Genomic DNA, 922,746 nt, shown 5'->3' on the forward strand with positions numbered 1-922,746 from the left:
ATATTTCCCCTAGAGAAGTTCATATATCAAAAATTCAATTGTCCTCCTATGTATAAAAAATCTTTAAAAAAACTAATTTCAAAAATAAAGGAAGGTAAAGACCTCAATTTTCATATAAGTAGAAAAATCAAAAATTTGGAATTTAAGGATCGGTTGCTAAATCACTGGGGCATACATCATCTTCATATCAGTAGTAAACCAGGAAATGTTGAAGGATATAATAAACAAAAACATTCAGAGTTATTATATATTCGTTTTGTAGAAGATCAAGCGTATCTATTACAAATACTAGATCATACAGCTTTCACTGATTATGATCTTATTAAAATCATTCATAACAATTGGCCACAAACTATTGATAATCATAGAGCACATGGAATCTCTGGAGAAAAATATAGTAAAGATCAGCTCAAAGAATTTAGAACATCGAATATAAACACACTCATTACTATTGACGAAGACAATATCTATTTCTCCTTAGGCAATGGAGTTACTATGAGTGGTCATAATTTTTTTTTATTAGAGATACTGATTACTATTTAGCAAGATTAAAAGATTTTGAAAAAGTTATAAAAAGCAATACAGACGCCATCTTAGAAACAATACGAAAACAGAACTTAATATTAGATCAACCAATTCATTTTAGACTGAAGACACAGAATAATATTAATTTCTATACAACAGATGATTATTACAATCTAAAAATGGATCTAGGTTCTATTTGAAAATCGATTAAAAATCAGAAATAAGATTATTGAAAACTCTAGATAAAAATTGTTGTGAGCTTCTGATGATCTTATTTCAACATACTTAATAGTAACTTGGTTTTATATACATGATATAACTATGGAGTGTTGGGAAAGAGGTGATTACTTTGGACCTTATTACTCTGATTGAACTGATCAATTTGTTCACTGCATCTGTTACTCTCATAACAAATAAAAAAGGATTTAGTATCTGCATACATTACTTTATTACTTTTCAATTTTTCGTAATTAATCTACATAGCAAAGGAACTTGCCATACCAAACGAAAAATTAGTTCTTATTTTACTAAATCGTTGCCAAATGATACTTATATTATTCCCCAAAAGAAAAAAACCATCATATGTAATACTTATTATGGTTTATGCTATACTATTTGTAAGACATGAAATGTTTCGGTGGAGCGATCACGGTGCAGCCTTCCATAAGGAGGTGATGCCATGATCGCACTTGTTCTGATTGAATTTGTGGATGTTCTGAGAGCCATTGCAGCTTCGCTAAGTATTTCATTTAGTGTACGTAAGCTGTACAGACTCATTCGCCGCAAATTTGCAGACAAGAAAAAACCCACCGAGTAAGGTTGACGGCCTTCGGTGGGTTTTCTTGTGAGCTTCTGAATTAGATACACACCGTGGTTGCCCATTGGTCATGTCCCAGTCCTGTCGTTAGCGCGACAGGGCTTTTTTTTATCTTTTTATCATGTACGTTTAATTTAATACTGGACAGTCGACTGTCCACTTTATATTTAGTATATACCCATAAATAATATATTTCAACGGAATCAGTGGAATAAAACACAAAATTCGAGTTTTATTCCACTGATTTTGAGTTCTATTCTGCGGATTTTGAGTGCTATTCTAATAATGTTAATACATACCGTAATCCTCTTGTATATAAAAAGGCAGATCCTTTTTAGACCTGCCCCGTTCATTTTATTCAAAATTGCGCATTTAATTTCAACTTATAATTGTAGATAAATTTAAAATTGTTGAGCCTCTACGGATTTCAATAATTTGAAGAAATACCATGTACAAGTTTTGATCGGCTCCACCCAAAAATCGCATTAAATCAAATTTATGAATGCGCCTGTAAACAACTCTACCGCCGCTCGGACCAATTCTTGATAAATCCCCGAAAGACTTCCCACAATTTTAGATTCTGTGTGGTATCCGTCTTCATAACCATATTCATCTTTTCCAGTTACTGCCCACTCGCCGAAAAACCAAGATACCGGCGAATCCTGCTCATGCCAATCGATACGAGGAAATATTTCAGTAAGGGCAGCTACATAAGAACCGGCTGCATATTCACTTGACCAATTGCCTTCAAATTTCTTTTGCAAATATTCATAATTCACTTGATGTTGCTTAGATGTGAAATAGATCATGAGGTACACCTTACCTTTCGTATGATTTTGTTGAATAATTTGAGAAGACTCTTCTGCTGGAGGCGCAACCCATACAGGTTGCCAGCTCAGTGTAAAGCCCACGTTTACATCTGCCTCTGCTGCTGCCAATAGCAGCACATTTCCCATTTCTTCCTGTGCTTCCCGTGGCACAGCATTTCCGATATACTCGCGTGCTTTCTGATCACTGCACCCTTCTAACTGAAATGGTCTTCCGTCCGGAAGGAATGGCGGGAAACTTTGTAGCATAGCCAGCTCATAAGTCGTGAGTGGACGGTGCCATGTGCCATCTAGTGAGATAATCGTCCATACTCCTTGCTCTTTGTCAGCGGGTATGCGCGGATCGGCTATAGCGGAAGCTCCAACATGAACATCCATGCTACCGATGACTGTTTTCGCTGTACAATTCCAATCTTGTACCCCCATTGTGTCTGCTCGTGGCGTGCTATTGATTCGAGGATCAGATATGCTACCCGCAGACTGCATAATCCGATTGGCGGATCGAACTGTCTTGGCCGTTGTGTCCCACTCTTGCACACCGTAACTATCCGGCATCAACTTGGTGTTGACTCGCGGATCAGCAACAGCAATTGCACCGCTACCAAAACGCGTGCCGGTTACGCATGGAGCTGGCTCATCTGCTCGCACGATCTGATATACACCCGGATGTCGATTGGATCGATTCGACAAGTTAGGATCAGAGATACAACCTGCACCCTGATTGACACCAGCAGCTCCCGTTACACAAGTGGGTGCTTCATCAACAGACTGAACCCGGTACAAATTGGTCTTTCCCTCGCCAGATAATTGCAAGCGTGGATCGGATACAGCTGTTGCTCCATTACTTTGACCTGGACCAGACGAACCTGTGACCGTTCGGCTCGTTTCATTCCAATCCTCCACCGCATAAGCTCCAGCTCGTGGAGCATGTGTCACCCTGAGATTTTCCCAATCCATCTTGTTGAGATCACGCCAGTCACCACCGGCAGGAATCAATGCAAGCCGCATCCATGTTTTCCATTGAAGACGCGGCAACTTATGCAGTGGTCCTCCTACTACGGTATCGCCGGGTGCAGGAAGATTGGAAAGTACATCTCCGATCGTTCGTAGTGGCTTTCGTTCTGGATAGTAGATGAAATTAGGAAGCTGAGCTTCATGCCGAGCAAGAATTAGGAAACGTACTCGATTTTGCCCTAGCCCTCCGATCTCGCCCAAATTGTGATCTGCTCGGATACTGACGGCATACCCATATTTTTTCGGCAATTTTTTTATCTTTGATAAAAGTAGTTTTCCTCTAGTCGTGATCCGAGGTACATTCTCTAATTGGATGATAGCTGGTACAGAGCCGCCATACTCCAAGCACGCTTGTAACGACAACTCCAGTCCGTGTACAGTAAGATAATTCAGTGCTTGATACTTCTCAGACGCTGCTTTGTCACCAGGTAGAAGACCACTCAAGCCTTTACATGGTGGGCTGAGGAAGAGGAAAAAGGGAACCTGTTCCTTAAAAGCTTGCCAGATGTCCCATGCAGTGACTTCTTTCCAATCCTTCGGTGGTTGCTGACCATGCCATGCCTCATATTGCCAACGTGTAAATAAGTCCATACATATGGAAGTATTCTCACCTGTGATCAAATCATGATTACGACATGCAATCGGATCGCTATCAATAGCACACAGCACTTTGAATTTGTAGACTTTACCAGCATATTCAGCTTGACTACGCATAGCTCCAGCAGTTGCTCCACCCACTCCTGCAAACAAAAATGCTGATGTTTTATATTCAGTCGTATTTAACATGGATATTCCTCCTTAAATAGTAGAATTCATTTGTATAAAAAAGCAGCCACCGTAGAGGTAGCTGCTTTGAAATGAAGTATTTTTCACTTCTTTTTCTCTATCTACCAATCGGAATGTTGAAGGATCTGTATGGCTTGTTTCAACTGCTCCTCATCAAACCAGCCAAAATGGCATTCCTGAGTTGGAATATTCAACAATTCCGCAAGTCTTTCATAGGCATGTCTTTGAAGCCACTTCTTTTTCTGGTTCCAAATAGGATCAAACAAATCATGACATTGCTTTTTCAAATGTCTTAGTTTCCAGTTTGCCAACCGTCCTAACGGAATCCTAGTACCATTGTGAACGCCTACGTAGGCATCGCAACTTGTACATTTATAGCATTTACCATTCCCATACTCCTTACCATAAATGGCAGCATTACTGGTGTAGATTACTTTGCTGCTACAATATAAACAATGTTGAGGTATAGGGTATAAGTTGATCTTTTTTCGGTTCATCATGTTGTCATCCTTCCTAATCCTCTAAAGGTCAATTTAGATCATTCTCATTTTCCAACTCGATGCAGTTCGTTTCGAAACATTCGGGACAGCCCGGTTCATCGAGCCGATCCTTCGGATTTTCTTCAATTAAAAATATCCGCCCACATTCTTCGCATTTAAAGTTCGTCCATACTGTTTTCATTTTGCTCACCCTTTGATTTGAATTTTTGATCATACCATTCTTGAAAATCATCGTGGTCTGCATCTGACTTCCAAAACCAATGCCCGCGCTGGTTCTCAATGATCCATTCCAATATCCAAAGTTTTTTAGAATATAGCTGAAAGTCTCTTGGCACCGGCTCTTTATTTATGGTTGTCGTATTTGGACGCGTGCTTCCAAAGTGATAAGGGTTTCTTCCTGTCTCTTTGATAATGAGGTAATAGGACATAATCTCTTCTAAACGAAGATAATGATAGAGTGGGGCATACGCAATGACGTTTGCCAAAACCCAGCTTTCCGTATTGCATACATTGAGTTCCGATTCATACCATTGTGGTACAATATAATCAGTGTATAAATCGAGTTGCTCGCCCAAGTACGCGTGCTCTCCTTTACATGACAAAAGAAAGAACTGCTGGTATCACACCGCAGTCCTTTTGAAATCATAGAGTCTATTTTTATACATTCCACTTGAAAGAATCTTTATAGAGTTCCGTTACATCTTCTAGATCGACATCTCCCACATGGCGTTTCTCACCTGTAATCGTAATCGGTTCTTCTTCAGGGATCCCATTCCAATGCTCTTTTAGAAAGATAAGAAGATCTTGCACGCTTTGAAAACCATGCTCCGCATTCAAACGTTTCTCCATCTCCTGTACTTCTTGTTCATCCGCAATGGTTTTGTCGATCTCCATTTCTATCAACCGACTCACTTCGATATTTTCCTTTACTTCTAGACGAAGGATTTTTTACTCATTTCGGCACTCTCCTTCGAACGATTTCAAATCTTCCAGCATACAGTTTTTTTGTTTTAAAATAAACTGCTTACTGGCCGCGCCTTTTTGACAAAGTTGTCCATATGGACTATAGACTGTGTACCGATCAATGAGAAAAGAAGCTGCCCATTCTCCGAATCGTTCTTTTGTAATTGCACATTTTTCAGCATCTTCCACGATTTGAAATAACGTATCTACGTGTACCTTTTTCAATACTTTCCGCAGCTTGCTGTTCCATTTCCGAAATGCCGCATCCAGAAACTCCAATCGATGCTCGACTTGCTCCGTAATAGCCACCGGAACTTCATCCAGATTAGAAATAAATGCGTTCAAGGTTGCTCCGCTATAGTCGATATCTGAACCTGATATATAGGCTAAAAACTGCCAAATGAGCTTCTCATCGACATAACGGTTACGATCTGTTTTCGTAAAAGCAATCTTCTCAAAAAATAAGTGACTGCTTAGCTCTTGTACGACTTCGCAAACGTCTGGACTTAACTTTACACGCGTTTTTTCAGTGTAAGTAAGCGGCTCTGCCTGGTTGACGCGGTAGAACATTTCTTCTACTTCTTCAACCGTGCATTCGCTGAACTCGGTGACAGTAAAGTTATATGTCAGAAATTCAAACTTGGCATCGTCTGATAACTCCTCATGGTTTTTATTTGCAATCACTTCATTTTGAAAATCGGCTGTACCTTTACTCAGGCGATAATCTCCATCATGAAACATGAAGATAGATTCCCAACGTTGCTTTCCATCCACCACCCAAACATATCCGTCACTATTATTCCAAACGAGGATGTTGGGAATATATTTATCCCGAATCACGGAATCAATCAGATAAGATCTGCGATCTTTCTTCCAAACGCTATTACGCTGGAACGGCAAGTCAAAACGAATACGATCCCTCATGTTAAGCAAGCTTTTTACCGTACGCTGAATACTCGATCTCTTCATCGTCTCATCCTCTCAATCATGATTCAAATATCAACTCATCGTCTCTTGAAATGCAGTTCGTAAGATCAACATTCCATTCTAACTGCACATCATTACATCCCATTGCAGAGAGCAATTTCATCGCATCATCTTTTATGCACGCAACGGCAGCACTATTCTGAAAGTAAGATGCCCAGTAAATCAGCTATCCTACTTCCATTTCGCTCCATTCTGGATCAATACTGTGCAGTTGCCGGTCTTCATTGAACTTTTGCAGACGACCATTCCAATCCTTCGCATCCATAAATTCAATTAGCACGCTGTATTCGCCAATCCGAACCAATACTTGGTGAAATCATTCATGTGCAGCCTCCAATTGCTCGGCTAATTTATTAGGACTTAGCTTCATTCTTTTTTCCTCCAACGGTAAAGGCTTCGTGTATGGCATCGTCTTCAAATGAAGATGCTTTGACAATACGATCAGAAAAGGCTTCCACACCGGAAATAGATTCAACTCCAAGCAATAAGGAGAGAACCGAAACGTGTTTCTTCTGTCGCAAATGATTCCAATCGTTCATAAATGTTGAATCAATGTCATCAGAACTTCCATCTGTCACAAAAACGATATCCGCTTGTTTAAATTGATGGTTATTTAGAACATCAGCAGCTCGTAACAAAGGTGGTTTAAATTTTGTTCCACCTCCGACAAAAGATGTTGCTAATCGCACCATATCCTCTACCTTCATGTTCCCACGCACATAGAAGAACGTCTGCTCCGCTGTATTAGAAAAAGGAATCAGTGCAAAATCTCTTTTTTGTTTTCGAGCAATGCTCATCAGGGCTAACGTGAATCCCTTAGCTGCGGCGTCCAGTATGGACATACTACCAGATTGATCCAGACACAAAATAATGGGTCCTTTGGCAAGAGATTTGGGTCCTTGGGTATCGTATTGGAGCGTCTGACCTTCCACATATCGGCGAAGAAAATCCATTTTCGTGATGCCACTGGCGTAGTATCCTAGTTCCATAGGAAGCAACTGTGAAATATCTTGCCATTGCTTTACGCCACTCCGAGCCATACTTGCCGTATACGTAGAACGCTTCTTACGATAAGCAATTTGTTTCATACGCCCAGCCCATTTTGCAATTTCTCTCATCTTGGGATGGTGGCTCAAATGCTCGGCAAGAAATAATTTTTCTTGAAGAGGAACGCGCTGAAGTTCACCTGCTCGGTTTCCTGCTTGCAGTCCTCCCAGCAGAAGCTCTACATTCTCCTTTGTTGTCATTGCCTCTTCTGTCGCCTTTGCTAACATGTTAGACAACGCATGACCTTCGTCGTTTAGGGCTGAGGATATGGTTTTAGCTACAGCTTGAGATGCATCTGGTAAGCCTTGCGCATATTGATCACAAGCATCGAATACATCTTGACGTTCATCCATTTGCTGAGTAATCCAGCGTAATGTGGTTTCGCTGTACTTGGTTGTTCCCAAAGCGAAAGCAAAATCGTCCAGCCGAGTAAATTCTCTTAAATCGGTATAACCGCGATCCTCCATTATGTGCTGCATCAATTGCTGATTTACGCTGAGATCCGAAGGTACTTCTTCTAGCAGCCGTGGCTGCATCTTAAATAAACCTGCCCACATATCACCCATCAAGTGTGAAAACAAGGGGATGTGTTTTTCCCCTTGCTCCTTCACCGTTATCAGTTTTTCCGATATATGAAGAAGTTCGTCAAATCGTCTACGGTCATACTGATCTGTATTTAACACCGTTTGAATATGATTCATATGCTTATACGCCCAGCACATGTGTAGTGATGTGAGTTAGGGAAGCTTGAATACTTTGTAAAGCATCCCGAATATCCAAACGTGTAGGCGTTTCTATTTGTAAGACTTTAAGATCAGCAGCGATGCTCTTTATTTTTTTGATGGCTTCTAACGCAGCGTCCGTTGTATCTCCTTCTTTCTTCAGATTGTGGAGAACATCTGCTACTTCAGATAGCGCGTCTTCGACTTTTGTCTTAATCGCATCTTGCGCATGGAAGCGAATGATTTTAGCTACTTTGTCTTGTTGATCTGGCATTTCCCAAAGGGAATGCTTGAGAATGAGCATGTCTTCTGCTATAACAGACGTTCTTCCAGCTAATACTGCTTTTGCTCGAAGAATCGATAAGATCTGCTTGAAACGACAATCGGATGGTTGAATCCCTTGATCTCGTAGTTCACTTCGAATTTGGCTCAAATTGTCATACATAGCATCAGAGATAGTCACCGTATCGCTGAAAGATTGAAGCTGATACAGATCCTCCATCGTCATATTCACTGGTAAAGAGATTTGGCTTTTTAACATATCTACAAAAGCTTGATCTTCGCCAATGTAATTCACTTCAAAACGCAAAAGGAATCGATCAAACAATGCTTCGAGTCCTTCGCCTTCTTCGGTATACTCATTGGAGCTACCAACAAGCGATATTAACGGCACCTTTGTTGGTGCACTATCGTTATAAAACAATCGCTCATTGATTAGCGTTAACAGAGCATTTAGGATGGCACTATTGGCTTTAAAAATTTCATCTAAAAAGGAAGTATGCGCCTCTGGCAATTTGCCAACCGTATTGCGCTTGTATACCCCTTGCTCCAATTCTTGTAGCGAAACGGGACCGAATAACTCTTCTGGAGTGCTGAAGCGTGTAAGCAGCCATTGAAAATGCTTTGCCCCAGTCATACGTCTGATAACCTCCGTGACCAATGCACTTTTCCCTGTCCCTGGTGGTCCAATTAATAGCGCATGTTGCCGAGCAATCAAAGCAATCACTAATCCTTCAATTACTTCTTCACGTTCCGCAAATTCTGTATTCAATTGTTTGACTACATCCCAAATTTTCATGTGTATTCCTCCTGTTTTCAAATAAAAAAAAGCTGAAGCTCCCCATCGTAGGAAGTCTTCAGCTCTTTTCTTTATAGATCCTTCATTTAATTTTTGTGGTTTGGAAACGCTCCAGCATGATTCAGCATGTCCAGCAGTTTTTGCTCATGCTGGGCTGCCTTCTCGTGATCGACCGCTCGGATACCCAGTTCTTGCTTTACTTTCAAGAAGTAATCGGCTGGGATCTGCTCGTAATCGATGGTCACAGAAGCTTTAACCTCATCGGTAATGGCATCTGCGATACTTTCAACAACAGCAGCCGAATGTAGAGGGTACTGTTCCTCTCCATCTATCATTTCCACCGGGAAATTGATTGTCGCCACATTATTAATCATCATGGTCTTTGTTCCTCTCATTATCGATTTCACCGCCTAGTCTGAAGTGTTGTGTACTTTAGTATACACCAAATCCTAGGGGTGGATGCTTGATTCTTACTCAACATGTCGCCCAGATTCCGGCGCTAAGGCAGTCACAAACGTGAATTGGATACTGGAGGATCGCTTTTTGATAGCCAGACCGATTGCTACGACACGCTCTTCATAGGAACCAACCACAGTCAATACGGGATCACTATTACTCATAGGATGTGCGCCATATGGATACTTCCCGGCTTCGTGCATTTCCGTCGGTTCATGATATTATAAAATAAACTCGACCATCCGCTTGGTAATGCTACGTTCTTCCATGCGTTCCCCTGCATGTTGACTATACCTTACTTTGTCCAGCTCGATATGATGTTGCAACACTTGGCGAATCAGTGCCCAGTGTTCCATATAGGCTTGTCCTTCCATATCCAAACATCCTTTCGTTCTTTAATCCTCCGCCATATTCTGTAAAGCGGTAGCCACATTTTGTCGGATTAATAAACATAGCTCATCCATACTTTGTAGATCACCGGTGACAATACTTTCATACTGTTTATAGTCCTAAGCAATCCGTTTAGCATCGTCTAAAATCACTTTCAACTCTGACTTTTTAAGTTGATTGTCGACCCCTGTCTTACAGACGCTCAATGTTCCTTTTAAATGCTCCAGCAGCTTTCTCGTGATCATTCCGCGCATATCATTGGTGTTAATCACTGGAATGTTTTCTGCTTCGCCCTTTTCGAGCGAGCGGATAAACGCAATATATGCGTGCGGTTCTGGATCAAATTGCTTCGGAACAAAATACACACCGCCCGACTGTCGGACAGGTGTAGGCGACATACTTTTTAAAACGTTCGTCATCACGGTAAGCAGGGTCGTGCTTTCGTAATGGTTTTTGCAAATTTCAAATCGCAAGATGGCAGTTTGAGTCATCTGGCTAGCTGTAGCCGAGGTATGACTTGCATCGATCGTACCGTTGTGTTTATCCAGTATGACGACACCAGCCGTCTCATCATAGCTAAGGCGCCTACCTTTAGTGTCCGTCTGTTTGTTGGAACCCACTTCACGTAACATATAGTTTTCAAATATGCCCTCAGCGATTTCTTGCCGAAACTTGGCTGAAGTTGCTCGGCGAAACGCATCCGGCAACCGGATAGGTTTCGGCATCCAACCTTCACCTAGTCCAGAATCGATGAGCTTTTGTTTCAGCTCATCTCGTGTGATCAGCATCGCGCCCGCACCTGCCCAGGTTAAATGTCCAATGATATCCGTTGGTGCTTGACCACCAACAGCAGCCATATTGTTTAAAATGGAATTCAATTGCTTAGCCTCCTTGTATCTTAGTGCAACGATAGAAGATATTCAAGCCGATTGCAGTATTCGCACCGAATGATCTTTCCAAGCTTGTAAGCGGCGTATGCGCGCTCCATGCTATACGATACAAAACCATGAACGGTCATGCTGCATTCTCCTTTGAAATAAAATAGGACTCCAGCAGCTTATTCAGCCGTTTGGAGTCCTTCCTATATTTAGATCGAAAGCTGACGTACTTTATGAGATTCGCGGTGCACAATGGTGAGCTGACCTTCATGTTGAGCACGCACCAACCAATTCTGTGCATTCAACCTCGCAGTGGTAATTAGCTTTTTTTGTTTAAGTGTAGGTTTACGGTCATTTTTTTCATAGGACTCTTCCTCTCTGATTTGGATAATAAAACGATCCCTACTCTTGTAGGGATCGTTTTACAAGTATTTAATTATTTTTCACAAATTGCGGAACCTGCTGAGCAATCGCAAGACCTTTTTTATGATTAGCTGCAATCGAACTATCTTTGATTCGTTGCGTCAACTGATCCATACTTGAAATCAATTGATTACGTCCGACTTCACGCTGCTGAATATCTTCCAGCAAATCGTGCGCAAAATTCATGATCTCCTGTACCGATTGCCAAAAAGGTTGTCCTCGAAGTTCAAGCACAGCCAGTTCAACCCCATCTGTACTTTTCACAAAAAAATGCTGGCTGCTCATTTCAAACAGAACCGTATCACCGATGATCATTCGATCCTCTTTGTAGCCCCAGACTTCTTGTGCAGCATATGGGATAAGCCCCAGCATCATAAGTACAAATGATTCTGCTTTTTGACGACGCTCTTTTTCATCTTGGAAAAACGAATTGATCTCATTTTCCAGTGTGTTTTCTTCCTGCTTTTTCGATTGGAATAGATTTAATAACATACAAATCATCCTCTCAGTTTTTAATGCAAACGCAAAAAAGCCGATTTCGGCAGAATGAAACTCTGCTAAAATCGGCTTTGTATACGTTTATTTGCTTGTTTACATACAATCACATAACTACTTTTGGAGAGCCTTTCGGTACTCTTGATCCTTTTCTCCAGCAATGAGGGAGTATCGGACAACGACTTTTTGCCTGCTTTTACCTCACTCTTCCTTATCTTACAACAAGTCAGCAGGATTGAGGGTACAACACACATTTCCTTTGTCTCCAGCATTGAGAGTATCAGGATACAATGATGTAATTAAATACTAAATCAAATCAACTTAAAGTACAAGAATAAATTAATTATTCACAATAAATTTTCAAACAAAAAATCAACTGGAACTTTTACTAAAAACTCTTTCTTCATCTTTTATATTCATAGATATCCACTGATTTTTTAAAATAATTAAGGAGATAATAGAAGTTATCACGGTTAAAATACCAATAGCAACTATAAAGTAATTAGCTTGTATAAATTCTAATCCAGCACCAGTAATTGTTTGACCTAATGGAGTTGCGATTAGTAATATTGAATTTAAAAACCCAAAAAATCGACCTTGTTTTTCTCCAAAGGAATCATTTTTTGATATAAAGAACCAAAATAGATGTTGCTAATACCGAATGCTATACCTGATAAGAAAAATACTATAGTAAAAATAAACGCATTTTGAACTAAGCCCATCAGAACATTTAAAGATCCCATTAATCCTACATAGATAAATGCATTAGTAAACATTTTTTTATCTAGTTTTATTAATCGTGATATAAATGCACCTACAATAACTCCAAGCGGAGAAGAAACAAAAATTATACTCCACCAAATCGGACTATAATGCATTCTTATTACATATACTTGTAATGTTACAATTAAAGCCGCGCCCAAAATATTTATTATTCCAGCACTTATTAAAAGCGTTTTTAAAACATTTTGATTTAATATCGTTGTGAATCCTTCTTTTAAGTCCACCCAAAATGGCTTTCTTTTAGTTATTTTTATATCATTTGGAAATCTGATTATTAATAAAACAATCACGGAAATAAGAAAAGAGGCTGCATCGATTATGAAAATAATTTGGTAACTTACTGCTGCTACAAGAATCCCTCCTAGCAAAGGAGCAATTATTCCAACTAATTGATTCATTGTTTGTCTCCAAGCAACTGCTTCATCAATGTCTTTCTTATCTACAAATGTTAATAAGGCCGCATTAGATGCAGGAGAAAATATAGAAGTTCCAAACGATCGAATAACTATTAATATAATAAGAATGCCCAAATGCAGTTCAAAAATTATTGACAATATAGCTAGGCATATCATTACTATCATTCTTAAGATATCTGCTGATATCATAATTTTCCGCCTTGAAATCCTATCAGCTATGGTCCCAGTAAAAGGTGTAAGTAATACTACTGTTATTGTCATTACTGCATTGACTATAGATACTTTTAAAGACGAATGAGTTAATTCCATGACCCATAAAGGTAAAATAAATAAGACCAGCCTATCTCCAACTGAAGATATAAAATTAGATAGATAGACACTTATAAATATACGATTTCTCAGTAGATTTGATTTCAAGATAGCTCTCTCCTAAATAAAATTAATTTTAATTATCAATTTTTAGTTCGTGTATATTCCAAAGAAGACCCCGTGGGCTTGGTTTTAAATTTAGTATATTTTTACTTATCAGTTGAATTTCAAGTGGGCTGATTAGAAAAATCATTGGAAGTTCTTCATTAATGTGGGCTGACCACTTCTTGTATATTTCTATTTTATTTTCATTGTTTTCTGCACACTGCTCAACTAATAAGTCATTCTGTTTATCTTCCCATCCTATTAGTTGTTTTAATAAGCTATTGCACCCCAAGAAATTGGTTGGATTAGAAGATATTAGCATTCTATAATCAATTAAAAACATGTCTAACTTATTCGATTTAAAATCTTCCTGCCAAGTATAATTGTCAGTGTATTCTTTGATATATATATTAACGTTTAAGTTAAGAAGATCATTTTTTTCACAAATTCTGCAATAAATTTGTGTTCTGAATTTGTTGCATTGTAACCTAAATTGAACTGAATATCTGTTAGATTTTCATTTTGTAGCATTATTTTTCCAAGCTCTATATCGTAATGATAATCATTTAAAAGTTCCGCTTTATAGCGATTTAATATATTAGGATAATATTGCTCTATAGGATGGGCATATCCTTTATAAATTTCTGCTATTATTTTTTTCTTATGAATTGCATAAGCGATTGATTTTCTGACAGACTTATTTTTCAACATTTTGTTTCGATGATTTAATGCTATTAAAGTAATCATTGGTTTATCTAATCCGTAATATTTATAGTGATCTTGATATTCAGAAACTGAATCAATGTCGCTATAACTGATTTCGGCAAAATCAATTGATCTATTTTTCAATAAATCAATTAATTCATCATTTGATCCTGTTTCAATAGTCATATGATCAATATAAGGCGTTCCTAAATGAAAATACTCATTTTTAGAAAACAAGAATTTTGAGCTTTCTTTTTTAATTAGTTTATAAGGACCTGATCCAATATATTCATCTTTATATCGATTATTATAAAAATCTTCTACACTGACATTCTCAAATATGTGTTTTGGGATGATAGGTAATAATAATCTTTGATTGAAATAAGGATCTGGAGCTTCTAACAAGAATTGAATTCTATAATCATCTATCAACTTTATGCCTTCAATATCATTAGTGCTTTTAGTCTTATAATTTTTTGCTGAAATTATGTTTAAGAAATACTTGGATAAATGATCTGGGGCTTCAGGTTGAAGAAGCCACTGAATGGTAAATAAAATATCTTCAGTAGTTATCGAGTGACCATCATTCCATTTCAATCCCTCTTTTAATGTTAATATGTAACTTTTATAATCATTTTCACATATTAGGCTTTGGCTTAATCGACCTATTAAAACTAAATCATCATTAAACATCATAATTCCTTGATAAATGCATCCCATCAACCATAAATCAACTGAATTGTCGTATAATAAAGGATTGATTTTATTTTCTGATTTCCCTTTAATAAATAATCTTAAAGTATTATTCATATTTTTGACCACACCTCTGCATTATATTTTTCATTTCCATCATTCAACCAATATTGCTCTTTAGACGGCAAGCATTCTTCAATATATATATATTTCAAACTATTTCTGATAATTCGCTGGATTATATTCAAGTCGTAAACTGATTTAAACTGTATATACTGAGGCTTAAAGTTGGTATCTGTATAAAGAAAACATTCAAGTGGCAGCTGGTGATCATAAACCAGGCTAAACAAAAACTCCATTTTTTGATAATCGGAGTAACTTTTGTTTAAAAACTCGAAATATTCTTTTTTTAATCTAAAACGTTCTCTACTAAAAATAAGCTTGTCAATTATAATACGTGGTTGATAATCCAAATCTAGTTCTATTCTACTTTTTGCATGCCCGTTTAAAGTTGGTTTTTCCTGATGAGGTATATAATTCAATAAGTTATACAATATATCATTACCTGGTGATATTGATGATGAGTTCCATAAATTGATTGGTGTACCATCGCATAAATGTATTGAGAATTTATCATTACTTTTATTTAGCTTAATGAAAACTTCATTAATAAATATTACTTTTTCGCTTGAATGTGCATTATAGTCATATAAAAGTAACTTTTCTTCAATGAAGGGATTATCAAAACCCAAGCCATCTAAATCATTATTAATATGAATGTTAGTTTGGACCAATTTTTCTTTGTTATCAATGTGCTCAATGAGTTGCTTAAACATGACTTCTTGCGAACGCTTATCAAAGAGTTTAATAAACCGACCTGCCAATCGCCCATACATAGTTGAGTACATTTCAGGAATAAAAAAGTATGTGTCACTCTCCTTAAAAAACTGGAAAATGATCTCGTTTTCTTCCTCTAATTCAACTTTATTTTTTTTAATTTTTGAATTAGGCTTTAATTTCAAAATTTCACTAGAGTTTATAATCACTTCTTTATTACCACTTAATAGAACTTTATTTTTGATGATATACTCTATTAATCGCTTATAAAAGCTTATACCTGCTTGAGCTTTTGGAATCTCCCAAGCTCTATAATTTTTTTCAAAGTTTGCTGAATTTTTTAGCTTTTCACGATCAAAACTATATTTTAAAATTGGAATTAAATTATCATAGCCATATTTTTTTGCAAACTCTTCTTTTTGAATCTCGCTTGTACGAGATTCACTATACATCTCTTCAAAAATTGCTTTATACAAATTTCCCGCTATTTTCAAATCTTGTTTTATTTCCTTACTTAATTTTATAGTTTCCCAAGCATTTAATGTATTAACTCTAGTAGAAATCGCATCATAATTATCATTGCAATAGCTTATTTTTTTAAAATCTTCCCTAAAATTCAAATCAGGAATATTGTATTTAGTACGTAAAATACTATTTTCTTCTTCATTTTGAAATGTATACTGAAATGGATTAGAAGAACCATAAATTGGATCAGCTTTAATTCTAACAATATCAAGATTAATTAATTGTTGAATAAAATCGTTGTGATGCTCTTCTGAAATATAATTTCCCAACTCATTCTTAATGACATTTAATTTAAATATTTTATTATTATAAACTTTCAAAATATGACTTAAGATATCATTATTTTTCAGTCGGCATTTTTTTAGTGACTTATACTCTGCCTTCCAATAGTATAAATATCCTGAATCTTCAAATAATGTAGGGTTAATATAAAAAAATTCATTCATATACTCGACAAAATTCAATTTTGTATGCGTACGAACCCTATGTTTAAATTTCTTTAAATTGTATTCAAAAGTAAATTCTAAGAATTTGGAACGTTTGATACAATGCGTTAAATCATCCCATTCTGCCAGATTTACACCAGACCATAGAGATGAAGGAGTCGACATAATGGAAGATTTATAAATATATCTTAACAAAGTAGTAAATTTATTTTTATCGATTGCAATTGTCTTTTTTTGATAAATACTTTCAAAAAGGCTTCGATTGGATACACAAATAGCCGACTTAAACCATTCATTATTATTCAGCAATTCAATAACATTTTTTTCAAAAATTTCTTTTTCAAAAATTAAATTCTCAAAAATTTTGTTTTGATTATAGACAAACTTCTCTCTTACATTGTAATCGTTAATAATAAACTTCAACTCTTCGTCATTGAATAAATTTTTATTTTCTGTAAATAACTCAATTTTAAAAGGACTAATTTGGTTGTATATTTTTCTTTTCTGTTCAATAAGTTTATGACTTAAAGATTTATTAGTTATTGATGGAATTTTATGAAATAAAATATCAACTAAAGTGTTTTTATTTTGCTCTATCTCCTTTTCTAATGCTTTATTCTCAATGAATAATAAATAACTCTTAGAAGGTACCAATTCATGTATAAAATCAGCACTATTTATAGGGCTTCTTATAATAAGGAATTCATTCATTTCGTACACCTCACATCAAATTTAAGCTATAAAGGTTTATACTTATTCATGAACATTAACGCTAAAGATCCTTGTAAACCTGCTTTCAAACCAAAAATATTCCAATTGAAAATTATGATGGCAGATAAAATACTTCGTATACCTCTAGTTAAATCCCCTTTAAAATAATGATTTTTATGTTCTTCAATTAATATATCGAGATTTGGTATATACTCATTCAAAAAAAACTCTCGAAAATTTTCAGAGTAATTACTTAACAATTCGTCTACTCTCATATCACTTAGTAGTTCAAAACTTCTATAATTTTTTTCTATGATTTTTTTATACTTTTCTAAATCAAACTCCCGAAGCTGAAAAATTTTACTCCAACAGTCCCATATTTCAAAATTATCCGCATTTACTTTTTCAATTATATATTTAGAAATATAAATGACGATATAATTAAACATTTTAATCGACTCTTTGTTAACTAAATAATTAACTAACAAGTTTGATGACAAACAGAAATAATTGTGTGCTAATTCAGTCCCCCTTTCACCTCCAAATAGAAATACTTCTGGTTCATAAATAATTTTATTAAAATTAATTTTTTCTGCACTGAAGAATTGCTCTATCTCATCTGTAGATACAGTATTTTTAAATCTAAGACGTATGTGGTTATCTCCATTAAAACTTTTTCTCATAAACCAAAATTGATTATCAACACTCATACTCGTATAGGTACGTGTTAAAAAAGAATCAAAATCAACAAGATCTTTTATTATGTAACAATTCCATTCATAAGATAATTGATCAAAAGTACAAGACTTTTTTAATAGCATTGGTCTCATTCTCCTTATTTTAGACTAAAGGGCCAAACTATACATAGTTTGGCCCTGAAAGAGTAATTAATTAAATTCCTTCGTTGCAACCAAAACTAGTACTACTTGTTCCTCTTTGATCTACTTCGATTTCTTCTAGTTCTTCTAAATTAAGATCCAAAATTTGATCCATATGTATCACCTCCTTTATGGATGATGATTTCAAATATTTTACTTTGTACAATCCTTAAATTCCTTCGTTGCAACAACCAAAACTAGTACTACTTGTTCCTCTTTGATCTACTTCGATTTCTTCTAGTTCCTCTAAATTAAGATCCAAAATTTGATCCACATGTATCACCTCCTTTGTTAGCCGTAATAATTTTATTATTGGTTGGTTGATTATGATATTATTTCATCTAGAAAATCTCGTCAATATTTCACTTGCTTCAATTTTAGGTATCGCTCAAGAGAAAATTATATATTTCAAAAAAATAACTTACATAAAATTGTTTTATTTCCTAAAATATATACTTATATGGGATAATATTTTCTGTAAAAAAAATTTATATTCATTCCATTTAGGTTTATAGACTCATTTTTCTAAAAAATTTTTTTTTTGAATTTATTGCTGTATACGTAAGTTATAAAAAATAGGTATCATACTAGAATTATGTTGAAACTCTGTTATTAATTTATCAGCGATTTGCTGAGAATCCCCCCATTCTTGAGAAGCTTCTATTAGAGGAAATTAAATATAGGTACAGACATTCCTTCGATTTCAACGCTTATTCCTTCATGTTGCTCCTACTCAATAAAGAAAATATCTTTAATTGGAGCTGCACTGGCTTGTTCACCTGATCGAAGCAACAACATATCCGACCAACGTCCTCTGACTTCCCACCAGTCCCATTTAGCATTCGGATTCTCCCAATATCCCCATTTCCCTGTCTTTTGATCTTTAGCGTTATACCCTACATATTGCATCATATAATCATCAAATGTAGGGTACTTCTCTCTGTGTGGAATTTGTATACGTTTTAAGTGTGTTAGAGCTTCAAGCGTGGTCATCATCGTCTCAAAAGAAGTAACATAAAAACCAGAATCATATGGCGAGACAAGTCGTCCATCTTCCATTTGTATATATTCCGTTGACTCCGATTCATAAGATCGTTGATATTCTTCTTCTACATCAAAAAACGCCAGATACTCTTCAGGGCAATTTCCCATATTATTTTCTTGGAATGGAGCTAATAGGTCCTCTACACTGTTCAAATTAGGTGTGATAACGGCAACTGTAAAATGACTCATATTTATCTTCCTCTCTGAATATATATTTTTTATTTATCATCACTTTTCAAAACAAATCACGAAGCAATTAGGCTGATACGTATCGCCTTGATGCTCCACGTTCAATACAGCCTTCTGATAAGCAGACGGCACAAGCAGCCAACGTAAGACCTGCTGCATCCCTAAAGAGCCAGTGCCAAAGTAAAACCAGCTTAATCCGGTGAACTGGAGCTGCTCTGTTGTCGTCCGGATCGTGAGTCGATACCATTTCTGATCGCTAAAGGTTCCACGAATGGTAACAATATCACTGATACGGATGCGCCCAGATTCAATGAGCCGCCGAATGGTTCTCATGCGCTCATCCGGACATTTTTTATAATAATAGCGATATATCATGGCTGTTACACCTTATCAATCGGTTGAAGGAAGTCCATGTATTTTACCGCCTGTAGAGCATTGGAAGTAAGCTGCCGCTGCCAAGCTCCTTGACTTGGCGCCCATTTAAAACCGCGCTTTTTAAGCACATTACGCTGCTCGTCGGACGGCTTTTCATCAAATAAGATTTGTAGGCGGTTGGCTTCCATATTGCTCAATACCTTCCCACCTTCAAATTCCCATTCATCAGCAGGTTTCTGCTTCAAATCATTCAGTCGTGTCTGTACTCGTTTGATATTCTGTAGATTATTTGTTAGGGGAAACGATGGAAAAGGCACAGGAGATGTCCGCCAATCTTTTGACATGGACAGCTTGAGCTCATCTACCTGTTGATCGTTAAGCTGCGAGCAGCCATCCAGTGTCTTATGCTTACGATAATAAGCATTGACCGCCTTCATATGATCTTGATCTGCTTGCATAGCTTCACGCTTCCTCTCCAGCTTACCCATAGCGTCTGGATCGTCTGCACTGATACCGCCTTTACCAACACTACGCATTTTCTCCAATAAAGAATCTATTTCTTGATACTCTTGCATATTACGCTCTCGTGCTGCGTTCTGTTTTTCCTTTTTACGCGTGGGGAAATTACCACCACCTGTTATTAAAACAGAAGGAACACGGGCATCGATAATATTGCGCTTATTAAGGTTCTCCGCTAATTTGAGAGCGTAAGCATCAGCCAAAACATCCAATTTTTCGTGATACATTGGATCGACTGTGCTTTTGCAATGTTTTGCCACTTCGTAGGCACGATCTACCATCGCCTGATATTCAGCAGTTGCACGACGTGCGGCTTCTTCATTAATGGAATAGTATGTCATCTGTAAACCCTCCGATTCCCATAAAAAAAGGCGAACGTTTCCGTGATGGAAACTGGGGACTGACCCCTGTCTCTGAGACAGGGATCAAAACACCTTGATTTATCAGCCAGTTGCCGGTATTCAATCGGTGACTGGTTGTTTCGTTTCGCTTGAATACGAATTGCGTTATAGTAATAGATGTACTCTTGTACCGTTTGTACAACGATTGCCGTCGTTGTGCAAGTGAGATTCTCAAGGTAGAACGTTTCAGACTTTAGTGTGGAATGAAACGATTCGATCAGGGCATGATCAGCGGGTGTTCTTTTGCGGGACATGCTCATGGTAATGCCTTTTTCCTTTACAGCATCCTGGTACGCATGTTAGGTATACGCGGAGCCTTGGTCGCTATGCAACATTGCTCCGCTCACGTCAGGGAGCTGCTGCAGTGTATCCAATACAAAATGTACATCCTGTTTATCGTTAATACTGTAGGCCACAACCTCACCGTTGTATAGATCCAAAATGGTCGACAGATACATCATGCTGTGACCATAAGGGAGATACGTAATGTCGGTGACTAATTTTTGCAAGGGACGCTCAGCTGCGAATTGCCGCTGTAGTAGGTGCTCTGCTACATATGCAGGTTGTCCTGTTTGTTTGCGCTTTTTCACCTTGACGCGACATTGCCATCCGTTTTGTTGCATGATTCGTTGCACACGTTTGTGATTCACCTGCTCTTGACGCCGTAATTGAGCCGTCATTTTCCGATAGCCATAACGGAAACGGTGCCTCCGACACAATTCTCGAATGCGTAAGACAAGCTCGTTTGACTTTGCAGGTGATTCTCGCTTCCTCCAACGATAATAGGTGGAACGGGGAAGCCCGATCCATTCACAGGCTTGCTGTATGGTCACTATGCCCTTGATGCTCTCCATCCAGGGAATTACGACTTCTGGCGACAGCTCCTCTCCAACTCTTTGAACTTTTTTAGCACTTCGACCTGTTGCTTTAAAAATCGATTCTCTGCACGTAGTTTCTCTGTCTCGGTCACAGAGTCCGGACCTTTACCATAACTGTACTGCTTACCAACAGGCTGTTCTAACCGATTCAGTTCCCCTGCATGGTACCAACGTAACCATGTCTCTACTTGTGACTTATTTCGAATATTAAGTTGTTCCATGACCTCGCGTTTCGGAACACCAGCCAATCTTAATTCAATAGCTTTCATTTTGATTTCGAGTGGGTAGCTGACTCTTGTTGCCAATGCAAAAACACCTCCAAAGTTGTCCTCTACATCTTACGATGGTTAGGAATTCTTTTGAAGGTGTTTTGATTTGTCTCACACTATGGGGTCAGTCCCAAGGCTGGTCTCAGATTTTTTTTGCACAAAAGTTAGGAGTAACTAATGCTGTGTTATCTAACTATGAGCGTGATGTTAGGGACCCCGATACAGCTACTTTAAAAAAAATAGCCGAGTTACTTGAAGTTAGTGCGGATTATTTACTAGGGCTAACAGATTATAGAAACGTTGAGGATTACAAAAAAGAAAGCAAATTTGCAGTTGATTGGACGGAAGAAAAAAAAACTGCTGCCGCCGCTTTTGTAGAACAAATGCGGAAAATGCGAGGCAATATGTACAATAATTAAATTGTTCTTTATTATGGGTATAGTTATTAATGAAGAATCAGATGCAATACAAATGTGTAAGAAGCACAAACTCTAAGCTATCATGAAATCCCTAGAAGTTCCGTGCTACTTGCTACATAAGGGATTTTGGCGTTTTGATTTAGTCTAAAAATGAGGTTCGCGGAAATCGCTTGTTTTCTTCCATGTGGAGTAAGTGCTGAAAAGGCGGGTAGTCGCTTATTACGTAGGCGCACGAAAAGAAATATGTGGAGTAGAGAAAAACATAAGAAACCGTTCTTAATCTTGAACGGTTTCTTATGTTTTCTTAAGTTTATATTGATCAGCACTTACATTCTGAAAAAAACGAAAAAGCTTAATTGCATCGTCAAAACCAGTACGGTATACAGGAGCTATCTCATCTATACGCTGTATGTACATTGTTTCTAGCTTTTCAGCAGCATCTCGCAAATGGTCTGGCAGATGAGATTTTATGCTGGTTAAAATCTCATCAAATTCACTATATTCTTCCTGTAGTTTTTCTTCATTCTCCTGAATTATAATCTCAATTCTTTTCTCAATAGAGGGTTTAATAAACTCTAGCATACCGTCTACTCCTCCTCTCTACAAGTTAATTTACTGCATGTTTACAGAAGCTCAACATATTTTTAGCAATCAACTAGTAAGCTTAGATAATAATATGCACACAAATTATAACGAACAAGTGTTCTGAAAACAAGTAAAATTTGAGTTAGAAGATCCTTATTAGACTCTAAACACTAATAAAAGTGAAGCTGATTAGTATAGTTAGTTTATTACAATCTCAAAAATTTAGAAACAGGAAAACTGTCGAACTTTGTATGTATATTTATAAAATCGAGAGCATTCGATTTTTCTTGACTTTTTTGTATGGAAAAAAAGAGGCTTCATGCCTCTGATAAATTCTGTATAAGATGTTCAATCATTTGCTTTTTCGATCTGGCAACATTTGCTGTTTTATTAGTCCTATAAAAATGAGCTACAACTGCCCAGCCATTATCTGTAATGTGACTAATCTGCCCTGCATCAGCTAACGTCCCATTATCTAACTGAATAAATCCAAACGCTTTTTTACATTCAGCTAGCGTACTAATCCCTACAAACATCCCGCGACGAGTATGGTAACATGGTACACTGTGTCCACTATTATTGTAAGTATCAATTTTAAAAACTTCTTGGATATCAAAATTTTCAAAGTTCCCGGCTTTTTTACCATCAATTAACTTTACACCCAAAATGCCCATAATCACTTACCTTTCTTTAATACTTTAGGCAGCTTCTGTGCTCCAATCAACCCTTTTCTTTTAGCAGCAGACTTCTCACTATTCTTCACCAATATATTCATAATGTATCCTGCAACGCTCTTTTTCAATTAGATACCCCCTCTTCATGTTTGTTAAATAGCGGGGAAACAAGAATTGCCTGAATAAAAAAAGTAAGCGCTAGTACAGAAGAATTAAAGATCATATTACTCATTACTACAACTATACAAACTATTTTCAATTGAATATCCGACAGTTTATTGCTTTCTGTGACCTCATCTCCAGCATAGTTCGGAGCGTATTTCAAAAATATAATTGCTGACACTATATTTAATGCCCAAACGTAAGAAATTTCTATTAAAGGTATAACACTAAATATAGCAGCAGATAAGATAGTACAAACTGTAATTGATCTTAGATGCATACCACCTGAATATTTTCTAAGCACTATGAATGCCATCATTGAAATTAGAGAACCTATTACTTTTCCTGTAAACAGTCCTACTATTAAAACTAAAACAAATGTAAAAAAATAATTCAGGTATATATTGATTTGCCAGCGTAATACCTCTTCAGATGCTGGATGATCAGGATCACTCATTTTTAAATGCTTGCTTAAAAACGAGGAGATACTTTCGATTACCATTGCATATCCCCTTTTCGCGAAAAATAATAAGCTAGAGAGAAACTAAAGGCTGCCAATATTACCAAAGCAAATACATAACCATAATTAAGAAATAGGATCGCTACAAATATAGTCAGCGCGGATAACATTGTACTACCAATCATTTCTACATTCTGTCTAGTTGTATAGTCTTCCTTGTTAAAAAAATCATGAGGCGGTAATAAAATAAAAGAAAAACCCAAATTAAAACGCCATAGAACAAAACATAGTAGCAATATAGCCACTTCCGTGCTGATCTGTACTGCATATACAGCTACACCACTTATTTCTTTAACAATTGAAGTATCCAGGGCACCAGACAGATCAAAAAAGTAGTATATACCGAGCTGGATCACGAAAAAACCCAGCATTCCGGTTGCAGCTATAAAAGTAGCATAATGCATTTTAATTCTTATAATAAAACGAAGAAAAATTACAAAAATTAAATATTGTATAGGTAAATCCAGATAGGGCATATTAAACTGTACTCTGCACAAGTAAGAAGAAATAGTTATAATCAAAGCTAGAACCGATAATCTTTTCAAATACATAATTACAGGTAGTCTATAAAATTTAAAAATTAATGCTATCATGGTTGCCGCATCAAAAATGCTCAAAATAATATACATAGCTTTATCCACTTTGCAGTCCACACTCTCGCACGGAGAGTGACCAGTCCTTTATCATCCATGCTCCCCCTATTGATTCACAGTCCACGCTCCCCCAAGGAGAACGACTTATGTAACATATAATGGATACAAGATTCCCTTTTTTATCAAAATTATACGACAATCTGCATAATTCCGCTATCAGATGATACACGCTAAGTAATTAATTTATCACACCTATACATGATATAGTTAAGCCGTTAAGAGATGATCCTATGCTTACCTTTTTTATAAGTTTTAAAGTAGTTTAAAAATGAGCTACAACAGCCCAACCATTATCGTCGCTCCTTGTGCAGGAGTGTGGATTGAAATAAATACGCATTGCAGCAATTGCGAACAAAAGCGCCAAAAAGAAAAAGGTCTTCAAGCATCGGAAACGCTCGAAGACCAACAAGTAATATCACCGAGGAGCAATTATATTCCCCCTCCACCTAATACCATTATAACCAATCTTCTAAAAAAGGAGGCTAACTTTAGTATTTCTTATCCAGAAGGCGCTAAAATGCGCAATATATTACTTCAATTATAGCTCTGATCACTTTATATATCAGTCTGTACACTTTATACATTGTATTACGCAATAGAAGATCATATCTGCAAAAAATAGAAGTTGTTAGCTGATGCTGACAGCTCTTTTCACTTTCGACAATGTTGTATGAGTAAGAACATGCATACAAAACTGAAGTGATTCGTTTCTTATAGTTTATACAGGAACATTTTATTAACTTTCAAATCATTTTTCCGAATTGTCCGAAAATAGATTCGCATTAATCTCAATTAAAATGATATAATTAAGAAGAAATCCGATTTTTCCGAAAAGGGTGATCATATGAGAGCAAACTTCTTACTGAAATTAATAGAATACTACAATGAAGAGAATAATTATTTGTTTGAAAAAACTGTACTTGAACTGTCTGAGGAGGAAAGGAAAAAAGGTAATATTCAGCTAGCGAGCAAAATAAACTCAGCATTAAACTCAAAGAAAGATAAATAATGGAAATGGTAATCAAAAAGAGACTATATTTTCTCAATCTTCTGGGTTAAAAATGTATGAACCTACGAATATATATACACCAAAGGATAAAAATACAAATAATAATTTAGTTGATTGGTATTATCCAGAAGACATTGAACAAAATTCTTTGATTTTTAATCAGTCTATAAAAGAGCAACTAGACAATATAGTAAAAGAGTATAGCAACAGAGATATTTTATCAGATTTAGGATTAGATTTTGAAAATAGATTGCTTTTATGTGGTCCGCCTGGTTGTGGAAAAACATCAACTGCCTTTCTATTATCTAAATTGCTAAATTTACCTCTAGCGTATGTTAGATTAGATAGTTTAATTTCGTCTTTACTAGGGCAAACAGGAAGTAACATAAGAAAAATATTTGATTCAGTAAATAAGAAAAACGTCATACTTTTTTTAGATGAATTTGATGCAATAGCAAAAAAAAGAGATGATAATCATGAACTGGGAATTAAAAAAAAGAGTTGTAAATACACTCTTGCAAAATATTGATTTGCTATCTGATGAAGTATTTGTAATAGCTGCTACTAATCATCAAGATTTGTTAGATAAAGCTGTATGGAGAAGATTCAAAACGTCCATTTATTTTAAACTTCCTGATTTCCATATGAGGTCGCAGTATATTGAAAAAGAGTTAGCCAAATATTCTTATATAAATAAAATAGATATTCATAAAATAGCTAATTTAACTAAAGATTTTAATTTTTCTCAACTTCATGATGTATTAATAAAAGCAATAAAGACGGCTGTATTTCATGAAAAAAAACAAATTATAACAACTAATCATTTTATGAAAATTATAAAACAATATACTTTTTTATTTAATGATGCAAATTTAGAGTCCACTACTTTAAATGAATTAAAAAATAAAGGCTATACACTTAGAGAAATTAATGAACTTACTGGTATACCGAAATCTACTATTTCTGATCGTTTTTAGGAGAGATTGATAAGATTGAACAATAATGAAAATGATAAAAATAAGAACCCGAAAAAACATTTTTGGATTCATGATAATGAAGTAGAATTCGTGACTTATTCACCAACATCTCGAAATAAACCAAAAGATATTGATCATTACAATCATGGGATTTTTTTATCAAAAGGTATGAATAATATCGAAAAAACACACCTTAAAAGCTCTCATCCACTAAAAGATAAATTAATGATATTTAAAATTGAACTGCCAGAAGAAGATATCGTAGATAAAAGAGGAGATTATGAAAATTTATTTTTAAAAAATAATTTAAAAGTTAATTCTATTAAAAAGTCTAATGTGGCTGTTGTATCCACTACTCCAGCTCATTTCAAAAGTTTATCTAAAAAGTTGAATAGTTATACTAGTAGGAAAGGAGCATCCTATAACTTTTTTCAAAATATAAAATCAATTTCTTCTTTTGACTCTGATGAGAAACTATCTACGAATTTGTTAGAGAAATACTGAATCTATTCAAGATGTTCAAATAACCTTACTACCTAATTTAGAGAAAGAAGAATACACGGAATTAATCGAATATATTTATCAGAATATACTCAAAGAACATGGACAAATTATTGAAAATGTAATATTACAAAATAACACCCCTATAATTCGAGCCTTGCTTCCATCTAGCGGTCTGAAAACATTTTCTGATCAAGAAATTGTATTAGGCATTAAAAAGACTCCTTTTTTTGGAACTAAACAAGAAGGCGGTGGTCAAAATGAAATTGATCTAACAGATGTAGCCGTCCACTTCCCTGATGATCCTAAAAATTTACCAGTAATTTGTATTCTGGATGATGGAGTATTTTTACCTGAAAGTATGAAAGATTGTATTGCTGGTCGTTATGTAAGCCCTGACTTGAAATATCCCCCCACCTGTGAACATGGAACAAAGGTAGCAAGCAGAGCAATATTTGGAGATGACATTGATAAACAAGTACAGCAAAAAAAATTAATCCCGAAAGTCAGAATCATAGATGCAGCGATTAACGACGGTCGAAGTGGTGTCGGAGAATCTACGTTAATCAATAGAATAAGGTCAGCAGTAGAAAGTATAAAAGAACAAGCTCAAATATTTTGTTTGTCTATGAATGCAGAAGAGCAAATTTCAGAGGATTCTGTTGGAAACTTAGCTTATGTACTTGATTCTTTGACAAAGGAGTATGAAGAAGATAACATCCAATTTGTTGTTCCTACTGGGAACCATAAACTTTGGACGTATTATACAGAATTTGCTGACATAATCGATGATGATTCTTCGAGAATAGCAGCACCCAGCGAATCTTTCCATGCACTAACTATTGGGTCAATCTCAAGAGATGAGCATCAATATAGTATCTCTAAAAAATTAGAAATTTCGCCTTTTAGTAGAATTGGATTCGGATTTGGCGGTTGCAATAAACCTGACTTAGTTTATCCTGGAGGAAACGTTTATATAAATAATAATAAAGGATATATCTCAGCTAATTCAGCAGCATACGTTATAAATAACCAAGGGAAACTTTGTCAAGATTTTGGTACTAGTTTTGCCGCTCCGATTGGTGCTCAAGAGTTAGCTTTATTAAGAGAACAAGTTCCTTACAAAAATATACGAATTGCTAAATCATTATTACTGCACCATGCTGATACTCCTCACATTCAATTATACGAAAGTTCTAAAGAAACACGCGAACTTCATTCAAGAATGTATGGAAAAGGAATGGGGAATTATGATAGTGCTAGATCTTCTTTTAGAAGTCGAGCCACATATCTAAGAGAAGGTAAAATGTCCCGATTAACTAAACAGCGGGTAAGATTTTATATGCCTTCTACTATAGCAAGTTATTCTAATACAAAACAACCTGTTATAAAAGTCTCTATAACTTGTGTTACTTTCTCTAAAGTCGATCAAAGCAAGGGGGGTGAATACTTAAGATCATATATAGATGCATCACTTCATAAAATCAATTCAAATAACAACTCTACCACAGACAATCCTCCTGGAAAAGAAGGTAGACAACCTTGGCATCATGTTCACCATTTTAGTCAAGTAATCAGTAGTTTCAATCCCGGAGATTGGGAAATATGGTTGCATTTGTTTACTAAACCAGAGTTAAGCAATGAAGAAGAAATCCCTTATATTTTGCTAGTTTCTATAGAAGACCTAACTAACAATGATGTAGATATTCACGGTGGTATTTCATTAGAAACTGAATCTAGGTTTGAAATCTTAAACGAAGTAGAAATAGAAGCTAATGAATTGAATTTAGATAATGGAAATTATTAATTTCTAAAGGAGTGTTTAGAATGAACAATGAAGAAAAATATGTATTAATGATGCCTGTTGTAAAAACCGAAGAAAAGGAAGTAATGTTTAATCCTTCTTCTGGGATGGATACCGCTATTGATGCACTTCCGGTAGAAACTCTTGTCAATTTTGCAAAAACATTTACCGGTTTTGAGCTTGATACAATCGAAGTTCATATTCGAGGTGTAGCAAAAAGTGGTGGAATTACTCAATTAGTAGTTGGTTTAGAAGGTGAAGCTGGTGTTAAATTAACTCTTAAAAAGAATAAAAATTAAAGTAAGGAGCGCGAACCTTCCCAGATTTTATATGTGCTTGGGTTCGCGCTTCTTATATTTATAGCCGTATCTCTGTTTATCTTAGCTATACTACTACATTATTTGTTATATATTCGTAAATCTTGTGTATCATCGTACATACTTCCATAGATGGTTACGACTTTACCGGTGCATGCGATCAAACCGTTCTTTCCGCTCACATCTGTTGTGATCTTGATCGTGTATTCCCCATCTCGCGTATTCTCATTAATGTACCATTTGCGATCTACATACTTCTCTCCTGTGACAGGCGATACCGCCGTATGCTTCGGCAGCACCCAAGTCGCCTCATCTGCATTACCAGCGATTCGCTCCATCTGCACCGTATCAATCTTTTCACCGTAGGTATTATAAATATAGGCAGTAACTTTACTCGGTCCGTGGTAGCTACCACCCATTCGGCGTGCTGTACCCTCGTAGCCTTTTGGAACCTTACTCTCCCAATCGGTATCGTAGTTGGTTTTGACGGTCAACTCAAACCCATAACCGGCTCGCGTGACACTATTCGGATCTTTCCCATGATCTCGACTCCACGGAATGATTTCCCAACTGCCCCTTGACTCTCGATCACTGTCCTTTGGATGATCCGGGTCGGTGAGAATGCCTTGTTTCGTATTGACGGTTGCCGACAATGCTAAACTCTCGCGATAAGTCACCGTTTTGTATTTCCAGATTGGCTTTTTATGCTTTCTGCCCCGTCGATCTTTATCGGTGTTGTATCCTGTGATTGTCGGGTACGTTACTGTCCAATGTGCCGAGGCATGATCACCTTTGCAACTACCAGCCTTCCCGTCAGCCCCCATAACGACACAGGTTCCAATCGCTGTGTTATTACTATAGTTGATATCACTTGTCTGCTCTTTTGGATCAACGTTCACCATGATTTGATGATTCCCCTCGCCTTTACCGCTCCACTGGAAAGGCCCGACCTTGGTCACCTGATTTGCCGCAAGCGTCTTCATCGCTTCGTAAATCGTGCGTCCGTTGTCGGTAAAGCGGATTAACACATCATTTTGCGTTGTCGGCCCCACACTCTTCACCTTCGCTGTGATCTGAGCTTTATCCCCGTCTGTTATCTTATCAGGATCGACGGTAACCGATTGTGCTATCAAATCTGTGTAGTCGCGTGTCCACTCGTCCGTGATCGTATTATTATCGTATGCTTTATCCGGGTACTCAACGGCATGTTCTTCGTGTGATGGATTATTGACGGTTACACTAGCTTTGATCTTATACCTACCAGCTTGTTCCCCCACCTGCACATTGCCGAAGTAGTAGCTATATTCCTGTCCGTTTACAGTTTTCTTGGAGCTGCCGGTGTACATCCCTTGCAACGTCTGATCTTCTCCATCCGGCCCCGTAATGGTGACTTTCGCCAGCATCGGAATACCACGTTCACTAACGTAATCCGATGTTGTGTAGTCCTCACCATTGTAATGGAACTTGACCCACAATTGATTATTAGCGGTCAATGTGAGCGAGTCTGGAATAAAATCCATGTTCAGCAACTCAGCAATATTAATAGTTTTAATTGCTGTGCGACCATAGCCATCCTCCAGCATAACATCGATCTCATTGCCCAGATTTTCACGCAGTGCATTCAGATTCGTCACACTTACGCTACCGGTAGCCGTATCCTTGTCTGCGGAGATCATTTTCCCATCCGTAAGTGACATGACATGTTTCAGATCTGGAAAAGCTCCTTTCTTGGTTGCAACAATGCGGATATTTCGCTCGGTGAATCCATATGCTTTATAGCTCAACTTGAATCCCTGAAAAGTGCGTGTAAACGACAATTCAGGCCAAGCAGATGCCGTATAGATCGCTTGTCGCTCATCCTCACTGATCTTTTTGGTACGATCAAACTTATAGCCCATACGTTGTACAATTCCAGCAGTTCGCAGAAATTCAAAGCTATGCTCTACTGTATAATAGAATGGATTTTTATAAGCGAATACCTCATCATTCGCATTAGCTGCAAAAGTATCGCGATAGTAATTCCATTGCTTCGACGAAATACCACCATTATTCCCTTTTGTAAAAGCATCAAACATCTCGCTCAATGCTTCTGGACTCTTGTATACCAACCCAAACCCATTTTCTTTGTCAAAGTCGGGATCGCCATCACGAGGTTTTACATTGAAAACATCATAGTTTGGGATGATAGTCTGCTTACTATCGGGATAGTTAACAATCCCCTTCCACTGAGTGAGTTGCCATGCCCGGGTCACAGGCTCTGTATCTCCTAAAGCTGGAACTATACCAGTCAAGCGTTTATTGTTCTCTCCATAACTCCATCCTGCGTAATTTTGGAGCATCGGTGTGCTTGATGCATTGACAGAAACAGACTGAAGAAACACTGTAAAAGCTAGCGGAAGAATTAACCACTGTTTTTTCATATTTACCTCCTATAAAAAAAGAGTCCCTCATAGGGACCCATAAAAATTTGATTATAGATTTTGCGCTAATGCAACTACTTCTGGAACCGTTCCAACCTTATCTACAATTTGTTTATTGATTACAATGTCTGAAACTACAATCGCCTTGTCAGTATTCCGATTATTCTTTTTTCCAGTTCCGTCAGCATACATTGATGCATCAAGAAAAATCGAATACACTTCCGAAGTTTTTTGATCATGAATAGAAGTCTTTTTATTTGGATCAACATAACCAATCGATAGAAATCCTTTTCCTTTCCCGACATCATAAGAATAAGTCTTTCCTGGTGTCAGTTCAGTCATTGCCCCTTTATCACTGAAATAAGTACCTGTTGCACCTGCTGGAAGTGTGAAAGTCACCTTACCATCAGCTTCCTTCAGATTATTTGCAAACAGCAGCTTGCCGAGCGTTTCAAAGTTCGGGTCGAACTGGAAAGCATCTGTCGTAGCAGGGGGCTGAGGAACAGGATTGGTCTGCACCGAGCCAGTAGTGATCGCTACCAGGTTACGTGCTTGCTGCCAGTCAACCGTTGCACCCATCGCTTCGGATACAAAGCGTAGCGGCACCATCGTACGTCCTTTGATGACCTTTGCTGGCACGTCCAGCGTGACTACTTTTCCGCCGGCGGTTACCTTGCTGCTATTGATCTTGAGCGTAATAGTCTTGCTATCTTGCTGGATCGTTACGGTCTTCGTCGCGCTGTTGTATCCCACCTTGCCGCCTAACGATTGTGCAACGAACCTTGTCGGGATCAGCACACGGTTGGCATCCATCATCGGCTTTTGATCCGGGAACTGCACAGCAGCTTGATCCACCGTCACCTTAATATCTGCTGATGCAGCATAACTCGTTGTTTGCAGCCCTATCACCGTACTAAAAAGCGCAGCAACGGCTACGATTGATAATTTTTTCGTTAACATCGTATTCACCTCAATAATTTATTCTACTTTCACTTTTACACAAAAACCCAGCTATTCATTAATTGTAGTATACCTCATCCTCTCTCACTTGCTTAGTCACATTTTACAGATCGCAGCCCTCCTTGTGCCGGATATAAAATGCAAAAAAGCCGCGTTCGATCAGGGATGTCCTGTCTACGCGGCTTCGTTCTTCGATATCAAGTTGTTTATTTCAACGATTTATATAAAGCGGTAACTTCCTGTTCAGAAAGTCCAGTTGCCGTAACAACATCAGGAATCGCTAATTGCAGACGAAGCAAACGCAAGGCGGTTTGTTTCTTTTCGTGCTGAATTCCTTCTTCCATTCCTACGCGAAAGCCATACTTCTCTGCATTTTTAGCGGCTTCCATCAGCGATGCCTGATCATGCAGATATTTTTGTCTTGCTTCATACTGCATCCGTGCCTCCTGATCCTGACTCAAAAATTCCAATGTATCCATCGCTTTTTTCAACTTCGGTTCATTCATGGTCAGCACCTCCCATTGATCGGGCGTTGCGCCTTTCAGAAACAACAGCCAATTCGCGAGTCCACCTTGTTCAATCGGAATCGACTTCGCATTCAGTTTAGGTAACTCCAAAAAATGAATCTCGATATCATCCGTTAAGGCGATGCCCGTCTGATCTTCGCGTAAGTGAAACACACTATGGTACAAATCATTGCGTAACAGCTCAAAATTCAAAATGTTAATCGTAACGCATCGTTGCAACGTACTATACGACTGCCCTTGAACAAGTTGGGACGCATATAACTTACTCCAATAAAACAGCGTTCGCTTTTCCATATCATACCGATTAAACAGTTGCATTTCCACATTGATTCGTTCGCCTTCCACCGTCCGGGCGCGAATATCTAAAATGGATTGTTTATCACTCGGTGAATCTTTATCGGTATACGGGTTCAAAAGAAGAATTTCGCTCAGTGGCGGTCGCCCTGCTTCCGTGAACGTCCGGTTCAAAAATGCTAGCAACACATCTCGGTTTTCCTCACTACCAAAATACGTTTAAACAAGAAATCATTTCGAGGATCAAGCAATTCCGTCATGATACATCCTCCACTGACTACGCTTCATCTTCCTCTACAACTAAAAATAACCTCAAGATTGAGGTTATAGATCGTAAATAAGACGATAGGCACTTTTTGAGCTAACTCCATTATAACGAGGAAATCAAGAACTAGCAAGAACTTTTGTTCGTATTTCATGAAATGTTGTAGGCTGTGAGATCATTTAAAGATGGGGCTAAGGACAAGGAATCTATGAACCGCCATACCAATCCACCTACCACGTTAGCAGCATGTGCAGCCATGCCCTGGTATTATCCCTTCCCTCAGCCCCTAAGCTACAATAGCTACATTTGCATTATGGCAGTTCTAACTAAATTCATTCTCTCGCACGGGAAGTAACCATCTGTTGTACCATGTGTATACGATGTTCCATCACTTTCAATCCACACTCCCGCACGGGGAGTGACTGCCCGCCTTCTCAGCCCTTACCCTTCAAGGCAAAAACAGGCGATTTCCGCGAACCTCATTTTTAGACTACTTTATAACGGACAAAAATACAACAAAAACTCCGAAATCCCTTATGTAGCAAGCAGCGCGAACCTCCTAGGGATTTCATATATGCTTAGGGTTCTCGCTTTCATGTGTTCGTATGATCAATTATACTTCTTCATTAAACTCAGCATTGAGCTATGAAGGCTGACGATCTATCTACCGAAGCAGCAGCCTATGCAGCTATGCTCTGCTGACATCCTTTCCTTCAACCCTTGCGTTAGAACGACTTCACTTTCATTATCTAGTGATCCACACTCTGCGAAAGCTTATACAACTCATAAATCGGATAGTTTTTAAATATATCAAATTCTTCTTTGTCCATTGATTCTAAAGCCTACTCGGCTTCACCTTGAGTACCTATAAGAATATTGCAACCGAAATAAATTCCAGCATTTTCTGCAAGTGAGTAGTGATGTTTAATTTCGATAAGCTGTCTTTTTTGATCTAATGATAGTTCGCCATTTAATCGTTTATAAATTTGGCATACGTTAATATATTGAATATCTATATCCCTATTTTAGAATCATATGGATTCATGTTATATAGGTCTAGCGCAAGATAAAGGACCTCGTTTCTTTTCCCTTCGTTAAATCATATGCAGTTGTACATTTTAAGCAAAATTTATTCGCCCACTCACTAACCGCGTCATTCAGATAAGGATTAATATTATTCAATGACTGTTTGATTACTTCATAATTGATATTGCAAGCATGAGCTAATGCTATTTCAGATAATAATCCATAAGACGTATACATATATTTTGAATCCTCATCCCATCCTGCATATACGATCCGATCTGCAATAAATGTAGATATTATCTTTTGCGTGTGCTAAGATACCCAAGCCATAGTAATGCTTGCTTGTCCAATACCTAGATTAAGTATATACTAAGATCCTTTCATATCTAACAAATGATACTCTTCATCCCAAATCACTCGATTCAAACCCTCTAAACGATCATAAATCCCATCTATCTCTTCATGCATATAAGAAAAAATAATTTTGGTGTCTATGCCAAGTTTGCTCATTGTTACTTTTGCGTTGTTCAAAACTTGCAAACTATGTTTGATTTCTTACATTACGTCTTTTAAAGAGTCTGGTGTTATATTCAGAGCTATAAATGATTCTCCCTCAACTTTCACTACTTCTACTTCTAATATTTTAATTAAGAATGATAATGCTTTTATTTGATGATGTATAGAATTAAAGCGAAGAACCTGAAATGTGAACTTTTTTTATAAATTCATTGATATTTATTTTCAAAGTGTTATCGAAAATTAAATCAAAAATATTCTCTTCTATATAAGTTTCTACATGGAAGCTAAAGGTGTCTAGACCGACTAAAATCTTCCAATTCTCTTCTTCAAAAATCAATGATTTAAAAAAATAGAAGATTCAATAGGAATAATATTCCTTCCATTCTGCATGTACATATACCATTCATGATTAAGCATTTCCTTTAAACCTGCTTCTTTCTTCGGGTCATAAGTAGGAATTGTTATCAGTATTTCTCCTTCGTGACTATTAGGCAAAAACGTTTGTTCTATTAAAGATTTGCTTTTAAGATTTTTATAAGTTAAATAAAACTCACATACCTGTCGAAGTGTTTTTCCTTTTAATGGTTTCAAAGTAATAGTTTTGCCTTTTGATTAAGCAGAACTATTTTTTTCAGATCTAATAGTAACAGCATTTTATAATATATTTTAGTTTTGTTATTTGGCATTACCTTCACCAGAAAAAAGCACTCCCCATTGGTGTAGTAATTTTTATAATAATGTATCTCCAATGAAAATGAGATATTTCCATTAGAGAACTTTTTAACTTCTGTACCTTTAACATGCACATCTACTGATCCTTACCAATCACTAACCCTATGCAAGCGATCGCTGAACAGTTCAATAGTTCCATCAAACGATACTTTTGTATCACGAATAGCAATACTAGCTTCCATCATATTATTTAATTTTGTTGCTTTTGTATTTATAGCATGTACTGTAAGCATTTCAATTTCTATAGTTGATAGTTTAGCCATAACTAATCTTCTATCTATTTCGAGTTAATTTATATGTAGATATTAAGCTTATCTTTTACTTTATTTTTAATTGGATATGAATAAACTCTCAATCTATTATACGACAAAAAGCGCAAATTTCTTAAGAAGTTAATGTATTCCTAGAGTTCGCGCTTTTCATTATATACCTTTACCTTTAAATATTTTTATAATCACAAACAATGATTACAAGCTAGTAAGTTGCCAGTCGTTATTACGACGTAAATGCATGCACTTTTTAACAAAAATCCCCAAATTAATTTAAGAGAGTTTTAAATTAGTATATTTAGAATAGTTAAAATCATTTTTCAAAACAGCGTTACAATGATGTACAAGCATATGCTTAGTAAGCCTATATTCTCTCCTATCATAAAATTGATTATTGTTGTTTATACCGTCAAGCAATTGTATAGTCTTTTCTTCGTTACAGTATTTAATCAAATGGGTTAATATATGATTTTGTATATCATCTGCATATACATAAGAATAACAATTTTTAATAATATCTAATACTAAATCTATTAATTTTAATTGATCTTCATAATTACACCTTTCAAACAAATTAATAAAATTTTGATAACCTGTTATATATCTAATAGATGGAAATAGCGGTGTTATTAAACTAATATGATCATCAATATTTTCAGATAAATAAATAGCATTTATTTTTTCTTCCAAATACATATCTACAGGAGATCCGGAGTATACTTCTTGTTTATCAAATGTCCTTTTTATTATTATTTGTAATTCTTGTGATAGTGCTTTGAAATTCTCCGGAAAACGACTCAAAAATGAATGCAGTGCTTTAAATATTTCGTCATTTTTCAGCTCTTTAAAACTTTTGATTATTATTACGTATAATACCTGAGAAATGTACGCTGTTCTCTGCATATATTATACATAGAGCTTGTAGGTTAATTTGTCTATTATCATCGCATTCTTTATTAGTTTTCTCAAAAATAAATTTCCATAGATTTTGGAACAGATATTCTTTTATATTTAAACGCATATTAGAAAAATATCGTGCATTTAAAAATGCTTTCAACTGATCATCATTCATTTTGTAGTCTTTAATTTCTGCTAAATTAGTTATAAAGTCGTTAAAAATCTTCTTAGTTAGAATGGGTGACTTACAAAATACCCCCTCAAACATGTTATACATATGTGCCTGAGCATCAGCCCTAGTGGGTTTATACAATTTGTTGTTATTGTTTAATTGCGGATGGGCAGCCAAATTGCGGTGATTTTTTAAGTGATCTATATTACATTTATCACTAATTTCCAATAATTCTGTTTTGCTCATTTCATCTACAAGATATTTTTTTTCCCAATCTGAAGAAGTAGTAAGATTAGCCTTTCTTTTAGTTGCGACTTCATTTAATATTCTTTGTGCATTCTCATCCTGATGTCTCTCTCTCAATTCAGTTAACTTATATAATAAATCGCATATCAAAACTGAATACAATAAAACAATTGTTGAACGATAGCTTTCTGCATTATAAGTTTTAACAACTTCCGCGAAATATTCTTTTGTATTTGCATCGTATATCTCATCTAATCGATGATCTAGTGATAAAGATATCATTTAAATTCTCCTTTTCAATATACATTTATATTTATACTAAATTTTAATTTGCTAACTACATAGGGAGATTTCTTTCAGTATAGATAAAGAAGTCAACATTTAGTGAATTTCTTTGTTTAAATATTGACTAGCCATATTTATCTTTGAAATAGGCTTGACTGTATATACAGAGTTTTATTTTAAAAACCTCCACAATTCTTCAAACCATTTTTTATCAAAAAGTTTGACTTCTCCATTATATTTTTTTTTTGAAATTTCTTCAAGTAATTTAATTTCTCTCTTAATCTTACATAGACTACTCTTAGCAGCGTTTATTACAGTATCTTCATCTGTTTTATATTTCCCATCTGAAAATTGATTAGTATCATTGCAATACCAATAGTTACTATAGTGCTCTAAGAATTCTGCTTGAATTCCCCTTAAAGATGAAGCTGTTTCTACATCAAAATATTCTCCATATTGTGCTGGGGTCGGAAATTCAATGTTATATGCTTTTTCTAAAATAGTTTTTCTACCTTTTTGTGTTTCGCTTGGATCACCTGTAGAAATAGAATAAATAGCATTATAAATATAATGGGATTCCTTTAAATAACTAATTAAATACTGTCTTTTGATTTTCAAATCTTTTTGATACGTCTTTTTATTTTCTGCTCGAATACGGCTAAGACTTAGAAATGCTATCGCTGCACTTATTGTTGAAGCAGTAGCACTAAGTATTGGAGCCCAACTACCTTCCATATCTAACACTCCTATATAAATTTTTCAAATGAAATTATGATACATTTTAAATGTTATATAGCGCTCCCTAGTTACTCACACACTACTCCATCCCGATCCAACTTTGTACTTATATCTAGGCTCACCTTCGTACAATAGAGCTTTCCCTGCTGCACGCACTGCCGAACAATTCTTGTATATACATATTCTTCTGGTTCCTCTTCCACTACACACTCTGCCTCCACAACGTGCTCCTTCTTAGTCTCCACTTTTTTCGGAGCTTCCGCCACAACTTCGGCTTTATTCTCAGTTACTTTAATTATTTCTTCCTGCATAACCGTAAACGTACTTTCTACCTGCTTCTCTTGAACAGTACAGCCATTGTAAAGAGAATGCGTGTTCCATCTGGATAGTTACTCAGTTTATTGCCCACCCACGATCCTGCACCGCGATTGTCAGAGGATGCCACATAAGCCACATATGCACCGGCTCGATCAATCGTGCATACGGCTGGCTCCCTTTTGCGATTGCTATCATGATATGACTTGCTGTTTAAGGGTACTTTGCTGCTGGAAACTTAGCTACAGCATCGTACTTAGCATCGTCAATGACGGCTGCTGATTTAGATGCGTCTTCTTTTGTCGATGTATCTGCTAACCTGATAAAAGGTTACTTTACTTTAACTCGAGAAAATTGATCAATTTTGTATTGGAAGAAATTTATGTTGCAAAGAACAAACATTTACCCGATAGTCTTTCAATTTTTTAATTTTCAATATTCACGCTCCTCATGCTCATCTTGGGATCAAGTAGAACTGATTATCTACTTAACTCATATGTATATGCAGTCTTCAAATTCCAAATTGTCCCTTCTTAATACAACGGAATACTAAGTAGATAAGTGAATAGCGAATAATGTCGGAAGATAGGAAGTTAGCAAAGAATTCATTTTATACTTAAAAAGGTAACTACATATGTATATGCAGCTACCTTAATTGAGAAAACATTATCAAGTTATTAGAACTATAAATTTTAAGCTTGAATCATTAAACTATTTAATTTATCAATTGTAATACGAGGGAGAAAACAACGAAACTGTAGTAAAGTAAAAATTCCGTTTCTCATATTCTTGATTCTCAGGAGTTAATTCTGTCAAAAACTCTTTTGAGTTCAACATATCTTCAGTTATGACATTAGGACGCCAAAATGCAATTCCCAATTCTTGAAAAATAAAATTAAAGCCCATTTCGGATTCATCATCTTGAATATAAGCATTATGTTCACTAATTAATTTTATAATATCATCAGCTTTAGTTTTGAAAAGATCTATTCCATTATAAAGCAGTTGTAAATCGAATTCACCAAAAGGATTACTGATTTCGATATAGTTTAGTTTATTGTTAGAATCATATTCTAATCCACTAAATAATTCTTCAAAATTATTAAACGAGGATTCTTTTATTTTTTCTTTGACTTCTGTTTCATTCATCCCTAATAGTATCGAATCTATTCCCACTAGAGAATTTATTTCTATAGTTGTCATAATCGCTCTCCTTTTTAATTTTGTACTCTCTCTTTATTCCATCAGATTATCGTAATTTTAACGCAAAAAATCAGTGTTATTCTAAGTCCAATTTTATGATTATTGAAGTATTCTGTAAAGCTTTGTCTAGAAGACTCAATTATTTTATATCCCTTTTACTAAATAAAACCTAGGTCTGTATCATACAGATCTAGGTTTTATTTTTAACTCGTTTAAATCAACTAGAAGTTGGTATTTTAAAATAGGAATATGCGTATACTAAGGCATCACCCAATGCACTTGAGTATTTGTCGGCCAAACTATTGTAAACACCGCCTGGATCAGGCACATTTTTCAAATTATCGATTGAATAATGTAAAACTTGCTCATACTGTTTATTTTTTAAATACTGCAATTCTTTGGCTCGATATGCTTTAGCATCAGTACTACTTCCATAGTTTTTAGTTTGCTTATGATCTTTTAAAATCATTCTAACAGCCGGTGCAGAATACGAACTTAAACCTGCTGAAGTAAGTGAGTTAGAAGATACGATATGATGCCGTTCACCGCCTAATGCAGCCATCTTTCCGTAATGTCCACCAACAAAATTATATCTTATTTCGTTGTATTTACCTTTATTAGTGTAAGTATAATTTTGATTGTTATGTTTGATTTTAAGATCATAGATATAGGCTTCAGCTACAGCAGCAGGCGGCGTTTGCCAAGTAAAAATAGTGCCTTTAGCATTAGATTGACTAAAACCAGAAGTTGTTCCTGCTTGCCAGATAGCTTTATTCAGCGTTTGCTTTTCTACATTTCCGGTAACAGAATTAATAGAGCTTCCTTTTAGCATGGTAACAAAAATTTTAAATCCTGTAGGACTAGCAGTATAAGTGATTTGCCATGCTGCAGAAATACTTATTCCGTTTGTGCTTATCTCATTTACGGATTTTTCAACAAGATAAAATTCATCTTTAGAAATTGTTGTAGCCTCTGTATTTAGTCCATACTCTTTCATAAGCTTGATTTTAGTATCTAACTCGGCTTTATCTGCATAAGTATCCGATGTTACAGCTGAATCTGAATCCTCATTTTGTATAGTAAACGATTGGACTGATTCAGTGTCTTCATTTTGTTCTGCTTCTTTTACCAATTGTTCTAACTCGGGATAATTGCCAATATCATCTGGATTGATACCTATTAATTCTGTAGCTTGATCAGTTGGCTCGGCAAAAGCTTCATAGTTTGGAGCAAACAAAAGTGAAACAACGAGCAAAAAAGTCACTAAAATATTCATTTTTTTCTTATACACTTTTTCAATCACCCTTTTCGTTTAGAGTTGATTGATCTAAGAATATTTACAAATCAAATTTTAAAAATGTTAACTATACAATCTTATCAATAATTGATTTAGGTTGAATAATGTATGTAATTAGAATTTTTTATTTAAAAATAAAATCTATTAGGTTGCTAATTTATAAATTTAATTAATTAATTTCTTAAGAACAATACATATTATTAAACAAATTCTATCATTTGATATTTATATATCAACACTTTTAATCTTCCAGATCAATCGCAGTAAATGTTATCCTTTTTTTGAAAAAATGTCAAGAATCGATCTTGATTGAGGACATTTTATAATTTGTATTCATTGCAAATAAAATAATTAAAGATAAAACCACTTATAAAGCATAAAATATTTCGTCTTTAATTATTTTATTTGCTGAAGCGACTCCTCACTATTTTAGTCCGATGTTAAATTGATTGCCGTTATTCTCTCTGACGGAGAGTCGCTATATGATCACTCATGGATATGAAACTATGATATCGACACAAAAGGCAAAGAGTCCTTAAAATACGCATTATAGTGCTAGTCATGATTATGTTCTCCTAAATTATTCATATTTCAGCAAAGTTCAAAAGAAATCTTATGCTAAGACTGAAGGGGCTGCTGATTGAATTATTGCATTAATGCTGTCATATCTTGGTGCCATGTCTTCCCCCAGCCCCCACTCTACAATGGCTACATTTGTATTATGGCAGTTCTAGCTAGATTCATTCTCTCGCACGGAGAACGACAACAAAAATCTCTATTGATTGATTCAATCCTCAACTTTCAATCCACACTCCCGCACGGGGAGTAACTGATATGCCTATTAAATTATCTTTTGACCAATTTCTTTCAATCTACACTCCCGCACGGGGAGTGACATTTCTGGGCTGTATACTTTTGGACGGCAGCCTTATCCTTTCAATCCACACTCCCGCACGGGGAGTGACTAGGTTCGATGGTTACGTTGACGCGCGAAACATTCTTTCAATCCACACTCCCGCACGGGGAGTGACGTTGATCCCGATTTCTCTGACGCTGGCTTGCGTAACTTTCAATCCACACTCCCGCACGGGGAGTGACTCCACACAGCTTCTCAAAAAACTGCCTTCCCCATTTCTTTCAATCCACACTCCCGCACGGGGAGTGACATGTCAAAAATACGAAAAGAAATGCGTGAAATCGACTTTCAATCCACACTCCCGCACGGGGAGTGACGGTACGGATATCACCAAAGACCGCGGTTTGGATATCTTTCAATCCACACTCCCGCACGGGGAGTGACTGGCGGACTCACGAGGGAGACCAAAGAAGTTTCACTTTCAATCCACACTCCCGCACGGGGAGTGACGGGTACGCCAGCAGTCACGCCAGTTCCCGATAAGGAGCTTTCAATCCACACTCCCGCACGGGGAGTGACCGGTGCTGCTGGATCTCGGATAACGTCATGACCATCTTTCAATCCACACTCCCGCACGGGGAGTGACGGTATTTCGCCAATAGAACTTGTCGAGCGTTTAAACTTTCAATCCACACTCCCGCACGGGGAGTGACGACGACTGAGTGACTTTGGTTTGATAGCCAAGTTGTTCTTTCAATCCACACTCCCGCACGGGGAGTGACACTGGTATGATCCAGATTTTAAAAAAGATGTAACCTTTCAATCCACACTCCCGCACGGGGAGTGACTGCCCGCCTTCTCAGCCCTTACCCTTCAAGGCAAAAACAGGCGATTTCCGCGAACCTCATTTTTAGACTACTTTATAACGGACAAAAATACAACAAAAACCCCGAAATCCCTTATGTAGCAAGCAGCGCGAACCTCCTAGGGATTTTATGTGTGCTTGGGGTTCGCGCTTTTCCGCTAAAATGATGCTTATATATTGGTGACTCAATGTGATCTGTTATACGCTACAAGCTACAGCATTAATTCTCGATTCATGCTTTTTCTAAATTTCCAGTATATAGTATTCAAGTAACATTTTAGTCCATATAATAACTACATTGAATCCAATGCTTTAGCATATTCTTCAATATCCATAGCGGGAGCAGTTCCAAGCTTTTGAAGCTCTCCCACTAACCTAAAGAAGAAAGAGATTAAAGCTTCTTCTTCTGTGCTGAATTCAATTCGTGGTTCAGCATCGTAATTTACCCAGAACGAACCTTTTTGGAGTACACATGCCAAATCAAGCTGTTGCAAATTTTTTAAGTCTAATATTTTTTTTTGGCTTGTTTCGCTGAATGCTGGACTAAAATCGCTATCCAGACAAACTAAACCAGACAAAATCCGGAAATGCTCTTTTTTCCCTTTACCGCCGAGGTGATAAATATCTGCGGAAGTTCGATACAATCTTCGTACAGTCTCAAATTTCTCACCAGCATATTTTATATTTTTAGTATTGAAACTCTGCTTAACTTCAAAAACTGCATATACACTTTCCGCAGGAATGTAGGAGGTTCCTTTTGTAACGTATACAAAAGGCGTATATTGTTGATCATAGATCACAAGATCAATTTGGTCACTGATTTGATTAGTTGAATCTACGACAAAAGCTTTTCCAACTTTGTAACGCTTAGGTAAGTATGTTTCTAACCATTCGATCCAATCCAGTTCAGAAGCATCTCCTTTAGCTCCTGGATGATCTATATTTTCACGATTAGACGACAAAGTATAAATCATCTGATTTTGCAAGCCATGAAAAAGATTTTTCAAATTTGTTTTTTTCACTTTAACCATACTCCTTAGTATCTATTTAAGTCATATAACATTTTTGAAATTGGTATACATATACTAAAGCCAGTTCACTACTTAGACCGCGTAAAGCTGAAAGTAAATTTATTAACAATTTCTATTATTACTTCAACTAATATGGGACTGTTCTGCTACTCACATGCTACTCCATCACGATCCGATCCAATTTTGTGCTATAGCCTGGCTCACCTTCAAGCAATGGAGTTTTCCCGGCTGCACGTACTGCCGAACAATTCTTGTATGACACATATTCCTCCGGTTCCTCTACCACTACTGGCTCGGTCTCGACTATCGGCTCTTTCTTCGTCTCTACTTTTTTCGGAGCTTCAGTCACAACTCCGGCTTTCTTCTCAGTCACTTTATTCGTTTTTTCCTGTGCATCCGTACTTGCTGCCTACTTCTCTTCAACAGCCATAGTAAAGAGAATACGCGGTCCATCTGGATAGTCACTCAACTTATTTCCCACCCATGATCCTGCACCGCGATTGTCAGAAGACGCCACATAAGCCACATCTGCACCGGCTCGATCAATCGTGCATACGGCTGGCTTCCCTTTTGCGATAGCGGTCATGATATGACTTGCTGTTTGAGGGTACTTTGCTTCTGGGAACTTAACTACAGCATCATATTTGGCATCATCGATAACGGTTGCTGATTTAGATGCATCTTCTTTTGTCGATGTATCTGCCAATGCGGCACCCGGCTGTTTAGCTTCGGCTTGAACAACCTGAGTAGAATTAGAGCTTGGCTCCGCTGCCAATGAGTTCATTTTCGCTTGTTCAGCTTGGCCATTACTGATACCAGAGATTAAAGAAATGATTGCCCAGGTCATACCAAACCCACGCTGAATCTTATTTAATTTTCTCCATTGGAAGAAGATCATAATATAGGGAATAAACATCCACCCAATGATCTTCCATGCTTTTTTGCTTTTCAATGTCAATACTCCCTATGTTCGTGTAGGGATCAAGTAGAGCCAATTTGCTGCTTTACTCATATGTATATTTAGTCCCTTATATTCCAATTTATCCCTTATCTATATAACGACAATCTAACTGAATAAGTGAATAGCGAATAATGTCGGAAGATAAGAAGTTAGCAAAGAATTCATTTATACTTAAAAAGGTAGCTACATATATATGCAGCTACTTGAATTGAGAAAACATTATCCAATTCTTAGAGCTTATAAATTGCAATCAAAGAAGTCACTTTGATATCTTTCAATATAGTTAAGCATCAGTTTAAAATATAAGTTAACAGTATTAATATTTTATATACTTTTTTGATTAATATTTCGAATTTCTTGGATTTCATTTTGGTCATTTTCTAGTACAATGACTCCATCGATTCCAACAGAAAACTTGTTACTATTTTGAATATCAATTATTCTACCTTCTAAATTATCTAGTGTGTTGTTTATCTCTGCTGTGAATATTTCATAGATATCTTCTTCTGCAAGCACTCTAAAAACTTCGTCTTTATAACGAAGAATAACTTCATAAATATTATCTTCTAAACCAACTAAGCAATCAAATGCTGCTAAATATACAACATTGAACTTTATCTTTTTTATTTTTTTTACAAAAAAACTTTCATTATAAATAAGATCAAATAAGCAATTGTAATAATCAAAAATGATTTTATCTCCATTCACATTGAAGGTTGTGCTAGCACTTTCTTCAGGATCAATAATATGCTGTATAATTTTCTTGTCCCTATCAGGATGTGTTGCTACAATCAATTTTTTTAAATTGGAATTCATCTTACTATAGCTTGTTACTATGCCTTGATAAGTATAATTTATCTGATTAACTGATTTTAATTGACACAGTGCGTCTTTTATAGGCTTTGTAGCAAGTTTTGAATTGCACACAGTAGATCCCTTTGCTTCTACCAGATAAGATTCTCCACTTTTATGATTCAATCCCCAAAAATCTGGACTATTAGATTTCCCAGGTGCGTTAATTACTTCAATATCGTCTCTTTTCAAATGTAGTAAATATCTAATATTGTATTTTTGCTGCATATGAATTTGTGCAAATACCATACCTATAAAATAGCCAACCACGTTTTTCTCACTCTGTTCTAAAGAACTTACATGCTTAATAGTAAAAAGATTATTTGAGTCAATGAAAGTTAATATATTGGAGACCTTCCACTCCAAAACTTCTTTTTGAAAATCCTTATATTCTTTTAGGGTGACTCCCACTGTAATAGAAGCTTTGATCAAAGTAAATTTGTTAATAATTAAATTTTTAGGTTTTTTAGGTTTTTTAGCAACTTTACTTTTGATACCATAATCACTTGCATTTTTATATTTATAATATTTTATAGTCATGTTTCTCCCTCGAATCTGAATTATTAGAATTGCACTTATTGATAATAGGCTTATTTAAGATTAGTGTTTGTATTGAAAGAAGATTATAATGTACGGAAAAACATCCAACGATCTTCTACACTTTTTTCCTTTTCAGTGCCAACACCACCTATTTGCATGTTAGGATCAAATAGAGCTCATTATCCACTCAACTCATATGTATATGGAGTCCTCAAATTCCAAATTATCCCTTATTAGTATAACGGAATACTAAGTCACTAACTTTATAGCAAAATTTATCCTTAAATGTCGAAAATAAATTATTTATATCATTTTATTTTCTAACTTATATTTTTTTCTTGACCATCCTATGTAAAGATCCACCTCGTTCTTAATGAAACAAGAAAAATCCAGCTTCCTATTGATAGAAGCTGGACTTTTCTTAGTATGATGAAACAAATCGTTGAATTATTACTTTCCTATCCGATCATCATGAATTGATAAAACCGAGTGATTTCAGCATCCGACTAATCATCACTGCTGCTTCAGCACGAGTCGCTGCCGATGAAGCATGAACGTTCCCCTCTGGTGTACCGTGCATCCATCCAACTGTCGTTGTCATTTGAATGGCATCGCTTGCCCAAGTAGGTAAGTTGCTAGCATCTTGATATGGCACAGGCGTAGATATAGCAACCGGCTGCTGCCCTGTCAATTGCGCGGCTCGCTGTACCATTACAGCCATTTGCGCACGTGTAATGAAACTTTGTGCTCGCATAGTGTGATCCTCAAAGCCTTGTATCAAGCCCTTCTCAAGCGCTGTCGATAGGGTGGAAGCGTACCATTCGCTCCCGTTCATATCTTTGAACGTTATCGAAGATTTTGCAGTCAGTTCTAGTCCCAGACTGCGGACAAGCATGGCGGCAAATTCAGCTCTTGTGATCGATGCGTTTGGCGCAAACAGTTTAGAAGATTGCCCATTGATAATCCATTTGGCGTGAAGCAACTGCACATCTTGTTCCGACCAATGCCCGATCAGATCACTCCATGGTACCGTCGTCGTTTGTATCACTCCATAGATACTATTACTGCTCGATTGAATAATTGCTGTAGTCGCGCCATTGGCAGTTGAAAATACAGCAGGAACAAATGTCATTTGTCCTGTACTTGCATTTAAACGTGCAGCAGTTAATGAAGCCGGATCTAGGATACGATCCAATACGAGCGTACGCGTTACATAGGTTTTGCCAAAATCATTCATCTCATAGACTTGTCCATCCGCTTCTACCGTTACTGAGAACTGCATAGGATCAGCTATGAGAGTTGCGTGATGATCCGCAACAATGGTTTGAAGCGTTGATGTGAGCGAATCGTCGGTGTGTCCCATCGTTACGGTAAGCTCAATGTGCTGTGGATTGAGATTCCATTGAGCTGCTAACGTGTCTGGCGAAACAACGCTAGCAGGCAACTCGTAGGTCAACCCCTTGTTTTGTATAGCAATGATGCCCTGATACTGTGCCCATGCCGTAGCTGGCATTCGAATTTGAATAGACTTCGCGTCCACATCTGGCAATTTGATCCATGCTTTGCCCTGATCAGCAAGCTCTACTGCCTGTCGTAATGTATCTCCATCCAGTTTCAGTATCCCTACGTTGGATGCTCCATCAGGTGCAGGTTTCATTACAATATCTGCACGCGGAATGTCCCACTGGCTGCCTCCACGTATGGCTACAGGGGGCTGAGGCGTTGGAATATTCACCGGCGGTGTAGGGGGCGGATCTGGTACCACGACTGTTCCTCCGCCTGTATTCCCACTGCTTCCGTTCCCACCATGTCCACCGCTGGAATGATCGTCTGACTGTGTACGTACAGAGACAATCAATCGGTCTTCAGTAACAAGACCACTACGATCCATCGCTTCTACAGAAAAGGTATAGGCATGGTCTGGGAGCAGATCACGTATAGTGTAATTGTAGTATACATTTTGACGTACTGTAACATTATCATTGGTATAGGTAGATGCGGTCACCGTTCCATCTGGTACATGCAGGGTACTCTTCGTATAAGTATCATCTTGTACACGCGCGATCTGCTCGTGTCCATCATAGATACGATATTCTGAAATTCCAATGTTATCCGTCGCCGCAGGCCAAGACAATTGCGCTTCCGTCTTGCTAATATGAGTTGCTTCTAAACGAGCCGACGCGGGCCATGTTGGTGGCGACTGATCGGAAGGGTCTACTGTATGAAATTGAACTGTCAGTGCATGTGCCGTAACTCTTCGCGCCGAATCCACTGCTTCCACTGTAAATGTATACTCGGTCGCCGGCGTGAGACCAGTAACAGTATACTCATAATACGGTTCATAGTTGTTTAATTTGTAATGGGAAGCATCCCATTGCGCAATTTGTCGGTCACCTTGATAGATACGATAGCTAACGATTGCAGCATTATCTTCAGCTGCTGTCCAGTGCAGCGTCGCGCGATCTTGTCTTACGTCAGTTGCAATTCCCTTCGCCGAAGACGACCATTGGGGCAGCTCAGAATCAACAATAGGTGTTTTGCCAACTAGATCTGTAATTCGTCCAGTAGTACCAGTATTTTGTGTCGTCAATGTACCCAGCTTACGCAGATAATCAACCAAGACTTGAAAATCCGGCTCATACGGATGCTGTTCATTCCACAGCTCCACGATCCGACCTTGCTCATATGCGTTTTGGAGGACAGTGTGTCCGTCTCCTCCTTTTGCCATATATACATTTGTCGCTATCCGATAGTTTGCTTGTGTATTTAACGGAACATACCGATTGGGTCCAATCTGGACGCTGACTGAAAGCAGCCGCTGTCCCGATGGACGATTGGAGTCGTACGTAAATTTCATACCGGCTACATTGGGAAAGCCGCCAAACTCGCCGGGTCTACGAGACACTCCAATTTCAAGCGTATCCCAGATCTCTTGCCCACTCATCTCCAGTACAACCAGGTCGTTACTAAAGGGCAACATTTCCTGAGCAAGTCCTGTTGTTAAATTGCCTTTAAAAAAGTTAATCCGAACCCCGCCGCCATTTTGGATCGCCATAAGAGCTCCTGTTTGTACCTCTTTCGCTTTATCCAACATAGCATCCACGACTAGATTACCGATCGCAGTTTCTTCTTTTCGTACTAAGCGCGGAACGCCCCAACCTGAAACAGCTCCGAGTAAGTCGACTTCAGATTTGCCAATGACGGTGTTGTATTCTTCAGCAATTCCTTTTTTATACTGCTCTAATACTGTTTTCGTAGCAGCATCTTCAGGTTGCTTACTCACTTCAATCAAATTCTCCTGCCACTGAATCAGTTTACCTGTTGCATCAAATTCAACTTTCAAATTGCCGACATGAACGGACTTATCTTCGGTTTGAACAATAATTGTCGGGTTACCACCATCATGCGCAATGACAGTCGGTGTTTTGAGTAGCGTGTGACTGTGTCCACCAGCAATGATATCGATATCAGGCACCTGACGCGCGAGTTCAAGATCAAGTCCGTATCCTAAATGAGATAACACAATCACTTTATTGACTCCTTGCTGTCGAAGTTCAGCTGTTACTGCCTTGGCGCGAGCTATCGGTTCAGAAATCATGACTTTCCCAGGGGACGAAGTCAACTTGGTATCTTCCGTCGTAAGTCCAAATATACCGATGGGTTCGCCATTGATTTCTTTAATTAGATAGGGATGGATCTGCTTAGGAGTCAGTGTCGTATCATTCACTTGGAATGGACTAAGCAAGTCGTCATTTGAGAAATCAACATTTGAAGCCACAAACGGAAATTGTGCGCCTTTGATGAAATTAGCGAGCACCTCAGGCCCTCGATCAAATTCGTGATTACCAAAAGTCATCGCATCGTACTTCATTCGATTCATAAAATCCAATTCAGCCTGTCCGAGATATTTGATAAAGTACATGGTACCCGTCATCACATCTCCAGAATCCACTAAAATGGAAGGTACGTTTTCCTTTTCTGCCTGTTGTCGCGCCTGATTAACCGCCGTAACCCGCCGTGCTACATTATCAAGACTCGAATGCGTGTCGTTCGTATGTATGATCGTCAAGGGAAAGCTGTTGTTTCCCTGCTGTACTATCGCATTCTCATGTGGAATTTGAACATCCGCTGCTTGAGCAGTAGATGGAATACTGGTACTTGTTATCACTAGCGAAAAACAAAGAGCGATGTGTATCCATACCCTACTCATTTTTTGACTTCCTTGCATCTGTTTTCCACAACTCCACTTGGTTGTACTGTCCATGGTTTCTCTACTCCTTATCCTTAACTTTGATTTTATTCAAAACTGAGTGTTGAATGAAGACCAGAATTCTACTATACCTGCTAGTTGTTAAATGTTACGCATAAGTATGTTAAAGATAGTGTAATACAATCAATCTAGCTGTCTATTGACCATGATGTATCATTTTTTAGCTATCGATTTTATCACTGACACAGTAAAGTTATAAGAAATACTTGCAAAATATACAAAACAAGCAGCCGGTTATGACAACCAACTAAATGTGCAACATTAATGGATTTGACTTCATCTTTGATTAATCTAATTAAACTATTAAAGTTATTTCTTATTATGTTTAAATTGAGCTAGATATCAAGTAGAACAGCTCGTCCACTTTACTAATATGTATATTAAGTCCTCATGTTCCAAATTATCCCTTCTAAATACAACGGAATACTAAGTGGATAAGTGAATAGCGAATAATGTCGTAAAATAGAAAATCAGTATAGTTTACCTTTGATGTATAAAAAAGCAACTACGTTATAAAAACGTAGTTGCCTGCATTCATAAAGCTATATAATCCATATTCGAGATTTAATAGCCACAACGAAGATTCAAATCTCAATCTAAATCTAAAGTCAAACAAAATTAAAAGTTATCATACAAAATTGATTAACATTTTTCAAAATTTTATAATAGACTTACGATTTACCTATCAATTCTCCAATTTTATCTACAAGTGTATTCCAATCTGCTAACAATAAACTTGCTGAAACCACTCCACCGCTTATACTGTTTACAAATTTCTTAACACCATCATAGGCTTTTTTTAATCTCGTCATTTTAGGTGAAATATGATTCAATTTGTTCAGTTATTGTTTCCATGTCATCAATTAAAAATTCTTGTTCCTCGGCTGTTAGTTGAGTATTGGTAATTGTAGGGATAAGTTTTTGAATTAGTGCTTTTATATCTTCAATACTTTCACCTGCTGAATGTATGTTCATTACAGCATCCCTACCAGCAGCATTTACATTACCATAATTATGAGCTATGTTCTGCGTTATATTATTTTTCATTGGTTGCTCTCCTTCTAAAATTAGAATCGTTTTAGTAAGCGAATTCACAATAAAATCCACGAGAGGTTTAAATGCTCTTTCTAGAAACTCCCTAACAATGTCATCATATTTTCCCGTTTTAAATACAAATTTATGTGCTATGCCTTTGATTTCTCGATAATCAGAACATAAATGAGATAAAAAATCATACTGTGCTTTAAGATGAAGATCTTCTTCTACAGGAGGAACAATATAGTAACGATAACCGTCCATTTCTTTTTGAAAACAATCACGAAAATCAAAATTTACATTTGATATTTGTTTCTGAAGTACCTGTATTATAATAGGAGAATTATCTATAAAATTTTTAAACCTTTTCAGTTCAATTAACGCTATATCTGCTCTTGCAGTTAACATGTTGCTAGAAACTTTTCTGAAATCTAAACTTAAAGTTCTATATTCTGCTAAAATCACGGAAGATCAACCCCACAATATGCGCAATATACTTTTGAAATACCAGCTAGATATAAAACCTTTTCTTCTTTTCTACACGATAAGCAACATAGTTCTTTTTCAACTGTATACTTGTCTTTTAATTCTGGCAGGTTCACATTCTTTAAAGGCTGATAATCGATTTTAACCATACCTTTACCTCCAGAATTGATACTTTTAGCCATTCCCGCAAACATTTTATTCAATTCTTCATGATAATAATTGGTAATCAAAATTTCTATTTGTTTCAATATTTCTTCAGGATAAAAATCTTCTTTTTCTGAGGTTAATCCACAATAAGGACAAAAAAGATTGATTGTTGTCCCGTCATTCTGATATTCATTTGCCTGCAATTTAAAATCAGATTTACAAAAAGGACATTCAAATTTTATAAATCCCTCGCTATCACCTTGTATAAAAAAAGATATTGAATCCACTCTACTCCCCCTCTAAAAATATTTAATTTGATAAGAAAATCTTAAGCAAGAAACTCAAATGATGTTACTTTTAAATAGATTGCGTATTCCTTAAACATATTTTACTTTAACAGTATAATTGTTTTCCCAAACAAATTAGATTGTTTCCAAGTATATAGACATACACTATTTCAGTGTATATAATATATTTTCTAAAATAATTATCAAGTCTTTAATCATGCGATTTTTGTCACTAGAAAATTCTTGTTTAATCTCTTGATAACGCTTGACAATAAATAGACTTGTAACCAGTAAAACAAAAATTAAAATATTCATAGTCAGAAATATTATTGTTTCTTGACCAACAGATTGTTTATAAAATATACATCAAATATAAAGTGAAATTAGGAATGAATGCTGCTAATGTGGCACTCAGTAAAACAAAAAAAATTTTCTGGATTTTAGGGAGTCTGCCTTTCAAATTAATAATTAAACGTTCCACATTTTTGGGATCAAGTATATCTTCTTCGATTAATTTGTCTCTTACTTTATAGAATTGCCATTCTTCAAAAACTTGTCCCGACCAATTTGTTGGGTTTACTCTGAGAACTCCTTCATTTTTCAAAATTCTAGCAGCCTTGTATCTATAAATTTTTATTGTAGATAATAAACCTACAATTGCGATCACAATATATACGATTACACTAACAATTAGTAGCAAATAATTTTCAGGATTACACTGATAAAAAATCCATGCTACTATAAGAACGGCAAAAATTCCCATAAAGATAAAAATCGCCACATTAGAAAGAGCATGAATGAACTTCATTTTAGAAATAACTACACCTTTTGAAGAAACTTTTTCTTCATAAAATTCTAGTATTTTTCTTTCCATTCTATGTTGATATCCTCCTAGTAAATCAATGTAAAACTATACTATTAATCTTGTTGTTCGAAATCACAAGCCAGCATTATATTACTTTTCTATGATTACTCTAATTAATGGATAGTACAGATTTTATAGAACATCTTCATTTTCAGATAATCGAAGCTTATATAAGTGTATAGCTTCTTGAAATTGCAGAAGCTTAGCATGTGAAATCTTATAAAATGTCTCAGCGATTAGAAGGAGAATAATGCACCATATTACCATTATAGCTGCCAAGCTTATGCCCATTCATCACATCATTGTTTATGACTTTTAAATCTATTATTTTCATTATAAGATTCACATTTAAAGAAATAACGAATGAAGCCATAATCGATATATGCCATCCTCCAAGCTATATTTTTATTTTCTTCAACAGCTCGCTTCACAATAGATTCTACATAATTAATATCTAAATCCTTATGAGTTCTCAACATTTTAAAGTAAAATCCATCAAGGTTGGTACGATCCATCTTCCAGCTTGCATTATCATAAACATATGCAACAAATCGATATTCTTTGTTAATGTGTCGAAAATAGGCACTGCGCAGAATAGTCAATAGAAATGGAATCAATGGCCCAAAAGCTATAGACAGCCATGCCCAGTTGAAAGACCTTTTTTCGCTTAGCTATTGAGAATGTGTATCCGATACTCCAAATCCAAATAATGATCACAATATTTAACACATAATATGGGCTGAACAAAAAAGGCAACATATACCCACCTCTTTCATCACATAACATAATTAGTCCCAATCTACCCCTTGCATTTAAAGTGCTGAAAAATAATTCTCTCTAGTCTTCACCACACAATTTTGTAGTATATAAAATCCCTCTGCTGTCTTAATTGTTCCATCACTATACTCCAAGATCTTCCCTGTATAATCTTCTTCTTCAATATAAATCGTCACTTCAATCCCAGATCGCGCAGCACTATATAGTTGCTCATCCGTTGTTAAGGTCATCATCCGTATGTTCTGTTTCCGCATATTTTCATCCTTTTTCTTATGACTTATCCTGCTTATAAAGCATTAGATTTCCAAACCCTTTAGCGCAACTTCCAAAACTATTTCTAATGATCTAAGCCAAAAGTTATATTACCATGTTCTTTTTTAAATTTTTGTCTTTTTTTGTCGGATTAATAAAATTAATCATATTTCATGCCCATAGAAGCTTATTTTCTTACTACTTGCGTATAATCTTGTCGCATACCTAGCAATATTACTTATTAACAGATTGAGGCGTCCCTATTCTCATGCTAAAATTAAGAACAACAGTTCCCAACACTACGTTATCGTTTCACGAAGCCCCGTCTGCTTGTTACGATTTCGAAGTTTCTATATGTGTAGCACAGTATAGTGATCTATCAAAGATATAGTCGTATACACAATCACAAGCAGCTATGAAGATGAATTTAATAACACTGGGAGCCATCGGGTGATTCACATCCCCGATTATCACATCGTAAAAGGATGATGATCTATGGCGACCTTTCGAAAACTTCCGAGTGGTAAATGGCAAGCACGCGTTTCTCGTGATGGCAAAGAACAGAGTATTGGAACGTTTCGTTCTAAAAAAGAAGCAGAAATCGAAGCCCATCGGGTAGAAGAACGAATTTACTATGGACATATTCTCAATCAACGTCATCTCTTGTTTGAAGAAATCGTCGATTCATGGTTTCGCCACAAAGAAAACGAATTAAAAGACTCTAGTGCAGAGCAGCTAGAAGTCACATTGCGACTTCATATCTTACCTCGATTTGGTCACATGAAATTATTCAAAATTCGTCGATTGGATGTTAAAGAATGGATACAAGATTGTGTTGATCAAGGGTATGCCCATAAAACGTGTACTAAATACCTCAGTACGTTAAAAAGCATTTTTCATTTCTGTATTCATGAGCTGGAAATTTTAGAAAAGAATCCGGCCGATCGTCTTCGTGTTCCAATCAAAGATACCGTGGATTCCAAACCAAAAGTAAAATACTTTACCTATCATGAACTTCATCAGCTTCTAGAGTTCATGAAGCAGTATAAACCTAAACGCTTCAAAAACTATCCACTATACTATACTCTGACGTTATTTTTAAGTCGTACCGGCTTGCGAATCAGCGAAGCGCTCGCTTTGCGCTGGGATGATCTGTCTGACAATCAATTGACCATTCAGCGCCAGACGAATCGGGATAAAAACAATCAGCTAACGATTACGTCACTGAAAAGTTATTCTTCATATCGTACTATTCAACTGGACGATGACTTACTTTACTATTTAGAACAGTTTAAAGAAACCCAAAAAAAGATCGTCTTGAATCCAAATGAAGATAACTTGATTTTCCAAAATGGATGGGGTCAATATTTAATGCCATCGGTCGTTCGAGAGGCATTTGAATCTTATTGCAAACAAGCAGGCGTAGCATATAAAGGAACGCATGGCTTTAGACACACCCATGCCGTCTTGTTATTAGAATCTGGCGCAAGCTTACTTTATGTATCCCGGCGTCTGGGTCATCGAACCATCAAAACAACCGCCGATACGTACCTATCCATTACGAAAAAAATCGAAGAGAATGAACTTCAGAAATTTGCTCGTTATGTTCCTTTGATATCTTAATCGGTACGAAATCGGTATACAGGTGATATGGATTTTAGTTCATTTGTATTTCTATATATCAGTTTAATTCGCATAACATAAAGCATGCACTGTCCCTGTTCCTTGAGTACTTGGGGAGGATAAAAAACACCCTGAGAATTATTTAATCCTCAGGGTAAGTCTAATAGAGCTACTGAATAAAATTAATTTGTATGAGATATAATTTCAGACTGAGATCGACCACTTTCATATCTTCTTGGCATATTCAACGATAATAAAGCTATAGAGGTAATTAACATGCTAATCGACTATACAACCCTTCCTAACTTCAAGATACTCTACGTGCAGTTCCAATCTTTTTTAAGCTTCGGTTAAAGCTGCCGAGCGAGGGTATGATCTGCAATAACTGATATGAATTACACCTCTACAAAACATCTACATAGAACTGTTCCTTCGGTTATTTTCCACTTCACAACACTTGTAAAAAAGAGACTACAATTTATATCTGCTATACATTGATAATCTCCGCTATCGTGCTAAAATTAAGCACAATAGTTCTGAATATAGGAGGTGTCTGGCTCAATCTATCTTATTGAAAAGGAATCATTGTATCGCCAGTTAAAGCAAGGTGAACCTAACAGGATACATATCTATCGATCATTAAAACAAAATAAAATGAACTACAATGGATTATGGATCATATTTCTTTTTGATCTTGGTCGGCACGAAATCGGCACGCTGTCCAAATGAGTCCTTTTTACCACCTTAGCAAGGGGATGATCATCCATCTGTGTATCGAAGAAATCATCTGATCTTGTACCGAATGAACGATGAAAAAACCCTTATCCTATCTACGATTTCACTTACATCGGAGGAACTCACACACTATGATGCGTAACTGGTTTCCACGCTTGCAAGGCAACAGCCGCGGCTGCCTTGCCTTTGAACCGTTTTTTCTAATCCCGTATAGCATGGTCATGACGTATGCCACGCTGTATATGTACGAGCTAGGTGTAACTGAGACGGCGATTGGTTGGATTACGACGCTCAGTCTGATTGTGCAGGTGTTCTCTTCCTTCATTAGTGGATATCTAACCGACCGGATGGGGCGTAAGCGAGCGGTGTTGTATTTTGACTTACTTAGTTGGAGTATGGCGGGTGTGATCTGGGCAGTATCGCAAAATGTCTGGTTTTTCGTCGCGGCTGCGCTAGTGAATGGCTTTCAGCGGATTCCCTCCACCGCCTTTTACTGTCTGGTCGTAGAAGATACGAAGCCTGCTGATCGGACGTATGTATTTACGTTATTACAGATTATTAGCGTAATCGGTGGTCTGTTCGCTCCGCTGGGTGGTTTGTTAGTGTATGCGTACGGGTTAGTGCCGGGTACGCGAATTATGTACATATTGGTCGTTATTTTTATGACTTTTCAATTCATCGGTCGCCATCTAACGACACGTGAGACTGAGATGGGTTATCGTAAAATGAAGGAAACCCGTGATCTCGGTCTGCGGAAAAGTCTGATCGATTATACCGGAGCGATCCGTGAAATTACAGGCAGCCGTGCACTGTTGCTCATCTTCAGCGTATATGTACTATTCAATTTTCAAACAACTTTGAAAACGACGTATTTATCGCTCTACATGGCGGACTATTTACATATTGATAACGATCTAATCTCTTTTGTTCCGGCGGTATCTTCGGTCGTGATGCTGATCGTATTGTGGTTACTCACTCCTCGTGTCCCGGAGCACGGCATATTCAAAGCAATGATGGCTGGCTTTGCGCTATCCGTATTATCCAACCTGATACTCATTGTTGGACCGATTACGCATCTCGGCTGGATTGCTCTTAGTACGGTCATCTCTGCCGTCGGGATGATGATCAGCTCCCCTTATTTGGAAGCGGCGGTTGCCAATGCAATCGACGATGAGAAACGCGCCAAAATCTTCTCCATGCTATCCGTACTTATACTGCTTATCACATCCCCAGCCGGTATTATTGGTGGGTGGGCATACACATTTGATCCACGTATTCCGATCTGTCTGATGATTGGTGCCTTCGTATTGGCATATGTATTGATTGTGTTGTACCAGCGTAGACAGTTACAGCATATTTGATTGCGTAAATTAGAAAGGGGAAACACCTCTGCGCTTGTGGCGGGTGCTTCCCCTTTCACTTTCACTCTCACTCTCACTCTCACTCTCACTCTCATTCTCATTTTACTTTTACTTTTACTTTTACTTTTACTTTTACTTTTACTTTTAAATAACTACAGAAATGAGTCATATTAAAAACAATGATATGCACATTCAACGATACAATGTGTTTTTCTCATATGAATCTATACATAAATGTTATCCAAGATATCTTCTGCATGAAAATGAAGCTGTACGACTTATTTGCTATTCAGATTATTTGCCATTTAGAAAATTCAAGGCATCCTGTCCGATTCTTTCTGCTGGCGTGATACCGCGGAAACGAGTCCAGATATCGCGATCTACCATATAGACGTGGTTGTTCTTCACGGCTTTCAGGTTTTGCCATACCGGTAACGTTTTCCACTCATTGGTAATAGCTTCCGAATCATCCGTAGCGATAAAGATAATATCTGGATCGATGGACGTGATTGTTTCCAGATTCACATCTTTGTAAGGCTCTTTCTCTGTGCCTTCCACTACATTCTCAAAACCGATATCCTGCAATACTTCCCCTGCATACGAGGCGGTTGTATGAGCGTTAAAGCCGTCTTTACGAGCGACACCGATTAGCACTTTTTTATCTTTCATGTTATCGACCTGTTTTTTTAGATCAACCATTGTTTGATTATGCTGTTCAATCCGCGCTGTCGCTTCCGTTTCTTTACCAACCGCTTTGGCGATGATTTCAAAATCCTTCAAACTATCGTCATAGGAGCCTTTACGACTATTCAATACAATCGTTGGTGCAATCGCATCCAGCTGTGCTTTGATTTTGGAATGGCGATCTGTATCCGCGATGATCAGATCGGGTGCTGCCCCAGCAATTTTCTCCAGATCTGGTGTTTCGCGTGTACCAAGTGGCATATATTCAATCGGTTTGCCAGCCAATTTCTCTATCACTTTATCTTTATCATCGTCTGCGATCCCAACCGGTGTAATTCCAAGTGCAAGTAAATCGTCTACAAAAGACCATTCTAGTGCGACTACATGTTGTGCCGGTTGTTGCAATTCGGTTGTGCCCATATCGTGCTGGATGGAAATACCGTTCGTTGTAGCTGTTGTATTCGTTGCGCTGTTTGTGGAAGATTGGCTGTTACCTGCATTACCGCAGCCTGCTAACAGTGCTACGCATGCTCCTCCGATCAGTATGTGCTTTGCCCATTGTTGCCATTTCATGTTCCCGTCCCCTTTATCTCTAATACTCGCTGATAATGAGAATTATTATCAGCCTTGACAGTATAACGCGTTCAAGCGATGATGTAAACCTTCAATTTAATTGTATACAACAAGTATATAGTTTCCAGACAATACATAACGAAAAGGACAAGCCTTTGTATAACAAGTATACAGAGCTTGTCCTTTATCTATTTTGAATCAAATGAGAGAACAATTTTCACGATAAAACTCACCCCAAATCCAATCACTGAAAAGGGTAAACAATTAAAGGTGATCATTCTCCAACGTATTGTTGTGATACGCATGAATAATGCTCGACCATTTATCCAATTGCTGCTCCACATCCTGAACATGCAACGGTTTGGATACAAAATCCTGCATGCCACTTTCCAGACAGAACGCCTTTTCTTCGTCTCGTGCAAATGCAGTTACTGCTACAATAACGGGCAGTGCAGGATTATGCCCGATAGCTCGAATATGACGCGTTGCTTCCATACCGTCCAACACTGGCATATTCACATCCATAAAGATCAAATCATAATCATGCTTTGTCGCCTGCTGTACAGCTTCTTCCCCATTACGAGCAATATCTGCTTCATATCCACGACGTTTCAGAATTGTCAACAATAGCTTGCGATTAATATCATGATCTTCGGCTACTAGAATACGTAATGGACCATACTTGGCTTCATGAGAAGAGTACAGTTTGTCCGGTTCATTCATGCCCGGCTGAATCTCTGGATAATCGCTAGCATTTAGTGCAATCGTAAAGGAAAAGGTAGCGCCTGCTCCTTGTTGACTCTGTACATCAATCGCGCCGCCCATCAACTCTATGATCTTTTTACAAATGGATAGTCCAAGACCTGTTCCTCCATAATGTTGACGGGACTGATTACGAATCTGCGAGAACGGTTGGAACAGTCGTGATTGTTCTTCCTTAGCAATGCCAACACCGGTATCTCTAACTGTAAATCCGATCACGAGCTTCTCTGGATCAGGCTGGTTGATGCAGCGAGCTGCGATGTGTACACCGCCTGTTTCCGTGAATTTGACAGCATTGCCGACCAGATTAACAAGTACCTGCCGTAAGCGACTCCCATCGCTAATGATCGCTTGTGGCAGATGACGATCCAACTCCGTTACAATGCTGATACGCTTCTCAGCGGCTACCGGTTCAAATAATTCGGCTACCTGCGTCAATAGCTCGCCCAGATGTACAGCCTCGTATTCCAATTCCATCCGTCCCGCTTCGATTTTGCTAAAATCGAGCAATTCATTTACGATCTTCAGTAGTTCGTTGCTACTGTTCATAACGATACCAGCGTATTCTTTCTGTACGTCCTGTTCCAACGTTTCCGCTAACAATTCCATCATACCGATCATACCATTCATAGGTGTACGCAATTCATGACTGATAATCGCTAGAAATTCTGATTTGGCACGGTCAGCCTGCTCCGCAATTTCACGTGCCTGAATGATCCGATTTTCTTCCGTACGATCTCGGAATACAATAACCATACCGACACGTACACCATGGTCCACAATCGGTGTTACACGATAGGATGCGAGAAAACTCGTATGATCTTTGCGCCATAATACCGCTTCATCCCGCTCCAACGTGTAGCCTTCATGTAACGTCTGCCAGATCGGTGTCTCACCTGAGATGATCGGACTTCCATCTGGACCGCTTTGTTCAAATTCCAATAGCTGCTTTTGTCCTACCATTTCGCTAATATCATAACCAAGCATACGTGCCGCAGATGGATTGGCGAAGATTGTCCGTCCATCCAGATCGACACCGAAAATACCTTCTGAAACGGAGTTCAGAATAAGTTCCTGCTGATTGCTTAACTTATAGATCTGATCGATCTGTTCATTCCGCTCAGTTACATCCTGCACAATCGCATACACACCAACTAATTCTTCTTCCACATAGATCGGTACATTGGTGACATCTACATCCACCTTATGACCATCTTTGTGAATCGTCTCGATTTCATACGATTGCGGCCGTCCTTGCTTCGCCTGCTCAAACCGTTCCACCGTATAATCAAGATCATGGGGTGCGACCAAGGCGTGAAACTTGCCTTGGACCAGCTCTTCCTCTTTGTACCCAAGAATCTGCTCAAAGCTAGTATTGGCGGACAAATAAGCACCATCTAGACCAAGAGCATGAATACCAAGCGGGTTAAAATCAAACAAAGATTTGTAGCGACTTTCGCTTTCTTTTAATCGACGTTCATTTTCGCGCCGTTCACTAATATCGCGTGTAATCGCTAGTACTTCGATCGGATTGTCTTGTTGATCCAATACCAAACGGCAGACGGATTCCGCCCAGAAATACGTTCCATCCCGGCGCAAATTACGGAAGGTAAGCGTTATTGCTACATTTGGCTGCAAACCGTTACGCAGCTGATGAATCAGAACTTGCCGATCTTCAGGATGAACATAATCGAAACCGGCTGTACCGACCATCTCTTCCGCTGTGTACCCCATCAGTTTCTCACACGCAGGTGAAACTGCCGTATACGTAGACCCAGCATCCAAGCGATGATGACTAATGATATCGTCCGTGTAATTCATTATATTTTGATAACTTTGCTTGAGTCGAATGAACTCATCATATTCCTGTTTACTGATTATGATGTCTTCCATATGTGTGTAGGCTCCTTATGATTAACGGTTACACTGATTTATACATATACTATCATGGACAGCATCGTATTTCAGCCAGACCTTCTCTATATGCATCTTGTACAAGGTAACAATATACGATTCATGCTACTGTATTCTTTTCACCTGATATGCAAATAGACAAACAAAAAACAATAAAATTGACGCTGTCCATTATTATACATATTCAGGATGCAGCAATATACTTCATGATCTAAGCTTTTCTTCATTTTACATTGTTCGCGATATTCTTGTAAACAAATAATATATATATATCCTAGCTGGAATTCAAATATCTGAAATGAATAAGAAAAGGATCTCTCCATTCAATAGGAAAGATCCTTTTCTTATTCATTATTCCGTATATGATACTAACTCATCGTACAACGTTCATTCAAATTATAAGCGTGCTTCCTGATATACATCCAGATATTCACGTGCGGATGCTTGCCAGCTGTAATCGCCGCTCATAGCATTTTTCATAATTTGTTTCCAGTGCTTCGGCTGTTCATGGAAAGAGATTGCACGGCGGATCGTATACAACATGTCATGAGCATTGTAAGAGTGGAACGTAAAGCCATTGCCTTCGCCTGTCGATTCATTGTACGACTGCACGGTATCATTCAGACCCCCAGTCTCGCGTACGATGGGAATACTTCCATAACGCAGTGCCAGCAATTGACTAATACCACATGGTTCAAATTGCGATGGCATCAAGAACATATCGCTACCGGCATAGATCCGGCGGGCTACCCCTTCGCTAAACCGAATTTCCGCTGCCAACCGTTCAGGATGACGATACGCGGCTCCGCGGAACCAGTCTTCATATTGCTGTTCGCCTGTACCGAGCAGTACGAATTGTACATTATTGTAATAAAGCAGTTCATCCAGCACACGAGTGACGAGATCCAACCCTTTGGATTCGACGAGGCGCGTAACCATCGCGACAACGGGAACACTCGCGTCTACAGGTAAACCAAGTTCTTCTTGCAATGCTGCTTTATTTTGCAATCGTTTATTGGTAGCACTGCGATAATGAGCATTCAGATACGGATCGGTAGCAGGGTTATAACTTTTCGTGTCCACGCCGTTCACGATACCACGCAGACGACCGCCGAGCGAAGTCAGCAAACCGTCCAGACCATAACCGTAATACGGCATTTTGATCTCTTCGGCGTATGTAGGACTAACGGTAGTTACCCGGTCAGCGAAAACAACACCCGCTTTGAGGTAATTCACATTGCCATAATACTCGACTCCTTCTGCCTGGAAATAACGATCATCCAGTCCAAATAACGCACCCAAAATCGAATAAGGAAATACACCTTGATACAGCAAATTATGAATCGTGAATACCGTACGAATATTAGAATAAAACGGCAAAGCCTGATATTGTGCTTTGAGCAGCAATGGAATCATGCCTGTATGCCAATCATGCGTGTGAATAATATCCGGCTGGAAATCGATAACTGGCAAAATATCCAGTACAGCCCGGCTAAAGAACGCAAAACGTTCACCGTCATCATCGTATCCATAAATGCCTTCACGTCCAAAATAATATTCATTGTCCAGCAGGTAGAAAATAATCCCGTCTTGCTTAAATTGCTTGATGCCACAATATTGACTGCGCCAGCCTACTTGTACCTGCACAACATCTACCAGCGTAGCCTGATTGCGAATCGCTTCACTAATGCTGGAATATTGCGGTATGACGACGCGTACATCGCATTTTTCCTTTTTCAACGCTGCGGGCAGCGCACCGATCACGTCTGCCAACCCACCTGTTTTAATAAAAGGGTTTGCTTCTGCTGCTGCAAATAAAATATTCATGCAAAATCCTCCTTTTGGATGTAACAGTATCGCCAGCAAGCATCCATCTCATTGTTAACGATCGCTGCGCTTGACTGCTTTACCGGTATGTCGTTTCAATATAATAACGCTGAGGGGTGGAATGGTCAGCAGTACACTGTTCTCCTGACGATCCCACGGAACTTTCTCGGATCGCAGCAACGATTCGGTTCGTCCGCCTGTTCCGCCGAACCGTGGCTCATCGCTATTCCAGATTTCCCGATAAGTGCCTGCTTTTGGTACACCGATCCGGTAATTGACGCGTGGCACTGGCTGAAAGTTAATCATAATCAGCAGAGTATCAGCGGCTTTTTTGCCTTTGCGCATGTAGGTAATCAGACTGTTGGCGGCATCATCGGCATTTAACCACTCATACCCTTCCCAATCGTGATCCTTCTCCCATAACGCTGGGGATGCTGCATACAGATGATTTAGCTCACGCGTATAATCCAGCATGTTACGGTGCATTTCATAATCGAGCAGCAACCAGTCCAATTGATCCTGATCTTTCCATTCGATAAACTGACCAAATTCGCCGCCCATAAACAGCAGCTTTTTACCGGGATGGGTCATTTGATAGGCCAGCAACATACGCAAGCCTGCAAACTTCTGTTCATACGAACCGGGCATTTTATCCAGCAGCGACTTTTTACCGTGTACGACTTCATCATGAGACAGCGGTAACGTAAAGTTCTCGGAATAAGCATATACGAGTGGGAATGTTAACAGATTATGATGTGCAGGCCGCTCATCAAAGGGCGTCTCTACATAATCCAGCGTATCGTTCATCCAGCCCATACTCCATTTATAATTGAAGCCCAATCCATTCTCATGTGCTGGTCGCGTTACACCAGGCCATGCACTAGATTCCTCCGCCATCATCAACGTGTGCGGGAAATAATGAAATACCGTCTTGTTCAACTGTTGCAAGAATGAGATGGCTTCCAGATTCTCTACCCCACCATGTTGATTCGGACGCCAGCCGCCGCCTTCACGTTCAAAGTCAAGCCGGATCATACTTGTCACCGCATCCACACGCAATCCATCAAAGTGATACACGTCCAACCAGTATAGCGCACTAGAGATCAGAAATGAACGCACTTGCGGTTTGCCGAAATCGAACGATAATGTACCCCAACCATGCTTCTCTGCACGGTCTGGAGCTGAATATTCGTATAATGGCGTTCCATCGAACTGGCGCAGCCCATGCGCATCTTTTGTAAAATGACCAGGCACCCAATCCAGCAATACCCCAATATTATGCTGATGGCATTGATCGACAAAGTACATAAGATCCTGCGGAGTACCATATCGACTCGTTGGTGCAAAATAACCTGTCGCTTGATAACCCCACGACAGATCGTATGGATGCTCTGTCAGTGGCATCAGCTCTACATGTGTATAGCCCATATCCACTAGATAAGGAATCAGCAGCTCCGCCATCTCCCGATAGCTGTACAGACTGCCATCTTGCTTTTGCTTCCATGTGCCAAAGTGCATTTCATAAATATTCACCGGACGCTGATACAACGGGCGGCGTTTGCGACGCCATGCCGCGTCCTGCCATTTGTATCCGCCTAGTGATGTAACGATCGATGCTGTAGCTGGACGTACTTCCGCATGAAACGCATACGGATCTGCTTTGAAAATGGCTTCTCCATGCTGCGATGTCATATGGTATTTGTACACACTGCCTTCAGACACATCATCAAAAAATCCCGTCCAGATTCCCGTATCGTCCAGTTTATGTAGTAAATGATGTTCTCCGTTCCAGCCATTCCAATCACCAGCTACACCTACCTGTACAGCATGGGGCGCCCAAACTGTAAAACGGACTCCGCTTTTCCCGTCTTCGGAAGATAGATGTGAGCCAAACTGACGATAAGCATGATAATTGGTTCCTTCATGAAACAGATAAATGTCCTCAGAACCGGGCAAATGAGATTGCGAATGTAATTGTTTCAAAAAATCACCTCCAAAATGGATGCCAAACTGCTAGAAACACATTAGGAAAATAATTCCTTTCCGCTATATATGTTCCCCTTTTTCACAGTCATAAGATGTATTCATGAACGTCGTTCTACCTAATAATAGATTCCGCACGGTAGCGACTACCTCTACTTAACTACATGTATTACCCTTTTCCATTCAAATTGAATAGAGCAAATAAGAATTGAGACTGATTCCTTGTTCCAATAAGCATATTCCTTGCTACTATCGCATTCTACTCTATTGTATAGCGATAAAAGCAGAAATACCATGTACAGAAGTTCGGCAATTATTTCGATTTGTCAATTGAATTATTTTTCAGTGAAATCGCCCGCCGTTACTGGTGTTTCACCGCGTTCGACATAATTTATAAAATTTTACAATTTCAATTGTTTCAACAGGGATAGGAGACGTTTATAACACTAATACATTGTCAACTGTGCGTTGTCATGAAAATGGGAGGGAAAACATCATGAAAAAGACAAATAAAGATTGCATCGCTATGTTGCTGGCCGGGGGCGAAGGACGCAGGCTGGCTCCTTTGACGTCCGTTATTGCTAAACCAGCAGTACCGTTCGGCGGTGACTACAAAATTATAGATTTTCCTCTTAGTAACTGTGTGAATTCCGGGATCGATACAGTCGGGGTATTGACCCAATATGAAGCACAATCGCTGCATGACCATATCGGTCAAGGCAACGCGTGGTCTACGGCAGACCAATCTATGAATATTACACTACTGTCATCGGAACGTACCGGTGAATATACAGGTACAGCAGATGCCATTTATAAAAATATCGAATATATTGACCAAATGAATCCAAAAGATGTGTTAATCCTGTCAGGTGATCATATCTATCATATGGACTATAATGAAATGCTGCAATACCATAACGAAAATAAAGCACAGGCGACAATCGCAGTGGTCGAAGTACCATGGGATGAAGCAAGCCGTTTCGGTGTGATGAGCACAGATGATGACATGAATATCACCAAGTTCTCCGAGAAGCCAGCACAACCAGAAAGTAACCTTGCTTCGATGGGAATCTATGTGTTCGATTGGCAATATCTCAGACAACACCTGATTGCTGATGCAGCACAGGCAGATTCCAGTCATGACTTTGGCAAAAACATCATTCCGCAAATGCTGGCGGATGGCGAGAAAGTCGTAGCTTATGAATTCCTTGGCTATTGGAGAGACGTTGGTACAATCAACAGTCTGTGGGAAGCTCATATGGATATTCTGCAACACAATCGTCAATTTGAACTTAAAAATGCAGAATGGCCGATGTTCTCTGCTGATTTTAATCCACTGGAAAACAATAACCACGATACTGCACCAGATTGCTCGATGGTGAGCAGCAAAGCAGTATTGGACGGTACAGTGGAACAATCCGTTGTATTCAACGGCTCTACCATCGGCAAGCAAGCTGAAGTAAACAATAGCGTTATTATGCCCGGTGCAAGCATCGGTAAACACGCACGCATCCAGTACGCTATCGTTGCCGAAGGCGCAACTGTCAAAGACGGTGCCGTTGTTATCGGTACACCGGAAGAAATCGCTGTGGTGGCACCTTACGATACCGTATATGCGAAACCATCCGTACGCACACAACCAGCACGTCTGCTGCAAGAAGTATACGACAAATCTGGTCGTGTTCATGCAGGTGGCATGTCCTCTTAATATCTGCTTTACAGTAGATCATACTATTGGATTCTATACGCAATGATTGATTATATACAAAAAAGAAGCTGTTCTCTGAACACCATATGGTGTTACGGAGACAGCTTTTTTTCATGAGTTAGCGTATACTAATTCGACTACTATTTTGTATTCACTATACTATTCAGTTCCTGTGTCTAATGTAGAGGATGTATCGGTAATATAGGAGCGACTTGGAGAAATATCCACGAATTGCTTGCCAATCGTCACATCGTTGAACAGCGGCTCAAACAACGTCGCTGGTGCGTACAATACTCCATTCTTCCGCGTCAACTTTTCATCCAATACATAATCACCAGAAAGATCAATTACCTTTAATGTTCCCTTAACCTTCATCTGAGTGCTATTGGGATACAAGATAATATGCTGGATCGGCGCTTCGACCTGAATATCCTTTGTACTCTGTTGCCAGATCACCTGATAACCGAGTGCTTCAGCAGTCAAGCGTAAAGGAACCATTACTGTACCTTGAGCAGTACGATAAGGAGCCGCATGATCTGTATTGACCGTTTTGCCATCGATTTGCAATGGATACGCAGGTGTTTGCTCCGCTGCTTGCGCAGGGAATGTGAATCCAGTTAAACTGCATGTCAACATGGCAGCAATTAGCCATTTTTTCATCATCTTCATTCATCCTTTCTTTGCCTTCTATCGTTTAGACGAAGCCCGCTGATAGAAAGTTACCGATGAATACAGATGAAGACAATGAATATGTGTTACTGCGGTTGCGACTGTGACAAAGCTCGCCATTCCTCTTCCAGTATTGCCATTTCATAAACGCTATAATATTGACCGTTTATATAGGCGGTATCTCGCATCAAGCCTTCTTTACGAAATCCACAAGACTCATACAAACCCGCTGCTTGCTCATTATAGTCAAAAACGGCTAATGTAATCCGATGCAAATTCAGCGCCTCAAAGCCAATACGCAGACCTTCCAGCACCATTTGTCGACCGTATCCTTTGCCACGTGCATGAGGATCACCGACCAGCACACGAGATAGGCGAGCGGATTTATTTTTGTGATCAATCCGGGTTAACGACATATGACCAATTGTTTGTTCACTCTGCCGATTCACTACTGCATAGATCAGCCCATCAGAATGTAGCGGATGATTGGCATCCTGAATGTACGTTTCCAGATCTGCACGCTGCAATGGATAGTTCCACATCGGACCTGCCCATTGCATAAGCATCTGCTGATCTTGCTGTGCTGTCCAGCTCAGCATCGTATCAAAATCTCGTTCGCCAAAATAGTGCAATCTCAGTTCATTGTCTACTGCTGGCGGTAACTTTTCATATAAGCTGGCAAGTTTGCCGTTGACATCATGCGTACCCATATAGCGAAAATGCTGCTGTTGATAAAATCGGTTCAACGGCACCAACTCAGCCAGACAGTCAAGACGAAGCCCTTTTTTGCCTTGATCGGCTGCTCGCTGCACTGCCCAATCCAACATCGCAGCTCCCAAACGTTGACTACGGAATTGACGTAGAACGGTCAGACGATGCAGATAGTAATACTCGGAATCATTTTTATGCTGCCAATAATCGGGATCATCTTGTTGAAGAGTGAACATTCCTGCCGGTTCCCCTTCATATTCAGCGATATATACTTCACGCTCCACAAAATAACTACGAATTAGTTCTGGTGTGAACAATACGCGTCGCCATTGCCCAATGCCTTTCTCTTCCATCCAATCCGCAGCCTCAACTAGAAAATCAGTAATCAGCTGTTCTTCGCCTTCGACAGCACGACGAATATGCAATCCAGTGACAGATGTTGGTTGCTGTTCATTTGACATCATATAGCTCCTCCCCATCCTCTATGTATGTTATAAAATATCCCCGTCCAGCAATGCTGGTTACGGGGATATTTTACAATTATGAATTCACAACAAGTGGAATGATGATGATTTTATTCTAATTCATCCGTGTTTTCTATAGACCGAATCGCAGTAAGTTGTTTCTCCTGCAAAGGCAGCTCTATAATTACCGTTGTTCCTTGATCCAGTTCGCTTTCGATACTCATATCACCTTTGTGCAGCTGAACAATCTGCTGGGTAATGGCAAGCCCTAATCCGGTACCACCTTGATTCGGATTGACTTGGAAGAAGCGATCTTTAACCTTTTCCAGAAACTCTGCACTGATGCCGATCCCGGCGTCTTTGACCAGAATACGCACGCGCTGTGGTGCAGTTTCCTGAATGCTCAATTGGATGGTCGAATCATTAGGCGAGAACTTGATCGCATTATCGACCAGATTCAGAAACACTTGCTTCAAACGGTTCCCGTCTGCGTGCACAATATACGCGGCATCGCCCGGTTCCAGATTGAGCTTAATCTGCTTCTGCTCTGCCTTCGCCCAAACATTGAGCATCGTTTCCTGCAACACTTCTTTGAGATTCACTTCGCCCATAACAAGCTTCATCTGATTTTGCTGTAATTTGGAAAAGTCTAGCATCTCCTCGACTAACCCAATCAGACGCTCTGTTTCTTTGGAAATGATGCTCATGCCTAGCTTCGTTTCCTCTGGGTCAAAACCGCCAGAAACAAGCGTCTCACTCCAACCTTTAATCCCAGTTAATGGGGTGCGCAGTTCATGCGAGATAGAGGAGATAAAATCGTCCTTAATCTGATTACTGCGCACAATCTCGTCTGCCATATAATTCAGCGTAGAGGCAAGATCGCCGATCTCATGCGGATAATTGCCCTTGATCCTGACGTTGAAATCACCCTTCGCCATCATTGTCGATACCCCGATGATGTTGTTAATCGGCTTCACGATAGAGTTGGCAAGTCCAATACTGACCATCAAGACGATTACGAGAATGATAACACCAATGCCTGCCGAAACGAGCGTAATGTAAAACAGCTTCTGGTTCACCAATTCTAATGAAGTCACATAACGAACAAGATATTCCTTATCGCCATTGACCTTGATTAGATGCGAGACCGCCATCACATCTTCACCCGTTCCAGACTGCTTGCCGATCCAGCGTGCACTAGTAACTGAACCGGACGTTATCTGTGTCACATCATTCGTTTTGACCGGCTTATCCACAATAAAGGAGGTTGAATTTTGCAGTACATTGCCCTGTGTGTCCAGTACTTGTACTTCCGCTTTGTCCAAACTGTAGTTGGATATGATATCCCGGTAATTTGCCGGTACGCGTGTGTTATCAAACGATGACTGCAAGTAGTTGGAGATGCCGTCATAGTAATACGTCCGGATGGCGAATAAAAACACCAGTTCCACGAGCAATATCGTCAAAAAGACAACGATAAAGTAATGCAGAACAATCTGTCGGGTCATCCCCTTTTTGATCATTATGAATCCCGGCCTCTCCATTTATACCCATGGCCCCATACCGTTTGCAGGAATTCCGGCTCGGATGGGTTGTTTTCGATTTTTTGACGCAGGCGACGGATATTCACATCGACAATCTTCGGATCGCCCATATACTCCTTGCCCCATACATGATCAAGCAGCAAATCACGGCTAAGCGGCGTATTTTCCTTTTCCAAGAAAAATTGTACCAGCGAAAATTCAGTTGGTGTCAATTCGATTAGCTTGCCGCTTTTTTTGAATTGTTTGGAGATCAGATCCAGTGTGAATGGACCGGATTCAAATGATACTTTTGTATTCGATTCGCGCTGCACATTGACACGACGCAGCAGCGATTGAATACGCGCAATCAGTTCCGTCGGGCTAAACGGCTTGCTTACATGATCATCAGCTCCGACGGACAAGGCATAGACTTTGTCCTGCTCCTGCACTTTGGCAGTTAGGAAAATAATACCGATACGCTCATTCTTCTCACGAATCCGGCGACACACTTCAAAACCATCAATGCCCGGTACCATAACATCAAGCAGCGCAATATCGATATCCGGTACAGTTTCCAGCATATGCAGTGCCTGCTCGCCGTTCTCTGTTTCCAGCACTTCAAAGCCATTGCGCTTTAGGTTAATAATAATAAAACTACGAATTGATTCTTCATCTTCCATGATCAGCACTTTGCTCATGAATGATCCCCTCCAAGATACCTGGTTGATTGATATTGCCTGTTATTGTTAGTTTTGTACGATATTGATTTTGCTATTTTCCCAGAGGGCGATAATCTGACCACGATTCTGGGCGATGACTTTCCAGTCGCCGTTATGATTATTCCAATCGCTTTCGCTAAAGAAACGGACTTCAGCGACTTTTTCCCCGGTATCCTTAAGAATGAAACGAATATCCTGATTTTTGTTCGATTTTGTATCGATTGTCAGCTTATCGTTCCAGTCCGGTGCAATTCGGATAACAAATCGACCCTGATCATCACGGTACTGCTGACTGACCAGCTTAGTTAATTGACTACCGCCATTCCATTGATAGTAGTACGTCCAGCGCGGAGTTTCTGTAGGCGAGATATTTTCCCAACCTTCTGGTACAACATCTCTGCCAATTTCCAGAATCCCATCATTGTTAATATCTTCACTGGCAATTTGAATATTTTTGAATGTTGCCAGTAAGCTACGTGGGAATACATCCACCAGCTCATTATTTTCCATGACGATCAAATGGGTCAGCCCGGATACACCAAGCGCTTCATCCAGAATAATACCGTTCTGATTGGAAGTCACTTTACCAGCGATCGTATTGTAGAAACTTTCGACACTGTTAGCCAGATCGATGCTGTCTATTTCCTGAAACCCGTTTTTGTAACGATATACAGTCACTTTGACATAGCCCAGATTTTCCTGATCGCCAAACTTGTCGATGGTTGCGATAGCAAGTTCATTCACACCATCTCCATCCAGATCGGTAATAAAGTAATACGAATACGGCATTTCGCTAACGGTCTTTAGAACGCCTTTGTCATAGCTATAAATAACGAGCGTCTTCAGCCCCGTATCTGAATTGGAAATTCCGCTATTGGAGTAGCCTACAATGATATCGCGTTTTCCATCATGTGTAATATCGCTAATCTCCACACTCTCCAGCGTGAATCCTGCACCTTCAATCGTATCTTTCTTTACCCATGTATCGCCAGATTTTTCAAAAATCAGACCGTTAATCCGACCATCGAATGTCTGGTAAAATACAATCGTCTCACTCGTTCCATCGCCATCCAGATCGACGGTCTGAATTTTGCTGGAATTGCCGTTTTTGGGACTTTGAATGCTAGCTCCCTCAGGTAATTCAGAACTAATCAAACTGCTCAATGTTTGTTTGTCTGAAGGCAGTTGTGGCGTCTGAATCAACGTTTTCGGATCAGCCAGCGGATTAAAGCTGCAACCGCTCAAAATGAATAGCAGCCCTGCGGTTGCCAGCAACTTGATCCAGATGCTTTTGCTCATCATATCACTCTCTCATAAAAAGGAACGGCGTACCGCCCCATTGTTCAAATTCCCACCGTGTATTGTAATTTCATAACCAGCCGGTTCTGTCCGGTCTGTTCTCTGTGTAGCATAAGAACTCACATTGTTGTACGTGATCCGTATCTCTAAGGCAAACTATAACAACCGTCGCTCGGCACTAGTCAGTCGTCTTCCTTTGATATCAAACGATATATGACCATCCTGCATACCGATAATGCGCGTTGCATAGCGTTCAGCCAGTTCCAATGGAATAACGGAGATGACGGTCAGTCGCTCGCTGCTGCACAATCCGCGCAGCGTTTTGATCACTTCTTCGCCGGAGCGAGGATCAAGACCAGTGATCGGTTCATCTGCCAGAATCACCTTTGCGCCATGTGCCAGCGCGCGCGCAATTGCAACACGCTGCTTTTCACCGCCGCTTAGCGTACCAGCTTTTTGATGTGCTTTGTCCAGCAAGCCTAGCGTTTCCAAAACATCCATCGCACCCATGTAATCATCCGAACGCACCATACCGGTTACCATACGCCAAATTGGCGTCTGCCCAGGTTGACCGATCAGCACTGTTTTCAGTGCTGTACGTTCTGGATGAAGCTGCGGACTTTGTTCCAGAAACGACCACTCTCTGCTAATTTTGCGTTTGCCACTAAAGCCCGATTTTAAAATATCTGTATCGCCAACACGGAAACTGCCTTCCGTCCAGCTTTCTTTCATGGCCAGACATTTGAGCAGCGTACTTTTACCACTACCGCTCGGTCCGACCAGTGCGATCATTTCGCCGTGTTGAATTTCCAGGCTAACATGATCCAGCACACGGGTTTTATGCTCGCCGACCGTTTTGGTCAGATGTTCAATTTGAATCATCGACATCTATTGCTGACCGCCTTTCTGCACTGTTGCTTCAACCATAACATCCTACTCTATAGTTTAGGGGAAAAAGCAAAGAAATGCCATCCGCAGACCTATTTTATTTTGATTTTTCAGAAAATGACCAACCAAATAGGGCAAACAGCACATAACAACCGCCCAGTACCCAGAACAGACTGGACGGCGAACCCATTTCAATCCCTTTTCCGCCTACTGCCGGTCCAATGATACTACCGAAGTTGAAATGAAACGAAGCAAGTACATTCGCCGCTGGCAAATAGGATCGTGGCAGGATATCGGCTGCATACGCAAGACCAAGCGAGAAGAACGATCCTACTAGACCACCAGCGATAGCAAAAATAACCGCCAGCAGGATTTGCTTCGTTCCGACAAACGGTACGAGCATAAACAACAGACCACCGATACCGCCCGCTAACATCAATACTTTCTTCCGTCCAAACCGGTCGCTCAGCATCCCTAAGGGAAGCTGTAAAACAAGCCCTCCGATGCCGATAAAAGGTAAAAGGAATGCAATATTGTCGGTGGACAATCCGATCCGCAATCCATAGACCGGGAAATTGCTGTTCATTGCCGCCTCCATATAGCCGTACAGCAGCGCTGGGATTAACGCATACCAAGCGAGCCGGTAACTGCGGCCAAAGCGTCCTTTTTCCGGTGTGGTGCTCTCGCCCTTCGCAGGTGCGCCATTGGGCAGCTTCCACCAGACCAGCAATGCAACAACGATGAATACCGCCGCCATAATCACGAATGGAACCATCATCCCCCAGTCTAGCAATGAAATGCCCAGTGGTCCGATGCTAAAGCCAATTCCGTAGGACATGCCGTAAATAGATAGATTGCGTCCACGATTCGCTGCGGGTGTCACCATGAGTACCCAGAGCTGCGCCACATAATGGATCGCACTATCGCCAATGCCAACGAGCAGCCGAAGTACAAACCAGAATGCAATCCCGGGAACGAGTGGGAATAGCGGCAAAGCGATAATAACGAGCAGTAGACCGCATAATAACAACTTCTTGAATCCAAGCTTGCCAAGTAGCCGTTCAGCCACTAAGGTCATCGAAAAAGAACCGACATACAATGCCGCCGCATTGAGTCCGTTCATTGTAGAAGATACGCCCATTTGCTCCAAAAAGATGGCGAGTACAGGCAGCAGCATTCCCTGGCTCAGCCCCGCAACAATAATGGCAAGAATAAGAATCACGAAATGCAGAGTCTGATTGGAGTCAGCTCCGGTTGACGTACGTGCAGTGTTGTTAAACAAGGAATATTCCTCCATTTTTGCTAGGTAGATGTGTATTTTATTTTACAAACTGCCGGAATTATGCTGTAATTTGATAACGGTTCTTCTGTAAAAATCCTGCTATGTATGCATTTTCGGCCATCCCAATATTATAGTGGACAATTGGCCTGCAAACAAGCCATAATAAGCACAACAGGGTTTTAGGAATCAGCCTGTTTTTTAGCATTTTCCGCGTTTGGATATGCGGCTACCGACTATATTTGGGAGGTCTTGGTTTCATGAGCTATCAGGTGAAAATCGACATTTCCCCGGTCTATGATCTGCTCGGCAGTTTTATGGTCTATGTGACCAAAAAATGGATTCGTGACATTGATCTGGGCCCGGAATGGATCAGGGAAATTGATAATAGGTTAAGCAATGGAGTACGGATGGCAATTCTGGAGGCTTCTTCTTGGCCTTTTGACGATTATGACGCACTGTATGCTTGGGCTAGCTGCCGGACACGCGAAGGCTCGGTCAGCGATTTTCTGGATCATCTGGAAAGTATGCCGGAAACGGATATGTGGAATGAGATTCATCCGCTGATGCCTGCACTCACACTGAGCGAAGCGATCCGTATTCAAAAAAGCTACGCCCCACTGCTCAAGCTATGGTACGAGAATTACTTTAACGAGATCGAAAATGAAATTTTGCCGCTGATCGCCGAGGATGGCGAAGAGAAATTGCGGTTGCTTGATAAAATGGAGCCTGCTGCGCTGATTGAATATGCGTCGGGTGGTCTGGTCGTTCCCGAAATGCCCGGTCTGAACACCGTTATTCTGTTCCCGACTGTGCACAACCGTCCGATCAATACGTATTGTTTCTATGAAGGCTTTTTGTTAATTCAATATCCGGTCGATGTGCATGAAGAAGGCGAAGAAGACCCGCCAAACGTATTACTGCGTATGACTCGCGCATTGTCCGATCCAGAGCGTCTACGTATGCTGCGCTATATTGGCGGCGATGAGCCGAAATCATTGCAGGATATGTCCCATGATCTGCTTCAGCCGCAAGAGACGCTAATGCATCATCTGATGATGTTGCGCGTAGCCGGTCTGCTGCGCATTCATCTGGGCAGAGAGGATATTGACAGGTTCAGCCTGCGTCAGGACGGCGCGTCCGAATTGCAGCTGTTCCTTGAATCGTATATCCGTATTTAAGGAGTGAACGTCATGAACAACATTCGGCACCAGCATCTGATCTTCGATATGGATGATACGCTGATTTATTGTAACAAATATTTTAATTTGATTTTGGATGAGTTTATTACGCTGCTATCGGGATGGTTCAAAGAATACGATCTAGCTATGGACGATATTCGGCAAAAGCAGATCGAGATCGACGTTGCCGGTGTACATGTAGTCGGCTTTGCAAGTGAGCATTTCCCCGCTTCGCTGGTGGAAACGTATCGCCATTTCAGCCGTGTGTATGGTCGTCCACTGGACGATATTGAGGAACGCCAACTGAAGCTGCTCGGCAGCAGTGTATACGAGAAAGAAGTTGAACCGTATCCAGGTATGGTTAATACGCTCGAATCGCTGCGTCTTGCCGGTCATACGCTTTATCTGTATACGGGTGGCGAAACTGCTATTCAACAGCGCAAAATCGATCAAATGAAGTTAAGCTCCTTTTTCGGAGAGCGCATCTTCATTCGTCAGCATAAAAATATTACTGCACTAGAAGAAATCATCACGACTCAGCTGTTGCCTCGTCAGGATACATGGATGATCGGCAATTCGCTGCGTTCCGATGTACAGCCTGCATTGCAAGCATCGCTGAATACGATCTATATCAAGCAGGAATTAGAATGGGCGTATGATATTGTGCAGCTGCAAACCGGCAGTGAGCAATCGTTCCATACAGTTTCACATCTAACGGATGTACCGGATACGATTCACCAACATCTGAATATTCACGATAACGAACAAAAACGGACCTGGGGTTAAACCCGGTCCGTTTTTTTGTGATAAGACATTTTGGTGAGACAAGAGAATTCATACTTCTCATCCAGTGCCTTACTATACATTCAGCAATACCGATCTCACTCGAAGAAAATTAAGAATCGACAGCTTCCACTCCAAGCTTGCCAGTTTGACGATCTACCAGTTTGATGCGCGCTTTGAAGTCATTTCCGCCTTTTTTAAATGATAGCACCTGACTTTCACCTTTTAGCAACAATGCTTTGAGCATTTGTACCGATACAGATTTACCGGAAAACTCTTTCCAGATGACAAAGCTACACCCCTGTTTGAAATGAGAGCATCCATAGCCTTTACGACCTTCAATAATCGTCCCGCCGCAGCCTTGACGTGGGCAACTCCCAAGTGCCGTATGAGAGGGTGTGGACGATCCGTTAGAACGATTGCTCTGAGTATTGGCAGCGCTGCTGTTAGCAATCTCCCTTGGATTAGCCTTAGAACTTCGTACAGCGCCTGTCGCTGATGATGAAGCTGTTTCGCTTCCGCCAATATGACGATTGCCATTTCCTCTATTCTCGCTAGTAGCTGTCGATTGCGTACGAGACGATTCGTAGTTGGAAGTAGAGTAAGACTGTGCATACGACATATCCTCTGGCGGCGCGTCTGGCATGGGATGATCGACAATAGCCGATGCAGATGACTTGTTACGGCTACTTGCCTTGCTACGCGCCGAGCGTGCCCCCTCTGCCCCATTGGATGAACTCGTAGAACGCGACCGGGAAGACGATGCACTACTACTGGAACGGCTGCTAGTGGATGTGCCGGTGCTACTCGATGTGCGAGAGCTGGTACGGGTACGTTTCCCTTTTCCTTTGGAGCGTGATGATTCATCTCCAAACAATCCGGCAGCAGCGGGAGTCTGCGTTCTTACCTTATCGATCACCGATACGGCGAATTTCTTCACACTTTCCAGAAACCGGTCGGAATCGGCTTCGCCACGCGAAATCTGGTTTAATCGCCGTTCCCATTGTCCGGTCATCTCCGGGGAAGTGAGCAGCTCTACGCCTGCGGCACGGATCAGCTCGATTGCTGCTCTTCCTTTGAGCGTTAACTCGATCTTTTTACCTTTGGCAGTAACATAACCAACCTGCTTGAGACGCTCAATCGTCGCGGCGCGTGTTGCTGGTGTACCAAGACCTGATTCCTTCATCGCATCGCGCAATTCCTCATTCTCGATCTGCTTGCCAGCACTTTCCATCGCTTTGAGCAATGTGCCTTCTGTATACGGCTTTGGTGGCTGTGTTTCCTTTTCTTTCACATCCGCTTTGCGACATTGCACCGGCAGTTTGCTATCGATAGTGAACGGTTTGTCCGTTTCCTGCTCTTGCTGCTCTTCGCCGTCTGCATCTTTTTTGGACGACTTGTTGCCCGGTTTGCCTTTGTCCTTATCTGGCAACGTCACCTTCCAACCCGGCGATAGCAACTCCTTGATCGCCGTTTTGAACGTCTCCTGCTCCACCACCGTCAGCACTGTGTGATGCTTATACTCCGCTGGTGGATAAAACTGTGCCAGAAAACGGCGAATAATAAGATCATACAGCTGCTGCTCTTCCTTGCTCAGCGTACCGGGCTTTTTCAATGTCGGCAAAATCGCATGGTGATCTTCCACCCGTGCTGGATTGCAGACAGACTTGTTATTCACATGCACACGCTTGCTATCGGCTTCACTGGCGAGCTGAGAATAATCGCCGCTTTGCAGCATATTCAATACCTTGTGCATGCCGTCAATATTTTCCTTTGTCACATAGTTGGAGTTTGTACGCGGATACGAAATGATCTTATGGCGTTCATACAATGCCTGCGCTACATCCAGCGTCTTTTTGGCGGAAAAGCCGAATTTGGCATTGGCATCGCGCTGTAACAATGTCAGATCATACAGCTTGTACGGATACTCTTTGCTTTCCTTGATCTCGTACTTACTGATCTTGCCCTCTTTGCCTCGCACTTTCTCTGCAATGGCTTCGCCTTTGGCTTTATCGGTCAGACGGTCTTCCCCTTGCCAGATGCCTTCATACGTTTTGTCCTTTTGCTTGAACGACGCTTTCACCTCGTAAAAGGTCTGAGAAGTGAAGCTTTCGATCTCCTTTTGCCGATCATAAATAATTGCCAGCACTGGGGTCTGCACCCGACCAACAGATAACAGATTGTTATGCTTGGTCGTAAATGCACGCGACGCATTCATGCCGATCAGCCAGTCCGCTTCACTACGTGCTCGGGCAGCCTGAGTAAGGTTCTCAAATTCACTGCTATCCCGCAACTGGTCAAATCCGCGCCGAATACTCTCGGCAGTCAGATCGGAGATCCACAGCCGTTTGACTGGCTGCTTCAACTTGAGTTGACGCTGAATCAATGCAAAGATATGCTGCCCTTCCCGCCCGGCATCGCAGGCGTTAACGATACGGTCGCATTGCTTCGCTAGATCACCGATCACCTTGAGCTGATCCTTCGTGCGCGGATTCGGCACGATCTTGAATTGCTCAGGAATAATCGGCAAATCGCCAAAGTTCCAGCGCTTGTATTTACTATCGTATGCTTCCGGCTCTGCTAGTCCGATCAGATGACCGATTGCCCAAGTGATAATGTAACGTTCACCTTCAATATATGTGCGCTGATTGCGTGCACCAGGTTCGATCACCGCCGCAATATTACGTCCCATATCCGGTTTTTCGGCAATAACGAGAATTTTCATGCTTTCATTCCTTTCAGGGAATGGTGATGTATACCGTATTGGTATGATTATCATCATTTTAACGGATTTTCGGCAAAAAAAGGAGCCACACTCTGGAGTGCAGCCCCCTTTATACCACGTTCGTATAACTCTGTTTTAGTATAGCACAATTGTGATTGTAAATCGAACCGAATCCATGGATGGGAAGCCGAGAATACATGACTGCATCGCAGTCGAATCCTCTCTGCCTTATACGAGAACGGTTGCACCCATCAGATATTTATCCACTTCGCGCGCAGCTTCGCGACCTTCGTTAATCGCCCACACAACCAGACTTTGTCCACGACGCATGTCGCCCGCAGCGAATACTTTATCCACATTCGTGGTGTATTTGCCATAACGTGCTTTTACATTCGTCCAGCGGTCACTTTCCAGTCCCAGCTGCTGGGAAATCGTTTGCTCTGGTCCGTCAAAACCGATTGCAATCAGTGCCAGTTCTGCTGGGAATACACGCTCTGTACCCGGAATTGGCTGATAAATTTTGCGACCTGTTTCATCAACAATACGCTGAATCTGAATCGTATGCAGTTCTTTCAGATTACCATTTTCATCACCGACAAATTTGGTTGTCATGATTGAGAACTCACGCGGATCGCTACCGAAGATCGCTTTTGCTTCTTCCTGCGCGTAATCCAGTGTGTATACATTCGGGAATTGCGGCCACGGGTTAGCGATCGGATCGCGCTCCAGTGGTGCTTTATCATGCGTACCGAATTGCGTTACACTACGACATCCGTGACGCAGGGAAGTAGCTACACAGTCAGAACCGGTATCCCCGCCACCGATAACGATCACGTCTTTGTCCTGAGAGGACAAGTAATTACCATCTTCCAGATTGCTATCCAAAAAGCTCTTGATCGTGCCGTTCAAATAATCCATCGCGTACACTACACCATTCAGCTTGCTGCCTTCGATGTTGAATTCACGCGGTTTCGTTGCACCGCCACAAAGCACAACTGCATCATAATCATCGACCAGCTGCTGTGCAGGGATGTCTTTACCAATCTCAGTACTCGTAATGAACTCAATGCCTTCCTGTTTGAGCAAGTTTACACGACGTTCGACGATTTGTTTATCCAGCTTCATGCTCGGAATACCATATGTCAGCAGACCGCCAACACGGTCGGAACGTTCGTATACGGTCACACTGTGACCAGCTTTGTTCAGCTGTGCAGCGCATGCCAATCCGGCAGGACCGGAACCGATAACAGCTACACGGCGACCCGTACGCTTCTCCGGCGGCTCAGGTACAACCCAACCTTCGGCAAAGCCTTTTTCAATAATCGCTTCTTCAATCGTCTTGATCGTGACTGGCTGACCAATCAGACCGACTGTACACGAACCTTCACACGGAGCCGGGCAGATACGACCAGTAAATTCCGGGAAATTATTTGTTTTGTGCAGACGCTCCAGCGCTTCTCTCCACAGACCACGATATACGAGGTTATTCCATTCTGGAATCAGGTTATGAACCGGACAGCCAAAGGTGGACCCTGCCATGTTCATTCCTGTGTGACAGTAAGGCGTTCCGCAATCCATACATCGTGCGCCTTGCGTACGCAGCTCGTCTTCAGCCATATGCTTGTGGAACTCTTCCCAGTCTTTTACACGCTCAAGCGGATCACGATCCGCAGGAATTTGTCTTTTATATTCCATAAATCCAGTAGGTGTAGACATGTTAAATTTCCCCCATCCGTTCTATACGCTGCCGACCTTCTGCAATAACCAGTCTGCCGATAAGTTTATTTTCAAGAGTAGCATTATGACCAAGATTGGCAAAATGGATTAAGCGCATAATTATTTGTACTTTTTACATAGAGATTACACCGTCATGAAAGATCTTGCAATAACAATCGTGTGATTTTCATCAAATTTTGCATATTTTTATTTTTATCATCTTATCGATATCGCTAATCTTCCTTACAGCCGCAAGGGTTTCAGCATTTTCTTCAGACAAAATATACATTTATGCAAAAACACGAGATTTCCCCTCAACAAGACATGTATCCAGCAAATATACAAAATCTTCGGACCATTATACAAGCATTATGAGATTTTGTTAATAATTATGCATTTCAATTGAAAGTAATACGCCGATTTAGCGACGCATGTACTTTTCAAAATGGTACTCATACACATTCTTCTCATCACGGATACCCGGCGTATCTTGCTCCAGCTTCCATAGCGACCAATCGACTGCCGGAAAATACGTGTCTCCATCAAACTCATGTTCAATCTGCGTAACAAGCAAAACATCCGCATGTCGTAAAAATAGTTCGTAAATTTGCGAGCCGCCAATGATCATTAGCTCATCATCACCCGCGAGCTTCAGCGCCTGCTCCACTGTGTGCACGACCTCAGCACCTTCTGCTACAAACTTCGGATCGCGTGTCAGTACAATATTGCGGCGATTACGAAGCGGCTTTGCGCCAAACGATTCCCAGGTTTTGCGCCCCATGACAATTGTTTTGTGCTGCGTCTGTTGTTTGAAATAAGCCATATCGGCAGGCAACTTCCACGGCATATCGTTATGTTTCCCGATTACTCCGTGCTTGCCCTGCGCCCAGATCAATGTCATTGTCACTGTGGCCAAACCTCCTGTCTTCCAGTGTATATCCGATTGATGTCTATCTGAACAAACCGGATAAGTTTATTCTATATCATATCATTAAAACCTATCATTCTGCATCAACTTCTTGTAATCTTTTACGAATGATTTGTAAGTGTATATAATGGATAATTCGTGAAAAAGCAAGTTATTAAAAGTTTTATATGGGGAGATTGATAAATTTGATCAACTTACTGGAATTGGAAGTTTGAGTTGGAACTGCGTAATGGAATTGTGAGAGGTGCATACGGAAGTTTTGTACTGTGGTGCGCAGGATGACTGGATGGCAAAACAAAAGGACACTCTTCGAGTGGAAGAATGTCCTTTTATTCATTGTTTCGTTTGAAGACTATTTGTAGACTCTAACTGCATATAGATAGAGCATTAGACTTCAAGGCGAGCATTGAATAACAACCTTGGGCTTACCTTGCGCTTACGTTATGCTTGTAACGAGAGAAATAAGCGAGTAACTGTCATTCATCAAATAGCGATTGGTGCTTTGATGGTTGGATGGTATTCGTAATTTTGAAATTGGAAGTCTTCAAATGTGTAGTCGAAGATCGATTCTGGCTTGCGTTGAATGGTCAGTGTTGGCAAATGGTGTGGTTCACGGGTCAATTGTAGTTTGACCTGTTCCAGATGATTGTTATAAATGTGCACGTCGCCGCCCGTCCAGATCAGATCACCCACCTGCAAGTCGCATTGTTGGGCGACCATATGGGTTAGCAGTGCATACGAAGCGAGATTGAATGGCAGACCAAGGAACGTATCGACGGAACGCATTTGGAACATGCAGGACAGCTTACCATCGGCTACGTAAAATTGGAACGCGTAGTGGCATGGCGGGAGCGCCATGTTATCAACTTCGGCAGCATTCCATGCGTTGACGATATGACGACGGGAATTGGGATTGTTTTTGATTTGCTGAATTACAGACGTGATCTGATCGATCTGTTCGCCGCCTGGACCACGCCAATCACGCCATTGTGAGCCGTAGACGCGACCTAGATTACCATCTTCGTCTGCCCATTCATCCCAGATCGTCACGCCATTCTCACGCAAATAATTAATATTAGTATCCCCACTCAGAAACCAGAGCAGTTCATGAATAATCGAGCGCGTATGCATCCGTTTCGTTGTCAGCAGCGGAAAGCCTTCCTGTAAATTGATTCGCATCTGACGACCAAATACAGAAATCGTTCCTGTTCCCGTACGGTCCCCCTTTTCCACTCCATTGTCCAGAATATCCTGCAACAATTCTAAATATGCTTTCATTACTATACACCTCATAACTAAGACTTGTGTTCAGGGAAAGCAGCAGCTTTGAGGTAACCTATAATACACTAGAATTCTCATCTTGCTGTGCTCATTGTGCAACGCTACACGTTGCGATGGTCGCTGTTTTTACACACAAAAACTAGTGTACCATTGTTGATGATTTCATGTACAGCTTCTTCAAGCTTTCTACTCACTATGTTCTATTATAATCATTTGAACTTCAAATACCTATCATTCTTCTCTACAAATGATTTCCATTTTATGTACAGTATATATCAAGTCTTATGCATCTATAGCGCAATAGCACCATACAAACAAAATAAAAACCCCTGACTGCAATAGCAATCAGGGGCTTCATTACACATTCAAGCGAAAATTAACGAGTTTCGCGGTGAAGCGTGTATTTTTTCAGACGTGGGCAATATTTTTTCAGCTCAAGACGCTCCGGATGGTTCCGTTTGTTCTTGGTTGTTGTGTAGTTACGATCGCCAGTCTCTGTGCATGCCAAAGTTACGATAACGCGCATGTGAATTCACCTCACTTCATTGGTAATCAGGAATGATTAAATTAACTCTTCCGTAAAATCAATTAAACACCTTGTCCATTTTAGCATACATTGTTTTAAAAACCAATACATTTTTACGAACAGGTATTCACTTGAATTCCAGCATATGAAAAACCGCCAGGAGCTCTCTGGCGGCTGTTCCTCACCTTTGCCAGCTTATGAATCTGTACAATCTTACCAGTTGCCTGAGAAGTGTACGTTCTTGTTCACCGCTGTCTAAAGGCTGCGTGGTTGCATACTTCTGCCATCAGGGATAAAAGTCCAATCACGAGTACGATTAAGCAACAAATAATGATATATGGCAGAGACTAAAGAATAAGTTGATTATAGAGATAACAGTATGCTGCACCGCTGAATGCAGCATACTGTTCATCACTGTCCTCTATCTTACTTCTAGTATACAACACGTAGTATACAACACGGAAAAATATATTAGCTCTCATCTTATGACAAGAACAAATGTACTTCCTCTGTAACAGAAATTACTTCTTACGTGGAGCTACAACGTGGATCGGATGACCCATAACCAGCTCAGCTGCTTCCATTACGATCTCACCCAGTGTTGGATGCGCATGGATTGTCAGAGCCAGATCTTCGAGTGTAGCACCCATTTCGATAGCCAGACCCAGTTCTGCAATCATGTTAGAAGATTCCAGACCTACAATTTGGCTACCCAATACAACGCCTGTTTCTTCATCAGCAACGATTTTCACGAAGCCTTCAGTATTACCCAGGGAAGTTGCACGACCGTTACCGGCATAAGGGAATTTACCTGCGGATACTTTGTATCCGTTCGCTTTTGCTTCCGTCTCAGTCAGACCTACGCTTGCGCATTCAGGATCAGTAAACGCTACAGCAGGTACACATTTGTAATCGATCACGGAAGGCATACCGGAGATCACTTCAGCTACCACTTTTGCTTCATAAGAAGCTTTGTGTGCCAATGCCGGACCTTCAACGATGTCGCCGATTGCAAAGATGTGCGGGATGCTTGTGCGTCCTTGGTGGTCGATTTTCACCAGACCGCGATCAGTCAGTTCCAATTCGATCAGATCCAGACCCAGTTCGCCGTCTGTATTTGGACGACGACCAACTGTAACGAGCAGGTAATCCGCAGTCAGTTCTTGTTCTTTGCCATCTACTGTGAATTTCACAGTAACGTCTTTGTCGGTTTGAGTTGCACTTTCCGCTTTCGCGTTTGTGAAGATCTCTGCACCGGATTTTTTCATATTTTTCGCTACGAGCGAAGTCATATCTTTATCGAAGCCTGGCAGAATTGTATCCAGACCTTCAATGATTGTAATTTTTGTACCAAATTTAGCATACATTTGGCTCAACTCGGCACCGATGTATCCACCACCGATAACGATCATCGATTTTGGAATTTCAGGCAGGTTCAGTGCTTCTGTCGAAGACAGGATGCGACCGCCAAACGGGAATGCTTTCAGTTCGATTGGACGGGAACCCGTTGCGATGATGCAGTTTTTGAAACGGTAGCGCGGGGACTCATGGTCGTTGAACAGACGCGCTTCGTTTTCATTGATGAACATGCACTCACCTTGGAAAACTTCAACTTTGTTGCCTTTGAGCAGACCGCTTACGCCGCCAGTCATTTTTTTCACAACGCCGTTTTTGAATTCTTGTGTTTTACTGAAGTCAACTTTTACGTCGCCTACCGTAATACCGAATTGTTCGCCGTGCTGTGCAGCTTCAAACTGGTGAGCAGCTGCGATCAGCGCTTTGGAAGGAATACAACCGCGGTTCAAACATACGCCACCAAGTTCGGACTTGTCGACGATTAGAACTTTTTGACCCAATTGTGCAGCGCGGATGGCGGCTACATAGCCACCAGGTCCCGCACCGATTACTAACGTTTCAATATCGATAGAAGCATCTCCTACTACCATTGAATTACACCTCCATAGTTAACAGCTCAGGGTTACCAAGCAGTGATTTGATATGGTTCATAAAGTGTTGTGCAGTTGCGCCGTCAATAATACGGTGGTCAAAGCTCAGGGACAGTGCCATTACTGGTGCTGCTACCACTTCGCCATTTTTGATTACCGCTTTTTCGCTGATGCGACCTGTACCCAGAATCGCAACTTCAGGGAAGTTGATGATTGGAGTAAAGAACATACCGCCTGCGGAACCGATGTTGGAGATCGAGATTGTGCTGCCTCTCATTTCGTTAGCAGCCAGTTTACCGTCACGTCCACGAACAGCCAGATCGTTGATTGTATCAGCGATCATGAAGATACTCTTACGGTCAGCATCTTTTACAACCGGTACGATCAAACCGTTAGGCGTATCTGTTGCGATACCGATGTCGTAGTGTTTTTTGTAGACAATTTCTTCTGTTTTTTCGTCGATGGAAGCGTTCAGTGCCGGGAATTGACGCGCCGCGGACACAAGTGCTTTTACGATGAATGGCAGATAAGTTACTTTTGTACCACGTTTTTCAGCCAGTGGTTTCATGCGTGTACGGAAAGCAACCAGTTCTGTAACGTCAACTTCGTCCATGATCGTTACGTGTGGAGCTGTGTACGCCGATTTCACCATAGCGTTAGCGATAACTTTACGGATACCTTTGAATGGTACGCGCTCTTCGTCGCCAGCTGCGGATGCTGCTGGTGCAGAAGATGCTGCTGGAGTTGCTGCGGAATCTACCGGCGCAGCTGCTTTGTCTGCTGCCGCTGCTTCTGTTGTTGCGCTAGAAGCTACTTGACCGCCACCTTGTTTGAACGATTCGATATCTTCACGAGTGATTTTGCCGTTGCTGCCTGTGCCACTTACTTGACCCAGATCAACGCCTTGCTCACGTGCAAATTTACGAACGCTTGGTGTAGCCAGTACATCTTTGTTTGGTGCTGCCGGTGCGGAAGCATTTGTTGCTTGACCGTCTTTGGCATCAGCCGGGCTGGATGCTGCTGGAGAAGTGCTAGTATCAGCGCTACCTTGAGCTGCATCGATTTCTTGACCGCTCTTCTGTTCTGGAGCAGATTGCTCAGCTGGTTCTTCATCCTCTTGATCAGGGATATCGCCTGTTGCATCGATGATCGCTACTGTTTCGCCAACGTGGCAAACTTGGCCATCATTGGTCAATACTTCAAGTACTGTACCTTCAACTGGACAAGGAACTTCAACAACTGCTTTATCATTTTGTACTTCCATGATGATGCTGTCATCAGTTACTTTGTCACCTGGTTTAATGTGCATCTTGATGATTTCGCCTTCGTGCAGTCCTTCACCAAGCTCTGGAAATTTATATACGAATCTTGCCACTTGCAAAACCTCCCTGATTAAAATTGTTGAACAGCGCATAAGGCCGGTATGTCAACAATCGTTGATAAATAATAAATAGATATAGTAGAACGTATAGCGACCGATATGCCGCTTATGGGCAAAGCCAAAAGGCGCCTGTAGAAAGGTGTTCGCCGGTCTCCACTTTCCCGGGATGGATGGTTGACCGAACGAATGCCATCTTGCAATCCGCCTCTTGTTTCCTTGCACCTTTAATTCATCAAGTCGTGAACGTTAGGTTCAAAAAGCCGGATGGCTATTTTAATCCAATTAGAAGTTCATTACTTTGTTTACAGCGTCGATAATGCGTTGCGGTGTAGGCAGCCAAGCATCTTCAACTTGTGCGAACGGGTAGATTGTATCCGGCGGGCAAACACGCAGTACTGGAGCTTCCAGATGCAGGATTGCTTTTTCGTTGATTTGTGCGATAACTTCTGCTGCTACGCCAGAGCTCTTTTGAGCTTCTTGAACCACGATAGCGCGGTTTGTTTTTTGTACGGAAGTGATGATTGTATCGATATCGATTGGGCTGAGTGTGCGCAGATCGATAATTTCAGCTTTGATGCCTTGTTCTGCCAGTTGATCAGCAGCTTTGGTTGCTGTGTGAACGGTCATACCGTAACCGATCAGAGTTACGTCAGAACCTTCACGTACAACATTGGCTTTGCCGATTTCGACAGTATAAGCTTCTTCAGGTACATCAGCACGGAACGCATGGTACAGGTTCAAGTGCTCCATGAAGAAGACAGGGTCGTTTTCGCGAATTGCTGCGATCATCAGACCTTTTGCATCGTAAGGGTTCGAAGGGATAACCACTTTGATACCCGGTGTTTGTGCCAGCAGACCAGACAGATCGTCCGTGTGCAGCTCAGCCGCTTTTACGCCGCCACCGAAAGGTGTACGGAATACGATTGGTGCATTGTAACGACCGCCGGAACGATAACGCAGACGTGCCGCTTGTACTGCCATTTGATCGAGAGCTTCAAAGATAAAGCCTACGAATTGAATTTCAGCAATTGGACGGAAGCCTTGGATACCCAGACCGAATGCCAGACCGCCGATTGCGGACTCAGCCAGCGGCGTATCGAATACGCGCTCCTCGCCAAACTCGTCTTGCAGACCTTCTGTCGCACGGAATACACCGCCAACTTTACCTACGTCCTCACCAAAGATGAGCACGTTAGGATCGTTTTTCATCTCAACGCGAATCGCGTCACGAATCGCTTCTTTCATATTCATTTGTGCCATTTGCTTCATTTCCTCCTTAAACATTTCACTGTTCATGTTCACGCATCAAGGATGTGCTACGGTACTATACATAAACCTCAAACGCCCCTAAGGACAGATCACCTTATTGGAAATCAGCTTTTTGCTCTTTCAGATCGTGAGGTGTTGTTTCGAACATGCTATCGATCAGACCGGCAACAGTCATTTTCTCTGTTTTCTCGGCTTTTTTGATTTCTTCGTTCACTTTTGCTTTTGCTTCTTCTCTTACGCGCTCTGTATCTTCGTCAGACCACAGACCTTTTTCACCCAGGTATTTGGCTAGGCGAGCAATTGGATCTTTTTCGCTCCAGATACCTTCTTCGTCTTTAGTACGATATTTACTCGTATCATCGGACATGGAGTGTGGACGGAAACGATAAGTGACAGCTTCGATCAGAGTAGCGCCTTCGCCGTTACGTGCGCGTTCAGCAGCTTCACGAACAGCCGTGATAACCGCGAATACGTCCATACCGTCGATTTTTACGCCAGTGATACCAGCAGCAATCGCTTTGTGTGCGATCGACAGTGCAGCGGTTTGTTTAGCAAATGGAGTTGTGATGGCATAGCCATTGTTTTGTACGAAGAAGATTGCAGGCAGTTTGTATGCACCAGCAAAGTTCAGACCTTCGTAGAAGTCGCCTTCGGAAGAACCGCCGTCACCTGTGTAAGCAATAACGACTTGTTTTTGTTTTTTCAGTTTGTAACCCATAGCGATACCCATCGCATGCACGATTTGCGCACCGATGATAATTTGCGGCATCAGAACGTTAACGCCTTCAGGAATGCGTCCACCTTCTTGATGACCACGGGAGTACAGGAATGCTTGATGCAGCGGCAGACCGTGCCATACCAGCTGAGGCATATCACGGTAACCCGGACATACGAAATCTTCTTTATCAAGCGCATATACGCTACCTACCATTGTTGCTTCTTGACCGGAAACCGGTGCATAGAAACCAAGACGACCTTGACGGCCGAGGTTAACGGCACGATCATCCCAAGTACGTGTAAATACCATACGGTACATAATTTCTTTCAATTGATCATCAGTCAAATCAGGCACTTTGTCAGGATTAACAATTTTGCCTTCTGGGGAAAGAACGGAAAGTGTTTCCACTTCTTCCGTGTAAACTTCATAAGGAACCTTGCTCATTTTATTCACCTCAATAAAAAATTTGAATATCATGTTCCGCTGTTATAGAATTATTATACACCTGTTCTACTCCGTTCGTCAAAGCATACATTGAAATTCATAAGCAGCAGCGATTATTGTATGTATAACAGGTTTATTTAATTAATATAACAGTTAATGCAAATGTAAATACTTTTCCTAAAAAGCACACCACTTAATAGTAACGTATTATACGTTGTAATGCAAAATTCTGATACAACAATTACGATGAAAAAGGTGATCTCCATGACAGATTCTCGCTACTTGAAGCGAACCATTCTAAAAGAGGAAATACAGAGCCGCCATTTGGGTGAATCCCGTACGCTACGCATCTATCTTCCGCCCGGTTATAATGAACTGCTCAGCTATCCCGTTATTTATTGTCAGGATGGCGAGGAGTTTTTTAACTTTGGACGAATTGCTACTTACGCCAATCAGTTAATTTTGGACGATAATATTGAGCCGTTTATCGTCGTTGGTGTAGAAGTAAACACGAAAATCCGTACTCAAGAATATGCGCCATTCGGTAGTCGCTTTGATGCTTACACCGCCTGCTTTGCCGAGGAAATTATTCCATATATTGAAGGAAAATATCCAGTACGTACATCAGCTGATGAGCGTATCCTTGCTGGCGACTCGCTTGGTGGCAGTGTATCTATGCACCTTGCCCTCCTCTATCCGCAGCTATTCCAGCGAATTATCAGTCTATCCGGTGCTTATTACGAGCAGAGTCAGAAGCTGATTGCCGCTGAGAATAACTTGTCTGCCTTGGACGTATACATGATCGTAGGTTTGCAGGAAACGGATTTTGAAAGTGATACTGGCGTATACGACTTTGTACAGTTGAACCGCGACACACGCGACCTGCTACTAGAACGAGGCGCTACTGTCCGTTACGCTGAAAAAGACGGCAAGCACTTATGGGGCTTCTGGCAAAAGGAATTGCCCGATGCACTCAAATATTTCCTCAAGGAAGTCTAATTCAGCAGTCAGTACCAAGTATTGTTCCCAGCCTACTTCGCTATAACCAGTCTCAATGATTCACCGTTCCATTGCAGATGCGCATAAGCAGACATGACAATGCATCTTCTACTCACAATGATCCAGCCGCAGCGTATCTGTCGCTGCGGTTATTGATGTGAGCAGTATGAATGAGATGAAGGGTCATTAGCACGGATGGTTATCATGAACGTTGATATAACGCTTGTATGGTCGTTCGTCAGATATAGATGCTGCGTTCCTCAGCGTATGGAAACTGTCATGGACAACTCTTAACTTATTACATTTAAAATTGGGAATTTAAACGTCATTTCTCAATGTTTACGCTTACATTTTCAACAATAACAATAGACGTATCTGTCGGCGCAACATCATAAGCATCTCAGCAAACAGATCATACTCCCAAACTCTATTGTATCGGTGTATGTAAAAGTTGCGCAACTGTAATTTTCAATTTAGAGTTACATATATGGATAGGCTTATCGTAAACTGCCGTTGTTCTCTTAGCGGCACATTATTATGGACAGAAAGAGGGAGATTTCATGGCTGCAACACGCGCTCTTATTTTCTCAGGCGGTCTGTTACACCCTGATTTTTTGAAGGAAATTCGTGACGATGATTTTGTAATCGGCGCTGATCGGGGAGCATTGTTTCTGGTAGAGCACGGGATCAGACCTCATCTGGCGATTGGTGATTTTGATTCTTTGCAGGATCAGCATATCCAGTTGGAACAAATTCGCGAGAATTCCGATGAACTGGTCGTGTTCGATCCTGTTGATAAAAACTGGTCTGATACGGAAGCTGCGTTCGAAGCAGCTATGCAGCGTCATATTCAGAATATGGTTATCTTTGGTGCGTTGGGTACGCGGTTTGACCATACGATTGCGAATGTACAATTACTGGTGCGGGCTGTGCAACATCAGGTGCATTGCGTCATTCAGGATATGAACAACTACATATCGTTGACATCTACGTCTTCTATTGTGCATAAGTTGGAATACCCTTATGTATCGCTGCTGCCAATCACGTCCGAAGTGACTGGGATTTATCTGGAAGGATTTCAATATCCGCTGGAAAATGCTACGCTGCGGATGGGGCAATCCTTAGGAATTAGCAACCATCTGGCAGCCGATCAAGGTAAAGTGACGATTGAAGGCGGATTATTGATGATTATTCAAAGTCGGGATTAAATTCCTAGGAAGCAACAAAGTAAGCCACATTTTACTTTTGTGCTTTGTGCTTTGTGCTTTGTGCTTTGTGCTTTGTTTTGTGCTTTGTGCTTTGTGCTTTGTGCTTTGTGCTTTGTGCTTTGTGCAACGATGATAATTGATCAAGAAACTGGAATTGCAAGTTTGTTCGTTATTTTTATACTACAAGTGAATACATTGCCATTATTAGATTATGAAAAAGAGATGTAAGTCACAATGACTTACATCTCTTTTTTCGCTATTGTTCCACTGTTTTTCAAAACAGCTAGATTCTTTGTTAAAATAAACATTACATTTTTGCTCGATATTTATTTAAAAATAGCTTTTCTCGTTCTATTTGGCGCCGATCATGAAGAAATACTTCTCAAATTTTAGCCAAAATAGCGATGATATACAGTGCGTGCTTCAGCAATATCTTTCGTGCCGTGAACCATTACCCTGCCATCCTGAAACACTACCATCCGTCTACCCTCATGTAGCGTCATCGACAGTAGAAATGGATTAACCGTCACTTCATGCTCCGTCTGTGCTTTCAAACGTCGAGCAGTCTGCTGAAGATCCAGCGTTTGTCGATGTGGCGGGCGAATCTGTACTGTATCGCGTCCGCATAACACTTCACTTTTACTCTGCCCCTCATGACTTAAATGCGGATACGTCGGATGCTCACCGCAGGATGGACAGCTGGAACGACGAGCACCATTCATTTTGATCGAAACGTGTTCATTGCGCCATAGATCAAATGACAGCAGTGTTCCTCGCAATTGCTCCTTATGACCAGACAGCAATTTTAATGCTTCCGTTGTCTGATGAGCGACAACCATCTGTACCGCGGGTGGAATAATACCGGACGTATCGCATGTATCGCCGCCAAGCGGTGCCGATTCCATCAAACATTGCAGACACGGCGTAACACCCGGCACAATCGTAAATGTAATGCCATAACTACCTACGCATCCACCATAAATCCATGGAATACGATGCTTTTGTGAAACGTCATTAATCAGCAGACGTGTCTCGAAATTATCGGTCGCATCCATGATCAGATCGACTCCGTCTACCCACTCTTCTATTTCATTCGCTGTCACATCAGCGATATGCGCTTCAATTTGTACGGTGGAGTTGATTTGTCGCAGACGATCCCGAGCAGCAATTGCTTTCGGTACGCGATCTGCTGCGTCCTGCTCCGTAAAAAGCTGTTGACGCTGCAAATTGCTCCACTCTACATAATCACGATCTGCAATAATTACACGCCCCACGCCTGCACGTACAAGTGTCTCCGCAGAGCTGGAGCCAAGTGCGCCTGCACCAATAATCAGCACAGTGGATTGCTGTAATTGCTGCTGACCATCTCGACCAAGCGGTGCAAATAACTCCTGCCGCGAGTAGCGTTGATGGTTATCCATCGTGGACGGTTGTTGCGTATTCATGTTATCTTCTCGACTCAAGTCGTAATCATCCCTTCTGCAGGGCTGCTTGCCACTGCATACTGCCGCACTGGAATCATACCAGCTTCCCAACCAAGCCGGCCGGCTTCTACAGCCAGCCGCATGGCATTTGCCATACGTATCGGATCATTGGCACCGGATACCGCAGTATTCAACAGTACTGCATCAGCACCCAACTCCATCGCACGTGCTGCATCCCCAGGCGAGCGAATACCGGCATCAACAATTACCGGTACGCTGGCATCACCAATAATCCATTCTAGCGCAGACGGATTTAGAATTCCGCGTCCAGAGCCAATCGGCGATGCTCCCGGCATGACGGCATGTACACCGAGCTGTTGCAGCCTTTTTGCCAGCATATAATCATCGGAAATGTAAGGCAACACCGTGAACCCGTCCGCCAGCAAAATTTCGCAGGCTTTGTACGTTTCCAACGGGTCTGGCAAGATCAATGCGTCATTGCCGATGACTTCAACCTTTATCATATCACATAATCCAGATGCTCTGGCGAGACGAGCGATACGTACAGCTTCTTCCGCTGTGTGCGCGCCTGCCGTATTGGGCAACAGCTTATACTTTGTCAAATCCAATCGCTCCAGAAAATTCGGCTCATCTGGCTGATCCAGATTCAATCGTCGAACAGCGAAGGTCAATACCTCTGTTGCTGAAGCTTTCACTGCTTGCGCCTGTGTATCCAGATCACTGAATTTACCTGTACCGAGTAATAAACGTGATGAGAATTGATGTTGTCCAATATTCAACATATTAGCCACCTCCTACAAAATGTACAATCTCTAACTTGTCGCCTGCTTCTAACTGGGCATGTCCATGATCCTGTTTTTGCAAAATCTGTTCGTTATGCTCGACGATAACCATTTTGTCCTGCAATTGCAGGATATTTAGCAATTGCTGTACCGTTTCGGGCGCATCGGGAAATGTACGGGTACTGCCGTTGATAATCAACTGCATAGTAGTTGTTCCTTTCGTTTGCGACTGTTGTACTCTGTACTCTGTACTCTGTACTCTGTACTCTGTACTCTGTACTCTGTACTCTGTACTCTGTACTCTGTACTCTGTACTCTGTACTAAATTACCTGAGATGAGTTTGCCTATTGAAACTTTCTTTTTATAGGATTGATCATTGTTGACTTCTTATTTCTTGATGCAGATAAGAGCTAGCATCAGGATGTGGAGACATGAACAAATGGAGTATCTACAGAATGTATGGAACGCAAGGCGCGCTCAGGGTGAAAGCAGCTTGGAATGGCTGCATTTCCACGTCCGGCTATCGCATCTGCGATCCATTTGGCTGTACCGGCTGCCAACAAAATCCCATTGCGATAATGTCCAGAGGCAATCCATAATCCGGGCAGCTGCGGTACTGCACCGAGATACGGCAATTCATCCGGTGTTCCGGGTCGTACACCAGCCCAGCAGCGCAGCAGCTCAGCTTCGCCAAGGCGCGGTAAATGGCGCTGACCTTTTAGCAATAATTCCATCACTGCTCCTGCTGTAAAGGTAGTGTCATGCTGTCCCGGTTTGCTTGTTGCTCCTACCCAGATTTTGTGATCATGCTTGGGAATCAAATATACCTGTTCGCCATAGATCGTGTGATGCAGCCACGGTACAGGTGTCTGAAGTTCGATGAGTTCTCCTTTAACCGGAACAAATGGCAATTGCCAGTGTTCAGCCATCAACAGCCTTGATGTACCCAAACCAGAAGCAAGTACTACATGCTCACTGCGCAGTATCGAATCATCGGTCACTACACCGCAAACGGCACCATTACCTCCCGTTTCTCGCAACAGACGGTTCACATCATAATTTCGATAAACATCTGCCCCGCCATGAATGGCTGCACCTACCAACGCTTCGGTAAGTAGCCTAGGAATTAGCTGCAACTCATCCGGGTTGTACATCATGCCTTGCTCTGCCCGTATATACGGCTCAACATCTGCCAATCGTGTAGCATTCCACCATTCCAACCCTTGCTGCGGGCTAGCATCGGCAGCATTCCCTATAGAGGCAGCAACATTTGTAGTGTTGGCATGATCTTCAATTGGTAAAAGAAATCCTTCCTTGCGCAAGCCGATGTCGATTCCAGTGCAATCATACAAACGCTGCGCAAGCGCCGGATACAATGAACGACTGCGTAATGCGAGTCGCTGCAAATCCTGATGCACAAAATGCTCAGACGATGCAGCCAACATTCCACCTGCTGCACCGGAAGCTCCTGCTGCTGGTCGTTGTTTTTCTACTATCGCGACGTTTGCTCCACGGCTCTGACATTCCAGTGCAATCGCTGCTCCAATCGCGCCCGCGCCAACGACAATCACATCGTACTGTCCTTCATGTCTCATAAATGCCACTCCCTGTTGTCCCGTTCATCTCTCGTGGACGTTTGTTGTAAACTGCTTGTTGCGCAGAACCAGTATGTTGTATAGCATCTGCATATTGCTGGACTGCTTGCAGCGGAGAACTGGCAGTGAATATGGAAGACATCACCGCTATGCCAGCCGCACCAGCAGCATGTAATTCTGCACAATGATGTGGCTGTATGCCGCCAATTGCGATTATAGGCATATTTGTTGCCGAACAGACTTTTGCCAGTTGCTCTACTCCGCGCGGTTCGACTCCGGGCTTGGACTGGGTAGCGTAAATATGTCCGAATATTGCATAATGACAGCCTTCCTGTTCTGCTTCCCATGCACGTTCAACACTATGAACGGAACGACTGATCGTTAATGAAGATGATTGAGCAATGTTGTGATTGGATTTGGTCGAAGATTTGTTGTCTGACTCAATGCAATCACTGGCGGTATACATAGCTGCAAATTCTGGTAAATGTACACCTCCAACCCCTAATTCCAGCGCCAATTGCGGATGATTATTAATGACAATCAAAGAAGCAGGTATATCTCGCAGCAACATCTGCTGAACGGTCTGTATGATTTGTTGCTCTGTCCAGCTTTTTTCACGAATATGGATTGCTGTCACGTAAGGGTGAATACGTACACTAATGTCTATCACACCTTGTTGCGTTAGCGTACCGGGAGTCACTACATGCAGTTCCATTGGGTCACCTTCTTTGTGTGCTTCGTTTGTATAACTGCCTTGCAGATACCAATATACGTAAAAAAGCCACCTTCCAATTGGAAAGTGGCTGTTTATTTTATCGTTATGAAATAAACAGGGTTTGCAATAAGATTCACCTGCAAATCAGTGATCCTTCTGCTACCCAGAGCAAAGGCAGATTCATGAGGTTGAAGATGATCGTAATCTATTCCGGTAATTGCTACCTAAAAGCCGGAATACGTCTTCATTTCCTCATATCGGATATGCTCTTCCACTTCCCTACGCTGGTATGATCCAGATCAGGTCCAAAGGGTTCGTCAGCAGTATGCTGTCATCTCAGCCTGTAAAGGCTCCCCTAGTGCATATGGATATGCTGTTGTCGTTTGAAACATTCTCATCTTAGCAAACCTGTATCAATAAAGCAAATGAAGCTGCTATTTTCATATACAGGTTTATCGCTGTTTATGTAAATGCACCCTGGGTGCACTTTATAATCTGCTAGTTACAATTTATTATTTACCATCTGTTACATGATTAAGCTTAGCAAGTTCAGGAAGTCGATCTGTTTACAATCAAACGGGAGAATATACAAGCGATGGCATTTTCAATGCCAGATGACGAATCCGATGAATGCTAGACCGTTCACCCGCCAGTACGGCTTGCTGTGGCAAAGCTGCATTTTCCTGTTGCTCAAGCTGTTCGAGAATACCCGATGTCAGCAAAAACGATTGTCTGAAAAATTGACCCAATTGTTGCTCCGGCCAATCGAGAACAAGCCGATTCCGCATAAAAGACAGCAGGCGTTGTACATTCCATGCATCCTGTAAAGGCTGGCAATGATTCAGTGTGTATAACTGGCGCTGCAACCCAAAACGACGACTGATTTCGGTTTCTGTCAGTTTGCCTTTCGGTTGATATGCTCCGATTACCGGCATCCATGAAGAACTCCATTCCCAATCCGCATATAATGGGTTGGCAAAAAAGTTGTGCAAGGACTCGCGGTTTTGTCCCAGATTCACAACTACGAGGTCTGCCAATTCAAGCAATGGCAGCTTGTCTTCGCCACAACCTGCATCCATTAACACCAAGTCATAATGATGACTTGCCGCCTGAAATAGATTGTTCCAAAATACAGGATTGCGGTTTGCTTCGTTGTGAGCATGTTGTGTTCCTGCCAGTAAATGAAGCCGATCACGTACTAGCGGCACCATATAATCGGTCACATTGCCTGCATTCAGAATACCTGACTGCTGCAAATAATGCAGACGATCAATGCCAGGCCCGTTCTTCCAGATGTCTGCCACTGGCTCGCTCAAATCCGCTGTAATTCCATATTCTACACCATGTCCACGTTCATCATTATGGCAGAGAAGCAGACGTGCCCTGTATTGCAATGCAGCTGTAATCGCAGTAATAACTGTATGCGCAGACGTTTTGCCCTGTCCGTTATCCGGACTCCAAAACATAACCGTCGTCATATTCACTCCTCCTTATCTCCCTGGCTATCCGTGGGATCATAAGCAGTCGGTTTATGATCCTGTTTGTGCGTTTGTGTATACAGGCAACAGAATTGATAGCACATCAGATTGCAATCGATAATGATCATTGGTGCAAATATTTTCTGTAAAAAGTGATGAATCATTGCAACCTTTATCGCAGCCTGTATTGATGTCTGTACAATGTTTGCAGATGGCCCGTATGTGGTATGATGTTTGCTACGAATAGAGAGTGAATAGATGTGGATGAGTTCGCAGATAGCCGTTTAGTACAGCTTATAATATATTACTATTGCTTCAAAGTGATAAAAGGCCGAGTATGGAATGATCTTATGTACCCTGTCCAGTGAATCTACGTCTGAGACTTTTTGCATTCTAATTGTTGAATATCAAATTTAAAACAGGGAAAGATGGAATCGAAAGCGCTTCTTTCGCGGGATGGCGGGCAAATAATTGCGCAAAAGAAGGGTAAGCAATTCGTCCATATCCTGCTGTCGATCAAACGGATCAGGCTGAGCTGGCAACCCATACACATGGTCACTCCCCAATTCACGTTGCAGCCGTTGCACCGCTTCCTCTTGTGCCAGTGGTAAACAATATTGCCATTTCTCCTGCGAATAACGCCTCAAATCATGAACCATATTCAGTATATCCTGATACCGCCATTCCGCCCCAGAGCCAACAACAAGCGGCAAATCAGCGCGTAAAAACTCCTCCAGTCGATCATTGCGCCGATATCCACCAAGATCCAGTATCAAAAAATGATAACTGCCGCTGAGGAGTGAAACAACTTCCGCTCGTGCTGCTTCGCGCCAGTAATCGACCCCTTCCAGTTCAAATCTTCGCGACTCGCGCAGCCTTTCCTGATCGGTCATTCCTTGTAATGCTACCTGCTGGATACGGGCAAATGCACCCGGGTAACTATTCATTTCGACCAGTGCGACTTTGTGCCCAAGCCGGGCAAGGTAGTGAGCGATGCTAACTGCTGTATGAGTTGTACCTGTTCCCGGTGTCGCCCCAATCAAAGCAATCACCTGTGTTGTTTTGTTCCATTTCAGCATAGTCGAAGGATGATCACTTCCGGCTTGAGCAGCAGAATGCCCGATTGCTAGATTTAGCGCAGTTCTCGCTTCGCTTGCCGATTGAAAACGATTGGCAGGGCTATATTGTAATAAACGACGTAGCATCTGTATAAAAGCAGGCTTTACATCGTTACGGATAGATGATTCCACCTCACTTTTCCATTCACTATATTGACCCGCAGTACATAGATACAACAGCAATGCTCCCAATCCATACAGATCAGAACGATGATCCGTCTGTCCACTGCCGTATTGTTCTGGAGCGGCAAAACCTACCGTTCCTAACTTGACTGTATCTTGATTCTCGTCTGGCTTAAACGTACGAGCAATGCCAAAATCAATCAACCGAATTTCACCCTGAGATGTAATCATCACATTCGATGGCTTCATATCGCGGAATACGATCGGCGGATTGTGCTGATGTAGATATTCCAGCACACTGAGTAGCTGATCTCCGCACCGCATAATAAAATCGCCATCCACTGTATGCGGCTCCATTTGAAATTTATGTTCCAACGTATCTCCATCGATATAGTCCATTACAAGATAGGTGTAACCATCTGGATCATTTTGAATATAATCGACGATACGCGGCAGACATGGATGTACCAGTGTTGTCAACATGCGCGCTTCAGCAGCAGCTTCACGGTATTTGGACGGTAACGATACCGTCTCCTTAATCGCCCATTGTTTGCCCGGCAGCTTCAGATCATGTGCCAAATATACATGACTCATCCCGCCACTGCCAATCTGTCGTTCAATATGATACCGTTGCTCCACTATCGTCCCTTGCTGCAATCGTGTTGGGAAAACCATCACCGTATCTCCTCCCCTGTAACGGTATCACAATGCCCCATTACAGTTCCTTATCGTTATGGCAGCGACCAGTGAATGATCCGTTCAAGCGGGTATAAAAAAGAAAAGCATCCCGCCGAATAAACGCCATAATGGCATTCACTCAAACGGGATGCTTTCCCTGTCCGCTGCATATTCAATGTACTTGAATTATAAATGATGTTGCGAGCAATGTAAAGACAGATGACAATTACTTGGCTGATGCAAAGGCATCGCGATTACGCTGCACTTGTTTGACATGCGACTCCAGATGCGTCACACACAGCTTATCAACGACCATACGCGCCGTAATCTCACCGTCGGTCGTATGAATGCCGATGCGATGCTGATCTTCTTCGCTAATCGTTTCCAGTACGGGTACAAAAGCACGTCGCATCGCCAGCAATGCTTGCAAATGATGCTCCAGATCCAAACCAGCATAATTCAAACGCTGCGCCCAACGATCCTGATCAAAGGCAACCAGTGTCGGCGGCTCTGCTTCACACAAAATCAACTTCAAGCGATGCTGCAATACAATTTCCACATCAAACAGATGAACGACAATTTCACGAATACTCCATGCTTCTGGCGCCGGTTTATAATCCAGCTCCGTTTCAGGAATATTGCGAATGGATTCAACAAAGCGTTCCATATCCGGCCAATAACGATAAATAGTATTTTGCATCATGCACATCCTTCTTGGAAGATATACAGCAACTACATATTAATATTTTACCATATACAGCGTAATTTCATCACGGTTGTGAAACAATTGCTTGGCACGCTGTACTTGCAGTCGCGCATCTTCGAACGATTGAATGACTTCACGAATGACGGCAAGCGGCTTTTTGTGCATCAACTTAACGGTCACAATAACAGTGCCGCCGGGTGATACCGCATCCAGCAAGTCGATCACCAGACGTGCAGTCAGTTTCGGACTCCAGCTCATATCACATACGAGCAGATCAAATTCGCCGGGACTGAATTTGACATCCGAAGCATTGCGGCGAACGCTTTTGAGCTGGGGATGATTTTGCAGGGACGAATGCATTTTGGCAGGATCAACTGCTGTTACATGCATCCCACGCTCTAGCAAAAAGGATGTCCAGCCGCCCGGCGCTGCACCGATATCCAATCCGCGTCGGAAAGCGGTAAAATCAATACCGAACACTGCTTCCGCTTCTAGCAACTTGAATTTGGCACGTGAAATCTGACCTTCCTCACGTTGAAAACGTATCGCTCCACCGTTCCAGTCGGACAGATTATCTTCCGGTCGGGAAATGCCTGCATACAATCGGTCTGCCGTCCAGAACACGGAAATCGTCAATGTTGGCTGGTGTACGGTAAATTCAGCATGCAGCGATTCCAGCTTTTCTTCCAAACGATGACGCAGCTCGGAGGCATTGCCGCCATCCGTTTCGGCATCGCTCGTTTTACGAACCTGAAGTGACAGCGGAATACCGTACAGCTCTTCGCGCTTGAGTAGCAATTCTACTAGTGTATCCAGCGGATCAATCGTATCTTCCAATTGCTCTAGCACGATATCATAACGTACCGGCTGAATATGTCGCAAAAACATCAGCGGTTGACGTTGCAGCTGTTCAAGTACGTCTTGTTCACTAGCAGGCAAGGTTAGCAGCAATACCTCGCTATGCACCAGTACGGAACTTTTCACCGATCCAAACGCACGTTTTAATTCTTCCTGCGCATAAGCGGCAAAGCCATGATTGGCTGTACCGATCCAGCGCGATTCCGCCTGCTGCTCGGACGGATGTTGTTTCTCCTGATCATTCATGAAATATTCTATAGCCTCCAATAGATTATACGGTTGTGCCGCGTACATGCTCAAGAATGCGCTGTACCGATTGCAGGCGATACAGCATGCGCGGCTTCCGTTCACGCCATGCCTCGAATACGATCAGACACGGTACGCTAGTCAATTGCAGCTCCTGTACAAGACGGGGCGCAAAATTGATATTGAGCGCATACACCTGCTGCTCAGGCAACAGCGGCAAAGAAGCATCCAGCATCTTTCTGCCTAGTTTGCATGTGCCGCAAAAGGGCGTATACGCATAAATGACCGCCATTTCGCCGGATTGTGATGCCAATTCCAGCGCTTGCTTTTCATTTAATTCCTGAATCATGACATCACCTCCTGTTGATGGATATTATCGTTTATTCCTTTACATGATTAGCAGCAATCTGCTCTAACCGCTCTGATGGAATGGGACCGTTATGCAAGATCACATGCTCTGGCTTCGCTTGATACAGCAATTCATACATGCTTTTCTTACCAGACATGCTGGATGTATGCAAATAAATCTCGCGTGCATACAGCCCTTCGTGGATCATCGCTTTGACAACATCGGTGCCATCCATCTGACCCCAACCCAGCTCGTGATCCAGTGATAAAATATCCACCTCACACTCGCGCAACATGGTCAGACATTCGCCGCCATCTCTCGCGAGTGCAAAACCCTTTGGACACGGACGGTAATCATCCAGATACAGATGAATCATCAGCTGTCCCTCCCGCTTTCGTAATTAATTGGCAAATTGCGATGCTGGACAATAATATGTCTTTTTCCCAGCTACTTCTGTTTTGACAACGGTATCGGTAGACGAGCGAACAGATGGTTCCCCTTCACGTTCATATACACGGCGCAGCGCATGGAAACCTCCGGTTAACGCATCGTTAGCAGTCAATGGCTGACCTTCCATATGACCGCCTGCTTCGATCGCCTCTTGCAGCACGATATGCATTGCATCATATAACTTGCCAAGCGCTTCTTCATCTAATTCCTGCACTTTGGCAGTTGGTAACAAACCTGCGGTAAATGCGATCTCGTCCGCATAATAGCTGCCAATTCCTGCAATTACGGATTGATTCAGCAATGCTGTTTTCAATGCACCACGACGACTTTTGATCAGACTTGTAAATTGCTCACGCGTTAATTTGCGATCGGTTGCTTCTGGACCGAGATCGGCAAAATACGCCTGCGCTTCTTTTGCCGAACAGAAGTGGAAGATGCCCTGACGACCAGCGGTATAGTACAACGAAGTACCGTCCTCAAACTGCAACTCCACATCGGACTTGCGGTTCGCATGTTGCTCACGCACACCATAGTAGAGCGAGCTGCCCAGTACGATGCTCATTATGATGCGGTGTCCGCTGTGCAGGTGCAGATTCAGATATTTGCCGCGACGTTCGATAAAAGCAACCCGGTTGCCGCTCAGCAGCATATTGGTAGGATCAGCTTCTACGTTCGATACACGAGCAAGCCCAAGTACCATTTTCTCAATCGATGTATTTAAAATGTAACGAGTCAGTTGAATCTTGTAATTTTCCAGTTCTGGCAATTCAGGCATAATGTTGTCCCTCTCTCTCTGATAATAAAACTGCAATGTAATCTATATTCATACTTGATTCATACTTCGTATACGTTTATCGTGCAGTCGGTTGAATCTCTGCCAGTGATGCACAGATGCGATCTGCTTTCACACCGCTACGCGCTTCGTGAGCAGACAGATTATCCGCTGTTGTCACTCCGGTCGTAACGAGAATGGTCTGACATCCAGCAGCAGCTCCGGCTGCAATATCAGTCAGCATATTGTCGCCAACTACGATCGTATCAGAGGCAGGCAACCCGATTCGATCTAGCGCATATTGCATCAGTATCGAAGATGGCTTGCCAATAATAATCGGCTCTACTGCGGCAGCGGCTGAGATTGCTGCGCCCAGTGTTCCCGCTCCCGGCAGCAAGCCATCATGAGACGGCAATTGCAGATCAGGATTCGTCAGAACAAAGCGTGCGCCCTGCCCGATCAATCGTAACGCCATCGTTAGCTTGTCATAATCAAACTGACGGTCAATCCCTTGCAGCACATAATCTGGCTGCTCATCAGTTACGATCAATCCTGCTTCCTCTACTGCGTTGATCAAGCCCGGTTCGCCGATCACATAGACGCGTGCCCCCGGCTGTTCATCCGCGATGTAGGCGGCAGCGGCGAGCGCTGATGTGCATACTTGATTTGGCGTTGCTTCAATACCTAGCTCGGTCAGATGTGCAGCCACTCCCGCGGCTGTACGTGAGGAATTATTCGTCACATACAGATATGGCGTCTGCGCCTGCTCAAGCTGCTTGATCCATGCTGCCGCGCCGGGAATCACACGGTTGCCGTGATATAGCGTTCCATCAAGATCAATCAGCATTCCTTTCGTATGCCCCATCCTATAGCCATCCTCTCTATTACTCACAATCCCCATTGTAAAAAAAGTTGCGGCATAAGGCAAACGATTTGCTCACCTGACCGCAACCTGTTTTCTATTTTGTTATGCGTTTATTGGAAATAGCATATGCTCTACTGCCAATTCCGTATGCTCAAACACCGCTTTTGCTTCTTGCAGTAGATCCTGAAGCTGCGCTTCGTCCTTATATCGGGAGCTAAAATGAGTCAAAATCAACTCCTGCGCACCAGCTTCATGAGCTGCCTTCGCTGCTTGCAGCGCGGTACTGTGATAATACTTGCGAGCTGTATCTTTTAGATCATGCAAAAAGGTCGCTTCATGCACGAGCATATTGGCGTCTTTGGCTAGCACCAGCACATTGTCGCATGGTCGTGTATCACCAAGGATCGTAACGATCTTGCCCTTTTTCGGTTCGCCAACTACTTGATGCGAATGCAGTGTCTCACCGTTGTCCAGCGTAATGCTACCGCCATTTTTCAGCTTGCCATAGATCGGTCCTGGCTTGATGCCATATTGCTTTAATAATTCAAAATTCAATTGCCCCGGACGATCCTTTTCGATGATGCGATAACCGTAGCTATCGATCCGGTGCTCCAGCAATGCTGATTCTACACGGAAGGTCTCGTCTTCAAATACGACTCCACCCTCGTGCTCATGTACATTCAGTTCGTATTCTACGCGTGATTGACTGAGTCCCATCGCTGTATCGACGAACTGTTTGATGCCCGGAGGACCGTACACATCCAGCGATGTCAAACCGCCTTGATTGGAACGGCTCGATAGCAGCCCTGGCAATCCAAACAGATGATCGCCATGCAGATGAGTAATGAAGATTTTTTCTAACTTGCTCAGCTTCAATTGGGAGCGCAGTACCTGATGTTGCGTGCCTTCGCCGCAATCAAACATCCACAGTGCCTTGCGCTCCTCATATAGCCGCAATCCAATCGAGGTTACATTGCGCTGAAGCGTAGGCACACCAGCATTGGTACCTAGAAAATAAAGTTCCATACGTCAAACCTTCTCTCTATAATAACAGCACAATCATACGAATCATGCTTGTTTATGCAAATTGATAATATCCTTTATCATATCATGTTATGCGTATAGTAAAAAGCCGTTCAGCAAATAGAATATATACAGGGTAGCGACGAATGTTAATAACCAATATTGATATTGAGACCAGCTGTTTGGTTTTCTAAACTTATGCTTCATTTACCCTAACCAATATTGGGATAAGCAAAATGAATATGTTGCTATTTACATCTTGATTGTATGATATATGTCTCTCTTATTCTGCTGTTCCTTTTCCTACTATGCGTTTTCTTATGCCAACGTATAAATCAGACTTGAACCTAACATCAAGCTGCTATATGATCAAACGTAACACTTGCATAAACTTGCATTTTTAAGATTAAAGCTGCATTTCTCAATATTCGCTATGTATCAGCTTAAAATCATAATGAGTTTTTAATGAAACTATCGACAAGGTTCAACATATCTTTTATAATACTTAAAAAACCAAGGAAAGAAGGGTAATCCGATGGCTGAAATCAGAATTAGAAATACGGATGAAAGAATTTCCGGTGATGACAACGTACTAGCGTTTTTGAACCAGCATGAAGTTGTGTATGAGAAATGGGATGTATCCAAACTCGCTTCCGAGCTGAGTGAGAACTTCTCCCTGACAGATGAGCAAAAGCAAGAAGTGCTAAATACATTTGAATCTGAAATCAAAGACTTGTCTGCACGCCGCGGCTATCGTACATGGGATGTTATTACCCTGTCCGAAGCAACACCGGATCTGGAAGCGAAGCTTGCCAAATTCGAAGAGATTCATACTCATACCGAAGATGAGATCCGTGCAATTGTATCGGGTAATGGTATTTTCATCATCAAAAGCCCGGAACACGGCTACTTTGATGTAGAACTGGAGCCAGGTGATGTAATCTCTGTACCGGAAAATACACCTCACTTCTTCACACTAGTCGAAAACCGTAAAATCGTTGCAGTGCGCCTGTTTGTAGAAACAGACGGCTGGGTGGCACATCCATTTGCAGATTCTTCGTTCCAAAAAGCCTAAGCCAACGCTTGGATAAGTGTTATGTATTCCGGTTACAACGGATGAAATAATCATCTGCATCCTCTATAATGAATAGTCCATGAATAAAAATACGCTCCCGATTCGCAAAAGGTTTATCCTTTATGCTGCGGGAGCGTGTTTGTGTTTCCATATTGTATTGCTATTCTAGCGCTATATTATACAAGCTGTTCAGATATCTGGTGAATCTCACTCAAATGCTTGATTTCATAATTCGGCTGAATATCGCTGTCATTGGTTTTGGCATTGCGATTCAACCATACCGTGTTGATGCCAGCTGCCAGCCCGCCTTTGATGTCGGTCGTTAGCTTATCACCTACCATTAGCGCCTGTTCCGGCTGAACGTGCAGCAGCTCCAGCGCATGACGGAAAATCGACGGATCTGGTTTGCCTTTGCCATATGCGCCAGATACGAGAATGTGATCAAAAAACGGTGCCAGCTCTGGTACGCCGTCCAGCTTCTCCTGTTGCAATGCCGGACAACCATTGGTGAGCAGCAGCAGTTTCACTTTGCCCTGTAATTCACCGAGAATTTGCAGCGTTTCTTCATACATATGCGGACGATTGCGACGTTCCTGTACAAAACGATCTGCCAGCAATTGAGCCAGCTCTTCATTTTCTACACCAACTGCACTCAAACCTCTGCGCCAAGCTTCGGTGCGATAGATCGGTGCGATGCGTTCCAATTCACGAAATTCCGGTTGATCGCCAGCGCTGAATTGTGCCCATAGACCTTCAAATGGATTAATACCAATCATCTGGGTAAACGGAAACGTCTCATACGATTCATATAACGCACGCGCTTCACGACGCACAGCGGCTTCCAATTCGACTGTATCTACGCCTGCCTGCTCGGCAGCAAACAAGCAGGTTTGTTCAAATGCTTCTTCAATACTGCGTTCATCCCACAACAGCGTATCATCCAAATCAAACAAAACAGCTTCAATAGTCAAGTTCAAACCCTCCCGGCGATAGTTAAGCATATTGATATAGCGAAACAGGCAATCAAGAGCACAGCATATGATCTAATAACCTTCATATCCTCTGTCTCTCCGATATACCTGTTACTCTAATTTCATTCATTTATTGTAAATCATATAGTGGTATGACAATGTTACAGTTTATCTTCGATCGTAATGTGGTGCTGTGCTGCGAACATACGCAGATGCTCTGCCATCGCTGCTGTATCATAACGATTCAGCGTACGTGCGAATACCCATGCGCCACCTTTGGTGCTGTGCTCAATAACGACATAGCCTTTTTGCAAACGAATCTTCTTCACTTTGTCAGCGGTAATGATACGATCACGGTTAAACTTAGTCGTGATCAGGGAGTCTTTGCCGATTTTCAAATATGGACGACGGAAGTACAGAACGACTCCGAGGAATACATACAGCAGAACAGTCACAACAAACAAGATGGTGCTACTATTGGTCGCCGGATACATAATCCCCATGATACCGTATACAACTCCGAGCAGAACGAGCGTTGCCGGGAACACAAAATTGCGTCCTTTGTATGTGGTAAATTCGGATGCGGTATTACTGGTGCCGTTACTACCGATTCGATCTTGACCGGCTTTTTTGCGGCGATCGTTCACTTGCTTCGTATTGCGTTTGACTTGCCTTTCCCAGGAACGGGACATCGCATTTCCCCCTAAATAAAATTGATGAATATTACTTCTATTCAGACATGCAGAGTCCAAAAGCAGCTTCTGCACGCTCAAATACAGACAAACGCCGCAAATAAAAGAAGATGCCGGGGCTTGATCATGGATCAGCTGCGACATCCCTATATGGTTATTGCGTCGATGATCATAACCGGATTGGACGGGTCAGCCCGTCGTTTATTTGCCCTTTTCTTCCGTTTCACTGTCCTCGACCCATTCGATCGTGTCTAGTTGCTGACGGAAATTGCGGCGGATGTTGCCAAGATAAACGGCACGGAGTTCATCACGTTCTACTGTTTCTTCTTCAGTTAGACCGGATTCCTTCTTTTTACGTGCCAATTCGTTAATGCGTGCAATGATTACATCGATGTCCATAACTACCCTCCCAAAACTCTCTTTTCTAACTTTGACATGTAAAAAAAAGCTTGTCAAGGTTATTCACACCGTGACAAGCCACCAATATGGCATATATGTAAAACCGGAGGAGAACCGGTTCGTTAACTGTTAGATCAAGCATATCAAAACTGTCATATTAACGTAGGAAGTAACTTGCTTGCATATTCCTATTATCGTTGGTTCGGAATCACCAATACGTCACCGCTTTGAATCTCGCTGGTCGCCAAATTGTTCTCATCCCGAATCTCTGCGATGTAATCGCGAATATCAGCATCTGGTGCTTTGTATTGAGAAGCAATCGCCCACAGGCTGTCACCGTCAGATACGATTACATGTTGCTTCATCGCCGGAGATTCGTCCGCGACTACAAAGTGCTGTACTCCGCCATACAGCAATACACTCGCGAACAGCAGACAAACAAACATGCGTCCGGTGGAATTCCAATTCGACTTGCGGGATGGACGTTTGCGTTTCTTTTTACTATTTAGCGATTTGCGCGCGGTCATCTGAATCAGTTCTAGCGTTTTCTGCCGGAAGGTGCGATGCGACTTGCGTGTACCGGATGATTGGCGCTTGTTCTCGCCAGATACATACGTCCATTCGGTCACTGCCGGTTCTTGGGGCGATGCTGGATTGCGCACTGCTGAATTCTGACGGATATTGCCTGAGCGAGATGTAGAAATAGAAGATGCAGAGATGTTCGATGAGGCAGAAGTTGTATGAGAAGAACCGGTGTCTGTTCCTTTGACGATAGGCTCGATGGTTTGCGATTCCTGTTCTTGTTGGTGGATACTTTTATATGTAGAATATTTTAGCATGTGCTTCACGCTCCAAACGTTTGTTCTTGTTTTCCTGAAAAGAATATAACACGAACATATGTTTTGATCAAGCACTTTTTCGAACCTTTGTTCGCTTTTTAGTTAAAACAATACCGAATACCTGTTCCTATAATTGAATAGAGTCTACAGTACTGAATAATCTCCGTTTGTAAGTTGCCCTTTTACTTTCTATATCGATAAATTATGTAGTTGTAGTTGTAGTTGCTACATTCACAATTGCGTATAGTTGAATCTTTATATTTGGATACAGCGATCTGTAATTATTGAGATTCAACGATTGATTATTTATTTTTTGAAATGCAGGTTATTCTTAAAAATGAAGATCCTTTCATGTAACTTCTGTTCGCATTTTATATATTCTTGCTAAATTTTAGAACTTATGTTTGTGCGAACGGTAGTTCTGTGTTATACTTTTCCCAAACGTTACTAGTATTGGGGTTGATACGGTATGTCCAAGATTTCTAGCCGCCAACAGGCGATTCTGGAATTTATCCGGAATGAAGTAAAACTGAAAGGCTATCCGCCATCCGTTCGTGAGATCGGCGAAGCGGTCGGTCTTGCCTCCAGCTCCACTGTACACGGTCACCTTGATCGTTTGGAGAAGAAAGGCTTGATCCGTCGCGACCCGACTAAACCACGTGCGATTGAGCTGCTTGGTCAGGAAGAGTCCGAAAATAATCTGTTGTTTGCGCAATCGGTATCTCGTGTACCAATCATCGGTAAAGTAACTGCTGGTGTTCCGATTACTGCAACTGAGCATATTGAAGATTACTTCCCACTGCCACAGCAATTTACTGGTGATAACCAAATTTTTATGCTTTCCGTTATTGGCGATAGTATGATCGAAGCCGGTATTCACAACGGTGATTATGTGATCGTTCGTCAGCAACAAACCGCGGACAACGGCGATATCGTTGTTGCGATGACCGAAGATGACGAAGCAACTGTCAAAACCTTTTATAAGGAAAAAGACCATATTCGTCTTCAACCGGAGAATCCAACATACGAGCCGTTGCGCCTGACCCGTGTTACCATTCTTGGTAAAGTGGTTGGATTGTTCCGTAATTTGCACTGATTCTGCCCGGTATCAGCTGCATTACAAAAAGACTCCTGATCATCACATCAGGAGTCTTTTTTGTGCTTATTTATGTTATCCTTGCCTCGCTGTTACTTGCTGTTCACCGATATCACCCTTTTTCAATCGTGCCAATTCCATCCGGAACATTTGCATAAGTGCGTTGATATTAGTAATCTCGGCATGATGCTGACGTTCTAGTTCCTCAATTTTGGCGCTGAACACATCTTTGGCTTTGCTGGCGTGAAACATATAGGAGCTATAATCTTCATACGTCTGCCCTTGCGGCACACCGGTGCGCTCGACAGCGCTATAGATGTCCTCTAACCTGCGGCATACTTCATATTCATGCCGTACGTCAATGACTTCTTCGCCGGATACATTATTTTCATGAAGCGGATTATCAATCGTATACAGCTGTTTCAAACGGGCAGTTAAGTTTCTCAAATGCTGTTCGTATACAAGCGTCAATCGTTCTCTTACTTCTTCGTCCATCGCTTTTCCTCCTTGACAATGCAGGCATAGCCGCAGATGAATGGTTTGTTTTTCCAGTGTTTGCTTGTCCTGCTGAACTATATTACCCATGAGGCAGATATTCCTATCTTCGGCATAATGAGGTGGATATGTTATGGCTACCAATCAGCTTTTATTGAAAAAGAGGACAGCAAACACCGGTGTATGATCATACACCGGTGTAGCTTCAGACGATTATGCAGATGTGCTAATATGATATGCCTCTTTTAAAATATTCAGGTTTGTAGTAGTTCTGTTTAAAATAATTTCGTTTCCAGCACTTTAGCCATTAATGCTTTGAAATCTTTATTCTCTGCCTTTTCCGCCAGTTGATTTTCCATGGTGTTAAACTTTTCTGCCAGAAAATAGGCATTTAAATACAACGCTAAATGATCCTTGGCAATCGCTTCGGCATGCTGTTGTTGAGATACGTAACCAGTGATGACCTGCCCTGCAAATGTAGCGGGATGGATATTCACTTTATTCCGCATGCAAGATGTCCTCCTTTTGCCTTTGTTAGTAATAATGCTCTGCTGTGCAGGGTCTGTCTAGGATGTATGCAGCCATACTTGCATCTCACCAGACTTGCGATTCGCCCAGCTGTAATACGGAATCAGCGTCAAGGTATGCGGGACATATGTTCCTTTTACAAAGGAACGATACAATTCACCTGCCCACTCCGCTGCAATCTGCTGTCGCTGCGCCTCTACTTGAATCACACCTACGCCTCCGAGTAACTCCGGCTGGAACTGGTACGTGTACTCCGCTTCAGGCGATACTCGAATGAGATGTAGATTGTCACCATTATCCTCTTCTTCTGCGCAATACATGAGCGGTCCGCGCCCAATCGCCAGCTTGCCCTGATCGCTTCGTACTAATGGATGCGCCGCATACTGACGAATATCCATCGGCAAAATCAGTTTGATCTGATCCCCATCCTGCCATACTCTATGCAGTGCTATATATCCATCCTGCGGCTCTGCGATGACTGATTCGCCGTTTATCTGAAGCGTATAGCCATCTGCCCAATATGGAATACGTAGCGTAAATGTAAAGGCTACTGGTTCAGCAGTATGGATACTCATGTGCACCTGCCCTTCCCACGGCAACTGGCTATGCTGTTGTAGCTGCACTTGCTGACCGTTTAATTCCAGATGGGCTGTACCTGTTACGTACAGGTGCGTATGAATAATCTGATGCTCAGCATCCACGGTATACACATACTTGTGCAGCGATGTGAGCAGACGTGCCAGATTGGGTGGGCAGCAGGCGCAACCGAACCAGGCGGGACGCGTAAATTTGACATGACTTTTGCCTGGATCGTGGATGCTGTTCTCTGGACGCACTTCCAGTGGATTCACATAATAAAAGTGCTTGCCGTCCAGCGCCATGCCGCCGATCGCCGTATTGTACAGTGCACGCTCCAATACATCGGCGTACTGCGATTTGACTTCATTTTTTAACATCGTAAAGGCGAAAAAGATCAAACCGATCGAAGCGCATGTTTCGCAATACATCGTATCGTTGGGCAGATTATAATCCAGTGTAAATGCTTCACCATCTACTGTAGAGCCAATACCACCGGTAATGTACATACGCTTGCTTACGAGATTGTTCCACAGTCGACGACAGGCTGCCAGCATCTGTTCATCCCCCGCCAGATGTGCAGCATCTGCCATCCCAGCACATAGATACACCAGCCGCACCGCATGCCCTTCTGCGGTTTCCTGTTCCAAAATCGGCTTATGCGCCTGATAATACTCAAGCGGACGATGCTGCATACCTTCAATTACCGGACGAGTACCTGGATCTGCCGCATGCTGTCTGGCAAAAAAGGTAGGATCTGTACCACGCTCATACAAAAAGTAACGGCTTAATTCCAGATAACGCGATTCACCTGTCAACGCATACAGACGAGTCAGAGCTAGCTCAATTTCTTCATGACCGTCATAGCCCTGAATTTTGCCTGCTTCCTTACCAAAATGATGATCAATACAATCTGCAAGACGGCAAGCAATGGACAAGGCTTTTTCACTGTTAGTTGATTCATAATAAGCGACTGCCGCTTCGATAAAATGTCCTGCACAGTACAGCTCATGACTTTCGGCAAGTTTTTTGAATCGGCGTTCCGGTTCTTCAATGGAGAAATACGTATGGAGATACCCGTCCTCCTCCTGCGCCAACGCAATCAGATCTATGACACCATCTGCTAGCTCCTGCAAATGCTGATCTGGGTGAAAAGATAACGAATACGCGACCGCTTCCAACCATTTATACACATCGCTATCTTGAAATACCCAGCCATAATGACTGCCTTGCTTCAGTCCAGCAGCAATTTTGAAGTTCTCGATTGCATGACTTTTCTCGGATGGAATCGTTTCATCGTTACGCTCTTTTTCGATAACGATATTGGCGTTGTCATTCAGTACATTCCACTGATACGGAATCATTTCGGTGCGTACTAGCTCGCGATAATGAGACCAGAAGGGATCGGTAATAGTGAATTGTTTCAGTTGTAAAGACATCGAAATGGCTCCTCTCCACACTGCTTCTTTTTGTACCTATTTGTTGTCATTTCTTGTGAATTGCATGTACATAGGCTGCATACGCTATATTGGCTGACTGCACTGCCTTTGCTTAGATTTGCTGCTCTTGTTTTTGGATCAGCTGTTTGCGAACAAAGCTTTCTTTTCGTTCAAACCGCCGGTAAAAGATCATCGGAATGATGCCTAGCGCGAATACAATCGCTGGCAGCCAAATAAATACGAATTGAATACCAGACAGCGATTGTGCACTTTGCGCTACGTTCGGCACATAACCGAACGCCGACATAAATTGGGTCGGAATAAAGCCGCCGAGACCGGAACCTGCCTTGATGCAAAAGGCACTGCCAATCGCCGTCAGAATACCGCTAGCACGCAGCCCAGTTTTCCATTCGCCATAATCCACCGTATCTGACAGCATGGCAAACGGCATGGAACAGGCAATACCTGAACCGATACAAGCGATAATCCAGCCAACAATCAGTGTAGACATATGCCCATGAGCAGCAAACAGAATCAGTTGCCCACCCGCCGCCAGCACAAAGCCGAGAATCATCGTTAACTGCTTGTTCGTATATTTCACGATAAACGGAATCGACACCATGCCCAGCACTTGAATGATTGAGATGCCGTTGATGAGTGGCACCAGATTTTTCTGACCGATATTGTATTCAAAATAATAAACTAGTGTGGATGTACGGATTGTGAGTGCGATCCAGAACAGCAAATTGGCAGCCACAAGCAACATCCACGGCCAATTGCCACGAAGAGCCTTCAAGCTGGAGCGTAGCGGAATTGTTTTGATCTTTTCCGTATTGATCTCACGCAAGTTACCAAATGCGATCAGAAACATCACAATCGAGACAGCACCGAACAGACATAATGTCCAGAAAAACCCTTTCTGATCGTTGCCGCCACCGAGAAATGCCACCAATGGCAACGTAAACGTCACCGCTGCAAAGTTACCGATATTGCCACCGACCATCCGAAATGAATTCAATACAACCCGTTCATTCGGATCTCGGCTCAAATTCGGCAGTATAGATGTGATTGGCGTCGAGATGCCTGTATACGCAATGCCTGCCAAAATATACGTAACACTGGCATATACGATTTTCCATGTGCCATCCAGATTTGGCGTTGTAAACGTCAGAATCGTAAACACAGCAAATGGAAAACAAAGCCATAGAAAATACGGACGGCTTTGCCCATATTTGGACTTCGTATGATCGACGATAATGCCCCATAGCGGCGCGTCGATCGCATCAACCAGTCGGGTAATCAGTAGCAGCGCTCCCGCTACCCCAACCGATAGACCGAATACATCGGTATAAAAGTACAATAAATATCCACCAATGATGCTGTACAGCAAATTGCCACCAGTGTCTGTAAGCGCATAACTAATTCTGCGATGAAATGGGACTTTGTCCGTGCGCAAGGACGGATGCTGCTCTGGTGAAAGATCGGATCGTTGTTCCATAGGTGTAACCTCCTGTTTACTAGTGACCACGTACCAGATGGATGCCGTAGCGATGTATGTATATTATTCACGTCATCCGGTTCTTTTATCGTAAGCGCTCTCGGAGTGGTGATAAACTTAGGATTTCGTAGGAAAGGTGTATATTTGCGACTATTTGTATTTCAGAATTGTTACGTAAAACCGTATACATTCATGCTATAATGACTGTTAACAACGTATTTTAAGATTATACTGATCTATTTAGTGTATGAATCCGACTTTTCCTGTCTAAAACTGATATTCTGGTAAGGAGTGACCTTGATCTACAATGAAACCAGTATGGAAAATGAATATTGAACGTCCACTCGCGTATTACAAATGCGGTCAATTTGTCAGTGACGAAGGCTGGAAGCATAAGAAAATGAATATGGAAAAGGATTATGAGCTGATCATCGGTCTAAAGGAAACCGTTTATTTGCAAGTCGGCGATCAGCGGTATGAGATCAAACATGGCGATGTATTGTTGATTCAGCCACAGGTGGAGTACTTCGGTTATGCATCATCGATAGCTGGCGCCAGCTTTTTCTGGCTGCATTTTATTCCGCGTCAAGGTATTGTGACGGAAGCAGGCGATACCTTTGCCAATCGACTGCTGGGAAGTACGTTAACCGAACAACGGGATGAGACGAATGCGTATGTATGCTTGCCGGATTTCTTTTCGCTGACGTATTTGGACAAGCCATTGATGTTAATGAAGCAAATTCTCGATATTTCCAATACATCGTATTACAGTACCTATGCGGTCGATTATCTAGTCACAGCGCTAATGATTGAATTGACGGATAAGTACATGGAGCCGCTGCTACATCATCAGCTATTGAACAAAGAACATAATCAGAAATTCATGCAGATTCTGGAATGGATTCGCGTCAATATATATCATGACTTGACTGTGCAAAAAGTCGCGGATACGTTCTGCTTCAATTCCGATCATCTCACCCGTTTATTTAAGAAAAATCTAGGCATGAGCACGATCCGCTATATTAATACGCTCAAGCTCAGCCTGGTAAAAGAATTGCTCTGTACAACGAACCAATCGATCAAGGAGATTGCATATGAGCTGCATTTCCGCGATGAGAAGTACTTGATGAAATTGTTCAAAAACTATGTTGGCATGACGCCGACGCAGTTCCGCGATACGTATACGAATACGTACATTAACACCGTTACCGTTGACCCAGATATTCCGCTACCTGCTCACTTGCGTGAGGATTGATTTTTTCTCAAGATCTGGAACGGAATAAACACTTGAAGATCAGACTGATTCGACTAGGGAAGACTTATAGAAAAAGATAATACATTGCCCGGCGCATCTCGTACAACGAGGATATGCCGGGCTTTTTTCTAACCATTTGCTATTGAAAATTCATCCAGCGCAATGCCAGCTTCTCTTATCGTGCATGATTAAATGCTAACTCAACGAATTTGAATATAATCCAATTCCGCATATCCAGTGCCTTTGCCAAACACAAGCGTATTGTCGCCTTGCTTCAGTGTAACGGGTACTGTCAGCACTTTGCGTGTACCAGCATTCGGAACATTCGAGATCCAGCCACCGCTAACCGGATATGATACTGCGTTTTGCACCTGCCCATTGACAGTCAGCGTATGTGTGGACGTAGCGCTTGTGCCATTGCCATAACCGACATCCATATTGTACGTTCCAGCGTTTGGTGCATATACCGCAAACGCAACCGAACTATCAGGATTGTCGATATTACCTACAAACAGACGATTCGATGCAAAGGAACTACCGACTACTTTGGCATCCTGTACGCTCGCATCTTCCGCTTCAAGTCTGACATCGAATGCGACATCAGGCTGCAATTGAATATAATCCAGCTCAGCATATCCTGCATTGCCTTTAGCCAGTGTAATGATATTCTGTCCCTTCTTCAACGAAACGGTTTGCTGAATGGCAGATACATTGCCCTGTGCTAGCCATCCACCAGTTGTTGGATAGTGGACAGTTGCATACGTATTGTCGTTTACAGTCAATGTATGTGTTGCGGTTGCCGAGCCGCCATTGGCATAGCCGACAGTCATTTGATAATCGCCAGCCGTGGGTGCTTGGACAGCGAATTGTACATAGCTATCTTCATGATCAATCGTGCCGACGTACCCGCCGTCAGATGCTTGTTTACTTTGCAATACGGCAGCATCATGAACGTCTGCTTGCTCTGCTTCATAGCGATTGATACCATTTTGCTCACCTGGTGTCACGATGAGTTGGTAGCCCGTCGAGGCTTTCATATTCGTAACTGGGATCGTAATCTGTCCATTTTGAATATGGAAATTGCCACTAAATTCGCTAGTCGTATTCGGTACAGCGGTATCGACTCCATACCACGGTGTACTCTCCAGCTTCACATGCGCTGTGCCGGAAAAGGCAGATAGCGCATCTAACCCTTTGACCACAACATTGTGATTACCAGTACCGCCGCCAAATACTACATTTACCTGCTGCTTACTATCATTGACACTGGCGATGCCGTCCAGATCGACAGCACGAGGATCAGCCGGAGTGGTCATCACCATTTGTCCCGACATATCGCCGTACCATTTGTACAGCCACCAGGCACCATTTTTTTGTCCGGTATCTGTTACTAGATTGCTTAGACGCCCCGGACGGAACCAGAATGCAATATTGGCGGTATCCACACCGGTTCGCTCAAATTCGGCAATATAGCGCACCATACTCCCCGGCACTGCTTGCTCTGCGATCACGCCGTATTCGTTAATGCTGATCGGTCGTGGGCTAATACCAAGTTCTTTTTCCAATGCACGATAAGAAGCTACATGATCGGAAATATAGCCCGGTGCTGGTGTATCGCGATGATTCCCTTCTGGATCCCCTAGTTCATGCCATGAAATGATGTCCGGCAATACGTTGTTATCCCTAGCATAGGTCAAATAATTGCGAATCCATGCTTCATCATACTTACTGATACTTGGACCTACCGTTTTGGCAGATGAGTCAAGTTGCTTGACGCGCAGGTAAGTTTTTTTCCATGCTTCGTTAAAAGAACCAGCAGCGTTGGCATTCCAGGTCCAGTCCGGTTCATTCCATAGCTCATATCCATAAATGTTATCCGCTCCAGATTGCAGTCGTGCCTGTACAATATGATCTACCTTAGCATACCAATCGTCCCAACTTACCCAGCGATACGGAAAATCAGGATAAATATCCGGCATACGAATCATAACGTCCGCTCCATTGCGCTTAGCAATATCAGCTACCTTCAACGCATCCCCAATAGGTGTCGTTTCCCCATTCGGCAACTGCCCGCCATCTGGTGCCATCTGCGTAAACATCTTTGGCTTAGTCGGTCCGATTAGATCATCTGCGGGTCTACCCTCTTCTGCCAGTCCGTACAAAGAACCGGAAGCAACATGGGTGACCGGTCTGTATGATTCCGATACATCTACAGTAAATGTCGCCGGAACCGCCGCTGAGACGGGCTTTGCGGATACAGGTAATAGGCTGAGCAATAATGCTCCACTTAACAAACACGCTATCTTTTTCATTCGTCATCACCTTTCGAAGTATAGTGCAGATTGTGGTCAAACGATAATTGTAGCGCTTTCAATAGACGTTGGCCGACGCCCATCAACTGGTGTAAAAGTTATAACTTTACAGTAATAGGTTATTGGTTTTCCAAGTGGGGGTAAACTTAATAAATCGTAGGATGGGTGTATATTACCGACTTGTGATTATTCAGACAGTGCCTATATATTCCGAGCATTGGTAATTATAGTTTGCATACAAAATCATTTATTCTTCTTTATTATGAATCAAAGTGATGTCTGGATGAATAAACCAAGCCTACTCCCGCCAATAATAAAATCACAGGTATGACGATCCATCCCAATCCTACATGTAAGATCTGATATGTAAAAGCTCCACCATTAACCTGTGATGAAATAGCTGCTCCTTCTAACCCTGCAAGGATAAACCCTGTGCATAGTAACATAACCGAAGCCAGAATAAGCGTGCAGCCTACTAATAATTTGATCATACTATCTCCTCCCATTCCCATATACCTAGTTTTCCTTTTGCGACAATCGGTGTCTCTAATCGCTGAATGATATCCATTTGCCACGCATATCGTCCTACTGTAAAATCTCCAAATGTCCATTCTGGATCAGAAACCTGATGCCCATTTTCCAGCATACAACCAGACTGTAATCCCTCTGTAACCTGTAAACAGTTCGTCAAATTCACTATCGCTACAATCGAACCTCTCGGCAAGTCCGCTATTGTCAAATACCCATGACGATCTAGTGCCTCTTCAACATACTCATTCTGTAACGCTTTTTTGTCCACTTGTTTACCGGCATGAATCGCTATTGTTCCTCGTAAAGCTGTTTTCCAGCTTCGAGTCTCATACTTTTTTTCTCCTAATGCCAGCAACGTTGCCCATGGCTGCCTGACGGTAATTGCTCTCATAGGTATAGTTCCTCCAATTATTACACATCGATTTAATAATCATTTGATTTGCATCATTCGTTCTGCATGTTAGCATGAACGTCTAAAGCATGAATGTATAACTTTCGTACTCCAACATCATATCAAAAACCCCGGCGCTTTAAGCACCGGGGTCTTACATTTTCCTTTTAGTACAGCGTCATATATTGGTCGCGCTCCCATTGGTGCACTTGGGTGCGATACATATCCCACTCGATCTCTTTCAGCTCATAAAAGTGAGCTGTTGCATGCTCGCCCAGCGCTGTGATCATTACATCATCACGCAGCAGGTCGTGCAGTGCTTCTTTCAGATCGCCTGGCAAACTAGGAATGCCTTCGTCGATCCGCTCATCTTCAGTCATTATGTAGATGTTACGGTCGATTGGTTTAGGCAGGTTAAGTTGACGATCAATACCGTCCAGCCCTGCTCTCAACATAACAGCCAGTGCCAGATAAGGATTCGCGGTTGGGTCCGGGTTGCGCAGCTCGATACGTGTGCTCAAACCACGGGAAGCCGGAATCCGAACCATTGGGCTACGATTGCTCGCCGACCATGCTACGTATACAGGAGCTTCATAACCAGGTACGAGACGTTTGTACGAATTCACGGTAGGATTCGTTACAGCTGCCATGGAACGTGCATGTTTTAGAATACCTGCCATATAATGACGGGCAATCTCGCTCAGACCGATCTCGTCGCTTTCATCGTAGAATGCGTTTTCGCCATCACGGAAAAGGGATTGGTGACAGTGCATACCGGAACCGTTCATGCCGAACAATGGTTTTGGCATAAAGGTCGCATGCAGTCCATGTTGACGAGCGATCGTACGTACAACGAGCTTGAACGTTTGAATCTGGTCAGCCGCTAACAAAGCAGGCGCGTATTTGAAATCGATCTCGTGCTGTCCCGGTGCTACTTCGTGGTGAGACGCTTCGATTTCAAAGCCCATTTCTTCCAGCGTGATAACGATATCGCGGCGACAGTTCTCGCCCAGATCGGTTGGAGCCAGATCGAAATAACCACCTTGGTCATTCAATTCCTCTGTAGGATTACCGTTCGCATCGGTGCGGAACAGGAAGAATTCTGGCTCAGGACCTACCATCATATCGGTAAAGCCCATCGCTTCAGCTTCTTGCAGGTTGCGCTTCAGTACACCACGCGGATCACCAGCGAATGGCGTGCCATCCGGCATGTACACATCACAAATCAGACGTGCTACACGATTGTCCGTTACCCATGGGAAAATAACCCATGTGTCCAGATCCGGGTACAGGTACATATCGGATTCTTCAATACGAACATATCCTTCGATCGAAGATCCATCAAACATCATTTTATTGTCCAGCGCTTTGGTCAGCTGGCTTACGGGAATCTCTACGTTTTTGATTGCGCCCAGCAAATCGGTAAACTGCAATCGGATAAAACGTACATTTTCTTCTTTCGCAATTCGCAGAATATCTTCCTTCGTGAAACTCACGTTACCCTCTCCTCTGTGCTCTGTTTATTTTTTGTTGAAGAATCGGGATAATTCCCCTTGGATAAGAGACACCTGACCCGGACGCTTCCCGGTAACCAGTTGCTGTTTAAGCATACGATGAAGTTGGGAATCTGACAATTCCCTGCGACGTTCTTCCGTATCTGGCGTAATCACCGTTGCTTCTTCCGATTCTTTGGAAACAGGGTTCATCACTTGTTTGATACCAGCGATATTTACCCCTTTCTCGATCAGTGCTTTAATCTCGAGCAGACGCTCTACATCATTAAATGAGAACAAACGCTGATTCCCTGATGTACGCGCAGGTACAATCAGATTATGCTGTTCATAGTATCGAATCTGCCGTGCAGACAGATCTGTCAATTTCATGACGATCCCGATTGGGAATAGCGCCATATTTCTCCGAATTTCATCGCCCATGTATTCATCAACCTTCCAATTCGCATTTTAGCTTTATCTTCTCTTGCTACTATTGTACATATCCTGATATCGAGCGTCAATAACATGTTAAGTTAACTCACAATAATTTTATATTGCTTTAACATATGATTAACAAACGAACAGATAGAAAGTTTCTATACATGCGCAAGCTCTCTTTTTCACAGACTTATTATAACATGAGATGCCTGTCAATTGCACGTCAGGTCGCTAATCTGTCTATCAATATTACTGCACGATGTAATGTTGGCGAGATGCCTATTTATAAGTTCACATTTGCTCAGGATAGGCATGTTATACATATAATCCTAGTTTGTTGCTATACAACCGAAATATTACATTGATCCAATATTCATCGTAACAAACATTACAATAGGCACAAATTTCCCCGCTATTCCTTCCTATCTAGTAACGTTTATGCCTTCTCTGGCAGCTTTTCTTCCGGTAAGCAAATATCTCATCCCGAGCAGACAATGATAGCTTGTTCAAAAATGCTACACTTTATTTGTATAAAAAGAGGTAGCTGCACATCCATAATCATAACTTTGTGACAGAGTGAACATAGTCCGGCATATGCAATCTATTGCGCGTAGCGAAACAATCTTTCTAAAATACAACAGTTATTGCCTACTACAATAAACTTATATCCATAACCTATAAGCAAGCGAGCAAGCTTCCTTATTTATCCATATTGATCATAACGCCAAAATACATACATTGAAATATTCTATCGAACTTCATATAGAAAAAAAGAAATAAAAAAATGTATTTCCGCAACCTATCAATGAATGAAATCATTACAACAAGTTGCGGAACTATAGCTTAGCATGTATACCTTGCATCAATGTTGAGATATATCATACTTATTTTGTATCTATTGTATTTATTTAAAGTAGATTGCGTTCTAGCATCGTTTGCAATGCCATCAGTACACCAAGTTTTACATGGGAAAAGGTTAATCCACCCTGCATATAACCAATATACGGCTCACGGATCGGCGCATCAGCAGACAACTCTAGACTTCCACCTTGAATGAATGTACCTGCTGCCATAATGACCGGATGCTCGTAACCTGGCATATCCCATGGTTCTGGTACAACGTGGCTGTCTACTGCTGCTGCCCGCTGAATCCCCTGTACAAAAGCGATCAACTGCTGTTCCTGTTGAAACGATACTGCCTGAATAAGATCCGTACGAGGCTCATTCCACCCAGGCTTGCTGTTGAATCCTGCCAGCTCAAACATGGCTGCGGCGTAGATGCTGCCTTTTAACGCCTGACCAACAATGGTCGGTGCCATGTATAATCCTTGATAAATCCCTCGTGTCGTGCCGAGCATGGCACCAACTTCTCCACCGATTCCCGGTGCTGTCATTCGATAAGATGCCAGCTCCACGTATTCGCGCTTACCGCAAATGTAACCACCAGTTTCAGCAATACCGCCACCCGGATTTTTGATCAGGGAACCTGCCATCAGGTCAACACCGACCTGCGTTGGTTCCAGCGTTTCACTGAATTCGCCATAACAATTATCCACGAAGATCACGACATCAGAGCGGTATTCGCGAATCTTGCGTACCATCTGCTCAATATCTGCAATCGTGAATGAAGAACGCCAATCGTATCCGCGTGAACGCTGAATACCGATGACTTTGGTTCGATCATTCAGCTTGCCTTCGACTGCCTGCCAATCGACTTGCCCATGCTCATCTAGTGCAGCTTCGCTATACGTAATACCGAAGTCTGCCAGTGATCCTTTGTCATCGCCCGGCTTGCCGATCACTTTGTGCAATGTATCGTAAGGTCGACCGGTAATGTATAGCAGTTCATCGCCTGGACGCAGCACGCCGAACAGAGCCGTTGCAATCGTATGCGTACCGGAAGCAAAATGCGGGCGCACCAATGCGGCTTCGCAACCGAACACTTCTGCGTACACTTCTTCTAGCACTTCACGCCCCCGGTCGTTATACGCATACCCGGTTGAACCGGCAAAGTGATAATCGCTCACTTTATGTTTTTGAAAAGCTTCGATTACTTTCCACTGGTTGGCATCAATGATGCGATCCAGCTTGCGAACCGCTTCTTCAATGATCTGATCTGCTTGAGCAGACCATGCCATAATTGTATCGTCAAAAACCGGCATTTCTCTATCTCCCCGCAATGATAGCCCGCCCCGGTCATGCGGGCGGGCTATCTCATATTCATGTTTGGCTATTACGCCTGTTAGTTCTGATGTTCAGATCATGGGATGATGTATCCCGTTCTATCATGACATGTCAAAATGTAAACTTTCGCGATTCATATTTTACACGAAACGACAGCTTAAAGAAATGTCATTGTGAAAATTGTCGCAATTTTGTCACTTTACTTCGTAATCTTGCAGCTTGTAACCGAATTTCTCATAATCAACCTTATTGATTTCGACCGTGAAAATGGCTTCATTCTCTTCGTACTCTTGATCCACAATGCTGCTGAATGTATATAGCTGTGAGATCAGATCGCCACGTTCAGCTGGAATACGATAGATACGTTTCCCACCTGCCAGCTGATCCTGAATTAGCAAACTGACGCGCTCCAGATCAGCATCGTTGTAAGCACTGATGCGCAGATGTGTAGAATCAGACGGCAACATCTCCAATTGATCCGGTGTACACATATCAGATTTGTTGTAGAGCACTACCATATCTTTATTACCAGCACCCAATTCCTGCAAAATCTCATCGACGACTATCATCTGCTCATCCCGACGCTCAGAAGACGCGTCAACGACATGCAATATCAGATCCGCTTCGTTCACTTCTTCCAATGTTGCACGGAAAGCAGCGATCAGATCATGCGGAAGATTCTGGATGAATCCAACGGTATCAGTGAGTACAATTTCCTTACCACCGGGCAATTCCAGTGTACGTGAAGTCGGATCAAGCGTAGCAAACAGCTGATCTTGCACGTACACATCTGCAGATGTTAGCTGCTTGAGTAGCGTCGATTTCCCAGCATTGGTGTAACCGACAAGTGCGACTTGTACAACACCTGACTTTTTGCGGCGTTCTCGATACAGTACGCGATGACGCATCACTTCTTCCAGCTGACGTTTTAGGTCAGTCACCCGGGTACGAATATGACGACGATCGGTTTCGAGTTTACTTTCACCGGGACCGCGCGTACCAATCCCGCCGCCCAGTCGAGACAGGTTTTTGCCTTGACCAGACAGTCGTGGCAGCAGATAGCTATACTGTGCCAGCTCCACCTGCAAAATACCTTCACGTGTTTTGGCACGCTGGGCGAAGATGTCCAGAATGAGCTGTGTACGGTCAATAATCTTCGCATCCAGATGTTCTTCCAGATTACGCACCTGCGCACCTGATAGCTCTTGATCGAAAATGACAGTATTGGCGCCTAGCGCTTCCAGCAAAATGCGTAATTCTTCCACTTTACCTTTACCGATAAACCAGCGTACATCCGGCATCTCGCGATTCTGAGTCATCTGTTCCAGCACTTCTACGCCTGCCGTCTCCGCCAGACTGACGAGTTCTTGAATAGAGCCTTCCGCGTTTACATTGTTACGCTTGTCCATCTGTGTATACAGACTCACTAAGACAGCTCTTGCCTGTTGCTCGGTCTGTGTATCATGTGTTCCTTGTTTCATGGTAATACCCCTTGTGTATGTTATGACATCGTTAATGAAGCGGATGCTCAGGAGTGATGATCCCGTCCAAATAGGCTACGCCGATGCTTCAGCGATAACGGGAACAACGGAAAAGCATGCGCATCGATCTGCTTGAGCAATCGTCTGGCGGTTGCATGAGCAAGCTCGTAATCCTGCTGTGTAATGACCCGGCGACGCAATGCATCATCCAGCTCATCCTCATCCAGCAGGAAAATCTGTCCATCCTTCATGACTACAATATCCAGATAGAGATCATCAAACCACGGAACGCCCTGGTCGGTAATACCCTGCGTTTTGCAGATGTCAATATACCACTCGATGATCTCCAGCTTATCATCGAACATGGCGGTTACGACATAGTTGGCATTGTCCGGGTAATACTGCATCCACGAATATTCAGCAGCAGCGATGCAAAATCTCCGGCCTCCATAAATTTTGTATAATGGTTCGCGCAAACGGTTCATATGGTAGAGCGTCACATATCCTGTAAAAATATTGTTGTTTACATAACGGCGTGTATAACTGCGTTGTATGACACGCCGCCAGTTCGCTCGATCTGCAAATTTACGTTTCATGGAAGCGTCCCTTTCCTACAAAGTAACTTCAGAATAGCATATTTGCCGTCATCCCTCAAAAAAAGCCTCCAATCTTCACGATTGGAGGCCTGAATCATGCCGTTTGTTACGTGGCAGGCGGTGTGGTCGTTGTATTATCGGTACTATTTGTACCTGCATCACCTGTACCTGCTGGCGGTGTAGTCGTTCCCGGCGTAGTCGTACCTGGCGGTATTGTTGTGCCATCGGTCGTTCCACTGCCGTCCGTACCATTTTGACTATTATCCGGCGTTGTGGTGCCTCCATTATTGGTTGAACCATCAGTTGGACCGGTATTGGTTCCGGTATCTCCTGTACCACCTGTTCCATTATCCGTTCCCGGATTGGTATCCGTACCCGGTGTTTCTTCACCGGTTGGTGGAGTTGGTGTCTCGCCTTCCGGCGGTACGACTCCGTCTGGATTCTCGGTTGGTGGCGGTTCCGTTTCTGCCTGATCAATCGCAATTTGCACTGTATTGGATGCATCGGATTGCGCTCCGTCAGCCGTAGTTGCGGTAACGTAATAATCGTACGTTTGTCCGGCAGTGACTGCACCATCGGATGCGACTGGATCAGCTCCACCGCTTGAGATTACACTGAACTCAGTTGCTCCACTTTCCTTACGATAGACGGTGTAGCTGGATGCTCCTTCAACAGGATTCCATGCCAATGCTACAGATTGACTATCCTGATCAAAGGAAGCGCTCAGACCTGTAACTGCGGAAGGCGTCACCGGTTCTTCTTCTTCCGGCTCTTCCACAACTGGTGGCGGTACTGCGGCGGCATCAAAGTTCTGTACTGGATATCCTTCCAATGCAGGACCCATGACTGCGGCAAACAATGCTGCTGCCCGTCCGCTACCGTCTTTGAGCAGATGCGTGCGATCTGGCTTGTCATAACCCATCCAGACAGCTGCCGTCCACTCCTTGGTATAACCGGCAAACCAGATATCGCGGTTGGCACTGCTGCTCAAGCCAGAGATACCGTGCTGAGTCGTTCCTGTTTTACCAGCAACCGGACGGTTGATCTGTGCCCGTTTACCTGTACCATTCTGAACGACGTTTTGCAGCATTTGAGTCATTTCATCGGTTGCTTGCTTATCTAGTACTTCGGTTGATTTGGCACTGTTTTTGTACACTTCATCACCAGTGCTATCGGTAATGCTTTTCACAGCGTAAGCAGCGGTGTAATTTCCACCGTCGGCGAATACACGATACGCTTGCGCCATTTCCAGCGTATTGGTTCCTTTGCTCAGACCACCTAGCGCAATTGCCAGGTTGCGGTCGTCGCCAGTCAGATCGAAACCAACCGACTTGGCATAATTGATACCAGTATCAATACCAATCTGATTCAGTAACCATACGGCCGGAATGTTGACGGAATCCTCCATCGCAGCTGTCATACTGATCGTATTGGAATAGCCACCATGCAAGTTATTCGGACAATACGTACCAAAACATTGCTTTTCATTGCTAAGCATGGAATTGGAATGGTAGTTGCCACTTTGCAGTGCTGGTGCATACGTAATAATTGGTTTGAATGCTGAACCTGGTTGACGATGACTCGTCACACGGCTGAAGTTGCCGCTCACATAATCGCGTCCACCAAGTAATGCGACAAGTCCGCCGGTATCGTTGTTGACGATAACCATCGAACCTTGCACTTTGACATCATCTGGACTGTTCTCAAATAGATCGTCGTTTTTGAAAGCATCTTCAAGCGTTTGCTGCGCCTTGGAGTCCATTGTCGTGTAAATGTTATACCCGCCGCGGTTCAAATCATCCGCGCTCAGACCAGTGGCATCCTCCGCTTCCTGCATCGCATAGTCGATAAATGCCTGATACTTGGCACTTTTGCTTTCTGGCGATTTGTAATTGTACGTTACTTCTTCGGCTTCTTTTTCATCGGCGGCTGTAATGTAGCCCTGCTGCTGCATGAGCTGCAATACAACGGCGCGACGTTCTTGTGACAGCTCAGGATTGCTTTGCGGGCTGTAACGCGACGGTGCCTTCGGCAAACCAGCTAGTGTAGCAATCTGCCATGTTTTCAGTTTACTCAGGTCGCTGACTCCAAAATACGTTTCGGACGCTTCCTTGATACCGTAAGCCCCGGAGCCAAAGTAAATCCGGTTCAGATACGTCGTAATAATCTCGTCTTTGGTCATATTACGTTCAATCGCCAATGCGATCGATACTTCTGTTGCCTTACGGAAAAATGTTTTGTCATTCGTTAAAAAGACGTTTTTGGCAAGCTGTTGGGTGATTGTACTACCACCCTCTACAGCGGAGCGGGCTACAACGTCACGTACCGCTGCCCGACCGATCGACCACAGATCCACGCCCTGATGGTCGAAAAACCGCCTGTCTTCGGTTGCCACGAAGGCTTCGATTACTTCTTTTGGAATTTCTTCGTATTTGACTGGATCGCCTGTGCGTATACTACGTTGCAAAATCAATGTTCCATTGCGGTCGTATACTTTGGTTGGCTCGGTGACCGCGAGTTTGTTGATGTTTGCCTGATAGATTTTTTCCCCGCTTACCATAATGAAGAGGTAGCCGGCAAGCGCACAAAATATACCCAGTGCAGTGACGGCAAATAATGTCCAGAATACGCGTTTGCCTGTAATTTTTTTGGTCTTTTTCTTTTTGGCACCCGAGTTGCCCGATCCTGATCCCGAGCCGGAAGAGCTTGTTCGGTTTGGACGGTTCGGTCGGTTCGTACTCTGACTTTGACCTTTGTCACTGCGGGATAGTTGCTGTCTTGGCATTGTTTATTCTGACTCCCTTTCAGTAAACCATGTAGTGCAATTCATGACGTGTATGCAGGACAGGTATGCGAAAGAAAAGAACAACCCTTATAAAGGGGTTGTCCGATTCCTTCTCTGTATAAGACGATATATGAAGCACAAAAGTTTCATTCTACTGTCTCTGTTCTGAGCAGCGAACCCACTTAGTTCTCGCTTTGGTTATCCTGTGGCATCAAGGATACATTGCGTGAAGGTGTAAATGTGGATACTGCATGTTTGTAGATCATTTGCTGACGACCATCACTGTCTACCATGATCGTAAAGTTATCAAACGCTTTGATCGTGCCGCGAATCTGGAAGCCGTTCACAAGATATACGGTGACCGGAATATTTTCCTTACGCAATTGATTTAAAAAAGTATCCTGAATATTAATAGACTTGTTCATTAACCGTACCCCCAAGTGATTATTAATTCAGCATTGGCTCAATGCTCAATTGGAATAAAGAAGTTGCTGCTGATAGTGCAGAAATGCGATTTAAGTTGTTGAAGTATATTCCCTGTCCCGGTACAAATTTCCTGCTACGATGTCATATACTTTCTCAATATGCTCTTCTTGGTTGTTCACATCGCTCACATCAACCCAGTGTATATCGCGCATATGGCGGAACCAGGACAGTTGGCGTTTGGCAAAACGCCGCGTATCACGCTTTAATAGCACGACCGCTTCTTGCAGATTCATGCCGCCTGATAGATAAGCGGCAATCTCCTTGTACCCCAATCCCTGCATCGCTACCATTCCGGGGGTGTATCCCTGATTCAGCAGATGCTGAACCTCGTTCAGCAAACCTTCATCCAGCATCTGATCAATCCGTGCTTCAATACGTTTATATAGCATTTCCCTATCCATTGTCAAACCGACGATGCACAATTCGTATGGCGACGTTCTGCTCTGACCCGATAGCTGATCGGAAAGCTTGATCCCAGTTAAATGATGAACTTCCAACGCGCGGATAATGCGCCGCTGGTCGTTCTGATGCAGACGGGCTGCGGATTCCGGGTCAACGGCAGCGAGTCGTTCATGCAGTGCCTGCGCACCGTGACTCTCGGCGTATTCCGCTTGCTCACGGCGAAACTCTTCATCCGCTCCGCTGTCGCTGAACTGGAACTCATAGCTGACCGATTCGACATACAAACCTGTGCCTCCGACGATAAAAGGCAGTTTGCCACGGCTGCTAATATCAGGAATCAACTCACGGCAACGCTGCTGAAATTCGGCAACGGAGAATGGTTCGTGCGGATCATGAATGTCGATCAAATGGTGGGGAATCCCTTGCATTTCTTCACGTTTGATTTTTGCTGTACCGATATTCATACCACGGTATACCTGCATAGAATCACCGGAGATAATTTCGGCGCCAAAACGTTTGGCGATTTCGATACTGATAGCGGTTTTGCCGACGGCTGTCGGCCCGATCAGCACGAGCAGCTTCGGTTTCTCTGCTGTCTGGTCTGGTCGGATAGTCATACATAGATCACTCCGTATTCTATTTTGGATTTTTTGCGCCGGATGCGTTCAAATCCAAGGCGTTCATATTCAGGGCTGTCCCATTTTTCCTTTAGCATCACCGTTTTACGTGCGACACGTATAGCATGTTCGATGCATTGTTGGTCCAGCGCATCATTGTTAGCAAACCCTCGCAACGGCGCGATCGCAGCCGATTCATGCAGTGCCTCACGGAACATCGGGTCAAAATAAACGATATCGACGCTCTTGTCCGGCAGGCTGCTCAAGTAAGACGTATGATCCTGCGGAATCACACGAATGCGCCGCAACGCTTCATCGACTGGTGGCAGTCCGCTTTCATACGTGCGAAGACCTTCCGTCAGAAGCGCGGCAAGTGGTTTTGAATATTCCAATGCAGTAACTGTGCCAGAAGACCCGGTTGCCAGCGAAAATACAAGCGAATCTGATCCTAGTCCAGCAGTACAATCCAGCACGGAATCGCCAGGCGTTAGCCGGGACGTCGCAATCATGACGTCCTCTTCCCCTTTGAGCAACCGTTTGGCGCGTACAAACGCCATACTAGGATGGAAAAACATCGCAGACTCGCCAGGACGGGCAAGACGCGTTTCTTTCTCTACTAATACGATAATGTCAGGATCATCGTATTGAGCAGCCATACGGGCGACAGAGCGCCCTTTACGCGGAATATAGGAAACGGCGAACTCTGCTGCTAGCTTCCGGGCGCGTGCCTCGGTTATGGCAGACGGATCATCGCCAGTTGTAATCAACATACATTCATTCTCCATTCTTCATCTTTACATCACACGCTTGAACAGCTTCTCCAGATCATAGCTGGAAAAGGATACAACGATTGGGCGTCCATGTGGACATGTATACGGCTGATGACAAGCAGCCAGCCGATTAAGTAGTGCTTGCGCTTCCGCTTCAGTCAAGCGCTGATTGGCTTTGATCGATGCTTTGCATGAGCAGAGCGTGGACGCTTGCTCACGCAACTTGGACAGGTCAATCTTGCGCTCGCTCAGCACCCATTCGGTCATTTCCTGAATGACGCGCTGCTCCTCGCCTTTGGGGAACCAATAAGGATATGCACAAACACGGAACGTCTGTCCGCCAAAATGCTCCAGATATACGCCTACCCGTTCAAACCAGTGCAGCCGATCTTTGAGCTTGTCCGCTTCCGCACGAGTAAATTCCAGCGTAATCGGCAGGAGTAGCTCTTGCGATGCTTCCTCTGGCTGACCGAACTTGTTGTAATAAAATTCGTAATTCACTCGTTCATGTGCAGCATGCTGGTCAATGAGGAACAAGCCTTCTTCATTTTGTGCAATCAAATACGTACCATGATGCTGTCCAATCAACGTCATCTCTGGAAACTCCGGTTGCTGCGGCTCTTCGGCAGTTCCATAGAGCATCTCTGCCGGAATACCGCGATTGGCATTGCCTGGACGCTGTGGTTGACGTGCAGACGAGCCTGAACCAGATGAGCGTTTATAATCCGGCTGATACGTGCGTTCACGCTCCCGAATGCCGGATGGCTGATGTGCTGTAGTTGCTGCCGAAGATGGATAGTCCCCTTTGGCAGAAATCGCTGGCTCGTTCGATGATGCACCAAAATCAGCGTCTGGTACAGGCAGCGAATCAATACTTGATGCTGCTGTCTGAATGGCAGTTTCGTTCGTACGTTTTCCATTTTCATTATTGATTATTTCATTATTCGTATCAGTCGCACTGGAAGCGCCAGATGGCGCCTGCTCTTCTGCTTTGGCATACTCAGGATGCGGCAATTGTTCGCGGATTGTCGGAGACGATGTTGCACGATTCCCTGTAGCTGCCGGAATACTATCATGCAGTGAAGTATGACGTGCAGCAGAGGCTTGCTCTCCTTCGGTCTGTCCATTCCACTGTGGAGCAGGCTGTCCCGGTTCTGGCGGTAGATCATGATCGCCTAGCGGCGGCACATAGGGAGCATCCAGTTCGCCTATATCCTCCTGTGCAATCTGCTGACGCGGAAGGTCGGAACTGACATTTCCATCAGGTGACAATGGAGTCGATGAAGATGAAGGCGCAGTGAACAGATCGTTGCCCGCATAGGCATCATTGGATACCGGTGGACGTGAGAAGCTAAACTGCTCTTGAATAACAGATTCGCTATTACCGCGCTTCACCGTCTGCTTGGTCACATGTGGAATCAGAATCTCGCGCCGCAACGCTTGACGAACCGATTCCTCTACAAACATCATCAGCTCCGGTTCTTTGCTGAAACGTACTTCCATTTTGGCTGGATGCACATTGACATCGACTAGTGATGGATGCATTTCTAGCCGTAGCACCGTGAGCGGATAGCGATTAATCGGCAGCAATGTATGATAAGCGCGTAGAATTGCCTGATTGACGATATAACTTTTAATATAACGTCCATTCACGATCACGGACATCGCATTACGGTTGGCACGCGCAATCTCTGGTCGTCCGATATATCCATTAATGCTGTAATCCAGATTATCATTATTGAGCGGCAATACCATTTTGGCAGATGATGTACCGTAAACAGCCGCAATCACCTGCAACATATCGCCATTTCCCGGCGTTTGAAGCAACACATTATTGTTATGCCGCAGTGTAAAAGCAATCTCTGGATGTGCCAACGACATACGATACATAATATCAGAGATATGTCCCAGCTCCGTCTGGACCGTTTTCATATATTTCAATCGTGCTGGAGTATTGTAAAAGAGGGAATTGACGCGAAAATCCGTACCACGCGGTGCGGCTTCGTCTTCATTGCTCTTCAATGTACCGCCTTCGATCACTAGACGGCGACCCGCGCCATCATCGGTCGCGCTAGTTAACAGATCGACTTTAGATACGGCGGCAATACTTGGCAGCGCCTCACCGCGGAAACCGAGACTTGTAATCTGGAACAGATCGCGATCATCTGCAAGCTTACTGGTCGCATGACGGTAAAAGGCAGTTTCGCAGTCATCCGCCGCGATTCCCGTCCCATTATCCTGCACACGTATCGACTCCAGCCCACCTTCACCGATATGAACATCAATGCGGGTGGCACGCGCATCAATCGCATTTTCTACCAGTTCTTTAACGACAGAGGCAGGACGCTCGACTACTTCACCAGCAGCAATCTGATTGGCAATATGCTCATCCAGCACACGGATATTTCCCATATTGATCTTCCTCCTTCCCCATTCAGCCTATAGTTATATCGTTACACGCATCAGCCAATAATTAGCGAATCGTCTTCATTTTCAATTCATTTAGAAATTGCATCGCTTGTAGTGGCGTCATATTCATCAAGTCGGCATTTTGCAGCTGGCTAATAATTTGTTTGGCAAGCGGATCTTCTTTGATCTTCACTGGCTGTACTTCTTCTTCGCCAAAGATTGACAGCTGTACAATCTCTTGTTGCTGTTTCGTTGCAGCAAGCTGCTCAGAAGGAGCTGTATCCAACTTCGTGTGCACTTCCTGCGTATCGTGTTTCTCCAGATCGGATTGCTGAGTCTCTGACAATGGGTGCTCCGTATCCATCACAGCTACTGCGGGCGATACAGGAGACACGACAGACTGCTGACCATATATGGACGAGCCTTCACGAATCGTAGAACGCTGCTCCATCATATCATCCGAATGCGTAGACGACGAACGACTCAATCCGCTGGTACGATGTTCACTGTTAGATTCTGCTTCGTCATGAGATACAACCGTCGTAGTTGCCGCCTGCTCCATCCGATCTAGCAAAAGATTAGCCCGATCAATAATGCTACCCGGCAAGCCTGCCAGCTGCGCACAGTATATACCATAACTGCTGCTGGCTGCACCCGGAACGAGTTTACGTAGAAAATGAACTTTATCGCCGCTCTCGCGAACTGCCATGGAGAAGTTACGCAGATGCTCCAGCGTTTCCTCCAGATGTGCCAATTCATGAAAATGCGTCGATACGAGTGCTTTACAGCCAATCTCGTGATGCACATACTCGATGACCGCCTGTGCAATCGCCATGCCCTCACTAGTGGACGTTCCGCGTCCCAGCTCATCAATAATGATCAGACTGCGGCGAGTTGCGCGCTCCGTCATGACTTGAATATCTGCCATCTCTACCATAAAGGTACTTTGCCCGCCGATCAGGTCATCCGCTGCACCGATCCGGGTAAAGATACGGTCAACCATCGGAATCTCCGCCTGCCCAGCAGGTACAAAGCAGCCAATTTGCGCCATAATAGATAGCAAGGCAACTTGGCGCATATACGTACTTTTCCCCGCCATATTTGGACCTGTAATGAGCAAAATATTCGCTTCATCCTCGGTAATATCCGTACTATTGGAAATAAAATGACTGTTATTCATAACCGCTTCAACAACTGGATGACGACCATCTACAATACGCAGATTATACTGTTCAGACAGCTGCGGTTTGACAAAACCACGTTCCGCACTAACCGTTGCAAACGACTGATACACGTCAATACCCGCTACTTGCTCAGCAAGCTGCTTCAGCCGTGTCACTTCATTCGCAATGCGTGTACGCAGCGCTGTAAACAGATCGTACTCAATATCGACCATTTTCTCCTGCGCTTCCAAAATGAGCGCTTCTTTTTCTTTCAGTTCCGGTGTGACAAAACGCTCGGCATTCGCCAGCGTCTGCTTACGCTCATACCGACCTTCTGGCAGCTGCGCCAGATTGGAGCGTGTCACTTCTATATAATAGCCAAATACTTTGTTATATCCAATTTTGAGTGAGCGAATACCAGTCGCTTCACGCTCTGCCGCTTCCAATTCGGCGATCCAGCGTTTGCCATTCACATTCGCTTCACGAAGTTCATCCAGACGCTCATGATACCCTTTGCGGATCAGACCGCCTTCACGTACGGAGATAGGCGGATCATCCACAACTGCGTTGCCGATGTCTTCTGCAAGGTCCGCACATTCATCCATGCGAGCAGCAGTCTGCTGCAATGTTGAAGACGGAGATTCAGCACACAATTCGCGCAAGCTTGGAATACGCAGTAGGGAATCGCGCAGTGCCAGCATATCGCGTCCATTGGCTGTCCCAAATGCGATCCGACCGACCAGACGCTCTAGATCATAAATGCCTTTTAATTGACTACGCAGATCTTCACGTAAAATCAATCCGTGATGCAGCTTGTCTACCGCTTCCAGACGCTCCTCCACGAGTCGCTTCGATAACAGCGGCTTGTCAATCCAGCGACGCAGCATACGACCGCCCATAGGGGTCTCTGTGCGATCCAGCAGCCATAACAATGTGCCTTTGCGCGAACGTTCACGTACCGTTTCTACCAACTCCAGATTGCGACGGGTAAACGGATCGAGAATCATATAATTTTCCGGCTCATATGCGCTAATATGTGTCAGTTGACCGAGAGAACGCTTCTGCGTTTCGCTTAAATACGAGATCAACAACGCGATACATGCTTGACGTTCCTCATCCAGACGTACCCATGCCGCTTCGCCAAACTGTTGACGTGCCAGCTCTTCGCGCTGCTTTTCCCATGGTGTGTAGAGGATTTTGCGACCAAATTGTGCAGCCTGACGATAATTGTCATCGATCAGCTCCAATTTACCAATGATCTCAGACGGCTCGTACAATCCCAATTCATCGCGTAGCCATTCCTGTGATGCTGGTGAAGACGTGACATGCAATTCGCCCGTCGATAGATCACAGGCAGCAAGTGCCATTTTGCCATCATGCTCGGTGACACAGATCATGTAGTTGTTGTCCTTGTCGCTCAGCGCCTTGCTCTCCATCATCGTGCCCGGTGTAACAACACGAATGATTTCACGCTTGACGATGCCCTTTGCTATCGCCGGGTCTTCGACCTGTTCGCAGATCGCCACTTTATACCCTTTTTCAATCAAACGATGGACGTAATTGTCTGCCGAATGATAAGGCACACCGCACATCGGAATCCGTTCCGGCGGTCCGCCATTTTTACCAGTCAGTGTAATTTCCAGTTCTTTGGCAGCCAGAACCGCATCGTCAAAAAAGAGTTCGTAAAAATCCCCCAATCGGAAAAATAAAAACGCATCCTGCGCCTGTTCCTTTATATCAAGATACTGCTGCATCATTGGTGTATATTGACTCATGATTCCCCTCCATATAAACCTGTATTTCTGCATCAGGATCAACCGATTGGACTTCAACTTCGCATACTATTCATAGTGAAATCATCATTTTCAACAGTGTGCGAATGAATCCTTATCCTGTTTCGGATGCGAAAATAATCAGCCACTTGAATTCCGTGCCGCTGATCATATGCAAATGCTTGTTCGTCTATCCATTATACCGAAAGAACCTGAAAAGTTCTATGCTTCTCAGGGCTTGACGGTTACGACTTTATCTTTGTGTAGCAATTGCATTTCAACCGCAATTGTTATCTAATCTCTATCGCTTGTATCCTATACACTGCTTCTGTAACTTTCTCTTCCCAAACAAACAAGACCGGAAAGCTTCTGCTTCCCGGTCCCGTCGATCATCGTTATCCAATTCATAATTCGCTTGTCGATCATTCTCATGATCCTTGCTTATTTTGAAAATAATGCTTGTAACTATTATTGTGTAACTGGTTTGTCCGCAGTCAGCTCGATACCTGCCAAAGCGTCAGCGCCGTAGCCGCTGCCGTATGTGATATCGTAGTTTTTCACGCGTTTGTTCATCGCTACCAGCTCATAACGGTACAGAGTCGGGATAACCGGTGCATCTGCAACCATCAGTTCTTGCCATTGTTTGTATACATCTTTGCGATACGCATCGTCAAATGCTTTCTCGGACGCGCCTTCTTTCAGCAGTTTATCATTGTCTTCGCTAGTGTAGCGGGAATAGTTAAATTGTGCATCGCGACCATACAGACCAGCAGGGTTCACATCTGTACCAGTACCCCATGCTGCTGCATATACATCAACTTCAGGATCGTCTTTTTCAATACGATCATAGAACGAGTTGAACTCTTGCAGACGACCATCTAACAGTTGTACATCCAGACCGATGTCTTTCCAGTTTTGGATATAGAATTGCGCCAGTGGTTCAGCTACGCTATCGCCACTCATTGCGGAGAAGTTGATCGTCAGTTTGTTACCTTTTGGATCTTCACGCAGACCGTCGCCATCTTTGTCTACATACCCAGCTGCATCCAGCAATTGTTTCGCTTTTTCTGGATCATAGGTATAACCTTTAATATCTGCATCATAGTAATCAGCAAATGCCGGAATGATCAGGGAAGATGCTGCTGTACGCAGACCGTGGTACAGTTGCTCACCCACTTGTGCATTGTTCATCGCATAACCCATTGCTTGACGCAGCGATTTGTTCGCCATTTTGGCATCTGGGTCCATAACGTTCTCGCCTTTGGCTTTGTCCCATTTACCCAGTTTGAAACCTACATACGAATACGCTAGATCTTGGTTACCCAGCAGCTCGATGTTCGTAGGCAGTGTTTTCTCATCATATTGGCTAGTTGGCAGACTCACCATATCCACTTGACCAGAACGGATCGATTCGACCACTACGTTCGGGTTGATTACTTTCAGGTTTACGCCATCCAGTTTTGGTGCGCCGTGGAAATACTCTTTGTTCGCTTCAAATTCAACGGACTCACCAGTAACCATCGATTTGATTTTGAAAGGACCATAACCGACTGGATCTTTACGAACTGGATCGGAAGAAGACATTTTAGCAACTGGGATGTCACCAAATACTTTTTTCTCCAGCGGGTAAGACCACAGACCAGCTTTAATACTTGGATCTGGATTGATAAATGTAATTTGCAATTCTTTGTCATTTACGACTTTGATACCAGAAATTGTTTGTGCTTTTTTGGCATGATAATCTTCCATACCAACGATATTCGTAAAGGTGGAGTCGTAACGCACACCATCATAGTCAGGGTCGCCGATCACTTCGAAGGCAAATGCATAGTCTTCTGCTGTAACTGGATTTCCATCAGTCCAGTTCAGTTTGTCATCGATTTTTACAGTAGCGGTTTTGTTATCTTCGGAGAAGCTCAACGATGCCGCCCCGCCGTCTTTTACATTAAAGCTTGCATCTGTATCAAACAGAGACGGATAGAAGAATTGGATAACCTCAAAGTCAGGGTTACCACTATAGAAAACAGGGTTCAGGATACCTTCAAACGGTGTATCCGATACCAGACCATACGTTAATGTACCACCTTGAATCGCAGCGTCTTGATTCGACAACGATTTGGGGAATTTCCCCGTATCCTTGGTGCTTTCACTCGTTTGCGGCGTTGTCGTTGCCGTATCAGTCGATGTGTTACTCTTCGTGCAGGCAGATAGCACCAACACCAATGCAATCAACAAAATGGATATCGTACTCAGTTTTCTCTTTTTACTTCCCAACATAAACCTTCCTCCTCTTTTGATATGCATGCCTTACATTTATTATCCCAATCGCTGTCTGGCATCTGTCGCGCGTTTTAACGCTTGACCGATAAAGTTGATCGCCAGAATTAACACCAAAATCAGCAGCGATGCTGGTAACCACATCCACCAGTAATTCTGTAAAATGTTCGGGTCTGTCGCATTACTGACAATGGTACCCAAACTCGGTGTTCCTTCCGGCAAACCGAAGCCCAGATAAGAAAGACCGGTCTCAATGCCGATATTACCGGCAAGATTGAGCGTCATATTCACGATGACGATGGAGCTAAGATTGGGAAGAATGCCAAACGCGATAATTTTCCAGTTTGGCGTACCGAGCGTTTTGGAAGCATGAACATAGTCAAGTTCCCTCTCCGCCAGTACTTTGGCACGGATCAGCCTTGCTTTGCCGACCCACAGGAAGGCGGTCATAATCCAGATGAAAGCCCAGATATCATACTTGGGTACAATCGTAACGAATACGATAACCAGCATCAGAAATGGCAATACGAGAATGAAATCGATAAAACGCATAATGACGTTATCAATCACACCGCCGAAAAACCCGGCAACCAGACCGATTGTCAAACCGATCGCAGCAGCCAATACCGTAATCATGAAGCCAATCGTAAACGAGTTACGTGCTCCCAATACAACCTGACCGAAAATATCACGACCAGCAAGGTCAGTACCGAGCCAGTGATCGGCGCTTGGTGCTGCCTTGATCGACATCAGATCGACTTTGGTCACCGTCGCCTGATCAATAAAAAAGGTAGAGCCATAAATGAAGACCAAAAACAACGCCAAAAATACTAATGAAATCAAAGCCAGCTTATCTTTGATCAATTCTCTTGTCAGAATCGACCAGCTGGATGGCGACTTTTGAATCGTTTCAGCAGGAGCAAATGTTTCTGCACGCATTCCCATACTCAGTCTCTTCCTCCGTTCATATTCAGATACCGGAGCGGTTGCTCCGGATACGGCGATCTTCGCGCATTAGCTAATCCGGATACGCGGATCGACCCAGCTCAGAATAATATCCGACAACAGTGTACCGATCAATGCCAGTAAACCGGAGATCATAACGAGTGCCGTAACGACAGAGAAGTCACGCTGTGTAATGGATTGCAGGAATAATTGTCCCAGTCCCGGATAACCGAAGATCGATTCGATAAACAGGTTACCAGCCAGCACCGCTGTCAGATCGTAGCCCAGAAATGCGGCGATTGGCAGCAAGGAGTTACGCAGGATGTGACGAGAATATACTTTGGATTCCGGCACCCCTTTGGAACGTGCTGTTTTCACAAAATCTTTGAGCCGTGTATCAATGACTTCATTACGCAAATATTGAATCGTTGCCGTTGTGCTGACAAATGCGCCAGCAAACGCAGGCAGAATCATATGGTAGATACGATTGGCAAAATAATCCCATGTGCCCGGCTGTAAGCCAGGATCAATACTACCACTCGTTGGGAACCAGCCTAGCTGGAAACCGAATACAAAGATTACAACGAGTGCAAAAATAAATAACGGTGTCGCAAAACTTAAATACGTATATCCGGTAATCGTTTTATCCAGCAGACTGTTCTGATAACGTCCACTAAGAATACCGAGCGGAATCGAAATAATATAAGTAAGAATCAGAATAGCTACCCCGAGATAAAATGTATTCGCCAGACGGCTGCCGATCAGATACGTTACATCGACTTTGTGCACGTACGATACACCCAGATCTCCTTTGAACAAATTGCCTAACCAGCGTGCATATTGCACAGTCGCTGGATCATTGAGTCCAAGACGCTCACGCTGCTCAGCGATCATTTGCGGACTCAGGTTTGGATTGTTTTGAATCAATCCGGTTAATGCGTCCCCCGGCATTGCTTTTGCTAGAAAAAATACCAGTACACTGAGCACGAACAACTGGGGAATCATGATCAGAATACGGCGAAGCGTAAATTTCCACATTACTTATGTCCCCCTTACGTTACGGTAGTGCTACCTTGTGTGATGAACTGATAGGTTTCAGCGCAAGCGGCTTGCCTTCCGCATCGAGCAGCTGTTGGAGATCTTCTTGATAGGATGACATAATATTTTGGCGCAGTTTGGCAGTTTCCTTGCGCTGTTCCGGGTCGATATTCGGAATCGCCGAGATCAGACGCTTTGTGTACACATGCTGTGGATTTTCGTAAATATCTTCTGTATTGCCCTGCTCTACCAATCGGCCACGATACATAATACCGATCTCGTCACACATGTGGCGAACGATACCAAGATCATGACTAATAAACAGATAGGTCAGCTTGAATTCCTTTTGAATTTCTTTCATAAAGTTCAGTACTTGTGCCTGTACGGACACATCAAGCGCTGATACCGGCTCATCGGCAATGATCAGCTTCGGATTCAGTGTCAATGCCCGGGCAATCCCGATCCGTTGACGCTGACCGCCGGAAAACTCATGCGGATACTTAAATGCCGCTTCCGGGTTCAAGCCGACACGCTCCAGCAAATCCTGAATACGGCGACGCTCTTCATCAGGCGTCAGCTTCTCAAAATTGCGCAACGGTTCAGCGACAATATCAAGCACCCGTTTTCTGCCGTTCAACGAGGAATACGGATCTTGGAAAATCATCTGAATATCGCGGCGTAGCGGATGTTGATTTTTGTGTGCGATACGGGTCAGATCTTGACCTTCAAATGAAACAGTGCCGTCCGTAATTTTGTTCAAACCAATAATGGCGCGACCAGTCGTGGTCTTGCCGCAGCCGGATTCACCGACCAATCCATATGTAGTGCCCGGTTCGATGCGAATGGACAGTCCGTCCACCGCTTTGACTTGGCTTACCACACGTTGGAAAAAGCCGCCTCTGATCGGGTAATGCACTTTCAAATTATTGAGTTCCAGCAATGCCATCCAGTACGTGCTCCTTTCCTTCATCTTCAAAATGAAAATGCTGATAGCAGGTGCAGCGCACCCAATGCTGTGGACTGACCTCACTCAAGGTCGGATTGTCAGCATGCGCTGTCTGCGGAATCCACGGAATGCGCTCGGAGAAGCGGCAAGTGCCACGCGGAATATTTTGCAGAGAAGGAACACGTCCCTGAATAACGTGCAGGTTTTCCTGTCCAGCGTTAGCGCCAGGCATAGAAGCTAGCAGGGAACGAGTGTACGGATGAAGCGGATTTCTGAATAGGTCGTTTACATTGGCAATTTCTACGATTTCTCCTGCATACATAACAACAACGCGATCCGCCATCTCCGCTACGACACCAAGGTCATGCGTGATGAGAACGATACCGGCTTCCGTTTCTGCCTGCAATTGTTTCAGTAGATCCAGAATTTGCGATTGAATCGTTACATCCAGCGCAGTTGTCGGCTCATCCGCAATGATGAGTGATGGACGGCATGCAATCGCAATTGCGATCATAATACGCTGTCTCATCCCGCCGGACAATTCATGTGGATACTGATTGTACACACGCTGTGGGTCAACAATATTGACATGTTGAAGCAGTTCGATCACAAGTTTGGTCTTGTCCTTCTTCGATAACGACGTATGATAATCCAGATTTTCTTCAATCTGTTTACCAATCGTCATCAATGGATTGAGCGCAGTAAGCGGGTCCTGAAAAATCATCCCGATCTCGGAACCGCGAATTTTGTTCATCTGTCCTGGCGATAGCTTGTTCAGGTCTTGTCCCTTAAATTGCAGCTCGCCCTGGATACGCGTATTTTTGCTATCATGCAACCGTGTCAGAGAAAGTGCCAATGCACTTTTTCCGCAACCGGATTCCCCGACAATAGCCAAAACCTCATTCTTGTTAATCGTCAAATCAAGCTGGTCGACAGCGGGATAATGATTGTCCCTGATCCGAAAAGACACCGTCAGACCTTTGATTTCCAATACCGGTTCTGTGTTCAAAATTCTGGTTGCCCCCTCATCTCAAACTTTAACGCAATGTAAACAAACCTCGTAAGATTGTTATCATTTTATATTCATAATCTTCCACAGGTCAATAAAATTTATCTTTTTTTCAAATTGGCTAAAAGATTTTAGCAAAAAAGCTATCACCTGCTGTTATAAAGGTGATAGCTTTCTCCTATAGTCCTATCCTTATTTTACCTTATTATCCTGAGTTAGCAAGGGGTTTCTACCTTTATCCCGCTTTGAAATTTTCAAATATTGATCCAACTCGCGGCAGAGCTGTAGCGTAGCGGAATGAACTTCAAAATCTTCCCTCGTGTCCGGCAAATCTAACATAGCAAACGTCTGCTGAAACTGTACCAGCATCTTCTCCGTTTTACCGGTATAGTATGGCGCCTTCACATCTTCTGCCAGCTGCTCAAAGATAGCACCCATCTGCTCGGCATTCGGCATTTTGCAATACAGCTGCGAAACCAACTGCATCATATTTTGAATCGAATCCAGATGCTGCTTGCGCATATGAAAATAAACGACCCATGACTCGTCAGGATGCCAGAACTGATTTTCCAGCTCACGACGAGCAACTACCAATCCTTGCTCTACTTTGCGCGTCGCTTCGATTACTTCTTTGCCATCCCACACATACGACGGATTCTCCATCGTGCGTCCAATCTGGGCAAACATCGCCGACATTAGCTCGTGAATCTCCATCCGAATCACATTGAGCTTGGAATGCGGATTCGGCATATACACCAGATTCACAACCGCCGCTGCGCCGAGACCAATCAGCAGTAGCTCCACTTCTACAAGTAACGCATGCATGGTCAACAATCCGCCGTTATAAATGTGTACCACCACAACCGAACTCGTTACAATTCCGCCACTAAACCGCGCCTTTGTAATGAGAGGGAACGCTACCAAAATGTACAGGGCGAATACCCAATGCTCAAATCCAAATAGCGAAAACAACACAAACGCACAAATCATACCAATGAGCGATGCAAAAAAACGCGCCGAAATTGTCATCAGACTGCGTTTGCGCGTTACATCCACTCCCAGAATAGCGAGTAGTGCTGCCGACATTGCGCTGGGTACCCCTAAAGCGCTGGCTATAACAACAGCCAGCAAAGCAGCAATGGCGGTCTTGATCACGCGAAAACCCATTTGTTCTTCTCTCCTTACCTATCGCTTTCTATATCTATTCATTGTCTATTGGAATGTTTTTATCCTACTTCATTTTGCCCGGTACGACAACGTGAAAATACGGACAATCTTACATTTCGACAATCATTCTGCAACAATTCAGCATATGACGAATCTATATCTCATTGTTCACTTTCTAATATTAATAATAGACTAGCATTTTTTCCAGTAACCATTTTTTTATTCTAATAATTCCATATTTAACATTCACCACTTGCGTTTATGGAATCGTTGGTCTATACACAAACAGAGTGAGCATCCTCGCACTAGGCAGGACACTCACTCTATTTCCACTTTACGTATTCACAATAGTAGCTATGGAATGTAGCAATAAGGTTGATATCATTCCTATTCTGCTTCCAAAAAATTCATAGTTGCAAAGATGATATATCTTAGGTTTTTGAAGATACTATACGTTAGGCTTTTAAATTAAGATTGTACGTTAAGATTCTAAGAGAACTACAGAGAACAATAGTGAGATAAAGAGAACTATAGAGAGATACAGAAATCTATAGAGAGCTGTAGATAGATACAGTGAGATATAAAGATATATAGAGATCTAAAGGCAATTACAGGCTATAAATATCCGTATATTTCTGCTCTAAATAATCTGCCAGATAATCCGGGTTCAGCTCTTCCCCAGTAATATCACGAATCAGCTCAAATGGCGTTCTGCTTTTGCCGAAACGATAAATTTTGTCAGTCAGCCACTCTTTGATCGGCAACAGATTGCCTGCTGCGATCCATTCTTCAAACTGTGGCAGCTCTTGACGCATCGTATTCGTGATCTGTGCTGCATACATATTGCCAAGTGAATAGGAAGCAAAATATCCAAAGTCTCCACCCGACCAGTGCACATCCTGCAATACACCAAGCGCATTCGTAGGCGGCGTAATACCGAGATACTCCTCATACTTGCTGTTCCATACGGTTGGCAGATCCGCAACTGCGAGATCTTCATTGAATAGCATTTTCTCAATCTCATAACGGATGATGATATGCAGATTGTACGTCAATTCGTCTGCTTCGATCCGAATCAAGGAATTCTCGACCCGGTTAGCAGCACGGTAAAATTGCTCTTTGTCTACATCAGCCAGTTGCTCCGGGAATAGCTGTTGCAGCTTATCATAATACTGATCCCAGAATACACGACTGCGACCGACCACATTTTCCCAGAAACGGGATTGCGATTCGTGAATGCCCATCGATGTACCCGTAGCTAACGGCGTACCTACTAGATCGGTAGAGATATTTTGCTCATATAGCGCATGTCCGCCTTCATGCAGAGAGCTGAAAATTGCGCTCAGCAGATCATCCGGGTAGTAGTGAGTCGTAATGCGCACATCGCCCGGGTTCAGTCCCGTTGCAAACGGATGCTCACTTTCGTCCAGACGACCGGCGTCGAAGTCATATCCCATTTCTTTCAGCAAAAAGTGACTGATCTCTTCCTGCTTTTGCAGATCATAATTTTGCTTGAGGAAATCATGCTCAGGCGTGTAACCAGACTGCTGAATGTTTTGCAGTAATGGCACAAGACGTGATTTTAGACGATCAAATACAGCGTCTAGCTTCTCTACCGTTATATCTGGTTCAAACATATCCAGTAGCGTATCGTACCGCGTGTCTTTCGCTCCCCAGTAACTGATAAATTCGCGCTTCATATCTACAATCTCGGTCAACAGCGGTGCAAAGCCTTCAAAGTCATCCTTATGCTTTGCCTCTTCCCAGACTGTCTGTGCATGCGTCGTCAGACTGGCATACTTTTGAAAACGTTCTGCCGGAACTTTGCGGTTGCGATCGTATTCGTCTTTGCATTCCTTAACCGAACGACGATCGTTGTCGCTCAGCTGCTCAGAGATTTCAGTACGAGACAGAAACTCCACATATTCGCCCATCTGATCGGAGATCGACAGTTTAAATGCTTCCGTAGCGAGCACACCGATCGTATCGGCGCGCAGCTCGGCACCTTTGCGCGGTGCACCTGTACGCAAATCCCAACCTAGCAGAGCGAGAGCTTCATTGTAACTACTGATTTTGCGGACAAGCTGCTGGAATGATTCCAGTACCTGTTGTACATTTTGATCCATAATCAGGTCTCCTTTAATAGATGGGTTTGATGATGTAATGATATCTTGCTGCACATTCATTATGCTCAACTATTGCACAAACGACAACATTTTGAGCGGCAAATCGTCGTTACTGCTTGATGATCTGTTTGGCGCACATTATAATCAATGTTACATACACTGTTCTTCAGTCGTCAAGATGAAGCTACTGACTCTATGACTATGCAGAACAATATTACATGTTGAATGTTCACTTTGGATATTTGTTCATCATTTTGACTATTGTGAATAAATATCAACAATATTGAATATAAATACAATGCGATTTGCATTGTTCAGGAGGAGATTCCATGGATTCATTGTCAAAGATCATGCAGTTTAACGAAGAGTTCGTTTCCAGCAAACAATACGAAGCGTACAGTTCGAGTCCGTTTCCAGACAAAAAGCTTGTCGTCGTAACGTGTATGGATACCCGTCTTACCGAGCTGCTACCACGCGCGATGAACATCCGTAACGGCGATGCCAAAATCATCAAAAATGCCGGTGCTGTTATTTCCCATCCATATGGTAGTGTTATGCGTAGCGTGCTGGTTGCACTCTACGAGCTGCAAGCCGAAGAAGTTATCGTATGCGGTCACTACGGTTGCGGCATGGCTGCATTGAATGCAGATCATATGATTAATGAGATCAAAGAGCGTGGTGTTTCCCCAACAGTACTGACAACTTTAGAACATTCTGGAATTGATTTAAAAAGTTGGTTGCAAGGGTTTGGTAACGAAAAGAACGGGGTAATCAATAGCGTGGATATCATTAAGAATCATCCATTACTTCCCCCCCATGTACCGGTGCACGGCATGATCATTGATCCCTCGACAGGTCAATTGGAATTGCTTGTGAACGGGTACGCCCAGCAAGAAACTTCCATTTAGCGGACGGATCTAACGGCTTCCTACATAATCTTGATTGCGGAAGAAGCCGCCCATACCGCCAGGATACGAAGACTACTTCGTGTCCTTTTTATTTTGTCTGCGCACTAGGCTGTTCGGTCTTTATAAAAAAATACATAAAAACCATAAAAGTTTTTGAATCTTTTTACGATTGTTTACGTACCGTATGTCATGCAGCTTTTAGCTACTCTCAGCAGCCGTTCCTCTTCATTCTTTGCTGTCAGCTGAAGCATAACGCCCGTAACAACCATGCAGCGGATTGGCCGATCTTTTACCTGCTGGAGTGTATTTCTGTACGGGCGCACAGTTGAACAGCTTACATTCGTTGTGACTTTCGATCTGTAATTATGAAAATTGTTTGTCTATTTCCCTTTATTTTTGTGTGTTTTCCCGGATTTTGTCGTCACCTTTCTTGCGAAAGCATACAGTTGTAGTGTACACTTTATCTTAAATCGGCCGATTTGCTGCTTGATAGATAGGAGAGACTGACTTATGAATACGCTATCGTATGGTTTACTTGCATTGCTTGCCCGCAAGCGTTCTTCCGGTTATGACCTGATGCTTAGAATCCAGCCTTTCTGGCAGGCAAAGCATAGTCAAATTTACCCACTGTTGTCCCGTATGGAAGAGCAAGAATTGCTCACTGCGGAATGGGTCAAACAGACGGATAAACCGGACAAAAAGATTTATGCAATCACCCCGACAGGTGAACAAAAGCTTCAGGAATGGATTCAACTGCCTGCCGGCGAACCGGTAACACGCGATGAACTTGTACTGAAAGCATTCTGTCTATGGATCACAGATCGCGATACCGCTATCTCGTTGTTCCGCAAGCGTTCCATTTTCTATCAGGAACAAATCCACTATTTCGAGCAGGCAATTCACAAAATGGCGGACGAGAGCCATCATTTCGGTTCTCCTGACTTTGGACTGTACATCCTGCGTCAAAAAGCGCTCGGTACAGCCCGTTCGAACATGGAATGGACAACATGGGTAATTGATACACTCAAAAACTCAGCTCCATCCGAAGCGACAAATGAACCGCAACATCAGTAATTTGTAATATTTAAAAGTAAATGTTTGAAACGCTCGGGCTTCCTGTTCGTATACGTGTAGAAGCACCAAAAATTCAACTTACCAGAGGGAGCATACAGATAATGAAAAAAGTGCTTATGGTCTTCATGGCATTTACGTTATTCTTCGCTTCGCTTGGCATCGCCAGTGATGCGGATGCAAGACGCGGTGGTGGCGGATTCAAATCCCAGCCTAAATCGTACACAAACACACCGAACCGTGCGGACAACAACAGCGGCAGTGTGAACAGCACTAACCGTTCTGGTACCAATAGCTCGACAGCCGGAACAACAGGCAAACGTGGATTTTTCAGCGGCGGTAGCTTCTTTACCGGTCTGATGGTCGGCGGTCTGGCAGGCATGCTGTTTGGTGGCATGTTTGCAAATATGGGCTTTATGGGCGATTTCCTTGGTCTGCTCGTGAACCTGGCAGCTATTTATGTACTCTTTATTGCAGCTCGCGGCATTTATCGCATGATTCGTCAGCGCAAGAAACCGGCTGACCCTTACGACAGACGCTAATGGCAATGACGCTGAGCATGGACGAGATTATTAATGCGGTATGTTTGAACATCGCCGAACGAAAAGGCATTAAGCCTACGGATGTTACTGTTCAACTGGCATGGGAGGAAGATACCGGCTATACTGCAGAAGTCTGGTCACTGGGACGCAGCCAGTACCTGATCGAGAGTAATCTCTACGAAGCCATTCTGCGCTACATGTTTTCTGAATACAACGCGAGAGTATTTCGTGAACAGGTGGAATTGATCTTGAATGAAGAAGCTGAAGAGATTCAGGCGATCATTCGTGATTGATGCACGATCCGTCCTGGCTGTTGATTGATACCTGTGCTAACACTTGCATCGTATCCTTGTACACACCACCGGACGCACTAACGACTGAAAATAAACCCTGTCCTATTGCAGATTACTGCGATGGCGATAGGGTTTTTGGTATGCTGCTCTACTAGGTTCTAAAACGCTTTCTTGTTGACAAGCCACTCCTTGCTTGTTAGAGTTTTAGTGACAATCACATTCATTTCAGGGATGTTACCTGCGGGGCATAACCTGAACGATATCGGCAGCTAATGATCTGTAATGGGCCGATCTCGTTCGGGTTTTCTTTTTTTCTGGCCCTCTTCCCTACTAACTCTTATCTATTCACTACGGAAGGAGATTTATCATGTCCAATTTTACATTTCCCGAAAACTTTTTGTGGGGTGGCGCTATCGCTGCCAATCAGGCGGAGGGTGCTTATCTGGAAGATGGCAAAGGGCTGACACTTGTCGATCTTCTACCTACTGGTGACAAGCGTCGCGATATTATGAAAGGTTATGTGCCGGGTTTGACACCGCTGGAAGGTGAATTTTATCCGTCGCATGAAGCGATTGACTTCTACCATCGTTACAAGGAAGATATTGCTCTATTTGCCGAAATGGGCTTCAAATCGCTGCGGATCTCGATCTCGTGGGCGCGTATCTATCCAACTGGTGAGGATGCACAGCCGAATGAGCAAGGATTACAATTTTATGATGATCTGTTTGACGAACTGCTGCGTCATGGGATTGAGCCGATTGTTACGCTGGCGCATTTTGACGTGCCTGTAGCATTGATTGAGAAATACGGCAGCTGGCGCAGTCGTGAATTGGTCAGCCTGTTTGAGACGTATTCACGTACGGTGCTGGAGCGCTATCAAGACAAGGTCAAATACTGGATGACTTTTAACGAGATTAATATGCTATTGCATCTGCCATTTCTCGGTGCGGGCTTGACCTTCAGTGAAGGCGACAATGTGAAGCAGATTCAGTATCAGGCGGCGCATCATCAACTGGTTGCCAGTGCACTGGCAGTCAAAGCGTGCCATGAGCTGATTCCAGACGGTCAGATCGGCTGTATGCTGGCAGCGGGAAGTTTCTACCCGTATACGTGCAACCCGGAAGATGTATATCAAGGGATGGAAAAAGATCGGGAATCGTACTTCTTTATCGATGTGCAATCACGCGGTGAATATCCAGGTTATGCGCATCGCTTCTTCCGCGATCATAATCTGCATATCGATATGCAGGACGGCGATGCTGAGCTGCTCAAGCAAAATACGGTTGATTATATCGGCTTCAGCTATTATTCCAGCCGTACGACCAGCACCGATCCTGAAGTGATCAAAAATATGACTTCCGGCAACGTATTTGGCTCGGTTGCCAATCCGTATCTGGACAAATCCGAATGGGGCTGGACGATCGATCCGAAGGGCTTCCGTATTACTGCCAATCAGCTGCATGATCGGTATCAAAAGCCATTGTTTGTAGTAGAAAACGGTCTGGGAGCAGCGGATGAGCCAGCACAAGGCGGGGATGTGCATGACGACTATCGAATTGATTATTTGCAGCGTCATATTGCCGAGATGGGCGAAGCGATTCAGGATGGTGTGAATATTATCGGTTATACGAGCTGGGGACCGATTGATATTGTCAGTGCATCATCGGGTGAGATGCGCAAGCGTTACGGTTATATTTATGTAGATCGTGATAACGACGGTAACGGAACGCTGGCACGTAGTAAGAAGAAAAGCTTTGACTGGTACAAGCAGGTCATTGCCAGTCGCGGAAGTGATCTGAGTTTATAATTTGGTTGTCTATGTGTTTATGCGTTTATGATGCAGATTTCGTTGTTCCGTGATCTGCGATGAGTAGCAAATAACTAGCTATTATTATCTATATTTATCGTTTTAGCAGCATCAGAATATGTGGATAAGTCGGCAGATTATAGAAGCATATTCTGATTTTTGATATGTCATCGTGTAGGGATATTTTCAGATTCACGTTTTACAATTGTGCATATTACTTATCCCCTATCACCATTCCCTGCTAATCATTTTGATATTCATATGCAGATTTGTTTGTTCATACTTTAAGATACGCTTATTATGACTGATCCATACAGAAATATGATTATGCTTTTTTACGTCATGGAAGCGTTGACAGCTTGCTATGTTATGGCTACACTAAACCTAACATCATGGATATGATCATGTTCATATTGGATTGGGATTGTTACTGGTCTACAGGCAAAACCTGAGCCGCCAACTAAAGGAAGACGAGAACGTCTCCCCTGCTTTGTCGTGCTTCGGTTTTTTTGTATTGGAATAGAGAGTACATAATAGCTATCAGACAGATGGTGTAGCGGAATTGCGCGAAATACTTGGAATACTTGAAAGACGTGAAATATGTGAAATGCGTGAAATACAACTCATGTTATGAATGATATGTTTGGCAAGGATGCAGATCGGGGGATTCATATGAAAATTGCAAAGGTGATCAACAATAACGTAATCAGCGTTTTTCAGGCGGACGGCACGGAGCTGGTAGTAATGGGTCGGGGCATTGCGTTTAAGAAAAAGCCTGGCGATGAAGTGGAACAACGTAATATTCAGAAAGTATTTGCTCTGAAAAATAAAAAGGCTTCGGATAACTTCAAAATGCTGCTACGTGAAGTGCCGATTGAGCTGATTGTGATCGTAGAAGAGATTATTTCATACAGTCGCCAGATGCTAGGCAAGTCACTGAACGAGAATATTTATGTCTCGCTGACTGATCATATGAATTTTGCGATTGAACGGCATCAACAAGGGCTGGAGATTCGCAATGTGCTGCTATGGGAGATCAAGCAGCTGTACCGTGAGGAATTTGGCATCGGTCTGAGAATGCTGGAACAGATCAAGGATAAGATGCAGATTGAACTACCTGAGGACGAAGCAGCATTTATTGCTATACATATCATCAATGCAGAGATGAATGAAGATGTCAGTACGACGATGAATATTACGCGCTTTATGCATAGTATTATTAATATCGTTAAATATCATTTTAAAACGGAGTTTGAAGAAGATTCGCTAAATTATTTCCGTTTTATTACTCATCTCAAATTTTTTGCGCAACGCATTATGCATAAAACCCATTATGATAACAATTACGATCATCTATACAGCATGATCAAGGAACAGCATCAGGATGCAGCTGCATGTACAGAGAAGATTCGCATATTTGTGCAAAAGGAATATGCGCATGCGTTAACCAACGAGGAAATGCTGTATCTTACCGTACATATTCAGCGTATTGTGAGTCGCAATTGATTAGCAATGCTAGCGCATCTTCTGCTGCTTAATTAAGGCTACATCTAGGATGTGACGAATGGGATTCATTTTGTTACCATTATCCAGAAAGAAAGATTGTACTAGCACGGTATAAAAGCTTTTACTGCTTTTACTGCTTTTACTGCTTTTACTGCTTTTACTGCTTTTACTGCTTCTACTGCTTCTACTGCTTCTACTGCTTCTATGTGCGGTTTACAATTATCTTTTGCTATATGTCAAATAATCTTTACCAGAGCGCAAGCCTCAGCTATTTCAAATGTATGCGTTGACAAAAATATGAAAGCGTTATATCGTAAGGGTACAAATTGCATATAACCGGACTCGGATTGTTACTGGTTGAGCAGGCAAAACCTGGGTCATGATAAGCGGCAAGGACGTTATTATTCGCGTTGTCCTCCGTTTGTCATGGCTCAGGTTTTTTATTGCCAAAAATTGGAGGTGTCGAGTATGAATTACGAAAATCTGGCAAAAGAAATATTGCAAGGTGTCGGCGGGGAGCGCAATGTATCTTCTCTCGTCCACTGTGCAACACGGCTTCGTTTTACACTCAAGGATCAGTCCAAAACGGACAAATCTACACTGGAGAAGACAGATGGTGTCATTACCGTCAAGGAAAGTGGTGGGCAGTTTCAAGTCGTCATCGGTAATACGGTGCCAGAGGTATACGAAGCGATCGGTCGTATCTCCAATCTGTTACATGATGACAAGAAGGAAGACAAATCTGCATCTGCCAAAAAGGGATTTGGTGGTATTGTGGATGTGATTTCCAGCATCTTTGCTCCGTTGCTTGGGGTGATGGCAGGTGCCGGTATTTTGAAAGGATTGCTGTTGATTGCGAGTAATGTAGGCTGGCTGAATACGAAAGAAACGACGTACATCATCCTGATGGCAACAGCAGACAGTTTATTTTATTTCTTGCCACTGTTGCTGGCAGTCACGACAGCACGGAAATTTGGCGGCAATACGTTCACTGCGCTGACAGTAGCGGGCGCACTTCTCTATCCGTCGATTATTGAATTGAAAACAGCGGGCACGGAAACGAGCTTTTTCGGTATTCCTGTTATTATGATGAGTTACTCCTCTACAGTGATTCCGATCATTCTGGCAGTCATCGTATTGAGCAAGCTGGAGAAATTCTGTAATCGTCATATTCATGAAAGTGTTAAAAACTTCGTCACTCCACTTATCTCGCTAGTCGTGATGGTGCCGTTAACACTGATCGTATTCGGTCCATTTGGCGTGTATGTTGGTAATGTGATTGCCACTTCCCTTGTCGCTGCATTCGGATTCAGTCCATTGATCGCTGGTGCGATTATGGGTGCATGCTGGCAGTTGTTCGTAATCTTCGGTGTTCACTGGGGTCTTGTGCCGATCTTCATCAACAATGTCGCGGTGCATGGACGTGATGGTATCAAGCCTGCGGCAGCAGCTTCCGTATTTGCCCAGACTGGCGCAGCCTTCGGTGTTATGTTAAAAACGAAAAACACTCGCCGGTTCTGCTACTCTCTCCGCTCTATTCGGGATTACAGAACCAGCAGTATATGGTGTAACGTTGCCGCTGAAGCGTCCGTTTATTGCCGGAATTATCGGCGGTGCGGTCGGTGGGGCGATTATCGGTCAGGCAGGTACGCAAGCATTCGCTTCAGGCGCGCCGGGACTGCTGACTTTGCCAATCTTTTACGGACCAGGTGGTCAAGGCTTTCCCGGCTTACTTATCGGGATTACCGCTTCCTTCCTTATTTCTGCAACGTTAACGTACTTGATGGGCTTCCAAGATCCGGTAGAAGACACACCAGTTGAGCCTGCCGCTACTCCGGTTACTGGCATAACTGGAAAAGTCGATGAAAAGGTACTGAATCCGGTTGCCGGTCATGTTGTTCCACTAACGGAAGTACCTGATCCAGCCTTTGCCTCTGAAGCGATGGGCAAAGGCATCGCCATCGAACCATCTACTGGACGGGTAGTCGCTCCGTTTGACGGCACGATCACGGTTGCATTTAAAAAGAAACATGCGCTGGCGATTGTGTCTGATCATGGTGCTGAAATTCTCATTCATGTCGGAATTGATACAGTGCGACTCGAAGGCAAGCCTTTTACGCTGCATGTGCAGGAAGGTGATGTCGTAACCGCGGGGCAGCTATTGTTGGAGATGGATTTGGAGCAAATTCGTACTGCGGGTTGTCCGACAGTAACGCCGATTATTGTGACGAATACGTTTGATTATGCGGATGTGCTGCCGCTACAGCAAGGAATGGTGCAAGAACAAGTGGAGCTATTCCATATCATAGCACCACAGACTGACTCACAATCTGATTCGCCCTCCAATACAGATGTTTCAGTAAACAAGGCAAAAGAAGTGCTTCTATAAAGCTCAGCTTGATAGACTGCTATCGTACAACTTGTTCATGAGTCAAAAGTCAAATGTGTGGCTTCTTCATGAATCAAACATATGACTTGCTCCTGAATCGAATCATTCACGCAAATCAGATGTTACTCTGCCCGATGATAAAGCAACCCGTCGATCAGAAAAGGCAGTGCTTGTTCAATATAAGCTGTAGCAGACAGCTTCTGCTGATTTTGCCATTCTAACGAGGCTCCGTATAATGACCAGCTTAGCATCGTTGCGATAATATGCTGTCGTTCTTGCTCCATCTCCGGTTGCTGCTGAGCAAGCAGCTGCACAAGGATCGATTGCAGTTCTGCTTTCAGTTTGCGCTCCATATGCGACTGAATCAATTCGTATGTACGTACGGGCTTCAAGCGCAGCTGCTGATTACTCTGTTGTTGAAAATGAGCCAGTGTCATAAAAATATCAGTCATGCTCTCAACAGTTAATGATGCATGTTGCTGCCATTTGGATCTCACTTCATCAATCAAAAATAACGTGACCGCTTCATCCATCAAATGATATTTATCCAGAAAGTGCGCATAAAAGGTCGCACGGTTCACCTCTGCCGCATCGGTAATGTCCTTGATCTTGATTTGTTCAAAATCCTTGCTATAGCTAATCTGCATAAAAGCTTCCAGCAAAGCGCGTCTTGTTTTTACGGCACGTGGATCGGTGCTATTCATATTCGGTTACGTCTCCTTCCGATTTGGGCAACAATACAAGCCAACTGTTGTGTACACAACAAATGCAGCATATTGACGATTGAATGGTCTTACGTCGCTGCATACAATAACTATACAACAGCTGTTGCTTAAGTAAAAACAACAAGCTACCGACAGTTGTATGCCTATTCCATATTGTGAGGAGAAGTAAATGATGAATACAATCACCCCTTCTACTTTTAGTGAACTGATGCGTAAACGGAAGTCGATTCGTCAATTCCAATCGATGCCGGTGCCTGAACACGTACTACATGAAGCGCTGGAAGATGCCCAGTATGCTCCTTCCAATTGCAATACACAACCATGGCATGTGCATATCGTGTCCGGTGCGAAGAAGGATGAATTGAGTCAGGCACTGCTGCACGATGTAGTGCAAGGTCATGCGTCGCCAGATTTTGAATTTGATTTTAATCTGTATCATGGGCGTTATGCGCAGCGGCAAATTGAGCAAGTGACGCTCTTTTATCAATCGTTAGGCATTACTCGCGAAGATCGGGAGCAGCGTCAGCGAGCGCTGACACACAATTTTGAATTTTACGATGCTCCGCATGTTGCCTTTTTGTTTATGCCATCCTTTGGCGACAATGTCCGCGTGGCGTCCGATGTTGGTATGTATGGTCAATCGTTACTGCTGGCATTAGCGGCTCGCGGAATTGGTAGTATCCCGCAAACGTCGATTGCTATGTATGCAGATACGGTACGCCGCGTTCTGAATGTTCCGCAAGATCTGAAATTGTTGTTCGGTATTTCTTTCGGTTATGCTGATGAAGAGCAACCAGTCAATCAGTCGCATATTGGACGCGATCCGGTAAAGGACGCTGTGACGTTCCATTGAACATGGAGCGACTAAACATTTCATCCCAAATATTTACCAGCTAATATCTAACATTGAACATCCGCTATTGAACATTCAATGTTGAGCATCCGATATTGGATAGATAATAAGCGAATAGTAGTAACTCTTTGGACAGATGACAGATCGATTTCAGTAAAAAACGACTGTAGGACGCACATCAGCGTCCTACAGTCGTTTTTATTTCCATTATTCAGATCACATTCATTTATTCAACCGTATCATCGGGCAATTTCTGCACATTCATGGATACGATACATACGTCATCTTGCTGGCGATGCAGACGGGTTAATTTGGCGAGAAATGCTTCATTATCTTGATAAAGCAAGCTTTGTGCATATTGCTCCAGCTCTTCAATGACCGACTTCGGATTGGTTCCCGGACGGGTGATCAGACCATTAGTGTATAGCACGATCCGCGCAGATTCACCGTACTCCACTGTTTGTGTATCGGTGCTCATATCTTGCTTCATACCAATCGGCTCCGTTGTCACAACGAGACGAACCGGGTCTTTTCCTTCCGCCAGCAGTAATCCTTGTGCATGACCGGCGTTGAAATATTCAATCTGCTGCTTCTCCAGATCAATCATCATATAGATCGCCGTAAAATAAACAGCACGGCGCATCTTACCAAACAGCATACGCATTTGACGATTCAGCTCAGCACATACTTCCTTCGGGCGACGATAAATGCCGACAATACCATCCAACAAGGAGCGGATCGACATGCTGATCAGCGCCGCCGAGATGCCGCTACCAGATACGTCGATCAGTAGCACACCGTATTGAGTATCACTGAAGCTTTTCCAATAAAACATATCGCCAGACACTTCAGACGATTGAATATAGCTGCTACGAATGTTGATGCCGGGTTCGGTCAATGGCGGCGTCAGTACGCTATTTTGTAAATGACGGGCGAGCTGTAGATCCTTTTGCATACGCGATTCCCACTCTTTGCGCGCATCGGTTTCCGTTTTTAACCGTAGCGCTGACTGTACACGCGCCAGCAATTCGTACTCTGGTCCGCCTTTTTCGATAAAGTCCATACCGCCTGCGTTAAAGGCTTCTTTGAAATGGACCCGATCCGCTGTCAGGAAAATAATCGGCAAGTCTTGATAGACCGGCATCGACTTGATTAATTTACACGCTTCAATGCCGTCCACTTCTGGCATAACAATGTCGAGCAGGATCAGATCAATCGAAGCCGGCTTACGCGGCGCCTGACCTTCGTATATGCCGAGTAGCTGGTACGCTTCCTGCGCCGAACCAGCCGTAGTTACATCTTCATAACCAGCAGTTTTGAGTATATTTTCAATAAAAGCAAGGTTTAACTTGGAATCGTCCACTATCAATATGCTGCTCATCGGGTATTCCTCCTGAAAATGAAAGGTATACCTCTTTTTTCGTCAAAACGTGCAAAAGATGTAATAGCGATTAAGTTAGCCGTTGAGATATTTTATGTTGATTTACAATTCCATCATACCGCGCAGCGAGACGACAGCTGAGCCTGCTATACGAATGACCGCAGAGGAGCCATTCGGTTCGACGGTTGCGTACAATGTGCCACCGCGACAGATTGTATCACCTTGCCGGATTTCAATAGATACCGTGTGCTGCTGATCGATCAGCTGGTTCAAATACAGATATGCCATCAAGGCACCGTTGGCGGAACCGGTTACCGGGTCTTCCGCAATACCAATCGCCGGCGCAAAATCGCGTGTATAGATCTGGCTGTAATTCTCCGCTTTGCTGGTAAACAGATGCGTCGTAATGACACCCAGCTCACGATTGTACTGTGCCAGGTCACTTAGATCAGGCTTCGCTTCATCAATGGATATACGATCCGTTACTGGAACGAGTAAATGCCAATTTCCAGTATACCCAAGCTGAATAGGATGCGTCGTGTCGAGCTGCTGAATCGGAATGCCAATACCGCGGCTGAGTCGCTGCACATCGATCTCGGGCTGGCGAATGGACGGTGCTGCCTGCGTCATTTCCACCTGCGTTACCTGCCCATCGTGCTTGATCCAACGCACCGGAATGATGCCGATATTCGTCTGTAGTGCTACCCCATTGTCCAGTTGTGCCACTCCCGGTTCTGTCGCTAGAATCCAAGCGATCCCTACCGTCGCATGACCACAAAAATCCACTTCATCTGTCGGTGTAAAATAACGCACCCGGTAATCTGCCTGCGCATCTTCTGCCGGCAGCAAAAATACCGTCTCCGACAAATTCAATTCGTTCGCGATCTGCTGCATCTGTTGTTCATTTAAATGAGCACCATCCAATACGACACCCGCTGGATTGCCGCCAAATCTCTCTGTTGTAAAAGCATCTACATGGTATACACGTATCGGTTTCATCTCTGTCTCTCCTTCAGGTTGTACGATCACTTGCATTTACTAGTTTGCTGTACTTTACCTTTATACATCACAACAGAGCAAGCGTAAAACAGATAAAATCGATAACCATCATCGGCAAATATACCTCTTCGCTCGTACACCGCGTCACTCCAACGATGGTGCTTCACTGTAGCACCCATTTTGCATTATAAAAAAGCTGACCGCCTGCCATTACGACAGTCAGCCAGCTTCTTCAGCACTCAAATAAAATTCCAGCAAAATCGCTGTCCCTTCTGGGCTTGTGTGTAACATCACCCGATCAGCAGACACATACATAAGAGCAAACCCTTTGCCAAGTGAACTTTTACTGCTATACCCGGACACGAGAATCGTTTTGGGCAGTTCATGTAGCGGAATACCGGAGCCATGATCGGTAATATAAATCTGCAAACTACCGGACTTGCGAAATACTTCGATTTTGCCCTGCTGCGCATGTTTGATCAGATTCGTGACACCTTCGGATACAGCAAGCTTGATGCTCATTAATTTTTTGGGGAATTGTTGTCGGTAGAGGTCAGGCACTTGATCGACAACGAGTGTGCGGCTTGTCGATACATCTGCACGCGTGCTGATATCCATTCCCGCTACCCGTTCGCCCAGCTGACTTTCAATTTCCTGCTGCTGTAGACAGACGTCCATTTTACTATGGGAGAGTGTACGGATCACGTCACGATACGAACGAAGCGTATTATGATGCAGTTCCTCACGGTATTGCAGAGCAGGCGTAATATCGGTCAGCACAACCATCACTCGCGTATGCTCAGGATAGAAATAAGCTTCAAAGGTATGCTCATCGCCGGTCAATACTTCATAGAAGCTTTCCGCCATCAACAATGCCCGTTCAGCTAATCCTTCTGCCGCATGTACAATTGCTTCCGGGATATCCTGTACACCAGCGCCGGACAGCTTGCCGACATCGTCATATTTGAGCAGTCGTGTGCCTCCCGTAATACTAGTCAGCTCTGGACGCATCGTTTCATCGGGACGGATGACATGTTCCAGCTCCGCCGACATCTCTGTATGCTCATAAAAGGTATGCTCACGCAGCCAAGCGATCGTATCGCAACGAATCAACCGAACAAGCTGCGGGTCCAGTTCCTTGCCTGCCATCTGTTCCAGCTGACGCAGAATCTCGTCATCGTTGGCATATTGGCGAAGCAAGTACTCCAGTTGACTGCACAGATAGATGATCCGTGATTCATAAGGAATATTCCGCCCTTGCAATCCATTTGGAAAGCCTTTGCCATCATATCGTTCGTGATGATGCAGAATCCAAGCAGCTGCTTTTTTATCGCCGGTAATATTGCCGACGATGTCCGCTCCTTTGGAAGTATGCGATTCGTAAATTTGCTGTTCGCTAAGCGACAATGCTCCACGTTTGGTCAAAATATCGAGCGGTAGTAGCATTTTACCTACATCATGCAGAGCAGCGATATTCACTAGCTCAGGGCGTTTCTTCTTTGGATACCCAAATTGCTCCAAAATCTGCTCACAAATGATACCTACATTCCGTCCATGCCCTTCCGCCTGATTAACAAGGCGCAGTTCACCAATTCGGATAAACTCTTCCGTCCCCCGGCGTCGCAATTGAACCTGCTGAATATAGCCGTACGAGAAGAAGACGATCAGTAGCAAGAATAGTAAAATATACACCGTTTCATACACCATGTATCCAAGCGACAGATGATGTAGAAAATGAGGCACAATGACGGTACAGAGTACAACAGGAACTGCTAGTTCTTTCAGTTTGATCATCAGATTGTTGCGTAGCGGAATCCCGCTAATTGTGCGCGATACTCCCGCTGCCAGCGCAATATATAACAGACTGAATACAAATGTGCCGATTGCCACCTGCACATATAGCAGAGCATGAGTGTCGTTGTCGATCCACTCCATCACACGATGCGCGGCGTACAGACAGATCGTTAATTTCCCCTGTGCCGACATAATGCGAAATCCATTCATTTGCCGCAACTGAAATCCGGCTTTGCGCCAGTGGCTGATCAGTGTGCTGAGCGCAATCCCAGCCAGTGCTGCGGTCGGACCATATGCCAGCAGCAAGATGAGATAGCCAGCCAGACTTCCGCTATACTCTTCACCACTGAGCAACCGTACCGGAAACAAATCCAAAATCACAATGAGCAGCAAAATCGGCAGTACACTCGATAACAGCAAATGATTCGTATTCCAGATCATATAAACAAAGCTGCATAAACCAATCAAACTGAGCGGGATGGTATAAAGGTTTTTCTCTCTCACGTCAGCGAAAAGCTTCCTTGCCCAGAATCTCGTCCAGTTGCAGTAGTTCAAATACTTCCATTACTTCCGGCTGGATTCGTTCCAGCCATACCACCCGCTCCTGCTCTTGCAAATCCTGTACCAGCTTGATCAACAAACCAATGCCTGATGAATCTACAAACTGCACCTGCGCCAGGTCGATCACAATTGTCGCATATGATTGCAATGCTGGCTCCAATTGTTCCTCAATCAAATCGCCAGCGTCAATATCGATATCGCCTTCGCAATATACGGTAATCTGCCCTTCTTTTTCTTCCAATTGATATGAAAACATACCGATCACTCCTCATGCCATACAAAATGTTGATCCCGATTCACTCTTGCAAATACATGGTCCCGGTCTTCGACAAACTGATGAATACGTTCACCGATGCGTAACGTTGTGCCTGCAAGTACATGTTTGACACGTACATATCCGCCTTCCGCTACATGCAGCAGCGTTGTACCTGTGCCGGGTGAACCTGCTTCCTCCACGGTCATGCTGTGTCCTGCATAATACGTACCGCCGCGTAAAGCGCCACCCGCTTGCAGTCTGCCTTCACAGTGCACATGACTGTTGTAACTGCCTTTCTCGATCACAATATCACCGCCGCAGCGGATCGTACTATTTTGTACAAAATGAAACCGCGAGAAAATCTGCTCCATTGCAGGCAATACGACTACAGAATACAAATACCGTGTACGACGCATAAAGCCTTCCAAATCGTCTGCTGTGCGGAAATGACTAGAACCTTCAGTCAAAAATCCGCGCTGAATTTCTTTGAAATAACGTGTCCAGTCTTCGCTCAATACCGACTTGTATTGCTCGGCAACTTTTTGCATCCGATCCATATGATCATGCATCCAGCGAAAACGCCCTTGAAATAAAACCTGAAACAGTGGCGCTAGACCGACATTGTCCACATCGCTCAGCTTGAACGCGCTTGCGCTGCTAACCTGACGAACCGCTGCTTTTAACAATTCCGTCTGCTCTTCCATATAAGTCAGCATCGGAGCAATCTGTCCGTAAAACAGATACATTTGCCCGACCACGATGCGACTACTGATCACATTTGCATTGACAATCAACGATTGCCCCGCAATGATCTGCGCCATATTCACATTGCTACGGATATGGATATTGCCTTCCGCTTCCACCTGCATTGTATCTTGTACGGCACCGCTAATCTCTACATCACCGAGAAAATGAATATTGCCTGTTCCCAGATTCACATCGCCGCCGTGCATCAGCTTCGGTACGATGGACAGCTTAATATTATAACTTTGCTTCGTCTGACTCGGCATACCCGCTCGCAGTGCAATCGCACTCAAACGGTCAGCGGATAGCTGTACATCCTTGCCCGGAATAATCTGCACATTGCGTACTGGTGGAGCGGGAACGGTACGACCATAAATATCAATACCATCTGTCCCCGGCTCTGCTGGCAGTACAACACCGATAATATCGCCTTCATCGACCGCTGGAAATTCACGTGTCTCCCGGTAATCAATCGTGCCATCATCGCGCAGCTTCGGTTGAACTTTGCGCGCCTGAGTATCCGTTTTAAACTCAAATGAGCCGTCTGTTCCCGGCACTGGCAGACGACCGCTGGCGATTACAAATATACCTGCTTCTGCCGTTTCGCAAGCCAATTGCAGTGCCTGCTTATCAAGCCCATAGCTAACTTCCAGCTTGTTCAATTGCTCTTGTACCGCTCTTGCCTCGATCGGCAGCAGTGTTTTGTAATTCGTTACACGTAGCATCAATCGCGATTCTGGCGGGCTGTCTAGCAGATAACGCCGAATATGACTGCCCGGCTCCACTTGAAGTCTGACGGTCATTGCATCTGGATCAATCTGAATCTCCCAGACTGGTTCGCGCAGCTCTTCGGTTAATACTACTTCGATCACATCCTGCTCGCTCACCTGTGCGGTCTGACCAGCGAGCAATGGCTCTCCATTGATCAGAACATCACCAGATTTGAAGGCATCCAGACGAGGCAATGCTCCGCCGGGAAAGGTTTTCACCTGAATGCGGTTATCGGCTACCCAGACTTTGCCCTGCAATTCGGACGTATCTACTGCAAACGCGTACAAATCGTCCGTCTGCCCTTGCGCAAATGAAGCTTCTGCTGCTGCGGTATCCGGCTGCCGGTTGCCGACCTTGTTTACCTCATCCTCCGTCGGCAACACCGTTTCCTTCATCCATCCAGTTGTACGCAATTCCGATTCATGCACCGCAGAAGCCGTAGCCGTCTCTGAGAATATACCATCCGTATCAGATAGTGGAAGCGGACGCTCCAACACTTCTGTACCGGTAGCAGTACGATTGTCTGCTGCCGCATAATTGGGATGGTTATTCGTATTGGAAGGCGTCCCATTGTATTCGCGTACCAGCGTCACTTTGACAACAGCTGGTCTCGCATTGAATCCGAGCACGCCTTTATTTTCTTCATCAATAATCTCAATGCTGACATCCTGCTTGCTTGCTTCCAGCAGCGCCAGTGCGCGGTCTACAGCCTGTTCCACCGTTTTCCCCTTGGAGATTACGCTTCGTTCCATTCGTGTCTCCTCCATTCCATTGCTGTTCTGTCACTCCAGCTCGACAGATACGATACAAATATCATCATCACGCTGGCGATTCAGCCGCTCCAGCTTGCCGACAAAATTCTCATTATCCAAATAGTCCAAACTCTGCGCATATTGCTCCAGCTTGTCGATCCCAAAATGAATCGACGTTCCCGGCTGCTCGACCAGTCCATCGGTATAGAGGATGATACGGCAAGGAGTGTTGTAACGGATATGTGCGGTCTGTATGTTCATGTCTTGCTTAATGCCGACTGGAACGGTCGTTCCGCTGAGCTTGATCGGTGGTTGATCCTTCGTTAGTAGCAATCCCGGCGGATGCCCGGCATTCACATACTCAAGCTCATGCTTGTCCAGATCAATCAGCAGATAGATCGCGGTAAAATAAGCCGACCGCCGATTTTTGCCAAATAACATACGCATCTGCCGGTTCAATTCCATACATACTTCTCGCGGCTGACGATACGTACCGACGATGCCGTCCAGCAAGGAGCGAATCGACATGCTGATCAATGCCGCCGGAATGCCGTGACCAGACACATCGATCAGTAGCACGCCGCATTTGCGGTTATTGAACATTTTCCAATAAAACATATCGCCGGATACTTCAGCAGACTGGATGTAGCGGCTATGAATGGAGATGCCCGGCTCCAGCAGCGGCGGACTGAGTACACTGCGCTGAAGATGCTTGGCAAGCAGTAGATCCTTTTGCAATTTTTCTTCCCAATCTTTGCGGTCATCCATTTCCTTTTTCAAGCGTAGCGCGGATTGTACGCGTGCGAGCAGTTCATATTCTGGACCGCCCTTTTCAATAAAATCCATGCCGCCTGCACTGAACGCCTCCTTAAAATGCGCCCGGTCGGCAGTCAGGAAAATAATCGGAATATCCTGATACGTCTCTATGCTCTTGAGTACAGTACATACTTCGATGCCGTCAATCTCCGGCATTACAATATCCAGTAAAATCAAATCCACGGAAGCCTTTTTGCGTGGCGGTTGTCCGTCCACGATGCCCAGCTCCCGGTATGCCTCCTGCGCCGAATATGCGGCACGCACATCCTTATACCCTGCTTCGTGCAAAGTATTTTGGAGGTACGCCACATTGAGCTTGGAGTCGTCTATAATCAGTATGCTGCTCATCTGGCTTCTCCTCCGCCAATGTCCCGTTTCGTAGTGGACAGCGTATAGTGATATCATATGTTTCGACATTTTGCGGAGGTTATGTAATAGAATTTTAGGGATGTTTGGAAATAATAGTGCTTTTATTGGTAAAAGAAAGGGAATAACAGCAAAAAACCGGAATGTCAGCGATGATGCAGCTCTGGATCAGGGCATACATACATCGCGAAACGTCCGGTTTTGAGACAAGGTAATGCTTGAGAGAGGTATCTTGTTATGGAATGAGTCATACACAGTTACATATGTCAGGCAACAATATTATAAAATCACAACTCCAGTACTTGTCGTATCTCCAACCGACGAGCAGTCAGCTTCGGATTATCCGCAAAAAATTGCAGTTTCTTGTCCACGGTAGTCTGCGGTGTACCGGTTGGCAACGGATTGATTACAAAGGTCATCCACGTCTCTGCCATATCCTCGGCTACATTGGTCGCTGCGTAGGATGTGACGAACGTTTTGACGCCACCTTTGTTGCGGTAGAAATTAGCCACTTCCTGCTCGTTGGAGCCTTCATTTGCCGGTGCGTCTTTGCCGTATTTCTGCCAGAACTGTTTGTAATATTTATAGTAATCTGAGGTTGGACTGGCGCAGGAGTACAGATCCATCTTCACCGTTTTGCAGGGCGAGGTGGAGCTTTGTAGTGGTTTATAGGCAGATAACGTAAGAATATGCCCATATTCGTGCACCATTGTATCCTTCATCCAGTCTGCGTCGCTCAACCCGATTAGATTAATGCCCAGAATCCATTTGTTCGGATCATCCGTCGGCTGCACATATGCGGAGAACGGCTCGTTGAGATTGTTGTACACTCTGAACTGAACAATCTTGTTGACGTCCGAACCCGCAATCTCAGCAAACAGATCCCAAATATTCGTCATCTGTACACTCGCTGTACCGTAATAACGAGATGGATACAGTTTGCCCTGATGAACTGGAAACATAATATTTTTGCCAACGGTTTTGTCAACTTGATCTGTCGCTTGCGAATCCGGTTTCGTAGTGGATGAAGCAGATGCTGGAACTGACGCTCCAAGCAGGATCGATAATGTGATCAGCGCCATTACGCAATAGCGCATTGGTAGATGAAGCATGTGGCGATATGAATGGAAGCGTCTAGTTGTGGAATGAGGTTCGGAACTGATGGTGTAGTTGGCTGTAGAATTTGCTGCACGATTTGTTTTGGAGTTTGCTGTGCAATTCATTGTGGAACTTGTTGTTGGTGTTGTGGGATTCGATTCGTAATTACTGTCAAGCGGTTGACGACTTGTTTTCATAAATGGCTGCTCCTATGCTGTGTAATCATTTATTTTATTATAAGCAGGCGGTGTGTTGTTGATGTGTCCTTCTGTGAGTTGTTGGTAGATAGTTATGTATTCGGCAAAAAGATTCGGAGATTGAACAGCGATGCTGTAGTGTTGATACCAGAAGCAGGTAAGGTGCTTGTCGTGCTTGTCGTGCTTGTCGTGCTTGTCGTGCTTGTCGTGCTTGTCGTGCTTGTCGTGCTTGTCGTGCTTGTCGTGCTTGTCGTGCTTGTCGTGCTTGTCGTGCTTGTCGTGCTTGTCGTGCTTGTCGTGCTGCTAAATTGTATGTAAAATCTTCGCCCGTTTCAACTATATTTTAACATGGTGAAATCAGTTTGTTAATCGCTACACATCCACTATTGGGTACGCTAGGACTACGTGGTATCAAGCAACATATTGCTACCATTAACGGATATGCATAAAACAAAGGACATCTCCAATCCGAAGATGTCCTTGTATGATCTGATTTCGTTATTACCTCTACATCAAACAATCCATGATATCCATCCATCAATAATGCTGACAACCAATTCCAACTATTGCTACTTCGCGACCAACTGCTCACGCAGTGCTTCCAATGTAGTCAGTGGCGCGCGGCAGACAAAGCCTTCGCAAATATACGCAGTCGCCCCATCCTTCATTCCCATATCCTGAATATGCGGCAGCAACTCCCGCAAAGATTCGCCTGCTTCGCCGCTACTGTTAAACAACAATGAAGCAAACGGACGATACGTCTTTTGCACTTCCGCAATCATATGCTGGTAATCGATATCTTCGATTTTACCAGCCAGTACAATCTCCTCTGTGCCATGCAGCAGCTGCATACCAGCTAACAATAACATCGAATATCCAGCCGGATACTGCTCTACCGTACCTGCAAAAGCATCCAAAATCTGCTCCGCATATCCACGCAATTGCTCATCGCCAGTTACCGCAGACAGTCGTGCCAATGTCCAGGCAGCTACCGCATTGCCAGACGGAATCGCGCCATCGTAAATTTCTTTTGTCCGACTGAGCAATTTCTCACCTTCACTGCCTGAAAAGTAAAAGCCTTGCTGCTCCTCGTCCCAGAACAACGCCAGCAATTGCTCCTTGAGTGTCATTGCGCGCTGCAAATGGATCGCTTCTCCGGTCGCTTCATACAATTCCTGCAAGCCCCAGATCAGATACACATAATCGTCCAAATACGCTTGGTAAGCAACATGTTCATCTCGGTATCGGGACATCAAACGTCCATCCTTGCGGAACATGTTGTTCCAGATAAAGTCGACAGCACGCCGAGCAGCATTCGCATATTCGGGCTTTTGCAGTGTTTTGCTAGCACGAGATAGTGCCGCAATCATCATACCGTTCCATGAAACGAGTACTTTGTCATCTTTAAACGGATGGATACGTTGCTCGCGGTAAGCAAATAGCTTTTGCCGCGCTTCTTCCAGATCGGTACGCAACGCCAATTCATTCAGATCACGCTGCTCCGCAATCTCTGCGGTAGAGGAAGAGATCAGATTCGGAATACTGGCACCTTCAAAATTGCCCTCTGGCGTAATATCGTACACATTGCAATACGTGTGCATATGTTCCAAACCGAGCACTTCCTCAATCTCATCCCGATGGAATACATAAAACTTGCCTTCCTCGCCCTCCGAATCCGCATCCTCCGCCGAATAAAATGCCCCTTCCGGCGACGTCATATCCCGCAGTACATACGTAAAGACCGATTCCGCAATACGCGCATACTCCTCTTCCCCTGTCAGCCGATAGGCATCCAGATAAGAGATGGATAACAGCGCATTATCATACAGCATTTTCTCAAAATGTGGCACCAGCCACTTCTCATCAGTGGAATAGCGGGCAAAGCCGAAGCCGATATGGTCGTAAATGCCGCCGCGATACATACTATCCAGCGTCCTCCTCACCATATCCAACGCCTGCGGCTCCTTGTACGTGTGTGCATAGGCACTCAGAAACATCAAATGATGCGGTGTCGGGAATTTCGGCGCTCCGCCAAACCCACCATATACCTCGTCAAACGAACTGACAAACGTCTGGTACCCACGGTGAATCAATTCTTCACTAAACTCGCCAGGCTGCGCTTCGCTTTTGTGCTCTGCCATTCGTGCGACGATGGCGTTACCTGTTTCCAGAATGCGCTCGTTCTCATTCTCCCATTTGTCGTGAATCTGAGTGAGCATATCGATCATGCCGATGCGACCATATTTCGTCTGTTTCGGAAAATACGTTCCTGCATAAAACGGCTTTTGGTCAGGTGTGAGCAACACAGTGAGCGGCCATCCGCCCTGTCCGGTAAGTGCCTGACAGTAAGCCATGTACAGATTGTCGATGTCTGGTCGTTCCTCACGGTCTACCTTGACTGGGATATAATGTTCGTTCAGTAACGCAGCAACTTCTTCATCTTCAAAGCTCTCGCGCTCCATGACGTGACACCAATGGCAAGTGGATGTAATCCTCCACTAGGAATAACCGACAGACAGGAATACTGGCTTGCCCTCCCGTTTGGCTTTGGTGAATGCTTCGGTTCCCCATGCCATCCAGTTGACCGGGTTGTGGGCGTGCTGTAGGAGATAGGGGGATTTTTGGTGGATCAGGTTATTGGTATGTTTGGGATTGCCTTGAATAAAGTCACGCATGTGTGATTCCTCCTTGGGGTTGTTATTGGTAATATAACCGAATATGGTAGGAAAGAAAAAGGACCTTGCGGCTGAGTGCAAGGATCCTTTTTTTGCAATACTGGTCACTTATCATATAAGTCTTCTATCTTTTCATTTTTTAAATAATATAATGTTGTAGATAACCTATTATTTCTTTATCAAAAAAACTTATTTCGCGCTTTCTTCTCTATATTACTCATGAGAAAACAAACGATTACCTTTGATTACATATTAAGCATCGATTTACTATAAAATAAAAAGTTCATTCTTCAAAAGGAGCGAATATTAATTTGCTATGTTTTATGGACTTACACTTTTTAGCAAGATCTATGATTTCATCAATATGATTCGCATGTTCAATATCAATTAATCGTTCTTTTAATCTTTTAAGCTCAATTATTAATTTCTCCATATCTTTACTAGCAAAAATATCACAGCTAAAAATCGATATATCTCCTAACATTTCAAATTCATTTTCATCTTGTGGTAAATATTCAGCATTGCCTTCTTTCCCAACACTTTCTAATCGTTCATTATTTGCAGATTCTAAAATAATTTTAAACATATGCACACTCTCCAAAATCTAATTTACCACTAATTATGATAAGGATAATAAGATGATGAATCTTCAAATAAGCAGTTATATACACTTGGTGTATCTTTCTGCAATTCCAAAACGACTGCAGGAACAGCTTGGATCAGCTGGGTATCATCTAATACAGTATATCTTTGGCTATGTAGAATGTTTCTAATCTTTTCATCGTAGATATTTTGATCTGCAAGAAATGCAGTACTTCTACTTTGCAGAGTAATCTGGTTAGCTTGTATTTTATACTTTAAATACTTAACCAACGCATACGGCGCAATCACTGACATCATTACATCGACTCTGTAAAGATTAGCGTTTCTCGCGAGAAATTGTTCAAACTCTTGACTACCTACATGAGAATCTATATCAGATATATTGATACAAATATTAAAACACTTTGAGTAATTAAAATCTGTCACATTCTCTATATGATTATCTTTGAAACATTCCTTATAGCTCTGTAAATAATAGTCTCTGTCCACATAAGATGATAAAAGAAATGATAAACTTCCACTTTTATACACATTTTCTATAGCTCTTATCATGTCTTCCAAAATACTCCTCCCTTAATTAACAGGATAAATTTCAAGAATTGCTTTACGTTTTCCCGCCCACTATCCTCCAATATGAAACTATCCCATCCACAAAGTAGTATGCTCTGTTTTAAATGCTGCTGGTAGCTCTTTGATCAGTAAGTCAATTCTGGAAACCATATAAGTCAGATCATTATTCTAAAGATTATATTCTGCCCAATTTCTTAATTGTTCTAATTTATTAAGAATAGACTGCAAGTGTTCTTTTTTTAATTCTGTTCCATTTCTTACTCGTTTGATCCCTAATTCATCAATTGCAGTTTGCCAAAATTTCGTTAAACATGCTTCGCTTGCAACTGGTAATTCAAAATCTAAATCAAACGAATCATCTTCTTCATTTATTCTGAATACACTGACTGACACCACGAACCTCCATACTGAGCAGAAAAGTGATAGCTCGGATATTTGATTTTAAGTTATAGATCTTGTTGTATTCGCATTTTATAGCAGAAGTGCTGGTACTCAAAATTCTGATTAATATTTTTCAACAAATAGATCTAATTGTTCGATAGATGGGATTACTGTATCTATTGATTTTGAAGCATGAACCCCCATTAGATAATCGTAACCAATGAAAACCTTCATTCTTCTAGGATAAAAGAGATCAGAACCAATATCTTCACGTAGTAGCAATCTGCAAAAAGAGTCTACTTGCGCTATATCAAGCTTATCACCGTCTTTAACGTTATTGTACATTTCTATTATATCTTGAGAATAGAGTACGCAATCTTCTGTCATTTTTAGAAATCTTTCGCATGAGAAAACTTCGTGAAATATTATTGACGGACAAAAAAGGAATATGCAGATACTCCATTACCGTAATTATGGCTTTAATATAGCTATCTTCACTTTTCTTATAGCTCTCAGTTGTTAGTATTTCACCTTCGAATGGCTCACCGATATCACTGATTGAAGTCCAATCTTCTTTTAGATACATTCTTTTTTCATCGCGTAAATTTGGATTGTATTTTGTGATTTGGTATGTATAAAAAAATGAATCACCTGTTCGATTTAAGTTAATATCCTGATGGCAAAATGCATGGATGGCGTACAAAACTTTTTTAGAATCTATTTAGTAAAAATATAATTCGGCAAGAAGTAGAGAAAAAAAAAAAATGTAGATTAGTGAGAAATCCTTTCTCATAAAGGATTCTCAGTTTTCCATTCTACATCCAACTTTGAAAAATCATCTAAAAAAGTACTCAACCTTTTTTCTAATTGATTTATTCCTTTTATATTTTTAATATGAATAGATCCAAGTAGCTCATCGTCACTTACATCCCAATCATTTTCAATATATACTTTTTGTATCTCATATTTTCTGATCCAAAATATAAGTTGTTCGATAGAAGTAGTATTCAAAAACTTCATGGATATAGTCGGTCCTATTACAACAAAAGCTCTTCTACTAGATTGTGTCGCTTTTAACTCTGTTGCCAGTGCATTACCATTGATAAAGTTATTTATTTGTCTCATATCAAACTTTTGCATCATTCATTTCACCTCTCATTTTGCAAAACATTCTGACAATACTATCTTCTGTATGAATCTAAAAATGTGGCAAATCACCGTGCGAATTACCTTCTCCATGTCCCGCAACTTGACTGCAGGAGATACAGAGATTTTTCGCAGATCAGGTTATTGGTATACTGGTGATTCCCTTCGATGAAATTGCATATATGTGATTTCTTCTTGGAGTTATTATTAATAATATAGTCGAATTTGAAGGGAAAGAAAAACACCTTTGCAGATGAGTGCGAAGATCAATCAATACTTGGGGACATGAAATAATTCTTTTTATAAAGTCTATATTGCATTAACTTTTCTCTGAATTAGCATTTTGTTATATATGACTATATTTGTTGAATATACTAAATTGACTATTGATATTCAACAAAGAATTTAGCTTTCAGCTAGGCTTCTTGTTCAATATATTACTCATCTTCTATTTTAGGTACAAAAGGAGAAAGAAAATTATCTTTTTTAATAGATAACTGACCACGCGATAATACATATACTTGAAACTCATTATCAAACCCCTCAGTATCTTCATCATCTCTCATATAAAAAAGACCATACGAACCAGGAGCTTTTTTCGCAATCATATGATATATATTAACAATTTCTAATAACTCTGAAGTCTTTCTATTTAATAAACCTCCAGTTGATAAATGGTACTCTCCATTAGTTGAATAAATATTCAGCATGTGACTATTCCAATTCAAATTAGAAATATGCTGTTTTACTCCTTCAACTATGTCATCCAAATTCCCTTGATCAACTTCATCAACAGACTCGTGTATAGTGATCCATCCATGAAATTCTACCATTTTATACACCTACTTTAATGGTTTGGTATCAATAAAAACATCAACGCCATATCTTTTACTGTATTCATTTCATTTGCTCTCTTACTGTTTTATTTAGCGTATTTAAAGCTGGTTTAGACTGTGCAACAAATTTATCGCTTATAGCATCAAACTCTCTACCTTTGGGATCGTTAGAGAACTTGACTCTTGATTCACCACCAATTCTTTCAGCCAATTTATCAGCTGCTGGATCTGCTTTATTTACTTTAATCAAAGTACCAGAATCGGGATTAGATTCTGTATTTTCTTTCGCTCTATTAGCTTGTTCAATGGCTCTAGTTTCGTTTTGAATCGCTTGTTGGCTTGTTGCACTAGACTCTGGTAGTGCATGCCACCGCGATACATACTATCGAGTGTCTTCCTCACCATATCCAACGCCTGCGGCTCCTTGTACGTATGTGCATAAGCGCTCAAAAACATCAACTGATGCGGCGTCGGGAACTTCGGCGCTCCGCCAAATCCACCGCACAATTCATCGAATGAACTGACAAACGTTTGATATCCACGATGAGCCAATTCCTCTCTAAACTCGCCGAGCTGCGCTGCGCTTCGCTTTTGTGCTCCGCCATCCGAGCGACGATCGCATGGCTTGTCTCCAAAATGCGCTCGTTCTCATTCTCCCATTTGTCGTGAATCTGACTGAGCATGTCGATCATGCCAATGCGACCATATTTCGTCTGTTTCGGGAAATAGGTGCCTGCATAAAACGGCTTTTGGTCAGGTGTGAGCAACATAGTGAGTGGCCACCCACCATGTCCGGTGAGAGCCTGACAGTAAGACATGTATAGATTGTCGATATCCGGTCGTTCTTCGCGGTCGACCTTGACCGGGATGTAATACTCATTCAGCAGCGCAGCAACTTCTTCGTCCTCGAAGCTCTCGCGCTCCATGACGTGACATCAATGGCAAGTGGATGTACTCCTCCGCTAGGAATAACCGACAGACAGGAATACCGGCTTGCCCTCTCGTTTGGCCTTGGTGAATGCTTCGGTTCCCCATGCCATCCACTTGACCGGGTTGTGGGCGTGTTGTAGAAGGTAGGGGGATTTTTGGTGGATCAAGTTATTGGTATGTTTGGGATTGCCTTGAATGAATTCGCACATGTGTGATTTCTCCTTGGGGTTGTTATTGATAATATAACCCAATGTGGAGAGAAATAAAAAGGGACCTTCGCGGGTGAGGATATCTACCTTACTAGTTTATATTTATTAGCTTTCGAACCTATCTCAGTTTTGCTCTTTTAAAATTAAATACCTAAATTTTATATTCATATATTAAATTTAAAAACACTATCAACTTAACTTTCAGATTGTTTAATTATACTAGTAGATTTATTCATACTACTATTTCAAAAAGGCTACCTAATTTGATTAGGTAGCCTTTTTTATAATTTTGTTAATTAGATACAAGAATGAATTGTGCTAAATATATAAATTCAAATCAAAAAAAAGTATCAAATGGTAAATCAAACATTTCTAATTCATTCTCTACAACCTTCATTATACTAGCCACTACAATATAACGACAATTTTTAGAAATAATAATTCGAATACTTTCAGGTAGTATATGTTCTCCTAGTTTCTGTTGTATATAATTAATATCTTTTTCCTGAGCTTTTTCTAATTTTACATCTGAAAGATAACGAGGTAATTCTATATAATTTACATCTAAAAACATAATATCAATATTAGTTGTATTGTTGTTGTCATCTTTGATACTTCTTAGTAGAAGTTGTCCATGACTAATGGTGTAATACCATAATTTGAATTTTCTATCGCCAAAAGATTTCACTATTACTAATCCTCCTCTTTTTAATCAAATGGATTTGAAACAACTTTCCCATTATTATACCATGTAATTCTGCCCCAACTTTGTGGACTAGACTGTATTTGAAGTAACTCCCAATCGGTTGCGCCTCCACCACCTCTAGCGGCTCGCGTAACAGCAGACCATGGATTATCTATACCAGTAAGATTAAATTTAATTTCTACATTTGCATCATTCAACTTATTTGTTACTGTAGATTTCCAATTCTCGTCAGGGAAGTTTTTCCATGTTTTAGCTTGTTGATTTGCTGCAAAACCGTCCAAATGTTCTGAGAGACCTAAAGCAAATTTTTCAGAACTGTTTACACCTTTTTGAACTACAGAAGCTACGCCTTTAGTAACAGCTTTGCTACCAATTCCTACTCCACCTGTTATTACAGAGTCAAAAACAAATCCAGTCCATGTATTGTCTACATGAGCTCCACCATCCCCAGTGCTATATGGAGTCGACTTTCCTGTAGTATAGTTCATTTTATTTACAACTTCATAATCGCCACTTGAAAAACGTATTTTTACAGCCTTATTGTGCGCCGCTTGCATTCCAGCAACGTCACCACGTTTTTTTGCATTATTAAACTCTTTAGTCGCTTGTTTAACTTTTTTTTGAGAGGCAGCATTTAAGTTGGAATCATCCGCTATCCAGTGCCCAGTTGGATCCACATAAATCATTGGATTGTTATGCACATATGAATACCCATTCATACTGAGCGGACTATTCATTTGTCGTTCATAACTATCCTCATTTAAGAATGATTCTAGACTTGGATCGTAGTACCTTGACTTCAAATAACAAAGACTTGTATTAGCATCATACGTCTCGCTAGTATATTTAAAATCATTAGCTATTGTGTCTTTCTGCTGCGTTAGATTGCCCAACTCATCATAATGATAATTATTCACGATAATACCATATGTAGTAATGACCTGTACGGCATCACAATAATCATTGTACAGATAATAATCTGTCTTCACTAATATTCGATACGGATGTCAACGCATTTTGTAAATCATAATACAGCTATATTACATCTTCTATCTACATAAATGCCTTCAATCAATTAAAAAGTATATATTGCTTTAGTTGCGAATTGAAATCTATAGTATACATTCTTCGGATCAATAAATTTAATATCCAACCTACTACATATAAAACTATCCAATTCACAAATTAGTATGCTCTGTTTTAAATGCTGTTGGTAACTTTCTCATAAGCAAGTTGATTATGGAAACCATATAATTCAGGTCATTGTTCTGTAAATTAGATTCCGCCCAATTTTTTAATTGTTCTAATTCATGAAGCGTAGACGATAAATGCTCGTTTTTTAGATCTATACCATTTTTGATTCTAGTAATTCCCAATTCATCAATTGCAACTTGCCAAAACTTTATAAAAAACTCTTCTCTTGCAATTGGTATTTCAAAACCTAGTTCAAACGAATCATCTTCTTCATTTATTCTAAATGCACTGACTCACACTACAAATCTCCAAACTGAATTAAACAAGTATAGCTCGGATATTTCATTTTAAGTTGTATATCTTGTTATACTCGCATTTTATACCAGAAATGATGATGGTACTCAAAATTCTGATTAATTAATATTTTTCAACAAATAGATTTAATTGTTCGATAAACGGTATTATTGTATCCATTGATTTTGAAGTATGAAATCCCATTAGATAATCATATCCAATGAAAATCTTCATTCTTCTAGGATAAAAGATATCAGAACCAATATCTTCACGTAGTAACAATCTGCAAAAAGAGTCTACTTGCCCTATATATAGCTTATCGCCGTCTTTGACCTGATTGTACATTTCTATTATATCTTGAGAATAGAGTTCGCAATCTTCTCTCATCTCTACAAATCTTTCGCATGAAAAACTTCGTAAAATATTATTGACTGACAAGAAAGGAATATGCAAATACTCCATTGCCATAATTATAGCTTTAATATAACTATCTTCACTTTTCTTATAGCTCTCAGTTGTCAATAATTCATTTTCGAATGACTTACCGATATCACTGATTGAAGTCCAATCTTTCTTTAAATACATTCTTTTTTCATCGCGCGCAAATTTGGATTGTATTTTGTAATTTCGTACTTATACAAATGAATCACCTATCCGATTTGAGATAATATCCTACATTCCCATTCCATTTCCATTACCAATATCTTGACTTATATAAGTTTTATTTTTTTGTTGCAGAATATCTTTTGTCTGTTTTTGGAAATGTAATTAGTCTATTCAGCTTACCATAGATATACGTAGAGGTTTGTGCTGCCGCATTCTGTACTTGCTCGGTGACTGCTATGATATTACATTTATTGTCATACTGGTAGCCGTAGACGGACAACACGGTGTCGCTCTTCGTGTTGGTCAGACTACTCAGACGGTTCAGTGTACCATAGCTCATGCTTTCTTGTAACTTGCTGCCATCCGACAAAGTCGGGAAGGTGATTTGTTGTACCTGACCGAGTAACGTGTACGCATATCGTACATTGGCCGTATTCGCTGTGTTCTGGCTTTGTACACCGTTAGTCTGTACTTGCATCAGGCAAGATTTATCGTAACCATAGTTGGTAAAAAAGCTGGTACCATTCAGTATATTCTTTTGATTCGCGATGCGATCCAGTTTATCGATCGTGCTGGTCTGCGTCGCGACTTTGGCATCGTTGATATACAGCTCATAACGATCCGTCAGTGGATTGCCGTGGGCGCTATAGATGCTTTTCGTTTCCAATGTACCGCTCCATCAGCGAGTTGCTGCTGTACGCTTTGAGGTAGGCACTCGTTTATTGCCCGTGCTCATCGTATGTGTATTTCGCTGTTGTTCCATTGCGGTCGATGAGTTGTTCGGTTCATTCGCGTTGGTTACAGGTTGATTGAAATAAACATGAGACTTAGGTTTCTTCAAGAAATCCCACTCTAGTAAAGGGTATTTTGTTATGAGCACTTGAGCAAAATATAAATATCTCCAGCCCATTATCTTTTATTTCCCACACCAAATATATATAATTTTCAATTGCGCTCTAACACAACTGAAAGATGAAAAGAGATACTTTTTAGTATCCCTTTTCATCTTTCATACAATTTATTAACTAATTTAATCGAAAAGCACATAATTATATTTTACATGTTTATTTATAGCGATTAAAAGCCTTACGATCTTCTACAGGTCTTTCTGGATTTATAAGAACCATACTATAATCAAAATTCGGTACTAAGTCTGGTTTATGACGTCGTAAACTCTCACCATCCTCCATAAAAGCTTGTTTTCCTAAATATTCTTTTACTGATTCTCTGATTTCTTTTGGAATATCTTGATAAATAGATTCTGTCAATTGAACTCCTACTATAGAATCTGAAATGTCATGAATTTTGTAAGCAGGTGTATTCAATAATTTCTTATGACCAAAAAGTTTCACGTATGGTTCTCCGAAAATATTCAACCACTCCAGATGTGGATAGCGAACTTCTAAATTAATAGGATCTGATTTAAATTCATGCATTATTTTTATACATCCATATACAGGTTTGAGCAGTTGAATATACTCTAAACACAAGTTCAAAAAACCGGGAAATCCATCTTTTTTATTTAATCGTATAGCATTTACATCAATATTCATAAAATTGAAATGTGTATATTGATTCTTAGTCCATGAAAATTGAAATTCGGCTTTACATTGTTTATTTCTTTTGGCTAAAAATTCTCCTGAAGCCGCCACATTTCTATTATGTGGTAATGCGTTTACTTCTTCATTCATCCAAGTATTTATCATTAAATCAATTTGGTCCCAGTTAATTTTTTTTCTTAATGGTTCACTTCTGTCAAATTTATCTGGAGAAATTTCTGAATTCTTATTCATCAATTTGATGCATTTCTTTGCTATTTCTTCATTTTGCAAATCTTCTAGCGTCATTAAATAAAAACTAACGACAGAATTTTGATTCATCTACTTCACCCCAATTTGAATAATATTAACATTCATACTTTTAGCTTGGTTCAATAAATTTTTTGAGATTTTCACATTACCACTTTCGGTGAATCCGCGTTGGCTATAGTTCATTGGCGTTGTACTTCGTGTACTACATCATTCTTGTATCGATAGCTTCAGGCGGATGCATAAGACGGTATTATATTTAGTGTCATAACAACTCTTCAGAAGTTTGCTTTGAGCGCCCTTTGAGCGCCATACACGCTTTATGTTCTATTAAAAAACCTTGATCAAGTTTCCATACTTGATCAAGGTAGATGATTGAGTTTTACATCAAATAAACTTCTCCCAAACTTCAAATGAAGACAATAAATTTTTTTTAGAATCTCCATCTGCATATGAACTACATATATTAGTAACAATGGTAGGCGGATGGAGTGGTCCACTTTTAAATTCTATTATTGTAGGTCTGTTTATATAAACATAAGACTTGGGTTTTGTCATAAATCCCCACTTTAAAGAAGGATATTTTTTTATAAATACTTCGCCAAAATAGATAGATACATCTACTGCTAATGCAATAGTAGGAGTATCCAATTTCCAATTTTGAATATCTTCAAAGATCCAAGGAGGTAATGTGTCCTGTAATTGTTTTGTTTCATCAGGCGAATAAGGCACTGTGTTAATGCGCATTTTCAGCCAGTTCCAGAGTGGTACTAGAGATTGAGGGGTCATATCAAATTGTTCTATTTTTTCAACCCCTGACTCTTTCATTACATTTTCCAAAATTTCTAATCTGGATGGGATTTCGCTTACAAACCATTCAAAATGTTGCTGAGCTTGTTTTTTGTTCATTTTTTCAAAATGTACAACTTCGAATGGCGGAGTCATAATTGGATATTGAAAAGTCATTTTTTTCCTCCTGTTATTCTCAAATCAAATCTCTAATTTTTTTATTGGTGTTTACATAGAGTATACTGGATGTATTATTCTTTCAAATCATTCATGAATAACATATTTGATTCCATTTTGAGTTAGCAATTGAAGCAATCTTGGATCCGCCCCAACCTTACCAGTTACTCCACTTCTTAGAAAATGCCATGTATAATTTTTGACACTATCATTAGCTACGAGTTCCGCATCTTTCAAAATTTGTGTTTTAGCCACCTGCGAGTATTTCACATAACCAACTTTTGATTCATAGGCCGAACCCTTAACAAGAACATCTATAATACGAGTTCCCATGCTTGTTTTAAAATGTTGCTGCAATTGATTTTCACCAGTAGCTTTTGCTAGACTTGCTACAAAGGCTTCTCCTGCTAAACCACCATAAAAAACTTGTCCATTCGCTACGGCAACAGCAGTTTCTTCAGCAACAGCTGCTCCATATAATTTCGATATTGCTTTTGATATTACTGCTTTCCCTACTCCTGCCCCTCCTGTAATTGCCATATCAAATAAAACACCTGTCCAGCTATGATCTGGATGAGCACCATCATTATCATAAAAAACACCTATTTCGTTACCGTTACTAACAATTTGATCTCCATCATGTAAATAGTCTGATTCAAAATTGCCTGCTTTGGTAGAACAATCGCCAGGATGAGCATTTTTACCATCAGAGGAAGCACACCAATTACCAGTAGGATCAGCATGAATTAGTGTATTATTATGCACATACGTATATACATTTAAACTTAGTGGATTATTTATTTCTCCTTCATACGTATCCTCATTCAAAATCGTCCTTGAGCTGGATCGTAATATCTCGCCTTCAGGTAATACAATCCCGTCTCCGCATCATACGTTTCACCAGCATACTTAAACTCATTGCCTACCGTTTCTTTCTGCTGTGTGAGACTTCCCCACTCATCGTACTGGTAGCTGTTGACGACACTTCCATCCGTACCGATCATCTGTACGACATCTCTATGACCGTTATACAGATAATAGTAGTCCTTCTGGTTCGTCAGATCTTTCTTCACCAGTACTCGATCACCACGTACATAATTGGATACCGTTCCGTTGCTGGCTTTGTCTCCAATGACCTGATCGGCACCATTGTAACTGTACTGCATTACTTTGCTACCCGTTGTTTTCTTAAAGCGTAAGCCATCGGGCAGGTAGTCGAACAGGGTTTTGGCTTTGTCCGTCGTGGCGGAAATGAGCGTGTTTTGCAGATTGTATCGGTAATTGACCGCTGTCTCATCTGCCAGATCACGGGTATCACTTTGCGTGAGACGGTTGCCGCGCAGATCATACCCATATTGCGTTTCGCTGCCATCCACACGTTTTGCGATACTCAATCGGTTTAGCTTGTCATAGCTATACGTAGAGGTTTGTGCTTCCGCATTCTGCACTTGATCAGTAACTGCTGTGATATTGCCGTTATTGTCATACTGGTAGCTGTAAACAGACAACACGGTATCGCCTTTGGTGTTGGTCAGACTGCTCAGGCGGTTTAATGCATCATAGCTCATGCTTTCTTGTAGCTTGCTGCCATCCGACAGTGTCGGGAAGATGATTTGTTGTACCTGACCGAGTGGCGTGTACGCATAACGCACATTGGCCGTATTCGCCGTATTTCGGCTTTGTGCATCATTGGTCTGTACTTGTGTCAGGCGAGACTTATCGTACCCATAGTTGGTAAAGAAGCTAGTGCCATTCAGTGTGTTCTTTTGATTCGCGATGCGATCCAGTGGATCGTATCCGACATCCAAACGAGCGCTGTAACCTGTCGCAGCCGAAGTCAGGCTGGTGATCCGATCCAGTTTGTCAATCGTGCTCGTCTGCGTCGCGACTTTGGCATCGTTGATGTACAACTCATGGCGATCTGTCAGCAGGTTGCCATCAGCACCGTAGATGCTTTTCGTTTCCAGTGTACCGCTCATCAGCGAATTGCTGCTGTAGGCTTTGAGGTAGGCACTTGTTTGTTGCCCGCGTTCATGGTATGTGTATTTCACCGTTGTTCTATTGCGGTCGATGAGCTGCTCGGTTAATCCGCGTTGATTATAGTTTATTCGCGTTTTGCTGCCGGCGGCATCGGCTTTGTCGGTGAGCAGTCCTTGTCCGTTATAGGTTTTAGTGTGCAACGTTTCGCTCTTGCTATTTGTTGATAGTCTAAACTTATAAATCGATAGTAGTAAATTTAATCTGATAATTACTAAAAAAGAGAACCCTTAATCATGTATTTAAACCTGATTAAGAGTCCTTCCTATAATTTACATTCAATAAATTACAAAAACTTGAAATGAATCAAACTAATTTTTAAACAAATTCCTTTTATCTACTGGGTAAAAAATATTTTGTCGATAGTTTATTTTAAAGCTCGTATCTCACTCTTTTCATAAAGCATTGATTTTTTCTTCAATATGCTCTAACTCAGAAAGCAATAATTTTAAATGTTTTTTACTGGCATCGCTATCCAAATTTTTAAAATCAGTTTTCCCTAAAAAAGCCATATATACACTTGCAATCTCTTCAGAAATTTGAGGATCTTCATCTTCGTAATTTGTCTCATAAAATTTATTTATTTCTGTTCTTATACTCTCGTTAAAACCTTTTTTCTCAATACAAAGTTTCAATAAATCAACAATGTATAATGAATCTTCTTTAAAAATCAAAGAATTAGAATCAGAATAATTATTTTTTGATTATTCATAGAACACCCCGCTGTTATAAATAGAAGAATAAATAATAATATCTTCAAATAACTTCACTTCCTCTTTTTTGATCCAATTTTAATATCAAGTGGCGAAGGAGGATATATGGAACTATTTTTCATACAAAATACAACTACACTTTATCAGTGCTTTTAATATTAGATAGAGCTATGTATTCATTTTAAACTAAGTAATTTACTTTTCAGTAAATATCGAATTGCTTCTGAAAAATAAAAATGTCCATGTATAGCTAGATTTAAGCTTATAATGGACATTTTCATTCCGAAAAACATTTTCTATTTACTTTTCAAATCAGATTTTTTATAATCTCAATCTGTTCAAATAGAGAAATTGCATCACTATTTATAGAACTTTTAACCATATGATGTGGATACCTTTTGAACATAGGTGATCCTCCAATATTATCAACATAAGGTCCTTCGTTAGGATCTAATCCCCATTCTGCTGAAAAATTCTGATACGATATAATCACCAATAAAACGACTCGCATAGAAAAAAAAGTCTTTATTGTGATTATTACCCAAAATTTCATCTAACTTTTTTATACTATTTTCTGAGAATATCAACCTATTCTCGTTCATAAAATTTTCAGTCTTACTTTTCCATGACTCTTGATAATAATTTTCTTGTGGGAATTGGGATATAGGCTTTATGCTCTCAAACCAGTCAAGAGCATAATTTTCAGTGATTCTGATAAATTTGTCTAACAAGTTACATAATGATTCTTCATCGGAGTAATAATAATACTCTTCGGTAAAAGAGCAGGCTGTTAGCATAGTACTGCTTACTGACTGTCTTTCCTTATAATAAGTTAGCCTCAAACCCTTTTGTTCCCACTTACCTTTATCAATTTGAATAGTCTCCTTAATACCCTTTGTCTCTCTTATAAACAACCATAAGGGTCCATCTTTTTCATATTCAAATCCCCATTCAGAAAATTTATTTAGTAGTTTTGATTTGATGAAATTAGTAAGATTCATCGGAAACCTCCAAATTAAGGAATGACCGGAATAACCGGAATAACCCAAGGCGTAAAGCCTCCATTATATTTATTACCTCCTATTGGAGGTAGCCCATTTGGTAAAGGTACACCATCTGGATGATAGTTTTTAAAACTTTTTTTTATTTTATCCCTTAACTCATTATAATCTGGAACTGTTAATGGCAAATCAGGTGTAGAGTTTGTACGTTTTCTATCCCCATAATATATCATTCCAGGATCTCCCTCAACAGTGTAAAAGGCTATTTCCTTAGTAGGGTCCCATGGATCAATGACAGCTAACCCTTCAGGATTCCAACTTGTTCCTGCTACTGCTATTGCTGGCTTGCCATCTAAACCATTTTTGTTAATTCTATCAATATACTTTTGTAATTGTTGTCTGCCATCTTGGTGTTTTTGCGGATTATTTGCTTCAGACCAAGTAATAGGTTTGAGTTCATAAACTTCATATTTATTCTCTGAAACTTGTAATACATAATCTGCAAAACCAATGTTGCCATTAGTCAAACGCACTGCTTTCTCAGCTTGTGCTTTTTTAGAATAAAAGCTCATATTAACAGTTAAAAAATAAATACCTAATGCATTATGAGCATAGGTTCCATATGCAGTATCTCCAAACTTTGGAGCATGACCTGTAGGATCGCTAAAAATTAGCGGATTACTATTTACGTATGAATAAACATTTAATGTGAGTGGATTATCAATTTCCCCTTCATTGGTATCCTCATTCAAAAACCGTCCCTGAGCTGGATCGTAATATCGTGCCTTCAGGTAATACAATCCCGTCTCTGCATCATACGTTTCACCAGCATACTTAAACTCATTCCCTACCGTTTCTTTCTGCTGTGTGAGACTTCCCCACTCATCGTACTGGTAGCTGTTGACGACACTTCCATCCGTGGCGATCATCTGTACGACATCTCTATGACCGTTATACAGATAATAATAGTCCTTCTGGTTCGTCAGATCTTTCTTCACCAGTACCCGATCCCCGCGTACATAACTGGATACCGTTCCATTACTGGCTTTGTCTCCAATCACCTAACGAGCATCATTGTAACTGTACTGCGTCACTTTACTACCCATTGTTTTCTTAAAACGTAAGCCATCGGGCAGGTAGTCGAACAGGGTTTTGGCTTTGTCGGTCGTGGCGGAAATGAGCGTGTTTTGCAGATTGTATCGGTAATTGACCGCTGTCTCATCTGCCAGATCACGGGTATCATTTTGTGTCAGACGGTTGCCGCGCAAATCATACCCGTATTGCGTTTCGCTGCCATCGGCACGTTTTACGCTACTCAATCGGTTCAGCTTGTCATAGCTATACGTAGAGGTTTGTGCTACCGCATTCTGCACTTGCTCAGTGACTGCTGTGATATTGCCGTTGTTCTCATACTGGTAGCTTGTTGTCCGCGCTCATCGTACGTGTATTTCGCTGTTGTTCCATTGCGGTCGATGAGTTGTTCAGTTAATCCGCGTTGGTTATAGTTCATTGGTGTTTGACTTCGTATACTACATCATTCTCGTATTAATAGCTTTAGGCGGATAGCATCATAGCAATTCTTCAGAAATTTGTTTTGGGTGCTATAGAAGCTTTATGTTTCATTAAAAAACCTTGATCAAGCATCGAAGCTTGATCAAGGTAGACTACTCAATATGTCAGCTAAATAAATTTCTCCCAAAATTCAAATAAAGATAACAACGTTTTTTCTGATTCTCTATCTACATATGAAGTGCACAAATTAGTAACGATTGTAGGCGAGTGAAGTGGTCCTTTTTTAAAACCTATTACTACAGTTTGATTAAAATAAACATGAGATTTAGGTTTTTTCAAAAAATCCCACTCTAGTGAAGGATATTTTGTTATGAACACTTGGGCAAAATAAATAGATACATCTAATGCCAATGCAATCGTAGAAATATCCAGCTTCCAGTCTCTGATATCCTCAGCTATCCATGGAGGTAATCCATCCTGTAATTGTTTTTTTTCATCAGGAGAGTAAGGTACAGTATGGATACGCAGTTTTAGCCAATCCCATAGTGGTACTAGGGATTGAGGGGTCAAGTCAAATTGTTCTATTCTTTGAACACCTGACTCTTGTATTGCATTTTTTAAAATTTCGATTCTTGATGGGATTTCGCTTACAAACCATTCAAAACATTGTTGAGCCTGTTTTTTATTCATTTCTTTAAAGTCTATAAATTCAAATGGTGGCGTCATAATCGGATATTTAAAAGTCATTTTTTCCTCCTGTTATTTTAAACTCAAATCTCTGTTTTCTTTTGTTGATTTCTAAATTCAGTATACCGTTTGTATTATTTCCCAAAAATCACTCGTGTATAATATACTTAATGCCGTTTTGAGTTAACAAATCAAGTAATCTTTGATCCGCTCCAATTTTTCCTGTCACTCCGCTTCTTAAAAAATGCCATGTATAATTCTTAATGTCACCTGAACCTAAGATTTCTGCATCTTTTAAAATTTGTTTTTTGGCAACCTCCGAGTATTTAACATAACCAACTTTTGATTCATAGGCCGAACCCTTAACAAGAACATCTATAATACGAGTTCCCATACTCGTTGAAAACCGTTGTTGTAATTGATTTTTTGCTGTAGCTCCTACTGCGCCTGCTACAAAAGCCTCTCCGGCTAGGCCGCCATAAAAAACTTGTCCATTCGCTACGGCAACAGCAGTTTCTTCAGCAACAGCTGTTCCATATAATTTCGATATTGCTTTTGATATTACTGCTTTCCCTACTCCTGCCCCTCCTGTAATTGCCATATCAAATAAAACACCTGTCCAGCTATGATCTGGATGAGCACCATCATTATCATAAAAAACACCTATTTCGTTACCGTTACTAACAATTTGATCTCCATCATGTAAATAGTCTGATTCAAAATTGCCTGCTTTGGTAGAACAATCGCCAGGATGAGCATTTTTACCATCAGAGGAAGCACACCAATTACCAGTAGGATCAGCATGAATTAGTGTATTATTATGCACATACGTATATACATTTAAACTTAGTGGATTATTTATTTCTCCTTCATACGTATCCTCATTCAAAAATCGTCCTTGAGCTGGATCGTAATATCTCGCCTTCAGGTAATACAATCCCGTCTCCGCATCATACGTTTCACCAGCATACTTAAACTCATTGCCTACCGTTTCTTTCTGCTGTGTGAGACTTCCCCACTCATCGTACTGGTAGCTGTTGACGACACTTCCATCCGTGGCGATCATCTGTACGACATCTCTATGACCGTTATACAGATAATAATAATCCTTCTGGTTCGTTAGGTCTTTCTTCACTAGTACCCGATCACCACGCACATAACTGGATACCGTTCCATTACTCGCCTTATCTCCAATCACCTGATCGGCACCATTATAACTGTACTGCGTCACCTTATCACCAATGGTTTTCTTAAAGCGCAAACCATCTGGCAAGTAATCCAATGTCGTTTTACCATTATCATTCGATACGGATGTCAATGTATTTTGCAGATCGTACACATAGCTTCCAGACTTCGTAGAAGGCAGTGTCTGCGTATCCGTCAACACTTTGCGATTGCCACGCAGATCATAGGTATACGTCGATTCACTTCCGTCTGCGCGTTTGACGCTAACCAGACGACCCAACTTATCGTATCCGTAATTCGATGTTTTTGCATCGCTACCCTGCTGCTGTTCTTGTACGGTCAGAATATTTCCGTTTGCATCGTACGTATAGCGGTACAGTGATAGCGTGGTTCCTCCGCGAGTATTCGTCAAATCAGTCAAACGATTTAACGGATCGTAATTCATGGTTTCTTTCAATACACTACCGTCCGACAGAGTAGGGAAAGTAATTTGCTTAACCTGTCCTAACGGTGTGTAGTCATATTGTACATTCGCTGTCGCTGCGGTTGTACGAGTACCCGATCCGTCGGTTTGAATTTGCGTCAAGCGCGACTTGTTGTAACCATATTGAGTCACAAAACTACTACCTGCCAGTTGATTGGTCTGGCGTTGAATGCGATCCAACGGATCGTAGTTCACACTCAGGCTCGCTTCGTATCCACTTCCACTTGAGGTGAGTTTGGTAATACGATCCAGTTTATCGATGGTACTGGTTTGGGTTGCTGTTTTGGTTCCATTCAAATATAATTCGTGTCGGTCGGATAATAGATTGCCATCACTGCCAAAGATACTTTTCGTTTGCAGTGTGGATCCGTCTTTCCCTTGCAGCAATGCGCTAGTACGTTGTCCGCGCTCATCATATTGGTAGGTGGTAACTGTTCCTTTGCGATCGGTTTGCTGGTTGTTCAAACCGCGGGCATCGTAGGTGAGACTCGACTGCTTACCAGATGTGCTTGTTTTTCCGGTGAGTTGACCTAGTTCATTGTACGTTTTGGAATAGAGTGTTTCACTTTTACCTGTAGTGTCACTAATGACGACACTCGATAGGTTGCCTAAACCATCATACGCATATTTACTTTGCTGATCCAATGCATCCTGCACGTTCGTAAGACGATCTAGACCGTCATAGGTATAGGCTGTCGTTACACCTTTTGCATTCTTATTTCCGTTCGGGTCTGTGTACGTCAAAACATTGCCTGTGAGATCATACGTATACGTTTCTTGAATCGGGTCATTGCGAGTGACCGATCCGTCTCGGAAAGCGACTGTTTTCAGTGCATTTCCGTAATTATCAAAGGTTTGTTCTATTGTGTTCAAATGAAGGCTACGGTTATCCGAATTATCGCGATAGGCAGATACATTCGCTGAAGCAATAGCAAACTGGTTCACTTTATGCTGTGTTTTGTGAGCAGCTGTGATGTACAGATTGCCTTCGGCATCAGTAATCTCCGTTTGATTATTCCATGCGTCATATGTCGCTGTTTGCGTATTACCCAGTGCATCCGAAGCATATACGGTGCGTCCCCATGCATCCGGGTGATACTGGGTACGTGTCCAACCGTTGTTCTCATTATACGTTTCCTGAATGCGTGGATTACCCAATCCATCGTAATAAGCTGCCTGGCGATTGAGCAGTGTAACCGCTCCAGTAGCTGTATTGGTATATTGTCGCTGCTGCTCTACCCGCAGAGTTAGTATGCCTTGATTGACAGAATCGGCATTTTCACTGTATGCCCGATTCGTATAGGTGTATTGATCCTCGATGGTATACACGGTTCCGTCCAGATTGGTCATGGAAGGCAATTTCACTTTCAGTGGACGTCCCAGTGCATCATAACTGGTTGTTGTTTTGTTGCCCTGACTATCGGTTTGTTCCATGACACGACCGGTGCCAAAATCGTATTTCGTCGTTTGACGAACCGTTTGTGCATCTTTGCCGGGATTTGTAAGCACTTGTGTCTGTTCCGTTGGATACGCATACTGATAGTCGGCGCTAAACACAGTCGACGTTTGCGTAGATACGCCGTCGCGTACACGCTGGGTTGCTGTTACTTTTTGAATCTGACGGCTGTCAGCCGGAGAAGGTTGATAGCTATAATTGATCGTTTCGCCAGCGGCATTGGTGGAGCTTTGTAGTCTACCATCTGCGTTATAGGCATATTTTTCTTCCAATGTCGTATTGGCATTTTGATACCACTTTTTGCTGATTACTTGTTTGTATTTGTCTTCATAGCTATACGAAATGGTGTGTTGCTGTTTGAGCGCAGCATTATTAAACTCACTTTCTGGCATTACATCTGTTTGGCTGGCTACTAGACCCCAATCGTTATAAACCGTTTCATTAAAACTTGTTGTTGCGCCGTCAGCATCCTGTTCTACTGTTTTTTGCAAGGTAGGAGTAAGGGTAAACACTCCATGAAACGCTTCATTGGTTACTTTTTTCTTGTAGCCATCTCCGCCTACTTGTTCTGTAGATACAACTTTATTTTCACCATCAAAGGTCGTAGTGACTTCTAAACGATCGGTTGGTTTGCTTCCTTGTTGAATGGCTGTAGACGAATAAAAATAGGTTTTAGGAATCGTTGCTCCCATATAATGCTGAAAATCACCATTATAGCTATACTGGACTTGGTTAAAGGCTTCGGTTTTATCGTTCGTGGCTCCTTTATATAATTGATCCCATCTGGAGAAGATACGGTAATCTTCGGAGCTTCCTTTTTTGCCCATATCATGTAATGCTTTTTCATACATATAGGTAGTGATCATTCGCGGATACTGAATGCTATCCATAAGTATATACGGCGTTTCAATTCCGGATATTTCCAGTGGGTAGTAGTTATTCAAAGTAAAACGAGCTGTTTGTACATTATAATTAAAATAGGTTACTTCCTTGTTCACATTGGTAACACTTTGCAACACTGGTGCATAGCCATCACTTACTGTATTAGATTGGAGCTCAGTTCTTCCTTTCGTGTAGGTGACCTGCTGAATGAGTTGTTGAGCAGAATCTTTGGCAATAACACGAATGTCTTCGTGACTAAAGTCAGCGGAACGCAAATTAGAATCGTATTGGAATTCGATGATCCGACCTACACTATCCGTAATTTGAGAGATGACTTTGCTTATTTTATCATTGTAAAGCTGACGATCTTGATAATAGAAGGTCTGGGTATTGCCATAGCGATCCACAATACCTAGCAATCTTCCATCTCTGGTAAAATACTCATGAGTCAAGTTAGCATGCTCCGCATAATAGTAAGATACATCCTGTCCATTCGAAAATGCGCCTTCTTTGATATTAATACGTAAATCTTTACCTTGATATTGCCAGAGCCACGTCGTCGCTTCGGGTTCACGCCAATTGACATACGACATGATTTGATAGCTGGCTCCCTCTCCATTGTTATAATATAGACTGTTTTCTAAGGATGTAATCGATGGGAAACGAAATGACCACCCCAGTCCAAGATCATATGCAGATAACATATTGTTTTGTTTGGATATATACCCTCTACCTTTTTTGCCTGCTACGCGCCTGTAGGGAGAGGATTGGTTAGAATCGTACATAATCCCAATATCCAGATCCAACCCATCGCGTCCAGGGAATGACATTTGAGTGGATTTCCAAGTCAACCCGCCACTTGCCGGATCAATGTTTTCACTATTCGGATCGTGATCAGCAAATTGTTGCTGTTTGGCTTGACTGATAGAATGTTTATAAATTAAATGGTTTAGAATGCTAGTATAGTCATCTTCTAAATCATCTGAATTGGAACTTGCCGAGGAAGCTAGTGCTTTGGGCATAATTTTAGCAAATGAATTGGAATTTATAGACGTTGTAAGCAATCTACTACTTATTGCTTGCGCCTGATTATTGTAAACATTTCCAATTACAGTATCTGGGATGCTTACTACAGGTTTCAGGTACTCTTTTTTGATTGTTTGCCAATCTTTTCCGCTTTCTTTTTCATCCCACAGCGTTTGCGGTTTGACTGCAGTTTGTTGTACGAGATAAGCTAGCCAGTAAATATCCAGCAGATCGGCGCCATCCCAAATGAAGGTTTCCAATTCGGATTTGGTCAGAATAGAGTTTTTTACATCTGTATCCACGTCGCTATCCGTGCCTGCATCCTGTGCACCACCTACGCTTTGCATATGCACAGCAGACTGTTCGGATGGAGTGCTCTCGGTACGAAGAGTAGCCGAACGGCTCTCTGCTGTTGGAGTTGCAGGCAATTCATCCAGCAACGCAGCAATTTCATCAAGTTCTGCTTGCTGATTATCGTAGGTAGCTTCTGTTACTGTCTTGGCTTCTGCCACTAGATGCTCAGGAGCTTCTACAATTGGTGCGGCTACACTTGCTGGAATGGCAAGCGTTGATGCGGTTGAACTTGTGTCAGACGCAGCATAAACAGAATAGTTCGGATAAAGTGTACCGATACATAATACTATAATCATCCATATCAAAATGCTCTTTTTTGTTACTTGATGTATCTTCAATAGTAATGCTCCCTTATATTAAAATTATATTTAGTTATTTATCAAGAGCTTAAAACAGCTGTAAATATTGCACTTGTTTTTGTTATTACATTTGCCATATTTGTAATTTGAATCTCAACTGTATGATTGAACTGCCCGGGTACCACTACTTTTTTCCCTTTATTGTTTTCTTTTTTACGTGGAGTTCCTTCGGTCTTTATGTCAATATTACCAGTCGAATAACCAGCCACATGATTGTTATAATCTGGATATACTTTGTATACATCCTCACGAGAACCACCCATGTTAGCACGCCCGTGATATACGCCGTCAATGTACACTTCAACTTTTTGGATACCAACTGGATCTAAGTACCATCCATACAGTGTAATTGTTCCATTGGATTGAGCAGAAACTTGGGTCACTTGATCCAACATGATCATAGTAGACAAATTAGCTTTAGCAGGCACCGGAACTGGAGGTGGTACAACAGATGGGTCCGGCGGTGGGGCTGGTGTAGGAGCCGGTGTTGGCGTCGGCGCTGGAGTTGGTACAGGAGGAGCCGGGTTCGTAATACTGCTGTAATCTCCCTTTTCAACAGATTTATTAATCATGTTGCCGTTATCATCGTAGCTTAATGTCACCTTTTCATCGCGACTATAGATTGTGGTCAGACGTCCATCCGCATCGTATTCGTATATTCGTTTCGCAGCATCAGCTGCGTATGTATGCGCACTCCAGACGGTAGACAACCCTAGGATCAGGCTGCATGCCATTACGATGGATTTTTTAACGATTCGTCCTCTCTTTTTTCTCGTACAGCTTCTCTCGTTCTTCGTCGCAGAATATTCTGCTTGTCCCGTGTTTCTCAAAACAACGCCTCCATTTGATTTGCACTCATCACTTCGCAATGATTTCCATTTGTCTATGTTTATATAGAAATTATTCCTTATAAAAGTGATTGCTAAGTAATTATAATAGAGGTTTACAAAAATGAATATATTCGACTTTATGAAACTTTTTTATGTATACAAACCATCATATGGAAATAGTATTTACAATATACTTAATAAAATATATGCAATCATTTGTGCTATATTCTAAATGCACTAGCTAAATCAAAAGATTAACGTTTAGCACTTACAAGTCTCCAAATAGACTGTAAATCGCTTCGATTTTCCATAAATTACAACGCGTTTCACTTCCTCCTCCCAAAAAGGCAATATCGTATTGGAGACCCCCTTGATCACTAGTTCTCTCTTCGAAATATCTTGAATAAAAAAATCATCATAATTATAAATTACTAAAACATAACCATCCTTATGTAACCATTCCAAATCTCTCATCCAGTCATTGTAACCATCTAAGCCGCGTGCCGGAATTGGAAACTGAAATAATTCCGACATGATGTCCAAATAATCTTGCAACTTCCGAGCATCCTTGCATTGATCTCCGCTAGAAATAAGGTGTTATCACTTTCAATCACTTTTTTAATTCCTACCATTTCATTTTCTGACACATAATATATCTTGTTTCTCATACACTTTCCCTACTCAATAATTTGAATTTTCTTTTGCCAAAAGATTTTGTCATTCCCAATCCTCCTTTGTTTACTTGAATGGCTTGGAAACTAATGCTTATTTCTCAAAAGGAGTAAAGATCAATCTACTATGTTCTATCGTCTGGCATCTTTCAGCCAATTGTATAATCTCTTCAATGTGATTGATTTGATAAAAATCAAAGAGTCGACTTTTTAGTTGTTCCAGTTCTATTAGCAACTCTTTCATATCGTTACTACCAAATACATCATATGCACAAGTTGCCAAATCTCCTAACATTTTAAATACATATTCATCATCTTGTGGTAAATATTCAGCATTTCCTTCTTGTCCAACACTGTCTAATCGTTCGTTATCTACAGATTCTAAAATAACTGTGAACATAAGTGAATCCTCCAAACTCTTATAGAATAAAAACTAAACTATTGATCTATCGTTAATATTTATTGGAGAAATCAATTGTGCGTGACCATCAATTACTTTCTTTTTATTAAATATCATGTACATTCTTGAATGATTTTTCTTGCAATTTGCTCACACGTAGCTTTGTTAGCTGTAAATACATCGCCAAATCGTTTACCAAATAAATCAAAGATTTCACAGGCTATCTTATCTTCATTGATGTTTCTATTATTGCGAAGATAATCCTCAATCCATTGTATTTCCACTTCATATTCGTCTTCTGGCGCATAAGGTAATAATCCAATTGGATCCCAATCGTCAATTATCTCCTTCACACTCACAACCATAGTCACTCTCCATTCTTCTCAATCTAATCATGACGCTGCGCCACATGCACAACCACTTTTTTGCTTCCCCAAGCAATACCAATCAAGCTTCCTTCAGCATGTATAGCAAGTACGTTTCACTAGTTTCTTATGTAATAATCTATCTCATACTACATCTTCCCTTCCTCTATTGTACAGTTGAAAAGCTCCTATTCCACAGAATAAGAGCACTTTACACCTATACATACTTTTGCAACCATTTTACTCCCGTTGTTCTTCTCGAAATCACGCAAGCAACCATCCAGATCACTACCGCAACGAGAATTCCCGATTCTCCTGTCCACAAGAACGCTTCGCTTCCTTTGGATACTGCATCAAACACGTCTTGAATAATAGCGTTCCAAGCAGCATGGAAAATGACAGCAGGCCAGATGCTACCTGTTTGCAAGCGAATATAACCGACCACATATCCCGCAGACGTAACGGTCACCATGAACAAAATCAGCGACAACGCAAGATAAGGTCCATTGTAATAAGAACCAGCAAGAATAACAGGCACATGCCACAATCCCCATATAATGCCACTGACTAGTAAAGGATAAGGAACTTCAGCCCGAATCAATCGTGTGAGCATATACCCGCGCCAACCAAGTTCTTCGCCAAGACTACTCAGCATCCCAATCGCTGTGCCTACACTCATTTGAAAAAGCAGCAGCATTCCAAAATGCACAGCAGGAGCAGCAACGATGGAAGAAACCGGAATTTCAAGGTCAACCCATCCGGTCATCCAAGCGGTACCGTATGCGAGCAACCCGACCAATACAGGGAAAAGTAGTGATAGTACGATCAACTTCCATGATCGGCGCATATTCAAACGTAATGAAATATCTGCGATGCCCTCACGCAATACGATGCGTGTCACAATCGATGCCAATCCCGGTGCACACATGAAAAGTGCCCCTCCCAATGGATAGCGATATCCAATAGCCAGAATAAAGCCTGTAGCCGACAACAACACCAGTAATACAAAGAACAACATTAATCCTTGCCTTGCTAATTTCTTGTCTACGTCTGAGCGTTTGCCGTCTACTTGCTCCGCTTTACTTGTTACATGGTCATGTTCAGTCAATCCAATCCCCTCCTACATGCTTGATACATAAGCTATCGTTAGCAATATAACAAAGGATACATAAGCATCAAACATGCTGTAGTCTATAGTTGATACTAGGCTTTGGTCGAGCTGGCATTCCGCTTACAGATGGACTTGTATGTACTGGAGAAATTTGTATGATCATTCATTTTAAACAAATACCTAAATCGGTAAGCCACAAAATACAAAACCCGTGGTAATATAAGAACAAACGTTCCTATAGGAGTGATAATCATGCAGATCGACTATACCAAGCTTCCTAACTACAAGATTCTCTGTGTGGATCTGAAGTCATTCTATGCTTCGGTCGAAGCCGTCGAGATGGGGCTTGATCCGCTTCATGATATGGTGGCAGTCGTGGGCGATATTACCCGGCGTGGCGGAGTCGTTCTGGCAGCTTCACCTGCGCTAAAAGAACGTTACCAGATTCAAACTGGTAGCCGTTCGTACCAAATCCCGCCAGACCATCGCATACATATTGCCAAAGCGCGCATGGGCTTATATTTGGAAAAGTCGATGCAGGTCACCCACATTTATCACCGTTTTGCTCCTCTTGAAGCGATCCAAATCTACTCTATTGACGAAGCATGGATCAATGTGACAGGTGCCGAAAATCTTTTTGGGCAAAATGGCATCCCGGCTACAGCCCGCGATATAGCGATGATGATCAAGCGTGCCATTTACAAGGAGCTAGGATTGCTTGCTGCTGTCGGCATCGGTCCGAACAAATTTCTGTCCAAAGTCGTACTGGATAACTACGCCAAACAAACAGGTCTTGCTTCTATTCACTATTCGCACATCAAAAAGTATCTCTGGCCGCTGCCCGTGCAGCAAATATGGGGTGTCGGTCGGCGCATGCAGCTTCATCTAAATCGTATGGCAATCTTTACACTTGGCGATATTGCCAAGGCACCACTGCGTATTTTGAGCAAACGCTTTGGCATGATAGGAGAGCAGTTGCATTATCATGCGTGGGGCATTGACCATTCGCCCGTCATCGTCGATCCATTCGCCGAAGCGCGTAAAGGATTCAGTCACGGGATTACACTCATGCGCGATTACCGACATGAAGAAGCGGCAGTTGTCATTTATGAGTTGACTGATATGCTCGCTCGTAAGCTGCGGCAGGTGCATGCAGCAGCATTTACAATTTCTCTGTCGCTACGCTTTAGCCGCCGAAATGACATGCCTGCCTTTCGTAAATCCACTTCCCTGTACTCGGCAACCAATCTGTCGAAGCCACTGTACCTTGCCTGCATGGAGCTGCTGCTTCAGGATCAGACGCATGCGCCGATTCGCCATATTCATGTCGGCGTGAGCAATATGGTACATCAGGATGCTATTCAGGTTGATTTATTTGACGGTATTCATCATAACAAGCTGTATCGGTTGGGACAGACGACGGATCAGATTATAGATGAATATGGGAGGCGTGCGATTATGCGAGCAGTATCGTTAACACAAGCTGGTACATGGATGGATCGTTCGTTTAAATTAGGAGGGCATGATGAATAACGAGTATCAAGACCGTGGGAACAAAAAATGGAGTGCGATGCTGCTACCCGAACATCGGGATCGTTTGCGGCAAATGGCTGAGGATGAGCGAAAAGTGAAGCGCCCTTCGTTGGACGATGATCAATGGCAAGAGCTGAATCATCAGTTGCAGATTTGTCTGGCTGGGCAATATCAGGTGCGGATTGTTTATTTTGAGCGGCAGGCATGGGTGGAAGCGATCGGGAGTATTAAAAAGTGCGATATGTTGGAGCGACTTCTATATATGCTTAAACACGATGCACAAGTCATTACAATCAGCTTACATGATATTCAGACCATCGAAATTATACACTAATGCTTTATGAATTCGGATATAGACACTTACAATAAAGAAAAGTGCGAATCTCATACAGTTTATGACTGTTTGAGATTCGCACTTATTTTCTATAATTCATTGTATTCTTCATCTGACATTGGTTTCAATTATTGCAGTGTGTTTGCTGGAATCGCAGATAGATATGTCTCAACTACGATATACATAATTATCTCACGTACATATAACATTTAATTCCAATTTATACAATTAAATGTTATTGTTAGAGGAATCCTAATTTAAAGAGGTGATACATATGAAAAAGTATTTGGTGACTTTGGGTTTAACTACACTTCTGGTTATATCATTTTCTGCAGTATCTTTTGCTAGTACTCCGCCAAAATGTCCACCTTATAATCAAGGGTGCGCACTTCCTTGGTAAAAGCAAAACCAAAGGCTATTTAAAATTAGCCTTTGGTTCTTTGTTATTTTGTAAGTATATTTCGATAAATACTTGTCTGATATGACCAATAATGGTATCTTCGAAAAATAGTATATTACATAGATTACATAATTTTGTTTTCTGGATACGTACGAAAGAGAGGAATACAAGAATGGCCATGGATCATCACTTGCAACGAGGTGGTATTCACTTTTACAATAGCTCAGAAGCGTTAAAACAGATTGCTATATTAAAAACCAATCGCACTACTATTCACGGTATCGATAGTTTTAAGCTAACTACATCTCAAACACAGCCGATCTTGGAACATAGTATTGATTACGGTTGCTCTACAAATAATTGGAATCATGCCGCTGCCTTTATTGAATCCAAAGCAGATCTAGAATTGATGTTTGAAATTATATCTGCCGAATCCGATTCTACCAACTAACTTTACAAATAAAAAAGGGAATGATCTGAATAAGATCGTTCCCTTTTCGATACAATTTTGAAATTCCATTCTAGTGATCCAAAAACACCAGCTGAATCAAGAACAGCACCGCGAATACATAAAAGATCGGATGAACCTCTTTCCCCTTGCCACGCAGCAGCTTCAGTACCGGGTAGAAAATAAATCCAAATCCAATCCCTGTCGCAATACTATGCGTCAGCGGCATCAGAATAATGATCAGAAAAGCTGGAAATGCCTCTTCAAGGTCTTTCCAATTTATCTTGCTCACTACACTAATCATAAAGTAACCAACAATGATCAACGCTGGCGATGTAATCGCCGGAATGCCGGAGATCACGCTAACGATTGGGGCGAAGAATAGCGTAAGTGCCAATAACACGCTAACCGTTAGCGCAGTGAGTCCCGTTCTTCCGCCTGCGGCTACACCAGTACTGGATTCGATATACGCAGATGTCGGGCTTGTTCCGAGTAATGCACCAGTTGTTGTTCCTACTGCATCCGCAAGCAATGCGCCGCGTGAACGTGGGAATTTGCCGTCTTTGAGTAGACCTGCCTGCTCCGCTACACCGAGCATCGTCCCCGTCGTATCGAACAGCGTAATTAATAAGAAGGTAAAGATAATCGTATATAGTCCATTTGAGAATACACCAGCTATATCCAGCTGGAATGCAGTCGTTGCCAATCCGTGCGGCATGGACACAATCGACGCTGGCAGTTGGAATAGACCGAGCATCCATGCTAACACAGCCGTTACGACCATACCGATAAACAGGTACCCTTTGACGTTATACGCCATCAGCACTACAGTGATCAGCAGTCCGATAATCGTCAGATAGGTCATCGGCTGCTCTAGATTGCCGATAGTGATCAGATTGGATTCGGAAGCGATGATGATACCGGAATTTTGCAAGCCTACTGTTGTAATAAACAGCCCAATTCCCGCAGTAATCGCATGCTTCAGACTTGCCGGAATTGCATCCAGCAGCATATATCGAAACGAAGTTACAGACAGGATAACAAACAAAATCCCGGCGATTAATACCGCACCCAAAGCAACCTGCCATGATACGCCATACCCACCAACAACGCTATATGCGAAAAACGCATTCAGCCCCATCCCTGGTGCCAGTACAATCGGATAATTGGACCATAATCCCATAATGAGCGTTGCTACAATGCTGGCAATGATCGTCGCAATGAACACACCGTTAAAATCCATCCCTGTACTGCTCAGAATGCCGGGGTTCACAATGACGATATATACCATCGTAAAAAATGTCGTTAACCCCGCAATGATTTCAGTTGAAATCGTCGTGCCTCTTTCTTTGAGCTTGAACCAGTTATCCATGTAAAACAGCCTCCACGCCATCGGTTATTCATCGCAACCCATATCCCTGAACATTGTATATCAATGCAATCTTGCGTCGTTATAATTACCGTCAGGATTTCGTAATGAAAGGTATGAATAAAATCAAGGCATTCTATGATATGATTGTTCGTTCTTTTGCACCTTTCGAATTTTAATGAAATGAATATGCGTTGTCAATGAATATTCGACTTTTTTTGCCTGATTCACGAACTATTAATGAATGATGTTCACGTTTTATTCGTTTTTCAATTATTGATAAGAAAAAAGAAGCATATCGACAAGGTGTTTTTTTGATCAACACTCGAATCAGAAATATTCTCCTTCCTCAACCTTGATCCTCTTTCTACTATGCTCAAGATTCAATCATTTTATAAATTGACAACTTGTATATACAGGTATACAATCAACAAGGCAAGCAATCCTGTATATACAGGTTGAACAAAAAAACGCATCCATAATCATTCGCATACCATACATAGAATGAACAATGATTATGGATGTACTGAAGTACTGATCGATTGGGGAGGAATTATACGCATGAGTTTTGGCATGACGGAGTGGTGGCGTAGATCGACCGTGTATCAGGTATATCCACGCAGCTTCAAAGACACCACAGGCAATGGGATTGGCGATATCCGAGGCGTGACGGAGAAGCTTGATTATTTGCAGGAGCTAGGTATTGATATCGTGTGGCTGCAACCGGTATATGTCTCACCGCAAAATGATAACGGTTACGACGTTGCGGATTATCGCTCTATTGATCCCATGTACGGTACGATGGACGATTTTGATGAATTGATGAGTAGTTTGCGCAAACGCAATATGCGAATGATGTTGGACATCGTGGTCAATCATTCGTCAACTGATCACATCTGGTTTCAGCAGGCACGTAGCTCCAGAGATAATCCATATCGGGATTACTATATTTGGCGTGATCCTGCACCGGATGGCGGGTTGCCTAACAATTGGCAGTCCAAGTTTGGCGGTTCGGCATGGCAATACGATGAACCAACGGGACAATATTATCTAGCATTGTTCGACAGCACCCAAGCGGATTTGAACTGGGAACATGAACAGGTGCGTCACGAAGCGGCAGACTTGATGCGCTTTTGGACAGATAAGGGGGTCGATGGGTTCCGGCTGGATGTGATTAATCTGATCTCCAAGGATCAGGATTTTCCGAATGATACGAATAGCGATCTCCTCGTTAGCGATGGGCGCAGATTCTATACAGATGGTCCCCGTGTCCACGAGTATATCAAGGAGTTATATGAGAACGTTTTTGGACCGCATCGTCTGGTCACTGTCGGCGAGATGTCCTCTACTACGCTGCAACACTGCATTCGATATTCCAATCCAGACGAACGAGAATTTTCGATGACGTTTAATTTTCATCATTTAAAGGTCGATTATCCACAAGGACGAAAATGGGAATTGATGCCATATGATTTTGAAGCACTCAAGAATCTATTGTCAGAATGGCAGACAGGCATGTACATAGGGGGCGGCTGGAACGCGTTATTTTGGAATAATCATGATCAACCGCGAGCATTATCGCGCTTTGCAGATGACGGGCGTTATCGGGTAGCCAGCGCCAAGATGTTAGCAACGACATTGCACGGATTACAAGGTACACCATACGTTTTTCAAGGTGAAGAAATCGGCATGCCCAACCCTCATTGGAACGATATTACAGAATTTCGTGACATTGAATCCAAAAATATGTATCGCATCATGATCGAAATGGGTAAAACACCAGAAGAGGCATTTACGATCATCGCCCGCCGTTCTCGTGATAACGCCCGTACACCGATGCAATGGAACTATAGTGCCAATGCTGGATTCACGGATGGCACACCGTGGATCAAGGTCGATGAGCGTTATCCAGAGATCAATGCGGAACTACAACAGCACGATCCATATTCGGTGTTTAGCCATTACAAAACGCTGATTCGTCTGCGTAAAACGGAAGATGTGCTCACTGATGGACAATATATTCGGATCGATGAGCAGCATCCACAAGTATACGCATATGCTCGCCGTAATGCAGTCGATACGCTGATCGTTGTATCCAACTTCACCGATCAGCCGGCACAATTCACACCGTCCGCCGTGTATGTCGATAGCAACGACATTGCTAGTATGGAATTGCTTGCGGGCAATACGGAACAGATTCCTGTATGGGACACTACCGTATATTTGGAGCCTTACGGTTCGTATATGTGGGTCATCCGGGGGTAACTCCCCGGGCATTTTATGAGAGAGAATGGAGATGAACAGATGTCGGTAAACAGAGAAGATGTTGAGAAAATCGTCGCAGCGATCGGCGGCAAAGACAATATCGAGGTCGCTACACATTGTGTCACCCGGTTACGCTTTTCACTGCTCGACGAGAGCAAGGTAGACAAGCAGGCACTAGACGATAATGAGCTTGCCAAAGGTTATTTTTCCACACAAGGACAATTTCAGGTGATTATTGGACCGGGCATTGTCGACAAAGCGTACGAGCAATTGATAGCGATTACAGGTGGTCAGCGTGCCAGTAAGGAAGATGTAAAAGCCGCCGCCATCAAACATAAGAGCCCTATTCAGCAATTCATCAAAACATTGTCCGACATTTTCATCCCTTTGCTGCCAGCACTCGTAACGGCAGGTCTGCTACTCGGGATTAACAATCTGCTGACCGGTTCGGATATTTTCTTCAAAGGGCAATCACTCGTTGAAGTGTATCCGCAATGGGCAGACTTCGCCGCAATCGTCAATACAATTGCCAGCACCGCCTTCACCTTCCTACCTGCACTCGTCGGATGGTCGGCAGCGACAAGGTTTGGCGGTAGTCCGTTACTCGGCGTCGTGCTCGGCTTAATCCTGGTTAACCCTTCTCTACTGAGCGCATATGATTATGCTGCTGCATATAACGAAGGAACCGTGCCAACATGGGATCTGTTCGGTCTCCACATTAATGCAGTCGGGTATCAAGGGCAAGTACTGCCTATGCTCGTCGCCGCCTATGTACTAGTCACGATTGAGAAGTGGCTGAATAGAACCGTACCAGATTCGTTCAAGCTACTGGTCGTTGCGCCGGTTGCACTACTGGTGACCGGATTCCTTGCTTTTGTCGTAATCGGACCGGTTACATTTGCACTGGGGAACTGGCTGACTGCCGGTGTAGTGTGGGTATTCTCAACCGTCCCATGGCTCGGTGGTCTGTTATATGGTGGATTGTATGCGCCGCTCGTTATTACCGGTATGCACCATACGTTCCTCGCAGTCGATCTGCAACTGATCAACTCCACCGGTGGTACGTTCCTGTGGCCAATGCTGGCGCTGTCCAATATTGCACAGGGTGCTGCTGCTCTAGCGATGATGTTCGTAATCCGCACGCAAAAAATGAAAAGTCTCTCTGCCACCACATCCGTTACTGCATTTCTCGGTGTTACGGAACCAGCGGTATTCGGCGTGAACGTACGCTTTAAATATCCGCTATTCATGGGAATGATCGGTTCGGCAATCGGCGGTGTGCTGCTGACAATGAACAATGTACGCGCATTTGCAGTCGGTGTCGGCGGGTTGCCTGGTTTTCTAGCGATCAATGTTGGCAACTGGGGCATCTTCTTCATTGGTATGGCAATTGCGCTAGTTATTCCTTTTGTCGGTACATTGCTCTGGGGCAAGCTCGTTACTCGGAAGCAGACCACTACCACGGAAGCAACGGAAGAAGATCTCGCAGATATTGCTATAGACAAGGTACAAGACGGACGCAGCCCTATCCCTGCCTCCGATGCTGTTGTTGCCAATTCTTCCGCATCCGCAGAGCGTGTCGATACGCTGGATCTGCCTTCGCCGATTTCTGGACAGGCGGTGCCACTCGATCAAGTGCCTGATCCTGCTTTTGCCGAGAAACAGATGGGTGAAGGTATTGCAATTGAACCGACAGAGGGCAAAGTATATGCTCCATTCGATGGCAATGTTGCCCATGTGATCGACAAAAGCAAACATGCGCTCATTCTGGAACATACGAGCGGTGTGCAAATCCTTGTTCATATCGGTATCGATACGGTAGGTCTCAAAGGCGATGGCTTCAAAGCACATGTCGCTACTGGCGATACGGTAACGAAAGGACAGCTGCTGTTGGAATTCGATATGGATATGATCCGATCTGCTGGTTATGCAACGATCTCCCCGATCATCGTTCCAGTCGGTCAGGATCTGATTCAGCGCATTGAAGAATTGCCGGGTCACGCCGATGCTGGTGAAACGCCAGTGCTGCGTATTCATCTGAATGGGGCAAGCACCTGATACTTGTACGGAGGCACTTTGGACAGCAATAGGATCTTTTGCTTTTTGACTGTATAATCCGTACAATAGATGGCGGTGATGCAGAATGAATAAAAATATCTTTTCGCAAATTTACAGTGAGTATACACAACATATTGAAACAGGGGCATTGAAGCCCGGCGTCAAACTGCCTTCAGAACACGAGCTGTCAGAGCAATACGGCACCTCGCGGGAAACGGTGCGTAAGGCGCTGCATTTGCTGTCTCAGAACGGATATATCCACAAAATGAAGGGCAAAGGCTCGTTCGTACTGGATATGAACCGGATGGAATTTCCCATTGCAGGGCTGGTCAGTTTTAAGGAATTATCGGAACGATTAGGTCGCAATGTACGCACCCTTGTACATGACACCTCCCTTATTCCTTGCCCACAGCATATCGCACGGCAGCTGAATATTCAGGAAAAAGAACCGATCTGGAAAGTCGTTCGTGCTCGTGAGATTGAAGATGAGAAGATTATTCTGGATAAAGATTACTTTCTAGCATCTGTTATTCTATCGCTCACACGCGAAATCGCCAGTCAGTCAATCTATGAGTATCTCGAAGGCGAGTTGTCGCTGAAGATTGCCTATGCCAAAAAGGAAATCTCCGTCGAACAGGTCACGCCTGAAGATAAGCTGCTGCTCGATTTGAAGCGCGATACGCATATTGTAGTAGTGCGCAACTATGTGCATCTGGAAGATACGACATTGTTCCAGTATACGGAATCTCGACATCGGCTGGATAAGTTTCAATTCGTGGAATTTGCACGCAGAATGCCAGTAGAGGAATAAGTTGATATCTCATATGCAAGTCAACCGATTCTTCTTTAGATGATCAGGCACGTTAAAGCGTATGAAGCACAGGCATACGCTGCATTCCATTGCAACCGATATACAAAGCGAACAGCGGTATGGTGGTACTCCCCCTATACCGCTGTTCGCTTATTTATGTTCCAGCTATACACTCATACTAGCGCTACCGCTGGACCGAAATATTCATAATGACGATGCTCTATTGGTACATCCCACTGCTCCAGAATATGATGGACTGCCTTCATAAAACCAAACGGTCCGCAAAAATAAAACTCCGCTTCCGTAGCCTGTGGCAGTATACGCTGTAACCATTCCATCTCCATATACCCTTCCCGGTGAAACAACTGCTCCGCCCGATCCTGCTGACTCGGCGCTGTATAACAGTAATACACCGACAACAAAGGCTCCCGCTGCTCCAATTGTGCAATCTCTTCTCGCAGCGCATGATGCTCGCCATCGTGGGTCGCATGGATGAATACAACAGGTTGTTGCAACGGTTGTTCCAGCAATGCATGCAGCATACTGGTAATCGGCGTCAAGCCAACCCCACCACTCAACAGCACAATCGGGCGTTGTTGCTGCCGCTGCAAGGCAAAATCTCCTGCCGGTGCAGATAACCACAATACATCGCCTTGCTGCACCTGCTGATGCAGATACATTGATACTTTGCCCGCAGGATATGCTTCATTGCCATCCGCTCGTCTAACAGAAATACGGTAATAGTCATGCTGAGGTCCGGCAGATAAACTATATTGACGAATCTGCTCAAATTCATCGCCGGGGATATGCACCTTCACACTTACATACTGCCCCGGTTCAAATGACGCCAGTGCTCCTCCACTCTGTGGCACCAGATAAAAAGAAGCGATGACCGCACTTTCCTGTTCTTTGCGCTGCACGACAAACGGCTGAAATCCACTCCAACCTCCCCACTGATGCTCTGCCTGTGCATACATTTCCTGCTCAATACCGATAAATGCTTCAGCAATGACCTCATATGCACGCCCCCATGCGTCCAAAATGTCCGGTGTCGCCGCATCCCCCAGTATATCGCGAATCGCAGCTAGCAGATAACGACCAACAATAGGGTAATGCTCTGGCAGAACACCAAGACTGCGATGCTTGTGAGCAATCTGCTTCACCACTGGTATAATCTCGTCCAGCCGATCAATGTGCTGCGCCGCCGCATATACCGCATTGGCAAGCGCTGTTTGCTGGCGTCCTTGCTTCTGATTCGCATGATTGAATATGTTCAATAGCTCAGGATGATCACGAAACATTGTTTCGTAGAAATGACGTGTAATCTTCACACCCTCGGTTTCAAGGACTGGAATGGTGGATTGAATAATCTGGATTGTTTTGGCATCAAGCATGGAACTTCCCTCTTTTCGCTAGTTTTGATTTTATATTAAATTGCATATATTAAATTCTAGCGTTCTTCTGCGGAGTCCATGTGTGATTACAATCACAGTAAATCGTACAGTTTGTTCATATATGATGAAGATAAACTCACAACAATCAGCTTAGGAATAAGAAACTTCCGGCAGCACAACCGTCACCGTCGTGCCCACACCAACCTCGCTATCCAGCTCAATTTGACCACCATGCAGATAAACAATTTTACACACAATCGTCATCCCCAGCCCATTGCCCTCGCTAGCATGTGAAGAATCCCCCTGATAAAACTGGTCAAATACATGTGCTAACGTATGCTCGTCCATGCCCGGTCCTTTATCACATACCTGAAAATAGATATTCCCCGCCTCACGATATACCTTTGCCACAATCACCGCGCCGTCTGGCGAAAATTTGACTGCGTTATCCAGAATATTCACCCATACCTGCTTCAGTACCCCGGCATTGCCATAATATTCTAACTCGTCCAGCTCCAGTGCAAATTCCAATTGCTTCGCCGTCCAGCGCGCTTCCATCATCACGATAGCACGCCGTACCTGCTCACTGATGCTAAAATAGTGTCGATCCGCTAGTAAACGTTCCGATCCCAATTGAGATAACTCCAGAATACGTGTCGCCAGTAACGATAATCGATCTGCTTCATGAATGACAATATCCAGATACTCTCTACTCTCTTCTTCTGGTAAACTTCCTTCCCGTAACAATTCGGCAAATCCTTTAATCGACAAAATCGGTGTTTTAAATTCGTGCGAGAAATTATTAATAAAATCTTTACGCAGCAGCTCTACACGACTCAATTCAATTGCCGCTTGATTATAACTGTCAGCAAATTTGCGAATCTCGACCGTATGCAGGCTACCGTCCAACATAATGTGCCGATCAAAACGCCCTGCGGCAAGATCATTCATTGCCGCAATCCCCTGATGGATCGGACGAATCAGCATTTTATCAATCATGATCAATACGGATATACCAATGAATACACTCACGATAAAGGCAACTCCCAGAACAGGAACAATGGGATGTTCATAAAATGTATTTTGTACCCAACCAAGACGAATCATGGTCATCGTCTGCAAAGCAATCACGATGAGTATGAATACAATGAGCAGAAATAGATTAACGGACAATAGCAAAAATAGATTCCATTTCGATACATATGCGCGTACATGATGCCGTATATTCATAGTCTCTTCACCGCCCGATACCCCAATCCACGCACTGCCTGCAATTCAAACTCATCATAATGCTCAAACCGTTTACGCAGTCGATTGATATGTACGGTCACCGTACTGTCACTGCTCTCTGTCTCCAATCCCCAGATTTCATCTAGCAGCTGCATGCGTGTGAATACTTGCCCTGGATACGCCAGCAATTTATATAGCAAATAAAATTCCTTTGGCGGTAGCACATGCGTATCTTCCTTCCGTGTAACAGTCAGCGCATCATAATGCAGCGATACTTCTCCAATGGAAATTTTACGTTCATGTACAATCATCGACCGTCGCAGCAATGCACGGATACGCAGCAATAATTCGGTGCGGTCCACCGGCTTGGTCATATAATCATCTGTACCGACCAGAAATCCGCGATGCTTATCTTCTGGCAACTGCCGCGCACTCAGCATCAATATAGGCAACTGATATTGCGCATCGCGAAGTTGCCGCGTCAATTCATATCCATCCATATGCGGCATCATAATATCTGCAACGAGCAGATCGATATGCAGCTGCTGAAGCTGATCCAGCGCCTGCTGCCCGTCAAACACCGAAGTCACACGATACCCGTCCGCACGCAAAAAAGCACTAATTAATGTATTCGCATGATGATCGTCCTCGACCACCAGAATATGAAACATATCCATCCCTCCTGTACCTGACTTATTATATAGCATGCTTTTCTAAACAGAATCTAAACAAAAGTTTAGATTGCGTTTATATTGGCGTTAGCGCACGCCTTTATACTAACGGCATCAAGCCAACCAAGGAGGATATGATGAAAATAAACATTAATCTGGAGCAACAACATACCGATGAGAACACGGTCGCCGTGCCAGAACAACCGCAAGAAATGATCATTCGCTCGCCACTGTCGCCTCTGCTATTCCCGCTTCGCCTAATCGCGACGGGATTGCAGGCGCTCGTCAGCATGCTTGGCTGGGGTGTAGTTGGTACAGGGTATGCGTTTGCTACGCTGCTGTTGCTGGTAGGTATCTTTTTTAATGTGATTGGGCTGCTCAATTTGGGAAATGGCATAGGGGCGACACTGTTCGCATTTGGACTGTGCTTTATTCCGATGGGTTTAGCTTCCCCACTGTTTTACTGGAGCCAATCGTTGAAGATTAAGCTGACTGTATTCGCGAAAGCACGTAGAGGAATGCTGCAAAGGGAAGGGAATGTTCAGGGATGAGACGTCAACCGAAAAAGCTAAAAAACAAACGTACACGCATGATGAAAATGTCAGTGCTGATGCTAGTGCAAGGTATTTTGTTTCTGCTGATTGGCTTCTGGCTAGGCGGAGCAGATACGATGACAATGCCACATTTGCCGGAGTTGCCGACAAAAGCGTTCTGGCAGTAGCTCTAGTATAAATAGCAATAGAATAGATAAACAGAAATGATACAGCCCTTTTCTCAATATGTTGAGAAAAGGGCTGTATTGACTGCTATTGTATATAGCTTGTATTAATATTCAGCATATCATCAAATCCGATTCGCTACCTTCTCCGCCTGCAAATTCAGCTCATGCGCCGAAGTAAAGATCGCATTGAATGATTCCATTGCCGTCTGTACCTGCTCTTGACCACGCTTGACGCTCTGTTCTACTTCGCCAGTGCTGCCGGAGATTTTGCGAACTTCCTGGCTCATTGATTCTACACTCCGCTTAATCTGGGCAATGGAATCCTGTACCATATTGGATAACTTGCTCACTTCACGCGCTACCACATTAAAACCGCGACCAAATTCGCCAGCATGCGTCGCTTCAATTGCTGCGTTCAGTGCCAACATTTGCGTTTGTGCGGCGATCTTGCGAATTGTCTGCACGACGTCTTGAATCTCGTATGCTTGCTCCTGCAATGTATATACGGTTTCTGCATTCGCACCGGACACATGAACAATCTGCTCCATACTGCGTAGTAGATGCTCGCTATGTTGAATGCCTGCCGATGAATGCTCATTGAGCTGCTGCGCGGTCTGTTGCAAATCGCTAACTACCGAAGACAGATCGTGGTGACGATCCGTAATATTCGCTGCAACCTTCGTTACGCCGATAACGCGACGACGCTGTTGATCCCATACTGGCATATAGGTTGCTTCCAGCCAGACCGGATTACCGTTTGCATCACGGCGCATAATTTTATCGTGAAATGTTTTACCGGAAAAGAGTTGTTCCCAGAACTGCGTGTATTCTTTGCTATTATAAAGCTCAGGAAAGCACAGATTTTTATGATACATACCAATCATCTGCTCGGGTGTATACCCTAACACCGCTGCAAAAATCGGGTTGACATACGCTACGCGATGATCAGTATCAAAACGAATAATCGCCAGATTTTCTTGTAACGTACGCACGACGAGTTCATCTGTAACCTGCTGATTGACATTTTCCATAACCATCCACCCTCTGCATCGGTATTCGTTCTTTATTTATTCCATATGTTACATCATATTTCTTTTTTTACCTTATTTACATTATATACTTCCATATAAAGAATTTAATTCAATTTACTGTTGATTAAACAAAAAGTGTATATCCTCTTTTTATATCGACATTTATGTTTTTGTAATTAATGCCATGAAGCACCATAAAACGGAAAATACAGCAAAAAAGTCTTGCCCGCATCAGGACAAGACTTTATGTAACTATGAATATAAACAATATTCTTCTTTTTCATATCTTCATTAGCAATTCTACATATGTGTATACGCTTCGCTCATGCACGATACGATATCTTTATAGATTCTCGTTCCACTGTAGTAATTGATCAATCCACGACAGCTCTCGCTCTAGCATATCGCTGCCAAGACGGGACACTTCGCGCGCGTACAAACTGCGCTTCTCCTCCTGCCGATTGCGCTGCACATGCTCCAGCATATCTGCTACGAAGACACGACGCAAATGCAAGATCCGCAATCGCTCCACTGGCTCCAGCCGATCAAACAGATGAACCCGAATCATAAATTCCAGCTCATTCCGCGCCAATCGCTCGTCAAATGCAAGCAGCAGCTCCCGCAACAGTTGCTCACCCAGCTCGGTAATACGATACATATTGCGGCTTGGTTTGCCTTCCTGACGCTGGACTTCTTTGATCACAGCTCCTTGCTTCTCAAAGCGTTGAAGTGCGGGATATAGCATATTGTTATTCACATCCAGCAGTACATCAAGTTGCTGCTGAATCGTCTTTTTAATTTCATAGCCATAGCGTGGTGCCTGGCTGATCTGATCCAGAATTAACAGGTCAATGTACATGCCCATTCCTCATTTTCGTTATATAAATCATATCGCGTGACAGGCGATCATGTCTGTTCATCATAACAACTTCGTTCTATCATGACAATGATAAGCATAGCTGATGGGCTGGATTGTATACGTGTTATGGTCTGTATATACTTGCGCCTACAAGTTCTCACCCTCTATTTACAACAGATAAAGAGCAAATTTTGATATGTTAATATAACCTATGTTAAATTAACATATATACCCGACCATCATATGCAGAAGGAGGATGATTCATGTACAAGGAAATTGTCACCCCATCGGAAATCAGCAACTTTGGTAGTCGTTCTGAGCAATTTTTCCCGATAGATTGGTTGAAGCGCATGGTGACAGGCGAACGGGTATATTACCATGAAGCAACCAACACCTGGAATGTATTTCGCTACAACGATGTCAAGGAAGTGATGGGCAATTACCAGTACTTCTCCAATCGTGGCTCACGCACGACGACCGCTGTTGGCGCTCGCAGTAAGGAAGGCGTCATGCCGGAAAAGCTTCAGCTTACTTCGCTTGACCCGCCGGATCATCGCAAAGCGCGCTCACTGCTCTCTGCCGCTTTTACACCGCGTAGCTTGAAGCATTGGGAGCCGCGTATTCAGCAGATTATTAACGATCTGCTGGATGAGATTGATGACAGCCAGCCGTTTGACGTTGTCGATGAACTGGCAACGGCATTGCCTGCGATTGTGATGGCAGATCTGCTTGGGCTGCCTTCGGAGGATCGTTTGCTATTCAAAAGCTGGGTCGATGTGCTGTTCCAGCCTTATGTAGGTGGGCAGCAGGAAGAGATCGAGCAGCAAAAGCAGCAGGCAGCACGAGAATATTATGAGCATCTGTATCCATTGGTCGTGTACAAACGTAGCCATCTGGCAGAGGATATTATTTCCGATCTGCTCACGGTAGAAGTGGATGGCGAGCGTTTTACCGATGATGAGATTGTGCGTACGACGATGCTCATTCTTGGTGCGGGTATTGAAACGACGAGTCATGCATTGTCGAATACGTTTTACTCGCTGTTGTATGATGATCCGTCTCTGTATGCACAACTGCACCGTGAACCGACACTGGCAGCGCCGACGGTGGAGGAAATGCTGCGCTATCGTTTTCATACTGGAGCGCGCCACCGTACGGTCAAGCAGGATAATGAGCTGCTTGGTCAGACGATCAAGGAAGGCGAGCTGGTGATTGCTTGGATGAGTGCTGCGAATATGGATGGGGATATGTTTGAAGACCCGTTTAGGTTGAATATTCACCGGGCGAATAATAAGAAGCATCTGACCTTTGGTAATGGACCGCACTTCTGTCTAGGTGCACCATTGGCTCGGATGGAATTAAGTCTTGCCTTGCAAGGTTTCAGCGAACGCTTTGCGGATATTCAGCCAGCAGGTGCCTTTGATCTGGAAAGCAATCTGACCAACTCTGCTACCGGACAATCACTGACCAGCCTACCTGTCATCGGACGGCGAGCTTGATCAACTTTTTTGACGAAATGACGATTACTATGTAACATTGCTATCCGTTGGATTGAGGTATGTTGATGAACACCAGTCTATATAGTGTTGTGGACAGCATTTTGTTCTGTCCTTGAAGCCCGATTCGCGCATCGTAATACGAGCGAATCGGGCGATTTTTTGTGGATTCGGATCGAGAAGAGTTGATATATAAAAGTTACAAATTATGAAGAGATTATAGTTTGCGACATACATACATCATTTGTACAGCTTCCGGCGTAAGTGAAGTGTTGTTCCACTCCTCATAACACTTCACTATCTTCAATCCATGATACGTATTCCCTCTTAATTTTACAAAAAATGGGCTTAATTATCGTTCAGACTGTCTATGACCTTTTGAATACATCGCTTACCGGGTAAGAGGAGAATATACATCCAGGAAAGGTGGCTCATCTATGGAAAAAAATGAAGATTACCGACTGGTCATCGTAGGCTATGGCGGAATGGGTAGTTATCATGCGCGACTGGTGGAACAGGCAGAACGGATTCAAGTAGCAGGCGTGCTCGATATTGCGCAATACCGACAGGAACTTGCCAAAAGTCACGGTCATACCATTTACGATGATCTACAATCGGTCTTGTCAGACGATACGATCGATATTGTGCTGATCGCCACACCGAATGACGTACACAAGGAGCTAGCTATCGCGGCATTGCAGGCAGGCAAGCATGTGATCTGTGAGAAGCCAGTGACGATCCATAGTCAGGATTTGCTGGATATTTTACAAGTAGCGAAGGAAGTGGAGCGCGTATTCATGGTACATCAGAATCGGCGCTGGGACGAGGATTTCCTAATTGTACGCCAACTGATTCAGCAACAAACGATCGGCGATGTCTTTCATGTAGAATCGCGTGTGCAAGGTGCCAATGGGATTCCGGGCGATTGGCGACAACTCAAGGCATATGGCGGCGGCATGCTGCTGGATTGGGGTGTGCATTTGCTAGATCAGCTGCTGCTGCTTACCGATAGCAAAATAGAGAGCGTATCCGCAGAGTTGAGTACTATTTTGAATACCGAAGTGGATGACGGATTCACTGCGCGCATCACATTCAAAGATGGTCTGACTGCACTGGTCGAAGTCGGCACGACTAACTATATCAAGCTGCCCCGCTGGTATGTCAAAGGCAGCCAAGGCACTGCGATCATTCAGGACTGGGATTTGAGCGGCGAAATTGTACGCAAAAATCTTGACGTTGCCCATGTAGAGCCAAAGCCGATTCAGGCAGGACGCGGACTGACCAAGACGATGGCGCCTCCTTCTGAGGAATCGACGATTCGCAGCCCCATTGAGCGAATCGCAGAGCAGGATGTGCCAGAGGAATTTTTCCATAACTTCATTGCCGTGGTGGAAGGCACAGCCAAGCCTGCGGTGGACAATGAGCAAGTATTACGAGTGCTACGTCTGATCGAAGCTCTATTTGAAGCAGCAGAACAGAATCAGATTATTCAGCGCGAGTTGTGATGTATAATCGTGAATAATTAATGAGTAGCCGGATTATGGCGATATACATGGATTGCAGTTGATCGGACGAACGTGGTATGAATGTATTCATTATAAAAACAGCCATTTGTTCCCCTACCTATGTAGGCGGAGAGCAAATGGCTGTTCTGCTGAAATTTAGAATATCGCAAGCGTTATCTTAACCGCTTACACTGTAATGTTAGTTGACCAGACGAATTTCGTTGATAACCAGTTTGGAAGTTGTATCCGAATCGATGGATACGAGGACTCCCTCATATGTACCCGGAGTGACCTTGATCGGATCAAGTATAGTCGCTTGACCATTCGCGCCTGGTTCAACGGTACGAGATTCGCGTGCAATGATTTTCCACTCTTTCCCTTGCAGACCATATACCAGATATTTATGCGTTGTCGTCTTCGACACGGTTGGCGCAATTTGAACCGCACTTACAGATACCTGCTCGCGGAAATACAAGCTAATGACATCGCTGCTTTTCCCAGCCGTCCAAGCCGTATTAATATCGCCGTCGATCGCCTTATACGGTATATTTTTGTCCGCAAAGGTATGTGTGCTTACCACCGTACGATCAGGTACTCTTGTCGGCGATAATTCACTAGCAGCACCCGCCTGCGAAAACGGAACAGCCAGCGTTGCAACACATGTCAAGCATACAGCAGCGTACTTTAAAGACTTCATCATTAATAACCCCTCCTTTGTTATGTGGATCGTATTTATTATACCCTTTAACTAAGCAACTTGTGTATATTTATTTATCTTTTTTTGTAAAAAATTTTATTTTTTGGTTATTGAGAAGTAATAAATTTGCTGTATACAAGAATCTTGATTTTATGTGTGATATGGCAATTTGGCATAAATATACTCTGCCACTTGTTGTTCATTTCTACTGTGCGTATCTACATATTCGGCAAAATGATACTGATTGTACGCCGCGAGACAACGCTCCGTCTGTGCAAAAGCCCAACTTCCCTCTGCCTCCCCACGTTGTAGCAGTCGTTGATGAATGGTCATTTGATCTGCAATCAGGCAAAAATGAAATGTATCTTGCGACAAGTGCTGTAACCCCTTATGTATATATTCAAAGTACTCCCACTTGTAAATCGTCATCGGTATGATCAGGTGCTTGCCATATTGCCTATGCAAATGTCCGGCAACATCAACAACCAAATATTTCCAAATATTGATATCCTGAAAGTCACCCGTCCGCTCATGCTCATGCAATACGGTGTCTGGAATGATCTGACGTAGCATAAATCCAGGTTCTTCCGGATCGTAAATCATACTGTTGTGAATACGCTGCTGCAATCGTTGCGCTGTAGTCGTTTTACCGACACCAAATGCTCCGTTGATCATGATAATCATATATTTATCTTCCTCTCTCCAACTCGCTGCGTCTTCCTTGCTGATGCCACTGCTGATACACACCGCCGATACTATCAAAGGCAGCATTGACCATTCCATCCAGCTCCGCCGTAATCTCCGGTGTAAGTCGCAAATGGGTCGTTATATTGTCAACGTTATACGTTTCCATCAACAGTACGTAGCTATGGCTAAAGATCACATCTTCCAGAATCCAGTAGATGACGTCATCCGCTTCGGTTGTCTTTTTGCTCATCATATTCACGCCACGCTCATACAATTCAAGCAGATAACCGTCGTGCTGAACTTGGATATGCGGCTGTAGATCGCCATACCAGGAAGGGTCAAAGGCGGCGGCTGCCATTTGTCGTTGGCGCTCACGGTACGTATCCGTGCGTTGCAGTAATTCGTCGATCGTCTGGATAAGTTGTTCGGCAGTTTGGATATTGTGTTGTTGGAAGGTCATCATGAGCTCTCCTTTTTGTATAATTGTAAAATACGTTGCACAAATTCGGTTTTGCGGTTGGTGTAATCTAAGCGATCGGATGACGTAATTGCCAATTCCTTTTTCAATATGCCATATTGCGCTGCCGCTTCTGGATGATTCCGTAAATGATTGCGAAACGACAGATGATTGTGCAGCTCCATACTCTCCTGCGAGCATACGTACAGATGCTGCTTCATCCATTGCTGTTGACCAGTACACCACGGCACTGCTACATCCAGACGATGGTATCCTTCTCGGTCCGGCACCAGTTGCAATTGCTCATGCACATATCCAAGTGTGAACAGCGCAGCCGAAACTTCGGGCAATTGTGCTTTGTCTGCAATGATCAGATCGATATCCAAGATTGGTTTGGCTGCCAGCCCCGGTACAGAGGTACTGCCTACATGCTCCACCTGCATAATGGCAGGGCAGTTCAACTGAAGAATGATTTCCTTGATCTGTCGGAATTGCAATGCCCATTCCGGGCGATAGTCTGCTACTTCGATCAATGGATTCATGCGATCTCTTTCCTTTCGTTTCCCATGTCTACTCTTATCTGAGTTCACATCTCTATTCACATCGTCTTCCATTATACGCTCCCCGCTCCTGACTTGCATTTCGTGCATATGATCGTTATCATGTGATTGAATTTGTATGCCTGAATGAGATAGAGAGGAAGTTGTTATGTTACCATCCATCGGAGATATATACTGCGTATATTCAGACAAAATGCAAAGCTATACCGCCTGCCAGATTATTGATCTGCGCATATCGGAATCTAGTGACGAGACTATTCTCGCCTCTGTTCTGGAGCTGGATTGGTGTGGCAAGGAGATTCCACATGAGCATGAATGGCAGCATATGAAGCCGTTGGTCTGCGATTTCTATTTTTGGAATCAGAAGCTGGATCATAGCTATGTGGATGCCGATGTGCCATCCAACTACATCTATGTCGGTACGATGCCGCCCCTGACCGACGAGCAAACGAACAGCTACAGCGGTGGCTGGAATGTCGGTGATTCGTTATATCGTCAGCGTAGCTGGGAACAGATCGATCCGACAGCCCGGCAGCGATTCAAACAAGCAGCGGCAGATCGTGGCGATATTCAGCTCGCTGGGCAGACGATTCGTCGGAATTGTAGTAAGGTAGACGACTCGCTGCTTCAACATCTGGATCACTGGTCGCAGTTAGAACAGTTGCCTTGTCTGACCGAAATTCAAACGTCGCATGGCGATGAACAACTGCTGGACTATTTGCGCAGCAATCCATTTATACATCGACTCGTTATTGAAGATTGTACGATACCTGTACTGGACTTGACTGGTACCGCTGTTCGGAATTTGAGTGTTACAGCGGTAAATATGAATACGTTGCGACTGAATACTCCGATCGAACAGCTGTATTTGAATATAAAGCAGACCGCACTTCTTGAGATTGAAGCTCCAGCAGACGGACGCGATCTCATATTGTACGCATCAACCGTAGCGGACAGTGGCGAAGTTGTTCCTTTTAGCGGATTGTCGCGATTGCGCTCTCTTTCCCTATATCATGTTCGTACCCTTCATATCGCAGAGCTGGCTAAACGTTTCCCGGATCTGCATCGTTTGAGTGTATGGGGTGCTCCGGGCAACGTTCAGCATATGGAGCATTTGGTGCAATTGGAACAACTGCACTCTTTACGTATGAACGATATGTTCAACTTTACCAGTGAGCAGTTTCCAGACCCGGATGAATGGTCATCCATTCGTGTACTAGATATGGTCAGTTTGCCTGCCGAAGCAGCAAAAGAGATCAAGAAAAAATACAAAAAGCGTGCCGCCGCAGGTATGCATATCCATATTAAACGTCCACGTAAGCCGGAATGGCTCGCTGAGAATCTGAACAATCCGTTCCGTGATTGGGATGGACGCGAAGGACTGACCACTACACAGGCGAAAAAAGCTGCCAAAGCTTACAATACGCTGCATGCTGCGATTCGTAAGCTGGATCATGCAGATGAGCAATCTCTGTTGCCGCTCGTGGAGCAATATACCAAAGCATTCAATGCCATGCAAAATAGCCGTTCCGGTTATCTTGAAACGGTAGAGCGTGAGGAAGTGTATATGGCACTTGTGTCACTGCTGGATCTAGTCGATCAGCAGCGCGCTGCGAATGATCGAGAACGGTTACTGCGTGATTCGCTATATGATGTCTTTGATCAGGTTCGCGATTTTTGAGATAAGCGTATGATTATGATGACATGTTGATCTGAATCTGTTCAGCATGTCATATAATCGTGCGTTTGCACATGTTATACTATGATTTGCACATCTTGTATCCTGATAGACGTAGCCATATGATCGGTTTATTGCTCAATCACAGTCTGGCAACAATGCTGTAAACCTTTACACATAGGGTACGAAATATGTTTTAATAAAACTATTAATGGATAACATCTGATGTAAAGGAGTGGTCATTGTGCAAATATCCCATTTTCTATTACCCAAGGAACAGGTAACCTACATATCCTCATCTGTAACTATGCTGGAGGCATTAGAGGTGCTGGAACAGCATCAATACTCCGCCATTCCGATCATTAACGAACAAGGGCATTATGTAGGTACCCTCTCCGAAGGCGATCTATTGTGGAAGCTGAAAAATTCGTTTCAGCTGGACTTTGAAGGTATGCGCCATGTGCATATTAGCGATATCCAACGCCGTGTCAAAAATGAAAGTGTCGTCATTACCGCCAATATGGAGGATATGCTCAGCCGAGCAGCCGACCAGAACTTTGTACCGGTGACCGACAATGAAGGGCTGTTTCTTGGCATTATCCGCCGCAAAGATATTATCGAATATTACAACGATACGATGACCGATTGATTGCGTACTCTCGCATACGTGTCGATATGGTATCGCCATACGAGGAATGACTAGAGCAGCCGTCAGTGATGCGGCTGCTTTCTTCATCAATATAGAACGAATGCAACAATCTATCCTCTCTACTCTACTGCTGAAAGGAGCTTGTGTATGTCCATCAAAGTGCTGATTGCAGACGACGAAGCAGGTATTCGCAATTCCATCGCATACGCGCTGAAGCGAGAACATTTTACTGTCGAGACAGCGATTGACGGTCGGGATGCACTATCCAAAGTCGAGCTTTTCCAGCCGGATGTGCTGCTGCTGGATGTCATGATGCCCGAAATGGACGGCTACGAAGTATGCCGACGGCTCGATCAACGCCGCGGCATGGGCATCGTGCTGCTCACTGCCAAGAACGATATCATTGATCGCATTCTCGGTCTGGAAATGGGGGCGGATGACTATGTATCCAAGCCATTCGATCTGCGTGAATTGATCGCCCGCATCAAGGCGCTGGCACGCCGTATGGATCGCGAGAATACACCAATACCAGATGAAATCATCAGACTCGGTTCACTAGAAGTACAACCAGCTTCACGTCGCGCGCTAGTAGACGGTCAGAGTTTGGAATTGACGCCGCGTGAATTTGATCTATTGTCCTTACTCGTAGCGCATCCGGGCAGAGTATATGCGCGCGATGAACTGTTAGAACTCGTTTGGGGCATGGACTTTTTCGGGGAAACGCGTACGGTGGATATCCACATCCAGCGTTTACGCAAAAAGCTGGACCCACATCAGAATCTGCTACAAACAGTATACGGTGTCGGCTACCGAGCGGAGCCTGTGGGATGAATCCATCTTCGTCCACTCCACCTGTCTCCGATCATTCTTTGCTGCAAGGCAACACTGAAAATCATTCCTCTCAACATCCCCGTCCAGATGCTAGGGATGACAAAGCTCGCCGTCCTCGCTTTAGCCTGCGCTGGAAATTTCCGTTGTTACTCGGTGCGTTACTGCTGTTCACAGTTTGCATATTAAGCATACTCGTACTTTCTGGCATCCGTAGTAACCAGCAGCAGCAAACCGAGCAGCTATTGCTGCGGCAAAGTCAGCTGATGGAGACGCGCATTCGGCAACTGTATCTGACAGGCACCCGTTTGGACCCGGTGCTATTCATGCAGCGTCGGGGCAATGAACTCGCTGTTGATCTAGGATCGTCCAGCAATATGCGTGTCATTTTGTACGATAATCAAGGCGAATTACGTGGGGACTCTCTACCGCTTGGCTGGCGTAGCGATACTAGCTCGGCGCTTCGCTATGCGCTACAAGGACGCACCGCTTATATTACCGAAGGCTCCAATGTGTTATATCTGGCACCTGTGTATGGTACGAGCGGCTTGCTAGGTGTCGTGCAGCTACACGTCTCCATCGCCGATCAGCAAGCCTTTTACCGAAATATGCTATTGGTCTGTATCTACACTGGCGGCATCGTACTGAGTGTAAGCTTTGGGATCGGATGGCTATATATTCGCCGTCAGACGAAGGATATTCGTACGCTGATGAAGCAGGCACAATCCATTTCTCGTGGTCATTATCCTGAACCGGGGCAAGCACAGCCCGTACAGCGTAACGATGAGCTGGGACAGCTGGGGGATGGTATTGCGGAGATGGGCAGTATGATTCAGCAAAGTATGAACGAGCTAGAACGGGAGAAGAGCCAGCTTCAACAGGCAGTTGCCAAACTGTCTGCGCTAGAACAATTGCAAAAGGCATTTATCGGCAATATTAGCCATGAACTGAAAACGCCTGCCACCTCCATCCAATCGTATGCCGACCTGCTCAGCATGTACGGCGATGACCCGGAACTCGTACAGGAAGCAAGCGCCAGCATTTCCTCCGAAATCCGGCGGCTGATTGAATTAATTGAGGATTCTATTCGTCTATCACTGCTGGAAAAGTATGATTTTGAACTGCATCCTGAGCCAGTCTCGCTGAATGAACTTGTTCGCGAAGCGACAGAACGTACGCGTGGCAAAGCTGTCAATCGAGACATTTCACTACATGTGGAACTGGATGCGCCGGTCGTGATCACCGCTGATCCGAAGCATCTGATGCACATTCTGCTGAATTTACTGGACAATGCAGTGAAGTATAATGTACCGCAGCAAGGTTGGATTGTGGTACAAACGGAAATGAAGCAACAGCACGTACGTTTTCGTATCGGCAGCTCTGGTCCTATCATTCCATCATCGCAATGGGATATGGTGTTCGAGCCGTATACAACGTTGAGTCAGGATCGTTCACGCACGGGCAGTGGCACAGGACTGGGTCTGCCACTAGCGCGCCGACTAACTGAACGTATGAATGGCAATCTGTCTATTGCAAGCTCAGATGAACACGGCACTTTCTTCATACTGGATATGCCATTGTAAAAAGACCTTACTCCATACATTAGGAATAAGGTCTTTTGTCTTCTTTGGGATGAGCAATGCACTCATGATCTAGTCCAGCCGTTTGCCAAGTGCACGCTCCTCAATCAGATCAATCCCATGTGGGGTAATAGAAAAATGAATATACCCAACGATGTCCTTGATCTCAAGTAGCCCTTTTTTGCTCAAATAGTCATAGGCAAGCCGGGTTTCCTTATCGGTCAGCGGTCCGGTATTCTTCTTCGGCCCGGGCAAATGAAAGGAACGCTCGTCCGGTCCAAAATGATAATCGTACAAATCCTGAAGCAGCTGAATCCGCAGCTGTTGCCGTTCTTCAATTGTGATTGACATGCTTCTTCACCTCCGTCTGCCTCCGGTTCGTATGGGGTTGCGGAAATCTAAGGCGATTGTTCGATATAACGAACCAACCGCCAACTTTTACTTTTACTTTTACTTTTACTTTTACTTTTACGCTAAGTATACGCATGCGTATCACGTTTCAACCTTATCATACCATGAACAAAACAATTGTACGATTGCATACATTTCCTTTTATACAAACAGACTGTACGCCTATTATTGTAGCGTTATCGTTTACACTTTGGATACAAGTGGATATATTACGGCAATATATGGATGTTATATTGGATGTAGTTCAGAGATATATTGCAATTCAGATCATATGAACTGCATATCATACAGCTGCCATCCAACACCTTAGCAGCTTAATCGAACGCCATACAATACAATTTCCATTTCACGTTATATAACAAAATTTCTTGTTGTATAACAGAATGGACCAGATAGACTGACTGAACGTTAACTGATTGAATGTCATTTGAAAGGAGCACTACTATGTTTGTACTCACAGGCAAGTCAGAATCGCATGAGCGAGTCAAGCTACAATCATCGCATGAATCAATGGGCGGACAACTACTTCAAGAACGACCGTTGCAAAAGCACCCATCGTCATCCCAAAATCAATTTTCCGCTCCCCTTCATTCATTGTCAAAATGGCGCCCATATACCATTCTTCCATTTGCTGCGATGCTGACATTTGCTCTTCTGCTGACTGGCTGCAATACCAACAGCACTGCTGGGCAAACACTCACTGTACTGGATGACCAACAGACAACACCAGCGGAAGAAACGGTCACGCTAACGTCACTCGACAAACTGGATAAGGTGTACGGACGCACTTGGTTATCTGCTGACGAATTAATCATCAACCGTGACAATCGACTGCTCATCCACAACGCCGCTACGGGCAAAGAAACAGAATTAACACCGGGACGCAAAGGCTTGCAGCTGCTAGCAACCGCATCGCCTGATGGCAAATATGTTTATTTTACTGAAGGCGTACCGGATGATCGCTATACCATCTATGGATATATGTTGAATGTCGCAACAGGCAAAGTCAACAAAGTCGGGCTTGTTGATATGGTGAATGAAGCAACATGGGCGGACAATACACATCTGATCAGCGGTAGAGCAGGAACAGGCTTGCAGATGATCGATGTACAAGGTCAGATTACCAAGCTATCGTTGCAAGAAGAACACCCTGCCGAAAATATCCAATGGGTACAGCAATCCGGCTCCCAGATCTATTATCTAGGCGATGATGGGAAAGGGTATAGCGTGCTCAACCGCGCTGATATTAGCAAGCGACAAGCAGCCACCATTCTGACTGGTACGATGAATTTCGACGTGATGCCGGGAGGAAAACAAATCGCTGTGTTACAGCAAAAATGGAACAGCAATGAGCCAACCAAACTGATTATCGTCGATAATAATGGCAAAATGCTTGGTACGATCAGTGAAGGCACTTTGCTCGGACGCCCTGCTTGGTCGCCGGACGGCAAGCTGCTCGCCTTTACCATTTATCAGGAAAGTCAGCAGGGAATGAAGGGATTATACATTTTCGATCAGACGACAGGCAAAATGACGCCGATCACATCCGAGCTGCAAGCCTATAATACATCCATCCGTTGGAACCCAGATGGCACCAGACTTTCACTATATCAAGAGGACAACGGAACAGTGACCGCAATTGTCGGCATCGGGAAAAAGTAAAGGTATCTAGTTCCCTCAATACCTAGATAGATATGATTCGAATGTATGTAGTTGATTCAGCACTTGATTCAGCGGTTAAGCCAGTAATTCATTCATACCGTAAATTGCTATATTCGTATAGACTAGTACTCTTGAGAAGATACAAAAACAGCTTCTATACCGAATCTAATGTTGACGATTTCGGATACAGAAGCTGTTTTACTATACATGCGAATATTCAGTAATCATAAACCAACACTATCTATCACGCATGGACTGCTATGCTCAATATTACAACACTCCCAATCCATCCTGCTATTCCAAATACTCCGACAATTCAATCAAATTGCCATCAGGATCGCGGATATAGACAGAGGCGATTTTGCCCATAGCACCAGTCCGCTGTACTGGACCTTCCTCTAGCTCAATGCCGAGCTGATGCAGATGAATCATCACCTTTTCCAGACTACGGTCGATGATAAAGCATAGATCAGCCGAACCGGGCTGCGGCACATTCGCTTTAGGTTCAAATTCATGACCGACCTCGTGCAGATTGATCTTCTGCTGACCGTAATGCAATGATTTGCGTCCCTCGCCAAACGTCTCCACCCGCATACCGAGCACATTTTCATAAAATTGCAGTGTAGCTTCTATATTCTTAACTGTTAGCACGAGATGATCCAGATGACGAATCATAGGTAATCCCTCCTCTAGTGTACCTATTCCCCTTATGAATGATCTCCATATTCCTCATGCATTCGCTGCTCCAGTACCGCTTCCTTTTCCGCTTTGCGTGCTTGACGTTTGTCTACACCACTCGCCAATACCATATACAACGATGGCACAACGAATAGCGTTAATACGGTGGAAAACACTAGTCCGAACACAATCGCAATCGCCAGCGGACGGAACAATTCTTCTCCGACTGTTGCCATCGGCAGTAGCGCCACAATCGCTGCCAGCGAAGTGAGCAGAATCGGACGGAAACGAGCGGAAGCGGCTTGAATAATCGCTTCTTTCATCTCCATGCCTTCATGCCGCGCATCCTCGATAAATTCGATCAATACGATCCCGTTCCGCACGACGATCCCGGCGAGCGAGATAACACCCATAATCGACATGAAACCAATCGGCGTCTGGCTGATGAATAGACCAAGCACACCGCCCGCCGCTGCGAGATAGACAGTAGTCATGACGATTAGCGGAATCCACATGGAGTAAAACTGCATCGCAATCAGAATGAAGATCAACACAACGACAATCGCGAACAATCGACCGAGATCGGCGAAAATATCTGATTGCTTGGACGTTTCCCCACCAGTTTCCCACGTGTAGCCTTGCGGAAATTGAATCTGATTCATCCCTGCACTTACATCCTGCATCACTTCCGTAGCCGTACGACCGTTAACATCTGCTTCAATCGTATTGACCCGTGACAGATTGTAATGACTAATCTGCTTAATGGAAAATGACGGATTGATCGTAACTAGCTGTGATAGCGGCACCTGCACATTGTCCGCACTCGTCACATTTACTTGCTGGAACAGCACCGATGGATCAACCGTAGACGCATCTTTCATGAAGATTTTGATATCTACCAGATCGCGTCCATTGTCAAAATCTCCTGCACTCACACCTGTACCCATCATGAGCAGCGTTCGAGTCAGACTCTCATATGTGACATTATAGCGATCCAGCGCCGCCTTATTCACTTCGAAGTCCAGCGTATAGCTCTGAATGCCCATCGTATCGCTAATATTGCCTGTACCACTGACACCAGCAACGACATTTTTCACCTGATCAGTCAGCTTACGCAGTTCTTCCAGATCCGTACCAGTAATGCGAATCGATACCGGCTTACCGACTGGAATCCCTAGCTCCGTCTGCTTGATCGATAGACTGACCTGCGGGAATTTCTGCTTGAGCAATGCAGGCCATTCATTCACCGCCTGTGTACTGTTGAGCAGCGTATTATCACCTTTGAGCAGAATCTCCGCCTTGTTCGTGCCATAGGTTGCTACATTGGTAATGTTATAAAAGAGCGGCGGAGCCGAACCGCCTGCTGAGTACGATACCGTCTGCACACCAGACTGCTGCTGCACCCATTTTGCCATATCACGTACCGTTTTGTCGGTATCCTCAAAAGAAGAACCAGTTGGCATCGTCATATCGATAGTCAGCTCCGCATTGGTCGATTTAGGAAATAACTGCACTGGTGTAAAAGCAACCAATCCGTAGATCGCCGTACTGATGATCAAGCCCAGCAATCCGATAAACAGCGGATGCTTGAGCACCCCCGGCATCATACGATGTGCATACCAATCCGTCGCCTGCTGAATCTGCTTGCCCAGTAAGCCAGCAGGCTTGTCATTGCGACGCTTCTTGCCGCGCAGCAATTGACGACGTTCATACCATTCGCGGAAGATTGGGATGATCGTCAGCGACATCGCCATGGATGCCAGCATTGCCAGTGAGATAACGACCGGAATCGGCTTGATAAATGAACCGACATCCCCAGTTAAGAACATTAGCGGCGCAAAGGCAGCAATTGTAGATAGCGTTGCCGTCAAAATCGACAGCGCCACTTCCTTTGTCCCGCGAATCGACGCATCATGTGGATTCTCTCGCAGCACGGTCAAGCGTCGTTCAATATTGTCATTTACTACAACTGCATCATCAACCAGAATCCCGAGTACGATAATGAGTCCGACTACCGTCACCTGATTGAGCGTAATGCCCATCGACGGCAATATAATCATCGCCATCGCTACCGAGATCGGTATCGCCAGTGCAACGAACGAGGAAGTGAGCAGATTCAAGCCGAGCATACAGACAATAACGACTACCGCGATAGCGATCATCGTCTCATGTAGCAGATTGTTGAAGATTCGATCAGTTTCATTTTTCTGAGCAAATAGCGACGTGATCTTCGCATCAGCTGGTAGTGTCAGCTTCAATTGATCCATCTTGGCATTAACGCTATTGTATACACTTGGCACATCCGAACCAATTTCGCTGTTAATAAGCAGCGAGATAGACGGCTGACCATTGTAATAACTCAAGTACTCCGCTTTTTCATTGGTCATCGTAACAGTGGCAACATCCTTGAGATAGACCGGCGTTCCTTGCTGTGAACGGAAGACTACGACGTTCTCCAAGGTGCTTGCTTCATGATTGGCAGGCACGGTTAGCTGATAACTGCGGTCGCCATAATCAAGTGTACCGGTTGGCACACGGTCATTTTCCGATTGTACCGCCTGCATAACCGATTCCCATGGAATGCCGAATTGTTGTAGCTTTGCCATGTCCGCATCGATACGTACTTGACGTTCTGGCAGACCGTTAATCGTTACGTCCGTCACACCTTCGACCGAACGCAGCTGATCGCGCCAGTCATCCATCAGGTTTTGCATACTTTCCAGTCCTTTGAGATCAGGACCATAAATAGCAAATGCCTGTACAAATGATTTGGTCAAATTATCATTGATGATCGGTGCATCTGCGCCGTCCGGTAGATCCGCCTTCGCGTCTTCGACCTTTTTACGCAGCTCGCTCCAGACGGTTGGCGCATCGGCAGTTGGCTGCGTCTCCACGATAATACTGGATACGCCTGCACTGGAGGTGGAAGTGACCGTCTTCAGATTGGATACTTCCTTGATCTTCGATTCCAGTACCCGCGTTACTGTCGTCTCTACCAGCTCCGGCGTCGCTCCAGCATATACAGTCGTTACCGTTGCCTGCTTCACGACAATATCAGGCATGAGCTGACGCGGCAGTTGTGATGCGCTGAATACGCCGATCAGAATCAACATAATGAAGAACAGAATCGTAATTTTGCGTTTGCGAACGATATACTTAATCATTGCTGCCGTCCTTCTGCTGAGTAGCTGCCGCATCGAACGAAGATGAAGTTGTATCAATCGTATCGCCCTCGAACAGTCGATCCGCTCCGGAAGTCACTACGATATCACCGGCTTTCAGACCGCTAGTGATGACGAGCTGATTGTTGTAAATGGCACCCGTTTTCACCGAGGTGCGCACAGCTTTGCCTTTGACCTCTTTGAACACATACGGTTCGTCATTCGTGCTAACGACCGCTTCGACTGGCACCATAATGCCTTTCTCCGCCTGCACCTGACGCGATGCTTTGACGACCTGACCGGGTTTCCAGTCACGCTGTGGATTGGCAATCTGGACTTGGGCGCTGATCGTACCCGTATTGTCATTGGTCTGCGGATAGATGCTAGTCACCGTACCGGTGCGCTGCTGGTCATACAGACTGATGCTCACCTGTTGCCCCTTTTTCCAGCTGCTAATGTCTTCATCTGGAATCGGTAACAGCACCTTCAACTTCGTAATCTCACCGATTGTAAAAGCAGGACTGCCTGCGGCAACCGTTTGTCCAACGGCGATGTTTTTCTCCAAAATCACGCCGCTTGTCGGTGCGTTCAGACTGGCTTTGGAGCGTGCCAATTGTGCTTGATCCAGACCGACCTGCGCCTGATCGACACTTGCCTGTGCCTGTTCAATGCCTGCCTGCGCTTGCTGCAAGCCAGCACTTGCCTGCTCGACGCTTGCTTGTGCCGACTGTACGCCAACCTGTGCTTGTTTTACAGCTGCCGCCGCTTTGGAACGATCGGAGCTGCTCGCGCCTTCCAGCACGAGGGATAATTGCTCCTGCGCATCTTGTAAACTATCCTTTGCGGTAGCAAATGTTGTCTGCGCCTGCTCATTCTCCTGTTGAGTGAGCAACCCGTTATCATATAGACTTTGTGCACGTTTTTCCGCAGATTCTGCCTGATTATACGCCGTTTGTGCCTTGCTGACGGCATTGCGCGCCTGCGCTTTCTCCTGCTCACGCGCTCCATCCACAACCCCCTGCTCCTGACTGCGCGCGCTCTCGACCTGCGCATTGGCAGAAGCAACACCTGCCAGCGCAGCGGAACGCACCGCCTGAGCATTGCTGAGCGATGCTTGCGCACCTTTTACACCTGCCTGCGCCTGACTGACTGCTTGCTGTGCTTCGCTGACTTTCAGGTCAAGATCGGCAGTGTCCAGTATGGACAAGGTTGTACCTTTATTCACAGAATCGCCCACATCGACTGAGAGCGATGATACCGTGCCGCCAAGTTCAAATGAAACCGGCGATTCCTCCAATGCTTGCAACGTCCCGGACAGATCATACACCGCTGTCAACGGCACCTGCTTCACCGTTGTTACCGATACCGGATTCACTGCCGCCGGTACAGTCTGTTCCGCCGAACAACCCGCCAGCAACACCGTCAATGCTACCGGTGCAGCGAACCATGATACATATTTGTTTCTCATGCTTCTACTTCCTCCTGCCTGTTTATATCAAAAAAAATATTCCTTAGACGAGAAAACGACGGATCGTATTGAAGATTTGTTCATCGCTCAGCGGCTCATAATATCGTTCCCACTCTGTCGTCAAGGAATGATACAGATGCCCCAGCACGAAGGCAGTCAGGCGAATATCGTCGATTTGCACCAATTGCTGCTCTACTGCTTTTTGCAATAAGGTCATCACCGAGCGCATCGTCGCTTCATCCATCTGATCTAGCGCATGTTTCGGTGCAGGTGTACCAAATTCCCTCGCTTCCTGAGATAATTTATCCATCAGACTGTAATGACGTCGACTCATAATCGCTGCATAAATGGCGCGGTACAATCGCTCTTCCGGTGTCCCTTCCGAACTCAATTCCACCTCTACCCGCTCGATCATATCCTGCACACAACTATCGATAATCGCGCTGAGAATATCTTCTTTTGTCTCAAAATACAGATAGATCGAACCTTTACTAATTCCGGCACTTTTGGCGATCCGCTCTACGGTCGTTCCTTTATAGCCGAGTGTGGAAAATACCTCTCTGGATGTATTGATAATTTTGGCGTATTTCTCATCCTGACGGTGATTGCTCATACTTGTGCTCGCTCCTATCGGTATATAATCCAGCATAAATGAAACGCTGATTCGCTCCTGCTCCTGTTCAAGTTCCGGCATATGCTCATCCCCCTCAGCGGTTGATTGTTTTGCCTATCTCTATATAGAAATTGACTTCGTAACAAAAATGACTAAAAAACCATTTCAGTTCTATGGTCAAAATATAGCATGACGATTTCCAGATTGCAAACCTCATATGTATTTATGTTTGAGCTGCTAACACATTCATCTGACATGCAGACTATAAGATCATATGGACTGGTGTAAGTATTCCTTTATTCATGCACAAAAAAAGCGCCCGCAGGCGCTCTCTCAAAACGTTCTCGTATATTGTTCCACTAGCAACTCTTGAAGTACTTCTTTTGTATCCTTATTATGATTGTGGATAAATCCGTTCCCATCATAGACTTCTTTGCTTTTATAAATATCATTACCTTTGACCGTAAAATTGTTCATTCCAATCGTTACGCTCCACTCCAATGGATAATGACTAGACAGATTGCATTTGGTCGGCACTCCCTGCTCTTGTAGCTCATCAAGTAGATGCTTTAACAAATCGCTTACCTCTTCGCCAAAGCTCTTATGCTTCAGATAGCGCTGGGTAATTTCTTCTTTCCAATCCATGGTTGCGAATTCCCTCCTCTATCAATTCAAATATGTCAGTCAATTAAGCCTCCCCCCAACTTGAAAATCACTCTTTCAAATTATTCACCTCAGCACAATGCAATTGAATCTGGATGTAATGTAATAATTTTACTACGTTTATTTTTATATAAGCAAACAAGTTAAGTAAACAGAACAATTTGACAAAATTTTTCTAATTACGTTTTAACGTGATAGTGGAGCAAGAAATGAAAATTGAACCGGTACAATATGCTCGTGTGGCTCATACTCGCCTTCCATCTGCGCATGTAATAACTGAACCGCCCACTCTGCCATACTCTGTTCATCCTGTACAATGCAGCTTACACCGGGCAATCCCGAATCATCGAAGGAGATCATTTCGGTTACACCATCTCGTCCCAATTCATGCAGTGATGAATGCGTCAGCTCCGCTGCTTCCGCTGTTAACGCGAAGATCGCCGTCACATACGGATATTTACGCAAAAACGCACTCACATACTGTTGTGCTCCCGCTGTCCGTAAAATGTCCAACGGCACATGACAGAGCAAGTTTTTGTCAATCGAAATATGCTGATCCATATACGCATGTTCCATCCCAATTGTCCGATCCTGAATCGCTGTATTCGTATTATCCGGCGAAATAAGCGCAATATGCCGATGACCCTTTTCCAGCAAATATGATACTGTTCGGTAAGCGCCCGTGAAATTATCCGACGTTACCCGATACGTCTCAATATTGCGCAAATACCGATCCATGAAAATAAACGGAAACTTGTCCAATGACAGTCGCAGCAGCGATTCGCTGTATTTCTCATCCTCCGTCGGGAAGACGATCATCCCGCGTACCTGCCTAGCCACGAGCATACGGATTGCCTCTGTCTCATTCACCGCCGACTCACGAGTAATGTGCAAAATAAGCTGGTACCCTGCCTGATTCGCATAATACTCTGTATAGTCCACCAGTCGCTGAATGACCCGCGTCTTCATCGTTGGAATGATCAGACCGATGACTGGTGATAATGCTACTGGATTACTTTTCAGAGGAACATTCATCTCCTCCGACAATATACCGGATATGCGTGTTCCCGGCTCCAAGGAGACAAAGGTTCCTTTCCCCTGAATTCGTTTCACCCAGCCCTCTTCAGCAAGCTCAATCATCGCATTTTTGACTGTAATTTTGCTAACCTGATACTCCTCCATCATCTCTTGCTCAGATGGCACACGATCACGATAGCGCAGCTCGCCAGAACGTATCTTCTGCTGCACATGCTGTTTGATCTGCTTGTAGAGTGGCAGTTTCTTCACATCTATTCACCTCACTTTCTTCAACATAACAACGTCATATAACCCTTCGCAAAAACGTGCTTATCAACTACATTCCAACGCAATCGTATTCTTTTCACAAAAAAATAATAGATAATGCTGACATTATCTTACAAAGTGTTAACGCTTTCAATATAAAAGTTTAACCGTAACAAAAAATATATTTTTTATAAATTTATAACCAATTGATTATATAAATTGAAAAAATTGCGATTTATAATACGTGAATGAAGCGCTTACAAAATTACGATGGAGGTTTGTTATGAAAACAACCGGACTTCTGCTTACCCTGCTACTCGCCGGCTCCCTCACTCTGGCAGGCTGCGGCAACTCCGCTTCCCAGACCGGCTCGTCCACCAGTGATCCGAATGCCAAAATCACCCTGTCGGTCACGCATTACATGGTTGAGAAGCCCAAAGTCGACACATTCAAAAAGCTGACTGACCGCTTTACCGAGCTGCATCCGAATATTACCTTTGACGTACAAGTCATGCCGGTAGATAAGTACAACGACAATATCAAGATGAAAGTCGCTGCCGATGATCAGCCTGACATCATTTTCGGACGTCCGCAAGGCATGGTCGATATTACCAAGTCCGGTGCGTTCCTCGATCTGTCCAATGAACCGTTTATGAAAAAAGTAAAATCCGACTACCTGCCCAACGTTTCGTATGAAGGCAAAGTATATGGTCTGCCCATTGATCTGATGACCAACGCCGTCATCTACAACAAAGACCTATTCAAAAAAGCTGGCGTAGAAGTTCCCAAAACATACTCCGACCTGGTGCAAGCCGCCAAAACACTGCAATCCAAAGGCATCACTCCATTCGCAGCTTCGTGGAAAGACGGCGCATCGTACATGAGCTTTATGTTCCCTGATATGTTCGGCAATCTGCTCAAAGACAATCCAGATTATCCGGGTCAAATTATGGCAGGTGACAAGAAATTCTCCGATATTCCTGGCTATCGTGACTTCCTGCAACGATTGAATGAGCTGAGCAGTTATGCCAATACCGATGCACGCGATATCGACTATGACCGCTCGCTGCAATATTTTGCTCAAGGCAAAGCGGCGATGGATATTATGGGTAGCTTCGCAATTGGAACGATTCGCAGCTACAACCCGGAAGGTAACTTCGGCGTGTTCATGTACCCGGCAACTGACAATGCGGATGAGAACGTAATGACGTACTCTACCGACGATACATGGATGATCGGCGCACATTCACAGCATCAGGATGTTGCCAAGCAGTTCTTCGAATTTATGGCTTCAGATGAAGGTGCGCAAATCTGGGCAGATGGCGTACAGACGATCAGCACCATCTCCGACGATATCAAGCCGAAGGAACAAGATCTCATTGCTAAGGAGTTCCAAGATATTTTCCAAACAGGCAAAGTGATCAACAATCAGGTGAAACCACTCTGGTACGGTCAATACGATACGACGTTTGGGCAGGATCTCACCTTCTTCCTCGTCTCCGATCCAGCAACTCGCAGCGTAGACGAACTGCTGCAAAAGCTAGACGATGACTTCTCACGCATCAACCGGATGCGGTAAGACGATAGATATTGCAAGACATAATGAATGATCACGGAGGTGAATGTTATGACGCATCGACTGCGGGATGAATGGGTAAAATTCTCCTTTGTCGTCCCGGCACTGCTCTTTTTCGGACTGGTCGTTGTCTTCCCGTTTGTCCGCGGTCTGAATATCGCCTTCACCAACTGGGATGGCATCGCTACTAGCTATGATTACGTTGGACTGCGGAATCTACAATTACTGTTTACCGATCCTGAACTGCTAGCACCGGTGAAAAATACGCTGTTCTTCACCATCGTGACTACACTATGTATTAATGTGTTTGGCTTGCTACTAGCGGTTGCACTCAATACGCGCTTCCGCGGCGTCAATCTGCTGAAAAGCTTTATCTTCATGCCAATGGTGATCAGCCTCGTACTGGCAGCGATCATCTGGCGGTACATTTACAGCGATATCTTCCCAATTCTGTTTCAGACGAGCGGTGGACTGCTTGGTAATCCGTCTACTGTTATGCTGGGAATCGCCATCATCTGTATTTGGAAAGAAATCGGTCTGGCGATGGTGATCTATTACGCCGGTTTACAGACGATTCCGAAGGATATCTACGAATCAGCGCGTATCGACGGTGCTAGTAGTGTGAAACAGTTCAGCCGCATTACCGTGCCGCTGCTGCTGCCTGCCTTCACCTACTGTATCCCGCTCTGGATCGGCACCGGGCTACGTCAGTTTGATTACCCGATGGTCGCTACCAAGGGTGGTCCGGGTACATCTTCCCAGACGCTGGCGATGTATGTGTACAACTATGAATTTCCGTACTTCATGGCAGGTTACGGGCAGATGGCAGCACTTGTACTATTCATCTTTATCCTGATCGTTACCGTCTTCATTACTAGCTATTTCCGCAGAAAGGAAGTGGAATATTGAACTCCACCCATACCGGCGTTCCCGCCATGGCAGCGGAAGAACCACGTCCGCGCCGTTCGTGGACGCATCTGCTGCGGATTGCCATGTTGTATGTGATCGGTCTATTGTTCCTGTTCCCGTTCTACATCGCGGTCGTCTATTCGATCAAAACACCGGTCGAAACCGCACAAAGCCCGTTATCCTTCCCAACCCATATCGCTTGGTCAAACTATGCACAGGCGATTGAAGCATCTAACTTCTTCCTCGCACTTCGCAATAGTGTACTGACCACGGTAGGCACGGTCGCGCTGACGATCGCCGTCTGCTCGATGGCAGCGTATGTCATTGCACGGAATAAGACGAAAATGTACACCTTTTTCTATTATATGTTTATGTCCAGTATTATGCTGCCGTTTCAGGTATTGATGTTCCCGCTGTACAAGACGTGGAGCGAGCTAAGTCTACTAAACACGATTCCGGGTCTAATCATTGCACTAACCGGGGTGCAGATCGGGTACTTTGCCTTTCTGTACGTAGGCTTTATCAAGACCGTGCCGAAGGAATTAGAAGAATCAGCGGTACTGGATGGGGCATCGCGGTATCGGACATTTATCAGCATCATCTTCCCGCTGCTTAAGCCGATCAATTCGACTATTCTGGTGCTGAGTGCGCTTGGGGCTTGGAACGACTTTGTCGTGTCGATGATTCTGGTGCAGAAGAAGGAAGCATCGACGCTGCCGCTAGTGCAGTTTCAGTTTTTTGGGGAGTATACGTCACAGGTGAATATGGCGTTCGCTGCGATTATCCTGTCGATGATCCCGATCATGCTGTTCTATTTATTTGCGCAAAAATGGATTATCGGCGGTGTGACTGCTGGGGCTGTGAAGGGTTAGGGTGGGATACAATGTATCTAAAATGAATCAGAGACACTATCGCTATAAATCAAAAAGAGTCGCTATATCATATAGCGACTCTTTTTGATTAGTCTTTTTTATTTCCTTTCAATTCAGCAAAGATCAAATATATGATCCCGACTACTAGAGAAATAATACTCCAAGTGGTTAATGTTCCACCCACATCATTTAATAGCTGTTCAAAGGTGGTATTGTTTAATACGACACCTGAGCGATAAATATTTGTATAAATATTGGATTACAATTTAGGAACAAAGTCTTCGCCAAACGACGAACGCATTTGAGACTGTACATTTACAGCTTCATCCAAATGAGAAGCCGGAGCTACAATGTATAGTGGGTTGGTAGAATCACCTTCATCAAGCCATTGCTCAGATCCCCATATGTTAATATTCTTAAAATCCTTATCAACCCAGATCAAGCCCTGATTAGAAATCATATAAGGAGCCTGGTTCGATTGATACGTCAAATTCCCTTGATATATGTTGTTATTCTCGTTGGAAACTACCATTTCTAACATAGTATCATGTTTGGAAAAAGGCATAGAATCAATAACAACTGTACCTTCAAAAGTAGTTTTCCCGAAATACGGACGATATAAATGTCCATCAATCTTCACTGACGTCTGTTTTGCAGATTCAGACTGATTCTCAATAAATTGAACAGCGGAACGAGTCACATGTATTTCTTTAGGAAACTTGTAAAATGTCAAAATCAACATGATCAAAATCAAAGCAATGATCGGTACAATTACTTTTCTCATAATGTCCTCTTTGTTTCATCCTTATCCTGCTTACATAATGAAATCATACTCCTAAAGCAAAACTCGGATACTTATATTTGTAGTACGTGTTGCCTTCTTTTCTTAAAAATATGTATGGCGGCTTATCCGGAGTTCTATTTGCTTTATACAAACGATCCTTATACATCCCATCTCCATATACAAACTTCTCTAAATCATCCATTTCCGCTTGCACCGTATCCACATAATTCAGTGCATGCCCGCCATATGCAGTTACAACAGGCGCACCTGCAAGTATTCGTTTCACATTGGGATAAATACCTGTTTTCTCATGCCTAGATAAACTATACTCCGTACCAACATATGCTCCCCCTACTACCAGCATAATTAACAAAACTTTTACAGACCAGTGTATTCGCCGCATAGCATCCCCTCTCTATGTACAAACACCGGATGCAGTTCCCCACACCCGGCAGTTCAGATTATTTTATTATCAAATATCAAAAATTCTCATTCACAATCCATTCCGCCTTCGCATCATCTGGACGGAAATTCGTAAACACCTGATTCATTGCATGACGAATCGCTGCTTCTGGCGCGTGTTGCCCGGTCTGTTCCAGTACATCTGGTGCCGATTCTTTGCCCGGCTGGTAAAAGTGGCTGACGTCGTGGTAATACAACTCATCCCGCCCTTGCTTAATACGGACAGCCAGACGCGTCTTACCTAACTTCGCATGCTGCACCCAGATTTCCCATTCCCCGATAATCGTATACCGTTCTGTTACATATTCGTAATCGTCAAAAAGCTTACCCATCTCACTCATGGTCTATACCTCCATTTACAGAAATTCGTAATTGATCATGCTCTTTTCTGAAATCTATTGGTTCATTAACCATTTATCGCCCTGACGATTACGTATTATAGTGGTGGCTGTTATATGAAGTCAAATTTTGCCCTGTTCATCAGCGTGCATTGGATAACCATCATAAAAGCGCCTGTAGCGCAAATCCCACTACAGACGCCGATTTATCCATTTACTTGTCCCGACAATCAGATCAACCGTGCAATATTCCGAATATCTTCTGCCGATCCTGCTAATTGTTCCATCGAAGCCGCGATTTGCTCTGTTGCTGCTGCTTGTTGTTCACTTTGTTCAAAGCAATCCACCAATGTACTGTCCAACTTGGCAATGCTCTGCTGAATCGTTTTCAAAATCTGTTCAATGTCTTTGGCTGACGATGCGCTGGAATCCGCCATTTTGCGAATTTCGGTAGCAACTACGCCGAAACCGCTACCATGTTCGCCCGCATGTGCCGCTTCAATCGAGGCGTTAATACTAAGTAGTCGCGAATTGTCCGCCACCTGCTTGATAAAACTCAACATCTCGTCCGTCTTCTTCAACTCGCCCACGATCTGACTACCGAGTTCTTTGAGCTGTTGAATCTCCTGATTCAATTCCGTCGCTGTTGTCGCGATACTGTCCGTTGCCGAACGTACTTCCCCCGAACTGACTGCCAGATTCTCTGCGGCTTGCGTGAGCACCTGCTGATTCTCCAAGCTAATGCCCATCGTCAGCACACCCTGCACTTTGCCATGGTCATCCTTGAGCGGAACGGTCGTCGATTTGAAAGGAAAGCCGTATACTTCCGTTCCCACATCCGTACTCAAAAATTCCCCGTTAGTAAGTGCTCGCCGCAACCCACTCTGCTGCGGGATCGTTTGCCCTTCTTTTAGACCAATATTCAGCTTCTTACCCGGATAATAGTTCAAAAACTTCTCCGTATCCGCAAACGCAAACATCACATCCATCGGAAACAACTGCTGAATAATCGGTAGCGAAATCTGCAACGCTTCCTGTAACTTTTCAAAATCATAAACCGGCTGACGACTCACAATGACCCACTCCTACCTATTTATATTTCAGTTACCAATTTAGCATAAGGCATACGGCTATGCAGTGAGATCCTGCGGTGCTTCTGTATTTTATATCGGTTATTTGAAGGATGAAGTGAAAGAAATTCGACAAGTTTCTTTCTTTGGTAGGGTTAGTGTGAAAGAGGATTCTGTCCTATATGCTCTTGTTATACAATTTGATATGCTGACTGGATATATTAGTTAAATAAATTAGGCATTGTGCATGCAAGTAATGAATCTTAATCCCTATATCTATTTATTACTATACATCTATAATGAAATACATATTTTCCAATTAAAAGGAGTGATGAATATGAAAAAAAGCGTGATTTGGAATTTGGTTTTTTGCTTACTATTATCGAGTGGCATCCAAAACAAAGTATATGCTGAAGGCGATTCTGCAATTAACACGGAAGAACAAACATCGTTATCGACTCCTCTAATCGATACTGCCTCTGAAGATTCTACAGTATATACGGATGTCTATACTCCTCAAGCATTACCTCAAAAAACACTAGGCGAAGATGATGTAGCAACTCAGGAAAATGTTCAAAATGATGTCTATGCGAGTTCTATCTATCAGCAATTAGAAGACTTTAAGATTGATACTCCGTATGGTATGGATTATTACAATAAGTTTATTTTTGTAGCCCAAGGAAAAAATGGAATATCCCGAATATCTTTGACAACAAGTAAAATCCATGTAATTGTTGGCAAAAGTGCCAATATTGATTTTCGCGCAGTAACTTTAGATAAATACGGAAATTTGTATTATACAGTACGCAGTAGTCTACAAGTATATAAATTTATTTTTGATTCCTCGGCGCCGCTGCCCTTATCCGCTGAACAGTTTATGAATCAAAGTATCGCTTACACCGATCCTGCTGCATACGGATACGATAGTCGAGATATACAAATTAGCAGTATTGGGTTCAGCCACGATAATCAATTATACGTTTCTCTGTTTCGTCCAGATTACGTCTATTCTGGTTTAAGACCTCAAGGATTGTTAAAATGGAATCCTTCACAGTCTCATTTTGACCCTATAATTAATGATCAAGTTTGGAGTATTAAAAGTATTGATTTTGATAGTCAAGGTAATTTGCATCTTCAATTACCAGGCGATTACAATGAACCTCCATATGAACTAGATCAACTCAGTAAGATCTCACGTAGTCAGCTGAATAACTGGCCTATCGAAAAAGAAGATATACCTCAAAGATATTTTCACTCTCCACGCAAAATTTACGGTTTAGCTGTTCTTCCTAATGGTCGAATCTATGCTTCAGACAGTACTTCTATTTTTGCTCCTTTTCCTAGTTCCAAACCCATTCTTACACTAAATGGTCAAAAATCGATCAAATTATTGCAAGGACAACCGTATAACGAATCAGGTGCTTCCATTGAAGACGAAACATACAACAATATTCCACTCACAATAACGTATACTTTAGACGGAAAGCCTGTGGATCACTTAGATACATCTGTAATTGGTACTTATCAAATTGATTATAATGCTGTCAATCCTGCTGGGTATGCCGCAGTTACCCAAACACGTACAGTTACTGTTACATTGTTACCGGCGGATTTATCTGACATTTATTTGATTGCTCCGGGCAGTATGGATGCTGATGCTAGAAATTTATATATTACTGATAAATATAATCAACCTGGCGAAACGGGGGGAATTTATAAAGTCTCTTTATCTAATTACCAAAAGTCTTTACTAGTTCAGACAGATCAGACGTTTAGCGCACTTGCGGTCGATGAAAAGGAAAATTTATACTTTGCTTTACCTCATGATAGTCGGATCGGTAAAGTGAATATCCGCGATCTTGATTCGTCGGTACCTTTAACATCCAATCAGTTTTTTGAACGCGCAGAATATGTTCAGCCTTTTGCCAATCAACCTAAATGGCAAAACCATACGATAACTGGGTTGGATTTTGACCAACATGGCAAACTTTATATTACCCTACAATTAAAAGGAGGATACGATGGTTATTCGATCCTAACACGTACAGCAGCTGCTGATTTTCTAGTGACTGGGCCTGCTGTAAATATTCCATATGATATTAAAGATATCTCATTTGGGCCTTCAGGTAATCTGCTCATTCTCGGCGCGCGTCCCGACAACTACAATTATCGGATTACTGCCTCGCAGTTACTCCACTTTTCCTCCAACATTCTCCCTGAAAAGATGGTGGGAAGTTACACGGAGTATGCGATTGTAGGGCTTGCTATTCTTTCAACAGGAGAAGTATATGTAAGTAATTCCTCTACAGACAGTACGTATTTTCCAACTCTTCTTCAAAAAATGCCTTTTAGCGAACCTGCTCTACCCAATCCTGCTCCAGTATCACCGCCGGTTATTACTATAGATCGAAATGAAGTCTCACAGTTCAAAGACGATCTGTATTACGAACGTGGATTTACAGTTCAAGATGCTACCTATGCTGAGTCAGAGCTCACGAAAAGTATCACCTATTCTTTTCATGGTAAAACGATTCCTGCTATAGATGTTCATACGGCTGGCGTATATGTTGTCCATTACAATGCTATGAATCCAGCAGGTGTATCTGCAATAGAGAAGATACGGATCGTCACTGTAAGGTCTGCTCCATACGACCTTTTTGAATGGGATATCGATGCGATCAAAGGTCTGGGTGCTAATAGCAAAGATGTATATGTAACCAGTGCATTCAATGAACAGAATCCTAATTACGGTCTGCTTAAAATCTCTCTTGCTACTATGAAAAAAACGAAACTTGCAGACCTACCTTCAGGTCAAGCCATTACAGCCAAAGAAAATGGAGATCTATTCTTTTCCCGTTATGGATTTGATAATATGTTTTACAAAACTCCAGCAAGTCAGTTCACTGAAGGAAAAGTTCTTTCGTATAGCGAGTTAATGCACGGTAGTCAGACATTTCAACCATTCAAAGACAACGATGTGAAAGGCAATACTGTAGAAATTACAGGTCTGGATTGGGATGCGACGAACCGTTATTTGTATGTAGCTGGTTCGTTTACCAACAAAAAAACGCATAAAACCACATCTAAAGTGGTACGTTTCAAAGATAACGATATGCGAACGTACACACCAATCGCTACCTTTAACAAAGGTACTCATGATATAGAGATCAGTAGAAATGGAAATTTATACGTGATTTTGGATGGCTTCAAATTATATAAAGTCACAGAGAAGCAGTTGAATAATCGTCCGTTAACCATATCTGATTTCACAAACATAGATAATCCTTGGGGTGATGAAGCGATTGTCTTTTTACAAGATGGATATGGGTATGTCAGCAGTATGTCGAGTAGAAATAAATCTGGTTCCAGCTTTGATGTACTACTGTGGTCTATAGATTGATGATGTGATTTATCATGAGATATAGAAAAAAGAAATTTCTACAAATGAAGTACGTTGATTGAATTGAAATGCCAAAAGTCCCTTTGGAGATCATCTTGTATGTAAAACAGGTGACTCTGGAGGGGCTTTTGCATATATATTAATGAATCTTAATCCCTATATCTATTTATAATTCATTATTCATATACTTTATGTATACATATTTTCCAATAAAAGGAGCGATTATGATGAAACAAAGTGTAATCTGGAGTGTGATGATTTGCCTAATCTTCTCAGTCGGTTGGATACATCCAACTGATGCCGCAACTACTTCTACGCCTATAACAGAAAAAGGTGATTCTTCCACCGTCCTTGTATCTAATCCTGATTCTACAGTACGTACTGATGTATATACATCGCAAGAGAGTTCGAATGTTGCTTCTTTACAAGCAAATACTACGGTTAGACAGGCTGTTTATAAAATAGTATTGGGTTCAATCAGCAATCCATTTGGAATCGCTTATCGAAAAAATCATGCTTATGTTGCACAAGGTGGAGAAGGAATACTTCGGATGTCTCTGACCAATAGCGATCAAAGAGAATTTGTATATGGAGAACGAGTCTACGATGATAATGATGATTTTTACGAATACAAATATATTTTTCATTCTGTAACTAATGATAGTTATGGTAATCTCTACTACAATCTAGAGAATGACAACATTATTCGCAAATTTACATTTACCGATTCTACCCCTAGTAGTATGAGTGCTCAGGAATTTTTGGATCAAAGTACAGTATATGCTGAATATGTTTCACCTGCTAATCAGAAAAAATTGATTATTAGTGGTTTGGCTTTTGATCGAGACAATCAGTTATATATTTCGGCTTATAGTGATCTTACCGTAGGTTCTACTACGACTCGAGGAATATTAAAATGGAATCATGATTCCAAACAATTTCAAATCGTGTTTAAAGATAAAGCACCTTATGCCAGTAGTATCGCTTTTGATAGTAAAGGCGATTTATATTTTAGTACTAAGTCTGATCACCCTTCCGTTATAACAGGTATCAATAAAATACCGGCTACTGCGCTTAAACATTTACCTGTCTCTATTGAACAAGTTCAGTCTTATTTTCATGACGACACGGTTATTCGTGGAATGATATTTCTTCCGGATAATCGAATATATGTAACCATTGACGAAAGTATTATAGCGCCATTCGCTGACTCTAAACCTATTGTCCGTTTGCTAGGAAGCACGGAACTAACGATATTTCAAGGAGATCCTTATACAGAGTTAGGAGCCGTTGTCGACGATGAGAACTATACAAATGTTCCTATACAAATGACCTACCGTTTACATGGGAAATCTGTATCTGGTATAGACACTTCTGTAGTAGGAGAATATATAGTCACCTATTTTGCAGTAAATCCAGATGGTGTTCAATCATACTATTGGAACCGCTATGTTACAGTCAATCCTCTGCCTTCCGATTTAGTAAGCTTAGGTTTAAAAAATCCTCAACATATGGATTATGCTAATGGATCTATTTATATTATGAATAAACCGAGGTATGATCCTTACGGTGAATCTCAAAAGTCTGGTATTTATAAAGTATCTCTAGATCATTATAGACCTACATTAATGATTGAGACAGATGCTTTAGATGGGTCATTTGCTTTTGATCAGCGGGGGAATTTTTATTTTGCTACCAATTATGAGATTGGCAAATTAGATGCCCGCTATCTAAATACTTCTACACCTGTGACCTCGGAAGAACTTTTCGCCAAAGCAGAATATTTTCAGCCTTTTCGTAATAATTTAGATTATCATATGATAACCGGACTGGATTTTGATGAAGAAGGCAAATTATATATTACAGCGAACATAAATAAAAAGGGTTCCGATAGCCCTTTTTCTATTCTCGCAACAACCACAGCGACTGATCTATTAGTGACTGAACCTAGAATAGAACTTCCTTTTGCAGTTAACGATATATCGTGGGCGCCGTCGGGCAATCTGATCCTACTGGGCAAAGATGCTCATTATCGACTTACAGCATCACAGTTACTTGACCTTTCTTCGGGTGCTCTAGCTCAGCCTATACCTAATACGTCTACACACATTGGCATTGTTATTTTGCCATCAGGAGATGTGTATGCTAGTGGTTCTACTAACAATGATTCTGAAGCGACTATTCAAAACATGTCCTATAACGAGTCAGCTTCTAATCCTCCGATTCCTACAAGTGCCTATCACTTAGAAGATTTTTATATTCCTAATGCTTATGGAATGGACTATCATAATGGTTACGTCTATCTCGCTCAAGGAAAAATGGGACTATCCAGAGTATCATTAGCTAACTGGAAATTAACACCGATTGTTTCGAGAATCGCATCAGACGCATCGTATGCTGCTATTATTTCAGTTGCTTTGGATTCAGCAGGTAATCTTTATTACACAACGACCTCAACAAGCGATGAAGTCACACTTGTAAAAAGAATAGCCGCAGCAGATATTCCTTCGGCTCCCATAAGCATGACTGAACTAGCTCAGCTGAGTACTGACTATGCATCGTTTCCTTTCAGGTCATTTAGTAGTCTTGCGATTGACCCGAAAGATCAGTTGTATATAGCACAATACAATGATTTAGATCATCCAAGTGGGATTTTTACATGGAATCCAGATTCCAAACAATGGGTATCTATGTTTAAAGAGTCCCTTAAAGGTATTGAGTATATTGAATTTGATATCAAAGGCAATTTGTATTTTTATACACGCAACAATGATATTCAAAAATCTATTTCAGCAGGTATCTATAAAATTTCGGCTGATCATCTGAATCGTACGTTGCCATTATCATTTAATCAAATCAGTTTATATCGAAGTGAAGATCATACCATTTCAGATAGTCAAAGCTTGATGTTTTTACCAAACGGTTTATCTTACGTATCCGATACCAAGGCGATTACACGTCTGTTTCCAGCATCTAAGCCTATTATTTCTATAGATCATACAGAAGTTTCATTATTTCAAGATGATTTGTACTACGAACGTGGATTTACAGTCAGTGATGCTACTTATACTACTTTTGAGAAAAGTATCACTTATTCTATAAATGGTACAATCATCCCTGAAATCGACATTCATACGCCAGGAGAATATACCGTTCACTACAACGCGGTCAATCCTGCGGGAGTAGCTGCACTTGAAAAGACAAGAATAGTCACAGTATATCCTACACCTACAACGATCAACCAATGGGATGTTGATGCGATCAAAGGCATGGGGGCTAATAGTAAAGATCTGTATCTAACGAGTGCATTCAGTGAGCAGAATCCTAACTATGGCTTGCTCAAAATCTCTACAGCTACGTTGAAAAAAACCAAGATTGCAGACTTACCTTCCGGGCAAGCCGTTACCGCGAACGAAAAAGGAGATATTTTCTTCTCACGCACAGGTTTCGACAATATGTTTTATAAAATTTCAGCTAATCGATTAAGTGAAGGCAAAGTATTGTCTCACAGCGATCTTATGCGTAACAGTGAGACCTTTAAGCCATTTACCGATGAAGAAATCAAAGGCAATACGGTGGAAATCACAGGTCTGGATTGGGATGAGAAGAATGCTACCTTATATGTAGCTGGTACGTTTACCAATAAAAAAACGCATAAAACGATATCCAAAATTGTACGGTTAAAAGGGACGTATTTGCAGAGTTCTACACTGGTGGCTACCTTGCAGACAGGTACACATGATATCGAAGTGAGTAAATACGGGAATTTGTATGTGGTTGTCGATGGATTCCAACTATACCAAGCAACCGCTGCTCAGCTCAGTCAGCAGCTCCCTTTGACGCTGAATCAATTCAAAACAATAGATAGTTATGGAGATGGAGCGGTCGTCTTTTTACAAGATGGACAGGGATATGTGAGTAGTATGTACAACAGAAAGAACTATGGTTACAGTCTGAGTCGACTTTCACAGAAAGACTAATTTTTGATTTTATGTAGATGATTCTTTATATCATCGATAGAACACCCTCCGGTAAGTACAAAAAAAGACATCTGATATCATAGATGTCTGGTCTTATCCCTATCAAGTAGACACTAAAAAAGTACCATTTCTCAAGAAATGACCTTTTCTCGAAATTCTTTCGGGGAGAGGTCATTTCGTTTGCTTTCAAACCGTTCCTCGTTGTAATGGTTCAAATACTCTGCAATGTGGTGCCTTGCTTCTTCCATCGTTTTAGGATTGTTCAAGTTCAATTTCTCAGTCTTCAGATGTAAAAAAACAACTTTAGCATAAGGCATGCAGCTATGCAGTGAGATCCTGCGGTGCTTCTGTATTTTATATCGGTTATTTGGAGGATGAAGTGAAAGAAATTCGACGAGTTTCTTTCTTTGGTAGAGTTAGTGTGAAAGAGCACTCTGTCCTATATGCTCTTGTTATACAATTTGATATGCTGACTGGATATGTTAGATGACAACGAAGGGTCGATTGTGCTTATGAATGATGAAACAACGTATGATGAACTGATGGAATATTTTACGATGCAGCGGGAAATTGAATTTCTGTATAAAGGTATCTCGTATGCCTTTCTGTCAGTGAAAGGTGGATTTGTGCTGGTGCGCGAGAATCGCATTGTGACGGATGTATATGCGCACCCTATGGAACTGGCGCATGAAGCTGTTGTCGATGGAACTCCTTTTCTGGAACTGTTCCAGCGACAAGAGATTGAAATTGCGCTGGTGTTGTAGGTAGTACGAGTTGGATCAGTGCGCTATCGCTGGAATCTTGGATATAGCTAAGCATGGTGATCTTTTTGGATTTGAAAAGGGGCTGTGTTGCTCGTGCTTAGATGCTGTTGGAAACGCTGGATTTCGTTCATCGCTTGCTGCTCCTTGCCGAAGATGCCAACAGTAAAGGCAGATTCGACGGTTCCGTCTCCGGCGTAGGCGGATAGGACAGTTGCGTTGTCTGAGGTTTCGGCGGTGAGCGCAATGGCTTGGACACAGATTTTTTGATTTTGGCTGATGATCCACATATGTAAAAATCTCCTTTAGTACAAAGTAAGAAGGCAACGCTACGATTGCTTTCTTGACCTATTATAGCAACATTTTGTTTCTTTTTCTATATAAAAGCAACGATTTGTTACCTCTATTCTTTTGGTTATTTTGTTACCTTATACTCTATTGTATAGAGGTGATAATGTGCTGAATAGTGAACGACTAAAAAATGAGCGTGTGTTGCAGAATCTTACTCAAGAAGATATGGCGAATAAATTAGGAATTACTCGACAGGCTTATGGTAATTATGAAGCAGGCAAAAGAGATGTTGATTCGCAGACTCTTGTGAAATTAGCTAATATATTGGAAATATCAGTTGATTATTTATTAGATTTATCTACTTCTAAAACTCAGTTGAATAGCACTAATCCTATTCAGCAAGCAATAGAAACTTGGACGCTAAAAGAGTTAGAATTAGCTGTAATAGTAGTAGAAGGTTGGAGAAAAATCAATAATTGAGTAAAGTGTATTTTTTTAACTAACAAAGCAGGTTGCCTAAAGGGCACCCTGCTTTGTTAGTTAAAGAAGTTTGTATATACTTTTTTCTTTCCGATAAATTAAACTCTTTTCAACATATTTTAAATAATTCTCATTTCTATCATCTAGTAGCATTACAAATTTATCTCTTGCTCTAGTAATACAAACATAGTGATTTTCGACTTGATGATTATTCGCGCTATTATTTGCAATATTATATTGGCTACTAAACCCAAATACTTGATCAAACTCTAGACCTTTCGCCCCAAATACAGTCATAATTCTATGCTTTTCTTCATTTAACAAGTAGGCTTTATCGTAATCAGGATTATTTATTGTTTCTACAAAATCATTAATTTCATTGTTTGTTATACTGATTCCTAAATAATTTGATAAATCCCTTAAAATTTCTTCCAAACTAGATAATGAAGTATTTAAATTAATTATACTATCAATTGCGTGCACATTATCTTTATTTATGTTTTCAAAATAAATATCATTTAAAAAATCATATATAGAATAATCATTATTTTTATAATAGTACGCTAAGCATTTTAAAAGATGATTATTTAAAGAACCATTATCTAAAGGGGTACGTGGAATAAAGATAAAATTATATCCAGCCAAATTCAATTCTTGTTCTATTGATTTAGCATGAATGGTGAAGTTAGAAATTATAGTTACTTCTTTATCAATATCTATAATTTCTTGTTGTATTAGATTTTTGAGAGTCTGAACTATGTTATCAAATCTAGCTAATATTACATTTTCAATATTGTCGCCTCTTTTTTGAAATTGATCAATATCATGAAAAAAATTAGCATAATTTTGAATATCAATATGACACCTAAAATTATGAAATAATTGATAATGTACAAAGTCTTCTCTCTCTAGGATCTCAAAAATATTTGAAGTTGCTCCCCTCCACTTATATATTGCTTGTTTTTTATCTCCAACTATCATTAGCTTAATACCAATCTCTTTTCTTAAAAACATAAAAAAGCGATGCATTTGTTCATCCGAATCTTGGTATTCATCAATAAATATCATGTAATATTTCGCCTTTAAATATTGTCTTGCTGCAATTGAATTTTCCAAAATGTAACAAGCTAATTGAAATTTAAAATTCTCTGTTGCGCTTGTATAAGTGCCAAGAATATTTTTTTCTTTTAGTAATAAGAATCCTTCTTTTGATTCAGAAAATTTATAGGCTGAACTATAATTGACTGTAAAATCATTAGAATATTCATTCTTAAAAAACTCTGTATCTTTAAGAAAAGGACGTATAACTTCAAACTCGACAAAACTATCATTCGTCACTACAATTGCTTCAAAACCCATTTTGATTATTTTTTTCCTGATTTCTTCTGTCGCTTTTGTAGTAAAAGTTATTGCTGCCATAGTTCTATGATCTTTAATATATTTATTGGAAGTGTCATTCATTTTTCTCACTATTATTGTAGTTTTACCAGAACCAGCACTTGCTGATACAACCATACATTCTTCTTCTCTCAATATTTCGTCACGGGTTTTTTGATCAATGATAAGTTCAGTCATTGTTGTTCAACTAACCTCCGAAGTACCATAAATAATTCATGGTTATAGATATTTTTACAATCTTCATCAGATAATTTTTTAATTAATTCAATCATATTAATAAGCTTTTTTTTCTGCAAGAAAATAATGGCTTCTTTGTTTGGAAATGCCTCTTCCATTCGTTCTGCTATAACTTCAGATAGATCATTTTCCAAGTCGATTTTTGAAAGGTAAATGCCTTCTTGCTTTAGTAGTTCAATTGTAGCAATTTCACTTTCATAAATTTGTACTTTATTAATTTTCAATGTTCTTTCTTTAACCTCATCCACTGTCTCGTCTTCATTCATTTTCAATCGGGGGAAATTCTACCGTTATATTGTCTAATTTAGGTTTATTAATTAGTTTCATGCATCTATTAAAACCTAATAAATTATATTTTCCACCTCTAACCGCTTGAAAATCATTGTCTGTTTTAACAAGAGTTTTTATTGATAGAGCCTTTAATGTATCCACATAAGGTTTAAAATCTATACCGTCTACTTCGAGCAAATACCCACCGTTTGATTCATAATCTGGTGCTACTACCGATAGTATTTTTTCAAATAAGATTTTTTCAGAAGGGCCCTCTACTAAAAGAACTGTATTTGCAAATAATGCTGTTGCCAAGGAACGATTTAATTTTTTTTTAATAGCTTTGTATTCTTCTTGAACTTTATATAAAAATAAGATGAGGAATCTGTTTGGTTTTGAGAATATACTCTTATTAAAGAAGCATTATCCATCTCGTATAATAACTCTGATGAATGTGTTGTTAAAAAAAAAAAGTGATTATACGCTCCGTTACTAAAAAAAAGCTGTTTTGAAAATGCGATTTGCATAGATCTATGCAAACTATTTTCTGGTTCTTCAATTAGGTGAATGACTATTTTATGATCAGCTTGTTTTTTTTTTAAATAGTTTAAAAGTGAGTAAGCTAATATTTTTTTTCTTCCATCCCCAGAAGTTGGATACAACTCCTCATCATCATTTCTTTTGATATAAGGAATTAAGTTATTAAAATAACCTTTGACAGCCATCTCAGACTTTAACTCAATTTTTATTTCTTCTTGTTTTAAATTTTTATATTCTTCTGTTATCATACTTTGAAAGTTTGTAACCAACTCCATGCCACTTATTTCATTATTCATATCATTACTAAGCTTTTTTAAACGAACCTCTATTTCTTTATCACTATCAGAAAGATTCATCTGATCAAAGAGCCTTTTTTTATGCTTCAAAAAAGTTTTTTCTAAATCGATTGTAGGGTCTACATATACTACTTCAAATATTTTATCCAACTCACTAAAAATATACCTTTTGGGGTAATTCAATTAATTCATCTAGCCCACTTCCCCAAAAAATTTTAGGGATACCAAAATACTCATTATTATCATAACTGCCTTGGATTTGAAAAAAAAAGGTATCTAAATTCTTACTGTTTCTAGCACCACCAACTTTAGAAACGATATTCTTTGTTTCCATACTTTCTTCATAATCCATCAATGAGATCTCTAACGTAATTTTTATAGTTTTACTAATATCATTTCTAAAAAAATCTGTGGTAGTGAACCCATTATTTCTAACTTCTCTGTCTAATAAAAATCTTAAAGCATACATTAAATTTGTTTTTCCAACATCATTCATTCCAAAAATCACATTATGGTTTTTTAATTCGATCTCTATCTTCTCAAAATTTCTAAAATATTCTATTTGTAATCGTTTTAATTCCATTTTCCCTCCAAAGTATTATGATATTTTGTTAGCTTTCACTGCTAGAATCATCTCCACCAACTCATCCCGCGCAATCAAACGCACATTGTTAGACAATGCCAAATTCTTTGCCTGCTGCGTATATCCACTATTCGTCACAACCCATCCAGCCGACGCTTTGTAGTGAGCAATCGCCCCATGAACCTCCTGCACAGCCTTCAACCCAACATTCTTGCTATACCGCTTCGCCTGCACTACAATCTTCTCGCCATTCCGACTAATCACCAGATCGGCACCATAATCACCTTGAGCGCGAGTTGCATTTGCTTTGTATCCTTGCAATCGGAACAGCTGCTCCAGATACTTTTCAAACTGAATGCCATCCATCTTGTCAATCTGTGCAATGCCTGAACGTCGTAACCGAGCAACTTTGGCTTCATGGATGACATAAGCAATTGCGACTATCACGATCAGAGCAATGATAGCGATAACGCCTGCTGCCATTATACTTTTTGTGAAATACAGAGTTCCTGTCCCAATCATCACGACTAACAAACCCATTGCATTAAATGTTTCTTGCTGCTGTTTCTTCTTGCTTTTTCTACGTGCCATTTCTGCTTCCCCTTTTGTCTCTATTTTCTATTTAAAATAAACTCTATTATTTCCCAATACTAAGATGAGCCTTCTCATCCACCCATTTCGCAAATCCTTCCACCTTGCTATAACTCAAATACAAATACTCCATCGCCCGCGTCATCCCGATATAGAACCGCGACACTTCCTCGTCCCAATCCTCTTCCTTCGCCTTCTCTCTCGGCATGCCATCCACATTCACGATAAATACCGCGCGAAAGTCCATTCCCTTCGCGCTATCAATCGTCGAGATCTTCACGCTGGGATGGTTGCGATCGAAGTTGTCTTTTGTCTTTTTGCTCTCCGTAAACCAGTTGTGTGGAATTCTGTTCTTATCCAGCTCCTGCCGGATCGCGTCCACGATAAAGGCATTTTTGGAGCTGCCCTTCACTCGGTACAGAATCGCCATATCTGCATATTCCACCTTCTTCTCCTGGTGCAGATGCTGCATCTGTTCTGCTACCCACTGCATCTCTTCCTGAATGGAGTTACAGCGACGCATTTGCGGTTCGGGACCTCTGCGTTTCGTTCCCTGTGGTGGAATAATCTCGGCGGGTTCGTTTGCGGTGATCGTCGTCTGAAATTTGTCCTTCAGCTTAGAATGGGAACGGTAGAAGTCCCATGCAAAACCCACGATCTGCGATGTGTTACGGTAGTTGATGCTTAGTATTTTGGAGCGTCCGCGGAAGTCGAGTCCGGTGTTGCGGGACAGGCTGACTTTACGGCGGAAGATTTTTTGGGCTTTGTCTTCCACGATCAGTAATGATTGCGTTTCCGGGTTAAGTGCTTTGGTGATCACTTCCAACCATTGTGGTTCGAGATCCTGTCCTTCATCGATCAGGATGGCGTCGTACTGAGGTGCGGTTACTTTGCCGCTATCCAGTTGATCCAGCAGCTCAGCAATCTGGCGTTCAGTTTCCTTTTCACTCATGGCAAATTTCACCGGGAACTGTTTGTACAGCCAGTCGTGGAAGGTGCTAATTTCTAATTGTCGGTTCAATGGGTCATCTGCGTCGTTGTCATTTGCCTGCGACGACTCCATTACTGACCATTCAAACAAGTCTTCCGGTTCACTCAATTTGTTGCGAATCATGCTGCGGATGTTGCACGATAACGGACTGCCGTAACAGAGCACCAGAATGCGCCACTCTGGATGTTCACGTAGCAGGGTACGAGCGCGAGTAGCCAGAATGAGCGTCTTACCACTGCCCGCGACGCCGCGAATCAGTCGGTGACGATCGCCGATCTGACGAGCGAGCGACTCCTGATGCAGATCCATTGCCTGAATGTTATGCAGCGACAGTAGCAGGTCATCCTGGTAATATCCACGCTGCCGGATGTCGGCAGAGATGCGTACTTCGGGGAACAGATGATACCGGATTGCTTTCATATCATCTTCGCTCAGCCATTGTCGCTGGTGAAACGGGTGTGGGAACATGCTGGTCATTCGTTCCAGCAGATGGTCAGCGTTAAATTGTTCGTCGTCGGGATCAATCTCCTCGCGAGTGAGGAGCAGATTCAGATCGATGCAGCGATGAATCTCGTTGCGGATGATCTGGGCTTCTTTCATACGGGTGAAGACAACGCCGTAACCATAGCGGAATTTGAGACTGTTGGCGTAAGCGCCTTCTTGTTGCAGCAGGTTACGATCTTTTTTCAGTTTATTATGAATATGGAATGCGTAGTTACGTGCTTGTGTAATCGGGTTTTTGACGGTTTCCAGACTGCCGGTGCCTTTTTGTGTATGTATGTGCCAATCGTCCGGGCTTAATGTGTGCAAGGTATTCTCGGTATAGTCTTTTACTTCCAATACAAGCAGACCAAGATCGGGACCGATGATGACATAATCTGGTCGCCGGTGATGACCGTTGTTGATATGAGGTTCGTAGTAAACGATATAATCGTCGGGAAGATGTTTGCGGAAAGTGTTGAATAGAATGCGTTCTCCATTCGTTGCGGTACCCGGAATCGTTTCCGGAATCATATATGCCATGTGCTGGTTTCTCCTTGCTGCCGCAGATTCCGTGGTTCTGTTTCCAGTGCTTCTGGAATACTGACAGGTATGAATTTTAATGTATAGGTATATCGGCAGGTGCCATAAGAGGTAAATAAATGAATTATTTTCCTACATCATACATCGTTTGGACTATTATGGGAATAGTTATTTTCTAATTTATGTATGAATTATATTTATTTTAATGTTTTTCAAACAAAAAGAAGCCAATCTTATATAGCTAAATGAGCTATCTGGTTGGCTTCTTTTATTCATCTGTCCTGTTCATTACTGCTTATACGGTTAGATCACTGCGGCTTCATCCATTTGCTGGCGGCATAGCAAATGGCAAAGAATGCACCGACCAATACGCTGAATAGCGCGGCATTGAATAGACAATCCATCACGTATTCATCCATAGATACCTGCATCTGTATACTTGCTCCCGGCGTAGAAGCAGGCATCGAAATAGTCCGTTTCGTCAGAAACGAATACAATAACCCTGCTACGAATCCGTACGTCATATACTTCACCAGTTGCTGTTCAAATCTACTCATGATGACCTCCATATTCTATGTAATTACGATACGATTGTAATTATAACTCAATTGTAAATAAACGGAAAACGATACGTCTATCTGTTATGTTCTGCATGATTGCTCTCTCTAAACCCATATACATTTTTTATACACCACAATTAGATGGAACAATATGGATATCTTATGTGTGTACTAAGCAGGAGGATGATGATATGCGAATATTACAACAACGCTTTGTATCGTTACTGTTGATTACTATGCTAGTCTCCACAGGCTGTTCGGCGAGCCATACACAATCTGGCGGAGATGATTCTTTTACACCCCTACATGCAAAAGAAGAAGAACCTGTATCTGCTACAGACTCTTCTTCTCTTCCATCTTCACCGCTTCCACCTTCTCAACAGCTTCAACCATTGCAGCCAAATGAACTTCCTTCACTTGTCGTCCATGCAGGCGAAATGGACATTCCGGTTGCCCAAAGTTCCTATTGCTGGGGCGATCTCGGTTGTCGCGACTACACAAGCGATCCGAAAATGCTGGATGATCAAACGTTACCGACACTATCATCTGGAGCGGCTATTGCACTTGTCTTTCCTTACGATCCAGCTCCTAATCAGATTCAGGTCACTTCGCTTGGCACTTCTGCTTCAGTTGATTCTGTGATTGCTTTGCGAGATTGGACATTTGATGCACCGCTGAAACGTGGGACGTATTTCTATACCTTTCAAGCCTATTGGACAAGTGAAGACGGCATGTATACTCAAGGCGATACGTCGTTTGTATTCGGGTTTCAGATTGAATAAGACAACTTCTCCAATTAGTCTCGGTGTATCGTAAGCTGCCTATCTATAATGTGTTTTGGTGTTTTATATTTTCTATATCATCCATGTAATGCGTATCCTATGAATCTTACATGCATGACTTATATTCTGTATATTGCATCTTTTTCAAGTGTTCAGAACGTGGATAATATTGCTGGTGCAGCGAATGGCATCGTCGCCAACTGCACCGGCACATGCTCTCTCGCTTCGACCTCTTCCTCTTTATGCTTATACGCATAGCTATGATGCAGATCGATACCGTCGCGTGGAGCCGCATTGTACTGGGTAATCATGCCTTCATGCCGTTTGTAGTAATAACGCGCTTCTGGATCGTCGGTAAAATGCACTTCCACGCCGAGCACCGGATTGATGCCAAAGCTGGCTTTAACATAATCAATATCCTCGGCATTATATTGGCGGCTATCCACCAAGTACGCTTCTACCTCACGTTCCAGATTGACCTCACTTGTATACGCTCCGATCCACACAACCGCTGCGAGCAGCAGAATGGTACTGAAAAACATATTGCGCTTGTTAAACGTTCCCATCGATGTACCCCTCCCTCTCAGAATGGGCATCTGCAACACAGCGATAATGAGATGAAGCCGATAATATCCAACATGACATCGCCATCCTACAGATGCAAAATCAATTCGTATGTCAAATGTTCCTTCCTAACTGCATACGAATTAGTTGCAATAACGTTTCATCTTTTTGCTCAAATTTCGTTATTTCAGGCGATTCAAGGCGAAATACGTTCATTTATACAAAATACATATGTATTGTTGTACATGGGCAATTGCTTACATGCAGTAAAAGAATTATGCATTTTGTATGATGATCTTATGTTCCGATTGCTGCAATAATTATCCCTATCCTGTGCAAAATTAGATATAATAAATGATAATGACTCTCAATTACGCTTAGAGTTATGTATTTTACAGCAGTATGCAGGAGGAACATGATTCATGAACAACTTTCATTCTACCGGCTTCTCGCCGCCGCGCGAGCAACTTGCCGACTACATACAACAATGGACGCGCGCTTCCATCTCTCTCATCGATATTCGTCACGAATGGCTACATGGGCAGCAAGAGAACACGAATCATCTGGCTCCTGCCAGTCTGTTCCTGTTCTCTTATGGCGGAGCGGCAGATATTCAATTAAACGGTACTGGATACAGTATCGACCGGTTTGGGTTTTTTCATGCTGGCAAAGGATCGTCCTTCTCCGTTCGTGCGGGCGATGTTGGTACTGGCTTGTACACTTTGCTGTATCGAGCTGAACCGAAAAGTGTACTAGACAAGCACTTAAAATCACGCCATGATGCTACGCCATTTCGTGAATGTTACGGCTTTGAGCCGGATGATCCGCTATTCTTCGCTGAACATCTGCACCGAATGTGGGAACGCTGGGCAGGCGGTAAGCCGCTGGATATGCTGTATAGCAAGGCAGCACTGCATCAGCTGGTGTACAAAGTATATGAACAATTGGAGCGCGGCGATGTCCGGCGACTGCAACCGGATGCGGTATCACTGGCGCGGCATTATATGGATACGCATTACCATGAATCGGTATCGCTACGGCGTATCGCGCAATATGTGCATGTTAGCGCCAGCAATCTGAGTCGATTGTTCCGCAAGCAGCAGGGCATGTCTCCGCAGGAATATTTGATTCGTAAACGGCTATCTGCGGCAGAGCAATTTCTGCGTACAACCGATGCGAATTTGCGCGAAATCGCTTATCGTTGCGGGTTCTCTGATGAATTTCATTTGATCAAAACGTTCAAAAGCGTACGTGGCATCACCCCCGGCGATTACCGGAAACTTCATACAATACAGATGCACGATTCTGCCATGTTGCTTCCTACATCGATCCCTTATGCTGGACAGAGACCGGTTCAACCGGATCATGAGACAACAGAAGGGGAATATGCCATGTTTACTGCTACAAAAGGAAAAATGATGCTCGCCCTGCTCGGGTTGACGCTCATTCTCTCCGCCTGCGCACCGGCTACAACACCAGTGTCTGGCAATACAAGCACTACCAGTTCCAATCCCAATGAAGCGTCCGCGACTTCGACAGCTGCGGTTACTACACACGAATTCAAGCACGCTGGTGGTACATCTACCGTACCCGTTCAACCGAAACGAATCGTGACCGATTGGTTTTACGGCGAGTTGCTGACACTCGGCGTGCGTCCGATTGGTTACCCGGAATACCTGCTCAGCGAATACCCGTATGTCAAAAGCGATGGCACTGAGGCACTTGGCGATTCACTTGAACAGGTTGTTGATTTAAACCCGGATCTGATCATCTCCACCTGGGATGAAAGCTATGACCAATATGCCAAGATTGCTCCATCTGTTCTGCTCAAGACGACCATGCCACTCAAAGAACGAATGCAGAAGCTTGGTGAGCTTGTTGGCAAAGAGGAAGAAGCGCAGAAATGGAGCACGGCATTCGATACGAAGCTGAAGCAAGCCAAAACGAATTTGCATGAAAAGATGGCGCCCAATACAACGGTGACGATCTTGAGCATTTTCCAAAAGAATCTACAAGTGTACGGTTACCGCAATATGGGCGGCGAGGTGTTGTATAAGATGCTAGAGGTGCAGCCCCCACAGGCAGTGCAGAAGCTATTCGTCAATTCGGACAAATGGAATGCCAATGTATCGTTTGAATCGCTGCCGGATCTGGCGGGCACGGATATTATTTTAACCGTTTACGATCCCGAAGGCACCGGACGCCAGAAGTTGCAGGAATTACAACAAAGTACCGTATGGAAAAATCTTGATGCGGTGAAGAATGGACGCGTGCATGTCGTCGATTATTATGACCTGTTCTATGAAGATCCGATTGCAGTCGATAACCAGATCAAGATGCTGTCGGATCTGCTCACGCAATGATTTCTGTTCAAACATCACAAAACCCGATCTATCCGCCAAGTGCAGATAGATCGGGTTTTTTTGACTTTGTACAGGTTACATTGTTACAGATTGATTTGTCACAAGTTTACAATGTATTGATCAATACCGATGCAATCAGGATGGATGCGGTCGTTACGGTTGTAAATCCGCCAACCAGCATCGGGGTGAAAATCTCATCCAGAATCGCCTGACGTTCTCGTTCATCTCTGCCGACTGAACGACTGACTTCTTCACAAATGATATAGTCACCGGGGAAACCGAATAGTGCGGTCATTGCGACAGGAATGCCTTTGAGCGGATCCCATTTGAACCATTTGGAGCCGAGCCAGCCGCCCAGCATGATGCCGAACACGCCGACTACGATGATCAACAGCACCGGACCGATAGAGCTAAGTACAGCTTCTAGCGTAACCGAGCCCATGCTGGACATCACGACTACAATCAGTCCGACCATCGCAACACCAGTTGTATTAGCGCGATCCATCGTACGTGGTGGGAAAATGCCTGCTACTTGTCCGATAATACCGATTGCCAGCGCCCAGATGCTGTAGTTCAATCCAGTCAGGTTGTTGAGCAGCACCGCCAGACTTCCGCCTAGGAATAATAGCAACAGCAGAATCGGTGGCGTCTGCAAGCGTTCCGGCAACAGCATGCGCGAGTTGCCTTTAGCAGTATTCTGCTGCTCATGATCATGAGAATGATTGGCATGTAAATGTTGCGTAGCGGCAGTCTGATTGCCTGCTACGTTTGCCTGTTGCTCAACACGATGAGAAGCCGATTGGCGAGTAGCACTAGTCAGCGATTCATCAGTTGCAGATTCATGTGCAGTTAATTCATGTGTCGTACTCTCCAGCTTGGGTGCATCGAAGAAGCCTTGACGCTGCATTTTCAACGCATAGCGTCGTAAAATATTCAGTGCAACTGGCATTCCGAACAGTGCGTGAATACCGAGAATTACCGCCGGGACGGTAACGAGTGCGGTCAAGCCCATTTCTTGCAAACGCTGCGTGGTGATCAGGTAGGCGATAATGCCGCCAGTAACCGGACCTGCACCAGCTACAGCTGTCGGATAACCGTAAATCGGCGATACGACCAGCAGTACAAGCACTGTTGCTATCAACGTTGACAAGAGAGCGATCAGAATCGCTTTGTACTGTACGCGAATGAGACGTGTGGGAATGAGCGTACCCATATGCACGACGAGCGGCGCAACCATAATGGAGCCGAAGACAGCAAATGCGGAGCTAGTAATGACCTCCTGCGGAAATACGTGCATCCATGATAGCAGCAGATATCCTCCCATCACCACTAGCAGTGAAGGAACTCGCGCCCTCGACCAGATGGAGATCAATTCCCCTACTGCCAGCAAAATAAGCAGCAACGTCGCAATATAAATCGGTTGACTGAACATCGCATTTCCCCCTTTTGAGCATCTACCGTTATTTCAATCGTTTTCCGCCAATATATACTTGCTGGATATGCTCTGTCTGTTGAAACAGTGTAATATCATCTAGCGGGTTGACATCCAGTACGATCAGATCGGCGAGTTTCCCTGGTTGAATGGTGCCGATCTCGTCTTCCATATGAAGCGCCTTGGCAGCATTGGCTGTAGCGGCAACAATCGCTTCCATCGGTGTAAAGCCCACATCTTCTACCAGCAATTGAAGTTCCAGTGCATTACCACCGTGTTCTACTGGCGCACACGAGGCAAAGTCCGTTCCGGCAGCGATGGTAACACCTGCTTGATGCGCCATGATCATATGCTCAATATGCTCACGATAGACGGCACGCGCCTTGCGTAGTCCAAATTCCGGTACGCCATACAGATGACCTTCCTTAATAATGCGATGCACAATTGCGAGTGTTGGCACCAGAATCGCTTTGCGATCTAGCATCAGCTCAATGCCGTCCTCGTCTATGTAAATGCCATGCTCAATCGTCTTCACTCCAGCAAGCAGGGCATTTTTGATCCCTTGCGTGCCCTGCGCATGAGAGGCTACATACGACTGTACTGCTTCGGCTTCGTATACGATTGCCTTGAGCTCATCCATATTAAATTGCGACCAGCGCGGATCATCCTTTTCCGATAATACGCCACCGGTGGAACAAATTTTGATAAAATCAGCACCTTCGCGAAATTGCGTACGCACTGCCTTAATACATTCCGGCACACCATCACAAACGGTGAACAGATTAAACGATGACGGCAGCATGTGCATGTCACCATGGCCCGCAGTCTGACTAAGCATATGGCGCGACGTCTTGATACGCGGTCCTTCATACGCACCTTCGCGGATCAGATCGCGAATATGTACTGCCACATGACTGCCTACATCGCGAACCGTTGTAAACCCAGCATTGATCAGCCGCGGCAGATCAAGTAACGCACGTCCCATTTGCATCGCTTGCGGCTCTAATGCTACCTGCGCCATATTGAGACTTTTCGATCCGATCACATGCACATGCGCATCGATTAGTCCGGGCATGATTATCTTCCCCGTTACATCGACAGTCTGCGTTCCTTCCGGGATGGTCATATCCGCTGCAACTCCGGCTGCGACAATGCGATCATCCTGTACCAGTACACCGCTATTGTGAATCGGCTCGCCACCTAGTCCATCAATCAATACAGCTCCACGAAAAAAAGTACCACTCATCTCTCTGTTCCTCCATTCTCTCTGTATGATGCCCCATTCACTGGTATTGCTCGATCGTTCGATCCATCTATATGAAAATGGATGCATCGGCAAATGATCAACAATATAATGGAAACTTTGCTATAGCACGACTGACATTGTATGACTTCCATTCCTATCAGCGTTATATATAGTGACATTCATTATAAATTCAGCATAGACCTGTGTCATTGTGGAGATGAATAATATTTTGCATAAAACAGTGGGGAAATCTATAATTGACAATACATATCAATAGACAGAATTCGACAATGTGCTGGAGGTGGACGTATGGATTTTACAAAACTGCGGCAGTTTATCGAACAAAAGAATGGACATATAGATAAGATACAAACAAACGATGAAGCTGTATCTGCATCTATTTCTGCTTCTTCTCCTTCTGCTTCTGCTTCTGGACTGTGGCTTCGGGATGAGCATGATTGTCGTTGGCGCTGCGGGTATGCAGATGAGACAGCAGATGAATATTGGAGAACACTGCACCCAGACTCTGCTTCTCCTTTAGCAAATATTAGCGAACATAACCTTCTATCTCCTGCCTTCATAAATAATCAGGACACTGCATCTGGATCATCTATTCTTCACAGTAACTCTACACCGCAACAAAGTCATACTAAGGTTAAATATAACGACGTAAAGTTGACACATCAGTCACCTTTATATTCAAATGTGTCAAATTCAGAACATGCAGCACCAGATTCTGCACATCATGATGAATACAGTGTTACACATCAGATTGACAATCATAATGCATATGAGAAGGCAAACAATACCATATGTGACACTGCGAATTTCCAGATACTTAGTTTCCAGCTGGATATGTTGTCGCGCTGTGATGTGCAATTGGTGATACAATCCACGCATCAATTTACAGAGCTAGAACAGCAGCATATGGAATATTTGATTCGAGATGTACTGCTTCGTCATCAATTGTCTACCGAGCGTGAGCATCATCAGCGTTGGTTGCAAAGTCTGCGCCAGTTAACCGGTTCATTACGACTGGACGAGCTATTGCTTACGATTATGGATCATGCCTTAGAAGTACTGCCTTCCGCCTCCGCCGGGTTGTTCCTTATGCACGATCCTATTAGTGACAATATGCAGCCGCGGGCACAGCGTGGTTTTCACGATTCCATTTACGATTATCGGGCGCAAACGCATGAAGGCATTACTGGACGTGTATTCAGTGAAGGGGTGGCGCGGGTGTACCCAACCTTTGCATCCATATTCGAGGATATTCATAACGTAGATGAGGAGCGACTCGGTCTGGTCGCAGGTTCATTTCTGGGAGATGACTTGACTGTTCATGGCATGCTGGCGGTGCCCGTGCGTATGCATACAGACAAGATCGGTGTGATGCTGATCTACCAGTTCGACGATAGCCGCACGCTGCATCAGGGTGATCTGGACAAGTTACAGGGCTTTGCCGATCAAGCTGCAATTGCGATCGTCCATGCGCGTATGTATAGCGAATTGCTAGATAACAATCGGTATTTGGAACAACGCAGCCAGATTCATCGCGTGTATACCCAGCTCTCAATCGACAATGCTCCGCTAGAGCAAATCGTGCAGACAGCCGCAGATATGCTGAAATTCCCGGTCTGCTTTGTCGATACGGAAGCACAACAAACGTATAGCGCGGAAGGATACGAATACATCGCTACAGAGCAGGATACCAGCGGGAATGCAATGTGGACGACGGATGATCAGTATGCTGTGGATGCTGCTTCTCATAAGATTCCATCGTCCAATGAACAGATTTATCCTGTCCGAAATGGCTCGTTGCTAGTTGGGTATTTTCAATTACCAATCCAGCGTGCATTGGAGCCGCTAGAGGAGGTCATATTAGAACAAGCAAGCGCTATTGTGCTACTGCATATGATGAATATGTATTCCATGACTGGTATGCTGTATCGGCAAAGTCGTGACTTCTTCGATGAACTATTGCAGCATCGCGATCCACATACACTAGCAGATGGGTTGCGGCGCTATGGACTGCATGCAGAATCACCACTATATGTCGCCCTATTGCAGGTGGATAGCGATACAACCGATGTACGCATAGCTGAAAATCATATCCGTCAGCTCATCGCTCGCATTGATCGTCAACCGGAACGTGGTGCATATCTGCTATTCGGATCAAGTGACAAAATTACGCTACTGTGCAATACATCGTCCGCTTCTACTCCATCACAACTGGCAGAGCAATTGGATGTGATTATTTCACATTGGCAAAGGGATAGTTCCATTCCGGTATACGGCGGAATCGGCGGCGCCTATGATGGCTTGGAGCAAATTGCACGCAGTCATAATGAAGCGGGACGTGCGCTATCGTATGCCCGTCGTCGCAGACAAACCGGAGTAATGACATATGCGGATATTGGCATTAATCGCCTATTTCTACAGCAGGAGCCACAGGAGATCGAAAATTATGTACAGGAAATTCTATCTCCCCTACGCAGTCCCAAATATGCTGCCGCCGAGTTGGAGCAGACGCTGCGAATGTATATTCAGGAGAACCGCATTGCAGCAGCAACGGCGGAGAAGCTATTTATTCATCCGAATACACTGTATGTACGCTTGCGAAGGATTGAGGAGATTTTGCAGGTGAATTTGAACGATTCTGGGGATTGGATGAAGGTGTATCTGGCTTGTCATTTGAGTGAGACGTATTGAATAGCGGCAGGTCAAAGTTGTATAAAGTGTACTACTGAATTCCTTTTATAACCAATAAAGCAAAGCCAGCAGAAACGGATGACGGATCATCTGATTCTGCTGGCTTTGGTTGTGAATGTGCTCTACATGTATTCGTTTAATAATCGAGGATTTTACTCAAACCTTTGTACTCCATTCATTTTGAAGCATAGTCATCACTTGTTTTCTCTTTTGACTACACCATCCCAAATGATTCTACCGTTGTCGAATTTGTATGGATCTGAACCTGGATTAATAATAGTCATATGATTATAAGTGATTGTGCCAACTTGTCCACTTCCCCAAACCCCTGTGCCGAATTTGCCAGCATTCGTACTTGTATTATTATTAAATGTCACATTATCAATTGGTGTGTTACCGGCATATACAAGTAAGTCTGCATGACCTCTTCCTGTATCCTGAGCTGTACGATCTACAGTGTTATTGTTGATCGTAATAGAGTCAACGGCTTGCGTATTATATTCATTATTTTCACCAGTTTCAGTCGCAATATAAATACCTGCCATTTGCGTCAGTTGGATATGATTACCCTCGATCAGTACATCGCGTCCACCAACAACAGAAATTCCTCGCGCTTTTGAATCATAACCCACATCGTTGTTCAAGATACGAATATTGTTCGTTTGTCCTTTGTCACCATCAGATTTGGCACTCTTACCATAACTAACCACAGCAATCGTATCGTCACCGACCTGTTTCACTACGTTATTTTGTACGGTAATGTCGCTGCTGTCACCTGTCATGTGAATACCGTCTGCCTGTGTATCCTGCACCGTATTATTCGTAATGGTTCCACCTATCGAGTCTGTCACATAGATGCCGGCTGTACTGGCTTTTTGTACATGAATCTGATCCACTACAAAATTCGTTGCATTCTTAACACTGATACTGTTCTTTTCATTTTTGCCATCGCGTTCACCTAAACTGCTATACACATGCGACAGATTGCGAATCGCTGGGCTAGCTCCAGTAAGATCAATAGAACCGCGCTCTGGGTTGGTTGAGGTCAGAATGGACTGTTCTTTATTTTCCCCCTTCAAGGTCACACCATTTACGGTCAGAATATTACTCAATTCAAATGTTCCTGCTGGTACGTACACATCCTTGCCTTCTGTCTTCGCCTGCTGAATCGCAGCAGCAATGGCGGTATCATCCGGTTTGTTATCTCCCGCCACAGCGCCAAAGTCCAAAATCGATAAACTGCGATCATCTGGTACATACGTGCCAGCCGTAAATGCAATCGTCGGATTCCATAGCGTATGGTCAAAGCTGATCGAACCGACACGATTCACGACAAAATGAATCTGTGTTCCTTGCTGTACTGGAATATTCGTGACACCGCTAGGCTGTACTTCGGTTGTATTACGGATCGTTTGCGTCCACAAGCTAGAGCTGTCTTTTATAATAGATGCGTTAATCCCATCGCCATCTGCACTGCCTTTTTGCACGGAGCCAGTAATGGTAATCTTGCCACTGGATGGTGCAATCCATGTGCGTACTGAATCAGCGCTATTGCCCGGATGCTGTGCGTTGGATGATACCCATGGATACGTTCCGCTGACATCCCAGCGACTGGATGAAGACTGGTATGTAAGATTGGTGTAGGTAGTCCCGGTCTTTTGCTGGTAATACCAATTGTTCGCGCCTTGCGTAGAGCTGAAGCCTGTTGATGCCGTATACGATACAGAACTCGCTGCCTGCGCTCCACCAGCTAAACTGATACCGCTTACAGTTAAAATCGCTGCAAGACTCCATGTGCTCCATCTCGTATTCTTTTTCAAATGAATGCCTCCATGTAATTTTATTATTTTTTTGTTAGTAATATATATTAACTTCCATTATTAACCTTGAATAAGAATATAGAACCGAAATAGAGTATTCCGAGCAAGTGATCGTCTGTATAACAACATATCAATAATGTTGTGCGTATGACATCAGATATCATTACACTTCAGAATAGCTAAGTTTTTCAGATACAGCTATCGTATAAACCATATCTGCTTCTAAGTTATTCTGTTTTGATGGAAATGCGCTTCTGATCAGATACGATCTGCATTTGCTCCAATTTGCCTTGAGCTGGAAAGGAAGTATTCACATTCGGGGCAAGTATAACGTTAATGGCATCTCCAATATGAATATCGTCGGCTTGAGTAACATCTTCCGTCGTGAGCCAGATGACATTAGGATTAGCAATCTGCAAAATATCATCCACGGAACGTCCGTTCATCTGCTCTGCCTGTACATCCCATACAAATAAAATCGCCGGAATCTTCTCCTGCGTTTTGTCGATGACATAACCTGTATATTGCCAACTACTTTGGCGTGGATCAGTATCATATGGTGATATGGAATCAGGCAAGCCCGTTTTGTTATCATTAGGCGTCGTGTTCGAAACGGTTTGTTCATCTACTGTAACCGTATTAACACGAGTTGTCTCTGCATCCTGACGGTTAACAGAACAACCAGCAATCATCGCAATGAAAACAACCGCTACTATAATTCTCATGCGTATCATACGATGCATCTCCTTAGTTTGCTAATGGTCGTCATTTGATCGACTGTATCTTTTCATCTTCGGATTAAGCTATGCTATCTCCAATCATAGAGATATTTAATCTGGATCACCCAATGTATATTGCGTATATGTATGTGCAAACGGATGAAAGAAAATATCGTTTATTTGCATCTTTTGTACCACTTTTTTACAATTATTTCAATTTGACGTGGAAGATTAAAGAACTTATGGTAGAAGATATACTATCTGTTGTAGTGGCTTATTCTATTTTACATACAGGAGGAACATCATATGGCTGGAGAACAGATTCAACTTAATCAGGGGCAAAATACGAACCTGCCGCCGGGTATTACATTGGACGTGATTATTCAATGCGGTGCTGCACCATCTTCGCTGGATGTAAGCTGTTTTATGGTGGATGAGAATGGAAAAGTGCCTTCTGACGACTATTTTATCTTTTACAATCAGAATGTCGATCCGCATCAATCGGTGCGGTTAACTCAGGCAGATGAACACAGTTCGCGCTTTACATTAGATCTGAACAGATTACAGCAAGCCCCTATTAGCAAATGCGTATTCACCGCCACGCTGGAAGGCGTCGGTACGTTCGCGCAAGTTGCCAACTGCCAAGCAGTATTACAGATCGGCGGACAACAGATTACATATACACTATCCGAAATGACATCCGAAACAGCATTGATCCTGATCGAAGTATACAAGTACAAAGAAGCTTTCAAAGTACGGGCGATTGGACGCGGATTCTTCGGTGGATTGCAGCCGCTGGCAGAATCGTTTGGCGTAGAGATCGAAGCCGATGATTCCGCAAATGGCTCGCAAGCTGCGGCTGCTTCAACCGCTTCCCAACAAGCTGCTTCCGGTTCTGCGAATGCTACTTCATCTGTCGCAGGCTCATCCACATCGCCTGCCTCTACTGCTGCGGCACAGTCATCCCCAGCTCCGTCTCTATCAGAATCAGCACCAAAATTGACTGTGCCATTAACTAAAATCGATCTGCTGAAAAATAAAGTCACGTCATCGCTTGAGAAAAAACAAGTGGCTCCGATCAAAGCACGTGTTGCGGTCGTCTTCGATGCGTCTGGCTCGATGTACTCACTGTACAAAAAAGGCATCGTACAAGAAGCATTTGAACGCGTACTGGCGATTGCAGCGGCGTTTGACGATGATGGTGAACTGGATGTGTGGTTCTTTGCTAAGGAATTTTTGCGCGCCAAAAGTGTACGAGCAGATAATTACGAGAATTATATCGAACGCGCCTACAAACTAGGCAGCAAAGGCGGAACGAATAACGAGCCACCAGTCATGGAGGACGTGATCCGCAAGTATACAAAAGAAGCGCCAAATGTGCATATTCCCACGTACATCATCTTTTTCAGTGATGGCGGGGTGAGTAGTAAGAGCAAAATCGCCAAGCTGATCATCGACAGCTCGCGCTATAATCTGTTCTGGCAGTTTGTCGGACTGGGCAATGCTAACTATGGCGTACTGCGGGAATTGGACGAACTGAAAGGTCGCTTTGTAGATAATGCAAATTTCTTTGAACTGGATGATATCTCGAAGGTAAGCGATGAAGAATTGTATGATCGGCTACTGAATGAGTTCCCAAGCTGGATTGAGGAAGCGAAGCGCAAGAGTATTTTGGCTTGATGTATACAATCACAGCCACATCAATAAGCGGAGACGAATACGACTGGTTCGATTGATTCAATAACGCACTCTATACTAAAAAGATGAACATCGCTTAGAGCGTGTTCATCTTTTTTATGTTCTAGAGCATAGTATGAAGCATATCTGTCATTTCCTAATGAGTCAGAGCCTTATCTTCTCTCAAATGACGTATATGTGTATTCATTTCGCTCATCGGCTACAATTTACCGCTCGCATGCTTGAGCAATGTCATCTTGCATCCGCTCTTGCTCCGCTTCGTATTCCAATCCCGTAATCTTCTCTGCCAGAATCTTGCCCGCATTTGCCAGTGTCGCCATTTTTAGCGAAAATCCCGCCAGCATCTCTTCCTGCGAACCTGCCGCGTTATCGCGTAATTGTCGACCTTCTTGCTTCGCCATCTCCATCGTATAGTGAGATGCCGCCTCTTGCTCTTCGCAAAAATGGTTGTAGATCTCGCCTAGCGTGCGTGTTTGCATTTGTGTTGCAATCATTGCTTGAATAGTACCGATCGGCAAAACAGGCTTCAGGTTGCAGATCATGATCAGATAAGCAATATGTTCGCGAGAGTAGCGCTTTTTCACGGTTGGCGGAATAATCTTCTGCTTAACATAATTGTTAATCATCGATGGCGTAATGAGCTTACCTGCGGCTTCGCCGGGAAATTGACGAAATTGCTGTTCCAGCCATTCAACCAGTTGATCCATATAAATGCCGATAACAGGCAGCTGTTCCCAGCGTGGGAAGCGATAAGCAACCTTAATCTCACCCCAGTCCTTCAACTGATCCAGCAGTGGATATTGCGATTTCATTGATCCTACCTCCTTTAATTTGCGTATGTATAGTTGTGCATGCCTATATGTATGTTCATAAAACATTCTGAAATTTGAATATGTGCAAACCTATCTTCTTTTCATTATAACGGATAAATCGCAAAACGAAAGTTATTTAGTATTCATAATCATATATAAAGTTTGTAATTACGTCTACATCTGGTTATAATAACTACATCTTAAAGTTATGAAGTACATATGTACATTTTGCAATATGACATTCTCCGTTATCTATATTGGAGCATGTGGGCAAAATACGCATATGCTCACAATCTTTGAAACGCGTTACATCTTGCGCGATCTTCAAGGCATTGTTGAATCTTACTATGGAAAGTAGTGATCTGATTATGAAAACAATCGCCTGGGTTACGGACAGCACCGCTATGATCGATGCTGATTTTGCCCGTGAGCATGATGTGTATATTGTACCGCTGTGCCTGATCGCTGGAGATGAAGTGTATCGCGAGAATGTCGATATTACCGCGGAACAATTTTATGAAAAAATGCGTGAACATGATAAAGTAAGTAGCTCCCAACCGCCAATCGGCGAATTTGTAGAATTGTACGAGAATCTCAAAGGCAAATACGACGACATTATCGTCATCCATTGCTCGTCGTCACTAAGCGGCACCTACCATTCTTCGCTGCAAGCTGCCGAGATGGCAGATGTACAGGTGATGGGCATTGACTCGCAGGTTGGTGCATTCCCGCTGCGTGAGATGGTATTGCAAGGGATTCAGTATTATCAGGAAGGATTAACTGCTTCCGAAATCTGTGACAAAATCCAAGGAATGATCAACGACATGTCCTTTTACGTGATTCCGGCGAGTCTGTCGCAACTGCATCGCAGCGGTCGTGTTTCCGGTACACAGCTCGTAATCAGTCAGCTGTTGTCCATTCATCTGTTGCTGCGCTTTGAAGGTGGTAAGGTCATTGTAGAAGACAAGATTCGTACGATGAAAAAGGCGAAGCAAAAACTGCTCGATATTTTGAAAAAGGATATTGAGCATGTACGCGATGTCTGCATTATGCACGCGAACAATATGGAAGGCGCGTTCAAGCTGAAAGAGGAGATCGCGCATCTGGCACCACGTTTACAGATCGAGATCGCTTCGTTTATCCCGGTAGCGGGAATTCATGCAGGTGAGGGGACGCTAGCGCTTGCTTGGATTAAAAACAATCGCAGTGCGTTGGGGCGTTTTGGAATACCATTAACCGCTACTAGTTCGATTTAGATAAAAAGACAAGAGAGTATAATTCTCTTGTCTTTTTTGTTTCAAATTGAAGTACTGATAATATATAATAAAACTAATTACCAAGTAACCAAAATTTCCTTTTTATAATTTTATATCAAAAGGAGTATTTATATGGAATTTAATATCTTCAAAATAGCAATGAAAAAATCTGAATTTATTCAATACTTAAATGACAAGGAATTAAAGAAACAAGGTAAAGAAAAAAAATACAAGAGTGAAATCATTGTAGATGATAAGGTAATACAAATGCAGTTTACAAGTTCCTTCTTTTTGAAAATTGATGAGAATGATTCCGAAATTGAATGGCTCAAATATTGGTCACCTTATTATAATTTTAATTCAAATATAAAGAGAGCTATAGAATCAGCTTATGGCATGATTATGATTACAGCAAATAGAGAAGTGTTTTGTATTTCTTTAGGCAGGGGACATCACTATGCTAGTAATGTAGCAGATTTGGATTTCGGATTTGGATTTGATATTGCTGAAATCATTCACGATTCCAATAGCATAGGTGCAAAAAATTCGAGATTTTGGTTAAAATCCAAAATTTTGGTTAAAATCCAAAATCAAAGCACTTACGCAGTATAACAATAATTCATTTGTAATGACAGAAATAGGAGAAAGTCATGAACTAATCATAAGTAGGATTAAATTAAACTCAAAATATTCGTCTTTCCTTTTGAAATCTTATTTTAATAAAATGAAATTCGGTCCATCAATCAATTAAATTTGAGGCAGGAACTTTTAAACCAGAACAAATAATTCAGATTCTGCACGAGCTATACTATTTATCGATGTATGAAGAAAAAAATATATACATTTCCGAGAATGACTTTATTAAAAATTAATATAGATAATAAGCCGCAAATTGCTGATCTCAATTCGAAATTGTTAAAAGAAGTCAAAAAAGCAAGTGATTTAGTTTCAGTCTCTTATTTAGTTGACGATACAAATATTTTTGAATCCCTAAATGAATACGGTTTGGAATTAATTTATAATAAAGCATACGAAATCCAATCTTATGACATACAATCAATATCTTCGATATTGAAATCTATAAATTGCACTGATATTTCTACAGTAAAAATAAGACCTAAAGGAAAAGCAAATCAAGAAATTTCAATTTTAAAAATTTTAGATTTCCAAGTAAAATATCGAAATAAACACTTTTGTCTATATCAAGGACGTTGGGCAAATTTTAATATTTCTTACTTAAATTTCATTGAGGATCAAATTAAAAAAGCTAATGAAATTGCTAATTATAATTATATGTTTGATCTTACTGATCATTGTTTAGATCAAGGAAGAAAAATGCAGACAGCAAATATTGCAAAATATGATCAAGTAACTTATGCTGAATATCCTTTTAATATTTTTCTGGAAAATGAATTTAATTATAAATTATTAGACAGAAAAATAGGTCAAAAAGATTATACATCAATTGAATTTGCTGATTTGTATGATCCTGTAAATCATCAAAGCTTGATCCATGTTAAAATCGGTAAAACTCCATCTTTACGTTACTGTATTCAACAGTCTCTTCATAGTGCTGAAATTTTCGCTACTCAAGATGATGTTTTATCGATTCATGGAATAACTAATGTCAAAAAAATTGCAATGTTACTCGTATTAGACTCTCATAATATAATCTCACCAAATAATGAAATTGATTTTTCCAAAAATGCATCTTTTTACTTTAAGATAGAAATTGTAGAGTGGGCATCTAGAATAAGAGGATTAGGTTATATACCTGAAATTATTATTTCGAAAGATCTAAGAACAAAATAAAAAGAGAGGTGTCCTCTCTTTTTATTTTGTTGAATTGAATTATTTTTATATCTCCTACATCCGCACAACTACATCTTCATAATCCATCAAACTCAGCTTATAAAACTTCGCTCCATGCGGCGGAACCTTCACTTCGATATCGTATCCAACCTGTCCAGCTTCTCCGCGCTCCCACAGATTACGTACACGATAATAGCCACCCGTCAATCCGAGCTGCTCCAGACTCACACGCACCAGCGCCGGATCATCACTCGCGTTAAACAGTGCTACATAATGATCACCAGTCGTCGCATTCTCGGACGTCCAGACAATCCGGTCATACTCATCCCGGTACACCTGACGGGCATACCGACCGGAGCGGTTCGCTTCCAGCACTTCGTCGTTGGTCAACAGCGACATTGTCCACGCGTCATTGTCGCGCAGTTCGCCGCCAAACATCAGCGGTGAACGGAAGATTGCCCACAATGTCATCATCGTCAACTGCTCATCCTCGGTAAAACGCGTCCAGCGGTCACTTCCCCCGCCATCTACAGAACGAATGCCGATATGACCAAGCGGCAACATATCACAATCTGGCCAGCTGCCCTGCTCGACAAACTGTGCCCACTGTTCGCAGCGCTCAAACATCTCATATAGCAGCTCCCAACGATCCCAGAAGTCATCGGTGATACGCCACATGTTGGCGTTCTCACGAAATGGCTGATTGTATGCAAGCGGTGCAGGGCCTGGCGACAAGCTAAGCACCATTGGACGACCGCAGCGATCGATCGCATTGCGAATCAGACGAATTTCATCCATATGAGTATCGTACAGACGCGAAGCGGCAATATCGTCCACTTTGATAAAATCAACGCCCCACTCTGCATACAATTCAAACAAAGAATCATAATATTCCTGCGCGCCTTCCTTCGACGCATCCACACCGTACATATCCGTATTCCACGGACAAATGGAATTGGTATGCGCAATCTGGCGCGCGGTCACATGCGTACCTTTGATCGGTGTATCGTTATGCACTGCCTGTCGCGGAATACCGCGCATAATATGAATACCAAAGCTCAGTCCCAGCGAATGTACATAATCTGCTAGCGGCTTAAACCCCTGTCCATCTGCTGCCGAAGGGAAACGGTTCACTGCTGGCAGCAGACGCGAATACGCATCCATTTCCAGTGGTACGAACGGTCGGTATGCAGAGGATACTGCATCCGGTTCATACCATTGAATATCTACTACTATGTACTCCCAACCGAACATTCTCAAATGATTCGCCATATATTCGGCATTGCCACGAATCTCTTCTTCGCGTACGGCTGCTCCGTAACAATCCCAGCTGTTCCAACCTAGCGGCGGAACGTATGCCCATTGATGATGTTGCATTCTGCACACTCCTCATCTGCTACGTATATTGGTATTTCGATTCTATTTCTGCTTCGATCATACCTTTTGTGAACGACAAGTTCAATTATTTGAAAGATATCGAACACGCAAGCAGCTCCGTAGCTGTTATATTTTCAGTCATAGTCTGGAGCAGGCGATACATGATGAGTATACCGCATCAAGGTTAGGACGATATCGATTTTTCTTTCCAATGAATGTAAGAGCGATACGTCTATCTACGTATCAATATAGGACTATTTATCTGCTAAAACTACTTATTTAAACAATATGCTTTTGTTCAAAACATTTAAAAACGACAAATTTCTACATTTATTTCATTTTTAAAATTCATAAAAATTTTTATTTTGTTATTTTTATTCACAATTTATTCCTATAACAAAGGTTTTACAATGCATAAAATATTACTTTGAATCCATTTTTATTGTGTACTAGGTATTTTGTATTAAATTAAAAATTTTTACGTGTAAATTTTCTGCTAACCCTGTCGATATATTATACATAACACAACAAGTAATCAACATTAATTGGCTGGAGCGTGAGTTTATGAAGTTTACGATTCAAATGAAGTTATTAACCGGTTTTATCGCTGTCATTTTACTTTTGATGGCTATCTCGGCGCTGTCGCTGTTAGGGATTAATGGCTTGAATGTTCAAGTCAAAAATATTGACGAAAAATCCATGCCAAGTGTCTCCTTGCTTGGTATTATGAATGGCGATGTATCCGATGTGGAACGTCTCGTTCTGAATATTGCTGTAGAACGTAATACTTCTGAAGTTAAAAGTCTGGAAGAAAGCTTAACTTCGCTGTTGAAAAAAATCGATACGGAACGTGCTCAATACGCTACAATGGCACAAACTGATGAAACCAAACAATTGATTGCTACTTTCAATACTAACTATGAGAGTTACATCAAGCTCCTCCCTAATATGGTCACAGCAGGTCAGAATAATGATATTGAAACTATGAGCAGTTTGCATAGTACTGCTTATCAATTGTGGTATACAGCTAATGATACATTGACACAACTCATTACATTAGAAAATGATCAATCCTCTGCTTCTACAGCAGCTGCGGTACAACTGAGTTCCAAAACAATTACTAATATTGTTATCATCTCGATTGTAGCGATTTTACTAGGATTACTGATTGCATTCTTCATTGCACGTCTTGTGTCACGTCCGGTGAAACAACTTCAAACTGCTGCTGAGCGTATTGCGAATGGTGATCTGACTGGCGAAGATATTGTGATCAAAAATCGTGACGAGATAGGTCTACTCGCAGGTTCCTTTAACAAAATGTCTGGTAACTTGCGCAATCTGATCGAATCCGTAGCATCTACTTCCGAAACAGTTGCCGCTTCGTCACAACAATTGAATGCAAGCAGCGAGCAAAATACGGATGCTTCCCGTCAAATCGCTGAAACAACACAAGAAGTTGCCGAAGGTACAAACCGCCAAGTCGAACTGACCCACCGTTCGTCCCAAGCGATGAAAGAAATGTCCATTGGTGTAGAACAAATCGCCGTTCGTGCACAGACTGTATCTGCTTCTGCTTCTGATGCAGCTTCCCGTTCGGCTGACGGTAATGATGCAATCCGTACTGCTGTTGCTCAGATGGATTCGATTCAAGGATCAATGTCTTCACTCGCTCATATCGTACAAGAGCTGGGTGAACGTTCACAAACGATTGGTAACATTACAGACGTAATTACAGGCATCTCCTCCCAAACAAACCTGCTGGCGCTGAATGCTTCGATTGAAGCGGCTCGTGCAGGTGAAGCGGGACGCGGCTTCGCCGTTGTAGCGGACGAAATCCGTAAACTGGCAGAGCAATCGGCTGAATCGGCACGTCAGATTACGGATCTGGTTACAACGATTCAAAAAGAAACGTACCGTGCAATCCAAGCGGTAGACGTGAACAGCCAGGAAGTCAATAAAGGGATCGCTTCTGTATCTGTTGCCGGAAATGCTTTTGAAGGGATTCTGAGTGCGGTCAACCAAGTGGCTGGAGATATCGAAGATGTATCTGCGGGTGCAGAGCAAATGTCTGCTAGCACGGAAGAATTGCTGCGCTTTGCCAGTGAGATCGCTCGGATTACCGAGGAAACATCGGCTGGTACAATGAACGTATCGGCTGCGACGGAAGAACAACTTGCTTCGATGGAAGAAATCTCTACCTCTTCTATGGCACTCGCTGAGACTGCTGAGCAGCTGCAAGCACAGATTGGCGCTTTCAAAGTTTAATATCTTTTCATATGACGCTGTGACCTACCAGATGAAACCTTTTGGTATGTTACAGCGTTTTATTATGGGTAATACCGATTATGTAAGCATTCTATAAAATTACGACGATAAACTGGAATTTAGCAACGTCAGCAGGGTACAATAGAAGTGTATCGCTATTTCTATCGCTTCCTTTATCTTCTCCTCCCTAGCAATATATAGATGTATCGAAATATTACATACCGATTCTTTCCCCATTCTGAAGCCGCCGGCACAGCCGAGAGGAGGACGGTCCACATGAACAAGCAAGAACATAAATCTTCATCCCCCCAGCAAGATCCAAAGCGTTCCAGTCCGTCTTCTTCTCCGGTAACATCGACTGCGGATAGGACAGTGTTGTCACACTACAAACCTACATGGTGGGGACGTATTCGGAATTTGCTGGACATTCGTCTCCTTGTGCTCGTTATCTCTACCATGATCGTGATTCTGATTCTGTTGCTGACCAGTTGGCTCAAGCCGAATCATACGAGCAGCACGGAACTAAGTTGGGGCGAGCTGGAGCCATTCCGTTTTTACCAGAGCGAGCAGGTGCATAATCAGAGTCTCGTCTCAGCGATTGAGCACAATTATATGCAACAGGTCGATAAGTCTGCTGAACAAAATGGCTACCGGCTAACGATCAATGCCGTTACAGCTGATGAGAACCGCTTGATCCTGATGTACACAGCGCATACCGATCGAGATCGTTATATTCCCGGCGTGAACAGTGTGAAGCTGCGCAATATTGCTACCGGACAACCACTGAGTATGGCTTCCGCACGTTTGAATGGGATTCAAGATGAGAACAATCCACAGCAATACTACGGTACAGCTACGATCCGACTTGATCAAAAACAAAATTTCCCGCGTGAAATTGCTGCCCAGTTTCAAATTATGTCTACGGATAATAACGCCGATCAATCCAGTGAAGCAGCCGCGCAAAGTATTCACTACTCACCTACCCTGCTCGTTCATTTCTCACTTGCACCACAATTTCAACGTCAGGAAACCGAGATCATTTATCCGAACCGGGCTGTCGAATGGAGTAGCCATAAGCTGACCATGTCACGGGTGGAGATTTCTCCGTTAGAAATGCGTGTGCGCTTCACTTCCGATACGCCAGTTGATGAGAAGGATGCACGTCCGTTATGGTTGAAGCCGGAAAATATCATTTCCGAGAAAAATGGTACTGCGGTGAATCTATTACCAACCGGTAGCCGGTTGATCAGCTGTGATCCGTATACGTTTGAGCATGTCTTTTACAGCAATTTACTCAATGAACCGGATTCGTTACAGCTCGTCGTCAAGCCTCGTGATGCTTCTGCTTATGAAGACGTACGCATTATCAAAATCAAATGATTCCTCATAGCGATACACTAACAATAAACAGAGCAAAAAGCGCATCAGATTACTAGATGCGCTTTTTGCTGTGCAATGCTAATCGTGGCGCTTACTCCCGAATTGAATTCTAGATAATCACTTTCTACCCCATCGCTAAAAATCACACCGTCCTCTGGCATCTGAGATACGATACGCAGCGGATCATGCTCAATACGTCCAAACACCAGATCTGTCGATGTATTACGGCTTGGAAAAGGCTCCCGTACACTGTAATACAGATACGGCGAATCCCAGCCAAACGATGAAGGCACAGACGGCGGTTGTATATCCTGTCTACCATTTGCCGCGTTCATAATGCCTGCTGCTCCAGCGAGTACACTCTTAAACCAACCTGTGGAACCCATGCCGGTCGAGATAATGATTCCACTGGAAGACTGCTGCTCCATCACGCTACCGTAGCTGATCTGATAGCGCGCAGATACATGCGTTTTGCGCCCGATAAACAGATCGTTTACTCCATATAGTACCTGTCCATCATTCAACTGCGCACGGGCAAGCCGTACCTCCTTCACCTGTCGTCGCCGGGCGAATACGTCTGTCAGTAGCGGCTGTAATTCTTGAACACGAAATGGCAGCAGCACTCCATCCCAACGCTGCGGATCGGGATTGACCCCAATCAAGGGCAGCTCTGTTGCATACTTCATCGTATTCGCTACTAGCCCATCCTGTCCAAGCACAACGACCACATCGTCCGGTCCAAAAATAAAACTTGGTACATGTTCGCGATCCAATAGCTGTACTCTGCCAAGCTGCTGTAATTGCACGGTCGCTTGCTCTAATGCGAGCTGGTAGTGATGATCCTCCTGCACATAATCGCCAAAATCCGCTCCTAACCGTTCAATGTAAAATTGCGCTTGTTGCACCGTATTGTAACGTACGATCAATTCCTGCAATCGTGTTCGACGCTTGACGAGCACGATTTTATTTTCGGTCATCCGGCGGTTCATGATGTCCGTCCTCCCCGTTGATCTGTCGCTCTATTTCCATGATCATTCAGTAAACCTTGCAGCAGATCTGGCGAGATGTTCAGCTGTCCGATACGACCTGCATTTTCCGCCAAGCCAGTAAATGCCATCGCAATCAGCTGATCCGGTTTCATACCCATACTTGCCATTGCCTGCAATACGTGTGGCGGCACATCTTGTAGCGATTGCATCACCGCAGACATCTCATAAGCGCGAGCATCCGCTTTGGCACGATCGTTCGTTGTGCTGAGCTGTACGAGCTGATTTTTGCGTTCTTCCAGCTCGGTATCGAAGCGCAGCTGCTCTTCTTGCATTTCGTTTTGCTTGATTTTTACCGAGCGTTCGGCTTCCAACTGAGTTTCACGGATTTGACGCTTTTTCGTTTCGACGGCAATCTCGGTATTCAGTTCGTTCTCGCGTACTTTGCGCTCCTGTTCAATCGAAGCGTTGCGACGTTCGTATAGCGCCTCATCGGCATTGCGCAAAATATGTTCTCGTGCCTGCGCTTCCAGCGCTCGCATCGTTTCTTTGTTTGGCAAAATTGCCAGAATCGACAGCCCCATAATCTCAATACCAAGCTTTTGCAGTTCCTCATTGCTTTTCACTTCGGCTGTTATATTGCGTACGAGTAGCTCACTGGATTGGATCGCTTCGCGTAACGGCAACTGCTCCATCCGCTTTTTCATTAATACTTTGACGATATTGATGACGCGCTGGGATAGCTTGTCGGGATCATCTGACAGGTAACGGTTTTTTTTCAAATTGTATGTGTAGTTCAAAATGCGTGTCGTCTGCCGATATTCGGTAATCCGGTAGGTTACTTGCCCCTGAACAGTGACTGTCTGATAATCGCTCGTAATCTCTTCAAACATAAACGGTACGTCAATCGACGATACTGGTACGACAACAACTGATGTTGTCGGCTCGTAGTAATAAAAGGATAGGCCGACACCCTCTTTTACAATTTTGCCGTTCTTTACTTTCATCACATAATCGCTTGGTTGAAATTTTGCAAATCGAAGTCCAAACATAATCCGCACGTCCTTTTCTCATTTTTATGTTAATAACAATTTGTTAATATCTTTGATTGGTCTTATCATAGCATCACCGTTAGATATAATCAATATGATATTAACAAAAAGTTTATATGATTAACACTGAGCGTTTTATGATATGTTGAAATTATATTAAAATAGTATAGTGATCGTACTTTATTCGTCGTAGCGGTCGTTTTTATTGGGTTTATTATATGGATGCTTCTTATTGCTTTGCTGTTAAAGCTGCGTATGTACATAGTTAAAATAGAATTTTATCTAGATGATGCTAAATTACGATAGGAGGATGAGTATGCGTTCGTTTGTACCAGTGCAGCCGCCGTTTTTGGAATATGGATTGTTGCATGCTCACTATCGTTATGCGGAATATGTGCCTGATGAGCGGTTGCAAGATGTGATTTGCTGCTATTGGAGTTCGGCGGCTCATCCGCAGCAGGGCGAGCAATTGCATCGGATCGTGCCGGATGGCTGTATTGATATTATTTTTGATCTGGATGCACGGCAGATGAATGGAGCGTTTCTCACCTCATTGATGCGATCATACGAAGTGATGCATCTGGATGAGCCGATGGCATTCTTCGGTGTGCGTATGTATGCTGATCAGGTACGGCGTTTATTTGGATATGCCGGAGCAGAATTGACTGGTTATCATGTTGGATTGGAGCAATGGCTTGGGCGGGATGCGGCGAGCATTGTGGAGCGTGTTATTCTGGCAGACAATATGACCGAGCGAATACAGCTTGTGGATACGTGGTTGCTGCATCTGTTGTATGAACGGGATGATCAAGCGTCATCATTGTTGCATACAGTCATACAGCGGATTGATCATAAGTATGGCAATGTGAGTATTCAACAGCTAGCTGAAGATACTCACTATAGTGAACGTACACTGCGAAGGCTATTTCAGCAGGAGCTGGGAATGGCACCTAAGGAATGGGCAGATATTATCCGGTTTCAGGCAGTATTGCGATACTGTCAGCTGACAGATCAACGATTGCATAGTGAACAGCATGCCAGTCATCCTAAAGTAATAGCAGGTCATCCTTCGCATCAAACACAATCAAGAACTGGCAATATGGATCGGGAATCACGACTGTCTTTGAGTCAATTGGCAACGGCATTTGGGTATTATGATCAGGCGCATTTGAATTTGGCATTCAATAGATATTATGGTCTGACGCCAGGGCAATTGCGGCTGCGCCAGATGTATACCAACTGACTTTCTACGATACGATACGATACGATACGATACGATACGATACGATACGATACGATACGATACGATACGATACGATACGTTGAAATTGTCCGTTTTTTCCAAGAGCTTTGTAAACGAATATCGTACAGTAAGAATCAACAGACGCTTTCGCATGACGAACACAATACGTTCTCTTTTACCGACATGGAATGGGTTTGATATGAATACAATAGGAGTGGATGAATATGAAATTAAATCTGAAGTATATTATTTTGTATGTAAATGATCTGGAGCAATCGTTACATTTCTATCGTGATTTGCTAGGGTTGGAAATCAAGATGCAGGTCGATACGTATGTCGAATTCGAGACAGGGGATACAACGCTATCACTGAATACGCGGCAATCTGTGAATGAACTGTTGAATCTGGGATTGACTGACGATATTCCGGCGACAAGCAGCTTTGAAGTGGGATTCGTGGTTGAGAATGTAACGACTGTGATTGAACACTTGCGCGCTCAGGGGGTAACGATCAAGCACGAACCGGTAACCAAGCCATGGGGACAAACGGTTGCTTATGTAACCGATCCAGATGGACATTTTGTGGAGATTTGTACAGCAGTTGGTTGAACGATAAATTGCCAAAAATAGGGGGCATCCATCGCGAACGGTCTGTTGCATGAATATCATAATAGAGTGAATATAAATAGGATGGAAACAAAAAAAGGTCTTTCGTATGAAAGACCTCTTCAGTATGATCTATAGACTGATCTATAAACCGATCTATTGACCAAACTATTAACTAATCTATATCTCAGGCTACAGCTGGATTGATCATCCGATTTACAAGCATGTATCTAGAGAAACAAACATTCATCTGAAGCGATCATACACGCTTCCTAAAAGTATCTATTAGCGCCGCGAATTGTTGCGTGATGTGTACAATACTTTGCTTGTCGCACGACCGCCAGTAGCGCGAGCAGCTTGCGGTTGTGGTGCAGGTGCTGGAAACGCTTCACGGAATGTACCCAGACAATGATTGCACAGTCGTCCTCTATTGATCGGCTGTGCACAGCATTCGCAAGGAAATGTTAAGTTCGGATGATTGTATGAAAAACGTCCCTCTTGAATGTAACGATACAATTCTTGCATGTCCATACCAGTAGCTGCACTCAACTGTTCGGTCGTACTGTTAGGATGCCGCCAAAGATGGTCAAGACAACGATTCAGCTTTTGATCCAGTTCGTCCCGGCAGCCATTACACATATTACGCATATTTTTCTGATACACTGAACCACAACGGGGACAGTAATCCACCATCAAAGTCATCTTAGTCACCTCTTCCATGAGATCCCATGCCAGTGACATGAGTTACATTTGTAACGCGTCCTTGCGTTTGTATATTGGCATACTATGAATCGAAAAATCACGATACTGTGATCCTAAAGAATTAACCCGATTTCCAATTAAATCTTTAGTTGTAGGTAAATAATACTATTAATAGACTATGTAAGCAATACATAATATGCCAAAAGACTCACAAAAAGACGGATAATCGACAAAATAAAATCATTTATTTTTATTTTCAAGATAAAAAAGTATGAAAAAGGAAATTATCCTTTTATTAGAAAAAGAGATCGAAATATACTTTAATAATCCACCCTACATTTATATACACAAACATGCAAAAATTAACCATACAATAATTTCCAATTGATATATAGCACAAAAAAACAGCAATGCCTTCATCAGGAAGACACTGCTGCTCACTTCATCTATGCTAATGTTGATGATTACAACGACTTGGTTCTGTTCGATATGATTGTTCGTTGTAATTTTTATTTTACACCTGCATTTTGTAATGCTTTGGCATATTCAGTGCTGATATATTGTGTCAATTTGTCAGCGCCTGCCTGCTTGAAGGAGTCAATCGCTTTTTGTTTGTTAGCTGCAAAGTCTTCATCTGTTTTGGACAAGATCATCGTAGCAGCAGTCCGCGCTGCCAATTCTTTGAGCTGCGTTTCTAGCTTGAGCAGATCATCGGTTAGCACTGGTAGCACGACGGTATTTTGTTTGACGATTTCGTCTTGGGTTAGACTTTTGAGCGGAGTATTCTCGTCAGTCAGCTTGCCCTCTTGTACTAGTTTGGAGAATACTTCGCCGGGATAGGTAGCTCCGTAATGCTTGCTAAAGTCTTTTTCCAGTGTAGTTGAGCTTTGCGCCATCGCTTCTTCGGTTGAGAACAGATTGACCGGTGTATCGTTCGACGGATCAATTACACTGCCACCAAGTCCAATCAAGTTCTGATCCAGCGCGATCCCAGTACGTTCCCATGCGTCGCCACCATTCACTTTGGCTGCGATGGTGTCTTTGTTTAGTTGTGGTTTGCCATTTTCGACAGTCCAATCTTTGCCTTTGATGCCGCTGTACATCGTTCTGGCACCTTCATACGAGTGAATATAGTTCAGGAATTCCATTGCTTTTTCTGGATATTTGCTGCTTTTGGAGATAGCATAGCTTTTGTCTGACCAGCCGATGGGACGAACGCCACCGCTCCATGCTTGTTTACCGATCGGCAGTACCATGTAGCCCTTGTTATCTTTGGCATATTTGGCATTAAAATCACCCATTGCCCATGTTGCTGGACCGAGGATGAATTGACCAGCTGTCGCTTTTGCCATGTAATCGTTATTTTTCATCGTCAAGGCATCGGGATCAAGTAAGCCCATGCGATACGCTTTGTTGTAAAAGTCCATCGCAACCCAGTAGTTCGAGGTATCATCGGTCAATACGTTCAGCAGTCGGTTCTCCCCAAGTGGTTTTGCCATCAGATCAGAACCACCGCTTGCGGTTTGTTGGGTAATCCAGGTGAACGGGATGATATACGGCCATAGTCCCCAATCTTGCCACATGGATACACCGTATATTTTCTTCCCTTCGTCGGTGGTTGGGTGCTTAGTGCTAATCTGTTGCAGTACATTTAGCAGATCGTCCGTGCTGTTAATAGCGGGCGTACCGACTTCTTTGTAATAATCCCAGCGCATCGTTGGTCCAATTGTTACGTTCGGATAGACCGGGCTAGGGTCGGCTTGAATTTGAGGAGGTAGGAAATAAAGCTTGTTCTGCCCTTCGCTCCAATTGGTACGGCTATAATCGACAACAGTTGGGATCGTCTGCTCAATGTCTTGTCCGTACTTGTCCATCAGGTCATCCATTGGGATAATCAGATTGCCGTCGATCAGCTGTTTGCCGTACTGGTTTGGATCAGCACGCACAATATCCGGTAGATCACCGCCTGCGAGTAGTACATTCATTTTGTTGGCATCTGCTTCGACGTATTCGATTTTGACACCAATTTTGTCTGCTAGCTCCTTGGCAATTTCGCTATCGGGATACGTATTCCAATTGGTGCCCGTTTCGTTCACAAGTACACGCAGCGTTACAATGCCGTTGGCATCTTTCGTTCCTGCTTGGCTACCGGTTCCTGTTTGCGATGAAGTTGAGCCAGAACAGGCTGTGAGCGTTATCATAAATGTGAGCAGAACACTGGTGAGTGTACGAACCTTGATTGCTTTTTTCATAGGTTGACCTCCCTTGGTGGGTATATATGATAATGAACAAGTGAACATGACGATGTTGATTGTACCGTTTGACTAGCAGAGGCTGCTTCTTATCCTTTAACTGCGCCCATCATGATCCCTTTTACAAAGAAGCGTTGTAGCATCGGATAGACGATAACAATCGGCAAAGTAACGAGCATCGTAATCGTCATCTGGATCGATTGTGGTGTCATGGTACGCACTTCGGCGGAATTGGTCATCTCGGCAGCACTCATGCTGGAGATGCTATTGGATTGATTAAGGAAATTGTACAGCACGAGCTGGAGCGTTTGCAGATTCGGATTTTCCACTAAGAAGAAGTTATCGAACCATGTGTTCCACTGCCCGACTGCCGAGAATACGGCGATGGTCGCAATGATCGGTGTAGATAATGGGAATATGATGCGGGTAAAGGTCGTAATGTAGCCCGCTCCATCAATCTTCGCCGACTCTTCTAATGCTGGTGGCAATTGCTCGATAAATGTTTTGATCAGGATGATATTAAAGCCGCTCAGAGCGGTTGGCAATACATACAGCAGGAAATTATTTTGCAGACCGTAGGCTTTCATTGTCAGATACCACGGGATAAATCCGGCGTTAAAATACATCGTAATCAGAACGAAACGATAGATCAATCGACGCATTGGCATTTCTCTTTTGGTAATAAGATATGCAAAGAATGAACAGCATAACACAGTCAAAATCGTACCAATGATCGTCCGTAGCACCGAGACGATCGCTGCTTCCTGCAATCCGTTTAGCTGCAATGTCGCCTTGTAGCTATCCAGTGAAAATCCAGCAGGTAACAGAAATACACCGCTCTGTGCTTGAAAAGAATCACTGATCGAATAGATAAAGATGTAATAGAACGGATAAATGGTTACGATTAGCAGCAGACTGAGGATGATGTAGTTGACGATGCTGAATAGCAAATCCGGTATGTTAATTGGTTTGCGCGTACGTTCACCGCGCACGCTGATTGCTCTGCCCATTGAGATCTTCCTCCTTAGCGGATATTGCTAGATAGCGATCATTTAGATAATACTTTCGCCGCGTACTTTTTTCGATAAGCTATTGATTATAAACAGCAAGATGATGCTGATGACTGACTTGAACATACCAACTGCGGTGGAATAGGGATAATCGTTAGTCACAAGACCGAGACGGTATACGTACAGATCCAGTACCTCGATTTTGTCGGCGACCATAATATTGTTGAAGACGAGATATTGTTCAAAGCCCGCGGACAGCAGATTGCTCACCGCCAACAGCAGCAGTACGATAAAAGTGGGCATAATATTCGGAATCGTAATGTGCACGATACTACGGAAGCGTCCGGCTCCGTCAATCTTGGCAGCATCATATTGCTCACCGTCGATGCCGACAATAGCGGCGAGATAAATGATCGCGTTCCAGCCAATCGTTTTCCAGATCAGAAGTAGTGTCTGCACCATCCATACATGATCTGGATTGCCGAGAACGTTAAGCGGCGTATCGCTTAGTCCGAGCCTTGCAATGATCGTATTGATCGCGCCTTCTGAACTGAACATGCTAAACGCGAGCGAAAATACGATAATCCAGCTAATATAGTTGGGCAGCGTTGTCGTCGTCTGAATGAGTCGTTTAAAAAATCCATTGCGCACCTCCGACACCATGATCGCCAGAATGAGCGGCAGCGGTGCCGCGATGATCGATAGCAGGCTGAGCGCGAGCGTATTGATCAGCACGCGTAGCATATCGCGGTCGTGCATCATTTCGCGAAAATGCTCCATGCCGACGAATGTCGTCTGACTGAGCGGAATTCCCGGACGATAATCGAAGAACGCATACACCCAGCCGAATAGCGGCACATAGCTGAAAGCGATTACAAAAATAAGAAACGGTACTGTCATCAACAGCAGCCTGATTCCGTCTGCATGAATGCGGCGCCGCTTGCGCGTCTGAACGGCTTCTCCCTTTTTATACGTAATGTCCACAGCGGAACCTCCCTTTGGTATATCTGCAACTTGGTTCTGCATTTAGTGTATGCTTTTAGGAATAGTCGCTGAATGAACAATCTGTAAAAAAAGCTGAATTATCTACAGATGTTGCTAGTGAGAGATGGACAATGAGTGGAAAGTTGAAGGATATACAGATAAAGTTGAACAGATTGATAGAGGTCGAAGGATATAGATATAAATTGGTAGTTATATTTTTCAAACATTACTGGTGCACCAATGGATTTACTGCTCTATTTAACTGAAGTATAATGTGATAATCATCCATATGTTTTAGCGTGTTTAAAACGGAAATCGGTATATAATTGGCTTTTAATTCATACTATTAGGAGTTGATCCTATGACAAAGAGTGATCAGAGTAAATACGCAGCCATTCAAAAGTCTAAGTCTTATCATCTTTCTCCTACAGGAGTTCTTGCTATTCCTGCAAAACCTGAAAATATGGATCAGATTCGTGCCTTGATGAGTAAACGAATTAGTGAAAGCAAACAATAGATATGCAAAACAAACAGCCCTGCTCTCTATTTAAGAGATGCAGGGCTGTTTTCTATTCCAATCCACAAACAACAGATCATTGACTGATTTGTATATGCTATACCTTTGCTACGTTTGTCCATCTTCTTACCCATCTATCCATCTGCAATTCAACAGTACAAACCAGAACAGCTATCCAATTACAAACTGCTCACTGATCTGCCCGCATCCGCCAGCAATTGCTCTACCGCTTCTACATATGCCGCCTGCAACTGGCGCACAATATGTCCCGGTGTGCCGTTTCCGACTGGCTTGCCGTCAATGGTAATGATGGCAGTCGCTTCCTGTGTGGTGCTAGTCAGGAATACTTCGTCAGCCTCCAGCAGCTGTTCACGGCTAAATGCTTGCTCTACATACGGGATGTTCAGTTGATTGGCAAGTCGATGCACGACTTGCTTCGTGATCCCATCCAGAATCAGATTGCCATTCGGATGCGTATAGATCGTGCCATCCTTGACGATCAGCAGATTGGATGATGTACACTCGGTCACGACATCATTGCTACGAATCAGGATCGCTTCATGAGCACCCGCTTCCGCTGCCTCCTGCTTCGCCAGTGTATTCGCCAGCAGGTTCAATGATTTGATATTGCAGCGCAGCCAGCGGATATCTTCGAGCGTGATCACGGCAATTCCATTTGCCAGTGTAGCAGTCGGGCGAGAGAGCAGTTCACAATAACCGAGCATTACAGCTTCACAATGTTCGGGGAAAATATGCGCCCGCTTCGCTTCACCGCGTGTAAATTGCAAATACAAAATCCCATCCTGATCTCCAAATGCTGCCGCTAGCTCGTCAATCTGACTGGACAATTGTTCGCGACTCCAATGCAGCTGAATTTTGATCTCATCCAGACTGCGGTATAGACGATCCAGATGCGCTTCTTTTTCAAAAATCACGCCCTGATACAACCGAAACACTTCATAAATGCCATCGCCAAAATAGTATCCGCGATCCTTGTACGAGATACGCACGTCTTCTTCCTGTACCAGCTTGCCGTTCCACAATAACATAAGCCGACCTCCATATGATTGCGATTGAATACATCTGTAATGCATTTTAACACGCAGGCTCATAGGAAGAAACAGCGTACTCTACGCAGCGCTTGGAATTAATACGCTGTCCAGCCTGCGTCCGCTGTCAGAACGGTAGCATTGATAAAGCTGGCATCGTCAGAAGCAAGGAACAGCGCCGCAGCAGCGATCTCTTCCGGTTCACCAACACGCGGCATTAGCTGCATACCACCCATCACGCGCTGCTGACCAAACTCGCTTACCTGATTCATCGATGCATTGATGGCAGTCTTCACACCGCCGGGTGCAATTGCATTACAACGAATACCAAGTGGAGCGTACTGGAAGCCCACATTACGCGTTAAGCCGACAACTGCGTGCTTGGACGCAGTATACGCTGCTCCGGCACGAGAACCGGTCAATCCACCAGCAGACGCGATATTCACAATCGCACCTTTGCCCTGCTCTTTGAAAATAGGCAGTACTTTGCGAATGGCACGCATCACACCGGTCGTATTCACTGCAAAAACACGTTCCCACAGCTCATCTGTCACTTCTTCGGCAGGCGTAAAATTGTCCATAATCCCCGCATTGTTGATCAGAATATCGACGGTGCCATACGTGCTTACCGCAGTATCGATCATCTGCTGCACATCCTGTTCCTGTGCTACGTTGGCAGCGACGGCAATGGCCTGTCCGCCTGCGGAATGGATCTCGTCTACTGTCTGCTGCGCCGCTTCCAATCGCAGATCGGCAACGACAACGCGCGCACCTTCACTGGCAAATAATACGGCAATCGCTTTGCCCATACCGGATGCGGCTCCTGTAATGACAGCTACTTTATTTTGTAATTTCATGAATCATTCCTCCTTGAGTGATGAAAGTTGAAGTGCTTGCAGAAGATGAAGAGTATACGTCGGATTCTGTTGATTAACGTATAGCTCTTCTTTTATGATACAGAGAGGGAATTTGGAGTCGCAATCAGTAAAAAAGGGTTAGTTTGTTGGATAAACGACAATTATCGTATAAAGTGTTGGTTATCTTCTATTGCTATCATGATACAGGAGGAATCGTTATGGATCGCCGGATTCGCAAAACCAAGCAAGCGTTTCATGAAGCGCTGCTGCAATTGCTAGAACAGCAGGATTTTCGCGATCTAACAATTACGGATATTGTGAAGGCTGCGGATGTGAATCGCAGTACGTTTTACAAGCATTATGTATACAAAGAAGACCTGCTCAACGAGATCATTGAACAGGTCTTGCATGATCTGACTAACTCCTATCTGGAGCCATATCGTCAGCAGCCTGCACTGGATGTGCGGACGATGGTTGCATCTACGGTAAAAATCTTCGATCATGTCGCTCAGCATCATAGCTTTTATCGGCTGATTCTTAGCTCGCAAACGCTGCTGAACTTCCAGCTACGTATTTGCGAGCGATTGCAGGCGCTCTGTTTGAACGATATGCAGGCTTCTCTGCCTGATGTTCAACATCGACAGCAGAAACAGGTGGAAGCTGGCATCTATGCCAGTTATCAGGCGCACGCAATCTGGGGCATGATCGTGTACTGGGCGCAGCAGGATTTTCGTCACTCGGCGCATGAGATGGCAGAACAGTTGCTGCTTATTTTGAATTTTCGTCCACTTGCAGATGTGCAGGTGACTCATCCGTCAACTTGGGCAAACGAATCGTCACTTCCGCTCCGTGCGGCACCTTCGGAATCGTAACTCCATACGGCTTGCCAAAGTATAGCTGAATACGCTTGTTAATATTGTACAACCCGACCCCGCTACCACGTTCGCTAGTAGATTCTTCAGTACCCGGTTTCAGACCGTTGGTCTCGGCGGTTGTAGAGGTGGCTTCCCTATGAATCGTAGCTCCCTTGTATTCTGCTTCCGGTTCTGTAGTCAGATTCTCAGCGGAATGTGCTTGGGTTCCATCTTCATCCGCTTTCTCCCCTTCTCCTGCTGCGAGACGTGCATTCAATGCCTCGCGTGTCTCTGGATCGAAGCCTGTACCGGAATCGACAACCGAAAGCCATACATCCTGCTCATCCTCGTACGCCTCGATACTGATCTCAATGCCTTCATGATCTTCACGCACATACTTGATCGAATTCTCTACTACTGGCTGCAAAATAAAACGCGGAATCCGGTAATTGAGCATCTCTGGCTGAATATCAAATGTAAATGCAATCGTGCTGTTAAAGCGCAAATTGATGATTTTGATATAGTTTTCCAAATAGTTCAGTTCGTCACGCAGCGTACACATGCTATCTTTACTAGCGAACACCGGACGCAGTATATTGCCGAGTGCCACTACACTGGTCACGATATTGTCCGCGCGTACCATCGTTGCCATCCAGCGGATCATATTGAGCGTATTGTACAGAAAATGTGGGTTAATCTGGTATTGTAGCGCTTCAATCTCTAGCTCACGCCGCTTCTCCTGCATCTCGTTATTACGACGCAGCAGATTAACGATGCTGAGCGACATTTCATTAAACCGCCGCATGACAGTGCCGAACTCGTTATTGGGAATATCGGTAAAGGTCACACCCAGATCGCCTTGACTAACATCGCGCATTTTGTGCGCCAAGAGATGCAGCGGTCGGATCAGCTTATTCAATGAGAAATACGAGACACCGAAAATAACTAGAATGCTCAAGCAGAAGACGATGACCATAATCCGCTGTACCGAGAAAATCTGCTGCGAGAACAGACCGAGCGGCACTTCGCGCATCATATACCAGTCGGAATCCTGCAATTTGTAGTAAACGATCTGAATCGGATCGCCATTCTTCACTGCATCATAACTGCCAAAGGTTGCATCGTTATCATTTGGAGGTACATAGGGGCTGTGCTGACCGACCGCCGCTGCACTGCTACCAGACACGATAACACCGCTGCTGTTCACGATGTACATATTGCCTTCCGCCATATTCAGTGCGGCAGAATAGGTAGATGCCAAATATTGCTCATCCAGATTGAAAATAACCGTCGCATTGGTGTCTGGCTCATACAGCGGACGAACTCCACGAATCAGGCTAATCAGCTTGCTCTCATTATCACGCGTAATATACGGATTGTAATATGACTCCGTTGTCGCCCCGGCAATCGTCAGATTCGGAAACGACTGCTTGGCACGCTCATATCCTTCCGATTGGAAAAAGCTATCTGTCCAACCGCGTCCTTCATGCACAAGCGTACGAGTAGCATCCCCGCCGAGTGCACCATTTTTGTCGGTGATGATATAGATCGAGTGAATATAGCTGTAATTGCTAATAAAGTTAGCGATGCGACCGTAGATGTCTTTTTTCAGCTCGATATTTTCCAATTGGGTGCGTGTATCGTTGCTTTGCAAATAATTCTGCACATTGTTATCCAGTAGAAACAGCTTGGACAGCCGATCCACGTCGCTCAGCAGACTATGAATATTATGATCGGTTTGTTGAAATTGCTGATACAGCAGCTTTTCATTCTGTTCCTTGATCAGTCCGAGCATAAATGTATACAGAAAATAAGTGGCGAGCGAGAATACAATTACGCTGATTGCCATAAAATACACGATCAACTGCGTGCCGAGATGCTGAATACGACCTGTACTGCCAGAACGACGCCAGAGACGCATCAGCGCTTAACTCCACTGGCATCGGCAGTACCAGCTCCGCTCAACCATTGACGCCGATATTCATTCGGATTGAGACCGGTCACTTTTTTGAATACTTTGCTGAAATATGTGTATTCTGGCGAGAATCCGACCTGCACGGCGATATCGTATGATTTTAGATTGGTGCCGATCAACAGCTCTTTGGCACGTTCGATCCGATAACGGTTCAAGTAATCGACAAAGGTAATTTGCAGTTCTTTTTTGAACAGATTGCTCAGATAGCCAAAGCTAAGCGAAACGTGATCGGCGACTTGTTGCAGACTGATATTTTGTGCATAGTTTTGTTTGATGTATTGCAGTGCGCGGGCGATCTCATTACTCATATGCAGCAGGTTGCGCGAATATTCTACCAATTCGGACAGATAATCCAGCACCTGATCTAGCATCTCTGGCAACGTATCGCACTGCTCCAGCTGCCCGGTAATGTCGGACAGTAGCGTCTTCTCATTCTGATGATGATCGTACAGACTGGTACTGACCCACTGGATGAACTGGAATAGCAAATGCTGCACAGCACGGTGATCGTCGCGCAACTGACGGCATAACATATCGATATAATCGTCATACCGCTGCTGTTTGAGCGGAGACAGCAATTCACGAATCGGCATATAGTGGCGGATATGCTCTAACGTCTGTTCTAGCGACGTCAGATGCAGTGGTTCACCGCGTGTATGCACCTTGCCGCTACCAGTTAGAAACTTATTGCCTAGCGCCTGACGAGCTTCGTGATAAGATCGCGACAGATGGCAATACGTATTGACCATCTCGCTAATGCCAAACGATACCGAACTGCCAAAATACGTCCCAATCGCTTCCTGTACCCGCTGTACCATCTGATTCAATTGCTGACGAATCAGCTGCTCGGATCGCACATCTTCAAAGCTAAGCAGCAGCAAATAATGCCGATGATCCAGATGAAATCCCTCGCCACGTTGGAAGGAAGAGGTAATCTCGTCCAGCATATTCAGCAGTGTCATTTTGATCAGATGTCCGTGTTCGTCCTTGAACTTATCAGTCAGTCTAGCGTAATGATCCAGCTCGATCACACAGACAATCAACCGCACAGGTGCTAGACGCATCTCACTTTGCTGCACAAATTGATGAAATTCCTCGGCGGAGTAAATGCCATATAACAAAAAGTCTTTGAGAAACTTCTCTTTGACCAGTTCCAGATTCGCCGTCGGAACGGTGCGGCTGTTATGCGATACGCTGACCGCAGCTTGTCGTTGCTGCTCGTCCAGCTCATGCCGAACACCGCTCAGCACGCTCTCAATCTCCTGCTCGGTCATCGTCAATTTTAAAATGTAACCGGATACACCAAGCGACATCGCTCGGCGCGCCAGCTCGAATTCCTCCAGACAGGACAGCACGACGATACGTGTCTGTTTGTCCTGCTGACGGATGCTGGAGATAAGTTCCATTCCATCCATACGCGGCATGCGAATATCGGTAATGATCAGATCAGGTTTCTCCTGCTGGTACATATCTAGCGCACTCTGCCCATCCGGCAGATCGGCGATGACATGCATGCCAAATTTGCTCCAATCGACCGAATTTTTCAGACCGATGCGTACCAGCATTTCATCCTCAACAATCATAACTTTATACATTCCGCTCACTCCCTTGTATTCAGATCATCCCATTAGATCGTCCAAGTCATACACAGCACCCAATCGTTACCACGTCCGCTTGAAGGCGCTTTCCATTCTACATATAATTCTCTCCGCCGTTCTGGTTCTGGCAGATCGTGAATGCTACCTGTGCGTGGGCAATACCAGTGTGCTTGCCAGTTGTGCGAAGGCAGGCTGTTTGTTTTAACTTTAACATACAGTCCATGCGGACAATAGACGAATATGTAGTTTTTCCCTTGTATAGCGACCGGGTAATTACTTCCAGTTGGTGTATGATGCAATATATGCTGTGCAGGCTTGGCGGTGTGCAGGTCGACACGCTCCAACAGATGGCGCATATGCTGCATCTGCCATGCACCCGGACGCTGCAACGCCTGTTGCCACGGCATAATAAAATAACCCTCCTGCTCACCGCTCCATGCGGGATCATCTACTCCATTGTACATAGACCAAACCGAATGATGACCATACGTATGACCACATGCTCCGCTAAATACCGCATAATACGCCGCTTGCCTTACATCCGCCTCGTCAAAATAGCCATGCTCCGCTCGAAAATCAATCGGTATATCTTCATAACACGGCTCGGCATCCAGTGTTGGACGCACCGGCTGTAAATGGTAATCATGCTGTACAAGACGATAGTTATCTCGCACACCTGCGCCATGACTAGACTGAATCATATGAAAATCAAGCCACGGTTCGTCCTGCACATACAGCGAAGATGACACTCCGCCCTTCGGATGAAACGTAATCAGTTGGCGCGTGCTGGATGTACCCTTTTGCTCACTGTCTGATGGGGTAGTATCATCTTCGGCGTTATACTGACTGCCACGTAGCCCTTCTGCCATCTGATGAATACTGTCAAAATGCTTTCGCGTTTGCAGCGCTCGGTCGCCGCCTAGCACCCAGATTATGTGGACATGCCCACCATACCGCTGATGCAGCCATTGTCCATATTGGTAAGCCAGCTCGGGGTTGAAAATCTCTGGTCCCGCTCCGCCTGCTAGATGGAACTTGTCTCCCCATGTTGGCAGTAGAGCGACATACAATCCATGAGCGGCAGCCATATTTAATACGGTATCCACATGATCCCAATAGCTGTAATCTCCATCGGTATCTGGTTGAAACAGATGATGCTCATCATTTGAATCCATATGCAGTGGCAATCTGCCATACGCGTTCGGTGTACGCAATCCATCGCGCTCTGCCAGCAGTACCGTTTGAATAACATTGAATCCCTGCTCTGCACGAGTTCGCAAATACAGTTCCGTTTCCTCTATATTCAGCCGATGCAGCAGTTCCCATGCGGTATCTGCCAACCAGAAAAAGGGCTGGCCGTCGGCGGTATTTAGGAAATGCCCGTCACCGCTAATGCAGAGTGGCTGAAGATTGGGAGGATTTGCGATAGTATCTGTTTGTTGATTGAACTTGGGCATGTCGTGTATTCCCCTTTCAGCGAATATACAGGTATAGATTGGGTGCTAGGTGCTGAGTGTTGCTTGTTGCTTGTTGCTTGTTGCTTGTTGCTTGTTGCTTGTTGCAAGTATTATCACATGTGAATAATTCTAACTGTTCCATTAACAATGGATTTGAACGATTTAGACACGAGAGGCAAAGCCTTCACTTTACTGGCTTTGCCTCTCATTCTACGATTCGTGTTTATTGGTATATTTCACATATCCGTATTTCGCATATTCGTGTATTCGTGTATTCGTGTATTCGTGTATTCGTGTATAGTTCGAACCGTATGGTTTGCTTTTTGAATCATTACTTACGACTTTTACTCACTTCTTTTATTCACTTACTGAATAACAATCTCCGGCGTGCCTTTGATGCCAAAGCGAACGAAGCAATATCGATCAGTATAAATATGCTGACCAGCAAAATTGCCATCCGTCCAGCTCGGTGTATCACGGAAACTATCTGGACCGACCATCGTCAATTCGCCGCGCACATGATGATGAGGACCGAGCAGATTGCGACAGCTCGACATCAATTCTAGCGACACCTCATTGATACCCGGCTGCAACCAGTCGGTAATGTCCGCTTCATACGGCGCCCACATCCACGTATGCACCTCACGTCCGTTTAACCACAATCGCGACAACACCGCATCCGGTCGATTCCAGACAAAGGTAGCCGTCTGCCCCTTTTCCAGCGGTGGCACTTCCAATTGCTGGGTCAGCGTCACATTGCCCGCATAGAAGTTCAATCCTTGTGTTGTCAGATTACCCGTTTGTACCGACCGCACTGGATCTTGCAAAATGAAATCACCATCGGTATAGATCGCTCCACGTTCGCCTTCTTCATACCCACCCTTTGCCTGTACATCAAAGTCGCCCAGTAGATAGATGCTTTCCAGTTCGGTATCGTAAAATAACTTATTTCCCTCAGATTCAAACTGCTGCGCACGAGCAGCGGCTTCATACGTTTCTTCCGAGTTGCGGAATGTACCGCTGATCAGAATCTCATTTCTACCCGGCTGCACACGTCCACGCAAATCCAACTTTCGAAAAGCAATATCCCGCCACCAGCCCAATTCCTGTGATGGCAAAATCTGTCCGTTCACTACGATCTCATATCGATGCGGCTGCTCCATAATCAGATACCATTCACGATCCAGATAAGCTCCCGCTTCCACCTCAAACGTAAATTCCAGCTCTATCTTCACCGGTCTGCCTAGCTGCACCAATTCATCCTGTATAAAAATAACCGGTTTACGCTCCTGCCATTGTCCACCGTCCACACGCAAACGACACATATCCAGCGTCAAGCTGTTAAGATCGGTTTGCTGAAGTTGCCATTGCTCCTGAAGTGGAATCGTAACAGTGTGCGCCGGATTCATCTCCAACCTCGTATTTACATTTGTATTCGCGGTTGTATTGGTGTCCATGCTTGCGTTCGTTAATGCATTGGTATTCAACGCAGGAATTGATGATGTATCTAACGCTTCTTGTTGAGCAGTAAGTGAATGATTGATATTGGAGATGCTCCCATCTACCTCTCCTTGTGGATGTGGCGCTTGCACAATTACGCGCAGCATATAGGACTCTGCTGGGGCAAATGTAAGCTTGATGGTCGTCTGGTCATGCTGATGGATCATACTATTTGGGGACATCGCTGTTAGCTCCACACACTTGCCAGTTTGCAGATCGATTCGCTGAATATGAAGCGCAAGCGATGCGTCATCTTCAATATCCGACACCGACACATACGCAGCATGGTATGCCGCTGCTGCTGATAGCGATGCATGCGGAATAACAAATTCGGCACTGTATCCATGCACCCGATCCGTATTGACGAGATAGATTAGCGTTTCCTCATCTAGCATACTGATGCGGCTGAGCAATACCGCTTGCCCCGTTTGATCAGTTGTCTCAGTGACTTCGTTATCAAACCATTCCTGTTGCTGGATGTTATCCGGTTGGCTGGATAGCTCGGCGGAATGTCCGCCGTCTGCGCCGATGGCGGCGGTCGTATAACTTGGATGTTCCTCGCCGGCAGCGGCAGGGTGCTGGATTAACTGCGTCAATTCCAGTCGTGCCGGTACATGTGCTTCCAGATAGCTTGCCAATGCTGAGCGTTCTAGCGGCAGACAAGGGATACGGCTTTCCAATACTGCCAGACGATGATCACGTTTTCCTTCCACTGATGAGGGCAGTGTGCCGAGCGCCAGCACCTGCCCTCCCTGCTCCAATACTTGCAGCAGCAAATCCAGCGTATGCGAAGCAATCGTCAACATCGGTGGCATAATCACAGTGTGATAACTGCTCTGTCCGATGACAAATTGCCCTGCTTGTACATGTCCATGACCATCAATAATACTTTCCGAGCCGTAATCATGACCGTAATGCAGTCCACATAACCATTCGCTTACCGCTACAAAGTCACGATTCAACCGCTCGCCTTCTTCATACGTGCGGTTGTTATACACCAGCCATGCCGACCGAATCGGATGCAGTAGCAAAATATCATGCTGCGGTGTACTTTCAGACAACAACAACGACAATCGACCAAAATAATCATTAAACCGACTATAATCGCTCCACCACGGCTGCTGGTAATACAAAGATGGTGGATAATCCCGTTTACGAATCCCGCGCATACTGTACCCTTCCAGATGCTGACACATAAGATTGATGCCATGCACATATTGCCATTCAGCAATCCATTTCAGATCGGCAAATGATACATTCCAGCCACTACATCCAAATGTCTCGGACAATACAAATTTCTGTCCAAGCTGGTGTGCTACCGAGCTGGCTTGCTTCGGAGTAAGCGGATTGTCGATGAAGCGTCCCAGCCAATCGATCCCCGGCGTCTGCATATACGCATATGACGCCATCGCATCGCCAACCGAACTCGTCTGAGCTGTCAAATGATCTTCGCATACCACATGCCCGGTCAGCCGAATCTGGTGTTCCCCACACCAATCGCCAATCTGCTTCATAAACGACTCTGCAAACAGTCTCGTCGCCAGCTCCCAGAACCGGTAACGTACTTCCTCATGCCCTTCTAGCTCCAAAAAGATCAATGGTAGCTCATCCAGCAAATGAGGTACATCATTCGCTACATTGCCGTCACTCTCTGTGCCAGAACGCTTATGAAGTTCTGTGTGAGACTGCTCACTGTGCTGTCTGTACGCATCTGCATACTGCTGCTCCAGCGTAAACGACCACGGAATCTGATTGCGCCCATATTGCGGTTCATCTGTAAAAAGCCCTGCGACTGCCTGACCAAAATGCTCAGCAAACCGATCGGCATATTGTTCATACGTAGATTCGATAAATGCACGCACTACCTGTGCATCCAGCGTATCGATGTAATACGGATTGACCTCGTAATATATGCGTAGTTCGGCGCGGTGCTCCTCACCCGGCTGTATCCGTACATAACGATCCTGTTCCCGGTAATACAGCGCAATCGTACGCTCATCATACCGTTGATCTGAATCCTTCATCGTGGTATCACTGTGTTGATTATGTTGATACGAGTCTTCAGCATCGGCACTCATCTTGTCCTGATCAAGCCACTCCATACGTAGCAGTTTCTGCTGATAGTCCAGCCCAAGCTGCGGTACAAAGCCGTCGGCAAATCCGCTGGGCCAGCCATTTTCGTCATAACACCATACTTGCATGCCGAGACGTTCTCCTTCGTCGATTCCGGCAGCAATGCACTCCATCCACTCATCGCCCATATATGGCGTTTCCAAGCCAGCACGCGCGTGCATAATATAGCCGCCTAGGCCTGCTTTCTTCATCTCCCGCACCTGCCGCCGAATCTCCTGCGGATCCATGCGATCATTCCATGACCAGAATGGAATAGCACGGTAGATCGCAGGCGGATCAAGCAAATGTTCATACAACTCGCTAGCAGACAAACGATCGTGATGTTGCGTATGTTCAGTATGCTGCTGTGTTGTACGCTGTGTCTGCACTTCAGTGGATACATGATCTGACTTCATAGCGTTCCCCCCAGATTGCGTATGATTGGGCTAAGACTCCATTTACATGCACATGAATACGATTCTTTTTATTAGCGTTGCGATCACTTCACATTCCACGCTCGCACAGACAACGATTCATGTGAATCTACACCAATGATCCGACTCTCACCACTGTCCAACCAGAAAAAATGATCTTCCGCTACCAAAATAGAGTGTATTTTTCTGTTCATAGAGCGTGTGTTTTCGCTGACATTCAAATTTGAATTTTCGTCGTTCTGTGAAGAACTACTAGTAAGACTATACAGTTCAACAGCAACAGCCGGAAATGAACCGGTATTTGTTATTTTCACCTGACGTGTATACCGTGAAGGCGATACCACGTCATCTGCTGTATGTTTGCTCACATCTGTACCTGAAGACTCTTTCGCCAAATTCGAAGCGGAAGCGGGTAATACATGCTCATCCAACTCCAATGTCGTTGTTGGCAGATTCATTAGCACACCTGGTCGTGCATCAAAATTCAGCCAGTAAAACGTTCGATACAGTACCTGCTCTGCCTGTACAAGCTCCGATACGACTAGCAGCGGCGCGTCGTCCAGCGGTGCAGCGTCTAGCTGAATCTCACCCAGCTTGTGCACCTGCTGCGCGGCAAGAAGCGCTGGTTGATTGTGAGATGGAGACAGCGAATCCTCATCATGCTGCAATGGCTGATGTTTCGTTTCCGAATGATCTTCCCCGGCTTGCCACGCTTCGGATTGCAGCAATTGCAATTGGGCGTCGTAGACACGGACACCTGCCGTCCAGTTCCCATTTTGCCAATCTAGTTGTTGGCGCTCGTCCAGCAGGTATACAGGTAGCGTCTGATGAACATCCGGGCTATTCAGCTTCTCAAACAGAACCACTACAGCTAACGGCGCATACGAATCGGCTGTAAAATAATGCGACATCTTCGGTACACCATACCAGTCCACCGTCGCCCATGATACCCCTGGATACACATCATTCAGCTTGTATGTAACGACCCCGGTCTGCTGCGGCCAGTGACAGCGAGCGCGCTCCATTTTGTGACGGAGTGAGACGACCTGCGCCAATTGTGTACCGATAACAAACTGTGCCAGCGATTCACACGGTACAAACGAACCGGCAAATTCAGACAGAATGCGCATCTCATCACGCGTATTAAATGCTGGCAAATGATGATAAAAGCTCCGCCCCAGCTCTGGCGGCCATTGATCTTGTTCTGTTTCCGGCATATAACGCTGCACCGATTCCAGCACGGGAGCAGATGCCAGTCCAAATTCACTCAGCAACATATCGTCCAATCCAGCATAATAGTCAAAGCTATACGCCGGTGTCCAACCATTCCAGACGATATGATCATGTGTACTTCCACCTAGCGGATCAGTACGGTGAAATGGACGCGTATCATCCAGCTCAATACTATAGCGCCCCATCATATTCATCGATTCATGCTCCAGTTCGCTACTCGTTTCATTGCCACCGCCCCACATAACCAGCGATGGATGATTGCGCAGTCGTAGCGTATTGCGTCGCACCGTCTCTTCCAACGCATCGTAGGGCTGATTGGCATGACTTCCCCAGCACGTCGGCCACTCCTGAAGAATCATAATGCCAAGTCGATCACACAGATCGTAGAAATCATCCGTTTCCGGCATACCGCCGCCCCATGCTCTCATCATATTCACATGCTGATCCGCCGCTAGTTGAAGGAAATGTTCATACTGCTCCCGTTGGAAATTCATTAACGCATCCAGCGTGCACCATCCAGTTCCTTTGGCGAATACCGGTACGCCATTCACCGCAAATGTCCAGTTATACAGCTCCTCATTCGTTCCTTGCGGCGAAGGCAGCATGTCAATATGCCGGATACCGAATGTCGTTTCCACCACATGCCCGTTATGATGAAGTCTCTCGCTCTCGCCATATACATAAGCAAGACGCAAGCGATACAGAGGTTGTTCTCCCATATCCAGCGCCCACCATAGCTGTGGTTGCGGTATATCCAGCTGAATATGCACAGACTCATCACCAGACGACCACTGCCCTGCCTGCGGCTCCCATGTAAAAGATACCGCCTGCCCGTCGCCCTGTTCCGGTTCAATCACACCATGCACCACATCCCCAGCCTGCACCTGCCCTGATAAGGTAAACGACACATCCACCTGCCCTGCCAATGCCTGCTCCAAACTGAGCGCCGCAACAAACGGATGGCGAATTTCTACTCTATTCGTCGCTTCCAATGTGACCGATTGCCAGATCCCTACCGCTGGCAGATTGACATAGTGCCAGCCATAGTTGCAATTGAATACCACGGTCGAATGCCAGATGTTCCACTCATTGCCAAGCGGTGCCGGATGCACACGCACGATCAGCGTATTGTGTTCTTCCAACAGTCGTCCCACTTCGTGCTCCGGTCCGCCGAATGCGCCATTATGATATCCCAGCGCCTGACCATTCAGCCATACATCGCAGGCAGGCGATACGCCTTCAAAGATCAACCGTGCCTGCCGCCACTGCTCCATATGTTCCAGTTCAAACTCCACTTTATGCCACCATGTGCGATGACTGTACACCTTGGCAGCATCGGCATGTTCGCCAAAGCTCGGATCGTCCAGTACACCATTATCCACCAACGCCTGATGAATACTGCCCGGTATATTCACTACATACGCATCGTCCCACGGTTGCTGCAAACGCTGCTGCTGCTCGCCTTCCTCTGCCATTTGCCATTGTCCATTCAGTAGTACATGCGGGGCGGAAATGATCGTTCCCGTCTGCTGTTGCCAGTTTGTCTGCGCCTGTTGCCGCGTCAGCTGCTCTATGTGGATATCACTAATAGGCTGATCCCACGGCGTATGTTGGGCGTTGAAGCTCTGGCGATCGATCTGATCTTTGCTGAGCGCATGTCGTGTATTCAATCTGTTCACCTTCCTTTGCATTCGGTTACGTACATGTGTATCGAAGCCAAGCTTTACATGAGAATGTTGCAACAATCGCTTGACCGCAAGCAGCCAACACTACATAGAAACGTAACCCTTCACCCGGCTGCGAGTTATGAAGTCTGCACCGTTGCAAGCAAGGGCAACTCCGTAACACGCGGCACATGATCAAGGGTTAGCGTTTATCTGATACATGATGAATCACGTCATGTTTACAAGAACATTGTTCTATACCATCGGATGTAGCACGATATCATCTACTTGCTGAGATTACTGTGCATTCAGCTTCACATCGTCAAGGAATGCGGTATTATCACCCGTTGTCGATGTCGCAGCAAAGCGGATCGTATGATTGCCTGCCGTTACTGTAAATGCGTTAGTCGCATAGGTGGCATACGTTCCAGTATTCGGTGCGAAGCTACCGACTTTGTTGCTATCGACGTACACATCGAAGCTTTGCGTACCGCCCAGATTGGTGCGCTTGGCTCCCTTAAAGCTGAGTGTATACGTACCAGCAGCCAAATTTGCCTGCTGCTGAATACTGCCGTTGACACCGCCATCTGTTTTCAAATAAGCCGTTTGCGTTCCTTCCGGTGCATTGGCAGCAGGTGCGAACACACTGCCATTGCCTTGCAAACCAGCACGAGAATCGAATACCCAGTCGCTTGTAAAGGGACCGACTTTTGTTTTGGTACTGCTGGTGGAGGCAATTGCTGGAGCTTCAAAGCCCGTATTTTGCAGACCTGTAGTTACCGGCGGCTCTGGCTCGGTCGCTCCCGAATCAGTACGGATAATCATATTGTCAAGGAATGCAGTATGATCGCCAGTCGTCGATGTCGCGGCAAACTTCAACGTATGCTTACCTCCCGTGACGGTAAAGGCATTTGTCGTCAATGTTGTAAACGAACTGGACGACGGTGCGAAGCTGCCAACTTTCTGGCTATCTACATACACATCAAAAGTCTGCACGCCATAGCCGCTGCGCGTTGCCGCTTGGAAGCTGAGCTTGTATGTGCCTGCTGGGAAGTTCAATTGCTGACTGATTGTACCGTTTACCCCGCCGTCTGTTTTCAGATAAGCGGTTTGCTCGCCGGATGGTGCATTGGGAGCGCCGAATACGCTGCCGTTATGCTGAATACCAGCGCGTGAGTCGAATGTCCAGCCGTTTGTAAATGGACCAACCTTGGTCGAGGTGATCGCTGGCTTTTCAAAATCAGTGTTGAAAATAGTAACAACGGGCACTTCGCTCGGAATAGTTTTCGTATAGAAACAACGTTTGTCGAAGCCTGGTGCAGGATCGCCGCCAAAGGCGTCATCCGTACAGAGCGCTCCATCGGTAAACGTTTTGTATTTGAAAATACCATCCGCTCCGTATGCTACCATCGCCTGACCGGTAAAGGAGCACGTCTTGCCTTCATACATACAGAACTGGTAACCGTCCGGTCCAGCCGATTGATCCAGCGTTTTGTATAATGCCGAAGTAACGCCAGAATTGTCTAGCCCCGACTTGATCGCAATCGCCTTCAACATCGTTGTCCCACCGTTTGGCAAAATGACTGCATTGCTATATAACGTGGATGAAGCGGTTGGTGTGCTACCATCTGTCGTATAGCGTATTTGCGCACCAGCGGTGCTACTTTCGATAAAGACTGCTTCTGCTGAATTGTAGATACCCGGCTCCAAGCTGAAGGTCAGTGCATCTACCCGCGTGCTGATAGAACGCGGCGTGACTTTGATCAATGCAATGCCGTATGCGCCAGTATCACTACCACTAGCTGCCTTGATCGCAACCAGCTTCTCCGTTGCTACATCCGGCGCGGTGTATAGACCGTTCGCGGTAATAGAGCCGTTATTGCCACCAAGTACCGTCCATGTCACATTACCGGCAGCCAGCGTATACGTATCATCCGTTGCAGTCGCCTCCTCTGCCGATGTCGTAGTCGCTGTTTGTACAGAGGTATTTAAGTCAGATGCAGTTGTCGTACGGTCTGCTACAGATGATGAATCCACTGGATGTTCAGATTCTTGGTTGGTTTCCGATGTTGCCTGCTCATCGTTCGCTGGTGTGGAAATGGTATCTTCCGAATCTGAAGCGGCTTTATCGTACACATCCTCCGCTACAGCCGTTGTATTCGCATAGGTAGAATCGATCACGTTGGCACTCAGTTGCAGCGTTTGTCCACCAGTCACTGTCTTCTCCACAGGTGTCACTTCTACCTGAGTTTGCGGTTTGGCTGTCGTATAAATAGATACCTGATATCCCGTATCCGTGCTATTGTCTGTAAAGGAATTGGTCGCTGCGAATGCGCCTTCCACTGGCGGCAAGATCGCATTCGTATTGCGCGTTACATTGTCGCGATACGTCAACTTGTAAAAGGTTTTGTTGACGTTGGTATTGCCGAAGTTAACGGTCAGATTTTTGGCAGTGCCTGCTTTCGATTCAACGAGCAGCGTATAATTGCCATCCTGCCCTTTAAAAGCGGCTGCCCGTACGTCATCTGCTCCGCCAGTGCTCACCTTCAACACATCGCTATGTTCAGGAATATAGCGGTTCAAGAAGCCTGCCGAATAGTACGTTTTGCGCGGTGTACGATCCAGCGGCAGTGAATGCCACATTGTGTACGTACCGTTCGTATCCCCATCTGGATCGGAGCTCCATGCACCGTTCATTTGCCACATGACCGCGCCGTGCAAACCGTCATTAGCGGCTCGGATGACAGAGTTGGCAAAGCCTGCATCCCAATTGCTGGCGTCGTCATCTGCCCAGCCAAATTCGGTCATCACCACAGGCTTGGAACCAGCAGCCGTTTTGCGGTCAGAAATCACTTTGCTCAAGCCGTCATAGCTCGTGCCATAGACGTGGAATGTGTATACGTCAAATGCACTGTCTGCGTTATTCTTCATGTATTGCATCCAGTCCAGTGCACCTGTTTCTTCCGGTCCCCAGATTTCCACATCGTCGCGCAGACCGTCAGCAGTTAGTTTGTCGCTGACCTTTTGCACCATCTGAGCGTAGTAGGCTTTCTGGTCGGCAGGTCCTTCAAAGTCCCAGCTGCCATTCGGTTCATTGTAAAAGGTTAAGTACTTGATGTTGTTGTAGCCGCGATTGTTCAGCAGCTCATTCAGCGCTCTGGAAGCGGACACTGCATACGCATCCAGATCCTTCGGTGCGCTGACATACGGATCTTTCAGACCGGGAATATTAAACCAGTCCTGAACAGTGCTACCCACCTTCCAGCCAAAATTCAGCTCTACTTCAGTACCTGCACTTTTTAGTGCATCCATGTATTTGTAGAAAGCCTTCATCTTGTCGCTATCAAAGGTATATGTACCTTTGGCTGGCTCCATCCAGTCGATCTGGAACCAGACACGCGCCACCTTCGGCTGGATCTTCTCGATTCGATTCACATCCATTGCCCAGTACGCATCGTTGTAGCCATATTTGGTGCCAAGCGGCATCAGATTCGTTGGAATGATATTCACACCGACACCGAGAAAATCGGATTGCACGACATTGCTGCTATCCACCGTAATCGTGCGTGTTACCGCAGCCGCTTCCGCCGTCTTCACCGTTCCTCCCGGCGCAATCACTGCCAACACTAGCAATAGTAGAGACAGTAGCAGCACCGCAACCCCAAACACGCTGAATGCTGATCTGGATTTGTTGTTCATTCGTTCCTCTCCTTTTCGTATGCAAAATATGAAGTATGCGTATTACGCGAACCATTGGCTATCTTCCATTGCTTCTTCATCATAGGTCAAAGATAGCGCTTACAAATTGAAAAATACACAGAATAAATTGAATTATATACAGATGTTATTTGTGATAACTCAGTCGGTATAGACACTCGCGTTGAACAAAATTACGATTCGCTTGAACAATCTGCTCCACGTAAAAAGGAGCACAGCAGTCGTGTTGTACTCTCGCTGTACCCCTCATTTGCATCCTTTTAAGCATTGCCGCTCACTACATATGTTTCATGCTATCGCGGTTATTTCATGTTATCGCGGTCATGCTGTGTATCACCAATCACATTGTGTATTGCGAATCCACAAAGAATTGCATCATAAACTGCTTGAACACCGCCGCATGGGTATTGCGTCGCGCCGAGCGATGCTCTACCATGCCATGCTGAATCCACACCGGCTCGCCCAAATCAAGTCTCTGCAATTGTGCTGACTGCAATTCACTTTCCACTGAACGCTTCGGCATCAACGCAATGCCTGCCCCGCCCATGACTGTTTGCTTGATCATTTCCAGACTGGCATAGGTGATATTCCGATAATCTCGCTTGCCGCAATCTTTTAATATTTGATCTGTGAGACTCTGATACATGCAGTTATTGCCAAAGCCAATGACACGCAGCTCTTGCTGCATGATATGTTCAGGATCCATATTTGCAGCACATACAAACATAAATTCCTCCTGCAATATAGGGGTGTATTCCAATTGCGCCATTTGCGGATCAAATGGAACGATGCCGTACTCTACCTTCAGATTGATCACATCATCTACGATCTGTTGCTGAAATCCAGTCGTCAGCTCGATGTCCAGATTAGGATACTGATCAAGAAACTGGACAAGTGGACTATACAACTGGGTTACACAAAACGATTCCAGTGCCTTGACCTTAATCGTATTCCGCACATTGTGAATCTCGTCGTTCATCTCCTGCGCCAGCTTGCTGAACTGATGTGCATATTTGGCGAAAATCTCACCTTTATCGGTCGGCGTAACTCCGTGAGTTTTACGATCAAACAGCTTCGCACCGATCATATGCTCAAGAATCTGAATATGATTCGTAATCGATGATTGGGAAAAACTAAGTACGGATGACGCTTTGCTAATATTGCGGTACTCATATACTTTTAGAAATGTATGGATGTATTTCCCTTCCAGCTGATGAAGCACGATATGCACCACCCATCTGTATATTCGATATTGGTATTAGTATTATCAATTATACAGATAGCGTTGTAGCGTGTACAATGATCCATACAATCTCATTTTTGAAAGACGGTGCACACAATATGACTATTCTTAAACAGTATCTCCGCAAATTCTACACTACTACACGCTCTCCATTACCGATCTATCTTGAGCAAGCATGGTGGGCTTTTGTCGGTGGTACGATTGCCGTTTTGGTATTAGAAAGTTTGTCTCGCAGTATGGATATTACGTTGCTAATCGCACCATTTGGAGCCAGCTGTGTGCTGGCATTTGCGCTGCCAGAAGCACCATTATCACAACCGAGAAATATTATCGGCGGACACTTTATTACGACATTATGCGGGCTGATTATCGCTCATCTATTCGGTCACGGCATGTGGGCATTGGCACTTGGCGTCGGTCTGGGCATCGCTGCCATGCTATTGACCAAAACTACGCATCCACCTGCTGGCGCTAACCCTATTATCGTTATCACTTCTGCAAGCTCGTGGTCGTTCCTATTTCAACCCGTGTTGATAGGTTCTATCGTTATTGTCTGTATCGCCTTGCTATACAACAATCTGTTCAAAAACAAAAAGTACCCTTCATTTTGGCTGTAATGGATGAGTCTGCTGTGCATCTACTGAAGGCATATTCATTGACTTCCAGTCGCTCCTGCCATGAGAAATAAGAGGAGTAAAAAAATAACTTTTATAAGTTATTCAACATGTAGCAGATAACAGAATCTGCAAACCTTTTTTTCAAATCTCCTCTTGCAATCGTAAAATTCCTGTATTACAATGAGCCTACGATTTTGACCGGTCGGATGAATCGTGATGATAGCAATATTGGAACCTGCACGCATCTCGATGATTCAATCATCCTTTACGTGTGTAATCATCAAGCAAAGACAGCCGCTTGGACGGCTACGATAAATACATTCTATGACGGGAAAGAGTACGTTATGATTCTGTTCACCAGAGAGTTGGGTCAGGTGTAAGCCAACGTTCAGAATATAACCGAAGCCATCCCCGAGAAGCAGGCTGAACTTACAGTAGGTGCTGCCGCATTTCCAGCGTTAACGGGAACACGTATTAATGGATACGTTGCAGAGTGCCGCTTTGTCATGAAGCGGAACCAGGGTGGTAACACGGGCAAAGCTCGTCCCTTTTCAGGGGCGGGCTTTTTTTGTTTTCTGTTTTCAGATCATCGATATACCAATGAATTTGCCAATAGACAGGTACACACAATCGAGGAGGAACTTAGGATGAGCACAATAACAACAAGCCCCGGCAGCAGCTTGATTACGCCGCTAGTACAGGAGATGCCGCAGTCCGGAATTCGCAAGTTTTTTGATTACATTTCTGGACGTGACGATATTATTTCACTCGGAATCGGTGAGCCTGACTTCAAAACGCCGCGTGTCATTCGCGAAGCTTGTATGGCTGCACTGGAACAGGGTCGGACGGAATATACACCGAATGCCGGGCTGCTGGAACTGCGTCAACGGATTGCTGGATATTTGCAGGATACGCACAAGGTCAGCTATGATCCCGCAGATGAGATCATGGTGACAATCGGTAGCAGTGAGGCGCTGGATCTGGCACTGCGTGTACTGATTCAGACTGGCGACGAGATTCTAGTGCCATCGCCGTGCTATGTCTCTTATTCTCCGATTACCGGATTGTGCAGCGGAACCACCGTGGAAGTGCAGACGAGCGCAAGCAACGACTTCAAGCTGACCGCCGAAGAATTGGAAGCTTGCATTACTCCTCGTTCCAAACTGCTGATTCTTAGCTATCCAAGCAATCCAACCGGTGCTGTGATGAGCTATGACGATTGGCTGCCGATTGCACGTCTGGTGGAAAAATACAATCTGTTCGTGCTGTCAGATGAAATCTATGCAGAATTGACCTATGGCAGTCAGCATGTCAGCTTTGCCGCTATGCCGGGTATGAAAGAACGAACGCTGCTAATTAGCGGATTCTCCAAAGCATTCGCGATGACTGGGTGGCGTATCGGTTATGTATGCGGTCCATCCGAAGTGGTGAAACCGATGCTGAAAATTCATCAGTATACGATTATGTGCGCTCCGATTCTGGGACAGATTGCTGCTATTGAAGCACTAAAACCCGCTGGACTGGAAGCAAAAGATATGATGATGGATTCGTACAATCAGCGTCGTCAGATGTTTGTACAGGGATTGCGGCAAGCAGGATTGCAATGCCATGAGCCGCGTGGTGCCTTTTACGCATTCCCTTCTATCGCTCATACCGGATTAACATCAGAGCAATTCGCAGAACGATTGCTCAAGGAAATGAATGTGCTGGTTGTGCCGGGAACCGCATTTGGCGTCAGTGGTGAAGGGTTTGTTCGCTGCTCGTATGCAACATCGACCGAGAAGCTGGAGCAGGCATTGGAGAAGATCGGGCAATTTGTGGGTCAACTGTAAGTCGTGTTTGATGACTGTATTACCATGCTTAGTAATAACGGTACTATCATACTTAGTAATGACTGTAGCATGGTGCTTCGTAATGACTTTGCGATTGTTAGCAACTTGAATATAGAGCAGCTTCATTATAGTTAAGCTGCTCTGTACCCGGCTCAAACCTACTTCTATAGGTACAGTACGAAACAATACAACTCATATCACATTATGAAGCTTGTGCGAATTGTGATAACGAGAAAACAGCCTACAATGAACGATCTGTAGGCTGTTTTTCGTATATTGACTATCGTATACTGACTAAATGAACATTGGGTTCATTTCCAATTCAATATATGGTATTAACATATAAGATTAACCAAATAACTCATCCACCTTAGCACGATCCAGCTTTTGGATCACACGAGTTAGCAAAGTCGCTGCATCGTCAAAATCTTTTTTCGCCATAATCGCATTATGTGTATGAATATACCGCGTTGCAAAGCCCATCGACAACGTCGGACAACCTTTGCCGCTGACGTGGAATTTGCCACCATCGGTACCGCCGCCCGGTACGGTTGCAACCTGTACCGCCATCCCAATCTCCTCAGCGGTATCCATCACCAGATCACGCAAGCCATTATGCGGAATCATCGTTGCATCGAGTAGCAGGAGTAGCGGCCCTTCGCCTACTTTGGAAATGACGTGCTCGCTTTCGAGTCCCGGCATATCATTAGCAATACCTACGTCCAGTGCAAAAGCAATGTCTGGCTCTACCAGATTGGCAACTGTTGTCGCCCCACGCAGACCGACTTCTTCCTGCACGGTTGCACCTGCGTACAGCACATTCGGATGCTGCTGCTCTTGCAATCGCTTCAGCACTTCCACTGCCAGTGCACAACCCGCGCGGTTATCCAATGCTTTGCCGACCCACAGCTCACCATCGCGCATCGTGGTGAATTCGGATACAGGTACGACCCAATCGCCCGGACGAACGCCCATTTGCTTTGCGTCCTCTGCATCACGAGCACCGATGTCGATATACATCTGTTTTAACGGTACGACCTTGTCACGCTCTGCTGGTTCCATACCGTGCGGAGGCTTGGAGCCCACGATACCGATGTAGTCACCTTTGCGTGTTTTTACTTTGACACGCTGCGCCATCACTGTATGTGGCCACCAACCACCCAGCTGTTGAAACCGCAAAAATCCTTTAGGGGTAATACTTGTCACCAGAAATCCGATCTCATCAAGGTGACCGGCGATCAATACTTTCGGGCCGCTGGCATCACCATTCTTTTTGGCGATTACGCTACCGAGACGATCTTTTAGAATCTCGTCGGACAGTGGCTCCAGATAATGTATCATCTCGTCGCGTACACTGCGCTCAAACCCGGATACGCCATCCGCTTCGGTCAATCGCTTCATCATTGCTGTCATTTTATCCAATGCCGTGTCTCCCCTTTGCCTGAAAATACTGACCATAGGTTAATTAGCCATTAGAACGATTGTATGCCAGATGAACAGCATTGGCAATTGTACAGGGTCAACATTTTCAGTAATGATCCAGTCCCATCATCTCAAATGGCAAATGTCGCTGCAATCTCGCCGCAAAGGTTTTCCATTCCAGCACCTGCTCAATATGCTGCACTCCACCCGGTAGATGATCCTGCAACTCTAACAGCATCATCGCCGCCAGCGCAGTAACCTCAGCTGTAGCATGGGACTGATTATGTCCATGAAGCACACAATACCGTTGTACTGGCTTACCATCTTTGCTCCCTTTGGCATCGATACGAATCGCATACCGGTCACTGCCAGCATGGATACTGCCAAATAGTGAAATCATCGCTTGTTGCACCGGAGCAAAACGCAGCAATCGAAATACGCCCAGCTTCTGCACTCCGGCAAGCAGTCGAGTCAGTAGAACAGAGTCAAAGCCTAGCCGCGTGGACACAGTAGGAACATGTAATGTTTGTGCCAATGTCTGCTGATCGGAAAAGGGAAACCGATACACATACTGACGACCGCTGGACTGCTCATACGGCATAGCGACGACGCGCCCATCGGTCAAACTGGAAACGGTCATCGGTTGTCCGTCCGACATTATAGTAAAAGACGAGCCTAACTGTTCCACCGTCCAGCGAATCGCCGCTTCACCATGCCGTTCACCCAGACCAAGCATGATAGAAATATCCAACTGATCTGTGTGATCCATCTCCTGATGCACTGCCGCTGCCAACAGATTGGTTAGCCCTGGTGCCAGACCGATACTAATCAGTGCAGTAGACATAGGTGAAGCAGACGATGTAGGAATATTGGTCGCGGTCGCGGTTGCGGTTATGCTATTTGCAGTATGTGTGCTAGGAGTTGTGGCATACAAACTTGTATGATCGCCCATTGCTTGAGAGAGCGGTATTTGCGTAGCGATCTTCAATTGTTGAATCTGCTGTAAATACTCTCCGTTAGCCGTAATATCCATATAATGAATCCCATGATTCAGGCAGTATTTCACTAGCGTAGTATCGGTCAGATCGAGACACATAATCAGTAAACGAGCAGCAGACAGATCGGGCCATGTGTCTGGCGATGATTGAATATCCCATTGCAGCGGTTGAATCTGTCCATTGGTACTTTGACTGAATGCCTCTGCTGCCGCCGTATTACGCCCTGCGACAATCACGTCATATGATGGCAGCAGACCGGAAGTGTCCTCGGCAATATATTGCACCAACCGCCGCGAAATCTGTTGCCCGACCGTGCCATATCCGCCTACAACAATAATCTGATTACGCACCATCATATTGTCTGTTCCCCTTCCCATGCACGGCGACCACACCAAGCCTGTGTAAATAACGTTTGAAAATAACTTCTTACGTCCACCAGCCCGGCAGAGCTGAGCATCTGCTCCATCTGCTGGACTTCTGGCGGGTAGGACGTTACACCAATCGAATCCACAAATGTATACCAATCTTCGTCAGAAATGTGATGATCCCGCATATGTTCATGCCATGCTTGCATCACCCAGTTCGTTTCCCCTTCCTCCGGCATACCGGATAAACAAGCGACCACAATCGGAGCGCCCGGTTTGACGCTCGCAACTAGCTTGTTCAGCATATCCTGCTGCTGCGATGAATCAGGCAGAAAATGCAGGACGAGAATACAGGAAGCCGCATCGTACAAAGATGGATCAGCGAACGTGTTCCAATCAGCATTGGAGCGTTGAGAGGAATCTTCAGAGTAACGAGAGATTTCCGAATGTAACGGAGTTTCGGAATATAAAAAACTTTCAGAATCCAATGAATCTTCAGAATCCAACGAAGCCTCAGAATAGCAAGAGGTTTCGGTGGAACTGCCAGTATGTTGTTTCTTTTGCGACATGACATCAGTTGCTGAAGCAGCGGCAGACGGCAGATGTTCCACACTTCCTTGATATAAATGGCAACGGTGAGCGACTCCTGTCTCATGCACACGCTGCTGCGCCGTTGCCAGCATACGTGTAGAGGTGTCCACCCCAGTACATTGCCAATGCTCGTATCGGGCTGCCCATGTTACCAATTCCTGTCCGCCGCCTGCACCGATAACAGCAATGTGTCTTGATTGTTTCTGGTCAATGTTAGGGTTGGGACTATTGAGACTCCCCTGATGAGTAGATGGAATCCGTGTGGATTGCTCTCGTTTGTTCATGCCTGCTTCTAGTATTCTGCCGCTTAATTCATATAGCACTGGGTATGCTGGAATTTTGTTGGCGATTGTTTGATGATACTTTCCTGCCACTTCGCTTTGCCAGCTCATGGATGGTTGATTATATTGTTGTTGCATTGGTAACGCTCCTTTCGTTAAGCCATTCGGATATGCTATCGATTGTGGAACAATGAGCGCTTTGCTATACTTTTCTTCATTACAAACGATTCTCAGTACACTGCTTGTGCCAATCTATGCGGACAATAGCTCTTGCTATTCATTATGAAACGAGCACTGCCATTCGCCCATCCCACAAAGCTGGGATTTATGTATATCGACTATATGATCAACCTATCTGGTTCACTATTTTAATCAAGCTACCGGATCATCCGCCGGAGAAACGAGGCTTTGTATGCAATTCCCCCCTTCTCCACACTCTCGACCTACTGTCGATACACCAACACATACACTGCCAGATGTACCGCATCATTTGCCCGCTGCATTGGATAAGGAAATGACATCCTCCATCGTGTATCGGCAGCAGTTGCTGGACTGGCTGAACATCTACATGCCTTTTGGCGGTGCTTGCTGCACAATGGTCGATCCCGACAGTCTCTTATCTGCTGGCGCGGTCGTCGAACAGCAGTTAGAAAGCATTCATACCGGGCTACTGCATTATGAATATCAGCACGCATATGCACACGATGCATACGTACAGCTCGTTCATGCTCAGCCAGCTGTATCGGTATTGAGCCAGCATGATTCTTCGATTTTGCTTGTTCATCCGCGTTATTGTGAGTTGTTGCAGCCTGCTGGTTTTGCCGATGAATTGCGTGCGGCATTGATGTACAAAGGCAAATGTTGGGGCTTTCTCACACTGTATCGTCAACAGCAACATCCGCTTTTCAGCCCAAGCGAAAAGCAATGGATCATCCATCTCGCTCCATTGATCGCAGAGCGGCTGCGCTGGTTTCATCTGCATACGTTGCAGTCTGCGGAGCACAACGATCAGCAGCACGACATATCGCATACTACGCTTGCTCATACCGATATTTCCTATAGCAATATCTCCAATTCTGAGCAGCTCCATAGTAGCGAGACTTCTACCACAACAGTTGCAAATTCTTCTCCAATCGTTGCGGATCAAGGCATTCTGCTGCTATCTTCTGATCTGACCATCCTGTCCTCCAATCGCGTAGCTTCGTCATGGCTGGAACAATTACGTCAGCATGAAAATGAAGAGACTTCGCATCTGCCCCGTCCGCTTCATACGGCGGCATTGCAGCTGCTTCATCAATCGGCGGAAGCTGAACCTTTTCAGGAAAGGGTACAAAGCTGCATTCCGGCGAATGGGCGCTATATCGCAATCAGTGTACAATTGCTGTATACGATGAACAATGATCAGCAGTTATTCATAGAAATGACACAAGCGTCGCCAGAGCAACTCTTCCAGCTACGCTGTGATATGTTCAGCCTGACAGCGCGTGAGCAAGAGCTGATTGCTCATGTCATCAAGGGGCGCTCTACTCGCCAGATTGCCGATCAATTGTACATTTCGTCGTTTACAGTGCAGGATCATTTAAAATCCATCTTCGCCAAAACCAACACGTCCAGCCGTCGCGAACTATTGGCATTGCTACGCAGTTCTTCTATATAACTAGAGGTACATTAGCTAGAGATACTATTTAAAAAGTGAATTTCCTCTAGGTGACTCAACGTGCTTGCTTCGTTCACTTTACGGTTGCTTTTATAGGTTCTTTTTGGATACTGCTCATTTTTTTAGCTCACACTTACACTTATATTCACATTTATATTTGTATTCACACTCATACTTAAACACACTCCCGATACGATGCGAATTCAAATCGCAGTATGCGGGAGTGTGTTATATAGGCAACGACTTCTCAATCCTCTACAATCCCTTACATATCGTTCTATTTTACAAACATTTGCTTACCCTAATTACAGCTTTTCATCAGAATGCCTCTGTTCATATTCATTATTCCCTTCAATCGCAGTACCACCCTATACCATATTTCGCTATGGACACATGAAGGACAAACCGTTTCGTTATACTAGACTCACTGAAAAAGAATACTTCATTGCCCTTTTGCCAGACTGTTGTACGCATAGTACAAGATTCTTTTTCACATAGTATGCGACTTTCGTTTAAGCAGTATGAGAATCTTTTTTCACGTTCCATTAGACACTTTTTCACGTAATACAAAATTTTGTTTCAGTGTACATCGGACGTTTCTTCAAATAATAGAAGTGAAAAACCTGACACCTGTCTGCCCTGCTGCTATGGTATGATGCAGAGGTTGTGAACACATTTCCGGTCGATTGTATAAAAGGAGACCAGATGAGAAATCGCGGGATTACATTCAAGCTGTTTATTATTACGGTGATTGTATTTGCCTGCTTTTACGGCATGGTGATGCTATCCCAATTGCTCTTTTTCAATCAATTTTACGAAACGTATAAAATGAAGCAGGTCGAGCGTAATGTCCAGCAGCTCGCTGACAGCTATGTGACCGAATCACAGGACAGTCATCTGCTGGCGCGCAATGCGATTCGATTCATGGAACGTAACAAAAGTCAGCTGGCGATCGTCGATCTAAATGGTAGCTTTATGCTGAATGATACGTACCAGTTAAGCATTAACGAAACATACCATCTGGTATTAAAACAAAAGGATGGCAAAGAACTGTTCGTACCGTTATCGCTCATGATTAGCGCATATGGCGGCGAATTACGACGAGCAGGCATCAAAACCGGCGATCAACTGACCATTTATGGCACCATACAGCAGCCATCAGGTAATCAGCCCTATACACTGCTCACACCGGAGCAAATCCGCAAAACCGGCATCCCGACCATCGGAGACAATCAGGATAGTACGCTGATTCAGCGAACTGGAATCGTGGAAGATCTGGTCGTGCCGGATATGACTAGCTGGCGTTTAAGTCAAGGGTTGTTAATGCAAGCTATCTATGAGGAATTCCCGTTATCCACCGTGCAAAAGGATACACTGCGACACATGCAGGAGCTGCAATACGGTTGGAGCGATTCATGGAGCGGTGCCAACAATCTGATTACGATGCACCCGTTGGAAAAGAACGGCAAGCTGCAAATCATGTTTGTGCTCACCTCCATTCAGGAGATTAGCGATACGAATGAAGCATTGCGCTGGTTTTATCTGTATCTCGGTATTGGCGGCTTTGTTCTGCTACTAATTCTATCGCTATTCTTCTCACGGATGGTGACGCGTCCGTTAATTGCACTGAATGAAATGGCAAAACGGATGGTCAAGCTGGACTTCCGCAATGTTGCGCCACCACTGCGTCAACAGGATGAGCTGGGCGGGCTGGCACGCAGCATGCACACGATGTCTCACAATCTGGATCAGGCATTGCAAGAATTGCAGGGCGCCAATCAGCAATTGCAGCAGGATATGGAGCGTAAGCAGCGATTGGAGCAGATCCAACAAGCCTTTTTCGCCAACGCTTCGCATGAATTGAAGACACCGCTCAGCATTATCAAGAGCTTTGCCGAAGGATTGCAGGATGGCGTAAATGTGAGCAAAACCGGGCATTACGTCAATGTCATCGTCGAAGAAGCTGACAAGATGGAGATGCTGATCAAGGATATGCTGGATCTAGCACGACTTGAATCGGGAACGATTCAACTGCATTACCGCTCTTTTATGCTGAGTGAACTGTCTGAAAAGGTCGCTGACAAACTGATCTATTCGCTGCAAGAACGCGGGCTGAATATGATGATCACCCCTATTAATGAGCGTCCGGTATATGCCGATCCCGAATGGATTGAGCAGGTTCTGCGCAATCTGATCGTTAATGCAATTCGCCACGCCGAGGAGCAAAGCTTGATTCGGATTGAAATCGAGAGTAACCTGCATTCCACCATCTTGCATGTTGATAACAAAGGCTTACGCCTGACGGATGAGCAGTTGCACCAAATCTGGGAACGATTTTATCGTGGAGAGAATGTACCACGCAGCCGCAACAAGGGCGGTACCGGACTTGGATTGCCGATTGCAAGCCAGATTCTTGATCTGCATAGCTGTCGGTACACGGTAAGCAATCTGGAAGATGGTGTACGCTTTTCGATTATGTTTGACGACCGATCTGCGCAAGCAACCGAAACGATAGAAGGAGTATGACGATGGCAGGAACTGTATTGCTGGTAGAGGATGAATTGCGTATCCGTGAAGTCATTGCTGATTATTTTGCCGGGGATGGCTGGAATATTGTCGAGGCAGAACATGGCGAGGAAGCGCTGGATTTATTTGATACGGTTCACCCTGATCTGATCATTCTGGATATTATGATGCCGCATATGGATGGCTTCGAAGTATGCCGTCATATTCGTGCATGCTCCGGTGTGCCGATCATTTTGCTGACGGCGCGCTCTGGGGATCACGACAAAGTTCAGGGCTTTGAGCTGGGTGCAGATGACTACGTTACCAAGCCCTTCAGTCCAAAAGTACTGCTGGCACGGGCTAATTCTCTTATGAAACGGGTAATGGATAATTATGAGCCTCAAGGCTACCGTCTAACGTTCGGCAAAGCGGCGCTCAATACATTGACACGGCGGCTGGAGCTGGATGGTCTGCCGATTGAATTAACTCCCAAGGAATATGAGTTACTATTATTGCTAATCCGTAACAAACATCGCGTCATCTCGCGCGATATGATTCTGGATCGAGTGTGGGGCGCAGAATTTGAAGGCGAATCTCGTGTTGTCGATTCTCATATTAAAAAGCTGCGTGCCAAGTTAGGCACACAATCCGGTCATATTCGTACGATGATCGGTGTCGGCTATCAATTTGAACTGTAATGAGCACTTGTCGCGTATAACTAGTATAGAGACAACATTCCCATCATGGATCTGCGACGTCAACGTCGGGAAAGGACATATTTTATGATCAAATGGAACTTTATCCCCTCTTTATTTACGGTTCTGAATCTGGCAGCCGGCGCGACCTCGCTGTTGCTGACGATTCAGGGACATTACAGGATCGCGCTGCTAATGATTCTGGCTGCTGCAATCTTTGACGTATTGGATGGTTTGATTGCACGTCTGCTGAATTGTCCAAGCGAATTTGGCAAGCAGTTGGATTCGTTAGCAGATCTCATCTCATTCGGGGCGGCTCCGGCGTTTCTCGTACTATTCGACCAGCTGGACGGCTCGCATGGACCGGCTTCGGTAGCAGCGGTGTTATTCATTATCTGCGGTGCGCTACGTCTGGCACGGTTCAATATTTCCGGCTCCAATGATGGCTTTACCGGTATGCCAATTACGGCGGCAGGTACGCTGTTATCGCTCGTTTCGCTGACTGACAATATGCTGCGTCCCGTATTTATCGTCATTCTGATGATTGTGCTATCTCTGTTGATGATCAGCCGGGTTCCGTTTCCATCCTTCAAAAATCGCATGGTCAGGAAGTGATGCACGTTGGAATATGCTGTTGAATATATTGGCAGATACGGATATATCGCAATCTCCGCCCTGCTCGCGCTAGGTATTGTGGGACTGCCTATACCGGACGAGATGCTGATGATTCTGGTCGGCTATCTCGCTTCTACCAAGGTGCTTCATTTTCCACTCGTATTGATCTTCAGCTTTATCGGCTCGGTCGGTGGTATGACGATCAGCTATTGGGTCGGTCGTAAGCTTGGGCTGGCGATTCTGCTGCGCTATGGCAAATGGATCGGATTAACACCGAAACGGTATGATCGTGTAAGGCACTGGTTTCAGCGGTACGGTCGCTGGACGGTGTTATTCTCCTATTTTATCCCTGGTGTGCGTCATGCCGCTGGTTATATTTCCGGTATTAGCGCTATGCCTTTTCGTCAGTATGTATTGATCTGTATGGCAGGTGCCGTGATCTGGACAGTCATCTTCGTCTCCATCGGCTACTTTGCTGGAGCCCATTTTCTTCATCATCCCCCGCGAATGTAAATATACCGCCGGACAGCGTGCATTAATGCCAGCTGCCGACGGTATATTTTTTTTTGCGACGTAAATGACGTTTGAATGATCCTTCCGCTTTGCGTAGAGCGAGTGTTCGCCGGATTCCCTGCATCATCAGTTTGTAGCGCCATTCATCATTATGATTGATCAAATGCAATTCTTGTAAAAAATAAGCGTCCATGGGGATCACTCCAGTTCTCATGATCTGTGGTAATCCCAGTATAGACCTATAATATGAACAACAGATGTAGATCGGCTGAAAGAAAGCTTAAAACGCAGCGGATATCTTACTATCTATTTGCCTTGCCGAACTGGCGCATCTGCGCAATATTGCGCAAGGCATGGAACAGCTTGTTATGACAATATCACCCTTTGCTACCCCTACTGCCCTTATTGCTTCCACTGTATCTATTGTCGCTTTTGCTTTTACTGCCTCTAGTGTCATTACTACTTCTTCTATGCTTGCCAATCCAGCCTATCCAAAAATTCGGCAATATCAGCAAATACCTGCTCCTGCTCTACATCCATCGGCAAAATATGCCCGGAACGCGGATACCATTTTAACTCCTTTTGCGCCGAACCGATCTTCTCATAAATCTCCTTCGCACTTTGCTGATACAACTCGTCATCCTGCTCGCCCTGCATAATGAGCGCCGGTGCGCTAATACGTGCCAGTCGTCCTGCTGTCGAGCTGATCAACTGACGCAGTTGCTCCAGATGAGTCAGCGGCTCTGTTGCCAGCTGTTCAAGACGTGCAGCAATCGCACTCTCGTCCTTCGTTTGCAGGGATTCGTACCAGCGCGCATAGCTCAATACCCGGTGCAAAATATCAGCGGTATCCTTCTCCTGCACCGGTGCACTCATCGATACAACTGCCTTCACTGGAAATAAAGTGCCCGTTCGCAATGTGAATACACCACCCAGTGATACGCCAGCAACTGCGATTTCCTCATACCCCTGACTAATAAGCAGATCGTAGCCATCGACCACACTTTGCCACCATGCGGCAGGACGTGTATGCAGCAATTGCTCCGGTGCGCCGCCATGTCCAGCAAATAGTGGTGCATGACAGGTGTACCCTTTTTCATGCAAATAACGACCCAATCGGCGTACATGCATCGTGCTGCCGGTATATCCGTGCAGCAGCAAGACCGCTCGTTGATCGCCAGTATACGTAAATGACTCCGGTGCAACCATCTTCATCTCGAATCTCTCCACTTCCGTTTTACTTTTCTCTATTCATTTAGAATATCGACTAGCTATATTGCCTGTCAAAGTATGCTTATTGAACCCTCACGCAACTAGTAACGCCATCACCAAGAATACCATAATTGATCCAACTGCGCCCAGCGGTCTGAACTAGGGTGATATTGGATGAATCCCTTTCCCTGCGAACTGGATAGGATTGCTTATTTTGATGACTCGTTGATTACAGCATAAAATGGATATAAGCATATCCAATCCAGAACGGGAATAGTTCCGCCGACCATTGACGAAACGAACGTTTTGGCGGATGATGGCTAAGGCGGCTTGTATGCAAGATGCCGCCTCATCTATCTACATATCAAGGAGTGTGAGTGTTGATGAAATACCGCAATCTGGGCAATACGGGTTTGAAAGTTAGTGAAATCTCGCTGGGCAGCTGGTTGACTTACGGTACAGCCGCTGAACAACAGGCAGCCGATCTGTGTATTCGCACTGCGTTTGAAACGGGAATTAATTTTTTCGATACGGCAAACGCTTACAATCGTGGTGAAGGCGAAAAAGCAATTGGTGCCGCGCTAGCAAGTTATGAGCGTGCCAGCTATGTGCTGAGTACGAAGGTCTTTTTCCCGATGGGCGATGGACCGAATGATCGTGGACTGTCACGCAAACATATTATCGAGCAATGTGAAGCCAGTCTGAAGCGACTGGGCACGGACTATATCGATATTTATTTCTGTCACCGCTTTGATCAAGAGACACCGACCGAAGAAACGCTACGCGCACTCGACGATCTGACTGCACAGGGTAAAATTCTGTATGCGGCTGTCAGCGAATGGTCAGCTGCTCAGATTACCGAAGCTGCTGCGATCGGGGAGCGGTTGCGTCTGCGCCCATTAGCAGCGAATCAGCCGATCTACAATCTGTTTGAACGTTATATCGAGCAGGAAGTGTTGCCGGTATCACAGCAATATGGTCTAGGTCAAGTCGTCTTCTCTCCACTGGCGCAAGGCGTATTGACTGGTAAATACAAGCCGGGTCAAGCACCTGCCTCTGGCACGCGTGCAGCGGACGATTCGGTCAATCAAGTCATTCGCAGTTATTTCCGTGACGATGTGCTTGGCGTCGTGGCAGAGCTGAACGATCTGGCTGCCAATATGGATATGACACTGTCGCAACTTGCGCTGGCATGGGTTCTTCGTCAACCGGGCGTCAGCTCTGCTATTATTGGCGCTAGCAAACCGCAGCAGATTCATGAAAATGTAGAAGCGGTAAATATAACATTGAACACGGAAACGCTAGAACAGATCGATAGCATCATGGAGAAGATCAGCGATTTCGCACCGATGCGCTAACTGACAGTCAAGTGAGCGGCACGGAAAGGAGATGACATGATGAAGCTTGTCTTAAACGGTGTAACGATTGAAGCGGTACAGGGCGATATTACGCGTGAAGCGGTTGACGCTATCGTGAATGCCGCCAACTCTAGTCTGCTTGGTGGTGGCGGTGTGGACGGCGCGATTCATCGTGCAGGTGGTGCAGCGATTTTAGAAGATTGTTACCGTATTCGCGACCGTCAGGGTGGCTGTCCGACTGGTGAAGCGGTAATCACCACCGCAGGCGATTTGCCGTCACAGCATGTGATTCATACGGTCGGTCCGGTTTGGAACGGGGGCAATCAGCTAGAACCAGACTTGCTGCGCAACTGCTACATCCACTCTCTGCAACTAGCGGATGAATATGAACTGAACAGCATCTCGTTTCCCAACATCAGCACAGGCATCTACGGTTATCCCAAACCAGAAGCCGCTGCAATCGCCGTAAAAGTCATTCAGCAATACGCGGAAACTGGCAATGGTACCGTGACTCATATCCGTTTTGTTTGCTTTGATCATGACAATTTGGCGCTGTATGAGCAGCAATTGCATTCATTGAATGACGAGTCTAACGAGTCGAAATAAATGTACATGTTTGCAAGAACAAAGTGAATGAAACTCATGAGTATTATAATAGTGAGTGTGAATACACAGAAGGAGATTATCCGGTAATCGGATGATCTCCTTTTTAAATACATGGATGATATTAAATACTAAATATGTATACCGATTCTTCTTAGAGCTGAATCAAACTTTGGACGCGAATATATCCATCTAAATTATGGGTATAGTTGTATACAAGAAGTATTTTGTAACAAGCAATGAGCGCTTCATATTGTTCATTTCCATATGTCTACAATCAAAGGAGTGTGTAGTCGATGATCCAACCATTTCAAATTTCCATCCCTCAACAGCAATTGGACGATCTGAAGCAGCGACTAGAACAGGCAAAATTGCCAAGTCCGCAAACGGACGAGCCTTGGAAGCTAGGGGCGGATCAGACGTTTATTCAAAAACTCATCACGTACTGGCAACAGGAATATGATTGGCGCAAACAGGAACAATTTCTAAATCAATTTCCGCAATACATCGCCCAGATCGACAGCTTTGCTATTCATTTTCTGCATATTAAGGGTGAGCGAGATGATGCTACTCCGCTGCTGATTACACACGGATGGCCGGGTTCGTTTATTGAACATGTTGTTTTGATTCCATATTTGACTCAGCCTTCACAGCATGGTGGTACGGCAGATCAGGCGTTTGATGTGATCATTCCGTCGTTACCGGGCTTTGGCTTCTCTAGTGTGCCGAACGAATCCGGTACGCACGCGCAGAAAGTTGCCCACTTGTGGGCGCAGTTGATGGAGCAGCTTGGTTATGAGCGCTATGTAGTTCAGGGCGGTGATATTGGCGCGATGGTATCGACTTGGATATCGTTGCTGTATCCAGAGCGGGTGCATGGATTGCATCTGAACTTTATCCCGACTAGTTATCAGCCACCACTCGGAGATAATGATCCGCCGCTGACAGTGGCAGAGCAGCGCTATTTGGAAGAAGCACAGCAATTCATGATGCGCGAAGGTGCCTACGCTGCACTCCATCGCACCAAGCCCGAGACTATTGCTTTTGCACTTAGCGATTCACCGATTGGGCTGGCTGCATGGTTGGGCGAGAAATTTTATAGCTGGACGGATCACGATGGTAATCTGGAAGATGCTGTGTCGCTGGATACTCTGCTGACCAATATTTCCATCTACTGGTTTACTAATACCATCGCATCCTCCATGCGTATCTATGCAGAAGGCACCAAGGTTCCGCTAACGTTTGCTACAGGCGAGAAATTGACCGTGCCGACTGGCGTATCTGCTTTTCCCAAGGAATTGCTGTCGCCACCGCGTAGCTGGGCGGAACGTGCATTTCCTATCGTTCGTTGGGAACAATTGGAGCATGGCGGACACTTCGCCGCCTTGGAACAGCCACAGGTATTTGCAGAGCAGGTGCGGAATTTTGTATATGATACGTTGAAAATATAACTATATCCGCCACGCTCAAGCTATATTATTCGTTCCAACTTTCACTTTCACTTTCACTTTCACTTTCACTTTCACTTTCACTTTCACTTTCACTTTCACTTTCACTAAAAGCAAAACCACATGATGTATTTGAAACAGTTGTCGTGATCAATATTATCTTTCACCTGCAAAGGTTCAGGATATGTTAGATCGCGAATAACTGTCTCTCATAACAACATGTGGTTTTTTATTTTATATGCAGCTTTGCATATGCGTACTTAGAATATACTGCGCGGCGATAATAACATTACATAATAATACAGCTAACGATATAGGAAAAGGAACTGTACACACTCATATCATGCAAATGTTCTTAGATCATACAAACGCTCTTAGATCATACAACCGCTTTCTACACGCACCTCACACATCTGCATATAATCCTGCCCTATGATCCTACACCTATATCACTAGCTAGTATCGACTATATCGCAATAGCAAAGTACTGTAGCTACTCAACCTTCCAACAGATCATTCAGACAAAACGCTCCATGATCACGCACACGTACCCGGAAAATGGAAGTACCCAGCGTATCCTTGATCGTCTGCTCATATGCTGCTGCATGTTCATTCGGTACTGCCGCCAGAATAACACCGGCGAATCCACCGCCATGCAGACGACATGCGCCGTCGCCGATACGTTGCAGGAATACTTCTGTAATTGCCAGTGCCACCGCTACGCTTTGATCATGATGATCTGAGTCACGATAGCAGTTTTGCAGCCATTTCCAAGACGAGTTACCAGATGAAGTCAACAGCTTCAGGAAGCCTTCGACATCATCACGGCGCAACGCTTCCACTTGCTGATCGACACGTTCATTCTCCTCCAAGAAGTGCATCGCGCGCAGTACTGCACGATCACCCGCCTGCTCACGTAGCGCTGGCAGATTGGCATATACTTGCTCCAGCGTAATATCGCGACATACTTCCGCACCTAACTGCTTCGCTACCGCAAACATCTCGTTTGGCACACTTGCATAATCTTCCGTCAGATCGGCATGGTTGCCGCCAGTGCTCACGATCAGCAGTGAATAGCCTTTTTCATAAAAATCATACGGCACCGCTTCAATTACCGGCTGTTGCGGATCAGCAAAATCAATCGCTACCAGTCCACCGTATGCACAGGACATCTGATCCAGCAGACCAGACGGCTTGTTCCAGTACCGATTTTCGGCATAACGTCCGATCTTGGATAATGCGACTGCATCCAGCTTGCCATCATTGTATAGCGTATTCAGAATCGCACCGATCAGCATTTCAAACGAAGCGGACGAGCTTAGACCTGAAGCCGACAGCACGTTAGTCGTAATATACGCACGGAATCCGCCTACTTTGTACCCTTGTTGCACAAAGCCATCCACGATGCCTTTGACGAGAAGGATTGTAGCGTTTTCATTTTCTACGGAACTCAGATCATTCAGATTCACCCGAAACTCGCCTTCGTATCCTTCCGATACGAATACGATTTCCTGTTGCTCGGTCGACGCTGCCGCAGCAATCGTATCCAAATGGATGCTGCCTGCCAGCACTTTACCGTGGTTATGGTCGGTATGATTACCACCAATCTCGACTCGTCCAGATGCGCTGAACAGCTGAACCTGCTGCTCGCCAAAATGCTGCCCGAACTGCTCCAACAGCTGCTCATAGCGCTTCGTCTGCTCCGACAGCTCTTCTTCCCCATATAACTTCACCAGCAAATGCTGTACCGGCTGTTGCTGTACATAATCTGCCGCTTTGGATGTCAAAATACTCATCTTCATTTCCCCCTGCCCGCGTGTATGTATACGCTTCAATAATTGCATTCACATCTTCTATCATAGCGCGACTTGCTTCATACGGAAAGGATAAAATACGAATATTTACGGCAGGATTATAACCGTTTGTCCATCATGTTACGGTCTTGCTAATATGCGGTCTTGTTATCACAAAAAAGCAGAAGCGCCATAAGGGCAACTTCTGCTGAATTGTACGATCAACGATATGCTATTGAAATGATACAACTCATCTTATCTCTATCAACAAGCTGTATATTCATAAAACTATTGTACTAACCACAAGCGGCACCTATACTCCGCTTATTTGCCTGCGTTTGTCTCTTTGCGACTCAATTCGATAAATCGTTTGAGTAGCTGACGAATGTTGCGGAATGATTTCAGACGATAGTTGGCGCTAGTATGACCTGCACCGACTTTGATCGAGAACGAATCTTTGGGCATTTCGGTAAACAGATCCTCATCCGTATGATCGTCTCCTACGCCGAAGATAAAGTCATAGTCTTTGCCTTGCAGCATCTGATGCGCGCCATGACCTTTATTCATACGAGTGTCCTTGATCTCCAGCACTTTGTTGCCTTCGAGAATACCAAGGCTCATCGACTGAGTAATGGAAATGAGCGCTTCACGCAATTCGTTGCGTTTCAGCTCTGCCATTTCTGGCTCACTTTGTCTGTAGTGCCATGCAAGAGAGTATTCTTTTTCTTCAATCAGAGAACCCGGTGTGCGGTCGGTGTACATTTCGAGTACGTGACGCACCGATTCTTTCCAATCGTTGTCCACACTCATCGTCATCTTCCACTCGCCGCCCGGTTCGCGCAGCCACAGACCATGCGAAGCGATAATATACAGATCGAGATCGCCTAGCCAGTTCTGCATTACATCGCGGTCACGACCGGTAATGATCACGACGGTATTGTTTGGATCTTCACACAACTCGGTCAGAATGGTACGCAGCTCTTCATCCGGTTTCGCCTGATCCGGCGTCGGTTTGAAGCCAACCAGTGTACCGTCATAATCGAGGAACAGGACTCGCTTTTGTGATTCCTTGTATGCTTTTTCTACAGCGGATGGCTCGGAACGAATATCGACAACGTCTTTCGTCTCCACTTGAGATTCTGCTGTATTTTTGAGAGCTTCGAGGAACTCGTCTGCCCAGAACTTCACGTTGTAACGCGAAATCCGGCGGTGCAGCATTTTGTTGCGCTCGATTTTCTCATGGTCTGGCATATCCAGCGCGGTTTTGATACCAGCTGCGATTGCGCCATAGTCGTTAGCGTTTACGATTACCGCTTCGCCCAGCTCACTTGCAGCACCGGCTGTTTCACTCATTACCAGCATACCTTTGTAATCGCTACGTGCGGCGATATACTCCTTGGCAACGAGGTTCATGCCGTCGCGCAGTGGCGTAACGAGCAACACATCGCTATTCCGGTAAAAGGCAATCAGGTCTTCCTGACTGAATGTACGGAAGAAGAACCAGACTGGCATCCAGCTCAGTGTACCGAATTCACCATTGACGGAGCTGACCAGACCTTCGATCTCATTTTTCAATTCGTCGTACGCTTCTACGCCAACGCGTGATGGAGCGACGATCAGATTGAGACGTACCTTTTCATGGTACTCTGGATATTTTTGCAGGAATTGACGGAACGCTTTGATGCGCTCAGGCAGTCCTTTTGTATAATCCAGACGGTCGACGGAAATGATATTTTGTACCGTTTTCGTGCTTTCGATAAAATCGCGTGCTTCGTTGGACAGATTGTCTGTACCAGACGATTTGGCGAAGAAATCGTAATCGATTCCCATTGGAAATGCTTCGACTTGCACGGAATACGTTTCGTAATTGATTTTGTACAGGTTATGTTCTTTGCCCAGCAGGCGGCGTACGCTGCTCAAGAAGTGGCGCACATAATCGTAAGTATGGAAGCCGATCAGATTGGCGCCAAGTAAGCCGCGCAAAATCTCTTCACGCCAGATCAGCAGGCGATAGATTTCAAAGGAAGGAAACGGAATATGCAGGAAGAATCCAATCTGCGTATCCGGGTACTTCTCACGAATCAACTGCGGCAACAGCATCAGCTGATAATCGTGAATCCAGATCGTATCATTCGGCTCAATAATATCGTCGATCGAATCGAAGAATTTCTGGTTCACGCGCTTGTACGCTTCCCACGTCTCTTCATTATATTCAGTCATATTTGTAAAATAGTGGAACAGCGGCCAGATCGTTTCATTACAAAAGCCTTCATAATACTGTTCAATCTCATCATCTGATAAGAAGATAGGCAAACAGTTATATTGATCCTGAAGCTCCTGGTTGATCTCCTTCTGTTCGTCTTCATTCAGGTTGTCGCTCGCAATACCCGGCCAGCCGGCCCAAACGGTGTCGCCCTGCTCATGATAACTTTTCAAACCGGTAGCGAGACCACCGATACTTTTGCTGTATTGAAGTTCGGACTCGTTTTTTTTCACAGTTACAGGTAAACGGTTAGATACGAAAATAATTTTGCTCATTGAATCCCCTCTCCTAATCAACAAAGTATAATTTGCATGTGTATGAGAACGTGAATGAAAGATCCTGCAAATCAGCTTGATTTTAAAACAACCGATGCGCTGATGGGTCATACCGGAATTACCCCTTTTTTCGGATTTCGACACATTTACTATGTAGTAACCTTATTGTGTAACTGATATGAATGTTGATTTAACAAGGCTTTTCGCCCAAATTAGCTACCAGGCATATGTATATTAAAAATAGGATTGTATCGATATTTTGACTATAGACCGTAAGAAAACAATGATGAATATTCTCATATTAACTACATCTGTGTGGTGTATTGTTGAACGGTTTGAACGTTATTGGTGCTCGTATACCGTCCTTCTCGCCTGCATCCATCGACTGTATGGTTCCGCTGCCTAAAGTAAGTATCATAATCAAAACAAGCCGGATAACGATAGCGTTCGTTATCCGGCTTGCTTCTATTATACATATACTTATTCGATACATACGATAATTCATAATATATGGGGTGATGCGCTGGATTACAGTTCTTTCTACCGAATGCAGCTTTTTCTACTTACTCGGTGCAATCTTACTGCTTATCCAGTACCAGTTCCAGTTGAACATTGATGTCGTTCTCTGTACTCATTACAACAGAGTGCGGGTTCGTCATACCGAAGTCGGCAAATGTAACAGTCGTTGTACCGGACAGCAGCAGTTGACCGTCTTGATATACACCTTTCATATCAAATGTCGCTTCTTTTTCTACACCTTTTACTGTCAGTGTACCGGTCATTTTGAATTCGTTGGTTGCACCGGATGCCCATTCAGTCGGTACATTTTCAAATGAAGTTGCTTTGAACGTTGCGTTCGGGAATTGGCTCACATCGAAGAAGTCTGCTTCTTGTACGTGACCGTCACGTTGAGAGTTACCAGAATCGATCGCGCTCATGTCGATCTGACCTTCACCTGTCATCTGAGATGTATCGTCCACATTCACGTTCCATGCGCCACTTACTTTGTTATCTACAAAGTTAACTGTCTCTTGCGAAGTCGTTACAGAGAAGTATACTTTGGACGTGGACTCATTGATCGCCCAGTTCCCATTCAGCTCGCTGCCGGTTACGCTCTCTCCTGTCGTTGCAGATGTTGATCCTTCTGCTGATGTACTTTCTGTTGGTACGACACTTTCGATCGCTACATTGTTACCCATGTAACTTTTCAGGAAGGTGTAGCCTCCTACTCCTGCGATAACAACAATGACTGCAATGGCGATTAACCAGTTCCTCGTCTTTTTATTCATGTGTGATTCTCTCCTTTGATTTCTTTGATATGCACAGTATACAAAGTCAATATGTCGAGAACATGTCCAAATGAATGATTTTTTTTATTTTTTTTACATAGTAGATTGTTTGGTTTTCCTGCTATATAATGCAATCAATCCACGGTTTATATTGCCGCTGGATTTGTTGTGCCTGTACAATAGAAGCAAGCTGATGAACATATAGCATGTTGTATCTTCATCTGCTAACACAGGTCATATTACCGGAGAGCTTTTCGTTACTCCGGCAAGGAGTCGCTGAATAGATGAATCTGATTTTGATTGTCGAAGACGAGCCGGGAATTGCCCGCGTCTTATCCGCTTATTTAAAAAAGGCAAGCTTTGAGGTCATTCACGCTGCCGACGGTATTACCGCACTGGAATTATTCAAGCAGCACCAACCTGCACTCGTCGTATTGGATGTGATGCTCCCTGGCATGGATGGTTGGGAACTGTTGCAGCTCATTCGCGAACAAGGCGCATGCCCGGTCATTATGCTTACCGCCCGCGATGGCATCGAAGATCGCCTCAGCGGTTTGGACGGTGGTGCCGATGATTATATGACCAAGCCGTTTATGCCGGAAGAGGTAGTTGCGCGGATCAATGCGGTATTGCGTCGCCGACCGTATGTGAATGATCGCAACAGCAAGCGTCATTTTGGCAATCTCGTTATTGATTATGCTGCCAAATGCGTCTATCTGAACGGTGCTGAGGTTGGTCTTAGTCCGCGCGATCTGTCACTGCTGTTATTTCTGTCTGAATATCCGAACCGTACGTTTACACGCGATCATCTGATTGAACAGGTGTGGGGCATGGATTACGAAGGTAGTGATCGTGCCGTCGATCTGTCGGTCAAACGATTACGCCAGCTGCTCTGTAACTGGTCTTCTGATGTGGGCGAGATTCGTACGTTACGAGGAATGGGGTATCAATTTTGGATCAGCGAGTAAAACCGAAACGAACCGTCTCGATGCTGTCCTACTGGACGATCCGCTACTTTATCATTCTGTGTATCGGATTCGGGATTATCGCGCTTGCCGCTATCTATTGGGTACGCGATACGACGATGGATAACCGGATTCGGACGGCTGGGCTGCTCGGTCAGGAGGTTGCTGACCGCGTGACTACATCGTCAGGCGAGATCAACGTTCCGCCCAATCTGGATTATATTATCAAAAATCGACTGCGTTTCTTTAATATCGACGATGGCACTTGTCTGATCATTACCGACAAGCAGGGCAATCTGATGTTCTCGCGTCCAGCGATTACCGAGAAGCAAATGTATAACAAACTGTCAGACGATCTCAGTCAGGCACGCGATGAGCGCTTTATGGCGATCAACACACCGATTGACAATAGCAGCAATCAGCAGATTGGTCAGGTTAGCATTTTACAATCCAAAAAATCGCTAACTTACAGTCCCAAAGAGCTGACATTCATTTTCGTGCTGCTCGGTATGCTCATTCTAGCAGGCTGGCTCACCATCTATCTGCTCTCGCGCAAGCTGGCACGTCCATTAAGTGGAGTCGCTGAAGCTGCACAGCAGATTTGTGCAGGCAATTACGACGTCAAGCTAAACATTCATACACGGGAAAAAGAGATTCAGGAGCTCGTCTCTTCCTTTGAAGAAATGGCGCAGCGTCTTAAACATCTGGAAGAATGGCGTGCCCTCTCGCTCGCTGGTGTCACACATGAGTTGAAAACGCCCGTCACGTCGATCAAAGGTCTGATGATGGCAGTACGCGATGATGTCGTATCTGGCGAGGAAGCGCACGAGTTTCTCGACATTGCACTCAAAGAATCCGATCGTATGGAGCGCATGGTTGCCGATCTGCTCGATTATAATGCCTTCGCCTCCGGCAGTGTCGAGGTGCGCCGCGATAAATTGGATCTGCAATTGCTAATCCGCGAAGTTGCTCATCAATGGAAACTGACACATGAAATGCACGAGATCGATATTCAGCTAGATCTGCCGACAGAGCCGATGTACACTACTGGCGATTCGCTACGTATTCAGCAAATTATCGTCAATCTGCTGAACAATGGCTTGCAGGCTGCCGATCAGTCTAGCTGCATCCGCTTCACGATTCGTATGTTTGCCGATAACGATCTATTGCAAGTGGAAGTAACAGACAACGGCTCCGGGGTAGCACCGGAAGATCAATATCATATTTTCGAACGATTTTACCGTGGGGAAAAGAAAAAGCGCAGCGTACGCGGTCTGGGTCTCGGTCTGACATACAGCCAATTGCTTGCACGCGCACAAGGCGGCGAACTACTACTACGCCGCAGTTCACCAGCAGGCAGTACCTTTGCATTGGAATTGCCACGATGAGCCTATAACAGAATAAGTCTATGCAATCATGCAAAAGATGAGTTTATGTAACAATGCAAAAGCTCCAGCAGAATGAGGTATCTTCCTCTCTGCTGGAGCTTTTGTTATATACAATACATATTTATTCGCAAGCGATGCCGTCTTTGTCACGATCCAATTTCAGACGGTATCCCGGTTGACCTTTGTACAATGGAGCTTTGCCTGCTTTACGTACAGCAGTACAGTTTTTGTAAAAGACACCTTTCACGTTAGTGAAGCCAGATACCTGCTGCGAAGGTTGCGCTTGAGCGGTAGACGATACAGCGACGCCCGTTCCAGCGATGAGTGCTGCGGTAACAATGCCTGCGAACAACTTTTTCATGTGATTCATTTGTAGTAACCCCTTTGTCTGTATGATGTTGTGATCGATAACGCCTTTTTCTCTTTAGGTGAATCAGTTAGTTATGTGTTCCTGTGTATTCTATCACATAATTATGTTTTATTTTACCTTTTTTTCAAAATAAGATTTGATTTGTATATTGTAGTTTTGAACGAGGCTTAGGTGAAAATGAACAAGAAAATATCAGCAGGATGGGAGGAGGAATAGTAGCTAAGTAACGTGTATTTTTATCACTATTATGAATTTTTCATGTGTTGAAATAATCATTAAAATTAGTCATTTAAAGAAATCGAATGGTATTGCAATCCAGATAACGTAATCCTTGTTGCTTCAACCTTTTATCGTACAAAACAAAGCGAGCAACAAAGTGATCGGAACAGCAAACACTCCATATTCCCGCTCGGCAATCACCGAACTTGGAACACGGAGTGCTCACTCTGGCGATACATTAGAGCGATTCATTCTCTATAGAATATCGCGCGATGTATCATTTCATATGACAAAGTTTTATCCATTACGATATAGGTTAGCTTCTCAGTATCAATGCTATTCAACCCACCGCCATTCACATGAAATTCGTACCATCCATTCCATCATACTCAACATGCAAATGACAGCTACCTAACACGATATGAATGAACGTCTCAGCTTCCATCCCATTGTTCTCATTACCACTATGGCATCATTTATCCTATCATCACTACAATGCTATACACCGCCACACCTAGTGAAATGAGCGAAAATCCTGCGCAAACATAATTCATCTTTGCCGCTTGTTTGCTACGCAACATTGTCCACAGCTGGTATCCCGCCTGCACGATGCTGACAATAGAAATGATCCAGATCGCTCCCATCACAATTTCCATCCATGGGATTGCGCTGCCCGTACTACCATCACCCATATGGCTCATCCCGCTATGATCCATACTATGCGTATGATTCATTCCACTCATGCCATCCATGCTCATTCCACTTCCGTTCATCTCTATACTGCCCTGTTCCATCATCACCATCGACGATGCCAGTGCAGGCACAATTAACATATGAATGACATGCAGCAATACAATCACTACAGCTGGCAATAACGAAGAGAGCATTGGCAGGGTAGACATTGACTTGCTGCGAGTCACATCAGATACAGCACTGCCATGCACAGACCAGACCGTTGTTTTCTCCATCAGGCTTCCTCCTTCATCAATGGTTATGATGCTGACAGTGACCGTGCGCCTTCGATGGCGAAGGTGGCACATCCAGTGCTGGACTACGATCGAAGAATCCGGTCGGTTTCAGCATAAAACTGATATACGCTGTCGGCATCACGGGCCAGTCCTCTGGACGCGTAATATGATGATGCCCCATGTTGTACCAGACCACCACGTCCGTGTTCTCAATATCCCGATCCGCTTCCGCCCAGTATTGCAGCCCGTCACCGCCTGCATGCTGATTCGGATAGCTGCCAGAAGCATAACGTTCTTCCGGGTCAAACGGAGTCACATACAAATGATGCTTCAGAAATCCGGCACGTTTCATTAGCGGTGAATCGTCATGCGCATACGGATACGCATTCTCCCCGGCAAATAGCTTGTAACCGACCGGATCACCAAGCGCATTTTTCATAGTCGGATTGATAAATTTCCAGTAGCGCGCAGTTCGCAGGTCGAGGTCACGAATTGCTTCCGACTCTTTGCGGAACGTAGTTGTTACTGGATAGAAGCCATTGCTGTACGGATTGTCGGGACCTTTTTCCATCGAAACGGTATTGACTTCGCACACGGAATTGTTTGTGCCATCAATCATCAGATCCATACGCACATTGAAGAAATGCTGATGATGTGCGGCGAATAGCTGTGGTGCAATCAGATTGCCGTACGGATAACGTGTATCCGGCTGAATCGCTTCTGTATGCAGAATACCCGTCAGCTTCACTTCAAATTGAATCGAACCGTCCTGATAAAAGTACCAGAAAAATCCGTATTCATAGTTGCCGACAGTGGAGATGCTGGACAATACCAATCGGCGCGAACGACGCACCTCCACATGGCCGGTACGCCAGTCCGTATGCTTCCAACCGATACCAAAATCTTCTTCATGCAGACAGACCGCATTGTTAATTTGAATAATATTGCCCTGACTATCGGAGAAATGAGCGTCAAAATAACGAATCTCGCCCAGACAGTCACAGCCCAGCTCCAGCGGATTGGCAAGCATCCCGATCCCGTATTCACCAGCATCAAAGGCATTGTTGCGATTGACTGGCTCGGTCGGATCGCCATATGGCACGACCATTTCCGATAAAGACGCACGATACAGAATCGGACGCTCTCGTCCCTGATCATTGTAGCTGACCGTATGCAGTACTAGTCCTTCGCGCGAAGTAAAGCCAAAGCGGACTTTCCACTTTTGCCAGCATATCTCATGTCCTTGCACTGTAAAGCTGGGTCCCTGCGGCTGCACAATATCAAGTGGACGTATATCACTGCGCAGTGGTCCGACCGCATCAGCCGTATAATTGCCATCCAGCGGAGGCAATGGCACAATCTCGCGGTCAACCACCTTCATCACTTCCATATGATTCAGATCGACTAGCGCATACAGCCCGGAGATCGGACGAGCATACAGATTATCAAACTCAGATGTACGATAATAGCTCAGCGCCCGCACGATACGTCGCCCTTCTTCTTCCTCATGTCCAAAGTTTCCCGCCGACCACGGATCCACCATAATTTTGTCCATATCTGTCAGTCCGCGACGCTCAAGAGCAGCGATCATATCGGGATTGCTTTTCACTACGTTCTGACACTCCATAAACTCATCCGCCATAATGGACGGCTGTACACCCGGAATATGCTTCCACGAAACGATGTGCCCACCAGTTACCGACACGACTGCTTCGTAGGTCTGCCCATCGCGATTGTTCAATACGATGCAAAACGCTTCGCGCTCTAACAGATCACCGGCTTTGTATTGCAATACTTGTGCTTTGGGAGGCTCATACAAATTCACACTGGCAAAGCGATAATGCTCGTCCAGCTCCTTTTCTTTTCGCAAAATCGCAATCGTTTGTTCCAGTTCAAGCGCCGTGAGCGGCTCCAGTGGATGAGTGACTGTTTCTAATTGAATCGACATGATGATGTCCTCCTTCATAGTTAAAGTCAACTTTTATGACTTCTTGTGTTGAAATCATATCGAAATCTATCTAGTTATGTATTGTAAAAATGGGATCAACAGAAAAAAACATCTCTTTTGCGTAAGGTAAGTTAACATATATTCCGCTTTTTACAATCAACGATGAGAGGAGATGTACATAATAAGACAAGGAATACATGCAATCCATTTAAGGGGGAATGAATATGGATCAAACAACATCTAATGTACAACCACATCCACGGCAGCAAGCATCGCTTATGCCGGATGCGTTGGGCGTGCCGGGTCTGGTGTTTTTCGTTATTTCGGCTGCTGCACCGTTGATGGCATTGATGGGTACACTTACTTTTTCAATGGGGCTAGGTAACGGGGTTGGTGCACCGGGCATTTATGTATTGGCGCTAATTCTATGGATGCTATTCGCGGTCGGGTATACATCAATGAGCCGTCATGTGCGTAATACAGGTGCTTTTTACGCCTATGTATCCAAAGGGCTTGGTAAAGTCTCCGGCATTAGTGCCAGTCTGCTGGCGATTGTATCATATTGTGCATTGTTGCTGGCGTTATACGGTCTGGTCGGTAACGCATTTAACTCATTATTGATGGAAGTCGGTATTCATCTGCCATGGTGGGTATACTCGATCCTCTGTTGCGTGATCGTAGGTGTTCTTGGATATCGACGTGTCGATGTGGGGGCGAAGCTACTTGGGGTGTGCATGATTATGGAAGTGATCATACTGCTGATCATCGCTGTTGCTGCACTAACAACGGGCACGGCGGAAGGCTACACGGCAGCACCATTCCAGATGGATGTCTTGTTTGGTGGCTCGCCTGGTATTGCAATTATGTATTGCATGGGTGCCTTTATCGGGTTTGAAGCTACTGTCATCTATGGAGAAGAAGCCAAAAATCCGAATCGCACGATCCCGGTTGCTACGTATACAGCGGTTGGCATCCTCGGATTGCTGTACGCCTTTATCAGCTATAGTATTGTGATTGGTTGGGGCGAAACTGGCGTTATGAACAAGGTGAATACAATTCTGACACAGGGACTTGATCCTGCCAGTCTGTTTACCGATCTGGCGGCAAGTCATCTAGGCAACTGGTCGGTATGGGTACTGCGCTCCTTGTTCGTGACTAGCGCCTTTGCCGGGCTGATTGCGTATCATAATGTTATTGCACGTTATTTGTTTTCAATGGGACGCTCTGGTATTCTGCCTGCTGCGCTCTCCCGTTTGCATACTCATCATCGATCTCCACATATCGCTGGCTTGCTGCTGAGCATATTGTCGTTGATCTTTATCGGATTGACTATTGCAGCTGGCTGGGACCCTTTTTTACAAACGTTTGCTTATTTATCTGCGATGGCGAGTCTCGGTCTGCTCTGTCTATATACAGTTGTTGGTTTTGCGATTTTATCATTCTTCATTCGCACGGGCACCGATCGACGTCTCTGGCATAGTAAAATCGCTCCGCTCCTGTCCGCCTTCGGTCTACTCGCTGCCACGCTGATTACGATCATCAATTTCCCATCACTCGTCGGTACAAGCGCATCCTCTGTACCGTTGCTCATGGAATTTACACTTGCACTTGTAGCTGTTGTCGGTGTCTGCATCGGCATCTGGCTCAAGCTGTATCGACCATCGGTTTATGAACAAGCGGGCGAATCCATTGCCGAAGCAGAAAGTGAAGCTGCTAGCTCCAGCGTTTGACATCCAGCACAAGCTAGGACCAAGCATTGCACAAAAGGTGCCACAATATCTATGTGGCACCTTTTGTATTCTAATTCTACCCTTCTCTATGAATCACAACACTTCTGTATGTATGACAAAAACCCAGCAATGCTGTTCATTTCGATTCTGAACAGTATTGCTGGGCTTTAGCTTTGCGTATTAGAGATTTGTGTATCGAAGCTTTACTTATAAGAACTTTACATATTGGATGGCCCAATGTAACAAAGCTTCGTCACAATAACTCCAGCTCCGTCACCAATTTACGCTGACTCCATTCCAAACGTAGCTGATGCGGTGACAGATGGCTAAACTTTTTAAAATTATTCACAAAATGCGAATGATCATAATATCCTTGCTCATGCACAATATCGAGCAGATCGACATCATTTTTCATAATCATATGCAGAGCGTGCTGGAAGCGAACCGTCTGGGCAAAAAGCTTGGGCGAGAATCCAACACAATCCTCAAACTTTTTACGCAAATATCGTGTTGAATACCCGGTATGCACCGATAGATCGTTCACCGTAATATTACCGCGATAACCTGTAATCTCATCCAAACAATACTGCACCAACTCTGGCAACTGCTCCGTCGTCATTAGCGGTAAAAAGAGCGCAGCAAACCATTGCACCCGTTCGTGAAAATCCTGCGCCTCAAAGATCCGCTGCATGTACTCGTCCGGTAGTGCAAACACATCCTGCAATGTTACCCGCTGCTCAATCCAGTCCTTGAGCGGAATCACACCAATCCCATGTCCCGGCAAAAAGCGAACGCCAAAATAACGCGCGCCCGGCTGAAACCGCATCACCTTCGCCGCTAACACACTTCCACAAATCTCAGCATGTGGTTGCACAGCATCACAATAAAATAACACATCCACACACCCATCCGGCACAACATGAATACATTCTGTCTGTTCACCGCTCGTAAATTCATAATACAGCACCGGCTGATCTGGTTTTTGCGTCATATTATCTTCCATATAAAATTTGGTTTCCAGTTGAAAACCGAATTGAATCGGCATGATAAGGGATGGATGAGTTACCGATGTACCAACCATTGACACAACCTCCTTTTATCCCAGCCTTATTTAAAAATAAACCCGATTCTCTGTTATGATATTTATCACATATATTACGTATATTATAATTAAAATTTGAATAGGTTCAAGTTCCGATTTTTACAATGACATTTCCATAGATTGATATGTACCTCTCTGCGTTCTTGTAGCCAAACGTTGAAATGCAATACAAAAAGCTCTGAAACAAACAATCCCATCGCTATCCTAGCAGCGATATTGTCTGTCCCAGAGCGATATACATACAATCTGCAAGCTTCTGTACTACATTCCTCTTCTCTATGCTCATTCAGCACGACCACACCTTACGAAACGCACGAATTACATCGCCATTGCGCGAACGATCCAGCACTGCAAACGTAATATGCTCAAACAGTACCGCATACTGCTCATCCAGCAAAATCTCACGGAACCAGCGTGCTACTTCGGACGGATCGTTACGAAATACACCACAGCCAAATGCGCCCAGCACCAGATGACGCTCTCCTTGCTCCGCGGCTACAGCCAAAATATAACGAATACGCTCCTTCATGATGATTTCAATCTGCGCAACCTTGTGCGCTTCGCGCTCGCGTACAATACCGGCATTGACCGCTGGTGACGTGATTATGGATACCGTATACGGATCATTGCGCAAGCAACCATCATCTTCGCGGAATACGACTACATCCGGGGAATAGATCATATAATGCGAATACATACAGCTTTTCTCACGGCGATTATAGGTGTACATCGCTTCCATTTGTACGATGGAGGGGTAAAGTGACGAAGAACGTGCCAGACTTTCTTCCTGCGCCTGACTGCCGCCGAGAAACCCGCCACCCGGATTCCGTGCCGAAGCAAAATTCAATGCCAGCACCTGCCGCTTATGCTGTTCCTTCACGAATCGTTCCGCTGCCTGCAAGGTGGATTCGTTGGTACATTCTATTGTGGCAAATCCATTGCCCGTCGTGGTTGATGCTTGCAATTGTGCAATTTGCTGCTGCACTGACTGCTTCACGTCAGGAAGACGATCAGGAGCATACAATACAGCATCTTTTACCGAATGGGCGATAGCATCAGCAATATGATGCTGTTGTCCATCAGGCGACGTGTACTGTCCTTTGTCCAAAATATCCAGCGTTTGCTGTGCCCATTGTAAGCGGATATTCCGCATGTTTGCGTTCTTTTTGTCCTTTGGATGCTGTATTGTATTGTTAGATGTTGTCACTTGCTGAAGATCTGATTCCTGTCGATATAAACGAGCTTGTCGTTTGTCATGATTGGATCGTTCCCATTTGGACATAGATGGGGATGAATGATTGTTGTTGCTACTCATATTCTTTCCTCATTTCGATATACATCCTACAGTCTGTATCTGTCCTATAGCTCTGTATACATTCTAGATTTAAGTTACTGTTGTTCTTTTAATAACGTATCGCGCAGCGAAGTTAGTACCTCGCCAAGCCAATTGGTGCCTTTCCATGTGTTACGGTTCAGGATTAGTGGATTGTCTGCTTCCAATCCTACGCCCCAGATTGTATCGCTTGGGCTAGCTTCAACGAGTGTCGTACCAGCTGTAGATAGTAGCGCAAACAGCAAATCGGGATTTTGCGTAAACTTAGCTTCATTCCCCTTATATACAATATCTCGCGCATGCTGCTGCCAGTGCTTCTTATTAAAATGTTGTACTTCGCGTCCCAGCTGCTTCTGCTCACGGGGATGCTTCGCTCGCAAAATGCGCTGCGCCGTTTGCTCATCTTCAAATAGCATTGCCTTTCCGTACATCATATACTGCTCGGCACTGTGAAAATGATTCCCGTCGATCGTAAATTCAGCCGGATGCCATTGCGAGAACGGCGATTCCGTATGATAGAACAAAGTGAATGTCTCTTTAGATTTGGAACTCATTATTTTTCTCCTTTCATTAGGAATAGAGGCAGAGCATCAAGCGTCTTCCCATTCTGGGCGGAAGCGGTACAGTTGAGATGGGCGATGTCCTGCATCCTTCGTATACTCATTCGTAGCTGTCACACGCGTCGCCATCTTGCGACGGAAAGCGGGTGCCAGCAATTCACGATCCAGAATAATCTCATATACTTGCTGAAGCGCTGATAATGTGAATAGCGGCGGCATCAGGTTAAACGCAATATCGGTATATTCAATCTTGCTACGCAGTCGCTCCAATCCGTAAGCAATCATTTTTAAATGATCAAATGCGATACCGCCATGATCCAGCACTTCCCAATTCACACCTGCCACCGTACCATGATACGTGCGCGTTACACGCACTATGCCGCTTAATTGTAAGTGTTGATGGGATAACGTCACCTGCATTTCCTTTTCCAAACGACAGCCGTCTTCCAGATGTATCTTCTTCTCCTGCGTAATTCGGTAATCAAGCTTGAACCAGCGAGCATCACTGGCATCTTCACCCGCACGCACCTGTTGACTGGTGGAATCGACAAGCGCCATATATGAAGCGCTAATGACCCGAGTTCGTGGATCACGATTCACATCGCCCCATGTATACAGCTGTTCCATATAGATGCGCTCTAATCCAGTCTCACTATGCAATTCACGCGCCGCCGCTTCATCCAGACTTTCATTCATACCGACAAAGCCACCCGGCAACGCCCATTGCCCTAGAAAAGGATGCTCTCCGCGCTGAATTAACAGCAAATGCAGTGATTTCTCCGGCAATTTACGATAGTTATCCTGCTCCTGATCCAGAATCGTAAAAATCAGCATATCCGCAGTTGCCGAAGGTCGTTCAAATTGTGATGCGTCGTACCTGTCCAAATATTCATGCTCTGTCAGCCCCTGTGCGTCCACCGGCTGCTCTGATTGATCATGGCTCATCCTGTTTCCTCCGTTTTCATTATGTTCATATTCAATGAATAAAAGATAAGATCATACGCGCAGATCTGTTACATACAGTAGATAGTGGTTACATAATGAGTGTTAGACTGTATCCTTGCTAGTTATACATGTGCTATTTACATACTTGCTACTTGTACATACGAATAGAGCTTTTATTTTGAAATAGTCGTTGTACTTGGTCTACATTTCTATTTTTTAGTTACTAATATCGACTCGTTGTATTCACTAATTATCGTTATTATCCTTACATAACTGCTACGCTTACTATACATCTACTATCTATCTTGCTTCTTGCTTCTTGCTTCTTGCTTCTTGCTTCTTGCTTCTTGCTTCTTGCTTCTTCATTATCAAGATAATCAAGCTACTAATTCTCTTTTTAATATTATCTAAATGTTAATAACATATCGTTATTATATTCAGTTGTTGTATCATCGTCAACCCGGTTTCGGATTTGCGTTTCCGATTTTCTCTAACAATGAATTCCTTAAAGCGAAACTATTAAGCTGCTGTTGCGTATAAACAATGATGCGGATCGTTGACTTATACATGGATGATTGTGTGAATCATTTAAATTTTTAATGAATGATCAGTAATATCATTGCTGTTATAACCGATATATAAGGTATACTATGTGTAACATATGCCTATATCGCATTTTGCGTAGATGATGTGATACACGAAGCAGCTACGTTACGCTGCCGATGAACGAATACGGAGGCATTGCAGAAAGGTGTACAATGTTTACCCGTTGAAGGTAAAGGAGTGAAACCATGAGAATTAATCCTATTGATGCCGTACGTAAAATCACTGCTGATTTTGCTGCTTATACACGCCAGATTTTCGAGAAAAAAGTCGGCGAACAAACGGAACGTACCCGTCAGGAACCAGTAAAAACGACTACCGATACAAGTGTGCAATTTGATCAGCTGTTAGAGAAAATCCCGGCGAATCATACAGTGTTGCCTGCCGCGATGCCTGCGGTCGCCTCGTATCAGGAACTGGCTGCACTGAAATTGCAAAGCGGAACGTATGAACATGCGCTACCAATTAGTCAGCGAATCTCAGTTGCGCAGAAAGCGTACGAAGGCTCTATGGTCGATCAGGGACATGTGACGATTGAACCGTTTGACTCGCGTGCTTGATCTTTCGTTTCCAATAGCAAAAAACCTTCCTCTGCAATCGGGGAAGGTTTTTTATTTATGTTACACCGTAGGTTTCGTTTCATCGACCGCTGTTGTTACAGCTTTCACTTCGTATTTTGCATGACTTACATTCAAAATATATTCAGGCTTCGGTTGACCGGCTTTGTTGCGATGACCTTGAACATGGGCATCGCTTTTCTCCCAGTTTTTCCAGTCTTGTTCCGATTCCCAGCGGAACATAATCAAGACTTCTTCTTCTCCGCGGCGCACCTGCTTGACCAGCACCTGCATATCAACAAAACCCGGCTGTTGTGCCACAACACTTCCCGGTTGGCTAAAACGCTCTACAACTTGATCGGCAGATCCTTCACTGACCGTAATTGTACGTAAAATAACGAACATACTAATCCCTCCTTACACCAGTTGGTTCCGGCGAATGAGTATATTATAATTGATAATCATTATCATTGTCAAAACAAAAGGTTTTATACTAACCTATTATAGTATGCGTTCAATATACGCTCTCATGCAAAATTTCACCTGTACGTGACAGATCATATCCACCGATAGCTTTCAGTTCATTTTGAAACTCCGTCGATTGCAAAATACGCTTCAACAGAGCAATCCATTCGGCATTTTCCGGTTTATTCAGCACGACCAGATCATAACGCTCCAATGTAAGCGGGACAAACTCCACCCCGACCAGTGCGGCTGCCTTCTCACTACCTACCCCTACATCCGCTTCACCAGCAGCAATACGCGCAGCTACAGCGATGTGCGATGTTTCTTCACGGTCATAACCTTGCAATGTAGATGGACGAATATGATGTAGCCGCAGTTGTTCATCCAATAGTACCCGCGCCCCGGCTCCGCGCTCGCGATTAACGATACGGATGCCGCGCTGATCCAGCTGCTGCCACTCTGTAATACGTTTCGGATTGCCCCGCTGCACATACAAACCTGCACGCCGGGAAGCCAGATTAATGAGCGTAAACGGATGAGACACCATCAGCTTGTTCACATACGGCAAATTGTACTCGCCCGTCTCTCCATCGAATAAATGTGTGCTCACAATATCCGAATTGCCCATATACATCGAGACAAGACTATCCATACTACCGGCAAAAGAGCGCAGCGGACGGTAACGTTGTTCTTTTTCCATGTAACGTGCCAGCAGATCGAGGCTGGTATCTTGACCGGTAATCACAATCGTCTTCATATTCACGGGCGGCGTCACAGGCTCTTCAGTAATCGGCTGCACATTGCCTACATTGCGCAAAATCTCTTCTGGACGCGCATAAGCGGCATGTACAAATGCTGGCGAAGCACCCGCTTCTTCTGTACCACGCTGTTCTGGTGGAAGATGATTAGCTGCATCCGGTGCCAGACCAGATGCGGGAACATGTGCCAGTCCGCCACTTTGGAACTCCTGTAATTGCAATTGACCTGCATTTTCGCGTAGCATGCCATCTTTGGAACGCTGCTTGTACTGCTCCAGATCGTCATGATCGATACGCATCTGCTTGCCGACACGATAGGCGGGCAAGTCGCCTTTTTTGATCAGATCGTACACCGTCAGCTTGGACACTTTTAGCAGACGGGCGATTTCTTCAGTTGTATAGGATATCTGCTCGCTCATATGCAGTCCCTTCCTTATTTCAAAATTTCTAGTTCCAATACATTCATTTCCTAATATATCGTTCATTGTAGTATAGATGGTGATAAACAACGATGGCTTTGTACGATAAAACAGGTTACATACTTGCACACTCTATAGCTGACACAATATGTTCATGATTTATCTATTCAGCTGGATCAGGTTTGTATAAGCAACGATAGCCGAACTAAATACCACCGTTTCAGCTATGTTCATCTTACCTGCGTATAGACCGTATTTCAATTCGCAAAAATTAAACCTAAGCCACTTTAAATATAACTAGATATAATTAGTATTATCCTGTATGATTTAGTACGTACATTTTGCATGATACGGCGAAATAATACATATCATTAAGGAGGATTTTAAATGAATATGCCATCCCATTCTTCTACTTCATCCCGTCGCTCAGCTTCGCGTCTGCGCATGACAGTTCTGATCATGCTGACCGTTCTGGCTGTCATGCTCAGCGCCTGCTCATCAACAGCGAATACAACAACAGATTCCAACTCTACATCCACACCAGCGGCAAGCAATGAAAGTAGTTCCACTGCAATTACCGAACTGACCATCTCCGCCGCTGCAAGTTTGACGGATAGCCTGCAAGAAATTCAAAAGCTGTACGAAGCTAAATATCCGAATGTCAAATTGACCTTCAACTTCGCTGCTTCCGGTACACTGCAAAAGCAAATTGAACAAGGTGCTCCGGCTGACCTGTTCATCTCCGCAGGCAGCAAACAAATGCAAGCCCTGATCGACGAGAAACTGGTTGATAAAGACCATGAAATCAACCTGCTGACAAATGAACTGGTACTTGTTGTACCCAAAGATAGCACTACAACACCGGCAAATGTCGAAGACCTGAGCGCTGATAGCATCAAGCGTCTCGCTATCGGTACACCAGAATCTGTTCCTGCTGGCATGTATGCCAAACAAGCACTGGAAAAAGCCAATCTGTGGGATAGCCTGCAAGCCAAACTGGTACAAACCAAAGACGTGAAGCAAGTGCTCTCTTATGTCGAAACAGGCAACGCCGATGCAGGCTTTGTATACAAAACCGATGCGATGGAATCCGATGGTGTGAAGATCGCCTTCACTGCTAGCGAAGACAGTCATGATCCAATCGTCTATCCGGCAGCTGTACTGTCCGCTACTACTCACCGCGAAGATGCAGCACAATTTTATGCGTATCTGCAAACGGAAGAAGCCCAGGCGATCTTTGCTAAATACGGCTTTAACAAGGCCGCTGCTACCTCATGAGTGAAGCCTGGTCCTGGGACAGCATTGGCTTTCCAGTAACGCTTTCGCTGCAAATCGCCTGCTTTTCCAGTATCGCGGTATTTATTATTTCGATTGCGGTCGCAACACTGATGGGCAAATATTCGTTTCCCGGTAAAGTTATTCTGGAAACAATCTTCATGTTGCCACTTGTCCTGCCGCCATCTGTAGTCGGTCTGCTTCTGCTCACCATCCTTGGACGACGTAGCTGGATTGGTCAGGCGGCAGAATGGCTCACGCATCAGCCAATCGTATTCAGCGTTACCGGTGCGGTTATTGCCGCCACCGTTGTCGCCTTCCCACTCGTCTACCAGACGCTCAAAACCGGATTTGCACTCGTCAACCGCGATGTACTAGAATCGGCACGCTCACAAGGCGCTAATGAGTTACAGGTGCTTTTGTATATGATTCTACCACTCGCTTGGCGTTCGCTAATTACCGGCTTTGTACTCGGATTCGCTCGGGCGCTTGGTGAATTCGGCGCTACGCTGATGGTTGCAGGCAATATTCCCGGCAAAACGCAAACCTTGCCAACAGCCATTTACTTCGCTGTCGATGCGGGCAATATGCAGCTTGCCTGGAGCATGACCATCATTACGATTCTGATCTCGTTTATCCTACTATTATTAACTAGCAACATTCGCGGCTCCGATTAGGGAGTCGCGTTTTTATTGTTTTCCGGAGCTATGTATAAGATCGAAATATAGAATCGAAAATCTGTATTTCCATATTCCATTCAAATATTTGACATTCAAACATTATTTTGAAAAATTTAATTGAGAATGCTATGATAAAGTATCATCTATACTTCGCTTGATTGTGTTCCAGCTTATATCTGTTTTCGCTCTGTCATCCAGCATATTATCCCTTCGTTTACATAGGCAATTCCATATTCCTATTCTTGCAGTACGACGAACTAGATTGGCATAGCTTCTTACGTTTCTACCTTATGAATGCAGTCATCCACCGAAAAGAGGTTGTATATTCATGCTCAAGCTTCATCAGCTTTCTGATATTTCTGAATTACAGGCGATTTGCGAAAAGCAGGATCATATTATGCTGAAACTGAACTGGGATATGCTCAAAAACCGCGCTCCCGGAAGTCTTGAAGACTTTTTTGATTATGAAGATGGCGAACTACGCTCGTTTCTAGCATTGTACCGGTTTGGAGCCAACGTCGAAATCTGTGGCATGACCCACCCAGATTATCGGCATCAAGGTCGGTTTAGCAAACTATGGAAACAAGTAACAGATAGCAACCTATTAGAAAACAAACAGAAAATCCTCTTTAACATTCCTCATTCTTCAAAAGATGGACAACAATGGGCGTCATCGCGGCACGCCGGTCTGCATAGTGTGGAGTATACTCTCAAATTGGGAGACGATATGAGCGGGCTTGGCATTGGTAGTACGGAGCTTGTATCGCTGCGACCCTTTACACAGGACGATGCCGAATTGTGGGCACGATTGGATGCAGAAGCATTCGACATTTCGGAATTTTCAACATTAGCAGCGTTATCTAGTCCACATCGCTCGTTATCGCGGGTAATGCATATCATTGAGTATCAAGGGCTGGCTGCTGGTAAAATTGAAGTCGATCGTCAGGGCGAACATAGCTGGATTTATGGCTTTGTCGTTGATCCGGCGCTGCGCGGGCATGGGATTGGACGTAGCGCTCTGCGGCAGGTTACATTGGATGAGAAAGCAAAAGGCAAGCATGTGTGGCTGGATGTCGTCGCTGATAATGCGCGGGCACTGCATTTATACGAATCATGTGGATTTGTGCATGAGGATGTACAGGATTATTATGAATATGTATATGCTGCTGCTAAAACCAATCGATAATCAACATACACAAAAAGCGTTTATCACAGCGATGGAGGTCCGGTCCACCGCTGGATAAACGCTTTTTTGCAGAACTGCTGAACTTTCCGTACATGACTGGGACAGACGGTTCAACAGTCCTGTTCCCCTGTAACAGGGAAGGCCGTATGTTCATGTGTTGCGTATATATGTGAAAAGGCAAGTGGCATCAAAATGATGGGGGATTTTGATACCGTCCTCTTTCACCTAAGTGAGGCTCCATTTCGGAGCAAGGTATGCCGTACCGGCGTTACTTCTGCAATTGGCGCAGATCGTATTTCCGCCCGGCACGGCATGGCGGAGCAATTCCAGGTAATCGAGCGAGCGACCATATTGTTCCGCTGACGGAATATGGTGGCTAACCGTACCTGCCGAGATGTTGAACATCTCGATACGCTCCGGCATGCTGCCAAAGGCTGTCCGACAAAACACGGTGGACAGATGAATAAACGCATCTTCCAGATGGGGCTCATGCTCCCAGAAAAATTTCTGGACAATCAGGCTCTTGTGTCCAGGTGGTACAACACCCGGTTGCGCTGTTGTCCAGGGAATCTGCCATGCCGCCTGGAAAATCAACGATAGTTCCGCACCCAATTCAGGCACGATGACCTTTTGCTGTTCATATAACATGACCGGATGTGGGGCATGCTGATGCTCTGCAAGCAATGTGCCCAGATGAGCGATCACAGTGTCCTTTACGTCCCAGTAGTGGGCTTCACTTTCAAACCCGACCGGACGGCGAGGCCAGCGAAAATCGACCAGCTTGCCAATATTGCTTACTTCCCGCATATCCGGGGAAAGGCTGTAATATGCGTTAATCGCATGACCGATAGCGTACAGAACGCGCTGCTTCCACGTCGGTTGCGAGGACGGGGAAGCTGGCTTTTGTTCGCCATAGGTCTGACGCAGCCAATCCTCCAGCTTGTAATCATGGAGCACAGGTGGCTCCGAAACAATCGTGTGTGTACTCATTCTGTCATTCACCTGCTTCCAAACAAGACTTTGCCGATTAATTATACGACGCTGGCAACCGCGTTTACGAACTGTTTACCGAAATTACGGCAGACATCTTTGTCTTCCGATGAAGGATTCAGTTCGATCTTCAGGTTGTCCTGCACCAGCTCGGCACCGCGCTCCTTCAGTTTCTCCGACAGCAGATCAACCGCTGCGGCAAACTGGTCATACGCTGTGTCTCCACTACCGAATACGGCAGCTTTTTTACCGGACAGGTCCAGCTCATCCATATCTTCGTAGAAATCGAGGAATTCGTCCGGCAATTCGCCGTCGCCCCAGGTATAGGCACCGAGGATCACTGCATCGTAGTCCAGCAGAATATCCGCGTCCACGTCCATCGATTGTTTTACATCCACTTCCGCGCCTGCGGATTGAACGCCTTCCACGATCAGGTCAGCCATCTCTTCGGTATTACCGGTCAAGCTGGCGAACACAATTAAAAATTTCGGCATAGCCATCCTCCTGTATGCTTGTTTCTCTCGTCGGTTTCTCTGTGAACATCATAGTTGATAATGATTCTCATTGTCAACATTTAATTTGAATTTTTTATTTTATACTGGATGTGGAACGATTGTTTAACTGTGTATAAACGTTGTTGTGGCGCTGTTTAGAAGCATTTTTAAATTCCAAAATTTATATTTTATTTTGTTTCATTTCATTGAGAATCACACTGAGATTGCCCTTGTATTGTCATTGCGATTCTCAACGGCAGGCTTAATAGATATGTTGGAATTTTGTACAACATCAAACTCCATTTTATCTTAAAAAAATGGAACGATCCTCTATATAGAAGATCATTCCATTGTTATTGTCGCCTTTACTAGTGTGATTGGGATGATATTGCGGAATATTCGTCACAACGATTCAAAATGGCGCTGCCATCGACTTCTGCTCTGGTGATAGCAAATCCTTGAACTCGTATACAAACTCACCGTGCTCGGCGATGAACAACCGAAGCAGACCTTTGCGTCGCATATCTTCCAGCACATAACCAGCCTGTGATAGCGTTAGAGACGTAAACAAGCTGACATCGGCTGCCGTGAAGCGATTGTTGCGTCCTGCGGCGATGCGTAATACCTGCCTCTCCATCCATTGCTGCTGCTTGCGCTTGGACGAATGCAAGAGCACGCAACCGATTGCAGCCGGGATGATGCCCCACCACAATACTCCGATATGCTCTAACGGATCAGGTAATAATGTTTGCAAGAAAAGCAGTGCTACAAAGCCTCCAATTCCCATCAACCATAATGCAATCCGGCGTTCTCCCTGCTGCATAATCCTCTCTCCTTTCGGATATCAAGATCTGATAACGGTTTGAATGAACGATTATATGAAATATGATGAGTACTGGTGTATGTGTATGTGTATGTGTATGTGTATGTGTATGTGTATGTGTATGTGTATGTGTATGTGTATGTGTATGTGTATGTGTAAATAAGTATACCGCTACTGGAGAATCACTTCCAGTTTTTGAAGCTTGCAAATGCTAATTTCCGATGGCAACAGCAGTTTTGGCAAACTATCATCATGTTGGCGCTTCGTTACCTTTCTTTTACCGCAAAATAGAGCGGTTTTAATCACACTACTATAGCGTGTGTGATGTCGTTGTTGTACAATGGAATGCGGTGAACCATGAAGGAACATTTGCGGCAGATGCCTGCACGTATACCCTATTCGATGTATACCAATGATCCAATCGGTGAAAATTAAATATAAGGATGGTTAGACAATGTATATTGCAGATCAATGGAAAGATTATGAACTGATTGACACAGGCGATGGTGAGCGTCTGGAGCGCTGGGGCGACATTTTGCTGCGTCGTCCCGATCCGCAGATCATCTGGCCCAAAACAGGCAATGATCCACGCTGGAGTCAGGTGCACGGACACTATCATCGCAGCTCATCAGGCGGCGGTGAATGGGAATGGAAACGCAAAATCCCAGAACGTTGGGAGCTGGCTTTTCAAGACCTGAAATTCCACATCAAACCGACTAATTTCAAACATACCGGGCTGTTCCCAGAGCAAGCAGCGAACTGGGCATGGATGATGGACAAAATTCGCAATGCCGGACGTCCGATCTCTGTACTCAACCTGTTCGCCTATACGGGTGGTGCAACAGTAGCCGCTTCGTCTGCTGGTGCTGAAGTTGTACACGTCGATGCAGCCAAAGGTATGGTGCAATGGGCAAAGGAAAATCATCAGCTGTCCGGTATCGGCGAGCGTCCGGTTCGTTTTATTACAGATGATGTATTCAAATTCGTTCAACGCGAGCAGCGCCGTGGCAACAAATACGATGCGATCATTATGGACCCACCATCGTACGGACGCGGTCCTGGCGGCGAAATGTGGAAGCTGGAGCAAAGTCTGTATCCATTCCTCGAATCGTGCATGAGCATCATGTCGGATCAACCGCTATTCCTGCTGATTAACTCGTACACAACAGGACTCGCGCCGACTGTATTGTCGAATATTTTGAATATGACGTTGAAGAAGCGGTTTGGCGGGCATATCTCATCCGGTGAAATCGGACTGCCGATTACGAATTCCGATATGGTTCTGCCATGCGGTATTCTCGGACGCTGGGAAAGCTGATTGTTATGACATCACGCTCTTCCGGCTCCAACAAAGGCTCCGGCACTCGCAACAAGCAGCATAAACCGTACGCTAACACATCATCGTCTCATTCAGCTATGAATGGACGTAAAGAAAATACCGCTCAAGCTCGCAAAAAAGGAACCAATTCGTCTACACGCTCGCAGCACAATGCGCGCACATCCGGCGACGAATCAAAAAGGGAGTATGGTGCTTCTTATCGAGACAGCTCCAATCGTCATCGCGCATCAGACAGAAAACAATCTGCTCGCCGTAGAAATGATGATTCTTCAACGGCGGCTCGTTCCGCCAATGAGACAGCTTCTTCCCATAAAGAGCATTCTATGCACAGCGATCATGCTGATGTATCGGCAAATGCCCTATCCAAGGCAACGGCTCGTTTAGTCAGCATTCCTGTATTATATGAGGATAATCATGTAATCGGCGTCGTGAAGCCGGTCAATATCCCTTCGCAGGCGGACGATACGGGAGACGAGGATATGCTGACCTTGATCAAACAGGATCTCAAGGAACGGCATCAAAAAGCGGGCAATGTATTTCTCGGACTTGTTCATCGTCTGGATCGTCCGGTTGGCGGTGCAATGTTATTTGCCAAAACATCCAAAGGCGCTTCGCGCCTGTCGGATTCCGTACGGAATGGGCGATTGTTGAAGCGTTATATTGCTGTACTGCGCGGCATTCCAGCGCGCCCGAAAGCAACGTTACGCGATACACTGCTCAAAGATACACGTACGAACACCTCTGCCGTTGTAGCTTCTGGCACACCCGGCGGAAAAGATGCGGTGCTGGATTATGAGGTGCTGGCAACGCATACGCAAGCTAATCTGTCACTGGTGCTCATTACGCTGCATACCGGTCGGTCGCATCAGATTCGAGTGCAAATGTCGCATGCCGGTTATCCGCTATATGGTGATCAGCGATATGGTGTAACTGTCAACCGTCCGGGTGAGCAACTGGCGCTCTGGTCGGTACTGGCAGGCGCTCCACATCCGGTCAAAGACGAACAGATTCGCATTCTGTCGCTCCCACCGCGCCTACGTCCTTGGAATCAATGGTCAGAACATGTATATGATCAACTGGCAGAACGGTTGGAACGCGAGCAAGACTAATAGAATAGTAGTATCAAAAGCTTTTCTCTTGTGCGAAACCGCAATCAGCATTTTGGATGGATGTAGCTGCTTTTATTGAGCAGCTCTACTGTACAACGATGTGATTGTTGAATGGTGCTGAGGAAAGCTTTTTTGTTGAAGTTACATTTGGATTGAGAGTTGTTTATGTTCTAACTATTTGGGGATTTAGAATGTTTGGGATTTATGGATTTTGGTGTTTATGATGTTTATGGTTTTTGTATTCTGGATTTTTTAGATTCAAGCTGGAGCCGGCGTCGCTGTATCGTCTACTGATCAAGCCCAACCTTCGCAGCAGGCATCTGGCTTCAATAACGCGAAAGACTTGATTGTGTTTAAATTGCTGTGCAGCATAGTTACTTTGTTTAGAAAATCGTTCATTTGCTTGGAGCGTAGTTACTTTGTTTGGAGAATCGTTCATTTGTTTGGAGCGTCGTTTTGTCATATGGCATATCATTATTGCTGAAGTGAAGACGTCATCAGTCGTTTTAAGGCTGCGATTTGTTTATCATGTTGCAGATTGGGATATATGGTTGCGTTTGGCGTGGACTCAGTATATGCAAATGGAGCAGGTGGGCGTTTACTCATCTCGTAGTAGCCGATCTCAACGTGTAATGGCATCTCGTTCTGCGGTGGTTGTGACCATTGAATATGTGGTTGATGCTCAGGATGGAGGGCGATTGTTTTTGGTAAAATAGCTGCGCCTCTGCCCTGCTTGATCAACGTGAGCATCATATCCAGTGTATCCACTTCGCGGATATTCCAATCATAGCGCGGATGATTTCTTGTGTATTGCATCGTTGCCTGGCGGTATGGACAATCGGTGTCCCGGATAATAAGAATGGGTAGCTGATGAAGCTGTTCTGCCAACGATTCGTCCGATTGGACATGCAGAGATGCCGAACGAATCCAGCCAATCCCTTCGTGAATTCGGAAGATACATACAGCCTGTCGCGCTTCTGTCCAATTGCGATTGAGTAAAATACCATCCAATTCGTCAGCAAGTAGCATGGAGATCAATTGCTGTGTTGGTCGTGTATACACATCTAGCGCCATGTCTCGATCCCATACTGCTTCAGCGAGATACCCCGTAGTAATCGTAGATGTTGCACCAATCCGTAGTGACGTCGGTAGCTGTTGAGAGGAACTAGGTGCAAATTCATTCTTCGCTTGCTGTACAAGTTCCAAAATGGAGTGCGCATATTCTAGTAAACGTTCGCCAGCTGGTAATACAAGCACACCTCGAGGTGTGCGTTGGAATAACGGCGTTTGCAATTCGTCTTCCAATCGGCGTATACGTGTAGTGACATTGGATTGTACATAACCAAGCTGCTGTGCTGCGGCTGACATGGATTGCGTATGCGCTACTTTACAGAAAATCTCCAGATCGTTTAATTCCATTGTGCGCCTCCTTGTTAGATGATGATATCCCGTATGGATGACATATCGTATTCAAGTCATTTTCTTTTATGCGGTTGAGCCTTTTATATAAGCAAAGTCTGCATCTATGCGCTATTGAAATTGTGTATAGCAAGTATGGTGGTACATGGATGAAGATTTTGCTTGAAATTAGATATCACTGAAAATGATACCATGGTTCATTTCTAATCATTATACGGAACGATAGGCGAACGGTACAATACGGGTATGGTATTTCATCCCTTACTCAAGTATGAGCGAAAAAGGAGTGCTTCGTATGATCGGGATGCAGTATGAGATTGGGTTGCCTGCGGATTATGATATGGAGATTATTCGCGAACGCGTTCGTCGCAATGGACACAAAACAGATGGGTTTGAAGATTTGTTCTTTAAGGCGTATTTGATAACGATTCGTCAAGTTGGTGGCAATCGACAAAATAGCTATTGTCCGCTGTATGTATGGAAGCAACAGGGGGGAATGAATTCTTTTTTGTTTGATGGACCTTATGATGCGATTCTGGATTCGTTTGGCTGGCAGCATGTGCAGATTGGGGTGCCGCTCAAGATACATATTCCCGAAGCGGCATTGTTACGGGAAATTCGATATGTGGTGGAGTGTAAAGGGATCATTACACCTACCCATTCGCTGAAAGGATTGCCGCAAAAGATTGAGCATGATCTACATCGTCGATATGCTTGGCATGAGTATGGTAGTCAAGGGAGTTTGTTGATGTATAACCCGGATAAATGGGCGTATAGTCAGTTCTATTTGTTGAATGATCTGCCGACAACTGTGCCTGATGGATGTACGATGTATGAGGTTTTGCATTGGTCGCTGGGCTTGGAGTTGAATGAAAATATAGGTGCAGGTATTGGCGATGAGATATGAGGTTGTTTGAACTTTGTTGGGATTGAACGAAATGAAGTGTTGAGAAGTCACAATACATCTTAAATATCACGCGTATAGCGTTGGCGCGTATAGCGTTGGCGCGTATAGCGTTGGCGCGTATAGCGTTGGCGCGTATAGCGTTGGCGCGTATAGCGTTGGCGCGTATAGCGTTGGCGCGTATAGCGTTGGCGCGTATAGCAAAAGCCGTCTGAATTGCATCTCAGACGGCTTTTGCTTTTACTATATACCTTTGTACATTCGTGCGTTTGTCGAGCGGTATTGTACCTGCTGATTAAGAGGCTAAGCGTTCAAACGCTTGTAATTCCAAGCTTTGCTTTAACCGTATAATCAACGCAAGCACATTATATCCTACTCATGTTCCAGCTTATAAAATTAAGCCTGATCTTTATCTGCTGCTGCCGACAAGTCTTCCAGTACAGCGATGATCACATCGTTTTTATCCAGTGTAACGATGGATTTCCCGATATGGCGACGTTCGTCGGTTTGCAGTGCTTGTTTGCTGTTAAATGGAATCGTGCGATTTGGTGGTGTAATAGCGATAAAGGAGCGATGATCGCGACATACGTAAGCCGCAATAATGGCGTTGCCGTTTGGTTTGACACGTTTGCCTTCTTTTAGCTCAAAGGTCGATACCCCTTTACCTCCGCGGCTCTGGGTCTGATATTGCAGCATGGACGTGCGTTTTGCATAACCGAGATCAGTCATAACTAGCAGTTGTCCATCTTCTTCGCTGTCGATCCATAGTGCACTTACAACAGCATCGTCGTCCACCAGCTGAATACCGCGTACCCCAGTAGATACACGCCCCATCAGACTGACATCTTCTATCCGGAAACGAATACTCATGCCATTGCGGGTAATCAGCATCAGATCGCGTGCCTGTTCGCCGCGGCTTACGGAGATAACCTCATCACCTTCGCCCAGCTTACAAGCAGCGACTGCGCCGGAGCGTTTGGTCGCATAATCTTTCAGCTCGGTTCGTTTCACCTGTCCACGTTTGGTCACAAATACGAGGCTACCCTGCTCTTGATCCAGACTACGCACTGGAATAATATCAACGATTCGGTCTTCGCGTGTCATGGAGATGACATTAACGATTGCCGTTCCGTTTTCTTTCCATTTGAAGTCTGGAATCTGGTGAACCGGTAGCAGGAAGTATTGACCGCGCTGGGTGAATACAAGCAGATTATCGAGTGTGTTCACATCCAGTACTTTGCGGATATAATCATCTTCTTTGGCACCAGAGCCACCGCGTTCGCCGCCAGAACGGGTAAACGACAGCATGCTTGTCCGTTTAATATAGCCATCGTTGGACAGTGTAACTAGTACATCCTCGGAATTGACCATAACTTCCAGATTGACTTTTAGCTCTTCCACTTCATCGCGGATTTCGGAACGACGATTAATCCCGAAACGTTCGTGGCTTTCCATCAATTCCTTTTTGATGACGCCAATCAGCTTTTTGTCGCTATCCAGAATGGATTGCAGATTTTTGATCTTTTTCTGGATATCGCTCAGTTCTTTCTCCACCTGATTGATCTCCAGATTGGTCAGACGGTACAATTGCAGATTCAGAATCGCATCAGATTGGCGCTCAGTCAAACCGAACATCCATTGCAGATTCTGATGCGCATCTTGACGATTTTTCGATGCTTTGATAGCAGAGATCACTTCGTCGAGAATATTCAGTGCTTTGGCGAGACCTTCCAGCACATGCGCACGGTTCTCCAATTTATCTAGATCGTAACGAGTACGACGGGTAACGACTTCACGCTGATGCGCAATATACGCCTGCAAAATACCTTTCAAGCCAAGTTGCTGTGGTGCTTTGTTGACAATTGCGACCATATTGAAGTTGTAGTTTACTTGCAGATCGGTCTTTTTGAGCAGGTAAGCCAGAATACCTGCGGCATCGGCATCCTTTTTCAATTCCACTACGATACGCAGACCATCACGGCCGCTCTCATCGCGCACTTCCGCGATTCCTTCGACCTTTTTCTCCAGACGGATATTTTCCATTGCGGTAACAAGACGTACTTTGACGACCTGATACGGAATCTCAGTAATCACGATTTGTTGCTTGCCACCACGCATCGTTTCGATTTCTGTTTTGGAACGTACGTAAATGCGTCCTCTACCCGTTTCGTATGCTTCGCGAATCCCGCTACCGCCCATAATGATACCGCCGGTCGGGAAATCTGGACCTTTGACATAATTCATCAGCTCGTCCAGCTCCATCGCCGGATTTTCCATCAAAGCGATACAAGCGTCAATCACTTCACGCAGACTATGCGGCGGAATCTCGGTTGCAAAACCAGAAGAAATCCCGCTGACGCCGTTCACGAGCAGATTCGGATAGCGTGCAGGCAATACCATCGGTTCTTTGGTTGTATTATCAAAGTTATCTTTGAATTGGACAGTATTGCGGTCAATATCGCGTAAAATCTCCATCGCAATAGAAGACAGACGCGCTTCGGTATAACGCATCGCTGCTGCTGGATCATCATCTGGGGAACCCCAGTTACCGTGTCCATCTACGAGTGTATGTCCCATTTTCCACGGCTGCGCCATCCGTACCATACCGTCATAAATGGATGCGTCACCGTGCGGGTGATAGTTACCCATGACGTCGCCGACGGTTTTGGCAGATTTGCGGTAACCTTTTTCGGGGGTGTTGCCGGATTCGTACATCGCATACAAAATACGACGTTGTACCGGCTTCAGACCATCGCGCACATCGGGGATCGCGCGATCCTGAATAATGTATTTGGAATATCGACCAAAACGGTCACCGACGACTTCTTCCAGAAACGCCGGCATATATTTTTCATTCGTAGCCATTCACTCACCTTACCTTACCCTCCGGTCCAGCCGGATTGTGATCAAATGCTGCACCATGCAAAAAGGAATGAAAGCCATCCACACAGGTGTCTCATTCCCATTTGCAGCTGGCAGCTTTGTTGTTTGCTTACAGCTTATATAACAGTGGATGATGCGTCATACTCTACATCAAGCTTGTTGTTGTGTGTTTCTTCTATCGAAAAGCAATAGTACCATCGGTCTAGTCTGCCTATATGCTTGCTTGTATTTGCCTTTACTTGCTTGTATAGAATATAACGATCATTACAATCATCTGGTTACTCGACGTACTCGGTGAAATCAACATTTTCGACAATCCAGCGTTTACGCGGATCGACCTTGTCACCCATCAATGTGGAGACGCGGCGTTCTGCTTTGGCAGCATCTTCGATCTGTACTTGCAGCAACGTACGGCTTTCCGGGTTCATTGTCGTTTCCCACAATTGATCCGGGTTCATCTCACCAAGTCCTTTGTAACGCTGCAATTCGACGTTTTTGCCATATTTTTTGAGCGATTGCTCCAGCTGCTCGTCGGTCCAAGCATATTGCTCATCGGTCTTTTTCCCGGAGCGCTGCGTAATTTTGTACAGCGGCGGCTGAGCAATATAGATACGCCCTTGATCGATCAGCGGTTTCATGTACCGATAGAAGAACGTCAGCAGCAGCACCTGAATATGCGCTCCATCGGTATCGGCATCGGTCATGATGATGATTTTGGCATAATTGCTATCTTCAAAGGCAAATTCGGTACCAATGCCTGCACCGATTGCTGCGGTGATCGCACGATATTCCTCGTTTTTCATCACATCTGCCAATTTTGCTTTTTCCGGGTTCATCGGTTTTCCTTTGAGTGGCAAAATCGCTTGCGTTTTGGAATCGCGACCTTGTTTCGCTGAACCGCCCGCGGAATCACCTTCGACGATGAATAATTCATTTTTGGAAAAGTCCTTGGACTGTGCCGGACTCAGCTTGCCGTTCAGGTTGGAGCTTTCGCTGCGTTTGCGACCGGTACGCATATCGTCGCGCGCTTTCCGCGCCGCTTCACGCGCACGGGATGCCTGAACTGCCTTTTTGATCAGTTTCTGACCGACCTGCGGGTTTTCTTCAAGAAAACGCTGCATGTTCTCAGCTACAACCGCATCCACCGCACCGCGTGCGGACGAACTACCCAATTGATCCTTCGTCTGACCAACAAATTCGACTTCGGACATCTTGACACTGATGACCGCCATCATGCCTTCACGTAGATCGCCGCCCTCAAGGTTTTTATCCTTTTCCTTGATCATAGCGTTCTTGCGGGCATAATCGTTCAGTACACGCGTATAGGCAGTTTTGAAGCCTGTTTCGTGCGTACCGCCGCCGCGTGTCGGAATCGAGTTAACAAAAGAAGCGATTGTCTCGGTGTAGCCTGCATTATACTGCATGGCAATCTCCACTTCGATATCGTCGCGCTCTGCATTGAAGTGAATCACATCATGCAGTACGTCTTTGCCTTCATTTAGGTACTCGACAAATTGACTGGCGCCGCCTTCATAATAAAAGCGATCTTCTTTGTCGTTCCGATCGTCCTTGAGCAGAATCTCCAGACCGGAGTTCAAGAATGCAATCTCTTGCAGACGCTCAGACAATGTATCATAGTTCAGCGCAATGCCGTTCTGGAATACACGAATATCCGGTTTAAAGGTAACTTTGGTGCCGGTAATTTTCGTTTTGCCGATCACTTCAAGTCCGCTCACTGGCTCGCCAACATGCTCTTTGCCCTTTTTGTCCGTCCAGTATTCAAAACGCTGACGGTGAATACTACCATCACGGTAAATCTCGACTTCCAGCCATTCGGATAGGGCATTCGTTACCGATGCACCTACGCCGTGCAGACCGCCAGATTTCTTATATCCACCACCGCCGAATTTACCACCGGCGTGCAAAATCGTAAAGACGACCTGCGGTGTCGGGATGCCGCTTTTGTGCATGCCCGTCGGAATGCCGCGGCCGTTATCATATACGGTTACCGAACCGTCTTTATTGAGGCTGATTTCAATTCTGTTGCAATGTTTGGCAAGATGCTCGTCGACTGCATTGTCCACAATCTCCCAGACAAGGTGATGCAGTCCGGACGAACTTGTACTACCGATATACATCCCCGGACGCTTCCGTACGGCGACAAGCCCTTCGAGCACCTGAATGTCGTCAGCATCATACCCGGACGACTGCGGGTTCACGCCACGGGATGAAGTTGTTCTGGAATCGATCTCGACCATTCAAGGTCCCCCTTTGTTCATTTCAATATTGCTAGGTCCTGTTTGAACTACGCTTTGCTAGTATAATGGTTCATCCGCGATTATACCAGAGCAGATGAACAATAAAGCCGCTGTCTAACTACTACTGGATATATATTTAAGATAATTTACATCGGTTAAGCATATCATACCTAGCGTCCAACGCACATTTTAGATTTACATAAAATGTAATATCGCAAAATCATGTTCGCAATACCCAAACACATGTTTGCATTTCCTTTATTCATTCTAATCTATATCATGACTTTCGTAAAGGGAATATTGCGCATAATCGCGATGTATGTCTCGCGTTTACGTATTCCGGTTAGGAACTTGTGGACAGAGTAGCAGCGTATGATGTCTGTCGCCTTGAGAGATGATATACATTTAAACCGTTTGTACAACGTTGATATCTCTTTTCTCGGCAAGTTTGCGAAAAATATAAACCGCCATCTGTAAACGATATACGATTCATATGGATTTTTTGTGTCGTTCCCTTGCCTATTTTATGGGAAAGTGTGGTCTATGACATATTGAATTGAGCTTAATCTTCCACACTATTTCAGCATTGTTTTAGCACTATCATCTCATCTAAGTAGATTCTACATCCTCGTCTCTGCATGCAAAAAAACCTGTCTACCGACACGCAATTGTTGTCGACAGACAGGAATTATGATGATTGATCAATTCTAATTCAGCACATCACGCTTCGTAAAGACAGCAAAGGAAATGATGAGCGAAACGGCTGCCCATGTCCCAAGCACGGCGAGCGAGAATGGCAAGGTCATGCCTTCAATCGGAGCAGGGCTACCGGATAGATAATCAGTCAATCCAAGATTGACCATAAACAAATACTTCGCACTACTCCATGATGCCGCCATGTTCGTTAAGATCGTCCCGGCAATAAGTGCTGCCATCATAATGACGATACTGGCGGCAGTACTGCGCACCAGCACAGACACCATAAATGCCAGCAAGCCGACGGTCAGACCGACGAACCAGATCAATCCCAGCTGCATTAGAATGAATTGCCACTGGTCAATCGCATGCACCGTATCCATATTGACTCCGGTATCACTCGGCTGGAATCCGGTAAACACCGGTATCGTAAACCCGGAATACCCAAATACTAGCCCGGATATACCGTAACAGATAATAAAGGTGGATATAACAATCAGCGATACGAACATGACGAGCGTAATGATCTTACTGAGCAGGATTTTCCACCTGCGCACCGGTCTCGTCAGCAACATCTTGATCGTACCGCCAGTCCGTTCGCCAGATACGAGATCTGAAGCAATCGTCATAATCAATAACGGGATAAACAAGCTGCTAGAATTGTCCAGAAACTCACGGGTGAATGTGACGCCGCCCGGTTCATTCGGATTGACGTCATTTTGCAAATAATATTGCATCTGCTGGATGAAGATCCGGCGGTACTTTTTCCATTCCTCTGGTACACGGTCGCTGCCGAGCGAGTTCTGATTGTCGGTAATTGCCTGTTGCAGCTCAGTACGCCAATCATCACCAAATTTCTGGCGATTTTCCTGAGCTTCGCGCATGGAGGCGTAGGTGAACATCGGCACAAGTACAAGCAGCACTAGCAGCACGACATAGAATCTCTTTTTCTTGATAATCTTGATCGTTTCGTTCTGTACGAGCGGCCAGATGCTATTCAATCGTCTCACCTTCCGTTATGCCGAGGAACAGCTGCTCCAGGGTAGGATTTAGTTTGCGTACATTGTTCACGGCAATACCGGCTTGTACCAAAGCTTGAATGGTCGTCGCAATACGCTCTTCCGGGGTACGGGTAATGATACTGCCGGTTGTGAGTGAAGCGGCGGTATCGTTATCCAAATGCGCTTCGCTCAGATCAAGTACGGTAATATCAGGCAACGATTGTAGCAATGCAGTTCCCTGCTCCACCGGTTCCAATTCCCAGATGACAAGATGCTCCTTATCCTCCACCAGTTCGCTTACACTGCCAACCGCGATTACACGACCGCTGCCAACGATGGCGACACGATCACAGAGCAACTGAATCTCGCTCAACAAATGACTGGAAACGAACACTGCCATTCCCTGTGCAGCCAATTCGCGAATAAACAGACGCATATCCCGAATCCCTTTCGGATCAAGACCGTTGGTTGGCTCATCTAAAATAAGCAGTCGCGGGCGTCCAAGCAATGCTTGCGCGATGCCGAGCCGCTGGCGCATACCAAGCGAGTATTTGCTCACTTTATCGTGGATACGCTCATCTAGACGTACAATTCGCGTGACTTCCATAATACGCTCTTCATCCACACCGGGCTGCATACGGGCGAAATGCTGTAGATTTTCCCAGCCCGTCAGATATGGATACATTTCCGGGTTCTCAACGATAGAGCCGACATAAGCAAGCGCTTTTTCTGGTTCACGGGTCACGTCGTAGCCGCAGATCGTAATCTTGCCTTCCGTTGGACGGATCAGATTGACAAGCATACGGATGGTCGTCGTCTTACCGGCTCCATTCGGTCCGAGGAAACCGAAGATTTCACCTGCGCGCACGTTAAAGGTCACGTCCTTGATGATCATGCGTTTGCCGATTTTCTTCTTAACATGTTCAGCCGACAGAACGATTTCGTGTTCCTGTGGCAACGTAGATGTAACGATATGCGATTGACTGATAGGGAGATTCAATCCGGGGTTGTTCATGCGATACGGCTCCTTCCTATGACGCAAATGGGGATGTGAATACTATTGCAGACTTTGCACAATCCGGGTCGCAATCTGCTCATATCCGTCTCCGTTCGGGTGAAAATGGTCGGATGACAGATAGCGCGACAGGTTGTTCTGGAACAAGTCAAAGGTCGGAATCAGCATCATATGCTGCTGTTCATTTATCATGCCCATCACGGATGTGTTCCAAGCCGTGACCGCTTCATTCGCAGGCACGCGTAGCTCCTTCAGATCGCCAAATGGATTGTACAATCCAAGGTATAGAATTTGCGCATCGGGATTGATCTCCGCAATTTTCGTAAGGATTTTCTGCAAACGGACTGCCGTTTCTGGCTCTGCCTTCAGTAGCTGTGTGGCACTAGGCGCTTCCTGCTCCAGATTGCCAAGCGCTTCACCGCCATTAAACAGATCATTGGCGCCGATTGATAACATGATCAGATTCGCCTGCTTTAATGTATGCTGTACACCCGCCTGATCCAGCGAGGACAAGATAGCAGTCGTTTTCTGACCGTTGATGCCAAGATTCGCAACCAGCTTGGCGTCGGTGCCTTGCTGCTGCAATAAACTAACCGTGCGGCGGACAAAGCCACTACCGGCGTCATCACCGGTGCCTTTTGCCAGTGAATCGCCCAGCGATACGATGCGCACGCCTTCTGCCAATGACGGTACAGTAGTCTGAGCCGTATCGGTTGCGGACGAGCCAGCGGTATTATCCTGTCCGCTGCTGCCAGATGTATACGTACTGCCGACCGGATTGATCACATCATTGATGGCATACACAAAGCCGCCGATCAACAGCAAGGTGGCAACAATGGAGGCAATGCTCGTAATCCTCCAGATGGATGCAGATGAAGAATTGGGCTTCATAGACGAACCTCCAGCTAGTCATTTGAAAAGATAAGATGTACACGACAGTCTGTAATGGTTGCATACGCAACATTGTGTCTTCTTCATTATATACAAGGATACGGGTAACTTCCAAATATGCAGACACTATCTTTTAGATACGACAAACATGCTTTCCCCATCGTAAAAGTGGCGATACAGCCTGCCGTTATCTTTTACCCGGAGAAAGCATGTCGATATCAGTGTATGGAACAACATTGCAAAAATATATCTAGCATTCGTGAACCGCTATCTACAAGCTTCTATCGTCACTCAGCGATCAAAATAGTGCCCTTCTTCCAAATCCTCCATCAATCCTTGATGTACCGGTTTCCAATCTAGCCGTTGCTGCGTCAGCTCACTGGAGATCGGGGTATCCGCCGATGCCGCAAAATTGATCCAACCAAAATGCTCTGGCGCTTGTTCAGCCGTAATACTTCTCACCGGCACATTCAGATGACGACCGATCACGTCGGCAATCGTTTTAAAAGGGATACTGCTTTCGCCAACTCCATGAAAAGTAGAACCACCTGCTGCCTGCTCAATCGCTTTGCGGAACAGAACTGCTACATCCAGACGATGCACTGCCGACCAGCGATTACTGCCGTCACCCACGTAAGCGGAAAAGCCTTTTTCGCGTGCAAGCTGTATAAGTGTGTAAATGAAGCCAAAATCATCTTTGCCATGGACAGTCGGCGCCAGACGTACAATGGAGGAATGAACACCACGCTGGAACAACTCCTCAGCTGCTGCTTCAGAATGACGCGTGGAATGCTGGGAAGAACGATCTTCTTCGGTGCCTAGTTTGCCTGATGTTAACATCAGTGTGCCCGATGTGGAAAGGATGCGTTTATCCGTACCTTCCAGTTCGCTACCCATCGCGAGAATTGCCTGACGATCAATCTCAGCAGACGCTGCAAAATTGGAGAAGTCATGAATAAAACCGAGATGAATAATAGCATCTGCTGCCCGTGCCGCTTGCCGCAAAGTATCGGTATCCTCCAAAGAACCACGATGTACGTTTACCCCTGCATCCTTGAGCTTCTGCTCTGCCGCATCCGACCGTGCCAATCCAGTGACATGATGACCTGCTTGCAATAGCTCCTGTATAACTGCTGTGCCGACAAATCCAGTTGCGCCTGTTACGAATATGTTCATATTAAAGCCCTCCCTGAGTGATCTGAATGCTTACAAACACAGCATAAAGTATAGAGTTTACTCTATAGCAATAGGGAGATTTGGCATTTATAATAAAAAGTATGAAAACTACATTCTCAAGCAAAGAGGTCGCTGCCGAAACTGGTCTGAGTGTGCATACGCTCCGTTATTATGAACAACTGGGACTTATTCAAGGTGTCCAGCGGGATGACAACGGCTATCGTCAATACAGTGAATCCGATATCAAATGGTTTCAAGTCATCCGTTATTTTCGCGATATGGGATTACCGATCAAGGAAATGCAGGAATTCCATTCCATGCCCAAAAATGTCCCCGGCTCCGCCACTGCCCGCCGCGAATTTATGGAGGCATACCGGATCAAAGTCGTGGAGCAAATGGCAGAACTGCAAGACACACTGGAAAAGGTCGATGGCAAAATTGAATTTTTCAAAAATCTGGAAAGGAAAGAACAGCAACAACCGTCTTCCGCATCTGCTCGCTAATCGTTATGGAGAAACTAAACGCTACAAACTAGACAGTATGATTCATTTGTATAGTATGCTGCGTTCACATACTGCTGCACTCATATATAGCATGCTATACTCATGTACGTTGCCCATCTGATTACATTTGCCACAGATATACTCTTGCTTCATACGGTTCCAGCTGTAAGGAATGAAGATCATGTTCTCTAGATACTTCTGCAAGCTCACGTCCATGATCGCCGCCATAGTTGCTGATCAATAGCTCCGGCTGGTTGTATGTCACGTCTTCATCCAGCTGGAAGGATTGCGGCTGATCCGTAAAATTCAGCACAACGAATAATTGCTGCTGCTCATATGATCTGATATAAGCAAACAATTGCTCACCGTCCGGCTGCAATACGCGATAATCGCCGTACACGATAATATCATGCTGCCCGCGTAATTCGATCAACCGCCGATAATAATGGAAAATGGAATCAGGATCAGCGAGTGCCTCTTTTACATGAATATCATGATGATTTGGGTTGATCGCCAACCACGGTGTACCTGTTGTAAAACCAGCATGCTCCGAATCGTCCCATTGCATCGGCGTACGGGCATTATCGCGACTTTTTACATAAATGGATTCCATAATCTGCTGGTGATCGACTCCGGCGGCGCTATATTCTTTGTACATATTCAAGGTCTCAATATCTTGATAATCATCGATGGAAGGCAACTTCACATTGGTCATGCCGATCTCTTCGCCTTGATAAATGTACGGTGTGCCCTGTAGTGTATGCAGCAGCGTACCGAGCATTTTGGCGGACGGCTTGCGATACGTTGTATCATTGCCAAATCGTGATACCATGCGTGCCTGATCGTGATTGTTCAAATAGTTGCTGTTCCAGCCTTTGTTATGCAGCAGCGTCTGCCATTGTGTAATGATACTCTTGATCTCGCTCAGTCGCCATGGGCGCAAATCCCATTTGCCACCCGGACCTGCATCTACCCGCATCAATTCAAAATGGAATACCATATTCAGCTCATGCCGATCTTCCTGTACATACAATGCGCCATCCTGCGGGGTCACATTGACCGCTTCACCTACCGTCATAATATCGTATCGGGACAGCACTTTCTCGTTCATCTCCTGCAAATATTCATGCACCCGCGGTCCGTTCACAAAATGCTGCCCGCCAAAATGATACCGTGAAGGTCCATCCGGTTCGCCGGTTCCCATCTCTGGAATACCGTCGCGTGCATTCGGCAATCGCGGGTCTTTGGAGATTAGATTGATAACATCCATGCGGAAGCCGTCGATGCCTTTGTCGAGCCACCATGTCATCATCTTGTACACTTCCTCGCGTACAGTTGGATTTTCCCAGTTCAGATCCGGTTGCTTCTCTGAAAACAGGTGCAAATAATACTCATCGGTGACTTCATCGTGCTTCCATGCCGATCCGCTGAAAAAAGACGCCCAATCGTTCGGCTCACGTCCATCCTTGCCCGGTCGCCATATGTAGTAATCTCGATAGTGATTGCCTTGGGATTGGCGAGATTCCGCGAACCATGCGTGCTCATCTGAACTGTGATTAACAACCAGATCCATAATTAGCTTCATGCCCCGCTGATGCAATCCGTCCAGCAATTGTTCCCAGTCTGCCATTGTGCCGAATTCGTCCATAATGTCCTGATAATTGCTAATATCGTAACCATTATCGTCATTCGGCGATTGATACACAGGACAGAGCCAGATCACATGAACACCGAGCTGATGCAAATAGTCAAGCTTGCTAATAATCCCCGGAATATCCCCAATCCCGTCGCCATTGCTATCCATAAAGCTACGTGGGTAAATCTGATACACAACACTTTCTTTCCACCATGTTTTATTCAATGCCAATCCACCCTTTCTAGTTGGAACTTAGCTTTCTTCCTTTATTTCCCCAACGGCAAGAGCATGAAGCAGAACAATGAGAATGAAGCGATAGAGAATGAAATTGCAAACAAAAAGCTCACCGCACGCTTAGGTGCGATGAGCTTGGATCATAATATGATGACGATGATAAAGTACTTGTTTTAAAAGCTATCCAGCGATCTTCTTGCGCTTTTCGTCTTTAATTACGTTCTTTTCTTTGTTCTTTTTCTTTTCTTTCTTCTTTTTCTTTTCTTTCTTCTTTTGTTTTACCTTTTTGTCTTTATTCTTAGACTGTGACTTCTCGTCTGCAGTTTGAACAGCTTCCAGTTGCTTTTTGCGCTTTTTCATTTTTTTCGTAGTTTTGGCATTCTTTTTATCTGATGATTTGGCAGGTGATTGTGAATCATCTTGGTGTTTTTTCGATTTCATTTTGGTACTCTTTTTAGGTAGATCGGATGATTTTACTTTTTTCGGTTTATCATCCTGTTTGCGAATGAGCAGAGTTAGCTGTTCGTACAGCTGCTCCGGTGTATCAGCGCAGATCAGCTTTTTGCCGACCTTAACAAAAGGCTGGCGGCGGCAGATTTTGCATTCTTTCAAGCAGCCTTTACGTTGCTGCTTGACATCTGGAAAATCACGGGCAATATCAGCATGGACCTGTCTGGTGCCGTGCTTGTCGTTTTTGGGACAATATTGGATTGGTTTCATAAGTATGCTCCCCCATCGGGCATATGGTATACATGTGGAAATGTATCTTCATGTTAGGGAGCGACGCATACAATGTCAAGCGAATCTAATAGAGTAATACCAATAAGCAGGGCGCAATCTATATCATAAGATACGGATTGCGCCCTGCTGACGACGTGCTTGCAGTCTGTGATGCATCATAACTGCTATTCGTAGTTGAACCTGTGTATATCGTATATTCCATTGCATCTGAATCTGATTGCAACGATGCACAAATACATGCTGCGTATGCATACATCCTATGTGCAATGAGGTGAGATCGTTGGTTTGCAAGCAGACAGTTACTTACGGATAAACTCCTGCACCCAGACACCATTTTTGAGACCGACACCGATCTGGGTAAAGTTTTTGTTCAAAATGTTGGCTTTGTGCCCGGGGCTATTCATCCAGTCGCTCATCACTTCAGCGGCAGACGATTGACCTTTGGCAATATTCTCACCAGCATACGTATAGGTGATGCCGTACGTTTTCATCATTTTGAATGGAGTTCCATACGTTGGCGAGGTATGGTCGAAATAACCGTTTTGCGCCATATCGTTTGCTTTGACTTGAGCTACTTTTTGCAGATTGGCATTCACGCTGAGCGGTTTCAAACCGGCTTGAACGCGCTGCTGGTTCACCAGCTTGATCACTTTGAGAATTGCTGCATCATTGACACTGTCCACAGATGCGACTTGAACAGTCGACAATTGCGTATTGGAAATCGCAGTCGTTGCTGCGGCATTCGCGGAAGGCTGAATAGCGAAAGCGGCTGTGCCTGCGAAGACGGCAGCAGCAGTTGTTGTCATCACCATACGTTTCATTATAAGCTTCATGGATACCATCATGGGTACACTCCTCCTGTGCGCAAAGGGATTATTTTCGATTGCGCCCTGTATTTTATCATCGGCGTGAGAACGTTATCAAATGTAGAGGAAGATGGTCCCATTCTGGTATGAACAACGACTTATTTAGTCAGTCACCACATTTTCCCTGACTGGTTATGTAGAAATAGTTACAATTTTGTAAAGAGTATATTCTCCCGGGTCGCTGCTATCATTCCCTGTCCGCACAAAAAAGGCGATTCCCCTTGCATCGGGAAACCGCCTTCTGTTCATGTACAACCCTATTTACAGGGATTTGATAAAATTGCAGCCAATCTTCTCATAGCCCATATGCTGATAAAACGAGCAAGATGACAAGCGCTCGTCACGGTTCATACCAGTAACGAACATCGAGCGATCGCCCGCTTCACGCGCTTGCTGTTCCGCAGCCGTAATCAGCTCGCGTCCAATTCCGCGTCCGCGATGAGATTCTGCAATCACCAGACCTGTGATCTGCGACGTTTGTTGTCCTGTATCATATGACGTTTTGCGATACAGAGCGATCATGCCCACCACTTGATCATCCCGTTCCGCTACCAGCGTCAAAAACTGGGATCTGCCTTCCAACGCTTCCATCCGGTCGCGCAGTACACTTTCTGTCATCGGGTAACGAAGTTCGCGCATCAACGAAGTGAGCGCCTGAACATCTTTACTTTCAAACTTACGGACCTTTGCAACTGGCAATAAAACATTAGTCGACATGTACATACTCCTCTTTTAGCAGAGCCGCCGCCTGCACGGCGCGCTTCCGCGCGATTTCCACACTTTCGTCAGCACTGAGCGCTACCGCCATTCGGCGTCCCGGCTTGGTGTCCGGTTTGCCGAATACTCGGACCTGCGTGCGCGGCAGCTTCAGTGCCTCTTCCAGTCCGCCAACAACGTAATCGGTTGATGCCTGTGTTGCTTTCAGTGTTGCCGATGCGCCCGGTGTCAGCAGATGAACACCCGGAATCTCAAAGCCCAGAATCGCTCTAACATGTAGCGCAAATTCGGACAGATCCTGTGTTACCATCGTGACCATACCGGTATCATGCGGACGCGGCGAAACTTCGCTAAAAATCACGCCCTCTTTGGACAAAAACAGCTCTACCCCGAACAGTCCGTACCCACCCAGATGTTCGGTAATGGTGCCGGCAATATGCTGTGCCTGCTCCAGCTGTTCCGCAGTCATGTGATGCGGCTGCCAAGATTCCACATAATCGCCGTCACGCTGAATGTGTCCAATTGGTGGACAGAACAACGTGCCAGATGCTGAACGCACCGTCAGCAGTGTAATTTCACTTTCAAAATGGACGAAAGCCTCGACGATGACCCGCACCGACTTGCCACGGGCGCCCTCCAGCGCAATATTCCAGCAGGATTCTGCATCTTCCGGTGTACGGCAGACACTCTGCCCTTTGCCAGAGGAACTCATCAATGGCTTCACCACGCAGGGTGTGCCCAGTACGGCAACCGCTTCTTGCAGTTGCTCCAGATTATCCGCAAACCGGTACGCAGCAGTAGGCAATCCCAATGTCTCGGATGCCAGACGGCGTATCCCCTCACGATCCATGGTCAATCTGGCGGCAGTCGCGGTAGGAATCACATGATAGCCTTCCTGCTCCAGTTCTACCAGTACGTCTGTGGCAATAGCTTCAATTTCGGGTACGATCCAATCCGGTTGCTCCAATTCGATCACCCGGCGCAGTTCTTGCCCGTCCAGCATGTCAATGACATGAGAACGATGCGCCACCTGCATAGCCGGTGCTTCCGGATAGCGGTCGACGGCGATACATTCCACCCCGAGCCGCTGTGCTTCGATAACAACTTCCTTGCCAAGTTCTCCACTACCAAGCATCAGAATCTTTTTGGCATGGCGAGAATTTGGTGCCCCCCACATGATAAACAGCACTCCCTTGCTCCGTTTTTTACACTGCTACAGATTGTGCTTTTCTCCTGTCGACGAACACATTGTAAAATTTCCGACGAAAAGATTTATAAACTTTACAATATGTTGACACTCTTATTCTCTTACCTTCCAAGTTAGATTGCAACCCAAAAACTTTAAATTTTTTGACAAAAATCGAATTTCTTTAGTTGATAACGGTTACATTTGCGAAATTTGTCATAAGTTGCGCATGGGGGATGGTGCTTGGTTGTGCAACATGCACTCCGGAAAGGAATAAGGGGAACGGCTCCGGTGGAGAGGTGAGAATCTACGGAATGGGAGTACTTGTAGATTCTCACCTCTCCAAGGTCGCCTTTTCCCCTTATTTCCTTTCCTTCGTTCCGTGCACATGGCATCAATCCCCTATCCGTGGAGAAAGTAGTAGGGAAAGATTTAGCGGTAAGAGTTTACTATGATGCTCTAGTGTCAGTTGTTCAATGATTGGCATCAGTCGTTTGATCCAGCATGGGCGGATGACTTTGCATGTTGGATTGTTTGATCATTGGTTGCACGGCAGTGAGGGTTTTGGGAGATATTGTGTGTTTGGGTCTTATGTATTGGCAAAGCAAAGCCACTATATTGTTAGCTCGCCCGGATGAACCGGGTGCTAACAATATAGTGGCTAATGGGTAGGATAGTTATAAGTGTTATAGGTTAGATGGGTCGGAATGGGTACGCTTGTTTTTGTGTAGATAGTGTAAATGACTATTTCAGATCAGATTACGTATTGCTTGGACAAGCTATTATAGAAAACGGAATTGGGCTTCGATTAGGCCGTTGTAGACGCCTTGGTGTTGGATGAGTTCGGTGTGGCTTCCTTCTTCTTTGATCTCGCCGTGATCCAGTACGACGATGTGGTCGGCGTGGCGGATTGTGGATAGGCGGTGTGCGACGATGAAGGATGTTCGGTCTTGGAGCAGGACTTTTAGGGCTTCTTGGATGCGTAGTTCGGTTTCGGTATCGATACTGGCGGTGGCTTCATCTAAGATGAGGATGCGTGGGTCTGCCAGCAGCGCACGGGCGAAGGATAGCAGTTGGCGTTGCCCCATGGATAGAACGTTACCGCGTTCCTCGACTTCGGTATCGTAGCCTTTTGGTAGCTTTTCGATAAAGGCATGCGCATGAACGGCTTGTGCGGCGGCTTCGACTTCTTCATCGGTGGCATTCAGGCGACCGAACCGAATATTGTCGCGGATCGTGCCGGAGAAGATGAAGGTGTCTTGCAGCACGATGCTGATCTGGCTGCGCAAGCTTTCCAGTGTGACGTCGCGAATATCGTATCCGTCGATGGTGATTTTGCCGCTTTTGATGTCATAGAAGCGGCTGATCAGATTGATGATCGTCGATTTGCCAGAGCCGGTATGACCGACGAGTGCGATCGATTGTCCGGCTTGTACGTTCAGGTCAATGCCTTTCAGCGCTTGACGACCGGGTTCGTATTCGAACACGACTTGCTCAAACATAATATCGCCACGAATGCGCGGCAATGGCTTTGCATCCGGTTTGTCAGCGACAGATGGCTTTTCATCCATAAATTCAAAAATGCGTTCCGAGGATGCCATCGCTACTAGCAGTTGGTTGTACATATTACCAAGACGGTTGATCGGGTCCCAGAAATTGCTCACATAATTGGCAAAGGCAACGAGAATACCGATCTCAATCTCGCCGCTGGCGATCAAGGTAGCACCAAAGCCAAACAGGATCATGGAGCCGAGTCCACCGGTAACTTCGATTAACGGTCCGAAGGTCTGATTTAAGGCAGACGCTTTGTCCCAAGACTGCTTGCTGGACATGTTCATGTTGTCGAAGTATTTCATATTTTGCTTTTCCTGCGTGTATGCTTGCGTAACGCGAATGCCCTGAATGGATTCGTTCAGGTGAGAGTTAATACGGGAATTCTTCATTCGCACTTCCTGCCACGAACGACGGATCACTTTGCGCAGCTTTGTAGACACAAAGAACATGATCGGCACGGTCAAAATAACGGCTAGTCCAAGCTTCCAGTTGATCAGCATCAGAATGACGACGATACCGACCAGCTGTACGCAGTCGATCATGACGTTAACCGCACCGTTCGTGAACAGATCCTGTAGCGAGTTCACATCATTGGTGACTCGAACGAGCACAGAACCAGCAGGTCGTTTATCGAAAAAGGAAAAGGACAGCCGTTGAATGTGCGTGAATAGGTCGTTGCGCAGATCATAGATGACACGCTGACCGATAATATTCGTGTATTTGATCCGGTAGGCGTTGGCAACCCACTGAATCAAATACAGTCCAAGCGCGAGCGCAGTCAATCCGTACAGTAGTCCAAGACTTGGCTGACCATCTGCTGGCTGAATCGCCCGGTCAATCGCTGCTCCGGTAATGAGCGGAACCGAGAGCTTGGTAATCGTGCCAAGTACCATCATGAGTAGAATAAACGGCAAGATTTGGCGAGCATATGGCTTCATATAGGCGAACAGGCGGCTGAATTGTTTCCAGTTAAATGCCTTGTCGATCAGCTCATCATCCTGATATACGAACCGGTCTTCTACCCGTACAGAAGAGGTATCGTTCACTTTTTGCCGATTATCGATTGACGTGTTGTTCATGGACGGATTACTCATGTGGTCTCACCTGCTCTCTATCTGTCGGCGGCTGATTGTTATTTTCCCATACCGACTCTTCGTCTGCGGTCGATGCGGCAGAGGTGTCGTCCTGATTGTGTTGGTTATGGCGTTCTCGCTGTACAGCATCGACAGTGGATTGCTGCAATGTCGCATTGCTCACATTCGCCTGCTCCTGCATACGCTGGATATGATCGGCATACTGCACGCTGTACGTATCCTGATACAATCCTTCCACCGCAATTAGTTCCTCATGCTTACCACGCTGGATGACGCGCCCTTCCTGCAACACGAGAATTTCATCCGCATGGCGCAGCGATGAGATGCGGTGCGCGATAATAAAGGTGGTACGCCCTCTCATCACTTCCTGAAAACCGGACTGGATCTCATGCTCCGTCTCCATATCGACTGCACTGGTGGCATCATCGAGAATGAGAATGCGCGGATTTTTGAGCAGGGCACGAGCGATGGCAAGCCGTTGCTTTTGTCCACCAGACAAGCCAAGCCCGCGTTCGCCAACAATCGTATCGTAGCCATTCGGCATTTCCATAATAAATTCATGTGCTTTGGCAAGTTTGGCGACTCGAATGACTTCATCCATGCTCACTTCATTGATACCGTAAGCGATATTGTTCTTAATCGTAGATGAGAATAGAAAGGTCTCCTGAAACACAGACGATATGCTGGCACGCAAATCTTCAATGCGAATATTGCCAATCTCAATGCCGTCGATTAGAATACGTCCGTCATTCACATTGTACGCTCTCATCAGCAACTGAATAATCGTCGATTTCCCAGAGCCTGTTCCACCGAGTAGACCGATGACCGATCCCGGCGGCGCATCCAGATTGATGTCAACTACAGCTGCCATTTTGTTGCCGTAAGCGAACGTAACATGTTCAAACTGTACATGCCCCTTCATATCGCTCGGTTGCAGCGACTTGGCGCTCTCCGTGTCGCTTACTTCCACATGCTGATTCAAAATTTCCAGTATTCGTTCGGTAGATGCCTTGGACTGCGTGTAGTTGTTAATATGGAAGCCAAGTCCCCACATCGGTCCGATAATGTACCAGATCAAGGTGAAAAAGGCGACTAGTTCCCCCAGCGTCATCGCTCCATTAATCACGAGTGTTCCGCCAAAGCCGAGCAAAATAACGATACATACCGAAGCCAACAGCTCCATCACCGGAAAATACCGACTCCACAAAGTAGATGTAAACACCTGATTCGTACGATACCGTTCGTTGCGCAGCGAGAATTTGTCCACCTCATGCGGTTCGCGAGCAAATGCTTTGACTGTACGTACGCCTGTGATATTTTCCTGTACGGCTGTGGTGAGTGAACTAAGTGCCAGTCGCATCTCCTGAAATGCCGGATGAATGCGCGATTCAAACCGCAGCGCGACATATACCAGAAATGGAATGGAAATGAGTGTTACTAGCGTTAATTGCCAGTTGAGTGAGAACATGACTGCCGAGCCGAAGATGACCATCAGAAACACGTTCAATAACTGAGCAAAGCCGAAGCCGATAAAGTTGCGAATCGCCTCCAGATCACCAGTCAGCCGCGACATCAGATCGCCCGTCTTAGCTGTATCATAATAACGGAAGGACAGAAATTGAAGCTTTTCGTAGCAGGCGTTACGTAGTCGATACGCGAGGTAATTGCCCAGCCGACCTCCAAAAAATCCGTGCATGAATTGCATGAATGCCTTCAACAATGTGACGACAAATAGAGCGATGACCAGCATAGGCACCTGATCAAATCGCCTGAGCCTGATAATATCGTCAATCAGGTATCTGAGCAGATTTGGGTACACCAGTCCGAGAGCGGTAGCGGTTGCAAGACAGAAAATGGAGAGATACAAATAGCTCTTTTTTTCCTTATAAAAAGCTTGCAGTTGCCTGAGAACGTCCATGTTGAGCCTCCTTTAATCACCTGTCAGGTTATTTAGCATAATGAAGCTTACCACCGCGTAACTGCTGCCGCAAAGACGATACAGGTCGGTTTACAGCCCTTGCTACCAGCCTTGTCCCATAATCAATATGTAATAGGTCAATTCTAATGAAATCATGCCAAATTCTCGCAATACCAGCCATTTAAGCGATGGTGTCGATTTTTGTAAACTTTATGACCAAAATGCAAAGTAAAAGCGTTATAATTTCAATTTAAAATAACGTTTTTAAGTTATTTTACCTCGCTAAAATAAATCATAATCGTATAATAATACGGAACTAATTTATATATGAAAAAAGAAGGTTATTTCCGCTTCGGGAAACAACCTTCTATCATTATATGGTGATTACTATGTGTGCAAGTTTCTTTTTAAAACGGATTGTATTACGGCTTAACGTTCTATTGTCGGTTGACTTGGAGAAACATGTAATTGCTCCAAACGTGTTGCCAACTGCTGCCAGCGTTCCGGTCCATCCGCCATTTGCAACGATGCTTCTGTTCCTTCCGCCCATTCGGAGATTTGACGTTGTAATTCCTCTGCCGTCTGATGCAGTCGTCCACCCAGACCATCAATATAATAAGCAGCCAGACGATCACGTTGTCCATCGAGCAGTGTGCCGATCAATTGATCTAACTCCGCGCTGAGCTGATTGCGCACTTTATCCCGTCCACCCTGCTCGAAGAAATGGCGAGGATTTCGGAATAGCGGCCAGAACAATTTCCAGTTAAGCGTCTCCCCTGCGAGCAGTGGCGGCAATTCCGGTGTTTGCCAATCGGTCGGCTCAAAGGGTGACAAACGCAAGCCCGGTGCCTGTTTCTCCGCTTCACGTCCATACGTCTGCATACGGTCAGCGATCAGACGACGTGCCGCTTTCTCCATCCGTAGCGTAGTAGCCAACACTTCCTGCTCCAGCTCAATACCAAGACGGCGCTGCAATTCACGTCCACAAGCGGCAAAGTCGGCTTTCAAATCAGCAGATTCCTTATTGAGCTGTGCCGGGTTGAAGATTTCTGGAATCCATTCCAGCGTCTTCAGCTTCAAACGCTGACGCACATGGAACAGCAGCTCGGCACTTTCTTCCTGAATGCGTCGATCCGGCTCGGCTTCAGCGATGGCAGAGATTGTACGATTCGCTTCCGCCTGCTCGATAATGAGCTGCTGACGACGCTCGGCACGATATGCTTCGCCGCGCTGTGCCGCCTCCTGCCATGAGATGATTACCTCATGAATACGATGCAGCTCCTCATCTGCCGCATGTACTGCTAGCCCTGCCAGCGTCTCATCGGCAAAGGACATAAAGTGACTGTGAAAGGCATGGAAGCCTTCATCCTGCCCATGCAGCGCACGGCGACTAGACAGCGAATAAATATGCGGCTCACGAATACCAGCACCATTTAGCTCCTGCTGAATCCGTCCTACAACCTGCTGCTTCTCTTCTTCTGACGAAGCCAAATCCGATGCATTAACGATGAAAAACATATTATCCAGCGCCAGACTGCCTTTGACCCGTCCAAGCTGCTCTAACAGCTGACGATCACCAGCAGTAAACGCATGATTGTAATACGTCACAAATACGAGCGCGTCCGCCGATTTCATATATTCAAAGGTAACACCTGTATGGCGCGCATTGACCGAATCCGCTCCCGGCGTATCGACCAGCACCATGCCTTGTAGCGTTAGCGGGCAATCGTAATACAGATCAACCCGGCGTACAAAGCATGATTGCTGCTCATCAGATACATAGCCACGGAATTGCTGCATATCAACCGTTAACGCCTGCCCCAGCTCGTATCGTGCCTTTTCCCAGCCTGCGGCAGCTGCCAGTACAAAGTTATAATGTGCGCGTGCTGATGGATGAATCCGTGCCGGATTCAATCCCGATACGCCGCGACTCCAATCTTGCTCCAAGGAACGATCTGGCAAACCGAGCAGTCGCAATGCTCCGCTAATGTCTTCTTGCAACTCCTGCGCAGACTTCATATGAATGACTGCTGTTGCATGGTGATGCTGTTCATCTGAAGACATAATCTGCGTAATCGCCGCCGTCATCGGATGCGGCGATACCGGTAACACCGAACCGCCCAATAACGCATTGGCAAAAGACGACTTGCCCGCACTGAACGCGCCAAACAATGCTAATGTAAATTTGCCATTTTCCATCACTTCTGCTCGGCGGCGCAATTCAGCTGCCTGCGAAGCCAGACCGGGAATATCATGAATCCAGCCAGCAGCCGTGCGCAATTGCTCCGCCTTACCAAGCAAACGCTGCATCCGGTCAGATGAGCTGCTGATCGTTGCACTGGAGTCTGCAACTACGCTCGAAATAGAACCTGTAGTTACATTGCTAGCGCTCTGATTCGATTCGATAGTATCTCCACTCGCTGGATGAAGTGTATCTGATGTAGCATCCAATGATACATTGCCGCTTGTAGACGTCTGATTCACTCCAGCAATATGCTCATCAGTATCAACAGTCAATCCAGTCTGTTGTTCCTTTATCGCAGAATCATTCGAGTGCCCTGCTTGCGTAGTAGCGACAGACACAGCTGGTAACCACGATGGCACACCTTGCTCGCGTTCTGGCAATAATGCGCGTACTGCTTGTTCCTGTTCCTGCTGCTTGCGCTCTTGCTCCAGTTCGGCAGAGCGTACAGTGATCGCTGCTTGCACATGCTGCATTTGCTGCCGTACACCAACCAATTGCTGCTCACTGGCAGGACGAAGCTGATCCAGCAAAGTATCGGTCGCATCCAGTGCTGCCCGGCGGTAACGCGCGGCGGTCTGCTCTCGCAGAGCACGCGTATAATTCAGCACGTATTCGCTCGATACCGGCATATCCTTACCTGCACCGGTAGCGATATCCTGCTCCCCGATTTGCGGCAGCGAGGCAGTCAGCTCTGACTCCTGCTGTTCATTCCACAGCTCATGCTCCATGCTCCAACCGCGCAGCAATCCGCGTACATGCAGATCCAGATTGGCAGTCACTTGCTTGCGGAACGCTTCGAGGAACGCTTCTGTACGCTGTTGTCGCTCTTGCAACGTTTTGTCCTTGGAAGCGAACAATCCTTTTTTGAAGCCCGGGCGCTCGCCTTCCAGATACAACTGTGCCAGATCGCGCACCTCCGAAGGCGTTAGATTCGCTTGCTCCACCAATCGCCCAATCTCCCAAGCCCATTTATCCTTGAGCGCAGTCAATTGACCAGCCACGTCCTGCTCCTGCTGCTGCAAGACTGTGAGCTTCTGTTGCAAGGTTGGCAGGTCATCTATCGACTGCTGCTCCTCTTCTTCTGAGGCATCTATATCAGCATCATCAGGCGTAAACTCATTGCCAGACCTGATATCATCATGATTTTGCACATCTTCGGAATGATCATACTCTGATTCCGTCGGTGACACATCCTGATCTGCTGATTGCTGACGCAACCATTTGCCGTGTTCCTCTGCCAGTTCCCATGCTGCTTGCAATATACTGTAATGCACGAGCGGACGATGATCCTCCAGCAACTCACCGATCAATGAACGTAGACGCTCCAGCTTGCCATATTCATGCTCTGGCGCCATTCGTGATACATACAGCACACCTGCCGGTTCAATCCCACGACGGGCGAATGCCTGCTCCACTGCACGGGCATAATCGGCAAAAGGCAATTCCTCGTCCTCATGCTTGTCAATCTGATTGACGATCAGATACAGCGGCTTCCCGCGCTCATACAAGGTGCGCGCAAATGACAGATTCGTCTCTGACTGCACATGATTATAATCCATTACATAAAAGACAACGTCTGCACGGTGCAGCGCCGAATACGTTGCTGCCTCATGCGCATCATCGGTAGAATCAACACCCGGCGTATCCAGCAGTACACCATGTTGTCCAAGCAAAGGCACATCATCCCACAGCTCGACTGCTTCATAATCGCCACCGTTTTTGCAATATTCGTCCAGCTCCTGCAAATTGATATCCAGTGTACCGCCATCATGCGTGTGCACAATCGCACGCGGAGCGCCGCAGCGGATCGAAGCGATATTCGCTGTCGTTGGCACCGGACTGGTTGGTAGCACCTGATGACCACACAACCAGTTCATCAGACTCGATTTCCCCGCCGAAAAATGACCGCAAAAAGCGAGTACCAGTTCATGCGAACGGTACTTGGTCAACAGCTCACCCGCCTTGCGAGCAGCATTATGATTGCCCTGAAGACGCAATTCGCCCTCCAGTTGTTCCAGCACAAGCTCAAAAGATTGTTCGTTTTCCGTTGTAATCGCTTGCATCAGTACGTCCCTCCGTGCTTTCTGTCTCGTCTTTGTCGGCTGCCGAAATGATGAGATTCACCCGACGCCATTTTATTGGTAATGGTCTATGTGATGCTGCCGGTTCTGCCTCTTGAGGCATCCCGTTACAATGTAATCTTTATCCATTGTATCACTGTATTCACCAGAGCGGAAATACAAAAAAGCCTTCCACAATTACCATTCTCCTAGAGGAAAATCAGTAATCATGAAAGGCTTGCGGACTCATCGTAATTAGATTACGCTTGCTTCCGTTTCAGCGACCGGCACTAAAATTTCAAACAATTTGCCGTGCTGCAAAATGGTGATGCCTCTGCCTTTGTCTTTCATTACAACGACATCACGCTTTTGTGCCATACGCTCGATATAATGCTCCGGTACGTCGCCGGAATAGTTGACTGTGATGCCTTCAACTACCTTCTCTTCATTTTCAGCCAATTCTTCAGATACGATTTGCTCGAAAATATCCGAGAATTGTTCAAAATTGTCAGTGTAGACGGAAATGCATTTCATAACGTTCGACCTCTTTTATATTGTAGTATTGGTTTCGTTCCCCTGTAGACCCACGGCCGATGATGCGGACTTTCTCGGCTTGGATGCCTTTTTGTCTTTTATCACCAGGGACGTTTTCATTCGTTTTTTGCCTTCACGGCAAACGTCGAGCAACGGGCAAATCTGGCAGGCGGGATTTTGTGCTTTGCAATGATACCTGCCAAAAAAGATAAACTGATGATGCGACTGCGTCCAATCCTCACGCGGCACCTTCTTCATCAGCTTGCGCTCCACTTCCATAACATTGTCTTTCCAATTTGCAAGCCCCAGTCGTTTGGACACCCGCTCCACGTGAGTATCCACGGCAAACGCAGGCACACCAAAAGCATTGGACACAACCACATTGGCGGTCTTGCGTCCGACACCAGGCAGCTGAACGAGCAGATCGTGCTCACCCGGCACTTCCCCGCCGTACGTTTCGATCAAAATATGGCACAGGTTTTGAATATGCTTCGCTTTGCTTCGGTACAGGCCGATGCGCCGTATATCCTGTTCCAGTTCCTCCAGCGGCACACTCAGGTAATCCTGTGGTGTCCGGTACTTCTGAAACAAATCAACGGTTACCTTGTTGACGGTTGCGTCGGTACACTGTGCGGAGAGCAGTACCGCAATAGTCAGTTCAAAGGCGTTACTATGATGAAGTTCGCAGTGTGCATCAGGAAACATGCCGGCGATCGTATCCAGAATATGTCTTACCGTAGCGGCATTCATTTTCATTCCTCCTGCAAAAAACCGCCTGCTCGCGGTGTTCATCGCGACTCAGACGGTATCGTCTCGCGGTACCTGATGATGGGAATGCTGGGTTATGTTTCAGACTCTCGTGCTCCATCTTCAATGACAATACAATTCGTATCTTAACATGTTCCGGCTGTAATTGCACGCAAACTTTACATGAAATTTCAGCAATTTTATTGTCATTTAAAACAAACATTTAGCTTGCTTTCTAACTCGCTGTAGACTAGTAGATGCGGATGCCGCTTTCATATGCGTGATTTCCCGCTTTGCACCTGCAACGCCGTATCGCAGAAGTGCAATTCATGCTTTGGATTTGTGCACAACAATAAAAACCGGCGCCGTTCCGGTAAGGGAACAGACGCCGGTAAATTTTACATCCTGTGCTGCAAGCCGCAGCCTTGATGTGCGGGTAAAGGAATGGGTTTAGGATACGCCCATGTACTCCTTGATTCCTTTGACGATTGAAGCAGCTACTTGATCTTGCTTACTCGTATCCATCATTTTGGATTCTTCGGTTTTGTTACTAATGAATCCAACTTCTAGAAGCACAGCTGGCATGGTCGTTTCGCGAATAACGTGGAAATTGCCGTATTGCACACCACGATCTTTGAAACCGGTCGCTGCCACAAAGTACTTATGGATCGTTTGAGCCAGTTTCTTACTGCTGGCACGTTGATAATACGTTTCTGTACCAGAGGCTGCGGAAGAGCCGCTGCTGTTGGCATGGATCGATACGAATACGTCTGCACCAAGCTTCTCGGCGATCTTCACACGTTCCTTCAATTCAAGGAAGGTGTCATCCGAGCGAGTCAGAATGACATCGATATTCGGGTCCTGCTTGAGCAGAGCTTCTACTTTCAGTGCAAGTGCCAAATTTAGCTTTTTCTCTGTCGTTTGCGAACCGATCGCACCCGGATCCTGATCACCGTGTCCGGCATCGATCACGACTACTTTTTTACCGGAATCGCCTACACCTGTACCTGGCTGTGTTGGCCCGGTTGTCGTTGTTGGTTCAGTCGTTTTGCCCGTATCGGGTGTCAGATCAACGATCAATAGACTGTCTTCTGTGAAGACTTCATAGTTTTGTTTGTTTTTCAGATCAATGACGATCCGTACGCTGGATGGGTCCGTGCTGTATTGCGAATAACGAATCTGGGATACGTTATCGTTGTTTGGCACGGCGATTGTTGCAATCTGACCTGCACTTGCATCCGGTCCTTGAGCGGCAAAGCCGGCACCGAAGTTGGCGTTAGGCAGATCGACCACAATACGATCCGGCGAATCCATTTTGGACACTTTTGGCGTTACGCTCTTGTCGAGCGTCACCAGCAACCGACTTTCGCTGAAGCTGATGCCATTCACCAGTGCAAGACCATTTTCGGCACTACCTGTTCCCGAGCCCGAATTCGTTCCTCCGCCGGTGTCATCACCCGAAGTTGTCAGTGTTACAATTTTGTCGCTGTTGTTCCAGCTAAGACCGATGCCCATCTGCTCGCTAACGAGACGGATCGGAACCAGTGTTGTACCGTTCTGAACGACTGGTGCCGTGTTCAGATTGTACGTCGTGTTGCCAATCGCAGCGGATTTTTTACCGATAAACAGCTGAATCGACTTGCTGTCGCTGTCGATCGTCACCCGACCTTCCGATTGATTCCACTGTACCTTATAGCCCAGATTTTCCGAAACGACGCGGATCGGTATCATGACCGAGCCATCAATATTTTGTACATCTTCCGGAATGCTGAGTTCCTGGCCGTTCAGTACAACTTTTGTGCTAGTGGCGGCTTCACCGATATGGGGAAAGGACCACAAAAACACAAACAAAAACATCAAAAAACCCAATTTCTTCATTCTTCACCCCTACCATTCCCAGTTTGATTACCGAACTACCCAGCACGGCTGTACCGGCAAATTATTACCAGACGACTAATTAGACGCTTATGCCTATTAAAAGTTGCGAAGGAATTTGCAAATCCATATGTATTTTTAAAGGAAGCTTGCATAAACACGCAAAAATAAAAATGCATAACCCTCTGTCCTATTATATCGACAGGGGCATGCATTTTTATGAAAGAATAGCACAAATTTATGTTCAGAAGAATCAAGCAAACAGATGAGCACCACGTGTTTTCTCATACTCATTGATCGCATCGCTATGTTGCAGCGTCAGACCGATATCATCCAAGCCTTGCAGCAGGAATTGACGACGATGCTCGTCCAGATCGAAGTGAATCTCCAGACCGTAGATATCAGTCAGCTTTTTCTCTTCCAGATCGACGGTCAGTGTATAGCCTTCGTGAGACTCGGTACGTTCAAACAGATCCTGTACTTGCTCCTCAGACAGCTTAATCGGCAGAATGCCATTTTTGAAGCAGTTATTATAGAAGATATCCGCGAACGAAGGTGCAATCACACAACGAAACCCATAGTCCATGATCGCCCATGGTGCGTGCTCACGGGAAGAACCGCAACCAAAGTTAGCACGCGAGATCAGTACAGATGCACCTTGATAACGCGGTTTGTTCATATCAAAGTTCTCGTTCACATTGCCTTCTTCATCCCAGCGCCATTCGTAGAACAGAAACTGACCGAAGCCTGTGCGCTCAATGCGCTTCAAGAATTGTTTTGGGATGATCGCATCCGTATCTACGTTTACCCGGTCAACCGGGGCAACGATACCGTTCAATTTCGTAAATGCTTCCATTGTAAAGACTCCTCTCTGAGTTGCCGTGCAGGGTTATACATCGCGTATTCGTATTCGTATTCGTATTAACAATGATATACTGCTTAAAAAATATTAATGTGGTATCAGTTCAAGACTGGTTCGGATTTGAATTCCCAATCGCGTACATCGGTAAAGTGACCTTTGATCGCCGCCGCTGCCGCCATTGCTGGAGATACCAGATGCGTACGTCCGCCGCGACCTTGACGACCTTCAAAGTTACGGTTCGATGTGGATGCGCAGCGTTGTCCTGGTTTCAATACGTCTGGGTTCATTGCCAGACACATACTGCAACCTGCTTCGCGCCATTCAAAACCAGCTTCTTTGAAAATAACGTCCAGCCCTTCTTTCTCTGCCTGCAATTTTACACGACCGGAGCCGGGTACTACGATTGCAGTCAGACGATCGGATACTTTGTGTCCGCGTGCTACTTGAGCAGCGGCGCGCAAGTCTTCGATACGACCGTTCGTACAGGAGCCGATAAATACATAATCGACCGGAATCTCAGCCATTTTGGTGCCTGGTGCGAGATCCATATATTCAAGCGCTTTTTCAGCGGCTCTACGTTCATTTTCAGTTGTGAAATCAGCCGGATTCGGTACTGCGGATGTAATATCCGTACCCATACCCGGGCTCGTTCCCCAGGTTACTTGTGGAATCAAAGCTTCTACATCAAACTCAATCACACGATCATACGATGCGTCTGCATCGGATGTCAGCTGCTGCCAGCGGGATACCGCTTCGTCAAATGCTGCACCTTGTGGTACATATTCACGTCCACGCAGATAAGAGAATGTTGTTTCATCCGGTGCGATCAGACCAGCGCGTGCGCCGCCTTCAATCGACATGTTGCAGACGGTCATACGCTCTTCCATCGACAGTGCGCGAATTGCTTCGCCGGTATATTCAATTACATAACCCGTTGCAAAGTCGGTCCCGTATTTTGCGATCACGCCGAGGATCATGTCTTTTGCGGTTACGCCGGTTTTGCGTTTGCCGTTAAAGCGAATTTCCATCGTTTTGGACTTGGATTGTTGCAAACACTGCGTTGCCAGAACATGTTCCACTTCGCTTGTACCGATACCAAAAGCAAGTGCGCCGAATGCGCCGTGTGTAGACGTATGGCTGTCACCGCAAACGATTGTTTTACCCGGATGTGTCAGACCCAGTTCTGGACCCATAACGTGAACAACACCTTGGTCGATGGTATCAAGGTCAAACAGTTTTACACCGAAGTCGCGACAGTTCTGAGTCAGCGTATCGATCTGCTGTTTGGAAATAGGATCGGTAATATTAAAGCGGTCAAATGTCGGTACGTTGTGATCCATCGTAGCAAATGTCAGCTCTGGACGGCGGACTTGACGATTGCTCAGACGCAGACCTTCAAATGCTTGCGGAGACGTAACTTCGTGTACGAGATGCAGGTCGATGTACAATACGCTCGGCTTGCCTTCCTCGTTATAGATTTCGTGATTGTCCCAAATTTTCTCATACAATGTTTGTTTACTCATCATATTCACCCCATCATAGATTGAGAGTCAGCAGTGATCATGCTCCAACAAAACCTGTTCAACAGACTTTGCAAAGCTTCGGACCTGAAACATGTCGATCTGCGTTTCCCTGTACTGTGCCTGATCGTATTCGTTCAACATTGCCATACGGTTTGCAGTGTGGCTGTCACTGTATCGTCAGACGGTAAGAATGACGACCCTTTTTATAATAATTATAATATAACATTGCCTGTACGATAGGTCTAAGATATTATAACTATAGAAGCTATAGGTTTATCTTATAAGACAAATACAGCAAGATCACATCCAAAAGGAGCCACATTATGGAACTCAGACAACTACAGTATGCCCTGCAAATCGCCGCCGAGCGCAACTTTTCCCGTGCAGCCGAGAAATTGCATATCGCCCAGCCTTCGCTCAGTCAGCAATTGTCCAAGCTTGAAAAGGAACTCGGTGTGTTGCTATTTCAGCGTAATACAAGCAATGTGGAATTGACGCACGCCGGAGCAAGCTTTGTTGAGCATGCTCAGAAGATCATTGATTCAGTGGAACAACTGCGCCGCGAGATGGCAGACATTTCCCAGCTGCAAAGTGGACGCGTGATCGTCGGCAGTATGCAGATTACCGGCTCCCATCTGCTGCCTCATGTGCTGCCCGATTTTCGTACCAATTATCCACAGATTGATGTTGTTTTATTGGAAGATACTTCGCTTAATCTGGAAAAGCTTACTGCCAGCGGTCAAACCGACCTTAGCCTGCTCGCCCTGCCTCTAACAGAATCATCGCTCACATATGAACCGGTTGCAGAGGAGCTGATCGATCTGGCAGTTCCGCCTGATCATCCACTCGCCAAGCGATTCATGGATGGAGATCACCGCCCTGTCACACTCAAGGAGCTAAAAGACGAATCATTCATCGTATTGAAAAAAGGACAAGGCTTCCGCAAAATTGTGTTCGATGTATGCAAGGAAGCTGGCTTTGAACCGAAAGTTGTTTTTGAAAGCAATAATATAGAGACGATTCAATCACTCGTCGCCACCGGCATGGGTGTGACGTTTGTTCCTCATTATATCGCCCGTGCTCGGCGTGGGGAATTTCTACCCGTCTACTTGCCGCTAGCTGAACCAATTCCAAGTCGCACGCTTGTGCTGGCGCGTCGCAAAGGGCGGTATTTATCCAAAGCGGCGGAAGCATTTATTGAGTCGTTCAGAGATACGATGGAAAATGTCGTCACGCGCGAACGGCTGTAGCTTGGGAGTGAAGATCGATCGTAACGTATAAGTTTTCATTATGTGTACATTATGAGCAAACATTCACGATACAATAAAATGACTGCAATAGATCAACGTACGTGATTATCTATTGCAGTCATTTTATTGAGAACTGTATTCGATATTTATTTAGTTGATTATTAAAAGTAATCATTATATACTGGAGAAGTGAACAGTTGTAACTAATACAGGTACAACACTAGCGAATGATCATCCATGTTCCTAGTGTTACAGCAGTATCGAACAGATTTTACCAAAAAAATCATTCTAATTTTGGAGGATATGTATAATGAAAATTGATATCTGGTCTGATTACCAGTGTCCGTTCTGCTATATCGGTGAAGCAAGACTGCACAAGGCGCTGGAGCAATTCCCGCATGCTGATCAAGTGCAAGTCAATTATAAAAGCTTTGAGCTAGATCCTTCTGCTGAGCGCGATATTCCACTGACCAACAATCAAATGCTGGCGCAAAAATACAATACTAGCATTGAACAGGTACGTCAGATGAACGCCAATGTAGGCGCACAGGCTGCACAGGAAGGATTGCATTTTGAATTTGACAGCATGATTCTAACGAACAGCTTTGATGCGCATCGTCTGATGCAATTCGCTACCGCTAAAGGCAAAGGCGAAGAAATGAACAAAGCGCTGTTCCATGCTTATTTTACCGAATCCCGTCATATCGGCGATCATGATACTCTGGCTGATATCGCTACCGCAGTCGGTCTGGATCGAAGCGAAGCGCTAGCTGTATTAAACAGTGAGCAATACGGCGAAGAAGTTCGTCGTCAGGAACGATTGGGCAGCCAGCTCGGCATTCAAGGTGTACCATTCTTCGTCATCAATGATAAATATGCCGTATCTGGTGCACAGCCGACCGATGCATTCAGCAAAGCACTGACTGATATCTGGGCGGAAGAACAACCGCTACAAATGCTGAACAATTCGGAAACTGGCGATATGTGTACAGACGAATCGTGTGCCATTCCAGAAAAAGGAAATGAACAGACGCGTTAAGTAGAATCCAAATGATACAATCCTAGTATAAGTGATACAGTCAAAGTACAAGTGATACAATCGTAGTACAAGTGACGCAATCCAAGTAATGGAACAATCCCGGTTATTCTTTGCAAAAAGAGTAACCGGGATTGTTGTTTATGTCTATTACATAATACAGAATCTTATAAAACGATGGATTGGGATCGAAGAAACCTATCTTGCGGGATGTTTGTTGGATGAGTGAGATACAGATCAGACGATGGCAGGTGTATTGTCATTGCTTATGGACAAAGCAGCAGTGAAGACGGAAAAGCTTATTTCTGACGTTTTTGCTTTTTCGCTTCTTTGATCACACGCAATGCACGGGCGCGAGTGACTTTATTTGGGCTTTTTAACTGACGATATGCAGTTGCTGTATCGGTTTTAGCCATTGGATTCACCTCCTAAGGTACAGATAACATAGAAGCTCTCCACTCTTCCTGTTATCTGATTCTTATTTAATAGTAATTATTACGATTTAATAATATAGTAAATGATAACTGTTCTCACTGTCAAGCGTAAACACGATTTCGTGTGTAAGGCTTACTCTACGTGATTCTGATCATAAATAAGCGGCATGCCAAGTTTCCCTGACATGCCGCAGTGTGTTACGCTCCAACTACTACTTACTCACTTTTCAGAAATGACGGTGAAACCATGCAGCCGCTGCTTGAGCTTCACTTGCTGTCAATTGGTGACCGTTATTTTCCCAGAGCAATTCCACCTCAGCCCCAGCATCGGTCAGCAATTGACCCAGCTCCTCACTCTCGGCACGCGGTACGATTGGATCATTACTACCCGACGCCATAAATACCGATGTACCAGTCAAATTCGGCAACTCAATACTGCGCAGTGGCACCATCGCATGATGCAAAATCGCACCTTTGAGCGACTGAGCATCATGGAACAGCAGACTGGCTGCGATATTGGCACCGTTAGAGTAACCCACCGCTACGATATTGCTGCGGTCAAATCCGTATTCGACTGCCGCCGCATCCAGAAAGGCATTCAGCTCATGTGTACGTGCGATGAGATCTGGTTCATCGAATACGCCTTCTGCCAGACGGCGGAAAAAGCGGGGCATGCCATTTTCCGATACGTTACCACGCACGCCAAGTACGGACGCCATTGGAGCGATCAGATCCGCCAGCGGCAGCAAATCACGCTCGGTTCCACCTGTGCCATGCAATAGCAGCAATACTGGTTGCTCCGGATTACTTCCTTGTTTAAAAATATGCTTCATCGTGTCTGTTGTCATCTATTGAATCCTCCTAGTCGCATCATTACTTATATTCCAATCGGATTAACGAAGCTTGCGTACCTGAATCGGCAGCAGATTATTTTCAATCAAATCACGTTGCGGTTCATACCATTCTGGCAGCATAAGCTTGCTTCCAAGTTGCTCAGCCGGTTCGTCATTGGCAAATCCCGGTGGATCGGTAGCAATCTCGAACAGAATGCCACCTTCTTCACGGAAATACACAGCGTTAAAATATTGACGGTCAATGACCGGTGTCGGCTGAAATCCAGCTGCTGCCACCTGACTGCGCCATTGCTCATGCTCGTCAAAGTCCGCTGCGCGCCAAGCGATATGATGCACCGTTCCAGCTCCGCCAATACCACGTGGCAATTCATGATTATTCACATCGATTATATTGCCAAGATCGCCAGTAGCTTGGAAGCGTACATACCCCTCTTCCTCAGCAATGCGTGTTAAGCCTAGCACATGCTCTACCGTATGCAGCGTACGTTCAGGCAATGCGCTGAACAGCACCCCACCGCCGAAGCCCTTGATCGCTTCCGCCGCAGTGATACCATCCCACTCCCACGTATTGGTTGTACCTGCTTCACGCTCGACCAGTTCAATCCGCAATCCGTCATAATCGCTAAAACGCAACAATTGCTCACCAAAGCGGCTGACGGTCTCAACTTGAATATTCAATTTTTGCAAACGATCTGTCCAGAATGGCAGTGCTCCTGGTGGTACAGCGAATACAGTAATGCCCAGTTGTCCGCTACCTACCACACCGCGACGCGCTCCTGGCTGCGGGAAGAAGGTAACAATCGTGCCCGGTGCTCCGCCTTCATTGCCAAAATACAGATGATACACATCCGGTGCGTCAAAGTTAATCGTCTGCTTGACCATGCGCAGACCGAGAATACCAGCATAGAAATCCACATTGCGCTGCGGATCAGTAACGAATGACGTAATATGATGAATGCCTGCAGTACGAAGAGTCATCGTGTTCAGCTCCTTTTGGATAGGGGATAGAATATACTAACTATTTAATATCTTAATTTAAGACGTTTTCTATTTTTCTATTATAGCCTGTTCCTATGCAAAGAAAAGAGTAAACGGCAAAACTATTTCAAAACCACAACTAACTAACTTTTAGTTAGTATAATGTTCTATTCATTTTGTCATTCCTCAAAACGTAGTATCATTTCAGCAAGCTTGATGTCGCCAAGTTTTGTTTTACCAAGCTTGGCTCGTATGCCGTCTTTCTTTACAAAAAAGCTCTTCGTCGTTCCCTTTAAGTACGCAATACTGTAACGGAAACGCCAAAGAGCTTCATATGCTTTTATCACCTGTTGATATAGACGACCTAACAATGTCCAGCACCAGCCTGAACAGCATTATAGTACGATCCTAGCACTACATCTTATTCCTGATGTCGGTACAATTCTGGTCGGCGGTCGGCGAATACTGGTATCCGTCCGCGCACCTCGTCGGACAAATCCAGATCAATCGTTGCGGTTAAAATGCCTTCCTCTTCCCCGCTCTCAGCGATCACTTCCCCCCACGGATCGATAACCATCGAGTGACCGAAAAAGGTACTTTTCGCATCGCTGCCAACACGATTGCAGGCGATGACATACATTTGATTCTCAATCGCGCGCGCTGTCAGCAGTGTACGCCAGTGATGCAGACGCGGATTGGGCCATTCAGCAGGCACAAACCATACTTTTGCCCCTGCCAGTGCCAGCGTACGCGCCAGTTCGGGAAAACGAATATCGTAGCAGATGGATGCCGCAGCGGTCACATCGCCCAGTGGAAACAATGCCGTCTCTTCGCCGGGCTGCATGAACTTTTCCTCGTCCATCAGCTTGAACAGATGAATCTTGTCGTACTTCGCCTGTTGCTGTCCATCCGCGCCATGTACATATAATGTATTGTAAAATCCACTATCACGCTGCTCTGATATAGAACCGCCAACTAGCACTATGTTATGCTCACGCGCCGTCTCACTCAGCCAGCGGTTGATCGGACCATGCTCCGGTTCGGCGATACCGTCCAGTCGATCCAGCGCATACCCGGTATTCCACATTTCTGGCAGTACGATCACATCCGGGCGCTGCTCTGCGTTCATCGCACGCTTGATCCATTCTCCGGCGCGGCGTATATTTTCCTGCGGATCAGCCAGCGCGATATCCATTTGAATCAGGCTGATATGGTATTGTCGTGCAGTCATTGATCATCTCTCCCTGTGTGCTGTATATTGCATTTATCATAGCCGCAGCAACGACCGAAAAGCAATATTTCCAGACAATTCCTCTATACCAATCGGAAAAATCGTGATAGATTAGGAGAACTATGTCAGTCCCCAAGAAAAGCAACATTTTATACAGCCTGTAACGAGCATCACATTGCGCTTAGCATGTACAGCAGGTTAGCATATACAGCAGCTCAATATCGAAATGAGCGTTGCATCTATATTCAACTTGTATCTTTTCCATTACACAATAGTGTGCACCATCTCAAATATAGCAACCGGAGTGATGAAGACGATGTCCAATGTGAACAATAGCAGCGTATCCGCATTTCCTATTCAACCAGCGGGAATGATGAATGAATTGCCAGAGCAGTTTTTTGCCAAATTGGTGCAAGATGTGAATCGGCATGTGAACGCCGGGCATGATGTAATCAATCTTGGTCAAGGGAACCCGGATCAACCGACCCCGCCGCATATTGTTGAGGAGTTGCGCGAGGCGGCAGGCAATCCACAATATCATAAATATTCGCCATTTACCGGCTATCCGTTTCTGAAAGAAGCAATTGCGAAGCGGTATAAGGAAGATTACGATGTCGATCTTGATCCGCAGACAGAAGTAGCAATTTTGTTCGGTGGCAAGACCGGTTTGATTGAGATCAGCCAAATTTTGCTGGAAAAGGGCGACATCTGTCTCGTTCCTGATCCCGGGTATCCAGATTATTGGTCAGGTGTAGCATTATCCGGTGCAGAGATGAGCTTTATGCCGCTGACTGAGGATCATGCGTACTTGCCAGATTATAGCGCGATCTCGCCGGACGTGCTGGAACGGGCGAAGCTGATGTTTCTCAACTACCCGAACAATCCGACGTCAGCGACGGCTCCGTTATCTTTTTATGAAGAAACGGTAGCATTTGCACGCCGCAATCAGGTTGTGGTGGCGAGCGATTTTGCGTATGGAGCGATTGGATTTGATGGGCAGAAGCCGGTTAGCTTTTTGCAGGTGCCTGGTGCGAAGGAAGTCGGTGTGGAATTTTATACCCTATCCAAGACGTACAATATGGCGGGCTGGCGCGTAGCATTTGCGCTCGGTAACAGCGAGATTATTCGTCTGATCAATCTGATGCAGGATCATGTGTATGTGAGTCTGTTTGGCGGCATTCAGGCAGCGGCAGCACGAGCATTAACGGATGATCAGCAATGTGTAACGGATCTGGTGGATCGCTATGAATCGCGCCGGAATGCCTTTTTTGAAGAGCTGGACAAGATCGGTTGGCAAGCAGAAGCGCCCAAAGGCTCGTTCTTCTGCTGGTTGCCTGTACCGGAAGGCATGGATTCGCGACAGTTCGCCACATTGCTGCTGGAGCAGGCGCATGTTGCGGTTGCGCCGGGTATCGGCTTTGGTACGGGCGGCGAAGGATATGTGCGCATTGGTCTACTCACGTCCGAAGAACGATTGCGTGAAGCGGTGCAACGAATTGGCAAGCTGAATCTATTCGGTAAAAATGAAACGGAATCCCGCAAAGACTGAATATATCTCATCAAGACTTCATTCGCTCTATAACAGCCAACATCGTTATCCAAGCTTCCAACGGATTGTTTACCCAATAAATAGCTGGATATAGTTGCAACCATTATCGTCGTGATCGGCACCATGCAGCATGTATGTTCTGCAAATACCGATTCTTAGACAACAAATCGCACTATCCCTGCCACGCGGTACTTGGCAAAAGTCACAGTCCGTGCTATCCTAATCAGCAACACCGATTGTACGGAATCCCGTACATCGGACACCATGACATAATCATCTGACCGGAGCGGCGATAAACCGCACGGACAATTATACAGAACGCAATGAAGGGAATAGTAAGCAAATACAGCGGCGTGCATAGAGAGTGAATTCCAGAGGCTGAAAGGATTCACCGCCAGCTCCTGCTGAACCTGCCCCCGAGCTTTCGGCGCCAAACGCCGGACGGACTTCCCGCCGTTATCGGGCTTCAAGCCGGACAGCTCTGTGCTGTCAATAAAGGTGGTACCGCGGAAGTGCAGACTTTCGTCCTTTGTATTCATGTTGGATACGGAGGGCGGGAGTCTTTTTTGCATTCTCCCCTTCGTATGCCGCAGCATGTCATCATCAAGTGATGTTGTGTCGTATTATGCAGAAGGAGTGAATCATCATGCAACACCAGCGTATTGTCGTGAAAATCGGCAGCAGCTCGCTGACCGGACCACAGGGTGGTCTGAATCATGAAGCGGTGGACTTTTTTGCCGCCGAAATCGCTGCATTGCAGCAGCAAGGACATTCGGTTCTGCTCGTCACCTCCGGTGCGGTAGCTGCCGGATTCCGCGAAATCGGGTATCTGTCGCGCCCACGTCTATTACACGAAAAGCAGGCTGCCGCCTCCGTCGGTCAGGCGCTGCTTATGCGCGATTACCAGCAGGCATTTGCCCAACATGGGATCGTCAGCGCCCAGATTTTGCTGACACGGGGTGATTTTACTCATCGGAAGCGGGCAGGCAATGCCAGCATGACGATTGAGGAATTGCTGAAGCAGAATGTAATCCCGATCATCAATGAAAATGATACTGTCTCTGTCGACGAGCTAAAATTTGGCGATAACGATACATTGTCCGCACTCGTCGCCAATCTTGCCAAAGCATCGCATTTGCTCATTTTGACGGATGTAGATGGATTGTACAGCGCTAATCCGAACAAAGACCCAGAAGCCGTACATTATCCCGTAATCGACGAAATTACTGATGAGATTTACGATATGGCGGGCGGCGCTGGCTCAGCAGTCGGTACAGGCGGAATGCGTTCCAAAGTTGATGCAGCCAAAATCGCCACTCGCGGCGGAATCGAAGTATTCGTTGGACGTGTGAACCAGCCGGGCGATCTGCTGCTTGCTGCGAATCATCAGGGCAAAGGGACGTATTTCTCTACCCACAGTGCATCGTTGCCGATGAAAAAGCAGTGGCTCGGCTTCCTATCTGTTCCACTCGGTACACTCATTATCGACGAAGGTGCCGAACGCGCATTGATTGATAATGGACGCAGCCTGCTCCCGGTTGGGATTCGCCAGCTTGAAGGGCAATTCCATGCTGGCGATGTAGTCGAGGTGCAAAATGTACAACGTGATGTACTTGGACGCGGCATCGTCAATTATGATTACGATCAATTGCAGCAAATTATCGGTCTGCCAAGCAGTAAAATTGCCGAAACGCTAGGCGTCGATCATGTTCAGCATCTCGAAGCCGTTCACCGGGACGAATGGATTACATTATAATAAGAATGAAAGTATAAACAATCGACTGCCCCATCATATATGCCTTTGAACAACCATAACGGTATATCGATAACATAAGCACAGCTATTCATCATGAAGGTTATCACTGTGAAGTAGACGGATGGTCATACATTATTTTCAAGGAGGAATCACGCAATGACTGAAGTAAGCGAAGTTGTACAAAAGGCAACGCTAGCAAGCCGTGCGGCACTGCCACTCGCCAACGTCTCCACTGCTGACAAAAATGCGGCACTGCGACAGATGGCAGATGCATTGGTCACACGATACGAGGAGATCATCGTCGCCAATGAGGTAGATATTGAAAATGGTCGTGCCAACGGCACTTCCGAATCGCTATTGGATCGATTGCGCTTGACCAAAGAACGCATCGAGGATATTGCCGAAGGATTACGCCAAATTGTGGAGCTAAATGATCCGATTGGCGAGCTGCTAGAAACGATTCAGCGCCCTAACGGTTTGCAAATCCACAAAATTCGCGTACCCATCGGCGTGCTCGGTATGATCTACGAAGCCCGTCCCAATGTGACGGTCGATGCGGCAGGATTAGCACTCAAAACTGGTAACGCCATCGTATTGCGTGGCGGTTCCGCTGCCCTCTCTTCCAATCGCAAAATTATCGAGGTGCTGCATGACGCGCTCAACGATTCTGCCGTTCCTGCGGATGCACTGCAATTGATTGAAGATTCAGATCGCGCCTCTGTCAATGAAATGATGAAGCTGAACGGTCTGATCGACGTGATCATCCCACGTGGTGGCAGTGCGCTAATTCAAAATGTCGTGCAAAACTCTACCGTACCCGTGATCGAAACGGGCGCAGGCATTTGCCATACGTATGCCGACGAATCTGCCGACCAGCAGATGGTAGCAGACATCGCCATCAATGCCAAAGTACAGCGCCCTTCCGTCTGCAACTCGATGGAAACGTTCCTTGTTCATTCCGGTTACGATCAGCAAGCGTTTATTCGTCTGGCTGAACAATTGCGCGATGAATACCATGTGGAACTGCGCGGCTGTCCGCGTACCCGTGAGCTGCTGCACTGGGCAACCGGTACAACTGAGCAGGATTATGCGACCGAGTATAACGACTATATTTTAAATGTGAAAATCGTCGACTCGCTGGACGAGGCGCTACAACATATCGCCACCTACGGCACCAAGCATTCGGAATGTATCGTGACCAAAGATCAGCATCACGCGGACCGATTCATGCAAGAAGTAGACGCGGCAGCGGTATATCACAATGCCTCTACCCGGTTCACCGATGGATTCGAATTCGGCTTTGGTGCAGAGATTGGCATTAGCACCCAGAAGCTGCATGCACGCGGACCGATGGGCTTGCCATCTCTCACCTCCACCAAGTACAGAATCTACGGCACAGGTCAGACACGCGGCTAAAAGTAGGTACCAGTACAGCTTGTTTTACACGTTTGGTTCGCCTTGCCTATGTTGTATTGGCACCTTGCTCCAATGGTAGTACGCCACAATCATGCTTTATCAAATATAGATCAATATTGGAATTAGGAAGGATAGATAAATATGGGTCATTCTGCAAAACAACATACATTAATCAATCAATCGATTTGCTTCTACGGCGCAGGCTCGATGGCGGAAGCTATTTTGCGCGGACTAGTGAACCGTTCGGTCGTTGTACCGGGTCAGGTCACGATGCTGAATCGCAGCAACAAAGATCGTATGAACTATCTCATCCAGCGTTACGGCGTTTCGGTCGTTACTAATGAAACGCAGCGTGATGAAGTGCTGCAACATGCCGACATTATCGTACTGGCGATGAAGCCTGTCGATGCAGCCGCTGCGCTTGGGCAGCTCAGCCCACTGCTGAACGACAATCAACTGCTCGTATCGGTGATCGCCGGACTCGAAGTGGAAACAATGCAATATGTACTTGGCAAAAAACAGCCGATTGCACGTACCATGCCCAATACATCCAGCACGATTGGTCTGGGCGCAACCGGTCTCGTCTTCTCCGCAGAAGTGACAGCCGACCAAAAACAAACGGTACAGCATCTCTTTGAAGCTGTTGGCACGGTAACGGAAATTGCCGAGCAGCAAATGGAAACATTAACCGGCATCTCTGGTAGCGGTCCCGCTTATATTTATTATGTCATGGAAGCGATGATCGAAGCGGGCGTGCAGGGCGGTCTAACCCGCGAGCAGGCACATGAATTGACGGTGCAAACCGTCGTCGGTGCTGCCCATATGGTACAGCAAACTGGCGAACAACCTGCCGAGCTGCGCGCCAAAGTCACCTCGCCGAACGGCGCCACTGCGGCAGCTGTCAAAGTATTCGACGAGCATCAGATGAAGCAGATCATTATCCGCGGCATTGAACGCTGCGCAGAACGCTCCCGGGAAATGGGGGCAGCACTGAAGGAGGAGCATCTATGAGCTATTGCATCGCAACGTATCGCTGTCATGATCCAAAGGCAGATTTTCATAAAAAAGCAACGTCCATCGCCGTCGGCATGACCGTTGGTAGCTGGACCGAATTGCCTGCCGCCAAGCAACAATCAATGAAGAAGCATCTGGGCGAAGTCCTTTCAGTCGATGTGTTTGAGCCTGCTGATGGCGAACGATATGCGGATATTCGTATCGCTTACCCGGATGCTAACTTTAGCAGCGATATTCCGGCACTACTCGTTACCGTATTTGGCAAAATCTCTATGGACGGACGCATCAAACTGACGAATCTGGAATTTTCCGAGCGTTTTCTAAGTCATTTTGGTGGACCCAAATTTGGCTTACACGGTGTACGCCAGCTACTTGGCGTTCCTGAACGTCCGCTGCTGATGAGCATTTTCAAATCGGTCATCGGTCACGATCTGGACGAGCTGACGCGTCAATTCCGTGCGCAGGCGCTGGGAGGCGTCGATCTGATCAAGGACGACGAAATCCTGTTTGAAAATGAACTGACACCGATTGAGAAGCGTGTCGCAGCGTGCCGCAAAGCTGCCGAAGCCGCACAGGCGGAAACGGGCAAAAAGGTACTATACGCCGCCAATCTGACCGGTTCTACCTTCAAGCTGAAAGAGCAAGCGATCAAAGCAATTGATGCAGGTGCGAATGCGCTGCTGTTCAATGTACTGTCATACGGTTATGACGTTCTTGCCGAACTGAGCAACGATTCTGACATTAACATCCCGATCATGGCGCATCCAGCGCTTGCCGGTGCTTATTATCCGTCACCATATTACGGCATCTCCGCTTCTGTACTGCTTGGACAACTGATGCGTCTGGCAGGTACCGATCTGGTGCTGTTCCCTTCTCCTTACGGTTCGGTTACGATGCCGAAGGAAGAAAATATGGCAATCCGCGAGCAATTGCTTACCGGCAGTTTGCCGTTCAAAAGAAGCTTCCCTGTACCGTCAGCAGGGATTCATCCGGGGCTGGTGCCGCTCATTCTGCGTGACTTTGGCAATGATGTCATCATTAATGCAGGCGGCGGGATTCACGGCCATCCCGGCGGCGCCAGCGCAGGCGGACGTGCGTTCCAGCAGGCGATTGATGCGGCATTGTCTGGTATATCGCTGGCAGATTACGCTGTGCAGGGGCATACGGAACTGGCACAAGCGCTGGAAATCTGGGGCGGTGAAGTATGAGTCACAAGCAACCGGTAATCTTTTGCGACTTTGACGGTACGATTACGAATTCGGACAATATCGTAGCGATTATGAAGCACTTCTCTCCGCCGGGTTATCAAGAAATCATAGACGGCGTAGTCAATCAGCAGCGTTCCATTCGCGACGGTGTGGGCGCGATGTTCGGTCTGATGCCTTCTTCGCAAAAACAAGATATCATCGACTACGTATTGCAGCATGCAGGTATTCGTGAAGGCTATCGTGAATTTCTGGATTTTGTACGGTCACAGCAGATTCCGTATTACGTAACTAGCGGCGGGATCGACTTTTTCCTAAAGCCGCTGCTAGAGCCGTTTGATATTCCGCAAGATCATATTTACTGTAACAGTGCTGACTTTTCTGGTGAAAATATTACTATTCTATGGCCGCACCGCTGCGATGAGCATTGCCACAACGATTGCGGCATGTGTAAAACGACCGTTATGCGCGGTTTTCCACCAGAGCAATATGAACGCATTCTGATCGGCGATAGCCTGACTGATTTCGAAGGTGCCAAAATCGCTGATCTGGTCTATTCCCGTTCTGTACTCACTGACAAGTGCCGTGAGCTGGGCGTGCCGCATGTACCATTTGAGACATTTCACGATATTATCGACGATCTACGACAACGAACAGGAGCGATGCATACATGAGCTTTGCCAATATTGCACTTGAACATAAACAGGCGGTGCTGCAAGAGCTGAGTGGTATCAAGGAGCAATTTGCCGCACGACACTGGTTTCCAGGTACTAGCGGCAATCTGTCGCTGCGTGTGGGCGATTACGAGCCGGATAACTTCCACTTTGCGATTACAGCGAGTGGCAAAGACAAATCGGTCAGCACACCGTCAGACTTTCTGTTTGTTGATCAGCATGGACGTCCATGCGAGACGACAGCGCTAAAACCAAGTGCTGAGACGCTGATCCATTGTGAAATTTATCGTGAGACAGGCTGCGGTGCCGTGTTCCATGTGCATACGGTGTTTAACAATCTGGTAAGCGAATATTTTGGTGAACAGGGTGCCGTACCGATTCAAGGATTGGAATTGATCAAGGCGTTTAATATCTGGGAAGAAAATGCTGCGATTACCATCCCTGTACTGCCCAATTACGCTGAGATTCCACGCATTGCCGAATTAGTACCGGGCGTCCTCAATCAGAGTATACCGGGCATTCTACTGCGTGGTCATGGCATCTATGCGTGGGGTAAAAATGCGTTTGAAGCGAAGCGTCATTTGGAAGCATTCGAGTTCATTTTCGAATATATTTATCGCGATTTGTTGCTGCGTAAATAAATCACGACAACAACATATACAAACCATATCGATTTTGCACAAAACAACTATTTATGACTCATAAACTGGAAAATGTTTTCACAGAGATATTGCTAAATCTGAACATTAAATGCGTTAAACAAGTGTAATATTCGACTTTTTAGCGATGAAAACGTACAAAAAAGCTGACATTGTATGAAATGTCAGCTTTTTTTATATGAAAAAATGATTTTTATTATTGCCCTTTATAATAAATACCCGTATACTAAGTTCAATCGCATCAAGCAGGCATGCAATCACTCATGTTATTTCTACATAACTGACCGATACGCTGCACCGCTTCAATGACGAAGAAAGACGGAACACCCGTTATCATTATGGCAGTAATGATATCAGATATCCCGCTTCCGTTATGATTATCTGTTCTTGGCCGATCAGATCATTCTTCTTATTTTTGCGGAACAGTCAATTGAGTTCCAGCAGGCAGCAGGTTGTTGGCAGCAACCAGTTCGTCTACAGTGATACCGTATTGAGCAGCAATTTCAGTCAGGCTGGCACCTTGTGGAACGACAACAGTGACTTGGTTTTTAGCTTGCGTAGTTTCAGTAGCAGTTGTCTCGCTAGGGGCAGCTGCTTCTTCTTTTGTAGCAGTTGTTTCTTCGTCAGTAGGGTTTTGGTTACCGAACATTGCTTCGAATTGAGCATTTTGAGCATCCAAGAATGCTTGGTTGTCAGCAATACGATCTGCTTTGTCTTTGCGTTTCTCGTGGTTGGATTGCTCGCTTGCAGCGAAAGCGTGGTTAGCGTTGAATGGTACAGTTACAGCTACAGCGCCTACGCTCGCAGCAACAACAGTGGACAGCAGTACTTTTTGCAATTTGTGATTCATAATAGTTAAACTCTCCTTCAGTATGTGTATGATTTTGGTTTTACATATTGTAAACAAATCTAGTTAGATGAAAGTTCCGACGATTCGTAATGACGTATTCACGGGTTTTGGCAGTTGCCCGCTTCATCATAAATGAATAAATATAAGCCGTATCAGGCTTTTATTGCTCAGCCGGTACTTGTACTAACGAGGGCAAAAGCTACTTTACTCCTATTTCAAATAAATTGCAAGCCTACTAAAACCGTTTCAAAGCCCCTTTTCGCTCTCCTTCCGTACATCGCTTTATTTCCAGCATATTAAATATAACGCTTACATTTTACATGCTCTTGAATCTGTTTTGAAATAAAGTGCATATTTTTTCACTTTTTGTTTACATTTCAGAGCAGTGACAAGTTTTGTTCACAATTAGGCTGTATTCAAATTCGGTGTTATATAAACTCACATGAAAGAGGCTGGATTTTTCCTTTACGGTGTTTTTTGTGCACTCTTTTGTTTGTTTTCATATTGATTCCGTCATCTATTGTGGCTTTTACTTGGGATCGCTAATTGATAATCGACCTTTGTTCTATTAATTAGGATGACTATTTATTTGCTATATAAATGGCTTTTCTCCTCTTTCAGAATATTTGGTTGCTAGCTATTGCTACATTTCTCATATCCAAATGAGAAAAAGTAATATATTTTGATACTCAAAATCTGAAATACTTTTGTTAGAAAAACCTGACATGGAAAGTAGTTGCTTGCTTCCACTGATGACGAATGAAGTCTTTGATTTTTAATATGTCATTATAGATATATTTAAATGAGTGCAATATCATCGTGCATATTATTCATATATAACGGATTTTTATTCATATTTTTTAAATATCCATTTTGTTATATTAGTTGTATATTTTTGTAACAAAAATCTTTTTATTTCATCGTAAAATTTCTCAAAATTTTTTTTCGTTTCTTGCTGATTTGCTGCTTTTGACCTGCATTATGTATACCGATTGTTGCAGTATAATATCCCATTCGTATCTCAAACGTAGTCTATAGTCATAACACGATAGCATCGTTTTCACGTACAATCGTCTCATTTTATCGACGTATAAGGGGCTTGTATGCGGCAGTTTGTCTTATCCATAAGTATGATGACTCATCTGATCTGTATAGAGCACTCGTTAAAATAGGGATACACGAATCAAGCAGTGTATCCCTGTCACACATTTTGCCGTTTATTGCGATTGTGTTCTATACAACCTCTTCCACTTCTGCATAGCTGATCTCAATACGCGATACAAATTCCTTTGCCAGATCACGAGCAGCCTCTGGTGTATCTGCTTGTACGATAATATAACCGAGCCGATCATCGGAGCTGCGGGCAATATCCACTGAATCGCCTTCCTGCACCTGAATCTGATACCGCGTAATCTGCGGATGTTCTAAATGCTCTAATCCGGTAATGGAACCGACGAGCCCTTTGCGATCAGCAACCAGATAACCGATGGCAGATGCCTGAATCTGTTGCTTGTCAATCTGTAGTGGCTGGGACAGATATTTACGGATCGTTTCGCGGAACACATGGATGCCATACGCATTCACGATCAGATCGGATGTGATATTGTCGCCACCGGGACGACCGTTAACTTCAATAATCTTCGCCCCTGCTTGTGTGTATTTTAGCTCCACATGCGCAGGTCCATTCTGAATACCAATCGCCACGACCGCCTGCCGAGCAACATGAATCATCTCATGACGCTGCTCCTGATAAATGGACGACGGGAATACATGCAATGTTTCCACAAAATAAGGCAGATCGGACGTATGCTTTTCCGTAATTTCCGCAAAGGCAATCTCACCTTCATCAAGGAATATTTCCACGCTAAACTCCGGCCCAGTTAAATATTCCTCAAGCAAATACTCGTCCCGCACTTTAAAATCCATATACGTCGTCTTAAATGCACGCAGCTCTGCAAACGCATGTCGCAAATTCTGCTCATCCTCTACAAAATACACCCCCTGACTGCTGGCGGCATTGGTTGGCTTCAGCACGACTGGATAACCGATCTCTGCTGCTGCCGTCAACGCCTCGTCTAATTGGCTCACCACGGCAAATTGTGCACTTGGCACCTGCTGTTGTGCAAATACTTGCCTTGCCCGATCTTTGTTACGCGCATTCAGCGCCGCATCCGCTGATGTGCCGGGAATGCCCAGCCGTTCGCCCACCTCTGCCGTTACAGCAGAAGCATAATCAGTTGCCGGAATCAGTGCCTGAAATTGTCCATGATAAGGACTGTTCACAATCGCCTCATAGATGGAGTCTGCATCTCGAATGTCCGCAACTAGAAGATCGTCGTATAGACCTTCATATCCGTACAAGGTCGGATTATCCTTGGACGAAGCGATGACGACTACGTCACTGCCAAGCGCTTTCGCTTCTTTAACAAAGCTAACACCGTAAAAGCTTGGCTCTACAAAAACTATTCGTTTGTTTGCCATACTGCACTCTCCTTTTTGGTCAGACTCTGCACATGGGTCGATATCAATCCAAATCCGATCAGTCCCAACGCCATCAATGCACTCATAATGAGAAATCCATAACCTGCACCGAATCGGTCAATGACCAGACCGATACCGGAAGAACCACCTGCTTGAATGAGTAATGATAATCCGGTCCAGACCGCCATCGCTCTGCCCATAAATGCCTTTTGTACATTTTCCATCAGCAGTGTATTCATCACGATTCGCAGCGACGAGTTACACAGCCCAAGGAAGAAGCTACCCGCATACAGCAGCAATACAAGCGAATTGGCATAGAGCGCGAACAAATTGACAACTGCGATTACAAAGAACAAATACACCATCTGTTTGTTCGATAGATTCGTAATGAACAATGACACGAGAAAGCCAGAGATCAGCCCGCCAATCCCATAAAACATATCTGACAAGCCAAAGACGATGCTATCACTCTGCAACGTTACATTGACATAAGCAGGCAACACCACATTGTACAGCATCGTTACAGCTAGCGGCACAATAGAGATCACACCGAGAAAGAAGATGATTTTCCGTTGACGCAAAAAGTGCAGCCCCGAGCGAAAGCTCTGTACAAAGCCTTCCTGCTCACGTTCCTCACTATGAACGATAGATTGATAACGAATCGCCGCCAGTACCGCACTGCTAATCAAGAACACCGCGATATTCATAATCAGAATGACTTCAAAGCCGTAAAATTTGTAAATGATGCCCGATACTGCGCCAGCTGAGAACATCCCGACCTGCAAACTAATCTCGATAAAGGAATTCCCATTGATCAGCACATCCTCTGGCAAAATCTCCTGAATAAAGCTGCGCGACGCTGCCATATAGATCGTCCAGCCAATCCCATTAATGACGGCAAAGCCATACATAAGCGGAATGCTGAATCCTTGCGCAAAAAATAACACCGCCAGCAATGCCAGCAAAAAGGCACGTAGTACATACGTCCACAAAATGACCTTTTTCCGGTCAAAGCGGTCCGTAATAATACCAGCTAACGGCGACACAAGAAAACCAGCAAGCACGTTAAACGTCAGCAAAAAGCCAACATACTGATTGGAGCCAGTCTCGGTCATCACATACCAGTTGGCACCAATCGTCGCCATGCCTACACCAAAGCCAGAGATCACATCAGAAATGAGGAATTTGCGAAACTGGGCATTTTTTAATACGGATAGGAACATAATGGACTTCCTTTCCGAATATCAAGGATAAACTGGCGTAGTCGTTCTTCTGTGAATCCGAGATATTCCAGCACATCGCTGTGACTGCCACCGTATTTGGGCCATTGTTCGTTGGGGGTAAACGCGTATACCTTTTTGTGTGGGAGTAGCAGACTGAGATATGAGCCTACACTGCCCGCGCGGCGATGCTCCTCCACAACAACAATCTGCTCCCCGCTATTCTCCAGCCGCTGCAAATTGGCAATTAGCGCTTCTTTGTCCACATAACACAGATGCAGATGATTCAGCTGCGGTTGTTCTCTTTTCAATGTTAGTGCCATCTTGGTTGCCTGCTCACCGATGGAAATGAGCGATACTGGTGCATCCTCATTCCAGCTACCGTCCACGATCAGCTCGTCGCCTTCTGCCAATGACGGAATACTATCAAAGGCATCGTTACGGGACAGCCGGATATAATAAGGCTGCGCCGAAGTCGCTGCTTCTCGAATGACGCGGCGCGTCTCCTCTTCTCCATGTGGACAGGCAATACGAATATTTTCAAACGTCTGGATCACTCCGATATCTTCCAGCGCATGATGAGTCGTACCAAACCAGCCGCCAGATACACCGCCATAACTGCTGACGATATTGATATTTTTGCGCATATAACCAAGTGCCAGCTTGATATGCTCGGCACAGCGCAGCGCGACAAATGGGGCAAACGTGGAGAAAAAGGGCTTGAATCCGCCCTCTGCCAATCCAGCGGCAATATCGACAGACGTCATCTCAGCAATGCCCAGATTGAAGAACCGATCCGGAAACTGCTGTTCAAACGGATGCTTTTTGCCACCCAGATCGGCTTCCAGCGCAACAATCTGCGAATCTTGCTGTGCCAGCAGCGTTAGCTCGTCTTTGTAGGCATCTCTTCCGGACAGTGTCATACGAGCGCCTCCTTCCATTTGTATGCCTGAGCACGGCTGATTTTGGCATAATGGGCGGCGGGATTGCCTTCCATCGCTTTGATGCCTTTGCCTTTGATCGTATGGGCGAGAATAGCGAGTGGACGATCTACCTTACGTTCCAGTGCAGAAGTAATCTGCTCCAGATCGTGACCGTCGATCTCCACAACATCAAATCCGAATGCTTGAAAACGATCACCAAGATGTGGAAGTGGCGAAACATCCTCTACCAACCCGTCATTTTGCCCCCCATTCACATCGATAATATGAATAAAATTGTTGATCTGCTTAGCAGCAATGACCTGCAATGCTTCCCAGCAACTGCCTTCCTGCAATTCGCCGTCACCGCTAATAACGATGCTGATGCCCTGTTCCCCGCGAATGCGCTGTGATAACGCCCAGCCTGCGCCATAAGCAGGCCCATGACCAAGACTGCCAGTAGCAAACGGAATATGCGGTAGCAAATAATTCGGATGCCCGGTGAACAATGAATCCTTTTTCCCGTAACTCTCTGCCGGATTCTCTTCCAACAGCCCAAGTACATGTAGTGTGCTGTATAATGCAGCCGCTGCATGCCCTTTGCTTAGAATAATTCGGTTGCGTTCATCCTGACCATATCGTGCGAAACTGCTTAGCAGCAGATCGATTACCGACAAGCTGCCGCCAATATGACAACCGACTTCGGTTGCTGCCATATCGATAATGAGCTTACGTGCCTGAATGGTCTGTTCATGTAGTTTGTTCACGGTTAGCGGCATACGTTTCCTCCTTGTCCTTGCTGTTGAGCGAGAACCATGTGTGGATACTATTGAGCAGAATATTGCGACTTAGCCGCACTTCATCTACCGATACATGCTCCTCATCGGTATGATCCAGACTAGCATCGCCGGGACCGTATGCAACCATCGGTATATCTGTCCACGTCGTCGCGAGTGTATTCATATCGCTGGTGCCCTTTTTCATCTGAAAGGTTAAACGATCACCCAACACACCGTTGGCACCGCGAACGAATGCTTTGACGAGCTGATCGCGGCGTGAATTCTGATAACCCGGTGTATCACGCAGTACCGTAATCGTACTGTCCGGCCATTCTAGCTCCGCGATATGCTGCTGATATCCGGCTTGTGCCTGCGGTGATATACGAAAATTCAAAATTGCCGATGCATATTGATCCCCATTGTCAGAACCAGACTGAAGCTGAATGAGTGCGGATAGATGATCTGCATCGTACAGCTCCAACTGTTGCCGCACATGAGCAGCAAGCTGATATACACGGTCAATCGGACTTACGCTGTCTTTCCCAGCGGAATGCTTTTGCTTTTGCCGAACATCCAGACGCAGCTTGAACAATCCATAATAGCCTAGCGTCAGACTACTCGTACCACTTGGCTCACCGATAATGACAGCATCTGCCTGTACATGATCACGTACATAGAAAGCACCAGCGGACGATGATACTTCCTCCTCTACCGCACCAATTACGAGTAATCGAAACGATGGCGGCACTTCCGCTCTGCGCAGCACCTCGATAAAATTGACCAGACTGCCTTTGGCATCTACACTGCCTCGACCAGATAGCTGGAAATCATCTGCTGTGATTGGCCATATGTAAGGAACGGTATCGATATGACCGAGCAGCAGCAACGTCTGATGACCTTCGCCCTTGCTGAGTACGATATTGCCGACCTCGTCCACCTGTGCCGTAATCTGCTTCGAAGCGACGCGCTCTTGTAAAAATTCAGCCAGCACGCCTTCATCGCCAGATACCGACGGAATGCTGATCGCCTGATGCAATAGCTTCATATCGTCCGGTAGATCGTTACCGCGCCAGAACCATGTTTTCCCGATTCCATGCAGCGTATGCGGGCCAGTAATAGCAATGTCTGCCACACCTTGTGAAAGGGTCAGCTCAGCAGCGCGCAACTTTTGCTTCATTCGCCCGGAGACGACAATATCATCCTGCTGCGGATAAATATCGGTAATCGTTGATTGCGGATCGTCCACATCTTGTAGAATGCCTGCTGTACCGGTAACAAAGCGTACATGACTGGCGCGTGTAGCTACCGCCAGATGAGCTGCCAGCATATCCGCATCAATGTTAATATACTGCCCAATCTCTGGATCATAGATCGGCGGTGCCAAGCAGACAACATCATGGGTATGCAGCAATTGCAGCAGCACATCTTCCCGTGCTGATGTGTAGCTACCGTACAGAGAATCGCGTACAATTAGCTTTTTGCCATTTTTGCGGACTTTGAGCGGTTTGCCCTTGTTGCCCAGCACCCAGCCATGATCGCCAGCACATTGTGCCAGCACGGACAATCCATGGGCTTGTAGGGCAGCACGCACAGGAGCGAAGATATAGTCTTCGTATGCCTGACGGATCTTGTCCATATCAGATGGCGGGCAATAACGTACTTGATCACCATTGTCCAATTCCAGAAATTTGAGCGGCTCATTCAGCTCGGCAAATTTCTGTTCAATCGCTTCTGCCCCGCCGCCGATCAATAGAATCTTGGCACCCCGGCGAGACAGGTCAGCGATTTCAGCGAAAATGGTCTGACTTTTTACAATAGTACTGCTACCCAGCTTGATTACATGCAGATTGTTGATCACGGCCATATCCCCTCATGTTCTGTCGTCAAACCGGTGATTTCTGGAATGTCGTAATAGATGTTGGCAGCTTGAATCGCCTGCCCTGCTGCTCCTTTGAGCAGATTATCGATCGAGACGAGACTGAGACATTTGCCATCCTTCACGATAAACGCTGTTTCCGCGTAATTGGTACCGTGTACCGTTTTCAGCATGGGACCGGGCGATGATTGACCGGAATAGCGGATAAACGGCTTAGACTTGTACGCTTGGAAAAAGGCTTTTTTCACATCGCTCTCTTCTACCCCTTCCCGCAGTACAGAATACGCACTGACGAAGATGCCGCGTGCCACATCCAGACTGAACGCCGAGAAGGACACATCCAGCTTATGCTCACTGTACGTAGAAGCGATACGTTCAATTTCCGGTAGATGGCGATGCTCAAACCCTTTGTGCAGACGAAAATTGTTCACTCGATCGGCATGCGTTTCTTTACTGCTCTTGCCTGCTCCACTGGAACCGGTCTTCGCGTCAATAAATACATGCCCTTGAATGAGCGAATGCAGGACAAGCGGATAGATGGAATAGATCGAAGCCACCGCCATACAACCCGGCAGATTCACAACCCGTGCATCGCGATTCCATTCCGAGATTTCCGGGATAAAATAATGACTGCCCGCCTGCTCCACAGTAGAGATAGATCCCGGATAATATCGCTTCAACACGTTGTTATCTGTAAAACGGTAATCTCCACTAATATTGAAAATACGCTGCGTATGATTCAGCACATGCTCCAGATGTTGTGGCAAAATGCCCGTTGGCAGCGCCGAAAAGATCAGATCGTACTCTCCATCCAATTCTGCCAGCTTGCTGTACGTCAGCTTCGGATTGACCTTGCGATATAGAAACGCTTTATGCGTTTTCTCAACCGGTCGACCTGCCTGCGATTCCGAAGATACAAATTCCACCTGAAAATTCGGATGTGCGCTTAACAGCCGATACAATTCGCCGCCGACAAATCCATTTCCGCCCAGTATGCCTACCCTGTATGTACTCATCCGAGCCGTGCATCCCGTTCATAAGGTGGCTGACTGTTCAGACTACGAGCATATTCAGCAATCTGATCAATATGCTGATCTAACTTTTTAAAAGCCAGTTCATACGTCAGCAGCTTCTCGTACTCAACCGGTGAGCGCAATTCGCGGCAAATCGCCAGCGTCGTATTGAGCATATGCAGCGTATTCGGGAAATGCTCCAATCCATACGGCAATTCGCCGCCTTCATACAGGTTAAACGGATATTGATTACCAAAGCCTTTGCGATTGAGAAACGGCAGATGACCGGGAATCGGTACATTTTGCCATTCGCGCGCGAATACTCCTTCTTCCATCAAAATATTCTGTATCGCTTCTTTCACCTGATACGGCGGAATCCCGGCGAATTGTGGCAAATCGACATTCAAGCGCAGACGGAACATATTGAAGCTATGGATATAACCTTCTGGGATATACGGTCCCTCAAATAGCGTTGTCTCATGTAAAGTAGCAATCAGATGATGCGCATTCCGCTGACGTACCGCATCATAATACGGCAATCGTTGCAGCTGACTGATGCCAAACGCCGCCGCAATCCACGAAATATTATAATCAATACCAGAGTTCTCCAGAAACTGCTGTGCGCGAATATAATCTTCTTCTTTTTTGAAAAAGGCAATCCCGCCTTCACCACCAACTGGAAAATTCTTGTCCGCCATCAGACTCTGACCAGCGGTATCACCTAGTGAACCGCACAGCTGTCCATCAATCGAGGCAGAATGTGCATGGGATGCATCCTCCACCAGCTTCAGCTGATACTGATCGCACAATTGCTGAATCGCCGGGATGTTGGCAGGCAATCCATGCACATGCACTGGCATAATAACCTTCGTGCGCGGCGTAATCAAGCGCTCAATATCGTTAACATTCAGGCAATACGTATCAGGATCGACATCGGCAAAGATCGGCACTGCCTTGGCAGCAACAACTGCCTGCGCCGTTGCAATAAACGTAAATGCTGGCAAAATCACTTCATCTCCCGGCTGCACCCCTGCACCGATCAATGCCAGATGCAGACTAGATGTACCACTGGCAGTAGAAATGGCATAATTCGCACCAACATACTGGCGATACTGCTCGGTAAATTCTGCGATCACATCATGCGGCTGCTTCTGAATCGAGATCAGCATTTGCAGTACATCTTCTTTGGTAATGTTCGGGAACGTGGTTTTGCGCCCTGCCTGTGGAAGTACCGCACGTCCACCTTCAATCGCAAGTTGCTCCTGCGCCCATTGTTCCTGCGGCAGTTCCAGCAGATTCAGATGAAAATCAGTCTTCATGTTGTTTATCCCTCCGTAACAACGCCAGCTTCACGCAGGCTCCCACCAGCGGACTAAGACGATAATTGAATTGCACACCCGGCTGAATCTCCAGCTCTTGCTCGGTCTGCGTCCACATCGTTCGCAAATCGAATGCACCGAATATTTTGAGCCGCTCCGACTTTTTGTACAAGGTTTCATCATTTGTTAATAACGTCGCAATCGGACCGAAGGATAAGCCGGTAAAATTGACGATAATTACCTCGTCCTGATGGTGCTTCTGCAATAACGTATCAATCTGCGCCAAATTGCTCCAATTGATATCGATCACCGTATACGGATGATCCAACCCTTCCGCTGTACGAACACCAAGCCAGTCTACAAATCGCCGCTCCTGCGCAGTTGCGGATGACGGCAATGAAGTCTCACTGCCATGCACCAGATCCTGCCCCCAGAGCGCCCCATGAATCGCGCCAGTAAAACTATTGTACAAATTCACATACGTTTTGCCGGATAACTTGGACAGCGCATTTTCCAGACCTTTCAATTCCTTCTCATTCTTCTCGATACTCATAATGATGCCGGTATTCAGCACACGAGCAAGCACAAACGAGATCGAAAAATAGTCTTTCTGCGATATTTTCGCCGGTGATTCCGTGATGTTCGTTAATGACATGTGCCACTCTCCTTCCATTGGGCATAGGTGATGAGAACGCAATAAGTGTTATTTATGGAGCAATAAGCGCTGTGTATGGAATGGGTACTTCTCATTTCGTGAATGGTCGAAATGGAATACATGTATGAAGCGATAAAATATATAAGCGTCCAATAAGATCAGCAAACAGAATGATTGATCTGCAATGAGAGGAATTTAGTATCAAGTATCAACTAACGTACAGATAATCCGCTCACCTGATGATGTGACGCTGACGCTGCATGTATGCTGTATTGTGCAATAGCTTGCGCAACATCGACTTTGTGGATCAGCCATGACTTAGCAAATTCGGGATTCTGATTCACTTCGCATACCATATAGATATGACGGGTATGATCATAAAATAAATCAAGTCCATATATGCCATTACCGATTGCATCAGTCACTTGTTTGCTGATTTCTCTGATCGGCTGACTGAGCTGAATTGACTCAATCTCTGCACCAAGATGCGTATTGGTGATCCAGCTGTCTTGAGAGATGCGCTTGATCGCGGCAATCGGCTGATCGCCAACAATAACAACACGAATATCGTAATTGGACTTGTCTACGTATTCCTGCACGAGTACCGGCAATGCCTTGCCCTGCGGATCCAGTGATTCGCGAGCGGCAATCCAGGCATCCAATGTGAGGCGGTCATTGATCAGTGTGACCCCTCTCCCCCACGAAGAGCTGACCGGTTTGATGACAAATTTGCCGTCAAACCGATCCAGATATTCGTACAGCTTGTCAAACGTAAACGCAATCGCGAATTCCGGCTGGGCAATCTGACGACGCTGGAACACCATCGCCTGAAATGCTTTATTGGTGCAAATACGAATCGACTCGTAGGAGTTGAGGGTACGTACACCTGCCAGCTCAATATACTGCGCACGCTCTAGCGCCTTGCTCTGAGATAAGCAGCGGATCAGTACCAGATCGTAGTGACGAATAGTAGCAAGCTCCAACTGCATGTTATCCGTACATACATCGACTTCCACACCCGATTTGATTAAATCATCGTAAATCCGGCGTTCTTCCTCACGCAGCTTCGTTACGCAAAATAGTAATCTAGGATGCTCCTGTCGACTGGACATTACTCACCCCAATCTTCTTCTACTTCCGGAGCAAACACCAGATTCGGCTGCTCATTGACCCACTGGAATTCATGCTCCTGCCCACACTCTTGGCACTCCACAATCTCTCCGGTCACGGTCTGTTGATCCACTTCCACCTCGGCATCGCAAGTTAGGCATTTCGTTGCTGTTACGCTCATCATACACGCTCCTCTATGTGTGTTAACTGCTCATTGATTTGACGCGCCTGTTCCAGGGCAATCTGATCATGCAAAATATCTCCGGGTTTATTACCGGTACCAATCAAATGACCTTGTAGATCCAATTCCAAAAATTCAGCGATATATTCAAATTGCTGAACAATCGGCTGTGCTTTGCGCTGCGGATCATCTCCACCAACAAGCACGAGAAAGATTTTCTTTTGTTTTACCTGTTCTTGAAATCCAGGTATGATACGCAGTGATTCCGACCAACGATCAATAAAGACTTTGAGCTGAGCAGATATGCCGTACCAGTACACTGGAGAACTGAACACCACATAGTCGGCTTCTAAAAATGCGGGCAACAACGCATCATATTCATCCTGCATGGAAGTGAATCCCTCAGAATCATGACGCTTGTCAACGATCAGTTCAATGTGGTGATTCCGTAATGCAATCTCGCTATAATCCAAGTTGTGCAGCAGCTGCCGAGCAAGTGTAGCGGTATTGCCATCTTCCCTGGCACTGCCATCCAGATGCAAAAACTTCATGCTTCACCTCCACTAATATTCATTCGTTTACCCTTATCGCTGATACCCAAAATGGATAACAGTATATGTCAATTACGACTATTCACAGTATATTACTGTAGTATATATTTGTAAACTATTAACATATTTTACTTTTTATCTTTCCGAACATAAGTTTTATCATCATTATAATTCATATAACAACGAATAATTAACTCTTTGATTCTAATTTATTTTTGATCTATTTGTAGCGATTTTGTCGGTTTATACATAAATTTGTAGACGTCGAATCTTTTCTTCTATTTGAAGCTTATTGGATATGGAACATTCTATACGGATCGTGAAGCTTAATTTCATTTTTGCATTTTCTCCTTTTTGTTTTTCTGCAAATAAACTTCAGCCTTGAACTATTGATCGCACATACAAGCATCCAATTTCAGATATAATCTAATCCATATGTCCCATAGCAAAGTATTTCTCACAGCAACGTATGTCTCATAGCAACGCATTTCTCATAGCAACGCATTTCTCATAGCAACGCATTTCTCATAGCAAAAAAAGGCTGTTCTCCGTCTCAACGGAAAACAGCCTTCTGCTTCTCTTATTCTCATGCGATACTGAACATACAGTTCATCGTAGACACACCATTCATCTTAGCGCTGACGGAACTTCTGTGTATACGCCCGTACATCGTCCGGTGTGCGAATCCGATTACGATTCCACTCCAGCAGAATACGATCAATATACCGAAAATGAAGCTTACCAGCAAAGACCGCTTCTTTCAGCGCCATCAGAATCAGTTCTTCTGCATAACGATCTTGATCCATCCAGCCGGAGATCGTTTCGCATTCCATTGGCGAAAGCGGACGCGCAAATTCCTTTTCAAAAATAATGAATAGATTGCGTTCGCGCTCTTCCTCTTTTGCCGCTGGTGTTTTGGCAGCTTCTTCCGCCTGACGAATCACTGTACTGCGCTCCTGCTGCTCAGAAGCAAGCACTGTACCAAGTTTAACGTACAGTCCAGCTAGATCGTAGCGTTCGTAGCGCACACCGGTCAGCGGGTCCTGTTCGTCTTCAATCGTGATAAAGCCCGATTTCATCAGCTTCTGAATGCGGGAAGCGATAACAGCAGGCGCTGCGCCTGTGCGCCATTCCAGCTCTTCCAATGTCGGAAATTCGTTATGCTCCACCTGACGGAAAGACAAGAGCTGCAACAGCAGCATCGCTTCCGCATCATCCAGATCAAGCGCCTGATAATATTTGAGCAGCGCATACGGAATATTCGCCGTTTGCGCGCCCATCGCATAGGCGGCGCCCTGTGCCCATGATTTCCATTGTTCTCCGCCCATGTTGTTCATCCTTTCTATACTTCCACCGTAATCCTTGTGTCAGTACAGAGCCTACGGGTACAGACGATACAGCATACGAGGGAATGCAATCGTCTCACGTACGTGATCCAGACCGCAAATCCAAGCAACCGTACGCTCCAGACCTAGACCGAAACCGGAGTGTGGAACGGTACCGTATGTGCGCAGATCCATATACCATTGATATGCTTCGCCCAGATCATGCTCTTTGAAGCGTTGCTCCATCAATTCTGGATCGTCGATCCGCTGTGAACCACCGATAATCTCGCCATAGCCTTCCGGGGCGATCATGTCAGCACACAGTACAACTTCTGGACGATTCGGATCAGGCTTCATGTAGAATGCCTTGATGTCCTTCGGATAGTGCGTAATGAAGACTGGTTTGTCGTAGGCTTCAGCAATTGCTGTTTCGTGCGGCGCGCCAAAGTCATCGCCCCATGGGATGTCAAAGCCTTTGCCTTTCAGGAATTCAATCGCTTCATCGTACGTGATACGCGGGAACGAACCAGTGATATTTTCCAGCTTGGTCACATCACGCTCCAGCGTTTCCAGCTCTGGACGACAGTTTTTCAGTACAGATTGTACGACATGCGAAACGAATTGCTCCTGCACTTCCAGACTTTCCTCATGGTTCACGAACGCCATTTCCGGCTCGATCATCCAGAACTCGATCAGGTGACGACGAGTTTTGGATTTTTCAGCACGGAATGTTGGTCCGAATGAGTATACTTTGCCCAGCGCCATCGCTGCCGCTTCCATATACAGCTGTCCGCTCTGCGTCAGGTAGGCATCCTCATCAAAATATTTGATATGGAACAGTTCCGTTGTATCCTCTGCCGCAGACGGTGTCAGAATCGGCGGATCAACTTTGGTAAAACCGTTCGTATTGAAAAATTCTTGAACCGCACGGATGATCTCAGCGCGGATTACCATAACTGCACGCTGTCTAGTGGAACGCAACCACAGGTGACGGTGATCCATCAGGAAGTCGATCCCGTGCTCTTTCGGTGTAATCGGGTATTCGGACGTAATATGAAGTACCTCGATACCAGTTACAGTCATCTCGAACCCAGATTTACTGCGTGGTTCTTCACGGATGACGCCGGTTACGTACAGCGAGCTTTCTTGTGTGAGGCTTTTCGCAGCATCCCATACGCTCTCTGGTACTTCACTTTTCACGACAACGCCCTGGATGTATCCTGTACCGTCGCGCAGCTGCAAAAATTGAATTTTACCGCTGGAACGTTTGTTGTTGATCCAGGCTCCAATCGTTACCGATTCGCCAATATGCTCATTGACTTTTTTAATAACGGTTTTAGTGGACATTCCTATATTCTCCCCTTGTCTATGCGTGGCTGCTGTTCTTATTTGTTGATGAGTTTGTAGGTATCGCGAGCGATAACCAGCTCTTCATTGGTAGGAACAACCAGCACTTCTACTTTGGAATTCGGTGTGGAGATGCGGCGTGGATCGCCAGAACGAATTTTGTTCAGCTCCTCGTCGATTTCCACTCCCAGATAGCTCAGATTGTCACAAACGGATTTGCGCACAATCGCAGAGTTTTCACCTACACCAGCGGTAAATACGAGTACATCTACACCGTTCATCGCTGCCGCGTAGGAACCGATGTATTTGCGCAGACGGTATTCGTACATTTCAAATGCCAGTGTCGCATGCGGGTCGCCTTTTTCCAGACCATCCGTAATTTCGCGCATGTCGCTGCTAATACCGGAGATCGCTTGCAGACCGCTGTGCTTGTTGAGCATCAAGTTGACTTCGCTAACAGTCAGTTCTTCTTTGTTCATTACGTAAGGAACGATAGCAGGGTCAAGATCGCCACTGCGCGTACCCATCATCAGACCTTCCAGCGGTGTCATACCCATCGATGTATCAACAGATACGCCGCCTTGAATAGCCGTCAGACTACCACCATTACCAATATGTGCGGTGATGATTTTCAGATCTTCCAGTGGTTTGCCCAAGAACTCGGCAGCCGCATGACTTACATAATAGTGCGAAGTGCCGTGGAAACCGTAACGGCGCACTTTGTATTTGTTGTACAGTACTCTTGGAATCGCGTACAGATACGAACGTTCCGGCATCGTCTGGTGGAACGCCGTGTCAAATACGACAACCTGCGGTACGCCAGGCATGTTGATCTCGGACGCGTTGATCCCCATAATAGCAGCCGGGTTGTGCAGCGGTGCCAGATCGATCAGCGCACGAATGTCTTTTTTCGCTTGCTCGTCTACAATTGCGGATTCTTTGAAGAACTCGCCGCCGTGTACGACGCGGTGACCGACTGCGTTGATTTCGCTAACACTAGATACAACGCCGTGTACGCTGTCTGTTAATTTGTCGATAACTTTGCGGATTGCCGTGTTGTGCTCCAGAATCTCGCTTACTTCGGTTACTTCATCCTTGCCGGTTGGCTTGTGTGTCAGAATGGACGAATCCATCCCGATCCGCTCTACAAGACCTTTTGCCAGTACGGATTCATCAGTCATATCATACAGCTGGTATTTCAGTGAGGAACTACCTGAGTTAATTACGAGTACTTTCATATCCGGTCACCATCCTTGTCATACTTGAAGAAACCTTCGCCTGTTTTCACGCCGAGACTGCCTGCGCGAACCATCTTTTTGAGGATGATTGCCGGGCGGTATTTCAGCTCGCCGTATTCGCGGAACATACGCTCCAGCGCTGCATTGACGGAATCCAGACCGAAGCGGTCTGCCATTTCCAGTGGGCCATATTGGAATTGGTAACCGACACGCATTGCATCGTCGATATCTTCAGCAGAAGCTACGCCTTCTTCCAGTACGTGCAGTGCTTCGTTGATCAGCAGACAGATGATGCGGCTTGTTACAAAGCCTGGAGATTCGTAAACGGTAATGCCTTTTTTCTCTACTGTTTCTTCCACGAATTGCTTGGTTTGTTCAAACGTAGCGTCAGACGTACGCAGACCACGAATGATTTCTACCAGATCAATTTTGGATACCGGATAGATAAAGTGCAGACCGATCACGCGCTCTGGATATTTGGTCGAACTTGCCAGTTCGGTCAAGCTCAGTGTAGATGTGTTACTTGCCAGAATTACGCTGCTGGAACACACTTGATCCAATTGAGCGAACACTTCTTTTTTCGCTTCTGGGTCTTCGCTGATTGTCTCGATAACGAGTTCACAAGAACCGAGATCCGCAAAATGAGTCACTTTCTGGATTTTGCCCAGAATGAGTTTTTTCTCCGCTTGGGTCAGTGCCCATTTTTCCATTTGCTTGTCCAGACTTGTTTCGATCATAGACCAAGCGTTATCCAGTTTCTCCTGGTTTTTCTCAACTAGCAAGACTTCAATGCCTTTTTTGGATAGCATCTCCGCGATACCTTGACCCATTGTACCGCCGCCGATGACGCCGACTCTTTTCAAATTCATACTGTGTACTCCACCCTTCCAATATTCAATACGGTATTCAAGCTGCTTGTTACAGATGCTGCGGGATACCGTGCAGCCCTTCACATTTTCATTTCCTTCTCAAGCTGTATTTAAAGCAAATCCGGTTATGGCAAACGCCACTCCCAACGATTGCCGCCACATATAATGCGCGAAAACGATGAATGAAAAATGCCAGGCTTCTATATAATCTCCAACATCTAATAATACCGTAGCACAGCCGAAAAGTAAAAAAAAAGTACCGGCTTTGTGAATTAAGCCGGTACATTTGAACTTTTCTTGAACTGTTCGCGAAATTGATCGCCAGACAGCACTTCTTCACGCAATAAAATGTCAAGGGAGCTGTCGAAAATGTGACGACGCTGCTCTAACAATTCACGAGTACGCTCGCCCAGTTGCTCCAAGATCTGATTGCTTTCTTTCATTAGCAATTCCTTGGGCACCATATTTAGGGTAACGATGCCCAGCTTGGTCAGACCCGCTTCTACCATCGTCTGCACAATGTTGAGCGCCTGATCAAAGTCACCTCGTGATCCGGTACTACGTCCTTCATAATACATCTCCTCAGCAGCGGAACCAGCAAGAGCAATCATAATCTGCTCTTCCAAAAATGGCTTTGTATACAGATATTGTTCCTGCTGTGGATTATGTCTGACATAACCGAGCGCCTGTCCACGTGGGCTGAGTGCCACTTGACCCACACTATTCGGGCGAACAACTTCTGCCATAATCGCATGACCAAGTTCATGTAGTGCAACACGCTTCTTCTCTTCAGTACTGGATTCGCGGTCGGTACGCTCACCCATCATTACTTTATCAATCGCCATCGACATATGACGCTGGGCAATCGTTTGTTGATTGTCACGCATCGCATAGATGGCAGCTTCGTTCATGACACTCTCCAGCTGTGCGCCGGAGAATCCATATGCTTCTTCTGCCAGTTTGTCCAGATTGGCTTCATCTGCCATTGGTTTGTTCGCAGCGTGCAGTTCCAGAATGTGCTTGCGACCTTTTTTATCCGGCAGATCCACCTGAATATGGCGGTCAAAGCGACCCGGACGCAGCAGCGCACTATCCAGCATTTCCTTACGGTTGGTCGCGGCGATAATCAAGATGCGCGGTGCTTCATTACTATAAATGCCGTCCATCTCGGTCAGCAGCTGATTGAGCGTCTGATCATACTCACGCTGTTGACCACCTTCGCGCTTACCACCGATTACATCGATCTCATCAATAAAAATAATCGCACTTTGTTTATTTTCACGCGCCGCACGGGTACGAGCATCCTTGAAGAGATCACGGATACGACCAGCGCCGACGCCGACATACATTTCCACAAATTCACTACCAGATGCGCTGACGAATACGGAGTTGGTATAATGCGCTGCCGCTTTTGCCATTAGCGTTTTGCCTGTTCCCGGAGGACCGGTTAACAGGATACCTTTGAGCGGGCGAATACCAAATTTGTTAATTTCATCATGACGAACGAGAAAGTCCAGCGCTTCGCGCAGTTCGCGCTTGGCATTATCCTGACCGCCGATTTGCTCAAAGGTCAGTTTGGTCGGACCGTTCTTCTTACGCCCACGTTCCTGACTGGCACCTACCGCAAGTCCGCCTCGCATCTGCATGAATAGCAGCAGTCCGCCGATTACAGCAGCAATCAGCAACAGCGGTACGATGTTATAACCGATAAAAGCGAGAAAAATCAGCAAAACAGGTACAAATCCGACGACAACTTCTTTGGTCCATTTTGGCATTAGGCATTCCCTCCTGTGACTTGAGCGCCCAGTGGCAGTATGAGAAATTTGCTTGCTTTCCCATTGCTCAAAGATACATATACATTGCGGTCATCCATCTCGGCTTTGGCAGTAATCCCGCTATTATCACGGGCAATTTGTTCTAACGTTTTGGGGATATCAGTATATTGACGGTTAGCCATCGCTTGGGAAACAGGAAACATTGCATTTTCCCAGATTTGATTGAGTGTATCATCCGAATGGTCAACCACTTCGAGTTTGAGTGTACGAGCACCGATAATATCGGCACTTTGCTTGTTTAATGTCTGAACGAGTGAGCCCAAATCCGTTTCCGGTTTCAGATCGAGTTTCAAAGCTACCTCTTTCTGGTTAATGGATACTTGAGCTGAATTAACACCGGGGTACGAATCAACAATATTCATCAGCGGATTGTGAAGGGTCAGCTGACGATAGGTGAACCATCCCCCGAATAGTAGTGTAATGGAGACAACGACTGTAAGAATGACTGGCAAAGCGCGGAGCTTCATAAACGTCCTCCTTTGTAGGTGTGCTTGCTTCGTGGTGTCATGCAATGCGGTATACATTTATTTCGGCACACTTGAACCTTTCGGTAACACAAAAACGACAGGTTTTTTTGCTTTGTTTGAAATTTTTACACATTTTGCAGATAATGCTAGTATATCACACGGTTTTATGCGATTTTGAGTCAAGACTATGAACGTTTACATCCTAACTTTTCCTACAATACATACATCTTATCTATGGCAAATGATACACATCTGGATAAAGCAAAATCCGACCTCTCTTCTCTGTTATACGCAGGGCGGAAAGTTTCGGATTTTTTGTTTTTTTGTCGAAATGCCTATTCATAAAATCTTCATATAAGTCGATAACTTAGTCATCAAGTGAATAGCCTGTATACAACAGTTTTTCGAAAAGGATGTATGACTATACTACCGCTTTCGTGCAGTGATGTGCAAGTTTACCTCGTTGTGTCAGAAATGACATTCCTTTCGGCAGTCATATCTTCCTTTGCGGTATTCGAAGGTTGTACCGATTGTAAGCGCTCTATTTATTTTATGATGACGGAGGTTACGCCATGAGATTACGCCGCTTTTCATTGTCCGCGCTTTGCTGTTTCTTTGTATTTTGGCTTGCTGCCTGTTCTTCCACTTCCAGCGGTACAGATTCCGCGACTACGCCTGACCCTTCGATGGCTGCCAGCACTTCGTCTTCCGGCGGCAAGGCTGAAGTTGGTGTCGCCATCTTCGATATGAGCGACAAATTTGTCAGCTACATTACGCAAGGCATGAAAGTCTCGGCTACCAAGCAAAATGTGCAAGTCAGTTACGTGGATGCCCAGAACGACACAGCAACGCAGGTGAAACAAATTCAACAATTTATTAGTGATGGTGTGAAATCGATCGTACTGATTCCAACCGATGAGAGCAGTGCCGATCAGTCAATCGCCCTTGCCAACAAAGCAAATGTGCCGATTATTGTAGTGAATCGGTATTACAAATCAGTCGACAATGCTACATCGTACGTTGGCTCCGATTCAACCACTGCGGGTACGATGCAAATGGAAGCGGTCGCCAAGCTGCTAAACGGCAAAGGCAATATCGCTATCATGAACGGTGAAATGGGAACAGAAGCTCAGATCAACCGTACCAAAGGCAACAAAGATATTATCGCCAAATATCCGAATATGAAGGTCGTTCTCGAAGACACTGCCAACTATGACCGTGCACAAGGTATGGCGCTGATGGCAAAATGGTTATCTTCTGGTACAACGATCAACGCCGTAGTCGCCAACAATGATGAGATGATTATCGGTGCGATGCTGGCGGCACAGCTTGATAACAAGGATAAAGACATGATTTTTGCAGGTGTGGATGCCACAATGGACGCACTGGAATTTGTGAAAGCGGGACGGTTGCAAGTAACGGTATTCCAAAATGCACCGGAACAAGGCAGTCAGGCAATCAAAGCTGCCGTTGCCGCTGCTGACGGTCAAACGGTTCAAAAGCAAATCATGGTGCCATACGAGCTTGTCACCAAAGACAATGTAGAAGCATATATCGCCAAATGGCAATGATGCCGCTGACCGATCCCAAACGAAGGAGCCACCGCCTATGAAATTGTCCATTCTGCAAAAAATGCTGATATCCTTTCTCGCGATTGCCCTGATCGCCGGCAGCGCAGGCGTCATTTATATTATTTCACTCAACAAAATTCACAGCACAACGAATGACATTCTGGATCGCTACGTTGCGCTCAAATCCGAAGCCGATAATCTGAAATTTTACGCGACTGTGCAGAACAGTCATATGCTCACCTATATGCTGAGCCGCGATACGTACTATGGTTCCGAGCTGATGCTGGCGAATAAGCAAACCGCTGATATTTTGACCAGTATGAAAAGTAAAGTAACGGATGCACAGGATATCCAACAACTGGACTATCTCGTCAAAATGAACGACTTTTACAGAACCAGCTCAGAGCAATTGCTGCAATTGACACCAGCGCAAATCTCCCAATCGTATTTGAATATCAAAACTAGCTTGATCCCAATGGGCGGCGTTATCGTGAAATTTGCCCAGCAGTTCTCGGATGAGCAGGATGCGTTGATGAGTCAGGCGCGTGCTAACAGTGAGAAAACGATTCTAAATACACGTTGGACAGCAATCATCGTTACGATTCTGACCTTCGTTCTGGCGATTCTGATCGGTTCATGGATCTCCAGCCTGATCTCTCGTCCACTGAAAACATTGTCTCGCAATGCGAAGATGATCGCTGACGGCGAGCTGAATATGGATGATGTACAGGTCAAACAAAAAGACGAAATTGGTCAACTCGCCGCTTCGTTCAATCTGATGAAAAACAATCTGCGTACCCTTGTGAACGAAATCAACAGCAGCACCGATCAAGTGATCACGATCTCACGTGAAGTTGCTGGCGGTACCGCCGAAACTGGCAAAGCTGCCGAGCATGTAGCAGGCATCATGTATGAGCTGTCCAATAATACGGGCAATCAGGTATCGACTGTAGAAAATGGACTGCAAGCAGTGCACCAGATCAATACGAATATCGGTCAAATCGACCAGAGCAGTCAGCAAGCACGCGAAACAGCTGCGCAAGCGCAAAACGAATCGCTCAAAGGAGAAAACGAAATCAACCGTGTTATGCGTCAGATGGATGAAATTCAGAGCCGCATGACGCAGATCGAAGCTGTTATTTTATCACTGGGCAAACGTTCAGAAGAGATTGAAGGCATCAACAATGCCATCTCCTCCATCGCTACCCAGACCAATCTGCTCTCCCTTAATGCCGCTATCGAAGCAGCGCGTGCAGGCGAGCATGGACGCGGCTTCGCGGTTGTTACATCCGAGATTCGCAAGCTGTCGAATGAGACAAATGAGTCCGCTGTACGTATCCGTGCACTAGTGCAGGCAATTCAGAATGAAACGCAACGTGCTAGCCAGTCGGTAAAAGAAATGGTGAACGAAGTGTCTCAAGGTACGGTTGCCGCTGGTTCCGTAACCGATCTGTTCCAGCAGATCAAACAACTAACCGATCGCACCACTCAAGAGATTGGCGAAGTTACCGAAGCTCTGCGCAATCTTGCTGGTCACTCTGGCAAAGTTGTCGAATCGATGGAATACATCTCCACCACTACCGGTAGCATCGCCTCCGGTACAGAAAGTGTCAGCGCGGCAGCTGAGGAGCAACTGGCATTTTTGGAGCAAAGTACTGCGCACACCGCTACACTGCATAGCATGGCGGAGAAATTACAAGAAACGGTATCACAATTCAAACTGTAATGTATGCCATCATTCATCATTCATCATTCATCATTCATCATTCATCATTCATCATTCATCAAAATGCCCGCCCTGCCGAGATGTAGCGAAACAGGGTGGGCATATTTTCAATCGTTTTTGTGTAGTCATATGTTTCTTTTTTATAAAACGCTTGCTTTTTCATTTGAGGCTGTGATACATTATGTAACAAATTTACATACTTTGGATACAAACAAATGTGATGAGTAGAAAGAGTACGAATGACGATGCTTACAGAGAGCCGCTGGTTGGTGCAAAGCGGTAGTGTGAATCATTCCGAACTGGTCTATGAACAGCTGCCTGATATGTAGGGCAAGCCGGAGTTCCTCCGTTACAAGGATAGATGGTGTTAGCCATCGAACAAGCTGAACCGCTGTATGTTGGCGGTTAATTAGAGTGGTACCGCGGGTAATGCCCCGTCTCTATTATGGAGACGGGGCTTTTTGCTGTTCAATTTCCGGAGTTGAACAGCCCTGCTTGATATATATTAACGATCTGTAGCTTAATTAGAGCATCTCTTAGAAACAGGTATAGAGTGCAATATTGTACTTTACTATTTCATTCATTTTGAATATCTTCTTAACGATCTAGTACATCCAAAGTATTGCTGAACAAACCGTATTTACTACCACATACCTCAGGAGGTTATATCTATGAACCGTATGATTACTGTATTGGACACAACACTGCGCGATGGTGAGCAAGTACCTGGAGCACGTATGAATCTGCGGCAAAAAGTCGAGTTTGCCCGCCAACTGGAGCGTCTGCAAGTAGATATGATCGAAGCTGGTTTTCCTGCCTCGTCACGCGGTGATTTTGAAGCGGTGCAGCATATCGCCCGTCAAGCTGGTGAGCGTACACACATTACCGCTCTGGCACGCGCCGTCAAAAACGATATCGATGCCGTGTACGAAAGTATTCGTGATGCGCACAATCCATTTATTCATATCGTGCTGGGTACATCCAATGTGCATGTGGAGAAGAAATTCAATCGTTCCCGCGATGCTGTGATGCAGATGGGTGTGGATGCGGTCAAATATGCACGTACGCTGATGCCGCAGGTGCAATATTCCACAGAGGATGCGTCACGCTCGGAGTTCGAATATTTATGGCAAACGATTGAAGCGGTCGTGCGCGCTGGTGCTACGATTATCAATGTGCCAGATACGGTCGGTTATGCGGAACCAGAGGAATTTGGTCATCTGATCTCCCGTTTGAATGATCGCCTGAAAAATCTGGACGATTCTGTCATGCTGAGCGTCCACTGCCATAACGATCTGGGTCTGGCAACTGCGAACACGCTGAGCGCCATTCGCGCTGGTGCGCAAAAAGTTGAATGTACGATCAACGGACTGGGAGAACGCGCGGGAAATACGTCGCTGGAAGAAGTAGTCATGGCGCTCAAAGTACGTGAAGAGCGCTACCAATGTGCTACTGGTATCCGCACGGAGGAGATTATGAACACCTCCCGCCTGCTCACGCATTTGACTGGGCTGGATGTACAGGTGAACAAAGCGATTACGGGCGAAAATGCCTTTGCCCATTCATCCGGTATTCATCAGGACGGTCTGCTCAAAGACAAAAATGTGTACGAGATTATGTCGCCGGAGCAAGTCGGTGCTGGTGAAATGGAACTGGTGCTGACCGCCCGCTCTGGTCGCCATGCGTTCAAAAATGCGATTGCCAAACTGGGCTATATCGCTGCTAGTGAGCAGCAATTTGAAGAATTGTTTGCCCGCTATCTGGAACTGGCTGACCGCAAAAAAGAAATCTACGATCATGATCTGTTTTTCTTGCTGAACCAGCCAAATGAGCAACACGTCGATCATCAGGATCATCATGCACTGTATGAACTGGATACGTTCCAGGTCGTCACTGGCAGTCTGCATCCGACAGCAACCGTGCAATTGAAAAAAGGCGGCGAAGTCCATGCAGGCAGTGCAATCGGCGATGGTCCCATTGACGCGATGTACGGTGCGATCCGTGCGCTGACTGGTGTACAGGCAACATTGAAACATTACAAAATCAATAGCATCTCCAGCGGTCAAGAAGCAATCGGACGTGTCAACATTCAATTAGAGTATGAAGGTCGTCTGTATACGGGCAAAGCGATGGATACCGATATTATCAAGGCGAGCGGACTTGCTTTCTTGAATGGGGTCAATGCAATCGTGCTGGATACATCCGGCGGTGCAACTGGAGAAGGTCAATTATCCCGTGTGTAACATTTGATAAAACCGACTGGTCAATCCAAGAAAAATAGTATACCGATCGGTGAACGATTCACAAAAAAAGAATCCAACGATGCGCAGCTTTGCGTGTCGTCGGATTCTTTTTATACATGGAGTTTCTCATTAGAACTTCTCATTAGAATTTCTTATTGAAATTCCTTGTTGAAATTTCTTGTTAGAGTTTCTCGTACATACAGATGGTCGTATATAACATCATCAGCACAGCTTCATATTACGGAGTGAGCGTATTCGGCAATTGCATTGGTCCGCCCAGCTTAGTGCCGTCGCGGAAGTTATAAAATACGTAGTAATACGTATCGCCCGACTTGGCAAATACTTGCCAAGCATACTTGCCGTTGTACGAGCCGGGGACAGCGCGAACTGCCTCGGCGCCGGGCAGATCTTGTTGCAACAGCTCTGCTGCTCGCTGCTGTGTGATCGTACCGGCAGTTTTCTCGACATGTACAGCGTTAGTGCCTTCAGCTGGTGTACCGTCTTCGTTAAATTTTACCCAGACCATCACATCCTGCTGCTGATCGTTCTGACCCTGAATGACCCAGTAGATGGACTTTTCATTCCATACGGAGTGATAGCTTGTCGTTACAGCAGACAGCTTGGCATTTTGCTGCGCTACTTCCAGTGCCGCCTGCTCCTGACTCCACGGCTTTGCCATCACATGTACATAAAACTGGTTTACACCCAGAATAATCAGACCGACCACTGTAATGATGATCGCAATCCATTTACCCGTTCCCAAATTTCGCAAGACACGCCATCCTTTCTGTATCGTTACGCTTTCGGTCAGCGTGTAAGCAAGCCTTCAAATGCCGATTGTGCTTCGCGGCGAATTTTCTCTTCATCCAGTGTCAGCGATACACCGTCTTTGATCAGCTGTTTGCCATCTACCCATACATGCAGCACGTCTTTGGCACATGCAGAATAGACCGTATGAGAAATAAAATCGGTGAACGGCAGGAAATGCGGCTGATCGATATTGAGCGACGTAATATCTGCCTTCATACCGACTTTGAACGTACCAGTATTGTTTAGGAATACCGATTTGGCACCGTATTCTGTACCCATGAGCAATGCTTCCGATGCAGGTACAGCGGTTGGATCGCCAGATACACCTTTGTGAATGAGCGCTGCTAGACGCATTTCCTCAAACATATCAAGGTTATTGTTGCTGGCTGGGCCGTCTGTACCGAGAGATACGATGACACCGGCTTTTAACAGATCCGGCACGCGTGCTACACCGCTGGCAAGCTTCAGGTTGCTACCCGGATTGTGGGAAATAGTAACGTTATGAGCTGCCAGTGTAGCAATCTCTTCGTCATTCAGATGCACGGCATGTGCCAGCAATGTGGGACGGGTGAACATACCCAATTTCTCCAGATGGGCAACCGGACGCAGACCGTAATCACGAACGTTTTGCTCTACTTCGGCAATCGTTTCGGACATATGGGTATGCAGCGGCACATCCAGATCGTGTGCAGCTTGCACGAATTGCTCGATATAAGCAGGCGGACAGGTGTAAGGCGCATGCGGAGACATCATCGTTGTGATGCGTCCGTCTGCTTTGCCATGCCAGTCGCGTACGAATTGAATCGATTGGTTCAGCTTTTGCTTTTGTTCTTCTTCTGAACACAGACCGATAACGCCTCTCATCAGTACGGCTCTCATGCCGGATTGCTCTACGACTTCTGCGACACGCTCAGAACGATCGTACATATCGAGGAATGTGGTAGTGCCGCCTTTGAGCATTTCCAGTACCGACAGCGCGGTTCCAGTGTAGACATCATCGCTCGTAAATTTGGCTTCCATCGGCCACATTTTCTCCTGCAACCATACTTGCAGCGCCAGATCGTCGCCGAAGCCGCGCAGCAGCGACATCGCCGCATGACCGTGACTGTTCACTAGACCCGGGATGAAGAATTGGTGGCGTCCGTCCACAACAGCAACGTCATCGCCTACCTGTGGCTCCTCTTCGCCAATATACGTAATCAGGTCATCCTCAACGACCATATAACCGTGCAGTACTGGCTTCTCGGCGTTAGGTACGGCGAAAATACCATTTTTGATGATCCATTTACTCGGAGAGTTGTTCATTAATTTCTAATTCCTTTCCATCTTCAAGGTAATAAGCCAGACTGAGCAGATCGGTCGTAAAATCAGCTGTATGCACACGCACATGCGGTGGTGTTCTCAAAATAATCGGTGCAAAATTCAGAATCGCCTCGATGCCCGCTTCAATCAACTGATCCGCGACACGCTGCGCTTCCGTATTCGGCACAGTGATAATGCCGACGCGGATATTTTGTTCTTTTACCGCATGCGACAATTCGCTAATCGGTTGTACGGTCAATGTATTGATCTTGCTGCCGACCTTCGGCTCGTACGAATCGAATACAGCGATAATCTTCATCGTTTCTTGTAAGTACGCATTATAGTTGGACAGAGCATGTCCCAGATTACCGGCACCGATCAGTGCCACATTGATCTGCTGATCCAGCTTCAGAATATGACGAATCTTCTCGATTAGATACGATACATCATAGCCAATGCCTTTGCGTCCAAAGTCGCCGAAATAGGCGAGATCCTTGCGGATTTGTGCCGGATTCAGATCCAGCTTTTGCCCCAGCTCCTGCGAGGAAACAGTAGGCACCTCGCGGGTATGCAGCTCATTCAGATATCTCAGATAGACAGGTAATCTTCGCACGACAGCTTCAGATATTTTTTCGGATTTCATGCTTGCTCCCCCTCTTGATTTGCAGCTTCCGTTTCAAGCGGTCGTTGTTCCAGCCATTCGGCGATACGGGGAATCATCTGGTGGGTCGGCATATGTTCCATTTTGGGACCCGGCAGGGAATACAAGAAATGTCTGCCGTAATATGCCTCTATCACCCGCGTATCATAAATGAGTACGATTCCTCGGTCGTTTGCCGTTCGGACGAGACGTCCAAAGCCCTGCTTGAACCGGATCACTGCCTGCGGCACGGATAATTTCATAAATGGGTTTTTCTTTTCTTTTTTCAAACGTTCACTTTTGGCTTCTACGAGCGGATGATTTGGCGGCTGGAATGGCAACCGCACAATCGCCAAGCAGGTCAGCGCCTCGCCTGGAATATCGACGCCTTCCCAGAAGCTGCTTGTTCCGAGCAATACGGAAGCCGGATGCTCCTGAAAACGACGCGTCAACTTGGTGCGGCTGCCGCCATCCACGCCCTGACCGAATACGGCAATCTCACTTGTAGATAAATTCTCTTTCAATGGCTCATACACCTGCTTGAGCATCCGATAGGAGGTAAATAATACCAGCATACGTCCTCTTGTCGCTTTGGCAGCATCTGCCAACGAATCGGCGAGCATGGACACAAAGTTCTGATCGCCCACATTGCCTTTTAGACTTGGAAAATCGCGCGGAATCAATACAAGCGATTGCTCGCGATAATTGAATGGCGATTCTAGCATGACCGTATTGAGCTTGTTCTGCTGCTCCGCTTCCTTGAGTCCCAGCTGTTCGATCATATACTGGAATGTTTTGTCGATGGAGAGTGTTGCAGACGTTAGAATGATACTTTTCTTTTTATCGAAAAAGTGCTCTTTGAGCTGCTGACTTACATCAACCGGAACAGCATACATTTGCAGCGACTTGCTACGGTAATTGCCATTGGCTTCGTACCAGTACACCGTCTCTACGCTGTCCAGCTTAACAAAATGACGCAAATCATCGCGTACCGCACCCAGATCTTTGAACAGTCCGGTCACGTCGGTAACCAATCCTTCGTTAGCCAAGATATCATCGGACTCTTTGATTTTGCCCATCATTTGTTCGCCCTGACGGATGATCTGACTGAGCGCAATATGAATGCGATTTTCCAGTTCCGATATCTTTTCCCACTCTTCGGGCTTGTTTTGCGGTAACAGACGCAGGGTAAATTGACTCGCTTCACCCGGTGCGGCATCGCTGCGCTGTGGCAGAAGGGCAAACAGCAACTCGCTCAGTTTATCCCAATCTTCTTTGACATCCGTCAATTCAGGATACAGATTGTCGATCGCAATCGCCCATTCCATGCCGCGTTCACTGCCGGATGATCCTAGCTGTTGGCGCAGTACGGCAAGCTGACCATTTTTGCTATCCTTGAACAGGCGCAGCAACGGTTGCACCAATGTGAAATATTTCATGTGCATGCCCAGATGCTTCCCTGCCACATCTTCCAGATGATGCGCCTCGTCGATGACCAGTCGTTCATACGAAGGCAGCAACTGATGCCCTGCCTTGATGTCGGTAAACAGCTTGGAGTGATTCGTGATCACTACATCTGCGGCTCCCGCTTCATGCTTGGCACGGTGATAGTAGCATTGCTTAAACCACGGACAGGCGCGTCCCAGACAAGAGTCGGTATCGCTTGCGACCGTTTCCCAGAATTCACCGCCGCGGTTGCCCATATTCAATTCCTCATCATCTCCGGTTTCAGTTGCTGTCAGCCAGACGATCATCTGAGCTGCAATCAACACATCTTCCTTCGGACTCTGGAATTCTTTTGTATTTATTTTATGCTCAAATTTGCGCAGACACAAATAATGCTGTCGTCCCTTGAACACGGCAGCACGAAAAGCAAACGGAATCACCTGCGTCAACAGCGGAACATCGCGCTCGCGCAGCTGCTCCTGTAGATTGATCGTATGCGTGCTGACCATGACGCGCTCACTATTCTTGACACTATGATAAATGGAAGGCAGCAAATAACCGAGCGATTTGCCCGTTCCCGTACCTGCCTCGATCAGTAGATGCTTGTCATCTGACAGCGCCTTGATCACCTCGTCAAACATATGATTCTGCGGTTGCCGTTCCTCATAATCCGGTAATAGCTTGCGCAGATTATCTTTGACCTGCTCCAAAAATTGTTCAAAGGACGTATCTGCCAGCGGCATATTGCCGCGCTCATCCTCGGCGGACGGAATATCGATCCAGTCGCCTACTTTGAGTGCCAGCTGACGATAAAAGCGATGACTGTCCAAATCCTGTACCGGCTGTGCTTCACGCTGCATACGTACACCGTCAAAATACCAACCCAGATCGCTATCCTGATTGTCGAACAGCTCGGACAACCGCTGTACCGTAATGAGCGGCAGCTCATCCAGCTCCTCTATACATTTTAAGAAAACGTAAGCCGTTGCCAGCGCATCGCTATCCGCCTGATGCGGACGATCATGCTGAAAGCCAAGTGAACTGCTAACCATACTGAGCTGGTAACTAGGCAGATTCGGAAAGAAAATCCGCAGAAAATCCATCGTATCCAGCACACGACCCGTAAATGGCAAGTATCCGGTACGATCCAGTGCACGCTGCAAAAAGCCAAGGTCAAAGCCTACATTATGTCCAACCAGTACAGCGTCTTCCAGCAACGGAATCATATCCAGCATCACATCGTCGAGTTCCGGTGCGTCCTTCACATCGTCATTGCTAATGCCAGTCAACCCGCTGATAAACGCCGGAATAGAAACAGACGGTTTGACCATCGAGCTATATACTTGTGAAATCGTTAAATCATGATCTATAATGGCAAGTCCCACCTGGATAATATCATCCGTCGATTGGGTTCCTGTTGTTTCAAAATCCAGTACAGCAAATTTCATGGATGTCTAAATCCTTTCCCTGCAGTTGTCTGATCCTGGTGTAAACATACTCAACTATCAGCATACCAGAAGACCGCAGTTTTGAAAATCAGCCATGTGCAATCACAACAAAAGGTGATACCGGGCGCGAATCGGCTCGCACAGTATCACCCTGCTTCGGCGTTTATGAATGATTACAGTATACCGCAAATCGAACGGTTGTTCCATAGATTTGTACAACTTCCACTAAACGCAAAGAATGCCGCTGCATCAAGCAGGGCATTCTTTGGTATCGTGACGATCTTACACAATCGTCGCGTGAACTTCCTTGTGAGCTTCCATTACGACTTTATTGTGCTCATCCACGAATACGACCGTTGGACGATGCTCCTTCGCTTCCGCGTTATCCACTGTTGCGTACGAGATAATGATCACATTATCGCCGGGCTGCACCAGTCGGGCAGCTGCACCGTTCAAGCAGATCACGCCGCTGCCGCGTGGACCAACGATGACGTAGGTTTCCAGACGCGCGCCATTGTTGTTATTAACGATCTGTACTTTTTCATTTTCCAGCAGATCGGCGGCGTCCATCAGATCTTCGTCGATTGTGATGCTACCGACGTAGTTGAGATTCGCCTCGGTGACGGTAGCGCGGTGGATTTTGGATTTCATCATTGTTCTATACATGCAGGGCGACCCCTTTCGTTTCCATAATGACATTGTCGATCAGACGCGTTTTGCCGAATTTCACAGCCAGCGCCATAATGATCTCGGAGGAGATATCGCCGACAACGACTGTATCGTCTAATGCTTCCAGCTGTGGAAACGTCATAATCTCGGCATAGTCAATGACTGCGATAGACGATGTGCCAATCTCGCGACGCAGCATACTGCGAACGTCACCAGCAGTCATGTCCGGCTGCTCCATGATACGCTGCTTCACCAGCTCCAGCGAACGCGACAGCACGAGCGCCTGGCTGCGCTGCTCATCCGACAAATACACATTGCGCGAACTAAGCGCCAGACCGTCCTGCTCACGAATGATCGGACACGGTACGATTTCGATGTCCATATTCAGATCGATCACCATTTGCTTGATGACAGCGACCTGTTGTGCATCTTTTGCCCCGAAGAAAGCGGCATCCGGCTTCACGATATTGAACAGCTTGGTCACTACAGTTGACACGCCGTCAAAATGACCAGGACGCGAAGCGCCACAGAGCGAATCCGTCAATTCGGCAACACTCACATGAGTTTTGGTCGGTGTTGGATACATATCGTCTACACCCGGCATAAACACAACATCTACACCTTGTCGTTCCGCCAGCGCCAGATCATGCTGCTCATCACGCGGATAACTTTCAAAATCTTCATTTGGTCCAAACTGAATCGGATTAACGAAAATGCTGATCACCACAATATCGTTGTGCTGCTTGGCACGGCGCATCAGACTGGCATGTCCATCATGCAAAAAGCCCATCGTTGGAACGAATCCAACAGTAGCTTCGTGTCCCTGAACGGAACGCTCTCCGCGAAGACGTTTCACCTGCTGTCTGACTTCGGATATGCTGCGTACTACCTTCACGATAAATTCTCCACCTTCCGTTGTTGTCCATACAAGGAATCGAGTGCTTTTTCATCCGGGTTGAATACGTGCTGTTCTGCCGGAAAGGCACGGTCTTTCACTTCATTTACATATTGCTCCAATGCGGTACGGATCGTCGTGCCGATATCCGCGTACGTTTTGACAAAGCGTTTGTCGCGATAGCTGTCGGTATATTTCACTACATCGTGGAAGACGAGTACCTGTCCGTCACAGCCGCGTCCTGCACCGATCCCGATAGTCGGAATCGATAGCTCACCAGTAATACGAGCAGCGGTATCCTCGGTAACCAGCTCGAGCACGATGCCAAATGCTCCGGCAGCTTCCAGTGCCTTGGCATCGTTCAGCAAACGCTGAGCGTCCTGCTCGTCCTTGCCCTGAATGCGGTATCCACCGATCTGATGCACCGATTGCGGCGTCAGACCAATATGTGCCAGCACCGGTACACCTGCGCGCGTAATGGCAGCAACAGTATCAGCGATCTCGGCGCCGCCTTCCAGCTTGATCGCATGGGCGTGCCCTTCTTGCATAATGCGCTTCACGTTGCGCAGTGTTTCATCTATACTCCCGTGATAGGTCATAAACGGCAAATCCGCCACGATAAACGTAGACTGCGCACCCCGTGCCACCGCTCTGGAATGATAGACGATATCGTCTACTGTTACCGGAATGGTGGAATCGTAGCCGAGCACTACATTGCCCAGCGAATCCCCGATCAACAGCATGTCCAGACCGGCTTCTTCAGCCAGTCGTGCGGTCGGGTAATCATAGGCAGTTACCATCGTAAGCGGAATGCCTTCGGATTTCATTTTTTTCATTTTGACAATATTTAGCGGCGTTTTGGCTGCCATGTGACATCAGGCTCCTTTGTATTCAATATAGTTTTTGGACAAAATAAAAAACCTTTTCGTCTTATGCGAAAAAGGTCCTGAGTCCAAAAAAGAGTCACTTTGCGATCATCTCTTCTGTCTCGGTCCTATCAGGCTCAGAGCAGAATTGAATGTAGCCAACACCTCGCTTCATCTGCGTATCTCACTGGATACGAATATTGGATTGTAGGGCAGAATTGCCGGATGTATGGAGTTCACACTCCAGCCTGTCCAGCATAATCAGCCTGCCGCTTCCCATCAGTCAGAAAAGTCACAGACGTTTCCGTTAGCCTATGCAGTGTGTGATATGGAAATCACGATACTGTATATGACCACTGTATGCTGTACGGTCAGATTCCGAATAACAGCCGCTATTGCAGTCTGTTTCATCCTCTGCCGAGCAAAGGTTACGCGTTCAGACTGTCGGTGCTTGCCTGCCAGCTCACATCAACTTAACATGAGAAAGTACGGCTCGGCGCTTGCCGATACCGTCTTCCTGCATAGTATACCAGAGTGAAATCCAAATTTCACTAATTTCCGCGATAAAATAGATAGCTGTTTACGAATCGTATCTATATCCGATTTTGCCACCCGGATTTGTGGAGTATTGCGCAGCGATTGCTACTGTTGATCGCATTTCCTATCCAGATACCTGTTACCCTTGATAAACGATATATAGGGCTGGCTGGAAGATTAGCTGTAATATAATAGTGGCTGCAAAAGATATATAGCTACAAAAAGTATAAAACGCTTAACACATACAATGCTCAGAAGCCGACTTCACCGGAATATACTGGCAAAACCTGTCCATCTGGCTGTTCCAATAACAGCTCGCCATTCGGTCCTAGTCCGCGTGCGATGCCTTGCAAAGGACCTTGCAGTGTTTTGACCGTTACTTGACTGCCTATGGCAAACGCCAGCGCTTCCCACAATGCCGAAATCGGTGCAAAGCCATCCCGATTGTACAATCCATATAGCGATTCTAGCTCGCTCATAATGGCGGTCACTACTGCCGTGCGATCAACTGGCTCACCGCGCTGAATACGCAAGGAAGTTGCTACCGGACGCACATCCTCCGGTAAATCTTCCGGCGCCAGATTAACATCAATACCGAAGCCTGCCAGCGCATAACGTACGTATCCGTCCTCGGCAGCGGATTCGACTAGAATGCCGCATACTTTGCGACCGTCGATGAGCAGATCATTTGGCCATTTGATGCCAATATCTAAGCCGCTCACATTGCGTAATGCGCGGCAGATCGCTACCGCCGCCAGCAACGTGAGCTGTGATGTGTATTGCAACGGTTGCTGCGGACGCATCACAACCGTCATCCATACGCCGCGACCGGGTGGCGAATGAAACCGTCGTCCCTGCCGACCGCGACCAGCGGTTTGTTCCTCAGCGATGACAAGTGTGCCTTCTACCGCTCCCTGCTCGGCAAGCTCGCGTGCTACATCCTGCGTCGAACCGATCGAATCCAGCAGATGCAGCGGCTGTCCCCACGATGTGCTTTTGCTAAGTTGCAATCGCAGCGATACCTCGTCAAAACGGTCAGGATAGCGCACAATTCGATAGCCTTTGCGGGAAACGGAGTCAAATTCATAGCCTTGCTCCTTGAGCCGGTTAATACCTTTCCAGATCGCGGTACGGCTCACCGACATCAGGCGGCTAATCTCCTCACCGGAAATGTATTCGCCCGGACGTGCCGTTAGCAATTCCAGCAATTGTTCGTCGCGCATTATGCCTGCTCCCCTTCCCCGTGCCGTCGGACGGCATATTGTACGATAGTATCTGTATCATTCACCAGATCGCCAACCGCTACATGCAACAGAATCTCGTTCATCAGCTGTCCTAGCCATGCACCACCACGCGTATCCAGCGCCGCCAGCACTTGCTGTCCGTTGATGTTCACATCGGCAAGACTCCATACCGTTTGCTTCGCCAACCATTCCGCAGCATGATCAGCTATCTCATCCAATAGCGATAATGTCGCGTCTTGCGACAATGTATGGTGCAGCAGCAGCCAATGCACAGCAGCTTCACGTCCATAATGGATAACACCTTCTGTCCAGATGCGAAAAGCTACATGGGATGGTTGTGCTTCATCCACCACTTCCTGCTTGGAACGATTGCCCTCTTTTACATCATAATCAGACATAGATGCATCCTGCATTGATTCGGTATCATCGTCAGGGCATGATGGCAATGATGACTCCGACGGGAACAGTTGCTGTATTTTGGATTGTGTCTGTATATTCAGCCATTCATGTAGTCGGATCAAACGAGCAATCCGTTCGGTAAACACATTCGCGAATGTCCATTCCTTCATCGTCTGACGCACATGATCGGCATTCAGCCCGAGCGATAGCGCGATCAGCGTCCAAGTAAGCAACGAACGGTCAAGGAATGTCTGCTCCCATAATGACTGCTCGTGCGCGCTGCGGCTACTGAGTTGCTTGATCCGCTCATTCCACTTCAGCGGTGTCAGATCATCCAAATGCTGTAACAGCTCTGGGCGCTGCGGTGGACACGGCACATGAATCTTCATATGCTCCACCAATCCGCTGGCGCGTAGCAATTCCACACCTTTCAACGGATGCGGCCCGGCGATCATCTTCTCCATCTCTACCCGAATACGTTCGGCAGCGATATAAGAGATCAGCTCCCGGCGATGCACAAGTGCCTGCCATGTCGTATGTTCCAATTCAAAATCAAACACCGATGCAAAGCGAATCCCACGCAGCATACGCAGTGCATCTTCTTCAAACCGTTCCTCTGCTTCCCCAACGCAGCGAATGATCCCTTTTGCCAGATCATCCCGACCGTTGAAAGGATCAACGTAGTCATCATTCAACCCACGCGCAATCGCATTCATCGTAAAATCGCGTCGCCGCAAATCTTCATACAGATCGCTGACAAACTCTACCTGTTCTGGACGCCGATGATCCACATACTGACTCTCCGTACGGTAAGTCGTCAGTTCAAAATGCTCGCCATCTACAATGACCGTGACCGTACCATGTGCAATCCCGGTCGGCACCGTATGTTCAAATAGATCTATCACCTGCTCTGGTGTCGCATTCGTGGCGATATCCATATCGTTAATCGGTCGACCGAGTAGCTCATCGCGTACACAGCCACCGACAAAATAACCTTCATATCCGTGATCGGCGAGACGGCGGAGCAGGGAAAGCCCCTGTTCCGCCGTCTGCGCGTCCACCCATTTCCATTGTACCATCGCGTAATCTCAACCCCGTACCGGAGAAGGCTGTGGCATGGAGCGCCCCAACACCCGGTAATATATTTGTTCGTACTTTTCCATCATCAGATCATTACCAAACTCCTGCCGTGCGCGTGCAATACAGTTACGACGCATCTGTTCCATCTGCTCGTCATGTTGCAGCAGTTGAATCGCATAATCTGCCATTGCATCGGTATCGCCAATGTCCGCCAGATAGCCCGTTTCACCATGAACGACCAGCTCTGGAATACCGCCTGCATGGGAGCCGATCGTCGGCACGCCGCATGCCATCGCTTCTAGCGCGACTAGACCGAAGCTTTCCTTTTCTGACGGTAGCATGAGAATGTCCGCCATCGAGATCACTTGCGGAATATCGTCCTGCTTGCCGAGAAACTGCACACGCTCCGTCAAGCCCAGCTCTTGAATGCGGAACTGAATTTTCGGCAGATCCGGTCCTTCGCCAACAAACAGCAGCCGTGACGGCACCTGTTCATTGATACGGGCAAAAGCTTCCACTACATCGCCTACCCGTTTCACCGGGCGGAAGTTAGAGATATGCATAATGATACGGTCGTCGCCAAAACCAAAATCGTCGCACAATTCCTGCGTTTCACGCGGATAATATACTCGCTGATCGACAAAGTTATACGTCAGATCAATATCGCGTGTAATATCGAGCAATTCACGCGTTTCACGGATCAAATCCTGCGAAACGGCGGTAACCGCATCACTTTCGTTAATCGCCAAGCGAATCAGATCCTTGAGCGATTCATCCTGCGCTAGCACGGTAATATCGGTGCCGTGCAGTGTCGTTACTACTTTCAAGTGCTCGCCGATCATCTGCTTTGCCAGAAATGCGCATACTGCGTGCGGTACAGCATAATGTACATGCAGAACATCCAGTTGCTGCATTTTGGCAACCTGCGCCATTTTGTTGGCGAGGGTTAGATCGTACGGCGGATATTTGAAGACATAATAGTCATTGACTTCAACTTCATGATAGAAAATATTTTTGTGAAATGTTCCGAGACGAAAAGGTACGCTATGCGAAATAAAATGCACTTCATGCCCTTTTTCGGCAAGTAGCTTGCCAAGTTCCGTAGCCACGACACCGGAGCCGCCAAGTGAGGGGTAACAAGTGATGCCTATTTTCAGCATCGTGTCCATTAGGGCAATCTCCTTTCAATCTGCTATTACAACAGCATATCCGCCACAAACGGCGTTTTAATCACAAAGCTCTCCGCATACGGAATCAGACTGCGCTGACCAGCGATTGCATCGCGGTACTGCACACGTTCCACATACCCTTGCGTAAGTGGCGTTGCCACCGTATCCATACCCGCCAGACCGAATTGCGACGCATAACACGACAACGCCTGCACTTTCCGCTCATACTGGGCGGTCACATCGATAACAACATCTGCCGGAACCGTATCATTAATAAAATAATAATAGATCTGTTCTACTTGCACCGGCGGTAATTCCGGCATGTATCGGCGCAGCTTGGCATTGAATACCGCTTCTTCCACCAATCGGCTGCACCATGTATGATCCGGGTGCCGATCTTCCCAATACGGGGCAAAAATAATTCGTGGTGCACATTTGCGAATCTCTGCCGTAATGGCAGACAACTGCTCCTGCGTACGCTCCAACCCGCGATCTGGCAAACCAAGATTGCTGCGGTACGCTAGTCCCAGCACGTCAGCCGCCGCAGCCGCTTCCTGCTGGCGCAACTCCACCGTACCGTTGGACGACATCTCCGCATACGTTAGATCACAGATGCCGACCTTTAGACCGGCATCGCTATGTTTCACAATCGTTCCCGCCATGCCGATCTCCGCATCATCAGCATGAGCGCCGAAGACGAGAATATCCAGCTTATCACTCATTTTAATTCGTCTCCGGCTGGCTTATATTTATGCGTCAACTCGCGCCATGCAAAATCGCCACGATCCAGCGCCTTCACCAGAATCTCGGCGGTAGCAATATTGGTCGCTACCGGAATGCCCTGCACATCGCAAATGCGCAGCAACGCCGTAATATCTGGCTCATGCGGCTGAGCCATCAGCGGATCACGCAGGAAAATAATCAGATCCAGTTCATTTTGTGCAACCAGTGCACCAATCTGCTGGTCGCCGCCAAGCGGACCGGACATAAAACGGTGAATCTTCAACTCGGTCTGCTCCATAATCCGTTTCCCTGTCGTACCGGTCGAATATAGCTGATGACCGTGGAATACATGCTCATAGGCGGTGACAAAGTTAACCATCTCGTCTTTTTTACGATCATGCGCAACAAACGCTATCTGGAACATGGCAATCTCCCCTAATCTGTAGTCTGTATCTATTCATTTCTTCCTATAGACTGGATACGTGAATCCAAACACTCTATCTGCCAACTTAATCTACAAATTGTTCAAATCCGTAGACCATGCCGGTATATTCCATAACCTTTTCGATCCCGATCTTCACACCCGGCATGTAGCCAGCACGCTCATAAGAATCGTGGCGAATTTTCAATGATTGACCAAACGCGCCAAAGATCACTTCCTGCTGCGCAAATACACCCGGCAGACGCACACTATGAATGCGGAAGCCGTCGTATTCGCCGCCGCGCGAACCCGGAATCGTTTCTTTTTCGTTCGGATTGCCCTGTTTGAACGAATCTCGCACTTCCTTTACCATCTCTGCTGTCTTCACAGCTGTACCGGACGGTGCATCCAGCTTGTGATCACCATGCGTCTCGATAATCTCCAGATGTGGAAAATGCTTGGCAGCCTGTGCAGCAAAACGCATCATCAGAATGACACCAATCGAGAAATTCGGCGCAATCAGCCCGCCAATATTCGCCTGTTTACACGCATCATCCAACTCCTGAATCTGCTCCGGTGTATAACCAGTCGTACCCATCACCGGACGCACACCCGCAGCAATCGCCAGCGTCGCATGCTCATACGCAAATTCTGGTGTTGTAAAATCAACCAGCACATCCGCCTGCACTTCATCCAACGCTTGCTTCAGATCCGCTACCAGTGCGATGCCCGCATGTCCTACACCGACAAGCTCGCCTGCATCCTGTCCAGCGTTGGAGCGTCCGATGGCAGCCGCCAGCTCCAATCCTTCATCGCCAAGCACCAGCTTGACCACTTCCTTGCCCATTCGCCCACCTGCGCCGGCTACTATTACTTTGATCGGTTTACTCATACCTTGTCTCCTTTATACGATTCCTATGGAATGCGTTTAGCGTTACTGCATCATGCAATGTTTACGATGCTGCAAGCATACATGGATATCCATTTCTGTATCGTTCTTCAACTATACGTTCTAATTGAATCACACTAGTCACTATATCCGGTATGTTGCATTCTATGTGTACAATGTAGAATTTCGTGTATGTCTACGTTGCCTATGTTACGCCTGTTCTTCCGTATTCGACGCTTGACCATCTTCGATGCGTGTCCAGCGGTCTTTGTCACGGGTATTGAATTTGTGCATGACCTGATTATGTGCTTCCGTCAGATCAATGCCTAAAGAATTGGCAAAACAGATCGTAATAAACAGGATATCGCCCAGTTCCAGCTCAATCGAATTGTCCGCTTCATCGCTCTTTTTCGGCTTTTCACCATACGAATGATTCACTTCGCGCGCCAGCTCGCCCACTTCTTCGGACATACGTGCCAGCATCGCTAATGGGGAAAAGTAGCCTTCTTTAAACTGGGAAATGTATGCGTCCACTTCTTTTTGCATCTCTGCCATTGATTTCTGTGTCATGATTTACCTCCGTACGTGCATATTCGTCAGATTTTCACATGTATCGATTGGCTACTGGAGCGATATTTCGCTGTCTCATAGCTAATCTTTGATTCACATTTACGTGTTGAGCAGCATAAACATAACGTCTTCTGCATAGGTATGCAAGTGTGTTGCGACGCTGTCTAAGCTAGCTATTGCCGAATGTCCGAGTTGCCCATATAGTAGGGAATGGAGCAAGCATAGATGTCATGTTCAACCGCACAACCTTGTTCCACCTTATGACGTCATTCACACAATATATCATTACCATGTTAGCGCAAAGCCTTTTTGAAAACAAATCCTTTTTTGCTCAAAATGACATACTCAATCAATGGAGGGAGTCTATATGCGGCAATCTGTTTGGAAACAACTACGCGTAATTGTGCCGATCCTGTTCGGTTCAGCAATTTATGCGTTTGGTCTACTCTATTTTATAATTCCGAACAAGCTAATGGAAGGCGGCGTTACCGGGATTACGATTTTGCTTAATTATGCGTTCGGGATTGCTCCGGCATTGTCTACGCTATTGCTGAACATTCCACTGTTTCTGATCGGTCTGAAAATGCTCGGTTGGCGACAGATGATTTATACCGGTGTAGGCATCGGTTCGTTATCCTTTTTCCTGTGGCTGTTCGAGCTGCTGATCAAGCTAGACTGGATTACACCATTTCAGACGGAAAATGATTACATACTTGCGGTATTGTATGCCGGTGTGACGCTTGGACTCGGTCTGGGCATCGTTTTCCGCTTCGGCGGCACGACTGGCGGTTCGGATATTATCGCTACGATTCTGAATCGGAGCTTCGGCTGGAGTATCGGGCAGATTATGCTGGCGATTGATATTCTGATCATCGGCTCCTCGCTATTTTTTATATCCAAAGAATTGGTGTTGTATACACTCGTCACCGTATTTATTGCGACCAAAATGATCGACTTTATTCAGGAAGGTGCGTATTCTGGCAAAGCGTTCACGATCATTAGCGATCATGCAGAGGAGATTGCTGATCAGATTATGCTGCAACTGGATCGCGGCGTTACACTAATTCCAGCAGTAGGCGCGTACTCCAAGCAAGCGAAACATATGGCATATTGCGTCGTATCTAGGCAGGAGATTCGCCGGGTGCATATGATTGTCAAAGCTATCGACACCCGCGCCTTCGTTATTATCAACGAGGTGAACGATATCCACGGTGAAGGCTTCCGCGAAGAAGTCCGCCACTAGTCATACGATGTAAATCCAGTCTATTCTACATGTATTTACATTCAACAAAAGCAGCTCTACCACATTCGATCTGAAAAGATCAGCGTGGTGAGCTGCTTTGTATATGTGTATAGGTATACGTTTCAAAATAAATAGTAGTCAGTATACATCATAGTTCATTGATCCAGCATATGTTCGTTGTTGTTTGGTTGTTTGTCATCTTCTCCTGACTTTACAGCGATTGGCTGGTCGGACGAACGATGATTTCGTTAATGGTAGTAGAGGCGGGTTGTTCAATCGCAAATTTAATAATATTCGCAATTTCCTGTGCATCAAGCTGTTTCCATTCCGCCGAACCAAGCGCATCCATGGCGGGTACCACTTCTTCATCCGTAACCGTCTTATACAATTCCGTTTGCACCGCTCCAGGTGAGATCAAAGTCGCACGAATATGCTGGTCAGGACGCGATTCTATTCTTAGTCCTTCTGTAATAATGCGAACTGCATGTTTGGTAGCACTGTATACAGCGCTTGTTGGAAAGGTGACATGACCGGCAATCGAAGAAAAATTGATGATATGCCCTTCCTTACGCGCTTCCATATGTGGATACACTGCGGCAATGCCATATAACACTCCCTTGATATTCACATCAATCATACGATCCCAGTCGTCCACTTTTAACTTGCGGATAAACGATATCGGCATAATGCCTGCATTGTTGATCATAACGTCGATTTGACCATACGTATCCAGTGTTGCGGCTGCCAATGCTTGCATTTGTTCTAGCGACGTGACATCGGTGACATGATAATTTGCGATTCCACCAGCTTGCCGAATGCGTTCGGTTAACTGTTGCAATCGGTCTTCACGTCGTGCAGCCAGCATGATTTTCATTCCGCTGGCTGCCAACAATTCGGCGGTTGCTGCCCCCATTCCACTGCTTGCTCCTGTAATGATAACAGTTTTAGTTAATGTCATCGTATTGCCCTCCTGCATGATAGAAATATAGTTCGCCTGGACAGATTCAGGCTGTATTCCTAGCATACGGCTTACAGCTTTCTATAACGCAAGCATCAATAATCAGGCACAGTACAGACCTGCAATTCGCTTTTTATGTTTGTTTATCAACAAAAACTCCCTCCTTTTGCATCCAAATGCTAAAATAAACCCAAAGACAGCAGAAACCGTTACTTTCGGTGAACTCTTCTCGTTACAGTACACTCTAAGGCAAGGAGCGAACATAATGAAACTTACAATTAAGGAAGCCGCCCAGCAGACTGGCATTAGTGCATATACGCTGCGATTTTATGAAAAGGAAGGCTTGCTGCCTATGATCGAACGAGATGATCATGGCAACCGTGTGTATGATGAAGAAAGTCTAGAATGGCTCGATTTTGTAACGTCTCTGCGTTCAACCGGTATGCCACTTGCTCAGATCAGACAATATGTCGACTGGTATCAAGAAGGCGATCTTTCCATTACACAGCGCAAACAATTGATGCTAGATCACAAAGCCAAAGTAGAACGGGATTTACAGCAAACGCTCAGTTATTTGGAAAAAATCAATTACAAAATAGCTATGTACGAATTTCAGGAAAACCAATTCAAAAAGCTGCCCTGATCTGAATCCAACATGAATAGATATCGTTCCATAACAAAAGGCTCTACACTATAGGTGCAGAGCCTTTATCATTTCGTTCATATTCCAATTATCAAAGGTGTCTGTTCAGCCGTGCGATAATTCTTATAAACAACTCATCCTATCCCTATAGCATAGAATATACACTCTACATTCCATATGACCGTTGCTTGCTGCGCTCCCCTTTTGCCAGCTTCACTGCCAGCGCTCCGATCAAAGTCGATATCAGAGTCAACGATACTGTAAAGTTACGCACCTGATCCAGTCGATTCACCAATTGTTGTGTCAACCACGGATACACACCCTGCCCATAATCCATATAATCATTGAGCAGCGTCCAACATAACGCAATCAGCAAAGACGTCCAGCGGAACATGAAAAAGCGTACATACAACAGTGCCTCAATCGCCATCGCCAGATGCGATACAGTTAGCATCCAATTTTCCCAGACTAGCTCCTGCCCAAGCGCAGCACCCCAGAAAATCATCACTACCGCCCACACGCCATACTTGACCGACGTCACAACTGCCAGCGCTTCAAACAGCACACGCATTCCTTTTGCCCATTGTCTGCGTGGCGGATACAGCAAAAATACGAGCGCAATACTAAAAAACAAACTTGCCGTCGGACTGTCCGGCACAAACACGACAATCCAGGCAGGCCAATGCTCAAGCGTATACTCCATCTGCAATGCATACCAGTAATACCCATAGATCGTACCCAGCACATTGCAAATCAGCAATAACCACAAAAATCCGCGATTCGTCAAAAAATCCCTGCTCCAAAAATAAGAAATCGGCATTCCCCAGTCTCCTTCATCTCGACCCTGCACTATGCAAATCTTCACATCCACACATTACCTATCCTCTTCATTGTAAAAGTATATCCAACTCTTACGCAAGACCTATATCAAACTTCAACTTTACCTATGCTCCCGTAACAAAAGATAAAGCCCACCCTTTGATCCGGGTGGACTTTTATCGAGAATCTTTGTGTATAATATATTTCCAAGAAAGTATGTGATTAGTGAGACAGTGTTTTACGTTCATCATGCTCCTCTTCCGGGAACTCCACTTGAATCGCTGGTGTCAGCGAACGCAGTTCATTTGTCCATTGTTGAAAAGCCTGCTCGTCCCGATCCGCAAGTGCACGATCAATCAGTTCATTCAGTTCTTCCACCCGATGTTCGCGAAGGACTTGATCCCATACCATTTCTGCAGCCAGACCCAACATAACTTCGTAGGTTACTTTCATCTTGTACATAGGGCGCACCTCCATCATGCTATTCATGGATTTCTGAACTCTGCTCCTTTGTCCACATAACTCTGTGTCGTTTTGGCCATTCGCTGCAAGTCGTCTTCCGTCAGTTCACGAATGACGCGTGCTGGCGAGCCAAGAGCAAGAGTGTAAGGCGGTATCGTTTTGTTCTCCGTCACAATTGAACCTGCACCGATCAACGAATATTCTCCAATATTCGCCCCATTCAGAAGAATAGCGCCCATGCCGATCAGTGAACCTTTACCGATCCGGCAGCCGTGCACAATCGCTGAATGTCCGACAGAAACGTCATCTTCGATAACAAGGGGATGAATTTCATGAACATGACCTACGGCAAGATCTTGAATATTACAGCGTCGTCCGATCTGTACAGGGGCAAGATCGCCGCGAAGTACCGCGTTAAACCAGACACTGCTGTATTCACCAATGCTAACGTCTCCGATCAGCTTGGCGCCCTCTGCGATAAATGTATTGCTATCCACTTTGGGCCAGATATGATGGTAAGGTAGTAACATGTCATCCGCTCCTTATCTGCATTTTAACCAAAATTCCTGTAAGCGTATCAACAATTTTGTAAAAAAAGAGGACATTTAAATAAAAGAATTGTCATATTTCGCAATTCCCCCTTTATGATTGCCCTGGTACGTCCTATCTAGTTATTGGCAGTTTGCAGCTCAGAACCCTTGCTATATGCATGAAAACCAGCTTTACGAGCTGCTTACTTCCAATTATAGCCAAATAGCCCGGCAGATGCCAGGCTAATTCAAATGATCGATATTATTATATAAAATAGTGTTCCATCGTTCTGCTTCCCATTCCAGAATCGTCAACGACAAATTGCCAATGCGCCGACTATGCTGTTCCTTCATCAGCAGCGTGAATAACTGAGACATCAATCCACCGTGGCTCACCACAAGGATATTGTTGTCTGGAAATTGCTGACGCGTCGTTTCCATAAATTCCATCGCCCGCGTACCGAGTACATCTACCTTTTCCTGACCCAGCTCCAGCGTTTCCCAATCTGTTCCCCACTTCGTCTCGCGCTCTTCCCAAGTTAATCCCTCGATTTGACCAAATCCACGTTCTTTGAGCCGTTCGTCCGGTTCCATTAGCGGAATTCCCAGCCGCTCGGCAATGATGCTCGCAGTCTCATGGGCACGCTGCAAATGACTGGAAATGATATGATCCCATTGGATCGGTTCTGCCGCCAATCGTTCAGCAAGCAGCGAAGCCTGTCTGCGTCCTTCTTCATTTAGCGGAATATCACTCTGTCCTTGAATACGCCCAAGCGCATTCCAATCTGTTAAGCCATGTCGAATCAGTCCGATTTGCATAAGCGGTTATGTCATCCTTTCACTATGTAAAATGGATTGCCTGCTTGCTCAGACAAATGGGCTGCCTGCACGGGTCACTTCCTGGTGAATAACTAGCGGATCGGAAATGAGTCCATACTTTTCGTCTTCAGGATACGTAACCGCAATCTCTGGATGTTCTCCAGCAAAATGGCGAATCGCTTCCCACGACGACCAGACCGTGCACAAAAAGAAATGTGCATACATTCCCTGCTGCATGACCTGAATATAGGCCCCCAGATTGCCTTTAATACTTTGCGAATGCTCGACACCGGTTTTGTGCAAATGCAGCTCAAATGCTTGCTGCTGCTCAATCGGTACAATCCCGTGCCATGTTCTCGTAATTGCCAATTCAGCTACCTCCTTGCATGTAGCAAAAAGTATAAACGACACCTATACAAAAAATCAACCCGCTTCACTGCGTCTATGCAGTAAAACGGGTTAGCAAGCTCTGTGGGCAAATGATAACACCTACAGAGTGAAATATTCGTTTGTATTCATCTATGTGCGCATACAAGCACCCGCTCCAGTGAAGCGTCATGTTATTGATGCCGTGGACGTGCCAGTAAACGCAGCGATACTAACGCCAGCAACATACCAACGACCGATAAGATCATCCAGTATTGCGGGTGGCTCGGGTCCATCGGAATCACGAGCGGATCAATCAATCCGCGTTCCGAACCGGAAAAATGCAGCGATGAGTGCATTACGGTGGTCGCATCGCTAGTAGCTACACCAGTCGGAACTATACCGTTCACACGTTCCTGAGCGGCTTCTTTATTAAAGCTACCGGACATGTCCAGCGTCAACAATACAAAACTGCACAGGAAGACCGCAATCAAGCCAGCAATCCAAAAAGAGAGGCGTCGACGGAACATACGCGAGATCGGGCCGCGTCGGATATCATTTTGCATGACCCACGGCGTCTCCGCGTAGATACGCTCCATCACATTGTGATTGACCTGTTCGGCACGCATCGTTAAGTCTGGATCATGTTCCAGCTCAACCGCTTCCGCCTGAATCCATTCGCGACTCTCCTGCCAGAGCGCAAACTCGGCAGCGCAGTCGGAACATTCACGTATATGCTTATCCAGCGCCACACGACGTGGATCGTCTGGCGCTAAATCCCAATAGATTCCGAAAACAAGTTCGGCCTCTCTGCAATTCATTTTGTATTCATCCCTTCGATTGGCTCATCGTAGACCGAATCGTAAAAATACGGCTCTAACCGTGTTTTCACACTCGCTCTCGCACGAAACAAAAGAGATTTGACGGAGCTGACACTTTGACAGAGGATATCAGCAATTTCCTGATAATCCAACTGGTCATATTCGCGGAGGATCAAAGCGGACCGCTGCTTTTCGGGCAATTGGTCAATCGCATCCCGTACCATCTGCACACGCTCACCACGGAGAACGGCGTGTTCTGGAACCATACTATTCGGAGCTACAGGCGTATAGCCGCTCTCTTCCAAAGGCACATTGCCCCCCTTGTGCTTGCGCAGCTCGCTAAGCACCGTATTGCGGGCAATCGTGTATAACCAAGTCGAGAATGAAGCATCTACCTCGCGGAAGGAATGCAGGCTTTTGTATGCCTTATAGAACGTTTCCGAACATAGGTCCTCAGCCATCATTTCCAGATTGGCGCTTTTCAGCATATGGTAAATGAATGCCAGGATTTTACGCTGGTAACGGCGCATAAGCTCAGAGTACAGCTCAACATCACCGTTCTTTATTTCCTGAATGATCAGGGAATCTGTCATTGAAATGCGACCCTCCTCATTGCTGCCGCCGCATCTTCCTGTTCCTATGTATTCATTAGTACTGAACAGGGCGGCAAAAGTTGCGGTTCATGACTGAAAACCCGCACTTTACAGCAATTCACTGATTTTATAAGTAGATGGAGTGCCTGCTGGACAGCATGCAGGCGGATAACGGACAATCATCAAATACAATTTACGACCAAAAGGGAGAGCTTGCAGTCTTGCCATCTATACGATCAACAGATCATTCATATTCATCAGAAATACAATCATCACGAGCAGACAAAGAAACACAACCTTTATATCATACCTGACTTTTAGACGTAACGCAAAGTCGAAAGGTTGCTGAACATGCCAAAATAACGCCGGATTTATCATCATGAGCAATCGATGTAAGGGATTGCAAATCCGACCGAGTGAGCAGGAAACAGGTGTGTTGCATTATGTATATTCATTGAAGATGTCTGCTAACCCGCTGTATACTTCCAGTGGTATGCTCTCCATACTGGTCACGCGTTTTTCGTAGCAGCTGCGATTTATTTATGTAAACATTCTTTTCCTTTATATCACAAAATGATAGGTGGTATCAAATTTGGCGATCTGGTGCTGAGCAGCAAGTATGATCTTTTCAGACGATACAATCTCTGGACAAAAAAAGAAACCGCTAACAATTGTTAGCGGCTGAGTTCCCTATTTCAGAAACTCCAGTTATTGGATAGGAGTGGAGAGAAACCATACTGTAGTTACAGTATACTGTATGCGCTTTCATTTAGTCAACCCCTTTAAGTAATTTTTTTGAAGTTTTTTAATTATTTTTATATTTTATAATATTTACCTCCTTCCTACCGCCTTTGATTGTTTGGTTATCTTCTCGTACTTCTACTGCATTCCTCGTCTATAAAGTATCAATACGTACCATTAAAGCTGATTCTCTACTATGTAAGCAAGAGATCAGCTTCAATATGATATCGTTCCCTATATTGTTGATTAATGCGTGTTATATTCATTTCTAATTGCCAGTAATCTGTATTATCGCGAAGATTGTTCTAGTTCCTGTACTGCTCTGTACAATAAATCTAGCAGCTCTCTCCAATCTTTCTCTTCGATACAAGGCACAGCTAGACGAATATCCTGCTCATTCAGTGCAATGATGCCGATCTGATAATGATCCAGCAGATGACGTCTTAATGTCTCCGCCTGTACATGATGCAATCGTAAACAGAGAAAGTAGCCGGAATTAAATGGATACAAACTCCATACTTGTTGGTAGTGCTCCTGCTGAAGCAATTGCTTGGCTTGATGAGCACGGCGATACAGAATTTGACGATTGATTTCCTTCTGCTCAATGTATAGGGGCGATTGAAGAGCGCGCAATAGCAGCGATTGTGACGGATGTGGACCGCTGGATAAGGTAGCACGAATCAATCCCATTGTTTTCTGTTCTAGCGCAGTTAACACTTCATTCGACTGGGCTGCATATGTAATAAATCCTACACGCAACCCGGTCGCGTAATCTTCCTTGGTTGCACCATCAATCCGAATCGGCAGAATCGATGGATGCAAACCTGCAAGCGTAGAAAATAACGATTCATGAATACTATCCTCATAAAACAATCCAAAATAGGCATCATCAATAAGCACAACAAGATGCATTCCCGTATCAGCAGCTTCTTGCAACGTACGCACAATCTCTTCTTTTTCCTCAGCCAAAAGCGTATAGCCGGTCGGATTATTCGGAAAATTCAGTACAACAATCGCTTTACCATGAGAATGCTGCGATTGTATAGCTGTTCGTAGCCCTTCGGTATTATACCCTCCATCGTGATTGAAAATAGGATACTCCACCTGATGACTACCCCGCCGTACATCAAACGTAATGCGATAATTCTCCCAGATCTTATCGGGTACGATGACCGGGTCTCCTTCATCCGCAAACAGATCTGCGATCAGACTCAGCCCATGAGTTAATCCAGTCGTAACAATGGGTAACCCAATCGTTCGACCTTCAAGAGTTGGATGTTCGCGATACATCTTATCTAGCCAACGCTGTCTTAATTCCGGTTTACCTGCTGTAGGTGCATATTCAAAAATATCCTGAGCAGACAGATCAGGTAATGCCTCGCGAATAACTGGCAAGTACATCGGTTCTCCCTGGTCAGTCGCCGTACCAAGAGTAGCATTGTATCGAGTAGCACGGCGTTTCGCTTCAGCGGACTGGCTCAGAATGCCTTCCTGCACGTAATAGATACGGCGCCCTAGCTCAGACAGCATATGATAGACTTCCTGTTGACCTTGATAGAGAATATCGTTTAGTTGCTTTTCAGGTGATTGGATCATAACATCTACCTCGCTTTGCATCATATAATGTTAACCTTTGATTCCGCTAGAAGAGACGCTTTTCACAAAATAACGCTGCAAGGGTACCAGCAACAGGATCGGTACAATCATCGAAATAATGACCGCTGCAAACAATTCATTCCAATACGTCCCCATCTCGGTTGTAAAATCGTTCAGTGCTACTTGAATGACAGCATACTGCCGGGAACGAACAGCAATCAGCGGCCACATAAAGCTCTCCCATTGATGTACAAAAACCATCAGCGCCGCACTGACAGTTACCGGTCGGCATAGCGGCATAATGATCTGCGCATACATGCGCAATGTCCCCGCCCCATCGATCCGAGCCGCCTCAAATAGCGCTGGAGGCAAATCGAGAAAAAATTGCCTGTACAGGAAAACAACTAGCGCATTGGCAAGACCGGGTACAATGATCCCGCTGTAACTATCGATCATGCCTAGCGCATCAACAAGACGATACAGCGGAATCGCAGTTACTTCAAACGGAATCATAAAAGCGACCAGCACGAGTACAAACAAGGCATGCTTGCAGCGAAAATTGTAAAAGGCAAAGGCAAACGCCGCGAGCGAACCGATCAACAAAGCGCCAATCATTTCGACGATCGATGTGAAAAAGGTATTAAAAACAACTCGACCAAATCCGCGTTCCACGAATAAATTAGCATATGCCTGCCAGGTCGGTTCCATCGGTACAAATGTTTTCCAGCTGATCGGCGACATATATTTGAAAACATCCTCTAACCGTCGGAACGAAGACGCCAATGCAAAGGCAAGCGGTAACAAGATAATCGCAGCTAATACGACATGGCATACCAGCAGCAGTAATGTTTGCACTTTATAGTTTTTGTTCATGATGCCTCCTCCGTGTCTGCATTCCGGCTAATCTCATCACACCGATTCAATGATTGGTACGTAGTAAGCGGAATTGTGCCAAGATCAACAACAGTGCACAACCAATCAGAACGACCACGATAGCAGAGGCTCTGCCGGGGCTGGAATATAAAAAGGCATTTTGAAAGCTTTCCAGCATCAGCGTGCGGGTACTATTTTGCGGTCCTCCCTGCGTCAGTATGTACATAGGCGAGAACATAAACAGATGATTACTCGTAACCGCTACAGCGACAAAAGCAAAAGGTCGTTTCAATAGAGGCAAGGTCACATGCCGCAAACGCTGAAGCGTTCCTGCCCCATCCACTCGCGCCGCTTCATATAGAGAAACAGGTACTTCCTGCAATCCTGCCAGAATAAACAATGCCCAGTATCCTGCATTTTTCCAGATAACAATCCCAATAATCGATAGCAAAGCTTGGCTGCTGGACACGAGAAAAGGCTGGGCAGGAAATCCGAAACTAGCCAACAGCGAGTTCACTACGCCATGTTCGGGGCTTAGCATAATGCCCCACAGTACACAGGCGGTTGGAATCGATATCGCTACAGGAATGAATTGGATCGTCTGAAAAAATCGTTTGCCTCTACCCACAGCACCATCCAGCAGAAGTGCCAGAGCAAATGAAGCAATCAGCATAACAGGCGTGAGGATTGCGTTGAATACCAGTGTCGTTTTCAAGGAAGACCAGAACAATTGGTCATTCCAGAGCGCTACATAATTGGCAAGCCCCGTAAACCGTTCACCCCCACCGGCAAAATTCAATTCGAACAGACTGTTGCGAACTGCTGACAGCATCGGATAGAGCTTGAATAGTAGCAATCCGCCAACTGCTGGTAATAACAATACATATGGAATCCATGCCTGTTTGCGCATACGGTCTCTCCCGTTCCCCGGTACGAACTCACGATTGTGGCGATACTGCTTTGTACTTTTGCAATTGCCGATCAATCTCGCTCACAGCACTATCCAGTGCCTGCTGTGGAGCAGTACCATTTTTGATATCTTCTAATGTCTTATTAAAATTCGTTTCCCATTCCAGATAGCCCGGTGTAGACGGACGAGCTACTGCCGAAGTTGCCCCATCCTCTGCTGCCAGACGCAACGCTAGACCGGGAAGTTTACTGTACGTCTCATCCTCAAGCAGATCTTGTTGCAGCGACTTCAATGCAGGCAGCAACCCACCTTGCTCTAATAACACGCGTGCCCCGTCTCCGGTAGTCATATATTTCACAAAACGTGCAGCTTGTTCCTGATGTTCAGAAAATGCAGAAATGCCCAGATTCAAACTACCTGTCGGTGTAGCCGGTTGTCCACCTACAAAATACGGATGCGGTGCGATGCCATAATTGATACCGGAAGCTTCGATCTTGTTCAAACTCGCAGTATTGCCGAGAAACATCGCTATTTTACCTGAAGTGAAATAATCCTGAGTTTCTTCACGCTTGATGTTGGGACTCACATTCCATGTGTGGAATAGATCGTAATAAAACTGTAGTGCCTCAACGCTTGTAGCCGAATTGGTATACCCGGTGGAACGTAGTCCTGATTCATCGAGCGGAGCGGCGTTTTTACTTTGCAACAACGGTAATATTTGATACGCACGACCTACCTGATCAAAGCTGAATCCGTATACTCCTTCTCCATGGAACTTTTGAGCGATAGGAACGAGTTCTTCCCAAGTCAGACGGTCATCCAGCGAATCAGAGAGAAAAGGGACATTGTATGTCTTGAACAAATCTTTGTTGTAGTACAGAACGACGCCAGAGGAATTCATCGGTAGTGATGTTAATTGACCGTTGTACGTGCCAGCAGCGATAGCAGAATCTGCAAATTGCCGCTTGGCTGAAGCATCAAACCATGGGTCAAGCGGTGCCAGATATCCTTTGACCGCGTAATTGGAATTGAGCGGCTCATCTACAGTAACGACATCAATATCACTATCTTTGGCACCAAGCTTGATCTCATTCGTTTCCTGCAATTTGGTATACGGGACGAATTCGGCAATGACATGGATGTCTGTATGTTCAGCTTCAAATTGTTGAATCGCTTGTGTTAATGGTTTCTGCCAGTTGGTATGGGTCACTATGCGAATGTTAGTTACACCACTCGCGGATGCATCGTTTGTAGTTGTATCGTCATTATTCGAGTTCGCTGCTGAATTTGTACATCCAGCCAATACCGTAACAACGGATAGTAACCCGGCGAGCAGCGAGATCGATAATCGGTTAGTTCTCATCTTTTTATCCCCTTTAACGTATTAAAATTTAGTTATCATAGCGATTTACTATGATTTAAAACCATGGTATCATGTGGGTGTCGAATTTTGAAATATATAGATCTTATCGTTTTCATAACTTTCAGGAATGGAGAATGCTTATGGATATGCGTCGACTTCATCATTTTGCGACAGTTGCCCGCACTGGAAACTTCACACGAGCCGCGGAACTGCTGTACATCGCCCAGCCTGCCATCAGCAAATCTATTCAAAAACTGGAAGAAGAATTGCAGATGCAATTGTTTGATCGGGCGGATAAACATGTATCTCTTACGCCCGAAGGTCGGGTGTTGCTGGGACATGCGGAAAGCATTCTGGAGCGATTGGATGAAGCGCGTCATGAAATGCAGGAATTGCGAGGCTTGCAGCGTGGGGAGATTTTACTTGGACTTCCTTCGATGTTTGGCAGTGTGTACTTCCCGCCGATTATCAAAGCCTTTATTAAGCAGCATCCTGCACTTCGATTGCATGTCATCGAAGAAGGAACGGTGCAGATTCGGCAATGGATTACCGACAAAACGATTGATCTGGGCATCATCAGTTATGATCCCGATGTGGAAGCAGTTCATTCCAATCCTGAGCTGATGATCGAACATTTGTTGACTGATGAATTTGTAGCTTGTTTTCCGCAGGGACATCCGCTCAGTACACGCTCCAGCATTTCGGTTCAGGAGCTACTATTAGAACCGCTTGTCTTATTCAAAGAAGGTTACAATCAGCGCCGATTGCTGGATGAAGCCAGTCAGCAATACGGAATTCAGCCCAATATTGTCTTTACAACCAATCAGCTATCGTTTATTCGTTCTCTTGTTGTTGAAGGCGTTGGTGCAACGCTATTGCTGCGTACGGCTGCTGCTATGGAGCCACGACTCGCCATCGTACCGATACAACCTGGTATATCGGTGCATCTGGCTGTCGCGCATCGTCATAACCGGTATCTCTCACTTGCCAATCGAGCGTTTTTGACTTTTTTGAAAGAACAATTGGTGAAGTTAAAATACGATCATCTTCCATATCGTCCTTCTTAATGCCTTACGCAACCGAATATGACAATGGTACATACGGAAAGGAAGTTGTCTTCAATGAATACAAATGAACAACAAAACACGGAAGTCCCTTTGCTACTAGATGTCGATACGGGTACGGATGATGCGCTTGCGATCCTGTACTTGCTTGCTCATCCGCGTGCTCGTCTGCTCGGAATTACGACCGCAGCTGGGAATGTCAGTGCGGCTCAAGCGACTGCCAATACACGCAATATTCTAGAATGGAGTGGATATGACGATATTCCGGTTGTACAGGGAGCTGATGCTCCACTCTACCGACCATGGGCAGGCATCAAACGCGACTTTCACGGTGAAGACGGATTGGGCAATTGGGCAGAACCGGTAACCCCTGACAACGCTGCGTTAACAACCGAATCAGCAGCACAATTTCTCGTTCGTCATATTAACGAACATCCGCAAGCGTTGACACTTGTGTTTGTCGGTCGCTTGACCAATCTTGCGGAAGCATTGGCACTCGATTCTACTCTGCCATCCAAAGTCAAAAAGCTGGTTATTATGGGCGGCGCATTGCGTAGTAAAGGCAATATTACGCCGTATGCGGAATCCAATATTCATGGTGATCCTGAAGCAGCAGACATCGTATTTCGTGCTGGATTTCCATTGGTGATGACGGGACTGGATGTGACGTTTCAAGCGATGCTGCAATCTGGTCATGCGGCAGATATAGATGAGCGACTGGCTGTACAACAACCACAAGTCGCAAAATTGATACGGCATGTGTTGCAATTTCGCATGAAAGCATACGAATCCAAGCACGGCATATATGCTTCGCCATTGCATGATCCACTTGCAGCTGCGGTCGCATTGGAGCCATGGTTAGTGACAACAGAACTGGTCAAAGCACGTATACAGCTACAGCCGGAAGATCAGTTGGGACGAACGTTGGAGGTCACAAATGATACCGATCCTCATTTCACACCGATTCATGTATGTACTGAAGTGAAGGTGGATGAATTTCTTGCGCATTTTATCGATATCCTCGCCCTACATGGCAAAGATCAACATGATGCTAGGCACCACGATTAGATTCATCTCGTATACACGGTACTGTGCAGCAAAAAGCCCGCTTGCATATCAGCTTCCTCTTCATGACACAGGGATATACTCTTTTAAAGTTTCCCATATGTGTATGAAGAAGGTGGTGCTGTCATCCAAGCGGGCTAATGGAATACTCAGGAATTGACTGGACTATCATGTACTACATTCCATATTGATTATATATCTATTCGTGCGGTCGATCGTTGCTCATCCAGCTATCCACACGGAAATCATGATAATCCGGTGATGCGGCAGATACTTGCTTCAGCTTCGCTTCCGCCTCTTCTTTCGTTTCGTATTCTCCAATAACAGCTGCATACATCTCACCGGATGTTTTGATAAAGGAAATGTCTTCGTTCGGGTACAGCTCCTCCAGCATGGACAATGATTCGCCCATCGGCATACTTTCGGTACGCAGCGCGTAGATCATATGCGGCTCTGTGATTGTAGCGTCAGAACGCAGCGTCAACTCCAGATAGCCTGGGTTCTGATATTCGGTAATCGTATGGCTTACTCCGTCCTTCAGCTCCACGACAAAACGCATCGCCGAATCATCCAGAATGACAACCCGATACACATCTTGTACCAATGGCAACTTGCGCAGATCTTGCGTCACTTGATCATAATCGAATGTACGTGCACCATTGATTGTAAAGATCAGCCGGTTCGGTGCATCCTTCTGCACCACTTCATAGGCAGGAACCCGATCCATCAGGTCTTTGTCATCGTTGCTAAAATGGATCTGAACGCTATTCTCAGTTACTTTGGTTTCTACATGGACACCATCGGTCACTTGCCCACCTTCTCCGAATTGCAGTACTTTGACGATGCTGCCTAGCACCGGGATATTGTACATGGCATTGGCAACGGTCGGAATATTCACAACGAGCAGGAACGCGATACAGGCTGCGATCAGTGAGCTATACCGAACGATACGATTCGTTTTGCGCTGCTTTTGTCTGGCTTTCTGCTGGGCGCGATCCATGACATCGGTTAGTTGCTCAGGAACAGGAATATTATCGTAATGTTGTTTTCCGATCATACCGATTCCACCTCTCCTTCAATCAAATACACTTTCAACTGTTTGATAATCCGATAAAATCTCGATTTTACTGTATTTTCGGGTACGGATAGCACATCCGCCATTTCTTTGAATGAGAGATTCACAAAATATTTTAAAATGATATACGACTTATCTTCCGGTCGCAATCGATCCAGTGCATTGTACAAATCCATCTTCTCTTCCAGCGATGCGCCTTGTGAGGTAGCGGCAAATTCCTGCGTATAATCTTCAAGATACGTGATTCGCTTATTACGACGCGTATGGTCAATCGCTGTATTGATCACGATGCGTGACATCCATGAATCAAAGTACGTGACGGAATCAGCTTTGCCAAAAGCGAGATAGCCTTTGTACGTAGCTTCCGAGACGATGTCCAATGCTTCCTGTTCATTTTTTACATAGCAGTATGCCAGCCGATACAATTTTTCACGAATACTGGTTACTTTCTCACTGAACTGCTTTTCTTTGATTTTGGTTCGGTTCCATCTGATCACTTCTGATAAACACCCCTTATCGACATATATGCATATCCAATTCATCGGATTGGTATCATTCTCAAGCGCTTGAGTTCGTACTGCCTGTTAGACTGCTGAGCAGGGCAAATAGTTCTACGATTCTTGATTTTTTTTAGAAAATCAGCGATTGCCTCATCTCAGACTACATCTATCCAGGCAAATTGAGCAGCGTTGCACATAAAAAATGCACCTCCTGTGATCATCTGCTTCCATCCTGGAAATCCCGATGTTCATGTAAGAGGTGCCTTATATTGAGGTGTATACAATCATGTCAAATGATATTGCCCTTGTATCTGCTATGCAAATGCCAGACAAGAGTGATGTACGTAGCTTGTCATAGCGGTAACTGGTAACAATCCATATATATGGCTATATCCGTTATACGCGTGCGAATACACTGTACTGGCTATCCAGCAGCATTGCTTTTGCCTGCTCCATATCGTGTTCATTGCGGAACGACAGACGCATCACGCCCGGTACATCTTCCCGGCTCTCAATAATCTGCACATTGCTAATATTGATGCCACGATTGCCGATTTCAGTTGTGATTTTACCGATAATGCCGGGATGATCGGGTACGTCGAGATACAGATCGTACAGAGTCGTAATCATGCCCTTGCGACGTTCCGGCAATTCGTCACGGAATGCACCCGCTTGCTCAAACTGCTGTTCGATGCCACGCGCGTCTTGATTGTGCAGCAGTTCCACGAATTCCTGCACACCTTGATTCCAGTCTTGCAGCAAATCCAATACGATATGCCGATTGTTCAGCAAAATGTCACGCCAAACGATGGGATCGCTAGAAGCAATACGCGTAATATCGCGGAATCCGCCCGCAGCCAGCATCCGGTATAGCGGATTATTTTCATTATAGCCGCGAATCTGATTGACCAGTGCTACGGCAATGACATGCGGCAGATGGCTGATTGCGCCGACAATCTCGTCGTGCAGCACCGGTTCTACCTTCACTACCTGTGCACGCGTATGACGGGTCAACAGCTCAGCGAGGCGTTCGTATGCCGCAGGTGGTACATGATCCGGTGGTGTTAGTACATAGTAGGCATTTTCAAACAGCAACGCCGAAGCTGCACCGACACCAGAGCGTTCGGAACCAGCCATAGGATGACCGCCGATAAAATGTACGCCGTCGCTCAGCTTCAATTGTTCTGCACAGGCGTTGATGGATGCCTTCGTGCTGCCAACATCGGTAATGATGCAGCCTTTTTTTAATGGCAGGCGGCTTAGTTGTTCCAGATAGCTGTTCAGCAAACTAACCGGTACGCAGAGGAAAATAAAGTCCGCGTCCAGTGCAGCTTCTTCTACCGAAAGTGTCGCATGATCCACAACCTGTCGCTCTTGAAACGTATGTATCAATTCGGGCAGGTGTGTATATCCAGTTATATGCAGTCCCGGCTTGTCTTTAAAGCAAAGCGCCAGCGAACCGCCGATCAGCCCTACACCGAAAATCGCAATATTTGTCGTCATTAGTATCCCACTCATTCTTTATCGATTGTCTTTCCTGCTGCGTTAAAGCAGCAGAATCCATGATGCTGTTTAACAGTCGAATATTGCGCCGTGCTGCCGATTGTAGCAGTCACGGCATCTTTCATTCGCCTGAAGTTGTAAAATCAGTCGTAGATTTTATCTATAAATCATTTTGGATCATTTTTTATACATTTGCCGTTTGCTCTTGCAATGTTTCTTCCAACGCACGAATAAACGCTTCATTCTCTTCCGGCGTACCAATCGTTACGCGGATATACGTCGGATACTTCTGATGACCTGCACGGATAATCACACCACGACGCAGCATCCCTTGGAAAATATCCATCGCATTATGCTTCGTATCAACCATAATGAAATTCGTCTCGCTTGGGAAATACGGCAGACCAAGTCGGTCAAATTCGCCGAGCAGCACATCCATACCTGCACGATTTTTGGTGCGGCAATCATCCACGAATTGTTGATCCCGAATCGCCTGACGTGCTGCCGCTTGAGCAATACGCGATGTATTGAACGGCTCACGCACCTGATTGACCAGCTTCACTACAGCTGCATTGCCGATACCGTAACCGATGCGCAGTGCAGCCAATCCGTAGATCTTGGAGAACGTACGCAAAATGAGCAGATTAGGATACCGATCCAGAAGCTTCACGCTGTGCGGATATTGCTCTGCAACTACGTATTCATAATACGCTTCATCCAGTACAACCAATACATGCTCAGGTACACGATCCATAAAGCTGATTAGTTCATTTTCCGGTACAAACGTTCCGGTTGGATTGTTCGGATTGCACACCCAGACGATCTTCGTATCTTCGCTCACTGCGGCGATCATCGCATGCAGATCGTGTGTACCTTCTACAAGCGGCACTTCAACAACTTCAGCACCCTCGATCTCAGCATTACTTTTATATACGGAAAAGGTCTGATCTGCCATAATTGTCTCATCGCCCGGCTCTAGGAACGCGCGCGCAGTCAATGAAATGATCTCGTCCGATCCACAACCGAAAATAATCTGATTGGATTGTACACCTAGATGCTTTGCCAGCTCGGCAGTCAGCTCTACCGCACCGCCGTCTGGATACAGATACAGCTGGGACAATTCGTCTACGATAGCCTGCTGTACAGATGGCGCAGAACCGTACGGATTTTCATTGGAAGCTAGCTTGATCACTTTGTCGAGTCCAAGTTCGCGTTTCACTTCTTCAATCGGTTTGCCCGGCTGATAGACGGGAATATTCACAATACGGGATTTCGGTTTCACTATGCACAACTCCTTCAGGCATCATCGTCAGGAAATGCTGAAACTCCGGCATACCTGTCTGCCATAGCAGCAGGTACACACGGAGCGTTAAACATTGCCTGTATAGGTATAATCGTAATCTTATTTGCTTCCTTTTAATTCTGCCACAAAATTGCGAATTTGCAACAGTCCGTCTGCTTTCCGCGCGGGATCAGTCAATAGCGGAATCTGCGATTCGATCTGGCGCACAATTGCACTACCAACAACAACGCCATCGCAAAATTGCGAGAACTGCTTCACTTGTTCATGACTGGAAATACCAAAACCGACCGCAACGGGCAAGTCTGTATTGTCCTTCACGCTGTTAATGAACTGCTCTACGTTGTTGTGGAACGATGCGCGTTCACCTGTCACGCCGAGCGAAGATACGCAATACACAAAGCCCTGCGCTCCGTTCAGAATGGAGGAAATACGCTCATGCGACGTTGGTGCAACGAGTGGTACAAGGCTTACACCCGCTTCACGGGAGCGTGCTCTCATTTCTTCGGATTCTTCTACCGGTAGATCCGGCACGATCATACCGCTAATGTCGTAATGACGCATCTGCTCGAAGAACGTATCCAATCCGTATTGCAAGATCGGATTGTAATACGTGAACAGAATAAATGGCATCTGTACACCGCGTTCTCGTGCCTGCGAAGCAACCTCAAAACATGTATCGATCGTCACACGGTGAGTCAATGCACGCTGCGAAGCACGCTGGATGACCGGTCCATCTGCCAGCGGATCGGAATAAGGAACGCCCAGTTCCAAAATGTTGCAGCCTGCGGCTTCCAATTCGACGATAATATCAACCGTAATCTGCGGATCGGGATCACCAACAGTCAGAAACGGAATCAACGCCGTTTCGCCCGCTTCCTTCAACTTGGCAAATGTAACATCCATCCGATTCTGGCTCTGTCCTGTTACGCTCACAGCGATCCCTCCCGCTCATATTTCATAATCGATTCCACGTCTTTGTCGCCGCGACCGGACAGACAGACTACCAGTAGCTGATCTGCTGTCATTTCTTTTGCAAGCTTCACCGTGTGGGCAATGGCATGTGCCGATTCCAGTGCCGGAATAATACCTTCGGTACGGCACAGCAGTTTGAGCGCATCGAGCGCTTCCTGATCTGTAATCGGTACGTACTGGGCACGTTCAATATCTTTGAGATAGGAATGCTCTGGTCCAACGCCCGGATAATCAAGACCGGCGGAGACGGAATGGGCTTCTTGTACTTGACCGTATTCATCCTGTAGCAGATAGCTCATCGAACCTTGGAATACGCCTTTGGTACCGAGACTCATCGTGGCGGCGTGCAGCGGGGTGTCGATACCTCGTCCAGCAGCTTCCACACCAATCAGACGAACGTCTTGGTCGTTAATAAACGGATAGAACATGCCGATGGCATTGCTACCGCCACCAATCGCTGCCACTACGGTATGCGGAAGGCGATGTTCCTTTTCCAAAATCTGACGGCGTGTCTCGTCGCCGATCACACGTTGGAAGTTGCGTACCATCATCGGATACGGATGCGGTCCGACGGCAGAGCCAAGAATGTAAAATGTATCTTCGACATTGCTGACCCAGTAGCGCAGTGCTTCATTACCCGCATCTTTGAGTGTGCGTGTACCAGACGTAACCGGAACCACTTCTGCACCGAGCATATTCATACGGAACACGTTCAGTTGCTGACGCTTGATATCCTCTTCGCCCATGAACACTTTGCATTCCAGACCCATCAGCGCAGCGACTGTCGCTGTTGCTACACCATGCTGTCCAGCGCCTGTTTCGGCGATGACTTTTTGTTTGCCCATTCGTTTTGCCAGCAATGCCTGACCGATAGCGTTGTTGATCTTATGTGCACCCGTGTGGTTGAGGTCTTCGCGTTTCAGATAAATCTTCGGTCCACCCAGATGTCGAGTTAACCCTTCGGCATAATACAGCGAAGTCTCGCGACCGGAGTATTCTTTGAGCAGATAATCAATTTCTTGTTGAAATTGCGCGTCATCCGCGTATTTACGATACGATTCCTCAAGTTCGATCAGTGCGTTCATCAGCGTTTCTGGTACGTAACGTCCACCAAAATCGCCAAATCTTCCTTTTGCATCAGGTAGTGTTGTCATTATGATCTCGCCCTCTCCACAAACTGTTTGATTTTATCGATATCTTTGACTCCGTCACTCTCGACTCCGCTTGATACATCAATGCCTTCTAGCGGATAGCCGTGAACGAGTGTATCTACATTGTCCGGGTTCAGTCCACCGGCAATTAGCAGCGGAATTCCGCGCGCTGATGTCCAGCGATGATACGCTTGTATTTCTTCCCAAGCAAATGTTTTGCCCGAACCGCCGCCATACAGCGGATCATGGGTATCAAGTAAAAAGGCGTCTACCACGCCTTCGTAAGGATTGCATTGTTGATGAACAGCAGTAGCCGTATCATCATAGTTTTGTTCCATTTGCATTTCCGTGTTGTTCATGTCCATGTTGATTCGGCTAGTTGTATTGTTATGTTGATCTGTATTATTTTGCCGATCTGCCTGTACGGAAATGACCTTTATTACCGGCTTGCGCAATCTCTCTCGCACCTGCCGACAAAACGCTGGCGTTTCCTTACCATGCAATTGGATCACATCTAGCGGCGCGATATCTGTAATATGCACCAGCTCATCCAGTGTCGGGTCAACGAACACGCCTACACTTTGCGGAATATGTCCTTGCGGCCACTGCTTCAGCACATCAATGAGCTGCGCAGCGATCTCGCGATTAATTTGCCGCTTGCTGCGTGCAAAGACAAAGCCGATATAATCGACCGGTAATGGTATCATAGATTTTAGCACTTCAACGCTTTGAAGTCCACAGATTTTTATCTTTAAACTAGCATCGTGGTGGTCGTACAATACCGGTGCAGATGCCGAATGTAGATCGTTATTTTGCTGCTTATTACAGTCATTTCGCTGTTCATCGGAATGGAATGTTGGAGCAAAGGTACTGTCGTTTTCAGTCATGAGACGTTCCTGCCTGACTACCTGCACCTGCTTCGTACTCTGCTGGTGCCATCAGATTGCGTACAGCACTTTCAATATCCGGTTGACGCATAAAATATTCTCCAACCAGCACGCCAGCCGCTCCAGCCTCCTGCACATACGCAATATCTTCCACCGACATAATGCCACTTTCGCTAATTAACGGCACGCCTTCCGGTAGCAAACGAATCAATTCCGCTGTAGTCGACAGCGAAGTAACGAATGTACGCAGATCACGGTTATTCACACCGATCAAACCATGCTCCAGTGCACCCTTGGCATGCAGTACCGTTTCCAGCTCTGCCTGATCATGCACTTCAATTAATACATCCAATCCGAGCGATACTGCGACTTCGATATATTGCTCCAACTGCTCTGCTGTCAAAATAGCGGCAATCAACAGAATCGCATCCGCTCCGATCAGACGCGCTTCATAAATCTGACGCTCATCAATAATAAAATCTTTGCGAAGCAGCGGCAGATTAATCGCTGCCCGAATATCAGTCAAATACTGATTATTGCCCTGGAAATATTGTACATCCGTTAGGATGGAAATACAGTCTGCACCAGCTTTTTCATAAGCGGTCGCAATCTGCACCGGCTGAAAATCAGGGCGAATCAGCCCTTTTGACGGCGATGCCTTTTTCACCTCAGCGATCAGACCAAGACGACGATTCGGCGACGCAGTCAATGCCGCACGGAATCCGCGCGTTGCAGGCAATTGTGCAATCTGACGCTCTGCTTCACGTAATGAAAAATGATGCGCCAGTTGTTCTACTTCCTGCTGTTTGGTAACGACGATTTTATCAAGATACATAACTGTGTGCCCCCGTAGTTTGGATTAGTTGCTGCAATTTGCCGGCGGCTACACCGGAATCAATCGCCTGTGCGGCAATGGCTGCGCCTTCTGCAAAACTATTCGCTTTGCCAGCCAGATAGATGCAGGCTGCGCTATTCGCCAGCACTACATCACGATACGCACCATGCTCTCCGCTCAAAACACGGCGGATAATATCGGCATTTTGCTGAGCATCTCCGCCCAACATATGTTCCAGCGGGTGCGTATCCAGTCCAAAGTCCGCTGGTATGACTTCATACGTACGAACCTCGCCATCTCGCAGCTCGGCAATCCGTGTTGGTGCGGCAATACTGATCTCGTCCAATCCGTCATGACTGGCAACGACCATCGCACGCTCCAATCCGAGCAATTGCAATGTTTGAGCGACAGTTTCGATTTTGCTGCTGTCATACAGACCGATCAGTTGGCGATCCGCTCCTGCCGGATTGGTTAACGGTCCTAGCATATTGAATACAGTACGTACACCCAGCTCACGACGAGTCGCTGCTGCATGCTTCATCGAAGGATGGAACACTTGGGCAAACAGGAAACAGATTCCAATCTCGTTCAAACAGCTAGCAGCTTGCTGTGCATTCAGTCCGATATTCACGCCTAGCGCTTCCAGTACGTCTGCGCTGCCCGCTTTACCCGATGCAGAGCGATTCCCATGCTTGGCAACACGAACCGATACGGAAGCCGCGATAATGGCAGATACGGTGGAAATATTGAACTTGTGAATCCCCGATCCGCCAGTACCGCATGTATCAAGCAAGCCAGCCGACAATACTGGTACACGTCCACCACTACGCCGCATCGCTTCGGCAAAACCAGTAATTTCCTCTACTGTTTCACCTTTGATCCGCAGCCCAGTCAACAAGCCGCCAATTTGCGAAGGCGTTGCTGTACCGTCCATAATCGTGCTCATCACTTCGTATGCCTGCTGGCGCGACAGATGCTGACCTTGAATAATGTCGCCGATTGCCTGCTGTATGATTTCTCCTGTTTGCATCCCATTGTCCTCCCCTAAGTGTTGATGTCTATATACTAATCCGGCAAACTGCCGATTGAATGATAAATGTTGCGTACTATCACTTTCATATGCAGATTGTTATCTTAGTCACCCAACTTCACTGGCTCGTACCCGTACAGATAATCTGGATTCGCTACATTGTGTTCTTTGCTACTTTTCGGTGGAAACATCGCTTCGGCAACACGAATCGACTTGAGCATCGCTTTCGCTTTGTTCACCGTTTCCTCGTATTCCTTCTCTGGAACCGAATCCCATACGATGCCTGCTCCCGCCTGTACATATGCACGTCCATGTTTGAAAATAATCGTCCGAATCGTAATACAGGCATCCATATTACCAGAGAAGCCTAGATAACCAATTGCTCCCGCATACGCGCCGCGTGCTTCATTCTCGATCTCCGCGATAATCTCCATCGCCCGTAGCTTCGGTGCACCAGATACTGTACCCGCTGGCAGACAGGATAGGAAAGCATCGAAGAAGTCCTTATCTTTGCGTAATGTACCGGATACATTGGATACGATATGCATCACATGTGAGTACCGTTCAATCTGCATAAAGGAATCTGCTTTGACCGTTCCAAATTCGGATACCCGTCCCAGATCGTTGCGACCGAGATCGACCAGCATCAGATGCTCAGCGCGTTCTTTTTCATCCTGTAACAATTCTTCTCCCAGTGCCACATCTTCCGCTTCGGTGAGTCCGCGTGGACGTGTACCCGCAATTGGTCTTGTTTGTAACCGATCGCCTTCGACCTTCACGAGCGCTTCTGGTGAAGTACCAACGATAATCTCTTCGTCCAGTTTCAAATAATACATATACGGCGATGGATTCATCGTCCGCAGTACGCGGTATACTTCGAGTGGCGACACTTCCGTATCAATGTGAAACCGCTGAGACAATACAACCTGGAAAATATCTCCCGCGCGAATATATTCTTTCGCCCGATCCACGCCATCCAAATATTGTTCCTTCGTCATATTGGACTTGATCTCGCCCAGCTCAATATCCTCGGATACCGGTGCACGTCCAGCGGTGTTGACTGGCGGTTGCGTTTGCAACATACGCTCCATATCGTCCAGCTTTTCCGCTGCATTGCCGTACGCTTCACGAATCGTATCGTCATCCGCACCATCTGGCACATGCACATTGCTCACAAGCAGAATATGCTGCTTCACATGGTCAAACACAACAATCTGATCGCAGAACATAAAGCGAATATCATCCATATTCAGATCATCCACTTTATGTGGCGGCAACTTCTCATAATATTGCAATAGATCGTAGCCGAAGAATCCAATCGCTCCACCAGTGAACGGTGGCAATCCATCTACCTTCGGACTGCGATATCGACGCAGCAGCGCTTTGAGCTGCTCTACTGGCTTGCCGGACAAATCGGTCTGTTCGCCATCGATATCCAATGTAATTTTGCCCTGTTTACCGGAAATGAGCAGGAACGGATCGCTACCGATAAAGGAGTACCGTGCCCATTTGCTGCCACCCTCCACGCTCTCCAGCAGGAACGCGTGCTTCTGCTCCGCATAGCGCTGAAAAATCCGAATCGGTGTCTCCATATCGCCCAGCAGGCGTTTTACGATAGGAATCAAATTGTACTGACTGGACATGGCAATAACCTGTTCTACATGAGGTTGGATCATGATATTCTCTCCTTTGATCTGTTTGGTTTGGTAAGGGAAAGCATATCCGTGGACGGCGATAGCACCGGAAGGCAACTAAAAAAGCCTCCACGCGTACGGACGCATGAAGGCTGGAATCACATCAAGTAGGTACAAATGCAGACAACGGATATACACAAATACACCGTTGCTGGCTGAATGCACATAGAGGATAATATCATCTGATTCTAGTAGTCTTTTTCAACAATACAGCAAATGATGCTGACAAAAAAGGCTGCACGTATACAATACAGCTACAGTTGAACCAACAATATAACTCAATCGTTGCCATTAATGACAATAACATCATCATCCATGTTGTTCACTACTACATCTCACTGTATACGATTGTGATGATCTACTCTACTGTTCATTCTGCTCTCGAAACGTCCTCGCACCTGTCTTCCTGCGGACCACCGACCCGAACCGTCCATGGATATGCTCTGACGCATATACCGGTGAACACTCCGCTCAGCCCGCCGACAAGGCTTACGTTTCCTTCTCATCTATACTGCTCTCTCTGCTTACCTGCAATCTCATCTCAATACACGGCTCTGCTTGCTTCTTAAGCTTATTTTATACTATACCCCATAACGGGTAACTGACGCAACCCTTACGCTGGAATTGGCTCAGGATGTTGCCAGATCTGGGCGCAGACGCTTCGCTTCATTCAAGTAGACATGGCGCATTTCCTGCTGTGTCTTGGTCGTATTCACATGAATCATCAACCGAATACACTTCGGCAGACTGCCTTGTACCGATGCTTCGACTGCACACATTAACGGCACCATATTCCAGCCTTCCATTTCACGAATTGCTAGTGCTGGAAACGCGGCATCCAGATCGGCAGTCATCGTAATCCAGATGCTGCTAATATCTTCCGGCTCGAATTGATTGCGCTCTACAATTTCTTTTAGCAATACAAGCGTTTCGTCAAGAATCTCTTGACGCTCGTTGCGAGTCACAGTAGTTGCCCCGCGGATTCCACGCATATAGATACTCATACTCAGACCTCCTCCTTCAGCTGTTCCACAGTACGACGCACCAGATGGTAATCAACATTAGGATTGATCTCCACTTTGCCGATTGACTGTGGCACGACGAAGGTCATATTACCTTCTTGAAACTTCTTATCGTGCATCATCGCTTCCATAATGGCATCAATGTCCAAATGCTGTGGCAATACCGTCGGCAGACCGAGACTTTGCAGCATACGACGTGTCGTATCAACTAGCCCTGGCTCACCACCAAGTGCTTCGCCGATGATCGCAGAACCGACCATACCGATAGAAATCGCTTCGCCGTGAATGATCTCGCCATAACCAGCAACTGCTTCGATCGCATGACCGATCGTATGACCGAGGTTGAGAATGGCGCGCAGATCATTTTCGCGCTCATCACGCGAGACGACAATCGCCTTGATCGCACAGCCTTTTTCCAGACCATAACCCATCGCCTCACGATCCACTGCCTGCAATGAGTCCGCATGTTCTAGACACCAGTATGCAAAGTCAGCATCCCAGATCAGACCATGCTTCACCATTTCCGCCAGACCGGCACGCACTTCGCGCAGCGGCAACGTTTGCAGGGTGCTTAGATCGTACAGCACCAGCTCCGGTTGATGGAAGACGCCGATCATATTTTTCGCTAGTCGGTGATTGATTGCTACCTTGCCACCGACGCTGCTATCGTGAGCAAGCACGGTAGTCGGCATCTGAATAAAACGAATGCCGCGCATGTACGTTCCAGCTACAAAACCAGCCAGATCGCCAACGACACCGCCACCGAGCGCGATCACCGCCGATCTGCGATCCAGTCCACCTTCAATCGCTTTGGTCATAACTGCTTCGAATACCGCTAGCGATTTGGACGTTTCACCTGCGCCGACAACAGCTGTGACAAAGGTAAAGCCCGCAGCTTGCAGCGACTGCTCCAGCTTGTCCAGATGCAGCGGCGCGGTATTCTCGTCCGTAACGATCAGCAGCGGGCTTTGCTTGGACAGTTTATGCTTTTCCAAATAGCTGCCGGATTGCTCCAGCAGCTGTTCGCCAATGTAAATCGGGTAAGAGCGTTCGCCAAGTTGAACGTCTACTGTGCGAATATCGCTCATCAGTAAGCTTCCAGCTGTGCGAGGTAATTATCGTAGTTTTTACGAATCTCCGTCATGGAGTCGCCACCGAATTTTTCCAGGAAAGCCTTGGCAACTTCCCAGGCAACCACACTCTCCATCACTACGCTTGCCGCAGGTACGGCACATGCGTCGGAACGTTCTACTTGTGCGGTAAATGGCTCCTTCGTATCGATATCTACACTTTGTAGCGGTTTGTACAGCGTCGGGATCGGCTTCATTACGCCGCGGACGACGATTGGCATACCGTTGGTCATGCCGCCTTCAAAGCCGCCGAGACGGTTCGTAGCACGATGGTATCCACGCTCTTCGCTATACAGAATCTCATCATGCACTTGTGAGCCGCGAATATGTCCAGCTTCAAAGCCAATACCAATCTCTACACCTTTGAACGCATTGATGGACATAACTGCCTGCGCAATGCGTGCATCCAGCTTACGGTCATATTGCACAAACGTACCCAGACCGACCGGTACGCCTTCTACGATACATTCCACGATACCACCGATCGAATCGCCTTCTTTTTTGATCTGATCGATGTACGCTTCCATCTTCTGCTCGGTTTCTTTATCCACTACACGAACGGAAGATTCTTCTGTACGTTCAATCAGTTCATCTAGTGAAAGATCGTTAGCTGGTGCTTCAATCTCACCGATGCGGATAACCTGTCCGCCGATCTTGATACCGAACTGTGCCAAGAATTGGCGAGCAACTGCACCAACACCGACGCGGATTGCTGTCTCGCGTGCACTGGAGCGCTCCAATACGTTGCGCAGGTCTTTGTGATTGTATTTCAAACCGCCGTTCAGATCCGCATGACCTGGACGTGGACGGTGAACACGACGTTTTTCTTCGTCTGTGCCTTCCATCGGTTCGATATTCATAATTTTGGTCCAGTGCTTCCAGTCGTTGTTAGCAACAACCATAGCTACCGGTGCACCTGTTGTATACCCGTGGCGTACACCGCCCACGATATCTGCTGTATCTTTCTCGATTTGCATGCGGCGACCGCGACCGTATCCTTTTTGACGACGTGCCAGTTGGAAATTGAGCGCTTCAAAATCAAGCTCCAATCCGCTTGGTAATCCTTCAATAATCGCAGTCAACTGGGGACCGTGCGTCTCCCCGGCTGTCAAGTAACGTATACTCATGTTGCGTTCCCCCTTTAAACTGTTAAACTGTGCATCGCTAAAATCCGTAGTTACCTTTGCTTATTATAGTACAGCCTTCATCCATTTGACAAGGAACGTCAAATATTGTATTTGTGCATATCTATCCGGCATTTTTACGGTCTGTTCCTATGCAAAAAGGCACACTGCCGATGGCTTTCGCCTGTAAGACAGTGTGCTTGTGTTTACCATGATTGATGTTAAGCATGCGGTCTTGCTTGTGGCCCGCCTTGCAGGATACCGGTTTAGATACAAGAACCGGCATCTATGTTGTTCATGTTGCAGATCAGCCCCCGCCGGATGATCAACCTTTTTTGTGATAAAAGAATGTTTCCGAGGAATCGAATCCATATTGACCTGGAGAGAAAATCTGCTCCGTGCTACCTACAAACAAAACGCCGCCCGGGCGCAAACTTGCTGCAAACTTATGATACAGCAAATGCTTCGCTTCTTCAGTAAAGTAGATCATAACATTACGGCATACGATCAGATCATATCCTGTTTCGAACTTGTCGATCAGCAGATTTCCCTTACGGAACTGAACTGCCTTTTTCAGCGTATCGTTAACACTGAACATCGGTCCTTGCGCAGTGAAATACCGTTTGACCACGTCCGCCGGCACGTCCTTGAGCGAGCGTTCCAGATATAGCGCTTTTTTGGCTTTTTCCAGAGCACCGTCATCAATATCAGTGGCATGCAGCGTGCTGGACGAAAGCAAGTTTTTGTCCGCGAGAATCGTTGCAAGCGTGTACGGCTCTTCACCAGTCGAGCAGGCAGCACTCCATACTTTCAGATTTTTGCTGGTGCGCTGCAAATCAGGCAGAATCGTATCGCGCAACACTTCCCAACGGTTCGGGTTACGCCAGAACTCAGATACGTTGATCGTCATCCGGTCAAGGAACTCGTAAAACAATGCTTTGTCCTTCAGCATGGCGTCGAAAAATGCGCTGAATGTCGAGAATCCGTTTTTGGTACGCAGCGTCGTCAGACGGCGTTTCATCTGTGCTTCTTTGTACTGCGACAGATCGATCCCTGTATTGTCTTTTACTTTTTTGATAAAGCCGGCATAATCCGCGTCCGGTTGAATGGCATCATTCGTAAGCATGGAATCACTTCCTTGATCATGATTATAAGTTCAGTCCATGCGGGGGTATGTGTTAGAGCCAGGCCGAAATGTTTTTTTCGTAAACGCTTAATTCGTTAGGAGCAAAGAAGTTGGCAATTTCCCGGTCCGCACTTTCCGGCGAATCGGAGCCATGAATTAAATTGAACGGCGTATGTGCAGCAAAATCGCCACGGATCGTGCCAGGCAGTGCTTCTTTTACCTGGGTTTTGCCCATCAGCATACGGGAAAGGGTGATCACATCATCGCCTTCCCATACCATCGCGAACACCGGACCGGAGGTAATAAAATCAATCAATTCTCCGTAAAACGCTTTGCCTTCATGTTCGGCATAATGGCTTTTGGCTTGCTCCTCGGTTGGGATGAGGAATTTGCCACCGATCAATTTGAATCCTTTGTCTTCCAAGCGACTGATAATGCGTCCGATTAACCCACGTTGTACTCCGTCAGGTTTAATCATCAAAAATGTTCGTTCCATCTGACTCACTCTCCTGTTATCTACAAAGTGATCTGCTATCGGAGCAATGCAAAGTGCTCACTTGTGTATTCTAACAGAAACCTGGGAGTACAGAAAGAAATCGAATCATATCCATAACGGCTCATTTTTGATACAATACCGCCCACATGAATCCTCTCACTTGTTATGCGCCTGTCTGCCGACGTGATTACTGCCATTTGTAGCATCGGAAACGGTCTGCATACTTCAGTATTGTATATATCGACATCTGAGGGGTAGTCTTTTAGTCCCGGGAGATAAATAATTTGGAATTTGGTGGGAGTGGGGGGGATGTTGTGAGCGAGCATCGCTCTGGGAAGGGATAGGGGAACGTCCTTCGGTGGAGCGCGGGAATCTACGGAATGGGAGTTACTTGTAGATTCCCGCGCTCCAAGGTCGTCCTTATCCCCTATTCCCTTCCCGCCGCTATGTGCTGACAACTCCCTCCGACTCTCACGAGTGGGTGGGTAGCAGGGAAGGTCAAGGGCGTTTAAGATATTTAGGGCAGTTAGAGCAGTTAGAGCAGTTAAGGCATTTAGAGCAGTTAGGGTGTTTAGGCGTTTAGAACGTTTGGAGTGTTTGGTGGATTATTTATGAGGATGGTGTGTTTTGATGGCTTTTTTTTGTGGTTATAGAGTTGTTTCCTGCTAATCGAATGATATCTCTATTGTTGCTTTTATTAATAAAGGTGAATCTTGGGGAATTGCGTAGTTTTGAGTAGTTGTTAGTTAAAAAAACCAGCGCTGAGGGTTCAGGGCTGGTTTGGGGGGGTGCTTTTTTGTAGTTACTCTTGTCGCTTTATGGCTCTTTTTATCCGGTTGCTTGCTGTTTGCAAGATTGGGGATTAGTGGGAGCGCTTGGCTACGAAGTGAGCGATTTCTTGTAGGTGCTTACGGGTTTTGCCTTCTGGTAGTTGTTGTAGGGCATCCATTGCTTTTTGAATATAGCGGTCGGCTAGTTGTTCGGCACGCTCGATGCCTTGGCTATTTTTGATCATGTTTACGGCTGTCTTCACATCGGTTTGACCGTCGGCTTCGTGGATGCGGCGGATTTCGGAGAGCAGAGGCTGGTTTAGTTCCTGTTCTTGAAGTGCCATCAGTACTGGCAGGGTGATATTGCCCTGACGCAGGTCGCTGCCTGGTGGTTTGCCGATTTGTTTCTCCGTACCGCACAAGTCGAGTACGTCGTCACGGATTTGAAAAGCCATGCCTACGTTGTAGCCATATCGATACAGTTGGCGCGTATGTGCAGCTGGTGCATCGGCAGCAAGCCCACCGAGTTGACAGCTAATTGCAATCAGCAATGCCGTTTTGCGGCGAATGCGAAGCAAATAACGACGGATCGTTTGCTCCGTGTTGAAGAAGTCGCGGATTTGCTCCATTTCACCGATCGACATCTGCACCATCGCTTTGGCAAGTACGCGGTGAATCTCCGGGTTTTGCAACCGGGCGACGATAACTAGCGCTTTGGCATAAATATAATCGCCAGTATACATAGCGATCCGATTGTCCCATTTTGATTTGACCGTCAGTTGACCGCGACGAGTTTCCGCGTCGTCGATCACATCGTCATGCACCAGAGATGCCATATGGATCAGCTCCAGCGGTACAGCAACATTACTGAGCTTTTCCAGATCATAGGTGCCGTATTTACCGCCAAGCAGCACAAAAGCGGGACGAAGCCGCTTTCCTCCCGCTTTTAACAAATGTAGTGAAGCCTCATTCAGCAGCGCATGATCAGTATCAATGCTGCGGCTCAGTTCTCGTTCAATGACGTTCATGTCTTTTTTTAGTGTCCCGAAAATATCCAGTAGTTTCATTCGTTCACCCGTGTCATCGTATTGTCAGTCCATAATTCCATGTGCACTTCATGGTTCAGCAGGCCAAGTTCATACGCGTAACGGAAGTACAGCGCCAGTCCCTGCTGTTCCTGTGTACCAAAATCATACCACAACTGGCGGAAATAATGTTCCCAGTAGTCATGCTCGCCACCCATTTTGCGCTGTGCTTCGGCAATGACAGGTTCGAGATTGTGCAAACTTTGCTGTTTGCTACTTCGCAGACCAGAGGCAATCTCGGTCACCAGCTCCGGATATACCGCCGCAAATTGCTTATTCACTGCCCATACGGCAAACGTCATGCTGTGCCCTGTCCACGATTTCCATTCGCGACCTAGATCAGTCACAATATAGCCGCTATCATGACGCGCTGCTTCAATCGCATGATCACCAATCAGCAATGCCGCATCGCAGGCTTCCATCATCTCATCCAGATTCGGATTCATCGATACATATTCAGGCGCAAACCCATATCGTTTTTGTAAAATGATCTTCAGCAAATTCACAGATGTTGCCGAAGTGTTTGTCAGCGCAATCGTTCCATTTCCCAGCTCTGCCACCGGTTTTCTGGAAAACAGAAGAATTGATCCGACCGCATTCTGAGCACTGACCGACAGATCCGGCAACAACCAGAAGTCCTGCGAACGCGTTCCGTAAGCGAAAGAGGATACTGGTGTGATATACAACGTATCTTCCAGCAGTCCGCGATTCAGATTGGCAGGCAGATCACTATGAATAACGGCCGATACCGACAGCTGCTCCGGTTGGAAATGCTGATAGATCGGCCAGTCGTTCGTATATTCAATTTTACCGATTTGGATCGGCAATTCAAACTTCGTCACGGTCATTCCCCCATCGTTCAAATAAATCGTGATCGATCCCGAGCAGATCGAGCACTTTGCCAACCATGAAGTCAACCGCATCTTGCAGTGTTTTGGGGCGATAATAAAAAGCCGGCATAGCCGGAACGATGCTGACTCCCAAACGCGCCAGCTTCAGCATATTTTCCAAATGGATCGCATGCAGCGGTGTTTCTCTTGGAACTATAACCAGTTTGCGCTCCTCTTTAATCATAACGTCTGCCGCGCGGGTCATCAGATTGGTGGACATGCCGCCAGCAATATTCGCCAGCGTGCCCATAGAGCACGGAATGATAATCATCGCTTTCACCCGGAACGAGCCGCTTGCAATAGAAGCACCAATATCTGAAAAGGAATGGTATACGAGCTTACCCGGCAGATGACCGAAATGCTGCGACAGCATCTCGTCACGTCCAGAAGCCGACCAATCCATTTCTTCCTTCAATACACGCCAGCCTGCATTGGAGATAACCAGATGTACACTATAACTGAGCGACAGCAAGACTTCAGTCAGACGAATGCCGTATATCGAGCCGCTAGCACCAGTAATGCCGATCACATAACGCTGACCGGCATTGGCTGAAGGCACGCCATCCGTCCCAGTAACAACCGGGGCAGATAGCGGAGATGAATGTTCGTCGTTTACAGCCATTGTTTCACCGCCAGATCAATAAGCGTGAATGCAAACATGATGATGCTGAGTGCACCATTCATCGTGAAGAACGCCGTTTGCAGGCGGCTCAAATCTTTTGGTTTTACAATATAATGTTGATAGAACAAAATCGCACACGCAATAACAACACCCGCGGCATACCATAAGCCCAGATGCGCGATAAAGAACAGACTGATCAGACCGATCGCCGTAATAACGTGGAAGCCCTGCGCAATTTTTAATGCACGCGGAATGCCGAATCGACTTGGAATGGAATGCAGCCCTTCTTTGCGGTCAAACTCTTCGTCGTCACACGCATAAATAACATCAAACCCTGCTGTCCAGAACGTAATCGCAACGAAGAACACAATTGCCGTCCAAGTAACTGTACCGGTCACCGCAACCCAGCCACCTAGTGGCGCGAGTGCAATCGTCATGCCCAGTACCACATGGCATAACCATGTAAAGCGTTTCGTGAACGAATAGAAGATGAGCATAAAGACAGCAATCGGCAATAAACGCAATGCTAGCGGAGACAATTCGGTCACTGCCCAGAAGAATACAACGAGCGAGATCACGATAAAAATAACCACTTCGCCGGAGCGCAGCAGTCCTGCCGGAATGGCACGCATCATCGTGCGCGGGTTTTTGCCATCAAACGTACGGTCGATCAGGCGATTCAGCCCCATCGCCGCGCTGCGTGCGCCGACCATAGCAACTAGAATCCATACTACCTGTTGCCATGTCGGCAGATGTCCAAATACTACATAAGAGCCGAGCATCGCACCCATAAAAGCAAACGGCAATGCAAATAATGTATGCTCAACTTTAATCATTTCGAGAAAAATTTTAATTTTCTTAAACATCCTACTTCTCCTTGATTCCAATATGAAGTGCGGCAATTCCGCCAGTCAGCGGATACGCCTGCACCTGCTGCAAACCAATCTGGTTGAATACACCCGCAAGCTCAGAGCGCCCCGGGAAAGCTTTTAGCGAATCCGGCAACCATTTATACTGCTCATACCGCTTGGCGACAAGGCGTCCCATTAGCGGCAGCAAATTTTGAAAATAGAAATAATAGATGCCTTTGAACGGCTGCCACGTTGGTTTGGACAATTCCAGACATACGACCATGCCACCCGGTTTGACGACACGCTGCATTTCACGCAGTGTCTTTTCCAGATCTGGCACATTGCGTAGACCAAAGCCAATCGTTGCATAATCGAACGAATTGTCCTCAAAAGGTAAATCCATCGCATTACCCTGTGTCAGTGTAATATTATCCTGCCAGCCATCGCGGTCAATTTTCGTTTGACCGACGCTGAGCATATTCGGGCTAAAATCCAGTCCGTAAATTTTGCCTGTTTTGCTTGCTTCAGCGATACTGAGTGTCCAATCACATGTTCCACAACATACGTCCAGTGCAGAATCGCCCTGCTGCACATTCATTTTTTTCATAGTAAATTTGCGCCATGTTTTGTGCATACGGAAACTGAGCACATCATTCATCATATCGTATTTCGGTGCAATCGATTCAAATACCGATTGTACGAACTGTTCTTTGGGTTTGGCACTTTCCGGTTTGCTCATTATTTCTTCACCTCTTCTGATGATCTCACACCTGATGAACAAGCTTGGTATAGCTGCCGGTTAGACCGGATATTTCCGTTTGCAATACATCGTGATCACTTTGCTGTAAACGTTCACCGATCGCTGCCAGTGCATGTCCGAGCAGTTTCTCCAATCGTGCAGTTGTATCATAGAGTGCATCCCATTCCTGCCAGCGAGGACTTTGTTGTGGCTCACTGTATAATTCATTCCGACGCTCCGGCGCTTGTTCAAGCGCATCATACAAGCGGAAATGACCGAATGGTTGCTCTGCGCTACCGGGATTCAGCTCGTTTGCCAGCAATTCGCAGCGACTAAACAAATATAATAACTGCTCCCACAGCTGACGCTGCTCCTCAGCAATATAGGGCGTAAACGAAAGAAACAGCTGCATCTTCAGCTGTATGCTTGCTTCCATATATTGTTCCACTGTCAATGTGCCGCGCTGAGATTGCTCGTACAGATTCATTTTTAATCGATTGTTCTCACAAATCGCTTCGCTTAAACGCGATACCATCTGAATCTCGCCTGCTTTAGCTAGCAACTCATAAAAACGGCTACTGAAATAATCGCCTGCCAGTACGTTCAATTGACGTGATCTCATCTGTTCCTCCTGCTGATGAGCAGGCGACGTATCGATCATATCATGTGTATCCAATGCCATCTGTACTAGACCCGTCACCAGTGGAAACAGTTGGTCCGCATGTGTTTGCAAATGATTGCTGCCTGCCTCACTTAAAAACAGGTGTAACAAGTGGGCACGGACATCCGGAAATCCGGCTACCTCTGTATGCTTTTGAATCATATCGTATTCGGTATATTTTTGGGATGTTTCCAACAAGCGATACGGTCTCATTTCAGCCTCCGCGCCTTATCCAGGCAAGTCTATATTTTCACAAACCTGAAATACACAATACTTCAGATTTAAACCACTTCAGTTCATTATATCATATGTTGTCATCACAAGACAGGGCGATATAGGATTTGATTGTTGTCATCTACCTCAGATCGTAATATGTTACTTTTTACACAAAAATCATTATTTTCAACCGTTCCCATACAAAATACCGGTACGCTTATTCGCCGTATGCCTGTAGCATGTTAGACGATGAACGACCGGTATACTAAATATTAGATTGAGAAAACGTCAGATATGATAGCCGCATCCAATTCCACCCATATCATACATACAAGCGGATTCAAGCGGCGAATCAGTTAATCTGTATGCATTATGCCATGCTTCGTTTGCACTTCAGCATCGCCACGGATTTTGATGGCGGATGTATTCTCAGTAAATTGAACGATCAGCACTTCACCCTTGTCCAGCTTCTCAGTATGATGAAAACGTGTATCGCGACCTCGAGTCAAGCCGATCACCTGCACGCCATTGTCTTTTGCCTTGATCACTACATATTCGCTATTCACATAATTGTTGTCATTGGATGGTTGCATTATGTTCCTCCTTCCGCCGACGGCGGGATTCATCTGTACGTATATGTACACCATCCTATCATACAGGCTGGTTCAGCAATTCGTAAACCCCGTCGTTATTCTACACTACGTAAACGCGAAAAGACCGTGATCAAACCTGATCACGGTCTTTTTCCTGAACATGGAATATGTACAACTTATTTAATTCCATCTTTCAAGGCTTTACCAGGCTTGAAAGCCGGGATTTTGCTGGCAGCGATTTCGATTTCTTCACCAGTTTGTGGGTTGCGACCTTTACGGGCAGAACGCTCACGAACTTCAAAGTTACCAAAACCAACCAGTTGCACTTTATCACCGCTTTGCAGCGCGCTTGCAATAGCTTCAAAAACAGCATCAACTGCTTTTGTTGCATCTTTCTTTTGCAGCTCGGTTTTTTCAATCACCTGTGCGATCAGATCTGTCTTGTTCATAGTTGTCACCTCCTGAGCAAGTATGCGTGTATCCACAAGCTACTGTAGTTTTCGTGAATACGAAAATATGTGTAAACGGTGCGGATTTGTACAGTTGATCAGTCTGCCACAAACTGCGGCAAACAGAACAAAACTATAGTAATACAGCCATCTTTGAATTTCAAGCATTTTACCTGTTTTTTATCTACCAATCGCTCAAATCATCGTCCTGTTGCTCTAGCTGTCTACGAATCGCTGCTTTGAGCCGATCTTCTGGCACTGTGATAATAGCTGGCGCTTCAATTCTCGCCTGACACCCCAGTCGTATCCCTTCCTGCAACTGACTGCCCAGCTTGCGCTGTTCCGCTGCATTCGGTGCACATAATCCATCGCCAGTGTCTTGCTCTCCCGGCTGAACATGCACTTTACACATCAAACATGCTGCTCGTCCATCACAGCGAACCGGTAACGATACTCCTGCCCGACGAAGCGCCTGTAACACGGTCGTACCTGCACTAACCTGTATCGAACGCCCGGATGGCAGCAATTGTACATTGATTTTGCTTATTTTATTCATATTCAAGCCTGCAATCCAGCCAGCCGAAGAATACGCTGCATCAGTTGCGGATGAAATCCATTATGGTCGATCAACTGACGCAATAATGGTTCATGGCGCTCCGGTTGTTGGCGTAACTGCTCAGCGATTGCTTCATACCGATCCGCACGATCACGCAGCAGATTAAAGATCAGTTCATGCTCTAGCGGCATCAGACGAACAGTATGCCCATTCAGCTCCACTATTGCCGCCGCCGTGTAGAGCGTCCGATCTACATGAACACGGTAATAAGATTCACGCGCACGCACTTCAAAGTCACCGACCAGTTCGATGGCACAATCCTCTCCCTGGTAATGACTGAGCGTAGAGCGATACATACGCGTTTCGTTGAGTTCCGGTCCATCCAATAGAGCAAAGGAATGCCGTAGCTGTTCATCCAGCCCGGAGATCGCAGGTCCATCTGCATACAGATCAATATCGCGTGGTGAACGTTCCAGCTGAACACCTTGCAATAACAATCCACAGCTACCACCAAGCAGCCATGGCAATGGTGTTGCAGAACTACCGATCACGGCAGCAAGCTGATGTAGCGTGCGTTGCAATTCCGGCTGCAATTGTAAGGTCTGACTATGCTTTGCCACTCACTTCACTCCTTCCGGGTATGACAAAAGGAAGCAGCATCAAGAATGCCACTGCCTCCAGGTTTCTAGCTTCATCGATTCCATTTCATTTTTCGGGTCACGACCCATGAGCGCTTCCACCGCTGTACGCGGATCTGCCTGTTCAAACAATACGCGATACAGTTGCTCAGCGATTGGCATCTGCACATTATGCCGACGAGACATATCATGTGCCGCCTGCGTGCTGCGTACACCTTCTACCACCATGTTCATTGAGTCCATAACCTCATCTAGCGTCTTGCCCTGACCAAGCATATAGCCGGCACGCCAGTTACGGCTGTGCTTGCTCGTACCGGTAACAACCAGGTCACCGATGCCAGCCAGTCCAGCAAAGGTCAGCGGATTGGCACCCATTTCACTGCCTACACGCACCATCTCAGCGATGCCACGGGTTAACAATGCAGCTTTGGCATTGTCGCCAAAACCGAGTCCATCCGATAGACCAGCACCAAGTGCGATAATATTTTTCAGTGCACCTGCGAGTTCTACGCCAATGGTATCCCGATTCGTATATACGCGGAAATAGTCTTCGTTCATAAACAACATCTGTGCGGCAACCGCTGCTTTTTCATTGGCAGCTGCAACCACGACCGTTGTCGGCATACGCTTGACTACCTCTTCGGCATGACTTGGACCAGATAAAACGACAACATCGTCTTCCTTCATATTCAGTTCTTCACTAATGACGGTGGACATTCGTTTTAACGAGCCTGTTTCAAATCCTTTGGTCGCATGCACGCACAGCATATCTTCATGGTAAAAAGGTTTCATCTGCTGACATACATCACGCATCGCTTTGGACGGTGCCACGATGATAACAGCTGCCGTATCTCTCATTGCTTCTTCCAAATTGGAAGTCGCTACGATGGACGTTGGCAATTCAGCGTCCGGCAAATACCGGCTATTGCGGTGAAGATTGTTGATTTCTGCGGCTTGCTCAGGCGTACGTGCCCACAGCGATACGTGAAATCCGTTGTCCGCCAGTACACAGGCAAGCGCGGTTCCCCAGCTTCCAGCTACTAGAACAGTCACCTTATCAGACAACTTTGCTTCCTCCCTTGTCCGCTTTGGCTCCGATTTTGCTTTCGGTGCCTTTGATGATCCGGCCTACATTGGCCCGGTGACGCCAAACGCCCAGTGCCCAGATCACAATACTGACGATTACAATCGGTGCCGTATAGCCCATAATGAGCAGCAAAATCGGCGTCAATGTAACAAGGATCAACGAACCGAGCGATACATAACGGGTGAATACAATCGATAGAATTGCCACAACACCAGCAATCAGCGTCGGTACAATACATAAGGTTGCCAGTACACCGATCGTAGTAGCAATACCTTTACCACCACGAAAGTTAAAATAGATCGGCCAGTTATGCCCCAGAATCGCAGCCAATCCGCACAATGCCGGAATCCAGAAATCCGGTGTAGCACTCAGCCAGACACCGATCCAGACTGCAACAATACCTTTGATCGCATCTAGCAGCAAGACGGCAATCGCCGGGCCTTTGCCCAGCACGCGCAGCGTATTCGTTGCACCCGCATTGCCACTACCATGATCACGAATATCGATGCCTTTGATACTTTTGGCGATCAGCACACTGAAACTGATCGAACCGAGCAAATAACTGATAATGATAGCCAACACTGATAAGATCACGTGCTTCTCTCCTTAATCGTCCGATGATTTGCGGCGGGTAAAGATACGAATCGGTGTACCTGTAAAGTCGAAGGCAGCACGGATTTTGTTTTCCAAATAACGTTCATAGGAAAAGTGCATCATTTCCGGCTCGTTCACGAATACGATGATGGTTGGTGGCTTTACGGCTACCTGAGTCACATAGTTGATGCGCAGACGCTTGCCTTTGTCGGTTGGCGGCGGATTGATTGCAACCGCGTCCGATACAACATCGTTCAACAGATGCGTCGGAATACGCAGGGAATGCTGCTCGGCAGCCTGCTTCACAACCGGCAGCAGCTTGTGAATACGCTGCTTGGTCAATGCTGACAAGAATACGATTGGTGCATACTGCATATAAAGGAAGTGATCGCGGATTGTCGTCTCAAAACGTTGCATCGTTTTGTCGTCCTTCTCCACCACATCCCATTTATTAACAACGATCAAAGCTGCTTTCCCTGCTTCGTGTGCATAACCGGCAACGTGCTTGTCCTGATCAATAATACCTTCTTCGCCGTTGATTACCATCAGTACAACGTCTGCACGCTCGATTGCTTTCATTGCACGCATCACACTGTATTTTTCAGTATTTTCGTACACTTTACCACGTTTGCGCATACCAGCGGTATCAATCAGTACATAACGCTGACCGTCTTTTTCAAATGGCGTATCAATCGCGTCGCGTGTAGTTCCAGCTACATTGCTGACAATAACGCGTTCTTCGCCAAGAATAGCGTTGACGAGCGATGATTTCCCTACATTCGGACGACCGATCAATGCGACGCGAATAACGTCCTCATCATAACCATCGTCTTCCAGCTCAGGCAGTTTGTTCACGATCTCATCCATCAGATCGCCTACACCGCTACCATGACTACCGGAAATACCGATTGGATCGCCAAAACCTACATTATAAAACTCATAAATATCGTTCATCCGATTCATGTTATCCACTTTGTTGACAGCCACAATCACTGGTTTACCAGAGCGGTACAAAATTTGTGCCACTTCTTCATCGGATTGCGTCAAGCCACTTTTCACATCACACATAAATACGATGACATCCGCTTCTTCAATCGCAAGTTCGGCTTGCATACGGATCGATTTCAGCATGGTGTCTTCGCCATCTACTTCGATACCACCAGTATCGATAACACTGAATGCTTTGCCGTTCCATTCGGATGTACCATATATCCGGTCACGGGTAATCCCCGGTTTGTCTTCTACAATTGCCAACCGGTCTCCGATCATCCGGTTGAATATCGTTGATTTCCCTACATTGGGACGGCCAACGATTGCCACTACGGGTCTTGCCATAGGTTTTATTCCTCCTGTTCTTTCTTTCCGTTAACCATCATAGCAAAAAACGCTACCATTGGCTAACAATTATAATGATTTGATCACGAAAAGTACCAATAAAAGCAATAATCGGCGAATCCACTTTCGGATTCGCCGATTATGCTGTTGGACATTCCGCAGCGCCAAGTGTTACAAAATGGCAATACGGTGAGCCCGATATATGAGGTGTGATTCAGAGAGAACAGGCATCATTTTGCATTCAAAGGCAAACCATCTGGCATGAAACATGCAGATGGTTGCGATGAAATGAAGGTGATGATGTTTCTCTGAAGTTTAGCAAGGAGATCGCTTGCTTGAAACTTAGTAAACCAGATTGAAGTGCTTTGGTTTACGGTTAAGAAGAAAGGCGCTTGCTAAGACTTTGGTAAACCGAATTGAAGCGTTTCGGTTTACGGCGAGCAAAGAGATCCCTTGCTAAAAGCGTGGTAAACCGGTTGAAGCGTTCCGGTTTACACCGAGCAAGGAGGGCGCTTGCTCTTGATCACTTAAATTTGCTCAGTTTGTCGCCGAACAGGTCGCCCAGAGTAACGTTCATACCTTGATTGCTCAGGGATACGTTAGGGTTGTTCAGTTCTTCTTGTTTAGGCGCTCTGGATTTGCTTTCGCGTGGAGCTTTTGGCTCGTCAGCTGGAGCTTCCTCAGTTTCTTTGATGCTCAGGCTTACACGTTTTTCGGAAGGGTTTACGTCCAATACTTTCACTGTAACTGTTTGTCCTTCTTCCAGTACTTCTTGCGGAGTACCGATGTGTTTGTGGGAGATCTGGGAAATGTGAACCAGACCTTCTACACCTGGAGCGATTTCCACGAATGCACCGAAGTTAACGAGGCGTTTTACTTCGCCTGTTACAACATCGCCAGTGTGGAATTTGTCAGCAGCAGTTTCCCAAGGACCTGGTTGAGCTGCTTTGATACTCAGGCTGATTTTGCCTTTTTCCGGATCAACGCGAAGTACTTTTACTTTTACTTCGTCGCCTTCGGACAGGACGTCAGCTGGTTTGTCCACATGAGTCCATGCGATTTCGGATACGTGAACCAGACCGTCCACGCCGCCTACGTCAACGAATGCACCGAACTGAGTCAGGCGTTGTACTGTACCTGTCAGCTCTTGACCTTCTTGCAGGTTCTCCATGATGGATTGTTTGTTGGACTCGTATTCTGCTTCCAGAACATCTTTTTGGGACAGAATCACTTTGTTGTTTTCGCGATCCAGTTCTTTTACTTTGACGCGCAATGTGCGGCCTTTGTAATCACTGAAATCTTCAACAAAATGACGTTCTACCATGGATGCAGGAATGAATCCACGAGCGCCTACATCTGCTACCAGTCCGCCTTTTACTACATCGGATACGGTAACTTCGAATACTTCGCCAGCTTCAAAACGCTGTTCCAGTGTTTCCCAAGCGTTTTCGCTGTCGATTGCACGTTTGGACAGAACGAGGCTTTCTTTGTCGTCGTTGATGCTGACAACCTTGCACTCTACTTCTTGACCGACTTCTACTGCTTCCGCAGCGCTGTCTACGTGTACCGAAGAAAGTTCACGAACCGGAATAATACCGTCATATTTATATCCAATACTTACGTAAGCTTGATTGTCTTCGATTTTGACGATTGTTCCGGTAACCGTGTCACCTTTGTTTACAGACACCACTTGCTCCAGTGCCTCCTGGTTAGTAACTTCGGTAGTTTCCTGGTTATTATTTTCTTCCGACATGTCAATACCCTCCTCAATTCAAATCCCATTTATTTAAACTCGCACGATGGCGTAGTTCAAAACACATTATTATGATTGATGTTGCTGTTTTAGCTGATTAATGGCAGCCATAATCTTGTCTGTTGCTTCCTCGGCTGTGCCTGTTGCGTCTTTACCTTTGTAAGCAGTCAGATCGACCGGCGTACCGTAGACAACTTTCATTTTGCCAAATAATTTGTACTGACCGATAATGGCAACCGGAATAACGACTGCATCACTTCGCAAAGCAAAAACCGCGGCACCTTTCTTGGCAACCTGCGCCTGCGAATTACGTGTGCCTTCCGGAAAAATACCAAGTATCCCGCCATCGCGTAACACGTTAAGCGCTGTGCGAATCGAATCTTTGCTGATGCCTCCACGTTTGACTGGAAAAGCACCAAGCTTGGGAAGAATCGGTCCAAGCACTGGCAAAGCAAACAGCTCTTCTTTTGCCATAAAACGGATATGGCGTTTGATTAGAATCCCCACGAGCGGTGGATCCAGATTACTAATATGGTTGGAACATAACAACACACCGCCTTCAGCGGGAATGTTCTCGGTTCCGACCTTCTGGATACGGAACAATAACCTGTAAACAAAACGAATCACAGCACGAGCAAATGAATAGAACATCGTCTAATGTCTCCCTGCCAGCGTAGTATGAGCAAGCTCTAGTATGCGGTTGGATACTTCATCAATCGACATTGATGTGGTATCAAGTACAATCGCATCTTCGGCACATACCAGCGGCGAGAATTCGCGTTGTTCATCCAACCGGTCCCGTTCCGCGATTTCGCGTTCAAGCTGTTCCAGCGTAATGCTCTCGGAAGCGTCCATCTCCGCAAAGCGGCGTCTTGCACGCTCCTGTACCGTTGCTGTCATGAAAATCTTCAATTCAGCATCCGGCAACACATGCGATCCAATGTCGCGTCCATCCATAACTACGCCTTTACGCAAAGCAAGCTTGCGCTGTACGGCAGCCTGCAAAATGCGTACGCCTTCAATCTGCGCATAACGCGAGACGATGCGATTTACAGCCAGTGTGCGGATTTCAGTCGTTACATCGGTCTGGTTGACCAGCACGCGCTGTCCCTGCTCATCAGGTATTAATTCAATCACCAGATTTTGTGCTTCTTGAAGCACCTTTTCGGCATTTTCAGGTTCAATATTTAATTGAAGCATATGCCATGTAACGGCACGGTACATCGCTCCGGTATCTACATATACATAACCAAGATGCCGGGCAACCATACGGGCAATTGTGCTCTTCCCCGCGCCGGCAGGTCCATCAATCGCAATGTTGATGTTCCCACTGTTGTGCAAATCCTGGCGTTCCAATCGGAACTCCCCCTCGACCTTCATACTCCAACTCAATAAAAAAACAGGCATGGCCTGCGTCAAGCAAATTATAACACAGTCCATACCAACATGCAAAAGCGTCCAGCGGCTCGTTACGTGCGGAAGTCGAACTGTCGTTCAAAGCAGTAACGGATCAACTTTTGCTGATCAGCCGAAGCAATTGCCGTATATTCAATTTTACAACGTCTCCCGTCACCAGTCGCTCCATTTGTAGACAATACGATTGCTTCCAGCGGCACATGCTCGATAGCGCCATTTTTCATCTGAATTAATAGCCAGCATTCTAGTGCATCGCCGCGCTGAATTTGCAATCCCGCTTCCGGTACGAATACGAGTCCCCCTGCACTGATTTCCATTGTCAAAGCAGTGAAGCGCTGATTGTTCCATTTTACTGCCAGTTCCAGCTGTGCACGCACGCGTAAATATTTGCGGCTACGCGTCTCGGTTAGTTCTTGCTCATCTGGACGTCGCAACACCGTTTGCTGTTGCGCGACATCATGCGAGACGATTTCGCTGTCAAAATAGTACCGGGTATCATCTTTCAATATAATGTAACCGCTAATTAACTGACCAGCTTCCAGTACTTTCCCATGACCATCTGCGCCCAATAGTGGTCCTGTATGTATGTATTCGTCGTCTACCAGCGTCATATCCGCTGTATAAATATCACTCGCATCTCCTGCTTCACCTGTACCAAATTCCAAACACAGATGCTCTGCCTGTTTCCAATCCATCTTCTGCACCTCCTATAATCAATAACGATATAAAAAACGGACTTCGCCAACATCGGCCGCATAGCCGACTGCGAAATCCGTCTTACCTGTATTTACGTATTCATTTCTTCCTCACGTTTGACAAAGCGCAGCGGCGAACGGCTGTTGGCGCGAGCAATCTTGAGCATGCCGCCGTACCATAGGAATAGCATCAACGGTACAATATACCATAACCAGCCTTGAGTCACCGTGTTTAAGATGAAATCGTACACACCGTGCCAGAATACCGGCAGCAGCACCGAACAAATGACAAACCAGCGACGCTTGCGCGCGTTCATACTGAATTTGGCTTTGCCCATATAATATCCCATAATAACACCGAACAGCGCATGACCGGAAACCGGCAGCAATCCGCGTCCAAGCAGCGATACAATCGACATGGAATTGTACAATGCGTACAGTACATTTTCCAGCGTTGCAAAACCAAGCCCAATCGCCACAGCATATACGATACTATCATACGGTTCATCGAACTCAGTATGATTGTACAGAATGTGATACAAAATAAACCATTTTACCGTTTCCTCCACGCCAGAGGAGATGACAAACGAATATACATACGGATTATCACCAAGGCCAAACATCAGCCCCCGTTGAATAATCATAATCGGAAACACAATCGCAATCCCGAATACAAAAAAGCGGGCAACTAGATGGAGCGGCTCAGTGTCGTATTTGTCCTTCAGGTAAAAATAAGTCAACAGCGCAATGCCTGGAGCAATTGCCGCCATTAAGAGTGAAAATAAAGACACCCGTATACCCCCTCATTAAAATAGCCCGACGACCGGCAGACAAATCATGATCTGCAATGGATCAACAGGAACTCCTTCCGGCCGGTTCTGACTATTTAGAATGAAGGACTACCCGGATGCCTCATCTTAATCAATCATTGCGCTGGAAATGCTCGCAGATCGTCTGGATGGCATGTTCCGGCATAACAACCTTGCCGTATTCATCCAGCACAGCTTCCGTCAATGATGTTGCATCTCCGAATTCGGCCAGTACCGCGATCAGAGCGGCATGTTTGGACATGTCCACCTCTGCCGGATCCAATGTGAATACCCATTGATCCTTATAGTGGTACAATCGACCGGCTTCGGTCACATTTTGCGATAATGTATGTGCCGCTTCGATCAACGTTTCAAAATCCTTAAAGGAATACGCGATAAAATCGGTTTCCTCCAATGTGACTTCCATTTCGTATATCTCATCCGCCAGATCATCTTCGCTCATCGTGCCCAGATGCTGATCGTATTTACCGCGAGTAACGATAACTACCATACCCTGTGCAGGAAGTGCAAATACTTCCACTGCCAGCGGACCGGTAGCGTCAAATCCAAGCTCCGTATAAGCCTGGTCCATCATCTCTGTGAACAGATCATGTACTTTTGGAATCTCCTGCCACATATCTTCCTTTTGAATCCCGCGCTCAGTTAGATCGTCAAACGTAAGGAAAATCCGTATTTTGTCTGAGCTCAATCTTTCTATTTTCATGATAGGATCCCCCTTAAAAACATAGGTTATGATCCAGTCAGCTGACCGGTCATCTATTCCCTATTCATTTGATGATAAATATAGCAATGCTATATTCACTATGTTACCATTTATTATCCGTAAATGCACGCAATAAAACGTACTATTACGAATTGCTGCATCACAGCGCAAATTCAGCAAAAAATGATTCAGCCGCGCCGCAGCAAGGTTAATAAAATGCGGTGTATGCCCGGATATGCAAAAGTTACGAAATGTGATTGATTTTTGCTGTATGTTATGGGTTTAATTTACATATGCGTTTTGCTATACAATACATAGGGAAAAGAGTGTGACATTCATGAAAAACAAAACAGCAGCCTGCCTGCTACTATCCGTGCTTCTGCTGTCTGCATGCAGCAGTCAGGGAGCAAACAATACGGCAGCTAACACATCATCGGGCAGCAATCCTTCTGCTACCACCAACACAGAGAACAGCTCAGGCAGCGGCGAGACAACCACACCGACAACTGGCGAGACTGCCCCATCCAATGAGGAAAGCACCACTCCAGCAACGGGAACGTCAGCAACCGGTGAAACATCTGGAAGTGAATCCACAACCGATGATCAAGCAGAAGCACCTGCTACGTACACCTATCATATGGACAAAAACTACAATATCATTCCGAATGAAGAATCCAAGGAAACGCCGAAAAAAGTCGTTTTGCTGACATTTGACGATGGACCGAAAGAAAAGGAAATGATCAACAGCATGATGGATACGCTGGACAAGCATAACGCCAAGGCGATCTTTTTCGTCAATGGCTATCGGATCAAAACTCATCCTGAATTGCTGAAACTGATTCATGACCGCGGCGGTATTATCGGTAACCATACGCAGGATCATATCGTACTCAAAAATGAATCCAAAGCGAAGGTTACGCAACAAATCGAGGACACGCAGAAGCTGATCGAAGATACGATTAATGAATCACCGCGCTTCCTGCGCGCTCCAAACGGGGCTACTAACGATACAGTGCATGCACTCGCAGATAAGCATCATATGCTGTATATGAACTGGTCGGTCGGATCACTAGATTGGGTAAACCTGAAAGACCCGGATGCGGTCATTACTAACGTCATGGATCAGCTGCATTCCGGCAGCATCATTCTGATGCACGAGTTACCGTGGACCGTGGAAGCACTGGATCGCCTGCTTACCAAATTGGAGCAAAAAGGCTACACATTCGTCGATCCCAACAGCATCGAGCCTGAAATGCGCTAATGCGCTTATCATATAACTACGTACAAAGAGCAGCTTCGGATGAGTATACCGAAGCTGCTTTTTGGTGATCCATTTACGTAATCAATTGCTTGAACCAGCTCCATGTCAGCGTAAAGCCGGACAATTGGAAGCCCCACCAGAGCAGCATGCTGGTCAATACGACAAACATAAAGATCAGATAACCATAGAAAAACTTAGCAAGCTTGATTTTGCGTGATGGATAGATCGTGCTGCGAGGCGCATATTCCTTATCCTCATCTTCTCCCTCTTCCCCATCAACATCCTGTTCCAGCACTTGCCCATCAGCCAGTGCAGGCTGGTAAGCTGCCTGTCTCACTGTGCGCGATGATCGCTTGCTGCGACCTCCAGGCATTTTAATGCGTCCACTTGTAAGTAACCCTTCATCCCGATTACTACCATAACGTTTCAACCGGCTTAGACGTTCGCTCATTTTTCCCTCCGCAACGAAATAATCAGACCGGATATCAGGTCAATCATAAAATGACATAAAATTGGTGCCCATAATGTACCGGATTCAATATAAATATACCCAAGAGCATAGCTACTGACAAACACCCAGCCGGTCGGAATCCAATGTTTTAAATAACGAAAATGAATCGCCGCAAAAATAATGCTCGTCCAGTATGGTCCGAACGCATATTGCAGCGCACCACGAAACAATAATTCTTCGCAAATGCCGACGATCAGCGTGATGATCACAATATGCCAGATCGGTCGATGTTTGAAAATCATCTCGTTGATTCCGCCATCGTCCATGCTGTTATCCGGCACTACTCTGGAGAGAAATAGATCAACTACCAGCATCGCCGCCGCCAGTCCTAATCCCCACCATACAAAATTCAAGTCCGTCGGTAATTTCAATAACGTCAATGGATTGCGTCCCTGCGCCCAGATCCAGATCAGTCCAACAAGTAACGTTAATCCTTGTGTTAAATATAAGTTGGCAAGCAACAACCGATCCGTTAATTGCTCCGGCTTGACGCGTTGCAGCTTGAACGAGCGAATTTTCTTCTTTTTCATAGTCACGATCCTTTGATAGTTACAGTCATCAGGTAGATAACAAGCATTTGGAATACGTATTATAACATGACCGACAACGATGCCATAGCAAGCAATGCCAATTCATCCCTAATGCCCATTTTGCTTGTCATTTCACAACACCGATGTACCTATTTTTTGTATACGATTTAAAATCGTCTTTGTTTTCATTGTATTATCGCATAGTTGTGCGCTACAATAAAAGCCAAGTGGATAGAACACGTATATTTCAGACCTATCGATCTTGAATATTCGTGTTTTGATTTAAAAAATGGTTATTGACATGGCATGTAACCCATGTTACATTATGAAACAATTAAATCATTGAGAACGCCAATGAAGGAGAAAAGCTTCGAATCAGGTTTTCAGAGAGCCGGTGGTTGGTGCAAACCGGTAAACCGATTGATGCTTTGAGCGCTCCCGAGTCACTGTATTGAAATGTTAGTAGGTACAGTCGGATGATCCCGTTAGCGATCCGGTCAAGTTCAATTTGACCATAAGGCTGACCCTCGTGAGAGGACAGCGAATTAGGGTGGTACCACGACAGCTCTCGTCCCTTTGCTACAGTTTGCAATTGTAGTGCGGAGATGAGCGCTTTTTTTGTATGATTTTCGCTTTTATGCGTTACTGCGTTTATTCGGTAACCAGTTATAGTTAACTAAATCTGTGAACAGAATAGACGCCACGCAAACAATGATCTTGCATGCTTTGAACAGAGCGATTTTGAACAGACCTTATACGGAATATTGACATTTCGCCGCTGCGTGTCAGCGCTGGCGACAGAGGCAAATGTTTATATAAATTATGCTGTACATTTACAAGTTCACTCACGATTATTGCGAATGTTGAAAACGAATGACCATTCTGGAGGAGGAACAACACAATGTTTAAGGTACTGGTATCCGATCCGATCAGCGATCTGGGAATTCAACAGCTGGTGGATGCAAACGACATTACGGTGGAAAAGAAAACAGGTTTGAGCGAAGATGAACTGATTGCCATTATCGGCGAATACGATGCACTGCTGGTGCGTAGCCAGACGACTGTAACGGCTCGCATTATGGAAGCTGCAACCAACTTAAAAGTCGTTGGACGTGCCGGTGTCGGCGTTGACAATATCGATCTGGAAGCAGCAACCCAGCGCGGGATTATCGTAATCAACGCCCCGGACGGCAATACGATCACAACGTGTGAGCACACCTTTGCAATGATGATGGCGCTTGCCCGTCACATTCCACAGGCGTATGCCAAGACGATCAACGGTACTTGGGATCGCAAATCGTTCCTCGGCGTCGAGCTGCGCAACAAAACACTGGGCGTACTCGGCATGGGTCGGATCGGTAGTGAAGTAGCCAAACGCGCCAAAGCATTCGGCATGGACATTCTCGGCTACGATCCATTCCTGACCCAAGAGCGCGCTGACAAAATGGGAATCAAGCTGGCAAGTGTAGATGACATTCTGCAACACGCCGACTTTATGACTGTGCATACGCCGCTCACTCCAGAAACGAAACATATGATCTCCACTGCACAATTTGCGATTATGAAAAAAGGCATGCGTATCGTCAACTGTGCGCGCGGCGGTGTCGTGGATGAATTGGCGCTTGTACAAGCGATTGAAGACGGTATCGTTGCTGGTGCAGCGTTTGACGTATTCGAAAGCGAGCCTCCGCAGGCAGATCACCCATTCCTGAACAACCCGCATATTATCGTGACGCCTCACTTAGGCGCTTCGACCGTCGAAGCACAGGAGAACGTGGCGATTGACGTGTCCGAACAAGTACTGCATATTTTGCGTGAGGAGCCGTTCAAAAATGCAGTCAATATGCCTCCTGTTGCTGCCAGCGTTATGAGTAAACTACAACCATACTTTAGCCTTGGTGAGAAACTGGGCAGCTTTGCCGCTCAAATCTCGGTTCAGGCAATTCAAGAGATTCGCATTGAATATGCAGGCGAATTGTCCGAAGTGGATACACAACAGCTGACACGCTATATTTTGAAAGGTATTCTTGCCCGGCATCTCGGTTCGGAAGCGAATATCGTGAATTCGCTGCATCTTGCGAAGATTCGTGATCTGAATGTCGTAGTAACCAGCTCGCCATCGACACGCGGCTTTACTAACCTGATTACAGTGAGTCTGCAAGGTCAGGATGGGACAAGCCAGCAGGTTGCCGGTACGCTGCTGAGCGGCTATGGTGAGCGTATCGTACGCATTAACGGTTATTCGGTTGATGTTCTGCCAGCAGGGCACCAGATTCTCGTTTCCCATACCGATAAACCAGGCATCATCGGTAATGTCGGTTCCCTGCTCGGTCAGAAGGACGTCAATATCGCCTCCATGCAAGTAGGACGGAAAAATGAAGGCGGCGAAGCGATCATGATCCTGACTGTGGACAAAGATGTACCGAAGGAAGTTCTGCTTGGACTGGTAGAACTCCCAAATCTGAATACGGCGCAGGAAGTTGTGCTTGTGTAATAAATGACACTATGCCAAAACCAAAGCAGCAACGCCTACCTATAAACGGTGGACGTTGCTGCTTTTTTGTCTTTTGACATTGCTGCTTTTTGTTGTTTTTTATTATCATTTATTGATCATTTCTGAAAAAGTCGTATTTTACAAAACGATCAAACACAGTCGTAATGATGAAGGCTCCAAGCAGAATCAGCGAGAATAACCCAAATGGATATCCCGATATTGGATTACCGAATATATCATTTGCAAAGTGATAGGCGAATATAAGATAGATTGCGGCGATAATTCTTCCTGTTATGTTGGTCTTGTACTTACGTTTTGCCATCGTTATGCTCCCCTTTTCATTACGGTATAGCTATCATAGCTCTGCCGATTCATCGTTGCGCATGACGTTGTGTCTCTTCACTTTGCAGCTCCAGCGGCTGCTACTGCTACTGCTACTGCTACTGCTACTGCTACTGCTACTGCTACTGCTACTGCTACTGCTTTTAGTGTGAATCATCCCAAACTAAAAAACCAATAATATCCTTTATATCCTTTTATTACGTAATAGATGAAGAAATTATTCAACTTTTTCTACATATGTATGCACAACACTAGATGTCTCTGCTGTATTGGTAGAAACAATCGTCCCACGGATTGAGGACATCAAACAGATTTATGTACAAAAAGCACCGCTAATCATACAAATCGCTGACCGATAAGGTTGTGCGATACGTATGTTTAGCAGTGCTTCTCGATTTCTACATTCCAGTGCTTACGATGGCATCATACACGCTCGGTATGACGCAGCGGCAGCAGCAAGGTAAAGGTTGTGCCTTTCCCCACTTCACTATCCGCGCTAATGACACCATGATGCGCTTCAATAATGTTACGTACAATTGCCAATCCAAGTCCAGTACCACCGGATTCGCCGCGCACGCGTGCTTTGTCGGCTTTGTAAAAGCGTTCAAAGATGTGCGGTAGATCCTCCTGTGGAATGCCTGCGCCAGTATCGGTAAAGGTAACCTCCACCTGCTCGCCTTGCAGCATTGCCTTCACTTGAATATGCCCGCCTGTCGGTGTATGACGGAAGGCGTTATCAAGCAAATTGGTAAACACCTGCTCCAACCGATCGGTATCTGCTTCAATCAGCAGCACGGAAGGCTGACAGATCACATCCAGCTTTAACTCACGCTCTTTGGCACGGACGGAGAATTTGCGATCCATACGCTCCATCAGCTCATTCAGCTTCATTTCGTCAAAGCCCATATCCATATGTCCCGCTTCCATACGCGACAGATCAAGCAAATCTTGTACAAGTCGGCTCATACGTAGCGACTCCTCATAAATGACCTGCACTAGCTCGTCGCTCTCTTCCTTCGACGAAGCCATGCCGTCAAGCAGCGCCTCACTGTAGCCCTGAATCATTTGCAGCGGCGTACGAATCTCGTGGGACGCATTCGCAACAAAGTCGCGTAGCATCTTCTCTGCCCGCACATCCTCCGTTACATTACGTAGCACCGATACGGTTCCATGCACATCCTCGCCAGAATAGAGCGGCGTCATATTGACCGCCCACACCTGCTGCTTCACATGGATATTGGAGCTTTCCTCCTGTCGTTCGCGAATGACACGTTCAAACATCGGGTACAGCGGTTGCGGAACACGCGATGCGGCTGTGCCTTCGCTGTTGCCGCTCTGCTCCCAACCGGTTTTGTGCCAACTGTCCATTATCATCTCGCCTAGCGGATTATGCAGTATCATATTGCCCTGCTTGTCAAAAGTAATGACCGCGTCACCCATACTGCGCAGCACACTCGCCATCTGTTCTTTTTCCAATTGCAGGCTCTGGATATTTTTCTCCAATTCTTCTGCCATATGGTTGAAGGCACTTGCCAGTTGACCGATCTCATCGCTAGTATGCAGATCCAGACGGGTATTGTACTTTCCTTTCCGAATACCATCGGTCGCCTGAATCAACTGCTGCATCGGCTGTGTAATCTTGGTCAGCAAAAACAAGGCAAAAAACGTCGTCATCGTAAATCCGATAATCGACACATACGTAAACAGACGCTTGATCGCATCCGAATTGGTAAAGTTCGTATCAATGTACGGCAATAGAAACAATCCGAGCGTCAGCAGTACGCACGCCACCAGACCGCTGATCGTCAGCCACAGTTTCCCGACAAGCGTTCTCCAGAAATCCACTTACTTCGGCACCTCAAGCTTGTAGCCTACACCCCAGACCGTAGTAATCATGGCGGCGGAGTCGGGAGATACTTTATTCAATTTTTCACGCAGACGCTTCACATGGGTATCCACGGTACGCAGATCGCCGAAAAATTCATAGTTCCATACATCTTTGAGCAATTCCTCACGGGAAAATACTTTGTCCGGCGACGTTGCCAAAAAATGCAGCAGTTCATATTCCTTCGGCGTCAAGCTAATCTCGTAACCACTTGCCGTTACCCGGTGTGCATCATGCTCGATGATCAGATTCGGGAATACGATATTGTTGCTGGAATTCGTCTCCTGTGACAGATACGCGGTTGCCGACGAGCGGCGCATAATCGCCTTCACCCGGTAAATGACTTCGCGCGGACTGAACGGTTTGACCACATAGTCATCCGCACCCACTTCAAAGCCCTGTACACGGTTAACCTCTTCGCCCTTAGCAGTCAGCATCAGCACCGGTGTCGACTTGGACTGACGCAGACGATTACACACTTCGATCCCGTCAATGCCCGGCAGCATCAAATCCAGCATAATTAGACCATAGTCGTCGGCAAGCGCTTTGCGCAGCGCTGTTTCGCCGTCTTCAGCCTCTTCGATTTCATAGCCTTCTTTTTCCAAATACATGCGCAGCAGACGGCGAATACGCTCTTCGTCATCCACTACCAGAATACGATTCATTGGTTCACTCATTCCCTAATGCCTCCTAGCTGTGCGACGGAATATTCAATAGTTATGGTAAAACAGAGATCGTTCGGTAGAACTGGATTACTTGCTTCCTTTTTGCAATTGATCGATTTCTTGTTTGGTCAGCGGACGGTAGATACCGCGTTTCAGGTTACCGATCAGCAATTCGCCAAAGGAAATACGTTTCAGACGGATTACTTTATGCGAGAGCGCTTCAAACATGCGACGGATCTGGCGGTTTCTGCCTTCATAGATCGTTACACGAATCGTTGCCTGCTTTTTGTCGGTATCTACATCATAATATTCCGCTTCGGCAGGCTGGGTCATACCATCTTCCAGCTTGATGCCTTGACGGAATTTCTCCAGTGCTTCGCCGTGTGGTACGCCTTCGACGGTAACCAAGTACGTTTTTGGTACATGGTGCTTCGGATGAGTGAGGAAGTTTGCGAGTTCGCCGTCATTGGTCATGATCAGCAAGCCTTCCGAATCGTAGTCAAGACGACCGACCGGATAGACGCGTTCTTTGACACCGTCCATGTAGTTTTGTACCGTTTTGCGACCTTCCGGATCGGAAGCGCTTGTAATAACCCCTTTGGGTTTGTTCAGCATATAGTATACTTTTTTCTCGGCCGCGATCGAGCGTCCGTTCACCGTAATCTCATCGACAGTCGGGTCGGCTTTCGTTCCAAGCTCCGTGACCACTTCACCGTTGACGGTTACTTTTCCCGCCAGAATCAATTCTTCACTTTTACGACGCGAAGCGATCCCTGCCTGAGCCAGTATTTTTTGCAATCGTTCCATAATAGTCAATTCACCTCACACTAATGATACTCATACGAGAACAAAATCACAAGACAGTATGCAAATTAGCACATTTTAGTTTGCATATTAAAAAGCGCCAGATGATCTAGGATCACCTGGCACTTCGTTGATTGCATTCCACAGCTCTTTAATATAGATAGGAAATGATAAGCACTTCTCACCTAGGATCAAACGTTGATATAATCCGCCATCGATGTTACTTTCAATCCTTCTGCAGCTATCGGCATAAAGTAAGCAGCGCGTGCACCGTATTCCGGTTGCTGTGCATTGCGGCGCGGTACAGCAGCCATATGGCGGAAGTAGACAGTATGCGTTTGTCCCGGCAGCAGGTCAAAATAGTTATCGCTAAATTCACCTGTGTTATCTGCGGATAGCCATACTTGACGTGCAAGCTTGTCAGTAGTCAGCTGGATAACGCTCACGCCATTCTCAGTTGTCTCGGTCGCGGTAATGTTCGGTTGCTCCAACACAACGTCCTTGGTTGGGACAAAATAGTTCAGCTTGCTATCCACAATCTCGCCCTCATGTTCCAGTTCCACTAACAATACCGCTTGCTCCGGAGCAACACCATCCAGAAGATGATCGCGGGACAGTGACACTTGCTTCACACAATCGCCGCCGGCTAAATGAAACGATTGTGGAATTTCTTTGTACAGACCGCCATCCAATCCAAGTACTTTTACCCGTAGCGTTAAGGCAGCCGGAGATAGAATGTCCGAAATGGCATATATGTCAAACTGCTCACCACTTGTACCATCAACTGATACTGCCAGATCACGGAAGCTACGTTTGGCATAATAATGTAGGGCTTTCCAGCGACCAAAATAGTCCATCCCTGCCCAAGAAGCAACCGGCCAGCAGTCGTTCATTTGCCAATACAGCGTACCCATGCAATACGGCTTATTGCGGCGATGTGCCTCAATTGCCATCTGCATCGCTTCCGCTTGCAAAATCTGACTCATATAGAGGAAGGAAGGGAAATCTTTCGGTTGCGGCAAATACTTGTCCATGTATTCTTTGATCAGACGATTACCAGCACCATTCTTCTGGTGACGCAGCATCACTTCCGATTCTAGCTCCAGATCAGATTCCTCGGCATACGTACGCACGGAACGATATTCCGGGAACGATTGGAACCCATATTCACTCATAAAGCGACCGACATGCACATTGTAATTCTCAAATGGCTCACTACCGTGCCATACACCCCAATAATGGATATCGCCGCTATCGGTCAAGGAACGGGCATGCTGATTCTCGTCACCAGTCAGATCAACCAATGGTGAGGAAGGCCAATATTCGGCGCCCGGTGCTTCCGTTCGTACGACATCTGGCAATAATTCATGAAACACAGCTTCGTAATCTGCCCAGATTTGCTCACGCTGCTCGGTTGTATACTCCTTTTTCCAGCCCCAACCGCCGTCTTCCACATAATGCGACCATGCGGAATCGATCTCGTTATTGCCGCACCAGAGCGCGATGGACGGATGATTGCGCAGACGGCGTACGTTATCCTCTGCTTCAGCCTGTACGCTATCCAGAAACTCCTCATCACCCGGATACATACTACAAGCAAACATAAAGTCCTGCCAGACGAGAATCCCATACTCGTCACACAGATTATAAAATTCGTCATTTTCATAAATACCGCCGCCCCATACACGCAGCATATTCATATTGGCGTCCGCCGCTGACACAATCTCATGCAAATACCGCCCATAATCGACACGCGGACTGAAGCTGTCATTCGGGATATGATTCGCACCTTTGGCGAACACCGGTACACCGTTCACTTCAAAATAGAACGAAGTGCCCGGCAAATCCTCATGCTGCTCACGCACGAGACGAATGGAACGAATGCCCGTACGTACTTGCTGCGAAGCCAGCGTCTCTTGACTGGCAGGATCTGCTACTATTGTTGTAAACGTATACAGATTCGCTTCACCCAAACCACGCGACCACCACAGATGCGGGTTATCCAGCGTAATCGGTAATTCAATAATATCGGTTCCTTCCTGCAACGTTACTTGCTGCTCCCAGTTTTCGTTTTCGGTAGCGATATGCAGATTTGCTTCACGCTCGCGTTCCGAATAGATCTGTACAACAGCAGTCAGTTCAGCACTCTCCGCAGTGACCTGATCCTGACGAATATGAATGCTCTCAATCCGAACATCCGACCATGCTACCAGCTCTGCCTTGCGCCAGATACCGCTCGTTACAAAGCGTGGACCCCAGTCCCAACCGTAATGATACGGCGCTTTGCGTGCAAAGATGCTGACTCGTTTATCGCCTAGCTCTCCAACGTCGGATTGGTCATTGCTGGCTGGCAATGGATAACCGAGCGCTTCCAACTTGGGCAGGTCTTCGTTGATCGGCGAACGGAATACGATGCGCAGCGTATTGTCACCTGCTTGAGCGTAGCCTTTAACCTCGGCGCGCCATGTACGAAACATATTGTCAGCTGACAACACATGCTGATCGTTCAGATACACATCTGCATACGTATCCAATCCGTGAAATACTAGCTCCACATGCGACTGCTGCAATACCGCTTCTTCAATGGAAACCGTAGATATGTACTCCCAATCCTTCTTATCGATCCACTGTACATCCTTCTCATTCGTACCGTAAAAGGGATCAGGAATTTTGCCGTGTGCCAGCAGATCAGTATGCACAGTTCCAGGCACCTCAGCATCCAGCCATTCCTGCTCATCTATTGCTTTGAATTTCCAGTTGGATAAGGTCTGACTGTAAGGCATCGATTGCACATTGCTCATCAGTGTATCATCCTTTCAACATAAGGTTATGCCTTCACCTTACTACGTACCTACATAAGAAGCAAATCCATTTCAAGCGTATTGTAAGCGTTATCTACTTCTCCAAATTGAGCCAGCGCCTGTAACAACGGAATCAGCAAACATTGACCATGATCGTGCATCTTTGTAGACATGCAATATTGTGCGATTTGTATTGAATTGTTAAAAGAAATTTGGTTGAATGTTGCAGTATTTCACCTCTATAACGAGCACACTGGTATGCAGATGTATGCAAAATTAGATATTGACAAATATCCTTTATCCACTTAAAGTTTTATTGTTATACATGATAATGATTATCAATTTCATTTTAAGAAAAAGGGGATTTTCAGCATGAGAAAAACGTTAATACCTTTGATGATGGCACTGGTTCTAGTACTGAGCGCATGCGGCAATCAGCAGAGCAGCAGTACAGCAACGAATAGCGCCGCTTCTAATGAAGAAAGCAGCAGTGCGGGCAGTGATGCCGCAACGACGATTACATATCAGTCCGAAACCGGACCGGTTGAAGTACCTGCTCATCCACAACGCGTCATTGCTCTGGATAGCTTTGCAGGTGATGTTATGCAATTCGATGTACCATTGGTCGGCGTGGATTCGTGGACGATGGATAGTCCGGTATTCAAACCTTATCTGGATGGTGTAAAACAAGTATCCGCGGACAATCTGGAGCAAATCATTGAACTGAAACCGGATCTGATCATTGCAAGCAACACTGTAAAAAATGCGGATAAGCTGAAGCAAATCGCTCCACTCGTTACGTATACTTACAATAAAGTTGACTACTTGACTCAAATTGAAGAAGTTGCCAAAGCGCTGAACAAAGCGGACGAAGGCAAAGCATGGGTAGATGATTTCAAAACTCGTGCTTCCAAAGCAGGCGATGAAATCAAAGCCAAAATTGGTGCCGATGCTACTGTAACCGTTATGGAAGGCGATACCAAATCGCTGTACGTATTCGGCGATGCATGGGGTCGTGGTACTGAGATCATTTATCAAGCAATGGGTCTGAAAATGCCAGAAAAAGTAAAAGAAATGACTGCCAAAGACGGATATTACACATTGTCGCTAGAAGTGTTGCCGCAATACTTGGGTGACTATGTATTCTACAGCAAGGCACAGGATGTTGATCTGTCCTTCCAAAATACCGATACGTACAAAAATATCCCGGCTGTCAAAAACAAACACGTGTATGAAGCCGACGCTCGCGGATTCTACTTCAATGATGCTGTCACGCTGGATTATCAGCTGGACTTCATCACCAAAGCACTGCTCGGTCAATCCTAATTACACATAGTCAACAGAGAGAAGGAACGCCTTGCGTTCCTTTTTTTCTAAATAAAAACGTAAGGAATGGATAGGGTAATGAAAACTTCAACTTCCAAAAAGCGTCTGCGCTATTTTCCACTTCAATTGGTGCTTAGCTTGATCGCGTTTGCGATTATTTTCATCGCTGCCATTATGATCGGTGCCAAAAGTATCTCGCTGATCGATGTGCGCAATGCCATTTTCAATCCTGGCGTCAACAATGACGATATTTCCATCATTCGTGAATTGCGGTTGCCCCGTGAAGTTGGCGGTGTATTGGTCGGTGCAGCACTTGGTGTAGCCGGTGCGATTATGCAGGGACTTACTCGCAATCCGCTTGCTGATCCGGGTCTGCTCGGCTTAAGCGCTGGTGCAAGTATGGCGCTGGCAGCGGTACTGGCATTTGCACCGGGTATTGGTTATTTCGGTATTATGGTGACGTGTTTTGTTGGTGCAGCGATCGGTGTACTGCTCGTATTCGGTGTGTCGGCTATTCGTAAACGCAATATGTCACCGATGCGCATGGTGCTGGCAGGTGCGGCGGTATCCGCACTATTGACGGCAATTGCAGATGGAATCAGTTTACAATTCAAAATTGCTAAGAGTGTATCTATGTGGACATCCGGTGGTCTGATCGGTACAACATGGGGACAGATTCAAGCTATGACACCTGTAATCGTCATCTGCCTGATTGTAGCGATCATGCTGTCCCGTCAATTAACGATTCTTAGCCTCAGTGAAAGTACCGCAGTCGGTCTCGGTCTGAAAACGACGCAGATCAAAATCATCATGTTCATCCTGATCATTCTGCTGGCAGGTACAGCGGTCGCACTAGTTGGTAATCTGGCGTTTGTCGGCTTGATGATTCCGCACTTTGTGCGTATGTTCTCAGGTACGGATTATCGGACGATTTTGCCATTGTCCGCTATTCTCGGTGCTGCATTTATGGTGTTCGCCGATACGATGGCGCGTATGATCAATGCGCCGTATGAAACGCCGCTGGCTGCTATTATCGCTATTATCGGTCTCCCCTTCTTCCTGATCGTTGTACGTAAAGGGGTGCGTTCGCTATGATCAAACAAATGCAGACTGCACGGCATCAGCGGCTGATTATGCTACTGCTGACCGTACTTGTACTGGGAACTCTGGCGATTGCACTTGGCATTGGTGCTTCTGCAGTATCGTATGATCGGATTATTCCGACATTGCTCGGTCAGGGTAGCTTTGTGGAGAATTTCGTTATCTTTTCCGTTCGCTTGCCGCGTATGGTGATTACGTTACTCGCTGGCATGGCATTGGCGCTTGCAGGTGCAGTATTGCAGGGCATTACTCGCAATGAACTAGCTGATCCGGGTATCGTCGGGATTAACGCCGGAGCAGGCGTCGGGGTAAGTGTATTTTTCCTGTTTGCTCCGCTGGATGTAGGCAGTTTTGTGTATATGCTACCACTCGTTGCCTTTGTATCGGCGCTGTTGATCTCCATTCTGATCTATGTCTTTTCATACAGTCGTCGTGACGGGATGCAGCCGATCAAGCTGATCATTACCGGTGTCGGCTTCTCGCTGGCAATGTCCGGTATTATGATCGTGCTGATCTCGTCGGTAAGCCGGGAAAAGGTAGACTTTATCTCTCGCTGGCTGGCAGGGAATGTATGGGGTACCGATTGGCCGTTTGTGTTGGCGCTGCTGCCGTGGCTGATTGTGCTGATTCCGTATATTTTATACAAATGCCGGACGCTCAATCTACTGGCATTGAATGAAGAAACGGCGGTCGGTGCAGGGGTACATATTCAGCGTGACCGCATTCTGCTTATGCTGGCTGCTGTAGCACTGGCGGCTGCTGCGGTTTCAGTTACGGGCGGTATCTCTTTTATCGGGCTGATGGCTCCGCATATCGCCCGTGCGCTCGTCGGCCCGCGTCACCAGCTGTTCGTTCCAGTCAGCGTGCTGATCGGCGGTTGGCTGCTGTTACTCGCCGATACGATCGGTCACAATCTGTCCGACCCGGATGGTATTCCGGCAGGGATTGTGGTTGCTTTTATCGGGGCGCCGTATTTCCTGTATTTGCTGCTGAAAAAGTAACTCTGGGTTTCACTAACGTGTTTAAAATGTTACGCTGCGTAGTGAGTAAGGTCCATAATCGTTCGTTTATATTTGCATAAACCCAATAAGAAATTAAAAACAGATATGCTTCCTACCAAAAGAACCGTTTCGATCTCGTATCATCGTGTCGAATCGGTTCTTTTTGCTGTGATGTGATCTTCTCGTTTCTATCAGTCTCAACTTACATAAGGATCATGACAAAAATGGACAAACGACCTGACTGCACCTTTGTTACAATACAGATACCGATCGGGAGGGGCATGACGTATGGATCATATTGTCTGTATACAGCAAAGTATCGATTATATTGAAGATCATCTCAAAGAACCGCTATCTGCGGAACAACTGGCAAGTCTGGCAGGCTTCTCGCTGTATCATTTCTACAAAATCTTTCAAGCGCACACCGGGTTGTCGGTAATGGATTACATTCGGCGGCGGCGACTTGCTCATGCTGCGGCAGATATGGCATATCCCAAAACATTGCTGGAGATTGCATTGGACTATGGTTTTGAGACCCATGCCGGGTTCACCAAAGCCTTTGGCAAAGTGTATGGCATGTCGCCAGAGCGGTATCGCATGCATGCGACCGGTTATGTGCCTGAACGAGTAGATCTGCACAAGCTTGCCAATTATCAACTGAACGGAGGCATGATGATGAGACCTACCTTTATTACCAAACCAGCAATTCAACTGGCAGGCTATGCACTGGAAACGTCAGCCAATGGACAAAATCTATCGGATATTCCTGCTTTTTGGGATCGGTATAATAAGGAACATTGGGGACATATGCTGCACGATGTAGTACAGCCTGTGCATCATGGCGAATATGGCGCCTGTATTATGAATTCGCCGCAGTCTGAGCAATTTACGTATGTGATCGGTGTAGAGGTTGCGCAGTTTGACGATGTACCGAAGGAATTGTATACGACAACGTTACCATCAGCAACGTATGCTATGTTTACTACTCCACCTGCGCAGCGTCAGGATGGCGGATTCATCCAAGCGATTCAAGGTACGACTAAGTATATTTTCAACGAATGGTTTCCAGCTTCGGGGTATGTATATGATGCCAACGCGGCTGATTTTGAATTGTACGATGAGCGTTGCTATGGGGATGAGAATCTGGTGATGGATATTTATATTCCTGTGCAGAAGAAGTTGTAATATAGTCAATCATTAGCAATTATACAATCAGTAGAATATAGAAAAAGCAGGTGACCGTAGCTTATCCGGTTCACCTGCTTTTTTGTAATAACATCATAATCATCGGATTGCTCGGTGATCATGTATCTATGATCCTACGTTATTCTTTAGAATGATCTTGATCCGATGCGGAAGGATATTTCTCTTCTTCTGGCGCTTCCACGTCAGGGCGCTCCAGCACTTCCTCCGCGACTTCGATCAATTCCTCACCCATCTCTTCCAGCGCTGCAATCTCTTCACCATACGTCTGTTCTTCCAGACGATGGAACAGCAGCTGCGTTTCCTCTTCCAGATTGTCGTTATCTTCAAACTGCGACGCATCCGGCAATTCGCGCAGACCACTCAGTCCAAAATAATTCAAAAACGACTTGGTTGTACCGTACAGGATCGGGCGTCCAATCGCTTCGGCGCGACCGACTTCTTGAATCAAATCCTTGTTCACGAGCGTATAGATCGCACGGTCGGTTTTGACACCACGGATCTCCTCAATCTCAACTCGGGTAATTGGCTGTCGGTACGCCACGATAGACAGCGTCTCTAGCGCCGCCTGCGACAGTGAAGAACGGTTAGGTGAGTCTGCCAGCCGTTTGTAATAAGCGGCGTGTGCGGGCAAGGTAGACAGCTGATAACTGCCTGCGATATTCACAATCTGAATACCACGACGTGTCTTTTTCAGATCTGCTTGCAGTTCGTCGATAGCGATCTGCACGGTTTCCGTTTGTTGCTCGGTCACCTCGGCAATCTGACGTACATTTAGCCCTTCCTCTCCCGACAGGAAGAGCATACCTTCAATAACTGCTTTCAACTTCTGGGACTTCATTAATGCTGACTTCTCCTCTCCACTCCATCACAATATCGTCAAATAGCTGACTCTGATAACACGAAATCTGCCGCATTTTCATCATTTCCAATATCGCTAGAAACGTCACAACGACTTCATGACGAATCATCTCTTCATGCAGCAATGTGGAAAAAAGCATATTTTCCCCTTTGGTCAGACCGCGGAACCGATCTGCCACTTCGCGTATCCGATCCTTGACGGAAATCTCGTCACGCTGAATGGTCGTAATGCGCTCGCGGCGTGTCGCCCGGCGCAATGCCTTTTGAAAAGCTTCCACCAGATCCAGCGTATGTAACCCTTCGACCGGATTGTAGTTCACTCTCGCTACAAATGGAGTCATATCTTCCGGCTCCTTGGTGAAAATCAAGCCCCGCTCTTCCTCGCGCTCCCGCAGATGACCAGCAATTCCTTTGTACTTGCGGTATTCCACCAGCTTACGTACCAGCTCTGCGCGCGGATCGAGATCATCTTCCTCATAATAATCAAAATCGTCGATCTCCATAACTGGAGGCTTCGGCAGCAGCAATCTGCTCTTGATCGATAGCAGCGTGGCTGCCATAACCAGAAATTCGCTGGTCACTTCAAGTTCAAGCTCTTTCATACTATGAAGATAATCCAGATATTGATCGGTAATCTCACTGATCGGGATATTCTGGATATCAATTTCCGATTCATCAATTAAGTGAAGCAGCAAATCGAGCGGCCCTTCAAACGTGGCGAGTTTGTATAGTACAGTCACAGGCACACTCCTTTAATTCAATGTTGGACTTCCGTAGGGCATGACCAGATCATAACGCCCACAGGTCAGCTTATCACATAACCCTTATTTTATCCTGAATGCGAAGGCATGACTATACATATTCAGCAAAAAGAGGCTCAATCCTTTTCGGACAGCCTCTTTTTGTGAAAAATTGCATATAGATGAAGTTAAAATGAGAACTAGATTAGTCTGCAAACTGGCGGGACAGATTCGCCATCTCGATTGCAGCATTGGCAGAATCCCAGCCTTTATTGCCAGCTTTGGTACCTGCACGCTCAATCGCCTGTTCAATATTTTCTGTTGTGACGATACCAAAGATGACTGGTACGCCAGTTTTCAGGTTAATGGCGGAGACGCCTTTGGCAACTTCGTTGCACACATAGTCGTAATGCGTCGTCGATCCACGAATGACTGTGCCCAGTGTAATGACAGCGTCGTATTTGCCGGATTGTGCCATTTTCTGAGCGATTAACGGAATCTCGAATGTACCGGGTACCCAAGCAACATCAATGTCTTCCTGCGCTGTTCCGTGGCGTTGCAGAGCATCCAGTGCGCCGCTCAGCAGCTTGTTCGTAATAAATTCGTTAAAACGTCCAACTACAATACCAAATTTTAATCCTTGGGATACTAAATGTCCTTCAAAAATGTTCGCCATGAATAGGTTCCTCGCTTTGTATTAGAATGTGGGATGCTACAGTCTCAGGCTTTTCCATGCAATGCTTCTTGATGATCCTGTACGTAAGCTATCAGCTCTTGAATGCTGATCAGCTTCAGATCGTGCTTGTGAGCAATCTGCTTCAGCTGATCCAGTCGTGCCATGGTGCCATCCTCGTTCATGATTTCACAGATGACACCAGCCGGATATGCACCGCTAAGACGCGCCAGATCAACCGCCGCCTCGGTGTGACCGGGACGAGATAACACGCCGCCAGAATTGGCGATCAGTGGAAACATATGCCCTGGACGACGAAACTGCTCTGGCCCAGCCTCTGGATCGGTCATACCAATCGCAGTAATAGAGCGCTCATGTGCCGAAATCCCAGTCGTCGTACCGACGTGATCGACGGACACGGTAAACGCTGTACCATGGTAATCAGTATTGTGCGCAACCATCGGCTGCAATTGCAATTGTTCCGCGCGTTCCGATGTAATCGGCATGCACACCAACCCGCGCCCTTCCGTAACCATAAAGTTAATGACTGCCGGAGTTGCCTGTTCTGCCAGTGCAATAAAGTCGCCTTCATTCTCGCGATCTTCATCATCTACTACGATAACGACTTTGCCCTGCTGCAAATCGTGTATTGCTTCCTCAATCCGGTGAAGGCCGGAAAGCTCCTCGGACATCTTCTCCGCCTCCTCTACCTGTGTGTTCATTTACAAATATCCGTTTTGCTGTAAAAAGTCAGCGGTCAACTTAGAACCGCCACCTGTACCACCTGCCGCATCATTCGGTGTAGCTTCACGGTAACGCAGCATATGCTCCACATACTTGCCCAGCACATCGCATTCAATATTGACGGTATCGCCCGGCTTCCGATGACCGAGCACAGTTTCCTTGAGCGTGTGCGGAATGATCGAAATCGTAAAGCTGCCGCTCTCTACGCTCACCACCGTCAAGCTAATTCCATCTACTGTAATCGAGCCTTTCGGAATAATATAGCGAAACAGATCAGCATGCTGCGGCTTGATACGGAATATGACCGCATTCTGGTTATGCTCAATCTGTTCAATACTCGCCGTACCATCCACATGTCCCTGCACAATATGACCGCCAAAGCGACCATTGGCAGCCATCGCTCGTTCCAGGTTAATGGGACTGCCAGTACGTGCATCCTTCAAGCTAGACAATCGGTACGTCTCCGGCATAACATCTACCGTAAACAGAGAGCCAGCAATCGTCGTTACCGTCAGGCAGACGCCATTGCAGGCAACACTATCGCCGATCAGCAGACCGGGCATAATGTGCGATGCCTGAATACCAAGCACCATCGCTTCGCCGCGTCGGTCTATTTTTTTCAGTGTACCGATTTCTTCGATCAACCCGGTGAACATGTACCATCACCTTCCTTCAATTGGAATCCATTTATCGTTGGAGCTACTATGCTGCATGATGGATAAGCCAAACGTTACGATGAACATGTATAACGGGAGCTTTACTGGTGATGGTAGCGTGCTAGACCACTGATGCACACATTATCGTCCAGCGTCTCTACTTCCAGTTCATCCAGTGTGACTGCCTGATTCATCTTGTCAAAACCGTCGAACGTAAAGGTTGAAATATGACCGCCAATCAGCTTCGGTGCGAAGAACAGTGTAATCCGGTCAACCAATCCGGCTTCCAGCATCGCGCCATTCAGCTGACCACCGCCTTCCAGCAAAATCGACGAAATTTCCAGTTTGCCTAGCAGCGTCATCGCCTGCTTCAGATCGACATGTTGCCCTTCGCCGCTGACGATGACACGCACTCCGCGTGCTTCCAGTTGGGAGATGCGCTCCTTGCTAGCACTTACGGTAGTCACGATTATCGTCGGTGCGACACTGATATCCAGTAAACGTGCTGCATCTGGAATACGCAGTGTCGAGTCAATGACAATGCGTACCGGATGCAAGCCGGGGACTTCGGTGCGAGTCGTCAGTTCTGGATCATCTGCCAGTACCGTGCCAATACCGACCATAATGCCCTGATGACGATGACGCATACCATGTACACGTTCACGCGCAGCGGCATTGGAGATCCATTTGCTATCGCCAGTACGGGACGCGAGTCGACCGTCAAGCGTACTTGCTGTCTTCAGAGTAACGAACGGCAATTGCGTAGTGATGTACTTGTTAAACGTTTCGTTGAGACGCTCGGAACGTTTGGCGAGTACGCCGGTGACTACCTCGATGCCATGACTGCGCAGACGCTCAATACCAGAACCCGCTACCTGCGGATTCGGATCAACGGCTGCGACGACGACACGTTTTACCTTTTCCTTGATCAGTCGATCACTACAAGGCGGCGTTTTGCCATAATGACTGCACGGTTCGAGCGTGACATAGGCAGTCGCACCTTCGGCTTCGTCGCCTGCCATATTAAGCGCATGCACTTCCGCATGTCCGGTGCCACGCTTCAAATGCGCACCTATGCCGACGACACGACCGTCCTTTACAACGACACAGCCGACAACCGGATTAATCTCCGTTTGCCCCTGCGCGCGTTCCGCCATATCCAATGCAAGTGACATATAAAATTCATCGTTTAACAAATTCATCCTCAGGGCTCCTTCGTCTTGTGCAAAATATAATGGAATCTATTGCTTCGTCATAAATGGGAAATAGAACAATAGATCACAACATTCATTTAGTTACCATTTATAACATAGTAACAAAATTATATTGTGTGAACAATCCGAAAACGCGAAAAGCCCCGCAGACCGGCATCATTCCGGTACTACGGGGCATCATAAATAGACAGAAATAGAGATAGATCATGCGCAAATGAACTGCATACGAATGTGATCTACCCATTCCTTTTGCAGATACTGCTGTGCAGTTTGGTTTGGCATAAGCTTGCATTTTGGGAGAAAGCAATATGATATACAGGCATAGCCTCAAACAAGGATGCAGCCAAATAAGCCACTTCCAGTCGGCACTCCTGTATTCCTATCTGTCCCAAAACGCATACATCTCCATACGGACAGCGCCTGCACCTACGTCAGACCTGTCCTGTTCCTCTCCCATCCAGACTATACTGTCGGCTCCGGATTCTCACCAGATCCACCGCCAGACATCATCAGATATCTGCCGGGTCACGGACTTAGAGCTTACAGATTGCATATGGCAACCCCATATCTCAACACCGCCGGTGGGGAATTTCGCCCCGCCCCGAGGATAAACGTTATTCAATTATATACTTCACTTGCCAACCACGAGCTACCTTTTTTCATGCAGCGTGATGGTGAAATCATATCACCGTCATCGGTAAAAATCAAGAAACTGCCTTTTCACTATATATAAACGCTTATTATAATTGAATAACTATTATTCTTTTGGAGCTTATTAGAATGTGATTGTTAGTTTAATAATCTTTGTCTGGCTGATAAAAGACACAGTTACAACCTGCTTACCTTCGTTTGCTTTTGCAGTAAGAATCTAATTTTGAATAGTAGCACCAGCGACAACGTTTTTGATAAAGACACAAATTGTATGCAATCTCCTCCATCATCAATGAACGAAACATATTTAATCCTTGTCTCTTTTAAACTGTATACCATATTTTCATTCCCTTCTTTTTAATTTAGTTTGGTATAATAATTCAAAATGTATAAGGAGTGGTTCAATGGCTGTTTGGACTTCAATAGAGAATGCTAAAGTAATAGGTATTCTTCCAGATTATAGAAGGCTAATCAAACAAAATATTAGTAAAAGTGACGCTCAGAAAATCTGTGCCCAACAATTGATTAGTAATGATGCTTTAAAAATATTTGAGAAACGCATGAATAACGTTGAAAATCCATTGAGAACGCTCGGTCAGCACATCGAAGTGATAAACCAAATCGCTGCAGGCATCACTACACCAAAAAGAGCAGATGAATACAATTGGTATAATTGTTTCAAATACTAACTAATCAAGTACAAATCAAACCATAAATTAATACTTTATGATTTAATTTGTACTTTCTACTGACTTACCTACATACAGAAAAAGAGATTTTTCCGATGATGGATCATCTCAATAGCTAGGTTAGATGTAAACAACGGTTTTTATTTATTACATATAAAATAACGTAATAACACACTTTGCGTAATTGCGTTATTTTTTCAACCTACAACTGAGATAAATCCTTGATACGACAGGATTTCGCTGCTTTACTATGGACAAATTTAGGGTGCAAACCGTGACATCTCGTTCTATTCTGTCATCGTTTCATACGATACACGCAAGCGCAGCTTGCAACTATGACAAAAATAGGGTCAATTCTCTCTGTCATGCTGCTGCACCCTATTTTCGACCATACTCACCCTCAAACTGTCCTCTTTCGCCCTAAAAGTGTCCTTTCACATCCTATTTCTGTCCATCGTTACAACCTAATTCCGTCCACACTATATCCTAAAAACGACCATCCTTCGCCCTAAAAAAGTCATACTTCACCCTAAACTCGTCCATCTAAAACACGAAAAACTCCTGATATTCCTGACTTGCTGGCGATCTAAAACAAGTAAATATTTTAAAACAGTGAAAACAAGAAATGTAAAACAAGAGGAAAACATCACAAGACGATTGTTGTTGTCTTCACTCTATGTTTCTACTCATTTATACTATATAATGGGCTGTATTATCTGTTGTGGAGGAATTGACATGCGTGGCAACAACCTCGTTACAAAAGCAAACAACTTGATCGAGACACCATTGAAATTAGGGGTCGTTGAAATGCGGATTGTCATTGTGCTAATCAGTACCATTTCCCCGCATGATGATGAATTCAAGCCATATCGTTTTAAAATTTCTGAATTTGCGAAGATGATCGGTGTGAAGAACAAAAACATTCATCAGCAAATTAAAGACTATACATACAGCCTGATGTCGCAGCCGTTTTATCTGCATGATAATTTGCAGGTCACTTGGCTCGCGTCTGCGGAATATTTTCCCGGTGAAGGCGTCGTTGAGGTAGAATTCTCGCCCAAGCTACGACCGTATCTACTGCAACTGAAGGAAAAGTTCACCACCTATCGGCTGATCGATATTATTAAGCTGAAAAGCGCCTACGCAATGCGAATCTACGAATTGCTCAAGCAATATGAGCGAATCGGCAGTCGGACATTTACCGTACAGCGGCTCAAAGAGCTGCTCGGTATTGAGGATCAGTATCCGGTGTATGCCGATTTCAAAAAGCGTGTACTTGTTAAGGCACAGCAGGAGATTAACAAGCATACCGATATTTCGTTTTCATTTGAGGAAATGAAGACGGGGCGCAAAATTACGGAGATCAAGTTTCTGCTCAGTAGTAAGTCTGCCGATGCCAAAGCCAGTGTGCTCTCCGATCCCGACAAGCCTGCGGGCGCACGTCATCATACGTCTTCTCGGTTGCGGCAGCAGCTCAAAGAGGAATTCGGTCTGCAAGCGAAAGCAATTGATCAGGTGTTGTCGCAGTATGACAAGCATTATATCGCTGAAAATCTGGACGTGGTGCGCGCCGATGCCAAGCGCGGCAGAATCAAGGATATTCCCGCATATACAATGTCTGCGCTCAAAACCGATTACCGCAAAAAACGCTCCGGTCTGGAAGAGGAACATATCGCTTCTCAGCAAGCCAAACAAGTCGAAAGTGATTTGCTGGAGTCATATATTCACGAGCTGTCTCAGCAGGTTCGCGATTATATTACGAATCTATCAGCTGAACATATTCAGCAAGAGCTGGACGGGCTAAAATATAGTGTACGGACGCTGGGCATTGCAATTGTGGATGACGAGGTAACTGATCCGTTTAGCGAAAGCGGCAGTTATTTTATCCAGTATATTCAGAAAAAGTACTTTAAGGATTATACGTTTGAGCGGTATTGTGAACAGAAGGCGGATACAGACGCAAGACTGATTGATGAGGAATAGATGAGTCGTAATGAAGAGATGATCAAGAGCCAGCAACCGTTACAGGTGCTGGCTTTTTTTATATATTTCACTTTGTTTTCGTTTTAATTTTTCACTTTGTCGTTTTACTTTGTTTTCGTGTTATTTTGGTGTGTTTGATGATCAGTTTTATTTTCATCTGCGATTGTTGCTTTTGTTTATATTGGTCACTGTGTTGGCTATGAATGGGATGCTGTGGTATGGAAGCTGTTCTTTTTTAAAGATGGACAAAAATAGGGCGCTTTGTTGTACAGGGTGATTTGATCATTATGTAAGCTGATCTTTACGATGATATACACCTCATTTCTCCTCATTGATAGCAAAACGGAGTGTAAAGAAAGCTATTTCTGATCGAAATTTGCTCAACTATGACAAAAATAGGGCGTACAGCATAAAGGGAACTCAATCATTACCCTATTTTTGTCCATATTAACCCTATATTCGTCTTACAAGAGATATTTTCTTACGGAAGCCTAATATTTTATTCGCGTATCTATGCTTGCTATGTTTCAGATATAATCTGTTGTTCTATTACTATCCATCCTCCGGTTGTTATTTGTTGAAAAGAAAGATTGCGTTAGCTCGTTCGTATGCAAATCTTGCAAAATCTGCCGTAACTGTGTCTGCACTCCTCGGCTAACAGGTAATAGCGGCAATGGAAGTCCCGGCTCTGAGATCCATCCCTGTATGACCGCGAGCGCGGTAACGATACGCAAACTGCCGAATTGCTGGAACAATGTCCAGAGTGGTTGCAGTGTATTCGACAGCTCGTGAGCCGCAGCCACATTGCCCTGCTGCGCCAAAGAGGTGATTTCCAAACTAATCTCCGGGAACAATCCACCTAATACCGAATACCAGACGTCACAGCCAGCAACTAGACCTGTCACAGCGGCAGGATCACCGCTAATGCCCAGAGCGATCTTCGGATGAAGAGAACTTTGAAGCTGTTGTACACGTTCGCGTGCGGCTTGCTGTTCTTCTGAAACAGCCGGGATTTTGATAGAACCGACATGCGGCAATTCCGCAATGCGGGCATATAAGTCGTCGTTAAATGTAAAATGCGATGTACGCGGATTGTCGTATACGCAGAGTGGTACAGATAGCGAATGAGATACCTGTTCATATAGTCCGAATACTTCATCCTCTGTCAGCGGCTGATATGAGATCGGCGCCAATAACACGGCACTTGCTCCAGATTGCTGCGCATCATCTGCCAAACGCAACACATCCGCGGTGCGCAAGGCACTAATACTGGTCATAATCGGAATATGATTGGCTTCCTGCACTGCTAGCTGTAAAATATGCCGCCGCTGCTGACGATCCAGATACGCATAGTTGCCAGTCGAACCGAGCACACCGATCTGCTCCACACCCGCCTGAACAAGACGATGAATGAATGGAACAAATGATTGATCATGAATCGTTGATTCATTCATTGGTGTTAATGGAAATGCACATAAACCTTTGAACATATAGTATTATACGCCCTCTCTTCGATGAACTTGAAGCTGAGGGTTATTATAGGGTGAATAGAGAAGTATTTTAAGTGCCAATTTTGCAGAAATGGACTATGCCAATTGGGATGAACATTTGGAAATCAGGATCGTTTTACAATCAGTATTATAAAGATGGACAAAAATAGGGTGCGCTATGTGAGAGCTATAATTGGTGGGGAACTGTCCATGTTATTTTGTTATTTTATGTGTGGAAGTAAGGTGCAATATGATGATCTTGGAGTTGATCGATATGGAACTATGACAAAAATAGGGCGCAAATCGTTGAAATGATCAAATGTCCACCCTATTTCTGTCCACTTTAGCCCTAGAAGTGTCCAGCTACTTACTATACATCACATATATTGAAGGCTGAACACAATTATGGTGGATTATAAACGATATGCCACAACCGCCAGAACAAATTGCAGAGCAGTTATGGCATATATTGCATCGCAATCAGATGATTCAGTAAACAAAATCTGCGCAATCTGTATGCGATGATATCTACGTATGCGAAGAATGACAACGACGTTGCCAGAAATCCACAATGAGATTACCAATGGTCTTCGCATGAGTTTCCAATGCAAAATGCCCGGTATCCAGCAAATGAATCTCGGCGTTTGGCACATCTTGGGCAAATGCGTGTGCACCTGCCGGAATAAAGGAAGCGTCGTTTTGCCCCCATACTGCCAGCAATGGTGGCTGATGCTCACGCAAATAATGCTGAAATAACGGATACAAATCTACATTGGTTCGATAATCATAAATCAAATCCAGCTGCTTCTCATCATTGCCCGGTCGTGACATATACAGACTGTCCAGCGTATAACCGTCTGGTGATACGCTATGCGCTGGTGTTCCATCTGTATATTGATGCCGGATCGTATCAGGATCAAAGGCACTTCGGTAACGCTGGCGCTGTTCTTCAGTAGGGTGCTGCCAGAATTGCTTCCGTGCCGCCCATTTTTCACCTAGACCTTCCTGATACATATTGCCATTTTGCGAAATGATGGCGGTAATCTGCTGCGGATGACGTGCTGCCAATCGAAAGCCGATTGGAGCGCCATAATCGAATACATACATCGCGTAACTCGTAATCTCCAGCTTGGATAGCAGCTTCTCCATCATTAGCGTCAAATTATCAAACGTGTAGGCAAACTCACTTCGGTCAGGCGCATCCGAATTGCCAAAGCCCGGGTAATCAGGCGCGATGATGTGAAAGTCATGCTCCAGTAACGGAATTAGATCACGGAACATATGCCCTGCGCTCGGAAAACCATGCAGTAATAGCAACACTGGTCGATCCGGCAATCCTGCCTGACGATAAAAAATGGTAACGCCTTCAATGTCGATGTGATGATACGTGATCATGTATACTCTCCTTTGTTTTCCTAGTATGGATAAGTAAAGTGGTGGCGTTCAGTCGAGGAATACGTTACAGTCGTTCTTTGACCTGATTCGCTTCATGGATGATCTGCTGTATGATGTCTGAAGCAGACTGATTGGACGATAGCATTCTAGTACCCTGACCTGCCCAGAGTGCCATATACTCAGAACGATTCTGCTGAGCAGCAGCATTTCGGATATCTCTTGTCAGTGAATTTTGAGTAGGAAAGGATAGGGGTGGCAATCCGCCTGCATTCCATTGCTGTATAAACGTATTGGATACGCCTCTAGCAGGGCGACCTGAAAAAGAATGCGTCAGCACGGTGCTCTCCTCCGTGCTGTTCAGTAAAGCTTGCTGATAAGCTGGATGTGCGCCGGATTCGCTAGCTGTTAGAAAGCGCGTGCCTAATTGTACGCCCTGTGCACCAAGCGCCAGCGCCGCAACCAGCCCTCTACCGTCCATGATGCCACCAGCAGCAATAACCGGAATGCGCACATGATCAACAATTTGCGGAATGAGTGCGATACTGCCGATATTAGCGCCAAGATCTGTTGATGATAGGTCAAATGTTCCGCGGTGCCCACCGGCTTCACTGCCCTGAGCGACAACATAATGACACCCGCTCTGCTCCGCTTGAATCGCTTCGTTGACCGTAGTCGCAGTTGCCATCACCTGAATGCCCGCCGAGTGGATCAGTTCCATTTGAGACTCAGACAATAAGCCAAATGTCGTGCTGATCACTGGAACCTTTTGCCGGATCAGAATGTCCAATTGTTCTTCTAGAATCTGGCGGGTATGAATCTGCTTCTGTGTCGGACGTGGAATTCCCAGCTCGTCCCGCGTCGCCTGCAATTGATCGTTGACGGTTTCAAAGTTGGTATAATCGTCCTCGCCAATATGGGCAAACACATTGACTGCAAAGGGCAGCGACGTGAATGTTCTAATTTCCTGAATCGCAGTATGCAACTGCTCTGGCTCCATATAAGCGGCACCGAGCGTACCCAATCCACCTGCATTGGATACAGCAGCTACGAGTAGAGCCATATTGGGAATGCCCGCCATACCCGCGAGTATGATAGGATAGCGGATACCAAGTCGTTGACACAGAGAATTACTTGCGGATGTATGCATAATGAGAAGCCTCCCTGTATAGGTCTAGTGGGAATACCTAGGTCTTATTGTTAGTAAGTTGTATGACGTACACAAATCCACTGCTTCGATGAACATGAACAGAAATAGGAACAAGAACAGGAATAGATTCAGTTTACATGGGATGCAACGATCCTGTATAATCCGAAAATCAGATCACAGGCATCTCCATTTCAGATGGATGATGCGGCTGGAGGACATCATGGATCTTCATTTACTGGAAATTTTCAGACAGGCAGCGCGTGAAGGCACTATTACGCAAACGGCGAAAACGTTAAATTACGCACAATCCAATGTGACTAGCAAAATTCAACAGCTGGAAGCAGATATGCAGACGTCGTTATTTTACCGTCATAAACATGGCATTACGTTAACACCTGCTGGGCATGTACTGTTATCGTATACCGAAAAGATCCTGCATACCGTTGCCGAAGCTAGAACAGCAGTCAATGATACGTCTTCTCCTCGCGGTCCATTGACGATTGGCTCGATGGAAACGACTGCTGCTGTACGATTACCGGATGCGCTGGCACGTTATCATCGCCAGTATCCGCATGTCGACTTCTCGCTCATTACAGGCGCTACCGATCAATTGTTACAGAAGGTGCTTCATTACGAGCTGGACGGCGCATTTGTCGCAGGTCCGGTGGATCATCCAGAGTTGATGCAGCATAAGGTGATGGACGAACAACTTGTGCTGATCACTTCGCCAGATCAGCCTGCTTTGCCCTCAGTGCATGAGCTGCATAACCGTACCATGCTCGTTTTTCGCAAAGGCTGTTCCTACCGTGCTCGCCTGCATATGCTGTTACAGGATGAAGGGGTATTGCCAGTCAAAATGATGGAGTTTGGCACATTGGAAACGATCATTGCCTGCGTAGGTGCTGGCATGGGCATCAGCCTATTGCCGTTGTCGATCGTTGCGGCTTATGAAGCACAGGGCAAGGTGATCAGCCACACTCTACCTGTTCCATATTCCGCTGTGGATACACTATTTGTGAAACGCAAAGATACGCTGACGACTCCGGCACTCTCTGCTTTCCTGAATGAAGTTGCGCAGCATACAATGCCAACGCCGAATAACCCTGATACTTGATGTCATCAGGGTTATGGTTTGTTTTATGTTCAAGCACCGGTATACGCAGTCTCGCCGTTCACAATCGTCATGCGAACTTGAGCATTCAATAATTGCTCCGCTCCGGTATACAGATCGCGATCCAATACGGTAAAGTCGGCGGCTTTGCCTACTTCGATACTACCGCGTGTCTGTTGTTCACTCACTGCCGCAGCGCTGCCAGACGTGAACAAATTTACTGCTTCGGCGATGCTCAGACGCTCATCTGGCAAATAACCAGATGCTGGTTCACTTTGATCCGGGCGACGACGAGTAACCGCGGCGTGCATGCCCAGCAGCGGATCAAGCGGTTCGATGGGAGCATCGCTACCACCTGCACATACAATACCTGCTTGCAGCAGCTTTTTCCAAGCATATAGATAAGCTGTTCGTTCCGCACCTACCCGATCCAATACCCATGGAAAATCACTGGCAACAAAGCGTGGTTGAATGTCGGCAATTAGCGGCAATGCTGTCATTCGTTGCAGCAATGCTGCATCTAACACCTGCGCATGAATAAACCGATCTGGCAAATGGCTAATGCCTTGCAGCGGATTCCGTTCCATCGCCGTCAATGTCATATGAGCAGCGCCATCGCCAATCGCATGTACAGCAATTGGAAATCCAAGACGGCGAGCGCGTGCGGTCAATTCATCCAGCAGCTGCTGATCGTGAATCGCCATGCCAGCGGTGGACGGATCATCGCTATACGGCTGTTGCAGCAGCGCCGTTCGTCCGCCAATTGCACCATCGGAGAATATTTTGGCGGCACCGATGCGCAGCCATTCATCTCCATCGCCTGCACGTACATTCCGCGCTTCCGCTTCATCCAGATGCGTATAATAGAGCAGCTGATGACTGCGAAAACGAAGCCCTTCTTCCCGTAGCTCACGGTGAATGCGCAGCATCGTCTCGATACTGCCAAGAAAGCGCAAATCCTCTGTATGCGCACCAGTCAGACCAAGTCGTAGACCGTCTTCACAGGCGCGCCGAATGGCTGACTTTTTCGTTTCATAATCTGGCTCTGGCTGGATACGTGTAAAATATTGATTCGCTTCTTCATAGACCCAGCCGTTCAGCTCACCCTGTTCATTACGTCCAAACGAGCCAGACGGTGGATTGGGCGTATCGTTGTGTACACCTGCCCGCTGAAATGCTGTGCTGTTAGCAAGAAAAGCATGAAAGCATGTTCGAGTGAGATAGATCGGATGATCGGTCGTGATCTCATCCAATTCCTCACGCAGCGGCGGCACTGCGGGTTGAAAGGCATTTTCATTCCAGTTCAGACCAACAATCCATTCTCCTGCCGGTGTCACCTGTACACGCTCACGGATTAACTGTACCATCTGCTCTTTGGACGTAACGTTAGAAAAGTCCAGCATCGATAGCTTCATGCCGTGCATGGACAGATGCATATGCGAATCGACCAATCCGGGTAGTACATGACCCCCATCCCAGTCTACGATCTGGTAATCGGAGCCGGATAATTGAAGCTTCAATTCGTCGCGGCTGCCAATCGCGCGGATGATGCCCTGCTCGACATACACCGCATTATGACCTGCTGTTATGCCAGTGGGCGCGGCAAATACGCCATGTATGTATAAGGTTCCACTCATATTCTTTCTCCCCTGTCCGCTGATGTGTAGGCATTCCTTTTGTATCTATTTCATTATGCCATATCTGCTTCCTACTTGCCCGATAGGGATCGTATCTGCTGGAAAATGGAATCAAGCGAAGCGCTTCGCCGGTCTATCGGATGCAGATATTCGTACGGGCATTCACTTGCTGGGGCAGGCATGGAATTTGTAAATCTGTATAACAAAGACGACTATCCGAATTGAAGTTCGTCCAGTCGTCGTAGTCATTGGATAAGAGTCATCTGATCATTGAGATATCGTGCCTTGCTACACGTCGTAATTTACCAGATAATGCTGCAAGCCCGTATTGTAAAAGCCTTGGCTGTACTCCACCAGATTGCCATCAATATCGTACGAATAACGCAGCCGTTCCAGAATAACGCTCTGCGGCTTCACTTGCAGCAGCTTCGCTGTATCCTCATTCGCCGATGATACGGTAAAGCTGTCGCGGAAATTGTGTAGCTCAATGCCGTATTCCTCAATCAGATCGTACAGCGATTGCAGCGATAGTCCTTCCAGCGATAACGTCTGTGGGAATACCGATGCCAGATAGTGCACGTAATGAATATACGGTTGCTCGTCCAGCCAGTACAGCCGTTCGACCTTCAGGCAACGTGAACCAAAGTGCTGGTATAGCGGGCTATCTGGTTCATTGTTCATCCACGAGGTGTGCAGCAGCTGCTTACGAATCTGGTGTCCGTTTTCGACCAGAAGCTCGGTAAACCGTTTGCCTTTGGACAATTTGGACAATGACGTATTGCGGATGACGGTAGTGCCAACGCCGCTGCGCTTTTCCACATAGCCTTCCTGCGCCAGCTCTTGCACGGCGTTGCGGACGGTCATTTTGCTGACACTGAATTCTTTTTCTAGCTGCGGCTCCGATGGAATGGTCGTGCCGAGTGGGTACACGCCGTGCATGATGCGGTCTTTGATAATTTTTTTGATTTGTAAATAAAGAGGTCCTTTTTTACGCGTAATGGACATGGATGTCCTGCCTTTCCGCCCGTTACCTGTCCACATCCCTGTACATATCCGCCATCGCCTGCATAATCTCCGTTTCGGTAGACAGCGGGGTATCGCCAGTGACGGTATGCGCCAGCATCGCTGCCGCTGCGGCAAAATCCACCGTCTGCTGCGGTATCCAGTCACTCAGCTCACCGTGAATAATGCCTGATGTGTACGCATCGCCTGCGCCAATCCGGTCATGAACGGGGAATGTCAGACTTTTGGAAAAAGTAAACGAGCCATTCTTATACATGTAGCCCTGTAACGAGTGCATATGGTTGCTCAGAATCGCACGATGCGTTCCGGCAATTACAGGAATATCATACTGTGCAGCTACGTGTGGAATCAATTGTTTTAATTGCAGCTGCCGTTCCCCACTCTCACAGGGCATACCGAGAATGCCCATTGCATCCCGTTCATTCATCATAACAATATCTGCCATATAAAGCATCTTCTGATAATGAGGACGCGCAAATTCATAACTGTCTGGTCCCCATAGAGACGGACGGAAGTTACAGTCAAACACCACCTGTTTCCCTTGTGCCTGCATCGCTTGCGCCAGCTGCAGCATCTGTTGCCGAACAGTATCGTTCATCGCCAGCGTAATCCCGCAGAAGTGCATCAGCTCGACGGTTGCAGCGATCTGTTGTTCATCGTACACATGAATTGGCGATGTGTTGAAGCTACTACCAAGTCGATCATTATACGTCACTCGGCTCTGACGCGGTCCAAATCCATTTTCCAAAAAGTACATGCCCAGATGCTGACCACCGCGTTGGATCAGCGAAGTGGAGATACCAAGCCGCCGCAGATGTGAGATTGCCGCCTCACCGAGTGGCGTTGCTGGTAGCGTCGATACGAGATAGCCGTCATGACGTAATCGTGTTAAGGCAGAGGTAATATTCACACCAGTACCGGAAAAGGAATACCGCAGCTCGTTCCCCTGCGCCAGTGTCTCCACACCAGGCACCTGCAAGCGCATCATCACTTCGCCAAACGCTCCGACCTTACAACTCCGTGTTGCCGAAATGTCATTCGGCTGTTCAGGCATACGCATCCACCAGCTTTTTCAGTTTACTCAGCAGGGTCTGTACATCCTGCACATTGGTATTGCCATCGCTGTCGATAATGGATGAGTACACATGCGGAATCACCTGTGGCACGCCAGCTTCCAGCGCGATTTGTACTATTGGTTCAAAGTTATCCAGATCGATGCCACCAGTCGGCTCCAGTGCAAAATTTGCCGCCGCACATGCCTTCACTACCGCGCGATATTCATCTTCCAGCTGCAATCCTTTCATTGGAAAATACTTGATCGCATTGCCTCCCATATCGCGAATGAGTGCAATTGACGCCTCAATCGGTACAATGGCAGGCTGCGTTGCGGCGCTGAATGGACCAGTTGAGATGTTGACATAACCGGGCTTGCCACTTGGCGATACGAGACTGTTAATCCAGCTATCTCGCTTGCCAAGCTGGGCACGCGTTCGTCCAACTGCCGGAAAGACCTGATTGATATGGGTACCGCCATATTGCGCTGCAATGTCGGCTACGACCGCTGCCTGCCGATGATCACCTGCGCCCAGACCGATGGATACCGCGTCCTCGATCTCACTCCCGTATTCACGCATCGCTGTTATTGCTGTCGCTGCATCTGGATAGCTTTTGGATAAGACACCGACTAGTACATGCCCTTCCGCGGCTGCAAAGATATCCTTTGCATTTTCTATACTGCCCGCCAGTACATTCAGCGCTGCCCGTCCGCGATACAGACGCTTCGCCATCGCCGGGAATAGGTTCTGCTCAGATGCCGTTGAAGATGTGGATTGGTTCATAGATTAACCCCCTATAATTTCGCGTAGACGACTAGCGATTACTTGAAGATCGTCACCTAGCAGCGGACGTGGATCAATATCAAAAAATCCCTGACGTATTCCATAATCCCTTGTATAAATAGCAATCTCGCCTTCACGCAGTTGATCGTTCACCTGAATCGCATCGTAGCGTGCGATAGACTCGTCGATATGCACTCTGCCTCGGAAAATAGCACGTCCCGCTTCATCCTGCACAATGACTACGTTTACCCCCGGCAACGTATCCGACAACGGCACCAGTACGTCTTGCAACGCCTGCTTTTCGACTTCGCTATTGTCCGGCTTGTGACTGTATTCATCCAACGCCTGTAGCAGACCGAAGGTTGTTTCCTTGCCTACCTTCATACTGCGACCGATGCCATGCAGCTGTACCTTTAGCCATTCGATATATTGACGCTTACCTGCTACAATTCCCGACGAAGGACCTTCAATCGCTTTGGAACCGCTGAAAATGACAAGATCACAGTATGGAATGAATGCCTGCAACTCCTCCTCTGCGGCGGCGTCGATAATGAGCGGAATCTGATTGCGCTGTGCCACCTCCCATGCTTCCTTGTAGGAGATCATATTTTTCTGTACACTATGATGCGACTTCACATACAGAATGGCAGCGGTCTGCTCAGAGATCGCTTCTTCCAAATGTAGCGCCTTCCCTTCGTTCGCATAACCGACCTCGGTAATACGTCCACCGCCCAGGTAGACCATCGTCTCGATCGGTGCGCCATACTGTACATTATGCCCTTTGAATAGCAAAATCTCATTGCGTAGTAGCGGCTCCTGATGCAATCTCATACTGCGCCGATGATCACCTTGCGTCACGACTGCTGCTACCGACAATGCGATGCCGCTGGATGCCGAATTGACGACAACTGCGGCTTCCGAACCGATTGTACTTGCAACACGATCACCTGCCTTATTGACCAGATCGGCAATCTCCACATAACTCTGCCCACCAATCTTCATCGCTTCCATAATCGTATCGGTCGGTGCCGAGACGCCGAGTATACTCATGCGTCCACTGGCATTGATCACACGTTTCAAGCCGTATTTAGCATGCAAAGAATGTTCCATCTTTTACCACTCCTCTGGCTGTAATCAATTGATTGCTCTCGCGTTGCTGTCCATTCGAATCAGTTAAGATCGTCGTCGCTTGCTCAATGGAAAATAGAGTCAGATCAGCTGGATGCCCCACTTCCAGCACTGCCAGCTCCGGTCGGCGCAGCCATTGTGCCGCTGTCTTCGTAACCGCGTCGATGATCTGCTCCAGTTCATATCCTAGCAGCCAAAATTTGCTGAGTACGTTGGACATATTATACACCGGACCGTCCAGTCGGTTGCCGCGATAAATATCAGTGCTAATCGTTTGTAGTGCAATGCCCGCAGCACGTGCCTGCTCCGCCACTTCAAATGAAAAGCTGGCTGAGCCATGTCCCACATCCAGATGCACGCCGCGTGCCAGCGCCGCCAGCAATTCTGGTAAAGGCTGTCCCGTATTATCAAACAGATTGTTATCCTTACCGTTCAAATAATGCGTAATCACATCGCCATCTGCTAACAGATTCAGCACATCGCGAATATCCGGCGGACCAGAGCCAATATGTACCATAAGCGGCAACTGCAATCGCTCGGACAGTTGACGTGCCCGGCGCAGCGGCTCTAATCCGCTTGCCTTAACTACACTGGAGCTAATTCGTGCCTTCAATCCGATAATCTGCTCGCTGTATCGTTGTGCCGCCTGCACTGCCAGCTCTTCGTCAATCCATTCCAGTTGCGATAATTCATCTGTACGCCGTAGTCCGATTTTGGAAATGTTCAAAAACGCGAGTAATGACGTTTGCGCTGACTGTCCCTTTTCCAGCAAAATCCCAACCTCGTCCGCACCACAGCTACCTGCATCTACAATCGTTGTTACACCATGCTGGATACCGATCTCATCCATATCGTCACCATAGGGCGACAATTCAGCATACGCGTGCACATGTAGGTCAATCCATCCGGTCGATACGTACCAGCCATGGCAATCCACAATATGTACGTTGTTGCCGTCTGCTGTATGCTGCTCTAATGCAGCAGATGAATGGAACTTTAGTTCTGATGATGGCTGGTCTGATGGTGGCTGGTAAGGCGTAATCGTTGTAACGATTCCATCGTCCAACCGGATATTTACCAGACGTTGATCCAGCAATCGCACATGCTGCAACAATAGTGATTCGGTAGAAGAAAGTGAGGATGTAGATGGCATATCAGTTTGTTGGTTAGCATCTGCGGTAGCTTGGATATTGTCTTCTGTAGCCGACTCTATCTCTGATATGAATGTAGACGATGCAGAGGGCAGAGGTTCTTGTTTGTTCTGTTTGTTGGAATGATTGCGCAAGATGTCCACCTCCTGTTCGCCATGGTAAATAACGCGGGCTTTTATTTCTTTGTATTACCATATCACATTTTGGATCATATTAAAATATAACGTTATGATGTTTAAGTGTAAAATATGTATAGGCTATCCTGCTGCATCTAACAACCAACATGATAATTTCAAAAAATATTTATTAAAAATATTCATAACAAAGATGCCAGACATGTATATGCCCGGCATCTTTGTTTCCTCATGACCGCACAGCTCTTTTACAAGGTGTGTAGCCTTCTGATAGATATTGAATTACGCTTCAACGATCTCAACGGATTCCATTTTGTCGCGACCTTGGAATGCGTCTACATACTCCATACCTTTAACCACTTTACCGAAAACGGTATGTTGACCGTCCAGATGTGGTTGTGGTTGGTAGCAGATGTAGAATTGGCTTCCGCCTGTGTTGCGACCAGCGTGCGCCATAGCCAGTGTACCGCGCTCGTGTTTGTTCGGGTTGATCTCACAGTTGATTGTGTAGCCAGGACCGCCTGTGCCTGTACCAGTTGGACAACCACCTTGTGCTACGAAGCCTGGGATCACACGGTGGAAAACAAGACCATTGTAGAAGCCATCGTTTGCCAGTTTTTCAAAGTTTGCTACTGTGTTAGGCGCGTCTTGTTCGAACAGATCGATAACAACCTCGCCGCCATTTTCCAATTTTACTTTTGCTTGTTTCGTCATGAATAATCTATCTCCTCTCAGCATTAAGCATGATAATCATGCCGTATCATGTAAACCCATATCCCGCGTTCCTTGGTTCGTCTACTCGCAGCATTGATTCATGCGACGAATACTGCCTGTTCCTTGCAATGACAACGGCAGGTTGACGGATAAACACAGGATGCCGTACCCGCAGACATCATCGTCCTCGGCACAGCACCCTATCAGTGTACTATGAAATTGCTCTTTACGCAAAGGATATGCAAATGCTGCCATCTAGCTGCGCGACGTTACCGATGCACGCAGACGTGCAGGCACGACATCTTTGCGCGTAATATCTTCAAAACTCTCGCGCTCTACGATCAGATCACTCTGCCCATCATTAACCAGCACCACTGCCGGACGACGGATACGATTGTAATTGCTTGCCATCGAATAGTTGTACGCACCGGTACATGGAACCGCCAGCAGATCACCAGCAACTGGCTCTGCCAGCTCAATATCCCAGATCAGCATATCGCCGCTCTCGCAACATTTACCAGCGATGGATACAAGTTCGGATGGCTCATCGTTAACCCGATTGGCAAGCAATGCTTCGTATTTGGCATCATATAGCGCTGGACGTGGGTTGTCGGTCATGCCGCCATCGACAGACACATACTTGCGCACACCCGGAATGTCTTTGCTTGTACCGATTGTGTACAACGTTGTCCCTGCATCACCGACAATACTGCGACCCGGTTCGATCCAGATTTGTGGCAATTCGCCTTCCAAACCAGCAAACTGCTGCTTGACTGCATTGGCGATTGCTTCCACATACGTATGCGCCGCCAGTGGAGTATCTTCTTCGATATAACGAATACCGAATCCGCCACCTAAGTTGATCACTTTAAAGCTTACGCCTACTTCCTGCTGCAATTGACGAGCAAAATCCGCTACCCGCTGTGCCGCCACTTCAAAGCCGTCCACTTCAAAAATCTGCGATCCGATATGCGAATGCAGTCCCAGCAGCTCGACGTGCGGCAATTGATGCGCCTGCTTCACTGCTTCCTCCGCTGATCCGTTACCGATATCAAAGCCGAATTTGGAATCTTCCTGTCCAGTAGAAATAAACTCATGTGTATGAGCTTCCACGCCCGGCGTCACGCGCAGTAAAATAGCAGGTTTTAGCCCTTTTTCAGCAGCGATGGCATTCAGCATTTGCAGCTCGATAAAATTATCGACGACAAAGCAACCAATTTGCGCATCCAGTGCCATTTCCAGCTCATCCGGTGTTTTGTTATTGCCGTGAAAATGGATGCGTGCTGCCGGGAAGCCTGCTTCCAGCGCTGTATGCAATTCGCCTTCGGATACGACATCCAGCGATAATCCTTCCTCTTCGACAATGCGGCAGATTGCCATTGTACAAAATGCTTTGCTGGCATACGCAACCTGAAACTGCATGCCAGTTGCGCGAAACGCATCCATGTATTCGCGACAGCGCTGACGAATCAGCTGCTCGTCCATAATATATAAAGGCGTGCCATACTGCTCTTTCAGTTCGAGCGTATCACAGCCACCAATTTGCAGATGTCCTTGTTCGTTGATGGTACTGCTTCCGTGTAAATACATCGTTGTCCTCCGTTCATTTCCTGTCGACTGATGTGATGGCTGGCGCAATGTGGCGCGTGGTGCTATATCACAATGTAAGGTCAGTATAGATTTGTTATGCGGTGTTCAGAATGGATTAATGTGCTGAACATTTGTATTTTGTGAGTTGCCTTGGTTTGATCGTATATGTTGCTGCAGTGTTGGCTGGTGTTATTGTACCATGGAATGGGTTTGGATGGTTAAATATGCTGGTGGTTGTATTTTTATGCTTTTGTGATGGAATGGGTGGTGATTGCATCAAACGCTGCGGGAAGGGATTGGTGCAGAACAAGGGATTAAGAAGAATGTTAGGGGGATATTGTAGAAGCTGATTAGGAAAAGAAGGATTTGGCGATGATAGTTTAATGTGAATGTGATGTGTAAAATGAGTACAATCTGCAATGGCAACAAAATATATCAGAGCATGTTGTATGCGCTTAGTTCTAGGCTCTATTTTAATATTGCCGATGTACACTTGGTTCGCCATGAGTTGTTGATCTTTACTCATTTTGGGGCAGTGTACATCGGCTGTTGTATGATGTGATATTACCTTGTAATCAGCGTACTGTGTTATATCGTCAGTTTCCTGATTTTATTATTAACTTCCTGAGATCGACAGGGAGCCGATTTTCAGTGATGGTGAGGTGCAGCTTCCGGTGAAACGCAGATCGCTACCCAGTTCTTCTACATCGTTTAACAACTCATAAAAGTTGCCAGAGACGGTGATCTGATTGACGGGGCGAGCGATTACGCCATTTTCGATCCAATAGCCAAGGCACGCGAGGGAGAAGTTGCCGCTGGTTGGGTCGGTGCCGGCGTGCATACCTTGCAGCTCGGTGATCAGTACGCCTTTTTCGATAGATGAGATCAGCTCGTCCAGATTGCGAGTGCCGGGCTGGAGATACAGATTATGGTATGAGATGCCCAGCTTGCCTTTGTAGCCGCCTTTGGAAGCGTTGGCTGTCGTTGATAGCCCAGCTTTGGCAGCGGTTTTGCGATTGTGCAGGAATGTTTTGAGCACGCCATTTTGGATCAAGGTATGCGGGCTGGCAGCTACGCCTTCGGCGTCAAACATCGTCGTTCCCGGCACATACTCCATCAGCGGATCGTCAATCAGGGTAATGTTGCTGCCGGCGATCGATTGTTCTAATTTGCCAACCAGACTGGAAAAGCCTTTTTCGACCTGTTCGGCGGAGAATACGCTCGTATGTGCAGACAACAGCGATGAAGCAGCGTCCTCGCGCAGAATAACCGGATAGTTATCCGATGGTACAGGTGCGGCACCGAGTTTGGATACGACTTCGTGTACTGCTTTGGCGGCAACGTCTTCGATGGAGATATCGTCAAAGTCGCGCAGATCATAGTCGAACCAGCCACCGCTGACCGTTTCGCTGTCAGCTCCGGCGAGTACATATACACTTACACTACCAATGCTGTCACGCTGATGGCAATGCAGCCCTTTGCTATTGGCAATCAGCAGCTCATGCTCGCGCACGCTGGCAGAGCTTTGACGCACCATTGTAATGCGCTCATCACTGTCCAGTACAAGTTGTTCCAGACGAGTAGCGGCAGCGATTAGCGTTTCGGGAGATGTCTGAATGATCTGCTCCGAGTACGTGTTCAGCTGCGGATAGGAGACGGAACCGCCGAACAGATCGCTATCATCGGCAATTTCCAATATACCGGCATTGCCAGCGGCTTCGTCCAGCAGAAAAGGAATGCTGTCGGCAGCGATCTTTTCGGTGGAGGCGTAGCCCATTTGACCGTTAATCAATCCACGAAACGACAGTCCTTGCGTCTCAGCGACACGATAGCTGTCCACCTCGCCACTGCGTACAACGGCTGCGGTGGAGCGACTTGCCGAGTAATACACTTCCATTTCGGTATAACCGTACACCTTGCCCTGATCAAACAAATGCTGCTGGAATTCTGTAATATTCATCCCTTACTCCCCCTTTCTGCCGCCGATGGTCATCTCGGATACACGTAGTGTCGGCTGTCCGCAATTGACTGGCAGACTTCCGCTGACGGAACCGCACATGCCCGGACCGTGATCCAGATTGCCACCAACCATATCGATTTTTTGCAGGATGTCCATGCCTTTACCGATCAAAGTTGCGCCTTTGACTGGTTCAGCGATCTTGCCGTTACGGATCATATAAGCTTCGTTGATCGCAAAGTTAAAATCACTTGTTGCCGTATTGACCGAACCCCCGCCAAGCGAACGGGCATAAATGCCATATTCGGTATTGGCTATCATGTCTTCGCGGCTCGAATTCCCTTCCGCAATAAATGTATTGTTCATCCGCGATGTTGGTGCAAAACGGTACGATTGCCGTCTACCGGAGCCAGTCGGTGCCATATTCATACGGCGCGAACCGACACGGTCGATCAGATAGCCTTTGAGAATACCGTTCTCGATCAGCACGTTGCGCTGCGTCTTCATGCCTTCGTCATCAATATTAAGAGATCCCCATGCGTTCGGAATCGTACCATCGTCAATAGCAGTCACAAGTGGGGAAGCGATCTGCTGACCAAGCTTCCCTGCAAACACGGACGCGTTCACGCCTACTGCCGTCGATTCCAATCCATGCCCGCACGCTTCATGGAACAGCACACCACCAAAGCCATTTTCGATCACGACCGGCACTTTGCCGCTTGGGGCATAATCGGCTTTGACCATAGTGGCAGCGATACGGCTCGCTTCACGCGCCTCCGCTTCAATATCCAGCCCTTCGATATATTCCAGTCCGGCATGTGCACCAGGTCCGCGGAATCCAGTCTGACGCTGATTGCCATCTACAGCAACTGCGCTCAGACGCAGTCGTGAGTACGTACGGGTATCTTCTGCCCATAGCCCTTCCGAGTTGGCGATCAACACCTGCTGTTGCCAATTCAGAATACCGACCGACGTTTGTTCAATCAACGGATCAGCAGCTTTGAGCGCTTCATGTGCACGCCGCAAAATATCCACCTTGTGTGCATTTTGCGCAGCCGATGGCGGTTGCAGGATTGGATGGCGATTTTCTACTTGCAAACGGTCAAAGTTTAGTACAATATCGCCTTTGGCACCTTTCAGTGCGCCAGCTGCCTTGCGCGCGGTCTGGATCAAATTATGCTCGCTCAGATCGCTTGTATAGGCGTAAACGGAAAATACGCCCTGTAAAATTCGGATTCCGATGCCATAGTCCCGCCCGGACAGCGCACGTTCTACGACGCCGCCGATCATGCCCAGATCGCGGTCAATTCGATCCTCAACAAATACTTCTGCAAAATCGCCGCCCGTTTCCAGCGCAGCTTGCAGTATGTTTTCCACCAGTGCAGGTTGAAGCATCAGATTCCCTCCAGTCGTTGATGTTGCTACATTTTATGAATACAATAATCGCTGCAAACGTTATCGCATTGCATGTTTGGCAGCGTATAAGCTTCTGTATATTGTAGCATTTTCCAGCGTCCCATCCTAATCGCATAAGCAATTCACGTTACAGCATGTTCAAGCAGTCGTTGCTGAATCAGCCTTTTTCTCACGGAATACGAAGTACAGCGCAATCAGCATCAGTACAACACCGATCAATCGTTTCCAGCCAAACGGTACAACTGCACTTTCAAACCAGCCAAATTGATCAATCGCCATGCTTGCTACCAGTTGTCCGACAATAACGGAAATAACCGCTGCTGTCACACCAATCTTCGGAACCGCCAACACCATCAGTGACAAATAAATAACGCCGAAGATTGCACATAGCAATTGCCAGCGCGGCACTTCATGCAGATTCAGCATATTGCCCTGACCGAAAAAGTTAACCACAATCGTCAATACAATCGCTCCGGTGAAAAAGGTGAAAAAGGCACTCTCAATCGTACCAATCTGCCGACCGAGCGTACCGTTAACCGCAGACTGAATACTCAGTCCGATTCCCGCTAGCAAAGGTAATATCATCAATACTAAACTCATGCTTCAACCTCCTATAAAATCAATATGAATGATACCGCCAGCAGCACAACTGCCGCTATTCGGTTTTTGTTCAATGGAATTCTCTCTGCACCTAACAGTCCAAAATGCTCAATAATAATACTCATCACAATCTGTCCGACGATAACCGCTGTAACCGATACGCCTACACCGATCAGCGTAACGCTAATTACGAGCAGTCCCAGATACACGACGCCCAGCAGCCCGCCCGTCAGATTCCAGCGTGGTACAGTAAAAATCTGCTTCAAATTCCCTTTACCGAAGAAGAGCGTTACCAGAAAGGTAGCCATTGCCCCGATAATAAAAATGTAATACGTGCTCTCCAGCTCGCCGATATGTTCACCGAGCGCACCGCCGATGGCGGCTTCAATACTCAGCGACATACCCGCAATGACAGCTGCGGCATAGATCAACAGTTTGGTCATGATGTCCACTCCTTTATATTTATATATCGAGAATATTCGATATAAGAACACGAAAAAGAACCTGACCCGGTCAGATTTCCTGATCGAGAAACCGGGCCAATTGCTTAATGTTATCCTCATTGCGCCGATAATACGTCCATTGCCCGTAACGAACCGCTTCCAGCAGTCCCGCCTTCTGCATCATGGACAGATAATGCGACACGGTTGACTGAGACAGATTCACCTTGTCCTGAATATCGCCGACACACACACCGCCCTTGATGCTAACCTCCTTCGGCAGATGCGCTTGCTGTTTGGGAAAATACTGCTCAGGTTCTTTCAACCATTGCAAAATCTGTAGACGCGTCCGATTGGACAGCGCTTTAAACATATCGATTTCCGTCATGAGACACAGTGTATATCGAATAAGTTCGATATGTCAAATCCCTCATGCAAAATTCATACTTTCCCTGAATCATTTGCTTGATAAGTGGCTAAATACATACAGACGACAAATTCTCATATCTCAATGCAGTCAGACTTGGTATACTGAGACAAAGCATTGAGCTTGGTGGCGTTTACAACTATATACCGACAGGGGGATTCTTTTGAAAAAAATTGTGTTTGCTTTATTAGGTCTGCTCGTATTGCTGACCTCTATCCCGATGCCTGCCGCTCAAGCCGCGAGCAGCTCCATTGTGGACTCTACCGCCACCTATACATATGCGCGAATGACTCGGGACATCCAGACACTCGCCAAAACGTACCCGGATGTGATTGAATACAAATCCATCGGCAAAACAAAATACGGACGTGATATTTGGGCAGTCGGTCTGGGACACGGACAGGCGACCGTATTTATTAACGGCTCGCATCATGCGCGTGAATGGCTGACCACTACGCTCAATATGACGATGATCGAGCAATACGCCGCTGCCTATACCGCCAATCGTACCTTTGAAGGTTACAATGTACGCGGTATTCTGGACAAAACGAAAATCTGGTTTGTGCCGATGGTCAACCCAGATGGCGTAACACTGCAACAGCTTGGCTTGAGCCAGTTTCCCGCTTCCATTCATCAGGCACTTATTCGTATGAATGGTGGCAGCACCAATTTCAAACGTTGGAAAGCCAATCTGCAAGGCATCGATCCGAACCGTCAGTATGATTCTTACTGGGCAACACTAGAAGCGAATGTAGCGTATCCGTTCTGGCGCAACCATAAGGGCACCGCTCCAGTACAGACGCTGGAAAATAAGGCGATTGTGAACTTTACATATGAGATCGACCCGGAAATCGCCGTTTCCTATCATTCTGCCGGACGTATTCTCTATTGGAGCTTCCACACGCTGGCGGCGAATCTGCCGCGTGATAAACGATTGGCGAATATCTTCCGCCAGTTTACCGGCTATCAGCTGATGCCGCAGCGTAGCGATTCCTCTGGTGGTGGCTATACAGACTGGTTTATTACGACCTTTAAGCGTCCTGCCTTCACACCGGAGATCGGAATCAAGAACGGCGAAACCAACCTGTCCGTATCTGTCTTCCCTGAAGAATGGCGCCGCAATAAGAAAATCGGTCTCTGGATCGCTCAAGAAGGATATGCCCTGTGGGCGAAGAAAAATCCCAATCCGGTCATTCCACTGAAAGTCATGATCGACGGTCAGGCACCGGCAAGTGAAACGCAAGCATTCCTGCGTAACGGTATCAACTATGTTGCGTACAAACCGCTGTTAAAACAATACGGCTTCAATGCGTTCTGGGATCAAACGACCAAGACGGTCACTGCAACATCCAGCGCATCCGGTACAATCAGCTTCACGATGGGCAGCAAATATGCACGCGTGAACGGCAAAGTGGTTACGATGGGCGGAGCGCCGATTATGACGGATAACGTCATTTACGTACCAGCACGTCTGATCAGTCAGGCAACTGGCGCAGCACTGGAAGTGGACAGTAAATCTGGTGAAATTCGCTTTACGAGTCCAGCACCTGCGGAGCCGGTCATCCCACCAACCGAATCGGAGCAACCACCGGAAGCAGAATCCAATCCAGTCGATGTCCCAGCAGCACCAACTAGCGTGGAAGATTCCACGTATGGTGAATCCTAATCGCATTTATCAAATACCGCTTCTTCACAAACAGACTCTATCTGATCATGGATAGAGTCTGTTTTCTGTTTATTGTATCCACCACTACATACACCAAACCACCATTACATATACCAAACATTATGAGAAATCATTGCAAATAAACCACCGAAGCGAATGTCGGTGGTTTTGCTGCTTCTGAGGTTTATGATCCTGTCTACGTCCATATGTAGAGCGAGAACGCTTAGGCGCTCCCTTCAACATTGTCTTGTCCCTCTTCTTGCCAGCCCTTACATACATCCAGCCATCCTTTGGAACCAGCAAAACGTTCCAACTCTGGCAATGTTAATTCAATCGCTGAATTGCTGCTGCCACATGCAGGAAAGACGGTATCAAATCGTTTCAGCGATTCATCCATATATACGTCCAATGGATGAGCCAGTCCAAAAGGGCACACCCCGCCTACTGCATGCCCCGTTTGCTCCAACACTTCCTCCGCAGTCAGCATACGCGGTTTGAAATGAAATGCCGCGCGGAACTTTTTGTTGTCGATCTTGGCATCGCCTGCTGCAACGATCAGTACCGCCAGCTCCCCTTCACCACGAAACGAGATCGTTTTGGCAATACGTGCCGGGATAACACCAATTGTATCCGCAGCTTCCTGTACCGTCGCGCTGGACGCTTCAAACTCCTGGATATCCTGCTCGCGTCCAAATTGCCGGAAATGCTCTTTTACACTTTCAATCGCCATATTTCGTTCTGCCTCCTATCTTGTCTGTCTCAACCTAGTCATTCCATCATCGTTCCACTGCAAATGCTGTTAGCAACAGACGGACTCTGTACTTTATGTCAATCTTAGGAACATATACTAAAACAATCTCTCATGTCCGTCAAATCAGGTTGAACGATCTGCAAACGTCTGACATAATAACGATAGCTCGCCGAACGGATACAGTAACGCGGTGTCGGGTAACAGAAGATAGAGATGCCGATATCCCCCCGTTTGTGCCGCCTATTATGTTATGAGGAGAGGTTGTTGGTTATGAAAGGAATCATTACTGTACTTGGAAAAGATAAGGTTGGCATTATCGCTGGCGTATGTACATACCTGGCTGGACAGAACGTGAATATTCTCGATATTTCGCAAACGATTGTTCAGGATTACTTCAATATGATGATGATCGTCGACGCATCCGCTGCAAGCAAAGCATTTGAAGAATTGGTTGAGGATTTGCAACAGCTTGGCGTCGAGATCGGTGTTGAGATCAAGCTGCAACATGAGGATATTTTCAGTACGATGCACCGTATTTGATTGTACTCACATCTATTCAGTAACCGTATCATTCGCATCCTTTTTAGAATGACTATGGGTACTCGGTGAAATGAATAGATGGATGACTATAGGAGAAACGAACGTATCCATTATGCGTTAAGCGACTACTACGCTGCTAGTCTGTGCGGCATTTTTATACAGGAGGAATACTATGATTTCAATCGTTGAAGTACAGGAAACGAATAAAATGATCCGTGAAATGAATCTGGATGTGCGAACGATCACGATGGGCATCAGCCTGCTCGACTGTGGTCATAGCGAGCTGGATGTGTTCAACCGCAATATTTACGATAAAATTACCAAACTCGCTGAGAAACTGGTCAAAACTGGCGAAGATCTGGAACGCCAATTTGGTATTCCTATTATCAATAAACGCATCTCCATCACCCCGATTGCCATCGCTGCGGGCGGCGTCAATGCTGAATCGTACGTGCCAATTGCCGAAACGCTGGACCGGGCGGCACGCGAGGTCGGTGTGAACTTTATCGGCGGCTTCTCTGCTCTCGTACACAAAGGCTTTACGACCAGCGACCGCAAGCTGATTACCAGCATTCCAGAAGCGCTAGCAACGACCGAACGTGTCTGCTCGTCCGTCAATATTGGTTCCTCGCGCAGTGGTATCAATATGGATGCCGTCAAATGGATGGGCAGCATCGTAAAACAAACGGCACAATTAACCGCCGACCGCGATTCTGCTGGCTGCTCCAAGCTGGTCATCTTCTGTAACTCAGTCGAAGATAATCCATTTATGGCAGGCGCGTTTCATGGTGTCGGTGAAGCCGAATGTGTGATCAATGTCGGTGTCAGCGGTCCGGGTGTGGTGAAGCGTGCGCTGGAAGATGCAAAAGACAGCGATTTTGAAACGTTGTGCGAGACGATTAAACGTACAGCCTTCAAAGTCACCCGTGTCGGTCAATTGGTCGCACAGGAAACCTCCAAACGTCTCGGTGTTCCTTTTGGCATCGTCGATCTGTCTCTCGCTCCAACACCGGAAATTGGCGATTCCATCGCTGAGATTTTCCAAGTGATGGGTCTGGAGGAAGCAGGTGCGCCGGGCACAACAGCAGCACTTGCGATTCTGAACGATAACGTCAAAAAAGGCGGCGTAATGGCATCCTCCTATGTGGGTGGTTTGAGCGGTGCATTTATCCCGGTTAGCGAAGACCACGGTATGATCGAAGCGGTTCAGCGTGGCGCACTCACATTGGAAAAACTGGAAGCGATGACGTGCGTCTGCTCGGTTGGTCTGGATATGGTTGCGATTCCGGGCGATACAAAAGACTCCACCATTTCTGGTATTATCGCTGACGAAGCGGCAATCGGTATGGTGAACAACAAAACGACCGCTGTCCGCATCATTCCCGTGATCGGCAAGCAAGTCGGCGAAATTGCTGAGTTTGGCGGGTTGCTAGGGTATGCTCCGGTGATGCCAGTCAACGGCTTCAGCTGCGAGAGCTTTATCAACCGCGGCGGACGCATTCCGGCGCCGATTCATAGTTTTAAAAACTGATATTTTCACTATTGGATATATCGCAACACATGGTATATACAGAATCAGCAAAAAGGCTGCCTCGTAACAAGGTAGCCTTTTTGCTTGATCAATAAGTGAAATCCACGACTTCAAAGATAGTATTCTTACTTTCTTTTGAAGTTTACTCAAACAAAAGGCTACACTTCATCTCTAAAAATCAGATGAAGCGCAGCCTTATTTTTGTAATACTTCCTTAAAATAAATTACATCTGTGGAATGATCGCCAGTACGAGCTTCAGGAACTGATCGCGTACACGATCTGCGGTTTCCATCACTTCGTCATGCGACAACGGTTGATCCAGAATGCCTGCTGCCATGTTCGTAATACAGGAAATACCGAGTACTTCCAGACCTGCATGACGCGCCACAATCGTTTCCGATACGGTAGACATACCTACAGCGTCCGCACCGAGTGTGCGCAGCATACGAATTTCGGATGGAGTTTCATACGTTGGACCGAGCAGACCAGCATAGACGCCTTCTTGTACTTTCAGACCTTGCGAAGCAGCGGTTTCTTTGAATACGCTACGCAGACGACGGCTATATGCTTCAGACAGATCAGGGAAACGTACGCCTAGCGCTGGATCGTTAGGCCCAATCAGCGGGTTGCGTCCGGTCATGTTCAGATGATCACTCAGTACCATCAGATCGCCGGGCTCATACGATGTGTTGACACCACCAGCGGCATTTGTGACGAGCAGACTGGATACGCCCAGCTCCTTCATCACACGTACTGGGAAAGCAGTCACTTCTGGACCGTATCCTTCGTACATATGGAAACGACCTTTCATCATTACAACCGGACGTCCTTGTACGTTACCGAGCAGCAGTTCACCGTCGTGACCTTCTACTGTCGATACTGGAAAATGTGGAATATCGCCGTATGGAATGGATACGCCGTCTTCAATCAGGTCGGCAAGAATGCCCAGACCGGAACCGAGAATGAGACCGATCTCGGGGTTGATACTGCTTTTGCTGTGGATATAGGATGCAGCTTCTTGAATCGTTGCTTGTGTAATCACTGTCATGATATGTCCTCCTTGATGGATAGGGATAGGTTACGTTGTTGAACATGGAGCGAAATGTAAATATAAATAGACTTATTTAATGCTGAGCTAGATAATTTTGAACCAATTCATTCCCAGCAACTTCTAGGATTTGATAGTTCCCCCACTCTGCTTGTGGCAAAATACGAAGAAATGTATCTCCATGATATAGCGATGTAGAATATCGAAAAATTTGCAGTGCTTCTTTTTCCGGTGTTAATGGGAGATGGGATGTAATATTCCAGCGTCCTGCATTGATATTGGAAACCGCACCAAAGATTACTTGAAACGATCCTCTATAACTATCAAATACCAAAAACTCGCCATCATGATCCGCTGGCAACTCTTGCGAACGACCGATATACAATACTCCAAACGGTAGTGCTTGCTTTAATCTTCCACGCAATGCACAAACAATCTGACAAATCGCGAATCGTCCATCATGCATTGGAATCGTAAAAATGTCGCCAGTCTCGTACTTTCTTCTTGGCATATTTGACTCTCCTTCCTGCACATTCGCTTTCTAATTCTATTTGCATATATGATCTTTTATCAAGATTACGCTCAGCTTATTTCATTCATTAAGTCGCGTTCGCGCGTGGATGATTTGCCTCGTAGACGTCCTTCATATTCTTCTTGGATACGCGTGTGTAGATCTGAGTTGTCGAAATGTCGGCATGACCAAGCATCTCCTGTACGGAACGCAGATCGGCACCATTTTCCAATAGATGCGCGGCAAAGGAATGACGTAGCGTATGCGGCGTAATATCCATCTCGATCCCAGCTTCACGGGCATGCTTTTTGATGATTTTCCAGAAGCCCTGCCGAGTCAATCGTGTACCGAGCTGATTGACGAACAGCGCCAGTTCTTCTTCACGATTGCGCACCAATTGCTGGCGACCATCCTGTACATATTCACCGATTCGTTTAACGGTCACGCCAGTAATGGGAATGATCCGCTCTTTGCCTGAACTGCTAGAACATTGCAGAAATTTCAGATCCAGGCGTACATCTTCCACATTGACCGAGATTAGTTCGGATACGCGAATCCCTGTCGCATATAGCAGCTCTAGCATCGCGCGATCACGCCGTCCCTGCGGAGTGCGGTTATCCGGCGCTTCCAGCAATCGTTCCACTTCTTCCACGCTCATGACATGTGGCAGACGCTTCTCCGGTTTGGGTGCTTCCATATGTATCGACGGGTCTTGTTGAATGACATTTTCACGTACCAAATACTGACAAAAGGAGCGCAACGAAACCGTCATCCGTGTAATGGTGGATGACGCTCTACCGATCTGACGCATTTCACCGAGGAACAGGGCGATATGTGTCTTGCGAATCTGATCCGGCATCATAATATAACGCTGATGAGCAAAATCAATAAACTGACTCAAATCGCGCTGATACGATTCCAGCGTATTGCGGGACAGACCTTTTTCCTCCGTCAGATAACGGATAAACTTCTCTAAATATTCGTTCATCTCAAGTCAGCCTCCTCTATATGTCCGTGAAATGGATGGTGTTATGTACGTACGATCATACTGTTGATGCAAAGGTTGCTTTGATACCATTATATGCTCTATATGCATCGTCCTTTTGCAAGCGCTCTAGCAAATGAACAGCATGAAGGATATAACGGTATCCATTACGGCAAAAAGACTCTCTCCCGAACAGCCAAAATTATCGGGCGAGAGTCTCTGGTATCCATTTCATCTATTCAGTTACGTCATCAGCCTGTTATGCAGGTAGTCTGAATCTTAATGGCACGGCGGTACGAATTACTGCCCGTTGCCGGATTGATCTTCCCCAGTGTCCTTATCCTTGCATCGGTAACAGATCCCGTAAAAGTCCAGTCGGTGATCCAGAACCGCGAAGTCGAATTCCTTATCCAGCCGTTCTTCCAATGGTCCCAGCCAATCCTCACGAATCTCGTCCATGCTTCCGCATTGTACGCAGATCAAGTGATGATGGTGATGCTTGCTCGTGTCGGTACGCAAATCGTAACGCGCCACGCCGTCGCCAAAGTTGATTTTCTCCACGACATGCAGTTCACTTAGTAGCTCAAGGGTACGGTAAACAGTTGCCAGACCGATTTCGGGAGCTTTTTGCTTAACGAGCATGAATACGTCCTCGGCACTCAGATGATCTTCCTCGTTCTCAAGGAGCACTCGCACGGTAGCTTCCCGCTGGGGTGTTAGTTTGTAACCTTTGGATTGTAGTTGATGTTTGATTTTATCGATCCGTGCTTCCATTTTTGCCCTCCCCCTGTGGAAATCACTGCATCGCTGAAATGCTCACTTCAATTATTATAGGGGGATTGGGAAGTTAAAGTCAAACGTTTTAGCATCTTCAACAAATTCGTATTCATAAACATTTTAATAAATATACATACATACTTACTTATCAAAATTAGTTGTAGATATATTGAAATATGCGCACCTAAAATTACAAATCATCATTCGTTTTTTTATTTAAAGTTAACAGTTGTTTAAACCATTTAGTGAACACTTCATCTTCTTTATTACTCATTATATTAGACCAATCGGCTTGTTCTTCTTCAGTTAATAATAGTCCCTTTGCATCGGCAGGCTTTTCTTCTGCTTCATCTCGCTGTTGATAATTAGCATAATCTTGCATACGTATAGAAAGATTTTTATATTTTTGTTCAACCCATCGAACAAGCATGGAGTGTTCTTTTAACGTTACAAGTCGTTGATAATCGTTTCCTTCGACTTGTTTCGCTGAACCTGCGCCTACCATTGGAATTGAACCTCCTAAAGCGCTTATGGATTTGAAATTGCCTTCGCTTAAAATTCTTTTTCTAACTTCACTCTCTGGGTTTGGAAAATATTTATCTGCGAAGTCTTTTAAACGTTGCTCCAATACTGCTTTGTTAGCTGTGTTTTGTTTTTTTTCTTTACCACTCTTTTTCTTTTTATTGTTTTTTTGTTTTTCATCCTCTACATTTTCATCTTTGTTATCAGTTTCTAATCCAAAATAAGAGATTTTTTGCTCAAGGCTCAAACTATTTCTATCTTCATCTTTTGGCCCAAGTCCTTCTTTCCAGTCAGTTTGACCATATTCGATTAAATCCAAAAACATTAGCAACATAGGAATAGCCAATGGATTTCGAATTGTTTCCGCAACCCCCATTATTCCAGCAATAAGCCCTGCTAAACTATCCATCTTATTCGTTTCTCTTGTGTCTTGATTTGTTAGATCCTGTTGATTTGTTTCAGCAATCGCTGTACGAACTTTTGAAGCAAGTTCCCGAGCATTTTTTTCTGCTCCTTCGATATCGGGTGAAATAAATGAATCAATCAATTTTCTAATTTCGCCATAATCAGCTCCTGATGAGCTTGAACTGACATTGGCTTCTGATTCTATATTATTTTTTGTATTTTCATTTGCAAACGAAACATAATTATTTTTTCCAGCTGTTAAAGTTACTGCTCCTGCATTGAAGTTTTGCTTAGAGTCTTTTTCTCGTTCTTTTAAACTTTCAACTGTTTGATCAAAATTATGCAAAGGATGTGTAGATTCTCTTTCCTCCCTCATAGCTACATTTAAATAATCAAGTAATTTTTCACCTTTAATAATCTTTTCTTTGTGTTTTTCTTTTTCGCGATGAATGGTCATAGAATCTACGAGTTTGAATCTTTGCATACTTTGGCTATGAACAAGAGATTGTTGTAAAGGAGATTTAATAAAACGATTATATACTTTTTGATTTCCAATAACTGAATGCCATTTTGCTATATCATGAGAAAAAATGCCTTTATCGAAATTGTTGGAATTCTGAGGTGAAGCACTATGATCATTATTAATTTTGACATGTTGCCTTGTTTCCTTTATTTCTTTTGAATACATTATTTTCTCCTCCGATGCTAATTAGTCAAGACATGATTTAGTTTCAATTGTTGGCTACATATGCCATTCAACAAATCATTACATGTATTTAACGACTTGGATTTGAAATATGCGATTCAAATTAAAGCACTTCTTATATTATAACGATAGCTTTATTTCTCTAATCCATTTCAGGGAATATTTACCCTTTGACGACCTTTCCGTAGGTTCCGCCGCCTCCGGCACTTAGGGTGAGTGTGCCGGTTCTTGCTTGGTGGATGTAGTCTGCGATTTCGGTACCGACGATGGTGGTGAGGTCGGTCGTTGATGTATTGTGCAGGATGTCCATCTCGGTGCCGAAGGCGTCCAGCAGGCGGTTCATTTTGGCGGAACCGAGGCCCGGGATGAAGGCTAGTGGTACTTGATAACGGTATGGCGGTCGGCTGGACGGTGGCTGTGGGTTAGGACGGTCAGCGATGTTCAAGACGCGGTCGAGAACGCCGACAGTCAACTTGGTGCTACCACAATACGGGCAGCGTTCCAGCGCCGCTTCTGGCTCGTGAATGATATGCTCGCAGTTCATGCAGTAGGTGCGGTGGTATTTGCCAAGACGCGGGTCAAGTCCATAATTGGCCTCGATATGGCGTCCGTTTGTACCGCGTAGCACCTGCACCAGCTCGTCGAAGCTGGCTTCTTGCATCTGCATGACATTATACTCGCGACCGATTTTGCCAAGGGAATGGGCATCGGAATTCGTTAGCAGCGGGTAGGCATCCAGTTCGCTGATATAGCCTGCCATTTCGGTATCGGCGCTTAATCCCAGCTCGCCGCCATCGATCTGCTCCAAATTAAGTACATGCTCCATTCGATCGGTGACGCTGCCGTAAATGCCTTTGTGCGGGGTAAACATATGCGCAGGCATGAACAGACCGCCACGCTGCTTCACCTGCTGCTGCAATTCGCGATAACTGGTATACAGACGCTGCGAGCTGAGCTGAAGATTCTTCATATGCTTGCCCATCCATTGTGCGAAGTCGTCCATCATCTTCAGATCGCGAAAATAAACTAGCACATGTGCTTCTTGATAGCCCGGCTCACGAATTTCGATCTCGGAGCCGAGCAGAATGGTCGTATCGCGATACCGAATACCGCCGCCCGGAATTTCGCTCATCTCACCACTGGAGATCAGATTACGAATATCCTGACGAACACCGGGCGAGTGGCAGTCGATAATACCGATCAGGTTGATGCCCTTGTGTAAGGACGCTTCACGGGCGATATTCGCAAAGGTCAGATTGCGACTGCCGCTGATCTTAACCGGCTGCCCGTCTTCGCTGCGACCGATATGAATATGCAGATCTGTGTAAATGCGCTGCAAACCTGTGGAAGCATCCCCAGTGGAGTCTAGTTGTCTGGTTTGCTTGTTCATCATGTTATCCTTCACTGTCCAAGCTTGCCGCCAAGTTTGATCAGCTGCCATGCTTGTACTGCCATGATCGTTTTTGCATCGCTGATTTGTTGATTGGCAATTTGCTCGTATGCCTGTTCCAGCGTGATTGTGCTCATTTCCAGAAATTCATCCTCATCCAGCTTTGCTTCGCCTTCGATCAGCTCGTCTGCCAGATACAGATGAATCAGCTCATCCGCAAAGCCCGGCGATGTATAGAAGGAAAATAACAGCTTCAGCTCTTTGGCTTCATATCCGGTTTCTTCCTTCAACTCACGCGCGATAGCATCCTTTGGATCTTCGCCGATTTCCAGTTTGCCTGCTGGAATCTCCACCTGCGTGCGTCCAAGCGGCTGACGGAACTGCTCAACGACGATCATTTTATCGTTATGAATTGCCAGTACAGCGACTGCGCCGTTATGACGAATGATCTCGCGTTTGCTTGTTTCGCCGTTAGGCAGTTGTACGGTATCGACTTGCAGCTTGATCACTTTGCCGTCAAAAATCTTTTCGGTGGACAGTGTAATTTCGTCCAATGCGGGGTTTGGTGTATGTTTGGAATTTGTCATAATGAGCCTCCTGAACAAGTATAGTGTATGCCTTATCGTGAATGGCGATGCGCATAACGTTTATGCTTTGACTTTGGCTGTTTCCTGTACAATCTCGATAACAAGACGTGCAGCGTTGATCAGATCGTCGCGGTGAATACGCTCGCTTGTTGTATGAATATGTTCGTAGCCTACTGCCAGATTCGCGGTCGGCACGCCCATCCCATTGAAAATGTTGGCATCACTGCCACCGCCGGTATGGAAAATATCATTCGGCAGACCGAGGTTGGCGGATGCGCGCTGAGCGAGTGCCACCACTTCATCATCAGCTGTAAATTTGTAGCCCGGATAGACGATCACACTTTGGAAATGTGCCTTGGCGCCAAAATCAGCACATGTACTTTCTAACGATGCTTGCATTGCTTCCAATTGAGTCACAACTTTCTCGTGTACTAGACTGCGCGCTTCCGCTTCCAGACGAGCATAATCGCACACGACATTGGTTGCGCCGCCACCTTCGAATTTACCGATATTGGCAGTTGTTTCGTGGTCGATGCGTCCTAGCTTCATACGGGAGATTGCTTTGCCTGCTACTTGAATGGCACTGATGCCGTCTTCTGGATTCACACCAGCATGTGCAGATTTGCCGTAGATTTCCATCACGACACGTGCTTGTGTTGGTGCCGCTACAGCAATCGTACCAACTGCTCCGTTACAATCCAGTGCATAGCCAAATTCGGCATCCAGCAGCGACGAATCCATCGCGCGTGCGCCCATCAGCCCGGATTCTTCACCAGCAGTGATGACAAATTGAATCTGACCGTGCGGAATGTTTTGCTCACTCAATACACGCGCCATTTCGAATAATGCAGCTACACCAGCTTTGTCATCTGCGCCGAGAATCGTCTCACCAGCACTGCTGATCCAGCCCTGTTCATCCATAACTGGCTGAATACCGATGCCCGGTTTTACTGTATCCATATGCGTCGTGAAGAAGATTTTTGGGAAAGGCTGCTCTGTATTCGGCGCCAGCGTTGCAATCAGATTACCTGCACCGTGCCCTGTTTTTGCCGCGGATTCGTCTTCCACGACGGTAAAGCCGAGCGCAATCAGCTTCTCAGTCAGCACATCGGCGATCACACGCTCCTGCTTCGTTTCGCTGTCGATCTGTACAAGCTCCATAAATTCTTCGATCAGTCTGTTTTGTGATACCACAACAATTCGCCCCTTTAATCTATATACAATTTCGATAGTGAATCCGACCGGATGTAGGATAAGAGATACATCTACACGCCGTTATCGTGTTATATCAGAGCTGACATAAGGATGATAAACCTCTTTGCAAATGGGCATGGGAATAGGTATGATAACAGAGATACGCCTTTACGCGGAGAACAAGTATGTTCTCTTGCGAACAAACAAGTATGTTCTCTTAGCGAACAGGTATGCATCTGTATATTATTTACCAATTGGCAAAGGAGTCCCGTTATGCAACAGAAAAAATGGTTTAAAGTGTTCGTTTATGTCATGCTGATCGCGCTGGTCGGATCGGTTATTTTCTCCCTCGTTCAGCCGTTTCTATAGAAGGCTGTCCCACACCGGCTGCTCATAGCCAAAATGACGCACAAAATGCGGTACTATATCCTCAGCCACCTGACGGATATCATATGCGCGGCCGGTCATATCCTCTAACGATGTTACCCCGTATTGCTCAATGCCACACGGAATAATGCCGCTGAACCCTTCATGTTGAATCCCTGAAGTTACATTAAAAGCAAAACCGTGACTCGTAATAAAGCCTTTGCGATTGCGGCATTTGTTGAACTTAATGCCGATCGCGGCAATTTTCAGATCACCGATCCAGACACCGGTGTATTCTTCTTTGCGTCCCGCTTGAATGCCCTGCTCGGCAAGATAATCAATGATAACCTGCTCCAATGTGCGCAAGTACGTGTGCGGGTCCATGCCTTTGGCAATATCAAGCAGCAAAATCGGATAACCGACCAATTGCCCCGGACCGTGATATGTAATGTCCCCGCCACGGTCAATTTGAAAAACGGCAATGCCGCGTTCCTTCAACTCTTCCTCGCTCCATAACAAATGCTCTGGATGGCGCTGTGAGCCAATCGTGTACGTCGGCGGATGCTGAAGCAGCAATAGCTGTTCGTCCAGCTCTCCCTGATCAATGTGCTGCACCAGTTCCTTTTGTCTGTCCCATGCTGACGCATATTCCATCAAAGGAGTATAAGAAACGTGAATGGACCTGCTCATGCTGAAACACTCCCTCCCCATCGTTAACCTCAATTGCGGAATTTGAAGAAAACATAAGCAAAAGGTCGACAAAACCGTATGGCTGTCAACCTTCTGCATATGCGTATTCCGCTGCGTATTCACTTTATTTAATGTACCGCATTCCCTCATGCAATACAACTTTGAACGTGGATCAGTACAGCTTCGTATCCATGCTGTAGCCTTCGAGATTGTCTTTTACCCGTTGCAGGAAACGACCGCTGATGACGCCGTCCAGAATCCGGTGATCCAGCGACATACATAGATTCACCATCGAACGGACACCGATCATATCGTTGATTACAACTGGACGCTTCACAATCGATTCAAACGTCAGAATCGCTGCCTGCGGATAGTTGATAATCGGATACGATAGTACCGAACCGAAGGAACCTGTATTGTTCACGGTAAAGGTACCACCCTGCATATCGTCCAATTTCAGCTTACCGTCACGGGTACGACGTGCCAGATCGTCGATCTCATGTGCAAGCCCGGCGATATTTTTCTGATCAGCACGCTGGATGACTGGCGTCATAACAGAATCCTCGGTGCCGACAGCGAGTGAGACGTTGATATCGCGTTTTACGATAATTTTGTCGACTGCCCAGACGGAATTGACGATGGGATAGTCTTTGATCGCGTTCACGACTGCCTTGATCAGGAATGGCAGATAGGTTAGAGTAATGCCTTCGCTGCGTTTGAATTCATCTTTGAGCTTGTTGCGTAGCATAACGAGATTCGTTACATCCACTTCGATCATCGTCCACGCATGCGGAATTTCCGATACGCTCTGACGCATATTGCGAGCAATCGCATTACGCAGCGGGGTTACGTCGATCATATGCTCGCCGCGTCCCGGTGCAGATTCGCTCTGTTCCAGTTCGATCTTCGGAATGGCAGGCGTTTCGCTCAAATGGATACCCGAATTACGAACCGCATAATCAGTTGCAGACGGTGTCTGAGCAGCAAACGATGGAGCTGGTTGTGTAGAAGTTGCTGCTTGTTGCTGATTGGCGGCAGGTGCAGAACCTGCTACGGCGCTACCATTTTCCACGGCTTTGAGCACATCGCGACGAGTTACACGTCCGCCAGCGCCAGTGCCTTGAATCAGCGACAAATCCAGTCCGTGCTGACCAGCCAGCGTTTGTACAGCTGGAGAATAACGTCCCGCCATAGCGCCAGATGCAGATGGAGCGTCAGTACGCTGTGGTGTCGGTGCAGACGATGCAGCCACTGTCGGTTGCGCTGCTTGCGGTGTAGATGGGGAAGCTGGTACCGTCGGTTGAGTTGCCTGCGGCGGATCCGCTGGCGCTTCACCTTCCACGTGAATGCGGCAAATGATCTCGCCAACAGCGACTTCCTGACCTTCTGCCGCCAGCAATTCACCCATGATGCCCTCCATTACGGATGGGATCTCAGCATTTACTTTATCGGTAATCACTTCACAGATCGGTTCATACTGGTCGACCGGATCGCCGGGCTGCTTGAGCCATTTGGCGATGGTTGCGGATACGAGCGATTCCGCCAGTTGCGGCATCGCGATATCAGTCGGTTTTCCTTGTTGAGACATTATTTTCACTCCTGAAAATTGCCGGTCACCCTGTAGATGAACCGGCAATTTATTTTGGTTGTTGTTGCGTACTACATGTTGCATATTACATAAGATGGCACGGACAGGCGGTTCAACCTTCCGCTGCCATTGGATGATGCAGATATGATCTATTTTTAGAAAAGAGCAAGATCGCGCATGGCGGCTTTCACTTTATCTTTGTTCAGCATATACGCTTTTTCCTGCGGTGGATTGATCGGCATTGCCGGTGCATCCGGTCCTGCCAGACGGCGAATCGGTGCATCCAGATCGAACAGGCATTCCTCGGCGATAATGGCAGCCACTTCGCCGCCAACACCGCCAGTCAGATTGTCCTCATGCACGATCAGCACTTTACCCGTACGACGAGCCGCATCGATAATGCCCTGACGGTCAATCGGCTGAATGGTACGCAGATCCAGTACATGACTAGTAATGCCTTCCTGCTCCAGTTCCTCAGCAGCTTGCATGATGAAATGCAGGGGCAGACTGTAGCTGATTACGGTAATATCGTCGCCTTCGCGCAGCACATTGGCTTTGCCGATTGGCACGACATAATCATCCTCTGGCACATCACCTTTGATCAGCTTATAGCATTTTTTATTTTCAAAAAAGAGTACTGGGTCTGGATCGCGAACGGCTGCTTTGAGCAATCCTTTCGCATCGTAGGCGGAGAATGGAGCAACGATCTTTAATCCAGCAGTTCCGAAGAACACCGACTCCATACATTGCGAGTGGTATAGACCGCCGAAAATACCGCCACCGATCGGTGCGCGTACGACCAGCGGACAGCTCCAGTCGTTGTTAGAGCGATAACGAATTTTCGCCGCTTCGCTGATAATCTGGTTCGTTGCTGGCAGCATAAAGTCGGAGTATTGCATCTCAGCAATCGGCTTCATGCCGTACATTGCCGCACCGATGGCTACACCGGCAATCGCGGATTCCGACAACGGCGTATCCATCACACGATCTTCGCCGTACAGCTCTTGCAATCCTTTGGTCGTCGTGAATACGCCGCCTTTGACACCGACATCTTCACCGAGTACGAATACATTCTCGTCCAGCGCCATCTCTTCTTTCATCGCCAGACGAATCGCATCAATATATTCCATCATTGCCATTACTGTGCATCCTCCCCGTCACCTGCAAATACATGCAGCAGTGTGTCTTCCGCGCGTGGATAAGGGGCGTTGTCCGCGTATTCGGTCGCTTCCTTCATGATCTGCGTGCATTCCTTTTGCAGCTCTTGATCTTGCTCTTCGGTCCAAATGCCGCAATCTAGCAAATATTGCTTGTAGCGCGGTACGCCGTCTTTTTTCCAGTTTGCGTCTACTTCTTCCTTCGTCCGGTATGCCAGATCGTTATCAGAAGTGGAATGTGGAGCCAAGCGGTAAACCATCGATTCGATCAGTGTTGGACCTTCGCCGTTCATCGCACGCTCACGGGCTTCCTTGACCGCCGCGTACACTTCCAGCACATCGTTGCCGTCTACGCGTAGACCGGGGAAGCCGTAACCAAGTGCACGGTCGCTAACTTTACCGCTCAATTGCTTGTGCAGCGGTACCGAGATTGCGTACTGGTTATTTTCACACATGATGATTACCGGCAGTTTATGTACACCGGCAAAGTTACAGCCTTCGTGGAAGTCGCCCTGATTGCTGGAACCTTCACCAAACGTGACGAAGGATACCAATTTCTGCTTCTTCATCTTGGCGGCAAGTGCGACGCCAACAGCGTGCGGTACTTGCGTCGTTACCGGACTAGAGCCAGTTACAATGCGCAGACGCTTGCTGCCAAAGTGACCTGGCATCTGACGTCCACCGCTGTTCGGGTCTTCCGCTTTGGCGAATGCCGATAACATCAGTTCGCGAGCAGTCATACCAACAGACAGTACAAATCCGTAATCGCGATAGTATGGCAGGAAATAGTCTTGATCCCGATCCAGTGCAAATGCTGCACCAACCTGAGTCGCTTCCTGTCCAACACCGGATACGTGGAAATTAATTTTACCAGCGCGTTGCAGCAGCAGACAACGTTCGTCAAACTTACGCGCCATCATCATATATCGATACAGTTCAATCGCCTGTTCGTTGCTCAGCCCGAGCTGTTCATGCCGGGTTTGCTGGTCAATAGTACCTTTTGCTTTCATCACAGGTACCTCCTTCATCAATAGCGAAGCCGTCATGCGGCTTCCTGGCTGTGTGGATTATGCTTCATCCGATTAGGATGCACGTTGCCTTTTGCCTGTATAGGTTAAGGGTACACTTCTGTCTCTCCATTCGCAAATGGTGCTGCTCTATCTGCATGTGTGACGCAGTATATAACCGGATACCATGCAGTGTATACGTCATCATTGGCGCTTGTCTTAAAACCTGGTACTAAGACTTAGGTACAACCCTATTATAAGCATACTTTCTGACAAAAGAAAAGATGGATTTGTCCATTCCACAGAATGGGCAGTCCATCTTTTACAATTTGTTGAATTTACATACCAGTCGCTTTGCCATCGACTGCCAGCATCGCTTCGCCCATAATCTCAGCAAGCGTCGGATGCGCATGCACCGTTTGTCCAACTTCCCATGGCGTAGCATCAAGGAACTGTGCCAGTGCCGCTTCGCTAATCAGATCTGTTGCTTGTGGACCGATAATCTGCACACCAAGCAGATCGTCGGTTTGTGCATCGGCAATCACTTTGACAAAGCCATCGCTCTCGCCGTGAACAAGTGCCTTGCCGATTGCTTTGAACGGGAATTTGCCGATTTTGACAGTTTTGCCTTGCGCTTCTGCTTGTGCTGCGGTAATGCCAACACTTGCTACTTCTGGACGAGTATATACACAGCGCGATACTTGATCAGCGTCATAATGCACAGGTTCGCCAGACAGGTGATGCACAGCGGCGATCCCTTCATGACTAGCAGCATGGGCGAGCTGCAATCCGCCAATCACATCGCCAATTGCATAAATATGCGCTTCGCTCGTCTGCATATTGGCATTGACTTTGATAAACCCGTTCTCCACCTGAATATCCGTATTAGCAAGACCGATCGTCTCCACGTTCGCACGGCGACCGACCGATACTAGCATCTGCGATGACGTTAGAGTGATAGTCTCTTCCTTATGCAGCATATCGATGGACAATTCGCCATCGCCGGGACGATATGTATCCAGTTGCAGCGCTGCTCCGGTGTAAATGGTTACGCCACGCTTCTCCAGCAAACGACGCAGCTCGCGTGCCACTTCTTCATCCTCCAATGGCAAAATCTGCGGTGCCGCTTCAACAACCGTTACCTGCACGCCAAAGTCATTCAGCATCGATGCCCACTCCATACCGATTACGCCGCCACCTACGATCAGAATCGATGCCGGCAATTGCTCCAATTGCAGCGCATGATCGCTGTTCAGAATCAACTGTCCGTCCGCTTCCAGACCGGGCAGATCGCGTGGACGCGAACCGGTAGCGATGATTAGATTTTTGGATACAACCGTCTCCATCTCACCATCTTCGAATTCAACCGCTACGGCACCGCTTTGCGGGGAAAAGATGGACGGACCAATCACGCGTCCTTGCCCCTGCACGACACGGATTTTATTTTTGCTCATCAAATATTGCACGCCCTTGTGCAGTTGATCAACAATCCCTTGCTTACGCGCTTGTACGCTAGCGAACTTCAGCGTTACATTATCGGCGGCAACGCCATAATGCTCACTGTCCTGCATGAGCGCGAACACTTCGGCACTACGCAGCAGACTTTTGCTCGGAATACAGCCACGGTGCAGACATGTACCACCCAATTTGTCTTGCTCGATAATCACGACATCCTTGCCGAGTTGGGCTGCGCGAATCGCCGCCACATATCCTCCGGTGCCGCCTCCTAGAATAGCTACATCACAATTTATCGTCATCGTTGAGTCACTCTCTTTTCAAAATTTAAAATAAAGTACTTGTTAACATGCTGTATCTCTAATGCTTGTATAGAAACACTTGTTTATCGTAAATCCAGACACCGGCAATATTCAAGTCCTAACATTTCATCGACTTGCAGACTTGTAGTATAGTCACCGTAGCTTTTGTCTAGATATCGCTAGTCTACTCGTATAACGCATCCTTCAAACGAGTGGACATTTTCGGCTTTTTGCTGTTATTTGCCTTCACAAGTGCACTGCGCAGTCGCTGATTCTCGGCGCGTAGTGTCTGCACCGTTTCCAGCAGATGACGCACTGCCTGCTCATCATCCGGGCTAAGCCGTTCTTGACGCAGCAATGCCTCCACGTCTTCGATCCATTGCTGGTGCTGTTCATTCATAACTGGTTCCTCCCTGGTGAATGTGGACATAGACGGCAAAACAGAGATAAACCAGGCGCAGTAGGCCCGGTTTATCATTCGCGTCCGTATGTTCAGATGATCCCACACCTCTGTTTCTATAGTTCCACAATGCCCAGCAAGCGTCAAGCGACAGTTATGTGTGCAGCTGCAAGCCCGGTGTTAACAATCCCTGTCCACCATGCAGCTTCACCAGCGCCTCGGTAAAAAAGTAATCTCCATAAATGATCGGCATCTGCGTATGCCGCTGCTCCATATCCGGTACATATCCGCCTGTAATCAGCCCTTCTTCTCCGGCATGCCGCGTCGAATACTGCTCATACAACCCATCTATCCAGATCGATGCGATTCGCTGCAATCGGCGTCGCTCCGATTTGATCACATAATTCGATAGCTCAAGTAGACCGCTGGCAGCGATTGCCGTTGCTGAAGAATCGCTGAGATGTTGCTGCTCCGCTGGCGCACGAAAGTCCCAGCAGGGCACAATCCGTTCCTCCATTTGTTCCAAGAAAAAGTCAGCAATCCGCCGTGCCAGCTCCAAATAGCGTGTCTTGGCAGTATATGCATACGACAACGTAAACCCGTATAATGCCCACGCCGTTCCTCGCGCCCATGCCGAACCGACATGATGAGCGTGACCCGCATGCTCGCGCTGTCGTTGCCCGGTATTATGATCGAACTCTACCACATGACAGACCGATCCATCCTGCCGCACCAGCTCACGCGCCACCGTATCCGCATGCGCCATTGCCAGCGCGCGATAACGCGGATCACCGGTTTGCAGCGATGCCCAGTATAACAGCGGCAGATTCATTAGACTGTCAATTACCGTAACCCCGCGCGTATCCATCAGCGCCGATTCAAAATTCCACGCCCGCAAATATCCACCCCGCACATTAAATCGCCCTGCCAACAAATTAGCAGCAAGCAAGCTACGACGACGCGCTTCCAGATCACCGGTCTGCTCATAATTTGCCACTCCGCTCAGTAACCAGCTCAAGCCGAGATTGTGATCCACTTGCTCAGGATGGTGCAGGCAGCGCTCCAACTGCTGCTCACAGCTTCGTGCCCAGCGCAGTAATGATTGATTCTGTTCGATCTGCTGCTGATCCAATGTACGCATCAATTTCCTAATATCATATCGCTGAACTAACCATAACAAGCCCGGCCAGAAGCCGGCTGTCCACCATTCTGGCGTACAACGATCATACCGGCCATGCTGGGCAATATGTGGGAAATGATCGCGAATGACTGGTGCTTGTGCTCGGATTGTATCCATTGTCCATGTCCATATTTCGCCGGAGCTTTGCATGCCAGCCGCGGCATTCATCCCTGTTCCCCTTTGCTTTTGACAGGAGATTGACCGGTGTACAGCTTATATAATTTCAGAAAATAGCTTTTATACTGATATCCTAGCATCCGTGCCACTTCCTCAACCGTGCCTTCGCCCGACGAGATCCATTCCTGCGCACGCTCCATTTTGACACGAGTGACGTATTCGATAAATGTCTCACCCGTCTCGCGCTTGAACAGCCGGCTAAAATAACTGTGATTCAGATGTAGCTCATCGGCAACCTCCTCCAGCTTGACTAGCCGATGCATATGTTGCTCCACATAACTGCGCGCCCGGAAAATCTCCGGTCGGCAATCCGGCTGCCCAGCCCAGCTACGTGCCCGTTCTGCCAGCGCAACGAATGTACTATCTAGCCATTCCTCCAATTCACCCAGATGCCCCACCTCCGACATCTGCCGATGCAGTTGCTCAACTGGAATGGCAAAAGGCTGCCCATACCGTTGCTGCCGCTTGATCTGCCAGTCAATCGCCAGCTTGAGCATGAAGGACTTGACCACCTCCGGGTGATAACATTGCTCCGTCATTTGCCGTAACCAGTTCGCAATCCAGCCGTGAATATCGCCTTCTGGCTGCAACACAGTGGCAAGCGTCTCCGTCACTGCCGGATAATCGGCGAACAACTGACTTTCCTGTCCAAACGCTACCGGAATCGGTGCCCGATACAGCTGTGACGGTTGCAGGTAGAAATAACAATCGCTCTGCTCCTTGAGCAGTATCGACTGGCGGATCAATGGCAACAATCCCGATTGTACCGCTCCAGCGACAGCGATCATTTCCGCTTTGGCGAACTTTTTGACACTGTGCATCATCCGGTAGATCACATCATGCAAAATATGTTCCTGCTCATGATGCGACCGTACAGGTAACGAGATCCAGATATATCCCTCTCCGCCCTGCTGGCTCAAATGAATCGCTCGTCCAGAACCTTCGGCAATCTCCTCCACAATATTCTCCACTGCAAACGACAGTAGTTCCAGATCATGAAAGCGACGCTTACGCTCCGCACTGGCAGTGATCCGATAATACACTGGCACCAGTCCACTTCCATTCCATTCAAATCCAAAGTGCGCCAGTCGCCGAACACCATATGACTCGTCCACTTCACTGCCGGATAACAATTCATCAGTCAGCTTACGCTTGAGCAGCAGCCGATGACGACGATGCTCCTCCTGCAAACGGCGACGTTCACGAGAATCGGATTGCTCACGCTCCAATCGTTCGCAGATTTCCTTGAGCACATGCTCCAATTGCCCCGCGGTCAGATTCTCCTTTAGCAAATAATCTTTGACACCCAGCTTCACCGCTTGCTGTGCATATGCAAATTCGCCATGACACGAAATGATGACCGACTGCAAGGATGGTTGCTGCTGCTTGATCTGTGTAATCAGCTCAATCCCGTTCATCTCCGGCATGCCAATATCGGTTACGACGATATCGACTCCATGCTGCTGCGCGTACAGAAGCGCTTCCCGCGATCCACTGAAGCAGCCCTTCAATTCCAGACCTAACGACTCCCACTGCACCGACTTGGACAAATAATTCAAGACCGGTCGATTATCATCAACGATCATTACGCTATACATCCTGTTTCTCCTCCTTGTCATTCGATAATGCTGTCTCTGCGTCCGTATCGGTAGCTATAGACGATTCGGAATCCATATCAGCCTGAGTCGTAGTATGGATACCGTTCCCAGACGAATGCAACGGAATGCCTAGCACGATGCCCGTGCCTTCGCCTGGATGACTATCCACCTGAATCTGCACCTGATTACCATAGATCATGTACAGACGACGCACCACATTGGTCAAACCGATACCGGAAATGCCTGTACGATTGTGTGGCGATGTCTGGTTCAGATGTTGTTCGAACGCTGCCCCTTCCTCTTGCGATGTCATAGCTTCTACTTCCGATTGCAATGTATAATCTGTCGGTGCAAACAAATCGGAATCGTCAAAAACATCAGTATCCGCAGGCTCCCCTAACAAAGCGAGCTTTGCCCGGACTGCCTGCAACCGCTTCTCATCCATGCCTTCACCACTGTCGCGCACTTCGATATGCAGAAACTGCCCTGCCACCCATGATTGAATCCACAAAATGCCGCCATACCGAGATAGCCCGTGCTGATACGCATTCTCCACGAGCGGCTGGATAATGAAGCGCGGCAGCATCACTTCCAGCGATTCTGGCTGCACATCCATCTCCAATCGTACGCGTGTATCGCGCTGAAAATCGATCAACCGTACATAATGACGCACCGTCTCCATCTCCTCGCGTACCGGGATCATCTCGTTGCCACGATTGATCGTCATGCGTAGCAGCGAAGAGAGCGACCCAAGCAACTCGGCAGCTTCTTCTGAGCCTTTGAGCAGCAGATCCATACGAATCGCACCCAGAATATTGAACAGAAAATGCGGGTTGATCTGCGCTTGCAGCATATCCAGTTCAGCACGCCTGCGTTCGCTCTGCTCGCGTTCCACCTGTGTAATCATATTCTCCACCCGATCCAGCATATCGTCGAGCGATTGACCGAGTAGCCCCGCTTCATCCTCACCGCGAATGCCAGAACGTAGATGCAAATGCTCGTTGTCGATCTTGCGTACTACCTTCACGAGTCGGGCAATTGGCTGTGTCAATCGGGCGATGCCCAGCATGAGCAGTAGCAGAAATAACAGCACGACAACCGCCTGCACCAGATTTGTCACCTGATAGATTCGGTTAATCTTTTGCGCCGCCGCACCATATGGCACTAACCCTTCTAATCGCCAACCGGAGACGGACATATCGCGCTCGACCTCCACCAGATCGCTGCGTCCATTTTTTACCGTATCAAAATCTTTGCCGATCATGCCGTCATCATTGTGCGAAATGATCCGGTTGTCCGATCCGACCACCATCATCTGAATGGTGGAGCTGTATTTGCTCAGCACTTCTTTGAGCCGCTGCTCATCCATACTAATCACTACATAGCCATACGGCTTCCCTGACAAAATACGCAAACTTCGCGCCACGGACAACATATACGGATGCTGTCTCGCATCGGCTCCCTGCTGGCTAATATACGCTGGATGCAGCCAGAAATTCAGCCGCCCTCCAGCTGCAAACTGCTCGCTATGAACAATACTACTCATATTTAGCCCATCAATCCGGTACTGATCTGATTGAAAATTGCTATAGATCATCTTGCCATCGCCCGTCCACACAGAAATGTACACCGGCTCACCCGCATACGATAGATTGTCCAGCTTACGCATCACATCAGACACTTCCGTCTGTCCGACATAGACGCCGCTTTGCCGATATTTAAGCGACAGATTCAATTCATTGTCTAGATATAGATAATTGGAAATGTAGATCAGACGGTTGATCTGATCGGTCAAATAGAGATTCGCCGCATCGAGCGAGTTGCCCGCATTCTGGATAACCGTTTCTTTCATCATATCTTTGGTCAGCCAGCTTGATAGCAGCGAACCTGCCCCGATCGTCAGCAACAGACAGCAGGCAACTGCCACAATCAGCTTGCTGCGCAGTGATACCGGTCGCCATCCGTGCCACTTGTTCATCCCGTCCGCCTCATTTCCATAGTGATTCGTAGTTTCAATGATTCGATGGTTCGGTAATACTTCGTTTTTAATATGCTCTCATGCTTGCTCTGTGTCATACTTTGATTTTGTAAACGATACTGAGATGCGCTCTGTGAATGTGTATCTCTATTATATTGTTTCCGCTTACATTATAAATGGGATATATCGTAAAACGGAACAACGGCGCGTCAATATGCTGAACGCGCCGCAGCCGAATGGTCTGTTACCGTATTGCCTATACGAATGATGAGTGTATCTGGTATTCGTCAATTGCGGTTGGCGTCAATAATCTGCTGCACAATCGCTTTGCTGTTAGTAATCGTTGTATTCAAGTCCTGCTTCTGCAAAATATACTTTTCAAACTCTGCATTCACTTCGGATTCGATCTCCGACAGATACGGAACCGCAGGCGGTTTGTTGATGCCCTGACTCACTTTGAAAGTCGCAGTCAGTGAATCGAGATCGACCTGTTCTGGATGCGTACCGTTGTTAACGATCGTTTCCAGCTCCTTGCTGACATCTGCCTTTTTCCAAGATGAGATGTCTGTGCCTTGCGCTTGCAAGCCTTCGGTAGTCATCCAGCGAATAAACTGGAAGGCGGTATCTTGTTGCTGGGAACCGGCACCAATGCCGTAATAATCGTAGTCATTGCTTGTGTAAATGGTTTTGTCAGCAGCATTATTTTTCGGATACGGAGCTACCGCCACCTTAAAGTCCGGTGCCGATTCGGCAGTACCTGAGATCGTCGAGTTCATCCAGCTGCCCATCACCAGCATGCTCGCTGCACCGCTCAGGAATTGGTCGCGGTAATTCAGCTTCTGGGAAATCGCATCGCTGTATGGCACTGCCGAATGATCGGTATGCTCAGCATCGTAACGCAGCTGGAACGAATTACGCAGGTTCGGATCATCCATATTCGATGTGCCATCGGCTTTGAGATAGCTATTGTTCTCTGGCTGGTTCAGCAGCTCCAGCAACGTCTGCGATGCCCATGTGTGGAAATATACGCCATAGTAGCTATGGTCAGGAGCAGTCAGCTTTTTCGCATATTCGCGGAATTCATCCCACGTCCAATCGGTCGGTACTTTCAGCCCTGCTTTGTCCAGACGGTCTTTGTTCAGCAATACATACGTAATGGAACGTTTACCCGGAATGGCATAGCGTACATTGTCGACCGGGAAATCTGCCAAATATTCATCCCCGTAATTAAAATCGATCAGATCGTCCAGTGGTGCAAACATACCCATATCGACCCGCTGTGCGTAGGTCATCGCATTGTTGACCATCACCACGTCGATATTGTCACCGGAACCAGCAGCCAGATCGAGCTTTTTGATATATTCGTCGGTATCACCTTTGGTAGATAGACCGACGTACTGGATATCAATATCAGGATGTGCCTTTTGCCAGGCAGCGTAGACTTTATCCCAATTGAATTGTTCTTTTGTATACCAAGTGTAAAAGGTAATCGTCTTCTTCCCGTCTGCTCCGGTGGTGGCGCTTTGTGACTTGCCGCAGCCTGCCAGCACCAGCATGATACAGAGAAAGATCAGCAGTGCCGAACGGCGCGATAAACGGTGCAAAGATGTTCTGATAGTAGACGCCTGCCCTGCTGTATTATCAGGATGTGCAGATGTATGTGAGTTGGATGTCATAATGATCCCCTTTCGATTGGCAGTGTAGATTATGTGATCAAATGCTTTTATTTTAACTATGATTGGCGATGCTACACCGGTATGAAGTGTCGGTATGCCATTTTATCCCATGCAAGATGCATACCGATAACGAATGCACACCAGATACAGTTAACCCTTGACTCCGCCCAGTGCGATACCGCCAATAACATGTTTCTGTGCCAGCAAGAACACAATCAACAGCGGCAAAATCGCCGAACATGTTCCAGCCATAATGAGCGAGTAAAATTCCCCAGTTGCATCAGCGAATCGATTAATACCTAGTTGCACCGTAAATAGCTCTGGCGAACGTAAAAAGATCAGCGGTGCCTGATAATCATTCCATGTCCAGATAAACCGTAAAATCGCATACGTCGCAATAAACGGCTGCACGAGCGGCAACGCAATCTGGGCAAAAATGCGTGCATGTCCAGCTCCGTCGATTTTGGCGGATTCGATAAACTCCGTATGAATCGACATAAACGCCTGCCGCAGCATAAACGTACCTAGTGCACTAAACGATTCCAGTAGCACCAGTCCGATATGCGTATCAAACAATCCGAGACTGCGATACATAATAAACTGCGGTACGAGCAGCGCCTGCCCTGGAATCATAAAGGTCAGCAGCACTACGATAAACAACGTATCCCGACCGCGAAATTGAATTTTGGAAAAGGCATACGCTGCCATTGCGGAGGTGATGACGGAGATCAGAATAGTCAGCACAGATACTTTGATAGAGTTCCAGTAATACAGCACAAATGGTGGATCACCGAACCAAACGGTACGATAGTTCTCAATGGCGTTCCACGTCTGTGGAATCCACTGCACCGGATACTTGAACACATCCGCTTCCGGCTTGAACGAAGCGGACAGCATCCAGATGAATGGCAGTAGAAAAATGACGCCTATGATCAGCATGATAACGGTTATAATTATTTTCGTCAAAGACCATTTGATAGCAGGTCGGCTCTTGCTTTTGGGCGGTATGGCGCGTGCAGGAGCCGGAATTGGATTGAGCGGGTTGTCCAAGAGTAGCACCTTCCTTTCAGATGGATTGTGGTGGGTGGATGTGCTTGTTGCAGGGTGCGCTGCGGGAAGGGATTAGGGAACGCGACTCCGGTGGAACATGAGGAATCTATGAATTGGAAGTAAAGGTTGATTCCTCACGTTCCAAAGTCGCCCTTTTCCCTAATTCCCTTCCCTCCGCTCCGTGCAAATGCATCATGCCACTCTCACACGGTGAGGAGCAGTTTTTTTGTGATTGGAGCAAGGTTGAAAGAATGCGGTTAGTATTGTGTATTGATGTGATTTGAGATTATTTTGGGTTTGGTGTTGTTTACTTTTTTTTGAACTCATTTAGCTTGAGTGTGTGATGTGAATGCTTTGTAGTTCATTTCTTTTATGGATGAACTTGTTAGTAGTTGACCCATTTTTTTTGACCCCAGAATTGCAGGATGGTGATGAGTAGGATGACGGCGAATAGGAAGACGGATTCGGCGGCGGCGTAGCCCATTTTTAGGTTGATGAATGCTTGGTCGTAGATTTCGTAGACCATGACGTTGGTGGACTTGGCGGGACCGCCTTGGGTGAGTACGGCGATCAGGTCGAATGTTTTGAATGAATAGATGACGCCGGTGATCAGTAGGAAAAAGGTTGTTGGCGACAGCATTGGAACGGTGATCGAGCGAAATTGACGCAATTTGGATGCACCGTCGATTTCGGCGGCTTCGTACAGATCTTTTGGAATGGATTGTAGACCTGCTAAGTATACGATCATGTTGAAGCCGATGGATGTCCAGACGCTGATCAGCATGATCGATGGCAATGCGTATGATGTATCGGCGAGCCATTTGGGTGGATTCTCAATGCCGAGTGACATCAGGAAATGATTGACCGGTCCTTGCGATGGGTGGAACAGGATCTGGAATACGATCGCTACTGCCACTACGCTGGATATGTAGGGCATAAAGTAGATGACTTTGAAAAAGCTTTTAAAATAAACCAGTTCATCTACTACAATCGCCACGATTAGCGATACGAACAGTGTGACCGGAACGGCAATGAGCAGCTTCAGATTGTTCAGCAGCGATACGAAGAACGTCGTATCTTGAAACAGATGACGGAAGTTGTCCAGTCCGACCATCTCCACCCCACTCAATCCTTGAATAAAATTCCATTTGGTCAAACTAACGAAAAAGAGCGAGATCATCGGAATCAAAATAAATACAGTCAAACCGAGCAGCATCGGCGCGGCGAACAAATAACCAGCCAGCGTTTCTTTCGTCCTGACTGACAGCCACGAACGCGAACCGGCTGCTTTGGATGAAGCTGTGGATGCGGAACGCTCCATCGCGGGCACCTCCCTGATTCCTGTCTGCCAGCCGCGGACTGGTACAGGAATATGATATGTGACTTCTGCTGTTATTGTATCGTTTGGCAGAAATGGGGATAAGCAACAGATATGACTGGTTTGGAGACAAATCTTACTTGTTGGGGAAATGGGATGGAGATGGGGGAACGCTACGGGAAGGGATTAGGGGGCGGGACTCGGGTGGAGGCACGAGAATCTACGGATTAGGAGAACTGGTAGATTCTCGCACCTCCAAATTCGTCCCTTCCCCTAATTCCCTTCCCTCCGCTCCGAGCATCTCGCATCTTTTCCGGTGGGGGCGGGGGTAGAAAAACAGAAAAAGGTGTGGTTTGAATTGAGGTTTAATGTGCATTTGAATGGGTGTAGATTGGTTATTATGATGGATATGAGTGTTAGATCGTTTTAGATCGTATTGGATCGGTTTAGATGATTTTGGAGTGTATGTAATGGAAAAAAGCCCCGTCCATGATAACGTTGGGTTACTTATCATGGACGGGGCTTCTGATTGTAGATGGACATTCGTTGTATTTACTTACTGTGCAAGGTCTTTTACGTACCATGCGTCGCAGGCGCCGTGTTCGGTGTCTGGGAAGGGGGTTTCTAGTTGGCGGAAGCCAAATTTAAGGTAAAGGGTGTTGGCAGCTTCCAGCGATTGGAATGTTTCGAGATAGCAGAATTTATAATGTTCTGCGGCGAAGGTTAGTGCCGTTTGCATCAGTTGTTTGGCGATCCCTTGACCTTGAGCTGCGGGTGTAAGGTATAATTTTTGCAATTCGCAGACGTCAGCATTGGCACCAAATGGACCGATGCCTGCACCGCCAAGAACTTCATCGTTATCATTGACAGCTACCCAGTATTTGGCGTTGGGGTGCTGCTGATAGTATTCGGCAAGGCTACCCAATTGCGGATCAAAGTAGGCGGTGCCGGGCAGATTGAGGTTGAAGGATTCCAGTGAGCGTTTGATGATGCTCTCAATGGCGTTGTTATCTTTCGGTTGGATTTCACGTATATTCATGCGCACAGCCCTCCTCTTTTGCATAATCATTGTATAGCGAATGGTACATGTATGATTTGAGACGGTATCCCATTGCAAATGGTGTGACGTACTGTTGCAGGCTATAGTTCAGGACTCTATTTTACTTGCTGTTCCAGCGCTTCAATATCCCGCACCAGCTCATCGACCTGTGCTGGATTCGTTGCCCAGCTCGTACAGAAGCGAATAACGCTATGCGTCTCATCGACCTTTTCCCAGAATGAAAAGGAATATTTAACACGCAATTGTTCCAATAGACGATCAGGTACAATCGGGAATTGCTGGTTGGTGCTAGAATCGTAACGGAACGTAAAGCCGCGACTAACAAAGGCATCACGGATGCGCAGCGCTTGCTGTACGGCGTGCTGCGACACCTCCAAATACAATCCGTCTTCAAACAGCGTTTCGAACTGGATACCAAGAATGCGCCCTTTGGCAAGCATGCCACCACGTTGCTTGATAAAATAACGAAAATCCTTTTTCAGCGCATCCTTCACGATCACAACCGCTTCACCCATGAATGCACCAACTTTGGTACCACCGATATAAAAGACATCGCACAGTTTCGCCAGCTGCGGCAAAGACACGTCATTGTCCGGCGAAGCAAGCGCATACCCAAGACGCGCACCGTCAATAAATAGTGGCAGCCCACTGTCGCGACATACCTCATACAGTGCCTCCAGCTCAGCGCGACTATAGATCGTTCCATTCTCCGTCGGTTGGGAAATGTACACCATACCTGGCTGTACAATATGCTCGTGAGTCACATCGTTCCAATGATCGTCATACGTTTGTTGCACCTGAGCAGCAGTGATTTTACCATCGTCGCTAGGCAAAGTGATCACCTTATGCCCCGTTGCTTCAATCGCGCCCGTTTCATGCACAGCAATATGCCCGGATACCGCAGCGACTACGCCTTGATGCGGTCTAAGAATAGCAGAAATGACCGTCGTATTCGTCTGTGTACCTCCAACGAGGAATTGTACCTCTGCATGTTCATTCTCGCAGGCATGTCGAATATATTGTCTGGCACGTTCGCAATATTCATCCATGCCATAACCGCTCGTCTGCTCCATATTCGTTTGTACCATCTTCTGTATAATGCGCTCATGTGCGCCTTCGGTATAGTCACTCTCAAATCGTATCATGTTCCATCCGCTCCAATTGGTCTAATTTATGTTCAATCTCTCGCATTGATGCATGCAGCTGTATTAGCTCCTGCTCAGGTAAAGCATGAAACAAGCGAATAATCTGCTCATCGGATTTGTCATTTAACTCGTTGTACAATTGCTGCCCTTTCGCTGTCAAACGAAGCAGGCTGACGCGCTGATCGTCCTTGGACGGCTGGCGCGATAGAATCTGCAATTTGACCAAGCGATTAATGATGCGGCTCATATAACTGCGGTCAATATTGAGACTATTTACTAATGTATTGGCGATACATGGCTCCATCATCCCAATCTCAACCACGACACGCGCCTCAGCAAATGAATATCCGCTATCCAATACATGGCTGTTCAGCACGCCAAGTGTATTCGTATACCGGCGGTTAAAACGGCGAATATCCGCAATCATATTGTCGTCCACATGAATCACTCCCTTATAGCTGCCATTCCATTAGTGGACTTCGTCCACAATCAAGCTGTATGTATCATAAAATTATTTGTGGACATTGTCAACAAAGTTAAATCATTATTATACATAGCCTGTACGAAACAGTACCGATCCATCTCGCTGTATATATTTCTTATCTACTAGTGTTGTTGATCTCGCTGTCCATCATCCTGTGTACGTTTATCATTATTGCGATTATGCTCGCCTCATTCATCACATGTTGCATATCCAATGATCAAACCCACATTCAAATACAAAAAAGACAGGCTTTATCTGCCTATCTTCCACACGATCTACTATATGATTTATTATTTGTATTCTATAATCCATTATTTCTATTCTGGAACTCTCATGCCATGATTATGCAAATCGCAACCCCTGCTTTTGGCTGCGTCGCTTCCGAATCAGAGCATAGATCAAAACGACCAACACAATACCAATCGCATCAATCAATGTATCTGCAAAATGCCCGGTACGTCCTGTAATAAACGTCTGATGCCACTCATCACTACAAGCATAGATGTAAGCGATGATTCCACCCCACACTAGAGGCTGGTACGTAGAACGCATCCATTGACTTAATAAGCGAATCAGCAAAAACGTCAATACAGCAAACTCACTCACATGCCCGCCTTTGCGTATAAAAAACTCCCAAAAATCGTACGGCTGCTGTCCGCTCACAGTGTACCCGTCATACGTAAACTCTAGCGATGGTGTGAATGCCGCTAATGATGGCTCCGCAATCCACGATGCCAGCAACGGCTTCATATCCTGCTCCTGATATGGCTGATTCGACATTGCAAAAATAAATGCCATCCATCCTAGTGTCAACAATAACCAGATGATCAACGGTACGATACGCGGACGTCGATCGTGATAAGACGAATGCGTCGATAACATATCGCATCCTCCTTCCAACTGTTCATCATGCACATGAATTGTCCATCCCCAAAGGACATCGTATCCTGCACATTTCGCTTGCAATATCACGTAATTGCGAAATGTATTCAGCTATCCATTCCTGTACATGTATACAACTCTATACGGTAGATGACCGCTACATATGTACGCAAATCACATACACTACCCCTAGTTTCTGTTGACTCCTTCTTCCGTGGACTGTCCGTATCCGCTCGCCTCATAATAACCTAACTTATTAAGTCAAAAATTGCTACCAGAATGAAAACAGTCTGTCTACGTCATGCCGAATACATGCGCAGTGTTATCTAATAAACCGGCAGTAAGGTAGCAGTCATAGTACAGACTGTCGCTATATTATTCAATCGGAGCGCGTTCCACAAAATATTTGTTGGTCATATAAAACGCTTCACCGCGAGAAGTTTCTACTTTGCCTTTTTTCGGGTCCAAAAAGACGATTTCTTTACATTTGGTACAATACCATTTGGTCCGCATAAACGGCGAATCCGTTGTATAAGCGGTGCCACATTTGCAATCCACTTTGATTAGAATCTCGTTTTGCTTGTACGCACTGCTCAGATGTTCCTCTTCTTCCGGTTGCTGATTAGGTACGATTACACGCTGGTAATCAGAGAATTGATTCTGTACTTTGAAATCGGCAACCAGCTCTGGATTCAAACCAAAAAATTCTTTGCCTATACTGGTTACATAACGAGTATTCGTTCTGTAGCTTTCCAGCCATTCTTCAATCTGCTGGTTGGATAAAGGCACAGTGCCCTTGATTCCGCTGTTCAAGGTGTAAGTCATGATGTGCAACGCGTCACTCTGTTTGCTTGAGTACATTAGAAACCTCCTCTTTCTTCAAAAGCTAATGTACTACAAAATATCATTTTAATCAAAGCGTGAATTTAACTAAAATTCCATGTTATTCAATTCGCAATCAGCTTTGATTGTATTCAGGATATTTGGCAGTCTGGCATGGAAGGTCAATGGGAACGTATATTCATCAAGTGCGTAATCCCATCTCCAACGTCTCATCAGCTTTGTTCATTTTTATAAAAATCAATCATGATTCACATGCTGTTTATTTACGGTTAGGTTATGATGCTTAATTATATAAGGTCGCCTGTATCCACTGTCCAGTTTATCTCATTGCGGCGAAGCCAGAGCTGTACAGCATCGTGCAAATGGAGCGCAAATTGTTTCTTCTCTACCTCATTCACCCTGCAAAAATGATCCACCAGATGATACTTTTCAATCCAGCCATTCAGATCTGCAAAACCGATATGCTTGATCATATGACACTGGAAGCACAGGGATTGAAAGCCGGTCAGATGCTGAATCTCGTGTTGCTCATCAAATGCCCACATTTCATGACAGTGCAGTTTATGTATGTCATGTCCTTTCTTGCGTCCGCAGATGACACAGGCATATCCGTCACGTCGCTGAATTGCCTGACTGAGCTTCTTCCACCGGTATGGAGTAAGACGGCTACGCACATTCACATTCATCGTAGGTAAGGGAATCAATTCAATTTGTAGTTTCATGGCTATATCCTCAAAATTAATGCGGTTAAACTTTTACGTACAGACATGCTATTGTACACTGAATATGCAAGGTCGTCCAATCTATCAATGCACAACCCTCACAACCACCCTATTTTCTTCATTTTTACCAGATAATACATGTTATTATTGTACTGTATTTAATAGGGATTATACATGAAATCGATAAAATTTCACCTGTTATTTGTGCGTTTATGCAAATTTCCCGAAAGTTCAGGTCTCATTGCCTACAGATGTTCATGTTTCAACGGAGTACTAACATCGAGATTAAATTTTTTCTTTTTATTGTAAATAGCACTAGATGTTTATGTAAACCTATGCTAAACTATCCCCATACAGAAAGGAGGTGCGTCAACATCAATAATCACATGTTGAACGCGTCCTTTACCCAAACCGAGGTTCTGGTGTAAGAACCAGAATTTCCGGTCGGCGCGGGATGCGGTCAGTTTCAAAATAGCGCCATCTGGGTTAGAAAGGTCACCTGCGGGTGGCCTTTTTATTTTGTCTTTTTACGGATCATATGGATGGAATAGATAGGGACCGGTTCCATTTTCCAAATCTAAATCCATTTCCATATGATTACATCCCCTGAATACATTTCAAAAAGCGATCCCACTTTGCCGAAACGATACACCACCTGTACTGTCTATGCTATACCGCGAAGTGACTTGGTATTCTATTTATTTGTTTCGGCATCAAAACTGCAATTACATCATCCTGTTATTCATATTGCATATCTGGTAAAACAGTTGTTTAATCCTGTTTCTTCCTATTAATATGGATTTCATAATTGTCCCTTCACACCTCTCATTTCATTATCGTTTTCCTCTTTTCATCCTTCTTGCTTACTTCCTTTTTCAAATACATTTACAAAAAAAATAAAAAACAACAGATGAAGTGTACATGAATGAATTGATAAATTTAAAGATAACGCTTACAATTTAGTTATGCTTTTAACGGGTAACTGATTCAATTACTGTTGTATTGGAATAAGGAGTCTAGCTGACTTCGGTATTCCGCATGCTACCTATGCAGGAGGAAGATCATTATGATGAGTTACTGGGAAAAAGCATCACATGCATGGACAGAAGATTCAACTCGCCTTATACTCACGCCGTCTTCTACTGCACAGGCCTACTACTTTTACGTTCAGGAAATCGGGCATTTGAAGACGTCCGCGCCGTTTGCTACTGATCGCGAGCATCTACATTCCTATCTCATTTTGTATACATTATCTGGACGTGGCAAATTACGTTATCATGGTCAGCAGTACACGCTGACGACAGGCGACCTGTTCTTTATTCAATGTAGCGAGCCGCATCGTTATGAGACACTGCCCAATGAAGAATGGGAGTTTCTGTGGCTGCATGTGCGTGGTGTAGCGATGGATGGTTATTATGGGCCATTTAGCCAGCGTCAATTGCCGGTATGTCATCCTGCTGAGCATTCAGCTATACCAGAGCTCATGAATCGATTGTTGAATGTACAGACACCCCGTAATAACAAAACCGAGCTGATTAGCTCACAGCTGATCGTGCAGTTGTTGACTGAGATTTTGCTTACTTCTATTTATGCAGGCGAAAAGCATAATGGCATCCCTGCACCGATTCTAGATTTGCAATCTTATCTGGAAAAGCATTATACCGAACCGATCACATTGGACGATCTAGCAAAAAAATATGCTACCAATAAGTTTCAACTGAGTCGTGATTTCAAGCAGCATATTGGATTGCCCCCGATTGAGTACCTGATCAATATCCGCATCAATGCTGCCAAAAACATGCTTCGGTATTCCGACAAAAGCATTCAGCAGATCGCAAGCGAAGTCGGCATTTATAATGTGTCGCATTTTATCAATCTGTTCAAAGCACGAGTCGATTGTACGCCATTAGCGTATCGAAAAGAATGGACACATTGATGCAAGCACATAATATTGGGCATCAAGCAAATGAATAAATGAACGAATGGACGATTATAAACGAATAAAAGATCATGAACGAACAGAAGATATGGGTAGAGATGTAGGAAATCATATAATTCTGCGGATGTGTAGAGAATAGTATAATTTCACTTTTTGCTTTTTGTCTTCTACTCTTCTATCTTTTATCTTCCACTTTCTACCTTCTATCTTCTACTTTCTATCGTGTAGTAATTGACTGCCACAAAATATATACAAAAAGTCGTTTCCCAACTTGCTCTGCTGATTAGCTTCAGATCAGGCAAGGAGAAGAAACGACTTTTTGTATGCGGCGGTGGCTGATAGATAGATAGAATTATACATCACGTATGCGAAAGTCTATCATGCAAAAACATTATGTTATATCACAACTCCTATCGTGCACCACAGCTTCTATCATGCATTTGAACACCTATCATATATTCCAATATGCGCGCTGTATGGAATCGTCTACTAGACTCGCTGCAATATATGAGAGATTTAGTCATTACATAGATAGACCCGCTTCATTGCATCCAATTGCTCATTGGAAGAATAAAATATCACTCAGTTTCCAAGTTCCGAAAAACAGCAGTACGCCCACTGCATATGTACCTAGCACGAGCACCCACGCATTCGTCTTTTCCATATCTATCCCTCCGTCCCTGTCTAGTCTGTGTACAGATATATTTATTATATACGTTTAGTGAAGCACAAGCGAATCAGCTATATACAAAATCGGGTTTATAGCTAGCAATCACTATATATTTATAGATAAAGTAATCGCACTTCTCCTATATAATGTTGATTTCATCCGAAACTATAAAATGTGTGTACTGAATATAAGTATGATCTGGAAGTTCGATTCACTTTTGCTGTTAAGAAACGAATCGTTTCAGCATATACGTGATTATTTTTGTCAATCAAATTATTTGCTTTTAAAAACGCTGTATGGAACTTGTACTTTTATAGCACCCTCTGCATAAGGACCGACCATATATGGATCAAATACAATTACAATTCCATCTTTGTAAAAATAGAATGAGGTATCTTTAGTTAATTCAAATGTCTCAGCCGCATCCTCAAACAGATTTTCACCGGCATTATATCTTGCTTTCAGACGTTCCGATATATAAGAGCGTACAGAAGACAATTGTTTATTTGGATTAACGACATTAAAAAAATTAAATTGTTGTGCTGTTTTATAATTAAAATTGTAACTAATCGTTGCAGATAAACCATGCACACCGCCACTATACGAATAATCTTCATGAACAATAGATATTAAATCTCCTGTTACATAAAGCACCTTAACTGAGGTCTCATATGTACCATAAGGATATTCATTAACATTATATTTATTAGAAGCAGCCGCACGAACTGCATGCAACTTTAATGTTTTATTGATCGATTTGATAGCGTTACTATTGCCTTCTAACTCTATATAAGGTTGTCCTTTATATTGTTTTTGATATGTAATCAATCCTTCAGTTGCTTTCATAGCAGTTACAGATGTCTGATTTGCCCAAGTCTTATTCTCATATACTGGAAAACCCAGTACAAAAATTATGATTAAAAAGAAGATTCTTTTCCCCATATTCATTGTCATTCTCCTTATTTTTAAATTAACATTCAATAATGTTATGGATCATTATAGCTTTATTACAGTGTCTTAACTGTGTTCTATCAATCTTTTTTGTCCGATCCCGACGGTTTTTCTTGTACCAGCGGTGCCATAGGCTGAGCAGGTTTTGGACGCCGAATGGGAAGCTCATTTTGCTGATAATCTCGAGATTGGATCTCTTCAATCATCAATTCATGTTCAAGATCACGTTTAGCGCGGTTACGCTTATATAGATAGATGCCTACGGCGATGAGTGCGACGATGTACCATAACTTTTTGACAAAGAAATAAAAGCTGTATTTATGTGCAGCTCCAATTCCTGCTCCACTCGCAATCAAGCCTTGCAATGTCATTTTGGATACATGATCTTGATTAGCGATGTAGCTGTCATAGGTTGAGCCGGACTGAATGCGTATATGAGGTAAAATAGATTGGTTTAATATGCCCGTATCGTAGGCATAATGATCGCGAGTCGTAATCATTAAAACACTGATATAACCAGTACGTGTAAGTATACGTGCATTGTAATTAAATACTTCATCTGATGGATCACTGACCATCATGAGGTCCCAGGACAATGTACGGGTTGGACGATCATATTTGGGGACTTGCCCCCAACCAACAACTTGTAGCTGTTTGTCCGCAGCCGCTTTTTTATTTTGTTCTTCTATATCACGACAATACGTGGATAGCAGCTCTTGAGAATCAATCTGCTTATAATCCGTATCTAGAATATGCCCGGATTCGACATACTGCAAAATAATCCAGGCATCCGTTTTAGGAATATTAATCATCCCCAGCATAGAACCATTGAGCAGATCACCAGTATCCAGAAACTTCGTAAAAGCAGCCGCATCTTGACCATTCATATATTCCAGATCTTGAGTCAGTTGGAATGAAGCGATAGTATCGAGCTGCACAGTCGCTGGCGCTACTTGCACATGATATGTAAAAGAATTATTCTCTGTATTGCTTTTGGAATCACCTTCGTAGATAAGTGTACGTTCTTCTTGCTGCTGCGTGTTTTGCTGAGTATTACTTGATGATGGAGAAGATTGATCTTGCGATGCTCGGTCAGTTGAAGCATATGTAGTCGCTGTAAAAGGCATCATTGATATAGTCAATGATAATAACAGCAATAGCTTCCATATCATACTTCGATTCAAAGGCTAGCCTCCTGTATGTTGTAGTCTACATTTTAGATACATTCTATACACGAATGTTCAGTGTTTGTGATCCATTGCTATTCAAACATCGGACAATTGATTTTACCTCATTATACTGATTTTTGAAATAACAAAAACCGTCAGTAGCTATAACTGACGGTTTCAGTCGATTGATCTATACAGTATGAGTTTTGCAGTTTGCAGTTCAATTGTACTCAGCTGAACCTTTGTTGTCTCGTATTATTTTCTACATCCATCTTATTGAAGTAGACATCGCAAACATCCGAATCAGTTCGGAACTTTGTGCTCAATGCGCAATTTGTCTGCCACCATGGCAATGAATTCGCTATTAGTTGGTTTGGATTTGCTGATATTGATCGTATAGCCGAATAGATGGCTGATGCTGTCAATATTGCCGCGGGTCCAAGCAACTTCGATAGCATGACGAATGGCACGTTCTACGCGGGATGGTGTTGTTTTGAATTTCTCAGCAATAGCGGGATACAGTGTTTTCGTAATAGAGCCAAGGATCTCAATGTTGTTATACACCATGGTGATCGCTTCGCGCAGATATTGGTAGCCTTTAATATGAGCGGGTACGCCAATCTCATGAATGATTGCTGTAATGCTAGCGTCCAGATTGCGTCCTTTGGACTGAATAGCAGCAGACTTATTGGAATTCAGACTCATATTGCTTGATCCAACATTATTGCTCACGGTTACAGGTTGGCCAACCAGCTGGCGCACACGACTTACGAGTACTTCCATATCGAATGGCTTCAAAATGTAATACGAAGCGCCAAGCTGTACTGCGCGCTGTGTAATATTTTCCTGACCAAAAGCTGTTAGCATAATGATCTTTGGTGAAGGATTCAGATTCAGATCACGTAAGCGTTCCAGTACACCCAGACCATCGAGATGCGGCATAATAATATCGAGAATCAGTACGTCCGGTAACACGGGTAGATTCTCAATCGTCTTCAGCACTTCTTCGCCGTTAAATGCAATACCGGCTACTTCCATATCTTCTTGACTGGAAATATAATCAGCCAACATATTCGTAAATTCGCGGTTATCATCAGCTAGTAAAACTTGAATATTGGACAAGGTATTTCCTCCTCTGCGATCGGTATATGCTTCGCTACTGTATGAATAATTCTCATACCTATCATTCGCCAAAATCGAACGAAAAGGAACGAAAAATTTGAAATAAAGCGCTCATATCCTCATATTATATGTAATTCGACATTTCTGATGTAATACCTTCTGTCGAAAATAGAAAACGCATAAATTTCCCAATTCTTCTATACAATGTATCATCTAAGACGAAATACGATGTATGCTTTACATCACCGTTTCGAGTGTTCGGAACAAGGCATGATTCCGAGTCATTATATAATGATCAAAAAGAATAATGAAAAAGGAAGCCTACCTTGAAAGGCAGGCTTCCCGCACCGCTTGATCTGTACTTTAGTATAAAATTGTTCAATACAGCGGTAGATATTCAGTGAACTGCATAGATAGCGCCATCTTTGCGTGCTTCAGCCAGCTTGAGCATCTCAAGCGCATGGTGATTCGTTTTCTCTGTAATCTCAACTCCGCCCAGCATACGAGCCAACTCATCCACACGTCCATCTTCATGCAGCGATACGACACGTGTTGCTGTACGATCGGCAATGATCTGTTTTTCGATCAAATACTGATGATCTGCCATGCAAGCAACTTGCGGCAAGTGAGTAATGGAGAATACTTGGCATTCGGACGATAGTTTGAACAACTTCTCGGCAATCGACTGCGCCGCACGACCGCTTACACCAGTATCCACCTCGTCAAATACGAGTACAGGAACCTGTTCATGGCGGGCAAAGATACTTTTCAGTGCTAGCATAATACGCGACAGCTCACCACCGGAAGCGATTTTGCCCATAGGACGAAGCGGCTCACCCGGATTGGCAGAGATTAGGAACTCGACGTTGTCCAGACCTTGACGTGTAATGCGAATATGGCGACCGTTGCATTCAACACCGTTAGGATCATCCATATAATCCATCTTCACACCCAGTGACGTACGCTGCATTTGCAGATCTTTTAATTCCGCTTCTACTTGTTTTGCCAATTCATCCGCTGCTTCACGACGCAGCTTACTCAGCTTGCTACCGGTTTCGAGCAGTTGAATACGCAATTTATCACGTTTGGCACCCAGTTTGAGCAAATGCTCATCTTTGTTTTCGAGCAGATCGGTTTCACGTTTGATCTTTTCGTAGTACTCCAGAATTTGTTCAACGTTTTCGCCATATTTACGCCGTAAGCCGATCAACAGATTCAGACGGGATTCTACTTCTTGCAGTCGTGAAGGATTGAACTCGATATTTTCCTGATATCCACGCATCTGGTATACGACATCTTCCAGCTGATAATAAGCAGACTGTAACTGCTCAACTACTGGATCCAGATTTTTGGAATCATAACGTGCCACATCGCTTAGGCGTGAGAGCGCCACACTGATTGCACCCATTGTGCTGTCACCATTGAGAGTATGATATCCGCCAGCTACCGCTTCCATCATTTTCTCGCTATGTGCCAGACGCAAGCGTTCTTCTTCCAATAACTCGTCTTCACCTGGTTTGAGGTCAGCTGCTGCGATTTCTTCCAGCTGAAAACGATACAAATCCATCATTTGATATGCTTTCTGGCTATTTTCTTGCAATTCGCGCAGTTCACGTTCGACCTTAATATAGGCGCTATATTGCTCATTATATTTGAGTTTGACCGGAGCGATCTTCACATCGCCAAATGTATCCAGCAGACCAAGATGACGTTCTGGTTTCATAAGCGATTGGTGCTCATGCTGTCCGTGAATGTTGACGAGCTGCTCGCCTACTTCACGTAGCATGGATAGATTAACGAGCTGCCCATTGATACGAGCTGTACTTTTGCCGCTGCTGGTCACTTCACGACGAATAACCAGATGTTCTTCCGCCGTGCCTTGAATACCGAGGCGCGATAACGTGGACCAAACAGGATGGGTAGAGCGCAATTCAAATAGCGCTTCCATCTCTGATTTGTCGCAGCCATAGCGAACGATCTCCGCTGAGCTTCTGCCACCTGCAATAAGACCGAGCGCATCAATGATGATCGATTTCCCGGCTCCGGTTTCACCGCTTAGCACATGGAATCCTTTATGAAAGTAAACGTCGATTTCTTCAATAACAGCCAGGTTTTTAATGCTCAGCATGACCAGCATGCAGATCACTCCTTCTCGTCATAGGAACTGACGATCAATCGCTATGCCCCGTGGAGTCGGATATCTGCAAGCCAGCATACGTATACAGGCAATAATTGAAAACATCGACATCTTACGGTCTTATCTTCTGTTAAGAGATAAAGCCCATAATCTGTTCGATTACTTTCTGGCTGTCTTCAGGTGTACGACAGATAATTAGCATCGTGTCATCACCAGAAATGGTTCCCATGATCTGCGACCATTCCATGCTGTCCACTAGCGAGGCAATCGAGTTTGCCGTACCGGGAAGGCATTTCATTACAACCAGATTGTTTGTGTAGTCAATTTGCAGAAAATTATCCACTAGCGCACGTTTTAGCTTTTGCACCGGGTTATAGCGTTGATCGGTTGGTAAAGAATATTTATATCGTCCATCGTCTGTCGGAATCTTGATCAATAACAATTCTTTGATGTCACGGGATACGGTTGCTTGAGTTACCTGAAAGCCTGCCTGACGCAATGCTTCAACCAGATCATCCTGGGTTTCAATATCCTGATGTGTAATAATTTCTCGAATCTTAATATGTCGCTGTCCCTTCATAAAGACCTCCGTTGGTAGTATGCTCTATAGTTATTATGCAAATGACCGTTATGATGAATGAGTGAGAATACCGGTTTGAATCAATACCGGATTCTGTATTTATTCGTCCTGATGCAGGTATATTCCTTTTTGATCTATCAAATTGGAAAATCCTGTTCATCATAACTTGATCGCAAATTTAGCTCGCACATTACCCTATTGTAACATTCAGAACGGAAAGGTCCAAACCCCTCATGTGATAACTTCAGGGCGGAACGTTCGTTCTCATTATATAGGAATATCTGTTCGTAAATCAATAGCCAAATTTGAATTTGGATCATTAAATTTGTCAACTTTTGTATATATTGCGTAGTGGCGCGGGCTGAGTGCACATGGGAATGCAAAAGACCCGTACCGGCATGGGTGCCCTTGTACGGGTCTTGGTGAATGATTCTATTTTACTCTTTCGCTTGCTCCCCCACGAAAACGATGGGATGCTTCTGCGGCGGTTTGTACAGCTAATGTCTTGATATCGGTCAATATTGGTTGTGATTGCCGCTGTTCATCCTCTGCATACTCGTCTGTCGATGGCAGATGCCAGTGCGCCAGAAACTCAATATTCCCTTCACCACCGGTGATCGGTGAGAAGGTTAATCCATGCAATTCATAACCAAGTTCCTGCGCGAAGCCCAGAACGGTTTCCAGTACTTCCTGATGCACTTTGGGATCGCGTACAACGCCAGTTTTACCGACTTTCTCACGTCCAGCTTCAAACTGCGGCTTGATCAGCGCTGCCACATCAGCAGGACGTGCCAGTAATTCCTTGAGTGGTGGTAACATCAAACGTAACGAAATAAACGAAACATCAATACTGGCAAAATTGGGCACAGGTCCTTCCAATTGTTCCGGCGTCATATAACGGAAATTGGTCCGCTCCATCACATGTACCTGCGGATGATTACGTAGCGACCAATCCAGCTGATTGTACCCTACATCAATGGCATATACATATTCCGCACCATGCTGTATTGCACAATCGGTAAAACCTCCGGTAGACGAACCGATGTCCAACATCGTACGTCCCTGCATATCAATACCAAAATGACTGATCGCCTTTTCTAGCTTTAATCCGCCGCGGCTTACATATGGATGTACGGCTCCTTTGACATTGAGCGCAGTATCACGAGGAATTTTCATGCCCGGCTTTTCCAGACGTTCTGTTCCACCATACACAAGCCCTGCCATAACGGCTGCTTTTGCTTTTTCCCTGCTTTCATAATATCCCTGTTCGACGAGCAGGACGTCGAGACGTTCTTTGTCACTTGCCATGCGTTTTAGCTCCTGTACGGCTTACCGTATTTTTATTCATATTCAAAGTATACATGAAACAGCAAACGAAGCGGAAAGGAAATCCTTCCGCTTCGATCTACCGCTATATAACGACTTTGTTTGTCGTAATCAGTTTCTTACTAATTACCGCCATTCATGATGCGTATTTATAGCGCGCTAATGTATGATCGGTGGTGCTTGCACTCTGCATCAGACCGAGTTTTTCTGGAAAGTCCAAGTTTTTCCCGGTGCAAGTGCTTTTAACGAAGCAGCGATATGTTCTGGAGTCAGCCCAGCTTCGCGCTGTTGATCCTTGATGCTGCCATGTTCGATAAATTCGTCTGGAATTCCCATCAGACCGACCGTTGTATCGTGCAAGCCGCGTGCTGCGTAGAATTCCAGCACCGCACTACCCATGCTGCCTGCCTGTGATACTTCCTCAACGACCAACATGCGTGTGCCGCTATTAGCCAGTTCCAGTAACATCTCTTCATCAAGCGGCTTCATGAAACGTGCATTAACAACTGCTACATTCATACCGTCGCGTTTGAGTTCTTCGGCTACTTCAAGACCCATTTGTACCATCGGACCAGATGCGATAATGGCATAATTCTCGCCTTCGCGCACTTTTTCCCATTGACCGATTGGAATCGGCATCAGCTGTTGATCCAGCGGTACGCCAAGACCATTAATCCGTGGATAACGATAAGCGATTGGACCATCATTGTATTCCAGTGCCGTCTTCATCATATGGCGCAGTTCATTTTCATCCTTCGGCATCATAATGACCATATTTGGAATATGGCGCATAAAGGCGATATCGTACACACCTTGATGCGTCTCACCATCCGCACCGACAAACCCAGCACGGTCAATCGCAAACATTACATTCGCATTATGACGACAAATATCATGCACAATCTGATCATACGCACGCTGCATAAAGGTCGAATATACTGCATAGACCGGCTTCATACCTTCCATTGCAAGCGCTGCGCACATTGTTGCCGCATGCTGTTCAGCAATACCGACATCAATCATACGATCCGGGAAACGAGCCGCAAATGGGAACAAGCCCGAGCCGCCCGGCATTGCCGGAGTAACTGCGACGATACGCTCGTCCTGCTCTGCTAGCTCGATCAGCGTCTGACCAAATACTTCGGTATACATCGGATGACCAGCAGCTTTGACGACCTGACCGGATTCGATTTTGTATGGCGTAATGCCATGCCATTTGTACGAATCGGCTTCAGCTGGCAAATAGCCTTTACCTTTGATCGTTACGATGTGAATGAGTACCGGGCCATCTACGTTGTCCGCTTGACGGAACGTTTCCAGCAGTTTCGGCAGATCATGCCCATCTACTGGGCCAAAATACGTAAAACCCAGTTCTTCGAACAATACGCCGGACACCATCGCGTATTTAAGTGAATCTTTTAGCTTTTCCGCTGTTTTGGCAATTTTGCCGCCAATCGCTGGAATTTTCTTGATTAATTGTTCCACTTCGTCTTTGGCACGAAGATAGCCTTTGTCGGAACGGATTTTGCCGAGATATTTGTGCATCGCGCCCACGTTTGGAGCAATCGACATCTCGTTATCGTTGAGCACGACAGTCAGCTTGCGCTGCTCATGACCGATATGGTTCAGCGCTTCAAACGCCATTCCACCAGTCAGAGCGCCATCGCCGATCACAGCTACGACTTTGTTGTCTTCCTTTTTAAAATCGCGTGCGAGCGCCATGCCCATCGCCGCCGACAGCGATGTACTGCTATGTCCGGCTTCCCATACGTCATGTTCGCTCTCGTTGCGTTTAACAAAGCCACACAATCCTTTGTACTTGCGCAGCGTATCAAAACGATCCATACGTCCGGTCAGTACTTTGTGCACATACGCCTGATGTCCAACGTCAAAAATGAATTTGTCTTTCGGGCTATCATATAGATAGTGCAGCGCCAGTGTTAGTTCCACGACGCCCAGATTGGAAGCTAGATGCCCTCCGGTTACCGACAATTTTTCAACCAGAAACTGACGGATCTCCACCGCCAGCTCGGTCAACTGTTCTGTTGTTAAATGTTTTAGGTCATTTGGTTGATGAATCTGTGGAAGCAGCACACCATTTCCCCGCTTTCCTGTGAGTATCGTAACGGCACTCCAATGTTGTTTGCATGCAGGTTCCATGCCATTGATCTGTTTTATACGTTTTATAATTACTTTCCACTATACCACAAGCGCAACATTTTACGAAATCTGACACTGTTCTTGATCATCGTTTAACAGAGCAGCATCATGTATATGCTGTGTGCTGATATAGTCTGTACATAACGGGGTTCCATATGCAGATCAGGGAAAGCATGATGTATAGCATCAAACACGGTCTAGTACCGGTTATCGGGTGTCTTGCCTGTTGTATATTGGAGAAACCTTATTGGCTATACGTAACCATTAATGATCGCGTTGCACCAGATAATCGGCGATTTCCTCCAGACGACTGGAGTCTGTAAGATTGGCTTGTTGTAACGCATCTTTGGCACTTGCAGTCAGTCTGGCGACTTCTTGTTGCGAAGCTTCCAAACCGATGAAATACGGATACGTTACCTTTTGCAGCTTGCTATCGCTCTGCGTTTTTTTACCAAGCTTGGCTTCGTCGCCAATCACATCGAGAATATCATCCTGAATCTGGAATGCAAGACCAATATCGGAGCCAAAGCGGCGCAGCGCTTCCAGTTGTTCGTCGGTTGCACCAGCAGTTCGCGCGCCAGCAGTCAGGGAAAACATGAATAGGTCAGCTGTTTTGTGCAAATGAATATATTGCAGCTGTGCGAGTTCTGTCATGCCTTGCTCGCCTTCCATATCGGCAACCTGTCCACCGACCATACCGCGCGGACCTGCGTATTCTGCCAGATCGCGCACAATATGCAGTGCAGCTTCAGCACTTACACCGTGTTGTACGGAACAAGTAGCAGCATGAAACGCGTGAGTCAGCAGGGCATCACCTGCGAGAATCGCCATCGCTTCGCCGTATACTTTATGGTTGGTCAACTTGCCGCGGCGATAATCGTCATCGTCCATCGCTGGCAGATCATCATGAATGAGCGAGTACGTATGTACCATCTCCACTGCACTCGCTACCGGAGCAGCCGCTTCCCGACTTCCGCCTAGCGCTTCTGCTGCCGCGATGACGAATACAGGACGCAGACGCTTGCCGCCCGCCATGAGCGAATACAACATCGATTCCTTGAGCGTACCCGGTACTTGCCAATCTTCCGGCAGAAACTGCTTCAACTGCTGCTCCATAAATACGGAAATATCGTTGATATATGATGTCAGCTCCGGACGACTACTCAATGATTTCACCGCTTTCCGCAGCATCAAAAGGCTTCTTGCGCAGTTCGCCATCTTCCTCGACGATCATTTCGATTTTGCGTTCGACTTCTTCCAATTTGGAGCCGCAAACCTGCGACAGCTTCATCCCTTGCTGAAACAGATCAATCGCCTTTTCCAGTGGGACATCGCCATGTTCCAACTCGGATACGATTTCTTCCAGTCGATCCATCGCCTGTTCAAAGTTAAGCTCCTGTTCCTTTGCCGCCTTCGCCATCGTTGTGCGCCTCCTCTATCGTGAATACATTACAATGCAATTGTCCATCTTCCAGATTCACCTTGATCATATCGCCCGGTGCTACCTGATTGACCGATTTGATCAGCTGCTGTTCCGGCTCGTCGTAAACGAGACTATATCCGCGCGCCATAACTTTAAGCGGACTAAGCGCATCCAGCTGCTTGAGACCAAAGCCCAGCTTCTGTTGCTTTTGCCGCAGAATCTGCTGCATGCGTAGCTCGAGCTGACGACGAGCAGAATCAGTACGCCGCTTCGCATACACTAACTGATCCTGCGGATTATGACGTGCCAGACGTTGATTGAGTCGACCGAGACGTTCGCGCTGAATATGTCCACGTCGCTGTAAACTGGACGTCAGACGACGCTCCATCAGATCAAGCCGAGTCATATGCTGTACCAGTTGTCGCTGCGGATGAAGCAGTGCCGGTGAGCGCTTGAGTCGATTCAAACGATCACGCTGACGCTGGGACAAACGCAGCAATCCCTGACGCAGCTGGCGACGTAATTGTCCGATCTGGGCTTTTAATTCATTCATACTTGGCACTGCCAGCTCGGCAGCCGCCGTCGGTGTTGCCGCCCGCAGATCAGCTGCAAAATCGGCAATCGTAAAATCCGTCTCGTGACCGACAGCAGAGATAACCGGAATCTTCGAGCCGACGATTGCGCGTGCGACAATTTCCTCGTTAAATGCCCAGAGTTCTTCCAGCGAGCCACCACCGCGACCGACGATCAGCACATCAGCTTCGCCGAGTGAATTGAGATCGCGAATCGCTTTGACGATAGATGGCGCTGCACCCTTGCCCTGTACCAACACTGGATACACTACGATCTTTACGACCGGATACCGCCGACGCAGAGTAATAACAATATCACGGACCGCTGCACCAGTCGGTGATGTAACGACGCCGATCGTACGCGGATACTGCGGCAAATCCCGTTTGCGCGAAGAATCGAATAGTCCTTCATGCTCTAGCTTCTGCTTGAGCTGTTCATACGCCAGATATAGACTGCCGATACCATCCGGCTGCATCTGAGTCGCATAAAACTGATACTGACCATCTCGTTCATACACCGAAATATAACCACGTGCAATGACGCGTGCGCCTTCTTTTGGAATAAACGGCAATCGCTGATTGTACGATGCAAACATAATACTTTTGATCCGACTGCCTTCATCCTTTAGCGTAAAATACATATGCCCGCTCGAATGGTGCGTGAAATTGGAAATCTCACCCCTCAGCCAGACTTCGGAGAGCAGCGAGTCAGACTCCATTTTCATGCGGATATATTTATTGATCTCCTTGATGGAGTATATGCGCTGCTGTTGCTGCATGTAAGCCGCCTTTCTCAGTTCAGGCCATACGCGCGTCTTGCAGCCACCAGCGTATTTTGCATCAGCATGGTGATTGTCATTGGACCAACGCCGCCCGGAACCGGAGTGATTGGACCGGATACTTCCTTCGCACTTTCAAAATCAACATCGCCCGCCAGTTTGCCGTTTTCCAGGCGATTCATACCTACATCGATGACAACTGCACCCGGTTTGATAAAGCTGGCATCGACAAAGTTAGCACGACCGATTGCCACAACAAGCACGTCCGCTTGCTGCGTTAGCTCCTTCATATTAGCTGTACGGGAATGACACATCGTAACGGTAGCATTCTCACGTTGTAACAGTAGAGATACCGGTTTGCCGACAATATTGCTGCGTCCGATTACAACTGCATGCTTGCCAGACAGATCAATACCAGTACGTTTGATCATCTCAATCACACCAGCTGGTGTACATGGCAGCAAACTATCGTCGCCGATCACGAGATTACCGACGTTGATTGGATGGAATCCGTCTACGTCCTTGATTGGAGAAATCGCGTCGATGACTGCTTTTTCCTCAATATGCTTTGGCAATGGAAGCTGGACGAGAATGCCGTGAATATTGTCCTGATTGTTCAGCTTATCGACCAGTGCGAGCAGTTCTTCCTGCGATGTTTCTGCCGACAGACGGTGTACTTCGGAATAGTAGCCTAGATCATGGCAGGCTTTTTCTTTATTGCGTACATAAACCTGTGAAGCTGGGTCTTCGCCAACCAGCACGACTGCCAGTCCGGGTTGAGCACCCTGTGCTTTCATTTTCTCCACTTCCTGCTGGATATCCTGACGGATGTCCTTCGAAATCTGTGTACCGCTAATGATTGTTGCTGCCATGATAAATCGCTCCTTTAACATTGAAAAATGGTATGATGCACGGTAATCCTGTGTATACACGTAACTTTTGCAATGACCTGATGCGGAATAACACTCATGCTGTGGACAATCGTAGAGCAAGCTTGCTCTATCAGCTATAAACAATAACTCACGTCTGGTTACAACCGAATATGACGTGTGAAACCAAGAATATAAGATAAAATACTGTGCGTACTCTCGCTTACTGCTGCTTGCCTTTGAGCTTGTCGAGATCTTGAATCATTTTACCAAGTACGCCATTTACGAATTTGCCCGATTCCTCTGTACCAAAGTGCTTGGACAATTCAATCGCTTCATTGACTGCAACCTTCGCCGGTACATCTTCGGTAAAGACCATCTCATACACTGCCAGACGCAAAATCTGACGATCGACACGAGACAGACGGCTAACTTGCCAATTCTTCAAATAATCGACCAGCAGCCCGTCAATCGCTTCACGCTGACTCCATGCGCCGTTCACAACGCCCAGCACATACGCACTTAGCTCTGCTTCATCGCGTACTTGAACGTCCGATTCATTATCCGCAGCCGCTTCCTCTAGCAGCATCTCTACCGCTTCCTCCGCCTGCACCTCATTCATTTCCATCTGATACAAACTTTGCACCGTAATCTCCCGCGCCAATCTTCTCTTAATCGCCATCTACTTCATATCCTCCCGCAACCACCCGCAGTCCAAGACCTCCAACAATACCCGGTCGCCATAACCTCACGCCCTACTGCCTTCAATCCCATTCCACGACCATTGCCTCTTTAATTGTGTGTAATCAACTCAAAACATCCATATCCCAAACCAAACTCCAACTCATACAACTATAAAATGAAGTGCAGACAAACTCAAAGTTCAAGCCCACCACACTTCAACCTAATCAACTTCAACTACATATCCACAAAGAACGATAGAAGTTCAAAAAGTTCAGGAAGTTCAGGAAGTTCAAAACATACCAAAGCGCTAAAGCACGAGAATCAAACGTACACTCATACAAAAAGAACTGCTCCCTCAATACCTTCCAAGTTCTACATTCTCCTTCTAACACCCACCCAAAGCTTTCATTTGCAACTTCTCCCAAGCGCCAAAGCCATTCCTACACGCTCTTACAAAAAAGTCTCATCAGCAACCGAATGAATCATTCTACCAATCCATAACCAGCAGTCCGCAAGCAGCACGGAACGGAGGGAAAGGCGAAATGCCATAAGAGCCGACTTTGGAGTGCGGGAATCTACAAGTCACTCCTATTCCGTAGATTCCTGCGCTCCACCGGAGGTCGTTGGCATTCGCCTTTCCCGCAGTGCATGACCTCCACCTCACAGCGTATGCGTAAAACTCCATTTTTTCAAAAAAAGAACACTCAGCACCAAAGAAAAGTTGCAAATGAAAAACCCCACCATACATGATTTGCCGGTTTACGCTTTACCAATAACAGTGCAATCCGGGAAATGATGTATGACAGGGTTCATCGAAATGGACGCCAGCGGTCGCCCAGCCATTCGCCGAGGCGCTGCCACGGAATGAACGGGCCAAGCCGGAGATCCCGGTTGCGACCGACGGTGTAACCTATGAACACTAACAATGCAAAGAACAACATATCCCAAAAACCAACCGTTACATACAAAACTCCGCAGCCAATACCTGCCAGCACGCCAACAATACGTCCGCCGTGCGTCTCCCAGATCTGTTTCCATATCATGAGGATAGCCTCCCTCTACTGCACTCTGCTCTTGAATGCAGGCGAATGAACGATATTGGCGATATACACCGAAACATTGGAGACAGGAATACCTGTAATCTGCTCAATTTCGGTATGAATCGTTTTTTGCATAGTTTCCGTCAAACTAGGAATCGGCGTTTCTCCGTCTACGACTGCACGAATCGTAATATCCAGACCAGATTCGATTACACGGACGCGGGTTTTGAGATCCCGCACACCGCGCGTACGCTCGGCTACTTTCAACGTCATATTCTCAATCGTTTCCAGTGAAATCTGAATATCGCCAAACTCAGTATGCTGATGCACAGCATTCAGATTGCCGCGCTCCGTCCGAATCGACACATAGAAAAAGCGAATGCTCAGCAGAAACAGGACGACGGCAATCACAACGATCGTGATATACACATTTTGCTCATTCCGGTAATCCAGTTCCATCGGCACCTGACCACTAAGCAGCAGAATAACGAGTACGGACAGGATACCAATGCTGAGGCTATACATAAATAAGAGCAGTCGATCGATAATTTTAGCCAACAGTGTGCAGCCCCCTTACAATATACTAAACCCCAGACTGCCTCGTCAGGGGTTTATGATTGAGCGGCTCTGTCAAACAAAGCCGACTCGCTTCTGGCATATACAATGTGCATATACGGGGTTGAAGAGAAGGCGGCAGGTGATATCCATAATGGACGCTGCCGCTTTCTTTTATTTTACACGGTGGGTGAATTCGCTCTCTTCCGTCTTCTCCACGGTTTCCAGATGAACATCGTGAATCTGCACGTTGACTTCAACAACGGTCAGCCCCGTCATCGTTTCAATGGAGCGTTTGACATTGCGCTGAATCTCGGCAGCCACTTCTGGCAAACGATGTCCGTACTGGACGATGACCGATACGTCAACCGCTGCTTCGCGCTGACCGACTTCGACTTTGACACCACGGGACAGATTTTTGCGTCCCAATAGCTCGGCGATTCCGCCAGCAAAGCCGCCGCTCATGCCTGCCACTCCGTTTACTTCAATCGTCGCCAAACCGGCGATGACCTCAATCACTTCCGGCGCAATCTGAATCTCGCCGATATCCGTCCGTTCAAATTCAGTCGGGAATGTACTCATGATTTATACACCTCCTGCCAAGTAAACTAAATATAACATGTACCCGGTTGCTTGACAAACGCAAGCCAGCGGGGATTACACTTCGTTTTCTTCGAGGAATTTGATGTCAAAATCGCCGCGTACAAACGTCTCATGATTGAGCAGACGCAGGTGAAACGGAATAGTAGTATAGATACCTTCAATCGCGAATTCATCCAGTGCGCGTTTCATTTTGGCAATTGCTTCAGCACGCGTTGGCGCCCATACAATCAGCTTGGCAATCATTGAATCGTAATATGGAGAAATCGTATAGCCGGGATATGCACCGCTGTCGACACGTACGCCCGGACCACCCGGCGGCAGGTAAAAGTCGATTTTACCAGGGCTTGGCATAAAGTTACGATCTGGATCTTCCGCGTTAACACGGCACTCGATCGACCAGCCGTTGATGACAACTTCTTCTTGTGTAAAGGACAATGGATGCCCTTCTGCCACATGAATCATTTCCTGAATCAGATCGACGCCTGTTACCATCTCGGTCACTGGATGCTCTACCTGAATCCGGGTGTTCATTTCCATAAAGTAAAATTGTTCGTCTGGACCGAGTAGAAACTCCAATGTACCTGCACCAGAGTAATTCACCGCTTTGGCTGCACGGACAGCCGCAGCACCCATTCGCTCACGCAGTTCTGGAGACAATACCGGACAAGGAGCTTCCTCTACCAGTTTCTGACGACGACGCTGTACGGAACAATCGCGCTCTCCCAGATGCACGGCATTGCCATGACGGTCAGCAATAATCTGTACTTCGACATGCTTCATACCAGTCAGGAATTTCTCCAGATACACACCGCCGTTACCGAACGCTTTCTCGGCTTCTTGCTGTGCGTTTGTAATCTGCTTCACGAGTGATTCTTCATCCTCAGCAAGACGAATCCCTTTCCCGCCACCACCAGCAGTTGCCTTGATGATAACTGGATAGCCGATCTCGCGAGCGATTTTCACCGCTTCATTCAGATCTTCTACGATCCCTTCAGAACCCGGAATAACGGGTACGCCCGCTTCTTGCATCGTACGCTTCGCTTCGGATTTGTCACCCATGCGATTGATCGCATCTGGAGACGGCCCGATAAACGTAATGTTGCAAGATTCACAGATTTCAGCGAAATCAGCGTTTTCCGCCAAAAAGCCGTAACCCGGATGCACTGCGTCACATTCTGTCAGCGTTGCGATGCTCATCAGATTGGTCAGATTCAGGTAGCTGTCTTTGGACAGTGTTGGACCGACACAGTATGCTTCGTCTGCAAGACGAACATGCAGCGAATCACGATCTGCTTCGGAATATATGGCTACCGTGGAGATACCTAGCTCACGGCAGGCGCGAATAATACGAACCGCAATCTCGCCGCGGTTCGCGATCAGAATTTTTTGAAATTTCATTTGCCTTTCCTCCTTCAGCCTTATACGCGGATGCGTGGTCTTATTCCGGCTTCACCAGGAACAAAGGTTGGCCGTATTCAACCAGCTGTCCGTTTTCGGCAAGCACTTCGACGATCGTTCCGTTCACTTCCGCTTCCAGTTCGTTCATCAGCTTCATCGCTTCGATGATGCAGACTGGGGATTTGGTGTTGACTTTATCGCCTACACTTGCGAATGGTCCCGATTCCGGAGATGGAGAACGGTAAAAGGTTCCGACCATAGGGGACACAATTTTATGTAGTGTCGGATCGGCTTCAGGTGCTGCTGGCGTTGCAGCAGGTGTCGCTGCGGAAGTTGCTGCTGGTTGTGCTGCAACAGGTTGAATCGCTGGTGCTGCCGCTTGTACAGCCGGAGCCTGTACGAATACCGTTTCGGCTTTACCCGGTTTACGGATGACCAGGCGGGAGCCTTCATTTTCGATTTCAACTTCCTGTACGGACGTCTCGTCCACCAGTTGAATGAGTTCTTTGATCTCGTTTAATTTGAACATCTATACATTCACTCCTTTGGCTTTATCGCCTGTCAGATGAGCGCAATCTGGCGCCCATTTCGGGAAAATTACACATAACGCTATGTATTATAGCACATTCATCAAAAAGGCGTGAACATCTTTGTTCACGCCTTTTGCTGGAGAGCCATTTACCTGTGATTTGGTGAACAACTCTTTATTCATTTTTCAATTGTATATCGGAATAGGAACGAGTGTGTCACGATTCATCCTGCGAAACGATCCGACCAATACGTACAAGTAAACCGCTAGGATCGCTAACTGCAAACTCGTACACTCCCCAAGGTTTTACAGATGGGGTTCCTTGTTCGATAATCAAATCTCTCACTTGTACTGCTATCTCATCTACGTCATCTACATACAGATACAAGCCGAACGGATTGTCTTCGATTCGTTTCGGCCAATCCGCTACATAATTCAAATGCAGATGCCAGCCGCGTCCGTCAGCGAGAATACGATAATGACCATAATCACTAAGTACATGAAAACCCAATCGTTTGTAGAACGCTTCACTCTCATCAAGATTGGCGCTTGCTATAATCGGAACGGAATAATGATTCATCATAATCTCCTCCCTACATATGCAATACGATTGATAAGGTTAGCCTGACTTTGCGCATGTTCTCTGAGCCTGAGCAAATATATCATCTCATTGTCTGCTAACGTATTGCAAAGGGGTATTAGAAGATACTGCAATCAACTTAACGACGATCTTGCGGGCCGCCGACAAAAGCTTGTTCTTCCGTGTCGAGACCGTAAGCGGTATGCAGTGCTGCTACAACATCGCCCAGCTTGCCTGCTTCGATGACACAAGAGACTTTGATTTCGGACGTACTTACCATTTTGATGCTAACGCCCTGAGCCGAGATCGCTTCAAACATCTGTGCAGCTACGCCTGGATGGCTGACCATACCAGCGCCAACAATAGACACTTTCACCAGATCGACTTCGGATGTCACTTCATCGTACGGCAGTTCGCCGCGGATCGCTTGAATCACTTGAAGAGCACGTTCACGTTCTTCGAGGTTAACAGTAAAAGAGAAATCAGCTTTGCCATTCATGACGCCGCTCTGTACGATAATATCCACGTCGATCTTGGCAGTTGCCAATTCGCTGAACATTTTGGCGAGTACGCCAGGTACGTCGTTGACTCCTCTGATCGTAATGCGTGCCACGTTTTTGTCATAAGCGATGCCACTCACTACCGCTCCCTGTTCCATAACCGCTTCCTCCTTCACTACCGTTCCTTCATTATAGTTAAAGCTGGATCGTACGACGAGGCGCACGTTGTTATGCTTGGCGTATTCTACTGCACGCGGATGCAATACCGCTGCGCCAAGATTGGCAAGCTCCAGCATTTCGTCATAAGAGATTTCTTTCAGTTTGCGTGCGCATTTGACAATACGTGGATCAGTGGAATAGATACCATCCACATCTGTATAAATTTCGCATACATCGGCATTGATGGCTGCTGCCAATGCTACAGCTGTCGTATCGGAGCCGCCACGACCAAATGTCGTAATGTCACCATCTTCGGTAACTCCTTGGAAACCAGCTACCACGACGATCTGACCAGCACCAAGTGCCTTCAGTACACGTTCCGGACGAATGTCGCGAATACGAGCACGGCTATGCTCTGCTTCTGTTTCAAAGCCTGCCTGCCAGCCGGTAAAGGATACCGCTTCACGTCCCTGATGTGCAATCGCCATCGATAACATCGCAATCGAAATCTGTTCGCCTGTCGTCATCAGCATATCCATTTCGCGCGCAGGCGGATTTGGATTCAGCATCAGCGCCTGATCAATCAGATCGTCTGTCGTATCTCCCATAGCGGATACTACGACTACACATTGATGTCCTTCATCTTGCTTTTCAATAATGCGTTTTGCTACGCGCTGCATGCGCTCTACATCGCCGACGGAGCTACCGCCGAATTTCATCACGTACAAAGCCAAGACATCTTCACTCCCTACTTGATACTGGCTTGGCAAGCGCCACAGCCATCATTAACAACATATCCATCATACCGAATATGACATGATATGAAATGCTCATTCTTTAACAGTATAATACGACAACGCGTTAAGTACTACCGCAAATTTTTCGTTTTCCGGCTGAAAGGAAACATACGTGTTCCCTATGTACATTGTACTGCACCTAATCATTCACGATCATTCACGGAATCCAAATGATCCTTGCAATGATGCAAATTTATAATGTTAACAGTATAATTATACATTAATCTTTATAAAAAAGCAGGCTGTTCTCATCGGATGATGAAGAGCAGCCTGCCTGGCAAAGCACAGATGGATCATCAATTACGCGCGGGATACGTATTTGCCTTCGCGAGTATCGATGATCAGTACATCGCCTTGGTTGATAAACAAAGGCACTTGAACACTGTGACCTGTTTCCAGTTTTGCACTTTTGGTTGCACCAGTAGCCGTGTTACCTTTGATACCTGGCTCGGTTTCAACAACTTCCAGTTCCACAGATGTTGGCAGGTTGATGCCGATAATTTCGCCATGATAGCTAACGATGTTAACAGTCATGTTTTCTTTCAGGAATTTCAGTTCCCATTCCAGTTGGCTTTCGTTCAGCTCAAACTGGTCATAAGTTTCGTTGTCCATGAATGTATGCTCTTCGCCGCTTGCATACAGGTATTGTACGCCACGGTTCTCGATTTGGGCACGGGCAATCGTTTCACCAGCACGGAATGTGCGCTCAACAACGTTACCGTTACGCAGGTTTTTCAGCTTGGAGCGCACGAATGCAGCACCTTTACCTGGTTTTACGTGTTGGAATTCAAGAACGGAGAAAATGTTGCCGTCTACTTCCACGGTCAAGCCTGTTTTAAAATCGTTAACTGAAATCAAAATAACGCCTCCTCATGTATGGGTAAAGCCAGTGGTCATACAATATATGTTCATTTTTACTGCCGCTGAAACATTCGTAGTGAATGTCATCAGCCTCACTTCTATATATTGTACCATTCTGCCAGCGTATATTGACGGCTGTATGCAGAATATTGCGGAATGTGCGCTCGCGCATGCTCCATTTATTTTATTCGGCATCATCGTCTCCGCAACCTGCTGGAAGCGGAAAATGTTATGCCGGTAAAATCGTGAATTCTTTGCTGGAATGAGTCAGTACAGTAATCCCAGTTTCGGTAATCAACACATCGTCTTCAATGCGCACACCACCAAAGCCCGGAATATAAATGCCTGGCTCGACGGTAACGACCATGCCCGGCTTGAGCACCATATCGCTCATTTTGGACAGGCGGATATCCTCATGTACTTCCAGACCGATTCCGTGTCCGGCACTGTGTCCGTACGCATCGCCATAACCGTGCGAAGAGATAATGTCGCGGGAGAGTGCATCCGCTTGCTTACCAGTCAAACCTGGTTTCAGGTTTTCCAGTGTATGCAGCTGCGATTCCAGTACGATATTGTAGATCTCACGATGTTTATCCGAAGGTGTACCTACGAATACGGTACGCGTCAGATCAGATACATATCCGTTGTACAATGCGCCAAAGTCGAACGTAATGAACTCATCGCGTCCTACTGGCTTCTCGCTCGCTGTACCGTGTGGCAGCGCGGAACGTACACCAGAAGCGACAATCGTCTCAAATGATGGACCGGAAGCACCCAAACGGCGCATGAAAAATTCCATTTCCAGTTCCAGTTCTTTTTCGGTGACACCTGGCTTGATGTAGCCGAGGATATGCTCATACGTTTTGTCAGCGATTTCAGTCGCTTTTTGGATCAAGGCAATCTCGTCTGCATCCTTGAAGTTACGAATGCCTTCGACCAGTCCAGATACCGGCACCAGTTCGATTGGAGCCAATTGTTCCTTGTAAGTCGCATACCGGCTGAACGATACATGCTCCTGTTCAAATCCAAGCTTACCTACACCCCAACTAGATAGCAATTCCTTCACAGTCTCTGCTACATTCGGCTTGTGCTCCACGACGGTAAAAGCAGTCGCCTGTTCCGGCGCCTGAGTCATATAACGGAAATCGGTCAGCAAATACGCCTGCTCTGCGGTTACCAGTACATAGCCAGCAGAACCTGTAAAACCAGTCACATACCGGCGGTTAATACCGCTTGTAATCAGGATTGCTTCCAGCTCGCGCTCCTGCATAGCCTGGCGCAATTGGTTTAAACGTGCTGTAGTCATAAACACTCTCCCCTTCGCTCCGTTCTGTCTTCAAATAGCCAGAGATTATTTTACCATACCAGCGGCATTTTTGAGAATAGTCAGTTGTAACATTCCGCATAGCGCAGCGGTTTGGAACATGTGGTAATGATACGGGAAATCCGCTACAATATAGTGTATCAACACTTTGCGCCATCATTCGCCATTTATTTTTACAGAAAAAGGCGTAAATGCTACTTTAACCATCATCCATCCGGATGATCAATTATGGAAGGGTGACTGTACTTGCCAAAACAATCTTCTCCAGTCAGCTATGGCGGCCAGGCCGTAATCGAAGGCGTGATGTTCGGCGGCAAACACGTCAATGTGACCGCAGTCAGACGCAAGGACGGTGAGATCACCTATCTGGAAGTTCCACGCAGTGACAAAGCATGGGTACGCTCTCTGCGACGTGTTCCATTGCTGCGTGGTATCGTCAGTCTGATCGATTCCAGCGCCAAAGGCTCGCGCCATCTCAACTATGCGGCAGACGCTTATTCTGAAGACCAGATGGACCCGGAAGAATACGCCCGCGAAAAGGAAAAAGAACAATCCAAAACAAGCCTCAATACGATTCTCGGTGTTGCCGTTGTCGGTATTCTGTCTCTAATCGTCGGCAAGCTAATCTTCACCGTCGTACCGGCAGCAATTGAAGGCTTCTTATTCTCGCATTTATTCCAGAGCCAGTTTTTGCATACATTGCTGGAAGGGGCGATCAAGATTATCCTGCTGCTCGCGTATCTGTGGGGCATCTCCCAGACACCGATCATCAAGCGCCTGTTCCAATATCACGGTGCCGAGCACAAAGTTATTACCGCGTATGAGAACGGCTCCGAGCTAACACCTGAGAAGGTACAGCAATTTAGCCGTCTTCACTATCGTTGCGGTAGCAGCTTTATTATTTTGACTGTCATTATTGGTGTATTGATCTACTCTCTCTTTCACTGGGATGGCATGACCGAGCGCATTATTCAACGAATTGTGCTGCTACCGGTCGTGATCGGCGTTTCATTTGAGTTTCTGAAGTTTACGAATAGTTTGCGGGATATTCCGGTGCTGCGTTATCTGGGCTACCCGGGATTGTGGCTGCAACTGCTCACCACAAAAGAACCTACGCTAGATCAGCTGGAAGTATCCATCGCCTCCTTCAACCGGATGCGCGAACTTGATACGCAGCTGGAACGACAATCTGTAGCCACAATTGTACCGGATGCTTCTCCTGACCCTGTGAAAGGATGATGTAATGATGAGAAAGTCACCTGCTCAAACGGTGTTTATTGGTGTTATGGCTGTACTGGCGTTGGTCGGACTGGTCTGGGGAATCTACCGCATGATCTTTATGCCTTCTACGATTGATTGGAGCGGTATTATCGTTACACTAGTGCTCATCGGCATTCTGATATTTGCTTTTCGTTCTTCGGCATTTCAAGGAGGCGCACGCAATCAACCGAAGGTGAAGCCTTCTGCGCGGACGATGGCCAAAATCAAAGCACAACAGAGCAATTACAAAAACGTGTCCAAGTCATCTCCTTTTGCCAAATCCGGTACACCAGGTAAAAATGTATCCGGTTCGGGCGGCAATAAGCCGAAAAAGAATTATCCGTTTCAGGTCATTCAGGGCAACAAAGGCAAAGATGACGAGGAAATTCCAAAGTTTCATTGACTATATGCGTAGAACCTTATCTTCTGTCCTAATCTACACGCTGTACCGATCTGGTATAACCTATAATAAAACATAATAAAAGAGCTGCTTCCCTCGTAGGGAGCAGCTCTTTTTGTGTTGATTTCCGTTTACTTTCTATATCTCCTGCGCAATAGAATAGGCAGTGTAAGCAATCTCTGTCACTTGGATCATCCCAATGACAGGTTGCCTTTATAGTGACTTATAGTCCCCAGTACGAGCGCAGCTTGCTGAGCACATCCAGCGGGTTCTTTTTCAGGTCTTTGGCGCTGAAGAAGATGCTGCCTTTGATTGTGCTGTATTTGGCATTGTATTTGAGCTGGTTAATGATCTCATTCGAGGTATTCCAGCCGACTTCCGGAGTGTTGATTTTGTAAATAGCATGACCGATGTACAGATCGACGCCCGTGTTCTTCGTTTCATTTACCCACCAATCGACTACTTTGTCATAACGGGCAACTGGCAGTGTCATGCTCCAGTATACCTGTGGTGCGATATAGTCGATCCATTTATTTTTGATCCAAGTGCGTGTATCGGCAGACATGCTGTCATAAGCGGTCACACCAGCCTTGGTATCAGAACCAGTGATGTCAGTGGATTTGTTACGCCATACGCCAAACGGACTGACACCGAAACGAACAGATGGTTTAGCCGCATGAATGTCTGCGCCCAGATCTTGAATAAAGCTGTTGATGTTAGCACGTCTCCACTCTGCTTTGCTGGAGGTTTTGCCTTTGTACGTTGTATACGTGCTATCGTCAGCAAATTTGTTAGATGTCGTCTCTGAGGATGGGTAGAAATAATCGTCCAAATGTACCCCATCCACATCGTAATTGTTCACGACCTCCATCACTGTATCAATGATCGATTGACGTGCCGCCGGAATGCCCGGATTGATGTAGTATTTGTTATCGAACTTGATCACCCAGTCCGGATGTTGAAGCACCACATGATTGGATGCTAGTGAACTTGTATTGGCATCGGTTGTCGCTCGGAATGGGTTAAACCATGCGTGGATCTCCATGCCGCGCTTATGCGCTTCGGTTACCATATAAGAGAGTGGATCATAGCCCGGATTTTTGCCCTGTGTGCCGGTCAGATATTTCGACCATGGCATCGTGGACGATTTGTACAATGCATCACCAGAAGGGCGAACTTGTACGAACACCGCGTTCATTCCCATGCCCTGCAATTGATCCAGCAGACTGGAAAATTCCTGCTTTTGCTTGGTAGCACCGGATGTACTGCTGCTTGGCCAATCCAGATTGAATACGGTAGAAATCCATGCACCACGCATTTCCTTTTTGGCACTGGTGGTCGGTTTGCTTGTTGTACTGGTCGAGGTTGATGTACCTGTCGTCGTACTACCCGAGCTGTTCGACGTTCCCAGCACGCTACCATTGCCAGTTGTGCTGCCAGTCGTTGTATCGTCGCTAGCTGTACTGCCTGTTTGCAAGGTTACGGTCTGCGTCCCTTGGTTCCAGCCAACAGTCAAGCCAAGACCTTCACCGATAAAACGCAGTGGCACCATCACGCGTCCGCCTTTCATTTGAACCGATGTATCCAGCGATACCGACGTACCGTTGACAGTAGCAGTAGGTTGCCCTGACGTCAGCACCAGCTTGTTCTTACCACTGTTGATCGTTACGGTGCTGGTCTGTTGATTCCAGCCGATCGTAGCACCTAGATTTTCACTGATCAGTCGCAGCGGCACCATCGTGACATTGCTGTCGCTCGTTATGTACGGAGCTGCGTCTCCTTGAATCGTCTTGCCATCCAGTACAATCTGAATGTTTGATGCTGCTGAAGTCATCGTGCTGCTAATTACCGGGAAAATAACGACAAGTGCCAGAAATAAAGATGTAAAGCGAATCCATTTCATATATTGTTGTACCTCCAGTACATCATTTGCCCCTCTGCCCAACGTCTCTCTATACGGCATACTGCTCTTAGTTAGTTAAACCTGATTCAAGGTCAAAAGTTGCGCACAAAATAAAAGACATCTGTCAGATGAACGACAGATGTCTGCCTTATGAATCGCTAACTAGCTCATTTTGCAGCTGTTTCAGTGCTTCCACACGTTCCGGGTCGCGTCGGAAATATTCAACCAGCGTCTCGATCTGCGTAATCGAATCCCAGCTCAGATGATGCTCAATGCCTTCTACGTCCTTGTATATATAATCGGGATTGACTCCGATAATATCCAGAAAATCTTCCAGCAGTTGGTGACGCTCTACGAGTCGTTTCCCCATTTTCTTCCCTTTGCTTGTCAGCACGAGGCCACGATATTTCTCATAAATCAGGTACTCATCTTTATCCAGCTTCTGGATCATTTTTGTAACGGATGAAGGATGAACTTCCAGCCCTTCGGCAATATCCGATACACGCGCATAGCCCTTTTGATCAATCAGCTTGTAGATGCGCTCCAAATAGTCTTCCATACTGGGCGTTGGCATCTTGCTCCCCCTTTAATTACACTCTCTAATACGTGATCATGTCGCGTGTTCCACACATCGCTGCTTGCGACCAGAATCACATGGTTCATTCAATAATCATACATGGAATAACGAGCGGTTGGCAAGTTTTCACCTGTTTTTTTACCGGATAAAGAACCTTTCACACACGCTGCACATCCAAATCGCAGCGGTATGAAAGGTTCGTTCCAACTTGTATATCCGTTCTCGTTTTCGTATGAAAATAACGGTTGTTTGCTTATTTTACAATTAGGATAGTTGTGTATGATTACTTGACGATAGCGCCGTTTGGCATGTTATCCGGTACGGTTGCCAGCGTCAGTTGATCGCCTTGCGATGCCGCCAGAATCATACCGCGGGATTCTTCGCCGCGCAGCTTAACTGGCTTCAGGTTGGTCACGCAGATCACTTTGCGTCCGACCAGTTCTTCCGGTGTGTAGAATTTGGCGATGCCGGATACGACCTGACGTTGCTCAAAGCCCAGATCCAGTTGCAGCTTCAGCAGCTTGTCGGCTTTTTTCACTGGCTCAGCAGCGATGACCTGCGCAACACGCAGCTCAACTTTGGCAAAATCGTCGATGCTGATTTCTGGTGTAGATTCCTCTTCTTCTACAGCTGGTGCAGTGACCGTTTGCTGTTCGGTTGTCGCCGTTTGCTCAGCTTCCGTTTTCAGTACGCCGCCCATCGCTTCCACGATGTATGCCACTTCTTCTTTGGAATCCAGACGCGGGAAGATTGGATCACCTTTGGCTACAGACGTTCCTGCTGGAATCAGACCGAAACGACCAGTACTCTCCCATGTTGTCAGCTCGCCATCGGTAATACCGATTTGCTGACGAATCTGCTTCGGTGCGCGTGTCAGGAACGGCTCCAGCAAGATGGAAATGATGCGCAGCGCTTCTGCCAGATGGAACATAACCGAATCCAATTGTGGACGATTGTCTTCATCCTTCGCCAGCACCCATGGCTGCGTTTCATCGATATATTTGTTCGTACGGCTAATTAGCTGGCTGATCGCAGTCAGTGCAACCGAGAACTCCAGTTTTTCCATCGCCGTTTCAATCTTGCCGATTGTATCGCCGATGAATTCTTGCAATTTACCATCCACTTCGTTGACAACACCATTGTAGGCAGGCACGGAGCCACTACAATATTTGTCGATCATCGCCACAGAACGGTTGAGCAGATTACCGAGATCATTCGCCAGATCGGAGTTTACACGATCTACAAAGCTTTCCGGTGTAAATGTACCGTCAGAGCCAAATGGCACTTCACGCAGCAGATAGTAACGCAGTGCATCCAGACCATAACGATCGATCAGCGTAACCGGGTCAACGACATTCCCTTTGGACTTGGACATTTTGCCGTCTTTCATCAGCAGCCAGCCGTGACCGAATACTTTTTTCGGCAGTGGGATATCCAGTGCCATCAGCATAATTGGCCAATAGATCGTATGGAAACGCACAATTTCTTTCCCAACCAGATGGATGTCTGCCGGCCAGAACTTGTTGAACAGCTCCTCATTGTCGCTGCCATAACCGAGCGCTGTAATATAGTTAGACAGTGCATCGATCCAGACGTATACGACGTGCTTCGGATCGTTTTTGACTTTAACGCCCCAATCAAATGTCGTCCGCGATACAGCCAGATCTTCCAGACCCGGTTTAATAAAGTTATTGATCATTTCATTTTTACGCGATTCCGGTTGAATAAAGTCCGGGTGATCCTGATAATATTTCAGCAAACGATCGGCATATTTGCTCATGCGGAAAAAGTACGATGCTTCTTTGACCAGTTCGACCGGGTGACCGCTATCTGGGCTTTTCCCACCGATCACTTCGCCTTTATCGTTGCGCTCTACATCAACCAGCTGAGTCTCGGTGTAGAACGTTTCATCTGGAATACTGTACCAGCCTTCGTATTCGCCTTTGTAAATGTCGCCCTGCTCCAGCAGACGATCAAAGATGTCCTGTACGACCTTTTTGTGGCGTTCTTCGGTTGTACGGATAAAGTCATCATAAGAAATATCCAGCTTGTCCCACAGGCTCTTAATACCCTCAACGATTCCATCGACGAATTGCTGCGGCGTTTGCCCTTTCTCAGCGGCTTTGCGCTCAATCTTCTGACCATGCTCGTCCGTACCGGTCAGATAACGCACCTCATATCCGCGCAGACGCTTGTAGCGCGCCATCGCATCGCCTGCCACCGTTGTGTAGGCGTGACCGATATGCAGCTTGTCACTTGGATAATAAATCGGGGTCGTAATATAAAATGTGTTTTTCTCTTCTGGCATGATTGTTCCTCCTTGTGTAAAATACATCCGCATTCTGATCAGCATATATACCGTACCGCGCAGCATATGGACACAAAAAAGCCCCCATCCCTAATGGGACGAGAGCTTGTACTCACGCGTTACCACCCAACTTCCCCACTTTTTTGCAAAAGTAGGCTCAGCAGCCTATGCAGGCTGACCCTTAACGCGGGCTTACGCTGGAGCCTTACGTACCGTTATGCGGTAGCTCGACTTCAGTTCCTCCCGGACCATGTTCTACAGTGGCTTCCAGACCGGTTCGCAGCTATTCCGGCTCTCTGTGCTGTGCCTATTCCGTATACTTATCCGTTCACTGGATTGCATATATGACTATGTTTCTCAATATACCGAATACCCGCCGAAGCTGTCAAGCGTTCCGCGGGTCCTGTTTGTATTCATGGTTGCCGCGCTGCTCCTGTTCATCGCCGCTGTCTGTATGGACAGGGTTGATGTGGGAACGGCGCGGTGGCGGAACGAGATCGATGCCGCCGGGATGAAAGGGATGACATTTGCTAATCCGGCGCGCTGCCATCCAGCTCCCCTTGAGCACACCATGCACTTCAATCGCTTCCAGTGCATATTGTGAGCAGGTTGGATAGAAGCGACAACTGGGCGGCTTCAAGGGAGAAATACATTTACGGTAAAAGTGAATCGGCACCTGCACAGCGCGACGGCTCAACTTTTGCAATGTATTCACTGATGTTTCCCTACCGCTGTGGATACGGCTTTCTTTTTCAAATGAAGCGCAGGCCCTTCCTTGCCATCACCACCGACGGGTACACCCTCTTCACTATTATATCCAGCCTGTTGTGCCAGACATTCCTTGCAGTAGCCGAACACTTCAAACTTATGACGAATAACCTGAAACTCATCCGGCATATCCGTCATATCCATTGGGCAAAAAGCAATCGGGTACGTTTTCTCGCATTGCAAACAGATCATATGATGGTGATGATGATCCTGACTGCAATGACTTTTGAATTTCACTCCATCTTCAAACACGATCTGCTCCAACACGCCCAGCTCCTGCATAACACGAAGATTGCGATACACCGTATCAAAGCTAAGACCACTATATTTACGTTCCATATATTCGTATACATCCTTGGCAGTTAGATAGCCCGGTGCTTCGGCGAACAGCTTTGCCAGCGTTCGGCGCTGATCGGTAATACGCAGACCCTGCTTGGACATAATATCAATAATTTGCTCTGTGGACAGCATGAATCTTCCTCCTGTCATCGTTCTGAACCAATTACGTACACAATCAACACTATTCGTAATCATAACTATTATACACGAAAACGAACGCGCTGCCGAATATTTCTTCATAAAATACCAGAATTATTATATCCGTCCCAAACGGTAGATCATGCAATACATAGAAAAAACCGGAACCGCAATGGCGGCTCCGGCTATCTGTAACTGGATAACCTGTACACGATAGTTAGGGATTCCCATATCGATAACAGGTGTAGGTTCCAGTTGTTCAGATCTGGCAAAGTTTGTGAGCAGACATCCTTTGTATCAGATCTTAATTATTGTTTTTTGCTTGGCATCTGGTTGAACAGCAGGTTGACTGGCAAGTTACTGCCTGGTGCAGCTGTAAACCAGATTTCGACCGATTCTGTATCCAATGTACCGGTACGGTAAATAACGACGTTATCGTTGGCGCTAGTTGTACCTCCGTTATTTTTGATCGGAGTACTTACGCCATTGACATAAATATAACCGGAGTAACGTCCGCCACGCGCATTAAAGGAAATAAGCGTGTTTGGTGCTACCATATCCAGTTTGATTTTGTACAGTACGCCAAAGTTACCGGCGTTGGATGCTTCCGTTTGAGCCAGCGGGTCTGTACCTGTCAAGTTCGGATCACTGTTGTTGTCGCCGATTGGCAGACGTACACTCGTATTACCGATCAGATCGCCAACGTGGATAATGCGAGTCGCATTGTCGTACGTACCACGGTTGTGGATACCGTCACGATCCAATTTTGGCAAAGTATTCATCGCTTGCAGCGGATCAGCATTTTCATCCACCATCAGTACAGTGTACTGCACATTCGCGTCGCTGACCAGATCACCGAACAAAGAAATAACTGTATCGTTCTTCATTGTCGATGCGCTGAGCTGATTAAAGATCACTTGACTTTGTCCTGGTTGCAGAGTCAACGTTTGTGCATCTGCGCCGGATTGGATCGATTTGTAGTAACGGTCAATCGATACTTTCCCTGCTGCTGTTGCATAAGGGTTCGGTCCGCCGAAGCCGACATCCAGAATGTTCAAGTTAGCTGGTGTTGCATTGGTATTCGTAGCCACGATGTACATTTTCACATTTTTGCCTGTTTCATTCAGATGGTGAACCATAAAGCGAGTTGCACCGTTGGCTGTTTCTTGATAAACGATACCTTCCGACAATACGCGTTCCGGGCTATTGCTGCGGATCAAGCGTACAGGCTCGGAGCTGGATTCGAATGGTGTGATCGCGCGTCCTGGTACTTCCGCACCGTTAAAGTCGAACGAATCGCCAATTGGCGTGAACAGCGGATAGAATTCGTCAGCTGTATACAGACTGCTGTCTGTAATGTTGATCGTTTTGCTATACGTGTTGGTTTCGCCGTGCTTGTCCGTTACAGTCAATGTGACCGTTTGTGGACCAGCGGTGAAGAAGGCAAGTTGCTTGTTGCCCCATTCGGTTTTGGTAATCGCATTCTCATCATCTGTACTCATATCGGTGTAGGTGATCAGTTCACCCATGCGATAGGAGTCGCTGTTCGTGCTGAACATCGCTACCGGCGGTTGGTTTGGAGGCAGTACATTAATCGTTACGCTGTACGGATCGCTCCATTGTCCATTGGAGTCCAATACTTGGTAAGTTACAACGTGAGCACCAGCAGTCGTGAAGATGTCCTCACGTCCGGTCCAACGCTCATCAACAATGGTAGCTCCGTTGGATGAACTGGATTGCGTTTTGTATTGTACGGTTGTTTGTGTAGCATAGATGTCTTTTGGCGATACCGTAAAGGATGCGGTTGGTTTCACCTGAAGGTCCATGATGACCATTTTACCTTGTACTGTATACGGAATACCCAGTGCGGCAGTGATGGAAGTGAGCGGCACCATAAAGGTTCCTTTTTGCTGGAACGATGCACCTTTCATCAGCGATTGAACGCCGTTTACTGTGTAGTACTTGCTGTCTGTTTTGAAACGCAGTTCTTTGCCGTCTTTGGTCATGACGGTTTCTTTGGTTACGGAATCGTATGTAAGCGTAAGGCCAACACGTTCCACCAGTGCGCGTACAGATACATAGGATACACCGTTTTTGACAGTCATCGGCTGATTGGAGAAATACAGCTTGCCATCACGGTAAATCTGATTGGAGTTCATGAGGAAGATCAATTTGTTGGGACCACCCGAATACACGTCTGTGATTACAGTCGGTGTAGTCTTTACCGGTGTAGTCGTTGGAGTTGTCGGCGTCACCGGTGTGGTAGGCGTCGTTGTTCCATCTGTTCCTGTCGTACCGTCTACGCCTGTTCCGTCACCCGTTGTTGTCGGATCAGTCTGAGGTACAGTAGTCGTAGCAGAATTGTCGCTATATACATCCTGCTGAACAACTCCATTTGCCGTATCGCCTTCTGCTGCGAAAGCCTGCGCTGCTGGGAACGCTGCCACAACCTGTGTGAAGGCAAGTACAGCTACTAGTATGCTTTTCTTGAATTTCATCGTTCGACTCCTTCTTTTATCTGTTTTCTATAACCGAGATGTCAAAGAAAAACTCCCCCTGAAAGGCACAATTCCCTTCACCATCGCAGGTCGAAAGTCGGTTGCTGCAAAGGCAAAATTCCATTGTTCCCCCGCGTCCACTTACTCGACGCTTACATGACACATTAATAAGACGCGACTTTTTTTGAAAAGTTTCTCCTGAATATCGCAAACACTCATTAAAAGTGATCTATTCACAATTCGTTCACATTTGTATACAGAGGGGGGTATGCTTATTGTTCTGGGATATGTACATTACCATATGCTGTTGCAGCAGTGCGTCATTCCTTGCTCCATACAGAAAAAGCCTGTCCATCCGCAGATCGACAGGCTTCATTGCACGCACTGGCGCTTGTATGTTATTCATCACATGACCGGAATAGAAAAGCATTGCCCGATGTAACGATATAGCTTCTTTGAACATCCCGTAAAAGGTTATGCTTCAAATGATATGCGCTCCTCACAGGCAAAGTCAAATTTGCACTGTATAGTCTGCATTCAGACTGACAGGCAGCTTGCCAGTCGCTGTCTCCGTACCCGCTAGCACCGCTGCCAATGCTTCCACCGCATACTTGCGATTCTCATAAGTACAAATATAAGTACGCAGCTCTGGCAGTTCGTTCAGATCATATGGATTGCGCATCGATACAACGATTAGCGGTACGCGCAATTGTTCATGCAGACACTGAGTTAGTTGCGCCTGTTCTGCTGGCAATTGTCCGGTAGACGTATATGTAACCTGTACGACAAATCCTGACTGCTGCGCCTTCTGTAGCGTTACTAGGCGCTCCTCTGCATCCGGCTCTGTACCGATGATCAGTCGCTCTGCCGGTAAGCCGAGCGAGGTTAGCACTTCCGCCAGATTACGATCATGTCCAACCGCTTCTGCTACTTCAGTACGCCGCGATAGCTGTGGCCAGATGACCAGTCCTTGCTTGCCATCAGCAGCGGGTTGCAGTGGTAGCTGGTGATCATCCTTAACTACGGTGATACTTCGTGCAGCGATGGCTCGCAGTACATCTGCACTTTGTTCATTACCGAGCAATGACAACCATTCCTGTTCACTCATCGGTTGACGATCCATCTGCCGTCTTGCTTTTAACTGCAATATACGTGTAACGGATTCATCAATCCGCTGCTCTGATATTCTGCCTTGCTCTACCGCGTGCCGCACGGCTTCGATCGCAGCAATCTGTTCCTGCAACGTATGGCTAACGAGTAACAGATCCGCTCCTGCCTCCAATGCCATAACGGTCGCTTCAGGAATCGGAAAATGCTTCGCAATCGCGTGCATCTCCAAACAATCCGTTACGATAACACCATCGAATCCCAACTGCTGACGCAACAACCCGGTTAGCACACGATGTGACAACGTCGCTGGGATGGGATCAGGTTCAAACGCCGGGAATATCACGTGCGCCGACATGATCAGATCGGTACCGGCAGTAATCGCTTCTCGAAACGGCAATAATTCGATCTGCTCCAGACGCTGCACATCATGAAGAACCGAAGCCAGCCCGTAATGCGAATCGACCTCGGTATCGCCATGTCCCGGAAAATGCTTGGCGGTCGCAGCTACTCCCTGCTCCTGCATAGCAGTAATCGCCGCCGCACCATGAGCAGCAACAATGTCTGGCTTTTCCGAATAGGAACGCACGCCAATCACCGGATTACGCGGATTGTTGTTCACATCTACACACGGCGCAAAATTCACATTGATCCCCAGCGCTCGCAGCTCACGCGCACTAATCGATGATGCCGCCGCAGTCCATGCCGGATCACCGGTTGCACCAAGCGACATATTGCCCGGAATCAGACTGAGTTCTTCCTGATCAATCCGACTGACCATTCCACCTTCCTGATCAATCGCAATCAGTAACGGTGGCAAGCCCTGATTATAAGCCTGTTGCTGTAGCTCTATCGATAACTGATAAATCTGCTGCGGTGTACCAATGTTGCGGCGAAAATAAATCACCCCACCAATCTGATAATCCGCAATCAACGTCTCCATCTGTGCATCCGGTACAATATCATGAAATCCGCATACGAATAACTGTCCAATTTTCTGTTCCAGCGTCCACTGATCTGTATTCATAAATGACATTTGTATCCCTCCTGCGGATCTGTTGTACACTCGATCCGGTATGGTATGTATTGTTATTCAGTATAAAGTGCCATTCCCTATGCAACAATTGGACAAATTGTACAAAAAAACACCCTGTCCGAAGACAGGGTGCATAGAAGATGAAACGATAAACCTGTGTGTAAACACACATTCATAAGTGAGGATAATGATAAGAGAAGTCTGTATACCTGAGGCAAATTCTTTATACGCAGGCTCCTTGACGACGTCCCTGTTCGATCAAGCGATACGCCCGTTCCACTTCAGCATCGGTCGGTGATGGCACGCCATCCAGCGGATAGAGGCGGCCCAGCGACTCCCATTTATAGATGCCCATCTGGTGGTATGGCAGAATCTCGAATTTCTCCACACCATGCAATGTAGCGATAAATTCGCCGAGTGCGATCAGGTCTTCTTCCGCATCGTGAATACCTGGTACAAAGACATGCCGTATCCACATTTTGCGTCCATGATCCGATAACCACCGAGCCAGTTTCAGTGTGCGCTCATTGGATACGCCGGTCAGTTTTTTGTGCTTTTCATTATTAATATGCTTGAGGTCGAGCATGACCAGATCGGTCACATCCAATAGATCGTGGATCTTCTCCCCATCGTTGTAGCCGTTACTATCAAGGGTTGTATGCAGATTCCAGCGTTCTTTGACCTCTTTAAACAAAGCTTTTACGAAAGGGGCTTGCAATGTCGGTTCGCCGCCCGAGACGGTGAGTCCACCGCCAGAACTGCGATAGTAGCTTAGATAAGGTTGGATTTCGGCGAGAACCTCCTCCAATTCCATCACCTTGCCTCCGTCCAGATTCCAGGTATCGGGATTGTGACAATACTGGCATTTCATCAGGCACCCCTGCATAAATAGTACGAATCGAATACCTGGACCATCGACAGTACCGAAGGTCTCCAGCGAGTGAACACGGCCTGTTACCATGATCATTCAGCCCCTTTCATTAGTATTGCAATATTACATTGCGTTGTGGAACGTACGGTTGATTACATCAAGCTGTTGTTCTCTGCTCAGTTTGATAAAGTTGACGGCATAACCGGAGACACGGATCGTCAGCTGTGGATAGTTCTCTGGATGATCCATTGCATCCATCAGTTGTTCGCGGTCAAATACGTTGACATTCAGATGGTGAGCGTCGCTACCGAAGTAACCGTCCAGCATCGCTACCAAATTGGCTTTGCGTGTTTCTTCTTCTTTACCCAGTGCTTTTGGCACGATGGAGAAGGTGTTGGAGATACCATCCAGGCTATCTTCGTATGGCAGTTTGGCAACGGAACTCAGAGATGCCAGTGCACCTTTTTTGTCGCGTCCGTGCATTGGGTTAGCACCTGGTGCGAACGGTTCGCCTGCTTTACGTCCATCAGGGGTAGTACCTGTTTTCTTACCGTATACGACGTTCGATGTGATTGTCAGTACGGATTGTGTTGGCATTGCGTTACGGTACGTTTTGTGCTGACGAATCATGCTCATGAACGTTTCAACGAGTTCAACAGCGATCTGATCGACACGATCATCGTTGTTACCATAGCAAGGGTAGTCGCCTTCAATTTCAAAATCAACGGCGATGCCTTGTTCGTTGCGAATCGGTTTTACTTTGGCATATTTGATAGCGCTCAGGGAGTCAGCTGCAACCGACAGACCAGCGATACCGCAAGCCATCGTACGCAGAATGTCACGGTCGTGCAATGCCATTTCGATACGTTCGTAGCTGTATTTGTCGTGCATGTAGTGGATGATGTTCAGTGCATCCATGTACACTTTGGACAGCCATTGCATCATTGGTTTGTAACGATTCAGCACTTCATCGTAGTCAAGATACTCGGAAGTGATTGCCGGGAATTCAGGACCAACTTGTGCGCCCGATTTCTCGTCTTTACCACCGTTGATAGCATACAGCAATGTTTTGGCAAGGTTGGCACGTGCGCCGAAGAATTGCATTTGTTTACCGATGCGCATTGCAGATACGCAGCAAGCGATACCGTAGTCATCGCCGTAGATTGGACGCATCAGATCATCATTTTCATACTGGATGGAGCTTGTTTCGATAGAAACTTTAGCACAGTATTTTTTGAAGCCTTCTGGCAGTTGATCGGACCACAGTACGGTCAGGTTCGGTTCCGGTGCAGGCCCCAGATTGTAGAGGGTGTGCAGGAAGCGGAAGCTGTTTTTGGTAACGCGTGTTTTGCCGTCCATTGCCATACCGCCGATGGATTCCGTTACCCAAGTAGGGTCACCACTGAACAATTCATTGTAATCTGGTGTACGCAGGAATTTGACGATCCGCAGTTTCATAACGAAATGGTCAACCAGTTCCTGTGCTTGTTCTTCCGTCAGTGTGCCTTCTTTTACATCGCGTTCGATGTAAATATCCAGGAAGGAAGATACACGTCCAAGCGACATTGCCGCACCGTTTTGTTCTTTGACAGCTGCAAGGTAACCGAAGTACAACCATTGGAATGCTTCTTTGGCATTTTGTGCTGGTTTGGAAATATCGAAACCGTGTTCAGCTGCCATTTGTTTCAGTTCGTTCAATGCTCTGTACTGTTCGCTGATTTCTTCACGTTGGCGAATGGTTGTTTCATCCATGTATTCGCCCAGTGTTTCATCATGCTCACGTTGTTTTTGCTGCATCAGGAAGTTTACACCGTACAGTGCAACCCGGCGATAGTCACCGATAATGCGACCACGACCGTAAGCATCTGGCAGACCAGTAACGATACCGGATTTACGTGCTGCGCGAATCTCAGCAGTGTAAGCATCGAATACACCTTGGTTGTGCGTTTTGCGAATATCAGTGAAGATGTCGATGACAGATTGTGGAACTTCGAATCCGTATGCTTTACAAGCGTCAATTACCATCCGAATACCACCGTAAGGTTGAATCGAACGTTTGAAAGGTGCATCTGTTTGAACACCGACGATTTGTTCTTTGTCTTTGTCTAGATAACCCGGACGGTGCGATACTATCGATCCTGGTGTGTTTACGTCTACATCCCATACACCGCCACGCTCGCGCTCTTCTCTGGACAGCTGGGAAACGATTTTCCACAGATCGTTTGTATTCTGAGTTGGACCTGCGAGGAAGTTTTCGTTGCCAACATAAGGTTTGATATTTTCGTCAATAAAGTTTTTGGTGTCTACATGAGTTGTCCATTTGCCTGTGTTAAAACCTCTCCAGGCTTGTTGCGATTGATCTTGTACGTTTCTTTCGATTACCGACATTGATAATCCCTCCATTATTTGTGAATTAAATCACAAATTTTGTTATGAGTTTGACTTAGTTGTCTCGCCGCCGGTAACTTGTGTTCCGGCTATGTCCTTATTATGCAGGATGATGGATGGTATTAATGTGATTTTTATCACAATTACACAGTTTCATTATGATTTTTATCACTTTCTGTCATTGATACAGTAAAATTTTAAATATGATACAGATAATCCTCCTCATCCCCGGACATATGGTAAAAATGTAACGTTGCGAATCCCATATTCCGCTTCAGGCTTGATACAGACAGGCAGCAAATCCAGATACAGTTGAAGCGATTTTGAATAGTGCAAAATGGAACTGCTGCAATTTGAAATGCCTTCCGCTTCCTTCAAGTTATATCCACATACGATATGGGATTGTCGTTGATCCCTCCTTGTTCGTCCTAATTAAAGCAATATCCGCTGATTGCAATCAGGTACGCCGTAGTTGTCACTTCAATATACGGACACGTTTTGAAAGTAAGTGTCCACCTCATCACCTCCTTTCCGGAATGAGAAAAAAGGCTGCTGTCAATCCGTACTCACAGCGGATGACAGCAGCCCATATTATTAGGGAGGAGAAACTACATATGACACATAGGGTGATACATGGGAAGCATGCAACTGTTCATTCGCAACTTCGGCTTATACAGCCGTTAGATCATTTATTCAAATTTGCCATAGAACGCGTTGCGGTATACATCAGCCAGTTCGGTAACGAGTGGCATTTTTGGATTGGCTGTGGTGCATTGGTCTTCAAATGCGCGGTCTGCCAAATAGTCGACATGTGCTTCAAAGTCCTTAGCGTCAAAGCCCAATTCTTGGAATGTCTCAGGGATACCCAGTTTTCGGTTCAGATCGCGAACAGCGTTCACGAGGCTGTTCACACCTTCTTCAGTTGTACGTGCAGGCAGTCCCAGAATGCGGGCGATTTCAGCATAACGTTCGTCAGCGATAAAGTGCGAATATTTAGGGAACGATGCGAATTTGGTCGGTTTTTTCGCATTGTAACGGATCACGTGTGGCATCAGGATCGCATTGGTACGTCCGTGTGCAGTGTGATATTGTCCGCCCCATTTGTGTGCGAGACTGTGGTTAATACCCAAGAAGGCGTTGGCAAATGCCATACCAGCAATTGTGGAAGCATTGTGCATTTTCTCACGAGCCAGTTTGTCGCCAACCAGTGCCGACTGCTCCAAGTATTGGAATACCAATTGGATCGCTTTGATCGCCAAACCGTCCGTGAAGTCATTTGCCATATTCGATACATATGCTTCGATCGCGTGAGTCAGCACGTCCATACCGGTATCTGCTACCGCTACGCGTGGCAGGGTGTAGACGAATTCTGGATCGACAATTGCTACGTCTGGAGTCAGCTCATAGTCAGCCAGTGGATATTTGGTATTGCCTTTTTCCTTGTCAGTGATAACAGCGAACGAAGTAACTTCCGAACCTGTACCCGATGTCGTTGGAATCGCCACGAATTGCGCTTTTTGACCCAAGTTTGGATATTTGTAGATCCGTTTGCGGATATCCATAAATTTCTGTTTCAGGTTGTCAAAGCTTACATCTGGGTATTCGTAGAACAACCACATGCCTTTGGCAGCATCCATTGGCGAACCGCCACCCAGTGCGATAATGCAGTCTGGCTGGAAGCGTTCCATCATTTGACGTCCACGTTCTACCGTCAATGTCGATGGATCTGGTTCCACTTCGGAGAACACTTCGATTGCTACTGGTGTTTTACGTTGACGCAGATAGTGTTCGACTTTTTCAACATAGCCCAGTTGTACCATCATCGGGTCCGTTACGATCGCGACACGATTGATGTTTGGCATTTTGGCAAGGTATTGCGTCGATCCTTTTTCAAAGTATACTTTCGATGGGATTTTGAACCATTGCATATTCACGGTACGGCGAGCCACCCTTTTAATGTTAATCAGATTGACAGCAGTGACGTTCGACGATGTCGAGTTGCGTCCATACGATCCGCAGCCCAGTGTGAGCGAAGGCAAGTTCGTATTATAAATGTCACCGATTGCGCCGTGTGTCGAAGGCGAGTTCACGATAATCCGTCCGGTTTGCAGACGATCCGCAAATTTCTGAATCACTTCTTCATTGTTCGAATGGATCGCCGAGGAGTGACCCATACCGCCGAATTCAACAATCTGAGCGGCACGTTCAATTCCTTGCTCGGCATTTTTCACTTTATAACAAGCCAGTACAGGGCTTAATTTCTCAGCAGACAGCGGATACTTAGTACCTACACCTTCCAGCTCGGCAATCAGAATTTTGGTATCGGCTGGCACGGTGATTCCGCTCATTTCAGCAATTTTAGCAGCAGGTTGTCCCACAATTACCGGATTCACTGCGCATTTGTCTACGTTCATTGCGCCGGCAGTCAGTTTGCCGACTTCTTCTTTGGTGAGGAAATAGCAGCCATTGTCGATCATCAATTTTTTCACTTGATCGAATACTGGTTCTTCAATAATAACCGCTTGCTCGGAAGCACAAATCATACCATTATCAAACGATTTCGATAGGATCAGATCATTAACCGCCTGCTTCAGATCAGCACTTTTCTCAATAAAGGCAGGAACGTTACCAGGACCTACGCCGAGTGCCGGTTTACCGCAGCTATATGCCGCTTTTACCATTGCGCCACCACCAGTAGCGAGAATGAGCGCTACATCAGGGTGATTCATCAGTGCATTCGTTTTATCCATCGACGGATTATCGATCCATTGAATACAGTCAGCAGGTGCACCTTGTTTGACAGCTGCTTCCAGCAGTGTTTTGGCAGCTTCGCGGCTACATTGCTGTGCAGATGGGTGGAAGCCGAAGATGATCGGGTTACGCGTTTTGATTGCGATCAATGCTTTGAACATTGTTGTGGATGTCGGGTTGGTTACCGGCGTAATCCCCATGATAATACCAACTGGTTCAGCGATCTTTTGGAAACTGTCATACGCGTTATCCTCGATTACACCGACGGTTTTCTCATTTTTGATGCTGTGGTAAATGTATTCGGTAGCAAACAGGTTCTTGGTAATTTTATCTTCATATACCCCCCGACCTGTTTCTTCTACTGCCATTTTGGCAAGTTGCATATGTTTGTCCAGTCCAGCAAGTGCCATTGCCTGTACAATGTTATCAATTTGTTCCTGATCCATTTTCATAAAAGCGGCAGTGGCTTTTTTACCTTTGTCGATTAACTTTTGAACTTCTTCCTGTGCAGTCAATTCAACGGTACGAGCGGCATCATTTTTTACAGCCATTTCTCTCATCCTCCTCAGAATGTGTGTTGCTTTTGTCTACGCACTGATCATAGCATAGAGACATACATCATAATGTGATTTTTTTCACAATCAATTTTAATTTTTAAAAATTTTGTTTTCGCGTTTTTTCTTTTTGCATTTTGAATTAACTAGAGTTATACTATAAGTGAAAATAATCACAAATTTTTAAAGTTTAATGTTTCTTTACTTTTAACCGATATGGATAAGAGTCATATGAAGAGATTACACATCAAAAGTGGAAGAACTCAAATAATCTTACTAATTTTTCCTATAATTTAATGCAATCTGGTTATTTTCTACGTATAATGGGGACAAAAGGAGAGGACGAATCATGAATAATCAAATGGAACGCATCACTCAGAACGAAAACAGCAATACGCACAGTTTCTCGCCCGTTAATATGGAACGCTTACTGTCGTACGCAACGGAGCGCAATGTGCCTGCCGGTTCGCATCTGTTCTGGGAAGGCGATTTGTCGGACAAATTATACTACATTAAAAGTGGACGTGTAAAATTGACCAAATCGACCGATGAAGGGAAAGAGCTGATCCTGTACATGTACCAGAGTGGTGACATGATTGGACAAGCAGACCTGTTCTCGGGTAACCGTCTCGGCTTTACCGCCGAAGCATTGGAAGATACGGAAGTAGCGGTTGTCGATCACAAAGACTTAGAGCTAATCATCTGCCAGCATTGTGATTTTGCAATTGATTTTATGAAATGGATGGGTACGCATCATCGGCTGACTCAGACCAAAGTACGCGATCTGATGCTGTACGGCAAACCAGGTGCCCTGTGCTCGACACTGATTCGTCTGAGCAATACGTACGGCGAAGACTATAATGAAGATGGCTCGATTCTGATCAACAAGAAAATTACACATACCGATCTGTCGAATATGATTGGTGCTACGCGTGAGAGCGTCAACCGGATGCTGAGCGATCTGCGCAAAAAAGATACGATCGAATATGAGCATGGCATGATCATTATTCATGATCTGGAAGCTTTGCAAGAAGTATGTCACTGCGAACTGTGCCCAAAAGAAATCTGCCGGATCTGATTCCCCCTCCCCCACCACGTATAACCAGATTGCCAGATACAGCAAAAAAGCTTTCCACCGGAATATACCGGGGAAAGCTTTTTCTCTATGGCCGAAACTCCAACAGATCAGCCTGATTGACGTGTTAGTCCACCCACTGCTCCGCCCAGTTCTGGATTTGATCCATCACAGGCTGCAAGGCGCGTCCTTTTTCCGTCAGTTCATACTCAATCCGTACCGGAGTCTCCGGGTATACCTGGCGTACCAGAATACCGCTTGCTTCCAGATCCTTCATACGTTCCGAGAGCATCTTGTCGCTCATCATCGGGATGAGATTGGATATGTCTTTGAACCGTTTAGGTCCGCTCATCAGGGACTGAATAATTAGACCGTTCCATCGTTTCCCGAGAAAAGAGAACGCTGTCTCAAACCGCGGACATAAACCCAGCTGATGCTGTTCCATCGTTTCACCTCTTTACTGGTCCGTAGCCCGATATCATCATGCCTATCGTACCGGAACTCTCAATGTAAACTTACAATAAGTTAGCACATATAGTTTAACACATTTCCAGCTATAAGAAAACGAAAACCTGCCGATTTCAGCGCTTTCTGTCGTATTTTTACAACAACTCCTATTGGAAATAACTACTTATAATAAATCATTGTTCTGACTTATACTTTATGACTTCTTTGACAAAATCACGTAGCCGATGTAGATCATCCTGAATCGTCTGTTCTAGCGAACGATTGTATAAAATCGCTGCTGGATGATACAACGGAAAAATCCAGTATTGACGTTCCGACCATGTATACCCTTGTTCCGGATGATACGGATCAACTTGGCGAATAGCAGTTTGCCGCGGTTGTCCATGAATTTGCGATACGCTGGAACTGTTACCAATCAGTCGATGCAGTCCGATATTGCCCAGTGTAATCAGCACTTGCGGCTGAACAGTAGCAATCTCATAATCCAGAATGGGTGCATACGCCAGTATTTCCTTCGTTGTTGGCGTACGATTGGATCGACTTAATCGCTCCGGATGATTCTTAACTGGCTTATCACGATACGGACGACTACGCACGGCACTCGTAATATACAGATCATCGCGAGTCCATTGTAAAATATCCAGATACCCATCCAGCACCTTGCCTGCCTGCCCACAAAAAGGACGCCCCTGCTCAATCTCATTCGCTCCTGGCGCTTCGCCAACCAGCATAAGAGAACCTGGCCATTTGCCAAAGCCGGTCAAAAAGCCTTCCATTCGTAATCCTTCGACTCGTTTAAGACAGGATTGGATCAGCTCCGGTGGTAACGGAACATGACCGATTCGAAAAGTAGATTCATGGCTGCTGTTCCTATATTCGGTCAATTCCAACGCCTCCTCTAACGTAACAACATGACCTTGACCTGCGATTGTGAGGTTCAAGAGTATGAAGCAGATACAACAACCCTATCCTTTATTACCCTCATTACAATGATAACGAAAAAGGTGCGCCTGCCGGTTGAGATCAACCATGCAGATGCACCCTAGAAATCATGCTCTATGCTGTCTTGAATCATTGTGGCATTATACAGAACTTGTATTACATAAAAGTCAGGCGTCCCGTCCGTCCATCTGCTCAATCACAACAGGTTGCTTACAGTATGATTAAAGTGGGCTTGTCGATATACCATCAACAGGCGTACTAACCTTTCTCTTATGCAGGCAAAGCTGCCGTTATGATACGGTCAGTTTGCTGCCGATTGCACGTTGCGGTTCGGTGCGTCCAAATGCTGGACGTGCGTTGCTGGCAGGATATGCCCAGCGTACCGCATTGGCAATGATATGCATAATGTCTTGATTATAATACGTAGGGTATGTTTCATGACCTGGACGGAAGTAGAAGATTTTCCCGTGACCACGACGATACGTACAGCCGCTGCGGAATACTTCCCCACCTTCAAAGTTGCTCAGGTACACCAGTTCATCCGGCGCCGGTACATCGAAGAATTCACCATACATTTCTTCTTTGTCCAGTGTGATCGAAGGGTTAACGCCCTGTGCGATCGGATGTGTCGGGTTGACACACCACAGGATCTCCTGCTCGTCGGCTACGCGCCATTTCAGGTCGCAGCTGGTGCCCATCAGTTGTTTGAATGGTTTGGAAAAGTGTCCAGAATGAAGCACGATAAGACCCATGCCTTCATTTACGCGTCGTACGACTGCTTCGGCGATATCATCGTCGACCAGATCGTGGGCAGTATGTCCCCACCAGAGCATAACATCCGTAGAGTTCAGAACGGATTCCGTCAGACCGTGCTCATCCTGATCCAGCGTTGCTGTGCGGCAGGCGAAGCCTTCTTTGGTCAATCCGTCTGCAAGTACTTTGTGAATTCCATCCGGGTATACGGCTTTTACATCATCGCGGATTTGCTCATGTACAAACTCATTCCAGACTGTTACGTTAATCATACTGTTAGTGCCTCCCTGTTGTTTAGACCCACCACATCTCGCCAAGCTCTTCTTCGATCATAACCTGCTGCAAGTTGTGGACGGCTTTAGTAAATCCTTCGTTTACGGACATCAATCCGTCTTCGTGCTCTATGCTAACTACATAATCGTAACCTACAAGACGTAGCGTGCTAATAATGTCAGCCCATGTTTTCAAGTCGTGCCCATAACCGACGGTGCGGAATTGCCATGCCCGATCATTCATCTCCTCATAGGAGTGCATGTCCGTTACGCCGTTCATATTCATATTATCGGTATCCGTGATCGTATCTTTAGCATGAAAGTGATGAATTGCGCCATTTTTCCCCAAAATTTTTATTGCTGCGACAGGATCAATTCCTTGCCACCACATATGACTTGGATCAAGGTTGGCTCCAATTGCTTCACCGGCTGCTTCGCGCAGCTTCAGCATCGTACCCGGTGTGTGAACGGAGAAGCCGCCATGCAGCTCAATACCGACTTTTACATTGTGATCCGAAGCAAGTTTACCGTTCTCGGTCCAGTATGGAATGACTTTTGTATTCCACTGCCAGTCCAGCAATTCGCTGTAATCTGTTGGCCATGGTGCGACTGGCCAGTTTGGATATTTGGCATTGTCACTATCGCCCGGACAACCGGAAAAAGTGTTCACAACCGGTACATCCAATTTTTGCGCCAGTTTGACCGATTTTACAAAGTCGTCATGCGCTTCTTGAGCAATCGCCTTTTGTGGATGCAGCGGATTGCCATGACAGCTTAATGCGCTGATGATCAAACCACGGGATTCTACTGCTTTTTTGAATTCGCGCAATTTGCCTGCGTCTGCCAGCAGTTCGTCTGGCTTGCAGTGTACCGCACCCGGATTACCGCCCGAACCGATCTCTACCGCCTTAACGCCTTTTTCGGCAACATAGTCAAGCGCCTCCTCAAAGCTTTTATTGTTCAGCAATACCATAAATACGCCCAATTTCATTCGTGTTTCCTCCTGGTTCAACTGTTTTGTGTAGATAAAGGGGAATGGATGTTGTGTTTGATTGGTTCGAATGAGCTTCTACTTATTAATACGAACTCCATACCAATAAAGTTTAAAATTTCAAGAAATTCATTAATAAAATTTTACTTATTTGTCATATAAAAATTATTGTTTAGGACACCTATGTTTCGTGACGAGGATTGCAATACACTACCTGGTCACGAAACACGAGGTTCTTTTCTTTTATACAGATGCCGGTTGTTGTTGAAGTTCAATCGCTCTGCCGGTACGTGCAGATTCATAGATTGCTTCAAGAATCTGTGTAACGATCAGCGCTTGTTCTGGCTTCACCAGAGGCTCTGTATCATTCACGATTGCTTCCAACCACATACGAGCTTCTCGTGCACCTGCATCTTCCGTTTCTCCGGAGTAAAAGGCAACACCGCCGGAATCTAGATCAATCTTGCTATCGATCAAACGCCCATTTTTCTCCCCGTTGATATGCAGTCCATCGCTCATATCAGCGCCACCCTCGGTTCCGCACAGCAAAGTCTGCGCTTCACCAAACTGGCGAATATTCAGCGCCCAACTGGATTCGAGCGCAATTACTGCGCCATTTTCCATTGTAATAAAGCCGAATGCTGAATCTTCTACCTTAAATTGCTCTGGGTCCCACGGACCAAACGCATTGGCAGAGTTAGGGCGTGGACCGAGCTTATGGAAGGTGGAGCCAAGCACACTTTTGGGCTTGTAATTATCCATCAGCCACAATGTCAGATCCAGTGCATGGGTACCGATATCGATCAACGGTCCGCCACCCTGCTTGTCCTCATCTAAGAATACGCCCCACGTTGGTACGGCACGGCGACGCAGTGCAATCGCCTTACCATAATATACCTCGCCCAGATCGCCATCTGTGACCATTTGCTTCAAATATAGACTGTCGTCGCGGAAACGGTTTTGATAAGCGATGGATAACTTCTTACCTGTACGTTTGGCTGCATCAACCATTTGCTGCGCTTCAGCAGTAGTTTTTGCCATCGGCTTTTCACACAGTACATGCTTGCCAGACTCTAATGCTGCGATACTGATGACAGCATGCGAATCATTCGGTGTACAGACATGAATGACGTCAATACTGCGATCGGCAAGCAGTTCCTTGTAATCGGTATAGACCTTGGCGTCCGTCACTCCATATTGTTCCGCTGCTTCCGCCGCGCGCTCCTGCACGATATCGCAGAACGCAACAAGCTTAGCAAGTGGCTGCTTGGCGAGACTTGGTAAATGCTTGCCGCTCGCAATACCGCCGCATCCGATAATACCGATATTAAGGGTTTGCTCAGACATTCACGACGCCTCCTTTGGCGCCATAACTTTTCACCCAATTGATGCTCTGTTCGATACTTGTTAAGGGAGCTTGCAGACTGTTATCCTGCTCCACGATGATCCATTCTGCTCCTGCTTTGTCCGCTGCATCGCCAATGCGTGCAACTGGCACTTCGCCTTCGCCCAATTCCAGCATTTGAATGCCATCATCGGTACGTTTAAAGTCTTTCCAGTGGACAAGCGGCAGGCGACCAGCATATTTCTCAATATATTCAATCGGATCGTAACCGCTATATTGTACCCATGCCGTATCCAGCTCGACCTGAATCAGATCTGCGGGCAATTCGGAATAGAGGGCATCGAATACGGTGCTGTCACCAATCTTCTCTGTAAATTCAAAGTCATGGTTATGGTATAGCAAAATCACATCGTTCTGATTGCAAATGTCGGCGAATGTACGCAAGTTGGCGAAGATTTCCGGCCAGTTGCTGCGCTGCTCCTCGGACAGGAATGGTACGATAATATATTTGTTACCAATCGCTTTGTTATAGTCGATCAGCGATTGAGCATCATTCAACAGATCATTGTATTGCGTATGGGAGCCGACGACTTCCAGATTGTTCTTTTTCAACAGCTCGTTAATCTGGTCAGCACTGCGTCCGTAAAATCCGGCAAATTCTACACCTTGATAACCAAGCTGAGCAATCTTCTCAATCGTACCTTCAAAATCGCGTTCCAGATCTTCACGTACGGTAAATAGCTGCAATCCAACTTTTAACATAATAGTATTCACTCCTGTAAGTGGTTTCGTTTCATGCTGCGATGATGTTCATTCTGGATGTGATTATTATTGGTATACATTGCCTTGACGATAACCCGCACGACTCTCGATGATCACATGCTTGCCTTCTAATGAAGAACGTTGAAACGCATGCATTACTTCCAATACGTGAAATGCCAGTTCTCCGCTTGCACGGTGTGGACGATTGTCATAGATGGCAGATACCATCTCATTCAATCCTTTGCCACGCTCATTGCTGATCGGCTCGAATACGGGCGTTACAATCTCGTAGCTCTCCGCACCCGGACGCTTCAGGCGTACATCACCGTCGAAGAAATTGGGATCAGGAATATCGAGCGTACCTTCGGTGCCATAAATTTCGATGCGCGGCAGCTGTGAACCGCCCGGAATATCGAAGCTAGTAACAAGTGTAGCGATGGCACCATTTTCAAAATCAATTGTTCCAGCCAGATGCGTCGGCGTTTGTACACGAATGGATGAATTCGCTTTTGGTCCGGTATGCACTTTGCGATCTGGAATCTGAATGCCCGTTGACGAGCTGACCCGTGTCATCGAGCCAAGCAAGCTTGTAAGCGCGGTCAAATAATAAGGTCCCATATCGAACATTGGACCACCACCCGGCGCATAGAAAAATTCAGGATCAGGATGCCATGACTCCGGTCCAGCGCCCATCATAAAAGCAGATGCCGCAATCGGACGTCCAATCAATCCTTCATCAATCGCTTTCCGCGCTGTTTCCAACCCTGCTCCCAGAAAGGTATCCGGCGCACTACCGACACGTTTGCCGACTTCTTTGGCTTTTTCCAGTGTACGGCGCCCATCATCCAGCGAAACGGCGAATGGCTTCTCCGCATAAACGTGCTTGCCTGCTGCGAGCGCTGATAAGTTAACGCTGGCGTGTGCTGCTGGAATCGTTAAATTGATAATCAATTCAATATCATCCTGCTTCAGGATTTCTTCTGGAGTGAAGGCGCTTGCAATACCGAACTCTTTTGCTCGTTCTTCGGCTCGTTCCTTCACCATGTCAGCACAGGCTACAATTTCGACAACCGGACTTGATTTCAAGTTGGTAAAGTAAATGGAACTAATATTGCCGCATCCGATTAATCCGGCTCTCATTCGTTGCACAGGTAATCCTCCTTTGGCGTTTGCCAATGTATGATAAACCCGGTATGTACGATGGACTTATCCATACGATTGCTTGCCATTTATTGGTATAAATCGTTATACAGCATATTATGCAAAAAATAGTACGTTGCATGGCGTGCAAAATATGTTGTTTTATGTTCGTTACCATAGTATTACGAAACCGTATCAATTAAAATGAATAATATGATTAAAACATGAACTATTTGGTCATAATTTAAATTTGTTGCTGAAATGAGGATTACATAATGGATGGACACGGAGAAGATTGCAAAGTATATACAGCCGGGTACTCCTTTCACCGGAAACCCTTTTATATGAATGAACCGGATGGGATTCACAACTATTTGTTTCGTCTGCAAACGGAAGGCAGCTGTCAATTACGCTGTGATGGAGAACTCGTTCAGGTAGAAACGGGCGAATTGCATATGTACGATCCTGATGAGCCGTATGAGCTGCGAATCGGCGATACCGTGGATGTAACGGGCAAACGTGTGATTGAGAGCGGAGATTATCATATCTTTTTCGGGGGAGTCTGGGCGGATGAATGGTGGCACAAAATAAAACGTCCCTGCAAAATAAAAATTCCTCTTACTGATAATATTATGGATCTGATGCGCCAGATTGCTATGGAGAAACGAAGGATTGATAATCCCCATCCTGAAATTTCCAGTCATTACATGAAGATCCTTTGCCTGTCGATTGACCGCTACTTATCAGAACAGCCAGTTGGCGCGCCTCGTACTTATCTGGCTTATCAGATCAAGAGTTATATTGAGGAAAACGCATCTTCGGCGTTTAAATTAGAGGATATTGCGCTTCATATCGGCATTAGCGTATCACGCGCAGTTCATCTGTTCAAAGAGGCATTTGATACAACGATTATGCAATATGCGCTCGATGTTCGTTTAAATATGGCGCAGGAGCGAATCATGTTCAGTCCCATGCCGCTAGAGGAAGTAGCAGAGTCGTCTGGATTTGCGAATTATACGTATTTTCACCGGGTGTTCCGCTCCCGTTTCGGCATGTCGCCGAAAGAGTTTCGATTATCCAAACGCGAGCATATTACGTAAGCTTTTCAATTTTGGCGCATAGGCTGCATGAAAGTATGTGCTAACACATGAAGGTATACGCTACCAATAGATAGAAACGAGTAAAAACGATATGAAAAAGGCATTCCGGCAGATGATCGCTGGAATGCCTTTCGTATTTATAATAACTGGTATCGATTTCAGTGCTTTTGAGAATTATGGATTTGCGTCAGTTCATTGATGACACTACGGCTGATCAGCTTGCCTTTGAAATATACGAGGTCTTCGGTATCACCTGTAAAGATGCAGGAAGGCTCGTATTTTTTCAAGATAATGCGGTCGCTATCTACGAAAATTTCCAATCCGTCTTTTACATCAATATTCATAATGCGGCGAAGTTCGATCGGAATGACCACTCTGCCCAACTCATCGACTTTTCTCACAATGCCTGTTGCTTTCATCATTCTGGTTCTCCTCCAATATCATCATTCTACATTTATCTACAAAATTTTTAATCGTAATAGTTATTATTAAACCACATCAATACTACAATGCCAAGTTAATATTTTACTTTATATGAATCATTTTAAATATTTTACTGTCATCAATCCAATGATTAAGGAACCTTCCTAGTTTGCTTGTATGACCGCTGCCCTCGGTTTTATGAGGATATAGAGTTATAAACAGAATTTCGACTTTTTAATCGCTTACTGGCTGAAAACGTCGAAAGTTGGTAACAATTCGCAGTTTGGCGAATCTTTGACGCTTCATTTTCATCTACAATTACCGACACAAACTGTCATAATAAAGGTTAAACATATTTTATCGAAAGCATCTTCTGTATCCAAGCTCGCCGTGCTTGTAGATGGTCTTTCATTTTCACATCTATGTATACATAATAAAAAACCGCAATATTTCCGCTAATTGCATCGGAAATATTGCGGTTTTCCATCATTTACGATATGACACTTATCTGTCTTACAGAAACTTAATCGACCTGTTCATCGTTCTCAGTCTGTCTGCGTTTCATTGCACGTCGTTCGTCCAGCGCTTCACTAACTGCAAACGCAAGATCGTCATTTCCATACATCGCTAGTACACCCAGTAATGTATCTTTCTCGATCTCACCTGCTTCTTCTTTGGATACGGTAAGACGAATCCCCTGTTCCAGACGAGGATTGTCGATCTGATCAGGATAAGCGCTACCATATAACTCACGCGCATCAAAATCATTATTGACACACCACTGCGTGAATACGAGAATCATCATGTCCTCATCCCGGCGATAGCTCTCTACAATCTGCTCTTCACGTCGCTTGAGCTGCTCCTCGCGGGTAATATCATCAAATTCATCCATGAATGCAAGCCTCCCTCTGTTCCTCATTGCTGTTCGCGATCTATACTTGCTACTCTCAGATATGCATTATAAACCAGCCGTCAACTGCTCTGCCAGCTCATGCGTATCCAACACCAGATCAGCACGAATGCTACATTGCTCTGGCGCATGCAGTCGATCTAGAAAATGATCCACGACTCCGGCAAATCCGCGTCGCTCCAAAATCGTCTCCCAGCTACCAAACACCTGCTGCTGTGGCAACTCTCCTTTTTCATACAAATGCAGCTGCTCCATATTGATCACTTCTGCTGAACGACCGCCACCATGCAGGGATAGCTTCTCGCTATCCAGCCCAGCGCTGCGCACCATACTGTATTGACCATAACGCTCACCGCCCAGCGACAACATACCGGAAGTATGCAGCAGCGGTCCATTCCCTTGACGACGCAGCTGGCGTGCGAGCACGCTGTAGCTATCATTGCCTAGCCAGAGCAGCAGATCGAGAATATGAATCAGATCATCATATACCGTTTCTTTGGCAGGAATGCTCTGTATTCGTGTCCGATGCTTGCTAATCTCGCACAATTCAAACCCACCTGCTTCTGCCAGAAAAGCATACGCATTCATATACAAAGGAGCAAACCGGCGATTAAAGCCTACCGCCAGCAACAAGCCTTTGGCTTCTGCTAGTGCAGTCATCGCACGCGCTTCTTCCATATTGTACGATAGCGGCTTGTCCACATAAACGGGCAGCCCATATTCTAAACAGGTAGTAACCGTATTATAATGCGTATCTGTCGGGCTATGTACGAATACAGCATCTACATCCCACGCCGCAATATCGCTGATCTGTGTACTTCCATGCGCCAGACGATAATCTTCCATTGTCTGCCGTACTGTTGCTTCTGACCGACTAACAACCCCTACTAGTTCAACATCCGAACGTCCCGATAACAAAGGCAAATACACCTTGCGTGCGATGCCGCCAATCCCGATTAATGCTACTCGTTTGCGTTTACGTGTGAATTGTGCTTCTCCCATGATTCTGCTCTCCTTTACCGCTGCATATGGCTTCATTATAACAGTGATGTGTGCATGTTCCTATACGAAAACACCCCTGCGTCGCAAACTTGCGAATACAGGGGCATTGCGTATCAACATGAGAATTTGTATTATAGTGCCGGCTCACTGACAGTACGAGCGGCTTCTTTTTTCTTCTTCGTGCGCAGACCGAGCAGAACCACTGCCAGCACAACGACAATCTCAAAGCCATATTTCACAAAACCATTAGCAAAATAACCAGTAATAAACGATTCTTCCATGACCATCTTGGCGGCCGTCCAAGCGAGAATGGCAGAACCAAGCACGATAATCCACGGGAAGCGTTCCATCAGCTTCATAATCAGCGTACTGCACCAGACCATAACCGGAATCGAAATCGCCAGACCAACGATAACGAGCAGCGTATCACCGTGCGCCGCTCCAGCCACTCCCAGTACATTGTCCAGCCCCATCATCGCATCCGCAATAATAATCGTACGAATCGCCGCCCACATGCGTGTACTGCCGGACACCTCATTATCTTCCTGCTCCTCAATAAGCAGCTTATAAGCGATATAGATCAGCGCTAATCCGCCGATGAGATGCAAGCCAGGCACCAGCAGCAGATATACGACCAGCAATGTTGCAATCATCCGAATAATGACTGCACCAGCGGTTCCCCAGATAATGACTTTTTTCTGATTTTCTTTCGGGATGTTACGGGCTGCCATACCAATAACGATGGCATTGTCGCCAGCAAGCACCAGATCGATCATAATAATCGATGCCAAAGCAAGCCAAAATTCAACTGTAAATAACTCCATGTGACCACTCCTCTTATCATTTCACTTCAGTTCGACCACTACACTACAGCTTCCAGACACCAATATCATAGCTTCCGAACACAAAAAATCACCATCAACCGAAATGGGGTCAATGGTGATTTTTGAAATCAAAAAAGACCTCACCCAATTCAGTAATTAGGCAAAGGTCTCGCTAACAACGTTAGTATGCGTTGCCGGTAAAGCCGGGGACTTGATCCCGTATTGACGACTTTACTGTAGGAAGCTACTCCCCTTTGGAAACTATGTTTAAGCAATACTTGCAGTATACACTATTTTTTCCATACAGGATACTACTATATTTTCTAAGTTAAAACAAATATATGCAAATGTACATAGTCTACTAGTAACATGCGATTGATAGATGCATATAGATGATACAACATTTTATTACAACTCATAGAAACATCTCTTTGCACAATGTATGCGTATAAAAGAACAGTGCGTATATGGCTTGCACTCATTTCCATAGGTACTGGATTTTTTATATTGTATGTAATATAATAGTATTCTATCATCTTGTATAAAATAATATTTACAAGATGATAATGACGTTTGCTTGAATATGGAGCGTCAGCTATGGGTATAATTAAAATGACTGGTCTGATACCAGCATGATTTCTTTTCATAAACTCTCATGAAATGGAGTGACTTATACATGACTGAAGCTCATCATGAAAAAGCAACATTTGCCGGTGGATGTTTCTGGTGCATGGTAACACCATTCGAGGAATTACCGGGCATCGTTAGCATCCGTTCCGGTTATACAGGTGGTCACACCGAAAATCCAACGTATGAAGAAGTATGTACCGAAACAACAGGTCATGCGGAAGCGGTACAGATCGTATTTGATCCAGCCATCTTCCCTTATACGAAATTGCTGGAACTGTTCTGGCAGCAAATTGATCCGACCGATGCTGGCGGACAATTTTATGACCGTGGTTCTTCGTATCGTACTGGAATCTTCTATCATACTGAACAACAACGTGAACTGGCAGAACAATCCAAACAAGATTTGCAAGCCAGCGGACGTTTTGACAAACCGATTGCAACGACGATCGAACCTGCTCAAACGTTCTACGAAGCGGAAACGTATCATCAAGATTATCACAAAAAGAATCCGGGTCATTACAAACGCTATCGCAAAGGCTCCGGTCGAGATGCTTTTATCGAAAAACACTGGTCCAAATCAGTAGATAAACAGGAACTGAAACAGCGCCTGAGCGATATTCAGTACAAAGTCACTCAGCAAAATGGCACTGAGCCAGCATTCCAAAATGAATTCTGGGATCATCATGGTGATGGAATCTACGTCGATATCGTATCCGGCGAGCCGCTGTTCAGCTCAACGGATAAATACGATTCCGGCTGCGGCTGGCCTAGCTTCACACGCCCACTGCGTGACTATCATGTCAAAGAAAATATGGACTTGAGTCACTTTATGGTGCGTACGGAAGTGCGTAGCCGTGAAGCCGATTCTCATCTTGGTCACGTCTTCGACGACGGTCCAGGTCCAAATGGACTGCGCTATTGCATCAACTCAGCTGCACTGCGTTTTGTTCCAAAAGAAGAGTTGGATGCAAAAGGATACAGCGAGTACAAAGCATTGTTTCAGTAAGTTGACATGAATGGAAGCCGAATCAGGAGTTTCGTTTATCATGTATTGTTTCGTTATAAATGAATACTGCTGAGCTGGATAAGGTTGTATTACATGCTATAGGAATAAAGCAGCGACAGAATATACTCTGTCGCTGCTTTTCTATTTGCTTTTCTGTTGGAGACGACAATTTAACCCTCCCAATTGGAGATCATATCTAAAGATAGCAATTGCGGATTATGGCTGGCGGCATATAGTGTCATACACGTTTCTTGCTATCCATTTCGGGTAAAGCATATGTATAGAAGACATAGTATAGACGCATAACAGACGTATCGAACGAATACTGTAAATGTAGATCGGGATGAGGATATTCACCTCTCCCTTCCATCTCTGCCATTCTAAATTAAAGGAGCGATACCGATGCCTTGGACAAAAAGTGATTACCCCACTTCCATGAAAAACTTGGATAAACGTGTACGCGACAAAGCAGTAGAAATTGCCAATGCGCTACTGGATGAAGGCTACGAGGAAGGTCGTGCCATTGCGATTGCCACATCACAGGCGGAAGAGTGGAACGAGAATCATCCAGAGCATAAGAAGAAATGATACATCCATAGATCGGACGATCTACAATTGTATCAATAAAACATAAAGTCTATTCACAACATACAAAAGCCTGCCTGTCCTCAACTACTACGCATAGTTGACAACAGGCAGGCTCATTTGTTTACAGAGATTTCAGCGCATCCGCAATCGGCGTAGAGCCGGAAATGACATCATAGCCTTTGCGATACGTTTGTTTATTATCGATCAGATGTGCAATCAGCTCTGCTACATCGGCGCGTGGAATGCTGCCGCCTTCGCTCAATTGCTCACCGATTTCGATATTGCCTGTACCTTCGTCATTCAGCAAGCCACCTGGACGCACAATGGTATAATCCAGCGAGCTGGCTTCCAGTATACGATCAGCATAATGCTTGGCAACATAATACGGCTTGATAGAATCCGACCACTTGCTGCGATCATACGAGAACATCGCACTAACAAGTACAAAGCGCGAAATGCCTTCTTGTTCGGCTGCTTCCATACTTTTCACTGCACCATCCAGATCGATCAATAGCGTCTTGTCTTCGCCTGTACTGCCACCAGAGCCTGCTGCGAATATAACAGCATCAGCGCCACGAACCACTTCTGCCAGATGATCGACTGTACCTTCCAGATCTGCCAGCGCAGTCTTCGCACCATATTGTTCCAATGCTTCGGCTTGCTCCGGTTTGCGGATAACGGCTGTCACCTGATGTTCAGTATGAGAAGCAAGTCGCTCGGTCAGCAATTTGCCAATTTGTCCATTTGCTCCAATGATCGTAATGTTCATGATTGATCTCCTCCTGTGTACGAATATACTGTAAAGACCTGCCAATGAGTACATCATTCAGGCTCCTTTACATGTATACCCGCAAATGGGGTGCGATCTATCATGTACTAATAATCTGGCTCAATAACGGATTAATTCCACATCGCCGGCTTGATCTCCACCGGCTCAATTTCGGCTACTTTCATATAATTCTGTCCCCAGCTATACATCGCATCCAGAATAGGCATCAGACTCTCGCCGATCTCGGTTAATGAATATTCCACTTTGGGCGGCACAACCGGGTACACTTCACGGTGAATAATCAGATCCTCTTCCAGCTCGCGCAATTGACTGACCAGCATACGCTGCGTAATGCCCGGAATGAGTGATTTCAGTTCGCCAAAGCGCTTGGTGCCTGTTTTCCCCAGATGCCACAAAATCAGCATCTTCCATTTACCGCCAATAACCGAAAGTGTCAATTCTTTCTCGCAATTGAATATCCGTTCACGCATCTATTCATTCCTCCATATATCGTTTATAAAATGAGCAACTCTATCGTTCTATGTTGTGCAATTTCATATCATCATCACTTCCATATTCGCCGTACGCCGCGTCATTCCTCATAGTATACTTTTAGGCACTATGTAAAAAAAAAGTGCGTACTTACGAAAGTCACAATGTTTACTTTATACTAGCACTACAGCGAACGCAACCGTTCATCGACAATTGCGATGAATATTGTACAGTCATTAAAATCGACTACATGTTCATTATTTGCTTAATCCCCATTGTTCGCATCGTATTTATCAATATTATCTATCATCCGCAACTGCGGATCATTACAGGAGGAATTACACTATGGAACTGCAACTCGCATTGGATCTGGTCAACATCCCTGAAGGCATCGCACTGGTAAAAGAAGTGGAGCCTTTTATCGATATCGTAGAAATCGGTACACCTATCGTTATTAACGAAGGACTGCATGCAGTCAAAGCGATGAAAGAAGCATTTCCTAACCTGAAAGTACTGGCTGACCTGAAAATTATGGATGCTGGTGGTTATGAAATCATGAAAGCTTCCGAAGCAGGCGCAGACATCATCACCGTTCTGGGCGCAAGTAATGACCTGACCATCAAAGGCTGTGTAGACGAAGCCAAAAAACAAGGTCGCAAAGTACTTGTTGATATGATCAACGTAAAAGACATCGCTTCCCGTGCCAAAGAATTGGACGATCTGGGCGTAGACTACATCTGTGTACACACTGGTTATGACGGTCAAGCTGCTGGTCAAAGCCCATTCGCTGATCTCGCCACAATCAAAAGCGTTGTAAAACATGCGAAAACAGCTGTGGCAGGAGGTATCAAACTTGCTACTTTGCCAGAAGTAATCAAAGCGAATCCAGATCTGGTTATCGTAGGCGGCGGTATTACTAGCCAAGATGACAAAGCAGCAACTGCTTCCCAATTCCGCGATCTGATCGCACAAGCATAATATGAGTACAACTCCTGACATTTCGCTGCATTTCCGTACGGTTCTCCGCGAATTGGAAGGCACTCTGGCAGCCATTCCTGCGGAACAGGTGGAACAGCTGGCACAACGCATTCTGCATGCGCGCAAAATCTTCACTGCGGGCGCCGGACGTTCCGGTCTGATGGCAAAAGCACTGGCGATGCGTCTGATGCAGCTCGGTCTGGACGCTTATGTCGTTGGTGAAACGGTAACTCCGCGTGCTAGTGAAGGCGATCTGCTCATTATTTCCTCCGGCTCCGGGGAGACGCAAGGTTTGAAAATCATGGCAGACAAAGCGATTCAAGCAGGAGTCGAGCTGGCAGCAGTCACCATTTTCCCGGATTCATCTATCGGGCAAAAAGCATCGATCATCGTACAAGTGCCCGGGTCGCCCAAAGATCCTGCGGACAAAGGTAGCTTTGAGACGGTGCAGCCAATGGGTTCGCTGTTTGAGCAAACGATCCTGCTGCTGTTCGATAGTCTGATGCTGCATCTGATGAGTCAAAAAGGCGGCGATACCGCAACCATGTTCAGCAACCACGCGAATCTGGAGTAGTCAGTTTGGAACCACTGATATGTTTGATACAACGTTCAAAGCATGTTCCTCATATGCAATATTCCATTGACCGTGACAGATTCACATATGATTGTGATACAGATTCACGTAACTTCAAATGATGCAATCCCCGAGCAGTCGTGGCAAAATGGCTGAATCGGGGATTTTGTATTTCTTTTTTTTGTTGTTGTTGATATTAGGGAAGCGCTAGGATTCGATTCTATGTATAGACGTCCCAAAGAACAAGTCGTGATCGATACAGCAAGTAATGGAGTTACAGCAGGTGATTAAAATACGTATATGCTTTGAGTTTTGAGCCAAGTTGTACTATACTATTAGTTACGACATCAAAGTAACATAGTATTCAAAAGTAACAACTATAATATGTAAATGTAGCTACTTTGCTGTTGTGCAAACATGCTTTCCATGTCATCGCATACTATACCATCGTATGGATGTGAATTGTCAATATGGTATGCACACCTTGCTATACTGCCTTGGTGGATTGGTAATATGATATCCACCATCTTGCTGTACTACTTTGGTGGATTGGCGAAATGGTATATACCATTTTGATATACTACATTGGATGTACTGTATCTACTCTTGCTTGATCTATTTTTTGCTTGCTTGAACATCTATTCTGAATGAATGAGGTGATCCATATGTTAAAACTGGGGATTCTCGACCAGAGTCATATTAATGAAGGTCAAAATGCGTCTGATGCGCTGAACAATACACTTCAATTGGCACAGGCAGCAGACAAACTAGGCTATTCGCGATATTGGATGTCTGAGCATCACGCTTTTCCAAGTCTGGCGCATTCTAGCCCGGAGATTATGATTGCGCATATCGCTTCGCATACGTCGCGTATTCGGGTCGGTTCTGGTGGTATTATGCTACCTCATTACAGCGCTTATAAAGTAGCAGAGAATTTCCGTTTACTGGAGGCACTGTATCCGAATCGGATCGATCTCGGTGTTGGTCGCGCTCCAGGTGGTACGCCGCTCGTCAATCACGCCTTGCAAGAAGGCAAATTCCCATCCATGCACGCTGCTGATCGTTATCCGCAGCAGATCGTCGATCTGATCAGCTATTTGAATGATGCGACACCATCGGATCACCGATTTGCCGGATTGACTGCACAACCAAGTATCGACCGGATGCCGGAATTATGGCTGCTCGGCTCCAGTGGTGGTACAGCTGATCTGGCAGCAATGACGGGTACATCATACGCATTTGCTCAATTTTTCGGAATGACTGGCGGTGAAGATGCGGTAGCGCATTACAAGGAACATTTCCAGCCGTCCGTCATGTCACCAACGCCCAAATCACTGGCGGCGATTACTGTTGCCTGTGCCGATACTGAGGAAGAAGCGGAACATCTGATGCGCAGTAATGATCTGTATTTTATCGCGCTGCGTGAGAATCGTCCGCTACCTTATCTGCCTTCGGCAAAAACGGCAGCAGATTACCATTACAACAGCACTGAGCTTGCTCATATTCAGGATACTCGCCGCTTCCGTGTAGTCGGTACACCGGATCAGGTGAAAGAAAAGCTGCTTCAATTTGCCGCTGATTATCAGACAGATGAATTGTTAATCGTCTCTGCCATTCATGACAATCAGGCACGTATTCGTTCGTACGAGCTGCTGGCGGAAGCTTTTGAATTGAGTACGCCTCAAACGCAAACACTAAGCTAAAACCCATCATAAAAAGCAGCGAATCCTGCGATCTCGCTGCTTTTTGCTGGTCTAATAATTTTGCTAATCTGGTATACATGTTGCGCTAGGATGATATAGAGATTACGGATGAAACGGCAACTTACAGCTACAGCGTAACTTATAGCCTGTTACATAAAGGAAGCTTATCTCGTTGCATTGTTACTGATTCTTACTTGGCAATGGAGATGCAGTTCGCTGGGATGTGATCTGTCAGCCATACCTGATGCCCTGCATCGTAAAAGGTAACCCCTTGCTGTGCAGCACGTTCCGTATCAATATGCAGCAATACCAGCTTGCCTTTGCGGCGTCCAGCCAATTCGGCAAAATGCGTATCCGCAGATAAATGTACATACTGCCGTCCCATCGGCTTCAAGCCGTCTTTCTCAATGAGCGGATAGATCGATTCCGCTGTACCATGGTACAATCTCGCGGGCGGTTGTGCTGCCGGATACCGAACTTCTGGCTTACTGTGTCCGTAGCGAGCGCGAATACGATCACCGACAATTTCAAATCGTTGCTTGTCCGAATTTGTTACGACCTGTCGTACGTCCTGTTCGCTTAGGAATGCCCAACCTCTCTGCTCTGATAAAATATGGCTCAGCTCGGCGAGCGGACAGGACGCATCTTCGGGATCAAGTACAAGACCGTATTGTCCAGGGTTATGGCGCAATATATACGTCATTTGTTTACTGAGCTGCTTTTCTTGCGATGGATTCAACATAAATAATTCCTTCTTTCATTCGTATATGAATTTGCAATTTGAAATGTTACGATGAATATATCATAGATAGAGAAAATTTCAGAAACAGGAGAGAAACCATGCAAAAAATAGAAACTACGCAACAAACCGTGAATCCGAGCGGTCGGTTCCCAATCGCTCTATTCTGTCTGACCGCAGGCGCTTTTGCAATCGGAATGACTGAATTTGTCATTATGGGACTATTACCCAATGTGGCAGAAGATCTGCAAGTTACGATTCCGCAAGCAGGGCAACTGATTACCGGGTATGCGCTTGGCGTTGCCGTTGGTGCGCCGATTCTGACGATTGCTACCAACAAGATTGCGCAGAAGCAACTTCTCTGTCTGCTCATGTTAATCTTCATTGTTGGCAATCTGGTCGCTGCACTCGCTCCCAGCTATGGGCTGCTAATGGGATCAAGATTAGTAACAGCGCTTGCGCACGGCACGTTTCTTGGTACCGGCTCCCTGATTGCTGCAAGACTCGTACGACCAGATAAAAGAGCTGGTGCAGTCTCGATGGTACTAGCAGGATTAACGATTGCCAATATTATTGGTGTGCCGTTTGGCACGCTGATTGGTCAACATCTCGGCTGGCGTGCCTCCTTTGGCGCGATTACGATTATGGGCATTCTTTCGCTAATCGGTATCATTCTGTTGATTCCCAAGATTCAGCAAACCGAGCAGCCTAGTCTGGGCAAAGAAGTTAGCAGTCTGTTCCAACCGCAAGTACTGCTTATTCTCGCAACCGGCGCATTTGGTTGTTGCAGCATGTTTACCGTCTTCACCTATATTACGCCACTTCTCACCGATGTTACTGGATTTCAGGAAAGTAATGTAACCTGGATTCTGGTTATGTACGGTGTTGGCGTTACACTGGGTAATATTCTGGGTGGTCGTCTGGCAGACTGGAAACTGATGCCTTCGGTCATTACTATCTTCGCGATTCTATCGGCACTGCTCATGATTCTGTCCGGTGTGCTGCACATTCCCGCGCTAGCACTGATCTTTATTTTCCTATGGGGTATGGCTGCGTTTGGTATTATGCCGGGTATTCAGTTGCGCATTATGAATCTAGCGCATGAAGCACCGCGTCTGGCGGCAACGTCCAGTCACTCTGCGCTTAACCTTGGTAATGCGGCAGGTGCCTTTCTCGGTGGTGTTGTTATTACTAATCTCGGTCTGGTGTATGTACCTCTAATCGGTGGGCTGATCGCTGCTGTTGGTGTTGCTGGCGCTGTCCTGAGTTATTATATGGTTGAGAAAAAGCAACAACGTAGCGCTTAACCAGATACGCTACCTGACTGTACAACAACAAACAAGCAGCACAGAGACAGAGAATATGGAAGCAAGATGCTACTGCTATTCTATACTTTCGCTTTTGTAAAAACAGTTATGTGGGGCTTATGTTGTTTATACATTCTCTTGTTCGTTACCTGACGCAATCTGTCAGAGGAATATTATTGGTTATAAATAAAAGGCGCGCTGTGCGGATGATTGTCCGTACAGCGCGCCCTTTCGTGTTGCTGTATTGCTTGCTCCATCGCCTGTGTATAATGATCTCTGCTATTTCCAGTGACCATCTGATATACGACATGCGTATCTGCATCTTGTACTGGATGGCGATTCACCATCATGATATCGTACATGAATCAAGATGAGCGCGGCAGTGTCGATGCGGCTGGAACCGGCACCTGCACAGAAGACGCGGCATCCTTCACTTTACGTACTGTAAATGGCAGTTTGAATTCCACTGTTACCGTCCAGGTGATCATTTTCCCAGCCAGCCAGACTGCCAGCATCGTAAACATCGTTTCCTTGAATGGCATAAACAGCAAACACAATCCAAGTACTACCACATCACCGGCAAAAAAGACATTACCGATCTTCCAGCCTTTCCAATCACTGATCAAACGGGACAATACATCGTCGCCTCCCGTGGCCCCTCCATAGCGGAGAACAATACCTGCGCCCAGTCCGGTTAGAACACCAGATAATACAGCAGCGGCCAACAAGCTTCCGTGTAAGTCCACGACAAACGGCGATAATTGCTCAAATCCCGCATAGAATAACGAGAACGCTCCCGCTCCGATTAGTGTCATTAGCATAAAGCGATGACCTTTGAGCCACCATGCTAGTGCAATGACAGGAATGTCCAGCAATAACGTACTCCATGCTGGCGACCAGCCGAACAGGTACTTGCCAAGCAATGCCAGACCTACAAATCCGCCTTCCGACAGATTGTTGTGAAAATTAATATGATAATAAGCAAACGCAAGAATAAATGTACCGATCAAAATAGCAGCAATCTGTCCAGCCGCCGTCTTCCAATTGTTATTTGTTCTTCTCCTCATACAGGTTCCCTCTTTTTCTCGTAAGTGTGGTCGTAATGGACCTGTTCTTACGGGAGGTGCACCTGGAGGATTTCATCCTTCGCATACATGCTGCTCCTTTTCCGTAAGTTAGGCCAATAATGGGGCACTACTTTACGGAAAAGCTACGTATAGGAGAGATCATAACGTTTCCAAATCGTCCTTTGGGAAATCATCCTTCGGGGACACATGGTATCCTGATCCTTTCTGGTGTTAGAGTTAAAATCTATCTCTATTATACCACGGCAGCGTCATTGCTAAACAACTTGCCTGCAAGCCATATTTCGCAATAAGCCGGAATGGTTCGGAATAAACCGTCATTATCCTGCAATATTACGTGGTAGGTTCACTATCCTGCATCGTTTGCTTCGTTATGCGACGTTTCTCGCCAAACATGCGAATATGCTGATTTGACGCTCTTTGAAGCGGGTATGACGTTTTGATTTTGCTCTAATCCGGCGCTTACATTGCTTTTACAGTTCATTCGATGTATTGATATTATCAGCATATTGACGAAATGCACGACGATTGAACAGTCCATAGCCAAATGCACATATGGACAACAGCCCGGCGAGTACGTATAGATTGACAATACCGAATTGCTCAGCGACCCAGCCCATGCCAAGTAGAGATATACAGAAAGTGAAATTAAGAATAGCGTCCTGTGCGGAAAATACTTTGGGCAATTGCTCGCGTCCGACGCTCTGCTGTAACAACGTACGCCGACTGACTGCCGCAAGTTCCGTAGCAGGGCCCATCGCGATTACGATGAATAGCGCGAGCAGTGGGATCGTATTCAGCGCGAATACAATCGTCAGAATCGAATAGATTGCAACGCCACTGAGCATGGCGATGAACTCTCTGCCTTGTAACCGATCTACCAGTCCAACGACGAGCAAGCCACCACCGATAGCTCCACCAAAATAAGCCGTATTCAAAAATCCCCACCATTCTTCTCCCTGACCCAGTGCCTGCTGTACAAACGCAAGCATAAAGACGCCAACCCAGACTGAACCGCCCAGCATATCGACCATATCCATAAAGATCATGGTACGAATGCTACGTGTGCGCCAGATCAGTTTCCAGCCCTCAGTTAATGTACGCAAATGGCGCTTCTCTACAAGTTTGGCATGGATGTGTTCTTCTTCGGAAGCAGGCGCAGGTGAAGATACATGGACAGCCGTATGCTGATGAGGCTCCCGAATGAAAATAGTAAAGATCATCGCAAACGCGTAAAACACAGCTGCCAGCATTAACGTTGGCAATGCGCCGATCCAAGCAACCAGAATGCCGCCCATCGCCCAGCCTGCACAGCGAATCATCTGGTCACTGACCGAAACGATGCCGTTGGCGCGCAGCAAGCCATCCTTATCCACAAGCCGGGGCACCAGACTATTACGCGCAGGCGTCGTCCAACCGTCCAGAAAAGACATAGCAAAAATCAGCGTAAATACTAGTGTCAGCGAAGCCTGTATGCCTGCTGTCCACAAATAAGCTGCCAATACAGAAAAGATTAAAAACTGCCCCAACTGGCAAAACAATAGCAGTCTTGGCAAATAAAAACGTGTCAGCACGAGCGGCGCAATCAGTCCGCTGAGTAGCTGTGAAGCGATACGAAAAAACGGGACAAACACACCCGCCATGATCGAGTCCGTTCCTGCTAGTACGAAGGAAACGAGACCCATAATGTAAATAATATCTGCAGCATTGGATACCGTTTGTGTGCCGATTAAATAGTAAAACGAGCGATGTTGGGCAAACGGAAGCCGCGACCGCGATGTGGCTGCTGAAGAAGCCGAAGAGGTTGTCATAGTTAGTCTACTCCTAAGATGAGGTGAATGAGATATTCATCAATCGACACAAAAATGTAAACACAAGCAGATAAAAAGTTAATTTCATCTGCTTGTGTTTACATATACGAATATAAAGTTAGGAAACTCAATTTATACATCGATTCACATTGAAATCATTCGAAAATGTAGGGTGCGATCTTCAACATACATGCTTATTTGCGAAGAAAGACGATATCGTGCTTCCAAAAGCGCTCCGCCTGCATCGCAATCTTGAACCATTTGAGCGAAGCACAGCGCTTGTCTGCGGATACAGCAAGACCCCAGTGAATGACTTTGGCCAGAATAGGAGAAGCGACCTGATTGCCGCCTAGCTTTTCCAACGTATCATGAAATAACCGTTTCGGCACATCAACAGGCGCTTGACCGCGACAGCAGAAATAAAAAGTCGCTGCCAGACTATAAATATCCGATACAGGTCCCTGTACCGAACGCCCCGAATAAAATTCAATCGGTGAATATCCAGCAGTCGTAAGAATCTGGTGCGTTCGCTGCTCATAACGAACAGCAGAACCAAAGTCCAGCAGTAATGTCCGTCCATCTTCCGTCAGCATAATATTGCTGGGCTTCACATCCCGATGAATATAGCCAAGCCCATGTATGTATTCCAGTGCATCAATTACAGGAAACAACCGCCGCTGTAAAAATCTCGCATCCAGCTCCTCTGGATGCTCACGGATATGCCGATCCAGCGTCATGCCCCGGTAATATTGCAGCACCAGATATACCGTACCATGCTGCTCAAATTCCGATTCATAATGCACAATTCCCGGATGATTCACTTCACTCAATATTTGCCCTTCCTGTCGGAACGTGTGCATCATCTCAGCAAATTTGGATTGCAGATTCGCAGCATTGCATTTCACAGTGCGACGATCCTGACTACGACTTACGAGTGCCGCCGGGAAAAATTCCTTGATGACATGCAAGGTTCCGTGCTCCATATGTCTTGCCACATAGATGATCGACAGCTCGCTGACCGATAACGTCCGGCGGATCTGATATGTACTGGCAAGTTTATGGTTGCGTGGGAGAGTTTGCCTGTTCACCGATTTGCTCATCATTTCCACCTCACTTATCGCGGTTTCCAGCATTGAGAACTGTTGACCGGCAAAAATATAGGGCCGTACATGCAGGAAGCAGCCAGCAGAGTTACCGGAGCTTACACGAAAATGTACGGCCGTTGTTACAGACAGTGTAGCACAAAATGTGCTACTTGTAATTGCTTTTACCACAAAATGCAGTTATTTATGAAAATAATTCTCTGTTTATTCGTTACGTTGCATCAGTTCCATCCTTTTCAGGAAAAAAACGTTAACAGTTAGCGGGCTGGTAAGTCCGGTGTGGACCTCCAGTCACTTTCGCGCATAATACGAATGGCACTTTCTGCAATAGCAGATACGCGTGTATCGGGGTCAAGCTCCATCGCATCTGCCAGCATCGGTTCAAATTCGATCCAACCGATAAAACTAGTAGCAAACACAGCTGATTGTCGTACCCGTACATCGCCATCCAACATATATTGGTGGAATACATCCAATATATCCGGCTGTACTTCAAAATACGATGCAATTCCAAGCCGACAAATGACATCGATTTTGTCATCCGTGTGACGTGCTTCACGGCAGCGTTGCATTAATTCGTCCGCGGTTTCGACTACGTTTGCCTGCTGCAACATACGCGATGCGGCTTCAGCCTTCGGTCCTTCCAGCAATAGATAAGGAATACTGGTTGATTGATCGATAATAACGTAGATCATTGTCGATTGATCGTCGAGTACAAAGGCATAGTAGCCTTCTTCACTAGTGTGATTCTTTTCATGGGATTGCTGCGGAAGCCTGAGCGGCGACAATCTCGGTTCTTTTGATAACGCTTCCAGTAAATCCATTACAATCACTTGTCGGCGTGTACACAATCGAATCTGTGTCATCCTGATCATTCCTTCCTATGAGATATCGTGCATATTTGAAACATGGTGCATGTCGTTTTTTACTAATATTTGTAATTTGCAGTTAGTTTGAGTATACCCTAATAACCACCTGAAATACTAGTATTATGGGAATATATTACATTTACAGACATATCTATTTTCCATTCTTCCACGTGCTCTATGACATACTCGTACCTATATATTCAATAAATACATTCTATAAAACAGAAACAACCTCCTATGAGCAGGAGGTTGTTGGAATGCAAGGATTAACGAACTGTATGTGGTTCCGGTTTCCATTTTGATGTAGCATTGTCCGTTTGCTCTTCTGTACTTTCATTGTATACCGGCGGTTTGATCATTGCGGCAATCAGGAACGAGATCACACACAAGATACCGATTACGATAAAGGTAGGTTTGAAGCCGCCCATCCATGCTGCGATAAACGAACCGGCAAGTGCACCGATCCCAAAACCTTGATAAATAATGCCATAGTTTTTGCCATGATTTTTCAGACCGAAGAAATCACTGACGATTGCTGGGAATACGGTAATGTTACCACCGAAGCAAAAGGCAATCGCGGCTACTGCTGCAAAGAAGATGCCGAAGTTCAGTGGCACAAAGCTCAGTACAGCAACTGCGGCGGCGGTGACGATGAACGTACCACATACGACTTTGAGACGACCGACTTTATCGGACAGTGCACCGAGGATAATCCGACCAACGGTGTTGAAGATAGCGATCATAGCGACGGCATTAGCAGCTGTTGCCAGATCTAGACCTGCCAGCTGTACGCCGATATCTTTGACAATACCGATCAGATACAGACCGCTCATACAAGCGCTAAAGAACATAATGAACAGCAGGTACGCTTGTTTTGTTTTCAGCATTTCTTTGACGGTATAGTTATGCGTAAGCACGGGAGCTGCTACTTGCGCAGCTGGGATTGTACCATTTTTCACTTTCGATACCTTGGCAACTGCTGGTGTCTCGCTGACAACCGCTTCGCGAATCAGACGAGAACCGATCACGATCATAGCCAATACAATCATGCCCCAGTACAGAAATGCCATCGATACACCAACCGAACCGATCAGAGCGCCGTTGATATATTTGAAGATCAGACTGCCTGTACCATAAGCACCGACTGAGATACCGGAGATCAGACCTTTCCGTTCCGGGAACCATTTGATCAAGTTGGATAGTGAAGTCATGTAGGCGGTACCATCTGCAAAACCGACCACGACACCAGCCAGAATGTACAGCAGCGACAGCGACGATACTTGCGAGCTGAGCATAAGACCGACGCCGAGTACGATACCGGCCGTTCCGATCAGGCGACGAATGCCCCATTTTTCCTGTAATTTACCGGAGAATAAAGTGGCAAATGCAAGCGCAAAGCTAGTAATGGAGAACGTAATCGCTACGGAGCTAAGTTGCCAGCCAAACTTATCGACCAACGGCTGGTTGAACAGGCTCCATGTATAAATCGTTCCTAGACCCATCTGTACGATAATGGTTCCCAGTACGATCATCCAGCGATTGACCGGTTTGCTGGTGCTTTCGCCAGTTTGTGGAATTGGTGTGTTGTACGCGGGTTGTGTTTTCATAATGAGTATTCCTTTCCGTCATGAACCGCAATTTGTAGTGTGAACACTTGAGAATTCTCTATGGGACAAGTATACCCCTACATAGCGTGTCAGAAGACGGATTCGGAATGAAATGCACAGAATGCGGAATGAAATGCATTTATATATTCATGATCTGCCGGAACTCTTTCACCTTGCTGCGGCTGACGGGCACTTCGTCATTCAGATCATGTAGACGAAGCAGATACGTATTGTTAAACCACGGAACAATTTCGCGGATTTTGCTAATATTGACGATGTAGGAACGATGACAACGGAAAAAATACTCTTCCGGTAGCGTTGCTTGAAACTCCGTAATGCTCGTATTCACTGTATACTGATCGCGCCTCGTGAATACATTGGTCACCTTCTCGCTGGCAGATGCATAGTATACATCATCGACGGGAATGACCTGAATGTTGTCGTTTTTCCATAGGCTGATCTTGCCTTGTAACGCATGTGTATTATGACCAGACGGCGATTGTTTGCCAGCCGGATGTACAAAAGCTTGGCTGCTACCGACAGAATGGTGATTCGCATCCGACGCAGAACCGGGCTGTGTAGCGTTCTGCTGCCATCGATCAGGCTGCCATGCAGCTGGCGGCGTGCCATGATCCTGCGCTCGTTCTCCGCGCTCGCGTTCATATGTCGCTTCCAGCTTGGTCAGCATCGACGTAATCCGCGATTCACTATACGGCTTCAATATATAATCAAATGCTTCAATCTCGAATGCTTCTGCTGCATGTTCCTTGTATGCTGTAATGAACACAATATAAGGCTTGCGTGAGAATTTGCTAATATTGTGCGCCAATAATACGCCATCCAGCGAAGGAATATTAATATCAAGAAAAATAGCATCAATCTCGTGATTTTGTACATATTTCAGCACATCTAGACCGTCGTCAAAGCTGCCGGTAATCTCGATGCTGCTGTACGTTTGAATATAGTATTCCAGCTCCTGACGTGCCAGAAATTCATCTTCCACTACAATCGCTCTCATGATGCCCTCCGCTCTTTGTTGATTTTGAATCGGATACTTGTGCCTTTGTCCAGTCGCTCAATATGCAATCCTTCGCCGTAAATAAGCTTAACCCGCTGATGCACATTGGATAGACCGATCCGATTTTCCGGCATTTTGCCGCGATATACTTTGTCGATCACATCAGGATCAATGCCCGTACCTGTATCTTCAACGATAATTTCTACATATTCGCCAGCATCTTTGACTGATAGCGTGACTGTACCTGAACCGCGTCCTTTTAAAATACCATGTACAATCGCATTCTCTACCAAAGGCTGAATAATCAGACTCGGCATCTTCACTTCCACCTCATCGATATTGTAAACGACATTCAGCTTACTACCAAAACGCGCCTTTTCAATTTCCACATAATTGACGACTTGCCCCAGTTCTTTGTTAATATCAATTAGCTCATCGCTCCATTCCAGACTATGACGCAAATATCCAGACAGATTGATAATCATCTCGCGCGCATTGTCCGGGTTGATACGGATCGACGAAGCAATCGCATTTAGCGCATTAAACAGAAAATGCGGATTGATGCTCGTTTGCAGCGCCTTGATCTCGGCACGATTCGCCATCTCCTTCATCTGCTCAATCCGTGACACTTCCATAAGCGTAGAGATAATCTGGGATAGACCAACAGCGAGCGTTTGCAGCGAGTAAGTGATTTTGTGAGCGTTACGATAGTAAATTTTCAGCGTACCCGTCACATCGCCTTTTTCTTTGAGCGGAATAATAATGAGCGACTGGATATTCGGTACTTTGCCTTCGGCGTCGTCATTGATCAATACAATCTCACCGCTGGAGATCGCTTGTTTGGTCGCATCCGTAATGATCTCGTGACCGATATTGTAGCGCTCCTCCCCCAATCCGACATAAGCCAAAATATAGCGCTTATCGGTAATCGCTACCGCATCAGCATGAATATCCTGCCGAATGATGGTACAGATTTTCCTCAGTGAATCGCTGTTGATCGAACGAAAATACGGCAACGTTTTGTTCGCGATATCAAGCGCCAACTTTGCCTGCCGGGCGGCAATATTTTCCCGTTCTCCTTCTACTCCCTGAACAAACAGCACGATCAGCCCGACGCTGATCTGACCGAGAATCATTGGCAGCCCAATGATCGACACAATCTCTCGTCCAAGTGCATACGGATGCGACATAACTAGAATGAGAATCATCGTTAGCGCTTCGCATGCCATCCCGGCGATAATACCGATCAGCCAGCGCTTATTGCTGCTGACCTTGTTATGAATATAGCCGGACACAATCCCGGCAGTAATGCTCGTAATCAGACACGGGATCGAGGTGACTCCGTCGATATCGATCAGATAACGGTGCACGCCAGATACAATGCCCGTAATGAGTCCAACTGGCCACCCGAACAGAATGCCGCCGGATACAATCGCAATAATCCGTACATTCACCAGCGAGCCTTCTACGTTGATGCCTGTATACGTACCTAGAATAGCGAAGCCGCTAAAAATAACCGACAGGATAATACGATCCTTCGTATCTAATACTTCCTTCTGAAAAATCTGGCGAAAATGCGGTAGCTTACTTAGTAAAAATAAGCAAATAAGTAATAACGCTGCACGTTCAAACAGCTGTAATAAAATAATCGGTGTAGCAATACTATTCAAAATGTCCGTCCTCCAAACGCAGGATACTTTGTTTTGACCATCTGTTTATCATAAATGTGCTAGAAAAGGAATTCAATACGAATTCTTGCTGAAACAACAATTGCAACTATGTCAGCTTTGTGTCGTCTTATTCGTTTCAGCATTTTTTAAGATTAGATTAACGAATCGTTCATATGAATGGTTTACAATGGCATCAGCAACTTATCCACAACAGGAGAGGCAGGGGCACGTATGAACATGATGTATAGACTAACGACAGGCTCTCCGGCACTCGCTGGTGTTGACGCAGGAGCCGCAGATTACACGGCAACCGGAGCGAACAACAGCTATATGATGATGCAACCCAAACGACAATCTTCCGTATCCTACTCTCATTCTTACCATCGTCCAGCATCACTGCGTACGAACGACAAGGATGAGACACAGGATGATTCCTATATGATCGATCACAATGAGTCCAAAGAATGGATGCTATCCCGACTGCTGGAACATGCGGCAAGTCTGCTCGGATTGCGCGTAACCGAATTGAAGCAATATTTGCAGGATGGCGATCATGTGATTCATATTGCCGAACATCAGGGCATCGCAGCTACAAAATTCCGCAAGCTGCTCAGTCATAACATAAGTCTGACCCTGAAGAAGAAGCATACTTCAGGCAAAATTACACATCTGCAATATGAACAATACATGGATATTCTGGATGAACAGCTAGCGGTAATCATTGCTTTATAAAGCAGCATAGCAGTAATGGTATATCGGTACGAAGGGATATATCTTTCTGTAGTATACTTTTGGGAAGTAGAGTGATTTGGAATAGAGTCATTGGGATTCTGCTTCACAGGGTTGTGATAGCTGTCTTGTGTAAGATTATTACGACGCTCATGAATATTGCTAAGTAGAGAGAGTACTAGTTGTTATGACTGTACTCTCTTTTTGTTGTCATTGTACTCTCTAATTATTTTAGCTTGACTCTCTATTTAGTAACTTGGAAGTAACAGTGTAACCTGAAAGTGCGTACTATTGTTCATGATCAATCTCGGGCACAATAAACAGGCAATCCAAACTTCATGTTTAAAGGAGCCTGTACCTATGACAAATCTATCTTCCTCTTCTCCATCGGTGTCTCTGCCCAAGGTGGCACTGGTGATTGGTGCAAACGGTGTGATTGGCAGCAATCTGATTCAGCATTTGCTGACTTTACCGGATTGGGATATTATCGGCGTATCCCGGCGTGGCGGGATGGATCGTGAGCGACTGCGTTATGTATCTGTGGATGTACTGGACGAGAACGATACTATGGATAAGCTGGGCAGCTTACAGGAAGTCACCCATCTCTTTTACGCCGCTTATCAGGATCGCCCGAGCTGGGCAGAACTGGTGGAGCCGAATCTGACTATGCTGATAAATGTGCTGAATGCGGTAGAACCAGCCGCTCCTTATTTGCAACATGTGAGTCTGATGCAAGGTTACAAAGTATATGGCGCCCACCTTGGCCCATTCAAAACACCAGCGCTAGAGCAGGATGCTACTCCTATGCCACCAGAATTCAATATGGCACAGCAGCAGTTTGTCGAGCAGCGTCAACAAGGTAAATCTTGGACATGGTCGGCGATGCGTCCATCTGTTGTATGTGGCGTCGCACTTGGCAATCCGATGAATCTGGCGCTTGTGATTGCGGTATATGCGTCATTGTCACGCGAGCTTGGCATTCCGCTGCGCTTTCCCGGCAAGCCCGGTGCGTATCATTCGCTACTGGAAATGACCGACGCTACTCTATTAGCCAAAGCGACAGTATGGGCAGCAACTGAGCCGCAATGTGGAAATCAGGCGTTTAATATTAACAACGGTGATCTGTTCCGCTGGAATGAGCTATGGCCGAAGATTGCAAGTTATTTTGAGATGGAGACTGCACCACCGTTGCCAATGCCACTGGACGTGATGATGCAGGACAAGGAAGCGCTATGGCAACGTATGGTTGAACAATACGATCTTGAGCCACATCCCTACAGTGACGTATCATCATGGGCATTTGGCGATTTTGTATTTGGTTGGGATTATGACTTTTTTGCTGATGGTAGCAAGGCACGCCGATTCGGATTTCATGAGTTTGTGCATACAGAGCAGATGTTTTGGGATATTTTCGACGATCTGCGTGTGCAGCGGATTATTCCCGGTTAAGCGTATGAACCACATATAGAGAGTGGATGAACAGCGTTTGAATGTTAGATCTGCGCTAATCCTCTTCGTGGAGCTATATGTTTTTTTCATGTTGGGACAAGCGATCATGAGCAACAATCTGCGCTTGTTCGCCGTACGTACGCTGTACATGTACATCTCCCCAGCGGCACATCGCATGTAAAATCTCTTTTAGACTGTCACCATACGGGGTTAGCTCGTATTCTACGCGTGGTGGCATTTCATTGTAAACGATGCGCTGAATGATGCCATCTCGCTCCAGCTCTTTTAACTGCTGGGTTAACACCTTTTGCGTGATAGATGGTAGCAGACGCGCCAGCTCGCCATTACGCTTTTTGCCAAATGTCAGAAAAAAGAGAATGACTGGCTTCCATTTGCCACCGATGACTTCCAGCGTCGCTTCAACAGCAGTATTGTATTGTTTGACTGGTTCCGGCATACGGCATTCCTCCTGTTGATATTGAGCTGCGTGATATCATTCTATCATGTTCAGGCAGATTCGTCAGACCGTTGCATGATTGATGCAATCGATCCAATCGCAATATATAAAAGAGACGCAGACCATGAATACGAACCCGTTATGCTCAACGGTGTTCCTTTCAAGTCGCGTCTCTTTCTGTATGTGCATTTGTCGCAGTTGTCATAATTAGTCGATCAGCTCGCCCTGAAATACCTGCTGGCGCTGTAAAAACTCGCGTAGCGGCTCGTACTCCGGCGATGTCCAGAAGAAGTCACTTGCTACCATTCGTGCCGCATCATTGCGCGCAACTTCCAGCACCTCAAAATCGCTGACCATATCTGCGATCTTGAACTCTGGCAAGCCGCTCTGACGTGTACCGAAGAATTCACCCGGTCCACGCAGCTCTAAGTCACGACGCGACACCTCGAATCCGTCATCCGTCTCTGTCATCGCTCGCATCCGCTCTTGTCCAATCTCCGACTTCGGATCAGCGACCAGAATACAGAACGATTCATGCTCACCCCGACCAACCCGTCCCCGTAGCTGATGCAGCTGGGATAATCCGAATCGGTCGGCATCCATGACGATCATCAGCGTCGCGTTTGGTACATCGACACCAACCTCGACAACAGTAGTAGAAACGAGCAATTGCGTTTCATTGCTGTAAAAGGCGCGCATCGTCTCTTCCTTCTCCGCCGCATTCATCCGACCGTGCAGCAGTCCAACGGTAGTGTCCGATAATGCTTGATCCAGCTCAACGTAGAGATCAATCGCATTTTGTACATCAAGCTTGTCAGACTCCTCGATCAGCGGACAAATGACATACGCTTGCCGTCCCTGACCAATTTCGCGTGAAATAAAGCCCAGTACCCGATCCATCATATTGTGCTTCACCCAGTACGTGGTGATCGGCTTGCGCCCTTTCGGTCGTTCGGAGATCGTGGATACATCCATATCACCAAATGCCGTAATCGCCAGCGTACGTGGAATCGGCGTTGCTGTCATCGTCAGCACATCCGGGTCAAAGCCCTTGCGCCGCAACACGCTACGCTGATTGACACCGAAGCGATGTTGTTCATCTGTAACGACGAGACCAAGACTGCGGAAAAAGACATCTTCCTGAATAAGCGCATGGGTACCAACGATAATATTCGTCATACCCATTTGCAGCGATGCCAACAAGTCCTTACGCCGACGTCCAGTCACACTGCTGGTTAGCATTTCTACATTAATATCGAACGGTTCAAATAGCTTTTTGAGTGAGCGTACATGCTGCTCTGCCAAAATCTCAGTTGGCACCATCAATGCGCCCTGATGACCAGAACGTACCGTCGCGAACAAGCCAATTGCCGCTACGACCGTTTTACCGGAACCGACATCCCCTTGCAGCAAACGATTCATACTGTACGGCGAGCGCATATCTTTTAGAATTTCGAGTTCCACTTGCTTTTGTGCATCTGTCAGTTCAAATGGCAAACTGCGCACAAATTCACGAATCGTCGCATTGTCAGTCGTATGCACAATACCGGTACTGCGCTTGCGGTTCATACTACGATACGCCTGCAATTTGAGCTGGAACATAAACAGTTCCTCATATACCATGCGCCGACGCGCTTGCTTGCCTTCGCCTACATCCTGCGGCTGATGCAGCTGACGAATCGCCTGTTTACGCGACATCAGCTTGTAGTGCTGCATTAACTCCTGCGGCAAAACCTCGGGAATCATCTCTCCATACTGATCCAGCGCCTGATTGATCATTTTGCGAATCCATGTTTGTGTAATCTTGCCACCGACAGAATAGACTGGTTGCAGACTGCCACTACGCTGTGTGCCTTTATCTGGAAATTCCGAATCGGTAATCGTCATTTGTGCACGGCGCTGATCCCATTTACCCGTTAAAATAATATTGCGCCCGGTCGTCAATTGATCTTTTAGAAAATGGCGGTTAAACCAAGTCGCCTTGACCATCCAGTTATCCACCATCACATTGCAAGTTAAACGTGATTTTTTGCCATAGCGCTGTAATACTGGCAGGCCGACAATTTTGCCTTCTACCGTAATTTTGTCGCCATCTTTGACTTCCTGAAGTGCCTTCAGCCGGTAATCTTCATACCGAAAGGGAAAGTACTCTAGCAAATCCAGCACGGTAGAGATGCCAAAGGCGTGAAGCTCCCCCTCTTTGGAAGCACTCACGCCGCTGACCTGCCGAACGCCAATCTGATCCAGATTGATATTCATCATTCATCCCTCATTTATTGTTCATCCGGCCAAGCGAAGACGGCAATCGTACCTGCGCCTGTATGCGTACCGATAACCGGACCGATCTCTGAATAGACCAGTTCACCGATCTCATAATGTTGCTTTAACAGCTGTAACAGTGGCTCACAGGATTCGCGATTCGCCGTATGCCCCAGTGCCAGATGGATTTTGCGTGCAGTCAGCTTTTGCTTCATCATCTCAACGATTCGCAGCATTGCCTTTTTCTGCCCGCGTACTTTTTCAACCGGGTAAATCACTCCATTTTCATCAATCGACAAAATGGGTTTGACATTCAGCAGCGTACCGATCATCGCCGAAGCACGACCGATTCGCCCACCTTTGCGCAAATATTCCAGATCGTCCACGAGAAAATACAGTTCTCGTTCCGCCAGCAAACGATGAACATCTGCCTCAATCGCACGCGGCGACAACCCTTCCTGTGCAAGACGAGCTGCATGAACAACTGCCAGACCATACCCATACGAAGCGGATTTGGAGTCGATCACCGTAATACGTTCTGGCTGTTCTGTCATGGAGCGTCCAATCGTTGCTGACTGATATGTGCCGCTCAGACCGGAAGATAGATGGATCGAGACAATTTCTCGCTCCGGGTCTTCGGTCAATAGACGTTCGTATGCAGCCGCATAATCCGCCGGAGACGGCTGAGACGTCGTTGGTAATTGAGAAGCCGCCGCCAATTTGTCGTAAAACTCTGATGACGTAATATCAACACCATCCGCATAATTGTCCTGTCCAAAAAATAAGCGCAGCGGAATAATTTGAATGTTATATTGCTTGATCAGCTCTGCCGGAATATCGGCGGTGCTTTCGGTAACGATCATAGGATGTGCCATTCAGTACCCTCCTCGTGAGGCTGTACGGTGCCGTAATAACGGATGATTACGATTCTACGGAGAACAGGTAGTGATACACCGGTTGTCCGCCGTCATGAATCTCCACTTCCGCATCCGGGTAGGTGGATTCAATCCACTCTGCCAATACTGCCGTTTGCTGCTGATCTGCTTCACTGCCGGTCAGAACAGTAATGACTTCCTGTCCGTCTTCGACCATTGCTGTCAGCAGTTGTTGACAGGTGTGCAGCAGCTCCGCATCGGTAGCGACAATTTTGGAATTATGAATACCGATATAATTCCCTTGTTTGATGATCATATCATCCATATTCGTATCTCGCACAGCGAGCGTTACCTGACCGGATTTTACATGGGTCAGTGCTTCGTTCAGGTTGGCGGTATTCACATCTACCTCTTCGTCTTCTTGGAACGCAAACGCCGCGGCAATGCCCTGCGGAATACTTTTACTCGGAATAACGGTAATCTGCTTGCTCTCTTCCAGCAGATCACGCGCCTGCTGTGCTGCAAGTACGATATTCGAGTTATTCGGCAATATATAAATGTGACGCGCCGCCAGACTTTCTGCAGCTTTGACAAAGTCTTCTGTACTTGGATTCATCGTCTGACCGCCTGCCAGAATAATGTCTACACCAAGACTGCGGAAAATCTCGGATATGCCATCGCCCGACGAAACAGCAATGATACCGTAAGGCGCAACTTCCTCTGCCGGTGGTACTGCTTCGGCTTGTGTCTGGATCGGTTGCTGCGGAATATCCGCAAACAACTCCGGTGGCGGTGCAATATCCAGACCTGCCGATAGCAGATCGCGATGCTGCTCTCGCATATTCAAAATATGAATTTGTGTAATCTCGCCATATTGCAGCGCCAGATTCAGCACTTCGCCCGGTGCACGCGAATGCACATGTACTTTGATCACTTCGTCGTCTGCAATGACGATAATGGAATCGCCATTCACGCCCAGCGCTTGACGGAACTGCTCTTCGTCAAAACGCGCCTGTACTGCCTGACCAAGGGTACGATTAATGAAGAACTCCATATCATACAAAAATTCAATATCTTCCGTCTCCAGCTTGGCTTGCGCCGATACCGGTACATCGATGGCTGGTGCTGTCTTCACAGCTACCGCAGACGGCGCGCTACTGGCAGAGGTATGAGCAGTCGTATTCCCTGCTGTACTCGTTGTTGCTTGTCCATGCTGTAAATATTCGTAAAATCCTTCATAAATATATACTAAGCCCTGACCGCCGGAATCGACGACGCCGACTTGCTTGAGCACCGGTAGCATTTCCTGTGTCTGTGCCAGCGCTTCATGAGCACGCTTTAATACTTCGCCCATCAGCTCTGTCAGATCCGTGGTACGGCGGGAATAGTATACCGCGTGCTTGGCAGCTTCTTTGGCTACTGTCAGAATCGTACCTTCCACTGGTTTTACGACCGCTTTGTAGGCAGCTTCTACGCCCTGTTGCAGTGCAGCCGCGAATTGAGCAGCATTTAATTCATCGCGGGATGATGCCGAGCGGCTGAAGCCACGGAACAGCTGAGACAGAATAACGCCAGAATTACCACGCGCGCCCATTAGCAGTCCTTTTGACAATATAGTTGCCGCCTGACCGATGGATGACGTTTCATGCAATTTCAGTTCTGTTACCCCTGCGGTCATCGTCAAATTCATATTGGTTCCTGTATCGCCATCCGGCACAGGAAACACATTCAAAGAATTGACATGTTCTGCATGCTGGTGCAATTGTGCTGCACCCGCCAATACCATTGCGGTAAAATCAACCCCGTTTAAAGAACGCTTACTCAATGAAAAATCCCCTTCCTCATCTATCCGCTTCGCTAACAACCAATGGGAAGCAGAACTTTACGCTAGTCATAGTTAATTGTTTAGTTGTTATTTCTTGTTCTGCCTGACCTCATATCAATGCTAAATGATAGCCAGACACTGTTCATCAGGTGATACAAAGCATCATTTATCGTTATCATGCCATGCCACCATTGTTGATCCTGTACCTATACAGGATGTGCTGTATTATACGCCAGTAGTATGACTGACGTTTCATATGTTTAGCACCTTATCCAAGTACCAAGTACCAAACATGGGCAAAAGCGCGCCATTACAGCTATTTTTGGTAATACGAGCTCCAATGAAGGACTACTCCGGTGATTATAAAAGCAGCCGATAAAACGCTTTTACAAATAGGCGCAAACCTGCCACAGCTTCCGTCCAAAGGTCATACGGAACTATGTTACATTGTACTATAACCCTGTACAGAAATAAATAAAGTATTTAGAAGTGTTGACGTTGCTTTCTTGATTATGATAATATGTTATGAGTGTTGTTTTCATGCACTTTTTCGGAAATAGGAGGTGTAACTATGGCCCGTAAATGTTATGTAACAGGTAAAACTGCTGGTAGCGGCAACCACGTATCTCACGCTAACAACCGTAACCGTCGTACTTGGGGCGTGAACGTTCAAAAAGTTCGCATCCTCGTAAACGGTAAACCAAAACGCGTATATGTAAGTACTCGCGCTTTGAAATCCGGTAAAGTTACCCGCGTATAATGATATGATGATGAGAAAGCACTCTCCAATATGAGGGTGCTTTTTTGCTGCTTACATTTTTTGAGGTGGGTGCTTGGTGCTGGGATTAGGTACAGCGCTTCGGTAAAGGATAAGGGAACGTCCTCGGGTGGAGCCGCGGGAATCTACGAATAAGGTTGATACTTGTAGATTCCCGCCCCTCCAAAGTCGTCCTTTTCCCTTATTCCTTTACCTCCGCTCTGTGCTAATTCGGGCATGCTGTGCTCGCGAGAAAGAAATGTAGAGCAGCTTATGGTGGGATGGGAGCAGTTGGGTAGTAATAAGATTTGTGAAATGGTTGGGTTATAGGTAGTAGATACATAAGTATATGTAGAGTTTATAGAGGGATATAAGAAAAAGGCAACTGGTTTCGTTAGGAAATCAGTTGCCTTTTGAATGTAATAATGATGTATGCAGATTGTAATTTGATGAAAGAAATGTAATCTGCATATCGATTTTGTTTGTATTGGAGAGTCATTGTTATGCTTGGAATCAGTGTAGCTTTTATTTTAAAAGTTTGGCTGACTTTGTATACGCGTGATGATGACTCTATATAGGACGCGTTTATACTCATTACTTTCTTTGATGACTGCCATCAAGTTTGCAATTAGGTTAGGCTATTGCGGATGCTTTGGATGGCTGCGGCGCGGTTGGGGGCGCCGAAGACGGCGCTGCCGGCTACGAGGACGTCGGCACCTGCTTCTACGACTTGTTTAGCTGTGGAAGCGGCGATGCCACCGTCTACTTCGATGTGTAGGGCGGTATGACCGATGGCGTTTGCCCAGTCGCGAATTTCGCGGATTTTGTGTACGGTACGCGGGATAAAGGATTGTCCGCCGAAACCGGGGTTAACGGTCATGACGAGTACCATATCCACATCTTCCAGTACTTCGCGAATGGCGCTGGCTGGGGTTGCCGGATTCAGGGCTACGCCTGCTTTGGCACCGTGTTCTTTGATCAGATGAATGACGCGATGCAGATGCGTACAAGCTTCAGCATGGACAGTAATCATCTGAGCACCGGCTTTGACAAAGTCGGCGATATAACGATCCGGGTTCTCGATCATCAGATGCACATCGATGAACAGTCCGGTATGGGGAGCGATGGATTGCAGTACGGGTGCACCAAATGTAATATTTGGAACAAAATGTCCGTCCATTACGTCAACGTGTAACCAATCTGCGCCGCTACGTTCCACTTCTTTCACTTCATCCAACAATTTGCCGAAATCGGCGGACAGGATGGATGGTGCGATTTTGATATCATGCATAGTTCAGTACCTCCTTTTCTCGTCTTTCATCTCCTGGTAAAACTGCTGATAATGTTTGTACCGGCTCTGCGCGACCTCGCCATCATGGAGCGCTTCTATCACTTTGCAGCCCGGTTCATGCAGATGGGTACAGCCACGGAATTTGCAGCTATCGGCATATCGATTGAATTCGCGGAAGCAGGAACCAAGATCATCGACGCCAAGCTGGGTAAAGTTCAATTGGCTGAATCCCGGGGTATCGGCGACATAACCGCCACCCTCCAACTCGATCAGCTCCACATGGCGTGTCGTATGACGACCACGACCAAGCCGCATGCTGATCTCGCTCGTATTCAGGTCACTCCCCGGAATGACAGCATTCAACAGCGATGATTTGCCCACACCAGATTGACCAGCGAACATGCTCAGACGTCCGTTCAGCTCTGATGATATCTGCTGTGCTCCAAGCTGGCTTTCCGCACTGGTCAAAATAACATGGTAACCGATCTGTTCATATAACAGACGCGCTTGCTCCACTTCATCTCGTGTCTGCTGATCTTGCTCATCCAGCAAATCCATTTTACTAAAACAAATGAGCGGCTCCAGCCCCGCGTGCTCGATATGTACCAGAAATTTATCCAGCAAAATCAGGCTCAAATCCGGTTCTTTAACAGAAAAGAGCAGCACCGCCTGATCAATATTCGCCACAGGCGGACGAATCAATTCCGTCCGCCGTGGCAATATCTCATCCACGGTGCCTTCTCCATTTTCAGTCAATGAATAGATTACCTGATCGCCAACAAGCGGCGAGATGCCTTTTTTCTTAAAAATCCCGCGTGCTCGGCACTGAATCGTACCGGACGAAGTACCGGCATCGCCGGCTTCCTCACCCGGTTTGACATAATAATATCCGCTTAGCGCTTTGACGATTAAGCCTTCAGGCATGTAATCCGTCCTCTCGTCGACTCTCATTGACTTGTATTGAACTTGCAAAGTACAGGATGACTTGCCTTTCTACGTATACTTAATCTGTATCCGTATCGGTACTTGGGTCAGGTGGCGTTGTACTATCGGTCGTTCCATCTTGACCTGTACTTGTACCATCTGTCGTTCCCGTGCCGGTGCCATTCGCTGGATCGGTTCCATCTGTATTGCCCGGCGGCGTTGTCGCTGGTGGTGTCGTCGTAGCCGGTGGTGTGACTTCACCAGAATTGCTAGGCTCTACAACACCCTCCTGTACCGTATTCTGTTTGGCATCATTATAGCTAATCGCAAATGTATCAAGGAATTGACCATCCCGATATACTTTGACCACACCATTCTGACTTGGGTCCAGAATCATATTAACCTGTAACGACTGTCTTGAATTAATCGTTTTTGTACCCCAATTGCGATCAGCTCCACGAGCATCAGTGAAAATAATATTAATTTTGCTCGCCTGACCTGCTGTTTTCGGTGGAACGGATACACTGTACGTATAATCCAGGGCTTCCGGTGGATAACCGGTACTAATCCAGAAATCAACCTTGCTACCCTTCGTTTCTGAACTACCAGCTTGTGGGTTTTGACGAGTAACTTTGCCAGATTCCACACTGTAGCTGGATTCCTGCTGTACATTCCCTACACCAAACCCAGTGTCAGACAGCTTCGATTGTGCACTGGACTGACTGGAATTGGTCAGATCAGGTATAGTTGCTTTCGAAGTGCCTTTGCTGACGATCAACGTAACCGCCTGCATCTCTGGCTGAACTTCCTCGTTGGCACCTGGATTCTGATTCAATACAATCCCGCTATCTACGCTATCGCTATTCTGATCTTCGCGGGTGATTTGATCATCTTTGAAGCCCAATGCCAGCAATTGCTTACGTGCATCCTCAAATGTAATACCGCTCTTCAGATCCGGCATTTTGATCGGGTCTTTATCGACTGTCACACTGAGCTGCACACTGGCTCCTTTTTTGACTACACTGTTCGGCTCTGGATTCTGGGCAAATACAATACCAGGTTCTTTGCCCTCCTGATACTCGTATACAATGTCATCGGAAACCGTCAGCCCTTGATCGCTTAGAATCTGGATTGCATTTTGCTGCGTTTCATTGACTACACTCTTCACGGTAACTTCCGGCACTTCAAATGTAGTACGCACATAAAAAGCTGCTGCTGTCATGATCAGAAGAATGAGTACAACAATCGATACCCACACAGCTGGTTTTTTCCAGAAGCTTTGCTTGGTAGCGGCACTACTTTTTCGACCGCGGTCGCGTTCCATATTGCGAACCTCCTCCTTTTCCAGTGGCGGAATGGGGATAGAGTTCGGCCGAATTGCCGATACCACCTTGGTTTGTTCATCATCATCATTGCTCGCAAAATAGACTCGTGATTCCTTGCTACGCTCGGGCAGCAGGCATGTATCGAGATCTGTTAACATATCATGAGCAGAATGGTACCGCTCTGCCGGATTTTTGCGCATTGCCTTCAAAATAATATTTTCCACACTCTGCGGAATGAGCGGATTGATCAAACGCGGATCTTCAAACTCATCCTGCAAATGCTTGAGCGCCACACTGATCGGGCTTTCCCCTTGAAATGGCAATCGTCCGGTCAACATCTGGTACATTACGATACCAAGTGAATACAGATCGGATTTCTCGCCTGTTGTAACACCTTTGGCATGCTCTGGTGAAAAATAGTGTACGGAGCCGACAACGGAACCGGTCTGCGTAATCGTAGTCGAGGTGACGGCGCGTGCAATCCCAAAGTCCGTTACTTTGACCCGTCCATTACGACCAATCAAAATATTGTGTGGCTTAATATCACGGTGAATAATCTGATTATGATGGGCGTGATCCAGTGCATCACAGATCTGAGTGGCAAAACGTACCGCTTCCTCTACTGGCAGCGGTGCTCGTTCTTTGATAATCTCATTCAGATTCTGCCCATTGATATATTCCATAACGATATAATGCACATCGTCTTCCTGACCAACATCATAAATGCTGACTACATTCGGATGAGACAGCGAAGCAGCCGATTGCGCTTCACGGCGAAAACGGCGGATAAATTCTTCATCGTATACAAACTGCTGACGCAGCACCTTGATCGCTACATGACGATTAAGCAGCACATCCAGCGCTTTGTAAACGAGCGCCATACCGCCGCCGCCGATCTCTTCCATAATCTCATAGCGGCCGCCGAGAACACGTCCGATCATGGCGTCCACCCCTTATCATCAGACTCTGATACAGAGTCGGTAAATTCAAACAGGGCAACTGTAATATTGTCCTCACCGCCAGCTTCCAGCGCGAGTGCAACGAGATGACGGGCACGTTCTTCCAGTGGAATTCCCGCCAGTGCTACCGTCTCAATCTGTGCTCCGGCGACCATATTGGTCAATCCATCACTACATAACAGCAGCACTTCGCCCGTAGACAGGGCAATATCATCCAATTCCACATTCACTTCGGCATCGGTGCCAAGTGCGCGTGTTAGTACATTGCGACGTGGATGCGAAGCTGCCTCTTCTTGGCTAATTTGCCCGGTTCTGAGCAACTCATTGACCAGACTATGATCCTGCGTAATCAGACGAAGAGCATCCTCGCCTACCAGATACGCACGGCTATCGCCAATATGACCGATAATGCCCTGATTGCCACGCAGCAGAACGGCAACAACGGTCGTTCCCATATTATGATAATCACTGCTTGTTTGTGCGGTATGAAAAACAACATCATTCGCATGTAAAATCGCATCATGCAGTGCGGCACGGCATGCTTCTGCCGACATCCCCACTTCCAGGCCTTGAAGATCGGATACTACGGTTTGGACAGCTAACTGACTGGCGGTATCACCTGCACGGTGACCTCCCATTCCATCAGCTACAATGCCCAGTACATATTCTTCCTGTATACTACCAATCCATACGGAATCCTCGTTAACCTGTCTGACGCGCCCCTTATCACTCAACTGTGCTGCTTTAATCAACACCCATCACCTCGCAGTCGACTCCATATGCTTCGCACGTAATTGTCCACATGCTGCTGCAATATCATGACCTTGCTCACGACGGATCGTAACGTTCACGCCTTTGTCCGCCAGAATGCGCTGGAACTCAAAAATATCTTTACGCGGGGTGCGTACGTAATTACGTTCTGGCACATAGTTAACCGGGATCAGGTTGACGTGGCACATCATGTCTTTGAGAATATTGCCCAGTTCTTCTGCATGCTCGGCACGGTCATTCACGCCACCGATCAAGGCGTATTCAAATGTAATCCGGCGACCGGTTTTTTCCATATAGTAGCGCAGGGATTCCATTACATCGTCAAACGGGAAACGACGGTTAACCGGCATCAGCTTGGAGCGCAGTTTGTCGTTAGGCGCGTGAATGGAAATCGCCAGATTGATCTGGGTATTCTCATCCGCAAATTGGTAAATGTTCGGTACGATCCCACTCGTGGATACGGTGATATGACGTTGACCGATATTCAGACCTTTTTCATGAATCATGATGCGTAGGAATTTCATAGTTGCTTCGTAGTTCTCAAACGGTTCGCCAGAGCCCATAATAACGATGCTGCTGACACGTTCGTTCGTTTCGTCCAGAATCTTCTGTGCCTGTACAACCTGAGCAACGATCTCACCAGCAGTCAGATTACGCTTCAGACCACCCAGTGTAGACGCGCAAAATGTACAGCCGATCCGGCAACCGACCTGAGTCGTTACGCAGATGCTGTTACCGTAATTGTGACGCATAATAACGGTCTCGATTGCATGGTTATCATGCAGACCGAACAGGAATTTTACCGTACCGTCTTTGGATTGCAGCTTCGTAATTTCATCCAGCATGACAAAAGAAAACTGGTCGTTCAGCTTGGCGCGCAGGCCTTTGGAAAGATTGGTCATTTCCTCAAACGAAGATACGCGCTTCACATACAGCCAGTCAAAAATTTGCGATGCCCGGAATACAGGCTCATTATTCTCTTTCACCCATTCCTGGAGATCATCCAGGGAAAAGTCATATATAAAGGGTTTCATTGCAGTTATCACACCTATTCTTAATATCATTAAATTTGTTGAACACTATGCACGGCTTGTATATCTGTCATTTACTATCGGGTTCACATCTTTACTAGTTTAGCACAAAACAAAGAAAGCCTAAAGAGGCACTCCGCCAACATCTGCCCTTTATTGTGCAAATATTCATGCGAGTGGGGTGCCTGCTATTAGGCTATACCAAAAAAATCAGCCAATTCTATCGTACACGGCGTAATGCCGCGATATAAAATCCATCGGAATGGTAATCCTGTGGCAAAATCTGTACGCCAATCGTAGTCGGTGCAGCATGGTGCTCGGTTGCAGACTGTGTATCTGACGATGTTACTGCATCTGTATTGTGTAACAGAGCACGAAGCGGATTCGGAGCGACTTCGAAATCCTCATGTGCTTCCAGAAAACGACGCATCATATCTTCATTCTCACTACGCTCAATCGTACAGGTGCTGTACACCAGAATCCCGTCCGGCTTGAGCAGAGGCGCTACCTTTTCCAGCAATTGCTGCTGCAATTCGGTAATGGCGCCGATATCAGCAGCTGTCTTGTTCCATTTCAAATCCGGCTTGCGGCGAATAACGCCTAGACCAGAGCAAGGCGCATCCAGTAGAATACGGTCAAAAGAAGCCGTCGGATACCGATCCGACAATGTCATCGCATCGCCAACCGTTGTCTCAATCACAGAAATATGCAGGCGCTCTGCCTGATCATCGATCAGCTTGCGCTTATGCTCATGAATATCGTTGGCGATAATCCGACCGCTATTTTGCATTTTTTCCGCTAGATGCGCGGTTTTGCCTCCAGGTGCAGCACAGCAGTCCAGTACATCCATACCGGGTTGTGGCTGTACGGCTTCGGCGACTAGCATCGAACTTTCGTCCTGAATGGAAAGTTGTCCACTGCGATACCAATCGGTTAACGCCATATTGCCACTGCCACCGAGCACAATACCATCCGGCGCAATCGCCGATGGCTGAGCATAATAGCCCTGCTCATTTAAGATATCCAGCATCTTCTGCCGGGATACGAGATTCGTATTCACCCGCACACTGACCGTAGGCGGCTCATTGTTAGACATACAGATTTGTTCGGTCGTTTCCTCACCGTACTGCTTGATCCAACGCTTCACTAGCCATTCTGGATGCGAATATTGAAGCGATATCCGCTTGACCGCAGACAGCCCATCTGGAATTTGCAATTCATCGAGCTGACGTAGTACATTGCGCAGTACGCCATTGACCATGCCAGACACGCCTTGATGACCACGACGATTGGCGATATTCACCGCCTCATTGACAGCCGCATGTGCCGGAATGCGATCCAGATAATACAACTGGTAAAAGCTAAGCCGCAACAAACTGCGCACCCACGGCTGCAGCTTGTTCAGCCCTTTGGATACAAATGGGTTCAGAAAATAATCAATCGTATTAAAATGAGCAATCGTGCCATAGACAATCTCTGTTGCCAGTCCCGCATCCGCACGCTCAAGCTTCGCCTGCACCAGCTCCTGATTCAGCTGCAAATTGCTGTATGAGCCGCTTGCATCGACATCCGTCAATACGTTCAATGCTACTTCGCGAGCGGACAGCTGACGTGCTTGCGATGATTTACCACGCGACGAAGCATGAGTGCGTGATGAGCCTGATGAAGCTTGGGCAGATGACTTGGTATGAGACGAATTCGAATGAGAGTGAACCTTGTTAGAAGCTGGGTTCGGTTTCGGATTGCGTTTATTAGAATCGCTCACTGGAACACCGTTCCTACCGCAAGCGCATTACCGCGCGCAAAGTCGGCAGCGTTCAGTGCCTTTTTGCCTGCTGGTTGTACTTCGGTTAGCATCAATACGCCATCACCGGTACGCACGACGATACCGTTCTTGCCCAGTTCTACTACAGTTCCCGGTGCTGCATCTGCCGCTCCCGCAGGCAAGGAAGCATCCGGCTGTGGTTGTACCGTTTTCCATACTTTGAATACATCGCCATTCCAAAGTGTAAAGCCACCTGCGAACGGCACCAATCCGCGAATCTGATTATAAATGTCACGGCTACTGCGCGACCAGTCGATCTTCTCATCGTCGCGAGATAGATTCGGCGCATACGTTGCTTCGTCGTCATTTTGCGGTTCTGCATCTATTTTGCCTGCCAACAAGCGCGGCAGCTCGGTTGTGAGAATGTGTGCGCCAGCTTCACTCATTTTGGCGAACAACGTACCGGATGTATCGTCATCCGTAATCGGTACTTCCAAACGTGAGATCATATCGCCGGTGTCCAAGCCTTCTGCCATATACATCAGCGTAATGCCAGTTACCGTTTCCCCATTTATAATACAGCGCTGAATCGGAGCACCACCGCGATACTTGGGCAGCAGGGAGCCGTGGATATTGACGCAGCCAAGGCGTGGCAGATCCAGTACAGCTTTTGGCAAAATCTGTCCGTATGCCGCCGTAATAATCAGATCCGGTTCATACGAGGCCAGCTCAGCTACAGCCTCGGGGCTGCGCATGCGCTGCGGTTGCAGCACAGGCAAGTTATGCTCAAGAGCGGCAGTTTTTACCGAAGATGGAGTAAGCACCTTTTTCCGACCTTGCGGTTTATCCGGCTGTGTGACAACACAAACTACGTTCATCCCCTGCTCCAACAGTACCTTGAGACTGGCTACTGCGAAGTCGGGCGTTCCCATAAAAGCGATTCTGGTCAATGCTTATTCCCCTCCCTCATCCAGTCTACGGTCATAGACACGCTCTGCAATATCGGTAAATAATACGCCGTTCAGATGATCAATCTCATGTTGAAGTGCACGCGCGAGTAGCTCCGTACCAGTAATGGTTATTTCATTGCCGTCACGATCCAGTCCTTTGACTGTCACTTCCATTGCACGGCGTACTTCCCCGTTCAGCGCCGGAATGCTCAGGCAGCCCTCAGAACCCAATTGCTCACCGCTGCTGGATACGATCTCCGGGTTGATCAGCTCGATCAGTCCATTGTCGTCACCAACATCCACCACGATCACTCGTTTCAAAATGCCGACCTGTGGTGCAGCCAGTCCAACGCCGTCTGCGTCGTACATCGTTTCTGCCATATCGGTCAGCAGTTTTTGTACATTGGGTGTGATTTTGGTTACTTCTTTTGCTTTTTTGTGTAGTACTTCATCTGGTTCTTTTACAATAATACGAATTGCCATCCTGTCATCCCATCCCTTATCTATTGTTATATTCATTGTCGCGCTGAGTATATCTGCAACTCTATTCAAGCAGAATACAGGGCAGCAAAATGCTGCTGCCCTGTTATGTGTTCCGGTGAGTCCCAGCGACTGATGTTCTCACATCATCACTTGAGGGTCAACGTCGATGCTGATCAGCAAATCCTTGTCGCGCACGCTGTCCTGTAGCTGTTCCGATACATACTCAGCCAAGCGGGCAACGTCCATATCTCCACGCCATTTTATCATACATTGGAATCGGTATCTATTTTTTAGCCTTGGAATGGGCGAAGCGACTGGACCTAGCACATCCAGCGCTTCGGTGGAGAAGCGTTCCAGACTGCCGAGCCAACCGACTCGCTGCGCATGATCTTTGACCATCTGCACATAATTTTCGGCAATGCGTACTAGTAACGGCAGCTTCTCATGGGAAAAGGTAACCAGTGCCAAACGGCAGTATGGCGGATAACTAAGCACCTGACGATGCTTAAGCTCCTCTCGTACAAAGGACGAATAATCGTGACGACTCGCATGAATGACCGAGTAATGATCCGGGTTATACGTCTGCACGATGACTTCTCCCGGCAAATGATGTCGTCCGGCACGTCCGGCAACCTGTGTCAACAATTGAAACGTCTTCTCACCAGCGCGGAAATCCGGCAAATGCAGCGCCGAATCGGCAGCGATTACACCAACCAATGTCACATCTGGAAAGTCGAGTCCTTTTGCGACCATTTGCGTGCCGAGCAGCAAATCCGCCTGCTTGTCGCGGAATTGATTCAGTAGCTTTTCATGCGAACCTTTTTGCGTAGTTGTATCTACATCCATCCGCACAACACGGATACCGGGAAACAGCTTCGCCAGTTCTTCCTCGACCCGCTGCGTACCTGTACCAAAATAGCGAATATGCTCACTGCCACATTCCGGGCACACTTCTGGCGCCGGTTCGGCATGTCCACAATAATGACAACGCAAATTGTTAGAGCGCTGGTGGAAGGTCAGCGAAATATCGCAGTTTGGACATTCCGCCACATACCCGCACGTCCGGCACATGACAAAGGTAGAATGCCCGCGTCGGTTAAGCAGCAGGACGATCTGCTGCTTTTTCTCCAAGCGATCTTCAATCGCTTCATGCAGCGGACGGCTGAACATAGAACGATTGCCTTCCTTCAGTTCCTCGCGCATGTCGATGATATGCACCTGCGGCAATTCGCTCCCAAGTGCACGACCGTGAATCTCCAGCAGTGTGGGATTGAAATCGTCCTTACTCTGCGAACGCGCCGCATGATAACTTTCCAGTGACGGCGTTGCCGAGCCAAGCAGCACAACCGCCTGATGCTGATGTGCACGATGAACGGCGACATCGCGAGCATGATACTTCGGACTCTCTTCCTGCTTATACGATGTCTCGTGCTCTTCGTCCATGATAATTAGCCCCAGATTCGTAAAAGGAGCAAAGATCGCTGAACGCGCACCGATGGCGACCAGCGCCTGACCTTCACGAATTTTGCGCCATTCATCATATCGCTCACCGCTCGACAAGCGGCTGTGCAGCACAGCGACATGATCGCCGAACCGGCTTTTGAAGCGTTCGACCATTTGTGGTGTGAGCGAGATTTCCGGTACAAGCATAATCGCCTGCCGATCCTGCTCAATTACGCGCTGTATCGACTGTAAATATACTTCCGTCTTCCCGCTACCAGTAATCCCGTGTATTAGAAATTCGCCTTCGACCCGTTGATCAATCTGCTGAATAATGGCGTCATATACCATCTGCTGCTCATCTGTCAGCACAAACGGTACACTCGGTTTGAAATTGCGGTCTTTGTATGGATCACGGAACACTTCAGTATCTCGAATGACGATATAGCCTTTATCAGCGAGCGATTTCACGGTGCTTGCTGTTACACCAAGTACGGTCAAAATCTCTTTCATCTGCACCTCACCGCCGGTATCGGCAATAAAGGTCAATACTTCCTGTTGCCGCCTCGCTCGCGCTGGAAACTCGTCGATAATACGGCGAATCTCATTCTCTGGCAAATGCAGCGCGACGGTACGAACGGTTTTCTTTTGTACCTTGTCGCGAATGCTGCGCGTCTCGGATAATACACCGCGCTGTAGCAACCGTTTGATCACATCCGCATGATTCGCAAATTTGCGGCTCAGATGCTCCATACGCACTTCCTGCTGTTTGCGAATATGCGTGACGATAGCAGATTCCATGTCATCCAATTCCTCTACCGTATCGAACAATACCGGCTCATCGGCAGCAGCAGATGCCCCATTTGACTCGCGCTCGCCCCACTCTGATGGATCAGCGACAGAAATGTATCGTTCTGCTTTCCCTTTCAATGCAGCCGGAAGCATCGCCTGCAATGCCGTAATTCGGTGACAGGCATAACGCGCACTCATCCACGCAGACAATTGTACGAGATCCTCCGATAAGGGCGGCACCAGATCGAGCAGTTCTTTGACAGCCTTCAACTTGATGTCCGGCGTTTCCGATTCATCCGCCAGTTCTACGACGAATCCTTGCAGCGTGCGTGAACCAAATGGCACACCGACCCGGCTGCCAATTTCCAACCAGCCCTGCATCGATTGCGGGATCAAATAATCAAACGGTCGGTCGGTGCCACGGCTCGGTACATCGACGATCACCCTGGCAATCCGGCTCATGAGGCAGACACCCCACTTAGACGGCGCGCAGCCAGTTCCAGCAAACGCACAGCTACTTCTTCTTTGCTCATTAACGGCACATCGTCCGCCAGTCCATTGACATCATAGATTTGAACTTTATTCGTATCTGTGCCAAAGCCTGCGCCAGTCGCTGTCACATCATTCGCAACGATCAGATCACAACGTTTGCGCTGTAATTTGTCCATAGCGTACTGGGCGACATGTTCCGTTTCAGCGGCAAAGCCAATCAGAAACTGATGCTGCTTACGTTCGCCAAGACTTTGCAGTATATCGACTGTTTTTTCCAGTTCTAGTGTCAGATCGTTGTCTTTTTTCTTCATTTTGGTTGTGTGTACTGTTTTGGGACGGTAATCAGCAACAGCAGCAGTTTGCACCATGATGTCGGTATGATTCCATTCGCCAAGCACTGCTTCATACATCTCCTGTGCAGACTGTACGCGCACAACTTCCATATCCTGTGGTAGCGGGACCTGTACGGAAGCAGCGATCAAACGCACATCCGCACCCATCTGTTTAGCCATACGTGCAACAGCGATGCCCATTTTGCCAGACGAATCGTTCGTAATATACCGTACGGGATCGATGCGCTCAATCGTTCCGCCCGCTGTCACCGTGACTTTGCGACCGGATAGCAGATGGCTAAGCTGTCTCTTATGCTCCTGAGCGGCGAAAAAATCGTTAACGACCGAGATGATCGTTTCCGGTTCTTCCAGTCGTCCTTTGCCTACATACCCGCAGGCAAGCATACCTTCGCCCGGTTCTATCATCAGCACACCACGCTCGACGAGTGTGTTCATATTTTGCATAATCGCCGGGTGCTGGTACATATGCACATTCATCGCCGGTGCGACCATGATCGGCGCCGTTGTGGCAAGCAGCATAGAAGACAGCATATCGTCTGCCAGACCAAGTGTCATTTTGGAAATCGTATTCGCGGTTGCCGGTGCAATCAGCACCAGATCAGCCAGATCGGCAAGGTGAATATGGGTCACCACTTCGGGATTACGCTCATCAAAAGTATCGATATGCACCGGATTACGTGATAATGTCTGAAGCGTCAGCTCGGTAATAAATTGGGACGCCGATTTGGTCATGATCACATGCACATCCGCTCCCTGCTTAACTAGCCCACTACATAGCGATGCTGCCTTGTATGCAGCAATACCACCGGTGATACCGAGCACGATCTTTTTGCCTTTCAGCATGATGTTCCCTACTTTCGTATTGGAATGAACGCCCGTGGGCAGTATGACGTTTGCATTGTTATTGCTTTAGATGAAGCGTAGTGGAAGGCATTATATGATCACATGCCTCTATATATTCTCATCAAGTCGTCGCTTGGGATGAATAGGTTGGTGTTGCTGTAGAACAAAGTTTATCTGCACAAACGATATGCATAGAAGGAGTGGAAATCAAGCTTTTCCATCCCTTTATTATACCTTTTATTATGCAAAAAGGGTACATGTATTCGTACTTCCATGCAGCGTCTTATATCCATACACATCTCATACATGCTCAGAGTCCTTGCTCATGGTTCCTCTATATTATGACACAGATATTGTAAGGATACAGGCATCCAATATGATGTTGGATGAAGTATTTACGCTGCAATCACAATACAAAGTGTTATCATGCACAGAGCTGTACATACACGTTAAGTATTGTAATACTACCTATAAAATGATCATATATAATACAAGCCCGTTTCTATATACTCCGATCCACTTCCACGGAATGTACTAGAAAACGGGCTGTTTCTGCCTACTGTGTAACTTTATCTGCAATTTCTCCTATTGCGGACACAAATGCGGACACAAAAAATAACAACCTTGCGGTTGTTATCATTGCCCGGCGCCATCCCATGCAGGATAGCTGGAAACTATTAATGGTTTTCGCGATCGCTTTGTTCCAGTTCCTCTTCGGTTCTGCGCTCGATCTTGATGTTGTCGTTGTAGATTTCTTCCAATGCTACACCAACGAATTTGTGAGCTTTCGGATGATGCAGTTCACTTTTGCTACCATCACGCAGTTGTCTTGCACGACGGGATGCTGCAACAACGAGCGAATACTTACTGTCTACTTTGTTCATCATTTCATCAATGGATGGATATAACATGGCTTTCGCACCTCATATTCTTCCGGAGCTTGATGCTTCCGGGGGTTATTTGCGGATCTTGCAGTGTTCGGCGATAATAATGCTCTCAATGCGCTGGCAAGCCAGATGAATCTCATCATTGACGACGGAATAATCATAATGCTTCATCATTTCCAGTTCGTCCGCAGCTGCGGTCAAGCGACTGTTGATCGTATCTACTGTTTCCGTACCGCGTCCCTGTAGACGACTTTGCAGTTCCTCAAACGAAGGCGGCGTTAGGAAAATAAACACTCCCTCCGGGAACTTTTCCATCACTTTCAGTGCGCCCTGCACTTCAATTTCCAGAAAAATGTCGTTGCCGGCTTCCAGCGTACGCTCTACAAAATCGCGCGGTGTTCCATAATGATTACCAACATACTGCGCATGTTCCAGCAGCATGTCATTTTCGATCATCGTTTGAAACTCTGCATGCGTTTTGAAAAAGTAATTTACGCCATCCACTTCGCCCGTACGCGGCTGACGCGTGGTCGCCGATACCGAGTAAATCAGCTCCGGTTGGCGTGTGCGCAGTTCCGCACTAACTGTTCCTTTGCCGACACCGGATGGTCCGGACAATACAAATAATAATCCTTTAGACATGATACACTCCAATGTAGATTGCCGACTCTATCCCCTGGGAAGCGCTGGCAGTCTGTATTTGTTTATTCGTCGTTATCGTCATCCTTGAGGGACAAACGATGTGCTACAGTTTCCGGCTGTACAGCCGACAAAATCACATGATCGCTGTCCGTAATGATCACGGCGCGTGTACGTCTGCCGTACGTCGCGTCGATCAACATATGGCGATCGCGTGCTTCCTGAATGATCCGTTTAATTGGTGCGGATTCGGGGCTTACAATAGAAATGATCCGGTTGGCGGATACAATATTCCCAAAGCCAATGTTGATAAGTTTGATTGCCATTTTCAGGTTTTTCCCCCTATACATGTGACTCAATCGCGCCGAAATTGACGTCGCTTATTGGTCTTATTCCAAATTGGCGGCTTGTTCACGGATTTTTTCCAGCTCCGCTTTCATCTCGACGACATGGTTAACTAGAGCCAGATGATTGGCTTTGGAACCAATCGTATTGACTTCCCGGTTCATCTCCTGAAGTAGGAAATCGAGCTTGCGTCCGATCGAATCATTCTGCTCCATCAATTGCCGGAACTGTTCAAAATGACTCATCAGACGCGTCAATTCCTCGTCAATATTGGAACGATCGGCGAATACCGCCACTTCCATTCCAACTCTGGATTCGTCCCAGTGGAAACTGCCGTCCTGCAATTCGGTTAGCCGCTGTCGCAACCGGGTGCGGTGTTCCTCCACCACGGTTGGTGCCAGACGGCGCATCTCCGCATACAGCTGCTCCAGATGCCGGAGACGATTTTGCAGGTCAAGGACCAGGTGCCGACCTTCGCTTGCCCGCATATGCAGCAGACCATTCAGCGCCTCGTCCAATCCCTGCTGCAACAAAGCTTGCAGCTGCTCCGGATCTTCCTCATTGCTATGCTCGCTTTCCATCGCCTTCATAACACCCGGCAGCGATAGCAATTGACTGACTTCCAGCGTTCCTTCGACGCCATAATGCTGCTTCAACTCGGTAGCCGCTGCCAAATAAGCGCGTGCCGCCGAGTGATCCAGCTGAAGCGTCGACTTCTGTCCATCCGCCTGTTCTCTGTTTACAAACACGTCAATCCGCCCGCGCTTGACACGACTCTGTACAAGCTTGCGCAGTCCATCCTCCGTTGACGCCCACTCGCGCGGCAAACGTAGCATCACTTCGCAATAGCGGTGATTGACAGATTTTACTTCAATTTGGATTTTGTAGCCGCCATATTGCACGGCGGACTGACCGTATCCGGTCATACTGAATGACATCGGCATCACATCCGTTATCCTATTGTAATTGATTATTTGCCTTGAAACAAGGGGTTCGGACGCTGCTTTGCTTTTGCCCATACATATTCCGTCAGCGCGGCACTCATGCCGTACAGCATGAACGGAGTCATAATATAGATTCCATTAAAATGCTCCAGTGCGACGTCAATCAGCTCCTGTGCAATCAACACACCAGTTTGCCGTCCTTCTTCACCTTCCAGCCCGGACATGCGTCCACGAATGTGATCTGGTAACTGAATCCCCGGCACCTCATTGTGCAAATATTCTGCATTGCGCCCACTCGCCAGCGGCATAATACCAATGAATACCGGCACATCCAGATGACGAGTCGCCGCACGAATATCAGCGATAAGCTGCGGATCATAAACAGGCTGTGTCATCACATAGTCAGCTCCGGCAGCGATTTTCTTTTCCAGCCGATGGACGGCTTTGTCCAGATGCTTCACATTCGGATTGAGCGCTGCACCGACGACGAAGCGTGCGCGATGCTTGAGCGTTTTACCCGAAAAGGCAACTCCCTCGTTCAATTGCTTAATCATTTTTATCATATCAAAAGAAGTCATATCGTACACGGAACTAGCTCCCGGCAGATCGCCAAATTTGGACGGGTCGCCGGTTACGGCAAGCACATGGTCGATTCCTAGTGCGTTTAAGCCCATCATATGCGACTGACTGCCGATCATATTACGGTCGCGGCACGTAATATGCACGAGCGCACGTAGTCCAACTTCGCGCTGCACGAGATGTGCCAGCGCCATATTGCTCATACGCGTCACTGCCAGCGAATTATCCGCCATGGTAACGGCATCGGCACCTGCTTTTTTCAATAATTCAGCACCTACCATAAAGTTGGCAATATCCAGATCGCGCGGCGGGTCCAGCTCAACGATAACGGTCGGACGCTCCTGCACGAGATCGACAAGAGTCGGCGGCGCATCTTCCCCATGGGAATCCCAACCGTGTAAAATATCTTTTTCCATCGTAATACTTACCTGCGGGGAAGGCACCTTGACCGATGAAAAATCAAGCGCTGGCGAACTATAATCTTCCAATGCGCGCGCCATTGCCGCAATATGCTTCGGCGTCGTACCGCAGCATCCACCCACGACTCGTGCTCCAAGCTCTGCAAGCCGCACTGCACTCTGACCAAAATATGACGGCTTCGCCTTATATCGATATTCGCCATCTATATAACTCGCTACCCCTGCATCAGGATACACAGATAATGGCAATGCTACCTTGCCACGCACGTATTCTAGCGCCTTCATGACACCGTTCGGTCCGATACGGCAATTCAGTCCCACCATGTCTGCGCCCGCTTCCGCCAGAATCGCAAACGCATCCGGTAGAGGATATCCATCCTGCGTACGTACAGAATCTTCCACGGTCAGCTGGCAAATGACTGGAATATCGGTCAATTTCCGCACCTGACGAAGTGCCAATGCCAGTTCTTCCAGCTCGAAGAACGTTTCCAGCAAAATACCATCCACGCCTTCTGCCAGAATCGCATTCAATTGCTGGCGAAAATATTTGCGTAGCTCCGGCAGCGGCGTATTGGAGCGCTTGCCTTCACGAATCGCCCCCACCGAACCGACCACATACGCTTGTTCACCAGCAGCCTGACGCGCAATGCGCACGCCTGCACGATTAATCTCCTCCACCTTATGCTCCAGCCCAAACTTCGCCAGACGCTCATAATTGGCGGAAAATGTATTCGTTTCGATCATTTGCGCACCGGCGTTCACATACTGCCGATGAATATCTTCAATCATCTGCGGATTCAGCAGATTCAGTTCCTCATATGAAATACCGACCGGAAAGCCCAGCTGGTATAAATACGTTCCCATCGCGCCATCGCCTACGATAACACCTTCTGTCCATCTTGTCCGTAAATCCGGCTTCATGTGCTACACCTCGCTGTCATCATTTACGCTTAATGTAACATACAAATTAGCAGATTCTGGCTGATATAGCTAAAAGGTATAGCGAGGCATAACGATGTATGGCAAGGCGGCAGTCCATCACTGTACATAGGCAACCTTGCATGTTTGGCATATACCGACTCGCAGTATATCAACGAGTCCGTGGTATCGACTGGCATACAATCATTCCATTCACATTCTATTCAATCCAGCGTCTGCCCACTGTAGACTGCTTCTGCCGGTCCCGTCATATAAATCCGATTGGATGCTTCATCCCATTCGATATATAGATCGCCGCCTTTGAGCGATACCGTTGCATTGCGATCTGCATGTCCGTTCAACACGGAAGCAACAAGTGTTGCACAAGCGCCAGTACCACAGGCGAGCGTAGGTCCGGCTCCGCGCTCCCATACGCGCATATCCAGATGGTTGCGATTTTGCACCGTTGTAAATTCCACATTTACTTTGCGTGGAAACAACGGATGCGTCTCCAGCAAAGGTCCCCATGTATGCAGATCAAAGTTCGCCGCATCCTCTACATAAATCACACAGTGCGGATTGCCCATCGACACCGCAGTGAAGCGAAATTGCTGTCCGTTCACCTCAATTGGCTCGTCCAGCACAGGATTCCCTGCGACCGCTACTGGAATCCGCTCCCCTTCCAAAATCGGCTCACCCATATCGACACGTACCGTACGAGCTGTGCCATTTTCCGCCTGTACGCTCACTGTCTGCACACCCGCACCAATCGTTTCGATCTGAATGTCCGTGCTACCAACAATCTGGCGATCATACACATATTTGGCAACACAGCGCACCGCATTACCACACTGCTCCGCTTCCGATCCATCCGAATTGATAATGCGCATCATCACATCTGCACGCGCCGATGGCAAAATAAACACCAATCCATCCGCACCGATGCCAAAATACCGATTACAATGCCGAATCGCCAGCTCCGCCGCATTGGCAGGCAGGGAAGGTTCACCATGTACGACGATAAAATCATTTCCCAACCCATTCATTTTCGTAAATTCCATTTCGGCTCTCTCCCTTGCTCTGTTGTCTGCTGTTCCTTTGTTACCTACTGGGTAAGCATAGCATGATCTTCATTGTAGGTTAAGGGGGATTCTGCTGTGATTTGTTGGAGGGGGACAACGCTGCGGCAAAGGATTTGGGCACGGACTCCGGTGGAGGCACGAGAATCTACGGATTAGGAGTCAATTGTAGATTCTCGCACCTCCAAGGTCGTCCTTTGCCCAAATTCCTTTACCTCCGCTCCGTGCTTATGCAAAAATGCAGAAATCCCTCTTGATGGAGGGATTAGCGGTAAAGTACAGAAAGAATTTCTAAGGAATTTCAAATGTATTAGAAATCAGATATGATATAAGGATAGTTTTAGGTGATATAATAGATAAGTTGAACAATCGAAACGAGCAAGCTACTATCAGCTCTCATTTACATCTCTTCACCCTACTTCATACACTACTAAAACGAAATGCTTCGCACAGATTGAGATGTTTGCAAGCATCGCGGAACGGAGGAAAGGAAATAAGGGATGAGGATGACTTACAGTGTTTGTGAACTTCAAACACGGGGTTCAATGGAAAGTGATTTTTGCGACAGCAAAATATCTTACCTCTTTGGAGTGCGGGAATCTTCATTTTCTTCCATTCCAAAAGATTCCCGCGGCTCCACTGGAGGACGTTCCCTTATTCCTTTCCGAAGTGCATGATGCTAAGGCACAACTCTCCATCACTGTGGAACATTTCAGACATTTCAAGGAGACTATAGATTATGGCATTGGATGGTATTGTAACCCGTGCGATCGTGCAGGAGCTGCAAGTGCTCGTAGGATCGCGTATTAATAAAATTCATCAACCGACTGAGAACGACATCGTATTTCAAATTCGTGCACAACGGGATAATCGCAAATTGGTGTTAAGCGCGAATCCGACGTATCCGCGTGTGCAATTTACCGAGCAATCGTTTATGAATCCACAGGAAGCACCGATGTTTTGTATGCTGCTACGCAAGCATTGCGAGAGCGGCATTATCGAAGGTATTGAGCAAGTAGGCATGGAGCGGATCATTCATTTCCATATTCGGCAACGTGATGAACTAGGCGATGTATCGCTCAAAAAGATCGTCATCGAACTGATGGGACGCCATAGTAACCTCATTCTGGTCGATCCGGCTACTGGTAATATTCTCGACGGTATTCACCATGTGACACCAGCAATTAGTAGTTACCGGATCGTTATGCCGGGCCTCAGCTATCAGGAGCCGCCACAACAGCACAAGCTGAATCCGCTAGAGGTAGAGCAGCAGCAATTCGCTCAAGCTTATCGCGAAAGCACTGATCCGTCGTCTCGTTTTATCGTCAATGCATTTACCGGCATGAGTCCGCTTATTGCGGATGAGATCGTTCAACGCGCACTGAACAATGGTGCTCAACTGGAAACACCTCAAATTACGTACACTGAACCAGCCAATAGCGCAACAGATACAGACAACACAGTCAATGCTCATACAAGCGATAGTCATGATTCAACACCACCAGCAGAACCTTCCACAACGGTCGTGTTGAATGCTGTGCGTTTGGAACAAGAAGCTCTGTGGTCTGCTTTTGCAGCATTGATGGATACGGTGCGAACAGGAGAGTTTGGTCCGTCCAGCGGGCTGAATTCGCGTGGGAAAATTATTTTCTCAGCGGTTCCGTTGACACAGGTAGTGGACGAAGCCAAGTCGTACGATTCTATCAGCGCTTGCATGGAAGCTTATTACGGCGACAAAGCCGAGCGCGATACAGTCAAACAGAAGACGAGCGATCTACTGCGCTTTTTACAAAATGAACGCAGCAAAAACATCAAAAAGCTCGATAATCTGCATAAGGATCAACTGGAAGCAGGCGATGCAGAGAAATATCGTATTCAGGGCGAATTGCTATTCGCTTCGCTACATCAGATCAGTAAGGGCGACAAGCAGATTGAGCTGGTCAACTTTTACGATGAAGAACAGCGTCCTATTACGATTGCACTTGATCCGCAGCTGAATCCTTCGGACAATGCTCAGCGCTATTTTAAACGGTATAACAAATACAAAAACAGCCTTGCGGTGATCGAGGAACAGCTGATCAAAACACATGCAGAAATTGCCTATCTCGACTCGCTGCTACAACAACTGCAAAGTGCTGCTTTGCAAGATATCGACGAGATTCGCGAAGAACTGGCGGAACAGGGATACGTTCGCAATCGCAACAAAAAGGCGAAAAAGAAGAAAAAAGACAATCGCCCAACGCTGCATATTTACACATCCAGCGAAGGCATCGAAATGTATGTCGGCAAAAATAATCTGCAAAACGAATACATCACCAACAAAATGGCGAGCAACAACGACACATGGCTGCATACGAAGGATATTCCGGGTTCGCACGTCGTCATTCGCAGCAGTGAATACGGCGATGCTACACTAGCGGAAGCGGCACAGCTGGCTGCTTATTTTAGCCAAGCCAAAGAATCCAGTAGCGTACCGGTCGATTACACTCAGATTCGCTATGTGCATAAGCCAAATGGTGCCAAACCGGGCTTTGTCATTTACGATCATCAAACGACACTGTTTATTACTCCAGAAGCTGATGTGATCAAGAAGCTTACGAATACAATCAAAGCCTGATCGTTCTAAATTCAACTCTATACCATCGCAGCCAATTCTTTTCATATTACAAAAAAGCGTTCTTGATCGTCTATTGCAGACTTCAAGAACGCTTTTTCATATACTTCATTAGAAAAGAAACAAACTCCCGTTATGAATCCTCTTTAAAAATATGCTGCAAAGCAAACGCATCGTCCTGTGGTCGATAATCCAACGCTTGAATAGCATCTTCGATACTCAATCGTTTGAACCGATTGTTCGAGATCGCATTCACGAGCAAAAATGGTTCTTTTAACGGAGTGGTCAATGCTTTTTCGACCAGCTGGCATATATCTGCCGGACTAATATAAGCACTCATATCGCGCGCTGTCATAGGCTTGCCATGTTGAAATTCATCAAACGCGCCGATTCGCAGCCCTACACTTTCCATCCCACATTCATATGCATAATAGCTGGCAAGCGATTCAACAAAAGCTTTGCTCACTCCGTACATATTTTTGGGACGAATCTGCATAGTTGTCGTTGTCTGCACATCCACAGGGTACGCTTCCATCACCTGAGCACTGCTGGCAAACACAATCCGAGATACTCCATTTTGCTGACAAGCAGCAAACAGATTATAGCTACTTTTCATATTGTCGTTGAGCAAAGAATCATAAAATTCCGCATCTGGTGACGGATTGCCTGCAAGATGAACGACCAAGTCCACACCCGCAGTCAGTTCCAGACAAGCATCGGGATCAGCCAGATTGACAACATGCTGCGTAGTTCGCTGCTTGATGTCATCCGCCAAATAGTCAAAATGCAAATCAGCGAGAATCAGCTCATGCTTATCTATAAGATGCTGTGTCACAATCGTACCGATTTTGCCAGAAGAACCTGTAATCAGAACACGCATGCAAGATCGCTCCTTTTACCATCAGCTGGTATTGTACAGACTACGCAGTTCCAAATCCAAATCCAAATCCAAATCCAAATCCAAATCCAAATCCAAATCCAAATCCAAATCCAAATCCAAATCCAAATCCAAATCCAAATCCAAATCCAAATCCAAATCCAAATCCAAATCCAAATCCAAATCCAGTTTAATTATATCCGGTATGCTACTACAGTAGTTCATTATAATCGGGAACGTACGTATTACGTAATTCAAGCAGGAGCAAGCTGCTTCAGCACTGCAACTGGAACTTTGCGTCCACCAAGTGGACCGTGGAATACTTTGCCCTGCCGTTCACCGTGGTAATCCGAACCACCCGTAACGATCAGCCCACGCTGTTCAGCAAGCTTCAGATAGCGCTGCTCATCGTCCGGTGAATGATCGGAATGATACACCTCAATACCTGCCAGATCGCTCTGATCGAAAATACGTGATACGAGATCATCATCTCCATAAATGCCCGGATGTGCCATCACGGGTGTACCGCCCGCTTCGATAATCCATTGTGTCGCTTCGGCTGGTGTAATTCGTGGTGGCGATACGTACGCAGCGGCTCCTTGCGCCAGATATTGATCAAAGGCTTCACGCATATCTTGCACATACCCTTTGGCTACTAGTGCATCTGCCATATGCGGTCGTCCAATACTTTCATCTGACAACAATTCACGACCAAGCTGGGTCAATACATCGTCCATCGTAATCTGGATACCGAGTTCACGCAGCTTTGCTAATATCAGCTCATTGCGGTCGTCACGAATGCGGCGCAAATCAGCCAATCGTTCCAAGAAAATCACATCGGTTGTATCGATATAATAGCCGAGAATATGAATATCTTTGCCATCTTGCATTGTACTGATTTCCACGCCGGGTACGACGGTTACCCCATGCTGCTCACCGGCAGCCATTGCTTCTGCCACTCCGGCAACAGTATCGTGATCGGTAATAGCAAGTGCGCTCAGTCCCGCTTCCGCTGCAAGGCGTACGTTATCCGATGGTGTATTCATACCGTCAGATGCCTGCGTATGGGTATGCAAATCGGCAAATGCTAGCTGTACATGTTGCTGCTCGTTCATTATGCTCACTCCTGTTCATTGCGGATTCATACACGTTCATATAGGAAACTTGTTTGTATCGTTTGAGCATCATCCAACTAATCCAACGAATACTCCTGTAAAAATTGCAAAAATGCCGTCGCGGGCATGCTTAGTAGTGTTGATTTTAGATGAATCGAATAAAACTGGCGTGGAAACGATAGCCCTTCAATGGTGAGTATTTTGAGTAAACCTAACGCTACCTCATGCTTCACCGAGGAAGGCGATAAGATCGTAATTCCAAGCCCGGCTTCGACGGCTGATTTTACAGCTCCAGTGCTGCCTAATTCCATCACCGTACGAATATGTGCCAGATCGACATGATGACGAATGAACTCCTCTTCCATTACCTGACGCGTACCTGAACCTTTTTCTCGCAATACAAACGGGTATTGCAGTACATCATCTAGCGTAACACTATGCTGAGCAACCAATGGATGATCGCCGGGTACGATCAGCTTTAACTCATCCTGCATGACCGGATTGATCGTCATATCTGGATGCTCCACCGGCGCTTCAATCAATCCAAAATCGAGCCGATTGCGGCTAATCTCATCTAGAATCTGCGTTGTATTCATAATTTTGAGCATCACTTTCATCTCGGGATAACGCTGACCAAGCGGTACAAGTAAGCGAGGTAACACATATTCACCGATCGTATTACTTGCTCCGAGCAACAATCTCCCTGCCAGATCGTCGGTAAACCGTGACATCGCCGCATCCGTTTCCCGCATCAATTCAATACCACGCCGAGCGAATGGCATCAGAACGTGACCTGCTTCCGACAGTTCGATCTTTTTGGTCGTGCGGATAAACAACTTGGTACTAAAATGATCTTCCAATGACTGCACTTGCATCGTCACTGCTGGTTGAGTCATATGCAGCGCTTGCGCCGCCGCCGAAAAGCTGCCACGTTCAGCAACCGTATAAAAAATATGCAATTGATGAAAATTAAATGCCAATGCCGTTTCCCTCCCTGCTTTCCACTTTATTGTACCCTATCCCTACTGTGTGTGTCTTCCAGATGGCACTGCGATCAGCAGACATTGGTAATCGTTACTCGCACGACGGTATGAAAAGTAGTAAAAGAAATATACAACCATACGCACAACGCAAAAAAGAGCCCGCAATAGCAGACTCTGGTTTTACTTGATTAAACAATTATCGATATTGATACTAACCTGTAAAGATTATTATTTACGCTTACGGCTGTTTTTGATCAGCGTCATGCGACGGGAGTGTCTCAGCCAGGAGTAATACGATTTCAGATCGCGGAGTTCAATCGTTTCGGACATTTTGCCAAGGAACGTAACCACAATCATTTTGTGCAGCGGGTTGCCAGTCAGATCAAATTCGCCCGGCAGTTCAGCGAATTCTGCCACCACTACGATATCTTCATCAATCAGGTACACATCTTCTTCCTTACGGTAGTACGATACGATGCGATTTTGCTTCAGGCTATCCCACATGAAACCGGCAATATCTTCAATCGGCGTTTGGCCTTTGGCAATCCGGTCGTTGTAACGGCTGATGGCATGATTGGTGATAACGATATCGGCTACTTTCTTTTCCCCGAGCACAACATGAAAAGGTTCATAGGTGCTCCAGCGCTCCATAACTTTGTCTCTCATTCATTACTCACTCCCCATCTTTACAGGTCTTATTACCTAAGTATTTTCCCCTTTATTATCAGTTGTAAATCTTTAGACCTACATTCAGGGGCTTCATTATCATTGTCATTTCCCGACTTGGCGTATATTCTTTAAAATTTTCAGTATGGACCCATTTGGCTAACTTAATGCACTTCTTAATCAGTGCTTGAGTCCCATTAAGCATTATATCGACACTTCCCTACTATCTTTTAACCCATATTTTTAACTTTTTAAAATAATTGCTTATATATTTTTGAATTTTATTACATTTACTTCCTTTTTATTGTAACCGTTTGCCATATCTCCATAAAAAAAAGCGGCCCTGCGGCCGCTAGTATGCTCGTTAATTGCAACGGCACGGCAACATAGAATCATTCCATGCTGCCTGCACCGTGAATACTATAATAAAACCCGCAGATCACAGCCGGATGTTGACGGCCGCTACTCTGCGGTCGTTGCTTAAATGCCGAAAAACTGGGTCGGGTCGGGTACCTTTTTGCTGTACTCGGTCTTGATCTCATTCCGATACGAGCGCTCTACTTTGCGCACATAGGACAATTTGTTTACATTTTTCAAGGTATTCTCTGCCTTGTCAGCATTTACGTACATAACGACATAATGCATACGGCGTGAAATGTAATGCACACAGCCGTACTTTTCCAGATTACGTGCAGACTTGATATCACTCACCCAAATGATATAGCCGATGCGCTCTGGAAATGTCAGTTCTTCTTTTGGCGGAATGTTATCCTCCGCATCCACATGAGCCTCCACTACCGCATCCGCCTCCTTTTGGTAAAGGATCATTACTTGGAACCTTGATCGTCTGGGAAACGGAATGTGCAATCGTCTCCGACATCTCATACAGCATCCGGTCTAGGCTACTTTCGGCTTCGCTAAACCGGCGTACCGCCTCAATCCGCTGCATTTCCTCCTGCACTGCCTCCACTTCTTCTCTAGCAGCATGGTAGTTCGGATGGAAATGCCCAAAACGCTGGGTTTCCTCGAAAAGTTCCTTCTTACTATTAAGCTTTATGATCAAACGCTGGACGTCAGGATGCTGCTGCATCCGTTCTTTCCAATATAGATAATTAGCGACTTCGATAGAATTGTTGATCATATCGCCCAGATCATAGGCGCAAAGCAGTACTTCGGCCATGTCAACCGTTCTTGTCTCGGTAACGCTCATGAAGTTCATCCCATTCCTCTATATAATGGACAACGCCTCTCCACGCTGTCTATCCCATCATAGCATAAGCCAAGAACAGATTAGAAGCCCTTTTGTCAAAAACAGGCTATCCATGTGAATCATCCTGCCATCAGCAGGTTAGCTGGCTTCGTTGCTATTCGAGAGCACATCCTCAGTCAAAGAGATCAGAATCTGCGCTGCATTCACCATCGCACGCTCGTCGATATCAAAGCGTGCATGGTGATGCGGATATACTGCTCCAGTCTCCGGGTTGCCTGCACCGACGAAGATAAAGCAGCCTGGCACCTGCTGCACATAATAAGCAAAGTCCTCAGCAGGCATCATCGGTGGCGTCTGTACGACCTGTTCCTCCGCAAATATCGAGCGTGCCACTCGGAAAAACCGTTCTGTCGCGCCTTCGTGATTAACCAGTGTCGGATATCCCATTAGATATTCGACTTTGGATTCAGCACCGTTCAGCGCACACAGCTGCTCTGCCACTTCGTGAATACGGCGCTTGATCAGCATACGCGTCTGTTCGTCAAAGGCGCGTACCGTACCAGTAATCCGGCTCTGTTCCGCAATAACATTCTGTGCTGTACCGCTATTAAATGTACCAACTGTCAGCACAGCGGGATGCAGCGGATTCACATTACGGCTGACGATGGATTGCAGTTGTACGACAAGCTGCGCACCGACTAGAAGGCTGTCCACCGTATCATGCGGCATTCCGCCATGACCGCCTTTTCCAATAACGTCAATAAAGAACTCATCTGTCGATGCCATCACAGGTCCCGGCGCACTGGCAAGTTGACCATATGGAATGGGCGTCCACAGATGCACGCCGTAGATCACATCCACGCCATCCAGCACACCAGCTTCTATCATTTTCAGTGCTCCGCCCGGGCACACTTCCTCGCCGGGTTGAAAAATAAAGCGAATTTCACCCTTCAACTGTTCACGGCGCTGGCTAAAATACCGTGCCACTTCCAGCAAGCCTGACGTGTGACCGTCATGACCACATGCATGCATCACTCCCTGGACCGTGGAAGCATACTCGCAATCCTTCTCATCTTGAATCGGCAGAGCATCCATATCTGCGCGCAGCGCGACTACTTTGCCCGGTTGTGTACCACGAATGACGCCAAGCACGCCGGTATCGCCAACCTGTTCCTTCGTCTCTACACCGAACGAGCGCAGCTTGTCCGCAATAAATGCCATCGTCTCATATTCATGAAAAGACAGCTCTGGATGACGGTGCAAATGCCGCCGCCATTCCACCATTTCTGTTAATCGTTCCTCCCAGTGGTAGTCCCCCATCTGAACTCCATCCTCCTATCCATTGACCGACTCTATTTCCATTCCAATATTTTTGTTTCAATATTGTTCATCAGGTTAAATAAATCTTTAGGCATTATTCTGACTGAAAACGTACCGTTTGTAAAATGCTCTTTTCACAGTAATGATTGACAACGCCAAATATACGTCATTTCCCTCCTGCGAAAGCTTGCACCCTTACGTAAAACGTACTATCATGAGAACATAAACTTAACATAATTTTGCAAACCGTTATTGAGGTTTTATGACCATTTTCGAACGTTTGCAATGCTGACTGGTATTATTAGTTTTTCAATTTACAGAGGGGGGATTTGTACATGAAGAGCACCCATTTACATACTGCTCGACATTCATTGCATGTGTACATATCCGTTCCGTTATCGGGGATACATCATGAATAAGATGAGACAAAACGTTTCACGCTCCAATCAGCCGCAAAGTCTGGCAGACCGTTACCGCAATGGTGGTAACAGTCGCAGCAATGTGCGCAATATTCCAAACCCCGCCCAGCCAGAACGCAAAGTGCTGAAGCAGGGCGCACCGGATTTTCAATTATTGGTGCTTACACTCGTATTAGTAGGCTTTGGTATTCTAATGGTATTCAGTGCCAGTTCGAGTCTAACTTTTACAAGTAAATCATTCAATTACGATTCGATGTACTTCACCAAAAAACACCTCATGTTCGCTGTCATTGGACTGATCGGTATGTTTTTTGCGATGAAGGCACATTACAGCAAATATAAAAAGTGGTTTGCACCGTTCTTCTTGTTTACGATTTTCCTGTTGGTCGTTGTACTGATTGCAGGTTCGCACATCAACGGTGCGCGCAGTTGGATCAAAATCGGCGGGCTCTCGTTACAACCCGGCGAATTTGCCAAGCTGGCGGTCATTCTCTATCTGTCCGCATTGATTGCCAAAAAGGGCGAGAAATTCCGTGATCTGCGCTCCGGTTATATTCCGGTTATGTTCATTGTCGGTCTGGTTGCTGGTCTGATCATGTTACAGCCCGATCTAGGTACGTGTATGATTCTGGTAGCAACTGCCGGTCTGATCATCTATGTCGGTGGCGCGAGTATGAAGCATATTCTAGGCTCACTGCTGCTGCTAGTATTAGCAATGGCGCTAGTGCTTGGTGGTAAGGCACTACTCAGTCATGATAGCGATCAAGCTTCTTCTTCCAATTATCGAGCAGATCGGATTCAGACATTCCTTGATCCATTTACCGATCCACAGGGAGCAGGGTATAACCTGATCCAATCCTTGACCGCGATCGGTCAGGGTGGATTTACCGGTTCTGGATTTGGTCAAAGTATTCAAAAGCTGCATTATCTACCGAACCCGTATAATGACTTTATTTTCTCCGTTATCGGTGAGGAATTTGGCTTTGTCGGTACAACATTGTTCCTTTTGATCTATGCTTACTTTATTATCAGAGGTGTATGGATTGCACTCCGTTGCCCGGATATATTCGGAACGCTCGTTGGTGTCGGTATTATGGGACTGTTTGCGATTCAGGCATTTATTAATATCGGCGGTGTTACCAATACGATTCCATTAACAGGTGTTCCGCTGCCATTCATCAGTTACGGTGGTACCTCGCTGATGGTTATGATGGTTAGTATGGGAATCATGCTCAGTATCTCGCGTGAAACGAATCGGGCGTTAGCAGAACAGAAATCGTCCGGCAACGAACGTACGACTCGCCGACAATCGATCTCCATGCGGATGAAATAAGAACAGCATAATTGATCTTGAGATTACAACAAAAAAGGAACAGCAGGATTCTTCTGCTGTTCCTTTTTTATTCTTACTTTACTTTTTTGTTCACACTTTGCCCTTTTCATAGACTTTACCTTGTTTTATAGCACTTTGAAATGATTACCTGTGCCTTTTAGCTTGTCGATCTCAACCAGTTCATCCTTGAAGGCGACACCTTCCACCTTCACATTGACTTCAACGACCTTGAGTCCAGTCAGATTCTCTACCGCTTCGCGAACATTCTGCTGAAGCATCCGACAGACTTCATGAATCGGCGTTTCATACAGGACGATAATACGCAGATCAATCGCAGCTTCTAGCTGTCCAACCTCTACGGTTACGCCTTTCTGTACGTTTTTGCCACTCAGACGTTTGGCAAATCCTTCCGACAAGCCGCCAGACATAGCAGCGATTCCCGGAGTTTCCAGTGCGGCCATGCCTGCTACTTTGGCTACGACATCATCAGCTATTTTTATAGTGCCCATCTCTAATTGTAATGATTCGGTCATGTCCATCCTCCTCTGGATTTGAACACCTACGTTGCATACCTGCAAGCTCAAATCGCATAATGACTACACCTCTATTTTATTGCATCCAGCGCGTATATTCAAAATTAAAATTTCATCATCCCATTCCAGTATGCTCAAAACGTTTACTTTGCCATGTATATTGGGTATATTGTTTAAGAATTTACATAGTGAGGTGGCAATATGAAAAAGCATTTATCTACCATTCTGCTTGCAATTTTCTTCGTACTCAGCGCCATCGCGCATTATGCCGGCTTCAATCCAGTCATCCAGTTCGTGTTCTCGGCGATTGCCGTCGTGCTGGTTGCCGGATTCCTGGGACGTGCGACAGAAAGTGTTGCCCATTATGCCGGTCAGCGGTTGGGCGGATTTCTGAATGCGACGTTTGGCAATGCGGCGGAATTGATCATCGCGATCATGCTGTTGCGTGAAGGATTGTACGATATGGTCAAAGCGAGTCTGACTGGTTCAATTATCGGGAACCTGTTGCTCGTGCTCGGATTGAGTATTTTTGCAGGTGGCTTGAAGCACAAAGTGCAGAACTTCAATGTGGCACTAGCGAATATGAACGGCTCCTTGATGATCGTGGCAGTCATTGCCCTATTCGTACCCGCGTTGTTCCTCAATACGCATTCGATCACGCATACCCAAGTGAATATGCTGAGTCTGATCGTAGCGGGATTACTCATTCTCGCGTATATCGCTTGGCTAATTTTCTCCATGGTAACGCACAAAAACTATCTGGCTGATGTGAAGACGCCGAAGGGTGACGGTACAGAGGAACACGAAGAAGAACCGGCATGGACCAAAGGTCGCTCCATTCTGTATCTGTTGATTGCTACTGTAATGACTGCATTTGTCAGCGAGTGGCTCGTCGGCACGCTGGAGACATTTACAGAAAGCTTTGGCTTCAGTGAGCTGTTTGTCGGAGCATTTGTCGTAGCGATTATCGGGAATGCCGCTGAGCATAGCGCAGCGATCCTGCTAGCGATGAAAAACAAAATCGGCGCCTCTGTCGAAATTGCTGTCGGCAGTAGCTTGCAAATTGCCTTATTCGTTGCACCCGTACTGATCTTCGTTAGCTTCTTCCTTGGCAATACGATGGATATCGTATTTACTACACTGGAGCTGGTGGCGATTCTAGTTTCAGTCTTTATCGCCAAATCGATCATTCAGGACGGTTCTACCAATTGGTATGAAGGTACATTGCTTATGGTCGTGTACATCATTCTCGGCGTATCGTTCTATATGGTCTGAATACTCCAATATTCCGCTACCAATGAAACCACATGTGTAACAACCGAATACGCAACAAAAAATGCCTGTACTCCAACACTGGGGTACAGGCATCTCTATGTGATTCACAGCTCCTACTCAGCAGACTGTGTCTTATTATTCATCGCTTCATACAGGACTGACAAATTGCGTTCCAGGCTACTGATCAGCTGTTTTCCTACAGGTTCGGACACTAGACCTGCACGAATCGCAAAATCGACTTCCTTGGAAAAACCGTACACCTGTGTATCCAGCACTTCCTCATAGAGAGGACAATACCGGGTGTCCAGATTCTCCATCTGGATTTCAATCAACTTTTCAATTTTATATGCATCTTCTTGCAGAAGATTTAATGCTTTTATATTCAACTGCTCTTGCAGATCAGATGAAGTCATGTTCTTCCCCCCTATGTTCAAGAACTCTCGGCCATTACTACTCCTAATATTAGACGAAATCCGAGGGCAATACAAGAACCTCACGCGAAATCGAAAGATAATATCTTATATTTGAAATAATAGCTTACCGCCCATTCTGCCCCTACACAGAAAAATGCTGCCTTTCCATCGAAAGGCAGCATCTTAGCAATTCTTAATTGTCGGCAAGCTTAACGCTCAGACCATGTTTTTCAAAAGCGGCAGTCACTGCTGCTTTGGCAGCCTCTTCGTCTGGACCATGAACATGCAGTTCATAATCATGATTCGCTACCAGTGTAGTGAACAGTCCAAGGATACTTTTCACATCGATAAATTTCGTTTCATATTGCAGAACGATCGATGATGTAAACTGGCCCGCAGTCTGGGCAATCTCTACCACTGCCGCATTGTTTGTATTGCTTGTTGCCATAATAATCCCTCCTACCGTCTGGTTATGCTGTAAACAAGTTTTCCATACCATCATAAATGAATACGCTTTCTTATGCAACTGCTTTCTTGCGCCTGTCATATGAAAAAGAGGATATATGTGCAGGCACCTGAAAATCGCGTCCCTGCTACATATATACCCCTTTTTGTTGTAAACTTGACCGCCGGAATCGCATTATATTGCGGCGATGATTATCTACGTAAACGCATCCTTATTTCAGGTTATCCGGGTTAAGTGCTTCCAGTTCTGGGATCACGAAGATACCATCCTTACGAATCAGCACATCATCAAAGTAAATCTCGCCGCCACCATACTCTGGACGCTGGATCAATACCAGATCCCAGTGAATCGAGGAACGGTTGCCATTGTCAGTCTCTTCATACGCCTGACCCGGCGTGAAGTGGAAGCTGCCTGCGATCTTCTCGTCAAACAGAATATCATTCATCGGATGCAGAATATGTGGGTTGAAGCCGATTGCGAATTCGCCGATATAACGCGCGCCTTCATCGGAATCCAGAATATTGTTCAGCTTGTCTGTATCATTGCTGGTCGCTTCAACGATTTGACCTTTTTCAAAGCGGAAACTGACATTTTCAAAGCTGGTGCCGTTGTACACTGTCGGTGTGTTATACGTGATGATACCGTTGATCGAATCGCGTACCGGTGCGCTGAATACTTCGCCATCTGGAATATTACGATGACCGGAGCATTTTTTGGCGCCGATGTCTTTGATCGAAAATGTCAGATCGGTATTCGGTGCAACGAGACGCACTTTGTCTGTACGCTCCATCAGTTGTTGGAGTGCATCTTGGGCTTTGTCCATTTTGGCATAGTCCAGATTACATACATCAAAGTAGAAGTCTTCAAATGCTTCGGTGCTCATGCCTGCCAATTGTGCCATGCTCGCGTTTGGATAGCGCAGCACAACCCATTTCGTATGCTTAACACGCTGCTCGCTATGTACCACATGCTGATACAGGCGATTGTACAGCTTTTGTTTGTCATCGGGAACGTCAGACAGGTCGTTGATGTTCTCACCTGCGCGGATGCCGATATAGCCCTGCATTTGCTTCATACGCTCGAGATCCAGCGCTGCCCATGTGCGCAGACTGTCTTCGGTAGCATTGATCAGCATAGCGCGTTGCACTTTGCGGTCAGTCAGCTGTACGAATACATTGCCTCCGCGTGCTCCAACTTCATGAATGACAGCATTCAGCAGATCGCGCTCGGTGCCGATCATCTCTACCAGCACGTTTTCGCCGGGTTGTACATCAATGGAATACTGAACCAGATTTCTGGCAAGTACTTTTACTCTAGGGTCCTGCATGCTATATCTTCCTCTCCTTGTTTTTGAACAACGGTTAATTATTCACCGATAAGTGTACCACGATGTTCCGCGAATTGTCTTGAATGTGAGGAATATTTATGTAGAAATCATTTTGATGATTATATCATCGGAAGTTTATGAAGATACAGGCATACATGTTTTGAACAACAAACCGTTTGTACTGGAATGATCGTTTACATACAAATAAAACCGTCACTCATGCTCTCAAGAGCATAAATGACGGCTTATTGTATTGCAGTTGTACATATCCATTTCAGAACATATTCAGCACTCAGTCCAGATGCATGGGAGCGCCACGTATTCACCGGTGCTATGACTCCATCCGCTGTACCGAATCTGCTAATTCATGCACAGATCAGTGTGGGATTGTGCTTTTCAGTGTACTTGGAAGTTATTCATTATGCTCGCAAGCTGGAATCCACACATACTTGATCACGTCCACTGTTCTTCGCCTGATACAAGGCGCGGTCGGCGCGGTAGAACAGCGATTCAACGCTGACCTCTTTATCCTTCCAGTTCCAGTCGGCGATGCCACATGATACGGTAACATGTGGATCGGTTTCCTCCGAAACTGCAATGCGAATCCGTTCAGCGATGAACTGGGCACGTCCTTTATCCACCTGTGGGAAATACACTGCCAGCTCTTCACCACCCCAGCGGGCTGCAATATCACCATCACGAATCTGCTGCTGCACAACCCGGCTCACTTGCTTGAGCACCTCATCGCCAGTCTGGTGACCGAACGTATCGTTGACCGCTTTGAATTTGTCGATATCGACCATCAGCAGCGAGCCGCTATAGGTCGCATTTTGATAGTTTTTGATCGACTCGTCCAGATAACGGCGCTGATACAATCCAGTCAGCGCATCTTTGCTCGCCATTCGGCTTAACTCTGCATGCAGCGCAGCATTGGATACTGCCAGACCGATATGCGTCGTAATGACCTGCAATAGCTTGAAGTTATCATACGAGAAATAATGTCTGTCTTTATGACCAAGATAGATCGCTCCATTCACTTCACCGCCGCCCATCATTGGCGAAGCGATTAAGGAACAGGCACCCGATTCACGCATGAAGATGGATTCCGTATTATGCTCATTGCAATAATCGGACAAAATGATCGGTTCGCGATTACGATAAATGACACCGCTCAATCCTTCATTTTTGTCGACTACTCCGCCTTCGAGTGATTGCACATTACCATCCATCACTTCAAAGCAATCTGTGTCCGGATTCAAATACAATACCAATACATAATCCGCTTTGAAAATACGCAATAACTCTTCTGCGGCAAATTTAAAAATCTGCTTGAGCTGCAAATTCTGATTAAGTCTACGCGAGATGTCATTGATCAGACGCAAATCCTCATTCATCATTTTGGACTGCTCGTACAGCTTGGCATTCTCAAACGTACGTCCGGCAGCTTCCGCAATTACGACCATCAGTTCCAAATCTTCCTCTTCGAGTGGCACTTCGGATAGCAAATGGAATACGCCATATACGCCCTGTTTGCCCATCAGCGGGATCGCCGTTTCCATTTGGTCAGATGTACCTTCCGCTTGTGCATGTACCTCAATCGCCACTTCGCCGGTCGTAAATGCGCGTACACACATATCTTCCTGCGGACTTTGCAATTGTAACAGTCGAACACGCGGATTGCTGTTCTCACTATCCTGAGCAACCAATAGTTCAAAGCGCACTTGTGGATACATATGATCCACAATATCGAATAGCTCACTAATCAGCTCCTGAATGTCGAATTTGTCATACATACGCTGAATCACTTGAAATAACACGGAACGACGCTGAGCTTCACGCTCCACCACAGTTGCGGAATACAACATATCCGCTACATACGTATATTCAAATCGTTTATAAAATAACGATGTATAAAACATACTCAGCATTTGCATCTCGCCAGTCGTCAATGGATGCGACGGCGGACTGATACAACCAAGCAGTGCAAAACATTCCTGATGATTGCGCGTGTATAGCGGTGCTACGGTTACAACCGAATCAGCAAGTGTATGCTTGCTTTCGTACTTGATCCGTTCACTAAATGGCGCATGATTGAGCAGCGCCTGAGCTGCCGTATGCTGCACAACCGCACGCAAAGGCTCTTCCAGATCGGCGGCTGCGACGATCATTCTGCGCTCATGATTTAGCAAGAACCAGCGTGCTTTACCTACTTGCGGCAGTACACGATTTTGCTGGAGCCAGTCTGTTAGCCCTTCCTCCAGCAGCGGTTCAATATGCGGGAAATCGGAGGCTGTAATATCGACTTTTTGCAGCCAGAACGACTCGTCCGCGATTGGCACTACCGGATAAGAGGTTAATTTATCTTCAGTACGCCAGTTTTGCGCAGGCGAGTTCCACGAATTGTTTGACATAAAAGCCTCCCCAATTTCTACCCTTGATGGCAGCACGGTGCTGCTCCATTGCTTATTTTCTCCTATTATGCAGACCGTTCGGATCGGCACAGTATTCGCTCGTTTTACAATCATAACAGGGTTTTGTTATATACATAAGCAACTTTATCATTTATATCGGCAGCAACGCGCAAAATATCAATAAATAATTAACCAAAATCATTGACTTTGCTGTTTTGGATACGATATAATTTATCCTTGATGAAGAATGGATAGATTCTGATTTGGGCGTAACGTTGTTTCACCCTCACGCGTTTTGTTGCTGATTGGACAGCGGCTGAACTCTTCGATCAGTAGTGAGGCATTTCTATCCGGCCCCACGACAAACAAAACGCGGCAACATGAATCAAAGACCCAAAGCCCCGATATTAACCAAAACTATATTGAATTCAAAGGAGCTTGCTATAAATGGCACGTTACACTGGTCCTAAATTTAAATTAAGCCGTCGCGTAGGTATTTCCCTGAGCGGCACTGGTAAAGAATTGAAACGCCCTTTCCCACCGGGACAACACGGTCCTAACCAACGCAGAAAAATGAGCAACTACGGTATGCAGTTGCAAGAAAAACAAAAACTGCGTTTCATGTACGGTCTGGGTGAAAAACAATTCGCAACCCTGTTCAACAAAGCACAAAAACTGCCGGGTATCGCTGGTGAGAACTTCCTGTTCCTGCTGGAAAGCCGTCTGGACAACCTTGTTTACCGCATCGGTTTTGCTAACAGCCGTCCAGGTGCACGTCAACTGGTTTCCCACGGTCACGTTACAGTAAACGGTAAAAAAGTCGACATCGCTTCTTACGCTGTAAAACCAGGCGATGTTATCGGTCTTCGTGAAAGAAGCCGTGGCCTGAGCTCTGTTAAAGAAGCTCTGGAAAACCGTAATCATCTGGTAGCTTACGTTGAATACAACGAAGCAGCAGTTGAAGGTAAATATGTTCGTCTGCCTGAGCGCGCTGAGCTGACTCAAGACATCGACGAAAGACAAATCGTTGAGTGGTACAACCGTTAATCTTAACGAATATCAAACCGCTGGATTCCTTCCAGCGGTTTTTTTATACATTTTTTTACACATATGGCGTTACACATGTATGTGCAGATGCACGTACACGTACACGTACACGTACAAATAATACAAAAACACTGCTATACATAGTTAGATGTATAGCAGTGTTTTGTTTGTTTTTCATTTCACTTTTTATTATTCACTTTTTACATATAGCTATATTGTTTATGAAATAAGCTTTGTTGAATCAGTTGAATCCGAGGTTGATGAATCGTTGGGTTCGGTAGTCGTTCCATCAGCATCTTCAGCATCCAGATGTTCGTGATGTTCATTTGGATTCATTTCCGTTGATTGTTCAACTGCGACTACTTCCGGTGTAACTTCAGTTTGGAAACGGGCAATCAGTTCATTTAGTGAATCGGCTACCGTATGCAGCGATTGCGCAGACGATTCCAGACGATCCAAGGATTCCAATTGTTCGCTTGAACGTGTTGTAGCTGTACCTGCTTTTTGCGCAGTACTACGGGCGATGTCCGCCAGATTCTCCAGCGAAGCTGTAACTTCCTCTGCTCCGGCAGACATTTGCTCTGAAGCAGAAGATACTTCTTGAATTTCGGTCGACATCTGCTCTACATCACTCTTAATATCGTTAAACAGAAGGCTCGTTTCTTCCAATGAAGCCATCCCTTTCGTTACGCGACTGGCTCCATTCTCCATGCCTGCGAGTACGATTGCTGTTTCTTCCTGCATAGCGGTAATTTGTGTTGTGATCATACGCGTTGATTCTGCCACGCTAGTCGACAAGTTACTAATCTCGGCAGCAACAACGCCAAAGCCACGTCCCGCTTCTCCTGCTCGTGCTGCTTCAATCGAAGCATTCAGTGCCAATAACGTAGTCTGCTTGTTAATGCCTTGAATAACATCAATAATACCGTTGATCTGTTGCGCACGTTCATGCAGGGAACGCGCCATTTTGCCACCTTCGTCCATTACGAGCTTGGCGGAATCAATCTGACGGACAGCCTTATGCAGCTGCTCATTACCAGTCTGTGTTTTCTGTTCCATTTGCTGAGCAGCATCGGCTACTTCCTGAATGGATTCGGCGATTCGTTGAACACCGACCGCCATTTCTTCCATCGCTGTTGTACTTTCGTCAGTCGCTTGCAACTGGGTAGCAGAGCCATGTTCCATTTGCTCCAGTTCTTCTACATTGTTACGTGCTACGATCGCATTACGTCTGGATTCTTCCGCTACACCTGCTGCGGTTGCCTGAATCGCTACTGATTGATCATTCAGATGACGCAAGATCGACGATGTAGAATCCAGAATACGATTAAACTCAGTTGCCATCTGACCAAATTCATCACGTCGCTGCACTTGCAGACGATCAGAGTAATCTCCCGCTGCCATACGGCGGCTCATGTGAACAACCTTTTTGATCTCACGCGTCATACCGAGATTGTTCCATAAAATAGCAGCTGCCAGTACAATCAAGCTAATACCACCAATAATCAGCAGCGTGTTCAGCATTTCTTTTGCCGGTTCCTGAATCTCCGATTCCGATAAAATAATTCCTGTTTTCCAACCCGTATCGCTTAACGTCTGGAAATATAAAGTATAATGTCCTCCACCCAGCACCAGTGGTACATGACCATCCGGCTGCTGCATAACCGTAGATAGTGAACCTTTGTTATCATTGTCGGCGCCTTCAATCGCTTGATCCGCAGTAATACCCTGCTGACTGCTTGCAAGTACATGACCTGTCCGATCCAGCAGCAACGTATGCCCCACTTCGCCGATATCCATATTGTTCACATAATCCTGAATGCTGCTAATGCTAAAATCAGCAGTCGCTACACCGATCGCTTGACCGTCACTATTGCGAATCGTTTTGCCAGCCGTGATCATCTTGATCTTGCTCTCTTGATCCAGCTCAGGTTCTGTATAGTAAATTTTGTCCCAGTTGTTCAGTGTGCCGGTGTACCATGGTTTATTCAAATAATCATAAGAAGCATCATCATAATCAAAACTCGCTGTAATATTGTCACCATTACGCGATGCATATACAGAATGATACGTCTTACCATCGTCAAACGCATCAGATGCGAAAAATAGCCCCGTGCCATGAGTAAGCTTGTTTAGCATCGTCCACCGCTCAGTCAAAGCAGCATATTCATCCATCGTCATGCCTTTGGCAATCTGACCAGCTGCATCCGCCAGCGAGGAAGCAACAAGTGAGTTACGCGAAACCTGCTCGGTAATGTTCGAGCTAACTCCATTCAATGTACTATTGGCGGTATGTCCCATCTCTTCGTTCAATTTCTGTTTGGCAAACTGATACGCCAGCAGGCTAATCAGCACAACAACAATCAACACAATAGGCAACAGTGTGCTTAATGTGCGGGCTTGAATACTTCTAAACTGTAATCGTCGCAAAATAATCGGGTCTCCTCTATACCATATGTAGTGAGTCAAATGCACATCACAATCTATATATATCGGTCGGAACTCCTAATTTGTGTAGGTTTTCACGGAACTTTCTGTCATTTCATGTCTAATAAAGTAGGACTTTGGATGGAAAAGATGATCAATTCGTATATAGCGGCATTCCTAATACATTCGGTATAATCAAAAGCAGGCAGACTCTTTCTTCTATAGGAGAGAAAAAGTCTACCTGCTTGTGTATACGATATGATTGTTTGTTGATACATCATTGCGTATAGCGACCCAGTAATATACTCGCCGCTACCATCTACTCATCTGCCTACAGTTGCGTATGCTATCATGCCTGAACATGTTTCTGTTTCTGTATTTAGACTTATTTCTGCTTCTATAGTTGGACTTGTTTATACTCCTATATCCTGTACCTAGCTTGTTTACATTGTACGGAATTGGCTAATGATGCCGTTCAGCTTCACACTAACGTCTGCGAGATCATCGGTATTAGCATTCAGGCTATCCAGCGATTGTAGTTGATTTTGCGAATTGGTTAACGCTGTGTCCGCATAGGTAGTAGTGGAACGAGCAATATCGGCAAGTTGTCCGAGCGATGCACTGATCTGCTCTGAACCAGCAGACATTTGCTGTGAAGCCGAAGATACCTCCTGCACCTCATCCGCAACCCGGCTAATATCAGCGCGAATCGTAGCAAAACGCTGCTTGATCTCATCTAAAATAACCAGTCCAGCATCCACCTCTCGGTTGCCTTCTTCGACACCATGCAATGCTGATTGCGTGTCTGTCTGCATTTCGCCAATCTGAGCAGTAATGAATATTTTATTATTTCTTTTTATTTCATTCTTACAGGAAGCAATACACAGCAAAAAGCGCCTCCTAAATCAGGAGACGCTTCGTTCAAAGGTAGCTGTTAGGACAATGTCAGTTTGGCAAATTTGCGTTTGCCGACTTGTACGATATCCCCTTCAGCCGGTGTAATCTGCGCATTCACATCGTCCACTTTTTCTTCATTGATCTTCACAGCACCTTGCTGAATGCTGCGACGTGCATCGCTTTTGGAAGCAGCAAAGCCGAGGTGGCTGATCAGATCGATCAAGCCAATGGTACCATCTGTCAGTTGAGCGGCTTCAATCGTCGCTTCCTGAATATCATCCGGCAAAGCACGCTGTTGGAAAACGGTAATGAAATGATTTTTCGCCGCTTCTGCTGCTGCTTCATCATGATACATACGTACAAACGTGTACGCCAAATTCATTTTGGCATCGCGCGGATGCACGCTACCGTCCACAAGACCTTTTTTCAGTGTGTCGAGTTGTTCATTGCTAATGTCGGTTGCCAGCTCGTAGTACTTCGCCATCAGCTCATCTGGAATGCTCATCGCTTTGCCGTAGATTTCGTTGGCAGCTTCGTCGATTCCGATGTAGTTGCCCAGACTTTTACTCATTTTCTGAACGCCATCCAGACCTTCCAGCAGGGGCAGAGTAATAACGATCTGCTGCTCTTTGCCGTATTCCTTTTGCAGCGTACGACCCATCAGTACGTTAAACGTCTGATCCGTACCCCCCAGCTCAATATCACTTTCAAGCGCAACCGAATCCATACCTTGCATTAATGGGTAGAAAAATTCATGAATGCTAATAGGCAATCCATTCTGGAAACGCTTGGTAAAATCATCACGCTCCATAATGCGCGCTACCGTTACTTTTGCAGCCAGATTGACCACTTCGGCAAAGTTCATCGGGCTGAGCCATTCGGAGTTGAAGTATACAGTCGTTTTGTCAGGGTCTAGAATTTTGCTAATTTGTTTCTGGTACGTCTCAGCATTGGCTTTGACCTGCTCTTCGGTCAGCTGCTTACGAGTTTCCGATTTACCGGTTGGATCACCGATACGTCCGGTAAAGTCACCGATCAGCAATTGCACCACATGACCAAGCTCTTGAAACTGGCGCAGCTTTTGCAGAACAACGGTATGACCGACATGGATGTCTGGCGCAGACGGGTCAAGACCAAGTTTGATTTTGAGCGGTGTATTGGTCAGTAATGATTTGATAATTTTGTTGCGCAGTCCGTCTTCCGGTATGATCTCTACGGTACCGCGTTTGATAACTTCTAGCTGGCGATTGACTTCCGCCTGTTGTTCCGGAGTTAATTCTTCCCATTTTGCCATTATAAAAATCCTCTCTGTGCTATAAATTGAACCTGTCTGCCGGCGGTTCGCCTCTCCCTTTGTGGATAACGACATACAAAAAAGACCTGTCGCCCCAACAAAGGGACGAGCAGGTCTCGCGTTACCACCCTAATTAGAATCGTCATCATATTCTGCATAGCAGTATATGTCACCATTCTCACTTCATTACCATAACGGAATGGATATTCCGGCTCGGCTTGCTCTGTGATCACTGTATTCTCCGCCAAGATGGCAAAGGATGCAGTTCACCGGGAGTACCGAACAGCTCCAGACGTGTAATTCAAAGGAAGACCACTACCGGTTTGCACCAACCACCGGCTCTCTGCAAGGGTTCTCTCCGCTTCTACTGCGCGTCTTTCCAAGCTTTTGTTATATTATGCTGTACTGAAAAAGATATTCCTTTTTATATCATATCCATGTCAGCAAGTCAATGCAAAGGAGACGGACTAATTGCCTATCGCCATTTATCGGTCGGAAGAAACTGATTGCTGACTCGTATTTTGTGCTATAATAGTGGCTGGTAAAAGGGGGAAATATCATGGCTGAAAAGAAGGACAATCGTCCGACTAAAAAACCTGCCAAGCCTTCCGGCGGCCGTTCCTGGGGACGCAAGATCTGGTTATCCTTTAAATGGATGATGATCTTCGGCATCACGGTTTGCCTGTTTGGTGGGGGACTTATGCTGGGCTACGTCTCTTCCATTGTAAAAGACGAACCGGTGCGTTCACGAGAGCAAATTGTGAAGGCGATTGATGAGAATGCCGTTACCGGATTCGCTTACTTTAGTGATGCTTCTCCGATAGGACAGTTGCGCACCGAAGAAGATCGACGTCTGGTCACGTATGATCAGATTCCAAAAACCGTTATTGATGCCATTATATCCATAGAAGATAACCGTTTCTACGAACATATGGGTGTGGATATGAGCGGTACACTACGTGCCGTCAAACAAAAAGTGCTGAATGAATCGGTTCAGACCGGCGGCAGTACACTCACCCAGCAGTTGGCAAGACGGGTATTTTTGAGTGCGGACAAAACGAATGACCGCAAAATCAAGGAAATGTTGCTGTCGATGCGAATTGAACGCTTTCTCACCAAAAACGAAATATTGACCGCTTATTTGAACAAAATGCCATTTGGTAAAGGCTCAAATGGCTACAATATTTTTGGAATCAAAGCAGCCGCCAAAGGCATCTTCGGCGTAAACGATCCACTGGATCTGAATATTGCCGAATCTGCATATATCGCCGGTCTGCCCCAACTGCCAAGTGCCTACTCGGCATTCAGCAGCGGCGGCAAATTCAATGAAGAAGGCTTCAACCGCGCTGTACAGCGCCAACAACTAGTACTAAAACGAATGAAAGATCTTGGCAAGATTACGAACAGCCAGTATACCGAAGCATTGGCATTTGATATCAAAGGCGCACTTGCCAAGCCGACCGCCAAAGCGTATTCTACCTATCCATATCTGATGATGGAAGTAGAACGTCAAGGTGCACAGGTTGTAATGAAAATGGAAAATCCAGATCTGGACACATCCAAGCTATCAACGGAGGAATACAATACGTTATTCGAAGAATCACGGCAAAAGCTGTTGACCGGCGGATACCGTGTATACACGACCATCAACAAAACGATCTACAATACGATGCATGAAGTTGCCGAAGATAGCAGCAACTTCTCACCAGACAGCTCCACCAAAGGCAAGGAACAAACCGCAGCTATGATGATCAATCACAAAACTGGGGCAATCCTTGGTATGATCGAAGGACGTAGCTTCCAGGAAGAACAGATGAACTATGCAACACAGATGACTCGTCAACCGGGTTCGGCGATGAAGCCGATTGCCGCTTATCTGCCTGGACTGGATAGCGGTGTCGTTCAACCAGCTAGTGTGCTGGATGATGCACCGATTATTTTAAAAGACGGCAGCAAAGGCTTCCATATTCCGGGCAATGCCAATGGACGTTATCAAGGTCTAGTGACAGCACGGACAGCGCTCAATGAATCGCTGAATCTGCCAGCACTGAAGATCTTTATCAACAAAGTCGGTATCGACAAAGCATGGGCATTTGCCAAAAAGCTCGGTATTACTACGATTCAAGATGCAGACTACTCGGCTCAAACCGGTGTACTCGGCGGTCTGAAATACGGGGTTACAGTAGAGGAATTAACGAACGCGTACGGTTCTATTCCGAACAAAGGTGTATTCAACGATGCGTATATGATCACCAAAATCGTTGACCCTTATGGCAAAACCGTATATCAACACGAAGCCAATCCACAGCGCGTCTATTCGCAGCAAACAGCTTTTCTGATGACGGATATGCTGCGTACCGTTATCTCCGCTTCGGATGGTACGGGACGCTCGTTGCAAAGTTTATTTAACAAATACGGCAAGATTCCAATCGCCGGCAAAACAGGTACCACGCAAAATTATGCAGATGTCTGGTTTATGGGCTTCACTCCAGATGTCACGTTGGGCGTCTGGGCAGGTTACCGCGAACCGGTCAACACCCTGTCCGAAGACGGCAAAAAGCGTGCGCGTACGATCTGGGCAACGATTATGAACAAAGTAACTGACCGCGAGCCGAAGCTGTTCAAGACCGATTCGTTTAGCAAGCCGGACGGTATTGTTAGTCAGACGGTATCAGGGTACAGCGGGAAGCTACCAACGAGTGCGACACGCGCTTCCGGCAAGCTGGTTACCGATTTGTTCAATAGCAAATATGTACCAAAAGACTTCGATGATGGCGTATCGTATGCCAAATATATCACCTACAACGGAGTCAATTATATTCCGCAGGACAGCACACCAAACGATATGGTAAGTCAGCGTACGGTAGTGAAGCGGGAAATGCCAATTTCTCAGCTGATCAAAGACCTACAAAATGCACTGTCCAAAATGAGCGGAACGAAGTACTCGCTCAGTCATTATCTGCCGGAAGATGCTGGTGCAGATGCACCGACACAAGTAGATCCAAGGCGAGATGACGGCAATGCACCATCTTCGCCAAGTAATGTACGCCTGTCAGTCAATGGTAGCAGTGCGAATATTACCTTTAACGGCAGTGGTTCAAACGATGTCGTCGGCTACCGTCTATACCGCTCTAGCGGCGACGGATCGTATCAATATCAGAAATCCGGTCAACTTGGTACGGGAAGCTTCAGCTCTAGCGTTTCTGGCAACGGTGATACGTCGTTCTATGTGACGGCAGTCGACGTAGGCGGACACGAATCCGCACCAAGCGAAGCCGCTGGTTATAGCGCCATTCCAGACCCGATCATTCCAGAAAATGAAGAAGGCGTTCCGGGCGGCAGCGAACTAGGCTCTGGCTCCGATACAAACAACGACGATGCAGGAACTGGCGCACCGGGTACACCATCCGGCGTCAGCGTCCAGCCTGCCGATGGTGGCACAGCCAATGTAAGCTGGTCTGCTCCATCACAAACAACGACCGGGTATCGGATCTATTTCAGCCACAATAGTGGTGGTCCGTACAGTCTAGTCGGCAATGTACCGGACACCTCGTATCAGTACAATATCGGAACCAAAGTAAGCGGCTGGTTCTACGTCGTCGCCGTCAATGGCGATTTGGCGTCCAACCCGTCGTCGCCGGTTCAGATTAAGCAGTAAGTATAATGTAGCGCAGTTTGCTCATTTAGTTTGAAGTTAAAAATACCCCGCAACCTGAGCAATCAAGTTGCGGGGATGTTTTGTGTGTGATGGTGGGCGCAAAAAGAGCAGGTATCCTTTGGGATACCTGCTCTTTTTTTATACAAAATCGCTCGGAAGATGTGGTTGTTAATCCAACCAGCAGCGTGCTCCAGCTGAAATTACATCTTCCTCACCTATTCGGTTCTTGTTGTTGCAAATACCAAAATTTCATCTTTCTGCTTGGCAAATACCACTCTCACAGAAAGCAAACGTACATTAGCCGTTTGGCTGGTTCACAGACAAGCGCAAAATCGTTTCATGCGGCAAAATGACACGGGAGTTATCCACGTTTTCTTTTTTCATCAATTTGGTCAGCAAACGCATTGCGACAGCACCCAGATCATACATCGGTTGCGCAACGGTAGTCAGTTGCGGACGTACCATGGATGCCAGACGAATGTTATCGACGGAAATGACGGAGAAATCATCCGGCACTTTCAGACCTTCGTCTTGAATGCTATGAATTGCGCCGATTGCCATTTCGTCAGTAGCAGCAAAAATAGCAGTTGGGCGCTTTTTCAGACCGATGAAATATTTCATCGCTTCCACACCAGATTCATAACGGTAGTTGCCGATACGTACCCAGTCTTCTTTGTACTCGATATTAGCAGCTTCAAGCGCTTTTTTGTAGCCTTGGAAGCGTGCGTAACCGTTTGCCGGATCTTGCAGTGTACCGCTGATCATAGCGATCTCACGGTGACCATGACGGATTAGCGTGTTTACTGCATCAAATGCTGCTTGTTCGTGATCGATATCAACCGAAGGAATCAGACCTTCTTCATCGCGTGTTGCGCACAATACGATCGGAACAGCCGCCGTCTGAAACGCTTGGAGATGATCCTCTGTTACAGTACCACCCATGAACAACAGACCGTCCACTTGCTTCTCCAGCAATGTGTTCACGACACGGATTTCTTTTTCCTTCTTCTTATCGGCATTACAAAGGATGATGTTGTAATGATACATATTGGCGATATCCTCGATACCACGGGCGATTTCCGCAAAAATCGAATTGGAAATATCAGGAATGACCACACCGACAGTTGTTGTTTTTTTGCTTGCCAGACCACGAGCTACAGCATTCGGACGATAGCCCAGACGCTCGATCGCTTCGTATACCTTTTTACGGGTTTGTGGCTTTACATTTGGATTGTTGTTGACTACGCGGGATACGGTAGCCATTGAGACGCCAGCTTCGCGTGCTACATCGTAAATAGTTACTGTCACGTTCCTTCTCTCCATTATCAATAAATTTTCGTTACATTTTCAAAAGTTTTCTAAACTTTTCATTTACATTCATAATACGCTAAATCATTAGCCTATGCAATCATATGCGCAGTATTTAAGAGAGCGCTTCACGCAATGCACTTGTCGTAATGCGTGAATGAGACGTATCCCAGACCGGCGCGCCATCTTTAATTAAAATCACTTGCGGCGATTCATGTTTGACGTGTAGTGTATCCGCAGCTGCCAGCGATACATCGCGATTTTCAACCACATAGATCAGGCTATAATCCACATCCTCGCTCGGTTGTTCGTTCAAATACGATTGGAATTGCTGATATGCACCTGCACTGATGGGACAACGAGTACTATGTTTGAAGACAAGAAGCGGCTTTTGTGCGGTATGATCCAGAGCTTCATTCAGTTGTTCTATCGTTTTCAGTTCGTTCACATTTGCCATTACCCACACATCCCCTTTTGTTGTATTAAATGTAAGAACGTTTTCATAATTAACTATCATAAGTATCTTATCAAAAACAGGCTGAAAAATCTATTTTTTTGTCAATGTTAACGCTTTTTTCGGACTTTATGGGCAAATGTAAGTTTCATGGTGTTTTCAGAATGTCGGGGTTGAGAGTCCGCTGCGGGAGTGGGAAATGAGTTTGGGCTTGGGTGAAGGGTGGAGTTTTTATGATGGAAGGAACGAAGGCGGTAAAAACTCCACCCTTCAAAGGCGCCCAAACTCATTTTCCCACTCCCTCCGCTCCTTGCAAGCCCCGTCTCTGAGGCGGGGAGAGCAGGTTAGAGATTAGAGATTACGGATTTAGAGGGTTAGGTTTTTGGATTTGGATTCGTATGTACTTTGATACCTATACGATTATATACTTGAGTATTTATGCATTTAAATACTTGGGCGTTTCACTATTTGGTATTTTAGGGGATTTAATTTTAGGGATTTAGGATGGGTATTTTGAACGGTATAGGGGAATTTGTTACAATGGGCAGTGTAAATGAATAGGAATAGACGGAGAAAGGGTGATCAATAGATGAGATTGGCGGGTAAGAAGGTTATTGCGCTGGTGGATGAGGAGTTTGAGGATTTGGAGTTGTGGGTGCCGGTGTATCGGGTGCGTGAGGAAGGTGCGGAAGTGCATCTGGCTGGCGCGGAGAAGGGTAAGAAGTATATTGGCAAGTATGGCGTGCCTGCGGAAGCGGAGTATAGTTTTGATGAGCTGAATAGCAGTGATTACGATGGTATTCTGGTGCCGGGTGGTTGGGCGCCGGATAAATTGCGTCGCTATCCGAAGGTGCTGGAGCTGGTGCGCGATCTGCATGAGGCGCGGAAGCCAATTGGGCAGATTTGTCATGCAGGTTGGGTATTGATCTCGGCGAAGATTCTGGATGGTGTGACTGTGACGTCCACGCCGGGTATTCGGGACGATATGGAAAATGCCGGAGCGATCTGGAAGGACGAAGCGGTTGTTGTGGATGGGCATATTATTTCTGCGCGTCGTCCGCCAGATTTGCCGCCGTATGGTAAAGCGTTCTGTGATGCGTTGGCTAATCAATAAAAGGATAGGATGTTACGGCTATCATTTGAAACGAGAATTGTAGTCGTAGCGCATCTTTCTCGCCGTTTATGTGAACCAAACGAATAGCCCAGTCTGTAGATTCCTCTACGGGCTGGGCTATTATACATGATCTACACTATTATGGGCTGGTTGATTTCCTAACCAATCGCATTGGGCATGTATATGATAACAGGTAGTTACTGATGGATGATGTGAACGAACATTGTCTGCTTGTTTGCGATCCTTTTTGCTCCAATGTGTGAATTAGATTCCCCAGTCGCTTGATCTCAATCTCATACTTTTCGGATACGTCTTGAATCAGTTTGTATTCGAATTGTGTTCGATGTTAAGGCGCAAGTGATGCTAGCTTCTGGTCAGGTGACATCGTAGCATGAAGAGCTTTGACGTAAATGTTCAATTCGCGCTCGATCTCGGCAGTGGTGCGCAGCTTCATCCAGCTGGCAGCCAGTTTGGCAGATTCGCTGGCAGATGTATACAGCACGGACTGCTTGATTTTGAGAAGCGATTGCGGTGACATGCTCAGCTGGCGGATGCCCAGATGATTCCAAAATGGAATAGAGCGTTCATCCCCTGCCATTTCGCCGCATACGCTAACTGGAATGCCGTTCTCGCGTGCCGCCTCCACTGTTGTACGCAGCATGCGCAATACAGCCGGATGATACGGCGTGTACATATGCGCAATATGCTCGTTCATGCGATCCACTGCCAGTACGTACTGTACCAGATCATTACTACCAATACTGAAAAAGTCGCATTCCTCAGCGAGCAAATCGGCAATCGCAACGGCAGCTGGCACTTCGATCATAATCCCAACTTGAATCTTGTGGTCGTATGTGATCCCGCGCTGATCCAGTTGTTCTTTTGCCATATCCAGCAGCTTGTTCGCCTGCTGTAATTCTTCCAATGAGGAGATCATTGGATACATAATCTTCACTTGTCCATACGCACTAGCTCGCAAAATAGCTAGTAGCTGCGTGCGGAACATGTCCGGTTGATCTAGGCAGATACGGATTGCCCGATAACCGAGAAATGGATTTTCCTCTTCTGGTACTTCAAAATAATCCAGTTCCTTGTCGCCGCCAATATCCAGCGTACGAATAACGACCGGATGCTCGCCTGCCTTCTCAGCAACTTGACGGTAAATATGAAATTGCTCCTCTTCACTCGGCAGTGACTTACGATCCATGTACATGAATTCTGTACGGAATAAGCCTACGCCCTCTGCACCATTTTGCAAGGCGATCTCCAATTCCTTCAGCGAGCTAATATTAGCGGATAATCGCATACGGACACCATCGCGGGTAACCGGATCAATAGCAATCAATTGCTCTAATTGGCGTTTACGCTGCTGCTGTTCATGGCGCAGCTTATTGTAATGATCCTGAGTTTCGCGGTCAGGGTCCACGTAGACGATGCCTTGATCGCCATCGACAATCACCTTTTGCCCTGTTTGGATCAGGCTGTCCAGCTCGCCGTCCAGACCGGATACGAGCGGAATGCCCAGCGCGCGTGACATGATCGCGGAGTGGGATGTCTTGCCGCCCATAATCGTTACGATGCCCAGCACATGTTGCGGATTGAGATGTACTAGCTGCGATGGCGGTAATTCCTTCGCCACTAGAATGTACGGCTGATTGTCAGTCGGCAGCTTCACTTCCGGCGCACCAAGAAGATGCTTGAGCAGACGGTTGCCCACGTCCTTGATATCAGCAGCGCGTTCCTTCATATATTCGTCATCCAGCAGATCGAACATCGTCACAAAGTGATCGGTCGCTTCCTGTACTGCCACCTCTGCCGCCTTATACTGACGTTCGATAATGCCTCTGATTTCATTCATAAATTCTGGGTCTTCGAGAATCGCAATATGTGCATCAAAGATGCTCGATTCCTCTGGACCGGCAATTTCGGCAAATTCGGTTTTCATCGATTGGATCTCATGCTTGGATGTACGAATGCCTTCATATAAGCGTTCAAACTCCCGGGTGAGATCGGTCGCATCGAGCTTCTGCTCCGGCACGTCCCATTCCCAGGTTGGCAGTACAAATGCTTTGCCAATAGCCACCCCTGCGGCGGCCGCAACTCCATGAATCATGCTTTTTCCTCCCCACCGTTCTTGTCGTACAAGACTACCGACATTACGGTCCCCTGCCCTTTTTTCACCTGTTTAAATGGAGCAAAGCTCCATGCTTTGACGCGGTCCGGGTTCGTAATAACCATAGGTGTCGCAAGCGACGGTGCGTTTTTTTGCAAATGGTCCAGATCGAATTTGATCAATAATTGTCCGGCTTCGATCACATCGCCGGCTGCCACATGTGCTTCAAAGCTGCCTTTGAGCTGGGACGTATCAATCCCGATATGCAGCAAAATCTCTACACCTTCCACGGTGCGAATACCAAGTGCGTGCATGGTCGGATACAAATGAATAACCGTACCGGATACTGGCGATACGAGTTCTCCACTTTCCGGTATGAAGGCAACACCTTCTCCAACCAGCTTGCCTGCAAAAATCTGATCCGGCACATCGGTCAGCGGAATCATTCTCCCTTGTACTGGTGCACAGAATTTCACCTGTGACAGATCACGTTCCATCAGCTTGCGAATCTCTTCGCGAATCAGTTCGGAATACGTGCCGAATACGATCTGTACATTCCCACCGCCTAATTTGATCAGACCAGCGGAACCAAGCTCCTTGAGCGCTTTGCCATCCAGCAGTCGATCATTGACGACCGTCAGACGCAGACGCGTAATACATGCCTCGACCTGCACGACATTTTCCTTGCCACCAAGTGCTTGTAGAATCAATGGAGCCTGATAAGGTATATTACCCACCCAATCCCCAAGTGTCGACGCTTCTTCGCGTCCTGGTGTCGGAATGCGGAAGGTGCGAATCGCATAACGAAACACCGTATAATAAATAACGGCATACACTAGCCCAATGGGAATAAGCAACCAAGCATTGGTAGATAAATGATAATTGAGTACATAGTCGATCACACCAGCAGAATACGAAAAACCATGATGTATATCAAGCGCGTACGTAATCCACATCGCCAGACCAGACAACACGATATGCAAAATAAACAAGCCCGGTGACGCAAACAGAAACGCAAATTCAATCTGCTCTGATACTCCGGTCAAAAAGCATACCAGTGCGGCACGTACGAATGTTTTGTACACTTTGGGCTTGAGATCTTCGCGTGCTTCATGAATAATCGCCAGCGCGGCTGCGGGCAAAGCAAACATCATAATCGGATACAATCCCGCCATATAAATCCCCGCTGTCGGATCACCACTGAAAAAGCGGGGCAAATCGCCCTGAATCACATCGCCATGCGCCTCATAAGAGCCTACCTGAAACCAGACGATATTGTTGAGCAGATGATGAAGCCCAAACGCTGACAAAATCCGATACAGCGCTCCATATAAAAATAACCCAAATCCGCCCATCGTCGATAATACCCAAGTCAGTCCATTCAATATATGTTGCAGCACTGGTGCCAACCAGAGCATTATACACGCAAACACAGACGAGAATAGTCCCATAAACAGCAACACAAACCGAGAGCCGCCAAAAAACTGGATCGCCTCTGGCAATCGTACATTTTTGAATCGCCTGTACGCCGCTCCCGCAATCACACCAATGATGATTCCGATCAGGGTAGAAGGCTGAAGCAACGCCTCACTAAAATGCTTAACGACATAATCATATAAAGCCATCCCGGCAAAAGCCGCCAGTCCAGCCGGTCCTTCCTGATTGGCAAGGCCAAGTGCGACACCGATTGCAAATATAAAAGGCAAATAATGAAAGATACTCTGTCCTGCGATGGTGGCGACTTCCGAAACCATCGGTACGCCCCATGATGCCCACGGTAATCCGCCCACACTGAGTAGAATCGCCGCAGCCGGAAGTACCATCGTAGGGAGCATAATTGCTCTGCCGAACTGCTGCAGGGAACCTAGCCAATTCAACGCGCCTTCCCCCTTCCTATACCTGATGGTACGCTGTCGGTCAGGTTTTGTCAAAGCTATTGGTAAACCATTCCATAATCGGCAAACAAGCATCTCCAATCCTTTTGCAAGCGCTTGCGTAGCAAGTTATGAATATGAACATATATCCATAACATCTGTATGACGATTCGTATGGCATTTTCCCTGCATATCATCATTGATTAGTCGATACATATTCTTGTCTACACACATATTCTTCTCTACAAAAGAAAGCTGCTCCGGCGTCTTGCCTGCCGGAACAGTTCTTGGTTGATTTATTGCAAAGTATGATTGGAAATAAACCTGTCCCACTCACTTATTGCCGCACAGGACGCAAAATTGCTTCTTCCACCTTGATACAGCGATCCATAATGATGTTCAGATCGTGCTCTTGAGCAATTTGTGCCGCTTCCTGATTCACAACACCGAGTTGCAGCCATAATGTACGGGCACCGACTTCCACCGCTTCGCGTGCAATATCCGCACAAAATTCACTGCGCCGGAACACATTGACCATATCAATCTGCTCCGGCACATCAGCAAGCTGTGCGTAACAGGTTTCACCCAAAATTTGCTGCCCGGCAGCCATCGGATTGACCGGGATAATACGATAGCCGCGACTTTGCATCGCTGCGGCTACCATATAAGATGTACGATCCATTTTATCGGACAGACCGACAACGGCAATATTGCCAGTTTGCTCCAGAATTGTTTTGATCTCTTCTCTTGCAGGATTTTCAAAAGCCATCGCTTCCGCCTCCTTGGTGAAATAATAGATTCGGTATCGTTCTATACTATACCCATTCTACCTTTGCACCAAGCGCGGCGATATGATCAAAGTACTGCGGATACGATTTGGCAACATGATGGGCATCCTGAATACGAATCGGCGCTTTCGCACGCAGACCGACGATCGACAGCGCCATGATGACACGATGATCGTAGTGGGCATCAATCGTTACGCCACCTTCAACGCCTTCGGGACGACCATGTACGATGATCTCTGCCTGACGTTCTTCCACATTCGCTCCTGCTTTGCGTAACTCGTTCAAATAATCGGTAATCCGGTCGCATTCCTTATACCGCAAATTCTCTACATTATAGAAGCGGGACGTTCCTTCCGCGAATACAGCGGCAGCAACCATCGCTAGCACCGCATCCGTTGCAGCGTCACCGTCAAATTCTACCGCCTTCAGCGTAGCATTGCCTTTGACATGTACGATGTCATTGTCATGCGTCAGTGGCACCTGCATCATTTGCAGCACATCCACAACCGCTTTCTCGCCCTGTTTGCTCTCTACCGGTAAACGGTGAATGATCACATCGGAAGTAGTTACCGCTGCTGCTGCTAATACGGCGGCAGAACCTGGATAGTCACCTTGAACGGTATATTCTTGCGCTTTGTACTGCTGACGACCACGTACACGGTAGTGCATCAGATCATCGCTAGCTTCGATCACGATACCCGCCTGCGCTAGCACTTCCAACGTTTGACCGACAACGACTTTGGATTTGAGATCGTTCAGAACAGTAATCTCGCTATCTTCCTCCAGCAGCGGTGTCAAGAACAACAGCGCACTGAGATATTGCGAGCTAACACTACCAGAAACGGTGAGTTTGCCGCCTTTTGGTTGTCCACCACGAATCGTAATCGGCAGACGACCATTCTGGTGCTCCACCTGTACACCGAGTTGACCAAGCGACTCAATTAGATCATCATGCGGACGTTTGCCAAGCGAGTCCGGGTATGTATTGACAAAAGTCACATCCGGGCACAATGCCGCAATCGCCATCAGGAAACGAAGTACCGCTCCCGCGTTACCAACATTCAATTCTTTTACATCACGCGGTTTGCTACCGAATCCGGTAATGACAATTTTCTCATCATCCTCTTCCAGTACAGCGCCCAGATCACGGATACAGCGGCGCATCGCATCGCTATCTTCGCTATGTGCTGGGAAATGAATCGTGCTTGTGCCGTCAGCGAGTGCAGCAACTAGCAGGTAACGCGTCGTGTAGTTTTTGGAGGACAATGCTCCGATTTCCCCTTTTAATTCCGGGGTAGGGGTAACGATAACATCCATAGTGTAAGCTCCTTATGAGTTGAATTTACATAACCAGCACGGTACTTTTTCCCGTTTTTGCATGCAATTGACAGGGTACGTCATGCCCGGTATGATGAAAATAGATTGTCTTTTGTATATAATTCCAATTTAATGAATAGAGGGTATAATTATGGCCAGAGAAACACAGATTACGACTGAAGAACTCCGGCAGCGCATTGCAGCCGGTGACAAACTGCAACTGATTGATGTCCGCGAGGATGAGGAAGTCAGCCAAGGTATGATTGAAGGTGCACAGCATATCCCAATGGGTCAGATTCCAACGCGTCTGGACGAAATCAGCTCCGATACGGAAGTGGTACTGATCTGCCGCAGCGGGTATCGCAGCGAGCGTGTGCGCGAATATTTGAGTGAGAACGGCTATGATAACTGCCTGAATATGTCGGGCGGCATGATTGATTGGGTGGAGGGCGAATAAGCCCCCGCCCTTTTTCCATGCTTCAGATCCAATGATTGCTATTGATCTGTGATCAGATGAATCGAATCATTCGTGCCGTTCCATCCTACTCCTGCATGAATTGCTTCAATATTGTGCGCTGCTCAACCAGCAATCTGCGCTTGCTGTAGCCCTTGTTCCGGCGTACCGTCTACAGAAACGACATGACCCCAAAATAGATCATTATCATGAAACCAGAACGAATACCCTTCCGGTGTAATCGTGATATCCTCCAACTGTAGACGCTTGGCGAACTCCGCTTCCGTCAGCGGCTGCTCGTCTTCTTCCAACCAGCTGTTATTTTTTAACGTTGTTAATTCCTTAGCGGCAAAAGCCCGAATTCGTTCATCCCATTGCGCCGCTTCATCCAGCAAACGATACGCTGTTTGTAGCTGCTGCTGTAAGGATTCTCCTTCACTCTGTTGGATGCTGATGCGTACCGTTTGTCCAAGCCAATTCAATTCGCCGTCAAAGGTTTGCACCATCCGGTTCAACGTCAGTATGCCCAGCCGAGCATCCTGTATCGATACATGCTCCATCTGCTCTTGCAGCATCGCTTCCAGCCCCGGATCTTCAAACGGATCAATCTCCGATAGCCATTCCACCAGTAAAAAGCGGTTCCCATTGCGCCGCACCTTGAGATGAAACAAACGATCTGACTTGATCTGCTGTGCATAATTATCCAGCACCTGCACTTCGTCCTTGACCAGCAGAGTAAATGAACCGCTCTGAATCTTGTCCTGATCATGCAAACGCCAGCCATTCAGGCTAATCATGCCTGTCCAGTACTGCTCGTCAAACAGACAGCTGCGTGTGAAGCCGCTACTGCCAGTCAGCACAATCACATCTAATACCTCAGGAGCAAACTCTGCTTCAAATTGGATAATCTCCTCTGGCTTGTGCTGTTGTTGCTCATCCATAGACTCTAATCCTCCACTTCTACGCCTAAAATCTAAGAAGCTTGAACGCGGTAACGTGTTAAAACCTGCAAAGCAACTTCATCCGGAGTTAATAGCGAAGTATCCACGGTAACATGCGCAAATTGATATACCTCTTTGCGTTCTTCCATAATAGTACGCACGCGTTGCCGCGTATCGCCAGCGAGCAATGGACGATTGTCGTCTCCAGCCACACGGTTTACGATATGATCCACATCAGCTGTCAATGCGACGACCAGTCCTTTATCTAACATGACCGTACAATTCCATTCACGTAACACACAGCCACCGCCTGTAGAAACGATCTGCCCGGTCTGATGCAGCACCTCTTCCAGTACACGACTTTCCAGATCGCGGAAATAGGCTTCGCCGTGAATACGGAAAATCTCCTGTACCGACATGCCTTCCTTCTCGGCAATCACGGTATCCATATCAACTAGCGGATAATCCAGACGTTCGGCAAGCAAGGTGCCAACGGTTGTCTTACCTGTTCCCATCATGCCGACGAGAATGATGTTGGCATGCTGAACTTCACTTTCCTGATGCAATGTGCACACCTCTTTCAGCATCTGTTTTATTCCACACATCATAACATAATGAGGAAAGTTTAGACAATGGTTTGGGTGGGGGGAATTGGGGTGATGCTGGGCAGGGTCCACTTCGGGAAGGAATAAGGGGACGGACTCCGGTGGAGACACGAGAATCTACGGATTGGATACATACTTGTAGATTCTCGTATCTCCAAAGTCGTCCTTTCCCCTTATTTCCTTCCCTTCGTTCCGTGCTGCTTGCATCAAATCAGATTCCCGGATTAGGTGATGAGTAGGAGGGATTTTGAGAGATTTTTAAATAGTTGGAAAACTAAGTGAGGAATAAAATGGGTTTGTATATGGTTAGGGATTGTATGTTTGAGTTTATTGTTCTGGGTTGTTTAGGGGGTGTGTAGTTGTGAAATCGTGAGGAACGTTTGTTTGACAATGAAAAAAGGAGCGGATTGGTGTCCGCTCCTTGAGGTTGGGCTGTTAGTGAGTGTGATGTAAGAATTAGTTCATCCACTCGTAGTGGAATGTACCTTCTTTGTCCACGCGTTTGAAGGTGTGGGCGCCGAAGTAGTCGCGTTGTGCTTGCAGCAGGTTTGCTGGCAGGCGCTCGGTGCGGTAGCTGTCGAAGTATGCCAGTGCGCTGGAGAAGCCTGGAACTGGGATACCGTATTTTACAGCTGTGGCAACCACTTCACGCCATGCGTCTTGGTAGTTTTCGACGATGTTTTTGAAGTAGTCGTCGAGCAGCAGGTTTTTGAGGCCGCCGTCTTTGTCGTATGCGTCTTTGATGTTTTGCAGGAAGCGGGAACGGATAATGCAGCCGCCGCGGAAGATCATAGCGATGTTGCCGTATTTCAGATCCCAGCCGTACTCGTCAGACGCTGCGCGCATTTGTGCGAAGCCTTGTGCGTACGATACGATTTTGGATGCGTACAGTGCTTTGCGGATCGCTTCGATGAACTCAGCTTTGTCGCCAGAGAACGCTTCGGTTTTAGGGCCGCTCAGGATTTTGCTCGCTGCTACGCGCTCTTCTTTGATCGCGGACAGGAAGCGTGCAAATACGGATTCGGTAATCATGGACAGTGGCACGCCGAGATCAAGTGCGCTTTGGCTTGTCCATTTGCCTGTACCTTTTTGACCAGCAGCATCGAGGATCACATCAACCATCGGCTTGCCAGTTTCTTCGTCATATTTGGTAAAGATATCAGTTGTAATTTCAATCAGGTAGCTATCCAGCTCGCCTTTGTTCCACTCGTCGAAAATGGAATGCAGTTCTTTGGTGTCTGCACCCAATACGGATGTGAGCAGATTGTACGCTTCACCGATTAGCTGCATGTCGCCATACTCGATACCGTTGTGAACCATTTTTACATAATGGCCTGCACCGTCCGGTCCGATATATGTACAGCACGGATCGCCCTCTACATGTGCAGAGATAGAAGTCAGAATTGGTTCAACCAGCTTGTACGCACTTTCCTGTCCACCCGGCATAATAGCTGGGCCTTTCAGTGCGCCTTCTTCGCCGCCGGATACACCAGCACCGATAAAGCGGAACCCTTTGTCTTCCAGATCTTTGCTACGACGTTGAGTATCAGGGAAATGCGCGTTACCGCCATCGATAATAATATCGCCTTGATCCAGATGTGGAACCAGCTGTTCAATGGTAGCGTCGGTTGCTGGGCCTGCTTGAACCATGATCAGGATTTTGCGCGGAACTTCCAGCGATTGCACGAATTCCTCGATTGAGAAAGAACCTACCAGATTTTTGCCTTTGGCTTCTTCCAGCAGATCATGTGTTTTTTGCGGGGAGCGGTTGAATACGGATACGCTGAACCCTTTGCTTTCAATGTTAAGAGCCAGGTTCTTACCCATTACGGCAAGACCGATTACACCAATTTGTTGTTTAGACATTTCCGGTTCTCCATCCTTTACTTCGGTATTTGTATTTCCTCATTTTGAATATTTCATGTGAGTCCATTCAACATTTTACATGTTTTACGGATATAAAGAAAGTCCAAAGGCGTGATCGCGTAAAAATTCATAAAAACGTTGAATTTTGTGTAAAATTCTAACTATTTTTATGATTCCTACGTATATCACGCCTTATATTTTACTTTTCCAACCGAATTAACTCGAAACGCAGATTTTCCAACATTTTTTTACAAGCTTCTGCTGTCTCCGAATCGCCTGCTTTGAGAGCTGCATTCAGACGATCCAACGACTCGTCAATCTGGTCCTCAATCGACGCGATTCGCTGCTCGCCTTCCATCGACATATAGAGCGTATTAAGCGATTCCCGCGTCGGTGTCGATTCCTTCTGATACAGAATGCGCTGTTCAAAGCCGGAGATTTCCACCATACGGATCACTTCGCCGAACAGAATGTTCTCAACTAGAATCTGTTGGTCGCGAAAGCGTTTGACGATGGCGTGTCCCTTTGTCTGTCCGATCAACTTTTCCATCCATTCTGCCAGACGCGCATCGTGAATCCGATAATCGCCGATCAGCTTGTAGCCTTCTTGCGTCTGCTGGAAACGAAGCTTGGTCATATGATTGTTCGTTCGAATGGATACGATAAAAGAATCGTCGGTTTCGCGCCAGTAGAGGGAATACCCTTCCTTGATCAGATCGCGGATCAAATTCTGGATATCCCGGCGTTCAAAACGCAGTTCTACGTTACAATATTCTACTTCATAGCTCTTGTTCACAGTAATCCCTCCTTTTGGGCGTTTGGTGCGGTAAACGCAAGAGTTCATTGAACGTTGACTGGTTGGAAACGATAGAGCGATGGTGTTGATTATGATGTATTAGAATAAATATATATGATCAATCAGGCTGTCGAGCGGTTAGTGATACGTCGTGTACTATGCTTATTATGAGAACATACAAGTCGATTGGAAAATGGAACGGGAGGGTAACTGGAAATCCATATTGCTCTGTCTTCCAGTCGATCGGAACACAATGCCGATGACGGGTGTCCACGTTTTCATTTACCGGAACAGCTTTATTATTTTTTACCCGTTTGCCGGTTTCTCTAAGCAGTAAACCGATGCACACATGTAATCTTCATGAAATATACGTAGCGGAATATGCTATCATAGCTGGTAGATGATCTTGTTGATCGATAACAACCTGTATGAAGAAAGAGAGGCTCTACTCTGGATGAAGCAAACGACTGAAAACACATTTCCCGGCTTTACAGCCAAAGACTTTGACGTATTTGCCATCGACGGTCTGGAACCGCGTATGGAAGCGCTGATTGAGCGCATACGTCCCAAATTAACGACTCTTGGCGAACAGTTGCAACCCCACCTGTCTACACTATGTGGTGAAGAAATGTTCGTGCACGTCGCCAAGCATGCACGACGTACCGTAAATCCTCCCAAAGATACATGGGTCGCATGGGCAGCGAACAAACGCGGCTACAAAGCGCTCCCCCATTTTGAAGTCGGCATGTTCGGCAGCCATGTGTTTGTCGTATTTGCTATTATATACGAAAGCCCGCGCAAAAAAGATTTTGGACGCGCTATGACGGAACATTTGAAAAAGGTAAAACATGCTGTACCTGATCATTTCTACTGGTCGCCGGATCATATGTCGCCACATGGTACACCGCAGTCCGAATTGTCCGATCAGGAACTACTGGATATGGCAGACCGCTTGCAACAGGTAAAAAAATCCGAAATCATCTGTGGACTGCGACTGGATAAGAATGATCCCTTGTTACAAGACGGCGAGAAATTCGCTCAAACCGTTGAAGATACATTTGAGCAACTGCTTCCATTATACAAAATGGCATTTGCCTGATTGTAATAAGGTGCATGACTCATTCTTATGTATATCAAAAAAGCAACTTTTATATATTAAAAAAGCAATTTCCGCACAATTGATTCTAAGTGTGGCGGAAATTGCTTTTTTTAACGAATATCCGGGCGTTGCCGAATCATAATGATATGAATGATGAACAGCAGCAGCATCGCACTGGCACTCACATAAAATGGCGCCTGTGGACTGATACTGTCCCATAGCTTACCAGATACAATAGGTCCGATAACGAGCCCTGAACCTTGTAGCGTCAGAAACAGTCCCCAGACCGCTCCTTTTTCTTTTGCCGGAACGAGATTCGCAAGCAAGGAATTCCACGCTGGCAAAATCATCGCATAACTGAATCCAGCACACAGCACAAAGATCCAGATCCACAATAGCTGTTTCGTTGACGCTAGTCCGATCAACGCTACCCCCGCCATAACAAAGCCGATACGCAAAAACAACTTACTGCCCACCTTGTCAATCAGCCGTCCTGCCGGAATCAGTCCCAGCACTGTGACCGCACCACCGCCAATTAAGAGTGCATTGAAATACGCAGGCGTTAAGCCAAGTTCATTCACTACATATAACGTAATGATCGGCGTCAACACACCAAGTGCAAAGGACTGCATAAACAGTGCCGGATATAGCAGCGGATGAATACGCAGCGAACGTAGTAGCTGGATATAATAATGAAGCTTGCCTTTACCATGTTGACGCTCTGGTAAAACTGATGCGGCATCGTTATGAACCGTAGTCGTTGGAGCTTCAGATGACGTAGGATCGCCGTCTGCTTCTGCTTTACTTTCCGAGGCGTGTATAGGAATAGCGCCACCATGACCGCGCCCCGGTAAAAATAGCGCCACCATTACAACTATGATCATACACAGCAGCAGAATACCGAACGAAATCGTATACGAATCGCCATGTAACCAATTCATCACAACAGGGCCCAAGCCTGCTCCGCCTAACGAAGCAATCTCGATAATGCTCATATGTGTACCATAATTCCCAGTCTCACTGGAAATGTCCGTGATCTTGGACATCACACACGGCCAGAGCGGCGCACTGCCGATCCCCATAGCAGCACAGGCTACAATGAGCCATCCTGAATGCTGTACCGTAGATATGACGATTACAGCTCCCAGAATGAGCAGCATGCCTATCGTCATGACCATACGAAAGCCAAGTCGCTCTGCCAGCCATCCTGCCGGGCTTCGCAGAGCGTTATCCCCTACATATTGACTGGCAAATGCAATCCCGATCGCAAAGGCAGGCAATCCTAGTCGATGACCCATATAGAGGGGCAGCAATGTAACGAGTAATCCCCCTTTTACAAATTCCACAAAAAAAATAAGCAGCCACAAATATACAAACAGCAGTCGATTACGCTGACGTTTCACTGCCGTTTGTTGCGCTGTTGGATATGAGAGTAAGGACATTGACGACTCCCTTCATGCTGTCGATTTCATGCCATCTTCTGCCATTGTATCATAGACCAAAGCCACTTCAGCAAGTTTCACCATCACATTGTACAAGCACCATATTTCCCTATATAGCGGGCTTTGCAATAACTTGACAAAAATCTACCATAAGATAACTATTGCATTCCCCCCTCTTTTTGCTATACTCATTTTTGTTTGGTTTTTCAATGAATGACCTTACATTGACTTCAAATCCACTTTCGAAAGGTTGTGACAGCTTAAAATGGATCACACGCAAACCCCGCTTTTCACTGCTCTCAAGCAGCATGCGGCCAGCAATCCCGTTCAATTTCACATTCCGGGACATAAAAAAGGACTCGGCAGTGATCAGGAGTTCCGAGAGTTTATTGGCGACAATGCCCTTTCCATAGATCTGATCAACATTGCGCCGCTTGACGATCTTCATCAGCCGATGGGGGTTATTGAGAGGGCGCAGAAGCTCGCAGCTGATGCGTTCGGCTCCGACTATACCTACTTCTCTGTGCAGGGAACCAGCGGTGCGATTATGACGATGATCATGACGGTATGCACGCCGGGCGATAAAATTATCGTGCCGCGCAATGTGCACAAATCGATCATGTCCGCCATTATCTTCGCCGGTGCCAAACCGATCTTCGTCTCGCCCGTGCGTGACGAGAATCTCGGAATTGACCACGGCATTACGACCTCTTCGGTTCGCCGTGCACTGGATCGCCATCCTGACGCCAAAGGCGTGCTGGTGATCAATCCGACGTATTTCGGCGTTTGTGCCGATCTGAAGGAAATTGTGGAGCTGGCTCACAGTCGCGGTGTACCCGTGCTGGTAGACGAGGCCCACGGGGTACTGATCCATTTTCATGAACAGCTGCCGGTCTCTGCGATGGCTGCCGGTGCTGACATGGCTGCAACGAGCGTGCATAAGCTGGGCGGTTCGATGACGCAAAGCTCCGTGCTGAACGTTAATGTGAAAAACGGGCATGTGAACCCGCAGCGTGTGCAAACCATTATTAGCATGCTCACCACAACGTCGACTTCTTATATTTTGCTTGCTTCTCTGGACACGTCGCGTCGCAATCTGGCGCTGAACGGTCATGAGATTGCCGAGCGTGCGATTGGATTGGCGCAAAACACGCGCCGCCGGATCAACGAAATTGAAGGTCTGTACTGCTTTGGCGAGGAACTGCTGGGCGGCGAAGCGACATTTAATTACGATCCGACCAAGCTGACGATCCACATTCGCCATCTGGGCATTACTGGGTATGATGCGGAAAACTGGCTACGTGATCATTTTAATCTGGAGATCGAGATGAGCGATATGTACAATATCCTTTGTCTGGTAACGCCGGGTGATAATGAGGACAGCGTAGAAATTCTGGTGCAGGCGCTGACTGCGATGTCTGCGGAATTCCATGGCTCTGGTCGCGAGATCAAGGAACTGGTTGTGAAGATTCCGGAGATTCCGCTGCTGGCTATTACGCCGCGTGATGCATTTTATGGTGATACCGAGACGGTTCCGCTGGCAGAAGCTGCGGAGCGTATTATCGCCGAGTTTATTTATGTGTATCCGCCGGGCATTCCGATTCTGCTGCCGGGCGAGGTTATTTCGCAGGAAAACATCGACTATATCACGGATCATGTGAAAGTTGGGTTGCCGGTGAAAGGGCCTGAGGATCGGACGGTGCGTAACGTTAAAGTAATCGTGGAGGCGGATGCGATTATTTAACTCGTGGCATTAGCGGGGGACCGCTTCGGGAAGGGATTGGGGAACGGACTCCGGTGGAGCCGCGGGAATCTATGAATTAGGATAGAATGTAGATTCCCGCGCCTCCAAAGTCGTCCTTTTCCCCAATTCCCTTCCCTCCGCTCCGTGCTATTGCCAAGGTTTAATATCGTTCGCCAGGTGAGTGGCAGGGAAAGAGTTGAAGAGATTTAAGACTTTAAGACTTTATACTTTTGGATCTTAGCTTCTTTTAAATCTGCACTTTGCTTTTAAATTTTCAGTTTACTTTATGTGCAGCCTTATCATTTTTATGTAATGCTTTAATAGACAGACTTCTCATTTTGTATGTGGGAAGTCTTTTTGATGTGTTAGGATTGAATTTGAACAAGCAAAAGGACTTCGATCCCTGGGGATGAAGTCCTTTTTTGTTTTAGTGATGGGACACTTTATCGTTGGATACACGGATGAAGTGTCTTGTTATTGTGTAGTGAATTAACCTTCTTCGGACTGGGCTACCAGTTCTTCGTAGGCTTGTTCTACGGCTTTCCATTCGGCTTCATCTTCGATGTTTGCCAGAACCATGCCGTCTTCTTCTTCTTCGAGACGCATGATGTAGCCGTCTGCTTCAGGGTTGCCACGTTCCAGCAGCAGGGCGTACAGTTTTTCACCTACGTCGAATGTTTCGACCATAACCATCTCGACATCGTTGCCTTCTTCGTCGGTCAGGGTCAGGACGTACTCTTCGTGTTCGTGGTCATGATCGTGGTTGCAATTCTCGTCGTGTACATGCTTTTCGCTCATGTATATAACCTACCTTTACGTATATTGGGGATATGATATCTTTATACTCACGCACATATTTCCCGGTTTCCATCAATCTATCGGGTGTTCGGACATGATGTTACCGAACGGTCCGTTTCCGCTTCTGTCCGGAGATGAATTGTCCGGAAGTTAAAAATAACACCTGTGTATCGTACCACTTTCGTCTGTACAGGTCAATTGAACCATGCACATCTATTGGGGATAGAATGGAATGCGATTAATTGAGTGCGGTAATGACTTTTTGCGAAACGAGTGTGTAGTCGCTAGCGCCCGCTTTTTTCATATAAAAGCCGACGGTATATTGTCCGGTCGTTGCAAAATTGTACGTAAAATCGTACGTTCGGAACCAGAAATTGTCTTTCTGCTGGGAGATATTTTGACTCTGGATATCTTTTTCACTGCCGGAAGGATCGGTAATCGCCACTTTAACAGCAGAAATATCGGTGCTCAGATTATCCACCTGAGTAAATACGTTGAATTTCACTTTCCCCTTGTTCACATTCCCGAAGGCGGTATCTCCCTTGAATAAAAAGATATGTACGTTCGGTTTATATAACTTGACGGTTTTGGCGTCATTGTCAAAATCGACCAGACCGTCGATTTCGCGCAGCGGCACATAGGTTTTGCCGTCAATAATATAGGAGCCTCCATCCACTTCATTGCCATTGATCCAGACGCGAACCTGCTGATAGGCAGCATCTGCGAACAGCACCGAGCTTCCCATCAAAAAGAAAGTCAGGGTGAGGGCTGCTATTGTTTTCCATTTCATCTATTGCTCCTCCTTCAACGATATGTCAAGCATGAGGTTCATGCTGATCTTCTATACATGTATACTCCAGACGAAGCGTTCTGTTGCGGTAAAAAAATTGTAACCTTTTGCACGGAAAAAGGCATTGAAAACAGCATGAATGCGTCGATAGGCGTCATGTTATTTGCGGATGTTCATTATGTAGGTAACCCCTAATGATATTGTATCCAGAACGGTTCCTTTATACCAGTGTTTTCCTTGCCGACGTGTATTTTTTCTAATTTCATATATTGTAATCAAGCAGGTAGCGGCACATTTTGGAGGATGTTAAGAATATGGTACAGTTAAGGCGTATACCGTTTGTATATTGGAACGTTGACGAGGAGGATCATCATGACCATTACGTTGCAAATGCTAGGAACTGGCAATGCGTTTGCCAAAAAATATTATAACAACAATGCGCTTGTCCATGCGGACGATTATACGCTGATGATTGATTGTGGCATCACTGCACCAATTGCGCTGCATGAGCTAGGCAAAGAAATTCCAGAGATCGACAGCATTCTGATCTCGCATATTCACGGTGATCATGTCGGTGGGCTGGAAGAGATCGGATTCCGCGGGTATTTTGTACATCAACGCAAGCCGGTGTTGTATATCGCGAGTCCGCTCATTCGCCCATTGTGGGACAATACACTGAGCGGCGGGATGAGTCAGGAAGGAATCGAACGCATTGAAGATGTGTTTGATGTGAAGCCACTCGTTGCCGAGCATCCGGTACAGCTATCGCCCGGTTTGAAAATTGAGCTGATCCAGACTCCACATATTGAAGGTAAGAACAGCTATTCTGTGCTGATCAACGATACGACCTTTTACAGTGCAGATATGAAATTTCAGCCGCAGCTGTTGGAGCATCTCGTATATGAACGCGGCGTACGCACCATTCTGCACGATTGCCAGCTGTATCCACCGGGTATTGTGCATACTACGCTGGATGAACTGCTCAGTCTGCCGCAGGATGTTCGTGCTACGATCAAGCTGATGCACTATAACGATACCAAAGACGATTTTGTCGGTAAAACAGCCGAAATGGAATTTATCGAGCAGCACAAACGGTATACATTTCCACAATAAATGAAATTCATCATATGAGCGACAAAGCGGCATCATTTACATCATTTATACGCTTTACAGATCTACATCTGACGAATCTAGGACGGTGACATGATCGTATGTATCGCAATTTGAATACAGGTGTGGTGGAGATTGACGGTAAACTGACGATGGAAGAGGCAAAGGAGATCGCGCGCCTCTCCTCCATCCGTACGCTGCAATTTACAGCTGCACTGGAATGGCAAAGTTACCATTATATCAACCATATCATTCTTCCCGCTTGCCCGGATATGACGGTACGCGCGTATCATTTTCATGGACAGGTATGCGATCTTGCTTTTGTAGAGCAGTTGCCCGATTTGCGAAGTTTGGCGGTACTCTGTCAGGGCGAATTTGTTAATCTGGATTGTATCGCGGCGCTGCCTCAGTTACAACGATTGAATGTGCAGCTGCATCAACTGGATAGCGTTAACTTTTTACAACAGGTGAACCCTCAGTTGTCTGCCCTGACGTTAGGTCAAACAGCCTCCAAAAAACCTTCGCTACAAGGCATTGCCCGATTTGAGCAATTGCATGAATTGACGGTGGAAGGGCATCGGAAGCAGATCGAAGAGATTGCACAGCTGATTCATTTACAAAAGCTAAGTCTGCGCTATCTGACGCTGCCTGATGTGAATTTCTTACGGCAGTTACCGGAACTGTGGTGGCTGCAAATCTATACTGGCGGTACGAATGAATTGGGTGCGCTCGCTGAATTGGAGCAGCTCAAATATATCGATCTGTCGCAAATCCGTGGGCTGGATCAACTAGACTTTCTATCGTCGATGATAGGGTTACAGTATATTCGTATCGGTGCGATGCCGCATATTCACGAATTGCCTGCACTGGATCAATTGAAGCAGCTTCGCAAAATCGAGTTATATAATATGAAGGGCTTGCAGCGGCTGGACAGTCTACAACATGCTCCGGCATTAACGGAGTTTATACAGCGTGAAGCGTGGGAAATGGAAGCCGAGCACTACATCCCACTGCTGCAAAATCCAGCGTTGCAACGTGCTTATGTACATCTGCGCAATGAGAAGAAATTTACGCGTTTTCGTCAGTTGCTGGAAGAACACGGCAAAAAGAACGCCGCCGATGAGCAGAGCGCTGGGCGCACTAGCTGGTTAACGACAGATTTTCCATTTGAATAAATAGAAACCAACATACAAAAAGCCGTATGCACTTCAACAGAGGATGTCATTCTCCATTGAAGATAGCATACGGCTTTGTATTGATCTTAATGTAGATACAGCTTCACATTGACCCGTTCGCTTCTTCCACCATTTTATTCAATCGCTTCACATCTTCATCCAGCATGTCTTCGGTATACTGCCCCTGTCCAAAATTCACCAGCGCACGTAACGGCATAAAGCGTGTCATCGCCAGCAACAGATCAGGGCTATCGCCCATCATTTCGTTCAAACCAGAGCGTTTACCGAGTTCCTCTGCCATATCGGCAGTTGCTGGATTGGCAGCAATGTCACCGATGATCGTATTACGATGGAACACTGTTTGGAGTTGAACAGTCGATTCCACCTGAACGGTCTGCTTCAATACAATATCGCGTGAGGAAGAACCAATACGTAGTTCATACTCGCCAGTCTCCACATGCCAGTCGCGCAGCTCTGTATGATAGTAAGCAAATGCCCGTTTATCCAGCGTAAACTGAACAGTCTTGCTCTCACCCGGCTCCAGCGCAACCTTGGCAAAGCCTTTCAGCTCCTGCTCTGGACGAATCACTACGCTCTCTGGATCATGCACATATAGCTGCACAATCTCCTGTCCCGCAACGGAACCGGTATTACGTACCTCGACTTGCACATGGATACTTTCCTGATCAGTTACTGATGTACGATCTACTTGTATATGATCGTAGGCAAAGGTCGTATAGCTCAGCCCATAGCCAAACGGGAACAGCGGCTCTACCTGCTTCGTATCGTAATACCGATAGCCGACAAAGATGCCTTCCCGATATTCTACGCGGTCGCCTTCACCCGGGAAGTACAGAAACGATGGATTGTCGCTCAGCTTAACCGGGAATGTCTCTGGCAGCTTACCACTTGGATTGATTTCGCCAAATAACAAATCCGCTGCGGCACCACCGCCTGCCTGACCACCCAAATATCCTTCCAGTACAGCTGACGTCTGATCCAGCCATGGCATCGTTACCGGTGAACCGTTACTCAGCACCACAACCAGCTTAGACTGTACTGCTGCCAGTGCATCGATCAACTGCTGATGGTTGAGTGGCAAATCCAGATGCGTACGGTCATACCCTTCCGATTCATAACGATCCGGCAGACCGGTAAACAGAATTACTACATCCGCTTGTTCTGCCAGTTTTACCGCCTCATGCACCAGCTCCTCCTTCACTTCGTCGCTATCCAGATCATACCCCGGCGCATATGTCACCTCGGCATCACTACCGACCAGCTGGCGGATCTCATCCAGCGCCTTGTCCAGATGGGTAGGGTTGATATGTGAGCTACCGCTTCCCTGATAGCGCGGCTGCACGGCAAATTCACCAATTACCGCAATGGTTCCACGTTTGGATAATGGCAGAAGTTGATTGTCATTTTTGAGTAATACCATACTTTCGGCAGCTACACGACGTGCTAGTTGATGATGCTGTTCCTTGTCAAAGGTAGCATTGGGCTGTTGCAATTCTACCGCCTTGAATACAAAGCGCAATACTTGCTCTACAGCATTGTCCAGCACCTGCTCATCCAGCTTGCCTTCCTTGACCGCTGCAACAATTTTGGCATCGCCGATACCGCCATTTGCAGGCATTTCCAGCTCAAGTCCTGCTTTGAGCGCATCTACACGTTCATTGACTGCACCCCAGTCGGATACAACAAAGCCTTCGAATCCCCATTCCTTGCGCAAAATATCGGTCAGCAAATATTTATGTTCTCCGGCGTAGGTGCCGTTGACTTTGTTATACGAACACATAACAGTCCATGGCTGTGCCTGCTTCACTACACCTTCAAAGCTCGCTAGATAAATCTCGCGCAGTGTCCGCTCGTCAACAATCGTATCGACTGACATGCGCCGCTCTTCCTGATTGTTAGCGGCAAAGTGCTTGAGCGATGTGCCGACATGTTGGCTTTGTACACCTTGAATATGATGAGTAGCCAGCTCTGACGACAGATACGGATCTTCGGAAAAGTATTCAAAATTCCGTCCGCACAATGGGGAACGCTTAATATTCGTACCCGGACCGAGCACAACCGCAACCTGCTCCGCCTGTGCTTCTTCGCCAATCGCCTGACCCACCTGATGCAGCAAATCGCGATTCCACGATGCTGCCAGCCCTGCCGCGGTCGGGAAACAGGTTGCAGGCACGCTATCGTTTAACCCCAGATGATCGCCGCCTTCACTCTGCTTGCGCAGCCCATGCGGACCGTCAGTCATCATCACCGACGGAATACCTAGTCGCTCAATCGGTTGTGTATGCCAGAAATCAAGCCCCGAACAGAGACTTGCCTTCTCCTCCAACGTTAACTGCTGGATCAGCTCGTCGATATGTTTGGTAGATGGATCAACAGATGCTGTTTGCTTGGAATGGGATGAATGATTGGACATGAATCATGTGCTCCTCTCTGATTGTGGATCGTCGGTCAAGCGCTTAGTATATGTGTTGGTATACTGTTACTTCGATCTCCGTACATACCGCTACTACAGCTTATGTAACTTTTATATCAATCGAAATATCACACTTGATCTCAAAATAGCCTACAAAAATTCAGCAAGTTACTCTCCATCTTATTACCCATAAAAGGCACTCTGATAAACGAAGTTTATTTTGCTAATTGGCTCATTGGATGATTGAAAAAGAACATTTGTTCGTATATAATATAGATAAAAAAACGAACAAACGTTCTGATTAGAGGGATGATTATGCTAGCTAACCATATCGGAGAACTGCTTGAAATTGTATATCTGGACCAGACAGGCAAGCTGTCCCAGCGCCGTATTGAGATCCGGCATATTCGCAATGGTCTTGTCTATGCCGACTGTCTTCGTTCCGGTGAACCACGCACATTTAAACAAGAAAATATTCTCGCTTGGCAGCCTTCTAAGGCGATACGACCAACCATTTCAGTCAAAGAACTAGCAGCCATGACATTAGACAAATCCCCTACTACTACCAACAAAATATCGCAAGTTTCCTAACCTATTGCCGTTAGTACCATCCATTACACCACATACACCATTCCAGCTTCAACAATCTACAAACCTACAACTCATAAACTCATAAACTCATAAACTCATAAACTCATAAACTCATAAACTCATAAACTCATAAACTCATAAACTCATAAACTCATAAACTCATAAACTCATAAACTCATAAACTCATAAATGATACAACACGACCAATCTATAAAGAAACAGCGGCTCTCCGTAGAGAAAGCCGCTGTCCATGGTTGTTCTTTCACATCACATATCATATATGATTTCGCCATATCATATCTTGCTTCATATCCTGACATCTCATCAGCTCAGTTGCGACAATCGGTTCAGCAGATCATGATAATCTGTCAGCTCCTCCGCGCTATTCGCTGGCTCGCCGGATTTGACAAACTCGATACGACTGTTGCCACCGCCCAGTTGACCGCGCGCTTCCAGCACATGCTGCAAATGGCGTGCCGTACCATTGCTGCCATCAATAATATCCACTTCTTCTGGAAAATACCGTCGCAATTGATCTTTGAAAAATGGAAAATGTGTACAGCCCAGCACAACTGTCCCGTATTCATCCAGCTTGTAACCCGCCAGCGCTTCATCCAGATAAGCCATCACATGATCATCGTCAAATTGACGACACTCCGCCAGCTCCACCAACCCTGGCATCGGCAAACTTTCCACCAGATCGTGAGTATCGATACTTTTAACAAGATTGTGAAACTTCTCTTCATTCAAAGTCAAACGTGTTGCCATTACAAGCACCTTTTTGTGCTTGATAACACTATTCTGCACTGCTGGCTTCACTGCCGGTTCAATCCCAAGAATCGGAAAATCATATTTTGCGCGCAGCTCACTGACAGCGATGCTAGTCGCTGTATTACAAGCGAGCACAATCGCTTTGACATGCTGATCCGCCATATATTGGGCGGCGTCCATTACATATTGCTTTACTTCGTCTTTGCTTTTCTCCCCGTATGGCACATGCCGGGTATCCGCATAAAACAGATAATCTTCGTCCGGCATGAGCTTCATAGCTTCATGCAGCACAGTCAATCCACCGATGCCGGAATCAAATATTGCGATCTTCACGCCGTTCACTCATCCTTCTATCCATTCATTGGCCGCCTGCCCGTTCCTTTCGGTACAGCTCCGGTCGTTATCTTCATATGTGTCATTATAGCCTGTTCATGTATAAATGAACACTCACGCCTGCATCCATTCCAAAGCCTGCTGTAACAGATTCGTAAAATGTACGGGATAATTATGCTCCAATCCAGGTAGCAAATGCAATACATGCGGAATATCGCGCACCTTCAATTCGGCGGTCAATTCCTCCACCCCCGGGCGGCAATCCTCATCGTGCTCGCCGCAAATGATGTACAATTTCACACCATGTTCTTGCCAATCGTTCAGCGCTTCCTGCCATTCTTCTGGATGGGGAAGCCACGGCGCTACTAGAATCAATCCAGACGCGGCAGCCGGATATAATCCTGCTGTATACAGCGCCACCCGTGCACCAGCCGAGAAACCTGCTAGAATCGGCTTGCGCGCAGTATGTGGTGCCGTTGTGCGCTCATGATCATGCAGTTGTTCCTCAGCACGCGCTGTTGCTGATTCTGGCTCACCCGCTACAGGCAAACCGCTATCGATTCGCGCCAACTCCATCATCGCGTGTTCCAATTCGCCGGATGCCTGTTCCAGATCATTCCAATCATACGCATCGGAAAATTGAATTTGTGATGATTGCAGCAACGCGAGCTTATATCCTTTGTCTAGCGCCGGTTTCCATACAGGCTCGACCGCATCGTTATTTTCCAATTCACCATGCAACACAAACAACGTCCGCAGGGAAGAAGGAGATTGTTGATCGTCTGGCAGTACGATTTGTAGCGCAGCCGTACTTTGCGCAATCGCCTGAGCTTCTTTATCGCGACAAACCGCCACAATCTGTTGAAAATCCGGCTCATCGCGCAGATCAGCCAGATCCTCATCGTCCAGTAAATAATCCGGGCTATACCAGTAACTATGCTGTAATACTGCTTCTCGGAGCAGTGATAACGCTTCTTCCTTGCGTCCACATGCCGCAAGCAGAGAATACTGCAAATTGTACATCTGTGCCGGATTCGCCTGACCGTCCTCCAGATGTTCGCATACAAAATGATGCGCCGCTGCGCTACCATGCTGGGCATAAATATCCATCGCGCGATGCATTAGCCCCGTATATGTAAATTCACTCATGACGTAAAACCCTCCTGTATTATCTTCCATCGTCTGACTCGATAATAGACCCATCTTGCACATCACTATCCTTACACAGTATACATCAACTTTAATCAGATGCAGAATAACGGTGCCTATATGTAGAATCATAAACGCACAAAAAACAGGCAGCGATTCACTCACTGCCTGCACCTTATAGTATAACAACATTGTTTATTTATTCGCGGACAATTCATCTCCGGTCAGCCACATATGATTCTTCACCGGTTGTCCACCATCGGTTGGAGTGTAATCGACCATATACACTGTCGTTTGCTGCGCTGAATCAATCGTCGCCTTGGCACCATCCATGCCTTTCATATGATCGGCATCCAGCACGACCTGATCGCCAACTTTGTAAGGCGTGGTAGCAGCGTCTTCGAGCTCCTCATGAACTACCCACTTATGATCTTTGACCGGTTGACCGCCAGTTGTTGGAGTGTATGAGACGGAATACACAGTGGTATCATAAGCGCCACGTATGGTCGCTTTGGCACCTTTCATACCGTCCATATGATCCGATTCAATCGTCACCTGACTACCTATAGGAAAAGTCGGGTTGGCTGCGGCTTTCATATCATCCGGCGGCTCATTCATGTCGTTATGCTGCATGTCCATACTATCCTCTTGATCATCCGCCTCTCCTTCCATATCCGATGTATCCGACGATTCTGGATTCATAGTACCGGAATTGGAGTCTTCGCTCTGCATATGCGTGTCTGTCTCCTGCTGTCCGGTTGTATCGGAAGATGTTCCCGTGCTTCCCATATTGTTGCTTCCGCAGGCACTCAGCAATACCGTCAGCGCTACAATACCACTATATGCCGCCCATTTTGTCGACGTGCGTTTACTTGTTGATTTCATATGATCCGCTCCTTTGTACCTTTTCTAGTTAGTATCATCTCATGTGCAATCTTGATTCCAAGTATTCATCCTTATCGCCTCTCTATACACTATACCCCTATATGGTATATGATAACAATTTTACACAAATAGACACAAAAAAATCGCAATCTCCATACGAAGCAAGATTACGATCTCTATGTATTGCGCATTTCAAACTATGTTGTATGTGATATTCAATTTACGTGTCCAAACGATCCTCTATACGTAATAGTACCGTTTCCGAGCGGACGCTTCATTCAGATGCTCTACTGTGACCACCTGCTCCAGTGGTACCGCTCCAGTCACGCCTTGCAACTGTCGCCAGCTCGTTTGCCCGGTTAATGATTGCCGATCCGGTCGCTCTGTTTCAAAGATACGTTGCCAGCTCTGCTCCTTGGTGATCGTTCCATATCCAGCGCGGTATCGTTGCCATTCACGATGATTACGCGCATTGAATGTATCATTTAACACAGCATGCCATTCCTCAAAGTCCGACAACAAGACATCCTCTTGCTGCAATCTGAGCGTTAAGCATACACATTGCTGTCGTCCAGTATAATGATGCAACTCCTGTAAATCCGGCTGCTGCGGCCATACCCATACTGGATAACTGCCATCATATCCCGGCAAACGCTGCCCCATCTGACTCATCATCCAGTGGTATGGCTTCATAAACATAATATGCTCAGGATGTCCATGTAGAAATCCGCTACGCTGCGCAGCGTCCCATGCTTCCAGTGACTGGACAGTCCAATATTTGATTGTAGAAGATGGTTGAAATGTGGAAGATATGATGCTGTGAATCATCGGACAACCTCCTGACAGACATTCATTTTCGTATCATATCAGAAAATCACTTATTTTTTAAGTCACCGAACAAGCACAATATATCGAACACTATTGAATACATCATGATTGAATATATCGCGATAGCTAGAAATGTAAAGATGCTAGCCAAACAAAAACGCGTAGCTACAGTTTGTTAGACCGTTCTACGCGTTTTCTGTATACGATCTTTTAGCCCATATCCGTTTCGGCTTATTCTGCCGATACATAGTAGAGTAAGATCATATTGTAGATTTGTTTATGTTCAAACGTATTAGTTGGTTTCCATATACTGAGTCAGCAGTTGTTTTACTTTACCACGTACTGCTAGATCGGAGTTGTTATGGTTGCTGACGATTTGTTGAATTTGGGACATAAAGTCCAGCTCGCGGTTGTCGATATTGAATGTACCTTGTTCTTGTGTGTTTTCCATCATGATGTTCATCCTCCGTTGTATATGATATAGCGTCAGCATTACAGCTGCGCATGAAGGGCAACGCCCTGTGTTAGATAAGTATCGTAATAGCAACAAGTGGTAGTGGATCGTAATGATTTCTAATGTGTATATCACCTTCCTACACACTTTTAAAACAGAGTTTTGCAAGTTTTTTACCATAAATTATGTAATTTTCGTGAATATAAGAATGATAGCGGTATCATTTATAGGATAATGCTCCATATTATTCGTGATTGCTCCCGACGACGTTAAGATGCTGCTTTTTTGATTGACGATATGAGAACGCACTGCTATATTCTTAATAGTAAAAATTACGATTTTTTAATCATTTTGTATGATTTTCGTTTTGTCAGGCAGGGAAGTGCATCGATGTGGTCGAACATAGCTAATAACCGGGAGAAAAGTAGGATGTTTTGTGAAGATTATAACCTTGCTTTGATTCCATTGTCGTGTATACATGCTTCAGAAAACTGATCTTGCAGGTTGGGGACAGATGCAGTGAACGATATATCATCTTTAGTAAAAGCATCGGGCATCACTGAAAAACGCATAATAAAGGATGAGCGCACAATTGAGAAAATTAATATCCTTCGCAGCCATCATGCTGCTTGCCGGTTTGATGTCACAACCGGGCTATGCAGCCAAGTCGTCAAATGAACTGCAACACGAGCTGGATGCTGTTGAACAGCAATCCAAAGATGCCACTGCCAAGCAAAAAGCCGCCGAATCGCGCAAGCAACAATCGCAGATACTCAAGCAGCACGCGCAGGATGATCTTGGCAAAGTATTAACAGCGATTAACGATGTAAGCAGCCAGATCGCACGCGTATCCAATGATATTTCCCAGACGGAAGCCGGGTTGCGTCAAGCAAAACAGGATTTGCAGGAAGCCAAGCAACGCATTCAGGCGCGTGAAGGTATGATCGATACACGCGTGCGAATGATGTATACCGATGGCTTTGTCTCTTATCTTGATGTGCTCATGTCAGCGAACAACTTTTCCGACTTCCTCGCTCGTGCCGATTCGCTGCGTATGATCGTAGAACAGGATCAGGATATTTTGCAGCAGCAGGAACAGGACAAGCAGCAGGTGATCATCACCCAGAACCAGCTGACTGCTGATTATGCGCGTGCCAAATCGCTCTATGCGGAAAAGGCAACCCGCAAAGCCGAATTGAGCGCCAAGGAAAATCAGAAGCATGTGCTGATTACCAAATACAATGCCCAGATTGAGAACGCCGATGATATTAGCGCTGATCAGGAGCAGCAATTGTGGGCGCTTGCCGATCAACGCGCCTCCCTCTATCGGGAAAAGACAGCTGCCGAAAGTCGCGAGCGTGAAGAACGTGCACAGGCGGAAGCTCGTGCTCGTGCCGCCGAGCAAGCACGACGCGCTGCCGAAGCTGCGGCAGCCGCTGCTGCACAACAGGCAGCCCAAGCGGTGCAAGCACCAGACAGTAGCGTTAGTGGCTCCGACGATGGTGGCGGTGGCAGTGATGATTCCGGCGATTCTGGTGGCAATTATCAGCCAAGCGGTAGCGGCATGATGACAATGCCAGTCGTCGGTGCGCGTATCTCTTCTCCATTCGGCTATCGTTATCATCCGATTACTGGACAATATAAAATGCACACCGGTATCGATCTCGCCGCTCCACAAGGTACGCCGATCTATGCCGCGGATGGTGGTACTGTCGTCGTTGCCAGTTGGATGAATGGATATGGCAATGTCGTCATTATTGATCATGGCAACGGTACACAAACACTGTACGCGCACATTCGCGATGGCGGTACGATGGTATCAGTCGGTCAAGGGGTAGGCAAAGGCGACAAAATCGCTGAGGTAGGTTCTACGGGCAACTCGACTGGCCCACACTGTCACTTTGAAGTACGCATCAACGGCAATCCGGTTGATCCGATGGGGTATCTGTAAATGATGCCCCGGATGCTTTCTTGGAATGCGATGTACCGTTTCCCGTTTCGGCCAGCCAACTTGTATGTGCTGGCCTTTTTGCTGCTACTTGGTATGAATCTGATGCCGTTGCGTACTGCTTCTGCTCATGCCTACAGCGTCGCTTTTACCCGAATCAGCTATAGTGATGGACAGATGACGCTTCAATATGCGCTGGATGATCTGTCTGTGCTGGAGGCGCTACCCGGTGTGGATCGCAATCAGAATTATTATCTGGATGAACAGGAATTGTCTGCTGCACATGATCGAATCATGGTGTGGTTGAATCAGTATTTGCACGTACAAGATCAAGGTCAGCCTGTTGATCTGAATACGGGTACACTGGTGCTTAACCGCGAGCTGCCGGACAAAGAGAACTTCAAATTCAAAGACAAGATCAGCTATAGCGATCTGCTGCTTCCTAACGCCAAACTTGTTACATTAACCGTGCAGCTTCCGGTTACAGGCAAAGTGGACAACATCAGCTTTCAGGACGATTTTCATCAAGTGATTCCAAGTGAATATGCCAATTTTATTAACGTAATCAACGATGGCACTATCCAGTCCACCTCTGCCCTCTTTCAAGCGCCATGGAGCTTTCAGGTTGAGATCAATCATGCAGACGGCAGTAGCAAAGTAGAAAGTGGCGGCTGGTTGACCTTTCTTCGACTAGGTTCGCAGCATATTTTGAGTGGAACCGATCATCTGCTGTTTCTGCTCACCTTGATCGTGCTGCGTATGCGACTGCGTGATTATATCAAAATCATTACGTCGTTCACGATTGCACATAGCCTCACGCTCGCGCTATCCGTGCTCGGTATCGTTACTCTGCCTTCGCGGTTTGTAGAGTCGATGATTGCGGCAAGTATTGTGTATGTTGCACTGGAAAATCTGTTCTTCCGTCGCAATGCTCACAATCGCTGGTGGCTTACATTTCTGTTTGGACTGATTCATGGGCTTGGCTTTGCCGATTTGCTAGTAGATATGCAGTTGCCAACCAATCAACTGGTGCCTGCCCTACTCAGCTTCAATCTTGGTATTGAACTGACACAATTGACCTTGCTTGCAATTGCTCTGCCGCTATTGACACTGTGGTATCGCACCCGATGGTATCCGCGTACCTTTATCGTGGTCAATGCTCTAGCGGTTTGTGTTGCGGCATTCTGGTTATTTCAACGTCTAACGATGTAATACCCTGAGATGCTACAGGATCATGTCATCCAGCAATAAATCATCATAAAGATAATAAAAGTGCAGCGATGTTCACTTCACAGGGTGAACTGTTAGACTACTCGTATCTGTGATACCGATCCTATATTGATATTTTACAGATTTTGCGCACAAAAAAGCCTGCCTTGATCAGGCAGGCGATGTAATGCTGAGATCCGGATTCATGCGGTGTAACTCATCCACGGTGTTCAAAAACCGATGATGGGCGATGCCGCATTTTTTGGATTTACGGTTGGTTTCCATTTCAAAATAGGCTTCCTTACGCATCAGATCGATCCAGACGATGCTGTCCGCATGAATCAATACCCCGCGATCCACCTCCAAAAAATGATACCCCTGTTCCCGCAAATGACTGGCCCAGTGCTTGATCGAGCCGTTCATATGATAGGTGCCGTCCTGTGTATGAACCACGATCCGGTCTTTCCGGCGATCATAACTCATAAACCAGACAGCAGATACGGCAATCTCAAGCTGCTCTGTCTGTTTATCTTGTTCTCTGGTTACTTGCAACAACACGATCACTCCTATAATTATTTCTTTAAGAGCTCCTCGGGTACTTCTGGAGAATAAACGAACAGTGAGCTGGATATACTGACAAAAAACAGGCTTAATGAAGACAACACTGTTGCCAGCACAAAATAACCATGTTGGATTGCGCGCATAGGAATCACCTCCTTCGTATCAGACTAACTGATTGAACGAAGAAAGCTAGCGCAACCGGAACAGACAGCACATAAAGGTTGATCGCGACCAGAAAGCAGCCCGCTATTTTGAGCAACGGATAGTATGTTTCGGAAATTCGGGAATGGTTAGCTAGATGAGACGGAGCGTAGAAGAGAATGAGTATAATACTCATACATGTCAAAATTATACAATAGATAGTTGGCAATGTCATCATGGATAATGTGACAAAGAGAAGAGAGGAGAATGCTACGCAGCCCATTCCGGTTTTCAGATGATAACCGCCAGTGAGTTGGCGTAACAGAGCAAAGGAGAACATAATGATCATGGCAGGATGGAAGGTGCCAAGCAGTGTGGAGAGAAGCATCGTCACCAATATAATGAACGTTATATTGATAACGATGGATAAGCCATATTTGAGAACGGCAATGCTGGAGGGATGATGTGGTACCATGTGCTTAATATGTTGTGCAGTTCGCTCAGCCAGATATTCAATCATAGGCCGCCCGCTCCTTCATAATGGAATAATAGATGAATATTCCTGCCAATAGCGCGAAGAAGATAATGATGTAATAGAGGTTGTTGTAATACATCAGAAATGAGGCGAAAATCAGCGCCGCTACCGTAAAGATCACGATGGCGATATGCTCAAACTTGAAGCGAAACTTCTCAAAGTCGGCGATAAATCCGAATTTGAACAGATGAAGCGCATAACAGATACCGACAGCGATGAGACTGGATACAACCTGAATGATGGAGCCTTCTACTGAATATTGCATATCTGACGTAAAAGAACCATATAACCCGAGAATCACAAGCGCCTGAATAATGGCATATACAAGAATACCGCAAACTGCGATAATCGTAGACCATAACAAAGGCACCCGCACAATCGTCGTAATAATCAGAATAAACGAGATCGTGCTAACTGCCGTCATAATCGACGACAAATCCAGCTCCGCCCGAATCAAATAACTGATCAAACTCATAATTAGCGAGATCAGCGCTACCGATCCGACATAGTCCAGCGGACGTAAACGAAAGATCGAAAGCATCAGTGCAAAAACCGCCAGATTCTCAACACTGGAAAAGAATACAAATCTTATTGCATCAAGCAACTTTCTTCCTCCTAATTCAAATACATACATAAATTATACGTGAATTGGTAGCTTTTTCAATATGAAAAATGAAGAGTCTCCAAAACACAAACAATCGGATAAGTATGCAGTGTAATTCTGCTGCTTATCCGACCGATTTTGGCATATATATGTGATTGGATGATCTATATCCTTATATAATATAAGAACTTGCTTACAAGCACACACTCTTATATACATCCATTCCATTAGATAAAGATAGTCTTCTGCTATGAACTTCTCAAAAAGTTAGCATACTGTCGCAGATCTAACCTACCTCAATCTTCCGAAACATCTGCCCGCAATACGCTAGCAACTTCGATCATCTTCGGAATGACTGCTTCATTGGCACCAGACACATACAGATCGCCGCCGTAATGACGGAATGGAATCGTCGCCGTGCCCTGATGCCATAAGAAAAAGTCGCCTTCAATCGACATGGTCGTCTCCCCTTTGACAGTAAAGACTGGTGTATATTCAATATCCGCCTGAGTTGCAAAATAAGCTTTGCACTCCTCCAGCGTAATTTCTTTGGCAGCCTCATCAATATTCTGCATTTCACGTGTAATGCGATAACGTTGACTCATGGTTTCTCTCCTTTTGACTCTGAATTAAACGTCCAATACTTGGACACTTAGCATTCTCGAATCTATAGTATACACAAAGTTATGCACAAGATACAAAAAGATACGAGACAATTTCAAGCAAAAACCCTCCATAGATCGGAGGGTTTACAGGCAATGATTTGAGATTTTCAATATAGATGATGACATTATGTTGTAATTAGCATATATGCAGGAATGTAAATCAACGCAGCGCATCAATTGCTGCCTGTACATACGACGGAATAGAACGATCGTGCTTCTCCATCATATTGCGTGTATAGACGACCAACTGCTTGCCATCCACTACAGGATAGCCGCACTCGTGCTCCCCTTTGTATTCGATAATGGAACCTTTCGCATGCTTCCTTGCATCCTCATATTCGATCAACACATGGAACACTTGATTTGCCGTCTTGTCGATATACGCATAAGCCTCGCTAGCCATGCATCTCCCTCCTTTGTCTCTGCTTGGTTCAATGATTGGTTTGTGCTTTTTTCTATTATGTAAATGTTGACTACAAAGTGCAAGTCCGGGAACCGAGAGATCAGACGCAGCAAGGGATTGTGGGTAGTAGCGTTTGATGCTGTATCAATAATCTAGCATGTAAAATGTTTGTTAAAATTAGAGTATATCCCATTCTAAGTTCTAAGTTCTAAGTTCTAAGTTCTAAGTTCTAAGTTCTAAGTTCTAAGTTCTAAGTTCTAAGTTCTAAGTTCTAAGTTCTAAGTTCTAAGTTCTAAGTAGGTACGGCGAATGAATCTGCATGAAACAACAAAGCGCCCTATGAAGTTCAAGCAATCTGCTCTCACTGCTTCATCCTCATGGAGCACAACCGATCATATTACACATTGGTTCGTACCTATACATACGGATCATCAAACGGTAGTTTTGCCAGTTTTCATCGTATAGACAAACAAGCGTACAACAACCAGCGCCAAACCAATCCATAACAATGCACTAAGCGGCACATCTCGCAAAGCAAGCTTGATCGTCATAAACAACGTAGTGAGTGGAATCAAAATAACAAAAACTAACGCAATTGCAAAAACGATTCCAATGATTCGATTGAGTAGGATTTTGTTCATACTGAATAGGCTCCTTTCTTTAAGAGTTATAAAAATCAATACACGATTTATTCCAAATCCACATATTAATCTATTCTCAACATACATGTATTTTGTATGTTAAAGTTCGTCTATCATTGTGTAGCAGCAGCTCTCATCATTACTATGTGTAAATTATTCGCTAGAAATTTGCATTCCCCTGCTATGTCGTGAAGAATGATTAGCATTTATTTTGGATTTGGAGAAGCTGCTTGATTTTGTCAACCGTTCCATCATTGTGCGGAACATGCATATTAATTTGTAAATCTGGGGCTTGTGATGGATGAACAGACAAGTGATCAAAGTTTAATACTCCGACAACAGGATGATACACCTCTTTCATCATGTTGAACGCATCTACCACATCATGTTTCGCCCACATACGTTGAAACTCCGAGCTGATCATAGATAATTGTTCCACCTGTTTTTTCCACCAAGGATCATCTGCGTATTGTGCATAATTGGAGCGGAATTGCGCCATGATCATATGAGCATGCTGCTCCCAATGCTCTCCTTTCAACGTGCGAAAAAAGTCAGATGTAAAGGTAATCCACAAAAAATTATCATCATGCTCATCAGGAGTCAGTTTATTTTCCTCAAAAATGAAATTTGCTTGGTTACGGGCGATAATATTCATCTTTGTATCCATAATACTTGCGGGTGTGTATTCCATACTATCAATCAGTCTTTGCAACTCCAAACTAACGCGAGTTTGAGGTTTTTCTTGCTGGGGAGGAGATTGACGATGGGCAAGTAGAAACATATGCTTTCGTTCTGCACTATTCAGTTGTAAAGCTCTTGCCACACTTTCCAGCACTTCGATTGATACGTTAATAGGTCTCGCTTGCTCCAAATAAGTGTACCACTCCAAACTAACTCCAGCTAACATCGCTACTTCAGTGCGACGTAATCCAGGTGTTCGTCTTCGTCCAAAACCTGAAATACCTGCTTGCTCCGGTGTTAACCGCTCACGACGACTGCGCAAAAAATGAGCGAGCTCACTGTATCGATCAAACTCCACATCTGCCATAGTTTATCCCCCTTACTATAATCTGAATCGGTTGATTATCATCGGTGTGTACATAAAGACCATGATTGTAGATAGTATTGCCAGTACTAGGATAAAGGCTCCTCTCCCTGTTAGCTTCACAGCTTTATACAATAATACATGCAACCCTATCTACTTTAAATAAGAAAGGACGAAGTAACATGAAATTACACAATAATACCATTTTAATTACAGGAGGATCAGCAGGCATTGGACTAGAATGGACGAAGCGACTGCTTGCATCCAATACATTAATTATTACCGGAAGAAATGCAGAAAAGCTTGCAGATGCCAAAGCCAATTTTCCAGAACTGCATACTTATGTGAATGACATTTCAAAAGAATCTGAGCGCATTACTCTGTTTGAGAAAATCACTTCTGAACATCCTGAGATAAATGTATTGATCAATAATGCAGGGGTCATGCGATTTCCGTCGTATCATCAACCAGAACCATGGACAATTACAGAGAGCGAGATTTTGACTAACTTCTCTGCACCTGTACATTTGAATACCTTATTCGCAAAATATTTTAGCGAGTATTCTCGTGAAAGTACCATTATCAATGTTACGTCTGCTCTGGCTCATGTCCCACTTGCACATTCCGCTGTATATTCAGCGACAAAAGCAGCACTTCATTCTTACACAATTTCATTGAGACATCAATTGAAAGATCAACCGATCGAAATCATTGAATTGGCTCCTCCCCAAGTTCACACCGATCTGGGTGCACCGGGGTTGAATGAAGCAGGAATGCCGTTGAATATGTTTATAGATGAAGTAATGGAAGCATTGGAACGTGGGGAACAAGAAATTGTGCCAGGCATCGCGAAACAGATTGCACATGCATCAAGAGCAGAAAAAGAACAATTTTTTGCACAAATCAACTCGTAAATTGAGACTTCATTCTAATCGAATATAACAATTATTATTATATATGCACATAACAAAAGGTTTGAATGCGACCACTATGAGGTATCTAGTGACCATCGTATTCAAACCTTTTACTGCTACATTATATGATTTGTACATAAAAAAAGCCCTTGCTACGCAAGGACTTTCGGCGATGACCTGTAGTGGGATCGAACCACTGACCCCTACCCTGTCAAGATAGTGCTCTCCCGCTGAGCTAACAGGTCATATTACAATCACAAGATTTAATATATCAAATCAAAAGAGCGCTGTCAATCCTAACTTGCCAAGTGAAAATCGAGATGTATGCATTCAGCACACATCTCGATTTTTTATTCAGCTTGTAGTTTATTAGATTATCTGTATAGTATGCTCCATTCATCTTCGTGAATTTGTCATACTTAAATATCTATTTCATACCTGCACTATCTTAACTGTAATCCTTCTCTCATACCTATCATTTGCTAGGGAACAGAGTTACATTTCATCCAATCTTACAACTTGTTCACCGATCCAGCTACGCCAATCAGCTGATCTTTGGTCAGACTGCTATCCAGTGCTGTAATCGTAAAATAGTTCCCTTTCCATTCAAAGGTCACTTGTGCTCCGGTATCTCCACTCGCTGCGTAGTAGTTACCCGTCACACCATTACTCAGCTTCACCTGAGTACCGCCTTTGCCAAAATCACCACCGCTGTTATCGCGTGCGGCTGCGGAGACGCGCATGTGTTTGTATAGCAGGTTTACGCTGTCTGCGCCGTCTGCGGCTGCGACCTTGACGAAGGAATCCTGACTGCCGATCTGAGTTGGGGCATACGGTACGGCAAATGCGTCTACGCCAAAGCTGCTACGTGCTTGTTTGATCTGATTGATCTGGGACGTGGTGTAGGTGATGGATTTCAAACTGCTGGTGTTGCCAGTAGAGCTTCCGTTGCCGTTATTTGTGTTTCCCGAGCCAGACGATGTCCCCAGCGATACTTTGCCTGCTGTGGCGTTGTAATTCACAGGCACGCTCAATGCGTCCGCCATCGCACGCACTGGAAGATAGGTGGAACCGTTGTATGTGATAGGAGATAGCTGCTCTCCATTCGATCCTTTTGCCGTATAGGCACTACCATTCACTTCGATCTGAATGCCATGATTCACGTAGGCGCGGATCGATTCCAGCTTGGTGCCTGCGTATACGCCTGCTGATGTAGTGAGTGTCATGCCTGCTGCCAGTGCGACGGTAATCCATGTTTTGGATTTCATGTGAAAGTCTCCTTTAAAGTTGGGATATATTCGATGCATGTACCTGATGTCTGTTGTTGTTCCTGCTCTTACTTTAACCAACAGTTGTATCGGTACAAGCTCGTCATTGTATCCAACTTGTAAACAATGAGCCGTCGCATCTTCATTTCATCCTTAATATTGCGTCCAATACGACGTATCAGTCGGCGCAAAACGGCGCGGTAGCGGCCGATCCTTACGCTCCCACCCTTCGATCATAACAATCGTATGAGGTCCAGACTGATCTTGCCAGTGTATGTATTGATGGGATTCCAACGACAACAACGTCTGCGTCAGCTGAGCACGCGTCTTATACGTTATAGCGGTCAATTCTTTCCATACCGGCATTCGCCTTCTGGAAGCAAAAAAGTTAAATAATACTCGTAGCAGCTTGCGTTCCGTATCATCCAGCATATCTGTCGCCTCCTGTACTTTTCCAGAGCTGGGGCAATCCAAACCAAGCAACAATCAAACCAAATCAATTCAATCTAATTCAATTGAGTTCCATTCCTATTCGCAAATAGGCAATCATCAATCATGGATCACTGTTATACCATGATGCAATTACGATGTATGTATTCAATCCGATATATGTATTCGACTAATAATAAGAAGGAACATATGTTCTTGTTTATTATAAAACTGCTATTGCTTTTTGGCAACAACATTTTGAAGGTTCCTCCCCATCTACATTCCGTCTTTTAGCTACTGCCGCGTTTCCCCTGAAAATACTAGTTCCGTACATCCTCCATCCAGATTTACTCTCTCCAATATTCAGCTGTTCAGTCAGCTAGCTGTTTAACAACAAAAAGCCGCTTCCTCTCTTCAATAAAGAAAGGAAACGGCTCAAGCTTTATTATATGCTATTGCATTCAATCCCCGGCAACAGACTGCCGGACAAGCTACGATTAACGGATGTATCCATTAACCAGACTGGACAAGTCGCTATAAAAAGGGATTATTTACTTGCTGCGTCTTTGACAGTTACGTTTGTGCTTACGCGTTTGCCATCAAATTCGACACGAATAGCGGATGTTCCTTTGGCAACAGCGCTGATTTTACCATTGCTTACTGTTGCTACATTCGTTTTGGACGACGTCCATGTTGCATTTTGGCTAACATCTACGGTTTCGCCAGTATCATATTCCGCAGTCACCAGCAAGATCGTTGTTGTGCCTGTTGTCATTTTCAGCGATTTTTCGGATAGCGTCAGCTTTTTGAGCTGTGCACTTACCGTTACTTTCACTGTAGCAGTCAGACCTTGATACGATCCGGTCAGCGTTGTTGTACCCATACCAATCGCCTTCACGGAAGAACCTTTTACTGTCGCTACTGATGTGTTCGAAGATACCCAGTTCATTTTGGTGGACAAGGTAACCGATTTGCCATCTGTATATTTACCTGTTACTTTGATCGATTTGCTTTTGTTAATCGCTAGATCGATATCGGTTGGCGTTACTACGATAGAAGCCAGTTTGCCTTCCATTTTCACGCTAACGCGAACGGTTTCGTTCAAGTACGTTCCTTTGAGGGAAGCTGTACCTTTGACAAGTGCTTTCACGTTATCGCCTTGAACCAACAATTTGTTGGAACTGGATGTCCATACGATATCGTCACTTACATCTGAAGTAGTGCCGTCTGCCGCTACTGCCTGTACCGTCGGGATTGCAGCTGTTGCTCCAACTACCACGCTCAAGCTAGTTGCGCTTGGAGTCAGGTTGAGGATTTTTGTTTTCACAGTAACCGGAACAGTCACTTGCATATTGCCTACCGTACCGACCAGATTTACGTTACCGGCAGTTTCACCAGTGATCTTCGTGCTAGTCAGAGATGCAGCAGAACCGTCTACTGTCCAATCTACAACTTTGGACAGATCCGTTGTTGTACCGTCTACCGCTGTACCCGTTACTTTTGGCAACGTCACGGATTTGCCAGTAACCAGATCAATAGAAGTTACGTCTGGTTCCAACTTTTTCATTGTTTTGTATACCGTAACTTTGAAGCTCTTCGTGAAATCTTCGTACTGCGCTTTGATCGTCGATGTGCCTTCTACCCATGGAGTAAGCACACCTTTGTCTACCGTTGCGACCAGTGGAGCGGAAGATGTCCATGTTACATCCGAAGTGATATCTTTGACATCTGTCGCATTTGCCAGTTCAGCTTTGATCTGAGTTGGCGTTTGACCGATAAACATCACTTGATCGTCTTCTGGAGTTAGAATCAGACCTTGGAAGGAAGAACGAACATATAGTGTAGCAGTAGTCGTTAACGTTTTGTATTTGACAGTCAATGTTGTTTTACCAGCGGACAAGCCTGTTACTTTGCCGTCTACGACTTTGATGATTTTGCTATCGTAAGTGGACCAAGTAACTGTATCCAGATCAGTAACATCTGCTGTCGTACCATCTTCTTGTGTAGCTGTAACTGTAATCTGTTGGGAATCACCGATATTCAGATTCAATTCGGAACCAATGGACAGGCTCAGATCGCTATACGAACTAGCTACCGTTACCGGAATCGTTACTTTCAGATTACCAACGGTACCAACCAGGCTTGCTGTACCGATATTTTCACCAACGATGCTGGTGCTAGTCAGTGTCGCAATATTGCTATCCACTTCCCATGTCATTGCTTTGGACAGGTCTGTCGTTGTACCGTCCAGCGCTGTTCCTTTGACAGTAGGCAGTGTGAGCGTTTGATCTGGAGTCAGATCGATCGATTCTACACTTGCTTCGATTTTCTTCATCTTTTTGTAGACTGTTACATCAAACGACTTGGTGAAGCCTTGGTATTTAGCGGTAATTGTTGCTGTTCCCGCTGTCCATGCCTGCAATACGCCGCTATCTACCGTTACATTAAGCGGTGTGGACGAAGTCCAAGTTGTTTTACTCGTTACGTCTGTTGTGTTGTCGGAATCAATCACTTCTGCTTTGATCGCAGCCGATTTTTGACCGACAAACATAACTTGATCTGTTTCTGGTGTCAGATTCAATCCGTCAAAAGATGTACGCACATAAATCGTTGTGCTGTCGGTAAGACCTAGATAACTAACAGTCAATGTAGTGGAACCTTGTGCAACGCCATCTACTTTACCATCATCTACAGTTGCGATCTTCGTGTCATATGTAGACCACGTAGCCAGATCGCTCACATCTACTACAGTACCGTCTTTCTTGGTTGCTTTTGCAGTAAATGTATACGGCTCATCGATATTTACATTAGTGATTTTGTCCGAAGAAGGAGACAAAGCTAACTTAGTATACGGTGAAGTGACTACGACTTTTCTAGTTGTTGTAAATCCGCTATATTTGGCAGTAATGGTTACCGTACCTGCTGCAAGCGGTTTGATTACGCCTTGGCTAACTTCAACGATTGTAGAGGAGCTTGTCGCCCATGTTGCCGTCGTTGTAATATCTGTTTTGGTTCCATCGCTTTGGATAGCATACAAAGTCAATTCGGTTTCGCCACTGTCGATGGACAAATCCAATGTTGTAGAATCGGAGAATTTGATGGAGGCTACAGTTGTGTCTGCAGCAAAGGTCGATGCTGGGAATAAACCTACGATTATTGCCAACAACAGTACCAGTTTCCCCAATCTTGCCGTTTGTGTCATTATTTTCTCCCCTTAATTATAGTATTATCTGCGTCCAGTCCTTAACTTATATCGGAGCGATAGGCGAAAATTTGAAGGTTTTTCCGCAAATAAACACTAATTTTTCCCAAAATAAGACTATCGTCCTGTATACAAGACGATAGTCGCAATTGGTTTGAAGCTTGATTTAACTTTGGTTATAAGCGTTATAGATGCCCTGGCTATGCGGTTTCTAAGCTCCTGCCATTTAACAACCTCGACGCGAACGAACGACAAACTGATAATCAGCTTTCGCAAATACGCGTTGGTCATCCAGGATAACGCGCTCACGATTATGACGCACTAGCTTGGCGAACGGCTCGATCAGTTCGTCCCCTTTCCAGATCATCACCTTGGAGCTAAACAGAATCGCATTGTCAAATTGAACGGGCTGCTTCATCACATAACCGACTGCATTCAGCTCCCATGCCGCCGAATTCAAATCTTGAGGCAGCTTTTCCAGTTCCTTGATATGCAAAATATCATTTAATAATACATGCACCGAACCGGGTTGTAGTACGAGTCGGTTCTTGTCCACATCCCAGATCTGAATCGTGCCATACAGTCTAGAACGGTACTCATCATCACGCGTAATCACGACTTTCTTCCCTTCCCACCGTTTCAAGATCCCACCTCCATGCCCCATAATCAGGTCAACTCCGGAATGGTCCAGTCAATCGGCTGCTGGCCCTGTTCGGTCAAAAAATCATTGGTTCGCGAAAACGGACGACTGCCGAAAAAGCCTTTGCGTGCGGCAAATGGACTTGGATGCGCCGAGCGAATAATCGCATGATGCTCTGTGTTGATGAGCGCTTCCTTCTCTGCCGCATGATTGCCCCATAGTATGAATACTATCGGCTTCGGACGTTCATTTAACAATCGGATCACAGCATCAGTAAACTTCTCCCAGCCTTTGCCACGGTGTGAAGCGGCTTGACCGGCACGGACGGTCAGCGCTGTGTTGAGCAGCAGCACGCCGTGCTTGCCCCAACTAACGAGCGAACCATGCTTCGGAATCGGTGCACCTGTATCTTCCTGCAATTCTATGTAAATATTGCGCAAGGATGGCGGTACTTTGACGCCCGGTTGTACGGAAAAGCTTAACCCTTCTGCCTGCCCTGCTCCATGATATGGGTCCTGCCCTAAAATGACGGCTTTGACCTCCGAATACGGGGTTAGACGAAAGGCTTGAAACAATAAATCACGCGGCGGGTAGATCGTGTGCTGCTCGTATTCCTCGTCTAGCCAGCTCATAAGCTCCTTGAAATAAGGCTTCTCCATCTCTTCTTTCAGTATATCATCCCAATCGTTTCCAAACATGTGTAACATCCTTTCTCTCGTATGATGATGTGTCGTGGCAACTGCATGCTGTTATGAGGTGTGTTGCTTGGTGAGGATGATGCAGCTGTATGACTGTTGTGGTATCGTTCTTTGGTTTATTACCCTGATTTTATAATAATGTATTCGTTGGGGGGAAGCAGGTTTTTTAACTTTTGGCTTTGAGAGGGGTTTTTGGGAGATAGGATGTGTTTTGTTGATAGGGAGTTGGGAGGTACAACGCTGCGGGAAGGGATAAGGAAACGGACTCCGGTGGAGCCGCGCGAATCTACGGATGAGATCGCTATTGTAGATTCACGCCCCTCCAAGACGGTAAGATATTTTGCTTCGCAAAAATCACTTTTCATTGAACATCGTGTTTGAAGATCACAAACACGATAAGTCGTTCCTTTTCCCTTATTCCCTTCCCTACGCTTGGTGTTACTTGGCATCTATATGTAAAAGACCTTAAATACATGTTAGTGGATTGCAAAAAATTGCTGTTCAGAGTTACGGGGTTAAAAAGACTGCTTGGGTGGGGGCGGTGGCAAAGTTAAAAGAACGTTGTTGATAAAATGTAATAATGTAAGATTCCAAGTAACACATGCTTAGGAGTATTAGTTTTTTAATTTATAAGTAGACTTTTCTTATTGACGGGATTACTTTATAAATTTCTTTATCGTTGATTCTTTATTATTTGGAATGCTTTTTAATTCTCTTTGGTATTTTGATTGTGTAGCATTTCATATTTGATATGTTTTGATTATTGAACATTATATTATTTTCAAATATACGTATACATTCATCTAACTTTTCTCAAGACATTTTTATAGGTATTTAAAATGTACTGGATTCTCTTCTTTGCGGTTGCGAATGGTTGTAGCTATGTTTTTGTCTTCTTTAGAGAGAAATAAATAAAAAAAGCACCGCTTCGGGGAAGGGTGCTGTAGGGGAATGATTTTGTTTCGTTTGGTTTGCGTTTATTGCATTTGTTGAGCTTGGTTTGTTGTTCTATTTTAGTTGATGTAGCCTTTGATTAGGCTGGGGCTGAGCGGGGTTGGTTGGGTGCATGTGGATTGGAGGGTGTGGTGGGTACCGGAGTCGGCACTGGTGTGGAAGGCTTGCATGATCTCGAGGACGTGGCTAGTTAGGTGACCGTTGGCTCTTGGGGTGCCGCCGTGTTGGATGCAGTGTGCCATGTCGGAAATGCCGATGCCGCGGCTGTTTTCTTCGTATTGATGGATGAGTGGGAATTCCATGAATTCGGTGCTGTTTGCTGGACGCAGGCGGATTGGACCACCGAATGTGTTCGGGTCTGGCACGATCAAGGTGCCGAGGGTGCCGTAGATTTCGATATATGGCAAGGTGCTGCTCCAGATATCAAAGCTGGTGATCATGGTGGCGATGGCATTATTTTGGAAACGGATGGTGCCGGTAATATGGGTTGGCACTTCGACGTCGATGATCTCGCCGTAACGCGGTTGGCTGGTAATAGTGCGTTGAGGCAACGACGTTTTGGTCATACCGGATACGGATTGTGCAGGTCCGAGTAAGGAAATTAATGCGGTCAGGTAGTACGGTCCCATATCGTACATCGGACCTCCACCTTGTTTATAATAAAAGGATGGGTTAGGGTGCCAGCTTTCGTGTCCGTGGTTGACCATAAAGGCGGTCGCGGCTACTGGATCGCCGATATAGCCGTCGTCGATGAGTTTACGGCATGTTTGCAAACCTGCACCAAGGAAAGTGTCGGGGGCGCCGCCTAGTAGTAATCCTTTGGATTGTGCGAGTTGTACGAGCTCGCTTCCTTGCTCATATGACAGCGAGAGTGGTTTTTCTACGTAGACATGTTTGCCGCCTTCCAATGCTTGGCGACAGATGGCGTAATGATCAGGTGGCGTGGTCAAATTGACAACCAATTGGATCTCATCGCTGGCGATGATCTGCTCAGCTGTCCAGCGATTCGGGATACTATATTGCTCGGCGGCTTCGTTGAGCTTGTCTTCATTAAAGTCGGCGCAAGCGTAGACTTCGGTATTGACGAAGGTGCGGGTGAGATTTTCCAGATAGATGCTGCTAATATTACCACAGCCGATGATACCGATTTTCACTTTGCTCATAAGGGATTCACCTTTCTATTGTATAAAGTAGAGGACTATTGTGACATGTTCGTCAACCTATTACATGTTCGTTGACCTATAGGGTGCTTTGGCATGGGTTTATTGCAATGGAGCTGTGTGTATTCATACATGTATATGATTAGAAAATTAATGCTAGATTAGAATTTCCCTCAATCTGAATCTCTGTCTAGTCAGATCAGCGTGATGCCCATATTAGTCCGCGGCGCATCAATTCTTTTGCTTCGGGAATATCGAAAATGTTGACTTGGTGACCGAGTGAATTGTAGTACACTTTGCCTTTGCCCCATTTCTTCGTATAAACGACCGGCATGACGATCTCCCCGTTGGCAGAATGTGCGCCTTCGCTAATACGGAACGTCGTTGTTGCCAGCACATCCACTGCGGGGTCAACGTGCAAATAATATTGCTCAGACACGACTTTGAAATCGGAAATCTGTTCAACCAGTGGGCTGGACGATGTTTGTACAATTCGCACGTCGTACTCTACCCCATCGTTAAACGGATGTGCGACCCATTGCGATCCGGTCATAAATTGCCACTCTACACTGTTACGGAACGAGTCGCACATACCGCCATGACAACCAGCAAGACCAACACCTGACGAGACCGCGTTCAGCACTGGTTGTAGCTGTTCATTGCTAATCTCCCCCATTGTCCATACGGGCACGATCAGATCCAATTGCATTAGCTTCTGTTCATCCAGAAAAGCATCCAATGTATACGCAATCTCTACTTCAAAATCTTCTGCGCGCAATAATTCGGCGAATAAATCGGCAACTTCCTTCGGCTGATGTCCATCCCAACCGCCGCTAACGATCAATGCTTGTTTGCTCATTTGTAGAACGCTCCCATCTGTAAGCTTCGATATTCATGCTGATTTCACATGTACAGCCACATTGTAAAGTAAACGCATACATGATGCGCGCCATTTTCATTGTGGAAGTGGACATTTTTTGCTAATCTAGGGGCAGACGAAATTCATAATGAGGTGACGAAGATGCGGGCGTTTCATGAGAATCGTACCTATGGCAAAGGGCTGCCAGTGCAGATCGGACGGATTCGCAATATTAGCTTTCTGGCGCACTGGCATCACGATCTGGAATTTATGTATGTGACAGAAGGCAGTTTGCAGATTGGGATCAATTATGAGACACGGGTGTTGAAGGCGGGGGAATTTGCGTTTTGCGGTAGTGGGGATATTCATTATTACGATAGCAGTCGCGGCGAATCAGAGATCATTATGATCATTTTCAACCCGCGTCTGATTGGCAGTCCGGCAGGTTGGCCCGTGGAGCAGGATTTTCGTTCGCATTTTCTTACGTCTATGGATGGGATGACTATGGAGCGACAGCAGGCGTTAGAACAACTTGCACCCGTTATGCAGGCGCTATATGTAGAGGATCAGCAAGCAGAGCCGTCGGAGATGATTATTACCGGGTTGCTGCAATTGTTGTGTGGACTCATTGAGCGGCATATTCCTACTGGATCGGGTGAGCAGAAGCGTCAACACCGCTCCACAGCTCATTTGAAAATGATGCAGGAGCTACTTGATCAGCTGGAGCAACACTGTACGCAGCCGTTGACCTTACAGGATGGTGCGGACTATGCGCGGATGAGTGTGTTTCACTTTTCTCGCTTTTTTAAAAATGTGACTGGAATGGGGTACAACACATATGTGAATGAGTTGCGGATTCGGCGAGCGGAGCAGCAGATTGTACATACGGATGAGCGATTGTTGGATATTGCGCTGGATTGCGGGTTCGGGAATATTCGCACGTTTAATCGGGTGTTTCGGCAGTTGCGAGGGTGTAAACCGTCGGATTTGCGGTGATATAGAAATTATCCACCTTTTGAAATCGAACGTAATATTTGTGATATTCTCCTTATAAATCTCTAGTTGAATTTGTACATATATCTTATTCCTTACTTTATATTACGATATGACTGTGAATTCATTTGGCTTGCATACATTTCGTCTTAGAGAATTGGCGGTGTACATAACATCTTGTACCAAGTGAGCGTCACGAATGATAATGGATTCGGACTGTGGAAGGAGGTGATCTTATGAGTAATTATTATATTATCGGTCAGCGCAGTTATGATATGGAACTCCAAATGAGTTTGAATAACTTGATCAAGCTTGAGCAAAAAAATATATTAGCTTCCGGAAAATCTGCAAGTAAACAAGAAGAAATAGTATTGTATTCTCTCGAAGATCCCAATTATAAAAATGAACACTTCCCTGATTTTAGTCACATATTTTATCTCAACCAAACTGGAAAAGATATATTTGATTCGCATTCTCGAAAAATTAAAGAGTTGCTTGGATCGATCGAAGAAAATGAATTGCCTAGAAACCTGAATCTAATAGTAAGAAATACTCGTTTTATGTAATCAAAAAAGCAGTGAGCACCAATATAGCCCACTGCTTTTATACTATACGAAATGTCCCTAATCCGTCCCCAAAACTGAAAATGACACTTGTTCTAAAATGAAGAAACAAACACGAACATCTAATCAATAAAACAAAAAACCCTTGCTGCGCAAGAGTTTTCAAGTTAAATCATATATGCCGAGGACGGGGGTCGAACCCGTACGGTAGTCACCTACCGCAGGATTTTAAGTCCTGTGCGTCTGCCAATTCCGCCACCCCGGCATGTTCAATAGGTTGTTGCTTGTGTGTTCATCAATGGTAAAGCATAAACTGCTGATTGCTATGTATACTGGCATTTCAGAAAGTCACTTCCGTTTTCCGAACACCAATATATCGTATAACAGATGAGCCATATTGTAAAGTGAAATTTTAAAACATATGAAATGAGGGGGAATTCTGTACAATATTCCCCCTCATCTCACCATCCTATATACTCAAAGACTCATTACAATACATCTTGCCAGCCTGCACCATCCACATTCTCGCTCACGGTAAATTCATGTGTCTTCAGGTTCGCTTGTAGACGCGCCGCCTTCTCCCCATGACTCCAAGTGATGGTCAGCTCATTGTCTCCGCTCTCCTCCACCGCAATCTCGCCGTCAAAGGCAGTGCTTGTATTGCGGAAGCGCAACAGATCGAACAAACGCTGTACAACTGGACGCTGAATCTCCTGCTCTACTTCGTCTTTACTATAATAGTGGCGGTTGATGTTACGTCCTTCCTTCGTCCGCTCCAGCAGCTCGATATCGTTCTCTCCTGCTAGCAGACCGACATAATAAATCTGCGGAATGCCCGGTGCGAAGCATTGCAGCGCCCGTGCCAGCACATACGCCTGATCGTTGTTGCCAAGCGCAGAATAATACGTACAGTTAATCTGATAAATATCCAGATTGTTGTACGCTTCACTGCTATAGATTTTCTTCACGTTGGCGCCTTTGCTATACAGGCTTTCGCGTGTCATCTCGGCTTCTTCGTCAGTCATCAGGTCTTTTACATCGACAACACCGATGCCGTCATGCGTATCCAGTGTAGTGAACTGCTTGCGTGGACAGATATTCAGCCAGTGAGCAAGGCGATTGGTTTGTCCGCTGTACAGAGCATGTAGTACAAGCATCGGCAAGGCAAAATCGTATACGTAATAGCCCTTATCGGCGATTTTCAGTTGAATGCTGTAATGCTCGTGAATCTCCGGTAGTACTTCCACGCCCTTCGCTTCGGTTAGGTCTGCCGCGTATTGCAGCATCTCCCAGATGTCTGGCTCGACGAAGAAGCAGTTGGTGCCAATCTTCTTATTCGCATACGCAAAAGCATCCAGACGAATAACAGACGCTCCCTGCTCAGCGAGGAAATTCAGATTGTCACGGATAAACTGACGCGTCGTCTCGGTCGTCACATCCAAATCGATCTGCTGCTCGTCAAACGTACACCATACCTTTTCCGTGCTACCATCTTGAAATGTCACTTCTACATACGGCGCACGCGGCTTACGTTTGTAGATCAGGTCGACATCTTCTTCGGTCGGTTCGCCATTCGGCCAGAAATCCTTGTAACGGATAAACAGATCGGCATACGCAGATGCATCTTTCTTTTCCAAAAAATCCTGAAAATACTTCGATTGCTGGGAAATATGATTAATCATAAAATCGTACATCATATAGAAGTTGTTACTAATCCGGCGTACATCTTCCCAACTGCCCAGCGCCGGGTCTACCTGCGTATAATCCATTGGCGCGAACCCGCGATCACCGGACGACGGATAAAATGGTAGCAAATGAACGCCGCTGATGACACCTTGCAAATGCTGGTCAAGAATATCTGCCAGCTCGCCCATGTTATTGCCCAGACTATCCGCATACGTGATCAGCATTGCTTTGTTTTGAATTGGCATGTACGGTTCCCCTTTTCAGTCGTGGTGAATGATGTGTAGTACCGATTGTCACAATCAATCTGGACGAAGAGAGCGGAATATCACAGTCTCAAACGGTTGCAATATACCGCTTTCATGATGCTCCAGATTGCACAGCATGATGTCGTCACCCCTATGTTCAGGTAGAGAGATCGTGCTATCTGTAAAATTACACCACACACTCCAAAATTCCTGCTTGTAGGAACGAATATATGCAGCAATTTGTTCGGAATCATTCTGAATTGGCGTATAATCACCATATATTAGCGCCGGATACTGCTTCCGCAATTGAACCAGCTTACGATAGAAATGCAGCACGGATCGCTCATTGGCAAGCTGAGCTTCCACGTTAATCTGCGTATGATTGGGATTGATCTGAAGCCACGGTGTTCCTTGTGTAAAGCCCGCTCCCGCTTCAGCATTCCACTGCATCGGCGTTCTCCCCTGATCACGACTGCGGCGGTACAGATACTCCATAATGTCTTTTTCTGCTCGTCCAGCGGCACGCTGCTCATGATACATACGAATACTGTCCAGATCGCGATAATCCTCGATAGAGTCGAAGCGATGATTCGTCATGCCTAGCTCCTGCCCCTGATAAATGAACGGCGTGCCGCGCATGAGCAGATAGTAAGCAGCCAGCATTTTGGCGGCGGCTTCGCGGTGCTGACCGTCATGGGCGAACTTCGATACGCTGCGCACATGATCGTGATTTTCCAGATAGAGCGCCATCCAGCTGTTGCGGCTTGTCGCTTCTTGCCAGTGAGATAGCACCCGTTTAAAATCGGTTAAGTTCCAATGCTGGTACATGCCCTGCTTCTCTGGATTCAGATCCAGATCCACATGGTCAAATTGGAAAATCATATTGAATACGCCCTCGTCCTCATCCACATATTGATCCACATCGTCGATCGGCACCCCTGGCGCTTCAGCCACGGTCATCGCCTGATGCGGCACCAACACTTCACGCTTCATTTCCTGCAAAAAGTCCATAATACCCGGACGATTCAGACAGGCAGCGATGACGGGTATCATTGCCGGAGTCTTTGTAAAATTTGCCTGCGGGATCGTGGGGTTTGTCTGGGCGGTTGTAAGCTCCTGTTGCGCGACCGAAGTCGCTGCATGTTCATCCTGTTGTACTACGTTGATCGCTGACGATAGCAAGTGCTGGTCTTTTTTTATAAACGTAATCGCATCGATGCGGAAGCCAGCAATTCCAAGCTGAATCCACCATTCCATCATACGGTACAGCTCGCTACGCACCTGCGGATTTTCCCAATTCAAATCTGGCTGCTTGCGTGAAAAGCAGTGCAAATAATATTCCCCAGTCACCTCGTCATATTCCCAAGCAGAACCACCAAAATGCGATCCCCAGTTGTTCGGCGCTTGTCCATCTTGACCCGGTCGCCAGATGTACCAATCACGCTTGTCATTGTCCAGTGAGCTGCGAGATTCTACGAACCAAGCGTGCTCGTCGGACGTATGATTGGCAACCAAATCCATAATGATACGAATGCCGTATTCTCCTGCTCTGGTAATTAATTCTTCCATTTCTTCCATCGTTCCAAACTCTTCATGAATCCGGTAATAATCGCGAATGTCGTAACCGTTATCGTCATTCGGCGAATCGTACACCGGGCATAACCAGATCACATCAGCACCTAGTGCATGGATATAGTCCAGTCGCTGAATAATGCCGCGCAGATCGCCAATCCCGTCGCCGTTTGAATCTTGAAAGCTACGCGGGTAAATCTGGTACACGACGCTTTCCTTCCACCAGCCCGGGCGCAATTGCTGCTGTGTTTCATGTTGCTGTTGCGCATCGTAGTTCTGTTCATGCTGTGCTGATAATTGTTGAAGTTGCCCATGATCCATAGGCTTGCTAGTGAATGGCGTATCGTTATGTGTATAGCTAGTATTCGTTTTACGCTGTTGCAGCGGTTCACTCATTCCATTCATCTCCTATTCTATAGAGCGTTGTGGAGCGCTCTCTATTCTATCTCTTCTAAATCTATCTCTTCTAAAATACAGCTAGCTATGCATCTATCCCTTTCGATATTCATGCATCTTTTGATGAACATATATGCTTGAATATGTTACTTGATCGCACCCTGACTAACGCCGCGAATAATATAGCGCTGACCGAACAGATAGGCGATCAGAATCGGCAAAATTGTCAACAGTAGCGCCGGAATGAGCAATTCCCAGTTGTTCATATACGTGCCGTTGAAGGCTTTCATTTTGATGGGCATTGTAAAATAGCGTTCATCCGTCAGCACAAGCGACGGCAGCAAATAATCGTTCCAGATCCACAGTACATTCAGAATCGCAATGGTGGCTGTAATCGGTGACAGCATCGGCAGTACGATTTTGAAAAAGGTTTGCGGACGTGTACAGCCGTCCAGCAACGATGCTTCTTCCAGTTCATACGGAATCGATTTGACGAATCCGTGATACATAAATACCGACAGCGCGCTGCCAAAGCCGATATACAGAACAATCAGAAATGGCAGTGGCGCCGCATCAATCCAGTGCAGCTTGGCACCATAAATGTAAATGAGCGGAATCATGATCGATTGAAATGGAATAATCATCGACGCCACCAACAGGACAAACAGCCCGTTATTCAATCTGCCACCATGACGCACCATATAATAAGCGGTCATCGAAGCAAACAAACCGATAAAGATGACTGAGAAAAAGGTGACCATCACCGTATTGCTAAATGAGACGAAAAAGTTCATCTTGTCAATCACTTCAGCAAAATGTCCGAAGGTGAAGCTGGTCGGTAGCGCGAATGGACTTTCCAGAATCTCGCCATTGCTTTTGAAGGAGTTAATAATAATCAGTAGAAACGGAAATACAAACAGGAGAAAGAAGATGATCAGCAGCGCGTAGATGAATGGCAAGGTCACTTTTTTGCCGATTCCCATTATGCCGACACCTCCATCTTTTTACTGAAATACACTTGCAGCCCGGTAATCACTGCGACAATCAAAAACAGTACAAATGCTTCCGCCTGACCGACACCATAGTTGTTCTCGGTAAATGCCTTTTGTACAACCTGCATGGAAACCATCGTCGTGCTGCCATACGGTCCACCCTCGGTAAGTGAGTAGTTGAGATCGTACACCATAAACGCATTTTTCAACGTTAAAAATACGGTCACGACGAATGAAGGAACCATCAGCGGCAAGGTAACTGCACGTAGACGCTGCCAGCCGTTCGCCCCGTCAATCGTTGCCGCTTCCAGTACATCCTTCGGTACATTGACCAGCCCAGCGACAAAGATAATCATCATATAGCCTGCCGATTGCCAGATCGAGACGATGACAATCGCCCAGAACGCCATCGTCTCATCACCGAGCCAGCCGAGTCGCAGCCATTCGATATTGAACTTTTCGCCAATTGCAGGTAGCGTCTGAACGAAGATAAATTGCCAAATATAACCGAGCACCAATCCACCGATCAGATTAGGCGTAAACAGCGATGTACGGAAAAAATTCTGAAAACGCACACCTGAAGTCACTAGAAAAGCGAGCAAAAAGCCAAGAATATTGATCAAAATGACCGTTGCCAGCACAAACTTCACAGTTAGCCACATCGCCGCCCAGAAATTCTCATCCTGAAACGCTTCACGATAATTAGCAAGCCCAGCAAATTGCAGCGGATCAAGCGGCGATGATACCGTATGAAACGTCATATAAAGTCCATATGCGAACGGCACCATAACAGCGATGCAGAAAAAGACGATCGTCGGTCCAGTGAAAAACAGTTGCAGCAGCCAGCGCCGCAGCGGATTTTTTTCAGATATCATAGTGGAGAACACCTGCCTGTAAACGGTTTGGTGAATCAAGAGTAAGGCGATTGCTTCGATTGGAATTTTGCTTTTACATAAGTGTATGTCGTTGGTGAGTCGATATGGAAGTTAACTATCATGATAGACTTTGGAATGATGTGAGGAATGGGTATCAGATTGATTGGCGCCTATATTCCCCTCTGTGCCAGCCGATGAACATGAACACAATATACAATCATCGGCTGGTGCAACAGTGGGTAGAAATCCCGCAGTCCTGTACTCAATTCAAGTTGAATCCATGTGCGTCATGCTAAGCAAATTGGGATTCATATATAAGAAGCGTACGGCAGCCAGTCTGTTACTTCTGGTTTTTATAATAGTTTTGAATGACCTGTGCCAGCTCGGCGCGGGTTTCTTTTTTGGCGATGTATTTCTGGATGTCAGGTGCTAGGATGCTGCCCCAGTCTTCGACTTTGACATAGTTGGAGCTGAATGGCAGTGTTTTGCCGTCCTTGATCGCTTCTGCTAGTGCAGCGCCGAGTGGGTTGCTGACTTTGTATGGATTGTTTTTGAATGCTGAGATGACCTGTGACTGATTGACGAGGAAATCCTGACCTTTTTTGTTATAGACGATCCAGTCCAGAAATTTCTTGGCAGCCGCTTGCTGCTCTGGCGTTGCTTTCTGGTTGATGACGAGGATGTTGGTCGGACCAGCCGCGATTTTGTTATTCAATGGATTGGATGCGTCGTTGTCCACTGGAACCGGCATGAAACCGAACGATTCGCCTGATACCGCTTTCAACGAGTCATATGCCCAGTTCCCGTTAAACAGAATCGCAGACTCGCCTTTGCCGACGCTAACGTGAGCATCATCGTAATATTTGCCCAGAGGACGTTCGCCGTATTTGTTGTACTCCGGTGATACAAGCAGGTCAAGCGTATCGTAGTATCCATTCCAAACCGGATTGCTTGCCAGATCGAGTGTGCCTGCTTTCAGTTGATCTACGATTGTATTTGGATCGGCTGCCTGATTGAGGAATTGTGTACTATAGTGATTGGCAACCGACCAGTTTTCCGTTTGATACGCGACCGGATAGGTGATGCCGGATGCTTTGATTTTGTCGAGTAATGCTTGTAGCTTGTCACGTGTATTAATGGTAAATGGATCAAAGGTTCCACCTTCTACTTTGTCCAGCACAGTTTTGTTATAAACGAGTCCGAAGCCTTCGATAGAGAACGGGAAGCCGGCGATTTTTCCATTGGCATCCTTCACTCCGTATTCAGTGTCCTGATTCCATTTTTCCTGAGACAGGTCAATGCCAAAATCTTTGTATTTGTTCGTAATGGAGTCGGGCGACATCATTGCTAGCGTTACTGTTTTACCGGATGCAGTCAGTTTGTCCAGCAGTGAGACGGTATCGCCGACAGCGCTCGATACTGCTTCCACTTGAATGTCTGGATTCTCTGCCATAAAGTCTTTGGCTGCCTGCGCCCACTGGGATGCAATCTCGCCTTTGCCGTTAGTAATAATAATACTAACTTTGCCATCTGCGGTTGTACTGCCGCTTCCGCTGCTGTCCGAACTTGCATTACCACAACCTGCCAGTGTAAATGCCAGTACGCCCGTCATTGTCCAAGCCAGTGTTTTTTGCCATGTTTTTCTCAACAGAAACCCCTCCATCACATAATTGCTAAATCATAATTGCTAAGACACATTGCTGAACCATGACGATTCAATCTCCAACCGTTTTGAGAATCAAAGTATAGAATATAAGCTGATTAACAAGTTGTTATACGATTGGTAACGATACCAAAAATAGATACTCGTTGTTGACGCCGCTCGGTACGATAGACAGTGCGATGTTCCTTGCTGACTTTGGCGCATGTCTTTGACTGGTGAATACTACGCATTATCGCCATATGATAACTGGTGTCCTACACCAGACCTTCAATATACATGACAGCTTCAAACGTTCACGTAGATACCAGTAAAACACACGTAAATGTCAGTGAAATCAACTGCTTCGGCATATCAGCGTAGGCTTGGATACATGCTGTGTAATCGTACGGAACGACTTCTTTGCCATTCCTGTTTCATTGGTTTGGAACATCATCTTTCTTTACATCAGGCATCACTTTAATAACGCTTACATGATAAATGATTGATGTATTTTCCAGTCCTTATTATACAGGTTGGCTATGTGGAATAAATATATCATCCTTTGGGAACGGTTTCAATAGTGTGCAGATTATTTTTTTCGCGAATACCCTTCCTGCAGGATGTTATGCTAATATTTAAATTGGGAACGATACCAATTTCACCAGTACGAACCCTTATGATTCTAGTATCAGGTGGATTCGCGTATGATTAATTCGACGGGTAACTTGCATAAAGGCTTAGACAATGGTTCTTGGTTAATGAGCTGCAATAGCATCTGTACAGCATGCTTGCCCATGGCAGGAATCGGTTGGCGAATCGTACTCAAGGAAGGGCTTAACACTTCGGCAATCGGCTGATCATCAAAGCCAATAATCGCCAGATCGTCAGGAATACGCATCCCTGCTTGCCGCGCCGCCATCATCAATCCGCTGGCAATCTCATCACTACCCGTAAATACGGCGGTTGGGCGATCCGGCATATCCAGAATCGTTTGCATCACCTGTTTGCCATCTTGAATCGTATGACGATCAATCAGAATCCATGCCGGGTCAACGGCGATACCCGCTTCTTGCAATGCTTTCTGGTACGCTTGATTGCGGTCTTTGTCCTTGCCATAATCGGTAAACAGCCCACCTGTGCAATACATAATTTTGCGATGTCCACGGTCGATCAGATGGCGCATTGCCGCATATGTGCCTTCATATTGATCTGCTCGAATCGTTGGCACATCGTTCTGATTGACGTATTCATTGCACAATACAATCGGTCCATATTGCGTATATGGCTCAATCTCAGACCACTCATTTTCAATGGATGCCATAATGATACCGTCTGCCTGCTTGTTTTTGAGCAGATCAAGATAGGACAATTCTTTATCCTTTTTCTCATTGGTTTGGCAAATTAACGTCTGGTACCCATGTCTCTGCCCTTCCTGCTCAATCGCATCGACGAGATATGCAAAAAACGGGTTTACAATCTTGGGCACGATCACGGCAATGGTTGTTGGAACCTGTCCCCGTAGCTTACGCGCTGAAGGATTCGGTACAAACCCAAGCTCCTCCATCGCTTCCATCACCTGACGACGCTTATCTGGTGAAATATGCGGATAATTGTTAATCACGCGCGAAACGGTCGTTTTGGACACACCGGCATGGCGTGCCACATCAATAATATTTACCATTTGCCACACTCCCATTCTGACATTGAAACCAGTTTCAATTAGTGTAGCGTATATTGTGCAAATGGGAAAGCGCTACGCCGTATTTGATTCATACCAACGCTGTTATGTTTATTCGATAACATAGGTATTCGTGCAGCGTGTCCTATACATGTTGCACCAATGCGAGTACAATCCAGTACCCTATGCTCATAAGCTACTTAGAATTCAATAGCATGAATAGGGCTGAACAAACTGGAACATGAAGGATTGCCACATGAATATCAAACTAACCAGAACAAGAAAGGATGTATACTCATGACTGAACATAACGATAAACACTTGACCGATAGCAACAAAGACGACGCATTTGAACAAGGGAAAGGCGCAGGTGTAGATCCTATCCCTGATCCCGACCCAAATCATAAAAATAGCGCATCCGATCTGCTAGAGCAAGCCGTCGACGACTCACTAGAAAAGCTAGAAGACGATTTCACTAGCGACGACGACAAACCGCAAAAGCATAAAAGCTGATTAATTTTTACGTTATTCAATTGGTATATATTCATATTTTATATTTCGCGTTAATAATGATTACAATTAATAAATAAATTTGAATTTAATCAAAAGAAGTACTATTTGCGGATAGTACTTCTTTTTGATTCAAAATTTGAGCTATGAAATATATTTTATAATTTAAGCATTAAATGTGGCATAGAACACAATAAATCGGTAGTAAAAAATACATATTTTTCAAAATATATGATTTATTATTTTAATTGACTATTTAAAGAGAGGAAAGTGACTATGAAAGATCAAGATGAAATAATAGTATTTGGAGTTGATGTAGGGAAAGAAAGTGTATGGGCAAAAGTAGATTCTTTTCCAGACGATATTTGCAATCAAATAAATCCATATGTTGTAAACAAGCCACAAAAAATTATGTATAACGCAAATAAAAGCTATAAATGTGATTCTGATATTAATGTATTAGTTAAACAAATTATTGAATGTTTGGAAGATAATAAAAAAATAGCTATAGGTTTCGAAGCACCTATGTGGACCTATTATGATACAGTTACGCCACGTTTTAAAGAGGAAAAACCTTCTCATCTATGGTATACTTCTGCTGGAGCTGCCAGCCATGTTATGGCAAAGATCTTTGGACTTCAAATTTTCAACAAGTTATCCAGTGAATATCCTAATTTTAAAGTGACCACCAATATTAATAATTGGGTAAACGGAACAATTTTTTTGTATGAAGGCTTTTTTGCAGGTTCATACAAAGTAGCACGACAAATTAATTATAAAAATACAGCTAAAATAGGTGTCACAAAATCCCAGCTTCACTATTGGGATGCCTTTTCTGTAGCGACTGCTTTTTGGTATTATATAACAAATAATCAAAACATGACATTAAAAAGTCTCGTTTTAACCGATTTAAACTCTAGTTATACAAAAGACTCATTATGGTACAAAACTTCCACTGAAGCTAAGATAAACATAAATGATTCATCTAATGACGTTTATAGTAATTGCATCACTTTAACTTTACAATAGTAACAATTATAAATCCCCATTGGTATTTATTTTATCAATGGGGATTTATAAATTTTTATAGTATATATAAGTAATATTATTCAAATATCTTTTGTAATATTAGTTTTAATAGAATTAAAATTATTGGTCTATACACCCCATAATTTTATCTTCTTCTCAAAAAGTAAATATTTTTGTTATAATATTTCTTAAAATGGAAGAAAGAGGTTAGGGTTATGTATGTAAGTGTATTAGATACTCCATTTTTCAAAGAAATAGTTATTAATAATCCGATACATGTTCAAACTTTCTTTCAAAAACGTACTTTATCTAAGCATCAAGTTTTATTTTATCAAAATGATATTGCAGATGAAATGTACATTATAAAAACGGGATCACTACAAATCTATCGTCAAGACGAAGATCGAATTATAGTTTTAGGACATCAATTTTCGGGTCAAACTATTGGTGAGCTAGAAGCTGTCCATCACGAAAAAAAGAGATTAGCTTCGGTATCTGCATTAGAAAATACTACACTCTGGATGATCAAAACGAAACAGTTAGATGAACTTATCGATATGTATCCTATCATTTTGCGACGTATGTTTTACGTAGTGAGCGATCGATTAGCTCAAGCAGATCGTAAAATTGAATACTTGGCTTTTCTAGATGTTCGCATTAGAATTGCGAATCTCTTGCTTGATCTATATGCTAATTTTGGCAAGTCTCAATCAGAAGGAACTTTAATTGACTGGAAAGTTCCGCAACAACACCTTGCTAATATGGTAGGTATTGGTCGAGAATCTGCTACTAAAGCACTTGGAGAGTTGCAACAAGATGGTATCATTCATATCGAGAAACGAATGATTACTATTATTGATTTCAAAAAATTATTTGAACTTGCCGGAGGAATAGGCACCTCAGAAGATCGGCGTTGGCATTCTTACTATACATACCGTACACCAGATAATATTTAAGTTTTACATTAAAACAAAAAGACGATTCGTCCGCTAATCTTCAACGGACGAATCGTCTTTTTTCATATGGGCCCAGAGGGACTCGAACCCCCGACCAACCGGTTATGAGCCGGTAGCTCTAACCAACTGAGCTATAGGCCCGCATCAACATAATGAACGTAATATTATGGTACTTCATGTAAACAGCGACTCAATTAATATACCGCAATTTTTGCTGAATTGTCAATCATTTTCATGCAACGGGTATAGTACGTCAGTACACGATGTATACGCCTTGCAATGTATACGCTTTGCGTTGGATAACCAAACGAACTTGTACCCACTCCATCTGTAGCAGCATATCTCTTATACGCATATTGCCATTTGGACATTGTATCGTTCCCTGCTAAAGGACATATCGATGAACCAACAAGACATATCAATCAACAAACTAGCAGCAGATCAGATCGATACCGTCCATTCTGCTGCTAGTTTGCAATCTTGGTATGCTTCATCTTGGATGTTAATCAGGTCTACTCTAATATCATCCAATCTCTAATTTCATCCGATCTAGTCTATTCCTTGCCAAATGCTTCCGGATTCTCGCGCCACGAATGCAGCAGCTCCAGATCTTCTTCCTGTACTTTGCCCAGTTCGACCGCTTTCTCGATCAGTGCGGTATAGTTGGACAATGTTTGCAGTGGTAGATTGGCATCTTCAAACGCTTGTACCGCTTTGTCCAGCTGGTAGCTGAAGATCGCCAGTACAACTAGTGGCTCGGCACCAGCTTCGCGGATCGCTTCCGCGGCTTTGATCGAACTGCCACCTGTGGAGATCAGATCCTCAATCACAACGACGCGCTGACCTGGCTTGATTAGCCCTTCGATCTGATTTTGCTTACCATGCCCTTTGGCTTTGTCACGTACGTATGCCATTGGCAGATCCAGCTTCTCGGATACCCAGGCGGCGTGTGGAATACCAGCGGTTGCCGTTCCAGCAATGACATCGGCATCCGGGTATTGATCGCGTACAATCGTTGCAAACGCATCGGCAATCTGATCACGGATAAACGGATATGACATGGTCAAACGGTTATCGCAATAGATGGGCGATTTGATGCCAGATGTCCACGTAAATGGCTCCTGCGGACGGAGTGCGACTGCTTCGATTTTGAGTAGGGCTGCGGCGATATGTGCCGGGATTTCTTCAATGGTTAACATGTTCACTCATCTCCTTGATTATCTGTTCTGCTGCCTGCCTTGGGTCGGCTGCGGCGGTAATAGGGCGTCCAACAACGAGATAGTCGTTACCAGTGGCAATAGCACGTCCGGGCGTCATAATGCGCGTCTGGTCAGCGACATCGCTTCCTGCCGGGCGTACACCGGGTGTAATCGTCAGGAAAGAAGTTCCACACATGTGCTTGATTGCCGGGCCTTCTAGCGGTGATGATACGACGCCATCCAGCCCGCTTTCGCGTGCCAATTGAGCGTACCGAACGACGGTATCCTCTACTTTACCAGTGATACCGATCTCTTCGTTCATCACCTGCTGCGAGGTGCTGGTCAGCTGTGTGACAGCAATGAGCAGCGGACGATTCAGAGAAGAATCTTCGCTTAATGCTTGCTCCATACCGGAAACGGCTGCTTGCATCATCTGTTTACCACCAGCAGCGTGCACATTGAACATATCAACACCAAGCTTGGTGATGCTATGGGCGCCGCCTTTGACGGTGTTGGGAATATCGTGCATTTTCAGATCAAGAAAGACATAGTAGCCCTTTTGCTTCAATTCACGTACAAATTCTGGACCAGCTGCGTAAAAGAGCTGCATTCCCACTTTGATATAACATGGAATACCAGCTAGCTTGTGTATCAGCTGTCGCGCCTGTTCCACATCTGGATAGTCCAGCGCCACGATCAGCCGCCGGGCAGTAGCGCTATGTACATATTCGCTCATCTGTCTTCATCTCCTTTATACCGATGCGCACACAAATGACGGCGGACATGGAAATGGTCCGCCGCGCATATGATGGTATAGCATTTAGCTCATGATGGTTTCTTGATCTTGCAATTGACCGACAACAGCTTGAATGTCTTTACTTGCTGGCTCTGCCTGCTTTTGTGTGCTCAGCGATGGCATTGCGTAGGAAGAGAAGTTGATCGTATCCAGCATAGTCAGCAGTGCTTCGACTGTATCAAGCGAGGTCATGCAGACGACGCCGTTCTCAACCGCTTCACGGCGGATACGGAATCCGTCACGCTCTGGCGTTTTGCCTTTGGTCAGCGTGTTAACGACGAAGTTTGCTTGTCCGCTGCGAATCAGATCGAGAATATTCGGTGTGCCTTCGGACAGCTTGTTCACGACAGTAACCGGGATGTTGGCTGCTTTCAGTGCATCCGCTGTACCGCCAGTAGCGATGATTTTGTAACCAAGACGGTAAAAGCCTTTGAGCAGACGAACTGCTTCGTCTTTGTCCTTGTCGGCTACAGTAGCAATCAGCGCGCCAGTGGATGGAATTTTCATACCAGCACCGATCAGACCTTTGTATAGTGCTTTGGCATATAGCAGGTCGCGACCCATCACTTCACCAGTCGATTTCATTTCTGGTCCGAGTGTCGGTTCTACACGACGTAGCTTGGCGAACGAGAATACCGGTACTTTCACGGATACGTGGTCGCTTTCTGGCCACAGTCCTTCTTGATAGCCGAGATCAGCCAGCTTGCGTCCGAGAATCGCTTGTGTTGCGATATTCGCCATCGGGATATTGGTTACTTTGCTCAGGAACGGTACGGTACGGGAGGAACGCGGGTTTACCTCGATCACATACACTTCATTTTGGAAAATAACGAACTGGATGTTGACCAGACCGATTGTTTTCAGTTCCTTGGCAATTTTGATCGTGATGTTAACGATTTTCTCTTTCAGTTCGGCAGTCAGATGTTGTGGCGGGTAGACAGCGATGGAGTCACCGGAGTGAACACCTGCTCTCTCGATATGCTCCATGATGCCTGGTACAACAACCGTATCGCCATCACAGATCGCATCCACTTCCACTTCCTTACCGAGCATATAACGGTCGATCAGTACCGGGTGTTCTGGATTGATCTTCACCGCTTCTGCCATATAGCGCAGCAGCTCGTCATCAGAGTACACGATCTCCATCGCGCGTCCACCAAGTACGTACGATGGACGTACCAGCACCGGATAGCCAAGCTTCTGTGCCGTTTCTACTGCTTCGTCAACCGATTGTACCGTGCTGCCTTTTGGTTGCGCGATATTCAGACGGGACAGCAGTGCTTCGAACTTTTTACGGTTTTCGGCTTCGTCGATGCTGTCAAGGCTCGTACCGAGAATGTTGACGCCCGCTTGTTGCAGTGGTGCTGCCAGATTGATTGCCGTTTGTCCACCAAACTGTACGATTACGCCGATTGGTTGCTCTTGCTCGATAACGTTCATCACGTCCTCGAAGAACAGCGGTTCAAAGTACAGACGGTCAGACGTGTTAAAGTCAGTCGATACCGTTTCCGGATTGTTGTTGATAATGACCGCTTCGTATCCTGCTTCTTGAATCGCCCATACAGCGTGTACGGTCGAGTAGTCAAACTCAATCCCTTGACCAATCCGAATCGGACCGGAGCCAAGCACAACGATCTTTTGCTTCTCGGCTTGTGTGACTTCGTTCTCGGTTTCATACGTGGAGTAGTAGTATGGCGTTGTCGCTTCAAACTCGGCTGCGCACGTATCAACCATTTTATAGACAGGTACAAGACCTTTTTCTTTACGATAGCTACGGATGGAATGTTCATCGCTGAATTTGTCATCCGGCTGATTCGGCTTGCGCAGTTCAGCAATGGAACGGTCAGTGAAGCCTAGACGCTTCGCTGTATAGAGCGTGTCATCAGACAGTTGTTCTTCCAATGCAATGACCGATTCATAAGCGACGATCCGCTCGATCTTGTCAAGGAACCACCAGTCGACATTGGTCAGCTCTTGGATCTGATCCAGACTGTAGCCGCGACGGAATGCTTCCGCGACCAGGAACAGACGCTCGTCGTCTGCTTTGGTCAGACGTTCATTCAGTTTCTCATCGGAAATCTCGTGCGCATCTTTCAGATGAATACGGTGTACTCCGATTTCCAGTGAGCGTACGGCCTTGTGAATCGCTTCTTCAAACGTACGTCCAATCGCCATTACTTCACCAGTTGCTTTCATTTGCGTACCAAGCTTGCGGTTCGCGCTGGTGAATTTGTCAAATGGCCAGCGTGGGATTTTGGCAACGATGTAATCCAGTGTCGGCTCAAAGCATGCGTATGTTTGACCAGTTACCGGGTTCATGATCTCATCCAATGTGTAACCAAGGGCAATCTTTGCAGCCATTTTGGCAATCGGATAACCGGTTGCTTTGGATGCCAGTGCCGAGGAGCGGCTAACACGCGGATTCACTTCGATTACATAGTATTGGTAGCTTTGTGGATCGAGTGCAAACTGTACGTTACATCCGCCTTCGATATTTAGCGCACGGATGATTTTCAGCGACGCAGAGCGCAGCATCTGATATTCACGGTCGGACAGCGTTTGGCTTGGTGCTACTACGATGCTGTCTCCAGTGTGTACGCCAACCGGGTCAAAGTTCTCCATATTACATACGACGATACAGTTATCGTTCGCATCGCGCATTACTTCGTATTCGACTTCTTTCATACCGGCAATGCTTTTCTCTACCAGACATTGACCGATTGGACTGTAGCGCAATCCTGCCGCTACCGTCTCACGCAATTCTTCTTCATTGGCGCAAATACCGCCGCCCGTACCGCCCAGTGTATAGGCCGGACGCACGATGATCGGATAGCCGATCTCGTTAGCGAAGACGAGTGATTCTTCCAGCGTAGTCGCGATGATACTTTCTGGAACCGGCTGTTCCAGCTCTCTCATCAGATCACGGAACAGATCGCGGTCTTCCGCTTTTTCAATCGAATTCAGCTGCGTACCAAGCAGCTTCACATTTTCGCTTTCCAACACGCCAGCGCGTGCCAATTCTACCGCCATATTCAGACCCGTTTGACCGCCCAGTGTCGGCAACAGTCCATCAGGACGCTCCTGACGAATGATCTGGGTCACGAATTCCAGTGTAATTGGCTCGATATATACTTTATCTGCCATATTCGTATCAGTCATAATCGTTGCCGGGTTGCTGTTGATCAGCACCACTTCAACGCCTTCTTCTTTGAGCGCTTGACACGCCTGTGTTCCTGCGTAGTCAAACTCGGCTGCTTGTCCGATTACAATCGGACCGGAACCGATCACGAGGATTTTCTTGAGGTCATTATTCTTGGGCATGCTTAGTTGGCTCCTTTCACAGCGGCAAACATTTCGGCCTGACGTGTTTTCTTCGGATTGTCTTGTTTGTGTTCACGAATCATATTCAAAAATTGATCGAACAGATAGCTGTTATCAAATGGTCCCGGTGCCGCTTCTGGATGGTATTGTACAGAGAAGGCAGGGTATTTGCTGTGCTTCAGTCCTTCAATCGTTTTGTCATTGTTGTTGATGTGTGTTACTTCCAGATCTGTACCTACGATCGATTCTTCTTTGACCGTATAGCCGTGGTTCTGGGAAGTGATGTAGCAGCGTCCAGTGCTCAAGTCTTTGACCGGGTGGTTCCCACCGCGATGACCAAATTTCAGCTTCTCGGTATCCGCACCGCATGCCAGTGCAAACAGTTGGTGACCAAGGCAGATGCCGAAGATCGGGTATTCGCCAAGCAGTTCGCTCAGTACATTGACCGCATGCGGAACATCTTTCGGGTCCCCAGGGCCGTTAGACAGCTGAATGCCATCTGGATGTAGACGGCGAATCTGCTCAGCTGTTGTATCCTGTGGTACTACCACGACGTCGCAACCACGTTGTGACAGTTCGCGTACGATCCCGCTCTTCGCACCGTAGTCGATCAGCACGATGCGCTCTTTCGCACCTGGGCTGCTGTAGATGTGGCGCGTCGATGTGTGGCTCACCTGATCGATGGACGATGTTGTTCCTTGCAGGCGCTCCATCAGTTCCTCTGTGGATAGTGATGCGGTCGACAGAATGCCGCGCATCGTGCCTTGATGACGGATGCGGCGTGTCAGCATCCGTGTATCAATATCGCTGATGCCGATAATCCCATATTCGCGCAGCAGTTCGTCGATGCTGTACTGAGCGCGCCAGTTACTTGGAACCGGCTCATGCCGTCGGACAACGAATCCATTAATATATGGACGAACCGACTCAAAGTCATCGCGGTTAATACCATAATTTCCGATCAGTGGATAAGTCATCGTTACAATCTGTCCGCAGTACGACGGATCGGACAGTACCTCCTGGTAACCGGTAATTCCGGTATTGAATACAACCTCTCCCGTCGTTTCGCCTTCCGCTCCGAAGCTACGGCCGGTGAATAATGTTCCGTCTTCCAATAACAATTTTGCCTGCATTCCGTTTCACTCCTCTGTCTTTCCTGAAAGTTATAATGATGGAGCATGGACACCCATGCATCCTTCTTATTGAATCGTCTGAATAATTATATCACAAGTTGGTATATTTATGCACTAGTAGTTATCGTTTTCTCTGACCACACGATTTGACCGTCCACAATTGTCATGGTTGGCCATCCTTGTAGCTTCCATCCTGTAAATGGTGTGTTCTTTCCTTTGGAAACAAATGTCGCCGGATCAACCGCTCGTTCGCTATCCAGATCGATCAATGTCAGGTCGGCAGGCGCGCCCGTTTCCAAACGTCCACTGTCGAGGCGGAATACTCTTGCCGGATCAGCAGTCATGCGCTGTACCAGTAGTTCAAGCGACCAGCGTCCCGTCTTGACGAACTTGGTGTAGAGCAGTGGAAATGCCGTTTCGAATCCAGTAATACCGAATGGTGCCAGCTCCATGCCTTTTGCCTTTTCCTCGGCGCTATGCGGTGCATGGTCGGTAACGATGATATCGAGTGTACCGTCTTCCAGCGCGGCGATGCAGGCTTCCACATCACGCGGCGAGCGCAGCGGCGGGTTCATTTTCCAATTGGCATCCATACCCGGAATGTCCTCGTCAGACAAAATCAAGTGATGCGGACACACCTCAGCGGTCACGTTGATGCCGATTGATTTTGCCAGTCGGATCAAGCGGATCGATTGTTCGGTACTAACGTGGCATACATGATAATGTACACCTGTCGCTTCGGCGAGCAAAATATCGCGTCCGACATGAATCGCTTCGGATTCGTTCGGTATGCCTTTTAAACCGTGCTTGCGAGCAAATTCACCATCCGTTACGGCTGCGCCGACAACGAGTGAATCGTCCTCACAGTGAGCGATAACCGGCATATTAATGGAAGCCGCCAGCTTCATTGCGTCCTTCATCATTTGTGCATTTTGTACGCCGACACCATCATCTGTAAAGCCGACAGCGCCTGCTGCTTTCAGTGCTGCAAAGTCAGTCAATTCGCGTCCCAGTTCATTGTACGTGATCGCTGCATATGGCAGTACTTTGACGCCGTTGGCTTGTGCAGCTTTATCCAAAATAAGCTCTACCACTTCCGGCTTATCGGTTACTGGCTTGGTGTTCGGCATACAAGCGATTGTTGTATACCCGCCCTTCGCTGCGGCTTCTGTGCCGCTGGCAATCGTTTCTTTATGTTCAAAGCCCGGCTCGCGCAGATGCACGTGCATATCGATCAAACCCGGTGTCAGCAGCTTGCCAGTGCCATCAATCTCGGTCAGCTCGGTGCCATTTGCCAGTTCGCGGATGATCTCTTCTGCCGCTTGATCTGCCGGAAATATACGAGCAATTTTACCGTCTTCTACCCATACATGCGTTGCCTTTAGTTCACCTTGTCCGTTCAGTACATTTGCGTTTTTTATGAAAATTGTCATCCTATACCTCCGAAGTTATCGGTATTCGCATCACTGCATAATCGTTGCATACAGATGCGAATACCTGAATCGTTATTCAAGTGTATCTACTGTATGATTAATTGCGCAGTGCGCGTTCGATAACCGCCATGCGGATCGGTACGCCATTTTGCATTTGCGTGAAAATTTTCGATTTCGGACTTTCTACCAGTGCGTCGTCGATCTCGACATTACGGTTGACCGGAGCCGGATGCATGATGATTGCATGCGGCTTCAGCTTCGTTGCTCTGTCCTCAGTCAATCCGTAGTGCAGCCGATAATCTTCGGCAGATTGGATCATGCCGCTGGCGTGACGTTCAAGCTGTACTCGTAGCATCATGATCACGTCGGCTTGCAGTGCTTCTTCCATAGAGATGTATTTCATATCTGGAATGTCGGTTGCTCTCATATTATCTGGTGCGCAGAAGCTCACATTCGCCCCCATCGCCGTCAGAGCCCAGAAGTTGGAGCGAGCAACGCGGCTATGCAAGATGTCGCCGACAATCGCGACACGCAGACCTTTCATGTCGCCAAAATGACGTTTCATTGTGTACAGATCGAGTAGCGCCTGTGTCGGGTGTTCGTTGTTACCATCCCCGGCGTTGATGAGCGGGACACTCACTTTCTCTGCCAGCTGTTGTAGTACACCCGCAGGCTTCAAACGAATAACTCCCGCATCGATACCCATACTTTCCAGTGTTCGAACAGTATCGTAGATCGATTCGCCTTTCTCCACACTGGAAGCAGCTGATGTAAAGTTCAATACTTCGGCGCCCAGTCGCTTCTGTGCCATTTCGAAGGAAACGCGAGTACGCGTACTATTTTCAAAAAACATATTCGCTACAAATTTGCCTTGCAGCACGGATACCTGTTTCTCGGTGTGTGCATCCCAGTATGCGGCGCGATCTAGAATCGAAGTCAATTCAGAGGCGCTCATGCCTTTCAGTCCCAGCAAGCTGCGTTGGTTCAGGTTTGTTGTTGTCATGATCATACCAGTACCTCCCGATGTTGCAGGATATTGACCTGATCGTTCCCGTCCACTTCACTTAGCAGCACTTCGATTTCTTCCAGTTTGGAAGTTGGTACATTTTTACCGATGTAATCCGGTCGAATCGGTAGTTCGCGGTGTCCGCGGTCAGCCAGCACTGCCAGTTGAATCATATTCGGTCGTCCGCAATCCATCAGCGCATCCATAGCTGCGCGGATTGTTCTGCCAGTATATAGTACATCGTCGATCAAAATAATCTTCTTGTCGCGGATGCTCAGATTCTCCGGCGTCAATCGCACTTGTTCGCCTAGTGCTGCCTTCGGTTCGTCGCTACGGTCGTCACGATAGCCGGTGATGTCCAGCTCGCCGTAAGGAACCGGAGTGCCTTCAATTTCCTGAATACGAGCTGCAATCCGTCGTGCAAGATACACGCCGCGTGTACGGATGCCGACGATGATGCAATCTTCGATACCTTTATTTTTCTCCAAAATCTCGTGTGCAATACGGGTCAGTGCCCGGCGAATTGCCGTCTCATCCATGATAATGTTGATATGCGTATCCATTGTCATGATTTGTAGCCTCCTCAGGTTTATGTTGCTTACACCTAAGGCCCCGTGGTTAACAGGCATACCGTGCTGTGGTCATGCTGCAAACTCGTGCTGCGCCATCCGAAACAGGGTATAAAAAAACTCCCTGCCCGGAATGGCAAGGAGTGTGCAGTCATCTACCCTCGGTTATGACTGTCATACTTAGACGCACTGCAACCTCGCCACTCCAGCGGAGGGCGTACTTGCAGTGAACATCATTCACGTTACCTTGCCAGTCTCTCTGGACTGAATTAAAGGTGCTTATTCATCTGAACTGAATTATGACAGATGCGGGTGGGGATGTCAACCTTGTTGGTAGGATTCGTTTTATGAACAGGTACGTATGGGGCAAAATGTAGATACAGGAACCGATCAACGTTGGCATGGATTGAATAAGAGAAACCACTCCGGAAAAGGAAAATGCCAACGGCCTCGGGTGAAGAGTGGAGTTTTTTCTGAATAGGGGGTGAGTGGTAAAAACTCCACTCTTCAAAGTCGGTCTTTTGGCATTTTTCCTTTTCCTCCGTTCCGTGCGGGTCAATTCATACCTCATACCTCGTACCTCATACCTCATACCTCATACCTCATACCTCATACCTCATACCTCATAGCCTATTTTAGGCGAAGTATTGATCCATGCAAAAAGACTGGGAGTTTGCACGACAGCAAGTTCCCAGTCTTTTGGTGTGATCAGATATTCTCTTTTAGATAGTTCACGAAGGATAGTGCACGAAACATTGTACAGATGAGATATTGATTGAATAGATATTTGCATAATCAATTGGTGTAAATGAAATGTTCTATATAGAGTTCTTTGTCGAGTTCTGTATAAGATTCCATATAGCACATATAACCACTCAATCGTTATGCAACCACTCAGCATTATTCGTTCTGTACTTAAACGGAATTAGCGGTTGCGCAGGGCGAATAGTTCTTGTTCCATATCGTCCGGGATCGGTGCTTCAAATTCGAGGTATTCGCCAGTCGTTGGGTGTACGAAGCCAAGTACGGCGGCGTGCAGTGCTTGCCCTTTGACGTAAGATGCTTTGGCGCGTACGCGTCCGTACATCGGGTCGCCGACCAGTGGATGGTCGATAAATTTCATGTGAACACGGATCTGGTGCGTGCGTCCGGTTTCGAGACGCAGCTCGGCAACGGTGAAATCGCCGAAGCGTTCGGTAACGGCAAAATGGGTTATGGCGTGTTTGCCATTTTTATCAGTTACGGTGAACATTTTGCGGTTTTGCGATGCGCGTCCGATTGGGGCGTCGATCGTACCATGATCGTGATCAATATTACCGTGTACAAGCGCAATGTATTTGCGGGTCACACTGTGATCTTTGAGCTGGGCAGACAGGGATGCATGGGCTTTATCGTTTTTGGCAGCCATCAGCAGTCCACTGGTGTCCTTATCGATACGGTGCACGATGCCCGGACGCAGTTCGCCATTAATGCCGGACAGGTCAGTGCAATGATACATCAGTGCATTGACCATCGTACCGGAATAGTGACCAGCAGCAGGATGCACGACCATGCCGCGTGCTTTGTTGATCACGATCAGGTCGGAATCCTCGTATACGATATTCAGCGGAATATTTTCCGGTTCCAGCTCGGTTGCGGACAGATCAGGAATCGTAACGACAACTTGCTCGCCTTCTGCCAGTTTGCGATTGGCTTTTACGGTTTGTCCATTGACGGTCACATGATTGTCTACGATCCAACCTTGAATTTGAGAACGGGAAAAGCCTTCCGGCATCCGGTCGGTAATGTATTTGTCGATCCGTGCTTTGGCATCTGCCGCTTCCACCGTCCACTCCAATGTGTCAGCGCCAGTTTCTTCATCATCCAACTCGGCGGACAATTCGTCGACCAATGTTTCTTCGTTCAGGTCAGCTTCGTTTTGCGGGTATTGCTCGTTATTATGATTACTCACTTAGATGTTCTCCTCTTTCTGCTCTACAGGCTGATTCTTTTCGCGGCGCATATCCAGCAGCGCGTCAAGAATGATCAGTGCCACCCCGACCACGATGCAGGAATCTGCTACGTTGAAGATCGGGAAGGTATAACTGCCAAAATTAAACTGGAAGAAATCGACGACCTCTCCCATCCGTGCACGATCTATAAAGTTGCCGACCGCTCCGCCAAGTACGAGCGACAGTGCGACAGGCAGCAGCTTATCCGGACGTGATTTGACTTTTTGAATGTACCACACGATTGCTACAACAACTGCAATCGTAATGACGATGAAAAACCAGCGCTGATTTTGCAAAATACCAAATGCCGCTCCTTGATTACGATGCGATGTAATCAGGAAAAAGTCACCGATCACCGGAATTTGCTCTCTCAACTCCATGCGCGTTGCTACGAAAAATTTGCTGATCTGGTCGATAATAATCGCCACGAGCGCAATGACATAATAGATCACGTTCATCCTCCACCCTGTTTGTTCAATCCCTGTGCCGGCGACAGCGGATCGCCTTACAGGGTCCGTTTCATCGTGAACACAGCTTTTCTTATTGTAGCATAGGGGTCGGGGTGCGTCTATTGATCAAACAGGGATACGCTAGTTATCCCATTTTCATATAAATGGATAGGTTCAGGATCATCATGACAAATCTTCAAACAAGTTGCTATACAAAAAGCAGCCTATTCCTTATCAAAGGAACAGGCTGCTTGGCTTACTTTGAGATATTAGTATATGTTACAGAGAATAGCGAATTACGATACGTGGATGCTAGCTTTTTGACCGACCAGCTCTACTTGTTCCATGCCTTCCACTTCGCCGAAGGTCACGTCTGTTACAAGCACATTCTCACGCAGTACACTGTCAAAGGATTGAATCGCCTGACGCAACTCGTCACTGACGTTGAGAGTCAGATGTACATATTTCTCAATCGGCAGATCAAGCTTTTTACGGTAGTCCTGTACAGTACGTACCACTTCACGCACCCAGCCTTCCTGTTCCAGCTCAGGTGTGATGTCGGTATTCAGTGCAACCGTCAGACCATAACCGGACGCGGAAGCAAAGCCGGATTTGGCTTTTTTCTCGACTAGCAATTCTTCACTAGTGACATGCAGTTCTTCACCTTCCGGCGAAGTCACATTCAGTACGCCTGCTTGCACAACATGACGGGTTTCGTCTGCGGACATTTCTTTGAAGAAGTTTTGCAGGAAACCGACGTTTTTGCCATATTTTTTACCAGCAACTTTCAGGTTCAGCTTGAATGTAAAATCAACGAAGCCAGCGTCATCATGCTCGGTACGAATGCCTTTCACGTTGATCTCATCCTTGATGATTTCTTCGTAACTTGCCAGATCAAAGTCCTTGTCGATCGACACGATCAGTTCGGACAACGGCTGACGGTTTTTGATGCCTGTTTCGTTACGGACGTTACGTGCCAACTCGACGATGCGACGTGCTGTTTCCATATCGCGCTCCAGTTCCGCATCAATCCATGCTTCGTTGGACACCGGATAATCGTCCATATGCACGCTCTCACCACTACTTAGATTCAGATAAATGTCTTCCGCCAGCATCGGTGTAAATGGTGCCAGCAGCTTCGCAGTCGTCAGCAACACTTCAGTCAGCGTGCGGTAAGCGTCCAGCTTGTCATCCGTCAATCCTGTACCCCAGAAACGATCGCGCGAACGGCGGATATACCAGTTGCTCAGCTCATCGACAAATGCTTCGATCGCTTTGGACGAGTTCAAATAATCGTTCACTGCCAGCGCCTTGTCGACCACGATGATCAGGCTGTTCAGGCGAGACACGATCCAGCGATCCAGCTTATGTGCCGACGGTTGGAACGGATGCTCTGCCGGATCAAATCCATCAATCGTCGCATACAGCGTCAAGAACGCATGAGTATTGACGAGTGTATCCACCAGCTTGGACTTCGCTTCACCGACGATGCCTTTGGAGAAACGTTTGCTGTTCCATGGTGCGCTATCAGATAGCAGTGCCCAACGGAATGCGTCCGTACCGTATTCGTCGATCACTTCCCATGGATCGATAACGTTGCCTTTCGACTTGGACATTTTCTGTCCGCTCTCATCCAGTACGTGACCGGTTGCCATGACAGCTTTGTATGGTGCTTGACCAGTCAGCAATGTCGACACTGCCAGCAGACTGTAGAACCAGCCACGGGTCTGATCGATCCCTTCGCAGATCATATCCGCTGGGTATTGCTGCTGGAACACATCTTTATTTTCAAACGGATAGTGCTGCTGGGCGAACGGCATCGAGCCGCTATCAAACCAGACATCGATCACTTCCGGTGTGCGTTTCATTTCGTATTTTCCACAGGAACTACGTACTTTGACATCATCCACGTATGGCTTGTGCAATTCCAGATTTTCCGGTACGTCGCCGATCGCACGCTCACGCAGTTCGGCAATGCTGTGCGGTGCAAATTGCTCACCCGTTTCTTCACATACCCATACATTCAGCGGTGTACCCCAGTACCGATCACGGCTAATATTCCAGTCCACAAGGTCTTCCAGGAATTTACCAAAACGACCATCGCGTACATGACCCGGATACCAGGTTACATCGCTATTGTTAGCAATCAACTGATCTTTGATCGCAGTCGTTTGGATAAACCAGCTGTCCATCGCATAGTATAACAGCGGCGTATCACAACGCCAGCAAAATGGATAGCTGTGCTCGTAACGCTCTTTGCTGAACAGTGTATTATGCTCGGACAGATATTTGATGATATCTACATCGCAATCTTTGACAAAACGACCAGCAAAATCCGTTACTTCTGGTACGAATTTACCTTCCAGATCGACCAAGTTAACGAAGCTGATTCCATTCTCGCGGCAAACACGATAGTCATCTTCACCATGCGCTGGTGCCATGTGTACGATACCAGTACCGCTAGCATCAGTAACAAAGCCTGCGCCGAGGATAATATTCGTTTTCTCTGCTTTGATGTAGCTAAATGGCGAATCGTACGTTTTGCCTACCAGCTCGGAACCTGGCAGTGTGCTTAGTACTTCGTATTCAGCTTTGATTGGAGCCATGACTTTTTCAACCAAATTTTTGGCAAGGATGTATACTTCGCCATTCTGACTCACACGTGCATATTCCATATCCGGGTTCACTGCCAGTGCTACGTGAGATGGCAATGTCCAAGGTGTTGTCGTCCATGCCAGTACATATTCGCCGCTATCATGCAGCTTGAACTTGGCAGTAGCACTCAGGTCTTTGACATCTTTGTAGCCCTGTGCAACTTCGTGAGAGCTGAGCGTCGTCTGACAAGACGGGCAATACGGGCTAACACGGTGCCCACGGTACATCAGACCTTTATCGTGGATGGTCGCCAGAATGTTCCAGACGCTCTCGATATATCCATTATTCAATGTGATATACGGGTTGTCCATATCTGTCCAATAGCCGATTGCTTCTGTCAGATCGCGCCATTGCTGCTCATATTCAAATACGCTTGCTTTACATTCGTTAATGAATTTCTCTACACCGTAATCTTCGATCTCCCATTTGTGGGAGATGCCCAGCTTCTTCTGTACACCCAGCTCTACCGGCAGACCGTGTGTATCCCAACCAGCTTTACGAACGACACGGTAGCCTTTCATTGTGTTGTAACGACCGATAAAGTCCTTGATTACTCGACCTAGTACGTGACCGATATGTGGTTTACCGTTCGCTGTTGGAGGTCCTTCGTAAAAGACAAAGTTCGGCATGTCCTGACGATTTTCGATGGAGCGCTGGAATGTGCGCTCCGCATTCCATTTATTCAGAATACGCAGGTCGCGCGCCCGTGCTTTTTCTTTGACATCCACTCTTTGCATGGTTCATTCATCCTCTCTTCATTCAAAACATCCCGCTTGCAAAACATCAAAAAAACCCCGTCCCTGGAAAGGGACGAGGTTGCTCGCGTTACCACCCTTGTTTCATTCTGAATGCCATATCATGCTCATTATAACATGCAATGTCCATTCAAAATGACACTTGTGCCCGCACAATGTATGCGGCGCCTTGATAACGGCAGGCAATCCGGCTTGGCTTACTGATTCATTTCAGCCGCGCTTCTCCGGGGAGATTTTCCATGGTTCGTTGTTCATTGGCTTGCACCGACCGCCAACTCTCTATAGAACAATCATAACCTGTACTGGCCCCATCACAGAATGTATGCAAATGTATTGCGGGGAGTGACACGGGACATAATCCGGTCACAGCTATAAAATATTTATATCGCTTTGTCCGTCAAATGTCAACCATTTCGGCACAACAACGGGCAAATGTCCGTTACCGTCACAACTTGATCATTTGTACGATCCAAGGCTCGTCTTATCAATACAGATCGCTACCGCCGGAACGGCTTTCTTCCGGTTCACGCTCATCTTGACGTTCGCGATTCCATTGCTCGCGGTCACGCTCATTGCGCTCTTGACGCTCGCTGCTTGTACGTTCGAGTTCGCGAGTCTGGTTCTCCAGCGCGTCCCAGCCATCTTGACCGAGCAGTTCCAGTTGCGCTTCAACCAACGTGCGGAAACGAGTACGGTAAATGGAAGCCTGCTTCTTCAGCTCTTCCACTTCCATCGACACCTTGCGTGCTTTGGATAGCGATTCGTTGATGATGCGATCCGCATTTTTCTCGGATTCCTTGATGATCAACTGCGCTTCTTTTTTGGCGTTGTTTTTCACTTCATCCGCCGCTTCCTGGGCAACAATGATCGTTTTGCTCAGTGTCTCCTCCAGGTTTGCAAAATGATCCAGACGCTCCTGAACACCAAGCAGCTGATTTTGCAATTCCTTGTTTTCGCGGATAAGCCCCTCATAATCCTTGATCACCTGATCGAGGAACTCATTCACTTCATCTTCGTCATAACCACGCAGCCTGCGCGAGAATTCCTTATTATGTATATCCAGCGGGGTTAATGGCATGGGTAGACACCTCCTATAATATTCGGGCCGCTAAATTGCCTCATTAGTGATATCATACTTCATTTCGACGCGATTGAATACTATCTTGTACGTAAAGAAGCAGCATGATCACGATATCGGTTGTAGCGACGATTTTGTTGATCTTGCAGCCGTGGCATCATCATATGACATAGACGGAAAATCATGTAAAATGACGGCTTTGCCCGGACAGTCAGACCCTTTTGTATATACACCGGAACATGGTGAATTTGAAACAGGTCGTTACTGTATAGGTTCCACAGACCGCCGTCATTTTCCTTCTTTTCATTTACACAAATTTTCCAATTTTCAAGCGATACCGACCTTTTTTGGTGATTCCCTCAAGCTCCAGCACGCGAAAACGTCCCAATCCCTGCACCGATACCATATCCCCTTCTTTGAGCGGATGAGATGGATCTTCTTCGGGTTTCCAGTTTACTTTGCAGCGTCCTGCTTTGATCGGCACCAGAATTTTGCTGCGGCTAAGCCGATATACGTCACTGGCGATTCCATCCAGCCGCAGGGAAGCAACAGACAGCTCCATCGTTTGCAGCTCTGGCTGTGCAGACCGAAGCTGATAGATCGGAAGCAGCTCCGTCATCACATGCAGACGATGCACTTGATTCATATGCAGATTGAGATACGAGGATACTTCGGATGCGACAACGATATGACAGCCATCATCCAGCACATGAATATCGCCGATCTTGTCCCTTTTTAACCCAAGACCGAGAATGGAACCCATGTAATCGCCATGCTCCAATTCAGTATATTTCTGTCCTTCCGGCGTGATCATCAGTACTTCCATCTGCATATCCTCACTGCTCAAATCAAGATAATCCGGTGCGATAATCGCACGTCGGCGCTCGGCATGTTCACTGCCGCCTTCTAGCCTTACTTGCACATCCGGTTCGCGTGCCACCAGAGTAGAGAGTATATACGATTGCCGTGGATCGAGAAAATCAGTCAACTTTTGCTCATGATAACGAGCTGCATTCTCCACCCACTCTGCCGCCCGTTCTACAAATTCACGTTCGTCTGGGTGAAAATGATGATAAATATTGTTGTTCATACGTGATGTCTACCTTTCCTCAACGATATAACATTCGTCTATTCCATTGTCATTCCTTTTGCATGTATCGTTCATAATACGAACACTGTGAACCAAATAATAAGACCATTTGCATACCAAAAAGCTGAAGCAACGTGCGGATGAATAACTGGTATACCGTCCGCACTGCGCTTCAGCTTTGATTGTTTCGTATCATTCCCGTCTTAGTAGATCAGCATTTGCAGCAGGTACAGCAAACCGCTAAACGCCAATTGCAGAACAAACAGCGCTACGATTGGGGAAATGTCCAGCACGCCGCCAATCGGTGGAATAAAGCGCCGGAATGGTGCCAGATAAGGTTCAACCAGTCGACCTAGCAACTGCCCGAAAGAACTCTCGCGAGCACTTGGCAGCCAGGACAACAGGATGTAGATAATGATCATGTACATGTAAATGCGGTACAAAATACCGAGTACTTCAAAAATTGCGCTCAACGTCCGCTCACCTCATCTTGTTATAATCAAAATCGTCGCTCAAAATCTCAGCGATTGTGCCTTCGATTTCGACTGTATCCGGTGTACACAGGAAAATGTTGCCGCCGATTTTGGAAATGCTACCGCCCAGTGCATAGACCGTGCCACTCATAAAATCGATAATACGAAGCGCTTGGTCGGTACGCACGCGTTGCAGGTTGACGATAACCGAACGATGCGAACGCAGATGGTCGGCAATGTCCTGCGCCTCGTCGTAGCTGCGCGGTTCATTTAAAATGACTTTGACATTTTTCTGTGAATGAATACTGACGACATTATTGGCTCTACTGTTCTTACGTACGTCCGCCGGAGAAGTTTCACGCGAATCATCTTCTTCCTCGATAATCTGCTCGCGCTCGATCACTTCTTCCTCTTCCTGAAGCCCTAGAAAATTCATAAATCGATTCATTACACCCATCGTTAATCCTCCTCTTTGCCAACCAGGATGGAGCCAAGACGTACAAAGGTCGCCCCTTCCTCGACAGCTATTTCAAAATCACCCGACATGCCCATGGATAAATGCTGAATCGGATCTGGTGTTAGTTGCAAGCTATTCAGTCGGTCACGTAGCTCCCGCAATCCGCGGAATACGGGACGCGTCTCTTCCGGGTTATCCACTTCCGGCGCCATCGTCATCAAGCCAATCACCTGTATATGTGGCATCGCTGCCACCTGTTCTAACAATGGCTGCGCCTGCTCCGGAGAAATTCCATATTTGGACTCTTCACCTGATATGTTAATCTGCAAAAATACTTGTACCGTCAAGTCTGCTTCAGCCGCCTTTTTCTCCAGCTCTTTGGCAAGGGACAGACGATCCAGTGAATGGATATATTGAAATTTGCCGATTACGTCTTTGACTTTGTTTGTTTGCAAATGACCGATAAAATGCCACACTCCGCGTTCATGCAGAGCTTCCCATTTATCCTTTGCATGTTGCCAGCGGTTCTCACCTAGATGATTCAGCCCGGCATCCAGCACGCGTTCTGTTTTGTCCGTGGATACATACTTGGTCACAGCGACCACCTGTACCTCATCCGCACGTCGTCCGCTGCGCTCACAGGCAGCTTCAATACGCTGCTGTACCTGAGCTATTCGTTCTTGCAATCCCAATCTGTGTCACTCCATTTCTATACCAATCCAGCTTGCCATTCGGCCTGTACGGCCTCCATCAGCGCGATATGAGAAGAAAAGATCATGATGATCATACGTACACCATGTACTATATTCGATGTGCTGTGGCTGTATTCCTGCAAAAATCATGATTTCGCGGTTTAATTGTTTTAAATCTAGCCATGTTTTGCCGGGTAATCCCTGTTTTGCATATGTAGGCTCTTGTCCATTACCCTGCAATGCGGCTGTCCAAACATCCACCTTATCCATCACATGCGCATCAACCTCATACTGATCCATCCCAATCGAAGGCCCGATAGCGGCATGCAGATCAGCAGGGCTACTGCCATAATGTTGCTGCATCGTACGTACCATCTCGCCAGCAATATTAGCGACAGTGCCTTTCCAACCAGCATGAGCAAGCCCAACGACTCGGCGTATAGGATCTATAAAGTATAATGGCACACAATCTGCGTAAAAGGAAGTGAGCAGCAGACCCGGCACATCCGTCACAAGTCCATCTGTGTTTTGAAACGCACTTTCCCGATCTGCCCAGCCTTTCCCTGCATGCTCTGCTGTGACAACAGCGATATTGCTACTATGCACCTGCTCACCGCACACCCAGTTTTGCGGTTGAAAACCAAGCGCTTCACAGAGCAAGCGACGGTTCCCTAGTACATCCTCTGGGCGATCTTCTACATGATAAGCCAAATTAAACGAATGATACGGTTCCCGGCTAATGCCGCCGCGACGCCCGGTGAAGCCTGCACTAATTCCGCTGCTCCAGCCTGAACAATCCAGCTGAAATAGTTCAGGACCGGTAGTTTGGATACGACTTTCGAATGGTTCCATGCTGCACCTCACTATTGAAAGTATAAATTGATCATGAACTTGCCGAAATGCGCTGAAATGAAAAAGACCTGTTTTCCGTAGAAAACAAGTCCTTTCCTTATGAGATCTGCAATATTCCTTGCAGTTCGATTGCAATAATTATGATGCTAATCCATCTTCCAATCTATCGCTCTAGTCGTTTTTGTGACGGGAACGATTACGCAGGAACGTTGGAATATCAAGTTGATCTCCACTTGTCTGCTGCTGATTGTTGTTATTGTTGAACTGACGTGGACTTGGTGCTTTTTCCTCGCCTTGTTCAGCGGAAGATGACGATTGTGGCTGCTGCTGTTGTTGCTGTGGCGTCGCTGGACGACGGGAAGGCTGCAACGGCTGTGCCGGTTTGTGCTCAAAGCCTGTCGCAATGACGGTCACTTTGATCTCTTCCTTGAGGTTTTCGTCGATGATCGCACCGAAGATCATATTCACTTCTGGATCAGAAGCGCTGATTACGATCTCGGCTGCTTCATTTACTTCATACAGCGACAGGTTGTTGCCGCCAGTAATGTTCATGATTACACCGCGAGCGCCCTCAATGGACGTTTCCAGCAGTGGGCTCATGATCGCTTTGCGTGCTGCTTCCGCTGCACGGTTCTCACCTGTTGCTTCACCGATACCCATCAGAGCAGAACCACGTTCCGTCATGATTGTTTTTACATCGGCAAAGTCCAAGTTGATCAGACCTGGTACAGCGATCAGATCAGAAATACCCTGTACCGCTTGACGAAGCACGTTGTCCGCTTCACGGAATGCTTCCAGCATTGGAGTCTTTTTGTCCACGATCTCCAGCAGGCGATCATTCGGAATCACGATCAGTGTGTCTACTTTTTCTTTCAGTGCTTCGATGCCAAGCTCGGCTTGCGAGAAGCGTTTGCGTCCTTCGAAGGTGAATGGACGAGTAACAACGCCAACTGTCAGCGCGCCACATTCTCTAGCGATCTCAGCGATCACTGGAGCAGCGCCTGTACCCGTACCGCCACCCATACCTGCGGTTACGAATACCATGTCTGCGCCTTTCAGCGTGTTGCTGATCAGGTCACGAGATTCTTCAGCTGCCTTTTTACCGACATCCGGATTTGCACCGGCACCCAGACCGCGAGTCAGCTTATCGCCGATTTGCAGTTTGTGCTCGGATTTGGCCAGATGCAGTGCCTGTGCATCTGTATTTACCGTTATAAATTCCACGCCTTGAACGCCATTTTCAATCATACGGTTGACAGCATTGCTTCCGCCGCCACCTACACCGATGACCTTAATCTGGGCCAGGCTCTCCATTTCGAAATCAAATTCCAACATCTATCCCATCTCCCCCTCATTGTCCATGAATGGCTCATTTCCAGTAAGAATGAACTTCATTAGATAAATTCACTGAACATATTTTTGAGCCGTTCAATCAAGCCCGGTTTTGCATTGCTTTCCGGGGTCGATGCAGTCTTATTGCGCGCCGGCGCCTTCTTGCTACTTCCGGCTACACTGCTGCTGCCACCGCGAATATTGCGGATTACATTGTACAAAATGCCGACACCGCTCGTATAAGCAGGGTCACGCACACCGATATAATCAGGTACTGCCACTCTGACGGAAGCTGCCAGTTCTTCGCGGGCAATTTCCAAAACACCCGGCATCGAAACTGTGCCTCCTGTGAGTATATAACCACCAGGCTGCTCTTGATAACCGAGACGCACAACTTCCTGACGAATCAGTTCAAAAATTTCCTGTACGCGCGGCTCAATAATCGCTGCCAAATCCTGCTGGGTAAATTCTTTGTCCACATTGCTGCCGATGCGTTGAACTTTAAATACGACATCCGGTGCGGATTCTTCAACCAGCGCACAGCCGTATTTCAATTTCACTTTTTCAGCATTTTCTGTCAAGGTACGCAATCCATAAGCGATATCGTTGGTGATGAATTCGCCGCCGATTGGTAAAGTAGACGTCGATTTGAGTGCGCCTTCTTCAAATACCGCAATCGTGGACGAACCTGCACCGATATCAATCAGTATAGCGCCCATTGTTTTCTCATCTTTGGATAACGCCAATTGACCGGCTCCCAGTGAGATCAAGACCAGATCCTTGATATGTAGATCGGCTTTTTCCACACAGCGGAGTAAGTTGTGAATGGATGTTTTGGCACCGGTGATGATGGTTGCTTCCACTTCCAGACGTACTCCGATCATGCCGCGAGGATCCTGAATTCCTTCCAGACCGTCGACAACATATTGCTTGGCGACAACATCGATAATTTCACGTTCAGGAGGAAGAGCAATTACTTCTGCTGCCTTCAACACCCGTTCGATATCCTCTTCGCCGATTTCACGGTCTTCATTGGATACGGCTACAACTCCATGGCTCGTTTGAAGTCCGATGTGATTTCCCGAAATACCCACAATTACTTCAGATATTTGAATGCCGACCATACGCTCTGCATGATCAACAGCATTTCGGATGGATTGCACAGTCTGATCGATATCGACGATTGCACCTTTGCGAATCCCCTCCGAGTCGGCAGATCCAACTCCAATAATATTAAAGGTTCCATTGTTAATTTCCCCGATAATAGCACGAACTTTGGATGTACCGATGTCCAAACTAACAATGATGTCATTGTTGCTCAAGCCCCTGGCACCTCCTGCATATTGCATAATAAATGATTGATTTCCAGCCTTTGGCGATATTGGTTACCAACCGGAAATTCAATTTCCGAAAAACATTTTTTTAAAATTGCTCTCTACTTTAGTATTCAACGTTGCGTATGCTTTCCCTCTTTTTTCTATAAACTTTTTCAAAGCTGTAGCGCCAGTAAAAGTGTAAAGAAAAAAGAATGATCGCGGGGCATGTCATGTTTCTCAGCAGATGCCTTATCATGTTTGCCAATATTAAAGTTTACAAAACTTTAATATCTACCAAACTTATTCTAGCATTTTTCTTCTCTCACAGAAAGTGCCGCTACCATATCCTTATGCCATTGCGGGAAAAAGAGACCGTGCAGCCCTGTTAGAATAGGAAAAATAACAACTTATTGTCCAACCGGAACTTCGCTATCATCGGCTGCTTCCGGCTTGAATGGTGTATAGGAGTCGGCTTCCAGCATCGTGATCAAGCCCGGAGGCTGTGTCTCAATAACCTGGTTTAAATACTCGACTTTGTCCGACAATAGCGAAATACTTGTAATCACTTCAAACTGTGAACGGGTATAGATCATAATCCGATCTGGAAAGGACGGCGTAGGCGAAGGCATAATTTCCGAGATGTCCGACGTTAACTCATTCGGAATATTGCCAAGTACTTTGCATAACTCTACTTTTTCCTTGGCATAATCTCCCCACTGGGTCAGAACGGGCTTCTCCACAGCAACCCCACGGTCATCGGCGCGTACCGATGTGCCGCTTTGTAATATCGCTGTAAGCTCACCAGAGCTTGCCAGCTCATACGCTACGACCGGATACTCGGTAATTTGAATATTCACCTGACCTGGAAAATGCTTCGTAATCACTGCATCCTTGATCGCTGGAATGGTGAGTAACCGTTCTTTGATCGTAGAAGCAGATGTACCGTAAAAAGCATCGCCTTTAGCAAGACGGGTTGCGTTGAACAAATCTGTTTTGGACGTAAACGCGTTGCCGGTAAACGTAATCTGCGAAATTTTGCCAACCGGCGAAAACCAGAATACGACACCCGCCACGATAACAAACAGAATGCTCAGTATAACGATCCATCTCGTTTTGGCGCTGATTAGCGGCTTGCGTTTGACGGAAGGTCGTACATTGGCAGTAGGTTCATTTTTCGGGACAACAATCAATTTTCGCTTAGGCATGGCATGTCTCCAGTATTTCGTATTTATAGCGCCCGGCAGTACAGGCAGGTACGTTGAGCTTGCCGTCAGTCGTTCACGCCTTTGTTTGCATAACGAGCTGTGATGCAGCTGCGATTATTTGTTACTTTTGCGATTCTGGGTTAAGCGCTGAATCTCTTCCACTAGTAAAAAGGCGGATTGCGGTGTGCCCAGAGTTTTGGCAGCTACCGACATCTTCTGGCGCTCCTCCTCATCATCCATAATCCGGTCGATCAAAGCAATCAGCGAATCGCCAGTCAGATCACGCTCTAGCAGCATCTCGGCTGCTCCAGCCTTGCGCAATGCGAGTGCATTCGCTTCCTGATGATTGTTCGTTACATTGGGTGACGGAATGAGAATGGATGGCGTGCCAAGCGATGTAATCTCCGCCAGCGAAGAAGCTCCAGCTCGACCGATCAGCAGCGCCGTTCCAGCCAGTACTTCCGGCATATTCGGGATATACGGCAAAATATGCAAATGCGTCGGAATGGAATCGACCGCATCATTGATCCGTTCGTAAATCTCATCGTAGTAAATCTCGCCAGTAACGAACACATAGTGTACGTTAGGCTTGTTTTTGAGCAGTGGAGCTGTTTGTACCATCGCTTCAACGAGCGCTCTAGCTCCTCGACTACCACCGACAATCATTACGATCTGGGCATCTGCGGGCAATCCAAGCGAAGCCAGTCCGCGTTCACGATCAGCATGCTGAACCATAGTGGCACGTGGATTGCCGGTAAATAGCACGTGTTTAGCACGTTTAAACCGTGGGATCGCATCTTCAAAGCTGACAGCTACTGTGCTGGAATAACCGCTCAAAAACAGATTGGTCAATCCCGGTACAGCATTTTGCTCATGTACGAGCGTTGGAACACCCAATTTGGCTGCTGCATACACAACAGGACCGCATACATATCCACCTGTACCAATCACGATATCTGGTTTAAAGTCGCGAATCATCTGCTTTGAATGTTTCACACCCTGAATGAAGCGGTTGACTGTACGTATATTTTCCAGCGAAAATAATCGCCTTCTAAACCCCGTAATATCAATCGATTCAAAACGCATCCGCGTTTCCGGTACGATCTTCGTTTCCAGTCCACGTTTGCCACCAATGTACAGAAATTCGGCTTTGATGCCTTGTTCCTTGAATTGCTCAGCAATCGCCAGTGCCGGATAAATATGACCACCCGTGCCGCCACCTGTCAAAATAATACGCATCATGTATTCCTCCTTTCCTCTGAAAGTTGTGTAGCTATTGGAATTGGTTGGAAATGATCCAAATGTATATGGCAAAAATGGAAAGAACGATCGAATGTTCATTTGGATGCTGTTGCATGTTCACTTTTTAAAAGGGAAAGAATCCCTTTCACATGAATAAACAGCTTTCCAGCATATGAACAATGTTACATTGCATATACACCTTTATAGTGCTTGCACAGCATCTTTGAATTGTTCGCCGCGTACTTCGTACGACGAGAACATATCCCAGCTCGCGCAAGCAGGTGATAACAGTACAATATCACCAGATGCAGCAAATTGCCCTGCCGCTTGTACAGCTTCAGCAATCGCTTGGACGGTATTATCCGTTTCGTCAATCACAGCAATCTGTGTAATACCAGCCTGCTGTGCAACCTGTGCCAGCTTGTGGCGAGTTTGCCCCAGCAGTACGAGCGCCTTCACCTGACTTTGCAATGCAGGCAGCAGATCCATATAATCGGAACCCCGGTCCAGCCCACCGCCGATCAATACGATATCCCGATCCTGAAATGCGGATAACGCTGTCAGCGTTGCTTTCGTATTGGTCGCTTTGGAGTTGTTGTAATACTCAACACCTTCATGCTGGCGCACATATTCCAGACGATGCTCTACACCGCGGAAGCTTTGCAGCGATTGTGATAGTTCCGTAGGTTTGCAGCCAGCGGCAATCGATATCGCACAGGCAGCCAGCGCATTGGCGATATTATAGCGCCCCGGAATACCAACCTGCGATACCGGCAAAATCTCCACTTCGCCGTGCTCATCATGATACATGATACTACGTTCTAATTCATCTTCCACATCTTCGATATACGATGGCGATACATACAGCGCTGCTGCTAACGGCTGTTCGCTGGATTGCGTAGCATTGGCAATCGCACTACCTAGTTCTTCGTAGATCGAAAAAGGAACAATCCTGCCTGCACGCAGATACGGAATTATACTGCGACAATAGCTATCATCCCAATTCAATACGGCGGTATCCTGCTCACCTTGATTGGCAAAAATTTTACGCTTGGATTCGACGTAATCGTCCATTGTGCCATGATAATCCAGATGCGTCTCTGCCACATTGAGCAGACAAGCGATACGTGGATTGAAATCCTGTGTACCTTTTAACTGAAAGCTGCTCAATTCAGCAACGATGATATGTTCCACAGCAGGATCAGCTTCCGCTACTGCCTGACAGAGTGGAATGCCGATATTACCGCCAACGATAGGATGTAAATGCGAAGATTCCAGCATTTTGCCTACCCATGTGGTTGTCGTCGTTTTACCATTGGAGCCAGTGATACCAATCATCGGAATATCAGTCAAGCGATAAGCAAGCTCAACCTCCGTAATGACCTCTACGCCAAGCTCCAACGCCTGCCGGATTGGCGGTGCTGTATACGGGATACCCGGATTTTTGACCAGCAGTGCTAATCCTTCATGGATCAATCCTTCTGGATGACCACCGCAGATCACTTCAATATTCAGTGCTTCCAGTTCTGCCGCTTCCGGCGATTGTTCACGCGGCTTCAGATCGTTGACGGTAACGATGGCACCGAGGCGATGTAGCGCTTTGGCAGCTTCTACACCACTACGAGCCAGACCGATCACAACGACCTGCTGACCAGCGTACGATTGAGGATCATTCATCAGGACAACCCCTTGCTAATATAGACTCCAATCACAGCCAGAATTAGGCTTACTGCCCAGAACGTCGTTACGACGCGCCACTCCGACCAGCCAGACAATTCAAAATGGTGATGAATCGGTGCCATTTTGAATACCCGTTTGCCGTTGCGCGTTTTGTACGAGACGACTTGAATAACGACGGAAAGCAGCTCAATGACGAATACAAGTCCGATAATGAGGAACAACAGCTCGCTTTTGGTTACAATCGCGATACCGCCGATTGCACCGCCAATCCCGAGCGACCCCATATCGCCCATAAACACTTTGGCTGGATGGGCATTGAATACGAGAAAACCAAGTACTGCACCAATCATCGCCGCTGCACAAACCGCTGCGGCTGGTGAGGACATCTGAATCGCGATGACCGCATACGCAGCAAATGCAATCGCACTGACCCCAGACAGCAACCCATCCACACCATCGGTAAAGTTAACCGCATTGGTGATCGCGAGCAACATAATAACGATAAATGGATAGTAAAACCATGGACCCCAGTCAAAAGCAAAATCAGTGCCCGGAATCGCCAGCGCTGTACTATGACCTTTTTGAATCAACAGGAAGCAGATAATGGCTGAGAACAGCAATTGCAAAATCAGCTTCTGCTTGGCAGTCAGACCAAGCGAACGTTTCAGACCGATTTTGATATAATCGTCCAGAAAGCCGATCAGACCAAAACCGACCGTTGATGTAAGCAACACCCAGAAATTGATGTCGATCACTGAAAATTTGATGTACACGATCGTTGCCGCCAAAATGATGACAATACCGCCCATCGTCGGCGTACCCGCTTTTTTCAAATGCGTTTGCGGTCCGTCATCTCGCACTTGCTGACCGAATTTAATCCGGCGCAGCAATGGAATCAGAATCGGCATCGCAATAAGCGATAAAATAAATGATGCGGCTGCCGCCAATAACAATAATTGAAAATCCATTACATTTACTCCTCCAGCGCTTCTGCTTGGCTTATTGAATCAGGCATCAGCGCCTGTATAACTTCCTCCAGTCTCATACCACGGGATGCTTTGACCAGCACGACATCCCCTTGCTGCACCGTCTCCAGCAGCGCCTGAATCAGCTCTGGCTTGGACGTATAGCTGTATACCAGCTCCGATGGCATCTGACGCAATGCTCCCGCAGCGATGAATTGACCACGTTCACCATACGTAAACACTAGATCTGCATGTTCCGCCGCATAGATGCCCATTTGCTCATGGTAGGTCTGTTCTTCGCTGCCTAGCTCCAGCATATCGCCCAGTACCGCAATGCGGCGGCTGTGACCTTTCATACTGCTCAGCACATCCAGTGCGGCGCGCATCGAGCTTGGACTCGCGTTGTAAGCGTCGTTTAGCAATGTGGAGCCTTGGCGTCCATCCAGCTGTTCAATTCGCATACCGGACAATTGCAGCTGGGATAGACCGATACGGATCTGCTCATCCGTTACTTGGAAATGGCGTGCAACCGCCATCGCAGACAGCGCGTTTGTTACATTGTGCAATCCTGGCAACGGCAGCGTCCAAGCATCATCTGGCAGATCATTCGTTGTGAAAATCGTAGTTCGTCCCTGTGCCATCACGCCGGTCACATGCAGATCATTCTGCTGCTCCACGCCGAAGGTCAGTGTAGTCATATCTCGTTGCTTCAGTTCCGGTTCCGCCAGTACCTGATGCAGCAGCGGCTCATCGCCGTTATAGATCAGTAAACCGCCAGCCTGCAAGCCGCTGACAATTTCCAGCTTGGCACGAGCGATTTCCTCACGTGTACCGAGCTGCTCCAGATGCGATTCGCCAATATTGGTAATGATGACAGCATGTGGACGAGCGATATTGGATAGTAGCTCAATTTCGCGGCGCGCACGCATCCCCATTTCCAGAATGAGCATTTCGGTATCAGGAGACATATCAAGAATGGTCAAAGGCAGACCGATATGACTATTAAAATTGCCCTGCGTTTTGTGCACACGATAGGCTTGCTTCAGCAAAGCTTCCACCATATCCTTGGTCGTTGTTTTGCCATTCGAGCCGGTAATACCGATCACGCGTGGCTGTACCTGATCCAGATACGAACGCGACAACTGCTGCAACGCCTGCAATGTATCTTCTACAAGAATGATATTGCCAGCTGGTGGTGTACCATGATCATGCTGCCAGAACGATACTGCCGCTCCAGCAGACAGTACATTCGCTACAAAATCATGACCGTCAGCGCGCTCACCAATAATCGGGATAAACAGACAACCTTCATACACTTTGCGTGAATCGATAACGACACCATGCCAAACGGCTTCCGCATCGCCTTGTAGCTGTCCACCACACATATCGGCTAATTGACCCATTGTTGTTTTTATCACTGGTTAAGACCCCTTATCGCTTCTTTGGCTACAAGCCGGTCATCAAAATCGATAACCTCTGTACCGATGATCTGGTACGTTTCATGCCCTTTGCCCGCAATCAATAGTACATCGCCAGGCTGCGCCATTTCAACCGCTTTTTGAATCGCGGTACGACGATCAACGATCAGCTCGTAACGCTCGGTTGGAATGCGGTCTTCCTGCAAACCGGTCTGGATTTCATTTAGGATCGATAGCGGTTCTTCGGTACGCGGATTGTCTGAGGTAATAAACGTATAATCGCTATACGTTGCGGCTACTTTGCCCATCAGTGGACGCTTCGTACGATCGCGATCACCACCACAGCCAAACACCGTAATTACACGTTGCTCAGCAAACTCCTTGATCGTAGACAATACGTTATCCAGCCCGTCCGGTGTATGGGCATAATCGACAATAACAGCAAAAGGCTGACCAGCATCGACCAATTCGACCCGTCCGTCTACACCAGGAATACGTTCCAGACTGGCAGCAATTTGTTCCAGTGGTACGTCTTCGATCAAGGCCGCAGTCAAAGCGGCAAGAGCATTATAGACATTAAACGTACCAACCATCTTCAACGTAATGTCGGCAGAGCCGCGGAAGGTATCCACATGAAACGTCGTGCCTGCGGATGTAATAGCAATCTGAGAGGCGCGTACATCTGCTTCTTGTTCTACTCCGTATGTAATCACATCAGCTGCGGTAATACGGCGGAAATAGTCTGCTGCGGGATCGTCGATGTTCAAAACTGCATATTTGCGCTCATGAGGTTGACCGTAGCTATTGCCAAGCCGGGCAAAAAACAACCCTTTGGCGGCAATGTATTCGTCCATCGTATGATGGTAATCAAGATGATCCTGACTGATGTTCGTGAACACGGCGGTACGATAATCCGTTCCTTTGACCCGTCCTTGTTCCAGCGCATGTGATGACACTTCCATCACACAGCACTGTACGCCGTCATCTGCCATCTTGCCAAGCAAACGCTGCAACTCCAGCGCTTCTGGTGTAGTGCGCGGCATCGGAATGGATTGACCGTTGTAACGCATCTCAATCGTGCCAATCAGTCCAGTGTTGATATGATGATCATTCATAATACGCTCGATCAGATAAGAAGTTGTGGTCTTACCATTGGTTCCCGTAACTCCAATCATATTCAAGCGACGACTAGGATGATCGAAAAAGGTGTCACTTAGCACTGCCATCGCCTGACGGCAGCTACTGACGACCAGTTGCGGTACATCCAGTTCCAGTACACGTTCTACGACAAGCGCAACGGCACCTTGCTTGACTGCCTTGTCAGCAAAATCATGTCCATCTACCGTAAATCCAGGCAGACAGATAAACAAGTCGCCCTGCTGAACCTTGCGCGAATCCACCTCCATTCCCGAAAATTCCGCAGCCGGATCACCGTGAATCCGGGACGTTATCAACAGCTTTGCGGCTTCAGATAGCAACATGCGTATTCCTCTTTTCCAAAATTAATAACGATACCCGGCAACAATCAAGCGTCCAGAAGCAAGCTTCTGGCGCCGATCGTTGCCGGGTTATCACAGATAATGCATAAATCAACTAGTTGGTTGAAGCTTCTTCCTCTTCCGAAGTTTCAGGATTATCTTCTTTTTGCGTCGTTGCACTATTAGATTTTTCAGTAGTGCTAGACGATGAATCATCCGTAGACGTACTGGAGGAAGACGAGTCATCACTTTCTTTATTGGATGTGTCGGCGTTGCTATTCGCAGTATCGTCTGTTGATTTACCATCACTACCGGTTGCATTTTCTTCTGGATCGTCTACACCGGTTACCGTTGCTTTGGCAGACTTGAGTGTCAGGGTTACGATCCGACGACCGTTTCCTTCCGACTCTACCTGTTCAGCAACATATCCCGTACCGACGGTAGTGACCTGTACTTTCATCAGATTTAGCAATTGCATCGCATCGCGCAATGATTCCCCTTTTAAATCTGGAATCGCCATCTTAGTCGGGTCTTCCGTCATCAGATAGATACTTTGACCACTTACCAGTGGAGCGCCTGCTGCCGGATATTGCTTCACAATCTTTGTACCAGAACCTACAACGGTATACGCAATGCCACCCGCTAGCAGTTTCTTCTTCGCTTCGTCCAATCCTTTACCAGTTAACGTTGGCGCAGTATACGCCACTTGAACAGGTTGAACTTTGGCAGTCTTCTTCTGGGTCGTAGCTCCATCTTCAGCAACTTTGGCTACACCCATATATGGAAGCGCCTGACTAACGATTTCTTTGAAAATTGGCGCTGCCGCTTTACCACCGCCATACAGTGGATCTGCCGGTTCATCGACAACTACGATGACAGCGATTTTGGGATCGTTAGCAGGAGCAAAACCGATAAACGAGGAAACCTGTTTATTTTTGTCATATCCGCCAGAACCGTCGGTTTTAACTTTAATTGCTGTACCTGTTTTACCAGCGACGCGATATCCTTCGATATACGCTTGACGCCCGGTTCCAATTTCTTGGTCAGATACGACTTGCTCCAGATAACTGCGAACTTTGGCGGCTGTAGCGGAATCGATAACCTGACGTACTTCATGCACAGGTGTATCTGTTGTGACGCCAGTATTCGGGTTCGTAATGGACTGTACCAGATGCGGAGTCAACAGCTTACCGCCATTGGCAACCGCTGATACTGCTGCAAGTTGCTGTAGTGGTGTAACCTGAACTTTACCGTGTCCATAAGCAGCAGTCGCTACTTCAACCTTGATATTCGGATTGAAATTAATCGCACCCGATGCTTCACCTGGCAAATCGACTCCTGTTTTGACACCAAAGCCAAAAGCATCGATATATTTACGCAGTCTCTCGGCGCCCAGCATTTCATAACCTAATTTAACAAAGGCTACGTTACTGGAACGCTTCAAACCGGACAAATACGTAATCGCTCCCCAGCCAGTGTGACTATCATGCAATGTCCAACCGCCTACACGGATCGAACCAGATTGATACGTAGCGTCTGCGTTAAACAAGTTTTCTTTGACAGCACCGGTCAATGTTACAATTTTGAAAGTTGAACCCGGCTCATAAATACCTTTGATGCCTAGATTCATAAAATCGCTATATTGATCGGCTGGTACTTCATTATATTTATTCGGGTCAAAGGTAGGCATATTTGCCATCGCCAGAATATTCATTGTATTGGGATCAGCTACAATTGCGGTAATACTTTTCGGCTTCAGTTCCGCATATTGCTTTTTCATCGCCTGCTCCGTGTAATATTGGATCGTTTGATCAATCGTCAGTTTCAGATTATCACCGTTTTGTGCAGGCGTATATACATCGTCAGAATCGGGAAGTTTATCGCCCTGACGGTCATGCTGATACTGGATTTTACCATCCGAGCCTTTGAGCTGTTCATCATAATACGCTTCAATGCCCGCAACAGCTTTACCTTCTTTGTCCGTATAGCCGAGTACGTGAGAAGCTAGCTCATTTTGTGGATAATAGCGTTTGGAACTTTCAGTCAAATATAAGCCAGCATCATACTTTTGATCGATCTGCTGCTTTAACTTGGTAATCAAGGCGTTAACCTGATCGGCTTTATCCTGAGCGATCAAATGTCCACCTGTGTTCAATTCACGCCATGTGCGCAATTCGCCCTGATCATTTTTGGACGTCGCTTGCTTTTCGATTTCGGCTTCATCAGTGCCCAGAATCTCGTGCAGTCCGCTCACAATTTCATCTTTGATACCATATTTATCGATGATTTGTGGATTGAGTGCGACATTATATGCAGGTGCATCAATAGCCATCTCATTGCCATTACGATCAGTAATCGTACCGCGCGCAGCTTTGATTACGCTATTTTGCGTCCAGTTCTCCACAGCACGTTCATGCCAACTGGAGCCCTGTACAATCTGTAACCAAAAAATACGCAAGACCAGGACGACAAAAAGGAGGGCAATGCACCCTCCCATCAATAAAGTGCGAAGTCTGATTCGTTTATTCACTTCGTTTATCCCTCGCTTTACTTGCTGTCTTGACTATCCGGCGACGAGGTTGATGTCGTTCCCTTCTCACGGGAAACTTGAATTGGATCAGCATCGGGCTGTATGTATCCCAGAGCGGTTGCACGCTCCACCACTTCGTTTTCCAATAGATGTTTGCGGAGATCATTTTGTACGGCTTGCTTTTGCAGCGATGCCGTTTCGCTTGCCATATTTTGAACGTTTTTGTTCACTTCATAAATATAAGCGTAGCGCCACAAGATAATTCCCGCAATGATCACACAGGCAAAAATGGTACCCAAATACAGCATCTTCTCCTGCATAGGCAAAGCCGAACGTCGGACTACTACTTTTGTCGTTTCGCGATACTTACGGACAACCTTTTCGGTCTCCTTTTGCTTGACCGCCAGATTTCCTCTTGTATAAGCCATTAGCCCGTCTCCTTATTGTTGATTTTGGTTTTGTTTATCCACCTTTTCCGCTACTCGCAATTTGGCTGATCTTGCGCGCTTGTTGGTTGTGATTTCATCATCAGACGGAAGTACCGGTTTGCGGTTGACCAGTTTCAGTTCACCGCCGTTACTCACATACACAGGAAATCCGGGTGGTGCCACATTCTTTTCCAATTTTTCAGCAAAAATCTGCTTGCACAAACGATCCTCGAGCGAGTGGAAGGTAATAACAGATACGCGTCCGCCCGGTTTTAAGCATCGAATGGATTGTTGCAGCGCTTCTTCAAAAGCGCCAAGTTCATCATTGACAGCAATACGAAGCGCTTGAAAGCTGCGCTTGGCTGGATGACCACCGGTTCTGCGTGCCGCAGCCGGAATGCCTTCTTTGACCAGCTCTGCCAGTTCCCCTGTTGTTTCAATAGGCTGTACGGCACGGCGCTTGCCAATCACAGCAGCAATACGTCTTGAAAATTTTTCTTCGCCATAACGATATAGTATGCGGGCAATTTCGTCTTCAGGCCACGTGTTCACAATGGTTCGTGCAGTCAATTCGCTGGACTGATCCATACGCATATCTAGCGCGGCATCGTGATTGTAACTGAATCCCCTCTCGGCATCGTCAAATTGAGGTGAAGAAACGCCAAGATCAAACAAAATACCGTCCACCTGCGGAATACCGTCCTCTATTGTCGGGACACCCGCTTCCAAAAGCTTTTCCTCCAAATGACGGAAATTGCTTTTGATCAATGTTACGACATCGGCAAATGGTGATAGTACCTGTTCGGCATTACGTAATGCAGTATCATCCTGATCAAAGGCAATCAGTCGTCCACCTGCTTCTAACTCAGCTGCGATTACGCTGCTGTGTCCTGCTCCCCCGAGCGTGCAGTCGACATAAATGCCATCAGGCTTGACCTCTAATGCATTGGTCGCTTCTTCTTTTAATACAGTGATGTGATGAAACAAGTTGTTAAACCTCCCAGACGATTACAGATCAAGATCAAAATCAACCAGCTTTTCTGCAATTTCATTAAATGATTGTTCTGATTCGTTATAATATTGTTCCCAAACGGAACGACTCCAAATCTCCACACGATTCGATACACCGATAATGGTGCATTCTTTGTCCAGCTGTGCGTACTGGCGCAGATTGCTGGGTACATTCACCCTGCCCTGCTTATCCCACTCGCCCTCAGCCGCACCAGAAAAGAAAAACCGTGTAAATGCGCGTGCATCCGCCTTCATCAAAGACAGCGATTTGAGCTTTTGTTCAAGAAGAGACCACTCCTCTAGTGGATAAATGAAAAGGCAATGGTCCAAACCGCGGGTCATTACAAACGATTGGCCGAGAAGTTCGCGAAATTTGGCCGGAATAATGATCCGTCCCTTATCGTCAATGTTATGCTGAAATTCTCCCATGAACATTGGCGGCTCACTCCTTTTACCCATCGTTCCCCACTTTGCACCACTTTCCTCCACCTATCTAGCATAATAGATTCGTCAACTAAAATCAAAATCCTTCTCAACATGTCAATTTTTTTGAAAAAAATTATACTTTTTTTCGTTTTTTGTGCAATGAAGCATGTTGCTTTGCAAAAAAGCATGCAAAAAGCCCGATTCTTCCTTGTCGAAGAAATCGGGCTTTTTGCTTATAGTCCTTTGTCGCATATTCATTCTCAAGTAACTTGCAAGTTTATAGTTTGCATATTGCTGCATTCTATCCACCGAATGATGCTCTATCCAATGACAAAATGAATCAAGACCAGCTATCCAGATACTTCTTCTGTTCATCTGTAAGGCTGTCGATGCCAATACCGAGACTTTCCAGACGATAGCGTGCTACTTGCTCATCCAGCTCGTAAGGAACATTGATGACGCCCGCCCCAAGCTGCTCGTAATTCTCATTCACATAGCGAAGTCCGACCGCTTGCAGCGCAAAGGTCATATCCATAATTTCTGCCGGGTGACCGTCAGCTGCGCCTAGGTTAACTAGACGACCTTCAGCCAGTAGGTAAATGCGACGTCCGTCCTGCAATTGATATTCTTCGATATTTTTACGAGCATGACGAATCGATACAGCACGCGCAGCCAGATCCGGCTTGTTCGCTTCCACATCGAAGTGACCAGCATTACATACGATCGCACCATCTTTCATTACATCGTAATGCTCACCTACGATTACGCTCTTATTACCGGTTACCGTAATAAAGAAATTACCGTGTTTCGCCGCTTCGATCATCGGCATAACATGGAAGCCGTCCATATGCGCTTCGACTGCTTTGATCGCATCAACTTCAGTTACGATAACGTTAGCGCCCAGACCTTTGGCACGCATCGCTACCCCTTTACCACACCAGCCGTAACCGACAACAACAACAGTTGAACCGGCAATCATCAAGTTGGTAGTACGGATAATACCATCAAATACGGATTGACCTGTACCGTAACGGTTATCAAACAGATGCTTGCAATATGCATCATTTACTGCCACCATCGGCAATGTCAATGTGCCTTCTTTTTGCAAAGCTTTTAGACGGATAATGCCAGTCGTCGTTTCTTCTGCACCGCCACGGATACCTTCTAGCAGATCTGGACGTTCTCCGTGCATCAATGTGATCAGATCGCCGCCATCGTCGATGATCAGATCAGGACGCGTTTCCAGCGCATGCAGAACGAGCGATTTGTATTCAGTAGGATGTGGATTGTATTTTGCAAATACAGTAATACCGTCTTCCACTAGAGCAGCACATACATCATCCTGCGTGGACAGCGGATTACTACCAGTAATCGTAACCTCTGCGCCACCTGCTTGTACTACTTTTGCCAGATAAGCAGTTTTCGCTTCCAGATGCAGACAGATCGTCACTTTTAATCCTTGAAAAGGCAGATCGCGTTCAAATTCTTCCTTGATCCGATTCAATACCGGCATATGGGAAGCCACCCATTCAATTTTGCGGTGTCCTTCCGGCGCAAGCGCCATATCCGCAACAATACTTTTTTCTAGGGACGGCAATGTCATGTTCGATTTCCTCCACTATTTCGATGAACCTGTCATCTTTTTTGAATTCATTTATACTTCCATTTAATCGTTTAATGAAAATAAAAGCAACCAACAATTGTTGTCGGCTGCTTTTGCTTTGTTCTTTCATTACATATAAATGAGACGATGACTGCCGTTCAAATCCGGTTCTATCGATAGTAGCTGGTCCAGCCAGCGCTCGCCGTAGCGTCCAATATAATAGTAACTGTTAATCGTCCGCTCCTGTGGCTTGTTAAACGGATAAAGAGAATGGGCGATGCGATCCAGTCGACGAAGTCCCACTTCATGCTGCTTTTCCACTGCATGGATACTTTTGCGATATAGATAGTCAATCTGTGCTTCTATTTTGTGCTGATTGTTGTCAGCAATATGTAGAAGCGCCGGATCGACTTGAGACAGCGATTGTACAAATGGATGATACAGATCAGCAAACTGCTTACGCAGCTGCTCAAACCGTACATCCAAATTATAATCTTCCTGCTCATTCAGCCAACTTTGGCGAATCTCTTCAAATCGCTGACGCACATCGTCAAAAGTCAGATCAAACTGCTGCATCAACTGCTGAATTTTCTCTTCTACCATCGTAAATGACATCCGAGGTACAATGGGTGGCATTTGCAATCCAAATACGTCAAATGCTTGACGAGTCAATGCCCAGTAAGCAATCTCACCTGTACCAAGAATCGTACCAAGCACTGGGAACAGCGATTCTTGCATAAGCGGACGCGTCAGTACATTGTTGCTAAAGCGCTCTGGATGCTGCTCCACCATATCCAACAGTTCATCACGAGTAAAGGTAACTAAGCCTTTACGATCCGTAAATAGACCATTTCGCTTGAACAACAATAAACGCTCATTGTTATAAATTTCATCTGTATGGATATAGAACAGATTGGCGCCATCTTCAGCAACCGTTGCTTGTTCTTCATAACCGGCAGCCCGAACCTGATCCGCAGATGCTAGATATGCCTTCGTCAAATCGTCATTTTGTTCAATGATTTTACGAAATACAGGCTTCTCCAACTGGCGCATATCGGGATGATCTGAATCTAGCAAAATCAGACCAAATCTTCCGAACAAACGACCCAACTGACGGGCAAACGCATCGCTCAGATTATCGGACTGCTGCATACATCGAGTCAATTCAGTCATCCATTCACTTTTATGCTCACTGTCCGGCAATAAGCTTTCAAATTGATTCAAAACCGGCTGAATATGTGCTTCGGTGATCTCTGTACGACTCACCGGCGAATGACCGCCACGCTCATGCTCCATGCGGATTTTGACCGCTTCTCCATGCAGATCGGGCAAATACGTATGATTCACCTCATCCCAATCATGATCCTCTCCAGCAATCCAGAATACTGGCACAACCGGACGTCCCAGCTTCGCTGAAGCTTCACGTGCAGATAGGATCAGTGTAACGACTTTATAAATAACCAGCAACGGGCCGGTAAATAAACCGCTCTGCTGACCACCAACTACGGTCAGCGTATCTTCCTGACGCAGCGTATCCAGTGCCTGACGCACAGATTCATGATCGTTATGGGCAAGATTGTAAGCTGTCAGACAATCCACTAACGCTCCACGCTCGATCCGGGAGTGCTTATTCTGATCCAGCCAGGCGGCACGCTGAACCCATGTCTGCGGATCAGTCACATTCATATTATACAAGCTGCTTACCGATGCAAAATCATTCATATACCGCTCTGCCAGCGGCTGATTCGCAGGTAGCCTCTCCGGAACTACATTCATGGGGTAAGGTCCTCCTCATCGTTGTTACTTAATGTAACTTTCTAAACCTTATTTGATTGTACGAAAGTATCCAGTTTTAGTCAAAGCATTAAACAATCTTTTTTGTATTTTGGAAAAAACAAAAAAACCGCCAATATTATGGCGGTTTTTGCATATCTAATTTTAAGCGATAGGTTGTGCTACCCAGTGTCCCTGCGATACTTCGATTAGCTCGGAGTTGTCGAGGTCGAATGGATCTTTTGGTGCACCTGGGTTCGCGGACTCTACTGGTGCTTGTTGCTCATCCGGCAGCAAAATTCTGCGCTTGTTTACTTCAACATCTGGATCCGGAATCGGAATTGCGGACAGCAATGTTTTGGTGTACGGGTGCAGCGGGTTCGCATACAGCTCTTCACTTTCTGCCAACTCTACAATTTTACCCATGTACATAACAGCAACGCGGTCACTGATATGTTTTACCATGGACAGGTCATGCGCGATGAACAGATAAGTCAAACCAAGACGCTGTTGCAGGTCTTCCAGCAATTTCACAACCTGTGCCTGGATCGAAACGTCCAATGCCGACAATGGCTCGTCACAGATGATGAATTTCGGATTAACTGCCAGTGCACGGGCAATACCGATACGCTGTCTTTGACCACCAGAGAACTCATGCGGATAACGCAGTGCATGACTAGCGTTCAAACCTACCATGTCCAGCAGTTCTTCTACGCGTTTTTTACGTTCTGCGCGGCTGCCTGCCAGACCATGAATGTCCAGCGATTCGCCGATAATATCCATAACGTTAAAGCGCGGATTCAGAGATGCATATGGATCTTGGAAGATCATTTGCATATCTTTACGCATCGCTTTCATTTTACGTGGGGAGAGGCTGAAAATATCGGTACCGTTAAATTTAACGCTTCCTCCCGTTGGCTCATACAAACGCAGCATCGTACGTCCTGTTGTGGATTTACCGCAACCGGACTCCCCTACAACGCCAAGTGTTTCACCTTCGTAGATTTTGAAGCTAATATCATTAACAGCTTTTAGGATATTACCTTTACCCAAGTTAAAATGCTGACGCAGATTGCTTACTTCAACGAGTGGACGAGTTGGGTCCAAACCAGCGATGGCAGAAGCCAACTTCGGTTTTTTCGGCTCATCCAGACGTGGCAATGCACCAAGCAAACGTTTGGTGTATGCGTGCTGTGGATTTTTGAAGATTTCGGAGGTTGTGCCAGTTTCGACAACATCCCCTTCTTTCATAACAACAACGCGGTCACACATGCCAGCAACAACGCCGAGATCATGCGTAATCAGAATGATGGAAGTACCCAGCTTCTGCTGCATATCTTTCATCAGATCGAGAATTTGTGCTTGAATCGTTACGTCGAGCGCTGTTGTCGGCTCATCGGCAATCAGCAATGCCGGACGGCAAGCGAGTGCGATCGCGATCATAGCACGTTGACGCATACCACCAGAGAATTGGTGCGGATAATGGTTAAAACGAACTTCGGCATTTTTGATGCCAACCAGTTTCAGCATTTCGATTGCTGATTTTTTCGCTTCTGTTGCCGACATCTTCTGGTGCTTGCGCAGAACTTCAGTGATTTGCTTACCGATCTTGATCGTTGGATTCAGCGAAGTCATCGGATCTTGGAAGATCATACCGATGTCTTTACCACGAATGGACTCCATTTGCTTATCGGATTTCTTCAGCAGGCTTTCACCAAGGAATGTAATATCTCCACTTTTAATAATAGAAGGCGGAGAAGGAATCAGACGCATAATTGTTTGAGCTGTTACACTCTTACCGCTACCGGACTCCCCGACAATACCCAGCGTTTCCCCTCTGCCAATCTCGAAATTGACATCTTTAACGGCTTTAAATTCACCGGCACGAGTATTGAAGGATACGCTCAAATTTTTTACTGATAAGATTTTCTCCACTAAGCCCACCTCCTATGAATTATTTTTTCAGTTTCGGATCCAGTGCGTCACGCAGACCATCACCCAGCAGGTTGAATGCCAGCATAGTCAAACAGATCAGACCAGCAGGGAACCACATACGCCAAGGATACAGATTCCATCCTTGCAATGCATCGTTAATCATCGAACCGAGTGACGATACAGGTGCTTGTACACCCAGACCGAGGAAGCTTAGGAAAGCCTCGGAAAAGATCGCACTTGGAACGGAAAGCGTTACTGTTACGATAATAGGTCCTAATGCATTTGGCAACAGGTGTTTGAACAATTGACGTCCTGCACCTGCACCCATGGAACGTGCTGCCAGAATAAAGTCGCGGTTTTTCAATTGAATGATCTCCCCGCGAACAATCCACGACATCGTTACCCAGCCTGTTACGGCGAGTGCGAAGATGATCGTTGGCAAACCTGGCTCCAGAACAACGAGCAACAGGATAACGATCAGCAGATAAGGAATCGAGTACAAAATCTCGGAGATTTTGTTCATAATTTCATCGGTACGACCACCAGCATAACCCATAATTGCACCGTAGATTACACCAATCAGCAAGTCAATCAAAGCTGCGGAGAAACCGACGATCAAGGAAATACGTGCGCCCATCCAAGTACGAACCCACATGTCGCGACCGAGGTTATCGGTTCCGAACCAGTGCTCACCGGAAGGTGGTTTGTTGGTATTCATCAAATCATTGCTGTAGTAGTTATACGCCACCATATGTGGACCAATAATTGCCATAAGAATGATCACAACCAGTGTTCCCAAACTAATCATGGCTACAGGATTGCGAGTCAAACGATACATTGCATCCTGGAACAGGGAGACACTCTTTTGCTGTGCAGTTGGATCAATCGTTACATCACCTGGTGTAGGATTTGGAGTTTGGTTTCCATTTGCTGCCAACGTTTAAGCCCCCTTTTTGCCTGACAGTTTGATACGAGGATCAATCAGAACATATAGAATATCCGTAATAAAACGAGCCAGCATCAGAATGACGCCGTAGAAGATCGTAACACCCATGATCATCGTATAGTCACGGTTCGTAATACTTTCGACGAACACTTTACCGATACCACCGATACCGAAAATTTGCTCGATAACGACTGAACCTGTAATAACGTTCGCTGTCATCGGTCCAACGTAAGTAACGACTGGCAAAATCCCGTTACGGACTACGTGGCGTGTCATGATGGTAAAGCCGTTCAGACCTTTGGCTTTGGCTGTTTTGATGTAATCGGAATTCAGTACTTCCAGCATGCTGGAACGAGTGAGACGGGCGATAAATGCAATCGGTTGAACAGCAAGTGCTGCGACCGGCAATACAAAATCGCTTGGTTTGCTAAAGCCCATAACGTCAAACCAGCCCAGCTTGAGGGCGAATAGGTACTGAATAAGCGTTGCAAGCACAAAGCTCGGAACCGCTATACCGAGAATCGCGAGAATCATGGCGACATGGTCAATCAATTTGCGGTGATACAATGCTGCCACCATACCGAGTATAATCCCGACCACTATCGAAATAATAATCGCAAAAATACCGATTTGCAGGGAAGGCTTAAATGTTTGTGCGATACGTCCGGTTACGTCCTGGTTTTGATATTTCATGGAAATACCAAGATCCCCCTGGATAATATTGCCCAGATAGCGAACATATTGTACCGGAATAGGCTGGTCCAGTCCGTATTGCGCCATCAAGCGCGCTTTAATTTGAGGCTGTACAGCCTTCTCGGACATGAACGGATCACCCGGAATGATTTTCATCAGAAAAAATGTCAGTGATACCAGGATAAATAGAGACACTAGCATAAAGAAAAATTTGCTGGCGATATATCTAACCATTTCTCCGGAGCCCTCCTTTGTTAGTTGTTAGATTTCACGTTCAACCATAATATTCCTTCCACAGTTTACAACAAACTGCGTTCATCTTCATATCATTTAAAAGAAACAAGTTTAAAACTTGCAATATTCAACGTTATAAAAAGCAATATATGGTAAAACGCAAAACACACATAAAAGCGGGATATATATGGTTGGAAAATCCCCACATATACCCCGCAGCAATCATCTAACTGCCAAATAAGTTATTGAATTATTCGAAATAAGCTTTGGAGAAGTCAACTGCTCCACTGAAGTCAACTACAATACCTTTAAGATTTGGTTTTACGAGAGAGATACTAGTGTAGTAGTAGATTGGCATGATTGCCATATCATCTTGAATCAGCATTTTCTCTGCATCAGCCATATCAGTCATACGTTTTGCGTTGTCTTGAGTCGATTTTGCATCAGTAATCAATTTGTCGTATGCAGAGTTTGCATAACCAGCATCATTGTTACCGCCTTTTGTTACCCACATATCCATGAACGTCATTGGATCATTGTAGTCAGCTGTCCAACCAGCACGAGCGATTTGGTAGTTACCGCTTTGACGGTTGTTCAGGAATACGCTCCACTCTTGGTTTTCGGTTTTGATATCGACACCAAGGTTTTTCTTCCACATATCAGCAATTGCCAGAGCCACTTTTTGGTGAGCTTCGCTGGAGTTGTAGATCAGTGTAATTGCAGGCAAAGTAGTGATACCTTCTTCTTTCATACCTTCTGCCAGCAATGTTTTTGCTTGTGCAACATCTTCAGTGAAGAAGCTGTCTTTGTGCTCTGTACGGAATTCTTCGCTTTCGCCTTTGATACCTGGAGGTACAAAGCCATAAGCTGGGATTTGACCGCCCAGTGTTACGTTATCCACAATCGCTTGACGATCGATCGACATTGCGAATGCTTTACGGATTTTAGCGTTATCGAAAGGTTTTTCTTTATTGTTAAATTCATAGTAGTACGTACTTGCAATACCTTTTGCATTGAATTGATCTGGGAACTGTTGTTTTGCAGCTGGGATTTGGTCTGTAGGAATTTCACCAGTTGGTGAACCTGCATAATCCAATTGTCCGCTTTGGTAACTTGCATACTCAGTTGCGCCAGAGTTAACCAGCGAAGAAGTAATGGTGTTCAGCTTGATGTTGCTTGCATCCCAATACTTATCGTTTTTAGTCCAAACCAGTTGTTGACCTGTAGTCCAAGTCGTCATTGTGAATGGTCCGTTGGTAACCATAGTATCTGCTTTGGAAGCCCACTCAGCATTGGCTTCAACATTCTTTTTGTTTACAGGATAGTACGTGTAGAAGGAAGTCAGACCCAACCAGTAAGGAGCAGGATCTTGCAGCGTTACTTCAAGCGTTTTGTCGTCAACGACTTTTACGCCAACCTGGGAGAAATCTTTGATTTTACCAGTGTTGAAAGCTTCGCCGTTTTTCAGGTAGTACAGCTGGTAAGCATATTCAGATGCTGGAGTTGTTTCTGGGCTCAATACGCGTTCCCAAGCATAAGCAAAATCTTCTGCTGTTACAGGCTCGCCATTGTTCCAGGTTGCATTATCGCGAAGGTGGAAAGTATATTTCAAACCGTCTTCGGAAACATCCCATTTCTCAGCAACGCCTGGAGCTGGATTACCATCCGCACCCATGCGTGTAAGGCCTTCGTACATCAGCTTCAGGGCAGTATTTGTCTGACTATCTTTTGCCTGAGCTGGATCAAAAGTAGGAGGTTCAGCGCTCATGTTGATCTTCAGATCTTGTGATGCTGTTGTTCCTTCTCCAGATTCTCCACTTGTACCTGTGCTGTTAGAACCGCTGCTGCATGCTGCAAGCAATGATCCGAACGCCAGTACGAGTGCCATAAGTACTAACCAACTTTTCCTTTTCATCTAGCAGTTTCCCCCTAAAAAAATGTGGTATATGCTTTTAGATTATACAACCAGTGGTCAAAAAAATCTATATCTCAAACTTAAAAAAATCGTTTTTTTTCGTTTTTTTCAACATATTTGTCACATTGAAGCGTAAAATACGCTCCACACCACGGTCGAATACCTGACATCAAGTATATTTTTTCCAAGTTTCGACACGTTTAGCGGGATATGTATTGCAAAATTGCGATTAGCAGCAGAACGATGTAACCTAAGCTCAGAAAGAAAAAGGATAGCCGCCATACTGCGCGAAATAATCGTTGAAAGTCGACTTTTCCCTTCATTCTATTCTGTGCACTTCCAATCAAACCAATCGCCAGCAACAAAATCAGCAAGAAAATGTAGAATCCAAGCCCACTGTTAAAGATTGTATTGAATAATGCTGCTACCGAAATGTACAAAAATGGTGTTGTCACGTCCATGGCGGAGGTGATTGCCTGCTTTTTATCCTTTTTGCGCAGAATCATAATAAAATAAGTAGCAATAAAAGGAATAAAGGGAACAAGGCTTAAAAATATGGCGCCATTCAGCAGCCAACCAAACAATCCTCCCATTTACGGAGCCTCCTCTAGTGTCAATGGTTCAATGAATCGGTACATCCACTCATGCGCTTCTGCACGGTAATCCGTACGCCTTGCCATCTCGATGATCGTACCGTTTATCCAGGCAATCTCAGTACGCCGATTGTGCTGAACATCTGCGAGCATGGATGATGTGTTGGATGCTGTTGCGCGGCATACATTCAGGATATCGTCCCACCAATGCTCCGAGTACGGAATATGATTGCGTCGATACACTTCAACCGCTTCCATGAACAATTGCCGCATCAGCTCCACCCGCGTATGACTTGCCAGCAATTCTCCGTTCGGCACACGCCATATTGCGGTCAAAGGATTGATCACGGCATTGATAATCAACTTCCGGTATACTTCCTTCCCGATATCTTTCGACAAAGAAGATTGGAATCCTGCCTTTTGAAACAAATTTATTAAAAAAGACAAATGAGCATGTTCATTCTGCGTGCATATTGCCATATGAGATGTTGCATCATCTGACCTATAGAGACTATCCATTCGACCTATGACTGTTTGTCCATACCCTGCGTGGGTAATGTGATTGCCTGCTGATTTCTTCGCGCCCTCTGTCGTAATGGCGGCATAAACCTGCCATGACTCAGGCCAGGGATTATCTGCTCGCACTCCATTTTGCAGACAAATAATGGCAGTTCCTTGCTTTACCCTTGTTTGGAGTTGCTGAATGAATGATGCTGTAAGATGCGTCTGTTTGATAGTAACGATAATCAGATCAGCAAGCAGCAATGTGCTTGTACTTTGCGAATGTACAGCATAAACGTTGCAACCGGAAGATTCATTGGGAAACATAATTTGCGGTTCAGCTGTATCATGCTCGCGGAATACAATGCCTTCACTATGTATCGTGTCAACCTGCTCCTGTGTGCGGCACCATAGGTTGAGCTGGTTATCAGCAAGATGCGCAGATATTTTGCTATAAAACAGTAATCCTAATGCTCCACCGCCCCAAATATCAATGATCATATAGTTTCCCTCCTGCCAGTCATACGCTACAATACAAGTAAGTATGTCATCGCACAGCTTGTCCGCCTATACAAAATACAATATACAGACCGCTAACGTGCTGAATACTAAACTGTGTCCCTTCAACATACATAATAGATATACCTACTGCATTCATACTAATTCATTATTATACAAGGAGGAGACGATTCATGAAACCATTTCATCCAAATCGACGGGTCGTCTGTCTTTTTTTATGCGGAACATTGCTAGTTTCTACTACCATTATTCCTTCTGCTTCCTCTGTTGCTGCTTCTGTCTCTACGTCCTCTTCGCAATCTGCTCCAAGTACGGATCAGTTAGATGAGCAAACGCGTGTCCTACTGGAAGATAGCCTTTCGGTACACGAGCTAGATCAGGAAATTGCTAGAGTACAGCAAGAACAGCAGACAGCACAGCATCATTATCGACAATTGGAAAAAGATCTAGTCGTTCGGCAACATGATCTGGATCAAGCAAGGCAACAATCAGATCGTGTGCTTATTGCCTATTATACTGGGGAACGGGAACAGCTTTGGGCAGCATTGTTTAGTACAGGCAGCTTATCTGGGATGATTACCTTTTATGAATATTATCGTATGATTATTGATCATGACCATGACATCATGCAATCATACCAGCAGCAATATAACGATTTGCAATCCAAGCGAAATGAGCTTGCCAATACATCAGCGGAATTGCAACAAATCGGTACTCGCCTTCAAGAACAGAAAACGCGTGTTGTCAGTTTACAAAGCCGGATCCATCAAGGACTGGCTGGTTCATCCAATGCAGAGGTCACTCGCCAACTCATGGATGAGTTCAATTCATACTGGGAAAATGTTGGTTTATATGAAGTGAAAAATTATTTCCGTATTTTAGCTCGTTCGATGGATCAGTTTCCTTCTTTTTTACAATCCCAGCCAGATGCTATTCAGATGAATGGACGAAATTACACGATCACGATCAGCGAACAGCAATTGAACGACTTTTTGCATCAACAAGGAGGCATGCCGGATAGTTTTCAATTTCATTTTACTGATCAGGGCATTGTAGTGAACGGTTCAGAAGGAAACCTGAAGCTGGAGATTACCGGGCATTATGAAGTCGAAGAGCAGCCGCAAAATGCACTTCGATTCCGAGTGGACGGTCTTGTGTTCAACGGTTTAAGATTACCAGATACAACGAGCCAAACGTTAGAAAATCAGTTTGATCTCGGCTTTTATCCGGGACAGATTATTTCCTACTTAAAAGCGAGACAGGTGATCATGACGGGACAGACTATGCGCATTGAATTACAATTATCGCTTTGATAATCATCGAATGTATCGCAAAATAAAAACGCCGAGCTGCAAATTGCAGTCGGCGTTTTGTCTATACTGTTTATGCTATACATCATAGAGCATGGATTGGGAACATTGATGCTCTACGTGCATATTGATGATCTACGTGCATATTGATAATCTACGTTCACAACGATGATCTACTTGTATCATGTAGTGAAGCTTCGTGCACTGTAACCTGTAGTTTATAGAAGATCGGCGGCAAGTTGAGCGAGTTTGGAGCGTTCGCCTTTTTCCAGCGTAATGTGACCACTGATACCTTCTTGTTTAAAATGCTCTACCACATGAGTCAATCCGTTACTGATCGAATCAAGATACGGATGGTCAATCTGATCGGGATCACCGACAAGCACGATTTTACTACCTTCGCCGACACGAGATACGATCGTTTTCACTTCATGACGAGATAAATTTTGCGCTTCATCAATAATGATAAACTGTCCTGGGATCGAGCGACCACGAATATACGTGAGTGCTTCTACTTGAATGCTACCTAGTCCCATCAGGATTTTATCAATATCGCCAGCTTTTTTCGTATCAAACAGGAATTCCAAATTGTCGTAAATCGGTTGCATCCAAGGACGAAGTTTCTCGTCTTTTTCACCCGGTAAATAACCGATATCTTTGCCCATCGGAACAACTGGACGGGCAATGAGCAGCTTTTTATACTTTTGCTCGTCCTCTACTTTGGAAAGAGAAGCGGCGAGGGCGAGCAGCGTTTTACCAGTTCCCGCTTTACCGTTAATTGTCACGAGCGGAATATCATCATTGAGTAGCAATTCCAATGCCATACGTTGCTGTGCATTACGAGCAGCAATTCCCCATACCGGTTCGTTACTGAGGAATAGTGGTTCCAGGCGGCTACTATCTGCATTGACTTTTAATAGTGCAGATTTGGCACTACCCATTTCGTCTTTTAAAATCACAAATTCATTCGGATGTAACGTATAGCTTAAATGTAAGGAAGCAACCGGCAAAAACCGATGACTATAAAATTCATCAATGACAGATGGATGCACTTGCAGCGTTGTATAGCCAGTATACATCTCATTCGGCTCAGCAGCGCGGTCTGACAAATAATCTTCCGTTTGTACACCGAGTACATCCGCTTTGACCCGAACAAGCACATCTTTGCTGACCAGAACTACATGGCGACCGCTATGCGCTTCATCTTCTTCCATTTTGTAATTCAGTGCAACGGCGAGAATGCGATTATCATTCGTAATCTCACCAAACATCTCCTGCACTCGTGCAAAGCTGCGATGGTTCAGTTCCACGCGCAGTGTGCCGCCACTTTCCAGTTGTACACCATCATGCAGATGACCTATTTCACGCAGAGCGTCCAATGAACGGGACACACCACGGGCATTTCGACCAATCTCGTCGGCATTTCGTTTTTTGGAATCAATCTCTTCCAAGACGACAGCGGGGATAATCACATCATTTTCCTCAAAAGCGAAAATGGCATTCGGATCGTGAAGAAGCACATTGGTATCCAATACAAAAATCTTTTTCATGGAGATTCCCCCCTGGGTACGAATTGTTTGTGATCTCTGATGCCTCCAGTTGATGCTTCCCGCTTCCTGAACCGCCAAGCCTCACCCTCCTCTGAATGAAAAACAAAAAAGCCTGGCTGTGTTCAAAGCCAGACCTTTCCCGTCCAATATACAGGTGAATTATATTCATTTCCTTGAACATCCCCATGACAACAGACGTGGGCGCAACCTGTTATAGCGCAACAGGTAACAACGGTGAAGTTTACGATCGTGTATGTCCATTGCGGCATAATAAGAACCCCCAGTCACTTGCTTGAATGTCTGAAAAGGTGGATGCAAGCATAGTATAGCACAAATATTCCGCATGTAAAACTTGTGGATTGCACCTCTTATTTCACTCCAAAGTGCCTGAGTCTCTTACTTGCCCTTCTATCAGCAAACAATCCGTCCGTTCGATTATAATGCCCCTTGCTAGAATGTATACTCATCTATCTATACTGTGAACAGCAATTGCAACCAGTCCGTATTGAATATGTTACGAAAAACAAAAAACGTCCTATACCTTCTCCTATGTAGGAAAAGATACAGGACGTTTATATTACACACTCATTCCGTTATTGCGTTGCAGTTGAACTGCCTGTAGTTTCCGTAGTCGATGTGCTATCAAACTGATCAGTATGAGTTGCCGTACCACTCAGCTCTTCTTGCAATGCTTGCTTCGCATTGGCAAGTTCAGTTTCGTTAATATACACATACGGACTGCGCCAGTCGCCGGTAACCGGCATGTACTTGATATTCGCTTTTGGAATATTCCAGTACGTTGTCAGCAGGTTCGTAAATTGGCTACCTTCGATATCTGTTTCCATATTATCGTCTACAGATTGGATAATCGAACTGAGCTTCGTTACACCACTGAATGACTGAATTTTGTCGACAACCGAATTCAGTACTTCATTCTGACGTTTGTTCCGATCAAAGTCACTGGATTCCTGCGTACGCGGACTACAGCCGCTACCGGAGTGACGATAACGCACATAACCAAGTGCTTTCTCGCCGTCCAAGTGTTGTTGACCTTTTTTGATATTGATATTAGTGCCATCGGCGTTATCAATATAACACATATCCATCGTTGCATTGACGTCCACGCCACCAACCGCATTAACTACATCACTGAAGCCCTGGAAGTTGAGAATGGTCGTATAATCAATATCGACATTCAAGTATTTACCCAGCATCGTCTGCATTTCCTGCATCGCGGTGTCAGTGCCTTCTTTTTTATCCTTGGCGTAAAACTTCGGATAATACGAATTGAGCTTGTTCGGAATATAACCTTCCAGCTGGAAGTATGTATCCCGTGGCAGGGAAACAATCGTTGCCGATTTGGTATCCGGATTAAGCGTAGCTACCATCACGACGTCCGTCAGACGCGTTCCGGTCTCTTTGCGATAATCGGTTCCGAGCAGCATCATTGTAATCGGCTTTTCCTTTGCCGATTTCTCTGGCACTCTCGTATCAACCACACCGGTATTCGGCGTTGTACCTGTACCGCCGGCTTTGCCATCAAACATGTTCTCAACCTGGTAATACAGGTAGCCTGCATACCCCATAACGCCAACAATAGCCAGCAGAATGATAATTAGCAGAACCTGCATAAAGCGCTTGAAGCCGCTTGCTTTTTTCTTTTGCTTTTTCTTGGACTTGGAAGCGCTTGTCTTCTGCGTCTTGCCCCCCGCACGCGGCGGCAGTCCACCTGTCGTCGTACTCATTGCTCTCAACACCTGTTCCATCGTATTTAGCGTTTGACTTAAAAAACGCGAGGTCTGATACAAATGACTTCTGCAAATCACCATACCCTACCTACTTAGATAAGGGAAGGTGACTGAACCATGGACACTGATGTTGTCAGTGTGTAGTTCAGCCACCTAATATAATGAACAATTCAGGCTACAATTGCAACTTAACGGCCAGCTTCCGCAGTTTTGCGGTGTTTCTCCGCACGCTCGCGCTCACTCTTGTTAAGGATTTTCTTACGCAGGCGAATCGCTTTTGGCGTAATTTCGCAATATTCGTCGTCATTCAGATATTCCAGTGCTTGCTCAAGAGAGAACAGACGTGGAGTTTTCATTTTGACGGTGTCGTCTTTGGTTGCGGAACGTACGTTAGTCAGTTGTTTTTCCTTACAAATGTTTACGACGATGTCGTTATCACGTGTATGCTCACCAACGATCATGCCTTCGTAGATCTCAGCGCCCGGTTCAACGAACAGTGTACCGCGATCTTCAACAGACAGAATACCGTACAGTGTGGAAGAACCATTTTCACTGGAAACGAGTACGCCCTGGTGACGTCCGCCAACTTGACCAGCTACGAGTGGACCATAGCTATCAAACGCGTGGTTCATAATACCGTAACCGCGAGTCAGTGTCAGGAAGTACGTACGATAACCGATCAGACCGCGTGCTGGAATCAAGAATTCCAGACGAACTTGACCAGAACCGTTGTTCACCATGTTTACCATTTCAGCTTTACGTGTTCCGAGACTTTCCATAACGGAACCCATGCTTTCTTCTGGTACGTCAATCATCAGACGCTCGATTGGCTCCATGCGTACGCCGTCGATCTCGCGCACGATAACTTCAGGCTTGGATACTTGCAGCTCGTAGCCTTCACGACGCATGTTCTCGATCAGAATACCGAGGTGAAGCTCACCACGACCGGATACAACATAAGCGTCCGGGCTATCAGTTTCGTCAACGCGCAGACTCACGTCTGTTTCCAATTCTTTGAACAGGCGATCGCGCAGACGACGGGATGTTACCCATTTGCCTTCGCGCCCAGCGAATGGACTGTTGTTAACGAGGAATGTCATTTGCAGTGTCGGCTCGTCGATTTTCAGAACCGGCAATGCTTCTGGATTTTGTGAATCGGCGATCGTTTCACCGATGTTGATGTCTTTGATACCAGCGATTGCGATAATGTCACCGCCGCCTGCTTCTTCAACTTCAACACGCTTCAGACCTTGGAAACCGAACAGTTTCTCGATACGAGCGGTTTTTTTCTGACCTTCACGATTGATAACTGTTACAGATTGACCTTGACGGATAACACCACGGTTTACACGACCAACCGCGATACGTCCCAGATATTCGTTATAGTCCATCAGGGTAACGAGGAATTGCAGTGGTTGTTCTACGTCCTCAGTCGGTGCCGGAATGTGGCTAACAACCGTTTCGTAGATTGCTTGCATGTTATCGTCCTGTTTTGCAGGTTCGTCTTCCATGCTGGATGTACCGTTCAGTGCGGATGCGTACACAACTGGGAAGTCCAGTTGCTCATCATTCGCGCCCAGCTCGATAAACAGTTCCAGTACTTCATCGATAACTTCAGCCGGACGTGCTGCCGGACGGTCGATTTTGTTCACGACAACGATTGGAGTCAAGTTGTGCTCCAATGCTTTGCGCAGAACGAATTTGGTTTGTGGCATACAACCTTCATAAGCGTCTACGACGAGCAGTACACCGTCAACCATTTTCATAATACGTTCCACTTCACCGCCAAAGTCGGCGTGTCCTGGTGTATCCACGATGTTGATCAGATAGTCTTTATAGGTAATTGCTGTATTTTTAGCCAAAATCGTAATACCGCGTTCGCGTTCCAGATCGTTAGAATCCATTGCGCGCTCCTGCAAAGTCTCGTGATCACGGAAAATGCCGGATTGTTGCAACAGTTTGTCCACCAGCGTTGTTTTACCGTGGTCAACGTGGGCAATAATGGCGATATTGCGGATGTTTTCTCTCAAATGCATAAAATTCTCCAAATCCTCTCCATAAAATGAGCGTCGGTCATTAAAGCCGACGCTCTACTATTTATTATGAAAACCAATGAAAACCGTCATTCCTAAATTGATTCATTATTCATTATACGTTATAAATCGCATAAAGCAAGAAAAATCGGTTCATAAACGCGGTCTTTTATACCCGTTTTGCGTAAAAAAGATCCAGCCTACACTAACAACTAACAAAATTGCAATGATATATAGTAATGCACTCCCTAGAATACTGATCAGTAGCAGGACAGCGGATAATAAACCTAACAATATCGCTGCGATCCCAATTCGACCATCTACTCGGAAAGGTGACATCGCATAGTATTCGTACAGTCCGAGTGCAATCCCCGTAATCAGCAGCGGCCACAAATAATCCATCAGCCACCAGCCCCATGTATTACAGAGGAAGAATAAAACACCATATACTGTCAGTATGCCCGCTGGCACCAGTAGATAAGACGGAATGCTGCGGCTAAAATAAAAGAGTTGCAACATAATACCTGGCAGTAAAATAAGCAGCGGCCAAAACGCATGTCCCACAAAGCTGAAAAATCCCAGTTTACCAAGCAAAATAATGAGTCCCGCTACAATCATCCCTATGACAATTTTCCCCTGGTTGCGATTCATTGTGATCCCCCCTGTTCTCCGGCATTTCTAATACGAGTATGACAAATGTTCATGTCGTTCTCATGAACAAATACATGCGCTCTATCTTCCTTTATTATGGCACAGCATTCATGCCTATGCGCCGATAAGATTAGCAGCAACATCATGTGGAACGTTTGAGCGATCCGGCGTTCTGGTTATTATTAGATCATGTGCAACGTAATTCATTGTTCATACGTATGCTTTAACATAACTTTTATTTAAAGCCATACGCCTGTTTGTTACAGTCTATATGATCTGTTTGCAGAACATTCTCTGATGATCATGTACCTGCTTATTATATCGGTCAATCTGTAGCCAAATTGGAGTCTGACGGACAAATGAACATATTTATAATCAAGGAGTGAACAATATGGATATTACTCAGGCGACATTTTGGCTTTCTCTACTCAATATTATTTTTATCGACCTGATCCTTGCTGGTGATAATGCGATTGTCATTGGATTGGCTGCTCGCAAACTGCCGCAACAAACTCAGAAAAAAGCGATCTTGTACGGTATGCTTGGTGCGGTTATTATCCGTATTGCGGCAACCGTAGTCGTTGTATGGTTGCTGCAAATTCCGTGGTTACTCGTTGTCGGCGGAGTATTGCTGATCGCAATTGCCTACAAGCTGCTGACTGACAATGACGATCATAATGATGTCAAAGCTGGTACATCGCTCTGGAGCGCAGTATGGACAATCATTGTTGCCGATGCGGCGATGGGGCTGGACAATGTTATTGCTGTTGCCGGTGCTGCCAATCAGCATATTGGACTGGTTATTATCGGTCTTTGTATCAGTGTACCGATTGTAGTATGGGGAAGTACGATCTTTATCAAATTGACAACACGGTTCCCATGGATCATCTATGTTGGTAGTGCGGTGCTTGCTTATACTGCTTCGCATATGATCACAGAGGAAAGTCGTTTGGATTCTATCTTCGGCGCTCATCCATTATGGAGCTGGATCTTTATTGCTTTTATCATGATCGGTGTTCTACTCGCTGGGTACTTGCGTAATCGCCAAGTGGCAGGACGTACAAGTGAAACGAGCGATTAAGTGGAACGTTTTGAATATGGAAATTAGCGAATTTAAATTTTAACATCGACGCATTGAGATGCGTTGCGATAAACGAGTATGCTTGCATACAAATTGCCGCAAATTCAGCGTCTGCTTGTATGATAGTAATGGTAGATCACAACAGTACATGCGAATTGATAAACAAAGCTTCCACTGAGCTATCAGGGAATAGTCGCCACTCTATAGTAAAAAGCCGCCAGATCAGCGCTCTCAGTCGAGCGAATCCGGCGGCTTTTTTGTTCATGCTTTATACTTTTATATACTTTCACATCATATAGAAAAAGCTGTCATCACAATGCCGATGTCCCTTTTGTTCTTTTGTTGCAATTCCATCTTTGTACCGCTACTGCCACTATCTTTTAACACACTCAGGGTTCCTGTTAAAACCAGTCATTCTCTTCTGTCGCCCCAACTGCTGATACTACCGGTGACATACCTGGTGTAATTTCGATCAGCTCTGTCTGCTCCACGGCACGCGCAATCATCTCGTCCATCTCCAAATGCTGCTCAATCTTCTCTACAATCCAGCGGTTCGGATTGGTCGCCGGTGAGCGCGGTACAAATAGCGTACAGCAATCTTCATACGGCAAAATGGACAAATCGTACGTACCGATACGCTGCGCCACCTCGATAATCTCATCCTTGCCTTGCATCACAAGCGGACGCAGTACAGGCAGTTCAGTCGCACGTTCAATGACGTTCATACTATTCAGCGTCTGACTGGCTACCTGTCCCAGACTTTCGCCAGTTACAATGGCAAGTGCTTTGCGATCTTCTGCTAGACGCGTCGTAATACGCAACATGGCGCGCCGCATGAGTGTAATCATCAAGTTATCCTGACCGGTTGTCGTAAAGGCAGTTTGAATTTCGGTAAAAGGCACTACATGCAGCTTGATCTTACCTGCAAAGCCAGATAGCACACGCGTCAGATCAACGACCTTTTCCTTAGCACGCTCACTTGTAAATGGGTAGCTATGGAAATGCACACATTCGATCTCCAAACCGCGTTTCATAGCGTACCAACCTGCTACCGGGCTGTCGATACCGCCGGACAGCATCAGCATCGCTTTCCCGTTACTGCCCCGTGGAAATCCGCCAACAGCAGGAATGATCTGGCTATAAATGTACGCCGCATCTTCGCGTACTTCCACACGCAGCTCAACTTGTGGTTGGCGTACATCTACCTTTAGCAGTGGATGCTCGCGCAATACTGGTGAGCTAATCAGTCGATTCAACTCGTGTGATGAATGAGGGAACGCCTTCCATACACGCTTAGCGGTGACTTTGAACGTAGTCTCTTGCTGCAAATGATATTCAGCGATCAGATTCAGTGCTGCTTGAATGATCTGATCTAGTTCTGGCTCCGTCTGCTTGACCGGAATGATATCCACGATACCGAATATATTTTTCAGTTTATCAATATATTGCTCTGCTGGAATGTCACCCGTCTGTACATACATTCTGCCATATTCACGGTGTAAACGTGCCTGTGGATATGGCCTTAGTACTTCGCGTACATGCTCAGCAATCGTTTTCTCAAAACGTCCTCTGTTTTTGCCTTTTAATGTGATCTCGCCCAGTCTGAGCATCAAGCGATCTATATGTTCCATCATTGAATTGATCTCCTCTCAAGCGGTCGCAATGCAGTGACTACCTGTTTCAGTGCTGCTGCCAATTGCTGTATATCCTGTGCTGTATGTTCATCACCAAGGCTGATACGAATACCACCAGTTGCCTGCTCTGGATTCATGCCCATAGACAGCAATACCCGACTTGGTTGTGCACGGCGTGACGAGCAAGCCGATTGGGTGGATACAAGATAGCCTTGCTGCTCCAAACTATGCAGTACAACTTCTGCCTTCATTCCAGGATACGTAAAATGCACAATATGTGGTGCCGGATATGTCACATCCGTTAATACCAGACCGGGGATATCGGCGATGTGCGAACGCAACTCGTCCGATTGCGCAGACCAATGTTGTTGCTGCTGTGGTTGGCGTTCAGCAGCCAATCGCAGTGCTTTGGTCATACCTGCAATACCGGCTACATGCTCTGTACCGGAACGATACCCTTGTTCCTGTCCTCCACCTGCTAGTAGTGGAAACAGTTCTGTACCTTGACGTGCATACAGCAGTCCTGTACCGCGCGGTCCGCGCAATTTGTGTGCGGACAGGCTGTATAGATCAATGATCCCTGTGTGCAATGGCAGAGCGGCAATTTTGCCAAATGCCTGTACACCATCCACATGAATCACTGCACGTGGATAGTGCTGTCGAATCCAGCGCGCTGCTGCTTCTACTAGTTGGATCGCTCCGGTTTCATTGTTCACATGCATCATACTGAACAGAATCGTATCCGGTCGAAAAGCCTGCTGAATCCGTTCCAAAGATACGGTTCCATCCGGCTCAGGATTCACATAGCTAACATCAAAACCGATCTGCTCCAATTGACGGCATGACTCATATACCGAAGCATGCTCAATGCTTGTCGTTACAATATGCCCCTGCATTCGGCCCCGACGCATAGCCGCACCTTTGATCGCCAAATTGTTGCTTTCCGTGGCGCCGGATGTAAAAATCAATTCCTGCGGCTGCACACCAAGTATACCCGCACTCACCTCACGCGCACGACGCAGCAAACGATCCGCTTCTTCACCGTAGCGATGCAACGAAGACGGATTGCCGTAATGCTGCTGCATCATGTCGGACATAACGCGTACAACCTCGGGATACGGAGGTGTCGTTGCCGCATAATCAAAATATTTCATCTGACATTCCTCCTGCAATCTCGGAATTAACAAGCAAAAAGATCAAAGAAGGAGGTCATGCTCCACTCTTTGATCTCTGGTTTATATGCAATGAAGTTCATCGTTTCGCCAGGACAGGATTTCACCCACTGTGTCTTAGTATATCATAACACGCGCGTATTGACTGCCCTGCATGAAACAGAATCTTTGTATGACAAGTACTCCGTTTACTTCAAAATAGAAACGCAGCATATGCAGTTACAGTGCGTATTTTTGCTGTGCCGTTTCTACTTTGCTAATATAGCGCTGGGTTTCTTTTGGCAATTGATCAAATTTAGCCATCAGTTCCTGATCATTCGTAATACCAAGGCGTTGCAGACGACCTGGACCGGCATTGTAAGCAGCCAGTGCCGTTTTGATGTTATTGTCATAGCGCTTCAGTTGATACGAGATATATTTGGTTCCACCATCGATATTTTGCGCTGGGTCAAACGAATTGCTTACACCTAAGCCTGCTGCGGTTCCGTCCATCAGCTGCATTAACCCTTTGGCACCAGCTGAAGATCCCGCGTTCGGGTTAAAGGAAGATTCTACATCGATAATACCTTTGATCAATGATTCTGGAATGCCGTATTTGCTACTGGCTGTACTGATAATGTCGTTATAGGCGGTATCTTTGCTTGCACCGCTACTACTCAATCCTTGCAAAGTAGACAGGCTATTGCTCAAAGCGCTACTTCCATCTGTTCCACCGATACCTGCCGAAGATAACAAACTTCCCAGATTGCTACTAGAATCTACCGCGCCAAGACGAGCTGTTAATGTAGAGCTGTCCGGGTCTACATCCGGCAACTGGTCAAAGTTTTGCCACGGGTCTACTGAGCCTACAGTCGCTGCACTGCTACTTGCACCGTACGTATTGCCCGCTACTGTTGTAGCTGTACCGTCAGATAGCAACTTTGCCATTGTAGTCATACTGGAACCGGAGCTGGAGCCTTTGGCATCGCTTGATGTACCAAGATTCTGATCCAGCATCATTTGAAACAGCTGATCTGTATCGTCGGTATTAACATCCACCCCATCTGTACTGCCTCCACCGGAAGCATTCAAATATCGCATTTCCAGCAACTGTTTTGCCGTATTTGCATCGATTTGCATGTGCGCTGTATCTCCTGTCTGTTTATCAAGATTGGATTTGTAAAACGAGTGATTGTATATTTTAAAAAGCAAAGTAGTTGTTTATGTGTAAGGTGAGTATAGAGTATGGATCGTGTCGTTTGTAGTCGTGTGATGGTATGCTTTTATTTTACTGGCTTTTCCGTACTCCTGCTATAAGAAGAACGGGGGATTCTTGCATGTTGAAGCTTCCTAAAAAGCGAGTATTCTCACTAATTTGTCGATAGTAGGTGCTGGATGCAGCATGTATAGAATATCTAATATAAGATTTAGTAGGAACTACTTCCCGGTTATAGCCAGGGCAGTATTCGTTTTTTGCACGCGAATGATGCTTCACTTACTATATTTTCGTCATTTATATCGTTTTTTTGAATAACAGCAGCATTTATTTTTTACGAACAATGTTCTAAAGGCAATTCTGATGCAAATTGTTAGATACATTGTGTAGCGATTATAAGGAGTCATTTCGCAGATTTTACTAGTCGTTCTGCTAATCATTATGTAGTGACAAATAGCGCCCTGTAGTGACTACTTAGTACAGAATGGCTCTACATGATATACATTCTGATAAAATCATAAATTGAAATCATTTATTGCTATGGAATATTTGTGTAATTAAAAATAACCTTAAAGGATATTTATAACTACACATATGACTTATTTCTAACAACAAACGATATTGCTGCACATGTAAAGTCATATTTTCTCCTATCCATTCTTTTATGTGAACATCTATACAGCTATCATTGTGATTTCGCTACACTCTGCCTCCTGTTCTTCCATCTAATATGCTCACACTAAAAAAGGATGCCCTAATGGCATCCTTTATGTTCATTTTCATTGTTATGCAGCGCAGTGCCAATTAAGCGTGGCGTTGATTCATACGGCGCTGGGTCAGGTAATCACTTTCATAGTAAGCTAGGTCATCGCGCAGTTCTTCGAATGTTCTAGTTACTTCCAGGATGATATCTTTTACCGGTTTGACCGGAGTTTGACGGAAACGGATGGCTTCCTGTCCAGTATAAGCGTAACGTCCATCTTCGGAATAGCACTCATTTTTGGGATAGAAAAAGCTGTTTATGCACTGATGATACGTGTTATACAATGCTTTTTCGGCAGCATCTACGTCAAAATTAGCGCGGCGCAGAACGACTCCAAGTTTTTCATAAGCAACTTCGGAAAATACAAGCAAGTGGCGCAGATCTGCTAGAAATCCTTTGTAAAAAGGAGCAGTCTCTTGACCTTGCTCTGATGCCAATGTATTCAAGGCATACTCATTTAGGAAATTCTCAAGTTTCTCAATGGCCGGTTTCAACTTTTCCCTGGTGCTTTCACTCAATTTGTGGACATTTGCAGCTGACATATCTGTAGCTCCCCCTTAATTGGTTCCTTCAAACCGGGTTGTATCATACGGAATATAACCCTGATTTACAATCCATCCTATCATATCCTACATGCAAAATCATATATTCATTGTTTAACCAGACCTCACATGGATGAAAACCCATCGCATCAACTTATCAGCTGATGAATGGTTTAATATCATATAGATTACTTTGATTTCCCTTAACAATCAAGATGTATGACAGGTTTGATCAAAAACTTTAATCACTCGGCTTCCTTGTGCCAAGAAATCAATATCACCTGATAAACTCCCGCAAAAAAGCGGCGCATCTCCCAATTATATCGGAAAATGCACCGCTCATTGAATAGCGGGTATAAAATTAGCCGGTTCCCTACAACTTGATCCTACCTATTAGCATGGTATCAAGTACATGATTATATCGTTTGTAACACAAACTCATTGAATGATAAGGATAACCGGCTATATCTGTATACATAACATACAAATAGCGTGGCGTTAGTGGGGAAAGCTTCTCATAAGCCGGGTTCTGTACCAGTTGTGGTTCAATCGGGAACTACCCTCCCACTTTTGGTGACAATCATCTATCTAGGCCAAACATTGCTGATTGGCTCCAGCGACCAACCTCGATACACCTCGGGCGAAGGCTGCTTCTCCGTGAAGAGAAGCTGTATCTCTTTAGGTCTTGCTCCAGATGGGGTTTACCAGGAACGAAGTCACCAGCGTTCCTCGGGGTCTCTTACACCTCGGTTCCATCCTTGCCTGTGACGAAATACCATTCCGTCCATCGGCGGTCCATTTCTGTGGCACTATCCTTCAGTTTGCACTGACTGGACGTTATCCAGCACCCTGCCCTGCGGAGCCCGGACTTTCCTCCCGTGGTCTCTCAACCACCGGCGATTGTCTGTTAAACTTTCCGTAAACGCAACACTCTAGATTATATAATTTTCTGATGAACGTGACAAGAGGCAAATTCAATTTTCATTTTTATATGCTTGGTCAGCTTGGAAGTTTAATATAAAAATCCGTTCATCTTTGATAGCATGCGTATATGCAATGTGTATATCGAATGCTTAAACGAAACGAAATACTTCGGTATCGATTGTTGATGCGTGAACAGGTGTTGTGTATTTATCAGCCTGTAGACGCTCGCTCAGTACTTTGGCTACACCGGGCTTCATGATCTTCTCGGTATTATGCCCCGGATCAATAATCGCGATGCCTGCCAGCAGTGCATCATGGGCTGTATGGTAATCGATATCACCAGTGACGATGACATCTGCGCCTTTGAATAGTGCTGCATTCACATATCGACTACCGGAACCACCTAATACAGCAGCTTTTTTGATCGTGCGCTGCAAATCTCCGACAACACGTACCGTTTGTACGTCTAATCCATTTTTAACAGTATCAACAAATTGAGCCAGATTGACTGGCTCGTCTAGCTTGCCAACACGCCCCAATCCGAAGACTTTGCCTGGTAATGCCAATGGATAGAGATCATATGCGACTTCTTCATACGGATGTGCTTTGATCAAAGCTTGCACAGCCTTATTGCGCAGGCTGGATGGAATAATCGTCTCAAAACGTACTTCCGACGCCTGCTCTATACTGCCTTGCTGCCCAGAATATGGGTTTGTGCCCTCTTCCGGCTGAAACGTACCCGTGCCTTCGGTATGAAAGCTACAATGGCTATAATTGCCGATATGCCCGGCTCCTGCTGCCCAGACTGCATTCCGCACATTGTCCAGATGCGACGAAGGAACAAAGCTTACCAGCTTCAAATAATCGTCGGATGACGTTTGCTCAATCGGTACGGTGTTACGCAGTCCAAGCGCTTCTGCCATCCAGTCGTTGACTCCGCCTTCGGCGATATCCAGATTCGTATGACTGATATAAACGGCAATGTCGTGTTTAATCAGCTTTTCGTACAAACGTCCCATCGGTGTGCTCGTTTGTAAACTTTTCAGCGGACGGAACATGATCGCGTGATGTGCAACGATCAGATTGGCGTTCAGCGCAATCGCTTCATCAATCACCGCTTCGGTTACATCCAGTGCAACGAGAACGCCGGTAATGTCCTTTTGCAAGGTGCCGAGCTGCAAACCAATTCGGTCATCTGGTACAGCGATAGATTTGGGAGCAAATTGCTCCATATATTGAATTACTGTTTGTCCTTTTGCAAGCATGTTACGACCTCCTTCACCAGCTTGATCTGCTGTTGCAATGCTGCTACCTTCAATCGTGCTTCGTCTGTTTCGGACAATCCAACAGATGCTGCTACCTTTTCCAGCTTACCGATTTCCTGCTGCCATTTTTCGATAAAGACCGGTTCTGGTTGATTCAGCAAGTATGGTCCGAATTGCAGCAAATGATCCGCAGACAGAGAAATGTCCTCTCCCTGAGACACGGTTAACGTACGTTCACGATACAGCTCGTTATTACGCTCTGCTGCATCATCTATGCGATCTGCGGTCAGAATTTCATATGTACGCCCGTCCTCTTCCAAAATCTGCTCAGACGACAGGAACCAATCATGCTCTAGCAACCAGCGACGCACAAATTCTTCACCTACATTCGGCTGCAAAATCAAACGCGAGACACCTGCCAGCTTGGATATGCCTTCTGACAAAATCGTAACGATCAGTGCACCGCCCATACCTGCAATCGTAATGACATCCACTTCACCGGGTTCCAGTACAGCCAGCCCGTTACCGAGACGTGGCTGAATCACCTGACCTAGCCCAGCTTCATTTACTTGACGCTGGGCTGCATCCAGTGGACCCTGATTCAATTCACCAGCAATCGCCTGTGTTACCCATCCCTGACGCACAGCAAAAACCGGCAAAAGGGCATGGTCGGACCCGATGTCCGCCAGACGGCTTCCCGCCGGAATTTGCTCTGCTATTTTGGTCAATCTTGTTGATAATTTCACGCTGTCACCCACACAATCCATTTTTTTCGTAAAACAAATAACAATATACATGCCAGTGCAATTTTCGTAATGCACAGCACGGTAAAAATATCCGGCATATGTCCGCGCAACAGCACTTCATCAATCTCCGGCATAAACCAGATCGCCACTCCAGATGTAAAATAAACTGCTGCCAGCTTGCGACCACGATGATGCACAAGCCAGCAAAACCAGACAAACAACATGCTGAGCGGCAACCATAGCGCTTGCAGCATAATCCATGACGCATCCGGCTTCACCTGTGCAAAGAAGCTACCATACAGCATCACAAATGCCCCGAATCCGATATATAGCAACACCGGACTGGAAATCACATACCCCATTATACACCAGATCGCTCCGCAACCAATAACAAGTAGCGGTGTCCAGAACGCCATATCCAGATGATGCTCTCGTATAATGAGCAGCCCCAAACCGAGCATTAACACACTGCCTAGCGCTAGCAGTACCGATGCAACAGGTCCATTGCTTTTGCGCATTCGGATACCGACGATGTAGCAGGCTGCCGTAAAGACCGGTACACATAACACCTGCATCAAAAACGGAAACGTCGAGAAATACAGCACCATTAAACAAATAAAACAAAGCATCAGAAAAATAAACATCCATGTGCGCAGATTACCCTGCTTGAGTGAACTCATTGATAGCAGTTTTTTGTCACTGCGTTCCTGATCCACGTCATATAGATTGGACAAAAAATCGCAATAATGCTCTGGCAACAGCCGATTTTCCCGCCAGTATTCAATTTCGTCCAAAATAACGCCCCGTCGTTCCTGATTCACACTTGTCCCCCGCTTCCCTGTATCATTCCGGTAGCAGCGCCAAGGTTCGCCACATGTTACACCGGATTGTAAACCATATACTTATATATCGCTGAACGGAGAGAAAAAGTAAAGGCTTTCCAGCAAGTTGCTATCTTGGTGAGATCGTACATAAAAAAGCCTGCTGATATACAGCAGACTTTTCATGTATATACTGCCCAGCAACTATCGACAGATCCTTCGATGGTTACTGGGTGGATCATTTGAATGAACGTACCTTCTATTCGAGGAAATCTTTCAGACGTTTGCTGCGGCTTGGGTGGCGCAGTTTACGCAGCGCTTTGGCTTCGATCTGACGAATACGCTCACGCGTAACGCCGAACACTTTGCCGACTTCTTCGAGCGTACGTGTACGACCGTCATCCAGTCCAAAACGCAGGCGCAGAACGTTTTCTTCGCGCTCAGTCAGCGTATCCAACACATCTTCCAGTTGCTCTTTGAGCAGCTCGTAAGCGGCAGCATCGGCTGGAGCCAGTGCGTCTTGATCCTCGATAAAGTCACCCAGATGGGAATCGTCTTCTTCACCGATTGGCGTTTCCAGCGATACCGGCTCTTGTGCAATCTTCATGATTTCGCGTACTTTCTCGACGCTCAGCTCCATCTCGGCAGCGATCTCCTCAGGAGACGGTTCGCGACCTAGTTCTTGCAACAGTTGACGGGAGACACGGATCAGTTTGTTGATCGTTTCTACCATATGCACCGGGATACGAATTGTTCTTGCTTGGTCGGCAATCGCACGCGTAATCGCCTGACGAATCCACCAGGTTGCATACGTACTGAATTTGTATCCTTTTGTATGGTCGAACTTCTCAACCGCTTTGATTAGACCCATATTCCCTTCCTGAATCAGATCCAGGAACAGCATACCGCGTCCAACATAACGTTTGGCGATACTAACAACGAGACGCAAGTTCGCTTCCGCCAGACGGCGTTTTGCTTCTTCGTCACCTTGCTCGATACGTTTCGCCAATTCCACTTCGCTGTCAGCCGACAGCAGGGGAACACGACCGATTTCTTTGAGGTACATACGTACCGGGTCATTGATTTTGATGCCCGGCGGCAGTGCCAGATCATCGTCAAAGCTAAAATCGTTATCGCCATTTTCGCGGTCATTTTCGGAATCGGAAGATACTTCTTCGTCGCCTTCATTGATCACTTCGACGCCATTGTCACCCAGTTGCTCGTAAAACTCGTCGATCTGCTCGGCGTCTTGGTCGAAGACAGCCAGTCTTTCTGTAATATCTTTGTAGTTCAAAGAGCCACGCTTTTTGCCTACCTCCATAAGCTGCTCTTTTACTTGTTCAAGCGTTAATTCGGTTTCCAATTCAGTATGCTGATCGTTCGCCATCTTTCGACTCCCTCCTCCCTGAAAACAACCGTCCGAAACGGCTACTGTCTTTCCAGGGCGATAATCTCACTTGCAATTTGAGCAGCGCGCAAGAAATCACCAGATTTCTCGGCACGCAGCATCTCTTCTCTTTTCTGCTGAATCTGCTTTTGCTTTGGAAACTTTTTGATCTCGCGAATATAGTCATCCATCCCACGCAGACTCTCATCTAGCGGCGCATCCATCATCGAGATGGACGTTACCGTCTTCTCCAGCCGATCATCTTGCAGCGAGGCAATAAACCTGCTAATATCGGGCGGCTTTCCTTGCGCATAATACGAATAAATATACGCAGCCAGCGCAGCATGTTCTGGAATGTTAAAGGCATCTCCCAGTTGCTCGCTGACGGTGTGTGCCGCCTCGCCATCCTGAAGCATGATCGACAGCAGTCGGCGTTCAGCCACATGATAAGCAGGTAACAGTGTTGGTGCAGTCGCCTGTCTGCGTGATCCGCCGCCGCGTGACGGCTGGTTGCCCTGTTGAGCACCATTGCCGTTATAATTGCGACTGTTGTTCTGCTGTCCCTGCGCCTGTCTGCGATTCAGTGTCTGACGCGCTAGATTGCAATCCTGCTTGAGGCTTTCGAGCGACACGCCAACTTCTCCGGAAAGTTCCTTCAGGTACACTTCCCGCTCAGTCGGCGAAGTGAGGTGAGCAATAATCTGAATCGCTTCCTGCGCATACGCCGCCTTGCCGTCCTCTTCAAGCAGGTTATAGTTTTTCTTGACATTCAGTAGTCTGAACTTGGTGGTGGATACCGCTCCGTGAATGATCTGGTCGACAAAGCGCTCGCGGCTGTACTGGCGGATATATTCATCCGGGTCCAATCCGTTTTGCAGCATCGCCACCTTCACATGCAATCCTGCGCCTTCCAGGATCGGGATACTTTTGAGCGCGGCATTCTGACCGGCATTATCGCCATCGTAGCAGACGATAACCTCTTCTGTGAGCGTCCGAATCAGAGCAGCGTGATTTTCGGTCAGCGCCGTGCCCATTGTCGCTACAGTATGTTGTACCCCCGCATCCCATGCGGCAATCACATCGCCAAAGCCTTCCATCAATACGACTTGTCCCTGCTTGCGGATCGCTCCTTTGGCAAGGTTGAGATTGTATAACGTACGGCTTTTGTTGAACAGCCGACTTTCCGGCGAGTTCAGATACTTGGGCTGCCCCTCTCCGAGTATACGACCGGCAAAAGCGATCACTCTGCCACTGCGGTTCATAATCGGAAACATAATACGTCCGCGGAATCGATCCACATAACCGGAACCGTTTTGCCGCGGCGATAGCAGTCCACCCTTTTCCATCTCTTTCAGATCAAAGGAACGCTTTTCAAAAAACTGTACTAACGTATCCCAGCGATCCGGTGCATAACCGACCTGAAACTGGTCGATCTGCTTGTCGTCAATACCGCGAGCACGTAGATACTCCATCGCAGCCTTGCCGTGTTCGGTATTCTTCAACAGATAGTGAAACAGCTTGGCAGCCCACTCGTGAGCTTGAAGCAAACGTTCCAATTCCTTATTTTGCGGCGTCACCGCAGCTCCTTTACCATCTTGAAAAGGAACATGTGATTCTTCCGCCATCAATCTGACCGCTTCCGGAAAGGACAGGCCGTCAATTTCCATTCTGAACTTGATGGCATTGCCTCCTGCGCCGCATCCGTAACAGTAAAAAATCTGGCGTTCCGGTGTGACCGTAAACGAAGGCGTTTTTTCCGAATGAAACGGGCAGAGGCCCTTCATGTACTTTCCTTGCTTGGTCAGATGAACATACTTGCCTACCGTATCAATAATGTCATTGTGCTGAAGTACCGCTTCAATGACTTCATCGGGAATACCACCGCTATGTTCGGTGTTCATCGTTACCACCTTCATCTCTTTTCGCACGATAAATAATATTCGCTAGTCAGAACGAAACTCCTGCAAATTTGTCAAAAGTTTTGCCAACTGATACTGAAAATTTTTACGATCTTCGTCAGTCAGCGGTCGTGGACCTTTGCCATATTTGCCCTGACGACGTGCTTTTGCCTGTTCGTGGCGTCTGGCGAGCAAGAAATCGATATTGTCAGCATGAAATTCCATCCCGCGAAAGGATAGAACACGGCAGCGCTTGGCAAGCGCAATCGTCGCTAACCCATAATCCTGTGTAATCACAATATCGCCAGGGCGTACATGATTGACGATATACAGATCCGCGCTCTGGTCGCTGCGATCCACCTGCACGACCTGAACGCCCTCCTCCGCCTGAATACGATGGTCAAATGACGAAACAATCAGCACTGGAATATGAAACTGGCGTGCCGTTACAGCAATCTCTGCCTTGACGGGGCAGGCATCGCCATCAACGACGATCGTTGATCCAGGTTGCGTGGATTCCGATTGCAAATGTGCTCTCCTTTCCATGCTACACATGATCCGAACTGGAAATGAAGCTTCCAGCTAACATGCGGCGTCACGGAGCATACGTTCGTTCAGGAAGCGGAAAATACGGAACGACCATGCATAATTGTCGTTCCGTATACGGGTATGAACAGATATGAAAATACTGTTGTATCTTATTTAACCAGCTTGGAGAAATCGGCAAAGCGTTTTACATCGCGGTCAATGACTGACAGCAATGCCAGACGATTGGCGCGAACTGCTTCATCATCCACCATAACCATAATATGGTCAAAGAAGGCGGTGATTGCTGGGCGCAGTGTAGACAATAATGCCAATGCTTCGCCAGTGCGATTTTGATCCAGCAGGTTGTTATATTGAAGGGTGACAGCTTGCCATGCCGCATATAGCTCCGATTCGCCGGATTCGCTAAACAGCGCCGGGTTCACGATATCTACTGTGGATTTGGCTGCCAGATTTGATACGCGTTCAAACGATTCGATGATCAGCTTGAAGTCAGGAACGTCCTGAACTGCTTTCATCAGATCGTTACCACGTGCTACAACGGAGCCAATATGGCTAAAGCCTGCCGAGATTACGGCATCAACTACGTCGTAACGAAGCGTTTCGGACAGCAGCTTTTTGACACGCAGTCCAAAGAACTCATATAAATCTATACGTATTATATCGGAAGAACGTTTCAAATTCCTTAAATTTTCATGAATTTTCAGTGTAATATCAAACACTTGTTCCAAAGTGAGCGATAATTGTCGTTCCAGCAAAATCTGCACGATACCAGCAGCTTGACGACGCAGTGCATAAGGGTCCTGCGAACCGGTCGGAATGATGCCGATCGAGAAGCAAGCTACGATCGTATCAATCTTCTCGGCGATGCTAATAATCGAACCTGTGATCGATGTCGGAGCACCTTCACCGGCAAAACGCGGCTGATAATGTTCGAAGATGGCGCGTGCCACTTCTTCACTTTCGCCTGCTTTGCGTGCATAATCTTCACCCATTACACCTTGCAATTCCGGGAATTCGTAGACCATCTGAGTTACGAGGTCGAATTTGCTAATGTCGGCAGCGCGGCTAATGTGAACTGCTTGCTCTGGCGATACATGCAGAGCTGTACCGAGCTGATCAGCAATCTGACGCACACGGCGTACTTTCTCGCCTAATGTACCGATTTCTTCATGGAATACGATATTGTCCAGCTTGGCAACGGCATCTTCAATCTTCAGCTTCTGATCTTCTTCATAGAAGAATTTGGCATCGGATAGACGGGCACGCAGTACCTTTTCATTCCCGCGAGCGATGACATCTAGCGCACGATCATCACCGTTACGAACGGTAACGAAGAACGGCAGCAGCTGACCTTCCTGGTTCAGCACCGGGAAGTAACGCTGATGCTCACGCATCGATGTAATCAGAACATCCTGCGGAATGTTCAGGAACGATTCTTCAAATGTTCCGTACAGCACGGTTGGTGTCTCTACCAGAAACAGTACTTCTTCCAGCAAATCTTCTTTGACATCGATATGCCAGTTTTGCTGGGAAGCGAGATGTGCAATCTGCGCGCTGATCATTGCCTGACGCTCTTCTACATCTGCGATTACATGCTGCTGGCGCAGAGCTTCCATGTACAGATTCGGTTCGGCAATTTCGGTATCATGACCAAGGAAACGATGTCCGCGTGTCGTACGGCCGGTGCGAACGCCAGTAATTTCGAAATCGATGACATCATGTCCCCACAGTGCCACCATCCAGCGAATCGGACGGATAAAGCGGAAATCATATGCGCCCCAGCGCATATTTTTGGGGAATGTCAGAGATGTAATGATGCTTTGCAGCGCTTCGGCTACAATCTCATCAGTATTAATCCCAACACTGCTTTTGCGTGCATAGATGTATTCAACGCCGCCAACTTCGCGGAATGTAAAGTCTGCCGGGTCAACACCCTGACTGCGCGCAAAGCCTTGTGCAGCCTTGCTCCAGTTGCCTGCTTCGTCCTGTGCGATTTTTCGGGAAGGACCTTTGACGTCTTCACTGATGTCTTCCTGTTTCTCCGCTACATCCTTCACCCAGATAGCTAGACGACGCGGTGTGGCAAATGCTTTGGCTTCGCCATGTGCCAGACGAGAATCGTCTAACCATTTGACGGTTTTATCTAGCAATTGGTTCATCGCTGCGCGCAAAAAGCGAGCAGGCACTTCTTCCAGACCAATTTCAAGTAGTAAGTCTTTAGCCATGATTATACCTCTCCCTTCTTGAGCATCGGGAAGCCCAGCTTCTCGCGGCTTTCCAGATATGTCGAGGCAATCTGACGTGCCAGATTGCGGACGCGAGTAATATAGCCTGTACGTTCGGTGACACTAATCGCACCGCGCGCATCGAGCAGGTTGAATGTATGCGAGCATTTCAGTACATAGTCATACGCTGGGAATACGAGATTTAATTCCATAGCGCGTTTGGCTTCCTGCTCATACGTACTGAACAGATTCAGCAGCATCGCTACATCGGACACTTCAAACGTATAGGTGGAGTGTTCTACTTCCGGTTGATGGAATACATCGCCATAGCTAATGCCTTCTACCCATTCCAGATCAAACACATTTTCTTTTTCCTGAATGTACGAAGCTAGACGCTCCATACCATAAGTGATCTCTACCGAGACCGGGCTCGTTTCAATACCACCGACTTGTTGGAAATACGTGAACTGGGTAATTTCCATCCCATCCAGCCATACTTCCCAACCAAGACCGGCACAACCGAGGGTCGGGTTCTCCCAGTTATCTTCAACAAAACGAATATCATGATCCAATGGCTCAATACCGAGCGCACGCAGACTTTCCAGATAGACTTCCTGAATGTTGTCCGGCGACGGCTTGATGATTACCTGAAACTGGTGATGCTGGTACAGACGGTTCGGGTTCTCGCCATACCGACCATCAGATGGACGACGGGATGGCTCTACATAAGCGACACGCCAAGGCTCAGGACCAATCGTACGCAGGAAGGTCATCGGGTTCATCGTACCTGCACCTTTTTCCGTATCATACGGTTGAACGATAATGCAGTTGTGTGCTGCCCAGAAGTTTTGCAGCGTCAAAATCATGTGCTGGAAATTCATCGACATTACTCCTTTTCCGTAATCTTCGTATTGGAATTGCGGGTGCTGACACGGCATATTCATCTGCAACGCACGCAAAAAACTCCCGTTCCTACGCCTGGTCACAGACATAGGGACGAGAGTTTCAGTTCCCGCGGTTCCACCCTATTTGAAGACATATACTGCATGTCATCCACTTTTCCGTATTCAGCTCATATGCTCACGGATGCCATTCAACTGTCGCTCGCCGTCAGGCTTGCACGATCCCTGACTCGCTTGGGACGATGATCGATAGTTTACTATTCCGGTCAACGCATCATGTGTGCTCATAGTGCAGCACAATCTAGAACACATCATACCGAAATTGACAGCGTTCGTCAATAACAGGCATGACTGTTTTGCATTTGATTGTTCGGCTCTGCTGCGTGTATTGGGCAATCTCACCTGAATTTCATTAAGCAATGGTGGTATCGTCGATCTGAATGGTCATACAATGCTAAGATGATTGTCTTACGTGTCTCCACGGTTGGTATACGGAATATCAGATCTCGTAGCGCTCCAATTGTTCCAAAAAGCGACGCGATTTTAATTTTAAGCCAAGCTGAACTTCCATAAATGCGTTCATGATCTTTTTGAGTTCCGCTCTCGTCTCTTCTTTCACATCGATATTACCAAGGCGGCGGATATCGAGGCGGGAAAAGAGACGCAGCAAGCGCAATGTACCTGGCGAAATGGACATAGCTGCCGGGTCCTGACGGCGTTCGCGCTTAGACAGAATACCACCCAGCCCGGGGCTGACCCAGAACTCACCTTCGGTTTCACCGGAGAACATACAAGCATCAACCTGCGGGGCATAGCCTGCCGCCTGTAATACTTTCATCTCGAACAAGGATGTTAATACAACCGGATCGCGACCTTCTCCGAGAAAGGACAAATATGCCTTCAACTGATCAAACCAGAAATGCCCGGTCTCGTTATCCAGCAGCGCCTTGTCGACCAGCTCACATCCATATGCACCATAAGCTGCCAGCGTAATATCCTCACGCAAATTGTGATTGGATTGGATCACTTCGCCCTGATTCAGCGTACCCATGCCAGTTCCACTGCGTAGAAATGAAAATTCGCCATGTGTAAATGGCTGTACAAGCGCTGCATAACGACTTTTGGCTTTACGCGCGCCACGGACGAATACGGCGACTTTGCCATGCGTTTCGGTACACAGAGTCATAATTTTGTTGCCTTCACCGTAATCCATACTACGGATGACGATTCCTTCCAGTCTGTATAACACGCTTCATCCTCCGATCTCCATCATACGCGTTGTTAAGCAAACATACCCTGTCGCGTATAAAAGAAACAGAGCATATATACAAATGCTCTGTTCTCTTGATCAGGCGTCTTTGTGGAAGCCAAGGTCTTTGAGAACCCGGTCCTGGTTACGCCAATCTTTCTTCACTTTGACCCACAGTTCCAAAAAGGTTTTGGAACCGAGCAGGTTTTGAATATCCATTCGTGCGCGTTTGCCAACTTCCTTCAGCAAGGCACCTTGTTTACCAATGATGATGCCCTTCTGGGAATCACGTTCAACGAAAATAACTGCCGAGATGTTGACGAGACCATTTTCCTGCGTATACATGTCTTCAATTGTTACCGCGATGGAATGGGGAATCTCTTCGCGCGTCATTTGCAGTATTTTCTCACGGATCAATTCTGCGCAGACAAATTGTTCCGGGTGGTCGGTCACTTGATCGTCCGGGTAGTATTGCGGACCGGAAGGCAGATATTTGCCCAGTTGCTCCAGCAAGGTGCTGACGTTGTTCCCATTCTTGGCAGAGATCGGAACAATTTCTGCAAATTCGTGCAGGGAGCGATATTTATCAATGATCGGCAGCAGTTCTTCCGGGGATACCTGATCAATTTTGTTGATAACGAGGAATACCGGCGTTTTGACTTTTTTGAGATGCTCAATAATGAAGCGGTCGCCGCCGCCTAGCCCTTCAGCTGCATCTACAAGGAACAACGCTGCTTCAACTTCGTTGAGTGTATTGAGGGCGGTTTGATTCATATAATCGCCTAGCTTGGATTGACGTTTGTGTACGCCCGGTGTATCGAGGAAGACGATTTGCATCTCTTCGGTTGTGTATACACCGTGAATTTTGTTACGGGTAGTTTGTGGTTTGTCGGACATGATCGCAATCTTTTGCCCGATTACTTGGTTCATCAGCGTTGATTTGCCTACGTTGGGACGACCGACAATCGCTACAAAACCGGATTTAAAGGATGGTTTGGACATATGGTTCTCCGTTCATCGACGGTCAAAGCCGCCGTTAGTTGGGTATAGCTTTACATGTTTATTTATTCAAGTTCCATGGACCAAATGCATGTGGCAACAGCTCAGAGATGGTAGTCATCCGTGTATCGCCCTTCATATTGGAGAGCAGCACCGGCATATCTGGCTTGCAAAGCTCGACCATGACTTGACGGCAAACGCCGCATGGCGCAATCGGTTCATCGGTATCGCCAACAACAGCCAGCATCTGAAATGTACCCGGCGTTTGTCCATGCGCGATCGCGCTGAACAATGCGGTACGTTCGGCACAGTTACTTGGCGTATAGCCAGCATTTTCAATATTACAACCATGATGTACATTGCCGGCAGCATCCAGCAACGCAGCACCAACTGAGAAATGCGAATACGGTACATAAGCTTTGGCACGAGCAATGATTGCCTCTTGCAGCAGTTGAGATGTTTCCATAAGGTACATGTTCCTCCCGTACAGCTACGTTTGATCTGTACTGATTATTTCGACGGACATAGCGGTACACAGCGTTTCCTTCTATTTTACATCATTTATACACGTTCGCCCATAGCAAACATAGTTTCCACGGCAAAATAAACCCCTTACCAGTCCATCTTGGCAAGGGGCTCATGATAAAATTCATATTCTCGAACATCGCAGCTATCTGATTATCGGGAAATTCCCGAAGATCCCGATGTCGCGCTGGACGACAAAGCTTGAAACCAGATCCAGAACGGGTCCCAGAACACGATCAAACCGATCACTGCCGCAGCCAGCGACGAGATCAATACCGCACCAGCGGCAGCATCCTTGGCTTTTTTGGCAAGCGGATGTATATCGGGAGAGAACAGATTTACGGTAGCTTCGACAGCGGTATTCAGCAATTCCGTACCAAGCACCAGCGAAATCGCCAGAATTAACAGAATCCAGTCCACTTGACTCACATCAAAAAACCATCCGGCAGCAACAATCACAAGCGTTGCCAGCACATGAATGCGGAAATTGCGCTCCGTACGGAATGTAGCAACAACGCCTTCATAAGCTGTATAAAATACGTCTCTCCACGATCTCTTCATCAGCGCGTCAATCCAATCTGCCGCAGCACCTGCTCCTGCTTGCCCATCATTTCTGCTTCGCTCTCCTCATCCTGATGATCGTAGCCAAGCAGATGCAAAAATCCATGCACAAACAGGAAACCAAGCTCACGTTCAACAGAATGACCATAGTCCTCACTCTGAGCAATCGCCTTCGGTACAGAAATGATAATATCACCAAGCATCACGTCTGGTAATTGTTCCGCATCCTGCCCTTCGCTGTTGCCATAGTGAATCTCCGGCTCATCATCCAGTGATTCGTTCATCGCAAATGACAGTACATCGGTTGGACGATCAATGTTGCGGTATTCGCGATTCAGCTCATGGATCACTTCATCGTCTACAAAGGTGAGCACTACCTCACCCTCGGCTACACCTTCTTGCTGTCCTGCTGCTTGCAAAATCTGCTCCAGCACGCCAATCAGCTCCGCTGTGATTGCATATTCCGTTTGCTCATTTTCCCATGCGAGCTGTAAACTCATGCTTTGTTCTCCTTTGACTCCGGCTTTTTGATATCTTCCGGATATTCGATCCGTGAATGGAAAATCCCCATAACTGCTTCTTTCAGCGTTTGAGCGACGACATCCAGCTCTTTCATCGTCAGATCACAGTCGTTAAACTGATGATCATCCAACCGACCTTTGATGATTTTCTCAATCATCGTCTCGACCTGCTCAACTGTTGGCTGCTTGAGCGAACGCACTGCCGCTTCCACGCTGTCAGCGATACCGACAACTGCCGCTTCCTTCGTCTGCGCTTTTGGACCCGGATAACGGAAATCCTCTTCAGTAAAGTCTGGCTCTACGCCTTGCTCCTCTGCCAGCTTCAGCGCCTTATGGTAAAAGAAATGTAGGAACGTACTGCCGTGATGCTGCTCCGCAATATCGCGAATCGGCTTGGGCAGCTTGTATTCCTTTTGCATTTCTACGCCATCTCGCGCATGGGCAATAATGATTGATTTGCTCAGCTTTGGATCAATGCTGTCATGCGGATTTTCCATATGATTTTGATTTTCAATAAAATAGCTCGGACGTTTCGTTTTCCCGATATCATGATAATACGAACCGACCCGGCATAGCAATCCATTGGCACCAATCGCCTCAGCAGCAGCTTCTGATAGATTGCCGACCATAACGCTATGATGATACGTACCCGGCGTCTCGATCAGCAGCTTGCGCAGTAATGGATGATTCGGGTTGGACAACTCGATCAGCTTGAGCGCTGACAAAATGCCAAATGTCGTTTCGAAAAACGGCATTAGACCAAGCACGAGTACTGTACTGAGCAGACCACCAATAAAGGCAAATCCAAGCGTGTACAGCACCGTCATACGCGTCCACTCGCTATCATTCAGCAATACGAGTGTGAGCACCGAAAACGCACCGAATAGACACGCCATAATGCCAGCCTTTAAAATGGTCGATCGTTGACTTGCTCGATGAATGGAGTGAATTACTGCCAGTGACACAACGAGCGTAAACAAGCCAAATTGATAATCAAACATCTCACCCTGACGCATATTCAAAATAACACTAACGATCACACTCAGTATAACAGAGCAAATGTATGCTAGATGCAAGTCCAGCAACAGAGTGATCAGCATCGCACCTAGTGCTGCTGGTACGAGATAGCCGAAGTATGACGAATTGCCCGTTTGTAAAATACGTACCAGATGGAACGTAACGATACAAATGGCAAAAATCAAGATCAGCATCAACAGCTGCGAATTGTTGTAATAGGTGCCACGCTGCGCTGACTGACGGAAAAACACATAGATACCTAGCGTTAATAAAAAGGTAAACATCAACAAGCCGAGCTGCGGCCAGTAGTTGACCTCATTTTTAAGTAAGTTGTTCTCATCCAACAAGGTGTACATTTCCTGGGTAATAATCTGACCCGCAGGAACGATCACTTCCCCTTGTTGCACGTAAACGATCGGTGTATTCTCACGTGCTTCCACTTTGGCTGCTTTGGTTGCTTCTTCGTCATAGAACTTGTTTGCTGTCAGTACACCACGAATCAATTCTTGCATAACCTCACGAGCAGTACGGCTCTCCAGTGAGCTAGTATTCACCAACTCTGCTACGCGTGCACGCGCAGATTGAGCATCCGTGATCTGATCGCTCATCAGCCGTGTAACAATCGTTGCTGCTATCTGGCTCATCTGCTGCACATCATCAGTTGATAGACGCGGTATCTTTAGAAACGTTTCTTCCGGAATGCTGTATGTCTGATTGGAAATCGTACTTTGCATCTCATCCAGCAGCTGGGAAGAATAATTACTAGCATCGCGATGATTGCGAATAAAGTTAGCTACAGAGTTACGAATACGCCCGGGAATCTCCTGGCTGTAAATCTGCGCCTTATCCGCACTCGAAATCTGATCATCCTGATTCAGGGATTCGATGCGCTCCAGCATCTGAGCAATTACATTTTCCCGATGCATGGATACGATCGTATAGACCGACTCCACCCGCTCAGCTGCCGTTTCCTGCGCCTGTAATGTTGCCTTATTGTTCGGAATCTGCATCGGTGCAACGATATCCTTTTCGGTAACTGCACCGACACGCAGATCAAAGCGCTGTGGCAGCAAATTCGGCGCCAGACTGACATAAAATAGTACCAACAGGAGCGCAAACAAAATATAGCGCGATAGGCGGTCGGTTTTCCAGCCAGCGAGTCTGGAATAGAATGTTTTGTTACTTGGGGACGGTTCCTTGGAAGTCATACATACAGTCCTCTCACTTCTGAATATTCAAAATGTGCGGATGCTGCGTATCCACTGACCATCTGCTATTCCAGATTCTCCGATGCTTTATCATAAGCAACGATAATTTTTTGTACCAGTGAATGCCGCACCACGTCCTGCTCGGCGAATGTTACAAAACCGATCTCTCCGATGCCGTCCAATATGAGACGCGCCTCTACCAGACCGGATTTTTTGCCGCGTGGCAGGTCGATCTGAGTCACGTCTCCGGTAATGACCATCTTGGAGCCGAAGCCGAGCCGGGTTAGGAACATCTTCATCTGTTCTGCTGTCGTATTTTGCGCTTCATCAAGAATGATGAAAGAATCATCCAGTGTACGTCCGCGCATATAAGCAAGCGGCGCAATCTCGATCAGACCACGTTCTAGTGCTTTTGCGGTCTGCTCCTGACCCATAACGTCATACAGAGCGTCATACAGTGGACGCAGATAAGGATCTACCTTTTCCTGCAAATCGCCCGGCAAAAAGCCCAGACTTTCGCCCGCTTCCACCGCTGGTCTTGTCAGCACGATGCGCTTGACCTTGCCTTCCTTCAATGCAGCAACAGCAAGCACGACCGCGAGATACGTTTTACCTGTACCCGCTGGACCGATGCCGAACACGATATCACGTTTTTGAATCGTGCTGACATAGTGCTTTTGCCCGATCGTTTTGACTCGAATCGGTTTGCCGCGGAAGGTCTGGGTGATTTCTCCTTTATATAAGTCGAGCAATTGATCCGCTCGCATGTCTTTGGCAAGCTCAATGGCATATAAAATATCCCGTTCGGTCAACACGTAGCCTTTGCGAACAAGTTCAAGCAGTACTTCAAACAACTGCTGTACCTGATCCACGACTGGAACGGAACCCTGGATAACAATCTCGGCTTCACGGCTGCCGATTCTCGCTTCTGTCTCACGTTCGATAATCTTCAGAAACTGGTCCTGAGGACCGAACAAGGACAGTCCTTCTTCTGCATTTTGCAGGGGAATTCTGATGCTTTGCGTTTGCTCTGACAAATAGCCTCAATCTCCTCAATAATAAATTATAGTGTCCATACCTTCTCATAAACTTTACCATTGTATCGAGAGTCATGCAAAATTTTTTGGAGGGGTACGATGCTATTATTCACCCTCATTGGTTCTTTTGAAGCAGTCCTGCCGACTCTAACGCAGTGTTGATGGAAAAATAAGCCGATCCCTCGCGGAATCGGCTTATTACTGCATCGTCGTAGTGTCTGTCTTCTGTTCAATATTAACATTCTATGAAACAGAGAAGATAATACATGAACGACGTCCCAACATTCAAGATGGCTTGCGCTGGCTGTTGATTCGTCCCCAGCCCTGCGCTTGACGGGAGCGCGGTGCACTCAAGATCTCTGCCCACAACACGCCCTGTGTTGCCTGATCAGCATCCAGCTTCAAACCTTCTGCTGATGTATTGCGTGTATCCTTACTCTGCGATGCTGATGATGTTCGTTGTGTACTGCGCGGTTGGTCAGTCATATCTCTTGTTCGTTCGCCCAATACATTATTTAGTTGATCCAGACGTTGCTGCATTTCTTTGCGATAGTCATCCGCATTACGTCCAATATTCTGGCGATCGTCATATTCCGAGCGTGAACCTTCACGGCTGTTGCCCGAAGTACCTGCGGACAATTCACCTTCATCATTACGCGAATAGGTAGGGCTTTCCGTCGATGTGCCTTCATCCAGACTGCCGCGCGGCTGCTCCATATCGTAGCGACGCTGCGCTTCCTGATAACGGCGCTGCGCCTCTTCTTCGCTCTCCTGCTGAGGAGCATTCCACGGATGTGGTTGGGTTGGGCGATTGTTGCCATCCTGTCGATTCATCGGTCCGCCACCAAAAGTTGGCATACCCGGATTACTGCGACGGTTTTTACTTTTACCAGAACGACTACTAATCGCTGTAAAAATGGCAAAGGCAATAATGACCACAATATACAGATTGCTTAACACAAAATCGATCATATGCTACACATCCTTATTTCAATGGCTGTTGATCGTTACCGCCCTGATTCGGATCATTGGCTTTGCCAAGCGAGCCTCTCATCTGTGTATCTGCTTCGATATTTTTCAAGTTCATATAATCCATCACACCCATCTGTCCGTTACGGAGCGCTTCTGCCATTGCGAGCGGTACATCGGATTCGGACTCGACCACGCGCGCTCTCATTTCTACGACGCGTGCCTTCATCTCTTGTTCCTGTGCAACCGCCATCGCACGGCGTTCCTCGGCTTTTGCCTGAGCGATGCGTTTGTCAGCTTCCGCCTGCTCGGTTTGCAGCATCGCGCCGATGTTTTTACCTACATCAACGTCCGCGATATCGATGGACAGAATTTCAAAAGCTGTACCAGAGTCCAGACCTTTCTGCAAAACGGTACGGGAGATCAGGTCGGGATTTTCCAGTACTTGTTTGTGGGAATCACTGGAACCGACGGTTGTAACGATACCTTCACCGACACGGGCAATGATCGTTTCTTCACCGGCACCACCGACGAGACGATCGATGTTGGCACGCACAGTAACACGCGCTTTAACACGTACTTCGATACCGTCCTTGGCAACAGCAGCGACGACAGGTGTTTCGATCACTTTCGGGTTAACACTCATTTGTACGGCTTGCAGTACGTCACGACCGGCAAGGTCAATCGCAGCTGCACGTTCAAATTCCAGTGGAATATTCGCACGCTGCGCAGCGATCAGGGCGTTAACAACACGGTCAACATTACCACCTGCCAGATAGTGACTTTCCAGTTGATTCAAATTCAGACCTAGACCAGCTTTGTGCGCTTTGATCTGCGGGTTGACGATACGGGATGGCACAACACGACGCAGACGCATCGCTACAAGGGTAATGATGCCGACACGTACGCCGGATGCGACTGCGGAAATCCACAGCGCTAATGGGAAAAAGCTGAAAAACACGCTAAGCACAATAATGGCAACTACAATAATAAAAATAGCGCTTACGATAGGTGAAGTCATTTCATTCATCACGCTCCGATTTCATTGGATTGGGTCAAACGGCCGGCGTTGTGGCTGTAATTGACCGTCATAGTTATGTAAGAACAGCGGTCAGCGCAGGCAGTCATGCAGTGAAACTGCCTGTGCCTTGCGGGTCCGCCCTTCCCGGTACGGTACAGCTGAAAAGCTTGCGCCGGATGATACGACAGGAGTGCTGCAATAGGAGATTCTGTGATCAATTGGCGGAATCGGCAGATGTAGCAGATTCGGAACGAGAGGCTTCTTTGGATGCTGACCATTCATCTACAATGATGCGGCTACCGTCGATACGGACAACCTTCACATGACGATCGCGCTCAATATAACCGCCTTGCGTTACTACGTCGATATGACGACCTTCGATCAAGATCGTTCCCGATGGACGCAGAGGTGTCAAACTTGTCCCTTCTAGACCGATCAGCTGCTCACGCTGTAAATTCGCCATATAACTCTCATCCGAGGTCAATTGCTCGCTCAGAATAAAACGATTCCAAACACCGCGCTTACGGAAAATGTATGCAACGATACTAACAACGATTGCAGCCGCTACAAAAGCAATACCTAGTGAAAGCAGCGCATCCGATGTATCACGTGCAGCCTGTACAACCGCGTAGATCAAGCTCCCCGCCCCCAAGATTCCTAATATGCCAAAGCTTGGTATGAAAAATTCCAGTACTAGCAACAGTAAACCGGCAGCGAACAGAATCCATGTTAAGGAACCCGAGTAACCAGCCAGCTGTCCGCCGTAGAAAAACAGTCCAAACGCAATAACGCCAACTGCTCCCGGCGCGATCACGCCTGGCACGAGAATTTCAATTGCAATCCCTGCAATCCCGACAAACAAGAGCAACGTTTGAACGACTGGGTGGGTCAAAAATGCAGCAATGCCAGTTCCGACTCCTGACTGGGTCGCCTGCACAGTTTCGGCTGCGGCATGAACCGGCAATGCATACGCCAGCAGACCTACAATCAGCGTTAGCGCAAGTATTCCCCAAGTTAAGGATGGACGACGGTAATCCTTTCCGCCATCGTTGTACATCATCATATGATCTTGCCCCCTTCTTTTCAGCTGTACATTCTGAACAAGGCTGGACATACCGTTTACGGTCATTCCTGTCAAAATGACCAAGTAAACAGCAGAAACTGCTTATACTTTATTATACGCACAATACGCTGCGACGTTTCACAAAAATGTAATAATCTTCATATTAAATGTGAGCCTTCTCTAAAAAGGTACAGAAAAAAGCACCTTCTTTAACGAGTAAAGAAGGTGCTTTTGAATTTGTTTATTGCAGAAGCTGCTGAACCGCTTGGTTCACAACTTTTCCGTCTGCGCGACCTTTGACCTTAGGCATCAAGGCGCTCATTACTTTCCCCATATCGGCTTTTGAAGAAGCACCGGTCTCCAGGATGGTCTGCTGTACAATGACTTTAATTTCTTCTTCAGAAAGCTGGGCAGGAAGATACTCTGAAACGATCTCAATTTCCGCTCTAAGGTTAGTTGTCAGGTCGTCACGACCTGCTTTCTCAAATTCTTGGAGGGCATCTTTGCGCTGTTTGATCTCACGGCTAAGAATATCAAGCACTTCATCGTCGTTCAAATCGCGTTTCAAATCAATTTCCTGATTTTTAATCGTCGAACGGACCATGCGGATGGTGGACAATTTAAACTTATCCTTGTCCCTCATCGCCTGCTTCATATCCTCGTTCAATCGTTCGCTAAGACTCATGACGGATAAATCCTCCTAAAACTTTCTTTTGCGCGCAGCCTCAGATTTTTTCTTACGCTTTACGCTCGGCTTTTCATAATGTTTGCGTTTTTTCACCTCAGCCAGAACGCCATCTTTAGCGATGGAGCGTTTGAAGCGACGAAGTGCTGCATCAATTGTTTCGTTTTTGCGAACTTTCGTTTCAGACACCAGTTTTCCCTCCCTCCGACCAGACCGTCCGGAAAAATAACACGGCTTATCAACTTTCATTATAGGTGAGAATGGATTACAGTGTCAACATCAACACAGCTTTTTCCAGCATTTTTTTGTGACGAATCTGATCAAATTGTTATTTTGGATTAAAAATGGATAATATTAGTCCGTCAACTGGTCACTTATCCACAGTTTAAAGCTGTCATAGCGCAGTATATGGTTGTGTTTGACACTATAATCGTTCTCTCTCTATTGCGAACTATTGTTGCTGTGCCGTGATCGTACTGCTATAAATGGAATCTTTTTTACGTAATTTGTGTATGTCCAATGCTGGATCAGGCGCTAATCAATGAACGAAATGCGTATGCTTGTGTGCGCCGTCCATTCCAATAAACTGTTATGCGTGCGAATCAGAATTGCCGATCAGGGCGCCCAGCTTGTTACCACCGAGTAGATGATAATGCACATGCTGCACTGCTTGTCCGCTATCTGGACCGCAGTTGTTAATAAGGCGGTAGCCGGATTGATCTACGTTAAGTTCTTTTGCCAGTTGAATTGCGATGCCGTGAATATCGGCAATCAACGGCAGATCGTCCGTAGTCACCTCATTCATAGAGTCGATATGCTTTTTCGGAATGATCAGCACATGCACAGGTGCTGCTGGAGCGATATCGTGAAAAGCAAGAATACGGTCGTCTTCATACACTTTGTTGCCGGGGATGGTGCCAGCGGCGATTTTACAAAATAGGCAATCTTCTTTGAACATGGAAACTTCCCCTTTCATCGTTACACGTATTGGATTCGATCAAATGATCATACATTATTACCTCGTTGAACGTATATTACATCGTTTCCATCACGACGCGTGAGCCGACGCCTGCCTGCTCTGCTGGTACGACCACCAGTTTGCGAGGCAGCCGCATACGTAGCTCCGGTACGTGGCTGATAATGCCGACGGACAGACGATCCGTGTGCAATTTCTCAAGCGACGTAACGACTGTATCCAGAAGTTCGGGATCAAGCGTACCAAATCCTTCATCCAAGAAAAAGAACTGAAGCGGATATTGCCCGCGTAGTTGAATTTGTGCTGACAATGCCAGCGCAAGCGATAGTGAAGTCAGGAACGTCTCACCGCCGGACAAGGTGGACACCGGACGACGAATACCGCCGTTACCGTTATCGCAAATGACAAAGCCGCCGCCGGAATCGACTTCCAGCGAATAGCGCTGTCGGGTCAGAAAGCGGAGTCTCTCCGAAGCTGCCAGGCTGACCTGCATTAATTGTTCCTCAGCGATATATTCTACAAATGCGTTACCACGCATACTTGCCTGCAATTTGGATAAATGATTGGATTCTACGGCAAGCTCTGTCCGTTGACGTTCCAGTTCCAACCAGCGAACATGCCGCTGTTCCAGATCTTCAAAATCACGCGTGGCGCGTGCACGATATTCCAGTGCTGCTTCGTCCGCTTGACGCGCCTCCTGCCATTCCTGTTGCAACTGCTGCCATTGTTCTTCTGACACTGTTTGACCATCCAGCTTGGATTTCAACTCACGTAAATGAACACTTAGCTCGCGCTGCTGTTCACGGTGACTGTCAATCCGCTGACGTGCTGCTTGCAGTTGCTGCTCATCCATCCGCGCCGCTGCTACGTGATGCTCATCGTCAAAGCGCGATTGCTCCAGCGCCTGCTGCCAACGCTGTGCAGCCTGTTCAGACTGCGAGGATAGAGATTGCGCCGATTGCACAGCAAGAGCGTGATGTTGACCTGCCTGTTGGTGCAGCTGCTGCGCGCTACGAAGCTGCTCAGCCCATTGCGTCGCTTGTTGGCGATACTGATTCAGCTCATTGTTCGCTTCAGTAATCAGCTGCTCGGCAGATTGCTCTCCAATCCACTGCTGCAACAGATTTTGTTTTTCCTGTAAATATCGCTGATCGCTTTCATAACGAGTGCGTTCTTGAATCTGCTGACGTTCCAGCGTATTGATCTGCTGCTCATATTGGCGAATTGCTTGGCTTCGCTCCTCAATATAAGGCGCACTCTTTTCCAAACGTCCTCGAATTTGGTCTGCTTGTTCATCCAGACGTGTAAGATCGGCAAACCGTTCTCTTGCTTGCTGCTCGGTCAGCTCTGGATGATGCTGTTGCCAGTCCTGTAACAACTGCTGGGTTTGCTGCTGAGCAGCTTCCAGTCGGTTACGGGATTGTTCCAGCAAACGCTGAGCACTCTGACGCTCCGCTTGCAATGCAGTACGACGCTGCGACCAATCACGCTGCTGTTGGCGCCAATTGCGCAATTGTTGACGCAGTTGATGAATACGCTGTTCCAGATCACTAGTTTGCGCTACAAATGAATTCAGCCAGTTTGTAGCTTCTTTCTGCATATAGTTGACGTCTGTCTTGTCTTGGAAAGAAAGAATTTCATGAGAACCTGCAAATTCAGCGTTGTATGGATCTTGCTGGGCAAGTTGATCTTGTTCCGCTAACTTTGTTGCTGCTTGCGTAGAAGCTACAGCGGTATGGGAATGTGCTTCCACAGTGGATCCATCGCTGTGCAGCCACTCCCAATCCGTCAGCAGTGTGCGCAATTCAAAGGTACGACTGCGGATACTTTCGCTATGTTCACGAGCCGATTGTTGTAGCTGCTCTATCACTTGCAGCGCATCCTGCTCCTGCTCAGTAGGTGCTTGCTCGGAATTCTGCGGCAGACTGGCAGGATGCGGGTGATGTACTGATCCGCAGACCGCGCATGGTTCTCCATCTTGCAATTGAGCTGCCAGCACGGTAGCCAGACGATGCGTCTCGGCTTCTCTGGAGGCAGCATGATGTGACTGCTCCCACTGCTGAAGCTGCTGCTGAAATTGTAGCAATATTCGCTCTTGATGTTGCTGCTCACTTTGCAACGATGTTGCTTGCTGGAAGAGATGCTGTTCTTCACTACCAAAACGGATATTTTCCTGTTCCAGCTGTTCCCATGTTGCATCATATCGTGAAGCGGCGGACTGTTGAGCTTGCTGCTCGTGCTCCAATTCTTTGAAACGAGAACGAGCGGTATCTAACGCATTCAGTCGTTGCTGCGCTTCTTGCAATTCGCGGCGATCCTGACTGCGCACTTCGGATGCGCGAAGCTGTGTGTTCAATTCTTCGCGCAGTGCTTGTGCTTTGTCCAGTAGCGCTTGCTCACGCTGAGCTTGCTGCTGGGCATCGTTGAGCTGTGCAGCAATCTGCTCCAATTGCTGATGCAGTTGCAACTGCGCCTGCTCTAGTTCACGGCATTCTTTTTGCAGTGTAAGTGCTTGTTGCAGTTGTTCCAGACGTGACAGAAGCCGTGGCTCGTGCTGATTCAATTGCTGACGTGCCTGTTGCTCCTGCTCCGTCGCATGAACAGACGCTTGCTCTGCCTGCTTCCATTGATTGTGCAATTCGTCGGCACGTTGCTGCTCCTGCTGGGATTGCTGGTGCATTTGTTTCCAGCCGTCCAGTAAAGGCAGCAATGTCTGTGCAGACACTGCTGCTTCCCACTGTTGTTCAAGAGCAGCAATTGCGTCCTCGTGCCCAGACAATTGCTCCAGTCGCTGTTGCAGTAATGACTGTTCATGGATCAGCTCACGTACTTTGCCCAGCTTTTCCAGACGGGTGGTCACTTCCTGCAATCGTTGACGCAATTGCTCCGCTTCCTGCGCCGCCTGCTGCAAACGTTCTTTGGCAACTTTGACGGCATCGGCAGACGCATCGCCCAGACCGGTTTGCTCGGCGGCAAGTCGATCCAGACGATTATCGGTATCTTTGACACGCTGACTGAGCTTTTGCATCAATCGGTCGCCGTACTTTTCTAAATGGAACAATCGCTGGAGCATCTGCCGCCGGTCGCTACCTTTTAATGATAAAAACTCGGCAAATTTGCCCTGCGGCAATACGACGGCACGAGTGAAATCGTCCATTTTCAGACCGATATAGTCTTCTACACAGCGAGTCACATCGCCCAGCTTGTCAGCAATGACACGATCCCCGTCTGCCAGACATTCGATAAAACGACTCATGCTGTTGCTCACCGTATGCTCGCCTGTGCGCTTGAAGCGCCGCTCGACCCGATACTGATGCGTACCAACATCCGATAACAGCTCAAAGGAAAATGATACAAATACCGCATCCTCCGAATGATTCAAGATGCCCTGTGTACCATTCTGTGCACGTTCCACCTTGCCATACAGCGCCAGTGTGATCGCATCCAGTACCGTCGACTTGCCGCTTCCGGTCGGTCCAAAAATACCGAACAAGCCCGTTTCACACAAGGTAGTAAAGTCGATCTCCTGCTGTTCACGGTAACTTTGCAGACCGGACAGCTTTAATAATATAGGCTTCATGACTGCACTCCCTTACCTGTCTCCGTTGACGATGGTTCCAGTTGCTCCTCGCCATCGATCAGTTCCAAGAAAATCTCAACCATTCGGTCATCCGGTACAGCCCCGCCAGTCTGTCGCTCATAAAATTTGCGGAACAATTCATGGACTGGTAATTGTGCACGCTCGCTAAATTGTTCTTCAGCTTCGGTTTGTGGGTATACCGGGCGAATGTTGACGATGCCACTGTACGCTTTGCGCAGATTCTGAATATCGCCCATCGACAATGCTTCTTGTAACGATATTTCTAGATCGATAAAGGCGTTGGGATCGCGTCCTTCGTCTAGCCATTGATAGACCTCGGCAAGACCGCCCTTCGCCTTCCAGCGTACAAGTGGACGTCCACTGCTCAGGAACAATTCTTCCATTTGCGGTACAGCGCCGGGTATAATGTCGAGCATCGTCACTGATTTGGCTTGCCCGGCTTCGGAAAAGCTGTATGCGAGTGGGGAGCCGCTGTAGCGGATCATACCTTCCCCTTTGACTGCCTGCGCTCGATGCAAATGACCGAGTGCTGTATATTGCGCGCCGGTATACAACGCTGACGGGTCGACGGTATAAGCGCCACCAACTTGAATCGGACGCTCGGAATCCGTTTCGACACCGCCGAGTACGTATACATGGCTCATCGCCAGATTGACTGTATCTGCGCGGAAGCCTGCCGATAATTGCTTCATCAGTCGACCGACACGTTCGCTGTAAGCACGCCGAATATTATTTTCATCATGATCGTCGATCAGCAGCTCATTCAGCCGCGATTCGGACGGGTAAGACAATGGTGCGATAACCGCCGTTTCACCAGTACGCGGAATGGAAATCTCTAATCCGGTTGATGACGGTACGCCAAGCAGATGAATCCCTCTGCCACGTACAAGCGGAGCCGCGGATGAAATGCGTTCCGGCTGATCATGGTTACCAGCAATAATGACCATCGGTCGTCCATTTTGCGTTAGTCGTGCTGTCGCTTCATAAAATAGCTGTTCCGCCATTGCCGGCGGATTGACGGAATCGTACACATCGCCCGCCATCAAGATCAGATCGGCTTGTTGATCATCCGCCAGTGTGACCAGTTCATCGACAAAAGCGATTTGCTCTTCCAGCCGACTTCTGCCTTCCAGCGTTTTGCCAAAATGCCAGTCTGCGGTATGTAAAATACGCACAGAATTCCTCCTTTATCGTACAGGACATGCCATGAATCGGCATACCCTTTATTGGTTGAATACATTTATTAGCTGAATAAGATGAAATGGATTGAAAATCCGACACTTGAATTTGGTTTATTCCGTGTAGAGTTTGGATCATTCCGTTTAGATGTACGATTTCTTATATTCATATGAATCAATCATTTTCAATATAGGATGCTTTTGCACCCTCATTAACAATACATTATACGCTCAAACGCACTTCCTGCTGACCGTCGAAGAAGTAGAGCCATAGCTCATCTACTTTCCAGCCGATTGACTGTTGTACTGCTTGCGCATACAGCTCCAATTGTACACGATAGCGTTCTTCCAGCGCAGCCGTACCGCCCTGATGTTCCAGCACACGGTCAGTTTTGTAATCGACCAGAATCGTGCGCTCACCTTCACGGAACAGACAGTCGATAATGCCCTGCGTTAGCATCACATCACCAGCATCATTGACAGGTAAACCATAACTGAATGCCAGCTCGCGCTTGATCCAATCTGCTTGAAGCATACGCTGACCAAGCTCTGTTTCGAAAAATACAGTAATATCGCTCGTTGCAACGCTATCGACTTCTGTTTGCCTTAAAATCTGATCTTCTACAAGATGCTGTTTGACCTGCTCTACATCCTCTATAGTCACACCACGACTTATATCTAGTGGTACACGCTGCATTACAGTATGATAAGCTGTGCCTCGCTCTGCACCGGTCAGACCTTTTTGCTCCATGAATTTGGGACGGTGTAGCTTCAAGCTGCTGTCGCGATTCAATTGAAGCGTTTGATTGGACGGCGTAGAATTGGATTCTGTCGTTCCCGTAGTAGACGATACGAGATCGCTGGATGTTGAACTTGTGTGATCGGCACTTGATGTCTCTTCCACGCGGCGCATATACTTTTGCAGCAATGGATTGAGATTCCAGATGTCTTCCCACAGATCGGCATCAGGTGCATCTTCGGACACGAGCTGATGCTTCAATTCGCTGACTGTTGTTTTGGCTGCAATATGTGCGGCTTGCTCATATCGATACTGCCAAGACAAACGTTCATGAATAGATTGTTTCAATTCACGCTGTTGCTGTTCCAACTGTGCTTCTGGTATCTCTTGATTCGCAATATCCGCTGTACCATCATCCGAAGCTAGATGTGGTGCTTGTGCATGTTGTTTATGATGCCGTGCAGTGTCTAGCAGTTGCTGCCAATCCGGGGCATGCTGATGTTGGAGAGATTTCCATTTGGCATCGTCTTCGCGAATACCATGCTCATCCTGCTCCTCACTGGCTACTTCGCTCAGCAACTGACGTGTATCGATAATGCTCAATTGCCATTCTGATCGGTCGTCAGCTAGCACTGCCGCATACGGTGCGGCAGCAGCTTCGCTTCGTTCGCGGAACAAGGTGGCAGAACGATGGCGCATAAAGGCAGGACCGAGCCAATCGAGATAACTACGCGCACGGGACAGCAGATAATCCGGCAGTTCCAACGCTGGATATTCTTGAATCTGACTCCATGACGCAATCTTTTTATCCAAGTCCTTGACGGTAGCGATCATGATCAGCTTATCGCGCGGACGAGTCAGTGCTACGTACAGTACACGTAATTCCTCTGCCAATAGCTCATTCATACCACGGCGGCGAATTGCCAGATTGGGCAAAGTCGGATAGCTCACCCGTGTATCTTCATCGACAAACTTGGGACCAAAGCCAAGCTCCTTGTGCATTAAGAAAGGCGCATTCAAATCTTGCATATTGAACATTTTGGACATGCCTGCAAGAAAGACGACCGGGAACTCCAGACCTTTACTTTTGTGAATGGTCATCACTCGGATTGCATTCTCCTCTGCACCGCCCGATACTGTGCCCAGATCGCCACCCGTATCCTTCAATCGCCGAATAAATCGCAAAAAGCGGAACAATCCACGCGATGATGTCGAACGTTCAAACTGACGTGCACGCTCATACAATATGCGCAAATGGTGCTGACGTTGCACACCACCGGGCAATCCGCCCAACCAGTCCACATATCCCGTTTCCCGATAAATGCGCCAGATCAGGTCGCCCAACTCACCTTCACGCGCTTCGGCACGCCAGCTCTGCAATTGATCATAAAAGCGCTGCAAACGCAGTCGCAATGCTTGCGAAATATTCGGTGCATCAGACGCAGGATGAATAGACATAGAATCTGCTGAAACGAAGGTTGAAGCGTCTCGCATTGCTTCGTCACCTGTATGATCACTTTCTATATGCGCTGGCACGGAGCCAAACAATGAAGCATCATCCTCATTGACAGCATGACTCGGAATCTCATTTTCCACAGCTGGCATATCGTCAACATCAGCTACAACCGCTGGTTGGTCATACTGATGCAGTGCATCCTTAGGAAGGATAGGATACGACTGTCCTTCTTTATCAACAGAATGCTCATCATTGACTGTACGATGTGTATCCACCAGCGACAGTAATGCCTCGTAAAAGGTCACTTGCTTTTGCGCCAGCCGTACATTTGCCAATTCGTCTTCATTTAGACCGACCAGCGGCGAACGCAGAACGGATGCAAGGGGAATATCCTGCTGTGGATTGTCGATAATTTCCAACAGCGATAGCATAATATCCACTTCCACCGCTTCAAAATATCCTTGCTCCACATCACTATATGCAGGAATCCCGGCAAGCTGCAATTCCTCGATCATCAGCGGTGCCCAGATCATTGTCGAGCGCAGCAAAATAACCATATCCCGATATTCCGCTGGACGCAGATCGTCTAGACCTTTATCGTAAATCATTAACGGTTTGCCATCAGATGACGTCATCTCCCGCACGCGTCGGATGATCGCCTGTGCTTCCAAGCGTGCCGCTTCCAGCTCCGAATCATCGACGATGGCACCTTCCTCTTCGCCATGATCCGTAGCAGCATACGAATCGTTGCCACTCCGTTCTAACAACCAGAATTCGGGTGCATAATCATTGACAGATTCTGGCGCGCCCGCCGGATACGATGCACCTGCGACCAATTCGGCGCGCTCATCGTATTCAATCTCCGCTACCTTCACATTCATCAGCTGGCGGAAAATCATATTGACCGCATCTACCACCTGCTCACGACTGCGGAAGTTACGAGATAGATCAATGCGACGCCCCTTCCCGCTCCAATCATCGCGATACTGATGATACTTTTCCAAAAACAATCCCGGCTCTGCCAGACGGAATCGATAAATACTCTGCTTCACATCGCCTACCATAAACCGATTACCTGGTACATCGCGCGAAATCAAGCGTACCAATTGCTCCTGCACCGAGTTTGTATCTTGATACTCATCCAGCATCACCTCGTCAAAGCGCTGACGATATTCCAGTGCAGCCGCTGACGGCACTACATGCTCCGGTGTCGAATCAGGATGACGCAGAATGTGCAGCGCATAATGCTCCAGATCGGAAAAATCGACCCAACCGCGCCGCTGCTTCTCCTGTTGATATTTATCGCTGAAACGGATAATGACCTCTGCCAGTTCTTCCATCAGCGGAGCCGCTTCACGCAATTCCTGAGCAAACTCATCTGGTGTACGTCCGAAAAACAGTCCGCTTATCTCGGATAGCGATTTTTTCACCGTTTCGCGCATTTGTTTGACATGATCCTGAATGCGCACATCCAGACCGTCCTTGCGTACCGGCTTCAGCTTGCCAAACGCCGCCTGTTGAAACGACGTATACAGTTCCGTCCACGGCTGAATCGCCGCAATATCTTGTAACCGATGAATCAGTTCCAGATCAGCATTCAGCGTCTCTACATACGCCGCCGGACCACCCGGCAGCTGTGCCGTTTCTATCGCTTGCAGCAACACAGCTTCCATCCCATCTAGCGCCACCTGCACATCGCTCACAATCTGACGCACCCATGTGGATTCTTCCAGCTGTGCCGCATTGTCCACATAAAACGCATTCGCCATCTCCCGCAACCAGTGCTCCGGCCACGGATGACTGCGTGCAAAATGATACAGTCGCTCAACCAGCTTCATCGCTGCATCATCACTGCGCTCGCCGCCGAACCAGTTGATCAAGCGGTGAAACTGGCGATTGTCCCGTTCTTCTTCCTCGGTATATTTCTCTTCGAACAATTCTTCCAGCAATTCCTCGCGCATCATCGCGCATTCATTTTCACTGGCGATACGAAAACCAGGATCTAGCGGAATCATCGCATAATACCGCTGAATAACCTCCATGCAAAAGGAATGCAACGTCGTAATCGACGCTTGTCCGATCAGCGCGAGCTGTCGACGCAATCGCTCATCCTCCGGTCGATTCAGCACTTCGCGATCCAGTGCTGCCCGAATCCGCTGCCGCATCTCGGTTGCCGCTGCCTTCGTAAAGGTCGCAACGAGCATCCGATTCACATCAAGCGGATATTGCGGATCAATAACCTGACGGATGATGCGCTCCACCAGAACCGCCGTTTTACCAGAACCAGCTGCTGCTGCGACCAACAGATTGTTACCGCGCAGGGAGATGGCGTTCCACTGATCGTCCGTCCAAGTGCTATTGTCCGGTCTTGGCATATGCAATTGCTGCAAAGCCCGTGCACGCTCACTATTCTCCTCAACATTTGCAAACAACTCATCTTGTTGTCCGCTCACATAGGATTCGTTAGATTCGGTAGTCCGCTTATTGTCGTCATATTGACTATCATGAACATGCAAATCATCGTTGCTCATGGTTGCTATCTCCTTTCTGCCCGTCCTGCCGGTTTTGCAGTAGTTCCCAAGTTTCATGTTTGTTCGGCTTTTTCAGTAAGTTATAATTGTTCCCCTTAATGCTCTCGTCAAACTGACAAACAGGTTTATAGGCACAGAACGTACATGCCTTTTCCTGTTCGATTCGATACGGGGTAATGTCTGTCGCACCGTCGGTAATGTTGCTACCGATCTGCTTCGCAGTATGGCGTACATTGCGTAATAGCTCCTGCCACTGCTCCGGCGATGCAACTGCTGAACTGCTGTAAAATCCACCATCTGCCTTGATCGCTACTGGTAAAATGGACGAATATCCTTTTTCGAGCGTCGTGTCCATTTTGCTGATGACGTCGCGATCTGCCATCAATAGACCTTTCATTTTGAACTTTTTGAGCAGTTCTTGCTGCGATTGTTCCATGCTCAAACGATTGCCTGCTTGCAGCAGCGGATTATGCACATGAAAATACAATGCGCCCGCGGGATCTGCTTTTTTGCCCATTACGTCTTCCGCGTGCGTTAGCAGTACATCTAGATACGTGAGCATTTGCAGCGCCAGTCCATAATACACTTCATGCAGCTTCAAATCGGTAGAACTGGATTTATAGTCAATGATGCGAATGAGCAGATTATTCTCACCTTCTGCCACATCCACCCGGTCGATTCGTCCAACGATCTCCATCGTATATCCATTATCCAGCGTAAATTGCAGCGGCGGCCATTCCCCATTCGGACCGAAAGCCAATTCCAGATAGCGCGGCTCAAATTGTCCACGGCGTGACTGTTCTCCGATAATGACCGAAGCACGGCTCACAATATCCCGCAGCTTCCGCGTAATATAACCGTATCGCTTGGAACTGAGCAAAATCTCCCCCTGCAAGCGCGGACTGTGCTTATCGACCGCCGCTTCCGCCGCTTGTACACATTCCTCTGGCGTCAGATCGCCCCAGTTGCGACCGGAGCTTTGTAAATCCTTTGCCAGCGTTGTTAGTGACGCATGGAACAGCTGTCCAATATCCGGCGCTTTCAGGCGATACTCCTGCCGTTCGCGTAGCTTCAAGCCACGAGAAGCAAAATGGGCAAACGGGCACGATACAAACTGCTCCATACCCGATACACTGGTGCGCAGCGTACTGCCGTAGAGATGACGACTTGTTGCTGCTTGTAGTGGAGTGCCTTCATTGGCGTAATCCAGCGATCGTAATAGCAACTGCAATTGCGGTTGCCAACTTGGCTGACGATCATACCACGATAGCGTATGCCACCATATCATCGGGATATCGGTGCCCTGCTTCCAATCACGCAACTGTCCGATCAGATGCGGCAGCGTCGTTTGTGGCGTGCTGATCAATTCCAGATGCTCCTCCGGCGTCTGACGAATCCCGGCAGTCAGGCAGATATTGTGCTCACGCATGCCCGGAAATAGACCTTTGACCGTCGTAATGACTTCAGACGGCATTAGACCTCTACCTTCTTCATCGCTCATCGCATAGCTGATCCACAGCCGCTCACTCGCTACCGTCAACGCATGGTATACGATAAAGCGTTCATCCAGCTGACGGCGCGTAATACCCGGCGCGAGCTCCAATCCGCCTTCCGTCAAATTAAGACGCTCCGCTTCATTCAGAATTCCCTGATCGGCAAAGACAGATGGCACAATGCCATCATTCACACCAAGCACAAATCCGTATTGAATATCCAGCGGACGTGTTCGATCCAATGAGCCGATTAGCACCTGATCAAGGGCAGGCGGCACAACACCAAGTCGCAAACCGGACAAACCGGTTTCCAGCAAGCCGGAGAAGGCTTCCAGTTCCAGCTTATCTTCCTGCATAATATCGACAACCTGATCTAGCAGCTCCATGACATTACTATAAATCTGGATATGCTCACGAGCGCGTAATGGATCACCATGTTGTGCTGCACGATGACTGAGCTGTTCCAGCTTGTCAGCAATGTTCAGATCGTCCAGCAATTCGTAAAGGGCGATACAGAGCGACGTAGCATGCTTCGCTTTTTTGATCTTCTTTTCAAAACGAGATAACGGTTCAGCAACACGCTTACGTACGAGCTCCATCTGCTGTGATAGCATCTGTTGACGTTCACTCTGCTGCTGCTTCTCGGGTTCATCCGCTTCCAGCGATAAGCTGGGCATTCCCTGCCACGGACGACCGTCCGCCCAGCGATGACCGTGAATACCAGAAGCCAGTACCATATTTTCTAGTCGATCCAGATCGGTCTGACTGACCTGCTCATCCAGATTAACTAACAAACCGGTCTTGATACAGCGAAATACATCCTCATAGCGCCAGTTGTACATCACAATATCCAGAGCGGAGCGCATCAATTCCGATAGCGGATGATGCAGGATACCACGTCGTTTATCTAGAAAATACGGAATCCCGTAATCATCCAGCAGCGGCGTAATCAGATGCTCATAATCTTCCAAATTACGGACGAATACTGCCATATCGCGCCAGCGTGCGCCTTCGTCGCGTGCAAGCCGTACCATTTCGCGTAATGCGCCTTCAATCTCGGTACGACGATCCGGCGCACAATGAACAGATAGCTCTCCCTTGTCATAATTAGTAGTTTGACTGCGGCTCCATGCTTGACGCGTTCGGTAGCCTTTTTCCAACTGAGCCAGCTGTGGACTCATGCGAAAGCGAATCGGCACGGTGGTTGTATCAGCAGACAGATTCTCTATCGCCTGCTCGTCGGCATGACCAAGCGCTTCCGCCAGCTGATACAAACGGCGAAACGCCATTCCCTGCTGATAAAACAGTTCCATCTCACCCGGCTGTTCATGAATATATGGAGTATCCAGCGTCAGCGATACGGTAACTGATACTGCCTTTTCCAGCAAGGCAGCGATAACAGCATATTCCTGCATCGTAAAACTGTGAAAGCCATCAATCCATACTTGCACGCCTTCCAGCGCTTGAGAACGCGGCAATGCTAGCGCCAGATCGTTCAGCGTATCGTCACGATCCACATACAGACCGGATAGCCCGGATTCATATTGCTGATATATATGTTGCAAATCATGCAGCTTGTCGGTTAGTAGCGGCGAGATTCCAGTTGCCGCCTGACTGACGTATTCCTCTAGCTTATCTGCGGTTAGCGAATAATGCTTGAACTCGCTGTACAGCTCGCTTAGCTGGCTAATAAAGCCAAATTGATCACCTGCCCTGCCAAACAGTCGTAGCTGTGGTTGATGCTGCTGAATGAGTTTGTATAACAGCATTTTCTTGCCTTCATCACCCAACGGCGTTTTAGCAGAGCCGCCCACTTCGCGCAGAACGAGTTGAGCTAGACGGCGAAAGCCATAGACGCTAGCGCGCATATTGCCACTCAGACGAGAGCTGCGGATGAGGGCATGCTCGGTTTGAAAGGAAGCTTGTTCCGGTACGATGATCAGCAGCGGTGATCCGGTCGGATCGGCGCTAATCTGATCAATAACCCGGTTGATGATTGTCGTTGTTTTGCCGCTACCAGAGCGACCTAGTATAAATGTAAGGGGCATGGGAACATCACCTCTAAATTGGGATGGGCTTTATTTTCATTAGGGAACATACGTTCTTTATATTTCAATGTACTCCACATGGATGCAAAATTCAATACAGGTACAAGATGAAGTTGGATATGTAGCAGTTTTTGGTACAAGTTGGAGCGGTTTTGAAGCTTTCATATAGCACCTAATTGTATCTTCAACAAACTCAACCATTTTGATGTGTGGAATGATGGGTATACACTCATTGCGTGTAACACATGCATGGACATGGAAAAGCCCTCCGCCTGTAGCGTACGAAGCGGTACGATAGGCGGAGGGGATTCCTCACCGTGGGTTTATTATACTATAACGGCTTTGCAAACGATAACGGGTTCGGTTACATGGATCATGATCTTGCACGCAGAATGCAATGATTGGATATATATACAAAATAGTACACTTGTTCCATCCGTCACTGACGATACTTCTTAAAAGTCTGCGCTGCGGACTTCGAAGATTGCGAATTTCAGATAGTGACCTTCGGTGACGCCCAGAATTTGTGGGTGGTCTTTGCCTGCGGCTTTCCAGTCGATCAGGCGCAGGATTTTACCAGCGTCGCGAGCAGCATCTTGGATTGTTTCGAGAAACAGTTCCGGTTTCATATGGTATGAGCAGCTAGCTGTCACGAGGTATCCGCCTTCGTTAACGAGCTTCATCCCGTGCAGGTTGATGTCTTTGTAGCCGCGTACAGCGCCTTGAACTGCGCTTTTCGTTTTGGCAAATGCCGGTGGATCAAGGATAACGACATCCCAGCTACGTCCGCCGCCTGCTGTCATAGGGACAGAAGTGTCTTGCTTGCTATCGACAGCAGCACGGTTACGCCGCTCGTCCAGACCTCTGGCGTTGCTGCGCAAATAGTCAAATGCATCGGCTACGACAAACTCCACACGTTCTTCAAATCCATTCAAGCGTACATTTTCCTGTGCACTTTCGATCGCATGAGCGGAGATATCGAGACAGGTTACTTTTTTGGCGCCGTATTTGCACGCATTCAGTGTGAAGCTGCCCGTATGGGAAAAGCATTCCAGTACCGTTGCGCCATCCCAGTAAGGGAAATCGACAACTTTACCTTTACGGTTAACCGGAGCAGTGATGTGTTGTCCGTCCTGTTCCACCTGCTGCATCGTAATACCGCTGCGTTCACCCCAGCCGAGCATGAGCGGTGCAATCGAAGCGCGGTTCTCACGCTGGTCGAAGAAATAGCCTGTTTTCTGACCTTCTTCAATATCTACTTTGATCAGCAGACCGTTTTCCGATACGGTCACATGGCGCGGGCATTCGCCGTACAGCAATCCTTTGACCTCTTCCAATCCTTCCAGCTTGCGCACGGACACATCGCTGCGTTCATAAATGCCTTGCGGCTGCACCACTTCCACTAACGCGTCTACGATCTGTTGACGACGCTGATCCATCCCCAGCGTGAGCAGTTGTACAACGAGCACATCATCAAACCGGTCCACGATCAGACCAGGTAGGAAATCAGCTTCGCCATACACGAGACGATACGCATTTTCTTCCAGCAAAAAGCGTGCCCGATGCTGAAGGCACCATGCAAACCGTTTGGCAAAAAACGCCTGATCCATCTCCTCTATCGGTTGTCTGGAAATAGCACGCACTGTAATTTTGGAAGCCGGGTTGTAATAACCAGATGCCAGGAATTTACGCTGATGATTCAGCACATGCACAACCTGTCCACCCTGCGGCTCGCCTTCTACGCTGGCGATTTCACTTTCAAAGATCCACGGATGCCCTTGCTCCAACCGTTTTTTTCGTTTTTGATGCAAAATAATATTTGCCAATTCTGTTCACTCCTTTAATAAATTCCTAACAGCAAAACAAAGGATTTCATCCTGCTGCTCCGGCTCTGAACCGGACATGCAAAACGAAATCCTCTGTTCATGCATATCTCAAACTCTACTCGTGCACATCTTATATACATTATATAGGTTCAACTGTGACGCACTGTCATTCCGTTTACTGCGCGATCTTGCTCGGCTCTTGCTCCAAAACGCGCACAAGTTGACCTTGACTTGTATTGACACCCGGCTCTATCAGCTTCACGCGGCACAGCTTGCCGACCAGCTCTTCCGAACCTTCAAAAGCAATCTGCAAATAGTTATCGCTATATCCAGCAATCATACCATCACCGAACCAGCCTTTGTCATTATTTTCTGGAATGATATCCAGCACATGACCGACGAATTTCTCTGCATACGATAATTGCATTTGCTCGGACAGATCGATCAGTTCGTGCACACGAGCATTTTTCACTTCTTCATCCACCTGATCTTCCATACGTGCAGCTGGTGTGCCAGTACGTCTGGAATACGGGAAGACGTGCATTTCAGAAAAGCCAATCGACTTCATCAGCTCATAACCATTACGATACATTTCCTCCGTTTCGCCTGGGAAGCCGACAATGACGTCGGTAGTAATCGCTACGTCTGGCATCGCTTGACGGATACGGCGGATTTTCTCTGCATATTCAGCAACGGTATATTTACGACGCATCCGTTTCAATACATGGTCGTTGCCTGCTTGCAATGGAATATGAAAATGACGGCACATTTTGGACGAACGATTCAGCACGTCCAGCACGCGGTCGTCAATCTGACTCGCTTCAATCGAACTGATGCGAATCCGCTCCAGACCTTCGACTTTATCCAGATCCCACAGCAGATCGGCAAGATCATAATCTTCCAGATCATCGCCATAACCGCCGGTATGGATGCCGGTCAGCACGATTTCTTTGTATCCTGCCGCTACGAGTTGATGTGCTTGCGCAATCACACTGCTTGCAGCACGACTACGAGACAGACCACGCGACCACGGAATAATGCAGAAGGTGCAGAAATTGTTGCAGCCCTCCTGAATTTTCAAAAATGCACGCGTATGATTAGCAAAATCCGGTACGTCCAGCTCCTCAAATTCACGCGTCTTCATAATATTGCGTACCGCATTGATTGGACGGCGCTCTTCCTGCAAGCTGCGCACATGATCCATCAGCTTGTCACGATCCTGGGTACCAACGACAAGATCGACGCCTTCAATATCGAGAATCTCCGCCGGAGAGGTTTGTGCGTAGCAACCCGTGACAGCGATCACTGCATCTGGATTACGACGAACAGCACGGCGAATAATCTGACGACTTTTCTTATCGCCGGTATTGGTTACCGTACAGGTGTTAATGACATATACATCAGCCGCTTTTTCTTCAAAATCGACCTGCTCGTATCCTTCATTTTTGAACAATTGCCACATGGCTTCGGTATCATAGAAGTTCACTTTACAACCCAGAGTGTAAAACGCTACAGATGGCATCATTACATTCCTCCCATTTCTCCGGTTTCATACATGATACAGGCAAGTGCGGTCATCGCTGCCGTCTCGGTACGCAAAATGCGTCGTCCCAATCCGGTTGATGTCGCTCCTCGCCCTTCGGCTTCCTCCACTTCTTGTTCGGTAAATCCACCTTCCGGTCCGACGACGATCAGCACACGAGCAGACTGTTCCTGCGCTGTGCGTTCTTGTAATTCACGGGCAAATGGCTGCACCACATCGCGAAGCTGGTGTCCATTTTCCTTTTCATAACAAAAACAAATTAGATCGTATGCTTCCAGCGATGCTAGTAGTTGCTTCCACGTCAGCGCGTGTTCGATCTGCGGCACACGGCTACGGTGACTTTGCTCCGCTGCTTCTTTGGCAATCTTGCTCCAGCGTTGCAATCGCTTTTCTTCCTTACGAGCATCATACTGCACAACAGTACGTTTGGACAAAAATGGCACAAAGGACGCTGCACCCAGCTCGGTGCATTTCTGAATCACCGTTTCCATCTTATCGCCTTTTGGCAGACTTTGCGCAATTGTCACCTGCACGCGGGCTTCCGATAATTGTTCCAATCGCTCTACAATACGTGCCGTTACGATGCCTTCATCCATATTGATTATTTCAGCCAGCACATCCAGTTGCTTGCCATCACAGGCGATGAATTCATCACCTTCCTGCGAACGCATCACCCGAATAATATGCCGAGCATCTTCGCCAGTAATGATGACCTGCTGCTCACTGAATTGCTCTGCCGGTACAAAATATCGCTGCATCCTTCATCCACTTTCTGTATGACATTTTCCTTACTACTATTATATAATTCTGTACCGCTTGCATTCAAATAGCCCAAATTATGTACCTACAAGCCGGGCATACTAACACAGCAGAACAGGATATCGAAGTGAATCCCTGAATTTCTATCATACAACTTTTAACCAGTGAGGGCTAGGTGTTCAGGATAAATTGTCATTCGGAGTTTTCTATCATTATATTGAGTGTAAAGTAAAATCCAAAACAGCAAAAGTCCCTCTACCATGATCGAATAAATCGATACGACAGAAGGACTTTTATTTATGCTTTACAATAAACTTAATGACGGATCATATAATCAAATGCGCCCAGTGCAGCTGTTGCGCCAGAGCCCATCGAGATGATGATCTGCTTATATGCGCTATCTGTGCAATCGCCAGCTGCGAATACGCCGGGAACGCTTGTTGCGCCGTGCTTATCAACAACGATCTCACCCATGCGAGTCAGTTCGAGCGTGTCTTTGAGCCAATCGGTGTTAGGCACCAGACCGATCTGAACGAACACACCTTGCAGCTCTACATGGTGCTCTTCCAGCGTATCGCGGTCGATATAGCTAATACCGTTCACTGTATCTGTACCTGTGATTTCTTTTGTTTGCGCATTTTTGACAACCGTTACGTTTGGCAGGCTGTACAGACGCTCCTGCAACACGGAATCGGCTTTCAATTCTGGTGCAAATTCAAGAACGGTTACGTGCTTAACAATACCAGCAAGGTCGATTGCAGCTTCAATACCAGAGTTGCCGCCACCAATAACTGCAACGTGTTTGCCTTCAAACAGAGGACCATCACAGTGCGGGCAATAAGCGACACCTTTGTTTTTGAATTCTGCTTCACCCGGTACGCCGATATTGCGCCAGCGTGCGCCCGTAGATAGGATAACGGTTTTACTTTTCAGTACTGCGCCGTTTTCCAGTTCTACTTCAACCAGATCTTTTTTCTCCAAACGTTTTGCACGCAGAGATGGCATAATGTCTACGCCATATTCCTTCACATGCTCTTCCAGACTGGCTGCCAGCTTAGGACCTTCGGTGTATTTCACGCTAATGAAGTTCTCGATCCCAACTGTATCCATCACCTGACCACCAAAGCGCTCAGCTACTAGACCAGTACGAATACCTTTGCGTGCTGCGTATACAGCCGCACTGGAACCGGAAGGGCCGCCGCCGACTACGAGCACATCGTAGGCTTCTTTTTCAGACAGTTCATCCGCATCTGGACCTGCGCCCAATTTGGACAAAATATCTTGTAGGGACATCCGACCACTACCAAATGCTTCACCGTTCAGCAGTACAGTTGGTACCGCCATGATGTTTTTGCTATCCACTTCGTGTTTGAATGCGCCGCCCTCGATCATCGTGTGCGTAATGTTCGGGTTGAGCACGCTCAAAATGTTCAGCGCCTGCACGACATCTGGACAGTTGTGGCATGTCAGACTGACATACGTTTCAAATGTATAGCTGCCCTTCACCGCTTTTGCCTGAGCGATCAGACTGTCATCGACCTTCGGCGCGCGACCGCTCACCTGGAGCAATGCCATCACAAGGGAAGTAAATTCGTGTCCAAGCGGAACACCGGCAAATACAACACCGGTGTCTTCGCCAACACGATTTACGCTAAAGCTTGGCGTGCGTTCCAGCACAGCTGTTTCCACTTTGATGCGCGAAGAAATGGCAGCAAGTTCGTTCAGAAGCTCCAGCGTTTCCTGAGAAGCTTTGTCATCGCCAGCGCTAACTTTCAGCACGATGTCGCTTTCCAGAAGTTGAAGGTATTGAGAGAGTTGTGTTTTCATTTCTGCATCTAATACCATGTGCTCATGCTCCTTATCCGTAAATGCTTGATCTCTATTGAAACTTAGATTTTACCAACCAGATCCAGGCTTGGTTTCAGCGTTTCGCCGCCTTCTTTCCATTTAGCAGGGCATACTTCACCCGGATTGTTGCGTACATATTGAGCTGCTTTGATTTTATCAACCAGTGTGCTTGCATCGCGACCGATACCGTCAGCGTTAATTTCTACGGTTTGTACAACACCTTCAGGGTCAATGATGAATGTACCGCGTTGTGCCAGACCTTCTTCTTCGTCCAGAACGTCGAAGATGCGGGAGATGCGTTGGGAAGGATCACCGATCATAATGTATTCCAGTTTGCTGATAACGTCGGAATGATCGTGCCATGCTTTGTGTGTAAAGTGAGTATCTGTCGATACGGAGTATACTTCTACGCCCAGATCTTTCAGTGTAGCGTATTGATCTTGCAGGTCACCCAGTTCAGTTGGGCAAACAAATGTGAAATCCGCTGGATAGAAGCAAACGATGCTCCATTTGCCTTGGAAGTTTTGCTCGGACACATCGATGAATTCACCGTTGTGAAATGCTTTTGCGTTGAAAGAATCTACTTTTTTACCGATAAGAGACATAATATAATTCCTCCTATATCCAATGATTTTTTGAATGATGTCATCTGTATTTAGAATAAATACAATCTGAGAATCATTATCATACTTGTTGCAGGGTAATGTCAAGTGATGTACTACACTTCACTCAATCTTCATTTTAGCATACGATGAACTATATTTTCCTGTCTGTGATTTTCACGATTTTGCCCATTTTCGTATCCGTTTTGACTGATAAAAGTTCAATATTTGTTCATATTTGCCCTTTTGCATATAGAGCGTTTACAATACAGCATTTTCCGTTTTCATTTTCACTTCTCATCAATCTTCATGAAGTTCATGAAAAAGAAAAATGCCGATAACAGCGAAAGACACTGTGTATCGGCATTTTAATACTTATCAAGATATTAGGATATTTTACATTCAACCTGATTGAATTATCCTATAGCTCAACATAACTTTAATGAACGTTGCGTTGCATCACAGAAACGACATACTACCTACCGCCAAAGATATAACCAGCAAGTGTATAGAAGCTTTCAGATAATGATCCCGCTAATCCATATAACGGTTGGATCGTGACTGCACGCAGTGGTGGCAGGAATAATAGCAATAAGAAAATCAGCATTGCCCATTGTTCTACTCGTTGCAGCTTGTAACTAATCCTTGGCGGTAACCAATCGGATAGAATGCGATATCCATCAAGCGGTGGCAATGGAATCAGATTGAAAATAAACAGGAAACAGTTCATCAATACCATGTATTGCACAAAAGTAACGATCGCAATATCAATTCGATTATTCGCAAACGAACCGATCACGCCAAAGTAGTTCAGTCCGTAATAAATGATTACCGTTATCAGCGCCAGCAGTAGATTACTCACCGGTCCCGCAGCCGATACGATAATGCCCATCAAACGCGGGCGGTGAAAGTTGGCACGATTCACCGGCACTGGACGCGCCCAGCCAAAGCCTGCAATCAACAGCAAAACCAAACCAAGCAGATCAACATGTGCTGCCGGATTTAATGTCACTCGCCCTAGCATCTTTGCCGTCGGATCACCAAACTTGTTAGCAAAATATGCATGGGAAAATTCATGCACCGTAAAGCCGATTACTAGTGCCAGCACATAAAACGGCAAAATATTCAGAGGTACAAACAGAATATTGTTCAGAAAATCCATACTTACCTCTTTCTCGCCACAAACGCGATCCAATCTTCATCGCGATGAGCGCCTTCGATCTCGAAGCCAGCTTGCTCCAGCGCTTGATGCACGACATCTTCTTTGTTTTTGTAAATACCGGATGCAATATACACCCCGCCTACAGGTAGCGCTTCATACACATCGTCGATAAATAGCAAAATAATTTCCGCCAAAATATTCGCTACAACTACCTGTACCGGCAGCGTAACGTTAAGCGCATTCTCCGCTGTGTTGGCTTCTGCTTTGAGTACAGACAGCAGATCGCTCTCGTGGACGATAATACGGTCATCCAGACCGTTCAGATGCGTATTCTCACGCGCACTGGATACCGCTACCGGGTCCAGATCAAGCGCTAGTACACTTTTTGCACCAAGCTTGATTGCACCGATTGCCAGAATACCGGAGCCGGTTCCAACGTCGATCACTTCTTCGCCGCCCTTGATCACTGTTTCCAGCGTACGCAGACAGAGTGATGTGGTTGGATGGGTACCTGTTCCGAACGCCATACCCGGGTCCAGTTCGATAATCTGCTCCTGCTCACTCTGTGGCGTATACTCCTCCCATGTCGGCTTGATCGTCAGACGTTCAGACACACGAATCGGTTTAAAATATTGCTTCCACGCATTTGCCCAATCGTCTTCATCCACAGTGCGCACTGAGATCGACGCTTCACCAGCATCGATACCGAACTCCTTCAGCTGCGCAGTACGAGTACCAATCTCAGCTGCAATGGTGTCCATATCGATATCCTCTGAAAAATACCCCTGTACGACTGCCAGACCTTCTGGAATATCGTTCAGTGGCAATTCATACCATTGTCCGTATGAGGTATCACGTTCTTTGTTCAGCGTACCCGATTCTTCAATCGTCACGCCACCTGCGCCTGCTTCATGCAAAAAGTTAGAGATCATCTCCACTGCCTGCTCCGTCGTATGTATCGTCAATTCATGCCATAACATGATTTCATTCCTCCTGATCGTCATCGGACCTGTCACTGCCCGGTTTGCATTACGCTTCATTGTACTACACATTCCTGATTTAATTCAAAATACAAAACAAAGCCATTATTACACATCCAAGTACGTTCACAGTATAAAAGCCCGGTTCCGCGAAAGAACCGGGCTTCTTCTACAATTCCCTTTGTACTTGTACATCACTGCGACGTATCAATCACCGCGGAACGCGCGTTTCACACGATCAAAGAACGACTGTTCATTTTCATGTGTTTTCTCGCCGCTCAATGAACCGAATTGACGCAGCAGCTCTTTTTGGTCGTCAGTCAACGTACTCGGCGTCACGACCACAACTTTAATATGCTGGTCACCTTGACCGGTACCGCGCAGACGTGGAACGCCTTTGCCTTTCAGACGGAAGTACGTACCTGTCTGTGTACCTGCCGGCACTTTGATTTTTACTTTTTCGGTCAATGTTGGCACTTCGATCTCGTCGCCAAGCGCTGCCTGTGTAAAGGTAAGCGGGATTTCGCAATAAATATCTTCATCTTCCCGTTGGAAGAAATCATGATCTTTTACGCGGAATACGATATACAGATCGCCCGGAGGACCACCTTTCACGCCGCCTTCGCCTTCACCATTTACGCGCATTTGCGAACCGTCATCCACACCAGCAGGGATGCGAATATGGATTTTGCGTTGTTTTTTCACACGGCCTGCACCGTTACAATTACCGCATTTCTCTTCGATGATTGTACCAGTGCCTCCGCAATTGGAACAACTGCGACGATTCACCATACGTCCGAATGGCGTATTTTGTACTACTTCTTCCTGTCCAGAACCATGACAGACGGAGCATGTTTTCGGTTCAGTGCCCGGTTTGGCACCACTGCCGTTACACACATCGCAATTCTCGGTACGGTTGATGGTAATATCCGTTTCTTTACCAAAAATCGCTTCCTTGAACTCTAATGTCATCGTGTATTGCAGATCGTTACCACGCTGCGGTGCATTCGGGTTACGCTGTCTGCCATTGCCACCAAAGAACATATCAAAAATATCGCCAAAGCCGCCACCGCCAGCCGAGAATCCTCCACCGCCAAATCCACCTTGGTTCGGATCGATATGACCGTATTGATCATACTGCGACCGTTTGGACGAATCGCTCAGTACGTCGTAAGCTTCTTTGACCTCTTTGAACTTCGTTTCTGCATCCGCCTCTTTGTTGACGTCCGGGTGATACTGGCGCGCCAGCTTGCGGTATGCCTTTTTAATATCATCATCAGAGGCATCTTTGCCTATGCCAAGCACCTCGTAATAATCGCGTTTGTCCGCCATCGGTCCACCTCCACTTCATGATTACACTACACGACATCCAACATCAGGGTTCACTTTCCCCAGATCGGGCATGTAGCTATTCACTGCTGTATTTGTATGAAACGGTGCTGCACTTCATCCAACTGTACACTCATCCGTTCATCATATGCCACTATGTGTTTATACCATGCGGACATAAAAAATGAAAGTCAAAGCACGGGATGCCCCGGCTTTGACCTTCCCATTCCAAACATGTTTGGATGATTAATCTTTTTTGTCTTCGTCAACAACTTCGTATTCAGCGTCTACAACATTGTCGTTTTTCGGAGCGCCCTGTGCTGCATCACCAGCCGGTTGATCCTGCTGTGCTTGCTCATACAGTTTCACTGCCAATGCTTGTGCAACAGTGCTCAGCTCTTCGGTAGCTGCTTTGATCGCTTCTACGTCTTCGCCTTCCAGCACAGATTTCAGCTTGTCTTTTGCAGCATTTGCTTTTTCGACTTCGCCTGCATCCGCTTTTTCGCCAAGATCTTTGATTGTTTTTTCCACTTGGTAAATGAGTTGGTCACCGCTGTTTTTCACTTCAACCAGCTCTTTACGCTTGCGGTCTTCTTCCGCGTGCAGCTCAGCGTCTTTCATCATTTTCTCAACTTCTTCATCGCTCAGACCGCTGGAAGAAGTGATTGTGATTTTTTGACTTTTGTTTGTACCTTTGTCCGTTGCAGATACGTTAACGATACCGTTCGCATCGATGTCAAAAGTAACTTCGATTTGTGGTACGCCGCGTGGTGCAGCTGGAATATCGCCCAGCATGAAACGACCCAGTGTTTTGTTGCCTGCTGCCATTTCGCGCTCCCCTTGCAGAACGTGAATCTCAACGCTAGGCTGATTGTCCGCGTAAGTGGAGAACACTTGCGATTTGCTAGTTGGGATTGTTGTGTTGCGATCGATCATTTTGGTGAATACGCCACCTGCTGTCTCGATACCGAGGGACAGTGGAGTTACGTCCAGCAGAACGACGTCTTTGACGTCACCAGTCAGTACGCCCGCTTGAACGGCTGCGCCCAGAGCAACTACTTCATCCGGGTTAACGCCTTTGTGTGGGTCTTTGCCAGTCAGTTTTTTGATCGCTTCCTGTACGGCAGGAATACGAGTCGAACCACCGACGAGAACGATTTTGTCGATTTCGTTAGCGCTCAGACCGGAGTCTTTGATCGCTTGACGAGTTGGACCGAGGGTACGCTCTACAAGAGAGGCAGTCAGTTCTTCGAATTTGGCACGAGTCAGGTTTACTTCCAAATGCTGAGGTACGCCGTCTGCAACTGTGATGAACGGCAGAGAGATCGTCGTTGTCAGTACGCCAGACAGTTCTTTTTTCGCTTTTTCAGCTGCGTCTTTCAGACGTTGTACCGCTGCTTTATCTTTGCTCAGATCAATACCTTGATCTTTTTTGAATTCACTTACGAGATAGTCAATGATGACTTGGTCAAAGTCGTCACCACCGAGATGGTTGTCACCGCTTGTTGCTTTTACTTCGAAGAAACCATCGCCCAGTTCCAGGATCGATACGTCGAATGTACCGCCGCCCAGGTCATAAACGAGGATTGTTTGATCTTCGGATTTTTCGAGACCGTATGCCAGCGCTGCTGCTGTCGGCTCGTTGACGATACGCAGAACTTCCAGACCTGCGATTTTACCAGCATCTTTGGTTGCTTGACGCTGACTATCGTTGAAATAAGCTGGAACTGTGATAACAGCTTGTGTTACTGGTTGACCCAAGTATGCTTCTGCATCGGATTTCAGCTTTTGCAGAATCATAGCAGAGATTTCTTGGGAGCTATAGTTTTTGTCGTCGATGGTTTCTTTGTGATCTGTACCCATATGACGCTTGATGGAACTGATCGTACGATCCGGGTTAGTGATGGATTGGCGTTTTGCTGTTTCACCAACGATACGCTCACCATCTTTTTTGAAGCCAACTACGGAAGGGGTTGTACGTGCGCCTTCCGGGTTAGGAATAACGACTGCTTCGCCGCCTTCCATTACTGCTACACATGAATTGGTTGTACCAAGGTCAATACCGATTACTTTACTCATGACTTAAATTTCCTCCCTGTTTTGGAATTGGACTTGTTTTGAGTACTCACTTTGCTTGGTTTGCAAGGACCGCTTCGGGAAGGGATTGGGAAACGGACTCCGGTGGAGTGATGAGAATCTACGGATTAGAAGATAAATGTAGATTCTCACCACTCCAAAGTCTTCCTTTTTCCCAATTCCCTTCCCTACGCTCCGTGCGAACACGAGCATGTGAGTTCAATAACAAGGTCAATTTTAGAAGTTGCTAAGTAGTGGGCTTAGCTGTGAATTTTGGCTGTGCCAAAATTGTATTTATTGGTTCGTAGTACGAGCTTTTAAATATACTTTTAAAAGCATTGAAATATACTTATTTGGCTTACTTGGAGTTGATCGTAGGCACAAATAATGTTGTTATTAACCGCTGACTTTGACCATTGCTGGGCGGATGACTTTGTCTTTGAGGATGTAGCCTTTTTGCAGTTCTTCGACGACGGTTCCTTCTTCGTGTTCGTCGGATTCGACCTGCATCACAGCCTGATGGAATTCAGGGTTGAATGGTTGACCTACAGATTCCATTGGTGTCAGACCTGTGTTTTTGAGTACATCAGACAGTTGGCGAAAGATCATGTCTACGCCTTTGTTGAAGGATTCCAGTTCCGGGCTATCCGGTTTGGTTGCCATCGCGCGTTCAAAATTATCGATAACCGGGATCAGTTCGGTAATCAAGCCTGCGGAAGCGTATTTTGCCAGATCTTCTTTTTCCTTTTGTGTACGGCGACGGAAGTTGTCAAAATCAGCTTGTGCGCGCAGCAAACGCTGGGTTTGGTCGTCGGCTTGTGCCTGTAAGCGTTCCAGCTCAGCACGGGATACAACTTCTTCGATCGGCGTTTCTGCTGCTTCGGAAGTGTTGTCCTGTTCCGTAGTTTCTGTCGATTCCACGTTTTCCATTGCTTCGGCTTCATTTACCGGCTGTTGTTCCGGATTGTTGTTCTCTTGAAAGGATTGCTCTTTATTCAAGATTGTTCACCTCCTTAAAATAAATGCCGGGCTTGAGTCCAATCCGCTATGAGCTTGTACGTTCCTATGAGCGAAAAGGTTCCTGCCTGCTAAAATAACCATTTATGCAGCTTCTGATTCATCCAATCAGCGAATGTTATCTTGTTGTAGAGAGAACAATTAACGATACCACTGCTTCAAAATACGAGTCATGTCATGAGACAGCATATTCAGTATGCCCATCACGCGTGCATATTCCATCCGCGTCGGTCCCAATATACCGATCGTACCTAGCGATTCGCCATCCAATTCATATGTGGCGGTAATCAGACTGCAATTCTCAAAAGCTTCATGCGCATTCTCGGCACCGATCCGAACCTGAATTCCATTCGGATTGGACGCTTCTGTCATAAGACGAGTTAGCGTCGGTGTTTCTCCCAAAAGATCAAGAATATTTTTGACTTTGTCCATATCTTTGAATTCTGGTTGGATCAGCATATTGGTTGCACCGCTTAGGAAAATCTTCTGTTCCTGCTCGTGACCAAATGCGCCTTCTAGCGCAGTCATCATATCTTCGTAATGCTCCAGATGACGCTGCATTTCCTCGCCAATTTCGGAGAAGATACGGGTTTTCAGTTTATATAAAGGCACGCCTACCAACCGACTGTTAAGCAGGTTGACCATCTGCTCTAGTTCGGAAGCCGATACATTGTCAGGAATACGGATTTTGCGATTCTCGACCTGTCCGGTGCTTGTCACCAGAATAGCAATCGCATTCTGATCATCCAGCGACAATAGTTGGAAGTGGCGTAAGGAAGTATGGAATACTTCCGGCCCCAGTAAAATAGAAGTATAGTTCGTCACATGCGATAATACCATCGCGGTATGCTGCATCATCTGCTCCGCGGCATTAAGCTTCTCAGTAAAAAAGCGTTTTAACTCTTTGACCTCGCCCACATTGACCGCCTGAATTGGCGACATATGATCGACATAGTAACGGTATCCTTTATTGGAAGGAATACGTCCAGCGGATGTATGCGGCTGTTCCAAAAATCCCAGCTCTTCCAGATCAGCCATCTCATTGCGAATCGTAGCCGGGCTGTAATTTACATCTCCGCGCTTGGATATGCTGCGGGACCCGACAGGTTCTGCCGAACGAATGTAATCATCCACAATTGCGTTCAGAATCATTTTTTGACGCTCGGTTAACATGAGGTTCCCTCCTCTTAAATGGTGATATGGTAAAACTAGAATCCATGCCTGTACATCGAACATTCATTTTTTCGTTAGCACTCAACTTCAATGAGTGCTAACGACTAATACAAAAATACCAAATCGACGACTTTATTGTCAAGTCGGTTTGGTATTTTTGCGATATCTATTTCAGAAAACAAACAAGCCCGGCAACAGCAAGGAGATGCACTGTCATCGAGCTTGTTCTGTATATCGTATAAAGCCGTCAGATATAGCGGCTTTTTTCAATGTTTATATATCCAACACTTTCAGTACGGCAATCTCGTCGCAATTGTCCTGCTTCGGACAATGACGGCAATCTGCCCATACCTTTTCCGGAAAAATACTAGTCTGTACGACTTCAAAACCGTTCTTTTTAAAAAACGAAACTTCATACGTAAGCGCCATGACTTTGCGCAAGCCTTTGGCAGCTGCTTGCTCGATCAATGTATCAACCAGACGCGAACCGATGCCATGACCTTTATGCCCTTCGGAAATACCGAGCGAACGAATCTCGACCAGCTCTGGTCCCAATTTGCATAACGAACCGCAGCCTACTAGCTCACCATCAAGTTCAGCAATAACGAAATGCTCCAATTGACGATGCAACACATCGCGTGAACGTGGCAGCATGATGCCTCGCTCGGCATATCCCGATATTAATTGATAAAGTGCTTCTACATCTGCTGGTACGGCTGCTCTGCAAGTGACGACAGCATGCATGATACGTTCCTCCCCGTTGCGGCGTTGCGGATCTGTCACATGGTATGATCAATGGTCCGTTTACCTACGTTTTATTTTCGTGCGTTTTGTTTTCGCAATTTTAAATGTTCACAGCAATGTTATCTTTTTGTGAAACGAATACGTATAAATATACATCATAGCAAATGAAAATTCAATAGATTGCACGAAAATGTTTAGAGTTTTTTTGAAGTACATACTATATGAAAAAAACCTTGCTGTGTCTATGGAAAATCTATATTTGCAATGTTATTCCCCAACGTATTTTTGATTATTTTCTATCTAACTGAATAGCAAATCAAATCGAGATGACTGTATTTTATTCATCTTTAAAAGGGAATACGTATACATTACACAGATAAATGAAAATTATTCAGTTTTACGTGTATGTATTAGTATCACTATTTTTTGTCAGTATGAGCAGAGTGATCAATAATATGATTCACGACATAAAAATGTTCTGTTTGGATGGATATTGCGGCTTTGGTATGTGGATATGCATCATCCAAATATTGAACTAGCTCGCATCAAAACAAAGAAGGCACCAACCTTATACGGTCAGCGCCTTCTTTTACCTATTTGTTTACCGCCTACACGGTCTGCGTCTGCGTCTGCGTCTGCGTCTGCGTCTGCGTCTGCGTCTGCGTCTGCGTCTGCGTCTGCGTCTGCGTCTGCGTCTGCGTCTGCGTCTGCGTCTGCGTCTGCGTCTGCGTCTGCGCAGTAATTATGCTTAACGGGTACATCTTTGTCCAGTCATATTATGTTATGCGTGTTCCTGCACCAGACTGCCTACAAACTCGCCAAATACATCGTTACCGAAGAGCAAGCCTTTTTCACTCAAACGATAGCCATCCTCGGTCGGTTGCAACAGGTCATTCTTGAGCAGCTTGTCCAATTGCACCCGGAACACATCATCCAGCTGTTCCCCGTTGAATTGACGGGCAAACCGTTCCTTGGACACACCTTCTAGCATGCGTAGACCAACCATCATATAATCTTCCATCGCCTCATCGCGATCAATCTCGGACGCATCCAGACGCGGCAATCGCGTCGCAGCAGCGTCATTGTATGGATTTACACCTTTGATGTTAATATGACGCTTGCCATGTACATATCCATGCGCACCAGCACCAAGTCCGTAATAATCCTCATTGCGCCAGTAGGTCATATTATGACGACTACCGTACCCCGGCTTGGCAAAATTACTAATCTCATATTGCTCATAGCCTGCCTGCTTCATCTTATCCATCAGCAGCAAATACATGTTAAGCTCAGATTCCTCATCTGGCAGTGGCAGCTGATTTTTCTGGAACAGGGTATGGAATAGCGTATTCTCTTCTACTTTTAAGCTATAGATTGAGTAATGCGGCAAATCCAGCTCCAAGGCGCGATCCACACTGTATGACAGCATATCCAGCGTCTGATTCGGCAATCCGAACATCAGGTCGATCGACAGATTGTTCAGACCGACTTTGCGCGCATTTTCCAGACTACGATATACATCATCTGTATTGTGAATCCGTCCGATGCCAGTCAGCAGTTCATTTTGAAAAGCCTGTACGCCAAAGCTAACACGATTCACGCCGCCTGCTTTCATAATCGCCAGCTTGTCCGCATCCGTTGTACCCGGATTGGCTTCCATCGTAAATTCGATATCCTCCGCCCAGTTCGGGAAATGACGGCGCAAACTTTGCAAAAAGTATTCCATTTCATCATTTTTCAGGACAGTTGGTGTACCTCCACCGACAAAGATCGTATCGATCACGCCCGGTGGTGTCTGTTGTACCGTATATTCCATCTCACGATCCAAAGCCCGCAAATAATCCATCACTGGCTGATCCTTTAGAACGTAAGAATTAAAGTCACAGTAAAAGCATTTGTTGGTGCAGAACGGAATGTGCACATATATTGCACGGGGCGCGTCTGTATGGGTTGCTGTATTCATGACCGGTTTCCTCCCCGTCAGTCTATTGTAAACCCGGCAATCATACCGGGGACTGTTCATTGTTAGATGGATTGATTCTAATCTCAATAATGGACAAAAGGGAAAGCCCGTTGTCGGGCCTTCCCTGCTTGATCCATCGTGTATACTCGGCTAGCATCTAGTCGTCGATACGCAGTACTGCCATAAAGGCTTCCTGCGGTACTTCTACATTACCGACTTGCTTCATGCGCTTTTTACCTTCTTTTTGTTTTTCCAGCAGTTTACGTTTACGAGAAATATCGCCGCCGTAACATTTGGCAAGGACGTTTTTACGCATTGCTTTTACCGTTTCACGAGCAACGACTTTGGTTCCGACCGAAGCTTGAATCGGAATTTCGAACATTTGACGCGGGATTAGTTCGCGCAGCTTTTCACAGATGACGCGTCCACGATGATACGCACGATCACGGTGAACGATAAAGGACAGTGCATCGACCTGTTCGGCGTTCAGCAGAATATCCATTTTCACCAGATTCGATTTGCGGTAACCAGACAGCTCGTAGTCAAACGACGCATACCCCTTCGTGCTTGATTTCAACTGGTCGAAGAAATCGTACACGATCTCGGACAGCGGCACCTGATACGTGATCGTTACACGCGTCGTATCCAGATACTCCATATTGATAAACTCACCACGTTTGGTCTGACACAGCTCCATAACCGTTCCGACAAAATCGTTCGGTACGATGATGGATGCCTTCACATACGGCTCTTCCACGTATTCGATACGACCGACTTCTGGATAGTTTGACGGGTTATCGATCGTCAGCACATCGCCATTGGTCAGTGTAACGTGGTAGATAACGCTTGGTGCTGTCGTAATCAGCGGAATATTGAACTCGCGCTCAATCCGCTCCTGAATCACGTCCATATGCAGCAAACCAAGGAATCCGCAACGGAAACCAAAGCCGAGTGCGCTTGACGATTCTGGCTCAAAGCTCAGAGACGCATCGTTCAATTGCAATTTTTCCAATGCTTCGCGCAGATCAACATAATCAGAAGATTCGATCGGATACAGACCGCAGTATACCATCGGGTTAATTTTGCGGTAACCCGGCAGCGCTTCGGTCGTTGGCGTTTTGGCATCGGTAATCGTATCACCGACACGCGTATCGCCAACCGTTTTGATACCAGCAACGATAAAGCCGACATCGCCGACATTCAGTTCATCGACAATCGTCATACGCGGCATAAAAGCACCGACTTCGATAACTTCGAATTCTTTACCAGTTGCCATCATTTTGATTTTGGAGCCTGCTTTGATCTTGCCGTCCACGATCCGGGAGTAAATGATAACCCCTTTGTATGGATCATAGTGTGAGTCGAAGATCAGCGCTTTCAGCGGATTGGACGGATCGCCAGTCGGTGCAGGCACCTTCTGTACAACCTGTTCCAGAATCTCCTTGATCCCGATGCCTGCTTTGGCAGAAGCAAGTACTGCTTCACTGGCATCCAGTCCGATTACATCTTCTACTTCTTGTTTGACACGTTCCGGGTCTGCACTTGGCAGGTCGATTTTGTTAATGACCGGCAGAATCTCCAGATTGTTATCCAGTGCCAGATACACGTTCGCCAGCGTCTGGGCTTCAATACCCTGAGCCGCATCAACAACCAGCAGTGCGCCTTCGCAGGCAGCAAGACTGCGGGAAACCTCGTACGTAAAGTCGACGTGTCCCGGTGTATCGATCAGATTGAGCAGGTATTCCTCGCCGTCATCGGCCTTGTATGTCAAACGAACTGCCTGCAATTTGATTGTAATTCCGCGCTCGCGCTCCAGTTCCATCTGGTCCAGTACCTGCTCCTGCATTTCACGAGAAGTCAGTGCGCCAGTATACTCCAGAATACGGTCCGCCAGTGTGGACTTCCCATGGTCAATATGCGCAATAATAGAGAAATTACGTATTTTTTCCTGTCTTGCTGAAATATCAGTCATGCCTTACCCCCAACATAAGCCTGAAATATAATGCTGATGGTCCGGTCCTGTATGAAAGGTTAACCATTCCCATTAATCAATTTATTATAGCAGTTGGGCGATTCCCCAGCAATCCCATTACAAAAAGGAATTCAAAACAGTTGTAATCTGAATAACTACGCTGTATTTCTTCGTTTCTGCACGTTGTTTCCCTGCTCCTCTTTACTCGCCCACTTCGCGAATCATCCATACATGCGGGATACCGTCTTCCAGAAATTCTGCCGAGAATATACGATAACCTAGCTTTTCGTAAAAGGGAGCCGCCTGACTTTGCCCATGCAGTTGAAAATGCCGTAGCCCTTTCGCTATCGCCTGTTGTTCTAACCCTTGAATCAATATGCGTCCTAGTCCATATTGTCGATATTCTGGCAGCAGACAGATGCGCTCTAACTTGGCGGTTCCATCTACTATCCGCCATCGTCCTGTACCCGCAGGCTGCTGTTGATAATAAATTAGTACATGCACGCATGGCGCATCCAATACATCATGATCATCAAACTCGTCCGCCAATGGGACGCCTTGCTCCTCCACAAATACATGTTCGCGAATCTGTTTGGCTGCTTCCAGCTGTTCAGTTGTCATCACAATTTGCAGATCAATATCAGTCGAATGTGAATGATTCATTCATTTGCTCCCTTTCTATACGTAATCTAATGTTAGGAAAGATAAGTTGACGAAACGTGTATCATCTACCAAATTACGATTTATCATAATGTAATTTTATTGCAAATACAACAAAACGATATTGATATTACTAGATATCTTACTTTGATTCTCTTTATTTTCAGCTTTGCTTTTTCAACTATATATTCCCAATTAGAAACAAGCAGCAATTTATATTGCAAAACTGAATATAACATGATAATATATTTAGAGTTGTGAGTCTTAACGATGATTCGTATATGCTTTACAGGAGGTGAATGTAATGCCTAACATCAAATCCGCGGTTAAACGTGTAAAAACTAGCGAAAAACGTCGTGCTCTGAATGCGGCTCAAAAATCCGCACTGCGCACTAGCGTAAAAACTGCAGATACTGCACTTGTGAATAACGATGCTGAAAATGCAAAAACTGCTGTTGCTGCTGCTTCCAAAAGTCTGGATAAAGCTGTAACTAAAGGTCACATCCACAAAAACGCAGCTGCTCGTAAAAAATCTCGTCTGGCTAAGAAACTGAACGCTCTTTCCAGCCAAGCTTAATGCTGCCTTTCATATAAACCCCTGAACGGTTATCCGCTCAGGGGTTTATTGTGTTTATATTCGATTTACCATGCTGCCTGGTATGGCTGCGGTGCTGGAATGGACTCATGCAATTGAAGTGCTGCCGTGCGAACCCAGAACGGATCACGTAGCAATGCTCGTCCGATGGCAATCACGTCTGCTTGTCCTTTATTCAAAATCGCTTCCGCTTCCGTTCCGGTCGTAATCAAGCCGACCGCTGCTGTAGCTATATCCGATTGCCGACGAATGGCTTCGGCATACGGCACCTGATAACCCGGATATACATTCGGTTTGTCAGGATATACGCCGCCACTGCTCACATCAATCAGATCAACCCCCTGCTCCTTCATCCTGTTCGTATATTGCACCGTATGCTCAATCCGATTCCCCTCTTCCCCATACTCATCCGCCGATACCCTTACAAACAATGGACCTTCCCATACATCGCGTACGGCTGCAATTACTTCCGACAGCAGTCGATAGCGTTTATCCACCGTTCCACCATAAGCATCGGTACGCCGATTCGTATAACTCGACAAAAAATCATTTAACAAATAACCATGCGCTGCATGCAGTTCAATTACGTCAAATCCTGCTTTCACTGCACGAATAGCAGCCTCACGGAAATGTTGAATCGTCTGCTGGATTTCTGCAATCGTTAAAGCCCGGCTATCTTGATCTCCATGCGGCAAACCAGAGGCAGACACCGCATGACCCGGTATATCCGATTTGCGACCAGCATGCCATAGCTGAATGCCCACTTTGGACCCCTGTGCCTGTAAAAGAGATACTAGCCGCTGCATCCCTTCAATGTGCTCATCTTCCCATATCCCAAGCGAACCGTAATCTTTGCCATATTTATCTACAGCAGACACTTCCAGCATAATCAATCCAACCTGCCCAAGTGCTCTAGCACCATAATGTAGCATATGCCAATCATTCACCTTGCCATCTTCCTGTGCCGATACCATTCCCATCGGTGACATCATCACCCGATTGTTCATAGTCATATTGCGAATCGTGTATGGACTCAACAGCAAACTCATCTCAAACCACTCCTTCATTCGTATAACGTAACCTCTTTAGTTTAAAAAAATCAGCCGATTTGCTGAATAGATAAATAAAGGAGTTTGCTACATCTCACATGATATAATGAGGAATAGTAATCATAAAACCATATTATATAAAGGAGTTGATCTATTGGACCATACTGATAAAAAAATGATCGAACTGCTTCAGCAGCAGGGCAGAATTTCGATGAAAGAGCTTGGCAATCTCGTCGGCCTCTCCCAACCTGCGGTCACTGACCGTGTTCACAAAATGGAAGATCGCGGTATTATTCATCATTATCAGGCTGTCATCTCACCAGCCGACATTGATAAAAAGATTACAGCGTACCTGATGTTTTTGACCAAAGACTGTGAAGGTCTGGTTGAATTTTGCAAACAATCACCTGATCTAATGGAGTGTCACCGAATTAGCGGACAGTATAATTTCCTGTTAAAAGTCGTTACGGAGTCATTGCAAACACTCGAAACATTCACCAACACCTGCGGCAAATATGGCGATTCCGTCACGCTAATCGTGATGTCTACCCCCGTTGAATACAAACCATTGATTCCGAATATGGAAGCATAAATAGCCGAAACGGTCTTTTGTGAATATCATCAAAAGACCATTTCGGCTTTATAGGATAGAACGTTATCAGTGTCAGTGCATAAGCTTGAACAACCTATTCCTGTGATCCGTACTCATCGACGCGGTGATGTATACTCCAACTGGTCTCCATCTTGTGGAATGACGAGTTGTTCGGTCAGTCCATGTTCCTCTGCAAAGTCAGCCAGCTGTTTGCGCGTGAGTAAACAGTGATTGATCGCTTCCATATGCACAGCAATGATTTGGCTGTCGGGAGCATGCTTACAAACCTGTTGCACATCATATTGATCCATAATAATAGGGTCGCTACCGACAAACTGAGCAGCGCCAGCATTTACAATTGTAATATCCGGCTGGTAATCCTCCAATGCCTGCTCCACTTCCTTACACCAGATCGTATCCCCGGCAATGTGTAACACTGGCTCGTGTTCCGACTGAAAGACAAAGCCTGACACATTGCCCATCTTCTCCCCAATCTCACCGGTTCCATGATGACCAGTAGTACGATGCAATTGAATGCCTTTGTACTGCTGGGTTTCCGAAATCTCGGTGACATGAATAAATCCCCGTTCTACAATGCGGTCACGGTCCCCCGGTTGGCACCATACTGGAATCTGTTTGTCCAGTGCTTCCATCGCTGCTGCATCCCAATGATCATTATGCAGATGTGTTAGCACAATCACATCTGGCTGGCTCCACTGTTGCAGCGCTCCAGGTAATGGTACTAGCGGGTTGCGCCGTTCATTTTCCGAATTCGTAATCGGCGGATAAGCTCCTTGCTCTCCTAACATCGGATCTATGAACAGATGAACTCCATTGTATTCCAACCATAGGCTGGCATTGCGGATCAATTGAATTTTCATGATATTACTCCTTTTCCAATTCATATCGCCCTACGTTACACATGATACGATATTGTTGTTTGGTATTGTTGCTTGAGCTATTCTCATTATAAAAGATTCAGCCCGCAGCCCAACAGCGTCAGCTGAACGTATAATTATGAATTTACTTTCACGCTGAAAGCAAATAAGATTAAGTATCATTTCTTACTTCGTATTAGCTATTGGATGTCATGTTATTAACCTGTTTATCAAAGGAGTCTATCGGTTATGAATCTTTCTAACTATATGCTAGGAGCAGATGAAGTGGATCTGCGTATTTTACATGAATTAATTGCAAATTCAGCTCGTTCTCATAAAGATATCGGCGAGCTGGTTCATCTATCTGGACAAGCGGTCGGGCAGCGTATTCGCAAATTGCAGGATATGGGCGTGATTGAAGGTTACACGGTCAAATGGAATCCGGCGGCACTTGGACAAGGGATTCAAGGCTTTGTGATTTTGTATATGAACTCCGCCTCCTCACATTCCTCTTTTCTGGAGCATGTTCGTCAGCAAGATGCAGTTCATGAGGTTCATCGGATTAGTGGGGAAGGTTGTTATTGGATGCGAGTGCATGCTGCTTCCATGAGCGATCTGAATCAACTACTGGATTCTTTGTTGCAGTATGGCAACTTCAAATTAAGCTTGTCGGTGGAGCAGTTTAAGTAAACGAAAAGCCCGGAAACGTTGGAGTGTCCTGTCATTCCATCGCTTTCGGGCTTTTCACATATGGTTTCAATCTATGTTTCGTAGCATACCTGTTCCAAGTCATTTATAAAAGAAACGAATCGACGCAAATCTTCAACTTGTGCAATACCTTCACGTATAGATACTACGCCAGTCTATGCCCCAAGCCGCAGCAGGAACATTTCCAGACCGAGCACTTTATCAATCGCTCCGGTCTTCATCTGGTAATCCAATCGTGCCAGATGAGCAATAATAGAACGCAGCTTGCCCACTTCAAATTTGCGTGCCTGTTCACCAGCAATTTTGACAGCATACGGATGTAGCCCCAGCTGAGAAGCCATCTGTTGCTGCGAATAATTTTGCCCAGCCAATTCTTTGACCTGCAACATGATACGGAATTGGCGGGCAATGAGCGCCGCAATCTTGATCGGTTCTTCACGCTGCTTCAACAAATCGTAAAAGATCGTCAGTGCCTGCTCCAATCGTACCGCCGCGATCTGCTCCACCAAAATAAATACATTTTGTTCTGTGCTGCGGGCAACTAGCTTTTGCACATCATCTTCGGTAATGGTACCACCGCGTCCAGCATGCAGACATAGCTTGTCCATTTCCGCAGATAAAATCCCCAGCCCCGTACCCGCAGATTGTACCAGTGCTTCAGCCGCCGCTTTGGAGCATTCGCATTCTTGCTTTTTGGCATGACGGATGAGCCATGTGAGCAATTCTTCTGCGCCCATAGGCTGAAATGGCAATATACAGGCTTTGTTTTTCAGCGCTTTGACGACTTTTTTCCTTTCATCCAGCTTTTCGCCATTGACCCAGAATAATAAGATTGAATAATCAACCGGTTCCTCCATATAGCGAAGCAAGGCTTCAGCACGATGCTCCAATTTGCTATTATCCTTGCCTGCTGTAAGCACGGATGAATCTCGTATAATCAACAGCTTGCGCGGCACCATAAACGGAATCTCCTCCGCTTCTTCCAGTACCGTTTCTAGTGCCGTCTCGGACAAATCGTAACGAGCAAGCGCAAAATCACGATGCTCTGGTTCAATCAATTGCTGAATCGCAAAATCGATAAACTCGCTAATTCTATATTTTTCTGATCCATAACATACATAAATGGATGCCGGATTATTATTTTGAATATCCTTACTTGCCGTTTTCAAATCCATTCCACGTTCCTCCTGACTTCACTATATGTATTGTAACGGAAAAATGGCTTACCGCAAAGAGAAGACACGATGCAAAACAATAAAGGACTTTCCGATGTGTGATCCGGAAAGTCCTTATGTCGGCGCTGAATGCTACCTACATCATCGCTGATGACGGTGAATTAGTTGCCAACTGTAATTTTGTACGTTTTGCTGATGTTGTTCTCGTTCACCTGATACGTAAATACTTTGCCATCATCTGACCATTTGCCGCTGATCCATGTTCCTTTGAGCGGAATCGAGGATACGACGCTGCGACCATTCACATTGTCAGCTGCGATGCTGTCCAGACGAAGTGTATTTTGCGTAGTCAGTACAACGGTATAATCTTCAGTTGGCGATTTCCATTCTTGCTCTGTTTTGGGCATAGTTATGCCAGCAGAGTTAGTGGAGGTTGTATCGCTTCCCTGTGTACCTGTCGTACCAGACGATGAATTCGTTGACGGTGAATCTGTTGTTCCCGTCGATGTGGAGCCTGTATCCGGCGCAACCAGGCTTGGCTGCGCTTCTGGAGTAGACAAAATGCCTGCTTCTTCATCTGTACCGGAAGCTTCCGGATCTGTTGATGTAGAATCGGTTCCTCCAGATGTGGACGAATCTGTTTTGCCTGAACTGCTATTCCACTGATCTGTAGAAGTCGAAGGTGTAGCGGTCTCTTGCTGCTCAGTCGACTTATCATTGCTGTTCGACTTTGTCGTCGAGCTGCTGTCCGTATTGCCTGTCGAAGGAACACCACCGCGCTTGTCTGTAGACGGTTCCTGCGACTGACTGTGATTACCGGTTGACTCGCTTGACGGAGGAGTCGTGTTCGTGTTGTTCTCCTTATTCTTCGTTGTGTCTGAAGTGGAAGGAGTCTTTGTTGAAGTTTGTCCGTCAGAAGGCTCATTGGATGAACTTCCTGTATCCGTTGCATTGGACGGTTCCTTTTGCTTATCGGCTTGCTTCTGATCTTCTTCCTTGTTGATCGAGTCTACTGAAGGCTCTTTCTTTTCCGGGTTGCTTACACTGCCATTCTCTTCAGTCGCGTTCTCCTGATTGTAGCTATATGGCGATGCAGGCGATCCCGCATCCGTAAGGGTCTTCGGTTCATAACTCGCAATAGAAATACCAAGTACCACACCGGCGGCAACAATCCCCCCGATTGTACGCACCGGCAAACGATCACGCCAGTTCCCACGCTGACGACGACGCTGTGCCAGTTCATCCTGTTCGTCTTGCTGTGGTTCCATAATACCGATCTCTGTTGCACTTTCGGAGCGTCGTTCTGCATCCAATTGATCCAACTGCGGCAAAATAGCATCCACCAGACTGTACTTTGGTTTTACATCAGGCAATTTTTCCAAACGCAGTGACAAAGCGGTCATGATCCGAAATGTCTCTGCTGCATCCGGGTTTTCATCGATATAACGGAATAAAGCTTTGCTGTCTTCCGCGCCCAGGTCCCCGTCCAAATAGCGGCTCATCCATTCTTCCGCTACTTCACGTTTCATCCAATCAATCCTCCTTTCTCATAGTCTGCTAGCAGACTTTGTAGTTGCTGGCGCGCGCGAAATAAATACGATTTTACCGTGTTCAGAGGTAAATCCAGGCAATCCGCAATTTCGTTGTAGGATAAATCCTGAATATAGCGCAGTACGATCACTGTTCGATGATGCTCAGGCAGCTGGTTAATCGCTTCCTGTACATCCTTGGATGTATAGGTACGCATCACCTGTTGCTCCACATCGTCATGACCTTCAAACACCATCTCATGTTCCTCAATCGAAACCGTCGGCTTGCTTCGACGGAATTTATCAATGCAGATATTCGTAACAATCCGTTGCACCCAAGTTTTAAATTGCGCTTTTTCTTCGTAGGAACCAATTTTGGTATAGATGCGAATTAACGCCTCTTGAGCCGCATCCAGAGCATCCTGTTCATTGTTCAAAATGTAGTAAGCTGTTTTGTACACATGATGTTCTATCTCTCTTAATAGGGTGATTAGAGCATCTCGGTCTCCCTCTTGGGCGGCCTTGATGAGTCCCTGCTCCACCACGGAGGATCCCCCTCTCCTTACAACTCCTAGACGCAAACGGCGCCCCGATTGTTGCAGTGTTTGTTAAAATAATTTCAATTTATTGATTCAAAGCGGTAAGTGCCGCAAAACGCTATTACAAACACTTACCCTATGTAGGAATCATACGAATCCGGGCTGCATTTGGACTACCTAAAATGAACGTTTTCCGGGTCATATGTCGAAACGTGATACAGATGTATCTAGGATACCAAAATCCGCTCTATTCGTCATCTTCTGTACGACAGCCATACGATGCATTCAAAACAGGGTTGCGATAATACATACATAAAATCCAATCATCATTGCGGCGAATGAAGCAGGGTACGGGTCTGCATGTTGCCGTTTGTATCAATTAGCATTTGAATCTCTCCCTGCTGATCTGTCCGAAAAATAGTAGAACCGACATCATGCAGACGATCCAACACTTCACTTTTGGGATGACCGTAGATGTTATTGACACCTGCTGAAATCACAGACATTTGCGGTTGCCAGTAGGATAACCATTCCGGTGAAGTGGATGTTTTGCTGCCATGATGACCGACTTTGAGCACATCGATTGGCGTAGAAACGAGAGAGGCTGTCATGGAATCAGTATTAATATTGTGAGCTGTATTGGTAGCTGATACTTGATCCCATTCATTCAGAATCGAGCGTTCCTCTGTAAAGTTGGCATCGCCTGTAAATAGAAAATGACGTCCGTATATGTCCAGCATAAAGACAACGGAATATAGATTTTGGTCTTCCTTGCGCGGAAGTAGACTAGCTACAGGATGAGCTGTAGGTTTTATAGTAATAGAATCATGTGTATTCTGCGTGTTCTTTTGAACATTTGTATTCAAAATCGCAGATGATTGTGAAAACTTTATTTTTTCGTTTGTCAGTGTAGTGGAATTAGTGGATAAGGCGGGCGCAAGAAAAATCAGTGTAGTATCCGGGTCTGGCTTCCATTGCAGACCTGATGACGCGGCGTACATGGGAATATGGCGATCCAGCAATGTCTGAATGAGTTTATTTTGCTTATCGTCATCCGGCAATGTGCCATTAAAAATAAACTGCTTCACTGGTATCTGATCTGCTACCGCCAGCAGTCCACCCGCATGATCCTGATCCCAATGTGTGGAAATGATTGCGTCCAGCTGATGAACACCGCGTTTTTTGAGCAAAGGTACAACTAGCTTGGCACCAACTTCGTACGGTTGTTTACGCTCACGCCATTCGTCGCCTGGTTTGCGAAAACGAACAGTACCTCCGCCATCTACTAGAATATGTTTCTGATCTGGCGTCGTGATCAGAATACTGTCTCCTTGCCCAATATCGAGAAATTGTAATAGTGCCTCATGATTCGATTGATATGGGGATGCGTGGTACCAGCTGTTCAGCATAATGATGAGTATACTGCCGAATACAGGCATGATCAGCAGTCTATTGCGCAACCATGGAATCTGCCAGTGAATACCGCGTTTGCAGAATAATCTGGCAACTGAAACTTTACTAAATAGCGGTCGCAAAGGAGAAGGTTGTACTGCTGGTTGTACTGCTGGTTGTACTGCTGGTTGTACTGCTGGTTGTACTGCTGGTTGTACTGCTGGTTGTACTTTGGATGCTTGTGAATGCTGACGGACGATGTACTGGCTCATCGCTTGCTGTTCAAGCCAATGATGAATATCGCGGAAACAGCGCAAGGTAATATACAACAATGTGTAATAACTTAACATACCTACAATCCCCGGCGACGACCAGATACTTAACATATATGGTACATGATCAAGCCAATCAATTAGTATAAAGCACCAACTATTTAGCCAAGATACTGCATGTCCAAGCCAATATCCTGCCGGAAACCAGATATAGCTGACCGCCAGCGCAAGCGTGCCAATAGGCAGCACAAGAATACTGGATACAGGCACCAGCACAAAATTAGCAACAAACGATAATAGCGAAAACTGGTTAAAATAATAAATCGTTAGCGGAAACGATATCAATTGCGCAACAATCGTTACGGATAACGCCGAAGCTAGTTTAAAAGGCAATCTGCTCAGCAGCGGCATGAATAGCGGAACATATATAATCAAGCCTGCCGTTACGATAAATGACAACTGAAAGCTAATATTGAGCAAATAATACGGTTCGTATAGCAACATACCCCATCCAACCGCACATAAAATATGTAATCCATCTTTTAACTGTCCACGTCCTGCCAGATATAATCCGATCATGCCCATCAAACCGGCACGAATCGCAGATGGAGATGCTCCGGTAAGCAAGACGTATATCGGGAGCAGCAACATGACGATATAACATGCTGTTTCCTTAGTCAATCGCATTGCACGCAGCATCCACAATAACAAACCAGCATAGATCGCTACATGCAATCCTGAAATCGCAAGAATATGTGTTAATCCGAGTCTTGAAAAAGAAGCAAACGTCTCTGCATCGATGTCATCGGTTAAACCGATCAGCAAGCCTTCCATGTAACCACTATCGAGCGGTTGAAATATACGCTGTACTTGCAGCCCAAGTCGCTCCCGTGTATCATCGTTCCAGCGCAAAATCCGACTCTGAATAGACGACCACTGAGACAATTGTATATCAGATAGGCGCAGCGCCGAGGCACCTTTCACATCAATCATCCAATGAATATGGCTCAGTCTCAAATACTCTTTGTAGTCAAAAGCGCCAAAATTACGTGCGCCTCCTGCTTCTTTCCATGTGCCATGGAGTTGGATCCTATCTCCGCGTCGCCATTGTGCTGCTGTTGTTAATTCTTTTTCTGCTGCAAGCTTGAGCTGAACCCAGACGGTCTCGTGCTTGTGTAACTCAATCGTAGACGAAGGATTGGTTGATGAAGCCTTGGACGATGGATGTAACCGATACAATACTAGCGGAAACGTAACACGATCCCCGTCCATTTCTATTGTACCGGCAATTTCTCCCTCTGCTTGGGTGGGCTGCTCTATCATGCTGGAAGATGTAGATTGTAATAACGTTGGCAGTTGGCTGATATTGCGCTGATCATTCCAGTGCCAGTACAGGGCTGCTATACAAAATAATACGACCAACAGAATCAAACCCCGATAATCCAATCGTATTGGTAACCATATATACAAACTCAGTAATAGCAACCCGCCAAGCACTAATATACCGCATAACACTGTCCAAAAACCACTTTCATCCAGTAATACGGCACATGTGTTACCGGCAGTCCATGTAGCAAAACCGACTACTAGTGGTCGCTTGCTTTTATGTACACTATCGTTCATTGGATACTTGTCCCTTTCCTATGTGTTGTTCTATTCTTCTATGTTATTGCTCAGATCTATATTGTTGCTTAGAGAGGTGCTGTTGCTTGGTTATATCTACTAGTGAAATGTGAAAAAGAACCATGTTCCTTTGCTGTGTGTACAGCATGCCGGATTCATGGTTCTTCCATTCTGGCTAACTTCTGATTGTTCAGTATGCTCTAATGCGGATTATTAATTAGTCGATGACAACTGTTTCTTTGGGTGGTTCGTACGATTGTAGTGAGCGGAATATAATACCTTTTTGCTGCATCATATCGTGTACTTTGCGTGTATCTTTTGGATAACTGCGATGGTAGACGATCTCGACTACGCCGCTATTCGCAAGCATGTTGGCACATGTCCAGCATGGCTCGTCGGTTACGTATACGGTTGAACCTTCGCGGTCAGCACGGTCGGTAAATAGTAGCAGATTCTGTTCGGCATGGATGGTACGAATACAGCGTTGCTTTTTGACCATTGTTTCGACGCCATCCACCTTGACCACTTCCACCTCTTCGGAGATCATACAGCCATCTTCCGAGCAATCTGGTACGCCCATCGGTGCGCCGTTATAGGCTGTACCGAGTAGCTTTTTCCCCTGTACCAGAACGGCTCCTACATGACGGCGCGGACAGCGCGAGCGTGTGGACACCATATGAGCGATATCCATAAAATACGTATCCCAATCTTTACGCATTTTGTATTTCCCCCTTTATCCATTTACAGACTGACATATGGTAATAACTTGGCAAGCATTTTACTGCCGATGCCTTTGACATTATCCAATTCATTTACATGTTGAAAAGCACCATGGACATTCCGATAATCGATAATTGCTTGTGCTTTTTTGTCACCGATGCCGGGCAGTTCAGTTAGCTCCGCTAATCCGGCGCGATTGATGCTAATTTTACCTTCACTAACAGAAGATGCGGAATGAGTATCTAATTCTGAGCTGTTGGTTGATGATTTGGTCTGGTTGCTTTGCGACGAAACTGTGCTTGCTGACGAAGAATGAGGATCGCCGGTAGCAGATTCGCCTATAGTTGAGACATTAGTAGATGTATCGATAGTATCTTGTTTGGATGTAACTGTATTCGTGTCTGTAGACGTTGGAACGCCAGAAATTCCTGTGTTGGATGATGTACCTGCTGTACCTGTATCTGCTCCATTCGCAACGAATGATGAAGAGTTACGGAGCGGATCGCTTGAACCTTTTTCGATATTGGAATCTTGTTCTCCTGCTTGTGTTGTAGCAGAGGAAGGTTCAAGTGTTGCTGCTGCGCGTTCGTTCACTTGCACCCACTCTGTGCCCTGTTCTGGTTGCTGAGCTGCGCCAAACCAGATAAGTCCTACGCCAAGTACAGATAGTATGGTAGCTACGATCATTATTTTCGTTTTCATCATTTGCACCCCTGTTATTGGAAATGCGAAGTTTGCGCATTTCCATATTATTCTCCGTACTCATTCATATGATGTACGTGAGTATAAAACAACGCCCCGGCAATATGCCGGAGCGTCCAGTGGTGCTTCCACTTGATCTAACATGTGAATCTGTATTGTTGAAATTAGTTGGCTACGATATTAACCAGCTTACCCGGTACAGCAATGACTTTGCGTACGGTTTTGCCTTCGATTCCTTTTTGTACAGCTTCCAGAGACAGGGCAAATGCTTCCATGTCTTTGGCATTCATATCTTTGGCAATATTGACGCGCTGTACGATTTTGCCTGTGATCTGGATTACGATTTCCACTTCGGACTCATTCGTCCAAGCTTCATCGTATACCGGCCAAGGCTGATACGTGATGCTGTCGGTATAACCGAGACGGTTCCACAGTTCCTCCGCAATATGCGGTGCCAGTGGGGACAGCAATTGTACAAAGTCGATCATCGCCTGACGTGGCAATTCATCGGTTTTGTACGCATCGTTGATAAAGATCATCAGCTGGCTGATTGCCGTGTTGAAGCGCAATGCTTCCATATCTTCGCTGACTTTTTTGATCGTTTTGTGCCAGATGCGTTTGAACGCATCATCGCCACCATCTTGTACGATCTTCGGATTCAGACTGCCATCTTCGCTAATAAACAGTCGCCATACACGCGCCAGGAAGCGGTACATACCTTCTACACCGTTCTCGTTCCACGGCTTGGTTGCTTCCAGCGGTCCCATGAACATTTCGTACAGACGCAGTGTATCAGCGCCGTGCTCGTTGACGATATCATCCGGGTTGATCACGTTACCGCGCGATTTACTCATTTTCTCATTGTTCGTACCGAGGATCATACCTTGGTTGATGAGTTTTTGGAATGGCTCTTTTGTATTCACTACACCGATATCGTACAGCACTTTGTGCCAGAAACGGGCATACAGCAAGTGAAGTACAGCGTGCTCAGCACCACCGATATACAGATCGACTGGCATCCAATAATCCAGCTTCTCTTTGGAGCACAGCTCTTGATCGTTGTTCGGATCGATGTAGCGCAGATAGTACCAGCAGCTACCTGCCCATTGCGGCATCGTGTTTGTTTCGCGGCGAGCTTTCAATCCTGTTTCTGGATCAATGGTGTTCACCCAATCGGTAGCATTAGCCAGCGGTGATTCGCCTGTACCAGATGGTTTGATCTCATCCAGATCTGGCAGTAAGAGCGGCAGGCTGTCTTCTGAAACCGGCTTGATCGTACCATCTTCCAAATGGATGATCGGGATTGGCTCACCCCAGTAACGTTGACGGCTGAACAACCAGTCGCGCAGACGGTAGGTCGTTTTGCCTTCGCCTTTGCCGTTCTCTTCCAGCCATTGGATCATCGTCGGAATTGCTTCTTCGGTCGATAATCCGTCCAGACTGCCGGAGTTCACATGCTTGCCTTCGCCTGTGTAGGCTTCTTTGGTCACGTCTCCGCCTTCGACCACTTCAACGATACGCAGATCGAATTTCTGAGCAAATTCCCAGTCACGCGTATCGTGTCCAGGCACCGCCATAATGGCACCAGTTCCGTAAGCAGCCAGTACATAGTCAGCAATCCAAATTGGCAGTTTCTCTCCATTTACCGGATTAACCGCATAAGCGCCGGTGAAGACACCGGTTTTGTCTTTGTTCAGATCGGTACGTTCGAGATCGCTCTTGTGGGATGCTTTCTCTTGATAAGCTTTCACTGCATCCTGTTGCTCGGCAGTTGTAATTTTGTCTACCAATGCGTGCTCAGGAGCGAGTACACAATAAGTGGCACCGTACAGCGTGTCCGGGCGAGTGGTGAAGACGCGAATTTGCTCCTCTGTGCCGTCGATATCGAAGCTGACTTCGGCACCGGTCGATTTACCGATCCAGTTGCGCTGCATATCTTTGATACTTTCCGCCCAATCCAGCTCGTCCAGATCTTCCAGCAGACGGTCTGCATATTCGGTAATTTTCAGCATCCATTGACGCATCGGACGACGAATAACCGGGTGTCCACCACGCTCACTTTTACCATCGATGACTTCTTCGTTTGCCAGTACCGTACCAAGTGCCGGACACCAGTTCACTGGAATCTCAGCGATGTAAGCCAGCCCTTTTTTGTACAATTGCAGGAAAATCCACTGTGTCCATTTGTAATAATCCGGGTCCGTCGTGCTGATCTCGCGATCCCAATCGTAGGAGAAACCGAGCGATTTGATCTGACGACGGAAGTTGTTAATATTTTGCAATGTAAATTCACGCGGATGACCGCCGTTATCGATCGCATACTGCTCAGCTGGCAGACCGAACGCATCCCAACCCATCGGATGCAGTACGTTGAAGCCTTTCATCCGTTTGTAACGGGAAACGATATCGGTTGCGGTATATCCTTCCGGGTGACCAACATGCAGCCCTGCGCCAGATGGATAAGGGAACATGTCCATCGCATAGAACTTCGGCTTGTCCTGTTCCTCTGTCGTTTTGAATGTTTTATGTTCGTCCCAGTAGCCCTGCCACTTCGGTTCGATCTCCTGCGGACGGTAGCCCTGCGGGGTCGTATTATTGTCTGTCATCCCTGTTCCTCCTTCATATTATGCACTGTCTATAACGCCCGCTGCGCCGGATGTGTGCTGCCCGAAAGCCATAAAAAAACCTCTCCATCCCTAGCGCAAATAATCGCTAGGGACGAGAGGTTGATCTCGCGGTACCACCCTAGTTAGTGAACAGGCATGCTTCACCATTCACTCACTTAGTTGCCTGATAACGGTAGGAAGCCGATGCGGTTGCAATCGAGAATATCGCTGTCAGTTCTGACAAAGCTGGTATTCCGTAGATCGTTGCCGCATATCTCCAAGGCGAGTTCATATCGGCATCATATCGACTTGCACCACCCGTCGACTCTCTATTCATGCTTGCCGCTATTACTATTCCTTTTCACTGAGCATTACATATGTCCGGTCATAACCTGTCCGGTTGTAACAATGATTTTATTGTAAAAAAGTTAGCCGCTAAAGTCAATGAAAGAAATATTCGGAAGACTGGCGTGGATCTATCATTTTGTCAAATTCTGTTGAACAATGACAGCAGACACGCTATCATATGTACCAATGCACAATTGACCAATGCGATAGATTCAACAATAATATGATAAATCATATAAAACCAAGTTATTTACTCCACTTTATATTTTATTATATCCTCTACATTCAACTAACGATTCGTTCCTTCTATAGATGAGACGATTGCATTCACTCATCCGATCTCAATTTTCAAAGGAAAGTAAGGAAAGGAGTGACAGCCATGCCTGCTTATACAGAACAACCTGACGGTACATTCAAAACCGTCTGCTCGCTAGACTGCCCGGATCAATGCGGACTGCTCGTTCACAAAGAAAACGGCAAGATCGTCAAAATCGCTGGTGATCCCGATCATCCCGTTACAAAAGGCAATATTTGCAACAAAGTACGCCATATGGCGGAACGCATTTATGATGAAAAACGGTTGACGCATCCGCTCAAACGTATCGGACCAAAAGGGAGCCGCCAATTCGCCCGCATCAGTTGGGAAGAAGCGCTGGATACGATCTCTTCGCGCTGGAAGGCATTGATTGCGAAGCATGGACCGGAAAGTATATTACCGTACAGCTTTTACGGCAATATGGGCAATATTAATGCGGAAGGTATGGATCGCCGCTTCTTCTATCGTATGGGCTCCAGTCAGCTGGAGCGTACAATTTGTACGGCTGCCGGTGGAGCGGGCTTCAAGTATACGGTAGGCGGCAGTATCGGTGCCGATCCCGAAGATACGGTTCATACAAAGCTATTCATTCTTTGGGGTATCAATGCAGTTAGTACGAATATGCACCAGATTACACTAGCGCAGCAAGCCCGTAAGCAAGGTGCCAAAATCGTCGTTATCGATGTGCACAAAAACCAGACTGGACGACTTGCCGACTGGTTTATCCCTATTTTGCCGGGTACTGATACCGCATTGGCACTCGGTCTGATGCATATTCTGTTTGCGGAACATCGAGTAGACGAGGAATTTTTGCAGCAGCATACGATTGGACATGAGGAACTACGTGAGCATGTAAAGCAGTACGATCCTGCTACAGTTGCCGGTATTACCGGTGTACCAGTGGACGATCTATACAAACTGGCATACATGTATCATGAGACAACACCTGCATTGATCCGCATCGGCAATGGGTTGCAGCATCATGATAATGGTGGTATGAATACGCGCGCGATTACGTGCTTGTCCGTATTGACCGGTCAATGGCTTGTGCAAGGCGGCGGTGCTATCCGCTCCAACTCTGCTTATCTGGCACATAATGCGCAAGCGTTGCAGCGTCCCGATCTGCTGGAGAAACGGAATACGCGTTCCTTTAATATGAATCAACTCGGTCGCGCGTTGAACGATACGGAACCGCCGGTGCATTCGCTATATATTTACAGTAGCAATCCCGCAGTCGTAGCCCCGCGTGCAGGTCAGGTACGTCAAGGGCTGGAGCGTGAGGATCTATTTACCGTCGTACATGATCTGTTCCTGACGGAAACGGCTTCGTATGCAGATATTATTTTGCCAGCGACTTCGGCGTTTGAGAATCTGGATTTCTATACATCGTATTGGCATCATTATATGCAGATTGGCGAGCCGGTTATCGAAGCATACGGAGAAAGCAAATCGAATACCGAAGTATTCCGGTTGCTAGCAACAGTGATGGGGTACGAGGAACAAGCACTGCATGATAGCGATGAGCAATTAATACGTCAGGCATTGGATCATCCGGCAAATGAAGGGCTTAACACGATCGATTACGACGCGCTGGTCGAGCATAAATTTATCAAAGCCTATCGACCGACTATTTATCCAGAACGACTCGCTACGCCAAGCGGCAAAGTCGAGCTGTATTCAGAAACGCTGCTTCATATGGGGCTACCACCGCTGCCAACGTATATTCCATTGCGTGAACAGGATGAGGACGGGTATATCTTTATTCCGGGACCGACGCATAATTTCCTGAATTCTACATTTTCCAACAATGCCAAGCATACCGGCATGGAAAAAATACCAAAATTGTTTATCCATACGGAAGATGCAGAGCGCGAAGGAATTGCGGATGGCGATTGGGTCAATATTTCCAATGAAAATGGTTCCTGCGAATTGCTAGCAACCGTAGGCGAAATGGTATTGCCGGGTGTGGTGGTTAGTCAAGGATTATGGGCGGACAGCAGCGATCACAAACCGAAGCATCTGGTGAATGCGCTAACGTCGGATCGCCTATCAGATATGGGCGGCGGCGCAACATTCTTTTCCAGTCGTGTACGTCTGAAACGTAAGCCCTCAGAGGAAACAACAGAGCAATGGGAGCAGACAGCTTCACTGTAATTGTAGTGTATGTGCACAAGCATATGATTGATCTGTAACAGTTATATACTGTAGCGGTCATATAAGTAAGATCAATGCAATACGCTTTACCTTATGCAAACATCAACACAGGCAAACATCAAAACGACCTGCCTTCTGTCCATTATGGCTCAGAAAGCAGGTCGTTTTGCATACATATAATCGATATGGTGAACAGGTGACTTATCCCCGCGCAGGTACATGTAGCTGCTCTGTGTTGGCGTCTGCGACACAGATACGATTACGCCCCGTTTCCTTGGCACGATATAGCGCCTGATCTGCTTCATAAAACAAAGCATCCGCTGGCAGCTGTGGAAACCCACTTACGCCGATGGAGACAGTCAGCACAATCTCCTGACCTTCTTCCAGAACAAACAGATGCTCCTCAATCCGCTTGCGTACTTGTTCGGCGATATCAATCGCTTCCTCTATCGTGCACGGCGTGAGAATGGCAGCGAATTCTTCGCCCCCTTTGCGGGCACAGAAATCAGTTTTGCGAATAGTTTCGCCCAGCAATTGTGCAATCTGTACGAGCACAACATCCCCGTTCAGATGTCCATAGCGGTCGTTTACCCTTTTGAAATGATCGATATCCAGAACCAGTAGCGCAAACGAATTATTATTCTGCTCTGCATCATCCGCAGTGGAACGGAATAAACGATCAAAGGAACGCGGATTGTACAATTTGGTCAGGAAGTCGTGGTTGGCAGCTTCCCGCATTTTGACCAGCGTCTCATCTGCCCGTTTCATGTATTTGATAATATAATAAGCAAACAGTCCAGCCGTCATATAAAAGATACCGTAGAACGCATGTAGCGCATACGAGTGACTGAACGCGTTCACAATCGTTACTGAAACTACATAGATACATACCGTACCAATCAGCGTCCGTACCCAGATTTTGAGCGATACTTCGCGCGCACGTTTCATACACATTCCGGTAAGCACATACGTAAACATAACATTGCACAGTCCGATCCACGAACTGAACTGTATCGTTTCTCCTGCAAATAACCGATAAATCCCGATCATTACCGCCGAAATCAAACCACTCCAACCGCCGCCATAATAAAATGAGATCATAATAGCAAGCTGCCGAAAGTCAACAATGATCGTATTCGTGTTTGTATGAAAACGGATCGAGAAAAACATCATCATCGCAATGCCGACACCGCCGGCAAGCAAACCATAAAGGATAGGCACGAACCAGATACTTTTACGCCCCATCTTTCTCTCAAAAAACTTCAAAAACAGGTCACTGAAAAATAAAAATGTTGTCAGAAATGTCAAATTGTTAAATAGCGTTTGAATTATGGTTTGCATGCTGTGCCCTCACTGTACTCCATAATGATTGTGGACTTGTTGAATCTATTATACATGATTCTCAACCTTCACTATCTCCATGTTTCGACAAATGACAGTAAAAATGTTAGATTTGTATGTAACTTTTTCGTACATTCCTATTAACTCATACATCATTATCCTACGAAGAGATCATTTGGAAATTATCTTTTACATCAAAAAAACCTTCTCATCCCATTATGCTAAACGGCTTCCTGTCCTTACCATATATATCGGTTGCGCCGACGATAAATGTTCATACTAAAGAAGCCTCTATACGAAGCTTCTTCACTACGAATCTGATCATGATCCTATTTGACCGCCACGAAAAACAAGCGTGCCGCTTCCTCGCCCGGTTCCTTCCATGTAAAATCAGCAAAGCATTTCACATCGCGGAACCCGGTTTTGTACAGCTCGGTCGTCAACCATTCCTGCTCATACGAACGCTGTACATGCACTTCCTCAAAACGCTCATACAGGTTTTTGTTCTCTCCGGTCTGGGCGAAAATCGTAAGATGATGCTCAATCTCAGTACGCTGGGTATCGTATTCACACGTCCACAAATAAGAAATATGGCGATCATCCAGCATAAACGGCTGCTCGGCATCATACCGACGCAATGTATCTGGATGATGCACATCAAATACAAACGTACCGCCCGGCTTCAAACCGTTATACGTGGATTGGAATGTCCGTACCACATCTTCCGGTTCGGTCACATAGTTAATACAGTCGCAAAATGAAATGACACTGTCTACCGGTTCCGCCAGCATCCATTCCGTCATATTCTGGCAAACCCACTGCACATGACCATCCTGAAACAATCGGTGTCCTTGCGGCGTGGATTCCATTTTGTCGCGTGCTACAGAGAGCATATCTGATGACAGATCAATCCCAGTCACACGAAAACCAGCATTCACTAACGGAATCGTAATGCTACCCGTGCCGCAGCCCAGCTCTGCTACCTGACGCGGCATCCCGTATTTGTCCCATACTTCGCGTACGAAGCGTAGCCATTCTGGGTATGGCATATCATCCATCAATTCATCATATACATAGGCAAACTTGCGGTATGACACGATTCAACCGTCCTTCCTGTTCCCATTCATACAAAAACAGAAAGGCTCGAACCACAGTACACGGTTCTTGCCTTTCTATCTTTCGATTTCTCTGTGCCGGTTCATGACGTCCGTATTGCCGGTTTCTTTATTGTGCCGGATCGCCGGTTTCGCCATCTGGTTTGTTATCATCTGGAGCAGACTTCGCATGCTCAGCAAGACGCGTCCAGTTCTGATCCTGCACAACGACGCCTTCTTTCATCAGCTTGCCTAGTGCGCGCTTGAACGCGGCTTTGCTGATGCCAAAGCGCTGCTTGATCACATCCGGTTGTGTACGGTCAGAGTATGGCATTGCTTTGTCCGGACGTTCGTTGATAAATGTCAGTAGACGCTCTGCATCCTGATCACGTCCGATTTCCTTGCGCTGCAACATCGACAGATTCACTCGTCCGTCTTCGCGTACTTGCGTGACACGTACTTGTACTTTTTCACCCAAACGCAGCAAATGACTACGCTCATTCTGATGAATCAGACCGAGTGCGCCAAATCCGAGCACCCCACCGTCAATCAGCACGAATGTGCCCATTTGCAGCGGCTTGTATACGAGCGCATCGACCCACTGGTTCATCCACGTCGTCGGTGCATGGAACACAAGTTCATCGAACTCTTCTTCGCCTGCCAGAAGTGCGAGCAGACGACCTTGACGGTCATGCTGCATTACGACGTACACTTCGTCGCCTACTTGTGGACGCAGTTCGGGTTTCTCTGGCAATTCGCTCATCGGCAGCAGCAGCTGACGACCAAGACCCATTTCCAGAAAAGCACCTAGACGCGGATGCAGATCGGCAATTTTCAGTTTGCCCAATTCGCCCAGCGTCAGCAGTGGCTTTTTCATCGTAGCAGCAAGACGGTCTTCGGTATCGTGGAAAATAAACACTTCCACTGTATCACCGATTTTGATCTTGCCTACGATCTCGCTATAGTGCATCAGTACTTCTTCGTCGCCATCGGTTAGGAAGAAACCGTACGGTGAGACTTCGCGCCCGATATTCAGTGCGATTCGGTTGCCTGCCTCAAAACTCATACTTTTTCCACCACTTTGGCGTCAGACCACAGACGCTCGATATTGTAATATTCACGCTCGTCGCGATGGAAGATGTGGACAACAACATCGCCAAGGTCAATCAGTACCCAGCGTGCCGCGTTAACGCCTTCCATTCCGCGGATTGTAACGTCAGCGTCATGCGCGCGTTTGCGCACTTCAGCAGCGATCGATTGTACTTGGGTGTCTGAGTTACCGTGACAGATCACAAAGTAATCCGCCACCAGTGAAATTCCTCTGAGGTCCAGTGCAACCAGATCATGAGCTTTTATACTTTCGGCTGCACCTACAGTGAGTTGCAGCAATTCTTCTGGATTTAATGCCATTTAAAGATCTCCCTCCAATTCAAGTTGTTTGACCAGATCATTTCTGGACAACATCGTTAACGGATAAATCACCTGACGACGCGCCAGCAGCAGATGGATCGTCGAATCAAAACCGGCTACAAGCGCCGCTTCCAGACTCACTTCCGACAGATGTCGGATATGATCCACGCCCGGGAAGTCGCGTCCGGGTTCAATATAATCAGCGAGACAGATTACTTTATCCAGCAAGGTCATACCAACTCTGCCAGAAGTATGATACCGAATCGCATTCAATATGTCCTCATCCGTAATGCCGTATTCCTGTTCCGCCACATACGCGCCAATCTCAGCATGCCAGAGCGGTTTGTCATACAGCAGCAATTCATCATTCAGTGCCTTATCGCGCAACACTTGCTCCTGCTGCTCGGTTGGCCAATATTTGGCGACATCGTGCAGAATGGCAGCGACTTCCGCCTTATCCGGGTCCGCTCCGTACCGCTTGGCAAGCAGTACAGCCGAATGCATGACACCTTCGGTATGACGCCAGCGCTTCTCCGGCATCCGGGCGGACACCGATTGAATCAGTTCATCGCGTGTCAGCTTCATACACTCCGCTCCCCTTAATATAATCATAGACATGATCGTGGACCATATAGCGAACCGTTTTGCCTTCAACGAGTCGTTCGCGGATGTCGGTGGAGGAAATATCCACCTGTGGCATATTGACCAGTACGACGCGCGGCTGCAAGTACGCTGGCATGTTTTCCTTGTTGATGACCGAGCCGGGACGTCCCACTCCGATAAACGTTAGTCGCTGCGCCAGCTCTTCAATACCATGCCATTCAGTCAAATAATTGACCATATCCGCGCCGATGATGAAGGAAAAGTCATGCTCTGCATACCGCTGTTGCAGCTCACGGATCGTCTCAATCGTATAGGAGACACCACCGCGCTCCAGTTCGATATCCAGCGTACGAAAAGATGGATTGCTGCCAATGGCACGCTGTACCATTTCCAGACGCTGTTCGCCGGTTGCTCCGGCAGCATGTTTGTGCGGGGGAATATGCGATGGCATGAACCAAACTTCGTCCAGTCCACAGCCGTCCAGCGCTGCTTCCGCCGCTAGCATGTGACCGATATGCACCGGATCAAAAGTGCCCCCCATAATACCGACTTTCATGAATCCACCACCGAATCGTTTGTAATCAATAGATCGTGATACCGCGATGCTACGAGATATCTATATCGTTAGTAAGATAACGATGCAGATCATTCTTATCCGCGCGGCAGTTCGATTTGCTTGTGCTCTTTCGATTCTTTGTACAGAATGATTGTGCGTCCGATTACTTGTACCAGCTCAGCTTCTGCGCCTTGAGCGAGTTCTTCCGCCAGTTGCTTCGGCTCTTCCAGACAGTTGTTCAGCACGGATACTTTCATCAGTTCGCGCGTTTCAATCGCATCGACGACGTGACGAATGATACCTTCATTCATGCCGCCTTTACCGATTTGGAAAATCGGGTCCAGATGATGCGCCTGACTGCGCAGATAACGTTTTTGTTTTCCTGTTAACATAGAAATCCCCTTTGGTTTATAACGGATTGTGTTCATGATTCAGCGCTTCCAATACCGCGCTGTGCATGAGAGATACCGGCGCTTCTACACCGGTCCAATATTCAAAGGCATACGCCCCTTGATAAATAAACATACCGAGTCCGCCGACAACGGTACACCCACGCGCCTTGGCCTCACGCAATAGTCGCGTTTCTAGCGGATTGTAGATCAAGTCGCTGACTACAATGCCTTCCGGTATAAGCGCCGCATCGACAGGGGTAGCATCCAGATCCGGGTGCATGCCGATCGATGTAGTGTTAATGAGTATATCGGCGGATGAGAGTGCAGATTCCAGTTCGTCCTGTGAAGCCGAAGACAAGCTTGCCCGCTCGGCTTTGTCGGTCAGAATGGAAACTAGCTCGTCTGCACGCTCGCGCGTACGATTTACGATCACGACGGCGGACACATGCTCCTTGAGCAGAGCATAGACGATGCCGCGCGCTGCGCCACCTGCGCCCAGTACGACTACTTTTTTACCGTTCAGCTCGCCTGTTTCTTCCTTGAGCGAGCGCACATAGCCGATGCCGTCCGTATTGTAGCCTGTTGTGATGCCGTCGCGAATAACGACCGTGTTCACTGCCCCACAGCTGATCGCCGATTCGTCCAGCTCATCCAGCAATGTCATGATCTCCACTTTATGCGGAATCGTTACATTGAAGCCGCTGAATCCTAGCGCACGCGCTCCGGTTACGGCTTCTGCCAGATGCTCCGGCTTCACATGCAGAGGTACATACATGCCCGGCAATCCCGCTGCTTCCAATGCGATATTGTGCATAGCGGGCGATTTGGAATGAGCAATCGGATCGCCGATTACACCTAACAGTAGCGGAGCGTGAATATGCACATGTTCTGTAGGTCCAGTCATCTTGAATCTCCTCCTGAATCAGATATTCATTCAGATCAGCGATGGACGCATAATTACTTTGACGCCTTTTGGCAGATGTACCGCCACCAGTGCGCCCTGTTCGCCGTTTACTTTGACCCAGCCGAGACCAGAAATAAACACATCCGTCGGTTTGCCTTTGGGAATGCGCAGTTCGTGGCGCGTCCAAGCAGGCAATTCTGCCAGATGTTCACGAGTCGGTGGAGCCAGCATTTCGCCGCCGTGCTGTGCAAACAGCTCATCCGCGCGCTCCAGCTTGGTGCGGTGGATATTCAGACGGTTGTTGATATAGAACGTAAAGGATTGACGTCCGCCTTCGATATAGTCAAAACGCGCCATCGCTCCAAAAAATAACGTTTGACCTTCGTTCAGCTGATATACCGCAGGTTTCAATGGTTTGTCCGGCATGATCGCTGCCAGATCCTTTTTGTTGACCAGCTCGGTATAACGAGTCTCGTATACGATACCTGGTGTGTCGATAATAGCGTGCCCATCATCTAACGGAATATTAACGGTATCGAGTGTTGTACCCGGATAGCGCGATACAGTCAGTTCTTCTTCCAAATCGCTATAGTCCGAGATTAGACGGTTGATTAGGGTCGATTTACCGACATTGGTTGCGCCGACCACGTATACATCACGATTCCCACGTAAAAATCCGACCACTTCCAGCAAACGGTCAAAGCCTGTATTTTGCTTAGCGCTGCACAGAATGATGTCTTCGACTTTCAGACCTAGCTCCTTGGCTTCCTTTTGTACCCAATTGCGAATCTTATTCCAGTTGGTTACTTTGGGCAGCAGATCGGTTTTGTTCACAGCCAGAATGACCGGGTTGTTACCGACGAAGCGCTGCAAGCCTGAGATGACGCTGCCGTGAAAATCGAACAGGTCGACAATATGGATCACCAGTGCGTCTTGATCTCCTACCTGGCTGAGCAGGCGTAAGAATTCGCTCTGATCGACCGTCACTGTCGACGATTCATTGTAGTTGCGTATACGGAAACAGCGCTGACATAGGAGCGGCGTGCGCTCCAATGCCTGTGCCGGGAGATACCCCGGTTGTTCCGGTGATTCCATTTGCAGTTGGATTCCGCATCCACTGCATTTGCTTCCAGCGGTCAAGCCGCTTTGTTCTGTCATTTATTGCGTTCCTCCTCGGCCCATCGGCCTTTTTTACGAAGTCTTTGCCGTGCCAGCCGTTCCACCTGACGATTAAACTTTGTACGCCAGCCTTCTTCATTCAGTGCGATCGGCAGCACCAGAACGGTGAATAAGCCTAGCCGGTTGCCGCCATACACATCCGTCAGCAGTTGATCCCCTACAACGATCGTCTGATCATCGCGGCAGTTCATCAATTTCATCGCTTTACGGAACGGTGCATTGGACGGTTTACGAGCAGCATGCACAAACTTGATATCCAGCGGAGTCGCAAACAGGGAAACCCTGTTCATATTATTGTTGGAAACGATAATTAGTTCGAAGCCGTGTTTCTTGACTTTGGCGAACCACTCGATCAATTCTGGCGTCGCTTCCGGTGCACGCGCACCGACAAGGGTATTATCCAGATCGGTAATGATTCCCCGATACCCGTCCGCATACAACTGTTCCAGATCAATATCGAATACCGTATTTACATGTAATTTTGGAATCAGCATTTCAAACAAGCTTTATTCACCTCGATTTCATACGACAAACTATACCATAAATTTAACCACTCTGACAAAAAGAAACGCCGCAAAAGCGGCGCTATTTCAAAGCTTATGCAAGTTTTATTCCCTGCTGCGCCAAGCGGTGCAGCACATCGTACAGACACAATCTTCATTATACTACTTTGCGGTGTGATTGCGCCATATTTTTCGTAAATCGTGTACATATTGCTTCATTTGCTCATATTCCGCTTCGCCTACTATATCAGGGCTGTACTTCGCACGCTCAAACAATTGCAGCAGCGAATCCAGTAATGGCGCCATCTCCGGCTTCATCTCGCTCCAGCGCGAGACCGATTCACGCAGCGTTTCGTGCGGTTCACGATCCATGCCGTGGCGTTTCATCCACGATAGCCAGCGCTTCGCTTCAGCGAGTATTTGCTGCTGAGGTGTTTGCGGCTCGCCGTAGCGCATTTTGATATAAGCGGCTTTCAGCTGGCGACGATAACGGAAAGCAAGAAATCCGAACCAAGCGGCAACGAGTAAGCTGGCTGTCCACACTACAGCTGCGGGTACGGTAGCATCATTTGCCTGTACCGGTGTATCTGCTGCGTCTTCTTCCGGTGTTTGCTCCGGCTCTTGCGCCTGTGGCGTTTGCTCTTCCTGAGCTGGCGTTTGCACTGTTTCCGTCAGCAATGGCATATCAAAGCCCGGTGTAGCTTCTACTGGAATCCAGCCATATCCGGCAAAATAAATTTCTGCCCACGAGTGCGCATCTGCATTCGTAACGGTATATTCAGTTGCTCCGTTAGGGAAATAATCGCTCGTTACATAACCGGATGCCTGACCCGGTGCATAACCTTTCACCCAACGTGCCGGAATATCTAGCGAACGTGCCATCATGACCAATGCAGTGGAATAATAATCACAATACCCTTCCTTCACCTCAAATAAGAAGCTGTCGACAAAGTCACTGCTTTTTTTGCGGGAAAGATCAGGGTTATTCGTGTACGTGTAGTTATTTTTTAAATACGATTGCAGCAATTCGATCTTGCGATACGGTGTATCTGCTGATGCTGTCACATCTTTTGCCAGATCTTTGACACGCTGCGGAAAATCGGTCGGCATTTGTAAATACGGTTCAAGCGAACGTCCCTCGTACAGCTGGTTGTAAGTCTTGCTTTCCAATTCCTTGACTGGCACAACTGGTACTTTGGAAACAAGCGAATACGATTCCGGGTAATTGCGATTCTGCCGTGTACGGCTCCAATGGATTTCGCCGGAATTGCTGCGCCAGTCCAGCTGATCCGTATCATTGCCACCGTTAATACTATCGATGCGCGCAATTGTATAGGCACCGAACAATACTGGATACGTCGTACTCTGATCGCTCAGCATTTTGACCTGCTGTTTGACGGTACGAGTCTCTGCATCTGTCGGCTGTTCTTCCATCGACAGATTCTCTCCCGCCTGCACCGCATCCAGATCACGCCAGCTATTGCTAGAACGATCAATCCAGCCAGTACCGGAATAAGCAAGTCTCGTCTCACCGCGCCAGTAACTACGACTCGTCGTGCTAATATTCATGACCGGTGTATAGTCAAAGTTAAAGCCGCCACCGAGATTGGAATCTTCCCGACTATAACCGGAAGAAGCTCCCTGTCCATCCAGCGGATTGCTACCATTGACGGTAATAACTGATTCGCCGCGCCAATTTTTCCAAGCGGTATATGGATCTTTGAGTGTCGGCTGCACTTCTGGCATATTCACTCCTGCCAGCAGAATGATCGAAAAGATCACAGCGACATTGAACATGATTTTTAGCGGATAGCGACGTAGATGACGCCATCCTTTGGGAAATCGTTCTTGAAAATAACGAAAATGATTGCTAACGAGCCAGCCCATCCCGGCAAATACAACCCACGCGACTTCCTGCCACAGTGGAGTTGCCGTAAATGAATCCAGAATCGCCAGCGCTACAATGTTGGTGCCGACAAACATAATAATCGCGCGGCGTGATGTACCGATACGTGCCGATACTTCCAGCAGTACCCACGCTGCGACGATAAACCAAATATACGAGCGCAAGGCGCCAATAAACTCTTCCAGATTATCAGCTAGTCCGCTACTACCTTCCCAAGTAAAAATCCCATATACATGCATGGAATAGTACACAACTGCAATGACAGCGACCAGCTTCACCAGCAGCCGATACCAGGCGCTGACCGGTAAAATAATATCGGTAATCGCAACAGCCAGCATCGTACCTAGCACCAGCATTGTCGTCTCGGTATACCAGATACTGTCCGCATATTGAATCCACTGATAGGCGATAATCAATACCCACAGCAGGCATAATGAATAGTACCAGGAGCTGCTAATTCCGCTCCACCATTTCCTCATCAGGCTCTCCCCCCTAACACCACCGGCAATTGCTCCAGATCATGAACCGGGTAACAGGCTGCTCCGCGTGCGCTGGCATCCATATTCCATTCCCGGGCGATATGATTGTCACTTTGCTGCTGACTTTCTACCAGCAGTTGTACCGGCGTCATCTGCCGCATACGAGCAAACTGGAACACTTCCCACGCCTTCTCACCAGTCAATGGACTGATCAGTACAAACAGCGATCCAGATGGGAAGCTGCGTGCCCCTTTTTCCAATCCTTCCAGCAGGTGCTGTTGTCCATCTGCCTTAATATCAACCAGATGAATCTGCATCCGGTGCCAATCTGCCGAATGATCCGACGGTAAAAAGATGTCATTCTGCGCACCAATCGTAAATAGACCCATGCCCATGCGTTCACGCGCACCATACTCCAGCATAGACGATGTGACCGATACCGCCAGTTCAAAATGATCGCCAGATTCATAATGATCCGCCGTCGCATCCAGTACGAGAATGGTACGTGGCAACGATTCATGCTCAAACTCCTTGGATTTCCAAATCCCGGTACGCGCCGTCGCATTCCAGTGAATCCGCGAAATCCGATCGCCATACACATAGTCGCGCACCCCGTTGATCTGATTCGTTTCGGGACGCGACATCAACTGCGAAGTCTGTTGACCACCAAGCCGTGAATGACGCGAACCCATTTCCCAGAATGGCACGAATACAGTTCGTGGCAAGACGAGAAATTCACCTGGCGCATTGAACTTGCCGCGATTTTCCAGCAGACCAAATATATCTTCACTGATGCACTCTGTACCAAAGAAACGATAACGTCCGCGTTCTAGCGGCGGCGTCTGAAACAACAGCTCGCCGCGACCTCTCATGCTAGGCATCAGACTTTCTTCAAATGACCACGATTCTCCATTATGACGTTTCAATGTCTCACGGATAATGACATACGGCAGTGGTAAAAACCCTGGAATACTGACATCCAGACGTACTTGCACCTGATCGCCAGCATGGATAATGCCACCTTCTTCACCATCGATAGACAAATAACGGCTGCCCCGCGCGCGTCCGACACCGCGAAAGCCGCCGCCAATCAAATACAGCGACAACAGCGTAACCATTGAGAACAGCATGATTGAAGTTTTGCCACCTTGAAACAGTACATAAAACAGACAACCGATCCAGACGATAATGACAAGCCAAAGCTTAGACGGCTGACGCTGCCAATTCAGATTCAACCGCAAATACGAGAATAAGGCTCTCATATGATTACTGCCCTACCGATACCGGAGCTGTAATCTGCTCCAAAATCTGCTGCATGACTCGCTCCGCACTCATCCGCTCCATCCGCGCTTCCGGACGCGCGAGAATCCGATGGGCTATCACATAAGGCGCCAGCTTCTTCACATCATCCGGCAATACATAATCGCGCTCATGAATGAGTGCATACGCTTTGACTGCCATCATAAACGACAACGTCGCACGCGGGCTCGCACCAAGCAATACAGAGCGATGCTCACGCGTCGCGCGAATGATGCTCACCAGATAATCACTGACTGATTCGTCCATATGCACAGCACGAATCTCCTGCTGAATGGCAGCGATACTTTCCATATCTGTAACGGGCTGCAAGCGATCTACCGGATGTCCGCTCACATTACCTTGCTGTTTTAACAAATTCTTCTCAGTCTGCTCATCAGGATAACCGATCGTAATCTTCATCATAAACCGATCCAGCTGCGCTTCTGGCAACATATACGTGCCTTCAAAATCAATCGGATTCTGCGTTGCACATAGCATAAACGGATGCGGCAGTGGATGAGTCTCACCATCTACCGTTACATTGCGTTCTTCCATAACTTCCAGTAGAGCAGATTGTGTCTTGGTTGTTGCGCGGTTAATCTCATCCGCCAGTAGAATGTTAGTCATAACAGGACCTGGGCGGAAGTAAAACTGCTCGTCTTTGGGATGGAAAATAGACACCCCCGTAATATCACTCGGCAACAAATCGGGATTGCACTGAATACGGCGATACTGCCCGCTCATCGATTTGGAGAGTGCTTTGATCATCTGCGTCTTGCCTGTGCCTGGCACGTCCTCAATCAGAACATGACCACCAGCCAGCATTGCGGTCAGCAGCAATTCAATTTCAAATGATTTTCCTAATATGCAAGCTTCCAGATTGGATTTGACGTCCGATATGACCTGCATGGATTCCTTACGTACCGGCATATATCAAAAACCTCCTACCTCGGGTTCATAATTCCAAGTTGCATCATCCAATCTTACGGATGATGTGTGCTGATTTTAACACATGGTGGTGCGGATTCATAAATTTACACTGTATCGCTCGTTCGCAATCGTCCGCTAACGGCGCACTCGTTCACTGCATTCCCGTGTAATCTCCATTATATTGTACATGAAGGAAGAAGCAGAGTCACTTTTACATGCAATTCGAGCAGTTACAGCTTGCTGTGCAAATGAAGCCAACAGTTGGACTTTTAAAGGGAGTGGGTTCATACTATGATGAGTTATTCCATCTGAAGGAGTGAGCATCGTAATGGATGAACAGACGCTTCGCCTGTTTCAACAATTAACTGAGTTTCCGGCGGTATCCGGTTTTGAACGTGAATTACGTCAGTGGGTCAAGGAGCAGATGTCCGCTTACACTGATGAATTCGTACAGGATCGTCTCGGAAGCTTATTTGGCGTGCTTCGGGGTAAGGAAACCGGACCGAAAATAATGGTTGCCGGTCATTTTGATGAAGTGGGCTTTATGGTAACCGGAGTTACCGATCAGGGGCTAGTACGCTTCCAACCGCTTGGCGGCTGGTTCAGTCAGGTGGTGCTGGCACAGCGACTTGATATTATTGCCGATCATGGTGTGATTAAAGGAGTCGTCGGTTCTACCCCTACTCATCTGCTCAGCCCGGAGCAGCGTGCGAAACCGGTCGATATCAAGTCCATGTATATTGATATCGGTGCAGACGACCGTGCCGAAGCGGAGCAGATGGGTATTCGTCCCGGCTTGCAGATCGTTCCGGTCTGCGAATTCACTCCACTCGCCAATCCCAAGAAGATCATGGCAAAAGCGTGGGACAACCGCTATGGCGTTGGACTAGCAATCGAACTGCTGCAAGCATTGCATGGTGAAAGCTTTAGCGGAACGGTATACGCTGGTGCTACCGTGCAGGAGGAGCTTGGTTTGCGCGGCGCACGTACCGCGACCCAGCTGATCCAGCCGGATGTATTTTTCGGATTGGATTGCAGTGCCGCCAACGATATGACCGGTGATCGTAATGCGTTCGGTCATCTGGGCAAAGGAGCATTGCTGCGTATTTACGATCCGACCATGTTTACCCATCGCGGCATGGTAGAGTACATTCAGGATACCGCCAGCACGCATCGTATTCCTGTACAATATTACATTTCTCAGGGCGGCACGGATGCAGGTCAAGTTCACCTGAGCGGAATCGGTATCCCTTCCAGTATTATCGGCATTTGCGGACGGTATATCCATACATCTTCTTCTATTATTCATACCGATGATTACGATGCTGCCAAAGCACTACTCATCGAGTTGGTCAAAGGCATGAATACGTCGACCTATCAGACGATTCTTGATCGCGCCTGAAGCATAATGCCGTACCTTCGTTCCTACTGCATTGCATCCTAAATGAATACTATATCCGTAAACTACAGCATCCGTAATTGACAATGAGCGCGTGATGCTCAGTCTACCCAAACCGGATGTTTTGTCTGGCGGCTATGCCCATCATGTGTTCCTACCGAAATCACATAATGGGCATAGTCGCCTTTTTGTACATGTATTATTCTCTATTCAATCTGACACATCTGCAAATGCCTGGTGTATTACTAATTCATAACCCGGCAGTTCTACGCTTTAATCCTGTCATGGCGCGGCAAAAGCGATATTTCTTAAAAAAATTGTAACCTTTTGCTCAGAATGCACCCATCACCTGCAAACTGTTCCGTATATTAACATATTTCATGCACGATTGCGTCCATAGCGCCTCTTATCCATCATTTGATCGCCAATACTCATGCACCTACTCCTGTATACGCACAACGACCCCAAAAAGTTTTGTGAACATTATCGAGATACAGTTTACAATGTATACGCATTATGCTAAATCGGCTGGTGATTCTATTGGATGAATAGGAACTACTTACTATCACATTTACTATTTTTCCATTCATTTACTGGTCTTCCTTGTTGTTAAAATAAGAATTTTTGACGGTTATCACACCTACATAACTGTACTATACTGAACATATCGAAAGGAAATCTTCTACTTGCTCTAGCTTATTCATAATCATTCATCTACCACTCTTCATACTACATTACAAAGTTCACGGCGATGGCTTCTTCATATCTAACAATTGCCGTACAAGTTTCAACATTTTTGACCGGCACTTCTCCGTTTTTGCCGCCTGGCAACGAAATACCGGTTTGTACAGTTGAGTCATCCTGTTGTATGCAATGCCCTTTCGTAAAATCAGAATCTTCCCCCATGCTGCTGCCCGGTACCACCCCCGGCACACGGGCAGTACTTTCTTTTCAGCCTCATCCAGTAAACATGTGTTTACCTGTCTACTTCATTTCTACTGTATCTCTACTTTCATGATCCGCTTGATCTGCTTCGATTATATTCATCTACATTCATCGTTATTCCCTCTGCAAGACTGCTTTTGCCTCATTGGCATCTTCACCCTTTCCATTCTCAATTTATATAGGCAAAGAGATCTACCAGTTATTTAGCATTTCAGAAATTAGCATGTTAGTTACAAAAATCGTAAGTCTTTTTACTCATAAGGCTAACTATCTAAATTCATCACGCTCTACACCTACTATAAATATTAAAAAAGTCTTTAAATAGTAGACTTTTCACTATAAATTGTTGCGGAAATCGTCGTATTTTGTTTTTAATTAACCAATTTTATCTATAAATATTAATAATTAGAGCGGTTTATCCGACAAAATAACTATCGCATTTAGTCCTACCTTATAACAACTAATGGAGAATGAATATAAGCCCATAACTATAGCATCCGGGAAACCACCTTCAGAGAGGAAGTTTTATAATGTTTCGTACAAAATCCATCGCGACTTTATTTTTGATGGGGACACTGATCACTGGATCACTTTGGTCTCCACATGCAGCACAAGCTGACCGTCTTGCCAACGGTTCTGTCATTACTACATTAAGCAGCGGACAAACGACCAATACTGGTCTGAATCTATATGTAGACGGATCGGTCGCCACTGGTGGCGATGGCAGCAAAGGTACTCCGTTCAAAACGATGACACAAGCGCGTGACGCCATTCGTGCCAAAAAAGGATCATTGCCTGTTGGCGGTATTACTGTCTGGGTCAAAGGCGGCACCTACAAGTTCCCCTATACCTTCGATTTGAACGCTTCCGATTCCGGCTCCGCTGGTAAAACAATCGTCTACCGCACCTATCCAGGTGAAAAGGTTGTTCTGTCCAACGGCGTATCCGTTGATCCTTCCCTCTGGCAACCGCTGAATAGCGCAGCAGCTCAACGTGTCAATCCCAAAATTAATGCTTCCAATCTGGTCGAGCTGGATGTGAAATCACTCGGTCTGAGCAATGTGAACGGTTATCCAGGCGGTACTTCCTTTTCGGACAAATGGGGAATCATCGACCTGATCGTTAACAATGAACGCCAACCCGTTTCCCAATGGCCAAACGCTGATGAAGAAGTAGGCAATTCACGCGGTGGCTGGACAACAGCAAATGGTTCGGCTGACGCTAGTTCCTTCTATTACGGTGAAGATGGTATTCCTGCTGATGGTGATACCGAAGACGCACTGAATGCAGACGGTACGAACCGCGCAGAACGCTGGCAGAGCAGTATTAATGCAGGTCATGATCTGTATTTGCAAGGTTTCTGGAGAACAGCATGGGCACCTGTCATGAGTAAAGTAAAAAGCGTCAACACCTCCGAAGGCAGCATCACCTTGCTGGATATGCCAGCTGGCGGTATGGGCGATAAATTCAGTAAACAAATCGTCGGCTCCAATCCTGTTTACCGCGTCGGTAGTGGTAAAGAAGAATGGCGCGCACTGAACCTGCTGGACGAAATTGACGAGCCTGGCGAATGGGCGCTTGATTTCAAGGATGGCAAAGTCTACTACTATCCAAAAGACGGCACTGACATGAGTACCAAAAACGTCGAAATCGCCGACAAACCAAGTGCAGTTGTCAAACTGACCAACACCTCTTACGTTTCCTTCTTCGGCTTCAATGTAGAAGATAGCCTGACCAACGGCATCGATATGCAAAATAGTCATCATATCACCATCGCTGGTAACACGATCCTCAACGTGGGCAACGGCGGCATCATCGACACTGGCGGTTACTCCAATATGATCAAAAGCAATGACATTTACGATACTGGCGGCTTCGGCATCAGCGTTGGTAATGAAGGCGACCGTATGAAATTGACTGCCGCCAACACCCGTATTACTAACAACCATATCCACAACATTGGCGAACATGCCCATCTGGCAGGCATCGTCATCCGCGATTCGGTCGGCATCTGGGTCGATCACAACCTGATTCATGACGTACCGCGCGACGCTATCCGTTATGAGCGCAATAACAACCTGACATTCGAGTTCAACGAAGTGCACAATACAGCACTCGAAGAAACCGATACTGGTGCATTCTATACTGCTCAGGACTGGTCGTCGTATGGCAATGATCTGCGTTACAACTTTATTCACCATAACCGCCGCTCCAATGGTTTCTATGCCGACGGTAGCGATGCAGGTGATAACTACTACAACAATATTATTCAAGGTTCCGACCGTGCGATCCAATTGAATGGTCATCATAATATTGCCAAAAACAATGTCGTGATTGCATCCAACAGTGTACGTATTGAGAACCGCAGCGATACGAAAGATATGTCCGAGATTGTATCGAGAAGCTATGGCGTAACTAGTACGTTTGCCGATACGCTTCTGTCCAAAAATCCAACATCCGGTGTATGGATGGATTATGCAGCCAAGCTCAAAGCGAAATACGGTTATACCGACAACCTGTGGACAGATATTCTAAACCCAGCATGGCGTCCTGAATACTCCAATGGTTCAGCCATTACGAACAATGCGCTAGTTCAAGTAGGAACAATCATTAAACCGAAATACGGTAACTACGCTGTTAGCGATAATAATGTGATTGATACGATCGCCGCAGGCAGCTTCTACAATTACAATCAGATGGATCTGCGTTCCAAAAATGCACAGGTATTGGCGAAATTCCCGAACCTGAACAGCATCTTCCCACAAATCGGTCTGCAACAAGACGCGTACCGTATCCGCGTCGTCACTCGTGCAGAAACCGGCGGCTTGACTAACCACTGATTCACCCAATTTTATATAGCCCGGCATTCCCACAACGCCGGGCACCCAACCGGACTGGATCATCCACAGTCCGGTTTTCTTTTGCACAAAATCTACTATTGTAAGCGTTCCCCTCCCTCTACTGCATACCAATTCATAACAAACTCCACTGCCAAAAAATTGACACTGTGGTTCCAGCCTCCCTATACTGACTGTAAAAGGTCTTTTAAGGGAGGTCAGGCATCAGAGGTGAAAAATCTTCGCTACACCGCACTTTCAGCTGGTCTGATATTGCTTCTACTTTTTCCTTTATGGCGACAGGGATTTGGTGATAACCGCCAGGGTGCACTGGAAAGTGGTCCTGATCACAATACACCGGTCAATCTGTATGTAGACGGTTCTGCCAATGCCGCACAGCAAAATGGCAGCAAGCAGCATCCGTATACAACCATCGAGGCAGCTCGCAACGATATCCGTCAGATGAAGCGTCCACTACCTCAGGGTGGTGTAACCGTCTGGGTCAAGGGCGGACAATATAATCTGGATTCTACGCTAAACTGGACTGATGATGATTCAGGCACAGCTGCGTCACCGATCATTTATCGTTCGATGTCAGGTGAAAAGGTCAGTCTGACGAATGGCAAAACAGTTAATCCGTCCGATTGGCAACCGCTTGATGCAGCTGCACGCAGTCGGGTCAATCCGGCAGTCAAACCGGATCAGCTTGTACAATTAGACGTACGCAAGTTAGGCTTCAGCAACAGTACCGGGTTTGCCGGTGGCGATTATTTTACCGAGAAATGGGGAATATTACAGCTTATCGTTAACGATGCCATGCAGCCGATCTCACAATGGCCAAACCGCAATGATGCAACCGCAGGGTTGCGTGATGGCTGGGCAGTTGCATCGGGAATTTTGAATCAACGCTCGTTCTTCTATGATCCTTCGCAAAATACAGACAATAGCGCCGAAGGACGGATGGTGCGCTGGCAAAAAGCAATCGCTAGTGGGCATGATGTATATTTACAAGGATTCTGGCGCACTGTATGGAGTCCCGTCACGATCAAGCTCAATCAGATTGAAGAAGGCTCACGCACCTTACATCTGTCTCAGACACCAGCAGGTGGGATCGGCTCCAAATTCAGCGCCGCTGCTGACGAATCGTCCAACGACAATCCGTATCGGGTAGGTGACGGTAGTGAAGAATGGCGACTGCTGAATCTGTTGGAGGAAGTGGATCAGCCCGGCGAATGGGCGCTCGACTTCAAAGATGGCAAGCTGTATTACTATCCTTCCCAGCCGTTGAAGGATTCGACTGCTGTGATCGCCGACAATACCGATCCGATTCTCAGTCTCAAAGGTGCTTCTCATCTGAAATTTATCGGCTTTGACATTAAAAATGGTATGGGTAACGGAATCACGATGCAAAATACGAATCATATTACACTGGCTGGTTTGACCATCCATAATATGAGCAATGGCGGCATTACCGATATCGGTGGTAGCAGCAATCTGATTCAAAGTAATGATGTGTATGACACCGGTAGCTTTGGCATTAGTGTGAGCAAAGCGGGGAATCGTGAGAAGCTGCAAGCTTCCAATACACGTATTACGAACAACCATATTTACAATACAGGCATTCTTGTTCATCTGGAACCGCTCATCATCCGCGAATCGGTCGGTATGCGCATTGACCACAATCTGCTGCATGACGTGCCGAAGGATGCCATTCGTTATACGTACAGCAACAAGCTGTTATTTGAGTATAACGAGGTTCATAATACCGGGCTTGTCGAAGGCGATACGGGGGCATTTTACACCGCTCAGGATTGGTCGTCGTATGGCAATGTGCTGCGTTATAATATGATTCATCATAACCAGCGCTCGAATGGTTTCTATGCAGATGGCGGTAGTAGCGGCAATACGTATCAGAATAATATTATTCAGGATACGAAGCGCGCCTTTATTATTGAAAATGGTCATCATAATGTAGCGACTGGCAATCTGCTGATCAATGCCAATACGATGGAGATTAACGACCGCTCCTCTTCCCTGGATTATAGCCTTAACAGTACGTATGCCAAACTGCTACGCAGCTTCAAGCCAACCACAGGTGTGTGGAAAGAATATGGCGAAGCGCTAGGCAAGCAATATGGGCTGAAGGGCAATCTGTGGAATTATATTTTGAGCAGCAATTGGAATCCGCAATATCCAAATGGCAGCAAGCTGAACAACAATGTGATCATTGGCAGTACAAGTATTAAATTGCCCAAAAAAGGCGATGTCGCTGCCATGGGTAATGCTACACTGAAAAGTGTGCAAAATGCTGGTTTTTACAATTACAGCAATCTAGATTTGCGTACAAATAACAGCACTATTTTGAAAAAGTTCCCTTCTTTGAACAAAGTAATTACCGAAATCGGGCTGTACAAAGACCAATATCGGGTGAATCCGATCACTCGCAACCAGTACGATGGACTTAGCAACCATGCAACCGATTAACTGTACGACTTTACGCTTGGTATAGTCTTCAAGACACACAGTGGCTATCATTCTGCCCGGCAACCTGTACCTTTTGCCGCAGCTTGGTAGCTCTTTGTGCGTTTAGACTTGACAGACTTTGATACGCTATGCTGAAATAGTTACAAAAAAGCAATCAAATAGTTAATTTTGTGAGATAAATTTTACAATTATTGATACTTTCTATTTATTTTTGCTAATTTTTAGAAATTACTTTATGATAGGTTTGTAATTTGCACCAATTTAACATTCTTCATACAGCCATAGTCAATCATTCCATAAGGGAGGTGATGGCACAATCAATGGATACGGCATGGCTACCTTGCATCATGACGGGGCACAATGCACCCGACGACCTGCATGCACAGAGAATGGAGGGAAATCATACAAATGAATAAGCTAAAAACGTTCCTATCGCTGACTACGATTGTTGCATTAAGCAGTACGCTGGCATTCCCGGCACCCTATGCAGCAGCCGATCAGGTCAACAATCGTGAAGTGGTCACTCTAGATAGCGGCCCAACGGTCAAAACAGGGCTAAATCTGTACGTCGATCCATCCGGTAGTGACTCTAGCGGAGATGGCAGCAAAGATAAACCGTATGCCACTTTGACTCAAGCGCGCGATAGCATTCGTGCTCTGAGCGGAAAGCTACCCACTGGTGGCGTTACCGTCTGGGTCAAAGCAGGCGAATACGAGATGTCTAACTTTGAACTGACAGCACAGGATTCTGGAACAGCTGACAAACCGATCATTTACCGCACCTATCCGGGTGAGCAGGTGACGCTGACGAATGGCGTGCACATCTCTCCTTCCGACTGGGAGCCGCTTAGCAAAGATGCAGTGGCACGTGTCCATCCGGATGTGTACGCGGATGATCTATACCAACTGGATGTACAAAAGCTAGGATTGAAGCACATCAATCACTTTTCCGGTGGTACGTCATTTACCGAGCAATGGGGCATTATTGATCTGATTGCGGATGGCGTGCGCCAGCCGATTTCACAGTGGCCCAATCCAGGGGAATCGGTAGACAAACATCGTAAAGGCTGGACGACTGCTAACGGCTCTGCTGATGCCAAATCGTTCTATTATGGCGAAGGCGGTATTCCTGAGAATGAGAATACAACCAATACGCTGGATCTGGACGGCACGAAGCGAGCAGAACGCTGGCAACAATCACTGGAAGACGGTCATCCCCTGTATCTCAAAGGGTTCTGGCGTACCGTCTGGAGTCCCATCACCAGCTCCGTACAAGAAATTGATACGAAGCACCATGTGATCACACTCAAAGATATTCCGGATGGCGGTATGGGCTCCAAATGGAGCAAAGCGGTAGAAGATTATCGTTCCAGTCTCAGCGCTCCTGTCGTTAGCCAAGAAACAGCAGCTACCGAGACGACCGCTGCGTCCGAAGATGATTCACTGCATGATGATACAGACACTTCTAGTAAATCGTATCTCGTGTACAAAGATGGTGGTGCCGCTCAGTCTATGTCTCTGAAGGAAGAACAAAGTGACGACTCCCTACTCGAAACGAAAACATCCAGCCCCGAACAGGATGCTGAAGATGCGGAACCGATCAAGTTGACGGATCAAGGCGTGGATGTATCTTCCGCCACTTATGACGATTCATCCTCTTCGCCGGTTCGCGATCTGAGTGAGACGTCAGTCACTTCGGATGCCTACTCCTCTTCATCTGTCCAAGACGATGTGTACGATAACGCATCTGTCAGTGATGATACGTATGACACACCGTACGTCGCCAAAGTACGCGCCCCTTATCGTATCGGTTCCGGTACGGAAGAATGGCAAGCACTGAATTATTTGGACGAGATTGATCTGCCGGGCGAATGGGCACTTGATTTCAAAGATAAAAAGCTATACTACTATCCAAAAGGCAGTCTCGATGATCTGAACATCATTATCGCTGACAATGAAAATCCGGTCGTTGCGTTCAACGGTGCTTCGTATGTGCAACTGAACGGCTTTACCTTTGAAGGTAGTATGGGGAACGGAATTGAGCTGAATCAAGCCGATCATATTACACTGGCAGGTAATACCCTGCGTAATCTGGGGAATGGCGGCATTCTGGATGTTGGCGGCAAGAACAATCTGTTCCAGAGCAACGACATTTACGAAACTGGCGGCTTTGGGATTAGCATTAACAAATCCGGCGATCGTAAAACGCTCACCCCTGCCAATAGCAGAGTTACCAACAACCATATTCATCACGTTGGCGAACTGACTCATCTGGAGCCGATTCTTGTACGTGAGTCAGTTGGTATTACGTTTGACCATAATCTGCTGCACGATGTACCAAAAGATGCAGTCCGTTATGTGTACAGCAACAATCTGACGTTTGAATACAATGAGGTGCACAATACATCGCTAATTGAGGGCGATACGGGCGCGTTCTATACCGCTCAAGATTGGGCATCGTACGGTAACGTGCTGCGCTACAACTTTATCCACCATAACAAGCGTTCCAACGGCTTCTATTCCGATGGCGCGGACAGTGGAGATAATTACAAGTACAATATCGTACAAGGTTCTACCAAAGGCATTTTGCTAAACGGGCATGATAACATCGCTTCGAACAATCTGGTCGTCGATTCCAATATGATTCAGGTCGATCAGCGCGGTGATAGCAAAAGTCATGGCGTGAATAGCATCTTCGCGGATCAATTGCGCGAGATGAACCCGGATAGCAATCCGTGGGCAAATTACGGCAAAGTGCTGCAAGATACGTATGGTTATGATCATACGTTATGGGATAGCATTCTTGATCCAGAATGGCACCCAGAATATCCAAACGGTACACGTATGACTGACAATATGCTAGTCAACACGCCGGATGTGGTAATTCCGAAAGTCGGCGATGTGAAGGTGGATGGGAACGACTCCATCAGCAGCGTAGCCGATGCACAGTTCTATGATTACAGCAAAATGGATCTGCGTACGGATAACGCCAAAGTACTGGCGAAATTCCCTGATCTGAATGAAGTTTTTCCGAAGATCGGGTTGTTGAAAGATGATTATCGGACGCGGGTCATTACGCGTGCGGAAAGTGGCGGCTTGTCGAACCACTAGGATGATAGTTTTAAAATGATGCTGCTGGGTTGCATCAATCACTCCGGGGAGGAATAAGGGGAACGGCTCCGGTGGAGTCACGAGAATCTACGGAATAGGAGTGACGGTAGATTCTCGCACCTCCAAAGTCGCCTTTTCCCCTTATTTCCTCCCCTCCGTTTTGAGCAACACGCATACATTTTGGACCCTGGAGATTGGGCAGCATAAGAGCAGGCAGTGACTTCATTTGGAGTTGCTGCCTGTTTTTTTATTTTTTTATTTTTATTTTTTGGATTTTGGATTGTTGGTTGATTTGTTTCGTTTAAGGGATGGGATTTGACTTGTTTGGGGGGCTTGGTTATTATTTGATGTATTGTTTTATTATTTTGTATAGTTACTTTCTTTTATTTATTATTTTGTGGTGTGGTATTGCAAATGGAGTATGGGATGATATAATTATCTTAATATAAAGATTTTAAGTGTAAGGCGATTTCGTTTTTGGTTTCTTGTTTATGTATGGATAGATGTTGTATTTATGTGTGCAGTTTGTGCGCAATGGATAGCGGTTGAGTTATAGGATTGTGTTTACAATAGATGTTAATATACGCTATATATTTGGAGGAGGACGAGGACGATGGAATTGTTAGGTATTCATCATGTATCGATTATGACGGGCAAAGCGGAAAAGAATTTTGATTTTTATACGAAGGTGCTTGGTATGCGGCTGGTGAAAAAGGGCGTGAATCAGGATGATACGACGTCGTATCATTTGTTTTATGGAGATGCAGTTGCTTCGCCGGGGACGGAATTGACGTTCTTTGATTTGCCGGGCATTGGACCGAGTTATCCAGGTGTATCGAGCATTTCGGCTTCCTCGCTGCGGGTGGCCAGTACTGAAGCCTTGAAGTACTGGTCGCGTCGGTTTGACGAGTTGAATGTCAGCCATGAGCCGATTCGTCAGCGCGCAGGACGGGATACGCTGGCATTTCAGGACTTTGAAGGTACGCGTATTGTGCTGGTTGCGGATAATGAAGAGGAAGGCGTTGCACCGGGTCAAGCATGGGATGGTTCGGATGTGCCTGTGGAATACGGCATTCTCGGTCTTGGACCAGTAACCTTGACAGTTGCCAAACCTGAAAACACCGTGATGATTCTGAAAGAAGTACTGGGCTTCCGGTATCTCGATTCCTACCCTTCCCTTGCAGGCGAAGAGCATCTGGATGTACTGGTGTATGCAACAGGAGAAGGCGGCGCTGGTGCGGAAGTGCATATCGAAACGCGTCGTGATCTGCCAGTAGCCCGTCTCGGTCGTGGTGGTGTGCATCACGTCGCGTTCCGTGTACCGGATGAGGAGCAATACAATAAATGGGCGGACAAGCTTGCTCAACTCGGTATTCCCAACTCTGGTAAAGTCGACCGCCATTACTTCCGCGCTCTCTACTTCCGTGAACCGAATGGTATTTTGTTCGAGCTGTCGACGGATACACCAGGATTTGATGTGGACGAATCACTTGATTCGCTCGGTGAAACGTTATCTCTCCCTCCATTCTTGGAATCACGCCGTACGGATATCGAAGCCAAATTGCGTCCGCTTGTGCTGGAAGATTGATCATTTGGATGATCTGATGGCGTACTACAATCGAAATGAAGGAACAAGCTATATTTCAATACCCCATAGCTTTTAATTTCTGTACTGCTTTTCCGTTCATGTCTATAATGAATGGAGAAGCAGTTTTTTTGATTATTTATCTCGAGTACAGAATATTCAAAAAAATATAGTATAAGGAGTGTTCGATTTGACATTGATTCATCACGGAATCACAAGTCGCACAGCCATGCAATTGGTTGGATATCGCAGTGAAGCTAGTTTGAATGAAGATCTGGAGCAGCATATCGTCTCAGGAATGCGCACGCAGCTCTACAACCAATTGCAAACGTACAAACCAAGTCCTGCTCTTGATCTGTATTTGATCCAAGTGTATCCTTGTATTCCATGGACGCCGGACACTGTATTTTCAAGCATTGTTGCTGTGGAACAACAAGGATATGAATCCATGCCAACAGAAGGGATGATCCAACATGTATCACCCGCAGGCGACTTTTACAGCTTTACTTATGAAGGAACTGAACAGAATATAGATCAAGCATATGACGAGATACGTCAATGGCTAGCGCAACACGGTATAGAGGATAGCCGTCCTTATGATATCGAGTGTTGGCCCAATGTACAGCATGCTTCACAGGAATTAACATGTATCCACATCTATATTCCAGTGCATGTGGATTGATTTTATGATATAGCGACTCTCTCTTGTAATGGAATCTACTACGTATACACAGCAAAAAGAGGCTGACGACATAGGTCACAGTCTCTTTTTATTAGTTTTATATACAATATCAGATGAGTTATACGTATTTATCGTTATTGCCCGTTATTCTCGCGACGACGGCGCAGTTCTTCGGTAATCTTCCGTCCAGTTGGCGTCTGAGCCAGACCGCCGCGCGCGGTTTCACGATGCTCGCTTGGCATGGAGCGTCCTACCTGTAACATAACATCGACGACTTCATCCGATGGAATTGCGCTGCGCACGCCTGCTAGTCCCATATCAGCAGCAGCAAGTGCATTGACAGCACCTAGACCGTTGCGTACGATGCAGGGAATCTCTACCAGACCAGCCACTGGATCACAGATAAGACCGAGTGTATTTTTCAATGCCAGACCGACGGCATGCATCGCTTGCTCAGGGCTACCTCCACGCAGCTCCACCATCGCACCCGCAGCCATACCGATTGCAGAACCGACTTCGGCTTGGCAGCCTCCTTCAGCACCGGAGATGGACGAGTTGTTCGCAATGACGTAGCCGATCGCACCAGCGGCGAACAAGCCCAATACCATCTGCTCATCACTCCAACCAAATCGCTCTTGCGTACTTACAAATACACCCGGAATGATACCGCAGGAACCAGCAGTTGGCGTCGCAATAATACGTCCCATAGAAGCATTCACTTCGGACACTGCCAGCGCATATGACATCGCACGCGTTGAATATGCACCAGACACGGTTTCGCCGCCATTTAAGTAATCATATACTTTACGCGCATCTCCGCCAGTCAATCCACTTCGCGAAACGGTATCTTCATGAATCCCACGGTGAACCGCTTCTTTCATCACTTCGTAATACGCCGCCATCTGAGCGATAACTTCCTCTCGCTGTACTCCGGTTTCTTTGACCTGCTCCACAATCATCAGCTCGGCAATGCTGCACGAGCGTTCTTCACACAGTCGAATAATATCTTTTAATGTACGAAATTGCATCCTACTTCCTCCTTTCTTCGTTTAGTCGAGATCAATAACACCCGCACGGGTAACATGCGGCAATGCAACGATACGAGTCAATACCTCATCTGCCGGTACACCGTCTAACTCGATTAATGTCATCGCTTCGCCACTGCGTGATTTGCGATCCACATCCATGAAGCCGATATTCAGCTCCGCTTCACTCAGTGTACGCGTAATATCTGCCAGCACGCCTTTGCTATCCATATGCTCCACTACGAGCGTCGGATACTGCCCTGAACCTTTCAGATCAAATCCGTTCAGTTCGTGAATCTCAATGTTCCCGCCACCGATTGATGCACCTGCTAATTCAGCATGCTGTTCTCCCGCACGTAGACGTAAACGCACAAAGTTCGGATGTGGATAATTGCCCGATCCTTTATCAAATTGAATGGTCATACCCAGTCGATCCGCTTCTTCGGCTGCATCCGGCAGACGATCATCGTCTGTGCTATAATCCAGCAGACCGCCCACCAGCGCCAGATCGGTACCATGTCCCCAGTATGTTTCTGCAAAAGAACCGTACAGAATGATATCCACATGCTCCGGTTGCTGTCCAAGCAGCTGACGTGCCGCTCGACCTAATCGTGCAGCGCCCGCCGTATGAGAACTAGATGGACCGACCATAGAAGGCCCAATAATATTAAATACATTTTTGAAACGCATATGACTCCTCTTTTCCGCTGCTGCATCATTTGAGCAGGTATTGCTGATACATCCTTTTCTATGCTAATTCGATTGATTGTGTGCAATCCCCCGAAGAGCACATCAAAAAGGACAGAGCAGGACCTGCGGCGGCCTGTGTGCTCTGTCCTGTGTACCTGAGAGTTTGGACGGACGATGCTGACGATCCGTTATACCCCTTGGGTGGCTGAATGCTCTCTCCAGAGTTGCGTCCGGCAGCGGTTCCTGGGACCTGAGAGATTGGCAAGCCGTTGGCTGCGGCTGCTTGCTCCTTCGGTGGCGGATTACGTGCCTCCGCTAACTCTCCCGCTGTCTTCATTCGCATATAGAAGTTACAATGAACACCGCCGTATGCCCGGCATGTTCCTGATCATTCCTAGCTTAATCCAGCCGCTGAACGCTGTCAATTGCCATCGGGAAAATAAGTTGCATATCTGACATGCCCTGTAAAAACGAACGCCAATCTAGGCAATTTCCCTCAATCTATCCATTCTTCGGACGTCTCCAATAGAGGCAAACGGATCGCGAATACCGAACCTTTCCCCCGTAATGACGTAAAACTCAGCACACCTTCATGATCGTTAACAATCCGCTGAGCGATAAATAGCCCCAGACCTGTACCGCGAATCTGACGAGATTCCGTTGATCCCGACCGGAAGAACTTTTGGAAAATGCGCGGCTGATCTTGTTCCGAGATGCCAATCCCGTAATCCTCTACTTCTACCAGTACATGATCGGCTTGGCGTCGCACGCGAATATCGACTGGACGATCATCTGGTGAATATTTAAGTGCATTGCCTATCAAATTACTAATTACCTGAATCATACGATTATGATCGCCCAATATATAGAGATGGCGCTCTTCCACTTCCACATGCAGACGATCCCGAGATTGAATATCCCACTGCCAGCAGATCATCTTCACCAGTTCATCCAGCTGGATGCAGCTCATCAAATATTCTGCATGTCCCGCCTCAATCCGTTGACTATCCAGAAAGTCATCCAACAATCTCGACAGCCTTCCACCTTCAAACTGGATCGTATTCATAAACTCACGTCGGCGCTCTGCCGGAATATCCTCATACATTGACAACATCTCGATATACCCCATAATCGCCGATAATGGCGTCCGCAATTCATGCGAGACGACAGCAATCAATTCATTTTGCAGCTGCTTCGCCCGTTTCTCTTCGGTACAATCACGGAAAATAAGCAGAAACCCCTGATCAACACCACTCGCCGCATCGGTAATCGGGGTCAGATGGAGCGATAACAAGCGCTCATCCTGCATCTGGATTAGGCATCCTTGTTCCCATTCTTCATGCTGATCCAGATGCTGATTCAAACGTTCACCCACAATAAACGTCCCTGCCATCAGTTGCGATTGAATGCGCTCCAGCACTTCACTCACTGGCTTGCCATTGTAATCGTCCAGTCCAAACAGCATCTGTAACGTCGGATTGATTAGCGAGACGATGCGCGCCTCATCGCACATCATAATGCCATCCTGCACCGTTTGCAGTAGATTACCGGTAATGCTTTTCTGCATACGGGCAGCACCTTGTTCTTCCAGCAAACGCTCCGTCAACTGCTGCAACTGGCGTTCATGCTCGCTGTTACGTGCCAGCGCCTGCTCCTGTTCCGTCAGATCATGAAGGAAAAAGGTATGCACTGCCGCCCCATCATTCAATATCTCGCTACGGGTCAATTCTGCTGTAAACGTACTACCATCCAATCGGAACGCCAGCACCGTACTACTCTCGCGATCTGGATTCGTACGACCATGAATACGGATCAGATCTGACAGCGGCAAGCCAGACACTTCGGTCAGATCACAGCGGAACATCTGCTCAGCCGCCGGATTCATCTCTGTAATGCGTAACCGGCTATCTGTAGATATGATACCGTCCACTGCCATTTTCAGAATCGCACTCTTCTGCGCTTCACTCTCCGCCAGATCAAACGTGCGCTCCACAACACGAATCTCCAACAATTCTTTATCTTTTTTAATTTGCAAAAATTGATATTCCAGTGTACTCACCATCTGCTGGAAATTGTGAATCAGCTTGCGCATTTCGACGATGCTACTTTTCGGCCATTCCAGCGTATGATTCTCACGTAGCTTTTGCGGGATATGACTGGTTGCGTCTACTAATTGCTGCAATGGAATAGCGACGCGGCGTCCGATAAGTTGAGCCAGTATAGCCGCCAGTAGAATGATGCCAAGCATACGCAACATCATCTTCAAATAGAAGCCATATACCGGATACAAGTGATACGAAAACGGCAAAACAAGGATCAAGCGCTGATTATCATCCAGCACAGTGTTTAATACAAAATAAGACCGTTGCCACCGATCTGGTGGATAGACAGCATCAATCGGATACTGAGCATAGACGGATACTTGATTGTGCTGCTGCAATAAGGACTGCCGATAACCGGTACTTTCAGTGAATTGTCCAATCTCTGATTGTTGAATCGTCGTCGCCAACACTGTATTCTCAGCATCCACAATAATCGAATCGATGGAAAAGTCCTGTTTGTACGTTTGCATCAGACGCTGCTGCTCTGTTCCTTCCAATTGCTCCAGTCTGGAAATATACAGACGTGATGAACGCTCGACATAATTGGACCCCCAGTGCAATATATCTTGAAACTGCTGACTGCCGTTCACGAACAGAATCAGAATCGAACTGGTCATGACTACCATGAGCAAATACTTGAAAATCACACAGCGAATCGTCATATAATAGTACGGTCGTTTGCCAACGCGTACACGATTCAGCAAAAAGACAACTGTTGCTGAAGCCAGCAACGCATTACAGATGCCGTTTAGCAGTCGGTTAATTAGCAATAACCAGACTAAGCGCATATCTATCTCATCGTTCCAGCGCAATGCGTGCATACCGTAGATGATTGGCAATGCGATCGTCACCCAGAACAGTAAATCCAGCTTGAGTAGACTGGCACGCGGCAACCAGCGAAATCCCAGCGCCAAAAACAGAATTTCCATCCCGTGCAGCACAGTCATCGTTACAAATGACCCGGTCCATAGCATGGGCAGATGAATCAATATCAGCGCAGGCACCGCAAAGGAAAGTCCGTATAGTCGCAACACGACTAGCAGCGCAACACTGCCAAACATAAATTGCAGCACAAACGACAGGTCCAACACCCAGTAATTGAGTGCTGCACCCAGCAGCGTGAGAATAATAGTTCCGATCCATGGCGATGTAAATGATTGAAATAATCTGTAATTCATAATCAACGGTCCTCTCCATTGCGGACAGCAATCGCACCTGAAAGACCGTCTGACTTCGGGATAGACCCGGGATACGCGCGGCGCATCCGTTCATCTGTACTTCCAAAACGGGTATGCTGACTGTCATTTGTTTTACTAAAAATATTCCATATCCCCCATATCGTCTATCAATGGTACAATATATCCGTATTTACCAATCGGCAGGCTTACAGTATCTTAATCATTAAGACAATAAGATAACCAAGTAAGATAATTATAACCGCAAACATCCAATCAGAGAATCATAGGACACGTGACCATTCCGTTAAAATTCATTGTCAAACTCTTTTACATATGCACCAGGGATAATATTTTGCCGTGGCAGCCTATCCGCATCATATGTGCTTGATTACCGTCATGACGATCGTTCTGTCCGACATTGCCCGACCTTCTGGTTAATGTATGTAAACCTGTTTCCTTGCATCTTCCAAGATTCGTATCATGGACCGAATTGGATTACTTTATATACAAATTCAAAGGTACATCCTATATTCCACCTCGATACAGCCCTAATTTTCGTACAGGAGAGTGACAGCAATGCCTACCAAAGTTTTGCTCATTGAAGATGAAAAAAGTCTTGCCGATATGATCGCCTTTTTCCTTCAGGAAGAAGGCTATGATACCCAATTGATTCACGATGCCAGCGAAGCGCTAGCGCTGATCGATGAGTATGGTCCCGATATTGTCGTGACCGATCTGATGCTGCCTGATCTGAGCGGCAGTGAGCTAGTGCGGCGAATTCGCAAGCAATCGACCGTACCCGTGCTGATGATCTCAGCCAATACGATGCTCAACGAACGGTTAAAAGCACTAGAAAGCGGCGCAGATGACTTTTTGTGTAAGCCATTCAGTCTCAAAGAGCTGGATGCGCGCATCAAGGCACTGCTGCGTCGTAGCGACTTGCACCGGATGAACGGATACAGCCTGTCTACCAGCAATACGCAAAATCGTGTGTCCGTCAATGATTACCGACACAGTTTGTTTGTAGAGGATCAGGAAGTAGAAGTGACCCAGATTGAATTTGCCATTATGAAAGAACTGCACAATTCACCGGGCAAAGTATTTACCCGCAACGAGTTAATGGATCGGATCAAAGGCGGCGACCGTGCGTATCTGGATCGTACGATTGATGTGCATATTTCCAATCTACGCAAAAAAATCGAACGCGATCCAAAAAACCCGGAACATATCCTGACCGTCTGGGGTACAGGGTACAAATATGTACAGGTAGCGGAATAACCCTGCATTTTCCAATCAGGAAACACAATATTGATACGCGTCGATGCGCAGTTTACCGCGGACGACGATGGATATACCGGGCGATCGGTTCATGATCGCCCTTCTATTTTGACCACGTTTTGATCACGTTGACAACCGCTGATAAGCAGTATAGGAGAATGTACCAATGACTCAGGTAATCACAAAGCGGGAACACTGGGTTCCGCTTGAATTGTTGTATGTGATCGGCATTATTGCGATCTCGTTTTCATCCATCTTTATTCGCTGGTCGGATGCCAATGTATCGGCAATCGCAATGTACCGACTCTATCTCACCGATCTGCTGCTATTGCCGCTGGCGCTACGGCATTACCGTGCACTTCTGAATATTCCGCTACGCGCGTGGCTAATGCTGGCATTGTCTGGCATCATGCTGGCGCTGCATTTTTTACTGTGGATGGGTTCGTTACGGCTGACCACGGTAGCCAGTTCGACCGTTATTTTGACATTGGAGCCGATTATGGTTGTGATCGGATCGTACTTTCTATTCAAGACGCGCACGAATCGATTCATGATTATCGGAATGGCGCTGGCGGTTATCGGTTCGATTGCGATTGGCTGGGGCGATTTTAAAGTGTCCGGTACGGCTTTTCAAGGCGATATGCTGTCATTCTTCGGTACAATTGCCGTCGCTATCCATATGCTGATCAGCAAGCAGGTACGGGCGCATATGGATGCACTGGTGTACAATTTCTGGGTGTTCTTCATGGCGGCAACTGTGCTGGCTGTCTATAATCTGATTAACGATGTTCCATTTACCGGATACGATGCACGCGACTGGGGCGTATTCTGGCTGCTAGCACTGGTGCCAACACTGTTCGGGCATTATCTATTCAACTGGTTGCTCAAGTATATGAACGCAGGTGCCGTATCGATGGCAGTACTCGGCGAACCTGTCTTCTCCTCGCTACTGGCATTTTGGCTACTGGGCGAAGCACTGACTGGCATGCAGCTTGGTGCAGGTACACTCATTCTGATCGGCGTCTGGATCTTCATCCAATTCGGCAATGAAAAAGAAGAAACGCTCGTGCCACCGGATATTATGGCACCTGAGCACGAACCCGGCGACGATTCGGATATATCCGGTTCATCAGATGCCACCACCAGCTCTCTTCAAGCCGAAATCAGCAAAAAATAAACGATGTTACCGTACAATAAAAAGCTTCCCTACCGCTGATATAGCGAAATGGGAAGCTTTTTGCTTGTATCATCCAGTACTTATTGTAGCGGTCGATGCCAGTTGGAGCGATACATGAGATACAGGAAGTACGGTGTGCCGATTAGTGCAATTAACAAGCCGGATGGCAATTCTGCCGGAGCCATCACCGTACGTCCAATCGTATCCGCCAGCACCAGCATTAGCGCCCCTGTCAATGCTGATAAAAACATCGATTGTCGCAGATGATGTCCGGTTAGTAGTCGCACCATATGCGGCGCAATCAGACCAATAAAGCCGACTGTGCCCACGCAAGCGACTGCTCCGGCTGCCAGCAGCACGCCAACTGTCATCGATAATAGACGTGTACGACGTACCGCTAATCCAAGTCCACCTGCACTCTGATCATCGAACACCAACAACTCAAAGCGCCGTGCCAACCACCAAGCAACTGGCACCAGAATCAGCAGGAACATACCAATCGTCCACACCTGCTGCCATGTACGTGCATACGTACTACCAGTCAGCCAGATATAGCCCATACTGCTCCACAATGCACCACGCACGATTAGAATCTGAATTCCCGCTCCGGCAATCGCCGAGATTGCAATCCCCATCAGCACAACAGCCGATGGATTCAACCCCTTGTTCCATGATAGGAAAAAGATCAATATCGCCGCCACCGCCGCTCCAATAATCGCTGCAAGTGGCATCCAATACACCGGCAAACTAGGCCACATAATGATCACCAGCATCGCACCTAACCCTGCTCCAGAGGACACACCCACAATAGAGGCATCTGCAAGCGGATTGCGTACAGCAAGCTGAATCAATGTGCCGCTGATCGCCAGCGCTGCGCCTGCTCCGGCGGCAACCAGTGTACGCGGAATACGTAACTGGATAATCGCCGAATACAGCCCTTCTGAACCGAACAGCGATGACAATAGCTCACCTGGTGGAATGCGCAGCCCACCAAACATCGTACTGCCTACTATAATCAACAGCGTAACTATCACAAACAAACTCGCCAGCAGCGGAAACGGCAAACGCCGTCTAACGCTACCCGCACTCATGGACGACGCCCCTGCCCCACCCGCTGCCTTCATCCGGGTCATCACCAGCCAGATCAGACATGGCGCACCAATAATCGCCATTACAGCTCCTGTTTGCAGCTCCATACTGGAATTACGCACCATTTTGGCGAGTACATCTGCACCCGTAAGTAGCACCGCTCCCCATAAAAATGCCGCTGGCAGCAACCAGCGATGAGAACGCAAACCGCTCAAGCGAACGAGATGCGGTGCAACCAGACCGACGAATCCAATCGGTCCGATAACACTGACGATCATTGCCGCCAGCAATACGGCGATGATAAGTCCACCAGCTCGTGCGACAGCTACCTTTTGTCCTAGTGAAGATGCGGTTGCTTCGTCGAGATCCAGTACATCCCACTGTCGTGACAGTACGATAGCAAGCATTCCAATCCCGATTACCCACGGCCACGCATATTTCACCCCGCTCCAATCATTTTGGACAAGTGAACCGGAGCCCCACAGAAACAATCCTTGTGTCTGAAAAGCAAAAAAGATATGCAACGCACTTGTAAAAGAACCTAGCAGCATCGACACAATCATACCGGACAGCGCCAATCGAACCGGGCTAGACGTACGCCCACCGCCCATGATATAAGCAGCACCTGCTGCTAACAAACCACCCAGCGAAGCGAACAAAAAGGGCGACTGATGAAGTAATCCCGGAAACATCACCGTACCCAGCACAACGACAAAATATGCTCCTGCGTTAATACCGAGCGTATCCGATGCCGCCAGCGGATTACGCGTAATCGTTTGCAACAAAGCCCCGGCGACAGCGAGTGCCCCACCAGACAAAATCCCCATCGTCGTACGCGGAATACGCAGATCCCATATTATATTGTGCTCAAGCGTACCTTCACGTCCGGTCAAAGCCGAGACGACCGTATGCAGCGGAATCGATGCCTCTCCATAACATAAGCTTATAAAAAAAAGCACGATGAGAGCGGCAATGCCGCCCCCATAGATGCTTACTACACGCCAGTGTTGAACCGGTTGCAGTTGTGAAACGGAACTCATTTCGTGACCGCTCCAACGACCTGATCTACCAGTACTTTAGAAGAAATCGGACCGCCAAAGGTCCATGTTGTACCATCCAGCGCATACGTGCGCTTTTCTTTTACAAAATCAAGCTGATTCCAGACCGAATTGTTTTTCATCGGAGCACCGAATACATCGTCGTCCGGCTGTACAATATAGAGCAGACTGCTATCCTTCACTTTGGACAATGATTCGATCCCAACGGTAGAGAAACCATATTGTTCAAATTGATCCGACTTCCAATCGTTAACGAGACCAATGTTGTCTAACGTATCCACAACGACCGAATTGTCTGTAAACATACGGAGGCTGGCAGCATTTTGTGAAGTGAATGCCTGCGTCAGCGCATAATGCATACCTTCTTTGCCCGCTGTTTTCAATTGTTCTTTGGCATCGTCATAATGAGTATCCAGATCCGCTAGTACTTGCTTCGCCTGATCTTCTTTGCCTACTGCTTTGGCAATTTCGTTGAATACTTCAACCATGCGATCATAATCGTATCCTTTGTCCTTATACATATTATAATCCAGCGTTGGTGCAATCGCTTTTAACTGATCGTACAATGCTGGCGTATTATCCGACGTTTCGATAATCAGATCAGGTTTCAGTGCAGCGATTGCTTCCAGATTCGGTTCCGCACGCGTCCCTACATCCGTTACACTAGCATCCAGTGCTGCATCAGGTGTTACCCACAGCTTGTAATCAGCCGTATCAGCATTACCTACTGGCTGTACGCCAACAGCAATCAGATCTTCGGCAAATGTCCATTCCAGTACAACGACACGTTTAGCCGGTTGATCCAGCTTCACTTCGCCATGATCATCCGTAACGGTAACCGGTCCAGCCGTATTTTCTGTTGTTGCAGTTGTCGGTTGACTTTCTTGTGCCGAATTGCCTGCTGTTCCACAACCCGCTAGCACCAGCGTAAACGCCAGTGGCAGCATGAAATAACCCCATTTTTTATTCATCGTGTTCTCCCCTGTATGTAACTTTATTAAGATAATGATAATCATTATCAATAATGGATTATGAAGTGAATAAGGTACTTTGTCAATGCAAATCGCTAAAATCATCTGCATAGTTCGTTGCATAATCTTCGCTATCGGGCAATCTGCTCTACTACTATGATCTCTTACATATAAAATAAAACGACGCTATGAAGTCAGCGTCGTCCTTTAGCGCCTTTACCTGTACGCAGCAATGCCTGTAACGGTTCTGACTGCTGCTCTTCCTGTTCCCAAGGTGAGGTGAGAAAATCAGCTTCGCTCTCGATCAGATCCATCGCCTCATCATAGCGCCCTGCTTTGAAGCAGCGAATCACGAACAACAGATCATCCCGTCCTAGCAGTTTCACTTCATTCACGCCTGCCAATGTCTGACACGAACCCGTAAATCGCTCAGCGGACGTCAGTACCAATGAGCGCTCTGCCTGATAATAGCGCATCGATCCATACACTTCCTGCACTGCATCCAGCCCAATCGCCTGACTTGCCTGATAACGCTTTGCCTGCAACACATTGCGCACACCAAGTCGATCGGTAAATACAAGGTCTGCGCCGTAATCGCTACTATCCTTTGTTTTGTAGGCATCGTCATATCCCAATTCGCTAAATAAACGGTGCAAATAACGTTCAAATTCCCAGCCTTCCATCTCATCAATATCAGCAATCGTAATCCGGCGTGGGTCTAGCCGCAGACGACGCAACCGCGCCACATGACGACGAATCGCACGTATGATCCACACGATCATTAGTAGCAATACAACAACCGCCGCTACTATGATCCAGATCGGTTGTTCCTTCCATAAATGCGCTGCCTGCTCCATCATATATGTATTCCTTTCTTCGGACTGCTCTTGTAGTCGGAGTCTGACTGTTCTCATGATCGGAGTAACTATACCAGATAACGGCGAAACCGCACAGCCTGTCCTTGCTCCTGAACCTGCGATCGTTTCAGACAAAAGCGTCCGGTTCCCACCATCCAAATGCGACAGCCCACCGAACGCCTTTGTTCTATGTTTCGAATCTATGTGTGGAGCAAGCTGAATAAACGGATGACTAGCGCGTTCCAGATGAGATACTACCCAGCACGCCGTGCTCCTGCCAGTATTCCACAGCAAACTCTGCGGCATACTCTGGCAGTTCTCCCGCTAGTAAACGATCATTGTACCGACGCAATGCCCGCATCGCACGTTGGAACAATGGCACCGCATAATGCAGCGCAGCTTCACCAGTATAATTTAGCGGCAATCGGCGTCCATGATCTTCATCCGCTTTGTAGCCGATCTGCACACTTTGCGAGCCGTCCGCCTGATTGCAGATCGTATAGAAGTAATTCTCATGATGCTTCATGCCGTGCTCATCTTCATACTGACGACCGATTCGTAACAGCGGCGTTTGCGGTTCACCGTTAAACAATGCCCCCGGCTGCCGAAACGCGATAAATAGCGGGCCTAGCCACAATCCATGCCGCTGCTCATCATAGAAATCATCATACGGCTCTGCCAGCGGTAGAGCCAGCAATTCGCGGATCTGTTCTGGCTGAATGAGATTACGCGCAAACTCATAATTGGATACCGATTGCAGCAGTGTCATCCATCCCTCTTCTGCAAGTCGGTGGAACACGCTTGGCGCTCCCTGATTCAGCGTATGCCAATCCGTATCTGCCCCATCCAGATAGCGGAATTTACGTGATACTTGCCACAGATAAGCGGAATTGCCAGACAACAATCCCGGTAAAATATTCCGCTGCTGCTCCACTGGCTCACTGCGAAGCAAGACAGCCTGTCGTCCGCGATTCTGAATATAGATACTTTGGAAGCAGCCTTCCATTCCTTCGTCTCCATATGCGACTCCGCGTACGAACAACTCATCCGTCCAGAATTCATAACAAGGTGCCGTATCTTCAGGATGACGCATACCGAGCAGCGAAGCATCTGTAACGCGCCGCATATTGACAGGATTCACATCCGTATTTTCAAATAATAACGGAATAACGGGGATGACTGGCAATCGAACACGCTCCAATTGCAATACCGATTCACCTTGTAATAGCAAAGTCATGATCCCAGCACGATCCAGATGGGGCTGATCGCCATCCTGATCCTGCACACAGGTGACGTCAAACGCGGACAGCCGATTGACACCGTCCCAAGGCGTAACAGGCTCCAGATCGCGCCAACAGGCGCTACACTGCACATTGCCACGCACATTCATTGTATAGTTATCCGTATGCAGCAGCAGACCGGTAGACAGTTCCCCATCAACGGTCAGGCTGCCTTGACCATCACCCCAGAACCATTGCTCCGCCATCATATTTCCGGTTACATACACTTCCTGACCACCAATTAGCATATACGGCGTATATAGATTACCAAGCACAATCAATCCACCCGCTCGCTGTGTATGCTCATTGGCAATCAGACGCTGAACGGTCAAATCTCCATCTACGAATAATACAGGTGGATGATGCGCTGCTCCTGCTAGGTGCTCGTCTATCGGATCATCGGACAACCAACCGGCGGTATGCGGATCATCCAGATTGAGTACATCCAGTTCCAGATGACCGTCATAATATAAAATCGTCTGCTCATCAACAGCTTCAGGTTGTCTGTTATTCCACCAGACAATCTGACGTTCAGCCGGTAGCTTGTGCTTAATATCCGCAAATGTCAGCTTTGCATAGGATCCGGTCTTCATTGAAATGTCCTCCTCTATATACATAGGCTGTATGGAGTTCTAGCTGTATGCCGGTAAGATGACGATCATGTCTAAACAACAGTTCTATCTGTCATATTGCAATCGTTATACAGTACTCTTACCCTGAATGATACCTTTTGTTCTCATTGTAAAATAGCATTTTTATAATCTCAACAATGAACTGACAGCGGAAGCCAATAGTTGCACCGACAAATGCTAAGTAGCTAATTTCCAATTTCTATTCATTTTTCCGATTTACGTCCGATATAGGTGAAGTCGATATGATGCAATGGAAGCAACGTACATAGTCATCACCGTACAGACCGCTTTTCCACCAAGCTATACCTGTAGCTATATCAGAATAAGTAAGTAGAGAAGGGAAGATTATTCATGATCAATCGCAATACCGAAATCATCTGGCAGCGGAACAAGCTGATCAGCTATATGCTGTGGGCAATTACTGCTATCAGCGCCGCCATCACTCTCCTGATCCCTGCCCTGTGGATATCCACGCTGATCTCCATCGTTGTAACCGGCATCATCACCGGTATGAATGTTGCCAAAAAAGGCATTCATATCATTCCTTGGGTTGTGACTATCGCGATCATTGCAAGCGGAATCTATGTCAATATCGAATCGATCAGCACGATGCAAGGATTGCTCATCGTATCTCCTTTGCTGCTGTATCCAACTAGCCGCTACTACAACATTGCATTCACTACATTACTTGCATACTTTATCCTGCATATTGTGATTGCACCTGCTGCCAGCACACCACTACTACTGACTGACATCATTAATATCAGTATGTTCATCGTAACGGGTATTATTTTCATTACTGTATCTCGCGTCAATCGTAATCTGTTTCAAGCTAGCGAAGATCGTTTGGTTGAGATCGCCCAATCCCAAACTCGTATGGAGCAGATCATGCAGCAAGTACGCCAATCGGTACATGGTCTGGCACGCTTCACCGAACAATTGAAGCAAAAAGTTAACGAAACTGGCACCATCACGTCCGAAGTGACCGCAGGCTTCAATCAAGTCGCTCGCAGTGTAGAATTACAAGCAAACAATGTGTATGAAATTTCCGAATCGTTATCTGTATCCGACCGTCATATTCAGGATGTAGCTGCGTATTCGTATCAAATGAAAGAATTGTCCGACACGATGACATCCAGCACCGAATCTGGTAGTCAACGGATGGAGCAATTGAATGGTCAAATGGGACAGCTGCACGACATGATGAACGAAGCAACAACCGATATGCAGAAATTCAACGAAGAAAGCCAATCGATGAGTGCAATGCTAAGCAGCATCTCCGATATCGCTCGCCAGACCAATTTGCTGGCATTGAATGCTGCTATTGAATCTGCGCGCGCTGGCGAACATGGTAAAGGCTTCGCTGTCGTTGCAGATGAAGTGCGTAAACTCGCCGAAAGTTCCGGTCAATCCGCTACCGATATCGCCGCCATCCTGACTCGTTTGCAAGCACGTACACGCGATCTGAATGAGCGTTTTGATGGTATTCAGGCGTCGTTACAAGAAGGTCGTGCATCCGTTCAATCGGCTGCTGACGTATTCCGCAACGTGAACAATAGCTCCCAGCAAGTGTTGAGCCAAGCGTCCGACATTGAGAGCAGTTCTACAACGATGAAAGATTCCTCTGCGCGCGTCGTACACGAAGTAACTGAGATCTCTAGCATGACCCAACAATCCAGTGCTGCTGCCGAAGAGATTCTGGCGAGTATGGAGCAACAACAGCAGTTGACCCAGCATATGGTGAATAGCTTTGCCGAATTGGAAGTGTTGTTCCAAGGGTTAAATGAGCTGGTATTGGATGATGAATTATCGTCAGCGGAGAATACCGCAGATTCTACAAACGTAGCTACAAATGGTACCCATGCACCTGCTAACATTATACCAAGCAATGCCAACGTTTCTTTGCAAAAGAAAGATACCAGCGTAGACCAACAAGCAAGCTAAAGCTGACAGATCAGAGTATGCAATCTGCAAGATGGCTGCTTGAATGGATGGAACATGATTGCAATGGTGGCAGTGCTTGTATTTTCATAAAGCGATCTACGTCTGTGTTCCCAAATTATTCGCAATTACAATACGCAGCATACTATATCGAAGCAATGCAAAAGGAGCGCATATCCCATTAAGGGGTATCCGCTTCTTTTCTTATATATACATACTCATACCGTTAACTGTTAACTGCTAACTGCTAACTGCTAACTGCTAACTGCTAACTGCTAACTGCTAACTGCTAACTGCTAACTGCTAACTGCTAACTGCTAACTGCTAACTGCTAACTGCTAACTGCTAACTGCTAACTGCTAAACTATGGTAATGCTTATAGTCATTTGGAATCAATAGAACGATGCACCTGCGTCAAAAATTCATCTACATATCCATAAAACAACTCCGGCTCACTCAAATGCACGTTATGGTCGCTAGTCGTCATCTCATACGTCAGTGCATGAGGAACCAAAGTCGTCATCTTCTCCCACTCCTCATCCGGCAACGATTCACTGTCTTTCGCGCGAATGAGCAGAGTCGGACAATCCAACTGCGATAGAATATGATACCAGCTCACATTGTGAAGAATATTTGCTGCCATCGCCTGCCGACTGAACAAAAAGGTTACACCTTCCTCCGTCTCCATCAGACTTTTCATAAAATACTGACAGCTAATTTCCGTATCCTGCGTCGCCCGCAAATACTGCTCTGCTTCCGTCCGACTGGCAAAAGGCAAAGGCCAATCCGCCGTCACCGGATCGACGTCCGGCAACTGCTCTAATGGAATCTCCACCCGCACATCCGGTCCAAACGCCGCTTTGTCCAGAATTCCCAGCGCCTGCACTTGCTCTGGATACATCGTCGTCAAATAAGCCGCCACCTGTCCACCCAACGAATGCCCGATGACGATTGCAGCCGAGATATGTAGCGCCAGCAGCAATTGATGCGCATCTTCCGCCAGTTCCTCCGCTGTGTACCGTCCCAGCGGCTTATCACTCAGCCCATGCCCCCGATGATCCTGCGCAATGATGCGGTAATCTTCACCATAACGCTGCATAAACTCCGTCCACGTCTCTGCTCTACCATATCGTCCATGCAGACACAGAATGACTGGCTTCCCTTCTGTATGTGTGTCCAAATAAAATAACTTTACCTGCTGTAACTGTATCGTATGTCTCTGTACGCGAACCATATGTATCCTCCTTGAATTACATCCATTTCCAAGCAAACATGCCAGACAGACACACGCCTGCTGACACACGTTTGCTGGCTGCTCAACTAGTATACCATGCCCGTGCAAAAGCAATAAAATCTAACGTCTTAACTTGAATTATCTACCACATTTCCACCCTACATGATCCATCCATATTACACAGTTCATCTGCCGCAACCCTTTCTGCTATAATATGGGCTAGATCTAACAAACGAATGTATTGACCATGAACCACCATCTGAAAGGAGCCACTCCCATGTCCAATACCGTATCCATCAAATGGCTGCTCGCCCGCCTGTACGAACCCGATCTCGTCGTCGCCGATTGCCGCTTCTGGCTAAACGACGCACAAGCTGGTCGCCAAAAATATAACGAAGAACATATCCCGCGCGCCATTTATTTTGATCTGAAGGAAGAACTTTCTTCCCCAATTAGCACTCACGGTGGAAGCCATCCCATGCCAGAAGCGGAACACATCGCCAAAACATTAGGACGCGCCGGGCTGAGCCAAGACGACCGCATCGTGATTTACGACGATAACAATGGCATGTATGCTGCCCGTTTGTGGTGGACGCTGACCTATCTCGGTCATACTCAGGTGTACATACTGGAGCAGGACTTTAGCGCTTGGAAAAAAGCTGGTTTCCCAGTTACAGACGAACAACCGATCGTCGTACCCAAAACCTTTGAAGCTCGTCCGCAAGAGGGTTTGCTGGTGGATATTGACTACGTCCGTCCATTGTCGCAAAGGTTATCTGGTCAAACGCAAGGAAAGAATACGAATGCTGAACATACTGGCAATACGCAAGTTCGCAATGCTGATACAGCTGCTTCCACCGTATTGATCGACTCCCGCGCACGCAACCGCTATTTGGGATTGGAAGAGACGATGTACAGCAAAGCCGGACATATTCCGGGTGCTGTAAATTTCTTCTGGCAGGATGTGTTGACGGAAACTGGTAGTTTGAAATCGAAGGAGCAGTTGGAAGAGCATTTTGCTGGTTTGGATAAAGAAGCGGAGATTATTGTGTATTGCGGGTCTGGTGTGTCGGCTTGCCCGAATATACTGGCGCTCAAGCAGGTTGGATTTGAGAATGTGAAGTTGTATACGGGGAGCTGGAGTGATTGGATTAGTTATGAGGAGAATCCGATTGCGACTGGGGGAGATAAATAATGATCTTTAAGAGAAATAAGCCCACATGCTGAGTGGGCTTTTTCGCATTAAATTATCGACAGCTACGATTGATATAGCGAACTTCTACTTTACACTTCTTCATATTGTAGTTCTAATCTCTATCTAGCATAAATCAGAAAATTTAATCATTGTATATAAATAATATTTTGATTAAAATTCAAATAATGTAATATATTTCATTTAAATTCGGAGGTAACACAATGCTGGAAATCACAGGACAAGATATTAGTTCGTTAAATGATACTGATCTTCGAACTTTGATAGGATTACTTTGCGAAGCAGAACTATATAAAATAAATATTCCAACAATGGGAGTTACATATGGTGGTGATCAAAATGCCGCAGATGGCGGTATTGATGTTCGTGTAGAGGTATTTTCATCATTACATAAAGATGGCTATATACCAAGATCAATTACAGGTTTTCAAGTAAAAAAACCTGATATGCCTAGAGCAGCAATCCTAAAAGAAATGAAACCAGATGGAGAATTAAGAGAAGTTATAAAAGAATTAATACGTAAAAAGGGAGCATATATTATTGTTAGCAGTCAAGGTTCAACTTCAGATACTGCATTAGCTAATCGACGACTGGCTATAAAAGAAGCAATTAAAAAAGACGATACTAAGGGCTATTTAAAGATTGATTTTTATGATCGTGAGCGAATTGCGAATTGGGTACGTATGCATCCTGCTTTAATATTATGGGTACATGATAAAACCGGTAATCCTATTCAAGGATGGAAAGGATTTGGGAACTGGACTCATACAACAGTAAACAACAATAATGAATATTTTTTAGATGAGCATATCCGCCTTTACAATATAGCAAGTAACTCTGTAAATAATGGTTCTTCAATTTTAGATGGTATAAATGGGATGCGAACAATACTTTCTAAACCAGGCTCATCTATTCGATTGATAGGATTATCGGGTGTTGGAAAAACCCGCTTAGTGCAAGCATTATTTGAAAAAGAATTGGGCGAATATGCTCTTAATCCTTCACAAGCATTCTATACCGATTTAGGAGACTCCCCGCTTCCTGACCCACGTAACTTTGCGGAAAGGTTAATAGCACTCAAAAAGCCTTTGACTCTAATCGTTGATAATTGTCCTCCTGATTTACACAAACGACTAACTTCTTTATGTACATCTAGTGGAAGTTTAATTAGCTTACTTACCATAGAGTATGATGTTAAAGATGATCAGCCAGAAGAAACCGAGGTTTTCCGTTTACAACCTTCTTCAAATGGGATAATTGAAAAAATCATTTCAAATCAGTTCTCTCATATAGATAATTCGGGAGCAGAACTTATTGCTAAATTTTCCGGAGGGAATGCGCGAATTGCCATTGCATTAGCAAAAGTTATTGAACGGGACGACGACATCTCAAGGTTAAGAGATAGCGACTTATTTGAAAGATTATTCCAACAAAGAAATACACCAGATAATACGCTTCTTAGAGCAGCTGAAGTTTGTTCATTAGTATATTCATTTAGCATTGATATAAGTGACTTAGAACAAAATGAATTAGCTTTACTTGGATCATTAACTAGTTTAAATGGTAATGATCTATACGCTCAATCAGGAGAATTAAAGCGTAGAGATCTTGTTCAACAACGTGGGAATTGGAGAGCAGTTCTACCTCCTGTCATTGCAAATCGATTAGCTGATAGAGCCCTTCAAAATATACCTTCTACTTTAATTAGTGATGTGTTTTTAAATAAAGGTTCAGACCGGTTGAAACTATCTTTTTCTAAACGCTTAGGCTTATTACATAATTCTGAAATTGCAAAAAATCTTATTGAAGAATGGCTATCGAAAGATGGCTTTCTTGGAAATGTATTAAATTTCAAAGAGTT

The 922,746-nt window shown here is 45.8% G+C and carries 773 protein-coding genes, 3 tRNA genes, 1 other RNA gene, 8 pseudogenes, 1 CRISPR repeat array, 3 riboswitches and 8 other annotated features (2 of these 797 only partly in view); of the genes and pseudogenes, 165 read left to right on the forward strand and 620 right to left on the reverse strand.

Translation table 11 applies throughout. The features are described 5' to 3' along the window. The 3 genes from ACE3MZ_RS12835 to ACE3MZ_RS12845 all read left to right on the forward strand — a co-directional run. Positions 1 to 56: the 3' end of a hypothetical protein gene (locus ACE3MZ_RS12835; protein WP_411342561.1), read on the forward strand. It extends 163 nt beyond the left edge of the window; 56 of the gene's 219 nt are visible here — the last part of the coding sequence; its start codon lies beyond the left edge, outside the window; the stop codon is at positions 54 to 56. A gap of 79 nt (positions 57 to 135) precedes the next feature. Beyond that, entirely contained in the window at positions 136 to 543 is a 408-nt protein-coding gene (locus ACE3MZ_RS12840) for a hypothetical protein (protein ID WP_411342562.1), read from the forward strand. 661 nt (positions 544 to 1,204) lie between these two features. Then, positions 1,205 to 1,342, forward strand: coding sequence for a hypothetical protein (locus ACE3MZ_RS12845; RefSeq protein ID WP_411342563.1), 138 nt, complete (start codon positions 1,205 to 1,207; stop codon positions 1,340 to 1,342). Positions 1,343 to 1,827: 485 nt separating this feature from the next. Here ACE3MZ_RS12845 and ACE3MZ_RS12850 read toward each other — a convergent pair whose 3' ends face one another. From ACE3MZ_RS12850 to ACE3MZ_RS12950, 21 genes and pseudogenes are all read right to left on the reverse strand, one after another. Beyond that, positions 1,828 to 3,969, reverse strand: a complete 2,142-nt coding sequence (locus ACE3MZ_RS12850; protein WP_411342564.1) for a DNA cytosine methyltransferase — start codon at positions 3,967 to 3,969, stop codon at positions 1,828 to 1,830. A 101-nt stretch (positions 3,970 to 4,070) separates the two neighbouring features. After that, on the reverse strand, positions 4,071 to 4,469 hold the full coding sequence (locus ACE3MZ_RS12855) for a zinc-finger-containing protein (RefSeq protein WP_411342565.1): 399 nt from the start codon (positions 4,467 to 4,469) through the stop codon (positions 4,071 to 4,073). 155 nt (positions 4,470 to 4,624) lie between these two features. After that, positions 4,625 to 5,044: a hypothetical protein gene (locus tag ACE3MZ_RS12860; RefSeq protein WP_411342566.1), complete on the reverse strand. Its 420-nt coding sequence runs from the start codon at positions 5,042 to 5,044 to the stop codon at positions 4,625 to 4,627. Between the two features lie 82 nt (positions 5,045 to 5,126). Continuing rightward, the gene (locus ACE3MZ_RS12865) at positions 5,127 to 5,381 is read right to left on the reverse strand and encodes a hypothetical protein (protein ID WP_411342567.1); all 255 of its coding nucleotides are present in this window, start codon (positions 5,379 to 5,381) and stop codon (positions 5,127 to 5,129) included. Positions 5,382 to 5,417: 36 nt separating this feature from the next. Beyond that, positions 5,418 to 6,401, reverse strand: coding sequence for a DUF262 domain-containing protein (locus tag ACE3MZ_RS12870; protein ID WP_411342568.1), 984 nt, complete (start codon positions 6,399 to 6,401; stop codon positions 5,418 to 5,420). A 371-nt stretch (positions 6,402 to 6,772) separates the two neighbouring features. Continuing rightward, positions 6,773 to 8,167: a vWA domain-containing protein gene (locus tag ACE3MZ_RS12875; RefSeq protein WP_411342569.1), complete on the reverse strand. Its 1,395-nt coding sequence runs from the start codon at positions 8,165 to 8,167 to the stop codon at positions 6,773 to 6,775. Positions 8,168 to 8,171: 4 nt separating this feature from the next. Beyond that, entirely contained in the window at positions 8,172 to 9,266 is a 1,095-nt protein-coding gene (locus ACE3MZ_RS12880; protein ID WP_411342570.1) for an AAA family ATPase, read from the reverse strand. Between the two features lie 86 nt (positions 9,267 to 9,352). Then, positions 9,353 to 9,643, reverse strand: coding sequence for a hypothetical protein (locus ACE3MZ_RS12885; protein ID WP_411342571.1), 291 nt, complete (start codon positions 9,641 to 9,643; stop codon positions 9,353 to 9,355). Between the two features lie 93 nt (positions 9,644 to 9,736). Next, positions 9,737 to 9,886, reverse strand: coding sequence for a hypothetical protein (locus ACE3MZ_RS12890; RefSeq protein WP_411342572.1), 150 nt, complete (start codon positions 9,884 to 9,886; stop codon positions 9,737 to 9,739). A 57-nt stretch (positions 9,887 to 9,943) separates the two neighbouring features. Further along, on the reverse strand, positions 9,944 to 10,096 hold the full coding sequence (locus tag ACE3MZ_RS12895; RefSeq protein WP_411342573.1) for a hypothetical protein: 153 nt from the start codon (positions 10,094 to 10,096) through the stop codon (positions 9,944 to 9,946). Between the two features lie 135 nt (positions 10,097 to 10,231). Beyond that, positions 10,232 to 10,990 (reverse strand): DUF6744 family protein, encoded by a 759-nt coding sequence (locus tag ACE3MZ_RS12900; protein WP_411342574.1) that lies wholly within the window; start codon positions 10,988 to 10,990, stop codon positions 10,232 to 10,234. A gap of 209 nt (positions 10,991 to 11,199) precedes the next feature. Next, the gene (locus tag ACE3MZ_RS12905) at positions 11,200 to 11,382 is read right to left on the reverse strand and encodes a DUF6906 family protein (protein ID WP_411346785.1); all 183 of its coding nucleotides are present in this window, start codon (positions 11,380 to 11,382) and stop codon (positions 11,200 to 11,202) included. 40 nt (positions 11,383 to 11,422) lie between these two features. After that, a complete protein-coding gene (locus ACE3MZ_RS12910; protein ID WP_411342575.1) occupies positions 11,423 to 11,905 on the reverse strand; it encodes a hypothetical protein in 483 nt (160 codons plus the stop codon). Positions 11,906 to 12,483: 578 nt separating this feature from the next. Then, a complete protein-coding gene (locus ACE3MZ_RS12915) occupies positions 12,484 to 13,524 on the reverse strand; it encodes an MFS transporter (RefSeq protein WP_411342576.1) in 1,041 nt (346 codons plus the stop codon). Between the two features lie 414 nt (positions 13,525 to 13,938). Further along, the gene (locus ACE3MZ_RS12920; protein ID WP_411342577.1) at positions 13,939 to 15,036 is read right to left on the reverse strand and encodes an ABC transporter substrate-binding protein; all 1,098 of its coding nucleotides are present in this window, start codon (positions 15,034 to 15,036) and stop codon (positions 13,939 to 13,941) included. Continuing rightward, the gene (locus ACE3MZ_RS12925; protein WP_411342578.1) at positions 15,033 to 17,438 is read right to left on the reverse strand and encodes a hypothetical protein; all 2,406 of its coding nucleotides are present in this window, start codon (positions 17,436 to 17,438) and stop codon (positions 15,033 to 15,035) included. Before ACE3MZ_RS12925 ends, ACE3MZ_RS12920 begins: the two co-directional genes overlap by 4 nt. Positions 17,439 to 17,464: 26 nt before the next feature. Beyond that, positions 17,465 to 18,259 (reverse strand): thiopeptide-type bacteriocin biosynthesis protein, encoded by a 795-nt coding sequence (locus tag ACE3MZ_RS12930; protein WP_411342579.1) that lies wholly within the window; start codon positions 18,257 to 18,259, stop codon positions 17,465 to 17,467. A 786-nt stretch (positions 18,260 to 19,045) separates the two neighbouring features. Continuing rightward, the gene (locus tag ACE3MZ_RS12935; protein ID WP_411342580.1) at positions 19,046 to 19,549 is read right to left on the reverse strand and encodes a hypothetical protein; all 504 of its coding nucleotides are present in this window, start codon (positions 19,547 to 19,549) and stop codon (positions 19,046 to 19,048) included. 39 nt (positions 19,550 to 19,588) lie between these two features. Next, a complete protein-coding gene (locus ACE3MZ_RS12940; RefSeq protein ID WP_411342581.1) occupies positions 19,589 to 19,924 on the reverse strand; it encodes a hypothetical protein in 336 nt (111 codons plus the stop codon). A gap of 5 nt (positions 19,925 to 19,929) precedes the next feature. Next, positions 19,930 to 20,784 (reverse strand): hypothetical protein, encoded by an 855-nt coding sequence (locus ACE3MZ_RS12945; protein WP_411342582.1) that lies wholly within the window; start codon positions 20,782 to 20,784, stop codon positions 19,930 to 19,932. A 104-nt stretch (positions 20,785 to 20,888) separates the two neighbouring features. Then, a pseudogene (locus ACE3MZ_RS12950) lies at positions 20,889 to 22,027 on the reverse strand (IS3 family transposase); the annotation flags it as partial. Between the two features lie 38 nt (positions 22,028 to 22,065). Here ACE3MZ_RS12950 and ACE3MZ_RS12955 point away from each other — a divergent pair. Then, positions 22,066 to 22,410 (forward strand): helix-turn-helix domain-containing protein, encoded by a 345-nt coding sequence (locus ACE3MZ_RS12955; protein ID WP_411346786.1) that lies wholly within the window; start codon positions 22,066 to 22,068, stop codon positions 22,408 to 22,410. A gap of 294 nt (positions 22,411 to 22,704) precedes the next feature. On the opposite strand, the gene ACE3MZ_RS12960 is transcribed toward ACE3MZ_RS12955, so the two are convergent. The 5 genes from ACE3MZ_RS12960 to ACE3MZ_RS12980 form a co-directional block, all read right to left on the reverse strand. Then, on the reverse strand, positions 22,705 to 22,992 hold the full coding sequence (locus ACE3MZ_RS12960; protein ID WP_411342583.1) for a hypothetical protein: 288 nt from the start codon (positions 22,990 to 22,992) through the stop codon (positions 22,705 to 22,707). A 320-nt stretch (positions 22,993 to 23,312) separates the two neighbouring features. Further along, positions 23,313 to 23,669, reverse strand: a complete 357-nt coding sequence (locus tag ACE3MZ_RS12965; RefSeq protein ID WP_411342584.1) for a dipeptidyl aminopeptidase — start codon at positions 23,667 to 23,669, stop codon at positions 23,313 to 23,315. 2 nt (positions 23,670 to 23,671) lie between these two features. Beyond that, complete coding sequence (locus ACE3MZ_RS12970; RefSeq protein ID WP_411342585.1) at positions 23,672 to 23,797, reverse strand: hypothetical protein; 126 nt, start codon at positions 23,795 to 23,797, stop codon at positions 23,672 to 23,674. Then, positions 23,794 to 24,333 (reverse strand): accessory gene regulator B family protein, encoded by a 540-nt coding sequence (locus ACE3MZ_RS12975; protein WP_411342586.1) that lies wholly within the window; start codon positions 24,331 to 24,333, stop codon positions 23,794 to 23,796. Before ACE3MZ_RS12975 ends, ACE3MZ_RS12970 begins: the two co-directional genes overlap by 4 nt. After that, on the reverse strand, positions 24,327 to 24,980 hold the full coding sequence (locus ACE3MZ_RS12980) for a hypothetical protein (RefSeq protein ID WP_411342587.1): 654 nt from the start codon (positions 24,978 to 24,980) through the stop codon (positions 24,327 to 24,329). The genes ACE3MZ_RS12975 and ACE3MZ_RS12980 overlap by 7 nt, the downstream gene beginning before the upstream one ends. Positions 24,981 to 26,065: 1,085 nt before the next feature. Between ACE3MZ_RS12980 and ACE3MZ_RS12985 the strand changes: the two genes are divergently transcribed. The 5 genes from ACE3MZ_RS12985 (at position 26,066) to ACE3MZ_RS13005 (ending at position 29,594) form a co-directional block, all read left to right on the forward strand. Next, the gene (locus ACE3MZ_RS12985; RefSeq protein WP_411342588.1) at positions 26,066 to 26,542 is read left to right on the forward strand and encodes an AAA family ATPase; all 477 of its coding nucleotides are present in this window, start codon (positions 26,066 to 26,068) and stop codon (positions 26,540 to 26,542) included. After that, a complete protein-coding gene (locus ACE3MZ_RS12990; protein WP_411342589.1) occupies positions 26,490 to 26,990 on the forward strand; it encodes an AAA family ATPase in 501 nt (166 codons plus the stop codon). Before ACE3MZ_RS12985 ends, ACE3MZ_RS12990 begins: the two co-directional genes overlap by 53 nt. Positions 26,991 to 27,005: 15 nt before the next feature. After that, positions 27,006 to 27,494 (forward strand): hypothetical protein, encoded by a 489-nt coding sequence (locus tag ACE3MZ_RS12995; RefSeq protein WP_411342590.1) that lies wholly within the window; start codon positions 27,006 to 27,008, stop codon positions 27,492 to 27,494. A 154-nt stretch (positions 27,495 to 27,648) separates the two neighbouring features. Further along, positions 27,649 to 29,298, forward strand: a complete 1,650-nt coding sequence (locus ACE3MZ_RS13000) for a S8 family peptidase (protein ID WP_411342591.1) — start codon at positions 27,649 to 27,651, stop codon at positions 29,296 to 29,298. Positions 29,299 to 29,318: 20 nt separating this feature from the next. Further along, positions 29,319 to 29,594 carry a hypothetical protein gene (locus ACE3MZ_RS13005; protein ID WP_411342592.1) on the forward strand — a complete coding sequence of 92 codons (276 nt, stop codon included), beginning with the start codon at positions 29,319 to 29,321 and terminating at the stop codon, positions 29,592 to 29,594. Positions 29,595 to 29,692: 98 nt separating this feature from the next. On the opposite strand, the gene ACE3MZ_RS13010 is transcribed toward ACE3MZ_RS13005, so the two are convergent. From ACE3MZ_RS13010 to ACE3MZ_RS13100, 19 genes and pseudogenes are all read right to left on the reverse strand, one after another. After that, on the reverse strand, positions 29,693 to 31,864 hold the full coding sequence (locus tag ACE3MZ_RS13010) for a CARDB domain-containing protein (protein ID WP_411342593.1): 2,172 nt from the start codon (positions 31,862 to 31,864) through the stop codon (positions 29,693 to 29,695). 219 nt (positions 31,865 to 32,083) lie between these two features. After that, positions 32,084 to 32,992, reverse strand: a complete 909-nt coding sequence (locus tag ACE3MZ_RS13015) for a copper amine oxidase N-terminal domain-containing protein (RefSeq protein WP_411342594.1) — start codon at positions 32,990 to 32,992, stop codon at positions 32,084 to 32,086. Between the two features lie 206 nt (positions 32,993 to 33,198). After that, positions 33,199 to 34,073, reverse strand: a pseudogene (locus ACE3MZ_RS13020) (Rpn family recombination-promoting nuclease/putative transposase). 2,368 nt (positions 34,074 to 36,441) lie between these two features. Continuing rightward, positions 36,442 to 36,618 carry a hypothetical protein gene (locus ACE3MZ_RS13025; RefSeq protein ID WP_411342595.1) on the reverse strand — a complete coding sequence of 59 codons (177 nt, stop codon included), beginning with the start codon at positions 36,616 to 36,618 and terminating at the stop codon, positions 36,442 to 36,444. 279 nt (positions 36,619 to 36,897) lie between these two features. Further along, positions 36,898 to 37,425 carry a hypothetical protein gene (locus tag ACE3MZ_RS13030; RefSeq protein WP_411342596.1) on the reverse strand — a complete coding sequence of 176 codons (528 nt, stop codon included), beginning with the start codon at positions 37,423 to 37,425 and terminating at the stop codon, positions 36,898 to 36,900. A 43-nt stretch (positions 37,426 to 37,468) separates the two neighbouring features. After that, positions 37,469 to 38,221 (reverse strand): hypothetical protein, encoded by a 753-nt coding sequence (locus ACE3MZ_RS13035; RefSeq protein ID WP_411342597.1) that lies wholly within the window; start codon positions 38,219 to 38,221, stop codon positions 37,469 to 37,471. Between the two features lie 174 nt (positions 38,222 to 38,395). Next, entirely contained in the window at positions 38,396 to 38,959 is a 564-nt protein-coding gene (locus tag ACE3MZ_RS13040; protein ID WP_411342598.1) for a hypothetical protein, read from the reverse strand. A gap of 75 nt (positions 38,960 to 39,034) precedes the next feature. Next, positions 39,035 to 39,172, reverse strand: coding sequence for an excalibur calcium-binding domain-containing protein (locus tag ACE3MZ_RS13045; RefSeq protein ID WP_411342599.1), 138 nt, complete (start codon positions 39,170 to 39,172; stop codon positions 39,035 to 39,037). 828 nt (positions 39,173 to 40,000) lie between these two features. After that, a complete protein-coding gene (locus tag ACE3MZ_RS13050) occupies positions 40,001 to 40,480 on the reverse strand; it encodes a hypothetical protein (protein ID WP_411342600.1) in 480 nt (159 codons plus the stop codon). 217 nt (positions 40,481 to 40,697) lie between these two features. Beyond that, a complete protein-coding gene (locus tag ACE3MZ_RS13055; protein WP_411342601.1) occupies positions 40,698 to 41,771 on the reverse strand; it encodes a hypothetical protein in 1,074 nt (357 codons plus the stop codon). Between the two features lie 804 nt (positions 41,772 to 42,575). After that, a CRISPR array of direct repeats spans positions 42,576 to 43,481; the repeat unit is 32 nt; unit sequence CTTTCAATCCACACTCCCGCACGGGGAGTGAC. Between the two features lie 310 nt (positions 43,482 to 43,791). Beyond that, positions 43,792 to 44,520 (reverse strand): DUF6602 domain-containing protein, encoded by a 729-nt coding sequence (locus ACE3MZ_RS13060; RefSeq protein ID WP_411342602.1) that lies wholly within the window; start codon positions 44,518 to 44,520, stop codon positions 43,792 to 43,794. A gap of 166 nt (positions 44,521 to 44,686) precedes the next feature. Continuing rightward, positions 44,687 to 44,902 (reverse strand): excalibur calcium-binding domain-containing protein, encoded by a 216-nt coding sequence (locus ACE3MZ_RS13065; protein ID WP_411342603.1) that lies wholly within the window; start codon positions 44,900 to 44,902, stop codon positions 44,687 to 44,689. A 36-nt stretch (positions 44,903 to 44,938) separates the two neighbouring features. Further along, positions 44,939 to 45,235: a hypothetical protein gene (locus ACE3MZ_RS13070; protein WP_411346787.1), complete on the reverse strand. Its 297-nt coding sequence runs from the start codon at positions 45,233 to 45,235 to the stop codon at positions 44,939 to 44,941. 579 nt (positions 45,236 to 45,814) lie between these two features. After that, entirely contained in the window at positions 45,815 to 46,882 is a 1,068-nt protein-coding gene (locus ACE3MZ_RS13075) for a hypothetical protein (RefSeq protein ID WP_411342604.1), read from the reverse strand. A 469-nt stretch (positions 46,883 to 47,351) separates the two neighbouring features. Continuing rightward, positions 47,352 to 51,146, reverse strand: a complete 3,795-nt coding sequence (locus ACE3MZ_RS13080) for a 5'-nucleotidase C-terminal domain-containing protein (protein ID WP_411342605.1) — start codon at positions 51,144 to 51,146, stop codon at positions 47,352 to 47,354. An 819-nt stretch (positions 51,147 to 51,965) separates the two neighbouring features. Next, on the reverse strand, positions 51,966 to 52,652 hold the full coding sequence (locus tag ACE3MZ_RS13085; protein ID WP_411342606.1) for a hypothetical protein: 687 nt from the start codon (positions 52,650 to 52,652) through the stop codon (positions 51,966 to 51,968). Beyond that, positions 52,649 to 53,107, reverse strand: a complete 459-nt coding sequence (locus ACE3MZ_RS13090) for a hypothetical protein (RefSeq protein WP_411342607.1) — start codon at positions 53,105 to 53,107, stop codon at positions 52,649 to 52,651. The genes ACE3MZ_RS13085 and ACE3MZ_RS13090 overlap by 4 nt, the downstream gene beginning before the upstream one ends. Positions 53,108 to 53,459: 352 nt before the next feature. Then, positions 53,460 to 53,981: a hypothetical protein gene (locus ACE3MZ_RS13095; RefSeq protein ID WP_411342608.1), complete on the reverse strand. Its 522-nt coding sequence runs from the start codon at positions 53,979 to 53,981 to the stop codon at positions 53,460 to 53,462. Between the two features lie 803 nt (positions 53,982 to 54,784). Continuing rightward, positions 54,785 to 55,003, reverse strand: coding sequence for a hypothetical protein (locus ACE3MZ_RS13100; protein ID WP_411342609.1), 219 nt, complete (start codon positions 55,001 to 55,003; stop codon positions 54,785 to 54,787). A 493-nt stretch (positions 55,004 to 55,496) separates the two neighbouring features. Here ACE3MZ_RS13100 and ACE3MZ_RS13105 point away from each other — a divergent pair, with 493 nt between their 5' ends. Both ACE3MZ_RS13105 and ACE3MZ_RS13110 read left to right on the forward strand, forming a co-directional pair. Continuing rightward, positions 55,497 to 56,624, forward strand: coding sequence for a tyrosine-type recombinase/integrase (locus ACE3MZ_RS13105; RefSeq protein ID WP_411342610.1), 1,128 nt, complete (start codon positions 55,497 to 55,499; stop codon positions 56,622 to 56,624). 866 nt (positions 56,625 to 57,490) lie between these two features. Continuing rightward, complete coding sequence (locus ACE3MZ_RS13110; protein WP_411342611.1) at positions 57,491 to 58,720, forward strand: MFS transporter; 1,230 nt, start codon at positions 57,491 to 57,493, stop codon at positions 58,718 to 58,720. Between the two features lie 294 nt (positions 58,721 to 59,014). Here ACE3MZ_RS13110 and ACE3MZ_RS13115 read toward each other — a convergent pair whose 3' ends face one another. The 4 genes from ACE3MZ_RS13115 to glgB form a co-directional block, all read right to left on the reverse strand. Continuing rightward, positions 59,015 to 59,977 (reverse strand): ABC transporter substrate-binding protein, encoded by a 963-nt coding sequence (locus ACE3MZ_RS13115; protein ID WP_411342612.1) that lies wholly within the window; start codon positions 59,975 to 59,977, stop codon positions 59,015 to 59,017. Between the two features lie 264 nt (positions 59,978 to 60,241). Next, positions 60,242 to 62,632 carry a PAS domain S-box protein gene (locus ACE3MZ_RS13120; RefSeq protein WP_411342613.1) on the reverse strand — a complete coding sequence of 797 codons (2,391 nt, stop codon included), beginning with the start codon at positions 62,630 to 62,632 and terminating at the stop codon, positions 60,242 to 60,244. A 417-nt stretch (positions 62,633 to 63,049) separates the two neighbouring features. Continuing rightward, a complete protein-coding gene (gene glgA, locus ACE3MZ_RS13125) occupies positions 63,050 to 64,480 on the reverse strand; it encodes a glycogen synthase GlgA (RefSeq protein WP_411342614.1) in 1,431 nt (476 codons plus the stop codon). A gap of 54 nt (positions 64,481 to 64,534) precedes the next feature. Further along, the gene (glgB, locus tag ACE3MZ_RS13130) at positions 64,535 to 66,463 is read right to left on the reverse strand and encodes a 1,4-alpha-glucan branching protein GlgB (RefSeq protein WP_411342615.1); all 1,929 of its coding nucleotides are present in this window, start codon (positions 66,461 to 66,463) and stop codon (positions 64,535 to 64,537) included. A gap of 496 nt (positions 66,464 to 66,959) precedes the next feature. Between glgB and ACE3MZ_RS13135 the strand changes: the two genes are divergently transcribed. Then, positions 66,960 to 68,171 carry a glucose-1-phosphate adenylyltransferase gene (locus tag ACE3MZ_RS13135; RefSeq protein ID WP_411342616.1) on the forward strand — a complete coding sequence of 404 codons (1,212 nt, stop codon included), beginning with the start codon at positions 66,960 to 66,962 and terminating at the stop codon, positions 68,169 to 68,171. A gap of 159 nt (positions 68,172 to 68,330) precedes the next feature. Here ACE3MZ_RS13135 and ACE3MZ_RS13140 read toward each other — a convergent pair whose 3' ends face one another. The 7 genes from ACE3MZ_RS13140 to ACE3MZ_RS13170 all read right to left on the reverse strand — a co-directional run bounded on the left by ACE3MZ_RS13140 (position 68,331) and on the right by ACE3MZ_RS13170 (position 75,726). Continuing rightward, positions 68,331 to 68,834 (reverse strand): stalk domain-containing protein, encoded by a 504-nt coding sequence (locus ACE3MZ_RS13140; RefSeq protein ID WP_411342617.1) that lies wholly within the window; start codon positions 68,832 to 68,834, stop codon positions 68,331 to 68,333. 92 nt (positions 68,835 to 68,926) lie between these two features. Beyond that, entirely contained in the window at positions 68,927 to 70,015 is a 1,089-nt protein-coding gene (locus ACE3MZ_RS13145) for a GNAT family N-acetyltransferase (protein ID WP_411342618.1), read from the reverse strand. 110 nt (positions 70,016 to 70,125) lie between these two features. Further along, positions 70,126 to 71,538, reverse strand: coding sequence for an ATP-binding protein (locus ACE3MZ_RS13150; protein WP_411342619.1), 1,413 nt, complete (start codon positions 71,536 to 71,538; stop codon positions 70,126 to 70,128). Next, positions 71,538 to 72,236: a response regulator transcription factor gene (locus ACE3MZ_RS13155; RefSeq protein ID WP_367058456.1), complete on the reverse strand. Its 699-nt coding sequence runs from the start codon at positions 72,234 to 72,236 to the stop codon at positions 71,538 to 71,540. The genes ACE3MZ_RS13150 and ACE3MZ_RS13155 overlap by 1 nt, the downstream gene beginning before the upstream one ends. Positions 72,237 to 72,284: 48 nt before the next feature. Continuing rightward, complete coding sequence (locus tag ACE3MZ_RS13160; protein ID WP_411342620.1) at positions 72,285 to 73,559, reverse strand: FG-GAP repeat domain-containing protein; 1,275 nt, start codon at positions 73,557 to 73,559, stop codon at positions 72,285 to 72,287. 153 nt (positions 73,560 to 73,712) lie between these two features. After that, complete coding sequence (locus tag ACE3MZ_RS13165) at positions 73,713 to 74,438, reverse strand: phosphonate ABC transporter ATP-binding protein (protein WP_411346788.1); 726 nt, start codon at positions 74,436 to 74,438, stop codon at positions 73,713 to 73,715. A gap of 103 nt (positions 74,439 to 74,541) precedes the next feature. Next, complete coding sequence (locus ACE3MZ_RS13170; protein ID WP_411342621.1) at positions 74,542 to 75,726, reverse strand: MFS transporter; 1,185 nt, start codon at positions 75,724 to 75,726, stop codon at positions 74,542 to 74,544. Between the two features lie 257 nt (positions 75,727 to 75,983). Between ACE3MZ_RS13170 and ACE3MZ_RS13175 the strand changes: the two genes are divergently transcribed. Further along, positions 75,984 to 76,904 (forward strand): winged helix-turn-helix domain-containing protein, encoded by a 921-nt coding sequence (locus tag ACE3MZ_RS13175; protein ID WP_411342622.1) that lies wholly within the window; start codon positions 75,984 to 75,986, stop codon positions 76,902 to 76,904. Between the two features lie 12 nt (positions 76,905 to 76,916). After that, on the forward strand, positions 76,917 to 77,690 hold the full coding sequence (locus tag ACE3MZ_RS13180; RefSeq protein ID WP_411342623.1) for an HAD family hydrolase: 774 nt from the start codon (positions 76,917 to 76,919) through the stop codon (positions 77,688 to 77,690). 109 nt (positions 77,691 to 77,799) lie between these two features. On the opposite strand, the gene ACE3MZ_RS13185 is transcribed toward ACE3MZ_RS13180, so the two are convergent. From ACE3MZ_RS13185 to pdhA, 9 genes are all read right to left on the reverse strand, one after another. Continuing rightward, positions 77,800 to 80,412: a DNA topoisomerase 3 gene (locus ACE3MZ_RS13185; protein ID WP_411342624.1), complete on the reverse strand. Its 2,613-nt coding sequence runs from the start codon at positions 80,410 to 80,412 to the stop codon at positions 77,800 to 77,802. 228 nt (positions 80,413 to 80,640) lie between these two features. After that, positions 80,641 to 82,128, reverse strand: coding sequence for a glutamate synthase subunit beta (locus ACE3MZ_RS13190; RefSeq protein WP_411342625.1), 1,488 nt, complete (start codon positions 82,126 to 82,128; stop codon positions 80,641 to 80,643). Between the two features lie 421 nt (positions 82,129 to 82,549). After that, entirely contained in the window at positions 82,550 to 83,029 is a 480-nt protein-coding gene (locus ACE3MZ_RS13195; RefSeq protein WP_411346789.1) for a dihydrofolate reductase, read from the reverse strand. Positions 83,030 to 83,539: 510 nt separating this feature from the next. Further along, on the reverse strand, positions 83,540 to 84,334 hold the full coding sequence (gene thyA, locus ACE3MZ_RS13200; RefSeq protein WP_411342626.1) for a thymidylate synthase: 795 nt from the start codon (positions 84,332 to 84,334) through the stop codon (positions 83,540 to 83,542). Between the two features lie 379 nt (positions 84,335 to 84,713). Further along, a complete protein-coding gene (rpmG, locus tag ACE3MZ_RS13205; RefSeq protein WP_082472246.1) occupies positions 84,714 to 84,863 on the reverse strand; it encodes a 50S ribosomal protein L33 in 150 nt (49 codons plus the stop codon). Positions 84,864 to 85,384: 521 nt separating this feature from the next. After that, positions 85,385 to 86,809 carry a dihydrolipoyl dehydrogenase gene (gene lpdA / locus ACE3MZ_RS13210; protein WP_411342627.1) on the reverse strand — a complete coding sequence of 475 codons (1,425 nt, stop codon included), beginning with the start codon at positions 86,807 to 86,809 and terminating at the stop codon, positions 85,385 to 85,387. A gap of 4 nt (positions 86,810 to 86,813) precedes the next feature. Further along, positions 86,814 to 88,184, reverse strand: coding sequence for a dihydrolipoamide acetyltransferase family protein (locus ACE3MZ_RS13215; RefSeq protein ID WP_411342628.1), 1,371 nt, complete (start codon positions 88,182 to 88,184; stop codon positions 86,814 to 86,816). A 288-nt stretch (positions 88,185 to 88,472) separates the two neighbouring features. Beyond that, on the reverse strand, positions 88,473 to 89,450 hold the full coding sequence (locus tag ACE3MZ_RS13220) for an alpha-ketoacid dehydrogenase subunit beta (protein WP_411342629.1): 978 nt from the start codon (positions 89,448 to 89,450) through the stop codon (positions 88,473 to 88,475). A gap of 103 nt (positions 89,451 to 89,553) precedes the next feature. Further along, the gene (gene pdhA / locus ACE3MZ_RS13225) at positions 89,554 to 90,621 is read right to left on the reverse strand and encodes a pyruvate dehydrogenase (acetyl-transferring) E1 component subunit alpha (protein ID WP_411342630.1); all 1,068 of its coding nucleotides are present in this window, start codon (positions 90,619 to 90,621) and stop codon (positions 89,554 to 89,556) included. A gap of 264 nt (positions 90,622 to 90,885) precedes the next feature. On the opposite strand from pdhA, the gene ACE3MZ_RS13230 reads away from it, so the two are divergent. Together ACE3MZ_RS13230 and ACE3MZ_RS13235 are read left to right on the forward strand one after the other, a co-directional pair. Next, a complete protein-coding gene (locus ACE3MZ_RS13230; RefSeq protein ID WP_411342631.1) occupies positions 90,886 to 91,620 on the forward strand; it encodes an alpha/beta hydrolase in 735 nt (244 codons plus the stop codon). Between the two features lie 560 nt (positions 91,621 to 92,180). Continuing rightward, a complete protein-coding gene (locus ACE3MZ_RS13235; protein ID WP_411342632.1) occupies positions 92,181 to 92,828 on the forward strand; it encodes a thiamine diphosphokinase in 648 nt (215 codons plus the stop codon). Positions 92,829 to 93,217: 389 nt separating this feature from the next. Here ACE3MZ_RS13235 and ACE3MZ_RS13240 read toward each other — a convergent pair whose 3' ends face one another. From ACE3MZ_RS13240 to rnz, 14 genes are all read right to left on the reverse strand, one after another. Continuing rightward, on the reverse strand, positions 93,218 to 94,273 hold the full coding sequence (locus tag ACE3MZ_RS13240; RefSeq protein WP_411346790.1) for a thiazole biosynthesis adenylyltransferase ThiF: 1,056 nt from the start codon (positions 94,271 to 94,273) through the stop codon (positions 93,218 to 93,220). Positions 94,274 to 94,287: 14 nt separating this feature from the next. Further along, positions 94,288 to 95,055, reverse strand: a complete 768-nt coding sequence (locus ACE3MZ_RS13245) for a thiazole synthase (RefSeq protein WP_411342633.1) — start codon at positions 95,053 to 95,055, stop codon at positions 94,288 to 94,290. 1 nt (position 95,056) lies between these two features. After that, positions 95,057 to 95,260, reverse strand: a complete 204-nt coding sequence (gene thiS, locus ACE3MZ_RS13250; protein ID WP_411342634.1) for a sulfur carrier protein ThiS — start codon at positions 95,258 to 95,260, stop codon at positions 95,057 to 95,059. A gap of 212 nt (positions 95,261 to 95,472) precedes the next feature. Next, entirely contained in the window at positions 95,473 to 96,651 is a 1,179-nt protein-coding gene (gene thiO, locus ACE3MZ_RS13255; protein ID WP_411342635.1) for a glycine oxidase ThiO, read from the reverse strand. Beyond that, positions 96,641 to 97,366, reverse strand: coding sequence for a thiamine phosphate synthase (locus ACE3MZ_RS13260; protein ID WP_411342636.1), 726 nt, complete (start codon positions 97,364 to 97,366; stop codon positions 96,641 to 96,643). The genes thiO and ACE3MZ_RS13260 overlap by 11 nt, the downstream gene beginning before the upstream one ends. A 259-nt stretch (positions 97,367 to 97,625) precedes the next feature. After that, positions 97,626 to 97,733, reverse strand: a riboswitch (TPP riboswitch). Positions 97,734 to 97,938: 205 nt separating this feature from the next. Continuing rightward, on the reverse strand, positions 97,939 to 98,844 hold the full coding sequence (locus ACE3MZ_RS13265; protein ID WP_411342637.1) for a hypothetical protein: 906 nt from the start codon (positions 98,842 to 98,844) through the stop codon (positions 97,939 to 97,941). Positions 98,845 to 99,257: 413 nt separating this feature from the next. Next, positions 99,258 to 100,760, reverse strand: a complete 1,503-nt coding sequence (locus ACE3MZ_RS13270; protein ID WP_411346791.1) for a serine/threonine protein kinase — start codon at positions 100,758 to 100,760, stop codon at positions 99,258 to 99,260. 229 nt (positions 100,761 to 100,989) lie between these two features. Next, on the reverse strand, positions 100,990 to 101,466 hold the full coding sequence (locus tag ACE3MZ_RS13275) for a DinB family protein (RefSeq protein ID WP_411342638.1): 477 nt from the start codon (positions 101,464 to 101,466) through the stop codon (positions 100,990 to 100,992). Between the two features lie 36 nt (positions 101,467 to 101,502). Next, positions 101,503 to 102,573 (reverse strand): SAM-dependent methyltransferase, encoded by a 1,071-nt coding sequence (locus ACE3MZ_RS13280; RefSeq protein WP_411342639.1) that lies wholly within the window; start codon positions 102,571 to 102,573, stop codon positions 101,503 to 101,505. A gap of 25 nt (positions 102,574 to 102,598) precedes the next feature. Next, positions 102,599 to 102,922, reverse strand: a complete 324-nt coding sequence (locus ACE3MZ_RS13285) for a thioredoxin (protein WP_411342640.1) — start codon at positions 102,920 to 102,922, stop codon at positions 102,599 to 102,601. A 31-nt stretch (positions 102,923 to 102,953) separates the two neighbouring features. Further along, complete coding sequence (locus tag ACE3MZ_RS13290; protein ID WP_411342641.1) at positions 102,954 to 103,298, reverse strand: cyclic-phosphate processing receiver domain-containing protein; 345 nt, start codon at positions 103,296 to 103,298, stop codon at positions 102,954 to 102,956. Between the two features lie 24 nt (positions 103,299 to 103,322). Continuing rightward, the gene (locus ACE3MZ_RS13295) at positions 103,323 to 104,147 is read right to left on the reverse strand and encodes an Fpg/Nei family DNA glycosylase (RefSeq protein WP_411342642.1); all 825 of its coding nucleotides are present in this window, start codon (positions 104,145 to 104,147) and stop codon (positions 103,323 to 103,325) included. A 76-nt stretch (positions 104,148 to 104,223) separates the two neighbouring features. Further along, the gene (locus tag ACE3MZ_RS13300; protein ID WP_411342643.1) at positions 104,224 to 105,009 is read right to left on the reverse strand and encodes a TIGR01457 family HAD-type hydrolase; all 786 of its coding nucleotides are present in this window, start codon (positions 105,007 to 105,009) and stop codon (positions 104,224 to 104,226) included. Positions 105,010 to 105,111: 102 nt separating this feature from the next. Next, complete coding sequence (rnz, locus tag ACE3MZ_RS13305) at positions 105,112 to 106,035, reverse strand: ribonuclease Z (RefSeq protein ID WP_411342644.1); 924 nt, start codon at positions 106,033 to 106,035, stop codon at positions 105,112 to 105,114. 532 nt (positions 106,036 to 106,567) lie between these two features. On the opposite strand from rnz, the gene ACE3MZ_RS13310 reads away from it, so the two are divergent. Further along, on the forward strand, positions 106,568 to 107,107 hold the full coding sequence (locus tag ACE3MZ_RS13310) for a cupin domain-containing protein (protein WP_411342645.1): 540 nt from the start codon (positions 106,568 to 106,570) through the stop codon (positions 107,105 to 107,107). A gap of 176 nt (positions 107,108 to 107,283) precedes the next feature. On the opposite strand, the gene ACE3MZ_RS13315 is transcribed toward ACE3MZ_RS13310, so the two are convergent. The 4 genes from ACE3MZ_RS13315 to ACE3MZ_RS13330 form a co-directional block, all read right to left on the reverse strand. Next, entirely contained in the window at positions 107,284 to 108,078 is a 795-nt protein-coding gene (locus ACE3MZ_RS13315; protein ID WP_411342646.1) for an HAD family hydrolase, read from the reverse strand. A 161-nt stretch (positions 108,079 to 108,239) separates the two neighbouring features. Further along, a complete protein-coding gene (locus ACE3MZ_RS13320; RefSeq protein WP_411342647.1) occupies positions 108,240 to 108,770 on the reverse strand; it encodes a methyltransferase in 531 nt (176 codons plus the stop codon). Between the two features lie 201 nt (positions 108,771 to 108,971). After that, the gene (locus ACE3MZ_RS13325; protein WP_411342648.1) at positions 108,972 to 109,169 is read right to left on the reverse strand and encodes a DUF896 domain-containing protein; all 198 of its coding nucleotides are present in this window, start codon (positions 109,167 to 109,169) and stop codon (positions 108,972 to 108,974) included. Between the two features lie 191 nt (positions 109,170 to 109,360). Then, positions 109,361 to 110,008, reverse strand: a complete 648-nt coding sequence (locus tag ACE3MZ_RS13330) for a LysM peptidoglycan-binding domain-containing protein (protein WP_411342649.1) — start codon at positions 110,006 to 110,008, stop codon at positions 109,361 to 109,363. A gap of 469 nt (positions 110,009 to 110,477) precedes the next feature. Here ACE3MZ_RS13330 and lexA point away from each other — a divergent pair, with 469 nt between their 5' ends. Continuing rightward, a complete protein-coding gene (gene lexA, locus ACE3MZ_RS13335; RefSeq protein WP_367058556.1) occupies positions 110,478 to 111,104 on the forward strand; it encodes a transcriptional repressor LexA in 627 nt (208 codons plus the stop codon). 75 nt (positions 111,105 to 111,179) lie between these two features. On the opposite strand, the gene ACE3MZ_RS13340 is transcribed toward lexA, so the two are convergent. From ACE3MZ_RS13340 to ACE3MZ_RS13355, 4 genes are all read right to left on the reverse strand, one after another. Continuing rightward, positions 111,180 to 111,599, reverse strand: a complete 420-nt coding sequence (locus ACE3MZ_RS13340) for a hypothetical protein (RefSeq protein WP_411342650.1) — start codon at positions 111,597 to 111,599, stop codon at positions 111,180 to 111,182. A 275-nt stretch (positions 111,600 to 111,874) separates the two neighbouring features. Then, positions 111,875 to 112,108 (reverse strand): hypothetical protein, encoded by a 234-nt coding sequence (locus tag ACE3MZ_RS13345; RefSeq protein ID WP_411342651.1) that lies wholly within the window; start codon positions 112,106 to 112,108, stop codon positions 111,875 to 111,877. A 57-nt stretch (positions 112,109 to 112,165) separates the two neighbouring features. Further along, entirely contained in the window at positions 112,166 to 114,142 is a 1,977-nt protein-coding gene (locus tag ACE3MZ_RS13350; protein ID WP_411342652.1) for a glycoside hydrolase family 127 protein, read from the reverse strand. Positions 114,143 to 114,254: 112 nt separating this feature from the next. After that, the gene (locus ACE3MZ_RS13355; protein ID WP_411342653.1) at positions 114,255 to 115,640 is read right to left on the reverse strand and encodes a glycoside-pentoside-hexuronide (GPH):cation symporter; all 1,386 of its coding nucleotides are present in this window, start codon (positions 115,638 to 115,640) and stop codon (positions 114,255 to 114,257) included. Positions 115,641 to 115,947: 307 nt separating this feature from the next. On the opposite strand from ACE3MZ_RS13355, the gene ACE3MZ_RS13360 reads away from it, so the two are divergent. After that, positions 115,948 to 116,895 carry a helix-turn-helix domain-containing protein gene (locus ACE3MZ_RS13360; RefSeq protein WP_411342654.1) on the forward strand — a complete coding sequence of 316 codons (948 nt, stop codon included), beginning with the start codon at positions 115,948 to 115,950 and terminating at the stop codon, positions 116,893 to 116,895. Between the two features lie 200 nt (positions 116,896 to 117,095). Here the strand turns inward: ACE3MZ_RS13360 and ACE3MZ_RS13365 are convergent, their stop codons facing one another. The 21 genes from ACE3MZ_RS13365 to ACE3MZ_RS13465 all read right to left on the reverse strand — a co-directional run bounded on the left by ACE3MZ_RS13365 (position 117,096) and on the right by ACE3MZ_RS13465 (position 146,233). Then, the gene (locus tag ACE3MZ_RS13365) at positions 117,096 to 119,207 is read right to left on the reverse strand and encodes a CBM35 domain-containing protein (protein WP_411342655.1); all 2,112 of its coding nucleotides are present in this window, start codon (positions 119,205 to 119,207) and stop codon (positions 117,096 to 117,098) included. Positions 119,208 to 119,467: 260 nt separating this feature from the next. After that, entirely contained in the window at positions 119,468 to 119,698 is a 231-nt protein-coding gene (locus ACE3MZ_RS13370; protein WP_411342656.1) for a hypothetical protein, read from the reverse strand. Next, positions 119,695 to 120,129, reverse strand: a complete 435-nt coding sequence (locus ACE3MZ_RS13375) for an ASCH domain-containing protein (RefSeq protein ID WP_411342657.1) — start codon at positions 120,127 to 120,129, stop codon at positions 119,695 to 119,697. The genes ACE3MZ_RS13370 and ACE3MZ_RS13375 overlap by 4 nt, the downstream gene beginning before the upstream one ends. A gap of 167 nt (positions 120,130 to 120,296) precedes the next feature. Beyond that, a complete protein-coding gene (glnA, locus tag ACE3MZ_RS13380) occupies positions 120,297 to 121,625 on the reverse strand; it encodes a type I glutamate--ammonia ligase (RefSeq protein WP_411342658.1) in 1,329 nt (442 codons plus the stop codon). A gap of 24 nt (positions 121,626 to 121,649) precedes the next feature. Beyond that, entirely contained in the window at positions 121,650 to 122,063 is a 414-nt protein-coding gene (locus tag ACE3MZ_RS13385) for a MerR family transcriptional regulator (RefSeq protein WP_188777794.1), read from the reverse strand. Between the two features lie 905 nt (positions 122,064 to 122,968). Beyond that, positions 122,969 to 124,198 (reverse strand): aminotransferase class I/II-fold pyridoxal phosphate-dependent enzyme, encoded by a 1,230-nt coding sequence (locus tag ACE3MZ_RS13390; protein WP_411346792.1) that lies wholly within the window; start codon positions 124,196 to 124,198, stop codon positions 122,969 to 122,971. 240 nt (positions 124,199 to 124,438) lie between these two features. Beyond that, positions 124,439 to 125,725 (reverse strand): GTPase HflX, encoded by a 1,287-nt coding sequence (hflX, locus tag ACE3MZ_RS13395; protein WP_411342659.1) that lies wholly within the window; start codon positions 125,723 to 125,725, stop codon positions 124,439 to 124,441. Positions 125,726 to 125,772: 47 nt separating this feature from the next. Next, positions 125,773 to 126,321 carry a DUF402 domain-containing protein gene (locus ACE3MZ_RS13400; RefSeq protein ID WP_411342660.1) on the reverse strand — a complete coding sequence of 183 codons (549 nt, stop codon included), beginning with the start codon at positions 126,319 to 126,321 and terminating at the stop codon, positions 125,773 to 125,775. A gap of 106 nt (positions 126,322 to 126,427) precedes the next feature. Beyond that, positions 126,428 to 129,106, reverse strand: coding sequence for a PBP1A family penicillin-binding protein (locus ACE3MZ_RS13405; RefSeq protein WP_411342661.1), 2,679 nt, complete (start codon positions 129,104 to 129,106; stop codon positions 126,428 to 126,430). 182 nt (positions 129,107 to 129,288) lie between these two features. Then, positions 129,289 to 129,531: an RNA chaperone Hfq gene (gene hfq, locus ACE3MZ_RS13410; RefSeq protein ID WP_411342662.1), complete on the reverse strand. Its 243-nt coding sequence runs from the start codon at positions 129,529 to 129,531 to the stop codon at positions 129,289 to 129,291. A gap of 90 nt (positions 129,532 to 129,621) precedes the next feature. After that, a complete protein-coding gene (gene miaA, locus ACE3MZ_RS13415) occupies positions 129,622 to 130,611 on the reverse strand; it encodes a tRNA (adenosine(37)-N6)-dimethylallyltransferase MiaA (RefSeq protein WP_411342663.1) in 990 nt (329 codons plus the stop codon). Beyond that, positions 130,608 to 131,381, reverse strand: a complete 774-nt coding sequence (locus ACE3MZ_RS13420) for a class I SAM-dependent methyltransferase (protein WP_411342664.1) — start codon at positions 131,379 to 131,381, stop codon at positions 130,608 to 130,610. The genes miaA and ACE3MZ_RS13420 overlap by 4 nt, the downstream gene beginning before the upstream one ends. Before the next feature lie 24 nt (positions 131,382 to 131,405). After that, complete coding sequence (mutL, locus tag ACE3MZ_RS13425) at positions 131,406 to 133,793, reverse strand: DNA mismatch repair endonuclease MutL (protein WP_411342665.1); 2,388 nt, start codon at positions 133,791 to 133,793, stop codon at positions 131,406 to 131,408. Positions 133,794 to 133,854: 61 nt separating this feature from the next. Then, on the reverse strand, positions 133,855 to 136,728 hold the full coding sequence (gene mutS, locus ACE3MZ_RS13430) for a DNA mismatch repair protein MutS (protein ID WP_411342666.1): 2,874 nt from the start codon (positions 136,726 to 136,728) through the stop codon (positions 133,855 to 133,857). A gap of 465 nt (positions 136,729 to 137,193) precedes the next feature. Further along, positions 137,194 to 139,002: an oligopeptide ABC transporter substrate-binding protein gene (gene opp4A, locus ACE3MZ_RS13435; RefSeq protein WP_411342667.1), complete on the reverse strand. Its 1,809-nt coding sequence runs from the start codon at positions 139,000 to 139,002 to the stop codon at positions 137,194 to 137,196. A 39-nt stretch (positions 139,003 to 139,041) separates the two neighbouring features. Next, positions 139,042 to 139,941 (reverse strand): ABC transporter permease, encoded by a 900-nt coding sequence (locus tag ACE3MZ_RS13440; protein WP_411346793.1) that lies wholly within the window; start codon positions 139,939 to 139,941, stop codon positions 139,042 to 139,044. A gap of 75 nt (positions 139,942 to 140,016) precedes the next feature. Next, positions 140,017 to 140,985: an oligopeptide ABC transporter permease gene (gene opp4B / locus ACE3MZ_RS13445; protein WP_411342668.1), complete on the reverse strand. Its 969-nt coding sequence runs from the start codon at positions 140,983 to 140,985 to the stop codon at positions 140,017 to 140,019. Between the two features lie 19 nt (positions 140,986 to 141,004). Then, a complete protein-coding gene (locus ACE3MZ_RS13450; RefSeq protein ID WP_411342669.1) occupies positions 141,005 to 141,931 on the reverse strand; it encodes an ABC transporter ATP-binding protein in 927 nt (308 codons plus the stop codon). Next, on the reverse strand, positions 141,909 to 142,940 hold the full coding sequence (locus ACE3MZ_RS13455; protein ID WP_411342670.1) for an ABC transporter ATP-binding protein: 1,032 nt from the start codon (positions 142,938 to 142,940) through the stop codon (positions 141,909 to 141,911). The genes ACE3MZ_RS13450 and ACE3MZ_RS13455 overlap by 23 nt, the downstream gene beginning before the upstream one ends. A gap of 192 nt (positions 142,941 to 143,132) precedes the next feature. Beyond that, complete coding sequence (locus ACE3MZ_RS13460; protein WP_411342671.1) at positions 143,133 to 144,107, reverse strand: aromatic acid exporter family protein; 975 nt, start codon at positions 144,105 to 144,107, stop codon at positions 143,133 to 143,135. A gap of 608 nt (positions 144,108 to 144,715) precedes the next feature. Further along, entirely contained in the window at positions 144,716 to 146,233 is a 1,518-nt protein-coding gene (locus ACE3MZ_RS13465; protein WP_411342672.1) for a carboxypeptidase M32, read from the reverse strand. Positions 146,234 to 146,562: 329 nt separating this feature from the next. On the opposite strand from ACE3MZ_RS13465, the gene ACE3MZ_RS13470 reads away from it, so the two are divergent. The 7 genes and pseudogenes from ACE3MZ_RS13470 (at position 146,563) to ACE3MZ_RS13500 (ending at position 154,749) form a co-directional block, all read left to right on the forward strand. Next, entirely contained in the window at positions 146,563 to 147,141 is a 579-nt protein-coding gene (locus ACE3MZ_RS13470; RefSeq protein WP_411342673.1) for a beta-class carbonic anhydrase, read from the forward strand. A 510-nt stretch (positions 147,142 to 147,651) separates the two neighbouring features. Continuing rightward, positions 147,652 to 148,215 carry a PadR family transcriptional regulator gene (locus ACE3MZ_RS13475; RefSeq protein WP_411342674.1) on the forward strand — a complete coding sequence of 188 codons (564 nt, stop codon included), beginning with the start codon at positions 147,652 to 147,654 and terminating at the stop codon, positions 148,213 to 148,215. Positions 148,216 to 148,316: 101 nt separating this feature from the next. Beyond that, positions 148,317 to 148,754 (forward strand): hypothetical protein, encoded by a 438-nt coding sequence (locus ACE3MZ_RS13480; protein ID WP_411342675.1) that lies wholly within the window; start codon positions 148,317 to 148,319, stop codon positions 148,752 to 148,754. A gap of 5 nt (positions 148,755 to 148,759) precedes the next feature. Beyond that, positions 148,760 to 149,047 carry a YxcD family protein gene (locus tag ACE3MZ_RS13485; protein ID WP_411346794.1) on the forward strand — a complete coding sequence of 96 codons (288 nt, stop codon included), beginning with the start codon at positions 148,760 to 148,762 and terminating at the stop codon, positions 149,045 to 149,047. 367 nt (positions 149,048 to 149,414) lie between these two features. Continuing rightward, positions 149,415 to 150,854, forward strand: a complete 1,440-nt coding sequence (locus ACE3MZ_RS13490; RefSeq protein ID WP_411342676.1) for a 6-phospho-beta-glucosidase — start codon at positions 149,415 to 149,417, stop codon at positions 150,852 to 150,854. Between the two features lie 672 nt (positions 150,855 to 151,526). Next, positions 151,527 to 152,360, forward strand: a complete 834-nt coding sequence (gene licT, locus ACE3MZ_RS13495) for a BglG family transcription antiterminator LicT (protein ID WP_411342677.1) — start codon at positions 151,527 to 151,529, stop codon at positions 152,358 to 152,360. 468 nt (positions 152,361 to 152,828) lie between these two features. Next, a pseudogene (locus ACE3MZ_RS13500) lies at positions 152,829 to 154,749 on the forward strand (beta-glucoside-specific PTS transporter subunit IIABC). A 122-nt stretch (positions 154,750 to 154,871) separates the two neighbouring features. Here ACE3MZ_RS13500 and ACE3MZ_RS13505 read toward each other — a convergent pair. After that, positions 154,872 to 155,453: a TetR/AcrR family transcriptional regulator gene (locus ACE3MZ_RS13505; protein ID WP_411342678.1), complete on the reverse strand. Its 582-nt coding sequence runs from the start codon at positions 155,451 to 155,453 to the stop codon at positions 154,872 to 154,874. 190 nt (positions 155,454 to 155,643) lie between these two features. Between ACE3MZ_RS13505 and ACE3MZ_RS13510 the strand changes: the two genes are divergently transcribed. Beyond that, the gene (locus ACE3MZ_RS13510) at positions 155,644 to 156,327 is read left to right on the forward strand and encodes a nitroreductase (protein WP_411342679.1); all 684 of its coding nucleotides are present in this window, start codon (positions 155,644 to 155,646) and stop codon (positions 156,325 to 156,327) included. Positions 156,328 to 156,553: 226 nt separating this feature from the next. Here ACE3MZ_RS13510 and ACE3MZ_RS13515 read toward each other — a convergent pair whose 3' ends face one another. From ACE3MZ_RS13515 to ACE3MZ_RS13545, 7 genes are all read right to left on the reverse strand, one after another. After that, positions 156,554 to 157,708, reverse strand: coding sequence for a PP2C family protein-serine/threonine phosphatase (locus tag ACE3MZ_RS13515; protein ID WP_411342680.1), 1,155 nt, complete (start codon positions 157,706 to 157,708; stop codon positions 156,554 to 156,556). A 102-nt stretch (positions 157,709 to 157,810) separates the two neighbouring features. Beyond that, a complete protein-coding gene (locus tag ACE3MZ_RS13520; protein WP_411342681.1) occupies positions 157,811 to 158,707 on the reverse strand; it encodes a PhzF family phenazine biosynthesis protein in 897 nt (298 codons plus the stop codon). A gap of 219 nt (positions 158,708 to 158,926) precedes the next feature. Continuing rightward, on the reverse strand, positions 158,927 to 161,005 hold the full coding sequence (locus ACE3MZ_RS13525) for an HD domain-containing phosphohydrolase (RefSeq protein WP_411342682.1): 2,079 nt from the start codon (positions 161,003 to 161,005) through the stop codon (positions 158,927 to 158,929). A 1-nt stretch (position 161,006) separates the two neighbouring features. After that, entirely contained in the window at positions 161,007 to 161,318 is a 312-nt protein-coding gene (locus ACE3MZ_RS13530; protein WP_411342683.1) for an STAS domain-containing protein, read from the reverse strand. 5 nt (positions 161,319 to 161,323) lie between these two features. Next, positions 161,324 to 163,585, reverse strand: coding sequence for a flagellar assembly protein A (locus ACE3MZ_RS13535; protein WP_411342684.1), 2,262 nt, complete (start codon positions 163,583 to 163,585; stop codon positions 161,324 to 161,326). 30 nt (positions 163,586 to 163,615) lie between these two features. After that, the gene (locus ACE3MZ_RS13540; protein WP_411342685.1) at positions 163,616 to 164,749 is read right to left on the reverse strand and encodes a PP2C family protein-serine/threonine phosphatase; all 1,134 of its coding nucleotides are present in this window, start codon (positions 164,747 to 164,749) and stop codon (positions 163,616 to 163,618) included. A gap of 305 nt (positions 164,750 to 165,054) precedes the next feature. Beyond that, entirely contained in the window at positions 165,055 to 166,062 is a 1,008-nt protein-coding gene (locus tag ACE3MZ_RS13545; RefSeq protein WP_411342686.1) for a hypothetical protein, read from the reverse strand. 63 nt (positions 166,063 to 166,125) lie between these two features. Here ACE3MZ_RS13545 and ACE3MZ_RS13550 point away from each other — a divergent pair, with 63 nt between their 5' ends. Further along, a complete protein-coding gene (locus ACE3MZ_RS13550; protein ID WP_411342687.1) occupies positions 166,126 to 166,380 on the forward strand; it encodes a hypothetical protein in 255 nt (84 codons plus the stop codon). A gap of 251 nt (positions 166,381 to 166,631) precedes the next feature. Here the strand turns inward: ACE3MZ_RS13550 and ACE3MZ_RS13555 are convergent. The 26 genes and pseudogenes from ACE3MZ_RS13555 to ACE3MZ_RS13680 form a co-directional block, all read right to left on the reverse strand. Then, positions 166,632 to 168,737: pseudogene (locus ACE3MZ_RS13555) on the reverse strand (thioredoxin domain-containing protein). A gap of 283 nt (positions 168,738 to 169,020) precedes the next feature. Beyond that, entirely contained in the window at positions 169,021 to 169,323 is a 303-nt protein-coding gene (locus ACE3MZ_RS13560; protein ID WP_411342688.1) for a hypothetical protein, read from the reverse strand. Positions 169,324 to 169,352: 29 nt separating this feature from the next. Continuing rightward, complete coding sequence (locus tag ACE3MZ_RS13565) at positions 169,353 to 169,901, reverse strand: hypothetical protein (RefSeq protein ID WP_411342689.1); 549 nt, start codon at positions 169,899 to 169,901, stop codon at positions 169,353 to 169,355. 177 nt (positions 169,902 to 170,078) lie between these two features. Further along, the gene (locus tag ACE3MZ_RS13570) at positions 170,079 to 170,303 is read right to left on the reverse strand and encodes a hypothetical protein (RefSeq protein ID WP_411342690.1); all 225 of its coding nucleotides are present in this window, start codon (positions 170,301 to 170,303) and stop codon (positions 170,079 to 170,081) included. Positions 170,304 to 171,080: 777 nt separating this feature from the next. Continuing rightward, entirely contained in the window at positions 171,081 to 171,434 is a 354-nt protein-coding gene (locus ACE3MZ_RS13575; RefSeq protein ID WP_411342691.1) for a hypothetical protein, read from the reverse strand. Positions 171,435 to 171,874: 440 nt separating this feature from the next. Then, the gene (locus ACE3MZ_RS13580) at positions 171,875 to 172,270 is read right to left on the reverse strand and encodes an Imm7 family immunity protein (protein WP_411342692.1); all 396 of its coding nucleotides are present in this window, start codon (positions 172,268 to 172,270) and stop codon (positions 171,875 to 171,877) included. A gap of 64 nt (positions 172,271 to 172,334) precedes the next feature. Continuing rightward, positions 172,335 to 172,523, reverse strand: a complete 189-nt coding sequence (locus ACE3MZ_RS13585) for a restriction endonuclease fold toxin (RefSeq protein ID WP_411342693.1) — start codon at positions 172,521 to 172,523, stop codon at positions 172,335 to 172,337. Between the two features lie 205 nt (positions 172,524 to 172,728). Then, positions 172,729 to 173,412, reverse strand: a pseudogene (locus ACE3MZ_RS13590) (thioredoxin domain-containing protein). A 337-nt stretch (positions 173,413 to 173,749) separates the two neighbouring features. Beyond that, positions 173,750 to 174,100 (reverse strand): hypothetical protein, encoded by a 351-nt coding sequence (locus ACE3MZ_RS13595; protein ID WP_411342694.1) that lies wholly within the window; start codon positions 174,098 to 174,100, stop codon positions 173,750 to 173,752. A gap of 20 nt (positions 174,101 to 174,120) precedes the next feature. Further along, positions 174,121 to 175,035, reverse strand: a complete 915-nt coding sequence (locus ACE3MZ_RS13600) for an RHS repeat-associated core domain-containing protein (RefSeq protein WP_411342695.1) — start codon at positions 175,033 to 175,035, stop codon at positions 174,121 to 174,123. Between the two features lie 694 nt (positions 175,036 to 175,729). After that, positions 175,730 to 176,191, reverse strand: a complete 462-nt coding sequence (locus ACE3MZ_RS13605) for a hypothetical protein (RefSeq protein ID WP_411342696.1) — start codon at positions 176,189 to 176,191, stop codon at positions 175,730 to 175,732. A gap of 136 nt (positions 176,192 to 176,327) precedes the next feature. Beyond that, entirely contained in the window at positions 176,328 to 176,879 is a 552-nt protein-coding gene (locus ACE3MZ_RS13610) for a hypothetical protein (RefSeq protein ID WP_411342697.1), read from the reverse strand. 397 nt (positions 176,880 to 177,276) lie between these two features. Further along, positions 177,277 to 178,092, reverse strand: coding sequence for a hypothetical protein (locus ACE3MZ_RS13615; protein WP_411342698.1), 816 nt, complete (start codon positions 178,090 to 178,092; stop codon positions 177,277 to 177,279). Positions 178,093 to 178,407: 315 nt separating this feature from the next. Further along, on the reverse strand, positions 178,408 to 178,986 hold the full coding sequence (locus ACE3MZ_RS13620) for a hypothetical protein (protein WP_411342699.1): 579 nt from the start codon (positions 178,984 to 178,986) through the stop codon (positions 178,408 to 178,410). A gap of 87 nt (positions 178,987 to 179,073) precedes the next feature. Continuing rightward, on the reverse strand, positions 179,074 to 179,814 hold the full coding sequence (locus ACE3MZ_RS13625; RefSeq protein WP_411342700.1) for a hypothetical protein: 741 nt from the start codon (positions 179,812 to 179,814) through the stop codon (positions 179,074 to 179,076). Further along, positions 179,811 to 181,166, reverse strand: a complete 1,356-nt coding sequence (locus ACE3MZ_RS13630) for an RHS repeat-associated core domain-containing protein (protein WP_411342701.1) — start codon at positions 181,164 to 181,166, stop codon at positions 179,811 to 179,813. Before ACE3MZ_RS13630 ends, ACE3MZ_RS13625 begins: the two co-directional genes overlap by 4 nt. Positions 181,167 to 181,418: 252 nt before the next feature. Then, entirely contained in the window at positions 181,419 to 181,697 is a 279-nt protein-coding gene (locus ACE3MZ_RS13635; RefSeq protein ID WP_411342702.1) for a hypothetical protein, read from the reverse strand. A 482-nt stretch (positions 181,698 to 182,179) separates the two neighbouring features. Further along, complete coding sequence (locus ACE3MZ_RS13640) at positions 182,180 to 182,737, reverse strand: hypothetical protein (protein WP_411342703.1); 558 nt, start codon at positions 182,735 to 182,737, stop codon at positions 182,180 to 182,182. 14 nt (positions 182,738 to 182,751) lie between these two features. Next, the gene (locus ACE3MZ_RS13645; RefSeq protein ID WP_411342704.1) at positions 182,752 to 183,798 is read right to left on the reverse strand and encodes an RHS repeat-associated core domain-containing protein; all 1,047 of its coding nucleotides are present in this window, start codon (positions 183,796 to 183,798) and stop codon (positions 182,752 to 182,754) included. After that, the gene (locus ACE3MZ_RS13650) at positions 183,799 to 184,110 is read right to left on the reverse strand and encodes a hypothetical protein (RefSeq protein WP_411342705.1); all 312 of its coding nucleotides are present in this window, start codon (positions 184,108 to 184,110) and stop codon (positions 183,799 to 183,801) included. Between the two features lie 307 nt (positions 184,111 to 184,417). Further along, the gene (locus ACE3MZ_RS13655) at positions 184,418 to 184,996 is read right to left on the reverse strand and encodes a hypothetical protein (protein WP_411342706.1); all 579 of its coding nucleotides are present in this window, start codon (positions 184,994 to 184,996) and stop codon (positions 184,418 to 184,420) included. A gap of 88 nt (positions 184,997 to 185,084) precedes the next feature. After that, positions 185,085 to 190,619, reverse strand: a complete 5,535-nt coding sequence (locus ACE3MZ_RS13660; RefSeq protein ID WP_411342707.1) for an RHS repeat domain-containing protein — start codon at positions 190,617 to 190,619, stop codon at positions 185,085 to 185,087. 83 nt (positions 190,620 to 190,702) lie between these two features. Then, positions 190,703 to 191,512, reverse strand: a complete 810-nt coding sequence (locus ACE3MZ_RS13665) for a hypothetical protein (protein WP_411342708.1) — start codon at positions 191,510 to 191,512, stop codon at positions 190,703 to 190,705. Between the two features lie 765 nt (positions 191,513 to 192,277). Beyond that, positions 192,278 to 192,583: a hypothetical protein gene (locus tag ACE3MZ_RS13670; protein ID WP_411342709.1), complete on the reverse strand. Its 306-nt coding sequence runs from the start codon at positions 192,581 to 192,583 to the stop codon at positions 192,278 to 192,280. Between the two features lie 113 nt (positions 192,584 to 192,696). Then, complete coding sequence (locus ACE3MZ_RS13675; protein ID WP_411342710.1) at positions 192,697 to 192,948, reverse strand: DUF1871 domain-containing protein; 252 nt, start codon at positions 192,946 to 192,948, stop codon at positions 192,697 to 192,699. A gap of 217 nt (positions 192,949 to 193,165) precedes the next feature. Then, the gene (locus ACE3MZ_RS13680; RefSeq protein WP_411342711.1) at positions 193,166 to 194,056 is read right to left on the reverse strand and encodes a type II CAAX prenyl endopeptidase Rce1 family protein; all 891 of its coding nucleotides are present in this window, start codon (positions 194,054 to 194,056) and stop codon (positions 193,166 to 193,168) included. A gap of 255 nt (positions 194,057 to 194,311) precedes the next feature. On the opposite strand from ACE3MZ_RS13680, the gene ACE3MZ_RS13685 reads away from it, so the two are divergent. The 3 genes from ACE3MZ_RS13685 (at position 194,312) to ACE3MZ_RS13695 (ending at position 196,777) form a co-directional block, all read left to right on the forward strand. Next, on the forward strand, positions 194,312 to 195,592 hold the full coding sequence (locus ACE3MZ_RS13685) for a DNA polymerase V (RefSeq protein ID WP_411342712.1): 1,281 nt from the start codon (positions 194,312 to 194,314) through the stop codon (positions 195,590 to 195,592). Beyond that, positions 195,582 to 195,926 carry a YolD-like family protein gene (locus tag ACE3MZ_RS13690; protein ID WP_411342713.1) on the forward strand — a complete coding sequence of 115 codons (345 nt, stop codon included), beginning with the start codon at positions 195,582 to 195,584 and terminating at the stop codon, positions 195,924 to 195,926. The genes ACE3MZ_RS13685 and ACE3MZ_RS13690 overlap by 11 nt, the downstream gene beginning before the upstream one ends. Positions 195,927 to 196,498: 572 nt before the next feature. Then, complete coding sequence (locus ACE3MZ_RS13695) at positions 196,499 to 196,777, forward strand: hypothetical protein (RefSeq protein WP_411342714.1); 279 nt, start codon at positions 196,499 to 196,501, stop codon at positions 196,775 to 196,777. Between the two features lie 70 nt (positions 196,778 to 196,847). Here ACE3MZ_RS13695 and ACE3MZ_RS13700 read toward each other — a convergent pair whose 3' ends face one another. Then, the gene (locus ACE3MZ_RS13700; protein ID WP_411342715.1) at positions 196,848 to 198,146 is read right to left on the reverse strand and encodes an NCS2 family permease; all 1,299 of its coding nucleotides are present in this window, start codon (positions 198,144 to 198,146) and stop codon (positions 196,848 to 196,850) included. 558 nt (positions 198,147 to 198,704) lie between these two features. On the opposite strand from ACE3MZ_RS13700, the gene treC reads away from it, so the two are divergent. The 3 genes from treC (at position 198,705) to treR (ending at position 203,277) form a co-directional block, all read left to right on the forward strand. Continuing rightward, positions 198,705 to 200,408, forward strand: a complete 1,704-nt coding sequence (treC, locus tag ACE3MZ_RS13705) for an alpha,alpha-phosphotrehalase (RefSeq protein WP_411342716.1) — start codon at positions 198,705 to 198,707, stop codon at positions 200,406 to 200,408. 39 nt (positions 200,409 to 200,447) lie between these two features. Then, complete coding sequence (gene treP, locus ACE3MZ_RS13710) at positions 200,448 to 202,466, forward strand: PTS system trehalose-specific EIIBC component (protein ID WP_411342717.1); 2,019 nt, start codon at positions 200,448 to 200,450, stop codon at positions 202,464 to 202,466. Positions 202,467 to 202,551: 85 nt separating this feature from the next. Further along, positions 202,552 to 203,277: a trehalose operon repressor gene (gene treR / locus ACE3MZ_RS13715; RefSeq protein WP_411342718.1), complete on the forward strand. Its 726-nt coding sequence runs from the start codon at positions 202,552 to 202,554 to the stop codon at positions 203,275 to 203,277. A gap of 173 nt (positions 203,278 to 203,450) precedes the next feature. On the opposite strand, the gene hmpA is transcribed toward treR, so the two are convergent. The 3 genes from hmpA to ACE3MZ_RS13730 form a co-directional block, all read right to left on the reverse strand. Next, positions 203,451 to 204,671 carry an NO-inducible flavohemoprotein gene (hmpA, locus tag ACE3MZ_RS13720; protein ID WP_411342719.1) on the reverse strand — a complete coding sequence of 407 codons (1,221 nt, stop codon included), beginning with the start codon at positions 204,669 to 204,671 and terminating at the stop codon, positions 203,451 to 203,453. 150 nt (positions 204,672 to 204,821) lie between these two features. Further along, entirely contained in the window at positions 204,822 to 205,901 is a 1,080-nt protein-coding gene (locus ACE3MZ_RS13725; RefSeq protein WP_411342720.1) for a sensor histidine kinase, read from the reverse strand. Further along, positions 205,898 to 206,572, reverse strand: a complete 675-nt coding sequence (locus ACE3MZ_RS13730; protein WP_411342721.1) for a response regulator transcription factor — start codon at positions 206,570 to 206,572, stop codon at positions 205,898 to 205,900. The genes ACE3MZ_RS13725 and ACE3MZ_RS13730 overlap by 4 nt, the downstream gene beginning before the upstream one ends. Positions 206,573 to 206,706: 134 nt before the next feature. Between ACE3MZ_RS13730 and ACE3MZ_RS13735 the strand changes: the two genes are divergently transcribed. Together ACE3MZ_RS13735 and ACE3MZ_RS13740 are read left to right on the forward strand one after the other, a co-directional pair. Further along, complete coding sequence (locus tag ACE3MZ_RS13735; RefSeq protein WP_411342722.1) at positions 206,707 to 207,123, forward strand: hypothetical protein; 417 nt, start codon at positions 206,707 to 206,709, stop codon at positions 207,121 to 207,123. Next, entirely contained in the window at positions 207,120 to 207,293 is a 174-nt protein-coding gene (locus ACE3MZ_RS13740) for a hypothetical protein (RefSeq protein ID WP_411342723.1), read from the forward strand. The genes ACE3MZ_RS13735 and ACE3MZ_RS13740 overlap by 4 nt, the downstream gene beginning before the upstream one ends. A 122-nt stretch (positions 207,294 to 207,415) precedes the next feature. Here ACE3MZ_RS13740 and ACE3MZ_RS13745 read toward each other — a convergent pair whose 3' ends face one another. Both ACE3MZ_RS13745 and ACE3MZ_RS13750 read right to left on the reverse strand, forming a co-directional pair. Further along, positions 207,416 to 208,324 (reverse strand): methyl-accepting chemotaxis protein, encoded by a 909-nt coding sequence (locus ACE3MZ_RS13745; RefSeq protein ID WP_411342724.1) that lies wholly within the window; start codon positions 208,322 to 208,324, stop codon positions 207,416 to 207,418. Between the two features lie 343 nt (positions 208,325 to 208,667). Then, on the reverse strand, positions 208,668 to 209,183 hold the full coding sequence (locus ACE3MZ_RS13750; protein ID WP_411342725.1) for a PadR family transcriptional regulator: 516 nt from the start codon (positions 209,181 to 209,183) through the stop codon (positions 208,668 to 208,670). Positions 209,184 to 209,446: 263 nt separating this feature from the next. Between ACE3MZ_RS13750 and ACE3MZ_RS13755 the strand changes: the two genes are divergently transcribed. Together ACE3MZ_RS13755 and ACE3MZ_RS13760 are read left to right on the forward strand one after the other, a co-directional pair. Beyond that, complete coding sequence (locus ACE3MZ_RS13755) at positions 209,447 to 210,682, forward strand: cytochrome P450 (protein ID WP_411342726.1); 1,236 nt, start codon at positions 209,447 to 209,449, stop codon at positions 210,680 to 210,682. A 434-nt stretch (positions 210,683 to 211,116) separates the two neighbouring features. Then, positions 211,117 to 212,184: a Gfo/Idh/MocA family protein gene (locus ACE3MZ_RS13760; RefSeq protein ID WP_411342727.1), complete on the forward strand. Its 1,068-nt coding sequence runs from the start codon at positions 211,117 to 211,119 to the stop codon at positions 212,182 to 212,184. A 199-nt stretch (positions 212,185 to 212,383) separates the two neighbouring features. On the opposite strand, the gene ACE3MZ_RS13765 is transcribed toward ACE3MZ_RS13760, so the two are convergent. The 4 genes from ACE3MZ_RS13765 to ACE3MZ_RS13780 all read right to left on the reverse strand — a co-directional run bounded on the left by ACE3MZ_RS13765 (position 212,384) and on the right by ACE3MZ_RS13780 (position 214,567). After that, entirely contained in the window at positions 212,384 to 212,884 is a 501-nt protein-coding gene (locus ACE3MZ_RS13765) for a discoidin domain-containing protein (protein WP_411342728.1), read from the reverse strand. Positions 212,885 to 213,031: 147 nt separating this feature from the next. Continuing rightward, positions 213,032 to 213,565, reverse strand: a complete 534-nt coding sequence (locus ACE3MZ_RS13770; protein WP_411342729.1) for an AAA family ATPase — start codon at positions 213,563 to 213,565, stop codon at positions 213,032 to 213,034. Positions 213,566 to 213,569: 4 nt separating this feature from the next. Then, positions 213,570 to 214,031: an Imm63 family immunity protein gene (locus ACE3MZ_RS13775; protein ID WP_411342730.1), complete on the reverse strand. Its 462-nt coding sequence runs from the start codon at positions 214,029 to 214,031 to the stop codon at positions 213,570 to 213,572. Then, positions 214,028 to 214,567: a GrpB family protein gene (locus tag ACE3MZ_RS13780; RefSeq protein WP_411342731.1), complete on the reverse strand. Its 540-nt coding sequence runs from the start codon at positions 214,565 to 214,567 to the stop codon at positions 214,028 to 214,030. Before ACE3MZ_RS13780 ends, ACE3MZ_RS13775 begins: the two co-directional genes overlap by 4 nt. A 166-nt stretch (positions 214,568 to 214,733) precedes the next feature. Here ACE3MZ_RS13780 and ACE3MZ_RS13785 point away from each other — a divergent pair, with 166 nt between their 5' ends. The 4 genes from ACE3MZ_RS13785 (at position 214,734) to ACE3MZ_RS13800 (ending at position 219,323) form a co-directional block, all read left to right on the forward strand. Then, positions 214,734 to 216,266 carry a hypothetical protein gene (locus ACE3MZ_RS13785; RefSeq protein WP_411342732.1) on the forward strand — a complete coding sequence of 511 codons (1,533 nt, stop codon included), beginning with the start codon at positions 214,734 to 214,736 and terminating at the stop codon, positions 216,264 to 216,266. Between the two features lie 241 nt (positions 216,267 to 216,507). Next, the gene (locus ACE3MZ_RS13790; protein ID WP_411342733.1) at positions 216,508 to 216,912 is read left to right on the forward strand and encodes a CBS domain-containing protein; all 405 of its coding nucleotides are present in this window, start codon (positions 216,508 to 216,510) and stop codon (positions 216,910 to 216,912) included. A gap of 147 nt (positions 216,913 to 217,059) precedes the next feature. Continuing rightward, a complete protein-coding gene (locus ACE3MZ_RS13795; RefSeq protein WP_411342734.1) occupies positions 217,060 to 217,743 on the forward strand; it encodes a response regulator transcription factor in 684 nt (227 codons plus the stop codon). Continuing rightward, a complete protein-coding gene (locus tag ACE3MZ_RS13800) occupies positions 217,740 to 219,323 on the forward strand; it encodes an ATP-binding protein (protein ID WP_411342735.1) in 1,584 nt (527 codons plus the stop codon). The genes ACE3MZ_RS13795 and ACE3MZ_RS13800 overlap by 4 nt, the downstream gene beginning before the upstream one ends. Positions 219,324 to 219,392: 69 nt before the next feature. On the opposite strand, the gene ACE3MZ_RS13805 is transcribed toward ACE3MZ_RS13800, so the two are convergent. Next, positions 219,393 to 219,671 carry a hypothetical protein gene (locus tag ACE3MZ_RS13805; protein WP_411342736.1) on the reverse strand — a complete coding sequence of 93 codons (279 nt, stop codon included), beginning with the start codon at positions 219,669 to 219,671 and terminating at the stop codon, positions 219,393 to 219,395. Between the two features lie 504 nt (positions 219,672 to 220,175). Here ACE3MZ_RS13805 and ACE3MZ_RS13810 point away from each other — a divergent pair. Beyond that, a complete protein-coding gene (locus ACE3MZ_RS13810; RefSeq protein ID WP_411342737.1) occupies positions 220,176 to 221,393 on the forward strand; it encodes a WD40 repeat domain-containing protein in 1,218 nt (405 codons plus the stop codon). Positions 221,394 to 221,687: 294 nt separating this feature from the next. Here the strand turns inward: ACE3MZ_RS13810 and ACE3MZ_RS13815 are convergent, their stop codons facing one another. The 6 genes from ACE3MZ_RS13815 to ACE3MZ_RS13840 all read right to left on the reverse strand — a co-directional run bounded on the left by ACE3MZ_RS13815 (position 221,688) and on the right by ACE3MZ_RS13840 (position 229,263). Beyond that, positions 221,688 to 222,068 carry a VOC family protein gene (locus ACE3MZ_RS13815; RefSeq protein ID WP_411342738.1) on the reverse strand — a complete coding sequence of 127 codons (381 nt, stop codon included), beginning with the start codon at positions 222,066 to 222,068 and terminating at the stop codon, positions 221,688 to 221,690. Positions 222,069 to 222,100: 32 nt separating this feature from the next. After that, positions 222,101 to 225,235: an efflux RND transporter permease subunit gene (locus ACE3MZ_RS13820; RefSeq protein WP_411342739.1), complete on the reverse strand. Its 3,135-nt coding sequence runs from the start codon at positions 225,233 to 225,235 to the stop codon at positions 222,101 to 222,103. Then, positions 225,228 to 226,700: an efflux RND transporter periplasmic adaptor subunit gene (locus ACE3MZ_RS13825; protein WP_411342740.1), complete on the reverse strand. Its 1,473-nt coding sequence runs from the start codon at positions 226,698 to 226,700 to the stop codon at positions 225,228 to 225,230. The genes ACE3MZ_RS13820 and ACE3MZ_RS13825 overlap by 8 nt, the downstream gene beginning before the upstream one ends. A gap of 43 nt (positions 226,701 to 226,743) precedes the next feature. After that, a complete protein-coding gene (locus ACE3MZ_RS13830) occupies positions 226,744 to 227,394 on the reverse strand; it encodes a TetR/AcrR family transcriptional regulator (RefSeq protein WP_411342741.1) in 651 nt (216 codons plus the stop codon). A gap of 252 nt (positions 227,395 to 227,646) precedes the next feature. Further along, positions 227,647 to 227,958, reverse strand: coding sequence for a hypothetical protein (locus ACE3MZ_RS13835; RefSeq protein ID WP_411342742.1), 312 nt, complete (start codon positions 227,956 to 227,958; stop codon positions 227,647 to 227,649). Between the two features lie 204 nt (positions 227,959 to 228,162). Then, a complete protein-coding gene (locus ACE3MZ_RS13840) occupies positions 228,163 to 229,263 on the reverse strand; it encodes a GntR family transcriptional regulator (protein WP_411342743.1) in 1,101 nt (366 codons plus the stop codon). Between the two features lie 280 nt (positions 229,264 to 229,543). Between ACE3MZ_RS13840 and ACE3MZ_RS13845 the strand changes: the two genes are divergently transcribed. Genes ACE3MZ_RS13845 through ACE3MZ_RS13855 form a run of 3 tightly spaced genes read left to right on the forward strand, consistent with a single transcriptional unit; the run spans position 229,544 to position 232,617 of the window. After that, positions 229,544 to 230,839, forward strand: a complete 1,296-nt coding sequence (locus ACE3MZ_RS13845) for an ABC transporter substrate-binding protein (RefSeq protein WP_411342744.1) — start codon at positions 229,544 to 229,546, stop codon at positions 230,837 to 230,839. 48 nt (positions 230,840 to 230,887) lie between these two features. After that, positions 230,888 to 231,745, forward strand: coding sequence for a carbohydrate ABC transporter permease (locus tag ACE3MZ_RS13850; RefSeq protein ID WP_411342745.1), 858 nt, complete (start codon positions 230,888 to 230,890; stop codon positions 231,743 to 231,745). Next, positions 231,742 to 232,617: a carbohydrate ABC transporter permease gene (locus ACE3MZ_RS13855; RefSeq protein ID WP_411342746.1), complete on the forward strand. Its 876-nt coding sequence runs from the start codon at positions 231,742 to 231,744 to the stop codon at positions 232,615 to 232,617. Before ACE3MZ_RS13850 ends, ACE3MZ_RS13855 begins: the two co-directional genes overlap by 4 nt. Positions 232,618 to 232,876: 259 nt before the next feature. Here ACE3MZ_RS13855 and ACE3MZ_RS13860 read toward each other — a convergent pair whose 3' ends face one another. The 4 genes from ACE3MZ_RS13860 to ACE3MZ_RS13875 all read right to left on the reverse strand — a co-directional run bounded on the left by ACE3MZ_RS13860 (position 232,877) and on the right by ACE3MZ_RS13875 (position 235,274). Then, positions 232,877 to 233,401, reverse strand: coding sequence for a hypothetical protein (locus ACE3MZ_RS13860; protein ID WP_411342747.1), 525 nt, complete (start codon positions 233,399 to 233,401; stop codon positions 232,877 to 232,879). Positions 233,402 to 233,444: 43 nt separating this feature from the next. Further along, a complete protein-coding gene (locus ACE3MZ_RS13865; RefSeq protein ID WP_411342748.1) occupies positions 233,445 to 233,804 on the reverse strand; it encodes a hypothetical protein in 360 nt (119 codons plus the stop codon). Positions 233,805 to 233,880: 76 nt separating this feature from the next. Further along, positions 233,881 to 234,204: a hypothetical protein gene (locus ACE3MZ_RS13870; protein WP_411342749.1), complete on the reverse strand. Its 324-nt coding sequence runs from the start codon at positions 234,202 to 234,204 to the stop codon at positions 233,881 to 233,883. A 227-nt stretch (positions 234,205 to 234,431) separates the two neighbouring features. Then, positions 234,432 to 235,274 (reverse strand): methyl-accepting chemotaxis protein, encoded by an 843-nt coding sequence (locus ACE3MZ_RS13875; protein WP_411342750.1) that lies wholly within the window; start codon positions 235,272 to 235,274, stop codon positions 234,432 to 234,434. Between the two features lie 334 nt (positions 235,275 to 235,608). Between ACE3MZ_RS13875 and ACE3MZ_RS13880 the strand changes: the two genes are divergently transcribed. Together ACE3MZ_RS13880 and ACE3MZ_RS13885 are read left to right on the forward strand one after the other, a co-directional pair. After that, positions 235,609 to 238,671 carry an immunoglobulin-like domain-containing protein gene (locus ACE3MZ_RS13880; protein WP_411342751.1) on the forward strand — a complete coding sequence of 1,021 codons (3,063 nt, stop codon included), beginning with the start codon at positions 235,609 to 235,611 and terminating at the stop codon, positions 238,669 to 238,671. 224 nt (positions 238,672 to 238,895) lie between these two features. Further along, on the forward strand, positions 238,896 to 242,651 hold the full coding sequence (locus tag ACE3MZ_RS13885) for a hypothetical protein (RefSeq protein ID WP_411342752.1): 3,756 nt from the start codon (positions 238,896 to 238,898) through the stop codon (positions 242,649 to 242,651). 131 nt (positions 242,652 to 242,782) lie between these two features. On the opposite strand, the gene ACE3MZ_RS13890 is transcribed toward ACE3MZ_RS13885, so the two are convergent. Next, a complete protein-coding gene (locus ACE3MZ_RS13890) occupies positions 242,783 to 242,968 on the reverse strand; it encodes an IS3 family transposase (RefSeq protein WP_411342753.1) in 186 nt (61 codons plus the stop codon). A 195-nt stretch (positions 242,969 to 243,163) separates the two neighbouring features. On the opposite strand from ACE3MZ_RS13890, the gene ACE3MZ_RS13895 reads away from it, so the two are divergent. Further along, a complete protein-coding gene (locus tag ACE3MZ_RS13895; protein ID WP_411342754.1) occupies positions 243,164 to 243,415 on the forward strand; it encodes a hypothetical protein in 252 nt (83 codons plus the stop codon). 47 nt (positions 243,416 to 243,462) lie between these two features. On the opposite strand, the gene ACE3MZ_RS13900 is transcribed toward ACE3MZ_RS13895, so the two are convergent. Beyond that, positions 243,463 to 243,702 (reverse strand): hypothetical protein, encoded by a 240-nt coding sequence (locus ACE3MZ_RS13900; RefSeq protein ID WP_411342755.1) that lies wholly within the window; start codon positions 243,700 to 243,702, stop codon positions 243,463 to 243,465. Positions 243,703 to 243,868: 166 nt separating this feature from the next. Between ACE3MZ_RS13900 and ACE3MZ_RS13905 the strand changes: the two genes are divergently transcribed. Next, entirely contained in the window at positions 243,869 to 244,183 is a 315-nt protein-coding gene (locus tag ACE3MZ_RS13905; protein WP_411342756.1) for a helix-turn-helix domain-containing protein, read from the forward strand. 60 nt (positions 244,184 to 244,243) lie between these two features. Here ACE3MZ_RS13905 and ACE3MZ_RS13910 read toward each other — a convergent pair whose 3' ends face one another. The 8 genes from ACE3MZ_RS13910 to ACE3MZ_RS13945 all read right to left on the reverse strand — a co-directional run bounded on the left by ACE3MZ_RS13910 (position 244,244) and on the right by ACE3MZ_RS13945 (position 250,669). Then, complete coding sequence (locus ACE3MZ_RS13910) at positions 244,244 to 245,758, reverse strand: UvrD-helicase domain-containing protein (RefSeq protein WP_411342757.1); 1,515 nt, start codon at positions 245,756 to 245,758, stop codon at positions 244,244 to 244,246. Beyond that, on the reverse strand, positions 245,755 to 246,090 hold the full coding sequence (locus ACE3MZ_RS13915) for a hypothetical protein (protein ID WP_411342758.1): 336 nt from the start codon (positions 246,088 to 246,090) through the stop codon (positions 245,755 to 245,757). The genes ACE3MZ_RS13910 and ACE3MZ_RS13915 overlap by 4 nt, the downstream gene beginning before the upstream one ends. Further along, the gene (locus ACE3MZ_RS13920; protein ID WP_411342759.1) at positions 246,077 to 246,403 is read right to left on the reverse strand and encodes an ATP-dependent endonuclease; all 327 of its coding nucleotides are present in this window, start codon (positions 246,401 to 246,403) and stop codon (positions 246,077 to 246,079) included. Before ACE3MZ_RS13920 ends, ACE3MZ_RS13915 begins: the two co-directional genes overlap by 14 nt. 8 nt (positions 246,404 to 246,411) lie before the next feature. Further along, positions 246,412 to 247,074 carry an AAA family ATPase gene (locus tag ACE3MZ_RS13925; protein WP_411342760.1) on the reverse strand — a complete coding sequence of 221 codons (663 nt, stop codon included), beginning with the start codon at positions 247,072 to 247,074 and terminating at the stop codon, positions 246,412 to 246,414. Positions 247,075 to 247,078: 4 nt separating this feature from the next. Then, a complete protein-coding gene (locus tag ACE3MZ_RS13930; protein WP_411342761.1) occupies positions 247,079 to 247,507 on the reverse strand; it encodes an AAA family ATPase in 429 nt (142 codons plus the stop codon). A gap of 15 nt (positions 247,508 to 247,522) precedes the next feature. After that, positions 247,523 to 248,098: a restriction endonuclease gene (locus ACE3MZ_RS13935; RefSeq protein WP_411342762.1), complete on the reverse strand. Its 576-nt coding sequence runs from the start codon at positions 248,096 to 248,098 to the stop codon at positions 247,523 to 247,525. A 46-nt stretch (positions 248,099 to 248,144) separates the two neighbouring features. Further along, positions 248,145 to 250,112: a 3'-5' exonuclease gene (locus tag ACE3MZ_RS13940; protein WP_411342763.1), complete on the reverse strand. Its 1,968-nt coding sequence runs from the start codon at positions 250,110 to 250,112 to the stop codon at positions 248,145 to 248,147. Positions 250,113 to 250,420: 308 nt separating this feature from the next. Continuing rightward, a complete protein-coding gene (locus tag ACE3MZ_RS13945; protein ID WP_411342764.1) occupies positions 250,421 to 250,669 on the reverse strand; it encodes a hypothetical protein in 249 nt (82 codons plus the stop codon). 194 nt (positions 250,670 to 250,863) lie between these two features. Between ACE3MZ_RS13945 and ACE3MZ_RS13950 the strand changes: the two genes are divergently transcribed. After that, positions 250,864 to 251,454 carry a hypothetical protein gene (locus ACE3MZ_RS13950; RefSeq protein ID WP_411342765.1) on the forward strand — a complete coding sequence of 197 codons (591 nt, stop codon included), beginning with the start codon at positions 250,864 to 250,866 and terminating at the stop codon, positions 251,452 to 251,454. A 152-nt stretch (positions 251,455 to 251,606) separates the two neighbouring features. Here the strand turns inward: ACE3MZ_RS13950 and ACE3MZ_RS13955 are convergent, their stop codons facing one another. Next, the gene (locus ACE3MZ_RS13955; RefSeq protein WP_411342766.1) at positions 251,607 to 252,020 is read right to left on the reverse strand and encodes a hypothetical protein; all 414 of its coding nucleotides are present in this window, start codon (positions 252,018 to 252,020) and stop codon (positions 251,607 to 251,609) included. Between the two features lie 420 nt (positions 252,021 to 252,440). Between ACE3MZ_RS13955 and ACE3MZ_RS13960 the strand changes: the two genes are divergently transcribed. Beyond that, positions 252,441 to 254,381, forward strand: a complete 1,941-nt coding sequence (locus ACE3MZ_RS13960) for an AraC family transcriptional regulator (protein ID WP_411342767.1) — start codon at positions 252,441 to 252,443, stop codon at positions 254,379 to 254,381. A 106-nt stretch (positions 254,382 to 254,487) separates the two neighbouring features. Here the strand turns inward: ACE3MZ_RS13960 and ACE3MZ_RS13965 are convergent, their stop codons facing one another. Beyond that, entirely contained in the window at positions 254,488 to 255,813 is a 1,326-nt protein-coding gene (locus tag ACE3MZ_RS13965; RefSeq protein ID WP_411342768.1) for a hypothetical protein, read from the reverse strand. 28 nt (positions 255,814 to 255,841) lie between these two features. Further along, entirely contained in the window at positions 255,842 to 257,059 is a 1,218-nt protein-coding gene (locus tag ACE3MZ_RS13970) for an amidohydrolase family protein (protein WP_411342769.1), read from the reverse strand. 882 nt (positions 257,060 to 257,941) lie between these two features. Here ACE3MZ_RS13970 and ACE3MZ_RS13975 point away from each other — a divergent pair. Next, positions 257,942 to 259,771, forward strand: coding sequence for a helix-turn-helix domain-containing protein (locus ACE3MZ_RS13975; RefSeq protein ID WP_411342770.1), 1,830 nt, complete (start codon positions 257,942 to 257,944; stop codon positions 259,769 to 259,771). Between the two features lie 194 nt (positions 259,772 to 259,965). Here ACE3MZ_RS13975 and ACE3MZ_RS13980 read toward each other — a convergent pair whose 3' ends face one another. Then, a complete protein-coding gene (locus ACE3MZ_RS13980; protein WP_411342771.1) occupies positions 259,966 to 261,591 on the reverse strand; it encodes a right-handed parallel beta-helix repeat-containing protein in 1,626 nt (541 codons plus the stop codon). A 227-nt stretch (positions 261,592 to 261,818) separates the two neighbouring features. Continuing rightward, complete coding sequence (locus ACE3MZ_RS13985) at positions 261,819 to 262,325, reverse strand: DUF3221 domain-containing protein (RefSeq protein WP_411342772.1); 507 nt, start codon at positions 262,323 to 262,325, stop codon at positions 261,819 to 261,821. Positions 262,326 to 262,616: 291 nt separating this feature from the next. On the opposite strand from ACE3MZ_RS13985, the gene ACE3MZ_RS13990 reads away from it, so the two are divergent. Then, the gene (locus ACE3MZ_RS13990; RefSeq protein ID WP_411342773.1) at positions 262,617 to 263,990 is read left to right on the forward strand and encodes a VWA domain-containing protein; all 1,374 of its coding nucleotides are present in this window, start codon (positions 262,617 to 262,619) and stop codon (positions 263,988 to 263,990) included. 224 nt (positions 263,991 to 264,214) lie between these two features. On the opposite strand, the gene ACE3MZ_RS13995 is transcribed toward ACE3MZ_RS13990, so the two are convergent. After that, positions 264,215 to 264,820, reverse strand: a complete 606-nt coding sequence (locus tag ACE3MZ_RS13995) for a DUF1836 domain-containing protein (RefSeq protein WP_411342774.1) — start codon at positions 264,818 to 264,820, stop codon at positions 264,215 to 264,217. 368 nt (positions 264,821 to 265,188) lie between these two features. On the opposite strand from ACE3MZ_RS13995, the gene ACE3MZ_RS14000 reads away from it, so the two are divergent. The 3 genes from ACE3MZ_RS14000 to ACE3MZ_RS14010 all read left to right on the forward strand — a co-directional run bounded on the left by ACE3MZ_RS14000 (position 265,189) and on the right by ACE3MZ_RS14010 (position 267,888). Further along, entirely contained in the window at positions 265,189 to 266,076 is an 888-nt protein-coding gene (locus ACE3MZ_RS14000) for a DegV family protein (protein WP_411342775.1), read from the forward strand. Positions 266,077 to 266,208: 132 nt separating this feature from the next. Next, positions 266,209 to 266,688: a hypothetical protein gene (locus ACE3MZ_RS14005; protein ID WP_411342776.1), complete on the forward strand. Its 480-nt coding sequence runs from the start codon at positions 266,209 to 266,211 to the stop codon at positions 266,686 to 266,688. A gap of 240 nt (positions 266,689 to 266,928) precedes the next feature. After that, on the forward strand, positions 266,929 to 267,888 hold the full coding sequence (locus tag ACE3MZ_RS14010; RefSeq protein WP_411342777.1) for a DUF6119 family protein: 960 nt from the start codon (positions 266,929 to 266,931) through the stop codon (positions 267,886 to 267,888). A gap of 54 nt (positions 267,889 to 267,942) precedes the next feature. On the opposite strand, the gene ACE3MZ_RS14015 is transcribed toward ACE3MZ_RS14010, so the two are convergent. Next, positions 267,943 to 269,265, reverse strand: a complete 1,323-nt coding sequence (locus ACE3MZ_RS14015; protein ID WP_411342778.1) for a glycoside hydrolase family 27 protein — start codon at positions 269,263 to 269,265, stop codon at positions 267,943 to 267,945. Between the two features lie 564 nt (positions 269,266 to 269,829). On the opposite strand from ACE3MZ_RS14015, the gene ACE3MZ_RS14020 reads away from it, so the two are divergent. Together ACE3MZ_RS14020 and ACE3MZ_RS14025 are read left to right on the forward strand one after the other, a co-directional pair. Continuing rightward, entirely contained in the window at positions 269,830 to 271,530 is a 1,701-nt protein-coding gene (locus tag ACE3MZ_RS14020) for a methyl-accepting chemotaxis protein (protein ID WP_411342779.1), read from the forward strand. 276 nt (positions 271,531 to 271,806) lie between these two features. Beyond that, positions 271,807 to 272,910 (forward strand): DUF4179 domain-containing protein, encoded by a 1,104-nt coding sequence (locus tag ACE3MZ_RS14025; protein ID WP_411342780.1) that lies wholly within the window; start codon positions 271,807 to 271,809, stop codon positions 272,908 to 272,910. Positions 272,911 to 272,954: 44 nt separating this feature from the next. Here the strand turns inward: ACE3MZ_RS14025 and ACE3MZ_RS14030 are convergent, their stop codons facing one another. Together ACE3MZ_RS14030 and ACE3MZ_RS14035 are read right to left on the reverse strand one after the other, a co-directional pair. Further along, the gene (locus ACE3MZ_RS14030; RefSeq protein ID WP_411342781.1) at positions 272,955 to 273,899 is read right to left on the reverse strand and encodes a sugar kinase; all 945 of its coding nucleotides are present in this window, start codon (positions 273,897 to 273,899) and stop codon (positions 272,955 to 272,957) included. Beyond that, positions 273,896 to 274,948, reverse strand: a complete 1,053-nt coding sequence (locus tag ACE3MZ_RS14035; RefSeq protein ID WP_411342782.1) for an SPFH domain-containing protein — start codon at positions 274,946 to 274,948, stop codon at positions 273,896 to 273,898. Before ACE3MZ_RS14035 ends, ACE3MZ_RS14030 begins: the two co-directional genes overlap by 4 nt. 316 nt (positions 274,949 to 275,264) lie before the next feature. On the opposite strand from ACE3MZ_RS14035, the gene ACE3MZ_RS14040 reads away from it, so the two are divergent. Both ACE3MZ_RS14040 and ACE3MZ_RS14045 read left to right on the forward strand, forming a co-directional pair. After that, positions 275,265 to 276,191 (forward strand): DUF6597 domain-containing transcriptional factor, encoded by a 927-nt coding sequence (locus ACE3MZ_RS14040; protein WP_411342783.1) that lies wholly within the window; start codon positions 275,265 to 275,267, stop codon positions 276,189 to 276,191. A 224-nt stretch (positions 276,192 to 276,415) separates the two neighbouring features. Next, positions 276,416 to 276,799 (forward strand): VOC family protein, encoded by a 384-nt coding sequence (locus ACE3MZ_RS14045; RefSeq protein ID WP_411342784.1) that lies wholly within the window; start codon positions 276,416 to 276,418, stop codon positions 276,797 to 276,799. Positions 276,800 to 277,081: 282 nt separating this feature from the next. On the opposite strand, the gene ACE3MZ_RS14050 is transcribed toward ACE3MZ_RS14045, so the two are convergent. The 4 genes from ACE3MZ_RS14050 to ACE3MZ_RS14065 all read right to left on the reverse strand — a co-directional run bounded on the left by ACE3MZ_RS14050 (position 277,082) and on the right by ACE3MZ_RS14065 (position 281,744). Next, the gene (locus ACE3MZ_RS14050; RefSeq protein WP_411342785.1) at positions 277,082 to 277,498 is read right to left on the reverse strand and encodes a hypothetical protein; all 417 of its coding nucleotides are present in this window, start codon (positions 277,496 to 277,498) and stop codon (positions 277,082 to 277,084) included. A gap of 509 nt (positions 277,499 to 278,007) precedes the next feature. Next, the gene (locus ACE3MZ_RS14055) at positions 278,008 to 279,750 is read right to left on the reverse strand and encodes a hypothetical protein (RefSeq protein WP_411342786.1); all 1,743 of its coding nucleotides are present in this window, start codon (positions 279,748 to 279,750) and stop codon (positions 278,008 to 278,010) included. A gap of 89 nt (positions 279,751 to 279,839) precedes the next feature. After that, positions 279,840 to 280,760: a carbohydrate ABC transporter permease gene (locus ACE3MZ_RS14060; protein ID WP_411342787.1), complete on the reverse strand. Its 921-nt coding sequence runs from the start codon at positions 280,758 to 280,760 to the stop codon at positions 279,840 to 279,842. Between the two features lie 42 nt (positions 280,761 to 280,802). Then, positions 280,803 to 281,744 (reverse strand): ABC transporter permease, encoded by a 942-nt coding sequence (locus ACE3MZ_RS14065; protein WP_411342788.1) that lies wholly within the window; start codon positions 281,742 to 281,744, stop codon positions 280,803 to 280,805. 361 nt (positions 281,745 to 282,105) lie between these two features. On the opposite strand from ACE3MZ_RS14065, the gene ACE3MZ_RS14070 reads away from it, so the two are divergent. Further along, a complete protein-coding gene (locus ACE3MZ_RS14070; protein ID WP_411342789.1) occupies positions 282,106 to 282,261 on the forward strand; it encodes a hypothetical protein in 156 nt (51 codons plus the stop codon). 179 nt (positions 282,262 to 282,440) lie between these two features. Here ACE3MZ_RS14070 and dat read toward each other — a convergent pair whose 3' ends face one another. Together dat and ACE3MZ_RS14080 are read right to left on the reverse strand one after the other, a co-directional pair. Next, on the reverse strand, positions 282,441 to 283,310 hold the full coding sequence (dat, locus tag ACE3MZ_RS14075; protein WP_411342790.1) for a D-amino-acid transaminase: 870 nt from the start codon (positions 283,308 to 283,310) through the stop codon (positions 282,441 to 282,443). Between the two features lie 98 nt (positions 283,311 to 283,408). Further along, positions 283,409 to 284,167, reverse strand: a complete 759-nt coding sequence (locus tag ACE3MZ_RS14080) for an SDR family oxidoreductase (RefSeq protein ID WP_411342791.1) — start codon at positions 284,165 to 284,167, stop codon at positions 283,409 to 283,411. A gap of 218 nt (positions 284,168 to 284,385) precedes the next feature. Here ACE3MZ_RS14080 and ACE3MZ_RS14085 point away from each other — a divergent pair, with 218 nt between their 5' ends. Beyond that, on the forward strand, positions 284,386 to 285,039 hold the full coding sequence (locus tag ACE3MZ_RS14085) for a TetR/AcrR family transcriptional regulator (protein WP_411342792.1): 654 nt from the start codon (positions 284,386 to 284,388) through the stop codon (positions 285,037 to 285,039). Here ACE3MZ_RS14085 and ACE3MZ_RS14090 read toward each other — a convergent pair. The 7 genes from ACE3MZ_RS14090 to ACE3MZ_RS14120 form a co-directional block, all read right to left on the reverse strand. Then, positions 284,936 to 286,942, reverse strand: a complete 2,007-nt coding sequence (locus ACE3MZ_RS14090) for a sensor histidine kinase (RefSeq protein ID WP_411342793.1) — start codon at positions 286,940 to 286,942, stop codon at positions 284,936 to 284,938. The genes ACE3MZ_RS14085 and ACE3MZ_RS14090 overlap by 104 nt on opposite strands. Beyond that, complete coding sequence (locus ACE3MZ_RS14095) at positions 286,942 to 288,591, reverse strand: response regulator (protein WP_411342794.1); 1,650 nt, start codon at positions 288,589 to 288,591, stop codon at positions 286,942 to 286,944. Before ACE3MZ_RS14095 ends, ACE3MZ_RS14090 begins: the two co-directional genes overlap by 1 nt. Positions 288,592 to 288,623: 32 nt before the next feature. Then, a complete protein-coding gene (locus tag ACE3MZ_RS14100; RefSeq protein ID WP_411342795.1) occupies positions 288,624 to 290,051 on the reverse strand; it encodes a DUF4038 domain-containing protein in 1,428 nt (475 codons plus the stop codon). Between the two features lie 365 nt (positions 290,052 to 290,416). Further along, the gene (locus ACE3MZ_RS14105; protein ID WP_411342796.1) at positions 290,417 to 294,079 is read right to left on the reverse strand and encodes a hypothetical protein; all 3,663 of its coding nucleotides are present in this window, start codon (positions 294,077 to 294,079) and stop codon (positions 290,417 to 290,419) included. An 83-nt stretch (positions 294,080 to 294,162) separates the two neighbouring features. Then, positions 294,163 to 297,000, reverse strand: a complete 2,838-nt coding sequence (locus ACE3MZ_RS14110) for a glycoside hydrolase family 2 protein (RefSeq protein ID WP_411342797.1) — start codon at positions 296,998 to 297,000, stop codon at positions 294,163 to 294,165. Positions 297,001 to 297,291: 291 nt separating this feature from the next. Further along, positions 297,292 to 300,693: a chitobiase/beta-hexosaminidase C-terminal domain-containing protein gene (locus ACE3MZ_RS14115; protein ID WP_411342798.1), complete on the reverse strand. Its 3,402-nt coding sequence runs from the start codon at positions 300,691 to 300,693 to the stop codon at positions 297,292 to 297,294. Between the two features lie 358 nt (positions 300,694 to 301,051). Further along, positions 301,052 to 301,933, reverse strand: coding sequence for a LysR family transcriptional regulator (locus tag ACE3MZ_RS14120; RefSeq protein WP_411342799.1), 882 nt, complete (start codon positions 301,931 to 301,933; stop codon positions 301,052 to 301,054). Positions 301,934 to 302,052: 119 nt separating this feature from the next. On the opposite strand from ACE3MZ_RS14120, the gene ACE3MZ_RS14125 reads away from it, so the two are divergent. Together ACE3MZ_RS14125 and ACE3MZ_RS14130 are read left to right on the forward strand one after the other, a co-directional pair. Continuing rightward, positions 302,053 to 302,571: an HPP family protein gene (locus ACE3MZ_RS14125; protein WP_411342800.1), complete on the forward strand. Its 519-nt coding sequence runs from the start codon at positions 302,053 to 302,055 to the stop codon at positions 302,569 to 302,571. A 315-nt stretch (positions 302,572 to 302,886) separates the two neighbouring features. Further along, positions 302,887 to 303,123: a binding site (T-box leader), on the forward strand. A 95-nt stretch (positions 303,124 to 303,218) separates the two neighbouring features. Beyond that, on the forward strand, positions 303,219 to 304,403 hold the full coding sequence (locus ACE3MZ_RS14130; protein ID WP_411342801.1) for an aminotransferase class I/II-fold pyridoxal phosphate-dependent enzyme: 1,185 nt from the start codon (positions 303,219 to 303,221) through the stop codon (positions 304,401 to 304,403). Positions 304,404 to 304,751: 348 nt separating this feature from the next. Here ACE3MZ_RS14130 and ACE3MZ_RS14135 read toward each other — a convergent pair whose 3' ends face one another. From ACE3MZ_RS14135 to ACE3MZ_RS14145, 3 genes are all read right to left on the reverse strand, one after another. After that, positions 304,752 to 305,816, reverse strand: a complete 1,065-nt coding sequence (locus tag ACE3MZ_RS14135) for a M42 family metallopeptidase (RefSeq protein ID WP_411346795.1) — start codon at positions 305,814 to 305,816, stop codon at positions 304,752 to 304,754. 115 nt (positions 305,817 to 305,931) lie between these two features. After that, complete coding sequence (locus ACE3MZ_RS14140; RefSeq protein WP_411342802.1) at positions 305,932 to 307,179, reverse strand: saccharopine dehydrogenase family protein; 1,248 nt, start codon at positions 307,177 to 307,179, stop codon at positions 305,932 to 305,934. After that, a complete protein-coding gene (locus ACE3MZ_RS14145; protein WP_411342803.1) occupies positions 307,176 to 308,198 on the reverse strand; it encodes a class I SAM-dependent methyltransferase in 1,023 nt (340 codons plus the stop codon). The genes ACE3MZ_RS14140 and ACE3MZ_RS14145 overlap by 4 nt, the downstream gene beginning before the upstream one ends. A gap of 274 nt (positions 308,199 to 308,472) precedes the next feature. Between ACE3MZ_RS14145 and ACE3MZ_RS14150 the strand changes: the two genes are divergently transcribed. The 5 genes from ACE3MZ_RS14150 to ACE3MZ_RS14170 all read left to right on the forward strand — a co-directional run bounded on the left by ACE3MZ_RS14150 (position 308,473) and on the right by ACE3MZ_RS14170 (position 314,045). Next, positions 308,473 to 309,717: a helix-turn-helix transcriptional regulator gene (locus ACE3MZ_RS14150; RefSeq protein ID WP_411342804.1), complete on the forward strand. Its 1,245-nt coding sequence runs from the start codon at positions 308,473 to 308,475 to the stop codon at positions 309,715 to 309,717. Between the two features lie 705 nt (positions 309,718 to 310,422). Further along, positions 310,423 to 312,243, forward strand: a complete 1,821-nt coding sequence (locus tag ACE3MZ_RS14155) for a sensor histidine kinase (protein ID WP_411342805.1) — start codon at positions 310,423 to 310,425, stop codon at positions 312,241 to 312,243. A 2-nt stretch (positions 312,244 to 312,245) separates the two neighbouring features. Beyond that, complete coding sequence (locus tag ACE3MZ_RS14160; RefSeq protein ID WP_411342806.1) at positions 312,246 to 312,920, forward strand: response regulator transcription factor; 675 nt, start codon at positions 312,246 to 312,248, stop codon at positions 312,918 to 312,920. An 84-nt stretch (positions 312,921 to 313,004) separates the two neighbouring features. Then, on the forward strand, positions 313,005 to 313,532 hold the full coding sequence (gene pssA / locus ACE3MZ_RS14165) for a CDP-diacylglycerol--serine O-phosphatidyltransferase (RefSeq protein ID WP_411342807.1): 528 nt from the start codon (positions 313,005 to 313,007) through the stop codon (positions 313,530 to 313,532). Positions 313,533 to 313,538: 6 nt separating this feature from the next. Next, positions 313,539 to 314,045 (forward strand): DedA family protein, encoded by a 507-nt coding sequence (locus ACE3MZ_RS14170; RefSeq protein ID WP_411342808.1) that lies wholly within the window; start codon positions 313,539 to 313,541, stop codon positions 314,043 to 314,045. Between the two features lie 22 nt (positions 314,046 to 314,067). Here ACE3MZ_RS14170 and ACE3MZ_RS14175 read toward each other — a convergent pair whose 3' ends face one another. Together ACE3MZ_RS14175 and ACE3MZ_RS14180 are read right to left on the reverse strand one after the other, a co-directional pair. Further along, positions 314,068 to 314,238, reverse strand: coding sequence for a hypothetical protein (locus ACE3MZ_RS14175; RefSeq protein WP_411342809.1), 171 nt, complete (start codon positions 314,236 to 314,238; stop codon positions 314,068 to 314,070). Between the two features lie 275 nt (positions 314,239 to 314,513). After that, positions 314,514 to 315,260: an alpha/beta hydrolase gene (locus ACE3MZ_RS14180; protein WP_411342810.1), complete on the reverse strand. Its 747-nt coding sequence runs from the start codon at positions 315,258 to 315,260 to the stop codon at positions 314,514 to 314,516. Between the two features lie 380 nt (positions 315,261 to 315,640). Between ACE3MZ_RS14180 and ACE3MZ_RS14185 the strand changes: the two genes are divergently transcribed. The 3 genes from ACE3MZ_RS14185 to ACE3MZ_RS14195 all read left to right on the forward strand — a co-directional run bounded on the left by ACE3MZ_RS14185 (position 315,641) and on the right by ACE3MZ_RS14195 (position 318,669). Then, positions 315,641 to 316,615, forward strand: coding sequence for an aldo/keto reductase family protein (locus tag ACE3MZ_RS14185; protein WP_411342811.1), 975 nt, complete (start codon positions 315,641 to 315,643; stop codon positions 316,613 to 316,615). Between the two features lie 39 nt (positions 316,616 to 316,654). Further along, positions 316,655 to 317,221: an O-acetyl-ADP-ribose deacetylase gene (locus tag ACE3MZ_RS14190; RefSeq protein WP_411346796.1), complete on the forward strand. Its 567-nt coding sequence runs from the start codon at positions 316,655 to 316,657 to the stop codon at positions 317,219 to 317,221. 293 nt (positions 317,222 to 317,514) lie between these two features. Then, positions 317,515 to 318,669, forward strand: coding sequence for an epoxide hydrolase family protein (locus ACE3MZ_RS14195; RefSeq protein WP_411342812.1), 1,155 nt, complete (start codon positions 317,515 to 317,517; stop codon positions 318,667 to 318,669). Between the two features lie 25 nt (positions 318,670 to 318,694). Here ACE3MZ_RS14195 and ACE3MZ_RS14200 read toward each other — a convergent pair whose 3' ends face one another. From ACE3MZ_RS14200 to ACE3MZ_RS14215, 4 genes are all read right to left on the reverse strand, one after another. Then, a complete protein-coding gene (locus tag ACE3MZ_RS14200; protein WP_411342813.1) occupies positions 318,695 to 318,820 on the reverse strand; it encodes a hypothetical protein in 126 nt (41 codons plus the stop codon). 343 nt (positions 318,821 to 319,163) lie between these two features. Further along, entirely contained in the window at positions 319,164 to 320,462 is a 1,299-nt protein-coding gene (locus ACE3MZ_RS14205; protein ID WP_411342814.1) for a galactokinase, read from the reverse strand. 321 nt (positions 320,463 to 320,783) lie between these two features. After that, positions 320,784 to 322,997 (reverse strand): bifunctional alpha,alpha-trehalose-phosphate synthase (UDP-forming)/trehalose-phosphatase, encoded by a 2,214-nt coding sequence (locus tag ACE3MZ_RS14210; protein WP_411342815.1) that lies wholly within the window; start codon positions 322,995 to 322,997, stop codon positions 320,784 to 320,786. 578 nt (positions 322,998 to 323,575) lie between these two features. After that, positions 323,576 to 324,286: a YceI family protein gene (locus tag ACE3MZ_RS14215; protein ID WP_411342816.1), complete on the reverse strand. Its 711-nt coding sequence runs from the start codon at positions 324,284 to 324,286 to the stop codon at positions 323,576 to 323,578. Between the two features lie 284 nt (positions 324,287 to 324,570). Between ACE3MZ_RS14215 and ACE3MZ_RS14220 the strand changes: the two genes are divergently transcribed. Together ACE3MZ_RS14220 and ACE3MZ_RS14225 are read left to right on the forward strand one after the other, a co-directional pair. After that, positions 324,571 to 325,254, forward strand: coding sequence for a response regulator transcription factor (locus tag ACE3MZ_RS14220; RefSeq protein ID WP_411342817.1), 684 nt, complete (start codon positions 324,571 to 324,573; stop codon positions 325,252 to 325,254). Beyond that, positions 325,239 to 326,639, forward strand: a complete 1,401-nt coding sequence (locus ACE3MZ_RS14225; protein ID WP_411342818.1) for an ATP-binding protein — start codon at positions 325,239 to 325,241, stop codon at positions 326,637 to 326,639. The genes ACE3MZ_RS14220 and ACE3MZ_RS14225 overlap by 16 nt, the downstream gene beginning before the upstream one ends. A gap of 121 nt (positions 326,640 to 326,760) precedes the next feature. On the opposite strand, the pseudogene ACE3MZ_RS14230 reads toward ACE3MZ_RS14225, so the two are convergent. The 3 genes and pseudogenes from ACE3MZ_RS14230 to ACE3MZ_RS14240 form a co-directional block, all read right to left on the reverse strand. Further along, positions 326,761 to 326,874, reverse strand: a pseudogene (locus ACE3MZ_RS14230) (excalibur calcium-binding domain-containing protein); the annotation flags it as partial. Between the two features lie 830 nt (positions 326,875 to 327,704). Further along, positions 327,705 to 328,196 carry a hypothetical protein gene (locus ACE3MZ_RS14235; RefSeq protein ID WP_411342819.1) on the reverse strand — a complete coding sequence of 164 codons (492 nt, stop codon included), beginning with the start codon at positions 328,194 to 328,196 and terminating at the stop codon, positions 327,705 to 327,707. 16 nt (positions 328,197 to 328,212) lie between these two features. Beyond that, the gene (locus ACE3MZ_RS14240; RefSeq protein ID WP_411342820.1) at positions 328,213 to 330,144 is read right to left on the reverse strand and encodes a primary-amine oxidase; all 1,932 of its coding nucleotides are present in this window, start codon (positions 330,142 to 330,144) and stop codon (positions 328,213 to 328,215) included. Positions 330,145 to 330,368: 224 nt separating this feature from the next. Between ACE3MZ_RS14240 and ACE3MZ_RS14245 the strand changes: the two genes are divergently transcribed. After that, complete coding sequence (locus ACE3MZ_RS14245) at positions 330,369 to 331,874, forward strand: APC family permease (protein ID WP_411342821.1); 1,506 nt, start codon at positions 330,369 to 330,371, stop codon at positions 331,872 to 331,874. Positions 331,875 to 332,127: 253 nt separating this feature from the next. On the opposite strand, the gene ACE3MZ_RS14250 is transcribed toward ACE3MZ_RS14245, so the two are convergent. From ACE3MZ_RS14250 to ACE3MZ_RS14265, 4 genes are all read right to left on the reverse strand, one after another. Continuing rightward, on the reverse strand, positions 332,128 to 332,955 hold the full coding sequence (locus ACE3MZ_RS14250; protein WP_411342822.1) for a helix-turn-helix domain-containing protein: 828 nt from the start codon (positions 332,953 to 332,955) through the stop codon (positions 332,128 to 332,130). Positions 332,956 to 333,262: 307 nt separating this feature from the next. Further along, complete coding sequence (locus ACE3MZ_RS14255; protein ID WP_411346797.1) at positions 333,263 to 334,129, reverse strand: TIGR02452 family protein; 867 nt, start codon at positions 334,127 to 334,129, stop codon at positions 333,263 to 333,265. 236 nt (positions 334,130 to 334,365) lie between these two features. Beyond that, positions 334,366 to 334,863: an NADAR family protein gene (locus tag ACE3MZ_RS14260; protein ID WP_411342823.1), complete on the reverse strand. Its 498-nt coding sequence runs from the start codon at positions 334,861 to 334,863 to the stop codon at positions 334,366 to 334,368. Positions 334,864 to 334,899: 36 nt separating this feature from the next. Then, on the reverse strand, positions 334,900 to 335,814 hold the full coding sequence (locus ACE3MZ_RS14265; RefSeq protein ID WP_411342824.1) for an NUDIX hydrolase: 915 nt from the start codon (positions 335,812 to 335,814) through the stop codon (positions 334,900 to 334,902). Positions 335,815 to 336,605: 791 nt separating this feature from the next. On the opposite strand from ACE3MZ_RS14265, the gene ACE3MZ_RS14270 reads away from it, so the two are divergent. Next, on the forward strand, positions 336,606 to 336,977 hold the full coding sequence (locus ACE3MZ_RS14270) for a hypothetical protein (RefSeq protein ID WP_411342825.1): 372 nt from the start codon (positions 336,606 to 336,608) through the stop codon (positions 336,975 to 336,977). A 60-nt stretch (positions 336,978 to 337,037) separates the two neighbouring features. Here the strand turns inward: ACE3MZ_RS14270 and ACE3MZ_RS14275 are convergent, their stop codons facing one another. Both ACE3MZ_RS14275 and ACE3MZ_RS14280 read right to left on the reverse strand, forming a co-directional pair. After that, entirely contained in the window at positions 337,038 to 337,379 is a 342-nt protein-coding gene (locus ACE3MZ_RS14275; RefSeq protein ID WP_411342826.1) for an antibiotic biosynthesis monooxygenase family protein, read from the reverse strand. Between the two features lie 109 nt (positions 337,380 to 337,488). Then, complete coding sequence (locus ACE3MZ_RS14280) at positions 337,489 to 338,616, reverse strand: substrate-binding domain-containing protein (RefSeq protein WP_411342827.1); 1,128 nt, start codon at positions 338,614 to 338,616, stop codon at positions 337,489 to 337,491. Positions 338,617 to 339,009: 393 nt separating this feature from the next. Between ACE3MZ_RS14280 and modA the strand changes: the two genes are divergently transcribed. From modA to ACE3MZ_RS14295, 3 genes are all read left to right on the forward strand, one after another. Continuing rightward, positions 339,010 to 339,894, forward strand: coding sequence for a molybdate ABC transporter substrate-binding protein (gene modA / locus ACE3MZ_RS14285; RefSeq protein WP_411346798.1), 885 nt, complete (start codon positions 339,010 to 339,012; stop codon positions 339,892 to 339,894). After that, positions 339,891 to 340,568, forward strand: a complete 678-nt coding sequence (gene modB, locus ACE3MZ_RS14290; RefSeq protein ID WP_411342828.1) for a molybdate ABC transporter permease subunit — start codon at positions 339,891 to 339,893, stop codon at positions 340,566 to 340,568. Before modA ends, modB begins: the two co-directional genes overlap by 4 nt. A gap of 331 nt (positions 340,569 to 340,899) precedes the next feature. Next, positions 340,900 to 341,757, forward strand: a complete 858-nt coding sequence (locus tag ACE3MZ_RS14295; RefSeq protein WP_411342829.1) for a GNAT family N-acetyltransferase — start codon at positions 340,900 to 340,902, stop codon at positions 341,755 to 341,757. Between the two features lie 225 nt (positions 341,758 to 341,982). On the opposite strand, the gene ACE3MZ_RS14300 is transcribed toward ACE3MZ_RS14295, so the two are convergent. The 3 genes from ACE3MZ_RS14300 to ACE3MZ_RS14310 form a co-directional block, all read right to left on the reverse strand. Further along, positions 341,983 to 342,747 (reverse strand): hypothetical protein, encoded by a 765-nt coding sequence (locus tag ACE3MZ_RS14300; RefSeq protein ID WP_411342830.1) that lies wholly within the window; start codon positions 342,745 to 342,747, stop codon positions 341,983 to 341,985. A 41-nt stretch (positions 342,748 to 342,788) separates the two neighbouring features. Next, positions 342,789 to 343,241 carry a flavodoxin gene (locus ACE3MZ_RS14305; protein WP_411342831.1) on the reverse strand — a complete coding sequence of 151 codons (453 nt, stop codon included), beginning with the start codon at positions 343,239 to 343,241 and terminating at the stop codon, positions 342,789 to 342,791. 412 nt (positions 343,242 to 343,653) lie between these two features. Then, positions 343,654 to 344,064 carry a hypothetical protein gene (locus ACE3MZ_RS14310; protein WP_411342832.1) on the reverse strand — a complete coding sequence of 137 codons (411 nt, stop codon included), beginning with the start codon at positions 344,062 to 344,064 and terminating at the stop codon, positions 343,654 to 343,656. 454 nt (positions 344,065 to 344,518) lie between these two features. On the opposite strand from ACE3MZ_RS14310, the gene ACE3MZ_RS14315 reads away from it, so the two are divergent. Together ACE3MZ_RS14315 and ACE3MZ_RS14320 are read left to right on the forward strand one after the other, a co-directional pair. Then, positions 344,519 to 345,382 carry a class I SAM-dependent methyltransferase gene (locus ACE3MZ_RS14315; RefSeq protein WP_411342833.1) on the forward strand — a complete coding sequence of 288 codons (864 nt, stop codon included), beginning with the start codon at positions 344,519 to 344,521 and terminating at the stop codon, positions 345,380 to 345,382. Positions 345,383 to 345,387: 5 nt separating this feature from the next. Further along, complete coding sequence (locus ACE3MZ_RS14320; RefSeq protein WP_411342834.1) at positions 345,388 to 346,512, forward strand: RluA family pseudouridine synthase; 1,125 nt, start codon at positions 345,388 to 345,390, stop codon at positions 346,510 to 346,512. Between the two features lie 474 nt (positions 346,513 to 346,986). On the opposite strand, the gene ACE3MZ_RS14325 is transcribed toward ACE3MZ_RS14320, so the two are convergent. After that, positions 346,987 to 347,931 (reverse strand): LysR family transcriptional regulator, encoded by a 945-nt coding sequence (locus tag ACE3MZ_RS14325; RefSeq protein ID WP_411342835.1) that lies wholly within the window; start codon positions 347,929 to 347,931, stop codon positions 346,987 to 346,989. Positions 347,932 to 348,226: 295 nt separating this feature from the next. Between ACE3MZ_RS14325 and ACE3MZ_RS14330 the strand changes: the two genes are divergently transcribed. Further along, complete coding sequence (locus tag ACE3MZ_RS14330) at positions 348,227 to 348,838, forward strand: DUF4865 family protein (RefSeq protein ID WP_411342836.1); 612 nt, start codon at positions 348,227 to 348,229, stop codon at positions 348,836 to 348,838. A 393-nt stretch (positions 348,839 to 349,231) separates the two neighbouring features. On the opposite strand, the gene gyrA is transcribed toward ACE3MZ_RS14330, so the two are convergent. The 6 genes from gyrA to ACE3MZ_RS14360 form a co-directional block, all read right to left on the reverse strand. After that, positions 349,232 to 351,700 carry a DNA gyrase subunit A gene (gyrA, locus tag ACE3MZ_RS14335; protein WP_411342837.1) on the reverse strand — a complete coding sequence of 823 codons (2,469 nt, stop codon included), beginning with the start codon at positions 351,698 to 351,700 and terminating at the stop codon, positions 349,232 to 349,234. 296 nt (positions 351,701 to 351,996) lie between these two features. After that, on the reverse strand, positions 351,997 to 353,976 hold the full coding sequence (gene parE, locus ACE3MZ_RS14340; protein WP_411342838.1) for a DNA topoisomerase IV subunit B: 1,980 nt from the start codon (positions 353,974 to 353,976) through the stop codon (positions 351,997 to 351,999). 707 nt (positions 353,977 to 354,683) lie between these two features. Continuing rightward, positions 354,684 to 355,673, reverse strand: a complete 990-nt coding sequence (locus ACE3MZ_RS14345; protein ID WP_411342839.1) for an ABC transporter permease — start codon at positions 355,671 to 355,673, stop codon at positions 354,684 to 354,686. Next, positions 355,666 to 356,568 carry an ABC transporter ATP-binding protein gene (locus tag ACE3MZ_RS14350; RefSeq protein WP_411346799.1) on the reverse strand — a complete coding sequence of 301 codons (903 nt, stop codon included), beginning with the start codon at positions 356,566 to 356,568 and terminating at the stop codon, positions 355,666 to 355,668. The genes ACE3MZ_RS14345 and ACE3MZ_RS14350 overlap by 8 nt, the downstream gene beginning before the upstream one ends. 162 nt (positions 356,569 to 356,730) lie before the next feature. Next, positions 356,731 to 357,579 carry a GDSL-type esterase/lipase family protein gene (locus tag ACE3MZ_RS14355; RefSeq protein ID WP_411342840.1) on the reverse strand — a complete coding sequence of 283 codons (849 nt, stop codon included), beginning with the start codon at positions 357,577 to 357,579 and terminating at the stop codon, positions 356,731 to 356,733. A gap of 291 nt (positions 357,580 to 357,870) precedes the next feature. Further along, positions 357,871 to 358,755, reverse strand: a complete 885-nt coding sequence (locus ACE3MZ_RS14360; RefSeq protein WP_411342841.1) for an SDR family oxidoreductase — start codon at positions 358,753 to 358,755, stop codon at positions 357,871 to 357,873. An 80-nt stretch (positions 358,756 to 358,835) separates the two neighbouring features. Between ACE3MZ_RS14360 and ACE3MZ_RS14365 the strand changes: the two genes are divergently transcribed. Further along, a complete protein-coding gene (locus tag ACE3MZ_RS14365; RefSeq protein ID WP_411342842.1) occupies positions 358,836 to 359,258 on the forward strand; it encodes a MerR family transcriptional regulator in 423 nt (140 codons plus the stop codon). 121 nt (positions 359,259 to 359,379) lie between these two features. Here the strand turns inward: ACE3MZ_RS14365 and ACE3MZ_RS14370 are convergent, their stop codons facing one another. The 13 genes and pseudogenes from ACE3MZ_RS14370 to leuC form a co-directional block, all read right to left on the reverse strand. Next, complete coding sequence (locus ACE3MZ_RS14370) at positions 359,380 to 361,119, reverse strand: glycoside hydrolase family 13 protein (protein ID WP_411342843.1); 1,740 nt, start codon at positions 361,117 to 361,119, stop codon at positions 359,380 to 359,382. A 189-nt stretch (positions 361,120 to 361,308) separates the two neighbouring features. After that, positions 361,309 to 361,848, reverse strand: coding sequence for a DUF1450 domain-containing protein (locus ACE3MZ_RS14375; RefSeq protein ID WP_411342844.1), 540 nt, complete (start codon positions 361,846 to 361,848; stop codon positions 361,309 to 361,311). Between the two features lie 320 nt (positions 361,849 to 362,168). Continuing rightward, complete coding sequence (locus ACE3MZ_RS14380) at positions 362,169 to 362,714, reverse strand: CAP domain-containing protein (RefSeq protein ID WP_411342845.1); 546 nt, start codon at positions 362,712 to 362,714, stop codon at positions 362,169 to 362,171. A 282-nt stretch (positions 362,715 to 362,996) separates the two neighbouring features. Further along, positions 362,997 to 363,452, reverse strand: a complete 456-nt coding sequence (locus ACE3MZ_RS14385) for a GNAT family N-acetyltransferase (protein WP_411342846.1) — start codon at positions 363,450 to 363,452, stop codon at positions 362,997 to 362,999. Next, entirely contained in the window at positions 363,442 to 364,629 is a 1,188-nt protein-coding gene (gene purT, locus ACE3MZ_RS14390; RefSeq protein WP_411342847.1) for a phosphoribosylglycinamide formyltransferase 2, read from the reverse strand. The genes ACE3MZ_RS14385 and purT overlap by 11 nt, the downstream gene beginning before the upstream one ends. A 791-nt stretch (positions 364,630 to 365,420) precedes the next feature. Next, the gene (locus ACE3MZ_RS14395; RefSeq protein WP_411346800.1) at positions 365,421 to 367,271 is read right to left on the reverse strand and encodes an ABC transporter ATP-binding protein; all 1,851 of its coding nucleotides are present in this window, start codon (positions 367,269 to 367,271) and stop codon (positions 365,421 to 365,423) included. Positions 367,272 to 367,473: 202 nt separating this feature from the next. Then, positions 367,474 to 369,204 (reverse strand): annotated as a pseudogene (locus tag ACE3MZ_RS14400) (ABC transporter ATP-binding protein); the annotation flags it as partial. 429 nt (positions 369,205 to 369,633) lie between these two features. Further along, positions 369,634 to 373,512, reverse strand: a complete 3,879-nt coding sequence (locus ACE3MZ_RS14405) for a dynamin family protein (RefSeq protein WP_411342848.1) — start codon at positions 373,510 to 373,512, stop codon at positions 369,634 to 369,636. A 252-nt stretch (positions 373,513 to 373,764) separates the two neighbouring features. Beyond that, the gene (locus tag ACE3MZ_RS14410; protein ID WP_367059070.1) at positions 373,765 to 374,043 is read right to left on the reverse strand and encodes an NAD/NADP transhydrogenase alpha subunit; all 279 of its coding nucleotides are present in this window, start codon (positions 374,041 to 374,043) and stop codon (positions 373,765 to 373,767) included. 15 nt (positions 374,044 to 374,058) lie between these two features. Continuing rightward, the gene (nth, locus tag ACE3MZ_RS14415; protein WP_411342849.1) at positions 374,059 to 374,793 is read right to left on the reverse strand and encodes an endonuclease III; all 735 of its coding nucleotides are present in this window, start codon (positions 374,791 to 374,793) and stop codon (positions 374,059 to 374,061) included. Positions 374,794 to 375,240: 447 nt separating this feature from the next. Beyond that, entirely contained in the window at positions 375,241 to 376,668 is a 1,428-nt protein-coding gene (locus tag ACE3MZ_RS14420; RefSeq protein WP_411342850.1) for an N-acetylmuramoyl-L-alanine amidase, read from the reverse strand. Positions 376,669 to 376,918: 250 nt separating this feature from the next. Further along, a complete protein-coding gene (gene leuD / locus ACE3MZ_RS14425; protein WP_411342851.1) occupies positions 376,919 to 377,521 on the reverse strand; it encodes a 3-isopropylmalate dehydratase small subunit in 603 nt (200 codons plus the stop codon). A 104-nt stretch (positions 377,522 to 377,625) separates the two neighbouring features. After that, positions 377,626 to 379,050: a 3-isopropylmalate dehydratase large subunit gene (gene leuC, locus ACE3MZ_RS14430; RefSeq protein WP_411346801.1), complete on the reverse strand. Its 1,425-nt coding sequence runs from the start codon at positions 379,048 to 379,050 to the stop codon at positions 377,626 to 377,628. 323 nt (positions 379,051 to 379,373) lie between these two features. Between leuC and ACE3MZ_RS14435 the strand changes: the two genes are divergently transcribed. Further along, complete coding sequence (locus ACE3MZ_RS14435) at positions 379,374 to 380,300, forward strand: LysR family transcriptional regulator (RefSeq protein WP_411342852.1); 927 nt, start codon at positions 379,374 to 379,376, stop codon at positions 380,298 to 380,300. 310 nt (positions 380,301 to 380,610) lie between these two features. Continuing rightward, positions 380,611 to 381,339, forward strand: a complete 729-nt coding sequence (locus ACE3MZ_RS14440; RefSeq protein ID WP_411342853.1) for a DsbA family oxidoreductase — start codon at positions 380,611 to 380,613, stop codon at positions 381,337 to 381,339. A gap of 296 nt (positions 381,340 to 381,635) precedes the next feature. On the opposite strand, the gene ACE3MZ_RS14445 is transcribed toward ACE3MZ_RS14440, so the two are convergent. From ACE3MZ_RS14445 to ACE3MZ_RS14460, 4 genes are all read right to left on the reverse strand, one after another. Further along, positions 381,636 to 381,752 carry a putative metal homeostasis protein gene (locus tag ACE3MZ_RS14445; protein WP_411342854.1) on the reverse strand — a complete coding sequence of 39 codons (117 nt, stop codon included), beginning with the start codon at positions 381,750 to 381,752 and terminating at the stop codon, positions 381,636 to 381,638. Positions 381,753 to 381,997: 245 nt separating this feature from the next. Further along, a complete protein-coding gene (locus ACE3MZ_RS14450; RefSeq protein ID WP_411346802.1) occupies positions 381,998 to 382,603 on the reverse strand; it encodes an alpha/beta hydrolase in 606 nt (201 codons plus the stop codon). 60 nt (positions 382,604 to 382,663) lie between these two features. Then, positions 382,664 to 383,602 (reverse strand): ring-cleaving dioxygenase, encoded by a 939-nt coding sequence (locus ACE3MZ_RS14455; RefSeq protein WP_411342855.1) that lies wholly within the window; start codon positions 383,600 to 383,602, stop codon positions 382,664 to 382,666. A 421-nt stretch (positions 383,603 to 384,023) separates the two neighbouring features. Further along, positions 384,024 to 384,833 carry a carbon-nitrogen family hydrolase gene (locus ACE3MZ_RS14460; protein ID WP_411342856.1) on the reverse strand — a complete coding sequence of 270 codons (810 nt, stop codon included), beginning with the start codon at positions 384,831 to 384,833 and terminating at the stop codon, positions 384,024 to 384,026. Positions 384,834 to 385,149: 316 nt separating this feature from the next. On the opposite strand from ACE3MZ_RS14460, the gene ACE3MZ_RS14465 reads away from it, so the two are divergent. The 7 genes from ACE3MZ_RS14465 to mtnB all read left to right on the forward strand — a co-directional run bounded on the left by ACE3MZ_RS14465 (position 385,150) and on the right by mtnB (position 393,088). Beyond that, positions 385,150 to 386,382, forward strand: coding sequence for a pyridoxal phosphate-dependent aminotransferase (locus ACE3MZ_RS14465; RefSeq protein ID WP_411342857.1), 1,233 nt, complete (start codon positions 385,150 to 385,152; stop codon positions 386,380 to 386,382). A 314-nt stretch (positions 386,383 to 386,696) separates the two neighbouring features. Beyond that, positions 386,697 to 386,915 (forward strand) — a binding site (T-box leader). A 113-nt stretch (positions 386,916 to 387,028) separates the two neighbouring features. Then, complete coding sequence (gene proB / locus ACE3MZ_RS14470) at positions 387,029 to 388,138, forward strand: glutamate 5-kinase (RefSeq protein WP_411342858.1); 1,110 nt, start codon at positions 387,029 to 387,031, stop codon at positions 388,136 to 388,138. A gap of 156 nt (positions 388,139 to 388,294) precedes the next feature. Next, positions 388,295 to 389,554, forward strand: coding sequence for a glutamate-5-semialdehyde dehydrogenase (locus tag ACE3MZ_RS14475; protein WP_411342859.1), 1,260 nt, complete (start codon positions 388,295 to 388,297; stop codon positions 389,552 to 389,554). Positions 389,555 to 389,695: 141 nt separating this feature from the next. Continuing rightward, entirely contained in the window at positions 389,696 to 390,565 is an 870-nt protein-coding gene (gene proC / locus ACE3MZ_RS14480) for a pyrroline-5-carboxylate reductase (RefSeq protein ID WP_411342860.1), read from the forward strand. After that, positions 390,562 to 391,776 carry a 2,3-diketo-5-methylthiopentyl-1-phosphate enolase gene (locus tag ACE3MZ_RS14485; protein ID WP_411342861.1) on the forward strand — a complete coding sequence of 405 codons (1,215 nt, stop codon included), beginning with the start codon at positions 390,562 to 390,564 and terminating at the stop codon, positions 391,774 to 391,776. The genes proC and ACE3MZ_RS14485 overlap by 4 nt, the downstream gene beginning before the upstream one ends. Then, the gene (locus tag ACE3MZ_RS14490; protein ID WP_411342862.1) at positions 391,773 to 392,447 is read left to right on the forward strand and encodes a 2-hydroxy-3-keto-5-methylthiopentenyl-1-phosphate phosphatase; all 675 of its coding nucleotides are present in this window, start codon (positions 391,773 to 391,775) and stop codon (positions 392,445 to 392,447) included. Before ACE3MZ_RS14485 ends, ACE3MZ_RS14490 begins: the two co-directional genes overlap by 4 nt. After that, positions 392,444 to 393,088: a methylthioribulose 1-phosphate dehydratase gene (mtnB, locus tag ACE3MZ_RS14495; RefSeq protein ID WP_411342863.1), complete on the forward strand. Its 645-nt coding sequence runs from the start codon at positions 392,444 to 392,446 to the stop codon at positions 393,086 to 393,088. The genes ACE3MZ_RS14490 and mtnB overlap by 4 nt, the downstream gene beginning before the upstream one ends. Before the next feature lie 427 nt (positions 393,089 to 393,515). Here the strand turns inward: mtnB and ACE3MZ_RS14500 are convergent, their stop codons facing one another. The 18 genes from ACE3MZ_RS14500 to ACE3MZ_RS14585 all read right to left on the reverse strand — a co-directional run bounded on the left by ACE3MZ_RS14500 (position 393,516) and on the right by ACE3MZ_RS14585 (position 413,142). Continuing rightward, positions 393,516 to 393,956 (reverse strand): LysM peptidoglycan-binding domain-containing protein, encoded by a 441-nt coding sequence (locus ACE3MZ_RS14500; protein ID WP_411342864.1) that lies wholly within the window; start codon positions 393,954 to 393,956, stop codon positions 393,516 to 393,518. Positions 393,957 to 395,189: 1,233 nt separating this feature from the next. Further along, positions 395,190 to 396,437, reverse strand: a complete 1,248-nt coding sequence (locus tag ACE3MZ_RS14505) for an ATP-grasp domain-containing protein (protein ID WP_411342865.1) — start codon at positions 396,435 to 396,437, stop codon at positions 395,190 to 395,192. Beyond that, a complete protein-coding gene (locus ACE3MZ_RS14510) occupies positions 396,419 to 397,660 on the reverse strand; it encodes an MFS transporter (protein ID WP_411342866.1) in 1,242 nt (413 codons plus the stop codon). The genes ACE3MZ_RS14505 and ACE3MZ_RS14510 overlap by 19 nt, the downstream gene beginning before the upstream one ends. Further along, a complete protein-coding gene (locus ACE3MZ_RS14515; RefSeq protein WP_411342867.1) occupies positions 397,642 to 398,580 on the reverse strand; it encodes a transketolase family protein in 939 nt (312 codons plus the stop codon). Before ACE3MZ_RS14515 ends, ACE3MZ_RS14510 begins: the two co-directional genes overlap by 19 nt. Further along, a complete protein-coding gene (locus ACE3MZ_RS14520) occupies positions 398,577 to 399,356 on the reverse strand; it encodes a 1-deoxy-D-xylulose-5-phosphate synthase N-terminal domain-containing protein (RefSeq protein WP_411342868.1) in 780 nt (259 codons plus the stop codon). Before ACE3MZ_RS14520 ends, ACE3MZ_RS14515 begins: the two co-directional genes overlap by 4 nt. Beyond that, on the reverse strand, positions 399,328 to 401,220 hold the full coding sequence (locus ACE3MZ_RS14525; RefSeq protein ID WP_411342869.1) for a M20/M25/M40 family metallo-hydrolase: 1,893 nt from the start codon (positions 401,218 to 401,220) through the stop codon (positions 399,328 to 399,330). Before ACE3MZ_RS14525 ends, ACE3MZ_RS14520 begins: the two co-directional genes overlap by 29 nt. Further along, entirely contained in the window at positions 401,211 to 402,248 is a 1,038-nt protein-coding gene (gene argC, locus ACE3MZ_RS14530) for an N-acetyl-gamma-glutamyl-phosphate reductase (RefSeq protein ID WP_411342870.1), read from the reverse strand. The genes ACE3MZ_RS14525 and argC overlap by 10 nt, the downstream gene beginning before the upstream one ends. Next, on the reverse strand, positions 402,245 to 403,564 hold the full coding sequence (locus tag ACE3MZ_RS14535; RefSeq protein WP_411342871.1) for an aminotransferase class I/II-fold pyridoxal phosphate-dependent enzyme: 1,320 nt from the start codon (positions 403,562 to 403,564) through the stop codon (positions 402,245 to 402,247). Before ACE3MZ_RS14535 ends, argC begins: the two co-directional genes overlap by 4 nt. After that, the gene (locus tag ACE3MZ_RS14540; protein WP_411342872.1) at positions 403,554 to 404,219 is read right to left on the reverse strand and encodes a degT/DnrJ/EryC1/StrS aminotransferase; all 666 of its coding nucleotides are present in this window, start codon (positions 404,217 to 404,219) and stop codon (positions 403,554 to 403,556) included. The genes ACE3MZ_RS14535 and ACE3MZ_RS14540 overlap by 11 nt, the downstream gene beginning before the upstream one ends. A 212-nt stretch (positions 404,220 to 404,431) precedes the next feature. After that, positions 404,432 to 405,331: a RimK family alpha-L-glutamate ligase gene (locus ACE3MZ_RS14545; protein WP_411342873.1), complete on the reverse strand. Its 900-nt coding sequence runs from the start codon at positions 405,329 to 405,331 to the stop codon at positions 404,432 to 404,434. Further along, positions 405,331 to 405,513 carry a lysine biosynthesis protein LysW gene (locus ACE3MZ_RS14550; protein WP_367059170.1) on the reverse strand — a complete coding sequence of 61 codons (183 nt, stop codon included), beginning with the start codon at positions 405,511 to 405,513 and terminating at the stop codon, positions 405,331 to 405,333. Before ACE3MZ_RS14550 ends, ACE3MZ_RS14545 begins: the two co-directional genes overlap by 1 nt. Continuing rightward, entirely contained in the window at positions 405,510 to 406,061 is a 552-nt protein-coding gene (locus tag ACE3MZ_RS14555) for a flavodoxin family protein (RefSeq protein ID WP_411342874.1), read from the reverse strand. The genes ACE3MZ_RS14550 and ACE3MZ_RS14555 overlap by 4 nt, the downstream gene beginning before the upstream one ends. 632 nt (positions 406,062 to 406,693) lie before the next feature. Then, entirely contained in the window at positions 406,694 to 407,389 is a 696-nt protein-coding gene (locus ACE3MZ_RS14560) for a DnaD domain-containing protein (protein WP_411342875.1), read from the reverse strand. Positions 407,390 to 407,440: 51 nt separating this feature from the next. Further along, a complete protein-coding gene (asnS, locus tag ACE3MZ_RS14565; RefSeq protein ID WP_411342876.1) occupies positions 407,441 to 408,733 on the reverse strand; it encodes an asparagine--tRNA ligase in 1,293 nt (430 codons plus the stop codon). 38 nt (positions 408,734 to 408,771) lie between these two features. Beyond that, entirely contained in the window at positions 408,772 to 409,971 is a 1,200-nt protein-coding gene (locus ACE3MZ_RS14570) for an acetate/propionate family kinase (RefSeq protein ID WP_411342877.1), read from the reverse strand. Next, a complete protein-coding gene (locus tag ACE3MZ_RS14575) occupies positions 409,968 to 410,840 on the reverse strand; it encodes a 3-hydroxyacyl-CoA dehydrogenase family protein (RefSeq protein WP_411342878.1) in 873 nt (290 codons plus the stop codon). Before ACE3MZ_RS14575 ends, ACE3MZ_RS14570 begins: the two co-directional genes overlap by 4 nt. Positions 410,841 to 411,112: 272 nt before the next feature. Continuing rightward, complete coding sequence (locus ACE3MZ_RS14580) at positions 411,113 to 412,615, reverse strand: AAA family ATPase (RefSeq protein WP_411342879.1); 1,503 nt, start codon at positions 412,613 to 412,615, stop codon at positions 411,113 to 411,115. Then, positions 412,615 to 413,142 carry a hypothetical protein gene (locus ACE3MZ_RS14585; protein WP_411342880.1) on the reverse strand — a complete coding sequence of 176 codons (528 nt, stop codon included), beginning with the start codon at positions 413,140 to 413,142 and terminating at the stop codon, positions 412,615 to 412,617. Before ACE3MZ_RS14585 ends, ACE3MZ_RS14580 begins: the two co-directional genes overlap by 1 nt. A gap of 572 nt (positions 413,143 to 413,714) precedes the next feature. Here ACE3MZ_RS14585 and ACE3MZ_RS14590 point away from each other — a divergent pair. The 3 genes from ACE3MZ_RS14590 to ACE3MZ_RS14600 all read left to right on the forward strand — a co-directional run bounded on the left by ACE3MZ_RS14590 (position 413,715) and on the right by ACE3MZ_RS14600 (position 418,682). Continuing rightward, positions 413,715 to 414,713 (forward strand): sugar ABC transporter substrate-binding protein, encoded by a 999-nt coding sequence (locus ACE3MZ_RS14590; RefSeq protein WP_411342881.1) that lies wholly within the window; start codon positions 413,715 to 413,717, stop codon positions 414,711 to 414,713. Between the two features lie 37 nt (positions 414,714 to 414,750). Next, positions 414,751 to 416,439 carry a methyl-accepting chemotaxis protein gene (locus ACE3MZ_RS14595; protein WP_411342882.1) on the forward strand — a complete coding sequence of 563 codons (1,689 nt, stop codon included), beginning with the start codon at positions 414,751 to 414,753 and terminating at the stop codon, positions 416,437 to 416,439. A 211-nt stretch (positions 416,440 to 416,650) separates the two neighbouring features. Then, positions 416,651 to 416,884 (forward strand) — a binding site (T-box leader). 226 nt (positions 416,885 to 417,110) lie between these two features. Beyond that, positions 417,111 to 418,682, forward strand: a complete 1,572-nt coding sequence (locus tag ACE3MZ_RS14600; RefSeq protein ID WP_411342883.1) for a 2-isopropylmalate synthase — start codon at positions 417,111 to 417,113, stop codon at positions 418,680 to 418,682. A gap of 238 nt (positions 418,683 to 418,920) precedes the next feature. On the opposite strand, the gene ACE3MZ_RS14605 is transcribed toward ACE3MZ_RS14600, so the two are convergent. The 14 genes from ACE3MZ_RS14605 to ACE3MZ_RS14670 form a co-directional block, all read right to left on the reverse strand. After that, complete coding sequence (locus ACE3MZ_RS14605) at positions 418,921 to 419,454, reverse strand: DUF5590 domain-containing protein (protein ID WP_411342884.1); 534 nt, start codon at positions 419,452 to 419,454, stop codon at positions 418,921 to 418,923. Positions 419,455 to 419,489: 35 nt separating this feature from the next. Then, on the reverse strand, positions 419,490 to 420,797 hold the full coding sequence (locus ACE3MZ_RS14610; protein WP_411342885.1) for an amidohydrolase: 1,308 nt from the start codon (positions 420,795 to 420,797) through the stop codon (positions 419,490 to 419,492). Next, positions 420,778 to 421,437 (reverse strand): redox-sensing transcriptional repressor Rex, encoded by a 660-nt coding sequence (locus ACE3MZ_RS14615; RefSeq protein ID WP_411342886.1) that lies wholly within the window; start codon positions 421,435 to 421,437, stop codon positions 420,778 to 420,780. The genes ACE3MZ_RS14610 and ACE3MZ_RS14615 overlap by 20 nt, the downstream gene beginning before the upstream one ends. Next, the gene (gene dinG, locus ACE3MZ_RS14620; protein ID WP_411342887.1) at positions 421,434 to 424,328 is read right to left on the reverse strand and encodes an ATP-dependent DNA helicase DinG; all 2,895 of its coding nucleotides are present in this window, start codon (positions 424,326 to 424,328) and stop codon (positions 421,434 to 421,436) included. The genes ACE3MZ_RS14615 and dinG overlap by 4 nt, the downstream gene beginning before the upstream one ends. Before the next feature lie 282 nt (positions 424,329 to 424,610). Beyond that, complete coding sequence (gene panD, locus ACE3MZ_RS14625) at positions 424,611 to 424,994, reverse strand: aspartate 1-decarboxylase (protein ID WP_411342888.1); 384 nt, start codon at positions 424,992 to 424,994, stop codon at positions 424,611 to 424,613. After that, a complete protein-coding gene (panC, locus tag ACE3MZ_RS14630) occupies positions 424,987 to 425,892 on the reverse strand; it encodes a pantoate--beta-alanine ligase (RefSeq protein ID WP_411342889.1) in 906 nt (301 codons plus the stop codon). The genes panD and panC overlap by 8 nt, the downstream gene beginning before the upstream one ends. Next, on the reverse strand, positions 425,889 to 426,761 hold the full coding sequence (gene panB / locus ACE3MZ_RS14635; RefSeq protein ID WP_411342890.1) for a 3-methyl-2-oxobutanoate hydroxymethyltransferase: 873 nt from the start codon (positions 426,759 to 426,761) through the stop codon (positions 425,889 to 425,891). The genes panC and panB overlap by 4 nt, the downstream gene beginning before the upstream one ends. A gap of 785 nt (positions 426,762 to 427,546) precedes the next feature. Beyond that, a complete protein-coding gene (locus ACE3MZ_RS14640; protein WP_411342891.1) occupies positions 427,547 to 428,518 on the reverse strand; it encodes a biotin--[acetyl-CoA-carboxylase] ligase in 972 nt (323 codons plus the stop codon). Next, a complete protein-coding gene (locus ACE3MZ_RS14645) occupies positions 428,518 to 430,017 on the reverse strand; it encodes a CCA tRNA nucleotidyltransferase (protein WP_411342892.1) in 1,500 nt (499 codons plus the stop codon). The genes ACE3MZ_RS14640 and ACE3MZ_RS14645 overlap by 1 nt, the downstream gene beginning before the upstream one ends. A gap of 9 nt (positions 430,018 to 430,026) precedes the next feature. After that, on the reverse strand, positions 430,027 to 431,187 hold the full coding sequence (bshA, locus tag ACE3MZ_RS14650) for an N-acetyl-alpha-D-glucosaminyl L-malate synthase BshA (protein WP_411342893.1): 1,161 nt from the start codon (positions 431,185 to 431,187) through the stop codon (positions 430,027 to 430,029). Between the two features lie 26 nt (positions 431,188 to 431,213). Further along, positions 431,214 to 431,909: a bacillithiol biosynthesis deacetylase BshB1 gene (gene bshB1, locus ACE3MZ_RS14655; RefSeq protein WP_411342894.1), complete on the reverse strand. Its 696-nt coding sequence runs from the start codon at positions 431,907 to 431,909 to the stop codon at positions 431,214 to 431,216. After that, on the reverse strand, positions 431,906 to 432,334 hold the full coding sequence (locus tag ACE3MZ_RS14660; protein WP_367059239.1) for a methylglyoxal synthase: 429 nt from the start codon (positions 432,332 to 432,334) through the stop codon (positions 431,906 to 431,908). The genes bshB1 and ACE3MZ_RS14660 overlap by 4 nt, the downstream gene beginning before the upstream one ends. An 85-nt stretch (positions 432,335 to 432,419) precedes the next feature. After that, positions 432,420 to 433,223: a 4-hydroxy-tetrahydrodipicolinate reductase gene (gene dapB / locus ACE3MZ_RS14665; RefSeq protein WP_411342895.1), complete on the reverse strand. Its 804-nt coding sequence runs from the start codon at positions 433,221 to 433,223 to the stop codon at positions 432,420 to 432,422. Between the two features lie 207 nt (positions 433,224 to 433,430). Next, on the reverse strand, positions 433,431 to 433,790 hold the full coding sequence (locus ACE3MZ_RS14670) for a nucleotide pyrophosphohydrolase (RefSeq protein WP_411342896.1): 360 nt from the start codon (positions 433,788 to 433,790) through the stop codon (positions 433,431 to 433,433). Between the two features lie 367 nt (positions 433,791 to 434,157). On the opposite strand from ACE3MZ_RS14670, the gene ACE3MZ_RS14675 reads away from it, so the two are divergent. Further along, positions 434,158 to 435,033: a YitT family protein gene (locus ACE3MZ_RS14675; RefSeq protein WP_411342897.1), complete on the forward strand. Its 876-nt coding sequence runs from the start codon at positions 434,158 to 434,160 to the stop codon at positions 435,031 to 435,033. Positions 435,034 to 435,244: 211 nt separating this feature from the next. Here the strand turns inward: ACE3MZ_RS14675 and ACE3MZ_RS14680 are convergent, their stop codons facing one another. Beyond that, on the reverse strand, positions 435,245 to 435,991 hold the full coding sequence (locus ACE3MZ_RS14680) for an SDR family oxidoreductase (protein ID WP_411342898.1): 747 nt from the start codon (positions 435,989 to 435,991) through the stop codon (positions 435,245 to 435,247). A 265-nt stretch (positions 435,992 to 436,256) separates the two neighbouring features. Here ACE3MZ_RS14680 and ACE3MZ_RS14685 point away from each other — a divergent pair, with 265 nt between their 5' ends. Next, the gene (locus ACE3MZ_RS14685; RefSeq protein ID WP_411342899.1) at positions 436,257 to 436,634 is read left to right on the forward strand and encodes a MerR family transcriptional regulator; all 378 of its coding nucleotides are present in this window, start codon (positions 436,257 to 436,259) and stop codon (positions 436,632 to 436,634) included. Positions 436,635 to 436,800: 166 nt separating this feature from the next. Here the strand turns inward: ACE3MZ_RS14685 and ACE3MZ_RS14690 are convergent, their stop codons facing one another. The 11 genes from ACE3MZ_RS14690 to ACE3MZ_RS14740 all read right to left on the reverse strand — a co-directional run bounded on the left by ACE3MZ_RS14690 (position 436,801) and on the right by ACE3MZ_RS14740 (position 446,527). Beyond that, the gene (locus tag ACE3MZ_RS14690) at positions 436,801 to 437,454 is read right to left on the reverse strand and encodes a DUF1405 domain-containing protein (RefSeq protein ID WP_411342900.1); all 654 of its coding nucleotides are present in this window, start codon (positions 437,452 to 437,454) and stop codon (positions 436,801 to 436,803) included. A gap of 221 nt (positions 437,455 to 437,675) precedes the next feature. Then, complete coding sequence (locus ACE3MZ_RS14695) at positions 437,676 to 437,915, reverse strand: IDEAL domain-containing protein (protein WP_411342901.1); 240 nt, start codon at positions 437,913 to 437,915, stop codon at positions 437,676 to 437,678. A 23-nt stretch (positions 437,916 to 437,938) separates the two neighbouring features. Next, the gene (locus ACE3MZ_RS14700) at positions 437,939 to 438,445 is read right to left on the reverse strand and encodes a gamma carbonic anhydrase family protein (protein ID WP_411342902.1); all 507 of its coding nucleotides are present in this window, start codon (positions 438,443 to 438,445) and stop codon (positions 437,939 to 437,941) included. 243 nt (positions 438,446 to 438,688) lie between these two features. Further along, complete coding sequence (locus tag ACE3MZ_RS14705) at positions 438,689 to 439,264, reverse strand: histidine phosphatase family protein (protein ID WP_411342903.1); 576 nt, start codon at positions 439,262 to 439,264, stop codon at positions 438,689 to 438,691. 48 nt (positions 439,265 to 439,312) lie between these two features. After that, positions 439,313 to 439,633 carry a hypothetical protein gene (locus ACE3MZ_RS14710; RefSeq protein WP_411342904.1) on the reverse strand — a complete coding sequence of 107 codons (321 nt, stop codon included), beginning with the start codon at positions 439,631 to 439,633 and terminating at the stop codon, positions 439,313 to 439,315. A gap of 191 nt (positions 439,634 to 439,824) precedes the next feature. Further along, positions 439,825 to 440,451, reverse strand: coding sequence for an anti-sigma factor family protein (locus ACE3MZ_RS14715; protein WP_411342905.1), 627 nt, complete (start codon positions 440,449 to 440,451; stop codon positions 439,825 to 439,827). Further along, positions 440,448 to 441,044, reverse strand: coding sequence for an RNA polymerase sigma factor (locus tag ACE3MZ_RS14720; protein ID WP_411342906.1), 597 nt, complete (start codon positions 441,042 to 441,044; stop codon positions 440,448 to 440,450). Before ACE3MZ_RS14720 ends, ACE3MZ_RS14715 begins: the two co-directional genes overlap by 4 nt. A 1,029-nt stretch (positions 441,045 to 442,073) precedes the next feature. Then, positions 442,074 to 443,381, reverse strand: coding sequence for an aminotransferase class I/II-fold pyridoxal phosphate-dependent enzyme (locus ACE3MZ_RS14725; protein ID WP_411342907.1), 1,308 nt, complete (start codon positions 443,379 to 443,381; stop codon positions 442,074 to 442,076). Between the two features lie 30 nt (positions 443,382 to 443,411). Continuing rightward, on the reverse strand, positions 443,412 to 444,254 hold the full coding sequence (locus tag ACE3MZ_RS14730) for a carbohydrate ABC transporter permease (protein ID WP_411342908.1): 843 nt from the start codon (positions 444,252 to 444,254) through the stop codon (positions 443,412 to 443,414). A 46-nt stretch (positions 444,255 to 444,300) separates the two neighbouring features. Next, a complete protein-coding gene (locus tag ACE3MZ_RS14735) occupies positions 444,301 to 445,164 on the reverse strand; it encodes a carbohydrate ABC transporter permease (protein ID WP_411342909.1) in 864 nt (287 codons plus the stop codon). A gap of 28 nt (positions 445,165 to 445,192) precedes the next feature. Then, positions 445,193 to 446,527, reverse strand: a complete 1,335-nt coding sequence (locus ACE3MZ_RS14740) for an extracellular solute-binding protein (RefSeq protein WP_411342910.1) — start codon at positions 446,525 to 446,527, stop codon at positions 445,193 to 445,195. A 140-nt stretch (positions 446,528 to 446,667) separates the two neighbouring features. Here ACE3MZ_RS14740 and ACE3MZ_RS14745 point away from each other — a divergent pair, with 140 nt between their 5' ends. Together ACE3MZ_RS14745 and ACE3MZ_RS14750 are read left to right on the forward strand one after the other, a co-directional pair. After that, complete coding sequence (locus ACE3MZ_RS14745; protein ID WP_411342911.1) at positions 446,668 to 447,594, forward strand: LysR family transcriptional regulator; 927 nt, start codon at positions 446,668 to 446,670, stop codon at positions 447,592 to 447,594. 54 nt (positions 447,595 to 447,648) lie between these two features. After that, positions 447,649 to 448,659, forward strand: a complete 1,011-nt coding sequence (locus tag ACE3MZ_RS14750; protein WP_411342912.1) for a nucleoside hydrolase — start codon at positions 447,649 to 447,651, stop codon at positions 448,657 to 448,659. A gap of 196 nt (positions 448,660 to 448,855) precedes the next feature. Here ACE3MZ_RS14750 and ACE3MZ_RS14755 read toward each other — a convergent pair whose 3' ends face one another. The 34 genes from ACE3MZ_RS14755 to ACE3MZ_RS14920 form a co-directional block, all read right to left on the reverse strand. Then, positions 448,856 to 449,713, reverse strand: coding sequence for a hypothetical protein (locus tag ACE3MZ_RS14755; RefSeq protein ID WP_411342913.1), 858 nt, complete (start codon positions 449,711 to 449,713; stop codon positions 448,856 to 448,858). Continuing rightward, on the reverse strand, positions 449,710 to 450,228 hold the full coding sequence (locus ACE3MZ_RS14760; protein WP_411342914.1) for a sigma-70 family RNA polymerase sigma factor: 519 nt from the start codon (positions 450,226 to 450,228) through the stop codon (positions 449,710 to 449,712). The genes ACE3MZ_RS14755 and ACE3MZ_RS14760 overlap by 4 nt, the downstream gene beginning before the upstream one ends. Positions 450,229 to 450,627: 399 nt before the next feature. Beyond that, positions 450,628 to 451,734: a prephenate dehydrogenase gene (locus ACE3MZ_RS14765; RefSeq protein ID WP_411342915.1), complete on the reverse strand. Its 1,107-nt coding sequence runs from the start codon at positions 451,732 to 451,734 to the stop codon at positions 450,628 to 450,630. 184 nt (positions 451,735 to 451,918) lie between these two features. Continuing rightward, positions 451,919 to 453,016 carry a histidinol-phosphate transaminase gene (gene hisC / locus ACE3MZ_RS14770; protein ID WP_411342916.1) on the reverse strand — a complete coding sequence of 366 codons (1,098 nt, stop codon included), beginning with the start codon at positions 453,014 to 453,016 and terminating at the stop codon, positions 451,919 to 451,921. Positions 453,017 to 453,136: 120 nt separating this feature from the next. Beyond that, positions 453,137 to 453,940 (reverse strand): tryptophan synthase subunit alpha, encoded by an 804-nt coding sequence (gene trpA, locus ACE3MZ_RS14775; RefSeq protein ID WP_411346803.1) that lies wholly within the window; start codon positions 453,938 to 453,940, stop codon positions 453,137 to 453,139. Between the two features lie 26 nt (positions 453,941 to 453,966). After that, the gene (trpB, locus tag ACE3MZ_RS14780; protein ID WP_411342917.1) at positions 453,967 to 455,163 is read right to left on the reverse strand and encodes a tryptophan synthase subunit beta; all 1,197 of its coding nucleotides are present in this window, start codon (positions 455,161 to 455,163) and stop codon (positions 453,967 to 453,969) included. After that, on the reverse strand, positions 455,163 to 456,047 hold the full coding sequence (locus ACE3MZ_RS14785) for a phosphoribosylanthranilate isomerase (RefSeq protein ID WP_411342918.1): 885 nt from the start codon (positions 456,045 to 456,047) through the stop codon (positions 455,163 to 455,165). Before ACE3MZ_RS14785 ends, trpB begins: the two co-directional genes overlap by 1 nt. Next, positions 456,040 to 456,882 carry an indole-3-glycerol phosphate synthase TrpC gene (trpC, locus tag ACE3MZ_RS14790; protein ID WP_411342919.1) on the reverse strand — a complete coding sequence of 281 codons (843 nt, stop codon included), beginning with the start codon at positions 456,880 to 456,882 and terminating at the stop codon, positions 456,040 to 456,042. The genes ACE3MZ_RS14785 and trpC overlap by 8 nt, the downstream gene beginning before the upstream one ends. After that, entirely contained in the window at positions 456,872 to 457,912 is a 1,041-nt protein-coding gene (trpD, locus tag ACE3MZ_RS14795; RefSeq protein WP_411342920.1) for an anthranilate phosphoribosyltransferase, read from the reverse strand. The genes trpC and trpD overlap by 11 nt, the downstream gene beginning before the upstream one ends. Before the next feature lie 104 nt (positions 457,913 to 458,016). After that, complete coding sequence (gene trpE / locus ACE3MZ_RS14800; RefSeq protein WP_411342921.1) at positions 458,017 to 459,588, reverse strand: anthranilate synthase component I; 1,572 nt, start codon at positions 459,586 to 459,588, stop codon at positions 458,017 to 458,019. A 647-nt stretch (positions 459,589 to 460,235) separates the two neighbouring features. Continuing rightward, the gene (gene aroH / locus ACE3MZ_RS14805; RefSeq protein WP_411346804.1) at positions 460,236 to 460,604 is read right to left on the reverse strand and encodes a chorismate mutase; all 369 of its coding nucleotides are present in this window, start codon (positions 460,602 to 460,604) and stop codon (positions 460,236 to 460,238) included. Between the two features lie 8 nt (positions 460,605 to 460,612). Continuing rightward, a complete protein-coding gene (gene aroB / locus ACE3MZ_RS14810) occupies positions 460,613 to 461,707 on the reverse strand; it encodes a 3-dehydroquinate synthase (RefSeq protein WP_411346805.1) in 1,095 nt (364 codons plus the stop codon). 8 nt (positions 461,708 to 461,715) lie between these two features. Then, positions 461,716 to 462,885, reverse strand: a complete 1,170-nt coding sequence (aroC, locus tag ACE3MZ_RS14815; RefSeq protein WP_411342922.1) for a chorismate synthase — start codon at positions 462,883 to 462,885, stop codon at positions 461,716 to 461,718. 322 nt (positions 462,886 to 463,207) lie between these two features. Beyond that, the gene (locus ACE3MZ_RS14820) at positions 463,208 to 464,008 is read right to left on the reverse strand and encodes a CheR family methyltransferase (protein WP_411342923.1); all 801 of its coding nucleotides are present in this window, start codon (positions 464,006 to 464,008) and stop codon (positions 463,208 to 463,210) included. A gap of 52 nt (positions 464,009 to 464,060) precedes the next feature. After that, positions 464,061 to 464,504, reverse strand: coding sequence for a nucleoside-diphosphate kinase (gene ndk / locus ACE3MZ_RS14825; RefSeq protein ID WP_411342924.1), 444 nt, complete (start codon positions 464,502 to 464,504; stop codon positions 464,061 to 464,063). A gap of 862 nt (positions 464,505 to 465,366) precedes the next feature. Beyond that, positions 465,367 to 466,341, reverse strand: coding sequence for a polyprenyl synthetase family protein (locus ACE3MZ_RS14830; RefSeq protein ID WP_411342925.1), 975 nt, complete (start codon positions 466,339 to 466,341; stop codon positions 465,367 to 465,369). Continuing rightward, positions 466,338 to 467,201 (reverse strand): menaquinone biosynthesis protein, encoded by an 864-nt coding sequence (locus ACE3MZ_RS14835; RefSeq protein ID WP_411342926.1) that lies wholly within the window; start codon positions 467,199 to 467,201, stop codon positions 466,338 to 466,340. The genes ACE3MZ_RS14830 and ACE3MZ_RS14835 overlap by 4 nt, the downstream gene beginning before the upstream one ends. Continuing rightward, entirely contained in the window at positions 467,188 to 467,871 is a 684-nt protein-coding gene (locus ACE3MZ_RS14840; RefSeq protein ID WP_411342927.1) for a UbiX family flavin prenyltransferase, read from the reverse strand. The genes ACE3MZ_RS14835 and ACE3MZ_RS14840 overlap by 14 nt, the downstream gene beginning before the upstream one ends. Further along, positions 467,862 to 468,737: a UbiA-like polyprenyltransferase gene (locus tag ACE3MZ_RS14845; RefSeq protein ID WP_411342928.1), complete on the reverse strand. Its 876-nt coding sequence runs from the start codon at positions 468,735 to 468,737 to the stop codon at positions 467,862 to 467,864. Before ACE3MZ_RS14845 ends, ACE3MZ_RS14840 begins: the two co-directional genes overlap by 10 nt. Position 468,738: 1 nt before the next feature. Then, entirely contained in the window at positions 468,739 to 469,461 is a 723-nt protein-coding gene (locus ACE3MZ_RS14850) for a demethylmenaquinone methyltransferase (protein ID WP_411342929.1), read from the reverse strand. Positions 469,462 to 469,486: 25 nt separating this feature from the next. Next, entirely contained in the window at positions 469,487 to 470,335 is an 849-nt protein-coding gene (locus tag ACE3MZ_RS14855; protein ID WP_411342930.1) for a heptaprenyl diphosphate synthase component 1, read from the reverse strand. A gap of 359 nt (positions 470,336 to 470,694) precedes the next feature. Beyond that, entirely contained in the window at positions 470,695 to 470,931 is a 237-nt protein-coding gene (gene mtrB / locus ACE3MZ_RS14860) for a trp RNA-binding attenuation protein MtrB (RefSeq protein WP_411342931.1), read from the reverse strand. Positions 470,932 to 471,107: 176 nt separating this feature from the next. After that, complete coding sequence (locus ACE3MZ_RS14865) at positions 471,108 to 471,380, reverse strand: HU family DNA-binding protein (protein WP_367059316.1); 273 nt, start codon at positions 471,378 to 471,380, stop codon at positions 471,108 to 471,110. Between the two features lie 184 nt (positions 471,381 to 471,564). After that, positions 471,565 to 471,936, reverse strand: a complete 372-nt coding sequence (locus tag ACE3MZ_RS14870) for a 2Fe-2S iron-sulfur cluster-binding protein (RefSeq protein ID WP_411342932.1) — start codon at positions 471,934 to 471,936, stop codon at positions 471,565 to 471,567. A 2-nt stretch (positions 471,937 to 471,938) separates the two neighbouring features. Continuing rightward, positions 471,939 to 472,556 (reverse strand): hypothetical protein, encoded by a 618-nt coding sequence (locus ACE3MZ_RS14875; RefSeq protein ID WP_411342933.1) that lies wholly within the window; start codon positions 472,554 to 472,556, stop codon positions 471,939 to 471,941. Positions 472,557 to 472,595: 39 nt separating this feature from the next. Next, positions 472,596 to 473,639, reverse strand: coding sequence for an NAD(P)H-dependent glycerol-3-phosphate dehydrogenase (locus ACE3MZ_RS14880; protein ID WP_411342934.1), 1,044 nt, complete (start codon positions 473,637 to 473,639; stop codon positions 472,596 to 472,598). Next, entirely contained in the window at positions 473,632 to 474,255 is a 624-nt protein-coding gene (plsY, locus tag ACE3MZ_RS14885) for a glycerol-3-phosphate 1-O-acyltransferase PlsY (protein ID WP_411342935.1), read from the reverse strand. Before plsY ends, ACE3MZ_RS14880 begins: the two co-directional genes overlap by 8 nt. Before the next feature lie 12 nt (positions 474,256 to 474,267). Then, complete coding sequence (gene der, locus ACE3MZ_RS14890) at positions 474,268 to 475,590, reverse strand: ribosome biogenesis GTPase Der (RefSeq protein ID WP_411342936.1); 1,323 nt, start codon at positions 475,588 to 475,590, stop codon at positions 474,268 to 474,270. A gap of 523 nt (positions 475,591 to 476,113) precedes the next feature. Continuing rightward, entirely contained in the window at positions 476,114 to 477,343 is a 1,230-nt protein-coding gene (gene rpsA, locus ACE3MZ_RS14895; RefSeq protein WP_411342937.1) for a 30S ribosomal protein S1, read from the reverse strand. Between the two features lie 69 nt (positions 477,344 to 477,412). Continuing rightward, positions 477,413 to 477,994 (reverse strand): lysophospholipid acyltransferase family protein, encoded by a 582-nt coding sequence (locus tag ACE3MZ_RS14900; protein WP_411342938.1) that lies wholly within the window; start codon positions 477,992 to 477,994, stop codon positions 477,413 to 477,415. Between the two features lie 3 nt (positions 477,995 to 477,997). Next, on the reverse strand, positions 477,998 to 478,699 hold the full coding sequence (cmk, locus tag ACE3MZ_RS14905) for a (d)CMP kinase (protein ID WP_411342939.1): 702 nt from the start codon (positions 478,697 to 478,699) through the stop codon (positions 477,998 to 478,000). A gap of 113 nt (positions 478,700 to 478,812) precedes the next feature. Next, on the reverse strand, positions 478,813 to 479,454 hold the full coding sequence (locus ACE3MZ_RS14910; protein WP_411342940.1) for a flagellar brake protein: 642 nt from the start codon (positions 479,452 to 479,454) through the stop codon (positions 478,813 to 478,815). 92 nt (positions 479,455 to 479,546) lie between these two features. Next, on the reverse strand, positions 479,547 to 480,245 hold the full coding sequence (gene prsW, locus ACE3MZ_RS14915; RefSeq protein WP_411342941.1) for a glutamic-type intramembrane protease PrsW: 699 nt from the start codon (positions 480,243 to 480,245) through the stop codon (positions 479,547 to 479,549). 130 nt (positions 480,246 to 480,375) lie between these two features. Continuing rightward, on the reverse strand, positions 480,376 to 480,987 hold the full coding sequence (locus ACE3MZ_RS14920; RefSeq protein WP_411342942.1) for a genetic competence negative regulator: 612 nt from the start codon (positions 480,985 to 480,987) through the stop codon (positions 480,376 to 480,378). A gap of 337 nt (positions 480,988 to 481,324) precedes the next feature. Between ACE3MZ_RS14920 and ACE3MZ_RS14925 the strand changes: the two genes are divergently transcribed. Continuing rightward, complete coding sequence (locus ACE3MZ_RS14925; RefSeq protein ID WP_411342943.1) at positions 481,325 to 482,248, forward strand: polysaccharide deacetylase family protein; 924 nt, start codon at positions 481,325 to 481,327, stop codon at positions 482,246 to 482,248. A gap of 73 nt (positions 482,249 to 482,321) precedes the next feature. Here the strand turns inward: ACE3MZ_RS14925 and ACE3MZ_RS14930 are convergent, their stop codons facing one another. Continuing rightward, positions 482,322 to 482,699 (reverse strand): hypothetical protein, encoded by a 378-nt coding sequence (locus ACE3MZ_RS14930; RefSeq protein ID WP_411342944.1) that lies wholly within the window; start codon positions 482,697 to 482,699, stop codon positions 482,322 to 482,324. Continuing rightward, positions 482,696 to 483,289, reverse strand: a complete 594-nt coding sequence (locus ACE3MZ_RS14935; RefSeq protein WP_411342945.1) for a CPBP family intramembrane glutamic endopeptidase — start codon at positions 483,287 to 483,289, stop codon at positions 482,696 to 482,698. Before ACE3MZ_RS14935 ends, ACE3MZ_RS14930 begins: the two co-directional genes overlap by 4 nt. Positions 483,290 to 483,634: 345 nt before the next feature. After that, positions 483,635 to 483,868 (forward strand) — a binding site (T-box leader). A gap of 322 nt (positions 483,869 to 484,190) precedes the next feature. Here ACE3MZ_RS14935 and serA point away from each other — a divergent pair. Then, complete coding sequence (gene serA, locus ACE3MZ_RS14940) at positions 484,191 to 485,783, forward strand: phosphoglycerate dehydrogenase (protein ID WP_411342946.1); 1,593 nt, start codon at positions 484,191 to 484,193, stop codon at positions 485,781 to 485,783. A 109-nt stretch (positions 485,784 to 485,892) separates the two neighbouring features. Here serA and ACE3MZ_RS14945 read toward each other — a convergent pair whose 3' ends face one another. The 5 genes from ACE3MZ_RS14945 to ACE3MZ_RS14965 all read right to left on the reverse strand — a co-directional run bounded on the left by ACE3MZ_RS14945 (position 485,893) and on the right by ACE3MZ_RS14965 (position 492,280). Further along, positions 485,893 to 486,105, reverse strand: a complete 213-nt coding sequence (locus ACE3MZ_RS14945) for a hypothetical protein (RefSeq protein WP_411342947.1) — start codon at positions 486,103 to 486,105, stop codon at positions 485,893 to 485,895. A gap of 443 nt (positions 486,106 to 486,548) precedes the next feature. Then, positions 486,549 to 487,970, reverse strand: a complete 1,422-nt coding sequence (locus tag ACE3MZ_RS14950; RefSeq protein ID WP_411342948.1) for an ATP-binding protein — start codon at positions 487,968 to 487,970, stop codon at positions 486,549 to 486,551. Further along, positions 487,971 to 488,687, reverse strand: coding sequence for a response regulator transcription factor (locus ACE3MZ_RS14955; protein WP_411342949.1), 717 nt, complete (start codon positions 488,685 to 488,687; stop codon positions 487,971 to 487,973). It lies immediately after the preceding gene. A gap of 75 nt (positions 488,688 to 488,762) precedes the next feature. Further along, positions 488,763 to 489,482 carry a pseudouridine synthase gene (locus ACE3MZ_RS14960; RefSeq protein ID WP_367059366.1) on the reverse strand — a complete coding sequence of 240 codons (720 nt, stop codon included), beginning with the start codon at positions 489,480 to 489,482 and terminating at the stop codon, positions 488,763 to 488,765. A 188-nt stretch (positions 489,483 to 489,670) separates the two neighbouring features. After that, positions 489,671 to 492,280 (reverse strand): beta-mannosidase, encoded by a 2,610-nt coding sequence (locus ACE3MZ_RS14965; RefSeq protein WP_411342950.1) that lies wholly within the window; start codon positions 492,278 to 492,280, stop codon positions 489,671 to 489,673. Positions 492,281 to 492,652: 372 nt separating this feature from the next. Between ACE3MZ_RS14965 and ACE3MZ_RS14970 the strand changes: the two genes are divergently transcribed. The 4 genes from ACE3MZ_RS14970 (at position 492,653) to ACE3MZ_RS14985 (ending at position 496,893) form a co-directional block, all read left to right on the forward strand. Beyond that, positions 492,653 to 493,606, forward strand: a complete 954-nt coding sequence (locus tag ACE3MZ_RS14970) for an iron-hydroxamate ABC transporter substrate-binding protein (protein ID WP_411342951.1) — start codon at positions 492,653 to 492,655, stop codon at positions 493,604 to 493,606. A gap of 78 nt (positions 493,607 to 493,684) precedes the next feature. After that, positions 493,685 to 494,701: a FecCD family ABC transporter permease gene (locus ACE3MZ_RS14975; RefSeq protein ID WP_411342952.1), complete on the forward strand. Its 1,017-nt coding sequence runs from the start codon at positions 493,685 to 493,687 to the stop codon at positions 494,699 to 494,701. Continuing rightward, positions 494,698 to 495,708 (forward strand): FecCD family ABC transporter permease, encoded by a 1,011-nt coding sequence (locus ACE3MZ_RS14980; protein WP_411342953.1) that lies wholly within the window; start codon positions 494,698 to 494,700, stop codon positions 495,706 to 495,708. The genes ACE3MZ_RS14975 and ACE3MZ_RS14980 overlap by 4 nt, the downstream gene beginning before the upstream one ends. Positions 495,709 to 495,996: 288 nt before the next feature. Continuing rightward, positions 495,997 to 496,893 (forward strand): effector binding domain-containing protein, encoded by an 897-nt coding sequence (locus tag ACE3MZ_RS14985; RefSeq protein ID WP_411342954.1) that lies wholly within the window; start codon positions 495,997 to 495,999, stop codon positions 496,891 to 496,893. 139 nt (positions 496,894 to 497,032) lie between these two features. Here ACE3MZ_RS14985 and scpB read toward each other — a convergent pair whose 3' ends face one another. The 6 genes and pseudogenes from scpB to ribD all read right to left on the reverse strand — a co-directional run bounded on the left by scpB (position 497,033) and on the right by ribD (position 501,787). Further along, positions 497,033 to 497,752, reverse strand: a complete 720-nt coding sequence (scpB, locus tag ACE3MZ_RS14990) for an SMC-Scp complex subunit ScpB (RefSeq protein ID WP_411342955.1) — start codon at positions 497,750 to 497,752, stop codon at positions 497,033 to 497,035. Continuing rightward, positions 497,721 to 498,512: a segregation and condensation protein A gene (locus ACE3MZ_RS14995; protein ID WP_411342956.1), complete on the reverse strand. Its 792-nt coding sequence runs from the start codon at positions 498,510 to 498,512 to the stop codon at positions 497,721 to 497,723. Before ACE3MZ_RS14995 ends, scpB begins: the two co-directional genes overlap by 32 nt. A 205-nt stretch (positions 498,513 to 498,717) precedes the next feature. Further along, on the reverse strand, positions 498,718 to 499,188 hold the full coding sequence (gene ribE, locus ACE3MZ_RS15000) for a 6,7-dimethyl-8-ribityllumazine synthase (RefSeq protein WP_411342957.1): 471 nt from the start codon (positions 499,186 to 499,188) through the stop codon (positions 498,718 to 498,720). Between the two features lie 65 nt (positions 499,189 to 499,253). Beyond that, a pseudogene (gene ribB, locus ACE3MZ_RS15005) lies at positions 499,254 to 499,877 on the reverse strand (3,4-dihydroxy-2-butanone-4-phosphate synthase); the annotation flags it as partial. Between the two features lie 30 nt (positions 499,878 to 499,907). Next, positions 499,908 to 500,585 carry a riboflavin synthase gene (gene ribE, locus ACE3MZ_RS15010; protein ID WP_411342958.1) on the reverse strand — a complete coding sequence of 226 codons (678 nt, stop codon included), beginning with the start codon at positions 500,583 to 500,585 and terminating at the stop codon, positions 499,908 to 499,910. Between the two features lie 101 nt (positions 500,586 to 500,686). Continuing rightward, a complete protein-coding gene (gene ribD, locus ACE3MZ_RS15015; RefSeq protein WP_411342959.1) occupies positions 500,687 to 501,787 on the reverse strand; it encodes a bifunctional diaminohydroxyphosphoribosylaminopyrimidine deaminase/5-amino-6-(5-phosphoribosylamino)uracil reductase RibD in 1,101 nt (366 codons plus the stop codon). A gap of 453 nt (positions 501,788 to 502,240) precedes the next feature. Then, positions 502,241 to 502,412: riboswitch (FMN riboswitch) on the reverse strand. 442 nt (positions 502,413 to 502,854) lie between these two features. Between ribD and ACE3MZ_RS15020 the strand changes: the two genes are divergently transcribed. Together ACE3MZ_RS15020 and ACE3MZ_RS15025 are read left to right on the forward strand one after the other, a co-directional pair. After that, entirely contained in the window at positions 502,855 to 503,139 is a 285-nt protein-coding gene (locus tag ACE3MZ_RS15020; RefSeq protein ID WP_411342960.1) for a hypothetical protein, read from the forward strand. Positions 503,140 to 503,874: 735 nt separating this feature from the next. After that, on the forward strand, positions 503,875 to 505,122 hold the full coding sequence (locus ACE3MZ_RS15025; protein WP_411342961.1) for a replication initiation protein: 1,248 nt from the start codon (positions 503,875 to 503,877) through the stop codon (positions 505,120 to 505,122). Between the two features lie 527 nt (positions 505,123 to 505,649). On the opposite strand, the gene ACE3MZ_RS15030 is transcribed toward ACE3MZ_RS15025, so the two are convergent. The 3 genes from ACE3MZ_RS15030 to ACE3MZ_RS15040 all read right to left on the reverse strand — a co-directional run bounded on the left by ACE3MZ_RS15030 (position 505,650) and on the right by ACE3MZ_RS15040 (position 509,154). After that, on the reverse strand, positions 505,650 to 506,612 hold the full coding sequence (locus ACE3MZ_RS15030) for a dihydrodipicolinate synthase family protein (protein ID WP_411342962.1): 963 nt from the start codon (positions 506,610 to 506,612) through the stop codon (positions 505,650 to 505,652). Between the two features lie 528 nt (positions 506,613 to 507,140). Next, on the reverse strand, positions 507,141 to 508,007 hold the full coding sequence (locus tag ACE3MZ_RS15035; protein WP_411342963.1) for an alpha/beta fold hydrolase: 867 nt from the start codon (positions 508,005 to 508,007) through the stop codon (positions 507,141 to 507,143). A 64-nt stretch (positions 508,008 to 508,071) separates the two neighbouring features. Next, complete coding sequence (locus tag ACE3MZ_RS15040; RefSeq protein WP_411342964.1) at positions 508,072 to 509,154, reverse strand: NAD(P)H-dependent flavin oxidoreductase; 1,083 nt, start codon at positions 509,152 to 509,154, stop codon at positions 508,072 to 508,074. Positions 509,155 to 509,374: 220 nt separating this feature from the next. On the opposite strand from ACE3MZ_RS15040, the gene ACE3MZ_RS15045 reads away from it, so the two are divergent. Continuing rightward, positions 509,375 to 510,268 carry a LysR substrate-binding domain-containing protein gene (locus tag ACE3MZ_RS15045; protein WP_411342965.1) on the forward strand — a complete coding sequence of 298 codons (894 nt, stop codon included), beginning with the start codon at positions 509,375 to 509,377 and terminating at the stop codon, positions 510,266 to 510,268. A gap of 29 nt (positions 510,269 to 510,297) precedes the next feature. Here ACE3MZ_RS15045 and ACE3MZ_RS15050 read toward each other — a convergent pair whose 3' ends face one another. From ACE3MZ_RS15050 to ACE3MZ_RS15110, 13 genes are all read right to left on the reverse strand, one after another. Then, positions 510,298 to 511,902, reverse strand: a complete 1,605-nt coding sequence (locus tag ACE3MZ_RS15050) for an amidohydrolase (protein ID WP_411342966.1) — start codon at positions 511,900 to 511,902, stop codon at positions 510,298 to 510,300. A gap of 288 nt (positions 511,903 to 512,190) precedes the next feature. After that, entirely contained in the window at positions 512,191 to 512,907 is a 717-nt protein-coding gene (locus ACE3MZ_RS15055; protein WP_411342967.1) for a GntR family transcriptional regulator, read from the reverse strand. Between the two features lie 22 nt (positions 512,908 to 512,929). Beyond that, on the reverse strand, positions 512,930 to 513,979 hold the full coding sequence (locus ACE3MZ_RS15060; RefSeq protein WP_411342968.1) for a sugar kinase: 1,050 nt from the start codon (positions 513,977 to 513,979) through the stop codon (positions 512,930 to 512,932). Then, positions 513,972 to 514,712, reverse strand: a complete 741-nt coding sequence (gene dagF / locus ACE3MZ_RS15065; RefSeq protein ID WP_411346806.1) for a 2-dehydro-3-deoxy-phosphogluconate aldolase — start codon at positions 514,710 to 514,712, stop codon at positions 513,972 to 513,974. The genes ACE3MZ_RS15060 and dagF overlap by 8 nt, the downstream gene beginning before the upstream one ends. Before the next feature lie 54 nt (positions 514,713 to 514,766). Next, the gene (locus tag ACE3MZ_RS15070; protein WP_411342969.1) at positions 514,767 to 515,873 is read right to left on the reverse strand and encodes a DgaE family pyridoxal phosphate-dependent ammonia lyase; all 1,107 of its coding nucleotides are present in this window, start codon (positions 515,871 to 515,873) and stop codon (positions 514,767 to 514,769) included. Then, positions 515,851 to 517,044, reverse strand: a complete 1,194-nt coding sequence (locus ACE3MZ_RS15075; protein ID WP_411346807.1) for an amidohydrolase/deacetylase family metallohydrolase — start codon at positions 517,042 to 517,044, stop codon at positions 515,851 to 515,853. Before ACE3MZ_RS15075 ends, ACE3MZ_RS15070 begins: the two co-directional genes overlap by 23 nt. A 414-nt stretch (positions 517,045 to 517,458) precedes the next feature. Beyond that, positions 517,459 to 517,890 carry a peptidylprolyl isomerase gene (locus ACE3MZ_RS15080; RefSeq protein WP_411342970.1) on the reverse strand — a complete coding sequence of 144 codons (432 nt, stop codon included), beginning with the start codon at positions 517,888 to 517,890 and terminating at the stop codon, positions 517,459 to 517,461. A gap of 255 nt (positions 517,891 to 518,145) precedes the next feature. Then, the gene (lysA, locus tag ACE3MZ_RS15085) at positions 518,146 to 519,480 is read right to left on the reverse strand and encodes a diaminopimelate decarboxylase (RefSeq protein WP_411342971.1); all 1,335 of its coding nucleotides are present in this window, start codon (positions 519,478 to 519,480) and stop codon (positions 518,146 to 518,148) included. 616 nt (positions 519,481 to 520,096) lie between these two features. Beyond that, positions 520,097 to 521,440 (reverse strand): TldD/PmbA family protein, encoded by a 1,344-nt coding sequence (locus ACE3MZ_RS15090; protein ID WP_411342972.1) that lies wholly within the window; start codon positions 521,438 to 521,440, stop codon positions 520,097 to 520,099. Positions 521,441 to 521,443: 3 nt separating this feature from the next. Continuing rightward, entirely contained in the window at positions 521,444 to 522,832 is a 1,389-nt protein-coding gene (locus ACE3MZ_RS15095) for a TldD/PmbA family protein (protein WP_411342973.1), read from the reverse strand. Positions 522,833 to 522,991: 159 nt separating this feature from the next. Further along, positions 522,992 to 523,453, reverse strand: a complete 462-nt coding sequence (locus tag ACE3MZ_RS15100) for a DMT family transporter (protein ID WP_411342974.1) — start codon at positions 523,451 to 523,453, stop codon at positions 522,992 to 522,994. Between the two features lie 11 nt (positions 523,454 to 523,464). After that, positions 523,465 to 523,896, reverse strand: coding sequence for a DMT family transporter (locus tag ACE3MZ_RS15105; protein ID WP_411342975.1), 432 nt, complete (start codon positions 523,894 to 523,896; stop codon positions 523,465 to 523,467). 70 nt (positions 523,897 to 523,966) lie between these two features. After that, on the reverse strand, positions 523,967 to 524,281 hold the full coding sequence (locus tag ACE3MZ_RS15110; RefSeq protein WP_411342976.1) for an ArsR/SmtB family transcription factor: 315 nt from the start codon (positions 524,279 to 524,281) through the stop codon (positions 523,967 to 523,969). A 202-nt stretch (positions 524,282 to 524,483) separates the two neighbouring features. On the opposite strand from ACE3MZ_RS15110, the gene ACE3MZ_RS15115 reads away from it, so the two are divergent. Beyond that, positions 524,484 to 525,986, forward strand: coding sequence for a M14 family zinc carboxypeptidase (locus ACE3MZ_RS15115; protein ID WP_411342977.1), 1,503 nt, complete (start codon positions 524,484 to 524,486; stop codon positions 525,984 to 525,986). A gap of 223 nt (positions 525,987 to 526,209) precedes the next feature. Here the strand turns inward: ACE3MZ_RS15115 and ACE3MZ_RS15120 are convergent, their stop codons facing one another. Then, positions 526,210 to 526,716 carry a YbaK/EbsC family protein gene (locus ACE3MZ_RS15120; protein WP_411342978.1) on the reverse strand — a complete coding sequence of 169 codons (507 nt, stop codon included), beginning with the start codon at positions 526,714 to 526,716 and terminating at the stop codon, positions 526,210 to 526,212. Positions 526,717 to 527,007: 291 nt separating this feature from the next. On the opposite strand from ACE3MZ_RS15120, the gene ACE3MZ_RS15125 reads away from it, so the two are divergent. Beyond that, on the forward strand, positions 527,008 to 527,277 hold the full coding sequence (locus ACE3MZ_RS15125; protein ID WP_411342979.1) for an ACT domain-containing protein: 270 nt from the start codon (positions 527,008 to 527,010) through the stop codon (positions 527,275 to 527,277). A gap of 172 nt (positions 527,278 to 527,449) precedes the next feature. Further along, positions 527,450 to 528,808 (forward strand): PFL family protein, encoded by a 1,359-nt coding sequence (locus tag ACE3MZ_RS15130; RefSeq protein WP_411342980.1) that lies wholly within the window; start codon positions 527,450 to 527,452, stop codon positions 528,806 to 528,808. 224 nt (positions 528,809 to 529,032) lie between these two features. On the opposite strand, the gene ACE3MZ_RS15135 is transcribed toward ACE3MZ_RS15130, so the two are convergent. The 8 genes from ACE3MZ_RS15135 to ACE3MZ_RS15170 all read right to left on the reverse strand — a co-directional run bounded on the left by ACE3MZ_RS15135 (position 529,033) and on the right by ACE3MZ_RS15170 (position 536,934). Further along, a complete protein-coding gene (locus tag ACE3MZ_RS15135) occupies positions 529,033 to 529,857 on the reverse strand; it encodes a purine-nucleoside phosphorylase (RefSeq protein ID WP_411342981.1) in 825 nt (274 codons plus the stop codon). Positions 529,858 to 529,933: 76 nt separating this feature from the next. Next, positions 529,934 to 530,368, reverse strand: a complete 435-nt coding sequence (locus ACE3MZ_RS15140) for an Imm26 family immunity protein (protein ID WP_411342982.1) — start codon at positions 530,366 to 530,368, stop codon at positions 529,934 to 529,936. An 88-nt stretch (positions 530,369 to 530,456) separates the two neighbouring features. After that, positions 530,457 to 531,356, reverse strand: coding sequence for a site-specific tyrosine recombinase XerD (xerD, locus tag ACE3MZ_RS15145; protein ID WP_411342983.1), 900 nt, complete (start codon positions 531,354 to 531,356; stop codon positions 530,457 to 530,459). Positions 531,357 to 531,653: 297 nt separating this feature from the next. Beyond that, a complete protein-coding gene (locus tag ACE3MZ_RS15150; RefSeq protein WP_411342984.1) occupies positions 531,654 to 532,127 on the reverse strand; it encodes a Fur family transcriptional regulator in 474 nt (157 codons plus the stop codon). 193 nt (positions 532,128 to 532,320) lie between these two features. Further along, complete coding sequence (locus ACE3MZ_RS15155; RefSeq protein ID WP_411342985.1) at positions 532,321 to 533,745, reverse strand: hypothetical protein; 1,425 nt, start codon at positions 533,743 to 533,745, stop codon at positions 532,321 to 532,323. Between the two features lie 181 nt (positions 533,746 to 533,926). Further along, on the reverse strand, positions 533,927 to 535,156 hold the full coding sequence (locus ACE3MZ_RS15160) for an endonuclease Q family protein (RefSeq protein WP_411342986.1): 1,230 nt from the start codon (positions 535,154 to 535,156) through the stop codon (positions 533,927 to 533,929). A gap of 8 nt (positions 535,157 to 535,164) precedes the next feature. Beyond that, positions 535,165 to 535,740, reverse strand: coding sequence for an NUDIX domain-containing protein (locus ACE3MZ_RS15165; RefSeq protein ID WP_411342987.1), 576 nt, complete (start codon positions 535,738 to 535,740; stop codon positions 535,165 to 535,167). A 60-nt stretch (positions 535,741 to 535,800) separates the two neighbouring features. After that, positions 535,801 to 536,934, reverse strand: a complete 1,134-nt coding sequence (locus ACE3MZ_RS15170) for a M20/M25/M40 family metallo-hydrolase (protein WP_411342988.1) — start codon at positions 536,932 to 536,934, stop codon at positions 535,801 to 535,803. 273 nt (positions 536,935 to 537,207) lie between these two features. On the opposite strand from ACE3MZ_RS15170, the gene prli42 reads away from it, so the two are divergent. After that, the gene (gene prli42 / locus ACE3MZ_RS15175) at positions 537,208 to 537,303 is read left to right on the forward strand and encodes a stressosome-associated protein Prli42 (RefSeq protein ID WP_411342989.1); all 96 of its coding nucleotides are present in this window, start codon (positions 537,208 to 537,210) and stop codon (positions 537,301 to 537,303) included. On the opposite strand, the gene lipB is transcribed toward prli42, so the two are convergent. From lipB to ACE3MZ_RS15265, 18 genes are all read right to left on the reverse strand, one after another. After that, positions 537,298 to 537,990, reverse strand: coding sequence for a lipoyl(octanoyl) transferase LipB (lipB, locus tag ACE3MZ_RS15180; protein WP_411342990.1), 693 nt, complete (start codon positions 537,988 to 537,990; stop codon positions 537,298 to 537,300). The two genes, prli42 and lipB, sit on opposite strands and share 6 nt — an antisense overlap. Before the next feature lie 172 nt (positions 537,991 to 538,162). Beyond that, positions 538,163 to 539,578, reverse strand: a complete 1,416-nt coding sequence (locus ACE3MZ_RS15185) for a dihydrolipoamide acetyltransferase family protein (RefSeq protein WP_411342991.1) — start codon at positions 539,576 to 539,578, stop codon at positions 538,163 to 538,165. A 155-nt stretch (positions 539,579 to 539,733) separates the two neighbouring features. Then, positions 539,734 to 540,717, reverse strand: a complete 984-nt coding sequence (locus ACE3MZ_RS15190; RefSeq protein ID WP_411342992.1) for an alpha-ketoacid dehydrogenase subunit beta — start codon at positions 540,715 to 540,717, stop codon at positions 539,734 to 539,736. After that, positions 540,717 to 541,745: a thiamine pyrophosphate-dependent dehydrogenase E1 component subunit alpha gene (locus ACE3MZ_RS15195; protein ID WP_411342993.1), complete on the reverse strand. Its 1,029-nt coding sequence runs from the start codon at positions 541,743 to 541,745 to the stop codon at positions 540,717 to 540,719. Before ACE3MZ_RS15195 ends, ACE3MZ_RS15190 begins: the two co-directional genes overlap by 1 nt. A 335-nt stretch (positions 541,746 to 542,080) precedes the next feature. Continuing rightward, a complete protein-coding gene (gene lpdA / locus ACE3MZ_RS15200; protein ID WP_411342994.1) occupies positions 542,081 to 543,499 on the reverse strand; it encodes a dihydrolipoyl dehydrogenase in 1,419 nt (472 codons plus the stop codon). 184 nt (positions 543,500 to 543,683) lie between these two features. After that, positions 543,684 to 543,899 (reverse strand): hypothetical protein, encoded by a 216-nt coding sequence (locus tag ACE3MZ_RS15205; RefSeq protein WP_411342995.1) that lies wholly within the window; start codon positions 543,897 to 543,899, stop codon positions 543,684 to 543,686. 154 nt (positions 543,900 to 544,053) lie between these two features. Continuing rightward, entirely contained in the window at positions 544,054 to 545,247 is a 1,194-nt protein-coding gene (locus tag ACE3MZ_RS15210; RefSeq protein ID WP_411342996.1) for a glycoside hydrolase family 88 protein, read from the reverse strand. Continuing rightward, on the reverse strand, positions 545,244 to 546,854 hold the full coding sequence (locus ACE3MZ_RS15215; protein ID WP_411342997.1) for a response regulator: 1,611 nt from the start codon (positions 546,852 to 546,854) through the stop codon (positions 545,244 to 545,246). The genes ACE3MZ_RS15210 and ACE3MZ_RS15215 overlap by 4 nt, the downstream gene beginning before the upstream one ends. Next, positions 546,847 to 548,832, reverse strand: coding sequence for a sensor histidine kinase (locus tag ACE3MZ_RS15220; protein WP_411342998.1), 1,986 nt, complete (start codon positions 548,830 to 548,832; stop codon positions 546,847 to 546,849). Before ACE3MZ_RS15220 ends, ACE3MZ_RS15215 begins: the two co-directional genes overlap by 8 nt. 287 nt (positions 548,833 to 549,119) lie before the next feature. Then, positions 549,120 to 550,508, reverse strand: a complete 1,389-nt coding sequence (locus ACE3MZ_RS15225) for an ABC transporter substrate-binding protein (RefSeq protein WP_411342999.1) — start codon at positions 550,506 to 550,508, stop codon at positions 549,120 to 549,122. Positions 550,509 to 550,658: 150 nt separating this feature from the next. Then, entirely contained in the window at positions 550,659 to 551,447 is a 789-nt protein-coding gene (locus ACE3MZ_RS15230) for a carbohydrate ABC transporter permease (protein WP_411346808.1), read from the reverse strand. Positions 551,448 to 551,943: 496 nt separating this feature from the next. Continuing rightward, a complete protein-coding gene (locus ACE3MZ_RS15235; RefSeq protein ID WP_411343000.1) occupies positions 551,944 to 552,879 on the reverse strand; it encodes a carbohydrate ABC transporter permease in 936 nt (311 codons plus the stop codon). 553 nt (positions 552,880 to 553,432) lie between these two features. After that, positions 553,433 to 553,915 carry a GNAT family N-acetyltransferase gene (locus tag ACE3MZ_RS15240; protein WP_411343001.1) on the reverse strand — a complete coding sequence of 161 codons (483 nt, stop codon included), beginning with the start codon at positions 553,913 to 553,915 and terminating at the stop codon, positions 553,433 to 553,435. A 116-nt stretch (positions 553,916 to 554,031) separates the two neighbouring features. Continuing rightward, positions 554,032 to 555,081 (reverse strand): threonine aldolase family protein, encoded by a 1,050-nt coding sequence (locus tag ACE3MZ_RS15245; RefSeq protein ID WP_411343002.1) that lies wholly within the window; start codon positions 555,079 to 555,081, stop codon positions 554,032 to 554,034. Beyond that, entirely contained in the window at positions 555,068 to 555,529 is a 462-nt protein-coding gene (locus ACE3MZ_RS15250) for a MarR family winged helix-turn-helix transcriptional regulator (RefSeq protein WP_411343003.1), read from the reverse strand. Before ACE3MZ_RS15250 ends, ACE3MZ_RS15245 begins: the two co-directional genes overlap by 14 nt. 378 nt (positions 555,530 to 555,907) lie before the next feature. Next, a complete protein-coding gene (locus tag ACE3MZ_RS15255; RefSeq protein WP_411343004.1) occupies positions 555,908 to 556,447 on the reverse strand; it encodes a VanZ family protein in 540 nt (179 codons plus the stop codon). A 375-nt stretch (positions 556,448 to 556,822) separates the two neighbouring features. Next, positions 556,823 to 557,308 (reverse strand): hypothetical protein, encoded by a 486-nt coding sequence (locus tag ACE3MZ_RS15260; protein WP_411343005.1) that lies wholly within the window; start codon positions 557,306 to 557,308, stop codon positions 556,823 to 556,825. Between the two features lie 269 nt (positions 557,309 to 557,577). Further along, positions 557,578 to 558,012 (reverse strand): hypothetical protein, encoded by a 435-nt coding sequence (locus ACE3MZ_RS15265; RefSeq protein WP_411343006.1) that lies wholly within the window; start codon positions 558,010 to 558,012, stop codon positions 557,578 to 557,580. Positions 558,013 to 559,078: 1,066 nt separating this feature from the next. On the opposite strand from ACE3MZ_RS15265, the gene ACE3MZ_RS15270 reads away from it, so the two are divergent. Further along, the gene (locus ACE3MZ_RS15270; protein WP_411343007.1) at positions 559,079 to 559,948 is read left to right on the forward strand and encodes a helix-turn-helix domain-containing protein; all 870 of its coding nucleotides are present in this window, start codon (positions 559,079 to 559,081) and stop codon (positions 559,946 to 559,948) included. A 946-nt stretch (positions 559,949 to 560,894) separates the two neighbouring features. Here the strand turns inward: ACE3MZ_RS15270 and ACE3MZ_RS15275 are convergent. From ACE3MZ_RS15275 to ACE3MZ_RS15375, 21 genes are all read right to left on the reverse strand, one after another. Continuing rightward, positions 560,895 to 561,569, reverse strand: coding sequence for a DUF3298 domain-containing protein (locus tag ACE3MZ_RS15275; protein ID WP_411343008.1), 675 nt, complete (start codon positions 561,567 to 561,569; stop codon positions 560,895 to 560,897). 83 nt (positions 561,570 to 561,652) lie between these two features. Further along, the gene (locus ACE3MZ_RS15280; RefSeq protein ID WP_411343009.1) at positions 561,653 to 562,756 is read right to left on the reverse strand and encodes a DUF2167 domain-containing protein; all 1,104 of its coding nucleotides are present in this window, start codon (positions 562,754 to 562,756) and stop codon (positions 561,653 to 561,655) included. Between the two features lie 288 nt (positions 562,757 to 563,044). Beyond that, positions 563,045 to 563,863 carry a sporulation transcription factor Spo0A gene (gene spo0A, locus ACE3MZ_RS15285; protein WP_411343010.1) on the reverse strand — a complete coding sequence of 273 codons (819 nt, stop codon included), beginning with the start codon at positions 563,861 to 563,863 and terminating at the stop codon, positions 563,045 to 563,047. Positions 563,864 to 564,260: 397 nt separating this feature from the next. Next, a complete protein-coding gene (gene recN, locus ACE3MZ_RS15290) occupies positions 564,261 to 566,000 on the reverse strand; it encodes a DNA repair protein RecN (RefSeq protein WP_411343011.1) in 1,740 nt (579 codons plus the stop codon). Positions 566,001 to 566,130: 130 nt separating this feature from the next. Continuing rightward, positions 566,131 to 566,580 (reverse strand): transcriptional regulator AhrC/ArgR, encoded by a 450-nt coding sequence (gene ahrC / locus ACE3MZ_RS15295; protein ID WP_411343012.1) that lies wholly within the window; start codon positions 566,578 to 566,580, stop codon positions 566,131 to 566,133. Positions 566,581 to 567,012: 432 nt separating this feature from the next. Continuing rightward, positions 567,013 to 567,888: a TlyA family RNA methyltransferase gene (locus ACE3MZ_RS15300; protein WP_411343013.1), complete on the reverse strand. Its 876-nt coding sequence runs from the start codon at positions 567,886 to 567,888 to the stop codon at positions 567,013 to 567,015. 210 nt (positions 567,889 to 568,098) lie between these two features. Then, on the reverse strand, positions 568,099 to 570,000 hold the full coding sequence (gene dxs / locus ACE3MZ_RS15305) for a 1-deoxy-D-xylulose-5-phosphate synthase (RefSeq protein WP_411343014.1): 1,902 nt from the start codon (positions 569,998 to 570,000) through the stop codon (positions 568,099 to 568,101). Positions 570,001 to 570,330: 330 nt separating this feature from the next. Beyond that, entirely contained in the window at positions 570,331 to 571,182 is an 852-nt protein-coding gene (locus ACE3MZ_RS15310) for a polyprenyl synthetase family protein (protein WP_411346809.1), read from the reverse strand. Positions 571,183 to 571,225: 43 nt separating this feature from the next. Beyond that, on the reverse strand, positions 571,226 to 571,486 hold the full coding sequence (gene xseB / locus ACE3MZ_RS15315; RefSeq protein ID WP_411343015.1) for an exodeoxyribonuclease VII small subunit: 261 nt from the start codon (positions 571,484 to 571,486) through the stop codon (positions 571,226 to 571,228). Then, positions 571,455 to 572,840 carry an exodeoxyribonuclease VII large subunit gene (gene xseA, locus ACE3MZ_RS15320; RefSeq protein ID WP_411343016.1) on the reverse strand — a complete coding sequence of 462 codons (1,386 nt, stop codon included), beginning with the start codon at positions 572,838 to 572,840 and terminating at the stop codon, positions 571,455 to 571,457. The genes xseB and xseA overlap by 32 nt, the downstream gene beginning before the upstream one ends. Positions 572,841 to 572,854: 14 nt before the next feature. After that, entirely contained in the window at positions 572,855 to 573,712 is an 858-nt protein-coding gene (gene folD / locus ACE3MZ_RS15325; RefSeq protein WP_411343017.1) for a bifunctional methylenetetrahydrofolate dehydrogenase/methenyltetrahydrofolate cyclohydrolase FolD, read from the reverse strand. A gap of 220 nt (positions 573,713 to 573,932) precedes the next feature. After that, on the reverse strand, positions 573,933 to 574,385 hold the full coding sequence (gene nusB, locus ACE3MZ_RS15330; RefSeq protein ID WP_411346810.1) for a transcription antitermination factor NusB: 453 nt from the start codon (positions 574,383 to 574,385) through the stop codon (positions 573,933 to 573,935). Between the two features lie 817 nt (positions 574,386 to 575,202). Continuing rightward, entirely contained in the window at positions 575,203 to 575,436 is a 234-nt protein-coding gene (locus ACE3MZ_RS15335; protein WP_411343018.1) for a DUF2273 domain-containing protein, read from the reverse strand. Positions 575,437 to 575,451: 15 nt separating this feature from the next. Beyond that, on the reverse strand, positions 575,452 to 575,991 hold the full coding sequence (amaP, locus tag ACE3MZ_RS15340) for an alkaline shock response membrane anchor protein AmaP (RefSeq protein ID WP_411343019.1): 540 nt from the start codon (positions 575,989 to 575,991) through the stop codon (positions 575,452 to 575,454). Between the two features lie 171 nt (positions 575,992 to 576,162). Then, complete coding sequence (locus tag ACE3MZ_RS15345) at positions 576,163 to 576,570, reverse strand: Asp23/Gls24 family envelope stress response protein (protein WP_411343020.1); 408 nt, start codon at positions 576,568 to 576,570, stop codon at positions 576,163 to 576,165. Positions 576,571 to 576,645: 75 nt separating this feature from the next. Further along, positions 576,646 to 577,989 carry an acetyl-CoA carboxylase biotin carboxylase subunit gene (gene accC / locus ACE3MZ_RS15350; RefSeq protein ID WP_411343021.1) on the reverse strand — a complete coding sequence of 448 codons (1,344 nt, stop codon included), beginning with the start codon at positions 577,987 to 577,989 and terminating at the stop codon, positions 576,646 to 576,648. A 40-nt stretch (positions 577,990 to 578,029) separates the two neighbouring features. Beyond that, positions 578,030 to 578,518 carry an acetyl-CoA carboxylase biotin carboxyl carrier protein gene (accB, locus tag ACE3MZ_RS15355; RefSeq protein WP_411343022.1) on the reverse strand — a complete coding sequence of 163 codons (489 nt, stop codon included), beginning with the start codon at positions 578,516 to 578,518 and terminating at the stop codon, positions 578,030 to 578,032. A gap of 217 nt (positions 578,519 to 578,735) precedes the next feature. Further along, positions 578,736 to 579,101, reverse strand: coding sequence for a VOC family protein (locus tag ACE3MZ_RS15360; protein WP_411343023.1), 366 nt, complete (start codon positions 579,099 to 579,101; stop codon positions 578,736 to 578,738). A gap of 136 nt (positions 579,102 to 579,237) precedes the next feature. Next, a complete protein-coding gene (locus ACE3MZ_RS15365) occupies positions 579,238 to 580,491 on the reverse strand; it encodes an aspartate kinase (protein WP_411343024.1) in 1,254 nt (417 codons plus the stop codon). 363 nt (positions 580,492 to 580,854) lie between these two features. Continuing rightward, positions 580,855 to 581,412 carry an elongation factor P gene (efp, locus tag ACE3MZ_RS15370; RefSeq protein ID WP_411343025.1) on the reverse strand — a complete coding sequence of 186 codons (558 nt, stop codon included), beginning with the start codon at positions 581,410 to 581,412 and terminating at the stop codon, positions 580,855 to 580,857. Between the two features lie 232 nt (positions 581,413 to 581,644). Beyond that, positions 581,645 to 582,721: a M24 family metallopeptidase gene (locus ACE3MZ_RS15375; RefSeq protein WP_411343026.1), complete on the reverse strand. Its 1,077-nt coding sequence runs from the start codon at positions 582,719 to 582,721 to the stop codon at positions 581,645 to 581,647. A 264-nt stretch (positions 582,722 to 582,985) separates the two neighbouring features. Here ACE3MZ_RS15375 and ACE3MZ_RS15380 point away from each other — a divergent pair, with 264 nt between their 5' ends. Together ACE3MZ_RS15380 and ACE3MZ_RS15385 are read left to right on the forward strand one after the other, a co-directional pair. Continuing rightward, entirely contained in the window at positions 582,986 to 583,978 is a 993-nt protein-coding gene (locus ACE3MZ_RS15380) for a DUF1385 domain-containing protein (protein WP_411343027.1), read from the forward strand. A gap of 4 nt (positions 583,979 to 583,982) precedes the next feature. Next, the gene (locus tag ACE3MZ_RS15385; protein ID WP_411343028.1) at positions 583,983 to 584,402 is read left to right on the forward strand and encodes a hypothetical protein; all 420 of its coding nucleotides are present in this window, start codon (positions 583,983 to 583,985) and stop codon (positions 584,400 to 584,402) included. A 220-nt stretch (positions 584,403 to 584,622) separates the two neighbouring features. Here ACE3MZ_RS15385 and ACE3MZ_RS15390 read toward each other — a convergent pair whose 3' ends face one another. From ACE3MZ_RS15390 to adhE, 10 genes are all read right to left on the reverse strand, one after another. After that, positions 584,623 to 586,302: a family 10 glycosylhydrolase gene (locus ACE3MZ_RS15390; RefSeq protein ID WP_411343029.1), complete on the reverse strand. Its 1,680-nt coding sequence runs from the start codon at positions 586,300 to 586,302 to the stop codon at positions 584,623 to 584,625. A gap of 148 nt (positions 586,303 to 586,450) precedes the next feature. Then, on the reverse strand, positions 586,451 to 586,876 hold the full coding sequence (gene mntR / locus ACE3MZ_RS15395; protein ID WP_411343030.1) for a transcriptional regulator MntR: 426 nt from the start codon (positions 586,874 to 586,876) through the stop codon (positions 586,451 to 586,453). Positions 586,877 to 587,162: 286 nt separating this feature from the next. Beyond that, the gene (gene metG, locus ACE3MZ_RS15400; RefSeq protein ID WP_411343031.1) at positions 587,163 to 589,187 is read right to left on the reverse strand and encodes a methionine--tRNA ligase; all 2,025 of its coding nucleotides are present in this window, start codon (positions 589,185 to 589,187) and stop codon (positions 587,163 to 587,165) included. A 91-nt stretch (positions 589,188 to 589,278) separates the two neighbouring features. Continuing rightward, positions 589,279 to 589,528, reverse strand: a binding site (T-box leader). A 44-nt stretch (positions 589,529 to 589,572) separates the two neighbouring features. Beyond that, complete coding sequence (yidD, locus tag ACE3MZ_RS15405; RefSeq protein WP_411346811.1) at positions 589,573 to 589,893, reverse strand: membrane protein insertion efficiency factor YidD; 321 nt, start codon at positions 589,891 to 589,893, stop codon at positions 589,573 to 589,575. 5 nt (positions 589,894 to 589,898) lie between these two features. Beyond that, a complete protein-coding gene (locus ACE3MZ_RS15410) occupies positions 589,899 to 590,426 on the reverse strand; it encodes a Fur family transcriptional regulator (RefSeq protein ID WP_411343032.1) in 528 nt (175 codons plus the stop codon). A 314-nt stretch (positions 590,427 to 590,740) separates the two neighbouring features. After that, positions 590,741 to 592,930 (reverse strand): copper amine oxidase N-terminal domain-containing protein, encoded by a 2,190-nt coding sequence (locus ACE3MZ_RS15415; RefSeq protein WP_411343033.1) that lies wholly within the window; start codon positions 592,928 to 592,930, stop codon positions 590,741 to 590,743. A 511-nt stretch (positions 592,931 to 593,441) separates the two neighbouring features. Continuing rightward, on the reverse strand, positions 593,442 to 595,073 hold the full coding sequence (gene nagZ / locus ACE3MZ_RS15420) for a beta-N-acetylhexosaminidase (RefSeq protein ID WP_411343034.1): 1,632 nt from the start codon (positions 595,071 to 595,073) through the stop codon (positions 593,442 to 593,444). Positions 595,074 to 595,296: 223 nt separating this feature from the next. Next, entirely contained in the window at positions 595,297 to 596,034 is a 738-nt protein-coding gene (pflA, locus tag ACE3MZ_RS15425; protein WP_411343035.1) for a pyruvate formate-lyase-activating protein, read from the reverse strand. A gap of 33 nt (positions 596,035 to 596,067) precedes the next feature. Then, complete coding sequence (gene pflB, locus ACE3MZ_RS15430) at positions 596,068 to 598,332, reverse strand: formate C-acetyltransferase (RefSeq protein WP_411343036.1); 2,265 nt, start codon at positions 598,330 to 598,332, stop codon at positions 596,068 to 596,070. Positions 598,333 to 599,021: 689 nt separating this feature from the next. Beyond that, complete coding sequence (gene adhE, locus ACE3MZ_RS15435) at positions 599,022 to 601,634, reverse strand: bifunctional acetaldehyde-CoA/alcohol dehydrogenase (RefSeq protein WP_411343037.1); 2,613 nt, start codon at positions 601,632 to 601,634, stop codon at positions 599,022 to 599,024. 352 nt (positions 601,635 to 601,986) lie between these two features. Between adhE and ACE3MZ_RS15440 the strand changes: the two genes are divergently transcribed. Further along, entirely contained in the window at positions 601,987 to 602,715 is a 729-nt protein-coding gene (locus ACE3MZ_RS15440; RefSeq protein WP_411343038.1) for a Crp/Fnr family transcriptional regulator, read from the forward strand. A gap of 124 nt (positions 602,716 to 602,839) precedes the next feature. On the opposite strand, the gene ACE3MZ_RS15445 is transcribed toward ACE3MZ_RS15440, so the two are convergent. The 7 genes from ACE3MZ_RS15445 to ACE3MZ_RS15475 all read right to left on the reverse strand — a co-directional run bounded on the left by ACE3MZ_RS15445 (position 602,840) and on the right by ACE3MZ_RS15475 (position 609,394). Then, positions 602,840 to 603,157, reverse strand: a complete 318-nt coding sequence (locus ACE3MZ_RS15445; RefSeq protein WP_411343039.1) for a winged helix-turn-helix transcriptional regulator — start codon at positions 603,155 to 603,157, stop codon at positions 602,840 to 602,842. Between the two features lie 196 nt (positions 603,158 to 603,353). After that, positions 603,354 to 604,064 carry a uracil-DNA glycosylase gene (locus ACE3MZ_RS15450; RefSeq protein ID WP_411343040.1) on the reverse strand — a complete coding sequence of 237 codons (711 nt, stop codon included), beginning with the start codon at positions 604,062 to 604,064 and terminating at the stop codon, positions 603,354 to 603,356. A gap of 348 nt (positions 604,065 to 604,412) precedes the next feature. Beyond that, positions 604,413 to 605,147 carry a ThuA domain-containing protein gene (locus ACE3MZ_RS15455; protein WP_411343041.1) on the reverse strand — a complete coding sequence of 245 codons (735 nt, stop codon included), beginning with the start codon at positions 605,145 to 605,147 and terminating at the stop codon, positions 604,413 to 604,415. A gap of 22 nt (positions 605,148 to 605,169) precedes the next feature. Then, positions 605,170 to 606,138, reverse strand: coding sequence for a sugar phosphate isomerase/epimerase family protein (locus ACE3MZ_RS15460; protein ID WP_411343042.1), 969 nt, complete (start codon positions 606,136 to 606,138; stop codon positions 605,170 to 605,172). 243 nt (positions 606,139 to 606,381) lie between these two features. After that, positions 606,382 to 607,485, reverse strand: coding sequence for a Gfo/Idh/MocA family protein (locus ACE3MZ_RS15465; protein WP_411343043.1), 1,104 nt, complete (start codon positions 607,483 to 607,485; stop codon positions 606,382 to 606,384). Then, positions 607,478 to 608,245 (reverse strand): sugar phosphate isomerase/epimerase family protein, encoded by a 768-nt coding sequence (locus ACE3MZ_RS15470; RefSeq protein ID WP_411343044.1) that lies wholly within the window; start codon positions 608,243 to 608,245, stop codon positions 607,478 to 607,480. Before ACE3MZ_RS15470 ends, ACE3MZ_RS15465 begins: the two co-directional genes overlap by 8 nt. Before the next feature lie 66 nt (positions 608,246 to 608,311). Further along, positions 608,312 to 609,394 carry a Gfo/Idh/MocA family protein gene (locus ACE3MZ_RS15475; protein WP_411343045.1) on the reverse strand — a complete coding sequence of 361 codons (1,083 nt, stop codon included), beginning with the start codon at positions 609,392 to 609,394 and terminating at the stop codon, positions 608,312 to 608,314. A gap of 266 nt (positions 609,395 to 609,660) precedes the next feature. Between ACE3MZ_RS15475 and ACE3MZ_RS15480 the strand changes: the two genes are divergently transcribed. Then, positions 609,661 to 610,485 (forward strand): AraC family transcriptional regulator, encoded by an 825-nt coding sequence (locus tag ACE3MZ_RS15480; protein ID WP_411343046.1) that lies wholly within the window; start codon positions 609,661 to 609,663, stop codon positions 610,483 to 610,485. 158 nt (positions 610,486 to 610,643) lie between these two features. Here the strand turns inward: ACE3MZ_RS15480 and ACE3MZ_RS15485 are convergent, their stop codons facing one another. From ACE3MZ_RS15485 to ACE3MZ_RS15500, 4 genes are all read right to left on the reverse strand, one after another. Further along, positions 610,644 to 610,907 (reverse strand): AbrB/MazE/SpoVT family DNA-binding domain-containing protein, encoded by a 264-nt coding sequence (locus ACE3MZ_RS15485; protein ID WP_411343047.1) that lies wholly within the window; start codon positions 610,905 to 610,907, stop codon positions 610,644 to 610,646. A 524-nt stretch (positions 610,908 to 611,431) separates the two neighbouring features. Further along, positions 611,432 to 611,800: a hypothetical protein gene (locus ACE3MZ_RS15490; RefSeq protein ID WP_411343048.1), complete on the reverse strand. Its 369-nt coding sequence runs from the start codon at positions 611,798 to 611,800 to the stop codon at positions 611,432 to 611,434. Positions 611,801 to 611,866: 66 nt separating this feature from the next. After that, positions 611,867 to 612,820: a Gfo/Idh/MocA family protein gene (locus ACE3MZ_RS15495; protein WP_411343049.1), complete on the reverse strand. Its 954-nt coding sequence runs from the start codon at positions 612,818 to 612,820 to the stop codon at positions 611,867 to 611,869. 131 nt (positions 612,821 to 612,951) lie between these two features. Continuing rightward, positions 612,952 to 613,644, reverse strand: coding sequence for a TerC family protein (locus ACE3MZ_RS15500; protein ID WP_411343050.1), 693 nt, complete (start codon positions 613,642 to 613,644; stop codon positions 612,952 to 612,954). Positions 613,645 to 614,320: 676 nt separating this feature from the next. Between ACE3MZ_RS15500 and msrA the strand changes: the two genes are divergently transcribed. Both msrA and ACE3MZ_RS15510 read left to right on the forward strand, forming a co-directional pair. Beyond that, positions 614,321 to 615,280 carry a peptide-methionine (S)-S-oxide reductase MsrA gene (gene msrA / locus ACE3MZ_RS15505; protein WP_411343051.1) on the forward strand — a complete coding sequence of 320 codons (960 nt, stop codon included), beginning with the start codon at positions 614,321 to 614,323 and terminating at the stop codon, positions 615,278 to 615,280. 402 nt (positions 615,281 to 615,682) lie between these two features. Then, positions 615,683 to 615,868, forward strand: coding sequence for a hypothetical protein (locus ACE3MZ_RS15510; protein ID WP_411343052.1), 186 nt, complete (start codon positions 615,683 to 615,685; stop codon positions 615,866 to 615,868). Between the two features lie 121 nt (positions 615,869 to 615,989). On the opposite strand, the gene ACE3MZ_RS15515 is transcribed toward ACE3MZ_RS15510, so the two are convergent. Together ACE3MZ_RS15515 and ACE3MZ_RS15520 are read right to left on the reverse strand one after the other, a co-directional pair. Continuing rightward, a complete protein-coding gene (locus ACE3MZ_RS15515; protein ID WP_411343053.1) occupies positions 615,990 to 616,637 on the reverse strand; it encodes an SDR family oxidoreductase in 648 nt (215 codons plus the stop codon). 131 nt (positions 616,638 to 616,768) lie between these two features. Further along, positions 616,769 to 617,128: a winged helix-turn-helix transcriptional regulator gene (locus tag ACE3MZ_RS15520; protein ID WP_367059675.1), complete on the reverse strand. Its 360-nt coding sequence runs from the start codon at positions 617,126 to 617,128 to the stop codon at positions 616,769 to 616,771. Positions 617,129 to 617,474: 346 nt separating this feature from the next. Between ACE3MZ_RS15520 and hxlA the strand changes: the two genes are divergently transcribed. The 3 genes from hxlA to ACE3MZ_RS15535 all read left to right on the forward strand — a co-directional run bounded on the left by hxlA (position 617,475) and on the right by ACE3MZ_RS15535 (position 620,384). Next, positions 617,475 to 618,107: a 3-hexulose-6-phosphate synthase gene (gene hxlA, locus ACE3MZ_RS15525; RefSeq protein WP_411343054.1), complete on the forward strand. Its 633-nt coding sequence runs from the start codon at positions 617,475 to 617,477 to the stop codon at positions 618,105 to 618,107. 1 nt (position 618,108) lies between these two features. Further along, the gene (gene hxlB, locus ACE3MZ_RS15530; RefSeq protein WP_411343055.1) at positions 618,109 to 618,681 is read left to right on the forward strand and encodes a 6-phospho-3-hexuloisomerase; all 573 of its coding nucleotides are present in this window, start codon (positions 618,109 to 618,111) and stop codon (positions 618,679 to 618,681) included. A 665-nt stretch (positions 618,682 to 619,346) separates the two neighbouring features. Beyond that, complete coding sequence (locus tag ACE3MZ_RS15535; protein WP_411343056.1) at positions 619,347 to 620,384, forward strand: LLM class flavin-dependent oxidoreductase; 1,038 nt, start codon at positions 619,347 to 619,349, stop codon at positions 620,382 to 620,384. Between the two features lie 190 nt (positions 620,385 to 620,574). Here the strand turns inward: ACE3MZ_RS15535 and ACE3MZ_RS15540 are convergent, their stop codons facing one another. Next, positions 620,575 to 621,126: an RNA 2'-phosphotransferase gene (locus ACE3MZ_RS15540; RefSeq protein WP_411343057.1), complete on the reverse strand. Its 552-nt coding sequence runs from the start codon at positions 621,124 to 621,126 to the stop codon at positions 620,575 to 620,577. Between the two features lie 98 nt (positions 621,127 to 621,224). Between ACE3MZ_RS15540 and ACE3MZ_RS15545 the strand changes: the two genes are divergently transcribed. Then, positions 621,225 to 622,430, forward strand: coding sequence for an MFS transporter (locus tag ACE3MZ_RS15545; RefSeq protein WP_411343058.1), 1,206 nt, complete (start codon positions 621,225 to 621,227; stop codon positions 622,428 to 622,430). A gap of 365 nt (positions 622,431 to 622,795) precedes the next feature. On the opposite strand, the gene ACE3MZ_RS15550 is transcribed toward ACE3MZ_RS15545, so the two are convergent. The 7 genes from ACE3MZ_RS15550 to ACE3MZ_RS15580 form a co-directional block, all read right to left on the reverse strand. Next, positions 622,796 to 623,497 (reverse strand): YitT family protein, encoded by a 702-nt coding sequence (locus ACE3MZ_RS15550; protein WP_411343059.1) that lies wholly within the window; start codon positions 623,495 to 623,497, stop codon positions 622,796 to 622,798. Between the two features lie 491 nt (positions 623,498 to 623,988). Beyond that, entirely contained in the window at positions 623,989 to 625,326 is a 1,338-nt protein-coding gene (locus ACE3MZ_RS15555) for an MFS transporter (RefSeq protein ID WP_411343060.1), read from the reverse strand. Positions 625,327 to 625,520: 194 nt separating this feature from the next. Then, positions 625,521 to 626,429 carry a serine/threonine protein kinase gene (locus ACE3MZ_RS15560; protein ID WP_411343061.1) on the reverse strand — a complete coding sequence of 303 codons (909 nt, stop codon included), beginning with the start codon at positions 626,427 to 626,429 and terminating at the stop codon, positions 625,521 to 625,523. Between the two features lie 257 nt (positions 626,430 to 626,686). After that, positions 626,687 to 627,295, reverse strand: a complete 609-nt coding sequence (locus ACE3MZ_RS15565; protein WP_411343062.1) for a hypothetical protein — start codon at positions 627,293 to 627,295, stop codon at positions 626,687 to 626,689. A 269-nt stretch (positions 627,296 to 627,564) separates the two neighbouring features. Continuing rightward, positions 627,565 to 628,830, reverse strand: a complete 1,266-nt coding sequence (locus ACE3MZ_RS15570) for an OFA family MFS transporter (protein ID WP_411346812.1) — start codon at positions 628,828 to 628,830, stop codon at positions 627,565 to 627,567. A 214-nt stretch (positions 628,831 to 629,044) separates the two neighbouring features. Next, complete coding sequence (locus ACE3MZ_RS15575; RefSeq protein WP_411343063.1) at positions 629,045 to 629,923, reverse strand: LytR/AlgR family response regulator transcription factor; 879 nt, start codon at positions 629,921 to 629,923, stop codon at positions 629,045 to 629,047. Next, complete coding sequence (locus tag ACE3MZ_RS15580; protein WP_411343064.1) at positions 629,920 to 631,593, reverse strand: LytS/YhcK type 5TM receptor domain-containing protein; 1,674 nt, start codon at positions 631,591 to 631,593, stop codon at positions 629,920 to 629,922. The genes ACE3MZ_RS15575 and ACE3MZ_RS15580 overlap by 4 nt, the downstream gene beginning before the upstream one ends. A 237-nt stretch (positions 631,594 to 631,830) precedes the next feature. Between ACE3MZ_RS15580 and ACE3MZ_RS15585 the strand changes: the two genes are divergently transcribed. Together ACE3MZ_RS15585 and ACE3MZ_RS15590 are read left to right on the forward strand one after the other, a co-directional pair. Further along, positions 631,831 to 632,325, forward strand: a complete 495-nt coding sequence (locus tag ACE3MZ_RS15585) for a hypothetical protein (RefSeq protein WP_411343065.1) — start codon at positions 631,831 to 631,833, stop codon at positions 632,323 to 632,325. Between the two features lie 357 nt (positions 632,326 to 632,682). After that, complete coding sequence (locus ACE3MZ_RS15590) at positions 632,683 to 633,771, forward strand: SDR family oxidoreductase (RefSeq protein WP_411343066.1); 1,089 nt, start codon at positions 632,683 to 632,685, stop codon at positions 633,769 to 633,771. Between the two features lie 73 nt (positions 633,772 to 633,844). On the opposite strand, the gene ACE3MZ_RS15595 is transcribed toward ACE3MZ_RS15590, so the two are convergent. From ACE3MZ_RS15595 to ACE3MZ_RS15610, 4 genes are all read right to left on the reverse strand, one after another. Beyond that, entirely contained in the window at positions 633,845 to 634,228 is a 384-nt protein-coding gene (locus tag ACE3MZ_RS15595) for a winged helix-turn-helix transcriptional regulator (RefSeq protein ID WP_411343067.1), read from the reverse strand. Positions 634,229 to 634,435: 207 nt separating this feature from the next. Further along, on the reverse strand, positions 634,436 to 636,487 hold the full coding sequence (gene recG / locus ACE3MZ_RS15600) for an ATP-dependent DNA helicase RecG (RefSeq protein WP_411346813.1): 2,052 nt from the start codon (positions 636,485 to 636,487) through the stop codon (positions 634,436 to 634,438). 14 nt (positions 636,488 to 636,501) lie between these two features. Continuing rightward, positions 636,502 to 637,362: a DegV family protein gene (locus ACE3MZ_RS15605; protein WP_411343068.1), complete on the reverse strand. Its 861-nt coding sequence runs from the start codon at positions 637,360 to 637,362 to the stop codon at positions 636,502 to 636,504. Between the two features lie 46 nt (positions 637,363 to 637,408). Further along, positions 637,409 to 639,187 (reverse strand): DAK2 domain-containing protein, encoded by a 1,779-nt coding sequence (locus ACE3MZ_RS15610; protein WP_411343069.1) that lies wholly within the window; start codon positions 639,185 to 639,187, stop codon positions 637,409 to 637,411. Positions 639,188 to 639,758: 571 nt separating this feature from the next. On the opposite strand from ACE3MZ_RS15610, the gene rpmB reads away from it, so the two are divergent. Then, positions 639,759 to 639,947, forward strand: a complete 189-nt coding sequence (rpmB, locus tag ACE3MZ_RS15615) for a 50S ribosomal protein L28 (protein ID WP_367059797.1) — start codon at positions 639,759 to 639,761, stop codon at positions 639,945 to 639,947. Between the two features lie 625 nt (positions 639,948 to 640,572). Here rpmB and rpe read toward each other — a convergent pair. The 16 genes from rpe to dapF form a co-directional block, all read right to left on the reverse strand. Next, a complete protein-coding gene (rpe, locus tag ACE3MZ_RS15620; RefSeq protein WP_411343070.1) occupies positions 640,573 to 641,235 on the reverse strand; it encodes a ribulose-phosphate 3-epimerase in 663 nt (220 codons plus the stop codon). A 3-nt stretch (positions 641,236 to 641,238) separates the two neighbouring features. After that, on the reverse strand, positions 641,239 to 642,159 hold the full coding sequence (gene rsgA, locus ACE3MZ_RS15625; protein WP_411343071.1) for a ribosome small subunit-dependent GTPase A: 921 nt from the start codon (positions 642,157 to 642,159) through the stop codon (positions 641,239 to 641,241). Positions 642,160 to 642,238: 79 nt separating this feature from the next. Next, positions 642,239 to 644,425, reverse strand: coding sequence for a Stk1 family PASTA domain-containing Ser/Thr kinase (gene pknB / locus ACE3MZ_RS15630; RefSeq protein ID WP_411343072.1), 2,187 nt, complete (start codon positions 644,423 to 644,425; stop codon positions 642,239 to 642,241). Then, positions 644,422 to 645,195 carry a Stp1/IreP family PP2C-type Ser/Thr phosphatase gene (locus tag ACE3MZ_RS15635; RefSeq protein ID WP_411343073.1) on the reverse strand — a complete coding sequence of 258 codons (774 nt, stop codon included), beginning with the start codon at positions 645,193 to 645,195 and terminating at the stop codon, positions 644,422 to 644,424. The genes pknB and ACE3MZ_RS15635 overlap by 4 nt, the downstream gene beginning before the upstream one ends. Positions 645,196 to 645,201: 6 nt before the next feature. Further along, positions 645,202 to 646,248 (reverse strand): 23S rRNA (adenine(2503)-C(2))-methyltransferase RlmN, encoded by a 1,047-nt coding sequence (rlmN, locus tag ACE3MZ_RS15640; protein ID WP_411343074.1) that lies wholly within the window; start codon positions 646,246 to 646,248, stop codon positions 645,202 to 645,204. Between the two features lie 217 nt (positions 646,249 to 646,465). Then, a complete protein-coding gene (gene rsmB / locus ACE3MZ_RS15645) occupies positions 646,466 to 647,851 on the reverse strand; it encodes a 16S rRNA (cytosine(967)-C(5))-methyltransferase RsmB (protein ID WP_411346814.1) in 1,386 nt (461 codons plus the stop codon). A 155-nt stretch (positions 647,852 to 648,006) separates the two neighbouring features. Further along, positions 648,007 to 648,942, reverse strand: a complete 936-nt coding sequence (gene fmt / locus ACE3MZ_RS15650; protein ID WP_411346815.1) for a methionyl-tRNA formyltransferase — start codon at positions 648,940 to 648,942, stop codon at positions 648,007 to 648,009. A gap of 21 nt (positions 648,943 to 648,963) precedes the next feature. Beyond that, positions 648,964 to 649,443, reverse strand: a complete 480-nt coding sequence (gene def, locus ACE3MZ_RS15655; protein WP_411343075.1) for a peptide deformylase — start codon at positions 649,441 to 649,443, stop codon at positions 648,964 to 648,966. A gap of 138 nt (positions 649,444 to 649,581) precedes the next feature. Beyond that, positions 649,582 to 652,137: a primosomal protein N' gene (gene priA / locus ACE3MZ_RS15660; RefSeq protein WP_411343076.1), complete on the reverse strand. Its 2,556-nt coding sequence runs from the start codon at positions 652,135 to 652,137 to the stop codon at positions 649,582 to 649,584. After that, positions 652,134 to 653,363 (reverse strand): bifunctional phosphopantothenoylcysteine decarboxylase/phosphopantothenate--cysteine ligase CoaBC, encoded by a 1,230-nt coding sequence (gene coaBC / locus ACE3MZ_RS15665; protein ID WP_411343077.1) that lies wholly within the window; start codon positions 653,361 to 653,363, stop codon positions 652,134 to 652,136. The genes priA and coaBC overlap by 4 nt, the downstream gene beginning before the upstream one ends. A gap of 677 nt (positions 653,364 to 654,040) precedes the next feature. Further along, the gene (gene rpoZ / locus ACE3MZ_RS15670; protein WP_411343078.1) at positions 654,041 to 654,274 is read right to left on the reverse strand and encodes a DNA-directed RNA polymerase subunit omega; all 234 of its coding nucleotides are present in this window, start codon (positions 654,272 to 654,274) and stop codon (positions 654,041 to 654,043) included. Positions 654,275 to 654,319: 45 nt separating this feature from the next. After that, on the reverse strand, positions 654,320 to 654,892 hold the full coding sequence (gmk, locus tag ACE3MZ_RS15675; protein WP_411343079.1) for a guanylate kinase: 573 nt from the start codon (positions 654,890 to 654,892) through the stop codon (positions 654,320 to 654,322). Between the two features lie 62 nt (positions 654,893 to 654,954). Continuing rightward, positions 654,955 to 655,215: an extracellular matrix/biofilm regulator RemA gene (gene remA, locus ACE3MZ_RS15680; RefSeq protein ID WP_017814687.1), complete on the reverse strand. Its 261-nt coding sequence runs from the start codon at positions 655,213 to 655,215 to the stop codon at positions 654,955 to 654,957. A gap of 63 nt (positions 655,216 to 655,278) precedes the next feature. Further along, on the reverse strand, positions 655,279 to 656,172 hold the full coding sequence (locus ACE3MZ_RS15685; protein WP_411346816.1) for a YicC/YloC family endoribonuclease: 894 nt from the start codon (positions 656,170 to 656,172) through the stop codon (positions 655,279 to 655,281). A 32-nt stretch (positions 656,173 to 656,204) separates the two neighbouring features. Next, positions 656,205 to 658,097 (reverse strand): bifunctional homocysteine S-methyltransferase/methylenetetrahydrofolate reductase, encoded by a 1,893-nt coding sequence (locus ACE3MZ_RS15690; protein WP_411343080.1) that lies wholly within the window; start codon positions 658,095 to 658,097, stop codon positions 656,205 to 656,207. 221 nt (positions 658,098 to 658,318) lie between these two features. Then, positions 658,319 to 659,155, reverse strand: coding sequence for a diaminopimelate epimerase (gene dapF, locus ACE3MZ_RS15695; protein WP_411343081.1), 837 nt, complete (start codon positions 659,153 to 659,155; stop codon positions 658,319 to 658,321). Positions 659,156 to 659,912: 757 nt separating this feature from the next. Between dapF and ACE3MZ_RS15700 the strand changes: the two genes are divergently transcribed. Beyond that, a complete protein-coding gene (locus tag ACE3MZ_RS15700; RefSeq protein WP_411343082.1) occupies positions 659,913 to 661,790 on the forward strand; it encodes an NFACT family protein in 1,878 nt (625 codons plus the stop codon). 130 nt (positions 661,791 to 661,920) lie between these two features. On the opposite strand, the gene ACE3MZ_RS15705 is transcribed toward ACE3MZ_RS15700, so the two are convergent. After that, on the reverse strand, positions 661,921 to 662,667 hold the full coding sequence (locus tag ACE3MZ_RS15705; protein WP_411343083.1) for an NAD-dependent epimerase/dehydratase family protein: 747 nt from the start codon (positions 662,665 to 662,667) through the stop codon (positions 661,921 to 661,923). Here ACE3MZ_RS15705 and ACE3MZ_RS15710 point away from each other — a divergent pair. Next, a complete protein-coding gene (locus ACE3MZ_RS15710; RefSeq protein WP_411343084.1) occupies positions 662,666 to 662,884 on the forward strand; it encodes a hypothetical protein in 219 nt (72 codons plus the stop codon). The two genes, ACE3MZ_RS15705 and ACE3MZ_RS15710, sit on opposite strands and share 2 nt — an antisense overlap. A 34-nt stretch (positions 662,885 to 662,918) precedes the next feature. On the opposite strand, the gene ACE3MZ_RS15715 is transcribed toward ACE3MZ_RS15710, so the two are convergent. From ACE3MZ_RS15715 to ACE3MZ_RS15740, 6 genes are all read right to left on the reverse strand, one after another. Continuing rightward, the gene (locus ACE3MZ_RS15715; protein WP_411343085.1) at positions 662,919 to 663,779 is read right to left on the reverse strand and encodes a PHP domain-containing protein; all 861 of its coding nucleotides are present in this window, start codon (positions 663,777 to 663,779) and stop codon (positions 662,919 to 662,921) included. Positions 663,780 to 663,856: 77 nt separating this feature from the next. After that, positions 663,857 to 664,759, reverse strand: coding sequence for a selenium metabolism-associated LysR family transcriptional regulator (locus ACE3MZ_RS15720; RefSeq protein WP_411343086.1), 903 nt, complete (start codon positions 664,757 to 664,759; stop codon positions 663,857 to 663,859). A gap of 231 nt (positions 664,760 to 664,990) precedes the next feature. Next, a complete protein-coding gene (locus ACE3MZ_RS15725) occupies positions 664,991 to 665,428 on the reverse strand; it encodes a hypothetical protein (RefSeq protein WP_411343087.1) in 438 nt (145 codons plus the stop codon). Positions 665,429 to 665,908: 480 nt separating this feature from the next. Continuing rightward, positions 665,909 to 666,223, reverse strand: a complete 315-nt coding sequence (locus ACE3MZ_RS15730; RefSeq protein ID WP_411343088.1) for a YlbG family protein — start codon at positions 666,221 to 666,223, stop codon at positions 665,909 to 665,911. Further along, entirely contained in the window at positions 666,195 to 666,638 is a 444-nt protein-coding gene (locus ACE3MZ_RS15735) for a YlbF family regulator (RefSeq protein WP_411343089.1), read from the reverse strand. The genes ACE3MZ_RS15730 and ACE3MZ_RS15735 overlap by 29 nt, the downstream gene beginning before the upstream one ends. Before the next feature lie 138 nt (positions 666,639 to 666,776). Next, complete coding sequence (locus ACE3MZ_RS15740; RefSeq protein ID WP_411343090.1) at positions 666,777 to 667,958, reverse strand: M20 metallopeptidase family protein; 1,182 nt, start codon at positions 667,956 to 667,958, stop codon at positions 666,777 to 666,779. A gap of 411 nt (positions 667,959 to 668,369) precedes the next feature. On the opposite strand from ACE3MZ_RS15740, the gene ftsW reads away from it, so the two are divergent. Further along, on the forward strand, positions 668,370 to 669,710 hold the full coding sequence (ftsW, locus tag ACE3MZ_RS15745) for a putative lipid II flippase FtsW (protein ID WP_411343091.1): 1,341 nt from the start codon (positions 668,370 to 668,372) through the stop codon (positions 669,708 to 669,710). 125 nt (positions 669,711 to 669,835) lie between these two features. On the opposite strand, the gene ACE3MZ_RS15750 is transcribed toward ftsW, so the two are convergent. Next, positions 669,836 to 670,243, reverse strand: coding sequence for an Asp23/Gls24 family envelope stress response protein (locus ACE3MZ_RS15750; RefSeq protein WP_411343092.1), 408 nt, complete (start codon positions 670,241 to 670,243; stop codon positions 669,836 to 669,838). Between the two features lie 201 nt (positions 670,244 to 670,444). Between ACE3MZ_RS15750 and cax the strand changes: the two genes are divergently transcribed. Beyond that, a complete protein-coding gene (cax, locus tag ACE3MZ_RS15755) occupies positions 670,445 to 671,518 on the forward strand; it encodes a calcium/proton exchanger (RefSeq protein WP_411343093.1) in 1,074 nt (357 codons plus the stop codon). 113 nt (positions 671,519 to 671,631) lie between these two features. Here cax and ACE3MZ_RS15760 read toward each other — a convergent pair whose 3' ends face one another. From ACE3MZ_RS15760 to ACE3MZ_RS15775, 4 genes are all read right to left on the reverse strand, one after another. Continuing rightward, the gene (locus ACE3MZ_RS15760) at positions 671,632 to 671,931 is read right to left on the reverse strand and encodes a DUF1507 family protein (protein ID WP_411343094.1); all 300 of its coding nucleotides are present in this window, start codon (positions 671,929 to 671,931) and stop codon (positions 671,632 to 671,634) included. 193 nt (positions 671,932 to 672,124) lie between these two features. Continuing rightward, entirely contained in the window at positions 672,125 to 672,379 is a 255-nt protein-coding gene (locus ACE3MZ_RS15765; protein WP_411343095.1) for an HPr family phosphocarrier protein, read from the reverse strand. Between the two features lie 229 nt (positions 672,380 to 672,608). Beyond that, a complete protein-coding gene (locus tag ACE3MZ_RS15770; RefSeq protein WP_411343096.1) occupies positions 672,609 to 673,724 on the reverse strand; it encodes an aminopeptidase in 1,116 nt (371 codons plus the stop codon). A 419-nt stretch (positions 673,725 to 674,143) separates the two neighbouring features. Next, positions 674,144 to 676,135 carry a sensor domain-containing diguanylate cyclase gene (locus ACE3MZ_RS15775; protein ID WP_411343097.1) on the reverse strand — a complete coding sequence of 664 codons (1,992 nt, stop codon included), beginning with the start codon at positions 676,133 to 676,135 and terminating at the stop codon, positions 674,144 to 674,146. Positions 676,136 to 676,582: 447 nt separating this feature from the next. Between ACE3MZ_RS15775 and rpsD the strand changes: the two genes are divergently transcribed. Then, positions 676,583 to 677,182 carry a 30S ribosomal protein S4 gene (gene rpsD / locus ACE3MZ_RS15780; RefSeq protein ID WP_411343098.1) on the forward strand — a complete coding sequence of 200 codons (600 nt, stop codon included), beginning with the start codon at positions 676,583 to 676,585 and terminating at the stop codon, positions 677,180 to 677,182. 219 nt (positions 677,183 to 677,401) lie between these two features. On the opposite strand, the gene ACE3MZ_RS15785 is transcribed toward rpsD, so the two are convergent. The 3 genes from ACE3MZ_RS15785 to tyrS form a co-directional block, all read right to left on the reverse strand. Next, positions 677,402 to 679,612, reverse strand: a complete 2,211-nt coding sequence (locus ACE3MZ_RS15785; RefSeq protein WP_411343099.1) for a methyl-accepting chemotaxis protein — start codon at positions 679,610 to 679,612, stop codon at positions 677,402 to 677,404. A gap of 440 nt (positions 679,613 to 680,052) precedes the next feature. Then, positions 680,053 to 680,499, reverse strand: a complete 447-nt coding sequence (locus tag ACE3MZ_RS15790; protein ID WP_411343100.1) for a methyl-accepting chemotaxis protein — start codon at positions 680,497 to 680,499, stop codon at positions 680,053 to 680,055. A 44-nt stretch (positions 680,500 to 680,543) separates the two neighbouring features. Further along, the gene (gene tyrS / locus ACE3MZ_RS15795) at positions 680,544 to 681,800 is read right to left on the reverse strand and encodes a tyrosine--tRNA ligase (protein ID WP_411343101.1); all 1,257 of its coding nucleotides are present in this window, start codon (positions 681,798 to 681,800) and stop codon (positions 680,544 to 680,546) included. A gap of 98 nt (positions 681,801 to 681,898) precedes the next feature. Further along, positions 681,899 to 682,191: a binding site (T-box leader), on the reverse strand. A gap of 168 nt (positions 682,192 to 682,359) precedes the next feature. On the opposite strand from tyrS, the gene ACE3MZ_RS15800 reads away from it, so the two are divergent. Continuing rightward, positions 682,360 to 685,458, forward strand: coding sequence for a transglycosylase domain-containing protein (locus ACE3MZ_RS15800; protein ID WP_411343102.1), 3,099 nt, complete (start codon positions 682,360 to 682,362; stop codon positions 685,456 to 685,458). 297 nt (positions 685,459 to 685,755) lie between these two features. Here the strand turns inward: ACE3MZ_RS15800 and ccpA are convergent, their stop codons facing one another. Beyond that, positions 685,756 to 686,766, reverse strand: coding sequence for a catabolite control protein A (ccpA, locus tag ACE3MZ_RS15805; protein WP_411343103.1), 1,011 nt, complete (start codon positions 686,764 to 686,766; stop codon positions 685,756 to 685,758). A gap of 115 nt (positions 686,767 to 686,881) precedes the next feature. Continuing rightward, entirely contained in the window at positions 686,882 to 687,223 is a 342-nt protein-coding gene (gene ytxJ / locus ACE3MZ_RS15810) for a bacillithiol system redox-active protein YtxJ (protein ID WP_411343104.1), read from the reverse strand. A 586-nt stretch (positions 687,224 to 687,809) separates the two neighbouring features. Between ytxJ and ACE3MZ_RS15815 the strand changes: the two genes are divergently transcribed. Then, positions 687,810 to 688,334: a type 1 glutamine amidotransferase domain-containing protein gene (locus ACE3MZ_RS15815; RefSeq protein ID WP_411343105.1), complete on the forward strand. Its 525-nt coding sequence runs from the start codon at positions 687,810 to 687,812 to the stop codon at positions 688,332 to 688,334. 346 nt (positions 688,335 to 688,680) lie between these two features. Here the strand turns inward: ACE3MZ_RS15815 and ptsP are convergent, their stop codons facing one another. The 4 genes from ptsP to aroA all read right to left on the reverse strand — a co-directional run bounded on the left by ptsP (position 688,681) and on the right by aroA (position 694,426). Next, entirely contained in the window at positions 688,681 to 690,447 is a 1,767-nt protein-coding gene (ptsP, locus tag ACE3MZ_RS15820) for a phosphoenolpyruvate--protein phosphotransferase (protein WP_411343106.1), read from the reverse strand. Continuing rightward, the gene (locus ACE3MZ_RS15825) at positions 690,444 to 692,324 is read right to left on the reverse strand and encodes a glucose PTS transporter subunit IIA (RefSeq protein WP_411343107.1); all 1,881 of its coding nucleotides are present in this window, start codon (positions 692,322 to 692,324) and stop codon (positions 690,444 to 690,446) included. The genes ptsP and ACE3MZ_RS15825 overlap by 4 nt, the downstream gene beginning before the upstream one ends. 334 nt (positions 692,325 to 692,658) lie before the next feature. Further along, positions 692,659 to 693,090: a CoA-binding protein gene (locus ACE3MZ_RS15830; RefSeq protein ID WP_411343108.1), complete on the reverse strand. Its 432-nt coding sequence runs from the start codon at positions 693,088 to 693,090 to the stop codon at positions 692,659 to 692,661. Between the two features lie 46 nt (positions 693,091 to 693,136). Then, positions 693,137 to 694,426, reverse strand: a complete 1,290-nt coding sequence (gene aroA, locus ACE3MZ_RS15835) for a 3-phosphoshikimate 1-carboxyvinyltransferase (protein WP_411343109.1) — start codon at positions 694,424 to 694,426, stop codon at positions 693,137 to 693,139. Positions 694,427 to 694,577: 151 nt separating this feature from the next. Between aroA and ACE3MZ_RS15840 the strand changes: the two genes are divergently transcribed. Continuing rightward, positions 694,578 to 694,883, forward strand: a complete 306-nt coding sequence (locus ACE3MZ_RS15840) for a rhodanese-like domain-containing protein (protein ID WP_411343110.1) — start codon at positions 694,578 to 694,580, stop codon at positions 694,881 to 694,883. A gap of 122 nt (positions 694,884 to 695,005) precedes the next feature. On the opposite strand, the gene ACE3MZ_RS15845 is transcribed toward ACE3MZ_RS15840, so the two are convergent. The 4 genes from ACE3MZ_RS15845 to ACE3MZ_RS15860 form a co-directional block, all read right to left on the reverse strand. Beyond that, on the reverse strand, positions 695,006 to 695,821 hold the full coding sequence (locus ACE3MZ_RS15845) for a DUF2262 domain-containing protein (RefSeq protein WP_411343111.1): 816 nt from the start codon (positions 695,819 to 695,821) through the stop codon (positions 695,006 to 695,008). Positions 695,822 to 695,853: 32 nt separating this feature from the next. Then, on the reverse strand, positions 695,854 to 696,408 hold the full coding sequence (locus ACE3MZ_RS15850) for a shikimate kinase (RefSeq protein WP_411343112.1): 555 nt from the start codon (positions 696,406 to 696,408) through the stop codon (positions 695,854 to 695,856). A gap of 474 nt (positions 696,409 to 696,882) precedes the next feature. Continuing rightward, on the reverse strand, positions 696,883 to 698,292 hold the full coding sequence (gndA, locus tag ACE3MZ_RS15855) for an NADP-dependent phosphogluconate dehydrogenase (protein WP_411343113.1): 1,410 nt from the start codon (positions 698,290 to 698,292) through the stop codon (positions 696,883 to 696,885). A 199-nt stretch (positions 698,293 to 698,491) separates the two neighbouring features. After that, on the reverse strand, positions 698,492 to 699,088 hold the full coding sequence (locus ACE3MZ_RS15860; RefSeq protein ID WP_411343114.1) for a hypothetical protein: 597 nt from the start codon (positions 699,086 to 699,088) through the stop codon (positions 698,492 to 698,494). A gap of 454 nt (positions 699,089 to 699,542) precedes the next feature. Here ACE3MZ_RS15860 and ACE3MZ_RS15865 point away from each other — a divergent pair, with 454 nt between their 5' ends. Beyond that, positions 699,543 to 700,187: a YktB family protein gene (locus tag ACE3MZ_RS15865; RefSeq protein WP_411343115.1), complete on the forward strand. Its 645-nt coding sequence runs from the start codon at positions 699,543 to 699,545 to the stop codon at positions 700,185 to 700,187. 110 nt (positions 700,188 to 700,297) lie between these two features. Here the strand turns inward: ACE3MZ_RS15865 and ACE3MZ_RS15870 are convergent, their stop codons facing one another. Continuing rightward, positions 700,298 to 701,629: an MFS transporter gene (locus ACE3MZ_RS15870; RefSeq protein ID WP_411343116.1), complete on the reverse strand. Its 1,332-nt coding sequence runs from the start codon at positions 701,627 to 701,629 to the stop codon at positions 700,298 to 700,300. 265 nt (positions 701,630 to 701,894) lie between these two features. Between ACE3MZ_RS15870 and ACE3MZ_RS15875 the strand changes: the two genes are divergently transcribed. Then, positions 701,895 to 703,373, forward strand: coding sequence for an aminotransferase class I/II-fold pyridoxal phosphate-dependent enzyme (locus ACE3MZ_RS15875; protein ID WP_411343117.1), 1,479 nt, complete (start codon positions 701,895 to 701,897; stop codon positions 703,371 to 703,373). Positions 703,374 to 703,862: 489 nt separating this feature from the next. Here the strand turns inward: ACE3MZ_RS15875 and ACE3MZ_RS15880 are convergent, their stop codons facing one another. Next, entirely contained in the window at positions 703,863 to 704,171 is a 309-nt protein-coding gene (locus tag ACE3MZ_RS15880) for a DUF1292 domain-containing protein (RefSeq protein ID WP_411343118.1), read from the reverse strand. Positions 704,172 to 704,409: 238 nt separating this feature from the next. Then, on the reverse strand, positions 704,410 to 704,961 hold the full coding sequence (locus tag ACE3MZ_RS15885) for a copper amine oxidase (RefSeq protein WP_411343119.1): 552 nt from the start codon (positions 704,959 to 704,961) through the stop codon (positions 704,410 to 704,412). A 372-nt stretch (positions 704,962 to 705,333) separates the two neighbouring features. On the opposite strand from ACE3MZ_RS15885, the gene ACE3MZ_RS15890 reads away from it, so the two are divergent. Then, positions 705,334 to 706,074, forward strand: a complete 741-nt coding sequence (locus ACE3MZ_RS15890) for an MBL fold metallo-hydrolase (RefSeq protein ID WP_411343120.1) — start codon at positions 705,334 to 705,336, stop codon at positions 706,072 to 706,074. Between the two features lie 98 nt (positions 706,075 to 706,172). Continuing rightward, positions 706,173 to 707,246: a hypothetical protein gene (locus tag ACE3MZ_RS15895; protein ID WP_411343121.1), complete on the forward strand. Its 1,074-nt coding sequence runs from the start codon at positions 706,173 to 706,175 to the stop codon at positions 707,244 to 707,246. Between the two features lie 103 nt (positions 707,247 to 707,349). Here ACE3MZ_RS15895 and ACE3MZ_RS15900 read toward each other — a convergent pair whose 3' ends face one another. Further along, a complete protein-coding gene (locus ACE3MZ_RS15900) occupies positions 707,350 to 709,680 on the reverse strand; it encodes a glycoside hydrolase family 3 C-terminal domain-containing protein (protein ID WP_411343122.1) in 2,331 nt (776 codons plus the stop codon). 315 nt (positions 709,681 to 709,995) lie between these two features. Here ACE3MZ_RS15900 and ACE3MZ_RS15905 point away from each other — a divergent pair, with 315 nt between their 5' ends. Next, positions 709,996 to 710,271, forward strand: coding sequence for a hypothetical protein (locus ACE3MZ_RS15905; RefSeq protein ID WP_411343123.1), 276 nt, complete (start codon positions 709,996 to 709,998; stop codon positions 710,269 to 710,271). Positions 710,272 to 710,595: 324 nt separating this feature from the next. On the opposite strand, the gene murI is transcribed toward ACE3MZ_RS15905, so the two are convergent. The 5 genes from murI to ACE3MZ_RS15930 all read right to left on the reverse strand — a co-directional run bounded on the left by murI (position 710,596) and on the right by ACE3MZ_RS15930 (position 714,691). Continuing rightward, positions 710,596 to 711,375 (reverse strand): glutamate racemase, encoded by a 780-nt coding sequence (gene murI, locus ACE3MZ_RS15910; protein ID WP_411343124.1) that lies wholly within the window; start codon positions 711,373 to 711,375, stop codon positions 710,596 to 710,598. A 114-nt stretch (positions 711,376 to 711,489) separates the two neighbouring features. Continuing rightward, on the reverse strand, positions 711,490 to 712,524 hold the full coding sequence (locus ACE3MZ_RS15915; RefSeq protein WP_411343125.1) for an alpha/beta hydrolase: 1,035 nt from the start codon (positions 712,522 to 712,524) through the stop codon (positions 711,490 to 711,492). Positions 712,525 to 712,719: 195 nt separating this feature from the next. Next, positions 712,720 to 713,409: a YdhK family protein gene (locus ACE3MZ_RS15920; RefSeq protein ID WP_411343126.1), complete on the reverse strand. Its 690-nt coding sequence runs from the start codon at positions 713,407 to 713,409 to the stop codon at positions 712,720 to 712,722. Positions 713,410 to 713,649: 240 nt separating this feature from the next. After that, positions 713,650 to 714,237, reverse strand: a complete 588-nt coding sequence (locus ACE3MZ_RS15925; protein WP_411343127.1) for a DUF3841 domain-containing protein — start codon at positions 714,235 to 714,237, stop codon at positions 713,650 to 713,652. A gap of 292 nt (positions 714,238 to 714,529) precedes the next feature. After that, on the reverse strand, positions 714,530 to 714,691 hold the full coding sequence (locus ACE3MZ_RS15930) for a hypothetical protein (RefSeq protein WP_367059965.1): 162 nt from the start codon (positions 714,689 to 714,691) through the stop codon (positions 714,530 to 714,532). 592 nt (positions 714,692 to 715,283) lie between these two features. Here ACE3MZ_RS15930 and ACE3MZ_RS15935 point away from each other — a divergent pair. Further along, entirely contained in the window at positions 715,284 to 716,642 is a 1,359-nt protein-coding gene (locus ACE3MZ_RS15935; RefSeq protein WP_411343128.1) for a murein hydrolase activator EnvC family protein, read from the forward strand. Continuing rightward, positions 716,643 to 717,851 carry a HupE/UreJ family protein gene (locus ACE3MZ_RS15940; protein WP_411343129.1) on the forward strand — a complete coding sequence of 403 codons (1,209 nt, stop codon included), beginning with the start codon at positions 716,643 to 716,645 and terminating at the stop codon, positions 717,849 to 717,851. A gap of 168 nt (positions 717,852 to 718,019) precedes the next feature. Here the strand turns inward: ACE3MZ_RS15940 and ACE3MZ_RS15945 are convergent, their stop codons facing one another. The 8 genes from ACE3MZ_RS15945 to ACE3MZ_RS15980 form a co-directional block, all read right to left on the reverse strand. Then, positions 718,020 to 718,400 carry a hypothetical protein gene (locus ACE3MZ_RS15945; protein WP_411343130.1) on the reverse strand — a complete coding sequence of 127 codons (381 nt, stop codon included), beginning with the start codon at positions 718,398 to 718,400 and terminating at the stop codon, positions 718,020 to 718,022. 20 nt (positions 718,401 to 718,420) lie between these two features. Next, positions 718,421 to 718,552 (reverse strand): cyclic lactone autoinducer peptide, encoded by a 132-nt coding sequence (locus tag ACE3MZ_RS15950; protein WP_411343131.1) that lies wholly within the window; start codon positions 718,550 to 718,552, stop codon positions 718,421 to 718,423. Between the two features lie 5 nt (positions 718,553 to 718,557). Continuing rightward, a complete protein-coding gene (locus tag ACE3MZ_RS15955; RefSeq protein WP_411343132.1) occupies positions 718,558 to 719,070 on the reverse strand; it encodes an accessory gene regulator ArgB-like protein in 513 nt (170 codons plus the stop codon). Next, complete coding sequence (locus tag ACE3MZ_RS15960) at positions 719,063 to 719,689, reverse strand: hypothetical protein (RefSeq protein ID WP_411343133.1); 627 nt, start codon at positions 719,687 to 719,689, stop codon at positions 719,063 to 719,065. Before ACE3MZ_RS15960 ends, ACE3MZ_RS15955 begins: the two co-directional genes overlap by 8 nt. Before the next feature lie 296 nt (positions 719,690 to 719,985). Beyond that, positions 719,986 to 720,294, reverse strand: a complete 309-nt coding sequence (locus tag ACE3MZ_RS15965; RefSeq protein WP_411343134.1) for a hypothetical protein — start codon at positions 720,292 to 720,294, stop codon at positions 719,986 to 719,988. Between the two features lie 220 nt (positions 720,295 to 720,514). Next, a complete protein-coding gene (locus ACE3MZ_RS15970) occupies positions 720,515 to 720,757 on the reverse strand; it encodes a hypothetical protein (protein WP_411343135.1) in 243 nt (80 codons plus the stop codon). Positions 720,758 to 721,188: 431 nt separating this feature from the next. After that, positions 721,189 to 721,398, reverse strand: a complete 210-nt coding sequence (locus ACE3MZ_RS15975) for a hypothetical protein (RefSeq protein ID WP_411343136.1) — start codon at positions 721,396 to 721,398, stop codon at positions 721,189 to 721,191. Between the two features lie 199 nt (positions 721,399 to 721,597). Further along, the gene (locus tag ACE3MZ_RS15980; protein ID WP_411343137.1) at positions 721,598 to 722,446 is read right to left on the reverse strand and encodes a helix-turn-helix transcriptional regulator; all 849 of its coding nucleotides are present in this window, start codon (positions 722,444 to 722,446) and stop codon (positions 721,598 to 721,600) included. A gap of 179 nt (positions 722,447 to 722,625) precedes the next feature. On the opposite strand from ACE3MZ_RS15980, the gene ACE3MZ_RS15985 reads away from it, so the two are divergent. Continuing rightward, positions 722,626 to 723,357 carry an SDR family oxidoreductase gene (locus tag ACE3MZ_RS15985; RefSeq protein ID WP_411343138.1) on the forward strand — a complete coding sequence of 244 codons (732 nt, stop codon included), beginning with the start codon at positions 722,626 to 722,628 and terminating at the stop codon, positions 723,355 to 723,357. A gap of 173 nt (positions 723,358 to 723,530) precedes the next feature. On the opposite strand, the gene ACE3MZ_RS15990 is transcribed toward ACE3MZ_RS15985, so the two are convergent. From ACE3MZ_RS15990 to ACE3MZ_RS16025, 8 genes are all read right to left on the reverse strand, one after another. After that, positions 723,531 to 723,602 (reverse strand) — tRNA-Val (locus ACE3MZ_RS15990). Positions 723,603 to 723,869: 267 nt separating this feature from the next. Further along, the gene (locus tag ACE3MZ_RS15995; protein WP_411343139.1) at positions 723,870 to 724,625 is read right to left on the reverse strand and encodes a hypothetical protein; all 756 of its coding nucleotides are present in this window, start codon (positions 724,623 to 724,625) and stop codon (positions 723,870 to 723,872) included. 153 nt (positions 724,626 to 724,778) lie between these two features. After that, the gene (locus tag ACE3MZ_RS16000; RefSeq protein WP_411343140.1) at positions 724,779 to 725,057 is read right to left on the reverse strand and encodes a hypothetical protein; all 279 of its coding nucleotides are present in this window, start codon (positions 725,055 to 725,057) and stop codon (positions 724,779 to 724,781) included. Between the two features lie 544 nt (positions 725,058 to 725,601). Beyond that, a complete protein-coding gene (locus ACE3MZ_RS16005; RefSeq protein WP_411343141.1) occupies positions 725,602 to 728,256 on the reverse strand; it encodes an Ig domain-containing protein in 2,655 nt (884 codons plus the stop codon). Positions 728,257 to 728,482: 226 nt separating this feature from the next. Continuing rightward, positions 728,483 to 728,899 carry a hypothetical protein gene (locus ACE3MZ_RS16010; RefSeq protein WP_411343142.1) on the reverse strand — a complete coding sequence of 139 codons (417 nt, stop codon included), beginning with the start codon at positions 728,897 to 728,899 and terminating at the stop codon, positions 728,483 to 728,485. Between the two features lie 23 nt (positions 728,900 to 728,922). Beyond that, a complete protein-coding gene (locus ACE3MZ_RS16015) occupies positions 728,923 to 729,603 on the reverse strand; it encodes a uracil-DNA glycosylase (protein WP_411343143.1) in 681 nt (226 codons plus the stop codon). A 1,004-nt stretch (positions 729,604 to 730,607) separates the two neighbouring features. Next, a complete protein-coding gene (locus tag ACE3MZ_RS16020; RefSeq protein WP_411343144.1) occupies positions 730,608 to 731,711 on the reverse strand; it encodes a Gfo/Idh/MocA family protein in 1,104 nt (367 codons plus the stop codon). 196 nt (positions 731,712 to 731,907) lie between these two features. After that, on the reverse strand, positions 731,908 to 732,567 hold the full coding sequence (locus ACE3MZ_RS16025) for a ThuA domain-containing protein (RefSeq protein ID WP_411343145.1): 660 nt from the start codon (positions 732,565 to 732,567) through the stop codon (positions 731,908 to 731,910). 162 nt (positions 732,568 to 732,729) lie between these two features. Here ACE3MZ_RS16025 and ACE3MZ_RS16030 point away from each other — a divergent pair, with 162 nt between their 5' ends. Then, a complete protein-coding gene (locus ACE3MZ_RS16030) occupies positions 732,730 to 733,563 on the forward strand; it encodes a helix-turn-helix domain-containing protein (RefSeq protein ID WP_411343146.1) in 834 nt (277 codons plus the stop codon). Positions 733,564 to 733,796: 233 nt separating this feature from the next. Beyond that, positions 733,797 to 734,126, forward strand: a complete 330-nt coding sequence (locus tag ACE3MZ_RS16035; RefSeq protein ID WP_411343147.1) for a hypothetical protein — start codon at positions 733,797 to 733,799, stop codon at positions 734,124 to 734,126. 176 nt (positions 734,127 to 734,302) lie between these two features. Here the strand turns inward: ACE3MZ_RS16035 and ACE3MZ_RS16040 are convergent. From ACE3MZ_RS16040 to ACE3MZ_RS16070, 7 genes are all read right to left on the reverse strand, one after another. Next, positions 734,303 to 734,388, reverse strand: a tRNA-Leu gene (locus ACE3MZ_RS16040). Between the two features lie 223 nt (positions 734,389 to 734,611). Continuing rightward, positions 734,612 to 736,054 (reverse strand): sucrose phosphorylase, encoded by a 1,443-nt coding sequence (gene gtfA, locus ACE3MZ_RS16045; protein ID WP_411343148.1) that lies wholly within the window; start codon positions 736,052 to 736,054, stop codon positions 734,612 to 734,614. A gap of 54 nt (positions 736,055 to 736,108) precedes the next feature. After that, a complete protein-coding gene (locus tag ACE3MZ_RS16050) occupies positions 736,109 to 738,022 on the reverse strand; it encodes a glycoside hydrolase family 13 protein (protein ID WP_411343149.1) in 1,914 nt (637 codons plus the stop codon). A gap of 146 nt (positions 738,023 to 738,168) precedes the next feature. Continuing rightward, positions 738,169 to 739,005, reverse strand: a complete 837-nt coding sequence (locus tag ACE3MZ_RS16055; RefSeq protein ID WP_411343150.1) for a carbohydrate ABC transporter permease — start codon at positions 739,003 to 739,005, stop codon at positions 738,169 to 738,171. Continuing rightward, the gene (locus tag ACE3MZ_RS16060; protein WP_411343151.1) at positions 739,005 to 739,889 is read right to left on the reverse strand and encodes a carbohydrate ABC transporter permease; all 885 of its coding nucleotides are present in this window, start codon (positions 739,887 to 739,889) and stop codon (positions 739,005 to 739,007) included. Before ACE3MZ_RS16060 ends, ACE3MZ_RS16055 begins: the two co-directional genes overlap by 1 nt. Before the next feature lie 340 nt (positions 739,890 to 740,229). Next, positions 740,230 to 741,537, reverse strand: coding sequence for an ABC transporter substrate-binding protein (locus ACE3MZ_RS16065; protein WP_411343152.1), 1,308 nt, complete (start codon positions 741,535 to 741,537; stop codon positions 740,230 to 740,232). A 682-nt stretch (positions 741,538 to 742,219) separates the two neighbouring features. After that, a complete protein-coding gene (locus ACE3MZ_RS16070; protein ID WP_411343153.1) occupies positions 742,220 to 743,212 on the reverse strand; it encodes a LacI family DNA-binding transcriptional regulator in 993 nt (330 codons plus the stop codon). A 294-nt stretch (positions 743,213 to 743,506) separates the two neighbouring features. Between ACE3MZ_RS16070 and ACE3MZ_RS16075 the strand changes: the two genes are divergently transcribed. The 3 genes from ACE3MZ_RS16075 (at position 743,507) to ACE3MZ_RS16085 (ending at position 745,704) form a co-directional block, all read left to right on the forward strand. Continuing rightward, positions 743,507 to 743,722 (forward strand): hypothetical protein, encoded by a 216-nt coding sequence (locus tag ACE3MZ_RS16075; RefSeq protein WP_411343154.1) that lies wholly within the window; start codon positions 743,507 to 743,509, stop codon positions 743,720 to 743,722. 273 nt (positions 743,723 to 743,995) lie between these two features. Beyond that, positions 743,996 to 744,748 (forward strand): hypothetical protein, encoded by a 753-nt coding sequence (locus ACE3MZ_RS16080; protein ID WP_411343155.1) that lies wholly within the window; start codon positions 743,996 to 743,998, stop codon positions 744,746 to 744,748. A gap of 215 nt (positions 744,749 to 744,963) precedes the next feature. Beyond that, the gene (locus ACE3MZ_RS16085; RefSeq protein ID WP_411343156.1) at positions 744,964 to 745,704 is read left to right on the forward strand and encodes a Crp/Fnr family transcriptional regulator; all 741 of its coding nucleotides are present in this window, start codon (positions 744,964 to 744,966) and stop codon (positions 745,702 to 745,704) included. Between the two features lie 67 nt (positions 745,705 to 745,771). Here ACE3MZ_RS16085 and ACE3MZ_RS16090 read toward each other — a convergent pair. The 37 genes from ACE3MZ_RS16090 to ACE3MZ_RS16270 form a co-directional block, all read right to left on the reverse strand. Continuing rightward, a tRNA-Ile gene (locus ACE3MZ_RS16090) sits at positions 745,772 to 745,845 on the reverse strand. A gap of 413 nt (positions 745,846 to 746,258) precedes the next feature. Continuing rightward, positions 746,259 to 746,903, reverse strand: a complete 645-nt coding sequence (pyrE, locus tag ACE3MZ_RS16095; protein WP_411343157.1) for an orotate phosphoribosyltransferase — start codon at positions 746,901 to 746,903, stop codon at positions 746,259 to 746,261. Then, entirely contained in the window at positions 746,890 to 747,639 is a 750-nt protein-coding gene (pyrF, locus tag ACE3MZ_RS16100) for an orotidine-5'-phosphate decarboxylase (RefSeq protein WP_411343158.1), read from the reverse strand. The genes pyrE and pyrF overlap by 14 nt, the downstream gene beginning before the upstream one ends. A gap of 84 nt (positions 747,640 to 747,723) precedes the next feature. Continuing rightward, positions 747,724 to 751,020 carry a carbamoyl-phosphate synthase large subunit gene (carB, locus tag ACE3MZ_RS16105; RefSeq protein ID WP_411343159.1) on the reverse strand — a complete coding sequence of 1,099 codons (3,297 nt, stop codon included), beginning with the start codon at positions 751,018 to 751,020 and terminating at the stop codon, positions 747,724 to 747,726. A gap of 2 nt (positions 751,021 to 751,022) precedes the next feature. Further along, positions 751,023 to 752,153 carry a glutamine-hydrolyzing carbamoyl-phosphate synthase small subunit gene (carA, locus tag ACE3MZ_RS16110; RefSeq protein ID WP_411343160.1) on the reverse strand — a complete coding sequence of 377 codons (1,131 nt, stop codon included), beginning with the start codon at positions 752,151 to 752,153 and terminating at the stop codon, positions 751,023 to 751,025. Positions 752,154 to 752,260: 107 nt separating this feature from the next. Next, positions 752,261 to 753,586, reverse strand: a complete 1,326-nt coding sequence (locus tag ACE3MZ_RS16115; protein WP_411343161.1) for a dihydroorotase — start codon at positions 753,584 to 753,586, stop codon at positions 752,261 to 752,263. A gap of 97 nt (positions 753,587 to 753,683) precedes the next feature. After that, positions 753,684 to 754,595 (reverse strand): aspartate carbamoyltransferase catalytic subunit, encoded by a 912-nt coding sequence (locus ACE3MZ_RS16120; RefSeq protein WP_411343162.1) that lies wholly within the window; start codon positions 754,593 to 754,595, stop codon positions 753,684 to 753,686. Beyond that, positions 754,592 to 755,155, reverse strand: a complete 564-nt coding sequence (gene pyrR / locus ACE3MZ_RS16125; protein ID WP_411346817.1) for a bifunctional pyr operon transcriptional regulator/uracil phosphoribosyltransferase PyrR — start codon at positions 755,153 to 755,155, stop codon at positions 754,592 to 754,594. Before pyrR ends, ACE3MZ_RS16120 begins: the two co-directional genes overlap by 4 nt. A 931-nt stretch (positions 755,156 to 756,086) precedes the next feature. Beyond that, positions 756,087 to 757,052, reverse strand: coding sequence for an RluA family pseudouridine synthase (locus ACE3MZ_RS16130; protein ID WP_411346818.1), 966 nt, complete (start codon positions 757,050 to 757,052; stop codon positions 756,087 to 756,089). A 60-nt stretch (positions 757,053 to 757,112) separates the two neighbouring features. Further along, on the reverse strand, positions 757,113 to 757,604 hold the full coding sequence (gene lspA / locus ACE3MZ_RS16135) for a signal peptidase II (protein WP_411343163.1): 492 nt from the start codon (positions 757,602 to 757,604) through the stop codon (positions 757,113 to 757,115). 293 nt (positions 757,605 to 757,897) lie between these two features. Then, on the reverse strand, positions 757,898 to 760,993 hold the full coding sequence (ileS, locus tag ACE3MZ_RS16140) for an isoleucine--tRNA ligase (protein ID WP_411343164.1): 3,096 nt from the start codon (positions 760,991 to 760,993) through the stop codon (positions 757,898 to 757,900). A 66-nt stretch (positions 760,994 to 761,059) separates the two neighbouring features. Further along, positions 761,060 to 761,335, reverse strand: a binding site (T-box leader). A 160-nt stretch (positions 761,336 to 761,495) separates the two neighbouring features. After that, entirely contained in the window at positions 761,496 to 762,089 is a 594-nt protein-coding gene (locus tag ACE3MZ_RS16145) for a DivIVA domain-containing protein (protein WP_411343165.1), read from the reverse strand. Between the two features lie 307 nt (positions 762,090 to 762,396). Then, the gene (locus ACE3MZ_RS16150) at positions 762,397 to 763,179 is read right to left on the reverse strand and encodes an RNA-binding protein (RefSeq protein WP_411343166.1); all 783 of its coding nucleotides are present in this window, start codon (positions 763,177 to 763,179) and stop codon (positions 762,397 to 762,399) included. 203 nt (positions 763,180 to 763,382) lie between these two features. Beyond that, complete coding sequence (locus ACE3MZ_RS16155) at positions 763,383 to 763,652, reverse strand: YggT family protein (RefSeq protein ID WP_411343167.1); 270 nt, start codon at positions 763,650 to 763,652, stop codon at positions 763,383 to 763,385. 7 nt (positions 763,653 to 763,659) lie between these two features. Then, positions 763,660 to 764,109 (reverse strand): cell division protein SepF, encoded by a 450-nt coding sequence (locus ACE3MZ_RS16160; protein WP_411343168.1) that lies wholly within the window; start codon positions 764,107 to 764,109, stop codon positions 763,660 to 763,662. Positions 764,110 to 764,111: 2 nt separating this feature from the next. After that, the gene (locus ACE3MZ_RS16165) at positions 764,112 to 764,801 is read right to left on the reverse strand and encodes a YggS family pyridoxal phosphate-dependent enzyme (RefSeq protein WP_411343169.1); all 690 of its coding nucleotides are present in this window, start codon (positions 764,799 to 764,801) and stop codon (positions 764,112 to 764,114) included. Positions 764,802 to 764,807: 6 nt separating this feature from the next. Continuing rightward, positions 764,808 to 765,653 (reverse strand): peptidoglycan editing factor PgeF, encoded by an 846-nt coding sequence (gene pgeF, locus ACE3MZ_RS16170; RefSeq protein ID WP_411343170.1) that lies wholly within the window; start codon positions 765,651 to 765,653, stop codon positions 764,808 to 764,810. A gap of 171 nt (positions 765,654 to 765,824) precedes the next feature. Further along, positions 765,825 to 766,988, reverse strand: coding sequence for a cell division protein FtsZ (ftsZ, locus tag ACE3MZ_RS16175; protein ID WP_411343171.1), 1,164 nt, complete (start codon positions 766,986 to 766,988; stop codon positions 765,825 to 765,827). 59 nt (positions 766,989 to 767,047) lie between these two features. Then, entirely contained in the window at positions 767,048 to 768,307 is a 1,260-nt protein-coding gene (gene ftsA / locus ACE3MZ_RS16180) for a cell division protein FtsA (protein ID WP_411343172.1), read from the reverse strand. A gap of 401 nt (positions 768,308 to 768,708) precedes the next feature. Continuing rightward, positions 768,709 to 769,506, reverse strand: a complete 798-nt coding sequence (locus tag ACE3MZ_RS16185) for a cell division protein FtsQ/DivIB (RefSeq protein ID WP_411343173.1) — start codon at positions 769,504 to 769,506, stop codon at positions 768,709 to 768,711. Between the two features lie 114 nt (positions 769,507 to 769,620). Next, a complete protein-coding gene (gene murG / locus ACE3MZ_RS16190) occupies positions 769,621 to 770,745 on the reverse strand; it encodes an undecaprenyldiphospho-muramoylpentapeptide beta-N-acetylglucosaminyltransferase (RefSeq protein WP_411346819.1) in 1,125 nt (374 codons plus the stop codon). Positions 770,746 to 770,949: 204 nt separating this feature from the next. Next, the gene (murD, locus tag ACE3MZ_RS16195) at positions 770,950 to 772,425 is read right to left on the reverse strand and encodes a UDP-N-acetylmuramoyl-L-alanine--D-glutamate ligase (protein WP_411343174.1); all 1,476 of its coding nucleotides are present in this window, start codon (positions 772,423 to 772,425) and stop codon (positions 770,950 to 770,952) included. Beyond that, entirely contained in the window at positions 772,425 to 773,396 is a 972-nt protein-coding gene (gene mraY, locus ACE3MZ_RS16200) for a phospho-N-acetylmuramoyl-pentapeptide-transferase (RefSeq protein ID WP_411343175.1), read from the reverse strand. The genes murD and mraY overlap by 1 nt, the downstream gene beginning before the upstream one ends. Before the next feature lie 5 nt (positions 773,397 to 773,401). Then, positions 773,402 to 774,808, reverse strand: coding sequence for a UDP-N-acetylmuramoyl-tripeptide--D-alanyl-D-alanine ligase (locus ACE3MZ_RS16205; RefSeq protein WP_411346820.1), 1,407 nt, complete (start codon positions 774,806 to 774,808; stop codon positions 773,402 to 773,404). Further along, positions 774,808 to 776,292 carry a UDP-N-acetylmuramoyl-L-alanyl-D-glutamate--2,6-diaminopimelate ligase gene (locus ACE3MZ_RS16210; protein WP_411343176.1) on the reverse strand — a complete coding sequence of 495 codons (1,485 nt, stop codon included), beginning with the start codon at positions 776,290 to 776,292 and terminating at the stop codon, positions 774,808 to 774,810. The genes ACE3MZ_RS16205 and ACE3MZ_RS16210 overlap by 1 nt, the downstream gene beginning before the upstream one ends. 112 nt (positions 776,293 to 776,404) lie before the next feature. Continuing rightward, positions 776,405 to 778,819, reverse strand: coding sequence for a penicillin-binding transpeptidase domain-containing protein (locus ACE3MZ_RS16215; protein ID WP_411343177.1), 2,415 nt, complete (start codon positions 778,817 to 778,819; stop codon positions 776,405 to 776,407). Positions 778,820 to 778,836: 17 nt separating this feature from the next. Then, complete coding sequence (locus ACE3MZ_RS16220) at positions 778,837 to 779,247, reverse strand: hypothetical protein (RefSeq protein WP_411343178.1); 411 nt, start codon at positions 779,245 to 779,247, stop codon at positions 778,837 to 778,839. Positions 779,248 to 779,259: 12 nt separating this feature from the next. Beyond that, positions 779,260 to 780,234 carry a 16S rRNA (cytosine(1402)-N(4))-methyltransferase RsmH gene (gene rsmH / locus ACE3MZ_RS16225; RefSeq protein WP_411343179.1) on the reverse strand — a complete coding sequence of 325 codons (975 nt, stop codon included), beginning with the start codon at positions 780,232 to 780,234 and terminating at the stop codon, positions 779,260 to 779,262. A gap of 21 nt (positions 780,235 to 780,255) precedes the next feature. Beyond that, complete coding sequence (gene mraZ, locus ACE3MZ_RS16230; RefSeq protein ID WP_411343180.1) at positions 780,256 to 780,693, reverse strand: division/cell wall cluster transcriptional repressor MraZ; 438 nt, start codon at positions 780,691 to 780,693, stop codon at positions 780,256 to 780,258. 331 nt (positions 780,694 to 781,024) lie between these two features. Then, positions 781,025 to 782,287: an adenosylhomocysteinase gene (locus ACE3MZ_RS16235; protein ID WP_411343181.1), complete on the reverse strand. Its 1,263-nt coding sequence runs from the start codon at positions 782,285 to 782,287 to the stop codon at positions 781,025 to 781,027. A 129-nt stretch (positions 782,288 to 782,416) separates the two neighbouring features. After that, on the reverse strand, positions 782,417 to 784,063 hold the full coding sequence (bshC, locus tag ACE3MZ_RS16240; protein ID WP_411343182.1) for a bacillithiol biosynthesis cysteine-adding enzyme BshC: 1,647 nt from the start codon (positions 784,061 to 784,063) through the stop codon (positions 782,417 to 782,419). Between the two features lie 162 nt (positions 784,064 to 784,225). Continuing rightward, entirely contained in the window at positions 784,226 to 785,995 is a 1,770-nt protein-coding gene (locus ACE3MZ_RS16245) for a dipeptide ABC transporter ATP-binding protein (protein WP_411343183.1), read from the reverse strand. Between the two features lie 19 nt (positions 785,996 to 786,014). Beyond that, positions 786,015 to 786,881, reverse strand: coding sequence for an ABC transporter permease (locus ACE3MZ_RS16250; protein ID WP_411346821.1), 867 nt, complete (start codon positions 786,879 to 786,881; stop codon positions 786,015 to 786,017). Between the two features lie 54 nt (positions 786,882 to 786,935). Continuing rightward, positions 786,936 to 787,868, reverse strand: a complete 933-nt coding sequence (locus ACE3MZ_RS16255) for an ABC transporter permease (RefSeq protein WP_411343184.1) — start codon at positions 787,866 to 787,868, stop codon at positions 786,936 to 786,938. Positions 787,869 to 788,118: 250 nt separating this feature from the next. Then, entirely contained in the window at positions 788,119 to 789,783 is a 1,665-nt protein-coding gene (locus ACE3MZ_RS16260; RefSeq protein ID WP_411343185.1) for a peptide ABC transporter substrate-binding protein, read from the reverse strand. Positions 789,784 to 789,983: 200 nt separating this feature from the next. Next, positions 789,984 to 790,376, reverse strand: coding sequence for a DUF3397 domain-containing protein (locus tag ACE3MZ_RS16265; RefSeq protein WP_411343186.1), 393 nt, complete (start codon positions 790,374 to 790,376; stop codon positions 789,984 to 789,986). After that, complete coding sequence (locus tag ACE3MZ_RS16270) at positions 790,377 to 791,378, reverse strand: ketopantoate reductase family protein (protein ID WP_411343187.1); 1,002 nt, start codon at positions 791,376 to 791,378, stop codon at positions 790,377 to 790,379. Positions 791,379 to 791,569: 191 nt separating this feature from the next. On the opposite strand from ACE3MZ_RS16270, the gene ACE3MZ_RS16275 reads away from it, so the two are divergent. Beyond that, positions 791,570 to 792,709, forward strand: a complete 1,140-nt coding sequence (locus tag ACE3MZ_RS16275; RefSeq protein ID WP_411343188.1) for a hypothetical protein — start codon at positions 791,570 to 791,572, stop codon at positions 792,707 to 792,709. Positions 792,710 to 792,924: 215 nt separating this feature from the next. On the opposite strand, the gene ACE3MZ_RS16280 is transcribed toward ACE3MZ_RS16275, so the two are convergent. The 4 genes from ACE3MZ_RS16280 to ACE3MZ_RS16295 all read right to left on the reverse strand — a co-directional run bounded on the left by ACE3MZ_RS16280 (position 792,925) and on the right by ACE3MZ_RS16295 (position 798,688). Continuing rightward, positions 792,925 to 794,256, reverse strand: coding sequence for a PhoH family protein (locus ACE3MZ_RS16280; RefSeq protein ID WP_411343189.1), 1,332 nt, complete (start codon positions 794,254 to 794,256; stop codon positions 792,925 to 792,927). 593 nt (positions 794,257 to 794,849) lie between these two features. Next, the gene (locus ACE3MZ_RS16285) at positions 794,850 to 796,001 is read right to left on the reverse strand and encodes an LCP family protein (RefSeq protein ID WP_411343190.1); all 1,152 of its coding nucleotides are present in this window, start codon (positions 795,999 to 796,001) and stop codon (positions 794,850 to 794,852) included. 191 nt (positions 796,002 to 796,192) lie between these two features. Further along, complete coding sequence (gene typA / locus ACE3MZ_RS16290) at positions 796,193 to 798,040, reverse strand: translational GTPase TypA (RefSeq protein WP_411343191.1); 1,848 nt, start codon at positions 798,038 to 798,040, stop codon at positions 796,193 to 796,195. 150 nt (positions 798,041 to 798,190) lie between these two features. Then, positions 798,191 to 798,688 (reverse strand): hypothetical protein, encoded by a 498-nt coding sequence (locus ACE3MZ_RS16295; RefSeq protein ID WP_411343192.1) that lies wholly within the window; start codon positions 798,686 to 798,688, stop codon positions 798,191 to 798,193. A 391-nt stretch (positions 798,689 to 799,079) separates the two neighbouring features. Between ACE3MZ_RS16295 and ACE3MZ_RS16300 the strand changes: the two genes are divergently transcribed. Then, complete coding sequence (locus ACE3MZ_RS16300; protein ID WP_411343193.1) at positions 799,080 to 799,769, forward strand: TerC family protein; 690 nt, start codon at positions 799,080 to 799,082, stop codon at positions 799,767 to 799,769. Positions 799,770 to 800,170: 401 nt separating this feature from the next. Here the strand turns inward: ACE3MZ_RS16300 and thiI are convergent, their stop codons facing one another. The 46 genes from thiI to ACE3MZ_RS16530 all read right to left on the reverse strand — a co-directional run bounded on the left by thiI (position 800,171) and on the right by ACE3MZ_RS16530 (position 860,302). Next, positions 800,171 to 801,400, reverse strand: coding sequence for a tRNA uracil 4-sulfurtransferase ThiI (gene thiI, locus ACE3MZ_RS16305; protein ID WP_411346822.1), 1,230 nt, complete (start codon positions 801,398 to 801,400; stop codon positions 800,171 to 800,173). After that, complete coding sequence (locus tag ACE3MZ_RS16310) at positions 801,400 to 802,557, reverse strand: cysteine desulfurase family protein (protein WP_411343194.1); 1,158 nt, start codon at positions 802,555 to 802,557, stop codon at positions 801,400 to 801,402. Before ACE3MZ_RS16310 ends, thiI begins: the two co-directional genes overlap by 1 nt. 237 nt (positions 802,558 to 802,794) lie before the next feature. After that, complete coding sequence (locus ACE3MZ_RS16315; RefSeq protein WP_411343195.1) at positions 802,795 to 803,694, reverse strand: lytic transglycosylase domain-containing protein; 900 nt, start codon at positions 803,692 to 803,694, stop codon at positions 802,795 to 802,797. An 880-nt stretch (positions 803,695 to 804,574) separates the two neighbouring features. Further along, positions 804,575 to 805,075 carry a YpuI family protein gene (locus tag ACE3MZ_RS16320; protein ID WP_411343196.1) on the reverse strand — a complete coding sequence of 167 codons (501 nt, stop codon included), beginning with the start codon at positions 805,073 to 805,075 and terminating at the stop codon, positions 804,575 to 804,577. Between the two features lie 503 nt (positions 805,076 to 805,578). After that, an RNA gene (rnpB, locus tag ACE3MZ_RS16325) (RNase P RNA component class A) lies at positions 805,579 to 805,991 on the reverse strand. Between the two features lie 157 nt (positions 805,992 to 806,148). Beyond that, entirely contained in the window at positions 806,149 to 807,264 is a 1,116-nt protein-coding gene (locus tag ACE3MZ_RS16330) for a Nif3-like dinuclear metal center hexameric protein (RefSeq protein ID WP_411343197.1), read from the reverse strand. Beyond that, the gene (locus ACE3MZ_RS16335; RefSeq protein WP_411343198.1) at positions 807,240 to 808,010 is read right to left on the reverse strand and encodes a tRNA (adenine(22)-N(1))-methyltransferase; all 771 of its coding nucleotides are present in this window, start codon (positions 808,008 to 808,010) and stop codon (positions 807,240 to 807,242) included. Before ACE3MZ_RS16335 ends, ACE3MZ_RS16330 begins: the two co-directional genes overlap by 25 nt. After that, positions 808,007 to 808,831, reverse strand: a complete 825-nt coding sequence (locus tag ACE3MZ_RS16340; RefSeq protein ID WP_411343199.1) for a hypothetical protein — start codon at positions 808,829 to 808,831, stop codon at positions 808,007 to 808,009. Before ACE3MZ_RS16340 ends, ACE3MZ_RS16335 begins: the two co-directional genes overlap by 4 nt. A gap of 259 nt (positions 808,832 to 809,090) precedes the next feature. Then, a complete protein-coding gene (gene rpoD / locus ACE3MZ_RS16345; protein ID WP_367060155.1) occupies positions 809,091 to 810,218 on the reverse strand; it encodes an RNA polymerase sigma factor RpoD in 1,128 nt (375 codons plus the stop codon). Positions 810,219 to 810,259: 41 nt separating this feature from the next. Beyond that, a complete protein-coding gene (gene dnaG / locus ACE3MZ_RS16350) occupies positions 810,260 to 812,119 on the reverse strand; it encodes a DNA primase (protein ID WP_411343200.1) in 1,860 nt (619 codons plus the stop codon). Between the two features lie 42 nt (positions 812,120 to 812,161). Next, positions 812,162 to 812,644: a YaiI/YqxD family protein gene (locus ACE3MZ_RS16355; protein WP_411343201.1), complete on the reverse strand. Its 483-nt coding sequence runs from the start codon at positions 812,642 to 812,644 to the stop codon at positions 812,162 to 812,164. A 170-nt stretch (positions 812,645 to 812,814) separates the two neighbouring features. Then, positions 812,815 to 814,890, reverse strand: a complete 2,076-nt coding sequence (gene glyS, locus ACE3MZ_RS16360; RefSeq protein ID WP_411343202.1) for a glycine--tRNA ligase subunit beta — start codon at positions 814,888 to 814,890, stop codon at positions 812,815 to 812,817. 2 nt (positions 814,891 to 814,892) lie between these two features. Beyond that, the gene (gene glyQ, locus ACE3MZ_RS16365; protein WP_411343203.1) at positions 814,893 to 815,771 is read right to left on the reverse strand and encodes a glycine--tRNA ligase subunit alpha; all 879 of its coding nucleotides are present in this window, start codon (positions 815,769 to 815,771) and stop codon (positions 814,893 to 814,895) included. Positions 815,772 to 816,291: 520 nt separating this feature from the next. Continuing rightward, the gene (gene recO, locus ACE3MZ_RS16370) at positions 816,292 to 817,041 is read right to left on the reverse strand and encodes a DNA repair protein RecO (protein ID WP_411343204.1); all 750 of its coding nucleotides are present in this window, start codon (positions 817,039 to 817,041) and stop codon (positions 816,292 to 816,294) included. 99 nt (positions 817,042 to 817,140) lie between these two features. Then, the gene (era, locus tag ACE3MZ_RS16375) at positions 817,141 to 818,043 is read right to left on the reverse strand and encodes a GTPase Era (RefSeq protein WP_411343205.1); all 903 of its coding nucleotides are present in this window, start codon (positions 818,041 to 818,043) and stop codon (positions 817,141 to 817,143) included. A 58-nt stretch (positions 818,044 to 818,101) separates the two neighbouring features. Continuing rightward, entirely contained in the window at positions 818,102 to 818,506 is a 405-nt protein-coding gene (gene cdd, locus ACE3MZ_RS16380; protein WP_411343206.1) for a cytidine deaminase, read from the reverse strand. A gap of 212 nt (positions 818,507 to 818,718) precedes the next feature. Continuing rightward, complete coding sequence (locus tag ACE3MZ_RS16385) at positions 818,719 to 819,126, reverse strand: diacylglycerol kinase family protein (protein WP_411343207.1); 408 nt, start codon at positions 819,124 to 819,126, stop codon at positions 818,719 to 818,721. Then, entirely contained in the window at positions 819,126 to 819,626 is a 501-nt protein-coding gene (gene ybeY, locus ACE3MZ_RS16390) for an rRNA maturation RNase YbeY (RefSeq protein ID WP_411343208.1), read from the reverse strand. The genes ACE3MZ_RS16385 and ybeY overlap by 1 nt, the downstream gene beginning before the upstream one ends. Beyond that, positions 819,623 to 821,872 carry an HD family phosphohydrolase gene (locus tag ACE3MZ_RS16395; RefSeq protein WP_411343209.1) on the reverse strand — a complete coding sequence of 750 codons (2,250 nt, stop codon included), beginning with the start codon at positions 821,870 to 821,872 and terminating at the stop codon, positions 819,623 to 819,625. The genes ybeY and ACE3MZ_RS16395 overlap by 4 nt, the downstream gene beginning before the upstream one ends. A 65-nt stretch (positions 821,873 to 821,937) precedes the next feature. Next, the gene (locus ACE3MZ_RS16400) at positions 821,938 to 822,909 is read right to left on the reverse strand and encodes a PhoH family protein (protein ID WP_411343210.1); all 972 of its coding nucleotides are present in this window, start codon (positions 822,907 to 822,909) and stop codon (positions 821,938 to 821,940) included. 285 nt (positions 822,910 to 823,194) lie between these two features. Beyond that, positions 823,195 to 823,881 carry a hypothetical protein gene (locus tag ACE3MZ_RS16405; RefSeq protein WP_411343211.1) on the reverse strand — a complete coding sequence of 229 codons (687 nt, stop codon included), beginning with the start codon at positions 823,879 to 823,881 and terminating at the stop codon, positions 823,195 to 823,197. A 13-nt stretch (positions 823,882 to 823,894) separates the two neighbouring features. Then, positions 823,895 to 824,899 carry a flotillin-like protein FloA gene (gene floA / locus ACE3MZ_RS16410; RefSeq protein WP_411343212.1) on the reverse strand — a complete coding sequence of 335 codons (1,005 nt, stop codon included), beginning with the start codon at positions 824,897 to 824,899 and terminating at the stop codon, positions 823,895 to 823,897. A gap of 214 nt (positions 824,900 to 825,113) precedes the next feature. Next, on the reverse strand, positions 825,114 to 825,962 hold the full coding sequence (locus ACE3MZ_RS16415; RefSeq protein ID WP_411343213.1) for an NfeD family protein: 849 nt from the start codon (positions 825,960 to 825,962) through the stop codon (positions 825,114 to 825,116). A 241-nt stretch (positions 825,963 to 826,203) separates the two neighbouring features. Next, positions 826,204 to 826,647: a GatB/YqeY domain-containing protein gene (locus ACE3MZ_RS16420; protein ID WP_411343214.1), complete on the reverse strand. Its 444-nt coding sequence runs from the start codon at positions 826,645 to 826,647 to the stop codon at positions 826,204 to 826,206. Positions 826,648 to 826,662: 15 nt separating this feature from the next. Further along, on the reverse strand, positions 826,663 to 826,836 hold the full coding sequence (gene rpsU, locus ACE3MZ_RS16425) for a 30S ribosomal protein S21 (RefSeq protein WP_005547957.1): 174 nt from the start codon (positions 826,834 to 826,836) through the stop codon (positions 826,663 to 826,665). A gap of 400 nt (positions 826,837 to 827,236) precedes the next feature. After that, the gene (locus tag ACE3MZ_RS16430) at positions 827,237 to 827,605 is read right to left on the reverse strand and encodes a histidine triad nucleotide-binding protein (protein ID WP_411343215.1); all 369 of its coding nucleotides are present in this window, start codon (positions 827,603 to 827,605) and stop codon (positions 827,237 to 827,239) included. A gap of 76 nt (positions 827,606 to 827,681) precedes the next feature. Next, on the reverse strand, positions 827,682 to 831,203 hold the full coding sequence (locus ACE3MZ_RS16435; protein WP_411343216.1) for an AAA family ATPase: 3,522 nt from the start codon (positions 831,201 to 831,203) through the stop codon (positions 827,682 to 827,684). Next, a complete protein-coding gene (locus ACE3MZ_RS16440) occupies positions 831,200 to 832,399 on the reverse strand; it encodes an exonuclease SbcCD subunit D (protein WP_411343217.1) in 1,200 nt (399 codons plus the stop codon). Before ACE3MZ_RS16440 ends, ACE3MZ_RS16435 begins: the two co-directional genes overlap by 4 nt. A gap of 226 nt (positions 832,400 to 832,625) precedes the next feature. Further along, positions 832,626 to 837,128: a helicase-exonuclease AddAB subunit AddA gene (gene addA / locus ACE3MZ_RS16445; RefSeq protein WP_411343218.1), complete on the reverse strand. Its 4,503-nt coding sequence runs from the start codon at positions 837,126 to 837,128 to the stop codon at positions 832,626 to 832,628. Continuing rightward, the gene (gene addB / locus ACE3MZ_RS16450) at positions 837,115 to 840,669 is read right to left on the reverse strand and encodes a helicase-exonuclease AddAB subunit AddB (protein WP_411343219.1); all 3,555 of its coding nucleotides are present in this window, start codon (positions 840,667 to 840,669) and stop codon (positions 837,115 to 837,117) included. The genes addA and addB overlap by 14 nt, the downstream gene beginning before the upstream one ends. Before the next feature lie 455 nt (positions 840,670 to 841,124). Then, the gene (locus tag ACE3MZ_RS16455) at positions 841,125 to 842,495 is read right to left on the reverse strand and encodes a class I SAM-dependent rRNA methyltransferase (RefSeq protein WP_411343220.1); all 1,371 of its coding nucleotides are present in this window, start codon (positions 842,493 to 842,495) and stop codon (positions 841,125 to 841,127) included. 175 nt (positions 842,496 to 842,670) lie between these two features. Further along, positions 842,671 to 844,017 (reverse strand): tRNA (N(6)-L-threonylcarbamoyladenosine(37)-C(2))-methylthiotransferase MtaB, encoded by a 1,347-nt coding sequence (mtaB, locus tag ACE3MZ_RS16460; RefSeq protein ID WP_411346823.1) that lies wholly within the window; start codon positions 844,015 to 844,017, stop codon positions 842,671 to 842,673. Between the two features lie 2 nt (positions 844,018 to 844,019). Further along, positions 844,020 to 844,796, reverse strand: a complete 777-nt coding sequence (locus ACE3MZ_RS16465; protein WP_411343221.1) for a 16S rRNA (uracil(1498)-N(3))-methyltransferase — start codon at positions 844,794 to 844,796, stop codon at positions 844,020 to 844,022. Positions 844,797 to 845,112: 316 nt separating this feature from the next. Beyond that, on the reverse strand, positions 845,113 to 846,642 hold the full coding sequence (ahpF, locus tag ACE3MZ_RS16470; RefSeq protein ID WP_411343222.1) for an alkyl hydroperoxide reductase subunit F: 1,530 nt from the start codon (positions 846,640 to 846,642) through the stop codon (positions 845,113 to 845,115). Positions 846,643 to 846,686: 44 nt separating this feature from the next. Next, on the reverse strand, positions 846,687 to 847,250 hold the full coding sequence (gene ahpC / locus ACE3MZ_RS16475; RefSeq protein WP_411343223.1) for an alkyl hydroperoxide reductase subunit C: 564 nt from the start codon (positions 847,248 to 847,250) through the stop codon (positions 846,687 to 846,689). Between the two features lie 472 nt (positions 847,251 to 847,722). Further along, on the reverse strand, positions 847,723 to 848,409 hold the full coding sequence (locus ACE3MZ_RS16480; RefSeq protein WP_411343224.1) for a site-2 protease family protein: 687 nt from the start codon (positions 848,407 to 848,409) through the stop codon (positions 847,723 to 847,725). Positions 848,410 to 848,411: 2 nt separating this feature from the next. Further along, the gene (gene prmA / locus ACE3MZ_RS16485) at positions 848,412 to 849,389 is read right to left on the reverse strand and encodes a 50S ribosomal protein L11 methyltransferase (protein ID WP_411343225.1); all 978 of its coding nucleotides are present in this window, start codon (positions 849,387 to 849,389) and stop codon (positions 848,412 to 848,414) included. Positions 849,390 to 849,596: 207 nt separating this feature from the next. Then, a complete protein-coding gene (gene dnaJ / locus ACE3MZ_RS16490; protein ID WP_411343226.1) occupies positions 849,597 to 850,721 on the reverse strand; it encodes a molecular chaperone DnaJ in 1,125 nt (374 codons plus the stop codon). Positions 850,722 to 850,964: 243 nt separating this feature from the next. Then, entirely contained in the window at positions 850,965 to 852,797 is a 1,833-nt protein-coding gene (dnaK, locus tag ACE3MZ_RS16495; protein WP_411343227.1) for a molecular chaperone DnaK, read from the reverse strand. 393 nt (positions 852,798 to 853,190) lie between these two features. After that, positions 853,191 to 853,793, reverse strand: a complete 603-nt coding sequence (gene grpE, locus ACE3MZ_RS16500; protein ID WP_411343228.1) for a nucleotide exchange factor GrpE — start codon at positions 853,791 to 853,793, stop codon at positions 853,191 to 853,193. A gap of 159 nt (positions 853,794 to 853,952) precedes the next feature. Next, complete coding sequence (gene hrcA, locus ACE3MZ_RS16505) at positions 853,953 to 854,984, reverse strand: heat-inducible transcriptional repressor HrcA (RefSeq protein ID WP_411343229.1); 1,032 nt, start codon at positions 854,982 to 854,984, stop codon at positions 853,953 to 853,955. Positions 854,985 to 855,257: 273 nt separating this feature from the next. Continuing rightward, positions 855,258 to 855,728, reverse strand: a complete 471-nt coding sequence (locus ACE3MZ_RS16510; RefSeq protein ID WP_411343230.1) for an N-acetyltransferase — start codon at positions 855,726 to 855,728, stop codon at positions 855,258 to 855,260. A gap of 608 nt (positions 855,729 to 856,336) precedes the next feature. Beyond that, positions 856,337 to 856,489 carry a hypothetical protein gene (locus ACE3MZ_RS16515; protein ID WP_411343231.1) on the reverse strand — a complete coding sequence of 51 codons (153 nt, stop codon included), beginning with the start codon at positions 856,487 to 856,489 and terminating at the stop codon, positions 856,337 to 856,339. Positions 856,490 to 856,509: 20 nt separating this feature from the next. Beyond that, the gene (gene hemW / locus ACE3MZ_RS16520) at positions 856,510 to 857,691 is read right to left on the reverse strand and encodes a radical SAM family heme chaperone HemW (protein WP_411343232.1); all 1,182 of its coding nucleotides are present in this window, start codon (positions 857,689 to 857,691) and stop codon (positions 856,510 to 856,512) included. Between the two features lie 157 nt (positions 857,692 to 857,848). Continuing rightward, entirely contained in the window at positions 857,849 to 859,663 is a 1,815-nt protein-coding gene (gene lepA, locus ACE3MZ_RS16525) for a translation elongation factor 4 (RefSeq protein ID WP_411343233.1), read from the reverse strand. Between the two features lie 201 nt (positions 859,664 to 859,864). Beyond that, on the reverse strand, positions 859,865 to 860,302 hold the full coding sequence (locus tag ACE3MZ_RS16530; RefSeq protein ID WP_411346824.1) for a GNAT family N-acetyltransferase: 438 nt from the start codon (positions 860,300 to 860,302) through the stop codon (positions 859,865 to 859,867). A 325-nt stretch (positions 860,303 to 860,627) separates the two neighbouring features. Here ACE3MZ_RS16530 and rpsT point away from each other — a divergent pair, with 325 nt between their 5' ends. Continuing rightward, positions 860,628 to 860,900 (forward strand): 30S ribosomal protein S20, encoded by a 273-nt coding sequence (gene rpsT / locus ACE3MZ_RS16535; protein ID WP_411343234.1) that lies wholly within the window; start codon positions 860,628 to 860,630, stop codon positions 860,898 to 860,900. A 65-nt stretch (positions 860,901 to 860,965) separates the two neighbouring features. Here rpsT and namA read toward each other — a convergent pair whose 3' ends face one another. Then, complete coding sequence (gene namA, locus ACE3MZ_RS16540) at positions 860,966 to 861,967, reverse strand: NADPH dehydrogenase NamA (protein WP_411343235.1); 1,002 nt, start codon at positions 861,965 to 861,967, stop codon at positions 860,966 to 860,968. A 154-nt stretch (positions 861,968 to 862,121) separates the two neighbouring features. Here namA and ACE3MZ_RS16545 point away from each other — a divergent pair, with 154 nt between their 5' ends. Next, a complete protein-coding gene (locus tag ACE3MZ_RS16545) occupies positions 862,122 to 862,559 on the forward strand; it encodes an Lrp/AsnC family transcriptional regulator (protein ID WP_411343236.1) in 438 nt (145 codons plus the stop codon). 113 nt (positions 862,560 to 862,672) lie between these two features. Here the strand turns inward: ACE3MZ_RS16545 and ACE3MZ_RS16550 are convergent, their stop codons facing one another. Beyond that, positions 862,673 to 863,440 carry an MBL fold metallo-hydrolase gene (locus ACE3MZ_RS16550; protein ID WP_411343237.1) on the reverse strand — a complete coding sequence of 256 codons (768 nt, stop codon included), beginning with the start codon at positions 863,438 to 863,440 and terminating at the stop codon, positions 862,673 to 862,675. 246 nt (positions 863,441 to 863,686) lie between these two features. Between ACE3MZ_RS16550 and ACE3MZ_RS16555 the strand changes: the two genes are divergently transcribed. Then, positions 863,687 to 864,127: an Lrp/AsnC family transcriptional regulator gene (locus tag ACE3MZ_RS16555; RefSeq protein WP_411343238.1), complete on the forward strand. Its 441-nt coding sequence runs from the start codon at positions 863,687 to 863,689 to the stop codon at positions 864,125 to 864,127. 173 nt (positions 864,128 to 864,300) lie between these two features. Here the strand turns inward: ACE3MZ_RS16555 and holA are convergent, their stop codons facing one another. The 7 genes from holA to leuS form a co-directional block, all read right to left on the reverse strand. Beyond that, entirely contained in the window at positions 864,301 to 865,320 is a 1,020-nt protein-coding gene (gene holA, locus ACE3MZ_RS16560; protein WP_411343239.1) for a DNA polymerase III subunit delta, read from the reverse strand. Positions 865,321 to 865,481: 161 nt separating this feature from the next. Continuing rightward, positions 865,482 to 866,849, reverse strand: a complete 1,368-nt coding sequence (locus ACE3MZ_RS16565) for a hypothetical protein (protein WP_411343240.1) — start codon at positions 866,847 to 866,849, stop codon at positions 865,482 to 865,484. Further along, on the reverse strand, positions 866,846 to 867,394 hold the full coding sequence (locus ACE3MZ_RS16570) for an RNA polymerase sigma factor (protein ID WP_367060305.1): 549 nt from the start codon (positions 867,392 to 867,394) through the stop codon (positions 866,846 to 866,848). Before ACE3MZ_RS16570 ends, ACE3MZ_RS16565 begins: the two co-directional genes overlap by 4 nt. Before the next feature lie 320 nt (positions 867,395 to 867,714). After that, positions 867,715 to 870,675, reverse strand: a complete 2,961-nt coding sequence (locus ACE3MZ_RS16575; RefSeq protein WP_411343241.1) for a ComEC/Rec2 family competence protein — start codon at positions 870,673 to 870,675, stop codon at positions 867,715 to 867,717. Between the two features lie 217 nt (positions 870,676 to 870,892). Further along, positions 870,893 to 871,393, reverse strand: coding sequence for a deoxycytidylate deaminase (locus tag ACE3MZ_RS16580; protein ID WP_367060314.1), 501 nt, complete (start codon positions 871,391 to 871,393; stop codon positions 870,893 to 870,895). Positions 871,394 to 871,416: 23 nt separating this feature from the next. Beyond that, positions 871,417 to 872,100 (reverse strand): ComEA family DNA-binding protein, encoded by a 684-nt coding sequence (locus ACE3MZ_RS16585; protein ID WP_411343242.1) that lies wholly within the window; start codon positions 872,098 to 872,100, stop codon positions 871,417 to 871,419. A gap of 161 nt (positions 872,101 to 872,261) precedes the next feature. Beyond that, positions 872,262 to 874,703 (reverse strand): leucine--tRNA ligase, encoded by a 2,442-nt coding sequence (gene leuS, locus ACE3MZ_RS16590; RefSeq protein ID WP_411343243.1) that lies wholly within the window; start codon positions 874,701 to 874,703, stop codon positions 872,262 to 872,264. Positions 874,704 to 874,808: 105 nt separating this feature from the next. Beyond that, positions 874,809 to 875,077 (reverse strand) — a binding site (T-box leader). A gap of 353 nt (positions 875,078 to 875,430) precedes the next feature. On the opposite strand from leuS, the gene ACE3MZ_RS16595 reads away from it, so the two are divergent. Next, positions 875,431 to 877,521 (forward strand): molybdopterin oxidoreductase family protein, encoded by a 2,091-nt coding sequence (locus tag ACE3MZ_RS16595; RefSeq protein ID WP_411343244.1) that lies wholly within the window; start codon positions 875,431 to 875,433, stop codon positions 877,519 to 877,521. Positions 877,522 to 877,722: 201 nt separating this feature from the next. Here the strand turns inward: ACE3MZ_RS16595 and ACE3MZ_RS16600 are convergent, their stop codons facing one another. The 13 genes from ACE3MZ_RS16600 to ACE3MZ_RS16660 form a co-directional block, all read right to left on the reverse strand. Beyond that, on the reverse strand, positions 877,723 to 878,862 hold the full coding sequence (locus ACE3MZ_RS16600; RefSeq protein WP_411343245.1) for a diguanylate cyclase: 1,140 nt from the start codon (positions 878,860 to 878,862) through the stop codon (positions 877,723 to 877,725). A gap of 329 nt (positions 878,863 to 879,191) precedes the next feature. Beyond that, positions 879,192 to 879,962: a class I SAM-dependent DNA methyltransferase gene (locus ACE3MZ_RS16605; protein ID WP_411346825.1), complete on the reverse strand. Its 771-nt coding sequence runs from the start codon at positions 879,960 to 879,962 to the stop codon at positions 879,192 to 879,194. A gap of 124 nt (positions 879,963 to 880,086) precedes the next feature. Beyond that, a complete protein-coding gene (locus ACE3MZ_RS16610; RefSeq protein ID WP_411343246.1) occupies positions 880,087 to 881,022 on the reverse strand; it encodes a S1 RNA-binding domain-containing protein in 936 nt (311 codons plus the stop codon). After that, positions 881,019 to 881,366, reverse strand: coding sequence for a ribosome silencing factor (gene rsfS / locus ACE3MZ_RS16615; RefSeq protein ID WP_367060368.1), 348 nt, complete (start codon positions 881,364 to 881,366; stop codon positions 881,019 to 881,021). Before rsfS ends, ACE3MZ_RS16610 begins: the two co-directional genes overlap by 4 nt. Continuing rightward, the gene (gene yqeK / locus ACE3MZ_RS16620; RefSeq protein WP_411343247.1) at positions 881,367 to 881,951 is read right to left on the reverse strand and encodes a bis(5'-nucleosyl)-tetraphosphatase (symmetrical) YqeK; all 585 of its coding nucleotides are present in this window, start codon (positions 881,949 to 881,951) and stop codon (positions 881,367 to 881,369) included. Then, positions 881,932 to 882,525 (reverse strand): nicotinate-nucleotide adenylyltransferase, encoded by a 594-nt coding sequence (gene nadD, locus ACE3MZ_RS16625; protein ID WP_411343248.1) that lies wholly within the window; start codon positions 882,523 to 882,525, stop codon positions 881,932 to 881,934. Before nadD ends, yqeK begins: the two co-directional genes overlap by 20 nt. A 95-nt stretch (positions 882,526 to 882,620) precedes the next feature. Further along, positions 882,621 to 882,917, reverse strand: a complete 297-nt coding sequence (yhbY, locus tag ACE3MZ_RS16630; protein WP_411343249.1) for a ribosome assembly RNA-binding protein YhbY — start codon at positions 882,915 to 882,917, stop codon at positions 882,621 to 882,623. Between the two features lie 16 nt (positions 882,918 to 882,933). Next, complete coding sequence (gene aroE, locus ACE3MZ_RS16635; RefSeq protein WP_411343250.1) at positions 882,934 to 883,821, reverse strand: shikimate dehydrogenase; 888 nt, start codon at positions 883,819 to 883,821, stop codon at positions 882,934 to 882,936. A gap of 30 nt (positions 883,822 to 883,851) precedes the next feature. Further along, the gene (gene yqeH / locus ACE3MZ_RS16640) at positions 883,852 to 884,979 is read right to left on the reverse strand and encodes a ribosome biogenesis GTPase YqeH (protein ID WP_411343251.1); all 1,128 of its coding nucleotides are present in this window, start codon (positions 884,977 to 884,979) and stop codon (positions 883,852 to 883,854) included. After that, positions 884,976 to 885,503, reverse strand: coding sequence for a YqeG family HAD IIIA-type phosphatase (locus tag ACE3MZ_RS16645; protein WP_411343252.1), 528 nt, complete (start codon positions 885,501 to 885,503; stop codon positions 884,976 to 884,978). Before ACE3MZ_RS16645 ends, yqeH begins: the two co-directional genes overlap by 4 nt. Before the next feature lie 162 nt (positions 885,504 to 885,665). Beyond that, positions 885,666 to 887,888 (reverse strand): DUF3488 and DUF4129 domain-containing transglutaminase family protein, encoded by a 2,223-nt coding sequence (locus ACE3MZ_RS16650; protein WP_411343253.1) that lies wholly within the window; start codon positions 887,886 to 887,888, stop codon positions 885,666 to 885,668. Then, entirely contained in the window at positions 887,888 to 889,150 is a 1,263-nt protein-coding gene (locus ACE3MZ_RS16655) for a DUF58 domain-containing protein (protein ID WP_411343254.1), read from the reverse strand. Before ACE3MZ_RS16655 ends, ACE3MZ_RS16650 begins: the two co-directional genes overlap by 1 nt. Before the next feature lie 4 nt (positions 889,151 to 889,154). Then, positions 889,155 to 890,117: an AAA family ATPase gene (locus tag ACE3MZ_RS16660; RefSeq protein ID WP_411343255.1), complete on the reverse strand. Its 963-nt coding sequence runs from the start codon at positions 890,115 to 890,117 to the stop codon at positions 889,155 to 889,157. A gap of 328 nt (positions 890,118 to 890,445) precedes the next feature. Between ACE3MZ_RS16660 and ACE3MZ_RS16665 the strand changes: the two genes are divergently transcribed. From ACE3MZ_RS16665 to ACE3MZ_RS16690, 6 genes are all read left to right on the forward strand, one after another. After that, on the forward strand, positions 890,446 to 891,519 hold the full coding sequence (locus tag ACE3MZ_RS16665) for a M42 family metallopeptidase (protein ID WP_411343256.1): 1,074 nt from the start codon (positions 890,446 to 890,448) through the stop codon (positions 891,517 to 891,519). A gap of 1,472 nt (positions 891,520 to 892,991) precedes the next feature. After that, positions 892,992 to 895,301, forward strand: a complete 2,310-nt coding sequence (locus ACE3MZ_RS16670) for a right-handed parallel beta-helix repeat-containing protein (protein ID WP_411343257.1) — start codon at positions 892,992 to 892,994, stop codon at positions 895,299 to 895,301. Between the two features lie 228 nt (positions 895,302 to 895,529). After that, positions 895,530 to 897,782 carry a right-handed parallel beta-helix repeat-containing protein gene (locus tag ACE3MZ_RS16675; RefSeq protein ID WP_411343258.1) on the forward strand — a complete coding sequence of 751 codons (2,253 nt, stop codon included), beginning with the start codon at positions 895,530 to 895,532 and terminating at the stop codon, positions 897,780 to 897,782. A 408-nt stretch (positions 897,783 to 898,190) separates the two neighbouring features. Then, positions 898,191 to 900,893 carry a right-handed parallel beta-helix repeat-containing protein gene (locus ACE3MZ_RS16680; protein ID WP_411343259.1) on the forward strand — a complete coding sequence of 901 codons (2,703 nt, stop codon included), beginning with the start codon at positions 898,191 to 898,193 and terminating at the stop codon, positions 900,891 to 900,893. Positions 900,894 to 901,506: 613 nt separating this feature from the next. Next, positions 901,507 to 902,481, forward strand: coding sequence for a ring-cleaving dioxygenase (locus tag ACE3MZ_RS16685; RefSeq protein ID WP_411343260.1), 975 nt, complete (start codon positions 901,507 to 901,509; stop codon positions 902,479 to 902,481). Between the two features lie 187 nt (positions 902,482 to 902,668). Next, the gene (locus ACE3MZ_RS16690; protein WP_411343261.1) at positions 902,669 to 903,160 is read left to right on the forward strand and encodes a GyrI-like domain-containing protein; all 492 of its coding nucleotides are present in this window, start codon (positions 902,669 to 902,671) and stop codon (positions 903,158 to 903,160) included. Positions 903,161 to 903,294: 134 nt separating this feature from the next. Here the strand turns inward: ACE3MZ_RS16690 and sdaAA are convergent, their stop codons facing one another. The 3 genes from sdaAA to ACE3MZ_RS16705 form a co-directional block, all read right to left on the reverse strand. Then, positions 903,295 to 904,188 carry an L-serine ammonia-lyase, iron-sulfur-dependent, subunit alpha gene (gene sdaAA, locus ACE3MZ_RS16695; RefSeq protein ID WP_411343262.1) on the reverse strand — a complete coding sequence of 298 codons (894 nt, stop codon included), beginning with the start codon at positions 904,186 to 904,188 and terminating at the stop codon, positions 903,295 to 903,297. Positions 904,189 to 904,209: 21 nt separating this feature from the next. Further along, positions 904,210 to 904,875 carry an L-serine ammonia-lyase, iron-sulfur-dependent subunit beta gene (sdaAB, locus tag ACE3MZ_RS16700; RefSeq protein WP_411343263.1) on the reverse strand — a complete coding sequence of 222 codons (666 nt, stop codon included), beginning with the start codon at positions 904,873 to 904,875 and terminating at the stop codon, positions 904,210 to 904,212. 227 nt (positions 904,876 to 905,102) lie between these two features. Then, positions 905,103 to 905,212: riboswitch (glycine riboswitch) on the reverse strand. A gap of 159 nt (positions 905,213 to 905,371) precedes the next feature. Continuing rightward, complete coding sequence (locus ACE3MZ_RS16705) at positions 905,372 to 908,155, reverse strand: ATP-binding protein (protein ID WP_411343264.1); 2,784 nt, start codon at positions 908,153 to 908,155, stop codon at positions 905,372 to 905,374. 576 nt (positions 908,156 to 908,731) lie between these two features. On the opposite strand from ACE3MZ_RS16705, the gene ACE3MZ_RS16710 reads away from it, so the two are divergent. Next, complete coding sequence (locus ACE3MZ_RS16710) at positions 908,732 to 909,433, forward strand: response regulator transcription factor (RefSeq protein WP_411343265.1); 702 nt, start codon at positions 908,732 to 908,734, stop codon at positions 909,431 to 909,433. Between the two features lie 166 nt (positions 909,434 to 909,599). Then, a complete protein-coding gene (locus ACE3MZ_RS16715) occupies positions 909,600 to 910,610 on the forward strand; it encodes a DMT family transporter (RefSeq protein WP_411343266.1) in 1,011 nt (336 codons plus the stop codon). An 80-nt stretch (positions 910,611 to 910,690) separates the two neighbouring features. On the opposite strand, the gene ACE3MZ_RS16720 is transcribed toward ACE3MZ_RS16715, so the two are convergent. From ACE3MZ_RS16720 to ACE3MZ_RS16735, 4 genes are all read right to left on the reverse strand, one after another. Then, a complete protein-coding gene (locus ACE3MZ_RS16720) occupies positions 910,691 to 912,739 on the reverse strand; it encodes an iron ABC transporter permease (RefSeq protein WP_411343267.1) in 2,049 nt (682 codons plus the stop codon). Further along, positions 912,736 to 913,728 (reverse strand): ABC transporter substrate-binding protein, encoded by a 993-nt coding sequence (locus ACE3MZ_RS16725; RefSeq protein WP_411343268.1) that lies wholly within the window; start codon positions 913,726 to 913,728, stop codon positions 912,736 to 912,738. The genes ACE3MZ_RS16720 and ACE3MZ_RS16725 overlap by 4 nt, the downstream gene beginning before the upstream one ends. 194 nt (positions 913,729 to 913,922) lie before the next feature. Beyond that, on the reverse strand, positions 913,923 to 914,588 hold the full coding sequence (locus ACE3MZ_RS16730) for a restriction endonuclease (RefSeq protein ID WP_411343269.1): 666 nt from the start codon (positions 914,586 to 914,588) through the stop codon (positions 913,923 to 913,925). 229 nt (positions 914,589 to 914,817) lie between these two features. Continuing rightward, a complete protein-coding gene (locus ACE3MZ_RS16735; RefSeq protein WP_411343270.1) occupies positions 914,818 to 916,458 on the reverse strand; it encodes a hypothetical protein in 1,641 nt (546 codons plus the stop codon). A 390-nt stretch (positions 916,459 to 916,848) separates the two neighbouring features. Between ACE3MZ_RS16735 and ACE3MZ_RS16740 the strand changes: the two genes are divergently transcribed. After that, on the forward strand, positions 916,849 to 918,441 hold the full coding sequence (locus tag ACE3MZ_RS16740; RefSeq protein WP_411343271.1) for a methyl-accepting chemotaxis protein: 1,593 nt from the start codon (positions 916,849 to 916,851) through the stop codon (positions 918,439 to 918,441). Between the two features lie 379 nt (positions 918,442 to 918,820). Here the strand turns inward: ACE3MZ_RS16740 and ACE3MZ_RS16745 are convergent, their stop codons facing one another. Further along, positions 918,821 to 919,672 (reverse strand): alpha/beta fold hydrolase, encoded by an 852-nt coding sequence (locus tag ACE3MZ_RS16745; RefSeq protein ID WP_411343272.1) that lies wholly within the window; start codon positions 919,670 to 919,672, stop codon positions 918,821 to 918,823. 277 nt (positions 919,673 to 919,949) lie between these two features. Between ACE3MZ_RS16745 and ACE3MZ_RS16750 the strand changes: the two genes are divergently transcribed. Both ACE3MZ_RS16750 and ACE3MZ_RS16755 read left to right on the forward strand, forming a co-directional pair. Then, complete coding sequence (locus ACE3MZ_RS16750; protein ID WP_411343273.1) at positions 919,950 to 920,867, forward strand: sulfurtransferase; 918 nt, start codon at positions 919,950 to 919,952, stop codon at positions 920,865 to 920,867. 221 nt (positions 920,868 to 921,088) lie between these two features. Further along, a protein-coding gene (locus ACE3MZ_RS16755) for a hypothetical protein (RefSeq protein WP_411343274.1) crosses the window boundary here: on the forward strand, positions 921,089 to 922,746 show its 5' portion. 118 nt of this gene lie beyond the right edge of the window; only the first 1,658 of its 1,776 coding nucleotides appear in the window; its start codon is at positions 921,089 to 921,091; its stop codon lies beyond the right edge, outside the window.

The organism is Paenibacillus sp. WLX1005 (genome assembly GCF_046603685.1).
In the GTDB taxonomy this organism is placed as follows: domain Bacteria; phylum Bacillota; class Bacilli; order Paenibacillales; family Paenibacillaceae; genus Saccharibacillus.

What these genes read in the sequence shown, in the direction of transcription:
- ACE3MZ_RS12845 (WP_411342563.1), top strand. Translation starts at nt 1,205, where the DNA reads ATGATCGCACTTGTTCTGATTGAATTTGTGGATGTTCTGAGAGCCATT.
- ACE3MZ_RS12850 (WP_411342564.1), bottom strand. Translation starts at nt 3,969, where the DNA reads ATGTTAAATACGACTGAATATAAAACATCAGCATTTTTGTTTGCAGGA.
- ACE3MZ_RS12855 (WP_411342565.1), bottom strand. Translation starts at nt 4,469, where the DNA reads ATGATGAACCGAAAAAAGATCAACTTATACCCTATACCTCAACATTGT.
- ACE3MZ_RS12870 (WP_411342568.1), bottom strand. Translation starts at nt 6,401, where the DNA reads ATGAAGAGATCGAGTATTCAGCGTACGGTAAAAAGCTTGCTTAACATG.
- ACE3MZ_RS12875 (WP_411342569.1), bottom strand. Translation starts at nt 8,167, where the DNA reads ATGAATCATATTCAAACGGTGTTAAATACAGATCAGTATGACCGTAGA.
- ACE3MZ_RS12880 (WP_411342570.1), bottom strand. Translation starts at nt 9,266, where the DNA reads ATGAAAATTTGGGATGTAGTCAAACAATTGAATACAGAATTTGCGGAA.
- ACE3MZ_RS12885 (WP_411342571.1), bottom strand. Translation starts at nt 9,643, where the DNA reads ATGATGATTAATAATGTGGCGACAATCAATTTCCCGGTGGAAATGATA.
- ACE3MZ_RS12890 (WP_411342572.1), bottom strand. Translation starts at nt 9,886, where the DNA reads ATGAGTAATAGTGATCCCGTATTGACTGTGGTTGGTTCCTATGAAGAG.
- ACE3MZ_RS12895 (WP_411342573.1), bottom strand. Translation starts at nt 10,096, where the DNA reads ATGGAAGGACAAGCCTATATGGAACACTGGGCACTGATTCGCCAAGTG.
- ACE3MZ_RS12910 (WP_411342575.1), bottom strand. Translation starts at nt 11,905, where the DNA reads ATGTTATTAAATCTATTCCAATCGAAAAAGCAGGAAGAAAACACACTG.
- ACE3MZ_RS12920 (WP_411342577.1), bottom strand. Translation starts at nt 15,036, where the DNA reads ATGAATAATACTTTAAGATTATTTATTAAAGGGAAATCAGAAAATAAA.
- ACE3MZ_RS12925 (WP_411342578.1), bottom strand. Translation starts at nt 17,438, where the DNA reads ATGAATGAATTCCTTATTATAAGAAGCCCTATAAATAGTGCTGATTTT.
- ACE3MZ_RS12930 (WP_411342579.1), bottom strand. Translation starts at nt 18,259, where the DNA reads ATGCTATTAAAAAAGTCTTGTACTTTTGATCAATTATCTTATGAATGG.
- ACE3MZ_RS12935 (WP_411342580.1), bottom strand. Translation starts at nt 19,549, where the DNA reads ATGAGTCATTTTACAGTTGCCGTTATCACACCTAATTTGAACAGTGTA.
- ACE3MZ_RS12940 (WP_411342581.1), bottom strand. Translation starts at nt 19,924, where the DNA reads ATGATATATCGCTATTATTATAAAAAATGTCCGGATGAGCGCATGAGA.
- ACE3MZ_RS12945 (WP_411342582.1), bottom strand. Translation starts at nt 20,784, where the DNA reads ATGACATACTATTCCATTAATGAAGAAGCCGCACGTCGTGCAACTGCT.
- ACE3MZ_RS12955 (WP_411346786.1), top strand. Translation starts at nt 22,066, where the DNA reads ATGGTTAGGAATTCTTTTGAAGGTGTTTTGATTTGTCTCACACTATGG.
- ACE3MZ_RS12960 (WP_411342583.1), bottom strand. Translation starts at nt 22,992, where the DNA reads ATGCTAGAGTTTATTAAACCCTCTATTGAGAAAAGAATTGAGATTATA.
- ACE3MZ_RS12965 (WP_411342584.1), bottom strand. Translation starts at nt 23,669, where the DNA reads ATGGGCATTTTGGGTGTAAAGTTAATTGATGGTAAAAAAGCCGGGAAC.
- ACE3MZ_RS12975 (WP_411342586.1), bottom strand. Translation starts at nt 24,333, where the DNA reads ATGGTAATCGAAAGTATCTCCTCGTTTTTAAGCAAGCATTTAAAAATG.
- ACE3MZ_RS12980 (WP_411342587.1), bottom strand. Translation starts at nt 24,980, where the DNA reads ATGTATATTATTTTGAGCATTTTTGATGCGGCAACCATGATAGCATTA.
- ACE3MZ_RS12985 (WP_411342588.1), top strand. Translation starts at nt 26,066, where the DNA reads ATGTATGAACCTACGAATATATATACACCAAAGGATAAAAATACAAAT.
- ACE3MZ_RS12990 (WP_411342589.1), top strand. Translation starts at nt 26,490, where the DNA reads ATGAACTGGGAATTAAAAAAAAGAGTTGTAAATACACTCTTGCAAAAT.
- ACE3MZ_RS13005 (WP_411342592.1), top strand. Translation starts at nt 29,319, where the DNA reads ATGAACAATGAAGAAAAATATGTATTAATGATGCCTGTTGTAAAAACC.
- ACE3MZ_RS13015 (WP_411342594.1), bottom strand. Translation starts at nt 32,992, where the DNA reads ATGTTAACGAAAAAATTATCAATCGTAGCCGTTGCTGCGCTTTTTAGT.
- ACE3MZ_RS13025 (WP_411342595.1), bottom strand. Translation starts at nt 36,618, where the DNA reads ATGGCTAAACTATCAACTATAGAAATTGAAATGCTTACAGTACATGCT.
- ACE3MZ_RS13035 (WP_411342597.1), bottom strand. Translation starts at nt 38,221, where the DNA reads ATGATATCTTTATCACTAGATCATCGATTAGATGAGATATACGATGCA.
- ACE3MZ_RS13040 (WP_411342598.1), bottom strand. Translation starts at nt 38,959, where the DNA reads ATGGAAGGTAGTTGGGCTCCAATACTTAGTGCTACTGCTTCAACAATA.
- ACE3MZ_RS13050 (WP_411342600.1), bottom strand. Translation starts at nt 40,480, where the DNA reads ATGACAACTATAGAAATAAATTCTCTAGTGGGAATAGATTCGATACTA.
- ACE3MZ_RS13075 (WP_411342604.1), bottom strand. Translation starts at nt 46,882, where the DNA reads ATGACTATAAAATATTATAAATATAAAAATGCAAGTGATTATGGTATC.
- ACE3MZ_RS13080 (WP_411342605.1), bottom strand. Translation starts at nt 51,146, where the DNA reads ATGGACAGTACAACCAAGTGGAGTTGTGGAAAACAGATGCAAGGAAGT.
- ACE3MZ_RS13095 (WP_411342608.1), bottom strand. Translation starts at nt 53,981, where the DNA reads ATGGAAAGAAAAATACTAGAATTTTATGAAGAAAAAGTTTCTTCAAAA.
- ACE3MZ_RS13100 (WP_411342609.1), bottom strand. Translation starts at nt 55,003, where the DNA reads ATGCGGAAACAGAACATACGGATGATGACCTTAACAACGGATGAGCAA.
- ACE3MZ_RS13105 (WP_411342610.1), top strand. Translation starts at nt 55,497, where the DNA reads ATGGCGACCTTTCGAAAACTTCCGAGTGGTAAATGGCAAGCACGCGTT.
- ACE3MZ_RS13110 (WP_411342611.1), top strand. Translation starts at nt 57,491, where the DNA reads ATGATGCGTAACTGGTTTCCACGCTTGCAAGGCAACAGCCGCGGCTGC.
- ACE3MZ_RS13115 (WP_411342612.1), bottom strand. Translation starts at nt 59,977, where the DNA reads ATGAAATGGCAACAATGGGCAAAGCACATACTGATCGGAGGAGCATGC.
- ACE3MZ_RS13120 (WP_411342613.1), bottom strand. Translation starts at nt 62,632, where the DNA reads ATGGAAGACATCATAATCAGTAAACAGGAATATGATGAGTTCATTCGA.
- glgA (WP_411342614.1), bottom strand. Translation starts at nt 64,480, where the DNA reads ATGAATATTTTATTTGCAGCAGCAGAAGCAAACCCTTTTATTAAAACA.
- ACE3MZ_RS13135 (WP_411342616.1), top strand. Translation starts at nt 66,960, where the DNA reads ATGAAAAAGACAAATAAAGATTGCATCGCTATGTTGCTGGCCGGGGGC.
- ACE3MZ_RS13140 (WP_411342617.1), bottom strand. Translation starts at nt 68,834, where the DNA reads ATGATGAAAAAATGGCTAATTGCTGCCATGTTGACATGCAGTTTAACT.
- ACE3MZ_RS13145 (WP_411342618.1), bottom strand. Translation starts at nt 70,015, where the DNA reads ATGATGTCAAATGAACAGCAACCAACATCTGTCACTGGATTGCATATT.
- ACE3MZ_RS13150 (WP_411342619.1), bottom strand. Translation starts at nt 71,538, where the DNA reads ATGATCAAAAAGGGGATGACCCGACAGATTGTTCTGCATTACTTTATC.
- ACE3MZ_RS13155 (WP_367058456.1), bottom strand. Translation starts at nt 72,236, where the DNA reads ATGAGCAAAGTGCTGATCATGGAAGATGAAGAATCAATTCGTAGTTTT.
- ACE3MZ_RS13160 (WP_411342620.1), bottom strand. Translation starts at nt 73,559, where the DNA reads ATGATGAGCAAAAGCATCTGGATCAAGTTGCTGGCAACCGCAGGGCTG.
- ACE3MZ_RS13165 (WP_411346788.1), bottom strand. Translation starts at nt 74,438, where the DNA reads ATGATTCAAATTGAACATCTGACCAAAACGGTCGGCGAGCATAAAACC.
- ACE3MZ_RS13175 (WP_411342622.1), top strand. Translation starts at nt 75,984, where the DNA reads ATGAGCTATCAGGTGAAAATCGACATTTCCCCGGTCTATGATCTGCTC.
- ACE3MZ_RS13180 (WP_411342623.1), top strand. Translation starts at nt 76,917, where the DNA reads ATGAACAACATTCGGCACCAGCATCTGATCTTCGATATGGATGATACG.
- ACE3MZ_RS13185 (WP_411342624.1), bottom strand. Translation starts at nt 80,412, where the DNA reads ATGAAAATTCTCGTTATTGCCGAAAAACCGGATATGGGACGTAATATT.
- ACE3MZ_RS13190 (WP_411342625.1), bottom strand. Translation starts at nt 82,128, where the DNA reads ATGTCTACACCTACTGGATTTATGGAATATAAAAGACAAATTCCTGCG.
- ACE3MZ_RS13195 (WP_411346789.1), bottom strand. Translation starts at nt 83,029, where the DNA reads ATGACATTGATCTGGGCGCAGGGCAAGCACGGAGTAATCGGGAAACAT.
- thyA (WP_411342626.1), bottom strand. Translation starts at nt 84,334, where the DNA reads ATGAAAGCATATTTAGAATTGTTGCAGGATATTCTGGACAATGGAGTG.
- rpmG (WP_082472246.1), bottom strand. Translation starts at nt 84,863, where the DNA reads ATGCGCGTTATCGTAACTTTGGCATGCACAGAGACTGGCGATCGTAAC.
- lpdA (WP_411342627.1), bottom strand. Translation starts at nt 86,809, where the DNA reads ATGGTAGTAGGAGATGCTTCTATCGATATTGAAACGTTAGTAATCGGT.
- ACE3MZ_RS13220 (WP_411342629.1), bottom strand. Translation starts at nt 89,450, where the DNA reads ATGGCACAAATGAATATGAAAGAAGCGATTCGTGACGCGATTCGCGTT.
- pdhA (WP_411342630.1), bottom strand. Translation starts at nt 90,621, where the DNA reads ATGAGCAAGGTTCCTTATGAAGTTTACACGGAAGAAGTGGAAACACTT.
- ACE3MZ_RS13230 (WP_411342631.1), top strand. Translation starts at nt 90,886, where the DNA reads ATGACAGATTCTCGCTACTTGAAGCGAACCATTCTAAAAGAGGAAATA.
- ACE3MZ_RS13235 (WP_411342632.1), top strand. Translation starts at nt 92,181, where the DNA reads ATGGCTGCAACACGCGCTCTTATTTTCTCAGGCGGTCTGTTACACCCT.
- ACE3MZ_RS13240 (WP_411346790.1), bottom strand. Translation starts at nt 94,273, where the DNA reads ATGAATACGCAACAACCGTCCACGATGGATAACCATCAACGCTACTCG.
- ACE3MZ_RS13245 (WP_411342633.1), bottom strand. Translation starts at nt 95,055, where the DNA reads ATGTTGAATATTGGACAACATCAATTCTCATCACGTTTATTACTCGGT.
- thiS (WP_411342634.1), bottom strand. Translation starts at nt 95,260, where the DNA reads ATGCAGTTGATTATCAACGGCAGTACCCGTACATTTCCCGATGCGCCC.
- thiO (WP_411342635.1), bottom strand. Translation starts at nt 96,651, where the DNA reads ATGAGACATGAAGGACAGTACGATGTGATTGTCGTTGGCGCGGGCGCG.
- ACE3MZ_RS13260 (WP_411342636.1), bottom strand. Translation starts at nt 97,366, where the DNA reads ATGGAACTGCATGTAGTGACTCCCGGTACGCTAACGCAACAAGGTGTG.
- ACE3MZ_RS13265 (WP_411342637.1), bottom strand. Translation starts at nt 98,844, where the DNA reads ATGACGACGGTTATGTTTTGGAGTCCGGATAACGGACAGGGCAAAACG.
- ACE3MZ_RS13270 (WP_411346791.1), bottom strand. Translation starts at nt 100,760, where the DNA reads ATGGTTTTCCCAACACGATTGCAGCAAGGGACGATAGTGGAGCAACGG.
- ACE3MZ_RS13275 (WP_411342638.1), bottom strand. Translation starts at nt 101,466, where the DNA reads ATGATGCAAAATACTATTTATCGTTATTGGCCGGATATGGAACGCTTT.
- ACE3MZ_RS13280 (WP_411342639.1), bottom strand. Translation starts at nt 102,573, where the DNA reads ATGAATGATCAGGAGAAACAACATCCGTCCGAGCAGCAGGCGGAATCG.
- ACE3MZ_RS13285 (WP_411342640.1), bottom strand. Translation starts at nt 102,922, where the DNA reads ATGATTCAGGAATTAAATGAAAAGCAAGCGCTGGAATTGGCATCACAA.
- ACE3MZ_RS13290 (WP_411342641.1), bottom strand. Translation starts at nt 103,298, where the DNA reads ATGATTCATCTGTATCTGGATGATTACCGTCCGTGTCCAAAGGGTTTT.
- ACE3MZ_RS13295 (WP_411342642.1), bottom strand. Translation starts at nt 104,147, where the DNA reads ATGCCTGAATTGCCAGAACTGGAAAATTACAAGATTCAACTGACTCGT.
- ACE3MZ_RS13300 (WP_411342643.1), bottom strand. Translation starts at nt 105,009, where the DNA reads ATGGGGCATACGAAAGGAATGCTGATTGATCTTGATGGAACGCTATAT.
- rnz (WP_411342644.1), bottom strand. Translation starts at nt 106,035, where the DNA reads ATGGAACTTTATTTTCTAGGTACCAATGCTGGTGTGCCTACGCTTCAG.
- ACE3MZ_RS13310 (WP_411342645.1), top strand. Translation starts at nt 106,568, where the DNA reads ATGGCTGAAATCAGAATTAGAAATACGGATGAAAGAATTTCCGGTGAT.
- ACE3MZ_RS13320 (WP_411342647.1), bottom strand. Translation starts at nt 108,770, where the DNA reads ATGTCCCGTTCCTGGGAAAGGCAAGTCAAACGCAATACGAAGCAAGTG.
- ACE3MZ_RS13325 (WP_411342648.1), bottom strand. Translation starts at nt 109,169, where the DNA reads ATGGACATCGATGTAATCATTGCACGCATTAACGAATTGGCACGTAAA.
- ACE3MZ_RS13330 (WP_411342649.1), bottom strand. Translation starts at nt 110,008, where the DNA reads ATGCTAAAATATTCTACATATAAAAGTATCCACCAACAAGAACAGGAA.
- lexA (WP_367058556.1), top strand. Translation starts at nt 110,478, where the DNA reads ATGTCCAAGATTTCTAGCCGCCAACAGGCGATTCTGGAATTTATCCGG.
- ACE3MZ_RS13340 (WP_411342650.1), bottom strand. Translation starts at nt 111,599, where the DNA reads ATGGACGAAGAAGTAAGAGAACGATTGACGCTTGTATACGAACAGCAT.
- ACE3MZ_RS13345 (WP_411342651.1), bottom strand. Translation starts at nt 112,108, where the DNA reads ATGCGGAATAAAGTGAATATCCATCCCGCTACATTTGCAGGGCAGGTC.
- ACE3MZ_RS13350 (WP_411342652.1), bottom strand. Translation starts at nt 114,142, where the DNA reads ATGTCTTTACAACTGAAACAATTCACTATTACCGATCCCTTCTGGTCT.
- ACE3MZ_RS13355 (WP_411342653.1), bottom strand. Translation starts at nt 115,640, where the DNA reads ATGGAACAACGATCCGATCTTTCACCAGAGCAGCATCCGTCCTTGCGC.
- ACE3MZ_RS13360 (WP_411342654.1), top strand. Translation starts at nt 115,948, where the DNA reads ATGAAACCAGTATGGAAAATGAATATTGAACGTCCACTCGCGTATTAC.
- ACE3MZ_RS13365 (WP_411342655.1), bottom strand. Translation starts at nt 119,207, where the DNA reads ATGAAAAAGATAGCGTGTTTGTTAAGTGGAGCATTATTGCTCAGCCTA.
- ACE3MZ_RS13370 (WP_411342656.1), bottom strand. Translation starts at nt 119,698, where the DNA reads ATGATCAAATTATTAGTAGGCTGCACGCTTATTCTGGCTTCGGTTATG.
- ACE3MZ_RS13375 (WP_411342657.1), bottom strand. Translation starts at nt 120,129, where the DNA reads ATGAGAGCAATTACCGTCAGGCAGCCATGGGCAACGTTGCTGGCATTA.
- ACE3MZ_RS13385 (WP_188777794.1), bottom strand. Translation starts at nt 122,063, where the DNA reads ATGGGCGATGAAATTCGGAGAAATATGGCGCTATTCCCAATCGGGATC.
- ACE3MZ_RS13390 (WP_411346792.1), bottom strand. Translation starts at nt 124,198, where the DNA reads ATGGCATGGTCTGCTCAAGCAGATCAGATCATTGAAGAAGCGGTTCGC.
- hflX (WP_411342659.1), bottom strand. Translation starts at nt 125,725, where the DNA reads ATGAAACAAGGAACACATGATACACAGACCGAGCAACAGGCAAGAGCT.
- ACE3MZ_RS13400 (WP_411342660.1), bottom strand. Translation starts at nt 126,321, where the DNA reads ATGAAACGTAAATTTGCAGATCGAGCGAACTGGCGGCGTGTCATACAA.
- ACE3MZ_RS13405 (WP_411342661.1), bottom strand. Translation starts at nt 129,106, where the DNA reads ATGCCAAGACAGCAACTATCCCGCAGTGACAAAGGTCAAAGTCAGAGT.
- hfq (WP_411342662.1), bottom strand. Translation starts at nt 129,531, where the DNA reads ATGAACAAGTCTATTAATATTCAGGATACTTTTTTAAATCAATTGCGT.
- miaA (WP_411342663.1), bottom strand. Translation starts at nt 130,611, where the DNA reads ATGACTATCCGACCAGACCAGACAGCAGAGAAACCGAAGCTGCTCGTG.
- ACE3MZ_RS13420 (WP_411342664.1), bottom strand. Translation starts at nt 131,381, where the DNA reads ATGTTGATTACAACTGGCGATGATCCGTCTGCCATAACCGAGGCACGC.
- mutL (WP_411342665.1), bottom strand. Translation starts at nt 133,793, where the DNA reads ATGGGAAATATCCGTGTGCTGGATGAGCATATTGCCAATCAGATTGCT.
- mutS (WP_411342666.1), bottom strand. Translation starts at nt 136,728, where the DNA reads ATGAGTCAATATACACCAATGATGCAGCAGTATCTTGATATAAAGGAA.
- opp4A (WP_411342667.1), bottom strand. Translation starts at nt 139,002, where the DNA reads ATGTTGGGAAGTAAAAAGAGAAAACTGAGTACGATATCCATTTTGTTG.
- ACE3MZ_RS13440 (WP_411346793.1), bottom strand. Translation starts at nt 139,941, where the DNA reads ATGCGTGCAGAAACATTTGCTCCTGCTGAAACGATTCAAAAGTCGCCA.
- opp4B (WP_411342668.1), bottom strand. Translation starts at nt 140,985, where the DNA reads ATGTGGAAATTTACGCTTCGCCGTATTCTGATCATGATTCCCCAGTTG.
- ACE3MZ_RS13450 (WP_411342669.1), bottom strand. Translation starts at nt 141,931, where the DNA reads ATGGCATTGCTGGAACTCAATAATTTGAAAGTGCATTACCCGATCAGA.
- ACE3MZ_RS13460 (WP_411342671.1), bottom strand. Translation starts at nt 144,107, where the DNA reads ATGGGTTTTCGCGTGATCAAGACCGCCATTGCTGCTTTGCTGGCTGTT.
- ACE3MZ_RS13465 (WP_411342672.1), bottom strand. Translation starts at nt 146,233, where the DNA reads ATGGATCAAAATGTACAACAGGTACTGGAATCATTCCAGCAGCTTGTC.
- ACE3MZ_RS13470 (WP_411342673.1), top strand. Translation starts at nt 146,563, where the DNA reads ATGGATTCATTGTCAAAGATCATGCAGTTTAACGAAGAGTTCGTTTCC.
- ACE3MZ_RS13475 (WP_411342674.1), top strand. Translation starts at nt 147,652, where the DNA reads ATGAATACGCTATCGTATGGTTTACTTGCATTGCTTGCCCGCAAGCGT.
- ACE3MZ_RS13480 (WP_411342675.1), top strand. Translation starts at nt 148,317, where the DNA reads ATGAAAAAAGTGCTTATGGTCTTCATGGCATTTACGTTATTCTTCGCT.
- ACE3MZ_RS13485 (WP_411346794.1), top strand. Translation starts at nt 148,760, where the DNA reads ATGACGCTGAGCATGGACGAGATTATTAATGCGGTATGTTTGAACATC.
- ACE3MZ_RS13490 (WP_411342676.1), top strand. Translation starts at nt 149,415, where the DNA reads ATGTCCAATTTTACATTTCCCGAAAACTTTTTGTGGGGTGGCGCTATC.
- licT (WP_411342677.1), top strand. Translation starts at nt 151,527, where the DNA reads ATGAAAATTGCAAAGGTGATCAACAATAACGTAATCAGCGTTTTTCAG.
- ACE3MZ_RS13505 (WP_411342678.1), bottom strand. Translation starts at nt 155,453, where the DNA reads ATGAATAGCACCGATCCACGTGCCGTAAAAACAAGACGCGCTTTGCTG.
- ACE3MZ_RS13510 (WP_411342679.1), top strand. Translation starts at nt 155,644, where the DNA reads ATGATGAATACAATCACCCCTTCTACTTTTAGTGAACTGATGCGTAAA.
- ACE3MZ_RS13515 (WP_411342680.1), bottom strand. Translation starts at nt 157,708, where the DNA reads ATGAGCAGCATATTGATAGTGGACGATTCCAAGTTAAACCTTGCTTTT.
- ACE3MZ_RS13520 (WP_411342681.1), bottom strand. Translation starts at nt 158,707, where the DNA reads ATGAAACCGATACGTGTATACCATGTAGATGCTTTTACAACAGAGAGA.
- ACE3MZ_RS13530 (WP_411342683.1), bottom strand. Translation starts at nt 161,318, where the DNA reads ATGTTTTCATATCAATTGGAAGAAAAAGAAGGGCAGATTACCGTATAT.
- ACE3MZ_RS13535 (WP_411342684.1), bottom strand. Translation starts at nt 163,585, where the DNA reads ATGGAACGAAGCGTAATCTCCAAGGGGAAAACGGTGGAACAGGCTGTA.
- ACE3MZ_RS13540 (WP_411342685.1), bottom strand. Translation starts at nt 164,749, where the DNA reads ATGAGCAGCATACTGATTATAGACGACTCCAAGCTCAATGTGGCGTAC.
- ACE3MZ_RS13545 (WP_411342686.1), bottom strand. Translation starts at nt 166,062, where the DNA reads ATGAAAACAAGTCGTCAACCGCTTGACAGTAATTACGAATCGAATCCC.
- ACE3MZ_RS13560 (WP_411342688.1), bottom strand. Translation starts at nt 169,323, where the DNA reads ATGTTTAAAATTATTTTAGAATCTGCAAATAATGAACGATTAGAAAGT.
- ACE3MZ_RS13575 (WP_411342691.1), bottom strand. Translation starts at nt 171,434, where the DNA reads ATGATGCAAAAGTTTGATATGAGACAAATAAATAACTTTATCAATGGT.
- ACE3MZ_RS13580 (WP_411342692.1), bottom strand. Translation starts at nt 172,270, where the DNA reads ATGGTAGAATTTCATGGATGGATCACTATACACGAGTCTGTTGATGAA.
- ACE3MZ_RS13605 (WP_411342696.1), bottom strand. Translation starts at nt 176,191, where the DNA reads ATGTATTTAAAGAAAGATTGGACTTCAATCAGTGATATCGGTAAGTCA.
- ACE3MZ_RS13615 (WP_411342698.1), bottom strand. Translation starts at nt 178,092, where the DNA reads ATGAATCAAAATTCTGTCGTTAGTTTTTATTTAATGACGCTAGAAGAT.
- ACE3MZ_RS13620 (WP_411342699.1), bottom strand. Translation starts at nt 178,986, where the DNA reads ATGACTTTTCAATATCCAATTATGACTCCGCCATTCGAAGTTGTACAT.
- ACE3MZ_RS13640 (WP_411342703.1), bottom strand. Translation starts at nt 182,737, where the DNA reads ATGAATCTTACTAATTTCATCAAATCAAAACTACTAAATAAATTTTCT.
- ACE3MZ_RS13655 (WP_411342706.1), bottom strand. Translation starts at nt 184,996, where the DNA reads ATGACTTTTAAATATCCGATTATGACGCCACCATTTGAATTTATAGAC.
- ACE3MZ_RS13660 (WP_411342707.1), bottom strand. Translation starts at nt 190,619, where the DNA reads ATGATTATAGTATTATGTATCGGTACACTTTATCCGAACTATTCTGTT.
- ACE3MZ_RS13670 (WP_411342709.1), bottom strand. Translation starts at nt 192,583, where the DNA reads ATGTTCACAGTTATTTTAGAATCTGTAGATAACGAACGATTAGACAGT.
- ACE3MZ_RS13675 (WP_411342710.1), bottom strand. Translation starts at nt 192,948, where the DNA reads ATGGTTGTGAGTGTGAAGGAGATAATTGACGATTGGGATCCAATTGGA.
- ACE3MZ_RS13685 (WP_411342712.1), top strand. Translation starts at nt 194,312, where the DNA reads ATGCAGATCGACTATACCAAGCTTCCTAACTACAAGATTCTCTGTGTG.
- ACE3MZ_RS13690 (WP_411342713.1), top strand. Translation starts at nt 195,582, where the DNA reads ATGATGAATAACGAGTATCAAGACCGTGGGAACAAAAAATGGAGTGCG.
- ACE3MZ_RS13695 (WP_411342714.1), top strand. Translation starts at nt 196,499, where the DNA reads ATGGCCATGGATCATCACTTGCAACGAGGTGGTATTCACTTTTACAAT.
- ACE3MZ_RS13700 (WP_411342715.1), bottom strand. Translation starts at nt 198,146, where the DNA reads ATGGATAACTGGTTCAAGCTCAAAGAAAGAGGCACGACGATTTCAACT.
- treC (WP_411342716.1), top strand. Translation starts at nt 198,705, where the DNA reads ATGAGTTTTGGCATGACGGAGTGGTGGCGTAGATCGACCGTGTATCAG.
- treP (WP_411342717.1), top strand. Translation starts at nt 200,448, where the DNA reads ATGTCGGTAAACAGAGAAGATGTTGAGAAAATCGTCGCAGCGATCGGC.
- treR (WP_411342718.1), top strand. Translation starts at nt 202,552, where the DNA reads ATGAATAAAAATATCTTTTCGCAAATTTACAGTGAGTATACACAACAT.
- hmpA (WP_411342719.1), bottom strand. Translation starts at nt 204,671, where the DNA reads ATGCTTGATGCCAAAACAATCCAGATTATTCAATCCACCATTCCAGTC.
- ACE3MZ_RS13725 (WP_411342720.1), bottom strand. Translation starts at nt 205,901, where the DNA reads ATGAATATACGGCATCATGTACGCGCATATGTATCGAAATGGAATCTA.
- ACE3MZ_RS13730 (WP_411342721.1), bottom strand. Translation starts at nt 206,572, where the DNA reads ATGTTTCATATTCTGGTGGTCGAGGACGATCATCATGCGAATACATTA.
- ACE3MZ_RS13735 (WP_411342722.1), top strand. Translation starts at nt 206,707, where the DNA reads ATGATGAAAATAAACATTAATCTGGAGCAACAACATACCGATGAGAAC.
- ACE3MZ_RS13740 (WP_411342723.1), top strand. Translation starts at nt 207,120, where the DNA reads ATGAGACGTCAACCGAAAAAGCTAAAAAACAAACGTACACGCATGATG.
- ACE3MZ_RS13745 (WP_411342724.1), bottom strand. Translation starts at nt 208,324, where the DNA reads ATGGAAAATGTCAATCAGCAGGTTACAGATGAACTCGTCGTGCGTACG.
- ACE3MZ_RS13750 (WP_411342725.1), bottom strand. Translation starts at nt 209,183, where the DNA reads ATGTACATTGACCTGTTAATTCTGGATCAGATCAGCCAGGCACCACGC.
- ACE3MZ_RS13755 (WP_411342726.1), top strand. Translation starts at nt 209,447, where the DNA reads ATGTACAAGGAAATTGTCACCCCATCGGAAATCAGCAACTTTGGTAGT.
- ACE3MZ_RS13760 (WP_411342727.1), top strand. Translation starts at nt 211,117, where the DNA reads ATGGAAAAAAATGAAGATTACCGACTGGTCATCGTAGGCTATGGCGGA.
- ACE3MZ_RS13765 (WP_411342728.1), bottom strand. Translation starts at nt 212,884, where the DNA reads ATGATGAAGTCTTTAAAGTACGCTGCTGTATGCTTGACATGTGTTGCA.
- ACE3MZ_RS13770 (WP_411342729.1), bottom strand. Translation starts at nt 213,565, where the DNA reads ATGATTATCATGATCAACGGAGCATTTGGTGTCGGTAAAACGACTACA.
- ACE3MZ_RS13775 (WP_411342730.1), bottom strand. Translation starts at nt 214,031, where the DNA reads ATGATGACCTTCCAACAACACAATATCCAAACTGCCGAACAACTTATC.
- ACE3MZ_RS13780 (WP_411342731.1), bottom strand. Translation starts at nt 214,567, where the DNA reads ATGAATCCATTGATCGAAGTAGCAGACTATCGCCCGGAATGGGCATTG.
- ACE3MZ_RS13785 (WP_411342732.1), top strand. Translation starts at nt 214,734, where the DNA reads ATGTTACCATCCATCGGAGATATATACTGCGTATATTCAGACAAAATG.
- ACE3MZ_RS13795 (WP_411342734.1), top strand. Translation starts at nt 217,060, where the DNA reads ATGTCCATCAAAGTGCTGATTGCAGACGACGAAGCAGGTATTCGCAAT.
- ACE3MZ_RS13800 (WP_411342735.1), top strand. Translation starts at nt 217,740, where the DNA reads ATGAATCCATCTTCGTCCACTCCACCTGTCTCCGATCATTCTTTGCTG.
- ACE3MZ_RS13805 (WP_411342736.1), bottom strand. Translation starts at nt 219,671, where the DNA reads ATGTCAATCACAATTGAAGAACGGCAACAGCTGCGGATTCAGCTGCTT.
- ACE3MZ_RS13810 (WP_411342737.1), top strand. Translation starts at nt 220,176, where the DNA reads ATGTTTGTACTCACAGGCAAGTCAGAATCGCATGAGCGAGTCAAGCTA.
- ACE3MZ_RS13815 (WP_411342738.1), bottom strand. Translation starts at nt 222,068, where the DNA reads ATGATTCGTCATCTGGATCATCTCGTGCTAACAGTTAAGAATATAGAA.
- ACE3MZ_RS13820 (WP_411342739.1), bottom strand. Translation starts at nt 225,235, where the DNA reads ATGATTAAGTATATCGTTCGCAAACGCAAAATTACGATTCTGTTCTTC.
- ACE3MZ_RS13825 (WP_411342740.1), bottom strand. Translation starts at nt 226,700, where the DNA reads ATGAGAAACAAATATGTATCATGGTTCGCTGCACCGGTAGCATTGACG.
- ACE3MZ_RS13830 (WP_411342741.1), bottom strand. Translation starts at nt 227,394, where the DNA reads ATGCCGGAACTTGAACAGGAGCAGGAGCGAATCAGCGTTTCATTTATG.
- ACE3MZ_RS13835 (WP_411342742.1), bottom strand. Translation starts at nt 227,958, where the DNA reads ATGGATTGGAAAGAAGAAATTACCCAGCGCTATCTGAAGCATAAGAGC.
- ACE3MZ_RS13845 (WP_411342744.1), top strand. Translation starts at nt 229,544, where the DNA reads ATGAAAACAACCGGACTTCTGCTTACCCTGCTACTCGCCGGCTCCCTC.
- ACE3MZ_RS13850 (WP_411342745.1), top strand. Translation starts at nt 230,888, where the DNA reads ATGACGCATCGACTGCGGGATGAATGGGTAAAATTCTCCTTTGTCGTC.
- ACE3MZ_RS13860 (WP_411342747.1), bottom strand. Translation starts at nt 233,401, where the DNA reads ATGAGAAAAGTAATTGTACCGATCATTGCTTTGATTTTGATCATGTTG.
- ACE3MZ_RS13865 (WP_411342748.1), bottom strand. Translation starts at nt 233,804, where the DNA reads ATGCGGCGAATACACTGGTCTGTAAAAGTTTTGTTAATTATGCTGGTA.
- ACE3MZ_RS13870 (WP_411342749.1), bottom strand. Translation starts at nt 234,204, where the DNA reads ATGAGTGAGATGGGTAAGCTTTTTGACGATTACGAATATGTAACAGAA.
- ACE3MZ_RS13880 (WP_411342751.1), top strand. Translation starts at nt 235,609, where the DNA reads ATGAAAAAAAGCGTGATTTGGAATTTGGTTTTTTGCTTACTATTATCG.
- ACE3MZ_RS13885 (WP_411342752.1), top strand. Translation starts at nt 238,896, where the DNA reads ATGATGAAACAAAGTGTAATCTGGAGTGTGATGATTTGCCTAATCTTC.
- ACE3MZ_RS13890 (WP_411342753.1), bottom strand. Translation starts at nt 242,968, where the DNA reads ATGCCTTATGCTAAAGTTGTTTTTTTACATCTGAAGACTGAGAAATTG.
- ACE3MZ_RS13895 (WP_411342754.1), top strand. Translation starts at nt 243,164, where the DNA reads ATGAATGATGAAACAACGTATGATGAACTGATGGAATATTTTACGATG.
- ACE3MZ_RS13900 (WP_411342755.1), bottom strand. Translation starts at nt 243,702, where the DNA reads ATGTGGATCATCAGCCAAAATCAAAAAATCTGTGTCCAAGCCATTGCG.
- ACE3MZ_RS13910 (WP_411342757.1), bottom strand. Translation starts at nt 245,758, where the DNA reads ATGACTGAACTTATCATTGATCAAAAAACCCGTGACGAAATATTGAGA.
- ACE3MZ_RS13930 (WP_411342761.1), bottom strand. Translation starts at nt 247,507, where the DNA reads ATGGAATTAAAACGATTACAAATAGAATATTTTAGAAATTTTGAGAAG.
- ACE3MZ_RS13935 (WP_411342762.1), bottom strand. Translation starts at nt 248,098, where the DNA reads ATGGCACGTAGAAAAAGCAAGAAGAAACAGCAGCAAGAAACATTTAAT.
- ACE3MZ_RS13940 (WP_411342763.1), bottom strand. Translation starts at nt 250,112, where the DNA reads ATGGCATATATGATTCCGGAAACGATTCCGGGTACCGCAACGAATGGA.
- ACE3MZ_RS13945 (WP_411342764.1), bottom strand. Translation starts at nt 250,669, where the DNA reads ATGAGTAGATTTGAACAGCAACTGGTGAAGTATATGACGTACGGATTC.
- ACE3MZ_RS13950 (WP_411342765.1), top strand. Translation starts at nt 250,864, where the DNA reads ATGCGAATATTACAACAACGCTTTGTATCGTTACTGTTGATTACTATG.
- ACE3MZ_RS13955 (WP_411342766.1), bottom strand. Translation starts at nt 252,020, where the DNA reads ATGGGAACGTTTAACAAGCGCAATATGTTTTTCAGTACCATTCTGCTG.
- ACE3MZ_RS13960 (WP_411342767.1), top strand. Translation starts at nt 252,441, where the DNA reads ATGAACAACTTTCATTCTACCGGCTTCTCGCCGCCGCGCGAGCAACTT.
- ACE3MZ_RS13965 (WP_411342768.1), bottom strand. Translation starts at nt 255,813, where the DNA reads ATGTTCAGTCAACCGATTTATATTGCGACGTTGCTGCTTATTTTGCTG.
- ACE3MZ_RS13970 (WP_411342769.1), bottom strand. Translation starts at nt 257,059, where the DNA reads ATGAGTGGTACTTTTTTTCGTGGAGCTGTATTGATTGATGGACTAGGT.
- ACE3MZ_RS13985 (WP_411342772.1), bottom strand. Translation starts at nt 262,325, where the DNA reads ATGATACGCATGAGAATTATAGTAGCGGTTGTTTTCATTGCGATGATT.
- ACE3MZ_RS13990 (WP_411342773.1), top strand. Translation starts at nt 262,617, where the DNA reads ATGGCTGGAGAACAGATTCAACTTAATCAGGGGCAAAATACGAACCTG.
- ACE3MZ_RS13995 (WP_411342774.1), bottom strand. Translation starts at nt 264,820, where the DNA reads ATGAAATCGCAATATCCACTGCTGGATCAGTTGAAGGACTGGGGTGAG.
- ACE3MZ_RS14000 (WP_411342775.1), top strand. Translation starts at nt 265,189, where the DNA reads ATGAAAACAATCGCCTGGGTTACGGACAGCACCGCTATGATCGATGCT.
- ACE3MZ_RS14005 (WP_411342776.1), top strand. Translation starts at nt 266,209, where the DNA reads ATGGAATTTAATATCTTCAAAATAGCAATGAAAAAATCTGAATTTATT.
- ACE3MZ_RS14010 (WP_411342777.1), top strand. Translation starts at nt 266,929, where the DNA reads ATGACTTTATTAAAAATTAATATAGATAATAAGCCGCAAATTGCTGAT.
- ACE3MZ_RS14015 (WP_411342778.1), bottom strand. Translation starts at nt 269,265, where the DNA reads ATGCAACATCATCAATGGGCATACGTTCCGCCGCTAGGTTGGAACAGC.
- ACE3MZ_RS14020 (WP_411342779.1), top strand. Translation starts at nt 269,830, where the DNA reads ATGAAGTTTACGATTCAAATGAAGTTATTAACCGGTTTTATCGCTGTC.
- ACE3MZ_RS14025 (WP_411342780.1), top strand. Translation starts at nt 271,807, where the DNA reads ATGAACAAGCAAGAACATAAATCTTCATCCCCCCAGCAAGATCCAAAG.
- ACE3MZ_RS14030 (WP_411342781.1), bottom strand. Translation starts at nt 273,899, where the DNA reads ATGAACCGCCGGATGACCGAAAATAAAATCGTGCTCGTCAAGCGTCGA.
- ACE3MZ_RS14035 (WP_411342782.1), bottom strand. Translation starts at nt 274,948, where the DNA reads ATGTTTGGACTTCGATTTGCAAAATTTCAACCAAGCGATTATGTGATG.
- ACE3MZ_RS14040 (WP_411342783.1), top strand. Translation starts at nt 275,265, where the DNA reads ATGCGTTCGTTTGTACCAGTGCAGCCGCCGTTTTTGGAATATGGATTG.
- ACE3MZ_RS14045 (WP_411342784.1), top strand. Translation starts at nt 276,416, where the DNA reads ATGAAATTAAATCTGAAGTATATTATTTTGTATGTAAATGATCTGGAG.
- ACE3MZ_RS14050 (WP_411342785.1), bottom strand. Translation starts at nt 277,498, where the DNA reads ATGACTTTGATGGTGGATTACTGTCCCCGTTGTGGTTCAGTGTATCAG.
- ACE3MZ_RS14055 (WP_411342786.1), bottom strand. Translation starts at nt 279,750, where the DNA reads ATGAAAAAAGCAATCAAGGTTCGTACACTCACCAGTGTTCTGCTCACA.
- ACE3MZ_RS14060 (WP_411342787.1), bottom strand. Translation starts at nt 280,760, where the DNA reads ATGGGCAGAGCAATCAGCGTGCGCGGTGAACGTACGCGCAAACCAATT.
- ACE3MZ_RS14070 (WP_411342789.1), top strand. Translation starts at nt 282,106, where the DNA reads ATGACAAAGAGTGATCAGAGTAAATACGCAGCCATTCAAAAGTCTAAG.
- dat (WP_411342790.1), bottom strand. Translation starts at nt 283,310, where the DNA reads ATGTTATTGTGGAACGGCAAGCTGGTACAGGAAGAAGACGTGCGTATC.
- ACE3MZ_RS14080 (WP_411342791.1), bottom strand. Translation starts at nt 284,167, where the DNA reads ATGAAATTACAAAATAAAGTAGCTGTCATTACAGGAGCCGCATCCGGT.
- ACE3MZ_RS14085 (WP_411342792.1), top strand. Translation starts at nt 284,386, where the DNA reads ATGGATCGCCGGATTCGCAAAACCAAGCAAGCGTTTCATGAAGCGCTG.
- ACE3MZ_RS14090 (WP_411342793.1), bottom strand. Translation starts at nt 286,942, where the DNA reads ATGCGTCTCTGGCGTCGTTCTGGCAGTACAGGTCGTATTCAGCATCTC.
- ACE3MZ_RS14095 (WP_411342794.1), bottom strand. Translation starts at nt 288,591, where the DNA reads ATGTATAAAGTTATGATTGTTGAGGATGAAATGCTGGTACGCATCGGT.
- ACE3MZ_RS14100 (WP_411342795.1), bottom strand. Translation starts at nt 290,051, where the DNA reads ATGCCCAAGTTCAATCAACAAACAGATACTATCGCAAATCCTCCCAAT.
- ACE3MZ_RS14105 (WP_411342796.1), bottom strand. Translation starts at nt 294,079, where the DNA reads ATGAAGTCAGATCATGTATCCACTGAAGTGCAGACACAGCGTACAACA.
- ACE3MZ_RS14115 (WP_411342798.1), bottom strand. Translation starts at nt 300,693, where the DNA reads ATGAACAACAAATCCAGATCAGCATTCAGCGTGTTTGGGGTTGCGGTG.
- ACE3MZ_RS14125 (WP_411342800.1), top strand. Translation starts at nt 302,053, where the DNA reads ATGACTATTCTTAAACAGTATCTCCGCAAATTCTACACTACTACACGC.
- ACE3MZ_RS14130 (WP_411342801.1), top strand. Translation starts at nt 303,219, where the DNA reads ATGAGCACAATAACAACAAGCCCCGGCAGCAGCTTGATTACGCCGCTA.
- ACE3MZ_RS14135 (WP_411346795.1), bottom strand. Translation starts at nt 305,816, where the DNA reads ATGACAGCAATGATGAAGCGATTGACCGAAGCGGATGGCGTATCCGGG.
- ACE3MZ_RS14140 (WP_411342802.1), bottom strand. Translation starts at nt 307,179, where the DNA reads ATGATGGTGCGTAATCAGATTATTGTTGTAGGCGGATATGGCACGGTC.
- ACE3MZ_RS14145 (WP_411342803.1), bottom strand. Translation starts at nt 308,198, where the DNA reads ATGCAACAACAATATAATCAACCATCCATGAGCTGGCAAAGCGAAGTG.
- ACE3MZ_RS14150 (WP_411342804.1), top strand. Translation starts at nt 308,473, where the DNA reads ATGCAATTCCCCCCTTCTCCACACTCTCGACCTACTGTCGATACACCA.
- ACE3MZ_RS14155 (WP_411342805.1), top strand. Translation starts at nt 310,423, where the DNA reads ATGAGAAATCGCGGGATTACATTCAAGCTGTTTATTATTACGGTGATT.
- ACE3MZ_RS14160 (WP_411342806.1), top strand. Translation starts at nt 312,246, where the DNA reads ATGGCAGGAACTGTATTGCTGGTAGAGGATGAATTGCGTATCCGTGAA.
- pssA (WP_411342807.1), top strand. Translation starts at nt 313,005, where the DNA reads ATGATCAAATGGAACTTTATCCCCTCTTTATTTACGGTTCTGAATCTG.
- ACE3MZ_RS14175 (WP_411342809.1), bottom strand. Translation starts at nt 314,238, where the DNA reads ATGGACGCTTATTTTTTACAAGAATTGCATTTGATCAATCATAATGAT.
- ACE3MZ_RS14180 (WP_411342810.1), bottom strand. Translation starts at nt 315,260, where the DNA reads ATGAAGATGGTTGCACCGGAGTCATTTACGTATACTGGCGATCAACGA.
- ACE3MZ_RS14185 (WP_411342811.1), top strand. Translation starts at nt 315,641, where the DNA reads ATGAAATACCGCAATCTGGGCAATACGGGTTTGAAAGTTAGTGAAATC.
- ACE3MZ_RS14190 (WP_411346796.1), top strand. Translation starts at nt 316,655, where the DNA reads ATGAAGCTTGTCTTAAACGGTGTAACGATTGAAGCGGTACAGGGCGAT.
- ACE3MZ_RS14195 (WP_411342812.1), top strand. Translation starts at nt 317,515, where the DNA reads ATGATCCAACCATTTCAAATTTCCATCCCTCAACAGCAATTGGACGAT.
- ACE3MZ_RS14205 (WP_411342814.1), bottom strand. Translation starts at nt 320,462, where the DNA reads ATGAGTATTTTGACATCCAAAGCGGCAGATTATGTACAGCAACAGCCG.
- ACE3MZ_RS14210 (WP_411342815.1), bottom strand. Translation starts at nt 322,997, where the DNA reads ATGAGCAAAATTATTTTCGTATCTAACCGTTTACCTGTAACTGTGAAA.
- ACE3MZ_RS14215 (WP_411342816.1), bottom strand. Translation starts at nt 324,286, where the DNA reads ATGAATAAAAAGACGAGGAACTGGTTAATCGCCATTGCAGTCATTGTT.
- ACE3MZ_RS14220 (WP_411342817.1), top strand. Translation starts at nt 324,571, where the DNA reads ATGAATCTGATTTTGATTGTCGAAGACGAGCCGGGAATTGCCCGCGTC.
- ACE3MZ_RS14235 (WP_411342819.1), bottom strand. Translation starts at nt 328,196, where the DNA reads ATGGAGAAAACAACGGTCTGGTCTGTGCATGGCAGTGCTGTATCTGAT.
- ACE3MZ_RS14240 (WP_411342820.1), bottom strand. Translation starts at nt 330,144, where the DNA reads ATGTCGATTCAATTAGAAACAGTCACTCATCCACTGGAGCCGCTCACG.
- ACE3MZ_RS14245 (WP_411342821.1), top strand. Translation starts at nt 330,369, where the DNA reads ATGGATCAAACAACATCTAATGTACAACCACATCCACGGCAGCAAGCA.
- ACE3MZ_RS14250 (WP_411342822.1), bottom strand. Translation starts at nt 332,955, where the DNA reads ATGGTTGGTACATCGGTAACTCATCCATCCCTTATCATGCCGATTCAA.
- ACE3MZ_RS14255 (WP_411346797.1), bottom strand. Translation starts at nt 334,129, where the DNA reads ATGCGGAATATCCGCTTACAATGGGCACAGCAAACGCTGGATATTTTG.
- ACE3MZ_RS14260 (WP_411342823.1), bottom strand. Translation starts at nt 334,863, where the DNA reads ATGAGTTCCAAATCTAAAGAGACATTCACTTTGTTCTATCATACGGAA.
- ACE3MZ_RS14265 (WP_411342824.1), bottom strand. Translation starts at nt 335,814, where the DNA reads ATGAGCCATGATCAATCAGAGCAGCCGGTGGACGCACAGGGGCTGACA.
- ACE3MZ_RS14270 (WP_411342825.1), top strand. Translation starts at nt 336,606, where the DNA reads ATGAGAATTAATCCTATTGATGCCGTACGTAAAATCACTGCTGATTTT.
- ACE3MZ_RS14275 (WP_411342826.1), bottom strand. Translation starts at nt 337,379, where the DNA reads ATGTTCGTTATTTTACGTACAATTACGGTCAGTGAAGGATCTGCCGAT.
- ACE3MZ_RS14280 (WP_411342827.1), bottom strand. Translation starts at nt 338,616, where the DNA reads ATGAGCGAGCAGATATCCTATACAACTGAAGAAATCGCCCGTCTGCTA.
- modA (WP_411346798.1), top strand. Translation starts at nt 339,010, where the DNA reads ATGCCATCCCATTCTTCTACTTCATCCCGTCGCTCAGCTTCGCGTCTG.
- modB (WP_411342828.1), top strand. Translation starts at nt 339,891, where the DNA reads ATGAGTGAAGCCTGGTCCTGGGACAGCATTGGCTTTCCAGTAACGCTT.
- ACE3MZ_RS14295 (WP_411342829.1), top strand. Translation starts at nt 340,900, where the DNA reads ATGCTCAAGCTTCATCAGCTTTCTGATATTTCTGAATTACAGGCGATT.
- ACE3MZ_RS14300 (WP_411342830.1), bottom strand. Translation starts at nt 342,747, where the DNA reads ATGAGTACACACACGATTGTTTCGGAGCCACCTGTGCTCCATGATTAC.
- ACE3MZ_RS14305 (WP_411342831.1), bottom strand. Translation starts at nt 343,241, where the DNA reads ATGCCGAAATTTTTAATTGTGTTCGCCAGCTTGACCGGTAATACCGAA.
- ACE3MZ_RS14310 (WP_411342832.1), bottom strand. Translation starts at nt 344,064, where the DNA reads ATGCAGCAGGGAGAACGCCGGATTGCATTATGGTTGATGGGAATTGGA.
- ACE3MZ_RS14315 (WP_411342833.1), top strand. Translation starts at nt 344,519, where the DNA reads ATGTATATTGCAGATCAATGGAAAGATTATGAACTGATTGACACAGGC.
- ACE3MZ_RS14320 (WP_411342834.1), top strand. Translation starts at nt 345,388, where the DNA reads ATGACATCACGCTCTTCCGGCTCCAACAAAGGCTCCGGCACTCGCAAC.
- ACE3MZ_RS14325 (WP_411342835.1), bottom strand. Translation starts at nt 347,931, where the DNA reads ATGGAATTAAACGATCTGGAGATTTTCTGTAAAGTAGCGCATACGCAA.
- ACE3MZ_RS14330 (WP_411342836.1), top strand. Translation starts at nt 348,227, where the DNA reads ATGATCGGGATGCAGTATGAGATTGGGTTGCCTGCGGATTATGATATG.
- gyrA (WP_411342837.1), bottom strand. Translation starts at nt 351,700, where the DNA reads ATGGCTACGAATGAAAAATATATGCCGGCGTTTCTGGAAGAAGTCGTC.
- parE (WP_411342838.1), bottom strand. Translation starts at nt 353,976, where the DNA reads ATGGTCGAGATCGATTCCAGAACAACTTCATCCCGTGGCGTGAACCCG.
- ACE3MZ_RS14350 (WP_411346799.1), bottom strand. Translation starts at nt 356,568, where the DNA reads ATGATCATCAAGGACGTGACCTTTAACGTGCGCGCAGGTGAAATCTTC.
- ACE3MZ_RS14355 (WP_411342840.1), bottom strand. Translation starts at nt 357,579, where the DNA reads ATGAAGCCCAATTCTTCATCTGCATCCATCTGGAGGATTACGAGCATT.
- ACE3MZ_RS14360 (WP_411342841.1), bottom strand. Translation starts at nt 358,755, where the DNA reads ATGAACATATTCGTAACAGGCGCAACTGGATTTGTCGGCACAGCAGTT.
- ACE3MZ_RS14375 (WP_411342844.1), bottom strand. Translation starts at nt 361,848, where the DNA reads ATGAAACCAATCCAATATTGTCCCAAAAACGACAAGCACGGCACCAGA.
- ACE3MZ_RS14380 (WP_411342845.1), bottom strand. Translation starts at nt 362,714, where the DNA reads ATGATGGTATCCATGAAGCTTATAATGAAACGTATGGTGATGACAACA.
- ACE3MZ_RS14385 (WP_411342846.1), bottom strand. Translation starts at nt 363,452, where the DNA reads ATGTCGACTAATGTTTTATTGCCAGTTGCAAAGGTCCGTAAGTTTGAA.
- purT (WP_411342847.1), bottom strand. Translation starts at nt 364,629, where the DNA reads ATGTGGGGGGCACCAAATTCTCGCCATGCCAAAAAGATTCTGATGCTT.
- ACE3MZ_RS14395 (WP_411346800.1), bottom strand. Translation starts at nt 367,271, where the DNA reads ATGAACAACACGTCAATCGATAATCGGCAAAAAGTGAACGATACCTCT.
- ACE3MZ_RS14405 (WP_411342848.1), bottom strand. Translation starts at nt 373,512, where the DNA reads ATGCAAGCGATTACAACGGAAAACGAACAATCTTTTGAGCTTGTGCTG.
- ACE3MZ_RS14410 (WP_367059070.1), bottom strand. Translation starts at nt 374,043, where the DNA reads ATGAAATGCATTTCCGTCTACACTGACAATTTTGAACAATTCTCGGAT.
- nth (WP_411342849.1), bottom strand. Translation starts at nt 374,793, where the DNA reads ATGAATGCCGCTACGGTAAGACATATTCTGGATACGATCGCCGGCATG.
- ACE3MZ_RS14420 (WP_411342850.1), bottom strand. Translation starts at nt 376,668, where the DNA reads ATGAAGAAATTGGGTTTTTTGATGTTTTTGTTTGTGTTTTTGTGGTCC.
- leuD (WP_411342851.1), bottom strand. Translation starts at nt 377,521, where the DNA reads ATGGAAGCATTTACGAAATTGAACGGTATCGTTGCCCCGGTTGACCGG.
- leuC (WP_411346801.1), bottom strand. Translation starts at nt 379,050, where the DNA reads ATGAGTAAACAAACATTGTATGAGAAAATTTGGGACAATCACGAAATC.
- ACE3MZ_RS14435 (WP_411342852.1), top strand. Translation starts at nt 379,374, where the DNA reads ATGGAACTCAGACAACTACAGTATGCCCTGCAAATCGCCGCCGAGCGC.
- ACE3MZ_RS14440 (WP_411342853.1), top strand. Translation starts at nt 380,611, where the DNA reads ATGAAAATTGATATCTGGTCTGATTACCAGTGTCCGTTCTGCTATATC.
- ACE3MZ_RS14445 (WP_411342854.1), bottom strand. Translation starts at nt 381,752, where the DNA reads ATGGCTAAAACCGATACAGCAACTGCATATCGTCAGTTAAAAAGCCCA.
- ACE3MZ_RS14450 (WP_411346802.1), bottom strand. Translation starts at nt 382,603, where the DNA reads ATGAAGCATATTTTTAAACAAGGAAGTAATCCGGAGCAACCAGTATTG.
- ACE3MZ_RS14455 (WP_411342855.1), bottom strand. Translation starts at nt 383,602, where the DNA reads ATGACTCTTCGTACTGCAGGCATTCATCATATTACGTCATTCGTTACT.
- ACE3MZ_RS14460 (WP_411342856.1), bottom strand. Translation starts at nt 384,833, where the DNA reads ATGACTGCACGACAATACCATATCAGCCTGATTCAAATGGATATCGCG.
- ACE3MZ_RS14465 (WP_411342857.1), top strand. Translation starts at nt 385,150, where the DNA reads ATGTCCAATGTGAACAATAGCAGCGTATCCGCATTTCCTATTCAACCA.
- proB (WP_411342858.1), top strand. Translation starts at nt 387,029, where the DNA reads ATGCAACACCAGCGTATTGTCGTGAAAATCGGCAGCAGCTCGCTGACC.
- ACE3MZ_RS14475 (WP_411342859.1), top strand. Translation starts at nt 388,295, where the DNA reads ATGACTGAAGTAAGCGAAGTTGTACAAAAGGCAACGCTAGCAAGCCGT.
- proC (WP_411342860.1), top strand. Translation starts at nt 389,696, where the DNA reads ATGGGTCATTCTGCAAAACAACATACATTAATCAATCAATCGATTTGC.
- ACE3MZ_RS14485 (WP_411342861.1), top strand. Translation starts at nt 390,562, where the DNA reads ATGAGCTATTGCATCGCAACGTATCGCTGTCATGATCCAAAGGCAGAT.
- ACE3MZ_RS14490 (WP_411342862.1), top strand. Translation starts at nt 391,773, where the DNA reads ATGAGTCACAAGCAACCGGTAATCTTTTGCGACTTTGACGGTACGATT.
- mtnB (WP_411342863.1), top strand. Translation starts at nt 392,444, where the DNA reads ATGAGCTTTGCCAATATTGCACTTGAACATAAACAGGCGGTGCTGCAA.
- ACE3MZ_RS14500 (WP_411342864.1), bottom strand. Translation starts at nt 393,956, where the DNA reads ATGAATCACAAATTGCAAAAAGTACTGCTGTCCACTGTTGTTGCTGCG.
- ACE3MZ_RS14505 (WP_411342865.1), bottom strand. Translation starts at nt 396,437, where the DNA reads ATGGCAAACAAACGAATAGTTTTTGTAGAGCCAAGCTTTTACGGTGTT.
- ACE3MZ_RS14510 (WP_411342866.1), bottom strand. Translation starts at nt 397,660, where the DNA reads ATGTTCCTATCCGTATTAAAAAATGCCCAGTTTCGCAAATTCCTCATT.
- ACE3MZ_RS14515 (WP_411342867.1), bottom strand. Translation starts at nt 398,580, where the DNA reads ATGACACTGTCCGGAAGAGATGCCTACAAAGACGAGCTAACGCTGCTG.
- ACE3MZ_RS14520 (WP_411342868.1), bottom strand. Translation starts at nt 399,356, where the DNA reads ATGCCGCTAACCGTGAACAAACTACATGAACAGACCATTCAGGCACGT.
- ACE3MZ_RS14525 (WP_411342869.1), bottom strand. Translation starts at nt 401,220, where the DNA reads ATGGCCGTGATCAACAATCTGCATGTAATCAAGCTGGGTAGCAGTACT.
- argC (WP_411342870.1), bottom strand. Translation starts at nt 402,248, where the DNA reads ATGAGTACATACAGGGTAGGCATACTGGGCGGAAATGGATTTGTCGGC.
- ACE3MZ_RS14535 (WP_411342871.1), bottom strand. Translation starts at nt 403,564, where the DNA reads ATGAAGACTGATTTTCATCTGAATCTGCTGGAACTGCCGCAGGAACAA.
- ACE3MZ_RS14540 (WP_411342872.1), bottom strand. Translation starts at nt 404,219, where the DNA reads ATGTCATTAACGAACATCACGGAATCACCGGCGAAAATATCGCAGAAA.
- ACE3MZ_RS14545 (WP_411342873.1), bottom strand. Translation starts at nt 405,331, where the DNA reads ATGTCCAGTCGACAGGAGCATCCTAGATTACTATTTTGCGTAACGAAG.
- ACE3MZ_RS14550 (WP_367059170.1), bottom strand. Translation starts at nt 405,513, where the DNA reads ATGATGAGCGTAACAGCAACGAAATGCCTAACTTGCGATGCCGAGGTG.
- ACE3MZ_RS14555 (WP_411342874.1), bottom strand. Translation starts at nt 406,061, where the DNA reads ATGAAGTTTTTGCATCTGGATGGCAGTGCCAGGGAAGATGGCAATACC.
- ACE3MZ_RS14560 (WP_411342875.1), bottom strand. Translation starts at nt 407,389, where the DNA reads ATGGGCGGAGAACAATGGAAATCATGGGCACAGGGCGCCGCCTATGCG.
- asnS (WP_411342876.1), bottom strand. Translation starts at nt 408,733, where the DNA reads ATGTCCACTAAAACCGTTATTAAAAAAGTCAATGAGCATATTGGCGAA.
- ACE3MZ_RS14570 (WP_411342877.1), bottom strand. Translation starts at nt 409,971, where the DNA reads ATGAAAGTACTCGTAATTAACTCAGGTAGTTCCTCACTGAAATACCAG.
- ACE3MZ_RS14575 (WP_411342878.1), bottom strand. Translation starts at nt 410,840, where the DNA reads ATGAATTTGAAAAGAGTCGGCGTCATCGGCGGCGGTACAATGGGTCAA.
- ACE3MZ_RS14580 (WP_411342879.1), bottom strand. Translation starts at nt 412,615, where the DNA reads ATGCCAAAATGGACCAAAGAAGTTGTCGTCGGATTTGTACCTGTTTTG.
- ACE3MZ_RS14585 (WP_411342880.1), bottom strand. Translation starts at nt 413,142, where the DNA reads ATGAAGCTCCGCGCTTTGCCAGTCATTCTTACAGTCGTTGTCTCCATT.
- ACE3MZ_RS14590 (WP_411342881.1), top strand. Translation starts at nt 413,715, where the DNA reads ATGAGATTACGCCGCTTTTCATTGTCCGCGCTTTGCTGTTTCTTTGTA.
- ACE3MZ_RS14595 (WP_411342882.1), top strand. Translation starts at nt 414,751, where the DNA reads ATGAAATTGTCCATTCTGCAAAAAATGCTGATATCCTTTCTCGCGATT.
- ACE3MZ_RS14600 (WP_411342883.1), top strand. Translation starts at nt 417,111, where the DNA reads ATGAACCGTATGATTACTGTATTGGACACAACACTGCGCGATGGTGAG.
- ACE3MZ_RS14610 (WP_411342885.1), bottom strand. Translation starts at nt 420,797, where the DNA reads ATGAACAACTCTCCGAGTAAATGGATCATCAAAAATGGTATTTTCGCC.
- ACE3MZ_RS14615 (WP_411342886.1), bottom strand. Translation starts at nt 421,437, where the DNA reads ATGAAATCCGAAAAAATATCTGAAGCTGTCGTGCGAAGATTACCTGTC.
- dinG (WP_411342887.1), bottom strand. Translation starts at nt 424,328, where the DNA reads ATGAAATTTGCTGTACTGGATTTTGAAACAACAGGAACCCAATCGACG.
- panD (WP_411342888.1), bottom strand. Translation starts at nt 424,994, where the DNA reads ATGTATAGAACAATGATGAAATCCAAAATCCACCGCGCTACCGTCACC.
- panB (WP_411342890.1), bottom strand. Translation starts at nt 426,761, where the DNA reads ATGGCAGCCAAAACGCCGCTAAATATTGTCAAAATGAAAAAAATGAAA.
- ACE3MZ_RS14640 (WP_411342891.1), bottom strand. Translation starts at nt 428,518, where the DNA reads ATGCGCGACGAACAATTGCTGGAATTGCTAACGGCACGTCCGGGCGAA.
- ACE3MZ_RS14645 (WP_411342892.1), bottom strand. Translation starts at nt 430,017, where the DNA reads ATGGTACAATGGAAATGGGTGGACGCGCAGACGGCGGAACAGGGGCTT.
- bshA (WP_411342893.1), bottom strand. Translation starts at nt 431,187, where the DNA reads ATGGACACGATGCTGAAAATAGGCATCACTTGTTACCCCTCACTTGGC.
- bshB1 (WP_411342894.1), bottom strand. Translation starts at nt 431,909, where the DNA reads ATGAGTGATAAGCTGGATATTCTCGTCTTCGGCGCTCATGCTGATGAT.
- ACE3MZ_RS14660 (WP_367059239.1), bottom strand. Translation starts at nt 432,334, where the DNA reads ATGTTCCAGATAGCGTTTGTTGCGCATGATCGTAAAAAAGACGAGATG.
- dapB (WP_411342895.1), bottom strand. Translation starts at nt 433,223, where the DNA reads ATGAGTAAACCGATCAAAGTAATAGTAGCCGGCGCAGGTGGGCGAATG.
- ACE3MZ_RS14670 (WP_411342896.1), bottom strand. Translation starts at nt 433,790, where the DNA reads ATGACACAGAAATCAATGGCAGAGATGCAAAAAGAAGTGGACGCATAC.
- ACE3MZ_RS14675 (WP_411342897.1), top strand. Translation starts at nt 434,158, where the DNA reads ATGCGGCAATCTGTTTGGAAACAACTACGCGTAATTGTGCCGATCCTG.
- ACE3MZ_RS14680 (WP_411342898.1), bottom strand. Translation starts at nt 435,991, where the DNA reads ATGACATTAACTAAAACTGTTATCATTACAGGAGCAAGCAGTGGAATG.
- ACE3MZ_RS14685 (WP_411342899.1), top strand. Translation starts at nt 436,257, where the DNA reads ATGAAACTTACAATTAAGGAAGCCGCCCAGCAGACTGGCATTAGTGCA.
- ACE3MZ_RS14690 (WP_411342900.1), bottom strand. Translation starts at nt 437,454, where the DNA reads ATGCCGATTTCTTATTTTTGGAGCAGGGATTTTTTGACGAATCGCGGA.
- ACE3MZ_RS14695 (WP_411342901.1), bottom strand. Translation starts at nt 437,915, where the DNA reads ATGTACAAGATGAAAGTAACCTACGAAGTTATGTTGGGTCTGGCTGCA.
- ACE3MZ_RS14700 (WP_411342902.1), bottom strand. Translation starts at nt 438,445, where the DNA reads ATGTTACTACCTTACCATCATATCTGGCCCAAAGTGGATAGCAATACA.
- ACE3MZ_RS14705 (WP_411342903.1), bottom strand. Translation starts at nt 439,264, where the DNA reads ATGCAAATCGGACTGATTCGACATGGCTTAACAGATTGGAATGCGCTT.
- ACE3MZ_RS14715 (WP_411342905.1), bottom strand. Translation starts at nt 440,451, where the DNA reads ATGAATTGCAGAGAGGCCGAACTTGTTTTCGGAATCTATTGGGATTTA.
- ACE3MZ_RS14720 (WP_411342906.1), bottom strand. Translation starts at nt 441,044, where the DNA reads ATGACAGATTCCCTGATCATTCAGGAAATAAAGAACGGTGATGTTGAG.
- ACE3MZ_RS14725 (WP_411342907.1), bottom strand. Translation starts at nt 443,381, where the DNA reads ATGATCCAATCACCTGAAAAGCAACTAAACGATATTCTCTATCAAGGT.
- ACE3MZ_RS14730 (WP_411342908.1), bottom strand. Translation starts at nt 444,254, where the DNA reads ATGAACAAAAACTATAAAGTGCAAACATTACTGCTGCTGGTATGCCAT.
- ACE3MZ_RS14735 (WP_411342909.1), bottom strand. Translation starts at nt 445,164, where the DNA reads ATGCGCAAACAGGCATGGATTCCATATGTATTGTTATTACCAGCAGTT.
- ACE3MZ_RS14740 (WP_411342910.1), bottom strand. Translation starts at nt 446,527, where the DNA reads ATGAGAACTAACCGATTATCGATCTCGCTGCTCGCCGGGTTACTATCC.
- ACE3MZ_RS14745 (WP_411342911.1), top strand. Translation starts at nt 446,668, where the DNA reads ATGGATATGCGTCGACTTCATCATTTTGCGACAGTTGCCCGCACTGGA.
- ACE3MZ_RS14750 (WP_411342912.1), top strand. Translation starts at nt 447,649, where the DNA reads ATGAATACAAATGAACAACAAAACACGGAAGTCCCTTTGCTACTAGAT.
- ACE3MZ_RS14755 (WP_411342913.1), bottom strand. Translation starts at nt 449,713, where the DNA reads ATGATCGGAAAACAACATTACGATAATATTCCTGTTCCTGAGCAACTA.
- ACE3MZ_RS14765 (WP_411342915.1), bottom strand. Translation starts at nt 451,734, where the DNA reads ATGACGACAAATATTGCGATTTTCGGTGTAGGGCTGATCGGCGGTTCG.
- trpA (WP_411346803.1), bottom strand. Translation starts at nt 453,940, where the DNA reads ATGGATGTTACATTTGCCAAGTTGAAGGAAGCGGGCGAAACGGCGTTG.
- trpB (WP_411342917.1), bottom strand. Translation starts at nt 455,163, where the DNA reads ATGACAACACTACCTGATGCAAAAGGAAGATTTGGCGATTTTGGTGGA.
- ACE3MZ_RS14785 (WP_411342918.1), bottom strand. Translation starts at nt 456,047, where the DNA reads ATGACTGAAAACGACAGTACCTTTGCTCCAACATTCCATTCCGATGAA.
- trpC (WP_411342919.1), bottom strand. Translation starts at nt 456,882, where the DNA reads ATGTATCTTGATAAAATCGTCGTTACCAAACAGCAGGAAGTAGAACAA.
- trpD (WP_411342920.1), bottom strand. Translation starts at nt 457,912, where the DNA reads ATGCAAACAGGAGAAATCATACAGCAGGCAATCGGCGACATTATTCAA.
- trpE (WP_411342921.1), bottom strand. Translation starts at nt 459,588, where the DNA reads ATGATCCAACCTCATGTAGAACAGGTTATTGCCATGTCCAGTCAGTAC.
- aroC (WP_411342922.1), bottom strand. Translation starts at nt 462,885, where the DNA reads ATGAGTATACGTTACTTGACAGCCGGGGAGACGCACGGTCCCCAGTTG.
- ACE3MZ_RS14820 (WP_411342923.1), bottom strand. Translation starts at nt 464,008, where the DNA reads ATGCTTACGAATGATGCCATTCAACCGGACGCGGATTATGCCGGCTTT.
- ndk (WP_411342924.1), bottom strand. Translation starts at nt 464,504, where the DNA reads ATGGAACGAACATTTTTGATGATTAAACCTGACGGAGTACAACGTGGG.
- ACE3MZ_RS14830 (WP_411342925.1), bottom strand. Translation starts at nt 466,341, where the DNA reads ATGAAACTACTGGATATTTTCGGGACACTAAAAAAAGACATGAACGTC.
- ACE3MZ_RS14840 (WP_411342927.1), bottom strand. Translation starts at nt 467,871, where the DNA reads ATGGCTGTAAACGACGAACATTCATCTCCGCTATCTGCCCCGGTTGTT.
- ACE3MZ_RS14845 (WP_411342928.1), bottom strand. Translation starts at nt 468,737, where the DNA reads ATGTTTAAGAAAATTAAAATTTTTCTCGAAATGATTAAAGTTGAGCAT.
- ACE3MZ_RS14850 (WP_411342929.1), bottom strand. Translation starts at nt 469,461, where the DNA reads ATGAGCAAACCGGAAAGTGCCAAACCCAAAGAACAGTTCGTACAATCG.
- ACE3MZ_RS14855 (WP_411342930.1), bottom strand. Translation starts at nt 470,335, where the DNA reads ATGAGACCGTATCGCTTGTTGGAAACATCCCAAAAATATACCGAATAC.
- mtrB (WP_411342931.1), bottom strand. Translation starts at nt 470,931, where the DNA reads ATGCAACCATCCAATGACAACAATTATGTGAATAGCGAATATGTAGTG.
- ACE3MZ_RS14865 (WP_367059316.1), bottom strand. Translation starts at nt 471,380, where the DNA reads ATGAACAAGACAGATCTGATCGCACAGGTGATTGAAAAAACCGAGCTG.
- ACE3MZ_RS14870 (WP_411342932.1), bottom strand. Translation starts at nt 471,936, where the DNA reads ATGAATAAAATAAGCAAAATCAATGTACAATTGCTGCCATCCGGGCGT.
- der (WP_411342936.1), bottom strand. Translation starts at nt 475,590, where the DNA reads ATGGCAAGACCCGTAGTGGCAATCGTTGGCCGTCCCAATGTAGGGAAA.
- rpsA (WP_411342937.1), bottom strand. Translation starts at nt 477,343, where the DNA reads ATGTCGGAAGAAAATAATAACCAGGAAACTACCGAAGTTACTAACCAG.
- ACE3MZ_RS14900 (WP_411342938.1), bottom strand. Translation starts at nt 477,994, where the DNA reads ATGTTCTATTCATTTGCTCGTGCTGTGATTCGTTTTGTTTACAGGTTA.
- ACE3MZ_RS14910 (WP_411342940.1), bottom strand. Translation starts at nt 479,454, where the DNA reads ATGGATTGGAAACAGGCAGAGCATCTGTGTTTGGAATTTGGTACAGGT.
- ACE3MZ_RS14920 (WP_411342942.1), bottom strand. Translation starts at nt 480,987, where the DNA reads ATGAAAATAGAAAGATTGAGCTCAGACAAAATACGGATTTTCCTTACG.
- ACE3MZ_RS14925 (WP_411342943.1), top strand. Translation starts at nt 481,325, where the DNA reads ATGAAAAACAAAACAGCAGCCTGCCTGCTACTATCCGTGCTTCTGCTG.
- ACE3MZ_RS14930 (WP_411342944.1), bottom strand. Translation starts at nt 482,699, where the DNA reads ATGAGCGAACGTCTAAGCCGGTTGAAACGTTATGGTAGTAATCGGGAT.
- ACE3MZ_RS14935 (WP_411342945.1), bottom strand. Translation starts at nt 483,289, where the DNA reads ATGAAAAAGAAGAAAATTCGCTCGTTCAAGCTGCAACGCGTCAAGCCG.
- serA (WP_411342946.1), top strand. Translation starts at nt 484,191, where the DNA reads ATGTTTAAGGTACTGGTATCCGATCCGATCAGCGATCTGGGAATTCAA.
- ACE3MZ_RS14945 (WP_411342947.1), bottom strand. Translation starts at nt 486,105, where the DNA reads ATGGCAAAACGTAAGTACAAGACCAACATAACAGGAAGAATTATCGCC.
- ACE3MZ_RS14955 (WP_411342949.1), bottom strand. Translation starts at nt 488,687, where the DNA reads ATGAGTGAACCAATGAATCGTATTCTGGTAGTGGATGACGAAGAGCGT.
- ACE3MZ_RS14960 (WP_367059366.1), bottom strand. Translation starts at nt 489,482, where the DNA reads ATGGAACGATTGCAAAAAATACTGGCTCAGGCAGGGATCGCTTCGCGT.
- ACE3MZ_RS14965 (WP_411342950.1), bottom strand. Translation starts at nt 492,280, where the DNA reads ATGAGCAATGTGCAATCGATGCCTTACAGTCAGACCTTATCCAACTGG.
- ACE3MZ_RS14970 (WP_411342951.1), top strand. Translation starts at nt 492,653, where the DNA reads ATGAGAAAAACGTTAATACCTTTGATGATGGCACTGGTTCTAGTACTG.
- ACE3MZ_RS14975 (WP_411342952.1), top strand. Translation starts at nt 493,685, where the DNA reads ATGAAAACTTCAACTTCCAAAAAGCGTCTGCGCTATTTTCCACTTCAA.
- ACE3MZ_RS14980 (WP_411342953.1), top strand. Translation starts at nt 494,698, where the DNA reads ATGATCAAACAAATGCAGACTGCACGGCATCAGCGGCTGATTATGCTA.
- ACE3MZ_RS14985 (WP_411342954.1), top strand. Translation starts at nt 495,997, where the DNA reads ATGGATCATATTGTCTGTATACAGCAAAGTATCGATTATATTGAAGAT.
- scpB (WP_411342955.1), bottom strand. Translation starts at nt 497,752, where the DNA reads ATGAAGTCCCAGAAGTTGAAAGCAGTTATTGAAGGTATGCTCTTCCTG.
- ribE (WP_411342957.1), bottom strand. Translation starts at nt 499,188, where the DNA reads ATGGCGAACATTTTTGAAGGACATTTAGTATCCCAAGGATTAAAATTT.
- ribE (WP_411342958.1), bottom strand. Translation starts at nt 500,585, where the DNA reads ATGTTCACCGGGTTGATCGAAGAAATCGGTACACTGAAAAAAATAGAC.
- ribD (WP_411342959.1), bottom strand. Translation starts at nt 501,787, where the DNA reads ATGAATTTGTTAAACGATGAATTTTATATGTCACTTGCATTGGATATG.
- ACE3MZ_RS15020 (WP_411342960.1), top strand. Translation starts at nt 502,855, where the DNA reads ATGGCTGTTTGGACTTCAATAGAGAATGCTAAAGTAATAGGTATTCTT.
- ACE3MZ_RS15025 (WP_411342961.1), top strand. Translation starts at nt 503,875, where the DNA reads ATGCGTGGCAACAACCTCGTTACAAAAGCAAACAACTTGATCGAGACA.
- ACE3MZ_RS15030 (WP_411342962.1), bottom strand. Translation starts at nt 506,612, where the DNA reads ATGTTCAAAGGTTTATGTGCATTTCCATTAACACCAATGAATGAATCA.
- ACE3MZ_RS15035 (WP_411342963.1), bottom strand. Translation starts at nt 508,007, where the DNA reads ATGATCACGTATCATCACATCGACATTGAAGGCGTTACCATTTTTTAT.
- ACE3MZ_RS15040 (WP_411342964.1), bottom strand. Translation starts at nt 509,154, where the DNA reads ATGCATACATCCGCAAGTAATTCTCTGTGTCAACGACTTGGTATCCGC.
- ACE3MZ_RS15045 (WP_411342965.1), top strand. Translation starts at nt 509,375, where the DNA reads ATGGATCTTCATTTACTGGAAATTTTCAGACAGGCAGCGCGTGAAGGC.
- ACE3MZ_RS15050 (WP_411342966.1), bottom strand. Translation starts at nt 511,902, where the DNA reads ATGAGTGGAACCTTATACATACATGGCGTATTTGCCGCGCCCACTGGC.
- ACE3MZ_RS15055 (WP_411342967.1), bottom strand. Translation starts at nt 512,907, where the DNA reads ATGTCCATTACGCGTAAAAAAGGACCTCTTTATTTACAAATCAAAAAA.
- ACE3MZ_RS15060 (WP_411342968.1), bottom strand. Translation starts at nt 513,979, where the DNA reads ATGCCTGAACAGCCGAATGACATTTCGGCAACACGGAGTTGTAAGGTC.
- dagF (WP_411346806.1), bottom strand. Translation starts at nt 514,712, where the DNA reads ATGGCGAAGCGTCTGTATCGCGGACGGGCAGCGCTGAATGTACTGGCG.
- ACE3MZ_RS15070 (WP_411342969.1), bottom strand. Translation starts at nt 515,873, where the DNA reads ATGGAACATTCTTTGCATGCTAAATACGGCTTGAAACGTGTGATCAAT.
- ACE3MZ_RS15075 (WP_411346807.1), bottom strand. Translation starts at nt 517,044, where the DNA reads ATGCCATCTACATCCTCACTTTCTTCTACCGAATCACTATTGTTGCAG.
- ACE3MZ_RS15080 (WP_411342970.1), bottom strand. Translation starts at nt 517,890, where the DNA reads ATGACGAAACAAGCAAAAGTAAAATTGGAAAATGGCGGCGAGGTTGTT.
- lysA (WP_411342971.1), bottom strand. Translation starts at nt 519,480, where the DNA reads ATGTATTTACACGGAAGCAGTACCATCAACGAACAAGGACATCTGCAA.
- ACE3MZ_RS15090 (WP_411342972.1), bottom strand. Translation starts at nt 521,440, where the DNA reads ATGAATATTACAGAATTCCAGCAGCATTTGTTTGATCAGGGCAAGGTG.
- ACE3MZ_RS15095 (WP_411342973.1), bottom strand. Translation starts at nt 522,832, where the DNA reads ATGCTTCAACCTGCACTGGTGGAAAACATACTGCAAGCTGCGCTGGAA.
- ACE3MZ_RS15100 (WP_411342974.1), bottom strand. Translation starts at nt 523,453, where the DNA reads ATGAGTTTAGTATTGATGATATTACCTTTGCTAGCGGGAATCGGACTG.
- ACE3MZ_RS15105 (WP_411342975.1), bottom strand. Translation starts at nt 523,896, where the DNA reads ATGACCAAACTGTTGATCTATGCCGCAGCTGTCATTGCGGGTATGTCG.
- ACE3MZ_RS15110 (WP_411342976.1), bottom strand. Translation starts at nt 524,281, where the DNA reads ATGACGGAAATCGATATGTTTAAAGCGCTGTCCAATCGGACGCGTCTA.
- ACE3MZ_RS15120 (WP_411342978.1), bottom strand. Translation starts at nt 526,716, where the DNA reads ATGGCGATTGAAAGTGTAAAAGAGCATTTCCGGCAATTTGGACGCGAG.
- ACE3MZ_RS15125 (WP_411342979.1), top strand. Translation starts at nt 527,008, where the DNA reads ATGAAAGGAATCATTACTGTACTTGGAAAAGATAAGGTTGGCATTATC.
- ACE3MZ_RS15130 (WP_411342980.1), top strand. Translation starts at nt 527,450, where the DNA reads ATGATTTCAATCGTTGAAGTACAGGAAACGAATAAAATGATCCGTGAA.
- ACE3MZ_RS15135 (WP_411342981.1), bottom strand. Translation starts at nt 529,857, where the DNA reads ATGACAGTGATTACACAAGCAACGATTCAAGAAGCTGCATCCTATATC.
- ACE3MZ_RS15140 (WP_411342982.1), bottom strand. Translation starts at nt 530,368, where the DNA reads ATGCCAAGAAGAAAGTACGAGACTGGCGACATTTTTACGATTCCAATG.
- xerD (WP_411342983.1), bottom strand. Translation starts at nt 531,356, where the DNA reads ATGAACGAATATTTAGAGAAGTTTATCCGTTATCTGACGGAGGAAAAA.
- ACE3MZ_RS15150 (WP_411342984.1), bottom strand. Translation starts at nt 532,127, where the DNA reads ATGGAAGCACGGATCGATAAAATCAAACATCAACTACAATCCAAAGGT.
- ACE3MZ_RS15155 (WP_411342985.1), bottom strand. Translation starts at nt 533,745, where the DNA reads ATGTATTCAAAAGAAATAAAGGAAACAAGGCAACATGTCAAAATTAAT.
- ACE3MZ_RS15160 (WP_411342986.1), bottom strand. Translation starts at nt 535,156, where the DNA reads ATGATGAACAAGCAAACCAGACAACTAGACTCCACTGGGGATGCTTCC.
- ACE3MZ_RS15165 (WP_411342987.1), bottom strand. Translation starts at nt 535,740, where the DNA reads ATGACAAATTCCAAACATACACCAAACCCCGCATTGGACGAAATTACA.
- prli42 (WP_411342989.1), top strand. Translation starts at nt 537,208, where the DNA reads ATGCAACAGAAAAAATGGTTTAAAGTGTTCGTTTATGTCATGCTGATC.
- lipB (WP_411342990.1), bottom strand. Translation starts at nt 537,990, where the DNA reads ATGAGCAGGTCCATTCACGTTTCTTATACTCCTTTGATGGAATATGCG.
- ACE3MZ_RS15185 (WP_411342991.1), bottom strand. Translation starts at nt 539,578, where the DNA reads ATGTCTCAACAAGGAAAACCGACTGATATCGCGATGCCGCAACTGGCG.
- ACE3MZ_RS15190 (WP_411342992.1), bottom strand. Translation starts at nt 540,717, where the DNA reads ATGGCAATGATGGAATATATTGATGCGATTCGTCTGGCGATGAAAGAA.
- ACE3MZ_RS15195 (WP_411342993.1), bottom strand. Translation starts at nt 541,745, where the DNA reads ATGAAAGCAAAAGGTACTATTGACCAGCAAACCCGGCATGAACAGCTC.
- lpdA (WP_411342994.1), bottom strand. Translation starts at nt 543,499, where the DNA reads ATGACGATAAATTGTGATGTAGCTATTCTAGGAGGCGGCACCGGAGGA.
- ACE3MZ_RS15205 (WP_411342995.1), bottom strand. Translation starts at nt 543,899, where the DNA reads ATGAATGAACAGCACCAGCAATGGATCGAAGACGTGGAGGCATTGCTG.
- ACE3MZ_RS15210 (WP_411342996.1), bottom strand. Translation starts at nt 545,247, where the DNA reads ATGAATGCCGCGGCTGGCATGCAAAGCTCCGGCGAAATATGGACATGG.
- ACE3MZ_RS15215 (WP_411342997.1), bottom strand. Translation starts at nt 546,854, where the DNA reads ATGTATAGCGTAATGATCGTTGATGATAATCGACCGGTCTTGAATTAT.
- ACE3MZ_RS15220 (WP_411342998.1), bottom strand. Translation starts at nt 548,832, where the DNA reads ATGAACAAGTGGCACGGATGGCGACCGGTATCACTGCGCAGCAAGCTG.
- ACE3MZ_RS15225 (WP_411342999.1), bottom strand. Translation starts at nt 550,508, where the DNA reads ATGACATCCAACTCACATACATCTGCACATCCTGATAATACAGCAGGG.
- ACE3MZ_RS15230 (WP_411346808.1), bottom strand. Translation starts at nt 551,447, where the DNA reads ATGCTGATCATAGGCGTCATTTTTCTACTGCCATTCATCTGGATGCTG.
- ACE3MZ_RS15235 (WP_411343000.1), bottom strand. Translation starts at nt 552,879, where the DNA reads ATGGAGCGTTCCGCATCCACAGCTTCATCCAAAGCAGCCGGTTCGCGT.
- ACE3MZ_RS15240 (WP_411343001.1), bottom strand. Translation starts at nt 553,915, where the DNA reads ATGAATATACGTGAAATCCAACCGAAAGATAACAACGCCATTGAGAGC.
- ACE3MZ_RS15245 (WP_411343002.1), bottom strand. Translation starts at nt 555,081, where the DNA reads ATGATACGATTTGAGAGTGACTATACCGAAGGCGCACATGAGCGCATT.
- ACE3MZ_RS15255 (WP_411343004.1), bottom strand. Translation starts at nt 556,447, where the DNA reads ATGTTATCGACGCATTCGTCTTATCACGATCGACGTCCGCGTATCGTA.
- ACE3MZ_RS15260 (WP_411343005.1), bottom strand. Translation starts at nt 557,308, where the DNA reads ATGTACTCAAGCAAACAGAGTGACGCGTTGCACATCATGACTTACACC.
- ACE3MZ_RS15265 (WP_411343006.1), bottom strand. Translation starts at nt 558,012, where the DNA reads ATGAAACTACAAATTGAATTGATTCCCTTACCTACGATGAATGTGAAT.
- ACE3MZ_RS15270 (WP_411343007.1), top strand. Translation starts at nt 559,079, where the DNA reads ATGATGAGTTACTGGGAAAAAGCATCACATGCATGGACAGAAGATTCA.
- ACE3MZ_RS15275 (WP_411343008.1), bottom strand. Translation starts at nt 561,569, where the DNA reads ATGAATATGGGGAAAAGAATCTTCTTTTTAATCATAATTTTTGTACTG.
- recN (WP_411343011.1), bottom strand. Translation starts at nt 566,000, where the DNA reads ATGCTGGTCATGCTGAGCATTAAAAACCTGGCTGTTATTGAAGAAATC.
- ahrC (WP_411343012.1), bottom strand. Translation starts at nt 566,580, where the DNA reads ATGAAGGGACAGCGACATATTAAGATTCGAGAAATTATTACACATCAG.
- ACE3MZ_RS15300 (WP_411343013.1), bottom strand. Translation starts at nt 567,888, where the DNA reads ATGGCAAGTGACAAAGAACGTCTCGACGTCCTGCTCGTCGAACAGGGA.
- ACE3MZ_RS15310 (WP_411346809.1), bottom strand. Translation starts at nt 571,182, where the DNA reads ATGGAGCAGCAGTTGAAGCAGTTTCTGCCGGAAGATTGGCAAGTACCG.
- xseB (WP_411343015.1), bottom strand. Translation starts at nt 571,486, where the DNA reads ATGGCGAAGGCGGCAAAGGAACAGGAGCTTAACTTTGAACAGGCGATG.
- xseA (WP_411343016.1), bottom strand. Translation starts at nt 572,840, where the DNA reads ATGCAGCAACAGCAGCGCATATACTCCATCAAGGAGATCAATAAATAT.
- folD (WP_411343017.1), bottom strand. Translation starts at nt 573,712, where the DNA reads ATGGCAGCAACAATCATTAGCGGTACACAGATTTCGAAGGACATCCGT.
- ACE3MZ_RS15335 (WP_411343018.1), bottom strand. Translation starts at nt 575,436, where the DNA reads ATGATATGGAAACAGATCTGGGAGACGCACGGCGGACGTATTGTTGGC.
- ACE3MZ_RS15345 (WP_411343020.1), bottom strand. Translation starts at nt 576,570, where the DNA reads ATGAGTACATTCCCGACTGAATTTGAACGGACGGATATCGGCGAGATT.
- accC (WP_411343021.1), bottom strand. Translation starts at nt 577,989, where the DNA reads ATGAAATTTCAAAAAATTCTGATCGCGAACCGCGGCGAGATTGCGGTT.
- accB (WP_411343022.1), bottom strand. Translation starts at nt 578,518, where the DNA reads ATGTTCAAATTAAACGAGATCAAAGAACTCATTCAACTGGTGGACGAG.
- ACE3MZ_RS15360 (WP_411343023.1), bottom strand. Translation starts at nt 579,101, where the DNA reads ATGATGAATCATTATTCCGTTCCGATTATAGCAAGCGCCAATCTTGAT.
- ACE3MZ_RS15375 (WP_411343026.1), bottom strand. Translation starts at nt 582,721, where the DNA reads ATGACTACAGCACGTTTAAACCAATTGCGCCAGGCTATGCAGGAGCGC.
- ACE3MZ_RS15385 (WP_411343028.1), top strand. Translation starts at nt 583,983, where the DNA reads ATGATGAGAAAGTCACCTGCTCAAACGGTGTTTATTGGTGTTATGGCT.
- ACE3MZ_RS15390 (WP_411343029.1), bottom strand. Translation starts at nt 586,302, where the DNA reads ATGAAATGGATTCGCTTTACATCTTTATTTCTGGCACTTGTCGTTATT.
- mntR (WP_411343030.1), bottom strand. Translation starts at nt 586,876, where the DNA reads ATGCCAACGCCCAGTATGGAAGACTATTTGGAGCGCATCTACAAGCTG.
- metG (WP_411343031.1), bottom strand. Translation starts at nt 589,187, where the DNA reads ATGCCAGAAGAGAAAAACACATTTTATATTACGACCCCGATTTATTAT.
- ACE3MZ_RS15410 (WP_411343032.1), bottom strand. Translation starts at nt 590,426, where the DNA reads ATGCTGTCCACAGAGCAAATTATTGATATTATGTCCAAGCAGGGTCTG.
- ACE3MZ_RS15415 (WP_411343033.1), bottom strand. Translation starts at nt 592,930, where the DNA reads ATGAAATTCAAGAAAAGCATACTAGTAGCTGTACTTGCCTTCACACAG.
- nagZ (WP_411343034.1), bottom strand. Translation starts at nt 595,073, where the DNA reads ATGTCATTTATGAATACAGATCAGTGGACGCTGGAACAGAAAATTGGA.
- pflA (WP_411343035.1), bottom strand. Translation starts at nt 596,034, where the DNA reads ATGGTAACAGGCCGTGTTCACTCGCTGGAGACCTTCGGTACTGTCGAT.
- pflB (WP_411343036.1), bottom strand. Translation starts at nt 598,332, where the DNA reads ATGTCGGTAATCGAAAGAAACGTACAAGATCAATCGCAACAAGCCTGG.
- adhE (WP_411343037.1), bottom strand. Translation starts at nt 601,634, where the DNA reads ATGGCTGTAAAAAATGATGCCGCTCGTACCGTTGAATTGACTGCACAG.
- ACE3MZ_RS15440 (WP_411343038.1), top strand. Translation starts at nt 601,987, where the DNA reads ATGAATAATCAAATGGAACGCATCACTCAGAACGAAAACAGCAATACG.
- ACE3MZ_RS15445 (WP_411343039.1), bottom strand. Translation starts at nt 603,157, where the DNA reads ATGGAACAGCATCAGCTGGGTTTATGTCCGCGGTTTGAGACAGCGTTC.
- ACE3MZ_RS15455 (WP_411343041.1), bottom strand. Translation starts at nt 605,147, where the DNA reads ATGATTAACGTAACAGTCTGGAATGAGTTTGTACATGAGCAAATCCGC.
- ACE3MZ_RS15460 (WP_411343042.1), bottom strand. Translation starts at nt 606,138, where the DNA reads ATGAAATTGGGCGTATTTATGGTATTGCTGAACAATAAAAGCTTTGAG.
- ACE3MZ_RS15465 (WP_411343043.1), bottom strand. Translation starts at nt 607,485, where the DNA reads ATGTCTGAGCAAACCCTTAATATCGGTATTATCGGATGCGGCGGTATT.
- ACE3MZ_RS15470 (WP_411343044.1), bottom strand. Translation starts at nt 608,245, where the DNA reads ATGTTAAAAGTTGGATTGCAGCTATTTACCGTACGTGAAGATCTGGAA.
- ACE3MZ_RS15480 (WP_411343046.1), top strand. Translation starts at nt 609,661, where the DNA reads ATGGATGGACACGGAGAAGATTGCAAAGTATATACAGCCGGGTACTCC.
- ACE3MZ_RS15485 (WP_411343047.1), bottom strand. Translation starts at nt 610,907, where the DNA reads ATGATGAAAGCAACAGGCATTGTGAGAAAAGTCGATGAGTTGGGCAGA.
- ACE3MZ_RS15490 (WP_411343048.1), bottom strand. Translation starts at nt 611,800, where the DNA reads ATGGATGAATTTGATGATATTACCCGCGAGGAGCAGCTCAAGCGACGT.
- ACE3MZ_RS15495 (WP_411343049.1), bottom strand. Translation starts at nt 612,820, where the DNA reads ATGGGAGAAGCACAATTCACACGTAAACGCAAACGAGTAGCATTAATC.
- ACE3MZ_RS15500 (WP_411343050.1), bottom strand. Translation starts at nt 613,644, where the DNA reads ATGGAGTTATTTACAGTTGAATTTTGGCTTGCTTTGGCATCGATTATT.
- msrA (WP_411343051.1), top strand. Translation starts at nt 614,321, where the DNA reads ATGACTGAAGCTCATCATGAAAAAGCAACATTTGCCGGTGGATGTTTC.
- ACE3MZ_RS15510 (WP_411343052.1), top strand. Translation starts at nt 615,683, where the DNA reads ATGCCTTGGACAAAAAGTGATTACCCCACTTCCATGAAAAACTTGGAT.
- ACE3MZ_RS15515 (WP_411343053.1), bottom strand. Translation starts at nt 616,637, where the DNA reads ATGAACATTACGATCATTGGAGCAAATGGACAAATTGGCAAATTGCTG.
- ACE3MZ_RS15520 (WP_367059675.1), bottom strand. Translation starts at nt 617,128, where the DNA reads ATGCGTGAACGGATATTCAATTGCGAGAAAGAATTGACACTTTCGGTT.
- hxlA (WP_411343054.1), top strand. Translation starts at nt 617,475, where the DNA reads ATGGAACTGCAACTCGCATTGGATCTGGTCAACATCCCTGAAGGCATC.
- hxlB (WP_411343055.1), top strand. Translation starts at nt 618,109, where the DNA reads ATGAGTACAACTCCTGACATTTCGCTGCATTTCCGTACGGTTCTCCGC.
- ACE3MZ_RS15535 (WP_411343056.1), top strand. Translation starts at nt 619,347, where the DNA reads ATGTTAAAACTGGGGATTCTCGACCAGAGTCATATTAATGAAGGTCAA.
- ACE3MZ_RS15540 (WP_411343057.1), bottom strand. Translation starts at nt 621,126, where the DNA reads ATGTTGAATCCATCGCAAGAAAAGCAGCTCAGTAAACAAATGACGTAT.
- ACE3MZ_RS15545 (WP_411343058.1), top strand. Translation starts at nt 621,225, where the DNA reads ATGCAAAAAATAGAAACTACGCAACAAACCGTGAATCCGAGCGGTCGG.
- ACE3MZ_RS15550 (WP_411343059.1), bottom strand. Translation starts at nt 623,497, where the DNA reads ATGAGGAGAAGAACAAATAACAATTGGAAGACGGCGGCTGGACAGATT.
- ACE3MZ_RS15555 (WP_411343060.1), bottom strand. Translation starts at nt 625,326, where the DNA reads ATGACAACCTCTTCGGCTTCTTCAGCAGCCACATCGCGGTCGCGGCTT.
- ACE3MZ_RS15560 (WP_411343061.1), bottom strand. Translation starts at nt 626,429, where the DNA reads ATGATGAGCAAATCGGTGAACAGGCAAACTCTCCCACGCAACCATAAA.
- ACE3MZ_RS15565 (WP_411343062.1), bottom strand. Translation starts at nt 627,295, where the DNA reads ATGACACAGATTCGATTGTGTACACGCCGACAAGTGATTGTAATGGAT.
- ACE3MZ_RS15570 (WP_411346812.1), bottom strand. Translation starts at nt 628,830, where the DNA reads ATGATCGTACTGGGAACCATTATCGTACAGATGGGTCTAGGAACGATT.
- ACE3MZ_RS15575 (WP_411343063.1), bottom strand. Translation starts at nt 629,923, where the DNA reads ATGAGAGCGATTGTAGTGGAAGATGAATTTCTGGCACGTCAGGAGCTG.
- ACE3MZ_RS15585 (WP_411343065.1), top strand. Translation starts at nt 631,831, where the DNA reads ATGATGTATAGACTAACGACAGGCTCTCCGGCACTCGCTGGTGTTGAC.
- ACE3MZ_RS15590 (WP_411343066.1), top strand. Translation starts at nt 632,683, where the DNA reads ATGACAAATCTATCTTCCTCTTCTCCATCGGTGTCTCTGCCCAAGGTG.
- ACE3MZ_RS15595 (WP_411343067.1), bottom strand. Translation starts at nt 634,228, where the DNA reads ATGCCGGAACCAGTCAAACAATACAATACTGCTGTTGAAGCGACGCTG.
- recG (WP_411346813.1), bottom strand. Translation starts at nt 636,487, where the DNA reads ATGAATATCAATCTGGATCAGATTGGCGTTCGGCAGGTCAGCGGCGTG.
- ACE3MZ_RS15605 (WP_411343068.1), bottom strand. Translation starts at nt 637,362, where the DNA reads ATGGCACATCCTATGATCGTTACCGAAAGCACCGCCGATATTCCGGCA.
- rpmB (WP_367059797.1), top strand. Translation starts at nt 639,759, where the DNA reads ATGGCCCGTAAATGTTATGTAACAGGTAAAACTGCTGGTAGCGGCAAC.
- rpe (WP_411343070.1), bottom strand. Translation starts at nt 641,235, where the DNA reads ATGCATGATATCAAAATCGCACCATCCATCCTGTCCGCCGATTTCGGC.
- rsgA (WP_411343071.1), bottom strand. Translation starts at nt 642,159, where the DNA reads ATGCCTGAAGGCTTAATCGTCAAAGCGCTAAGCGGATATTATTATGTC.
- pknB (WP_411343072.1), bottom strand. Translation starts at nt 644,425, where the DNA reads ATGATCGGACGTGTTCTCGGCGGCCGCTATGAGATTATGGAAGAGATC.
- rlmN (WP_411343074.1), bottom strand. Translation starts at nt 646,248, where the DNA reads ATGAAACCCTTTATATATGACTTTTCCCTGGATGATCTCCAGGAATGG.
- fmt (WP_411346815.1), bottom strand. Translation starts at nt 648,942, where the DNA reads ATGGGAACGCCCGACTTCGCAGTAGCCAGTCTCAAGGTACTGTTGGAG.
- def (WP_411343075.1), bottom strand. Translation starts at nt 649,443, where the DNA reads ATGGCAATTCGTATTATTGTAAAAGAACCAGATGAAGTACTACACAAA.
- priA (WP_411343076.1), bottom strand. Translation starts at nt 652,137, where the DNA reads ATGAGCCGGATTGCCAGGGTGATCGTCGATGTACCGAGCCGTGGCACC.
- coaBC (WP_411343077.1), bottom strand. Translation starts at nt 653,363, where the DNA reads ATGCTGAAAGGCAAAAAGATCGTGCTCGGTATCACCGGTGGTATTGCT.
- rpoZ (WP_411343078.1), bottom strand. Translation starts at nt 654,274, where the DNA reads ATGTTATATCCATCCATTGATGAAATGATGAACAAAGTAGACAGTAAG.
- gmk (WP_411343079.1), bottom strand. Translation starts at nt 654,892, where the DNA reads ATGTCTAAAGGATTATTATTTGTATTGTCCGGACCATCCGGTGTCGGC.
- remA (WP_017814687.1), bottom strand. Translation starts at nt 655,215, where the DNA reads ATGGCAATCAAACTTATCAACATTGGCTTTGGGAATATTGTATCCGCC.
- ACE3MZ_RS15685 (WP_411346816.1), bottom strand. Translation starts at nt 656,172, where the DNA reads ATGTCATTCAGTATGACCGGATACGGTCAGTCCGCCGTGCAATATGGC.
- ACE3MZ_RS15690 (WP_411343080.1), bottom strand. Translation starts at nt 658,097, where the DNA reads ATGAAGCCGGATTTACGGACAAGATGGACAGAAGGTGTTATCGTAGGC.
- dapF (WP_411343081.1), bottom strand. Translation starts at nt 659,155, where the DNA reads ATGGAATTTACGAAAATGAATGGGTTGGGAAATGATTTTATCGTCGTA.
- ACE3MZ_RS15700 (WP_411343082.1), top strand. Translation starts at nt 659,913, where the DNA reads ATGGCATTGGATGGTATTGTAACCCGTGCGATCGTGCAGGAGCTGCAA.
- ACE3MZ_RS15710 (WP_411343084.1), top strand. Translation starts at nt 662,666, where the DNA reads ATGCAAGATCGCTCCTTTTACCATCAGCTGGTATTGTACAGACTACGC.
- ACE3MZ_RS15705 (WP_411343083.1), bottom strand. Translation starts at nt 662,667, where the DNA reads ATGCGTGTTCTGATTACAGGTTCTTCTGGCAAAATCGGTACGATTGTG.
- ACE3MZ_RS15715 (WP_411343085.1), bottom strand. Translation starts at nt 663,779, where the DNA reads ATGAACGAGCAGCAACATGTACAGCTAGCATTTGCCGATTTGCATACC.
- ACE3MZ_RS15725 (WP_411343087.1), bottom strand. Translation starts at nt 665,428, where the DNA reads ATGAGAGACAAAGTTATGGAGCGCTGGAGCACCTATGAACCTTTTCAT.
- ACE3MZ_RS15735 (WP_411343089.1), bottom strand. Translation starts at nt 666,638, where the DNA reads ATGAGCGTTACCGAGACAAGAACGGTTGACATGGCCGAAGTACTGCTT.
- ACE3MZ_RS15740 (WP_411343090.1), bottom strand. Translation starts at nt 667,958, where the DNA reads ATGGGGGACTACCACTGGGAGGAACGATTAACAGAAATGGTGGAATGG.
- ftsW (WP_411343091.1), top strand. Translation starts at nt 668,370, where the DNA reads ATGAATAAGATGAGACAAAACGTTTCACGCTCCAATCAGCCGCAAAGT.
- ACE3MZ_RS15750 (WP_411343092.1), bottom strand. Translation starts at nt 670,243, where the DNA reads ATGACCGAATCATTACAATTAGAGATGGGCACTATAAAAATAGCTGAT.
- cax (WP_411343093.1), top strand. Translation starts at nt 670,445, where the DNA reads ATGAAAAAGCATTTATCTACCATTCTGCTTGCAATTTTCTTCGTACTC.
- ACE3MZ_RS15760 (WP_411343094.1), bottom strand. Translation starts at nt 671,931, where the DNA reads ATGACTTCATCTGATCTGCAAGAGCAGTTGAATATAAAAGCATTAAAT.
- ACE3MZ_RS15765 (WP_411343095.1), bottom strand. Translation starts at nt 672,379, where the DNA reads ATGGCAACAAGCAATACAAACAATGCGGCAGTGGTAGAGATTGCCCAG.
- ACE3MZ_RS15770 (WP_411343096.1), bottom strand. Translation starts at nt 673,724, where the DNA reads ATGCAGGACCCTAGAGTAAAAGTACTTGCCAGAAATCTGGTTCAGTAT.
- ACE3MZ_RS15775 (WP_411343097.1), bottom strand. Translation starts at nt 676,135, where the DNA reads ATGTCAAACAATTCGTGGAACTCGCCTGCGCAAAACTGGCGTACTGAA.
- rpsD (WP_411343098.1), top strand. Translation starts at nt 676,583, where the DNA reads ATGGCACGTTACACTGGTCCTAAATTTAAATTAAGCCGTCGCGTAGGT.
- tyrS (WP_411343101.1), bottom strand. Translation starts at nt 681,800, where the DNA reads ATGGCAAAATGGGAAGAATTAACTCCGGAACAACAGGCGGAAGTCAAT.
- ACE3MZ_RS15800 (WP_411343102.1), top strand. Translation starts at nt 682,360, where the DNA reads ATGGCTGAAAAGAAGGACAATCGTCCGACTAAAAAACCTGCCAAGCCT.
- ytxJ (WP_411343104.1), bottom strand. Translation starts at nt 687,223, where the DNA reads ATGGCAAATGTGAACGAACTGAAAACGATAGAACAACTGAATGAAGCT.
- ACE3MZ_RS15815 (WP_411343105.1), top strand. Translation starts at nt 687,810, where the DNA reads ATGAGATTGGCGGGTAAGAAGGTTATTGCGCTGGTGGATGAGGAGTTT.
- ptsP (WP_411343106.1), bottom strand. Translation starts at nt 690,447, where the DNA reads ATGATTCATGGAGTTGCGGCCGCCGCAGGGGTGGCTATTGGCAAAGCA.
- ACE3MZ_RS15830 (WP_411343108.1), bottom strand. Translation starts at nt 693,090, where the DNA reads ATGGCTTTTGAAAATCCTGCAAGAGAAGAGATCAAAACAATTCTGGAG.
- aroA (WP_411343109.1), bottom strand. Translation starts at nt 694,426, where the DNA reads ATGGATGTTATCGTTACCCCTACCCCGGAATTAAAAGGGGAAATCGGA.
- ACE3MZ_RS15840 (WP_411343110.1), top strand. Translation starts at nt 694,578, where the DNA reads ATGGCCAGAGAAACACAGATTACGACTGAAGAACTCCGGCAGCGCATT.
- ACE3MZ_RS15845 (WP_411343111.1), bottom strand. Translation starts at nt 695,821, where the DNA reads ATGGATGAGCAACAACAGCACAAGCCAGAGGAGATTATCCAATTTGAA.
- ACE3MZ_RS15850 (WP_411343112.1), bottom strand. Translation starts at nt 696,408, where the DNA reads ATGCTGAAAGAGGTGTGCACATTGCATCAGGAAAGTGAAGTTCAGCAT.
- gndA (WP_411343113.1), bottom strand. Translation starts at nt 698,292, where the DNA reads ATGTCTAAACAACAAATTGGTGTAATCGGTCTTGCCGTAATGGGTAAG.
- ACE3MZ_RS15865 (WP_411343115.1), top strand. Translation starts at nt 699,543, where the DNA reads ATGAAGCAAACGACTGAAAACACATTTCCCGGCTTTACAGCCAAAGAC.
- ACE3MZ_RS15870 (WP_411343116.1), bottom strand. Translation starts at nt 701,629, where the DNA reads ATGTCCTTACTCTCATATCCAACAGCGCAACAAACGGCAGTGAAACGT.
- ACE3MZ_RS15875 (WP_411343117.1), top strand. Translation starts at nt 701,895, where the DNA reads ATGGATCACACGCAAACCCCGCTTTTCACTGCTCTCAAGCAGCATGCG.
- ACE3MZ_RS15880 (WP_411343118.1), bottom strand. Translation starts at nt 704,171, where the DNA reads ATGAGCGAAAAGCATGTACACGACGAGAATTGCAACCACGATCATGAC.
- ACE3MZ_RS15885 (WP_411343119.1), bottom strand. Translation starts at nt 704,961, where the DNA reads ATGAAATGGAAAACAATAGCAGCCCTCACCCTGACTTTCTTTTTGATG.
- ACE3MZ_RS15890 (WP_411343120.1), top strand. Translation starts at nt 705,334, where the DNA reads ATGACCATTACGTTGCAAATGCTAGGAACTGGCAATGCGTTTGCCAAA.
- ACE3MZ_RS15895 (WP_411343121.1), top strand. Translation starts at nt 706,173, where the DNA reads ATGTATCGCAATTTGAATACAGGTGTGGTGGAGATTGACGGTAAACTG.
- ACE3MZ_RS15900 (WP_411343122.1), bottom strand. Translation starts at nt 709,680, where the DNA reads ATGTCCAATCATTCATCCCATTCCAAGCAAACAGCATCTGTTGATCCA.
- ACE3MZ_RS15905 (WP_411343123.1), top strand. Translation starts at nt 709,996, where the DNA reads ATGCTAGCTAACCATATCGGAGAACTGCTTGAAATTGTATATCTGGAC.
- ACE3MZ_RS15915 (WP_411343125.1), bottom strand. Translation starts at nt 712,524, where the DNA reads ATGAGTGAATTTACATATACGGGGCTAATGCATCGCGCGATGGATATT.
- ACE3MZ_RS15920 (WP_411343126.1), bottom strand. Translation starts at nt 713,409, where the DNA reads ATGAAATCAACAAGTAAACGCACGTCGACAAAATGGGCGGCATATAGT.
- ACE3MZ_RS15925 (WP_411343127.1), bottom strand. Translation starts at nt 714,237, where the DNA reads ATGATTCACAGCATCATATCTTCCACATTTCAACCATCTTCTACAATC.
- ACE3MZ_RS15930 (WP_367059965.1), bottom strand. Translation starts at nt 714,691, where the DNA reads ATGATGGAAAACACACAAGAACAAGGTACATTCAATATCGACAACCGC.
- ACE3MZ_RS15940 (WP_411343129.1), top strand. Translation starts at nt 716,643, where the DNA reads ATGATGCCCCGGATGCTTTCTTGGAATGCGATGTACCGTTTCCCGTTT.
- ACE3MZ_RS15950 (WP_411343131.1), bottom strand. Translation starts at nt 718,552, where the DNA reads ATGCGCGCAATCCAACATGGTTATTTTGTGCTGGCAACAGTGTTGTCT.
- ACE3MZ_RS15955 (WP_411343132.1), bottom strand. Translation starts at nt 719,070, where the DNA reads ATGATTGAATATCTGGCTGAGCGAACTGCACAACATATTAAGCACATG.
- ACE3MZ_RS15965 (WP_411343134.1), bottom strand. Translation starts at nt 720,294, where the DNA reads ATGAGTCAACGTTATCGCATTACACGTGAAATGCAGAATATTGATGAG.
- ACE3MZ_RS15970 (WP_411343135.1), bottom strand. Translation starts at nt 720,757, where the DNA reads ATGGCTAGCGAGGCTTATGCGTATATCGACAAGACGGCAAATCAAGTG.
- ACE3MZ_RS15975 (WP_411343136.1), bottom strand. Translation starts at nt 721,398, where the DNA reads ATGAACAAAATCCTACTCAATCGAATCATTGGAATCGTTTTTGCAATT.
- ACE3MZ_RS15980 (WP_411343137.1), bottom strand. Translation starts at nt 722,446, where the DNA reads ATGGCAGATGTGGAGTTTGATCGATACAGTGAGCTCGCTCATTTTTTG.
- ACE3MZ_RS15985 (WP_411343138.1), top strand. Translation starts at nt 722,626, where the DNA reads ATGAAATTACACAATAATACCATTTTAATTACAGGAGGATCAGCAGGC.
- ACE3MZ_RS15995 (WP_411343139.1), bottom strand. Translation starts at nt 724,625, where the DNA reads ATGAAATCCAAAACATGGATTACCGTCGCACTGGCAGCAGGCATGACA.
- ACE3MZ_RS16000 (WP_411343140.1), bottom strand. Translation starts at nt 725,057, where the DNA reads ATGCTGGATGATACGGAACGCAAGCTGCTACGAGTATTATTTAACTTT.
- ACE3MZ_RS16005 (WP_411343141.1), bottom strand. Translation starts at nt 728,256, where the DNA reads ATGACACAAACGGCAAGATTGGGGAAACTGGTACTGTTGTTGGCAATA.
- ACE3MZ_RS16015 (WP_411343143.1), bottom strand. Translation starts at nt 729,603, where the DNA reads ATGTTACACATGTTTGGAAACGATTGGGATGATATACTGAAAGAAGAG.
- ACE3MZ_RS16020 (WP_411343144.1), bottom strand. Translation starts at nt 731,711, where the DNA reads ATGAGCAAAGTGAAAATCGGTATCATCGGCTGTGGTAATATTAGCAGC.
- ACE3MZ_RS16025 (WP_411343145.1), bottom strand. Translation starts at nt 732,567, where the DNA reads ATGAGCAAACAAGCATTGATCGTTAGCGGCGGTTGGGATGGACATCAG.
- ACE3MZ_RS16030 (WP_411343146.1), top strand. Translation starts at nt 732,730, where the DNA reads ATGCGGGCGTTTCATGAGAATCGTACCTATGGCAAAGGGCTGCCAGTG.
- ACE3MZ_RS16035 (WP_411343147.1), top strand. Translation starts at nt 733,797, where the DNA reads ATGAGTAATTATTATATTATCGGTCAGCGCAGTTATGATATGGAACTC.
- gtfA (WP_411343148.1), bottom strand. Translation starts at nt 736,054, where the DNA reads ATGCCAATTCAAAACAAAGCAATGCTGATCACGTATGCGGATAGTCTG.
- ACE3MZ_RS16050 (WP_411343149.1), bottom strand. Translation starts at nt 738,022, where the DNA reads ATGAGTGAACCGCTGCAACAGCGTAAAACGAATACTAGCTATACACAT.
- ACE3MZ_RS16055 (WP_411343150.1), bottom strand. Translation starts at nt 739,005, where the DNA reads ATGGGAATCGGCAAAAAAGTGACCTTGCCATTCATCTACGCGCTGCTG.
- ACE3MZ_RS16060 (WP_411343151.1), bottom strand. Translation starts at nt 739,889, where the DNA reads ATGATATCTGAAAAAAATCCGCTGCGGCGCTGGCTGCTGCAACTGTTT.
- ACE3MZ_RS16070 (WP_411343153.1), bottom strand. Translation starts at nt 743,212, where the DNA reads ATGGTAAATATTATTGATGTGGCACGCCATGCCGGTGTGTCCAAAACG.
- ACE3MZ_RS16075 (WP_411343154.1), top strand. Translation starts at nt 743,507, where the DNA reads ATGACTGAACATAACGATAAACACTTGACCGATAGCAACAAAGACGAC.
- ACE3MZ_RS16080 (WP_411343155.1), top strand. Translation starts at nt 743,996, where the DNA reads ATGAAAGATCAAGATGAAATAATAGTATTTGGAGTTGATGTAGGGAAA.
- ACE3MZ_RS16085 (WP_411343156.1), top strand. Translation starts at nt 744,964, where the DNA reads ATGTATGTAAGTGTATTAGATACTCCATTTTTCAAAGAAATAGTTATT.
- pyrE (WP_411343157.1), bottom strand. Translation starts at nt 746,903, where the DNA reads ATGTTAACCATTGAAGAAATCCCGGCACATATCGCCGCAGCCCTACTC.
- pyrF (WP_411343158.1), bottom strand. Translation starts at nt 747,639, where the DNA reads ATGAGCGAATATGTACATAGCGCTACTGCCCGGCGGCTGATCGTGGCG.
- carB (WP_411343159.1), bottom strand. Translation starts at nt 751,020, where the DNA reads ATGCCCAAGAATAATGACCTCAAGAAAATCCTCGTGATCGGTTCCGGT.
- carA (WP_411343160.1), bottom strand. Translation starts at nt 752,153, where the DNA reads ATGCAGGCAAAATTGTTATTGGAAGACGGAACATTATTCACCGGCCGT.
- ACE3MZ_RS16115 (WP_411343161.1), bottom strand. Translation starts at nt 753,586, where the DNA reads ATGACAATTTTCATAAAAAACGCAAATGTACTGAACGGACAAGGTGAA.
- ACE3MZ_RS16120 (WP_411343162.1), bottom strand. Translation starts at nt 754,595, where the DNA reads ATGATCATGACAACAACAAACCTGAACCAACGCAGCTTGCTGGGACTG.
- pyrR (WP_411346817.1), bottom strand. Translation starts at nt 755,155, where the DNA reads ATGGATACGCATATCAACATTATCATGGATGAGACGGCAATTCGCCGG.
- ileS (WP_411343164.1), bottom strand. Translation starts at nt 760,993, where the DNA reads ATGCAAAGAGTGGATGTCAAAGAAAAAGCACGGGCGCGCGACCTGCGT.
- ACE3MZ_RS16145 (WP_411343165.1), bottom strand. Translation starts at nt 762,089, where the DNA reads ATGCCATTAACCCCGCTGGATATACATAATAAGGAATTCTCGCGCAGG.
- ACE3MZ_RS16150 (WP_411343166.1), bottom strand. Translation starts at nt 763,179, where the DNA reads ATGAACAACAATATTTATCATCATTTTCACCCAGACGAACGTGAATTT.
- ACE3MZ_RS16160 (WP_411343168.1), bottom strand. Translation starts at nt 764,109, where the DNA reads ATGGGTGTAATGAATCGATTTATGAATTTTCTAGGGCTTCAGGAAGAG.
- pgeF (WP_411343170.1), bottom strand. Translation starts at nt 765,653, where the DNA reads ATGGAACCATTCGAAAGTCGTATCCAAACTACCGGTCCTGAACTATTT.
- ftsZ (WP_411343171.1), bottom strand. Translation starts at nt 766,988, where the DNA reads ATGTTGGAATTTGATTTCGAAATGGAGAGCCTGGCCCAGATTAAGGTC.
- ACE3MZ_RS16185 (WP_411343173.1), bottom strand. Translation starts at nt 769,506, where the DNA reads ATGCCTAAGCGAAAATTGATTGTTGTCCCGAAAAATGAACCTACTGCC.
- murG (WP_411346819.1), bottom strand. Translation starts at nt 770,745, where the DNA reads ATGCGTATTATTTTGACAGGTGGCGGCACGGGTGGTCATATTTATCCG.
- murD (WP_411343174.1), bottom strand. Translation starts at nt 772,425, where the DNA reads ATGAATGATCCTCAATCGTACGCTGGTCAGCAGGTCGTTGTGATCGGT.
- mraY (WP_411343175.1), bottom strand. Translation starts at nt 773,396, where the DNA reads ATGGATTTTCAATTATTGTTATTGGCGGCAGCCGCATCATTTATTTTA.
- ACE3MZ_RS16210 (WP_411343176.1), bottom strand. Translation starts at nt 776,292, where the DNA reads ATGTTGCTATCTGAAGCCGCAAAGCTGTTGATAACGTCCCGGATTCAC.
- ACE3MZ_RS16220 (WP_411343178.1), bottom strand. Translation starts at nt 779,247, where the DNA reads ATGGCTTATACAAGAGGAAATCTGGCGGTCAAGCAAAAGGAGACCGAA.
- mraZ (WP_411343180.1), bottom strand. Translation starts at nt 780,693, where the DNA reads ATGTTCATGGGAGAATTTCAGCATAACATTGACGATAAGGGACGGATC.
- ACE3MZ_RS16235 (WP_411343181.1), bottom strand. Translation starts at nt 782,287, where the DNA reads ATGACATTGCCGTCCCTAGAAAAAAGTATTGTTGCGGATATGGCGCTT.
- bshC (WP_411343182.1), bottom strand. Translation starts at nt 784,063, where the DNA reads ATGAATGTAGTTCCGGAGAGGCTACCTGCGAATCAGCCGCTGGCAGAG.
- ACE3MZ_RS16255 (WP_411343184.1), bottom strand. Translation starts at nt 787,868, where the DNA reads ATGGTTAGATATATCGCCAGCAAATTTTTCTTTATGCTAGTGTCTCTA.
- ACE3MZ_RS16260 (WP_411343185.1), bottom strand. Translation starts at nt 789,783, where the DNA reads ATGAAAAGGAAAAGTTGGTTAGTACTTATGGCACTCGTACTGGCGTTC.
- ACE3MZ_RS16265 (WP_411343186.1), bottom strand. Translation starts at nt 790,376, where the DNA reads ATGGGAGGATTGTTTGGTTGGCTGCTGAATGGCGCCATATTTTTAAGC.
- ACE3MZ_RS16270 (WP_411343187.1), bottom strand. Translation starts at nt 791,378, where the DNA reads ATGATCATTGATATTTGGGGCGGTGGAGCATTAGGATTACTGTTTTAT.
- ACE3MZ_RS16275 (WP_411343188.1), top strand. Translation starts at nt 791,570, where the DNA reads ATGAAACCATTTCATCCAAATCGACGGGTCGTCTGTCTTTTTTTATGC.
- ACE3MZ_RS16280 (WP_411343189.1), bottom strand. Translation starts at nt 794,256, where the DNA reads ATGAAAAAGATTTTTGTATTGGATACCAATGTGCTTCTTCACGATCCG.
- ACE3MZ_RS16285 (WP_411343190.1), bottom strand. Translation starts at nt 796,001, where the DNA reads ATGAGTACGACGACAGGTGGACTGCCGCCGCGTGCGGGGGGCAAGACG.
- typA (WP_411343191.1), bottom strand. Translation starts at nt 798,040, where the DNA reads ATGCATTTGAGAGAAAACATCCGCAATATCGCCATTATTGCCCACGTT.
- ACE3MZ_RS16295 (WP_411343192.1), bottom strand. Translation starts at nt 798,688, where the DNA reads ATGAATCGCAACCAGGGGAAAATTGTCATAGGGATGATTGTAGCGGGA.
- ACE3MZ_RS16300 (WP_411343193.1), top strand. Translation starts at nt 799,080, where the DNA reads ATGGATATTACTCAGGCGACATTTTGGCTTTCTCTACTCAATATTATT.
- thiI (WP_411346822.1), bottom strand. Translation starts at nt 801,400, where the DNA reads ATGGAACATATAGATCGCTTGATGCTCAGACTGGGCGAGATCACATTA.
- ACE3MZ_RS16310 (WP_411343194.1), bottom strand. Translation starts at nt 802,557, where the DNA reads ATGAAATATTTTGATTATGCGGCAACGACACCTCCGTATCCCGAGGTT.
- ACE3MZ_RS16315 (WP_411343195.1), bottom strand. Translation starts at nt 803,694, where the DNA reads ATGCAAATCGATGCAAATACGGCAAAACAGTTGCTGGAAATGCGATAT.
- ACE3MZ_RS16320 (WP_411343196.1), bottom strand. Translation starts at nt 805,075, where the DNA reads ATGTCAGCTGCAAATGTCCACAAATTGAGTGAAAGCACCAGGGAAAAG.
- ACE3MZ_RS16330 (WP_411343197.1), bottom strand. Translation starts at nt 807,264, where the DNA reads ATGCTTGCAAAAGGACAAACAGTAATTCAATATATGGAGCAATTTGCT.
- rpoD (WP_367060155.1), bottom strand. Translation starts at nt 810,218, where the DNA reads ATGGCGAACGATCAGCATACTGAATTGGAAACCGAATTAACGCTTGAA.
- dnaG (WP_411343200.1), bottom strand. Translation starts at nt 812,119, where the DNA reads ATGAACACCGAACATAGCGGTGGTATTCCCGATGAAGTCATTGAAGCG.
- glyS (WP_411343202.1), bottom strand. Translation starts at nt 814,890, where the DNA reads ATGGCTAAAGACTTACTACTTGAAATTGGTCTGGAAGAAGTGCCTGCT.
- glyQ (WP_411343203.1), bottom strand. Translation starts at nt 815,771, where the DNA reads ATGAATTTCCAGCACATGATTTTGACGCTGCAAAACTTCTGGGCAGCA.
- era (WP_411343205.1), bottom strand. Translation starts at nt 818,043, where the DNA reads ATGTCCAAACCATCCTTTAAATCCGGTTTTGTAGCGATTGTCGGTCGT.
- cdd (WP_411343206.1), bottom strand. Translation starts at nt 818,506, where the DNA reads ATGGAAACATCTCAACTGCTGCAAGAGGCAATCATTGCTCGTGCCAAA.
- ACE3MZ_RS16385 (WP_411343207.1), bottom strand. Translation starts at nt 819,126, where the DNA reads ATGAAGAGATCGTGGAGAGACGTATTTTATACAGCTTATGAAGGCGTT.
- ybeY (WP_411343208.1), bottom strand. Translation starts at nt 819,626, where the DNA reads ATGAGTTTACAGCTCGCATGGGAAAATGAGCAAACGGAATATGCAATC.
- ACE3MZ_RS16395 (WP_411343209.1), bottom strand. Translation starts at nt 821,872, where the DNA reads ATGACTTCCAAGGAACCGTCCCCAAGTAACAAAACATTCTATTCCAGA.
- ACE3MZ_RS16405 (WP_411343211.1), bottom strand. Translation starts at nt 823,881, where the DNA reads ATGATCGATTTTGTGTTAAGCAATCTGTATATTGTGGTCATTATTGCC.
- floA (WP_411343212.1), bottom strand. Translation starts at nt 824,899, where the DNA reads ATGACTTCACCTATCGTAAGCGCTATTTTTATTATTGTAGTTGCCATT.
- ACE3MZ_RS16415 (WP_411343213.1), bottom strand. Translation starts at nt 825,962, where the DNA reads ATGATGATGTACAACGATGGCGGAAAGGATTACCGTCGTCCATCCTTA.
- ACE3MZ_RS16420 (WP_411343214.1), bottom strand. Translation starts at nt 826,647, where the DNA reads ATGAGTCTTAGCGAACGATTGAACGAGGATATGAAGCAGGCGATGAGG.
- ACE3MZ_RS16430 (WP_411343215.1), bottom strand. Translation starts at nt 827,605, where the DNA reads ATGTTCAAAGAAGATTGCCTATTTTGTAAAATCGCCGCTGGCACCATC.
- ACE3MZ_RS16435 (WP_411343216.1), bottom strand. Translation starts at nt 831,203, where the DNA reads ATGAAGCCTATATTATTAAAGCTGTCCGGTCTGCAAAGTTACCGTGAA.
- addA (WP_411343218.1), bottom strand. Translation starts at nt 837,128, where the DNA reads ATGAGCAACGATGATTTGCATGTTCATGATAGTCAATATGACGACAAT.
- addB (WP_411343219.1), bottom strand. Translation starts at nt 840,669, where the DNA reads ATGCCCCTTACATTTATACTAGGTCGCTCTGGTAGCGGCAAAACAACG.
- mtaB (WP_411346823.1), bottom strand. Translation starts at nt 844,017, where the DNA reads ATGCCATCTGTAGCGTTTTACACTCTGGGTTGTAAAGTGAACTTCTAT.
- ACE3MZ_RS16465 (WP_411343221.1), bottom strand. Translation starts at nt 844,796, where the DNA reads ATGCAGCGATATTTTGTACCGGCAGAGCAATTCAGTGAGCAGCAGGTC.
- ahpF (WP_411343222.1), bottom strand. Translation starts at nt 846,642, where the DNA reads ATGGTATTAGATGCAGAAATGAAAACACAACTCTCTCAATACCTTCAA.
- ahpC (WP_411343223.1), bottom strand. Translation starts at nt 847,250, where the DNA reads ATGTCTCTTATCGGTAAAAAAGTAGATTCTTTCAACGCAAAAGCATTT.
- ACE3MZ_RS16480 (WP_411343224.1), bottom strand. Translation starts at nt 848,409, where the DNA reads ATGGATTTTCTGAACAATATTCTGTTTGTACCTCTGAATATTTTGCCG.
- prmA (WP_411343225.1), bottom strand. Translation starts at nt 849,389, where the DNA reads ATGTTATGGCATGAATTGACGATACATACGACGGAGCAGGCAGTGGAG.
- dnaJ (WP_411343226.1), bottom strand. Translation starts at nt 850,721, where the DNA reads ATGGCGGACAAACGCGATTATTACGAGGTGCTTGGCATAGGCAAAGAT.
- dnaK (WP_411343227.1), bottom strand. Translation starts at nt 852,797, where the DNA reads ATGAGTAAAGTAATCGGTATTGACCTTGGTACAACCAATTCATGTGTA.
- hrcA (WP_411343229.1), bottom strand. Translation starts at nt 854,984, where the DNA reads ATGTTAACCGAGCGTCAAAAAATGATTCTGAACGCAATTGTGGATGAT.
- ACE3MZ_RS16510 (WP_411343230.1), bottom strand. Translation starts at nt 855,728, where the DNA reads ATGCATGCTGTCGTCACTTGCAGAGCAGCCGTACCAGCAGATGTAGAA.
- ACE3MZ_RS16515 (WP_411343231.1), bottom strand. Translation starts at nt 856,489, where the DNA reads ATGTACCCGTTAAGCATAATTACTGCGCAGACGCAGACGCAGACGCAG.
- hemW (WP_411343232.1), bottom strand. Translation starts at nt 857,691, where the DNA reads ATGAATACAGCAACCCATACAGACGCGCCCCGTGCAATATATGTGCAC.
- lepA (WP_411343233.1), bottom strand. Translation starts at nt 859,663, where the DNA reads ATGACTGATATTTCAGCAAGACAGGAAAAAATACGTAATTTCTCTATT.
- rpsT (WP_411343234.1), top strand. Translation starts at nt 860,628, where the DNA reads ATGCCTAACATCAAATCCGCGGTTAAACGTGTAAAAACTAGCGAAAAA.
- namA (WP_411343235.1), bottom strand. Translation starts at nt 861,967, where the DNA reads ATGAGTTTGCTGTTGAGTCCATACACGATTCGCAATATGACTATGAAC.
- ACE3MZ_RS16550 (WP_411343237.1), bottom strand. Translation starts at nt 863,440, where the DNA reads ATGAAAATTCAATTGATCCGCAATGCCAGCCTATGGTTGGAATACAAT.
- ACE3MZ_RS16555 (WP_411343238.1), top strand. Translation starts at nt 863,687, where the DNA reads ATGAATCTTTCTAACTATATGCTAGGAGCAGATGAAGTGGATCTGCGT.
- holA (WP_411343239.1), bottom strand. Translation starts at nt 865,320, where the DNA reads ATGGATTTGAAAACGGCAAGTAAGGATATTCAAAATAATAATCCGGCA.
- ACE3MZ_RS16565 (WP_411343240.1), bottom strand. Translation starts at nt 866,849, where the DNA reads ATGAAACGTGAAGTAGCGGAAGAATGGATGAGCCGCTATTTGGACGGG.
- ACE3MZ_RS16575 (WP_411343241.1), bottom strand. Translation starts at nt 870,675, where the DNA reads ATGAACGATAGTGTACATAAAAGCAAGCGACCACTAGTAGTCGGTTTT.
- ACE3MZ_RS16580 (WP_367060314.1), bottom strand. Translation starts at nt 871,393, where the DNA reads ATGCGTAAAGATTGGGATACGTATTTTATGGATATCGCTCATATGGTG.
- ACE3MZ_RS16585 (WP_411343242.1), bottom strand. Translation starts at nt 872,100, where the DNA reads ATGATGAAAACGAAAATAATGATCGTAGCTACCATACTATCTGTACTT.
- leuS (WP_411343243.1), bottom strand. Translation starts at nt 874,703, where the DNA reads ATGACAGACAATAATACGACCCCGCAGGGCTACCGTCCGCAGGAGATC.
- ACE3MZ_RS16595 (WP_411343244.1), top strand. Translation starts at nt 875,431, where the DNA reads ATGCCTGCTTATACAGAACAACCTGACGGTACATTCAAAACCGTCTGC.
- ACE3MZ_RS16600 (WP_411343245.1), bottom strand. Translation starts at nt 878,862, where the DNA reads ATGCAAACCATAATTCAAACGCTATTTAACAATTTGACATTTCTGACA.
- ACE3MZ_RS16610 (WP_411343246.1), bottom strand. Translation starts at nt 881,022, where the DNA reads ATGAGTTTTGAGGCAGGCAACCGAATCGCACTGAATATCGGGCGCGAA.
- rsfS (WP_367060368.1), bottom strand. Translation starts at nt 881,366, where the DNA reads ATGGCATTAAATCCAGAAGAATTGCTGCAACTCACTGTAGGTGCAGCC.
- yqeK (WP_411343247.1), bottom strand. Translation starts at nt 881,951, where the DNA reads ATGAAGCTGACACGCGATGAACTGATTCAATCGGTGTCCGCCCGGATG.
- nadD (WP_411343248.1), bottom strand. Translation starts at nt 882,525, where the DNA reads ATGAAAGTCGGTATTATGGGGGGCACTTTTGATCCGGTGCATATCGGT.
- yhbY (WP_411343249.1), bottom strand. Translation starts at nt 882,917, where the DNA reads ATGTTAACAGGAAAACAAAAACGTTATCTGCGCAGTCAGGCGCATCAT.
- aroE (WP_411343250.1), bottom strand. Translation starts at nt 883,821, where the DNA reads ATGACTGGACCTACAGAACATGTGCATATTCACGCTCCGCTACTGTTA.
- yqeH (WP_411343251.1), bottom strand. Translation starts at nt 884,979, where the DNA reads ATGACAGAACAAAGCGGCTTGACCGCTGGAAGCAAATGCAGTGGATGC.
- ACE3MZ_RS16650 (WP_411343253.1), bottom strand. Translation starts at nt 887,888, where the DNA reads ATGAGGAAATGGTGGAGCGGAATTAGCAGCTCCTGGTACTATTCATTA.
- ACE3MZ_RS16655 (WP_411343254.1), bottom strand. Translation starts at nt 889,150, where the DNA reads ATGAGAGCCTTATTCTCGTATTTGCGGTTGAATCTGAATTGGCAGCGT.
- ACE3MZ_RS16660 (WP_411343255.1), bottom strand. Translation starts at nt 890,117, where the DNA reads ATGCCGGTACGTAAGGAATCCATGCAGGTCATATCGGACGTCAAATCC.
- ACE3MZ_RS16665 (WP_411343256.1), top strand. Translation starts at nt 890,446, where the DNA reads ATGGATGAACAGACGCTTCGCCTGTTTCAACAATTAACTGAGTTTCCG.
- ACE3MZ_RS16670 (WP_411343257.1), top strand. Translation starts at nt 892,992, where the DNA reads ATGTTTCGTACAAAATCCATCGCGACTTTATTTTTGATGGGGACACTG.
- ACE3MZ_RS16680 (WP_411343259.1), top strand. Translation starts at nt 898,191, where the DNA reads ATGAATAAGCTAAAAACGTTCCTATCGCTGACTACGATTGTTGCATTA.
- ACE3MZ_RS16685 (WP_411343260.1), top strand. Translation starts at nt 901,507, where the DNA reads ATGGAATTGTTAGGTATTCATCATGTATCGATTATGACGGGCAAAGCG.
- sdaAA (WP_411343262.1), bottom strand. Translation starts at nt 904,188, where the DNA reads ATGCAATTTCGTACATTAAAAGATATTATTCGACTGTGTGAAGAACGC.
- sdaAB (WP_411343263.1), bottom strand. Translation starts at nt 904,875, where the DNA reads ATGCGTTTCAAAAATGTATTTAATATTATTGGGCCTTCTATGGTCGGT.
- ACE3MZ_RS16705 (WP_411343264.1), bottom strand. Translation starts at nt 908,155, where the DNA reads ATGAATTACAGATTATTTCAATCATTTACATCGCCATGGATCGGAACT.
- ACE3MZ_RS16710 (WP_411343265.1), top strand. Translation starts at nt 908,732, where the DNA reads ATGCCTACCAAAGTTTTGCTCATTGAAGATGAAAAAAGTCTTGCCGAT.
- ACE3MZ_RS16715 (WP_411343266.1), top strand. Translation starts at nt 909,600, where the DNA reads ATGACTCAGGTAATCACAAAGCGGGAACACTGGGTTCCGCTTGAATTG.
- ACE3MZ_RS16720 (WP_411343267.1), bottom strand. Translation starts at nt 912,739, where the DNA reads ATGAGTTCCGTTTCACAACTGCAACCGGTTCAACACTGGCGTGTAGTA.
- ACE3MZ_RS16725 (WP_411343268.1), bottom strand. Translation starts at nt 913,728, where the DNA reads ATGAATAAAAAATGGGGTTATTTCATGCTGCCACTGGCGTTTACGCTG.
- ACE3MZ_RS16730 (WP_411343269.1), bottom strand. Translation starts at nt 914,588, where the DNA reads ATGATGGAGCAGGCAGCGCATTTATGGAAGGAACAACCGATCTGGATC.
- ACE3MZ_RS16735 (WP_411343270.1), bottom strand. Translation starts at nt 916,458, where the DNA reads ATGAAGACCGGATCCTATGCAAAGCTGACATTTGCGGATATTAAGCAC.
- ACE3MZ_RS16740 (WP_411343271.1), top strand. Translation starts at nt 916,849, where the DNA reads ATGATCAATCGCAATACCGAAATCATCTGGCAGCGGAACAAGCTGATC.
- ACE3MZ_RS16745 (WP_411343272.1), bottom strand. Translation starts at nt 919,672, where the DNA reads ATGGTTCGCGTACAGAGACATACGATACAGTTACAGCAGGTAAAGTTA.
- ACE3MZ_RS16750 (WP_411343273.1), top strand. Translation starts at nt 919,950, where the DNA reads ATGTCCAATACCGTATCCATCAAATGGCTGCTCGCCCGCCTGTACGAA.